This window comes from Streptomyces endocoffeicus, assembly GCF_016741935.1.
Classification (GTDB): Bacteria; Actinomycetota; Actinomycetes; order Streptomycetales; family Streptomycetaceae; genus Streptomyces; species Streptomyces endocoffeicus.
Genome location: NZ_JAERRG010000001.1, coordinates 1,378,047 through 2,063,463 on the forward strand (window position 1 = coordinate 1,378,047; position 685,417 = coordinate 2,063,463).

A 685,417-nucleotide genomic window follows, 5' to 3' on the forward strand; every position below is an offset into this window, starting at 1 on the left:
GCCGAGAGCAAGGTGCGGGTGCTCTACACGGGCCTGGCGCACCCCGATATGTGGCGGGAGGACCCCGACTCCGTCTCCCGCCCGTCGGCCCAGTACTTCCAGCCGGGCGGGCTGCTGGCCAAGTGGTTCCCCGACGACCAGCACCAGGACGGCCAGGCCATCATGGCGCATGACGCCGTGCTCACCGCCGCCCAGGGCATCCAGATGGCGGCGCTGGGCGATGTGACCGGGGAATCGGTGGCGCGGATGTTCCACCAGATGAACAGCCGTCAGCAGGTGCCGGGGGCCAGTGGGTTCATCTCGTTCCAGAACAATGGCAATCCGCGCAACAAGGCCATTCCGATCCTGCATCTCAACGCGAAGGGGCGCTCGGAACTCGTGGAGGTATCGGCCCGGCGGGGCGAGCCGGCCAGGAAGCAGTGAACGGTCGGGCCGCCCCGGAAGGCGGTGACGGTCAGCCGGCGCCGCCCTTGGGCTCGTCCCCGGTCTTCTCGTCGTCGACGATCTCCGCGTCCACGACGTCCTCCTCGGACGCGTGGGCCCGGCCCTCTCCGCCGCCGGAGGGGCCGCCCGCGGAGCCGCCGGCTCCGCCGCCGTCGGCCGGGCCGGACTGCTGGGCCTGGGCGTAGATCGCGGTGCCGATCCGCTGCCCGACGGTGGCGGTCCGCTCGGTGGCCTCGCGGATCGCGTTGGTGTCCTCGCCCTCGAGCGTCCGCTTCAGATCCGCGACCGCCGCCTCGGCCTCCTGCCGGACGTCCCCGGGCACCTTGTCGGCCTGGTCCCGCAGCAGCCGCTCGGTCTGGTAGACGAGCGACTCGGCCTGGTTGCGGGTCTCGGCGGCCTCGCGGCGCCGATGGTCCTCTTCCGCGTAACTCTCGGCCTCGCGCATCATGCGGTCGATGTCGTCCTTCGGCAGCGCGGAGCCGCCGGTGACGGTCATCCGCTGCTCCCGGCCGGTGCCGAGGTCCTTGGCGGAGACATGCATGATGCCGTTGGCGTCGATGTCGAAGGCCACCTCGATCTGCGGCACCCCACGCGGCGCGGGCGGCAGGCCGGTCAGCTCGAACATGCCGAGCTTCTTGTTGTACGCGGCCATCTCGCGCTCGCCCTGGAAGACCTGGATCTGCACCGACGGCTGGTTGTCCTCGGCCGTGGTGAACACCTCCGAGCGCTTGGTCGGGATCGTGGTGTTGCGCTCGATCAGCTTGGTCATGATGCCGCCCTTGGTCTCGATACCGAGGGACAGCGGGGTGACGTCCAGCAGCAGCACGTCCTTGACCTCGCCCTTGAGGACACCGGCCTGGAGGGAGGCGCCGATCGCCACGACCTCGTCCGGGTTGACGCCCTTGTGCGGCTCCTTGCCGGTCAGCTCCTTGACCAGGCCGGTCACGGCGGGCATCCGGGTGGAGCCGCCGACCAGGATCACATGGTCGATGTCGGCGGTCTTGATCCCGGCGTCCTTGATCGCCTGGTGGAAGGGGGCCTTGCAGCGCTCCAGGAGGTCCTCGGTCAGCTGCTGGAACTGGGCGCGGGTGAGCTTCTCGTCCAGGTGCAGCGGGCCCTGGTCGGACGCGGTGATGTACGGCAGGTTGATGGTGGTCTCGCTGGCCGCGGAGAGCTCGATCTTGGCCTTCTCCGATGCCTCGCGCAGCCGCTGGACCGCCATCTTGTCCTGGGACAGATCGACGCCGTAGCCGTTCTTGAAGCGGGAGACCAGATGGTCCACGATCCGCTGGTCCCAGTCGTCGCCGCCGAGGTGGGTGTCGCCGTTGGTGGCCTTGACCTCCACCACCCCCTCGCCGATCTCCAGCAGCGAGACGTCGAAGGTGCCGCCGCCGAGGTCGAAGACCAGGATGGTCTGGTCGTTCTCCTTGTCCAGCCCGTACGCCAGGGCGGCGGCCGTCGGCTCGTTGATGATCCGCAGCACCTTCAGCCCGGCGATCTCGCCCGCCTCCTTGGTGGCGGTGCGCTGGGAGTCGTTGAAGTACGCGGGGACGGTGATCACGGCGTCGGTGACGTCCTCGCCGAGGTACGCCTCGCCGTCGCGCTTGAGCTTCTGCAGCACCCGCGCGGAGATCTCCTGCGCGGTGTAGCGCTTGCCGTCCACATCGCCGGTGGCCGGGAACCGCCACCGGTCCTCGCCCATGTGGCGCTTGACCGATCGCGCGGTGCGCTCCACGTTCGTCACCGCCTGGCGCTTGGCGACCTCCCCCACCAGCACCTCGCCGTTCTTGGCGAAGGCCACCACCGAGGGGGTGGTCCGGGTGCCCTCGGTGTTGGTGATGACGGTCGGCTCGCCGCCCTCCAGGACCGATACGACCGAATTCGTCGTACCCAGGTCAATACCGACTGCGCGAGTCATCTCAGCCCTCCTCCCGGTCTGTCTCCCAGTATCCCAAAAGGGATATTCAGGAGCGGGGTGCGGAGGAGGGCCGGGGCCGGGAGGTCAGTCCCGCAGGTGGTCGACCTCGCGCATCTTGTTGGTGGCGTCGAGCGCGGCGACCTTGTAGGACTCGGCGAAGGTCGGATAGTTGAACACCGCGTCCACCAGATAGTCGACGGTGCCGCCGCAGCCCATCACGGCCTGGCCGATATGGATCAGCTCGGTGGCGCCGGTGCCGAAGCAGTGCACCCCGAGCAGCCGCCGGTCCTCCGGGGAGACCAGCAGCTTCAGCATGCCGTGACCGTCGCCGACGATCTGGCCCCGGGCCAGCTCGCGATAGCGGGAGACCCCGACCTCGAAGGGCACCTTCTCGTCGGTGAGCTGGTCCTCGGTGCGGCCGATGAAGCTGATCTCGGGGATGCTGTAGATCCCGATCGGCTGGAGGTGGTGGATCGGGTTCACCGGCTCCTCGCACGCGTGGTACGCCGCGCTCCGCCCCTGCTCCATGGAGGTCGCGGCCAGGGCCGGGAAGCCGATGACATCGCCGACGGCGTAGATGTGCGGCACGGCGGTGCGGTAGTACTCGTCCACCGCGATCCGGCCCCGCCGGTCGGCGGTGAGCCCCGCCTTGGCGAGGTCCAGCGCGTCGGTGAGCCCCTGGCGCCCCGCGGAGTACATCACCGCGTCGGCGGGGATCTTCTTACCGCTCTCCAGGACGGTCAGGGCGCCCCGCGGATGGCGCTCGACGGCCGCCACGGTCTCGCCGAAGCGGAAGGTGACGGCCAGGTCGCGCAGCCGGTACTTCAGCGCCTCGACGATCTCGACATCGCAGAAGTCCAGCATCCCCTCGCGCTGCTCGACCACGGTGACCTTGCTGCCCAGGGCGGCGAACATCGAGGCGTACTCGATGCCGATCACCCCGGCGCCCACGATGACCATGGAGCGCGGCACCCGCTCCATATTGAGGACGCTGTCGGAGTCCATGATCGTCCGCTCGTCGAACTCCACGCTCGCGGGGCGGGCCGGGCGGGTGCCGGTGGCGATCACGATGTGCTGGGCGGTGAGCAGCTGCTCCTGGTCGGTGGCGTCCGTGACGGCCACGGTGTGGTCGTCCACGAACCGGCCGGTGCCGGAGAACATCGCGACCCGGTTGCGGGACAGCTGGTTGCGGACGACATCCACCTCACGGCCGACCACATGCTGGGTGCGGGCCGTCAGGTCGGCGACGGTGATCTCCTCCTTGAGCCGGTAGCTCTGGCCGTAGAGATCCCGCTGGGTCAGTCCGGTGAGATAGAGCACCGCCTCGCGCAGGGTCTTGGACGGAACGGTTCCGGTGTGCAGGGAGACCCCGCCCACCATCTCCTTACGGTCGACGACGGCTACCCGGCGACCGAGCTTCGCGGCTGCGATGGCAGCCTTCTGGCCGCCCGGCCCGGACCCGATCACAAGCATGTCAAAGTCGGTCACGGGCCGAGTCTGACATCGGATGACACCCCGCTGGAAGAGTGAATCACCGGTCAACCCGCCCCGGGGCCGCCGGGTTTGGGCCGGACTACTCGGCGTGGGGCCAGAGATGGCCCTGGGCATCCCGGGCCAGGGAGGTCAGGGACGCCAGCAGAACGAGGCCGACCAGCCCGGTCGGCAGGGCGGGCGCGGCCCGCGCGGCATGGGCCACCAGCAGCCCGCCGGCCGCGGCGCCCACCACCAGGCCCCCCAGCAGCGCGATACTGAGCCGGCCCACCGTTCCGCTGCGCACCACGTCGACCAGCACCCCGGTCAGGGTGCCGGTGAGATACGTGGTGGAGAAGCCGGGCGGCCCGACGGCCCGCACCAGACCGCTCTGCCCTCCCATGGCGAGGGCGGCCACCGCCAGCAGCCCGAGCTGCCGGCCACCGGCGGGGTGGCCGTCGGCGGCCGCCCACACCGCCCAGAGCACGCCGAGCGCGAGCAGTTCCACCGTGAGCGCGCACCGGGCCCGCAGGGCCGGCCGGGAGCCGCGGACGATCCGGCCGCTGACCAGCGCGCCCACGATGTATCCGCCCATGGCGACAGCGGAGTCCCGGGCGAGCGCCGCGTCCATGGCCGCGGTGGACATGCCGAGCAGGGACAGATTGGCGGTCATGACGCTGGTGAAGACGCCGCCCAGGGCCAGAAAGCTGATCGCGTCCATCGCCCCGGTCGCCACGGTCAGCGCGACGGCGGCCACCGCTCCCCCGGAGCCGCAGGCCCGGCCGGGGTGTCGTGCTTTCGGTGCGGGGTCGGTGTCGCTCGCTTCGGCCATCGGCAACCCTCCGGCCACCCCGGGTGCCCCGGGCGGCCCACCGGAAACAGCGGCCCTGGGAGCGCCGGGGCTTCAGCACCCGGCCGGGGCGCCGGGGCTTCAGCACCCGCCCGCCCCGCCGTGGCGTCAGGACCCGCCCGGTGCGGCGGACGCCTGCCGCTGCCGGTGTTTCGCGGCCTTGGCGCTGTTGCCGCACAGCCGCATGGAGCACCACCGGCGCCTCCCGCCCGGTGTGCGGTCGAGGTAGATCATGGTGCACAGCGAGGAGTCGCAGGCCCGCAGCGCCTCGCGCCGCTCCGGGTCCCCGAGCACCGCCATGAGGTCGCGGACGACGACCGACTGCAGCTCCCGCCCGGTCAGCGGGCGATCGGCGCCGTCGACCTCGACCCCGGTGCCGGTGGCCCTCAGCAGTGGCCGCGGCGGGGCGGGGCGCGCCCGGTCGTTGAGCAGCGCGACGGACGCGGCGGATGGGGCCCGGCCGTGGACGACCGCCGCCACCACGTCGTACGCAGCCTCGCGCAGCGTCCGCAGCTCGGTGCGGAGCTCCTCGGTGACGGCCTCGTCATGGAGCCGCAGCCCGACGCCGTCGCACCACTCCCGCAGCCGGTCGAGGGTGCCGAGGCGCTCGATCGGGGTGCTGCCGCGCCGCCCGAGGGAGGCGACGAGGTTCAGGGCGAGGCTGCCGGCGTCGAAGCGCAGTGCCCGCAGCCGAGCGGTGACCCGCGGCCGCGGGACCTGCTCCGTCGAGGAATCCATGCGAATATAGTAACCGTCTGAAGGGTTACTAAGCGGCTGAGAACGAGGGGACACCATGCGGATCGCGATCATCGGCGCGGGTGGCGTCGGCGGATACTTCGGCGCGCGGCTCGCCGCCGCGGGGGACGAGGTCACCTTCGTGGCCCGGGGCCGCCATCTCACGGCGATCCGGGAGAAGGGGCTGACGGTGCGCAGCCCGCTGGGGGATCTGCGGGTGCCGTCCGAGGCGGTCGTCCCGACGGTCTCCGACCTCGACGCCCCGGACCTGGTCATGGTGGCGGTGAAGCTGTGGGACACCGAGGACGTCGCCCGGCAGCTGGCGCCCCTCGCCGAGAGCGGCGCCGCCGTCGTGTCGTTCCAGAACGGAGTCCAGAAGGACACGGAGCTGCGGCGCCATCTGCCCGCGGAGTCCGTCCTGGGCGGAGTGGGCTACATCTCGGCGTTCATCGAGGAGCCCGGGGTGGTGGTGCACAACGGCACGCTGCAGCGGCTGGTGTTCGGGGAGTACGACCGCAAGGAGTCCCCGCGCGCCCGCCACTTCCTCGACCGCTGTCTCGCGGCCGGTGTCGACGCCGAGATCAGCGGGGACATCGAGCGCACCATCTGGGAGAAGTTCGTCTTCCTGGTGGGCCTCTCCGGGACGACGTCGGCGGTGCGGCAGCCGATCGGCGTGGTCCGCGGGAATCCCGGGTCACGGGATCTGCTGCGTGATGTGATGCGCGAGGTGGTCGCCGTGGGACGGGCCAAGGGGGTGCACCTGGACCCCGGTTTCGCCGACGACCGGCTCGCCTTCTGCGACACACTGCCCGCCACGATGACGTCCTCGATGCACAACGACCTCCTCCGCGGCAACCGCCTGGAGCTGAGCTGGCTCAGCGGTGCCGTGGCCGAACTCGGCGCCGAGCTGGGCGTCGCCACCCCGCGCAACCGGGCCATCGCCGACATCCTCGCCCCCTACGCGCCGGGCGATCCGGCCGCGACGGGTGGCACGGAGGTCAGCGCAGCAGGGGAAGCTTCCCGATGAGCCTGCTCACCTTGTTCCGCGGGCCGACGATGCTGACCGCGAGGTAGTCGAGATCCTCGGTCTTGGTGCCGGCCAGGCTGTCGAGGTACTCGTCGTAGACCCGTGAGGTCTGGGCCTGTCCGGGCATGTCGACGAGGAACAGCTCGTCCTTCTCGGCGGCCTTGGCCCGCAGCTCGCGCAGCGCCTGCGGGCCGGCCGCCAGGATCGAGCAGCCGGCCCACGGCAGCCCCGGGTGGCCGGCGCCGGAGCCGTCTCTGCCGTCCGGCCCCAGCAGCTCCGGTATCGCCCGGCCGACGGCGGCGGCCATGCAGGCGGCCGCGTTCACCGCCCGGCCCGCGGGCATCTCCTCGGCCACGACGATCACCCACTTGAGCTTCGCCTGCCGGGTGGACTGATCGGTGCGTACATCCTCGTCGGACAGCTGGGGAACGGACACGAGCACTACTCCTTGTCGATGGCTAATGTGGTGGACGGTACCCATCCATCCGAGCCGGAGCACGGCTCGCCGAACTTCCTCAGGCAAAGGAGCGCCTTCGTGGAACTTGATGCACTCGACCGTGCGCTTCTGCGGGAGCTGCAGAACGATGCACGCCAGACCAATCGCGAGCTGGCCCTGCGGACGGGGGTCTCGCCGTCGACCTCGCTGGAGCGGGTCCGGGCGCTGCGGGAGCGCGGCATCATCAGCGGCTATCACGCCGCCGTCGACCTGGAGGCGGTCGGCCGCCCCGTGCAGGCGCTGATCTCGGTGCGGATCCGCCCGCCGTCCCGGCCGGTCATCGAGGGGTTCCGGGAATGGGCCGCCCAGCTGCCGGAGACCATCGGGCTGTTCGTCACTTCCGGCGCCCATGACTTCCTCATCCATGTGGCGGTGCCGGACACCAACGGGCTGTACGCGTTCGTCATCGACCGCCTCACCGAGCGCCGTGAGGTGGCGGATGTGCAGAGCACGATGGTCTACGAACACGCCCAGTCGCGCTGTATCGACCCCGCCCCCGCCGAGCGCCCCCCGCCCTCCCGCCGGAGGCGATAGCGCGGGGCGGGAGGGGCGGGGACGCCGAAGGGCGGGCGGCATCGCCGTTCGCGACACCGCCCGCCCCGGTTCATCGACGCCGCGTCAGGAGCCCGCCACCGCCGCCGTCTTCTCCTGCCGCGGCTCGGCCGTGGCGGGGGTGTCCCGCGTCCACAGCGGCCGCAGCCGGTAGGTCAGCAGATAGAGCACCGCCGAGGCGCCCGCCGCGACGAACATGCTCAGATCGCCCGCGTGCGGATACGCCGAGGCGAACGCCCCGGTGTAGAGATCGGACTGCCAGAACGGCACCGAGGCCAGCACCCCGCCGACCCAGGCGACGAAGCCCCAGGAGAGCACCCGCCCACGGTCGTACAGCTCGGCGATCCGGCGGGGGTCGGAGCGGCCGCCCAGGTGGTAGTCGAGCAGCAGCACGGTGGCGAACGGCGCGATGAAGTACGCGGTGAGGTTGAGGAACACCGAGAACTTGTCCTCGATCCCGGAGTGTCCCCACAGGCTGATCCCATACGCCAGCGCGCAGATGAGGGTGACGGCCTGGGTCCGGGTGACCGGCACCTTCAGCGTCTGGACGGAGATCGCGCCGCCGTAGACATTGAGGAAGTTCTGCGCGAGCGCGGACAGCCCGATGGCGATCAGCGCGGGGATGGCGAACGGCCCGGTCAGCTGGTGCAGGGCGGTGATGGAGTCGGTGCTGGTGGCGTTGGAGCCGAGGAGCACACCGAGGATGCCGAGCCAGCAGATGGTGACGAAGTTGCCGAGCCCGGTGTACCAGGCGGTGCGCTTCACCACGTTCGGCGAGTCGGGCAGATAGCGCGAGTAGTCCGAGGCGAACGGCGCCCAGGCGACGAGGAAGGAGAGGAACCAGCCGCCGAAGGTGATCCAGCCGCCGGTGGAGCCGACGTAGTCCGCCGCCTTCGGATCGGCGTCGAAGGTGCCCGCGCCGCGCACCAGGGCCACCACCGTGATCATCACGAACAGCGGGGTGAGGACGTAGGTCAGCACCCGCTGCAGGAAATTGATCATGTTGTAGCCGTAGATGGACACCACCAGCTCGACCAGGGTGAGCGCCAGTCCGCAGATCCAGAAGGGCAGATGGGTCAGCTCGGCGATGGCCTTGCCGCCGAGGATCACGGTGACGGCGGCCCAGCCGACCCCGGCGAACACATTGATGTACGCCACCGGCAGGAAGTTGCCGAAGAAGCCGAGCGGGCCCCGCGCCTGGATCTGCTGGGGCACCCCCAGCCGTACGCCCATCCGGGACATCACGGCCATCAGCAGCGAGCCGAGACCCGCGCCGGCCACGATGGCGGCGACGGCCGCGCCGAAGCTGAGGCCGAGCCCGACCGCGCTGAACCCGAGCAGGATGATGGGGAAGTTGAGACCGGCGGCGAACCAGACGAAGAACTGCGAACTGGGCTTGCCGTGCCGCTCGTTGTCGGGGATGTGGTCGACCCCGAAGGGCTCCACCTTGGTGACCGCGCTGCCGTACACCGGCGCCGTGTCGTCGTGGGTCATGGGTGTGCTCCTGGGACGGGAGGAGTGGGCGTCAGGGGGTGGCGGGGGGTCGGTGGCGCCGCGGATCGGGGTGGCGGTGTCTCACCACGGCAGCGGCGCGGTGTGGGAGATGTCGAAGAAGCCACCGCCGCTGTAGACCAGCGGGGCCAGTTCCGCATGGCGGGCGGACACCACCCGGCCGGTGAAGACGGTGTGGCTGCCGGCCTCCAGCCGCTCGCCGATCTCCACCTCGAGCTGGGCGCAGGACCGGTCGATCAGCGGGACGCCGAACTCACCGGGGGTCCAGGACAGCCCGGCGAACTTGTCGTCGGCCTTGGAGGCGAAGGTCTTGGCCACATCGAGCTGGCCGGCGGCGAGGATGTTGATCCCCAGATGGCTCGCCCGGTGCAGCGCGGGATGGGTCGTGGAGCTGCGCTGCACGCAGACCAGCACCATGGGTGGATCCAGTGAGATGCTGGCGAACGCGTTCACCGCGAGCCCCCGGGGCTTACCGTCGTCGTCGCAGGTCACGACGGTGACACCGGTGATGAACTTGCGGTGCACACCACGGACCACATCGGCGTCCACGGCCGCCTGCTGGGTGGTGGTGATGATCCCGAGCGCCTCCAGCAGCTGGCGCGGGTCCCAGGTCACCCACTCCTCGCTGACCACACCGTGGTCGAAGCGGGTGAAGGTGGCGCCGGAGACCTCGACCGGCCTGCCGGTGGCCGGGACCCCGAGGAAGTCGCCGGTGTGGCTGCCGGTGCTGCGCCAGCGGATGGCCAGCGATTCGCCGTCCTCGACGATCTCCTCGATCTCGGTGCGGAGATCGGGAAACGCCTGGCGGATGGCGCGGATGGACTCCTTGAACTGCTCTCGGTCCTGGGGGGCCGCGGCGGGCCCGCGGCGGCGTACATAGGCGGGGCCGAGCAGCTGGTCGAGCGCGTCGACCTCGCCCCGGTCCCAGACCGCCTGCCAGGTGGAGCGGATGCGGGCGGTGCGGTCAAGAGTGTGCGTCATGACGTCTTCCCTCAGTCAGCTCTTGTATGGCAGAGGACCGTAGAAAGGCCATCGACGGCTGTCAACACCTTGGGACAGATGAGCCGAGAAAGTTCCGAGCGCTTACTAAAAGCACAGGTCAAAGTTGTTTCTCTGACGTTGGCCCTTGACGGGCCCGATACGGACTCCTAGCCTCCCTGCCATGGCACAGCGTGAGCCGGAAGAACAGGACGGACGCTGCATGCGCTTTTCGATATTCCACAACCTCGGTGCCCCGGGCCGTCTCGGCGAGTACGCCGAAGTCATGAACGAAGCCCGGGAGTTCGCGGTCACCGCGGACCGGGCGGGCTTCTGGTCCACCTGGTACACCGAACACCACTTCGGGCACGAGGCGATCGAGATCACCCCGAACCCGGTGCTGATGGGGGCGGACATCGCCGCCCGCACCGAACACATCCGGATCGGCCAGGCGGCCTCGATCGCCACCTTCTGGCATCCGCTGCGGCTCGCTGAGGACATCGCGATGCTCGACCAGCTCTCGGGGGGCCGGGTCGAGGTCGGCCTCGGCCGGGGGCTGTACGGCCGCGAGGCGCTCAACCTCAACGCCCTGGCCGATCCGCGCGACCAGGAGCAGAACCGCGCCCTGTACGACGAGACCGTGGAGGTCCTGCGCAAGGCGTGGAGCGGCGAGTTCTTCTCGCACCAGGGCCGGTTCTACGAGTTCCCCGCCCCCGGGGTGAAGTGGAACCACCCCCTCTCCCCCGCCACCCCGGAGTACACCGACGCCGGTGTCATCACCAAGATGCAGGTCACGCCGTTTCCGCTGCAGCGGCCGCACCCTCCGCTGTGGCAGGTGATCGACAGCCCCCGCTCGATCAAGTCCGCCGCGGCCGACGGTGTCCAGGGGCTCTTCTGGCTGCCGCCGGTCTCCGCCCTCAAGGAGCGGTTCGAGCTCTACCGGGACACCGCGAGTCAGGCGTCCGGGCGTGAGTACGCGCTGGGCGAGGGCATCGGCCTGGTGCGCGATGTGTATGTCGCCGACACCATGGAGCAGGCCCGCGCCGAGTTCGAAGAGGCGCTGATGACCACCTACCGGTGGATCATGCACTGGCGGGGGCTGTCCAACCTCATGGAGGCGGGTGAGGAGCTCACCGACGCCCATGAGCTGTCCTTCGACTTCCTCCAGGGGCGCAATCTGCTGGTCGGCACCCCCGAGTACGTCTCGGAGAAGATCGCCGAGCTGCGCGACGAGGTGGGCCTGGAACATCTGCTGCTGTGGACCACCCACCCCGGTCTGCCGCACCGCAACGCGATGCGCAGCCTGGAGCTGTTCGCCGAGAAGGTCATGCCGCGGTTCACCACCGGTGGCGGTCATGGCTGAGGCACGGCTGCGCAAGGTCGTCACCGTCGCCGATGAGCTGCTGCTGGAGCTCGGCCGCCCGGTCGCGGCGCCGGTGCGCCGGGTGGCGGCGGCCGCGGTGATCAGCAACCCCTGGGCCGGCGGCGGCTTCGTCGCCGACCTGGGGCCCGAGGTCGAGCGGATCGCACCGGGGCTGGCCCGGCTGCTCACCGACCGGATCAGCGAGGCGCTGGGCGGGGTCGACCGGATCGAGTCCTTCGGCAAGGCCGCGATCGTGGGTCTGGACGGGGAGATCGAGCACGGCGGCGCGCTGATCCACACCCCGTTCTTCGGCAATGTCTTCCGCGAGCTGACCGAGGGCACCTCGATCATCGTCTTCAGCGACGACCGGCTGCCGGCCGGTGAGCCGCTGACCGTGCCGCTGTGGCACAAGACCGCGGCCGCGACCCGCTCGCACTATCAGACCTGCCAGATCCGTATCCCCGACGCGCCCCGCCCGGACGAGATCGTCGTCATCGCGGCCGGGGCGTCCGGCCCCCGCCCGAACGCCCGGATCGGGGACCGCGCCACCGACCCCCTCATCCGCCTCGCCGATCTGGACGACGACCTGGAGACCGTGACGTGAACATCCGCAAGATCATCACCTTCACCGAGGACATCCACAGCGAGGGCGGCCGCCCGGTGGACCCGCCCGCCCGTACGGCCGTGGTGCTCGCCGTCATCGAGAACCCCTGGGCCGGTCAGGGCTTCGTGGCGGATCTGCTGCCGGGGATCGACGAGGTGGCGCCGAAGCTGGGCGAGCTGCTGGCGCCCCGCGTGGTCGAGGCGCTGGGCGCACCGGTGGAGGCGTACGGGAAGGCCGCGATCGTGGGTCTCGACGGGGAGGTCGAGCACGGTTCCGCGCTGATCCACACCCTCAAGTTCGGTGACCACTTCCGCCGCGCGGCGAACGCCACCACCCTGCTCCCGGCCGTGGAGAAGCGGGCCGCCGCGGGCACGGTCTTCGACATCCCGCTCAAGCACATCACCGACGCCACCATCCGCTCGCACCACCAGAGCATCGAGATGCGGGTGGCGGACGGACCGCGCGCCGACGAGATCGTCGTCGGGCTCGCGGCGGCCGCCCAGGGCCGCCCCCAGGCCCGGCTGGCGCCGCTGTCGACGGAGCGGTGAGCGCACGGTGAGTGACATGGGCAGGTCCGGCGCGGACGCGCGGGCGCGCGTCCCGGCCTCCCGGGCCGGTGCCCCGGTGGCGCTCAGCCACGAGGCGCACGGCGACGGCCCGGAGCTGGTGCTGCTGCACGGCGTCGGCCTCGACCGCCGTATGTGGGACCGGTGCCTCCCGGCCCTCGCGGCCCGGCACCGGGTGACCCTGGTCGATCTGCGCGGCCACGGCGCCTCCCCGGCCGCGGCGGCCGGGGTGTCGCTCGCCGAGCTGGCCGCCGATGTCGGGGCGCTGCTGAGCGGCCCCACGCATGTGGTCGGCTTCTCGCTCGGTGCCCTGGTCGCCCAGCGGCTGGGTCTTGACCGGCCGGAGCTCACCGCCTCGCTCACCCTGGTCAGCTCGGTCGCGGGCCGGTCGGAGGAGGAGCGCGCGGCGGTGGCCCGCCGCCAGGAGCTGGCCGCCCAGGACTTCGGGGCATCCGCGTGGGCGGCGGTCGACCGCTGGTTCTCGCCCGCCTGGCGGGCCCAGGACCCCGAGCTGGCACGGCAGGTGCTCGATACGCTGCTGGCCAACGACCGGGCCTCCTACCTCGCGTGTTACCGGGTCTTCGCGACCGCCGACACCGCGCTGTGGCGGTGGCTGCCCCGGATCGCCGCGCCCACCGTGGCGGTGACCGGCGAGCGGGACCCCGGCTCGACCCCGGCCATGTCGCACCGGCTGGCCGAACGGATCCCCGGCGGCCGGGCGGTGATCGTGCCCGGCGCCCGCCATCTGCTGCCGCTGGAATGCCCCCAGGAACTCGCCGACGTGATCCTCACCCAGACCGGAACCCCCACCGGACAGGAGTCCCACCGCTCATGAACCCCCTGCCGCGCCATGACCACTACATCGCGGGCGAGTGGACCGCCCCCGCCGAAGGCGGCTACTTCGCGAGCGTCAACCCGGCCACCGCCGAGCCCTGGTACGAGGCGGCGCGCGGCACCGCCGCCGATGTGGACCGTGCGGTGGGCGCCGCCCGCGCCGCCTTCGAGGATCCGCGCTGGCGCGATCTGAGCCAGACCCGGCGCGGCCGGCTGCTGCGGAACCTGGGCGATCTGATCGGTGAGCACGCGGAGCGGCTGGCCCGCACCGAGACCCTCGACAACGGCAAGCTGCTGCGCGAGATGCGGGCCCAACTGGCCGGGCTGCCCGAGTACTTCCATTACTACGCGGGACTCGCCGACAAGATCCAGGGCGAGGTGATCCCGGGGGCGAGCCGCGAGCTGCTCAACTACACCCTGCGCGAACCGGTGGGCGTGGTCGGCGCCATCACCCCCTGGAACTCCCCGCTGCTGCTCACCACCACCAAGCTGGCCCCGGCCCTGGCCGCGGGGAACACGGTGGTGGTCAAGCCCTCGGAGCACACCTCGGCCTCGCTGCTGGCGCTCGCACCGCTCTTCGAGGAGGCGGGGTTCCCGCCGGGGGTGGTCAATGTGGTCACCGGGTACGGCCCGGAGGCGGGCGGGCCGCTGACCGAGCACGACGGCGTGTCCAAGGTGACCTTCACCGGCTCCAGCGGGACCGGCCGCCGGATCGCCCGCACCTGCGCCGACCGGCTGATCGGCTGCACCCTGGAGCTGGGCGGGAAGTCGCCCAACATCATCTTTCCGGACGCCGATCTGGGCTCGGCCGCCATGGGCGTGATCGCGGGCGTCTTCGCGGCCGCGGGCCAGACCTGTGTGGCGGGCAGCCGGGTGCTGGTGCACCGGGAGGTGTACGACGAGATCCTGGAGCGGGTGACGGCGCGGGCGGCCACGATCCGCATCGGCGATCCGCTGGCGGAGACCACCGAGCTCGGCCCGCTCGCCATCGCCGATCAGCTGGAGAAGGTCGAGTCGTACGTCGAGCTGGGGCAGGCCGAGGGCGGAAAGGTGGTCTGCGGCGGCAGGCGGCCGGAGACCGGTCTCGACGGGTACTTCTACTCCCCCACCGTCTTCACCGGCACCGACAACGGGATGCGGATCTGCCAGGAGGAGATCTTCGGGCCGGTCGCGACCGTCATGCCCTTCGGCTCCGAGGAGGAGGCCCTGGCGATCGCCAACGACTCCGCGTACGGCCTGGCGGCGGGCGTGTGGACCCGGGATGTGAACCGGGTGCACCGGATGGCCGCGCGGCTGGAGGCCGGGACGGTGTGGGCCAACACCTATCGCTCGATGTCGCCGATGTCGCCCCGGGCCGGGTTCAAGACCAGCGGGATGGGGACCGAGCACGGCACGGAGGTGATCCGGGAGTACACCCGGCTGAAGAGCGTCTGGATCAACACCAGCGAGGAGCCCGCCGGGGACCCCTTCATCCTGAGGTCCTGAAGTCCTGAGCTCCTGAGGCCTTGAGGCCCCGGCCCCTGGATCGAGGAAGGGTTGTTGTATGGCACAACACACCTGCGTTCCCACAGTTGACGGGAAGCAACGGCCACACCTAGGGTCCCGTGCCATGCAACGACCCACAGGGAAGCGGCTTCAGCAGACCAGCATGCAGGCGAGGGTCGCCGAAGAGCTGCGGCAGATGATCATCAGTGGTGAGCTGCCGCCCCGCTCCAGCCTCTCCGAGATGGCGCTGTCCGAGACCTTCGGCGTCAGCCGGACGCCCATCCGCGAGGCCCTCAAACAGCTCCAGATCGAGGGCTTGGTCGAGGTGCGGCCACGGGTCGGCACATTCGTCGCCGTACCGTCCCGGCGCGAGCTCACCGAGCTGTTCCAGATGAAGGAGCTGCTGGAGGGCGCCGCCGCCCGGCTGCTCGCCTTCCGCGGGAACGTACCGGAGGTGGAGCGGCTGGAGGCCAATATGAAGGCGGCCGACGCGGCCGTCCGGGACGGCGACGCCGAGCAGTACGCGGCGCTGGTCCACGAGTTCCACGATCTGATCGTGGTGGGCGCGGACAACAGCAAGCTGGAGGCGCACTACCGCACCCTGATGAACCAGCTGGCCTACGCCCGGCTGGTGCGCACCTCGCTGTCCCGGCCCGGCCGGCTGGACGAGTCCGACGACGAGCACCACCGCGTCCTCAATCTGATCCGGGCCAAGGACGGCGACGGCGCGGAGCGGGTGATGCGGGAGCATGTGCGGATGAGCCACCAGGCCCTGATGGCGGGCATGGACGAGCGCCGGGCCTGACGGCGCGGTGCACCGGCGAGGGCGCCTGCGGCGAGGTGGGTGCCGGAGCGCAGCCGTCCGGACACGATGAGCACACGCGGGTCCCGGCGCCCGGTGTACCGGGGGCCTGGACGGCGATCCTGTCGTACGTTGGCAGAAGACCCAGGTGGCGGCCCACGTCCCGCGCGGGGTCGTGGCCGGCATGGTCTTGAGGAAACCGGGCTCGGGGAGAACCGATCGCCGAAGGCCAGGACGAAGACCATGAACGATGTGCGCAGACGTACGGTGCTCGCCGCGGCCGGGGGGACGGCCATCGCGGGCAAGGCCGCGACCGCCCATGCCCAGGCCCCGCCCGCCCCCTCCGCCGGCCGGGCCCGGCCGGGGCGGGAGCCCGGTCCGTACGAGACCAGGATCCGGGCGCTGATGGCGCGGATGTCCGTCGACGAGAAGCTCGGCCAGCTCCAGCAGCTCGCCTGGACCGGCGCCACCGGGCCCGGTGGCGGGCAGACCGCCGCCGCGGAGAAGGCGGCCCGCAGGGGCAGGCTCGGCTCCGTGCTCAACATCTACGGGGCCCGCACCACCAACACGCTCCAGCGGATGGCCGTCGAAGAGTCCCGGCTGGGCATTCCGCTGATCTTCGGGCTCGATGTCATCCATGGCATGTGGACCACCTTTCCCATCCCCCTCGGCCAGGCCGCCGCCTTCGATCCCGCGGTGGCCGAGTGGGACGCGGAGGTGTCGGCGCGGGAGGCCCGCTCCAACGGGGTGCACTGGGCGTTCGCGCCGATGATGGACGTCACCCATGAGCCGCGCTGGGGACGGATCGCCGAGGGCGACGGCGAGGACCCGTATCTGGCGGCGCGGCTCGCGGCCGCCAAGACCCGCGCCTACCAGGGCGACGACCTGCGCTCCCGGCGCCATCTCGCGGCCTGCGCCAAGCACATGATCGCCTACGGGGGCGTCGAGGGCGGCCGCGACTACAACACGGTGGATGTCTCCGAGGCCCGGCTGCGCAACCTCTACCTCCCGCCGTTCCGGGCGGCCCTGGACGCCGGGGTGGCCACCGTCATGGCGAGCTTCAACACCGTCAGCGGGGTCCCCGCCCACGGCTACCGGCATGCGCTGACCGAGATCCTCAAGGAGGAGTGGGACTTCGGCGGCTTCGTCGTCAGCGACTACAACGGCGTTCAGGAAATGATCGTCCACGGCTATGCCGCCGACCGCTCCGACGCGGCCCGGCTGGCCTTCAACGCCGGGATCGACATGGAGATGGCCAGCACCACCATCAACGAGTACGGCAAGCGGCTGCTGCGCAGGGGTGAGATCACCACCGAGCGGCTGGACGACGCGGTGGCCCGCATCCTGCGGCTGAAGTTCCGGCTCGGGCTCTTCGAGCACCCCTACGCGGACGAGGACGCGGCGATCGCCGGGCCCACCAAGGCGTCCCGGGCGGCGGCCCGTGCGGCGGCCGGGCGTACCATGGTGCTGCTCAAGAACGAGAAGGCCACGCTCCCGCTGGACAGATCGGGCTCCATCGCCGTCGTCGGCCCCTTCGCCGACTCCACGGATCTGCGCGGCTCCTGGGCCGGCCCGTGGGCCGAGAAGTTCCGCCCGGTCACCGTGGTGGACGCGGTGAAGGACGCGGCGCCGAAGGCCCGGATCAGCCATGTCGAGGGCGTGGACGCGTCCGGCCGGAACACCCGGGGCATCGCACGGGCGGCCTCGGCGGCGCGGGCGACCGATGTGACCGTGGTGGTGGTCGGGGAGGCGGCGACGCTCAGCGGGGAGGCGTCCGTACGCAGCGACCTCGGCCTGCCCGGCCATCAGGAGCGGCTGATCTCCGCGATCGCGGACACCGGTGCGCCGTTCGTGGTGGTGCTGCTCAGCGGACGTCCGCTGACGATGGAGGGCTGGCTGGACCGCACACCCGCCGTGCTGCAGGCGTGGCATCCGGGGATCGAGGGCGGCAACGCCATCGCGGATGTGCTCTTCGGCACCGTGAACCCCGGTGGCAAGCTGCCCGTGACCTTTCCGCGCACGGTCGGGCAGATCCCCATCTACTACAACCACGAGAACACCGGACGCCCCTACGACCGGGCGAACCACTACACGTCCAAGTACCTCGACCTGGCCTACGGACCGCGGTTCCCCTTCGGCCACGGCCTCAGCTACACCACCTTCGACATCGGCGAACCCCGGCTCAGTGTCAGCCGCGTCCGGGCCGAGGCGCTACGCAAGGGCGACACCGTCGAGGTCGCGGTGGCGGTGCGCAACACCGGGCGCCGCAAGGGCGATGAGGTAGTGCAGCTGTACATCCGCGATCCGGTGGCGAGCATCGTGCAACCGGTGCGCAGGCTCAGCGGCTTCCGCCGGGTCAGCCTCGGCCCCGGGAAGGCCACCACGGTCCGGTTCCGGCTGACCGCCGAGGAACTGGGCTTCTGGACCCAGGATCCGCACGGCCGGTTCCTGCTCCAGAAGGGCGAGATCCGGGTCTTCGCGGGCAACAGCTCCCTGGCCAAGCGGGGCCGCACCCTCACCATCGTCTGAGCCCATCACCTGAGCCCGGATGCCCCCGCCCGTCAGCGACAGCACAGCGCGGCGGCCGAATTACTTGTAGGGTGCATGCTGACCCTACGCACCCGGAAGACGCCCTTGATGACCGCCGCGCCCTGGCCCTCGACCACCACGACGAGCGGACGAGACCCCGCGGCACTCCGCGCCGGCGGCTCCGGCCGCGGTGGGGTGGAGGCCCAGTGGGCGGTGTGATCACCGGCTTCGGTGTCATCGCGACCATCATCGTCACCGGCTATGTCATCGGGCGCCGCCGCTCCTTGGGCGCCCACGGCCGCGATGTGCTCACCAAGCTCTCCTTCGATGTGGCCTCCCCCGCGCTGCTGTTCACCACGCTCTCCAAGGCCGACCTCTCCGTCGTCGTCTCCACACCGCTGCTGGTGACGGCCCTGTCCACCTTCGTGGTCGCGGGCACGTTCGTGGCCGTCGGCGCCGTACGGGGGTGGAGCGTCGGCCGGACGACGATCGGCGCGCTGTGCGCGAGCTATGTGAACGCGGGCAACCTCGGCATCCCCATCGCGATGTACGTCCTGGGCGACGCGAGCCTGATCGCCCCGGTGCTGCTCTTCCAGCAGCTCGTCATGACCCCGATCGCCCTGACCGTCATCGACCTCTCCCGCCCCGATACGCGCCCCTCGCTGATCCGCAGGCTGACCAGCCCGTTCCGGAACCCCATCGTGATCGGCTCGCTGTCCGGTGTCCTGGTGTCCGCCACGGGCTGGCGGGTCCCCGGGCCCGTCGTGGAACCCCTCTCGCTGCTGGGCGGCATGGCCGTGCCCGCCGTACTGCTGGCCTTCGGGATCTCGCTGCCGGGCAGTCAGCTCCCCGGGCGCGGCGAGGAGCGCGGGCCCGTGCTGCTGTCGGTGGCGCTGAAGTCCTTCGCCCAGCCGGTGGTGGCGTGGGCCATCGCGGCGGGTGTGTTCCGGCTGAGCGGCCCGGCGCTGTTCGCCGCCGTCGTCACCTCCGCGCTACCGGCGGCTCAGAACCTGTTCACCTACGCCACCCGGTATCAGACCGCCACCGTCCTGGCCCGTGAGTCGATCCTGCTGTCCACCCTGCTCGCGCCGCCGGTGCTGATGACGGTGGCCGCGCTGCTGGGCTGAGCCCGGCCCCACGACGGACACCCGGACCGGGCGTTCGCACCGGTGTGCCACGTCGTCAACCGGTCCGGAAGAACTTTGTTTGCCCCTGGAGGCCCAGGGCAGGCGGATATTCGTGCTTCGGACCGTAGGCACGCACCGCGGGAGCAGTCTGCGACGCTCCATACCGCGGCGGCGCGCCGGTCCCCGCACGTCCCCGTGAACCTCCCGCGATGCACTCCCGGTCCCAGGTGACCCGTCAGCCCACCGCAGGAGGTGTGTTCCGTGACGACCGCGACGCAGCAGACGCAGCAGACGCAGCACATGACACCGCCCCAGACCGGCCCCACGAAGCACCCGCATGACGACGCGCCGGACACCGGCGCCGAGTTCGCGGAAATGGCCCGGCTCCCCGACGGGCCGGAGAAGGAGGCACTGCGCCGTCGGGTCGTGGAGATGTGGATGCCGATGGCCGAACGGCTGGCCCGGCAGTACCGCAACCGCGGCGAATCCCTGGAGGACCTCCAGCAGGTGGCCGCGCTCGGCCTGGTGAAGGCCGTCAAGCGGTACGACCCGGAACACGGCACCGCCTTCGCCGGGTTCGCGGTGCCCACGATCGTCGGCGAGATCAAGCGCCACTTCCGGGACCACCTGTGGGTGCTGCACGTCCCCCGCCGGGTCCAGGACCTGCGCAACCGGGTGCGGGCCGCCCACCACGAGCTGTCCCACGGGGCGGACGACCGGCCGCCGCGGGCCCAGGAGATCGCCGAGCGCACCGGGCTGACCGAGAAGGAGGTGCGCGCCGGCATGGAGGCCATGGGCAGCTTCACCCCGCTCTCCCTGGACGCCCAGCTGACCGGCGCCGACGACGGCTACTCGCTGGCGGACACGCTCGGCGCCCAGGAGCCCGCGTACGATCGGGTGGTGGACCGCGAGGCCGTGCGCCCCGGTCTCAGCCGGCTCCCGGACCGGGAGCGGCAGATCCTTTACATGCGTTTCTTCTGCGATATGACGCAGAGCCGGATCGCCGAGCACCTGGGCATCTCGCAGATGCACGTCTCACGGCTCATCAACCGCACCTGCTCCACCCTGCGCGCCCAGGCGCTAGCGGAGGCGAACTGAGCCGGTCGCCACATTGCGCCGCTGGAACGATGTGCATCGCCTTAGCGGGTGACCGTGGCGCCGTGGGGGGCTACGGCTCCCCCGGCGGGCTGCGAGGGTCGGGGCGGCGGGTGACTGACCGACGAAGGAGACCGAGCCAGTGAACAGCAATCCCGATCGTCCTCCTCCGGTACCCGTCCCGGAACTCCTCAAGGGGCAGAAGGCGCTGGTGACCGGGGCGAACTCGGGGATCGGAAAGGCCACCGCGATCGCGCTCGGCCGGTCCGGCGCCGATGTGGTGGTCAACTACGCCAGCGACCGGCCGGCCGCCGAGGCCGTCGTCGCCGAGATCCAGAGCCACGGTGTGCGGGCCTACGCCCATCAGGCCGATGTGTCCCAGGAGGACCAGGTCGTCGGCCTGGTGTCCACCGTGGTCGACCGCCTGGGCACCGTCGACATCCTCGTCGCCAACGCGGGGCTCCAGCGGGACGCGCCCACGACCGAGATGACGCTCGAGCAGTGGGAGAAGGTCATCTCCGTCAACCTCACCGGCCAGTTCCTGTGCGCCCGGGAGGCCATCAAGGAGTTCCTGCGGCGCGGTGTGGTCCCGGAGGTGTCGCGGGCGGCCGGGAAGGTCATCTGCATGAGCTCGGTGCACCAGACCATCCCCTGGGCCGGCCATGTGAACTACGCGTCGTCCAAGGGCGGCGTGGCGATGCTGACGCAGACCCTGGCCCAGGAGTTCGCACCCCACAAGATCCGGGTGAACGCGATCGCGCCGGGCGCCATCAAGACCCCGATCAACCGCGGCGCCTGGCAGACCCCCGAGGCGCGCGACTCCCTCCTGCGGCTCATCCCGTACGGCCGCGTCGGCGACCCCCTGGACATCGCCAACGCCGCCGTCGTCCTGGCCTCCGACCTGTGCGACTACGTGGTGGGCAGCACCCTCTACGTCGACGGTGGCATGACCCTCTTCCCGGGCTTCGCCACGGGCGGCTGAGCGGAGGCCGGGGCGCGGCGGGCGGAGTTCGGGAAGACTGGCGCACATGCCCGAGACCCCGGTTTCCCTCATCCACCCCGTGCCCTACTACGCCCAGTGGGAGTCGCCCGGCCTGGTGCCCGACATCATCGCGGGCACCCTGTCGGCGGCCGACGATCCGCTGTGGCAGAAGTCCGGGGCGGCGAACCCGGAGGAGTACGCGTTCTGGTCGTGGCGGCTGTGCGGGATGGCGTGTCTGCGTATGGCGCTGGACCACTGGCGCGGCACCGCGCCGCCCGCGGTGACACTCGCCGAGGAGTGTGTCGAGGCGGGTGCGTATGTGCGCCACCCGGACCGGGTGGACGGGCTGATCTACGCCCCGTTCGCCGCCTACGCCCGGCGGCGCTGGGAGCTGTTCGCCGAGTCCCGGCCCCAGCTTCCGGCCGAGGAGCTGCCGGGGCATCTGGCGGCCGGGCGGCTGGCGATGCTGTCCGTCCACCCCTCCCTGCGCACCCTGGACCCGCGGCCGCCGCACCGGGGCGGCCATCTGGTGCTGGCCGTCGGCGCCACCCCGGACCATCTCCTCGTGCACAACCCATCGGGCTTCCCGGCCGGGACCCAGCGCTTCGCCGAGGTCCCCTGGGGTGACCTCGGGCGGTTCTACGCGGGGCGCGGTGTCCTGCTCGGCTCGGGCGAGCCCCGGTCGTAGGGCCGGCGCCGCCCGGTCCGCCGCCACCCGGCCGTGTCACTCGTGCGCGCCGTTGCGGTTTCCGCGCGGCCGGGTACCCATGTGGTTCCCGTATGTCATCCACGCACCGTCCCAGGGAGCCGCAGTGAAGTTCGGCGTATCCACGTTCGTCACCGACCAGGGCATCCGGCCCGCTCCCTTGGGGCGGGCCCTGGAGGAGCGCGGTTTCGACGCGCTCTTCATCGCGGAGCACAGCCATATCCCGGTGGAGCGCCGTACTCCCTATCCGGGTGGCGGGGACCTGCCGGAGGTCTACTACCGCACCCTCGACCCGTTCGTGACGCTGGCCGCGGTCGCCACGGTCACCCGGCGTCTGCTGCTGGGGACCGGTATCGCCCTGGTGGTGCAGCGGGATCCGATCACCACCGCCAACGAAGTGGCCTCCCTCGACCTGATCTCGGACGGACGGGCCGTCTTCGGGGTCGGCGCGGGCTGGAACCGTGAGGAGATGGAGAACCACGGGACCGATCCGTCCACCCGGGGCCGGCTGATGGACGAGCGGCTGCGGGCCATCCGTGAACTGTGGACGAAGGAGAAGGCCGAGTTCCACGGGGAGTTCGTGAACTTCGACCCCGTCTTCCAGTGGCCCAAGCCGGTCCAGCGGCCGCATCCCCCGATCTATGTGGGCGGTGGCGGCGATGCCGCGTTCCGGCGGATCGCCGCCGTCGGCGACGCCTGGCTGGCCAACAGCGGATCCCCCGAGGAGCTGCGCCCGCAGATCGAGCGGCTGCGCGAGGTGGCCGGCCGCGAGGTGCCGGTGACGCTGTACGTGATGCCCGAGGACGCCGAGGTGGCCGAGGGGTATCAGCGCATCGGTGTGGAGCGGGCGCTGTTCTATCTGCCGACGATGCCGGAGGCGCAGACGATCGCACGGCTGGACTCGATGGCCCGGATCGCCGCCCGGTTCCAGTGAGGTGCCGGGGGTCGCGATGCCACAGCTGACGAGCGAGCGGGCGCGGGAGCGCTTCGCAGGGGCCAGGCTGGCCCGGCTGGCCACCGTCGGCGCCGAGGACCGCCCGCATCTGGTGCCGGTGGTCTTCGCGCTGACCGGCGACACGGTGGTGACGGCCGTCGATCACAAACCGAAGCGGACGACACGGCTCAAGCGCCTGGACAACATCCGCGCCCACCCCGCCGTATGCCTCCTGGTGGACGACTACGACGAGAACTGGGACCACCTGTGGTGGGCGCGCGCCGATGGCACGGCCCGCGTCCTGCCACCGGCCGGCGAGTCGCCGGTGTCCTCGGACTACGTCCGGCTGCTCGTGGACACCTACCCGGCCCAGTACCGGGACCGGCCGCCGCGCGGGCCGGTCGTCGAGATCACCATCGACCGGTGGAGCGGCTGGCGGGCCTGCTGAGCCCACCGCCCGTGGGCCGGTCAGCGCACGGACTCCGCCATCCTCGCGAACTCGCTGCCCAGCTGGGACATGGCATGGCCGTACTCCTCGGCGGAGACGGCCTCCCGGAGCGTGGCGAGGACCGCCCGGACACCCCGGTCGGCCTCCGGCTCGGACAGCCCGGTGCGCAGGTGCACCCTGCGGACCGACTCCTCGGGGTCGAAGATCTCCATCTCCTCCGGCCCGCGCCGAAGGGACTCCCGGAGGTGTCCGGGCAGCTCCTGGGCGAGGTCGCGGGCCTCGCCCGCGCTCAGGCGGGCCGCCAGGGTCTCGAGCGTGGCGCGGGTGACATCGGCCGCCTCCTGCCGTGACAGCTGGGTGCGGTCCGCCACCGTCTGGAAGAACTCCCGGTCGTCCATGCGGGCCTCCCTATGACGCGCACCAGGACACGGCCTCACCACCACCTTGCCATGCGGGTCCACCGCCCGCGAGGCGCTGGAACCGGCACGGAGGGACGATGGATCTGTGGGCTACGGCCATCGTGTCCCCCCGAGGAGGTGGACGACCATGACTTACCCCTCCGACAGTCCGCATGACGCCGGGCGGCCGAGCGAGGAACCCCACGGCCGGCCGGGAGAGCGGCCCTCCGATGCGGGCAATCCCTACGCCACGATGCAGAACATGCTGTCCAACACCACCTGGCAGGTCCTGGTGACCGCGGGTCTGGTGGCGATCGCGCTCGGTATCATGGTGCTGGCCTGGCCGGGTCCCTCCCTGGTGGTGATCGGCGTCCTGTTCGGCGCGTATCTGCTGATCAGCGGGATCTTCCAGCTGGCCGGGGCCTTCGGTTCGCATATTCCGAGGCAGCTGCGGGTGCTGAGTTTCGTCACCGGCGCGCTGAGTGTGCTGCTGGGACTGCTCTGCTTCCGGGGTCCGGCCCAGTCGATCCTGCTGCTCGCGCTGTGGATCGGCTTCGCCTGGCTGATCCGGGGCGTGATGCAGACCGCCATGGCGATCTCCGGTGAGGGCATGCCCGCCCGGGGCTGGCAGGTGTTCCTCGGTCTGCTCACCATCCTGGGCGGGATCATCCTGATCGTGGCGCCCTTCGGCTCGCTCACGGCGCTCACCGTGGTGGCCGGAATCTGGCTGCTCGCGCTGGGCATCATCGAGATCATGCACGGCATCCAGCTGCGCGCCAGTCTCGGCGGACCCGGCGCCCCGCGCGCCGAGCACCGGCGGACACACTTCCCCCGCTTCCGCTCGCAACCGCATCCCCAGGCGTAGTCCGGCCGCCGCGACGGCCGTGGGTGGCCGCCGCGGCGGACCGCGGACGATCAGGTCAGGGGCTCCGGCTCGGGACGGGGTGGCGGCGTGGGGTGTGTCAGCGGGTCTGCACCCACCACGCCATCAGACCGATGGCCGCGGTGCCGCACGCGTACGAGGCACCCCGGACGAAGTTGGCGGCGGCGAGTCGGCCGTATCGACGCCATCTGCTGCTGGAACGGCTGGGTACCGGCGGGCGAACCTCCATGGTGTGCATATGGAGCCCCTTTCGTGAGCGTACGGACAGTGACTGTCCGACACGAGGGAACGACGCGCTGGAGAAAGCATACAAAAGTGTGAACTTGCTCCATGCATCGGACTCGCCGAGAAAATTCCTTTCGACACGATTTCAGGACATGGGCGGTCAGCGGGCCTTGGTGGCCGCGGGGACGGTGCGGGTGGCGGTGTTCCAGCCCGAGATCCGCACCGAGGGAGCAGAACCGCCCAGGTCCGCGGTGCGATAGGTGGCGGTGAGCGTCACCGACTCACCCGGCCACAGGCTCACCTCGTTGTCCGACCAGCGAACGGGCAGGGCCGGCTTGCCCGCGCCGTTCACCAGATGGGCGTCCACGAGCAGTGCCGGTGTGCTCCCGCTCCCGGTGTTGCGCAGGGTGACGGTCGTGGTGGCGGTGGAGTCCGGCCCGCCGGTCGTGGTGGCGGTGGCGGACACCGGCGCCTCGGCCATGTCGTCGAGGCCGGTCAGATCCGCGTACGAGGTGGTGGGGGTGTAGTACCAGTCGGTGTTGTCCCAGTCGAGCACGTCCATCTCGGTGGAGAGCCAGTACACATTGCGGCTGACCTCCTTGCCCGCGCCATCGGTGAGCTGGAGCTTGACCAGATAGGCGCCGGACAGCCCGCTCACATCGGCCGGGACGGTGAGCGCGGTGGCCTTGCCACCGTCGCCCGGCACCCGGAGGCCGGTGGCGCTTCTGTCGAACTTCCGGGTGCCGTCGGGGGTGTAGAGGCTGACCCGGGCGGTGAGACCGGTGGCGGCGGTGTGCTCACTGTTGACCACGACCACCGAGCGGGAGTCGTAGGAGTACTGGATGTGCAGCGGCTCATTGGCCTTCTTGGCCCCGTAGTAGGCCCCGCCCTGGTCCAGATACCGGTCGAAGAGCTGCCAGTGGAGCGAGGTCCAGCCGCTGTTGAGCATCCAGTGGACGACACCGGTGGCGGGCCGGGAGGTGTCGGAGAAGTTGCGCGCGTACGCCTCGAACTGGGCGCGCACCGCCTCGTACCGCGCCAGCCCCGCCTTGCGTACGTAGTCCGTCAGCCCGGTCGGCTTTCCGTAGCGGCCGATCAGCGCGTTGTCGAACAGCTTGAGGTCGCCGAAGGTGGCGGACGGGGACCGGTGGTACTGCTTGGCCGACGGATCCCGCCACAGGGTCTCCAGTTCGCCCGGGGACATCATGCGGCGGAGCGTGTCCAGGGTGGGGATGTCGGGTCCGGCGCTGGTCTCGGAGTTGAAGCCGGTGGCACCGCCCTCCCGCTTGGCGTACCAGTAGTCCGGCGGCACCCAGTCGTAGGGGCCGGTCATCTTCATGCCGGACTTCCCCAGCTTCGGGGAGGACTTGGCGGAGGCGGCGGCGATCACGGGGTTCGGCCAGTCGGCGGCCTCGAGGGCGTCGAGGTAGTTCTTCTCGATGGTGGCGTCGGGGGCGAAGTCGCTGCCGATGAGGAAGGAGATGACGCTGGGGTGGTCGCGCAGCCGCGCGGCCTCGGCGGCCATCGAGTCCTTGGCGACCGGGTAGTCGGCGGGGGTCCACTTCTCTCCCGTCTCATCGCCGTTGACCTGGCCCTCCCACTTGTCGCAGCACTCCCAGCCGGGGAGGGTCAGGACGCCGTAGCGGTCGGCGAGGTCGAAGAACTCGTCCGGCTCGATATGGCCTTCGAGGCGGACGGTGTTCAGCCCCAGGTCGAGGGTGTACTTCAGCCGGTCCTCCACCGAGCGGGCGTCCCAGCGCAGAAACACATCGGGGGACCAGCCGCCCGCCTTGATCAGCAGCGGGCGCCCGTTGATCCGGTACTGGCGGGCACCGTCGGCGTTCAGTGGCGCCTTGACGTCGCGGATGCCGAAGCTGTGGTGGGCGGTGTCGGAGGGAGAGCCCGAGACGGTGGCGGTGAGGTCGAGGTCGTACAGCGGCTGGTCGCCCATCCCGGCGGGCCACCACACCTTGGGCCGGTCCAGGCGCAGCTGGGGGAAGTCGGCGGGGGCGAAGGTGACGGCCTTGGTCTCGTGCGGGGCGAGCGAAACCGTGCGGCTGACGGCCGCGGGGCCGGCCGTGCCGGAGACCGTGGCGGTGACCGGTGAGGCGGAGTCGTTGCGGACCCGCGCCTTGACGGTGAGTTCGGCGGAGGCGAGCGATTCGGTGTCCAGCCGGGTCGTCACATGCGCGTCGCGCAGGGCCACCGGGCCGCCGCGGCGCACCAGCACATCGCGGACGATGCCCATGTTCTCGTCGGGCGGGGGCTGCAGCCAGTCGATCCAGCCCATCGTGAGGTTCTTGCGCGGATCGTTGGGCTGGACACGGAACGCCACCGTATTGGTCCCCGCCCCGACCAGGTCGGTGACGTCCAGCTCATGCTGGGTGTACGCACCGGCGATCCGGTCCTTGGTGGCCACCTGGACGCCGTTGACGTACACATCGGCGGCGGACACCACACCGCTGACGTCCAGATAGGTGCGGCGGGAGGTGTCGGCCACGGTGAAGTCGCCGCGGTACCACCAGGGGACGGTGAAGTCGGCCGCGGGGATCTTCTTGAGGTTGGTCGAGTAGAACGGATCCGGGTACGTGTCGGCCGCGAGCAGCCCGGCGAGCACCGTCGACCGGGGCCCCGCCGGGTGCCAGCCGGACGCGGGGTAGCCGGGGGTGGAGATGGCCGCGGGGGTGTCGGACACCTTGGCCGAGGACTGCGTGGCGAAGCCCGCGAGCGGGGTCGCGGTGCCGGGGGCCGCGCCCACCCGGGTCACCGGGGTCGGGCCGCCCGCCGCCGGTCCGCCGCGCGGGGGCGCGGCGCCCGTGGTGAGGGAGACGGTGAGGAGCAGGCCGCCGACGGCGAGCGAGGCGGTCAGGGCGCGTCGGACGCGGGCTCGCGCCCGCCGCCGGAGTGGTGCCGGACGGAGGACCACGGATGTCTCCCTGGGGGCAGGCAGGGCATTGGTTAAGTAGGTTTCCTAACAACCAACGGACGGTAGAGAGCTGAGCGAGCCATGTCAACCAGCCCCGCCCGGAAATGGCCCTTCCGGGTGCACCGTGCGCATACGGGAGGGCCGGGCGCGGAGCGCTGACGCTCCGTGCCCGGCCCCGCGCCTCGTTCAGGCGTGCCAGCGCAGCACCGCGCCCAGGCCCCCGGCCGGTCCCTGGATTCCCTCGGGCACCACCAGCACCTCGGTGTCGGCCATGGTCGCGGACCGCATCAACGCATCGTCCGCGCGGGCGGGCTCGGGTGTTCTGACGCCCATGGCGCGTGCCTGGGAGCGCTGCACGGCCACCTGATCGGCGTCCGGCCCGATCCACACCTCATGGCGCATATCGCCGCCCGTGTGCCCCAGCAGCAGCGTGGCCGCCTGGTGGCGGCGCATGGCCTCCACCACCGCCGGTACGCCCTCCGCCGCCCCACTGCTCGACGGCCCGGTGCCGTCGTGTCCGCCCAGGGCCGGTCCGCCGGGGCGGCCCCGCCCGGCGCGGAAGAGATCGAGAACCGTCTCCAGATGGGCGCGGGCGTACTCCGCCCGGGCGTGGTCGATCTCCACGTTCAGCTGCTCGGAGCAGCCGGCGGCCCTGCTGCCGTGGCGGGTCTCCTCCGTCTTGGCCCGCAGCGGCTCGGGCAGCCGGTCGCGTACGGCCCGTCGCTCGCGCGGATCACCGGCCAGGATCAGCAGATCGGCGTCGCTGTCCGTCCACTGCCGTATCAGCTCGTCGGCCACCCGGTCGGCGGTCTGCTCCCAGGTGTTCCCGACCCGGTTGCGGTAGTGCCACTCGAAGCGGTCGGCGGGCACCGACCGATGGCCCCGGCCATGCGCTCTGCGGCCCCCGGCGCGCCCCGCCGGGCGGGCACCGGTGTCGTCCCGCAGCTCCAGATCGGCCCCCGCCTGGTCGACGAAGGCCACCAGACAGGCCGGCCACTCACCGCGGAACGCGGCCAGCGGCGCCACTCGCGGCAGCATCGACCAGGACGTCATCACGTCGATCGGGGACGTGGCCAGCGGCAGGTCGAGCACCACCTCGCCGCCCGCCGCGAACAGCGCCCGCCCCGCGGACGCCCTGGCCCCTTGCTCACCGGCCAGCCGCTCGATCACCGCGTCACAGGTGGCGCGGTCGGCGCCCTGGCCGGCCAGCTGATCCGCCACGAACCGCTCCCGCAGTCGGCGCCGCCGGGGCGCGTCCTCCGTACTGCGGGAAGTGTCCATGTACACGCCCGCCCATGGACCGGGGCGGTCGAACAACGGCTTCAGGAATCCAACGTCCATGACCTCCCCCAAACCCGGGGAAACACACGGCAGAAACCGGTCGACCCGTCTCGCGCGGATCGCCGTTTCGCTCCTGACACCAGGATCCCTCCACCTCACCGGGATCGCCAGAGCCGACTAAAATCGCAGACATGGCTCGCTCCAACGAGGAGGTCGAAGCCCTCCTGCGCGAATACGCCGATCTGCTCCTGATCACGGGCGGGGACGCGTACCGGGCGCGTGCGTACGAGAAGGCCGCGCGGGCGATCGGCGGCCATGCGGCCGACATCTCGCAGTTCGACGCGAAGGCGCTGCGGGACATCCCCAATGTGGGCCGGTCGATCGCCGACAAGGTGGTCGAGTACCTGCACACCGGGACCATGCCCGCCGTCGAGGAGGCGCGCGCCGCGATCCCGGCCGGGGTGCGGGAGCTGACCGCCATCCCGGCGCTCGGGCCGAAGAAGGCCATGATCCTCTACGAGGAGCTGGAGATCTCCTCGATCGACCAGCTGGCCCAGGCCATCGAGGACCACCAGCTGCGCGACCTCAAGGGCTTCGGTCCGAAGTCCGAGGAGAACATCCTGCACGGCATCGGGCTGATGCGAGCCGCGGGCAGCCGCATCCCGCTCGACGAGGCCATGGACGTGGCCGATGACATCGTCTCCGCTCTGTCCAAGGTGGTCGGCTGCCGGCGGTGTGCGTACGCCGGGTCGCTGCGCCGGATGAGGGAGACCGTGGGCGATGTGGACATCCTGGTGGCGGCGGAGGAATCCGGCCCGTTCATGGAGGCGTTCACCCGGCTGCCGCTCACCTCCGAGGTGATCGCCCACGGCCGGAAGAAGACCTCGATCCGCACCACGAAGGGACTCCAGGTGGATCTGCGGGTCCTGCCACTGGACTCCTGGGGTGCGGGACTGCTGTACTTCACCGGCTCCAAGGCGCACAACATCCGCATCCGCGCGATCGCGGTGCGCCATGGCCTCAAACTCTCCGAATACGGCCTCTTCGAGACCAAGAGCGGCAAGACGATCGCCTCACGGAGCGAGGAGGACGTCTACGCCCGGCTCGGCATGGACTGGATCCCGCCGACGCTGCGCGAGGACCGGGGCGAGGTCAAGGCGGCCCTCGAAGGACAACTCCCCCGGCTGGTCGAGGAGTCCGACCTCCGGGGCGATCTGCACACCCACACCAACCTCACCGACGGGCTGGAATCGCTGGAGGACATGATCGCCAAGGCGGAGCGGCGCGGCTACGCGTACTACGCCATCACCGATCACGCGCCCAAGCTGTACATGCAGCAGATGACCGAGGAGAAGATGCTGGCCCAGCGGGAGCGGGTGCGCGCACTCGACCGGGGGCGCGGCCGCGGGGACACCCGGCTGCTGCACGGTGTGGAGCTGAACATCGACGTCGACGGGGACGTGGACTGGCCGCCCGGGTTCCTCGAGGACTTCGATCTGTGCGTGGCCTCGGTGCACACCCAGTTCGGCCTGGACCGCAAGGCCATGACCCGGCGGCTGGTGAGGGCCTGCGAGAACCCGTACGTGCACGTCATCGGCCATCCGACCACCCGGCTGATCGGCAAACGTCCCGGTATCGACGCCGACTTGGACGAGGTATTCGCCGCCTGCGCCCGCACCGGCACCGCGCTGGAGATCAACGCGCATCCGGACCGGCTCGACCTGTCGGACGACAACATCCTGCGGGCCAAGTCGCACGGGGTGGTGTTCGCCCTGGACAGCGACGCCCACTCGACCCGGGATCTGGACAACATGCGGTACGGGGTGGGCATGGCCCAGCGGGGCTGGCTGACCCCGGACGATGTCATCAACACCTGGTCGCTCACCCGGCTGCGGCGTTTTCTGCGCAAGGACACGGGGCACCAGCCCCCAACATGACCACCTCAGAACCCGACCGCTCCTACCCCGCCCGTCAGGCCCCCGGCGCCGAAACCCTCGCCGAGCTGGACGCCCGGGTCATCGACTGCCGTGCCTGCCCCCGGCTGGTCCAGTGGCGGGAGGAGGCCGCCCGCACCAAGCGCCGGGCCTACGCCGACTGGGAGTACTGGGGGCGGCCGGTGCCCGGGTTCGGGCCGCCGGACGCCGGGATGGCGATCGTGGGACTCGCACCGGCCGCCCACGGTGGAAACCGCACGGGCCGGATGTTCACCGGCGACCGCGCCGGCGACTTCCTGTACGCCGCGCTGTACGACCTGGGGCTGGCCAGCCGGCCGACCGCCACCCACCGCGGCGACGGTCTGGAGCTGCACGGGGTCAGGATCACCTCGCCGGTGCACTGCGCCCCGCCCGCCAACCGCCCCACCCCCGAGGAGCGGGACACCTGCCGCTCCTGGCTGGCCCGGGAGCTGCGGCTGCTGCGGCCGACGCTGCGGACCGCGGTGGTGCTCGGCGCCTTCGGCTGGCAGGCCGTGCTGCCCGCCCTGGAGGCGGCCGGATGGGCCGTGCCCCGGCCCCGGCCGGTGTTCGGCCACGGCGCGCGGGCCACGCTGCGGGCGGCCGACGACGGGCCGCCGCTCACGCTCTTCGGCTGCTACCACGTGAGCCAGCAGAACACCTTCACCGGGCGGCTCACCCCGGCCATGCTGCGCGAGGTGCTCGGCGCGGCGGCGGAGGCGGCGGGGCTTCCGGTCTCCGGCTAGGGCCGGAGGGTCGTAGGCCTCGTGGGCCTCGTGGGCCTCGTGGGCGAGTCGGCGGGCTTGCCGAACCAGCGGGAGAGGTGGTCGTCCAGGTCCTGCTGATCGTCGCCGATCCAGGCCACGTGGCCGTCGGGGCGTAGCAGGACACACGGAACATCCAGTGCCGCGGTGGGATCCGCGAGGTAATCGACCCGGTCCGACCAGCCGCCGACGGTCAGCCGTTCGGTGCGGTCCAGCAGCAGGCCGCGGCCGCGGTGCAGCAGATCGTAGAGGCGGCCGTGTTTGACGTCGATGTCGCGCAGGCGGCGGCCGAGCAGGTCGGGGCCTTCGCCGAAGTCGTAGCGGATGCCGATCGCGGTGATCTTCTCGATCAGATAGCGGTTCACCTCGTCGAAGTCCATCAGCTCGGTGAGCAGCCTGCGCACGGCCCGCGGGCCCGGTTCGGTGGAGTGCAGTTCCATCTGGGCGCGGGTGTTGTCCAGCACGTCCTCGGCGACCGGATGGCGTTCGGCCTGGTAGGTGTCCAGCAGTGTTTCCGGCGCCCAGCCGCGGATCTGTGCGGCCAGTTTCCAGCCGAGGTTGAACGCGTCCTGAACGCCCAGGTTGAGGCCCTGTCCGCCGGTGGGCGGATGGATGTGTGCCGCATCGCCGGCCAGCAGCACCCGCCCGACCCGATAACGTTCGGCCAGCCGGGTGGCATCGCCGAAGCGGGACAACCAGCGCGGGGAGTGCACGCCGAAATCGGTTCCGGCGATGGTGCGCAGCTGTTGTCTGAACTCCTCGAGGGTGGGCGGTTCCGCGCGGTCGCTGACTCCCGCGGCGGGCACTACGACGCTGTAGACCCCTTCGCCGAAGGGCCGGAGCCAGAATCGCTGATGGGTCTCGCGGATTCCGGTCACCTTGGCGGCGATCTCCTCCTGTGACACGCCCACTTTCATCTCGCCCATCAGCGTCTCGTTCCGTGAGGGCTCGCCGGGGAAGCCGACACCGAGCTGTTTACGCACCGTGCTGCGCCCGCCGTCACAGCCGACGAGGTAGCGCGAACGCAGCCGTTCGCCGTCGGTCAGCTCGACGGTCACGCCCTCGTCGTCCTGCTCGAACCCGGCGACCGCGCAACCGCGTCGGACCTGCGCACCCAGCTGGGTCGCTTGTTCCTCGAGGAGATGTTCAATGACCGGCTGCGGGATGCCCAGCAGATAGTCGTGCGCGGAATCCAGGCCCTTGGGCGCGGGTTTGGGGATGGCGGCGAAGAAACCGCCGGCCGGACGCTGCCTTCCATGCCGGCGAATGCGTTCCAGCAGTCCGCGCATCGCCAGCAGCTCGAGACTGCGAATATGGAGACCGACTACGCGGACGAACGACACGGGCTCGGTTTCCTTCTCCAGAACGAGTACCCGCACATCGTGCAGCCGCAGTTCGGCGGCCAGCATCGCGCCAGTCGGCCCGCACCCGGCAATGATCACGTCGAACAACGGATCGGTGGTGAATTGCGGAGAGTGCATAGGTGTTGCCTTTCGGGAGTGCCTTGTTGGCGAGGCGCTCCCGGCGACACCTACGTCAATCGCCCGGCCGTGACGGGAAGGGGGAGCACCCACATCGATACAGCGTTCATGGGTCTCACCTCCTCGGGCGGTGTCACGGTCCACTGCAAACTACAAGCCCGACATCATCCCGTCCAATCCTTTTCCCGCCACGTGATCACGACTCCGAACAGTGACAGGAGACCGGGGGCAGGCCGTAGGGAAAGGGGAGGCCCCGGGCACTGGGGCAGGAGGGCGCCCGGGACCTCGTTCATGGGGTGGGCCGGATCAGTTGAGACCCTGGCCCGCGACGCTGCCGGTGTCACCGGCTCCGGCGGCGGCACCCGCGTCACCGGCACCCGCGTCACCGGCACCCGCGTCACCGGCTCCGGCGTTGCCCGCGCCTGCGGCCTCACCAGCACCACCGGCCGCATCGCCAGCACCACCGGCCGCGTCACCGGCACCACCGGCCGCATCGCCAGCACCGCCCGCCGCGTCACCGGCACCACCCGCCGCGTCACCGGCACCACCCGCCGCGTCACCGCCACCGGCGCCACCGCCGTCCGCGCCGATGACCGCGCCGGTGGCCTCCAGCGCGGCGGTCACCGGCTGGAAGAACGTCTCACCGCCCTGGGTGCAGTCGCCGCTGCCGCCGGACGTCAGTCCGACCGCCGCGTCCTCGGCGAACATCGCGCCACCGCTGTCACCGGGCTCGGCGCACACATCGGTCTGGATGAGGCCGTTGACGATGTCGCCGTTGCCGTAGTTCACCGTGGCGTTGAGGCCGGTGACCGTGCCGTCGGTGACCCCGGTCGTGGAGCCGGAGCGCTGCACCTTCAGACCCACGCTCGCCTCGACGGCGCGCCCGATCTCCTGGGTGTTGCCGTTCTGGAGGTCGACCGTGCTGGACGGCTGGGTGGTGGCGTCGTCGTACATCACCAGCGCGAAGTCGTTCTCGGGGAACTTGGAGTCCTGCACCGTGCCCACCTGCTGGGCGCCGGCCTCGTCCGAGGTCCAGGTCTGGGATTCGTTGCCGCAGTGGCCCGCGGTCAGGAAGCCCGGCGCGCCGTCGACGCTCACGTTGAAGCCCAGCGAACAGCGGGCGCCACCGCCGAAGATGGCATCGCCGCCGTCGAGTCCACCGGCCGCGGCGTCCCCGCCGCCCCCGGCGTCATCACCCGCACCACCAGCGGCGTCACCCGCACCACCTGCGGCGTCACCGGCGTCACCGGCGCCACCAGCGGCATCACCCGCACCGCCCGCCGCCTCTCCGGCGCCACCCGCACCGGCGTCATCCGCGCCGCCGGCGGCTCCCGCGTCGCCCGCACCGCCCGCCGCACCGGCGGCGTCCCCGGCGCCCGCGTCGCCCGCGTCACCCGCCGCGTCACCGGCGCCCGCGCCGCCGTTGTCGCCGGGCTGGGCCGCCTCCTCGCCGTCGAACTTCTTGAACTCGCCCTTGCTGCGCTTGACGCTGACCGTGCCCGCCATCTGGCCCGTGGCCTTGGTCAGCGTGTCCCACTTCGTACCGGTCACCGTCCGGTCGGCGGTCACCTGGACCTTGTTGGTGACCGGGTCGATCGACCAGGCGGTACCGGGCACCGACGCGTCGCTGCTCAGCGTCTGGGTGGCGGCCTTCAGATCGGCCATGCTGTTCTGGACGACCTTCGCCACGGCGCCCTTGGCCCGGACGGACTCGGCGGAGTCCTCGTCCACCACATTCATGACCAGCTGGCGGTTGCCGTTGTCGTAGTACCAGCCCGCGCCGTTGTCACCGAGGTCCGAGGCGAGACTCCTCGCGAGCTTCACCGCGGCCGGGGACGAGAAGGTCTTGGCTCCCGACGTCTCGTCCGGGTTCGCGTTCGCGTTGGGCAGCAGAATGGCGGCTGCCCCGAGCGCGGTGATGGCGGCTCCGGAAATGGCGAGGGTCCGCTTGTTCACACGTCGGTGGCTCAACTCACTGACCTCCAGTCGGGGATGCGCGGCAGGCGTGTGCGGAGCGCTTGCCGCGTTCCGCCACGCCCCCGCGCGGGGCCACCACGTCGTACGTGGACGCGTTCGCCCCGTCCTCACCCGTACTCAAGGTCTGATGAAAAGCTGCGCCGAACGATCCGGATCGGTAAGCTCCGCCGGTTCGGCCGATCGCTCCGGCTGCCCGCCCGGCTATCCGCGCCCGGCGGCCTCGGCCTGGGCGCGCAGCTCCCACACCTCGCCGAGCGCCATCCGCTCCGCCTCGGCGGGGGAACCGCCGGTGTCCTCGAAGTGGTCGACGTACGCGCCGATGAACTCCTGCCAGCGCTGGTTGGCCGGGTCCTCGTCCAGCGCCGCCATCGCGGCCGCGAAGTCCTCGCAGTCGACGAGGTGGAAGAGATGGCGTCCGCTGCGCCAGATCCGCCAGTTGGTGATCCCGGCCCGGCGCAGTGCCGCCAGCAGGTCCTCCGGGACCGTGGCGTGCACCTGCTCATAACCGGACTCCTGGCCCTCCTTGAGGACCGAGTGCAACGCCACCCGCATCGGCGCTCCTCCTTCTTCTTCCGCTGTTTCTGTTGTTTCCGTTGCCGGGCGGCCACAGCGGCCGCCCGGCAACGATCCATGATGCAGCGCTCACCCCTTCTGTTCGACGCGCACCCAGTCCACGTCCGCCTGCACTCCCCCGGCCGCGATCCGGTCGACGCTGGACTGCGGCAGGCCCCAGTAGGGGGTGGTGACCTTGTTCCACCCGGCCGGGTACGCCCCGCCCAGGGCGAGGTTGAGGATCACGTACTGGTTGTGGCCGAAGACCCACTGGCCACGGGTGGACTCGAGCTTGTTGCGGCTCGTCTCCTGGACCACCCGGTCGTCGACGAGGAAGCGCATCCCGGTGGGTGTCCACTCCACCTCATAGGTGTGCCACTGGTCGGCGCGGCCGCCGCCCGGGTAGGTCTGGCGGGCGCCGATGTTGCCGTCCGCCGAATAGCCGGGGCCGTGCAGGGCGGTGCTGGTCCAGTCGGCGTAGCCGATGTTCTCCATGATGTCGGTCTCGCCGGAGGAGGGCCAGGACACCGACGGATCGTCCACATCGCTGCCCAGCAGCCAGAACGCGGGCCAGTAGCCGTCGCCGACCGGCAGCTTCATCCGGGCGCTGACCCGCCCGTAGGTGAAGTCCAGCTTGGTGTGGGTGTCGATGCGTCCGGAGGTGAAGTCATAGGTGCCGCCGCCCGCCTGGGTACAGCCCTTGCAGTACTTCGCCTTCAGGACGAGATTGCCGTTCTCCGTGCGGATGTTGTCGGAGGAGTCGACATACGCCTGCGACTCGCCGTTGACCGACCCCATCTCCTGGCCGGTCCGCACCACACGCCACTTCGAGCGGTCGAGGGACGCGCCGGTGAAGTCGTCGAAGAACGTCGTCCGGTACGCCCCGGACTGTTCACCGGGGAGGGCCGGGTACGCGGCGGAGGCGCTTCCGCCGGTGCCCCAGACCTGGAACTCGTAGAGGGAGTAGCCGAATTGGGCGGTGGCCGGGGCCGGGTTGTAGAAGGAGCGCCGCTCCTTCCCCAGCATCCGCACATACCGGCCCGTGGCGGGCTGCGACAGCTTCACGGTGTCATGGCGGCCCACCGCGTCCGCGGGGGACTTCACATCCGCGCGGCGGGCGGCCACCTCGGCGGCGGAGGGCTGGTAGACCGTGCGCCACGTGCGGTTGTCGTCGGACACCTGCACCTGGTAGTCGACGGCGTAGGCCGCCTCCCAGTAGAGGTCGACGGTGTCGATCGTGGAGGTCGCGCCGAGGTCCACCGAGACCCAGCGGTTGGCGTTCCAGTCGCTGGACCAGCGGGTCTGGTCATCCTTGAGGTTGGCGGGCCAGCCGCCGTCGGTGACGAAGGCGGGCGAGTTGCCCGCGTGCTGGTAGTAGTTGGAGTAGGCGGGGTGGTTCAGGGCGAGATTGGTGCGGGTCGTGGACGCCGGGGCGGGCTCTCCGCCGTACACCTTGAACGAGTACAGCGAATAGCCGTGCGGCGTGCCGCGCTCGATGCCACGCATCCGTACGTAGCGGCCTACGACGTCCTGCGGATGGGTGTGGGCAGTGATGGAACCTCCGGTACCGGCGTCCTCGGTGTAGAAGGGGGTCCAGTCGGTGCCGTTCTTCGACACCTCCAGGACGTACTTCTTGCCGTAGGCGGCCTCCCAGTCCAGGACGACCCTGTCTACCCGGATGGTGGCGCCGAGGTCGACGCGTATCCACGCGTTGTCGGTGAACGGGCTGGACCAGCGGGTCGACCCGTTGCCGTCGAAGGCCAGGCCCGGCGCGGTGCCGTCGTTCTCGCTGCCGGACGCGGTGACGGCGCCCTGGTTGGCGGCGTACGCGGCCGCCGCCCGGTCGGTGTCCCACGTCGCCTGGGCGGCGGTCGTGGTGGCGTGCGAGGTGGGTGTGGCGAGGGCCGGGCCCGTGGCCAGCACCGCCACCGTGGCCAGGGTGGCGAGGGCGCTCAGCAGAATGCGGGGGGTACGGGATGGCATGCGGCTCTCCTCGATGAGGTCGTGGGGGTGCACGTGTGGTGCCGAAGTGCCGTGGTTCCGTGGTTCCGAAGTGCCGATGTGCTTTCCGTCGTGCCTGCGTGCGGTGGTGCCGTGGTGCGGTCTGTGCGGTGTGCGTCGGGTGGGGCCGGCGGATCTTTCCCCTCCCCGCCCCTTCCCGATACCAGGGGCTCCGCCCCTGGACCCCGAGACCTGAGGCGGAGCCCCGGCCCGGGGCCTGGGACGGAGCCCCGGACCGAGCCTGGGACGGAGCCCCGGACCAAGGCCTGGAGCAGAACCCCGACCCGGGGCCTGGGATGAGCCCCAGCCCAGGGCCTGGAGCGAGGCCTCGGACCGGAGCCTGGGGCGGAGCCCCGGACCGAGACCTGGGGCAGAACCCCGGACCAAGGCCTAGAGCAGAACCCCGGACCGAGATCTCGAGCAGAACCCCAGCCCGAGGCCTGGAGCAGAACCCCGGACCAAGGCCTAGGGCAGAACCCCGGACCGAGATCTGGAGCGGAGCCCAGGTCCCAGGTCTCGGCCAGAGCCCCGGTCCCAGGTCTCGGGCGGAGGCCCGGTCCCAGGTCTCGGGCGGAGCCCCGGATCGAGGCCTGGGGCGGAGTCCTGCCGCGCGGCGGAGCCGTATATCGATGGTGCGGGAAGGGGCGGGAGGCGAGCGGTTTGCTCGACCGCGCTCGTCACCAGGGGCATCGGCCCTGGGCCCCGGGGTCTGGGGCGGAGCCCCAGTTGAGGGAAGGGGCGGGGAGGGGAACAAGCCCGCCGCAGGCGCCAAGAACCGTCGGCCACCCCCTAGGCGGCGCGGCGGGCCCGCCCCCGGTGCTCGCGGATGATCTCCGCGTAGCGGTGGCCGGTCCCCTTGATGGTGCGGACCTGCGTGCGGTAGTCGACGTGGACAAGGCCGAAGCGCTTGTCGTAGCCGTACGCCCACTCGAAGTTGTCCAGCAGCGACCAGGCGAAGTACCCGGCCAGCGGGGCGCCCTTGCGGACCGCCGAGGCGCAGGCCGCCAGGTGCTGGACGAGGTAGTCCTGACGCTCGGGGTCGTCCACGGTCCCGTCCGGGCGTACGGCATCGGGGTAGGCGGAGCCGTTCTCGGTGACGTACAGCTTACGAGCGCCGTATTCGCCGGTCAGGCGCAGCAGGAGGGTTTCGATACCACCGGCGTCGATCTCCCAGTCCATGCCCGTACGGGGGACGTCCGGGCGGCGGACGGCGCGGGCGTACGGGGCCGGGCCGTTGGGGTCGTCGGTGACGGTGGCCGGGAAGTAGTAGTTCAGGCCCAGCCAGTCCAGGGGTGCGGCGATGGTCTCCAGGTCGCCGGGGCGCTCCGGCAGTTCGACCCCGTACACCTCGCGCATGTCGGCGGGGAAGCCACGGCCGTGCACCGGGTCCAGCCACCAGCGGTTGGTGTGGCCGTCCATGCGCCGCGCGGCGGCCCGGTCCTCCGGCCGGTCGGTGGCCGCCTCCACGGTGTTGAGGTTGTTGACGATGCCGACCTCGGCGCGTGGCGCGGCGGCCCGGATCGCCTGGGTGGCGAGGCCGTGGCCGAGCAGCAGGTGGTACGAGGCGCGGACCGCCGCGGTCAGATCGGTGAGTCCGGGCGCCATCACGCCCTCGAGGTGGCCGATCCAGGCCGAGCACAGCGGCTCGTTGAGGGTGGTCCAGTGGTGCACCCGGTCGCCGAGGCGGTCGGCCACCACCGAGGCGTACGCGGCGAAGTGCTCGGCGGTGTCGCGCTCGGGCCAGCCGCCCCGGTCCTGGAGCACCTGGGGCAGATCCCAGTGGTACAGGGTGACGGACGGGGTGATGCCCGCGTCCAGCAACCCGTCGATCAGCTCGTCGTAGAAGGCCAGGCCCTTGGCGTTGACCGGCCCGTCCCCGCCCGGCACCACCCGTGGCCAGGCGATGGACAGCCGGTAGGCGTTGGTGCCCAGCCGCTTCATCAGCCCGATGTCCTGGCGCCAGCGGTGGTAGTGGTCGCAGGCCACATCACCATGGTCGTCGCCCGCCACCTTGCCGGGGGTGTGCGAGAAGGTGTCCCAGATCGAGGGCGACCGTCCGTCCTCGGCGACGGCTCCCTCGACCTGGTAGGCGGAGGTTGCCGTGCCCCACAGGAAGTCGTGCGGGAGGGCTGTGAGGTCCAGGAGTTCGGACACGTACGTCCTTTCAGAGGTGGGAAGGTCAGCGGTGGGGAGATCAGAGGTGGGGAGATCAGAGGTGGGAAGGCCGGTCACTTCACGGCTCCCGCGGTGAGCCCGGCCACGAGATACCGCTGCAGCAGCAGGAACCCCGCGACCACGGGGACGCTGACGACGAGCGAGGCGGCCATGACCTGGTTCCAGTACACCTCGGTCTGGGTGGCGTAGCCCTGGAGGCCCACGGCGAGGGTGCGGGTGGTGTCGTTGGTCATCACCGACGCGAAGAGCACCTCGCCCCAGGCGGTCATGAACGCGTAGACGGCGACGGCAACGATGCCGGGGATCGCGGCCGGGACGACGACCCGGAACAGCGCGCCCAGCGGTCCGCAGCCGTCCACCAGCGCCGCCTCGTCCAGATCGCGTGGCACCGAGTCGAAGTACCCGATGAGCATCCAGATCGAGAACGGCAGCGAGAAGGTGAGATAGGTGAGGATGAGGCCGCCCCGGGAGCCGAAGAGGGCGATGCCGGTGGCGTTGCCGATGTTCACGTAGATGAGGAACAGCGGCAGCAGGAAGAGGATCCCGGGGAACATCTGGGTGGACAGGACGGTGACGGTGAACACCCGCCTGCCCCGGAAGCGGTACCGGCTGACCGCGTACGCGGCGAACACGGCGATCACCACCGAGCAGACGGTCGCCGCGCCCGCCACGATGACCGAGTTCATGAAGTAGTCGGCGAGCGGGACCGTCGACCAGATGTCGATATAGGGGCGGATGGTCAGCCCGCTCGGCAGCCAGCGGAAGGTCCCCGAGACGTCCTCCAGTGGCTTCAGGGAGCTGGAGACCATCACGTACACCGGCAGCAGGACGAACCCGGTGAGCAGGGTGAGGAAGATCCGGCGGGCCCAGAGGAAGGACCGGGGGGCGGCCATCGGTGAGCGGGGCCGCGCCGGGGAGGTGCTAGACATCGGCCGTCTTCCTTCGTCGGGAGGTCAGCAGCAGGTACACGCCCGTCACCACGAGCAGGAAGAGCAGCAGCAGGACGGACATGGCGGACCCGGTGCCGAAGTTCCAGGTGGCGAATGTCGTCTGGTAGACGTGGATCGAGATGAGGTCCGCGGCCTCCGGCGCCGCCTTGCCGAACAGCACGTACGGGGTGTTGAAGTCGTTGAACGTCCACAGGAACAGCACCAGCACCAGCACCTGGTTGACCGGGCGCAGCGAGGGCAGGGTGATGCGGCGGATCTGCTGCCACATCCCGGCGCCGTCGAGGGCGGCCGCCTCGTAGAGCTCCTTGGGGATGTTCTGCAGACCGGCCATGACGACGAGGAACGCGAACGGCCAGCCCTTCCACACCGACACGGTCAGCAGGGCGATGAAGCTGTTGTCTCCGATCAGCCAGAACGAGGGCTTGTCGGTGAGGCCCAGCTGGTCGTGGAGGACGTGGTTCACCAGCCCGTTGTCGTGCTGGAACATGAACGCCCAGGTGATGACGGCCGTGTAGACGGGCAGGGCGTACGGGACCAGGAACAGGGTGCGCAGCACACCCCGGCCGCGGAAGGTGTCCTGGAGGAAGATGGCGGTGGCGGTCCCGAGCAGCCAGCACAGCCCGACCGACAGCACGGTGAAGCCGCAGGTGACCCAGAACGAGTGGAGCAGCGCCTCACCGGCCGGCGCGTTGATGTCCACCGAGATCTTGTAGTTGTCGAATCCGGACCAGGGCGCGGCGCTCCAGTCCCGGATGGAGAACCGGGTGAGCGCCTTGAAGCTCATCAGGATGCCCATCACCATCGGCACCAGATGGACCAGGAGCTCGAGGACCAGGGCGGGCAGGAGCAGCAGATACGGCAGTCCGATGCGGCGGATCCGCCCGGGGCGGCGCCGGCCTCGCGCCGCCCCGGGGGTGCTCCCCGTCACGGTCCGCCGGTCTGCCTCGGCGGTGGCGGTCGTGGTGGTCATGAGGTGTCCGCGCTCACTTCGCCGGCATCTGCTGCTGGGCCTTCTCCAGCTTGGCCCGCACCGATGCGGTGGTCACCGGGCGTCCGGCGGCGGCGTCCGCGAACAGCTCCTTGACGGCCGTGCCCACGGACGTCTCGAACTGCGACTCGTCGGCCACCTGCGGCAGCGCCTCGGCGCTCTTGGCGAGGGTGGCCCGCAGGGCGGCCGTCGCCTGGGTGTTGAACGCGGGGTCGGACTGGGCGGCCTTGACCGGCGGGATGGAGCCGTACGCCTTGTTGAGGATCTTCTGCTCCGCGTCGCCGGTCATGAACTTCACGAACTTCAGGGCGCCGTCGTGGTTGTCGGTGTTCTTGAAGACGGCCAGGTTGATGCCGGCGACCATCGAGTTGACGGCGGTGCCGGTGCCGGGGGTGCCGGAGCCTACGGGCGCCGGGGCCACGCCCCACTCGTCGTCCTTCATGCCCAGGGAGGCGAAGGTCGCCGAGGCGGTCTGCCACAGGACCATGGCCGTCTTGCCCTTGGCGAAGTCGCTGAGGGACTGGTTCTGCGCGTACTCGGCGTTGCCCGGGGCGATGATCTTGTCCTTCGCCATCAGGTCGACATACTGCTTGATCGCGGAGACCGCGCCGTCCGAGGTGAAGTCCGGCTTGCCGTCGGCGGTGAAGAAGTCGGCGCCGTGCTGCTTGGCGAAGACGAAGACCTGGTGGATGTTCTCCGAGAGGTTCGCGCCCTCGGCACCGAGGCCCCACTTGCCGTCCTTGGAGAGCCTCTTGCCGTCGGCGACGACGTCGTCCCAGGTGGCGGGCGGTTTGGAGATGCCCGCGTCGGCGAACATCTTCTTGTTGTAGTAGAGCGCGTACGCCATCGAGTACAGCGGCACCGCGGCCGGGTCCTCGCCCTTCACCCCGGTCGAGCCGAGGGCGGAGTCCACGAAGCGGTCCTTGCCGCCGATACCGCCGAAGTTCTTGTCGTCCCACGACAGCAGCGCCCCGGACGCCTGGAGCGAGGCGCTCCAGGTGTTGCCGATGTTCAGCACGTCGGGACCCTGGCCGGAGGTGGTCGCGGTGAGGATCCGGTTCAGCAGCTCGGACCAGGGGATGACCTCGAGTTTCACTCTGATCCCGGTCTGTTTCTCGAACTTGTCGAGCTCGGGCTTCAGGACCTTCTTGTCCACCGCGATGCTGGCGCCCTGGTTGGAGGCCCAGTACGTGAGCGTCTTGGGCGAGTCGTTGGATCCGCCGCCGCCGGCCGTCGAGGAACCGCCTCCGCAGGCCGAGACGGCGAGGGCGAGGGCGAGTGACATGGTGACGGCGCCTATGGCCGCGACTCGGATGCTGCGCATGGCTCCTGGTGTCCCTTCCGGGAGTGGTGAATGCCAAGAAGGGCCCGGGTACGCCACCGCGTTCAACTCCCGAAGCCTCTCACGGCTTAATTTAGGACGTGAGTTAAACCTCAAGAGAAGGTCGCGTCAAGAGATCCGGCGGAGGTATCTTGCGGCGCGGAGCCCGGAGTTGAGGAGGCCAGGTGACGGCGAACAACGGCCGTACGGTTCGTGACCTGCGGCGGGAGAACCGTGCCGCCGTGCTGCGCCGGTTGTACTTCGACGGGCCGATGAGCCGCTATTCGCTGGCCCCCGCGACCGGGCTGAGTTCAGGCTCCATCAGCAACGTGGTCACCGAACTGCTCGCCGAGGAGCTGGTGGAGGAGGCGGGCAGCATCGACTCCGACGGCGGCCGCCCCCGCACCCTGCTGCGGATCACCCCGCACAGCGGCCACATGATCGGGGTGGATGTGGGCGAGACCCGGGTCCGCGTCGAGCTGTTCGACCTCGCGCTGGCCGAACGGGCCCATGCGGACCGGCCGTTGCCCACGCGCGGCGCCGGGCACCGGGACCGCTACGACAGCGAGCTGATCGCGGGCCATATCCGCGACGGCATCGCCGAGGTCCTGGCGGCGGCCGGGCTCACCCCCGATCGGCTCCTCGGCGTCGGCATCGGCGTCCCCGGCATCGTCGAGCACTCCGCGGAGGGCGGTGCGGTGGTGCACTGCCAGCCGATCGGCTGGGAGGCGGTCCCGCTGGAGCGGATGCTGCGCGGACCGGACCATCTCCCCCGGGAGGTTCCGTACTTCATCGAGAACGGCGCCAAGACGCTGGGGCAGGCCGAGATGTGGTTCGGCGCCGGGCGCGGTGCGCGCAGCGCGGTGGTGGTGCTCTTCGGATCGGGCGTCGGCGCCTGCGTCGTCACCGAGGACGTCGAGCACGGCCGGGCGGTGGAGTGGGGCCATCTCACCGTGCGGGTGCGGGGCCGCCGGTGCCGCTGTGGGGCGCTGGGCTGTCTGGAGGCGTACGCGGGCGCGGAGGCGCTGCTGGAGCGCTGGCAGGAGGCAGGCGGGCGGCCGCCGTCCGACACCGACGAGGAGACCGCCCTGACGGCGATGCTGGCCGCCGCCTACCCCGAGGACGGTGGCGACCCGGACCCGGTGGCGGCCGCCGTCCTCGCCGAGACGGCCGAGTACCTGGGCGCGGGGCTGTCCGACCTGATCAACCTCTTCCAGCCCGAGCGCATCCTGGTCGGCGGCTGGGCCGGTCTCCAGCTCGGCGCGCGCTTCCTGGACTCGGTGCGCCGCCACGCGCTGTCCTACGCGCTGCCGTACCCGTCCGGACGCGTCGGCATCGACCTGGGGGCGCTGGGGCCGGACGCGGTGACGGTGGGCGCCGCGATCCTGCCGCTCGCCGACTTCTTCGCCCGCGGTGGCCGCCGCCTGCCGGCCGGGCCCTCGCCGGAGCCGTCCCCGGCGTGGCGCACGACCCTGGACACGCGGCTGGCGTAGGCGCGGGGCGGGCGCTACGCACACGTGGCGGGCGCTACGCACGCGGGGCGGGCGCTACGCACGCGGGGCGGGCGCTACGCACGCGGGGCGGGCGCTACGCACGCGGGGCGGGCGCTACGCACAGGGCGCGGGGACTGGGCACACGCTGCGCACACGTCGGGCGCGAGGCTACGCCGACTCCCCTGCCGCTACGCCGACTCCCGTACCACCAGCTCCGGTTCGAAGAGGACCGCGACCGGATCGGTGCGCAGGCCGCGAACGTGCTCGTCGAGCAGCCGGGCCATGGCCGCCGCCATGTCCTCCACCGGCTGGCGCACCGAGGTCAGCGGCGGCCGGCAGGTGGCGGCCACGCTGGAGTCGTCGAAGCCGACGACCGCCACATCCTCGGGCACCCGCCGGCCGCGCTCCCTCAGCACCTGGCAGACCCCCTGGGCCATCAGGTCGTTGGCCGCGAACACCCCTTCCACATCGGGGTGTTCGGCGAGCAGCGCGGTCATCGCCGCCACCCCGCTGTCCAGCGTGAAGCCGCCCTCGGCCACCGGAACGTACGGATGCCCACCGCGGGCCATGGTGTCGCGGAACCCGGCGAGCCGCTCCTGGCTCGCCGCCACGGCCCATGGCCCCGACACGGTGGCCACCTTCCGGCACCCCCGGGCCAGCAGGCGCTCGGCGGCGATGCGGCCACCGTCCCAATGCGCCAGATCGACATGGCTCAGCGCCACCGGCCGCACGGGCCGGGCGAACAGCACGGCGGGCAGTCCGGCCTCGGCCAGCAGCGCGGGCAGCGGATCGTCGGGGTGGGTGGACACCACCAGGGCCCCGTCCGCGTTCCCCTGCCGCAGATACCTCACCACCTCCTGCCGGGCCTCGGGAGACTCGGCGAACATCAGCACCGGGTGCATCGAGCGCGGCCGCAGGAATCCCACCACGCCACCGACCACCCGGCCGAAGAACGGGTCCGCGAACACCCGCGCGGCGAAGGCGTTCTGCTGCTCCTCCGAGGTGTCCCCGGCCCCGGAGACGACGAGCGCCACGGTGCCCGTGCGCCGGGTCACCAGCGATCTGGCCGCCCGGTTGGGCGCGTAGCCCGTCCTCTCGATCGCCAGGCGGACCAGGTCCTGGATGGCCGGATCCACATTGCGGACGCCATTGACGACCCGGGACACGGTCGCCCGGGAGACACCGGCCTCCCGGGCGACATCCTCCAAGGTCGGGGCCTGTCGGTTCATGTCCGCACCCTAGTGGCAGCGTGTCCCGGGGGCATAGAGCGCTCTCCCGCCACCGTCGGGCTCAGCGGCTCAATGGCTCAGTGACGCAGTGACGCAGTGACGCAGTGACGCAGTGACGCAGCGGCTCAGCGGCTCAGCGGCTCAGCGGTAGACGCCGAACTCGTAGAGCGAGTAGCCGTAGCCGGTGCCACGGGCCGTGCCGTGGACACGGACGTAGCGCCCGGTGCCCGAGACGTCGAAGTCGTCCACACCGCCATTGCCGTCGGTCACCTCACGGACGGTGCGCCAGCCGCTGCCGTCGTCGGAGGTCTGGATGGTGTACGCCTTGGCGTAGGCGGCCTCCCACACCAGCTGGACGTGGGTGAAGGAAGTGGACGCGCCGAGGTCCACCTGGAGCCACTGCGGATCGCTCCAGTCGGCGGCCCAGCGGGTGTCCGCCTTGCCGTCCACGGCGTTGGCGGGGGTGCAGGGGCAGTCGCCGCCACCGGTCTGGTACGAGGAGGCGGTGGCGGGCCTGCCGAGGGCCTCGTTGGTGCCGTTCACGGCGGGCGGGACGACCCGTACGGAACGGGTCTCGATGCCGACGTTGCCCTTGCCGTCGGTGGCCTTGACGTACACCTTCCACACCCCGGGGCGATCCGGCGCGGTGACCCTCAGCCGCCCGCCGCCGAGGGCGGTGGCGGGCAGCGGGATGAGCTTCTTGTCCTTGTCGAGGTACATCGTGCTGCCCAGGACCTGGTAGGCGATGGCGTCGCCGTCGGGGTCGGTGGCCTTGACCGCGAGGGTCAGGTCACGGCCCGCCTCCACCTTGGCGGCATCGCCCTCCACGGCCAGCGAGGAGATGACCGGCGGTGTGTTGTCGCGCGAGGTGTCCGCGCCGTAGGCCTTCTTCACCGCGTAGTAGGACAGCCGCTTCTGTCCGGCGGGCAGCAGATTGAACCAGACGCCACCGAAGTCGTCCTCGGTGCCGTAGTGGAACATCGTGGCGCCGAGCGCGACACCCTTGTGGCCGGTGACGCAGTTCCACGCCTTGGTGTAGCCCGCGGCCTTGGCCTGGTCGGTGGGCTCCTCCGGTACACCGTTGGAGTCGTCGGGGACCTCCCACTCCCCCGCCGGGCCGGTCTCGGTGACGATGTACGGCTTGGTGTAACCGCCCTGCTCCCAGGTGGCCTTGATGTCGCACACGGCGTTGTAGGAGTTGACGGCGTACAGATCGAGGTCGGGGGCGTTCTTCCGGTAGTACGGCCATGCGCCGGTCCACGCGTCGGTGGAGGTCACCGGGTGGCCGGGGTCGATGGCATGGATCTTCTTGGCGATGTCGTTGACGAACGTGGTGTAGGCGTCCCGCTGCCGCTCCAGCTCATCGCCGCCGTAGCAGTTCTGGAGGCCGAGCACCGACTCGTTGCCCACGTTCCACATCAGCACGCCCGGGTGGTCCTTGTAGGCGGAGACCCATTTGGTGAACTCGGCGGTCATCTGATCCTTGTAGGCGGTGTCCGTCCGGTAGTTCACACAGCCGCCGCTGCCCGGTCCGCCACCGGGCTGCAGCCAGAATCCGGCGATCACCTTGATGCCGTGGGCGGCCGCCGAGTCGAAGAGGGGTTTGCTGGTGGCGTCGGTGCCCCAGGTGCGGATGGTGTTCACGCCCATCGACCGCAGATCGGGGAGGTAGCGGTCGGCGTCCGCGATGGCGGGGCCCCAGGTCAGGCCCTTGATCTGATACGGCTGGCCGTCCACGGTCAGCCGCCAGTCGCCCTGGGCGCCGGTGACCTTGACGACGCTTCCGGCGGCGTGTGCCTGCTGGCCGGGCAGCGCGAGGGCACCGGCGGCCAGCAGACCGGCGGCGAGGGGCGCCGCGATACGGCGTGGGGCGGTACGGATCCGGGTCATGGTGGTGTCTTTCGGTGTGTCGGCGGGGGAGTCGAGTGCGGACGGCCCGGCCGCGGCGGTGTGTTCCGCGAGCGGCCGGGCCTCGCGTTCACGGCAGTTCGTAGTTCTCGTCGAGGGCCGCTCCGGCCTCGGGGTGGGTCTGGTCATAGCCGCGGGCGTCGCACTGGAGCGCCCCGACCACGCAGTGGTCGACGAGCGCCTTGAGCGTCGGCGCGTCCCAGGCGTTGAAGAAGTCGTAGTGGAACGACCAGCTCGGACCGCTGGCCAGCCTCGCCCGGGAGAGGTCACCGTTGACCGGGAAGGCCATCTTGAACTCGATCATCGGCAGCGCGACCGGGTGGTCGGCGGGGCACACGTTGTTGTTCGTGCCGGGGTTGACCACCGGGTAGGCCATGTGGCTGCGGTGATCGGGCGTGTCCAGGTACTTTCCGTCCCAGCAACTGGGCGCCTGGAAACGGATGTTGAGCTGGACGTCGGGACGGCTCGGGCAGTCCTTGGGGAATTCGACGTTGAAGTAGCTGTCGCCGCACTCCCAGCCCTCCACGAAGCCGGGGTGACGGCGGAACTCCTCGGCGGTCTGCATCGGGTCGCCCACCACGAACCGCAGTCCCTTGGGGAACGGCCGGACACTGGTGTAGTCGGTCACGCCCGCCTTGTAGTAGATGGTCTGCGGGCCGATGGGCAGCACCGGCTTGTCGCCGTTCGAGAGCGTGGGCATCCAGTAGCCCGACTTGTCCCCCGGCGCCTTGCAGGTGGTGCGGCCGGCGTCAAGGGAGGCCGTGGTGCTGGCCGCGTCGGTCGTGGTGTTGCCCATGAAGGTGTGGTTGTGGGACGCGCCCGGCTGCTGCGGATACACGATGGGGTCGTCCGACTTGGTGTGGCTCACCGAGCAGTTGGCCTGGAACTCGTGGAAGTAGCGGTGGGGCGGCTCCTTCGTGGACGGGGTGACGCCGGTGACCGGCGGGTTCGCGGGAATGTAGCCGTCGCCGTCCGGGTCCTCGGGCGAGAAGGCGGGCGACGCCGCCATGACATGCCCCGTGCGCCCCGCGTGGGCCGCGTGCGCTGCCGTGACACCGCCGCCCGCGGACTTCGCCGCGGGCGTCTCGGCGCTCATGGCGATACCACCGAGCCCGAGCGAGGTCAGCAGCAGCGCGCCTGCGATCAGGGGGCCTGAAAGGATCTTCGATCTCCGTGCCATGGAGACTCCTGCCACATGGAGAGAGGGTGAAGGTGGCCGGGCGGCCGGCGCACGGCGAGGACTCGCGACGCCGTGGGTGCGGGCCGAGCCGCCCGTATGACGGGCCGTCACCGGCCCGCGACAATAATGGGAGAGCGCTCTCCGAGATGGGAGTGTCCGGGCGGGGACGCAAAGGTGTCAAGGCGTCGAGCGGAAAGGATCAGACACCGGTCCCCATTTCCCTCTTGAACACAATGGCCAGGGACATGGCCGACCACAAATCTCCCCAAGTTCCCCCGAACCAGGGGATCTACCAGGGCAGTTGACGTTCAAAAAGCAACAACATGTAAGGACTGCGGTCACAACTCTTGACGAGTCATTCACATGGATGAAGCATTCGACGGCAAGAGAGCGCTCCCTCACCCCCCATCCCGTTCATTTACTGAACCAGGAGAGACGCCCCCATGACGCCTTCCTCCACGCCTTCCCCCACGTCTTCCTCCTCCGGTCGCTCCTCCGGCCGCTCCCCGGTCGGCCGTCGGGCGGTGCTCGGCGCCGCGGCCGCCGTCGCATCGGTCCCCGCCCTCGGCGGCCTGGCCACTTCCGCGGCCGCCGCCCCCTCGGGCCGGGGCAGAAGCGCCAAGGCCCTGCCCGGCGGCGGCGACCTCGGCCCGAACGTGATCGTCTTCGACCCGTCCACCCCCGGCATCCAGGCCAAGCTGGACGAGGTGTTCAAGAAGCAGGAGTCGGCGCAGTTCGGCACCGGGCGCTACGCCCTGCTGTTCAAGCCCGGCAGCTACAGCGGGCTCAACGCCCAGCTCGGCTTCTACACCTCCATCGCCGGGCTGGGGCTGTCCCCCGACGACACGACCATCAACGGCGATATCACGGTGGACGCCGGATGGTTCAACGGCAATGCCACCCAGAACTTCTGGCGCTCGGCGGAGAACCTCGCGGTCGTACCGGTCAACGGCACCAACCGCTGGGCCGTGGCGCAGGCGGCCCCCTTCCGGCGGATGCACGTCCGCGGCGGGCTCAACCTCGCCCCCAACGGCTACGGCTGGGCGAGCGGCGGATACATCGCGGACAGCCGCATCGACGGCCAGGTCGGACCGTACTCCCAGCAGCAGTGGTACACCCGCGACAGCGCGATCGGCGGCTGGCTCAACGGCGTGTGGAACATGGTGTTCTCCGGTGTGGAGGGCGCGCCCGGGCAGAGCTTCCCCAACCCGCCGTACACCACGCTCAACACCACCCCCGTCTCCCGGGAGAAGCCCTTCCTGTACCTCAACGGCGGCGAGTACAGGGTCTTCCTGCCGGAGAAGCGCACCAACGCCCGCGGGGTCACCTGGGGCAACGGCACCCCCCGAGGCACCTCGCTGCCGCTGTCGCAGTTCTACGTGGCCAAGCCCGGTGTCTCCGCGGCCACCCTCAACGAGGCGCTCACCCAGGGGCTGCATCTGCTGCTCACCCCGGGGATCTACCACCTCGACCGGCCGGTCCAGGTGAACCGCGCGAACACCGTCGTCCTCGGGCTCGGCTACGCCACGCTCATCCCCGACAACGGCGTCACCGCGCTGAAGGTCGCCGATGTCGACGGGGTGCGGCTGGCCGGTTTCCTCATCGACGCCGGACCGGTGAACTCCGCCACGCTGCTGGAAGTCGGCCCGCAGGGGGCCTCGGCCGACCACTCGGCCAACCCCATCACCGTCCAGGACGTGTTCATCCGCATCGGTGGCGCGGGGCCCGGCAAGGCCACCACCAGCATGGTGATCAACAGCCGGCACACCATCGTCGACCACACCTGGGTCTGGCGCGCCGACCACGGCGACGGGGTCGGCTGGGAGACCAACCGCGCCGACTACGGTGTCCGGGTCAACGGCGACGACGTGCTGGCCACCGGGCTCTTCGTGGAGCACTTCAACAAGTACGACGTGCAGTGGTTCGGGCAGCGGGGCCGGACCATCTTCTTCCAGAACGAGAAGGCGTACGACGCCCCGAACCAGGCGGCCATCCAGAACGGCTCCATCAAGGGCTACGCCGCCTACAAGGTGGCCGATTCGGTCACCACACACGAGGGCTGGGGGCTCGGCAGCTACTGCTACTACAACGTCGACCCGAGCATCGTGCAGCACCACGGCTTCGCCGCGCCGAACGCGTCGGGGGTGAAGTTCCACAATCTGCTGGTCGTCTCGCTCGGCGGCCAAGGCCAGTACGAGCGCGTCATCAATGACACCGGATCTCCCACCTCGGGCACCTCCACCGTGCCGTCCACTGTGGTGTCATATCCCTGATCTACGATGCCTCGCGGGTCGGTGCCCCCGGTGAACCGCCCCTCGAAGTGCCGACCGCCCAGGAAGGACCACACGCCATGGCCACCACCCCCGTGCGCGACCGCTCCACGATCATGGTGCTCAACGGACCGAACCTGAACCTCCTGGGCCGACGGCAACCCGAGATCTATGGCACCGACACGCTGGCCGACATCGAGAAGCTGGTGGCCGAGACCGCCGCGCCGCACGGTCTGACGACCGACTGCCGGCAGAGCAACCACGAGGGCCAGCTGATCGACTGGATCCATGAGGCCCGGGAGCGCCACGCGGCGGTCATCATCAACCCCGCGGGGTACTCCCACACCTCCGTCGCCCTGCGCGACGCCCTGGCCACCTGCGACGGTCTGCCGATCGTGGAGGTGCACATCTCCAACATCCACCAGCGGGAGACCTTCCGGCACCACTCCTATGTCTCCGCGCTGGCCAGCGGGGTGATCGCCGGTTGCGGTGTCCAGGGCTACGCGTTCGCCGTCGAGCGGGTGGCGGCCCTGCTGGCCGCCGCCAGGGCGTAGGCGTACGACGCCCCAGGTCCTGAGCGGACCTCAGGCCCTGATCACACGGACACCGGCCTCGGTGTACGGAGCGACCAGCTCCGCATCGGCGCCGGTGTCCGTGATCAGCACATCGATCTCGTCCAGTGCGCAGATCCGGGCGAACGCCCGGCGGCCCAGCTTGGAGCTGTCGGCCACGACCACCACCCGGGTGGCCCGGCCCGCCATGAGGCGGTTGATGCTGGCCTCCCCCTCATGGTGGGCGGTCGCGCCCTGGACCGTGTCCAGCGCGTCCACACCGAGGATCGCCAGATCCAGCGACACCTGGTCCAGCACCCCGGTGGCCAGCGGCCCCATCAGCTCGAAGGACTGCGGACGGGCCACCCCACCGGTGAGCACGATCTTCACCTGGGGGCGCACCGCCAGCTCATTGGCGATGTTCAGGGCGTTGGTGACGACCGTGACGGCCGGGCCGCCGCCCGAGGTGGAAAGGTCACCGCGCGTGGAGATGGCACGGGCGACCTCGGTGGTGGTCGTCCCGCCGTTGAGCCCCACGATCGAGCCCGGTTCGGCCATCCGGGCCGCGGCCGCTGCGATGCGCTGCTTCTCCGAGGCGCGCCGGGCGGTCTTGTAGCGCAGCGGCAGGTCGTACGAGAGATTGTGCGCGACCGCGCCGCCACGGGTGCGCGTCAGCATCTGCTGCTGAGCGAGTTCATCCAGGTCGCGCCGGATGGTCGCGGCGGACACCGCCAGCTCGGCGGCCGCCTCCTCGACATCGATTCTGCCGTCCCTGGACAGCACATCCAGCAGGGCGTTCCAGCGCTCGGGCCGTTTCACGCCGATCACCCTACCCGCTCCCCGCATGCATCGGCTCTGGACTTTCGTGCGTGATTCTGCGCATTATCAGCCCGTACGAAACAACTCCGCGCATCCGCGCATCCATACTGATCCATACTGCTCGGGTCATCCGTGCGACGAGGGGAGTCCCATGAGCCACACCGAGGCCGAGATCGCGAGCCAGCCCGACTGCTGGCGGCGCGCCATCGCTCTGGCCCGGAAACCGGAGGGGCCCGTACGAGCGGCGCTGCCCCGGCCGGGTGAGCGGGTCGCCGTCGTCGGCTGCGGCACCTCGTGGTTCATCGCCCAGTCGTACGCGGCGCTGCGCGAGGCGGCGGGCCAGGGCGAGACGGACGCGTTCGCGGCGTCGGAGGCGCCGCTCGGCCGCGCCTACGACCGGGTGGTCGCGCTGTCCCGCTCCGGCACCACGACCGAGGTGCTGGAGCTGCTCGGCGCGGTGCGCGGCCGGGTGCCCACCACCGTCGTCACGGCGGTCCCCGACTCACCCGTCGTGGGCGCGGCGGACGCCGCGGTAGTGCTCGACTTCGCCGATGAGCGGTCGGTGGTGCAGACCCGCTGGGCCACCACCGAACTCGCCCTGCTCCGCGCCCACTTGGGCGCACCACTGGACCACCTGGAGGCGGCCGGGGAGGCGGCGCTCGCCGAGCCGCTGCCCGGGCCGCTCGTGGACGCCGGGCAGTTCACCTTCCTCGGGCGGGGCTGGACCTATGGGGTCGCCCAGGAGGCCGCGCTCAAGATGCGCGAGGCGGCGGGGGCGTGGACCGAGGCGTATCCGGCCAAGGAGTACCGGCACGGCCCGATCAGCGTGACCGGCCCGCGGAGCGTGGTGTGGTGGCTGGGCGAGGGGGCGTCGGACGTGGCGGACGAGGAGATCACCCGCACCGGTGGCCGGGTCGCCGGCTTCGGCCGCGACCCGCTGGCCGAACTGGTGGTGGTGCAGCGGCTCGCGGTCGCGATCGCGGCTGCGCGCGGGCTCGACCCCGACGAGCCGCGCCATCTCAGCCGCTCGGTGATCCTCGGCTGAACAGAGCCGGGCGGGGCCGGGCGAGGACGGACGGGTCGAGCGGTCCGCGCGAGTACGGGCGGACCGCGGGATACGGGCGGACCTCGGGATACGGGCGGACCTCGGGATACGGGACAGGACCTTTGAACACGGGAACGGGCGGAAGGAGCCGGTAGATGCCGCTGGTGGCCACCGGAGAGATCGTCGGGGCGGCCGCACGGGCCGGGCTCGGCGCGGGTGCGTTCAATGTCATCCAGATCGAGCACGCCCAGGCCATCGTGGCCGGGGCGGAGGCGGCGGGCGCGCCGGTGATCCTCCAGATCAGCGAGAACGCGGTGCGGTATCACGGCGCCCTGGCCGCCATCGGGCGGGCGACCGTGGAGGTGGCCCGCGCGGCGCCGGTGCCGGTGGCCGTGCATCTGGACCACGCCACCGGGCCGGAGCTGGTGCGGGAGGCGGTGGACCTCGGCTTCGGCTCGGTGATGTTCGACGCCTCGGCCCTGGACTACGACGGCAATGTGGCGGCGACCGCCGAGGTGGCGGCCGACTGCCATGCCCACGGGGTGTGGGTGGAGGCCGAGTTGGGCGAGGTGGGCGGCAAGGACGGCGTCCACGCACCGGGCGCCAGGACCGACCCGGCCGAGGCCGCCGCCTACGTGGCGGCCACGGGCGTGGACGCGCTCGCGGTCGCGGTGGGCACCTCGCACGCTATGGTCGTCAAGGCTGCGGTGGTGGATCTGCCGCTGGTCGCGGCGCTGCGCACGGCCGTGCCGGTACCGCTGGTGCTGCACGGCTCCTCCGGGGTGCCCGAGGCGGATCTGACCCGTGCGGTGGAGGCGGGGCTGACGAAGGTGAACATCGCCACCCATCTGAACGTGGCCTACACCCGCGCGATCCGCGACCATCTGGCCGGCCACCCCGACGTGGTCGACCCGCGCAGGTATGTCGCGGCCGCGCGGGACGCGGTGGCGCGCGAGGTGACGCGGCTGCTGAAGCTGGTGCGGGCCGCGCCCTGAAGAGCTGAGAGCGTCTGCGGGAAGTTGCTGCGAACGCCGCCGATTCGCGCGGCAATACGCATCGGCTTCCGCGGCGCCAGCGTATTGACATGAGCTTATCAATTCACCCAAGATGCCCCAGTCGAGGTTAGGAAAGGTTCCTAACAAAGGGGTGTCCTATGCGCAAGCGTTTCGCGTTCGTGATCGCCACGGCCGGTCTGCTGGCCGGCTCCGTCACCGCCGGCGCCCACGCCAGCACCCGGGGCCCCGCGCCGGCCCCCGCGTCCACCAAGGAGGGCACGGTCACCGCGGCGCAGCTGCTCGCCAAGATGCAGAGCTGTTCCCAGATATCCAGTGGCAAGTACCGCACCGACGAGGAGACATCGGCCACCGTCCCGGTCTGCGGCGCCAATGGCGCGGTCTTCTGGAAGGCCGACATGGACGTCGACTGCGATGGCCAGGTGACCTCCCGGTGCAACGAGGACACCGACCCGTGGTTCCAGGACGACACCGCCTTCCACCAGTCGGACGGCAAGCCCCTGATCGCCGACAAGCTGCCGTATGTCGTGGTGCCCAGCCCGAGCTCCACCTGGGACTACCGGCAGGCCGGTATCAAGGGCGGCGGCGTGGTCGCGGTCATCTACAACAACAAGGTCGAGTACGCGGTGGTGGGCGACACCGGGCCGAACAAGATCATCGGTGAGGCGTCCTACGCCACGGCCAACGCGCTCGGCATCGACCCCGACCCCGAGACCGGCGGCGCCGAGTCGGGGGTGACGTACATCCTGTTCAAGAACTCCTCCGTCTCCCCCATCGAGAACCACGACAAGGCCGTGTCGGTCGGCGACGGCCTTGCGAAGCAGTTCGTCCAGAACAACTGACCCGCCGTCATCGGGGGACGTGCGGCACAGTCGCACGCTCCCCGATGATTTTTCCCGGGCCGGGCGGTCTGTACCGGTGAACGCCGCGACAGGAGGTGGACGTTGACCGGTCCCGAGCCCGAGAACCCGCCCATGCCGTCCCCGGCCGTGCCACCCCCGGCCGTGCTGGTACTGGCCCAGCCGGTCACCCGCGCCGAGGTGGCACGGCTCTGCGAACGGCTGACCGCGCTGGCGCGCCGCGCCGGTCCGGGCCCGGTCACCGTGGACGTGGGCGGGGTGGGGCGGCCGGACCTGGCCGTGGTCGAGGCCCTGGCCCGGCTGCGGCTGACCGCCGGCCGGCTGGGGCGCGGGATCCAGCTCCGCAACGCCCGCGGCGAACTGCGGCGGCTGCTCGCCTGGACGGGGCTGGACGAGGCCCTGACGGCCCCCGCGGCGTTAGGGCACGCCCTCGGGCCCGAGCCAGGCGGGGAGGCCGAACAGCGGGAAGAGGCGCTCGGTGTCCAGGAAGGAGTTGAGCCCGGTGATCCGGCCCCCTGATATCTCCAGTACCTGAAGCGCCCAGGGCTCATGGCGGCCGTCGGCGCCACCCGGGCGGTACTGGCCGAAGGCGGGCATGCCGTTGGCCACGGTCGGGACCAGACGGGAGCCGCGGCAGCCGATGCCATGGCCCACCAGCCACTGACGGATGTCCTCGTGACCGCGCAGCCACAGCTCGTACGGCGGCATGGAGAGCGTGGCGTCCTCGTGCAGCAGGGCGGTGAGGGAGTCCAGGTCATAGCGCTCGAAGGCGTCCACATAGCGGGCCAGCAGCGCGCGCTGCTCCTCGTCCAGCGGCTTGACCGGGTCGGAGTCGCTGACCTGGCTCGCGGCGAGGGTGGCCCGCGCTCGCTGCAGCGCGCTGTTGACCGACGCGACGGTGGTGCCCAGCAGCTCGGCGACCTCGCTCGCCTTCCAGGCCAGCACCTCGCGCAGGATCAGCACCGCCCGCTGGCGGGGCGCCAGATGCTGGAGCGCGGCGATGAACGCGAGCCGCACCGCGTCCCGCTGGGCCGCGACCTCGGCGGGGTCTCCCCCGTCCGACAGCACCTGGCCGTCCGGGACCGGCCCGATCCAGGTGGCCTCCGGCTGCTCGGCGAGCGTGGCCGGGAACGGGGTGGCCGCGGAGGTCAGATCCATGGGCCGGGCCCGCCGCTTGCTTCCGCTGAGCATGTCCAGGCACACATTGGTGGCGATGCGGTAGAGCCACGACCGCAGCGCGGACCGGCCCTCGAAGCGGTCCAGCCCCCGCCAGGCGCGCACCATCGTCTCCTGGACGGCGTCCTCGGCCTCGAAGGCCGAGCCCAGCATCCGATAGCAGTAACCGGTCAGCTGCGTGCGGTACGGCTCCAACTGGAGCTCGACACCGGCCGCGCCGTCCACCGCCGCCACATCACTCATCGCCGCACCTCGATCGTTTCGATCGCTCTTCGGACTCCCATCGGCGCCAAACCTAGCGGGCCCCACTGACAACGGCCCCGACCTGCGCAAACGACAGACGGCTCGGGGCGCCGGACGGGTGACTCAGGACACCGGGCGGGCACTGACCGCGGCGGCGTGCACCTGATGACCGCCGCTGGCGATCATCCGTACCTCCGCGCGGTCGCTGATCTCCGCCCGCACGATGCCGGTGTCGTCCACGTACACGGGGTGGCCGCCCGGACCGCTGCTCTCCGTGCGGTGCACCACCACGACGTCCTCGGCTCCCGGGTCCGGGGCGGCCGTATCCACGAAGACCAGCTCATACCTCTCTCGGCTCCGCATCACGCCCTCCTCCGCACCGACCCGCCCCCGTCATCTCAAACCGGGACATTCAACACTATCGCCCGTGCCGGGCGGCGCAAGAGGTTCGGTGCTCACCGCGGTGCCGCGGTCTCCGGCCGGTCCGCCGCGTCCGTGCGCTCCTCCTCCGCCGCCTCCTCGAACGGCGTCCTGCCGAGGTGCAGCATCGGCGCGAGGATGGGGCCGAACAGGGTGGCCACGGTGATGGAGCCCAGGGTGATGGCCCAGGCGAACGGGCCGAGCGGGGTGCAGTCGAAGAACTGGCTGACGCCCGGGGTCTGGATGATGGCGGCGAGCACCGCGGCCGAGCCCAGACCGGCGATCAGGACGTGCCGGTCCATGCCGCCCGTCGCCAGGGTCTGCGCCAGCTGGGTGCCCACCAGGGCGGCGAGCCCTACCGTACTGGCCCTGCGGCCCCGGCCGGTGACCCGGGCGCCGGTCCACGCCAGTCCGGCCCCGGCGGCCGTGATGACGCCCCGCAGCAGCATCTCCTTGGTGAGCGCCACGCCCAGCGAGCGGCTGGGGCCCTCCTTGAGCAGCCGTTCGCCGGTGTGCCCGGTGGGCTCGCGCACCGCGATGGCGAGCGCGGGCGCGAGATCGGTCAGCAGGTTGACCAGCATGATCTGACGCGCGCTCAGGGGCGTGGTGCCGGTCAGGGCCGAGGTCGCCACGCTGAAGGTGACCTCGCCGAAGTTGCCGCCGATGAGAATGGCGAGGGCGGCCCGGACCGAGGCCCACATGGCGCGCCCCTCCATCAGGGCCGAGACGATGGTCTCCAGGCGGTCGTCGGTGACGACGAGGTCCGCCGCGGCGGTCGCGGCGGGGGTGCCGCGCCGGCCGAGGGCGATCCCGACGTCCGCCAGCCGGATCGCGGGGGCGTCGTTGGCGCCGTCGCCGGTCATGGCCACCACCCGGCCGAGGCGCTGATACGCCTGGACGATACGGACCTTGTGGTGCGGGCTGCACCGGGCGATCACGTCCACCGTGGGCAGCAGCTCGTCCAGCCGCTCGTCGTCCATCTCGTCCAGCTCCGGACCGGTGCTCACCTTGGGCTCGGGGACGTCCATGATGGCGGCCGCGATGGCGTCCGCGGTGGCGGGGTGGTCGCCGGTGAGCATCACGGTCTGCACCCCGGCCTCGCGCAGCCGCTCAGTGGCCGGACCGGCGCTGGTGCGGACGGGGTCGGCGAGCGCGATGAAGCCGAGGAAGTCCAGGTCCCGCACGGTGGCGTCGGTAAGGTCCTCACCGTCCCGCATCGGGCGCTCGGCCACCGCCAGCACCCGCCGCCCCGCTCCGGCCAGCTCCTCGGCGGCGTCGGCCAGCTTCTTGATGTCCTCCGCGTCCAGCGGGGTGACCCGTCCGGTGCCCGGTACGCGCCGCCGGACGACCCGCTCCAGGACGCCCTCGGGCGCTCCCTTGACGCTGAGCAGCGCGCCGTGCGGGGTGCGCCCGGCGGTGGCGTGGTAGGCGCGGGAGGGTTCGAAGGGCAGCGAGTCGGTACGGCGCCAGCGGGGCGCTCCGCGCCGCACCCCGACCCCGGCCCGGCGGGCCCCGACGCTCACCGCGCGGTCGGTCTGGTGCGCCATGGGCTCGGCCTGGCGGGCCGGCGGGGTCGCGCGCAGGGCGGCGGCGAGCACGGCCTTACCGGGCGCGTCGAGCCGGTCGGCGGGAAGCGGGCCGCCGCCGTCGCTGACGGCCGCGAGCTGGAGGGTGCCCTCGGTGAGGGTCCCGGTCTTGTCGAAGCACAGTACGTCGGCGCGGCCGAGCGCCTCGATGGTGCGCGGATTGCGGACCAGGGCGCCGAGGTCGGCCAGCCGCCGGGCGGCGGCCAGCTGGGCGGCGTTGACCAGGAACGGAAGCCCCTCGGGGACGGACGCCACGGCGAGGTTGACGGCGGAGGCGAGGTTTTCGGTGGGCGGCAGGCCGTGCAGCAGTCCGGCACCGGCGACCGCGGCCGCGGACCCGACCGCGATGGGCACGCTGGAGCGGGTGAGCGCGGTCAGCCGGGCCTCGACACCGGTGACGGGGGCGGCCTGGCGGGCGGTGGCCAGGCTGCGGCCGACCTCGGTGGCCGGTCCGGTGGCCACGACGACGGCCTCCGCCCGCCCGGCGGAGACCGTGGTGCCCTCGTAGAGCATCGACCGGCGCTGGGTGATGTGGGCGCCGACGACCGGCGCCGGGGACTTGTGCACGGGGAGGGACTCGCCGGTCAGCGAGGACTCGTCGACCTCGAGCCCCTCGGCCTCCAGCACCCGGCAGTCGGCGGGCACCACGTCCTCCGGGCCCAGCACGACGATGTCGCCGGGGACCAGGTCCCCGGCGGTCACCAGGCGTTCCGTACCACCCCTGCGGACCCGGGCGCCGATCGCCGACCGGGCGAACAGCTCGGACAGCGCCCGCTCGGTCCTGACCCGCTGGAATCCGCCGACGAGCGCGGAGATGCCGGTGATGGTGGCCACCAGCGCGGCGTCGGTGCGCGAGCCCACGGCGGCGGCCAGGGCGGCCCCGGCGGCCAGGACCGGGGTGAGCGGGTTGGCGAGCTCCTCGATGAACGCGGCGGGCAGGGTGGTGCCGGTGGGCTCGCCCCGGCGTGGTCCCTGCGCGGTGCGGGATGCCGCCTCCTCCGGGGTCAGCCCGCCGGGCCGGGTCCGCAGCCGCTCCAGCACCCGGGGGACGGGCATCAGATACCAGGGGGTGGTGGTCACCGGCGGGTCCATGGGGCGGGCGAGGAGCTGGCGCGCCCGCCAGTTGCCCAGGGCGAAGGCCAGGGTCCCCGCGCTGGTGCCCGACGCCGCGGCGCGCGCGGTGGCCTGGTCCGGGGGCGCCTGGAGGGCGGCCACCGCGCCGATGGAGCTGCCGCCGGCGGACAGCAGGGCGCTCTCCCGGTCGACCCGCGCGGCCACGCCGACGGCGTCCACGATGAGCCCGGCCGACTCCAGGTCGGCGCCGACGATCAGATGCGCGCCCCAGGCGGGGGGCTCCCCGTCGCGGTGCACCCCGATGCCGCAGTCGGCGGCTCCCAGGGCCCGGCGGTTGCCGGAGAGCAGCAGCACCACGGCGCCGTCGGCCTGGAGGGAGCGTACGGAGGCCACCAGGCGGCCGCCGGAGGGCACCACGGCGTCGGCGAAGGTGATGTCGGTGGGCTGCTGCCGGTCGGTGGCCAGGACGATGCGGGACCCCGCCCGGCGGGCGGCGGCCGCCACGGCCTCGGCGCCCGGCACGGTCTGTGGCGCGAGCCCCACCACCGCCTGGAGCTTGCTCCCCCGGGCCAGGCCGAGCACCCGCTCGCTGCCCCTGCGGCGGAGTCTCGCCGCGGTCTGCTGCCCGGTGCGCCCGGTCAGCTCCAGCCGGTCCAGGGGACCGAGCACCCATCCGTTGTCGCGGCGGGTCTCCAGGGGCTCATCGGAGTCGAAGAGATCGAAGAGCCGCTCGGCCGTCCGCTCGGGGTCGGCGCCGCCGAGGAGTTCCAGGTCGATGGGCTCGTAGCGGTCGCCGCGCAGCGCCGCCTCGTCCAGCACCACCGTGTCGACCTGGCCCAGCCGCCGCAGTGAGCTGCGGTCCATGGCCAGGACACCGCGCAGTGCCAGGAACCGGCCGAGGCTGGTCGCGAACCCCTCCCGGCCCGCCCCCGGCGCCTTGGGCACGGAGGCGAACCCGACGGCGAACCCGCGGCGCGGGCCGGCGAAGGGCACGGTAAGGACCCCGGCCGCGGCGCCGGCGGCGATGGAGCGCTCCGCGAAGCGCTCCACGGTGTCCTTGGGGGTCGGTCCGGGCCGCTCGACCACGATCGGCTCGGCCACCACGTCCTGGGGGCCGTGCACCAGGTGCGGCTCCATCGCGGCCCAGGCCCGGCCCTCCGCCTCCGCCTCCCGCCACAGGGCCATCCGCTGGATGAGGTCGAGTGCGAGCCCACCGCCCCGGGTCGCCACGCCCTGGGTCAGCGCGGTCAGCACCGGCAGCGCCGCCTCGGTCGGCTCCCCGCGGGTGATGGCCAGGGCGAGGCGCCGCAGGCGGGGGTGGTTCTGGATGACGGACATGGTCGCCGCCACCTCGGTGGGCAGCCTGAGCCAGGGGGCCATCCGCAGGGCGGTGGCCACGCTCAGCCCCACGACGTCCGCGGCCACGACGGCCAGCGACTGGGACTCCCTGGCACCGCCGGAGGGGTGGCGGGGCTCGGGGGCCCATTCGTCGAACTCCTCGGTGGGCGCGGCGGGCTTCTGGACCTCCGCACGCTCGATCCGGGCGATCAGGTCCTGCTCGGACGGGGGCGGCTTGCCCACGGCCACCACGACCCGTTCGGAGGGCGCGTTCACCCGCGCCCACCGCACCCGCGGATGTTCCTCGAGCGCCCGCTCCACCCGGCGGGCCACCTGCTCGCCGCCGATGCCGTGCACCCCGCGGACCTCGATGTAGTACCGCCCCGGGTAGGACCAGATCCCGCGCTCGGCGGGCCGGACCAGCCGTCCGACGGTTCCGGCCGCATCCCGCACGCCCGCGGCCACACCGCTCTTGAGTGGCGCGAGCAGCAGCGAAGGCGGCAGGGGCAGGCGCAATGCTGACAGCGACGGCAGCGGTGACATCAAGGGACCTCCGCTCTCCGGGCGGCCCGCCCGGTTCATCACGATTACCCTGAAAAGGGAAGAAGATTCCATCCCTCATCACCGTGTGGATGTGAGACCAGTGACCACTCCCGCTACTTCACGCAAGCGCAGTTCCTCGACCGCCGCGAAGAAGACGGCATCACCGGCGCGCGGCGGCAAGGCGACGGCGAAGTCCCAGACCACGTCGGCCACCTCGAAGCCCTCGGCGGCCAAGAGGCCGACGAAGGCCACCAGGCCGTCGAAGACCACACAGCGGCAGCGGACGGCGAAGGCCGCCAAGGGCCCCATGGAGACATCGCGCAGCGACGGCAGGCGCAGCCTGACCGTCACGGTGCCCACGTTCAACGCCATGGGCCACGCCACGAAGGAGGGGTTCGATACCGTCGGCCACGCCACCAGAGAAACCCTCGACACCGTGGGCCACGCCACGAAGGAGACCTTCGGGACGGTCGGCCACGCCACCACCCGTGCGACCGGTGGTGCGGCGAAGGTCGCGATGAAGCCCATCGAGATGGCCCGCCGGGTGCTGCCCGCCAAGGGCGGACTCCCGCTGTACGTGGGGCTCGGCGCGCTCGGTGCCGTGGAGATCATCGAATGGCCGGTGGCCCTCGGCATCGGGGTCGGTTACGCGGTGCTGCGCAAGGGCGGCATCATGGCCGAGCCGTCCGAGCGGCGCGGCGCGGGCCGCGGCGGGGGTCGCACCTCGGACCGCTCGAGTTCGAGGAGCGCCCGCTCCGGGAGCCGTTCGCGAACGCGTAGATCAGCCAAGGCCGCGGCGTAACGTTTCGACCAGCGGCTTCGCGCCGCATCGATTCCGTCTGCAAAGCGGTCAAAAAACGGGCACAACTCTGTTGGGAACGGGCACCCCACAGTCACTGTAGCGTTGGTATACACCAGGAAGCGGGCCTAACACCCGTCACTGAATTCCCCCTGGGGTCCGGCGCATTGCGTGGCCGCGATGCGCCGACCCTCCGTCACCTGGGGGTTCACCCGAGACGGACTGACCACTCCGTCACGAACCGACCGAAAGCGGTGACTCCTCTTGGCCCTCCCCCACAGCGCTCAGAGTGCCCCTCGAGTGCCCGGACAGGCAGTGTCCGCCGCCTCGCGGCACGCCACCGGAATGGCCACGCTCGCCCCCGACCTCCATGTGGTGGCCGGGGACGAGGACTTCTTCCGGCACTTCGGCGCCTCGTCCGCCGAGTTGTGCGGCCGCAGCCTGTTCGACCTGCTGCACCCCAGCACCCCCTCCGTCCTGCGGGAACACTTCTCACGGCTGCACGACGGGCGGCGCACCCGCTTCACCGAGCGCGTCCTCGGCTACCACTCACGGGGCCAGGTGTTCTCGGGCAAGCTCACCGGCACGGCCATCCAGGGCCGGTCCGACCGACTCGCGGCCATCGTCGTGATGGTCAAACCTGATGACGAACGACCAGAGGAGGAACCGACCCCCACCAGCCAGAAGCTGCTGTCGCCGCTGGAGGCCCGGATACTCGAGGGCGTGGCCACCGGCGCGTCGACCGTACAGATGGCCGCCAAGCTCTATCTCAGCAGACAGGGTGTCGAATACCACGTGGGATCCATGTTGCGGAAGATGAAGGCACCCAACCGGGCGGCCTTGGTCTCGCGCGCCTACGCGGCGGGCATGTTGACCGTCGGCACCTGGCCGGCCCGCGTTCGCCCGGAATTCATCAAGTGACGCACCTCATGTGACGCCACGTCACACCGAACAGGCCCGGGGCGACACCGCCCCGGGCCTGTCGTCCTCGGCGGCCCGGCCGATACGTCATGACTCGCGCGGCCCGGCCAATACGTCACGGGTCCCGCGGCCCGGCCGATACCTCACGGGTCCCGCGTGGCACGCCTCCGTCGCTCAGTAGGCTGAGACGGCCATGCGTTCACTCCCCACCGGATCGCGCACCGCGCGACGACGCCCCCGCCCCGGGCTGCCCCGCGCCCTTCTGCCCGCCGTGGTGGCCGCCTGCGCCGCCGTGACCGCCGCGGGGTGCGCGGCCCAGGCGGGGGTGCGGGACGACGGCTCGGCACCCCCGCTCTCGGCACCGGCCAGCGCGGTTCCACTGTGGCCCCAGTACACCCCCTCGGCCCCGCCCACGCCCCGTCAGAAGAACGACTTCACCCGCTATCTGCCGGTGGACAAGGTCAAGGTGCCCTCGGGCGGACTGGCCCGCCTGTCCGCGAAGAACCTGCTGCTCCACGACCCCAATGTGCCGGCGGTGGTGCAGAAGGAGGTCTCGCTGTGCCCGGACGGCAGCCACTGCCCGCTGCGGGACACCGTCCACCGCGATCTGACCGGTGACGGCCGGGACGAACTGGTGGTGGCGGCCGATCTGCCGGCGTTCGAGCGGACGCTGCTTCAGGTCTACACGGCCTCGGGCCGCACGGTCCGCCCCGTGCTGATCTACTGGGGCCCGCCCGGGCTCACCGGCGAAACCTTCGGCCGCGATCTGCTGATCTCCGCGATCGGCGGGGACGGCCGGGTCACCACCCGCTTCCGCTGGAACGGCAACGTCATGGTGGCCGTGACGCCCGAGGGCAGCACGGCCACCCGGACCCCCGTCCCGGAGGACGGCACGGACATCCGGCCCGTCCCGGATGACGGCGCGGACATCCGGCCCCCGATCCCGGAGGACGGCGGGGCCGCCCGGACCGCCACCCCCGGCGCCCAACCGGAGGCCGTGCCGGGCAGCACCCGCGGAGCGGCGGACACGGGTACCCGTACGAAGACGAGGACGACGCGATGACCACCGCCTTCACCCCGCCCGGCCCCGGCTCCCCGACCGAGGCGCATCTGCTGCTCGTCGAGGACGACGAGGTGATCCGCAATACGGTGCGGATGGCCCTGGAGCGGTACGGCTTCACCGTGTCCACCGCGGGCGACGGCCTCACCGGGCTGGAGATCTTCCGGGAGAGACAGCCCGATCTGCTGCTGCTGGATGTGATGCTGCCCGAGCTGGACGGCATCGGACTGTGCCGCAGGGTCCGCGAGTTCAGCCTGGCGCCGATCCTGATGATGTCCGCGCGCGGTGACTCCCTGGACGTGGTCTCCGGTCTCGAGGCGGGTGCCGACGACTATGTGGTCAAGCCGTGCGAGAGCGCGGTCCTGGTGGCCCGTATCCGCTCGCTGCTGCGCCGCGCCTCCTTCACCCCCGTGGTCCGCGCCCAGCGCGGCGGGGCTCCGGAGGCGGACGGCGCGGCCGGTCCCGACACCCTCGCCTTCGGCGATCTGACCATCGACACCCGCGGCATGGAGGTGCGCCGCGCGGGAGAGCCGCTGGCGCTCACCCCCACCGAACTGCGGATGCTGCTGGAGTTCGCCGGCTCGCCCGGTGTGGTGCTGGAGCGCCGTACGCTGCTCAGCCGGGTCTGGGACCACGCATGGCAGGGCGACACCCGGGTGGTGGACCTCCATGTGCAGCGGCTGCGGGCCAAAATAGGCGCCGAACGGATCGAGACGGTCCGCGGCTTCGGCTACAAGCTGCGGCGCTGACGATGACGCTGAGATGGCGGATCGTCGCCCTGGTGGCGGCGGCGACCTGTGCCGCCGCGGCCGCGGTGGGCGTCCTGGTGCACCACGCCTCGCGCGACCGCGAACTGTCCCAGGCACGCGACGGGGCCAGGACCACGCTCGACCGCGCCGCGGCCATCTACGCCCGCACCGGCGCCATCCAGGGCTCCGGCGCGGTGCTGGACGCGCCCGGGCTCCCCGGGGATCTGCGGCGCCTGGTGGAAAAGGGCCATCAGGGCACCGAGTTCACCACCGGCCCGGACGGACCCGAGATGTGGGCGGCCCGGCCCGCCGATGACCAAGTCCTGTCCGTACGCCTCGACATGAGCACCGCGATGCGCGACATCGGCGCGCTGGACACCAACATCATCCTGGCCGGACTGATGACCACGGCCGTGGTGCTGCCGCTGGGCGTGCTGACCGCCGAGCGGATGAGCCGGCGGCTGCGGCTGGCGGCGGCCACCGCGCGGCGGATCGCGGCCGGGGACCTGGACGCCCGGATCTCCCCCGCCACCCGCCCGCACGACGAGATCGCCGAGATCTCCGGGGCCGTGGACTCGATGGCCGCCGCGCTGCAGGAGCGGCTGCTCGACGAGCAGCGGTTCACCGCCGACGTGGCGCATGAGCTGCGCACTCCGCTGATGGGTCTGGTCACCGCCGCCGAGCTGCTCCCGCCGGGCGAGGCGGCCGGGTATGTGCGCGACCGGGTGCGGGTGCTGAGCACGCTGGTCGAGGAGTTGCTGGAGATCTCCCGGCTGGACGCGGGGGCGGAGGAGGCCGATCTGTCCCCCTGCCCCCTGGGGCCGGTGCTCGAGGAGGCCATCGCGGGCACCGGGCTGTCGGCGCGGCTGCGGACCGGCACGGCGGAGGACACCGGGCAGCGGGACCGCGAGGACATCGGGCAGCAGGACCGCGAGGGCATCGGGCAGCAGGACGTCACGGACGGCCCGAAGGTGTGGACGGACCCCCGCAGGCTGACCCGTATCGTCACCAATCTGGTGGTCAACGCCCATCGCCACGGCCGCGAACCGGTCGAGGTGACGGTGGCGGCGGACGGCCGGACCGTGACGGTCCGCGACCACGGCACCGGCTTTCCGGACGATCTGCTGGAGAAGGGCCCGCAGCGGTTCCGCACCGGGGTCCGGGAGCGCGGCCGGGGCCATGGCCTCGGGCTGACCATCGCCGTCGGCCAGGCTCAAGTCATCGGCGCCACGCTGGAGTTCGGCAACGCACCGGACGGCGGCGCGGTCGCCACGCTGCGCCTGCCCGAGCGCCCCGAGCAGTCCGAACGGCCGGAGCCCGGACCGATACACGGCTGATACATCGTCGAGCGGAAGTCGAGACCCGGCCGAGTCCCCGCCGAGACCGTCCGTAGCGGTTCCGAAGATCTTCGCTGAGGAGGATGGCGCCGACCCGCGCGAAACCTCGCGGCCGGGATCGACGGAGGAGCAATCGGCATGGCAGGTCCCCTGACGGCACTACGCGTACGGTTCACACCGGACTCGGAGCAGACGCCGCGGGACACCAGACCCCCGGGCCGGCGGCGCGGAGCGAGAGGACGCGGCAAGCGGAAGCGGACCGGCTTCCGGCGGTTCTTCACCTGGCGGAAGCTGCTCGCCTATGTGGCCGCCCTGTGCGCGCTGCTGATCGGGGCGTTCACGGTGCTCTACTACTCGATCGACATCCCCAGGGCCAACGCCCAGGCGAAGGCGCAGAGCAACGTCTACAAGTTCAGCGACGGCACGATCCTCGCCCGCACCGGCGAGATCAACCGCGAGATGGTCACCCTCGACCGGGTGCCCACCGGTGTGCAGCACGCGTTCGTGGCGGCCGAGAACAAGTCCTTCTACAAGGACTCCGGCGTGGACCCGACGGGCATCCTGCGGGGGCTGGTCAACACCGCGACGGGCAAGGGCACTCAGGGCGGCTCGACCATCACCCAGCAGTACGTCAAGAACTACTACCTGAGCCAGGAGCAGACCGCCAGCCGCAAGATCAAGGAGCTGGTGATCTCGCTCAAGGTCGACCAGCGCAACTCCAAGGAGGACATCCTCGCGGGGTATCTGAACACCAGCTACTTCGGCCGCGTCGCCTACGGCGTCCAGGCCGCCGCCCGCGCGTACTACGACAAGGACGTGGACGACCTCACCGTCGAGGAGGGCGCGTACCTCGCGGCGCTGGTGCAGGCCCCCAGCCAGTACGACTGGGCCGTCGCGAGCCCCAAGGCGAAGCGCCTGGTCACCCGGCGCTGGAACTACGTGCTGGACAACATGGTGGACATGCACTGGCTGGACCCCGCGGAGCGGAAGCGGATGCGCTTCCCCCAGCCGGTGGCCCCCGAGCCCGCCCCCGGTCTCGGCGGCCAGGCCGGGTATCTCGTGGACGCGGCCCGCAATGAGCTGATCGCCTCGGGCGTCAGCGAACAGGAGCTCGCCGCGGGCGGCTGGACCATCACCCTCAACGTCGATCCGGCCAAACAGCGGGCGCTGGAGAAGACGATGCACCAGGGCCTCGACGGCTCCGCCAAGGGCAAGCGGGCCCGCTCGGACGCGGCCGCCACCCAGGGCGGCGCGGTCTCGGTGGACCCGAGGAACGGGCGGATCGTCGCGCTCTACGGCGGCCGGGACTACACCCGGCACTATCTGTCCAACGCGACCCGCGGCGACTACCAGGTGGGCCCCGTCTTCGAACCGGTCACCGTCGCCTCGTCCCTGGACGCCAAGATGCGGGACGGGGCCACCGCCGGCGGACTGCCGGAGGTCAAGCGCACCGCCGGGGCCCTGGGCATGGACACCGACGGCGACGGCTTCGGCACCAAGGAGTCGGTCGGACTGGGGCTGATGGGCTCGAGCCCGCTGAGGATGGCCGGTGTCTACGCCTCGTTCGACCATCAGGGCAAGCGGGTCACCCCGAGCATCGTGAAGTCCGCCCGGCGCGGCGACGAGACGGCCGGGCCGCCGAAGGCGGTGGGCGACCGGGCGATCGCCCCCGCGGCCGCCCAGCTGATCACCCGGAGTCTCATCGAGGACGGCGGAGCGACCGCGGTACGCGCCATCAGACGGCCCTCGGCGGGCAAGGGCGGGGTCTCCGACGACAAGAGGGCCGCCTGGTACGTCGGTTACACCCCGGACCTGGTCACCGCGGTCGCCCTCTTCGGCGAGGACGCCGAGAAGCGGAAGCAGATCCCCTTGAAGAACGCCCGTGTCCAGCGGGTCGCCGAGCTCTGGAGCCACTACACCGACCAGGCGCTGGGCGACGCGCCCCCGGCCTGGTTCGACCTCGGCCCGGGGTCGGGGACGGTTCCGGTCCCGGCCGAGACGGGGCCTGCCGAGACGGGGCCGGCCAAGACGGGGCCTATCGCACGGTGAGGGCGGCGGCGAGGCCGGCGGCGAGGGCCGCGGCCCCGAGGAGGCAGACCAGCAGCAGCCGGCGGCGCAGCGTCCGGTAGACCTCCTGGTACTCCGCCCGCAGTTCCTCGCAGCGCCGCACCACCGTGCGCAGGGTCTGCTCGGTGACGGCCAGCTGGTCCTGGAGGTAGACCCGCTCGACCTCCGCCCGCTGGGCGGAGGTCAGCCAGTCGAGCCGCCCGGTGAGGCGGCGGGCCCGTTCCCGGGCCGCGTCCCGCTCGCCCCGCAGCAGCAGATAGCCCTCGATCTGGTTGATTCCGGCGGCGATACCGGGGGGCTCGGCGGCTCTGGCCATAGTCACGCCACACTCTCCTTCTGGCCGACATCGGGATGGTGCAGATCGAACGCGGGGGATTCGGAACGGATCTTCGGCAGGCTGACGAAGTTATGGCGCGGCGGCGGGCAGGAGGTCGCCCATTCCAGCGAACGTCCATAGCCCCAGGGATCGTCGGTGACGACCTTCTCGCCGTACTTGGCAGTCTTCCAGACGTTGTAGAGGAACGGCAGGAACGACAGGCCGAGGACGAAGGAACTGATGGTCGAGATGGTGTTCAGGGTGGTGAAGCCGTCGGCCGCCAGGTAGTCCGGAATTCTGCGCAGCATTCCCTCGGCGCCCAGCCAGTGCTGCACCAGGAACGTACCGTGGAAGCCGAGGAAGAGGGTCCAGAAGGTGATCTTTCCCAGCCGTTCGTCGAGCATCTTGCCGGTGAACTTGGGCCACCAGAAGTGGAATCCGGCGAACATGGCGAAGACCACGGTGCCGAAGATGACGTAGTGGAAGTGGGCCACCACGAAGTAGGTGTCCGAGACATGGAAGTCCATCGGCGGCGAGGCCAGGATCACGCCGGTCAGACCGCCGAAGACGAAGGTGATGAGGAATCCGACCGCCCAGAGCATCGGGGTCTCGAAGCTCAGCGACCCCTTCCACATCGTGCCGATCCAGTTGAAGAACTTGATACCGGTGGGCACGGCGATCAGGAACGTCATGAAGGAGAAGAACGGCAGCAGCACGCCGCCGGTGACATACATGTGGTGCGCCCAGACGGTGACCGAAAGGCCCGCGATGGAAATCGTCGCCGCGATGAGCGAGATATAGCCGAACATCGGCTTCCGGGAGAACACCGGAATGACCTCGGAGATGATGCCGAAGAACGGCAGCGCGATGATATAGACCTCCGGATGGCCGAAGAACCAGAAGAGATGCTGCCAGAGCAGCGCCCCGCCATTGGCCGCGTCGAAGACCTGCGCCCCGAATTGGCGGTCCGCCTCCAGGGCGAACAGCGCCGCCGCGAGCACCGGAAAGGCCAGCAGCACCAGCACACCGGTCAGCAGCACATTCCAGGTGAAGATGGGCATGCGGAACATCGTCATGCCCGGGGCGCGCATGCAGATGATCGTGGTGATGAAGTTGACCGAGCCGAGGATGGTGCCGAACCCGGAGAGGGCAAGACCCATGATCCACATGTCCGCGCCGACACCCGGTGAGCGCACCGCGTCCGACAGCGGGGAGTAGGCGAACCAGCCGAAGTCGGCCGCGCCCTGCGGGGTCAGGAACCCGCCCACCGCGATCAGCGAACCGAAGAGATACAGCCAGTACGCCAGCATGTTCAGCCGCGGGAACGCCACATCGGGCGCGCCGATCTGCAGCGGCATGATCCAGTTGGCGAACCCCGCGAACAGCGGGGTGGCGAACATCAGCAGCATGATCGTGCCATGCATGGTGAACGCCTGGTTGAACTGCTCGTTCGACATGATCTGCGTACCCGGACGGGCCAGTTCGGCGCGCATCAGCAGCGCCATCACCCCGCCGATGCAGAAGAAGGCGAACGAGGTGATCAGGTAGAGCGTGCCGATCGTCTTGTGATCGGTGGTGGTCAGCCATTTCACGGCCGTGGCCCCCGGCCCGGGGCGGCGCGACGGCGGGGCGGCCGGCGCCGCCGCGACAACGGTGTTGTTCCTCATGACCGCTAGGTGTCCGGCACCCCGTGGATCATCACTCCGACGGCCGGTCAGGATGGCCCGCCGCCAGGTGTGATGATCTGCGGTGTGCCGGACACCTTCGGATCATGAGCACCGACGACGCCTTCGACGCCGCCTACCGTGAGCATTACTGGGCGGTCAGCCGTTTTGTGGCACGGCGGCTGGACGATCAGGCATGGGACGTCGAGGAAGTGGTCGCCGAGGTCTTCGCGGTGGCCTGGCGGCGCCGGGCCGAACTGCCCGGGTCGCCGCTGCCGTGGCTCTACGGGGTGGCCCGGCACTGTCTGGCCAACACCGTGCGTGGCAAAGGCCGTTACCGCCGACTGCTGCTCAGACTGGGCCACCACGAGGTGACGCGCGGCGGGCGCACCGTGGCGAGTCCGGACGCGGAGCGGCCGGGCTCCTGGGTGCTGGAGGCGCTGTCCCGGCTCGCCGAGGCCGACCAGGAGGTGCTGCGGCTGACGGCGTGGGAGGAGCTGACCGTCGAGGAGCTCGGCACCGTGCTGGGGTGCGGCCGGTCCGCCGCGGCGATGCGGCTGCACCGGGCGCGGCGGCGGCTGCGGGAGCAGATAGAGACCCTGCGCCGGGACGACCGGATTTCGCCGGGGTGCACGAGCGGCAAGGGCGACAGGGCCCAGAGGGCTGACAGGGCCGACAAGGATGGACACGCATGACCGACGAACTGGATCTGCTCCGCGAGGCCAACCCCGTGTCCGCCGACACCGGCCCCTGGCGGGACCGGCCGCTGGACGCGCGGGCCGAGCTGCTGCTGCGGCGGCTGCCGTCCCGGGACCGGCGGCGCCGCACCGTACGGCGGCGCGCGGTCTGGAGCCTGGGGGCCGCGGCGGCCGCGACGGTCGTCGCTCTGGCGCTGACCGTCTCGGGCACCGGCTCCTCCCCCGCCGTGGCCGCGCCCAGACCACTGCCGCTGGTGGCGCATGCCTCCCGGGCGGACGTATCGCTCGCCGAGATCGTCCGGCGGGCGCGGGCGGCGGCCGAGGAGTCCCCGGGGAAGAGCGAGCGGGGCAGCCATTTCCAGAGCTGGGCGCTGAGCATGAAGTCGGGCGAGGACGCGGTGACGCTGCCCCGGGAGTCGCTGACCCGCTGGAACGCGGACGGCAGCGGTTCCACGCTGGAGGTGGCCACCGATCCGCGCCATCCGGACCGCCCGGTGATCGAGGACGGTCCCCCGCCGCGTACGGTCCACGACGGCAAGGTGCTGAGCGAGGAGCACTATCCGCCCGGTATCGACGGCGCCAACCAGAGCTACTTCGAGGACCCCCCGGCCGGTGCCGCCGCGCTGCGCGAGTATCTCGCCGTCTGGTCCCCGGGCGCGGACCGCGACCCGGCGGAGCTGCTCTCGGCCATCGGGTCCTTCCGCACGGTGTGGATCCCGGGACCGCGCCAGACGGCGGACATCGTCACCCTGCTCTCCGGGCTCAAGGGGCTTCGCCCGGCGGGCGAGGTCACCGACCGGCTCGGCCGGGAGGGGCAGGGATTCCGGTTCACCGGCACCCCCGAGAGCCGTTACCTGATCGTCCTCGACCCGGACGACGGCAGGGTGCTGGACATCGAGGAGACGTTCACCCGGGACGATCCCGAGTACCGGGTGAAGGCGGGCGATGTGATGTCCTACACGGCCTACATCTCCTGACCACCGGCCACGCCGGGAGAGGCGGGCGGGACGCGGGTGGCGCGGGCGGAGTACGGGGGCGCTGTCGAGGCACGGGGCACGGGGCACGGGGGCGGAGTAGCGGGTGGCCCGGTCGGCCGTCAGACGTCCTCCCGCTGGCAGTGGGGGCACCACAGGCTGGTCCGCCCCGCGATCCGGCCGCGGCGCAGCGGATCGCCGCAGCGGGGGCAGTGCGGATCCGGGTCGTCACGCCGCCCGGTGAGCCAGTCCGGGTCGTCCGGTACCCGCCCCGCCCGCACCGAGGCGCGCAGCACCTCGCGCAGCGCGCTGTGGAGCCGATCGCGCTCGCCGTCGGTCAGCGCGTTCACCGGCCGCCGCGGATGGATCCGGGAGTGCCACAGGATCTCGTCGCCGAGCAGATTGCCGAGTCCGGCGATCACGGCCTGGTCGGTCAGGGTGGCCTTGACGCGTCCGCGCCGCCCCTCCAGCAGCCGGTCCAGATCGGCCCGGCCCAGCGAGAGCGCGTCCGGGCCCTGATCGCCGATGATCCGGTCGATGTCGCCGTCGGTGGCGGCGAGCCAGATGCCCTGGAGTTTGCGCTGGTCCTCGTAGCCGAGGCGGTGGCCGTCGTCGAGGTCGAAGGCGACGCGCTGGAACCGGCCGGCCGGTTCGGAGTCCGCCCCGCAGACCAGCCGCCCGGTCATGCCGAAGTGGAGCACGACCGTGGGCCCGTCGGTGGGGGCGATCAGCCACTTGCCGTGGCGGCGCGGTGCCGCGAAGCGGCGGCCCTCGATGTCGCGCTTCAGCCGCTGCGCGGTCACCCCGTGCAGCACCCCCGGATCGGCCACCTCCGCCCGCTCGACGCGGTGGCCCTGGGCGCAGGAGGCGAGCGTCCGCCGGAACCCCTCGACGTCCGGAAGCTCGGGCATAGCGTCAGGCTACGCCCGGGGCTTCCGTCGCGTTGTGGAAAACACCCCCGTTCGGGGGTCTTCATCGGATAAAGTACCGAATTATGCGATTCATGCGTGCCGCCCCGGGGGTGAGCGGTCGCAGCCAGACGTTGTTCGCGATCACTCGGTGTCTGCCGTTCCTGGTCCTCGCGGCGGTACTCGGCATCGAGCTCTCCCCCGCGCACACCCTCTACACCGGCCCTCTGCTCTCCCCGGCTCCGGCGCTGGCGGCGGTGACCATGGGGCCGGTCGGCACCGTCGGGGTGGCGGTGCTGGCGGGCTTGGTCAGCGCGATCACCGCCATCCACAACGACGCCTGGGGCACCCCGCAGCTGTACACGAATCTGCTGGCCCTGCTGGTGGTGGCGGTGGCGAGCGTGGTGACCAGCGCGGTGCGGGCGCGCCGGGACCGCGAGCTGGCCCATATCCGCCGGATCGCCGAGGTGTCCCAGAACGTGGTGCTGCGGCCGCTGCCGGCCCGGATGGGCGTGGTGAACACCGCCAGCGTCTATCTGGCGGCCGAGCGCGGTGCGCAGATCGGCGGGGACCTCTACGAGGCGATGTGCACCCGCTACGGAGTGCGGCTGATCGTCGGCGATGTGCGGGGAAAGGGGCTGGCCGCGGTGCGGTCCGCCGCGGCCGTCGTGGGTGCCTTCCGGGAGGCGGTGCACTACGAGCGGGACCTCGCCGAGGTGATGCGCCGCTGTGCGGCCGCGCTGGCGCGCGAGTACGAGCTGCTGGACCGCTCCCAGCTGCAGGATCCGCAGGAGCTCGAGGAGCAGTTCGTCACCGTGCTCCTCGCCCAGGTGACGGACGATTCGCTGGTCCAGCTGATCAACCGGGGCCATCCACCGCCCCTGGTGATGCGCGAGCGCGAGGTGCGCTCCCTGGACCCGGCGCGCCCGCTGCCGCCACTCGGACTCGAGGAGTTCCTCGGCCCTCCCGCGATAGGCGTCGAGACCTTTCCGTTCCTGTCCGGTGACCGGCTGTTGCTGCACACCGACGGGGTGCTCGAGGCCCGTAACAACGACAACGAGTTCTTTCCGCTGCACCGGACCATGGAGACGCTGGACGGCGCCACCCCGTCCGAGTACCTGGACGGGCTGCGCCACGCCCTGGTCCGGCACGCCGAGGGACGGCTGGCGGACGACGCGGCCATGGTCCTCATCGAGCGGGACACCGGCGGCCCGGACCGGCGGTTCCGCTGAGCCGGTCGCGCCGTCTCCGAGCCGATCGCGCCGTCTCCGAACCGGTAGCGCCATCTCCGAGCCGATCGCGCCAGGGCGCCGTACATCCGCCGTACCGTCGGCCGGTGTTGGCGACTCCGGCATGGGTTGACGCCCTCGCGGAGCGCGACGACACTGTCAGGGACGGTCACGATTGTCAGCGCCCACCGTGCGGAACCCCCGCTCAGGTGGGTCATCGGCCCCGGCTCGTTGACAGGCAACCCTTCTCCCGCGACGGGGTGCCCCCGGGTGACGACCAGGTTCCGTCGGCGTGGACGGGACAAGCGCGGTCTCGCTGCCTCGCGAGCCCCCGATGATGGGATCGGTGGAGATGCCCAGGACCGACAGCCACGGGGACGGCGCCCGTCGGCGTCCCCGGCCGTTGTCCCCGCTCCGCCGGCTCCGCCTCCTGACCAGACGGCTGCACATCGATCTGCTGCGCATCTGCAGCGCCTCCAGTCCAGCTCTCTGAGTCGGCGCGAGCCGACACGGTCACCGAGCGCGGTCCCGCGCGCCGGGGGTCGGGTGTGTCCCGGCACCGTCCCGGCGGGCGCCCCGCGCGGGCTTCCCTTCCGTCGCCCCATCGGCGCCGCCCTCAACCGGCGGTGGCCGGGGCTTCCGTCACTGCCTTGGAGAGCCATGTCCGAGACGTTTCCGGTCAGTTCAGGTCCTGCCGCTCTTCTCGACCCCGACCCCTGCTCGCCCCGCCCCCGGATCGCCCCGCCCGCGCCACCGCACCGCTTCCGCAGCCGCATCGGCGTCGACCTCGCCGGTGGCTTCTACCCGGTGCCGCACCGCTATCGGCTCTACCTCTCCGCGAGCTGTCCGCTCTCCCTGCGCGTCTCCATCACCCTCGATCTGCTCGGGCTGCGGGACACCGTGGCCACCACCCTCGTCGGGCTCCCGGACGACACCCCCGAGGCGTACGCCGCACTGCGCGGGGCCTACGAGGCCACCTGGCACCGCTACAGCGGACCGGTGGACGCGCCCGCGCTGTGCGACCGCTGGACCGGACGTGTCGTCAGCAATCACACGCCCGACATCCTGCGCGACCTCGCCGGCCATCTGAGCGACGACAGCGGGACCGGACGCCCCCGGCTGCGCCCGGCGGCCCTCGCCACGGACATCGACGCCCTCCGGGACCTCCTCGACGCGGACATCACCCACGCCGCCCGGCAGGCCGGGACGGCGGCCGAGGCGGAGTGCCGGGACGCGGCGCTGGAGCGGCTGCTGACCGCCCTCGGGCGGCTCGACCGCGGGCTGACGGCCGCGCCGTACGCCCTGGGCGAGGAGCTGACCGCCGCCGATGTGGACCTGTGGGTGGCCCTGGTCCAGCTGGACACCGAGCACCGGCTCCGCCTGGACACCGACGCGGCCGACCGGGTCTCCCGCCATGGGCAGCTGCGCGCCTATGTCCGACGGCTGCACGCCCACCCGGCCTTCCACACCACGCTTCCGGAGGCCCTCCAGGACGAGGTGTCCTGAGAGGGCACCGAAGTGTCCCGAGAGAACGTCGAGGTGCCCCGAGAGGGCGTCATGGTGCGCCGTCAGGCGGCCGATCGGGGCCAGTCGTCCAGGCTCTGGAGGTGGCGCACCGCCTCTTCCAGCGCCCCCATCCCGAGGTCGATCAGCGGGTTCCGCCGGCTGCCCCGGCGCACGCAGGCGAGGATCCGCCGGGTCGGAATGTGCTCGCCCGCCACCGGCACCCGTGCCACCGCCTGGCCCGCCGGGCCCTCGGCCAGCCGCGGGATCAGCGAGACGCCCAGCCCGTTCCCGACCAGCGACCAGACCGCCGACCAGTGGGTGGCGGCGTGCACGATCCGCGGCGAGAACCCGGCCGCCGCGCACAGCATCCGCACCCGCTGGGCGTGGTCGCAGGTGCCCGGGTCGGCGACGATCCAGTCCTCGGCCGCCGCGTCCTCCAGCCGCACCGACGCCGCCCCCGCCAGCCGGTGGTCGGCGGGCACCAGCATGATGTGCGGCTCCTCCAGCAGGGGGCTCTGCTCGAACCGCGCGTCATCCGGCGGCGGCCCGCCCTCGATGGGTTCCACGACCGCGAGATCCACCTCGCCCGCCACCAGCAGGTCCATGCTCTCCTCGGTGTCGCACTCGCGCACCCGCACCAGCAGGTCGGGGTGGCTGTGCCGCAGCCGCCCGGCCGCGGGGGCGATCAGGCCGCTGATCGCGGTGGTGAAGCCCGCGATGCGCAGCGGTCCGGTCATGCCCGCGCGGTAGGACTCCAACTCCGCCCGCGCCTCCTCCCACCGGGCCAGCAGCGCGTCGGCGTGCTCGATGAGCAGATGCCCGGCCGGGGTCAGCCGGACGCCGCGGCCGTGCGGCTCCAGGAGCGGGACCTTGAGTTCGCGCGCGAGCTCGCGCATGTGGTGGGAGACCGCGGACGGGGTGAGGTGCAGGGCCTCGGCGGCCGCGGTGACCGTGCCCTGCTGGCGCACCACCCGGAGCATATGAAGCCGGCGCAGGTCAATCATGAAATCATTTTGCACATACGACCCGGAAAACGTGCAATGGACCTCAACGGTCGTCCGGCGTCATCCTGCTGCCATGAACACCGACACGCACACCATCGTTTCCCGGCACACCACCAGCGAGGGCGTCGTGGTCTGGAGCCGCTGCGCCTGCGGACGGCTCCAGATGGCCCTGATCCCCTACGGCACCGGCGGCAAGGGACTCACCGCGGGCGGACATGGCCTCCAGTGCCCCCGCTGCGGCCGTTAGGGCCCTTCTTACGGATCTCCGTGGAGGAAGGACCCTAGCGCCGCTCGGCGGCGCGACGAACGGCCCGGCGCTCAGGACAGCGCGGCCCGCGCGTCGCCGAACTCGCCCATCGCCCCGGCCACGATGGCCTCCAGACGGGCGTGGTGGGCACCGCGCCAGTAGACCCGGTCACAGACCGTGCAGCGCGCGAAGACGTCGTACGTACGCCGGGTGCCGTGCCGCAGCTTCTCCCGGACCGTCTCCTTGTCGGCGTCCTCCAGCGGCCCGTTGCAGGCGGTGCAGCGGGTCCAGGGCGCCAGACCCGGGGTGAACCGGCCGAGGATGTCGCGCAGTTGCTCATCGGGTCGGTCGCTGTAGACATACGCCCCGGCCCACAGCTCACGGCGGCGCAGCAGCCCCCGGTCGCGGGAGAGCAGCACCCGGCGCTGGGCGGCGGAGCGCGCGGCCAGCTCGGGGTCACCGATGTCCTCGCTCTCGTACGCGGCGTCCACGCCCAGCAGCCGCAGCCGCCGCGCGAGGGTGCCCAGGTGCACATCGAGCAGGAAGCGCAGCGGCGCGCCCGGCACCCGCTGCGGGCGGACGACCGGTTGGACCTCCACGGTCTCCCCCGCGCCCGGCACATGCGAGACCGCGGCCTCCTCGCCGTTCACCAGCAGCCTGCCGACCTCGGTAAGCGGCACCCCGAGCGACTCGACCACATGGCCGAGGGTGGAGACGCCGTCGGTGACGACGGCCGTCCAGGCGCGGCGGCGCTCGGGAACGGCGAAGAATCGCAGCTCAGGGGCGAGGCTGACGTGGATCTCGGGTCCATTCACACCGCCAGCATGCCAGGCGCCCCCGGCCCGGGGCGACGGCGTTTCGGGGGTCGGGCCGACCGGGGCCACCAGAGCACCTGTGTGTCCGTGTGGCGCGCGGGCCGGGGCGTCACTCCGGCGGCTCGGCCGCCTTGGCCCGGTCGCGGCGCCGCTTGCGGCGCCATGCCACCGTCCGCAGATAGTCCTCGTGCAGCACCCGCCCGACGAGCGCACCGCCGAAGACCACGTAGCCGACGCCGACCAGCCAGGACTGGACGACCAGGACGGTGCCGACCGGGCCGTAGGAGACCGTGCTGGAGGCGATCAGCGGGGAGAACACCAGCTGGGAGAAGACCCGCAGCCCCAGCAGTCCGATGCTGGTGGCCAGCGCGCCGGGCAGCAGGGCGCCCCAGCTGATCCGCCCGCCGAGCAGCAGCCGCTGTGACCACCAGAAGAACAGCACCGTGCCCAGCACCGCCACCAGCACCCGGGAGAGGCCGGGCGCCAGATGGGCGGAGAGCAGCAGATAGCAGATCAGCACCACGAGCCACACCAGATGGCGCCAGACGGTGTGCCAGCGGCCGGCCGGCAGCTCCCACACCTTCTCGTAGCCGACTTGGAGCACCGTGCCGAAGCGCAGTCCGAAGATGGCCAGCGTGGCCAGACCGAAGGCGGTGGTGGACTCCAGCGCCTGCTTGGGCGGGGCGAACAGCCGCTGCACCTCGTCCCGTGAGGTCGTGGTGAGCCCGAGGCCCTCGGCCAGCCACTGGGCGAAGCCGAGCCGGTTCACCGGATCGGCCGCGGCGACCACGATCAGCAGGGGCACCAGGGTGAGAAAGCCCAGGGCGGCGAAGCCCATCGCGCGGTGCAGCAGCTCGAATTCGCTGCCCCGGCGCCATCCGCGTCCGATCGCGGACCGGTCGAACGCGTCCTCCAACCGCCGCCACCAGGACCAGGACCTGGGCCCTCGGGAGCCGGACGCGGACCGATTCTCGGACATACCCGCTCCCCTACTCGCGCCACCGGCTCGATCTGGGCAGTGCCGTCCAGGCTACTCGGGGCGGTGACGTTCCGCCGGGCGCTCCGCCAGGACTCCCACCGGAACACATGTGCGGTGCCCGGGCCGCCGTCGGTGCCCGCTCGGCGGGCCTCACGCCGTGGCCATGACCGGGGCCCCGCTGTCCGCGTCGATGACGCTGACCCGGACGGCGGGCTCGCGCACCGTGTCCAGGCTGGCCCCGGCGTCCACCGCGAAGAGCACCAGCACGGGCCTCGCGGCCGGGCCGCCCCCGTACACCCCGGCGAACTGCAGGATGCGCCAGCCGCCGTCGTCCCAGTGGTCCAGCAGCGCGGAGCGCACCACGCGGGAGACGCTCTGCCAGGCGCGCGAGCGCTCGAGCAGTTCGACGGTCGCGGCGACCGGGACCGCCGTCCGCGCTCCGGTCGCGGCGAGCGGATGCCCGGTGATCCGCAGCCGCAGCCGGCGCAGCGGCAGCCGCCAGCGGCGGTCGGGATCGGCGGAGAGGGCCGTCAGGGCCGCCGCCGCGGCCAGGGCCAGGCACAGCGCCGCGGCCGGACGGCGGGCCGCCGCGGTCCACCAGGGCTGCTGGGCCAGGGCCGCCGCGACCCCGCCCGCGAGGACCGCGGCGGCGCGGGCGAAGGCGCACCAGGTGAGCGGGGTGTCGTGGTGCGTCGTACAGCCGCAGGAGGAGCCGGGCGCGGCGGCGCGGGCGTAGCCGAGGTAGCCGAGGAAGCCCGCGCCGAGGAGGGCGGCCGCCGCTCCCGGGAGCGGGGTGCCGGGCGGTGCCAGCAGCGCGGCGGCGAGGAGGAGTTCGAGGGCGCCGAGGGCACGGAGGGCGAGCGCGGCCCGGCCGCCGTCGCGCAGCAGCCGCGCGAGCGCGGTACGCGGCGCCTGCCGGGCGGTGCCCCGGCCGAACAGCTTGCCCGCACCGGCCGGCCCGAGCACCCCGGCGAGCACCAGCGGTGCGAGGTCGCGGACCAGGGCGTTCACCGCCGCCTCCCCGCGCCGGGGGCGACCGCGACCCGGACCAGGTCCACGGAGCCGTCGGACGGCCGCCACGCGCCCAGCACCTGGGCGCTCTGCCCGATGGTGAGCCGGGACAGATCGGCGGTGGGCGAGGCGGTGCCGTACGCGGCGTTGGTGGTCTCCGCCATGAGGTTCCCGACGATCTCGTGCCGCCCGTGGGCGAGGTGCAGCCGGGTCTTCTCGATGCCGCGGATGGTGGCGTGGAGGTTCACGATGTTGACCCACACCGCGTCGGCGGCGAGAGTGCCGTCGGGCAGGGGAACGCCGCGGGCGTAGAGTCCGTCGCCGGTCTCGATATCGGCCGCGGTGGTGGCCCGCGCCTTCCAGACGCTGGTGGCGCCCGTGACCCGCACCCGGGAGTGGTCGCCGTAGGAGCCCACGACCGCCAGGACGTCGTCATTGATCGCCGTGATCCGCCCCTCGGCGAAGGCGCTCTCGGCGACCGCGGGGTCCAGGGGCCGGATGGGCGCGGCGAAGGCGGCGTCGGCGTCCACGGCGCCCAGGGCGGTCGCCCCGATGACGGTGGCGCCGTGGAGGGCGGCGGTGGTGAGGAAGCGACGGCGGTCGAGGGGGTCGCGGGTTCGGTACGCGCTCATGGCCGGGCCCGCCTCATTCGAAGATGGAGACCGGCAGGGTGCCGGAGCTCAGGCTGCCGATGGCGGAGAAGGCGGCGGGGGTGAGGTCGATGATCCGGTTGGTGCGGCAGACCCCGTCGCAGCAGGTGGACTCGGAGCAGAAGCCGCGGGTGCGCGGTCCGCAGTCGCTGACGGTGACACAGACGCTCGCGCCGGAGCAGTCATGGCGCACCTTCATGACCGAGCCGCAGCCGCGCCGGGGTATGTCCTCGCCGCACAGGTCCGGCCGGGTGATGTCCCAGCACTCCTTGGAGGCGTTGGGCCAGGCGGCCTGCAGGGCGCTGGACCGGCAGGTGCCGCACGCGCCGCCGCCCGCGGAGGCGCACGGGCCCCAGGCGCTGCCACAACAGAACCAGGTGGCCTCGCCGTTCCAGAGCTTGGTCGATCCGCACGCCATGGCACTGTCCTCCCGGCCTCGGTCCCGCCCTCGGAGCAGCACCATCATCTGTGGGGCCGGGCGCGGTCGCCACGGGAAGGCGTCCGGTCGGAGTCCTCACAACCGCTCGACCTCATCAGCGTGGCGCCTTGAGATCCCTCAGGTCATGACGGTCTTACGGTCGTTGTGTCGTTCGTTGTGTCTTTCGTTGTGTCCGGTCTCGACGTGTCTGTTCTTCTCGACGTGTCTGTTCTTCTCGCGGAGTGATGCCGTCCAGGACCATCGACAGATACTGGCGGGCGATCTCCTGGGGGCTGTGCCGGCCGCCCGGCCGGTACCAGGAGGCGGCGACCCACACCGTGTCGCGCAGGAAGCGGTACGCCAGCCGGATGTCGAGGTCGGCGCGGAAGACCCCCTCGGCCACTCCGCGCTCCAGCGCGCCCAGCCACGCCCGCTCGAATCTCCCCTGCGATTCGGCGAGATAGCGGAAGCGCGGTTGCGTGGACAGGTGCTTGGACTCCTTCTGGTAGATCGCGACGGCGGCGCGGTGCCGGTCGATCTCCCGGAAGGACTCGGTGACGAGTGCCTCGACGGTCTCCCGGGGGCCGAGTCCGGCGCCGAGCACCTCGTCGTACCCGGCCCAGAGCTCGCTCAGGAAGGTGGAGAGGATCTCGTCGACCATCGACTCCTTGGAGTCGAAGTGGTAGTAGAGGCTGCCCGCGAGCATCCCCGCCTCGTCCGCGATCCGGCGGACGGTGGTCGCGTTGTACCCCTGGGCGGCGAAGACCTCCGCCGCGGTCGAGAGCAGTTCGCGCCGTCGCTCGGGGGACGGGGTCACGGTCGTCTTCTTCTCGCTGTTCTTCGCACTGTTTCCGGTGGAAGCGCGGTTCCTGGTGGAATTCGGCACGTTCTCATTCTCGCCTCATGGGTCGGGGCCCGCGGGCGGCGCGCTCGCGTCGGGGGCCACCGGCGACGCCCGCGCGGAGGTCGCCGCGGCGAAGGTGGCCACCGGCGAGGCCGCGTACACGGCGGCGCGCACCGCCCTCCAACCGCATGGCGCGCTCGGCCGCACCGACGAGTACGACCTCTCGCTGTGGATCCGCGAGGCCCGCGCCCTCCGCTCCGCCCGGGGCTCCCCGTCGGCTTGCCGCGCCCGCGTCCTCGCGCCCTGACCGGTCTTGATCCATGCTGTATCGACCCATCAGTGAGCGAACAGCGAGGTATGCGCGGATGCACCGGCCCCGGCCCACCCTGGAGAGCGTGGCGCGGCGCGCGGGGGTCTCGCGCGCCACCGTCTCCCGTGTCGTCAACGGCTCGACCAAGGTCGGCGAGGACAGCCGTGAGGCGGTTCTGAGCGCCATCCAGGAGCTGGGCTACATCCCCAACCAGGCGGCCCGCAGCCTGGTCACCCAGCGCACCGACTCCTTCGCGCTGGTGCTCCCCGAGGAGCCGGGCCGGGTCTTCTCCGACGACCGGTTCTTCCCGGGCGTGGTGCGCGGGGTGAGCCAGGAGCTGGAGGCCGCGGACAAGCAGCTGGTGCTGATGATGGCCCGCTCCGCCGCCAGCCGTGACCGCATCGAGCGCTTCGCGCTGGCCCGCCATGTGGACGGGGTCATGGTCGCGTCGATGCACGGCGCCGATCCGCTGCCCGCCGCGCTGGCCCGGATGGGCATCCCGGTGGTCTGCAACGAGCGGGTGCCGGGCCCGGCGTCGCCGCCGTACGTGGGGGTGGACAACACGGCGGGCGCGGCGCTGGCCGTGGAGCACCTGATCCGCTCCGGGCGCACCCGTATCGCCACGGTCGCGGGCCCGCAGGACATGGTGGCCGGGATGGACCGGCTCTCGGGCTACCGGGCGGCGCTGGACGGGGCGCGGCTGGCGGCGCAGGTCGCGGTCGGGGACTTCACCCAGGAGTCGGGGGCGCTCGCGATGCGGGAGCTGCTCGACCGGGAGCCGCGGCTGGACGGGGTGTTCGTGGCCTCCGACCTGATGGCGATCGGGGTGCTGCGGGCGCTGCGCCGGGCCGGTCGGCGGGTGCCGGACGACGTGGCGGTGGTGGGCTTCGACGACATAGAGCCCGCGCGCTACACCGAACCCCCGCTGACCACCGTGCGCCAGCCGATAGGCGGCATCGGCCGCCGTCTGGCCCGCCAGCTGCTGCGCCTGACCGCCGGAGAGAGCATCGAACCGGCGCTGGTCCTCCCGACGGAGCTGGTGATCCGCGAATCGGCGTAGCCCGGGGACGCCCTCGTGGTCAGCCGCCCGCGTACCGCGGCAGCCACGCCCGGAAGTCGCGTTCGAAGGCGTCGTAGCGGCGGCGCAGCTCCGTGCCCGGCCAGTCCTCCGGCAGAAGCCGTGCGGGCAGGACGGGGTCGGCGAGGAGGTGGCGGAGGGCGGCGGCCGCGACGGTGAAGCGGTCCGCGGGTTCCTCCGCCTCGTCCAGCGCCGCGCCGAGCAGCCGGGCCTGGCGGGCCCAGCCGTCCAGGTCCCACAGGCGCGCGGCGAGCTCGGCCGGATCGTCCTCCGGCGCGCCGGTGAACCAGCCGCACTGCTCGGCGGCGACGTCCGGGCGCGGGTGGACGAGGTTGGCGGGGCGCATCCAGGTGCCCTCGCGCAGTTCGGCCAGGCGCAGGGTGGCCATGGCCTGGCGGAGGGCGACGCGCTCGGCCGCCTCGCGCCGGTCGGAGGTGACGATCGCGATCTCCCAGGCGCCGTCCCAGCGCCGGGTGCGGGGGGCACGGCTCTCGTCCTGCCGTGCCTGGCGGGCCAGCAGCCGGTCGGTGAGCCGGTAGGTGCCGCCGCTCTGCTCCAGGTCACCGGCCGCGACCATCCGGGTGAGCGCGACCCGGATGGTGCCCTCGGCGGTGCCGAAGAGCGCGCCGACGCGCACCAGGGCGCGGGCGGGCAGCTGGGGCGGGTGCAGGCCCAGCAGGGTGCTGAGCACGACCGAGCGCGCGGTCAGTGGCCGCAGGGTGAGCGTTCCGGTGTCGTCCATGGTTACGCGAAACCCTATCCATTACAGTTCTGCGTCGCGCATAATGGAAGTGTAAGACCCGGCCGGACCCGGGAGACCACCGCGAACGAGGAGATGTCTGCCATGAGCGCTACGCACGAGGTCCTCAACCAGGCCCCGCCGCTCATCGGCTTCAGCACCGCGGACGACCCCGCCCTGCTGGAGGCGCTGCGGCGGCACGGCGGCGGCTGGGGCGAACAGGAGGTGCGGGACCTGGGCGCGCGGGCCGGTTCCGCCGAGGTGCAGGACTGGGCGCGGATGGCCGAGGAGCACCCCCCGGTGCTGCACACCCACGACCGCTACGGCCACCGCGTCGACGAGGTCGAGTACCACCCCGCCTACCACCAGCTGATGGGCGTCGCCGTGGAGAGCGGCCAGCACGCGGCGGCGTGGAGCGAGACCCGTCCCGGCGCCCATCTGGTGCGGGCGGCCAAGTTCTACGCCTTCGCGCAGGCCGAGCCCGGCCATGGCTGCCCGATCTCCATGACGTACGCCGCGGTCCCGGCGCTGCGCGCCGAGCCGGAGCTCGCCGCCGTGTACGAGCCGCTGCTGGCCGCCCGCACCTATGACTTCGGGCTGCGCCCGCCGCTCGGCAAGCGGGGCCTGATCGCGGGCATGTCGATGACGGAGAAACAGGGCGGCTCGGACGTCCGCGCCAACACCACCAGGGCCGTACCGGACGGCGAGGGCCGCTACGTGCTCACCGGCCACAAGTGGTTCACCTCCGCGCCGATGAGCGATGTCTTCCTGACACTGGCCCGGACGGAGGAGGGGATCACCTGCTTCCTGGTGCCCCGGGTGCTGCCGGACGGCAGCCGCAATCCGCTGCGGCTGATGCGGCTCAAGAACAAGCTGGGCAACCGGTCCAACGCGTCGGCCGAGATCGAGTACGAGTCCGCCCTGGCCTGGCGGGTCGGCGAACCGGGCCGCGGGGTGCGGACCATCGTGGAGATGGTCAACGTCACCCGGCTGGACTGTGTCATCGGCTCGGCGGCGGGCATGCAGGCCGGGCTGCGGCAGGCGCTGCACCACGCCGAGCACCGCCGGGCGTTCGGCGCCGAGCTGGTGGACCAGCCGCTGATGCGCAATGTGCTCGCCGATCTGGCGGTCGAGTCGGAGGCGGCCACCACCCTCGCGATGCGGCTCGCGTCCGCCCTGGACCGCGCCGAGGACGGGGACGAGAGCGAGGCGGCGCTGCGCAGGCTGGGGCTCGCGGTGAGCAAGTACTGGGTGTGCAAGCGCGGCGCCACCCACGCCGCCGAGGCCCTTGAGTGCCTGGGCGGCAACGGCTATGTGGAGGAGTCCGGGATGCCGCGCCTGTATCGCGAGGCGCCCCTGCTGTCGATCTGGGAGGGCTCGGGGAACGTCGCGGCGCTCGACGTGCTGCGCGCGCTGGGCCGGGAGAACGGCGCCCTGGAGACGTTCCTCGCCGAGGTCGACACCGCGGCCGGGGCGGACGCCCGGCTGGACGCGGCCGTGGACCGGCTGCGCGGGCTGCTGTCGCAGCTCACCGACCCCGAGCGGGCGCAGCTGCTGGCGCGTCGGCTGGCCGAGCAGATGACGCTGGTGCTCCAGGGCAGCCTGCTGGTGCGGTACAGCCATCCGGCGGTCGCCGACGCGTTCTGCGCCTCGCGGCTCGACGGGGACTGGGGGCACGCCTTCGGCACCCTGCCGCCCGGCACCGACACCGGCCCGATCCTGGAGCGGGCCCGCCCGAAGGACGCACGGTGACGCCCACGGACGGCGCGGCCGGCGCGGCCGGCGCGGGGGCGGCGGAGGACGCCGCCCGTGACGCGGAGGACGCCGCCGGTGCGCGCCTTACGGTTCGCACGGAGCGGGAGGGCCCGGTCACCACGGTCGTGCTCTCCCGCCCCGAGGTGCGCAACGCCGTCGACGGCGCGACCGCCACGGCGCTGGCCGACGCCTTCCGCGCCTTCGACGCCGATCCCGGGGCGCGGGTCGCGGTGTTGTGGGGCGAGGGCGGCACCTTCTGCTCCGGGGCCGATCTGAAGGCGGTCGGCACACCGCGCGGCAATCGGGTGGCCGAGGACGGCGACGGCCCGATGGGGCCCACCCGGCTGCGGCTGTCCAAGCCGGTGATCGCGGCGGTCAGCGGCCACGCGGTGGCGGGCGGGCTGGAGTTGGCGCTCTGGTGCGATCTGCGCGTCGCCGAGGAGGACGCGGTCTTCGGGGTGTTCTGCCGCCGCTGGGGCGTCCCGCTGATCGACGGCGGAACGGTAAGGCTGCCACGGCTGATCGGCGCGAGCCGGGCGATGGACCTGGTGCTGACGGGACGGCCGGTGCCTGCCGACGAGGCGTACGCCATCGGGCTCGCCAACCGCGTCGTACCGCCGGGGCGGGCGCGCGCCGAGGCGGAGCGGCTGGCGGCCGAGATCGCCCACTTTCCGCAGACGTGTCTGCGCTCGGACCGGGCCTCGCTGCTGGAGCAGGAGGGGCTGCCGGAGGACGAGGCCATGGCGCGGGAGCTGCGCCACGGTCAGGCGGCGCTGGCCGAGGGGCTGGACGGCGCGGCGCGGTTCGCCGCGGGCGCGGGACGGCATGGGAGCTTCAGCGGGCCGTGACCGGCGCGCTCGGCCGACTGGGGGCGGGTCCCGGGACGCGCCCTGGGGGCGGGCCGCCCTCGGTCGGCCGAGCGCGCATGAGGGGAATCTCCTCGGCTAAACGTCGATGCGCCAATGTCAGCATTACCCATTCCCCTATTCGGGGTAATTCCTGTGGTCACACGGCTGGCGGGCGCCCGTTCGGCGGAATATCTCCTCGTGAAGCGATGGCAGCGCGTATGGCGTGCGGGGGTCCTGGCCACTGCCCTTGTCCTCACCTCGGCGGGAGCGACAGCCCTGGCCGACGAGGACGGTGACGGTCCGGCGACCGCGCCCGCCTCCCCTCGGCCGACGGCCGATACCCGGTCCTGGCCCGGGGGCCCGGACGACGGACCGCTCGCCTCGGTGCGGATCCGGATCGGTCCCGGCCTGTGTGTGTGCATCGCCGCCTCGGCGGGCCCGGTCGGCCTCGTCGCCCGATACGGCTGGTGCCCCAAACCACCCAAGCCACCTAAACCACCCAAACCGACGCCGACCCCTACGCCCACGCCGACACCGACTCCTACGCCCACACCTACGCCGACACCCACGCCCACCCCCACCCCGACGCCGTCCTCGACACCCACCCCCAGCCCGTCCGCCACACCGAGCCATACGCCCACGCCCACGCCGACCCCCACTCCTCCCCCCACCCCGACGCCGCGGGCCCCCTCCCCCACGCCCGCTCCGCGGCTCCCCGCGCCGGGCCCCACACGCGCGCCCGCGCTGCCGCCGCCGCCCTCGCCCTCGCCCTCGCCCTCGCGCACCCAGCCTCCGGCATCACCCCCCGCGCCGGCTCCCGCACCGACCAGGACCCGTGCCGTCGAGATGCACGCGTATGAGAAACCCGTGCACAAGAAGCCCGACAACGGGACCTCCTTGGTCACCTTCACCCTGCTGCTCACCGCGCCCGCGGTCCTCGCGGCCGCCGCTCTCCGTCCGCGTTCGCGCTCCGGCGCGCGCGGCGGGCGGCGCGGCTGATGGCCCACCGCCGAACCGCTTGGGAGGTTCATCCATGCCCGAATGGCTGATTATGACCCTGGTGATGGCCGGGACCTGCGCGGTCGTGGTGACCGGGGCAGTCCTCAACTCCCGCAGACTCGGGGAGGAGGACGATCCGGACGAGACCCCCGATGTCCTCGACTACATGATCATGATGATCGGCGTGGTCTACGCGATCGTGCTGGGCCTGGCGATCGCCGGTGTCTGGGAGGCGCGCTCCGCCGCGCAGGACGGGGTCCGTACGGAGGCGCAGGCGCTGCACGAGGTGGCCGAGCGGGCGAGCGTCTACCCCGGCCCGGTGCGCGACCGCATCCGCGGCGACGTGGACGCGTATGTGGACCATGTGGTGCACACCGAGTGGAAGGTGATGATCGACAAGGACGAGCTCACCGACCGCGGCACCGAACTGCTGACCACCCTGCGCCGCGATGTCACCCTCGCCGCCCCGCACAACGATCTCCAGTCGCAGGCGTACCAGCCGATGGTGGATCAGGTGGCCGCCGTGGACGACGCGCGTGGCGCCCGGCAGCAGAGCGCGGGGTCCACGATGCCCCCGCTGGTCTGGTTCGGCCTGATGCTCGGCGCGGCGCTGGTGATCGGGCTGGTCTTCACCCTGCAGATCCGCCGCTCGCCCCGGGAGCTGATGCTCGCGGTGATGTTCACCGCGCTCATCGTCTTCCTGCTCTTCCTGGTGTGGGACTTCGACGAGCCCTTCGGGCGGTCGGTCGGCGACTCGACCACGGCCTTCACCGATCTGTTCCCCAGCGCACGGGGAGGGTCTTGAGCCCGTTCTGGAAGTTGGAGGTGAGCCGCACCGGCTCACCTGCCCGGCGCAGCCCCGGCAGCCGGTCCAGGGCGGCGCGCAGCATGGCCCGCATCTGGACCCGGGCCAGATGCGCCCCCAGGCAGACATGCGGTCCGAAGCCGAAGCTCAGATGGTCGTTGGGGGTGCGGGTGATGTCGAACCGGTCGGGGTCGGTGAAGACCGTCTCGTCGCGGTTGGCCGAGGCGTGGAAGACGACGACCTTCTCACCGCGCCGGATGAGCTGTCCGCCCAGTTCCACATCGCGGGTGGCGGTGCGCCGGAAGTCGATGACGGGCGGCCAGTAGCGCAGCATCTCCTCCACCGCGGAGCCGGTCAGCTCGGGCCGGTCGAGCAGCAGCCGCAGGCTCTCGGGGTGGTCGAGCAGGGTGAGCAGCCCGCCGGGGATGCCGTTGCGCAGCGTCTCGTTGCCCGCCACGGCGAAGAGGAAGAACATGTTCTCGAACTCGTCCCGGCTCAGCCCGCCCTCCCGCATCCGCGCCATCACACTGCCCGGCCGGGGCCGCTCGGCGAGTGCGTGGGCGTAGGCGAACATATCGGCCAGGGCCTCGCGGGAGCGCGGGTTCATCGGCCGGCCGTCGGGGCGGCGCGGCGCCGAGGACGGCCGGTGGGCGAGGGCGGCGCGCCCGATGGGGCTCAGCCCCTCGCGGGCCGCGGTGGACAACCCGGCGTAGTCGGCGTCCTGGTAGCCGATGACCCGGCCGGCCCAGTCGAACAGCAGCCGCCGGTCGCCCTCGGGGACGCCCATCACCTGGGCGAGGGTCCAGACCGGCAGATCGGCGGCGAGCTCCACGAAGTCGGCCTCGCCGCGCCCGGCCACGGAGTCCACGAGCGCCGCCGCGCGCTCCTCGATGACCGCCTCCAGCTCCCGTACGGCGCGCGGGGTGAAGGCCGCCGCGACGATGCGGCGGCTGCGGGAGTGGTCGGGCGGGTCCTGGTTGAGCATCATCGCCCGTACGAACTCCAGGTCGGCGGGCGTGTCGGGGTCGCGGATCTGGGTGGCCCCGAGGTGGGAGGAGAAGACCTCGGGGGTGCGCAGGACGTGTTTGACGTCGGCGTGCCGGAACACCGCCCAGAAGCCGGGGCCGGCCGGCCAGGCCCCGACCGCGGGCTCGTCGATCCGGCAGACGGGGCGGGTGGCCCGCAATTCGCCGAACAGGGCGTACGGGACACCGGCGGTGTAGGTCTCGGGGAGGAACGCCGCGACAGGGTTCACAGCCGAGACCGTACGGCGCCGCCCTCCGGGCCCGTCAAGACACCCTGCCCGTCAGGACGCCCCGCCCGTCACGCGGCCCTGAGCCACCGGACCCCCCGAGCCCACCGGACATCGCGCGGCCCCTAAGCCACCGGCACCGGGAGGATCCGGCGCAGCGGGTCCTCGGGCAGCCGGCCGTGGGCCTTCCACTCGCGGGGGTAGCCGACCGAGACCTCCTGGAACTTCACCCCGTCCTCCACCGTCGTCCGGGGGATGTGCAGATGGCCGTAGACGACCGTCTCGGCCCGGAACCGCACATGCCAGTCGGCGGTCAGCTCGGTGCCGCACCACAGCGCGAAGTCGGGGTAGCGCAGTACCCGGGTGGGCAGCCGGGTCATCGGCCAGTGGTTGATGAGCACGGTCCGCAGCTCCGGGTCGACGGCCGCCAGCCGCGCCTCGGTCTCGGCGACCCGGGCCCGGCACCACGCGTCGCGGGTGGGGTACGGGTCGGGGTGCAGGAAGTGCTCGTCGGTGCAGACCACCCCCGCCTCATGGGCGTGGGCCAGCGCGGCCTCCTTGGTGGCCAGGCCGTCGAGGCGGAAGGTGTAGTCGTAGAGCAGGAACAGCGGGGCGATGACCAGCGGCCCGCCGATGCCCTCCCAGAGCGGGTAGGGGTCCTCGGGCGTGACGATGCCCTTCGCCCGGCACATCTCCACCAGCGCCTCGTAGCGCGCCACCCCCCGGACTTCCAATGGGTCCTTGGGATGGGTCCACAGCTCGTGGTTCCCGGGTGACCAGATGACTTTGGCGAAGCGCTCGCTCAGCAGGCCGAGGACCTCCTCGATCTCGGAGAAGACCTCGCCGACGTCCCCCGCGACGATCAGCCAGTCGTCGTCGGAGCCTGGCCGCAGCCGCTCGACGATCGCCCGGTTCTCCGGATAGGCCACATGAAGGTCGCTGATGGCGAGGAGTTCGCCCCCGTGGGTGCCGCTCATTGTCTCTCCTGTCGTACGGTGGCGCTCATGACGCGGTCGCGGTGCGCGGGCACCGCGGGACGGGCCGGGTGATCACCGGACCGTCCCTGGCGCTAGCCTCGCAGATGTGGTGGACAAACTCCCTCCGTCTTTTGAACGGGGAACCGACGGACCGAAGGTCATCGTGGCCGGACTGGACGGGTCCGAATCCTCCTGGCGTGCCACGGCCTACGCCGCCGGGCTGGCCAGACGCCAGAAGGCGCTGCTGGTCGTGGTCTACATCCAGCCGGTGCTGGCCGCGGGGGCGGCACTCGGTGCCTCGGTGGCCGACACCACGGGTGAGGTGGCCGAGGAGCTGATGCGGGAGATGCGGGAGGCCACCGAGCGGCTGCGCGGGGTCTTCGAGGTGCGCTGGGAGTTCCACACCTTCCGGGGCGATCCGTACAACGGCCTGGCCCAGGCGGCCGATGAGCTGAAGGCCGACGCGGTGGTGGTGGGCGCGTCCGAGCAGGCCGGGCACCGCTTCGTCGGTTCGGTGGCCGTACGGCTGGTCAAGGCCGGGCGCTGGCCGGTCACCGTGGTGCCGTAGGGGCCGCCCGTCCGGCTCGCGGAGCCCGGCGCGGTGAGGCACCGTGGGAGAAGCGAACGGACCACCCCACGGACCGGGGAGACTGCGATGGCCCACACCTACCGGGTGACCGAGATCGTCGGCTCGTCCGGCGAGAGCGTCGACGACGCGATCCGCTCCGCCATCGGCCGTGCCTCGAAGACGCTCCGAAATCTTGATTGGTTCGAGGTCGGCCAGGTGCGCGGGCATATCGAGAACGGCCGGATCGCGCACTACCAGGTGGGGCTGAAGGTCGGATTCCGGCTCGAGGACCCCGACGCCGGCTCCGGGGACCGGGCCGGCTGACCCGGGCTCAGCCACGGGGCACGACGGTGGACAGCACCGACGGCAGCGGATACCAGTCGGCGGTCGCGAAGCTGGCGTGCCGCGCGGCGAGTTCGGACACCCGGTCCCGCGCCTGGGTCTCGGTGGGGTTGGTGCCGTCGATCGGGGGTGCCACGTTGTGCGCGTCCGTCATGATCAGCAGATAGTGGCGGTCGTCGTACCAGGCGGTGTCGATACCGCTGGTGACATACGTGGACGCGTCCCCGTCGAACAGCACGAACCACGGCCGGAGGGCGGCGTCGGTGTAGCGGGTGCGCGGGTCGCCGGAGGCGGCGCCGTGGACGGCGGGGAAGGCCGCGGCCTGACCGAGCTTCCCGGCGGCGGACAGGTCCCGCAGATGGGTGGCGTACTCGCGGTCGGTCCACAGCGTGTCGAGGGGGTTGTTCTCCTCGACCGTGCCCGGTATCAGCTCGACGATGAACTTGCCCGCGAGCGCCGAGCGGGACGGCCAGCCGCCCGCCTGAACCGCCTCGTCGAGGGTGGCATGGCCGCCCACCACATCAGCCGGGCGCAGCACCGCGTCGCCCAGGGTGGCGCCGAGGAGGGCGTCGAGGTCGGCCGGGCCGCGGCCCTTCTTGCCGTTGAAGCCGTCCTTCATCTCCACCTTGACGAGGATGGGGCGGTGCCCCGGATGGGCCTGGTGCCAGGCCCGCATGTCGGCGAGGCAGCCGGCCAGGCTCTGGTCGCGGGGCTTGGTGCGCAGCTCGCCCGGGGCCGCGGCGTTCTCGCAGTTGTTGTCGTTGCCGAGCGGGTTGGAGTGTGAGACCCGCCAGCCGGGGCCGAAGGCGTTGGTCCACACATCGAGTTCCAGGAGCGAGGCTCCGGAGTCCAGCGCGTCGGCGAAGTAGGGGTACTTGGCCTTCTCGTAGGCGTTGTGCACCCCCACCGAGGTGGTGGCGGAGTACGACGGATCGTCCGCGGTGGCGGGCCGGGCCCCGGCCGGTGCCGTCAGACACAGTGCGGCGGCCGCCGCGGCGACCGCCACCGTTCCCGTGCGCCGGGCATGACCGCGCGCCGGAGTCCCCACCCTGCCCATGTGTCCCCACCCTCGTCGATGTCGCGACCAACTGGGCAGAAGCGTACGGGAGTCACGTCATGGGTTACGAGCGGTCATGGGTCACAGCGGTACGGGCCCGGCGGCGTGCTGCCGCTGAGCCCGTCTCATGTGCCGCGTCTCACACGGCTGGGGTCGTTCAGGGGGCGGCACCCCACCCGTCAGGGTGCCACCCCGGCAGGGCCTCCCCCGTCGGGGCCTCACCCGTCAGGGTCTCACCCGTCAGGGCCGCTCCCCCGCGCCGGTCGTCGCGGCCTCGCGCACTCGTCCGCCGGGCGGGCCGGGGGCCAGTGGCGCGGTCTGGTCCATCCCGGTGCCGCGCCGCAGCCCGGTGAGGAACTCCTGGAGCGTCTCGACGGCGGTGTGCCGGGGCCGCCAGCCCAGTTCCTCCTGGGCGCGGGTGGTGTCCATCAGCGGGAGCCGCAGGGCGGCGTCGAACAGCTGGGGCGAGGGCGGCAGCACATGCAGATGCCAGGCCGTGGCCATGGCCGAGCGGGCGGCGAAGCGCGGGATCCGCACCGTCCGCGCGTCCAGCAGACCGGCCAGCGTCTTTCCGTCCACCGGCGGTTCGGCCGCGAGGTTGAAGGCGCCGCGCACCTGACGGCCGAGCGCCAGCCGGTACGCCTCGGCGGCGTCGTCGGTGTGCAGGACCTGGAGCCGCAGTCCGGGCAGGTCGAAGACGGCGGGCAGGAAGGTGGCGCGGACCAGCCGCCGGGGCAGGAACGGGCCCATGAACAGTCGGCGCTGCTCGGCCGCCGCCTCCTCCTTGAACAGGAAGCCGGGCCGCATCCGCACCACCCGGACCTGCGGATGCTCCCGTTCGAAGGCATCCAGCATCCGCTCCACATACGCCTTCTCACGGCAGTACGCGGCCTCCGGCCAGCCGTCGGTGGGCCAGGACTCGTCCACCGGGCGGCCGTCCTCGGGGCCGGGCGAGTAGGCGCCCACCGAGGAGGCGTACAGCAGCACCGGCACCTCGGCCCGTGCCACCGCCTCGAAGACCCGCCTGCTGCCGAGGACATTGGTGTCCCAGGTGACGGCGGGCCGGTGGCTGGGCTGGATCAGCCAGGCGAGGTGGATGACCGCGTCGGCGCCCTCGAAGTGCCGTACGAGGCCGGCCTCCTCACCCGCGTCCCGCCCGATGTCCGCGCGTACCCAGGTGGTCTTCGGCGGCGACCAACTGGGCACCCTGCGGGCGACGCCCACGATCGACTCGATGTCCGGGGCCTCGCCGAGCGCGCGGACGACGCTCGTACCGGCGTTGCCGGTGGCCCCGACCACCACCACGCGCATTCCGTGCTTGACACCCATGTTTCCGCTCCTTTCGGCAGCGTCCTGGTTTCAGCCCTTGCCGATCAGCTGCCGCGCGGCCGTGACGATCGCGTCCGCGTCGATTCCCGCGTCGCTCAGCTGCTCGTCGGGGGTCGAGGAGGCCGGCATCATGCGCACCGCGAGCCGGATCATCCGGGGTACCGGACGGCCGTCGCCGAACGCCTCGAGCACCGCGTCGCCCAGTCCGCCCTCGGGGTGGTGGTCCTCCACGGTGACCAGCCGCCCCGTCACCTCGGCGGCGGTACGCAGCGTCTCGACGTCCACCGGCTTCAGCGAGTACAGGTCGATGACGCGGGCCGCGATCCCCTCCTGGGCGAGCCGGTCGGCGGCCTCGACGGCCTCGTGCAGGGTGACTCCGGCGCCGACCAGGGTGACCCGGTCGTCGTCACCGGCGCGCACCACCTTGGAGCCGCCGATGGGGAAGCTCTCGGTGGGCGGGTAGATGACCGGCGTTCCGCCGCGGGTGGTGCGCAGATAGCGGATGCCTGACCCCTCCGCCATGGCCGCGGTCAGCTGGGCGGTCTGGTTGGCGTCGCACGGGTAGAGCACCGTGCTGCCGTGCACCGCCCGCATGGCGGCCAGGTCCTCCAGGCCCATCTGCGAGGGTCCGTCCTCACCGATGGCCACCCCGGCGTGGGAGCCGATGAGGTTGAGGTCGGCGTCGCTGATGGAGGCCATCCTGATGAAGTCGTAGGCCCGGGAGAAGAAGGCCGCGAAGGTGGAGACGTACGGGTTCCAGCCGCGGGCCTGCATGCCGACGGCGGCGGCCACCAGCTGCTGCTCCGCGATGAAGAACTCGAAGTACCGCTCGGGGTGCTCCTTGTGGAAGTACTCCAGGCGGGTGGAGTCGCCCACCTCGCCGTCGAGCGCCACCACATCGCCGCGGGCGGTGCCGACGGCGGCCACCGCCTCGCCGAACGCGTCACGGCTGGGCACCGAGTCGCCGGGGTTGTAGCGCGGCAGCGCCAGCGGGCACTCGGACGCGGGCCGGGTGGGGGTCACCGAGGGCGGGCCGAGCACCGGTACGGCCATGTTGCGTACGCCGCCGAGCTCGGCGATGGCCTCGTCCGCGTTCTTCAGCGGCTTGCCGTGCATGCCCTCGCGGTTCTCCACCGAGGCCACGCCACGGCCCTTCATGGTGCGGGCGATGATGGCGGTGGGGCGGCCGACGGTGGACAGCGCCTCGGCGTAGGCGCGGTCGATGGCCTCGATGTCATGGCCGTCGATCTCGACGGTGTGCCAGTCGAAGGCGCGGATGCGCCGGGCGTAGGCGTCCAGGTCCCATTCGTGGCGGGTTGGCCCGCGCTGGCCGAGCCGGTTCACATCGATGATGGCGGTGAGGTTGTCCAGCCGCTCGTAGCCCGCGTGCTCGAACGCCTCCCACATCGACCCCTCGGCCATCTCGCTGTCGCCGCACAGCACCCAGACGCGGTAGGGCACATGGTCCAGCCGCTTGCCGCTCATCGCGGCGCCCACGCCGTACGGGAGGCCCTGTCCGAGCGATCCGGTGGCCACGTCCACCCACGGCAGCCGGGGGGTGGGGTGGCCCTCCAGCCTGCTGCCGCGCTTGCGGAAGGTGATGAACTCCTCGTCGCGGAGGGCCCCGGCCGCCTTGTACACCGAGTAGAGGAGCGGGGAGGCATGGCCCTTGGAGAAGATCAGGTGGTCATTGCCCGGGTGGTCGGGCTGCTCGAAGTCATAGCGCAGATGGTTTCCCATCAGGACGGCCATCAGGTCCGCCGCCGACATCGACGACGTGGGATGGCCGGACCCGGCGGCCGCGGCGGCACGCACCGAGTCCACACGGAGCTGCTGCCCGAGCTCGCTGAGCTGTTCGTGTCGCATTGTTCTCCTTCCAGGTTTCACCGGCGGTCAGCCGCCGCCCGCCCGTGCCCGCGCCGTCTGCGCGACCTCGGGCGACTCGGTGTCCAGCGGCACCGCCCAGGGCGGGACCATCCCGAGCTGTACCCCCTGGCGTGGCAGCACCGCGTCGAGCAGCCAGTCGGCGGCGACCCGGACCCGGTTCCCCGGCATCGCCATCAGGTGGTAGCCGCGGGTGACCGCGTTGGCGATCGGCCCGGACAACGGGATGTGCAGCGGGTTCGCGGCGGCCTGCACCCCGCCGAGGTCGACCGTGAACCCGAGGTCGTGGTGTTTGTAGGGCTTGGCGGTGCCGTGCCCGAGGGATGCCAGGACGTTGTGGCCCGCGACCTTCCCCTGTCGCAGGGCGTGCTGCGCGGTCATCGGGGTGAACTGGCCCGGCCGGGTCAGATCGGGCACCGCGGCGGCGTCCCCGCAGGCCAGCACGTCGGGATAGCCGGGCACGGCCAGATACTGGTCGACCCTCAGCCGGCCGCGTTCGGTCGCCAGCCCGAACTGCTCCACCAGCGGGTCGGGGCGCACCCCGACACACCAGATCAGCGACCTGGTGTCGATGAACTCGCCGTTGTCCAGCAGCACGGCCTCCGAGGTGGCCTCCTTGACCGTGGTGCCGGTGCGGACCTCGACCCCCCGTTTGCGCAGCACCCGGTCGGCCGTGCGGGACAGCTTCCTGTCCAGCTCCGGGAGGACCCGGGGGGCGATGTCGAGCAGCATCCAGCGGGGCCGTGGCGCGTCGCGCAGCGAGGTGTTCTTCCGCGCGAGCGAGTCGGTGAAGAGCACCCCGTGGGCGGCCACCTCGGTACCGGTGTAGCCCGCGCCGACCACCACGAAGGTGCGGCGGGCCGCCCGCTCCCGGGGGTCGGCGGCGGTGCCGGACATCTCCATCTGCCGGGTGACGTGGTCGCGCAGGTAGAGCGCCTCGGGCATACCGCGGAAGCCGTGGGCGTGCTCGGCCACACCGGGGATCGGCAGCAGTTTGCTGACGCTGCCCACGGAGAGCACGAGCCGGTCGTAGTCCATCTCGCCGGACCGTCCGTCCGGGTCCCGCCAGGAGATCCTGCGGGCGTCCAGGTCGACGCCGTGGACCTCGCCCAGCACCAGCCGGACATGCGGCAGGGTGCCGGTGAGGGAGACCGAGACCCGCCGGGGTTCCAGGACCCCGGCCGCCACTTCGGGCAGCAGGGGCAGATACAGGAAGTAGTCGTTGGGATTGATCAGGACGATGTCCGCCGCGCCGCGCAGGGTGCGGGAGAGCGTACGGGCGGCCTGATAACCGGCGAATCCGGCACCGACGATCACTATGCGTACTGGGCTCACACGAATCTCCCGGGCATACGGGGCCAGGGAGCTCCAAGTGCCCGTGAGAGTCCGGACCAAACGTGGGGCCCGGTCGGCCCCGCCCCCGGGGCCGTGCTCCGGGGGCGGTTCCCGGACGCGGCGCCTACGTCAGCGGCGCCGGCGGGCCGTCTGCGCGTCGATCCGCTCGTCCCAGTCGATGCGGTAGCCGGTCAGCCAGTCCGAGGAGCCGTTGCCCGCCCGGTCCAGCTTGCGCGGCATGGTGACATCGCGCAGGGCGCGCGCCACGGGCCCCTGCGCCGTGCGGCGGGCCATGCCCGCGCTGGCCGCGGCGACCTTCTCGACCCGCTCCCGGCGCAGTGCCTCGTACGCGGCGAAGGCCGACTGGGGCGTGCGCAGATCGCGCAGGCATTTGGCGAGCACGACGCCGTCCTCGATGGCCATCGAGGCGCCCTGTGCGGCGTTGGGCGCGCAGGCGTGCGCGGCGTCGCCGACGATGACCATGGCCTCTTCGGACCAGGTGGGGGTGGAGATGATGTCGTGGGCGGCGGTGGCCACGATGGTGTCGCCGGTGGCGCGCACCAGGTCGGCGGCGGGGGTGTTGTCCTCGGCGAAGAGCGTCAGCAGCCGCTCCCGCCACTGCTCGGAGGTGACGGCGGCGAGCTCGGCCTTGGACATCTCCTCGGCCGGGGCGTTGCAGAACCACCAGACCTCGCCGTCCGGGGCGGTGGTGCAGCCGAAGAACGCCTGCTTGCCGAAGATCATCGTGTAGGTGTCGGGGGCCGGGGGCGAGTCGGCGTCGCGGGTGTAGCCGCAGACGGTGTGCTGTCCGGTGTAGCGGGGCCGGGGCGCGGCCGCGTCGATGGACCTGCGGACGAGCGAGTGGATGCCGTCGGCGCCGATCAGCATGTCGCCCACGGCGCGGCCGCCGTCGGCGAAGGAGCCGACGATCCGGCCGTCGGGGCTGGTGTGGGCGGCGAGCAGCCGCTTGCCGTGCTCGACGCGCACTCCGCGGCGCACCGCCTCCTCGCGCAGCACCCGGGCGAGGGTGGCGCGTTTGAGTGTCACGGAGCCGAGGCCACCGTCCTGCGATCCGGACATGGGGCGGTTGCCGAGCCGCTTGCCGGTGTTGCTGATGAAGTCGACGCGGCCGACCGGGAAGGAGTTCTTCAGCACGGGTTCATGGGCGTCGATGGTGCGCAGTGCCTCCAGGCCGTTGGCGGCGACGACGAGGAACGCACCGGCGTCTGTGGCGTCCGTGGCGTACGTCTCGTAGACGACCGCGTCGATGCCGGCCTTCCGCAGGGCCATCGCGGTCACCGTGCCGGCGATGCCGCCACCGATGATCAGGGCTGTGGTCATGGTGCTCCGTGACGTGGCGTGGGGTGTCGTGTCGTGGGATTGCGACAGCACCATATGGCGGCCCGGAGCTCCCCGGGTCAAGAGCGGGACTTCAACTAACGGGCACCGGGCGGCATTTGGGGCGGAACCCGGCAGTACTTGAGACCAGCCCGCTACTTGAGCAGCCGGGACAGCCGCCGGTCCGCGAGCGGCTTGCCGCCGGTCTGGCAGGTGGGGCAGTACTGCAGCGAGGAGTCGCGGAAGGACACCTCGCGGACGGTGTCCCCGCACACCGGGCACGGCTGCCCGGCGCGGCCGTGCACCCGCATACCGCCGCGCTTCTCCCCCTTGAGGTCGGTGGCGGCCAGGCCGCGGGAGCGCTCGACGGCGGAGCGCAGCGTGGCGCCCATCGCCTCGTACACCCCCGCGATCTCCGCTTCGGTGAGGTCCGAGGCGAGCCGGTAGGGCGACATCCGGGCGGCGTGCAGGATCTCGTCGGAGTAGGCGTTGCCGATCCCGGCGATGACGCTCTGGTCGCGCAGCACCCCCTTGATCCGGTGGCGCACGCCGCGCAGCAGCCCGGCGAACGCCTCCGGGGTGAAGGAGTCGTCCAGCGGGTCCGGGCCCAGCCGGGCGATCCCGGGGACCTCCTGGGGGTCACCGACCACGTACACCGCGAGCCCCTTGCGCGTCCCGGCCTCGGTGAGGTCGAAGCCGGAGCGCTCAGGACCGGCCAGGAGCAGCCGCAGCGCGAGTGGGCCCTTGCCGGGCCGGGGCGGGGCCTCGGGGAGCCCGTCCCGCCAGCGCAGCCAGCCCGCCTTGGCGAGGTGGACCACCAGATGGGGGCCGTCGGTGGCCAGGTCGAGAAACTTGCCGTGGCGGGCCGCGGCCGTGACGGTGCGGCCCTCGAGCGCGCTCAGCGGCGGGTCGTAGGTCTTCAGGACGCTCACCGCCACGGGGAGGACGCGGGCGATCTCCCGACCGGCGGCGCGCTCGGCCAGGATCGCGCTGAGGGCCTCCACCTCGGGCAGCTCCGGCATGCCACCAGTGTGCCGCAGGCCGGAGCGGAACCACCCGCGGCGACCCGGGTGACCCGATTCCCCCCGGTGCACCGCTCCGGGCTGCGGCCTCGCACACTCTCCCTTAGCGTCTCATTTGTTCCCTATCGTCCCTGCCTGCCCCGTACGGAGCGTTCCCCATGGTCGACACCGGACAGCAGTCCGTACGCAGCGAGGCGGCACACGGCGGTGAGACACGCCTGGGCGAAACGGCACGCATGGGCGAGGCGGCACGGCACGACGTGGCACGGCACGAGGTGGCGGGCGGGACGGGGGGCGCGGCGTACGAGGGCTATGAGGCGTACGAGGGCGGCAGCCCCGAGGCCGAGTGGCTGCGCTTCCAGAAGCTGACACACGAGCTGATGCGGATGCAGCGCTACTCCGACGGCACCGACGGCTCGGGCGCCCCTCGGCCGCTGCGCGCCTTCCGCGGCAAGGCGGCGCTGGGCGTGGAGAACGCCCGGCTGCGGTTCCATGACGACCTTCCGCCGGAGCTGTGCGTGGGGTACGCCCGGCCGGGTGCCGAGTACCCGGCCGTGGTGCGGCTGTCCAGCGCGAGCGGCTCCGAGGGGTACGGCGCCACGCCCGATCTGCGCCGGCTGGCGGTGCGGGTCCAGGCCGGGCCGGAGGAGACCCACGATCTGCAGGCCACCAGCTTCCCGGTGTCCCACGCCGCCGACGCGCACGAGTTCGTGGCCTTCGCCAAGGCCACGGCGGGCGCGGGGAGCACGGTGGAGAAGGCGTTCGGGCTCTTCGTCCGGCTGCCGCTGGCGGTCGGCTGGGCCACCGCCGACCGGATGCGCCGCAACCTGCGGATCGCCACCCGCCACACGGTGGGCTCGCTCGCCCGCGAGACCTTCTGGAGCCGGGGCGCGATCCTGTGGGGCCCGGCCGGTCCGGTGCGCTACCAGCTGCGGCCGGCGCCCGGCGGTACCCCCGCTCCCCCGCCCGACGGCGGCGACCCCGACTATCTCCACCGTGAGCTGGCGATGCGGCTGTCCACCGGCGACATCGCCTTCGAGCTGTGTGTGCAGCGCTATCTGGACGACCGCCGCACCCCCGTCGAGGACGGCTCGGTGGAGTGGCGGGAGAGCGACGCGCCGGTCGTCCCGGTCGCGGTGCTCACCGTGCCGTGCCAGGACCTGGACAGCGCCCGGGCCCGGTCGGCGGCCCGCCGGGTCGAGCAGTTGGCGTTCAACCCCTGGCACACCACCGAGGAGTTCCGTCCGCTCGGTAATCTCAACCGAGCCCGTAAGGCCGCGTACGAGGCCGCCGCGGCGCACCGGCTCGGCCTGCGGCCCCCCGCCGCCGAGCAGCGGCCCACCGCGCTGCTGCCCGTCCCGGTCCGCGCCGCCTTCGACCTGCCGGTGCGGGCGGCCTTCGGCCTGGTCGACCGCTGTGTGCCCTGGCATCGGCTGCCGGCCCCGCTGGGGCTGCTCAACCCGGCTTCGCTGGGCCGGACGCTGCGCCGGCTCGGCCTCGTCGAGGGGGACGGCGCACCCGGGGCGCCGCGGCGCCCCGCCGCGGCCGGGGAGAGACCCCGGGTGGCGCGCTCGTACGACGGCCCGGCGGGCGACCCCGCCGTGGCGCGGAGGAACGTGGCCGGGGCCGCCTCCGGCCGTGGTCCCGCGCCGCTCCACCGGCCCGATCTGATCCATGTGCCCCACCCCGCCACCGTCGCCGGACAGCTGCTGCACCGGGAGCGCTTCCGGCCCGCCACCTCGCTCAATGTCCTGACGGCCGCCTGGCTCCACTTCCAGTCCCCCGACTGGGTGGACGGCCCCTGCCACCGGTGGGACGGCCCGCGGCTGTACGGCGGCGGGCCGCGGCTGGAGGACGGCCATCTGCCGCTGGGCCCGGGCGGGGTGCCACCGCTCGGCCCATCCGGCGGCTGGTGGCTGGGGCTCAGCGCCCTGCACACGCTCTTCGCCCGTGAGCACGACGCGGTCCGCGAGGCGCTGCGCCGCACCCATCCCTCGATGAGCGAGGAGTCTGCGCACCGCACGGCCCGGCTGGTGGTCTCCGCGCTCATCGCCAAGATCCATACGGTGGAGTGGATCCCGGCGATCCTCACCACCGAGCTGAGCGACCTCGGCTCGAAGGCCAACTGGCAGGGCCCGCCCGCCCATTGGCTGTCCCGGCTCGGCCGGTGGCTGGTCGAGGCGGACGCGCCGGCGGGCCTCCCCCGTGGCGTACCGGACCACCCCGAGCTGCCGTTCGCCCTTGCCGAGCAGTTCATGGCCGTCTACCGGACACATCCGCTGCTCCCGGACGACGTCGAGCTGTGCGACCACCGCCTCGGGCGGCGGACCCGGGCGCTCGGGTTCGACGAGATGCGGGGCCCGGCGGCCGAGGCGGTGCTGCGCAAGACGGGGCTCGGCGACACCCTGTATTCCTTCGGCATCGCCCATCCGGGCGCGATCACCCTCAACAACTACCCGTGCACACTGCGGCGTTTCGAGCGGGACGGCGAGATCGTCGATCTGCCGGTGGTGGATCTGGCGCGGGCCCGGCGGCGGGGCGTACCCCGGTACAACGACTTCCGGGCCCGGCTGGGCGCTCCCCGGATCCGCTCCTTCGAGGAGCTGTCCAGCGAACCGGACACGGCCGCGCGGCTCGAAGCGGTCTATGGCTCGGTCCACCAGATCGACACCACGGTGGGGCTGTACGCGGAGAACCCGCCCGAGGGGTTCGGCTTCAGCGAGTCGGCGTTCCGCGTGCTGCTGCTCATGGCCACCCGGCGGATCCAGGACGACCGCCTCCTGACCGTGGACTTCCGGCCCGAGGAGTACACGCGGCTGGGGCTGGACTGGGTGGCGAAGTCCAGCATGACCTCGGTCATCCTGCGGCACTGCCCGGAGCTGGCCGGGGTGCTGCCGCGCGGGGCGGGCCCGTTCGCGCCCTGGCGGCCGGTGGCGCCGTCCCGGTCCTGACCGCCGCCCCCGGGCTCTCCGGGCGGACCGCACCCGGCTGGACCGCACCCGACTGGACCGGTTTACCGACGCGCTATCGTGTGGCGGTCCACAGGGGACGGACGGCGGGGAGCGGTGGCATGGGCAGCGAGGCCGGGACGGAGCCGCCGCGGCGCGTCACCATCCGGGATGTGGCGGCACGGGCCGGGGTGTCCAAGGGAGCGGTCTCGCTCGTCTTCAACGACCGGCCCGGGGTCTCCCGGGCCACCCGGGACCGCATCTTCACCGCCGCCCGGGAACTCGGCTGGTCACCCCATCTCTCCGCCCGGTCGCTGTCCAACTCCCGGGTGGACACGGTCGGTCTGGCCATCGCCCGCCCGGCCCGGACGCTGGGCCTCGAACCGTGGTCCATGGAGTTCGTCTCCGGCATCGAGAGCGTGCTGGTCGAGCGGTCCTGCTCGCTGCTGCTGCGGCTGGTCCGGGATGTGCGCGAGGAGATCGCGGTCCAGGAGGCGTGGTGGCGGGGGCGGCAGATCGGTGGGTCCATCCTGGTCGATCTGCGGGACGGCGACCCCCGCGTCCCCGCGCTGCGGCAGCTCGGCCTGCCCGCCGTGGTGGCCGGGCACCCCTCGCTCGCGGACGGGTTCACCTCGGTGTGGACGGACGACGCCACGGCCGTCACCGAGGCGGTGCGCTATCTGGTGGCGCTGGGCCACCGCCGGATCGCCCGGGTGGGCGGCGCCCCCGGGCTCGGGCACACCACGATCCGCGAGGCCGCCTTCGGGGCCGCCGTACGGGAGGCGGGGCTGGGCGAAGGCCGCACGGTGGCCACGGACTTCTCGGGCGAGGAGGGGGCACGGGCCACCCGCGCCCTGCTGGCCTCGGCGGACCGGCCCACGGCGATCCTGTACGACAACGACATCATGGCGGTGGCGGGGCTTTCGGTGGCCGCCGAGATGGGGCTGTCGGTGCCGGCCGATGTCTCGCTGCTGGCCTGGGACGACTCACAGCTGTGCCAGCTGACGCACCCCACACTCTCGGCGATGAGCCACGATGTCTTCGGCTACGGGGCGCAGGTGGCGCACCGCCTCTTCGAGGTCCTGGACCAGACGGCTCCGCGCGCCCATCAGGCCCCCACCCCGGCGCTCACTCCCCGGGGCAGCACGGCTCCGCCGCGCCGGCGCGAGCCGTGACGCCCGTTGGCCACGGCCGTGAACCACGCCCGCGTACCGCCCCGTTGAACCGGTTCAGTCCTGCCGGAAGCGGTTGATGGCCGGGAGATGGCGCTCGCGCAGCTCCGGGTCGCGTACCCCCAGCCCCGCCTCCGGGGCCAGGCACAGCACGCCGACCTTTCCGGAGTGGCGGTTGCGGTGGACGTCCTGGGTGGCCGTGCCGACCCCCTCGAGCGGATAGACCTTGGAGAGCGTGGGGTGCACCATCCCCTTCTCGATCAGCCGGTTGGCGGCCCATGCCTCCCGGTAGTTGGCGAAGTGGGTGCCGATGATGCGCTTGAGCGCCATCCACAGATAGCGGTTGTCGTACTCGTGGCGGTAGCCGGACGTCGAGGCGCAGGTGACGATCGTTCCGCCGCGCCGCGCCACGAACACACTGGCGCCGAAGGTCTCCCGGCCGGGGTGCTCCACGACGATGTCCGGGTCGTCGCCGCCGGTGAGTTCGCGGATCCGGGACCCGAAGCGCTTCCACTCCTTGGGGTCGGGCGTGGTCGCGTCCTTCCAGAAGCGATAGCCCTCCTCGGCCCGGTCGATGACCAGCTCGGCCCCCATGGAGCGGACGAGTTCGGCCTTGCGCCGCCCGGAGACCACGCACACCGGGATCGCCCCGCCGTTGACGGCCAGCTGGGTCGCGTACGAGCCGAGGCCACCGGCCGCGCCCCAGATGAGGGTCACATCGCCCTGTTTCATCTGGGCGCCGTTGCGGGAGACGAGCTGCCGGTACGCGGTGGAGTTGACCAGGCCGGAGGACGCGGCCTCCTCCCAGGTGAGGTGGGCGGGCATCGGCATCAGCTGGTTGGCCTTGACCAGCGAGAGCTCGGCGAGCCCGCCGTAGTTGGTCTCGAAGCCCCAGATGCGCTGCTCGGGGTCGAGCATGGAGTCGTCGTGGCCGTCCGGTGAGCGCAGTTCGATGGACAGGCAGTGGGCCACCACCCGGTCGCCCGGCTTCCAGTGGCGCACCCCGGGCCCGGTGCGCAGCACCACACCGGCGAGGTCGGAGCCGAGCACGTGGTAGGGCCGGTCGTGGCGGGCCGCTCCGGGGTCGTCGGTGCGTGCGTAGCGCTCCAGGAAGCCGAAGGTCGGCAGCGGCTCGAAGATGGCGCTCCAGACGGTGTTGTAGTTGATCGCGCTGGCCATGACCGCGATCACCGCCTCGCCCGGCCCCGGTTCGGGTGTGGGCACCTCGCGGATGTGGAGTGACTTCTGGGGGTCCTTGTCCTTGGTGGCCATGCCCTCGAACATCTCGGATTCCTCTTTGAGGATCACCGCGCCCCGATAGGACTCGGGAAGGTCCAAGGCGGCGAAGTCCGCGGCCGCCGCATCCTCTGCCAGCGCGGCGCTGATGATGTCCTGCATGACAAGTCCTCCGATGTACCGCTCCGGGCACTCTGTGTCCCGGAGGCTATGGCAGCGGCCACGATCCGAATAACCCCCTAGCTCCGCCCGGGTGGCGCCCCCTAGGCGCCCCCCCTATACGGCCAGGGAGTGCAGACAGGCGATGAGCGTGCGGGCCTCGACGTTGACGTAATGGCTGTGGCGGATCAGGTCGAGCAGCTGACGCACGGCCATCCAGCGGTAGTGCGGCGGCTCCTCGGGGACGGCGCTCATCTCCGTCTCCACGACCAGATAGCGGTTGAAGGCGTGGAAGAAGCGGCCGCCCTCCTCGGAGAGCACGGTGTCGAACCGCACCCGTTCGGCCGGCGCCTCCACCACCTCCCTGAGGAACGGCGGGGTGGCCCCCTCGGGCAGATGGGTGTAGTTGCGCGGGGTGCACTGCACGGTGGGGGCCAGCTCCACCACGTCCGTGTAGCCGGGTTCGGCGCGGGCCTGCACCAGTACATGCGGCACCCTGTCGGCGTGGGCCAGCAGAAAGGCCGCCACGCCCGGTCCATGGGGCTCGATCATGGGCTGGGTCCAGCCGCCGACCTCACGGCCGCCCGCCGTCACGTCCACGGCCATCACGCTGAAGAAGCGCCCGCTCTCATGCGAGATGCGGTGGGCGCCGCGGTGCCAGCCGGTGGCCTTCCGCAGCGGTATCCGCTCGGTGAACACCTCGCGCTCGGTGCGCAGTCCGGTGATCCAGCTGAGGATGTCGGCGTCGCGGTGGAGCGTGTGCCGCCCCCGCCGTTCCGGCCCCGCGGTCTGGTGTGGTCCGATGGCCGGGACGGCCTCCACGGGGTCCAGCGGGGAGTGCGGCAGACAGGCCAGGACGCTGCGGGCGTCCATGTTCACCAGGTCCTCCACGGCCAGCAGATGGTGCAGTTGGCCCAGCGTCAGCCAGCGGAAGCCGTCGCGCATCTCGACGTCCTCGTCCGGCGCGACCTCGACCAGCATGTTGCGGTTGCGCTTGCGGAAGAACCAGCTGCCCTGCTCCGACTGGCGGACGTCGGCGAGCACCCGGTGCCGCTCCGTCCGCTGGAAGTACTCCACATACGGCACCGCCCGGCCCTTGTGCACCCGGGTGTAGTTGCTGCGGGTGGCCTGGACGGTGGGCGACAGCTGGAGCCCGCCGTGGTTGCCCGGCTCCATCTTGGCCTGCATCAGGAAGTGCGGTACACCGTCGAAGTCCTTGACCAGGATGCCCAGGATGCCGATCTCCGGCTGGTGGAGGATCGGCTGGCTCCACTCCGCCACCGGCGCCCCGGGCATCCGCACCCGGATGCCCTCGACGGAGAAGAACCGGCCGGTCTCATGGACGAGGTTGTGGGTGTCCGGCGCGAAGTCCCAGCCGCGCATCGCCTCGAACGGGATGATCTCGATCCGGGACTCGTCGGCGTCGGCCCGCTCGCGGAACCAGCGCTGGAAGTCGGCGAGCAGGGTCACCGAGCTGTCGACGGTGGCGGCGGAGCGGATCAGCCGCTCCTGGAGCGTGCTCACCACGCCCACGCCTCCGGTCCGGGGCCGCCGTTGCCGATCGGCGGGAACAGCCGGTCCAGTTCGGCCAGCACCTCGTCGGACAGCGTCAGCTCCATGGCCTTGAAGGCCCCTTCCAGCTGGTCCAGGCTGCGCGGCCCGATGACCGGCGCGGTGATGCCGGGGCGTCCCATCGCCCAGGCAAGACCCACCTCGGCCGGGTCGGCGCCGAGGCCGTCGCACAGCTTCTCGTACCCGCCGACGGCGTCCCGGTGGACCTCCAGCGCCTGGGCGGCCCGGCCCTGGGCGGTCTTCATCGCGGTGCCCTCGGCCAGCTTGCGCAGCGCCCCGCTGAGCAGCCCGCCGTGCAGCGGCGACCAGGCGAGCACCCCGACCCCGTACCGCTGGGCGGCCGGGATCAGCTCCAGTTCGATATGGCGGGTGACGAGGTTGTACACGCTCTGCTCGGAGACGATGCCGAGGAAGTGGCGGCGGGCCGCGGCCTCCTGGGCCTCGGCGATGTGCCACCCGGCGAAGTTGGACGAGCCGACGTAGCGCACCTTGCCCTGCCGGGTCAGCGTCTCCATCGCCTGCCACACCTCCTCCCAGGGGGCGTGGCGGTCGATGTGGTGCATCTGGAACAGGTCGATCCAGTCGGTGCCCATCCGGCGCAGCGAGTCCTCGCAGGAGGCGATGATGTGCCGGGCGGACAGCCCCGAGTCATTGGGCCAGTCGGTCATCGGGTTGAAGACCTTGGTGCCCAGCACGACCTTCTCGCGCCGGCCGCCTCCTCGCGCGAACCAGCCGCCGAGGAACTCCTCGGTGTAGCCCTTGTGCTTCTGCCAGCCGTACTGGTTGGCGGTGTCGATGAAGTTGACCCCGCGGTCCAGGGCGGTGTCCAGGATCGCGTGGCTCTCCTCGTCGCTCGCCCTGACCCCGAGGTTCAGGGTGCCCAGGCAGAGCCGGCTCACCCGGAGGGCGGTGCGGCCGAGATAGGTGTACTGCATCAGTGTCCTTCGGTACGGGCCGCCGTGGCAGCCGGCCGGCTCGAGGTGGCGGAGGCGGCCCACAGGTCGTGGAGGGATTCCTTGAGGGCCACCTTCGGGGACCAGCCCATGAGCCGCCGGGCGAGGCGGATGTCGGCCTGGGTCCAGCTGCCGCCCTTGCTGTGCACGGCGCCGCTCTCCTCGCGCACCAGGTGGGCGGGGACCTGGGAGGCGGAGATCAGCAGCCAGGCCAGTTCGCGCATGCCGAGGGCGTCGCCCTGCCCGATGTTGAGCACCCGGCCGGTGACCGGGCTGCTCGCGGCCAGCACCACGGCCTCGGCGACATCGCGGACGTCGATGAAGTCGCGCCGGTCGTCGACGAGGGTGACGGCGAGCGGAGTGTCCTGGGTGGTGTGGCGCAGCCGGTGGGCGAGTCCGCCGAGGAAGCTGCCCCGCGGGGTGCCGGGTCCGCAGACGTTGGTGACGCGCAGCACGCAGCCGTCGATACGTCCCGCGTCCGCCGCGCCGAGGACGATCCGGCTGCCGACGAGCTTGGTGCGGGCGTAGGGGGTGCGGGGGGCGGTGGGGTGGTCCTCGGCGATGGCCGTGCCGTCGGGGACGGGGCCGTACTCGTGCACCGAGCCCAGATGGACCAGGCGCGGCCGCCTGGGGAGGGTCGCCGCGGCGTCCACCAGCCGGTCCACGAGCGGGATGTGCGAGGCCGTCATGCTCGCCTCGTCGCCCTCCCAGCTGTCGCCCGCGGCGTTGACGACGAGATCGGCGGACTGTGCGGCCCGGACGATGTCCTCGCTCGGCGCGGATACCGCGTCAAGCGCCAGAAAGCCGACTCCGGGAATGGGTTCGGCGGGTTTTCTCGCGATTGCCAGGACTTCATATCCGCGCTTGGCGAGAGCTCTGCAGATATGTCGCCCGATAAATCCGGTGCCGCCGATGACAACGGCCTGCCGATCTCGGATGTGGCCCATATCGCCACCGTATTGGCGCCGCTTCGAGCGGAACAACCCCTACCCTCGCCCACCCCTATCGGGCACCCCTATCACGGCCCCGACCTGCGGTGTCATTCGAATAGATGTCGTTTATGGGCCTCGCTGACCGCTGCCGCGCGATCCTTCACCCCGAGTTTCTCGTAGACATGCAGAAGATGCGTCTTGACGGTCGCCTGGCTGATGAACAATGCCGCCGCGGCCTGTCGATTCGTGGCCCCGTCCGCGATAAGCCGGAGCACTTGGAGTTCACGGTCGCTCAGCGGCCCCTGGGTCGGTTTGCGGACCTGGCCGAGAACGCGTCCGGTGACCGCGGGCGAGAGGACGGACTGGCCCGAGGAGGCGGACCGCACGGCGCGGGTCAACTCCTCGCGCGGGGTGTCCTTGAGGAGATAGCCGGTCGCCCCGGCGGCCAAGGCGCCCATGACGTCGCTGTCGGTGTCGTAGGTGGTCAGCACCAGGATCCGGGCCTCCGGATCGCCGCACAGCAGTCGCTTGATGGCCTCCACGCCGCCCATCCGGGGCATGCGCAGATCCATCAGGACCACATCGGCCGGCTGCCGCTCGTACAGTTCGACGGCCTCGGCACCGTCACCGGCCTCGCCGATCACCGTGAAGTCGGGGTCCCGCTCCAGCACCCCGCGCAGCCCGTCGCGGACCACCGGGTGGTCGTCGACGATGAGGATACGGATGGGGCCGGGGGTGTCGCCACCATGGGTGTTTCCGCTCATACACCGGCTTCCTGGGGGATCACGGGGACGGCCGCGCTGATGGCGGTGCCCTCGCCACGGGCGCTTTCGATGTCCAACGTACCGGCGACCCGGCCCAGTCGGCGCCGCATCGCCACCAGCCCCAGGCCGTGGCCGCCGGAGGTGCCGGCCTCGGCCGCCGCGGCGGTGGGGTCGAATCCGACGCCGTCGTCGAGAACGTCGAGGACCACCACGTCCTCCATGTACGTCAGGGTGATGCCCACCTTCGACGCCCGGGCGTGCTTGGCGATGTTGGTGAGGGCCTCCTGCGCCACCCGGTAGAGCGTGGCCTCCAGTTCGGCGTGGAGCGGGATGGCGGTCCCGGTCGTGGCGAACGCCACCTTCGGCTCCCGCTCCTGTGACCAGCTCTCGACCAGCGACTCCAGGGCGTCCGGCAGGGTGCGGGACTCCAGTTGCTCGGGGCGCAGCGCCTGGACCGAGCGGCGCGCCTCGGCGAGGCTGTCCCGGGCCAGGTCCTTGGCCGCCCCGAGATGGCGGCGCCACACCTCGCGGTCGCCCTCGGCGTGTTCGGCGGCCTCCAGCTGCCGGATGATGCCGGCCAGCCCCTGGGCGAGGGTGTCATGGATCTCCCCCGCCATCCGCTGGCGCTCGTCGAGCACCCCGGCCTCACGTGCCTGGGTGATCAGCTGGGCGTGGAGTCCGGCGTTCTCGGCGAGCGCGGAGCGGAGTTCGGCCACGGTCCGTTTGCGCCGCTGGTGCTGTTCGTTGAGCCTGCTCGACAGCAGGTTGATCCAGCCGATCACCACGGTCTGGAAGACGATGGCGGCGAGATAGCCGACCACCGCGCCGGTCGTGGCCCGCGGGAAGCCGTCCGGCACGGTGTTGACGACGAACGAGGTGGCCGCCACGGACACCAGCGCCCAGAGGGTCGGCAGCAGCACCAGCGCCTGGAGGAACCCGGTGGCGGCGAAGATCGTGAACACCTGGTCCCGCGCCATCAGCGCGGCGGAGAGGGCGAGCAGCCCGGCGAAGTAGACGGCCGTGCGCACCGTGCCGTACGGCTGTCTGCTGCGGCGGCCCGTGGGCAGGGTGTAGGTGCCCAGGATCCAGGCGGCGGCCACGGCCGCGAGGCCCAGCGTGGTGAGCAGCCGCCGGGCCGGTGGCGGGCCGTGGACCAGGCTCAGGGCCGTGGACAGAAACAGCAGAAGGTAGGGCAGCCCTCCGAACAGGATGTCGGAGTGCCGCTCCCACCGTCCGCCGTCGTCCTTGGACGCGCTCACCTCACTCCCAGCGGAACAGCTTGGCCGCGGCCGCGGTGGCGGCCACCGCGATCACTCCGAGGACGGTCAGGTGCAGCGTCTGCGGCCACTGGTTCTCCCAGGAGTCGCGCAGCGCCTGGAGCGCGGCGCCCAGCGGGGTGTAGTCGCCGATGGTGGACACCGTCTCCGGCAGGTCCTCCTTGGGGAGGAACGCGCCGCCGAAGAAGAGGCTGGGGAAGAGCAGGGACAGGCCCATGGCGGTGGCCGACTTGCTGCTCGGCGCCACGGCCGCGATCACCAAGCCGATGGAGAACAGCGCCCAGGTGCCCAGGACGAAGCTCACCAGGAAGGCGGGGACGTCGCCGGGCAGTTTGGTGTCGAAGGCGGTCTTGCCGACGATGAGCACCAGCACCGCGGAGACCGCCGCGGTGACCAGGTTGATGAAGAGCTGGGCGAGCAGCAGGTTCCCCGGGTGGATGGGGCTCGCGGCCATGCGCCGCAGGATGCCCTTCTCGCGGTAGGTCGCGAGGGTCGTGGGCAGCAGGTTGAGGGCCAGCATCGTCAGACACAGCGACATGGCCATCGCGGGGACGAACGCGGCCATCGACGCCTTGGTGGCGGCGTCGTCGTCGGACTTGGCGGTGACGAAGTGGAAGATGGCCAGCAGCATGATCGGCAGCGCGATGACGAAGAACACCGCGGTGGGATCGCGCAGGAACAGCTTGCTCTCGACGTAGGTGAGCTTGGTGCGCCCGGACATGGCAGAAGTCTCCTCGGCGGCTTTAGTTGGCGGGCTTGGAGCCGGTCAGGGCGACGAAGGCGTCATCGAGACTCGCCTGCTCCAGGCGGAGTTCGTTCGCCACGATCTGATTGCGGGCCAGGACGGAGATCACGGCGTAGACGACATTGCCCTTGCCGACCACCGTCACCTGGGACTTGGACCGGGTCACACTGCTCACCTCGGGCAGCGAGGTGAGCAGTTCGTCGTCCATCGGAACGGACGGCTTGAAGCGGATGATCTGCTGTTCATCGACCCGGGACACCAGTCCGGAGGGGGTGTCCAGGGCGACGACCCGGCCGGATTCGATGATGGCTATCCGGTCGCAGAGCCGCTCGGCCTCCTCCATGAAGTGGGTGACCAGCAGCACGGTCACATCCTGCTCCCGGACCTTCTCGATCAGCTTCCAGGTCTCGCGCCGGGCGTGCGGGTCGAGCGCGGTGGTCAGCTCGTCGAAGACGGCGATCCTGGGCTTGCCGACGAGGGCGAGCGCGATGGACAGCCGCTGCTGCTGGCCGCCGGACAGCGATCCGTAGGCCGCGTCGGCCTTGCCGGACAGGCCCCAGTCCTTGATGAGCTCGCGCCAGTCGACGGGGTCGCGGTAGAAGGTGCTGTAGAGCTCGAGCGCCTCCCACACCTTCATCTTGGGGGGCAGTTCGCTCTGCTGGAGCTGGATGCCGATGGACTCGCGCAGTTCGGCGAGGTCCTTGTCCTTCAGGGGGTCGAGCCCCATCACGGAGATCTCGCCGCCGTCGCGCTTGCGCATGCCCTCGATGCACTCCACGGCGGTGGTCTTGCCCGCGCCGTTGGGGCCGAGGATGCCGAAGATCTCGCCCTCCTCCACGGAGAAGGACACGTCCTGTACCGCCACGTGATTGCGGTACTCCTTGCGCAGATTACTGACCTCGATCAGCGGCATCGGCCCGGGTCCTCCTCGCTCGGTTCGTTCACTCTTCCACCGTAGGAGGCGGATATCCCCGGGGGATCGGCCCATCGGCTGCCCACCGGGCTGATCCTCCCTCCACCGACCGGCCGATCGGCCGCATCAACCGATCGGTGGATGGGGGTACACCGGGCCGGGTCAGCCGCGCCGGGCGTGCAGCGCCCGGCAGACCTCGTAGGACGGCAGCAGACCGGCCCGTTCGGCCTCGGCCAGCCGGGGGGCGTTCCGGTCGCGTTCGGAGACCAGGTACTCCAGGTCCTTGGGCCAGGGCAGGCCGAGCGCGGGGTCGAAGGGGTCGATCTCGTGCTCGGCGCCCGGGTTGTACTCCTCCGAGTTGAGGTAGGCCGCCACGGTGTCGTCCCGGAGCGCGATGAACGCGTGGCCGAGGCCCTCCTCCAGATACACCGCCCGGTACGACACGGGGTCCAGCCGCACACTGTCCCAGCGGCCGAAGGTGGGCGAGCCCACCCGCAGGTCCACCACCACATCGAGGAGTTCGCCGCTGACGCAGGTCACCATCTTGGCCTGGCCCGGGGGTACGTCCGCGTAGTGCACCCCGCGGACGGTGCCGCGCCGGGAGACGCTGTGGTGGTTCTGGCCCAGGCGCAGCGGATGGCCGACGGCCGCGGAGAAGGCCGATTCGGTGTAGTGGGCGACGAAGGCGCCGCGCTCGTCGCGGTGGACGTCCGGGCCGAACTCGTAGGCGCCGGGCACCGCCAGTTCGCGCACCTTCACCGGCCGTGCTCCACGGTGAGCTTCTCCAGCACCGGCACCACGTCGTGCGGGGTGGGGGTGCGCAGATTCTCCTGGCGCAGCCGCTCGGCGGTCTCCTTGTACGACGCGTCCTTCAGCAGCCGTTCGACGCTCTCCCGCAGCACCTCGGCGGTCAACTCCGATGCGTGGACGACGAGTCCGGCACCGGCCTCGTGCAGGCAGGCCCCCTTGTTCCACCAGTCGGCGTAGCGGATGGTGGGGATGAACTGCGGTACGCCGTTGACCAGTGCGGTGCCCCAGGAGCCGAAGCCGCCGTGGTGGATGAGGACCGAGGCGCCGGGCAGCAGGGCGTGCAGCGGGACGAAGTCGACGATGCGGGTGTTGGCGGGGACCTTCTCCAGCGCCTCGACCTCCTCGGGCGGCAGCGCGGCCACCACGTCGATGTCCATGCTCCCCAGGGTGTCGATCATCTCGGCCACCGGCATGAAGGTGCCGCCCAGGGCGGCCCGCGCGGAGACCCCGGAGGTCAGCACGACCCGCGGCCGCTCGGGGACCTCGCGCAGCCAGTCCGGGATGTCGGAGGGGCCGTTGTAGGGCAGATAGCGGACCGGGACCCGCTGGACCGACAGCGGGACCTGGAGGCTGGTGGGGATCTGGTCGATGGTCCACTGGCCGACCACGACCTCCTCGTCGAAGGTGCGGTCGTAGCGGGCGAGGATGCCACCGAGCCAGTCGGCCATCGGGTCCTCGCGGCGCTCCTCGGGCTGCTCGGCGAGGCGGGCCAGGAACACCTCGCGCATCTTCGCGTAGATGTCGACGCACCACAGCAGCCGGGCGTGGGCGGCGCCCACGACGCGGGCGGCCACCGGGCCCGCGTAGGTGACCGGGTCCCAGATGACCAGGTCGGGCTGGAAGTGGCGGGCGTAGTCCACCAGCTCGTGCACCATGCAGTCGTTGTAGGTCTGGTACGCGAACATCACGCTGATCTTGAACTTCATCAGCACCTGTTCCCAGGAGTGCTGATCGAGCTCGGGGGTGGACCAGTCGGAGAGCGGGTTCTCCAGCGACTCGCGGTTCTGCGTCAGCATCTCGTGGAGATTGTGGTCCTTGCCGACCGAGACGGCCGTCAGACCGGTGCTCTTGATGGACTCGGTCAGCGCGGGATTGCTGGCGACATGCACCTCGTGGCCGGCCGCGGCCAGCGACCAGGCGAGCGGGACCATGGTGAACAGGTGCGATTTCTCGGACACCGTCGCGAAAAGGATACGCATCGTCGGTTCTCTCTCAGTCGATGGGTCGTCGGGGGCGGGCGGTGGCCGCCCGCAGGGTGTCCGTGATGACTCCGGCCACCGCTGCCTTCTGCTCACCCAGGTAGAAGTGGCCGCCGGAGAAGACCTCCAGCCGGAAGGAGCCCGAGGTGTGTTCCCGCCAGGCCGCCACTTCCGGGGCGGTGACGCGGATGTCACTGTCACCGGTGAGCCCCACGATGTCGCAGGCCAGCCGGGGGCCGGGCCGGTATTCGTAGGTCTCGGCCGCCTTGTAGTCGCTGCGGATGGCGGGCAGGGCCAGCCGCAGCAGTTCGGTGTCGCCGAGGATCCGGGAGTCGGTTCCGCTGACCAGCTGGAGCTCGGCGATGAGCCCGGCGTCGTCGCGCCGGTGGATGCCGAGGGCGCGGTGGTGGGAGGGCGCGGGGCGGCCCGAGGCGAAGAGCGCCACGGGCACGGTCCCCAGCTCCCCTTCGAGCAGTCTGGCCAGCTCGAACCCGACGCTCGCGCCCATGCTGTGGCCGAACAGCGCGATCGGCCGGTGTGCCGTATGCGGCTTCAGCGCCTCGTAGATCTCGCGCGCCAGCTCGTGGATGTCCTCGATGGGCGCGTCATGGCGGCGGTCCTGCCGCCCCGGGTACTGGACGGCCAGCGCCTCCACGGTCGGCGGAAGCAGCTCGGAGATCGGGAAGTAGAAGCTGGCGGCTCCTCCCGCGTGCGGCAGGCAGACCAGGCTGACCTCGGCCTCCGGGCGCGGATGGAACCTGCGGAACCACAGGCTCTCATCGGTGACGGGCAACGCCATGGTCGTCGTTCCTTATCTGATGTGGGGCGGGCGCCTGAAGCGGGGTGTCCGGGCGGGGTCAGGCGCCGTCGCGCTCCAGTCGCTCCAGCCAGTCCTCGATGGCCTGGGCGGTGGGGAGGGAGTGGTCCTCCATCATGGTGAAGTGGTTGCCGCGCACATCGACGATGTCGTGCGGCAGCTCCCAGAAGGACCGCCAGTCGGGCAGCTCCTCCAGCTTCAGCGATCCGGTGGACAGCGGCTCCAGCGCGCGCACCAGGAGGGTGGGGGTCTCGATCGGCTCGGGGTCCCAGCTGCCGAACATGTTGAGATACCAGCCCATGGCGGACAGCCGGGCGTCGTCCATGGTGACGAACACGCCCTCGCGCTCGGTCATCCCGTCCATGAGCGAGAGCCCGAACTGGTTGAGGATGCTGCTCTTGGGCACGTAGGTGTCCACCAGGACCACCGCGGTCGGCCGGACGCCCATCCGCTCCAGGTGTCCCGCCGCCGCGTGGGCGAACCAGCCGCCCGCCGAGGAGCCCAGGAGCACGATGGGCTGCCCGTCGGCGGCCTTCGCCACGGCCTCGGCCTGGGCGGCCACCACCGCGGCCGCCGTCTCCGGGAGGGGTTCACCGCGGCCGAAGCCCGGCAGCGCGAGCGCCGACACATCGCGCCGGCCCCGCTGCGAGGCCGCGAACCGCGCGTACTGGTGGATGCCCGCGACCGCCAGGCACGAGGAGAAGCAGAACATGTGCTGCTTCGCCGGGCCCTTGCTGAGCCGGACGGGCGTCGGCAGCTTCTCCAGGTCGGAGGTGGCGCTGAACCGGGGCCGCAGCGCGGCCGTGGCGTGCAGCAGGTCGAAGATTTCCTTCCACTTCCCGGTCTCGAACGCCTCGGTGTACAGCGTGCTCAGCGTGGTGGACTCCCCCGCCGCGGCGGGCGCCGCGCCCGCGGGCGTCCGCTCGGCCGGGCCCGGCTGCCGGGCCGCGGCCAGTTCGGAGCGGAGCCGGGTGGCCAGATCGGTGGGCGTCTCGTGGTCGAAGACGAGCGTGGCGGGCAGCCTCAGACCGGTGGCCGCGTTGAGCCGGTTGCGCAGCTCGACCGCGGTGAGCGAGTCGAAGCCGGAGTCCACGAACTCATGGGCCGGGCCGATGGCGGACGGGTCCGGGTGGCCGAGCACGGTGGCCACCTGCGCGCACACCAACTCCACCAGCACGGCGCCCTGTTCGTCCTCGGGCAGCGCGGCGAGCCGTTCCCGCAGCGCGGAGCCGCCGCCCGGCGAGCCACCGCGGGTGGTCGCGCCCGCCCGGCGCGCCGGTGTCCGCACGAGTCCGCGCAGCAGCAGCGGCACCGAGCCGGATCCGGCGCCCGCGCGCAGCGCCGCGAGGTCGATCCGCATCGGGATGAGCAGCGGGGTGTCCAGGGCGAGGGCGGTGTCGAGCAGTTCCATGCCCTGTTCGGAGGAGAGCGCGGCCACGCCCGAGCGGGCGGCCCCGGCCGTGTCCGCCGTGCCGGTCATCGTGCTGGTCCGCGCCCACAGCCCCCAGGCGAGGGAGTGGGCGGGCAGCCCCTGCGCCCGGCGGGCCTGGGCGAAGGCGTCGAGGAAGCCGTTGGCGGCCGCGTAGTTGCCCTGGCCCGCGCCGCCGAGCACACCGGCGGCCGAGGAGAAGAGCACGAACGCGGCCAGGTCCAGCTCCCGGGTGGCCTCGTGGAGGTGGAGTGCGGCGTCGACCTTGGGCCGCAGCACCGTGTCCAGCCGCTCGGGGGTGAGCGAGGAGATCACCCCGTCGTCCAGCACCCCGGCGGTGTGGAACACCCCGGTGAGCGGGTGGCCGTCGGGCACCTGGGCCACCAGGGCGGCCACGGCCTCCCGGTCGGCGGTGTCGCACGCCGCCACGGTCACGGTCGCGCCGAGCGCGGTCAGCTCCTCGCGCAGCCGCCCGGCCCCCTCGGCGGCCGGTCCCCGGCGGCTGGTCAGCAGCAGATGGCGGACGCCGTGGCGGGTCACCAGGTGGCGGGCGAGCAGCCCGCCGAGCGTACCGGTGGCGCCGGTGATCAGCACGGTGCCCTCGGGGTCCAGCGCACGCGTGGCGCCGGCGGCGCCCTGGGCGCGGGCGAGCCGCGGGGTGTGCGGCTGTCCGGCGCGCAGCGCGAGCTGCGGCTCCCCGGAGGGGAGGACCGCCGGGAGGGCCCGCACGGACTCCTCGTGCTCGTCGAGGTCGACGAGGGTGAACCGGTCGGGGTTCTCCGACTGCGCCGAGCGCACCAGGCCCCAGACGGCGGCGCCCGGCAGATCGGTGACCTCCGCGCCGGGCGCGGTGGCCACCGCGCCACGGGTGACGAACACCAGCCGGGAGTCGGCGAACCGCTCGTCGGCCGACCAGTTCCGGGCCAGCTCCAGGGCGGTGCGCAGGGAGTCCCGTACCGCGCCGGCCGGTGCGCCGGGCCCGGTGGCGCAGGAGACCAGGACCGCCGCGGGGGCGGCCGTACCCGCGTCGACGGCCGCGCCCAGCGACTCCAGGTCCACATAGGACTCCAGGTGGACCCCGGCCGCGAAGAGGCTCTCGGTGACCTCAAGACCGTCGTCGCCGACCAGCGCGGCCCGGGTCAGCGGGGTGGGCCGGTCGGAGCCCGCGAGCGCGGGCCAGTCGAGCTGGAACAGCGACTCGCTGCTCGCGGCGCGGGCGCCGCTGAGCTGATCGCCGGTCATCTTCCGCAGCAGCAGGCCCTCGACGGTGGCCACCGGGCGGCCGGTGGGGTCGGCCACCGCGAGCGCCACGGTGTCCTCCCCGGCCGGGGAGATCCGCACCCGCACCTCGTCGGCCCCGGCGGCGTGCAGCGACACCCCGGTCCAGGAGAACGGCAGCCGCCCCTGCGCGGTCTCGGGGTCCTCCCCGGCGAAGAGGGTGCCGAGCGCGATGCCGTGCAGGGAGGCGTCGAGCAGGGCCGGGTGGATCCCGTACCCGGCGGCGGCCGTCCGCTGCTCCTGGGCCAGCCGCACCTCGGCGAACACCTCGTCGCCGCGCAGCCAGGCGGCGCGCAGGCCCCGGAAGGCCGGACCGTAGCCGAACCCGCCCGCCGCGTACCGCTCGTACATGTCGCTGACGTCGAGTTCGGTGGCGTCCGCCGGAGGCCATGCGGTCAGCTCGGCGGGGGCACCCGGGGTGGCGGTGGCGAGCGTGCCGGTGGCGTGCGGGGTCCACGGCTCGCCGAACCCGGCGCCCTCGGGGCGGGAGTGGACGTTCAGCGGGCGGCGTCCGCTCTCGTCGGGTTCGCCGACCGTCACCCGGAGGGTGAGCGCGCCACGCGCGGGGAGGATCAGCGGGGCCTGGAGGGTCAGCTCCTCGACCTGGTCGCAGCCGACCTGGTCACCGGCCTGGATCCCGAGCTCGAGGAACGCGGTGCCGGGGAAGAGGACCGTGCCGGAGACGGCGTGGTCGGCCAGCCAGGGCTGGGCGGCCAGGGACAGCCGCCCGGTGAGCACCAGGCCGTCGGTGTCGGCGAGTTCGACGGCGGCGCCCAGCAGCGGATGCCCGGCCGAGCCCAGCCCCGCCGAGGTCACATCGCCCGCCCGGTCCGAGCCGTCCAGCCAGTAGCGCTGCCGCTGGAAGGCGTACGTGGGCAGCTCCACCCGGTGGGCGCCGCGGCCCGCGAACACCCGCTCCCAGTCCACCTCGCCACCGTGGGCGTGCACCCGGCCCACCCCGGCCAGCAGCGACTCGGCCTCGTCGCGGTCCTTGTGCAGCAGGGTGACGAACGCGGCGGCGTCGGGGTCGGCGACGCACTCCTGCCCCAGCACGGACAGCACACCGGACGGGCCGACCTCCACATAGCGGGTCACGCCCCGGTCCTCGAGGAACCGCACCCCGTCCCGGAACCGCACCGGCTGCCGCACATGGCGCACCCAGTACTCGGGCGAGCACAGCTCCTCGGCCACCGCCTCGCCGGTCACATTGGACACCACCGCGATCCGGGGGGTGGTGTAGGTCAGCTCACCGGCGACCTTGGCGAACTCCTCCAGCATGGGGTCCATCAGCGGCGAGTGGGCGGCGACGCCGATCCGCAGCCGCTTGCTCCTGCCGCCGACCGCGTCCGCGATCCGCAGGACGGCCTTCTCCTCGCCGGAGATCACCGTGGCGGCCGGGCCGTTGACCGCGCCCAAGGACACCTGATCCTCCTCGCCCTCCAGATGGGGCAGCACCTCGGCCTCGGCGGTCCGCAGCGAGACCATCGCGCCTCCGGCGGGCAGCGCGTCCATCAGCCGGCCCCGGGCCGCGACCAGCGCACACGCGTCCTCCAGCGAGAACACGCCCGCCACATGGGCCGCCGCCAGCTCGCCCACCGAGTGGCCGACCAGGAAGTCCGCGGTCACGCCCCAGGACTCCAGCAGCCGGTACAGCGCCACCTCGACGGCGAAGAGACCGGTCTGGGTGTAGAGGGTCCGGTCGAGCAGTTCGGCGTCCTCGCCGAAGACCACGTCCCGAACCGCGTGCCCGACATGGCCGTCCAGGTGGCGGTCGAGCTCGGCGCAGACGGTGTCGAACGCGGCGGCGAAGACCGGGAAGGCGGTGTGCAGGGCGCGTCCCATGCCGAGCCGCTGTGCGCCCTGCCCGGTGAACAGGAACGCCGTCCGGCCCGCACCGGCCACCGCGCCGGAGGTGACGCCGGAGGCCAACTGGTCCAGTCCGCCGAGCAGTTCGGTACGGTTCGATCCCACGACCACCGCGCGGTGGGCGAAGGCGGAGCGGGTGAGCGCCAGCGAGTAGCCGATGTCCACGGGGGACGGCTCGGGCGCGCCCGCCATGTAGGACCGCAGCCGCGCGGCCTGGGCCCGCAGGGCCTCCTCGGTCCGCCCCGACAGCGGCCACGGCACCAGGCCGGACACGGTGGCGGACACGGCGGCGGGCACGGTCTCCGCGGGTGTCGCTTCCGCGGGTGCTTCGTCGGCGGGTGGCTCGTCCGCGGACGTCTCGTCCGCGGTCTCCTCGGCGGGGGCCTGCTCCAGGATCACATGGGCGTTGGTGCCGCTGAAGCCGAAGGCGGACACCGCGGCGCGGCGCGGCCGTTCGGCCTCCGGCTCGGGCCACGGCCGGGCCTCGGCCAGCAGCCGTACCGCGCCCGACTCCCAGTCCACGTTGGGCGTCGGCTCCTCGGCGTGCAGGGTCTTGGGCAGCACGCCGTGCCGCAGCGCCAGCACCGTCTTGATGACCCCGCCGACGCCCGCGGCGGCCTGGGTGTGGCCGATGTTGGACTTCAGCGAGCCGAGCCACAGCGGCCGGTCCTCGGGGCGGTCCTGGCCGTAGGTGGCGAGCAGCGCTCCCGCCTCGATGGGGTCGCCGAGCGGGGTGCCGGTGCCGTGTGCCTCGACCGCGTCCACATCGGCCGCGGTCAGCCCGGCGTCGGCCAGCGCCTGCCGGATGACCCGCTGCTGGGAGGGGCCGTTGGGCGCGGTGAGCCCGCTGCTGGCGCCGTCCTGGTTGGTGGCGGAGCCCGTGACGACCGCGAGCACCTGGTGGCCGTCGCGCCGCGCGTCCGACAGCCGCTCCACGAGCAGCATGCCCACGCCCTCGCCCCAGCCGGTGCCGTCGGCGGAGGCGGCGAACGCCTTGCAGCGGCCGTCGGACGCGAGCCCGCGCTGGCGGCTGAAGTCCACGAAGGCCACCGGCGTGGACATCACCATCGACCCGCCGACCAGGGCCAGGGAGCACTCCCCCCGGCGCAGCGCCTGAGCGGCGAGGTGCAGGGCCACCAGCGAGGACGAGCAGGCGGTGTCCACGGTGACCGCGGGCCCTTCGAGACCGAAGGTGTAGGCGATACGGCCGGAGGCGATGCTGCCGGAGCCACCGCTGCCCACGTACCCCTCGACATCGTCGGGCACCTGGCGCAGCCGGGTCGCGTAGTCCTGGTACATCACGCCCGCGAAGACGCCGGTGCGGCTGCCGCGCAGCGTGGCCGGGTCGACCCCGGCGCGCTCCATGGCCTCCCACGCGGTCTCCAGCAGCAGCCGCTGCTGCGGGTCCATGGCTAGGGCCTCGCGCGGGGAGATGCCGAAGAACGCGGGGTCGAAGTGGTCGGCGTCGGAGACGAAGCCGCCTTCCCTGGCATAGCTCGTCCCCGGCTGGTCGGGGTCCGGGTCGTAGAGGGCCTCCAGGTCCCAGCCCCGGTCGGCGGGGAACTCGGTGACCGCGTCACGGCCGTTCGCCACCAGCTCCCACAGGTCCTCCGGTGAGGCCACGCCACCGGGGTAACGGCAGGCCATCCCGACGATGGCGATGGGCTCGTGGTCCTTTGCCTCGGCCTCCTGGAGGCGCTGGCGAGTGCGGTGCAGATCCGTGGTCACTCGCTTGAGGTAGTCGCGGAGCTTTGCCTCGCTCACCGTTTACCGCCCATCTCTGTGTATTCCAACTCCGTGCACTACAGGCCGAGTTCGTTCTCGATGAAGTCGAAGATCTCGTCGTCCGAGGCGGCGTCGATGCGGCCGGCGACCACGTCCGCCGCGTCCTCCGGGCCCTGGCCGAGCCGCGCCAGCAGGTCCTGCAGACGTGAGGCGAGCGTGGTGCGCGCCTCGTCGTCGGCGGCGACCTTGGCCAGGTTGCTTTCCAGGGCGTCGAGTTCCGGGAAGGTCATCGACGCGGCGGTGAAGGCCTCCGGGGCGATTTCCGCTTCCAGGTACGCGGCGATCGCCGTGGAGGTGGGGTAGTCGAAGAGCAGGGTCACCGGCAGGCGCCGGCCGGTGGCCTTGCCGAGCTGGTTGCGGAGTTCGACCGCGGTGAGCGAGTCGAAGCCGAGGTCCAGCAGACCGCGCTCCGCCTCGACGGCCGCCACCGACTCGAAGCCCAGCACCCCGGCCACGGTGGTGCGGACCAGGTCCAGCAGGAACCGGCCCCGCTCGGCCTCCGGCAGGCTCGTCAGATGCTGCTTGAGCCCCTCCGGCCGCGCGGGCGCCGCCCCGGCTCCGGTGGCCGTCCGCCGGCTGGGCCTGGTGGCGGGCGCGGCCCTCACCAGCCCGCGCAGCAGCGCCGGTACGTCACCGGGCCGCGCCCCGAGTCCCGCGGCGTCGAGCCGCATCGGCAGCACGACGGCGGTGTCCACGGCGCGTGCGGCGTCGAAGAGCCCGGCGCCGTCCTCCGAGGAGAACGGCACGATGCCACCGCGCGCCAGCCGGTTCAGATCGGCGCCCGCCAGCTTGCCGGTCATCTCGCTGCGCTGGGCCCACAGCCCCCACGCGTGTGACTGGACGGGCCGGCCCTGGGCGCGGCAGTGCTGGGCGAAGGCGTCGAGGAAGGCGTTGGCCGCCGCGTAGTTGCCCTGGCCCATTCCGCCGAAGGTGCCGGCGATGGAGGAGAACAGGACGAGCGCGGACAGGTCCAGGTCGCGGGTCAGCTCGTGCAGGGTGAGCGCGGCGTCGACCTTGGGCCGCAGCACGGTGTCCAGCCGCTCGGGGGTGAGCGAGGAGACCACACCGTCGTCCAGGACGCCCGCCGTGTGCACGACGGCCGTCAGCGGATGTGCGGCGGGGACGGTGGCCAGCAGCGCGGCCAGCGCCTCCCGGTCGGCCACATCGCAGGCGGCGAGGGTGACCTGGGCGCCCAACTCACCCAGCTCCGCGTGGAGTTCGACCGCGCCCTCGGCCTCCGGGCCACGGCGGCTGGTGAGCAGCAGATGCCGCACTCCGCCCTCGGCCACCAGATGGCGGGCGATGACCCCGCCGATGGTTCCGGTGGCCCCGGTGACCAGCACCGTGCCCTCGGGGTCCCAGGCGGGCGGGGCGGTGTCGGGGACGGGGGTGGCGGCGAGCCTGGCCACCGCGATGTCACCCTGGCGGACGGCGAGTTGTGGCTCGTCCAGGGCGAGCGCGGTCGGCAGGGCGAGCGCCGACTCCTCGTGCTCGTCGAGGTCGACGAGCACGAACCGGTCGGGGTTCTCCGACTGCGCGGAGCGCACCAGGCCCCAGACGGCGGCGTGCGCCAGATCGGGTACGTCCGCGCCGGGTGTGGTGGCCACCGCGCCCCGGGTGATGAACACCAGGCGGGAGTCGGCGAACCGGTCCTCGGTCAGCCAGGCCCGGAGCAGCGCCAGCGCCCGGTGGGTCGCGGCCCGTACGGCGTCGGCCACCCCCTGGGGCTCCGGTGCGCAGGGCACCAGTACGGTGGCGGGCACGGCGGCCGGGTCGGCGGGCAGCGCCTCCAGGTTCTGGTAGGTGCGCACATCGAGTCCGACGAGCTTGAAGTCGTCGTCGCCGAGCAGGGCCCAGTGTCCGGAGGGTTGTCCGGGCGTGGCCGCGGAGGTGTCGGCGGCCGCCCAGTCGAGCCGGTAGAGCGAGTCGCCGCCGGTGGCGGCTTCGCCGAGCCGTTCGGGCCGCTTGCGCAGTACGAGGGATTCGACGGTGGCCACCGGCCGTCCGATGGTGTCCGCCACGGTCAGGGACACCGTGTCGGTGCCGTTCGGCGTGAGTCGCACCCGTACCTCACCGGCCCCGGAGGCGTGCAGCGTCACCCCGGTCCAGGAGAACGGCAACCGGCCCTCGCCCGCCTGGAGCATCGGGCCGAGCGCGATGGTGTGCAGCGCGGCGTCCAGCAGGGCGGGGTGCAGTCCGTAGGCGGTGGCGGCGGACTGCTGCTCCTGCGCCAGCCGTACCTCGGCGAACACCTCGTCGCCGCGCAGCCAGGCCGCGCGCAGCCCCTGGAACGTCGGGCCGTAGCCGAAGCCGCCCGCCGCGAACCGCTCGTACAGGTCCTCGACCTCGATCGGCTCGGCGCCCGGCGGCGGCCACGCCCCGCCCAGGTCGTACGAGCCCTCGACGGCACCGTCCGCCAGCACACCCGTGGCGTGCCGGGTCCACGGCGGCTCACCGTCCGCGTCCTCGGGGCGGGAATAGACGTTCAGGGAGCGCCGGCCGTCCTCCTCGGGCGGGTCCACCACCAGTTGCAGGGTGACGGCGCCGCGCTCGGGGAGGATCAGCGGCGCCTGCAGGGTCAGCTCGTCGACCCGGCCGCAGCCCACCCGGTCACCGGCCTGGACCGCGAGCTCCAGGAAGGCGGTGCCCGGGAAGAGGACCACCCCGGAGACCGCGTGGTCGGCCAGCCAGGGCTGGCCGCGTGTGGACAGCCGCCCGGTGAGCACCAGGCCGTCGCTGTCGGCGAGTTCCACGGCGGCGCCCAGCAGCGGGTGTCCGGCGGCGCCGAGACCGGCCGAGGCCACATCGCCCACGGTGGCGGGCGCTTCCAGCCAGTAGCGCTGCCGCTGGAAGGCGTACGTGGGCAGCTCCACCCGGTGGGCGCCGCGGCCGGCGAACACCCGCTCCCAGTCCACCGCGCCACCGTGGGCGTGCACCCGGCCCACCCCGGCCAGCAGCGACTCGGCCTCGCCGCGGTCCTTGCGTAGCAGCGGGACGAACGCGGCCTCGGCGTCGGTACCGGTATCGGCGTCGGTGTCGGCCAGGCACTCCTGGCCCATGGCGGAGAGCACACCGGCGGGGCCGATCTCGACGTAGCGGGTCACATTCCGCTCGGCGAGGAAGCGGATGCCGTCCCCGAAGCGCACCGCCCGGCGGACGTGGCGCACCCAGTACTCCGGCGAGCACAGCTCCTCGCCCGCCGCCTCACCGGTGACGTTGGAGACCACCGCGACGCGCGGCGCGGAGTAGCCGATCCCGGCGGCCACCGTGCCGAACTCGGCGAGCATGGCGTCCATCAGCGGCGAGTGGAAGGCGTGGGAGACGGTGAGCCGCTTGCTCTTGGCACCAGTCGCTTCCGCGATCCGCAGGACGGTGTCCTCGTCACCGGAGATGACGGTCGCCCGCGGCCCGTTGACCGCCGCCACGCTCACCCGGTCCTCGTGGCCTTCGAGATGCGGCAGCACCTCGGCCTCGGCCGCCTGGAGAGACACCATCGCACCGCCCTCCGGCAGCGCCTGCATCAGCCGACCGCGGGCCGCCACCAGCGCACAGGCGTCCTCCAGCGAGAACACCCCGGCCACATGGGCGGCCGCCAGCTCGCCCACCGAGTGGCCGACCAGGAAGTCCGGCGCCAAGCCCCAGGACTCGACCAGCCGGTACAGCGCCACTTCGAGGGCGAACAGCGCGGTCTGGGTGAACACGGTCCGGTTCAGCGGCTCCGCGTCCTCGCCGAACACCACCTCCCGCACCGAGCCGTCCAGATGGCGGTCCAGCTCCGCGCACACCGCGTCGAACGCCGCCGCGAACACCGGGTAGGTGTCGTACAACTCACCTCCCATGCCGGGTCGTTGAGCGCCCTGCCCGGTGAACAGGAAGGCAGTCCTACCGGCGTCGGCCACCGTCTCCCGGGCGGTCCCCGAGGCCAGTTCCGCCAGGCCCCGCAGCAGATCCTCCCGCTCGGCACCGACGGCCACTGCGCGGTGGCCGAAGGCCGAGCGGCCCGTCGCCAGCGCGTAGCCGACGTCCACCGGGCGCAGTTCCGGCCGCTCCTGAAGATGGGCACGCAGCCGCCCGGCCTGCGCCCGCAGGGCCGTCTCGCTGCGCGCGGAGAGCAGCCACGGCACCACATCGGAGTCGACCGTCCGCTCGGCCACCGGCGCGGTGTGCTCGGGGCCCTGCTCCAGCACCACATGGACGTTCGTGCCGCTGACGCCGAAGGCAGACACACCCGCGCGCCGCGGCCGTCCCGTCTCGGGCCACTCCCGGGCCTCGGTCAGCAGCTCCACCGCACCGGCCGACCAGTCCACATCGGGCGAGAGTTCATCGGCGTGGAGGGTCTTGGGCAGCACGCCGTGGCGCAGCGCCAGCACCGTCTTGATGATCCCGGCGACACCCGAAGCGGCCTGGGTGTGGCCAATGTTGGACTTCAGCGCGCCCAGCCACAGCGGCCGGTCGGTGTCCCGCCCCTGACCGTAGGTGGCCATCAGGGCCTGCGCCTCGATGGGGTCGCCGAGCCGGGTGCCGGTGCCGTGGGTCTCGACCGCGTCCACATCGGTGGCCGACAGGCCCGCACCGGCCAGCGCCTGGCGGATCACCCGCTGCTGGGAGGGGCCGTTGGGGGCGGTGAGGCCGTTGCTGGCGCCGTCCTGGTTGACGGCGGAGCCGCGCACCAGCGCCAGCACCTCATGGCCGTATCTCCGCGCGTCGGAGAGCCGTTCCAGCAGCAGCATGCCGACGCCCTCGGCCCACCCGGCGCCGTCGGCGTCCGCCGAGAACGCCTTGCAGCGGCCGTCGGGGGCCATGGCCCGCTGCCGGCTGAACTCGATGAAGGTGTCCAGCGTGGACATCACCACGACACCGCCCGCGAGCGCCAGCGAGCACTCCCCCTGACGCAGCGACTGGGCCGCCTGGTGGAGGGCGACCAGTGAGGACGAGCAGGCGGTGTCCACGGTGACCGCGGGGCCTTCGAGACCGAAGGTGTACGAGATGCGCCCGGACGCCACACTGCTGGCGCTGCCGGTGGCCAGATAGCCCTCGAACTCCTCGGGCGCACGGGTGAAGCGCGAGCCGTAGTCGTTGTAGCTGGCGCCGATGAAGACTCCGGCCTGGGTGCCCTTCACCGCGGCCGGGTCGATCCCGGCCCGCTCGAACGCCTCCCAGCTGGTCTCCAGCAGCAGCCGCTGCTGCGGGTCGATGGCGAGCGCCTCGCGCGGTGAGATCCCGAAGAACTCGGGGTCGAAGTGGTCGGCCTCGTGGAGGAAGCCACCGCCGGTGGCGTAGAAGGTGCCCGGCTTGTCGGAGTCGGGGTCGTAGTGGCCCTCGATGTCCCAGCCGCGGTCGGTGGGGAAGTCCGAGATGGCGTCCCGGCCGTCCATCAGCAGCCGCCACAGCTCCTCGGGGGTGGTCACCCCGCCGGGGAGGCGGCAGCTCATGGCCACGATGGCGATCGGGTCGTCGTCCACCGCGACGGTGGCGGGCACCGGGCCCGCCGGGGCGGTGACCGCGGTTTCACCGGCGCCGCTCTCGGCGAGCAGGAAACGGGACAGCGCGGTGACGGTCGGGTAGTCGAAGACGAGGGTGACCGGCAGCCGCAGCCCGGTGACCGCGTTCAGCCGGTTGCGCAGATCGACGGCGGTCAGCGAGTCGAAGCCCAGCTCGCGGAAGGCGCGCCCGGCCTCGACCGCCGCGGTGTCGGCGTAGCCGAGCGCGGCGGCCACCTCGGTGCTGACGAGGTCGGCCAGCGCGTCCTCGGCCTCCTGCGGCGACAGCCCGGCCAGCCGCTGGGCCAGCGGGGTGTCCTCCTCGCCCGTGGTGGCCGCCGCCGCCACCGCCCGCCGGGCGTCGGGGAGTTGGCCGAGCACGGCGGCCCCGTCCAGGGAGGGGGTGGCGGCGATGAGCCGGTCCCACTCGACATCGGCCACCGCCACCTGGGTGTCGGCCACGTCCAGGGCGCGCTGCAGGGCCGCGATCGCCAGGTCGGGCGCCATCGCGGGCATACCGGTGGCGCGCAGCCGCGCCTGGACGGCCTCGTCCACCAGCCCCCCGCCGGACCACGCGCCCCAGGCCACGGAGGTGGCGGGGAGGCCCTGGGCGCGGCGGGCATGTGCGAGCGCGTCGAGGAAGGCGTTGGCGGCCGCGTAGCTGCCCTGGCCGGGGCCGCCGAGCGTGCCCGCGAAGGAGGAGAAGAGCACGAAGGCGGACAGCTCGCGGTCACGGGTGAGCTCGTGCAGATGGAGCGCCGCGTCCACCTTCGGGCGCAGCACCCCGTCGGCGCGCTCGGGGGTGAGGGTGTCGAGCACCCCGTCGTCCAGGACGCCCGCGGTGTGGACGACCGCGTCGAGCGGTGCCTCGTCCGCGTCCAGCGTGGCGAGGAGGTCGGCCAGCGCATCGCGGTCGGTCGCGTCGCACGCGGCCACGGTCACCCGGACCCCCGACTCCCTTATCTCGTCGGCGAGTTCGGCCGCTCCGGGGGCGTCGGGGCCCCGGCGGCCGGTGAGCACCAGGTGTTCGGCGCCGCCCCGGGCCAGCCAGCGCGCCACATGGGCGCCCAGGCCGCCGGTGCCGCCGGTCACCAGCACGGTGCCACGCGGCCGCCATGGCGCGATGGCGTCGGCCGGCGCCGCCGAGGCCCTGACCAGCCTGCGCCCATGGACCCCGGAGGCGCGCACCGCGACCTGGTCCTCGTCGGTCAGCCGGCCCGCGAGCACACCGCACAGCCGTGCGACGGCACGGTCGTCGAGGGTGCCGGGCAGATCCACCAGACCGCCCCGGCGCCGCGGGTACTCCACGGCCGCGATCCGGCCCAGGCCCCAGCTGAGCGCCTGCAGCGGATGGTCCAGCGCGTCCGCGCGGCCCACGGACACCGCCCCGCGCGTGGCGTACCACACCGGGACATCGGCCCCGCTGTCGCCGAGCGCCTGCAGCAGGGCGAGGTTGAGGGCCAGGCCGAGCGGCTGCGCCGAACCCGCGCGGTACGGGTCCTCGACAAGCGCGAGGAGCGAGAGCACCGCGGTCGGTGGCGCGTCCGCGGTGGCCTCGCCGAGCCCGCGGGCGAGCGCCTCGCGTACGGCGTCCGCCTCGGTCAGCTCCACCAGCCGCACCTGGGCGCCGCGTTCCCGCAGCGCCTCCGCGACGCGCGGGCCCTCCGGCGCTCCGGCGGGCGCGGCGATCAGCCAGGTGGCACCGGCCGACGAGCGGTCGTGGGGGGAGGTGAGGGCGTCGCCCAGGGGCTTCCAGGTGACGTGGTAGCGCCAGGAGTCGAGCACGGACCGCTCGCGGCGCGCCCGGCGCCACGCCGCCAGCGCCGGAACCACCATGGCGAGGGACGATTCCTCGGCGTCCACCTCCAGCGCGGCGGCCAGCGCGGCCAGGTCCGCACGCTCCACGGCATCCCAGAAGTCCGCGTCCACCGCCTCGCCTTCGGCGGGCGCGGAGGCGGATGCGGAGGAGCCTTCGAGCCAGTAGCGCTGCCGCTGGAACGCGTACGTGGGCAACTCCACGACCGCGCCCCCGGCGCACACCGCGGCCCAGTCGACGGCCACGCCACGGACGAACGCCTCTCCCAGCGAGGCCAGGAACCGCTCGGAACCGCCCTCGTCACGGCGCAGCGACCCCACGACCACGGCGTCCTCGACGGTCGCCTGAAGCGGCATCGTCAGCACCGGATGCGGGGACATCTCCAGGAACGTCCCGAACCCGGCGGCGGACAGAGCCCGCACCGCCGACTCCAGCTCGACCGTCTCCCGCAGATTGGTGTACCAGTACCCGGCGTCGAGTCCGGTGGTGTCGATGGTGTCGCCGGTGACCGTCGAGCAGAACGGCACCTCGGCGCGGCGCGGGGCGATCGGGGCCAGGACGTCGAGGAGTTCATCGCGCAACTCCTCGACCTGGGCCGAGTGGGACGCGTAGTCCACCGGGATCAGCTTCGCCCGTACGTCCTCGGCCTCGCACTCCGCCTGGAGTTCACGAAGGGCCTCCGGCTCCCCGGACACCACGATCGAGCCGGGACCGTTGACCGCCGCCACCGAGATACGACCGTCCCGGGCCGTGATCCGCTCCCGCACCCGATCGGCGCCCTCCGAAACGGACATCATGCCGCCACGACCCGCCAGCCCCCGCGCGATCGCCTGCGACCGCAACGCCACCACCCGCGCCCCGTCCTCCAACGACAGCCCACCCGCCACCACCGCAGCCGCGATCTCCCCCTGCGAATGCCCCACCACCGCCGCAGGCACCACCCCACACGCCCGCCACACCTCCGCCAACGACACCATCACCGCCCACAACGCCGGCTGCACCACATCCACCCGCCCCAACCCCGGACCCCCACCCCGCAACACCCCAGCCAACGACCAGTCGACGAACCCCGACAGCGCCACCTCACACTCGGCGATCCGCTGCGCGAACACCGGCGAGGCATCCAGCAACTCCACCGCCATACCCACCCACTGCGACCCCTGCCCCGGAAACACGAACACCGGACGGGCGTCGGTCGCCGTCACTCCCGCGCCACGCACCACACACGGGGACTCGCCGCCCGACGCCAGTGCGCCCAGCGCGCCGATCAGCTCGTCGCGGTCGCCGCCCAGGACCAGCGCTCGGTGGTCGAAGCGGCCACGGGTGGTGGCGAGCGAGTGGCCGACATCGGCCGGGGACAGCGCGGGGCGCGCGGTCACATGCGTCAGCAGCCGCTCGGCCTGCGCCCGCAGCCCCGCCGCGCTCTTCGCCGACAGCACCCACGGCACCACTCCCCGGCCCACCGGGGCGTCCCCCTCGGCCGCGGCCACGGCCTCCGAAGGCTCCTCCTCGGGTGCCTCCTCGAGGATGGTGTGCACATTGGTGCCGCTGGCCCCGAAGGCCGAGATGGCGGCCCGGCGGGGCTCCTCGCCGCGCGGCCACTCCCTGGCCTCGGTCAGCAGCTCCACCGCCCCCGCCGACCAGTCGATCCGCGAGGAGCGCTCCTCGGCGTGAAGTGTCCTGGGCAGCAGGCCGTGCCGCATGGCCTGCACCATCTTGATGACACCGCCGACACCGCCGGCGGCCTGCGGATGGCCGATGTTGGACTTCAGCGAGCCGATCAGCACGGGACGGTCCGCCGCGCAGTCCTTCCCGTACGTGGCGAGCAGCGCGCCCGCCTCGATCGGGTCACCCAGCGGGGTGCCGGTGCCATGGGCCTCGATCGCGTCGATCTGCTCCGCCGTGAGCGCGGCGTTGGCGAGCGCCTGGCGGATCACCCGCTGCTGGGAGCGGCCGTTGGGGGCGGTGAGGCCATTGCTGGCACCGTCCTGGTTGACGGCCGAGCCGCGCACCACGGCCAGCACCTTGTGGCCGTTGCGCCGCGCGTCCGAAAGGCGCTCCAGCAGCAGCATGCCGACGCCCTCGCCGAGGCCCATGCCGTCGGCTCCCTCGGCGAACGCCTTGCAGCGGCCGTCCTGCGCCAGCCCGCGCTGCCGGGCGAAGCCGATGAGCCCCATCGGGGCGCCCATCACGGCGGCGCCGCCCGCGAGGGCGAGCGAGCAGTCGCCCTGGCGCAGCGACTGGCAGGCCAGGTGGAGGGCGACCAGCGAGGACGAGCAGGCGGTGTCGATGGTGACGGCCGGGCCCTCCAGGCCCAGGGTGTAGGCGACCCGGCCGGACATGATGCTCGCGGAGATGCCCGTGACCAGGTGGCCCTCAAGACCCTCGGGCATATGGGGCCAGTCGGGAATGTAGCCCTGGTAGGCGGCGCCCACGAAGATGCCGGTCTTGCTGCCGCGCAGCGCCGCCGGATCGATTCCGGCGCGCTCGAACGCCTCCCAGGAGGTCTCCAGCAGCAGCCGTTGCTGCGGGTCCATCACGGTGGCCTCGCGGGGCGAGATGCCGAAGAACGCGGGGTCGAACTGGTCGGCGTCGTGGAGGAATCCGCCCTCGGTGGCGTAGACGGTGCCCTGCCGGTCGGGATCCGGGTCGTAGAGGTTCTCCAGGTCCCAGCCGCGGTTGCCGGGGAAGCCTGAAATGGCGTCGCGCCCGCCGGTGACCAGCTCCCACAGGTCCTCGGGGCCGCGCACATCGCCGGGGTAGCGGCAGCTCATCGCCACGATGGCGATGGGTTCCCGGGACGCGGCGGTGAGTTGCTGATTGACCCGGCGCAGCCGTTCGGTCTCCTTCAGAGACTCCCGCAGCGCGCCAACGATCTTGTCGGTTGGGTTTGCCATTGTCAGCTCCGCAGTCGAGTCTCGTCAGAGGTCGTTCTTGTCGTAGGCCATGCGCACGAGGTCATCCACGTCCAGGTCGTCGATGGACTCGGCGGGCTCCTCGTCCGCCGGTGCGGTGGCGGGGTCGTGGGAACCGGCCAGCCGCAGCAGCTCGTCCAGGAGTCCGGATTCGCGGAGCCGGAGCAGGGGGATGGAGGTCAGCGCCCGGCGGACGTCGGCCTCTTCGGGGTCGAGGGCGGTGGTGGCGGTGTCGTCCGGGAAGAGTTCGGCGCCGATGTGTCCGGCGAGCTCCTCCGCGCTCGGGTAGTCGAAGACGACGGTGACGGGGAAGCGGAGCCCGGTGGCGGTGCCCAGGCGGTTGCGCAGGTCGACGGCGCTCAGGGAGTCGAAGCCCAGCTCGCGGAAGGCGCGGGTGGCGTCGACGGCCTCGGGTCCTGAGTAGCCGAGGACGGTGGCGATCTGCGAGCGCACCAGCGACAGCACGGCCGCCCGCCGGTCCGCCGGGGCCAACTCGGCCAGCCGGTCGCGCAGTGAGGAGGACTCGCCGGTCGCGTCCGCCCGGGTGTCGGCGTCGGCGGCGAGGATCCGCGCCACATCGGGCACCTGGCCGATGAGCGGGCTGGGCCGGGCCGAGGTGAAGACGGGGACGAACCGCTCCCAGTCCACGTCGGCGACGACCACGACGGTCTCGTCCCGCTCCATCACCTGCCAGAAGGCGTCGATGGCGAGCCGGGGGGACATGAACGGGATGCCCCGGCCGCGCAGTTGCTCCTCGGCGAGGTTGGCGGCCATCCCGCCCTCCTCGGGGCTCCAGATGCCCCACACCACCGAGGTGGCGGCGAGACCGCGGGCCCGGCGCCGCTCGGCGAGCCCGTCGAGATAGGCGTTGGCGGCGGCGTACGCGCCGTGTTCGCCACTGCCCCAGACGGCCGAGATGGAGGAGAAGAGCACGAAGGAGTCGAGCGTGTCCCGGTCGAAGAGCGCGTCCAGGTTCGCGGCACCCGCGACCTTGGCCTCCGCCGTGTCCGCGAACTCCGCCAGATCGGTGTCGGCGAGCGGGACGAGCACACCGGCACCGGCGATGTGCAGTACGGAACGGATCGGCGGGCCCTCGGCCTCCACCTGCCGGACCAGCGCCTCCAGCGCGGCGCGGTCGGCCACGTCGCACGCGGCCACGGTGACCTTGGCGCCGAGCTCGGTCAGTTCGGCCCTGAGCTTGTCCGCGCCGGGCGCCTCGGGGCCACGGCGGCTGGTGAGCACCAGGTGTTCGGCACCGGCCCGGGCCAGCCGGCGGGCGATCTGGGCTCCGACGCCACCGGTGCCGCCGGTGAGCAGCACGGTGCCCTCGGGGGTCCAGGCGGGGCCGCTCCCCCGGTGCTCCGCGGCCCGTACCGGCCGCGGGTGCTCCGTGGCCCGCACCAGCCGCCGGACGAACACCCCGGAGGGCCGCAGGGCCAGCTGATCCTCGTCGTCGAGACGGCCCGCGAGCGCACCGCACAGCCGGGTGGTCACCCGGCCGTCGACGGTGTCCGGCAGGTCGACCATGCCGCCCCAGCGCTGGGGGTGTTCCAGGGCGGCGACCCGGCCCAGTCCCCATACGGCCGCCTGGGCGGGGCTGTCGAGGACGTCGGTGCCGCCGACGGACACGCCGCCACGGGTGGCCAGCCACAGCGGGGCGTCCACCCCGGTGTCGCCGAGAGCCTGGACGAGGGCGAGGGTGAGCGCGAGTCCCATGGGCACGCCCGCGTGTGCGGGGTGCGGTGCGTCGGGGAGCCCGAGCAGTGAGAGCACCCCGGCCGGGGTGACTCCGGCGGTGGCCTCATCGAGCCGCGCGGCGACCGCGGCGCGGTCGGCCTCGGCCACCTCGACGGTGACGACCGTGGCGCCGTGGGTCTCCAGACCGCCGCGTACGGCGTCGATGAGCTCGGTGCCGGGGGGTCCGGCGGGGCGTCCGGCGTCGGCGGTGTGTCCGGCCGGGTTTCCGGCGGCGTGCCCGCTGAGGTGTCCGGCCGGGACCGCGAGCAGCCAGGTGCCGGTCAGGGCCGCTGAGGCCGGGTCCGGCACCCGGTTCCAGGTGACGTGGTAGCGCCAGGAGTCGAGTACGGACCGCTCGCGACGGCCACGTCGCCAGGAGGACAGCGCCGGGAGCACGGTCCGCAGCGACGACCGCTCCTCGTCGGCGTCCACCTCCAGCGCGGTGGTCAGCGCGGCCAGGTCCTCACGCTCCACGGCATCCCAGAACTCGGCGTCCACCGGGTCGCCCCCGGTGGCGGCCACCTGCCCCGCGGGCCGCTCCAGCCAGTAGCGCTGCCGCTGGAAGGCGTACGTGGGCAGTTCCACCACGGACGCGCCCAGCCCGGCGAACACCGCGGCCCAGTCGACGGCCACGCCACGGACGAACGCCTCGCCCAGCGAGGCCAGGAACCGCTCGGGACCGCCCTCGTCACGGCGCAGCGACCCCACGACCACGGCGTCCTCAGCGGTCGCCTGAAGCGGCATCGTCAGCACCGGATGCGGGGACATCTCCAGGAACGTCCCGAACCCGGCGGCGGACAGAGCCCGCACCGCCGACTCCAGCTCCACCGTCTCCCGCAGATTGGTGTACCAGTACCCGGCGTCCAGACCCGCGGTGTCCAGGGGTGTGCCCGTGACGGTGGAGTGGAAGGTGATGTCCGAGGTGCGCGGGCGGATCGGGGCGAGCAGGTCGAGCAACTCCTCGCGGAGCGCTTCCACATGGGTCGAGTGGGACGCGTAGTCCACCGGGATCAGCTTCGCCCGTACGTCCTCGGCCTCGCACTCCGCCTGGAGTTCACGAAGGGCCTCCGGCTCCCCGGACACCACGATCGAGCCGGGACCGTTGACCGCCGCCACCGAGATACGACCATCCCAGGCCGTGATCCGCTCCCGCACCCGATCGGCACTCTCCGACACCGACATCATGCCGCCACGACCCGCCAGCCCACGCGCGATCGCCTGCGACCGCAACGCCACCACCCGCGCCCCGTCCTCCAACGACAACCCACCCGCCACCACCGCAGCCGCGATCTCCCCCTGCGAATGCCCCACCACAGCGGCAGGAGTCACCCCACACGCCCGCCACACCTCCGCCAACGACACCATCACCGCCCACAACGCCGGCTGCACCACATCCACCCGCCCCAACCCCGGACCCCCACCCCGCAACACCCCAACCAACGACCACTCCACAAACCCCGACAGCGCCACCTCACACTCCGCCAACCGCCCCGCGAACACCGGCGAAGAATCCAACAACTCCACCGCCATCCCCACCCACTGCGACCCCTGCCCCGGAAACACGAACACCGGCTTCCCGGCGTGGCCCGCCACGCCCTGGGCCACGAGGCCACCGGGCTCGGCCCGGGTGAGCGCCGTCAGTCCGGCGCGGAAGTCCTCGACGCCGCCACCGACCACCACCGCGCGGTGGTCGAAACGGGCACGGGTGGTGGCCAGCGAGAAGCCCACATCCACCGGGGACGGCTCCGGATCCTCCGCGAGGCGCGCCAGCAGGCGCTCCGCCTGCCCGCGCAGCCCGGACTCGGTCTTGGCCGACAGCACCCACGGCACCGTCGCGCCGCCCACGGGTGCCACGCCCTCTGCCGAGGTGTCCGCGGGCCCGGGGGTTTCGGTGACCTCGAGGGTTTCGGTGGCCTCGGGGGCCTGCTCGATGATGGCGTGGGCGTTGGTGCCGCTGGCACCGAAGGCGGACACCCCGGCGCGGCGGACCCGCCCGGTCTCCGGCCACGGCCGGGCCTCGGTGAGCAGTTCGACGGCGCCCGAGGTCCAGTCCACATTGGGCGACGGCTCCTGGATGTGCAGGGTGCTGGGCAGCACCCCGTGGCGGATCGCCTGCACCATCTTGATCACGCCGCCGACCCCCGCGGCGGCGGCCGTGTGGCCGATGTTGGACTTCAGCGAGCCGAGCCACAGCGGCCGGTCGGCCGGGCGGTTCCTGCCGTACGTGGCCAGCAGGGCGTTCGCCTCGATGGGGTCGCCCAGCGATGTCCCTGTACCGTGCGCCTCGACCACGTCCACATCGGTCCCGGACAGGGTGGCGTTGGCCAGCGCCTGGCGGATCACCCGCTGCTGGGCACGGCCGTTGGGTGCGGTGAGGCCGTTGCTGGCACCGTCCTGGTTGATGGCGCTGCCGCGGACGACCGCGAGCACGGTGTGGCCGTCGCGGCGGGCGTCCGAGAGCCGTTCCAGCAGCAGCACTCCGACGCCCTCGCCCCACGCGGTGCCGTCGGCCGTGGAGGAGAACGCCTGGCAACGGGAGGAGGTGGACAGCGCCCGCTGACGGCTGAACTCGATGAAACCGCTCGGCGTGGACATCACGGTGGTGCCGCCGGTGAGCGCCATCGAGCAGTCGCCCTGGCGCAGCGCCTGGCACGCCATGTGCAGCGCCACCAGCGACGACGAGCACATGGTGTCGACCGTGACGGCCGGGCCCTCCAGGCCCAGGGTGTAGGCGACCCGGCCGGAGAGGATGGCGCCCGACGCGCCCATGGACATCTGGCCCTCGAGCCCCTCGGGGAGCTCGGTCAGATCGCGGGCGTAGTCGAAGTCGGTGGCGCCCATGAAGACGCCGGTGTCGCTGCCGCGCAGGGTGCCCGGGTCGATTCCGGCCCGTTCGAAGGTCTCCCAGACCACTTCCAGCAGCAGCCGCTGCTGCGGATCCATGGTGAGGGCCTCGCGCGGCGAGATGCCGAAGAACGCCGGGTCGAACTGGTCCACGTCCTGGAGGAATCCGCCCTGGCGGGCGTAGGTGCGGCCCTCGCGGTCGGGGTCCGGGTCGAAGAGGTTCGGCAGGTCCCAGCCCCGGTCGGCCGGGAAGTCGGCCATGCCGTCCCGGCCTTCGGCCACGGCCTGCCACAGGTCCTCGGGGGAGCGGATGTCACCCGCGTAGCGGCAGTTCATCGCCACGATGGCGATGGGCTCGGGGGTCTGCAGCTCCTGGATCCGGCGGTGTGCGGCACGGAGGTGGCCGGTGGCCCGCTTGAGGTAGTCGCGCAGCTTCTTCTCGTTGTCCATGGTCGTCAGCTCCTCAAGAGGGCCGGAACGTCGGTGGCGGCCGGGGCGGTGGCACGGCGGTTCATGAGGCCGTCAGATCCCGGCCCAGCAGCTCGAACATCCCGTCGAGCAGCTCGAACATCTCGTCGTCCGTGGCCGATTCGATGTCGTCCAGCTCCAGGGCGGCGAGGGCGGACTGGACGCGGTCGAGTTCGGCGAGCGCCACGGTGTCCACGGACTCCTCGCCCGATGGCAGGAGTTCCTCCCGTAGCAGCACGGCGAGGTCGTCGGCGGTCGGGTAGTCGAAGACGAGGGTGACCGGCAGCCGCAGCCCGGTGGCGGCGTTCAGCCGGTTGCGCAGATCGACGGCGGTCAACGAGTCGAAGCCCAGCTCCTTGAAGGCCCGTCCGGTCTCGACCGCGCCCGCGTCGGCGTAGCCGAGGGCCGCGGCCGCCTGCTCGCTCACCAGCTCCACGAGGGCGGTGTGGCGGTCGGCCGGGCCGAGCTCCGCGAGCCGCGTGCGCAGCGCGGCGGCGCCACCGGCCTCCTCCCGCTCCGCTCCGGCCGGGTCCTGCCCGCTGCCGCCCGCCTCGGGCAGATCGGCGAGCAGCGGCAGCGGGCGGGTGGCGGACAGGGCGGGGGCAAAACGGCCCCAGTCGATATCGGCCGCGACGAGGAAACCGTCGCCCCGCGCGACCGTCTGCCGCAGCAGCTCCAGCGCCCGTGCGCCGTCGATGGGCGGCGCGCCGCGCCGTCGCAGCTGGTCCGCCACCTCGCCGTCGATCATCCCGCCGCCCGCCCAGGCGCTCCAGGCCACCGAGGTGGCGGGCAGGCCGTCCGCACGGCGCAGCTGGGCGAGCGCGTCGAGATACGCGCTGGCCGCCGCGTAGTTGCCCTGCCCGGCGGCGCCCACGGTGCCGGCGATCGAGGAGATCAGGACGAACGCGTCGAGGTCCAGGTCCCGGCCCTGGCCGCGGCCCCGGTCCCGGCCCCGGGTGAGCTCGTGCAGATGGCGCGCGCCCGCCACCTTGGGGCGCAGTACGGCCTCGATCCGCTCGGGGGTGAGCGCGTCGACGGTGGCGTCGTCCAGCGCGCCCGCGGCGTGCACCACGGCGGTCAGCGGGTGGTCCACGCCGTCGCGCGTGACCTGGTCCAGCAGGTGTGCCAGGGCCTCACGGTCGGCCACATCGCACGCGGCGACGGTCACCCGGGCGCCGCGCTCGGTCAGTTCGGCCTCCAGCTCGGCCGCGCCCGGGGCCCGGGGCCCGCGACGGCTGACCAGCACTACGTGTTCGGCACCCGCGTCGACCAGCCCGCGGGCGATCTGGGCACCGACGCCTCCGGTGCCACCGGTGATCAGGACGGTGCCGCGGGGCTGCCAGCGCTCACCGGAGCGGGTGGCCCCGGCCCGCCTGAGCCGCCGGGCGAGGGTGCCCGAGGCGCGGACGGCCAGCTGGTCCTCGCCGTCCTGGCCGGTCAGGGCGCGGGCGAGGGCCCTGAGTGCGCCGTCATCGAGCGTCTCGGGCAGATCGATCAGCCCGCCCCAGCGCTGCGGATGCTCCAGCGCCACCGCGCTGCCCAGGCCCCAGACGAGGGCTTGCGCGGGGGCTTCCAGGCGGTCGCCACCGCGGGTGGAGACGGCGCCGCGGGTGACACACCACAGGGGCGCGTCGACACCCGCCTCGCCCAGCGCCCGCACCAGGTCGAGGGTGGTGGCGAACCCGGTGGGGACGTCGGGGTGTTCCGGGTGCGGTGCCTCGTCGAGAGCGAGCAGGGACACCACGCCGCCGGGCGCCCCGGCGTCCCCGAGGGCCTCGGAGATACGGGCGGCGAGCCGGGCGCGGTCGGTGTCCTCCGGGCCGATGCGTACGGGGACGATCTCGATGCCGAGGGCGGCGAGCCCGGCGGTAATGGCCTCGGCGGCGGCGTCCTCCTTATCAGTGGGGCGCGCCTCGGCGGGCATCGCCACCAGCAGGCGGCCCGGGAGCGCGGGGGGCCTTTGTCCGTCGAGCGGTTGCCAGGCGACGCGGTAGCGCCAGGCGTCGAGCGCCGCCTGGTCGCTCAGCCGGGAACGCCACGACGAGAGCAGCGGAAGCACCTCGCTGAGCGGTGCGTCGGCGGCCGCGCCCAGTGTCGTCGTCAGCGCATCCAGGTCGGCCTTCTCGACCGCGGTCCAGAACTCCGCCTCCGCCGGGCCGGTGGCCGCCTCGGCGACCGGCCCGGTCTGGGGCTCGACCCAGTAGCGGGCGCGCTGGAACGCGTACGTGGGAAGGTCGACACGCCTGGCGCCCCGCCCCGCGAACAGCCCCCGCCAGTCCACCTCCGCGCCGTGGACGTAACCCTGGGCGAGCGAGAGCAGCATCCGCTCGGGGCCGCCCTCCTCGCGGCGCAGGGTGCCGATGACGGCGGCCGAGCCCTCGGCGGCCTCGACGGTGGCCTCGATGGCGGCGGCCAGCACGGGGTGCGGGCTCACCTCCACGAACAGCCGGTGGCCGCCGGTGAGCAGCGCCCGGGTGGCCGCTTCGAGCTGTACGGTCTCGCGCAGGTTGCGCGCCCAGTAGGCGGCGTCGAGCCCAGCCGTGTCCAGGGGTTCACCGGTGACCGTGGAGTGGAAGACGATCCGTGAGGTGCGCGGCCGGATGGGGGCGAGGATCCGCAGCAGTTCGTCGTGGATCTTCTCCACCTGCGCTGAGTGCGAGGCGTAGTCCACCGGGATCAGCTTCGCCCGTACGTCCTCGGCCTCGCACTCCGCCTGGAGTTCACGAAGGGCCTCCGGCTCCCCGGACACCACCACCGCGCCGGGGCCGTTGACCGCCGCCACCGAGATACGGCCGTCCCAGACGGCGATCCGCTCCCGCACCTCCTCGACCGGGAGCGACACGGACATCATGCCGCCGTGTCCGGCCAGCCCACGCGCGATGGCCTGCGACCGCAACGCCACCACCCGCGCCCCGTCCTCCAACGACAACCCACCCGCCACCACCGCAGCAGCGATCTCCCCCTGCGAATGCCCCACCACCGCCGCCGGAGTCACACCACACGCCCGCCACACCTCAGCCAACGACACCATCACCGCCCACAACGCCGGCTGCACCACATCCACCCGCCCCAACCCCGGACCCCCACCCCGCAACACCCCAACCAACGACCACTCCACAAACCCCGACAACGCCACCTCACACTCCGCCAACCGCCCCGCGAACACCGGCGACGAATCCAACAACTCCACCGCCATCCCCACCCACTGCGACCCCTGCCCCGGAAACACGAACACCGGACGGGCCTCCGGCACCGCCGCGCCCTCGCCGCGCACCACGCCCGTGGGCACCCCGCCGGAGGCCAACGCCTCCAGATGGCCTAGCAGTTGGGTGCGGTCCGCGCCCACCGCCGCGGCGCGGTATTCGAAGGCGGACCGTCCGGTGGCGAGCGAGTGGCCGACATCGGCCGGGGACGCCTCGGGGCGCTCGTGCAGATGGGCCAGCAGCCGCTCCGCCTGCGCCCGCAGGGCCGCTTCGCTCCTGCCGGAGAGCACCCAGGGGACGGCGGCGCCGCCGAGCGCGGTCCCGTCGAGGGCGGAGACGCCTTCTTCGTCGTCCTTCCCCTCGGCCGGGGCCTGTTCGAGGATGACATGGGCGTTGGTGCCGCTCACGCCGAACGCGGACACCCCGGCGCGGCGCGGACGCCCGCGCTCGGGCCACTCCCGGGCCTCGGTCAGCAGCTCGACCGCGCCGGAGGACCAGTTGACGGCCGCGGAGGCCTGCTCGACGTGGAGTGTCCTCGGCAGCGTCCCGTTGCGCAGCGCCATCACCGTCTTGATGACCCCGCCGACCCCGGCCGCCGCCTGGGTGTGGCCGATGTTGGACTTGAGCGAGCCGAGCCACAGCGGATGGCCGGGGGTGCGGCCCTTGCCGTACGTGGCGAGCAGCGCGCCCGCCTCGATGGGATCGCCGAGCGCGGTGCCCGTGCCATGGGCCTCGACGGCGTCGACGTCGTCCACCGTGAGCCCGGCGGCGGTCAGTGCCGCCTCGATGACCCGGCGCTGGGCGGGGCCGTTGGGCGCGGCGAGGCCGTTGCTGGCGCCGTCCTGGTTCATGGCGCTGGAGCGCAGCACGGCGAGGACCGGGTGGCCGTTCCGGCGGGCGTCGGACAGCCGCTCCAGCAGCACCATTCCCGCGCCCTCGCCCCAGCCGGTGCCGTCGGCGCCCGCGGCGAAGGACTTGCAGCGGCCGTTGGCGGCCAGTCCGCGCTGATGGCTGAACTCGACGAAGACACCGGGGGTGGCCATGACCGCCACCCCTCCGGCCAGCGCCAGCGAGCATTCGCCGCGGCGCAGCGCCTGGGCCGCCAGATGCATGGTCACCAGCGAGGACGAGCAGGCGGTGTCCAGGGTGATGGCCGGTCCCTCGAGGCCGAGGGTGTAGGAGATCCGGCCGGAGGCCACGCTGGAGACGTTGCCGATGAGCAGATGGCCCTCGACGCTCTGCGGGGCGTGCTGCGGGTCCCCGCCGTACTGGAACGAGGCGAGCCCCACATAGACCCCGGCCCTGGTGCCCTTCAGCGAGAGCGGGTCGATGCCCGCGCGTTCGATCGCCTCCCAGGACACCTCCAGCAGCAGCCGCTGCTGAGGGTCCATGGCCAGCGCCTCGCGCGGGGAGATGCCGAAGAAGGCCGGGTCGAACTGGTCGGCGTCGTGGACGAAGCCGCCTTCGCGGGTGTTGCAGGTGCCGGACCGGCCCGGGTCGGGGTCATAGAGTCCCTCGACGTCCCAGCCCCGGTTGGCGGGGAACTCCGAGATCGCGTCGCGACCCTCGGCCACCAGCCGCCACAGGTCCTCCGGGGAGCGGACACCGCCGGGGAAGCGGCAGCCCATCGAGACGATGGCGATCGGCTCCCGCTCGTCGGCCTCGATCCGCTCCAGCCGGTCACGGGCCTGCTTGAGGTCGGAGGAGACCCGCTTGAGGTAGGTGAGGAGTTTCTCTTCGTTCTCGTTCGCCATCAGGAAGCCCCGAATTCGTTGTCGATGAAGTCGAAGACCTCGTCGGCGGTAGCGGAGAGGAGGCCGGTTTCGGGGGACGGCCCGCCGGTGTGGTCCCCGGGCGTGCCGCCCAGCTTCGCCATGAGGTCGTTCAGACGCCCCGTCAGCCGCTCCCGCACCCCGTCGTCGGCCATCAGCTCGGGCAGCGCGGACTCCCATCGGTCCAGGTCGTCGAGGAGGGTGCGCGCGTCCACGGGGCGGGCCGATGGCAGCTCGCCGCGGAGGTACTCGGCCAGTGGCGCGGGCGCCGGATAGTCGAAGACGAGGGTGGCGGGCAGGTCGAGTCCGGTGACCGCGGCCAGCCGGTTGCGCAGTTCGACGGCGGTGAGCGAATCGAAGCCCAGCTCCTTGAACGGACGGCCGCCGGCGACCGCGTCGGACGAGGAGTGGCCGAGCACGGCCGCCGCCTGGGCGTGCACCAGGTCCCGCAGCGCCCGGTCCAGGTCTTCGCCCGTCAGGCCCGCGAGGCTCGCCAGGAAGGTGTCCGCCACGTCGTCCGGCCCGGCGGTGTCGGGGGCCGCGGTGGTGGCGAGGGCGTCGCGCACCTCCGGCAGCCCGCCGATCAGCGGCCGGGGGCGCGCGGCGGTGAAGCCGGGGACGAAGCGGTCCCAGCGCACATCGGCGAGGACGAGGGAGGTCTCACCGGTGTGCAGCGCCTCGCTCAGCGCGGCCACCGCCAACTCCGGTGCCATCGCGGGCAGTCCACGGCGGCTGAGGTGCTCCGCCACCTCGCCGTGCTCGATCATGCCGTGGTCGGCCCAGGGGCCCCAGGCCACCGAGGTGGCGGGGAGACCGCGTGCCTCGCGGTGCTCGGCGAGGGCGTCCAGGTAGGCGTTGGCGGCCGCGTAGGCGCTCTGCCCGCCGCTCCCCCAGGTGGCGGCGATGGATGAGAAGAGCACGAACGCCTCGAGGTGGTCCGGGTCCAGCGACGCGTCCAGATGGGCGGCGCCCAGCACCTTGCCGTCGGCCATCTCCGCGAAGTCGGCCACCGTACTGTCGGCGAGCTGGGAGAACTCCACGACGCCCGCGGCGTGGAAGACGGCGTGCACCGGGTCGCCCCCGGTGGTGATCCGGCGCAGCAGCGCCGCCACCTCGTCGCGGTCGCGGACGTCGCACGCCGCCACCGTCACCCGGACACCGCCCTCGCCCAGCGCGAGCAGCTCGTCGCGCAGTTCGGCGGCGCCGGGCGCCGCGATGCCTCGGCGGCTGGTCAGCACGAGGTGTTCGGCGCCGGAGCGGGCCAGCCAGCGGGCCACCTGGGCGCCGAGCCCGCCGGTGCCCCCGGTGATCAGCACGGTGCCGTGCGGCTTCCAGCTCTCCCGGCCCCGTGTGCGCAGCGGCGCCCGGACGAGCCGTCGGACGAACACCCCGGCGTCGCGGAGGGCGAGTTGGTCCTCCGGACCGCTGTCGCCGGGGATGCCGGGGATGCCGGGCATGCCGGAGAGCGCGGCGCACAGCCGGTCCGCCGTCCGTTCGTCGAGGTTCCCGGGGAGGTCGACCAGACCGCCCCACCGCTGGGGGTGCTCCAGGGCAACGACCCGGCCGAGGCCCCAGGTGGCGGCCTGTGCGGGGCTGCCGAGCGGATCCGATCCGCTCACCGAGACAGCGCCGGTGGTGGCGAGCCACAGCGGGGCGGCGACACCGGCGTCGCCCAGCGCCTGGATCAGCCCGACGTTGAGGGCCAGACCGGTGGTGAGCGCGGTGTGTTCGGGGTGCGGATCGTCGTCGAGGGCGAGCAGCGAGAGCACACCGGCCGGTGTGCCACCGGTGTCCGCCTCGTGGCGCAGCCGCGCGGCGAGCGCGTCACGGCTCGTCGTGGCCACGGTGAGGGGCACGACGCGCGCCCCGCGCCGGTCGAGGGCGGCCGCCACGGCGGCGACCTGCGCGCCGTCCGCCCGGCCCTCGGGCACGGCCACCCACCAGGTGCCGGGCAGCGGCGCCGTACGCTCCTCGACGGCCACCGGGGACCAGGTGATCCGGTAGCGCCAGGAGTCCACGGTGGCGCGGTCGCTCTGGCCCCGGCGCCAGGAGGAGAGCGCGGGCAGCAGTTCGCCGAGCCGCGCCTGCTGGTCGATCTCCAGGGTGGTGGTCAGCGCCTCCAGGTCCTCGCGCTCGACCGCCTCCCAGAAGCGGGCCTCCACGGAGGCCGCGTCCGTGGTGGCGGCGGCGGTCGGCGTTCCCGGCGTGGCAGGGTCGAACCAGTAGCGCTGCCGCTGGAAGGCGTACGTGGGCAGCTCCACCCGATGCGCACCGCGCCCGGCGAACACCGCCTCCCAGTCGACGTCTCCGCCATGCGCGTGTACGTGGGCGACACCGGACAGCAGCGCCTCGGTCTCGTCGCGATCCTTGCGCAGCAGGGGGACGAACGCGGCCGGGCCGGAGACGCATTCCTGGCCCATGGCGGCAAGCACACCGGCCGGGCCGAGCTCCACAAAGCGGGTGACACCCTGCGCCTCGAGGAACCGTATGCCGTCCCCGAAACGGACCGCCTGACGCACATGGCGCACCCAGTACTCCGGTGAGCACACCTCCTCGCCCGCCAACTCGCCCGTGACGTTCGAAACGATCGCGATGCGCGGCATGGCGTAGGTGATCCGGCCCGCCACCTCGGCGAACTCGGCCAGCATCCCCTCCATCAGCGGTGAGTGGAACGCATGCGAGACGCTCAGCCGCTTGCTCTTGACCCCCGCCGCCTCCGCGACCGCGAGCACCGCCGACTCCTCACCGGAGATCACGGTGGCCGACGGGCCGTTGACCGCGGCCACGCTCACCCGGTCCTCATAACCGGCCAGCCGCGGCAGCACCTCGGCCTCCGGGGCCTTCAGCGACACCATCGCGCCGCCCACGGGCAGCGCCTGCATCAGCCGACCACGCGCCGCGACGAGAGCGGCGGCGTCCCCCAGGGAGAACACCCCCGCCACATGGGCGGCGGCAAGCTCGCCCACCGAATGGCCCACCAGGAAGTCCGGTCGCAAGCCCAAGGACTCGACCAGCCGGAACAGCGCCACCTCCAGGGCGAACAGCCCGGTCTGGGTGAACACCGTCCGGTCCAGCACCTCGGGGTCCGCACCGAAGACCACCTCCCGCACCGAACCGTCCAGATGACGGTCCAGCTCCGCGCAGACCTCGTCGAACGCCGCCGCGAACACCGGGAACGCGGCGTACAACTCCCGCCCCATGCCCAGCCGTTGCGCACCCTGCCCGGTGAACAGGAACGCCGTCCTGCCCTCGTCGTCGGCCACCGTGTCCGGGGTGACGCCCGCGGCGAGTTGCTCCAGGCCGTTCAGCAGCTCCTTCTGGTCGCGGCCGACGAGCGCCGCCCGGTGGCCGAAGGCGGACCGGGTCAGCGCCAGCGAGTAGCCCACATCCACCGGATCCAGCCCCGGCCGCGCCGCCACATACGACCGCAGCCGCTCCGCCTGGGCGCGCAACGCGTCCTCGGTACGTCCGGACACCACCCACGGCACCACATCGGCACGCACCGACGGCTCCGGCTCCGGCTCCCGTTCGGTGACCGGGTTCGCGGGCGGCTCCTCCAGGATGAGATGGGCGTTGGTGCCGCTGATACCGAAGGCGGACACTCCGGCGCGCCGCACCCGCTCGCCCGCGGGCCACTCCCTGGCCTCGGTCAGCAGCTCGACCGCCCCGGCCGTCCAGTCCACATGCGGGGTGGGCTCCTTGACGTGGAGTGTCCTGGGCAGCAGGCCGTGGCGCATCGCCATGACCATCTTGATGACACCGGCGCCGCCGGCCGCGCCCTGAGTGTGGCCGATGTTGGACTTCAACGCGCCCAGCCTCAGCGGCCGTTCGGCCTCCCGGCCCTGGCCGTAGGCGGCGAGGATGGCCTGGGCCTCGATCGGGTCGCCGAGCGTGGTGCCGGTGCCATGGGCCTCGACGGCGTCCACCTCGGCCGCCGACAGCCCGGCGTTCGCCAGCGCCTGCCGGATCACCCGCTGCTGGGAGGGGCCGTTGGGGGCGGTGAGGCCGTTGCTGGCGCCGTCCTGGTTGACGGCCGAGCCGCGCACCAGCGCCAGTACCTCATGGCCGTTGGCCCGGGCGTCGGACAGCCGCTCCAGGAGCACCATGCTGACGCCCTCGCCCCAGCTGGTGCCGTCGGTGTCGGAGGAGAACGCCTTCGACCTGCCGTCGGGGGCGAGCCCGCGCTGCCTGCTGAACTCGATGAACAGGCTCGGCGTCGACATCATCGTCGTGCCACCCGCCAGCGCCATCGAGCATTCGCCCTGGCGCAGCGCCTGCGCCGCCTGGTGGATGGCGACCAGGGAGGAGGAGCACGCGGTGTCGATGGTGAGCGCCGGGCCCTCCCAGCCGAGGGAGTAGGCGATACGGCCGGAGACCACACTGGCGGCCTTGCCGGTCAGCAGGTAACCCTCCATGTCCTCGGGGATCTCGCCCAGCCGCGAGGCGTAGTCCTGGCCGGTGGAGCCGATGAACACGCCCGCCGTGCTGCCCTTCGTGGAGTGCGGGTCGATCCCGGCGCGCTCCAGCGCCTCCCAGGAGGTCTCCAGCAGCAGCCGCTGCTGGGGGTCCATGGCGAGCGCCTCACGCGGGGAGATCCCGAAGAACTCGGGGTCGAAGTCGTAGGCGTCGTAGAGGAAGCCGCCTTCCTTGGCGTAACTCCTGCCCGGCGTATCGGGGTTGGGGTCGTAGAGCTCCTCGACGTTCCAGCCGCGGTCGGTCGGGAAGGTCGAGATCACATCGCGGCCGTCCGCCACCAGCTCCCACAGGTCCTCGGGGCCGCGGACCCCGCCGGGCAGCCGGCAGCTCATGGCCACGATGGCGATCGGATCGTCGTCGGCGGGGCGGACGGCGGCCACCACGGCCGCCACTTCCGCCCGCTCGCCCAGTGCCTCGCGCCGCAAGTGGTCCACCAGCACGGCGGGGGTCGGGTAGTCGAAGAGGAGGGTGGTCGGCAGCCGCAGCCCGGTGGCGGCGCCCAGCCGGTTGCGCAACTCCACGGCGGTCAGGGAGTCGAAGCCGACCTCCCGGAAGGCGCGGGTGGCCTCGATGTCGTCCGGGGCGGCGAGCCCCAGCACCCCCGCCGCGTGTTCCCGCACCAGGTCCAGCAGGAACGGGTCCCGGTCGGCCGCCGGCAGGGCGGCCAGCCGCCGCCCGAACGAGCTCTCATCGCTCTCCGCGGCCCCGCCTCCGCCACCGGCCCGTACGACGCGGCGAACCGGCGTCCGGACCAGGCCGCGCAGATGGGCCGGTACGGCGTCCTGGCCGGGAGTGGCGGCGGCGCTCGCGGCGCGCTTGCGCAGTTCGGCCAGGTCGAGCCGGACGGGCACCAGCGTGGCATCGCCCGCCGCCCGCGCGGCGTCGAAGAGCTCCATGCCCTCCGCGCTGGGCAGCGGACGGATGCCGGAGCGCGCCATGCGCCGCACATCGGCGTCGTCCAGATGCCCGCTCATGCCGCTGCGCTGCTCCCACAGGCCCCAGGCGAGGGACTGGGCGGCCAGGCCGCGGGCCGTGCGGTGCTGGGCGAGGGAGTCCAGGAAGGCGTTGGCGGCGGCGTAGTTGGCCTGTCCGGCGTTGCCGATGGTGGCGACGACGGAGGAGTAGAGCACGAACGCGGCCAGGTCGTGGTCCGCGGTCAGCTCGTGCAGATTCCACGCGGCGTCCACCTTGGGCCGCAGCACCCGGTCCAGCCGCTCGGGGTTCAGCGCGTCCACGACGCCGTCGTCGAGCACACCCGCCGCGTGGATCACGGCCGTCAGTGGATGTGCGGCGGGTATCGCGCCGAGAAGCCCGGCGAGCGCTTCCCGGTCGGCGGCATCGCACGCGGCGACGGTGACGCCGGCCCCCAACTCGGCCAGCTCGGAGCGGAGTTCGCCCATACCGTCGGCCGCCGGCCCACGCCGACTGACCAGCAGCAGATGCCGTACGCCGTGCTCGCCCACCAAATGACGGGCGACGAGCCCACCGAGGGTCCCGGTGGCGCCGGTGATGAGAACGGTGCCTTCGGGGTCCAGCGGTCGGTGGCTGTCGGCAGGTCCGGTGGCCCGGGTGGCGGGGGCCTCGGCAGCCTTGGTGGCGGCGACCCTGGTGGCCTCGGTGGCGGCGGCAGTGCCAGTGGCACCGGCCCCCTTGGCGGCGGCAGCCCCGGCAGCTCCGGTGGCGGCAACCTCGGCAACCCCAGTGGCGGCGGCCCCGGTGAGCCCGGTGGCGTGGGCTCCGGTAGGCCCGGCGGTGGTGGCCCCGGCAGCTCCGATGGCGGCAACCGCGGCGGGCTCGGTGACCCCGGTGGTGGTGGCCTCGATGGCTCCTGTGGTCTCCCCCGCGACCCCGGCCCCGGCAAGCCCGGTGGCCGTGGCCTCGGTAGCCGTGGCAATCCTGGTGGCGGTGCCAGCAGCTCCGGTGGCGGGCGCCTCGGCGGCCGCCGTCCCTCTCGCCACCCGACCCAGCCGGGGCACCCTCACCCGGCCCTCGCGGACCGCGCACTGGGGTTCGCCGGAGGCCATCGCGGCCGGGAGAGCGGTCGCCGACTCCGGCTCGGCGTCGAGGTCGACGAGGACGAAGCGGCCGGGGTGTTCCGACTGGGCCGAACGCACCAGGCCCCATACGGCGCCGTGGGCCACGTCCGGGACCTCTTCGCCGGGGGCGGCCGCGACCGCGCCGCGGGTGACGAACACCAGCCGGGAGGAGGCGAGGCGTTCATCGGAGATCCAGCGCTGGATCAGCGCCAGCGTTCGGTGGGTGGCCGCGTGGGCCGCCTCCGCCACGTCGCCGTCGCCCTCGGCGACGCACGGCACCAGCACCGCGTCCGGTGCATCCGCCGTCTCGTCGTAGGGCACCGCGTCCACGGCCGCGGAGAGCCCGAGCGGGTCGTCGCCGAGCACCGCCCAGCTCGCCGGAGTTCCGGTCGCGGTGGTGTCCGCGGCGGACACCGCGGGCCACTCCAGGCGGAACAGCGACGGGTGGAGGGCGGAATGACCGCCGATCGGTTCGGGCGTGGCCACCGCGCGCAGCACGAGCCGCTCCACCGAGGCCACCGGGGCGCCGCTCGGGTCGGCCGCGACGACCGCGTACGTATCGGGACCAGTCGGCGTCAGCCGTACCCGCAGCGCCGTGGCGCCCGTGGCGTGCAGGGCGACACCGCTCCATGCGGCGGCCAGCCGCGCCCCGCCGCCATCGCCGCCATCGCCGCCGTCGCCGCCGTCGCTATCGTCGGCACCGTCCGGGGTTTCCACCGCGTCCAGCGCCGACTCCAGCAGCACCGGGTGCAGTCCGTAGCGTCCGGCGTCGGCCTCCTCGGCCTCGGTCAGCCCGACCTCGACGTAGCGGTCCTCACCGAGTCGCCAGGCGGCTACGGCGCCTCCCGCCGCTTCCACCGGGACGGCGTCGGCCGGGGGCCACGCGGCGAGGCCGATGCCGGCAGCCGGGGCACCCGTGCCCAGGACCGCCGTGGCGTACCGCGTCCACGGCTCGTCGGAGTCGGCGCCCTCGGCGCGCGCGTGGACGCTGAGGGCGCGCGAGCCCCCGCCGTCCGGGGCGCCGACGCGCACCTGGATCACCGCTGCGCCCTTCTCGGGCAGCACCAGCGGCGCGTCCAGGGACAGTTCCTCGATCCGGTCGCAGCCGACCTGGTCGCCCGCGCGGATCGCCAGTTCGGCGAGGGCGCTGCCGGGGAGCACGGCGGCGTCGGGGCCGGTGCGCTCAGTCAGCCAGGGGTGGTCCGGTGCGGAGATCCGGCCGGTGAACAGGTGGTCGTCCGCGCCCGCCAGCGGAACCGCCGCGCCGAGCAGCGGATGCCCGGCGGCGTCGAGCCCGGCCGCCGCCACATCGCTCGCCGCGACCGGCTTGTCCAGCCAGTACCGCTGCCGCTGGAACGGATACGTCGGCAGCTCCAGGGCACGCTCACCGCGCCCCGGCGCGCCCCCGAACACCGCGTCCCACGCCGGTTCGACACCCTGGACGTATGCCTCGGCGAACGAGCCGGCGAAGCGCTCCGGGTCGCCCTCGTCCCGGCGCAGTGTGCCGACGACGACGGCGGCGTTCCCGCCCGCGTCCTCGATGGTCTGCTGGAGCGACATGGCGAGCATGGGGTGCGGGGCGCATTCGACGAACGCCGTGTGGCCGTCGGCCAGCAGCGCCCGGGTGGCGCGCTCGAAGTCCACCGGCTCGCGCATGTTCCGGTACCAGTAGTCGGTGTCCAGCTCGGCGGTGTCCAGCGGCCCGCCGGTCACCGTGGAGTAGTACGCGATCCGCGAGGCGCGCGGCCGCACCCCCGCCACCTCGCGCAGCAGCCGCTCGCGCAACCCGTCGACCTGCGGGGAGTGCCCGGCGGTGTCCACGCCCGGCACCCGGCGGGACTTCACCCCGTCGGCGGCGAGCTCGGCCATGAAGGCGTCCAGGGCCTCCGGGTCGCCGGAGACGGTCACGGTGGCGGGGCTGTTGACGGCGGCGATGCCGAGCCGTTCGCTCCACGGCCGCAGCCGCTCCGCGACCGTCCCGGCCGACGCGAGCACCGAGAGCATGCCGCCCTTGCCGCTCAACTCGGCCCATGCCTGGCTGCGCCGGGCCACCACCTTGGCGGCGTCCTGGAGCGAGAGCCCTCCGGCCACGTACGCGGCTGCGATCTCGCCCTGCGAATGCCCCACCACCGCGGCCGGTTCGACACCGTACGAGCCCCACAGCGCCGCCAGCGACACCATCACCGCGAACAGCGCGGGCTGCACCACGTCGATACGGGACAGCGACGGCGCGCCCGGCTCACCGCGCAGCACCTCGCGCAACGACCAGTCCAGGAACGGCTCCAGGGCGTCGGCGCACTCCTCCAGCCGCTCCGCGAAGACCGGCGAGGCGTCCCACAGCGGAAGCGCCATCCCGATCCACTGCGAGCCCTGCCCGGGGAAGACGAACACGGTCTTCCGCCGGCCGTCCGCCGTGCCCTGGACCACCTGGGGCGCCGGGGTGCCCTGCGCGAGCGCGCCGAGGCCGTCCAGGAGCCGCTCCCGGTCCCGGCCGAGGATCATCGCCCGGTGGCCGAAGGCCGTGCGGGTGGTGGCGAGGGCGTGGCCGAGTGCCGCGAGGTCGGTGCCCGGGTGGTCGGCCAGGTGGTTCCGCAGCTGCTCGGCCCGGGTGCGCAGGGCCTGTTCGGTGCGCCCGGACAGCACCCAGGGCAGCACGGGCAGCCCCGGGGCCGCCGGGCGCGGCTCGTCGTGGCCGGCGGCCGGTTCGGCCGGGGCCTGCTCCAGGATGGCGTGTGCGTTGGTGCCGCTGATGCCGAAGGACGACACGCCCGCGCGCCGCGGCCGCTGGGTCTCCGGCTCCGGCCACGGCCGGGCCTCGGTCAGCAGCTCCACGGCCCCGGACGACCAGTCCACATGCGGCGAGGGATCGTGTATGTGCAGGGTCTGGGGCAGGACACCGTGGCGCAGCGCCATCACCATCTTGATGACCCCGGCCACGCCCGCCGCCGCCTGGGGGTGGCCGACGTTGGACTTCAGCGAGCCCAGCCACAGCGGCCGGTCCGCGACGCGGTCCTGGCCGTACGTGGCCAGCAGCGCGCCCGCCTCGATGGGATCGCCGAGCGAGGTGCCGGTGCCGTGCGCCTCGACCGCGTCCACATCGGCCGTGCTCAGCCCCGCGTCGGCCAGCGCCTGCCGGATGACCCGCTGCTGGGCCGGGCCGCTCGGGGCGGTGAGGCCGTTGCTCGCGCCGTCCTGGTTGGTGGCGGAGCCACGGACCAGCGCCAGCACCTGGTGGCCGTTGCGCCGCGCGTCCGACAGCCGTTCCAGCAGCACCATGCCCACGCCCTCGCCCCAGCCGGTGCCGTTGGCGTCGGACGAGAACGCCTTGCAGCGGCCGTCGGGCGACAGGGCTTTCTGGCGGCTCAGCTCCACGAAGATCCCGGGGCTGGACATCACGGTGGCGCCACCGGCCAGCGCCAGCGAGCACTCGCCCTGGCGCAGCGACCGTACGGCCATGTGCAGGGCCACCAGGGAGGACGAGCAGGCCGTGTCGACGGTGACCGCCGGGCCCTCGAGACCCCAGGTGTAGGCGATCCGGCCGGAGGCGACGCTGGTGGTGCCGCCGGTCAGCAGATAGCCCTCGAAACCTTCCGACGCCTCGTCCATCCGCGGCCCGTAGTCCTGCGGCATGGCGCCGACGAACACACCGGCGTCGCTGCCCTTGAGCGTGGTGGGGTCGATCCCGGCGCGCTCGAACGCCTCCCACGCGGTCTCCATCAGCAGCCGCTGCTGGGGGTCCATCGCCTGGGCCTCGCGGGGGCTGATGCCGAAGAAGGCCGGGTCGAACTGGTCGGCCTCGTAGAGGAATCCGCCCTCGCGCACATAGCTGGTGCCGTGGCGGGCCGGGTCCGGGTCGTAGAGCCCCTCCAGGTCCCAGCCCCGGTTGGCGGGGAAGCCCGCGATGGCGTCCCGGCCCTCGCTGACCAGCTGCCACAGCTGCTCGGGGGTGCGCACCCCGCCGGGGAGGCGGCAGCTCATCGCCACGATGGCGATCGGGTCGTCGTGGTCGTTGGTGACGGTCCGGGTGGCGGTCCGGGTGGCGGTCCGGCGCGCGGCCACGGCCGCCGGGGAGCCCGTCACCACGTCCCGGAGGTGGTGGGAGAGGGCCAGCGGGGTGGGGTGGTCGAAGAGGACGGCCCCGGCAAGCCGCGTTCCGGTGGCGGTGCTGAGGAGGTTGCACAGCTCGACGGACATCAGCGAGTCGAAGCCGAGGTCCTTGAAGATCTTCTCGGGGTCGACGGCGTCGGGGCCCGGGGAGCCCAGGACCCAGGCGGTGTGCGTACGGACCAGCTCCAGCGCCACGCGCTCGCGCTCGGCGGCGTCGGTCAGGGCCGCGAACTCCTCACGCCACGAGAGGGGTTCATCGGTGGCGGCGTCCTCGGTGCCCGGGAGGTCGGTGTCCAGCCAGTAGCGCTGCCGCTGGAAGGCGTACGTGGGCAGCTCCACCCGATGCGCACCGCGCCCGGCGAACACCGCCTCCCAGTCGACCTCGCCACCGTGAGCGTGCACCTGGGCGACACCGGAGAGCAGTGCCTCGGTCTCGTCGCGGTCCTTGCGCAGCAGCGGTACGAACGCGGCCGGGCCGGAGACGCACTCGCGGCCCATGGCGGCAAGCACACCGGCCGGGCCGAGCTCCACAAAGCGGGTGACGCCCTGCGCTTCGAGGAACCGTATGCCGTCCCCGAAACGGACCGCCTGACGCACATGGCGCACCCAGTACCCCGGCGAGCACACCTCCTCGCCCGCCAACTCGCCCGTGAGGTTCGAAACGATCGCGATGCGCGGCATGGCGTAGGTGATCCGGCCCGCCACCTCGGCGAACTCGGCCAGCATCCCCTCCATCAGCGGCGAGTGGAACGCATGCGAGACACTCAGCCGCTTGCTCTTGACCCCCACCGCCTCCGCGACCGCGAGCACCGCCGACTCCTCACCGGAGATCACGGTGGCCGACGGGCCATTGACCGCCGCCACGCTCACCCGGTCCTCGAAACCGGCCAGCCGCGGCAGCACCTCGGCCTCCGAGGCCTTCAGCGACACCATCGCACCGCCCACAGGCAGCGCCTGCATCAGCCGACCCCGGGCCGCCACCAGCGCACAGGCGTCCTCAAGCGAGAACACCCCCGCCACATGCGCCGCCGCCAACTCCCCCACCGAATGCCCCACCAGGAAGTCCGGCGCCAGACCCCAGGACTCGACCAGCCGGAACAGCGCCACCTCCAGAGCGAACAGCCCGGTCTGGGTGAACACCGTCCGGTCCAGCGCCTCGGGGTCCACACCGAAGACCACCTCCCGCACCGAACCGTCCAGATGACGGTCCAGCTCCGCGCAGACCTCGTCGAACACCGCCGCGAACACCGGGAACGCGGCACACAACTCCCGCCCCATGCCGAGCCGTTGAGCGCCCTGCCCGGTGAACAGGAACGCCGTCCCACCGACGCCCGCCACCGCCCCTGGGACCACGCCCGTGGCGAGCTGGTCAAGGCCGTTCAGCAGCTCCTTCTGGTCGCGGCCGACGAGCGCCGCCCGGTGGCCGAAGGCGGACCGGGTCAGCGCCAGCGAGTAGCCCACGTCCACCGGATCCAGCTCCGGCCGCGCCGCCACATACGACCGCAGCCGCCGCGCCTGGGCCCGCAGCGCCGCCTCACCGCGGGCCGACAGCACCCACGGCACGGTGTCGAGGGCCGTCGGGCGCTCCGCGGCCGGGACATCGGCGGGTGCCTCCTCAAGCACCATGTGCACATTGGTGCCGCCCATGCCGAACGAGCTGACGCCCGCGAGCCGTGGGGCGTCCGCCTCCGCGGCCCAGACGTCGAGGGCGGTCTGGACCGTGAGGCCCAAGGTGTCCAGGGGGATCGCGGGGTTCGGCGTCTCGTGGTTGAGGCTCGGGAACAGCTCGCGGTGGGCGAGTGAGAGCACCGTCTTGATGAGGCCGGTGATGCCGGCCGCGCCTTCGAGGTGGCCCACGTTCGTCTTGGCGGAGCCGACCCGCAGGGGCGCGCCGTCCGCCCGTCCGGCGCCGAGGACCGCGCCCAGCGCCGCGGCCTCGACCGGGTCGCCGACCTTGGTGCCGGTGCCGTGCAGTTCGACGTACTGGACCCGGGCGGGGTCGACCCCGGCGCGCTCGTAGGCGGCGCGCAGCATGGCCTCCTGTCCGTGGGCCGCGGGGGTGGTGAGGCTGTCGCCGCCGCCGTCGTTGTTGGCGTCGGAGCCGCGGATCACACCCAGCACGGGGTCGCCGTCGCGCAGCGCGTCCGGGAGCCGCTTGAGCACGACGAGGCCGCCGCCCTCGCCGCGCACATAGCCGTTGGCGCGGGCGTCGAAGGTGAAGGAGCGGCCGTCCGGGGAGAGCGCGCCGAACCGGGAGGCGGCGATGAAGCCGTCGGGGGCGAGATTGAGCTGGACGCCGCCCGCGACGGCGGTCTCGGTCTCGCCGCGCCGCAGGCTCTCGCAGGCCAGGTGCACGGCGGCCAGGGAGGAGGACTGCCCGGTGTCCACGGCCACGCTCGGGCCGCGCAGCCCGAGGGCGTAGGAGACCCGGTTGGCGATGATGCCGCGGTTCAGCCCGGTGAGGGTGTGCTGGGTGATGGCGGCCGGTTCGCCGCGGTGCACCAGGGCCGCGTAGTCGTCGGCGATGGCGCCGATGAAGACGCCGGTGCGGCTGCCCTCGAGTTGCGCGGGGACGAGTCCGGCGTTTTCCAGGGCCTCCCAGCACAGTTCCAGCGCGAGCCGCTGCTGGGGGTCCATCGCCCGTGCCTCTCGGGGTGAAATCCCGAAGAACTCCGGATCGAACTCGGCCGCTCTTTCGACGAACCCGCCGAATCGAATACCGGCGTCCCGGAGCTCATCGGCACACCGGTCCGCCGGGATCTCCGTGATGGCGCTCTCTCCATTGCGCAGCAACTGCCGGAACTCATCCGGGGTCGATGCGCCCGGCACGCGACATGCCATACCGACGACCGCGATGTGCCCGTCACGCATCAGGGAGTTCTCCGACATCACGACCTCAGACTCTTCTCTCAGTTGAGATTCCGACGCGACTGGACTGACCATGATCCGGAAGTCGACGGTATGGGGCGGGAGTCGACTCAACCACCCCTAACCGCATCCACCCCTAACCCCGGGTGTAGGGGTGGTCACATCTTCTTGAGCGGTTCCCACCAACCGCGGTGTGTCATGTACCACTTGGCGGTTTCCGCGAGGCCGTTCTCGAACGACACCTCGGGGCGGTAGCCGAGTTCCGCGGAGATTTTCGCGATGTCCACCGAGTAACGGCGGTCATGGCCCTTGCGGTCGGGCACCCGCTCGATCAGGGACCGGTCGGCGCCGAGCAGTTCGAGCAGCCGTTCCGTGAGTTCCAGATTGGTGAGTTCGGTGCCGCCGCCGATGTTGTAGACCTCTCCCGGGCGGCCGTTCTCGGCGACCAGGGCGATACCGCGGCAGTGGTCGTCGACGTGCAGCCAGTCCCGGACATTTCCGCCGTCGCCGTAGAGCGGCACCGGTTTGCCGTCCATGAGGTTGGTGACGAAGAGCGGAATGACTTTCTCGGGGTGCTGGTACGGGCCGTAGTTGTTGGAGCAGCGGGTCACACAGACGGGCAGTCCATGGGTGCGGTGGAAGGCCCGGGCCAGCAGATCGGAGGATGCCTTGGAGGCGGAATACGGCGAGTTGGGTTCGAGTGGTTCCGCCTCGCTCCAGGAGCCGTTTTCGATGGAGCCGTAGACCTCGTCCGTGGAGATGTGGACGAACTTTCCGACCTCCGCGTTCGCGGCCGCGTTGAGGAGGGTGTGGGTGCCCAGGACATTGGTGCGCACGAATTCCTCGGCGCCGGATATCGAGCGGTCGACATGCGATTCCGCGGCGAAGTGGACCACCAGATCGGTGTCCCGCAGCAGCTCGCCGACGAGCTCGCCGTCGCAGATGTCGCCGCGCACGAAGCGCAGCCGGGGGCTGTCGGCGACCTCGGCCAGGTTGGCCTCGTTGCCCGCGTAGGTGAGCTTGTCGACCACCACGACCTGGGCGTCCGCCCAGGCCGCGTACGCCCCTGTCAAGGTCTGCCGGACGAAGTGGGAGCCGATGAAGCCCGCGCCGCCGGTCACAACTATGCGCACTGGAGACAACCCTTCAGCGGTTATTGGCCGCGATATCCATCAGATATTGTCCGTAGTCCGTCTTGCTGAGCTCCGCACCGAGCTCATAGCAGGCGGCGGCGTCGATGAACCCCATGCGGAAGGCTATCTCCTCGAGACAGGCGATCCGCACGCCCTGGCGCTGCTCCAGAAGCTGCACATACTGGCCCGCCTGCAGCAGCGAGTCATGGGTTCCGGTGTCCAGCCAGGCGAATCCGCGGCCGAGCCCCACCAGTCGGGCCTTTCCGCGCTCCAGATAGACGCCATTGACGTCGGTGATCTCCAGTTCGCCGCGTGCGGAGGGCCGTACGTTCTTGGCGATGTCCACGACGTCGTTGTCGTAGAGATACAGACCGGTGATGGCCAGATTGGATTTGGGGGCGGCCGGCTTCTCCTCGAGGGAGATCAGCCGACCCTGCTCATCCATTTCCCCGACGCCATAGCGCTCGGGGTCCTTGACTCCATAGCCGAAGAGCACACAGCCGTCGACATGGCTTGCCTCATGGTGCAGCATCTTCGAAAACCCGGGCCCGTGGAAGATATTGTCGCCGAGGACCAGCGCCACCTGGTCATCGCCGATGAACTCGGCTCCGATGATGAATGCCTCGGCGATTCCATTGGCCTCGGCCTGCTCGGCGTACTCGATCGAAAGACCCAGCCGGCCGCCGTCGCCGAGAAGCGCGCGGAACAGCTCCACATGGAGCGGGGTCGAGATGATCTGGATTTCCCTGACGCCGCCGAGCATGAGCACCGACAGCGGGTAATAGATCATCGGTTTGTTGTAGACGGGAAGGATCTGCTTCGACACCGCATGTGTCAAAGGATGCAGTCGGGTACCGCTTCCTCCGGCGAGGACTATGCCCTTCATGCGGCCAGAAGCTATCAACGCGATCAGCCCGCGCTCCAGGTCTGCCGCCGCGATAGGGGGGTAATCAGGGGTGGGCATGGAACAGGGGTGGCCGCGTGTGGCCACCCCTTCCGCGGGACATCGTCACCGTCGTCGCTCAGGCGATTTCATCCACCTGGGCCCGGAGCGCGGTCGGCAGCTGCTGCCGGCTCCTGATATTCAGCTTGCGGTACACCCGCGTCAAATGCTGTTCCACCGTGCTGATGGTGATGAACAGACTGGCCGCTATTTCCCGGTTCGTATAACCGTCCACCGCCAGGGCGGCGACCCGGGCCTCGGATTCGCTGAGCTTGGTGCCCAGGGACGGCGGCACCGCCCGTTTCGGGCCGAGCGGTCCGGACACCGGCCGCACCACCGGCCGTGGATCGTGGGGCTCCAGACCGGAGTCGAGGCGGATCCGGGCGCACAGCTCCTCGGCGCCACACTCCTTGGCCATCCGCCAGGCCCGGCCCATGATGGCGTCGGCCCGCCCCAGCTCCCCGGATCCGCGCAGCGTACGTCCCAGATCGTCCAGCGCCCGGGCCAGCTCCAGGCGGTCGCCGGAGCACTGCAGCTCCTCGACGGCCTGGCCGAGCAGCCGGGACCGGTTCTCGAGGTCGCCCGCCGCGGCCAGTAACCGCAGGGAGACGCCGCGGACCCGGGAGTCCCCGGCGCCGTTCCTGGTCAGTTGCTCGGAGACCAGGTTGGCGGCCTTCTCCCGGTCGCCGAGCTCCAGCCATGCCTCGGCGGCGTCCGATCGCCAGGGCAGCAGCGCCGGCTGGTCGAGCTCCCACAGCTGGGCGAGCCGGCCGGCCATGAGGAATTCGCCGAGCGCCGCGTTGATGCGGTTGGTGGCCAGGTAGTAGCGGCCTCGGGCGCGGGTGTAGCCCAGTCCGTAGATGCTCTTGAACAGCGCCTCGGGGACCGGGCGGCTCAGATGCCGCGCCGCCGCGTCGTGCTTGCCCATCTCCGTGTACGCCAGGATCTGGCTGGCCAGCGGGCCGCCGATGAAGACGCTTCCGTCGCGGCCGGGCACGATCTCCAGTGCGGTGGTCGCGTAGGCCGCCGACTCCACGAGATTGCCCTGCCGCAGGGCGATTTCGGCGCGGATCGAGGCGAAGATGGCCCGCCAGCCCGGCGCCCGGCGCTGCTCGGCCTCCTCCATCAGCGCATCGCACCACGGCGCCGCCTTGTCCGGGCGGCCCGCGTACACCAGCGCGTTCACCGAGTTGACGATGGGCTCGAAGGTGGCGTCGGTGAGCGGCGAGACCTCGAGCACCTTCTCCGCCGCGGCCACCGGCGACTCCTCGCTCCCCCCGCGGCCGAAGAAGCCGCTGAACGCCGCGGTGATCGTCGACAGCGCGGAGGGTCTGCGGGATCTGAGCTGCGTACGGGAGGCGCCGCCGTCCTCGCCCTGGCGCGCCGCGGCTCCGGGGGCCCGGTCCTGCGCACCGGACTCCTGGGCCCAGCGGGCGGTCAGCCGGAACTGGGACATCGAGGTCGGTCCCGCGTTGCTCATGACGGCGTTGAGCCGGCCGATGGCGCCGCGCGCCTCCTCGATCCGGCCGTGGGCGAGCAACAGCTCGATCAGCCGCCCGATATGGGCGGCGGGCAGCCGGTCCGCGCACAGCGCGGCCAGCGGCTCCTCCAGCATCCGCTCGGACGCCGAGGGGTTGAGCCGCCACATGATCCCGGCGGTGCCGATCCTGATGCCGGCCCGCAGGTCCTCGTCCGCGCAGGCCGCGTACGCCAGCTCCAGGCAGGCCACCGCCAGCTTGGCGTCGTCCTCGGCGAGCGCCTGCTGCGCGGCGTCCCGCAGCAGCGGCACCGCCCAGGGCTCGTCGGCGGCCTGGGCGGCGAGCAGATGGCGGGCCACGGCGAGGGTGCCCCCGCCGCCCTGGTGGAGCAGGACGGCGGCGCGCCGGTTCATGTCCAGCCGGACCTCGGGGTCCATGTCCTCCAGCACCGCGGCCTCGACATACGGGTGGCGGAAGGCGAGACCGTCGACGAGGCCCGCCGCGTCCAGCGCGGCGACTCCGCGGCGGGTTCCGGCGGGGCCGATGCGCAGCAGCCGGCCGAGGAGTTCGAGGGAGGCGGACACCCCGAGCACCGCGATGCCCTCGGCCAGCCGGGAGACGGTGCGGCCGCTGCGGTAGACGCAGGTGAGCACGGCTTGCACAAACATGTCGCCCACTACGGGCTCCACTGCGCGACTGCGCCGTGGGGGCGCCCCCGCGGTGCGGTAATCGTCTATCACCGCGCGTAGCAACAACGGATTACCGCCGCTCACCTCATACCAGGTGTAGGCCACATCGGTGGAATCCGGAAGCCCCAGACGAGTGGTGAGCAGATGTGCCGTCTCATCCCAGGACAGCCGTTCCAGCCGCAGCCGCTGGAAATTGGGCTGGCGCAGCAGTTCGGTATTGAAGACGGCGTCTTTCTGTTCGCTGTCCGTCGCCTGCGCGAACACCATGAGGAGTTTGGCGGAGCGCGAACGCGTCGCCAGGTACAGCAGATACTGAAGTGACTCCGTGTCGACGAGCTGGAGTTCGTCGACGCAGATCACCACCGGTTCGCGGGAGGCGAGTTCATGGAGGGCGGCGCGGAACTCCCGGGCTCCCTGGACATGGGTCGGGTTCGCGCTCGCGGGGTCGCCACCTGGGGTTTCCCGGGGCGGTGCGGCGTCGAGAACGCGGTGGTCGAGTGCCTGACGCAGCTGGTCGGCGGTCGCCTTGGGCAGCCGGGGCGAGTCGAGGAGCTGGCGCAGTGTGCCGAGCGGAGCCCGGTCGGCCGAGGTTCCGTATGCCTTGAGGACAAGGGCTCCGGCCTTCGCCGCATGGGCCGTGACGGCTTCGAGCGTATGGGTCTTGCCACAACCGACCGCGCCCTCGACGAGCACAATGCCCGCCTCCCCGGTCAGGCATCTGGAAAACGCCCGCCGAAGTCTCTCGAATTGCGCGTCGAATTGTCTGGCTCTGGCCAATGAAAACACCATTGCTCGCACCCCCGAATGCGACGCGAAGCACTGCTCACGGCAGCCCGAATGCCTCCCAGTAAGCTATACGCCCACCGGGCACGCCACCATCGCCGCACGTAAAATCATCGTTAACGAATTACCAATTCTGAGCAGACCGCCCGACGATCGACAAAAGCGATGCGAGCGGGACACCGCTACGTGGGACAACACCGTGAAGCCGAAGTGCACCGACACCCTGACAACCTGCGCCACCCCCGTTCACGTGGGCATTCGTTCGGAAGGGCCAGCATACACGAGACCCCCTGGCCGCACCCGGGAAAGCTTCCGACATCCTTGACTCCGACACGAAGTGGTCATACACACAGGACCCCCGGGTTCACTTCGAACATTTATTTGCCCGTTTTGATCGCCAATGCGATTCTTATGTCTGTTGCCGCTGGTAACCGCAAGTGATTCGCCGGGAATTCTCATGCCATAAAGTGGACAGAGAGTCGGCATACCTATTCCTGCGCCGATGAATTCCGGAGCCACACACCTCGCCGTTGGACTATTCCAATGGCATCTTCGTACCCCCTGTCGTCGCCGCGGGCATACGGATGCCGGGGCCGGGGAGGTGTGTCCCCGGCCCCGGCATCCCCCCGTGGCCCGCCGCTATCGCTCGTGGAGGTGCAGCCCCCTGCCGCCCTTGCGGCCCAGGTGACCCGCCTCGACCAGCCGCCGGAGGTGACGGGCCGGAGTCAGGGCCGGATCCCGGAAGGTGCCGTGCAGAGTTCGCTGGATGGCGAGGGACACATCCAGGCCGATCACATCCAGCAGCCGCAGCGGGCCCATCGGATAGCCCTGCCCGGCCGCCATCACCGTGTCGATGTCATCGGCGGTGGCCCAGCCCTCCTCGAGCATCGCCACCGCGCTGTTCAGATAGGGGAAGAGCAGGGCGTTGACGATGAAGCCCGCCCGGTCCGGGCAGTCCACCGCCCGCTTGCCAAGCGCCGCGGCCACCGCGTGCGCCGTGCCGAGCGCCTCCTTGGAGGTCAGCACGGTGTGCACCACCTCGACCAGCCGCATCACCGGGGCGGGGTTGAAGAAGTGCATCCCGATGACGTCCTCGGGCCGCCGCGTCGCCATCGCGCACTCGATCACGGGCAGGCTGGAGGTGGAGGTGGCGAGCACCGCGCCCGGTGCGCACTCCCGGTCCAGATCGGCGAAGACGGCCCGCTTGACGCCGATGTCCTCCGCCACGGCCTCGACCACCAGATCGCAGGCGCCGAGTGCCTGGAGTTCACAGCCCGCGGTCAGCCGGCCCATCGCCTCGGTGAGCAGTTCGGGCGCCAGTTTGCCGCGCCGCACCCCGCGCTCCAGCGAGCGCTCCACCGCGGCCGTGGCCTCCTTCGCGCGTATCTCGCTCCGGGCCACCAGCACCGTCGGATAGCCGGAGCGCGCGCACACCTCCGCGATGCCGACGGCCATCGTGCCCGAGCCCACCACCCCGATCCGCCGCACCGCACGGGCCGGTACGGGCTCGCCCAGGCCGTCCGTCGCCCCGCCCCGCGCCGCGCCGCCCGCCCCGTACTCGTAGAAGCCGCGGCCCGCCTTCACCCCGAGCAGACCGGCGGTCACCATATGAGCCAGGGTGGGGGCGGGCGCGTACCGCGGGTCGCCGGTGCGCTCGTACAGCGCCTCCAGGGAGTCCCGCGCGGTGTCCAGGCCCATGGCGTCCAGCTGGGCCAGCGGCCCCATCGGCAGTCCGCAGCCCAGGGTCATGGCGGTGTCGATGCTGTCGCGCGAGGCGTAGCGCCGCTCGTACATGGCCACCGCGTTGTTGAGGTACGCCATGGTGAGCGCGCCCCCGACGAAGCCCGGCCGGTCGGCCACCCGCACCGGGATCCGGCCCAGGTCGCGGACCAGTTCCCGGACGTCGGCCAGGACCGCGTCCGCGGTGAGCGGGGTGCCCACCACCTCCACCGCCGGCCGCTCGCGGTCGGGGCCCAGCGGGAAGAGGTGCAGCCCCACGGTGCGGTCGGTCCGCCCGGAGCCGACGGCGATCTCGGTCACCGCGAGCCCGGTGGTCGTGGTGGCGAACACCGTCTCCGGCGGGCAGTCGGCGTGGGCGCGGGCGAGCAGCCGGCGCTTGGTCTCCAGCCGTTCGGGGACCGCCTCGACCACCAGATCGGCCCGGGCGGCGGCCGCCGGGTCGGTGGTGAACTCGACGGCGGATTCCGGCGCGGCCACCCCCGCCCGGCCGCGCCGCAGGGCCGGTTCGTCCCGCTCCACGGCGATCACCCGCCGGCCACCGCGGACCAGGGCGTCCACGAGGTGGCGGCCGGTGGTGCCGAGCCCGAACACCGCGACGGTGGGGAAGCGCTGTGCCATGCCGATGAGTCCTTTCGCTGGCTGGGACCTTGGGGTAGTCACGGACCGCGGTGGCCGTCCTGCCATGTGATCTGGGTTGGTCATGGACCGCGGTGGCCGTCCTGCCATCTGAGGAGCGCGGCGCCGAGCGACATCCCGCCGCCGAAACCGGCCAGCAGCAGCAACTCCCCGTCGCCGAACACGCCCTGCCGCCGGGCGTCGTCGAGCGCCAGCGGGATGGAGGCGGCGCTGGTGTTGCCGTGCTCGGCCACCGTCAGATGAGTGCGCGCCCGCGGCAGTCCGAGGCCCGGAAGCGCCTTGGCCAGCAGCACGCCATTGGCCTGATGGGGAATGAAGTGGTCCACGCTCGCGGGGTCCGTGCGGTGCGCGGCCAGCAGGCGCCCTATCGCGCGCGGCAGTTCGGCCAGGACGTATTCGCCGACCGCGCGGCCCCGCATCCGGAAGAAGTGGCCCCCGTCGGCGAGGGTCTTCTCCGACGCCGGGGCGCGGCTGCCGCCCGCCGTTACCTCGATCAGCTCGTGGAGCGCGCCGTCGCTGGTGAGCAGCGACCCGGTGAGGCCGTAGCCGGGGCGTACGGGCCCCAGCACCACCGCCCCGGCCCCGTCGCCGAAGAGCACGGCGGTGCGCCGGTCGGTGCGGTCGATGATGCGGGAGTAGACATCGGCGCCGACCACCAGGGCGTACGGGGCGGGGGCGGCGGCCCCGGCGGACAGCAGCCCGGCCGCCGTCACCAGGGCGAAGACGAAGCCGCTGCAGACCGCGTTGAGGTCGAAGGCGGCGGCGCCGGTCGCGCCGATCCGGTGCTGCACCAGACAGGCGGTGGCGGGCTGGGGGTGATCGGGGGTCGAGGTGGCCACCACGATCCAGCCGAGCTGATCGGCACGGATCCCGGCGTCCGCGAGGGCGGCGCGGGCCGCCGCCACGGCCAGATCGGAGGTGGCCTCGTGGTCGGCGGCGTAACGGCGGCAGTGGATCCCGGTCTTCGCCGAGATCCAGTCCGGAGTGACCCCCGCGCGCTCGGCCACCAGCTCGTTGGACACGGTCTCGGCGGGCAGATACGAGCCGGTGCCGAGGATCCCGATGGGCCGCCCGCCGGATGTCCGGACCGGTTGCCCGGTCATCTGGATCTCCCGGCCCGCGCGGCCACCGCCGCCGTCGCCGGTGCCATCGCCGTCGTCGCTGTTCGCGGGGTGCGGCAGTGCTCGAGAAGAAGCATTGGGTGGTTCCCTCCGGATCCATGCCGGGCTTCGACGCTACGGACCGGGCACGGCACGGATAACCCCTAACCCATCACCCCCCTACGCCCCCTACCGAATGAACCCGGTCCGCCGTATGACCCGGCGCCTGACGGACACCCGTCTGAGGTGGTACCGGATATACGCAGGCCGAAGGCGCACCGGCCCAGGGAGCGGTCCCCATGGAGTGGTTCACCTCATCCGACTACTGGCTGAGCCGGCTGGTCTTCCAACGGGGGCTGGCCGCCGTCTATCTGATCGCCTTTCTGGTGGCGGCCCGGCAGGGGCGGGCGCTGCTCGGCGAGCGGGGGCTGACGCCGGTGCCGCGCTTCCTGGACCGGGTGCCGTTCCGCCGTTCGCCCAGCCTGTTCCATCTGCACTACTCCGACCGGTTCTTCGCCTGCTGCGCCTGGCTGGGGGCCGCGCTGTCGGCCGCGCTGCTGGTGGGGGCCGCGGACCGGGCGCCGCTCGCGGTCGCGATGGTGGCGTGGCTGGCGCTGTGGCTGCTGTATCTGTCGATCGTCAACGTGGGGCAGGTGTGGTACGGCTTCGGCTGGGAGTCCCTGCTGCTCGAGTCGGGGTTCCTCGCCGTCTTCCTGGGCAATGAGCACACCGCGCCACCCGTGCTCATCCTGTGGCTGACGCGCTGGCTGCTGTTCCGGGTGGAGTTCGGCGCCGGGCTGATCAAGATCCGTGGGGACCGCTGCTGGCGGGACCTGACCTGTCTGTACTACCACCATGAGACCCAGCCGATGCCGGGGCCGCTGAGCTGGTACTTCCACCATCTGCCGAAGCCGCTGCACCGGGTGGAGGCGGCGGCCAACCATGTGGCGCAGCTGATCGTGCCCGTGGTGCTGTTCACCCCGCAGCCGGTCGCGAGCGTGGCCGCGGGGATCGTCGTGGTCACCCAGCTGTGGCTGGTGGCCTCGGGGAACTTCTCCTGGCTCAACTGGCTGACGATCCTGCTGGCGCTCCCGGCGGTCGACGGGCGCCGGGCCGCCGAGGTGCTGGGGCTGCCCGGACCGCCGGACCTCGCCGCTCCCCCGGTCTGGTACGAGGTGACCGTGCTGGCCGCCACCGCTCTGGTGCTGGTGCTCAGCTACTGGCCGGCCCGCAATCTGCTGTCGGGCCGTCAGCTGATGAACTTCTCGTTCAATCCGGTGCACCTGGTCAACACCTACGGGGCGTTCGGCAGCGTCAACCGCAGCCGGCAGGAGGTGGTGATCCAGGGCACCGACGACGCGGTCCTGACCCCGGACACGGTCTGGCAGGACTACGAGTTCCGGGGCAAGCCGGGCGATGTGCGCCGGTTGCCGCGCCAGTACGCCCCGTACCATCTGCGGCTGGACTGGATGATGTGGTTCGCGGGGCTCTCACCGGGCTACGCCGGGTCCTGGTTCGCCCCGCTGATCGGCAAGCTGCTGGTCAACGACCGGGCGACGGTGAAGCTGCTGCGGGTCAATCCGTTCCCGGGGACGCCGCCCACCCATCTGCGGGCGCGGCTGTATCTCTACCGCTTCACTACCCGGGCGGAGCGGCGGGCCACCGGGGCCTGGTGGCACCGCACCCTGCTGAGCGAGTTCCTGCCGCCGGTCAGGCTGGAGGATCACGGCTCGTCACGGGCGTGACACCAGGCCGGGTGAGGCCGAGCCGGCTGGTGGGCCAAGGCCCACTCCGCTCAGGCGGTGGCGCCCTTGACGTTCGGGGTCTCGGCGCCGGGCGGGGGGTTGCGCAGCACGGCGTAGCCGACGCCGACGCCCACCGCGATCGGCCATTCGAGCACTCCGGCGAGGCCCATCGCGCCGAGGCCGAGGTAGAGCGGCAGCCCGCCCTTGGCGGGCAGGACCCGCCGTGCGGTCCTGATCGGCACCTTGGCGACGTTCGCCGTGGCCACGGCGGCACGGGGGACGGTGAAGGTGACCGTGCGGTCGCCCTTCTTCCGCGAAGTCGGGCCCGTCTTCCGGGTATCGGTGGTCTTGGATGTCGTCGCTGCGCTCACGCCTTCCTCCTACCGGACGTCCCGTTGGTTACTTTGTGACGGAATTAGGTAAATATAGACCGATTTTAAGATCACGGCATATCAGGACCGAGGGGAGAGCAGCCTGTGCTGCCCATCACGACGCTCACGGGCCTCGTCTCCGCACCGTCCCGCGGAATGAACGGTCTGCGGATGCGGCTCGCGGACATCACCGACGTCCTGCGGGACACCGGCGACCGGCGCGGCGGCCGGAGGGTGTGGGCGCGGGCGGGCCGGGCCCATGTGGAGGTACGCGGGCTGACCGGCCACGGCGAGGGCCATGAGCGGCTGGTCCGGGAGCTGGAGGACGCGCTGCGGCGGGTGGCGGGCGTCAACTGGGCCGGGGTGAACGCGGCGCTGGGCCAGGTCCTGGTCGACTTCGACGAGGACCGGCTCGGTCCGGACGACGTGCTGGAGGTGGTCGAGCGCGTCGAGGAGGCCCATGGGACGGACGCGGACACCTTCCCGGCGGGCCGTCCGCAACCGCCGTTCGCCTCCGCCCCGGCGACGCTGGCCGCGACCGCGCTCGCCGCCGACTGCCTGGGGCTGATGACGGCCACGATCCGGCGGGTGGCGATGCGGCCCGCCCTCTCCCCCGCGCTGCGGATCCCGACCGTGATGGCGGAGCTCCAGCCGCGGGTGCGCGGTCTGCTGGAGTCCCGCCTCGGCCGTGCCCACGCCGACACCCTGATCGGCGTGTCGAACGCCGTGGTGCACGCCCTGACCAGGGGTGAGGCCCCGCTCGCCCTGGACGCGCTGCAGCGTGTGCTGCAACTCGCCGAGATCCGCGGCCGGCAGGTCGTATGGCAGCGCCGGGAACCAGAGTTGGTGGCGGACGGCGATGGGCTCCCGGCGCGCTCGCACCCGCCCGCCCCCCGGCCCACGCCGCTGCCCTCCGGGCCGGTGGAGACCTGTGTCGACCGCACCTCGCTGGCCTCGCTGTCCGGTGCGGGCGGGCTGCTGGCGTGGACCCGCGACCTCGAGCAGTCCGCCAAGGCGCTGCTGGCCACGGTGCCGAAGGCGGCCGCCATGGGCCGGGAGGCGTTCGCCGCCCGGCTGGGCGATGTGCTGGCGCGCGACGGCGTGGTGCCCATGGACGGCACCGCGCTGCGGCTGCTGGACCGCGTGTCGGCGGTGCTGATCGACGCGCGGGTGCTGTGCGCCGGCCGGCCGCGGCTGCTGTCGGTCACCACCGTGGGCGACCTGGGGGAGGCCGAGGCGTGGAGCGCCGCGCAGTCCGTCCTGGACCGCCGCACGCTGCGGGAGCTGTCCGGTGCGGGGCCCTGGACGCGCGGCCCGTGGCGGCTGGAGCGGCCCGCCGATCTCCCCGCGGCGCGCCCGGCGAGCCCGCTGGCCCTGACCGCGGATCTGCACGGCGAGGACGGCCGGCGACAGGCCCGGATCCGGATCGGCTGCGAACTCGACCCGCTGGCCGACGCCCTGGTGGCGGCGGCCCGCTCCGGTGCGCGGCGCCTGGTGCTCACCAGCCACGCCAGCACGGACGAGATCGCTCCATGGGCCGATGAGCTGCTCCCCCTCGGCGTGTCGCTTCCCGACACGGTGCGCCGGCTGCAGATCGAGGACCACGGCGTGTTGGTGATCAGCGGCGAGGACGACGAGGCGCTGGGCGTGGCGGATCTCGGCGTGGCCGTCACGGCGCGCGGTGCGGGCCGGGTGTGCTGGTCGGCCGATCTGCTCTGCGGCCCGGGGCTGGTCCACGCCTGGCGTGTCCTGCGGGCCCTGGAGGACGCGCGCTCGGTCAGCCGGCGGTCGGCCCGGCTGTCGATGGGCGGATCCGCGCTCGGCGCGCTGATCGCCGCGGCGGGGACCCGGCCCGCGGTGGCCGGGCTGGCCACCTCCCCGGTGTACAGCGCGGCGTTCCTGGCCATGCTCGGCGGGATCGGCGCGGCGCGCCGGGTGGAGCGCCGACCGGCGCCGGCGCCCCGCGTCCGCGGCAACTGGCATGCTCTGGGGGCGCGGGAGACCCTGAGTGTGCTGTGCGCGTTCCGGGAGAACGGGACGGAGCCGCCCGACGGCTCGGGCGCGTCGCGCGGCGCGGGCTCCGGGGACCCGGGCGCGTCGCGGACTTCCCCGGCGCTGTGGGCCGCCGGGGTGCGGCCCGTCCGCAGGGCCGCCGGGACGGTCGTACGGGCCGGGGCGCCCGGTGCGGCGGGGCCCGGCCCGGCCCGGTTCGCGGCCCTGACCCGGAACGCCGTCTCGCTGGTGCACGCGGTGCGCGAGGAGCTGCACGATCCGCTCACCCCGGTGCTGGCGCTCGGCGCGGCGGCCTCCGCGGCGGTGGGATCCGGGGTGGACTCCTTCCTCGTCATCAGCGTGATGGCGGGCAACGCGGTGATCAGCGGCGCACAGCGGCTCCGGGCCGAGCGCTCGCTGCGCGGCCTGCTGCTGAGCGAGCGGATGAACGGCCGGCTGGTCGACTGGGCGCCCGCGATGTCCCTGGCGGACGGGGTGACGGCGGACCGTGAGGTGTTCTTCGCGGGGCTGACCACCGCCCCGGTGCGTACGGTGGCCGCCGAGGAGCTCCGGGTCGGGGACATCATCGCGCTGCGGCCCTCGGACGTCGTACCGGCCGATGCCCGGCTGCTGGTGAGCGACCGGCTGGAGCTGGACGAGGCCGGGCTGACCGGCGAGTCCGGACCGGTCGCCAAGGACCCGGCCGCCACGCCGGGCGCTGATCTGGCGGACCGGTCCTGCATGCTCTACCAGGGCTGCACGGTGCTCGCCGGAACCGGATACGCCGTGGTCGTGGCCGCCGGGGCGCAGACCGAGGCCGGGCGCGCCGCCGAACTGGCCGGACGCGCCACCGCGCCCATCGGGATCGAGGGCCGGCTGGCCGCGCTGACCAAGGTCGCGCTGCCCGCCACCGGCCTCGGCGGTGCCGCCGTCACCCTGCTGGGGCTGGTGCACGGGGTGCCGGTGCGCGAGGCGCTGTCCACCGGAGTGGCCATCGCGGTGGCCGCCGTGCCCGAGGGGCTGCCGCTGGTGGCCACGGTGGCGCAGTCCGCCGCGGCGCGCCGGCTTTCGCACCGCGGGGTGCTGACGCGCTCGCCGCGGGTGCTGGAGGCCCTGGGCCGGGTGGACGTCGTCTGCTTCGACAAGACCGGGACCCTGACCGAGGGCCGGCTGGCCGTGGCCCGGGTCGCCGGGTACGACCAGGAACTGCCGACCCGCGGTGCGCTGGGCAAGCGGCTGCTGCGCACGGCGGCCCGGGCGTGTCCCGAGCCCGAGGGCGGGCGGGCGCTGGCCCACGCCACCGACCAGGCCGTCATCGACGCGGCGGCGGCGCACTGCCACGGGGACGGCACCTGGCGTCCGGTGTCCGAGCTGCCCTTCGAGGCCAGCCGGGGCTTCTCGGCGTGTCTGGGCACCCAGTCCGGGCGCCCGCACCTGGCCGTCAAGGGCGCGCCCGAGATCGTGCTCGCCCGGTGCGCGTACGCCCTGAGCCCGGGGGCGGCGGACGACACCGTGCCGCTGACCCCGGAGCGGCGGCGCGCCACCGAGCGCCTGCTGTACTCGCTGGCCTCCGACGGACTCCGGGTGCTGGCGGTGGCCGAGACCCGGCCCGCCGCGTCCGACACGCCGACGGCGGAGGTGGCCGAGATCGCCCGGGAGCTGACGCTGCTGGGCTTCATCGCCATCGCCGACACCACGCGGCCGGGCGCCGCCGAGACCGTCAAGCGGCTGACGGACGCCGGGGTGCGCGTCGCCATGGTCACCGGCGACCATCCGACCACGGCGGTCGCCATCGCCCGGGAGCTGGGCATCCCGGACGCCGAGCCGGTGCTCACCGGGGCGGAGCTGGACACCCTGCCCGAAGGCGAGCGGGTCGAGCGGATCGCCCGTGCCACCGTCTTCGCCCGGGTCTCCCCCGAGCACAAGGTCCGTATCGTCCAGGCGCTGCGGCAGGCCGGACAGGTGGTGGCCATGACCGGGGACGGGGTGAACGACGCGGCCGCCATCCGCCTCGCGGACATCGGCATCGGGCTGTCCGCCCACGGCTCGGCCTCGGCCCGCGCCGCGGCGGACCTGGTGCTCACCGACCCGGACCCGACCCGGATCCTCGACGCGCTGCGGGAGGGCAGGGCGCTGTGGCGCAGTGTGCGGGACGCGGTGGCGATCCTGGTCGGCGGGAACGCGGGCGAGGTCGCGTTCACCCTCCTGGGCGCGGCGGTGGCCGGGCGGGCGCCGCTGGGCACCCGTCAGCTGCTGCTGGTGAATCTGCTGACCGACATGCTGCCCGCCCTCGCGGTGGCCCTCGCTCGGGCCCGGGAGCACAAGTCCGGTGAGGACCCGCTGGTCGGCGGCCCGTCATCGGCGCTGTTCGGCTCCGATCTGGGCCGTATCCTCGCGGTGCGCGGCAGTGCCACCGCGCTGGGCGCCGCGGCGGCCTGGCAGTGCGGGCGGATGACGGGCCGGGCCCGGCGGGCGAGCACCATGGGGCTCGCGGCGCTGGTCGGCACCCAGCTGGGCCAGACGTTCATGACCGACTGGCACAGCCCCCTGGTGCTGATCACCAGCGTCGCCTCGGCGGCCACGCTGTTCGCCATCGTGGAGACGCCGGTGGTCAGCCACTTCTTCGGCTGTACGCCGCTGGGTCCGATGGCCTGGTCGATCGTCGGTGGCTGCTCGGCCGCCGCCACCGTGGGGGCGGCCGTCGCGCCGCGGCTGCTCTTCCCCCGGCGGGTGCCGCTCGCGGTCTGAGGACGGAGCCCGAGAGCGGGACATCCCGGGCTTTTCTCACCCAGATCTTTCCGTTCGTTAACCGGACGCTCACCCGATGTGCGCCGCCCGCTCTCCGGCCCCGGTCAGGCTATGGAACTGGAAGCGGATGCCTCGCTTCCGATCGTGTTCCATCCAGTGAGGTACTCATGGCCGACATTCTCACGACCGTCCTGGTCAAGCTGGCCCAGCTCGCACTCGAGGCGTTGGTCGCCCAGCTCGCGAAGACGCTCCTGACCGCCGCCTTCAGGCCAACCGCCGCCCCGGCCGCGGCCTGACCCGGCCTACCCGCCGGCCGTTCCCCGGAACCGCCGGCCGTTCCCGGACCCCTGCCCGGTGGCCGTACGACTGCTCGGTGGCCGTACGACTGTTCAGTGGCCGTACGACGCGGCCCGGTGCACCGGGCCGTGGGCGGTCGGACAGTGCTCCCCGTCGAGACGTCCCCGTTCGGCGGGCTCGTCCAGATGGTCCACCTGCAGCGTGGTGTGGGTGATCCCGTACTCACCGCTCAACACCGCCTCCAGGTCCTCCCGGACGGCGTGGCAGTCGCCGCCCGCCGCCACCAGGACATGGGCGGAGAGCGAGACCTCGCCCGAGGTGATCTGCCAGACATGCAGATCGTGCACCTCGGCCACCTGCCCATGGGCGACCAGCCGGCCGCCCACCTCATCGGGCTCGACGCCGGCGGGGGCCGCCTCCAGCAGCACCCGGCCGGAGGCCCGCAGCAGTTCCACGCCCGCCTTGATCATGAGGAGCACCACCAGCAGACCGGCGATCGCGTCGGCCCGGGCGAAGCCCGTCACCACCACCACCAGCCCCGCGACGGCGGTGGCGATGAAGGCGTAGAGATCGTTGAGCACATGCTGGAAGGCGCCCTCGACATTGAGCGAGGAGCGGTTCGCCTTCGACATGCACCACGCGGCCGCGAGATTCACCACCACACCGACCAGCGCGGTGATCAGCACCAGACCACCGGTCACCTCGGGCGGATCGATCAGCCGTCCCACACTCTCGTAGCCGAGATAGGCACCGAGCAGCAACAGGGAAAGCCCATTGGCCTGGGCGGAAAGGATTTCCGACCGCTTGAGCCCATAGGTGTATCCGCCACGTGCGGGGCGCGCCGAGAGCCGGATCGCGATGAGGGCGAGAACGATCGAGGCGGCGTCGGTGAGCATATGGGCCGCGTCGGACAGCAGCGCCACGGAGCGGGCGATGATCCCGACGACGACCTCCACCGCCATGAAGCCGCTGATCAGCGCGAGGGCAAGGGTCAGCCACCGGCGGTCGGCGTTCTCCGCCACCCCGTGGCTGTGGCCGCCGTGGCCAGGCCCGCCGTGCCCCTCGTCGGGTCCGTGCGCATGAGCTCCCACCGGCTCCTCCTCGGATCGTCTTCGGGACAGCGCAATTGAAACAGGCCCGAGGGGAATTCGCCAAAGGCTGCAATGGACACGGTTATCAATAAACTCTTGCCCCGGCGCCGAATGGGCTTTATGAATGCGGCAATGCTTTTCATTTCGCGGTGCCAAAAGGGGGACGGACCGGTCGTCCGGGCGGGTCAGCGTGGGGCCGCCGGGTCAGGTCACCGGGCAGTCGCTGACATGTGCGACACCACGCCGATGCGGGTGAGACCGGCGGGCGGAAGGTGACCCGGCGGGGCAGGGCGCGTTGTCCGAATATGACGACGACGATGCGACGCCGTTCTCTCTCGCAGCCGAGCAGAGCGCTGGACCGGAGCACCGAAGGCGACGGAACGGTTCATCAGACCGTTCACACATCCACATCCGTACCGATCTACGCGGCGCTGGTCGAGCGCTGGGCCTCCGCGGGGCGCGCGGTGCCCGGGCGCTACGACCGCGAGTGGACCGAACTGGTCAACTGTCCCCCCTGGCCGGACCGGATCCGGGCGGCGACCCGCCCGGCGGCGCGCCCGTCCGCCGACTGAGCAGCGGCCGGATCCACCGCCCGGCTCACCGCGCGGGACGCGCGGGGACGCGGCGGACGCGCCTACTCCTCGTCCCCGCCCTCCAGGCCGCCCTCCGTCTCCAGGTACAGCTCCCGCACCCGCTCCAGCACCTCCGGGTCGGGCTCGTCCCACAGCCCGCGGCTCTCGGCCTCCAGCAGCCGCTCGGCCATGCCGTGCAGCGCCCAGGGGTTGGCCTCCTCCAGGAAGGCGCGGTTCTCCGGGTCGAGCAGATAGGTCTGGGCGAGCTTGTCGTACATCCAGTCGGCGACCACGCCCGTGGTCGCGTCGTAGCCGAAGAGGTAGTCGACCGTCGCGGCGAGTTCGAAGGCGCCCTTGTAGCCGTGGCGGCGCATCGCCTCGATCCAGCGCGGGTTGACCACCCGGGCGCGGAAGACCCGTGAGGTCTCCTCGTGGAGGGTGCGGGTGCGGACCGTCTCGGGGCGGGTGGAGTCGCCGATGTACGCGGCGGGCGCGGTGCCCTTCAGGGCGCGCACGGTGGCCACCATGCCACCGTGGTACTGGAAGTAGTCGTCGGAGTCGGCGATGTCGTGCTCGCGGGTGTCGGTGTTCTTGGCCGCGACCGCGATCCGGCGGTAGGCGCTCTCCATCTCCGCCCGCGCCGGGCGCCCCTCGAGCCCGCGGCCGTAGGCGTAGCCGCCCCAGACCGTGTAGACCTCGGCGAGGTCGGCGTCGGTGCGCCAGTCGCGGCTGTCGATGAGCTGGAGCAGTCCGGCGCCGTAGGTGCCGGGTCGGGAGCCGAAGATCCGGGTGGTGGCACGGCGCTCGTCACCGTGCGCGGCGAGGTCGGCGCGGGTGTGTGCCCGTACGTAGTTGTCGTCGTCGCTCTCGTCGAGGGAGGCGGCGAGCCGTACGGCGTCGTCCAGCAGCCCGACGACATGCGGGAAGGCGTCCCGGAAGAACCCGCTGATGCGCAGGGTGACATCGACACGCGGGCGGCCCAGCTGGTCGAGGGGTACGGGTTCGAGTCCCGTCACCCGCCGCGAGGCGTCGTCCCACACCGGCCGGATGCCCAGCAGCGCCAGCGCCTCGGCCACATCGTCGCCGGAGGTGCGCATCGCGCTCGTCCCCCACAGCGAGAGGCCGACGGACTTCGGCCACTGACCGTCGTTGTCCGCGCGGTAGCGCTCCAGGAGCGAATCGGCGAGGGCCTGGCCGGTCTCCCAGGCCAGCCTGCTGGGCACGGCCTTGGGGTCGACGGAGTAGAAGTTGCGGCCGGTCGGCAGGACGTTGACCAGTCCGCGCAGCGGCGAGCCGGACGGCCCGGCCGGGACGAAGCCGCCGTTCAGCGCGTGCACGGCGTGGTCGATCTCGTCCGTCGTGGCGGCCAGCCGGGGTACCACCTCGCGGGCGGCGAAGTCGAGGACCGCGGAGACCGCGGGGCGCTGCTCATCGGGCAGGGTGAGGACGGCCTTCTCGACGGCCTCCGGGGCCCATGCGGCGTCCTCCATCGCCTGGACCAGCGCGCGGGCCCGCTCCTCGGCCTCGTCGGCGCCGGTGCGGGTGGCGGCCGACTCGTCCAGGCCGAGCGCCTCGCGCAGACCGGGGAGCGCGGACGTACCGCCCCAGATCTGGCGGGCGCGGAGGATGGCCAGTACGAGGTTGACGCGCTCGGGGCCGGTCGGCGCGCCGCCCAGGACATGCAGTCCGTCGCGGATCTGGGCGTCCTTGACCTCGCACAGCCAGCCGTCGACGTGCAGCAGGAAGTCGTCGAAGCCGTCGTCGTCCGGCCGCTGCTCCAGGCCCAGGTCGTGGTCGAGCCGGGCGGCCTGGATGAGGGTCCAGATCTGGGCGCGGATGGCGGGGAGCTTGGCCGGGTCCATCGCGGAGATGGCCGCGTACTCGTCCAGCAGCTGCTCCAGCCGCGCGATGTCGCCGTAGGAGTCGGCTCGGGCCATCGGCGGCACGAGGTGGTCGACCAGGGTGGCGTGGACGCGGCGCTTGGCCTGGGTGCCCTCGCCCGGGTCGTTGACCAGGAAGGGGTAGATCAGCGGCAGATCGCCGAGCGCGGCGTCGGGGCCGCAGGCGGCGGACAGTCCGGCGTTCTTGCCCGGCAGCCACTCCAGGTTGCCGTGTTTGCCCAGGTGGACCATGGCGTCGGCGCCGAAGCCGCCGTCCGTCCGCGCGGTGGCCATCCAGCGGTAGGCGGCCAGATAGTGGTGCGAGGGCGGCAGATCGGGGTCGTGGTAGATGGCGATGGGGTTCTCGCCGAAGCCGCGCGGCGGCTGGATGACCACCAGGAGGTTGCCGCGGCGCAACGCGGCCAGCACGATCTCGCCCTCGGGGTCGCGGCTGGTGTCCACGAACATCTCGCCGGGCGGCGGGCCCCAGTGCTCCTCGACCGCGTCCCGGAGCTCGCGGGGCAGCGTGGCGTACCAGCGGCGGTAGTCGGCGGCCGGGATGCGGACGGGGTTGCGGGCGAGCTGCTCCTCGGTGAGCCACTCCTGGTCGTGGCCGCCCGCCTCGATGAGGGCGTAGATCAGCTCGTCGCCCTCGCCGGAGACCAGGCCCGGGAGCGCGTCCGGCCCTTCCTCGGGGCCGAGGTCGTAGCCTTCGGCGCGCAGCCGGCGCAGCAGGGCGACGGCGCTCGCGGGCGTGTCGAGGCCGACGGCGTTGCCGATCCGGGAGTGCTTGGTGGGGTAGGCGGAGAGGACGAGCGCGAGGCGCTTGTCGGCGGCGGGGATGTGGCGGAGCCGGGCGTGTCGTACCGCGATTCCGGCGACACGCGCGGCGCGCTCGGCATCGGCGGCATAGACCGGCAGACCGTCCTCGTCCACCTCCTTGAACGAGAACGGCACGGTGATGAGCCGCCCGTCGAACTCGGGGACGGCGACCTGGGTCGCGGCGTCCAGCGGCGACAGCCCCTCGTCGCTCTCCTCCCACGTGGCGCGCGGCGAGGTCAGGCACAGCGCCTGGAGTACGGGCACGTCGAGCGCGGTGAGCGCGCCCGCGTCCCACGCCTCGTCGTCGCCGCCCGCGGAGGCCTCGGCGGGGCGGGTGCCACCGGCCGCGAGCACGGTGGTGACGATGGCGTCGGCCGCGCCGAGGGCCTCGATCAGCTCGGGTTCGGGGGCGCGCAGCGAGGCGACGAACAGCGGCAGCGGGCGGCCCCCGGCGTCCTCCACGGCGCGGCACAGGGCCTCCACGAAGGCGGTGTTGCCGCTCATGTGGTGGGCGCGGTAGTAGAGCACCGCGATGGTCGGGGCGGCGGCGTCGCCCGGGGCAGCGGCGTCGCCCGGGGCGGCCGGGTGGCCGGTGCGCTCCAGCGGACCCCAGGTGGGCGCGGGCGCGGGCGGTTCGAAGCCATGGCCGGTGAGCAGCACGGTGTCGGAGAGGAACCGGGCCAGCTGGTCCAGGTTGCCGGGCCCGCCGTGGGCGAGATAGGCGTGGGCCTCGGCGGCGATGCCGACCGGGACCGTGGACGCCTCCATGAGCTGGGCGTCCGGCGCCTGTTCACCGCTGAGGACCACGACGGGCAGGTCGCCCGCGAGCAGCGTGTCGAGCCCCTCCTGCCAGGCGCGGATGCCGCCGAGGAGCCGTACGACGACGAGTTCGGCGCCGTCGAGCAGGCCGGGGAGGTCATCGAGGGCGAGGCGGGCCGGGTTGGCGAGGCGGTACGGCACCGGGCCCGTGGCGGCACGGGCGCTGAGCAGGTCGGTGTCGGACGTCGACAGCAGCAGAATCATGCGGCGCATGCCTTCCTCGGGGTCCGCGCCCCGGGCGGGTTGAAGACGGCGGCAGTTCCTGGCTCGCGCGTCCGCTGCCGTTCGGCAGCCGCCGCGCTCACAGTGGCGGGACCGCGCCGGATTTCCACCGGCTTCCTACCGTGAGTGCCGTCTTGTGCGTTCGGCGGGCCGGGATCGACCCGCCGCTGAGCATAGTAAGCGTTGCCGACCTGCCACGGGGTGGTGAGTTCCGGCCTGGTCGGGGCGGTGGGCCGAACCGGATCGTCGGTATGCTCGCCGCCATGCCCCTCCCCCCGACAACCACCCCATCCGGGGATGAAACCCCCGTACGCGGGCGCGCTGACGCCTGTCCGGGCGCACTGCGACTGCACCCGGCGGACGACGGTTCGCTGGCCCGGATCCGGGTGCCGGGCGGACTGCTGACGGCCCGTCAGGCGCAGGCGCTGGGACGGGTGGCCGAGGAGTTGGGCGACGGGCGGCTGGACATCACCTCACGGGGCAATGCGCAGGTGCGCGGCCTGGCGGCGGGGTGCGGCGCGGAGCTGGCGGCCCGGCTGCGGGCGGCCGGGCTGCTTCCCTCGGACCGCCATGACCGGGTGCGCAACATCGTGGCATCGCCGCTGTCCGGCCTGGACGGCGCGGGGCACGCCGATGTGGTGGCGTGGGTGCGGGAATTGGACGCCGTGCTGTGCGACGAGGCATCCGTCGATACGTTGGCGGCACGCGGGGAATTGTCGGGCTTGTCGGGCAGGTTTCTGTTCGCGCTGGACGATGGGCGTGGCGACGTGGCCGCGTTGGGTGCGGATGTGACATTGATCGCAACGCCTGGTGGTGGAGCGGTACTGCGGGTCGGAGGGCCGCCGGCGGGTGTGGGCGTGGCGAGCGTCGCCATGGGCGAGGCGGCCGCGGGGGGTGATCTGTGGGTGCGGAGCGAGGACGCGGCGCGGGCCGCCGCGCTGGCCGCGGTGGAGTTCCTGGCGAGGACGCGGGAGAGCGGCACCCGGGCGTGGCGGGTACGCGAACTGCCCGCGCAACACGCCGTGACCGCCGATCGCTTGGCGGCCCGACTCGCCGACGCGGGCATCGACACCGAGCCGCACCCGGGCGCGCCGGGCCACCCGGACGCGCCGGGCCCGCGCCCGCCGCATCCGCCACCCGCCCCCGGCCCGGTCCCCGGCCCGGACCGGCGCCACGCGCTGTCCGTCGCCCTCCCCCTGGGCCGGGTGAGCGCCGCGCAGTGGCGGCTGCTCACCGGGTTCGCCTCCCGGAGCGGGGCGGATGAGCTGCGTATGACACCCTGGCGCGGCGTGGTGCTGCCCGGGTTCGCCCCGGACGACGCGCGCGACGCTTTGTCGGAACTGTCCGACGCGGGACTGGTGACCACGCCGGACTCGCCGTGGCTCGGGGTCGGCGCGTGCACGGGACGGCCCGGCTGCGCCAAGTCGCTGGCGGATGTGCGATCCCACGCGACACGCATGGTCGCGGACACGGCGCGCGGGGTCGCGGACACCGCGCCCGATCCGCTGCCGGTGTACGTCTCCGGCTGTGAACGGCGCTGCGGCCACCCCGGAGGCCGCTGGATGGACGCGCTGGCGACCGGCGACACGGACTATCGGGTCACCGTGCGGGGCGGCGCGAAGGGCGACACGCCGGAGGCGGAGGACGGCGTGGAAGTGACAGCAGAGCAGTTGGCCGGCGCCGTTGCGGCGGCCCGTGGAACGACATGATCGAGGACACCGTGTTCGACTACGAGAAGGACGGGGCGGCCATCTACCGCGCGTCCTTTGCCACCATCCGCGCCGAGGCCGACCTCGGCGGGCTCCCCGCCGACGTCAGCCAGGTGGCGGTGCGGATGATCCACGCCTGCGGCATGGTCGACCTGGTCAAGGACCTCGCGTACACCCCCGAGGTGGTCTCCCGCGCCCGCGCCGCGCTGCGGTCCGGTGCGCCAGTGCTCTGCGACGCGCGCATGGTGGCCAGCGGGGTCACCCGCAAGCGGCTGCCCGCCGACAACGAGGTGATCTGCACCCTCACGGACCCCGCCGTACCGGAGCTGGCGCGGCGCATGGGCACCACGCGCAGCGCCGCCGCGCTGGAGCTGTGGCGGGACCGGCTCGAGGGGGCGGTGGTGGCGGTCGGCAACGCGCCCACGGCGCTGTTCCGGCTGCTGGAGATGATCGAAGAAGGCGGGGCGGGCGCGCCGCGCCCGGCCGCCGTGATCGGTGTGCCGGTGGGCTTCATCGGCGCGGCCGAGTCCAAGGAGGCGCTGGCCGGGCATCCGGCGGCGCTCGACCACCTGGTGGTGCACGGCCGGCGCGGCGGCAGCGCCATCGCCGCGGCCGCGATCAACGCGATAGCGAGCGAGGAAGAGTGAGCGAGCAGCAGACGGGCCGGCTCTACGGGGTGGGGCTCGGCCCCGGCGACCCCTCCCTGATGACCGTACGCGCCGTGGAGGTCATCGCCGCGGCCGATGTCATCGCGTACCACAGCGCCCGGCACGGGCGCAGCATCGCGCGCTCCATCGCCGAGCGCCATCTGCGGCCCGACCACCTCGAGGAGCGGCTGGTCTACCCGGTCACCACGGAGACCACCGACCACCCGGGCGGCTATCGCGGCGCGATGGAGGAGTTCTACGCGGACGCGGCCGCCCGGCTCGCCGCGCATCTGGACGCGGGGCGCACGGTCGCGGTGCTCGCGGAGGGCGATCCGCTCTTCTACGGCTCGTACATGCACATGCACAAGCGGCTCGCCGACCGCTACCCCACCGAGGTCGTCCCCGGTGTCACCTCGGTCAGCGCCGCGGCCGCCCGGCTCGGCACACCGCTGGTGGAGGGCGAGGAGGTGCTGACGGTCCTCCCCGGCACCCTGCCGGAGGAGGAGTTGACGGCCCGGCTGGCCACGGCGGACGCGGCGGCCGTGATGAAGCTCGGCCGGACCTTCCCGACGGTGCGCCGGGCGCTGGAGCGGTCGGGACGGCTCGCGGACGCGCGCTATGTGGAGCGCGCCACGATGAACGCGGAGCGGACCGCCCCACTGGCCGAGGTCGACCCGGAGTCGGTGCCGTACTTCTCGCTGGCGGTGCTGCCGAGCCGCGTGGACGCGCCGCGCGGTGACGGCGGGGAGACACCGTACCGCGACGGCGGGGAGACACCCCGCTGCGACGGCGGGGACGCGCGACACGGCGACCGTGCGGACGCGCCGAGCGGTGACCATATGGACGCGCCGGGCGGTGCGTCGTCCCGCCGCGCGGGCGAGGTCGTGGTCGTCGGCCTCGGCCCGGCCGGTCCGCTGTGGCTCACCCCCGAGGCGCGCGGCGAGCTGGCCGCCGCCGAGGACCTCGTCGGCTACACCACCTACCTGGACCGGGTGCCCGTGCGGCCGGGCCAGCGGCGCCACGCCTCCGACAACAAGGTCGAGGCCGTACGCGCCGAGTTCGCCCTCGACCTCGCCCGGCGGGGTCGGCGTGTCGCCGTGGTGTCCTCGGGCGACCCCGGCGTGTTCGCCATGGCCACCGCCGTCCTGGAGGCCGCCTGCGAGGACCCCTACCGCGAGGTCCCGGTGCGGATCGTCCCCGGTATGACGGCGGCCCACGCCGCCGCCGCCCGGGTCGGCGCCCCGCTCGGCCACGACTACGCGGTGATCTCCCTCTCCGACCGGCTCAAGCCCTGGGAGGTCATCGCCGAGCGGCTGCGCGCCGCCACGGCGGCCGACCTGGTGCTCGCCCTCTACAACCCCGGCTCCCGCAGCCGTGTCTGGCAGGTGGGCAAGGCCCGCGAACTCCTGCTGGAGCACCGCGCCCCCGACACGCCCGTGGTGCTGGGCCGCGACATCGGCGGCCCCGGGGAACGCGTGCGGATCGTCCGGCTGGCCGACCTCGACCCGGCCCAGGTCGACATGCGCACGATCCTCCTGGTGGGCTCCTCCCAAACCCGCACGGTCCGCCGCGGCGACGGCACCGACATCGTCTGGACCCCGCGCCGCTACCCGGAGGCGTAGCGCCCGGCGGACTCCTGGCGCGGCGCGCCCCGGCTCAGGCCAGGGCCGTCCGCAGCCAGGCGGCGGCTTCGGCCGGGGTTTCGGCCACCGGGATGCCCTGGGGGGCGGGTGGGCGGCGGATGATGACGACCGGGATGGCGGCGGCGCGGGCCGCGGCGAGTTTGGGGGCCGTGGCATGGGCGCCGCTGTCCTTGGTGACCAGCACCTCGATGCGGTGGCGGCGCAGCAGCTCCGCCTCGCCCTCGAGGGTGAACGGGCCGCGGTCGAGGATCACCTCCATCCGGGGCGGGACCGGCGGCTCGGGCGCGTCGACCGAGCGGACCAGGAACCACTGCCCGGTCAGCCGGGCGAAGGCGGCCAGGCCCATCCGCCCCGTGGTGAGGAAGATCCGCTCCCCCAGGCCCGGCAGCAGCCGCGCGGCCTCGGCCAGCGAGCCGGCCGAGTGCCAGCGGTCGCCCGGACCGGGTACCCAGCCGGGGCGGCGCAGGGCGAGCAGGGGAACATGGATGTCTGCGGCCGCCCGGGCCGCATGGGAACTGATCGTGTCGGCGAAAGGATGGGTGGCGTCGATGAGCGCGTCCACCTGGTGCTCGCGGAGCCAGCGGGCCATGCCCTCGGCGCCGCCGAACCCGCCGATCCGCACCTGCCCCACCGGCAGCCGCGGCGCGGCGACCCGGCCCGCGAGGGAGCTGGTGACGCGCAGCGCGGGCGCGTCGGCGAGCTCCTCGGCGAGGCGGCGCGCCTCGGTGGTGCCGCCGAGGATGAGCACATGGCGCGCCGGTGCGCTGTTCATCGGGATCGGGTGCCTTTCGTCGTCCGTGCGCCCGTCATCGTATGCGCGGCGGCCCGCCCATGGCTGAGGCGGAGACTGAGGCGGAGACTGAGGCGGAGACTGAATCGGAGGCGACGGCCAAGGCGACCGGGGGGCGGGGCGCGCAGCTGGAGCGGTCGGGGCTGCGGCACGGCTGGACCACCGGGGCGTGTGCCACCGCCGCGACCACGGCCGCGTACACCGCGCTGCTGGGCGCGGAGTTCCCCGATCCGGTGACCATCGAACTGCCCAAGGGGCAGCGGCCCGCGTTCGCGCTCGCCGCCGAGGAGCTGACGGCGGACCGGGCCATGGCCGCGGTCGTCAAGGACGCCGGGGACGATCCGGATGTGACCCACGGCGCGCTGGTCAGGGCCACGGTACGGGTTCTGCCGCCCGGCAGCGGAGTGGTCTTCCGGGCCGGTCCGGGCGTCGGCACGGTGACCCGGCCCGGGTTGCCGCTCGACGTGGGGGAACCGGCCATCAACCCCGTCCCGCGCCAGATGATGCGCGACCACATCGCCTCGGTCGCGGCCCGGTACGGCGGAACCGGCGACGTCGAGATCGAGATCTCCGTGGACCACGGCGAGGAGATCGCCCGCTCCACCTGGAATCCGCGTCTGGGCATCCTCGGCGGGCTGTCCATCCTCGGCACGACGGGCATCGTGGTGCCCTACTCCTGCTCGGCCTGGATCGACAGCATCCGGCGCGGGGTGGACGTCGCCCGCGCGGCGGGGCGCACACATGTCGCGGGCTGTACGGGCTCGACGTCCGAGAAGGTGGCGGTGGCCGTGCACGGGCTACCGCAGGACGCGCTCCTGGACATGGGCGACTTCGCGGGCGCGGTCCTGAAGTATCTGCGCCGCCACCCGGTGGACCGGCTGACGGTCGCCGGCGGCTTCGCCAAGCTCTCCAAGCTGGCCGCGGGCCATCTGGACCTGCACTCCTCCCGGTCCCAGGTGGACAAGGGCTTCCTCGCGGAACTGGCCCGCCGTGGAGGAGCTGACGAGGAGCTGGCGGAGGCGGTGGCCACGGCCAACACCGGCCTGGAGACGGTACAGCTGTGCACCGCCCGCGGCGTCCCCCTCGGCGACCTGGTCGCGGCGGCGGCCCGCGACACGGCCCTCGGGGTGCTACGCGGGGCCCCGGTGGCGGTGGACGTCATCTGCATCGACCGCGCCGGCACGATCGTGGGCCGCGCGGAACCCCGCGGCCCACGGAACCGCTGACCGACTCCGCCGCCACGAGGGCGCGACGCGGCCACGCACGCGGATGCCAACACGTTCGGCACCGGGCGTGACGTGCCGGGAGCGGGCGCGGCTCACCGCGAGCACGCCGCGCGCCACCGTGTCAGGCGTTTCGGCGCGCGCACGACGGGTGGTGGTTCCCGGTCGCGCGGCAACGGGGCTCAGGTGCCAGGTGTGTCGCAGGGCTCGTGGGGGCGTTCGCGGTGTGGGGAGTAGAGGTGGCTGTCGGGGAACTGGGCGGCGGCCAAGGTGCGGCCGACGACGATGACCGCCGTGCGGACCACTCCCGCCGCCTTCACCTGGGGCGCGATGTCGTCCAGCGTGCCGCGCAGGACCAGTTCGTCGGGGCGGCTGGCCATGGCGACCACGGCGGCCGGGCAGTCGGCGCCGTAGTGCGGGAGGAGTTCGGCGACGACGCGGTCCACGTAGCGGGCGGCGAGGTGCAGGACGAGCAGGGCGCCGCCGCGGCCCAGGGTGGCCAGGTCCTCACCGTCCGGCATGGGGGTGGCCTGCTGGGCGATGCGGGTGAGGATGACGGTCTGGCCGACGGTCGGGATCGTCAGTTCGCGCTTCAGCGCGGCGGCCGCGGCGGCGAAGGCGGGGACGCCCGGGACCACGTCGTACGGAACGCCGGCCGCGTCGAGGCGGCGCATCTGCTCGGCGACGGCGCTGAAGACCGACGGATCGCCGGAGTGGAGGCGGGCCACGTCGTGGCCCGCCTCGTGGGCGGCGACGAGCTCGGCGGTGATCTGGTCCAGGTCGAGCTGGGCGGTGTCGACGAGCCGGGCGTCCGGCGGGCATTCGGCGAGGAGTTCACGGGGCACCAGGCTGCCCGCGTACAGGCACACCCGGCAGCGGGCCAGGGTCCGGGCGCCGCGCACCGTGATCAGGTCGGCGGCGCCGGGGCCCGCGCCGATGAAGTACACCGTCATCGTGTTTCTCCTTGAACGGCTTGAGCGGCTTGAGCGGCTTGACCGGCTTGAGCGGCTTCGACGGATCCCCCGGGATCGGCGGCGTCCTCGCCAGGGCCTCGGGACGTGGGCGGTTTGGCGGCGGACCACTGGGTGACCGGCATCGCCTGCCGCCAGCCGGTGAAGGCGCCGACCGGGGTGGCGTGGGAGACGGCGAGGCGGACGAGGTCGCCGCCGTGGCGGCGGTACCAGTCGGCGAGCAGCGCCTCGGACTCCAGGGTCACGGTGTTGGCCACGATCCGCCCGCCCGGCGGCAGGGCCGCCCAGCACGCCTCCAGCACTCCGGGCGCCGTCAGGCCGCCGCCGATGAACACCGCGTCGGGGGTGGGCAGTCCGGCCAGCGCGTCCGGGGCGGCGCCGGTGACGACGGTCAGCCCGGGTACACCGAGCGCGGCCGCGTTGCGGCCGATGCGCTCGGCGCGCACCGGGTCGCGTTCGACCGAGACCGCCCGGCAGCTGCGGTGGGCACGCATCCACTCCACGGCGATGGAGCCCGAGCCGCCGCCGACGTCCCACAGCAGCTCCCCGGGGGCGGGGGCGAGTGCCGCGAGGGTGGCGGCCCGCACCTGGCGCTTGGTCAGCTGGCCGTCGTGGTCGTACGCCGCGTCGGGCAGCCCCGGGACGAGCGACAGCGGCCGGGCGCCGTCCGCCGGGGCGCAGTCGACGGCGATGACGTTGAGGGGGTCGCCGGGCGGATGGGGCCACTCCTCGGCCGTACCCTCCACACAGCGCTCCCCCGCGCTCCCCAGCTGTTCCAGCACCCGCATCCGGCTCGGGCCGAAGCCGCGCTCCCCCAGCGATCCGGCCACCTCGGACGGCGTGTCGGCGCCCGCGCTGAGCACGAGCAGCCGCCGCCCGGCGTAGAGCTCACGGTTCAGCGTGGCCAGGGGGCGGCCGACGAGGCTGACCACCTCGGTCTCCTCCAGCGCCCAGCCGAGCCGCGCACAGGCCAGGGAGATGGACGACGGATGGGGCAGCACCCGCAGCCGCTCGGCGCCCAGCAACTCGGCCAGGGTGCGGCCGATGCCGAAGAACATGGGGTCGCCGCTGGCCAGCACGGAGATCCGCCGCCCGGTGCGCGCGGCGAACAGCCCGGGGACGGCGGGGCGCAGCGGGGACGGCCAGGGCACCCGTTCGCCGGGGCACTCCGAAGGCAGCAGGCCCAGCTGGCGCCGTCCGCCGATGACCGCCTCGGCCGTGCGCAGCGCCTCACGGGCGGCGGGGCCGAGCCCCTCCCAGCCGTCGGCGCCGATGCCGATGACGGTCACGGGGGGAGGTGGCGGCGGGCTCACGGTGGTCACCTTCGCGGGTCGGGGACAGTCCACGAAACTCTACTGACCTGCTACGACGCCCCCGCCCCCGGCTCCCGCTCCAGCCCGCGCTCCTCCGGCTCCAGGTCCCGCTCCCCCGCCTGGTCCCGCTCCAGCCCGCGCTCCTCGACCTCGAGGTCCCGCTCCCCCGCCTGTTCCGGCGCTCGCTCCCGCTCGCGCTCCAGCTCGGCCAGCGCGAGCAGTTGCTCGACGGTCATGTCCTCGGGGATCGGTACCGGCGCCGGGGTACGCAGCGGCGGCTGCCAGCCCTCGTCCGGGGCCCAGCGCCGTATGATCCGGGCCGGCGCGCCGGCCACCACGGCGTGGTCGGGCACCTCGCCCCGTACGACGGCGCCCGCCGCGACCACCACATTGCGGCCCAGCCGCGCCCCCGGCAGGATCACCGCGCCCGCGCCCAGCCAGCTGCCGGGGCCGATGTGGACGGGCGCGGAGCGTGGCCACTGGCGGCCGATGGGCCGGTCCGGATCGTCGTAGGAGTGGTTGTCGCTGGTCACGTAGACGTACGGACCGCAGAAGACATCGTCGCCGAACTCCACGCACACGGAGGCGATCACATGGCTCCCCCGGCCCAGCACCACGCCGTTGCCGATGCGCAGCACCGGTTCGGGGCCGAGGTCCACATCGGGCATCATGCCGGCGGTGAGGGTCACCTGCTCGCCGATGACGCAGTGCTCGCCGAGCTCGATCCACGGTTCGCCGAAGAGGGTGCCCTGGGGGAACGCCAGCCGGGTGCCGACGCCGATGCGGCCGAAGCGGTACGGGCCGGGGCGCTCGGCGGTCACCGCGCCGGCCCGCTGTACGGCGCGCCAGCCGCGGTGGACCAGCCGGGAAGTGACGCGCCCGCACCAGCCCCGCCAGGATGAGAACACGTTCTCGTTCTTCGGCATTCGCCCACCGTATCGGCCCATCGGGAGACCGTCCGCCTCACCCCGGCGTTCCCCTCCCCGGCGCCTCGCGCAACACGCAGTCGCCGCACAACCCGCCGCCGGGCACCCGGTAGTAGAGACAGCAAGTGCGGCGCCGGTAGCCGAGCGGCGCGGTGCTGAGGGTGCCCGCGTCGCGCAGCGGCGGGTGGTCGAGCTGGGCGCGCGCCAGCTCGACGGCCCGGTCCGCCGCCTCGTCGAGGCCACGCGCCCGGCACCAGTCGTGCAGCACCCGCAGCGAACCGACCAGCGCCGAGGCCGAGTTGCCCCACAGCAGCCGCCCCGAGACCCGGTACGCCCGCTCGATGGCCTGGTGCAGCGGCACCAGATGGACGATTGCCGCGGTGCCCACCGGTCCGGCGAGTCCTCCCGGTTCGCCCATCACGGACGGCGCGCCGGGCCACCACAGGTCGTCGGGGGCGACCCGCCCGGGGTTCCACCACAGCCGGTCGGGCCGGAGGTGGGGCACCCCGCCGGAGAGGGCCGCCGGGCCGAGCGCGAGGGACCACACCCGGGCGGCGAGCCCCTGGAAGACGAGCGAGGCCGCGACCCTCGGTTCATCGGTGCGCAGGCTCGCGGCGACCGCCTCGACACGGGCGCGCAGCACCGGCCCGGCGGCGCCCGCGCCGGTCAGCCGGTACGCCTCGCCGATCCGCGCGTACCCCTCCGCCTCCGGGTCGCCACTGCCGGTGCGCAGCGCGAAGAACGGCCCGACCCGCGCCGCGTCCGGCAGCGGCGCCTCATCCACCGTCGGCCGGGGGCTGGAACACTCCGCCGTCGGCCGGGGGCTGGAACGCTCCACCGTCGGCCGAGGCCCGGGACACTCCGCCGTCGGCCGGGCCCTGGAACGCCTCCAGCAGCCGGTCCGCCGCCAGCGTGGCCGTCAGCGCGCACTCGCGGACCCGCTGCTCCAGCTCGGGCCCGAGCCGCCGCACCTCGGGGTGGGCGTGCAGCCGCGCGAGCAGCTGGTCGCGCACCATCGACCAGGTCCAGTCCACCTGCTGGTCGCGCCGCTTGGCGTGCAGCGCGCCCGTGGCCTCCAGCACCCGGCGGTGCTGTTCCAGGCGCTCCCACACCACATCGAGCCCGGTGGACTCGCGGGCGCTGCAGGTGAGCACCGGCGGGTTCCAGGGCGCGTCATGCGGCTGCAACAGCCTCAGCGCGCCCGCCAGTTCGCGGGCCGCCGACTTGGCGTCCCGTGCGTGGGGTCCGTCGGCCTTGTTGATGGTGACCACGTCGGCCAGCTCCAGGACGCCCTTCTTGATGCCCTGGAGCTGATCGCCGGTGCGGGCCAGGGAGAGCAGCAGGAAGGAGTCGACCATATTGGCCACCGCGGTCTCGGACTGGCCCACGCCCACGGTCTCCACCAGCACCACGTCATAGCCCGCGGCCTCCATGACGACCATGGACTCGCGGGTGGCGCGGGCGACCCCGCCCAGCGTCCCGGCGCTGGGCGAGGGCCGTACGAAGGCATTGCGATCGACCGCCAGCCGCTCCATCCGGGTCTTGTCGCCCAGGATGGAGCCGCCGGTGCGGGTCGACGAGGGGTCGACGGCCAGGACCGCGACCTTGTGGCCGACCCCGGTGAGCATGGTGCCCAGGGCGTCGATGAAGGTGGACTTGCCGACACCGGGCACCCCGCTGATGCCGATCCGCCGGGCCCCGCCGGTGTGCGGGAGCAGCTCGACGAGCAGCCGCTGAGCGAGGTCGTGGTGGTCGGGGCGGGTGGACTCGACGAGCGTGATCGCACGCGCGATGTACGCGCGCTTGCCGTCGAGTACGCCCTTGGCATACTCCTCGACGTCGATCGTCCGTGGCATTACAGCTCGTGGCCGAGGTCGGCGGCCAGCTTCCGTACCAGGTCGTGGGCGGCGTCGGGGATGACCGTGCCCGGCAGGAAGACGGCGGCGGCGCCGGCCTCGTGCAGGGTCTGGACGTCCTGCGGCGGGATGACTCCGCCGACCACGACCGTGATGTCCTCGCGCCCCGCCTCGGCCAGCTGCTCGCGCAGCGCGGGCACCAGCGTGAGGTGGCCGGCCGCGAGCGACGACACGCCGACGATGTGCACATCGGCCTCCACCGCCTGCCGCGCGACCTCCTCGGGGGTCTGGAACAGCGGGCCGACGTCGACGTCGAAGCCCAGGTCGGCGAAGGCGGTGGCGATCACCTTCTGGCCGCGGTCATGCCCGTCCTGGCCCATCTTGGCGACCAGGATGCGGGGGCGGCGGCCCTCCTCGCGCTCGAACGCCTCGACCAGCGCGCGGGTGCGGTCCACGCCGGACGACGGTCCGGCCTCGTCTCGGTACACACCGGCGATGGTACGGATCTGGCCGGAGTGGCGGCCATAGACCTTCTCCAGCGCGTCGGAGATCTCGCCCACGGTGGCCTTGGCGCGGGCGGCGTCCACGGCCAGGGCCAGCAGATTGCCCTCCAGGCCCGCGCCAGGACCGGACTCGGCGGCCGCGGTCAGGGCGCGCAGGGCGTCCTGGCAGACGGCCTCGTCGCGCTCGGCGCGCAGCCGCCGCAGCTTCTCGATCTGCTGGGCGCGCACCACGGAGTTGTCGACCGCGCGGACCTCGATCGCCTCATCGCTGTCGACCCGGTACTTGTTGACGCCGATCACCGGCTGGCGCCCGGAGTCGATGCGCGCCTGGGTGCGGGCCGCGGCCTCCTCGACGCGCAGCTTGGGGATGCCCGCGTCGATGGCCTTGGCCATGCCGCCGGCCGCCTCGACCTCCTCGATGTGCTGCCAGGCCCGCCGCGCCAGGTCGTAGGTCAGCTTCTCGACGTACGCGCTGCCGCCCCACGGGTCGATGACCCGGGTGGTGCCCGACTCCTGCTGGAGCAGGATCTGGGTGTTGCGGGCGATGCGCGCCGAGAAGTCGGTGGGCAGCGCGAGCGCCTCGTCCAGGGCGTTGGTGTGCAGCGACTGGGTGTGGCCCTGGGTGGCGGCCATGGCCTCCACACAGGTGCGCGCCACGTTGTTGTAGACGTCCTGGGCGGTCAGCGACCAGCCTGAGGTCTGCGAATGGGTGCGCAAGCTGAGCGACTTGGGGTTCTTCGGGTCGAACCGCTTGACCAGCTTGGCCCACAGCAGCCGCGCCGCCCGCAGCTTGGCGACCTCCATGAAGAAGTTCATGCCGATGGCCCAGAAGAACGACAGCCGGGGCGCGAAGGCGTCCACGTCCATCCCGGCGTCCATCCCGGCCCGCAGATACTCCACACCGTCGGCGAGGGTGTACGCCAGCTCCAGGTCGGCCGTGGCTCCGGCCTCCTGGATGTGGTAGCCGGAGATGGAGATGGAGTTGTAGCGCGGCATCCGCTGCGAGGTGAAGGCGAAGATGTCGGAGATGATCCGCATCGACGGCTGCGGCGGATAGATGTAGGTGTTGCGGACCATGAACTCCTTGAGGATGTCGTTCTGAATGGTCCCGGCCAGCTTCTCGGGCGGTACGCCCTGTTCCTCGGCGGCCACGATGTAGAGCGCGAGCACGGGCAGCACCGCGCCGTTCATCGTCATCGACACGCTCATCCGGTCCAGCGGGATGCCGTCGAAGAGCTGCCGCATGTCGTAGATGGAGTCGATGGCCACGCCCGCCATGCCGACGTCACCGGTGACCCGGGGGTGGTCGCTGTCGTAGCCCCGGTGGGTGGGCAGGTCGAAGGCGACCGACAGGCCCTTCTGCCCGGCCGCGAGATTGCGGCGGTAGAAGGCGTTGGACTCCTCGGCGGTGGAGAAGCCCGCGTACTGCCGGATGGTCCAGGGCTGGTTGACGTACATCGTCGGGTACGGGCCGCGCAGATAGGGCGCGGCGCCGGGGTAGGTGCCCAGGAAGTCGACGCCCTCGAGGTCCTCGGCGGTGTAGAGCGGTTTGACCCCGATGCCCTCGGGGGTGTCCCACACCAGGTCCTCCACGCCCTTGCCCGCGCCGTTCTGGAACGCGGCGGCCCAGTCGGCGGAGCTGGGCACCGGGCCTTCGGCCGGTCCGTCCAGATCGACCGCCGAGAAGTCCGGGATCTTCCCGGGCTCCAGCGAAGAGCCCGTCATCACGCCACCCCCATGGTGTCCAGAGCCGAGGAGAGCACCTCGACCGCGTCGCAGCCCGCGAAGACGTATCCGTCCACTCCGGCCCGCTCGTACTCGTCCTGTTGTGCCCCCGGCCGTCCGGCCAGGTAGACCCGGGTCGCCCCGGCCGCCTTCAGCCGCTCGGCCACGGCGGCCGCCTCCTCCGCGTACAGCTTGTCGCTGGAGCACAGGCAGGCCACCCGGGCGCCGCTGGCGGTGAACGCCTCGGCGGCCGTCTCCGCGGTCACGGTGACCGGTTCGTGGACCGCCTCGATCCCACCCGCCTGGAAGAGGTTGGAGGCGAAGGAGGCGCGGGCGGTGTGCGCGGCGGCGGGGCCCAGCGCGGCCAGGAAGATCCTGGGCCGGCCGCCCTCGGCCGCCAGATGGGCGTCGGAGCGGGTGCGCAGCGCCTCGTACGCCTCGTCGCGGCGCACCCTCGGCAGTCCGCCGCCGGGCCGCTCGGGCGCGGGGTCGCGCTCGACGGACCGCTCGGCGAGGTTCGGGAACTCGCTGACGCCGGTGATCGGCTCCTTGCGGCGGGCGAGGGCGCGGCCGCGGCGGGCCCAGGTCTCCGCGAGCCGGTCGCGGACCAGCCCGGAGGCGAGGGCCGCGGCCATGCCCCCGGCGCGCTCGATCTCCTGGAACCAGGCCCAGGCGGCGCGGGCGACGTCGTCGGTGAGCTTCTCGACGTACCAGGAGCCGCCGGCCGGGTCGATCACCCGGGCCAGATGCGACTCCTCCAGCAGGATCGTGGAGGTGTTGCGGGCGATGCGCCGGGCGGAGTCGTCGGGGAGGCCGATGGCGCTGTCGAAGGGCAGCACGGTGACCGCGTCCGCGCCGCCGACGCCCGCGGCGAGGGTGGCCACGGTGGTGCGCAGCATGTTCACCCAGGGGTCGCGCCGGGTCATCATCACCGGCGAGGTCACCGCGTGCTGGCGCTGGGCGCGCGCCTCGGAGGGCGCGCCGCACGCCTGCGCCACCCGCGCCCACAGGCGCCGGGCGGCCCGGAGCTTGGCGATGGTGAGGAACTGGTCGGCGGTGGCCGCGTAGCGGAACTCCAGCTGCGCGCAGGCGGCTTCGACGCCCAGTCCCTCCGCGGTGAGGGTGCGCAGATACGCCACGGCGGCGGCGAGGGAGCAGCCGAGCTCCTGGGCGGCCCCGGCGCCCGCCTCGTGGTACGGCATCGCGTCCACGGCGAAGGCCCGCACCCCCGGGTGGTCGCGGTCGCAGATCCGGGCGAGGTCGGCCGCGGCGGCGAGCTGCCCGGCCAGGCCGTCATCGCGTCCGGTACGGGCCTCGAGGCCCAGCGGGTCCGCGCCGAGGTTGCCGAGCGCGGCGCCCGGCGGCACCTCGCGGCCGGAGTAGAGCCGCAGCAGGGCGCGGGCGGCGGCCTCGAAGTCCGCGCCCGCGTCGAGGGCGACGGTGGCGAGGTCGAGATAGACCCCCTTCAGCGCCTCGGGCAGGGCGTCCACCGGCACCCCGGCCGCGCCGACGGCGAGCCAGACCGAACCGGCGCCGTTCTCCAGGTCGGCGAGGATCGCCTGGTTGGTGTGCGCCGGATCGGGGTGGGCGTGGCGCTGGCGTACGTCCCAGCCGGACACGGCGGAGCCCTCGGCCCGGCCGCCGCGCACGAAGGGCGCGAAACCGGGGAATCCGGCGTCCTCGGGGGCGTCGTCGGCGGTGTAGAGGGGGTGGACGGTGATTCCGTCCTCGAGTGCGGTCGCGAGGGCCTCTTCGGCCTCGGCGCCCACGGCGTCCGAGGTGCCGGTTTTACGCAGCACGCCTTCGACGAGGTGGCGCCATTGGTCTCGCGTCACTTCTGGGAAATCGTCGGCTAGGGGAAGCCCGTCGGGCAGGACCGTCATAGGGAGGAGGCTAATGGGGTCCGCTAAAGCCGGAGCAGTGGTTAGGGCTGTGAGCTTACTCTCTAGTGATCTCAGGGGTGAGCACTAGGGATTTCAGGGGTAACGGCGGCCCTCGGCCGGGGTGGGTGAGGCGGATGGGCCGGCCGCGGGGGTCGGGACGTGTGCTCGCTCCGTCGCCGGCGCCCCGGACGCGCAGAGGGCCGGCGCCCCGGACGCACAGAGGCCCGCCCGGTGCGACGGGGGATGCACACCGGGCGGGCTCGAAGACCTTTTTACCGCATCGGCGGGGGGTTATGCATCAAAAACCTGTTCGCTTCCCCCGATCACCATGCGACAGGCAGTGAGATCAGGCCACGCGCGCGGATCGTCGGCCGCCACCGGAGCCGCTCCCTCGGGACGTCCAGCCGCAGCCCCGGGAAACGGCGAAGCAGCGCGGCCAGAGCGGTTTCCATCTCCATTCGGGCCAGCGGCGCGCCGAGGCAGTAGTGGATGCCATGGCCGAGCGCAAGGTGACCGGACCGGCCAAGATGTGGATTGAACTCGTCCGGATCCTTGAAGTGGGCCGGGTCACGGTGGGCCGAGGCCGCCGACAGCAGCACGGTCTCCCCGGCGGGGATGGTCGCACCGCCGATCTCGATGTCCTCCAGCGGGAAGCGGCGGATCCCCAGCGTCGCGGGCCCCTCGTAGCGCGCCAGCTCGTCGAAGGCGGCCGCGAGACCGCTCGGATCCTCGCGCAGCTCCTGGAGGACCGTGGGGTGGTCGAGCAGGGTGAGCACCGAATTGGCGATGAGATGGACGGTGTTCTCGTAGCCCGCGAGGAGGATGAGGAAGGCGAGCGAGGTCAGTTCGTCCTCGCTGAGCCTGCCGCCGCCGTCACCGTCGCCGCCGTCCCCGGCCTCGTCGTCACGGACCCGGATCAGATCCGAGAGCAGATCGTCCGCGGGCTCGGCGCGCTTCTTCGCGATCAGCTCGGTGTAGAAGCGCAGCATGCTGCCGACCGCTTCCTTCGCCGCGCCCGGCCGCGCCGGATCGGGGGTGATCAGGGCGTCGCTCCAGGCCCGGAAGTCGCGCCGGTCGCGCTGCGGGACGCCGAGCAGATCGCAGATGACGATGATCGGCAACTGCCCGGCGTAGGCGGCCAGGAGGTCCGCGCGGCCGTCGGGCTCGATGGCGTCGAGCAGCTCGTCGGCGATCCGCCGGACCGGTTCGCGCATCTTCTCCACGCGGCCGGGGGTGAACGCCTTGACCACCAGCCGGCGCACCCGGGTGTGGTCCGGGGGGTCCATGTTGAGCAGATTGGCGTCGAGGGCGGGCGGCAGGGAGAAGCCGCTGAAGTTGCCCGGCCCGGCGTGGCGCTTGTCCAGGGCGAGGCGCGGATCGGCGAACAGCCGCCGTACGTCCTCGTAACGGGTCACCAGCCAGGCGGGGCGTCCGTCGGTGCCGGCGATCCGGTGGACCGGGCCGGCCTCGCGCAGCTTGGCCAGGGCCGGGTGGAGGTCCTCGATCAGCGGGGCGGTGTCAACGAGCTCCGGGCCGTCCGTTCCGGCGGCGTTCGCGGTGTTCTGCATGGATCCCGACTCTAGGCCGTGGCGTCCGCGGTGCCTGGACGGGTGGGCCATTCCAGCCCGTCCAGGCGATGTGCACGCCGATGGTGAAATGTGGTGGCCGGGAGGCGGCGCCGGGGCTGAATCTCCCCGGCGCCGCCTGTGCCACGGGCGGCCCCGACCCCCGTCCAGGGCCACCTCGTCTGTGATCCCCCCGTTCACCGCCGCCGGGCGGCGGTCTCCTCTCTCAGTTCCGCGAGTACCTCGTCCACCAGCGGCAGGTGGTAGACGTCGGCGACGCGGGCCAGATGCTCGTGCTCCGCCACCAGTTCGGCCCCTGTCGTCACCACCACGCTGTCCGCCGCGGACTCCGGCACATGTCCGTTTGCTTGATTCAGCAAACCGCGTCTGAGCGCCGCTGCTTCCACTACGGCAGCAAGTTGCCAATCGCCGAGTCGCGCCGCGCCGCCCTTGACATGCGCAATCTCCAGCACGCGGGCCTCCACATGACGCCGTACGCCGCGCTGGACATCCCGGATCTCCGCCATCTGGCGGTTGGCCCGCCACTCCAGATCCGCGAACGGCCACCAGCCGGTCCAGCGGGACTGCCCCATGGACACCTCGGGGGCCTGCTCGGTGACCTCCCGCCACAGCGGCCGCAGCCTCCGGAAGCGGCGCCACGCGGAGGCCCTCGGGCCCACCGCGGGGATGGCGAAACCGGCCAGCACCAGGAGCGCCGCGACCGAGGCGGTCAGCGGGGCCACTCCGTTGGAGAGCCAGTACAGCTCATGGCCCGCCCAGGAGAAGACGAAACCGATCAGCTTGCAGGCGCAGTACGCCAGTCCCAGCCAGCATCCGGCGGCCAGCACCCGCAGCCCCCGGGCCAGCCATGAGCCTCGCAGGCTGGCGGCATAGCGCGGGCACAGGATGCCGAGCCCCGCCAGACCGGCTCCGAAAATGGCCAGATACAGCACCAGGAAGAGGACCACTCCGGGGGCGTCGGCGTAGGCGGTGCTGAAGTCGCGGGGGTGCTCCACGGCGTCCGGGCGGCCCACCGCGAAGCCGACGACGGCCACCGTCCACGCCACGGCCACGGCGGCGACCACCGCGCGGGGCGGCACCGCGGAGCCCGTCCAGCGCAGCAGCAGCACCAGGGCGCCGGTGGCGAACACCACGACGGAGGAGTAGAGGAAGACCATGGCGAGATTGGCGACGCCCACCAGCCCGTCGAACCAGCGGTAGACGCTGGGCGCGGAGAGCAGGAACACATTGGCCACGGCCGCGGTCATCACACACGCCAGGCCGAGATCGGCGTTGGCGCGGTCGCGGAACCAGGCGCGGGCCTTGTAACCGGCCATCGTCCAGGCGGCGGCGCCGAAGCACAGATAGACGAGGTCAAACACCGGTGTCACCGCCCGGTTCACCGCGTACGCCATCGGTACGGACGACCCCGTCGGTGCGCACATGGCGCAGCGCCGGGCCCAGCGCCGCGGCGAGTTCGGCCGCCCGGCCCTCGAGCGGCAGCCCGTGGTCCGGCGAGGTCGGCACCACACGCTCCATCAGGAGGGTGCCCAGCACCTCGGTCTCGCGCTCGGTGAGGTTGTCGTAGCAGTGGTGGCGGGCGAAGTCCGGGGTCATCCCCAGCCTGCGCATCGCGGTGGTCACATCGACCGACGGCGTCCACATCCGCAGCGCGTCCTCGGTGACCGCCGGGTCCTGCTCGTGCCCGAGCAGCAGATGGCCGATTTCATGCAGCACGATATGGATCTGGTGCCAGGGGGACGTCCTGAGCTCGTAGAAGATCCAGTAGTCCTCGTCGGTGGAGGCGGTCATGCCCGAGACCACACCGCCCAGGCTCATCGGCACCAGGTGGACGGGGCGTCCGACGCGGCGGGCCACGAGGTCGCACAGACCGGGCAGGTCGGTCGAGGCGGGCAGCCCGAGCTCCTTGATGAGCTGCTTGCACCGCCGCCGTATCCGGCCCACTCGCATGCCTGTACCACCCTCGTTTCCGGTCCGCCGCCAGGAGGAGAAGAGTTCCGGGTCATCGACGGCCATTCGTCGCCCCGCCGTCCGGACCGCCCGAACCGTCCGCCTCTCCGGCGCCGTTCGTCCCGGGCGGCTCGGGCGGAAGGTTCATCTGCTGCCGGAACTGGGAGATGATCGTGGTGAGACTGTCCTGGACCTCTGGCGGGAGGCCCACGGAGCGCAGCGCGATGCTGCGGACCCGCTTGTCGCGCATGGCGACGAGGAACCGTACCTCCTCCTCGACCCGCTCCGCCTGCGAAGGCGACAGATCGCCCAGCAGATAACCGACGGGCACGGCGAAGAACTTGGCGAGCCCCCGCAGCACATCCGGACTGGGGTTGGTGCGCCTGCCGTTGCGCAGCATCGACAGATACTGCTCGGTCAAACTCACCCCGCCGTACTCCTCGCCGCCGCTGATCTCCTCGGCGACATACGCGTTGGTGTACGGCGCGCCCGGCGGGTGCATGGTGGTGAACAGGTAGTTGAGCCGGTCCGCCAGCGGGCTGCCGGCCGCGTCCGGTGACCCGTCTCCACCCGCTGCCATCTGCGCCCCCTCACGGCTGCTCCCGGGCTCGCACGCCCTCACGGTTGGTTAAGGCGAACGACGCCGCGCGATGCATCCTGCCATGTGCCTCGCGGGGCACACCAGCCCGGTGCCGCATCACGGGGGTGGAGGACTTAACTACCAGTTGGTAGCTGAGCCAGAAGGGTGATCCGTCAGGCGAGGGAGGCGACCGGTCGACGGCCGGGATGTCCGCTTGCTGCCAGCGGCCGCGGCCGGGGGACCGGTGTCCTCCCTCGCTCTCAGCGCACGCACCGGGCCATCAGTCCACGCTCTGGAGGATGTGCGGCTCGGCGAGGTCGTCCTCATAACCGGCGAGTCGGATCGGCGCGGAACGCGCCCATACCTCCAGACTGCCCACCTCGGCTGCCTGCACGAACCTCCCGCTGTTATCGGCGCGCGCGTCGTCGCTCTGTGTTTGTTCGGGGGTCACCGCACACTCCCTCGTGTCGGCTGAACCGGATCTGTCGTCAGGTTAACCAGCGCTTGAACGCTTCGCGCGTCGATTCTCAGGGAGTGGACAACAAGCCGCCGCCGGGACCGCGTTCCGCGCCCGGTGGCCGCGCGGAGCCATCCGTGATGAGCTGGTACGTACGAGACCCACCGAACACGTCTCACTTGGTGGACAGCGCGGTATCCCAGGCGACATGGCCGTCGGGGCGCACCAGGACCGTCCGCCGCCCCGCCCAGCCGTCATGGGTGGTGGTCGGGCGCGCGGTCACGGCCCGTATCCGGTCCGGACTCCCGGCGAGCGCGTCGGCGGTGGCACGGGCGTCGCCCGGGTCACGCCCCGTATCGCCGTCCGCGCCGAGGTGGAGCAGCACGAAGCGCCCGTCGGCCAGCAGCGGATACAGGCTGGGCTCGGGCGCCCCGTCCAGCCCGAGGTCGGGGGCCCGGGTGCCGGTGAGCCGGTCGGGCGCCCCGTCCGCCGGGTAGGCCACGTCCAGCGCCGAGAGCTCCCCGGCGAACCGCCGGTTCACCGCCGGATGGGCCAGGAGCCGGCCGAACACCGAGCGCAGGGCCTGTACGTCGGGCGTGTGCGTGGCGCCGAGCACGGTCTGGGCCTGGGTGTTCTCCAGCAGCGCGGCCCCCACGGGGTGGCGCTCGGCGTGGTAGGTGTCCAGCAGCCCGTCGGGCGCGCGGCCCTGGCACACCGCGGCCAGCTTCCAGCCGAGGTTGAAGGCGTCCTGGAGCCCCACATTGAGGCCCTGGCCGCCCATGGGCATGTGCATATGCGCCGCGTCCCCGGCGAGCAGGACGCGGCCGTCGCGGTAGCGGGCGGCCTGCCGGGCGGCGTTGCCGAACCGGGACAGCCAGCGGGGTGCCCGCATCCCGAAGTCCGTGCCCGCGACCTGGCGCACATAGCCGCGCAGCTCCTCGAAGGTGAGCGGCCGGTCGGCGGGGACGGTGAGGGACTCCCTGGTGGAGCCCGCGATGCGGTGGTGCCCGTCGGCCAGCGGGACGATCAGGAAGCCCCCGTACTCGTTGTCGACCGAGGGGACCGACGGCGGCGCGTCGAGCACCACATCGCCCAGGAAACCGGTGGTCGTGGCCCCGGTGCCGGGGAAGTCGATCCCGGCGGAGGTCCGTACGGCGCTCCCGGCCCCGTCACAGCCCATCATCCACGCCGCGCGCAGGGTGTACGTCCCGTCGGGGCCCGCCACGTCCACCTCGGCGCCGTCCGCGTCCTGGCGCACCTCCAGCGCCCGGTGCCGCCGGCGGATCTCCCCGCCGAGCGCCCGCAGCCGCTCCTCCAGCAGCTGCTCGGTGCGGAGCTGCGGCAGTACCAGCGTGTACGGGAACCGGGTGTCCAGCACGGAGAAGTCCAGCCGGACCGGCAGCCCGCCGTAGTGCCCGGTGGGCACGGGCACGCCCTCGCGGACGAACGGCCCGGCGATGCCGCGCATCGCCAGCACCTCCAGGCTGCGCGGATGCAGGGTCAGCGCCTTGGAGTGCGGGCTGCGGGCGGCCGCGCGTTCGATCACGGTGACGTCCACGCCCACCAGCCGCAGCTCGGCCGCGAGCAGCAGCCCCACGGGTCCGGCCCCCACCACGACGACGTCGGTCACCACACCATCTCCCTCGCTCTGTTCCGATCCCGGCCTCTTGATCCAGGATCAATGATCTGGCCCCAGTAGACTTGATCCCGGATCAAGACGCAAGCGGAGGGAGAGCGACGGCATGGGCCTGGACCGCACGGCCGTGGTGACGGCGGCACTGGAACTGCTCGACGAGGCGGGGCTGGACAAGCTCACGATGCGCAAGGTCGCCGAGCGGCTGGGCGTGCAGCTCAACACCGTCTACTGGCACGCCTCCAGCAAGCCCCGGCTGCTGGAGCTGATGGCCGACGCGATGCTCGAGGGATGCGCCGACGCGCCGCTCCCGGAGCCCTGGGACGAACGGGCGCGGACGCTCGCCCACCGCTATCGCGCCGCACTGCTCTCCCGCCGCGACGGCGCCCGGGTCGTGGCCGGGACATATATCGCCGAGGAGCACACCCTGCGCTTCGCGGACGCCATGACGGGGGCGTTCCTCAGCGGTGGCCACGGCCCCGCCGAAGCGGGCTGGCGGACCTGGTCGCTGGTGTACTTCACGCTCGGCCTGGCCCAGGAGGAGCAGGCCGCCCAGGGCATCGGCGGCATGGAGCCGCTGCGGCGGGCGGTCACCGCCGAGCGCTTCCCCTCCCTCGCCGCGGTCACCGAACACTTCGGTGACTTCGAGCACCGCTTCCGGCACGGCGTCGGGCTGATCGTCAGGGGACGGGAAGCGAGCGGGTAACCCGCCCGCTTCCGGGCCAGGAGATCCGAGGTCTTGCCGCGCCTGCCCTGGTGCGGGCGCCATTTCCGGCTGCCATCCCCACCGTCCATCCGATGTTTATGACGCCCGAGGGGTTCCGGTTCCGCCATGGGGCCTGCATCATGCCCGAGGGGTTCAGATCGAGGAACCTCAGGCATGTACGTGACCGCCGCCGCGCCCCGCCGCCCCCGCCGAAGAACGCCCGCACCCCGGTTCACACCCCTGGAGCGTCATGTCATCCGCACCCACCAGAAGGACCGTCGTCGGCACCGCCATGGCCGCGGGCGCCGCCGCCGGACTCGCCGGCCCGGCCACCGCGTACGCCGCCGGGCCACCGGCCCCCGCCGCGGCCGCCCGCCCCGCGGGGGACCCCTGGGCCACGGTCCTCGCCGACGCCGACATGGTGTGGCAGAAGCTGCCGCGGACCTGGTACGAGGGCCCCTTCCTCGGGAACGCCCGGCTCGGCTCGGGCATCTACGCCGAGCCGGGCGGCGCCAACGCGGTGCGCTTCAACGTGCAGCACAGCGAGGTCCAGGACCACCGGCCGGAGTTCGGCTCCCTCTTCGGGCTCGCACGGCTGCCCATCGGGTACTTCACCCTGGAGCCGGTCGGTGCCATCACCGCCGTCGACTGGCGGCTGCGGCTGCGCGACGCCGAGCTGACCGGGACCATCACCACCGACAAGGGCACGCTCACCCTCCGCGCCCTGGTGCACAACTCACGCTCCGTCATGGCGATCGAGGTGACCCCGACCTCCGGTGAGGCCGCGTTCCGCTGGGTGTTCCACCCCGCCGAGGCCATCAGCCCGCGGGTCGACTTCAAACCGGTCCCCGACGGCTACACCGGCAACCCCCCGGCCGTCGTCGAGGACCACCACGGCGTCCAGGCCGCCGTGCAGCCGCTGCTCGCCGGCGGACAGCATGTGACGGCCTGGCGGGAGCGGACCCGCGCCGGGCGGCGGACGCTGTACGTCACCGTGGCCCACTCCCACCCCAAGCGGACCGCGCGCGACCGCGCCCTGAAGGACATCGGGTCCGCCTCGGCGCTCCCCTACGACGCCCTCGCGCCCACCCATCGCGCCTGGTGGCACGCCTACTACCGGAAGAGCTTCCTCTCCCTCCCCGACGCCCGGCTCCAGCGCTTCTACTGGATCCAGCTGTACAAGGTGGCCGCGGCCGCACGCGCCGACGCCCCCGTGATGGCCACCTCGGGACCCTGGCTGGAGTCCACCCCGTGGCCCGCCACCTGGTGGAACCTCAATGTGCAGCTGGAGTACTGGCTGATCCACGGCTCCAACCACCTCGAACTCGACGCGGTGACACGGGCGCTCGGCGAATTCCGCGACAACCTCTCCAACCAGCTCGACGCCCCGTACCGCAAGGACTCGGCGGGCATCCCCCGCACCACCGACATCCATCTGGTCAACGGCGGCGCGGTGGCCAACGGCGGCTTCGCGGTCGGCATCCCCGGCCAGGACCCGCCCACCCCCGAGGTCGGCAACCTCACCTGGGCGCTGCACAACGTGTGGCTGACCTACCGCCACACCATGGACGAGTCGGTGCTGCGCGAGGTGGTCCATCCGCTGCTGCGCAAGGCCATCGCCTACTACCTCCACTTCCTCACCCCCGGCAGCGACGGCAAGCTGCATCTGCCCGCCACCTTCTCGCCGGAGTACGGCGTCAACGCGCCCGACTGCAACTACGACCTGATGCTGCTGCGCTGGGGCTGCGCCACCCTCCTTGAGTCGGCCCGGATCCTCGGCGTCAAGGACCCCTCCGCACCGCGCTGGCGGGAGGTGCTGGCCAAGCTCGCCCCGTACCCCGTCGACGAGAACGGCTTCATGATCGGCGCGGGCGTGCCCTTCGCCAAGTCCCACCGCCACTACTCCCATATGCTCGCGGTCTATCCGCTGTACGAGGTCACCTGGGAGGACCCCGCCAAGCGCGAGCTGATCGAGACCTCCCTCAACCACTGGGTCGGCTTCGAGGGCGCGCTCCAGGGCTACACCTTCACCGGCGCCGCCTCGATGTCCGCGCAGATGGGGCGTGGTGAGGACGCGCTGAAGTACCTGGTCGAGCTGATGAGCCGCTTCATCCAGCCGAACACCATGTACAAGGAGTCCGGCCCGGTCATCGAGACGCCGCTGTCCGCCGCGCAGTCGCTGCACGACATGGTGTGCCAGAGCTGGGGCGGGGTGATCCGGATCTTCCCCGCGCTGCCCACCGCCTGGAGTGAGCTGATGGTCCACGACTTCCGCACCCAGGGCGCCTTCCTGCTGAGCGCCGCCCGCGAGGGCGGCCGGACCCGCTGGGTGCGGCTGCGCAGCGAGGCGGGCGCGCCCTGTGTCGTACGGCACTCCCTGGACGGGCCCATCGAGGTGCGGGACGGGCACGGGCGGCGGCTGCCGTACGAGACCGTGGGCGCGGGAACGATACGGATCGCGCTCACCAGGGGCCAGGAGGCGATCATCACCGCCCGCGGCGACCGCCCGGACCTGACGGTCCGCCCGGTCGAGGCGGGCGAGCCGGCGCCGCGCTGGGGGCTCCCCGCGACCTGAACCGAGTCCCGGACCGAGTCCCGAATCGCACCCCGGACCGCGTCCCGAACCGCGTCCCGGACCGCGCCCACGGTCTCCCGGCCGGGGCCCGGCCGCCGACGGATGACGCGTGCCGACCCCGGTTCCGGGTTACCCATCACGCATGAGACACATCAGTGACTTCGACCGCCGGCTGTTCGCGCGGGTCGCGGACAGCCGGCTCCGCGGTGCCCATCCGTTGCTGCCCCGGCTCAGCCGGGCCGCCGACCGCGGCCGGCTGTGGTTCGGCACGGCCGGGGTGCTCGCCACGGTCGGCGGCCGCACCGCGCGGCGGGCCGCGCTGCGCGGGATGGGTTCGCTCGCCGCCGCCTCGCTCGCGTCGAACGTCGTGGTCAAGTGGACCGTGGAACGCAAGCGTCCGGTCATGGACGGGGTGCCCCTGATGCGCCGGCTGCGCCGGCAGCCGTGGACCAGTTCCTTCCCCTCCGGGCACTCGGCCTCCGCCGCCGCCTTCGCCACCGGAGTGGCGCTGGAGTCCTCGCGGTACGGCCTGCTGGTCGCCCCGCTCGCCGCCGCCGTCGCCGTCTCCCGGGTGTACGTGGGGGTCCACTACCCCAGCGATGTGCTGGCCGGTATCGCCCTCGGCGCCGGGGCCGCCGCGCTGACCTGCCGCTACTGGCCGCCGCGCCCCGAGGTCCCGGCGCGGGCCCGGCCGCGGATCTCGGCGCCCGCCCTGCCCAAGGGCGACGGTCTGGTCGTCATGGTCAACCAGCGGGCCGGTACGGGAACCCCCACCGGCGCGTTCACGGTCGCCGAGCAGCTGCGGGTACTGCTGCCCGCCGCGGACATCGTGGAGTGCGGGCCCGACGACGACTTCATGGGCCTGCTCGGGCAGGCCGCCCAGCGCGCCGTCGAACGGGCCGGGGCGCTGGGCATCTGCGGCGGGGACGGCAGCGTCAACGCGGCCGCCACGGTCGCGGCCGAACGCGGGCTGCCGCTCGCCGTGTTCCCCGGCGGCACTCTCGACCACTTCGCGCTGGACCTCGGCGTACCGGCCTTCGAGGACACCGCGCACGCCGTGACCGAGGGCGACGCGGTGGCCGTGGACCTCGGCCGCGCCACGCCCCTCGCCGGAGGCGGCGAGACCAGCCACTTCGTCAACACCTTCAGCCTCGGCTTCTACCCGGAGCTGGTGCGCATCCGGGAGAGCCTCCAGGGCCGGCTCGGCAAGTGGCCCGCGGCCGCCGTCGCGCTCACCCGGGTGCTGCGCACCGCGCGCCCCATGGAGGTCGAGGTCAACGGGCGGCAGCGGCGGCTGTGGATGCTGTTCGCCGGTAACGGCGTCTACTCCCCGGAGGGTTTCGCGCCCGCCTACCGTCAGCAGCTCGACGACGGGCTGCTCGATGTGCGGGTGATCGACGGCGAGGAGCGGCTGGCCCGCACCCGGCTGCTGATCGCGGCGCTCACCGGCACGCTCGGTCGGTCACATGTCTATACGACGCGGCGCATGCGCCAACTGCGCCTGTCGGGCCTCCACGGCGTGGACAGCCGTGCCTACGATGGAGAGGTGGCCGCCGACCCCGCGGAGAAGCTGCTCATCGACAAGTGGCCGGGGGCGCTCACCGTCTACCGCCCCGCCGAGCCGCAGAACGAGTTGCTCCAAAGGGCCCGTACGGCGGCCGCGAAGGCACCCCATTGGTGGAGGGCCCTACTACGCAAGTAGTACGCACAAGTCTGTGCTCAAGGACGACGACGGGGGCACACCCCACCGTCAAGGATGAGGGCATGGACGACGACCGATCGGCCCAGGGGGCCGCGACGTGACCTCCCTCGCGCTGTCTGTGCTGCTGGCCCTGGCCTCGGCGGTCTGCTACGCCGCCGGAGCCATACTCCAGGAGCATGTCGCGGCCACGACGCCGCGCCTCGCGTCCGCTCCGCTGCGGCGCGGGAGTTGGTGGGCCGCGGTGAGCCTCAACGGGACGGGCGCGGTCCTCCATGTGATCGCACTTGCCTACGGCCCGCTGAGCGTGGTGCAACCCCTAGGGGCTCTCACGATCGTCTTCGCCCTGCCGATGGCGGCCATGTTCGTCCGCCGCCGGGTCGGGGCGGCCGGCTGGCGGGGTGCGCTGCTGGCCACCGTGGGGCTCGCCGGGCTGCTCTCGCTGACCGGCTCCTCGCGGGCCCAGTCGCTGGCCGAGCGGGACGGCTTCTGGCTGATCGTGATCACGGTCTCCGCCATCGCCGTGCTGATCGGGGCGGCTCGTCTGATGCGGTCGCCCGGGATCCGCAGTGTGCTGCTGGCGGCGGCCGCGGGGACGGCCTTCGGCGTCTCGTCGGTGGTCACCAAGAACGTGGCCGTGGAGTGGACCTGGGACGCGTGGGAGGACGCCCTGCCCGGCCTGGTCACGATCGGGCTGCTGGCCTCGGGCGGGGTGCTGCTGTCCCAGGCGTCGTACCGGGGCGCCGGGCTGGCCTCGCCGCTGGCGACGGCGACCGTGGTCAACCCCGTGGTCGCCACCGCCGTCGGCCTCGCCGCGCTGGGCGAGCACTTCCGGCACGGCGCGCCCGGCACGCTGCTCGCCCTGGTGGCGGCCCTCGTCGCGAGCACCGGCCTGGTGATGCTGACGGTGCACAACGCCGAGGCGGAGGCCGAAGCGGAAGCCGCCGCCGAGGACGCCGAGGCCACGGTCGTCGAGGCGCCGGACGCCCCCGGCCACGACGGGCGCGATGCCGCGGGTGGAGCCGGTGGCATCGGCGGGCCGGAGGTCCCGGAGGGGCCTGGCGGACCCGGCCCGCACGAGGTGCCGGCCGGCCGCGAGGTGCCCGCCGAGCCCGGTCCCTCGCTCCGTCTCCCCCACCCGATCCCCCGCCAGCCCACCGGCGACGAGGAGCCCGAGCCCCACCTGTCCGACCCCCACCTACCCGACCGCGGCGAGGCCGTCCTGCAGCACCACGCCTGAGCGCCCCGCGGGAAGTGTCACGATGCCGCTCAGGCCGCGCCGGGCCGCCCCTGGCCGAGCAGTTCCACCAGCCCCGAGAGGCCCTCATGGCCATGGCCGTCGGCGACCCGGCGGGCCATGAGACGGCCGATCGGGGCGATCAGTTCGGGGCTGATGCCCTGGTCCCGCGCGGAGCCGGTGAAGTTGACGAACGCGGCCGACTGCATGGCGAGGTTGGAGACCACCCCCGTGGCGTGGTCACCGGAGTCGATCTGCCGCGCGTAGCCGTCCACGGCCCCGGACATGGCGGTCAGCCAGCGCCCCACCAGCGGGGCGGCATCGGCCGCCGCCACACCGTCCGACGTGACGAGGGCGTAGGCGTGCAGTACGCCGGAGAACATCCCGTACATCGCGCTGAGCAGGGCGATGTCGTACAGCGGGGCACGGCCGGGGTCCTCGCCGAGGTGGTGGCTCTCGCCGAAGAGGTCCAGCACGGGCCGGTGGTCCGCGAAGGCGGCGGGCGAGCCGCTGTAGAGGAGGAAGGCGGCGGGTGTGCCGATCATCGGCGGGACGGCCATGATGCCGCCGTCGAGGTACTGGGCGCCGTGTCCGGCCGCCCACGCGGCCAGCTCACGGGCCTGCCGCGGAGTGCCGTTGGTGAGGTTGACGACGGCCTTGCCGGACAGGGCGTCCCCGAGGGGGGCCAGCACCTGCCGTACGGAGTCGTAGTCGAGCAGACAGACCACCACCAGGGGGCTCGCCGCGACGGCCGCACCGGCCGTGGCGGCCGTCAGCGCGCCCTCGGTGGCGAGCGCCTCGGCCTTGGCCGCCGTACGGTTCCACACCGTCGTCCGGTGCCCGGCCCGCAGAAGGGCGCGGGCCAGGGCGGTGCCCATGTCGCCGAGGCCCAGCACCGTCACGGGGGTTTCGCTCATCTCGGTTGCTCCAGGGGATTCGTTACCGCTCGGTCGTAGGGGTTCGGCGCGCCGATCACAGGCTCGTTCCCCAGCGGTAGTGTGGGCAAGTACGCACTAATTAGTGCGTACTTACCTTGAGGTCAGTGGGGGCGGGCGGGGCCATGGGGAGTCAGCCTTATGTCTGCGGTCTGGACGCGGCCGTGGATGTGATCGACGGAAAGTGGAAAGTCCTGATCATCTGGGCGCTCAATCACCAGCGGTGCCGTTTCGGGGAATTGCGGCGGCTGGTCCCGGGCGTGACCGAAAAGGTGCTGACGCAGCAGCTGAGGGAGTTGGAGGCGGACGGAATCGTCCACCGGGAGATCTACGACGTGAAGCCGCCGAAGGTGGAGTATTCGCTGACCGGGCTGGGCGACGAGCTGAACACGGCGCTGGGCCCGCTGGGCGCGTGGGGCAAGCGACGGATGGCGGCGCTGGAGGAGGCGGGGCAGGGCTGACTTCCGGGCCGCCGCACGCCCACGGGCGCGACCTCACCGCGGAAACTCTTTTCCAACCGGCCCTCCGCGGGGTAGGGGTGTGGAGTTCACCCCGCTCACTTGGAGGCCCCGTGACCGACAGCGCTCCCCGGAGCCAACCACGCACTCCCTGGCGAGCCGTCTTCGGCGGCTCGATCGGAAATCTCGTCGAGTGGTACGACTGGTTCGTCTACGCCAGTTTCGCCACCTACTTCGCCGGAGCCTTCTTCCCCAAGGGCAACGACACGGCGCAGCTCCTCAACACCGCCGGGATCTTCGCGGTGGGCTTCTTCATGCGTCCCGTCGGCGGCTGGCTGCTGGGCCGGTTCGCCGACCGGCGCGGCCGCAAGGCGGCGCTCACCCTGACGGTGACGCTGATGTCGGCCAGCGCGCTGCTCATCGCCATCGCCCCGACCTATGACCAGGTCGGCTACTTCGGCGCGTTCGTGCTGCTGGTGGCGCGGCTGCTGCAGGGCCTGTCGGTGGGCGGTGAGTACGCGGCCAGCGCCACGTATCTCACCGAGGCGTCCCGGCCCGGCGGCCGCGGTTTCGTCTCCAGCTTCCAGTACGTGTCGATGACGATGGGTCAGCTGATCGGCCTCGGTCTGCAGATCGTGCTGCAGCACACCATGTCCGATGACGCGCTGCACTCCTACGGCTGGCGCATTCCGTTCGTCGTCGGCGCCGTGGGCGCGGCCGTGGTCTTCTGGCTGCGGCGCAATCTGCTGGAGACCGAGGTCTACACCGAGGAGGAGGACCAGGGCCAGGAGCGGGGGACGATCGCCGAGCTGCTGCGCCACCGCAAGGAGGCGGCGCTGGTCGTCGCGCTGACCATGGGCGGCACGGTCGCGTACTACACGTACACCACCTATCTCACCAAGTACCTGTCGAACACGGCCGGGATGAGCAAGTCAGACGCCTCGCTGGTGAGCTTCTGTGCCCTGTTCCTGTTCATGCTGTTGCAGCCGCTGGCCGGATCGCTCTCGGACCGGATCGGGCGCCGTCCGCTGCTGATCACCTTCGGCATCGGCTCGATGCTCTGCACCGTCCCCATCATGACCGCGCTCTCGCACGCCGACAGCTTCGCCGGGGCGCTGCTGCTCTCGCTCGCGGCGCTGGTCATCGTCACCGGCTACACGTCGATCAACGCCGTGGTGAAGGCGGAGCTGTTCCCCACCCATGTCCGGGCGCTCGGGGTGGCCCTGCCGTACGCGGTGGCCAACGCGCTGTTCGGCGGCACCGCCGAGTATGTGGCGCTGTGGTTCAAGAAGGGCGGTGTGGAGTCCGGGTACTACTGGTACGTCTCGGCGTGCGCCGCGGTCTCGCTCGTCGTCTACCTCACCATGCGGGAGACCCGGGACGCCGCCCTCTCCCGGGGCCGCGCCGACGACCCGGCCGCGCCGGGGAAGCGGCGGACGACGGCGGTGTGACGGGCCGAGGGGCCGGTTTCCGGCGTCAGCGGCCGACGGTCACGCTCATCTGGGCCCAGACCACCCGTCCGCCGTTCACGCCCGGCCGGTCCCCCCACGCGTCCGCCAGGGCGCGGACCAGCGCGAGTCCGCGCCCGCACTCATCCTCCAGACCGGCCTCCCGCGGTGTGGGGACGGCCGGTCCACCGCCCTGGTCGGCGACCTCGACATAGAGCATCCGCCGCTCATGGGCGCGCAGTACACAGAGGATCTGCTCGCTCCCGGTGTGCACCAGGGCATTGGTGAACAGCTCGGACATGACCAGCTCGGCGGCCTCGCAGAGCTCCTCCGCGAAGCCCCACTCCGGCGCCCGGGACCGCACCCGGTGCCGGGCGACCGCGACCGAGGTGCCTCTGGCGGGCAGCTGGAACCTCTCCTGGCGGAGGGCGGAGTCAACGCTCCCGGAGCTCGGGTGGTGGGCCATCGTCGAGCGCTGACGCAATGCCACGGCCATGTGCCTTCCGTCCGTCCTACCTGTGGGGGCGTGAATGCCGTACGTGAATGCCGCAAGTGCGCGACACAGCAGCCACGTTGGACTGGTCACACCCGTCACTATCGTTGCTGCAAGCATCAGTTGGCAAGGCGCGATCTGCAAAATGCAGAATAGCCGGAGCACTCTGTTGCCCCCACCTCGTACGTGGCACACTGATCCTGACAAGACCGTCCCAGGAGGTACGACGTGGGTGAAGCGCGATCTGCCCCGACCGTCGGGCAGATGGTCCTCGGCATGCGGCTGAGGGACCTTCGCGAAAAAGCCGGCGTCAGTTACGACGTGGCCGCCAGGGCGCTGCACGTCAACCAGACCACGGTGCGCAGGATGGAGAAGGCCGAAGTCGGCCTGAAACTCCCCTACGTCGAGAAGCTGCTGCAGACCTACGGCGCCGGGCAGCAGGAGATCGACTCCTTCCTCGCACTCGCCGAGGAGGCCAACCGGCCCGGCTGGTGGCACCGGTTCCGTGATGTGCTGCCGGACTGGTTCAGCCTCTATGTGAGCCTCGAGGGCGCGGCCAGCCGGATCCGCGCCTATGAGCCGCACTTCATACCCGGACTGCTGCAGACCGAGGACTACGCCCGCGCGCTGCTCTCCATCGGCTTCCCGCACGGGTCCAACCAGGAGCTCGAGCGCCGCGTGGCGCTGCGGATGGAGCGCCAGGAGCTGCTCAGCCGCCCGGATGCGCCGCATCTGTGGGTCGTGATGGACGAGACGGTGCTCCGGCTGTCCATCGGCGGTCCCGCGGTGATGCGCGCCCAGGTCGACCGTCTGATCGAATCGGTGCAAAGACCGAACATCACCCTTCAGGTGGTGCCGTTCTCCGCCGGCCCTCACCCGGGCATGGGCGGACCCTTCCAGCTCTTCCGGTTCCAGATCCCGGAACTGCCGGACATCGTCTATGCCGAGGGCCTGACCGGCGCCGGCTATCTCGACCAACGTTCCGATGTGGTCGCCTATCTGGAGGCCCTGGACCGCATGGGCACCCAGGCCACACCGGCGCGGCGGACGGAGAACTTTCTCCGTGGGATTCGCAAGGAGCTCTGACTGTGGATCAGGTACATGTGTACAACGGCATGCCCGCCAAACATCTGGGAACCGAAGGCTGGGCCAAGCCCTGGAGCGGCCCCAACGGCGGTGCCTGCGTGGAGGTCATGCGGTTGAACGACGGGCGGGTGGCCCTGCGCCAGTCGACCGATCCGGACGGCCCCGCCCTGATCTACACCCATCACGAAATCGAGAAGTTCATCCAGGGCGCCAAGGCCGGCGCCGCGGACTTCCTGCTCACACGCCCAGAAAACCTGACCACCTCGGCGGGTACCGCACCGGAACGGAGGGCCGCGTGACCGACAACGGGCTCGCCCCTGACCAGATCGACACCACCAAGCCGCACCCGGCTCGGATGTACGACTTCTACCTCAACGGCAAGGATCACTACGAGGTCGACGCGGAGGCCGCCGGGCGGGTGCTGGAGGTCTATCCGACCGTCCGGCTCAACGCCACCGTCAACCGTGCCTTCATCCACCGCGCCACCCGCTGGCTGGCCCGGGAGGCCGGGGTCAGGCAGTTCCTCGACATAGGCACCGGCATACCCACCGAGCCCAACCTCCACCAGGTGGCCCAGGCGGTCGCCCCGGAGGCCCGGGTGGTCTACACCGACTACGACCCCATCGTGCTGGCCTACGCCCAGGCGCTGCTCGTCGGCACCCCCGAGGGCCGTACGGCCTATGTGCAGTCGGATGTGCGCGATCCCCAGCGGATCATGAGCGCCCCCGAACTGCACGAGACGCTGGACCTGGACCAGCCGGTGGCGATCTCCTTGAACGCCCTCTTCCACTTCATTCCGGAGGGGGACAAGCCGTACGAGATCATCCGCGAGCTGATGGCGCCGCTGGTCCCGGGCAGCTATCTGATGCTGACCCACTCCACGCATGACTTCTCCGAGCAGACCTGGCGGAACGTCATCCGGGTCTACAAGGAGAGCGGGATCTCCTTCACCACCCGCTCCCAGAGCGAGGTCGGGGCCTTCTTCGACGGTCTGGAACTGATCGACCCGGGTGTGTCGGAGCCCCACCACTGGAATCCGGACCCCGAGGACCGGCCGGAGGACATCCGCAGCGCGGACATCAACATGTGGGCGGGAGTAGCCCGCAAGTCGTGACGCCCGCGACGGGGCTGTTCCCAGGGGCTCCGCCCCTGGACCCCGGGGTCTGGGGCGGAGCCCCCCGGGGTCTGGGGCGGAGCCCCAGTTTCGGGAAGGGGCGGGTAGGGGAAAGACCCGCCGGATATCCCGTAGCCGCAGCGGCGCGCAGGACGGCCGGGGCTTCGTGGCGTGGTGTCACGGCGCCTCCGTGGCGTCGCCGACCGTGAAGCCCAGGATGGAGCCCCCGCCCGGGCGCGGCCGGGCGAAGACGGTGCCGCCGTGTGCGAGGGCGACCTCGCGCACGATGGCCAGGCCCAGCCCCGAACCGGGCAGGCTGCGGGCGCCGGGCGCGCGGTAGAAGCGGTCGAAGACCCGCTCGCGGTCCTCCTCGGCGATACCCGGGCCCCGGTCGAGGACCTCCACCCGGCGGCCGCTGATCACCACCTCGACGGGCTCGTTGCCGCCCTGGTCGAACTTGGCCGCGTTCTCCACCAGATTGGAGACCGCGCGCTGCAGGGTGGCCGGGTGGCCCGTCAGCCGGGTGTCGCCCTCGGCCCGTACGGTGATCTCCCGGCCGGTCCGGCGCCGGGCGAGGGTCACGGCGGTGGTGGCCACCTCCTCCAGCGAGACCTCGGTACGGGGCTCGTCGTCCCGCTGCCCGGCCGCCAGGTCCACCAGCTCGTTGACCAGATCGGTCAGCTCCCGGGTCTCCCCCGCCAGATCGGCCAGCAGATCCTCCCGCGCGGGCCCCGGCAGCTCCTCGAAGCGGCGCAGCAGGGAGATGTTGGTGCGCAGCGAGGTGAGCGGGGTGCGCAGCTCGTGCCCGGCGTCCTGGACCAGCCGCCGCTGGTCGTCCTTGGAGCGCACGAGCTGTCCGAGCATGCCGTCGAAGGCCCGCCCGAGGCGGCCCACCTCGTCGTCCCCGGCGACCGGCACCGCCACCTCCATCCGGCCGGTGGCGGCCACGCTCTCGGCGACCCGGGTCAGCCGCACCAGCCGCCGGGTGATCCGCCCGGCCAGCCACCAGCCGGCCAGCCCGGCGGCCAGGATGACGGCGATCACGAACAGCGCGGTGCGCTTCTGGAGCTCGCGCAGCAGATCCTCGGTGTCGCTGATCTGCTGGGCCACCTGGATCGCGCCGGTGCCGTCGCCCACGGCCACCGTGGCCATCCGGTACTGCTCCCCGCCGATGCCGATCTCGCGCCGTACGACGGTGCCCGGGGTGCCGGAGGCGGCGGTCGTCCGGTCCTCGGCGACCACCGGCAGCGGGGGCTTGCCCGCGTCGTAGACCGTGCCCCGGCCGTTGATCACCTGGACGTCCATCCGGCTGATCCGGCGCAGATCGTCCCGCAGGTCGTCCGGGACGGGCACGGCGGACTCCGAGGGGTACTGCCGCAGGACCACCTTCTCGCCGCGGACCTGACTGCGCAGATCGCGGATGATGCCGTCGAACGCCGACTGCTGGTCCACCCGCACCAGCCCGGCCGCCGCGTCATAGCTGAGCCCGCCGACCAGGAGGGTGACCACGGTGGCCGCCGCCGAGAACGACAGCGCGAAGGTGGTCCGCAGACTGGGCCGGCCACGTCGGAGCGGGGGGAGCCGCACCATCACTCCTCCCGCAGGCTGTATCCGACCCCGCGCACCGTGTGGATCAACGGGGCGCGCCCCTCCGGATCGACCTTGCGGCGCAGATAGCCGATGTAGACGGCGAGGTTCTTCGAGCCGGGGCCGAAGTCGTAGCCCCAGATGCGGGCGTAGATGGTGGTGTGGTCCAGGACGATGCCCGCGTTGCGGGCCAGCAGCTCCAGCAGGTCGAATTCGGTGCGGGTCAGTTCCAGCTCCGTACCGCCGCGCCAGACCCGCCGGGCCGAGGAGTCCAGGCGCAGATCGGCGACCTCCAGCACCCCGTCGATGGCGGTGTCCTCCGGCGCGGCCGGTTCGGCGGGGGCGGCGCGGCGCAGCAGCGCGCGCAGCCGGGCGAAGACCTCCTCGATCTCGAAGGGCTTGGCCACATAGTCATCCGCGCCGGCGTCCAGCCCCTCGATCCGGTCGGCGGTCTCGACCCGCGCGGTGAGCATGAGGATGGGGGTGCGGTCCCCCTCGGCGCGCAGCACCCGGCACACCTGGAGCCCGTCCACGCCCGGCATCATCACGTCCAGCACGACCACGTCCGGGCGCTCGCGGTGGATGGCCGCCAGCGCCTCTATCCCGTCGGGTACGGCGGTGACGCGATACCCCTCCAGGGTCAGGGCGCGTTCCAGGGCCTGGCGGATGGCACGGTCGTCCTCGGCGAGCAGCACGGTGTTGGTCACACCCCGAGTCTGCCAAGGCCACAGCGGTGCCCGCGGCGGGCGGGGGTCCTGAGCGGGGCTTCTTACCCCGCTCTCACCTTCTTCACGCGGTGGACTTACCGGGCCTCGAGAAGGTGTCGACCAGCTTCCGGGGGAAACTCGCCCCGGGGACGCACCCGGCCGGAGAAAATACCGCATGAAGATCGCATTCCTGCTGCACAACGCCTACGGGATCGGCGGAACGATCCGGACGACGATGAACCTCGCGACGGCGCTCGCCGACCGCCATGAGGTCGAGATCGTCTCGGTGATGCGGCACCGCGAGACGCCGCGTTTCGCCCTCGACCCGCGGGTGCGGCTGATCCCCCTGGTGGACACGCGTCCGGAGCGCGCGGACGCGAAGGACCCGCTGTTCTTCGAGGCCAGCCGGGACTTCCCGGCCGCCGAGAAGCGGATCAAGCAGTACAACCGGCTGATGGACACGCGGGCCGCGGAGTATCTGCGCGGCTGCGACGCCGATGTGATCGTCGGCACCCGGCCGGGGGTGAACGTCTACATCTCCCGCTTCGCCCCGCGCCGCGCCCTGCGCATCGCCCAGGAGCACCTGCGGTACGAGGCGCACAGCAAGAAGCTGCGGGCGGAGCTGGCCCCGTTCTACCGGACGCTGGACGCCGTCGTCACCACGACGGAGGCGGACGCCGCGGTCTACCGCAAGAAGATGCCGATGCCGGGGGTGCGGACCCTGGCGATACCCAACAGCGTCCCCGAGCCCGACGTCGCCCCCTCCGAGGGCACCGAGCCGTTGATCGCGGCGGCCGGGCGGCTGGTCCGCGGCAAGCGCTTCGACCTGCTGATCGACGCCTTCGCGGAGATCTCGGCGAAGTTCCCGGTCTGGCGGCTGCGGATCTACGGCGGGGGCGCGGAGAAGGAGCGGCTCGCCGAGCACATCGAGCGGCTGGGCCTGTCCGGGAGCGCGGAGCTGATGGGCCCCCGCTCCCCCATCGAGGCGGAGTTCGCCAAGGCGTCGCTGGTCGCGGTCGCCTCGGATGCCGAGTCGTTCGGGATGACGATCGTGGAGGCCATGCGCTGCGGGGTGCCGGTGGTGAGCACCGACTGCCCGCTCGGCCCCGGCGAGATCATCAAGGACGGGGTCACCGGACGGCTCGTCCCCACCGGGGACAAGCACGCGCTGGCCAGCGCCCTGATGGAGCTGATGGGCGACGCCCCGGCCCGGCGGGCGATGGGCGCGGCCGCCCTGGAGAGCTCCCGGATCTATGACCCGGAGCCGATCGCCCGGCGCTACGACCAGCTCTTCGAGGAACTGCGCGCGAGCCGGTCCGCCCGCCTCTGGGAGCGCTACCGGACCGCCGCCCGCGCCCGCCTGGGGCGGCTGGCCCGCCGCTTCGGCCTCTCCCCCGGTCGCCGCACTCCGGCGGCGGGCCACAAGGCGAGCGCGTGACCCGAGGCCGGACCGCGGCGAGCGGGGCGCGGATGTGCGCGCCCCGCCGTCCGGCGGTAGACCTCCGTCCGACGGTGCCGCGCCGTCCGGCGGTGCCGCGCCGTCCGGCGGTGCCGAGCCGTCCGGCGGTGCCGCGCCGTCCGGCGGTGCCCCGCCGTTACCAGGACGTCGGGGCGTAGTCCTTCAGGAAGCAGCCGAAGAGGTCCTCGCCGTGCTCGCCCCGGACGATCGGGTCGTAGACCCGCGCCGCGCCGTCCACCAGGTCGAGGGGGGCGTGGAAGCCCTCGGCCGCCAGCCGCATCTTGTCCGGGTGCGGGCGCTCGTCGGTGATCCATCCGGTGTCGACGCTCGTCATCAGGATGGCGTCGGACTCGAACATCTCGCGTGCGCTGGTGCGGGTCAGCATGTTCAGCGCGGCCTTGGCCATATTGGTGTGCGGATGGCCCGCGCCCTTGTAGCCCCGGTCGAACTTGCCCTCCATCGCGGAGACGTTGACCACGTACTTGCGCCGGGCGGGCGAGGCGGCCATCGCCGGGCGCAACCGGCTCACCAGGATGAACGGCGCCGTCTCATTGCACAGCTGGACCTCGAGCATCTCGACCGGGTCCACCTCGCCGACCCGCTGCACCCAGGTGTTGCTCGGGTCCAGGTCCGGCACCAGCCCGCCCGCGTCGATCGCGGTCCCGGCCTCGATCCGGGCCGGTGAGGCGGAGCCGCTGGTGAGGGCGAGGGCCGTGAGGTCCTGCGGGGTGAGGGCGCCGTCCCGGGGCGCGCGGGGCGCCGGCAGGGACGCCTGGGCGCCGCTGCCGAAGGCGCCGAGGACCACGGACTCGGGGAGCTCCCCGGCGGGGAGCGGCGCCGACTCGCCCGCTATCAGCTCCGCGTACGCCTGCGGGGTGCGGCGGACGGTCTGGGCGGCGTTGTTGATCAGTATGTCCAGCGGGCCCGCGGCGCTCACCGCGTCGGTCAGCGCGATGACCTGGGCGGGGTCGCGCAGGTCGATGCCGACGACCTTGAGCCGGTGCAGCCACTCCCCGCTGTCCGGCATGGCCTTGAAGCGGCGGACGGCGTCGACCGGGAAGCGGGTGGTGATGGTGGTGTGCGCGCCGTCGCGCAGCAGCCGCAGCGCGATATACATGCCGATCTTCGCCCGGCCGCCGGTGAGCAGGGCCCGGCGTCCGGTGAGATCGGTGCGGGCGTCGCGGCGGGCCCGGTTCTCGGCGGCGCAGTCGCGGCACAGCTGGTGGTAGAAGGCGTCGACCTCGACAAACCGGGTCTTGCAGACATAGCAGGAGCGGGGGCGCTCCAGGATGCCCGCGATCTCCGTGCTGACGGAGCTGGTGAGCGCGCGGCCCAGCGTCTCGTCGTCGATCCGGTCGGCGGCACCGGTGGCGGTGGCCTCGGTCACGGCCTTGTCGTTCGCGGTCTTCGCGGCCCGCCGCTCCTGGCGCCTGCGCTGCTTCACGCTGCGGTAGATCCCGGAGGTGGCCCGGCGGACCATGATCGCGTCGGGGTGGTCGACCGGCAGCCGGTCGAGCTCCGCGAGGACGCTCAGACAGGTCGCCAGCCGCTCCGGGTCGATGCCCGGCTCCTCGGCCGGGGCACGCTCGGCCCGGCCTTCGTCAATCACCGTCATCGCCGCTGCCGCTTTCTTGGTTCGCCTGTTCCCCTGGACAACGGCGAAACTTTACGGAAGCGGGGGCGTATGCGCCAAACCGCGCCCGGCCTCACCCTCCGGGCTTGCGGTACGCATAGCCGCCGGTCGGCGCCGGGGGGCCCGCCCCGGCCGGATGCCCGGCGTCCGTCGTCAGCGCCCGGATCACACCGTGGTCCGGGGAGAGCGCACAGGCCGGGTCGGTGCGGGCGGCGTCGCCGGTCAGGGCGTACGCCTGGCAGCGGCAGCCGCCGAAGTCCTCCGCGCGGCGGGAGCAGGCGCGGCACGGCTCGCGCATCCACTCCTCGCCCCGGTAGCGGTTGAAGGCGCCCGAGTGGTCCCAGATCCACTCCAGGGGGTGGTCGCGGACGTTGGGCGGGTCCAGGTCCGGCAGGCTCGCGGCGGCGGGGCAGGGCAGCACGGTGCCGTCGGGCGCGACGGTCAGCGAGACCGCGCCCCACCCGCCCATGCAGGGCTTGGCGACCCCGTCGAAGTAGTCGGGCACGACCCACACCAGGTCGGTGGCGCCGCCCAGCCGGTCCCGCCACCGCTGGACCGTGTCCCGCGCCCGGGCGAGCTGGTCGCGGGTGGGCAGCAGGGCGTCGCGGTTGCGCAGCGCCCAGCCGTAGAACTGGGTGTTGGCCAGCTCGATCCGGTCGGCGCCCCAGTCCAGGCCGCGTCGGATGAGGGCGTCGAGGGCGTCGAGGTTGTCGCGGTGCAGGACGACATTGATCCCGAGCGGCAGTCCGGCCGCGCGCACCAGCGCGGCGGCCCGTTCCTTGGCGGCGTACGAGCGGTGTCCGGCGATCCGGTCGGAGGCGGCCGGGTCGGCGTGTTGCAGGGACAGCTGGACGCTGCGCAGCCCGGCGGCGGTCAGCGTGGCCAGCCGGGCGCTGTCCAGGCCCACGCCGCTGGTGACGAGCTGAGTGTAGATCCCGGCGGACTCGGCGGCGGTGACGATCTCGGCCAGATCGCCCCGCAACAGCGGTTCCCCGCCGGAGAGATGGGTGTGCACCACGCCCAGCTCCCCGGCCTGGCGCAGCACCTCCGTCCACTCGGCGGTGGACAGCTCACGGGAGCGGCGGACCAGCTCCAGCGGATTGGAGCAGTAGGGGCAGTGCAGCGGGCAGCCGTGGGTGAGCTCGGCGAGCAGGGCCCAGGGGCGGGGCGCGGCGGTCATCGGACCCAGCCTTGGGTTCGCATCCGGTCGAGGAAGGCGGGCACGTCCTCGGCGACGGGCGCGCCGGGGAAGCGGCTCTGAAGTTCCGCCACGATGGCGTCGAGGTCGCGGTCGCCGTCACACAGCCGCAGGATCTTCGCGGCGCTGCCGCGCAGCACCACCACCCGCTCGGGCAGCACCAGCAGATCGGCGTCCCGCACCCGGTCGTGGCGCAGGTTCACGGCGGGGGACAGCGCGGGCCGCCATCCGGCCGGGGCGGGTCGGGTGCCGGGGCCGGGGCCGGTCATGTGCCCTCCCCCGGGCCGTCCTTGATGTCGGTCCCCTGCCCGTCCTTGATGTCGGCCCCCGGACCGTCCTTGGTGTCGGCGTGGTCGACCGCGTCCAGCAGCGACCACAGCACATCGCATTTGAAGGCGAGCGCCGCCACCGCGCGGTCCTCGTCCTCTGGGGTCCGCGCCCACGTCAGGACCAGGTCGAGCGCCTCGGTGCTGTCCCGGCGCCCCTGGTCGACCCGGTTGCGGAAGTAGGCCAGGCCCTCGCGCTCGATCCAGGGGTAGTACCGCTCGAAGGCGTCGATCCGGGTGAGCATGATGCCGGGCGCGGACAGCTCGGTGAGCGAGGCGGCGACGGCTTCCAGCGGGCCGCGCAGCCGGCAGAAGTTGACATAGCCGTCGACCGCGAGCCGCACCCCGGGCACCACCTCATCACCCGACAGCAGCCGGTCCCGGTCCAGACCGGCGGCCTCGCCGAGCCGCAGCCACCGCTCGATGCCGCCCTCGCCGTCGGTGGCGCCGTCGTGGTCCTGGATGCGCCGCAGCCACATCCGGCGCAGCCGTGAGGTGTCGAGCTTGGCGGTGATCAGCGCGTCCTTGACGGGGATGTGGCGCTGGTAGTGGAAGCGGTTGAGGATCCAGCGGCGCAGTTCGGCGGGGGTGAGCTCGCCCGCGTGCATCCGTACGTTGAAGGGGTGGCGGTCGTGGTAGCGCTCCTGCGCGACCGCGCGCAACCGCTCCTCGAGCCGTGTCCGTGGGGTGCTCACAGGTCGATCACCATCCCGTCGGCGGCCACCTCGACGCCCAGCCCCGCCAAGCCCGAATGCTGGGGCGCGGCCGGGTCGTTGAGGGGGTTGGTGTTGTTGAGGTGGGTGTACAGGGTGCGCGCATCGAGCGCGGCCAGCCGGTGCGCCGTGCCGTCCGGTCCTTCGATCGGCAGATGGCCCATGGCGGTGGCGGTACGCGAGCCGAAGCCGCTGGTGAGGGGCTCGTCATCGGACCAGAAGGTGCCGTCGGCGAGCACGCAGTCGGCTTCTTCCGCGGCGCGCTGGAAGGCGTCGGGCCAGGCGGCGAGCGCGGGGGCGTAGAGGAGGGAGCGGCCGGTGGCACGGTCGGTCAGCCGCAGGGCGACCACCCAGGCGTCGTCGTCCGGGGCGTCGAGTCCGGCCGCGTAGCGGGGGCGTTTGGCGGAGACGGGGACGGCGCCGACGGCGAGCGCCGAGCCCTCGGCGAGCGGCCGGTCCCCGGGGCCGAGGGGGCGCCAGTCCAGCCGGGCGTAGGGGGTGAGGACCTCGCCCAGGTGGAGCCCGGTCAGCAGGGCGTGCCGCACCGGGGCGGTGGCCACGATCTCGATGGCGTCCGCCTCGCGCAGCCGGGCGATGCCGAGGGTGTGGTCGAGTTCGGCGTCGGTGAGGATCACCCCGGCCAGCGGGGTCCGGCGCGGTTCGGGCCCGGGGTGCAGTTCGGGGCAGTCCTCGACCTGGTCGCCGAGGTCGGGGGTGGCGTTGACCAGATACCAGCGGCCTTCGTCGGCCTGGACGGCGAGCGAGGCATGGCGGCGGCGCCACCCCGGGTGGGCGCGTGCCCCGGAGCATCCGGGGCACGCGCAGTTCCACTGGGGTACGCCGCCACCCGCCGCGGTGCCGAGCACGCGCACGCGCATGGCGGGGAGCTCAGCGGGCGTTCAGCGAGTAGGCGGTGACCTCGAGCGCGGTCTCCACGACCACGTAGTCGGGTGTCTGCCACGCGGTCTCGCCGGCCTCGGTACGGGTGCGGTCCGCCCCCTCGGGTGCCGTGCGCGGTGTGGTGTCGTTCATGGCTTCGACCTGCCTTCCATCTGGGTGGGGGATGAATCAACGGGACGGGGCGGACGGGCCGTCAGCGGGCGGTCCGGATCCGCGGTGCCCCGCCGTCGGTGGTGGTGCGGCCGCTCCCTGGGTAGGCGGATCCGATGCGCACCTCGTCCAGCAGCAGCTTGCGGTAGTGCTTGGTGTCGGTGGCCGCGGCCCAGGTGCTGTTCACCGTGAGCCGGACATAGCGCTTGGTGGTGGCGGGGATGTCGATGAACCGCACACCGCGGGCGCTGGGCAGCGTTCCGGAGGCCACCGGGCTGCCCCAGTCGCGTCCGTTGTCGGAGACATGCACCTGGTAGTCGCGAATGCGGGCGGACTGCTCGGTGTCGGAGCGGGCGTAGGAGACCGACCACTCCCGCTGGTTGACGGCCAGATAGCGGATGCTCTTGGCGGACCGCAGATCGAGGGTGACCGAGGCGGGCAGGGTGGTGGTGTTGTCCCAGTACGTCTGCGGATCGCCGTCGAGCACGGCGGAGGCGGGGTGGCCACTCGCGGAGACGCTGGCGCTCGCGGTGATGGAACCGGGCGGGACGATGCCCTGGCGGCCGTCGGTGCGGACGGCGAGGACGGTGTCGTACGGATCCCAGTCGGTGATGCCGGAGATGGTGATCCGGCCGTCGCTCTGGCGGAAGTCGAGCTTCTTCCCGGTGCGGTAGTCGGTGACGCCGGTCGCCTGGTAGCCGTTGTCCCGCAACGTCAGCGTGGAGCCCGAGGGCCGGGTGAGGACGTGGACGAAGTGGCGGTCGGGGTCGGCCGTGCTCACCGTGGTCACCCCGTGGGCGCCGTCGTTCCAGGCGCCGGGCTGGAGCCCGCCGTAGGAGTAGCCACCGCCCTCGGTGCCGCCCAGCGATCCCCAGATTTTGTCGAGATAGGTCTTGGCGTAGTTGTTGAACGCCTCCTGTTTGCCGGGGAACCGCCCGTTCACCTGGGCGGTCTCGGCCATGAGGGATTTGACGGAGGATCCGGAGTCGCTGATCAGCCGGCCGAGGGTGAGTCCCTGGTCCACCGCCGAGTCGGTGCCGCTGTACCACCAGGCCCCGCTGCTGGGCAGCTTGAAGCAGGCCTCGGTGAGCCGGGGCTGCGGGGTCCAGATGGCCTGGGGGTAGTCATAGGCCGGGGTCATCCCGGTCTTCTGCTCATTGCTGACCGTGTCCATGATCGGCGTGTCTTCGTTGTTGTTGCTCAGCAGCCAGCCGGGGCGGTCGGCGCGGATCTTCTCGTAGAGCCCGTGGTCGATCCAGTAGTCGTTGTCGTTGTCGATCCAGAACCCGGACAGCTTCGGGTACTTCCGCATCACTTCCACGAAGTTGTCGTAGGAGTACTCGCCGAAGCCGTCGCGTGTGGTCAGGTCGACGTCATGACCCTTGTACGCCGAGTAGGCCGCCGAGTCGAGCCATTCGTGGCCGCCCTCGGCATGCCACTGCGGATCGTCGGTCATGTAGAGCATGACCTTCAGCCCCTGGGCGCTCGCCGCGTCGATCAGCTCGCCGAGGAAGTCCCGCTTGGTGGAGCAGCTTCCGGGGACGGCGGACGGCCAGGCCCGCGCATAGCCCAGACGGCTGTGGAACGAGGCGAGCACCAGATAGGAGGCGTGCAGTTTCTTGGCCTCGGCCACCCAGTAGTCGGCGTCCCAGCCACCGTCGGTGACCGCCTTCTCCCAGGCGGAGCAGCTGGTGTAGCCGGGCGAGGTGCGCATGCCCCAGTGCAGGAAGAGTCCCGCCTGGGACTGGCGCAGCCACTGCTGCCGGGGGTTGGTGACCTCGGCCCGAGCCGGGGTGGGACCGGTGAGGGCGAGGGTGACGACGGCTGACAGCACGGCGGCCAGCCAGGCGCCGAGGCGGTGGCGCGATCTGCGGCCCATGGGGGGCTCCTTCTCCGAGCCGTGAATGCCGATGGAGGGATGGAGCGTGGTGATGTTCCGTTCTGTTGCAGGGTTACCAGCGGTCGGGGTGCGGTCAAGAAGCGTGCAGCAAAAAAGTCCTCCGATCTCTTTCGATGGCCACGCCACGCATAATCGAACCAGGTGGAGCCAACCAAGCGGAATGCACAGGCAGTTGGCGCATTCTCATCGCTGAACCCCCATCAGATCTCGCTCTTGGTCCACACCAATCCTTGACTCATCACGCCATACCTCCTACCTTCCGCGATGCATTGTCACGCCCAAAGGAGATGATCATGCAGAGATCGGCACGATCGCGCAGACTCCGCTCCTGTCTCGCAACCGCCATCGCGGTCACCACGGTCGCCGCCGGAGCCCTCACCGTCGGCCTCACCACGGCCGCGCCACGGGCCGCGGCGCTCGACAACGGCGTGGCCCGTACGCCCCCGATGGGCTTCAACAACTGGAACGCCACGCACTGCGACGCCTCCTTCAACGAGTCCATGGTCAAGGGCGTCGCCGACGCGTTCATCAGGCTCGGTTTCAAGGACGCGGGCTACACGTACGTCAACATCGACGACTGCTGGGCCGAGCCCAGCCGGGACTCGGACGGCAATCTGGTGCCCAACCGCACCCGCTTCCCGAACGGCATCAAGGCCGTGGCGGACTATGTGCACGCCAAGGGGCTGAAGTTCGGGATCTACACCAGCGCCGGCACCAAGACCTGCAACGCGGGGGGCGGCTTCCCGGGCGGACTGAACCACGAGAAGCAGGACGCCAAGCTGTTCGCCTCCTGGGGTGTGGACTACCTCAAGTACGACAACTGCAACAACCAGGGCGTCGACGCCCAGCAGCGCTACAAGGCCATGCGCGACGCGCTCGCGGCCACCGGCCGGCCGATCGTCTACTCGCTGTGCGAATGGGGTCAGACCAACCCCAAGGTGTGGACCTGGGGCGAGCCGGTCGGCAACTCCTGGCGGACCACCGGCGACATCAGCGACAAGTGGTCCAGCATGATCGACAAGCTGCACATCAACGACGACCTGGCGCAGTACGCGGGCCCCGGCCACTGGAACGACCCGGACATGCTGGAGGTCGGCAACGGCGGGATGACCACTACCGAGTACCGCACCCACTTCAGCCTGTGGGCGATGATGGCGGCGCCGCTGCTGATCGGCAGCGACATCCGCGACGCCTCCGCCACCACCCAGTCGATCCTGAAGAACACCGACATCATCGCGCTCGACCAGGACACCCTGGGCAAGCAGGCCACCATCGTCTCCTCCAGCGGCGGAACGACCGTGTACGCCAAGCAGCTGGCGAACGGCGACCGCGCCGTGGCGCTGCTCAACGAGAACTCGTCCAGCAAGACGATCTCGACGACGGCGAGCGCGATCGGCCTCGGCGGCTCCTCCTCGTACCGCCTGAAGGACCTGTGGTCGAAGGCCACCTCCACCACGAGCGGCTCGATCAGCGCCTCGGTGCCCGCGCACGGCACGGTCGTCTTCCGGGTGACGCGCGGCTGAACCTGTTGACGCATTAGGAAGCTTTCCTTACTGTCCCTCGATGTGAACAAGGATCAGACAGGAGAATCCTTGATGGAGCGCCCACCGCTCTTACCGCGCACCGCCCTGACCCTCGCGGCCACGGCCGCGCTGATCGCCCCGGCCGCGGTCGCCTACGGCGCCGAGCGGTCCCCGCAGGCGCCGGCCGCGTCCTGGAGCCTCAAGTGGAACCCCGCGTCGGGGGCGAGCGTCGCCTCCGCGTTCGAGGGCGCCGAGGACGACCGCGCCGACTCCCATCCCGGCGTCACCCACATCTACCCGTACCAGGACGGTTTCCGCACCGACATCCACTACCCCAAGGACGTCGACACCAGCACCGACCGCCAGCGCCAAGAGGTCAGGGGCATGAAGCAGGACGGATCCGCCGTCAAGATCCTCAAGAACGAGACCTGGCGGATCCAGTACCAGATGTATGTGCCGGACACCCTCGACGCGACCACCGGCTTCACCCACATCATGCAGATCAAGGTGGGGGACGTGGCCGCCCCGCTGTTCACCATGTCGCTGCACCAGCACGGCGACGGCCCGAAGGTCGAGATACGGACGTCGGACGACGACGACAACCTCACCGAGGCCGGCGCCGCGAACATGGCGCCGATCCAGGGCAAGTGGAGCGATGTGTCGGTCGAGGTCAAGGCGGCCGACTCGGGTGCGTACGCCGACTGGTCGGTGACCACCGACGGCAGAGAAGTCGCCTCGTACAAGCGCACCGGCCTGGACCTGTGGCGCGGCAAGAACTACCTGCGGCCCAAGTGGGGCATCTACCGGAGCCTGAACAGCAGCGGCCTCCAGACCACGTATCTGCTCACCCGAAACTTCAAGGCCTACAAGCTCCAGTAGGAGGGCGCGCGATGAAGAGTCACCGGAACACCCTCGTGGCCGCGGCCGCGACCACCGCACTCGCGGCCGGGCTGCTGCTCACCCAGACCGGCGCGGGCAACGCGGCACCGGCGCGGGTCGATTCGGCTCCCTCGGACATCAAGACCGTCTCGTCCGGCTGGTCGATCCCCTGGGGGCTCAGCTGGCTGCCCGACGGCTCGGCGCTGATCACCGAGCGCGACTCGTTCAAGGTCTACAAGCTCACCCAGTCGGGCACCAGGACGCAGGTCGGCTCGGTGCCCAATGTGGTGACCACGGACGGTGAGGGCGGGCTGATGGGCATCGCGGTCTCCCCGAACTGGAACACCGACCACGCCGTCTACCTGATGCACACCGCGTCCGACGGCAACCGCATCGCCCGGATGACCTACGACGGCTCCTCGCTCGGCGGCTACAAGGCGATCGTCACCGGCATCAAGAAGAACAAGTACCACAATGGCGGACGCCTCAAGTTCGGCCCGGACGGCTATCTCTACGCCACCACCGGCGAGGCGCAGACCCCCGATCTCGCCCAGGACAAGAACTCCCTCAACGGGAAGATCCTGCGGATGACCACGGACGGCAAGCCCGCCCCGGGCAATCCGTTCGGCACCCTCGTCTACTCCTACGGCCACCGCAATCCGCAGGGCATCACCTGGGACCCGCAGGGCCGGCTGTGGGAGGCCGAGCTCGGCAACAGCAAGTACGACGAGCTCAACCTCATCGAAGCGGGCAAGAACTACGGCTGGCCGGTCTGCGAGGGCGAGTGCTCCACCTCGGGGATGACCGGCCCCAAGCGCCAGTGGCCGACCGGTGACGCCTCGCCCAGCGGGGTCACCTACGCCGACGGCGCGATGTACATGGCGGCGCTGCGCGGTGAGCGGCTGTGGCGGATCCCGGTGGACGGGACGAGCGCGGGCACCCCGAAGGCGTACTACACCAGCTCCTACGGGCGGCTGCGCACCGTGGAGACCGTGCCGGGCAAGAACACGCTGTGGCTGTCCACGACGAACGCGGACAACAACGGCGGGGAGCCGGACGGCGCGGACAAGGTCTTCGAGGTGGGACTGAAGTAGCGGCCGCCGTGCGTACGGTCGCGCTCCCACCGGGGGCGCGACCGTACGCGCGTGTGTCAGTGCGCGAGCCGCTCGTTCATCAGCAGGAAGGCGCCCAGACCGTGGAGGTCGTTCGTATTGCGCTTGCGGCCGAGGTAGTAGGCCAGGTCCCCGACGTTGGTGCCCTCGCTGATGTCGGTGATGTTCGTCAGCCCGTCGGAACCGACCGACACCTTCTTCAGCACGCCCTGATACCCCCGGCGCACCGCCGAGGCGTAGCCGCCACCGGCGATCCAGCCGTGCTGCAGCGCCGCGTGCAGCATCAGGGTGTACATGCTGGAGGCGGAGGTCTCGGTCCAGTTGCCGGGGTCGCTCGCCTTGTCGACGACCTGGAACCAGCGGCCGGTGGCCGGGTCCTGGTAGCGCGCGAAGCCCTTCGCCAAGTGCCTTACGTTGTCCAGCAGTTCGGCGCGGCGCGGATGTTTCGCGGGCAGCAGCTCCAGCACCTCGACATGGGTCATCGCGGTCCACCCGATGGCCCGTGCCCAGAAGTGGGCGGAGGTGCCGGTGGTGGGGTCGGGCTTCCAGGGGGCGTCGCCGTCGGCGTCATAGGCGTGGTAGATCAGCCCGTTGGACGCCTTGAGGTGGCGGAAGTACGTCGAGAGGTTTCTGGTGACCTCCTCGTACGCGAATGTCTCGTCGCCGTAGGCGATGCCGTAGCGCAGCAGGAACGGCTGGGCCATGAAGACGCCGTCGCCCCACAGCTCGTTGGTCTTGCCGGTGGCGTGCCACATCCCGCCGTCCGTGGTGCGCGGATAGGTGGTGATGCGGGCCCGGATCTGGTCGGCGGCGGTCCGGTAGCGCGGATCGCCGGTCTCCTGGTGGAGGATCAGCAGCAGATTGCCGGACTGCATCGCGTCCAGGTTGTCGAAGCTCCGGCTCATATGGCCGTCGGCGTCGACGAAGTTGTCCACCCACCCCTTGATGTAGGCCAGGTACGAGGGCTCCTTGATCCGCTGGTAGACGCGGTAGGCGCCCAGCAGGAAGAGCCCTTGGGTGTAGCCCCAGCCGCCGAGGGTCGTGGGGTCCGGTTTGCGGGCGATGGTGGAGTCCACCACCGCCCGCGACCAGTCGGCGGGCGCCGCGTCGGCGCCCGTCGCCGGCAGGAGAAGGCCGCCGCCGATGCCTAACGCGCTAGCCAGTACGGTCCTGCGTCCGATCACTGGAACTCCTTCTTCCCGATGAAGCGCCATGTACACGCCAAGGATAGCGCCGAACGTTCCGTACCGGGTCGAATGCGGAGGAAAGAGCAGGATCCGCCGCACCGGTGAGCATCCCCGCCACCATGCGGCCGGTGGCGGGGGCGAGCATCAGCCCCAGCATGTTGTGGCCCGTCGCCAGCAGCACCCGGGGATGGCCCGGCACCGGTCCGATCAGCGGCAGCCCATCGGGGGTCATGGGCCGCGGCCCCACCCACTCCTCCTGGCGGTCGTCCCAGTCGGCATGGCGCAGATACGGGCGCGCGGCGGCGACGATGGCCTCGATACGGCGCCCCCGGAACCGGTCGGCGTCACGCTCGAACTCCATCGTCCCGGCGACCCGGACCCGTTTGCCCATCGGAGTGAGCACCACCTTGGCCGCGCCGAGGTGGACCAGCCGGGACGGCGGCGGTTCGGCCGCCACCGAGAAGCTGTACCCCTTGCCCGCCACCAGGTCGATGTCCAGGCCGAGTCCGCGGACCAGTTCGCGCGACCAGACGCCCGCCGCGATGACCACCGCGTCACCGGTGTACGTCCCCGCCGAGGTGCGCACCTCGGTACGGCCACCGCGGTCCGTGACGGCCGACACCCGGGCGCCCTCGACCAGTTCGACGCCCTGCCGCCGCAGCCGCTCGGCGAGCCGGTCCACGAAGAGCGAGGGGTCCAGGGACCACTGACGCTCCACCACGAACCCCGCCCGCGCGCCCTCGGTGAGCGAGGGCTCCGCCGCCGCGAGACGGGCCCCCTCCAGCACACCGCCGGGCGCGATGGGCGCGTCCAGCCGGCGGAAGGCGGCGAGCGCCTCGGCGGCGTACTCGCGGGAGGGGAAGGCGAACAGGAAGCCGTCCTTGTGCGCCTCCCCGTCCACCCCGGCCGCCTCCAGCTCCTCGAAAAGCCCGAAGGTGCCGCTCGCGAGAGCACCGAGGGCGGCGGCCCCCCGCGCGTGGTGGCGCGAGGTGGCCCGCAGCCCGAACCGGACCAGGAAGCGCAGCAGTTCGGCACCGCCCGGGGGGTGGATCGCCAGCGCGCTGTCCTGGCGGTGCAGCCCGCGCAGCGCCGTACCGATGACACCGGGCGCGGCCAGCGGTTCGACCAGGTCGGGGCAGACCTCCCCGGCGTTGCCGCGGGACGCGCCACTGCCCAGCCGGTCGCGTTCGAGGACGGTGACCCGCAGCCCGGCGCCACTGAGGTAGTGGGCACAGGCCAGGCCGACGACTCCGCCACCGACGATCGTGACCGTGGAAGGCGGGGTGTCCGGAAAGGTCATGAGGGCTCCTTCACCGCGGGGGACGGTGTGGTCGAAGAGGTCTCACGGCGGGCACGCGACCGCCCGCGGCGGCTGTGGTCCGTATCCGCCGCACTGGCGTCGGCGAGGGTGAGCCCGCTGGTCTCCGGGGCGAGGATGTACGACGTTCCCCAGCCGATGGCGCAGATCACCGCGCCGAGGAACATGGCCAGCCGGGTGCTGTGGTCGAGGACGACGGGCGCTCCCCAGGTGCCGATGGCGGCGCCGACGCGGCTGATGCCGGTGGCGAAGCCGTTGGCGGTGGCCCGGACCCCGGTCGGGAACAGCTCGGAGGGGTAGATGGCCTGGAGGCACTGACTGGAGAAGCACGCCACGCCGAAGGCCGCGAAGAGGACGATCACGACGGCCGGTGAGGGGTGGGCGAGGGCGGCGAGGCCGAGCAGGGGGATCGCGGAGAGGCCGAAGCTCCACAGGAGCAGGGTGCGCCGCCCCCTGTTGATGACCAGGATCCCCGAGAGCGAGCCGAGCACGAAGAAGATCTGCACCACGACCGAGCCGAGGTAGGAGTCGTTGCCGTCGGCCAGTCCGAAGGAGGACAGGATGGTGGGTTCGTAGGTGGTGATGGCGTAGATCGGCAGCAGCTGACACGCCCAGAAGACGCTGACGAAGACGGTCCGCCGCAGATAGGCGCCGCGGAAGATATCGCCGTAGCGGGTGCGCGAGGCGGTGTCGGCCTCCAGGTCGTCCAGGCTCGCGTCCGGGCCGAGCATCTGCTTCAGCACGGCCTCCGCCTCCTGGCCGCGGCCCTTGCTGAGCAGCCAGCGCGGGGACTCGGGGGTGCCGAAGCGCAGCAGGAGGATGAGGACGGCGGGTATCGCGCTGCTCGCGAGCATCCAGCGCCAGTCGTCATGGCCGGAGGACAGCATCGCCCAGCCGACGACGTACGCGACGGCGGCGCCGACCGACCACATGGTGACCATGATGACCAGCAGCGGTCCCCGGGAGTTCCGCGGCGCGAACTCGGAGGCGATGGTGCCCGCGATCGCGAAGTCGGCACCGATGGCGATGCCCATGAGGAAGCGCAGCACGGTGAGCTGCCAGGGATCGGCGACGAAGAACTGGGCCGCGGAGAGCAGGATGAAGGCGGCGATGTCGAAGAGATAGACCTTCTGCCGCCCGACCCGGTCGGTGACATAGCCGAAGACCAGGCCACCGGCGAACATGCCGACCAGGGAGGCCGAGCCGACCACTCCGGCGTCGAAGGAGTTGAGGTGGTAGTCGGCGGTGAGGAGCGGAAGCGCGACGCCGATGATGCTGAGGATGTAGCCGTCGCAGAACTCACCGCCGCCGGCGTACAGCGTGATGAGCCAGTGAGTGCGGGTGGGACGGGACTTCTCCAGGGATGCTGTGCTCATGGCCGTCTCCTGAGGAGGGCTCCTGGGGAGGAGGGGACGGATGGCCGGGCGGTGCGGGGCGCCCGGTGGTGTTGACGGAAGACGGTAGGCAGCGATGGGCCCCTGGTCATCGTTCGAAGTGTACGAAGACATCGACCTGAGAACGGGTACGTCTGTACGATCCGCCCATGGACCACCTTGGCGGCCCGCTCGGCGGCCCCCCCGTACTGACGCCGGAGCTGGCACAGGAGATCGCCCGCGACATCGGGCGGATCACCGGTTTCAATGTGCTGATCACCGATCCCGGGGCCGTCGTCATCGGCTGTGGCGACCTCGCGCGCGTCGGCACCGTCCACGAGGCGTCCCTGGAGGTGGTGCGCACCGGGCGCCCCGCCACCCACAGCGCCGAGCAGGCGGGCCGGATGCGGGGCGTACGGCCCGGGATGAGCCTGCCGATCACCGTCGGGGAGGAGGTGATCGGCACCGTCTGTCTGACCGGGGTGCCCGAGGAGGTGCACCGCTTCGGCCTGGTGGTGCGGCGGCAGACCGAGATCCTGCTGGAGGAGGCGGCGCTGCTGCGCTCGCGGATGCTCCATGAGCGGGCGGTCGACGACTTCGTCCGGGACATCGCGCTCTACGACCCCGAGGTGGTCGGCCCGGAGGCGGTGGCCGCCCGCGCGGTCGAGCTGGGGCTCTCGCCCGGGGTGGCCCGGAGCGCGGTGCTGCTGGAGGTGCGCTCGGCGGGCACCCCCGACCGGGCGGACGAGGGCCCCGCGGCGGTGTCCCGGCTGACGGTGCTGCGGACGGTGCGGGAGGTGTTCCGCGACCGCCAGGACGTGGCGGGCGAGCAGACCGCGGGCCGGTACGCGGTGCTGGCCGCCGCGCACGAGGGGCGCGCGGCCCCGGAGCGGCTGCCCGAACGGTGCGAGCACCTGCTGGCGCTGCTCGCGGAGCGCCATGGCCTGGACGGCCGGATGGCCGTCGGCGAGCCGGCGGCCGGGGCGGCCGGGATGCACGACTCCTACCGCGACGCTGCGACGGCGCTGCGCACCGGACCGGCGGTCTTCCCCGGCGAGCGGGTCTTCATCGCCTCGGAGCTGCGGGTGCCGCATCTGCTGGGCTCGATACCGCCCCACGACCGGGCCCGGTTCACCGAGGCGGTGCTGGGGCGGCTGCGCGAGCAGCCGGACTGGCCGACGCTGCGGGAGACGCTGATCGGCTGGGCGGAAGGGGGCCTGTCGCTGGTCCGGGTCGCCGAGCGGCTGCACATCCACCGGAACACCCTGCTGTACCGGCTGGAGAAGATCGGGAAGTTGTCGGGCCGCCGGGTGCGCGAGCCCGGCCAGGCCATCGAGATGTATCTCGCCTCCCTCGCCGACATCCTCCGGGAGGGGGCCGGGTGACGTAGGCGGTCTCCGCTACATGGCCGAAACCGGACGCCTCGGCGGGCGGGCCGATCCCCTCGACGCCCCGGCCGGTCGTGTCAACCTCCGACCGGCATAAGCCACCGTCACACCCCGTATGCGAGCGGGACAATGCGTCACCACAAGACCGTCCGCAGGCAATAGTCTCGGCGTACAGGACGTGGCTGAGGAGGCGCCCATGGGGACCGTGGATCGCGAGCAGGCATACGCACGGGCTCGGCAGGAGGCCGAGCGGCTCACCGCGAACGGCATCCAGGCCATCGCGCTGACCTGGGTGGACAACGCGGGTCTGACCCGGGTGAAGTCCGTGCCCACCGCGCGGCTGCCCCAGGCCGCGCGACGCGGGGTCGGGATGTCCCCCGTCTTCGACGTCTATCTCGTGGACGACTCCATGACCACCAGCCGCCATGTCGGCGGCCCGGACGGGGATCTGCGGCTCCTCCCCGACCTGGACCGGCTCACCCCGCTGGCCGCGCAGCCCGGCTGGGCCTGGGCCCCGGTCGACCGGTACGACCAGCGGGGCCGGGCGCACCCCGTCTGCCAGCGGCTGTTCGCCCGGCGGATGACCGAGCGGGCGCGGGAGCGGGGGCTGACCGTGCGCATGGGGTTCGAGACCGAGTGGGTCGTCACCACGGGCGACCCGGACCAGGACCCGCCGCGGTACCCCACCGCGGGCCCCGCCTACGGCATGGCGCGGGTGGTCGACCTCGCCGACTACCTCGCCGATCTGCTGGGCGCGCTGGACGCGCAACAGGCCGAGGTGCACCAGCTCCACCCCGAGTACTCCCCCGGGCAGTTCGAGGTGTCCCTGGCGCCCGCCGATCCGGTCGGCGCCGCCGATCTCGCCGTACTGGTGCGGGAGACGATCCGGGCGTGCTCCGGGCGCGCCGGGTTCAACCCGATGTTCGGCCCGGTGGTGGACCCGGGCGGGGTCGGCAACGGCGCCCATCTCCATCTGAGCCTGTGGCAGGGGGACCGCAATCTGTGCCGGGACGGCGACGGGCCCGACGGCATGACCGCGACGGCCGAGGCGTTCCTCGCCGGGGTGCTGCGCGAGCTGCCCGCCCTGCTCGCCATCGGCGCCCCCACCCCCGCGAGCTACCTCCGGCTCGAACCCTCCCGCTGGGCCGGGGCGTACCAGTGCTGGGGCCTGGAGAACCGGGAGGCCGCGGTGCGCTTCATCACCGGCGCACCGGACGACCCGGGCGCCTCCAACGCCGAGATCAAGTCCTTCGACCCGGCGGCCAACCCCTACTTGGTGGCGGGCGCGGTCATCGCCGCGGGCCTCGGCGGGCTGGACGCCGGGCTCTCCCTGCCCCCACCCGTCTCCGGGGACCCGGCCGTCGAGGGACGCGAGCGGCGGCTGCCCACCTCGCTGCTGACGGCGCTGGAGCACTTCGAGGACTCGACCGTGCTGCGCGAGGCGCTGGGCGATCCGCTCTTCGAGTCCATCGCCGCGGTGCGCCGGGCGGAGTCCGCCCTGTTCGAGAAGTCGTCCCCGCGCGAGATCGCCATCGCGACCCGGAGGCGGTACTGACCGATGGAGGCCGCCGAGCAGACGGATCCGACCGAGCCGCCGCTGCCGCCCCTGGTGGACCACCACTGCCATGGGGTGGCCCGCTCCGAGCTGGGCCCGGCCGAGTTCGAGGCGCTCCTGACCGAATCCGACGCGCCCGCCGCGCTCGGCACCACCTTCTTCGACAGCCAGCTGGGGTTCGCGGTGCGCCGCTGGTGTCCGCCGCTGCTGGACCTCGAACCGCACTGCCCGCCCGCCCCCTACCTCGCCCGGCGGCGCGAGCTGGGCGCGCGGGAGGTGACCCGGCGGCTGCTGGGCGCCGCCGGGATCAGCGAGTTCCTGGTGGACACCGGGCTGCCGGGCAATCTGACCACCCCTCAGGAGCTGGCCCTCGCGGCGGGCGGCACCGCCCATGAGATCGTCCGTCTCGAGCAGCTGGCGGAGCGGATCGCGGACACCTCGCTGACCGCCGACGACTTCCTGACGGGGATGGCGGACGGGATCCGGGAGGCGGCCCGTACGGCAGCCGGTTTCAAATCGGTGGCCGCCTACCGCTACGGCCTGGACTTCGAGCCCGACCCACCGGGCCCCGGCGCCGTCCACACCGCCGCCGAACACTGGCTGGCCCGGCGCGCCCAGGGCGGCACCGCCGCCGCCCGGGTCACCGACCCCGTGCTGCTGCGCCATCTGCTGTGGTCGGCGGCGTACACCGGGCTGCCGCTGCAACTGCACACCGGGTTCGGCGATCCCGATCTGCGGCTGGATCGCTGCGATCCGCTCGCCCTCACCGACTTCATCCGCGCCGTGCGCCCCACGGGCTGCACGCTGATCCTGCTGCACGGCTATCCGTACCACCGCGGCGCCGCCTATCTGGCCGCCGTCTTCCCGCATGTGTACGCCGATGTGGGGCTGGCCCTGTCGCACACCGGGGCGCGGGCCGGGGCGGTGCTCGCCGAGATGCTGGAACTCGCCCCGTTCGGCAAGGTGCTCTTCTCGACCGACGCCTACGGTCTGCCCGAACTGTATGTGGTGGGGGCGCGGCTCTTCCGGGAGGCGCTGACCGGGCTGCTGACCCACTGGGTGGCGGAGGGCGCCTGGTCCCGCCGCGACGCCCGCCGGGTGGCCGCGCTGCTGGGCGCGGACAACGCCCGCCGCGTCTACGGCCTGGGCACCCCGGCCCCCCGCGACGGGTAACCACCCAGGCGCCTGCGGCTCACCTGAGCGGCCTGCCCGCCCTTGCCCCCCGGAGAGCAACGGGCCGCCGCCCCGCGCGGGTACGGGGTCAGATGCCCACTCCCCCGGCCCCGCCCTGCGCCCCGACCGACCAGACCGCTACGGTTCGGGCCCCGAAGGGGCGCGGGGCTGTGTCGATATGCGGCTCCGCCGCGCGGGCGCGACCAGCCACGACGGTGCCGCAGTCGGCCGACGACGCATCGCGACACTTTCCGCGGAGCGCTTAGCCGTGCTCGCCCGGAGGAAACGGCCCAGAGAACGGCGGCCGATGCGAGACGCGGAGGCCGCCCAGCCCCTGGGCGCCGCGTGCGTACGTGGCGGACCGGGGCCCATGCCATGCGCGGAGCGCATACGCAGTACCGTGCCCAGAACGTACTCGACCGTAACCGGAGGAGATCGCATGCGGATCGCCGGCACGACCGTCCTGCTCACCGGGGCCACCGGCGGCATCGGCCAGACACTGGCCCGCGCCTTCGCGGCCAAGGGCGCGAAGCTGCTGCTCACCGGGCGCCGTGAGGAGGTGCTGCGGCCGCTGGCCGAGCGGCTGGGCGGCCGGGCGATCGTCGCCGATCTGGCCGAACGGTCCGATGTGGAGCGGCTCGTCGAGGAGGCGGCGAACGCCCGAATCCTCATCGCCAACGCCGCGCTGCCCGCCAGCGGCCCGGTCCTGGACTACCGGCCCGAGGAGCTGGACCGCGCCCTCGATGTCAATCTGCGCGCGCCGATGCTGCTGTCCCGGCTGATGGCGCCGCGCATGGTGGAGGCGGGCTCCGGCCACCTGGTGATGATCGGCTCACTGTCGGGCCGTACGGCCTCCCCCGGCGCGGCGCTCTACAACGCGGCCAAGTTCGGGCTGCGCGGCTTCACCCTCGGGCTGCGGCAGGACCTGCACGGCACGGGGGTCGGGGTCTCGCTGGTGCAGCCCGGATTCGTGGGCGACGCCGGGATGTTCGCCGACGCGGGGTCGTCCCTCCCCACCGGGGTCCGTACGGTCTCCTCCCGGCGGGTGGCGGCCGCGACGATCCGGGCGATCGAGCGGAACCGGGCCGAGGTGAACGTGGCCCCGCTGGAGCTGCGCCTGGGCAGCGCCATCGGCGGACTGTTCCCGACCATCGCCGAGCGGGCCCAGCGGGGCGCCGGAGCCGGCGAGACGTCCCGTCAGCTCGCCGACGGGCAGCGCGACAAGCGATAGCGCCTCGCGCGCCATGGCCCCGTGCGCGCTCACAAAGACCCGCTCGCGCACGGGTCATTGACACCGCCCAGCCCCCGTGCCAAAGTTTCGCGACCCTGGTCGACAACGTTGTCAGACGGAGGTGCGTCCCATGCGGTCGCTGATCGGTGGAATCCGTGCGCGCGCTGCGGGCACGGTCGCGGGCGTGATGACGGCGGCGCTGCTGGGCGGCGGTCTGCTGGGGCCGCCGGGCGCCGCGGCCGCCGCGGCCGCGTCCCCTCCGGCCGACCCCACCTCGCTGGTCCATCCGTTCGTGGGCACCGAGAACTTCGGCAACACCTTCCCCGGGGCGAGCGCCCCGTTCGGCATGGTCCAGGTCAGCCCGGACACCGGCGGCCAGGGCGGCTACGACTACGACCAGAACGCCATCCACGGCTTCAGCCAGACCCATCTGTCCGGGGTCGGCTGCGGGGTGGCGGGCGAGCTGCCCATCATGCCGACGACCGGCGCGGTCAGCGACGTCGACCCGGACCACTACCGCTCCACCTACAGCCATGACGACGAGGAGGCCACCCCGGGCTACTACCGGGTGGGCCTGAAGTCCTACGGCATCGACGCCGAACTGACCGCCACCCAGCGCACCGGCTGGCAGCGCTACACCTTCCCGGCCACCGGCGCCGCCAATGTGCTGTTCAATACCGGCAAGGCCAATCAGAAGGTCTTCGGCTCCGAGATCCGCGTGGTCGGCGACCGGACCGTCGAGGGCCGGGTGGAGGCCGGGAACTTCTGCGCCGGGAAGGACCGGCACACCGTCTACTTCACCGCCACCTTCGACCGCCCCTTCGCCTCCTACGGCACTTGGCGCGGCACCACCCCCGCCCCCGGCTCCCGCGAGGCGGCCGGAGAGGGCGGCAACGGCGCCTGGGCCACCTTCGACGCGGCCCAGGACCGGGATGTCGTGGTCAAGGTCGGGCTGTCGTACACCGGCCCCGAGGGTGCCCGGAAGAACCTCGCGGCCGAGACCGGGGATTCGTACGACTTCGACGCCACCCGCGCCGCGCTGCACGACACCTGGCGGAAGAAGCTCGACGCGATCCGGGTCGGCGGCGGTACCGAGGAGCGGCAGCGCGCCTTCTACACCGCGCTGTACCACGCCCAGCTGCACCCCAACGTGGCGGGCGACGTGGACGGCCGCTACACCGGCTTCGACGGCGCGACCCACACCGCCTCCGGCTACACCCCGTACCAGAACTTCTCGCTGTGGGACACCTACCGGCCGCAGAACCAGCTGCTGGAGATGGTGGAGCCGGGGGTGGCCCGCGATGTGGCGCTGTCGGTCGTCGCCATCGGCCGGGACGGCGGCTGGCTGCCGCGCTGGGCGCTGGCCAACAGCGAGACCAACATCATGACGGGCGACCCGGTGACCCCCTTCCTCGTCGAGGCGTGGTCCAAGGGCCTGCTGGCCGGGCACGAGGACGAGGCGTACGCGCTGCTGAAGAAGAACGCCACCAGCACCCCGCCCGCCGACTCCCCCTACAACGGCCGCTCCGGAGTGGACTATTACCGCGAGCTGGGCTACGTCCCCTCGGGGCTGAAGCTCGGCACCGACTGCGCCGACAAGGGCGGCGACAACGACTGCGTCCACCCGGCCTCGGCCACCCTGGAGTACTCGGCCGCGGACGCCGCGCTCGCCCTGATGGCGCGCGGGCTCGGACACCGCGCCGACGCCCGGATGTTCGCCGAGCGCGGCCAGACGTACCGCACGCTGTGGGACGCCTCGATCGGGCAGTTCCGGCCGCGCACGGCCGACGGCGCGTGGGTGACCCCGTACGACCCGGTGGAGGCGGGCCGGCAGTTCCACGAGGGCGGCGCCTACCAGTACCAGTGGCTGGTGCCGCAGGACCCGGCCGGGCTCGTGGGGCTGATGGGCGGCCGGAGCGCGACCGAGAAGCGGCTGGACGACTTCTTCGCCTACGGCAAGCTGCTCACCGATCCGGCGGGCACCGCCCGCAATGACTGGATCTCCGCCCCGTACGACTACTACGGCAAGCCCACCTACAACCCAAACAACGAGCCCGATCTGCACGCCCCGTACATGTATCTGTGGGCGGGCGCGCCCGCGAAGGCGGCGACCGTGGTGCGGGCGGCGATGACCCTGTTCACCACCGGGCCGGACGGGATGACCGGCAATGACGACCTCGGCACCATGTCGGCCTGGTACGTCTTCTCCTCGCTGGGCCTGTACCCGACGATGAGCGGCGGGGACTTCCTCGCCCTGTCCAGCCCGCAGTTCTCCTCGGCCGTGGTCCGTATCGGGCGCTACGGCACCCGGCAGGGCGGCACGCTCACGGTCACCGCGCCGGGCGCGAGCGACGCCAAGCGATATGTCCGGAGTGTGTCGCTGAACGGCCGGAACGTGGCGCGGACTTGGCTGGACTGGGACCAGGTGGCCCATGGCGGGAAGCTGGCCCACCGGCTGTCCACCGAGCCGTCGTCCTGGGGCACCGGCCGGGGCGCGGAACCGCCGTCGGTGGGCGCCGCCCGCAAGGGCTGATACCGGCCGGTTGTGGTGTAGGTTCTATGGCCCGCCTGGACACACGGGCCATGGGGGAAGTGGTCGAGCGAGGGAGCGGTGTCCATGCGTGCTGTGGTGTTCGACGAGTTCGGGCGCCGGCCCGACGTCCGGAGCGTCGAGGACCCCGCTCCCTCCCCGCGCGGCGCGGTGATCCGCGTCGAGGCCACCGGACTGTGCCGCAGCGACTGGCACGGCTGGATGGGGCACGACCCGGACATCCGGCTGCCGCACGTCCCCGGCCATGAGCTGGCGGGGGTGATAGAGGAGATCGGCCCCGACGTCCTCAACTGGCGCCCGGGGCAGCGGGTCACCGTGCCGTTCGTATGCGCCTGCGGGCGCTGTGCCGCCTGTGCGGAGGGCGCCCAGCAGGTGTGCGAGCGGCAGACCCAGCCGGGGTTCACCCACTGGGGCTCGTTCGCCGAGTACGTGGCGATCGAGAACGCCGATGTGAACCTGGTCGGGATACGCAACGAGCTCTCGTTCACCACCGCCGCCGGTCTGGGCTGCCGCTTCGCGACCGCCTTCCGCGCCGTCGTCGCCCAGGGCCGGGTGGCCCCGGGCGAGTGGGTCGCGGTGCACGGCTGCGGTGGGGTGGGGCTCTCCGCGGTGATGATCGCCGCCGCGGCCGGGGCCCGGGTGGTGGCGGTGGACATCTCGCCGCAGGCGCTCGCCCTCGCCTCCCGGTTCGGCGCGGCGGTGTGCGTGGACGTGGCGTCCACCCTGGGCTCGGTGGCGGAGGCGGTCGCGGACGCGACGGGCGGCGGCGCCCATGTCTCGCTCGACGCGCTGGGCTCCCCGCGGACCTGCGCGGCGTCCATCAAGAGCCTGCGCCGCCACGGCCGCCATGTCCAGGTCGGGCTGCTGCCCCCGGCCGCCGGGACCCCGATGATCCCGATGGACCGGGTCATCGCCCTGGAGCTGCGGCTGCTGGGCAGCCATGGCATGGCCGCCCATGACTACGGCCCGATGATGGCGATGGTCGAGGCCGGTTCGCTGCGGCCGGATCTGCTGGTCACCGATGTGATCGGGCTGGACGCGGTCCCGGAGGCGCTGTCCACGATGGCCTCCGGGGGCAGGGGCGGGGTCACGGTCATCGAACCGCACCGCCCGCCCCTGGCCGGGAGCTGACGGGCGGCCGTGGCCGGGAGCTGACGGGCCGCCTCGCGGGGGCCGTCGCGGCGAGGCCACCTCGCCGGGAGCGCCTGGGCGGGGCCGCCTGGCGGGGAGCGCCTGGCCAAGGCCGCCTCGCGGGGGACACCTGGCCGGGGACACCTGGCCGGGAACGCCTGGCCGCGAACGCCTGGCCAAGGCCGCCTCGCCGGGGCCGCCTCGCCGAGGCCGCCTCGCCGGGGGCACCTGGGCGGGGCCCGCCTGGCCGGGGCCGCCTGTCCAGGGGCCTGGCCGGGGCCGCCTGTCCGGGGCCGCCTGGCCGGGGCCACCTCGCCGAGGCCGTCGCCGCGAGGGTCAGAGCGGCACGGCGCCCGTCGCCAGAGCCGCGGCGGTCATCACCAGCGTCGTCCCGAACGCCCAGCGGAAGATGAAGCGCTGGTGCTCCCCGAGCTGTACGCCGCTCATGCTGAGGAGGATGAAGGTCGCGGCGGTGAGCGGGCTCAACGGGAAGCCGGTGGTCATCTGGCCGAGGACGGCCGCGCGGGCGATCTCCGCGTGATCGGTGCCGAAGGCGTCGGCGGTCCCGGCGAGCACCGGCAGCACCCCGAAGTAGTAGGCGTCCGGGGTGAGGACGAGGCTCAGCGGCATGCTGGTGACGGCCACGAGCACCGGCAGATGGCCGCCGAGCCCGTCGGGGATGATGTCGACCAGCGCCTCGGCCATCTTCCCGATCATCCCGGTGCCGCCGAGGATGCCGGTGAACACCCCGGCCGCGAAGATCATGGTGATGACGAGCACCACGCTCCGGCCGTGCTTCTCCAGCAGTTCCTGCTGGTCCTCCCAGCGGGGGTGGTTGACCAGCAGCGCGAGGACGAAGGCGAAGACGAAGAGCACGGGCAGCGGCATGGCCTCCAGCACCAGGCAGACCAGCAGGGCCACGGTGAGCAGCAGATTGAAGACGGTGAGCGCGAGACCGGGGCGGGCGGCGACCCGGGGTGTGCCGGGGCCGTCCCCGGCCGCCATCTCGGCCCGTGGCGCGGGCTCGAGCGCGCCGAGCCGCCGCCGCTCACGGCGTCCGATGAGATACGCGGCGAGCAGCACCCAGGCGATACCGGCGGCGAGGGCGGGCAGCAGTGGCGTGATGATGTCGGAGGTGTCGATCTTCAGGGCCGCGGCGGCGCGGGCCGTCGGCCCGCCCCACGGGATCATGTTCATCACGCCCGCGCCCAGGCCGACCACCCCGGCGAGCACCAGCCGGCTCATCCCGAGCCGCTGATAGACGGGGAGCAGCGCGGAGATGGTGATGAGGAAGGTGGAGGCGCCGTCGCCGTCGAGCCCGACGCACAGGGTCAGAACGGCGGTGCCGACCGTGATCCGTACCGGGTCGTTCCTGGTGGCGCGGAGAATGCCGCGGATCAGCGGTTCGAAGAGGCCCGCGTCGATCATCAGGCTGAAGTAGAGCACCGCGAAGGCGATCATGATGCCGGTCGGGGCGACCTTGGACAGCCCGTCGAGCGCCATCGGGCCCAAGTCGTCGCCGTATCCGCCGATGACCGCGGTGGCCACGGGCGTGAGGACGAGGGCCACCAGCACCGAGACCCGTTTGGTCATGGTGAGCAGCAGGAAGCCGCCGATCGTGCAGAACCCCAGTGCTGCCAGCATGGCCGCTCGCTTCCTCGTCCGGTCGGGTGCTGCCGAAGAGTTTCCGAGCGGGGAAAGATCCGCGTCCAGCATCGAACACAGATCTATCCATGCGTTTCGCGCAACAGTTCCCCTGCCCGGCCGCCGCGCCTACGCTCACGGACCATGGACGTCACCCTGCGCCAGCTGACCGCGTACGCGGCGGTCGCGCGTGCCGTGAGCTTCACCGCGGCCGCCGCCGAACTGCATGTGTCCCAGTCGTCGCTGAGCCGTGCGGTCGCCGATCTGGAACGGACGCTGGGGATGCGGCTGCTGGAACGGGACACCCGCAATGTGCGGCTCACCCCGGCGGGCGCCGAGGCGCTGCGGATCGCCGACCAGATCCTCTCCGCGCACCGCGCGGGCCTGGCCCAGCTGGGGCGCTACGGCGCCGGTGAGCGCGGTGCGGTGGCCCTGGCGACCCTGCCCTCGGTCGCGGCCGTGCTGCTGCCGCCGGTGATCTCCGCCTTCCGCGCACGGCGCCCGGAGATGACCGTACGGCTGCTGGACGGGCTGGAGCGCTCGGTGCTGGACCGGGTGGTCGACGGGGACGCCGACTTCGCCGTCAGCACGGTGGCCCGGCGCGCCCGGGGCATCACGCTGCGGCCGCTGGTGCGGGACCGCTTCGACGCGGTGCTCCCGGAGCACCATCCGCTGGCCGAGCGGGCGGAGGTGACCTGGGAGGAACTGGGCCGGGAACCGTTCCTCGCGGTGGGCACCGACTCCAGCGTGCGCCGGATGACCGACGCGGCCTTCGCCCAGGCCGGGATGGAGGCCAACCCGGCGGCCGAGGCGTCGAACGTGGCCACGGTGGGCGGTCTGGTGGCGGCCGGGCTCGGCGTCTCCGCGCTGCCCGCCCTGGTCCATCCGCTGGTGGGGCCGGGCCGGCTGGTGCGGCGCCCGCTGGTGGGGCCGGTGGTGGAGCGCCGGCTGTACGTCGTCCTGCCGACGCGCCGCACGCTTCCGCCGGGGGCGCGCCGCTTTCTGGAGCAGCTGGAGGAGTTCCGCTCCGCGGCGGACGCCTTGCCCGCGGGGGTGGAGTGGGAGGAGGCGGGCGAGGACCGGTGAGGGCGCCGGGGGCACAGCGGCGGGATCGACCGCCGGGCGGCGATCCTTGCGAGATCCGCATGAATTGATCCCCCTTCATTGCTGGACGCGCATACCCCCCGCCCCGCAGCCTGGCCGCATGGAGGACCAGACCAGCACAGGGCAGGGACAGCTCACAGGGCTGAGGGTGGTGGAGTTCGCCCATGTCGTGGCGGGCCCCCTCGCCGGGGGGATGCTCGCCGACCAGGGCGCGGACGTCGTCCACGTGGAGCCGCCGGGCTCCGGTGACGCGGCGCGGGCGATGGGCCCGCGGCGCGACGGCGTACCGCTGTGGTTCAAGGTGGCAGGCCGCAACAAGCGCTCAGTGACCCTGGATCTGCACCACGAGGAGGGCCGGGAGGTCGCCCGGGAGCTGATCGCCTGGGCCGATGTGGTGATCGTGACGCTCCGGGCGGGTCGGCTGCGCGCCTGGGGCCTGGACTGGCAGGCCGTCCACGCGCTCAACCCCACCGCGATCCTGTTGCAGATCTCCGGTTTCGGCGCCACTTCCTCGCGGGCCGACGCCCCCGGTTTCGGGAAGATGGGCGAGGCCCGCAGCGGGGTGGTCCATCTGACCGGCTTCCCCGACGGCCCGCCCGTGCACACCGGCTTCTCGCACGGCGACGCGGTCACCGGGCTGATGGGCGCGTTCGCGGTCCTGGCCGCGCTGCACCGCCGTGACACCGATCCGGATTCGTTCGACGGCGAGTGGATCGACCTGGCGCTGTTCGAGCCGCTGTACCGCCTGGTGGAGTGGCAGATCATCGCGTACGACCAGCTCGGTACGGCCCCCGAGCGGGCGGGCAACCAGCTGGCCGTCGCCCCGGCCGCCGTCATCAACACCTACCGCAGCGCCGACGGCGACTGGCTCACCGTCACCTCCGCCACCAACCGGTCGGTGCGCAATGTGGTGCGGCTGCTGGGCCTGCCCGACGAGGAGTTCGCCACCGTGGAGCAGCAGCACGCGGGGCGCGAGCGGCTCGACGCGGAACTGCGGGAGTGGGTGACGGCGCGCCCGGCGGCCGAATGCCTCGCGGCGTTCGAGCGGGCCGAGGTGGTGGCCTCGCGGGTGTTCACCGCCGCCGATATCGTCGCCGACCCGGTCTACGCCGAACGCGAGGACATCATCACGGTGGACGACCCCGACCTGGGCCCGGTGCGGATGCAGGCGGTGATCCCGCGCTTCCACCGCTCCCCCGGCGCGGTGTGGCGCACCGGTCCCGCACTCGGCGCGGACAACGCGCTGGTCTACGGGGACTGGCTGGGCATCGACGACGGACGGCTGGCGAAGCTGGAGGCCGAGGGTGTCATCTGACGGCGTGCCGGGCGCGCCCGGCGTGACCGCGCACCGCGTCCCCCTGCGCTCCCTGCTGTTCGTGCCCGGCAGCCGCACCGGCTGGCTGCCCAAGGCGGAGGCGGCGGGCGCCGACGCGGCCATCCTCGACCTGGAGGACGCCGTCCCGGAGGACGGCAAGACGGCGGCGCGGGAGGCCGCGGCCGCGGCCGTCGACCGGGCGGCCGGGACGCCCCCCGGTCCGATGCGGCTGCTCGTACGGATCAACGCGCTGGACCGCGCGGCGGGCTGGCAGGGCGCCGACGAGCTGCGGGCGGTCGCCCGACCCGGGCTCTACGGCATCGTGCTGCCCAAGGTGAGCGGCCCCGAGGACGTGACCACCGCCGACCGGCTGCTGGCCTGGTGCGAGCGCGAACACGGTCTGCCCGAGGGCCATTTCGCCCTGCTGCCGCTGCTGGAGACGGCACGCGGGCTGCGCGAGGCGTACGCCATCGGCCGGGCCGCCGCCCGGATCGCCCACCTGGGCGCGGTGGCCGCCCCGGGCGGAGATGTGGAACGGGCGGTCGGCTACCGCTGGAGCCCCGAGGGCGAGGAGACCCGCGAGCTACGGGCCCGGGTGCTGCTCGACGCCCGCGCCGCGGACCGCCCCCACCCGGTGGCCGGACTGTGGGCGGACGTGGCGGACCTCGCGGGGCTACGGCGCTTCGCGGAGCGGAACCGTGCGCTGGGGTATGAGGGGATGGCCGTGATCCACCCGTCGCATGTGCCGGTGGTCAACGAGGTGTTCTCGCCGGACACGGAGGAACTGGCCCGCTGCCGGCGGCTGATCGCGGCGGTGGAGCGGGCGCAGGCGGAGGGGGCCGGGGCGGTGCGCTTCGAGGGGCGGATGGTGGACGAGGCGATGGCGGCGACGGCCCGCCAGACCCTGGCCCGCCAGGGTCTGGCGGGCCAGTCCGACCGCGACGCCCTCGATTGACAAACGGAACTTCGTTCCGTATAAGTGAATCGGAGGATGACTCCGATTACTTTTCAAGGGGTGGGGGCATTGACTGACAGCCCGAGCGCGGTGTTCGAGAAGCTGCTGGCCGGCATGGTCAGCCGCGACTTCGACAATCTCCGGCGGCTCTACGCGCCGGACATCGTGTTGGAGCACCCGTTCGCGGTGCCGGAGCCGACCGTGACCCGCGGTCAGGAGGGCCTGCGGCGCCTTCTGGACGGAATGCGGGAGTGGTTCGAGATGACCGCGAAGAACGTGGTCATCCACGAGACCGCCGACCCCGAGGTCATCGTGGCCGAATGGGACTATGAGACGCGCGTGCCCGGCACCGACAAGCCGCTCACCACGGCCAACGTGATCGTGATGCGCGTTCGCGACGGCCGGATCGTCGAGTCCCGTGACTACCACAACCACGCGGCCCTCGCCCGGATCATCAGCGGCTGAGCGCCCGAGCCGATGAGTCGCAGCGGCGCGTTGATCCAGTCACTTTCCCCGCCGGGCCTCATCGACGAATATCTGCTCTGCGTCCACCCGCTCGTCCTGGGCGCCGGGCGCCGCCTGTTCGCCGACGGCTTCGGTCCCATCGCGTTCGGTCTCGCCGACGCGACCCCGACGGCCACCGGCGTCGTCATCGCCACCTATCGGCCTCTCGGGGGGTAGCACACGGGTCCTCCGGGTCAGGAGCACGGCGAGGGACCGTGCGGTGATCACCACGGTGGAGGCCAGGGCGGCCGCGGCCGACCAGATGACGAGGGCGGGCCAGATGTAGACGAGCTGGGCCAGGGTTCCCTCACGGTTCATGAACAGGCCGATGATGTCGGTCAGTTGGGTGAACAAGACGATCGGGACGGCGCAGGGCAGCATGCGCAGACCCACTCGCCACAGCGGCCGGTCCGCGGTGCGCCGCGCCCAGCGGGTGCCCGAACGGCCCCGAGCACGCCCAGCGCGATCGCCAGCAGGGTCAGCGCCGCGAGGACGTAGTCGGCCTTCATCGTGAACGGAGTGCGCACCGCCGGCGGCTTGCCCTGGGCCAGGTCGACCAGGCCGTCGAGCATGACGGCGGCGTCGTCCCCGGAGATCATGCCGGTGTTGGCCACGATCGCGATGCCGGTCCGGCTGTCGGGCAGCAGCGTCTGGATGGCGTTGTGGGTCAGGAGTTCCCCGGTGTGCCGGATCTGCCGGGGCTCCTCCCCGGACGGGCTCAGGGACCAGCCCATCGCGTACTCGCGGCCCTTCGGCGGGGTGTGCATGACGTCGACGCTCCGCGCGGAGACGACGCGCCGCCCCGCCGCGGACACGCCCTGGTTGTTCTGGGCGATCAGCCACTGGGAGAGGTCGTCGGCCGTGGTGACGACGCCGTGGCCGCCGGCCGCGAACCAGCGGGGGTGGGAGCGCGGGAACAGCATGCCGTAGGCGCGGACGTAGCCCCGGGCGTGATCGGGCATGTCATCGGTGGTGCCGACCGACTTGGTGTGGGTCATGCCCAGGGGCCGGAACACCTGGGTGGCCAGGTAGTCCGCGAAGGGCCGCCCGCTGACGACCTCGACCAGCCGTGCGGCGACGAAGTAGTTGGGGTTGTGGTAGTTCCACTCGGTGCCCGGCCGCGCGGCGAGCCGGGCACCGCGCATGTCCGCGACCGCCTCGGTGAGTGTGTGTGCCTGGGGCCGGGTGAGGTCGGGGTAGGCGGAGTCGGCCATGCCCGATGTCTGGTTCAGCAGCTGCCGTACGGTGATCTTCTCGGCCCGCCGGTCGGCCATCGTGAACTCGGGCAGATAGCGATGGGCGGGCTGGTCCAGGTCGACTCGGCCTTCCTCGACCAGGCGCATGACGGCCATGGCGGTCATGGACTTGGAGAGCGAGGCCACGGGCACCGGTGTCCGCGCGGTCATGGCCTTCCCGGCCGCGGTGTGCCCGTATCCGGCCGCGTGCACGACCTGGTCGCCCCTGGTGACCGCCACCACGGCGCCCGGCAGGTCGGTCCGTTCCATATAGGCGTTGACGTAGGCGTCGATCGAGGCGGCGTTCAGGGTGGGGTGGGTTGGGGTGGTGGCGTGGGCGGTCGCCGGGCGGCCCAACGCCGTCGAGGCGATGAGCAGGGCAACCGCCAGGCGGAAGAGACGTCTGTATCCACGGATCGGCATGGCGCTCATCCCACCGGGGCGGGGCGGGCGGCGCATTGGTGTACGTACGAGATCAGAGGTAGTGCGCGCACTACCGACCGGGGACGGCCGGCTCGCATATCTTCTGCGGGTGCCTTCTCGAACAGCCTGGCAGGCTCTCGCTCAGCATCCGTTGGGGTTCCTGGCCTCGGCCTGGCCCTGGCGGGCCTTGGCCTATCTGCTGTCCGGGGTCGTCTTCGGCGCGGTCGCCATGGTCACGCTGCTGACCATGGCCCTGGCCGGGCTGGTGTCGCTGATCGTGGGGGTGGGAGCCGTTCTCCTCCTCGCCGTGGCGCTGTCCGGCATCCTGGTCACCCGGATCGAACGCCGGCGGCTGCGGCTGGTGGACCCGGACCCGGCGCCGGATCCGCACCGGGCCCCTGAACGCCCGGGGCCGCGGGGGTGGCTGGAGACCCGGCTGCGGGAGCCCGCGACCTGGCGGGAGCTGAGCTTCACCGCGGTGTCGATGACCGCCCTGTGGTGGATGGACCTGCTCGTCCTGGCCTTCGCCCTCGCCCTGCCCGTCCTGCTCATGACGTCGCCGATGGATGACCCCGGCGCGTGGCCGTGGCTGGTCATCGGCCTGTGCCTGCTGCCGGCGGCGCCGTACACCATCACCGCCTGGGCCGGCGCCCGTGCCGCGCTGACCCGCCTGATCCTGGCGCCCCGCGACGGCGAACTGGGCCGGGAGCTCACCGAGGTCCGGGCCTCCCGGGCGCGTCTGGTGGACGCCTTCGACGCGGAGCGCCGACGGATCGAGCGGGACCTGCACGACGGCGCCCAGCAGCGGCTGGTCTCCATCAACGTCATACTCGGCCTGGCCGGTCTGGACGCGGAGCCGGGCTCGCCGGTGGCCCGGCAGCTCGCACAGGCCCAGGGCGAAGTCACCCTAGCCGTCAACGAGTTGCGTGAGCTCAGCCGGGGTGTGCACCCCAAGGCCCTCACCGACCATGGCCTCGCCGCGGCCGTCGGCAACCTCACCACCCGCTCCGCCCTGCCGGTCACCGTCGACATCCGGCTGCCGTACCGCTTGCCCGCGACCGTGGAGAGCACGGGGTACTTCGTCGTCGCCGAGGCCCTGGCCAACGCCACCAAGCACAGCCGGGCCACCCGGGCCGAGGTCCACGCCAGGCTGGACGCGGATGTCCTGACGCTGTCGGTCCGGGACAACGGCGTCGGCGGGGCGGACCCGGCCGCGGGCACCGGTCTGGTCGGCCTGGCCGACCGCGTCGCCGCGGCGGACGGCAGACTGCGGATATCCAGCCCGGCGGGCGGCCCTACACTGCTGCGCGTGGAGCTCCCGTGCCGCTGAACATCGTGCTCGCCGAAGACTCACCGCTGTTGCGGGACGGCCTGGTCAGCGTGCTCACCCGCTTCGGCCACCGGGTGTCGGCGGCCGTCGGCGACGCCGACGCGCTGATCGCCGCGGCCCATGAGCACGACCCCGACATCGTCATCACCGATGTGCGGATGCCACCGGGCAACGCCGACGACGGCCTCCGCGCCGCGGTCGCGCTGCGCGGCCACCGCGCCGGCCTGCCCATTCTGGTGCTCAGCCAGTACATCGAGCAGTCCTACGCCACCCACCTGCTCGACCTAGGCAGCGAGAGCGGCATCGGCTATCTGCTCAAGGACCGGGTCAGCGCCGTCACCCACTTCGCGAGCGCGGTCGAGCAGGTGGCCGCCGGGGCGACGGTCATGGACCCCGAGGTGGTGCGCCAGCTCCTGCGCCGACGGCAGGATCCCTTGCGGCGGCTCACGCCCCGGGAGCGCGAGGTCCTCTCCCTCATGGCCGAGGGACGCTCCAATGCCGAGATCGCCCGCGGCCTCTATGTCACCGAGGCCGCGGTCAACAAGCATGTCAGCTCCATCCTCCAGAAGCTCGACCTCCGGCTGGACGGCCACGGTCACCGGCGCGTCCTCGCGGTGCTCACCTACCTGCGCGCCTGACCGTCCGATGCCCCGGCGTCGAGGAGCAGCTTCGCGGCCACCGTCGTCCCGTCGGTGGGCATCGTGCCCGCCACGGCCCTCGCCCGCGCCCGGGTCCCGGGGGTCAGGGCCGTCTTCAGCGCGGCCGACAGGGAGTCGAGGGTCGGGGCCGGACCGTCGTGTGCCACGCCGATGCCCAGCTCGGCCACCCGGGCGGCCCAGTGCGGCTGGTCCGCGATCTGGGGGACCACCACCTGAGGCGCGCCGGCCTTGGCGGCTGTCGTCGTGGTGCCCGCGCCACCGTGGTGGACGACGGCGGCCACCCGGCCGAACAGCGCCTGATGGTTGACCTCGCCCACGGCCAGGCAGTCGTCCCGGTCGTCGATCGGGGCCAGTTCGGCCCAGCCGCGGGCGAGGAGCACGCGGTGGCCCTGCGCGCGGACCGCCTCGACGGTCACCCGGGCGAGGTCGGTCGAGGTGTGCATGGCCATGCTGCCGAAGCCCACGTACACCGGCGGTTCACCGGCGTCCAGGAAGGCCTCCAGCTCATCCGGGAGCGGACGTTCGTCCGGCAGGATCCACGCCCCGGTCTGTACGAGGTCGAGTTCCGTCATGTCCTGCCACGGGCCCAGGACCGGATCCGCCGCCAGCAACGCCCGGTCGGTGAAGACGTAGTCGCGGACGTTGTCCACCGGCGGCAGGCCGATCGCCGCCCGGTGGCGGTTCTCCGCCTCGCCGTACAGTTCGTTCACGCGCTGGGCGTCCTGCTCCCACAGCACCTTGAGGTCGGTCTCCTCCGGGGGCGACGGCGTGCCGGGCCGCTTCCCGGGACGGAAGTGCCGCGAGGGCAGTCCGAACGGATGGAAGCACGCGAACACATAGCGGATGCCCAGCTTCTCGGCCACCGAGCGGGCGCCGGCCGGCATCAGGCCGGTCGCGAGGAGCACATCGCATCCCTCGGCCGCCGCGGCGAGCGTGTCGAACCGCGCGGCGACCAGCTCGGGCGCGAGCCAGAACGCGTCCCGCGCCGACGGCGGCCGCTCGCCGGTCACCACCGAGCGCACCGTCGGGCCGAGCGGCACCAGCTCCACACCGACACCGGCCAGCAGCGCCGCGAACTCCTCGTCCGGCGGCGCGCACACCCGCGCCTCCGCGCCGAGTTCCCGCAACCGCACCGCGAGTCCCGCCAGCGGTTCGACGTCCCCGCGCGACCCCCATGACGACAACACCACACGCATATCGCAAACTCCCCGTTTCCCCAGGTCCTGGCATCGGCCGCCCATCCTGAGGCACGCCCCGGGGCTTGCCGCAAGCCCCCCGGTGCGCTATAGGTTGATAGTGGCAGGGAGGAGTACCTCCCTGCCTTCGCTGTTTCGTCAGCCGAGGCCCGTCGGGCCGGGTCCGTCAGCCCGGGTTCGTCAGTCCAGGCCCGTCAGTCCAGACCCGTCAGTCCAGGTCCGCCAGATCGAGCCCGCTCAGCCGCTCGGGGTCGGCCAGGATGTCGACCGCCACGATCCTGCCGTCCGCGACCGTGAAGGCCAGCACCGAATACGGCCGCCCCTCCCGCGAACTGACCACGCCCACGGCCCCGTTGACGAGCGCGGGCCGGGCGTGGAGGCCCGGTCCGCTGAGGCGGGAGAAGGTGAGCGCCTGGTCCGCCACGGCGGCGGCGCCGCGCACCTCGCGCGGGGCGCGGGCGGGCGCGGAGCCGTAGTCGGCGCGCAGCACCACATCCGGGTCGAGCACGGCGATCAGCCCCTCGAAGTCGCCGTCGCGCGCGGCGGCGAGGAAGGCGCCCACGACCTCGCGCTGCCGGGCGAGGTCCGCGTCGGGGACCGGGGCCGCTCCCCGCACCCGGCGGCGGGCGCGGCTGGCGAGCTGACGGGCGGCGGCCGGGGTGCGGTCGACGATGGGGGCGATCTCGTCGAACGGCACGGCGAACAGATCGTGCAGTACGAAGGCCAGCCGCTCGGCGGGGGCCAGCGTCTCCAGGACGACCAGCAGGGCGAGGCCGACGGAGTCGGCGAGCAGCGCCTGGTCCTCGGGGCCGGGCCCGCTCGCACGGCTGATGACCGGGTCCGGGAGGCGCACGCCCAGGGGCTCCTCGCGCCGGGCGGTGCGCGAGCGCAGCATGTCCAGGCAGACCCGGCCGACGACGGTGGTCAGCCAGCCGCCCAGGTTCTCCACCGCGCCGGTGTCGGAGCGGCTGAGCCTCAGCCATGCCTCCTGGACGGCGTCGTCCGCCTCGCTCAGCGAGCCGAGCATGCGGTAGGCCACCGCGCGCAGATGGCCGCGGTTGGCCTCGAAGCCCTCCGCCAGAAGGTGGTTCTCGTTCATCGGTCATATCCCCTTGTCCGGACCGCACCGTCGCAGGCCACACCGTGCTGACGGATGGGCCGGGCGCGATGTGACAGAGAGGCGGGACGGACCGTGCACCCGTCCAGTCCCTTGACGCGCTGCGATCACATCATTACACAAGTTGGGAGCGCTCCCATGCCTCCCACTCCCCAGGAGGGTCCCCCATGTCCCTGCCCCTGTTACGCCGTCCGCGCGGTACGCGGGCCGCCACCGCACTGCTCACCGGTGCGCTGCTGCTGATCGCGGCCCAGTCCGCGCCTGCCGGAGCGGACTCCCCCACGGCTCCCGCGGCTGCCGCGCCCTCCGCCGTCCAGGTCAATCAGCTGGGGTATCTGCCGGACGGCCCCAAACGCGCCACCGTCGTCAGCGCGAGCACCACCGCCCTGCCCTGGCAGCTGCGCGACGCCGCGGGGCGGACGGCCGCCTCGGGCACCACCACCGTACGGGGCGCGGACGCCGCCTCCGGGCAGTCGGCGCATCTGGTGGACTTCTCCGCGTACCGAGGGACGGGCACCGGCTACACGCTCACCGTGGACGGGCGGACCAGCCACCCCTTCGACCTCCGCGCGAACCTCTACGACGGGCTGCGCGCGGACGCGATGTCCTTCTTCTACCAGCAGCGCAGCGGCATTCCCATCGAGGCGTCGCTCGCCGGCGCCGACTACGCGCGCCCGGCGGGCCATCTGGGCGTCGCCCCCAACCGGGGTGACACCGCCGTGCCCTGCGTCAGCGGGGTGTGCGACTACACCCGGGATGTGCGCGGCGGCTGGTACGACGCCGGTGACCAGGGCAAATACGTGGTCAACGGCGGACTCGCGGTCTGGCAGCTGGTCAACTCCTTCGAGCGCGCCAAGCGTACGGGGCACGCGGCCGCGCTCGGGGATGCCACGCTGCGCGTCCCCGAGCGCGGCAACGGGATCCCCGATGTGCTCGACGAGGCACGCTGGGAGCTGGAGTTCCTGATGCGCATGCAGATCCCGGAGGGCAAGCCGCGGGCGGGCATGGCCTTCCACAAGGTCCATGACGCCGCCTGGACCGGACTGCCCACCCGGCCGGAGCAGGACGCCGAGCCGCGTGAGCTGCACGCGCCGTCCACCGCCGCCACCCTCAACCTGGCCGCCGCGGCGGCGCAGTGCGCCCGGGTCTACGCCCCGTACGACGCCGCCTTCGCCGCCCGCTGCCTGGACTCCGCGCGCCGCGCCTGGGCCGCCGCGCGGGCGAACCCCGGTGTGCTCGCACCGGCATCCGACTCCACCGGCGGCGGGGCGTACGACGACAGCGAGGTGGGCGACGAGTTCTACTGGGCGGCGGCGGAGCTGTACGCGACCACCGGGGAGGCGCGGTACCGGGACGCGGTCACCTCCTCGCCGTACCACACCGCGAGCGATGTGTTCGCCCCGGTCGGCTTCAGCTGGCAGGACACCGGGCCCCTCGGCCGGATCGTCCTGGCCACCGTCCCCAACGGCCTGCCCGCCACCGACCTCGCCCGCGTCCGCGCCTCCGTGGTGTCCGCGGCCGACGCCCGCTTGAGCACGATGGCCGCTCAGGGCTACGCGGTGCCGCTTCCGGCGGACGGCTACGTATGGGGCTCCAACGGCCAGGTGGCCAACAACGGGACCGTCCTGGCCGTCGCCTACGAACTCACCGAGCAGCGGCGGTACCGCACCGGGGCGCTGGAGACGCTGGACTATCTGCTCGGCCGGAACGCGCTCGGCCAGTCGTATGTCACCGGCTACGGCGAGCGCGCCTCGCAGAACCAGCACCACCGCTTCTGGGCACACCAGTACGACGCCTCGCTGCCGAACCCGCCCGCCGGATCGATCGCGGGCGGCGCGAACTCGGGGCTGCAGGATCCGGTGGCGCAGGAGAAGCTCCCCGGGTGCGCGCCCGCGGCGTGCTACATCGACGACATCGGCTCGTACTCCACGAATGAGGTGGCGATCAACTGGAACGCGCCGCTGGCGTGGCTGGCCGCGTTCGCCGCGGAACGCGGCTGACCGGGCGGGCGAGGGGTCTCCCGGCCCCTCGCCCCACCCCCTTCGCCTCATCTCACCGGGGCAGCTGCGCCTCGATCGCGGCGACGACATCGTCCGCCTCCGGCTCGGTCCGCGGCCGGAACCGGCCCACGACCTCACCGTCCGGCGAGATCAGGAACTTCTCGAAGTTCCACTGCACATCCCCCGCCTCGCCCTGCGCGTCCGCCGTTCCCGTCAGCTCGGCGTAGAGCGGATGCCGCTGCTCGCCGTTGACATCGATCTTCTCCAGCAGCGGGAAGGACACCCCGTAGGTCGTCGAGCAGAACGTCTGGATCTCCTCGCTCGTCCCCGGCTCCTGCCCCGCGAACTGGTTGCACGGAACCCCCAGCACGGTGAACCCGCGCCCGGCATAGCGCTGCTGCAGCCGCTCGAGCCCCTCGTACTGCGGGGTCAGACCGCACTTGGACGCCACATTGACCACCAGCAGCGCCGCACCCCGATGCTCACCGAGCGAGGTCGGCTCGCCGGTGAGGGTGCGCAGGGGGATGTCGTACAGGCTCATGGGATCTACCGCCTTCGTCGTTCGGTGGGTGAGCCCAATCTATGGGGGTCCCGGTAGTTCTCAAGACACGGGGCCGACCCGCCCTAAGCAACCAAGGTTGACTATCGCCATTAGTCAACTACAGTTGCTTACATGCCGGCAGAAGACGTACCCGTACCCGAGGGACCCGCCGACGCTCTGGCGGCCGTCGTGGCGCTGCGGCGCCTGGCCGACCAATTGGAGGACGCCGCCGTGGAGCAGGCCATGCGCGCGGGCTGGAGCTGGCCCGACGTCGCCGAGGCCCTCGGCGTCACCCGTCAGGCGGTCCACAAGAAGCACGCCAAGCGGCTCATCGCCGTCGGCGTCACGCTGAGGAGGCGACAGTGAGCGCGATCGACCACTACATCAACGCGATCTTGGAGCAGGGGGCCGCGGAGGCGCGGGAGGACGGCTCCGCGGCGACCGAGGCCCACCACCTCCTGCTGGCGATCGCCGACGACGACGGCAGCGCCGCGCACCGCGTACTGACCGCGGCGGGGCTCGGGCGGCAGACGATCAGGAACGCACTGGACCGGGAGTTCGAGCACAGCCTGAACGCGGTCGGGGTGTCCCTGGCCTCCTTCGGCCTCCCGAAGCCCAGCCGGGACCCCAAGCGCCCACCAAAGGTCGGCGCCTCCGCCAGGCTCGCGCTCGAACGCGGCTTCGCCGCCTCCACCGGCAAGAAGGACCTGCGCCCCACGCATCTGCTGCTCGGCATCCTGAACACCGGGATCGGCACCGTACCCCGCGCGCTCACGCTGGCCGGTATCGATCGGGCGGACCTGATGGCACGTGCCCGGGAGACGCTCGCGAGCGGCAACTGGTGAATCGGGCGCACCGAATTCACTTGCCCGCACGGCCCGGCCGACCACGGCTGAACCGCCCCTTCCTCCGGCGAAGAGAGGTCATCTCATGACGACGAGCGAGACGGTCGTGCTCGACATCGACGGGCTGCGCATGCGCTACGGCTCGGTCGACGTCCTGCACGACGTCACCTTCCAGGTCCGCCACGGCGAGGTGGTCGCCCTGCTGGGACCGAACGGCGCGGGCAAGACCACCACGATCGAGATCCTGGAAGGTTTCCGGGCGCGGTCGGCCGGCCGGGTCGAGGTGCTCGGCGCCGATCCAGCCCACGGCGACGAGCCGTGGCGGGCACGGGTGGGGGTCGTCCTCCAGTCGTGGCGGGACCACGGGAAATGGAGGGTGCGCGAACTACTCGCCCATCTGGGTTCCTACTACGCCGACTACTCCACCGAGCGGATCACCCGGCCCTGGGCCGCGGATACCCTCATTGCGGCCGTCGGTCTGACCGAGCACGCGAACAAGAAGATCAGGATGCTCTCCGGTGGTCAGCGGCGCCGGCTGGATGTGGCGATCGGCCTCGTGGGCCGCCCTGAACTGGTATTCCTCGATGAACCCGGCTCCGGGCTCGACCCGGTCGCCCGGCGCGAGTTCCACGACCTCGTCCAAGGCCTCGCCGATGAAGGTGAGACCACGATCCTGCTCACCACCCACGATCTGAACGAGGCCGAGAACCTCGCCGACCGCATCCTGGTCCTCAACCACGGCCGGATCGTCGCCGACGGCACGGCAGCGGAGCTCGCCCAGCGGATCGCGGGTGAGGACCAGGTGCGCTGGACCCGCGACGGGCAGCACTTCCGGCACTCGACCACCGAGTCCACCGCGTTCGCCTTCGACCTGTTCCAGCAGTACGGCGCGGCGATCGAGAACCTCGAAATCCGTCGGGCCTCGCTGGAAGACACCTATCTCTCCCTGGTGCACCGGGCCGAGTCCGGCAGGTACGAAGCAGCACACGTGAACAAGGCCGAAGAAGAGGTGGCCCGATGAATCCGACGGCGACGGCGCTCCGGGCCGGCTGGTCCCGCGGCCTGATCGAGCTGCGGCAGACCCTCACCAACGGCGGGGATCTGTTCAACCACTTCTTTTGGCCCGTGTTGATGCTGGCCACCCTGTTCTTCCTGCGGGATGTGTCCTTCGAACAGAGCGGATTTATGCTCGGTGCCCTTGCCCTGCCCAGCATCCTTGGCATGAACGCCGCGATGGGCATGGTCACCATGAGTCAGATCCTCACCGCCGACCGCGAGGATGGAACTCTGCTGCGCGCCAAGGCGACACCGCACGGCATGCAGGGCTACCTGGTCGGCAAGGTCGTCTCGGTGTCCGGCGGCCTGCTGGTCGACGTCGCGATCTTTCTGATCCCCGCCCTGTTCCTCATTTCCGGCCTCTCGGTCGGCGGCCCGGGGCCCTGGCTGACCCTGAGCTGGGTGCTGGCATTGGGCCTGGTGGCAACCCTGCCGCTCGGCGCGGTGCTGGGCTCGGTGTTCACCAGCACCCGCAGTCAGGGACTTCTCACGCTCCCGATACTCGCGATGATCGCGATCTCCGGGATCTTCTACCCGATCGCCGCGCTGCCGGAGTGGGTGCAGTGGATCGCCCAGGGCTTCCCGATCTACTGGCTCGGCCTCGGCATGCGCTCGGCCCTGCTGCCGGGCTCGGCCGCCGCGGTCGAGATCGACGAGTCCTGGCGACACCTCGAGACCGCGGGTGCGCTGGGCGCCTGGGCGGTGCTCGGCCTGCTCGTGGCGCCGGTCGTGCTCCGGCGAATGGCACGCCGGGAGTCCGGCTCGACCGTGGCCGAACGCCGCGAGCGCGCCCTGCGGCGGGTCGGGTGATGCCGTTGTTCTTCGGCGAGTACTGCTGAGACCCCCTATGCGCGGACCACCGCCCCTCACCGTCGTCACCAAGAGCGGCTCACCGTCGACATCACCCAGCGCCTCGCCCACCCCGGCCGCACGAGCGTTCAAGCCCCGGACCTCCGCAAGGCGCACGCTGGACTCATCGCCTCAACCAGCGAAGGAACCACAGGAATGAGCGAGAACGCCTCGAGCGCACCGATGAACCTCGACGAGACGGAAACGGTCCGCCTGGCCGTCTACCACGGATTCGCGCGTACCGGACGGGCTCCGGGCGTGCCGGGGCTCGCCGCGCTCACCGGACTCGCTCCCGACCGGGTACGCCAGGAACTGCGCACCCTTCATGCCAGCCATGATCTGGTCCTGGACCCTCCCGCTGTCCGGCCTGCGACGCCCCGCACGCCTGGGTGGTGGGCCGGGAGGCACCCCCGCAGGGCGGCCAGGTGGCCCATTTCCTCATCCCTATGAGCCGGGCCTGGGACGATGTCGTGCACACCTGCGGCAACCAGCGCCTGTTCTGCTCCACCGACTGCGTCGGCACCTGGCTGCGCGAGACGGGCCAGGAGCGTGGCTACGTCATGGATCTGGCCACCCTGTGGCGCTTCGCCAGTGACTGGTACTCCGGCCGCCTGGAGCCGGGCTACACCCGCCGCGACCCCGCCGCCGCCAGTGCCTACTTCGCCGAGGTCGGCCTGCACGGCCCCTTCTGGGGCTTGCCCGACTGAGACCGGACGCCACCCGTCCGGCGCTCAGGGTGCCGCCATACCCGGCCAGGCCCGCGGGTACGGTACGCGCAGCGTCTCGGCCGCCACCGGAGTGTGGTCCGCGGCGGCGTGGAGGCGGCCGTCGCGCAGGACGACGGCACCGCTGCGGAGCATGGTCGTGACCAGTTCGTGGGCGAGGGCCTCGGGCGTACGGTCCAGCAGCCGGGCGGCGTCGGTCAGCCAGGCACGGGCGTGCAGGTACGGCTCGATCGCGTCGGCCGGGACGCCGCCGCGGATCATCAGGGCGAACGCGAAGATCCGGCGGGCGCCGTACCAGACCGCCCCGTCGGGGTCGTCGACGAGCCGCTGGGCACGGCGCACGGCGGCGGCGAGGGCCGCGGCGGGATCGGCGGGGACCGGACCGTGGGAGGGCAGGATCACCCGCGGGGCGAGGTCGGCCAGCCGTTTGAGGGAGGCGAGCGCGGTGGCGGCCATGTCGGGACCGTCGAGGGCGAGGTTCACCCAGCCGACGTCGTAGTCCGACAGCGCGTCCCCGACCACCAGGGTCCGCTCCTCCGGCTGCCACAGGGCCAGATGGCCCGGGGTGTGCCCGGGCGTGCGGACGACCTCCCAGTCGATGTCCCCGAGGCGGAGGACCTGGGCGTCGTCGAGCGGGATGTCGACGGTGTACGGGGCGACGGGCTGGTCGAGGTACTCGGCCGCGCAGCAGCCCGGGTCCCGGCGGGCGATCGCCTCCGCCTCCGGGGCCCCGGCCGCGATGCCCGCGCCGCCCGCCTGGAGGAGCGCGTTGCCGCCGACGTGGTCGGAGTGCCAGTGGGTGTTGACGACGAGGGCGATGTCCCCGGCGTGTGCGCGGGCCCAGTCGGCGGTCTCCCGCGCATGGCCGACGAACCCGCTGTCGACCAGAGCCGGTTGCCGTCCGGTCAGCAGGAGGGTGTTGGCGTCGGGGAAGGGGCGCTGCCACCAGGTCAGCCACGGCGGTAGGGCCGAGGGAGACGGCTGGGGGCTCATTCGGCGGACCTGTTCACGCGGATCAGCGTCTGCTGGCCGTTGGCGACGAGCTTCCGGGTGCCGTCGCCTTGGACGCCGTACACCTCGAGACCGCAGACGGTCAGGGTGCGTCCGGGCCTGAGGACGGTGCCGATCGCTTCGAGGTGGTCGCCGGCGGCGGGCGCGAGGAGGTTGATCTTGTACTCGACGGTGAGGACGTCGGAGTCCTCGTCGAACAGGGTGAGAGCCGCGTAGCCCCCGGCGCTGTCCGCGATGGCGCTGGTGGCGCCGGCGTGGACGTAGCCGTGCTGCTGGGTCACCTCGGGCCGGGACGGAAGCACGATCCGGACGCGGCCGGGGCCGATGTGGGCGAGGCGCGCGCCGAGGTGGGACATCAGGCCCTGCCGGTCGAAGCTGTCCTGGACGCGCTTCCGCACCGCGGGGCTCGCCTGTTCCCGCCGCGTCTGGTCTTCCACCTTCTGCCGCGTCTGGTCCTCCACGTACATGCTCTCCTTCGGATCCGTGTCGGGTGGAGCGGGACGTGTCTTCATATCCGACGATCGTTCCCTCTCGCATTTCTTGCTCTGGGAGGGAACGCTAGGTCGGATGCGCCCGAAGGTGTTTGCGTCTTTACCCGTAGATCGCGGGATGCGGGGGAGAGTCTTCCGACCCTGGGCGTCCAAGGGGAAGATTTTCCCGCATCCCGCGGGGCAGCCGGTCTGGTGACGGCTGCCCCGCGGGAGGCGGCGGACCAGCGGGGCAGCGGCCTACTCAGGCGGCGTCGGCGTGGCGTGGTTGCGGTACATCGCCTGGATGTCGAGCTCCAGCTTGACCGTGGGGCCGACCACGGCGATGCCGCGGGCGAGCATATTGCGCCAGTTCAGGGTGTAGTCCTCGCGGTGGAGTTCGGCCGTGGCGAGGGCGGCGCAGCGCAGTTCCTGTTCGTAACCGCCGTTGACGGCGCCGAGGTACGTGGTGTCCAGGGTCACCGAGCGGCTCACGCCGTGCATCGTGAGGGGGCCCTGGAGGGTCCACTTGGGGCCGCTGCGCCAGGTGAAGCGGTTGCTGGCGAAGTGGATCTCCGGGAAGTTGGCGACGTCGAGGAAGTCGGCCGAGCGCAGATGGGCGTCGCGGGTGTTGTTGCCGGTGTTGATGCTGGAGGCGTCGATGACGACCTCGACGCGGGAGTCCTCCATCCGCTCGGCGATGTGGATGCCGCCCCGGAAGCGGGTGAAGCGGCCGTGCACATTGGCCATGCCCACGTGGCGGGCGATGAAGCGGATCGCGGTGTGCGGCGGGTCGAAGAGCCAGGTGCCGGGCGGCGGGAGTTCGAGCTGCTGGGAGGGCTCCATCTGCACCCGGCGGGGAGGGTCGCTCTGGCCGTGGGTGATGTCGACGGTGAGGCGGTTGGGCTGCAGACCGCTTCCGGTGAGCAGCACCGTGTACTGCCCCGGCTCGAGCGTGGCGAGGAACAGTCCATGCGGATCGGTGGTGGCCTTGGCCACCGTACGGGCGGCGCCACGCGTCTCGGTGACGGTGACCTCCACGCCGCCCAGGGCCTGGCCAACGGGGTCCAGGACCTCGCAGCTGAAGGCTCCGGCACCCACGGGCAGGGCGATGTTGAGTCCTGATCCGCGGTCCGGACGCTTGGTGCGCATGCGCCGGAGCAGTGCGAGGGGCATTGCAGTCATCTCACTAACGGTTTCTCTGGGGATGGGGGCGCGTCCATGATGAAGCCCCAGGGTGAGCTCCGGACGCCTGGGGGGTGGCTGTCAGCCGTGGCCGAGGATCTTCCGTAGCGCCCCGAGCAGCAACTCCCCCGCTTGCGGGGAGACTTCGGGGTGGCGGAAGCCGATGTGGTTGTCGGGGCGGACCAGCAGGGCGCCGCAGTCGCCGATTTCGCGCAGCCGGGCCCAGTCGCCGTAGGGGTCCTCGTACTCCTGGCCGGGGCCGATGGAGACGGTGGCGAGTTCGACGCCCAGTTCCTGACGGACCGCCGCGGCCGCCTCCTCCCAGCGGCCTCCGCCGATGCCGGTGAAGAGGGTGAACCGGCCGTGGCCGCCGAGGTCGAGGGTCGACAGCCGCTCACGGCCCCGGACGACCCATGCGTGCGGCAGTTTGGCGCCGGGATGCGTCGTGGGCTGGTGGTGCAGCTCCGGGTCGCGGTCGAAGCCGGGGTCGGGGGTACCGTCGGGGACGACGGCGTCCGAGACGTACCGCTGGTTCATCTCCACGCCGTGCGCGTTGAACTCGTACACCTTGGCCGCGATGGCCTCGCGCAGCCGCTGCCGTTGCTTGGCACCCTCGGGCGTGGCGTCCTTACGGGCGTCGACATTGCGCCACATCTGCTCGGGATCGGAGGTGGAGAGCAGATCCAGCGCCTCGAAAACCGGCGCGGTCTCACCGATGCTCCGGTTCGCGCGCTCGACGGTCTGCCGTCCCACCGGGGCCCGTTCGGCGGAGTAGGTGTCCAGCAGGGCCGGGGCGGCGGTGCCGTCGAGGACCAGCTTGAGCTTCCAGGCGAGGTTGTAGGCGTCCTGGACGGAGGTGTTGGAGCCCAGCCCGTTGGACGGCGGATGGCGGTGGACGGCGTCGCCCGCGCACAGCACCCGCCGGTCGGCGTAGCTCTCGGCGTACAGATGGTTGACGGTCCACGCCGAGGTGGAGGTGATGCGCACGGGGATCGTCTCGTCGCCGAGCAGCCGGTGCACCACGGACCGCGCGAACTCCTCGGTAAGGTCCGGCGGGCCCGCGTCGAGGCCGTAGCCCCACACCACCATCCACTCGGTCCAGGGCCGCACACAGCGCACCAGGCCCGCGCCGATGCCGCCGACGGTCGCGCCGGGGGCGAGCACCCAGTAGAGCGTGGAGGGGCGATGGGCGGTCAGATGGGTCAGATCCGCCTCGAAGACGATGTTGAGGCTGCCCGCGACGCCCATCCGGCCGACCGTGGGCAGCCCGGCGTTCTCCACGACGCGGCTGCGCCCGCCGTCGGCGCCGACCAGATAGCGGGCCCGGACGCGGTAGGTGTCCCCGCGCAGCCGGTCCTCGACCAGCGCGGTCACGGCGTCGTCCGACTGCTCGTGGGAGAGGTACTCGGTGTGGAAGCGCAGCGCGGTGCCCCGGGAGACCGCGGCGTTCACCAGCACCGGCTCCATCAGATGCTGCGGCATGTCGCACATCCGGCTGGGGCTGGCCAGTTCGTGCCCCGCCTGGACGAGCGGGTCGTTGCCCCAGGAGCGCAGCCGTCCCAGCTCCTCGCCCGCGAGGCTGGTGCAGAAGACGGTGTTCCCCATCAGCGGCTGCGGGGTGGCCAGGGCGGTGACCTGGTCCTCGACGCCGAGGTCGCGCAGCACCTCCATGGTGCGCTGGTTGGTGATGTGCGCGCGGGGCGTGTCCGCCAGGCTTCCGTACCGGGTGACCATGACGTTGGGCACGCCGTAGGTGCTCAGGGCGAGCGCGGTCGCGGCTCCGGCGGGGCCGCTGCCCACGACCAGTACGTCGGTCTCGACGGTCTCCACTGCTGAAGGGCTCCTCTCGGTCCTCTCCCCGTGCTCTCCCCCGTGATGGCCGGTCTCGCGGCTCCACCGTGATGACCGATCCGGCTCCACCGTGACAGCCGGTCTCCCGGTCCGATCGGTGATCGCCGGCCGACCATTGATGATCTTGTTCCAGAACCCGGACCCCGAGGTGTCTCATTTCGAAACAGTGGCGACGTATACGGTGGAGGAGCTGTGACGACCACCGACGACACCCCCGCCGACCCGGCCCTCTCCTCGCTGCGCCGGGCGCGGGACCGGTTCTTCAGCGGACGGCCACCGGGCGACGGAATCCCCGAGGAGCTCGCCCAAGCCTGGCGGCGGGCGCGGTTCTTCGGCGTACCGCGCGATCTGGCGGCCCCGCCCAGGGTCCGGCCACCGGTGGACTCCCCGCTGCTGGCCGCGGCGCGCCCCGTACTGGACCGCGTGGCGCCCACGCTGAGCGGTGCGATGGGGCTGGTGCTGGTCGACTCCCGCTGCCGGGCGCTGTGGTCGGGCGGCGGGCGTTACGCCGGTACGCCCGACGGGATGGCCGGTTTCGATCTGTCGGAGAAGGCGGTCGGGCACAACAGCGCCGCGCTCGCGCTGCGCACGGGGCGCCGGGCCGAGGTCCACGGCCCCGAGCACTTCCTCGACCTGTGGCAGGAGGTGTCGGCGGTCAGCGTTCCGCTGTACGAGCCGACGGCGGGCCGCCCGGTCGGCACCGTCACCGTGGTGGCCCCGCTGGGCGAGGGCCGCACCGCCCACCCGGGCGCGGCGCTCGCCGAGGCCACCGCGCACGCGATCGAGACGGAGCTGCTGGGTCGGGAGCGCCCGCCGGAGCGGGTGCTGCTCGACGCGTATCTGCGGCAGCGGGCCGAGGGGGCGGCGGTGGCGGCGCTCGACGGCAGCAGCCGCCTCGTCAGCCCGGAGGCCGCGCGACTGCTGTCGCACGAGACGCTGGCACGGCTGGAACGGCATGCCACGGCCCTCCTCAGGGACGCGGACACGGGACCGGCCACCGGGCTGGCCACGGGACCGCAGGACCACGCACCGGACGAGATCCCCGTACCGGACGACGAGATCCGCGTACCGGACGGCGCCGGGCTCACCGTAAGGATGACGCGCCTGGTACACGGGGGCGCGGTCATCGGGGCCGTGGCCACGGTGTGCACGGCGGCCCGGCGGGCGCGGTCGGCGGAACGGCGGGGCCATGACCGGCTCCCGGGGCTCGTGGGCACGTCCCGGCCCTGGCGGCTGGCTGTCTCCCGGGCGACGGAGCTGGCGCGGGCCGTGGAACCGCTGCTGCTGATCGGCGAGCCGGGCGTGGGCAAGACCGCGCTGGCCCGCGCCCTGCTCGGCCTGCGGGGCACGGCCGCGCCGCGTGTCGTCGACGCCGCCGAGCAGGTGCCCGGCGAGGTCCCGCGCTGGTGTCACGCGCTCGCGGAGCTCCCGGAGTCGGAGGGGGACGGCGGCGCGCCGCCGCTGCTCCTGCGCCACGCCGAGCGGCTGGGCCAGGCCGATGTGGCGGCGCTGCTGTCGCTGCTGGCGGAGCGGCCAGCGGTGCCGCTGGTGGCGACCCACACCCCGGGCGCGCCCACCGGACCGTGTCTGAGCCGGCTGCTGGACATCCTCGCGGCCCGGTCGGTGACGCTGCCGCCGCTGCGCGAACGCGTCGAGGACATCTCCGCGCTGCTGGCGGGCCTCACCCGGCGCCCCTCCCCCGGACGTCCCCCGCTGACCTGGAGCCTGGACGCCCGCCGGGCGCTGGAGCAGCACACCTGGCCGGGCAATGTGGCCGAACTCACCCATGTCGTACGGGAGGTGGCCGAGCGCCGCCGCGCCACCGGGCCGGTGCGCCGCGAGGAGCTGCCGTACGGACTGCGGGTGCCACCGGCCACCCGCCGGCTGAGCGGTATCGAACGGGCGGAGCGCACCGCGATCCTGGAGGCACTGCGCCGGCACGGGGACAACAAGGCGCGGGCCGCCGAGTCCCTGGGCATCGGCCGGGCCACGTTGTACCGGAAGTTGCGGACGTACGGAATGGACCAGGCGTAGCGGCGGAAACAGTCTCCAGGGGGCCGGTCACACCGGAGCCGGTCATGGGCCGCGGAGGGGGAACGGTGACGCGAGACAACAGCGCCGAGAGCGAGGCGGTCACGGGCAGGCTGCTGATCCTGGAGTACGAGCAGGTGAAGGAGGAGCAGCGGGCGCGGATCGGGTTCCGCGACAATCTGCTCTACGCGACGCTGGCCGCGATGGCGGCCATCATCACCTTCTCCCTGCAGAGCCATGGGCGCCCGGAGCTGCTGTTGCTGCTGCCCCCGGCGTCGGCGCTGCTGGGCTGGGCATATCTGGTCAACGACGAGAAGATATCGGCCATCGGACGGTATGTCCGGGAGGATCTGGGGCCCCGGCTGACGGCGCTCGCCCCGGGCCGGCCACCGGTGTTCGGCTGGGAGCGGGCCCACCGCGACGACGGCCGCCGGGTCTCCCGCAAGCGACTGCAGCTCGCGGCGGACCTGCTGCTGTTCACGGTGGCGCCGCTCGCCGCGCTCATCGTGTACTGGGCGTCGGAGCCGGTGCGGGCGGTGCTGCTGGGGGTGTCGGTGGCGGAGGTGGCGCTGGTCGTCGTACTGGCGGTGCAGATCGTGCTGTACGCGGATCTGCACCGGCCGTGACGCGTTGACACCCGTGGGGTGCGTCGGGTCCGTAAGGTGTCGGCAGAGGCTGTCCTAGGGGGGATCGGTGGGCGCTGGTGGCAATGGGGGTGCGCTGTGGGCCGATGTGGTGGTCCTGACCGCGCTGGAGGTCGAGTACCGGGCGGTGCGCGCCCACTTGGAGGATCCGCGGCCGGTCCCGGCGGAGCGGGGCGCGCTGTTCGAGCTGGGGGTGTTCCGCGACGGGTCCGAGGCGCGGAGCGTCGCCATCCATATGACGGGTCCGGGGAACCCGGGTGCCGCGGCCTCGGTCGAACGGGCGGCGGCGCTCTTCGCGCCCCGGGCGGTGCTGTTCGTGGGGGTTGCGGGTGGCCGTAAGGATGTCGCGCTGGGCGATGTGGTGGCCGCCGACGCGGTGTACGACTACGAGACCGGCAAGGACACCGAGACCGGGTTCCTGCCCCGGCAGAAGACCTATCAGTCGGCGTACGGGCTGGTGCAGCTGGCCCGGTGGGTGGCGGCGGCCGACGAATGGCAGCAACGGGTCCGGCCGGGGGACGGCGCGCCGCGCCCCCGCGCCCATGTGAAGCCCCTCGCGGCGGGCGGGCGGGTGGTGGCGCACCACCGCTCGGACGTCGGGCTGAGGCTCGCGGCCAGTGCGGGGGACGCGCTCGCGGTGGACATGGAGGGCTTCGGTTTCCTCGCCGGGGCGTATGTCAACCAGCATCTGGACGCGCTGGTGATCCGCGGCATCTCGGATCTGCTCGGGGACAAGGGCGAGGCGCACGACGAGCGCTGGCAGCCGGTGGCCTCGCGGAACGCGGCCGCCTTCGCCTTCGAACTGATCGGCCGCATTCCGGTGGCGCGCCTTGTGGCGCCCCGGCCGCTCGCCGCCGGTACGCGGTCCCTCGGCACCGATACACGGTCCCTCAGCGCCGATGCGCGGTCCCTCGCCGCCGGTACGCCGCCCGAGACCGCCCGGCGCCGCAGGCTGACCATCCGTGACCTCGGCGTACTCGCGGACGCCCTGCTGGCCGTGGCCGGGATGACCTCCCCCGCACGCTGGCAGCAGCTGCTCGACGAACTGCCCACCGTCGGCACCGCGGTGAGCCGTCAGTCGGCGAGCCGTGCGGAGGCCCTGTCCCTGCTGCGCGTCTGCGAGGCGCGGCGGGCGATCGGCGAACTGGTGGAAGTGGTCGCCGTGCTCGCGCCGGACGATCCGGCGGCCGCCGAACTCGCCCGGCGTGTCGAGGAACTCGGATTGGAGTGACCCTCCTCACCCTCCCACCCCCGCGGATGAGGGCCCCGGGCCGCCCTCCCCCGCACCCGCTGCGAGCCACCCCGGGAGGGCGTCCCCGCGCGAGCTCGGCGGAACCGTCCAGGTGGGCCCCTGAGGAGGACGGCCCTCCGCCTCGCGGTCGCCGTGGGCGCGGGCTCCCCAGTCCACCGCCGGGAGGTGTCCCGGCCCCGGCGGGGCCCGCCCGGGGCACGGGGGACGGTGCCACGGACATACTCGCCAGGGGTGTCACGAGAGGCTTGCGGGGCATACAAGTTGTCCCGGAGTCCCGGCGGGTGGCACCCGCGTATGGCAGGGTCTCCGGCGGGATCATCGGCGGCGGGGACCGGTGATGCGGCCTCGGGGGAGGGCACGGCATGGCGGCCATGGGGGAAGGTGGCCTGAAATCGGTCGGCAACCTCGTCACGGCGTTGAAGGAGTTCCGCTGTCTGACGGATCCGGATCTGCGCACGCTGTGTCTGGATCTGGTCGCCATGGAGCTGGAGATGACCAGTGTCCCCGTGCGTGCCCACCGGGTGACCGACTACTTCCTGGTGGAGCTGGCCCGCGAATGCCTGGAAAACGTGCGGATCATGCACGCGCTACGCGCGTCCCTCGCGGTGATGGCGGCGGCGGACGAGGAGGCGATCAAGCGGCTCGACTCGGTCATGGAGCAGATGACGGCCCGTCCGGCGCTGCCCGAGACCGCCATCGCGAAGCTGCGGTCGCTGCTGGAGGAGCTGGAGATCGAGCAGCTGGGCCAGCTGTGCCGTACGGCGGCGGGCCCGCTGCAGGACGTTCCCGCGGTCACCGGCCCCTGGCACGCCTTCGAGGTGCTCAGCCGGATGAACGCACAGCCGGGCGGGCTGCCGCCGGGGCTCGCCCTGGTGGAGTACCTCGCGGCGGCGGCGCGTCCGCTGCAGAGGGCCGACGCGCTGCGCGACTGGGCCGATGAGCAGGCCCGGGAGCTGGGTCTGACGCCTCAGCTGCGGTCGCTGCGGCAGCAGGTGGGGCATGCCGCCCCGGCCGGTCCGGTGGACGCCTATCTGGTGATCCGGCTGCTGCCGCGGGAGGAGGCCGGATACTACGAGCTCTCGTCCTGGCACCAGTACGACCCCACCGGCTGGCATCCGGTCCGCGGCCCGGTCACCCAGGTCACCGCGGAGACCGCGGAGCGGGCGGTGCAGACGCTGGTGTACCGGGCGGCCGAGGAGTGGGACGACGCCCGCGCGATCCACATCGAGTTCATGCTCGGCCCGGATGACCTGAATCTGCCGGTCCACCGCTGGCGTCTGGAGCTCGACAGCGAGCTTCCGATTCCGCTGTACCTGGGCCATCCGGTGGTCGTACGGAGCCTGGAGCGCAGCTGGACCAGGCGCTGGCACCGGGAGTGGAAGCACCGCTGGAACCTCTTCGACCAGCAGCCCGAGCGCGCCAAGCAGCTCGTCGTGGACGGCGAGGACCCGGACAGCCCGCGCTCCGGCGACCCCACCGCGCTGCTGGCCCGGCTCAAGGCCGATCCGCAGGTGGTGGCCCTGGTCCTGACCTCGCCTCCGGGCATCACGCCCGAGGGCACCTCGGAGGCGCTGACCGCCTGGCGGGCCGGGATTCCGGTGGTCGCCTGGGACGGCCGGGCGACCCGGACCCCCGGCTTCGTCCAGCAGCTTGGACAAAAACAGGCCGACGCCAGCGGGAACCTGGCACGGCTCCGCGAAGCCGTGACAGAGTTACGTCTGGACGCCCATACGATCGACTCCGCGGAGCGGGAGCATCACCTGGGGCAACATGTGGTGCTCGTTTGGGACGACCCGACCCGTCCCGTGGAACCGCAAGGGCGCATGACGGGGCCGGACGAGGGGGTGGGTGGTCGATGAGCGACGAAGAGCCTGCGCGGCGCCACAACGGACGGATCCACCAGGATTCCGGTTCCGCCTCGGCCGCCCTGCCGTCCGGGATACCGCGCCCCTGGTGGATCTACCAGGGCACCGGGCGCCCGCTGCACGACGTAAGCCTGGAGGAGATCCTTCCGCCGCCGCCCCCGTGGCGCGCCTTCGGCGGGGTCTCGGCCTGCCCGGTCGAGGGCAACGGCCGGTCCGGCGCGTTATCGGACGCGGACGACGCCCCGACCGAGCCCCCGGCGCCACCGGAGGACGAGCAGGACACCGCCCGGCGGCTGGGCGCGACCCCCCTGGGCGTGCGCTCCGACCCGGAGGAGGCCGATCTCGTCAACGCGGCGCTGATCCTCAGGCGTCCCCTTCTGGTGACCGGCCGCCCGGGCACCGGCAAGTCCACGCTGGCGTACCGCATCAGCCGGGAGTTGGGCCTGGGCCGGGTGCTGCGCTGGCCGATCACCACGCGTTCGACCCTGCGGTCCGGGCTTTACGGCTACGATGCCGTCGGCCGTGTGCACGCCGCCGCGGCCGGCCAGGCGTCGGAGGGGGACACGCACGAACCCGGACCGGAGGACATCGGCGACTTCCTCCAACTCGGGCCGCTGGGCACGGCGATGCTCCCGCACCGCCTGCCGCGCGTCCTGCTCATCGACGAATTCGACAAGAGCGATATCGATCTGCCCAATGACCTCCTCGACATCTTCGAGGCCGGTGAGTACTCCATCCCCGAGCTGGTGCGCATCCGCAGACGCCGCCCGGCCGTATCGGTCCTCACCGACGACCCGGACCGCAGTACCGTCATCGCCTCGGGACGGGTGCGCTGCCGCGCCTTCCCCGTCGTCGTCATCACCAGCAACGGCGAGCGGGACTTCCCGCCCGCGTTCCTGCGGCGCTGTCTCCAGCTGCGGCTGCCCGACCCGGACGCGGACCGGCTCGCCGCGATCGTGGCCGCGCATCTGGGGCGGGCCGACGATCCGCGTGCGCGGGAGCTGATCCAGATGTTCCTCGAGCGCAGCGAGCGCGAAGGCGGCCTCGCCGCCGACCAGTTGCTCAACGCGGTGTATCTGGTGACGTCCCAGTCGCATGTTCCGGGGCCCGAGTGGGAGGAGCTACTGCAGGCCGTTTGGCATCGGCTGGACAGCGCAGCGGGCTCGACATGACACACCACCCAGGCGGCAGGTCCGCCGGGCCGGGCCCACGGGACCTCGACTGGCGGCAGCTCGCCGACGCCATGTGGCTGGCGGTCTGCAAGGCCGAGACGGACCGTGGCCCCGGACCGCCGGACCCCGGCCCCCTCCCCGGGACACCGGAGGCGGATGCCCCGCCGCCCGGTGACGAGCCGTCGGACGAGCCGCGGCAGGACCGGCGGGGGGAGCGCCCCGCGTCCGGCCCCGAGGCGGCGCCCGCGGTGTCGGAACCGCCGCTCCCCGCGGAGCTGGTCGGCGTCTCCGCGCCGCCCGGCGAGGCGGAGCCGGCGACCGTCGCGGAGGCCTTCGTACCGGTGCGCCGGCCGTCCGCCGACGGGCCGCCGTTGCCCGAGCGCGCCCTGTCCCGGGCGCTGCGGCCGCTCAAGCGCACCGCGCCCTCGCCGGTCGAGATGGAGGTCGACGAGGAGGCCACGGCCGAGCAGGCGGCGCGCGAGGGGCTGTGGGTGCCCGACCTGGTGCCCGTGCGCGAGCGCTGGATGGACGCCGTCCTGGTGGTGGACTGCGGCAGTTCGATGGTGGTGTGGCGGCGGACGGCCGAGCATCTGGTCACCGTGCTGCAGCGCACCGGCGCCTTCCGGGATGTGCGGGTGCACCGGGTGAACACCGACCATCCGTTACCCGCCGAGGACCGGTCGCCGGTGGCGGGGATGCCACCGCGCGGCAAGCGGACGGTGCTGGTGCTGACCGACGGCATCGGCGCGGCCTGGGGCGATGAGAGCGCCCAGCGCGCGCTGGCCGGCTGGGCGCGGCACGCGTCGGTCGCGGTACTGCACGTCCTGCACCAGGGCCGCTGGCACCACACCGGGGTGGCGCCGGAGCGGGTGCGGGTGCGGATCCCCGAACCGGGCGCCCCCAACGGCACCTGGCGGCGGGCGGACGGCGGCTCCTGGCCGGGCGGCGCGCCGCCGGTCCCGGTGCTGGAGCTGGAGGCGCGGTGGATGGCCAACTGGGCGCGGCTGGTGGCCCGCCCGTCGGCGCGCGGCGAGGACACGATGGCGCTGCTGCCCGGGGCGCCCGCCGAGCGCTGGGATCCCGAACCGGAACCGAGCGCCTGGGATCGCGTCTTCCGGTTCCGCGCCACCGCCTCGCCGAGCGCCTTCCGGCTGGCGTCCCGGCTGGCCGCGGCCCCGTTGAACATTCCCGTGATGGAGTTCGTGCAGGGCATCCACCAGCCGGAGGGCAGTCCGGGCGATCTGGCCGAGGTCCTGCTGGGCGGGCTGCTGCGCAAGGTGGCGACCGCCGACCCGCTGGACGAGACGGGCATCGGCTACGAGTTCCACGACGGGGTGCGCGAACTGCTGCTGTCCGCCGGGATGCGGGACGAGTCGCTGTACATCCTCGGCAGCGTCCTGGACCGGCTGGGCCGCCGCTGGAAACCGCTGCTGATGCTGCGCGATCTGCTCAACCACCCCTCGGGCTCGGTGGGAGACCTCCCCAGGACGGAGCGCCTGCTGCCCTACATCCGCCTCCAGGAGCAGGTCTACCAGGCGCTTTCCGGACCCTATCTGGCGGGCGCGCGCTCCTTTCGCGCCCTTGTCCTGGCCCATCAGGCGCTCGCCCGCTCGGGGGAAAGCCCGCCCGATCCAGTTGAAGACGCGTCACACAGGGGAAAATATGTGGTCTCCGAGGCGGTTGCGGCCATGACTGACTCCACGACTCCCCGAACAGACCCGCTGTCCCAGGCCGACGATTCACCATCCCCGCCGGCGCCTGGCTCGCCGGGCCCGGCGGGGGAGCATCTGAGAGGAACATTCGTGTCCGTGACCGCTGCCCGGACCCTGCCCACCGTGGAGGAGCGCCAGCCCGGGGAACCCCCGTCCATTTGGGGAAATGTACCGCCCCGGAACAACAACTTCACCGGGCGGCAGACGTTGCTCGACACTCTCCACGAACGGCTGAAGAGCGAGGGCACCGCCGCCGTGCTGCCCGAGGCCCTGCACGGGCTGGGCGGGGTGGGCAAGTCACAGATCGCCCTGGAGTACGTCCATCAGCACGCCGCCGACTACGACGCGGTGTGGTGGATCCCGGCGGAGCGCCCCGAGCAGATCCGCCAGGCGCTGGTCCAGCTCGCCGACCGGCTCGGGCTGCACGCGGGCATGGAGGCCAACACGGCCGTGCCCAGCGTCCTCGACGCGCTGCGCACCGGACGCCCGTGCCGCAACTGGCTGCTGGTCTTCGACAACGCCGAGGAGCTGGAGACGGTTCGGCCGTTCTTCCCCGCGGGCGGGCCGGGCCGGATCCTGGTCACCTCGAGGAACGCCCAGTGGTCGCGCGCCGCCCGCACCGTCGAAGTGGACGTCTTCGAGCGCGAGGAGAGCATCGAGCTGCTGCGCCGCCGGGGGCCGGAGCTGCCGCGCGACCAGGCGGACCGGGTCGCCGACGCGCTGGGGGACCTTCCGCTGGCCATCGAGCAGGCGGCCGCGTGGCTCACCGAAACCGGGATGCCGGTCGACGAGTATCTCCAGGTCTTCGAGGACGAGCGGGCCGATGTCTCCACCCGCCGCAATGAACTGCTTGCGGCGGGCGTTCCGGTGGACTACCCCGAACCGGTCGCCGCCGCCTGGAACATGTCGCTGCGGCGGCTGGCCGAAACCCATCCCGGCGCGCTCCAACTCCTCCAGATGTGCTCGTTCTTCGCACCCGAGCCGGTCTCCCGGCGGCTCTTCTCGGGCGTGCGCGGGGTATCCCTCTCCCCCGAGCTCTCGGAGGTGCTGCAGGACCCGATCAAGCTCGGTCACGCGATCCGTGAGATCAACCGCTACGCCCTGATCAAGATCAATCACCGCAGCAACACGATCGAGATGCACCGGCTGGTGCAGGCCGTGCTGATCGGCCAGATGTCCACACAGCAGCAGGCGGACATGCGGCACAGCGCCCATGTGCTGCTGGCCTTCGGCGACCCCAATGACGTCGCTCCCCCGAACTGGGGGCGGTACGCCGACCTCCTCTCCCATGTCCGGGCGTCGCGCGCGATGGAGTGCGATGACAAATGGGTGCGGCAGATGGTGCGGAATCTGGTTCGCTTCCTCCATCTCTGGGGCGACCACGAGGGCGCGCTGGAGCTCGCCACCCAGGTGCGTCGGCAGTGGGTGGAGACGCTCGGCGAGGACAGTGCGGAGACGCTGGCCGTCTCCCGGACCCTGGGCCATGTGCTGACCGTGCTCGGCCACTTCAAGGAGGCCAGAGAACTCAACAGCCGGACGCTGGAGCTCCAGCGCGCCAAAGATGGCGACGACCACGAGAACACCCTGGTGACTCAGGGCGCGGTCGCCGTGGACACCCGCTACCGGGGTGACTACGCGCGCTATGTGGAGCTGGAGAAGGACCGCTGGACCAGGACCCTGCGGCTCTTCGGGGACGAGGACCCGTACTCCATCGCCGCGACGAACGACTACGCCGTGGCGCTGCGCGCGGCGGGGGACTACGAGCACGCCCGGCCGCTGGACGAGGGCGCACGGCGCACCGCTGGTCTGGTGCTCGGCGAGGACGCCCTGCTCACCGTCCTGGTGGAGGCCAACCTCGCCGTCGACGTCCGCGAGGGCGGTGACTATCTGGCGGCCCGCGACATGCTGGAGCAGACCTGCAGCCGCGCCCGCCAGATGTTCCCACCGAACGCGCCCACCGTGGTCTACGCCCTGCGCAACCTCGCCGTGGCGCGTCGTAAGGCCGGCGACCACGAGGGCGCGCTGGACCTCAGCCGGGAGGTGCTGGAGCGCTACCGGCTGCGCTACACCGAGCCCAACCTCCACATCACCAACACGGCCCTGGCCCTCTCGATGGATCTGCGGCAGACCGCCGATCTGGAGGGCGCCCGTGAGCTCGGCCGGAAATGTCTCGACGATATGCGCGTCCTGCTGGGGGAGCGGCATCCGGCGACCCTGGGCGCGGCGATCAACCTCGCCGTGACGCTGCGGCTGCTGGGCGAGACGGATGAGGCGCTCGCGCTGAACAAGGAGACGCTGCCGATGCTCGTCGAGCAGCTGGGGGCCGACCATCCCACGGCGCTGGCGTGCGCCATCAACACGGCCAGCGACCACTACACCCTCGCGGACTACCAGGAGGCCCACGACCTGGACACCACGACCCTCGCGGCCTGCCGGTCCCGGCTCGGTGCGGACCACCCCACCACGCTCGCGTGTGCGGTCAACCTGTCGGGGGATCTGCGCGCGCTGGGCGAGGGCAGGCAGGCGGAGGAGCTGCACCAGGACGCGCTCGGCCGGCTGCGCCGGGTGCTGACGGCCAACCACCCGGCGACGGTCGCGGCGGCCCGGGGCATCCGGGCGGACTGCGATGCCGAGTCGATCTCCATCTGAACCGTCGTCCGCCATCTGAACCGGCGTCCGCGTCGCCGTTCGCGGGGCCCGTGCCGCGCGCCGTTCACCCGCGCGTACGGGTCCCGATCCACCGCGCCAGCGCCACCGGATCGGGACCCGTGCCCGGCGCGGTGCGCACCTCCCGGTGGACGGCCAGGGCCAGTTCGGGGTGGTTCAGCAGCGTCGTCCTGGCCGCGCCGTCCGGCAGGCCGAGGGCCAGCCCCGCCCATGCCGCGATGTCGTCCGGGTCCGCTTCCAGGCGGGCCCGGTAGCCGCGCAGCGCGGCCGCGGTGTCCCCCGCGGCCCAGTCGAGGTCGGCCGGGTCGGGGGCGTCACCGCCCCCGGGCAGCCCCGCTCCCCCGGACAACCACCCGGACATCCCCGCTCCCCCACCCTCGCGCAGCCGGGCGAACGCCGCCGGATCCGCGAGCCGGAGCCGGGCCAGCGCGGGGCGTGCCGGCGCCTCGGGGCGGGTCGGCCGCACCGAGGTCCCGGGCAGCTCCCCGGGAGGGTCGGTCCGCTCCCGCCAGGCCCGCGCCCAGCGGGCGGTCGGCTCCGGGGCCGCCGCCAGGTGGCGCATGCGGTGGACGAGCCGGTGATCGTGGATCAGATCGGACGCCAGGCGCTTCGGTACGGAGGGCACCCGCTGCGCCAGCCACAGGGTCAGCCGCTCCTCCAGCCGGTGGAGGAACTCCTCGCCCCTGGGCGTCAGTTCGGCGTGGGTGAGGAGCGTACGCAGCCCCGCGGCGGTCTGCGCCCGGCGCAGGGCGAACTCGAACGCGGCGGTGTCCCGGGCCGGGCCGGGCTCGGCACGCCGCAGCCGGTCCCACCAGAATCCGGTCACGCCCAGGAACGCGTACACCCCCTGGAGGAGCCCGCGCAGGGGTCGCGGGTCCAGCCGCCAGGGCGCGTAGTGGATCTCCTCCAGGCCCCCTTCGATCAGGGGCACCAGGTCCATCAGAGCGCTGAGTTTGATGTGCTGCGCCTCGTGCACCAGCGCGGCGGCGAGGGTGAGCGGGTCCGTGGCCCCGTTGAGCAGCACACAGCCGTACGCCTCCGGCGATGAGGCGCTGAACGGTTCGGGCCAGGCGGCGTACGGCACGGGCACGACCGAGGACAGACAGGCGCCGATTCCCCGCGGGTCCACCTGACGCTGCTCCGAGACCAGCCGCCACGCATTGCCGAATCTCTCCTGCCAGCCCCGCCACTCTTCGTCGCCGAGCCGATCGGGCTCCCGGACCCGGAGAAAGTCGCGATAGGGGTCGAGGTCGTCGACAAGGGGGGCACACACAATCCCCTCGTGTTCTCCGCGCAGCCGTCGCAGTCCGTGCCAACCGGGAGCGTCCTCGGAGAAGTCGGCGGGCAGCGTCACCGAATACGGGCCGGATAACACCACCGCCTTCCGGCCGTTCATGACGACCTCGGCGACATCGGCGGTGTCCGGAATGCGGGCGAATCCCAGGGCCGGCAATATCACCCCGCGCTCGCCCACGGGAACGGCGCCGCGAAAGTCGATTCCGGCGAGAAGAGCGGCCGAGGCGGCTATGGCATGCAGATGACCGACCGCGCTCCACAGCGGCTCTTCCCCCGATTCCAGACCGCGCAGCCTGCGCAAACAGCGGTTGAGCCACACACCCATGGGAGGGTGCAGCAGCAGCGTCTCCACGGCGGCCGGGGAGCGGTGCTCGGCCCGAATCAGCAGGTGCCAGGCGTCCCGGGGCGGGGGAAGAGGGCCGGGCAGGGCGGGGTGCGCGGAGGCGATGTCCACCAGGGCGCGCAGCAGCAGCATGGCCCGGCTGCGCTGTCCCGACCTCAGTTCGGCCACGGCCGAGGGGCCGCCCGAACCCCGCGCCAACTCGGCGAAACTCCCCGCCGATAAACGATGGTTGAGACCCCGCGTGACGGAGGACGTCATAGCCGCCTAACTCACACAGGGTTCCGACGACGACGCGTTGGCGATCGTCGGTGGGCACCGGACGATGTCGAGCAGCCGCTCCGTCACCGCGGAAATCCCTTCGTGCCGCTCGAGGTCTTCGAGTGTCGCCCCCGAAAGGTCCAGCAGCTCCGTCTCGACCTCGGTCGCGACTCGCTCCATGACACCGTCCCCCTCCGGACGCTCCCTAACGGCTCATATGAGGCATCCCTATGGTGGCCTACCCCTAATGATTGCGAAAGAGTGAACACGGCCAGTCGGCGCCTGCGTTGTCAAGATTTTCGGACACTTCCGCGCGCCCGGGAGCACCCCGATATGCCGGTGTCATCCTCCCGTTCCGGATTGCGTCGTCTCGACCTCGAACACGCCTCCGCACACCCGGAACGACCGGGCCGAGACGTTCATCGCGTCGAAGGAATCCGGCGGATAGACCCGGATCCGCGCGGCGGTGCGCCGGCACGGGGTGTCGTTCATGCCCTCGTTGAGCGTGTGCAGGCTGCTCGAGGCGCTGCCGCCGGGCGGCAGGGAGACCGGGGAGCGCGTGGGGCCGCGCCGGGTGGCGGGATCGCCGATCACCGCTCCGGTGGAGTCGAGCAGCGAGACACCGGGGTATCCGGTGAGGGTGCAGGTCGTGGCGGACCTGTTGGTGAAGACCAGGGGCAGGTACACATTTCCGGCCCCGATGTCCATCCGGCCGACCGACAGCGTCAGCTGGGCCTTGGAGCAGACGCGGCGCACACCGGACGCGGCGGCGGGCCGTGAGGAGGACGGTCGCGAGGGCCGCGCCGAGGGCGGAGGGGACTGCGCGGTCTGCGAGGCGGGCCGTTCGTTCCGGGAGGAGCCGCTCCCGGAGGAGGCGGCGGAGGCGGCCGAAGGAGAGGAGGGTGGCGCGGCGGAGGTGGAGGTCTCGGACGAGGCGCGCCGCGCGGAGTCCCCGTCCCCGGTGTCGCTGCCGCACGCGGTGACCGTGGCCAGCGCGCCGACCAGCAAGGCGCATAAGACGGGCGGCCGGGACCGCGCTGCCGTCGTGCGTCGAGCCGTGCGCCGAGTCATGCGCCGAAGAGCCGAACCGTTCCATTGACTCATGAGCGACCTCCCGAGGTCAGCCGTCTGCCGGGGCCACCGGCATCGAGGGCGGGTGCCCCGACGCCTCCCGTGCATTCCCCCCTTGGGTCTCCCTTCCCCGCGCGCGGGCTCTTATGTCCGGGGCACATTGATCGCGTCGGGGCTCAAATTCCTCACATTGGATTCTCTACCGCAAACATCCGAACACCTTGTCCACGCCAGAACCCTGGGATTACTGTTCGGCAGCCATCGCACTCGCCAACTGCCGTACCAGGACAGGAAGAAGGACTCCATGGCCGCACGCGGACGTCATCGCCGGCCCCGGCCCCACCGGGTCTCCCGCACCTCGCTCGCGATCACCGCGGGCGGTGCCGGCGTCGCCCTGCCGCTCATCGGCATCGGCCAGGCGAACGCCGCCTCAGCCCCCACTCCCACCTCGCCGACCCCGGCCGCCTCCACCGTCACGGCCGTCACGACCACGAAGGCCGAGCCGCTGCTCATCGTCCCGAAGGCCGTCCCCGAGCCACCGGCCAAGGCCCAGCCCCGGCCCGGGTCGTACACCGTCGTCCGCGGCGACACCCTCTCCCGGATCGCGGACAGGGAGAGAGTGGCGGGCGGCTGGGAGCGGCTCTACGAGATCAACCGCCAGGTCATCGGCGCCGACCCGGATCTGATCCGGCCCGGCCAGCAGCTCACCCTCGGCCACCGCTGAACGAGCCCGCACACGGGCAGCGCATACGCACAGGAGCCTCCGCCCGCGGTGGACCACCGCGGCGGACGCTCCTTCGCCCCAACGGCCTTACATCACCAAATGCGCCTTGGAATGGGTGACTTCCTCAATGTCGCCGCCCGCCTTGCCGATCAGCCGGTGCGCCAGATTGGTCAGTGCCCGCGCCGCCGCGATCTCCTCGCCGACCCTCGGCTGTGCCGGGTCGTCGGGATTGCGGTTGGCGCGGCCCTGGGCCAGCATCTCCGTACCGTCGTGCATCCTCAGCCGGACGACCGCTTCGGTCAGCGGGCCGATCTCACGGAACTCCATCTGAATGTCGCATCCCACGATCGTCTCCATCACGCTCACCTCCTGCGTCACCTTCCAGGATGCGCCTCACCGGCCTCTCCGGTCGACCGGGACAGCAACTCCACCACCTCGTCGTCCGCGGTCTGCGAGAAGTCCTCGTACCACTCCCCCACCGCCGCGAAGTCCGAGGGGGTGGAGAGGGCCACCACCTCGTCCGCGTCCTGGCGCAGCGCGGCGACCGCGTCCGGCGGCGCCACCGGCACGGCGAGGACCACCCGCGCGGCTCCCTGGGCCCGTGCCACCCGGCAGGCGGCCTGGGCCGTGGCGCCGGTCGCGATGCCGTCGTCCACGATGATCACGGTGTGGCCCTCGGCCGGGATCCGCGAGCGGCCCTGGCGGAACCGGCGTGCCTTGCGGGCCAGCTCCTCCCGCTCGGTCCGCTCCACCTCGGCGAGGTCCTCCTCATCGGCCCGGCTCATGCGGACGATCGCCTCATGGACGACCCGTACGCCGCCCTCACCGATGGCGCCGAACCCCAGCTCCCGGTGGTAGGGGACGCCGAGCTTACGGACGATGATCACGTCCAGGGGCGCATGGAGCGCGCGGGCCACCTCGAAGGCCACCGGCACCCCGCCCCGCGGCAGCCCGAACACGACCGGTTTCTCATCCGCCAAGGGGCGCAGTGCCTCGCCGAGGCGCTGCCCGGCGTCCGTCCGGTCGGTGAAGATCATGGCTCACCCCCGCTCCTGAAGGACTCATCTCCATATCAAGCCGACGGTCCGCCCATCCGCAAACCGGCGGGTTCCCGGCCGCCGGCCGGGGCGCGCGGATACCGGAGACCCGGCACCCTGGAGGTATGGAGAACGCCACCGGCCCGGACGAGTCCGGTTACCCCGTCTTCGTCGAGTCAATCGAGGTCGACAGCCGCTACCGGGTGGTGCGGCTGCGTGGCCTGGGGTGCGAACCGCTGGAACGGGAGGAGTTCGAGCCGCGCGTCCGGCAGCTCTTCCCCGATATCGACCTGGACGACCCGGCCCAGGTGCACTGGGAGGACCGGCCCGGGCAGTGGCCGCCCTGGCATCCGGGCGAGGCATGACCGCCCTCATCGGCACCTCGGGGTGGCAGTACCGGGACTGGCGCGGCGATCTCTACCCCGAGGGCTGTCCGCAGCGGCTGTGGCTGGAGGAGTACACCCGCGCCTTCGCCACGGTGGAGAGCAACAACGCCTTCTACCGGCTGCCCACGTACGACCAGTTCGCCACCTGGCGGGAGCGGCTGCCGGAGGGCTTTGTGATGGCGCTCAAGGCGAGCCGCTACCTCACCCACATCAAGCGGCTGCGCGATCCGGAGGAGCCGGTGGAGCGGCTGATGTCCCATGCGGCCGGGCTCGGTGACCGGCTGGGCCCGGTGCTGGTGCAGCTGCCGCCCACTCTGCGAGCCGACGGCGAGCTGCTGGACCGCTGTCTGGGCTGCTTCCCCTCCGGGACGCGGGTGGCCGTCGAACCGCGGCACACCTCCTGGTGGACCGAGGAGATCCGCGCGGTGCTGGAGCGCCGCTCGGCCGCGCTGTGCTGGGCCGACTCCGGCTCCCGCCCGGTCACCCCGCTGTGGCGGACCACCGGGTGGGGGTATCTGCGCTTCCATGGCGGCCTCGCCCGCCCGGCCCCGCGCTACGGGCGCCAGGCGCTGGCCACCTGGGCGCGGCGGATCGCGGACACCTGGCCGGCCGACGCGGAGGTCTATGCGTACTTCAACAACGACACGGGCGGGGCGGCGGTGCACGACGCGGCCGTCTTCGCCCGCGCCGTGGCCCGCCTCGGCCGCCCGGTCAGCCGCACCCCCTCGGCTTAGGGTCCTTCTTCCGCGGAGATCCGTCAGAAGGACCCCAGCCCGGTGCCCGCCGGGCTCACTCCTTCACCGCCCCGCCCAGCATGCCCTCGATGAACCGGCGCTGCAGTGCCACATAGACCACGACCACCGGCAGGGCGATGAGCACCGAGGCCGCCGCGAGCAGCGCCGCGTCGGAGCTGTGCTGGCCCTGGAAGAAGGCGAGGCCGAGGGGGACCGTGCGGTGGGCCTCGTCGCTGACCATCACCAGGGCCATCAGGAATTCGTTCCAGGTCCACATGAAGGTGATCACGACCATGGTGGAGATCGCCGGGCGGCCCATCGGGACCAGCACGCGCCACAGCGTGGTCCAGGTGTTCGCCCCGTCGATCCGGGCCGCCTCGATGACCGCCCGGGCGCTGCCACGGAAGTACGTGCGCATCCAGAAGACCCCGAAGGCCAGGGACTGCGCGGTCTGGGGCAGGATCAACGCCCAGTAGCTGTCGGTGAGTTCGGCGTGGCGCAGATCGAAGTAGAGCGGGACGATCAGCGCCTCCTGCGGCAGCGTCAGCCCGATCACGAAGAGGTGGAACAGCACCGTGGAGCCGGGGAAGCGCATCACCCCGAAGGCGTACGCGGCGAGGATGGCCAGCACGGTGGTGGCGGCCACCACGACCGCCGTGACCAGCACCGAGTTCCCCAGATAGGTGCCGAAGTGGCCACGGCTCCAGGCGTCGGCGAAGTTGCTCCAGTGCAGTCCGTCCCTGGGCAGTGAGAAGCCGGTGTCCAGGGAGCTCTGTGAGCCGAAGGCCGTGGAGAGGATGCCGATCACGGGGGTGAGGGCGATGACGGTGAAGAGGGCGAGGATGCCGTAGGTGACGGTGCGTTCCAGGCGTGTGGTCATGCCCGCCGCCCTTCCACGAGCCGGGAGACCGTGACGGTCAGGACGAAGATCAGGACCGTGAGGGCCACGCCGACGGCGGCGGCCGAGCCGACCTGGTTGGTCTCGAAGGCCCGGTGGTAGACCTCGTAGGCGGGGACGGAGGTGGCGTTTCCGGGGCCGCCGCTGGTGGTGATGTAGATCAGGTCGAAGTTGCGCAGCCCCGCCACGATGGTCAGGGTCAGCGCCACCGCGATCTGCGGCCGCAGACCGGGCAGGGTGACGGTGCGGAACTCGCGCAGCGGCCCGGCGCCGTCCATCCGCGCCGCCTCGTACAGCTCGCGCGGGATGCGCTGGGCCCCGGCGAGGAAGAGGACCATGCACAGCCCGGTGCCGACCCAGGTGCCGACGACGCCGACGGCGGGCAGCGCCCAGGTGTAGTCGCCGAGCCAGGGGCGGGCGAGGCCGCCGAGGCCGACGGCGCGCAGGACGTCGTTGAGCAGCCCGTCGGGGGCGAGGATCGAGCGCCAGGCCACGCCGACCACGATCAGCGCGAGGACCTGCGGCAGGAACAGGACCGTACGGAAGAAGGTCATCCCCCGGACCCGGGCCCGGGACATCACGGCGGCCAGCAGCAGCCCGATCGCCACCGGCAGGGCCGCGTAGAAGACGAGCAGCAGCAGCGCGTGGAGGAAGGGGGCGCGCAGGCTCGGATCGCTGAACAGCGCGCGGTAGTTGTCGAATCCGGCGGGGGTGGCGACCGTCAGCCCGTCCCAGTGCACGAAGGACAGCCACACCGACTGCCCGAAGGGGTAGAGCAGGAAGACGGCGTACACGATCAGCGCGGGCAGGATGTAGAGATAGCCGATGGCGCGCGGTTCGCCGGGGGCGCGGCGGCGGTATGCCCTGGTCAGGGCGGCGAGCCTCATCGGGGTCCCGCCGCGGCGTGCTGCTCGCGCTGCTTCTTCACGAAGGCGCCGTAGTCCTTCTGGAGGGTCCCCGCGAAGCTGTCGGGGGAGGTCTTGCCGCTGACCACGCCCTGGAGGGCGGCCGAGAGGGTGTCGTAGAAGGTGGGGGTGGAGTAGTCCAGGTACGGGACGAGTCCATCGGCGGCGCTCAGCCGCTTCCATCCGGCGATCATCTGGCCGTCGGCGCTGTCCGGGCTCACTCCTGCCGCGGCCTTCGCGGGGACGGCCGGCAGCACTCCGTGCCGGGTCATCACGTCCGCGGCGTGTGCGTCGGTGAGGAAGTCCAGATAGGCGGCGGCCACCTCCGGGTGGCGGGAGCGGGAGGTGATGGACCAGGCGAGGCCCTGGCCCCCGGTGGTGACGGGGTCGCCACCGGCCTTGGCGGGCGGGGGCGGCATGATGCCCAGCCTCTCCCCCATGGGCTTCTTCAGGTCGGCCAGCTGCCAGGTGCCGGTCAGCAGATACGCGCCGTCGCCGGAGGCGAACTTCTTGGCCGCGTCGTCGTAGCCGAGGCCGTTGGCGCCGCCGGGCAGATAGCCGCGCTTCGTCCAGTCGGCGAGGGTGGCCGCGGCGTTCTTGGTGGCGGCGTTGTCGAAGCCGTCGCCGCGGCCGAGGACGGTGTCGCGGGCGTCGGCGGCGCCGAGCTGGTCCTGCAGCACCCCGAAGGTGTGGATGGCGGGGTACTTGTCGAGGTTGCCGAACTGGATCGGCAGCTCGCCGCGGTCCTTGAGCCTGGCCAGGCCGTCGGTGAACTCGCCCCAGGTACGCGGGGGTTGGAGCCCTGCCTGCTTCAGCCGGTCCTTGTTGTAGTAGAGGCCGATGTACTCGCCGGTCTGGGAGATGCCGTACAGCCGCCCCCTGCCGAAGTCATTGCCGTCGGCGGAGACCCGGTTGAGGTTGAGCAGGGTGGCGGGATAGCGGCTGTTCCAGTCGTAGATCCCGGCGTAGTTGTCCAGCGGGGCGAGCAGCCCGGCCCGGACGAAGGCCACCATGTCCGGGTAGCCCTGGTTGGCCTGGATGACATCGGGCGGATGGTTGCCGGATACGGCCAGCTTCAGGGTGGTCTTCAGATCGGTGAAGCTCCGGGCGACCCGCTTGATCCGCACATTGGGGTACTTCCGCTCGAACTCCCGGTTCAGCTGCTGTATCTCGCCGTTGGTCCCGCCGCGTATCTCCTGGTCCCACACGGTCAGCGTGGTCTTTCCGGCCTTCGCCGGATCGGGTATGGCGGTGGCCGCGCCGGTCCCGGCACCGGCGGCCCCCGAGCCGTCGGTGCCGGGGACACACCCCGCGGCGAGCAGGACGACGCCGATGGCGAGCGCGGCCGGGACGGCTCTGCCGCGGGTCCGGCGCGCCCCGGTACGGGCGAGTTCCATGGGGTTCTCCTCGATGCGGTGATCAGGACCGTCAGGACCTTTGGGCACTGTCGTGCACCCGGAAGCCGATGGTGGGCAGGGCCCGCAGCCGTGCGCAGCCGCGCACCCGGTCCGGGATCAGATCGCCCAGGAAGGCGTAGCGGCGGGCGAGTCCGGCCGCGTCCGCACCGCCATCGGCCGCCTGCCGCGCACGGTTCCACCAGGCGGCCACCTCCGGCCAGCCGGGCGCGGCAAGGGAGCCGCCGAAGTGCTGGACGGAGAGGGCGGCGGTGAGGTTGGCGAAGGCGAGCCGGTCGGCGAGCGGCCAGCCCGCGAGCGTGCCGGTCATGAATCCCGCCACGAAGACATCGCCCGCCCCGGTCGGGTCCAGCGCGTCCACGGGCAGGCCGGGCACCTCGGCGCGCTCCCCGGTGAGCGAGTCGATGGCCACGGCGCCCTCGGCACCCCGGGTGACGACGGCGATCGGCACCAGCTCCGCCAGGGCCCGCACCGCCCGCTCGGGGCTGTCGGTGCGGGTGTAGCGCTGGGCCTCGGCGGCGTTGGGCAGGAAGGCGTGGGCGTAGGGCAGATCGGGGAGCGCGGCGGGGTCCCAGCGGCCGGTCTCGTCCCAGCCGACATCGGCGAAGATCTCGCTGCCCTGGGCGTGCGCCCGGTGCACCCAGTCCTCCTGCCGCCCCGGTTCGAAGGTGGCCACACAGGCGCGGGAGCGCGGCGGCGCGCCCCGGACGGCGGGCGGCGGGGCCGGGTGCTCATGGGTGACCATGGTGCGCTCGCCCTCGTACGCCATGGAGACGGTGACCGGGGAGTGCCAGCCGGGGACGCGCCGGGAGGGGGTGAGGTCCACGCCCTCGCCGAGGGCGAGGCTCTCCCAGCAGTAGTCGCCGTAGACATCGGTGCCGAAGGCGGCGGCGAGCGTGGTGTGCAGGCCCAGCCGGGCCAGGGCGGTGGCCATGTTGGCGATGCCGCCGGGGCTCGATCCCATGCCGCGCGCCCAGGACTCGGTGCCGCGGACGGGCGCGTGGTCGAGCCCGGTGAAGATGATGTCCAGGAACACGGTGCCGGTGAGGTAGACGTCGTGCTCGGGGTCCGTGGAGGCGCGCAGCGCCGCGAGCGGGTCGATCGGGTGGATCGGATCGGGGGTTCCGGCCGTGGTGCTCACCTACGTGCCTTTCCTTGTGCGGCAGGGCTTGTTCGCGATATGGCGTGAGCGACACCTTGCACCTCACCCGGGGTGAATGCAAGAGGTCGATCAGAGTCGCGCACACTCGCTCATCTGCAGTACGTTGCCACCATGCTGCGAGAGAGCCGCCACGAGAAGCTGCTGAGCATCCTCGGCGAGGAGGGCGTGCTGCCCATCGGCGAGATCGCCACACGGCTCGGCGTCAGCGAGGCCACGGCCCGCCGGGACATCACCGAGCTGGGCCGGGCGGGCCGGCTCACCCGGGTCTACGGCGGCGCGGTGGCGGCGCCCACCCAGGACGAGGAGCGCCCGTTCAACGAGGTGGTGGTCGACGACCTGGCGGACAAGGAGGCCGTGGCCCGCGCCGCCGCGGAGCTGGTGGCGGACGGCGATGTGCTGCTGCTGGACATCGGCACCACCACCCTCCAGCTCGCCAAGCTGCTGCGCGGCCGCCCGGTCACCGTGGTGACCAGCAATCTCGCGGTCTACGACGAGCTGCGCGACGACCCGGGGGTGACCCTGATCCTGCTGGGCGGGCAGGTGCGCGCCAACTACCGCTCGGTGGTCGGCTTCCTCACCGAGTCCAATATCCGCCAGCTGCGGGTCGGCCGGCTCTTCCTCGGCGCGAGCGGGGTGCTCCCGGACGGCAGCGTGCTGGACAGCACCCATGTGGAGGTGCCGGTCAAACGGGCCATGCTCGGCGCGGCCCGGGAGGTGGTGCTGCTGGTCACCGCGGGGAAGTTCCCCGGCGACACGGGTCTCGCCCGGATCTGCGGACCTGAGGGCATCGACACCCTGATCACCAACAAGACCTCCGACCCGGCGACGCTCGCCGTGTTCCGCGAGGGCGATGTGGAGGTAGTGACCGTATGAGGCTGACCGTGCTGGGCGGCGGCGGGTTCCGTATGCCCCTGGTGTACCGGGCGCTGCTCGACGACACCGGGGACGAGGCGGGGCGCTGCACCGAACTGGTGCTGTACGACACCGACCAGCGCCGGCTGGACGCGATCCGCGCGGTCCTGGCCGAACAGGCCACGGGCCGCCCCGCCGCCCCCTCGGTCCGGGCCACCACCGATCTCGATCAGGCGCTGCGCGGCGCCGACTTCGTCTTCTCGGCCATCCGCGTCGGCGGCCTGGAGGGGCGGGCGAACGACGAGCGGATTCCGCTCGGCGAAGGGGTGCTGGGGCAGGAGACCGTCGGCGCGGGCGGGGTGCTCTACGGGCTGCGCACCCTGCCGGTGGCGCTGCGGATCGCCGAGCGGATCGCCACCGCGGCGCCGGACGCCTGGGTCATCAACTTCACCAACCCGGCGGGCATGGTCACCGAGGCGATGCAGCGGGTGCTCGGCGACCGGGTGATCGGCATCTGCGACTCCCCGGTCGGCCTGTGCCGCCGCGCCGCGCGGGCGGTCGGCGCCGACCCGGACCGGGCCACGTACGACTATGTGGGCCTGAACCATCTGGGCTGGCTGCGCCGGATGGTGGTGGACGGCCGGGACCGGCTGCCGGAACTGCTCGGCGACACCGGCGCCCTGGAGTCGTTCGAGGAGGGCAAGCTCTTCGGCGCCGAGTGGCTGCGGGCGCTCGGCGCGCTGCCCAACGAGTATCTGCACTACTACTACTTCAACCGGGAGGCGGTGGCCTCGATCCGGCAGGCCCCGGCCACCCGTGGCGAGTTCCTCCGCGACCAGCAGGCCCGGTTCTACGCGACGGTGGGCTCGGGCGCGCCCGGGGCGCTCAGGGAGTGGGAGCGCACCCGGCTGGAGCGCGAGGCCACGTACATGGCGGAGAGCCGCGAGGCCACCGGCGGCTGGGAGCGCGACTCCTGCGATCTGGACGGCGGCGGCTACGACCGGATCGCGCTGGCCATCATGCGGGCGATCGCCCGCGATGAGCACGCCACGCTGATCCTCAACGTGCGCAACCGGACGGCCGTCCCCGGTCTTGACGAGGACGCCGTGGTCGAGGTGCCCTGTCTGGTGGACGCGGGCGGGGCGCGGCCGCTGGCGACCGGCGCGGTGGCGCCGGACCAGCTCGGCCTGATGCTGTCGCTCAAGGCGGTGGAGCGCTCGGCCATCGAGGCGGCCACGACCGAAGCGGGCAGCGATTCGGGCATCGCCCGCGGTGCGGCCCTGCGGGCCCTGGCGCTCCACCCGCTGGTGGACTCGGTCAAGGTCGCGGGCCGGATTCTCGACGCCTCCGGGGCCCTGAACCGCTCTTAGGGCCTGTCTGGGGTTGTGATCTGGGCTCGCGGGGCGTGGCACGCTCCCCCAGCTACCGCTGGGAGGTGCCCCCTCTCGCCGCGTTGCCGAAACGCCCTAGTAGCTCCGCTACGAGGGCCTTCCGGCGCCTTGCGATCGCACGCACCACGCCCCGCTCCCTGATCCAGATCACAACCCCAGACAGGCCCTAGCACATGTCCGTTCGGGCATTCACCAGTATCTGAACCCGCCCGGACGGGCTCCGTTCACGCCCTCTTTTGGCAAACGGGCGAGAAACGGGCCCGCCGGGTGGACAATCAGGCAACCGGGTTCCTCACCGTCCGTTGCCTCATCCATCACGACCTGCTCTTATAACGGTTGTGAAACGGGCGCATACGGTCACGATCTCTGTGGTGCCAAGACTGGCTTCCCCTGTTGCGCGCTTGTAAAACTGCCACGCAAGCCGAAAGACCTAGGCAGGAGGTGCGGCGTGGACGCGGAGGAACGCCGTCGGGAGATCCTCGACACGGCTCGGCGTGCCGGCGTCGTCGACGTCGGCAAGCTCGCCGCCGACCTCGGGGTGTCCAAGGAGACGGTGCGCCGCGACCTGCGGGTCCTGGAACAGCACGGACTGGTGCGGCGTACCCATGGCGGCGCCTACCCCGTGGAGAGCGCCGGTTTCGAGACCACCCTCGCCTTCCGCACCACCATGCATGTGCCGGAGAAGTCGCGGATCGCGACCGCGGCGGCCGATCTGCTGGGCGACGCCGAGACGGTCTTCATCGACGAGGGATTCACCCCGCAGCTGATCGCGGAGGCCCTGCCCAGGGACCGGCCGCTCACCGTGATCACCGCTTCCCTCACGACCGCCACCGGCATGGCCACCCGTGACAACACCACCGTGCTGCTCCTCGGCGGACGGGTGCGCGGCGGCACGATGGCCACCGTCGACCACTGGGCGACGCATATGCTCTCGGGCTTCGTCATCGACCTGGCGTTCATCGGCGCCAACGGCATCTCCCGCCAGTACGGCCTGACCACCCCGGATCCGGCGGTCAGCGAGGTCAAGGCGCAGGTGGTGCGGGTGTCCCGGCGGAAGATCTTCTCCGGGGTGCACACCAAATTCGGGGCCGTCAGCTTCTGCCGGTTCGCAGATGTCTCGGACTTCGAAACCATCGTGACCGATACGGGTCTACCGCTGACCGAGGCACACCGCTATTCGCTGCTGGGGCCCCAGATCGTCAGGGTCTGACGCCCTTCCCCCGCTGTTTTTCCTTCCCCACGTCCCTTCGATTGGACCCGTTATGCCAGTCCTGACTCTTCGTGCTGCCCGGATACCGGTGGTGGCCCTGACCGCGGGCGCGCTCCTCACCGGTTGCGCCGGTATGGGGGGCGGCAGCTCAGGCGACAAGACCATCAATGTCCTGATGGTGAACAACCCCCAGATGGTGGACCTGCAGAAGCTCACCAAGAAATACTTCACCAAGGAAACGGGCATCACGGTCAAATTCACGATGATGCCCGAGAACGAGGTCCGCGACAAAATCAGTCAGGACTTCGCCAATCAGGCGCGCCAGTACGACGTGGCCACCATCAGCAATTTCGAGGTGCCGTTCTACGCGAAGAACGGCTGGCTGATGCCGCTCGACGGCTACGCCGCCAAGGACAAGGCATTCGACCAGAAGGACGTCCTCCCCTCGATGCGGCAGTCGCTGACCGCCGAGGACGGCAAGCTCTACGCCGAGCCCTTCTACGGTGAGTCGTCGTTCCTGATGTACCGCAAGGACGTCCTCGCCGAGAAGCATCTGAAGATGCCCGAGCGGCCCACCTGGCAGCAGGTCGCGGACATCGCGGCCAAGGTGGACGGCTCCCGCAAGGGGATGAACGGCATCTGCCTGCGCGGACTGCCCGGCTGGGGTGAGCTGATGGCCCCGCTCACCACGGTGGTCAACACCTTCGGCGGCACCTGGTTCACCAAGGACTGGAAGGCGCGGCTGGACTCGCCGGAATTCACCAAGGCGACCAAGTTCTATGTCGACCTGGTGCGCAAGCACGGTGAGGCCGGTGCGGCCCAGTCGGGCTTCGCCGAGTGCCTGAACAACCTCACCCAGGGCAAGAGCGCCATGTGGTACGACGCCACCTCGGCCGCCGGGTCGCTGGAGGCGAGCAAGTCCCCGGTCAAGGGCAAGATCGGATATGTCCAGGCGCCGGTGGTGAAGACCCAGAGCTCGGGCTGGCTCTACACCTGGGCCTGGGGCGTCCAGAAGGCATCGCGCCACCCCGACAACGCGTGGAAGTTCATCTCCTGGGCATCCAGCAAGAAGTACGAGGCCCTGGTCGGCAAGAACTTCGGCTGGGCCAATGTGCCCGCGGGAAAGCGGTCGTCCACCTACACCTCTCCGGAGTACCGCGAGACCGCCGGCAGCTTCTCCGAGGAGACCCGCAAGGCGATCCTCAGTGCCAAGCCGCGTGATCCGGGAGTGCAGCCGCGGCCGACCATCGGCATCCAGTTCGTCGACATCCCCGAATTCGCCGATCTCGGCACCAAGGTCGCCCAGGAGATCAGCGCCGCCATCGCCGGAAAGCAGTCCGTCGATACGGCATTGAAGAATTCGCAGAAGCTGGCCGAGAAGGTCGGCGAGGAGTACCGATGAGTAATCCGACGACGGCAGTACCCGTGAGTGGCCAGCGGCCACCGAGCGCGGCTCCCGCCTCCGCGGGGCGTCCCAAGGCAACCCGGAACCGGGCCCGGGAGTGGGCCACCCGGGCACCGCTGCTGCCCGCGCTGATCTTCCTGATCGTGGTCACCCAGCTTCCGTTCGTGGCCACCCTGGTGATCTCGCTCTTCGACTGGAACTCGTTCCGGCCCGACCGCCGTGCGTTCGCGGGGCTGGACAACTACCAGACGGTGCTCAGCGACGAATCGCTGCGCGAGTCCATCGTCACCACCGTGCTGCTGACCGCCTCCGTGGTGATCGTCAGCGTGGTGCTGGGGCTGCTGCTGGCGCTGCTGCTGGACCGCAAGTTCCGCGGCCGGGGCCTGGTCCGCACCATGCTCATCGCGCCGTTCCTGCTGGTGCCGGTGGCCTCGGCGCTGCTGTGGAAGCACGCGCTGTACAACCCCGAGTACGGCCTGTTCAACGGCGTGCTCAACTGGCTGGGCGGGCCCCAGCCGGAGTGGCTCACCGATACGCCGCTGATCGCGGTGGAGGCGTCGCTGATCTGGCAGTGGACGCCGTTCATGATGCTCATCCTGCTCGCCGGGCTGCAGAGCCGCCCGCTGGACATGGTCGAGGCGGCCCGGCTGGACGGGGCGGGCGGCTGGCAGATCTTCCGCTTTCTGACGCTTCCGCATCTGCGCCGCTATCTGGAGCTCGGCACCCTGCTGGGGTCCATCTACATCGTGCAGAACTTCGACGCCGTGTTCACCATGACCCGCGGTGGCCTGGACACCGCCAACCTCCCCTACACCATCTACGAAACCTTCTACAACGCCCACGAGTACGGGCTGGCATCGGCCGCGGGGGTCGTGGTGGTGATCGGCACGATCGTCATCGCCACCTTCGCGCTGCGCGTGGTGTCGTCCCTCTTCCGTGAGGAGGCGTCCCGCGCATGACCGCCGTGAGCACCCCGGTGACCATCACATCCGTTCCCGAAGCCACCCGCCGGGCCAAGCGGCGCGGTGCCGCGCTCGGCGTGCTGGCCTGGTTCGTCGGCATCGTCTTCGTACTGCCCGTGCTGTGGATGCTGCTGACCTCGTTCCACTCCGAGGCCGACGCCGCCACCAACCCGCCGTCGCTGGCCGCTCCGCTGACCCTCGACGGGTACAAGGACTTCTTCGGCGTGGGCGGCGGGGCGAGCCCCTGGCCCGCGCTGCTCAACTCGGTGGGCACATCCCTCTTCTCCACCTGCTTCGTGCTGCTGCTGGCGCTTCCGGCGGCGTTCGCGCTGTCGATCCGGCCGGTGCGCAAGTGGACGGATGTGATGTTCTTCTTCCTGTCCACCAAGATGCTGCCGGTGGTGGCCGGACTGCTGCCGGTGTTCCTGTTCGCCAGGGACATCAACTTCCTGGACAACGTCTGGCTGCTGGTCATCCTCTACACCTCGATGAACCTGCCGATCGCGGTGTGGATGATGCAGTCCTTCCTCGCCGACATCCCGGTGTCGATCATCGAGGCCGCCCAGATGGACGGGGCGCGGCTGCCCACCATCCTGTGGCGGGTCGTGGCCCCGATCGCCGGGCCGGGCATCGCCGCCACCTCGCTGATCTGCTTCATCTTCAGCTGGAACGAGATGCTCTTCGCCCAAGTGCTCACCGGTGTGGTCGCCCAGACCGCCCCGGCCTTCCTGACCACCTTCGTCACCAGCCAGGGGCTGTTCCTGGCCAAGGTGTGCGCCGCGTCGATGGTCATTTCCCTGCCGGTGCTCGCCGCCGGTTTCGCCGCCCAGGACAAGCTGGTCCAGGGCCTGTCTCTAGGAGCAGTCAAATGAGGGCCGCAGTCATCGAAGCCCCCGGGAAGGTCACCGTCGCCACCGTCGCGGACCCCACCCCGGGCCCCCGTGAGGTCGTGGTGGATGTGGCGGCCTGCGGGCTGTGCGGCACCGATCTGCACATCCTGCAAGGGGAGTTCGCGCCCACGCTGCCGATCGTCCCCGGGCATGAGTTCGCCGGTGAGATCGTGGGCGTCGGCAGCGATGTCACCGAGCTGGCGGTGGGCGACCGGGTCGCCGTGGACCCCTCCCTGCACTGCCATGAGTGCCGCTACTGCCGGATCGGCCGGGGCAATCTGTGCGACAACTGGAACGCGATCGGGGTCAGCGTCCCCGGCGGGGCCGCCGAGTTCGCGGTGGCCCCGGTGGCCAACTGCGTCAAGCTGCCCGAGCAGGTGGACGTGGCCGACGCGGCCCTGATCGAGCCGCTGTCCTGCGCGGTGCGCGGCTATGACGTGCTCAACGGCAACCTGGGCGCCGAGGTGCTCATCTACGGCTCGGGCACCATGGGGCTGATGATGCTGGAGCTGGCCAAGCGGACCGGCGCCACCAGCGTGGACATGCTCGATGTCAACTCCGAGCGGCTGTCCACCGCCACCACCCTCGGCTGCTCCCGGTCCGCCGCCTCGGCGGACGAGCTGGACCAGCCGCGGGGCTGGGACGTGGTCATCGACGCCACCGGCAACCAGGCCGCCATTCAGGACGGCCTGGGCCGGGTGGCCAAAGCCGGAACGTTCCTGCAGTTCGGTGTCTCCGACTACGCGACGCGGGCCACCATCGAGCCGTACAAGATCTACAACCAGGAGATCACCATCACCGGCTCGATGGCCGTGCTGCACAGCTATGAGCGTGCCGCCGGGCTGTTCGCGAGCGGGGTGCTGGACCCGAAGATCTTCATCAGCCACCGGATGCCGCTGGAGGAGTACCCCAAGGCGCTCGACCAGTTCAAGGCGGGCGTGGGCCGGAAGATCGTGGTCGTCCCGTAACCGTGTGTGGTTGACGGCCCAAGCCCGGGACACCAGGCTTGGGCCGTTATCGATCACGGTCGGCGGGAGGGGCGGGCATATGGGCAAGGGCGACGCGGTAGTGGTGGGCGGGGGCCTCGCGGGCACGCTGGCGGCGGGCGCGCTCCTCGGCCACGTCGACACGGTCACCCTGGTGGAGCGCGACCGCTACCCGGACCAGCCCGCCTTCCGCAAGGGCGTGCCCCAGGGCCGTCATCTGCATGTCTTCCTCAGCGGCGGGCGGCGCGCCCTGGAAGAGCTGTTACCCGGGCTGAACGGGGAGTTGGAGGCGGCCGGCGCACACCGTCTGGAGGCGCCGCGCGATGTGATCACCAAGGCCCCCAACGGCTGGCAGCGCCGCTTCCACGAGGGCAGACACGCCACCACCAGCTGCACCCGGGCGCTGTTCGACGCCACCGTACGGGCGCGGGTCCTCGCCGAGGCCGAGGGGTCCGGGACCCGGGTGGAGGTGCTCCAGGGCACCGAGGCCACCGGGCTGCTCGGCGACGCGGACCGGGTCACCGGCATACGGGTGCGGACGCGGGACGCCGAGCGCGCCGAGCGGGAGTTGACCGCCGATCTGGTCGTGGACGCCTCGGGGCGTGGCTCGCGCGCCCCCAAGTGGCTGGCCGAACTGGGCGCCCCGGCACCGCGCGAGGAGGTCGTGGACGCCGGGATCGGCTACTGCACCCAGATGTTCCGGCCTGCCGAACCGCTGGACATGGTGATGGTCATCCAGCCGCGCCCGGACCTTCCGCGCGGTGCGGCATGGTCCCCGGTCGAGGGCGGCCACTGGCTGCTGACACTGTCGGGGGTGCGCGGTCAGCATCCGCCGACCGAGAGCTCGGAGGTGCCCGGCTTCGTCAAGTCCCTGGGCGAGCCGGCGCTGTACGAACACCTGCTGACCTGTGAGCCGGTGTCCCCGCCGTACGGGTTCCGCGACACCTCCAACCGCCGCCGCCACTACGACGCCCCGGGCGGGGCGCCCGAGGGGTTCCTCGCGGTCTCGGACGCCGCCTGCACCTTCAACCCGATCTACGGCCAGGGCATGGCGGTGGCCGCCCTCAGCGGGCTGGCCCTGCGCCGCTGCCTGGCCGAGGGGGGCCTGCGGCCCGGTTTCGCGGCCGCGGCGCAGCGCGCCGTGGCCCGGGCGAGCGACACCGCCTGGCTGACCGCCGTGGGCGCGGACCGCCCGTACGCCACGGACGCGGACGCCACGCCGCCGGGCGCGGCCGAGCGGCTGCGGAGCTGGTACTTCGGGCGGCTGGCGGATCGGGCGGCGGTCGACCGGGTGGTCGGCGCGGCGTTCCGCGATGTCACCTATCTGGCGGCGGGCCCGTCCCGGCTGCTGTCTCCTTCGGTCGCCCTGCGGACGGTGCTGCTGCCGAGGGCCCGGGGCCTGACCGACCCGCCGCTGCGTGTGGAGAGTTGACCCCGGAGGGCGCCCGGGACCCCGGAGAGTGCCCGGGAGGGTGCGCTCAGCCGGTCGCGTCGGTCGCGTCGCGCAGATGCGCGGCCGCCGCCTGCTCCAGGTGGGCCAGGTCACTGCTGACCGTGGCGAAGGTGAAGCCCTGGGCCAGGCGCCTGGCGGCCGTGGCCCCGTCGGGGCAGTGGATACCGGCGGCGATGCCCGCGGTCCGTGCCTCCTCGGCGACCTTCGTCAGCGCCGCCTCGAACTTCTCCGCCACCGAGGTGTCCGTCGACGTACGGCCGCCGAGTGCGATGGTGAGGTCGGAGGGGCCGATGTAGACGCCGTCGAGACCGTCCGTGGCGCAGATCTCCGCGGTGTTGGCCAGTCCCCGGGCCGTCTCGATCATCACGACGCAGGCCACTTGCCGGTTGGACTCGGCCGGGGCGGGGCCGACCCGCAGACCCGAGCGCATCGGGCCGTAGGAGCGCACCCCGAGCGGGGGGTAGCGGCAGTAGCTCACCGCGGCGGCCGCCTCCTCGGCGGTGTTGACCAGCGGGACGATCACCCCGCGGGCGCCGGCGTCGAGGGCCTGGCCGATCCAGAAGCCGTCGTTGCCCGGGACGCGCACCATACCGGCGGCGGTGCCACGGGCGTCGATCGCGGTCATCGCGCCGAGGGTGCCCTTGTAGTCGAGGAGGCCGTGCTGGGCGTCGACGCAGATGTAGTCGTAGCCGAGCCCGGCCAGCCGCTCGGTGCCGACGGGGTTGTCGAGGACGACCCAGTAGCCGATGATCCGCCGGCGGGCGCGCAGCCGGGCCGCGAAGTCGGCGGGGGAAGTGTTCATGCTGTCGGCTTCTCTCCTTCGGGGAGTTGTACGGCCGTCTCACCCCATGCGTGTTGTGAGCGGCACGCTCGCATGATTGCACGTAACACGCAAGCATCTGCCCCGCGTCCGCGGCGAAACAGCGCGAAATGCGCAGACTGGTAGGGTTGCTCAGGGCTGCGCAGAGTCGCGCAGAGTTACGGAAGGATGGGGGCCGCGATGCGTCAGGAGGTCGGGGCGGAGGAGCGCAGGCGGCTGCGCGCCGGGGACCGCCGGGAACTGATCGCCCGGATGATCCAGACCGATGGCACGGTCGTCGTGGAGGAGCTGGCCCGCTCGCTGGAGGTGACGCCCTCCACCATCCGCCGGGATCTCGCGCTCCTCACCGAACAGGGCGCCATCGCCCGCACCTACGGCGGCGCGATGAGCGCCGGTCATACCGCCGAGCCCACCCTGGGACAGCGCAGCGGACTCGCGGTCGCCGAGAAGGACCGCATAGGGCGCTGGGCGGCCGCGCGGATCGGGCCGGGCGACACCGTCATCCTCGACGCCGGCACCACCACCGGACGGCTCGCCCACCATCTGCGCGCCCGCGTCGATCTGACCGTGATCACCTGCGGGCTCACCGCGCTGCGCGAGCTGGCCGAGGCGGACGGCATCGAGCTGATCACCCTCGCCGGGACCCTGCGCCATGTCAGCCAGGGCTTCGTCGGACCGCTCGCCGAGCTGACCCTGTCCCGGCTGACCGCGGACAAGGTCTTCCTCGGCGCCGACGGGCTGGACGCGCGGCTGGGGATATGCGAGGCGAGCCTCCAGCAGACCTCGCTCAAGGAGATGATGGCCGACCGCGGCAAGGAGGTGTACGTCCTCGCCGACAGCAGCAAGCTGGGCCAGTCCCCGTTCACCGCCTGGGCCCCGCTGGACCGGCCGTGGACGCTGGTCACCGACAGCGGCGCCACCGATGACCAGCTCGGCCCGTTCCGGGCACTGCCCGACACCGAGGTGATCACCGTCTGACCGCGCACCACCACGGTGACGGTGGCGGTGACGGGGTGTGCGGGCCGGGAGCCCGGCTCCCGGCCCGCACACTCCCGGTACATCGGGTCAGTCCCGGTACATCGGGGTCAGTCCCGGTACAGCCGCGGCGTGGCGGCGGCCGTCGCGCCCGAGCCCACGAGGCCGAAGCTGTCCTCGACCTCGGCCTTCTCGGCGGCGTTCGGGTTGGGGTTGGTGCAGGAGACCCCGGCGGTGGAGCCGGACATCAGGCTCGAGCACGGCCCCGGCTTCATGTCCGGCAGACCGAGGATGTGGCCGAGCTCATGCGAGGAGATCCGCACCGTGTTGTAGCCCTCGTCGACGGCCTCGCGGCCGAAGTAGATCGTGCCGCTGCCCAGACCGGTCGAGAGGGTGCGGGGCCAGCCGTTGTCCGCGATGATGCGGACGTTGGCCCGCTGCCCGGACGCGACCGGCTTCAGCTGGACGTTGACCACGCTCTGGTTCCAGATCGCCGCGCCCTTGGCCACGGCGTCCTTGAACTCGGCGGCCCCGCTGGCGTCGTACGTCACCGTCCGCGCGGCGGCGGTGTGCTCCGCCGGGGCGGCGGAGGCGGGGGCGGCCACGGCCTGCCCGGCCGTCAGGGCGAGCACCGCTGTCACCGCGGCGGGTAAGGCACGTATGAACTTGCCGGCTCTCACGATCGGCCTCCTCGTGGGGGAAGGATGGACGGAGCAAGTGGGCATGAGCATGGCATGTCGCCGTCTCATCGGCCACTGTGCCCACCCACCTTGCCTCATCCGGCCGGTTGTCCACAGGCGGTCACCGCGAGTACCTCCCGGCCCCCTAGAATCGCCGGATGGCTCTCCCCGACACCGGCCCCGATATGAGCGACGCGCCCGGCCCCGAGACGAGCGAGGCGCTCGGCGTTCTGCACCGCGTCTTCGGTTACGACTCGTTCCGGGGAGGGCAGCAGGAGATCATCGACCATGTGGTGGCCGGTGGTGACGCGCTCGTCCTCATGCCGACCGGCGGTGGCAAATCGCTGTGCTACCAGATCCCGGCGCTGGTGCGGAAGGGCGTCGGCGTCGTCGTCTCGCCCCTGATCGCGCTGATGCAGGACCAGGTCGACGCGTTGCGGAACCTCGGGGTGCGGGCCGGGTTCCTCAACTCCACCCAGGACCTGGACGAGCGGCGGATGGTCGAGGCCGAGTTCCTCGCGGGCGAGCTGGATCTGCTCTATCTCGCCCCGGAGCGGCTGCGGGTCGAGCACACGCTGCGACTGCTGGACCGGGGCACGGTCTCGCTGTTCGCCATCGACGAGGCACACTGTGTGGCCCAGTGGGGGCACGACTTCCGGCCCGACTATCTGGCCCTGTCCGAGCTGCACGAGCGCTGGCCCACCGTGCCCCGGATCGCGCTGACCGCGACGGCCACCGAGGCCACCCACACCGAGATCGCGTCCCGGCTGAAGCTCCAGGACGCGCTGCACTTCGTGGCCAGCTTCGACCGCCCGAACATCCAGTACCGGATCGCCCCCAAGAACGAGCCGAAGAAGCAGCTGCTGGAGCTGTTGCGCACCGAGCACCCGGGCGAGGCGGGGATCATCTACTGCCTGTCCCGCTCCTCGGTGGAGAAGACGGCCGAGTTCCTGGTGGCCCAGGGCATCGACGCGGTGCCGTACCACGCGGGTCTTGACGCGCGGACCCGCGCCGAGCACCAGGCGCGCTTCCTGCGCGAGGACGGCCTGGTCGTGGTGGCCACGATCGCGTTCGGCATGGGGATCGACAAGCCCGATGTGCGGTTCGTGGCCCATCTGGATCTGCCCAAGTCCGTGGAGGGCTATTACCAGGAGACGGGCCGGGCCGGGCGTGACGGGCAGCCCTCCACCGCATGGCTGGCGTACGGGCTCCAGGATGTGGTCCAGCAGCGGAAGATGATCGACACCTCCGAGGGCGACGACACCCATCGGCGCCGCCTCGGCGCCCATCTCGACGCGATGCTGGCGCTGTGCGAGACGGTGGAGTGCCGCCGGGTGGGGCTGCTGGCGTACTTCGGCCAGCAGTCCACCCCCTGCGGCAACTGCGACACCTGCCTCACGCCCCCGGAGTCCTGGGACGGCACCGTCCCCGCGCAGAAGCTGCTGTCCACGGTGGTGCGGCTCAAGCGGGAGCGCAACCAGAAGTTCGGCGCGGGGCAGATCATCGACATCCTGCTCGGCAAGAAGACGGCCAAGGTCATCCAGTTCGACCATGACGCGCTGTCGGTGTTCGGCATCGGGTCCGAGCTGCGCGAGGCCGAATGGCGCGGCGTGGTACGGCAGTTGCTGGCCCAGGGGGTGCTCGGCGTCGAGGGGGACTACGGCACGCTGGTGCTCACCGACGCGAGCGCGGAGGTGCTGAACCGGCAGCGCGAGGTCAGGCTGCGGCGCGAGCCGGAGAAGGCGTCGCGCACCGCGAAGACGAAGACGGGGGCCTCGGGGAAGGCCAAGAAGGCCCCGGTGGATCTGCCGGAGGAGGCCGTGCCGGTCTTCGAGCGGCTGCGCGCCTGGCGGGCGACGACCGCGAAGGAGCAGGGCGTCCCCGCGTATGTGGTCTTCCACGACGCCACTCTGCGCGAGATCGCGACCCTTGCCCCGGCCACGCTCGAGGAGCTCGGCACGGTGAGCGGGGTCGGTGAGAACAAGCTGGTGAAGTACGGGCAGGGGGTTCTGGACACCCTGGCGTCCTGACCGCCCCAATCTTCTGACGGTACGTCAAACCAGTACGGCGAACCCCCGCTTCCGCAAGCCGGGAGCGGGGTTTGGCATGTCTGGAGCACAGGGGTTACCGATGAGTGTTACCTGAGGTAACGTCAGGGCCCGTGGTCCGTGGTCCGTGGCCGCCGGGGACTGGGGTGCTCCGGCGGCCACTCACCCTCGCGCCGTTCCTCATACCGTACGAGGCGGTTCCTACAGCTCCTTGATGCGGATGTCGCGGTACGAGATCACATCATCGGTGCTGTGGACCTGGAGACCGATGTACCCGGAGGAGTACCGACGGCCGTCCGTGCCGGGGTCGTCCGAGCGCGGCGGGGTGAACTCCTGGCCGCCGGTGTTCTCGAACTCATTGAGCAGCACACCGTTGCGGTAGATCGAGAAGTGCTGACCCACCACCCGGATCTCATAGTCGTTCCAGCTGCCCTTGGGGGTGACCCCCGCCCCGGCCAGCCCGACCCGGTCGAACCCGTAGATCGAGCCGGTCTTGTACATATCGCCGTCCGGGCGGTCGAGGATCTGCACCTCGTGCCCGTACTTGATGGCGACCCACTCCGGGCGGGACTCCTCGGGGTGGTCATGGACGTACGGGAAGCGCACGAAGACACCACCGTTGGCATTGCCCGTCCCGGGTGCGTCATCGCGGAACTGGAGCTTCAGCGAGAAGTCGTCGTACGTCCGCTGCGGGAACCACAGCATGCCCATGCCCTGGACCGAGGTGCTGCTGGTGATGCTGCCGTCGTCGTTGAGACCGAAGGCCCCGCCGCCCACGTGCTGCCACCTGTCGAGGGACTTCTTGGTGCCGTCGAACAGCGGGCGGTAGCCCTCGTCCTGACCGGGCTTGCCGATCCCGGACTGCTTGGCCGCCTTGTTGATCGCCCGGTACTCGCGCTGGTCGACGACGCCGTCGGCGAGCAGCTTGTCGGTGACGGCGGTGACGTGCTTGAGGAAGAGGGCGTGGGAGGACCAGTCCTTCTCGTCCTCGATCAGCTCATTGATGGTGCAGCGGCTGCGGGTGATGCGGTTGGGGACGCCGGTGTCCACCGTGCCGACGATCACCGTGAGGCGCTCGTCCCACTCCGGACACGCGGGTGCGGGCACCCCGCCGCCCTCGGCCACGGTGAAGGCGATCTGCCGGGCCTCGGAGGTGTTGCCCGCCTTGTCGGTGGCGCGGTACGCCACGGTGTGACGGCCCACCCGGTCCACCACCACGGGGGTGGTGTAGGCGAGGTACGGGCCGCTGTCCAGGGAGTACTCGACCTTATCCACCCCGGAGTCGTCGTCCGCGGCGGTGAGCGTCACCTTGGCGCTGCCCACATAGGCGCCGTCGGAGTTCTTCGTGCCGTCGACCTGCGCGGAGGTCGACGGGGGGATGGTGTCCTCGGCCGGCGGGACCACCACCGTGAAGTCCACGGACTTCACCGCCGACACATTGCCCGCCTTGTCCGCCGCCCGGAAGCGCACCGTGTGCGCGCCCGCGTCATGGACCATCACCGGACCGGTGTAGGGCTGGAACTCCCCCTGGCCCAGGGCGTAGTCGATCCGGTTGACCCCGGAGCCGGTGTCGGAGGCGGTGATGGTCACGGTGGCCATGCCGATGTACGCACCGGACGGATCCTTCTCACCGGAGACGGTGGCGGAGGTCTCCGGCGGTGTGGAGTCGTCCGTCGGCGGCGCCACCACGGTGAAGTCCACCGACTTCACCTCCGACACGTTCCCCGCCTTGTCCACCGCCCGGTAGCGGATGGTGTGCTGCCCGACCTGGTGGACCATCACCGGGGCGGTGTACGGCTGGAACGCCCCGTCGCCTTCGGCGAACTCGATCCGGTCCACGCCGGAGCCCTCGTCGGTGGCGGACACCGAGACGGTGGCCATCCCGATGTACGCGCCGTCCGCGTTCTTCTCGCCCTCGACCTTCGCCGACGCGTCGGGCGCGGTGGTGTCCTCGCCCCCGCCGCCGTCGGTGACCACCAGGATGCCCTGCATCTGGCCGTGGCCGGGGATGGTGCAGTGGTAGCGGTAGCGGCCGGGGCTGAGGGTGACCTCGACGGTGTGCTTGCCGCCGCTGTCGTCCGAGGGGTTGGCGAGGATGTTCAGCGGGACGTCGTTGTTGTATTCGGGGTCGGAGACATCGAAGGTCAGGGTGTGCGGCATCCCCATGGTGTTGCCGGTGGCCGTGCTGTTCTCGAAGACGATGGTGGTCTTCCCGGCGACCGCGGTGGTGGGCGCCGAGGCGTACTTGGTGATGTCGTCACCCGCGGTCCAGGTGAGGGTCTGCTGTGCGGCGGCCTGCCGGGTGTCGTCCTGCCCGTAGGCCACCGTCGCCGTCCCCGAGCTCAGCCCGAGGACCATGAGCAGCGCGGCGAGCAGCGGCAGCCAGGGTCTGATGGGTTTGGGGCGCCTTCGTTTCACGGTCACTCCGCCTTCCTGGCCAGATCCTGGGCGAGCGGAGTGGGCTCGCCACCGGTGTACGTGATGTGCCACAGCGCCGACTTGGAGTCGGAGGTGAAGAAGCCGCGCCCGTAGTCGAGGACGTAGAGCGAGCCGTCCGGGGCGAACTTCCAGTCCATGAGGTTGCGGATGCCGTCGGCACCCACCGGGATGATCTTCTTGAGGGTTTCGGCGTGCACCGGCAGCCCGCCCTTGCCGACGGTCTTCGGGTCGGTCAGCACCGCGTGGCGCGGCTGGTCGGCGTCGTAGAAGTCGCCGACGAACCACTTGCCGTCCCAGTACTGCGGCCATTTGGTGGTGGAGTTGCTGGTGGCGTCGTACCGGTAGACCGGGCCGTTCATGGTGGCCTGGCCGCCGCCCTTGAGCCACGGCAGCAGGAACTTGGCCTCCGAGGCCTTGTAGCTGGGAATGCCGTTCGCGTCCCGCGGATAGTCGGGGGCGCCGCCCTGGGGCGAGTACCAGATGGTGTTCCCGGTGATGGGCGGCAGGTTCACCAGACCGTTGTTGTTGGGTGACTCGTTCTTGGGGTGGTCGCAGTCGTACCAGCCCAGCGGCTTGCTGGGGTCGGGCAGATTGCGGTCCCGGTAGGGCTGTTTGTTGCCCATGCAGAACGGCCAGCCGTGGTTGCCCGCCTTGGTGATGGCGGCGAAGGTGTCGTACTTGGCCGGGCCCCAGGTGGTGCTGGGCTCGCCCGCGTCGGGGCCGACCCAGCCCGCGTAGAGGATGTCGGTCTTCTGGTCCACGAAGATCCGGGCCGGGTTGCGCACCCCCATCACATAGATCTCGCCACGGGTCTTGCCGCCGCCCTCGTCGGGCTCCTTGCCGGTGAAGAGATTGCCCTCGGGGAGGGTGTAGGTGCCGTCGTCCTCGGGGTGGATGCGCAGGATCTTGCCGTTGAGGTTGTTGGTGTTTCCCGCGGTGCGGCGGGCGTCGGCGAAGGAGACGCCCTTGTAGTTCGGCTGCGGGTTGTTGCCCGAGTAGCCGTCGCTGAACTGGGAGGAGTTGTTGTCCCCGGTGGCGATGTAGAGATTGCCCTTGGAGTCCCAGCTCATCCCGCCGCCCGCGTGGCAGCAGCTGTGGATCTGGACCGGCCAGGAGAGCAGGACCTTCTCCGACCCCAGGTCCAGCTTGTTGGTCTTCAGGTCCAGGGTGAACCGGGAGACACGGCGCTCGGCCATCTGGGTGTCCCGGTTGATCCGGGAGTGCGGGGTGTAGTGCAGATACACCCAGCCGTTGGTGAGGAAGTCCGGGTCCAGCTCGATGCCGAGCAGCCCCTCCTCGACCTTGATCAGCTCATCGCCGCCGCCCTTGTTGCCGAAGACGGTCAGGGCGCCCGCGAGGGTCACCTTGCCGGTGGCCGGGTCGTAGACATGGATCTGGCCCTGGCCCTTGCCGATGTCCGGGTTGTTCCAGTCGGTGACCACGGGCGCGCTGTTGTCGCCGCCGCCCCGGCCGATGTACAGCACCCGGCCGTCCTTGGCGGTGACGAGGCCGTGCGGCTCGCCGATCTGGTCGGACTGGCCCGGCTGATTGGGCTTGGTGACGCGCTCGGCCTTGTAGTTCGCGTTGATGGTGGCCTTGCAGTCGGCGCGGGAGAGCCGGGTGGTCCACAGCAGCGCGCCGCGCAGATGGGCGCGGAAGTCGGTCTCCTGGAAGCTGGACACCGTGCCGCCCATGCCGGTGTAGAAAGAGCGGCCGCCGTCGTAGTCACGGCACCAGGAGATCGGGTGGTCCGCGCCGTTGGCGCCGGCGCCCGGCTGGTAGCTGGACTCGCGGACCCGGGCCACGGTGTGCACGGTGCCGGAGGGGTTGTCCTTCCAGTTGAGCCAGGTGTCGGTGCGCTTCCACTCCAGCGGCAGCTCCTTGGTGGCCGGGTGGACGCGGTCGCCGACCTCCACCACGGCCCGCTGGGCGGTGGCCGGGCTGGTGGTGGCCGGGCGGGCGCCGATCAGCCCGCTGAACCAGTCGGAGTACGGCTCGTTGCGGGCCGCGTCACGGATGCCGAGGAAGCCGCCGCCCGCCTCCATGTACGACTCGAGCCCCGCCTCCTGCTCGGGGTCGAGCACATCGCCGGAGCCGGTCAGGAAGACCACGGCGTTGTACTTGCCGAGCCTGGGCTTGGTGAAGACCGAGGCGTCGGCGGTGGCGTCGACGGTGAAGCGGGTCGCCGCGGGGCCCTGGTTGCCGATCCGCTCGATGGCCTCGATGCCCGCGTTCACCGTGGCCGGCTCGTCCCCGGCCGCACCGTGGAACACCAGGACCCGGACGTTGTCACCGCCGGGCGGCGACGGCAGCGTGAGTGGCGCACGATCCTCGGGCCGGGCGCTGGCGGGGGTCCCGCCGAGCAGGGTCGCGGTGAGGGCGCCGAAGAGCAGTGCCGCCACCCCCGCGCGTCTCTTTCGCAGCCGACCGACTGTCAGCCCTCGCCTCTTTGAGGGTATTTGGTACGGTATGTCCCGCATTGGTCACCCATCCCTCTCACGTACCTATAACACCGCTGAAGGAAGCTAGACGGCTTTTCGCAAGTCGCCAATAGCTATGACCGCAACTCAACGAACTTTGTCCTGAGTGTGGATGAACGAGCGTCCTCCGGCTACCGTGAAAACACCCCGGGGCATCTGCGCATCGTCAACGGCAGAGGATCCACAGCGATTTGGGAGAACGATGAGCGACGCACCCGGCTTCACCTCCAGACGCGGTCTCAGCAGACGGCTCTTCACCGGCGGCGCGGCCGCCGCGGCCGTCGGACCGCTGGCCCTCACCCCCTCCGCCGCCGCGAAGGCGCCGAAGGCCCCGTCCGGCGGGGTCAGAACGGCGACCGCGGGCGGCACGGTCCGCCATCTCAAGCTCTACGCGGAAAAGCTGCCGGACGGTCAGATGGGGTACGGACTCGAGAAGGGCAAGGCCAGCATCCCCGGTCCGCTGATCGAGCTGACCGAGGGCGACACCCTGCACATCGAGTTCGAGAACACCATGGACGTCACGGCCAGCCTCCATGTGCACGGCCTGGACTACGACGTCGCCAGCGACGGCACCCAGCTCAACCGCAGCGCCGTGGAGCCGGGCGGCACCCGCACCTACACCTGGCGCACCCACGTGCCGGGCAAGCGCGCCGACGGCACCTGGCGGCCGGGCAGCGCGGGCTACTGGCACTACCACGACCACGCGGTGGGCACCCCGCACGGCACCGGCGGCCTCCGGAAGGGGCTGTACGGGCCGGTGGTGGTCCGGCGGGCGGGCGACATCCTGCCGGACAAGCAGTTCACGATCGTCTTCAACGACATGACGATCAACAACAAGGCGGGGCACGACGCCCCCGAGTTCCGGGCCACGGTGGGCGACCGCGTCGAGATCATCATGATCACCCACGGCGAGTACTACCACACCTTCCATATGCACGGGCACCGGTGGGCGGACAACCGCACCGGGCTGCTGGAGGGCCCGGAGGACGTGAGCCGGGTCATCGACAACAAGATCACCGGGCCCGCCGACTCCTTCGGCTTCCAGGTGATCGCCGGGGAGCACGTCGGCGCGGGCGCCTGGATGTACCACTGCCATGTCCAGAGCCACTCCGACATGGGCATGGCCGGGCTGTTCCTGGTCGCCAAGGCCGATGGCACCATCCCCGGCTACGACCCGCACCGGCTCTCGGCGCACCGCCCGGGGTAGCCGCCGGAGCGACACGACGGGGCGGGCCGCCGGGCCCGCCCCGTCGTCGTATCGCTGTATCGCCTTGTCGCCGTATCGCCCCGTCAGGCGGTGTGCAGCCGCAGGCCGTACACCGAGAGGATCTCATTGACCGGCTGGTACCAGGTCTCGCCGCCGCTGGAGCAGTTGCCCCAGCCGCCCGAGGTCACGCCCTGGGCCTGGTCGCCGCTGATGAACGAGCCGCCGGAGTCGCCGCCCTCGGCGCATACGCTGGTCTTGGTCATCTGGTACACGGCGCCCTGGCTGTAGTTCACGGTCTCGTTCTTGGCCAGGACCGTGCCGCAGTGCCAGTGGGTGGTGGAGCCGGAGCGGCAGATGGAGGCGCCGATCGGGGCCTCGGCGGAGCCGCGGACCAGCTGGTCGGGGACGGTGCCCCAGCCGAGCACCACCGGCACGGTCCACCAGCCGCTGCCGACGCTGACGTAGGCGTAGTCGTTGCCGGGGAAGGAGGAGCCCTGGAAGTTGCCGATATACGAGCCGTCCCAGCCGCTGACGGAGCCCCCCGCCTGGCCGCAGTGCCCGGCCGTGACGAAGCCGCCCTGGACCGAGAAGCCTATGGAGCAGCGGACGTTGCCGGTGTAGTACGGGTCGCCGCCCACCGTGCCGGCGGCGAAGGTCGTCGGCGCCTGGGCGGGGGCCTTCTCGACGGTGACCGGGACGGAGGCCGAGCGCTTCGCCGCGCGGAGGAACGCCCGCACGGCGGCGTCGTCTTCGCTCCCCTGGCGGACCCGGACCACGACGGCGCCCGCGCGGGGGTCGGTGCTCCAGCCGCTCACCCCGGCCGGGGCGGCCTGCTTGCGGGCCTTCTTGTCGAGGCGCGCCTTGGCGGCGTCGAGCGCGTCGGCGCTGTGCTTCACGACCCGGGTGGTGGCGCCCGTGGCCCGTACCGACGCGGCCCGCTCGGCGCTGGTGACGCCGACGACCAGCTTCCCGCTGCCCGTGTCGAACCACGAGCCGCCGTAGGAGGCGCCCGCGGCGCGCTTGGCCTTGGGTTCCAGCCTCATGGCGGCGGCCTCCTGGCCCAGCCGCTCCCGCGCCTGGTCCGCGGTCAGGCCGAGGTCCCGGCCGAGCGCGCGGACGAGGGTGGCGGACGGCGCCGCCGCGGCGGCGGGCTTCGCCGCAGGGGCGGGCTTCGCCGCAGGGGCGTCGGCGCCGGATGCCGCGGCGGCGGTCGAGAAGGCCCCGCCGGCGCCCGAGAGGGCGCCGAGGACGAGGAGTGCGGACAGTCCGGCACGGACAACGGGCTTCCGTCTCATGGAAGTTCCCCTTCTGCTGGGCAGGTGAGAGCGCTTTCACGGGTCGATCGCGCAGAGCCTAGCGAGCCACCGGGGAAAGTCCAGACCAAAGCCGTGATCGGTCACGGTCGGGCAGGATGGCGCCGCGGACTCAAGGGGCTTCGTCCGGATTCCAGTTGAGCAGCCGCACCTGGGCGACCGTGCGGACATGGCGGCGCATGGCCGCGGCGGCGGCCTTGGGGCGGCGCTCGGCGATGGCGTCCAGGATGCGCTGGTGCTGGGCGAGCGAGCGCCTGGGGCGGCCGGGCTGACGCAGCGACTCCTCGCGGCTCTCCGCGATCTGGTCGGCGATCGAGCGCATGAACTCGGCGAGCAGCGGGCTGTGCGCGGCCGCGGTGACGGCGGCGTGGAAGCGGCGGTCGCCCTCGACGCCATGGCGGTCGGACTCGATCTCATCCTCCATCCAGTGCAGGGCCTGCTGGAGGGCGATGAGATCGTCGTCGGTGCGGCGCTCGGCGGCGAGTTCGGCCAGCTTGGTCTCCAACGCCTCGCGGGCGTCGAGCACATCGGGCAGCCTGCGGCGGCGCTCCACCAGCCGCTCGACGGGCTCGGTGTCGAGGCTGTCGCGCAGCAGGCACATCCCGCCGCCCTGGCGCACCTCGACGAGCCCCTGCACCTCGAGGACGACGATGGCCTGCTTGACCGAGGCGCGGCTGATGCCGAGGCGCTGGGCCAGCTCGCGCTCGGTGGGCAGCCGGTCGCCCGCCTTCAGACCGCCCTCCTCGACGTAGGCGCGCAGCCTCTCCAGCACCTGCTCGTACAGGCGCTGACGGTTCATCGGGCGCAGCGCGTCCTCGACCATACGGGCTCCCCCCATCGCGGTTTGTGATGGCCCCGATTCGCAGCGTAGCACCGGGTGGCCGGGCGGTGTGGTGGTTGTGCGGCCCTGTGGATAACTGGCCAATTGGCTGAGCCAATCTGCCACCGATGTCTTGACGGCCGAACCGCCGGGCCCTCAACGTGAGTCAGCCAGCAGGCCACTTGGCCCGACCGTCCCCGGTCCGCCGACCGATTCCCCGTGACGGGAGCGCTCGATGTCCGACGAATTGATCTCGATACTCGTGCTGGTGGTGGTCTTCGTCATCGCCACCACCCGGTCGATCAACATGGGCGCCCTGTCCTTCGCCGCCGCCTTCGGCGTGGGCGAGCTGGTCGCCGACTTCAGCGCGGACCACATCTTCGCCGGGTTCCCGGGCGATCTGTTCGTGGTGCTGGTGGGGGTGACGTATCTGTTCGCCCTCGCCCGGGCCAATGGCACCACGGACTGGCTGGTGCACGCCTCGATCCGGCTGGTGCGCGGGCGGGTCGCGCTGATCCCGTGGGTGATGTTCGCGATCAGCGCGGCGCTGACCGCGATCGGGGCGGTGAGCCCGGCGGCGGTGGCGATCGTCGCCCCGCTCGCCCTCTCGTTCGCCGCGCGGTACCAGATCAGCCCGCTGCTGATGGGTGCCATGGTGGTGCACGGCTCCCAGGGCGGCGGCTTCTCCCCCATCAGCATCTACGGATCGATCGTCAACGGCATCGTGGACCGGGAGAAGCTCCCCGGCAACGAGATCACGCTGTTCCTCGCGAGCCTGGTGGTCAACCTGATCATCGCCGCCGTCGTCTTCGTCGTCTGTGGCGGGCTGAAGCTCCCCAGGACCGCCGTCGCCGACGAGAAGCGGGACGCCGGGGCGGAGGAGGCACCGGCCGGCGCGGAGGGCCGGCTCACCCCGGCCCGTATCGCCACCCTGGCCGCGCTGGTGGCGCTGGTGGTCGCGGTGCTCGCCTTCGACCTGGACGCCGGGCTCACCTCGATCAGCCTCGCCGTGGCCCTGAGCGTCTTCTGGCCGGACCACGGCAAGAAGGCGGTGAACGAGGTCACCTGGCCCACCGTGCTGCTGATCTGCGGTGTGCTCACCTATGTCGGGGTGCTGGACGAGATGGGCACCATCGACTACGCGGGCAAGGCGGTCAGCGACATCGGGATTCCGCTGCTCGCCGCCCTGCTGCTCTGCTACATCGGCGCGATCGTCTCCGCCTTCGCCTCCTCGGTGGGCATCATGGGCGCGCTGATCCCGCTCGCCGTTCCCTTCCTCGCCCAGGGCGATATCGGCGCGGTGGGGATGATCGCGGCCCTCGCGGTGTCGGCGACCGTCGTCGACATCAGCCCCTTCTCGACCAACGGGGCGCTGGTGCTGGCCAACGCGCCGGATGTGGACCGGGACCGGTTCTTCCGGCAGCTGATGATCTACGGCGGGATCATGGTGGTCGCGGTGCCGCCGGTCGTCTGGCTGGCGATGGTGGTCCCCGGCCTCGGCTGAGCGGGCCGACCGGCGACCGGCCGGGCGGGAGCGCGGGCTCAGCCCGGTGGCAGCGGAACCCAGCGGGATTCGCCCGGCGCCACGGTCAGCGAACGGTCGGCGAGCCGCACCTCGATCGGGCACTCCTCGGAGTCCGGCACGCTGATCCACAGCCGCCCGGCGCGCACCCGCAGGGCGACGCCCCAGTGACCGCGGTAGCGCATCGAGAACCGATACTCCGACAACCCCGGCAGCCCGGACGGCTCGGGCAGCGGCACCGGATCCAGCCACAGGGCGTCCTCGCGGGTCTCAAGACCGGTCAGCCCGCGCTGCACCAGATCGAGGGTGCCGCCCATGGCGCCGAGGTGGATGCCCTCGCCGGTGGTGCCGCCCTGGACGTCCGCCACATCGCCCAGCAGCGCCTCCTGGCAGTGCCGCCATGCCTCGGCCCGGCGCGCCCGCGCCAGCACCCAGCCGTGCACCAGCTCGCTGAGGGTCGAGCCGTGGCTGGTCCGGGACAGGTAGTACGCCACGGTGGCCCGCCAGATGTCGTCGTCCAGGGCGTAGCCGAGCCGCCGGAAGAGGCCCGCCAGTTCGGCGGGGCCGAAGAGATAGCCGAGCATCAGCGCGTCGGCCTGCTTGGAGACCTGGTAGCGGTTGACGGAGTCGCCCTCGGACTCCAGGATCCGGTCCATCCGGCGGATGTCGCCGTAGCGGGCACGGTAGCCGTCCCAGTCGAGCTCGGCCAGCTCCCCGTAGCCGTCGAACTGGCTGATGACGCCCTGGTGGAAGGGGACCAGCAGCCGCCGTGAGACGTCCTCCCAGCGCTCCGGCTCCGCGCGGTCCAGGCCCACCCGCTCGAACAGCTCGCGGCGGCGCGGCTCGGGCAGGGTGCGGGCGAGCTCCAGGGCCCGGTCGAGCACCCAGGCGGCGGTGACGTTGGTGTACGCGTTGTCGTCGATCCCGGGGCGGTCGGCGCCGGGGTAGCCGTCGTGGTACTCATCGGGCCCGACCACCCCGCGGAGGCGGTACCGCCCCCGCTCCGGATCGAGAACGGCGGTGTCCGCCCAGAAGCGGGCGATCTGCAGCAGCATCTCCGCGCCCTTGGTGTGCAGGAACTCGGTGTCGCCGCTGGCCTGGCAGTACTGCCACACGTTGTACGCCACCGCCGAGCCCACATGGTGCTGCAGCCGGGAGTTGTCCGGCAGCCAGCGGCCGGAGCGCGGGTTCAGATGCAGCGTCTGGGTCTCCTCGCGCCCGTCGCTGCCGCTCTGCCAGGGGTACATCGCCCCGGCCCGCCCGGCGTCGGCGGCGGCGCGGCACGCCTGGGGCAGCCGCCGGTGGCGGTAGTGCAGCAGGGACCGGGACACCTCGGGGAAGTGGAGGTTCAGATACGGCAGCACGAACAGCTCGTCCCAGAAGACATGTCCGCGGTACGCCTCGCCGTGCAGCCCCCGGGCGGGGACGCCCACGTCCAGCTCCGCGGTGTGCGGCGAGAGCGTCTGGAGGATGTGGAACAGGTGCAGCCGCAGGACGTGGCCCGGCTCGCCGGGAACCTCCAACGCGGCCTCGCGCCACAGGTGTTCCCATGCCGTGCGGTGGGAGGCGAGCAGCTTCCCGAACTCCGGTGCCCGGGCGACCCCGTCGAGGGCGGCCTGGGCCGGATCGCTGATCGCGGGGTCCTTGGAGGTGTACAGCGCCACGGTCTTCTCGACGGTGACGGGGGCGTCCGGCGCGAGCGGCACGGCCAGGGTGCGCAGCGCGGCGCTGTGGGTGAGCCGCTGCCCGGTGCCGGTGGGCGTCCCACCGCGCACGGCCAGGGTGCGCGCGGCCATGGCCACGCGCACCTCGGAGCCGGTGGTGCGGCAGCTCAGCCATACGGTGTCGGGGCCCGCGGCGCCGGTGCGATGGTCGATGAGATGGCGGCCGGCCAGCGCGTCGTAGCGGGCCACGCCGGTGTTGGCCACGGCACCGTCGAGCCCCGACTCCAGCTCGACGGTGCCGGACCAGCCCTCGGCCCGGAAGGTGGTGCGCAGGGCCGCCAGATGCGGATCCCCCATGTGGACGAGGCGCTGCTGCTCGACGTGGAGCACCCGGCCGTGGCCGTAGGTGAACCGCAGCCGCCGCATGAGGGTGCCGTGCCGGAGGTCGAGGGTCTGCCGGTAGCCGGTGAGCTCGTCCCCGTCGGGGGTGAGCCAGCCGCCGGGGCCCGCGGGCCGGTCCGGGTCGCGGACGCGGTAGCGCAGCGGCAGCCAGTTCGGCAGGTTGACCATGTCCTCGTTCTCGACCTGGCGTCCGCCGACCACCGAGGTCAGCCGGTTGTAGCAGCCCGCCACATAGGTGCCGGGGTAGTGGGTGTCATCGGCGGCCGTCTCGGGGGCCGCGCCCCGGGTGGCGGCATAGCCGTTGCCGAGCGTGCACAGCGACTCCCGCAACCGCTCCTCGGCGGGCTCGTAGCCCTCGTACTCCCACACCCAGTCCGACACGGCCGATCACCGGCTCTCCTCCTCGACACCCCCATTGTGGTCCGGGCCGGAGGACTTCACCGGCTGCGCCGCGCCCCCGCGCGGCGCGCGCTCAGCAGTTCGTGTAGTCGACCCGGCTGTTGTTGTACGAGCAGGTGTCGACCGTGGAGCCACCGGTTTTGCGGAGGGTGGCCTTGTCGCGGTCGTTGTTCCAGACGTACGCCCGGCGGTCCTGGTACTTGGTGGCCGAGGTGTCGGAGCCGGAGCCGGTCCGGACGGTCACGGTCTTGCCCGCGCCGAGGGTGTAGCCGGGGAAGGTGTACTTGTGGTTGCTCGCGTCGACGAGCACCCAGCCCTTGAGGCTGACCCCGCGCGAGGTGGAGTTCTTGATCTGGACGTACTCGCCGTTGAGGCTGGAGTTGCTCCGGTTGTCCGTGCCGGGAGAGTCGTAGTAGATCTTGGAAAGGTGTACGGAACCCGCGGCACCGGCGGGTGTGGCCGGGTACAGCAGGGCGATCGCGCAGCCGGCGGCGAGCGCCGCGCCGATGCGGACGGTGTGTGCGGACATGAGTCCCCCCTTGCGTTGGTGCGTGGTGAAGCAGCGGTAACGCAGGACGGACGGGCGGCCGCGCCCGAAGATGGTTTGGAGTCAGCGAGCTGACTCCTTCGGTGCGGCCGTCCGTCCGTCTTCCCCCCACCTGTGTGGAGGACCAGAGTGGACCATGGCTGGAACGCGGCGGCAGGGCTGCGCGGCCCTTGCTCCAGGGCCGTCCGGCCCTAGCGCGCATCCGATTTCCCGCCCCGGGCCCGGGGCGAGGCCGGGTCAGCGGCCGTACTGCGCCCCGCCGTTGATGTGCAGCACCTGGCCGGTGACATACGCGGCCTCCGGGGAGGCCAGATAGCGGATGGCGGCCGCGATCTCGACGGGCGTCCCGGGCTGTCCGGTGAGCGTCTGCCCGATCTGCTGGGCGATGAACTCGGGGGTGCCGCGCTCGCCGAAGAACTCGGTGTCCTCGACATAGCCGGGGGCCACCGCGTTGGCGGTGACGCCCTCCGGGCCGAGCCGCCTGGCCAGCTCGAAGGTGTAGGTGTGCAGCGCGGCCTTGGTGCCGCCGTACGATCCGGGGCCGCGCAGCGACGCGACCGAGGACAGGTGGACGATCCGGCCGCCGGGCCGGGTGAGGTGGGGCAGCAGCGCCTCGGTGAGCAGCACCGCGGTCAGCACGTTGGCCTCGAAGTTCCGCTGGTACTGACCGGCGATGCCTTCGAGGGTGCCGTCGTTCGAGGGCGCGACATTGCCGCCGGCGTTGGTGACGAGGACATCGACATCACCGCCCGAACCGTCCGCGGTGATGAACTCGGCGGCGCGCCGGGTCTGCTCCGGGTCGCTGAGGTCCGCGCTGGTCCAGGTGACCAGGTCGGCGCCGTACGCGGCGTTGAGCTTGTCCGCCGCGGTGCGCAGCACCTCGGCGCGGCGTCCGAGGATGACCACCCGGTCGCCTTCGGCGGCGAAGGTCTCCGCGGTCGCCAGTCCTATGCCGGTACCGCCGCCCGACACCACGATCCGTCGCCCCATCACGGGCCTCCTCAGTGCAGCTTGTTGAATATTGGTCACATCTATGAACAAGCACGCTAGAAAGAAAGCGCATTCCCGTCAAGGCTCAGTACCCAACAGCCGGGCTGTTGCCTTGCGTTCACTATTGACAGGTTCTGTTGGGGATGGCGCAATGGCGGCGCCCCACTTGTCCCAGCAGCAGCCCCAAAAGCTGCTCCAGCAAGGAGGACATGTGCGTTTCCGTTCATCTTTCGCCAGATCCGTGGTCGCGACCGTGACCTTGGCGCTTGGCGCGCTCGGTCTGCTGACCGCTCCAGGTCCGGCCGCGGCCGACACCCCCTCCGACGACCCCTCGGTCGTCCACGGCCTCCGCGGCGACTACTACCTCCAGTCCGCCCCGGGGGCCTTCGACTTCCACGAACTGAAGGCCACCAGCCTCGACCCCGCCCTCGACTTCGGCAATCTGGAGCCGCGGCTGCAGGCCACCACCGGACGGTCCGACGACGTCAGCGTCCGCTGGACCGGCCAGATCACACCGGAGCGCTCCGGTGCGCACACCTTCTCGATCACCGCCGACAACGGCTTCCGGCTGTGGATCGACGGCAAACCGGTCATCGACCACTGGGTGGACGACTGGGACAAGGAGCAGACCTCCCAGCCCGTCGAGCTCACCGCGGGCAAGGCGTATGACATCAAGGTCGAGTACTTCGAGCACTACGGCGGCTCCAACTTCCACCTGGCCTGGACCCCGCCGGGCGCGGCCAAGGCGCCCGTGCCCGAGTCCGCCTTCCGGCTGCCCGCCGACTTCGACTACGACGGCCCGGTGGCCAGTGCCGTCCAGCCCGACGGCCGGACGCTGCTGCTGGACTTCGCCCGGCCCCTGACCACTCCCCCGGCCGATCTGACGTCGCATCTGTCCGCCGTCATCGGCGGCGCGGCCTGGCCGCTCGGGCGCGCCCGGCTGGACGCGGCCGATCCGTCCCGGCTGCTGCTCTCCCTGAAGGAGCCGGTGGTCGGCCGCGGCGGCGAGGCCGTCGTGCGCTACGACGGCGAGGGCGGTCTCGAGGACGGCGACGGCGCCATCGACCCGTATGTCTCCTTCGGTGGCAACAAGTCGACGTATCAGCTGAGCACGCCCTGGGCCAAGGACGTCGGCCCGGACAACGCCCACCCCGAGTACCCGCGCCCGCAGCTGACCCGCGATCAGTGGCGCAACCTCAACGGCAGCTGGGAGTTCGCCGCCGCGAAGGAGGGCCAGAAGCCCCCGGTCGGGCAGAAGCTCAAGGAGCGGATCCTGGTGCCGTACCCGGTGGAGTCCAAGCTCTCCGGTGTGGAGCGGCATGAGGACCGCATGTGGTACCGGCGGACCTTCACCGTCCCGGCCGACTGGAAGGTCGGCGACGGAAAGCGCTTGCGGCTGAACTTCGACGCCGTCGACTGGCAGGCCGAGGTCTATGTGAACGGCACCCGGGTGGCCGACCACCGCGGCGGCTACGACCGGTTCAGCGCCGATGTCACCGACGCCCTGCGGCCGGGCCGCACCCAGGAGCTGATCGTCGGCGTCTACGACCCGACGGACGCGGCCGACGGCGAGAACCCGCCGATGGGCAAGCAGCGGCTCGACCCGAGCGGCATCTTCTACACCCCCTCCTCCGGGATCTGGCAGACCGTCTGGATGGAGCCGGTCGCCACCGACCACGTGGACACCCTCAAGCTCACCCCGGACGTCCCCGGTAAGGCCCTCACCACCGAGGTCCGCGGGGTGCGGGACGGCGTCCCGGTCACCGCGACCGCCTACGACGGACGGCGCGTGGTCGGCACCGCCACCGGGCGCACCGGGAAGCCGCTGACCGTCCCCGTGCCCTCCCCGCACCTGTGGTCCCCCGACGATCCTCATCTGTACCAACTGAAGGTGACGGTCGGACGGGGCGCCTCGGCGGACCGGGTGGAGAGCTACTTCGGCATGCGGAGCATCGCCGTCAAGGAGGTGGACGGCAAGAAGCGCACCGTGCTCAACGGAAAGCCGATCTTCTCCATGGCCACCCTCGACCAGGGGTTCTGGCCCGACGGCCTGCACACCGCGCCGACCGACGAGGCCCTCGCGTACGACCTGAAGATGCACAAGAGCATGGGCTTCAACTCGGTGCGCAAGCACATCAAGGTCGAGCCCGACCGCTGGTACTACTGGGCCGACCGGCTGGGTCTGATGGTGTGGCAGGACATGCCCGCCATGAACACGGTCACCCCGTCCGAGAAGGCGCAGGCGCAGTACGAGCACGAGATGAAGCGGATGATCGACCAGCACATCAGCAGTCCGTCGGTCGTCATCTGGGTGACCTTCAACGAGGGCTGGGGCCAGTACGGCGGCCCGAAGGTGCCGGTGCTCGCGAAGGGCTGGGACCCCAGCCGGCTCATCAACGGCGCCAGCGGCTGGAACGACACCGGCAACGGCGACCTCGCCGACATCCATGCCTACCCCGGCCCAGGCGATCCGCGCCCGGACGCCTCACGGGCGGGGGTCACCGGCGAGTACGGCGGTCTTGGCCTGGCCGTCCCGGGGCATGCCTGGCCCGTGCAGCACACCTATGTCGGCGTGGACAAGGATCAGTACACCGACGAGTATCTGAAGCTGCTGGACAAGGTGCGCGGGCTGGTCGCGTGCAACGGCAGCAGCGGAGCCGTCTACACCCAGATCACGGATGTGGAGGGCGAGCTCAACGGGCTGCTCACCTATGACCGCAAGGAGATCAAGCCCGATGTGAAGCGGCTGCGCCAGGCCCATCAGGCGCTGATCCGCGACGCGGCGGACCCGGCGTCCATGGAGTGCACCGGCTAAGCGCTCCGCGGGACGTGCCGCGATGCGTCGTCGGCCGACTGCGGCGCCGTCGTGGCTGGTCGCGCAGTTCCCCGCGCCCCTTCGGGGCGCTGCCCGTCGGCCCATGGTGGTGACCCGTTCCGGGGCGCGTGTCCCCGGGGCGGGTCATTCCGCCGCCAGCGCCTCGACGGCGGCCACCGTACGGTCCACCACCACGTCGTACAGCCTGCTGTGCGCCCGCGGCAGCCGCGCCAGCAGCGGGGCCACCACCTCCCGCTCGTCCGGGGGGTAGACCGCCAGCGCCTCGCTCAGGGCGTCCAGCTTGCGGGCGGAGACCGGGCCGCGGTGGGTCTCGTAGACCGCGTGGCCGATGACGGTGGAGCCGATGAGGGTCACGGCCAGCGCGAGATCGTCCTCGGTCAGCTTCAGGGGGCGCAGCATCCGGGTGAGGGTCACCAGGGAGGAGATCCGGGCGGGCTGCTGGGTGGCGGCCATATACGGGAGCAGCTGGCGGTAGGGCAGCAGATAGTCGCGGCTGTTGTGCATCCAGGCGCGCAGCCGCTCCTGCCAGGTGTCCCCCGGCGGGTCCCGGTGCTGGGCCTCGGCCAGGACGCGGTCCGCCACGGCCTGGAGGAGGTCGTCGCGGTCGGGGAAGTAGCGGTAGAGCGCCATGGGGGCGGAGCCGACCGCCTCGGCGACCCTCTTGACGGTCAGCGCGGTCTCCGGCTCGCGGACCGCGAGCTCAGCGGCGCTGCGGACGATCTGCTCGCGCGACAGACGGGGCGGGCGCCCACGTCCCCTGCGGACGGTACCCTCCGCGGTCCCGGCCATCCGGTGTCCTTTCGCTCGCCCCCGTCGTACCAGGCCCCAAGGCTACGCAAGGCCGCTCGGGCGCCGCTCGTGGCCGTCCGGCGCCGTGAACCTCGTGGCCGTCCGAGGCCGTGAACCTCGTGGCCGCCGGCGCCTTGGACCTCGGGCCGCCCGGGGCCTTGAACGCCGCCCCGCGCCGTGCCAGCGTGACGCCCTGTCCGGCCCGTCCGAGCCCCGGGAGACCCGACGATGACCGCATCCGACCTGCCCGTGGACATCGTGCGCGCCCGCCGCCACGGCATCGCCGATCTGCTGGCCCGCACCGCGGCCCGGCTGCCCGCCAGGACGGCGATCGTCGAAGGACCGCTGCGCCAGACCTACGCCGAGCTGGACGCGCTGGTGAGCCGGACGGCCGGGGCCCTGGCGGCGCGGGGCATCGCCCGGGGCGATCGGGTGGTGCTCTTCGCCCGCAACTCCCACGGCTTCGTGGTGGCGTACTTCGCGCTGGCCCGGCTGGGCGCGGTTTCGGTGCCGGTCAACTTCATGCTCACCACGGCCGAAGTGGCGTATGTCCTGGACCATTCGGGAGCGGTCGGGATCATCGCGGGCACGGATCTGCTGGATGTGGCCGAGGGCGCGCTGGCCGAGGCGGCACCGCCCCGGATCGCGCTCCGCGCGGCGCTGGGAGGCGGGCGCGAGGGATGGGAGGACTTCGCCGCGCTGGGCGCGGAGCAGGAGCATCCGGTGCCCGATCCCGCCCTGGAGGACGACGACCCGGTCCAGCTGATGTACACCTCGGGAACCGAGTCGCGGCCCAAGGGCGCGATCATGACGAGCCGCAATCTGATCGCTCAGTATCAGACGGCGATCGTGGACGGCGGGATGTCGGCCGACGATGTCGAGATCCATGCGCTGCCGCTCTATCACTGCGCCCAGTTGCATGCCTTCCTCACCCCCGACATCCAGCTGGGCGCCACCTGTCTGGTGCTGCCGGGCCCGGACCCGGCGACGTTGCTGGCCACGATCGAGGCCGAGCGGGTGACCAAGCTGTTCGCCCCGCCCACCGTGTGGATCGCGCTGCTGCGCCATCCGGAGTTCGGGACCCGCGATCTGTCGTCGCTGCGGAAGGGGTACTACGGGGCGGCGCCGATGCCGGTGGCGGTGCTGGCCGAGCTGCGCCGACGGCTGCCGGAGCTGGCGCTGTACAACTTCTACGGCCAGACCGAGATGTCCCCGATCGCGACCGTGCTGGGCCCGGCCGACCAGGAGCGCAAGGCCGGTTCGGCGGGGCGGGCCGCGCTGAACGTCGAGACGCGGGTGGTGGACGAGGCGGACCGGCCGGTGGAGCCGGGCACGGTCGGCGAGATCGTCCACCGGGGCCCGCACACCATGCTCGGCTACTGGCGGGACCCGGAGCGCACCGCGGAGGCGTTCCGGGGTGGCTGGTTCCACAGCGGCGATCTGGGGGTGCTGGACGAGGAGGGCTGCCTGACGATCGTCGACCGCAAGAAGGACATGGTCAACAGCGGTGGGGAGAACGTCTCGGGGCGCGAGGTGGAGGAGGCCGTCCATGCCCATCCGGCGGTCGCGGAGGTCGCGGTGTTCGGGGTGCCGCATCCGTACTGGATCGAGGCCGTGACCGCGGTGGTGGTGGCCAAACCGGGCCATGAGGTGACGGCGGAGGAGCTCCTCACCCACTGCCGGGCGCGGCTCGCCGGGTTCAAGGTGCCCAAGTTCGTCCGGCTCACCGAGGCGCTGCCGAAGAATCCCAGCGGCAAGATCCTCAAGCGTGAACTGCGGGAGGTCTACCGCGACATGGCCGAGGAGCCGAGCGGGGACCGGGGCGGCCATATTTGACGTACCAGTTACACAAAATTATGCGACACTGCTGCCGCACTGATGTGAATCGGCCATGCCCCGACGAAGGACCACCGTGACTTCCTCACCTCCGACCCCCGATGCCCCCGAAGCGGCGATGACCGCCCACCCGCCGCGCTCCGGCACGGTGGTCGCCGTCCTGGCGTTCGGCGGGATCGTCGTCTCCCTGATGCAGACCCTGGTGGTGCCGCTGGTCCCGGACCTTCCGGAACTGCTGCACACCTCGGCCTCGGACGCCTCCTGGGCGATCACCGCCACCCTGCTCGCCGGCGCCGTGGCCACCCCGGTGCTGGGCCGGCTCGGCGACATGTACGGCAAGCGGCGGACGCTGCTGCTCAGCCTGGCGATGCTGGTGGTCGGATCGGTGGTGTGCGCGCTCTCCGACGCCCTCGCACCGATGATCGTCGGCCGTGCGCTCCAGGGCTTCTCCGCGGGCGTGATCCCGCTCGGCATCAGCATCATGCGCGATGAACTGCCCGCCGAACGGCTCGGCTCGGCGATGGCCCTGATGAGCTCCTCACTGGGCGTCGGCGGCGCCCTCGGTCTGCCCGGGGCCGCGGCGCTGGCCGAACACGCCGACTGGCATGTGCTGTTCTGGGTCTCGGCGAGCCTCGGCGTAGTGGTGATCGCACTGGTGCTGGCGCTCGTACCGGAGTCCCCGGTGCGCGGCGGCGGGCGGTTCGACCTGGTGGGCGCCGTCGGGCTGTCGGCCGGACTGCTCTGTCTGCTGCTGGCCATCTCCAAGGGTGCCGACTGGGGCTGGGGCAGCACGACCACCATCGGGCTGTTCGGCGGCGCGGTGGTCGTGCTGCTGCTGTGGAGCCGGTGGGAGCTGCGGGTGACCGGGCCGCTGGTGGATCTGCGCACCACCGTGCGACGTCAGGTGCTGCTGACCAATCTGGCCTCCATCGTCATCGGCTTCGCGATGTTCGGGATGTCGCTGGTGCTGCCGCAGCTGCTCCAGATGCCCGAGGCCACGGGGTACGGACTGGGCCAGTCGATGATGACCGCCGGACTGTGCCTGGGCCCGTCCGGTCTGGTGATGATGGCGATCTCCCCGCTGTCCGCGCGGATCACGGCCACCAAGGGCCCCAAGACATCGCTGATGCTCGGCGCCGGGGTGATCGCCGTCGGGTACGGCATGGGCATCTTCCTGATGGACGCCGTATGGCAGATCGTGGTCATCTCGTGTGTGATCGGCGCCGGGATCGGCCTCGCGTACTCGGCCATGCCCGCGCTGATCATGTCGGCGGTGCCGGTGTCCGAGACGGGCGCGGCCAACGGGCTCAACACCCTGATGCGGTCCATCGGCACCTCGACCGCCAGTGCGGTGGTCGGCGTCGTCCTCGCCCATATGACCACCGCGTTCGGGCCCGTCGAGCTCCCGTCCCTGAGCGGCTTCCGCACCGCCTTCGCGATCGGCGGCGGCGCCGCGCTGGTGGCGCTCGCGGTCGCCTCGCTGCTGCCGGGCCGCGGTCCGGACCGGCGCACGACCACCGCGGAGCGGCCCGGCACACCGGAGCCGGTGGCGGGCCGCTGAAAGAGGGCCTACGGCCCAGGTCACCTTCCCGGCCGCCCGTATCCCCGCCCACCCGCACGGCGGCGGGGGATACGGGCGGCTTTGTCGCGACAGGGCGCATACGGGTCACCATATGGACAGCGGTTGACGGAACGCGCCCCCGAGGTGCTGAATGATGCGGGTGAGGACTGAGCTGCCCCTGGTCACCCGCGACCACATCGACTTCGGTCGGGTGTGGTCCGCCTCCTGTTCCGGCTGACCCGGCAGCGGGCCGTCCGACCGGCCGCCCTCCTCTGATCCCGGGCCCCTCGCCCGTCGCTTCCCGCGTCTGACGCGCCATCACCCCCGGTAGGCCAGTGCCGCTTTCCGGGTCCGTGGCGCTTCCCGCTTTCTCACCTTCCTCGGCTTCCTCGCCCTCCGAAAGGTCACCCCATGCCCGTGGAGTTCCTCGGCATCGCCGCCACCAACGACGGCTCCGAGACCGGGCCGCGCTCCGGCGCGGCCTTCGACAAGGAGTACACCCTGCGGCTCGCCCGGGCCCATGAGGACCACGGCTGGGACCGGGTGCTGTTCGCCTACGGCTCCGGCTCGCCCGATCCCGCGCCCGCCGCCGCGTACATCGCCGCCAGGCTGGACCGGCTCCGGATCCTGCTGGCCCACCGGCCCAACGTCTCCTATCCGACGTACGCCGCCAAGACGTTCGCCACGCTCGACCAGATCAGCGACGGCCGGCTGACGGTGCACTTCATCACCGGCGGCAACGACCATGAGCAGCGGCGTGAGGGCGACACCCTCACCAAGGACGAGCGCTACGCGCGCACCCGCGAGTACATACGGATCGTCAAGAAGATCTGGACCACCCATGAGCCCTTCGACCACGAGGGCGAGCACTACCGCTTCCACGACTTCGTCAGCGATGTCTTCCCGGTCCAGCGGCCGCGCCCGGGTGTCTCCTTCGGCGGCTCCTCCCCCGCGGCCTACGCGGCCGGCGGGGCCGAGGCCGACATCTACTGCCTGTGGGGGGAGCCGCTGGAGCGGACCGCCGAGCAGATCGCGGCGGTGAAGGCGGCCGCCGCAGCGGCCGGGCGGAGCGATGTGCCGAGGATCCAGGTGGCGTTCCGGCCGATCATCGCCCCGACCGAGAAGCTGGCCTGGGAGAAGGCGCACCGCACGGTGGACGCCATCCGCGCCCGTAAGGAGCGGGGCGAGGCGACGACCGTGCGCCACCACCGCGGGGGCACCCCGGAAGCCGCGTCTCCGCAGAACGCCGGTTCACAGCGGCTGATCTCGATCGCCGAGGCGGGCGAGCGCTACGACCGGGCGCTGTGGACCCCGACCGCCGCCGCCACCGGTGGCGCGGGCAACTCCAACGCCCTGGTGGGCACGCCGGAGACGGTGGCGCAGGCGCTGCTGGACTACTACGACCTGGGCGTGGACATCCTCTCCGCGCGCGGCTACGACCTGCTGGGGGACGCGATCGACTTCGGCCGCCATGTCATCCCGATCGTCCGCGAAGAGGTCGCCAAGCGGGACGCCGAGCGCGCGGACCGGGGCCCGCGGTCCCTCGCGGCGGTGCGCTGATGACCTCCGTGGCCGAGCCGCAGCCACAGCCGCAGCTGACGGTGGTCCGGGTGGCCGTGGACGACCCGCGGGTCGAGCCGCTGCTGCGCGAGCTGGCGCATGAGTACTCCACCCGCTACGGCAGGGCGGCCGACGGTGAGCTGAACCGCTATCCGGCCGAGGAGTTCGCCCCGCCGCACGGGGAGCTGCTTCTGCTGCTGGACGGCGGTGAGCCGGTCGCCGGGGGCGCGTACCGGCGGTACGACGAGCGGACGGCCGAGCTCAAGCGGATCTGGACGCACTCGGGCCACCGGCGGCGCGGGCTGGCCCGCCGGGTGGTGACGGAGCTGGAGCGATCGGCCGCCGAGCGCGGCTACCGCCGGATCCACCTCACCACCGGGCCCCGCCAGCCGGAGGCGCGCGGGCTGTATCTGGCCACCGGCTACACCCCGCTGTTCGATGTCTCGGCCGATCCGGAGACCATCGGCCCGCTCCCGTTCGAAAAGGGGCTGTAGCCCCGGCGGAGCGCCCTCCGCCAACGCGCGTCCGTCCGCCCGCCCGGCCGCTGCGGGCGGACGGACGCATTCCCGCGTTTACGGTTGACCGTTCTGTGTCAACTGTTGCCGGACTCCCGTGGGTGCGGTTTTAGGATGCGGTAATTCTGCCGCGACCCGACCGTCCGAAGGCACATCATGACCAAAGTCCTGAACGTCGATGCACTACCCGAGCCGTCCGTGCTCAAACGCGTGAAGCGACGGCGCCCCGGACTTCTGGTGGCCAATGCGATCGTGCTGGTACTGGCCGCGATGGCGATCACCACGATATTCACCAACCCTCGTTTCGAGTGGGAAACCGTCGGCAAATACTTCTTCGAGATCCGGGTGATGAAGGGCATCGGGGTCAGTATTGGAATGACCGCGGTGACCATGGTGCTCTCTTTGGTTTGCGGCACCGTGGTCGCGCTGATGCGCATGGGCGGCTCCCGGCTCATGTCCAATGTCGCGGCCGCCTTCATCTGGGTTTTCCGCAGCATTCCGATGCTGGTGCAGCTGCTTTTCTGGTACAACCTCGCGGCCCTTTTTCCGACGCTGTCCCTCGGCATTCCCTGGGGGCCGCGTTTCGTCACCTTCGATTCGAACAGCGTCATCGGACCCCTGACCGCCGCGATCATCGGCCTGACCCTCCATGAGACCGCCTACATCGCGGAGTTGATCCGGTCCGGGCTGCTGGCCGTGCCGGATGGACAGCGTCAGGCGGCGTCCGCACTGGGTTTGACGCCGGCTCAGATCTTCTTCCGCATCACCCTTCCCCAGGCGCTGCGGGTGATCGTCCCCCCGATGGGAAATGAGCTGATATCTCTCCTCAAGGCCACCTCCCTGGTCAGCGTGATCACCCTGGCCGACCTGCTCTACTCGGTCCAGCTGATTTACGCCAAGAACTTCCAGACCGTTCCACTGTTGATCGTGGCCGCCATTTGGTACATGATCATCACTGGCGCCATTACTCTTCTTCAGCAGCGCCTGGAACGACGTCTGGGACGACACACCCTGATTTCGGCCGACAAGGCCGGGAAAGCGAAGAGGATCGAGCACTCGGTATGACCGCGGCATCGCAAATGGAATCGCAGGCCATCGTCTCCCTGCGCGGGATCCACAAGTCGTTCCGCGGCACCGAGGTGCTGCACGGTATCTCCCTGGATATCCACCGAGGTGAGACGGTCTGCCTGATCGGTCCCTCCGGATCCGGGAAGAGCACACTGCTGCGCTGTGTCAACCACCTCGAAGTGCCCGATCAGGGCGTGGTGGTGGTCGACGGCAGCGTGATCGGCTATCAGCTGCGCGGACGTACCCTGCATGACCTCGGCCCCCGGGAGCTGGCCGCCCAGCGCTCGGCGATGGGCATGGTGTTCCAGAGCTTCAATCTGTTCCCGCACCTCACCGCCCGCGAGAACATCGTGGAGGCCCCGCGCCGGGTGCTCGGGCTCTCCAAGGCCGCGGCCGACGCGCGGGCCGTGGAGCTGATGACCCGGGTGGGGCTCGCCCACAAGCTGGACAGCTATCCGGACAAGCTCTCCGGCGGCCAGCAGCAGCGGGTGGCCATCGCCCGCGCCCTGGCGATGCGCCCCAAGGTGATGCTCTTCGACGAGCCGACCTCCGCCCTGGACCCCGAGATGGTGCAGGAGGTCCTGAACGTCATCAGGGACCTGGCGCGCGACGGCATGACGCTGGTCGTCGTCACGCACGAAATGCGCTTCGCCGCCGATATCGCTGACCGGATCGTCTTCATGGACGACGGCAGGATCGTCGAGGAGGGTGCTCCCGAGCAGCTCCTGCGCGCTCCCGCACACGACCGCACCCGTACGTTCCTGTCGAAGGTCACCTCATGAGCACCGAACTCCCCCTGCCCGCCAAGACCGCCCGACGCCTGAAGCTGTGGGACTCCTACCGCTCGTACCAGTATCTGGAGCCCGGGGCGGACTACCGCGCCTTCGAGCTGGCGCCCGCGCTCGGACGGGTCCCCGGGGCCGCGCTGGAGTGGAGCCAGGACGTCGAGGTCCGCGCGCGGGACTTCGAGGAGCGCCATCCGGTGATCTCCGCCCATGACCACCTCTCGCTGCGCCCGGCGGATCCCGGCGACTTCGCCGCGTACCGCCGCCAGGGCCGGGAGTCGATCCCCTACGAGGGCATCGCCCACTCGGGGGTGGACCTGTTCTTCGACGGCGGCCCGGCCGCGGTGAGCATGATCCGCTCCCACGCCCCCTGGGACTGGGACGACGCGGTCAGCGATCTGGCCATGCGCCAGGCGGACCTCGCCCATCAGCGGCTGGTGGCGCCCGTCCGCACCCTCGAGGACGCCGACCGGGCGCGGGCCGGCCACCAGGTGGGGGTGGTGCTGACCCTGGAGTCCGCCTCCCCCATCGGCAATGACGTCGACCGGCTCGATCTGCTCTACGGCCTGGGTGTGCGGCTGCTCGGCCTGGTCTACAGCGAGAGCAACCAGCTGGGTTCGGGGCTCGCCGACGCCGGGGACACCGGTCTGACCCTGCTCGGCCGCCGGGCGCTGCGCCGGATGAACGACCTCGGGATCATCGTCGATGTCTCGCACAGCGGGGACGCGACGGCCCTGGACGCCGTGCGCCGCTCCACCGCCCCCGTGGTGATCACCCATGCCGGGTCCCGGGCGCTGTGGCCGACCCCGCGGATGAAGCCCGACGATGTGATCCGGGCCTGTGCCGGGTCCGGCGGGTTCATCGGCGTCGAGGCGGCGCCGCACACGACCGTCACCGCCAGGCACCCCCGGCACGATCTGGACTCGGTGATGGAACACATCGAGCGCTGTATCGATCTGGTCGGCATCGACCATGTGGCCTTCGGGCCGGACACCAACTTCGGCGATCACACGGCCTGGCACCGGACGTTCGCCCCGCTCTTCGGCAAGGACGACGCGCACGACGGCAAGGCCCCCGAACTGCCGCCGCACGAGGAGGTCGAGTACGTACGGGGCTGTGAGAACCCCGCGGAGGCCGTCGGCAATATGATCCGGTGGCTGTTCGACCGCGGCTACTCCGAAGCGGACGTGGCCAAGCTGGCCGGGGGCAACGTACGGCGCGTCGCCGAGACCGTCTGGGGCCGCTGACCGGCTCCGTACTTCCACCTCCGCCACCCCCACCTCCCGGAATGGAGCACCCATGCGCAACCGTCCCCATGTCGCCGCATGCGCACTGCTGGCCTGTCTGACGCTCGGCCTGTCGGCCTGTTCGGTGGACGACACCCCCGATGACGGCAAGGACAACAAGAGCCGTCCGGCGGCCACGCTCGCCCCCGAGCCCAAGGACAGCGCGCTGGCCGCCGAGGTGCCCCAGGCCTACACCAAGAAGACTCTGATCATGGGCGTCAGCGAGTACGCGCCGTACGTCACCTTCGAGTCCGACGGGAAGATCACCGGGCTGGTCCCCGAACTGGCCGCACAGCTCTCCTCGTTGCTCGACATCAAGATCAAGGTGGAGCGGACCAACTTCGACGCGGTCATCCCGGGGCTCAAATCCGGCCGGATCGACCTCAGCGCGCCCTCCGGTGACTTCACCGAGCGCCAGAAGGAGGTGGACTTCGCCGACTTCGCGCAGAGCAGTGTGACGATGATGGTGCTCAAGGACGGCTCCTTCCGCCCCAAGAACGGCCTCGGGGTCTGCGGCCACAAGGTCGGCGTCGAGAAGGGCGCCGGAACGCAGAACGTGCTCGCGGCGCAGAACAAGCGCTGTGCCGCGAAGGGCAAGCCGTCGGTGGACGCGAAGCTCTACACCGATCTGCCCGCCGCCTCGCTGGCGCTGCAGAGCAAGCGGGTGGAGGCGGTGGCCGCGCCCAGCGCCTCCAACACCTCGGTGACCCAGAACTCGCACGACCGCTTCGAGACGCTCGAACTGAAGGACATGCTGGACCTGCCCGCCGCGACGGCCATCTACGGCATCCAGGCCAAGAAGGACTCCGGGCTCGCACCCGTGATCGTCAAGGGGCTGCGGAAGCTGTACGAATCGGGCACCTACGCCAAGCTCTTCGGCCAGTGGGGGCTGCCGCTGTCCACCGTCACCCGGGGCCAGATCGCCCTCAACGGCTCCAAGCAATCCCAGACCCAGTGAGATCTTCCATGGCACGAACCAGTCAGACCGAAACGACCGGCGGCAGAGGGCGGGCGGCCCGGGAGGAGCCCGCCCGCCTGCTGGACGAGCGGGTGTGGCGACGCACCCTGCGCGTCCCGATGCGGGACGGGATCGTCCTGGCCGCCGATCTCTTCACCGACCAGGAGCGGCCGGGACCCCGCCCGGTCATCCTGGAGCGGACCCCCTACGGCCGCCGGCAGATCCGCGACTCCGACCGCAGCCGCCACGACGAGCCGGTGCCGACGCCCGAGGAGACCTCGGCGTTCTTCGTCCGCGCCGGGTATCACGTGGTGCGGCAGGACTGCCGGGGCCGCGGGGACTCCGAGGGCACCTTCGTGAAGTACCTCGGCGAGGGGCCGGACGGCGCGGACACCATCGACTGGATCGCCGCCCAGCCCTGGTGCGACGGCCGGGTGGCCATGATGGGCGTGTCCTACTCGGCCCACGCCCAGACGGCCGCCGCGGCCGAGTCCCCCGCCGGGCTGTCCGCGATGTTCATGGACTCCGGCGGCTTCGCCAGCGCCTACGAGGCCGGGATGCGGATGGGCGGCGCCTTCGAGCTCAAGCAGATCACCTGGGCCTTCCGGCACGGTGAGGAGAGCCCGGAGGCGGAGCGGGACCCGCTGGTGCGCAAGGCGTTCGCGGGGACGGACCTGCGCGACTGGTTCACCGTGCTGCCGTGGCGGACCGGTGTCTCACCGCTGCGCCAAGTGGACAGTTACGAGCGCTATCTGCTGGACCAGTGGCGGCATGACGCCTTCGGGGCGTACTGGCGCCAGCCGGCCATCTACGGGCGCGGCCACTACGACCGCTTCCCGGATGTGCCGACGCTGCACATGTCGAGCTGGTACGACCCGTATGTCCGCTCCACCATCGAGAACTTCACCGCCATGGGCCGGCTCAAGCGGTCCCCGGCGTATCTGGTGATGGGGCCGTGGAAGCACGGGCTGCGCTGTGTCACCTTCGCCGGCGATGTGGACTTCGGGCCCGCCGCGACCCTCAGCGGCAATGTGGACACCTCGTATCTGTCCTTCCGGCAGCGGTGGTTCGACGCGGTGCTGGAGGGCGGCGACCCGGAGTCGATCCCGCGGGTCCAGTACTTCCTCATGGGCGGCGGGGACGGCCGGCGGGACGAGACCGGGCGGATGCGGCACGGCGGCCGGTGGCACACCGACACCCAGTGGCCCCCGGCCGGGACCCGGGAGACCGCGTACTACTGCCACCCCTCGGGCGAGCTGGCCCGGGAGCGGCCGACGGCGACACGGGCCTGGGTGGAGTACGACTTCGACCCGAACGACCCGGTGCCCACGCTCGGCGGCCAGGTCACCTCGGGCGAGCCGGTGATGGTCGGCGGCGCCTTCGACCAGGTGCCGGACGAGCGGTTCTACGGTGCCCACCCGCCGTATCTGCCGCTGAACTCCCGGCCCGATGTGATCTCGCTGGCCACCCCGCCGCTGGCGGAGCCGCTGGTGGTGGCCGGGCCGGTCACCGCGCGGCTGTTCATCTCCTCGTCCGCGCCGGACACCGACTTCACGGTGAAGCTGGTCGATGTGCATCCGCCGAACGAGGACTATCCGCACGGCTTCGCGATGAACCTCACCGAGGGCATCTTCCGCTGCCGCTTCCACAAGTCCTTCGAGCGCCCGGAGCCGCTGGAGCCGGGCGAGGTCTACGAGATCGAGATCCCGGCCCCGGACACCGCCAACCGCTTCGAGGCCGGGCACCGGCTGCGCGTGGACATCTCCTCGAGCGACTTCCCCCGGTTCGACGTCAACTCCAACACGGGGGTGCCGGAGGCGGTGAGCCGCCGCAAGGTGGTGGCGACCAACCGCGTCCACATGGACGCGGACCACCCCTCGGCGGTGCTGCTGTGGACCCAGCCGGGCTGACTGGCGGTCGGCGTACGGCCGTCACCGCATGATGGTCGTCAGCACGTCCTGCCCCAGCCGGAGCAGGGTGCTGGTGGCCAGCCGGTGGTAGACGTACTTGCCATCGCGCTCGGACTCGATGAGCCCGGCGTCCCTGAGCTGGCGCAGGGTGCGGGAGACCTGCGTATCGGCGAGCCCCAGCCGCTGGGCCAGTTCGGAGGTGGTGATGGGCTCGCCCAGCAGATGGCGGCACAGTTCCATCCGGCCCAGGGACGCCAGCGCGGACATCCGGGCCCGCAGCTCGGCCTGGGTCAGCTGCTCGGGCGTCCTGTCCTCCTGGGCGGCGAACTGGAGCACCACGGGATGGCACTCCTCGTCCTTGACGGTCAGATGCGGCCAGACATGGACGGAGGGGAGCAGAAACAGCGGGCGCGGGCCGATCTCGATCTCGGCGACGGCCAGCTTGTCGTAGCGCACCCGCGAGCCGCCCCGGGAGACCACCGCGGTGGGGCTGAGCCCGGCCAGCACCTCGGCCAGACCGCGCCGCCGGATGTCGGCACGGACCCGGGCGGCGGCCGACTCCAGCCGGTCGCGGACCGTGCGCCACTCGGAGGCGAAGAACGCCTCGGCGCAGGAGTCCAGGAAGCACAGGAGCCGGTCGCGCAGCCCCTCGGGCGAGGCCACCAGGTCATGGGCCAGCTCGCCCCGCCGGAAGGAGCGCCGCTCGCACTGCTCCACATAGCGCTCGGCGGCCTCGGGGTCGGTGAGCAGGCTTCCGGCCGGGGGCACGGCCTCCCGGAAGCCGAGCACCCCTTGGGAGCACAGGCCCACGAACTCCTCGAGCGGCAGCTTCTCCAGATGGCGCAGCTCGTCCTCGAAGGGCTGGTCCAGCGGGAGCTCCAGCGGGAACAGCAGCCGGCAGCGGAGCCGGGCCCACAGCGGGGACAGGGCGCTCATCTCATCGGCGAGGGAGGGGGCGAGCGCCGTCCCGAGCCGCCGCGTCCAGCGCTGGGCCTCGGGGTGGTGGTCGGGCTCGGCCATGATGTGCAGCGTTGACATGAGCTCGGCCAGCGGTGACCGGCCGACGTGCACGTCGGCCGGTTGGGCGCGCTGGAGGTTGAGCGTGATCCCCACACCCGCACATTACTCGGCGACTGGCGGATCCGGACCGGTTGTCTCGCGAATCGACACCGGACTGCCTGGTCAGGGGCTCAACGGTCGCGGGGCAGCAGGGGGCCCAGCGGGCCCAGGTCCAGGTTGAGGTCGTCCTCGGTCAGCCCGAAGTGCTCCCGCAGCTCGGCCATGTTCCGCTCCAGAGCCATCAGCGTCAGCCCGAGCTCCTCGATCTGCTCATCGCTGATGCCGCCCTGCTCGACGCGGCGCAGCGCCTGCCGCTCCATGAGCTGCCGCAGCAGCTCGACGATGGTGAGCACCAGACCGGCCAGGCTCCTGCGGACCGACTCCTCGTCCACCTCGATCCGCCGTCCGGGCCGCCGGGGAGCGCGGTCATCCGTCATGGCGGCCCCCCTTCACGGCGGTCATGGCGATTCCCCTCCCACCCGTCCTCGTTCTCCACCCGTACGGAGGCGATCAGGGCGCGCAGCGAGATCCGCACCAGGTCGATGTCGGCGATGGACAGGGTGATCTCCCCCGCGATCACCACGCCCCCGGCGAGCACCCGGTCGAGCAGGTCGACCAGGGCCACCTCCCGCCGCTCGATCGCCCGGGTCATGACGGCGTCTCCTCCGGCTGGGCGTCCTCCGCCCGCTTCGGCGGGGCGGTGAAGGAGTACGGCGGCCAGGGGCCGCTGACCTCCAGGGTGATGGCGGGGTAGCGCTCCCCCAGGCCGGTCACCAGGGCGGTGAACTCCTCACCGAGGGCGTCGGGCACCAGATAGGAGTTGTTGAGCACCATCCACCCCTCGTACGCGGCCAGCGCGGTGTCCTGCGGTGGATGGGCGGCCGTGGCCACCGCCAGCGCGGCCAGCGCGGCGTGGATCTCCTCCGCCCGCTCGGTCGCGCGCAGATGCGCGGTCTCCTGGTCCTGCCGCTGGGCACGGCGCCGCATCAGATAGGCGGTTCCGGGGCTCTCCTCGCCGTCGGTGGGCTCGTCCGGGTCGGGCAGGAAGGATCTGGGGTCGACATACGCCTTGACGCCCCACTCGGTACGGCCCGCCACCCGCCGCAGCGTAGCCGTGAAGTCGTCCCGGCGCTCCTGGAGCATCGCCCGGACCCGGTCGTCGTCGTGGTAGAGCGTGGCGAAGCGCAGCGGGATGACCTGGCCGTGGCGGGCCGCGCCGTTGATCACCCGGTGGTGGGCGCGGGCGGTGCGCTCCAGCCACTCCAGGTCCTCCAGATGGCCGCGCAGCGCGTCCTCGCCGAAGTCCTCCAGCGGTACGGAGCCCACCACGGCGGCCAGCCCCGCGCTCTCCACCAGGCGCACCGGCTCGTCCGCCACGCCGGTGAGCCCCCGTGGCGGGGCGCCGTCCTCCGGGGCGGCCGTCACCGCGTACAGCCAGGTGGCGAGGGAACCGTTCACCGTTCGTCCTCCCGCTCCGCGCCTTGGGTCCCGTGGTCGTCCTCCCGGTGCGCGCCGCGGCCGTCCTCCAGTTCGCCGACGCGCCGCCGCAGCCGCTCGTTCTCCTCCAGGACGTCCCGGGCGCCGGAGGAGAGCGAGGGGTCGTGCTCCCACCAGTCGATGCCCATCTCCTTGGCCCGGTCCACGGAGGCGACCAGCAGCCGGATCTTGATCGTCAGCAGTTCGATGTCCAGCAGATTGATCTGGATGTCGCCCGCGATGACGATGCCCTTGTCGAGCACCCGCTCCAGGATGTCGGCCAGGCTGGACGGCTCGGCGCCCCGGCGGGCGGGTTCGGGTGCGGCGCCGGCGCGCCGGACCGGTGGGTTCCAGTCGGAGCTCTGGTTCATGTCCGGTTCTCCGCCCTGCCCCGGTAGTAGCGCTCGGTGCGGTGGTAGGAGACGAGTTCGCCGCGGTCGTCCAGCTCGACCTGGTACTCGGCGAGGATGTCGGTGGAGTCCGGGATCCGGTGGGTCTCGACCACCTCGATGCCGATGGTCCAGCCGTCCTCCGTGCGCTCCAGCGAGGTGACGCCCTCCGGGGTCCGCCCGGTCAGCCCCTGCACATGGCGGGCCGCGCTGCGCGCGGCGTCGCGGGCCACGAGCGCGGGACGCCGTGGGCGGGGGCGCTCCCGCTCGGGCTCGCGCCGCTCCGGCTCGCCCTCGCGGGGTCGTTCCTCACGGAGCCGCTCCTCGCTGGGCCGTTCCTCACGGGGTCGTTCCTCACGGGCACGGGCACGGGGCCTCGCCTCGCGGTGGTGTTCCTCCCGGGGCCGTTCGCGGGGCACGGCTCATACCTCCAAGCCTCCGTCTGGCGGCCCCTGGGACATCAGCCTGCGGACCAGCTCGTCCTCCTCCCGGGCCGCCTCCTCCTCGGTGAGTTCCCCGTTCTCCCGGGCCTCCGCGACCTCCTCCAGCCGCTGCTTGATCACCTCGGGGTCGTACAGCTGCCGATGCGCCTCGTCATGGATCCGCTCGGCGATCCAGACGACGCCCCGCACCGGGGCCAGCGGCAGCGTGGCCAGGCCGGTGAACAGTCCCATGGCTACTCGTCGCCTTCCTTCCCTTCGAGCGTCGCGTCGGCCACGAAGTCGTACGGCGCCAGCGGGCCGAGCAGACGCATCCGGACCCGGCCGTGCCAGTGCGCGGCGAGCTCCTCGGCCGCCTCCTCGAACGCCTCCCGTTTCGCGTCCGCCACCAGGAACGAGGCGTTGATCAGCCCCTCGGGGGACGCCGGCTCCTCCGACACCGAGCCCAGCGCGTACGGCGCCAGCCGCCGGTCGAGCTCCAGCGCGTCCACGCTCCGCTTCGCGGCGATGCTGTCCATGACGAGCTGGCCGAGCTCGAGCCGCTGCTCGTAGCCCGCGTCCTCGGGCAGCCCCCGCAGCTCGTCGCGGAGCCGTCTGGCCTCGGGCTGTTCGGTCACCACCTCGCGCAGCACCGCGTCCTGGTCATAGCGGGCCCGCACGGTGAGCTGCGTACGGCCGCGGAGCCGGTCGAGGCCGCGGGCGAAGTCGTCGTGCCCCTCGGCCAGCAGCTCGTCCGCCACCGCCGCGGTGTCGCGCACCACGGTGCCGAAGCGGAACGGCAGCACCGGTGAGCCCTGCGCGGCAAGGTGGTCCAGCACCCTGGCGTGGGTGCGCAGATCCTCGGGGGTGCCCAGCGGCTTGTCGACAGGCACCTCGCTGACCACCGCGGCCTGGCCGCCCTGGCGGATCAGGGTCACCGGGGCCTCCGGGTCCCCGACGGCGGGCAGGTCCTTGACCGACTCATCGGGGCGGTCGTCCGTGACGACCCCGTAGACATAGCAGGCACGTCCGTCCTCGGCCATCACCGCTCGCGCTCCCTGTGGCTGGGGGAACCCCTGGTGCGCCGGGGCCGCTCCCGCTCCTCGGCCTCGGGTTCCCGGTCCTCGTCGTCATCGTCCCGCAGCAGATCCGAGACCGATTCCTTGACGCCCTCCAGGGCGCCCTTGGTCTTCTTCTTGCCGCCGCCCTCCCGGATCTCGTCCATGAGGCCGGGCAGACCATGGGTTTCGGTGCCGCTGCGGGCGAGGTCGAGTCGGTTGGTCGCCTCCGCGAACCGCAGATACGTGTCCACGCTGGCGACGACGATACGGGCGTCGATGGTCAGGATCTCGATGCCCACCAGGGACACCCGCACATACACATCGATGACCAGGCCCTTGTCCAGGATGAGGTCGACCACGTCGACCAGGGCGCTGGAACTCGCCCGGTCCAGATACTGGCTCTGCTGCTGCCGTGCTACGGTCACCGCGCTCACCCGTTCCGGGGGCGGGGTCCGTCAGCGGCGCGCGCGGCGCCGTACGGGCTCCTCGTCCTCGTACTCCTCCTCGTCGTATGCGTCCCGGGGCTCTTCGTCCTCGTACTCCCCGGGCTCCTCGGCCTCGTATTCTTCCCCCGGTTCCTCGCCCTCCTCGGGCTCCTCCTCGTGCTCCCGCCCCTCCCGTTCGTCGTCCGCCACGATCTCGCCGTCGTGCACCACACCGCGCCAGCCCACGACCTCGTCGGGGTCGAGCAGCACCTCGCGCATGAGGTGGCGGCGGAAGTGCTTCATCTCCAGGCGCACCCGGCGGCCCTGGGCGCGCCAGAGGTTGCCGGTGCGCTCCATGAACCCCTGCGGCCAGTACTCCAGGACGAACAGGATGCGGGTGAGGTCGGGGGCCAGCTCGTGGAAGGTGATCGTGCCGTCCACATGGCCCTTGTCGGCCCGCGACGTCCAGATGATGCGCTTGTCCGGCACCTGCTCGATGACCTCGGCCCGCCACTTGCGGTGCGACCAGAAGACCTGGGCCTTCCACTCGGATTCGATGCCGACCTCGTCCTCGTCCTCGTTCCGGATGTCCTCGACCTTCTTCATGTACGAGGGGAAGTTCTCCCACTCCGTCCAGAGGTTGTAGGTGAGGGAGAGGGGCGCGCCCACGTCCATCTGCTCCACGATGTTGGTGACCTTGAGCTTCTTCCCGCCCTTACCGCCGCCATCGCCGTCACCGCCGCCGAGGCCCGGGATGATGCTCTTGGCCGTGTCGACGACCTTCTCCTTGACCTGGTCCTTGACCTTCCCCTTGACCTGGTCCTTCATCTGCTCCTTGGCCGTGTCGACGACCTTGTCCTTCACCTGCTCCAGACCGCCCTTCAGCGCGCCCGGCCCGGGGTTGCCCAGGTGGGTGACCGAAGCCAGGGCCCGTTCGCCCAGCGCCGCCAGCAGGCCCTGCGCCTCCTTCAGCAGGCGGTCGGTGGGCAGCTCCCGGGCGAGCGCGCGCCCGCCGGTCCGCCCCTTGGTTTCCTCAGCCATGGCCCTCACCTCTGGCTTCGCCGTGCGGGCCCTTCGGAACCGGTCCGCTTCCTGGCCTTCGCCGGACGGTCGGACGACGTGCGCTGCCCGCCGGCGCGCTCACGCTGCCCGCCCTCGCGGGACCGTGCGGCGCTCCCGCGCTCGCGCTCGCCGCGCTCCTCGTGCCCCTCCGGCTCCTCGTCCTCCCCGGCCTCCGGCTCGCGGTCCCCCGCGCCACCGGTGCGCAGGGTCGCGGCGCGCCGCTCCAGCCGGTCGCTCAGGGCGTCCATGCGGTTACTGGCCGCCGACATGGCCGCCTCGCGGCCCGCGGAGACCAGCCGGTTGCCGATGTCCTGGCCGAGCCTGCCGAGCTCGGAGGACTTCAGCTGCTGGGCGCCCGGTGGGTTGAATCCGGAGGTGAGGCGCTTGCCCGCGGCGAGGCCGGCGAGGCCGAGGACCAAGGTCCCCCGGTGGCCGCGCCCGAAGAGATAGCCACTGACGAAGGCCAGTGCCACCCGGCAGTTCTTCATGATCGCTCCTCCTCCCGGGGCTGAACGAGACAGCCGTTCGGGTGCATATAACCAAGTATGGTGCATATCACCCTATTCAGTGACTTTTTTGGTCATGGGCGACCGTAGGGGATCACGGGAGATCGCAGGGGCCACGGCGCCGAGGGACCGTCAGGCGGCGAGCGCCGGATGCAGCACCACTTTGGTGTAGCCCTCGACCCGCTTGTCGAACTTCTCGTACGCCTGCGGGGCCTGGTCCAGCGGCAGTTCATGGGAGACCACGAAGCTGGGCCGGGCACGCCCGGCGATGATCAGGTCGCGCAGCCGGCGGTTGTAGCGCTTGACGTTGCACTGGCCCGTGCCCATGCGCTGGCCCTTCTCGAACATCCGGCCGATGGAGACCAGCAGCTGACCGTGTTTGGCGTGCTCATCCGGGCCGCCGGGGTCGGAGGGGACGTACAGCCCCGGCACACCGAGCCGCCCGGTCGGCCGCACCGTGTCGACCAGCGAGTTGAGCACCGACGCGGGCTCCTCATGACTGGCGTCGTGCGCCTGGGCCTGGTAGCCCACCGCGTCGATGCCCTTGTCGGTGCCCTCGCCGCCGGTGCGGTCCATGATCTGCGGCACCGGGTCGCCCTTGCTGAAGTCGATGGGGACGGCGCCGATCTCCCTGGCCTTCGCCAGCCGCTCGGGGACCCGGTCGACCACGAACACCGTGGCGGCGCCGCGCAGCAGCGCGGAGTAGGCGGCCATCAGCCCCACCGGACCCGCGCCGTAGACGGCCACGCTCTCGCCCGGGGAGACCTGGGCCAGCTCACAGCCGTGGTAGCCGGTCGGGAAGATGTCGGCGAGCAGGATGAAGTCGGTCTCGAGCTCCTCGCCCTGGGGCAGCTTCAGGCAGTTGAAGTCGGCGAAGGGCACCCGCAGCCGATCGGCCTGGCCACCCCTGTACGGGCCCATCGCCACATAGCCGTAGGCGCCGCCCGCGAAACCGGGGTTGACGGTGAGGCAGAAGCCGGTGTCGCCCGCGAGGCAGTTCTTGCAGAATCCGCAGGCCACGTTGAACGGCATGACCACGCGGTCGCCCTTGGACAGCGACACGACGCCGGAACCGGTCTCCTCGACCACGCCGAGGTTCTCGTGCCCGAAGACGATGCCGGGCTCGGCCGCCGTCCGGCCCTCGTACATATGCAGATCGGAGCCGCAGATCGCGCTGGAGGTGACGCGCACGAGCACATCGTTCGGATGCTCGATCCGAGGATCGTCGACGTCCCTCACCGCCACCGAGTAGGGCTTCTCATAGACGACGGCTTTCACCTGGATCACCTCCGCGTCGATCACTGACAAGCGGCGGTGGTGGCGGACACGGCGCGGTCCCAGGGTGTCTCGGTCCCAGGGTGTCTCGGCCACCACCGGGTACTTCCAGCGAACCGCCGCGGGACGCCGGGCGCAACCGGCGCGGTCGTTCCGCCCCGGACCCCCGGGCCCCCGGGCCCCGCCGGGCCTACTCGACCGTGACCCAGTCCAGGGTGCGCTGGACGGCCTTCTTCCAGCCCGTGTACCCCTCCTTCCTGGTCTTCTCGTCCCACTGGGGCTCCCACCGCCTGGACTCGCTCCAGTGGGAGCGCAGCTCATCGGTGTCCCGCCAGAACCCCGTGGCCAGCCCCGCGGCGTAGGCGGCGCCCAGGGCGGTGGTCTCGGCGATGACCGGGCGGCTGACCGGTACGCCCAGCACATCGGCCTGGATCTGCATGCACAGCTCGTTGTCGGTGACCCCGCCGTCCACCCGCAGGACGTCCATGTGGATGTCGGCGTCCCGCTCCATGGCCTCGACCACGTCCCGGCTCTGGTAGCAGATGGCCTCCAGGGTGGCGCGGGCGATGTGGCCGTTGGTGTTGAAGCGGGTGAGGCCGACGATCGCGCCGCGGGCGTCGGAGCGCCAGTACGGGGCGAAGAGCCCGGAGAAGGCGGGCACGAAGTACACCCCGCCGCTGTCCTCGACGGTGCGGGCGAGCCGCTCGCTGCCCGCGGCGTCGTCGATCATCTTCATCTGGTCGCGCAGCCACTGGACGGCCGAGCCGGTGACGGCGATCGAGCCCTCCAGGGCGTAGACGGGAGGGCTGTCGCCGAACTGGTACGCCACGGTGGTGAGCAGCCCGCTGGCCGAGCGGATCGGCTCGGATCCGGTGTTGAGCAGCAGGAAGTTGCCGGTGCCGTAGGTGTTCTTGGCCTCGCCGGGGGCGAAGCAGACCTGGCCGACCGTGGCCGCCTGCTGGTCGCCGAGGACGCCGGTGATGGGGGTGGCGGTGCGCAGCGGGCGGGAGGTGCGGGCCTGGCCGTACGCCTCGGGGTGGGAGGAGGGGTTGATCGTCGGCAGCATCGCCCGCGGGATGCCGAAGATCTCCAGCAGCTCGTCGTCCCAGTCCAGTGTCTCCAGGTCCATCAGCATGGTGCGGCTGGCGTTGGTGACATCGGTGGCGTGGATGCCGGCGCCGGGGCCGCCGGTGAGGTTCCACAGCACCCAGGCGTCGGTGTTGCCGAAGAGGGCGTGGCCCGCCTCCGCGGCCTCGCGGACGCCCTCGACGTTGTCCAGAATCCACTTGATCTTGCCACCGGAGAAGTAGGTGGCGGGCGGCAGCCCCGCCTTGCGGCGGATCACCTCGCCCTGGCCGTTCCGTTCCAGCGCGGCCGCGATGGTGTCGGTGCGGGTGTCCTGCCAGACGATGGCGTTGTAGTACGGGCGGCCGCTGCGCGGATCCCAGATCACCGTGGTCTCGCGCTGATTGGTGATGCCGATCGCGGCCAGGTCGGCGGGGGCGAGTCCGCCCGCGCGGAGGGCGTTCTGGATCACCGAGTTGGTGCGCTCGTAGATCTCCACCGGGTCGTGCTCGACCCACCCCGCGCGCGGCAGGATCTGGCGGTGCTCCAGCTGGTACCGCGCCACCTCGTCACCGTCGTGGTTGAAGATCATGAAACGGGTGCTGGTGGTTCCCTGGTCCACCGCACCGATGAATTCCGGCATGCTGCCGCCTCTCGTGGGTGGGGTACGGCCCGGATCGGCTACTCGGGGGTCGGGGTGCGGCCCACCTCCGTTTCGGCCGCCGGGAGGAAGCGGCTGATCAGGACCTGGTAGAGGGCGGCGCCGATGAGCCCGCCGACCAGCGGGCCCACGATCGGCACCCAGAAGTACAGATCCCCGTACTGGTCCCGCCACGCGCTGCCGTATCCGGTGAGATAGCTGGCCAGCCGGGGGCCGAAGTCACGGGCCGGGTTGATGGCATACCCCGCGTCGGCGCCCCAGGCCATGCCGATGGCGACCACGATCAGCCCGATGACGAAGGGCCCCAGATTGGCCTTCGGGGCCGAGTTCAGCACATCGGTGACGGCGAAGATGAGCAGCACCAGGATCGCGGTGCCGATGACCTGGTCGCGCAGCGCGCCCCATTCGCTGACCGGAAGGACTCCGTTGCCGGGGAGGGTGGAGAAGACGAACTGGGTCTTGAAGGTGTGCCCCGGGTCGGCGTGGCCCAGCGCCTCGGTGTAGTTCCAGCGCACCAGCAGGGCCCCGACGAACGCGCCGGCCGTCTGGGCCACGGTGTACGGCAGGACCTTGCTCCAGGGGAAGCCCTTGAAGGCCGCCAGGGAGAGGGTGACCGCCGGGTTGATATGGGCCCCGCTGAGCCGCGCCGCCACATACACACCGAAGGTGACGCCCAGCCCCCAGGCCCAGGAGATGGAGTCGTGATCGCCGAGCGCGCCCGGGGGCTTGGTGAGGTCGCCGCCCGCCACGACCTGCGCCACCACACCGCAGCCGAAGAGGATCAGCACCATGGTGCCCGCGAACTCCGCGCAGAGCTCGCCGAGCAGCACCGACCTCGGGCGTTGTGGCTTCGGGGCAGTCATGGGCCCATCGTCGGGGCGCTTCGGCACGGCGGCCCGTCCTGCGGGGCCGTCCGGGTCAGGGACGGGCCAGGGGTGGGTCAGAGACGGGTCAGGGACGGGCCATGGACGGCGAAACCGGGTCTGTACGGATCAGGGTGCGGACCTGTACGAAGGTGCTGACAACATCACCCATCGCCCTCCAGCCGAAACAGGACGACACGGATGCCGACCACCCAAGCCCCGACGAACTGGGCCGGGAACATCACCTTCTCCGCCGCCCGGCTGCACCACCCGGACAGCGTCGACGAGCTGCGGCGGATCGTCAGCTCCGCCGACCGGGTACGGGTACTGGGCACCGGCCACTCCTTCAACCGCATCGCCGACACCGAGGGCGATCTGGTGAACCTGGACCGGCTGCCGCACCGGGTGGAGACCGACCCCGGGCAGCGCACCGCGACCATCGCGGCGGGCATGCGCTACGCCCATGTGGCCCAGGCCCTGCACGCGGAGGGCTTCGCGCTGGCCAACCTCGCCTCGCTGCCGCACATCACGGTCGCGGGGGCCTGTACCACCGCCACCCATGGCTCGGGGAGCGACCAGCGCTGTCTGGCGGCGGCGGTCGCGGGGCTGGAGATCGTCGGCCCCGACGGCGAGGTGACCCGAATCAGCCGGGACGAGGACCCGGACCGGCTGAACGGGGCCGTGGTCGGGCTCGGCGGTCTTGGCGTGGTCACCGCCATGACGCTGGACATCGAGCCCACCTTCGACGTGGCCCAGTGGGTGTGGACCGGGCTGCCGCTGGACCGGCTGGACGACAGCTTCGAGGAGATCTTCGGCGCCGCCTACAGCGTCAGCGTCTTCACGGACTGGCGCTCGGGCGAGGGCGTGGTGTGGCTGAAGTGCCGCACCGATCTGCCCGATCCCCCCGAGCCCGGACAGCCGTGGCTGGGGGCCCACCCGGCCGACCGCCACCACCACCCGGTGCCCGCGATGCCGCCGCTGCACTGCACCGAGCAGTTGGGCGCGCCGGGACCGTGGCATGAGCGGCTGCCGCACTTCCGCCCGGACTTCACCCCCAGCAACGGCGATGAGCTCCAGTCGGAGCTGCTGCTGCCGCGCGCGGCGGCCTCGGCGGCGTTCGCCGCGCTGCGCGGCCTCGGCGACCGGATCGCGCCCGTGGTGCAGGTGTCCGAGGTCCGTACGGTCGCGGCGGACGAGCTGTGGCTGAGCCCCGCGTACGGCCGGGACAGCGTGGCCTTCCACTTCACCTGGGTCCCCGACCACGACGCGGTGATCGAGGTGGTGGCCGCGATGGAGGAGGCGCTGCTGCCGCTGGGGGCGCGGCCGCACTGGGGCAAGCTGACGACGGCCACGCCGGAGCGGATCCTGTCCTCGTACGACCGGGCAGGCGACTTCGCGCGGCTGCTGGCCGAGCACGACCCGGCGGGGAAGTTCCGCAACGCCTATCTGGAGGGCTACTTCCCCACCGGGTGAGAGCGGCACCGGCCGGTGTTCAGCCGGTCCAGGACCATTCGGCGACCTCGGGCATATCGGTGCCGTGCTCACGGATCCAGGCCTGGTGGCGGGTGCGGGCGTCCTGCATCCGCTGCCGTACGGCCGTGGCGCGCACCGCGAGCCCGGGGGTCCGGTCGATGACGTCCATCACCAGCCGGTAGCGGTCCAGGTCATTGCGGACCACCATGTCGAACGGCGTGGTGGTGGTGCCCATCTCCAGGTAGCCGCGCACATGGAGGTTGGGGTGGACGGCCCGGCGGTAGGACAGCCGGTGCACCAGCCACGGATAGCCGTGGTAGGCGAAGATGACCGGCCGGTCGCGGGTGAACAGGGCGTCGAACTCGTGGTCCGGCATCCCGTGCGGATGCTCCTCCTTCGGCAGCAGCCGGGTCATGTCGACCACGTTGACCACCCGCACGGCCACATCGGGCAGATGGCGGCGGAGGATCCCGGCGGCCGCGATGACCTCCTGGGTGGGCACATCGCCCGCGGCGGCCAGCACCACATCCGGCTCCCCCGCGCCGTTCTCGGTGCCGGCCCAGTCCCAGGTCCCGGCGCCGCGGGCGCAGTGGGCGCGCGCCTGGTCGAGGTCGAGCCAGTCGAAGCAGGGCTGTTTGCCCGCGACGACCACGTTGACGTAGTCGCGGCTGCGCAGGACGTGGTCGGCCACGCTGAGCAGGGTGTTGGCGTCCGGCGGCAGATAGACGCGCACCACCTCCGGGCTCTTGTTGAGCACATGGTCGACGAAGCCGGGGTCCTGGTGCGAGAAGCCGTTGTGGTCCTGGCGCCACACATGGGAGGTCAGCAGGTAGTTGAGGGAGGCCACGGGGCGCCGCCAGGGCAGTGAGCGGGACACCTTCAGCCATTTGATGTGCTGGTTGACCATGGAGTCCACGATGTGCACGAACGCCTCGTAGCAGGAGAAGAGGCCGTGCCGCCCGGTCAGCAGATAGCCCTCCAGCCAGCCCTGGCAGAGGTGCTCGGAGAGGATCTCCATGACCCGGCCGTTGCGGCTGAGGTGCTCGTCAGTGGGCACGATGGACTCCTGCCACGCCTTGCCGGTGGCGCGGTAGAGGGCCTCCAGCCGGTTGGAGGCGGTCTCGTCGGGGCCGACCACCCTGAAGTCGCGGCGGTCGGCGGTGTCCTCCATGACCTGCTCCAGCAGCCCGCCGAGGACCCGGGTCGGCTCGTGCAGGGTCGCGCCGGGCTTGTCCACGGGGACCGCGTACCGCTCCAGGTCGGGGACGGGCAGCGAGCGCAGCAGCAGTCCGCCGTTGGCGTGCGGATTGGCGCCCAGGCGGCGGTCGCCCTCCGGGACCTCGGCCAGCAGGTCCGGCCGGGGCCGCCCGTCGGCGTCGAAGAGTTCCTCGGGGCGGTACGAACGCAGCCAGCGCTCCAGCTGCCGCAGATGCTCCGGATTCTCCCGGACGCCCGGCAGGGGGACCTGGTGGGCGCGCCAGGTGCCCTCCACGGGAACCCCGTCGACCTCCTCGGGACCGGTCCAGCCCTTGGGCGTACGGAGCACGATGACGGGCCAGCGCGGCCGCTCGGCGATGCCCTCCTCGCGGGCGGTGCGCTGGAGCAGGGCGATCCGGTCCAGCGCCTCGTCCAGGGCGTGCGCCATGGCCCGGTGCACCTCGAACGGTTCGTCCCCGGCGACGTGGATCGGCTCGTGGCCGTATCCCCGCAGCAGGTCGTCGAGTTCGGGTCCGGGGAGCCGGGCGAGCACCGCGGGGTTGGCGATCTTGTACCCGTTGAGGTGGAGGATCGGCAGCACGGCGCCGTCGTGGACCGGGTCCAGGAACTTGTTGGCGTGCCAGGAGCCGGCCAGCGGACCGGTCTCGGCCTCGCCGTCGCCGATGACGCAGGCGACCAGCAGCCCGGGGTTGTCCAGCGCGGCCCCGTAGGCGTGGGCGAGGGAGTAGCCGAGCTCACCGCCCTCGTGGATCGAGCCGGGGGTCTCGGGGGCCACATGGCTGGGCACCCCGCCGGGGAAGGAGAACTGCCGGAAGAGCCGGGCCATGCCCACCGCGTCCCGGCTGACGTCCGGGTAGACCTCGGAGTAGCTGCCGTCCAGCCAGGAGCCGGCGAGCACCGCGGGGCCGCCGTGCCCGGGGCCCCAGACACAGATGGCGTCCAGGTCGCGGTCCTTGATGACGCGGTTCAGGTGGGTGTGGACGAGGTTGAGTCCGGGTGAGGTGCCCCAGTGGCCCAGCAGCCGGGGCTTGATGTGGTCCGGGCGCAGCGGCTCGGTCAGCAGCGGGTTGGCCAGCAGATAGATCTGGCCCGCCGCGAGGTAGTTGGCGGCGCGCCAGTGGGCGTCCAGGGCGCGGATCCGGTCGTCGGCGAGCCCGCCGCCCGGCGAGCCCGTCGTGGTCGGTGCGTCTGGCATGGACCTCTCTCCCTCGTGGTCTCCGGTGACGTGCCCGTCTCGTGGTGTCCAGTTGTGTTTCCGCCGGTCGTGTGCCTGTTGTGTGCCGGCCGGTCGTGCTGCCTGTTTTTGTGTGCCCGCCGGTCGTGCCGCCTGTTGTGTACCCCCGGTCGTGCTGCCTGTGTTTGTGTTTCCGCCGGTCGTGCCGCCTGCCGTTCAGTCCCGCTCCGGCACGATCACCACCGGGCAGGGCGCGTGGTGCAGGGCCGCGTGGGCGATGCGGCCGAGCTGCAGCCCGGCGGTGTGACCGTGGCCGCGGCGGGCGCCGAGGACCAGCAGATCGGCGGTGGCGGCCGCGTGGAGGAGCGCCTTGCGGGCCGTGCCCTCGACCGTCGCGTGGTGCACGGTGACCTCGGGGTGGTCCCGTCGGGGGGTCCGCAGGGCGTCCTCCAGCGTCCGCTCCGCCCGTGCCCAGTGGGCACGCACCGGGTCCCCCTCCAGCAGCAGTTCATCCGTCACCTCACCGGCGGGCGCGCGCCAGGCCCGTACGGCCTCCAGCGTGCGGCCGCCCGCCGCGGCCTCGAGGAAGGCGAACCGGACCGCGGCCGAGGGACCGCCCGCCTCACCGGGCTCGCCCACGCCGAGCACGATCCGGCCGAAGGCGCCGCCCCGGTTGGGCTCGCCGCCGCGTACGACCGTCACCGGGCAGGTGGCGCGGGCGGCGACCGCGAGGCCGACCGAGCCGAGCAGCAGCCCGGCGAGTTCACCGCGGCCGCGGGAGCCGACGACCACGCCCGAGGCCTCCCGCCCGGCGCGCAGCAGCGCGTCCACCGGGTCCTCCGGCAGGACCTCGGCGGCGACCTTCACATCGGGGCCGCGGCGGCGGGCGCGCTCCGCGGCGGACGCGGCGATGTCCTCGTCCCTGATCTGCTCCCAGGGGCGCTCGGGGTCGGCGGCGGGCGCGATGCCCTCGTACCGCTCCCACAGCGAGGCGTGGATCAGCCGCAGCGGCACCGCCTGCCGGGCCGCCGCGTCCACCGCCCAGTCCACCGCCTGGAGGCTGTGGTGCGAGCCGTCGACGCCCACCACGAGGGGGAGCTCCACCGTTTCCACCACCTTCCGCGCGGCGGTCCCGCGCTCGTGCCGAACGCTTCGCCCCCCTGTCCCGACGCCTTCACCCTCCCGCCCGTGCGGGATTCCGCGCGAGGGGCGTTTCGGCCCCGCCGGGGGTCGTTCGGCCCAGGGCGCCCGTGCGGGCCGAACGGTCCCGAGCGGACCCCGGGCAGCCCAAGAAGGGGGCCGGAGCGCCGTCCCACGCTGGGAGCGGACCGGGGCGGACCGCGGAGGCACGGATGAAGCACCGCAAGATCGGCAATGTGATGACCGACGACGTCGTCCGGGTGAGTTCCAAGACGTCGTTCGACGAGGTCGGTGCGCTGCTCTCCCGGCACCGCTTCAACGGGCTGCCCGTAGTGGACGAGGACGACAAGGTGGTCGGCATGATCACCGGGACCGATCTCAGCGAGCCCGCCCCGACGGCCGGCCAGCTGATGTCGCGCCCCGCGGTCACCGTGCGCCCCCAGGACAGCATCGTGGACGCGGCCCGCGCGATGGACCGCCATCGCGTCGAGCGGCTGCCCGTCGTCGACGAGGAGGACCGGTTGATCGGCATCGTCACCCGCCGGGACCTGCTGCGGGTCTTCCTCCGCCCGGACGACGAGATTCGCGCCGAGGTGATCGACGAGGTGCTGGTCCGGTCGCTGTGGCTCGGCCCGCAGTCCGTCGCGGTCACCGTGACCGACGGGGTCGTACGGCTGGAGGGGCAGCTGGACCGGCACAGCGAGATCCCCATCGCGATCCGGATGACCGGGCAGGTGGACGGCGTGGTGGCCGTGGTCGACCGGCTCAGCTACCGGGTCGACGACTCCGCGGGCCGGGGAGGTGCGCGGCGATGACCCGCCCGGCCGGCAAGCCGCTGCGGGACGGCCGGGTGGTGGTGGGCCTGGACGGCTCCGACAGCGCCTGGGCCGCGCTGGACCGGGCGGTCGCCGAGGCGCGGCGGCGTGACGCCACGCTGGAGATCGTGCACGCCTGGCCATGGGCCCGGACCGACCCGCTCGCCTTCGACCCGGACAGCGAACCGCGGCGGCCCGGAGTGGAGATCGCCAGGACCGTGCTGCGGCTGGCCATGTCGCGGGCCCAGGAGCAGGATCCGCAGCTGCGGATCGTGCCCACCCTGACGGCCCAGGACGCGGTGCCCGAGCTGCTGCGGATCGGCGAGGACGCCTCGCTGATCGTCATCGGCACCCGGGGCCTGGGTGGCTTCACCGGGCTGCTGCTCGGCTCGGTCGGGCTGCGGCTGGCCGCCCATACCCGGCGCCCGCTGCTGGTGGTGCGCGGCGGGTCCACGAGGGCGTACGGGCCCGAGGGACACGGCAAGGTGCTGGTCGGGGTGGAGAGCGGCGCGGACGCGGCGGCGGCCCGCTTCGCCTTCGAGGAGGCCGCCCGGCGCCGGGCCCGGCTGCGGGTGCTCTACGCCTGGCCGAAGCCGAGGGTCTTCGCGGGCGATCACGCGCTGCCCGCGCGGGAGGTGGTGGCGCTGCGCGCCGAGCGGGAGCAGACGGTGGCGTACGGGATGGTGGCCGGGCTGCGCGAGGAGTTCGGGCAGATCCGGGTGCGGGAGCACACCACCCACAGCGCCCCCGCGCAGGCCCTGGTGGAGGCGTCGCGGGCGGCGGACGTCCTGGTGCTGGCCGTCCACCGGCGGACGCCCCGGCTCGGCATGCAGCTCGGGCCGGTCACGCATGCGGCACTGCATCACGCGCACTGTCCGGTGGTGCTGGTGCCGGTGGAATAGGCGCTGGTGGGCTGGGCGGTAGTGGGCTGGGCGTCTGTTGGGTGCGGGTTTCGTTTCGCGCCTTCGGCGCCATTGAGCAGCGGGGCAGGGGGCGGGGAGCGCGGGCCTCGCCGCCGACCGCCGGGCCGGTGGGGGCAAGGCCGGTGGCGGCTTTCGTGCTCGGTGGCCAGAGCCCCTCCGGACTGCGGGTCGGCGGGGTCCGGACCCCCTTCCGAAAAATGCTTGATCTGGCGCAACTAGTCCGTCAAGCAGTGTCCAGGGGGTGCCGGGCCAGTCTCCGGCTCCGGGCGGCGGAAAGGGCCGTAAGACCTGGTCCCCGGGGCCTCCCCGGGACCGGTCGGCCCTGTCGGCGGGGGCCCGGTCATGGTCCGCTGGAGATGGCACCGGGGGCAACCAGCAGACGCGGAGAAGCGGACGTCCCACTACCGCGCACCGCGCAATCAGGGCCCGCGAGAAGTGGGCGCCCCCGGCGCCCCGCCTCGGGCCGGGCATCTGCCGGGAAGGAGGCAGCGATGGCGCGCCCCGTCACCGTCGGGCTGGACGGTTCCGACGAGAGTCTGGCCGCCGCCGGCTGGGCGGCCCATGAGGCCCGTTCGCGCGGCGCGCCACTGCGGCTGGTGAACGCGTGGCCGGGGCCCGAGCAGAAGGATCTGACACCGGGCCGGGAGGCCGCCTGGCAGTACTGGTCCGAGCGCGCCCTGCACGCGGCGCGCGCCGAGCTGGACGCCCACCACCCGGAGACGACGGTCCTCACCGCTCAGATCTCCGGCCTGCCCGCGCCCGTCCTGCTGGCCGAGGCGGAGCGGGCCCAGCTGCTGGTGGTGGGGTCCCGCTCGATCGGCGCGGTCGCGGGCTTCTTCCTCGGCTCGGTCGGCCTCGAGCTCGCGGCGCGTTCCATGACCCCCGTGGTCCTGGTGCGGGCGGACGGGCACGAGGAGCGGCACGGCGATGTGGTGGTCGGTGTGGAACCGCGCGAGCGGTGCCACGACATCCTGGAGTTCGCCTTTGACGCCGCGGCCCGGCGCGACGGTGTGCTGCGAGCCGTCTACGCCACCCGGGTCCCCGCCATCCGGGGCGACGCCCCCTGGGTGGTGGACATCGGGCTGAGCGACGCGCGCAAGGAGGCCGAGCACGCGCTGGGCGAGGTGCTGACGCCGTGGCGGGACAAGTTTCCCGAGGTACGGGTCTTCGAGGAGGTCGCGTCGGACAGCCCGGCCCGGCGGCTGGTGGCCGCGGCGGCGGGGACTGCGCTGATGGTCGTGGGCCGCGGTCCACGCCGTGTGGGGTTCGGCCCCCGGCTGGGGCCGGTCACCCAGGCCGTGGCGCACCACGCCGCCTGCCCGGTCGCGGTCGTGCCCCAGCGATGAGCCCCGCCGCGGAACACCATCGGAGGAAAGGGAAGCGGCCATGAAAGCACTCGTCTTCCACGGGCCGGAGCGGTCCTCCTGGCAGGAGGTGCCCGACCCCGAACTCGAGGCCGCCACCGACGCGATCGTCCGGATCGGCACCACGACCATCTGCGGCACCGATCTGCACATCCTCCGCGGCGAGGTGCCGGACGTCGAGCCCGGCCGGGTGCTCGGTCACGAGGGGGTCGGCGAGGTCGTCGAGACCGGTGCCGACGTCCGCGGGATCCGTCCCGGCGACCGGGTGCTGATCTCCTGCATCTCGGCCTGCGGCCACTGCCGCTTCTGCCGGGAGCGCGGCTACGGGCAGTGCCGTGACGGCGGGGGCTGGATCCTGGGCCGTACGGTCGACGGCACCCAGGCCGAGTATGTGCGGGTGCCGTTCGCCGATCTGTCCACGCATCCGCTGGCGGGGTCGGCCGAGGGCCATGACGCCGTGCTGCTGGCGGATGTCTTCCCCACCGCGTACGAGGTGGGCGTCCTCAACGGCCGGGTGGGGCCGGGCGACACGGTCGCGGTGGTGGGCGCCGGGCCCGTCGGGCTGGCCTCCATCGCCACGGCGCAGTTCTTCTCCCCCGGCCGGATCATCGCCGTCGATCCGGACACGGCCCGGCTGGACGCCGCCAAGCGGGTCGGCGCCGACGCGGTGGCGGACTCCGCCGAGGACCCGGAGCGGCTGGTCGACGATCTCACCGAGGGGCTCGGTGCCGATGTGGTGATCGAGGCCGTGGGGAGCCCGCGGTCCTTCGAGACCTGCACCCGGATGGTGCGGCCGGGCGGCCGGATCGCCAACGTGGGGGTGCACGCCCAGCCCGCGACGCTGCATCTCGAAGAGCTGTGGATCAAGAACGTGACGATCACCACCGGGCTGGTCGACACCTACTCGACCCCCACTCTGCTCTCCCTGCTGTGCGCCGGGCGGCTGCCCACGTCCACGCTGATCACCCATCTGTTCGAGCTGGACCAGATGGAGGAGGCGTACGACGTCTTCGCCCACGCCGCCGACACCGGCGCGATCAAGATCGCGCTCGGCGAGGCCGCCCGTCCGCTGGTGGCCCGGGGGACGTGAGCGGGGAGGCGACGCTCATGGGAGCACCCATCGCCGTCGGGATCGACGGTTTCGCCGAGAGCCCGCCGGCCGCGCACTGGGCGGCGCGCGAGGCGCTGCTGCGCGATCTGCGGCTGCGTCTGATCCACGTCTGGAACCCGCCGTCGCCCCCGGCCCCGGCCCTCCCCCACGAGGACGACCAGAGCTACTGGTCGCGGCGGCTGCTGACCGACCTGGTGGGCGAGTTGCGTGACACCCACCCGGGGCTGCGGGTCTCGGCCGAGCTGGTGCCGCGCGAGACCGTGCCCGCCCTGCTGGACGCGGCCCGGGACGCCGAGATGCTGGTGCTCGGCTCGCGCGGCCGCGGCGCCCCCGGCGGCTTCCTCCTCGGATCGACCGGCCGCCAGGTCCTCGCGCACGGGGTACACCCGGTGATCATGGTGCACGCCGACGACAAGCCGCTGACCGCCGATGTGGCCGTCGGGGTGTCCCTGCGGTGGCCGAACGAGGAGGCGCTGCGGTTCGCCTTCGACGCCGCCGCCCGGCGCGGCGGCGTGCTGCGGGCGGTGCACGCGGGCACGAACGGGCCGGGGGACGAGGCGGCGGCGGGGGACGAGCCGGGAGCGGGGGACGAGCCGGGAGCGGAGGGCGCGCTGGACGCGGCGCTGCGTCCCTGGCGGGAGCGATACCCCGGGGTGCCGGTGGCGGAGGCGTTCACCGCGGAGCGCCCGGCGCTCGGCGTGGTGCACACCGCGCCGGGCTCGGGGCTGCTCGTGCTGGGCCGCGACGAGACGGAGCCGGGCCCCGTCCCCCATCTGGGCCCGGTGATCCACGCGGCGGTGCACCATGCGCCGTGCCCGGTGGCGGTCGTTCCACGCGGCTGATGCCCGGAAGGAGACGAGTGATGTCCGGAGGGAAGCGGGCCATGTCCGGAGGGAAGCGGGCCATGTCCGGGGGGAGGCGGGAGTGACGTGTCGGAGGCGATGACCACCGACCTCTACGAGGTGACGATGGCCCTGTCGTATCTGCGCGAGGGCATGGCCGCCCCTGCCACCTTCGACCTCTACGTCCGCGATCTGCCGCCCGAGCGGGGCTTCCTGGTCGCCGCGGGCCTGGAGCCGACGCTGGACTTCCTGTCCGGCTTCCGCGTGGAGCCCGAGGACGTGGCGGCGTACGCCGCGGCGATGGGCCGTCCGTACGAGGACCTCGAACCGCTGCTGGGGCTCGGCTTCGACGGCGAGGTGCGGGCGGTGCCCGAGGGACGGATCGTCCTCGCCGGGGAGCCGCTGCTGGAGCTGACCGCGCCGCTGCCGCAGGCCCAGCTGGTCGAGACGTATCTGCTGGGGCAGCTGAGCCACCAGACCACCATCGCCTCCAAGGCGGCCCGGTGTGTGGTGGCCGCGGCGGGGCGTCCGGTGGTGGACTTCTCGCTGCGCCGCACCCACGGCCCCTGGTCCGGGCTGCAGTCGGCGCGGCTGGCCGCGATGACCGGGTTCACGGCGACCAGCAATGTGGCGGCGGCCGCGGCCTACGGGATCGAGGCCACCGGGACGATGGCGCACGCGTACATCGAGGCGTTCCCGGACGAGGAGACCGCGTTCCGCGCGTTCGCCCGTGCCCACCCCGGCCCGGTCACCTTCCTGGTGGACACCTATGACACGGCGGCCGGCGTGGCCACCGCGGCGCGGGTGCTGCGCGAGCTGGAATCCGGGCCCCTCGGCGCGATCCGGCTGGACAGCGGCGACCTGGGAGAAGAGGCGGTGCGGGCGCGGGAGATCCTCGACGCGGCGGGACTGCCGGAGGTGCGGATCGTGGCGAGCGGCGGGCTCGACGAGTACGCCATCGAGGAGCTGATCCACTCGGGCGCGCCGATCGATGTCTACGCCGTGGGTACTCGGATGGGCGTGTCGGCCGACGCCGCCTCCCTGGACACCGCGTACAAGCTGGTCGCCTACGACGGGCGGCCGGTGATGAAACTGTCCTCGGCCAAGGCCACGGCCCCGGGCACCAAGCAGGTGTGGCGGCGCCCCGGTTTCGCCGATGTGATCGGCGAGCGCGACGAGCTTCCGCCCCACGGCGGCGCGCCGCTGCTGGAGACCGTGATGCGGGAGGGCGTACGGACCGGAGCCCCCGACACCCTCGACCGCGCCCGGCGGCGGTTCGACACCGATCTGGCGGGGCTGCCACCGCACGCCCGGCGGATCCGCCGCCCGGCCCCGCCCCGGCCCTCCACCTCGGCCGGGCTGGCCCGGCTCGCGGGGCGGGTGCGCCGCCGGATCGAGGTCCGGCTGGCGGCCGGTGGTGAGGCGGGCGGAAGACAGGCAGCGTGACGAAGGCAGCGTGACGAAGGAGGATGCCGTGCCCCGGAGTGCCCACATCGTGAGCGATGTGATGACCCATACCGTCGTCGCCGTCGGCCGCGAAGCGCCGTTCAAGGAGATCGTCAGAACCCTGGAGCAGTGGAGGGTGAGCGCCCTGCCGGTACTGGAGGGCGAGGGCCGGGTCATCGGCGTGGTCTCCGAGGCGGATCTGCTGCCCAAGGAGGAGTTCCGCGACAGCGATCCCGCGCGGGTGGCGCAGCTGCGCGACCTCCCCGGTGTCGCCAAGGCGGGCGCGGTGACGGCCGATGAGCTGATGACGACCCCCGCCATCACCGTGCACGCGGGCGCCACGCTCGCCGAGGCCGCGCGGATCATGACCCACAAGCGGGTCAAGCGGCTCCCGGTGGTGGACGAGGAGGGCCGCCTGGAGGGCATCGTCAGCCGCGCCGACCTGCTGAAGGTGTTCCTGCGGCCGGACGACGACATCGAGGACGAGGTACGCCGCGAGGTGGTGTCCCACCTCTTCCCGGCCCAGGGCGAAACCGTCCGGGTGAGCGTGAACGAGGGCGTGGTCACCCTGACCGGACGGGTCAAGGAGGCCGTCCTCATCCCGGCGGCGGCCCGCCTCATCCGCGCGATCGAGGGCGTGGTCGACTTCGACAACCAACTTACGGCCGCGCCCCATACGACCCAGCGGCGGTAGCAGCGCTGTCCGGCGGGCCCGCTCGGTCAGCCATCAGCCGCCGCTGCTGGTCCCGGTGCCGGTGCCGGTCGGTTGTTGGGTGCGGGTTTCGTTTCGCGCCTTCGGCGCCATTGAGCAGCGGGGCAGGGGGCGGGGAGCGCGGGCCTCGCCGCCGACCGCCGGGCCGGTGGGGGCAGGGCCAGTGGCGGCTTCCGTGCTCGGTGGCCAGAGCCCCTCCGGACTGCGGGTCGGCGGGGTCCGGACCCCCTTCTCCGAAAAATGCTTGATCTGGCGCAACTAATTCATCAAGCGATGTCCCGGGCCCCGCCGGGTCCGCCGCGCCGGGGTCCTGTGCGTCCGGGCACGGCAGCCTGGGCGACAGCAGCGGGCACACCCGCGCAACCCGGCCGGGCGCGGCCATCGCGTCACCGGATGTGGCGGCTCCAGCGGGGGCCGACCTCGGCCCAGGCGCGGCCCCACTCCTGGGCGCGGGCGCGGTCCAGGCGCCAGCGCGCCACACCGCGTCCGGCCAGCGACACCGCGCCCACGCCCGCCGCGGCGGACGTCCCGGCGAGCACCGCTCGGGTGGCGATCTGCTCGGGGGTGGGCGGCCGCTGGACCAGGTGGCCCCGGCCGTCGGTCCAGATCTCGGTGGCGGTGCCCGCCTTGCTCCCCTCGTGGACCCGTGCCGTACCGGTGTGGACGGCGCCGTCCGGGCCGGTCCACCGGACGATCGCGCGCACCTGGCCGGTGGTGGAGCCGTCGGCGGCGGGCTGTGCGACGGGCGCGTCCTCCTTGAGCACCGCGGGCACCCGGTGCCGGTCCGCCCGCTCCTGCCGCAGCGACGCGTCCACGGCGGTGCCCGCGACCACTCCGGCCGCCGGGCCGCCGACCGCCATCACCAGGCCGGTCACGAGCACGACCCACGCCTCAATCACGTCCGAGCGGCGTCTGAGCGGGTTGCGCCGCCATCGCCACAGCCGCCGCCCCCGCACTTGCGTGCCCATGCCGTGACCGTCGCACGCTCGGGCAGGGCGGGACGAGGGCCGGGCAGCCCCCTTGGGGGCCCGTTCGGCCCTGGTACCGCGCTGACCTGCTGCGCCACGATTCCCACCGGGGGCCGGGCGGACGGCGGACGAACGGTGCGAGAGCCCATGACGGAGACCGAAGCGACACGAGCGACACCGGCGACGCCCATCAGGGTGTTCGTCCTCGACGACCATGAGGTCGTCCGGCGCGGACTGCACGATCTGCTGGACGCCGAACCGGACATCGAGGTGGTCGGCGACGCCGGGACCGTGGACCACGCGATGGCCCGGGGCCCGGCGCTGCGGCCCGACGTGGCCATCCTGGACGTCCGGCTGCCGGACGGGGACGGCATCACGGTCTGCCGTGAGCTGCGCTCCCGGATGCCGGGTCTGGCCTGTCTGATGCTGACCTCGTTCGACGACGACGATGCCCTGCTCGACGCGATCATGGCCGGCGCTGCGGGCTACGTACTCAAGCAGATCAAGGGGTCGGACCTGGTCTCGGCGGTGCGCACCGTGGCCTCCGGCCAGTCGATGCTGGACCCGGCCACCACCGCCCGGCTGATGAGCACCCTGCGGGGCGACACCGCACCGCAGGAGCCCCGGGACGAGGTGCTGGCCGGGCTGTCCCCGCGCGAGCGGGAGATCCTGGTGCTGATCGGGGACGGGCTCACCAACCGGCAGATCGGCAAGCGGCTCTTCCTGTCCGAGAAGACGGTCAAGAACCACATCTCCCGGCTGCTGGCCAAGCTGGGCGTGGAGCGCCGCATCCAGGCGGCGGTGCTGGCGACCCACTCGTCCCCGCGCCCCGACGACGGCCATCCGGGACAACTCTGAATGGCCCGGGACGGCCCGGGGCCGGGGCCGTACGGCCCTGCCCGTACCGCTGACGGCTCGACCACCCTGATGGACGGCCCCACCACCGGCGAGGAGAGGACCCCATGCAGCCCGCAATGCTCGACGCGGCGATCCTGGAGAAGCTCATCTCCGCGGCCGTGGCCGCTCCCTCGATCCACAACACCCAGCCCTGGCGCTACCGGCTGAACCCCGAGACCGTCACCCTGGAGGTCCGGGCCGCCCCCGAGCGGGCGCTGCGGTACGCCGATCCGATGGGCCGGGCGCTGAGCGTCTCCGCCGGGGCCGCCGTGTTCAATCTGCGGGTCGCCGTGGCCCACTTCGGCTGGGACCCGGTGGTCCGGCTGCTGCCGTACCGGTCGCAGCCCGATCTGCTGGCCACGGTGCGCCTGGCCGCGTCGCCCGCCGACCGCGCCGGGGGCCATGACGACGGACACGACGACCTGTACGACGTCATCTGGCGGCGGCACAGCAGCCGCTCCCCCTACTCCGCGCGCCGGCTGCCCGCACGGGTGCTGTGCGATCTGACGGAGGCGGCGCGCGCGAACGGGGCCACGCTGTGGCTGGCGGACCCCGAGGAGACCGCAGGGCTGCTGCGGCTGACCGCCGAGGCGGAGCGGCGCATCTCCGGAGACCCGCGCCGGCTCGCCGAGAGCCGCACCTGGATCCGCGACACCGGACCGTACGGAATCCCCCCGGCCGCCCTCGGCCCACGGGACGCCACCGGGCGGCTGCCGATGCGCGACTACCTCGGCCCGCGGCCGGACGGCCGCCGGGGTGACGATCGGCCCGCCGCCCCGTTCGAGACCCGTCCGACCATCGCCGTGCTGACCACGGACCAGGACCGGCGCACCGACTGGCTGCGGGCCGGGCAGGCGCTGGAACACGTCCTGCTGCTGGCGACCTCGCACGCGGTCCGGGCGTCCCTGCTGCACCAGGCGCTGGAGTGGTCCGATCTGCGGTGGTCGCTGAGTGACGCCCACCCGGCGCCCGGCCATGTGCAGATGCTGATCCGGCTGGGTTACGGACCGGTGGGCCCGGCCACGCCGCGCAACGGGGTGGCCGAGGCACTGGACAGGCACCACTGACGGGCCCCGCTTATCGCCGCGCCGCCGGGCAGCGCCTACCGCTCCGGCAGCGGTACCGCCCACACCAGGCGGGTGCCGCCGCCCGGCGGCTCGCCGAGTTCCAGCACACCGCCGAGCTTGTCGGCGCGCTCGGCCATGTTCCGCAGTCCGCTGCGACGGCCGCCCTCGGGGATACCCACCCCGTCGTCCGTGACCGTGAGGGTCAGCCGCCCGGACGCCACGATCAGGGAGATCTCGGCGGCGTCGGCCCCCGCGTGCCGGGCGATGTTCGACAGCGCCTCGGCCAGCACGGCGACCATGTCGTCCGCGACCGAGCGCGGCACATCGGTGTCGACCAGGCCCTCGGTGCGCAGCGAGGGGGTGAAGCCGAGCGCGGGCACGGCCTCCTCGATGGTCTTGGCGGTACGGACCCGCAGCCCCTGGACGGCGGGGCCCGCCTCGTGCGAGCGCAGCCCGAAGATCGTCGAGCGGATGATCTTGATGGTGTCGTCCAGGTCGTCCACCACCCGCAGCAGCCGTTCGGAGCCCTCCGGGTGCTGGACGAACCGCAGGGTGGACTGCAGCGTCATCCCGGCGGCGAAGAGCCGCTGGATGGCCAGGTCGTGCAGATCGCGGGCGATCCGGTCGCGGTCCTCGAGGAGAGCCAGCTGTTCGGCGTCGCGCCGCCGCTCGGCCAGTTTCATCGCGATCGCCGCCTGGCCCGCGAAGCCCAGCAGGGTGTCGGTCTCGATCTGGGTGAAGACGGGGCTGTCCGCCACCCGGGCCAGCGAGAGCACCCCGCCCACTCCGTCCCGCGTCCGCATCGGCACCGCGACGGCCGGGCCGAGCCCTTCCCAGCGCTGCGGGCCGACCGTGATCCGCGGGTCGTTCTGGACATCGGTGCTGGTGACCGGCTCGGAGGCGGTGAAGGCCGCACCACCGAAGGTGCCCCGGCGGGGCAGCACCAGACCGCGGTGGGCCTCGGCGTCGGTGCCCGCCGCCAGCGCGACCTGAAGCTCGTCGGTGCCGGCCACCGGCAGCATCAGCACACCGAGATCGGCGGAGAGGATCCGGCGGGCGTGCTCGACGATCAGCTCCAGGACCCTGGTCTCGTCCACTCCGGACAGCAGGCTGTGGGTGACCTCGGCGTTCGCCTCCAGCCAGCGCTGGCGGTGCCGGGCCTCCTCGTACAGCCGGGCGTTCTCGATGGCCACCCCGGCGGCCACGGCGAGGGTGGACAGCACCGTCTCGTCCTCGCCGTCGAACTCCTCACCGCCGCGCTTCTCGGTGAGGTAGAGGTTGCCGAAGACCTCGTCGCGCACCCGGATGGGCACTCCGAGGAAGGAGCGCATCGGCGGGTGGTTCGGCGGAAAGCCGTAGGAGGCCGGATGCTCCGAGAGCTCGGCCAGCCGCAGCGGCTGGGGGTGGCGGATCAGCTCGCCGAGCAGCCCGTGGCCCGACGGCAGCCGCCCGATCGCCCCGGCCCGCTCCTTGCCGATGCCCACCGGGAGGAACTCGGCCAGCCGCTGGTCCTCGCCGATGACGCCCAGCGCCCCGTATTCGGCGTCCACCAGCACCACCGCGGCCTCGACGATCCTCCGCAGCACATGCGACAGATCCAGCTCCCGGCCGACCGAGAGCACCGCTTCCAGCAGGCTGTGCACCCGGTCCTGGGTGCCACGCACCCCGTCGATGCGCACCTGCAGCTCTTCCAGCAGCTCGTCCAGCCGCAGCCGGGGCAGGTACTCCGTACTCCTCGCGCTCTCCATACCCACGGTGCCTCCGTCGGCCCCACCGCGCTCGGCACGGCATTCCGCACGGCCCTCACTCCTTTCACGGTAGCCGCGCCGGGCCGACGGTGAGTGCTGCGGGACATCTTGGCGCGAGGGGGTGCGTTGGCTAATGTTCGGGCCTGTTCATTCTGGAGCGTTTCCAACCCCACAGAAGGGTGGACCACCAGATGCCCCGACGCCCCCGACGTCGCCTCCCCCTCCCCCGTTTTCCCGCGCTTTCCCGGCTTCCCCGGCTCGCCGCCGTCGCGCTGGCCCTCGCGCTCGCCGTCCCCGCCGCCCCGGCGGCAGCGGCGGACGCCCCCGCTCCCCCCGCGGATGTGTACAAGCTGCTGGAGGACCCCGAGGTCACCGCGGTCGGGCAGGAGTCCGCGCACGCCCGGATGACCCCGTACGACGCCACCGCCGAGGCCCTCGGCGGCGGCACCAGGAGCCGCTGGACCGCCTCGCTCGACGGCACCTGGAAACTCCATATGTCCGACCGCCCCGAGGAGGTGCCGAAGGACTTCTTCACCGAGGGCTACGACACCTCCGAGGACGGCTGGCGCAGCGTGAGTGTGCCGCACACCTGGCAGACGGACGGCCTGGACCATCCGGTGTTCCGGAACATCCCCACCGAGATGTATCCGGACGACCCCCCGAAGGTCCCGCACGACGTCAATCCGACCGGTGCCTACGTCAAGACCTTCGAGCTGCCCAGGAGCTGGGAGAAGCGGCGGACGTTCCTCCGCTTCGAGGGCGTCACCAGCGGCTATCTGGTGTGGGTGAACGGCTCCTACGCGGGCTATGACCAGGGCGGCTACACCCCCGCCGAGTTCGACATCAGCGACCGGCTGCACCCGGGCCGCAACACCATCGCGGTGCAGGTCCACCGCTGGGGTTCGGGGTCGCATCTGGAGGACTACGACCAGTGGCGGTTCTCGGGCATCTTCCGCTCGGTCGGGCTGTACTCCACCCCGGCCGAATATCTGCGGGACATCACCGTCAAGACCGATCTGGACGGCCGGTACCGCGACGCCCGGCTGACCGCCGAGGTCGATGTGGCCGCCAAGGGCCCGGAGCGCGCCGCGGACGACGGCAAGGCATTCGGCGACCGTAAGGTCCTCGGCACCCTCTACGACGAACGCGGACGCAAGGTGACAACGATGTCGGGGACGGTGGGCGACGGTGGCTCCACCACCCTCACCGCCGATGTGGCCAACCCGGCCAAGTGGACCGATGAGACGCCCCACCTCTACACCCTCGTCGTCCGGCTCACCGGCGCCGACGGCACGGTCACCCACACCACCGCCCAGCCCGTGGGCTTCCGCGAGATCGAGATCAAGGACAGACAGCTCCTCGTCAACGGGAAACGCATCCTCGTCAAGGGCGTCAACCGCTCCGAGACCGACCCCGACACCGGCCGGCACGCCACCCGTGAGCGCACCGCCTCGGACGTCTCGCTGATGAAACAGCTCAACATCAACTCCGTGCGCACCTCGCACTACCCCTCGGATCCGTACCTCTACGAACTGGCCGACGCCCGCGGTCTGTGGATCGACGACGAGGTGGACATCGAGACCCATCACCACGACGCCTGCCCGGACGACTGCCTGGCCGAACGGCCCGAGTGGCAGGCGGCGTTCATGGACCGCCTCACCGCGATGTACGAACGGGACAAGAACCACCCCAGCGTGCTGATGTGGGACACCGGCAACGAGGCCGGACTGGGCAAGGCCCACTACGCGATGGCCGACTTCCTGGACCGCGAGGACCCGGCCCGGCCGGTCTACCACCAGCCCAACAGCCCGGACGGCGACGCCCCGTTCGCCGATGTCTGGGGCCCGCGCTACCCCTCCCCCTCGGGTCTCGAGGAGAAGGCGAAGGCCACCACCAAGCCGATCATCATGGGTGAGTACGCCCACGCCATGGGCAACTCGCTCGGCAACTTCCGGGAGTTCTGGGATGTGGTGCGGAAGTACCCCCAGGTCCAGGGCGGCTACATCTGGGACTGGGCGGAGCAGAACATCACCCAGCCGCTGCTGACCACCCCCGACACCTCCGGCAACGACATCCTGTCGTACGTCTCCGGAAAGCCCGGTCTGGTGGCGGGGCAGCAGGGCAAGGCGCTGGAGCTGTCCGGTCTTGACGACTTCGTGGAGGTCTACCGCGATCCGAAGCTGGACGCAGTGTCGGACGCGCTCACCCTGGACGCCCGGGTGAAACCCGCCGACTGGACCGGCTCCTTCACCATGATCGCCAAGGGCGACCACAGCTATGCGCTGAAGATGCGCGACAAGGACACCCTGGAGTTCTTCGTCTACGGCGACGGGGACTGGCACACCGTCGCGGCCGATGTCCCCGACGGCTGGTACGGCTCATGGCATCGCGTCTCGGCCACCTTCGACGGCCGGAAGCTCCGGCTGCTCATCGACGGCGAGCAGACCGCGTCGGCCGACTGGACCGGCTCCGTCGGCTACTCCGCGCAGCCGGTGAACATCGGCCGCAACCCGGAGACCGACCAGGAGAACATCCGCACCCGGATGGCACACGGCACCATCGACCAGGTCCGCGTCTACCACAAGGCGCTGAGCCCCGATCAGCTGGCCGCCGACCCCAGTGGGGACGCGGTGCTGGCGCTCGACTTCGACCGGCTCGACCGTAAGGGGGACTTCCTGTCCTACGGCTCCGGGACCGGCGGGGTCGACGGGGTGGTCTCCTCCGACCGCACCGTCCAGCCCGAGGCACGCACCATGGCGGCCGTCCACGCCCCGATCCGGATCTCGGGCGAGGAGGCCCGCGCCGGGCGGGTCGAGGTGCGCAACGAGCGGTCCTTCACCGGCACCGGCGACCTCCGGCTGCGCTGGCGCCTTACCGAGGGCGCCCGCACCCTCGCCCAGGGCAGCCGCGGCCTCGGCCTCGCCCCCGGCGAGCGGAGCACCCTCCAGCTGCCCAAGCCGCCCGCCAACCCCCAGGACGCCGACCGGCAGCTGACCGTGGAGGCGGTGCAGGCGGCGGACACGGCCTGGGCGAAGGCCGGACACCGGGTGGCGGTCGAGCAGTTCGACATCGGCGGCCGCCAACTCGCGGGCACGACACCGGCGCGGGCACCGGGGAAGGTGAAGGCCACCACCTCCGGCGACCGCCTTACGGTCACCGGCGACGGCTTCTCGTACGGCTTCGACCGGGCCAGTGGCGAGCTGGTCTCCATGAAGTCCGGTGGCCGGGAACTGCTCGGCTCCGGCCCCGAGCTGGACGCCTGGCGCGCCCCGGTCAGCAATGAGATCGGCTCCGAGGAGGGGCCCTGGCGCGAGGCGGGTCTGGACCGGCTGCGCACGAAACCGGGCAAGGTCACGGTGGACGAGCGGAACGGCGAGGTCGTCGTCACCGTGCCCTCCTCCGCCGCCGCGCCCGGCGTCAAGGACTCCTCGTTCGCCCAGACCCTGCGGTACACCGTCAGCGGCACCGGGGAGCTGCGCCTCGACCACCGCGTGGAGGCCCGGGGCGCGGCGCGCAAGGTGCCCTATCTGCCCCGTATCGGGCTCTCGCTGCAAATACCCGACCGCTACGACCGGTTCAGCTGGTACGGGCGCGGGCCACAGGAGAACTACAACGACCGTAAGGACGGCGCCCCCGTGGGGGTGTACTCCACCGACGTGGACGAGCAGTTCGCCGGATACACCAAGCCGCAGGACTACGGGAACCACGAGGACGTCCGCTGGGCCTCGCTCTCCGACGGCAGCGGCGGGCTCCTGGTGTCCGGGGACTTCTCGGCCGGGGTGACCCCCTACACCGGGATCGACCGCGCCGCCTACCCGTTCGCCCTCCGCGAGGACCCGGGAGGCAACACCCTGCACCTGGACCACGCGGTGAGCGGGGTGAGCGAGACGTTCCACACCGTGCTGCCCGAGTACCAGGTGCGGCCCGCCAAGGAGTACGCCTACACCCTGCGGCTGCGCCCGCTGACCGGCGCCGAGGCCCGCACCGGCACCCCGCACGGCCCGGTGGTCTGCGCCCCCGAGGCGAAGCTCACCGCCGCCGACACCACTGTGCCGGCGGGCGGCTCCACCCCGGCCGAGCTGACCGTCACCAACCCCTGTGACACCCCGCTGCGGGATGTCACGGCCGCCTTCGGCCTGGCCGAGGGGTGGACCGCCGAGCCCGGCACCTTCGACCTCGGCGACCTCGCGGCGGGCCGGACCGCCACCGTACGGACCACGATCGCCCGTGGTGAGGGCAGCCCGGACGGTCTACGGCCCGCCATGGCCGATGTCCGCGCGACCTCGGACGGCGGCGCGCGGGTGAGCGGCTCGGCGGCGGCCGAGCTCGACGGCACACCTCCCCCGCCGCGCGGTGCGGCGGCGGTGTCCACGCTCGACTTCATCACCGCGGACAACGGCTGGGGCCCGGTCGAACGCGACCGCAGCAACGGTGAGGCCGCCCCCGGCGACGGCAAGGCCCTCACCATCGACGGCACGGCCTACGAGCGGGGCCTCGGCACCCACGCCGACTCCACGGTCGAGGTCTTCCTGGGCGGCAACTGCTCGACGTTCACCGCCAAGACGGGCCTGGACGACGAGGTGGGGGCCGACGGCAGCGTCGTCTTCGAGGTCTACGCCGACGGCGAGCGGGTGTACCGGGGTGAGACGGTGCGCGGCCCGGACGCGGCCGTACCGGTGGAGGCGCGGGTCGAGGGCGCGCAGCGGCTCCGGCTGCGGGTCACCGACGGCGGCGACGGCAACGCGCATGACCACGCCGACTGGGGAGCGGCCACGGTGCACTGCGGAACGGAATGACATGACATGACATGACAGCTGGTGGGCGCGGGTCCCGGTCATTGGCTGCCGGGGCCCGTGCCCTCCGCTCCTTCCGCGCCCTGGAGCAGCTCCGCCAGCCGGTCCAGGAACACCCGCTGCTTCGTCACCATCTTCCGGCGGGCCTCGTCCGGGCCGAACCAGGCGACCCGGTCGATCTCGGGGAACTCCCGCATCCGGCCGGAGCCCTTCGGCCACTCCATGGCGAACGTGCCGGGGGTGATGCCCGCCGGGTCCAGTTCGCCCCGCAGCGCCCAGGCGATGACCAGCTTGCCCCCGGTCTGGGTCACGGAGCCGAGCGGAACCGGCTCACCGCCGGGCGGGGCCACGCCGAGCTCCTCCTGGAACTCCCGGCGCGCGGCGGCCTCCGGGGACTCGTCCTCGTCGTACTCCCCCTTGGGCACCGTCCAGGCACCCTCGTCCTTGGTGGCCCAGAACGGGCCTCCCATATGGGCGAGCAGAACCTCGACGGCCGGGCCCGCGCCCCGGTACAGCAGGAGCCCCGCGCTGCGCTTACGAGTCACGGTGCCCAGTGTGCGCCCACGCGGCCGGGGCGGGGTGCCGGGCTCACCGTTCAGCCCTTACGGGCGCGACCGAGGTATCAGCCCTTACGGGCGTAGCCGAGGTAGGTGACCAGCGGCCGGGCGTCCGGGGCGAGGACGAAGTCGACGATCGGCGGGATCTGCTCATCGGTGATCCGCCCCCGGCGGCGCGCCATGGTGGCCTTGACCAGGCTGCGCGGATCCTTGGGCTTGAAGTCGCAGATGTCCTCGTTGCCCAGCCCCTGCCGCTCCAGGGCGGCGGTCAGCTCGGCGGGGGTGCGCAGCCGGGCCGCCGTGTAGCGGCCGGCGGGCATGATCCGGGTCATCGGGACGCGCTGGAAGGCGCCGAGGTAGATCAGCCGGGAGAGCAGGGTGCGGTTGACGGTGTCGTAGATCAGTACCCCGCCGGGCCGCAGCACCCGGGCGGCCTCCGCCAGCACCCGGTCCAGATCCGGGGTGATCTCGAAGGTGTCCGCGTAGTAGGCGAGGTCGAACGCGCCGTCGGCGAGGCCGAGTCGCTCGGCGGGCGCGGTGCGGTAGTCGATCCCGGGGTGCTCGCGCTCGCCCGCCTCGCGCGCCATCTCGGTCGCGGTGGCGGAGGGGTCGACGGCGACGACGTCGAAGCCGAGCCCGGCCACCCCGCGAGCCAGCAGCCCGCGGCCGCTGCCCACGACCACGGCGCGGCTTCCGGACGCGGACAGGTCCACGCTCTTGAGCGTGGTGCGGACGTACTCCAGACGGCTGTCCTGGAAGGTGACGGCCCTGATCTGACGGCCGTCGACGGCCTCGGGCGACCGTGAGTCCAGTTCGATGTGCGGGGCGGCGGCCATCGTCTTCTCCCTCACGGATGCGCGGATGCGCGGATTCACCGGTGTCTGGGGCGGCCCGGACGGGCTCGTTCGCCGGGTTCCCCGAGGAAACCTAACACCCTTAAGTTCCCTCGGGGAACTCGGATAGGGTCGGGTCATGACCCGTACTCCGCTCGCCGATGTGGCCTGTTCGATCGCCCGCGCCACCGATCTGTTCGGCGATGCCTGGACGGCGCTGATCATGCGGGATGTGCTCACCGGGGTCACCCGCTTCGACGATCTCGCCCGTGACCTGGGCATATCGCGTAAGGTCCTGGCCGCCCGGCTGTCCCGGCTGGTCGAGGAGGGGGTGCTGGTCCGGGAGCGATACCAGGAGCGGCCGCCGCGTGAGCACTATCGCGCCACTCTCAAGGGCGAGGAGCTCTATCCGGTGCTGCTCGCGCTGATGGAGTGGGGCGACCGCTGGTACGCGGGCCCCACCGGGCCCCCGGCCCGGATCCGCCATCTCGGCTGCGGGCGGGACACCACGCCGGTGTCCGCGTGCGCCCACTGCGGGGAGCCCCTGACCGTCGGCAACACCACCCAGCTCCCGGGCCCCGGCGGGCGCACCGGCCCCGGCACCCGCGTGCTGGGCCCGCTGCTCGCCGCGCGGGCCGACAGGCGGGAGGACGACAGGCGGGGCGACAGGCGGGAGGACACCCCGGAGGCCGGGCGCCCGGCGGCGGTTTGAGCGAATGGCACGGGGCACTCGGCACAGCAGCCGGGCATCCGACCACGAGGAGCGCCGACCTCGCTGGTCTCCCCGTCCCCGCCCCTTCCCGATACCGAGGGCTTCGCCCGCGGACCCCCGGGGTCTGGGGGCGAAGCCCCACCACGCGGCGGAGCCGCATATCGGTGCTGCGGGAAGGGGCGGAGCCCTGGTCCGAGGTCTGGGGCGGATGCCCCGGGTTTCGGGGTCTGGGGCGGAGCCCCGGTTTCGGGGCCTGGGGCAGAGCCCCGGTCGCGGGGCCTGGGGCAGAGCCCCGGTCCAGAGCCTGAGGCGAAGCCCCAGCTTCGAGGCCTGGGGCAGAGCCTCGGTCCGGGGCCTGGGACGGAGCCCCGGTCCGGGGTCTGGGGCGGAGCCCCGGTCCGGGGTCTGGGGCGGAGCCCCGGTTTCGGGAAGGGGCGGGGAGGGGAACAGCCCGCCGCAGGCGCCAAGCTCCGCCGGACACTCCCCACGGCCACGGGAAGGCTGCCGCCCCGCGTGCACAACGGGGAGAGCACCGCGGAGCGGCAGCGGCCGAGCCGGGAGACTCGGCCGAGCCGCGGGGGCGTGGGATGTTCCCCGGCGGCTCCTCACACGTCTACGGAGCCCATCGCTGCGCTGTTCACCCTTTGTCCGATGGTGAGCGCCCGCGCACGAGGGCGCCCGACTCCCGGCCCCCGACCCGCCCCCGCCCCCGCCCCCCGAATTGCCGTGGCGTGATCGTCTTGCCAGGCTGTCCCCCATGCCGACCACCACCCTGTCCGAGCTTGTCGACGAACTGCTCTCCGGGACCCGCCCGCTGCCGATCCTCTCCGCGGGCATCCCCGTGCTCCGGCGACCGGCCCTGCCGTACGAGGGCCAGCTGGCCGCGGACCAGCTGGACCGGCTGCTGACGGCGATGCGGGAAGCCATGCACTCCGCGCCCGGCGTGGGGCTCGCGGCCCCGCAGATCGGTGTGCCGCTGCGGCTGGCGGTGATCGAGGACCCGGCGGAGGTGACGGCCGAGGTGCGCGAGGCGCGCGGCCGGGTGCCGCAGCCGTACCGGGTGCTGGTCAATCCCCGCTACGAACCGGTCGGCGACGGCCGGGCGGCCTTCTTCGAGGGGTGCCTGAGCGTCCCCGGCTGGCAGGCCGTGGTCGGCCGCCCGGACCGGATCCGGCTGCGCGGGCAGGACGAGACGGGACGGGAGCTGGACGAGGAGTTCACCGGCTGGCCCGCGCGGATCGTCCAGCACGAGACCGACCACCTCGACGGCGTCCTCTATCTGGATCTGGCCGAAACCCGCTCCCTGTCCTCGGCCGAGGCGGTAAGCGACTACTGGTCCCAGCCCACCCCCGCCACCGCGGCCCATTCACTGGGCTTTCCGCTCCCGAGCGCCACCGGCGCCACCGGCGCCACCGATGACAGCGGCGGCACCGGCGCTACCGCTCCGTAACCACGGCCGACCTGCGGCATGTTTTCGTCATCGACTGGCAGTCGCCGAATCACCGCACGGACACTGTGACGTACGTCGCCACGGCAAGACTGGTGGACGCCCCGGTACGCGCCGCCTCCGCGTACCGCACGGCGAGTGAGGCGTTTCTTCCGCTCTTCCCCAGTCCCCACCGCTCCTGACTTCCCTCGAACGGAGAACAGGAATGTCCGTGCTCACGACGTCCACGACGGCGCCCACCAGCTCGTACGTCACCTCGATCGCCCACACGCAGGAGCAGATCCACGCCGCCCAGCGGCTGCGCTACCAGGTGTTCGGCGAGGAGAGGGGCGGCCGGCTGGACGCGGCGGTCGACGGCCGCGACGTGGACGAGTTCGACGAGGTCATGGACCACCTGATCGTCACCGACACGTCGACGGGCACCGTGGTCGGCACCTACCGGCTGCTTCCCCCGGGGCGCAGTGCGCGGCTCTACTCGGACACCGAGTTCAATCTGCACGGCCTTCCGGCCGAGGTCCGCTCGTCCATGGTCGAGGCCGGCCGCGCCTGTGTGCACGCCGACCACCGCTCGGGTGCCGTCATCAACCTGATGTGGGCCGGTCTGGCCCGCTATGTACTGCTGTCCGGCCACCGCTACCTCGCGGGCTGCGCCTCGGTGCCGCTGGCCGAGGGCGAGCAGGCCGCCGCCAACGCCTGGCTGCTGGGCACCACCAAGCACGCCGCCCCGCCGGAGATGCGGGTCCACCCGCTCGACCCCTGGATACCCTCGCGGCCGCTGGACGGCGAGCCCAGCTACGCCGATCTGCCGCCGCTGCTGCGCGGGTATCTGCGGGTGGGCGCCTGGATGTGCGGCTCCCCGCAGCACGACCGGGCCTTCAACGACGCCGACTTCTTCGTGCTGCTCGACACCGAGCGGATGAACGACCGTTACCGCCGCTACTTCCTGGGTGAATCACAGTGACCGTCCCGGCCGCGATGAGTCTGCCCGCACACGCCTGGGCGGCCTGGTCACCGTGCACCACCGGCTGTGTCGCCCACGCCGCCGACCGCGTCCCGGCCACCCGGGTCGCCCGGCGGGCCGCGGTCTTCGGCCGGGCGGTGCTGGGCGCGCTGGTGTCCGGCCGGCGGATCGCCGAGCCCGAGACGCTGCGGGCGCGGGCGGCGGCGCTGCTGGACTCCCTGGGCATCCGGCTGGAGGTGGCGGGCGACAGCACGCTCAGCGCCCCGGGGACCACCGGCACGCTGATCGTGGCGAACCACATCTCCTGGATCGACATCATCGCGCTGCTGTCGATAGAGCCCGTGGTCATGCTGGCCAAGCGGGAGATCGCGGGCTGGCCGCTGATCGGCCCGATGGTCACCCGCGCGGGGACGCTGTACATCGACCGCGACTCGCTGCGGGAACTCCCCGCGACCGTACGGGAGATGGCGGCCCGGCTGCGCGACGGCCAGTCGGTGATGGCCTTCCCGCAGGGCATCACCTGGTGTGCCGGCACCGGCGGCAGCTTCCGCCGGGCCACCTTCCAGGCCGCGCTGGACGCGGGCGCGCCGGTGCGCCCGGTGACCCTGGACTACGTCCAGCACGGCGCCCCGACCACGGTGGCCGCCTTCGTCGGCGAGGACGACTTCGGCCACTCGCTGCGCCGGGTGATCCGCGCCGACGGGCTCACGGTGCGGGTGAATGTGCACCGGCCGCTGCGGCCGATGCGGGACGTCGACGACCGGCGCCGGGTCGCGGCGCAGGCCCAGGCGACCGTGTGCGGGGCGCGGCTGCCCCTCCATCACGAGGTCGCCGCCCTCGGGCTGGCACGCTGAGAAGCGCTCGGGCCGGCACGCTGAGAAACCCTCGGGCCGGCACGCCGAGAAGCACTCGGGCCGGCACCTGAGAAACCCCTCGGGCCGACACGCCGAGCCCATGCGCCCCGGGTCCCGTCCTGTCCACGGACGGCGCCCGGGGCGGCTCGGCCCGGTGTCCGCTCAGCCCTCCATCCGCAGGTCCTTGACCCGGCGGATCTTGCCCACGGAGCGCTCCAGCGTCTCCGGATCCACGACCTCCACCTCGACCGTGAGCCCCACCCCGTCCTTGACGCCCCGCGCGATCGCCGTGGCGGCGTCCGCGCGCCGCTCGGGGCCGACCCCGGGGCGTGCCTCGATCCGCACCGCCATATGGTCCATCCGGCCGCGCCGGGTCAGCTCGAGCTGGAAGTGCGGGGCCACCGACGGGACCCGCAGCACGATCTCCTCGATCTGGCTGGGGAAGACATTGACTCCGCGCACGATGAGCATGTCGTCGCAGCGGCCGGTGATCTTCTGGATGCGCCGGAAGGCGGGGCGGGCGGTACCGGGCAGCAGCCGGGTCAGATCCCGGGTGCGGTACCGGATGACAGGGAGCGCCTCCTTGGTGAGGGTGGTGAAGGTCAGCTCCCCCTCCTCGCCACCGGGCAGCACCTCATCGGTGAGCGGGTCCACGATCTCGGGGTAGAAGTGGTCCTCCCAGACGTGCAGCCCGTCCTTGGTCTCCACGCACTCCTGGGCCACCCCCGGGCCCATCACCTCCGAGAGCCCGTAGATGTCCACCGCGTGGATGTCCATGCGGTCCTCTATCTCCCGGCGCATCTCCTCCGTCCAGGGCTCGGCGCCGAAGATGCCGACCTGGAGGGAGGTGGAGCGGGGGTCGACGCCCTGCCGCTCGAACTCGTCCAGGAGCGTGAGCAGATAGGAGGGCGTGATCATGATGATCTCGGGCCTGAGGTCCTGGATGAGCCGCACCTGCCGGGCGGTCATCCCCCCGGAGGCGGGGATGACGGTGCAGCCGAGCCGCTCGGCGCCGTAGTGGGCGCCGAGGCCGCCGGTGAACAGGCCGTATCCGTAGGAGATGTGCACCTTGTGGCCGGGGCGGCCGCCGGCCGCGCGGATCGAGCGGGCGATCACCTCCGCCCACACCGACAGGTCGTGCTCGGTGTAGCCGACGAGGGTGGGGCGGCCGGTGGTGCCGCTGGAGGCGTGGAGCCGCCGCACCTCGCTCTGCTCGACGGCGAACATCCCGAAGGGGTAGCTGTCGCGCAGATCGGCCTTGGTGGTGAAGGGGAACCGGGCCAGGTCCTCCAGGGTGCGGCAGTCCTCGGGGCCGACCCCGGCCGCGCGGAACTTCTTGCGGTACACCTCGACGTGGTCGTACGCATGGCGCAAGGTGGCGCGCAGCCGGGTGAGCTGAAGCGCCCTCAGCTCCTCGGGGCTCATCCGCTCGGCGTCGTCGAGCGGAGCCCCGCTCAGCGGTTCCACCATGGGCCGTCCACCACCTCCGGATGCCGACCGAACATTCGGTTACCGTTCGGGCGCGGTCCAGTAATCCAGCATCCGACCTGGCTGTCAAGGGTCCGGGCATCCCCGTGCGCGCCCGGCCCGGCGGAGACCGGCGCGGAACGCCACGGAGCGGCGCGCGGCCGGTGAACGATCGGCGCCCGCCATCCGTACCCGTAGACGCGGGGGGACACCGCCGCACCCCGGATCCGACGACGCGAGAGGGCCTTTCATGTACGACGCCGCCGATGCCGACGCTCCGCACCCGGTCCGGACCGCCGGCCGCGCCCCGCGCCGCCACGGCCCGCGCGCGGTGGCGGCCGTGGCGGCCGTGGGCGCGCTGCTCGCCATCGCGGGATGCGGCGGTGGCGACGGTAAGGCGGACGCCAAGGCGGAGACCGGGGGGAACGGGGGGAACGCCGCGCGGCCGAGCGCGAGCGCCAGCCCCACGCCCAAGGCCGCGCGGGTGGAGCAGCTCGCCTCGGCCGCCGGGTGCGAGCCCGAGTTCACCACCAAGGTGGACGACTACCGCCAGGCCGTCTGCAAGAACTCCAAGGGCAAGTTCCTCTTCCTCGACTTCGTCACCGCCAAGAACCAGCGCGACTGGCTGGAGACGGCGCAGATGTACGGCGGGGTCTATCTGGTCGGCAACCGCTGGGTGCTGTCGTCGTCGCCCCGGAAGAACATGGAGGAGTTCCGGGAGCGGTTCGGCGGCACCATCGAGGAGGGCACCTCCTACGGGGGTGCGTCCGGCACCTCCAAGTGATCACCCGTCCATTACTCGCCGCCGATCCCGTGTCCGGCGGTTCTCTCCCCTCCCCGCCCCTTCCCGAACCAGGGGCTCCGCCCCTGGACCCCGGGTCAAGAGGCGGAGCCCCACCACGCGGCGGAGCCGCATATCGATCCGGCGGGAAGGGGCGGAACCCCAGTCCGAGGTCTGGGGCGAAGCCCCCGCCCCGAGCGCGAGGCGGAGCCCCCGGCCCGGAGCCCGAGGCGGAGCCCCGGCCCGGGTCTGGGGCGCAACCCCGACCCGAGGCCCGGAGCACAACCCCCGCCCAGGGCCCGGAGCACAACCCCCGCCCTGGGCCCGGAGCGCAACCCCGACCCAGGGCCCGGAGCGCAACCCCGACCCGGGACCCAGAGCACAACCCCCGCCCAGGACCGGGGGCGCAACCCCCGCCCAGGACCGGGGACGCAACCCCCGCCCAGGGCCCAGAGCACAACCCCCGCCCAAGACCCGGAGCACAACCCCCGCCCGAGGCCCAGAGCACAACCCCCGCCCAAGACCGGGGGACGCAACCCCCGCCCAGGACCCAGAGCACAACCCCCGCCCGGGGCCCAGAGCGCAACCCCAACCCGGGGTCTGGGGCGGAGCCCCGGTTTCGGGTAGGGGCGGGGAGGGGAGCAGCGCCCGCCGTAGGCGCTAGACGTCGGCGAGCGCCCGCAGCGTGGCCGCCTCCCGGGGCAGCAGCCGCTCGTCGTCCTCCGGTACGAACTCCAGCAGGACATCCAGCGGCGGGCCGTCGGCGGACAGCTCGGCCCGGTGCGCGAGCAGCCGCTCGAAGGCGCTGCGCCACAGCGGGGCGCGGGCGGTCAGCGGCAGCCGGGTGGTCCCGGGCCACCAGGAGAAGGCGTGCACCGCGGCGATCCGGTCCCCCAGCGCGTCCAGCCCCTTCAGCGCCTCGGCGTCGGGCATGTCGACGGGCGGCTGCCAGTACGTGGCGACGTCGGCGCGGTCCACCTCCTCCAGCAGCCGGAGGGTGTGGTCCGCGCCGTCGGTCAGGGTGTTGCGGTGGAACTCATAGGCGAGTTCGACCCCCGCGTCCGCGGCTTGCGCGGCGGCGCGCCGGGTGTCCTCGACCACCGCGCGGCGCCCCTCGGGCGGGGTCTCCGCCGTGCCCGTGACGCCCGCCCAGATCCGGACGCGCGGTGCGCCGAGCGCCACGGCCGAGCGGAGCACCGCGTCGAACTCCTCCGGATCACTGTGCCCGGCACGGTAGTAGGAGCCGTACGAGGCGACGGCGAGCCCCGCGTTCACGGTGGCGTCGCGGACCCGCCGGGCGGTGGCCTCGTCGCCGGGCGGCACATGGACGTCACCGCCCCATTCGACGCACTCCAGGCCCGCTCCGGCCACGGCGGCGATCACCCGGTCCGGGTCGAGCCGGCGCAGGGTCACCGAGCAGATGCCGAGCCTCGTCACGCCCCCACCTCCGTGACGGTGGGCGCGTCGCCCGCGCCGAAGTCCACCACGAAGGCCCCGCCGTCCGCCGGACGTACGGTGACCGCGAGCCCGTTCACCTCGGCGGTGGCGAGATCGGCGAGCGGGGCCGGGTCGCGCTCCCCGGTGAGCGAGGCCAGCGCGACGAAGAGGGTGCCGGAGGGGTCCTCGCCGACGGTGCCGGTGAGTTCGGGGACCAGGGCCCACGGCCCGTACGCGGTGCCCTGCGGCGCCCGGACCGCGGTGGCGGTCGCCCAGCCGTGCAGTCCGAGGAGCTGACCGGTCACCTCTCCCCCGTCCAGCCGTATCTCGGCGCCCTCCTCGGTCTCCGCGGGGGTGCCCGGGGGCAGGGCGACCGCCCAGCCGCTGTGGTGGATCCGGGTCCCGGCGGGGACGCCCGCGGTGCGGTGGATCCGCACTTCGAGGCGGCCGCGGACGAGGGTCAGGCTGTCGATGCGGATCGAGGGCACCTTGGGGCCGCCGTCGGGGAAGGCCGGGGTGTGGGAGGAGGCGAGCCAGTCGGGGCCCGCGGCCAGGGGGTGGACGCGCAGCCGGGCGGTGCGCACACCGCGCTCTTCGAGGGCGATGTGGTTGTCGGGGGTGTTGTCCGCGCTGGTGGGGCCGGTACGGGTGGAGTAGGCGAGCCGGGCGTAGAGCGGATCGGCGGGCCCGTGCTCGGCCTCCCAGGGGCGGAGCTTGTAGCTGCCGTGGTTGTGCAGCCGCACCAGCCCGTCCCGGCCCGTGGTCTGGACGAGGAACCCGGCGGCGGGCAGCGCCAGCGCCCGGTCCGGCCCCTCGGCGGGCGCGGCCTCCTCGGTCGCGGTCCACACCGGGTGGTCGGGCGGGAGCAGCAGGGCGAGGAACCCCTTGGAGGCCCAGTAGGGCGAGCCGGGCCCGGAGTAGCGCTGCAGGGTCGCGGCGTGCGGCCCGTACCAGCCCAGGCTCAGCACCCCGTCCTCGGTCAGCGCCCCGCGGTCCAGGAAGTGGCGCAGCGCTCCGCTGAGGAGGCGGCGGGTGGTGCCGGGGGCGAGGGGGGTGTGGCCGGTGAGGGCGCCGAGTCCCACCGAGGCTCCGGCGGCGAAGCGGTAGGTGAGGGAGCGGCCGTGGTGGATGGGGGCGCCGTCGGCGTCGAAGAGCAGCGAGAAGCCCTCGAGGAAGGTGCGCAGCCGGGGGCCGAGCCGGTCCAGGAGTTCCCCGTCGCCCGCGAGATGGGCGTGGAGCAGCGGGTACATGTGCAGCGCCCAGCCGTTGTAGTGGTCGAACGACCGCCCGTCGCCGTCGGAGTACCAGCCCTGGCCCTGGTACCAGCCCTCCAGCAGGCCGAGCCCACGCTCGATGGCGCGGGCCGTCTCGGCGTCGCCGCGTCCGACGGACTCCAGGAAACCGGCCACGGTGAGGGGGAAGAGGTACCAGTTGTTGGGGGCGGGCTGGTGGCGCAGCGCCCCGCGCAGCCACTCCTCGGTGCGGTCCTGGGCGTCGGACGGCAGGGCCTCCCAGGTCCACGGCGCGGTGAGCCGCAGGCCCAGGGCCACGGACGCGGACTCCACCATGGGCTGGCCCTGGGCCCCGTGATGGCCGATCACCGGCCAGGACTCGGCGTCCCCGCGCCCGGGGGTGAGGGTGCCGCGGGCGATCCCCTCGGTGTAGCGCTCCAGGATGCCGTGCTGGTCCTTGCCCGAGGCCCCGGCGGCGCGGAAGGCGGCGAGGAGGAAGGTGCGGGCGAACCCTTCGAGACCGTCGGAGCGCACCCCGGACCTGGACGGCGGGCCGGGCAGGTCGATCAGGGCCTGGCCGGGGGTGGCGTAGCGGAGGGCGGCGTGCAGCATGCCGTCCGCGGCGGCCTCCCAGTGGGCGCGGGTGTAGCCGGTGTGGGGGCTGAGGGTGCGGTCGTCGGCGGGGAGGAGGAAGGGGAGCTCGGGCATGGTGGGGTGGGCCTCCTGGGGTCGCGGGACGTGAGAGGGCGCGCGGATGGATGGGGTGGCGCCGCCCTCTTATGCCGAGCGGTCGAGGATCTCCGGTCGTACGGGGTGGGCGAAGGGGTGGCCGGTGACGTAGTGCTCGATCTCGCCGATGGCGAGGTCGGCCAGGCGGCGCAGCTCACCGCTCTTGGATCCGGCGATGTGCGGGGTGATGAGCGCGTTGTCGCAGTCGTAGAGCGGGGAGTCGACGGGCAGCAGCTCCGGCACGGTGACGTCGAGGACGGCGCGGATCCGCCCGGCCACCACCTCCTCGGTCAGCGCCTCCTGGTCCACCACCGCCCCGCGCGCGGTGTTGATGAGCGTGGCGCCGTCCGGCATGGCGGCCAGCAGCTCCCGGCTGACCAGCCCCTGGGTGGCGGGCAGCAGGGGGGTGTGGACGCTGATGACATCGCTGCCGGCGAAGAGTTCCCGCAGGGGCACCTGGCGCGCCCCGAGTTCCTTCGCCTCCTGAGCGGTGACATACGGGTCGTACAGCAGGAGGTCGAGGTCGTACGGGCGCAGCAGCTCGATCACCAGGCGGCCGATGGCGGAGGCGCTGAGGATGCCCACCGTCCGGCGGTAGTTGCCCGCGTCCGGATAGCGCTCGTTCCAGTCGATCGTGCGCCGCTCGGCGCGGTAGTCCCGGGCGATGTCCAGGACGCGCTTGTTGGACAGCAGGATCATGGCGACGGTGTACTCGGCGACGGGCACGGCGTTGGCCGCGGCCGCCGAGGACACCTCGATGCCGCGCTCCCAGCAGGCGTCGGTGATGTGGTGGCGCACGGTGCCCGCGGTGTGGACCACGGCGCGCAGCCGGGGCGCGGCGTCGAGCGTGCGGCGGTCCAGGGGCGGGCAGCCCCAGCCGGTGACCAGCAGTTCGGTGTCGGCGAGGGCGCGGCGGGCGGCCGGGGTGGTGAAGTCGTCGAGGACGAGGCCGGGGTCGAGGTCGAGGAGGTCGATCAGCCGGTCCAGGCTCGCGGGCCCGAGCACCTGCCGGGCGGACCGCTCGGCCATGGCCAGGACGGCACGGGGGCGACGGCGGGCGGAGAGGTGGGTTGCGGTCACTTGACGCTCCCTGCGGTCAGTCCGGACTTCCAGTAGCGCTGCAACAGGATGAACGCCACGATCAGCGGCACGACGGCGAGCAGTGAGCCGATGACCACGAGGGGGTAGTACTCGGGCGAGACGGTGGCGGCGCTGTTCCAGGTGTAGAGGCCGAGGCTGAGCGGATACAGATGCTGGTCGGAGAGCATCACCATCGGAAGGAAGAAGTTGTTCCAGATGGCCGTGAGCTGAAAGAGGAAGACGGTCACGAACCCGGGCCCGAGCATCCGCAGGCTGACCCGTACATAGGTCTGCAGCTCGCCCGCGCCGTCGACCCGGGACGCCTCCAGCACCTCGTTGGGCACATAGCCGCTGCTGAGCAGGCGGGCGAGATAGACGCCGAAGGGGTTGAAGAGGACCGGGATGAAGACCGCCCAGAAGGTGTTGACCATCCCGATCTCGGAGGCCACCAGATAGAGCGGAAGGGCCAGCACGGTCGGCGGCACCATGACGCCGGTGAGGACGAGCCCGAAGAACTTCTCCTTGTGCCGGAACTCGTACTTGTCGAAGGCGTAGCCCGCGGCGACGCTGATGAGCGAGCCGACCAGGGCCCCGACGACCGCGTACAGCAGGCTGTTGACGTACCACTCGCCGTAGAGCCCGCCGTCCATGGAGAACAGGTCGGAGAGGTTGCGGCCGAAGGAGAAGTCGCCGAGCGAGAAGATGTCGCTGCCGAAGAGGGCGTCGGCATTCTTGGTGGACGCCAGCACCAGCCACAGCGCGGGCAGCATGGTGTAGAGGGCGGCGATCAGGACCACGGCGTTGGCGATGCCGCGGCTGGTCAGCTTGGAGCCGCCGAAGGGCTTGCCGAGCGGCCTGGACGGTCCCCGGGGTGAGGGGTCCACGGGGGTGGTGGGTGTGGTCGTGGTCATCACGCTCTCCGTTCCCGGCGGCCCGACCAGCGCGTCACGGCGTACGACAGGACGCAGGTGACGATCAGGAGGATGACGGAGGCCGCGGAGGCGAGTCCGTAGTTGTTGCGGCGGAAGGCCGCGTCGTAGATGTACATGTTCGGGGTGAAGCGGGAGTTGACCATCGGGGTGGCCTGGTTCATCAGCATGGGCTCGGTGAACAGCTGCAGCGCGCCGATCAGGGAGAACATGCACACCATCACCACGGAGCCCCGGATGATGGGCACCTTGACCTGGAGCGCGGTGCGGATGCCGCCGGCGCCGTCGATGGTCGCCGCCTCGATCACCTCACGCGGCAGCGCCTGGAGCGCGGCATAGAAGATGATCATGTTGTAGCCGAGGCCGCTCCACAGGGCGATGTTGACGATCGACGGGAGCACGGTGTGCAGGCCGAGGAAGTCGACGGTGATGTCGGCCTGCGCGAAGAGCTTGATCACCGGGCTGAGCCCCGGGGTGTAGAGGTACAGCCAGATGACGGCCGCGATGATGCCGGGGACGGCGTGCGGCAGGTAGAGCAGCATCTGCGAGGTCCGGCGCAGCCGGATGAGGCCCGAGTCGAGCAGCAGGGCGAGCGCGAGGGCGCTGACGACCACGGTGGGAACGAAGATCACGCAGTAGAGGGCGATGGTGCCGAACCCGGAGAGGAAGCTGGGGTCCTGCAGCACCGCGAGATAGCTGCGCAGTCCGGTGAAGACGGTCTCCCCGCCGCCGAAGCCGAGGCCGCTGTGGTCCTCGCCGAAGAAGCTGAGGTAGATGGCGTAGCCGACGGGGACGAGGAACACGGCGATGAGCAGTGCCGTGAAGGGGGTCAGCAGAACGGTGGCGGCGATCCGCTGCTGGCGCCGTCCGATTCTGCGGGGCGGGTCGGCGGCGGCCGCCTGTGGCGGCGCCGTCCGTCTTGAGGACGTGACTGTGCTCACGGGGTACCTCGGCTCGGGCGTGGTGAGTGCGGCTTTTGAAGGTGCGGTGTGAGGTGGCGGGGCGGGCTCAGTCGGTGGTGACCGACAGGCCGAGGCTCTTCAGGTCGGGCATGGTTCTGTTCTGGGCTTCCCGCAGGGCCTCCAGGACGGTGCCGCTGCCGACCCCGGCCCGGGCGAGCCCGTCGTCGCCGGAGGTGGTGGTCGACACCATCCGCGGCCCCCACTTCCAGCTGGAGGTGATCATCTCGGCCTGCTTCCCGAAGAGGCCGAAGATGTCCTGTCCGGAGAAGTAGCTGGTGTCCATCTCCTTGCGGGCGACCGGGACCAGGCTGGGCACGGACGGGAAGGCGCTGCTGACACCACTGGCGAGCTTGGCCTTCAGCGCGTCGGGGCTGGTCACCATCCAGGAGATGAACTCCATGGCCTCCTTGGGGTGTCGGCTGTCCTTGGTGACCATGAAGGTCGAGCCGCCCTGCGTGCTCACCTTGGGCTTCGCCGGGTCCCACTGCGGCATCGGCGCGATGGCCCATTTGCCCTTGCCATCGGGGGTGGACGCCATCATGGAGCCCGCGGCCCAGGCGCCGGCCAGATAGCCGGACGTCTCACCGCTGCGCAGATGGGCCCGCCACTGCTGGCTGGAGCCGGGTTCGACGCGCACCAGGTCGTCGTCCATCAGCCGCTGCCAGTAGCCGGCGACCTTGCGGGTGGGGGCGTCGTCCATGGAGACGCGCCAGGTGTCATTGGAGGTCTGGTACCACTGGGCCCCGGCCTGCCAGGCGTACCCGGCCATGTAGAGGGTGCCGCCGGTGGTGAAGAGGCTGGCGATACGGGAGCGCGGCTGGGCCTTCTTGAGCTTGCGGGCCGAACTCTCGAACTCCGCCCAGGTCTTGGGGACCGGGATGTGGTTCTTGGTGAAGATGTCCTTGCGGTACAGGAAGACCATCGGCTCGATGTCCACCGGTACGGCGTAGGTGCGCCCGTCGAAGGTGGTGAGGTCCAGCGCCTGCGGCAGGATCTTGCGGCGTACCGAGTCGGGCAGCAGCTTGGTGATGTCCCGGGGCACGCCGTCGATGGTGAAGCTGGGCAGCTGGGGGTATTCGATGGTGGCGACATCGGGGGCGTTGTCCGCGCGGGCGGCGTTGCTGAGCTTGGCCCAGCCGCCCTGCTCGCCGGAGGGGACCTGCTGGAAGTTCACCTTGATGTCGGTGTGGGTGCGGTTGAACTCGTCGACGACCTCCTGGCTGCCGCGCAGCGCCGACCAGAAGGTGAGGCGCACGGGACCGTCACCGACGGTGTCGGACCCGCGGCTTGTGGAGCAGCCCGCCAGGACGAGGACGAGCAGCGTGAGCAGTGCGGTGGTACCCGCCGTAGCCCGGTGTCCGGGCATCGGGCGTCCTGGGCGTCTGTGGCCAGGCATGGACCCTCCCCTGATTCAACGGTGGAGTCAGAGGGAATCCTGATCGCTTGACTGAAAAGCCGTCAATACATCGAACAGAAGAAACTAAAGCGGTCAAACGCTCAGTGGAGCGGGGCGGTGGAATCCCGGACCACCAGGTCCGGCAGCAGCTCCAGATGGCGGGCGGCACCGGCCCACCGCCCGGCCCGGGTCCGCTCCAGCTGCCGGGTCAGCAGCTCCAGCGCCGCCTGCCCCACCTCCCCCTTGGGCGGGGCCACCGCCGTCAGCGCGATCTGCCCCATGTCGGCGACCACATCGTTGTAGGCCACCACCGAGCAGTCGCCCGGCACCTCGACACCCGCCTCGCACAGCCGCTGGACCAGCACCAGCGCGTCCATGTCGCCATGGATCAGCGCGGCGGTGGCCCCGGCCCGGCGCACCGCGCCGACCAGGTCGGCCTCCCGCTCGTCGCGCGGACGGGGATCGGGCCCCGCGGTGCGCGAGCTGAGCATCACCGGGCACCCCTCACTGATGCCGCGGGCCGCGGTCTGCGCGGCGAACTCCGACCGGATCACCCGCGCGGTGGGGCTGTCGTCGCGCGCCGCCAGCACGATCCGCCGGTGCCCCAGCGAGATCAGGTGCTCCAGCGCCAGATGCACCCCGTAGGCGTGGTCCGAGCGCACACAGTCCAGCCCGTAGATCGCGCTGCCCCGGTGGGGCCGGCGCTCCACCAGCACCACGGGGACCTCCAGGGCGGCGAGCCAGGCGTGGTCCGCCCGCGCCCCCGCCTCGGTGCGCCAGCGCGGTGCGAGCAGCAGCCCCCGCGCCCCCGCGTCCAGCGCCTGGCGGACCGCGCGCTCGGTGCCGCGCTCGTCCGCGGCGATGTGCAGCGCGAGCCGCAGCCCGGTCTTCTCGGCGGCCCCCCGCGCCGCCTGGACGACCTCGGTGAGATACGTGTTGCCCACCGGGACCACCATGCCGATGGTGTCGCCGGTGGCGGTGGACTCCGTGGGCATCGGCCGCAGCGAGCGCGCCACCCCGTGGCCGCGGCGCAGCTCCCCGCGCTGGGCCAGCTCCTCCACGTCCCGCCGTACGGTGACGACGGACACCGCCAGCTCATCCGCGAGATCGGTGATCCGGGCGCTGCCCCGGGCCTCCACGAGGGCCGCGATCCGTGCCTGCCGCTTCTGCGCCGGCTCCCGCATGTTCCCCACCTCCGACGCGATCGACTTTCGTCTTCCTATCGAAACACCGCCATAGTAGCGATCATTCGATCAGAAAGCAGTCGGCGGATGGCCGGGACAGTCAGCAGTCGGTGATCCCCCGCTCCCGCAGGGCCGACCGCAGCGCCCGAGTCGCGTAGTACGTCCGGGACTTGACGGTTCCGGTAGGCACCCCGAGCGCCCGGGCCGCCTGGCTCACACTGCGGTCCAGATAGTGCAGATGCAGCAGCACCTCCCGCTGCGGGGGCGCCAGGTCCGCCAGGGCGTCCCACACCACCCGGGCGGTGAGCGTCTGATCGACCGCGTCCGGCGCGGCCAGCATCGCCATATCCGCCTCACCGGCCATCTCCAGCCGCGGCTCCATCTGGTCGTGGTGGGCGTCGCCGGCCAGATCGCCGACCAGATCGCTCACCACCGTGAACAGCCGGTGGCGGGCGGTGGCATCCATGGGGCCGACGTCCATCGGCCGCTGCCAGGCCCGGATCGCCACCTCCTGCACGATGTCCTGGGCCCGGTGCCAGTCCCCGCCCAGTAATCGGGCCGCCAGCCGGAGCAGCGCCGAGCCGTGGCGCCGGTACAGCGTCTTCAAGAAAGTGTCGGCGTCGGTCATGACGGCCGCCGCGTTGATGTCCATCGTCCCGTTCCCCCCGAGGCGAATGTGTCGATGGCGGGAGCGTAAAAGAAGGGGGACGCCGATTGAGTGACGAAAGTCTGACGTCACACCACGGCCGGAAGAGCACGGTGCCCGAAACGGGCTCGACTAAGATCCCCAGTTGTGCGATTTACGGTGTTAGGCCCGGTCAGGGCGTGGCGCGAGGGCGCCGAACTGGAGCTGGGCCCGCCCAAACAGCGAGCGCTGCTGGCGCTGTTGCTGGTGCGGGCGGGACAGCCGGTGGCGCTCAGCGAGATCGTCGACGTCCTCTGGGCACAGGATCCGCCGAGCACCGCGGTGAATGTGGTGCACCGCCATGTGGGTTCGGTGCGCCGGTTGCTGGAACCGGGCCTGGCGGCGCGGGCGGAGGGCAGCCGGCTGGTGCGCAGCTCCGGCGGCTACCGGCTGAACGCCGACCCGGACGCGCTGGATCTGCTGCGCTTCCGGCGCCTGAGCGAATCGGCCCGGCGCACCGCCGCCGAGGGCGAGCCGGAGCGGGGGGCGGAGCTCTTCGCCCAGGCGCTCGCCCTGTGGCAGGGGCCGACCGCCACCGGGGTCCCCTCCGACATCCAGACCCATCCCGTCTTCTCCGGTGTCGACCGTGAACTTCTGGCCATCGCCAAGGAGGCCGCCACCACGGCGCTGGCCTCCGAGGTGCCGGAGCAACTGCCCACCGTGCTCCAGCAGTTCGCCGCCCACCACGCGCTGGACGAGACCCTCCAGGCCCAGCTGATCCGGGTGCTCGCCACCACCGGACGGCGGGCCGAGGCGCTGGAGGTCTTCGCCACGGCGCGGAACCGGCTGGCGGACCAGCTCGGTGTGGCGCCCGGCCCGGAGTTGCGCGCCGCCCACCGCGAGGTGGTGCCCCGGTCGACCCCGGCCCCCGCCGAGCCGGTCCAGCCCACCCCTCCGGCGACGCCGCCCGCCCCGGCGGTCCGCCCGGCGCAACTCCCGCCCGATCTGCCCGCGTTCAGCGGTCGCCACAACGAACTCGCCGGTATCCACGCCCTGCTGCCCGAGGGCGCCGGGGTCGCCTCACCGGCCCCGCTGGTGATCAGCGCGATCGACGGGATGGCCGGGATCGGCAAGACCGCGCTGGCCGTGCACTGGGCGCACCGGATCGCCCACCGTTTCCCGGACGGACAGCTCTACGCCAATCTGCGCGGCTTCGATCCGACCGGTTCGATGATGTCGCCGAACGACGCGCTGCGCGGATTCCTCCATGCACTGGGGATCCCGCCGAGCCGGGTGCCCACGGGTCTGGACGCCAAGACCGCGCTGTACCGCAGTCTGCTGGCGGGGCGGCGGATGCTGGTCCTGCTGGACAATGTGGTGGACTCCCAGCACGTACGGCCGCTGCTGCCCGGCTCCCCCGGCTGTCTGACCATCGTCACCAGCCGCAATCAGCTGCACGGGCTGATAGCGAGCGAGGGGGCCCGTCCTCTTACTCTGGGGCCGCTGTCCCCGGCCGAGTCCCATGAGGCACTCGTCCGGCGGCTGGGCACGGACCGGGTCGCCGCGGAACCGCAGGCGGTGGCGACCATCATCCGGCTGTGCGGGCGGCTGCCGCTCGCGCTGGCGGTGGTGGCCGCCCGCGCCGCGACCCGTCCCTCCTTTCCCCTTTCTTCTGTCGCCGCGGAGTTGCGCGAGAGCCAGGGCAACCTCGACGCGTTCGCGGGCGCCGATCCGAGCACCGACGCGCGGAGCGTCTTCTCCTGGTCCTACCGGGCGCTGGAGCCGGAGGCCGCCCGGCTGTTCCGGCTGCTGGCCCTGCATCCCGGGCCCGAGGTCTCCACCGCGGCGGCCGCGAGCCTGGCCGGGCTGCCGCTCCGGGTCACCCGGGCCCTGCTGGCCGCGCTCACCCGCGCCCATCTGCTGGTGGAGCACGACCCGGGCCGCTACACCTTCCACGATCTGCTGCGGGCCTACGCCATGGAGCTGGTCCAGGACCATGAGGCGGAGGAGATCCGCCAGGACGCCCGGCACCGGATGTTCGACCACTATCTGCACACCGCGCGCACCGCCGCCACCCGGCTCGCCCCGCACCGGACCGAACCGCTGCCCGTGTCCCCGGCCCGGCCCGACGCGGCGCCCGAGCACCTCGGCGGCCAGGAGCGCGCCGAGGCATGGCTGTCGGCCGAGCGCCGCGTACTGCTGTCGGTCGTCGAGCACGCGCGCGACCACGGATTCCCGACCCACGCCTGGCAGTTGGCCGTGACGCTGGAGCTCTTCCTGGACCGGCGCGGCCACTGGCAGGAGCAGACCGCCATCCAGCGCACCGCGCTGGGGGCGGCCCGCGCCCTGTCCGATCGGCTCGGCCAGGCGCACAGCCACCGCACCCTGGGCTTCGCCGAGGGACGGCTGGGCCGGTACGAGGAGGCATACGGCCAGCTGGAGCGGGCGCTTGAGCTGTTCACGGAGCTCGGCGAGCGGGCCGGGCAGGCCCGCACCCTGCGCGCCCTGGCCTTCCTGGCCAACTGTCAGGGCCGCTGCCGGGAGGCGCTGGACCACTACCGGCCGGCGCTCGGCCACTATGTCGCCCTGGACCACATCAGCGGACAGGCCAGCGTGCTCAACGAGATCGGCTGGACCCATATCCTGCTCGATGAGTACGAACACGCCCTGGCCCGCTGCCGGGAGGCCGTCGAACTGCACCGGCGGATCGGCGACGCGTCCGGCGAGGCCGCCGCGCTGGACAGCCTGGGGTACGCGTACCACCATCTCGGACGGTATGAGCACGCCCTCACGTCCTACGGCCGGGCGATTCTCCTCTACCGCGAGATCAGCGACCGGTATCTGGAGGCCGACACCCTGCACCACCAGGGGGACACCCGGTTGGCCCAGGGCGATGTGGCCACCGCGCTCACGGACTGGCGGCGGGCCCTGGAAATTCTCCAGGAGCTGAACCACCCCGATGCCCGGGTCCTCGACGGCAAACTGGGGCAGTACCGGCAGTCACCGCATCCGGCCTCGGCTCTGAGCGGCTGACGGGGCCTGGTGGGCGTGGTCTTCCGCGCTGTCGCATCCACGGCGGGGCGCCTCCGGGTCGTCGGGACGGTGTGCGGCCGGCCCGCTCGGGCGAGGCCGTGCACCGGGTTCTCCCTGCCGTACGTACGGGCCCGGTGAGTTGCTCAACCGGGTGGGAAAAATCTTTGTGAGCGCCCTCCGGAGGGCGGCCGCGCAGGGTACCAGCAGGTAATGATCTCTGTCCCGGCTTTATTCACTAGTGATGAGGTCTCCACGACCGAGCCACACGAGGTACTAGCGTCCGGTGTCACTCCGAACCAAGGAGGGCGCTGTGCCATCAGCAAACCTCACCAGATCCATCGCCTCCAGCCGTACCATCGGCACCGGGCTCATCATCGGGGCGCTCGCCGTCACCCTGGCGGCGATCCTCATTCCGGTGTCGTTGTTCGGTGAGAGCAGCGTGGCCCTGCCGCGCAATGGCGTCGCGGACGACGGCGGTGGGACGGTCAGCACCCAGTACGGGCCGCTCACGGCCACTGACCGGGACTTTGTCCGCAAAGTCAGGCTCGCCGGAACGTGGGAGCTCCCCGCCGGGCGCCTCGCCCAGGAGCGTGGCGGCCGGGACGCCGTGAAGACCGCGGGTGAGCATCTCATCGAGGGACACACCGAACTCGACCGCCGCTCCGAAGAGGTCGGCCGGGCTCTCGGAATCCAGCTGCCCAGTCAGCCCAACGCACAGCAGCAGGGCTGGCTGAATGAGATGACCAACGCCGGCAGCAGCGCCGAGTTCGAGCGGGTGTTCGCAAACCGGTTGCGCGCCGCTCACGGCAAGGTGTTCAACCTTGTGGCGCAAGTGCGAGCCGAGAGCCGCAACTCCATGGTCAGATCTCTGGCCACCAGGGCCAATGCCATCGTTCTCGACCACATCACGGTCCTCGAGGACACCGGGCTTGTCGACTTCGACGCCCTCTAACGACTAAGTGAAGTGATCTCATGAGGCAACAGACCCACAAACGCGGGCGGTTTACGAACAAAACCGTCGCCATCGTCGCCGCGCTGGCGCTCGGCGGCGGCGGGGCCGCGATCATCGCCGCCAACGCGTCCGCCCACGGCGACAAGAGCGGCTCCGACCAGCAGAACAGCACCGTGGCCGCGAAGGCGGGGACGATCCAGTGCCCCGATGTGGGGCAGCAGCTGAGTGACGTGCCGTCGAAGTCCAGGCCCGAGGTCGACAAGAACCTGGCCGAGCTGGACAACCAGGTGGCCAAGGCCTACCAGCAGATGAACCAGCAGGGTTCGAACGACGCCGTGCTCTCCAAGCTCAACGACGACCGCTCCCAGACGCTGGACAACATCGGCTCGGCCATGGGCGGCGACAACTCCCAGCTGCAGGGCATGGCCAACTGCAAGTGGCAGGAGGTCGCCAACCAGGCCGGCCAGGGCCAGGACGGTCAGCAGCAGGGCGGCGACCAGCAGGGCGGTCAGCAGCAAGGCGGCGACCAGCAAGGTGGTCAGCAGCAGGGCGGCGACCAGCAAGGTGGCGACCAGCAGGGCGGCGAGGGCGCCAACGAGGTGCCCGGCAACGCCGGCGGTCAGGCGGGCAACGGCCCGGCGCAGGACGACTTCGTCGACATCACCAAGGTGCAGCCGAACGTCCAGCAGCCGCCGGAGGCCCAGGGGAACGGCTCCTCCGGCACCTTCTCCTCGGAGTGCGGAGTCGGCGACCCCGGACTGCGCAACAGTGACAACGTGATCGTCGCGCCCGGTGTCGGCAACGGCGCCCACCACATGCACGACTACGTGGGCAGCGACAAGAACGACGCCTTCGCCAACAACCAGACCTTCGAGCAGGGCGGCACCTCCTGCGAGAACCAGGACGACAAGTCGACCTACTACTGGCCCGTGGTCCGCGCCCAGGACGGCAAGGACGAGGCGGACGCCGACCAGCTCGGCGGCGGCCAGGAGGGCAACGTCGGCACGATCCTGACCCCCAAGAGCTCCAAGATCGAGTTCAAGGGCAACGCGCAGAGCAAGGTCGCCGCGATGCCGAAGTTCCTGCGCATCATCACCGGTGACGCCAAGGCCTTCACCAACGGCGACAAGAACGCCAACGCCTCCTGGAGCTGCACCGGCTTCGAGGACCGTCAGCTGACCGACAAGTACCCGCTCTGCCCCGAGGGCAGCTCGGTCACCCGGACCTTCGACTTCCAGAGCTGCTGGGACGGGCAGAACATCGACAGCGCCAACCACCGTGACCACGTGGCGTTCGCAGGCGAGGACGGCTCCTGCCCCAACGGCTTCAAGGCCATCCCCCAGCTGGTGAACACCATCACCTACGACGTGCCGGCCAACACCCCGTTCGCCGTGGACGGCTTCCCCGAGCAGTTGCACAAGCCCATCACGGACCACGACGACTTCATCAACGTGATGTCGGAGGACCTGATGAACGAGGCGGTGGACTGCATCAACAGCGGCAAGCAGTGCGGCTGATGGCACACACTCACCAGGCGCGCGTCGGCCGGAAGGCCGGCGCGCGCCGCGCTGTCACCGGGCACTTACACCAGGCCGCGGACGACGACGCGGCCACCGACCCGCCGGCGGCGGAGCATCCGGACACCGAGGGTTTCCCGGGACCGGGACATACCGACCGATCGGTCCGTCCCCCCTCGGACCAGGAGCTCACCCGGCAGTTGGTGGAGGGCTACCGGTCGGGCAGCAGCAGTCCGGCCGCGGCCGACCTGCTCTACCGCCGCCACCACCCGGCGACCCTGCGCTACGCCCGGACCTGCTGCCGTGACCCCCATGACGCCGAGGACCTGGCCTCCGAGGCGTTCTTCCGCACCTTCCAGGCCGTTCGCGCCGGGGGCGGTCCGCGGGGCTCCTGGCGGCCGTATCTGCTCACCGTGGTGCGCCATACGGCGATGGAGTGGAGCGCCGGGGAGCGCCGGGTGCTGCTCACCGCCGACTTCGAGTCCTGGCGGCAGCACGCGCCCACGGCCGACCCCCAGCAGCATCTGGTGGCCCGGGAGGACCGCCGGTTGCTCATCCGCAGCTTCCGGGGACTCCCCGAGCGCTGGCAGACCGTGCTGTGGCTGACCCTCGTCGAGGAGGAGACCCCGCACCGGGTGGCCATGGTCCTGGGCATCTCCCCCAGCGGGGTGACCTCGCTGGCCTTCCGGGCCCGGGAGGGGCTGCGGGAGTCGTATCTGCGGGCCCATCTGGAATCGGCGCGCGACGACCGGTGCCGGCACTACAGCGGCCGGCTCGGCTCCTCGGTGCGCCGCGGCGGGGTGCGCGGCCGGGCGCTCGCGCGCCATCTCGCCGAATGCGCCTTCTGCGCCCACGCCTACCGCGAACTCCTCGGCCTGAACGCCGCGATGCGCACGGCCCCGCGCACGGCGGCGCCCGCCGGGGCGAGGGGCTGAACCACCCCGCTCCGGCGATCCCGGCGGGCTCCCCGAGCCGCCGGGGGCAGCGAAAACCGCCGACCGCGTGAGCGCGGCCGGCGGTTCGCCTTCTGGTGGCGGATCCTGACCGGAGTCTTCTGGTGACAGAGTCCTGGCCAGAGTCTTCTGGTGGCGGAGTCCTGGTCAGAGTCCGTTGACGCGCGCCTCCCTGGCGATGCCCAGCGGCCGGACACCGGGGGGCGCGCCGGTACGGGTCCGGCGGCTCACCCGGGACGCCTGCCGCCGTATCCGGTCCACCTGCGCCATCAGCCTGCGGCCGCGCAGCGCCATCTCCAGCTCGAAGCGTATTCGGGGGTCCCGGAGGCCGGGCCCGAAGAGCTTCTCGATCTGGCGCAGCCGGTATCGCACGGTCTGCGGATGCACCTTGAGGGCCTTGGCCGCCTCGGGCGCGCCACCGCCCTCAAGCCAGGCCAGCAGCGTCATCTGCAGGCGCTCGCTCTGCCGGGGGGTCAGCCCGACCAGCGGCTTGAGCCACCGGGCGGCCAGCGCCCGGACCAGCGACTCGTCCTGGAGGAGCAGCAGCATCGACAGATGGTCGTCGACGAAGAGCACCCGGGCCTCGGGGCCGGAGCGGGCGGGCGTCAGGGTCAGCAGGCGCCGGGCCCAACGCAGCGAGGAGGCCGCGTCGTTGAGCGGCACCACATGGCCCACGGCCGCGGTACGGCCGCGCAGCGCGGTCTCCAGCGCCGCCCGGGTGCCGGGCTCGGCCGGGGTGGGTTCCCGCTCCGGGTCCTTCTCGCCCTCCTGGGCGGCGGCGGTGCCGGGGTCCGGGGTGGGTCCCGGGTCCGCGTCCGGGTCGGGGATCAGCAGGCACAGCTCGTCGCCGACCGCGCCGATGAGGGTGTCTCCCAGCACGGCGGCCAGTTGCGGGGCCTCGCCCGGGGTGGGCAGGGCGATGGCCTGCACCGTCTCGGGAAGCGGCCAGCGGGCGGCCCGGGAGAGCTCCACCAGGGTGCGCTCGGAGACCGCCACCTCGCCGGTGAGGGCCTCGAACAGATCGCGCCGGGCCCGCTCGGGCGGCACCTCGGCCAGCGCCTCCTCACCGGAGGCGGCGGCCTGCTCGCCCGCGCCGTCCTCGCCCGCCTTGCGGTGGCCGAGTGCGGTCAGGAGAGCCTGCTCGACTCCCCACCGGACCTTGTCTCGCTCAGAGTCCTCCAGGAGTTCGGCGAATCCCGGAATTCTGTGCCGAAGGTTCTCAACCACCTCGTCGGCCAGGGACGGGAGTTCATTGCGCAGCACACGGGTCCACTCGCCACGGGGGCGGGACCAGATGCGGTTCACGAGTTCGCCCATCATTACCTCGTTCTTGCCGGGGGGAGACCTGGCCGTTGGGGGGTCGGTCAGGTCCGTGGAGGTTGCCTCCGTCACCGGTTCGTCCAGTACCGGTCAGGGAGTCGAGGGTCCTCCGCTACGTCATAGAGGACCCCGCCCCCTCCCGGTCCCGGCACTTTGCCGGTTCTTTGCCATTGAGACGACAGTGGATCAGCCGGGGACGGTGTGGGCACGGTTCGTCCACTAGAAGTTGTCACGTTACGACAAATCTTATGGAGATCAGGTGTACTTCCGAGAAGCTGCTGCCCCCAAGACGACTTTGACGTATCTCGTCACCCGCGCGAATCCGCGCGATCGGGAGGCTCCAATGTCCATGTCCCAAACGCCGCTCCCCTCCTCGCAGGGGCGTCACGGGGGACGCCGAGCTCGTGGCGGACGACGAGCCGCTCGCCGGACCCAGCAGCGTGATCCATCCGGACTGGGGTGGCCACGCCATACCCGGATCTATGCCGTCGTCGGCTCCATCGCACTGTCCCTGTACGTGACATGGAGTGCCGGCGCGTTCTCGAAGATGTTCGTGTTCCTCGACTTCGGCGCGGGTGTGCTCGCGCTGGTCTGTCTCACGTCGGCGGTGCTGTGGGGGCTCGCCGCGACCGACCAGATGATCCTGAACTCCAAACAGCGGCTGCTGGCCCAGGCCATCCACCGGGCGGCCGCGGTCGCCGGACTGCTCTTCCTGGCCGTTCACATCTGGGTCAAGGTCGCGGAGAGCCACACCAACGCCGCGTCCATCGCGATACCGTTCGCTGACGCAAATCAGCCGGTGCTGATCGGGCTCGGCACCATCGCCGGCTATCTCTTCGTGATCGCCGCGGTGACCGGTGCGGCCCGCAGCTCGTTCGCCTCCAGGGGCAACTCCCGCTGGCGGTACCGCTGGTGGCGGGCGCTGCATGTGGGCGCCTACCCCGCGTGGTGCGCCGCGCTGATCCACGGTCTGAAGGCGGGACGCGCCGCCAAGATCTGGGCGACCTACGGCTACCTCGCGGCGCTCGCCGGTGTGGCCATCGCGCTGTGGCTGCGGCTGGTCCAGCGGCGGCGCCAGGACATCGACCGGGCGGACGGCATCGAGGTCAGGAACCCTCCGGCCCGCAGCATGCAGGAGGGCCGGACCCGGCGGTCCGATCCCACCGTGCCGCGCCCCCGTTCGGCCGAGCCCGGCCGGTATGACAACCAGCCGCTCGGCGCCTCCCGCGGGTGGGACCGGTGATCACGACCAAACCCAGGCTCGCCTGTGTCGATCCGCCCCGGCTGCTGGCCGGGCTCGACGAGGTGTACCGGCTCGACCGCGTCGGCCATCTGACCGTCCATGGCACCATGCCGGCCCTCCGGGCGGACGAGCTCGTGGCACTCGCGGAGAACATCGATCTGCGCGGGCGCGGCGGCGCCGGATTCCCCTTCGCCAAGAAGGTCCAGGCGGTCGTGGAGTCGGCCGGCCGGCGCGAGGGCCGCTGCACCGTGGTGGTCAACGGCAGTGAGGGCGAGCCCAGTTGTCTCAAGGACACCGCGCTGCTGCTGCACACCCCGCATCTGGTGATCGACGGCGCCGTACTGGCCGCCGAGGCGCTCGGTGCCGAGGAGGTGGCCATCGCGGTGCACCGCCAGGATGTCGAGGAGTCCGTGGCCGCCGCGATCGCCGAGCGCGGCCCCAGTGGCGTCCCGGTGGGGGTGAGCCGCACCCCGGACCGGTTCGTGGCCGGTGAGGGCGGCGCGGTCATCAACGGCATCAGCGGCGCCCCGGCCATCCCCAACGGCCGGAAGATCCGGACCAGCGACAGCGGGCTCAGCGGACTGCCGACCCTGCTGTCCAACACCGAGACCTTCGCCCAGCTCGCGGTGGCCGCCCGGATGGGCGCCCTGCCGTACCGCTCGGTGGGGCTGCCCACCGAGCCGGGCACCACGCTGCTGACGGTCGGTGGCAAGTACGTGATGGAGACGCCCACCGGGGTGCCGCTGACCTACGTCCTGGAGCTGTGCGGTCTCACCCCAGGTCAGGCGATCCTGGTGGGGGGCTACCACGGCAAGTGGCTGGACCCCAAGAGCATCAACGCCGCCACGATCTCCCGGGAGTCCATGAAGAAGTACGGCGCCCGGCTGGGCGCCGGTGCGGTGCTGCCCCTCCCCGAGAACACCTGCCCGCTCGGCGAAACCGCGCGGATCGCGCGCTGGCTGGCCGCCGAGACGGCCGGTCAGTGCGGGCCCTGCTTCATCGGGCTGCCCGCGCTCGCGGACGCCATCGGCCAGGTGGAGCGCGGCGGTGGCCAGTCCTCGATCGACAATGTGCGCGCCTACGTCAACTCGGTGAAGAAGCGCGGGGCCTGCAGCCATCCCGATGGCACCGCCGGTTTCGTGACCACCGCGCTGGACGCGTTCCCCGAGGAGTTCGAGGCGCACGCGCTCGGCGCCGGCTGCGGACGGCCCACGATGGGGGTGCTGCCGCTGCCGGAGGACGCGCTGCCGCTCGCCCTGCCGCCCGCCCCGCTGAACCCCGCGGCGCGCGACGAGCGCCGCCAGCGGGGGCCGACGGAGAAGCTCCTGGTGGACTGGTCGCTGTGCCAGGGCCATGGGCTGTGCGCGGACATCCTGCCGCCCGAGGTGCTGACGCTCGGGATCGACGGCTATCCGTCCTCGGCCACCATGGAAGTGCCCCGGCAGCTGCGGGCGCAGGCGGTCCGCGCGGTCCGCCGCTGCCCCGCCCTGGCGCTGCGCATCGAGGAGTAGCGAGGGGACGATCAGCCGCACCACCGACACCGCGACGGCCGTGTGAAACGGCCGTCGACTGCTGTGCGCTCAGCGATCCGGAGAATTTTGCGTCCGGTGACAAATTCGCGAGCCGCTGAACGCCGGTCCGTACGGGCTCCGTATGGACCGGCGTCGGCGCAATCACCGCCGGACCGATCGAGATTGCAGAGGAATGGTCATGGAGAAGCGGCGTCACATCGCATTCGCCGGGGTGTCGGTAGCGATGGTTCTGCTGACGGCGGCTTGCGGCAGCAGCAAGGACAACAGCGCGGGCAGCGCCAATGTGCAGCCGGCGGGTGGCAGCCAGACCGTGGGTGCGGGGGCCTCCGCGTCGGCGGGCGCGGGGGCCGCGGCCGGTGCCGGCAGCGGGTACGAGGCGGGCGGTGACTCCGGTGCCGGCGCGGCCGGCGCGTCCGAGCGCACCGGTCCGGCGAAGCAGCTGGCGGTCAAGGAGGACGCCAAGCTGGGCAAGTTCGTCACCGACAGCAAGGGCTGGACGCTCTACCGGTTCGACGAGGACACCCCCAAGCCGGCCAAGTCCAACTGCAACGACGACTGCGCCACCAAGTGGCCCGCGGTGCCCGCGGACGACGCCGCGGCCACCACCGGTATCGAGTCGAGCAAGCTGGGCTCGGTCACCCGCGCCGACGGCACCAAGCAGCTGACACTGGCGGGCTGGCCGGTCTACCGCTTCGCGGGCGACAACAAGCCCGGTGACACCAAGGGCCAGGGCGTGGGCGGCACCTGGAACGCGCTGGCGCCCGACGGAAAGCCGGCCGGCAAGACCGCGGCCGCGGACGACAGCCTCCAGCTGATGGTCAACAACAACGCCGAGCTGGGCAGGATCATCGTGGACGGCAAGGGCATGACCGTCTACCGGTTCAACAAGGACAGCGCCTGGCCGATGAAGACCGGCTGCCTCGGTGCCTGCCTGGACACCTGGAAGCCCGTCAAGGCCGTGGACACCACCAAGGTCGCCGGGGTCGACGCGGCGAAGGTCACCTCCTTCAAGCGCCCCGACGGCACCAAGCAGGCGGCGTTCGACTGCTGGCTGCTGTACACCTTCACCGGGGACAAGAAGCCCGGTGACATCAATGGCCAGGGCGTGAAGGGCACCTGGTTCGCGGTCACCGACAAGGGCAAGAAGGCGGGCCAGTAAGGGAGACAACCACTACTTTTGGTCCACCGCGGCGGGTGGCCCGAGGCATCAGAGCCCGGGCCGCCCCGCCGGATTTTCTACGGGAGGTTGTTGTGTCACTCGCTCTCCGTGCCACCGCGGTCGGCGCGGCCCTGCTGTTCCTGGCCGGCTGCGGTGGAGGCGATCGGACACATGGCTCCGGCCACGAGCAGAAGAAGGTGTCCCCCGCCACCAAGGAGTTCGCCAAGCCCGGGAAGCCCGCGCAGCTGACGAAGATCGCCGACGCCATCGGGTGCAAGGCCACGATCATCACCGAGGCGGAGGAGTTGCGTCAGGGCTCCTGCGGCTCCGGTCAGAAGCGGTTCACGATGGTCACCTTCGCCACCGACAAGGGCCAGCACGACTGGCTGACCACGTCGAAGGACTACGGGGGCATGTACCTGGTCGGCAAGCGCTGGTCGGTCACCGGTCTGTCCATGGGCTCGCTGGAGCCCCTGCGGGAGAAGATCGGCGGATCCCTCGAGAAGGGGATGTCCATGTCCCACGGCGGGTCCAACGGCGGGACCAAGACGGGGGACGGAATGGACGGGATGGACGGGATGGACGGCATGGAGGGTATGGACGGCTCGGCGAGCCATGCGGGCCACGACGGGAAGAAGTGACCCGCGGCACTCGCCGACCAGGCGGTGAGCGTGGCTTACGCCCCTCAGGCCACCCGGGAGTCCGCCCACTTGACCAGGTCCGGGTCGGCGAGGGTGGAGACCCACACATCGACCGGCGGGGGCTCGTCCACCGGCTTCCGCGGACCCACGCCGAGCACTCTCAGCCCGGCGCGCGAGGCGGACAGAAACCCACAGTGGGAGTCCTCCACCGCGAGGGCGTCCCCGGGGGCCGCCCCGCACAGCCGGGCGGCCTCGAGATAGACGTCGGGATACGGTTTGGGCCGCACGTCCCCCTCGGGGACCAGCACATGGCCGAAGTACCGCAGCAGCCCGGCCTTGGCGAGCCCGTCCTCGACGACGTCCCGCGGGCAGTTGCTGGCCACGGCCAGCGGTGCGAAGACGGCCGCCTTCGCGACCAGTTGGGGCGCCCCCGGCATGGTGACCGGGTCGTCGGCCACCAGCCGGCGGAAGGCGTCCAGGAGTTGTCCGGTCATCTCCTCGGCGAGTTCGGGGCGACCGGCGAATTCGGCCAGCATTCGGCCGCATTCGGTGTAGTGGAGCCCCTTCGTGCGCCGCGCGAACTCCTCGTCGGGGGCGGTTCCATGGCTTCTGAGGACCACTTCGCGCGCCTCCTCCCAGTGTCGTTCGGAATCCATCAGGGTGCCGTCACAGTCGAAGACGATGGCGGCTGGGGTCCATCCGAGAAACTTTTCGGCTGTCATCTGTCTGCCGTTCCATGGGAGGTGGAGGAATCGGCGCAGGGAATGCCCGTACCTGCGGGAGCCGCGCGGTGGAAATCGTCCTGGCGGCTCTTGAGGGCGCTGAGCGCCGACCGCTGTTGTCGTACAGGCCGTGGGGTTCGCCTGCCCGAAACATAACGATCACTACGTTAGTTTGATGACCCGCAGTAAGCAAGAGGCTACTGAATGTCGGCGTTTTGTTCGTCGTTCAGCCTGTTCGCCGTCATATTGTTCGTCGCACGGGGTGTTCGTCGCTCAGAGGTACTGGAGCACCCCGACCGCCGTGCAGATACCGGCCTGGCGCAGCCGGAAGACACACGTCCGGCCATGGGAGGTGCACTCGACCACGGCCGGCGGATACGACTCGGTGAAGCGGATCGCCTTCATCCGGCAGGCGACCGGCCGGGTCAGCGCCCCGCCGGTGGCCAGCGCCGCGGCCTGGCGGGCGCCCTCCAGCAGCACCAGGCCCGGCATATGGTCGCTCCAGTGGTCGAAGAAGAACGGATGACGGGGGTCGGCGGGGTCGAGGTAGACCACTCCCCCGTCCCGCACCACCAGGACGTCCCGGGCCGCCGGAACGGCCAGTTGCGCAGGTGAGGGCCGTACGGCGGCACGCAACCTGCGGCGCGCGGTGTGCCCGTGGGCGGCGGCCCGGGTCTCCGCGTAGGTGGTGCCGTCGAGGAAGCGCGCGGTGCCCCCGGCCCAGGCGAAGAGCTTGCCGCCCGCCGACAGCACGACATCCAGCCGCATCCCGGTGACGAAGCGTCCGCAGGGGCCGGTGCGGATGTCGGTGACGGCGGCCCGGCAGGTGATGTCGGAGGCCCCGTACGGCGCCCGGGGCTCGGTCTCGGGGTCCAGCCGGTAGGAGATGTCCCGGATCAGGAAGTGCGCCCCCGCGGGCACCGCGTAGTACCGCGTGGGGATGTAGATCCCCAGCTCGCGCAGGGTTTCCGCGATCATCAGCGGATGATGGCGGCCGTCTCCGCCGTGCGGGAAGGTGGGATGGGACCTCGGCCACTGGGCCGCGGCCTCGAACCGGTCGTCACCGTGCGTACGCACATCGGTGAGCAGCACCTCGGCCACCGAGACCCGGTGCACCGCCTCCCGCGCCACCGTGCGGGACCAGCTGAGCGGCCGCCCGGCGGGACCGGACGGCTCCGAAAGGCCATGAGCCTCACGAACGATCACCATAAAATACTAATAATGTTTGACCTGTCTCGCCTCATCACCATCTCAGGCCGAAAGTCCGCTAAGTTCTCCCCGTCACATCCGACGGGGAAGGACGGCGAACACGTGCAAGAACGGGCCGAACAAACACGCCGATCCCTTCTGGAGGCCGCAGCGTTCCTTTTCGACGAACGGGGATACGCGGGAACGAGCATCAGCGACATCACCTCCCGGTCCGGCCACACCAGCGGCGCGATCTATTTCCATTACACGAGCAAGGAAAGACTCGCCCTGGCCGTGGTGGAGGAGCACTTCGCCACCTGGCCCCCGCTGGTCGAGCGGTTCGCCGCCCTCGACGCGCCGCCCCTGGAGCAACTCGTCCGGCTCAGCTTCGCGGTGGCCCGCGCCTTCCGCGACGACATCGTGGTGCGGGCCGGAGCCCGGCTGTGGGCCGAGCGCACCCTGATCGAGGCGCCCATGCCACCGCCCTTCGTGGGGTGGATCGACGCGGTGGGGCAGATGATGGAGAAGGCGCGCGCCGAGGGCGATCTGGCCACGCATGTCGATCCGCTGCCCGCCGCCCGGACCGTCGTATGCGCCTTCTTCGGGCTGCACACCGTGTCCGAGGCGCTCGACGGGCGGCGGCTGGTCGAGGACCGGCTGGCCGATCTGTGGACCCTGCTGCTCCCCTCGCTGCAGGCCCGGCCCGGGAACACACCGGGCCTGCTGGCGCTCGCCCGCGGCGACGCCGCGCCGCCGTCAGAGTGAGGCGCCCGCGCACATCACCAGCGTCTGGCCGGTGACCGCGCCGCCCTCCGGGCCCAGCAGGAACGACGTCAGCCCCGCCACCTCCTCCGGACGTACCAGCCGCCCCAGCGGTGGCAGCACGGGCGGGGTGCGGCTACGGCCGGGGTCCCGCAGCATGGGGGTGTCCGTCGGCCCCGGCGCCACCACGTTGACCGTGACCGCCCTCGGCGCCAGCTCGGCCGCCCAGGACCGGGCCAGGGCGGGCAGCGCCGCCTTGGTGGCGGCGTACTGGCTCTTGCCGGGGACGCCCGTCATCGTCCGGCTGCCCACCAGCACCACCCGGCCACCGTCCGCGACCCGGTCCACCAGCGTGTCCACCAGGACGCCCGCCGCCTGCACATGGATCCGCCACATGAGGGATCCGTCCTCGGGGTCGAGCTCCCCCAGCCGCGCCGAGCGCTGAACGCCCGCCGCGTGCACGATCGCGTCCACCCCGGACACCGGGGCGAGCACCTCGGGGAGGGTCTCCGGCCGGGACAGATCGGCCGGGATCCAGTGCAGCCGCGCAACGGTGTGCGCGGGGGCCGTACGGCTGATCCCGGTGATCCGCCACCCCTCGTCCAGCAGCCGGGCCGCGATCGCGGCGCCGATACCGGAGCTGACACCGGTGACCACGGCGTGGCGGGGCTCAGCCATCGGCCGCCCAATCCGGTGCGACGCGGACGTACTTGATGGCCTGGCGGTGGTAGGTGTACGCGATGTGCAGCGTGCCGTCGGAGCCCTGCCGGATGGTGGGGTAGGACAGCTCGCGGTTGAGCCGGTCGCGTGAGTTGTTGGTCAGGCAGTGGCCGTCACCGGTGTCCAGATCGCGCCGTACGGGCCAGGTCAGGCCGTGGTCGGAGGAGAGCGCGAGGGTCATCGGGGCGCGGGGCGCGCCCCAGAAGGCGCCGGGCGCGGAGTCGTCCGGCGTGGCGGCCGACGGGTCCGGGGTCCGACCGGTCCCGCCCTCGTCGTCGATCTCGTCGTAGAGGGACACCCGGCGGGCCGTGGCGTCCCCTCGGCTGCTGTGGTTGTAGACCAGCGCGAGCCGTCCATCGGCGAGCGGGACGTACTGCACGGAGGAGTTGTTGTTGGGCAGTTCGGTACGGACCGGCTCGCTCCAGGTCTCCCCGCCGTCGGTGCTGTGCGAGCGGTACACCGCGTCCGCCCAGCGGCTGCGGAAGAGGGCCAGCAGGGTGGTGTCCGGCAGTTGGTGCACGTTCATGTGCACACAGCCGGTCGAGCCCGGCACCGGCCGCTCGCGCCAGGTACGCCCCTGGTCGTCGCTGATCATCACCGCGCTGGTGTCGCGGTCGCCGACCCATTTGACACCGGGGGTGGCCACGCAGTGGAACACCGGCAGCAGCCACCGCCCGGAGTCCAGGACGGCCACCGGCTGACGGATGAACACCCCGCCCGCCTCGGTGGCCGGGAACAGCGTGCGCGGCGCGCCCCAGGTGACACCCGCGTCGGCGGACACCCGCAGCCGGACCTCGGCGGTGTCCTGATCGCCCGCCCGCTGGGCGGTGTACAGCAGCCACAGCTCCCCGGCGGGGGTGGGGAACAGCAGCGGGTTCTGCTCCGAGCGGGTGTCGTCGTCCGAGAGCCGGACCGGCTCGGTCCAGGTGTCGGCCCCCGGGGCGAGCCGCGAGAACCACACGGAGATGTCCGGCACGCCCTCCTGCGTACCCCCGAACCACACACACCCGAGGTCCCCTCCGGGCAGCACGGTGAGGTTGGCGGCATGGTTCTGCACGGCGGGGGCGGGCAGGAACGCCTCCCGCAGCCCCGGGTCCCCCGGGCGCGCCCGAAGCCGCCCGTCCGTCAGCGGTATCGCGGTGTCATCGTCGGCGGTCATTGTTCGCCGGGCTCCTTATGGTTGTGGTGATACGGAGATGTCCGCAGTGCCCGCCCGACGGGCGTCCGGGCTCCAAGGACGGAGCCCCTGGCTCGGCAAGGGGCCCTCCCGCGGCGCGCGGCCCGGTGCGACCCGGAGCCCCGGGCACCTGGGGGCGCTCCGGGCCAAGGGGCGAACCCCCTGGCCCGGGAAGGGCCCTCCGGCGGCGGCCAGGTCGGCGCGGAGGTGCTCGACACGGGAGCCGCCGAGCAGCAGCGCGTCCACCCCCTCCCGCCCGAGCGGCCGACGCAGCGAGAGGTCCACCAGCGGGATGCCCGGCAGGGCGACGCCGCCGGGGGACGCCTGGCTGGTGGTGCGGGTGTGCGCAGGCGCGTTCACCGCGTCGCTCCTGGTTCCTGGTCGGTGGCGACGGGTTCCCGGCCGGCCGCGGCGGACTCCCGGTCGGCCGCGATGGACTCCTGGTCGGCCGCGATCGCGGAGACGAGGGCGCGCGGTTTGCGTCCCCGCATGGTCGTCGGGTCAAGCGCCGCCCGTCGCAGCGTCCGGGTGTAGGGGTCGGCGGGCGCGGAGAGCACCGTGCCGGTGGGCCCGGATTCGATGATCCTCCCGGCGCGCATCACCACCACCTCGGAGCTGATCTCGCGGACCACGCCGAGGTTGTGGGAGATGACGATGTAGGCGAGCCCCTGTTCGGTCTGGAGCTCCCGCAGCAGCTGGAGCACCTGGGCCTGTACGGAGACGTCCAGCGCGGAGGTGGCCTCGTCGCACACCAGCAGCTCGGGGCCGCTGGCCAGGGCGCGGGCGATGCCGATCCGCTGCCGCTGGCCGCCGGAGAACTCGGCCGGGCGGCGCTGGAGCGCACCGGCGGGCAGCCCGACCTGGTCGATGAGGGCGGCGGCGCGGCGGGCGCGTTCGGCCCCGGAGCGCATGCCGTTCAGCCGCAGCGGCTCGGCCACGATCTCCTCGGCCGTCAGATGCGGGTCCAGGGAGCCGTACGGGTCCTGGAAGACCATCTGCACCCGCTTGCGCAGCGGGCGCAGCCGCCGTTCGGGCAGGCCCGCGATATCGGTTCCGTCGAGCAGGATCCGGCCCCGGGTGGGGCGCAGCAGCCGGACGATGGAGCGGGCGATGGTGGACTTGCCGCAGCCGGATTCGCCGACGACGCCGAGCGCCCCGCCGGGCGGGACGGCGAAGCTGACGCCGTCCACCGCGCGGAAGACACCGCCGGCGACCGGGTATTCGACCACCAGGTCCTCGACGGCCAGCAGGGGTGTGGGGGTCACAGCGCCTCCTCGGCGACGGCGGCGGCGGGGGTCTCGTCCCAGGGGCCCAGAGTGGGCACGGCGGCGAGCAGATCGCGGGTGTACCGCTCACGGGGCTGGTCCACGATCTGTTCCACCGGTCCGGACTCCACGAAACGGCCGTCGCGCATGACGTGGATGCGGTCGGAGACCAGCCGGGCCACCCCCAGATCGTGGGTGATCATCAGGATGCCGATGCCGGTGCGCTCCTGGAGCTCCATCAGCAGGTCGAGGACGCCCGCCTGGACGGTGACGTCGAGCGCCGAGGTCGGCTCGTCGGCCACCAGCAGCCGGGGCTCGGCGGCCAGCGCGATGGCGATGAGGACGCGCTGGAGCATGCCGCCGGAGAACTGGTGGGGGTAGGCGCCCCAGCGGGTCTCGGGGCGGGGGATCCGCACCCGGCCGAGCAGTTCGACGCCCTTGGCGCGGGCGTCGGCGCGGGACATCCCCGGGTGGCGCAGCCGGAGTGCCTCGCCCAGCTGACGGCCGATGGTGTGCACCGGGCTGAGCGCGGTCATCGGGTCCTGGGGGATCAGGGAGACCCCGCGGCCGCGGATCCGTCCGGCGGCGGTGGCGTCGGCGATGACGTCGGCGCCGAAGATCCGGGCGGTTCCGGAGAGGACGGCGAGCCCTTCGGGCAGCAGCCGCAGCAGCCCCATCGCGGTGGTGGACTTGCCGGAGCCGGACTCGCCGATGATGGTGACCGTCTCGCCGGGGCCGATGGTGAAGCCGACCCCGTCGACCGCGCGCACCACACCGCGGTCGGTGATCAGCTCGATCTGCAGGTCCTCGACCTCCAGCAGCGGGGTGCTCGTCGTATCGCTCATCGGGAGGCCTCCGTCGTACGCCGTCGGGTGCGGTCGCGCAGCCCGTCGCCCAGCAGGTTGACCCCGACCACCAGCAGCACGATGACGAGGCCGGGCAGGGTCACCAGCCACCAGGAGGTGGTGATGTAGTCCTGGCCGTCGGAGATGATCCGGCCCCAGGTGGCGAACGGCCGCTGGGGGCCCGCGCCGAGGTAGCTGAGGGCGCTCTCCAGCAGCACCGCCTGGGCGAGCAGCAGCAGGACCACCAGCGATGCCTGGCGGACGATGTTGGGGATGACATGGCGGGCCAGGATGGCGATCCGGGGCAGCCCCAGCACCTGGGCCGCGGCCACATACGGCTTCTCCCGCTCGACCAGCACCAGCGACCGGGTCAGCCGGGCCACCTCGGGCCACTGGGCGATGGCGATGACGCAGGTGATGACGGTGACGGAGGGGCCGAAGAGGGCCACCACGAGCAGCAGCATCATGAGCAGCGGCAGCGACATCTGGGCCTCCAGCAGCCGGGAGACGACGGCGTCCACCCAGCGGCCGTAGTACCCGGCGGCGGCGCCCGCGACGATGCCGATGAGGCCGGAGACGACGACCGCGAGCACACCGACCGTCAGGGACACCTGGCCGCCGTGCAGCACCCGGGAGAGCACATCGCGGCCGAGCTGGTCGGTGCCGAAGAGATGGCCGTCGGTCAGCGGGGCGAGCCGGCGCCGGGAGAGGTCCTGGTCGCCCGCGCCGGGCAGGGGCAGCACCTGCGCCAGGGCCACGGGCACCACGACCAGCAGGGTGCACACCGCGCCCGCCCACAGCTTGAGGTTCGCGCTGCGGCGGCGCCGGGTGGCGGTGGCGCGGACCAGATCCCTGGCGGTGACCGCGCTGGGACGGGTCCCGGGCCCGGCCTTCGCGGGGGCCGGGGGTTCGAGGGCGCCTTGCATCTCAGGCCGCCTTTCCCAGGCGTACCCGCGGGTCGAGCAGCGGGTACGCCAGGTCGATGAGGAGTTGGACGAAGACCGCCAGCGCGGCGGTGACCAGCACGGTCGCCTGGATCAGCGGATAGTCGCGGGTCTCCAGGGCGCGGACGACCAGCGAGCCGACCCCGGGCCAGCCGAAGACCACCTCGACCACCACGACACCGTTGAGCATCGCGGCGAACCGGGTGCCGAGCGCGGTGAGCACCGGGATGGCGGAGTTGCCCATGGCGTAGCGCCAGGTCAGCACGCGGGTCGAGACCCCGCGGGAGCGGGCGACGGTGACGTACGGCGAGGCGAGGGCCGCCACCATCTCCCGGCGGACCAGCCGGGAGATCAGCGCCATCTGGAGGATCGCCACGGTGACGGTGGGCAGGATCAGTCCGCCCCAGGTGGTGAAGCCGGATGCGGGCAGCACCGGGACGGCCACGGCGAAGAGGGTCAGCAGCATCACGCCGATCCAGAAGTCCGGCATGGACTGCCCGGCGATGGTCAGCACATTGGCGCCCAGCTCCCGCTTGGTGTCGGCACGGCGGGCCATCCACACGCCGAGCGGCACGGCCACCACGGTGGTGAGGGCGATCGCGGAGAGGGAGAGGGTGATGGTGTAGGGCACCCGGTCGAGCACCACGTCCAGGGCGGGCGCGTGGAAGGAGTAGCTGGTGCCGAGGTCGCCGGTGAACAGATCGCGCAGGAAGAGCCCGTACTGGGTGAGCAGTCCGCGGTCGAGGCCGAACTGCTCCCGGATCCGGGCGAGGTCCGCGCTGGAGGGGTTGGGCCCGGCCAGGGCGGCGGCGGGATCGCCGGGGGCCATGCGGACCAGGACGAAGACGGTGGAGAGGGTCAGGAAGACGGTCAGGACGCTCTGGCCCAGGCGGCGTATCAGATAGCGCGTCACGGCTCAGCCCTCCAGACGCACGGCGGCGAGGTCGTAGGAGTTGAGCTGGAGCAGGCCCACGTCGCGCACCCGGGCGCGGCGGGCCAGCACCACATCGGGGACGAAGGCCCACAGGCAGGGGCGGGTGTCCCAGATCTGCTTCTGGACGGCGGCGAGCCGCTCGTTCCGCGTCTTCTCGTCGGTTTCGGCGGAGGCGTCGGCCAGCCGGGTGGCGATCCGGGGGAAGACATAGCCCTGGTAGGTGTCCCGGCTCTTTTCCTTCTCCGGCGTGCCGCCGTACATGCCCTGGAGGCTGGTGGAGGCGTGGCCGGTGGGGACGGAGAAGCCGTTGCCGAGGACGTCCCAGTCGCCGCGGCGGCCCTGCCGCCACTGCTGGATGTCGCCGCCCGGTTCGAACTGCTGGAGGCTGGCGCGGACGCCGGCCCCGCGCAGCATCTCCAGCACGGCCTCCATCACCGAGGTGTCCGCGGGGAACTCGCCCGACTCCCAGATGATCTTCACCTTGAGATCGCTCGCGCCCAGCGCGGCGAGGCGCTTGCGGGCCTCGCCGGGGTCGTGGACGTAACGCCCGGTGCGTACGGCCCCCTTGAGGGCGAGCGGGACGACACCCTCGGCCTGCTGGGCCGAGTCGGTGAGCACATCGCGCACCAGGGCCTCGCCGTCGATGGCGTAGCTGAGCGCCTCGCGCACCCGGGCGTCGGCCAGCGGATGTCCGCGCGGTTTGCGGAAGTTGAAGAACAGCTGGTTGACGCGGGTGCCCGAGGTGCGGTCCAGGCGCACCCCCGGCAGGCCCTTGAGCTGCTCGGCGGAGTCGGGGGTGATGGTGTCGATGACGTCCAGCTCACCGCTGCGCACGGCGACGACACGGCTGGACTCCTCGGGCACGAAGCGCACCCGGACCCGGTCCACGGTGGGGCGGCGGCCCCAGTACCGGGGGTTGGCGGCCAGGGTGTACTCACCGGTGCCGGAGTTGGCCGAGGTGACCACGTACGGGCCGGAGCCCGCCCCGCCGGACAGCTCCTCGGGCCGGTTCCTGGCGGCCGGGCTGATCAGGATGTTGGCCATCAGCTGGTCGAGGATGGGCACCGGGCGCTTGGTGTGCAGCCGGAAGGTGCGCTCGTCGACCGGCTCGACGGTGGGCATCTCGGGGAAGAGACCGACGATGAACGAGCCGTTGACGCCCGCGTACATCTTGAGCGCGGTCGAGACGTCCTTGACGGTGACCGGGGTTCCGTCGGAGTAGCGGACCCCCTCGCGCAGCCGCACCGTCCAGGCGGTGGGCTCGGTCATCTCGAAGCGGTCGGCGAGCACGAGTTCGGGGCGGAGCCCCTTGCCGATCCGGGTCAGCGCCTGGCGCACGGCGCGCTGCACCGTGACCGCCGCGTCGAACTGGTTGAGCTTGTTGTCCAGGCTGACCAGCGAGCGGTTCAGCCCGAGACTGATGGCGCCGGGCCCGGGGGCTCCGGTGGGCCCCGCGCACCCGGTGAGCGGGGCGAGGGCCATACCTGCTGAGGCGCCTGCTCCGAGGCGCAGCACGGACCGGCGGCTGAGGGCCGGAGCGTTGGGGATACGGGTCATCGTTGACCTCTCGGCGTTCCTGAGGCGAGCGACGTGCTGGGCGAGCGACCTGCTCGCACGACTCGTGCGGCGCCCGGATGAGGGCCGTACGGGTCGAAGTGTCGCGGCGGTCACCGTGACATGACTGCGCGCTTTACGCAATACTTCTCGCGCACTTCGCGCAACGTATGTCATCATCGGGGCCACGGAGACGATGCCCACGGTGTTGGGCCACTCCGCCTGTCATGGTCATTCGAGGAGGTACCGGTGGACATGACACCCAGCCGGAGGCTGCTGGCCATCGCGGATGACCTGTCGGGCGCCGCGGAGGTGGCGGCCGCGGTTTGCTCGCGCACAACACGCAGTCGGGTGCTGCTCTTCGGGGGGCCGGGCGCCGCCGGCATGGCAACGGCCCTTCGCCCCCGCCATGTCGGCGAGGCGACCGTCCTGGACCTGGACTCCCGGTACCGCCCGGCGGCGGAGGCTGCGGAGGCGGTCCGCGGGGCGCTGCGGATGTCCTGGCCGGACGGGGGCACCCAGGACGCCTCGGGCGCGCGGGACACCCTGGACACCTCGGGCGCCCTGGACACCTCGGAAGCGCTGGACACCTTCGTCCTGAAGAAGATCGACTCGCTGCTGCGGGGCAATGTCGCCGCTGAGATCGCCGCGCTCGCGGAGGACGGGGCGGGGGTGGTGCTCGCCCCCGCGCTGCCGATCGCCGGGCGCGTGGTGCGCTCGGGGGTGGTCCACATCGGCGGAGTGCCGCTCCACGAGGGCGACGCATGGCGCGCCGAGGCCGTCCCCCCGCCCGCCTCGGTGGCCCGGGCGCTCGGCGGCCTGCCGACCGCCCTGATCCCGCTCACGACCGTACGGTCCTCCCGCCCCACCCTGCTCACCGCCCTGCGCGCGGCCGCGACGGCCGGACGGGTGGCCATCTGCGACGCGGAAACGGACGCGGATCTCGACGCGATCGTCGAGGCATCGCTCGCGGACGGCCCCGGGATGCGACTGGTCGGCTCGGGCGGCCTGGCCCTGGCAGTGGGCCGCCACCTGGCGACGGCGCCTCATGCCACGGCGGCCCCGGCCACCGGGGGCCCGGCTACCCCCGCCCCCACCACGGCGCAGGCCACGGCCGGAGGCCGGGCCGCCACCTCCGACCCCACCACGGCCCCGGCCGGAGGCCAGGGCGCCACCCCCGACCCCAGCACGGCGCAGGCCGGAGGCCGGGTCGCCACCCCCGACCCCAGCACGGCGCAGGCCACGGCCGGAGGCCAGGTCGCCACCCCCGACCCCACCACGGCCCCGGGTGGAGGCCAGGTCGCCACCCCCGCCACCGCCATGGCCGCTCCCGCCGCCACGAGCCCGGCCGTGCCCGACGCCGAACCGGTTGCGGCCGCCGCAGCGGCAGCGCCATCCGCGAGCACCGGAACCGCCACCGACGCGACTACGGCTCCGACCGCCGCCACCCGGGGTATCCCCGCCACCACACCAACGGGGGCAGCCGCACCGGCAGCCGGGGCGGCGACGACCTCGGCCCGCACCGGACCCACCTCCGACACCCCCACCGCCCCAGCCGCCACCGCGAGCCGGGCCGCCACCCCCGCCACCACACCGCCGACAGGGGCCGCCGGAACGGCGACGCCCTCGGCGGGCGCCGGGCGGCCCGTGCTGGTCGTCGTGGGCACGGCCGAACCCGCGGCCGTTGAGCAGGTCCGGCGGCTGGTCGAGGACGGGGCCACCCATCACCGGCTACCGCTCCCCGAGTTGCTGTCGGACGGTCCCCCGGTGCGGCTGCCCCCGATGACAGACCCGGTCACCGTCGTCTCCCTCGCCCCGTCCGGCCCCACGCCGCCGACGACGGACACCGCTCCCATCCCGTCCCCCCGTCCCGCGCACGAGGCCGTCGGCCCCGACACCACAGCGCCCCCGGCGCCCGGCCCCCGGCGCGCCACCCCGCCGACGTCCGGCGGCGGGACCGACCGCACAGGCCCGGAGCAGTCGGCGGGCGCCGGGCCCGGGTCCGGGCGGCGGCTGGTGCTCGGGCTCGCCCGGGCCATCGGCGCGGCCGTCGCCGCGCACGACGGGGCCATCGACCTCGTGCTGACCGGTGGCGAGACGGCGCGCCGGGTGCTGGACGCGCTGGCGGTGACCGAGCTCGATCCGGTCGGCCAGGTGCACCACGGCGCCGTCCACCTCCGCACCCCCGACGGGCGATCCGTCGTGACCCGACCGGGCAGCTTCGGCGATCCCGACTCCCTGCGTCACATCACCCAGGCGCTGCGCCCCCACCCGACCGAACGGAAGGTCACCTCATGAACTCCTCCCCCCACCTCGCCCCCACCGGGGCCGCTGGTGCGGACACCGATGCCGCCCCGCTTCCGCTGATCGCGGTCACCATGGGCGACGGCGCGGGCATCGGACCCGAGGTGGTCGTCCCCGCGCTGCTCGACCCGGACACCCTGCGGCGCTGCCGTCCGGTGGTCATCGGGGACGCGGAGCGGCTGCGGCAGGCCGCCCGGCTGCGCGACATCGCGTGCGAGGTCGTCACCGTGGCCGCGCCCGGCGAGGCGGCGTTCACCCCGGGCCGGATCAACGTCATCGACCTCGGGCTGCTCCCCGCCGATCTGCCCTGGGGCGAGCTCTCCCCCATCGCCGGGGACGCGGCGTACCAGTACATACGGACCGCCGCCGGACTCGCCATGAACGGTGCGGTGCAAGGCATCTGCACGGCGCCGCTCAACAAGAAGGCGCTGCACGCGGGCGGCCATGTCTTCCCCGGCCACACCGAGCTGCTGGCCCATCTCACCGGGGTCGAGGAGGTGTCGATGATGCTGGCCACCCCCACGGTGAAGGTCATCCACGTCACCACCCACATCGGCCTCGTCGACGCCGTGCGGAGGATCGAGCCCGGCCTGGTCGAGCGCACCGTGCGCCGCGGCCATGAGGCGATGGTCCGCGCCGGCACCCCCGAACCGGTGATCGGGGTGTGCGGGATCAATCCGCACGCCGGTGAGAACGGCCTGTTCGGCTACGGCGAGGAGGAGGAGAAGATCGTGCCCGCGCTGGAGGTGCTGCGCGCGGACGGCATCGACGCCCGCGGTCCGCTCCCCGCCGACACGGCCTTCTTCCTGGCCGGGCGCGGGGACTACGACCTGATCGTGGCGATGTACCACGACCAGGGGCACGGCCCGGTGAAGGTGCTGGGCCTGGAGGCCGGGGTCAATCTGACCGTCGGCCTGCCGGTCATCCGCACCTCCGTCGACCACGGCACCGCCTTCGACATCGCGGGTACGGGCACGGCCGACGCCGGTAGCATGATCGAGGCGCTGCGGCAGGCCGCCGAGATGTCGCCGTCCCCCGCCCGCTGACCCGCAGAGCCACGTCGAGGAACGCGAGGCCCAGTCCACGGTGAAGAACGCGAAAGACATGCCGGTGAACGGAGCGCGCGCCCGGCGCGACCAGATCGTCCACCTGGCCACGACCACGGGTCTGACCAGCGTGGAGGAACTGTCCCGCACCTTCGGGGTCACCGCCTCCACCATCCGCCGCGACCTCGCCCAGCTCACCGCGGACGGTCGGCTGGCGCGGACGTACGGCGGGGCGATGGCCCTGGTGGCCCACCCGGAGGCGTCGCTGCGGCAGCGCACGGGCGAGGCGTTCGAGGCCAAGCGGGCCATCGCGCTCTGGGCGGCGTCGACGGTGCGCGCCGGGGAGACGGTGCTGCTCGACGCCGGGTCGACCGTCGGCGCCCTCGCGCATGAACTGCGCACCGCCGAGGGGCTCACGGTCGCCACGACCGGGCTCACCGCGCTGCAGGAGCTCGCCGATGTGGAGACCGTGCAGGTGGAATGTCTCGGCGGTACGCTCCGCCCGCTGAGCCAGAGCTTCCTCGGCCCGCTCGCCGAGGCCGCCCTGGAGCGCATGACCTTCGACCGGGTCTTCCTGGGCGCCGACGGGGTGACGGCCGAACACGGCATCTGCGAGGCGGATCTGCGCCAGACCCGTCTGAAGGAGCTGATGGCCCGCCGGGCGGAGGCGGTGTACGTCCTGGCCCACTCGGCGAAGATCGGCCGCCGCCCCTTCCACACCTGGGTACGGCTGCCGCCCGGCTGGACACTGGTGACCGACGGCGACGCGGACCCCGAGGAGATTCGCGCGCTGCGCGCCCAGGGGGTCGAGGTCACGGTCGTCGAGGGCGAGTAGCCCCCGCCTGTCTGGGCCGCACCTGCCTGGGCCCCGCCTGCCTGAGCCGCACACCCATCGCGCGTGAGCCGCGCACATCATGCGCGGTCCGCGCACCCATCGTACGTACGATGTGGGTGAGCGATGGATGGTCCGGATTTCCGTTTCCGGGATCCGGATCAGGAAAACGTCGCATGGCGACAGCGACCGCCGAGACCATGCGTATATCCCAGGGGACCGGGGCACCCGCCCCGGAAGTGACGTGGCCACCAGCCCAAGAGCTTTGGAGGACACCGTGGCACGGCAGACCGACCCGACCCCCATCCACCCGACGCTGCGAGAACCCGGGCCGCCGTCTCCGACCCCGTCGCCCGGTCCGGGCGGACCCGAACCGGGTCCCGCACCGGGCCCCGTGCCCGGACCGCCCCCGGGTCCGCCGCCCGACCCGATTCCCACTCCTCCGCCCGAGCCGCCGCCGAGCCCCACCCCCGGCCCCACACCGGACCCGTCCCCCGATCCGGTGCCCAGGCCGCCGGGCCCGGACCCGGTGCCTGACCCCTCACCGGCGCCCGGCCCCTTGACCCGGTGAGTCCCCTGACCCGGTGAGCCTGTTGACCCGGTGGGCTCACCGGGTCGGTGAGCGCCCGGGTGGCGTAACAGCGGTGGGTGCCGCGGCGGCCAGGGTGAGATCGTCGGACGGAACCGGACCGGCAAAGGAGAAGCAGATGGCCACCACCGCTCCGGCCCGCCCCGTCCTCGAACCCGCCGCCGCGGCGTTCGCCGAGGCCACCGCCAAACCGCCGTATCCGTACCAGGTGACGCCCGCCGAGGGCCGTCGCACGCTCGACGAGGTGCAGTCGGGCGAGGTGCCCAAACCCGAGGTGGACGAGGAGTGGATCAGCGTCGGGGGAGTCCCGGCGGGTGGCGTCAGGGCGCGGATCCTGCGCCCTCCGAAGGCCGTCGGCACCCTTCCGGCGATTCTCTACATCCACGGCGCGGGCTGGGTGTTCGGCAACGCCCACACTCATGACCGGCTGGTCCGGGAACTGGCGGTCCGGGTGGGCGCCGCGGTCGTCTTCCCCGAGTACGACCTCTCCCCCGAGGCCCACTACCCGGTGGCGCTGGAGCAGAGCTACGCGGTGGGCCAGTGGATCGTGGCCCACGGCGAGGGCGCGGGGCTCGACGCCTCCCGGATCGCGGTGGCCGGGGACTCGGTGGGCGGCAACATGGCCATCGCCCTCACCCTGCTCGCCAAGGAGCGCGGCGATCTGCCGCTGGTGCGGCAGGTGCTCTTCTACCCGGTGACCGACGCCGCCTTCGACACCGGCTCCTACGAGCAGTTCGCCGAGGGCTACTTCCTCACCCGTGAGGCGATGAAGTGGTTCTGGGACCAGTACACCACCGACCCGGCGCAGCGCTCCGAGATCACCGCCTCCCCGCTGCGCGCCACCCCCGACCAGCTAGCCGGGTTGCCGCCCGCCCTGGTCATCACCGGCGAGGCGGATGTGCTGCGCGACGAGGGCGAGGCGTACGCGGCCAGGCTGCGGGAGGCCGGGGTGCCGGTCACCGCCCTGCGGATGCAGGGGATCATCCATGACTTCCTGATGCTGGACGCGCTGCGCGACACCCGGGCCGCACGGGCTGCGCTCACCCTGGCCGTGGACACCCTGCGGGACTCGCTGGGCACCGCCTGAGGAACCCCGCGCCTGAAGAACCCCGCCCCGGATGACCCGCCGCCCCGCCTCAGGCGGATGACCCGCCTCAGGCGCCGCCCTTCGCCTGCTTCGCCTGCCGCTTGAGCTCCTGTTTGTGGGCGCGGACCTTGTCCAGCGACTCGGGCCCGGTGATATCGGCGACCGAGCGATACGCGCTCTCCTCGCCGTACGCCCCGGCCGCCTCGCGCCAGCCCTCCGGCCGCACCCCCATCCGCTTGCCCAGCAGCGCCAGGAAGATCTGCGCCTTCTGCTTGCCGAAGCCGGGCAGCTCGTTGAGCCGCCGGAGCAGTTCCTGGCCGGAGGAGACATCGCGCCACAGAGCGGTCGGATCGCCCCCGTAGTGCTCGGTCAGATACCGGCACAGCTGCTGGACGCGCCCCGCCATCGAGCCTGGGTAACGGTGCACGGCGGGCTTCTCCGACAGCAGCGCGGCGAACCCCTCGGGGTCATGGGCGGCGATCTCCTGGGCGTCCAGGTCGTCCCTGCCCAGGCGCCGCGCGATGGTGTACGGACCGGAGAACGCCCATTCCATGGGCACCTGCTGATCGAGCAGCATCCCGATCATCAGGGCCAGGGGGTCGCGCTCGAGCAGGGCGTCCGCCTCGGGCTGCTGGGCGAGACGAAGGCGTGCGTTCATCCCGTGTGGATACCCCGCCGCAACCGGAACGAAGCGCCTTAAACCCAGATACCACCCAAAGGCGCTCATACCATCACCAATTTGGTCGAATTGCGAGGTGTTAGGGCCCATGCGAATCTGGTGGCGACCGCCGTGACATCGGACCACGGAGGCGAGTGACCATGTCAGCAACCGCGACTCGCCAACGACGCCATGACGACACTCCCGACACCGGCGGTGCCTTCCTGCGTCTGTCCCGGCTCCCGTCCGGGCCCGAACGCGACGCGCTGCGCGAGGCGATCATCTGCGCCTGGCTGCCCGTCGCCAAACGCCTGGCGCTGCGCTTCCGCAACAAGGGCGAGAACATGGAGGACCTCACCCAGGTCGCCTCGCTGGCCCTGGTGAAGGCCGTCGACCGCTACAACCCCGACCTCGGCCACGCCTTCCCCTCCTATGCGATCCCCGTCATCACGGGTGAGCTCAAGCGCCACTTCCGCGACTATCTGTGGACGCTGCACATCCCCCGCAACATCCAGGAGGTCCGCTCCCGCACCCGCTCCGCGCGCGACGCGCTGGAGCAGGAGCTCGGCGGGCGCACCCCCACCATCCACGAGATCTGTCTGCGCACCGGTATGCCCCAGGAGGATGTGAAGGCCGGTCTGGAGGCCAGCGCCTCCTGCACCCCGCTCTCCCTCAACGCCGCCGTACAGGGCGCCGAGGAGCGGCTGCTCGCCGAGACGGTGGGCGCGGACGACGCCGCGATCGAACGCGTCGTCAATCGCGAGGCGCTGCGGGTGCTGATCGCCGAACTGTCGGAGCAGGACCGCTACGTGCTCTATCTGAGGTTCTTCGCGGGGCTTTCGCAGAGCCAGATCGGTGAGATCCTGGGCTTCTCCCAAATGCACATATCCCGCAGGCTCTCGCGGCTCTACAGCGAGCTGCGGCAAGGGCTCATGGCCTACGCCTAGCGACAGCGACAGCCCGTCGCCCAGCGGCAGCCCACCCAGCGACCCGTCCGCCCAGCGGCGGCACCAGCCCGCGCAACCCCCGGCAGGAGGTGGCCGATGCGCTCCGAGACCGCCCGTATCGCCGCGGACAACGCCATGCTCGTGGGCGATCTGGCCCTTCCCGAGCAGCCCATCGGCGTCGTCGCGTTCGCCCACGGCAGCGGCAGCTCCCGGCACAGCCCGCGCAACCGCGCGGTGGCCCGGGTGCTGCAGGACGCGGATCTGGCCACTCTGCTGTTCGATCTGCTCACCGAGGCCGAGGAGCGGATGGACGCGATCACCGCCGAGCTGCGCTTCGACATCCCACTGCTGGGCCGCCGGCTGGGGGCCGCGGTGAACTGGCTCGACGGACACCCGGCCACCTCCGGGCTGCCGGTGGGGCTGTTCGGCGCCAGTACGGGCGCGGCGGCGGCGCTGACGGCCGCCGCGGAGCGGCCGGAGCGGGTGGCGGCCGTGGTCTCCCGCGGCGGGCGGCCCGATCTCGCGGGCGGCGCGCTGAACCGGGTGCGGGCGCCGGTACTGCTGATCGTGGGCGGTGACGACCACGAGGTGCTGCGGCTCAACCAGCAGGCGGCCGCCATGCTCGCCGCCCCGCAGGAGATCCATGTGGTGCCCGGGGCGAGCCATCTCTTCGAGGAGCCCGGCACCCTGGAGCAGGCCGCCGAGGCGGCGCGCGACTGGTTCGTACGGATGGCCAAGCGCCCGGCCCGGGGCGGCAAGCGGTGACTACGGTCGTCGGCCGACTGCGGCGCCGTCGTGGCTGGTCGCGCCCGCGCGGCGGAGCCGCACATCGACACAGCCCCGCGCCCCTTCGGGGCGGCTACGCCCCCGGGGCCGGCCCCAGCACCTGCCGCAGATCGTAGGAGACCGGCTCCTCCAGCTGGCCGTAGGTGCACTGCGGGGGCTCCCGGTCCGGCCGCCAGCGCCGGAAGCGGGCGGTGTGCCGGAAGCGGCGGCTCTGCATGTGGTCGTAGGCCACCTCGCACACCCGCTCCGGGCGCAGCGGCACCCACGAAAGGTCCTTGACCCCGGTCCAGCGGCTGGGCGCGCCCGGCATCCGGCCCTGGGCATGGGCCTCCTCTCGCGCCCAGTCGGCCCACGGGTGGCCCTCGACGGTCGCCATGCGCAGCGGCTCCAGCTCGGCCAACAGCTCCTGGCGGCGGCGCGCGGTGAAGGCGGCGCTGACGCCCACGTGCTGGAGGCGGCCGGTGTCGTCGTACAGGCCGAGCAGCAGGGAGCCGATGCCCTGGCCGGACTTGTGGACGCGGTACCCGGCCACCACGCAGTCCGCCGTGCGCTCGTGCTTGACCTTGACCATCACGCGTTCACCGGGGCGGTAGCGGAGGTCGGGGCGCTTGGCCACGACGCCGTCGAGCCCCGCCCCCTCGTATTGCTCGAACCACTGCCGGGCCACCTCGAGATCGTCGGTGCAGGGGGCGAGGTGCACCGGGGCCTCGGCGCCGCGCAGCGCCTCGGTGAGGGCCGCGCGGCGCTCGCTCTGCGGGGTGTCCAGCAGCGAGGCGTCGCCGAGGGCGAGGAGGTCGAAGGCGACGAAGGCGGCCGGGGTGTGCTCCGCCAGCATCCGTACCCGGGAGTCGGCGGGGTGGATCCGCTCCAGCAGGGCGTCGAAGTCCAGCCGCCCCTCCCGCACGATGACGATCTCGCCGTCCAGAACGCAGCGCGGCGGGAGGTTGGCGAGCAGCGCCTCGGCCAGCTCGGGGAAGTAGCGGGTGAGCGGCTTGGTGGTGCGGCTGCCGATCTCGATCTCGTCCCCGTCGCGGAAGACGATGGCCCGGAAGCCGTCCCATTTGCCCTCGTAGACCATCCCGGGCGGGATCGTGGCCACGGCCTTGGCCAGCATCGGCTCGACGGGAGGCATCACCGGAAGGTCCATGACCTCCGATTGTGCTCCTGTGGCGGGCCGGGCGCCCGCCGGGAGGCGGCCCCGGGCGGGCGGGCCTAGCGTGTCCCTATGGGAGAGTCGGTGGAGCTCACGGTCGGCGGTCGCACGGTGCGGGTGACCAACCCCGGGAAGGTGTACTTCCCGGAGCGCGGGTTCACCAAGCTGGACCTCGCCCGCTACTACCTGGCGGTCGGCGAGGGCGCGCTGCGGGCGCTGCGGGACCGGCCGACGACGCTGGAGCGCTATCCGGACGGGGTGGACGGGGAGTCGTTCTTCCAGAAGCGGGCCCCGAAGAACCTCCCGGAGTGGATTCCGACCGGCCGGATCTCCTTCCCCAGCGGGCGGCACGCGGACGAGATCTGCCCCACCGAGACGGCCGCCGTGGTGTGGGCGGCGAACCTGGGCAGCCTGACCTTCCATCCGTGGCCGGTGCGGCGCGGGGACACCGAACACCCCGATGAGCTGCGGATCGACCTCGACCCGCAGCCGGGCACCGACTACGAGGACGCGGTGCGGGCGGCCGGAGAGCTGCGCGAGGTGCTGGACGAGCTGGGGCTGCGGGGGTGGCCCAAGACCTCCGGCGGCCGGGGGCTGCACGTCTTCGTCCCGATCGCGCCGGAGTGGACCTTCACCCAGGTGCGGCGGTCCGCGATCGCGATCGCGCGGGAGCTGGAGCGGCGGGCTCCGGAGCGGGTGACCACCAAGTGGTGGAAGGAGGAGCGCGGCCAAAAGATCTTTGTAGATTACAATCAGACGGCCCGCGACCGCACCATCGCCAGCGCCTATTCGGTGCGCCCCCGCCCCCATGCCCCGGTCTCCGCGCCGCTGCGCTGGGCGGAGGTCCCCGACGCCCGGCCGCGCGACTTCGACCTGGCCACCATGCCGGTGCGCTACCGCGAGCTGGGCGATGTGCACGCGGACATGGACGAGCACACCTTCCGACTGGAGGCCGCGCTGGAGCTGGCCGCGCGGGACGAGCGGGAGCACGGTCTGGGCGACCTCCCGTATCCGCCGGAGCATCCGAAGATGGCGGGCGAGCCGAAGCGGGTGCAGCCGAGCCGCGCCAAGAAGTGACGGCCGGATCCTCGGCGGCTGCGAGAATCGCGCCATGTCCGTCTTCACCCACCCCGGCCGCCATCGGGTGGCGGTGCTGGTCCGCCACGGGCTGCTGCCGTTCGAGCTGGGCATCGCGCACCGGCTGTTCGGCCGGGCCGTATCGGCCGCGGGCGAGCCGCTGTACGAGGTGGTGACCTGCGCGCTGGTCCCCGGTGAGGTGCGTACGGACTCCGACGTCACGATGAACGTCGCACACGGCCCGGAGGCGCTGGCCGAGGCCGACACCGTGCTCGTCCCGGCCGCCAACGAACCGGACGCGCCACAGACCGAGGGCGAGCTGGGCGCCGAGCTCACCGGCGCCTTCGCCCGGATCCGCCCCGGTGCCCGGATCGCCTCGATCTGCACGGGGGCGTTCGTCCTGGCGGCCGCGGGGCTGCTGGACGGCCGCCGGGCGACCACCCACTGGCAGGAGGCCGACCGGTTCCGGGAGCTGTTCCCGGCCGTCGCGCTCGACCCGGACGTCCTCTACGCGGACGAGGGCGAGGTGCTGACCTCGGCCGGGGACGCCGCCGGTATCGATCTGGTCCTGCACATCATCCGGCGCGACCATGGCGCGGCGGTGGCGGGCGAGGTGGCCCGCGCCTCGGTGGTGGCCCCGCATCGCGACGGCGGCCAGGCGCAGTTCATCCGGCGGCCGGTGCCGGAGCGGCGCGGCGGCTCCACCGGCGCGGCCCGCGCCTGGGCGCTGACCCGGCTCGACCGTCCGTTGACCCTGCGGGAGCTGGCCGAACGGGAGTCGATGAGCGTACGGACCTTCTCCCGGCGGTTCCGGGACGAGGTGGGGACGACCCCGGTGCGGTGGCTGACCCAGCGGCGCATCGAGCGCGCCCGGCAGCTGCTGGAGGAGAGCGATCTGCCGGTGGACCGGATCGCGGCGGACGCGGGCTTCGGCACCGCCGCCTCGCTGCGGCAGCATCTGCACACCGCCCTCGGGGTGTCACCGAGCGCCTACCGCGCCACGTTCCGCGGCGGCGCGCCCCGGCCGCCCGCCCGCCCGTGAGACGGGCTCGCCCCCGGACCACCGGCGGTTCGGGCGGCGCGACGGGTGGCGGCCACCGGCACGCCCGCCTCCGTGGGTGCCTGCCATAGTGAGCTCATGACCGACGCGTACGAGCGGATGATGCGGGCCAACCAGGCGAACTGGGACGCCCGGACCACAGTCCATCTCGCCAGCCGGTTCTACGGGGTCGAGGAGGAGCCCGACCCGTCCCGCTGGTTCGCCCCCTGGGAGTGGGACGACCTCGGCGAGGTGGCCGGCCGCGACGTCCTGCACCTGCAGTGCCACCTCGGCACGGAGACGATCGCCTTCGCACAGCGCGGGGCGCGGACCGTCGGCCTCGACTTCTCCGCGGCGTCCGTGACGGCGGCGACCGGCATCGCGGCGCGTGCGGGCCTCGACGTGACCTATGTGCGGGCCAACGTGTACGACGCCGTGCGGGCCCTCGGCGGGCGGCGGTTCGATGTCGTCTACACCGGCAAAGGTGCCCTGTGCTACCTCCCCGACCTGGACCGGTGGGCCGGCGTCGTCGCCGAACTGCTGCGTCCCGGCGGCCACCTGTACCTCGTGGAGTTCCACCCGCTCCTCAACTCACTGGGCCCGAAGCCCACCCCCGGAGCGGGGCCCGAACTCCTGCTCCGCCACGACTACTTGGGCGGCAACGGCCCCGTACACCGCGACGCGACGCATACCTACACCGACGGCCCGGCCGTCGAGGGCGCCACCGACAGCTACGAGTGGATGCACGGACTGGACGAGGTCGTCAACGCCCTGGTCGAAGCGGGGCTGGACATCCGGCGACTGCGCGAGAGCCCCGAACTGCCCTGGCCGCGCTGGCCCCATATGACACGCGCCGCGTCCGGCTGGTGGCGGCTGCCGGCGCCGCGGATCCCGCTGCTGTACGGGCTCCTGGCCCGCCGGTCATGATCTCATCTGAGGGACACGGCAGTTCTGTCTCACGACCTTGGCTCTGACTGGAGGGCGTCGTCGTGGCGTCGGCGGGCAGCGCGGATCTCGTCGCGGTGGGTGTCGGCCCAGGTTTCCAGCGCGGTGAGCGGGGCGAGCAGGGTCCGGCCGAGTTCGGTCAGCTCGTAGTCGACCCGGGGTGGCACGGTCGCATGCGGAGTGCGGGTCACGAGTCCGTCGCGGGCCAGCGCGCGCAGGGTCAGGGTGAGCATGCGCTGGCTGATCCCTTCGATGGCGCGATGCAGCTCGCTGAAGCGGTGCGTGCGCCGGCCGAGCAGGACGACGATCAGCACACTCCATTTGTCGCCGACCAGGTCGAGCACCTCACGGACGGCACAGTCATCGGTCGCCTTGATGGTCTCGGGTACATCCATGTTCGCCGCTGACATCGAGGTGCCTCCTTCCGGTTCCTTTCATGCTGTCGCAGACTGAGGTTACGCACAATAAGTAACCCACCCTGGAGGGGTCCATGAACGCTGTGAGCGGTCAGCGGCAGTTGCGCATAGAGGTGTGGTCGGACGTCGTGTGCCCGTGGTGCTACATCGGGAAGCGCAGGCTGGACAAGGCACTCGGCCGGTTCGAGCACGACGGCGACGTCGAAGTGGTGTGGCGCAGCTTCCAGCTCGACCCCACCCATCGCAGCGGCCTGCGGGAGCCGGTGTACGACGCCATGGCCAGGAAGACGGGAGTCTCGCGCGCCCAGGTCCGTTCGATGTCCAGGCAGGTCGTGGAGCTGGCGGCGGAGGAAGGGCTGGCCTTCGACTTCGACCGCGCCATCTCCGTCAGCACCTTCGACGCCCACCGCCTGAATCAGCTGGCCCGCGTCCACGGCCTCGGCGCGGAGATGCACGAGCGGCTGATGCGCGCGTATCTGATGGAGGGCGAGCTTGTCGACGACGTGGAGACGCTCGTACGGCTGGGGACCGAAACGGGCGTGCCGGCCGACGAGGTGCGCCGCGTACTCGCCGGGGACGCCTACGCGGCCGACGTCCAGGAGGACTCCCGCGAGGCCCAGGCGCTCGGCGCGACAGGCGTGCCCTTCTTCGTCCTGAATCGCGCGTACGGCCTCTCCGGCGCGCAACCAGTCGACGCGTTCCTGTCCGCGCTGCGCACGGCCGGCGCCGCACCGAGCTCAGCGGCCCGCTGACCGTCCACCCCGCAGGGCGCCGATGCGGCCGCAACCCGGTCCTCGTGAGTACCTGGGCGGACCGTCAACGCCCCAACGGCGTCCGGAGTTAGTGGTGGACCGTGAACTGGCCGGTGCCCAGGGTGTGGAACCAGGTCTGGATCCGGTGCTCGTTGTGGGTGGTGGCGAGCGAGAGGAGCAGCAGCAGCCGGGCCTTCTGCGGGGTCAGGTCCTGGGCGCCGATGACGCCGCGCACATCGGGGTCGTAGACCGCGCCGGAGCCGGTGCGGGAGGCGGAGACCATGACCACCCCGTTCTTGACGGCGTCGTCGCGGGCCTCGGTCATGGCCGGGGAGAGTCCGCCCGCCCCGGTGCCCGCCGTGACGATCCCGGCCGCCCCGGCGTCGGCGAACGCCTTGATGGCCTGGGGTCCGGCGCCCTGGTAGCTGTAGGCGATGTCGACCTTCGGCAGCGGCCGCCGGGCGATCCGGTCGAGGTCGAACGGGGTCTTCCAGCCGGGTTTGCCGCACTGCTCGACCCGGGCGGGCGCGCGGTTGACGCGGATGTGGTTCTGGTCGATGACGCCGAGCTCTCCGCTGCTGCCGCTGCTGAAGGCGTTCAGCCGCAGGGTGTCGGACTTGCGCACCTCGCGGGCGGCGTGGATCTGGTCGTTGAGCATCACCACGGTGCCGAAGCAGGTGGTCCGGCCGCTGGCGGCGAGGTGGATGGCGTTGTAGAGGTTGGCCGGGGCGTCGGAGCCGATCACCGTCCAGGGCCGCATGGCGCCGGTGAGCACCACGGGCTTGTCGCTGCGGACGGTCAGGTCCAGCCAGTACGCGAACTCCTCCATGGTGTCGGTGCCGGTGGTGACCACGACCCCGTCGTTGAACTTCAGGGCGTGGTCGACGGCGGCGGTGAGCCGGCGGTACTCGGGGATCGTGTAGTTGTTGGAGTCCTTGTTGCCGAACTGCTGGGTGGTCACGTCGGCGATCCGGTTCACCTCGGGTCTGAGGTCGTTCACCAGCCGGGACACCGGGAGCTTCCCCGCCCGGTAGTCGTCGAAGGACACCTTGGTCCTGCTGACGCCCGCGATGGTGCCCCCGGTGCCGATGACGGCGACCTTGGGGGTGGGCCTGGGGATCGGCTCCGCGGCACCGGCGAGGGAGGCCGTGGCCCCCAGGGCGAGGGCCACCAGAGTGATCACTACGCCGGAGCGGCGGGCGAGCTGAGCCATGCGGACGTCATCTCATCGGTGGAGTGCGTGACGGGTCGGCCCTTCTTCAGCCACTCTCCACGGTAACCACGGACTTCTCCGGCAGGCGAGGGCGGCGCAGCCGGGCCAGCAGCAGGGCCACATCGTCGTCCGGCGCCCCGTGCAGCGCGGCCAGCACCTGGTCGCAGATCCGCTCCAGCGGGCCCTGGTGGCGGCGCAGCAGCTGGACCAGGGTGTGCAGCCCCACGTCGAGGGACTGATGGCGCTTCTCCACCAGGCCGTCGGTGAACAGGGCCAGCAGCGCGCCCTCGGCCAGTTCCCGCTCCACCGAGGCGAAGGGGACGCCGCCGACGCCGAGCGGGGCGCCGGTGGGGATGTCGATGAGCTCGGCGTCGCCGCCGGGATGCACCAGCACCGGCGGCAGATGGCCGGCGGTGGACATCTCGCACCGTCCGGTGCGCGGATCGCAGACCGCGTAGAGACAGGTGGCGATGGACTCCCCCAGGCTGGGCGTGATCTCGTCGAGATGGCACAGCACCTGGGCCGGGGGCAGCCCGAGCCGGGAGAAGGCCCGGGTGGCGGTGCGCAGCTGGCCCATGATGGCCGCGGCGTGGATGCCCTTGCCCATGACATCGCCGACCACCAGTCCGACCTTGCCGTCCGGGAGGGGCAGCACATCGAACCAGTCGCCGCCGGCGGCGCTGACCGCGGGCAGGTACCGGGAGGCGATCTCCAGGCCGTCCAGGTCGCGCGGCTGCTGGGAGAGCAGGCTGCGCTGGAGGGTGAGCGCGGCGTCGCGTTCGCGGGCGTAGAGCCGGGCGTTGTCGATGCACAGGGCGGCGCGGATGGCCAGTTCGCAGGCGAGGGTGAGGTCCTCCTCGTCGAACGGCCTGGGGTTGATGGTGCGGTGCAGGCTGAGGGTGCCGAGCACACTGCCGCGGGCGATCAGCGGGGCGGCGAGGTACGAGTGCACACCCTCGCGCAGCAGCACCCTGGCGGCGTCGTCGTCCCGGGCGATCCGCCGTACGTCCTTCTCGGTCACGTGCGGCACCAGCAGCGGCCGGGCCTCGCGGACGCACTGGGTGATCAGCCGGGTGGGTTCGTAGCGGGCGATCTGCCCGACCGGGTCCGCCGCGTGGACGGCGTCGGTGGGGTACCCGGCGGCGACGGCGAGCGCCCGGAAGCGGGCGGAGCCGTCGGTCCACACCCGGGGCGTGGCCTCGCGGTGCACCACGGAGTCCAGGACGTCGACGGCCGCGAGGTCGGCGAGCCGGGGCACGGTCACATCGGCGAGTTCCTGGGCGGTCTGGCGCAGATCCAGCGTGGTGCCGATGCGGACGCTCGCGTCGGCGATCATGGCCAGCCGCTCCCGCGCCTCGGCGATCTCGCTGGTCTCCCGGTGCCGCCGGGAGATGTCCATGATGGAGACGGCGATGCCCAGGATCCGGCCGCTGGGGTCCTCGAGCCGGTAGTACGACTCCGACCAGGCGTGGTCATGGTCGGGGTCGGCGGGGGTCCGGCCGACGCTCTGCTGGTCCAGCAGCGGCTCACCGGACTCCAGCACCTGCCGCATCGCGCCCTCTATGGCCTGGACGTCGAGCCCCGGCAGCACCTCCCCGAGGCGGTGGCCGCGCACCTGGGACTCGGTGATCGAGTTCATCTGCTGGAGGGCCGGGTTGGCAAGCAGCCAGCGCAGCTCGGTGTCGAACACCGCGAGCCCCACGGGCGACTGTTTGATCAGGAAGCCGGAGACGGCCAGGTCGGTCTCCAGCAGCCGTACGGTCCCCTCGTCGGCGGCCAGGCCGAGGGCGTAGCCCTCGCCGTGGGTGTCGCGCAGGCCCATGGTGCGGAACTCCACCTTGAGGGTGGAGCCGTCCGGGCGGCGGACCGGGAAGACGCCGGACCAGGTGTCGCCCGCCCGCACGCGTGCGAAGAGCTCCACGGCCGCCCGACGGTCCTTCGGGTGGACCAGCAGCTTGTCCGCGCGGCGCCCCAGCGCCTCGGCCGCCCGGTAGCCGAACAGCTGTTCGGCCTCGGGGCTCCAGAGGGCGATCCGTCCCTCGACGTCCAGGGCCACGGCGGCGACCCGCAGCAGGTCGAGCACCCCTCCCGGGCCGGTCGCCATGCTGCTGATAGCCGCCTCTTCCTCCGGGTCCACACGGTCATGCGTCGTCATACCGGCACCTCACCGGCTCGCCGTGCCCTCCTACTGTCATACCTCGCCCGGCGGGCCGCCGCACACGGATATGACATGGGCACGGTCTCAGATCCCGGTTCAGATGGTGAAGGGCCGCTGCCGGGCGAAAGCGGAGTTCGGCGCACCCGCCTGGAAGAGGTTGGGCGTCTGGTCGGGCGGCATCCGCTTGACGATCTCCCGATGCAGCCCACGGTAGCTGCCCGCGAAGGCACCGCCCCGCCAGACCTCCAGCAGGGTACCGGTGAACAGCCCGTTGACGATCCCGTCGGCCGAGGTCTGATTGTCCTGGCAGCCGGAGATCTGCAGCACACTGGCGTCGATCCTGGCGAGGTCCTTGGCGGTGCGGGTGTTCTGGATCCGGTCGTAGGCGTCGCGGTCGCGCCGATAGACGGCGGTCTGCACCGACTGGGGCATGGCCCGGATCCTGCGGCCGACCTCCTGGGGGTCGGCGGTGCTGAAGCGCCGGTCGAGCTCCTGGGGGCTGAGCATGTCGGGCAGCCGCCGGGCCACGGTGCCGCTGTGGCAGCTGTCGGAGAGCAGCCAGATCCGCACCCCCTTGGCGAACTTCCCGAACAGCTCGAAGAGCTCGTCGTCGACCAGCTGCCGGTCGTACAGCACCCACGTCTCGTCGAGGCGGTCACCGGTCTCGTCGTGGTTGAGGTCGGGCACCTGGCCGCCGTGGCCCGAGTAGGTGAGGAAGAGGATGTCCCCCTCGGCCAGCCGCCCGGCCGCGGCCTCCAAGGTGGCCGTGACCGTCTCCGCGGTGGCGGCCGGACTCAGCAGCGGGCCGGTCACGTCGAACCCCGCGGAGTCGGCGAGCCCGGCCATGTCCACGGCGTCCTGCTCGCAGGCGCCCAGCTCACCGCTCCAGCCGTCGTACGCCGCGGGGTCCACCTGATTGAGTCCGATGTGGACGGAGAGGCCGATGGACATGAGGGCTCCTTGGGTCGAGGACGTGCGGCGGCTCACCATCGCTCGTCAAAAGCGATGATGCGGGGCCGCGCCCCGCCATGCCCTGTTCTCCGGCCCCATCCGGAGGAGGCGCCCCGCACGCACCCGGTGGGCGCCGCGGCCGTCAGGCCCCGCGCGGCCGGGCGTCCAGGGCCCGCAGCGCCATATCGGCGGCGCGCTCGAAGTAGCCGGGCTCCAGGGGCGCGCCACGGGCCGAGACCCGCCAGTACACCAGCCCGCCGAGCAGATCCAGCGCCAGCTCGCGGTCGAGGTCCGGCGGCAGCTCACCGCGCTCGACCGCCCGGTCCAGCGCATCGGTCATCCGGGCGCGCCGCGGCTCGCCGACGCAGCGGGCCAGGGCCCGGCTCAGCTCCTCGTCGCGCTGCGCCTCGGCGATCAGGTCCGGCAGGATGCGGGAGAACCGCGGATGGGTCAGCCAGTCGGCCACCGCGTGCAGCCCGGCCAGCACATCGCCGCGCAGGGATCCGGTGTCGGGCGGCTCGACCAGGGCGACGCTCAGCTCGGACACGACCGCGATGACCATCCGCTGTTTCGAGGGCCACCGCCGGTACAGGGCGCTCTTGCCCACCCCGGCCCGTTTGGCCACGGCCTCCATCGACAACCGGCCGTAGCCCTGCTCGGCGAGCTCGTCGAGGACGGCTTCGGAGATGGCCGCGGTCTTGTCCGCGCGCAGGGTGGCGGCGCCGCTCGGAGGGCGCCGGACGGGCTCCGGCATGACTCCGAGGTTAACAGATGGACGGGACGGTACCGTCTCGTTCTATGCTGTGCGGACGGGACGGTACCGTCCCGTCCTATTGATTGAGGAGAGATACGTCATGGACGACCGCGTCAAGGTGTTCGAGCGGGCGAAGGAGCTGCTGCTCGGCCACGACATGATGGGATTCGCCGATCTGTGGGCCGTGGACGGCACCATGGAGTTCCCCTTCGCCCCGCCCGGCCGGCCGCGCCTGCTGGAGGGGCGTGAGGCCGTGCGCGCATACGTGCGGGACTACACCGACCACATCGATCTGCGCGCCGTCGCGCACGAGGTCGTCCATCTCACCGAGGACCCCGGCGTGCTCATCGTGGAGTTCTCGATGGACGCCGTGGCCGTCGGAACCGGCCGCCCGCTCCGCCCCGGCTACGTCGCCGTCATCACCGTCCGCGACGGCGAGATCGCCTCGTACCGTGACTACTGGAATCCGCTGATGCTCAACGAGATGAGCTCCGGTTCCGAGGAGGGCCGGACCCATGGCTGAACCCACCGTTCTGGTCCTCGGCGCCACCGGGAACACCGGCTCCAGGGTGCTGCGGATGGTGCGCGCGGAGGGCGCGCGGGCGCGGGCCGCCACCCGGCGGCCCGAGGCCGCGGGCGCGGCGGGCGCGGGCCGCCACCCGGCGGCCCGAGGCCGCGGGCGCGGCGGGCGCGGGCCGCCACCCGGCGGCCCGAGGCCGCGGGCGCGGCGGGCGCGGCCGACGCCGTACGGTTCGACTGGCACGACCCGGCCGGCCACGCGGCGGCGCTGCGCGGCGTGGACCGGCTCTACCTCGTCGCGCCCCTGGGGGTGGCCGAGCCGCTGTCCGTGGTCGAGCCGTTCCTGAAGACGGCGGTCGCCCAGGGCGTACGGCGGGCGGTGCTGCTGAGCTCGTCCGCGGTCGACGAGTCGGACACCGGCCTCGGCGCGCTGCACACGCTGGTGCGGCGGACCGTGCCCGAGTGGGCGGTGCTGCGGCCCTCGTGGTTCATGCAGAACTTCACCGGTGACCATCCGGCGGCCCAGGCCGTCCGCGGCGACGGCGAGATCGTCACCGCCACCGGGGACGGCAGGGTGGCCTTCGTCGACGCGACGGACATCGCCGCCGTCGCCACCCGGGCCCTGCTGGACGACCGTCCGCACAACACGGACCACGTCATCACCGGCCCGGAAGCGCTCGGTTACCCGGAGGCGGCGCGCATCCTGGCGGAGGTCTCCGGGCGGCCGGTCCGCCATGTCGCGGTGGAGACCGGGGAGTTGGTCGAGAGGCTGAAGGCGACAGGGATGCCGCCGGAGTACGCCGCGTTTCTCGCCGGGCTCGACGAGGACATCCGGCACGGCGCGGAGGACCGTACGACGGACACCGTCGAACGGGTCACCGGGCGCGCTCCCCGCTCGTTCCGCGCCTTCGCCGAGGCACACCGCGCCGCGTTCGCCCCGCCGTCGGCGGCCTAGACGTTCGTCTAGACCCCGGTCCGGGTAGGGGAAAAATCCGCCGGACACCCCGGAGCGGCCGGGCTCAGCGGGCCGCGAAGGCCAGGAAGTCCGCCCAGGCGGTGGCGGCTATGTGGAGGCGGGGGCCGTCGGGGTTCTTGGAGTCCCGTATGTGGACGGTGGTGGGGGTGGTGGCGACCTCGACGCACTGGCCGCCGCCCGCGTCGCTGTAGCTCGACTTGTGCCAGTCGTAGGCGACCTCGACGCAGTCGCCCCCGCCCGCGTCGCTGTAGCTGCTCTTGAACCACGCCAGGTGATCGGTCATCTCTCACCCATCAGCTGCTCGATGAAGTTTTGGGATTCCTCTGGCCCGAGGGCCTGCGTGCGCATCATTGCATAGCGGCGGGCCAGGGGACTCACCCGGTCCGGCTTGGACACCAACGTGCTCTCGCCGTTGCTCTCCATGTAGCCAAGGGTGGCCGCGTCGGGGGTCTCGATCAGCTTCATCGGGCCGAGCAGGCCAGCGTGTTCGGCGCGGCTTAGGGGCATGACCTGGATCGTCACGTTCGGCAGTTGCGCGTACTCGATGAGGTGCCTGAGTTGGGCCCGCGTGACCTCTGAACCGCCGATCTCTCGTCGTAGCGCAGCCTCGTCGATGATGGTGTGGATCAGTGCCATGGGCTTGCGAGTCAGTAGCGCCCTGCGGTCGATACGGGCCTCTACAAGTTGCTCAAGCTCTTCTTCCTCGAACGGCGGATAGGCGCTCTTGAGCAACGCGCGGGCGTAGTCCTTCGTTTGCAGCAGACCGTCGATGACCTGTGTGCAGTACGACGAGACAGCCGCCGCCTCCTGCTCAAGCTGAACGAAGCCCTGGAAGTACACCGGGTAGCGCTCAAGCCGCAAGTACTTGATCGCGGAACGAAGCAACCCGCCCGCGTCCAGTGCCTTCTCGGCCGCGTCGATAAACTCGTCGGTCGGCGGCTTCGCGCATGTCTCGACGGCGCTCACCGCCGACCCGGTGTAGTTCATCAGCGCACCCAACTCGTCCTGGGTCAGCCCCGCCCGTTCCCGCAGAAGCCGCAGGACAGCGGCGAAGTACTGCACGGTCGGCGGAGCGGAGTCCTTCTTCTTCGACTGGGCCACGCGGGCCACCCCCTCAACAACTCTCAACGCCAATCAACCTGCGTTCGACCAGAGTTGCCGGTCGCCGCAGCCAACGCTCTGTTACTGGTGAAGGTAGCCGCCTGCACTGACAGTGGGAGCATGAACGCGGAAAGTCACGACGTGGGGGCGGGGCGAGTGGCGGCATCCGGGCTCGCGGGCCGGGGTCGATCCGGACTGCGGGCCGGACGATGCGGCCCCTCCGGGTACCTCTCTCAAAAACACTTGATCTGGCGCAACTAATAAGTCAAGCAATCTCCAGAGGAGTACCCCACCCCCGGCAGAGTCGTCCGGCGTCGGCCCAAGCCCCCGACTGCGGAAGCCGCCACCGGGCCCGACCTCCCACCGGCCCGGCGGCCGGCGACGCGGCCCGCGCCCCCCACCTGCCGCCCCCATGCTCAAATGCGCCGAAGGCGCGAAACGGCGCCGCAGACAACCAACGACAAACGGCCCCGACGCTCACTCCAGGACATGCCGCAGATCTCACGCCCCCTGGACCGCCTCGGCCGCGACGCGCGAACGTACGGCGATGCGCGAGCGAAAAGCCACTCGGCTCCGGCGGGCCGCTACGGGGTGTCCGACGGAACGTGACGCCTGCGGCGCGCTGCTCCCCTCCCCGCACCTTCCCACCCAGTGTCGATGGGCGGCTCCGCCGCGTGGGACCAGCCACGACGGCGCCGCGGACGATCGACGGCACCTCGCGGCACTTCCCGCGGAGCGCTCAGCGGAACAGCGCACCCGGGAGGCCGGGGCGGTCGATGGCCTCCTGGAGGGCGGCGCGCAGGGTGCGGCTGTCGGTGAGGGGGCCGCCGGGCCGGATCAGCCAGACATGGCCCTGCCGTACGCAGCCGGGCCTGGGGCAGCGCAGCACCCGGCCCGGCCCGGCCGCGGCCACCGTGCGGCGGCGGGCGTGGGCCGTCCCGGCCAGCCAGACCTTCCACTCGGCCGCGGATCCGGGCGGCACGAGGAAGGAGAGCACATGGCTGGCGGTGGCCAGCATCACCGGTCCCGCCGCGTCGCGCCGCTGCAGCGCCTGGACCACCGCGGTGCCGATGTCGTCGCACATCCGCACCAGGTCGAAGACCGGGCCCACCGGCAGATCGGCGAGGCCGGTGCCGCTGGCCCACTGGAGCCGCACCCGCCCGGGGTCGTCGCTCGCGGCCAGCAGCCATTCGGCCGCGTCGGTCTCCACGGTGACCCGCATCCGGCGCTCCCCCCGCGCCCACGCGCTCATGAGGTGGCCACCAGCGGCAGGGTGAACCACACCTTCTTCCCCCGGACTCCGGGGTCGGGCGGCTCGGTGCCCCAGTCGGCCGCCAGGTCCTCGACGATGGCCAGCCCCCGACCGGATTCCTCGGTGGGCTCCGGCTTGCGGGCGACCGGGATCACCGGCGAGCCGTCGGCCACCTCCACCCGCAGCTCACGGCCGAAGCGTTCCAGCGAGACGGTGATGGTGACGGTGTCGGCGGGACCGGAGCTGCCGTGCTCCACGGCGTTGGCGAACAGTTCGTTGGTGGCGAGGACGACATGGTCCACGATCGCGCCGAGCCGCCAGTCGCGCAGATGTCCGGCGACCATCCGGCGCACCGCGGCGGCGCGGTCGGGCAGGGCGGGGAACTCCGCCCGGAAGAGCCGGCGGGTGTCCAGCGGGATCACCGTCCTCTCCCCTCCGGAGCAGGGGACGGGGATCGCCGGGGCGGCCGGGCCGTCGGCCGGCGCGGTTCTCGGCGCGGCGGCCCGCCCGGTAACCGGATCGGTTCGCGGGCGGTCCGCGGAGACCGCAAGGCCACGGCTGGGGCCCATCGTCTCGCCCTCCTCATCGGCCGACGCCGGCCGGTGCGACAGTCCTGGACAGGATCGGCTCACGGTGTCGGTCCTCACGGTCCTCATCGGTCTGTGGACTCTGCTGGCATACGGGCACATGGGGTGATTGATGTTCCGGTGAGCGGGTAAGCGCATTCTGGCGACCGACGGCGTGGCATCTGAGCAGGTGACAGGTGGTGCGCACACCCCACCCGACCCGCCTGGACCAGCTGCCACGGACGGAGACGGCCCGGTCGCGGTGAGTGCCGGTTACCGGCATGGTTCCTCCTTCGAAGGCAGCGCAAAGCGCCATCGGTCGCCGTTCATGTAGACAAACGGTTGGACCGGCCGGCGGGCGAGAGGGCATGGGGGTTGTCCGGTTGTACGGGCGTAGTGGTTCGGGCTGTACGGTCCGGACGTGGCAAGCGTGAGCGAGGGCCGCGAGGGGCGGCCCGGCCCGGGGGGACGGTCCGGTGTGGACGGCAGACGCGTCCTGGTGACCGGGGGCTCCCGGGGGCTGGGGGAACAGATCGTACGGCTCCTGGCCGCCGGCGGGGCGCGGTTGGCCACGTGTGCGCGGACCCCGGAGCACCTGCGGTCCCTCACCGCGTCCCTGAGCGCCGAGGGGTACGGGGAGCCGTTCACCCGAGCCCTGGACGTCACCGAGCCGGAGTTGCTGGAGCGGTTCGTGGATGCGGCGGGGATACGTTTCAGCGGTCTTGACGGCGTGGTGGCCTGCGCCGGTGGCGCCCGCGGCCGCGGTATCGAGGACGCCGGTCCCCAGGACTGGTCGCTGACCTGGGAGATGAACGTCGGTCATACCGCCCGGCTGGTGAAGGCCGCGGTGCCGCATCTGCGCCGGGCGGGCGGCGGCTCCGTGGTGGTGATCGCCTCCATCTCCGGCTGGAAGCCGGGGCCGCAGGCGCAGTACGGGGCGGCCAAGGCCGCCCAGATCCATCTCGCGGCCTCACTCGCCCGTGAGCTGGGCCCGGACGGAATCCGGGTGAACGCCGTCTCCCCGGGGTCCATGCTGATCCCCGGGAAGCGGTGGGACCGGATGCGCACCGAAGAGCCCGAGGCCTACGCCCGGTTCACGGCCGAGCTGCCGCGCGGTGAACTGGTCACCCCGCGAGAGGTCGCCCAGGTCGTGGCGTTCCTGCTCTCGGACGCCGCGAGCGGGGTCTCCGGTGCGCATCTGCCCGTTGACCGGGCCCAGAACGCCCCCACGCCGGGAGGCTATTGACCCCCCGGCGCTCCCCCGAGCGGAGGCGCTCCGGACACGCCACCGGCCGCCCACACGGAGCGGCCGGAGACCTCACTCAAGGCACCGGCGGGGCGAGGCCCCAGGGCCGGATGCCTCAGGCGGCCACGCCGAGCACGGTCCGGGAGCGCTGCTCGAACTCCCTGACCACGGGCTCCCCGCGGTGCGGCCGCAACCGGGTGCGGAAGTCGCGCAGCGCCTGGATCGAGCGCTCGCTGTGCACCCCGCTGAGCGTGTCGAGCGCCTCGCCCGCGGTGCCCACGGCCTCGTCCAGCCGGTTCTGCTGGAGGTAGGCCGTGGCCAGCACGGATCTGCTGATGGCCTGGCGCCGGCGCCGCTCGGCGTTGGCGCGCACGGATTCGGCGGCGGCGTGCTCGGCGTCCGTGGCGTTCCCCAGGTCGCGGAAGCACAGCGCCGCCTCGGCGGCCAGATAGTGGTGGTCGAGGAAGCGCACCCAGGGCGACTCCTGCTCGGGCCCCTGGCTGGCGTCCAGTTGGGCCTCGGCCGTGCGCAGCGACTTGGACGTCTCGCGGGGCTGGTCCAGTGCGGCGTAGCCACGGGCGGCCATGGCGTGCAGCCGCATCAGCCCGAGCGGGCTTCCGGCGTGCTTGGCGGTGGCGACACCGACCCGGGCCAACTCGACCCCCGCCTCGGGCTGGCCCAGGTTGGTCGCCAGATGGGACAGGCCGGCCAGGATCTGACCGCCCAGGACCCGGTCGCCGCCCTCGGCGCACAGCCGCAGCGCCTGGGTCATATAGCGCTGGGCCAAGCCGTATTCGGCGTTGTCATAGCTGCTCCAGCCGGCCATCGCGGCCAGCTTGGCGGCCGCGGTGAACAGCTGGCGGCGCTCCTGCGGTGGCGCGCCGCGCTGCTGGAGCATGGGGACGACCTCGGTCGACAGATAGAGCACGATGCTGGCGCGGACCTGGCCGCCGCCGAAGCGATTGTCCATCTCGTCGAACATGTTGATCGCCGCGTGGACCTGTTCGACGCGGCCGCCTTCGGCCGCGGGTGCTAGCCGGGCGGTGTCCTGGTTCTCGACCAGCCACAGCAGCCATTCACGCTGTGGGGTCACCAGCGCGCCGGCGACGAAGGGCACCGCACCCAGCAGGCTGCGGCGGGATATGTCGGTGGAGCCGAGTTCGGCGAGCGTGTGCAAGGTTTCTGCTACGTCCTCCCGGTAGGCCAGCGCGCGGGCCACGACCGGACGCTGTCGGTCGGAGATGAACCCCAGCTCGGCGGGGCCCACGGGCCTGCCGAGCCGGTGGGAGAGCACGGCGGCGATCAGCTCCGGCGTGGTGCCGCGCGGCTGTCCGCCTTGCAGCCAGCGGGTGACGGACGCCTTGTCGTAGTTCGACTCGCGCCCCTGCCTACGGCCCAGTTCATTGACCCGCAGGGCCAATGAGGCGTAGGAGCACCCGGATTCCTTCAGAGCGGCGGCCAACGCGCCGTTGGACACGGCGCCTTGGCGCCCGCTTACCGGCTGTGCGTGATGCGTCACCGTGACCGTCCCTGTGTCGAGCCACGGCGGTCTGCGGGATCCCCGTCGTTCGCGGCCCACCGGTCAGCCGGGGGCCTCAACGACGTTGTGGACATAGGTGGTTGGGAGCCCTCGCCATGGAGGGTGAGATGGGTCACGTGCTCACTATGCGTGGCGAAGCCGTCACCCCGCAACCTTCGTTCTGATAATTTCAAACCGCTCCGCTCGCTCTGTCTGTGTCATCCATCGCGTGGCACACTGTGCAGGCATATGACAGCCATTCCTACGGGAGGCGGACGTGAGCGAGGCACGGCCGGCCGGCGCCGCCCCCACCGTCTTACGGAGAGTCCTGGGCAAGCGTCTGCGGCATCTGCGCGAGCGGGCGAAGGTGTCGTTCGAGGAAGCCGCGAAAGCCATCGAGGTCACCCCGTTGACCGTGCGCAGGATGGAAAAGGCGGAAGTCGGCCTCAAGATCCCGTATCTCAAGGAACTGCTGCGGAACTACGGCGTCCGCGGTCCGGAGATGGATGATTTCCTCGCTCTGGCACGCGAGGCCAACCAGCCGGGCTGGTGGCATCAGTTCCGCGATGTGCTTCCGGACTGGTTCAGTGTTTACGTAAGCCTCGAAAGTGAGGCCACCGTCATTCGCGCGTACGAGCCCCACTACGTCCCCGGGCTGCTCCAGACGGAGGACTACGCACGAGCGGTGCTACGCATGGGCTTCCCGCGCGACACCGACGAGGAGCTGGAGCGCCGGATCGCCCTGCGGGTCAAGCGCCAGAGCCTGCTCACCAAGTCGGACGCGCCGACCATCTGGGCCATCCTCGACGAGACGGTGCTGCACCGCCCGGTCGGCGGCTCGCGGATCATGCGCGACCAGATCGACCACCTCATCGACACCTTGGACATCCCCAAGGTCAGGCTGCAGATCATGCGGTTCGCGGCGGGGCCGCACCCCGGGGCCTTCGGCCCCTTCCACTACTTCCGCTTCGGATTCTCCGAACTGCCGGACGTCGTCTACACCGAGAGCCTCACCGGGGCGGTCTACGTGGACAAGCCGGCCGAAGTCGTCGCCTATCTCGAGGTCCTGGACCGGATGGCGGTCCAGGCCGAGCCGATCGGCGACAGCAGCACCATCCTGGCCGAACTGCGTAAGGAGCACTGAGATGCACGACCCCGTCTACACCGGAATGCCGGCTACGGACCTGGGCACGGAGGGCTGGCAGAAGCCCTGGAGCGGGTCCAACGGCGGCACCTGCATCGAGGCCAAGCGACTGCCGGACGGGCGGATCGCGCTGCGCCAGTCCACCGACCCGGCCGGGCCCGCGCTGATCTACACCCGCGCGGAGGTGGCGTCCTTCCTGGAGGCGGCGAAGGCCGGCGAAGCGGACTTCCTCATCGCCTAGAGCGGGCCGGCCACGGCTAGAGCGGGCCGGCCACGGCCGGTTTCCCGAAACTCCCCGAAAACCACTACGCCCGCACAACCGCACAACCCCGCACCGCACTCCCGTCCCCGCCGTCCCGCCACGCACACTGAAGACGCCGTGGCGGGCGGCGGTGTCGTCCCCCTTACAGATGTGCAGAGCCCATGGGACCGACAGGATGCCGTAATGAACCTCGACCACGCGGTGACACAGCACCGCACCCTGATCGTCGAGGGCTGTGACGGAGTCGGCAGGGACGCGCTGCTGACCGGTCTGGCCCGCCGGCACGGCTACACCGTCACCCGCGCCTCCCGGGACCTCCCCCATGTCGACCCGGTCCGGCCGTACCGCGAACTCCTCCAGCACGACGGCGCCCTCGCGGTCGACGCCGCGCTGGTCGGCGAGCTCGTCTACGGGCCGCTGCGCCGTGGCCACTCCCGGGTGACGTGGATTCAGGCGTTCGACTTCGCGGAGGCGGTGGCCGAGCGCCACGGCGCCTTCGTCCATGTGACCGCCCCGGTGCATGTGCTGGAGGACCGGCTGGCCGCGCGCGGCGCCTCGGCGGCGGCCCTCGCGGAGATCGACGCCGCGGTCACCGGCTATGACCACGCCTTTTCCACCCTCGCCGAGCACGCCCCGATCCTCACCGTCGAGGAGCGGCCGGTCTCCGCCGGCGGTCCTGACCCGGATCCGGGCCACGGCGCGGCGGCGCCGGAGCCCCCGGTGGCCTCGTTCGCCCGGCCCTTCCCGCGCATCCGGTCCCCCGTGCCATTCGCCGAGCAGAGCTGAACTCCCCGGCGCCGGCCCTAAGTTGGTGCCCCGCGAATCGCATCCGCACGGCAGGAGACTGGCGCTATGACAGACGGCTCGTCCACCCCCGACCAGCTGGCCATCACCAAGCTCGACACCACCGTGCCGCATTCGGCCCGGATCTGGAACTACTGGATGGGCGGCAAGGACAACTACGAGGTCGACCGGATCGCCGGTGACGAGTACCGGGAGGTCGCCCCGAACATCGAGACCATGGCCCGCGCCTCGCGCGCGTACCTCATCCGCACCGTCACCCATGTGGCGGGCGAGTGCGGGATCCGGCAGTTCCTGGACATCGGCACCGGGCTGCCCACCTACGACAACACCCACCAGGTGGCCCAGCGGGTGGCGCCCGAGGCCCGCATCGTCTACGTGGACAACGACCCCCTGGTGCTCCGGCACGCCCAGGCGCTGCTCACCAGCACCCGCGAGGGGGTGACCGACTACATCGACGCCGATCTGCACGAGCCCGAGCGGATCCTGGAGGCCGCGTCGAAGACACTCGACTTCGACCGGCCCATCGCCCTGATGCTGATGGGCATCCTCGGCCACATCCAGAACTACGACGAGTCGGTGTCGATCGTGCGGCGGCTCCAGGCCGCCTTACCGTCCGGCAGCTACTTCGTGCACTACGACAGCACCGACACCGACCAGGCGCTCAAGCAGGCCCAGCAGGGCTACGACGACACCGGCGCCGTGCCGTACGTGCTGCGCAGCGTCGAGCAGATCAGCCGCTTCTACGAGGGCCTGGAGCTGATCGAGCCCGGTATCGTGTCGTGTCCGCTGTGGCGCCCGGCCCCCTCCGAGACGGACATCGAGACCACCGATGTCCACGGGGGCGTGGCGCGCAAGCCGTGACGTCGGTGACGACCAAACGAATGGTTCGGCCACCGGGGAGGTAACCCCCGCCCCCGTCGCGTCGTCAGACACGGCGCCGGGAAGCGAGGCGGAGGGACGCGCGGGTGTTCGAGGTCGGGGCCTGGAGAATGCCCTCCGTCAAGCGGCTGCTGCGGGCGTCGGTCGCCGGTGCCCCCGTCGTCGTACGGCAGCGCCGCGACCAGGACGAGGCGCCGGGTCGGCCGCGGCACCTGGCCATCATCATGGACGGCAACGGCCGCTGGGCCGCCCTGCGCGGCCTCTCCCGCACCCGGGGGCATCAGGCGGGGGTGCTCGCGCTGCCGCGGGTGGTGGACACGGCTCTGGAGGAGGGCATCGAACACCTGTCGCTGTTCTTCTTCTCCACCGAGAACTGGAACCGGCCGCGCGCCGAGGTGGCCGCCCTGATGCGGCTCACCGCCCAGCTCGCGGACGTCTTCCGCGGCTACGGAGAGCGAGGGGTGCGGCTGCGCTGGCTGGGTTCGGAGGCCCGGCTCCCCCGGGCCACGCTGACCGCGCTCCGCCGCGCGGAGGACGACACCCGCGACAACCGCGCCATGACCCTGGCCTTCTGCTTCAACCACGGCGGCCGGGAGGAGATCGCCCGCGCCGCCACCTCGCTGGCCCGCGCCTCGGCGGACGGCGCGCTGGACCCCGGGCTCATCGACGAGGCCCTGTTCACCCGCCATCTGCCGCACGCCGATCTGCCGGACATCGACATGCTGGTGCGCACCTCCGGGGAGCAGCGCATCTCCAACTTCATGCTCTGGCGGGCGGCCTACGCGGAGCTCTTCTTCGTGGACACCCTGTGGCCCGACTTCACGGGTGAGGAGCTCCGCGCCCTGCTGACCGCGTTCGGGGCCCGGAAGCGGCGTTTTGGCGCGGGCGTCGGCCCCGTCTGACACGCCCGCCGCTCCTGAGCAGGTCGGAGGAAGTCCGCTACGGATCGGGCAGCGCCCCGAAGGGGCGCGGGGCTGTGTCGATGTGCGGCTCCGCCGCGTGGGCGCGACCAGCCACGACGGCGCCGCAGTCGGCCGACGACGCATCGCGGCACTTCCAGCGGAGCACTTAGCGGATCTGGACGCCGGAGAGGGTGCGGGCGATGACCAGGCGCTGGATCTCGCTGGTGCCCTCGAAGATCGTATAAATGGCGGCGTCGCGGTGCATCCGCTCGACCGGGTACTCGCGGGTGAAGCCGTTGCCGCCGAGGATCTGCACCGCCTGGGCGGTGACCTGCTTGGCGGTCTCACTGGCGAACAGCTTGGACATGGAGCCCTCGGCCGACTCGAAGGGCCGGCCGCTCACGGCCATCCACGAGGCGCGCCACACCATCAGCCGCGCGGCGTCGATCCGGGTGCGCATGTCGGCGAGCTGGAAGGCGACGCCCTGGTTGTCGATGATGGGGCGGCCGAACTGCTGCCGGGTCTTGGCGTAGTCCAGCGCGACCTCGTACGCGGCGCGGGCGGTGCCGACCGCCATGGCGCCGACGGCCGGGCGGGACGCCTCGAAGGTGGCCATGGCGGCGTTCTTCAGCCGCTCCCCGCCCGACTTGGCCCTCTCCCGGGCGCGTGCGAGGCGTTCGTCCAGCTTCTCCTTGCCCCCGAGCAGGCAGCTGCCGGGCACCCGCACCTGGTCGAGCACCACCTCGGCGGTGTGCGAGGCGCGGATGCCGTGCTTCTTGAACTTCTGGCCCTGGGAGAGACCGGGGGTGCCGGGCGGGATGATGAACGAGGCGTGGCCCTTGGAGCCTAGGTCGGGGTCGACGACCGCGACCACCACATGGACGTTGGCGATACCGCCGTTGGTGGCCCAGGTCTTGGTGCCGCCCAGCACCCATTCGTCCTTGGCCTCGTCGTAGACGGCGCGGGTGCGCATCGAGCCGACGTCGGAGCCCGCGTCGGGCTCGGAGGAGCAGAAGGCGGCGACCTTCACATCGTCGGCGTCGCCGTACATCTGCGGGATCCAGGTGCCGATCTGCTCCTCGGTGCCGTTGGCGAGGACGCCGACGGCGGCGAGGCCGGTGCCGACGATGGACAGGGCGATGCCCGCGTCGCCCCAGAACAGCTCCTCCATGGTCATGGGGATGCCGAGGCCCGTGGGGTCGAAGTACTGCTGGGCGTAGAAGTCCAGGGAGTACAGGCCGATCTTGGCGGCCTCCTGGATAATCGGCCAGGGGGTCTCCTCGCGCTCGTCCCATTCGGCGGCGGCCGGGCGCATGACGTCCGCGGCGAAGCCGTGGATCCAGTCGCGCACCGCCTTCTGATCGTCGTCGAGCTCGAACGAGAACTCCGCCATGACCCCTCCACGTGCTTGTTACCTGCGGTAACAGCAGTCTGTTACCGCCCAGTAGGCAATGTCAACTCCCCCGGGCACACGGGCCCCGCTCCCCGCTCGGGTGTTACGTTGCGCAGAGCGCGGAGCGCGATCGCGCCGGGAAGCGCGAGGTGCGTAAGGCGCGAGTACGACATCGGGGGCGGGGAGGCAACGCATGCGGACCGGGACCAGCCAGCGGGACGACCAGCGACAGACGGCCCAGCAGAGGCGCAAGGAGCTGCTGGAGGCCGCGGACCGGGTGGTACTGCGCGACGGGCCAGAGGCCTCGATGAACGCCATCGCCGCCGAAGCGGGTATCACCAAGCCCATTCTGTACCGCCACTTCGGCGACAAGGGCGGACTGTACCGCGCGCTCGCCAAGCGCCACACCGACGCCCTGCTCGCCTCGCTGCGCGCGGCCCTGGACGCGCCCGCCGACGACCGCCGGCAGCGCGTGGAGGCCACGCTGGACACCTATCTGGCGGCGATCGAGGCGCGGCCCCAGGTGTACCGCTTCCTGATGCACCCGGCCGACCACGGCCAGCAGGAGCCGGAGCAGACCTTCGACGTGGGCCACCACTCCGCCCCGCTGCTGCGGCGGCTCGGCGAGGAGCTGGCCACGGTGATCGCCGAGCGGGTGGAGCTGGGCCCCGGCGGCGCCGAGGTGGCCCGGGTCTGGGGCCATGGGATCGTCGGCATGATGCACGCGGCCGGTGACTGGTGGCTGCGCGACCGGCCCTGCGCACGCGACCAGTTGGTGCGCCATCTCACCGATCTGCTGTGGGGGCGGCTGTCGCTGGCGGACGACCGGGTCGGCGCACCGGGGTTCTGAGACCCCGCATATCGCTCGCGGCCCGCCCGTAAGCCCGCTGGTGCCCCGGCTCGAACGGGCCCTGCGCCCCGGGGAGGTGCCGACGGGTCGTGCCGCCTGCGGCGGGCCTCCTCAATCGCCGGAGGGGCTGGAAGGCGGGGCTGCGCCCCAGACCCCGAGGTCTGGGGCGAGGCCCCCGCCACGCGGCGGACGCCCCACAGGTCCCTACGCCCCCACAGTCTCGGTGCCCGGCGACGGCGCCCAGGGGGCGCGGCGGATCGCCCGCAGCGCCCGGCGCCGCCGCAGCCCGGTCAGCCGGTCGATGAACAGCCCGCCGTCCAGATGGTCGCACTCGTGCTGCAGACAGCGCGCGAAGAAGCCCGTGCCCTCGATCCGCACCGGCTCCCCGGTCATCGTCACGCCCTCGATCACCACATGGTCGTAGCGCGAGGTGCCCGCCTCGACGCCCGGCAGCGACAGACAGCCCTCCGGCCCGCGCACCGTCACCCCGTCGGCCGCGACCGGCCGGGGGTTGACGACATGCCCCAGATGGCGGTGGTCCTCGTCGTCCGGGCAGTCGAAGACGAAGACCCGCAGCCCCACACCGATCTGATTGGCCGCGAGGCCCACCCCGTGGGCCGCGTACATCGTCGCGTACATGTCCTCGATCAGCAGGGCCAGCTCGGCGTCGAACGCGGTGACCTCCTCGCACGGCGCGCGCAGCGCCGGATCGCCGAAAAGCCGCAGGGGCCGCACCGCTCCGCGGCTGCCCGGGATCACGCCATGTCGCATGGCAGCAAAGCCTACGGCGCCGGTGAGGTGTGCCCCACGCGCGCGGGCGGAATTCGGGACAGCCGCCGGATCTCGATAGGCTGCTCTCCGACCGTGGCCTCCCGGCTGGCGATGCGGCGCGGAGGGGGCATACCACCGGCGCCTCGGGGGGCAGGAGCGGCGCCGGTATGCGAGGAGGATCGAGAAGACGATGGCAGGCAACTCGGAGCCGCTGTCACCGCGGGCCAAGCTGGCCGTGACGGCGGGCAAGGCCGCGGCGGCGGTATCGAAGGCCGCGGGCCGCGGCAGCGGATCGGTGATCGGCGGCAAGGTGGCCCTGCGCCTCGACCCCGATCTGCTGAGCAGGCTGGCGCAGCACCTGGACGTCATCCTGGTGTCGGCGACCAACGGCAAGACCACGACCACCCGGCTCATCGCCGAGGCGCTGCGGGCGGCCGGCCCGGTCGTCTCCAACGCGCTGGGCGCCAATATGCCGGCCGGTATCACCTCGGCCCTGGCGGGCGGCTCCGATGCCCGCTACGGCGTCATCGAGGTCGATGAGAAGTACCTCGCCGGTGTGGCGCGCGACACCGAGCCCAAGGCCATCGCGCTCCTCAACCTCTCCCGTGACCAGCTCGACCGCGCCGCCGAGACCCGGATGCTCGCCGAGAAGTGGCGCGAGGGCCTGACCGGCAGCAAGGCGGTCGTGATCGCCAACGCCGACGACCCGCTGATTGTCTGGGCCGCCTCCTCCAGCCCCAATGTGGTGTGGGTCGCGGCCGGGCAGGAGTGGAAGGACGACGCCTGGTCCTGCCCGTCCTGCGGCGGTGTGCTGCAGCGCCCGGGCGACGACTGGGTCTGCGGGGAGTGCGGCTTCCGCCGCCCGGTGCCCAGCTGGGCGCTGAACGGCGACTACGTCCTCGACCCGCACGGCGCCGCCTGGCCCATCCACCTCCAGCTCCCCGGCCGCGCCAACAAGGCCAACGCGGCCACTTCGGCCGCCGTCGCCGCCACCTTCGGGGTGCCCCCGCAGGTCGCGCTGGAGCGGATGTACCAGGTCCAGGCCGTGGCCGGCCGGTATGACGTGGTCACCTTCCAGGAGCGCCAGCTGCGGCTGCTGCTGGCGAAGAACCCGGCCGGCTGGCTGGAGACCTTCTCGCTGATCGACCCGCCGCCCACCCCGGTGATCCTCTCGGTGAACGCGCGCGGCGCCGACGGCACCGACACCTCCTGGCTCTGGGACGTGGACTACCCCCGGCTCGCCGGACACCCGATCTGCCTGATCGGCGACCGCAAGCTGGACCTCGCGGTGCGCCTGGAGGTCGCCGGGCTGGACTTCCGGGTCTGCGCGGACGCGGACGAGGCGGTGCGGATCTCCCCGCCCGGCCGCATCGAGGTGATCGCCAACTACACCGCGTTCCAGGACCTGCGCCGCCGGGTCGGCAACTGACCCCCCGTACGAGAGGCACGAAGATGCGTAGCACGAGCCAGAACGGCCTGCGTCTGGTGTGGGTCTACCCCGACCTGCTGAGCACGTACGGCGACCAGGGCAACGTCCTGGTGGTGGAGCGCCGGGCGCGGCAGCGCGGGCTGGAGGTCTCCCGCCTGGACGTCCGCTCCGACCAGCAGATCCCCACCTCAGGGGACGTCTATCTGATCGGCGGCGGCGAGGACCGCCCGCAGCGGCTGGCCGCCGAGCGGCTGATGCGGGACGGCGGGCTGAACCGGGCGGTGGCCAACGGGGCGATCGTCTTCTCGGTGTGCGCCGGGTACCAGATCCTCGGCCATGAGTTCGTCAACGACCTCGGCCAGCGCCAGCAGGGCCTGGGCCTGCTGGACGTGGTCAGCACCCGCGGCGAGGGCGCCCGGTGCGTCGGGGACGTGCTGGCCGACATCGACGAGCGGCTGGCGCTGCCCCCGCTGACCGGCTTCGAGAACCACCAGGGCGTCACCCACCTGGGCCCGACCGCCCGCCCCTTCGCCCGGGTCCGGTTCGGCAACGGAAACGGCACCGGGGACGGCTTCGAGGGCGCGTACAGCGACACCGTCTTCGGCACGTACATGCACGGCCCGGTGATGGCCCGCAACCCGCACATCGCGGACCACCTGCTGAAGCTGGCCCTCGATGTGAACGCGCTGCCGCCGGTCAACGACCAGTGGTACGAGGCGCTGCGCAACGAGCGGATCGCGGCGGCGACCCAGCCCGCCTGAGCCGCACCCCGCTCGCTCGAGCGCAGCTCAGACGCCGTGCGAACGCAGGGTGACCGCATGGCGGACATCAGGCCGGCAACCGCGCCCCCGCCGCCCGCCCGCTTGTAGGGTGGCGGGGTCCCGCCGGACGACGCGGTCCGGCCGTCGGCCCCCATCTCAGACAGAGGTATGCGTGCCATGCGCATTGGTGTGCTCACGTCCGGCGGCGACTGCCCCGGCCTGAACGCGGTCATCAGGTCAGTCGTCCACCGCGCCACCGTCGACCACGGCGATGAGGTGATCGGCTTCCAGGACGGCTGGAAGGGCCTGCTGGAGTGCGACTACCGCAAGCTCGACCTGGACGCCGTGAGCGGCATCCTGGCCCTCGGCGGCACCATCCTCGGCTCCACCCGGGTACGCCCCGAGCATCTGCGGGACGGCGTGGAGCGGGCCAAGGGGCATGTGGCGGAGCTCGGCCTGGACGCGGTCATCCCCATCGGCGGGGAGGGCACGCTCAAGGCCGCCCGGCTGCTCTCGGACGCCGGACTGCCGATCGTCGGCGTGCCCAAGACCATCGACAACGACATCGCCTCGACCGATGTGACCTTCGGCTTCGACACCGCGGTCGGGGTCGCCACCGAGGCCCTGGACCGGCTCAAGACCACCGCGGAGTCCCATCAGCGGGTGCTGATCGTCGAGGTCATGGGGCGGCACACCGGCTGGATCGCGCTGCACTCGGGCATGGCCGCGGGCGCCCACGCCATCGTCGTCCCGGAGCGCCCGTTCGACATCGAGGAGCTGGCCGGGGCCGTCGGGGCGCGGTTCGAGGCGGGCAAGAAGTTCGCGATCGTGGTGGTGGCCGAGGGCGCCAAGCCGCGCGAGGGCACGATGGACTACGAGGCCGGCGGCAAGGACGTCTACGGCCATGAGCGCTTCGCGGGCATCGCCCGCCACCTCTCCGTGGAGCTCGAGCGGCGGCTCGGCAAGGAGGCGCGGGCGGTCATCCTGGGCCATGTGCAGCGCGGTGGCACCCCGACGGCGTACGACAGGGTGCTGGCCACCCGCTTCGGCTGGCACGCGGTCGAGGCGGTCCACCGCGGCGAATTCGGCACGATCACGGCGCTGCGCGGCACGGACATCACCCTGGTGCCGCTCGCGACGGCCGTGGAGCGGCTGAAGACGGTCCCCACCGAGCGGTATGCCGAGGCCGAGTGCGTGCTGTGATCTGAGCGGTTCTAGGCTGGTGCGAGCACATTTCGTGCGCACCGGGAGGAGAACTTGCTCATGGATCACGGCGGGCACGGCATGATGATGGATCTGCCGCCGTTCACGCTGTCGCGCGGGCTGGAGTTCGGCGGCGATCCGTTCTTCCTGGTCGGCTGTGTGCTGGCGCTCGGTCTTTACGGCTGGGGCGTCGTCCGGCTGCGGCGGCGCGGTGACGCCTGGCCGGTGGGGCGCGTGGTCTCCTTCGTGCTCGGGGTGCTGACCATCGCGGTCGCGATGTGCACCAAGCTGAATGACTACGGCATGGTCATGTTCAGCGTCCATATGGTGCAGCACATGATCATCAGCATGGTCTCGCCGATCCTGCTGCTGCTGGGCGCGCCGGTCACGCTGACATTGCGGGCCCTCCCGGCGGCCGGGCGCGGCCGCAAGGGGCCCCGGGAGCTGCTGGTCGCGCTGTTGCACAGCCGCTATATGCGGATCATCACCCACCCGGCGTTCACCATCCCGCTGTTCATCGCGAGCCTGTACGCGCTGTACTTCACGTCGCTCTTCGACTTCCTGATGGAGAGCAAGGCCGGGCATATCGCGATGATGGTCCACTTCCTCGCGGTGGGCCTGGTCTTCTTCTGGCCGATCATGGGCGTGGACCCGGGCCCGCACCGGCCCGGCTATGTGATGCGGATGCTGGAGCTGTTCGCGGGCATGCCGTTCCACGCGTTCTTCGGCATCGCGCTGATGATGGCGTCCGAGCCCATGGTCGGCACGTACAAGCACCCGCCCGCCTCGCTGGGCATCGACGCGCTGTCGGACCAGACCTGGGCGGGCGGTATCGCCTGGGCCTTCAGCGAGATCCCGTCGGTGATCGTGCTGGTGGCGCTGGTCTACCAGTGGTACAAGTCCGAGCAGCGCCAGGCGCGGCGCATCGACCGCACCGCGGACCGGGACGGCGACCAGGAGCTCGCGGCGTACAACGCCTATCTGGCCTCGCTCCAGTCCCGGAGCCAGTGAGGGGTCCAGGGGCGAAGCCCCTGCCACGCGGCGGAGCCGCATAAAGACCCGCCGGACACCCCGTAGCGGCCGGGCCCGGACCGCGAGACCATGGACCCGGGCCCTGGGTGGGCCCGGGTCCTGGCGAAGGGGCGTCGGGACCGCCGTGAGGAGGTCGGGGATGCCCGGTTCCGCGAAGGCGATGACGGTGGCCACGGTGGGGGGTCTGGTGCTGGTGACGGCCTACACCGTGGCTCTGGGGAGCAACGGCTGGCTCTGGTTCAGCTGGGTGGTGCTCGGACTGCTGACCGTGGGGGTCGTGGTGGCCCGGGGCTGATCTCTACCGGGCGGAGGACCCCTTCGGAGCGGATTCCGAGTCCCTGCCCAGCAGCCACCGCCATAACGCCGCCCACCATGGGACGCGCCCGGGGGCCGGCGCCTCGGGGCCGGACCGGACGGGGGCCGGGGCCGACGCCTCCTCGGGCAGCGAGGGCATCCGCCGCCGAGGGGACAGGAGGGCCTCGACGGGGAGGTCCATGATGTCCGGCTCGGGGCGCCGGGGCATGAACTCCACCGGCAGCTCCACGAGATGGCGGGAGATCCAGGACGAGAGCCAGGTCAGCTCGGTCTCGTCCACGGCCAGCCGCAGATCGGGCAGGCGCAGCAGCAGGGTGTCGATGGCGGTGTCCGTGATGGCCCGGCCGATGTCCTGCCCCGGGCATTCATGGGGGCCGCCGCTGAAGGCGAGATGGGACCGGTTGCCGTACATGGGCGCGGCGATGTCGGGGCGGATGGCCGGGTCGACGTTCCCGGCGGCCAGCCCCAGCAGCAGCATGTCCCCGGCCTTGATCCGCTGACCGCCCAGCTCGGTGTCCCCGGTGGCCCAGCGGCCGGGGACGACCGTGAGCGGGGGCTCGTTCCACAGCACGTGCTCGATGGCGTCCGGCAGCGTCATATGGCCGCCGGCCAGGGAGGCGCGGAACCGCGGGTCGGTGAGGACCATGCGCAGCGTGTTGGCCATCAGATTGGTGGTGGTCTCGTTGCCGGTGAGCAGCACCAGCCGCAGATGCTGGACCACCTCCTCCTCGGTGAGGCCGGAGGGGTGGGCCAGCAGCCAGGACGCCAGGTCCTCACCGGGTTCGGCGCGCTTGCGGTCCACCAGGCCCTTGAGGGCGTCGGTGACGTACGCGTCGCTGCGCAGGGCCGTCTCGGTGCCCTTCATCAGGTCCCGGGTGGCCTCCACCAGCCGTGGGCCGTACTCGTCGGGCATGCCCAGCAGTTGGGTGAGGACGAGCATGGGCAGCTGCTGGGCGAAGGCGGTGACCATTTCCGCGCCCCCGTCGGCGCAGAAGTCGTTCACCAGCTGGTGGGTGAAGCGGGTGACATGGCGGCGGATCCCGCGGCGGTCGAAGCGCCCCATGGACTCGGTGAGCGCGGCCCGCAGCCGCTCGTGCTCGTCACCGTCGGCGAAGGTGCACATGGGCTGCCAGCCGACCACCGGCAGCAGGGGCGAGTCGGCGGCGATCCCGCCGTCCTTCCAGGCGTGCCAGTGGCGGGAGTCGCGGGAGAAGCGGGAGGGGGTGCGGGAGACCTCCAGGTTCTCGCGGTAGCCCAGCAGCAGCCAGGCCGGTATGCCACCGTCGAGCACGATCGGGGCCACCGGGCCGTGCTCGGCGCGCAGCCGCTCGTACAGCCCCATCGGGTCCTTCTCGTTCTCGGGCCCGAGGAGGTCCACCAGACCGGCGTCTCCGTCGGAGAGCACGGTGTGGACGGGGCACCGGGTGGGCGGCGGATCGGCGGGCCCGGTGCCGGGGTCGTCGGGATGAGGAGTCACGGTGTCTCCGGGGTCACGGTGTGGAGGGATTGCAGATGGCGTACGAGGGCGAGGAGGGTGTCGCGGCTGGAGGTCCGGTCGCGGGCATCGCAGTCGATCATCGGTACGGTGTCGGGCAGGTCCATGGCCGCGCGCAGGTCCGCCATGGAGTGGACGGGGGCCTCGGGGAACGCGTTGACCGCGATCACGAACGGCACCCCGCGCTCCTCGAGCCGCCCGACCGCGTCGAAGCTGACCTCCAGACGGCGGGTGTCGATCAGGACCACGGCGCCCAGGGCGCCCTCGAAGAGGCCGTTCCACAGGAACCAGAACCGCTCCTGGCCGGGGGTGCCGAACAGATAGAGCACCAGCCGTTCGTTGAGGCTGATCCGGCCGAAGTCCATCGCGACGGTGGTCTCGGTCTTGCGCTCGATCCCGGCGATGTCGTCCACGCCGACCCCGGCCTGGGTCATGGTCTCCTCGGTGGTCAGCGGGCGGATCTCGCTCACCGAGCCGACCATGGTGGTCTTGCCGACGCCGAAGCCGCCGACGATCACGACCTTGACGGCGGCGGCCGCGGAGGCGGGGAGGTTGTCCTCGCTGCGCGGTCCGGCGATTCCCTCAGAGGTTCTGTAGTCCATGCATCACCGCCTGCAGCAGGTCGGGGTCGGGCAGCACGGCGGCCGGGACCGGCGCCCTGGCCTCCACCCGGTCGTCCCGCAGCAGCCCCGCGAGGAGCACGGTGACGGTGGAGACGGGCAGGACCAGATACGCGGAGATCTCGGCCACCGAGAGCGGGAACTGGCACATCCTCAGCACGGCCGCGGCCTCGGGTGCCATCCCCGGCTCCGGTTCGGCGCGCGCCACGATGAGGCTGACGAGTTCGACGGGCCGGTGCCGGGGTTCCTGCGGGGCACGGCCGCGGCTGACCGTGTAGAGCCGCTCCGGGCCGCCCTCGTCCCACGGCTTGCCGGGCTCGCTCATGTCACGCGTCCGTCGACCCGCGGCGGGCTGCTGAGGTGCTCCCCGAGCCGGGCGACGAGATCTCTCATGCACTGGCCCATCAGCCCGGCGTCCACGCTGTCCTCGGCGAGCACCGCCAGATAGGAGCTGGTACCGGCCGCCATCAGATAGAAGAACCCGCCGTCGACCTCGATGACGACCAGCCGCATCCGGCCGTCCCCGTCGGGGAATTCGGCGGCGATCGCGCCGGAGAGGCTCTGCAGCCCGGCGCAGGCGGCGGCCAGGCGGTCGGCGGTGTCCTTGTCCGTGCCCACCTGGGCCATGCACAGGCCGTCCGAGGACAGCAGGACCACGTGCCGGGTCTCCGGAACGCTGGACGCCAGGTCCCGGAGCATCCAGTCCATGTTGAACCGCGGTTGCGTCACTTGCCTACTCATCCTTGTCCGACGTGTTCTGAGTGTGCGGGGTGTTCGGGGTGCTCGAGCTGTCCGGGGCGCTGGGGGACGTCCGGGGGTCCGGCGCGTCCGTGGCGGCGTCCGCCGCCGGGATCGGCTCGCCGTTGAGCCCCTTGGTGAAGGCGTCCAGCCAGATCCCCGGCTGTACCGGCTGCTGGGCCGGTTCACGGGGCGGGGCGGGCGCCGCCGGGGGCGCGGAGTCGACACGGAACGACTGGGGGGCCGGGGCGACCATGGGCATCCGGCGGCGGCGCTGCGGGAGTCCGGCGCCGTTCTGCCGGAAGCCGGGGCCGGGGCGGCCCTGCGCCAGCGGGCCGGTGCGGGTGGGCGACGGCAGCGGGGTGGCCCGCTTGATGGGCTTGGGCGGGGGCAGTTTGGCCGCGCGGGCGATCGCGCCGCCGGGCGCGGGGGTGGGGCAGATGATGTCCTGCGGTACGATCAGCACCGCGCGCACCCCGCCGTACGCCGAGGGCCGCAGCGAGATCTGGAACCGGTACCGCACGGCGAGCCTGCCGACCACGGCCAGGCCGAGCCTCGGTGTCTCGCCCAGGTCGTTGAGGTCGAATCCGGTGGCCGCCTGGAGCAGCACCGCGTCGGTGCGTCTGCGCGCCTCCTCCGACAGGCCCACCCCGGCGTCCTCGATCTCGATCGCGACCCCGGACTGGACCTCGATCGCGGTCAGGTGCACCCGGGTCTTGGGCGGCGAGTAGCGGGTGGCGTTGTCCAGCAGTTCGGCCAGGGCGTGGATCAGCGGCTCCACCGAGGGGCCGACGATGGCGACGTCCGCCACCGAGTGCAGATCCACCCGCTCGTACTCGAGGATGCGGGACATGGCGCCGCGGCAGACGTTGAACAGCGGCACCTCCTTCTGCCACTGGCGGCCCGGCCGGGAGCCGCCCAGGACCGCGATGGAGTCCGCCAGCCGGCCGATGAGGGCGTTGCCGTGGTCCAGGTGGAGCAGATCCTCGAAGACGTCCGGGTCGGCGCCGTGCTTGTCCTCCATCTCCCGCATGTCCTGGGCCTGTTGGTGGACGATGGCCTGCACCCGGCGGGCGATGTTGACGAAGGCCCGCTGGGCCGCGTCCCTCAGGTCCTCCTCGGTCCGCACGGTGTCCAGCACCCACCGCAGCAGTTGCTCGTGGGCGGCGTCGAAGTCCGGGTCGAGACGGGGCGCGTAGTCGACGTCCTTCATCGCCTCGTGCACCATGGCGCCGCGCCGCAGCCGGGCCACCGTCGCGGGGAGCACCTCCCGGGTCAGCCGCCGGATCTCCGCCTCCTGGGCCGCCAGGCGCTGCCGGGACTCGGCCTCCTGGGCGGCGAGCCGGGTGCGCAGCGTGCTGATCAGCCGGCCGCGGCGCATCGCCTCGGCCGCCGCGAAGGCCACCGCGAGCGTCGCCGCCACTCCGCACCAGGCGACCGTGGCCCGCGCCCCGGACGGGACCACGGCGACGGCCAGCGCCGCGCAGAACGCCATCGCGGCGGGAGGGATGACCCATACGAGCGTGGAGGCGGGCCGTCGGCCTCCGGGTGAGCTGCCGCCTCCGGATGAGGTGCCGGCGAAAACCATGGGCATCCTTAAAAACAGCGAAGAGAAAATGAGTGCGAAATGCGGGCGATGAACCAGCCCGTCATGGGCCCTGGAGCATAGCGGTTTCACCGTCACATGAATCGAAGATGCTTTTTTCTTCGGAATGCATCACGGTGAATTCAAAGAGCGTGAAAAAGCGATCATCTGCACTCACCCTTTGACCGTGAATGATCGGCCGAGGGCGAATCTGCTCATGGCGAAGGAGTCTGGGCAGCGTGGCACTCGGGCTCTTAGCGTCCCGGCATGAGCACTGGGAGCGCATGTGTGATCGGGGCGACGGGGCAGATCGGCCGGGCGGCGGTGCGCGCGCTCGCCGAGGAGGGATGGCGGGTGCGGGCCGCCTCGCGCGGCGGGGGCCGCGACGAGAGCTGGCCCGGGTCGGTGGAGAGCGTGGCCGTGGACCGGGACGACGACGCCGCGGTGGCCGCGCTGATCGGCGACGGCCGCGATGTGGTGCTGGACTGCGTCGCCTACGGCCGGGCGCACGCACGGCAGTTGCTGGGGCTCGCCGACCGGATCGGATCGGCGGTGGTGATCTCCACCGGAGCGGTGTACGAGGACGACCAGGGCCGGGGCTTCGCGACCCAGGACCGGCCGGACGGCGCCCCGCGGTATCCGGTGCCGCTCCCCGAGTCCCAGCGGACCGTCCCGCCGGGCGATGGCTACGGCAGCCGGAAGGTGGCGCTGGAGCGGGAGCTGCTGGGCGCCGGGGACCGGCTGCCGACGACCCTGCTGCGCGCCGGGGCGATCCACGGCCCGCACTGCCGCACCCCCCGCGAGCTGTACTTCGTCAAACGGGCGCTGGACGGGCGGCCGGTGCGGATCCTGGCGCACGGCGGCCGCAGCCGGTTCCATCCGGTGCATGTCGACAACATCGCGGAGCTGGTGCGGCTGGCCGCCCACCGGCCCGGTTCCCGGGTGCTCAACGCGGGCGATCCACAGGCCCCGACGGTCGCCGACATCGCCGCCGCCGTGGACGCGGTGCTGGAGGTGCGCAGCGAGCTGGTGCTGGTCGACGGGGAGCCGCCGCATCCGCATGTCGGCAGCACGCCCTGGAGCCTGGCCCACCCCCTCGTCTACGACATGTCCGCGGCCGAACGGGAGTTGGGCTACCGCCCGGTGACCGGCTATGCGGAATCGCTCCCGGCGACCGTCGCCTGGCTGACGGACCGGCTGGCGGCCGACCCGGACTGGCGCACCGCCTTCCCCGACATGGCCGCCGCCTACGGCCCGATGACCGATCTGTTCGACTACGCGGCCGAGGACGCGTGGCTGCGGGGCGGCGGGAACTCCCCCGCGCCCTGATCGACACGGGGCGTAGAGCGTGATCGGCGCGGTGCCGTACGGCCTGATCGCCGCGGGGCCGCACTGCGGACAAACGGAACCGGGCCCGTGCGGGGAAACGCACGGGCCCGGCCCATCACCGCGTACCGCCGACTACTTCACGACGGCGGCCGCCTCCTTGGCTGCCTTCGCGTCCTTCGCGGACACGCCCGACTTCGCGGGCACCGGTGTGGCGTGCGGGGCGCAGGTCACGTCCTTGGCGTCCACCGTGCCCTGGAGCAGGTAGGCGTCCACCCGGTCGTTGACACACGGGTTCACCAGACCGGTGACCCCGTGCGAACCGGCGTCCTTCTCGGTCACCAGACGCGAGCCCTTCAGCCGCTTGTGCAGCTCCACCGCGCCGTCGTACGGGGTCGCGGCGTCACGGGTGCTCTGCACGATCAGCGTCTTGGGCAGCCCCTTGGCGGCCCCCACCTCCAGCGGGGTCCCCTGCTTGGCTCCCCAGGTGGCGCACGGCAGGTTCATCCAGGCGTTGGACCAGGTCAGGAAGGGGTAGTCGCGGTGGAGCCGGGTGTTGTCCCGATCCCACTTCGCCCAGCCGGTCGGCCACTTGGCGTCGGCGCACTCGACGGCGGTGTAGACGGCGTTGCCGTTCTCCGAGGCGATGTTGCCCGCGGTGTCGGACATGTCCGGGCCCGCGGCCTCGACCAGCGCCTTCTCATCGCCGCCGAGGTAGTCGCTCCACACCTGGGCAACCGTGGCCCACGACGAGTCGTAGTACGGAGCGCTCTGGAAGAACCCGAGCAGCTCGGCCGGGCCCACGACCCCGCCGATGGGGCTCTTCTTGGCGGCCGCGCGCAGCGTCTCCCACTGCTTCTGGACCTTCGCCGGGGTGTCGCCGATGTGGTAGGCGGCGTCGTTCTTGGCGACCCACGCCTTCCAGTCGTTCCAGCGCGTCTCGAAGGCGACGTCCTGGTCCAGGTTGGCCTGGTACCAGATCTTCTCCCGCGAGGGGTTCACCACGCTGTCCACGATCAGCCGGCGCACATGGGTCGGGAAGAGCGTCGCGTAGACCCCGCCGATGTACGTTCCGTAGGACACGCCCAGGTAGTTGAGCTTCTTGTCGCCGAGCGCGGCCCGGATGACGTCGATGTCCCGGGCGGTGTTGGGCGTCGTCATCTGCGGCAGCATCCAGCCGCTGCGCTCCTTGCACCCGTCGGCGTACTCACGGGCCAGCTTGCGCTGGACGCGCTTGTCCGCCTCGCTGTCGGGCACCGGGTCCAGCTTCGGGGCCTTGACGAACTCCTGGGGATCCACGCAGGAGATGGCCGCGGAGTGGCCCACCCCGCGCGGGTCGAAGCCGACGAAGTCGTACGCCTTCGACACCTTCGTCCACAGCGGGTTCTTGGTGGTGACCCGGGTCGGGAAGCGCAGCCCGGAGCCGCCGGGCCCGCCCGGGTTGTAGATCAGCGAGCCCTGCCGCTCGGCGGCGGAGCCGGTGTTGGCGATCCGGTCCACCGCGAGCTTGATGGTGCGGCCGTTCGGCTTGGCGTAGTCGAGCGGCACGGTGACATAGCCGCACTGGATGGGCTTGGCGAGCCCCCAGTCGGCCGGGCAGTCCGTCCAGTCGATGCCCTTCTTCGCGGCCTTGGCCGCGGCCACCGCCACACCACGGGCCTCGGCGGCCCCGCCGGGCGTCCGCTCCGAGGCCCCGGCCGTGGGGGCGGCCAGCGCACCGGTTATCAGCGCACCGGCGATCACACCGCCGGTCGCGCCGAAGAGTGCTGTGCGTCTCACGTAGTCATCCCCCTGCTTTGTTGCGCCGCCACGACGCGGCGATGATCACAGAGTGTCAGGGGGATTCTTCTGTCTTGCTTACCGCCGAGTACAGGGCAAACCGCCGTTTCTTTATCAAGACGTGAACATCAGCCCACGGCCGCGACCGCCGCGTCGAGGGCCCGGCGGAGGTGGAGGGCGTCCGGCGCCACGGCGGTGGCGAGGGCGGCGGGGCCGGTCAGCGGCGTGAGAACGGCGGTCTCGGCGAGGGTGCGGGGCGTGATGGGACGAGCGTCATAGGCCGGATCGACGACGAGCAGCTGGCCCACCGCCCGATGGCCGCCGAGGACCGCGCCGCCGTCCCAGCCGGGGGCGCCGGGGCCGTGGGCGAGCTCCTGGTCGAGGAGCGGGCGCCCGGCGCGGCGGACGGTGAGGCGGCTGGTCAGACGGCCCGGGGATTCGCCGGTGCGGCCCAGTATCTGCTCCTCGCGGAGCACGAGGCGGGCGGTGGGCGCGAGTTCGACGCGGGTGGTCATCAGCAGTTGGCTGCCATGGGCGGAGATCAGGGGCTCGGGCAGCCAGTGCAGGGTCGCACCGTCGGCGACGGTCAGCCGGATCTCGTAGTACGCGGGCCCGGCCGCCCGTCCGGGCAGGGCGATAGTGGCCGCGGCGGAGCCGACGCGCAGCCGGGCACCCGGCCCGGCAGTCACCTCCAGGGCGATCCGATCGCCGCCGAGGGGCGCGCTCATGGCCCCGACCACGGTGACCCACGCCTCCCCAACCGCGCCCCGGGTACGCCGCAACGCGAGCGGCCCGTCCCCGGCGAGCACGGGCAACGCGGTACCCCCGCGCCCGTCCGCCTCGGCGACGAGACGGGCGGTGGCCCGTACGGCCGGGCCGGAGACGCCGGTTGCAGGCGAGGTGCCCGTCGCGCCCGAGATGTCCGCCGCGCCTGCGGTGCCCTCCGCGGCAGAGGCGGCCGTCGTAGCCAAGGCGGCCGTCGTAGCCGAGACGGCCGTCGTAGCCGAGGCGGCCGTCGTAGCCGAGGCGGCCGTCGTAGCCGAAGGGGCCGGGCCGCGCCGCGGGTCCGGGGCTTCCCGCTCCGGAGCGCTCCCCGGCATCCGCGGCGCGGGGTGTGGCGGTACGCCACCCGGTGCGTCCGGAGCGGCCACCAGCGGTCGCTCCGCCCCGGCCGCGGTGTCCGGGGCGGGGGTCATGCCGGGGCCGCTGTCCAGGCGGCCAGGCGGGCGTTGACCCAGTCGGCGATGGGGCGGACGCCGTCCTCGGCGACCAGGGAGGTGAAGGCGACGGGGAGTTCACCGCGCTGGGCCTCGGCGTCGCGGGCCATGCGTGCCAGGTCCGAGCCGACGTAGGGGGCCAGGTCGGTCTTGTTGACCACGAGCAGATCGGCGGTGGTCACGCCCGGGCCGCCCTTGCGCGGGATGTCGTCGCCGCCCGCGACGTCGATGACGAACACCTGCGCGTCCACCAGGCCCTTGGAGAACGTCGCGGTGAGGTTGTCCCCGCCGGACTCGACCAGGATCAGATCGAGCGGACCCACGGTCTCCTCGAGCTCCTCGACCGCCTCCAGGTTGGCGGAGATGTCGTCACGGATCGCGGTGTGCGGGCAGGCGCCGGTCTCCACGGCGGTGATGCGCTCCGGCGGCAGTACGGCGTTGCGCAGCAGGAACTCGGCGTCCTCGCGGGTGTAGATGTCATTGGTGACCACGGCGAGGGAGAGTCGGTCGCGCAGCGCCCGGCACAGCGCGGCGACGGTCGCGGTCTTGCCCGAGCCCACCGGTCCGCCGAGGCCGATACGCAGCGCCCGGCGGGTGCCGTCGGGGCGGTGGAGGCCGGTGGCGCCGTAGGTGTGGCGCGGGGGGTAGGTGTCCGCGTGGTCGAGATGCATGAACGGCTCCGATGTTCCAGCAGGGGGCGGGGACGGCGCGGGCCCGGTTACGAGGCGAAGAGGCGTACGGACCAGGTGGCGTGCTGTTCGGCGGCGATATCGAGCAGCGGCGCGGAGGCGGCGGGCAGCGCGCCCGGACCCTCGTCGAGGGCCCGCCGCGCCGCGTCGGCGGCCCGCGCCACGACCTGGTCCAGCTCGGGGGCGAGGCGGGCGAGGACGGCGGTGGCGTCGAAGGGGTCGAGGCTCAGCAGCCGTACGGCGGCGGTCGCGGGCCCGCTCACCGCCTCGTACCCGGCGGCGTACGCGGCGTCCGGCGGCCCCAGCCCGGCGGCCCGCGCGGTGAGCCCGAGCACCACGGGCTGATGCGCCCCGCGCGGGCGGGCGGCGGCCAGGGCGTCCAGCTCGGGCGACGGCCAGGTGGCGCGGGCGGCGCGCATCAGCTGGCGCCCGAGCCGCCGGGCGGTGGCCCGCAGCGCGGAGCTGGGGGTACGGGCGTCCGCCGCATCGTCCAGCGCGAGCGGATCGAGCCCGGCGGCGGCCGCGGCGGCGAGCCCCGCCGCGGTGAGCCCAGCGGTGTGCAACCGGCCCCGGCAGAACGCCTCCAGGGAGGCCGCGTCATGGACCCGGCCCGCCGCGACAGCGGCCTCGGCACCACCGGAATGCGCATGGCCTCCGGCGGGAAACCGACCATCGGCGAGCACCAGCAACGCCCCGACCCCACCGGGGGCTCCGCCCACGGGTGACCATTGGCGGGCCCGGTCTGGCCCGTCCGCCGGCCGGCCATCCGCGGCCGGGGCGCGGGCGTCCCCAGGAGTGGGCGGGGTCTCGTTCGTGGGCATGACGGGTCCGGTCAGAAGAGGAAGTACCGCTGGGCCATGGGAAGTTCCGTCGCCGGGGCCGGTTCGACGGGCTCGCCGTCGATCGTCACGGTGAACGTGTCGGGGTCGACCTCGACCCGCGGCAGGGCGTCGTTCTCCCGCATGTCCGCCTTGGTCACCCCCCGCGTGCCGCGGATCGCGGCGAACCGCTTGTGGAGGTCCAGCCGGTCCGCCAGGCCGTCGTCCAGGGCGGCCTGGGTCACGAAGTTGACCGAGCCCCTGGCCGCCGCGCGGCCGAGCGCGCCGAACATGGGGCGCGGCAGGACCGGCTGCGGGGTCGGGATGGAGGCGTTGGCGTCGCCCATCTGCGCATACGCGATCTGACCGCCCTTGATGACCAGGTGGGGTTTGACGCCGAAGAACGCGGGGTCCCAGAGCACCAGGTCGGCCAGCTTTCCGGGCTCCACCGAGCCGATCTCACCGTCGAGGCCCTGCGCCACCGCCGGGTTGATGGTGTATTTGGCGACATAGCGACGCGCCCGGTGGTTGTCGGCGCGGCCGTCCCCAGCCAACGCCCCGCGTCGTCGCTTCATCACATGCGCGGTCTGCCAGGTGCGCAGCACCACCTCGCCGATCCGCCCCATGGCCTGGGAGTCGGAGGAGATGATCGAGATCGCGCCGAGGTCGTGCAGCACATCCTCGGCGGCGATGGTGCTGGGCCGGATGCGGGACTCGGCGAAGGCGAGGTCCTCGGGGACGGCCGGGTTGAGGTGGTGGCAGACCATCAGCATGTCGAGGTGCTCCTCGACGGTGTTGACGGTGTGCGGGCGGGTCGGATTGGTTGAGCTGGGCAGTATGTTCGGCTGGGAGACCACGGTGATGATGTCGGGCGCGTGCCCGCCGCCCGCGCCCTCGGTGTGATACGCGTGGAGGGTGCGCCCGGCGATGGCGGCGAGGGTGTCGCCGACGAAGCCCGCCTCGTTGAGGGTGTCGGTGTGGATGGCGAGCTGGGCGCCGCTCTCCTCGCAGACGCCGAGGCAGGCGTCGATGGCGGCGGGGGTCGCCCCCCAGTCCTCATGGATCTTGAATCCGAGGGCTCCGCCGCGCAGTTGGGACCACATCGCCTCGCGCGAGACGGTGTTGCCCTTGCCGAGCAGCCCGATGTTGACCGGATACCCCTCCAGCGCCTCGAACATCCGGGCGAGATGCCAGGGGCCGGGGGTGACGGTGGTGGCCTTGGTGCCCTCGGCGGGTCCGGTGCCGCCGCCGACGAGGGTGGTGATCCCGGAGCAGAGCGCCTGGTCGACGAGGGTCGGGGAGATGAAGTGGACATGGGCGTCGATGGCGCCCGCGGTGAGGATCCTGCCGTTGCCCGCGATGACCTCGGTCTCGGGCCCGATGACGAGGTCGGGGTGGACGCCGTCCATGGTGTCGGGGTTCCCGGCCTTGCCGATCCCGGTGATACGGCCGTCACGCAGGCCGATGTCCGCCTTGACGACGCCCCAGTGGTCGAGCACGACGGCCCCGGTGATCACGGTGTCGGGGGCGCCCTCGGCGCGGGTGGCGCGGGACTGGCCCATGGATTCGCGGATCACCTTGCCGCCGCCGAAGACCGCCTCGTCCCCGGCCCGGCCGGGCCCGCCGCCGCGGTCCTCCTCGATCTCGATGAAGAGGCCGGTGTCGGCGAGCCGGATGCGGTCACCGGTGGTGGGGCCGTAGAGATCGGCGTACGCGGCGCGGTTCAGTTCAGCGGTCATCGAGCTCTCCTCCCGTCTCCCCGCGCAGCCCCGGCACGATCCGCTCCCCCGCGATCGGGATCAGGGCGACCTCCACGGGGATGCCCGGTTCGAAGCGCACGGCGGTGCCCGCGGCGATGTTCAGCCGCTTGCCGCGGGCGGCGGCGCGGTCGTAGTCGAGGCCGGGGTTGGCCTCGGCGAAGTGGTAGTGGGAGCCGACCTGGACGGGCCGGTCGGCGGCGTTGAGCACGGTGAGACGGGTGACGGGCCGCCCCTCGTTGAGGGGCACCGGCTCATCGGCGTACAGGATCTCTCCGGGGATCATGGGCAGGCCCCCCCGTCAGGCGATCGGCTGATGGACGGTGACCAGCTTGGTGCCGTCGGGGAAGGTGGCCTCGACCTGCACGTCCTGGAGCATCTCGGGTACGCCCTCCATGACCTCGTCGCGGGTGAGCACCCGGCGGCCGGAGGCCATCAGCTCGGCGACGCCGCGGCCGTCGCGGGCGCCCTCCAGGATGTGTGCGGTGATCAGCGCCGTCGCCTCGGGGTGGTTGAGGAGCACGCCCCGGGCCCGTCGCTTCTCGGCCACGTCGGCGGCCACATGGATGAGCAGGCGTTCCTGCTCATGCGGGGTCAAGCGCATGCTTTCCACCTCATTCTCGCCCTTATCCCGCTAAAGCCCCTATCCGGCGGAGATCTCCCGCTCCGCGCCGTCCGGGTCGACTCGCGCCCAGCCTTCGCAGGCTAGTTCCGCGGCATTTCGTCGGCGTTAACTGAGCCCTTGCCCGAGCAACCATGATCAATTCGATCGGTGCTGCTCAAGACGGTCCTATGAGCCACCGTCACGTTCCCGTACCCCCTTCGGCGACCACCCGACATCCGCTCGGCGGACCCGTACGTCCGGCTATCGCACTTGACGGCCCCACCGCATAGCCCCGATTCTCATCACCGCAACACCATGATTCACCTGCTCCGCTCCAACCCCCCACATCACAACGGAGCCCAACTGTGAACCGAATAGCGTCAATTCGCCGCGGAAGCCTCGCGGCGGCAACCGGTGCCGCGCTCGCCGCGGCCCTGCTGAGCGGCGCCTCCGGCGCCGAGGCCGACGTCAACACCAAGGCCGCCGCCCCCGACGTGGACGTCGCGGCCGTCAAGGCCGACCTGGGCGAGCTGCAGTCCATCGCGGACGCCAACGGCGGCAACCGCGCCCATGGCGAGCCCGGCTACCAGAAGTCCCTGGACTTCATCAAGGGCAAGCTGGACGAGGCCGGATTCACCACCTCCGTCCAGGAGTTCACCTCCGGCGGCAAGAAGGGCTACAACCTCGTCGCCGACTGGAAGGGCGGTGCCGACGACAAGGTCGTGATGGCCGGTTCCCATCTCGACTCGGTCGAGGCCGGCCCCGGCATCAACGACAACGGTTCCGGCTCGGCCGCGATCCTCGAGGTCGCGCTCGCCGTGGCCAAGGCCGACCTCCAGCCCACCAAGCATCTGCGGTTCGCCTGGTGGGGCGACGAGGAGGACGGCATGGTCGGGTCGACGCACTACGTCGACAGCCTGGCGGCCGACGAGAAGTCGAAGATCGACTCCTACCTCAACTTCGACATGCTCGGCTCCCCCAACCCGGGCTACTTCGTCTATGACGACGACCCCGAGCTGGAGAAGGTCTTCAAGGACTGGTACGCGGCGAAGAACATCACCACCGAGAAGGAGACCGAGGGCGACGGCCGCTCGGACCACGCCCCGTTCAAGGACGCGGGCGTGCGGGTCGGCGGTCTGTTCACCGGCGCCGAGGCCACCATGAGCCAGGAGCAGGCCGACCAGTGGGGCGGCAAGGCGGGCGAGGCGTTCGACCCGTGCTACCACTCCGCATGCGACAAGACGTCGAACATCGACGACAAGGCGCTGGACCTGAACACCGACGCCATCGCCAACGCGATCTGGACGCTCAGCTCCTGACGAGCGCCCCCACACCGGACCGGCGCTGAGCCGGTCCGGTCCCGTCCGTCACTCCTCGCGGCCCGGACGCCGATCCCCGGCGTCCGGGCCGCTGTGTTCCGCCGCGATGCCGAAGCGCCGCCGTTCGCCCGGAGCGGACGAGGTGGGGCGCATCGAGGACACGGTGCTGATCACCTGTTCCTCCTCACCCGTCTCGATCTCCTCGAGTCGCCGCAGGTCCGCGGCGGACACCAGGGCGACAAGCGGCTTCCCGTGGCGCGTGACGACCACCCTCTCGCCGCCGTACACCACGCGGTTGATCAGCTCCGCGAGCTCTGCACGGGCTTGCGTCACCGGAATCTCGTAAGCCATGCTCCCATCATATCTGGATGTACATCCTGTACATTTTTTACGGAGCCAATGACACCGCCGACGACGACGCCGAGAGGTGACGCGATGGAACGACCGACCGCGCGCTATGTCCTGCCCGAGTTCACCGAGCGCACCAGCTCGGGGACGCAGACCATGGACCCCTACTCCAAGCTGCTCTCCGAGCGGATCGTCTTCCTCGGCACCCCGATCGACGACACCGCCGCCAACGATGTGATCGCGCAGCTGATCCATCTCGAGCACGCCGCGCCCGACCAGGACATCTCGCTCTACATCAACTCGCCCGGCGGCTCGTTCGGGGCCATGACGGCGGTCTACGACACCATGCGCTTCGTCTCCTGCGACATCGAGACGGTCTGCCTGGGCCAGGCCGCCTCGGCGGCCGCCGTACTGCTGGCCGCCGGCACCCCGGGCAAGCGCCTGGCCCTGCCGGGCGCGCGGATCCTCATCCACCAGGCCGCGTTCAGCGAGCCGGTCGAGGGCACCACCTCGGATCTGCAGATCCAGGCCAATGAGCTGCGGCGCACCCAGCGGATGCTCGAGGAGATGCTGGTGCGGCACACCGGCCGGAGCGCCGAGCGGATCCGGGCCGACATCGACCGCGACAAGATCTTCGACGCCGAGGGCGCGAGGGCGTACGGGCTGGTGGACGAGGTCACCCAGAGCCGTAAGCGGCCGGGCCCGCCGCCGCGGGCGAGGTGAGCGCGGTGCTGCCACCGGAGCTGCCCCCGCTGCCCGCGCTCACCCGCGCGGAGGGAGACGTGATCGACGGCTATCTGGAGGTGATCGATCTGCTGGGCCGGATCAATCCGGCGCGCGGCCGCGACACCTACGGCGGTCTGCGGGCCGCCCAGGCGCTGGTGGGGAAGGCCACCGCGCTGCGGGACGCGCTGACGCTGATGCATGAGCGCGGGGAGAGCGAGCTGCACACCGAGACCCTGGCCCGGGCGCTGCGGGTGCTGGACGGGGAGCGGCGCGCGGAGCGCGTCACGCTGCCCCCGGCGCTGCGGGCCTGAGGAGGGCTCGCCAGGGGGCGGGGCGGTCGGAGGGAGCGCGGGGCGGTCGGAGGGGCGCGGGGCCTGTCCACCGTCGCGCGGCCCCGTCACCCGAACGGCGGAGCGGGATTCCGGCGCTCCGGACGGGGTCGGCTTGCGCACCGCGACCGCCCCGGGTCCGTTCCACCGCCCGCCCCACCACGCCGTGGCACGACCGTTCGGGCAGGTCATCGCCGTGGGGCGGAGCGGTCGGCACCACCCGAACGGCCCCACTGTGACCACCGTCACACCGCGCCCTCTCGAGTCGGAACCGGCGCCGCCCTGCGTGACCATCCCTGGAGACGACAGGACCCCGCGACCGCACCGGGGCGGGGTCGGCTCACGAAGGGTGTCGTGTGATGTCTGCGCACATACGTATCCCCAGGATGTTCTCCCGAGCGAGCGCCGTCTCCGCCCTCACCGTCGCCGCCGTGGGCGGCACCGTGGCGACGCCGGGCTGTCCACCGGAGGCCGAGGCCGCGACCGTCGCCGCCAAGGCGCTGCGGATCGCGGCGTCCAAGAAGGGCGCACCGTACAAGTACGGCGCGGCGGGGCCGAAGCGCTTCGACTGCTCCGGGCTGACGCTGTACGCCTACAAGCGGGCCGGGAAGCGGCTGCCGCGCACCGCGGCCGCCCAGTACAACCGGACCCGCCATATCAAGGCCGCCGCCCGCAAGGGCGGTGACCTGGTGTTCTTCCACTCCGGCAGCGGGGTCTACCACGTCGGGGTGTACGCGGGCGGCGGCCGCGTCTGGCACGCCCCCAAGACCGGCGAGGTGGTGCGGCTGGAGCGGATCTGGACCAAGAAGGTCTGGTACGGACATGTGCGCTGACCCGCCGTAGGGGCCAGTGGCCGTGGGTAGGTTGACGGGGCCGGGACACCGCCGTGGACCGGCCCCGTCGACCACCGGAGGCATCGCATGGCGTATCTCAACCCGGTCCGGCACATCACCTTCGACGCCCGTGATCCCCACGCCCTCGCGCGGTTCTGGTCCGGGCTGACCGGCTACCCCCTGGAGGACTCCGATCCGGACGGCGAATGGGCGCTGCTCGGCCCGGGGCAACCCGGGGTGCCGGGGCTGCTGTTCCTGCGGGTCCCGGACGCCAAGACCGTCAAGAACCGCGTGCACCTGGACATCCAGCCGCCGTCGGGCACCCGGGACGCCGAGGTGGAGCGGCTGACCGGGCTCGGCGCGCGCGTGGTGGACGACCGGCGCACGGAGGACGGGCTGGGGTGGGTGGTGATGTCCGATATCGAGGGCAATGAGTTCTGCGTGGAGCGCGGCGCCGTCGAGCGCGGTGTGGTGCCGGCATGAGCGAGCCCTTCCAGGCGGACCGGACCTACGACCAGGTGTATCTGCTCTTCGTCGACACCTCCGGATATTCGACGATCGTCCGCTCGAACCCCAGGGACCGCGCCGCCCACGCCTTCGATCTGCTGCGCGAGCGGATGCGCGCGCGGATCGAGCAGTTCTCGGCCCAGCACCGCTGTGCCCGCGGCGACTTATGGAGCTGGCGCGGCGACGGGGGCTTCTTCGCGGTCCACGACGACCGCGAGAGCGTCGCCCGCGATGTCGCGCTGGAGGCGGCCCGCACCTTTCTCACCCTCGATCTGCGCCATCTGCGGGACGAGTTCGCCCAGGCGGGGGTGGACGGCGAGCTGCATGTGCGGATGGCGCTGCACAAGGGGGCGATACGGCACACCGGCGAGGGCCGGACCGGCACCATCCACTCCCCCGACATCAATCTGGCCGCGCATCTGGAGAAGGCGACTCCGCCGGACTGCCTGGCGGTCTCGGAGGATGTGTACCGCACCGCGGGGCCGTACGCGGAGCTGTTCGCCCATGTGGGAAGCCATGAGGGCAAGGACGTCTATCTGATGGCGGGCGACGGCGGCCCGGACGGGGCGGCCAGGGCGTGGCTGGCGGGCCGGGGGCTGGCGGACGGCGCCCCGGTGCACGCGTATCCGGAGCGGCCGAGCCCCCAGGAGAAGGCGCGGCTGCTGGACGCGGCGGCCGAGGAGGTCCTGGACATGGGGACGGCGCTGCGCACCACCTCCGGCCGGCTGGTCACCACCGAGCGCCCGGCCCGCTTCCGCGACGCGGTCCTCGGGCTGCTGCGCCGGGGCGGCACCTACCACTGCTATCTGCTGGATCCGTCCTCGGACGCGGCGGCCACGCTCTCCCGCCAATACCAGGAGGACATGACGCGGAAGATCAAGGATTCGCTGGAGCGGTTCGGCCGCTTCAAGGAGCGCTACGGGGCGGAGGCCGACGGCCTGCGGGTCTATCAGACGGAGGAGTTCCCCGGCTTCTCGGCGCTCACCATCGATCTGCGCGGGCCGAGCGGACTGATCCTGTACTCCTCGTATCTGATGGGCACGAGCCGGTACGGGGTGATCGAGCGCGGCGACATGCCGCACTATCTGATCGGCCCGGCCGCCGGGCGGGTCCACAGCCGGATCCGCCAGCTGGCCGAGGCGCGGGCCTCGGAGGGGCAGGCCCAGCGCGTGCTGTGAGCGGTTCGGGCGGGTCGGGGCGGTCCGGCCGCCGGACTCAGCGGACCGGGACGGTCCACGGCAGGGCGATCCAGACGGTCTTGCCGCCGTCCGCGGTCGGGGTGACGAACACCTCGCCGCCCGACTCCGCGGCCAGACAGCGGACGATGACCATCCCGCGCCCGCTGTCCTGCTGGGTGGCCAGCGGCAGCCACCTGGGCCACTTCGGATGGCTGTCGGTGACCCCGATCTCCAGCCGCTGCTCGCGGTCGAGCCGTAGGTCCACGGTGAAGGTGGGCGACTGGCCCACGGTGTGCTCCACGGCGTTGGTGGCGAGCTCGGAGACGATCAGCCGCACGGTGTCGGCGGCCTCCGCTCCCGCCCCGAGCCCCCATTCGGCGAGCACGTCCGTGACATAGGCGCGTGCCGCGGGAACCGACGCCGGTGCGCTCGGCAGAGTGACGGATGCTTCCTGATGGTCTGCCATGACGGCCTGTCCCTTTCCGGCCGGGGCGCGGCTGCGGACGCGTTTCGAGGGTGGACTTGCGAAGCCGGTGAAGTCGTGGGCTGCCCCGACGGCTCTACGCGTCAGAGTGCCACCAATGGCCTCCGTAACGGGGGCGATCCACCGAGTTATGCATATATCTGTCGCCCAAAGCGGTGAACTCTGCTACGGAAGACCGGATTTGGAAGGCACACTGGGCCACTGGTGCGACACGCGCTGTGGGTGACGCGCCAAAAGGAAAACGGGAGGGAGAACTGATGCGATACGGCCCGGCGGTGCGTCGCCGCAAGCTCGGTGCGGAACTGCGTCGCCAGCGCGATCTGGCCGGGCTCACCAGCGGTGAGGTCGCCGACCAGCTGGGCTGGCACCAGTCGAAGGTGAGCCGGATCGAGACCGGGCGGAGCGGCGCCAAGCCCTCGGATGTGGCGCGGCTGCTGGAGGTCTACCAGGTCGCCGACCCGGAGCTGCGCGCCCTGCTGGAGGCGCTGTGCCGCGGGGGCGCCTCGGATCCGGAGGGGTCGCGGCGCGGCTGGTGGTACGCGTACCGCGATCTGCTGCCGCCCGCCTACCGGGATTTCATCAGCCTGGAGGCGGAGGCGTCGGACGCGTACACCCTGGAGACCACGGTGGTGCCGGGTCTGCTGCAGACCCCGGACTACGCCCGGGCGGTGACCCTCGCGGCGCTCCCGGATCTGCCGGGGCCGCAGGTGGACTCGCTGGTGGAGGTGCGGATCGCGCGCCAGTCGGTGCTGCACGGCGAGCGGCCGCTGCGGCTGCACGCGGTGCTCGACGAGGCGGCGCTGCGGCGCGAGGTGGGCGGGCCCGGAGTGATGACGGCGCAATTGCGCCATCTGGCCGAACTCTGCGCATTGCCTCAGGTGCAGCTGCAGGTGCTGCCATTCTCTATCGGAATGCCCATTGGTATGACAGGTCCTTTCATTATTTTCTCTTTTCCGCACATTAGTGACCTGGACGTAGTAGTTCTCGACCACTTGACGAGTAGCCTCTATCTGGAGCGGAAAGAAGACCTCCGGGCGTACAGCGCCGCGTTCGAAGTACTGCGCGCTCACGCTCTGACACCTGAGGAATCGTTGTCCTTCATCAACAAAATCGGGGGCGGCGCCTGAGGGGGCACCATGTCCAAAATGTCCGCCAACTCCGTCGACTGGCTGCGCAGCAGCTACAGCGTCGGAATGAACAACTGCGTCGAGACGGCCCTGCTGGGGCCCGACCGGCTCGGCGTGCGCGATTCGAAGAACACGGCGGGCCCCGTCCTGCTGTTCACCCCGTCGACCTGGGTCTCCTTCCTCGAGGGACTCAAGGGCGACGGCCCCGGCTCCGGCACCTCTCGTTCGGCCGGAACCGGAAGCTGATCCGTCAGTGAAGTACCTCTTCCGGTGAAGTACCTCTCCCCCCGGTGAGCGGCTGATCCGCTCACCCTCCCGTCAGTGAGCCATCAGGCGGTCGGCGCGGTCCTCACGATCACGTCGACCGCCGCTTCGACCTGCTCCTCCGTCAGATCCGCGCGCGCGGTCAGCCGCAGCCGGGAGACGCCGTCCGGGACGGACGGCGGGCGGAAGCACCCCACCATCAGCCCGGCCGCGCGGCAGTCCGCGGCCCAGCGCACCGCCTTCTCCGGCGACGGGGCCCGCACCGACACCACCGACGCGTCCGGCCGCACCGCGGCCGGCCCGGCGGCGGTCAGCCGCCCGTACAGCCCCATGGCGACCGTACGGACGCGGGCGGCGCGCTCCGGCTCCCGGCGCAGCAGCCGCAGGCTCGCCAGGGCGGCGCCCACGGCCGCCGGGTTGAGCCCGGTGTCGAAGATGAACGTCCGCGCGGAGTTCACCAGATGCTCGATGACCCGGGCGGGCCCCAGCACCGCCCCGCCCTGGCTGCCCAGCGACTTGGAGAGGGTGGCCGTGACCACCACGTCCGGCGCGCCCGCGAGCCCGGCCTCGTGCACCGCGCCGCGTCCGCCCTCGCCGAGCACCCCCAGGCCGTGCGCCTCGTCCACCACCAGCGCCGCGCCGTACCGCCGGGAGGCACCGGCGAGGGCGGCCAGCGGGGCGGCGTCGCCGTCGACGGAGAAGACCGCGTCGCTGACGACGAGGGCGCGCCGCCGCGCCTTCCCCGCGTCCCCCACCGTCGTCTCCCCCGCGTCCGCCTCGGCCGCGCCCAGCGCCTTGCGCACGGCGTCCGGGTCGGCGTGCGGGACGACGGCGATCTCGGCGCGCGAGAGCCGGCAGCCGTCGATGAGCGAGGCGTGGTTGTCCGCGTCGGAGACGACCAGGGCGTCCCGGCCGCTCAGCGCGGAGACGGCGGCCAGATTGGCCGCGTAACCGGAGGAGAACACCAGGGCCGCCTCGAATCCGCAGAACTCGGCGAGCTCCCGCTCCAGCGTGGTGTGCAGCTCGGTGGAGCCGGTGACCAGACGCGAGCCGGTCGACCCCGCGCCCCAGCGGTGCGCCGCCGCGGCCGCGGCGGCCGTCACCTCCGGGTGCCGGGCCAGCCCCAGATAGTCATTGCTCGCCAGATCGAGCAGCGGGGAGTCGGCGGGGCGGGGGCTGAGCCGGCGCACCAGCCCCGCCCGGTCGCGCCGCTCCCGCTGTGCGTCGATCCATGCGAACGCGTCCTCGCGGTCCTGGGGCATCGGCTGCCTCGCCTTCCGTGGCCTCGTCTCGGGCACCGACTGTCGGGTCCGGATAGAACGTAGCCTCGTCCATGCCCGGTCATGGTGTGGCAATACACACACCCCGATCAGCGCGTCTTGTACGGTCTCTCCTTGGCCGCGGGCGGTGGGGTAGGAAAGGATCGTCGCCATGGACCTGCTGAACACGCTGGTGGAGAAGGGGCTGCGGCGCGAGACGCCCTCCCGCGAAGAGGCGCTCGCCGTTCTGGCGACCTCCGATGACGAGCTGCTCGATGTGGTGGCCGCGGCGGGCAAGGTGCGCCGCGCCTGGTTCGGGCGGCGGGTGAAGCTCAACTATCTGGTGAACCTCAAGTCGGGGCTGTGCCCCGAGGACTGTTCGTACTGCTCACAACGGCTGGGCTCGAAGTCCGGAATCCTCAAGTACACCTGGCTCAAGCCGGAGCAGGCGGCCGCCGCGGCGGGCGCCGGGGTCGCGGGCGGCGCCAAGCGGGTGTGCCTGGTCGCCAGCGGGCGCGGCCCGACCGACCGCGATGTGGACCGGGTCTCCCAGACCATCGCCGCCATCAAGGAGGAGCACCAGGACGTCGAGATCTGCGCCTGTCTGGGGCTGCTGTCCGACGGCCAGGCGGAGCGGCTGAAGGGCGCGGGGGCGAACGCGTACAACCACAACCTCAACACCTCAGAGGCGACGTACGGCGACATCACCACCACCCACACCTACGCCGACCGGGTCTCGACCGTGCAGCAGGCCCAGGCGGCGGGGATGTCCGCCTGCTCCGGGCTGATCGCGGGCATGGGCGAGTCGGACGAGGACCTGGTGGACGTGGTCTTCTCGCTGCGCGAGCTGGACCCGGACTCGGTGCCGGTCAACTTCCTCATCCCGATCGAGGGCACCCCGCTGGCCGGGGACTGGAACCTCACCCCGCAGCGCTGTCTGCGGATCCTGGCCATGGTGCGGTTCGTCTGCCCGGACGTCGAGGTGCGGCTCGCGGGCGGCCGCGAGATCCATCTGCGGACGCTGCAGCCGCTGGCCCTGAACCTGGCGAACTCGATCTTCCTCGGCGACTATCTGACCACCGAGGGCCAGTCGGGCAAGGACGACCTCGCGATGATCGCCGACGCGGGCTTCGAGGTGGAGGGCACCGACACGACGACGCTGCCCGCGCACCGCGCGGACGCAGCTGCCGCCGCCGGTGCCGGCTGCGGCGGCCACGGCGGGGAGGGCGGCGGCTGCGGCCCGTGCGGTGACGCGGCGCCCGTGGACGCCGCGCCCGTCGACGCCGTACCCGCCGATGCCGTACCGGCCCAGGCGGCGGCCGGTGCGACGGTCTCCGCCCCCGCGGGCACGCGGGAGTCCCACGCCGGCCTGGTCGCGGTGCGCCGCCGCGGCGCGGGCACGGATCTGCCGCCCAATGCCTGAGCCGCTGACCCCGGCCGAGCTGCGGGAGCTGGACCGGCAGCACGTCTGGCATCCGTACGGCCCGATGCCCGGCCGCCAGGACCCGCTGGTCGTGGAGTCCGCGGCCGGGGTCCGGCTGCGGCTGGCCGAGCCGGTGGAGGGCGTCCGCGAGCTGGTGGACGGGATGTCGTCGTGGTGGTCCGCCATCCACGGCTACAACCACCCGGCGCTCAACGATGCCGCGCGCGGTCAGCTGGACCGGATGAGCCATGTGATGTTCGGCGGGCTCACCCATGAGCCCGCCGTCCGGCTGGCCACCCGGCTGGTGGAGATCACGCCCGAGCCGCTCCAGCACGTCTTCCTCGCCGACTCCGGTTCGGTGTCGGTCGAGGTCGCGGTGAAGATGTGCCTCCAGTACTGGCGCTCGCTCGGCCGCCCCGCCAAGCGGCGGCTGCTGACCTGGCGCGGCGGCTACCACGGCGACACCTGGCAGCCGATGGCGGTGTGCGACCCGGAGGGCGGCATGCACCGGCTGTGGTCCGGTGTGCTGCCCGAGCAGATCTTCGCGGACGCGCCACCGCCCGGCTTCGACGCGGACCCCGACCCGGCGTACGAGCGCCACGTCCGTGAGCTGGTGGCCCGGCACGCCCATGAGCTGGCCGCGGTGATCGTGGAGCCGGTGGTGCAGGGCGCGGGCGGGATGCGCTTCCACTCCCCCGCGCTGCTGCGGGTGCTGCGCGAGGCGTGCGACGAGCACGACGTACTGCTGGTGTTCGACGAGATCGCCACGGGTTTCGGCCGCTCGGGCACGCTCTTCGCGGCCGGGCACGCGGGGGTGTGCCCCGATGTGATGTGTCTGGGCAAGGCGCTGACCGGCGGTTATCTGACCCTCGCCGCCACGCTGTGCACCCCGCGGGTGGCGGAGGGCATCTCGCGCGGCGAGGTGCCGGTGCTCGCCCACGGCCCGACCTTCATGGGCAATCCGCTGGCCACGGCCGTGGCCTGCGCCTCGATCGATCTGCTGCTGTCCTACGACTGGCGGCAGGAGGTCAAGCGGATCGAGACCGGGCTGCGGGACGGTCTCGCGGAGGCGGCCGCCGTGCCGGGCGTCCGGGACGTACGGGTGCTCGGCGCGATCGGCGTCGTCCAGCTGGACCGTCCGATGGACGACGCGGCGATGGCGGCGGCGACGCGGGCCGCGGTGCGCGAGGGCGTATGGCTGCGCCCGTTCCGCGATCTGCTGTACACCATGCCGCCGTACATCACCGGGGACCACGATCTGGCCCGGATCTGCGCGGCGGTCCGGGCGGCCGCCGCCGCGGCCGTCTGACCCGCCCGCCCCGCTCGCGGTCGGCTCTCCCCAGGGAAAGGAGACCGACCGCAGGCCGGGGCATGCGAGGGCAGCCCGGGGCACGCCCCGGGCACGAACGAAAGCGAAAGGCAACGGAAACAAAGATGACAGTCCTGGTCGTCACCGGTACGGGCACCGAGATCGGAAAGACCGTCAGCACGGCGGCCGTCGCCGCCACGGCCCTCGCGCGCGGCCGCTCGGTGGCGGTGCTCAAACCCGCCCAGACCGGTGTCGCGGAGGGCGAGCCGGGTGACGCCGCGGAGGTGGGCCGCCTCGCCGGGGCGGTGACCCTGCTCGAACTCGCCCGCTACCCCGAGCCGCTGGCCCCCGCCACCGCCGCCCGCCGCGCCGGACGGCCTCCGGTGCGGCCGCACGAGGTGGCGGAGGCGGCCGAGAAGCTGGCCACCGAGCACGATCTGGTGCTGATCGAGGGCGCGGGCGGGCTGCTCGTACGGTTCGACGAGACGGGGGCGACGCTCGCCGACGCGGCCCGGCTGCTCGGCGCGCCCGTTCTCGTCGTCGCCCACGCGGGCCTCGGCACCCTCAACGCGACCACCCTGACCACCGAGGCGCTGCGCGCCCGCGGGCTGGAGTGCCCCGGCGTCGTCATCGGCAGCTGGCCCGCCGCCGCGGATCTGGCCTCCCGCTGCAATGTGGCCGATCTGCCGGAGTCCGCCGGCGTCCCGCTGCTGGGCGCCATCCCCCAGGGCGCCCCCGCCCTGCCGCCCGCCGAGTTCCGCGCCCAGGCACCCGGTTGGCTGGCGCCCCGGCTGGACGGCACCTGGGACGCGACACGGTTCGCCGCGTAGCGACACCCCCCGCCTGGGCACAATCCCGGTACCGGTCATCGTCCATCCCTGGGACATCCGGGACAAACCGTCCGTACCTTGGACAAGGGGGAGTTCCCATGCCCGTAGGCCGTCGCACACCCACGCGTGACGCCGTCCACCACCCGCTCTTCGCCCGCGCCTACGCCAGACTGAGCCCACTGGCCGACGACCGGGCCGGGCTGGGTGAGCTGCGCGGCGAGCTGCTGGCCGGGCTCTCCGGCCGGGTCATCGAGATCGGCGCGGGCAACGGGCTGAACTTCCCGCACTACCCCGAGACCGTCTCCGAGGTCGTCGCCATCGAACCCGAGCGCCATCTGCGGCGGCTGGCCACCCGGGCGGGGCTGCGCGCCGGGGTGCCGGTGGACGTGGTGCCGGGCGTCGCCGAGGCGCTGCCGGTCAAGAGCGAGGGGTTCGACGCGGCGGTGGCCTGTCTGGTGCTGTGTTCGGTGCGCGATGTGCGGCGCGCGCTCGCCGAGCTGCTGCGGGTGCTGCGGCCCGGCGGTGAGCTGCGCTTCCTCGAGCACGGCCGCGCCGAGGGGCGGGTCCTGGCGACGACCCAGCGGGCGCTGGACCGCACGGTGTGGCCGCTGATGTTCGGCGGCTGCCATACCGCGCGCGAGGTGCGGTCGGAGATCGCGGCCGCGGGCTTCGAGCCGCTCGACCACCGCCGGCTGCGGATCCCGGACCGGGGCCCGACGCTGCCGACGTCCCCGTGCGTGCTCGGCGCCGCCCGCCGCCCATCGGCGCCTTCCGGCCCCTGATCGCCTTCCGGCCCCTGATCGCCGTCCCGTCTCGCCGTCCCGTCGGCGTTCGCATTCCCGTACGCCCGCGTCCGCAGGCGCGCGTACCGGCCGCCGGGTCCCTACCATCGAGGGCACGACGTTCCGATACGGGGAGGCATCGTGTCCACACCGGCGGCAACGAAAACGGACGGGTTCGCGGACGGCGGCGCCCATGCGGCGGCCCGGGCCCGGTCCCTGACCAAGGCGTACGGCAGCGGCGAGACGGCCGTGCTCGCGCTGGACGCGGTGGACGTGGAGATCGAACGGGGCAGGTTCACCGCGGTGATGGGCCCATCCGGCTCCGGGAAGTCCACCCTGATGCACTGTCTGGCGGGTCTCGACACGGTCTCGTCGGGCCGGGCCTGGCTGGGCGACACCGAGATCACCGGCCTGGGCGACAAGGAGCTGACCCAGCTCCGCCGCGACCGGATCGGCTTTATGTTCCAGTCGTTCAATCTGCTGCCCACGCTCAACGCGGCCGAGAACATCACCCTGCCCATGGACATCGCGGGCCACAAGCCCGACCGGGAGTGGGTGGACCGGGTCATCGACACCCTCGGGCTGCGGGACCGGCTGCGGCACCGGCCCGCCCAGCTGTCCGGCGGGCAGCAGCAGCGGGTGGCGTGCGCGCGGGCGCTCGCCTCCCGCCCCGAGCTGATCTTCGCGGACGAGCCCACCGGCAACCTGGACTCACGGGCGGGCCTGGAGGTGCTGCGCTTCCTGCGGGAGGCCGTGGACGAACTGGGCCAGACGGTCGTCATGGTCACCCACGACCCGACCGCCGCCGCCCACTCCGATCTGGTGCTCTTCCTCGCCGACGGCCGGATCGTGGTCCGGATGGAGCGGCCCACGGCCGAGGCGGTGCTGGAACGGATGCACATCTTCGCGGCCGCCGCCACCCCCGACCCCGACCCCGATCCCCTGAACTGAGCCCCGGGCCCCGGCCGGTGCCCAATCGGCCGGGCCGCCGAATAAGGGTGAGGCGCCCCGAACGGAGCCGATCTCGGATACGTTCGCGGTATCCGCGATCAAGGAGGGCTCATGGCAAGGCCGTTCCGTTTCGGAGTCAATCTGCTCACCCTTGAATCGGCCGAGGCATGGCGGGGGAAGTGCCGCCACGCCGAGCGACTCGGCTATGACGTGCTGCTGGCCGCCGACCACCTCGGCAACCCCGCCCCGTTCCCGGCACTGGCCACCGCCGCCGAGGCGACCGAGCGCCCGCGGCTGGGCACCTTCGTGCTCAACGCCGGCTTCTGGAACCCCGCGCTGCTCGCCAGGGAGGTGGCCACCTGCGACGCGCTCACCGACGGCCGGCTGGAGCTCGGCCTGGGCGCCGGCTATGTCAAGGCCGAGCACGACAGCGCCGGGCTGCCGTTCGGTTCGCCACGGGAGCGGGTGAACCATCTGGTGCACACCGTGGCCGAGTTGGAGCGGCTGCTGACCGATTCCGAGCACCGGCCGCGGTCCACCCAGTCCCCGCGCCCGCCGCTGCTGCTCGGCGGCAACGGCGACCGGCTGCTGCGGCTGGCCGCGCGCCACGCGGACATCACCGCCTTCACCGGCGCGGTGCAGCCCGCCGGCAAGCCCCAGGGCACCCTGCAGCTGATCAGCCCCGAGACGCTGGAGGGCCGGGTCGCCGCCTTCCGCCGCTTCGCCGCCGAAGCGGGGAGGACCAAGGGGACCGACGAGAGCGATGACGCCATCGAGCTGAACTACCTCATCCAGATGGTCGGCCCCACCGGCGACCGGCGCGCCAAGGTGCGTGAGCTGGCCCCGTACGCACCGGACCTCACCGAGGACCAGTTGCTGGAGCACCCGGCGCTGCTGCTGGGCGACGCCAAGGAGATGGCGGAGCAGCTGCGGGCCCACCGCGAGCGGTTCGGCTTCTCGTACTTCGCCGTGCTGGAGCACAACATGGAGGCGTTCGCCCCGGTGATCGAGGAGCTGCACGGCAGCTGACCCGGCGGAATCCCGTCGACGCCGCGGTCCGTCCGATGGTGGGATACGGACATGAACGATCTCCGGATACGGGCCGCGGCCCCCGCCGACCTCGACACCGTGCTCGCCTTCTGGAAGGAGGCGGCGGAGGGCACCAGCATCAGCGACGACCGGGACGGGGTGGCCCGGCTGCTCGACCGCGACCCGGAGTCGCTGCTGCTGGCCGAGCGGGACGGTGAGCTCGCCGGGACCGTGATCGCCGGTTTCGACGGCTGGCGCTGCCATCTCTACCGGCTGGCCGTCCACCCCGGGCACCGCCGCCGCGGTGTGGCGACGGCCCTGCTGGCGGCGGCCGAGGAGCGGTTCGCGGCCCTGGGCGGACGGCGCGGGGACGCGATGGTGCTCAACGGGAACGACCTCGCCCACCACGCGTGGAGCGCGGCGGGCTATGCGCCGCAGCCGCAGTGGAGCCGCTGGGTCAAGCCACTGCGCCCCTGACCCCGGCGGCCTCCCGGGCGGGGCGCCGCCGTGCGAGGGCTTTTAGCATGGGACGGAGGTGACCCGATGACCGAAGTCCTCCTCCTGGCCGTGGCGCTCCTCCTGGCGGTGGCCTGCGGCGCCTTCGTCGCGGCGGAGTTCTCGCTGACCACGGTCGAGCGCAGCGAGCTGGAACGCGCGGCCGGGCGGCGGGAGCGCGGCGCGGCCGGGGCGCTGAAGGCCGTGCGGAGCCTCACGTACCAGCTCTCCGGCGCGCAGCTCGGTATCACCGTGACCAATCTGGTCGTCGGCATGCTGGCCGAGCCGTCCGTCGCGGCCCTGCTGGCCGGGCCGCTCACCGCGATCGGCGTGCCCCCGTCGGCCGTCCACTCGACCGCGCTGGTGCTCGGCACCTTCCTGTCGACCGTCGTGCTGATGGTCGTCGGCGAGCTGGTGCCCAAGAACTGGGCGATCTCCCGGCCGCTGCCGGTCGCCAAGGCCGTGGCCACTCCGCAGCGCGTCTTCAGCTCCGTCTTCCGCCCGCTGATCAGCCATCTCAACAACACCGCCAACCGCACCGTGCGCCGGATGGGCCTGGAGCCCGCCGAGGAGCTGGCCTCCGCGCGCGGTCCGCAGGAGCTGATCGCCCTCGCCCGGCACTCGGCCAAGGAGGGCGCGCTGGAGAAGGGCACCGCCGAGTTGTTCGTCCGCACCCTCAACCTCGCCGGGCTCACCGCGGAGAACGTGATGACCCCGAGGGTGCGGGTGGTGGCACTGGACGTACGGGCCACCGCCGAGGACGTGGCCAACGCGACCCGCGCCACCGGGCTGTCCCGCTTCCCCGTCTACCGGGGCAGCCTGGACACCGTCGCCGGTCTCGTCCACATCAAGGACGTGCTGGCGGTCCCCGCCGAGGAGCGGCCCCGCCGCCCGGTGTCGAAGGTGATGCGCGACGCGGTGTTCGTCCCGGAGCCGCTCACCGTGGACCGGCTGCTGGACCGGCTCTCGGCCCAGCGCAGCATGGCCGTGGTGATCGACGAGTACGGCGGTACGGCCGGGGTCGTCACCCTGGAGGACATCGTCGAGGAGGTGGTCGGCGAGGTCCGCGACGAGCACGATCCGCATGAGACCGCCCAGCTGATCCCGATGGGCCGGGACCCCGAGGGCCATCCGCTGTACGACGCGGACGGCGCGGCCCGCGTCGATCAGCTGGAGCGCATCGGGCTGCGGGTGCCCCCGGGCCCGTACGAGACGCTTGCCGGGCTGATCGCCACCGAGCTGGGCCGGATCCCGGCCGTCGGCGACACCGTCGAGCCGGCGGGCTGGTCGGTGGAGGTGCGGAAGGTGACGAGCCACCGGGCGGCCCGGGTCCGGCTGCGGGCGCCGCTGCGCGGCGCCGGGGGCGACGGGGCCGGCGGAGTGCACGGGGCCGAGGGGGCGACGGGCCGATGACCGTTCTCCAACTGCTGATCGGCCTGTTGACGCTGGTCCTCAACGCCTTCTTCGTGGGCGCGGAGTTCGCCCTGATCTCGGTGCGCCGCAGCCAGATCGACCCGCGTGCCCAGCAGGGCGACCGGCGGGCGCGGGCCGTGCTGTGGGGCCTGGAGCACCTCTCCGCGCTGCTGGCCGCCGCCCAGCTCGGGATCACACTGTGCACGCTGGTGCTGGGCGCCGTGGCGGAACCGGCCATCGCGCATCTGCTGGAGCCCCTGTTCCATGTGGTGGGTCTGCCGCTGGGTCTGGTGCACCCGATCTCGTTCGTGATCGCGCTGACCCTGGCCACGTATCTGCACATGCTGTTCGGCGAGATGGTGCCGAAGAACGTGGCGCTGGCCGAGCCGGTGCGCACCGTGCTGCTGCTCGGCCCGCCCCTGGTCGCCCTCGCCCGCGCCCTGCGCCCGGTGATCTTCGGGGTGAACGCCCTGGCGAACGGGGTGCTGAAGCTGTTGCGCGTGGAGCCCAAGGGCGAGGTCGCGGCGTCCTTCACCGATGCTGAGCTGGCCCGGATGGTCTCGGACTCCAGCGAGGCCGGGCTGCTGGACGACCGCGCCACCGAGCGGCTGCGGGACGTGCTGGAGCTGGGCCGGCGACGGGTGCGGGACGTGGTGCTGCCCATGGAGCGGGTGGTCAGGGCGCGGCTCGGGGTGACCCCCGATGAGCTGGAGCGGCTGTCGGCGCGGACCGGCTTCTCGCGGTTCCCGGTGGTGGACGACTCCGGGCGGATCCTGGGCTATCTGCATGTGAAGGACGCGCTGGACGCACGGCCCCGGGAGGTGCCGTTCCGCCCCGATCAGCTGCGCCCGATCCCCCGGGTGCGGTCGCTCACGCCGCTGGACGACGTGCTCACCGCGATGCGCGACAGCCGTACCCATCTCGCGGCGGTCATCGCCGCGGACGGACGGCTGGAGGGGCTGGTGACCATGGAGGACGTACTGCGCGAGCTGGTCGCCTGAACGCTGCTGCCGGCCCGTGTCCGGTCAGTCCCCGGTGTGTCTGGACTCATGGGCGATGATGCACGCCTGCCAGTGGGCCAGCGCCTCCTCCCGGCCGCCGCCGCCCTCCTCGGCCACCGCCACCAGCGCATGGGCGGCCATCGCGGCGAGCCGCACCGCGACCCGGCACACATCGCGCGTATCGAGCGGCTCCAGGAGGGCGGCGGCGCCCTCCCCGTCGTCGGCGAGCGCGGCGGCGACGATGGCCATGGTCGTACGGTCGCATTCGAAGGCATCCACGCCGACCAGACTGCCCCGCCGCGCGGCGCCGGGAACCCCGGGCGGTCCAACCGGTCCAACCCCGGCCCCGGCCGGACGGCCGCGCGAGGCTCAGCGGCGGGGGCCGGAACCGGAACCGGGGCCGTGACCGGAACCAGCGCCGGGGCCGAAACCAGGGCCGGGACCGGGGCCGGGACCGGGCCGGGTGCCCATCGGGTCGTAGCGGAAGATCACGTACTCGACCCGTCCGATGACCTTGGTGCGGTTCGTCCGCCGGTACAGCTCGGGTGGCCGGAAGATGTTGTCGTCGTAGATGTCCGCGCCGGGCTCCACATTCCAGCCGGCGGTCGTCCCGTTCCGCGCTCCGCCCTCGAAGTAGATGTGGGTCATCGCCATGCGGCTCATCATGCTCGCGCTCGGCGGTCCACGCAGCCCACGCACCCGGATAGAATCGCCCGAGCCATGCAGACGAACATCACCTACAGCAGCTTTGTCGCCGTCGGCGACTCCTTCACCGAGGGCATGTCGGACGCGCTTCCCGACGGCACCTACCGAGGCTGGGCGGATCTGCTCGCCGGGCGCCTCGCGGCCCGCGGCCCCGGGTTCCGCTACGCCAACCTCGCCGTACGCGGCAAGCTCATCGGGCAGATCGTCGAGGAACAGACGGGCCCGGCGGCGGCCATGGGCGCCGACCTGGTGACCCTGGTCGGCGGGCTGAACGATGTGCTGCGGCCGAAATGCGACGTGGGCCAGGTGTGCGGACTGCTGGAGGAGGCCGTCGAGCGGCTGGCGCCCAGCTGCAAGCGGCTGGTGCTGATGCGCAGCCCGGGGCGGCGCGGACCGGTGCTGGAGCGGTTCCTGCCCCGGATGGAGCGGCTGTTCGCGTTCATCGACGAGCTCGGCGAACGGCATGACGCGACCGTCGTGGACCTGTACGCCTCCGAGGCGGTCGGGGACCCCCGGATGTGGCACGAGGACCGGCTGCATCTGAACGCCGAGGGGCACCGGCGGGTCGCCGAGGCCGTATGGCAGGCGCTGGGCCATGAGCCGGAGGAGGACTGGAACGCGCCCCTGCCGCCCGCGGTGCCCGCCGGGTGGCTGGCCCGCCGCACCTCGGATGCGCGGTTCGCCCGCCAGCACCTCGGGCCGTGGATCGGCAGGCGGCTGACCGGCCGCTCCTCGGGCGACGGGCGTGCACCCAAGCGCGCCGAGTTGCTGCCGTACGAGGACTGATCCGTAAGCCGTACGAGGGCTGATACATAAGGCCGGCTTCCCCGCCCTTCGGCAGGGTCCGTCGGCCACCGGTCTGGCCTGCGCGGACGGCCAGTAGACTCTCTGCACGTGACTGGTAAGCCGCGCATTCCGAACGTCCTGGCCAACCGCTACGCCTCCACGGAGCTGGCCGTCCTGTGGTCCCCCGAGTACAAGGTGACGCTGGAGCGGCGGCTGTGGCTCGCCGTGCTCCGCGCCCAGAAGGACCTCGGAATCGAGGTGCCGGACGCCGCCCTCGCCGACTACGAGCGGGTCCTGGAGACCGTCGACCTGGCCTCGATCGCCGAACGCGAGAAGGTCACCCGCCACGATGTGAAGGCCCGCATCGAGGAGTTCAACGCCCTCGCCGGCCATGAGCACGTCCACAAGGGCATGACCTCCCGCGACCTCACCGAGAATGTGGAGCAGCTCCAGATCCGGCTCTCCCTGGAGCTGGTGCGGGACCGTACGGTCGCGGTGCTGGCCCGGCTCGGCAAGCTGGCCGCCGACCACGCCGAGCTGGTGATGGCCGGGCGGTCGCACAATGTCGCGGCGCAGGCCACCACGCTCGGCAAGCGGTTCGCCACCGCGGCGGACGAGCTGCTGGTGGCGTACGAGCGGCTGGAGAACCTGCTGGGCCGCTATCCGCTGCGCGGCATCAAGGGCCCGGTCGGCACCGCGCAGGACATGCTGGACCTGCTCGGCGGCGACGCGGCGAAGCTGGCCGAGCTGGAGCGGCGGATCGCCACCCACCTGGGCTTCGGGCAGGCGTTCACCTCCGTCGGCCAGGTCTATCCGCGTTCGCTGGACTACGACGTCGTCACCGCGCTGGTGCAGCTGGCCGCGGCCCCGTCCTCGCTGGCCAAGACCATCCGGCTGATGGCCGGGCACGAGCTGGTGACCGAGGGCTTCAAGCCCGGCCAGGTCGGCTCGTCCGCGATGCCGCACAAGATGAACACCCGCTCCTGCGAGCGCGTGAACGGCCTCGCGGTGATCCTGCGCGGCTACGCCTCGATGACCGGCGAGCTGGCGGGCGACCAGTGGAACGAGGGCGATGTCTCCTGCTCGGTGGTGCGCCGGGTCGCGCTGCCGGACGCGTTCTTCGCCTTCGACGGGCTGCTGGAGACCTTCCTGACCGTGCTCGACGAGTTCGGCGCCTTCCCCGCCGTCGTCGCCCGTGAGCTGGACCGCTACCTCCCCTTCCTCGCCACCACGAAGGTGCTGATGGGCGCCGTACGGGCCGGGGTGGGCCGCGAGGTCGCCCATGAGGCGATCAAGGAGCACGCGGTGGCCGCGGCGCTGGCGATGCGCGAGCGGGGCGCCGAGCGCAATGAGCTGCTCGACTCGCTCGCCTCCGATGAGCGGATCCCGCTGGACCGGGCCGCGCTGGACGCCCTGATGGACGACAAGCTCTCCTTCACGGGCGCGGCCGCGGACCAGGTGGGCGCGGTGGTCGCCCGGATCGAGGAGATCGTCAAGGAGCGCCCGGAGGCCGCCGCCTACGCTCCCGGCTCGATCCTCTGACGCCGGCGATGACCCCCGCGCCGACCCTCGCCGAACTGGAGGCCGCCCGCGACCGCCTCGTCCCCGATGTGGTCGCGGACGGTCTGCGCGTCCTCTTCTGCGGTATCAACCCGGGGCTGATGACGGCCGCCACCGGCCACCACTTCGCCCGCCCCGGCAACCGGTTCTGGCCCACCCTCCACGCCTCGGGCTTCACCCCGCGGCAGTTGCACCCGTCCGAGCAGTCGGAGCTGGTGCGCCATGGCCTGGGCATCACCAATGTGGTGGCGCGCGCCAGCGCCCGCGCCGATGAGCTGAGCGACGAGGAGTACCGGGAGGGCGGCCGGATCCTGGAGGAGAAGGTGCTCCGGCTGCGGCCGCGCTGGCTGGCGGTGGCCGGGGTCACCGCCTACCGGGTCGCCTTCGGCGACAAGAAGGCGAAGATCGGGCCGCAGACGAGAACCATAGGCGAGACCCGGATCTGGGCCCTGCCGAACCCGAGCGGCCTCAACGCGCACTGGACGCTGCCGGCCATGGCGGAGGAGTACGGCCGGCTGCGCACCGCCGCCGAGGCGGAGGGCTAGGGGACACCAGAGCCCGAGCATGAGGTGATGCCGTCGGCGCGGTCACTCGAACCGTGCTGTGTCGCCTGCCCCTCGACGTACGATCTCGGCTTCGCCGCCGGACAAGTCGATGACCGTGGTCGGCTCGGTGCCGCAGTCACCCGAGTCCACCACGGCGTCCACCACGTGGTCGAGCCGTTCTTTGATCTCCCAGCCCTGCGTCATCGGCTCGTCCTCATCGGGCAGGAGCAGGGTGCTGGAGAGCAGCGGCTCACCGAGGTCGGCGAGCAAGGCCTGAGTGGCGGTATGGTCAGGAATCCGGACTCCGACCGTCTTTTTCTTCGGGTGCAGCAGCTGCCGCGGCACATCCTTGGTCGCCGGGAGGATGAAGGTGTAACTGCCGGGCGTCGCTGCTTTGATCACGCGGAACACGTCCTTGTCGACGTGCACGAACTGGCCCAGCTGCGCGAAGTTCTGGCACACCAGCGTGAAGTGGTGACGCTCGTCGAGGTCCCGGATCGACCGGATCCGGCCGATGCCGTCACGATTGCCCAGTCGGCATCCCAGTGCGAAGCAGGAGTCCGTCGGGTAGGCGATGAGCGCGCCGGAGCGGATCATGTCAGCCACATTGCTGATGGTGCGCTGCTGTGGATTATCGGGGTGCACATCGAAATACTTCGCCATCCACCGAGCCTATGCGATCAGGACACCCGGTCGTTCCGTGCCCCGGTCGCGGCCGAGCCCGACGATGACGACATCGACGAGCCGTCGCGCCCAGTGCCGGAGGGGGCGTCATATCGTGCCCTCCTCCCCTATCGCCACCAGCAGCTGGAACGGCAGCTCGCGGTCGCCCTGGCCGACGCCCAGCCCGACCCAGCGGCCCTCGACGCGCCAGACGCGCAGCTCGGGTACGTAACCGCACAGGGTGTCCAGCGGGGGCGGGACCGGCTCGCCCATCGCCGAGCGCTCCAGGGAGTCGGTGAGGTCGAGGACGTCGGGGGCGCCCCAGCGTAAGGTCAGCACCTGGTCCAGCGCGCTCAGCTCGGCCTCGAACTCCTCCAGCACCTCCTCGACCCGGGTCAGATCGGCGTCCCAGAAGTCCTCGCTGACGCGGAGGTCGGCGACATGGAAGCCGGGGCCGCTCTCCACCCATCCGTCGGCGGTCCGCTGCGCGGGGAAGTCCCGCACGCGCAGTTGATCGATCGTGGTCACATGGTCCGCCGTACTGGTCATGGAGTCAGTAAACCGTGTAGGTCGGACATCTGGCCGCCCGTCAGCTGGGCCGCGCGAGGGCAGGGCGGCCCGAGCTGGGAGGAGGCACTCGCCGCCTCCCCGTCCAGCGGATACGATCCGGCAGATACGCACTGGGAGGGAGGCCGACGTTGGGGCGGCTCACCGGCGGGGACCCGTCTCTGCTGCGACGCATCAACTCCGCCGTGGTCCTGCACGCGCTGCGCGCGGCGACCGCGTCCGACACCGCCACCGGGGGTGGCCAGGACGACGCGGGCGGCTGCGCCGGGAGCGCGAGCCTCACCGATCTGACCCGGGTGACCGGGCTGTCCCGGCCCACCGTCGAGGGGGTGATCGACGGGCTGGCCGACAGCGGTCTGGTGGTCGAGGTGCCCGCCGAGGAGGGCGGTGTCCGTCGCCAGGGACGCCCCGCGCGCCGCTTCCGCTTCCGGGCCGAGGCCGGGCATCTGCTCGGCATAGAGATAGGGCCGCACCGGGTGGCCGCGCTCCTGTCGGACCTCGACGGACACGCGCTCGGCTCGATCGTGCGCGAGGTGTCGGAGAAGGCGTCCGCGGACGAGCGGCTGGAGCGGGTGCGCACCACCGTCGCGGATCTGCTGCGGCGCGCGGGGGTGGCCCGGTTCTCGCTGCGCGCGGTCGGGGTGGGCAGCCCCGGGGTGGTCGAGGCCGACGGCACCGTCCATCTGTGCACCGCGCTCCCCGGCTGGACCGGGCTGCCCCTGGGCGAGCGGCTGCGGCGGTCCTTCCGCTGTCCGGTGCTGGTGGAGAACGACGCGAACACGGCCGCGGTGGCCGAGCACTGGAAGGGCGCGGCGGCCGGTTCGGACGATGTGGTGTTCGTGCTGGCCGGGTTGAGCCCGGGGGCCGGGTCGTTGATCGGCGGGCGGCTCCACCGCGGCTTCGGCGGCGCCGCCGGGGAGATCGGGGCGCTGCATCTGCTGGGCCAGGAGGCCGCCCCGGAAGAGGTGCTCTCCACGACCGGGGAGCCGCTGAACCCGCTGGACGAGGCGCAGGTGGCGCATGTCTTCGCGCTGGCCCGGGACGGCGACGAGCGGGCGCGCGCGGCCGTGGACCGCTTCGTCCGCAGGCTGGTGCACGACACGGCGGCCCTGGTGCTGGCGCTGGACCCGGAGGTCGTGGTGGTGGGCGGCTGGGCCGCCGGTCTGGACGGGGTGCTGGCCCCGCTGCGCGATGAGCTGTCGCGCTACTGTCTGCGGCCCCCGCAGGTCGCGCTCTCGCTGCTCGGCGAGGCGGCGGTGACCACGGGGGCGCTGCGGCTGGCCCTGGACCATGTGGAGCAGGAGCTCTTCGCGGTCGACAGCACGGTGACGACCCGCCGCGCGAGCCGCTGACGCGGGAGGCACGGCGGGCGGGGCGTTTCGGGACCGGTGCGCGGCCACGTCGGTGGTGTACGTGGCCGGGTAGGGCGCGCACGCGGCGGCGGCACGGGACACGTACACATGCACAGGGGCGTGGGGCGGGCCCGGAGCAAGCCGCACCGGGCCCGGATCAGTCCCTACAGGGGCTGGATCGCGCCGCATCGAGGCCGGGTCAGCCCGCCAGCAGCTCCTCGCCCGCGTCGCCGAAGGTGAGCCGGCAGGTGTCGGCCCGGTACGTGGCCACGGCGACGGCCGCGGTGCGGCCCTGGGCCACATAGCGGGTGGTCACGAGGAGGACGGGGGCGCCGGGCAGCCGGTCGAGCTCCTTGGCGTCGTCCGCGCGGGCCGAACCGAGCTCCACGGTCTGCTCACGGCCCTCCAGCTCCAGCCGGCGCAGCTCGCGCAGCACGGCGCGGGCGCGGGCCAGCCCGCTGGGGGTGTCGATGGCGGCGAGGCCGGGGACGGACTCGGCCGGTACGTACATCAGCTCGGCGGCGAGCGGCTGGCCGTGGCTCATCCGGGTGCGGCGCACCCGGTGGACCGGGGTGTCGGGGTCGATCTCCAGCAGCCGGGCGACCTCGGCGGGCGGGGCCGCCTCGGTGCTGTCGACGGTCTGCCAGGTGTTCTCGCCGGAGGTGTCGGTCCAGCCATGGGCGTAGTCCCCGACGGCCACGCCGACGCGGGGCGGGGCGACGGTGGTGCCGACACCGCGGCGGCGCTGCAGCCTGCCCTCCAGCTCGAGCTGCTCGAGGGCCTGTCGGAGGGTGGCGCGGGCGACGCCGAAGCGGGCGGCCAGCTCACGCTCGTTGGGCAGGATCTCGCCGACCGCGAACTCCGAGTCGAGTGCGTCGCTGAGCACGGTCTTCAGATGCCAGTACTTGGGCTCTGGCACCGATTCCAGCTGCGTGGTCCCCACCCTGTCCCCCTTGATTCCGACGGCTGACGATCCCGCGCGCCTTCACAGTTATGCGCGCTTCTTTATTAAAGGTTGTTGCAGTATCAATGCGACCATAAGGCGGCGTGCGTACTTGGTCAAGACCAATCCCTGACCGGTTATCGTCGGTGACCGTAGGAGCAGGATGCGTCACGGGGCGGGAGCTGAGCTGAGCTGATGGGCATGGACCAGGTCACGGTGGTCACAGGGGGCAGTCGCGGCATCGGCGCGGCGGTTGCGGTGCGGCTCGCGCGCGCCGGACACAGCGTCGCGATCGGCTACGAGCACGCCCGGGACGCGGCGGAGCGGTGGGCGGCGGCGGTGCGTGCGGAGGGTGTGCGGTCGATGGCCATCCAGGCCGACACCAGCGACGCGGAACAGGTCGAGGCGATGTTCGACCGGGTGCGGGAGGAGTTGGGCCCGATCACCGGTCTGGTCAACAACGCCGGGATCACCGGCCCGTTGGGCCGCTTCACCGAGACCTCACCGGAGGTGATGCGCCGCGTCGTGGACGTCAATGTCACCGGGGCCCTGCTGTGCGCCCGTCGCGCGGCGCGCGAGATGTCCACGCGCCACGGCGGGCAGGGCGGCGCCATCGTCAACATCTCCTCCGGGGCGGCGACGACCGGCAGCCCCGGGGAGTATGTGCACTACGCGGCCAGTAAGGCGGCGGTCGACGCGATGACCGTCGGGCTGTCGAAGGAGCTGGCGGCGGAGGGGGTCCGGGTCAACTCGGTCCAGCCCGGAATGACGCTGACCGACATCCACGCGCGGATGGGCGACCCCGAGCGGCCGTGGCGCGTCCAGGGGCGGGTGCCGATGGGGCGGCCTGGCGAGCCGGAGGAGATCGCGGGCGCGGTGGCGTGGCTGCTGTCGCCGGAGGCGTCGTACACGACGGGGGCGGTGCTGCGGGTCGCGGGCGGGCTGTAGCGGCGTTCGCGGTCGGCGGCGTACGGGGGGCGGCGGCGTACACGGTCGGCGTTCGCGGTCGGCGTGCGCGGTCGGCGGCGTGCGGTTGCGCGGGCATCGGCCAACGGCCAACGGCATCGGGTCTACCCTCCGGTAACTCTTGCTGACATGCTGTCTCATACGCCGTGTGCGCCTGCCGGAACGCCGATCGTGAGGAGCCACCCGATGCCCGCGTCCCTCTCCTTCTCCGTCGCCACCCCCGGCGGCCCCCGCACCGCCCGGGTCGTCCACGAACGGCGCGGCGCGGGGCGGCCGTTGGTGCTGCTGCACGGCATCGGCCACCACTGGCAGGCATGGGAGCCGGTGCTGGACATCCTCGCCGCCGACCGCGATGTGATCGCCGTGGATCTGCCCGGCTTCGGGGCGTCGGACGCGCTCCCGGACGGCATCCCCTACGACCTCGACGGCGTCATACCCGTGCTCGACGCGCTCTTCGAGGCCCTCGGCGTCAAGCGCCCGGACGTGGCCGGGAACTCGCTCGGCGGGCTGATCGCCCTGGAGCTGGGCCGGCTCGGACTCGTCCGGTCCGTCACGGCGCTGTCCCCGGCCCGGTTCTGGACCGAGGCCGAGCGCCGCTACGCCTTCGGTGTGCTGTCCGTGATGCGGGCCGGGGCGCGGGCGCTGCCGCCGCCGATGGTGGCGTGGCTGGCCCGCGGCGCTGCCGGACGGGCCGCCCTGACCGGCGCCATCTACGCCCGGCCCACGCGGCGTTCACCGGACGCCGTCGTCGCCGAGACGCGGGCGCTGCGCGAGGCGGTCGGCTTCGGCGCCACGCTGGCCGCCGGGAGCTCCGGGCTGTTCACGCACGACATCCCCGATGTCCCGGTCACCATCGCCTGGGGCTCGCGCGACCGGCTGATGCCGTGCCGCCAGGGCGTCCGCGCCAAGCAGGTGATCCCCGGCGCCCGGCTGGTCCGCCTCCCCGGCTGCGGCCATGTGCCCATGAACGACGATCCCGCGCTGGTCGCCCGCGTCATCCTGGACGGCAGCCGCTGACCGCCCCGCCCGGCTCCGTGCATCACCCTCCGTACATCACCCTCCGTACCGCACACGTCCGGGGTCTTTACTCCGGGTGGTCGCGCCGTTGTTCACTGGGCGTTCGTAAGAGCGGCATCTTGCACCGATAGCAAACACAGGAGCACAGCGGTTCTACGAGCGACGGAGGGCACCATGGGGCGGGAATCGGGCAGAGGGATCGGACGGCGCACGGTATTGCAGGGATCGGCGGCCGCCTCGGCGGCGATCGCGGTGCCCACCGTGGCATCGGCCGCCGCGTCGGCCGCGTCCGGCGGCGCGCCCGCTCAGGCGCTGTCGGGGCGTCCGAGCGCCCAGTGGGGCGTGCAGGTGGGCGATGTGACGGCGTCGTCAGGGCTGGTGTGGGTCCGCTCCGACCGTCCGGCCCGGATGATCGTGGAGACCTCCGCGACCGAGTCCTTCGCGCGGGCCAAGCGCTGGCACGGCCCGCTGGTCGGCCCGGGCACCGACTTCACCGGGCGCACCGCGCTGCACGGCCTGCCCGCCGGGAGCCAGGTGCACTACCGGGTGCTGCTGGCCGACCCGGAGGACCCGCGCCGCACGAGTGAGCCGGTGCACGGCACGTTCCGCACGGTTCCCGAGCGCCGTAAGGGCGTGCGTTTCGTCTGGTCGGGCGATCTGGCGGGCCAGGGCTGGGGCATCAACCCGGACCACGGCGGCTACCGCATCTTCGAGGAGATGCGCCGCCGCGAGCCGGACTTCTTCCTGTGCAGCGGCGACAACATCTACGCGGACGGCCCGATGACGGAGAGCGTCAAGCTGCCCGACGGCTCCACCTGGCGCAACCTCATCACCCCGGAGAAGACCAAGGTCGCCGAGACGCTGGACGAGTACCGCGGCAACTTCCGGTACAACCTGCTCGACCCCGCCCTGCGCCGGTTCCACGCCGAGGTGCCGACCATCACCCAGTGGGACGACCACGAGGTGCTCAACAACTGGTACCCGGGCGAGATCCTGGTCGACGACCGCTACACCGAGAAGAACGTCAACGTGCTGGCGGCCCGCGCGCGCCGGGCGTTCGCCGAGTACTTCCCGATCAGCACGCTGCGCCCGGACGCGAGCGGCCGGGTCTACCGGGTCCAGCACCAGGGCCCGCTGCTGGACGTGTTCGTGCTGGACTGCCGTACGTACCGCGACCCCAACTCGCCGAACCGCCAGCCGGAGGACGCCCAGGGCATCCTCGGCGCCGAGCAGCTGGCGTGGCTCAAGCGCGAGCTGTCGCGGTCGCGCGCGGTGTGGAAGGTCATCGCCTGCGACATGCCGCTGGGCCTGGTGGTCCCGGACGGGACCACCGACTTCGAGGCCGTCGCGCAGGGCGACCCGGGCGCCCCGCTCGGCCGTGAGCTCCAGATGGCCGACCTGCTGCGGCACATCAAGCACCAGAAGATCACCGGCACGGTGTGGCTGACGGCGGACGTCCACTACACCTCGGCGCAGCACTACGACCCGTCGCGGGCGGCGTTCAAGGACTTCGCGCCGTTCTGGGAGTTCGTCTCCGGTCCGCTGAACGCGGGCGCCTTCCCGGCGGTCAAGCTGGACGGCACGTTCGGCCCCGAGCAGCCCTTCGTCAAGGCGCCGACGGTGGCGAACGTCTCGCCCGCCGAGGGCTTCCAGTTCTACGGCGAGGTGGACATCGACGGCGACAGCGCCGAGATGACCGTCCGGCTGCGCGAGGACGGCGGCAAGGTGCTGTTCACCAAGGTGCTGCGGCCGGGTCTGGTCGGCCAGTAGCCGCGGTGTGCGGTGCGCGGCCCCGTACGGTACGCCGACGGGACCGCGCACCGTAAGGCCGCCGCGTTCCCGCGCCGCGCACCGTAAGGCCGCCGCGTACCGTACGGGCATGGGATCCAGCGACGCCCCCGGCCCGGCCTCCCGGCTCACCTATCCGGAGGTGGGCGCCACCCGGCGGTGGCCGCTGCCGTCCGGCTATCGCCATCTGCGGGTGCGGACCCGGGTCGGCCACGGGCGGGCCACGTTCGAGGCGGCCGGGCGGGCGGTGATGGACTGGCGGATGCACCGTGCGGTGGGGGTGTCGATCCGCGCCGCGGATCCGGTCGCCACGCCGGGGCGGCCGGTTGTGGTGGGCCTGGGGGTCGGGCGGCTGCGGCTGCGCGCGCCGTGCGAGGTGGTGTGGACGGTCGCGGAGGAGTCGCGGACCGGCTTCGCGTACGGCACGCTGCCCGGCCATCCGGAGCGGGGCGAGGAGTCGTTCGTGGTGGAGCTGGAACCGGATGGCTCAGTGGTACTGACGGTGACGGCGTTCAGCCGTTCGGAGTCCTGGTTCGGCCGGGCCGGAGGGCCGCTGGTGCCGCTCTTCCAGCGGGCGTACGCACGGCGGTGCGGCAGAGTACTGCGCAGGTGGGCGGTAGGGTGACGGAACCTCAGGCTTCAACCTTTTGATTTCGGACAAAATAAGCTTCTGTTACCAGATGCGCCCTTAACCCATAGGTCACAGTCTGTTCGTGATCACGCAACACCTTTGCGCGAGGGTGTTTGTATGACATTCCGAGCGACCCCCGAGCCCCCTCACCGGCACCGCCCCCGCTGGCGGCACGATCTGGTCGCATGGTGGTCACGGCGCCAGGGCCACGCACCGCCGGACAGCTCACGCTCGCCCGCGGCCGACGCCCACCCCGCCCACGCCGCGGGCGCCCCGGAGACCACAGCCCCGAAGACCACAGCCCCGGAGACCACGGCCCCCGAGCCCACCACGCTGTGGCGGATGCGCACGACCGTACGGGACGAGCCAGGCGCCCTTGCCGCGCTGTGCGCGGCGCTGGCCGGGCACCGGGTCGACATCCTGGCCCTGCAGACCCATCCGCTGACGGACGGCACGGTGGACGAGTTCCTGCTGCGCGCGCCCGAGGCCCTGCCGTCCGACGGGCTGACCGACGCCGTCGCCGTCGCGGGCGGCCGTGACACCTGGGTCGAGCGGGCCGATACCCACGACCTGGTGGACGCGCCGACCCGGGCGCTGACCCTGGCCACCCGCACCGCCCTGGACGCCGCCGAACTCCCGCTCGCCCTACGCCAGTTGTTCGGCCGCTGCACCATCCACTCCGTTCCCGCCAAGTCCCTCAGCGGACGGTCCCTGGACAGCACACCGCCCGCCGAAGGTGTCCTGGAGGAGACCGTGATGCGGCTGCGCGACCCGTCCGGCGGCGCGATCATCATCGAGCGGCCGTATCTGCCGTTCACCCCGACCGAGTTCGCCCGGGCCCGCGCGCTGGTCGAGCTGGACGCCCGGCTCGGCCCGCGGATCCCGCACGACGGCGATGTGCTGACGCTGCCCGAGGGCAACGCCATCACCGTACGCCGCGCCGACACCGGCGACCTGGCCGCCGCCCGCGAGATGCACGCCCGCTGCTCCTCCGGCACGCTCGGGCAGCGCTACCACGGGCCGGTCGGCGACGCCGACCGTTACCTCGCCCATCTGCTGAGCCCCCGCTTCGGCCGCACCCTGGCCGCGTACACCGCCTCCGGGCGGCTGGTGGCCCTCGGCCATCTGCTCTGGGACGGGGACGAGACCGAGGTCGCACTGATCGTCGAGGACGAGTGGCAGCGCCGCGGCGTCGGCGGGGAGCTGCTGCGGCGGCTGGTGGCGATGGCCGCCGAGACCGGCTGCGGATGCGTCTACGCCGTCACTCAGTCGGCCAACACCGGCATGGTCGCCGCGATGCGCGCCCTCGAACTGCCGCTGGACTACCAGATCGAGCAGGGCACGCTGGTGATCAGCGCCCGCCTCGACCCGGCGCCGGCACCCGAGCCGGCCCTTCCGCTGCCGGTCCCGCCGCACGCGCACTGAGCCCGACCGGGGCCCCGTGCCCCGCCCGGCGGGCGTCGCGCCCCGCCGGGCCGCCGTCGAGCGCCGCCGGGCCGCCGTCGAGCGCCCGGTCCAGATCGCGCCACAGGTCCGCCGCGTCCTCGAGCCCGACCGACATCCGCAGCAGCCGGTCGCCGATCCCCGAGGAGCGGCGGTCCCCCTCGGCCACGATGCGGTGGCTGATGGAGGCCGGGTGCTGGATGAGGGTGTCCACGCTGCCCAGGCTCACCGCCGGGGTGATCAGCCGCACCCCGGCGATCACCTCGTGCGGATCGCCGTGGGGCTCGAAGGCCACCATCGCCCCGCCGATCCGGGGATAGTGGACGCGGGCCACCCGTGGGTCGCCGGCCAGCCGCCGGGCCAGCTCGGCCGCGGTCGCCGACGCGGCCCGCATCCGTACCGGCAGCGTGGACAGCCCGCGCAGCAGCAGATATCCGGCGAGCGGATGCAGCACCCCGCCGGTGGCGAACCGCACCTGGCGCAGCACCCGGGCGAACTCCTCGTCGCAGGCCACCACGCCGCCCATCACATCGCCGTGGCCGCCGAGGTACTTGGTGGCGCTGTGCAGGACGAGGCTCGCGCCCCGCTCGGCGGGGCGCTGCAGCACCGGGGTGGCGAAGGTGTTGTCCGCGAGCAGCGGGACCGTGCCGCAGGAGTGGGCGACGGCCCGCAGATCGAGTTCGGCGAGCGTCGGATTGGCCGGGGTCTCCACCATGACCAGGCCGGTGTCGGGGCGGATCGCGTCCGCGATGCCGGCCGGGTCCACCCAGGTGACCTCGGTGCCCAGCAGCCCGGTGTCCAGCAGATGGTCGCTGCATCCGTACAGCGGGCGGACCGCCACCACATGCCGCGGCCCCTGGGCCCCGCGCGCCAGCAGACACGCGCTGAGCGCCGCCATGCCACTGGCGAACGCGACCGCGCTCTCGGTGCCCTCCAGCCGGGCCAGGGCGGTCTCGAAGCGGGCCACGGTGGGGTTGTCCAGGCGGGCGTAGACCGGCGGGCCGTCCGGCCGGGCGCCGGTGGCGGCGAACGCGTCGATCCTGGCGGCCTCCTGGCGGCTGTCGTACGAGGGATAGGTCGTCGACAGATCCAGGGGTACGGCGTGCAGGCCCATCCCCGGGAGGTCCTCGCGCCCGGCGTGGACGGCCTCGGTGGCGAACGCGTGCCGTGCGGCGGCTTCGCCGCGCGAGCCCTGTGCGCCCGGCGCGGTCTCCGTGCCCCGTATGGTTCCCGTGCTCCCTGCGCTCTCCGTGCTCTGCCTGATGTCCATGTGTGAAGGGTGAACAACCACCGGGCTCTCGCAGCCGATGTCCGTGTTACGTTCGGCCGATGGCCGAAACCGTCGCTCTCGATCCGGTGGATCTTCAGATTCTGCGGCTGCTGCAGAACGACGCCCGGACCACCTACCGCGATCTGGCCGCCCAGGTCGGTGTGGCGCCCTCGACCTGTCTGGACCGAGTGGCCCGGCTGCGCCGCTCCGGGGTGATTCTCGGCCATGAACTCCGCCTGGACCCAACCAAGCTGGGGCGCGGTCTCGAGGCCCTGCTCTCGGTGCAGCTGCGGCCCCACCGCAGGGAGCTGGTCGGCCCGTTCGTGGAGCGGATCCGGGCGCTGCCCGAGTCCCGGGCGCTGTTCCACCTGGCCGGACCGGACGACTATCTGGTGCACGTGGCGGTGGCCGACACCGCGGATCTCCAGCGGCTGGTGCTGGACGAGTTCACCTCGCGCCGCGAGGTGGCCCGGGTCGAGACCCGGCTGATCTTCCAGCAGTGGAGCTGCGGCCCGCTGCTGCCGCCCGCCCGGGACGGCTCGGCAACCTCGTAGCACACCCGTGCTCCCATGCGTCACACCCCCGTGGTGCTGACGCCACACCCCGGAACGTACGAGGATGGGCCGCATGTCCGATACCAAGAACGCTCCGCTGCCCCGTCAGGTCGCCGACACCTACGTCGACGCCCTCATCGAACTCGACCCGATCACCGGCACCTACCTGGGCGTTCCCGAGAGCTCCCGGCGTCTTCCGGACTTCTCCCCCGAGGGGGCGAAGGCCATCGCCGACCTCGACCGCACCACCTTGGACCGGCTGGCGGAGGCCGAGGCGCGCCCCGGCGCGGACAACGACGCCGAGCGCCGCTGCGCCCGGCTGCTGCGGGAGCGGCTGACCGCCGAACTCGATGTGCACGAGGCCGATGAGCACCTGCGCGCGGTCAGCAACCTGAGCTCCCCGCTGCACTCGGTGCGCGGCATCTTCACCGTGATGCCCACCGAGACCGAGGAGGACTGGTCGGCGGTCGCGGCCCGGCTGCGCGCCGTACCGGCCGCGCTGGAGGGGTACCGCGCCTCGCTCGCCGAGGGGCTGCGGCGGAACCTGCCGGCCGGCCCCCGGCAGGTGGCCACGGTCCTCGAGCAGCTGGCGGAGTGGATCGGAACGGACGGCGGCTGGTTCGCGGACTTCACCTCCGAGGGCCCCGACACGCTGCGCGGCGAGCTGAACGAGGCGGCCGCGGCGGCCACGGGCGCGCTGGGCGCGCTCCGCGACTGGCTGCGCGACACCTACGCCCCGGCCATCGAGGCCGCGCCCGATGTGGTGGGGCGCGAGCGCTACCGCCGCTGGGCCCGGATGTGGAACGGCACGGACCTCGACCTGGACGAGGCGTACGCGTACGGCTGGTCGGAATTCCACCGGATCCACGCCGAGATGCGCACCGAGGCCGAGAAGATCCTGCCCGGCGCCAACCCGTGGGAGGCGCTGCGCCACCTCGACGCCCACGGGGCCCATATCGAGGGCGTCGAGGAGACCCGGGTGTGGCTGCAGGAGCTGATGGACGAGGCCATCGAGCAGCTGGACGGCACCCACTTCGACCTGGCCGAACGGGTCAAGCGGGTCGAGTCGATGATCGCCCCGCCGGGCAGCGCGGCGGCGCCGTACTACACCCAGCCGTCGGTGGACTTCTCCCGCCCCGGCCGGACCTGGCTGCCCACCATGGGCGAGACCCGCTTCCCGGTCTACGACCTGGTCTCCACCTGGTACCACGAGGGCGTACCCGGCCACCATCTGCAGCTCGCGCAGTGGGCGCACGTCTCCGACCAGCTCTCCCGCTACCAGGCCACAGTGGGCATGGTGAGCGCCAACGCGGAGGGCTGGGCGCTGTACGCGGAGCGGCTCATGGACGAGCTGGGCTATCTGACGGACCCGGAGCGGCGGCTGGGCTACTTGGACGCGCAGATGATGCGGGCGCTCCGGGTGATCGTCGACATCGGGATGCACCTGGAGCTGGAGATCCCCGCCGATTCGCCGTTCCACCCCGGTGAGCGGTGGACTCCTGAGCTGGCGCGCGAGTTCTTCGGGCTGCACTGCGGCCGTCCGGCGGAGTTCCTCGACAGTGAACTGGTGCGCTATCTGGGCATGCCGGGCCAGGCCATCGGCTACAAGCTGGGCGAGCGGGCCTGGCTGACGGGGCGGGAGGCGGCCCGTAAGGCGCACGGCGACGCCTTTGACGCCAAGAAGTGGCACATGGCGGCGCTGTCGCAGGGGTCGCTGGGGCTTGACGACCTGGTGGAGGAGCTGTCGGCACTCTGAGCTCGCTGCGCCTTCCGCGCCTGGTAGGGGCGGGCCGCATCCGTACGGGTACGGCCCGCCCCGCTGAGCGCTCCGCGGGAAGTGCCGCGATGCGTCGTCGGCCGACTGCGGCGCCGTCGTGGCTGGTCGCGCAGTTCCCCGCGCCCCTTCGGGGCGCTGCCCGAACCGTAGCGGACTTCCTCCGACCTGCTCAGTGTGCGGCGGTCGCGCGGTGCCGTACGGCCGAGCCCTGGCGGCCCTTGACGACCTCCAGCTGGGCGGGGACCCGCCGGCGCAGATCGGCGACATGGCTGACGATGCCGACCGTACGGTCGCGTTCGCGCAGCGAGTCCAGCACGTCCATCACCTCGTCCAGGGTCTGCTCGTCGAGGCTGCCGAACCCCTCGTCGATGAAGAGGGTGTCCAGGCGGACCCCGCCCGCCTCGTCGGTGACCACATCGGCCAGGCCCAGGGCGAGGGCCAGCGAGGCGGAGAAGGTCTCGCCGCCGGAGAGGGTGGCGGTGTCGCGTTCGCTGCCCGTCCAGGCGTCGACGACATGCAGTCCGAGACCGGAGCGGCCGCGCCCGCCGGAACGGGAGTCGGAGTGCACCAGGGTGTAGCGCCCCGAGGACATGTGGCGCAGCCGTACGCTCGCCGCCGCCGCGACCTGCTCCAGCCGGGCCGCCAGCACATACGCCTCCAGCCGCATCCTGCGCTCGTTGTCCGCGGAGGTGCCCGCCGCGAGCGAGGCGAGACGGGCGATCCGGTCGTGCTCCGCGCGCAGCGGGGCGAGCCGGCGGGCGTCGGCGACCGCCTGCGCGGACAGCGCGTCGAGCTCCTCGCAGCGGGTGCGGGCCGCGGCGTCCCCGGCCGAGACCTCGCGCAGCGCGCGGGTGGCCGCGTCGGCCGCCGTCCGCGCCGCCGCGGGGTCGGCGGGCGGCGCCTGCGCCGCCGCGAGCACCCTCGGGTCGGACAGCTCGGCCGCGACCGCCGCCGACTCCGACTGCCAGGCGTCGAGACGGCGGCGCGCCTCGCGCTGCCGGTCCGGGTGCAGCACGGCCTCGGCGGCCTGCTCCGGGGTCTCGAACCCGGCCCGGTAGGCGGCGTCGGCGAGCCGGGCGTCGGCCTCCTTCAGCCGGTTCGCGGCCGTCTCGGCGGCCCGCGCCGCCTCGGCGGCGTGGGCCAGCAGCCCCGCCTGCCGCTCGAGCCGCGCCGCGCGTCGCGCGACGGTGGCGTCCGCGCCGCGCGCCTGCTCCAGCTCGGCCAGCAGCGCGGCCCGCTCCCGGGCCAGGGCCTCGCGGTGCGAGGTGCGGGCGGCCGCCCGCCGCTCGGCCTCCTGACGCTGTTCCGTACGGCGGGTGTGCTCGCCCTCGGCCCGGTCCAGTGCCTCGCGGGCGGCGTGCGCGTCGGCCGCCGCGTTCCGGGCCTCGGCGTACGCGGTGCGCAACTCGGCCAGGGCCCGGTCGAGTTCGGCCGCGTCCTCGCCCTCCGCCGTGGCCTCGGCGCCCGCGCGGGCCTCCCGCAGCGCGTTCCGCGCCCGCTCGGCCTCCTCGCGGACCTCCTCGGCGCGCTGGTAGTCCGCCAGCGCGGCCTCCTCCGCCGTACGGTCCACATGCCCGGCCCCGGGCCGGGCCGGGTTCGGATGCTCGGTCGCCCCGCACACCGCGCAGGGCTCTCCGGCGCGCAGCCCGGCCGCGAGCTCGGCGGCGATGCCGCGCAGCCGGGCCTCTTTGAGGTCGAGCCAGTGCTGCCGCGCGGCGGCGGCCCCTTCCCGCGCCCGCAACAGCTCCTCCCGCGCCTGCCCCTCCTGCCCGGCGAGCCGGTCCCGCCGCCGGGCGGCCTCCAGCCGCCGCTCGGCGGGCTCGATCCGCCCGCCGAGCTGCTCGGCCCGGGCGACGGCCTCCTGCGCCGCCTCGACCCGCCGCTGATGCGCCCGGTGGGCCTCCTCCCACCCGGCGAGCCACTCGGCGGCCTCCTCGAGCGCCTCGTCGTCGGCGCGAGCCTCCCGCTCGAGCGCGGCGATCTCACGGACGACGGCCTCCGCCCGGACCTCCCCCCGCCGTGCGGCCCCCAACGCCCCCAATTCCTCCCGCACCCGGCGCTCGACCTGTCCCAGCCACTCGGCATCGGCTTCGGCGAGCACCGCCGAGGTGTCAACGCCCTGCGCCCCGGCCCGCCGGTCCCACTCGCCGTACGCACCGCCCGGGCCCGGAGCCGCCCCGCCACGACTCGCCTCGGGCGCAACCCGCCCCGCCGCGTCGGTGTGCGACGCGCGCTCGCCCCAGGACGTCGGCCCTGACGTCCGCAACGACGCACCCCGCGCCTCCGTGACGGCGATCTCGCCGCCGGACGGCCCCGCCTGGGGCATACCGCGCCCCCGCGCACCGGGCTCCCCCGAGCCCGGCCCCTGCGACGGCATGCCCGGGGATCCCCCCGCCGCCGGCGGTGCCTGCTCCGGCCTGCCTCCGGAGGCACCGTCGCCGCCTGCTGCCGCCCCCGCCTGCGCGGCGGTGCCCTCCGCCCAGCCGAGCGGGCCCAAGCCCAGCGCGCCCGTTCCGGTACGCCCGTCCTTGAGCGACCGCGCACTGGCGGGACCCGGCGGCTCTGAGTCGCCCGCCTCAGCAGCTGACGTACGGTCCGGTATATCGTCCGCGGCGCTTCCCGCGCCCGCTTCCGGAGCGGTCCGTCCGTGCTCGCCACGCCCGACTGCCGTACCCATAGCGGCGGCGGCCCCCGCGGACGCGGTGGCCTCTTCCGGGGAAGCGGGGATCTGCGAGGGCAGGGAGGTGGCAGGCGACGTGGCCCAGCCAGGAGCGGTGCGCTGGTCGGGGATGTCCGGGATCGGCGCGAGGGTCATGGCCGCCAGGCCGGGTTCGGCGGACAGGCGGGCGCGGGCCTGGTGTTCGGTGGATTCGGCGGTGTGGTGGTCGTGGGCGGCGGCGGTGCGGAGGTCGAGTGCGGGGACCACCGCGTCGGCGGCGCGGGCGCGTTCCAGCAGCTCGCGCAGACGGTCGTGGTCGGGTCGCTGCCGTTCGAGGTCGTCCGCCCGGCGGCGGGCCTCGGCGTGGCGGCGCTGGAGCTCGGCCCGTTCGCGGGTCGCGTCGGCGGTCCGCCGGGCGGGGTCATGGGCCGCCTCGGCGGCTCGTACGGCGGACAGCGCGATGTCCTGCCGCTCGCGCGCGCCCGCGCGCGCGACGGCGGCCCACTCCAGGACGGCGTCGGCCAGCCCCGGCTCACCGGGGGTCAGCTCGGGCAGCGGATGACCGTCCGGCTCCGTGGTGCGGCCCGCCGCCTGCGCCATGCGGTGGGCGAGCGCGAGCAGCCGCTCGTCCCCGGCCGCGACCCGCTTCTCCGCCGCCCGCCGCTGCTCCGCCAGCCGCTCCTCGACGGCGGCGAAGCGGCCGGTGTCGAACAGCTTGCCCAGCAGCTTGCCGCGCGCCAGCTCGTCCGCGCGCAGAAAGCGGGCGAAGTCGCCCTGCGGCAACAGCACCACCTGGCAGAACTGCTCCCGGCTCATGCCGAGCAGCTGCGCGATCTCCTCGCCGATCTCCTGGTGCGAGCGGCTGAGGGCCTTCCACTTCCCCGCCTCCGCGCTGGTCGAGGATGTCGGCGAGGCGTACTCGCGGAACAGGGTCTGCGCCTTCTCCCGCGTCATCCCCGTGCCCCGCTTCTTGGGGCGCGGCTGCTCGGGGCGCCGGGTGATCTCCAGGCGCCGCTCCCCGACAGTGAATTCGAGAACGACCTCGGTCGGGGTCAGCGGCTCGGCGTGGTCGCTGCGCAGCGAGAGCCCGCTGCCCTGGCGGGCGCCGGGCACCTGGCCGTACAGCGCGTAGCAGACCGCGTCCAGGACGGACGTCTTACCGGCGCCGGTCGGCCCGTGCAGCAGGAAGAGCCCGGCCGCGGACAGCTCATCGAAGTCGATCTCCTGGGTGGCGCCGAACGGCCCGAAGGCCGTGACGGCGAGCCGGTGCAGCCTCATCGTGCCGCCTCCCCCGCGGTCGCCCCCGCGGTCACCCCCGCGGTCACGGCACCCGCCGTCGTCGCGCCCGCGCCGTTCTCCTCGCCGGGCACGACGCCCTCGTGCGCCTCGCTCCTCACCGTCTCCAGGGCGTCGCCGAGCAGCGCGCGCTCCGCCTCGTCCGGGCCGCGGCCGCCCCGCACATGGGCCACGAAGTCCTCCGCGATCTGCCGGTCCGAGCGGCCGCGCAGCCGCTGTGCGTACGAGGCGAGCGGATCCTCGGGGGGCCGCTCGGGGTCGAAGACCAGCGTGAGCACATGGGGGAAGCGCCGCGCCAGCCGGGCCATCGGCTCATGCGGCCGCACCGCGTCGGTCAGCGTGGCCTCGATCCACGCCTCCTCGTGGCGGTCGAGGTCCGGATCGGCGAGCAACTCCTCGATCCGGCCACGGATCCGGGCCAGCGGCCGGGGCACCGGGCACTCCACCCGTTCGCACGACGGCGCCTCGCCCGCCGCCCCCAGCTCCACCACCCACATGGACTTGCGGTGCGCCGTCTCGGAGAAGGAGTACGCGAGCGGGGAGCCCGAGTAGCGGACGCGTTCGGTGATGGTCTGACAGCCGTGCAGATGGCCGAGTGCCGCGTAGTCGACGCCGTCGAAGACCTCGGCGGGTACGGAGGCGACGCCGCCGACCGTGATGTCCCGCTCGCTGTCGCTGACCGCGCCACCGGTGACGAAGGCGTGCGCGAGGACGACGGACCGGGTGCCGGACGGCCGGGTGGCGAGGTCGGCGCGCACCCGGTCCATGGCGGCGCCCAGCACCGCCGTATGACCGGCCGCCGAGGCGCCCAACTCCTCCCGCACCAGACCCGGTTCGAGATACGGCAGACCGTAGAAGGCCACCTCGCCGCAGTCGTCGGAGAGGACGACGGGCGTGGCGCAGCCGGCGGGGTCAGTGCGCAGATGGATCCCGGCCCGGTCGATCAGCCCGGCGCCGACGCCGAGACGGCGGGCCGAGTCATGGTTGCCGGAGATCATGACCGTCGGCACCCCGAGGTCCGCGAGCCGGTGCAGGGCGTCGTCGAAGAGCTCTACGGCGGCGAGCGGCGGCACGGCGCGGTCGTAGATGTCGCCCGCGACGACCACCGCGTCGATGCGCCGCTCGCGCACGGTGGTGACGAGGTGGTCGATGAACTCCCGCTGCGCGGCAAGGAGGCTGACCCGGTGAAAGGACCGTCCGAGGTGCCAGTCGGAGGTGTGCAGAATTCTCACAAGCGGTCTCCGACCTGCACTTCTGTCCTTCCTCCCACCCCAGTGGCCTGCATCACACCCGCGGCGTGTACGCGGTGCGGGCACCGACCACGTTAGCCGCGGTCGGTGCCCGGTCTCTCACGGACCTCGATTTTCCCGCCCGTGTCGCGGCCCGTTCCCCGGTTTTCCGCCCGTGGCTAGCCGTGGTGGTCCCTCCACCGGGCGTCCTCGGAGTCCTGGAGACCTTCGAAGGGGCGGGTGTCGAGGTAGTACCACTCCGCGGACGGGCCCGGCTGTGACGGGCCGTAGAACGCGTCGTACAGCGCACCGGACGACGACCGCTCATGCGGCTGCGGCGGCGGCCACGACGGGGACACGGGTGAGGACACGGGCGAGGACACGGGCCCCGGCGGGGATTCGGGCGAGGACCTGGGCCTGGGCCTTCGCCTCGGCTTCGGCCCCGGCCTCGGCCCCGATCCCGATCCCGGCCCCGATCCCGGCCCCGATCCCGGCCCCGGTAGGTCGGGCAGCAGCAATTCCACCCGTACGGTGCCCGACGCCCGCTTCTGCGCCACGAACTCCTCGATCTGGCTGCGGCAGGCGTGGTCCAGATGGGTCACCCCCATCAGGTCCAGCCGGATCCGCGGCGTCCCCGCCGACCCCACCGCCTCCAGCGCGTCGATCACCTTGGGCAGCCGCAGAAACGTGGCGTTGCCGGTCATGACCAGTTTGGCGGTGTCGCCCTCGACCCGGTGCTCGATGGAGGTCCGCGACATCCGCAGCGCCGCCAGGACGATCCCGGCCGCGAGCCCGACCAGCACCCCCTCCAGCAGCGCGGTGGCGACGATGGTGCCCGTGGTGACGGCCATCACGACGAACTCACCGCGGTCCTGGCGCCACATCTTCGGGAACTGCTCGGGGGCGAGCAGCTTCCAGCCGCTGTGCACCAGCACACCCGCCAGCACCGAGATCGGGATCAGGGCGAGAACGCTCGGCAGCAGCAGCGCGAAGGCCAGCAGCCACAGGCCGTGCAGGGTGCGGGAGAGCCGGGTCTTGGCCCCGGCCTGCACATTGGCCGAGCTACGGGCGACGACGGCGGTCATGGGCAGCGCGCCGAGGACGCCGCAGACGGTGTTGCCCGCGCCCTGGGCGATCAGCTCGGTGTTGTAGCGGGTGCGCGGACCGTCGTGCATCCGGTCCACCGCGGCGGCCGTGAACAGGCTCTCCGCAGAGGCGATGACGGTGAAGGTGAGGACGGCGGTGAGCACCGCGGGATCGGCGAGCCCCGCGAACTGCTCCGGCCCGGGAACCTGGACGGCCGCCAGCAGATCGCCGACCTGAAGGGTCTTCACCTCCACACCGGGCAGCGCGGCGATCACGACGCCGATGGCCACGGCGACCAGCGCGGCGGGGATCCTGCCGACCGGCCCCGGCACCTTCTTCCAGACGAAGCTGAGGACGACCGTGGCGATGCCGAGCAGCGCGGCGATCGCCGTCTGCGCGTTCGTGAAGGTGCCGAGGACATGCGCGGGAAAGCCCAGGATGTTCTCGATGGCCGTACCGGGGGCCGTGGCATCGGCCAGCGGATACGACTGGCTGAACATCAGCGGCAGCCCGATCCCGGCGAGCATGCCCTGGACGACGGCGATGGAGATGGCCTGGAACATACGGCCCAGCCGGATCATCCCCAGGCCGATCTGGAGCAGCCCGGACATCAGCACGATCACCCCGAGCATGGCGATGCCATGGGCCTCGACGGTCTCCGCGACAAGTGCGGTGAGCCCGGCGGCGGGCCCGCTGACCTGGAGGGCGCTGCCCCGGGTCATACCGACCACCAGCCCGCCGACGACACCGGTGATGATGCCGAGTTCGGCCGGGGTGCCGGAGGCGACGGCGACACCGATGCACAGGGGCAGGGCCACGAGGAAGACGACCAGGGAGGCGGTGATCTCGGTGCCGAGATCGACACCCTGGACGGTCCCGCCGGCCTTTCCCCCAACCTTGCCCTTTCCCTCGCCCTTGGCCTTGCCCTTGCCCTTGCCCTTGCCTTCGGCGGTGGCCCCCGCCCCGCCGTCGGCCTTATGGAAGCCAGGAGCCTCGGCCGTTTCTCTTACGGTTCCGGCGGCGGGCGCATATGCGGGCATCGGTTGCGTCGACCGGGCGTCGCGCGCCCCTTCCGGCGGGAACACCTCGTCGATGTCGTACGACGGCGATGGAACCGGCTGAATCCGGCCACGGGCATGTCGTCCGCTCGTCATGAGTACGCCCGGACGTCACCGTCGTTATCGAGATCGAGTTCCTTGCCCGCGGTGCGCGGCTGGAATTCGGGAAATTGCCCGTTGGCCAGTTTCCGGTATTCGCACGGAGTCCTCATCATGCCTCCCTGACGGGTGGTTGGACCAGATGCGAATCACCGTAGGGAGGGCCGTACCAGGCGAAGGCTAAACGAACACTAGAGCATGACAAGTTCTTCTCCAATATTCGGTTCCGCGCTCGCAACATTACAAAAACCAGGAAGCCATTCCGGTATTGCGGTACACAGGTCCCCATGACCGTACGAGCGCTACTCATCGAGGATGACGAGACGATCGCCGAGCCCCTCGTAGAGGGACTGGGGCGGTATGGACTGATGGTGGGTCATGTCAGCACGGGGGCAGCCGGGCTGGAGGGGCCGTACGGGGACATCGTTCTGCTCGACCTGGGACTGCCGGACATGGACGGCATCGACGTCTGCCGCGGCATCCGGCGGGTGTCCGATGTGCCGATCATCATGCTCACCGCGCGGGGCGAGGAGGCCGACCGGGTCCTGGGGCTGGAGCTGGGCGCGGACGACTACTTGGCGAAGCCGTTCAGCATGCGGGAGCTGATCGCCCGGATCCGCGCGGTGACAAGGCGTTCCCAACGCACCGCCACCGCCACCGCCACCGCCGCGGGGCCCACCGCGACGGCCGCCCCCGCCTCCCCCGCTCCGGCCCCCGCCGTCACCCCGCCGGCCGCCGCCCAGCCGCCGCCCCGGGAGCAGGAGCCACTGGTCGTGGACCGCCGGACGCGTCAGGTGTGGGTGGGCGGCGCACCCGTCAGTCTCACCCCCAAGGAGTTCGAGCTGCTGGCCCTGCTCACCGAGGACCCCGGCGCCGTGTACTCGCGCCAGCAGATCCTCGACCGCGTCTGGGACCCCCACTTCCACGGGCCGACCAAGACCCTGGACGTGCACGTCGCCACCCTGCGCCGCAAGCTGGGCGACCCGGCCTGGATCCAGACCCTGCGCGGGGTCGGCTTCCGTCTGGCCGTCCACTCGGGCGTCCCGGCGGGAGTCCCGGCGGGGACCCCTTCGGGGGTTCCGGAGGCCGTCCGGCCGTGACCCGACGTCTGCTGCTCGGATATCTGAGCCTCGCCGTGCTGACCCTGCTGAGCCTGGGCATACCGCTCGGCTATGTCTACGGCAGAGCCGAGCGGGAGCAGGTCATCTCCTCGGCGGAGGACGAGGCCGAGTCGGTGTCCGCGTTCGCCTCGCTGTCCATCATGGCGGGCCGGGAGCAGCGCGAGCTGCCGAACCGGGCGCGGCACTGCGCCGAGCGCATCCGGGGCAGGGTGGTCATCGTCGGCGACGACGGCCGGCTGCTGGCGACCTCGCATCCGCTGTCCGCCACGGAGTCGCGGAACCTGGTGTCGCGCCCCGAGATCGCCGCCGCGCTGCGCGGCCGGGACGCGATCGACGTCCGGACCTCCACCATCGGCGGCGTCCGCTATCTCTCGGTCGCCGCACCCGTGGTCCACGGCGACGAGCTGCAGGGCGCGGTGCGCCTCACCGTGCCGACCGACGCGGTGGAGGCCCGGGTCCACCGGATCTGGTTGCTGCTGGCCGTGGGCGGCCTCGCGATCCTCACGGCCGTCGCCGCCGTGGGGCTGGTCTTCGCCCGCTGGGCCAGCCGCCCCATCCTGGAGCTGGAGCGGTTCGCGCACCGGCTGGCCGACGGCCGGTTCACCACACCCGCGCCCGTGACCTCCGGCCCGCCCGAGGTGCGCAGCCTCGCCGCCACCTTCAATCAGACCGCCGCCCGGCTGGAGCATCTGCTGGCCTCCCAGCGCGCCTTCGCCGCCGAGGCGTCCCACCAGCTCAAGACGCCGCTGGCGGCGCTGCGGCTGCGGCTGGACAATCTGGAGGCGGAGCTGACGGGGCACGCCCGGGACGGTCTCAGCGCCGCGATGACCGAGACCGACCGGCTGGCCCGGATGGTCGAGGGGCTGCTGGCGATGGCGCGGCTGGAGGAGAGCGCCGTCACCCCCGAACCGGTCGACCTGGACCAGGTGTGCGCCGAGCGCCTGCGTACCTGGAGCCCGCTCTTCGATCGGCACAGGGCCCATCTCGCCCTGCTCGGCGACCGGGTCGGCCAGGCGCTCGCGGTGCCCGGGGCCATCGAGCAGATCCTGGACAATCTGCTCTCCAACGCGCTGCGTGCCACGCCCCTGGGCTCCACCGTCACCTTGGTGCTGCGCTGTTCGGCCGCCGACCGCCGCCAGCTCCCGGCCCGGCCCGCCTGGATCGAGCTGCATGTCATCGACGAGGGGCCCGGCATGACCGCCGATCAGCGGCGTCGCGCCTTCGACCGCTTCTGGCGCGCCCCCGACGCCCCGAAGGGCGGCACCGGTCTGGGTCTGTCGCTGGTGCAGCGGCTCGCCCATGCGAGCGGTGGGGAGGCCACCTTGGCGCGGGCGCCCGGAGGCGGCCTCGACGCCGCGATCCGGCTGCGGCCCGCGCCCCGGGCGTCCCAGGGCCGCCCGTCCCAGGGGCGCCCGTCCAGAATCGGCCTGCCCCGGAGAGTCCGGAGCGACCGGAGCACACCGGAGTCCACTCCGTCCCCGCCCTCGGTGCGCTCACCGGCGTAGGTCCAGGCCGCCGGTGCGCTCACCGGCGTAAGTCCAGGCGGTCCTCAAGCCCGGACCGTCCTTGAGCCCAGACCGTCCTTGAGCCCAAGCCGTCCTTGAGCCCAAGCCGTCCTTGAGCCCAAGCCGTCCTTGAGCCCAAGCCGTCCTTACGCGTCCTGGTACACCTCGCCGCCGAGCTCCAGCGCGGCGGTGCCCGCGGTGGTGTCCGCCAGCCAGTCGCGGAAGGCGTCCACATCCGCGTCGGGCAGCCCGAGTTCGATCGTCACGGCCTCGGCGTAGCGCACCTCCCGGACCGCCCGGCCCGTCGCCCGCAGATCGTTCTCCAGCTTTCCGGCCCGCTGGTGGTCCACGGTGACGGTCACCAGCCGGAACCGCTGCCGGGTGACGGTGCCCAGCGTGTCGAGCGCCTCGCCGACCGCGCCGCCGTAGGCCCGGATCAGACCGCCCGCGCCGAGCTTCACGCCCCCGTAGTAGCGGGTGACGACGGCCACCGCGTACCGGATCTCGCGGCGCAGCAGCATCTGCAGCATCGGCACCCCGGCCGTACCGCCCGGCTCCCCGTCGTCACTCGCCTTCTGCACACCGCCGTCCGCGCCGATGACATAGGCGAAGCAGTTGTGGCTGGCGGTGGGGTGCTCCTTCCTGACCCGCTGGATGACGTCCTGCGCCTCCTGCTCGGTCGCGGCGGGCGCGAGCGTGCAGAGGAAGCGCGATCTGTTGATCTCGGTCTCGTGCACGCCCTCGCGCGCGACCGTCCGGTACCGCTCCTGCATCAGGCCACCTTATGTCCCGGCCCTGGCGCGGTGGTCAGGCCTGTAGGGGCGGCGGTGTCCGGGTCAGCGGCCCAGGGCCTTGGCCAGCTGGTCCTTGGTCATGTTTGAGCGGCCCTCGATGCCGCGCTGCTTGGCCTCGTTGTACAGCTGGTCGCGCGTCGGGCCCTTGGGACCCGTCCGGCTGCCCGAGCGCTGGCCGCCACGCTGCGGCGCGGACTTCGGGTCCTGGGTCGAGGTCCTGCTCGCGGACCTGGACTCGCCCGCGCGGGCGCGCTCCTTGTTGACCGTACGGGCGGCCATTTCCTTCGCCCGGCCGGTGGACGCACCGCGCTGCTCGGCGCTTTCCTTGATGTGCTCGTACTGCCGCTCACGCTTACGGCTGGATCCTGCGGGCATGGTGTCTTCCTCTCCTTCCGCCCCCTCGGTCGGTGGCGGCCGACAGCTGATGATCGTGTTGATCGCCGACCGCATGAGTCGGGTTCCCTCCGTTCCCTCCCCCATAACCAGCATGCGTCTCCTGGGCGTCGGCCGAATGCCGTGCGGTGTGCGCGATGCGCGGGATTGGTCTTTCGGCAGTGTCCGCCGGTCCCCCGGCTTCGTAAGGTCACCTCTGCGAGTCGGCTGATCACGCGGGTGGGGGACATGACGACACAGACACACACGACCCGATCCGGCGCCCGCCCGTGGGCGTCCTGGGCCGGCCACCTGCCGCCGGCGGCCACCATCGCCGCCGCCGGGTTGAGCGTGGTCAGCCTGTGGTGGGTGGTGCCCACGGCGCTGTGCGCGTTCGCGGCGGGGTGGCGGCCCCTTGCGGACGTGGCAGTTTCACCGCCTCGCTCGCCGCGTAGGCGACCACGGTGCCGATCCCGGTGAGCACGACCCCGGCCACGCGGAAGGCGTCCCCGCGCCGAAAGGCCGACCACCCCGTCCACAGCAGAAGCAGCCCCAGCGCCACCAGCGTGCCCTCGGTGGCCATCTCCAGCAGCGCCCCGGCCCACGAGGGCGCCCCGGCCACCGCGTCGGCCACGGCCCGGTACACCGACGCCGAGGCGCCGCCCGCGACCTCCACCCGATCCGCGTCGCCCAGCCCACCGGGCGACAGCCACATCACCGCTCCCGCCCCGGCGGCACACAGCGCCACCGCGAGCAGCAGTCAACGGCCGAAGCCGTATCGCGTCCTTGCGTCCATGGCCAGTGACCGTAGAAACGGCGACGGCCCGCCACCTCTGGCGAACGGCCAGGTCAGACCCCTGACCATCGTCGGGGTTGACACCCCGGCGTGCCCCGGGGAATCTCCGGGGTGCCCGGCCGGTTCTGCTGCGAAGAGAGCGCATCGCGACCACAGGAGGCAGGCATGTACGGCGACCCGGCGACGGTCCGCAAGATCCTCACCGAGTTGGGCGACACCTGGGCCGTCGTGGGCCTGTCGACGAACCCGGGGCGCGCGGCATACGGCGTCGCCAACGTCCTCCAACGCTTCGGCAAGCGCATCGTGCCCGTACACCCCAAGGCCGAGACGGTGCACGGCGAGCGCGGCTACGGCTCGCTCGCCGAGATCCCCTTCCCGATCGATGTGGTCGATGTCTTCGTCAACAGCGATCTGGCGGGCCCGGTCGCCGACGAGGCCGTCACCATCGGCGCCAAGGCCGTCTGGTTCCAGCTCGGCGTCATCGACCCAGCCGCGTACGACCGCACCCGCGCCGCCGGACTGGCCATGGTCATGGACCGCTGCCCGGCCATCGAGATCCCCCGGCTGGGCTGAGCGCCACCGCCGAACTTTGGCCGCTCCCCCATCACTGTGGCAGCCGTCAGGAATCTGCGCTACGGCCGCCACGGCTGAAGAAGCCCCGCCCGGCGCCACGCGGGGAAGCGCAAGGGCGGGGCCACTGTTGGGAGAACTACGGAACGACGCCCTTACCGCCGCACCTGTTGCACGGGACGGCGTAGAGCGCTCCGCCAGTGCCAACGAACACGGTGGCCGCGAATCGGCGTCGAGGACGCCGAGCCGTGCCCCATCGCCGTCGACGCCCGGCCCAGCATCCGCAGGGGTCATCGGGGAGGGCATCCGGTGACTGGAACATACTTGCGAACTGCACGACCTTGGCTGCGCTGGGATTCACCCATTGTGACAAGGCGACCACCTCCTGACACTGAGAGTACGGACGGTACGGGCGGGCTGTCAGCGCATCCGGTCAGTTCGGGCCTGTGTTGCTGCAATCACCGCTGCACGTGCCCTCACCTCCGGGCTCGCTGTGCTCACAACTGGCCGCGACCGGGATGCTCTCGTCGGTCGGTGCCAGCCACAGCGCGTCGTCGACAGAGAGTCCCGCCTTTGTGATCATTTCCTGCGTCCGCGTCAGCTCGCCCGCGTTGTGACGGGACGGGTCCGGCAGCTCCGGGGCGTGGTGAACGAAGCGCCCCAGCCCATCACAGAGGCTGTGGTACAGCCTCGTGTGCAGAATGAGCGCGTGCCATCCCTCGTCAACGATCCGCGACGGCCGCAGACGGGCCTCGGGGAACCTTGCGCAGGTCGCCGTGAACTTCACCGCCTCGTCGACGATCCGCTCCGCCATACCTTCCGACAGGCGCGGGTTGTTGTTCAAGACGGTCCGGGCAACGCCCAACCGCTGTGGCCGGTCGAGCAACGCAGTAACGTCGGTCATGCGTGTGCCTCTTCTCTGTGAGTGGTGCGCTGCCCTCGCCCTGGTCACTGGCCTCCAAGCACGCGACCGGGGTGAGGCTGTGGGCGGCCCCCACTCCTCCACTCGCCGCACCACGGGCATCGGAGCGGGGGCCACGGCCCGGGACGGAGCCAACCAAGGCAATCCCGGACCGCTTCCTGCCCGCCCTGGCGTTCCAGCACCACGACAGGCAGGGGCTTTATGCAGGAGCCCTGTGAGCACCCCACGTAGCAGCAGGACTCCCGCTGGCGACGTCCGCCGCCGCTCCGCGTCCCCCGTCGGCCGCGCCTGGCTTGATGAGGGACGAGGAACTCATCAGGCGAGGCGTCTTGCGCCCTCCTGGAGCCGCACCAGCCGTCGCTGTCGGTCCTCCGCGACCATGATCACGTCGGACAGAGCAAGCTGAAGCAGCCTGATCGCGGCTTGCGCATCTTCGAGCGATGTCGACGGATCCGCCAGGTACCGCGACGCCGCCTTGATGGCTGCGCGCCGCCGGTCCTCGAACGACGTCGCGGCTTCCTCACAAGACGTCATGACGAACCAGCGTCACGCCCGGTCCCACCTGCTCCCCACTGGCACGGAGTCGACGCAACGTCGCATCTCGGGAGCTGGGCGACACCGAACTCCCGTCGATGGCCACACACGTACCGTCCACGTCGCTGACGAGCCGACGCATCTGGGCGCGGTCCCTCTCGTCGTAGGCGATCCGCTCCCAACTCGCCACGAGGCAGACGGTGTTGAACCCCTGCCCCTCATGCTTCATGGCAGCGACCATGCCGATCCAGAACGGCCGACGCTCGGCCACGGCAGCGTCTCCGCGGTCAACCCATTGGCCGGCGACACTCCACCCCAGCCGCGCGGCATATTCCCTGCAGAGGGCGATACGGGCGCCCAACCGGTCCGTCTGGCGCGTCGCCTCGCGGTCGTAAATGAATGCGAGGGTGGTTGATTCCGTTGCGTTGCCTTCCATGCGCATACTGTCGCCCTCCTGACGGGACGTTTGAACGTCCAGGGACGGGACAGCCAGGACAGCTTCGCGCTATGGTCCCAAGTGTCCCAAACATCCGGGGGAGGAACCTTGAACGAAGCCCTTCGAGATGCTATGGCCGAGGCTGAAGTATCCACCAACCGCCTCGCTCGTATGGTGGGAGTGTCCGCCAAGACCGCGGAGCGATGGTTGAAGGACCCCAGCCGGGCTCCACACCCCGATACGAGGTCTGCCGTCGCCAAGGCGTTAGGAGCAGATGAGGGCATGTTGTGGCCAAGGGCAGCCAGGTCGGTTGTCAAGACGGGGGCCAGCCGCGAAATCACCCAAGCCTATCCATACCGCAATGCCTGCCCCAGTGCCGTGTGGGGGCAACTGATCGACGCCGCGTCGCACTCCATCACGTTTGCCGGATACACCAACTACTTCGTATGGCAAGAGCAACCAAGGCTCGTCGATCGTCTGACGGCCAAGGCCGCCGCGGGCTGTAGCGTGCGCTTCCTCGTCGGCGACCCGGAATCTGATGTGACGCGACGCCGGGAGGAGATCGAGGGCGTCCCGCTCACCGTCAGCACACGGATCCGGATTACGCTTGATGCGCTGTCGAAGCTGAAGCACCTTGACGGCGTCGACGCTCGGTTCAGTGACGAGCACATCGCCCTGTCGGTGTTCAGCTTCGATTCCGAAATGCTCGTGACTCCACACTTGTCGAGTCTCCTCGGCCATGAGTCGCCGATGCTGCACCTGCACCGGATGGGCGACGATGGTCTGTACGACCGGTTCGCTGGCCACGTGTCCGCACTCTGGGAGGGCGGGCGACCCGTCTGGGAGTAGCGCCACAACGCGAACAGCCCCCCGTCGGATGGTCCCGACGGGGCTGTTGTAGTGCGAGATCCCCGGCTCGGCTGAGCCGCACCGCCGGGCGTCCCAGCTCGCCCGGGGTCAGGCGTCTGACGGCGCCAGGCGCGCCCGAGCTCAGGCGCCGACGGCGCCCGCCGCGCCCAGGCCCTCCAGGACCACCGCGCCCGGGAGGCCGGCGAGCAGCTTGCCCGGCACGATGAGCTTGCCGCGTCGGCCGCCGCTGCCGATGAGGGCGTACGGGATGTCGGCCACGGCGGCGTCCACCAGGAGCGGCCAGTCGGCGGGCAGCCCGATCGGGGTGATGCCGCCGAATTCCATGCCGCTCTCGCCCGTCGCCGTGTCCATCGGGGCGAACGACGCCTTGCGCGCGCCGAGGTGGCGGCGCACCACGCCGTTGACGTCCGCGCGGGTGTGGGCCAGGACCAGGCAGGCGGCCAGGGTGGTCTCGCCGCCCCGCTTGCCCGCGACCACCACGCAGTTGGCGGACTGTTCCAGCAGCCAGGAGCCGTAGTTCTCGACGAGCACGGCGGTGTCGGCCTTGTCCGGGTCCGTGTCCACGAAGAGCACCCGCTCCACCGGCTCCGAGCCGCGCCAGGTGCGCAGCGCCTCGGCGACGGGAGCGGTCAGCAGGTCCAGGCACTCGACGGCGGGACGGACCTCGTCGAAGGCATCCATCGGCGTACTCATGCCGCCAAACTAGCAGTCGCAGCGGGGCATGAGGGCCGGACCCCGCGGCCTCAGCGGGCGGGCGGTACCGACACCGCCATGGTCATCTCCACCGGCGCCGTCCCGTCGTTGCGGTAGGTGTGCGGGGTGTTCGCCTCGAACGCCACGGAGGTGCCGACCGGGGCGGTGTGGGTCTCACCGCCGATCACCAGGGTGAGCTCGCCGGCCGTCACATGGATCAGCTCGACCGTGCCGGACGGATGCGGATCGGAGCTGCTCCCGTCGCCGGGCATCAGCCGCCATTCCCACATCTCCAGCGGGCCGTCCGCCTCGGTGCCGACGAGCAGCGCGGTGTAGCTGCCCGCCTCGGTGGACCACATCCGCACCGCCTGGTCGGGCGGGACGAAGGTCACCCGGGGCCCGTGCTCGTAGTCGAGCAGTGTGGTGATGCTCACGCCGAGCGCGTCGGCGAGCTTGACGGTGGTGCCCACGCTCGGATTCGTACGGGCCTGCTCAATCTGGATGATCATGCCTCGGCTGACCCCGGCGCGGGCCGCCAGGGCGTCGAGGGTGAAGCCGCGTTCGTTGCGCCACCGTTTGAGGTTGCGGGCGAGCGACTGCGTGAGCTGGTCGAGGTCCGTCACGTTCCGGTCCGTCCATCCGTCCAAGATAGTGAATGGCGTAGTCGAGTGCAGTGAACTACTGTGGGCTGTACTCCCACGTCCACCACACTGTACGGCGAGGTTCCACCATGTCCGCACTCTTCGCGCTTGCCACCAGCCTGCTCTGGGGGCTGGCCGACTTCGGCGGAGGGTTGCTCACCCGGCGCACACCCGCGCTCACCGTGGTCGTCGTCTCCCAGATCATCGCGGTCACCGTCCTCGGCGCCATCGTGGTCGCCACCCGCGGATGGTCCGAGGCGGGCCCGCAGCTGTGGTTCGCCGCGGCGGCCGGTGTGGTCGGCCCGGCCGCGATGCTGTGCTTCTACCGGGCTCTCGCGCTCGGCCCGATGGGTGTCGTCTCCCCGCTCGGCGCACTCGGCGGGGTCATCGTGCCGCTCGGGGTCGCGCTGGTGCTCGGCGAGCGGCCCGGGCTGCTCCAGGTCTCGGGGGTCGTGGTGGCGGTCGCGGGTGTGGTCCTGGCGAGCGGTCCGCAGACCGGCGGGGCGCCCGTCCAGCGGCAGACGCTGCTGCTCACCCTGGTGGCCGCGCTGGGCTTCGGCTCGGTGATGGCGCTGATCGCCGAGGCGTCGAACACGCTGACCGGGCTGTTCCTCGCGCTGTTCGTGCAGCGGGTGTGCAATGTGGCGGTCGGCGGCACCGCGCTGCTGGTCTCCGTACGGCGCGGCAACCCCGGGCTGCCCGAGGGCGGGATGGGCGTGGTGTGGGCGTCGCTGCCCGCGCTCGCCTTCGTGGGCCTCGCCGACGTGGCCGCCAACGGCACGTACAACCTCGCCGCGCACCACGGCCCGGTCACCGTCGCCGCGGTGCTCGCCTCCCTCTACCCCGTGGTGACCGCCCTCGCGGCCCGCGGACTGCTCGGCGAGCGGCTGCGGGTGGTCCAGGCCACGGGCGCCGGGCTCGCCCTGGTGGGCACGCTGCTGCTGGCCACGGGCTGAGCGGAAGCGCGGCCCGGCACTCCCGCACAGGCGGACCGGCCCCGCCCTGCCACGCATAAGCCGAAGCGTCCCAGGAACCCCCTACTCCATGACGCACATGATCGAGAAGCTGTGTGGGGTGCGGGCCGGAGCCCAGGGGGTCGCACAGGCCGCGGTCCGGGCGCGGCGGGGACCGCCGCGCCGAGCGGGCCCCCGACCCGCGGGTCCGGCCGCGCTGGTACGTCCACTTCCGCGTCCCCGATGTCACGGCCGCCGTGGCGGCGGCCCGCGCCGCCGGGGGCACGGTCGCCCTCCCGCCGGACGCCTCCCCCACGGACCGTCAGGCGATCCTGTGCGACCCGGACGGCGGGCTGTTCACCGTCACCGCCGCCTGAGCGGATGGCCCGGCCCGGCACACTGTCGCGGGTACGCCCGGTGCGGCGGCCGAAGGAGGGGATCCGGGCCCCGCGGGCCCTGCCGAAATCCGGGTGAACGGTGGGGTTACCGCTGGGGGCCACGGGGGTACCTGGCCGTCACGCCATCGCAGCGACCCCCGGGGGACCACGGTGGTCAGGCCCTTCCGGTCCAGACCGCGGGCCGGAAGAGCCGCTTCGGCTGACGCGTCGGCTTCGGCTGACGCGTCGGCTCGGGCCGACGCTTCAGTCGTCGATTCCGCCGCTCTCGCAGATCTGCCGGGCGATGTCCCGCAGCTTGACGTTGCGCTCCTGGGACACCCGCCGGATCAGTGCGAAGGCGTCGTCCTCGGTGATCTTCAAGCGTTCCATGAGGATGCCCATGGCCTCGCCGATGGTGTGCCGGGTCTGGAGCGCCTGCTGGAGCTGATCGGCGGTGCGGGCGCTGGAGAAGGCGACCGCGGCATGCGAGGCCAGCAGCCAGCCGGCCGTCTCGCTGGCCTTGGTGAAGGCGGCGGGGTGCCGCGAGTAGAGGTTCAGGGCGCCGAGGTTCTCCTGCTCGGTGTAGAGCAGGAACCCCATCATGCTGCCGATGCCGAGGTGGCGGGCCTCGCCGGCGAAATCCGGCCAGCGCTCCTCGGGCTCGGTGAAGTCCTTGATCCGGTACACCCGCTCGCCGTCCAGCCGGCGGGCGGCGTCGAAGCAGGGCCCCTCGCGGAGCCGCTCCTGCAGCCGGTCCGACCGCACCACCAGCCCTTCGGTGGGGGCGAGGGACTCCACTCGGTTGCCGTGGAGCACCAGGATGCCGGCGGCGTCACAGCCCTCCACGATGTCCACCGCGCACGCGCTGATCCGGTCCAGCGTGGCCTCCACGGACTCCTGCGCCAGCAGGTCCCGCGCCATGGTGGCCATGCGCTCGGCGAAGGCTTCCCAGTCCATGACCACCATCCGATCACATCCGGCTACTCGCCGCTTCTGAGCGCTTCCCGGTACTGCTTCGCCCGGTCCGCGTACACCTGGGCGTTCAGTTTGATGCCTTCGCGCTCCTCATCGGTGAGGGGGCGCTTCACCCTCGCCGGCACCCCCGCGACCAGCGACCCGGGCGGTATCTCCATCCCCTGCGGCACCAGCGCCTGGGCCGCGACCAGCGACCCCGCACCGATCCGGGCGCCGTTGAGGACCGTCGCCCCCATGCCGATCAGAACCTCGTCCTCGACCGTACAGCCGTGTACGACCGCGTTGTGCCCGACCGAGACCCGCGCGCCGATCGAGACCGGGAATCCGGGGTCGACGTGCACCGTGCAGTTGTCCTGGATGTTGCTGTCCGCGCCGAGGACGATGGGGCCGCCGTCCCCCCGCAGCACCGCCTGGTACCAGACGCTCGATCCCGCCGCCAGGACGACATCGCCGATCACCACCGACGTGGGGGCCACAAACGTGTCGGGGTCGATCTGTGGCTCCTTCCCGTCGATGCCGAAGATCAAGGCGCGCACAGTCTCTCCCACCTGGTGGTTCCCTTCGCGTTCCGCGCCCCGGCCGACAGCTCCGGCAGCTCCGGCAGAGCCCCGTACAGCCGGTCCAACAGCCGGTCCAACCGATCCGGTCTAGTCCCCGGCCGGGACCGGCTCCGGCTCGGCGGTCTCGGAATCGGCCGCCGTGACCGCCGCGGCCTTGGACTTCTTTGCGCGCCACTTCATGACCAGCATCGAGCCGAGGCCGAAGGCCAGGGCCAGCACGAGCCCGAGCCAGGAGAAGCGCTTCAGCCAGTCCTCGGCGACCTTGCCCAGGGAGTAGATGACCGCGGTGGTGCCACCGGCCCAGACGATGCCGCCGAGCACATTGGCGATGAGGAACTTCCAGTACGGCATGCGCAGCACGCCCGCGAGCGGCCCCGCGAAGATCCGCAGCAGCGCGATGAACCGGCCGACGAAGACCGCCCACATGCCCCACTTCTGGAAGGAGCGCTCGGCGGTGGCCACGTGCTCGGCGCTGAAGTGCTTGGGGAATTTACGGCCCAGCCAGGCGAGCAGCGGCTGTCCGCCCTTGCGGCCGATGAGATAGCCGATGGAGTCGCCGATCACCGCGCCCGCGACGGCGCACGTCCCCAGGATGTAGGGGTTGATGTGGTCCTGGGAGGCCGCCAGCAGCGTCGCGCTGACGAGGACGATCTCGCCGGGGAGCGGGATTCCCAGGCTCTCCAGGCCGATGACGATACCCACGAGCAGATACACGCTGACCGCGGGCACGGTCTCGAGCCATTCCTCGATATGCAACGCCGGTTCCTCCCCATGTGGCGATCGCTTCCCGGCGTGCGCCGGACAGGACGCGGCGCACGCCGGGAAGCCTACTCAATCGGCGCGCGGTCGCCATCATCCCCAAGTCGTGCTCCCGCTCGCGTCGGCTCCGGCGGAGGGAGGACGGACCAGGGCTGGGGAGGTCGGACTCAGGGCCGGGGAGATCGGATTTCTCAGGGCCGGGGACGACGGGCTCAGAGCCGGGGACGACGGGCTCAGGACTGGGGGCGCAGGGTCCATACGATGGACATTTCGCCCGTAACCGCACCGTCCTCGCGCGTGATCGCGACGTTCACCGGGAATTCGGGCCGCTCCCCCGCGTCCAGCTCGGCGACCACCTCGGCGGCGGGCCGGCCGAGGGTGGCGGTCGCGGTGACGGGCCCCTTGGCGAGCTTCTTGTAGTCGATCTCGGCACGCACCGCCAGCGGTACGGCACGGCCGAGCTGATCGCCGAACGCCGCCAGCACGATGGCGCCACTCGCGGACTCCGCCAGGGTGAACATCGCGCCCGCGTGGGGGCCGCCGACATGGTTGTGGAAGTCGGGCTGGTCGGGCAGGCACAGCACCGCGCGCTCGGGCGACGCCTCGCGGAACTCCAGGTTCAGGGTGCGCACCATGGGCACCGTGGCGGCGAGCATCTCACCGACGGAGGGCAGGGTTTCTGACATGCCCCGGAAGTTACCACCCAGTAGAAAGTCGGGAAAGGGGCAGTTCAAGGGGCAGCCGTAGCAGGTGTCTTCGGCCCCCTCTATCGTTACTCGCCATGTGGCCAGGACAGCAGCCGCCCGGGGGCGAGCAGAACAACCCGCACGACCAGAACCCCTATCAGCAACCGGGGTACCAGCAGCCGGGATACAACCAGCCCAGCCCGTATCAGCAGCCGGGGTACCAACAGCCGAATCCCTATCAGCAGCCGCCCCAGCAGCAGCCGGGCCAGCCCGGCCAGCCGGGGCAGCAGCAGCCCGGTTACGGCCCGCCACAGGGTCCGCCCGGCCAGCAGTGGGGCACTCCGTCCGGCCCGCCCGGCGCACCGCAGCCGCCGCGCGACAACAAGAAGCGCACGACCACCATCGCCATCGTCGCGGCCATCGCGGTCGTCGCCGCCGCTGCCATCACCGGTGTGCTGGTCCTGGGCAAGGACGACAGCGACGGCGGTGACAAGGCGAAGGGGAAGGACAAGGCGCCCGCCTCCACATCGGCCCCGGCCTCCGAGGAACCGACCGAGGACCCGGGCGGCGGCGGTGCGGACAACCCGCGCGCCGGCGGTGACACCACCGACGTCAAGGCGGTCATACCCGGCTGGAAGCCGGTGGTCAGCCCCAAGCGGCACAACGCCTTCGACGTCCCCCCGGACTGGTCGATCGAATCGCCGGGTCTGAGCACCGGTTTCGAGGACGACAAGGGCAAGCCGCTCGTGGTCATGTCCGCTCCGGCGAGGTACAAGAAGGACTACTGCTCGGTCAAGGACAAGGACGGCTACGTCGACAAGAGCCACGCCGCCGGGGCGGGCTCGAAGGGCGCGCAGGGCGCCAAGAGCGAGGCGTCGGCCGCCAAGATCGAGGCCGAGAACTGGGTCTTCGCCGCCTTCGACCAGAAGCAGACCGGGACCCGTAAGGTCACCGACGCCAAGAAGTTCAAGAGCGCCCACGGCCTCGAGGGCTACACCGCGTCGGCCACCGTCACCGGGGTGAAGAAGACCGACAAGTGCACCACCGACGGCAAGTCGGTCACCGTGACCTACACGGACACCAACGGCGACTTCGCCACCTGGGTCCTGTACTCGGTCAAGGGCACCAAGGAAGAGGTCCCGGACTCGACCATCAAGAAGATCATGAGTTCGCTGCGGCCGGTGAAGTCGGAGGTCTCCTGACCTTCCGAACCTTCCGACCGCTCCGATCGTGACGGCCGGAATTGGGTTGGACGCCGGGGTCCGCCCCCAGGGATAGTCCGGATGTGACGACTCCTCCGGCCCCGAGCCCCCGACCGCGCCGCCCCGCGTGGGCCGGCCGCAACTACACACTGCTGACCACCGCCGCCGTGGTGACGGGCCTCGGGAACGCCGGAGCCCTCATCGCGGCGGCGTTCGCGGTGCTGGAGGCGGGCGGGGACGGCGGCGACGTCGGGCTGGTGGCGGCGGCCCGTACGCTTCCGCTGGTCGTCTTCCTGCTGATCGGCGGCGCGGTGGCGGACCGGCTGCCCCGCCACCGGGTGATGGTGGCGGCCAACAGTCTCAACTGCCTCTCGCAGGCGGTCTTCGCCGTGCTCGTCCTGTCCGGCGAGGCGCGGCTGTGGCAGATGGCCGCGCTGTCCGCGCTCGGCGGCACCGGGCAGGCGTTCTTCTCCCCCGCCGCCGAGGGCATGCTGCTCTCCAGCGTCAAGGGCGAACAGGCCGCCCGCGCCTTCGCGCTGTTCCGGATGGGCATGAACGGTGCGCAGATCGGCGGGGCCGCGCTCGGCGGCGCGCTGGTCGCGGTGGTCGGCCCCGGCTGGGTGCTGGCCGTCGACGCCGCCGCGTTCGCGGTCGCGGGCGCCCTGCGCTCGCTGCTCGACGTCAGCGCCGTCGCCCGGCGGGAGCCCGGCGGAGGCATGCTGCGGGATCTGCGCGAAGGTTGGCGCGAATTCATCGGCCGGCCCTGGCTGTGGTCGATCGTCGTCCAGTTCTCCGTCGTCAACGCGGTGGTCGGAGCGGCGGAGGCGGTGTTCGGCCCGCTGGTGGCCGAGGACCACCTGGGCGGGGCGCGCCCCTGGGGGCTCGCGCTCGCGGCGTTCGGCGCGGGCACCGTTCTGGGCGGTCTGCTGATGGTGCGCTGGCGGCCGCGCCGGATGCTGCTCGCGGGCTCCCTGTGTGTGCTGCCGCTCGCGCTGCCGTCGGCCGCGCTCGCCGTCCCGGTGCCGATCGCGCCGCTGGCCGTGGTGATGTTCCTGGTCGGGGTGTCGGTCGAGGTGTTCGGGGTGTCCTGGATGACCGCGCTGCACCAGGAGATCCCGGAGGACAAGCTGTCGCGGGTCGCGGCGTACGACTGGTTCGGCTCGATCGCCATGGTCCCGCTGGCCACGGCGCTCGCGGGCCCGGCCGAGGAAGCGTTCGGCCGGTCGGCCTCGCTGTGGGGCTGCTCGGCGCTGATCCTGGCGCTGACGCTGGCGGTGCTGACGGTCCCGGACGTACGGCGGCTGCGCCGGCGCGAGACCGCACCCGTCGCCGAGGGCGGACCGGCCGCCGCCGCGGACACCGCCCCGGAGCCGGTCAGCCCACGCTGAACGCCCCGTCCGGCGGCTCCGGCGAGGGCGTGGCGTCCTCGTCCCGCACCGGCGCCGCGCCGCCCATGAACCGCTCCAGCGCCTCCCCGTACTCGACCCTGGCCGGGAAGGCGTCGGCCGCGGTGCGGCGGGCCAGCACGGCGACCGGCGGTTCGGACTCGGAGGCCACCAGCACGGCGTTGCCGAACCGCCGGCCGCGCAGCACCGACGGCTCCGCGATCAGGGCGAGATGCGCGAACGCGGTGCGGTAGGTGGCCAGTTGGGAGCGGAGGAAGGCGAACGGCGCCCCGTCGGCCAGATTCGCCACGTACCATCCGCCCGGCCGCAGCGCCCGGGCCGCGGCGCGGACGTACTCGACGGAGGTCAGATGCGCGGGCACCCGCGAACCGCCGAAGACATCGGCCACGATGACATCGGCGGATCCCTCGGGCGCGGCCTCCAGCGCGGTCCTGGCGTCCCCGGGCCGCACCGTGATGCCCGCCCCGGACGGCAACGGAAGGTGCCCGGCGACCAGCTCCAGCAGCCCCCGGTCGGCCTCGATCACCACCTGGTGGGAGCCGGGGCGGGCGGCGGCCAGATAGCGAGGCAGCGTCAGCGCCCCACCGCCCAGGTGCAGTACGTCGAGCGGGGCGCCGGGATCGGCGGCCGCGTCCAGGACATGGGCGATCCGCCGCGCGTACTCGAACTCGAGATGGCCCGGATCGTCCAGGTCCACGTACGACTGCGGGGCGCCCTCCACCGTGAGCAGCCAGGCGCGCGGGCGGTCCAGGTCCGGCATCAGCTTGGCGGTGCCGCCGTCCACGGCACGGCTCACGGGTATCGGCTCGTTCACCCTCTCATTGTGCCGTCGCACGCATGCCGTGGCTTCCGCTCGTCCGCCCCCCGCACGGGGGAGGCGGACGAGCGGGACCGGTGTGGCTACGGCAGCACGGTGGTCACCGTGCCCGCGCCCACCGTGCGGCCGCCCTCGCGGATCGCGAAGCCGAGGCCCGGCTCCAGCGGTACGGCACGGCCGAGCTCGACCGTCATGGTGACCGTGTCACCGGGGCGGGCCACCGCGGCGGCCCCGAGGTCCACGGCGCCGACCACATCGGCCGTACGGAGGTAGAACTGCGGGCGGTAGCCGGTGGACACCGGTGTCCGCCGGCCGCCCTCGGCCGCCGACAGGACGTACACCCGCGCGGTGAAGCGCCGCCGCGGTACGAGGCTGCCGGGCGCGGCCACCACATGGCCGCGGCGCACCGCGTCCCGCGCCACTCCGCGCAGCAGCAGCGCCACGTTGTCGCCCGCCTCGGCCGACTCCATGGACTTGCCGAAGGTCTCCACGCCGGTGACCACCGTGGCCACATCGGTGCCGGGCACCTCGACACGGTCGCCGACCCGTACCGTGCCGCGCTCGATGGCGCCGGTGACGACCGTGCCGCGTCCGCTGATGGTCAGCACGTTCTCCACGGGTAGCAGGACCGGCGCCCCGGTGTGGCGCACCGGCGTCGGTACGTAGATGTCCACGGCGTCCAGCAGCGCCTCGATCGACCCGGTCCAGCGCGGGTCGCCCGCCAGCGCCCGCAGCCCGGAGACCCGTACGACGGGCGTGGTGTCGCCGGGGTAGCCGTGCGCGGACAGCAGCTCGCGCACCTCGAGCTCGACGAGGTCGGTGAGCTCGGGGTCGCCCGCGTCGGCCTTGTTGAGGGCCACCACGATGTGGTCGACGCCGACCTGGCGGGCCAGCAGCACATGCTCGGCGGTCTGCGGCATCACACCGTCGAGCGCGGAGACCACGAGGATCGCCCCGTCGATCTGGGCGGCGCCGGTCACCATGTTCTTGATGAAGTCGGCGTGGCCGGGCATGTCGACATGCGCGTAGTGGCGGGTGTCGGTCTCGTACTCGACATGCGCGATGTTGATGGTGATGCCGCGCGCGGCCTCCTCCGGCGCCCGGTCGATGCGGTCCGCCGGCACATAGGTGCCGCCGGTGCCGCGCTCGCTCAGCACCTTGGTGATGGCGGCGGTCAGGGTGGTCTTGCCGTGGTCGACATGGCCCATGGTGCCGATGTTCAGATGCGGCTTGGTGCGCACATACGTCTGCTTGGACATGCGACGATCTCTCCTCGTCAGCGGGGTGGGAAGCGCGGACCCCAGAACCTCGCCGACCCTCCCCCTGGGGGATCCGTCGGAGTTGTCCGAGGAGGGTCAGCTTCGGGCGCCGTCGAGGCAGGCGGCGGGAACGGCGGCGGGCGGGTCCGTGGTGAGGGCGGCGACCGCGGCCGGAGCGAGAGAAGCGAGAGAGGGGACGGCAGCCTTCGGCGCGTCCGCGACCGCGGACGTCGGCGTGAGGAAGGCGAGCCGGAACATGCTGTGATCTTCGCGCACTGTTCGGTCCGCGTCGAATGGTTTTCGGTGCGTTTCGGTACGTCCGGGGTCGGTGGGGCGGGTGGTTCGGAACCTCTCTCGGCCTCTCTCGCCAGGGTCCGGAACCTCTGTCGACGGTCTGCCGACAATCGGACGACAACCCGACGACATCACAGCGTCCGCCGGGCCCGGTCGGTTACGCTCCACCGATGCTCGATGTCGCCCCGCCGCCGGTGAAACCGGCCACGCGCCGCGCCCGCGCCGTGCTTCTCTCGCCGTGGTCGCGGCTGGGGTTGCTCGCCGCGCTGCTCACCGGTTCCGCGATCGCGGTCTGGCTGTGGCAGCCGCAGCGGCTGCTGACCCACGGCTGGGCGGAGTTGACGGGCGGAACGGCCGTGCTGCTGTTCACGGCCGCGTACGGGGTGGGCACCGCCGCACTGGTGCCCCGGCCGCTGCTGAACCTGGCGGCCGGTGCGCTCTTCGGTATCCAGGCCGGGCTGGCCACGGCCATCGGCGGCACGGTGATCGGCGCCGGGATCGCCTTCGGCCTCGGGCGGCTGCTGGGGCAGGACGCGCTGCGGCCGCTGCTGCGGGGCCGCTGGCTCATGGCGGCGGACCGGCAGTTGAGCCACCACGGGTTCCGGTCGATGCTGGCGATCCGGCTGTTCCCCGGCGTACCGTTCGCCGCCGCCAACTACTGCGCGGCCGTCTCCCGGATGGGCTGGCCGTCGTTCCTGCTGGCCACCGGGCTGGGCAGTGTGCCGAACACCGCCGCGTACGTGGTGGCGGGCAGCCGCGCCACCACCCCCACCTCGCCCGTCTTCCTCCTCGCGCTGGCCTTCATCACGGTGCCCGCCGTCGCGGGGGCGCTGGTGGCCTGGCGCAAACGCGGCCGTATCCGGCCGGTAGAGCCCGTACGGCCCGTAGAGCCCGTACGGCCGGTAGAGCCCGTACGGCCCACGGAGAGCGCGTCGGCAGACGAGCCGGCCCCGCGGGGCTGACGAGGCCGGGCTTCCCGTCAGCCGTCGGCCGGTCCGGAGGCGGATGCGGCGGCGGCGCGGGCGGACAGCGGCTCGGCGATGTCCTCCAGCGGACGCCGCTCCGCCGGAATCGCGAGGAAGACGGCGACCAGCCCGGCCGCGACCATGAGCGACGCCCCGATGGAGAAGGCCAGCGCGGTGTCGGCGACGACTCCGCTCGCCGTCAGATCCGAGAAGATCAGCGGACCGCTGATGCCCCCGGCCGCCGTGCCGATGGCGTAGAAGCAGGCGATGGCCAGGGCGCGCGTCTCCATCGGGAAGACCTCGCTGACCGTCAGATACGCCGAACTCGCACCGGCCGAGGCGAAGAAGAGCACCACACACCAGCAGGCGGTCATCGTGGTCGCGTTGAGCCAGCCGTTGCCGAACATCCACGCCGTGATGAACAGCAGCACACCGGAGAGGATGTACGTCCCCGAGATCATCGGCCGGCGGCCGACCGTGTCGAAGAGCCCGCACAGCAGCAACGGCCCGAGGAAGTTGCCGAAGGCGATGACCGCGAAGTAATAACCGGTGTCGCCGCTGGGCACGCCGAAGAACTTCACCAGGATCGAGCCGAAGCCGAAGGTGATGGCGTTGTAGAGGAACGCCTGCCCGATGAAGAGGGCCAGCCCCAGGACCGCGCGCCGGGGGTACGCCCGGAAGAGCGTCCGGGCGATCTCGATGAAGCCGGTGCTCTTCCGCGTGCGGATGGTGATGGCCTTGTCCGGCTCGGGGAGGCGCCGCCCGGTCTCGTCCTCGATCCTCCGTTCGGCCGCCGCGACCAGTTCCTCGGCGCCCTCCGCCCGGCCGTGGATGAACATCCAGCGCGGGCTCTCGGGGACGTTCCGCCGGACCAGCAGGATGACCAGGCCGAGGACGACGCCGAGGGCGAAGGTGAGCCGCCAGCCGACGTTCAGCGCGAAGAAGTTCGTGTTCAGCATCAGCACGGAGAGCAGCGAGCCGCCCATCGCGCCGAGCCAGAAGCTTCCGTTGATGACCAGGTCGACGCGGCCCCGGTACTTGCCGGGGATCAACTCGTCGATCGCGGAGTTGATGGCCGCGTACTCCCCGCCGATACCGAAGCCGGTGAGGAAGCGGAAGAGGAAGAACCACCAGGCGGAGAAGGAGACGGCGGTGAGCGCGGTGGCGGCCAGATAGACCCCGAGCGTGATGAGGAAGAGCCTCTTGCGGCCGTAGCGGTCGGTGAGCCAGCCGAAGACCAGCGCCCCGGTGCAGGCCCCGGCCACATAGAGGGCCGCCGCCATCCCGGTGACCTGCGCGTCGGTGATGGGCAGCCCACTGCCGGGCTCGGCGAGACGGCTGGCGATATTGCCGACGACGGTCACCTCGAGACCGTCCAGGATCCATACGGTGCCGAGGCCGATCACGATCATCCAGTGCCAGCGTGACCAGGGCAGCCGGTCCAGCCGCGCCGGGACCTCGGTGGTGATCGTCCCGCCCGGCCCGTGCCCGGCGCCGCCCCCGGCCCCGGCCCGTCGGCCGCCCTGCCCTCCGTCGTGCCCGATCCCGGTCATACGGCCCGAGTACCCAAGGTCAAAGCGCTGAACCGATGGTCTGACCAGGCCCTTGATGGGTCGCGCAGCCGGGGACGCTACGCTGCCCCCACAACCGGTCGTTGATCCTCGACGGTCGGCTTCCCACTGACCGCCCCGCCTGAATCGGTCATGCCTGGACATCTGAGACCAGGGACCGAGCAGCGCACGATCAGCCTTGGATAGCGAAGACTCAATGTCGTGGTTTGAATCATTCATCCTCGGGCTGGTCCAGGGGTTGACTGAGTTTCTTCCGATCTCTTCCAGCGCCCATCTGCGGCTCACGGCCGCGTTCGCCGGCTGGAGCGACCCTGGGCCCGCCTTCACCGCGATCACCCAGATCGGCACGGAGCTCGCGGTACTCATCTACTTCCGCAAGGACATCGTCAACATCGTGTCGGCCTGGTTCCGCTCGCTCTTCAGCAAGGAGTGGCGCGGCAACCACGACGCCCAGATGGGCTGGCTGGTGATCATCGGCTCGCTGCCCATCGGCGTGCTCGGGCTCACCCTCCAGGACGCGATCGAGGGTCCGTTCCGCGATCTGCGGCTCATAGCCACGACCCTCGTGGTCATGGGCCTCGTGCTGGGCTTCGCGGACCGGCGGGCGGCCCGCGATGAGACGGGCGGCCGGCACCGCGTCGCCAACCAGCGCAAGTCGCTCCAGGAGCTGAGCATCCGGGACGGGCTCATATTCGGGGTCTGCCAGGCGATGGCGCTGGTGCCGGGCGTCTCCCGGTCGGGCGCCACGATCAGCGGCGGACTGCTGATGGGCTACACCCGCGAGGCCGCGGCCCGCTACTCCTTCCTGCTCGCGGTGCCGGCGGTGCTGGCCTCGGGCGCCTTCGAGCTGAAGGACGCCTCCGAGGGCCATACCGAGTGGGGCCCGACGATCTTCGCGACGGTCATCGCCTTTGTTGTCGGATATGCAGTGATCGCGTGGTTTATGAAATTCATTTCGAGTAAGAGCTTTATGCCGTTTGTGATCTACCGGATCCTGCTGGGCATCGCGCTCTTCGCGCTCATCGGCTTCGGCGTGCTGAGCGCCCACGCGGCCGAGTCGGCAGGCTGACGCATCTCTCGGATACCCGCCGGTATCCGCCTTCCGCCGGTCTCCGCCGGACAGGCAGGAGACCGGACAGGCAGGGAGATGGGCCGCCGGCCGAGGAGGGAGGAGTCCGGCGGCCCCTTCGCCCAGGTCTGGCGCCCCCTGAGCGGCATGGGACGAGTCAAACGCCATACCGGGCGGCAGGGAAGGGTGTGCGGTAGATATATGCAAGCACTCGCATCACACCGGTGTGAATTCCTCACCCAGCGCACACCCCTGCCCTGAGCTGCGGCCTTACGGGGACGATGCCCGGGGCGGTCCGGCGACGATCTCCACCAGCTCACCCAACGAGTCGATCCGCCAGTCCGCCATCGCCGCGTCGGCCGTATCGCCCCACAGATACGCCCACGGCCCCCGGCGGATATGCGCGGCCCGCAGCCCGGCGGCCTTCGCCGGGCGGATGTCGAAGGCCGGATAGTCGCCCACGTACACCGTGTCCCCCGGTGCGGCGCCGCCGAGCTCCAGCACCCGCCGGAAGAACTCCGGATCGGGCTTGACGACGCCCCATCCGCTGGACGTCGCCACGGCGTCGACCGGCAACTCCATTCCCCGCAGCAGCTCACCCATGCGCAGCGACTGGTTCCCGGCCAGGACCACCCGGAGCCCGGACTCCCGCAGCGCGCCGAGCGCGGACCGCACATCCGGGTACAGATCGGACTCGTCCAGCCACTCCCCCCGCCCCGCCGCCTCCCGTGCCCGACGCTCGGCGTCGATGTCCACGCCCGGCCGCAGCAGCCGGATCGCGTCCCCGTCGTCCCGCCCCTGCGCGACGACGGCCCCCACCAGCGCGGACAGGGTGTGCCGGGGCACCCCGAGCCAGTCGGCCCAGGAGCCCCAGTAGCGGTCCTCGCGGACGAGGGTCGAGCCGATGTCGAACACCACGCTCTCCATCACCACGCCCCTCCCCTACTCCCGTGGCCCGCACTCCCATGACCCGCGGCCCTCACGCCCTCTCCGGCCCCTGGCCCTCCCAGTCCGCGTAACGGATCCGGGCGAGATCCAGCACCTCACCGACCGTGCCCCATTCGTTCCTCCCCAGCCGGGACAGCGGCCGCAGCCTGGTGATCTCGGCGTGCCCGTCGACCATCACCTCGTCATCGATCACCGCGTGCACCACCCGCCCGAAGACCACCGTCGAGTTCCCGAGCCCCATCGTGCTGTGCACCACACACTCCAACGCCACCGGCGACCCCGCCACCCGAGGCGGCTTCACCCGCAAGCTCGCCTCCTGCTCCACCCCCACCGCCTCGAACTCGCTCACCCCGTGCGGAAAGTCCGTCGCCGTCGCGTTGACCTGCTCGAACAGCCCCTCGGGAGCGAGGTTCACCACGAACTCCCCGGTGTCCTCGACATTCCGCAGCGAATCCTTACGCCCCACGGAGGTGAACTGCACGACGGGCGGAGCCACGGCCGCGACGGTGAAGAACGAATGCGGAGCGAGGTTCGCGGCACCATCCTGGCCGACGGTCGACACCCAGGCGATCGGCCGAGGCACGATGACCGAGGTCAGCAGCTTGTAGAAGGGGGTGGTGCCCATGGTCTCGGGATCGAAGTCGATACGCATGCGCCCCAGTATCCGCGCAGGCGGCGGCGCACCCTAACGACGTGCGAGGTCTTTGGTGCCTTGGTATCGGAGACCCAGGTGTCAACGGTGATCGTCAGTTTTGGACAGCCACCGCCGGTGACGTGCTTCCCGCCAGGCGCCATCAGACCCTCTCGCGCCCGAGCTTCGCATAGATCTCGGGACGCTTCCTGCGCAGGTAGAGGGCGTAGAGCACACCACCGATGAACAGCGCGAAGGTGAACGCCATGAAGATCACCGTCACCAGCGTCGACCCTCCGATGAGTTCGGAGTAGTTCGTGATGGCCAGATAGGTCACGGCGCCGAGGAACACCGCGCTGATCGCCGGAGCGACCACCGTATTCCACAACGATTCAGGCTCCTCCCGCCGCCGGCGGAGGAAGTAGACCAGCACCGCGAGGCTTACGACGAACATGAGCAGCAGCACGTTGAAGGTGCCGCTACCGCTGGCGATCGGGTAGAGGGTGTCCGGACCGACTCCGAACACGGTGCACACGATCGTGGCCACGGTCCAGAGGATGCCGGCGGTCAACGCCGAGATGTAGGGCGAGTGATGCCGCTGGTGAACACGGCCGAGCACCTTCGGCAGCGCCCCGTCCTTCGCGAGCGAGAAGCTGTAGCGGGCGGCGATGTTCTGAGTCGAGAGCATCGTCGCGAGGACCGACGTAATGAGGAGCACCGAGACGACGTCGGCGAAGACCGTTCCGACCAGTCGCGCCGCAGAGTCATTGAACAGGCCGACGGTGTTCGTCTTCGCGGCCTCCTGCGCCCGGTCCGCGCCGAGGTACGCGACGTACGCCCACGCTGCGACGACGTAGAACACGCCAATGCCGGCCACGGCGAGGTACGTCGCACGCGGAATGGTGCGACCCGGGTCTTTGACTTCGTCGCGGAAGATCACGGTCGCCTCGAAGCCGAGGAAGTTGCCGATCGCGAAGAGAAGTGCCACCCCGATCCCGGCATCCGTCAACCACGGCATCGAGAACCCGATCCCGTGAGCGACGCGCTCGCCACTGGTCGAGAACGACACCACGTCGAAGACAACGACAATCACGACTTCGAGAATCATCGCGACCGTGAGCACTTTTGCCGAAAGGTCGATGCGACAGTAGGCGAGAAAGGTGGTGACGGCGATGATCGCGAGCGCGTAGCAATACCACGGGATTTCGGGTCCATGGAGGGTCTTCGTGACGAACCCCTGCAGCGTGACCGCGAAGAATGGCGGCGAGAAGAAACCGATGAACAGATAGCCGGTGAGAGCCAGGAACGCGCCGCCGAGACCGGCCGGCTTGCCGAGACCGGCGGTGACGAAGGAGTAGAATCCACCGGGATTCTCGATCGAACGGCTCATCTTCACGAAGCCCACCGAGAAGATGAGCAGCATCACCGTCATGATGATGTAAATGCCCGGCGTGGTCTTGCCGCTGTACATCATGAGCACGGGCATGGTGCCCGCCACGGTTGCCAGGGGTGAGGCGAATGCGAGCACGCTCATCGCGAGCTCTCCGACTCCCATATTGCCCCGGAGTCGAATCCCCTCGGACGCCGGGACCTGCGTCGCTGTCTCGGTAATGCCGGCCATATGAACCCCATCGTCGAATGATCCGGAATGGCACGACGCTAGTGGCGAGCCTTCACACCCTTCTGTGCCAAGGTGAGACACTGCGCCGGACACGCTGAGGCATGCGTAAGGCCGGTTCGCCCGGCGGACGAACCGGCCTTACGCGTCGCGCACTCAGGGTGCGGTCGACGCCTGGGCGGTGATTCCGAGCTTGCGCAGGTCGACGACGTCGCGCAGCGGCTCGCCGGCCTTCCAGCGGCGCAGGTTTTCGACGAAGCAGTCGACGACGCGACCGCGCCAGCCCACCAGGTCCCCTGACGCGTGCGGCGACACGAGGATGTTGTCCCGACTCCAGAACGGACTGTCGGCCGGCAGGGGTTCCTGCTCGAACACGTCGAGGGCCGCGGCATCGAGGTGATCGTCATCGACGGCGGCGAGCAGGTCGTCCGCGACCACCACGGCGCCCCGTCCGACGTTGACCAACCGGGCGCCCCGTCGCATCTTCTTCAGCCGGGAGGCGTCGAACAGGCCGCGGGTGTCCTCGGTCAGCGGCAGGGTCAACACGACGTCGTCCGCTCCGGGGAGCAGTTCGTCGAGATCCGCGATGGCCGCGATGGCACCGAGCGCTGGGTCCTGCCGGGCGGTGCGCCCCACGACGGTGACAGCCATTCCTGCGGCTCGAAGGAGCAGCACGGTCTCCCGTCCCACCGGGCCGGGTCCCACGACGAGCGCCTTCCGACCCAGGATGGGTTCGGTCTCCCTGTGTTGCCAGCGGTGCTGGCGCTGGAGCTCGATCGTGCGACGCAGGTCCTTGGTGAACATCAGCAGCACGCCGAGTACCCATTCCGCGATCGGGCGCTCGCAGACCCCGCGCGAGTTACTGGCCACGACATCGCTGTTCACGACCGATTCGGTCAGGAGTGGATCCATGCCGATGCTGGAGGTGTGGATCCAGCGCAGCCGCCCCGGTCCGACCTCGCGCAGCAACGTGCTGCGGAAGTCGTTGAGGAACAGGATCTCGGCGTTCTCCTGGGCGGCCCGCAGCTCGTCGGCCGTGCGCACGACAAGGACCTCCGCCTCCGCTTCCATCGCCGCGAGCGGCGGCACTGGTCCTCCCTGAGGAGGGATGACGATCACCTTCGGGCGATACATATATTCTCTCCACTTCGAGCGGCGTCTCGTTTCGCGGCGCCGCATCCATTCATCGGTGCGGCTACCAGCCGCCCTGCCATCCGCTGGTGAGGCCGTACGGGAGCCGCTGCGGCTCTTCATCCGGCAGTTTCCGCAGGAAGTCGAAGTCGCATCCTTCGTCGGCTTGTGTGACGTGGTCGATGAAGAGCCGGCCGTAGCCACGGCGGTACTTCGGGGCCGGCAGCTCGACGTCCGCGAGACGCCGTTCGATCTCCTCGTCCGGGATGTCGAGATCGAGACGCTGGTTCTCCACGTCGAGCACGATGGGGTCACCGTCTCGCACGGCGGCAAGCGGTCCGCCGACCGCGGCCTCGGGCGAGATGTGGAGGACGGTGGTGCCGAACGCGGTGCCACTCATGCGCGCATCTGAGATGCGCACGATGTCTCGGATGCCCCGGCGGAGGAGTCGCTCGGGGATCGGCAGCATCCCCCACTCCGGCATACCGGGCGCACCCGCGGGCCCGCTATTGCGCAGCACCAGTACCGAGTCCTCGGTGATGGGGAGGGCGGGGTCGTCGATCCGGCGCCCGAGGTCGTAGATGTCCTCGAACACAACCGCCGGCCCTCGGTGCTTCAGCAGCTCGGGCGACGCGGCGCTCCTCTTGATGACCGCGCCGTTGGGGGCGAGCGACCCGCGCACGACCGCGATGCCGCCCGAGGCGTCGTAGGGCTGCTCGAGCTTGCTGATGACTTCGCCGTCCGGCTCGGCCGCATTGCGGTAGCCGTCGGCCAGCGTCTCGCCGGTGACGGTGATCGCGTCGCCGTGAAGCAGGGGGCCGAGCTCCTTCAGCACGGCGGAGATGCCGCCGGCGTTGAACAGTTGCTTGATGAGATGCTCTCCCGAGGGGCGCACATTCACGATCCGCGGGGTGCGCTTCGAGATCTCATGGAAGCGGTCGAGCCGCAGCTCGTAGCCAACCCGCCGCGCCAGCGCCAGTAGGTGCACGACCGCGTTGGTCGAGCCGCCGACGGCCATGAGCAGGGTGATCGCGTTGTCAAACGCCTGCTCGGTGAGCACCTCGCTCGGCCTGGGCCCCAGCGAGACCGCCATTTCGACCGCTCGTCGGCCAGTGGCCTCGGCAGCCGCGGCTCTGCGGGAGTCCACGGCGGGGATCGAGGCGGTGTCGGGCAGGCACATGCCGAGCGCTTCCACGAGGGAGGTCATGGTCGAGGCCGTGCCCATCTCGCTGCAGTGCCCGGCGGTGGGCTTCGCACTGGCCTCAAGGTCGTTGAAGTCCTCCTGCGTGATGGTTCCCGCACGGAGCTCATCGGCGTACTTCCAGGTGTCGGTGCCGACACCGAGCTGACGACCGCGGAAGTAGGCGGGTTCCTGAGGCCCGCCGGTGAGCATGATCGTCGGGACGTCGGCGCTCGCCGCGCCCATGAGTTGAGCCGGAACCGTCTTGTCGCAGCCGCCGAGCAGCACGATCGCGTCGAGCGGGTAGGCCCGGATCGACTCCTCGACGTCCATGGCCATGAGGTTGCGGAACTGCATGGCCGACGGCTTCATCAGGCTCTCGCCGAGCGAGATGGTCGGGAACTCGAGCGGCAGGCCGCCCGCCATCAGCACGCCGCGCTTGACGGCGTCGGCCAGCAACTTGAAGTGAATGTTGCAGTTCACCAGCTCCGACCACGAGTTCGCGATACCGACGACCGGTCGGTCCTTGATGGCGAATTTCGAGAAGCCTTCCGCCTGGATCGCGGTTCGGTGGATGAATCCCGTGAGATCGTGCGGGCTGAACCACCGCGCACTGCGGAGTTCACTGATGTTCGGGTCGGACATGTGTGTGATGCTCCTTGAGCGGGGCTTGGTGCGGAATGATCGGCGCGGAGGCGGGACGTCCCGGATGAGGGCGTGGGTCAGGCGGCGGTGGTGCCGCCGTCGAAGGCCATGCTGGTGCCGGTCGCGAAGGTCCCGTCGATCGCCAGGAACCAGATCGCCCGCGCGATCTCGTCGGGATGTGCGAGTCGGTTGAGCGGCACGGTGGCCTCTTTCTCGCGCAGCGACGCCTCGGGGGCGCACGCGTCGAGCCCGCCCCGCAGCATCGGGGTGTCGACCGGACCGGGGCTCACGACGTTGACGCGCACGGTCGGCGCGAGCTCGATCGCCAGAGCGCGGCTGAGCCCGACGACGCCCGCCTTCGCGGCGCTGTAGTGCGCCAGTCCCGCTACCCCCATGCCGGCCAGGTCGGACGCGACGTTCACGATCGCGCCCCGACCGGCGGCCCGCATGTGCAGCCCCGCCTCGCGGGAGACGTAGAACGTGCCTGACAGGTTCGTGTCGATCACCTCGCGCCACGACCCGTCGTCCAGCTCCTCGAGAGACGCAGCCCTCGCGATGCCCGCGGCGTTGACCACCACGTCGAGTCCTCCGAGCTCCTCGACCGCCGCGCGCACCGCATCGGTTGCCGACGCGGAGTCCGAGACATCGGCGCGGAACGTGTGGGCGCGGTCGCCGATCTCGTCGGCCACACGGCTCAGCTCCTCGGGACGCCGGCCGAGCAGGGCGACGGCTGCGGCCCCGCGCGCGGCGAAGAGCTTCGCCGTGGCCTCGCCGACGCCGGAGGTGGCACCCGTGATCAGCACGCGCGTGCGCTCGGGGTCAATGTGGTGCACCCGTTCGCTCATCATCGCCGGAACTCCCTCGTGACTCAGCAGGACCGATGCGAGTCAGTACAGCAGCGCGGCGAGGGCCACCGATGTTCCAGATTGGCACACCGCTTCCCGGGTCGGCATTTCTAGGCTGGCGTACACGACGCGCCGGAATCCCGTCCGGGAGCGCCCGTCGGAGCATTCACGAGACCCGCGTCAGACGAAGGAGTCACCTTGCCAGAGCAGAACCGCATCGGAGTCGGACTGATCTCCGTCGGAGTGATGGGGCGGCTCCACGCGCGCTCCTATCTTCAGAGTCAGCAGTTCTTCCCGGAGCTGCCGAAGCGCGCGGAACTCGTGATCGCCGCCGACCCGGATCCGAATGGACGCGCCTACGCAACCGAAGCGCTCGGATTCCGCGAGACGACGAATGACTATCGCCAACTTCTCGCACATCCGGACGTGGACGTCGTGTCCATCTGCTCGCCGAATTTCCTGCACCACGAGATCGCGCTCGCGACCATCGACGCCGGCAAGCACTTCTGGATCGAAAAGCCGATGGGCCGCAGCGCCCGCGAGTCCCGGGAGATCGCGCAGGGCGCGGCCGCGGCGGGACTCTTCACGGCGGTCGGCTTCAATTATCGCCACGCTCCGGCGGTAGCCGAGGCACGCCGCCTGATCCGCTCCGGCGAGCTCGGGCGCATCACCAATCTGCAGATCCGCATGATCACCAGCTACGCCTCCGACCCGAACCAGGGCTTCACCTGGCGGTACGAACAGGCGCAGGCCGGCTCCGGGGTGCTCGGCGACGTCCTGAGTCACGGCTTCGACCTGGCGCAGTTCCTCGTGGCCCCCATCATCTCGGTGAACGCGGTCACCGAGCGCTTCATCCCGCGGCGTCCGCTCCCCGAAGGCGGTTCCCGCGAGGTCGAGAACGAGGACTACGCGGCCCTGCTCGCTCGCTTCGACGGGGGTGCGATCGGCATGTTCGAGACCACCCGCGTCGCGATCGGTCCGCACGCGGAGTACATCATCGAGGTCTACGGCACCAAGGGCTCGCTGCGTTGGAACTTCGACCGCATGAACCAGCTCGAGCTGGCTGACAACGGCAGCGGCTACCGCACGATCATGACTCCCACGTCATACGGCGAGTTCGGCCGCTTCCAACCGAACGCCGGGCCCGGCATCGGCTTCAACGACCTCAAGACGATCGAGGCGGCGCTGTTCCTGCGCTCGGTCGCGGAAGGCGTGCAGCTCGCGCCGTCGGCTGCCGACGGCTGGTCGGCCTCCGAGCTGGTCGATGTGTCGCTTCGCAGTGCCGAGTCCGGCCAGTGGATCAACGTCCCCGCTGTCACCGGCACGACCACGACGCAGGCATAGACCCGCGGAGCACACAGAAGGGGCGGAGTTCCCCCGATCTCCGCCCCGGCTGTCGGCGCGACCCCGACCAGACCGCCTCCGGTCCGGGTCGCGTCTTCACTCGGTGAGGCGGATTACCGCACCTTCCTCAGCCGAGCGGTGTGCGGCGTCGGCGATGAGCAAAGCCGCGCGTCCGTCTTCGAAGGTCGGACTCGTCGACTCCTCGCCGCGCGCGAGCTTGATGAACTCGGCCAGCTCGCGCACGTAGGCCTCCGCGTAGCGCTCGATGAAGAAGTCAAGATAGGGCCGTTTCGCCTCCACCGCGGTGGATGTGGAGACGCTCACCAGGCTGGACGGTGCGTTGGCCACGAGCAGCAGCCCCTCCGCGCCGAGCGCCTCGAGTCGCTGGTCGTAGCCGATCGCGCTGTGCCTCGAGTTCGCGATCGTGGCGATGGCACCGGAGGCCGCACGCAGCACGACGGCGACGGTGTCGTAGTCACCGTGTTCACGAGCGCCCTCGTCGAACAACCGCGCGCCAGTCGCACTCACCTCGACGATCTCGCCGAGGAAGAAGCGAGCCATGTCGAAGTCGTGGATGGTCATGTCGCGGAAGATCCCGCCGGAGGCCGCGATGTAGTCGGCCGGAGGCGGCCCGGGGTCGCGGCTGGTGATCGACAAGTGCTCGAGCTCGCCGATCTCGCCGGCGGCGACGCGCGTGCGTGTCTCGGCGAAGGCGGGGTCGAAGCGCTGGTTGAATCCGAGCGCGACCGGCACGGAGCTCGCCGCGACCTTCGGGCGCAGCGCGTCGACCCGCGCGATGTCGAGGTCGATCGGCTTCTCGCAGAGCACCGGGAGACCGGCGTCGACACAGGCCTCGATGAGGGTGACATGCGTCGGCGTCGGCGATGCCACCAGCACGGCATCCACCTCCGCGGAGTCGAGCAGCCGCTCGGGGGAATCGGTCGCGGTTCCCCCGTAGCGGGCGGCGACCGACTCCGCGCCCGCCAGATACGGGTCGGCGACCCAGGAGAGCGTCGCATCGGGATCCGCGGCGATGCTCGCCGCGTGCACCTGGCCGATCCGGCCGGTGCCAATGAGGCCGAAACGAACCTGATCTCGCATGATCGCGAGCCTCCGATCACAGAGTTGTCCTCGGGCAAATGGTCTACGGGTGACGCTAATTCGCAGCTCAGCCGGTGGAATGTGCCAGATCAGAACACCGCCGAGCCAATGTCACGCCGCGGTGTACGTACCGTCGATGACCAGTTCCGCGCCGCTCATATAGCCGGCCTCGTCCGAGGCGAGGAACACGACCGCGGCGGAGATCTCGGACGGCTGCGCCCAGCGGCCGAAGCGTGACGACTCGGGGGGCAGGGCCGTCGGATCCGCGCGGAGAAGAGGGGTATCCGTCTCGCCGGGAAAGACCGCGTTGACCCGGATCCGGTGCTCGGCCAGCTCGAGGGCGGCCGCCTTGGTCATGCCGCGCACCGCCCACTTCGACGCGACATACGCGAAGTTGTCGGTGAAGCCGACCAGGCCCGACGTCGAGCAGATGTTCACGATCGATCCTCCACCGGCCGCCTTCATCGACTCCACGACCGTTTGCATTCCGAGGAACGGGCCGACCTGGTTCACGTCGATCACACGGCGGTACTCGCTCTCCTCCACCGTCTCGACCCGGTTGGCTCGCGCGATCCCGGCGTTGTTGACGAGCACCGTCGGGTGCCCGAACGCCGCCACACACTCCGCCACGACACGCTGCCAGTCTGCGATCGAGGTGACATCTCCCAGCAGCCGGCGGAAGCGATCCGGCCCCATCTCGTCAGCCGGCGCCGGTCCGGAACCGGGGGTGATGTCGAACCCGATGACCCGTGCCCCCGCGTGTACGAGGGCGCGAGCGTGCTCCTCGCCCATGCCGCTGCCCGCGCCGCTCACGATGGCGACCTTTCCGCCGAGCCGGTCCATGACGCTCCTCTGCCGTGACGATTCGGTGTCGTGTCGGTTCACTGGGCGGTGAAGGCTCCATCGACGACCACCTCGGTGCCGCTCATGTACGACGACTCGTCCGAGGCGAGGAACACCGCCGCGGCCGAGACCTCCTCGGGACGTGCCCACCGCCCGAACGGCAGGTCCTCGGCCGGCGGCATCGAGGCGGAGGGAGTCTTGGCGTTCTCGCGGATCATGGGCGTATCGGTGTCGCCGGGGCAGACCGCGTTGACTCGGATGCCGTACTCGACGAGCTCGAGCGCGGCGGCCTTGGTCATGCCGCGCACCGCCCACTTCGACGCGACGTAGGAGAAGATGTCGGCGAAACCGACGAGCGCCGCGCTGGACGCGATGTTCACGATCGAGCCGCCACCGGATTCCCGCATGGCCGGGATCACCGCCCGCATGCCGAGGAACGTCCCGACCTGGTTGATGTCGATCACTCGTCGATAGTCCGCCTCGGTCACGCTTTCGAGACGCTGCAGCGGCGATACGCCGGCGTTGTTGACGAGCACGTTGATCGCGCCGAACCGCTCGACACCGGTTTGGACGGCATGGCTCCAGTCCGCGGCGGTGCGCACGTCGCCGCGCAGGAAGACGACACGATCCACGCCGTACTCCTCGGCCAGCGTCTGGCCCGCGTCCTCGTTCAGGTCGAAGGCGACCACACGCGCCCCCTGGTCCAGGAACGCACGGGTGTGGGAAAGGCCCATCCCCCGCGACGCTCCGCTGATGACGGCGACCTTCCCGGCCAGGCGGGTTCCCTGTGAAGTCATGGGCTCTTCCTCGTTCTCGGCGACGGTGTGGGCTGATGGCGGATCGGGGCGCTCACTGCCGCCCGATCCTGATGAAGACGTCGGGCTTGGCACGGGCCAGGTGGCTCGCATAGGCGATTCCGGCGATGAGCACGACCGGCAGCAGCAGGGTCATCAGGAGCGACGCCGTCTCCCCCGCCCCGATCAGGGCGTCGACGTGCACGACGCTCAGCACGAGGATGGACAGGAGCCCGATCAGCCCCAGGATCGGCGCGACGACCGTCTTCCAGACGCGCGCCGGGGTGTCGACGCGGTTCTTGGCGAAGTAGGCGATGATCGCGATCGACACCAGGCACATGAGGAAGATCACGATGATCGCGCCGAGGCCGTTCGTCCGGATGTAGATCGTGAACGCGTTCGTGCCGTCGTTCTCGAAACCGGTCACCGCTGCCAGCGCGACGACCGTCACCAGGGTGAGCACGGTGACGACCACCGAGGCGATGTGCGGCGAATGGTGGCGCGGGTGCGCGGCGCCGAACCGGCTGGGGAAGACCCCGTCCTTACCGAGCGAGAAGCCGTAGCGCGAGATCGTGTTGTGCTGCGCGAGCAGACACGCGAACGTCGAGGTGATCACCAGCACCCTGATGACGTCGGGGAGAACGGTGCCGAGGTAGCGCGCGGCTGTTTCACCGAAGAGGCTCGCGGGGTCGGCCTTCGCCGCGCCCGCGACGCCGTCCGGACCGAGCGCCGTGAGGAACGCCCACGCGGCGATGACGTAGAAGGCCCCGATGAGGATGACCGAAAGATACGTCGCGCGAGGCACCGTCTTCTCGGGGTCCTTGGCCTCCTCGCGGTAGATCGCCGCCGATTCGAAGCCGATGAAGCAGAGCATGCCGAAGAGCAGAGCGAGGCCGAAGCCGCCATCGGTGACGGCGCCCGCCGTGAGCGGCCGCACGGGGATGCCGCCCGGCCCGCCGTCGATGAAGGCGACCGTGTCGAAGGCGATCACGAGCAGTACCTCGAGTCCGAGCGCGACGCCGAGCACCTTCGCGGAGAACTCGATGTGGCGGTAGGAGAAGATGCCGGTGAGGGCGGCGCCGACGAGAGCCCAGACGTACCAGGGTATGTCTGGGCCGTGGAAGGTGCCGGTCACGAGCTGCCACACATACACGCCGAAAGCGATCCAGGTCGGCAAGGCAAGCAGCAGGTAGCCGAACAGCGCGACGAACGCCCCACCAAGTCCGACCCTCCGGCCGAGCCCAGCCGTGATGTACGCGTAGAAGGCACCGGGCCGGCTCACATAGCGCGTCATTGTGGCGTAGCCGAACGCGAACAGCAGCACGATGAGCATGATCATCGCGTATGCGGGCACGATCGCGTACCCGGCGAAGCCGATCACCGAGGGCATCAGCCCGACTACCACGAGGAGCGGAGCGGCGAAGGCGACGACCGAGAACACGATCGAACCGACGCCGAGTCGGCCTTTCAGACCTTGGGCCGGCGCGTCGTCATCGACTTCGACGGTCGGCGGAGCGGCTTCGGAATTTCTCTGTGCAGCCACCATCGGCTCCATTCATCGCTAATTTCGGCGGAAATCCGAGGTTCATGATGGCGAACACCGAAAGAGCATACATGCCCCGTTCTGGGACACTTTTGAGTGCTTCTCGCCTTGTTTCTCCAGTCACGCGACGGCGCGCAGCCGACGGGGAGACCCGAAGCTTCGATTCCGGGGCTCCCCGTCGAGAAAAGAGCGCGTCCGACTACTTCGCGAAGCGGTAGAGCTTTTTGTTCGCGAACTCGAGCATGCCGACCTTGCCCATCTCGCGGCCGTAACCCGACTTCTTGACGCCGCCGAAGGGCACGTCCGGACCGCCGAGGCCGTTGGCGTTGACGAACACCATGCCGACGTCGAGCTGGTCGCCGACGCACTCGGCGCGCTCCAAGTCGTCACAGATGACGACCGAGCCGAGGCCGTAGGGCGTGGAGTTGGCGAGCTCGATCGCTTCCTCGTCGCTGGAGACGCGGTAGAGCTGCGCCACCGGGCCGAACAACTCCTCGCTGTAGACGTCCATGCCCAGGGTGATGTCGCCGATGACGCTCGGCGTGTAGACGTTGCCCCGCGGCTGGTTGTCACCGACGAGGATCGTCGCGCCCTGCTCGATGGCGCCCCGCACCTGGGCTGTCAGCGTCTTGGTCGCGGAGTCGGACGAGAGCGGCCCGTAATCGCCGTTCTCGTACGACTGGGCTCCGATCGCGGCGGTGAACTTCGCCGCGAACTCCTCGTAGTAGCGATCGATGACGACGATGCGCTTCGAGCCGATGCAGCTCTGCCCCGTGTTGTCCATGCGGCCGGCCACCGCGTGCTCGACCGCGCCGTCGATGTCGGCCGTGTCGAGCACCAGGAACACATCGGAGCCGCCCAGCTCGAGCACGCACTTCTTCAGCGCACGGCCGGCCTGCTCGGCGACGATCGCACCGGCGCGCTCGGAGCCGGTGAGCGAGACGCCCTGTACGCGGTCGTCGGCGATCATGTCGGCGATCTGCTGGTGGGTCGAGAACACGTTCACGTACGCGCCATCGGGGAAACCGGCGTCGAGGAACAACCGCTGCAGCGCGAGTGCCGACTCCGGGCACTGGGCGGCGTGACGCAGAATGACCGTATTGCCGAGGATCAGATTCGGTACCGCGAATCGCACGACCTGGTAGTACGGGTAGTTCCACGGCATGACCCCGAGGATCACGCCGGTGCCCTGGTAGCGGAAGAAGGTCCGCAGTCCGTCGGCGACCTCGAGCTGCTCATCGGCGAGCCACCGCTCCGCGTTGTCGGCGAAGGCGGCACTGATCTTGGCCGCGAACTGGATCTCGCCGATTCCCTGCGGAATCGGCTTGCCCATCTCGCGGTTGATGATCTTCGCGAGTTCGTCTTGGCGCTCGATGAAGAGCTCGGCGAGACGCCGAGCGTGAGCGGCACGTTCGCGCACCGTGGTTCGGTGGGACCACCCCTGGTATGTCCTGTGGGTAGCCGCGAGGGCGGCCTCGATCTCCTCCGCGGTCGCCGCGGGGTATTCGGCGACGGTCTCGCCGGTGGACGGGTCGGTAACGGCGAAGGTGCCCATCTGTCCTCCTCCTTGATTTCTTGGGGCGTTCCGGATGCTGTGCCGGAAGAGATGGCTGCCCCGCGACGGGATGCCGTGGGGCAGCCGCGGTCGTCCGCGCGCTGGGATTCCGCTCAGACCTCGCTGCCGGGAGCGATCGTCGGGCCGTAGTAGCGCTGGCGCTCACGGCCTTCGCGGTGCTTCTCGCCGCCTTCCAAGGTCTCGGGGCGCTCCGAGGTCATCGGGGCGCCGACGTCCCAGAAGGCGCCACTCCCCGTGAGGTAACGCCAGGGCTCCACGTGGGCCACCACGACGGCCGGGCGGCCCTGGACTCCGCGGGCCTCCTCGAGTGCCGACTTGAACTCCTCGATCGTCGTGGTCGACCACGAGACCGCGCCCATACTGGCCGCGTTCGCGGCGATGTCGACGGGCACGACGGGCCCGTCGAGGCGACCGGTCTCCGCGCTCCGCTCGCGCAGCTGAGTGCCGAACTCATGGCCCGGGCCGCCCTTGGCGACCTGCAACGGCCAGATGCACTGATGCCCGCTGTTGTCGATGATCACGACGGTGATCTTCTGGTGTTCCTGAACCGCGGTGATGAGCTCGGTCGGCTGCATGTAGTACGTGCCGTCACCGATCAGGACGAAGACATCGCCCGGCGCCTCCGATCGGGCGAACCGATAGCCGAGACCGGCAGGCAGCTCGTGCCCCATGCAGGAGTTCGCGTACTCGGAGAGCACCTTCGTGCCGTTCGAGGTGTCCCAAGCCTTGTGGACACCGCCGACCACACCACCGGAGCCGAGCACGAGCGCGTCGTCGGCGCCCGTGTGCTTGTTGAGCACGTCGATCACCTGCGCCTGGCTCATGTTCTCGCCGGGGATGTCTTCCAGGTCGTGCCCGAGCACGTCGGCCGTGGCTCGGCGCGCGCCCGCGATCTCGTCGCGGTAGCCCTCGGCGCTCTGGTACGCGGCCGCGGTCAGCCCCTCGTGCAGCGCGGTGAGCGACAGCTTCGCGTCTCCGACGACGGGATACGAGCCCATTTTGTGCGCGTCGAAGGAGCTGACGTTGAAGTGCACCAACCGGACATCGGGGTTCTCGAACAGCGAGTGCGACGCGGTGATGAAGTCCTGCAGCCGGGAGCCGACGCTGATCACGCAGTCCGCGCGCCCGGCGATCCGGTTGGCGCCGATCGTGCCGTCGACCCCGAGCCCGCCGAGGTTGAGGTCTGAGATCGGGCCCATCCCCTTGCCGGCGTAGGTCTCCGTGACGGGGATCCCGAAGTCAGCGCTGAGCCTCGCGAGCTCGTCGGCCGCATCCGAGTAGCGCACGCCGCCGCCGGCGATGAAGACCGGCCGCCGCGCACGGCGGATGATCTCGATCGCGTCGCGGATCTCCTCCCGCGCCGCCGGTCGGCGGCGGATGGGCCAGACGCGCGGGCTGAAGAACTCCTCGGGGAAGTCGTAAGCCTCACCCTGGATGTCCTGCGGAAGACAGACGACGACCGCACCGGTGTCGACCGGGTCCGTCAGAACCCGCATCGCCTCGGGCAGGGTCACCAGCAGCTGAGAGGGAGTGGTGATGCGGTCGAAGTACCGGCTCACCGGGCGAAAGGCATCGTTGGCCGACACGTCTCGCTCCACCGGGTGCTCGATCTGCTGGAGCACCGGGTCGCCCTTGCGGTTGTTGATGATGTCGGCGGGGAGCAGCAGGACCGGGAGGCGATTCGTGGTCGCGGTGGCGGCGCCGCTGATCATGTTGGTCGAGCCCGGGCCGGCGGACGCGGTGCAGGCGAGGGTCGACGCACGATTGGTCGCCTTGGCGTACCCGATTGCCGCGTGGACCATCGACTGCTCGTTCTTGCCGGCGAAATGAGGGAAGTCGACGCCGTACTCGTCGATGCCCTGGGCCACGCCGACCGAATTGCCGTGACCGAAGATTCCGTACATCCCCGGGATCAGGCGACGGCGCTCGCCATCAAGTTCGCTGTACTGAACCTGTAGGTACTCGACGATCGCCTGCGCGACGGTGCGCCGGCGCACGCTCTTGCTGGGGGCGCCGACTGCGCTGTCGGCGGCCGCGGTGGTGGTCATGCCTTCTCCTGGGTCTACGGTTGCCAGAGGGAAAAAATCAGTCGAATCGGTAGGGCTCGTGCGGCCCGACCGACGGAAGCGGACGGGGGCGCTCGCAGGTGCTCTCGATCTCGATGTGACGACCGAGCTCCGACGACTTCTCGAAGGCGAGAAGCACCTCGAGCACGTGGTAGGCGAAGGCGCCGCCGGTACGGGGCTCGAGTCCGTTCCGGATCGCGTGGCCGAACTCGGCCAAGCCGATCCCGCGGTAAGCGTCGTCACGGTGTGTGATGGCCGTCTCACGCCAGTCGCCGCCGCCGGGAGGCGTCATGTCGAGGGCGAGGTCGCGGGGCTCACCACGGCGAAGGATCGGCGCGCCGGAGAAGTGGTCCGGGTCGGGCGCGGCAATCGATCCGCTCGTGCCGTAGATCTCGAGGTGCGGAAGATGGTGGTTCCACACGTCCCAGCTCACGATCAGCGTGGCGGTCGCACCGGACTCGAAGTCGATCGAGCCCGTGACGTGGGTCGGGGTCTTGATGTCGATGACGCCGTCGTAGCCGCCGTCCGCGGTGGGGCGGGGTCGAGTCTCCGAGGACCTCGGAGCACTGGCCGAGACCCGCTTCGCCGGGCCGAGGAAGTTCACCAGGTTGGTGACGAGGTACGGACCGATGTCGAGCATGGGACCGGCGCCGGGGCTGTAGAAGGGATCGATGTTCGGGTGCCAGTGCTCGTAGCCGCGGTTTGCGAACGAGCCGAAGACGGCGACGGGCCGGCCGATCCAGCCGTCGTCGATGAGCTTGCGGCTGGTCTGCATGCCCGACCCGAGGAATGTCGTGGGCGCGGACCCGACCTTCACGCCCGCGGCCCGGGCGGCGTCGAGGATCTGCCGCGCCTCCTCGAGCGAGGTTGCGAACGGCTTCTCCGACAGCACGTGCTTCCCGGCGGAGATCGCCTGAAGTGTGACCGGAGCGTGCAGATTCGGCGGGGTCAGGTTGAGCACCAGCTCCACCGCGGGGTCGGCGAGCAGCTCGTCGGGGGTGAGCGCCTTCGGGACCGAGTACTCCGCCGCGCGCTTGGCGACCGCTTCGGCGTTGACGTCGGCAAGTGCGACGATCTCGACGTCGGGATGGACCCCGATCTTGTCGAGGTACTGGTTGAGCACGTTTCCGACGCCGATGATGCCGACTCGGATGGGATCCATTTCTCTCACTTCTCTTCTGGGTTCCGATGCTCCCGCGCAGGGAATGTCGCCGAGTCCTTCTAGCGGGCCGACACCCGCTCGCGACGAAGCCGCGCCGTCGCGGTGTCGTCGACGACGTCCTCCGTGACCACGACGCCGTAGACATCGACTGCCGACCCCGGCGTGATGCGGCTCTCCCGCAGGTCGTCGAGCACCGCGGCCGCTTCACGCTCGAGGGGGTCGCCATAGCCGCCACCGCCGGGCGTGATCGACACGACCTTCTCGCCACGGAGCATGTCGTACCGGCCGACGACCGGGATCTCCTTACGGCTTCCGTCGACACCTTCGACCCAGGCTTCCGGAACAGCGCCTCCGGCACCGCCGCGAACGCCCTTCGGCGGGTTGAACTTGCCCTCGAGCCCGTACGTGATCGTCACGTCATCGTCGCGGGCCTCCATCGTGACGCGCGTCGCGAGCCCACCACGCTGACGGCCCGCGCCACCCGAGTCGGCGACGAGCACGCGCTCGTGGATGAGGATCGGGTAGCGCTGCTCGTCGACCTCGACACTGTCGTGGTAGAGAAGGGCGCCGCACACGGGGCGCTGGTAGGTCGGCCAGCCGTCGGCGTACGGTGTGGCCGGACCGCCGACGCCGCCGACCAGGATCTGGTTCACATAGGCGTTGCCGTTACGCTCATCGATGCCCGAGACCACGGACTTCGCCGGGGCCTGACCGGTCGCTCCTTCGGCAGTGCCATACCCGTCCCCGATCTGCGAGAACGCGGACTGAACGATGTTGACGACCCGGTCCGCCAGGTTGGTCGTGCCCGACGAGCACGAGTAGGGGTGCTTCGGCACGCCGACGGCGCAGCCCTCACGCAGCAGCACTTCGAAGCGCCGGAAGGTGCCGGCGTTGCTCGGCAGGGACTCCGGAAGACCCGACAGGATGCCCGCCAGCGCGGCTCCGGTCGCCGTCGCGCGCGTGAGGTTGAGTCCGTTCGGCAGGTTGTCGGGGTTGTCACGCAGGTCGATCGTGACCCGGCCGTCGGCCGGCTTCACCGAAATCGTGGCCTGAATCGGAACCCCGTCGGGACCGGTGCCGGGGAAGGGATCGTGTGATGTCGAGCCGGTGAGAGACCACTCCGGCAGCGTCTCGACCGCGCTCGTCGCCAGGCGCTCCGAGTAGTCGAACCAGGCGTCGACGAACTCGACGAGCGTGTCGGCACCGAACTTCGCCGCGAGCTCCCGCACGCGGCGCTCGGCGATGCGCGAGGCTCCTACCGAGGCGAGGTAGTCGCCGTACCACTGGTCGGGCACGCGGATGCGCGCGCGGCACATGCGGATGATGTCGTCGAGATCGGTGTAGTCACGCTGAATCCGCACACAGGGGAAGATCAGCGCGCCTTCCTCGTAGACGTCGCGCGCGGTCGCGTAGAACGTCGTCGGGAGCGAGTTACCGCAGTCGGCCTGGTGGGCCTTGGTGACGGCGGTGAACAGGTGCCGCCCCTCGACGAAGATCGGCACGAGAACGCAGTGGTCGGCCGCGTGGGAGTTGCCCATGTAGGGGTCGTTGTGCAGGAACGCGTCACCCTCGCGGATGTCATCGTGCAGCCTGATCATGTCCTCACCGAGCGGACCGGCGCCGAACACGTGCACCGGCACCCCCTCGGCCGCGGCGAGCAGCTGGTTGTCGGCAGTCAGCACGGCGCAGGAGAAGTCGCGCGCCGTGTTGATCACCGAGGAGCGTGCGGACCGGAGCAGCCCGCTGGTCATCTCGCGGACGATCCCGTCGAAGGCGTTCGCCAGCACCGAGAGTTTGACCGGGTCGAATTCACGTGACATGTCACGCCTCCTTACGAGTCAGGTAGATGTTGGAGCGGTCGTCGAGCGTCGCGTCCCACTCCGGCGGCACGACGATGGTTGTCGTGGGCTGGTCGATGACGGCCGGGCCGGCGATCTTGTCGCCGGGGCCGAGTGTCACGCCGCGGTAGCGGGCCGTGTCGAAGCTCTCGCCGCCGAAGGTCATCGGATCGGTGCGGTGCGACTCGGGCGATCCGCCCGTGGCGACCGTGTCCCGCAGCTGCTCCGGCCGTGGCACCTCGACGCGCACGCCCCAGGTGATGATCTCGACGCGGCTCTGCGCGTCGTGGGTGCCGTTGCGGTGGTCGTGCTCCGCGTGGAACGCGCGCGCGATGACATCGGCAGCGTCGCCGCGGGTGTTCGGCGCCTCGTCGAGGTGCACGCGCAGATCCCACGCCTGGCCGGGGTAGCGCGCGTCGACAAAGTAGGTGACCTCGGCCTCGGCTCCGACACCGTCGAAGCGGGCCGCGAACCCGGCCGCCTTCACCTTGATCTCCTCGATGGCCCGCGTCGCCGACTCGGCATCGAACGCGTGGGTGTCGTTGTGCAGTGGCGAGAGGAACTCGGTGGCGATGGGGGCACGATGGGCGCCGTAGGCCGCGAGCACCCCCGCGGTCGCCGGAACGAGAACCGTGTCGGCTTCCAGCAGCACGCCGATCGCCGCGGCGACCATGGCTCCGGCGCCGCCTCCGGCCACGATGAGCGCACCGCGCGGATCGACGCCCTGCTCGAGCGAGGCCTGTCGGATCGCCGTCGCCATGTGGTTGGCCGAGACATCGAGGATCGCCTGCGCCGCCCGCTGGATGGTCATGCCGAGCGGGCCGGCGATGCGTGACTCGATCGCCCGCACAGCGGCGTCGCGGTCGAGGGTGAATCCGCCCTCGAAGCCGCTGGCGTCGAGGTAGCCGAGCACGACGCACGCGTCGGTGACGGTCGGCTCCTCGCCGCCGCGGCCGTACGCCGCGGGGCCGGGGGTGCTGCGGGCACTCTGCGGGCCGACGCGAAGCAGCCCGCCGCCGTCGATCCAGGCGATGCTGCCGCCGCCGGCTCCGATGCTCGAGACCGCGACCGACGACAGACCGGTCAGGTGACCGACGAAGGGCTCGCCGAGCCACGCCTCGCGGGTGTGGCGCACGACTCCCCTCTCGACGAGCGACACGTCGAAGGTGGTGCCGCCCATGTCGCAGACGACGACGGTCTCCCGATCGGGTGCCGCCGCCGCTCCGACGAGCGGGGCCATTGACGGACCCGAGTTGAGCAGCAGTACGGGTCGGTCCAGTACGTCGGCGACGTCGAGCACGGCGCCTTCCGAGGTGACGACCAGCAGATCGCCCGTGAACCCGTACTTCACCAGGTCGGAGCGCAAGTTGCCGAGGTGGTCGGCCATGAGGGGCTTCAGCGAGGCGTCGATGGAGGCGGCCGACGAACGCCGGTACTCGCGGATGGTCGGGTTCGCCCGGTGCGAGAGCGTGTAGGGGACGCCCGGGAGGATCTCCTCGATCAGCTCCGCGAGGCGGGCCTCGTGAGCGTCGTTCATGATCGACCACAGGAATGACACGGCGATTGCCTCGACGCCCTCGTCGACGAGGGTCTTGAGGGCGCTGCGCACCTGCTCCTCGTCGAGGGGGACGAGCACGTAGCCCTCGGAGTTGACGCGCTCGCGGATCTCATAGGTGAGTCGGCGCGGGATGTACGGGCCGGGGTAGGCGGCCTTCGAGTCGAAGGCGTCGCGGCGGCCGCCCTCTCGCAGCAGCAGGGTGTCGGCGAAGCCCTCGGTGACCAGGAGCGCGGTCTTGGCGATTTTGCCGGTCAGCACGGCGTTGGTGGCGTGGGTGGTGCCGTAGACGATCACGTCGGCGTTGCGCAGCACGTCGTCGCCGCTCCAGCCGACGGACTCGGCCGCACGGCGGACCGCGGCCTCGAAGCCGGTGAACACGCGGTCGTAGGTGGTGAGTGCCTTGCCGGCGGCCATGTCGCCACTGTCGGAGCCGACGACCACGTCTGTGAACGTGCCACCGGTGTCGACGGCGATGCGGTATCGCGCGTCACGGCCGCCTGAATTCGTCTGGGCCTCGGTCATCTTTCTTCCATGTCTGTCGAGAGCTTGCGAGTGGTGGTCGCCCACGTGGGCTGGGGCGTCGTCACGGCGTCAGTGCTCGGCGACCCGGTTGCTGAGAACGCCGACGCGCTCCACGTCGACCTCCACGGTGTCGCCCGGCTTCAGCCAGATCGGTGGAGTGCGCTTCGCTCCGATCCCCTGCGGCGTGCCGGTCGCGATCACATCGCCCGGCTCGAGCATGAGGAAACTGGAGAGATAGGAGATGATCCGGGCGATCGGGAAGATCTGGTGCCGGGTGTTTGAGTGCTGCAACTCCACACCGTTGACACGGGTGACGAGTTCGAGCGTCTGCGGGTCGCCGATCTCATCGAGGGTGACGAGCGCGGGGCCCCACGGGGTCGAACGGTCGACGGTCTTGCCGGCCGTCCACTGAGTCCCGCGGTACTGCAGGTCACGAGCCGAGATGTCGTTCAGTGGGGCGAGGCCGGCGACGTGGTCGAGGGCCTCTTCCTCCGGCACGTGACGCGCCGTACGGCCGATGACTACAGCCACCTCGCCCTCGAAATCGAGGTTCGCGCTGATATCGGCACCCTGGATCTCATCCTCGGGACCGACGAGCGTCGACGCGAACTTCACGAACACATCCGGGTGCTCCGGCAGCGCCCGACCCGTTTCGGCGACGTGGTCCTTGTAGTTGAGTCCGACGCAGAGCACCTTCGCCGGATCAGGAACGGGAGTGGTCAGGTGCACGTCGGAGCGAGCGCCGACCCTCGTACCCGGATTCCGGTCGATCAGCCCCGCCAGGTCGGTCGAGAACGCCTTGAGCTCGGGGCCATACACGGCCAGAAAGTCCCGGACAGATGAGGCCGGCGCCGTGCCGGCCGCCCTCAGCAGACGCTCAAGGTCGAACACCGTGTCGTCGAGGAGCACGCCGCCTCGGACGCGGCTCTCGTGGAGGTAGGAGACGATTCGCATGGCTTCTGCCCTCTCTCAGTGCTGTGCGCCGGCGGCGACGGCGAGCACGGCATCCGCGAGGCGGTCCGCGAGGTCGTCGACGACCGCCTGGTCCATCGGGGTCGACAGCGAGAGCAGGTTGGCCGGCGAGCCGAGCAGGCCGCGGTTGTACGACTCCCACCACAGCCGGTGCTGCGTGCTTTCGTCGACCTTCTCGGAGCCCGCGGGAACGGCCCGGAGCAGCGAGCCACGCCCCCGCACCTCCCAGCCCGCGTCCGCGACGCGGGCCATGACCGACTCGCGCGCGGTGTCGCCGAGGTTGTTCAGCCGCCGCACCTCGGACTCACCGTAGAGGCGCAGCGCCGCGGCGCCGGCCGCCATGCTGACCGGATTGCCGGAGAACGTGCCGCCGTGCGGCAGGCTTCCGGGCCGCGTCGGGTCCACCTCGGACATGAGCGAGCCGAGGCCGACGACCGCGCCGACCGCGAAGCCGCCGCCGATCGTCTTCCCCGTGGTCAGGAGGTCGGGAGAGACACCGTACCCGCCGCTCAGACCGTGCGGGCCGAGCCGCAGGCTGATGACCTCGTCGATGATCAGGACGATCCCGTGGCGGGTCGCGAGGTCCCGCGCCGTGGTGACGAACTCGTCGGAGATACGCAGCAGCCCCGCGCGGTTCGGCAGGAGGTCGAGGATGATCGCCGCGTAGGCGTCGGGCGCTGCCTCGATCGCCCGGCGGAGGAACTCGGCGTCGTCGAGCGGAACGGGAGTGACGTCGTCGATCACCCCCTGGGGCACACCGCGGGTATAGGCCGGGCCGCCGGGGACGAGGGCGATGTCCGATGTGCCGTGGTAACCGCCCTTGGTCACGATCACGCGCTCACGACCCGTGCCGGCGCGGGCGATCCTGATGGCGGACATGACGGCCTCGGTGCCGGAATTGGTGAACCGCACCTGATCGAGGCCGGTCAGTCGCGAGAGCAGCAGATCGGCCAGCTCCCACTCGTAGAGGTTGGGGATGCCCCAGCTCGCCCCTGACGACAGGGCCTTGGTCGCCGCCTCCGTGATGTCCGGGTGGGCGTTGCCGTGGATGAGCGAGGTGAAGTTGTTGTTCGCGTCGATCAGCTCGCGGCCGCGGTCGTCCCAGACGCGGTAGCCCTCGCCGCGAACGGCGTAGGGGCTCGGCGCGCCGGTGTAATAGGTGGATCGGCCGTAGCCGCCCGGCAGAAGCGGATAGCCGCGCGGGCCCCGGCGCAGGTGCGGATCCTCCGCGGGGGCGCTGCCCGAGACATGGTTTGTCTGGATATTCGTCGCCACGTCAGTCTTCTCCACTTATCAGTACACGAGGTCGGTCAGGGGCAGCCCGGTGAGCACGGACCGCGCCCGCTCCACCGCGCCGTCCTGCAGCGCCCCGGTCGAGCGGTTGGAACGCCAGGCGATGTGCGGGGTGAGGATCGTGTTGGGCGCGGATCGCAGCGGGTGCTCGGCGGCGACCGGCTCCTGCGAGAAGGTGTCGATGCCGGCACCGGCGATATGCCCCGACGTCAGGGCCGTCGCGAGTGCCTCCTCGTCGATCAGTCCACCGCGCGACACGTTCACGACCACGGCCCCCTCGCGCATCCGCGCGAGCACGTCTTCGGAGACCAAGTGCCGTGTGTCGTCGTTCAGCGGGAGGTGCAGCGAGACGATGTCGGAGTTCTCGAGCACGCTCTCCAGGCTGCCGAGCTCGACCGGTCCGTCGGCGATGAAGGGGTCGTAGCCGCGCACTCGCGCACCGACCGCCGAGTACATCCGTGCCACCTGCTGACCGATGCGCCCCAGGCCGACGACGCCGACCTCGAGCCGCGAGAGCACGGGGGTGTCGTAGCCGATGACCCCGGCCCAGCCGAAGCGGCGGATGGCGGCGTCGCCGGTCGGAAGCCGGCGGGCGAGCGCGAGGCCCATCGCGAGGGCGTGCGAAGCCACCTCTTCCGAGGCGGTGCCCGGGACGATGGCGACCGGGATACCGGCCTTCGTGGCCGCGTCGACGTCGATGTTGTCGTAGCCCATGCCGTAGCGGATCACCGCGCGGCACTTCTTCATGATCGGGAACTCTTCGGCGGTGAGCCGCGCGTAGGGCGTGACCATCACGATCTCGGCGTCCGGCAGTCCCGCGCGGAACGCGTCCACGTCAGCCGCCGCGATGAGTTCGTAGCCGAGCTCATCGGCGAGCGCATGCTCGCGATTCAGATCCGGGAAGTGGTGAGGGGCCACCAGAATGGTCCCCGGCTCATCGCCGTTCATATCGTGTCGTCCTGTTCGCGTCGGGTTCTCGTCGTCGCCGGAGGGCGGCCGGGGCCCGTTTTCCTCGAGGCCGGTTCCGGAGAGCTGACTCAACTAAAACCCGGTGCGAGCGCGGCCATCCGTGCCAGATCGACACACTCGACGGGCCGCTTTCGGACACGACGAACGGCCCGGACCCGCTGGGTCCGGGCCGTTCGCCGGGTGGTCAGAGGTCGAAGCCTCGACTGCGGAAGTAGTCCATGCGCCGGTAGAAAGTGGAACGCCCGATCTCGAGGATCTCGGCGGCAAGTCGCCGATTGCCCTTCGCTTCACGCAGGGCGCCGCGGATCTCGACCAGCTCCGCGTCTTCGAGACGCGACAGCCGCCCCTTGGTCAGCATGCGGTGGAAGCTCACGGGCAGATCGTCATCAGAGACCTCGATGCCTCGAGACCGCTCGACCGCATCTGAGACGACCTGGCGCAGCTGGGCGATGTTGCCCGGCCAATCGGAGTTGGTGAGGGTCGCGACGAGCCTTCGCGAGAGCCGACGATCGCCGATCTCACTCGCGATCGCGTGCGCCAGCAGGGGGATGTCCTCGCGCCGTCTGCGCAGCGGTGCGAGCTTGATCTCGAGCGCCCCGCCGGCGTCGGCGATCGCGCGGGTCGCATCCGTGACGCTCGCGGCAGTGAAGATCACGGTGTGGTGTACGCCTCCTCGCAGCCGCGCGGCCACGTCGCGGGAGTCCGTGGGGGAGAGCTCGTCGGCGTGAGCGATCAAGAGGACCAGCTCGGACTCCGTGACGTGCTCGCGCGCCTCATCGATCCGGGTACGGGCATCGGTAGCGCGCGCGTCAATCCGGATCACATCGCCGCGGACGCCGGCGATCGCCTCGGCGAGCCGTGTCTTTCCGCTACCGGGCTCGCCGATGATGGCCACGGACCGGCACTGCTCGACCGCGGTCCGGGCCGATGCGACGGCCTTCTGCAACGAGAGGCTCTGTCCGTCGAGGCGCTCGAGCAGCTGGTCAGCGGACGACGAGGGGTCGTGCTGCGAGACCGTCGGCGCGTCGAGCGTCCGGCTCCGGCGGGCAGCGTGGGGGCGGACGACGGCGACGGCGCCGAAGCCCGAGGCGGACAGGTCCACCGGCGAGACCTCGATGCTCGCCGCCCCGAAGCCCGCAAGCATCACTTCCACGCTCGTGCCATGTCCCGAGGACATCACGCTCTTGGCATAGCCGGTGACGACGGAAAGATCGGCGCCTTCCAACGACGCCGTCGCGGCGGAGTTCATGAACGAGTGCTTGCCATCGGTCACCACGACCGCGGCCTTCCCTCGTCGACGCGAGATGGTGAGGTACTCGCGCAGAAGCGTGCGCTCCCGCGACGACATACGCGTCTCGATCTCACGCTCGATCCGCGACGTGACCCCTTCGAGCATCAGGAGCGTGGACGACGGGTCAAGCCTCTGCACCCGAGCGGCCGGCAGCGTCAGCCCGACCACTGCTCGCACCCGGTTGTGGAACGGATCGCGGATAAGCGAGGCGAAGCACCAGTTGCCGCGCATATCCTCGCGGAAGTGCTCCCCGGGCGATAGCCAGACGGCACGGCCCTCTTCCAGTGCGACGCCTTCGCCGTTGCTGCCACAGCTCGCCTCCAGCAGCGAGTAGCCCGGCGGGAAGTCGACGTCCTCTCTCAGGAAGGCTGGATTGGCCAGCGCTCCATTCGGCGAGCTCAGGCTCACGTGGCCGCCGATGTCCTCAGCGACCTCGTCGAGCTTCCGCAGATGCGGCTCGGTGATGAGCATCGTACGCTCGTCGACACGCCCCTCGTCGATGTAGCCGCGGTCGGCCTCCGAGTCGACGCCAGCAGCGCGACTGCGCCGCCACGAGCGGGCGATCACCGGACGGAGGGCCGAGAGATCGTCGGTGGCGTGGCTCAGGAACAGCTCGCGGATCTCGGCCGTATGGTGGGGCGCCGACGATATTCTCCACGGGGACGATGCGGCTGACACCATGGTGACTTCCTCGCCGGTTGTGCGTGCACGATATGAGCGTACCTAACAGGCGCTAGGCGTGTTTGTCTACTGTTCTCACCAATCGAGGGTGGGCGCCTCGGCGAGCGACAGGCTGTTCCCATCGGGGTCCAGCACGGTGACGTGGCGCACGCCGTTGCTGTAGGTCTCGACCGGTTCGTGGTCGATCCCGTGTGCGGCGAGTCGGGCCAGGATGTCGTCGAGGTCGTTCACGCCGAGCGTGATCATGGCTCCGCCTACTCGCTCAGCGCGCACGTCCCGATCGTCAACGACGACCCACGCGTTCTCACCGAGCCGCCACGTTCCGCCGGGCGGTCGAAGGGTACGGGGCAATGGGGGTTGCGCGGCAGGTCAGGACGGGGTCGGGGTCGAGGTCGGAGAGGGATCCGAGTCTGCTGCCGGCCCTTGGGATGTTCATCGTGCTGGCCGCGGGGCTGGAGCGCTGTGGGCAAGCCGGTGTGGTCGTATCCGCGTGACCGGTGGAGTGACGAGCGGTTCAGGCTCGGCACGCGGCATGATGTGCCGCGGGATGCGATCGGCAGCGAACTGGACCGGTTGCGTTCGACGGCCTGACGCAGCGGGGCCGGTCGCTTCCGGGGTCGTCGGAAGCGCGGAGCGGGTCACTCGTGGCGGGGAGGACGCGGGTCTTCCAGGCGGGAGAGCCAGGTCGTGAGCAGTGCTTCGAGCGTCTCGGACTCCGCGGGCGTCAGCAGATTCAGCAGGTGGCGTTCGTTGCGCATGTGGTCGGTGAACGCCTGGTCGATCAGTTCGCGTCCGGGTCCGGTGAGGGCGACGATCCTGCCACGCTGGTCGTCGTCCGAGCGGCGGCGGGTGACGAGTCCGGCTCGCTCGAGGCGGTCGATCCTCTTGGTCATCGCACCGGTGGTGACCATGGTGTGCGCGGCGAGCTCGCCGGGAGCGCGTTCATAGGGTTCGCCGGCGCGGCGCAGTGCGCACAGGACGTCGAATTCCCCCTCGGTGAGGTCGTAGCGGCTGTATACGCGGCAGAGTTCTTCGGTGAGTTGACCGGCCAGGCGGTGCAGCCGGCCGATCACTCCCTGCGGGGAGATGTCGACGTCGGGCCGTTCGCGGCGCCAGTCGGCCTGGATGCGGGCCACGCGGTCCAGCGGTTGCCGATGTTCCATGGAAGACAAATATAGCTTCCCGGGAAGCTATATTTGTCTTCCATGGAAGCTAATGCGCGTTGGGTGGCGCTGACCGCGGTCGCGCCGGTGGCGTGGGGAGCCAACTACTTCGTCACCCACGAGTTCCTCCCCGCCGGGAGCCCGCTGTACGGGGCCGCTCTGCGGGCGCTGCCCGCCGGGCTCGTCCTGCTGGCGTTGTGCCGGTGGCGTCGGCCGCACGGTGCGTGGTGGTGGCGGTCAGCGGTGCTCGGATCGCTCAACGTGAGTGTGTTCTTCGTCCTCGTCTACGTCGCCTCCCAGCTGCTGCCGACGAGCGTCGCATCGACCGTCATGGCGGTGTCCCCGCTGACGATGACGCTCATCGCCTGGCCCCTGGTGTCCGAACGGCCCCGGACCGCACATCTGTCCGGTGCCGTGGTCGGGCTCGCCGGGGTGTGCCTCATGCTGCTCACGGGAGCGGAAGGGGTGAGCGTGCCGGGAGTTCTCGCTTCGGCCGCCGCCATGCTGGTGTCGTCCTTCGGCCACATCCTGACCAAGCGGTGGAGCGCCGATACCGATGTGCTCGCCTCGACCGCCTGGCAGCTGACCGCCGGAGGGCTGTTCCTGCTTCCGGCCGCCGCGGTGGTGGAGGGCCCTCCGCCCGCCCTCTCCACACCGGCGCTCATCGCCTTCGGCTACGTCTCCCTGGCCGCCACCGCGCTGGCCTTCACCGCCTGGTTCACCGGGCTGCGGCACCTGCCCGCGGGAACCGTGGGTCTGATCGGGCTGCTCAACCCCGTCACGGGCGTGCTGCTCGGCACGATGGTCGCCACGGAGGTGCTGACCGTTCAGCAACTGTGCGGACTGGTCCTGGTCCTGGCCGGGGTCGTCCTCGGCCGGCCCGCACGCGCGGGCCGACGTGGCACCGGCCGGACGCCCGGTCAGCCTGACACTCACCGGCACCCCGCACGGGGTCCCTCTCACTCCCAACCCCGGTGAGGACACTGGGACTTTGGCTAGGGTGCTGCTGAAATGCAGCGCGGGGAAGCACTCATGAGGTACGGGTGGCCCCATGCCACGCACGTTGAGTTCAACGAAAACCCGCACCGCGCTCCGCGTATCGGCGCGTATCTCCCTCGAATTGCTTCTGATCCTCGTCATGGCCGCGGCCGTCCTGTGGGCCCTGGGCCAGATGTGGTCGGTCATCTGGCCGCTCGTCGTCGGCCTGCTCCTCACGACGCTGACCTGGCCCCTGGCCCGCGTTCTGCGTGGGTGGGGGTGGCCTCCCGCGCTGGCCGCCTCGGCCGTGACCCTGCTGTTCCTCCTGGTCGCCACGGGTATCGTGGCGCTGATCGCGGTGCCCGTGGCATCCCAGTCCGGTGAACTGGCCGACGGTGTGACCGAAGGCATCCAGCGGGTGCGTGAATGGGCCGCCGGGCCGCCGCTGAACATCGACGATGCCCAGATCGCGCAGGCCACCGACTCCGCGGCGGCCCGGTTGCAGAGCAGTGCCGGCAGCCTGGTCAGCGCTGTCGTCGCGGGAGTGAGCACGGTGGTCGACGGTGTGATCACCGCCGTCCTGGCGCTCTTCCTGATGTTCTTCTTCCTCAAGGACGGCCCGCGGTTCCTGCCGTGGCTCGCCCAGCAGCTCCCCGGCCGGCTCGCCACCGACATCCCGGCCGTGGCCGAGCGCAGCTGGGACACCCTCGGCGCCTTCGTGCGTTCCCAGGCGCTGGTCGGCTTCCTCGACGCCGTCCTCATCGGACTCGGGCTGTGGGCTCTGGGAGTGCCGCTGGTGCTGCCGCTGGCGGTCCTGACCTTCATCTCCGCGTTCATTCCCGTCGTGGGGGCCTTGTTCGCGGGTGTGGTCGCGGTGCTCATCGCGCTGGTGTTCAACGGTCCGACGGACGCGCTGATCGCGTTGGCGATCATCATCGTGGTGCAGCAGCTTGAGGGCAATGTGTTCCAGCCCATGATCCAAAGCCGCGGCCTCGGCCTGCACGCGGGGGTCGTCCTGCTGGCGGTGACACTGGGCAGCAGCCTGGCCGGGATCGTGGGCAGTCTGCTCGCCGTACCGGTGGCCGCGCTGATCGCGGTGGCCTGGAACTACGTGCGCGAACAGCTCAGCCACCCGTCACCAGAGCCGGAGAGCAACGAGCAGCCGGCCGGTGGCGCTGTCGTGTCGTAGCCCGTAGCCCGTAGTCCCTAGGCACCGGCAAGCGCATCGGTCGCTGCCGACCGGGTGGGCGCCGGGGGCAAGGCCCCCGGCGCCCACCGATGAGCGTGGGAGCGGTTCACCGTTCGCTGAGCCAGGACTCCACTGTCATGACCCTCGCCCCTCGTCCGGGGAAGACGCGCTCCATGAGGAAGTCATGGACGTCCGCCTCGGCGTCCGCGCAGGCGTCGCTCAGGACAGTGGCCCGGTAGTCGCGGTCCAGGGCGTCGTAGAGCGTTCCCGCGACCATCGCGCTGGTCGCCACGCCTGTCAGCGCGAGCGATTCGACGTGCTGGGCGCGCAGCACCAGTTCGAGTTCCGTTCCGACGAATGCGCTGGTGCGGCGCTTGGTGATGACGACATCCTCCGGTCGCGGTGCCAGTCGCGGACTGATGTCCGTCTCCCCGGATCCCTCATGAAACAGGGGGCCGGCTCGGTGAAACGCCGTGAACAGGGTGTTGTTCTCGGAGACATCGGCTCCCGATGCCCTCAGCTCCGTACGCACGAAGACGACGAAGATGCCGTGCGCACGAGCGGCGCGTACCAACTCCTGAATGGGAGGCACGGGCGCTCGGCTGAAGGGGTAGTTGGCCAGGATGCCTGTCTGCATGTCACCGATGATGAGTGCGGTGTCGGTACGGCCGGTCACCCGATCTTCTCCGTGTCGTGGGGCTGGGGCTGGGGCAGTGGATCCTGGGCGGTTGACTGTTCCGCCTTCCGCCCGGCCGTCAGCAGGATCACCAATCCGACGGTGAGCATGAGGGCGATGGCCAGGAGGGCGTAGGTGAAGTCGCCGGTCGCGTCCGCGATGGCGCCGGTCATGTAGGGGCCGATGAAGCCGCTGACGTTGCTCACCGAGTTGATCAGCGCGATGCCCGAGGCCGCGGCGGCACCGGTCAGGCACAGCGGCGGCAGTCGCCAGAACTGCGGCATGGCGGTGAAGACGCCGGAGACACTGACGCAGAACGCCCCGATGAAGAGCACGTCGTTGTGGGTGAAGGTGGCCAGCAGCAGGCCTACGACACCGAAGGCCAGGGGTACCGCCGTGGAGAACACCACGGACCGGCGCGCCGCCACCTTGGCCCAGGCGAGCATGGCGACGATGGCGATGGCCGAGGGGATGCCGGCGAGCAGCACGCTGCTGACATCCGAGATCGTGGACGCGTTCCCGGTAAGCGTGGAGATCATCGTCGGCAGGAAGAAGGCGATGGGGTACAGGCCGAAGACGATGGCGAAGAAGGCGAAAGACAGCATCCACACACGTCCGCTGGAAAGCGCCTGACGCACCCCGGTGAGCGCGCCGTGTGCGTTCTGCTGGGCGGTTTCCAGGGTCAGTCGATGCTGGATGGCGTCCTTCTCCTGGGGTGTCAGCCACTTCGCGTCGGCGGGCCGGTCCGGCAGCAGGCCGTAGATCAGGGTTCCGGACAGGATGGTGAACAGGCCCTCGGTGAAGAACAACGACCGCCACCCGGCGTACCCGGTGAGCTGTTCGCCCCAGGACAGCATGGCCGCGGCGAGGGGCGATCCAATGATGCCGGACAGCGGAATCATGATGAAGAAGATCGACATGGCCCATGCACGCTGTCTCCTGGGAAACCAGAAGGTCATGTACAGCAGGATTCCGGCGGCCAGCCCGGCCTCCGCGAAACCGAGCAGGATGCGCATGACGTAGAGCTGACCAACGCTCTGCACGGCCGCGGTCCCCATGGTGACGAGGCCCCAGGAGACCAGGATGCGGGTGATCCATTTCCGCGCCCCGAACCGGCGCAGCATCATATTGCTGGGGATCTCCACGAGAATGTAGCCGATGAAGAACAGGCCGGAGGCCAGGCCCAGCTGTCCGGCGGTGATGCCGAGACTCTTGTTGAGCGACTGTGCCACGTAGCCGAGATTGGCACGGTCGATATAGCTCATCACGTAGGCGAGGCCGATGAGCGGGATGATGCGGATACCTACTTTGCGCCAGACCCGGCGCATGTCGTCGTCTGTTGTCTTTGTCGGGGCGGTGACCTCGGCCATGGCGGGGTCCTCTCGGTGAGCGGGATCCGAGGGTGGTGAGGTGGGGGGTGAGGAGGGTGAGGTGAGGGGGCGGGGACGGTGAGGTGAGGGTGAGGGGTCGGGGACGGTGCTAGTGGCGCCCAGCGGCGCGCCGTCGCCGTGTTGCCGCCGTGTCGATCGCGCCTTCGGGCGTGACGACGACTCCGTAGTCGCGGGTCGCCGCGGAGGCGGTGACTTTCCCGTCGAGTACGTCCCGCAGGACACGGTCGGGATCCCGGGTGAAGGGGTCCCCGTGGCCGCCTCCGCCGGCGGTGACGTGCCGGTGGCGTTCGCCGGCGGCGAGGAGCTGGACGACCTTGGCGGGGAGTATCTGCTCCAGTGGGGTGCCGGGGTTGAGGATGTTGGACGACGGCGTGCCCTGGGCTCCTCCCTGGAGCCCGTAGGGCAGGTGGGTGCGCCGGTCGGAGCGGATCTGCACCGAGACCGTGGGAGCGAGAACCGTCATGTCGCGGAAGGTCGACAGACCGCCGCGCCACCGGCCGGGGCCACCGGTGTCGGGCAGGTAGCCGTAGCCGTCGATGCGCACATGGCCGGACTGCTCGAGTTCCTCCACCGGTACGTTGGCCAGGTTGGCGCCGAGCGGGCTGACGCCGTCCACACCGTCACGGTCCGGCCTGGCTCCCCAGGCCCCGCACAGGATGTCCCACAGGACGTTGGTGGTCCCGTTCTCCCCGGTGATGCCGATGGCCACGGAGTCCGGGCCGCCGTCGCCCGCGGCCGGGACCCGGTCGGGGAAGACGGGCGCCAGCGCCCCGAGGACGGTATCGATGATGCGGTAGGCGACCAAGCCCCGGGCGCCGCGGGCCGAGGGCCTTCGGCCGTTGAGGATGGAGGCCTCGGGGATCGTGAAGGTGAGGGGCCGGTAGAAGCCGCTGTTGGCCGGGATGTCGGAGCCCAGGGCGCCCTGGATGGCCGCGTAGGAGGCGGACCGGGTGAAGGACTCGGTGGCGTTGAGCGCCGAGGCGACCTGGGGGGAGGACCCGGTGAAGTCCACGTGCAGGGTGTCCCCGGTGATGGTGACGGTGACGCGGAACGGGATGGGCGGCGAGCCCATGCCGTCGTCGTCGATGAAGTCCTCGAACGCGTAGGCACCGTCGGGGGCCTCGGCGAGCGCCGAGCGCAGCAGGGTCTCGGAGTAGGCGAGGAGTTCCTCGTTGAGTGCGGCCAGCCCGTCGGTGCCGTGGCGTTCGGCCAGTTCCTTCAGGCCTTCCCCGCCCGCGTGACACGCGGCGAGCTGCGCTTCCAGGTCGCCACGGAGAAGGTCCGGCTCGCGTACGTTGCGGAGGATGAGCGCGAGGAAGGTCTCATTGAGCGTGCCCGCGTCGCACAGCCGGGACGGCGGTATTTGCACGCCTTCCGCGAAGATGCTGGTGGACTGCACCGCCATGGATCCCGCGGCCCAGCCTCCCACGTCCACGTGGTTGACGACGGTGACCGAGTAGCCGAGCAGTTCCTGCCCGGAGGTGAACACCGGGGCGATCGCGAAGATGTCGGGCAGGTGCATGCCGCCCAGGTCGGGATCGTTGAGAAGGTAGACGTCGCCCGGGCGGACGGAGTCGCCGAAGGCCGTCAGTACGGCGCCCATGGCTTCGGGGATGGAGCCGAGGTGCACCGGACAGGTGTTGGCCTGTGCGATCACCCGTCCCGAGGCGTCGCACAGCGCGGCCGAGAAGTCCATGCTGGAGGCGACGATCTGGGAGTGCGCGGTGCGCAGAATGGTGATCGCCATCTCGTCCGCGAGTCCGGTCACCGCGTTCCGGTAGACCTCGAACGTGGCGGCGTCACTGATCGGGCGCGGGCTCATGGGGTTGCCTCCGGGACTGTGGTCGTCCAGCTGATGACGATGTTGTTGAAGCGGTCGCGGTGGGCGGTGGCCGCCGGCGGTACGAGGGTGGTGGCATCCATGTCCTCGATGACGAGGGGGCCTTGCCGGGGCTCCGGTGACAGTGCGGCGCGGGGGATGACCGGGGTCGGCTCGGTCCGGTCGAATCGGCACCCCCGGGTCGTTTCGGCACGGGGCGCCGACTGCGGCAGGCTCAGGAGCCGCTCGACGCTGACGGGATTGCGCACCCGCCCGCGGACGCGGAGGTTGACGATCTCGACAAGCTCATCGGTACCGGCGCGGCCGTAGGTGCGGTGGTGCTCGGCGTGGAACCGCTGCCGCACGGAGGCCATCAGACCGGGGTCCAGCTTCCCGTCGGGGACGGTGACGGACAGCTCGAACCGCTGACCTCGGTAGCGCATGTCGAAGACCCGCTGTACCTCGGTGTGCGCCGAGGGGGCGGCCTCCCGCAGGGCCTCGGTGACTTCCTTGGCCATCCGGTCGAACTCCGCGCCGAGCAGGTCGAGCGCGTCGAGGTCCGCCCGGTGGGGCACCACCGCCTGCCGTTCGGTGTCGGCGACGAGGAGTCCCAGACTGCTGAACAGCCCGGTGTGCACGGGGACGATGACGGTGTCGATACCGAGCTCCCGGGCGATGGCCGCGCCGTAGAGGGGCCCGGCACCGCCGAAGGCCACCATGACGGCCTCCCGCGGATCGCGGCCGCGTTCGCTGGTGACGGCCTTGACTGCCTTGGTCATGCTGGACACGGCGACTTCGTAGGCTCCGCGCGCGGCCGCCGGGATGTCGACGCCGAGGTCCTGGGCCACCGGGGCGATGGCCTGCCGGGCGAGGTCCGGCTCGATGGTCACCCGCCCGCCGGCCAGGGCCTGCGAGCTGAGGTAGCCCAGGACCACGTTGGCATCGGTCAGCGTGGGGCTGGTCCCTCCGTTGCCGTAGCAGGCGGGACCGGGCCGGGAGCCGGCGCTCTCCGGTCCGACCCGCAGGGAGCCGGCGACGTCGGTGGAGATGACGCTGCCTCCGCCCGCACCCACTTCGGCGATGTCGATGGAGGGCACGCGCAGCGCGTATCCGGCCCCCTTGCCCATGCCGCGCGTGATGTTCATGCCCCCGCCGACCTCGTAGTCGCCGGCGACGAACGGCTCCCCGTTCTCGATGAGGGATGCCTTGGCCGTGGTGCCGCCCATGTCGAAGGCGACCACCGAGTCAAGGCCCATGAGCTGGGAGAGTTTCCGTACGGCGATGACACCGGCGGCGGGTCCCGACTCGATGATCTGTACCGGGCGCCCCACCACCGAGGGTGCGTCGAGGAGACCGCCGCTGGACTGCATGATCATCAAGGGCGCGGAGACGCCCGCTTCCCGCAGACCCGCGCCGAGCGCCGTGACATAGTCATGGACCTGGGGCCCCACATAGCTGTTCACGACCGCGGTACTGGTGCGCTCGTACTCCTGCATCTGAGGCGTGATGTCGACGGAGGCGGTCACATACGCGCCGGGCAGGAGGGCCCGCAATTCGGCGGCGACTCGGCGCTCCTCCTCGGGACGGACATAGGAGTTGATCAGGCACACCGCCACCGCCTCGAGGCCCTCGGCCCGGATCTCGGCCGCCACCCGCGCCAGTTCGGCGGAGTCCGCCGGAGGCTCGAGGCGGCCGTCGGCGGTGATGCGCTGGTCGATCTCGTAGCGGTGGCGCCGGGGAACCAGCGGGACCGGCCGCTGCCAGGAGAGGTCGTACAGCAGGGGGCGGCGCAGGCGCCCGAGTTCCAGGACATCCCGGAATCCCCGCGTGGTCACCAGGGCGGTACGCGCTCCCCGCATCTCCAGAATGGCGTTGGTGGCCACCGTGGTGGCGTGCAGCATCGCCGTGACCTGGTGCGGGAGCGCGTCCGCCGCGGAGAGCGCGGCCCGGGTTCCGCCGAGGACGCCGCTGCCGAAGTCCGGCGGTGTGGAGAGGACCTTCACGGGGACGACCCGGCCTCCCGGGCCCAGAGCGATGACATCGGTGAAGGTCCCACCGATGTCGGCGGCGACTCGCCAGCTTCCGTCGGGATCGGTCAAAGCGGGTCCTGGCATGTTCGGCTCCTTGAAAGGCGGCCCTGGAGGGCTCCCTCGCGCCGCCCCTCCGGCAGCTGCGATGACCATAAGGCAGATGTGAGATCTCAGCAATGAGTGGTTAAGATCTTTGTTGTGGGTGCGGCACTTTGCCGTACCGCGCGCGTCACTTCCGTTCCCGCTACTCCGCGACAGGCGGGCGGGCCACTACGCCGTCCCCACTCCCCCGCCTCAACTCCCCGAGCCGCCGCCCCACTTCCTCGAGGTCGGCGGCGGATCCCCCGTACACCATGCGGACGTGGGTATCCGGCCCCGCGAAGGCGTCTCCCGCGATGGCCGTCATGCCGTGATCCAGCAGCAGCCGCTCCAACCCGCGCCCACGGAATCGAAGCGGGGTGCAGTCGGCGAAGACGAAGACGCCGGCGTCGGGGCGCACCGAAGCGAGGCCGGCACTCTCCAGCCCGCCGCGGAGAATGTCACGCCTGGCCCGCATGGTGGCGAACTCTTGTTCGATCCAGTGTTGCGGGCCGGTCATGACGGCATGCGCCGCGGCCTGGGCCACGTCACCGACGTTGATGGCGTCCCATTCGAAGGCATGGTGTATCGGCTTCAGCAGGTGGGCGGGGGCGTGCACATAGCCGACCCGCCAGCTGGTGAAGGCGTAGTTCTTGCTGAGGCTGGTCACGGTGACCAGGTCCGGATGGTGATCGCGCAGCAGCATTTGCGGCACATAACCGGGCCCGTCCCATACATACCGCTCGTAGGACTCGTCGGAGAAGACGGTCAGACCGTGGCGGGCGGCGATACCGAGAAGCTGACACAGCCGCTCCCGGCTGGGCACATAACCGGTCGGATTGTTGGGGTTGCAGATCAGCAGCGCCCGGGTGGCCGGAGTGATCGCGGCCTCGACAGCCGCCGGGACATGGTCCCAGCCGCGGCTCTCGTCGGACGGTACGTACACCGGCCGGGCTCCCGCCAGGCGGACCATGCCGTCGAAGAAATAGCTCGGCGCGGGGATCACGACTTCGTCGCCCGGCGACAGCAGAGCCCTCAGCGCCACGCTCATCCCGTGCTGGGCGCCGTGGGTGATCAGCAGTTCGCGCCCCGGGTCCACGGCGAGCCCGTACGCGGCCCTCAGACGGGAAGCGATCGCCTGGCGGAGTTCCTCGGAACCGCGGCTGCTCCGGGGGAACACCTCACTCGCGGCAGTCCGCACCGCCTCCACGACGTGTTCCGGCATGGGCAGCATCGGCACGCCCCGGAAGGGGACCATGGCCGCATGGCCCGGCACTGCCATCCGGGCAGGTGCCATCCGGGCACGGTCGGCGAGTTCGAGAGCCGGCAGACGTTCCAGCTTCATCAGGTTCCCTTCACGGATCTTGGTGCGCCGGGCAGCCGGGCAGCCGGGCCCAGACGGTCTTGCCGTCGGGATGCCGTTCGGCCGTGAGACTCCCGCCGCATTCGGTGAGCAGTGCGTCGACGATCGCCGCTCCGCGGCCGTGGGTGGCCTCCGGGGAGGCGGCCGTCGGCCTCGGAACGTCGCGCGAGTTGTCGCGGACACCGAGTTCCAGCGTTCCGTCCTCGCCGATCCTGAGGATCACGACGATGCTCGGCGTGAACACGCCGGCGTGATGCACGGCGTTGGTCACCAACTCCGAGGCGATGAGGCCGACGGTGTGGATCAGCTCGCCCCCCTCGGGGATTCCCCACTCGAGGAGGGTCTCCACCAGGGCACTCCGGACCACGGGCACGTCGGCGGCGGAAGGCGGCAGGGAGAATGTCCGGTCGGTCCGGCGGAGCGCTGTGGCGTTCATAGCGATCATCTCGATGCGTCAGGGGGCAGGAGTCGGTTTCCACCCCCCAACTAGGATCTTAGATATCCATAACTGAGATCTTACATCCGCTCGGAAAACCGCTTCAACCCCCTGGGCACGCGAAATGAGTCCGGCCCTCCGGGATCAGGTGACGCTGATGCTGACCTCGGCGAGCGACGCATGAGACACGAGCTGGTCGATGATCTGCTCCTGGGCGGTCCGCGTTCTGGCGCCCATGGCCGCACGGGCCGCGGCCGCGTCACGGTCCCGGATCGCCTCGAGGATCTCCCGCCGCTGGTGCGCGGCCGGTCCCGAGAAGGGCAGGGACTTCAGCGTGATCCGCAGGACGCGCTCCAACTCGTCGAAGACCCGGATGATCGCCTGAGCCAGCATGTCATTGCCGCACCGGTTGGCGATGATCGCGTCGAACTCGAGGTTGGCGCGAAGGAACGCGTCGAGACTGGCCGGGTCCCCCGTCTCGTACGTGACCGACAGAAGCTCCTCCATCCGGGCGAGATCGCGCTCGGGGCAGCCGATCTCCGCCGCGAGACCCGCCGCCTCGACCTCCAGCAGCCGACGGAAGGCACAGAGGTCACGGGTCCCCTTGAGGGTGACCGGCAGGATGCGGTAGCCCGAGCGCGGCAACGCCTGCACCAGACCGTCCCGCTGCAGCCGGGTCAGTGCCTCCCGGGCGGGCATCGTGCTGGCACCGGCCCGGCGCGCGAGGGTCGACTTGGTGACATGGGCGCCAGGCTCCAGCTCGAGTTCGATGATCTGGCGCTTGATGGTGGCGTATGCGCGCTCGGTGGCGCTGAGGCTCGGATGATCTTCGCTCAGGATGGCCGGCAGATACTTCACGCCTCTACCTTAGCGTAATTGCGATCTCACAATCCTCGCCCGGAGATCTCAGTCAGGGTGAATCCGCCACCTCCCCGCCGGACCTCCACGGCCCCCGCGGCACCCGCGAAGTGCGCGGGGACGACCAACTCCCTTTGATCGGCCGCGCGTTGGAGGATGCGCAGGCGGGTCGCCACCGCTTGTTCCGAGTCCAGGCACGCGGTGCTGTTGCAGCAGGGCTGGAGGATCTGCACCGGGCTGTGCAGCAGGTCTCCGACGAAGACGGCCCGGTCGCCGCCGGAGGCGAGCCGCAGCACGGACGAGCCGGGGGTGTGGCCGGGCGCGGATTCCAGGGTGAGGTGCTCGTCGATGCGGTGGGAACCGTCCCATCGCACGGCCTGTCCGGCCCGGTGGATGGGCGCGACGCTGTCCTCGTAGATCAGGCGGCCGTCGGCCTGCGAGCCGTTGCCGTACATGCCGTCCGGACCGAAGTGGAAGTCGTCGGCGGCCGGGATGAGGTACTGGGCATTGGGGAACGCCGGTATCCACTCCCCGTCCGCCTCGACGGTGTTCCCGCCGACATGGTCGATGTGCAGGTGGGTGTTGACGACGACGTCGACGTCCCGCGGGCGGACGCCGGCCTTCGCCAGACAGCCGAGAAGATCGCCCTGCCAGTGGTGGAACGGCGGCGAGCCCGGCCGTTCGCGCCCCTTGCCCACTCCCGTGTCGACCAGGACGGTCCGCCCGCCGCTGCGCAGCACCCAGGTCTGCAGCGCCAGCACCAGCCGGTCGGTATCCGGCTCCCAGTGGTCCGGCGCCAGCCAGTCCGCGTTGTCCTTCCACACCTCGCCGGCGGTCTCCGCGACCAGGTCGGGGACGGGCACGAACGGGCCCTGCCATTCCACGACCCGGATGACCTCGACATCGCCCAGCACGAGGCGGTGCACACTCTCGTTCATCATGAACTCGACCCTAGGAAGGCCATAAGAGCCTCTCAATGCGCATCCGGCTCACTGAGATACGCATCCGTCTCATGTCTCATACGGAAGATACGCTGCATCAATGGATGTGGTGAGCGACGCGATCTCCGCCATGCGTCTGGGGCACCCCTCGTCCCAGCGGCTGCGGATGAACGGCGGCGGGTGCACGCGGCTTGACCCGTTCGGCGGCGCGGGTTTTCACGTGGTGCTCAAGGGTGGTTGCCGGCTGCTGCCCGACGGCGGTGACCCGGTGTCCCTCGGCGTGGGTGACGCGGTGCTGCTCCCCCATGGCACCGGCCATGTGCTCGCCGACTCCCCGGCCGAGACGGAGATCCTCTGCGGGCAGTACCGGCTCGACTGCAGCCGCATCCACCCGCTTCTCGCGGAAATGCCCCGGGTCGTCCACCTTCCCAGCCGCGTGGGCGGCCACCTCGAGCTGCGCGCCGCGATCGACCTGCTCGCCGGTGAACTGGACGAGAGCCGGCCCGGCTCCTGCATCGCGCTGCCGAACCTGCTCGACCTGCTCCTCGTCTATATGATCCGCTCCTGGATGACCGAGGCCACCAGCGGAGCCTGGCCCCGCGTCCTGGGTGACCCGGTGACGGCCGCCGCGCTGCGGGCGCTGCACTCGGATCCGGCCGCCCCGTGGACCACCGAGCGCCTGGCCACGGAGGTGAACGTCTCCCGCCCCACCCTGGCGCGCCGGTTCACCACCCTGGTCGGCCGCCCGCCGATGGCGTACCTCACATGGTGGCGCATCATCCTGACCGCCACCCTGCTCCGGGACACTTCGGACACCCTGGCCTCCATCGCCGCCCGGGTCGGCTACGGCAGCCCGTACGCACTCTCACACGCCTTCCAGCGGGAGTTCGGTACCACCCCGGGGCGGTACCGCAAGGCCGCGGGCCGAGCACCCGCCGACCAGTCACCAGCCGAAGGAGGTGCCGGGCCCCCGGCGCGGGCCGGGGGCCGGGGTGGAGGGGGTCAGGGGGTCAGCGGTCGCAGCTGAGGGCGCGGAGGGAGATGGCGTCGCTCATGACCCGCATACCGGTGTCATTGGGGTGGAGGTGGTCGCCGATGTCGTAGGCGGGGAGCATTCGGGTGGGCGCCGCGGGGTCCCCGACGGCCTTGTCGAAGTCGACGACCGCGTCGAACTCACCGCTGGTGCGGATGAAGGCGTTGACCTGTTGGCGGACCGTCTCGTCGACGGCCTCGTACTCCCGCCAGCCCTCGTACGGCATGACCGTCGCCCCGACCACGCACCTGCCACGCGCGTGGGACCTGGCGATGATCTGCCGGTAGCCGGCGATGAGGTCGTCGGCCGTGGGGCCCGGCGTGGCCTTGATGTCGTTGATGCCCTCCAGCAGGATCGTCGTGCGCACACCGGCCTGGGTGAGCACATCCCGGTCGAGTCGCTTCAGCGCGCTCTCGGCCGAGCCGTCGGCGAGGACCCTGTTGCCGGAGATTCCTTCGTTGGCCACGCCCTTGAGCCGGGAGCGGGGGTCGGCGAGCAGCCGCCGGGCGAGGAAGTCCGGCCAGCGGCGGTTGGTGTCCTGAGTGGAGGCGGAGCCGTCGGTGATCGAGTCGCCGAAGGCGACGACGGCGCCGGTGCCGCGCGGGGGCCGCACGACGGCGGCGTCCAGGTAGTACCAGGAGGTGATCTGCTGGGAGTAGGCGGCGGCGCCCTCCTCCGCGGCGTGGTCGCCGGCCGGTGCGACGTATTGGGTGGCACGGGCCCCCTTGTGGCCGGTCGCGAGGGTGCCCGCACCGCGCACATAGAGGCTGATCGCGAGGTCCGACTGGGGCTGGACGCGGCCCGGCAGCGGATCGCTGTACACGACGCCGCCCGCCGGTACGGTCACCGACGACGCGCCGCGGAAGGTCAGCCGTCCGTTGCTGCCGGGTACGACCGCCGCCCCGGACTCGCGCACCCCGGCGTAGGCGTGGCCGAAGGTCACCGGCTGGTCGCCGTAGGCGTTGGAGAGCCGGATCCGCAGGTCCCGGCCGCCGACGCTGGTGTGGACGACGAACCGGTAGGTCAGGTCCTGGGCGGCGGTTCCCGCCGGGTAGGCGCTGGAGGCCCAGGTGACGACGGAGGAGCGCGGGGCGGGGGGCGTCGCGGTCTGGACGGTGGACTGGTCGGTGGACTGGGCGGCGTAGGACTCGGTTCCGGTGGCCATGAAGGCCCCGAGGGCGGCGGCGGTCGCGGCCAGGAGGCCGAAGGCGCGTGCGGGTAAGCCCGGTCTCTGCATGATGCGGCCTTTCCTTCTCTCGACAGTTCAGTGATCGGATGAATTGATACGCAATTCCGATCCGGCTGTCGAGAGAGAACGCCAAACTGCCCGGGATTAGCCGCTAGTCACCTCATGGTCATCGGATCTATTCGATGGACGTATGTACGGCGTCGTCATCGCACCCGCGTGTACCGATGCACACCGTCGGCGTGGGCCACCGCCGCCTGGCCCCGCAGTACCAGGACATCCAGGTGCGCGGCCGTCTCATTGACCGCGAGCATCTGGTTGAAGGCGCTCAACTCCCCGAACGGCACCGCCCGGCGCGTCCAGTCGAGCTTCCGCGCCACCGCGTGGGCGTCGAGCGTGTTCTCGCCCAGCGCCGTCAGGCTGCCGGCCAGCCGGTCGTCGTGGTGGGCGAGCAATTCGGCGACCCGGGTGTGGGTGGAGTCGGCGACCGGTCCGTGGGCGGGCAGCAGACGGGCGTCGGCGTAGCGGGTCATCAGCCGCAGGGAGTCCAGATAGTCGGCGAGCGGACGGCCACCGGGCTCGGCCAGCTCGAAGCCGATGGACGGGGTGATGTGCGGCAGGACGTGGTCCCCGGAGAACACCAGCCCCCGCTGTTCGTCCAGGAAGACCACATGGCCCTTGGTGTGTCCGGGGGTGGGGACGACCCGCAGTTCGCGCTCGCCGAAGCGCAGGGTCTCCGCGCCGAGCCAGTGATCGGGGGCCTCCCAGACACTCGGGTCGTGGCCGCCGTGGTCCATCGCCTCGATGCGGTCGGCGAGTTCCCCGGCGCCCGCCGCGCGCAGGGTCCGCAGCGAGCCGACGGGCTGGTCGCTGCGCAGCCGGTCGAGCATCTCCAGGCCGGGGCGCTCCCCCGCGCCGAGGTAGACGCGCGAGCCGAGCAGCCGGCGCAGTTCCACCGCCTGGGTGTAGTGGTCGCGGTGGATGTGGGTGACCAGGATGTGGCTGATGGCGCCGAGGTCGCGGTCGATGGCGGCCAAGGCCTCCTCGAGCGCCTTGCGCGCCTCGGGGATCGCCCAGCCCCCGTCGATCATGACGATGCCGCCGTCGTCGGCCAGGCCCTCCAGCAGGTAGACGTTGACGGCCCGCAGGCCGTCGTCCGGCAGGGGCAGCGGCACTCGGTGCACCCCTGGCTGTACGGTCTGGATTCCGGCCGTCGCCCACGGAGCCTGGTCGAACCGCGCTGTCATGCTTCTCCTTCGTGGGCGTGCAGCCTGAAGGCCAGGTCACGGGCCCCGCCCCGGTCGAGCTTGCCGACCTTCGTCTGGGGCAGTTCCTCGACGCCGTAGACGTACTCGGGCCACTTGGTCTTGGACAGGCCGACGCTCTCCAGATGGCCGGTCACCTCGGCCAGATCGACGCCGTCGCCGTCCTTCTCGGCGACGACGAGCAGCGCCACGCGTTCGCCGAGGACATCGTCGGGGACCGGCGCGACACAGGCCCTGGCCACGCGCGGATGGCTGGCGACCGCGCGCTCTATCTCGGTGATGTCGATGTTGCGACCGCCGCGGATGATGATGTCCTTCTCGCGGCCCATGATGCTGATGGTGCCGTCCTCGTGGGTCATCAGCAGGTCGCCGGTGGGCAGATAGCCGTCCTCGGTCAGCGCCGGCGGATCGGTTCTGCCCTCGCGGGCGTACCCGAGGAAGAGCGAGGGGCCGCGGACCTGCGCCTGGCCGGTCACCCCCGGCCCGGCCACCTGGCCGTCGGGGGTGAGCGCGCGCACGTCCGTGCCCGGGAAGGGGCGGCCGTCCCTGCCGAGCCGGATTTCCTCGGGGTCGTCGGGGCTGGGCGAGGTGTGGCCCAGGCACTCGGACATGCCGAAGACGCGGAGGATCCTCGTGCCCAGCGACCGCTCGGCGCGGGCCAGCGCGCCACGGTCCATGGGTCCACCGCCGACGGTGATCGACCGGACGCCCCGGAGGACGCCGGAGCCGGCCGCCTCGGTGCCCATCTGCAGCGCCATGGTCGGTACGCACATGGTCCAGCGGACACCGGCGTCGGCCATCCGCCGCATCGCCACCGCCCGGTCCCACTTCCCGGTCAGGACGAGCGGCCCGCGCAGCAGGAGGGAGAGATAGACCCCGAAGCAGTAGGCCGCCGTGGACGACAGCGGCACGATCGCCGCGACGGCGTCGCCCGGCGACAGGCCGTTGGCGTTGACGGTGCTCGTGGCGGCGTAGCGCAGGGCCCGCTCGGACTGTACGACGCCCTTGGGCCGCCCGGTGGAGCCGGAGGTCAGGCCGATGAGGACGCCGTCCGACCACCGCGCCACCTCGCGCTGGTGGGGTGTGGACCGGCAGGTCCAGCCGTCGAGGACGGTCCGCGCCGGGCCGGGAAGCCGGGTGGATACCGTCCACTCGTCGATCGCCGAGGGCTCGGCGACGACGGCGTCGGGGCGGATGTCCTCCCATGCGGCGTCGAACTCGGCGGGGGTGGTGTGCCGATTGACCACCGCGAGCACCCCGCCCCGCAGGCCCACGGCGAGGGTGGCGGCGATGGTACGCCATGAGTTGTCGGCCTGGACCAGGACGGTGCCGACCGATCCGCCACCCGCCGAGTCGTCGGGCGCGTCGGCGGACAGCGCCTCGGCCAGCCGTACGGCCTCCTCGATCAGTTCCCGGGCCGTATGGCTGCCGGTGTCGTCGATCACGGCGATGAAGTCGGCTTCGTCCGCCTGCTGCTGGAACTCCCGCACTACCTGTCGCATCCTGCCCCTCGTCGCGCTGTGCCGAACTCCGTTTGCCGAACTCTGTGGTGCTTGCCCTGCCGCCGGACCGGGCCGGGTGGCCCGCAATCCTCAGGCGGCGAACATCTCCGCCTCATGCCCCATGACCGCGATCCGGCGGCCCTTCATGTCGCCGACCTGGGCGACGGCCGCGGCCCACTCGGGGCTCGCGAGGGCCTTCTTCAGGTCCTCCGGGGAGTCGAAGCCGAGCACGGAGAGCCCGTCCCAGCCCTCGGAACGCGGCTCCAGAGCGGCGTCGATGTCGATGTGGCGCCAGGCACGCAGGCCGGGCAGGCGGTAGGTCAGCTCCGCGTGGTCGCCGCGCCACCAGGTGATGAACTGCTCGTGCGTCCACTCCGGGGGACGGGCTGCCAGCAGGACGAGGTTGTACATGACAGTGCTACTCCGCACGGTGTCGATGGGATGTGGGTGGTGGGCGGGTCCGATACCGGTCAGGTACCGGTCAGGTGAAGCGGATCTCGGATGAGCGCCCGATCAGCAGGCGCCGCAGCCGACCTTCGCCGTTCACCCGCCCGGCGGCGACGAAGCTGGCCTCGGGGACGCCCGCCCGTCGTACCTCGCCCAGGAAGAGCTCGTCCTGGCCGAGCGTGGTCGCCGACAGCAGATGGTGGGTGCGGGTGCCCTTCTCACGCTGTTCGAGGTAGCCCACCAGGGCGGCGCGGTCCCCGGCGAAGTCGGTGGCGTTGCCGTCGCCGGTGGAGAACAGGATGGACAGCGAGAAGTCGTCGCTGATCAGGTCGAGGATCCGGGACGGCTCATCACCGTCCAGTATCTCGAACCACGCGGTGAGGAAGGGGGCCGCGGCCGGGGTGTCCGTCATGCCCGGCTCCCGTCGCCCGCCCAGTCGACCAGTTCGAACGAGGTGGTGAAGAACGACTGGTAGCGCGCGATGAGCCCGCCGGGCGAGATCACCGCGGCCGAGAGGAAGGAGCCGGTGTACCGCCCGCCCTCCGTCACCACCCCGTACACGGTCTCGAGGTCGCCCTCCCGGCTGTGGCGCAGGATCTCATGCGACCGTTCCTTGGGGTTCCGGCCGGCTATGTACGCGGCGAAGTCCTCCTTGGACTCGCCGGTGACCTCATGGCCCGGCAGGGCGATGAGGAATCGGAAGTCGGGTTCGAGCAGGTCCAGCGTCCGTTCCGGATGCGGGCTGTCCATACTGGTCATATAGGTGAGCAACGCCATGACTGCGCCCTTTCGATCGGCGGTCGAGCGCTCCCGGGGACCCGGGGCCGTCACGAGCCCCAGATCAACCTGAGTTCAGTTCAATTCACGTTGGATGTTAATCCCGGGGAAACACGGCTGACAAGGGTCCGTGGAACGCGAAACGGCCCCCGGCGGATATCCGCCGGGGGCCGGAGGCGACGAGGGGCCGCTCAGGGGGTCACGTGGCGACCATCCGCACACACGCGCCCTCGATCAGTTCACTGACCTCCGACAGCGGCGTCGGCCCCGACGGCCGGTACCACCGCCAGACGCTGACGATCAGGCCGAGCACGCCCGAGCCCAGCAGTTGCGCGTCCCGGAGCGGGAAAGCGCCCATGGACATGCCCCGGACCAGCAGGTTCGTCCAGTTACGCTCGACGAGCTGAACCAGCTTGCGGGCCTCGACGCGCTCGGCCTCCTCCCGCTTGGACTTGCGCGTGCCGGAGAGCAGATCCATGTGGTTGTGCAGGATCCGCATCTGCAGGACCTCTTGGTCCGAGACGTCATAGGCCGCGCGCACGGCCGCCCGGAGCGCCTCGGTCGGGTCCTCGACGCCCTCGGTCGCCTCCGTGAACTTGTCGTGGGACCGCTGGAGCTCCAGCCGCATGATGGTCAGCAGGCAGTGGGTCTTGGACTCGAAGTAGTGGTACAGCGCCGTCTGCCCGATGCCGACCCGCTCCGCCACGGTGGACCACTTGGTGGCCTCGAACCCCGTCTCGCCGAAGCAGTCGACGGCGGCCGTCAGGATGGCGGCCCGCTTGGACCTCGGTCCCGCTTCCGGTTCAACGATTCTCGTCGCCATGCCTCGTCTCCTGGCTGCAGCCCACCGTGTCCGTACCCGAGAGTAGCCCCAAGCTGAACTCAGTTGCCAATCGACGTGAACAGATCCGGGTCAAAGGCGCTCCAGCACGGTCGCGTTCGCCATGCCGCCGCCCTCGCACATCGTCTGCAGACCGTAGCGCCCCTGGGTCCTGCGCAGTTGGTGGACGAGCGTGGTCATGAGGCGGGCGCCGGTGGCGCCGAGCGGATGTCCGAGCGCGATGGCGCCGCCGAAGGCGTTGACCCGCTCCGGGTCGGCGCCGATCTCCTTCTGCCAGGCGAGGACGACGGAGGCGAACGCCTCGTTGATCTCCACCAGGTCGATGGCGCCGATCGACAGCCCGGCCCGGTCCAGGACCTTCTCGGTGGCGGGGATCGGACCGGTCAGCATGTGGATCGGATCGGAGCCGACGACGGCCATGGTGTGCACCCGCGCGAGCGGGGTCAGGCCGTGGCGGCGCACCGCCTCCTCGGAGGCGATCAGCAGGGCGGCGGCTCCGTCGGAGATCTGGCTGGAGACGGCGGCGGTCAGCCGGCCGTCCTCGGTGAGGGTCTTCAGCCCGGCCATCTTCTCCAGGGTGGTGTCGGCGCGCGGGCCCTCATCGGCGGTGAGTCCGAAGGCCGGGGTGATCTCGTCGTCGAAGGCACCGCCGGCCTGGGCGGCGAGGGCGCGCTGGTGGCTGGTGAGCGCGAACCCCTCCATGTCCGCCCGGGAGACGCCCCACTTCTCGGCGATCAGTTCGGCCCCGCGGAACTGGGAGACCTCCTGGTCCCCGAAGTGCTCGCGCCAGCCGTCCCCCGCGTACGGGCTGCCCATACCGGCCTGTTCGCCGACGGTCATGGGGCTGGCGATGGGCACCAGGCTCATCACCTCCACCCCGCCGGCGACCACCAGATCGGCGGCCCCGGAGCCGACCGCCTGGGCGGCGAAGTGCACGGCCTGCTGGGAGGAACCGCACTGGCGGTCGATGGTGGTGCCGGGGACGTGCTGCGGCAGCCCGGCGGACAGCCATGCGGTGCGTGCGATGTTGCCGGTCTGCGCGCCGAGCTGGCTGACGCACCCGAAGTACACGTCGTCGACGGCGCCCGGGTCGGCTCCGCTGCGCTCCAGCAGGGCGCGCAGCGCATGGGCGCCGAGATCGGCGGGGTGGACGCCGCTGAGCGTGCCCTTGCGGCGGCCGACGGGGGTGCGGACGGCTCCGACGATGAATGCTTCCGTCACGGTGGGGCTCCAGGGGTTTCGGGGAGGAGTCAGGTGCTGGGGGCGGCGCGGGTGAAGTCGGGCGCCCGCTTGGCCAGGAAGGCGGCGACACCTTCACGGCCCGCGGCGGAGGAGGCCGCGGCGGCGATCGCACGGGCCTCGCGGTCCAGATGCGTACCGAGGTCCGCGGTCAGCCCGGTGGCGACGAGACGGCGGGTGGCGCCGAAGGCGGCAGTGGGTCCGTCGCGCAGGGCCTCGGCCGTGCGCACGGCCTCGGCGGCCAGCCGGTCGGGGGCGACGACCCGGCTCACCAGGCCGATGGCCTCGGCCTCCGCCGCCTTGACGCGGCGGTTGGTCAGCAGCAGGTCCAGGGCCCGCTTGGGGCCGACGAGCCGGGGCAGGAACCAGCTCACTCCGGCATCCGGTGAGTAACCGATCCCGGTGTAGGCGGTGGTGAACGAGGCGTTGTCGGCGGCGAGGGTCACATCGGCGGACGCGGCCAGGCCGATGCCCGCACCGGCGACGGCTCCCTGCACGGCGGCCACCACGGGCGCGTCGCCCGCCGCGAACGTACGCAGGGCCTCGTGGAGCGCGCCGGTCACCGCGATGAGGTGCTTCTCCAGCGCCTCGCCGGAGAGCCGGGAGAACTCCCCGAGGTCGCCGCCGACGCAGAAGGACTTCCCCTCGCCGGTCAGCAGCACGGCGCGTACGGACTCGGCGGCGCAGGCCCGCGCCGCGTCCAGCAGTCCGCCTGCCATCTCCAGGTCGATGGCGTTGCCCGACTCCCCGCGGCGCAGGGTGACGCGGGCCAGGCCGTCGTCGATCTCGATGCCGACCCTCATCGCGCGGTCCATCCGCCGTCGACGGTCAGCACCTGGCCGGTGCAGTACGAGGAGGCGTCCGAGGCGAGGAACAGCAGCGCGCCGTCGAGTTCATGGGCCCCGCCGCCGCGCCGCAGCAGGGTGTTGCGCTCGACCCAGCGGCTGGAGCGCTCGTCGCCGAAGAGGTCCGCGGTCATCTCGGTGCGGAACCAGCCCGGGGCGAGCGCGTTGACGCGGGTTCCGGTCGCGCCCCACTGACCGGCCAGCTCCCGGGTCAGCCCGATCAGCCCGGCCTTGGACGCCGCGTAGCTCGCGCCGCCCAGCGGGGCGGCGGTGACCAGGCCGAGGATGGAGGAGACGTTGATGACGCTCCGGGGCGGGTCGCCGTCCACGGCGGGTGCCTCCGCCACCAGGCGCGCCAGGTGGAAGGGAGCGGTGAGGTTGACGCCGAGGACGTCGTCGAAGGCGTCCGGGGATTCGTCCTCGGCGCGGGTCTCCCCGGACGTGGCCGCGTTGTTGACCAGGACGTCGATGCGGCCGGTGACACCCAGCGCCGTCCCGGTCAGCCGCGCGCGGTCGGCGGCGAGCGAGACATCGCAGGCGACCGGGTGGATGCGGGTGTCGGAGTCGGCGAGTTCGTTCAGCCGGTCGATCCGCCGGGCGGCGGCGAACACGGTGGCGCCGGCCTGCGCGAGGACGGCGGCGAAGCGTGCGCCGAGCCCCGCGGACGCGCCGGTGACCACGGCCGTCCTGCCGCGCAGCGAGAACAGCTCCGCGGCGGGCCGGGGCACGTTCCGTGGCTCGGCCGCCTCTCCGCCCCCATCGGCGGGGCGGGGCGCGGTCGTCCCTTTCGAGGTCGTCTTGGAGGTCATCCCTCCACCCCGATCGGCAGGGCGGTCGCGCCGCCGTCGAGCACCAGGGTCTGGCCGGTCATCCAGGAGGAGGCGTCGGAGGCCAGGAACAGCGCGGCGTGGGCCACGTCCTCCACGGTGCCGAGGCGCCGCAGCGGCAGCTTGGCGGTGAGGATCGGCTCGCGGACCTCCCACACCGCCCGTGCCAGCTCGGTCTTGATCAGTCCGGGGGCGATGGCGTTGACGCGGGCGTGCGGCCCGAGTTCGTAGGCGAGCTGCCGGGTCATGTGCAGCATGGCGGCCTTGGTGGCGTTGTAGTAGCCGATGTGCGGATCGACGATGAGCCCGCCGACGGAGGCGATGTTGACCACCGCTCCCCCGTGTTCGGCCATCCAGGACCGCCAGGCACACCGGGTCCAGGCGATCATGCCGTACTGGTTGACGCGGACGGTCTTCTCCGCGCGCGGCAGGTCCAGGTCGAGCAGATCGCCGTGGTACGGGTTGGTCGCCGCGTTGTTGACGAGGATGTCGAGGCGGCCGAAGCGGGCCATGGTCTCCTCGACGCACCGCTCGGCCTGCTCCGGTTCACCGGCGTTCGCCACCACCGTGTGTACGTCGCCGTCGCCCTTGACGCGCAGCAACTCCTCGCGGGCCTCGGCGAGTCCGGCCGGTTTACGGGCCGCGATCACCACATGTGCGCCGGCCGCCCGGTAGGCGGTGGCGATGCCGAGGCCGATGCCACGGGATCCGCCGGTGATGACGGCCACCTTGCCGTCGAGGCTGTTGGCGCTCACGCTGCCCCTGCCTTCGTATCGGTCTTCTTCTTGTACGGCGCGAGTTCCTGGCGGGCCACCGTCCGCAGATGCACTTCGTCGGGGCCGTCGGCGATCTTCAGTGCCCGGGTGATGGCGTACAGCCGGGCCAGTACGGTGTCGTCGCTGACCCCCGCCGCGCCGTGCGCCTGCACCGCGCGGTCGACGACCTTGTGGGCGACCTCCAGCGCCGCGACCTTGATCGCGGCGACCTCCATGCGGGCGGCGGCGTTGCCGGCGGTGTCCATCAGCCAGGCCGATTTGAGGACGAGGAGCCGCAGCTGCTCGATCTCGATGCGGCTGCGGGCGATCCACTCCCGGACCACGCCCTGGTCGGCGAGGGGTCCGCCGAACGCGGTGCGTTCGGTGACGCGCTCGCACATCAGCCGCAGGGCGCGCTCGGCGAAACCCACGGCGCGCATCGCGTAGTGCATCCGCCCCGGACCGAGCCGTCCCTGGGCGAGCGCGAACCCCTCGCCCTCGCCGACGAGGATGTTCTCCACCGGCACACGGACGTCCTCGAAGAGCACATCGCCGTGTCCGAGGCGATCGGTGTAGCCGAACATCGGCAGGTCGCGCAGGACCGTGACGCCCGGGGTGTCCCTGGGGATGAGCAGCATGGACTGCTGCCGGTAGGTGGACGCCTCCGGGTCGGTCTTGCCCATCAGGATGATCAGCTTGCAGTCGGGGTCGAGGATCCCGGAGGTGTACCACTTGCGGCCGTTGACGACGTAGGCGTCGCCGTCGCGGGTGATGCGGGTGCGGATGTTGCGGGCGTCGGAGCTGGCGACCTCCGGCTCGGTCATGGCGAAGCACGAGCGGATCTCCGCGTCGAGCAGGGGCCGCAGCCAGCGCTCCTGCTGCTCGGGGGTGCCGTACAGCGCGAGCAGCTCCATGTTGCCGGTGTCGGGCGCCGAGCAGTTGAACACCTCGGGGCCGATGATGGATTCGCCCGCCAGTCCGGCGAGCGGCGCGTATTCGAGGTTGCTGAGCCCAGCGCCCCAGTCGCCGTGCGCCATGAAGAGGTTCCACAGGCCCTCCGCGCGGGCCTTCTCCTTCAGTTCGGCCATCACCGGCGGCAGGGCGTGCGGGTCGTCCCCTTCGGCCAGCTGCCGGTCGTACGTCGCTTCCGCGGGGAAGACGTGTTCGTCCATGAACGACCGCATGCGGTCCTGGAGTTCACTCGCCCGTGGCGAGTATCCGAAATCCACGATTGCTCCTGTTCGGTGGGGGCGTACCGCTGCCGGATCAGCCGAGGATGTCGCGGGCCGTGCGGATCATGGCGGCGATGGTGGGCGGCAGGCGTTCCTGGTCCGGGTCGTGGTGCTTGCCCTCGCGGTGCCGGCGGAGGTTGTGGCCCATGATCGCGGCCATCTTCATGCGGCCGAGTGCCCGGAACCAGTCCATCGCGGGCAGCGCGGGCCGCCCGGCACCGTAGGTGTCCAGCAGTTCGGCCTCGCCGGGCAGTCCGGGCACGGCGTGGCCCAGTCGGGGGAAGTTGTGGTGGTCGGCGAAGAGCAGGAACCAGCCCAGGTCGATGCGCGGGTCGCCGACGCTCCAGATCTCCCAGTCGACGACGGCCACCGCCCGCTCGCCCACGCACAGCACATTGCCGAGCCGGAAGTCCCCGTGCAGCAGCACCGGCGGGAGGCCTCCTGGTACGCCATCGGCGAGACGTACCAGCAACTCCTCCCCGCCGGGCCGCAGTTCGGGGGGAACGGCACGCAGGGTGCGGCTCCATCGCTCCAGCTCGCCGGAGGGGTCGAGCGGTGCGGGCGGGTCGAGCCCGGGGGTGTGCACATCGGTGCCGTGCAGCCGTCTCAGAACGGACGCGATCTCCAGCATCCGGGCGCGGGCCGTCGCGTCGGGCACCTCATGGTCGTCCAGTACCGGCTCGACGGCCTCACCGTCCGCGAAGTCCATGGCGAACCAGGCGGGTTGGGTCTCGTCGACGGCCACCACGCCCGGTACCGGCACCGGGGATCCGGCCAGCGCGCCCAGCACCCGTGCCTGGCGCAGGACGTCGTTGCGTCCGACGGGCCGCTGCCCCGGTGGCACGGCCTTGACGACGTACCGGGCGTCCCCCGCCGCGACCTCGTAGGTCAGCCCGGAGTGTCCGCCCGGCAGCACCTCCAACGTGCCGATGGCCGCGCCCGGGTGGTGGCGGGCGAGCCGGTCGCGGACCCGGGCGGCCAGCTCCGGCACCTCGGTGGCCATGCTCATCGGACGGGCTCCTTGGGCAGGCCGAGTACGCGCTCGGCGAGGATGGTGCGCTGGATCTCGTCGGTGCCGCCCGCGATGCTGTAGCCGGGGGCGCCCAGCAGGTGTTCCGTCCAGGCGTAGGTGCCCCACTCCTCCGTGTCCGCCACGAGGCTCGGCCCCAGCAGCTCGGACACCAGGTCGCCGGTGCGCCGCATGGTCTCGGTGGCGTACAGCTTGCCGACCGAAGCCTCCGCGCCCGGTTCGCGCCCGGCGACGAGGGCGGCGGTCACCCGCAGTCCCATGAGCCGCTGGACGAGGGTGCGGAGGTGGAGGTCGGCGGCCCTTTGCCGTTCGCTGCCGGTGAGCGGGCGCGACAGGTTTCCGGCCAGGTCCAGCGCCCGGTCGGCGTTGTCCAGGCCGAGGCTGCCGGAGTCGAGCCGTTCGGCGGCCAGCACGCTGAGCGTGACCCGCCACCCCTCGCCGACCGGCCCGAGCCGGTCGGTGTCGGGCACCCGCACACCGTCGAGGTAGACCTCGTTGAAGCTGGTGCCACCGGTCATCTGCCGGATGGGCCGTACGGTGACACCCGGCGCGTCCATGCGCACCAGGAAGACGGTGATGCCGGCGTGTTTGCGGACGTCCGGATCGGTGCGGCACACCGCCACGCCCCAGGTCGCCACGCGGGCCCCGGAGGTCCACACCTTGTGCCCGGTGAGCACCCAACCGTCGCCGTCACGCACGGCCTTGGTGCGCACCGCGGCGAGGTCGGAGCCCGCCTCGGTCTCCGAGAACAGCTGGCAGGCCAGTTCGTCGGTGCGCAGCATGGGCACGAGCCAGCGCCGCTTCTGTTCCTCGGTGCCCCACAGGCCGATCGCGGGGGCGACGAGCGCTTGGGTCACGGGGAAGATCTCGGGGCGGTGCGGTACGTCGAAGGCCGCCTCCTCGCCGCGGTAGAGCTGCTCGTAGTACGCGGGCAGCCCTCGTCCGCCGTACTCCTGTGGCCAGTTGAGCGCGGACCAGCCCTGGTCGTAGCGGGTGCGTTCCCACTCCTGGACGCGGGCGGTGTGCTCGCGCTCCTGCTCCTCGGTCCAGTTCTCGAACACGGCGACGGAGTCGGAGCCGCTGCCCCACTCCCCGTCGGCGGCGCGGGGCCGGGCCGCGCCGGCGAGCCACGTCCGGGCCTCGGCGCGGAACTCATCGGGTTCCGGGATACCGCTCATCTCTTCCTCCACCTCCGATCGGGGGGCCGTTCAGTGGGACATTCGGCCGCACATTCGGCGGGACGTTCGGCGCGACATTCGGCGCGCCTTTCAACGGGACCTTCAACGGGACAGGACCGTGCAGGCGCTCACGCCCGGGGCGCCGTACACATGGGTGAAGCCGGTCCTGGGGCGGTCGGGAACCTGGCGCTCGCCGGCCCGGCCGCGCAGCTGCTGGACGACCTCGTAGACCTGGCGCAGTCCCGAGGCGCCGATGGGTTCACCGTTGGCGATGCAGCCGCCGTCGGTGTTGACGGGCAGTGTCCCGCCGATCCCGGTGGCGCCGGAGGCGATCAGCCGCTCCTGCTCGCCGTCCTCGCAGAATCCGCACTCGGCCATGTGCATGACCTCGGCGCCGCTCTCGGTGTCCTGCAGCTGGCAGACGTCGACGTCGCCGGGGCCGAGCCCCGCCTCCTCGAAGGCGGCGGTCGAGGCGTCACGGCTGACGCTGGTCAGCGCGCCCCCGGGAATCCACGGGCTGAACACCTCGAACGAGCCGAAGCGCCGGGTGCGTACGGCCGCCGAGCGCAGGGTGACCGGCGTGCCGTCGATCGCGCGGGCGGCCTCGGGCGAGCAGAGGACCAGCGCCGCCGCGCCCGCTCCCGGTGAGCAGAACATGAAGCGCGTCAGCGGATCGCTGACCATGCCGGATTCCAGGATCTCCGCGGCGGACACGGGGTCGCGCCGCCATGCCTCGGGGGTCAGGCCGCCGTTGCGGTACGCCTTCTCGGCGACCAGCGCGAGGGTCCGCGGGGTGATCCCGTGGTCGTGCATATAGCGCTGGATCTTCATGCCGAAGAACTGGGTGGTCACCATCAGCCCGTCGCTGCCGTACTCCGCGCCCAGGCCCCAGTCCTCGGGCCTGGGGTCGAAGGCGCCGCGCGGGTGTTTGTCGAAGCCGACGGCGAGGACGACGTCCGCCATGCCGGACCGGATCGCGTTCACGGCGGAGACCAGCGCGCTGCCACCGGTGGCGCAGCCGTTCTTGACATTGACGAACGGCAGCCCGGTCAGGCCGAGTTGGGCCACCAGGGTGTCCGCGAGGCCCGCGCTGTCACTGCCGCCGAACGCGGCCCGCACCCGCGACCACCCGATCCCGGCGTCCGCCAGCGCGGCGTTCACGGCGGTGACGGCGAGCTGCCGGCCGGTCGCCTCCGACCGGCCGAACGGGGTGCGCCCCGCGCCGCAGATCAGCACATCGGTGCTCAAGAGCCCTCCTCGCTCAGGGACGTGGGCCTGGCCCGGGGCACCCCGGGACCGGCGGTCACGGAGAGCGGCATGCCGATGCGGATGGCGTCGAGGTCGTCGACGTCGAGGACGGCGGCCACCCGCACGCCCTCCGCCAGCTCGACGTAGCCGAGCGCGAACGGCTCGAAGCCTCCGGGCGGGGCCTGGTAGGGCGGCGACTTGGGGGCGTACCGCTGCACCGTCCAGGTCCACAGCGTGCCCGTGCCCTGGAGGGCCGCCGGATCGGCCGGCCCTCCGCAGCGCGGGCACGTGTCGTCCGCGGGGTACACCGCCACCGAGCAGCCGGAGCAGCGTGCGCCCTGGAGCCCGCCGGCGGCTGGGCTCCGCGGATCCGTGGTCATCCGGATCAGCGCCCCTGCCACTTGGGTTCGCGCTTCTCCAGGAACGCCGACACGCCCTCGTTCGCGTCCTCGGAGTTGAGCGCCACGCCCACGGCGAGGTGCTCCATGACCATCAGCGACTGGGTGTCGGCGTCCAGGCTGCGGTCGATCGTCATCTTCGTGAGCCACATCGTGAAGGGGCTCTTGTCGGCGAGGTGGCTGATGAACTCCTCGACCGTCGCGTCCAGCTCCTCGGCCGGGGCCGACTTGTTGATCAGCCCGAACTCGGCGGCCTCGACACCGGAGAGGAGCTTGCCGGTGAGCATCAGCTCCTTGGTCTTACGGATGCCGATCATGCGCGGCACCCGGTAGATCGGACCGGCCCCGCCGAAGAGCGCGCGGCGGATGTGGAAGTCGCCGATCTTCGCGTCGTCGGCGGAGATGGCGAAGTCGCAGGAGATCATGATCTCGAAGCCGCCGGCGGTGACATGGCCCTCCAGGACCGCGACCGAGGGGGTCTTCATCGAGTACAGGCGGTCGCACACCTTCGCGGACTTCACCGCGACGTCGATCGCGTTCGACTTGCCGACGTACTCGGCCTTCAGGCTGTCGAGGTCGAACCCCGAGCAGAAGGTGCCGCCGCGGCCGCGCACCACCAGGACCCGAAGCTCGGGGTCCTCGTCCACCTCGGTGATGATCTCGTCGAGCCGGTCCAGGATCGGCACGGTGACGCAGTTCTTCTTCCACGGACGGTTGAGCCACACCCGGGCGACGTGCCCGTCGCGCTCGAACTGGATCTCTTCTTCCGTTGTCATCCCTCGCCCCTCTGCTGAAACTGAACTGAATTCACTACAACTCTGATTCCAGAGCCGCAAGGTGTCAAGCCCTTGATCGAGACATACCTATTCGGGTTCAGGCAGCGGGGCGGGTGGCGAGGCCGACGAGCCCGGCGAGCCGGGTCCGGTGCTGGTCCGCCGTGCCGAACAGCACCTCGGCGCCGCGCGCCCGGCGTACGTACAGATGAGCCGGGTGCTCCCAGGTGAAGCCGATCCCGCCGTGCAGCTGGACGTACTCGGCCGTCGCCAGGCGGAAGGTCTCGGAACAGACCACGGCGGCGGCACAGGCGGCCACCGGCAGCTGCGGCGAGGCGATGGCGGCGCAGGCGGTCGCGTACGCGGACCCCGAGCGCGCCGCCTCCAGCGCCACCAGCACATCGGCCAGCCGGTGCTTGACGGCCTGGAAGGACCCGATGGGGCGGCCGAACTGGTGGCGCTGCGCCACGAAGGCGACGGTGGCGTCCAGCGCGTGCCCGCTGCCGCCGATCTGCTCGGCCGCCAGCGCGGCCCGGCCGGTGTCCAACGTGGCCGAAACCGTGCCCTCGGCCTCCTCCGCCGTACCCACGGCAGTCGCCGGGGCACCCATGAATTCCACCAGCGCCTGGCGCCGCGTCTCGTCCAGGACGCGGCGTGGAGTCCGCCGGCAGGTACCGGGAGCGGGCTCACAGGCGAAGATCCGAGGTCCGGCGGGTGTTCCGGCCCGGACCAGGAGCAGCTCCGCACCGGCCCCGTCGAGCACGAAGTCCGCCCGCCCGCGCAGCACCCAGCCGTCGCTCCCCTGTTCCGCGGTGACACCGGGCTTGCCGGGCTTACAGGGCTCGCCGGGCCCATCGGGCCCACCGGGCGCGCCGAGGCCGAACCCGGCCACGGTGGCGGTGAGCGTGCCGTCGGCGATCCGGGGCAGATAGCGCTCGCATGCCGTACGGTCGCCGCTGAACAGCAGGGCATGTGCGGCCAGGACCACCGTGGGCAGCAGCGGGGCGCAGTACAGGGCGCGTCCGGATTCCTCCAGGGCCACGGCCAGTTCGGCGAAGGTGAAGCCCGACCCGCCGTACTCCTCCGGAACGGCCAGGCCGTGGACGCCGATCTCGCCCGCGAGCCGCGCCCAGAGCCCTTCGTCGTATCCGCGCGGGGTGGCCAGATGCTTGCGCACCTCCTCGACACCACTCGCCTCGGTGTAGAGGTCCCGCAGGACGGTACGCAATTGTCGCTGTTCATCCGTTTCGGACAGCAGCTGGGGGTCGATCTCGGGGTGGCGACGGTGCATGGGATCTCCATCGTGCTGGTACGGCGGACATGGATCGCAAGAATTGAACTCAATTCATGACCGTAAGCATGGGACTCCAGGCAGGCAAGACCGTCCGGCGCCAGGATCGGGGCGGGTCCGGATCCGGATCTGGATCCGCTCAGGCGGTGAACCGGCCGCCGTTGGCGAGCAGCACCGCGCCGACGAGGTTCGCCGCGGCGTCGCTCGCGAGAAAGAGGGCGATCTCGGATATCTCCTCGGGCGTCGCGTACGGGCGCACCCGCGGGTCGGCGAAGGCCGACCGCAGCGCCTCGGGGGTGCGGGCCGCCATCCCCGTCTCCGTCGGCCCCGGCGCCACCAGGTTCACGCGGATCCCGGACGCGATGACCTCCTTGGCCACGGCCTGGGCCAGGGCGTGCACACCCGCCTTGGAGGCGGCGTAATGGGGGTAGCCGACGGGCGCGTCGAAGGCCGACGACGATCCGATCACCACGATCGCCCCGGCCCCGCGGGGCCGCATGATCCGCACGGCGGCGCGCAGCACATGGAAGGTTCCGTCCAGGTTCACGCGCAGGACCCGCTGCCAGGAGGCGTCGTCGAGGGAGTCGGTCACCTCGACCGGCCGGCCTTCGACGGCCGCGTCCGCGATGCGCCGCTTCGCCTCGGGATCGTCGACCCCCGCCGCGTGCACCAGGACGTCGAGGCGCCCGTGCCGGCGCAGCACGTCCTCGAAGGCCCTGTCGACGCCCGCCGCGTCCGCGACGTCGAGTGCGACCGCCCTTGCGGCGGGCAGTTCCTCGGCGACGGCCGCCGCACCGTCGCCGTTCACGTCCGCCAGGACGACGACCCGCGCCCCTTCCGCGGCCAGTTGCCGGGCGACCGCCGCGCCCATGCCCGAGGCGGCCCCCGTCACCATCGCGACCTTGCCGGCGAACTTCCCCGTACGGACCTCTTCGCGCGTCACTGCGATCCCCTTCCGTTGCCTCAGCCATCTATTGAACCGACTTCACCTCTGTTACCGTGGCAGCCGCAGAGCTGACAAGACCCGGGACGGTGAAGATGAGGGCACTGCGACTGACGGCCTGGGGCGAGGCTCCGGCACCGGCTGAGGTCGAGCGGCCCGTCCCCCACGGCGCCGAGGTGCTGGTGCGGGTCGAGGCCGCCGGTCTGTGCCGCTCCGATCTGCACGTCATCGACGCTGCTCCGGACGCGCTCCCCTACCGGCTGCCGTTCACCCTCGGCCACGAGGTCGCCGGGCAGGTCACGGCCCTGGGGCCCGCCGCCGACGGGGTGCGGGCAGGTGACCGCGTGGTGCTCTACGGGCCGTGGGGCTGCGGCTCCTGCGCCCGGTGCGCCGCGGGCTCCGACAACTACTGCGACCGGCGGAACACCCTCGCCTGGCACGGGGCGGGACTGGGCCGGGACGGCGGAATGGCCGAGTATCTGCTCGTCCCCTCCGCCCGCCATCTGGTGCCGATCGGCGAGCTGCCGACCGACCAGGCCGCCCCGCTCTCCGACGCGGGCCTGACGTCCTACCACGCCGTGGCCGGGCTCCGGCACGCACTCGGCGAGGGCACCACCGCCGTCGTCATCGGCGTCGGCGGGCTCGGTCATCTGGCCATCCAGATCCTCCGTGCGACCACCGCGAGCCGGGTGCTGGCGGTCGATGTCCGGGAGGACGCCCTGGCTCTCGCGGACCATTCCGGCGCGGACTTCTCCACCCTGATACGGCCGGACACCGCCCGCGTCCTGAGGGCGCGCAGCGGTGGCGTGGGGGCGGACGCCGTGTTCGACTTCGTCGGCGCCGCACAGACGTTGGAACTCGCGACCGGCGTCCTGCGCCCCGGCGGCGAACTCGCCGTCGTCGGAAGCGGGGGCGGCAGCCTGACCGTGTCCAAGCCGGGTGTTCTCCCACCCGGCTTCCGGCTCTCACTGCCCTTCTGGGGAACGCGCCAGGAACTGGCCGCGGTCGTCACGCTGGCACGTTCGGGGGCGCTCCATGTCGAGACGGAGCGCTTCCCGCTGTCCGCCGCTCCGGAGGCGATCGACCGGCTTCGCCGGGGCGAGGTGCGGGGCCGGACCGTGCTCGTACCGGACTGATCACATTCGCGGTGGACTGATGGCTCCGGCTCATGGACGCGGGGGCTTACGGACGCATGGGCTCATGGACCCGGGGCTCACGGATGTGGCAACTCACGGATACGGGATCTCACAGATGACGCGGAAGGGAAGTTCAGCATGCGCTTCGACGGAAAAGTGGCGATCGTCACCGGCGGCGCCCGGGGCATGGGTGCCACGCATGTACGGGGGCTGGTCGCGGAGGGCGCCCGGGTCGCCGTCTGCGACCTGCTGGACGACGAGGGGCAGGCCCTGGCCGGGGAGCTCCCCCACACGCGGTACTGCCACCTCGACGTCACCGACGAAGCGGGGTGGCGGTCCGTCGTCCGTACCGTCGAGGACACCCTCGGTCCCGTGGATGTCCTGGTCAACAACGCGGGGATCATGCACTACGGCGGCGTGGAGGAGCAGTCGCCCGAGCACTTCCGCCGGATCATCGACGTCAATCTGGTGGGCGCCTTCCTCGGCATGCACACCGTCCTCCCCGGCATGCGCGACCGCGGCCACGGGGCCGTCGTCAACGTCTCCTCGGCCGCCGGCATGACGGGTTTCGCCGGTGGCATCGGCTATGTGGCGAGCAAGTGGGGGGTGCGCGGGATGACCAAGGCCGCCGCATTGGACCTGGCAGGCAGCGGGGTACGGATCAACTCCGTACACCCCGGGGTCATCCGCACGTCCATGGGTGAGACCGCCTCACCCGAACTCTTCGCCCATCAGCCGGTGGCGCGCATCGGGGAGCCCGAGGAGGTCACCCGCATGGTGCTCTTCCTGGCGAGCGACGACGCCTCCTACACCACGGGCGGGGAGTTCCTCATCGACGGCGGCCAGACCATCGGGCATGGCCGCCACTCCACCGCGGACTAGGGCGGCGCCGAGAGCCCGCGGCCGTGCGTGGCAGCCTGCCGCCACCACGGCCGAACGACCTCTACACATCCTTGCGAACGGTGAGCAGGGAACCGATCCCGATCAGGCAGACCAGCATGACGAAGAACGCCGGGGAGAGCAGGTTCCCGGTCCGGTCGACCAGGAAGGCCGCGATGTACGGAGCCGTACCGCCCGCGAGGACGGTGCCGACGTTGTACCCGATCGCCATACCGGTGTAGCGGACCCGGCGTTCGAACAGATGCGGCCACAAACTCGCCGCCGGGACCTGCACGAACGCACTGCTCAGCATCAGGAGCATATAGGCCAGACCGGCCAGCGCCAGGCTGTCCTGGCCCATGAGCACCATCGCGGGGTAGGCGGTCACCAGGAAGCCCAGCAGCCCGCCCATCAGGACGCGTTTGCAGCCGAACCGTGCGGCGAGCCGGCCGGCCGGGACCATGAGCAGCACGGTGACGAGCACGACACCCGCACTCAGCCAGTAGACCTGCGTGGTGTCGTATCCCAGGTTGGTGGTCAGGTAGATGCCGATGTACGTCAGCCCGAGGAAGATGGCGCCGCCCTGTGCCATGGCCAGGCCGACGGACTGCAGCAGCGCCGTACGGTGGGTGGCCAGGACCTCTCGGATCGGAGCCGCGGGGATGTCGGCGCGCTCCGCGGCCTGCTTGAATTCCGGGGTGTCCTCGATCCGCAGCCGGGCCCACAGGCAGAGGATGGTGAGCGGCACGGCCATCAGGAAGGGCAGCCGCCAGCCCCAGTCGCCCATCTGTTCCTTGGTGGTGAGGGCGGAGATCGCTCCGGCCGTCGTGGCCGCGAACATGAACCCGAGGTTGGACCCGATGGGTGTGACGGAGCCGAGGAAGGCTCTGCGCTGGGGTGGCGCCGACTCGTAGATGTAGGTGTAGGCGCCGACCGACTCGCCGCCCGAGGAGATGCCCTGCACCAGCCGGGTGATGAACAGGAGCACCGCGGCGAACACGCCGATCTGGCTGTAGGTCGGCAGCAGTCCGGTGAGGCTGCTGGCCACCCCCATGCACAGCACCGAGGAGACCAGCGCCTTGCGACGCCCCCAGCGGTCGCCGATCCATCCGAAGAAGACACCGCCGATCGGCCGCACCACGAGGCCCGTGGCGAACACCGCGAGCGCAGCCAGCGTCGAGGCCGCCGGATCGTCGCCCGGGAAGAACTGCGGAGCGATCGCCACGGCGAGATAGCCGTAGACGCTGAAATCGAAGTACTCGATCAGGGTGCCGATGCTCCCGGCGAGCATCGCGCGGCGCACCGTACGCGGATCGTACGACGGCGACTCCTCCGGCGGCGCGGGCTCCTCCCCCGGCGGCGCGGGCTGCTGTGTGGTGCTCATGATCCGGCTCCCTTCCCCGCGGCACGGTCCGGTACCCTGCCGACGCCCGGGACGCTACAGAACTGAACTCAGTACAGCTAGCCGTCGAACAGGGTTTTCTCAGGAAGCACCGCAGGTGCCGTGGTCACGGGTTGAGTATCTGAATTCGATTCGGTTTACTCATACAAGGTGGAGCGGCATGTCGCCGCACTGGTCGGCAGTACCGAGTTCGGGAGTGCAACGTGCCCATCGGGTTCGAGATCGAGGACAGAGTCGCGGAGATCGCGCGGCGCACCACCGAGTTCGTACGGGAGGTGGTGATCCCCGAGGAGCAGGCGTGTGACGGCAATGTCCATGCCGGGCCGGAGCCGCTGCGCCGCCGACTTCAGGACGCGGCCCGCGAGGCGGGGGTGTTCGCCCCGCACATCGGCGCCGAATGGGGCGGACTCGGACTGGACCTGTGCGGACAGGCAGTGGTCTTCGAGGCGGCCGGGTACTCGCTGCTGGGGCCGCTCGCGCTCAACTGCGCGGCTCCCGACGAGGGCAATACGCATCTGCTCGAGGTGGTGGCCACGGAGGAGCAGAAGGAGCGGTATCTGCGCCCGCTGGCGGCCGGTGAGGCGCGCTCGTGCTTCGCGATGACCGAGCCGGCACCGGGCGCCGGATCCGATCCGCGTGCGCTCTCGACGACCGCGACGAAGATCGACGGCGGCTGGCGGATCGACGGCCGCAAGTGGTTCATCAGCGGCGCCGACGGAGCGGCCTTCGCCATCTGCATGGCCCGCACCAGCGGCGGCCCCGGCGACTCGGGCGGCGCGACGATGTTCCTCGTCGCCGCCGACAACCCCGGAATGAAGATCGTCCGGAATATCGACACCCTGGACCAGGGCCTCTTCGGCGGGCACAGCGAAATCGCCTTCGAAGGCTGCGAGGTCGGGGACGAGGCCGTACTGGGCGAGGTGGACCAGGGCTTCGGGTACGCCCAGGTACGCCTGGGGCCCGCGCGCATGACCCACTGCATGCGCTGGCTCGGAGTGGCCCGGCGGGCGCAGGACATCGCCCTGGAGCGCGCGGCGGACCGTTCCGCCTTCGGCAAGCCGCTGGCCGAGCTGGGCATGGTGCAGCAGATGCTGGCCGACTCCGAGATCGACATCGAGACCAGCCGGGCGGTGCTGTGGCGGGCCTGCTGGGAGCTGGACCAGGGCCGCCCGGCCGCCCAGCACACCTCGATCGCCAAGACCTACGTCTCCGAGGCGGTGAACCGGGTGGTCGACCGAGCCGTCCAGATATGCGGTGCGCTCGGCATCTCGGGGGACGCCCCGCTGTCGCGGCTGTACCGCGAGGTGCGTCCGTTCCGTATCTACGACGGCCCTTCCGAGACCCATCGCTGGGCCATCGCCAAGCGCGCGGTGCGGGCGGCGCGCGAGCGGCGGGGCACCCGGTGACCAGTTCCGGGACGACGTTGGCCGGAGTCGACGTGGCCGCGTTGCAGCGCTACTTCGAACGCCACGTACCCGAGTGCGCGGGCCCGCTCGGGATCACGCTCCTACAGGGCGGGCGCTCCAATCTCACCTACGCGGTGACCGACGGGGCACACCGGTGGGTGCTGCGCCGGCCGCCGCTGGGGGTGCTGACACCGACCGCGCACGACATGGACCGCGAATACCGCGTCGTCGCGGCACTCGGTGACACCGCGGTGCCGGTCGCCCGGTCCGTGCTGTCCTGCACGGACCCGGAGGTGATCGGGGCGCCGTTCTGCGTCGTCGACTTCGTGGAGGGCATGGTGCTGCGCGACGGCGACGAGGCCGCCGCCCTCCCGCCCGACGACGCGCGGCGCGCCGCTGACGCGCTGGTGGACACCCTGGTCACACTGCACTCGGTGGACGCCGCCACCGTCGGGCTCGGCGACTTCGGCCGACCCGACGGCTATCTGGAGCGCCAGGTGCGGCGATGGCGCGGGCAGTGGGACAAGGTCGCCACGCGGAGCCTGCCCGACCTCGACGAACTGCACGGCAGGCTGGCCCGTTCCCTGCCCGCGAGCGGCGCCCCGGCCATCGTGCACGGCGACTACCGCCTGGACAACGTCATCCTGGCACCCGGCGAGTTCGGGCGGATCGCCGCCGTCGTCGACTGGGAGATGGCCACGCTCGGCGATCCGCTCGCCGACCTCGGGATGCTGCTCATGTACTGGGACCGGACCTGCGAACCGGTCCTCGGGGCGCGCCACGTCCCGACGGCCAATTCCGGATTTCCCTCGGGCCGCGAGGTGGCCGAGCGATACGCCGAGAAGTCCGGACGGGACATCGATGGCCTGCCCTTTTACCAGGCACTGGGCTGTTTCAAGCTCGCCGTCATCGCGGAGGGCATCCACGCCCGCTTTACGGCGGGACAGACGGTCGGAACGGGATTCGAGCGGGTCGGCTCCGCGGTGCCCGCGCTGCTGCGCTCGGGGCTGGAGCTGCTGCCGTGACCGCTGACACCGGAGATGCCATGCGCGATGCCACGCAAGACGGAGGAGAGCCCGTGCGAGACCGACTGTCCGGACAGATCGCCCTGGTCACCGGCGCGACCGGCGGTATAGGAGCCGCCGTCTCGCGGCGGTTGGCCATCGAGGGCGCCACGGTGGTGGTGACCGACGTGGACGCCGACCGCTGCGAGCAGCTGGCGGCGGAGCTGACGAAGGAGCTGGCGGCCGAGGGAGCGGCGGCGCTGGGTCTCGCGCTGGATGTGAGCGACGAGGAGGCGTGGCGCGGCGCGGTCGAGCGTGTGGTCTCCGAACTGGGCGGTCTGTCCGTGCTCGTCAACAACGCGGGTATCGCCCAGATGCGCACCGTGGAGACGGAGACCCAGGAGTCCTGGGACAAGGTCATCGCGGTGACCCAGGGCGGTGTCTGGCTCGGCATGAAGCACGGTGGCCCCGCGATCGAACGCTCCGGTGGCGGTTCGATCGTCAACATCGCGTCGATCTTCGGCACGGTGGGCGGCTTCGGCAGCCAGTTCTCGTACCACGCGGCAAAGGGTGCGGTGCGGCTGATGACGAAGAACGCCGCGCTGCACTGGGCCACGCGCGGCGTCCGCGTCAACTCGATCCACCCCGGCTTCATCGAGACCCCGCTCTCGCGCGAACTGTGGCAGGGCACGCCCCGTCACACCGCGATGGTCGAGGGCACCCCCATGGGGCGGCTCGGCACGCCGGAAGAGGTCGCGGGGGCCGTCGCGTTCCTCGCCTCCCAGGACGCGAGCTTCGTGACCGGCTCCGAGCTGTACGTGGACGGTGGCTGGACGGCACGCTGACGGGACACCACCGTCGTGACGGACGAGCCGGGTGGTGGGGCGGCGAGCGGTCAGTCCGTCGCGTGTGACGCCGTCGCGGTGGCGGTGTCCGCGGCGGTCAGTCCGAACACCAGGGCCGAGGCGATGCCACCGGCGTAGGCGCGGTGCCACAGGCCACCGGTGTCCGACCCGGCCGCGAGGAGTCCGGGGAGCGGTTCGCCGTCCCCGCGCAGTACGCGGGCCCGGTCGTCGACGCGGACACCGTGAAACGGGAAGGTGATGGCCGGTACCGTCTCGATCACGTAGTACGGCGGCTCGTCGAGCGGGAGGCGGTCCAGCCGCCGGCCGGGCACCGGCTCCAGCCCCGCCGCGGCGTGTTCGTTGAACAGCTTGACCGCGTCGCGCACGGCACCGCCCTGGTACCCCCATTCCTCGGGGAGGTAGGCCAGTTCGTCGAGGTCTTCGGCGAGTCCCACACGGCCGCCCCGCTTACCGGCCAGTGCGAACTTGTCCACGGCGACCGCGCCCTCGACATACGAGCCGACGACCCAGTCACGGAACACCCGGGCGTCAGCGATGAGAAGACCCCGGCTCTCGGGCTGCTCCAGCAATGCCATGGCCGTGAGGTGGTCGCCCAGCGTCTCGTCCACGAACCGGTCGCTGTCCACGTTGAACAGAAGGGCGTGCTCGCTGTAGTAGAGCGACAGGTCGACGAAGTCCGCCGGGTCGGCGAAGGAGATGCCACTGGGGATGAGATGGCCGTAGAAGCCCGCGTCATCGTGGCCGGTGGCGGCACCGACCTGGGTGGCCAGACGGTAACCACCGCCACGGCTGAAGGAGTTGGAGCGGAGCTGCATGCCTCCGGCACGGGGGTGCACCTGCGCGGCGCGGAGTTCCTGATCGCCCTGAAACCCGCCGGTCGCGATGAGTGTGGACCCGGCACGCACGCGCAGGTGCGTGCCATCGGCCAACCTCAGCTCCGCTCCCGCCACGCCCCCGTCCTCGACCACCAGCCTTTCGGCGCACGTTTCCAACAGCAACGCGCCACCGCCTCGGCGGATGGCTTGTCGACAGGTGGCGACGTACTGATGGGTGTCGAACTGGTGCCCGCGACCGAAGCTGAGGACGCGCTGCGCGTCCTTGATGTCCACGCCGAGGGAACGGATCCATGAGATGCCCTCGGGGAACCGATCCACGAGGGCGCGCTTGAGCGCGGTGTCCCCATACGGATTGTGCTGGTCCATGATGTCGTGGCTCGGCGCGGTCCATGCGTAACCCGCGAAGAGCGTGGAACCGCCGACGTCCGTACCGATCTCCACGACCGTGACGGACAGACCGTTGCGAACCGCGCGGGCACCGGCGGTCAACCCCGCCATACCCGCACCGATGATGAGCAGATCGACTTCTTCCGCGCGCACGCGACTCCCCTTCGGTCCTGCCTTCGGTCCTGGGACGACCCTCCCAGCAAAACCGAATCCAGTTCAAAGGGCAAGCGCTGGACCCGGATCAGCCAGCCAGAACCGATGTCACCACGACCGAAGTGGATTCTCTTGATGTGGGTTTCAGCGATAGTCGAAGACGGGGCGCTACGGGCGCGTGGGCGCTCAGCGCTCCTGCAGTGCGGCCAGCGCGTGAACGGTCGCGGCGGTGTCCGGGTACAGCCGCCGGTAGAGGGCGTACAGCTCGTCATAGCGCCCGGTGTGTTCGGCGCGGGGCGTCACCGTCTCGCGCACCGGGTTCCAGTCGTCGATGGAGGCGTCCCCGACCAGCTGGGCGGCCAGCAGCGCGTCGCCGTAGCCCGCGCCGATGGTGATGGCGCGCAACTCCTGTGGGCGGCCGGTGATGTCGGAGACGATCTGTGTCCACAGCGAGCCCTGGGTGCCGCCACCGACGGCGACCACACGGCGGATGTCGCCGCCGACCGCCTCGATGACCTCGATGTTCTGGCGGATGGCGAACCCGGTGGCTTCGAGTGCGGCCCGGTAGAGGTCGCCGCGGGTGTGGGACAGGGTCAGCCCGGCGATCACTCCGCGGGCGTCGGGGTCCATGATCGGGGTTCGTTCGCCGGAGAAGTACGGGAGCATCAGCAGGCCGTTGGCGCCGACGCCCGACTCGGCGGCCAGCGCGGTGAGTTCGGCGTGGTCGCCGTCGGCGAAAAGGTCCTTCAGCCAGTTGGCGACCGCGCCGGAGGTGGCCATGCCACCGGCCAGATTCCGGGTCCCGGGCAGCGCGCCGACCGTGCCCCACAGGGACGGACTGGTCAGCGGCTCGGGCACGGTGTGAATGAGGAACATGGTGGTGCCGTACATCAGCATCAGATCACCGATGTTCTGCGCACCCACGCTCAGGGCCTCGGCCCAGGCGTCGATGGTGCCGGTGGTGACGGGGATTCCGGCGGGCAGACCGGTCGCCGTGGCGGCCTCGGGAGTGAGGGCTCCGGCCGCCTCGCCGGGCCAGCGCAGCGGCGGCAGCTCGATCCCGGGGGCGACCTCGGCGGCCCAGGGGGCGTACCACTCGCAGGCGAGCGTGTCGTACAGCGGAGTGCACTGGCTGGCCGAGTGGTGGTCCAGGATGTAGTTTCCGGTGAGCTTACGTACCAGCCAGGAGCTCGGCATGTACAGGCGCTTGGCCCGCGCGTAGAGCTCGGGCTCCTCCTCGGCGATCCACGCGATCTTCGGCCCGGCGGCCTGGGTGGTCAGGGCGGAGCCACCGCGGCGGATGATCTCGTCGGCGCCGAGCCGCGCCTCGATGCGCTGGATCTGGTGCACCGAGCGGGTGTCCACACCGTAGAGCACGGCAGGGCGCAGCGGGGCGTCGTGCTCATCGGTCAGCAGGACACAGGGGCCCATGCCGCTGACCCCGATGGCGACCACGGTGGTGTCCGCCGCGGCGGTCAGCTCGCGGGCGAGCTCGGTGAACTCCCGCCACCAGAGGGAGGCGTCCATCTCGAAGTGGCCGGGGCCCGGCCTTGCGGGGGTGTGCTCCCGGGTGGCCGAGCGGATCAGTGCGCCATCGAGACCGACGAGGACGCCCTTGGTGCTCGAGGTGCCGATATCCACTCCGATGACTGCGTTGCGAGGCGTGCAAACACCGGCGGCTCGCGCCACGTCATGGATCGTCACCAACTGTGTCCGCATCCTTTCACCGTGTACGGTCGCTCTTCAGGCTACCCTCCCGGTGAATAGGATTTCGCGCTGGTGTTGAGGGGGGTAGGGGGCAAGGCGGGCGTGGATCCGTACCGGTGTCAGTCCTGCGTATGGGAGGTGTCCCGGCGGGAGGCGGCCCTGCGGGAAGTGGTCCCGGGCCATGACGGCGGCGTATCGACGATATGGCCGAGCAGATGCAGTGGCGCGGCGCCGACCCCGGCCGCCTCGACCGCGTCCCAGTAGGCGTGCGCATGGGAGGCGTCGACCAGCCCGTGGACCAGCGGCAGCCCGGACACGGCGGTGTGCAGCAGGGATTCGAGTCGGCAGGAGGCGACCGTGCCCGGCAGCCAGGACCGTTCCGCGTAGCCGGAGGCGGCGGCCGGTGGCAGGTCGTCGGCGATGTGCCGCTCGGTGTCGCCGACCGCGAGCAGTCCGCCCCCGACGGTCAGCACATCACACTGCTCCCGCATCCGGGCGAGGGCGCGTGCGGTGTCGAAGCAGTGCGGGAAGGAGTCGTCGACCACGACGGTGCCGGGGCGCAGCCGGTCGATGTCGAGAACGGCGGTGCCACCGCTGACGGCGGTGACGATCAAGTCAGCCTCGTACACCGCGGCGGGGAGGCCCGGAGCGGACTCGGCCGTCGCCACCGACCCGGCCAGCCCGTTCCCGCGCAGCTCCGCGGCGAGCGCCCGCAGGCGGGGCGCGCTACCCGCCACATCGCACAACAGCAGGTGAGCGGGCGGGCGCGGGGCGCGGGTGAGCAGCAGGTTGAGGGAAGACGTGCCGATCGAGCCGAGTCCGACCATGGCGATGGTCAGGTCGCCCAGGTCGCGTCCGGTCGTGGCAAGCGCGGCCTGGACGGTCTTGACCACGGACACCGCTGTGGCGGCGTGGCCAGTGGTGATCGTCGCCGCCCCGTCGGTGGCGCGTACCACCTCGAATCCGTAGCCGGTCAACGCGGGGATCATGCCCGCCAGGGAGACACAGCGGGCGCCGAGGGATGCGGCGTGGCCGACAGCGCGGGCGGTGTGGCCGGTGAGCCCGCTTCCCACGGCCAGTTCATCCGCGAACAGCGGCAGTGCGACGAACGCGGAGCGGCCCAATGGTGTCCCGATCTCCTCCAGGAGGCGGGGACCGCCGTCCGGGAAGAGCAGTTGCCGCATGTGTTCGCGGGGCAGGTCCGCTGCCGGGATCCCGGCGAGTGCCGCGAGGTGGCCGGGGGCGGGGAGATAGCCGATGAGCGCGGCGTCCGTGCGGGATGTGCGTGGGGCGGGGGCCAGGGCAGGGCGCGGACGTGGCGTGGCCGCCTGGGTGAGCTCGTCCCGCAGGAGGCGGGTCAACGCGGCGAAGGCGGGCTCGTCGAGAGCAGCGGCCGAGGCCCTCAGGGTGACCCGCAGCCCGTCCCCGACCGGCCGAACGGCCAGGAACACATCGGTTCCCACCGGCGGCGGGGCGAGTTCCGTGTCGTGATGGTCCCAGTCGAGGGTGAGCGTCGCGCCGGTGGGTGAGCCGAGGGCGGAGAAGTCCAGATAGCTGAAGAGGAATTGGGTGGCTCTCGGCAGACCGAGGGGAGTGAGCGGGGCGATCGCGGTGGGCGAGCTGCCGGAAGGCTCACCGCCGGTGGCAGGACTGAAGCCGCCGCCGGTGCCGGGGACGGTGTCGCCACCGGTGCCGTACGGCCGTGCCGCACCGGCCTTCTCGCTGATCCGGAGCAGGTCGGAGGACGTACCGCCGGTGCCACCATTCGTGCCACCGCCGCTGTCGTCGCCAGCGCCGTACATCCGTGCGGCCACGGCCTCCTCGGTGATCCGGAGCAGGTCCTCCCGGAAGGAGTGGAACGACCGGCCGGACGTGGCTCCGGCACCCGCCTCCGCCACGGCGGGGCGCAGCGGTACGGCGGCTGCCAGGGGGCCGAACAGTCGGCTGATGTCGGGGAGTTGGTGGTCGCGTCCGGTGACCGCCAGGCCGAGGACGAGGTCCCGCCGGCCGGTGAGGTCCGCCAGAGCTCGGTAGTAGGCGGTCAGGACGGGGGCGTACGGCGTGGCACGGACGGTGGTGGCGAGGTGGCGCAGCCCGGCCGTCAGCTCGGCATCGAGTGTGAACCCCGCCGACCTGAACCCCGCCGACCTGGACTCCGCCGAGCCGACCCCGGTGGCCCCGGCGCCCGCGTTCCCGCCACTCCGCGCGCCCGAGCGGCGCAGGTCGGGCCGCTGGTACGGGGCGGCGTGGCGGGCCTGCCAGGCGATGGCAGCCGGGTCCGGGCCAGGGCCCGTATCCGGCTGCTGGAACAGGTTGACGTAATCGCGGAAAGTGCTGCGCAGCGGTGGCAGCCCGATCGGCTCGCCACGGCTGAGCCGGTCGTGGACGGTGATCAGTTCCCGGCCGAACAGGGCCGCGCTGTAGCCGTCACCGATGAGGTGGTGAGCGTGTACGACAAGCGTGTGCTCGTCGGGGCCGGTGGTCAGCACGCGCAGACGCAGCAGTGGCCACGCCCACGGTTCGAACCGACGACGGCGCTCGTCGGTGACGCGCTCCTCGACCAGGTCCGGCGATGCCAGCGTCTCGAAGTCGACCGGGAACCGCAGCGCGGGCGGCAGTTCCTGCTGCACCGGCGGGCGGGCACCTGCGGGGAAGACGGTGCGCAGCATGGGGTGGCGGACGACAAGGGCATCGACCGCGCGCTGAAAGAGATCGGCCCGCAGCGCACCGCGCAGACGCAATCGAGCCAGCCACGCGGACCCGGAGCCCGGCGCGATGGCCTCGGCGACCAGAAACCCGCGCTGGGTGGGGGTGAGGGGGTACGGCGTAAGGTCCGCACAGTCCGCACAGTCCGCACCGGCGAGGGCGGACATGTCACCGCTTCCCGGAGCGGGCGGGTTTCCCGGAGCGGGCGGAAGGGGCTGGGCGGGCTGGGTTGCCAGGTCGGTGGTGGCCGTATCCACGGCCGTGGCAAGGGCGGTGAGTGTGCTGTGCTCGTAGATGACCGTCGGCCTCGGCAGGGCGCCCCCTGGCCGTTCCCCCTCGTACGCCTTCTCCAGTCGCGCGAACACCTCCAGGACCAGGATGGAGTCGCCGCCGAGTGCGAAGAAGTCGTCCTCGCGGCCGACCTCCGCGACACCCAGTACCTCGGACCAGATACGGGCCAAGGTGCGCTCGGTCGGTGTGGCCGCCGGGGTGCCATGGGGTTGCGGCGAGGTCGTACCCGTTGCCGCTTCCGTGTCCGCGTCACCTGCCGTCGCGTCGAGTCGACGGCGGTCGACCTTGCCCGTGCTCGTGAGTGGCAGCGCGTCCAGGAATCGGAATCGGCTCGGGAGCATGTAGTCCGGGAGGGTGCCGCGCAGATGGGCGCGTAGCTGTGCCGGATCGGGTTCGGGGCCGCTCGGTAGGGGTTCCACGAAGGCGGTCAGTCGGCCGTGGTGGTGCAGTACGGCAGCCTGGGCGACCCGGGGATGGGTCTGCAGCACCGCCTCGATCTCCCCCGGTTCGACCCGGTGGCCCCGGATCTTCACCTGGTCGTCGAGGCGGCCGAGGAACTCCAGTACGCCGTCGGGGCGTTGGCGGACGCGGTCGCCGCTGCGGTACCAGCGTGTGCCGTCGCGCTCGGTGAACGCCGCCGCCGTGAGCGCGGGATCGCCGAGGTATCCCGGAGTCAGCCCCGTTCCGCCAATGAGGAGTTCACCGGGCTCGTCGGCAGTGCGGTGGCGCCCGTCCTCGGCCACCACCGCGACCTCGGCGCCGGAGATGGGGCGGCCGATCGGCAGTCGGCGCACCTCATCGCCGGGGCGGGTCTCGATGAGGTGGCAGGTGGCGTTGATGGTGGCCTCCGTCGGCCCGTACAGGTTGGCGATGCGCTGGCCGGGCCCGAACAGGTCGTACCAGCGGCGGACATGCGCGGCGGGCAGCGCCTCCCCGCCGACGTGGATCCAGCGCAGCGCCGACAGGTCGGGGCGGGGCGCGCCGCGCCGCACCCGGGTCTCGGCGGCGGTCAGCAGCCGCTCCCACAGTGTGGGCACCGAGCTCCACACGGTGATCCGGTCCCGTACGACCCGGTCCAGCAGCGCCTCGGGGTCGCGGACTAGATGCCGCGACAGGGTGTGAACGGTGGCTCCGACCAGCAGTGGTGCCAGCAGTTGGCGTACGGACGCGTCGAAGCACACGGAGGCGGTCTGGGCCAGCCGGTCGCCCGCGCGGTAGCCGAAGGTGTCCACGGCCCAGTCCAGGTAGTTCATCATCGCCCGGTGGGTGATCGGTACCGCCTTGGGGCGGCCGGTGGACCCTGAGGTGAAGATGACGTAGGCGACGGCGTCGGGGGCAGCGGGGACGGGGGTTGCGGGGCAGACCGGTGTTGGTGAAGTGTCGTCGATGGCCACCGTCGTCACGGCCCCGAGTGTGTCGGCCGCCGGTCGGGTGGCCTCGTGGCACACCACGTGCCGGGCCGTCGACCGGTGGAGTTGGTCGGCCAGGCGCGCGGCGGGGTGGGTGGCGTCCAGCGGCACCCACCCCGCCCCTGCCCGCAGGATGCCGACGACACCGACGACGGTGTCGGCACCCGGCTCGGTCAGCAGGCCGACCAGATCCCCGGGGGCGACGCCTTGGGCGCGCAGCCGGTGGGCGAGTGCGGCGGAGGCCCGGTCGAGTGCGCCGTAGGTCATGGTGGCGTCGCCGGTCGCGACCGCGATCTGGTCGGCGGCCGCCCGGAATCGTGCTGAGAGCCGCTGAACGATCCCGCGACCGGCTGCGGGCAGCGGGATCGGTGACGGCGTCGGTTCCGGTGTCGGTGACGGCGTCCGTTCCGGTATCGGTGACGGCCTCAGTGCCGGTGTCGGTGCCCGCGTCAGTGCCGGTGTCGGAACATCCCTTCGGGCGGGCGTGACGAGTTCGGCCAGCTCCGCCAATTCGGCGAGGTGTTCGCGTGCCAGTCGCTCCACGGTGGTCCGGTTGAACAGCCGGGCCGGGAAGTTCCAGGAGAAGTGCAGGGCTCGTTCGCTCTCCCAGCACAGCAGTCCCAGGCGCGTGGCGGCGGATGCGGTGCGCGCCGCGGCCGGGCGTACCTCGACCGGGCAGTCGGGGTCGGTCGTGGCGGGGAAGCGGGCGAAGCTGAACCCTGCCGGGGAGGCGGTACGCGGCCGGGACCCGGTGGTGGGCAGCAGCCGGGCGATATCCACGCCGGTGAGCCGGGCGTGCCGCTCCGCGTCCAGCCAGATCGCGCGCAACCGCTGTGCCAGGGCGGGCACGGGCTCGTCCGGGTCGACGGTGGCCGCCAGCGGCAGAGTGTCGGCGAGCGGGCCGACCAGCCGGTCGACACCGGCCAGCCGGAGTTCGCGACGGGCGCGTGCCACGTTGACCACGATGCCGCGCTGCCCGCTCCACCGCGCCAGACAGCGCACGTACCCGGCCAGCAGCAGATGGAAGAGCGAAACGCCGTGGGCGGCGGCGCACTTGCGCAGCGCGGCGGTGCGGTCGGGGTCGGTGGCCACCTGGTGTGCGGTGAGCGGCGCGGCGGGCGGCGCCTCCGGGTCGCCGTCCCAGGGCAGGTCAAGGGGCACGGGGTGAATGTGAGCGTGGGCCGCGAGCGTGTCACGCCAGTACCGCCGGTCCTCGGCGAACTCCGGCGAGGACCGTTCCGCCTCGACGGCGGCGGCGTAGTCGGCGAAGCCCGCTTCCAGCGGTGGCGGCTCGGGTGAACGGCCGTGCGCGAGGGCGGTGTAGACCGACCACAACTCCTCGCCGAGGACGTTGAGGCTGAATCCGTCCGCGGCGGCGTGGTGCAGTACGAGCAGAAGGTGGGCGAGGTCGGCGCGCTCGCGCACCAGCACCGCGCGTACGGGTGCCTCGGTGGCCAGGTCGAAGGGGCGATTGCACAGCGCCTCCTCCAGGTCGGCCAGGGGGCCGTCGGCGTGGCGGATCTCGTACCAGAAGGGCATGGTGTGCGGTTCGGGCGCCGCCACGTTTTGGGCGGGCGCCGTGCCGTCGGTCTCGATCCTGATGCGCAGCATCGGGTGGCGCTCGGCGAGCAGCACGAGCGCCCGGCCGAGCAGACCGGCGTCCAGGGGGCCGCTGATGGTCTGGCGCACGTACGCGTACGCGGCGACCTCGGGGTGCAGCTTGCCGCCGGTGTGGAAGGCCAGTTGGACGGGTGTGAGGAGGAGCGGGGCTCCGTTGTCGAACGCGATCGCGCCGTCGTTGTCGGCAGGGTGCGGCGTGGGCGCGGGCCGCTGCGCCGCCACCTGGCCGGTCGACAGATGGGCGGCCAGCTCGCCGATCGTCCGGTACTCGAAGAAGAGCGTGGGCGGCAGGGCCCGGCCCAGCTCCGACTCCAGCCTCCTGACGAGGTCCACGGCGGAGAGCGAGTCCAGCCCCATGGTCAGGAACTGCTCGTCGTCGGCGATCTCGGCGGGTGGGCGATGCAGAGCCTCGGCAAGGAGGCGGCGCAGAACGCCCGCGATGTGGGCAGGGGTGGGGTCGGCCGGGCCGGTCGCGGTGGTCCCCTGTGCGCCGGTGGCCCCGGCGGAACTTCCGCACGTGTCCGTGGCAGAAGCCGCCGGCTCGGACCCGATGGCGACCGACGCAGCAGTCCCCCATTGGGCGGCGGCCGACACCGCGGAGCCGGGCCGGACAGTGTCCGACCCGGCCGTCAGCTCGGCCACTACCAGCTGCGCCGCGTCGATGCCGCATGCCGCGTGCAGTGCGGCCAGGCCCGCGCCCGGGGTCAGTGGCGCTACGCCACGGGCCGTGGCGGTGCCGGTGGCCGTGGCGGTGGCGGTGCCGGTGCCGGTGGCCGTGGCGGTGGCAGTGGCGGTGGCGGTTCGCGACGGGGCTCCGGCGGCCAGGCCGGTTTCGGCGAACGCGGCGAGGTTGAGCGACTGCCACGGGCGGCCCGCCGCACGTTCGGAGGCGGCGAACGCGTCGAGGAAGGCGTTGGCCGCGGCGTAGTCGCCGAGCGCACCGGCCAGGCCGGGCAGTACCGAGGTGACCGAGGAGAAGGCCACGCAGACCGCCGGGCGGTGGCCGTGGCGCCACAGGGCCCGGGACAACAGGTGGCTGCCGCGCACCTTGGCGGCCATCACCTCGGCCATCTCCTCCGGCGACTTGGTCCGCAGCGTGCCAGTGCGCACCACTCCGGCGGCGTGGAACACTCCGTCCAGCGGCGGCAGATCCACGACCAAGGCCTCGACATCCGCCTCGACGGACACATCCGCCACTCGGTACTCCGTCGTGGCGCCGAGCGCGTCGAGTTCGGCCATCAGGCTGCCCGGCGGACGGGCCGACCGGCCGGCGAGGACCAGGGTCGGCCGACCACGCCCGGCCAGGTCGCGTGCGAGGGCGGCGCCGATCCCGCCCGTACCGCCGGTGATGAGGTAGCTGCCGTCGGGTGGCAGCGGCGAGGACGAGGGCGGCCCGTCGGCCGCCATCGCCACGGGGGTACGGACCAGGCGGCGCCCCGCCCGCCACGCCACCGCACCCCCGCCCGGCGCGTTCTGCCCGAGCACCTCCCGCTCCAGGGCGTCGAGCCGGGCGTCCAGGGAGTCGTACGAGGACAGGTCGACGCCGTACGCGGTGAGGCCCGGGAACTCCTCGGGGAGCGCCAGCGCCAGGCCGGTGAGCAACGCCTGGGCGGGGCGCGGCCGTTCGGTGGTGGCGCCGGTGGCGTGCACGTCCTCGGTGACCGTCAGCAGTCGGCCACCGCCCTGGCTCAGCGATGGGAGCAGGCCCCGGAGCGTGGTCAGTACGGTGTGCGTCGCGGCGTCGAGGTCCGTCACGGTCGGGCACTCGGCCGCCGGTCCGGCGAGCCAGAGGGTGAGTTGAGCGGGCGGCTCGGCGCGGGAGACGTCACCGTCCCGGCGGACCGTGACACCCCGCCACTCCAGGCGGTGGGCCAGCGCACGGGCCAGTTCCGAGTCCGGCCCGGCCAGCCGAACGGTGTCCGGTGTATCCGGTGCGTCCGGTGTGCCCTCATCGGGGGTGGGAGGCGTCTCGCGCCAGGTGAGTCGGTGCAGCGGCGCTGACGCTGCGGGGTCGGGGTTGTGCTCGTGTCGGTTTTCGGGCCGGCGCCCGGGCCTGTGCTCCTGTCGGTGCTCGGGCCAGTGGCGGCGGCGCTGGAACGGGTACGTCGGCGCGGGCACACGCGCCCGTCCCTCGCCCAGTGCCGCGTGGTCCAGGTCCACCCCGCGCGTCCACAGTCGTCCCAAGGCGGTCAGCAGAGCCTGTCCGCCGTCGACACCGCCGTCGACACCGGTGTCGGCTCCGGTGCCCGGGGCCGCCAGCGCGAACACCTCGGGCGACGGGTCGCGTTCGGCCGCCACGGCGCGGACCGGCCCCAGCAGGGTGGCGCCGGGCCCGAGCTCAACAAACGTGTCGTACCCGCCGTCCAGCAGCCGCTCGACGGCGGCGCCGAAGCGCACCGGCCGCAGGGCGTGTTCGCGCCAGTGGGCCGGGTCCAGGGGCGGCTGCCACTCGGCGGTCAGCGTGCTGAGCAGGGGGATCGAGGGCGGGCGAGGGGTCAGTTCGGTGGCCTCGGCGGTGAGCGGATCGGCCACCGGGCGCATCGTCGGGGAGTGGAAGCCGTGGGATACGGGGAGTTCGCGGACCGTGATCCCGTCGGCGGCCAGCCGCCCGACGGCCCGGGCGACGGCATCCGGCGCTCCGGCGATCACCACCTGCCCGGGGGCGTTGACCGCGGCCACGCACAGCGCGCCGGCCGACTCGGCCACCACCCCGGCGACGGCGTCCTCGCTGCCGCGTACGGCGGCCATGGCGCCCGGTGCGGCCAGTTCGCGCATCAGCCGCCCCCGTTCGGCGGCGAACCGCACCGCCTCGGCCAGGGTCAGCGACCCGGCGATGCAGGCTGCGGTGATCTCGCCGACGCTGTGCCCGGTGACGGCATCAGGGGTCACGCCCCAGGCGCGCAGCTGTCGGGCGAGCGCGACACCGAATGCCACGAGCAGCGGCTGGGAGACCTCGGTGTGGGCCAGGTCGGCGGGCGAGGCGTCGGGGTCCAGGCACCACTGGGCCAGGGTGCGTCCGCGCACCTCGCCGACGAGTACGGACGCCTCCTCCATCGCACGGCGGAACTCCGGTGCGGTGCGGTACAGGGCGCGGCCGAGCCCCGGCCGCGCGGTGCCCTGGCCGGGCAGCAGGAACGCCAGCCGGGGCCGGGAGCGGGCCACGGCGGGAGTGGGGTGGGTTTCGAGACGTTCGGCGAGGTCGCCACGGGACACCATCGCGAGGCGGTGGGGGCCGTGGTCGCGGGCGGTGTTGACGGTGGCGCACACGTCGCCCTCGTCGAGCTCCGGGTGAGCTCGTAGATGTGCCGCGAGGTCCCGGGCCGCGGCCGCCAAGGCGTCGGCGCCGCGCGCCGACAGGGTCAGCAAATGCGGACTGCCTTCGGCCTGTGAGCCGACCTGGTCCGCTGGACCGACCTCCGGGCCATGGCTCGGACCGACCTCCGGGCCATGGCTCGGACCGACCTCCGGGCCGTGGCTCGGACCGACCTCGACGCCCAAGCCACCATCGCCCGCGGCGTCCGCCTCACCCCACCCGTCAGTGACCGGCCGCCCCCGGCGACGCGGCGGGCGAGAAGGTGCTTCCTCGAGGATGGCGTGCGCGTTGGTGCCGCCGAAGCCGAAGGCGTTGATCCCGGCCACCAGCGGGCCGGGGGCCATCCATGCGCGGTGCTCGGTGACCACCTCGAAACCGGCCGTGCCATCGTCGGGGAGAGCGGTGGCGGGTGGATCGTGGTGCAGCGAGGCGGGCAGCCGGCGATGGCTGAGGGCCAGGACCACCTTGACCAGGCTCGGCATGGCGGCGGCGTTGAGCAGGTGGCCGAGGTTGGTCTTCACCGAGCCCAGCAGTCGGGGGCGGCCGTCGGCGCGGGGCGGGAACGCCTGGTTCAGGGAGCGTAGTTCGACGGGGTCGCCGAGGGCGGTGCCGGTGCCGTGGGCCTCGACGTAGGACACGCTGTCGGGGTCGACGCCCGCGTCGCGGTACGCCTGGACGATGATCTCCCGCTGGGTGAGCGCGTTGGGGGCCAGCAGGCTCAGCGAACGCCCGTCGTTGTTCACCGCGGTGCCGCGCAGCAGGGCCAGGACCGGATCGTTCGCGCGGTGTGCGTCGTCCAGCCGGGCCAGGACGATCGCCGCGCCGCCCTCCCCGGGGACGAAGCCGTCGGCGGCGGCGCTGAAGGCGTGGCAGCGGCCGGTCGGCGAGAGCACGCCCGCCTGCTCCAGCAGCCGGTGGCCGGTCGGGGCCAGCGCGAGGTTGACTCCGCCCACCACGGCGAGGTCGCACTCCCCCGCCTGAAGGCTGCGGCGCGCCAGGTGCAGCGCGACCAGCGCCGACGAGCAGGCGGTGTCGACGGCGAGGGCCGGACCGGTCAGGTCCAGGCTCTGCGCCACGCGGGCGGCGACGAGGTTGGGGAGGTTGCCGACCAACGCGGCGGGAGGCAGCCCGCCGTCCGGGCCGGCGGCCCGGGACAGCAGTTCGCGGTAGCCGCTGTCCCCGGTCGCGGCGAACACACCGATGCGGCGGCCCGCCCGCCTGGACCCCGCGTAGCCCGCGCGCTCCAGGGCCTCGTGGGCCAGTTCGAGGAAGATCCGGGCCTGTGGGTCGGTAGCGGCCGCCGCTTCGTCGTCCATGCCGAAGTACGTGGCGTCGAAGCGGGACGGGTCGTCCAGGAAGGCGCCCCACCGGGCGGTGGCCTCCGGCCGGGGCGTCCAACGGGCGGCCGGTACGGGGCCGACGGCGTCGTGGCCGGCCACGAGCCGGTCCCAGAAGGCGTCCGGGGTGTCCGCGCCGGGGAAGCGGCAGGCCATGGAGACGACCGCGATCGTTCCCGGGCCGGGGTGGCTTACGGTGGCGCGGGGGCGGGCGGCCTCCGGCGGCCCGTCGCGCCGCGCCGCCACCACGTGTTCGGTCAGCGCGGCCACCGTGTCACGGTCGCGCAGCACCGCCGGTGGCACCGTGACGCCGAAGGCGTCCTCCACCTCGGCGAGCACCTCCATCGCCTTCAACGAGGAACCGCCCACGGCCAGAAACCGGTCATGCGGACCGATGGCGTGCTCGGACACGCCCAGCACCCGCGCCCATATGCCGGTGACGGCCCGCGCGACCTCCCGCCGCGAGTCCAACGCCCCGGTGACGGGCCGCCGGTCCAACGCCCCGGTGACGGCCCCGGCGGCCGCGGCCGAACCCCCGCGCCCCCACCGCTTCGCCACCTCGGCGTAGGCCCCGGCCTCATAGCGCTCGCGCATCGCACGTCGCCGCAGCTTGCCGCTTGTGGTTCGGGCGAACGCGCCCGGCGGCAGGGGCAGCACCCGTACGCCGTCGTGGGCGAGGGCCTGCCGGACCCGTGCCGCCACCTGGGCCAGTACGGTGGCCGCCGCGCTCGGCGGACTGGGCCAGCGTACGAACACCACCACCCGTTCCGTGCCGTCGGCCGGGTCGGTGGAGCCCACCGCCGCGGCCAGGGGTGGTGTCGGCAGGCCGGGGGTGGCCGCCGCCACTTCCTCCAGGTCCGGCGCGTGGAAGGTACGGCCGGACACGAAGAGCACGTCCTTGTGGCGGCCGGTGACGCACAGCCGGCCGTCGGCCAGGAAGCCCAGGTCGCCGGTGCGCAGCCAGCCACCCGCATACATGGCGGCGGTCGCCTCGGGGGCGTTGCGGTAGCCGCGCGCCACCTGGGGTCCGCGCACCTGGATATGGCCCACCCGCCGGTCGTCCAGCGGGCAGTCCGCGTCGTCCACGATGCGCACCTCGCACCCGGGCAACGGCAGCCCGACGTCCATCAGCTCCACGGCGTCCGGGCCCCGGGCGGTGTCCACCGCGTGGCCTCGGCCGAGGGCCGCCCGGTCCAGGACACGCTCCACCGCCACCTCGCCCAGGGGCGGGAAGGTGACCGCCAAGGTGGCCTCGGCCAGGCCGTAGACCGGCAGCGGTGCCCGCTCGTCGAGCCCGGACGTCCGCGCCTTCGCCACGAACCTCCGCCACACCGCCGGGGCGATCGGCTCGGCACCGACCAGGACCAATCGCACGGAGGTCAGATCGAGCCGGGCGAAGACCTCATCCGGGATCCGCCGTACGGCCAGGGCCAGGGCGAAGTTGGCGGCGGACAGGAGGGTCGCCCGGTGGCGGTCCGCCGTCTCCAGCCACAGCGCCGGACGCTTGGCGAACGACAACGGCTCCAGCCGCACCTGCTTGGCCCGCGCGGCGAGCGGGGCCAGATGGGTGCCGATGAGGCCCATGTCGTGGAAGTACGGCATCCAGCTCGCCACCACATCGTCAGGTGTGATGGCCGCGGCGAGGCGCATCTGCTCCAGGTTGGCCAGCACGGCGGAGTGCGTCAGCTCGACGCCCTTCGGGGCTCCGGTGCTGCCCGAGGAGAACTGGACGAAGGCCACATCGCCGGGCGTGGCCTCCGGCAACCGGGCGGGTGGGCGACCCTGCCGCAACTCGTCCAGTCGCAACGGCTCGACAGCATCGGGCAGTTCGCCCAGCAGCGTCTCCGTGGCCTCGTCCACCGCCACCGGCGGGTGGCCGAGCGATTCCCACACCGGCGCCACCCGCCGGACATCGGGCGCGAGCGGCACCGGGACGAGACCGGCCAGCAACGCACCCCAGAACAACACCTGGAAGTCATCGCCGCGGTCGGCGAGCAGCGGAACACAGGTGCCGGGCGCCACCCCGGCGGCGAGAAAGCCACCGGCGACGCACAGCGCCTCGTCCCGCAGCTCCGCGAAGGTGACGGTCCGCTCGCCACCGTCGCCTCGGACATGCACCAGCGCCTGGTCCGGGGCCGCGTCCGCCGCGCCCATCAAGACCTGCGGGAGCGTGGTCTCGCCATTCGGTCCGGTCATCAAGCTCCCCAACTCACTTGCCGTCCCCTAGAGGGAGGTGCGAACGGAGCGGCGGGTTCCAGCCGGACGGCAATCCCTCACCTCGGCGTTGGCCCAGCCCTCACCTCAGCGTTGACCCAGCCCTCACCTCAGCGTTCGCACCAGGCCGCTCAGCGTTCAGGCCCTTCGCTCCCGGCCACCGCCTCGGTGAGCCGGTCCACCACGGCCTGGTCGTGGGTCAGACCGTGGTCGACCCATTGCTGGGCGCTCTCGCGTCCCGTCGTCCCGTCCTGCCATAGGTGCCCGACCGGTCACGCACCCCGCGGCTCACCCGACTCGGCCTCCGCGAGACACCGCAACGGCTCGTCAAGGTCCATGGCCGGAGTCTCGCAGGTGGGTCCGACAGCCACCGGGCCGCCGGACCCACCGCGGGCGACCGGCGTCTCAGGCGAACACCGACAGCAGCAGGGCCATCACCAGGCCGAGCACACTGACCAGGGTCTGCACGGCGGTCTGGGTCTTGGTGGCCTGGGTGAGGTCCATTCCGAACGACTCCTTCACCAGCCAGAACCCCGCGTGGTTGACATAGTTGAGGCCGAGCGAACCGGCCCCGATCGCGACCACGAGCAGGGATGCCTCCAGGCCCCCGCCGTCGCCGATCAGCGGGGCCACGATGCCGGTGGCGGAGACGATGCCGACGGTGGCGGAGCCCGTGGTCAGCGACAGCAGCAGGGCGATGAGCCAGCCCAGCAGGATCACATTGATGTGGGCGCCTTCGGCGGCCGACGCGATGGCATCGCCGATGCCCGAGTCCTGAAGTACCTGCTTGAACGCCCCTCCCCCGCCGATGATGAGCAGGATGGCGGCGATGGACTTCAGGCTGTCGGTCAGGGAGGCACGGGTCTCCTCACCCGTACGGCCGGAGTGGCCGGAGCGGGCCGCGCGGGCGGAGCCGACCATCGTCACGCCGAGGGCGAAGACGAAACCGGCGAGCATCGCCACCAGCGGTTCTCCGGCGAACACGAGCGCGGCGCCCAGCCCGCTCGACTCGTCCAGCACGGTCTCGGCCAGGGTGCGCAGCAGCATCAGGACGACGGGCACCAGCACGGCCGCCACGGCCAGCCCGGTGGGCACACCGGTCCGGCGGGGCACCTCCACGCTCGCCTGCGAATCAGGCACATCACCAGGCGCGCCAGGCGCTCCGGCCCCCGTCGTGGCGACGGCCGTAGCGGGCTGACGCTCAGCCCCCGTGAACTGCGCCACCAGCTCGGCGTCCGGAGCCACATCGGGGAGCCGGGGCGCGATCCAGCGCGCGTAGACGGGCCCGGCCAGGATGACGGTCGGCACGGCGCACACGATGCCGACGCCGAGGGTGAGACCGAGGTCGGCGTGCAGGCCGGTCATCGCGGTCAGTGGGCCGGGGTGGGGCGGCAGCATGCCGTGCAGGGTGGACAGCGAGGCGATGGCGGGCACACCGAGGAGCACGTACGGGCTGCCCTTGGTGCCGCCTTGCTCCTCCATCCTGCGGGCGACGCTGAAGATCAACGGCAGCAGCACGATCAGGCCCACCTCGAAGAACATGGGCACACCGATGACGAACGCCGCCGCACCGACCAGCCAGGGCAGTCTGCGGGGCTCGGCGCGGGCGACGAGGGCGCGGGCGATGGCGTCGGTGGCGCCCGAGTCGGACAGCAGACGGCCGAGCATGGCGCCCAGGGCGAGGGTGACGCCCACGTCGCCGAGGGTGCCGCCGGCGCCCTCCTCGATGGATTCGGCGAGTTTCGCGGCGGGCTCCCCGGCCGCTATCCCCGTGCCCACGCTGACCAGGATCAGCGCGACGAACGGATGGACCCGCAGCCGGGAGTTGATGAGATAGATCAGTGCTGCGATCGCCACCGTGAGGATGAGCAGCAACCACCAGGTGTGTGCGGTCATGCGATGCCTTTCCAGGACATATGGGTTCGTACCAGGGCATGCGGGGGGTTCGTACGCCACCAGGGCATGGGTGGGCACGGGATGGGGGTGGTGTGGTTGTGGTTCAGCGGCGGGAAGGGCGTGCGGCGGCCGCCCCGGCGGAGTGTTCGCTCAGTCCAGTCCCAGGTGTCCGACCAGCTCCGCCACGTTCCTGTCCTGCCGGGCCAGATACGTGGCGAACGCGTCACCTGTGGCGAAGGCGTCGGTCCAGCCGTGGCGGGTGAGCTCGGCCTTCCACTGCCGCGAGGTGTGCAGCGCGGTCAGCACCTCGATCCAGCGTTCGCGGTCCGCGGAGCTGATGCCGGGCGGGGCGACGATCCCCCGCCAGTTGTCGAAGACCAGGTCGATCCCGGCCGCCTTCAGCGTCGGCACCCCGGGCAGCGCGGCCACGGGCCGTTCGCTGGTGACCGCGAGCACCCTGAGCTGCCCGGCCGCGATCTGGTCGAGGAACTCGCCGATGCCGCTGGTGGCGAAGTCGACCCGGCCGTCCAGCAGCGCGGGGAGGAGGTCGCCGCCACCGCCGTCGTAGGCGTCGTAACGCACCGTCTTCGGCTGGATGCCGACGGCGCGGGCCAGCGCCATGGGCAGCAGGTGGTCCGGGCCGCCCAGCGACGAGCCACCGCCGACCGTGACGTCTCCCGGGTGCTTCCGCCACTCGGCGACCAGGTCCGCGATGGTGCGGTAGGGCGAGTCCTCGCGGACCACCACCGCCTCGGGCTCCTCGATCAGGCGGGCGATCGGGGTGGTCCGCGCCACGGTCACCTTCGCGTGGGCGACATGCGACGCGCCCAGCACGCCGAGGCCCATCTGGAGGGCGAGCCGTCCGTTGCCCCGTTCGTCCACGATGCGCCGCAGACCGACGGTGCCACCGGCCCCGGGCAGGTTGAACACCTCCATGTCCGAGGTGGTCCCGGTCTCCTCCAGCACCCGGGCCACGGTCCGGGCCGTGGTGTCATAGCCGCCTCCGGGTGTGTTCGGCACCAGGATCCGCAGCCCGTCCTCCCCGGTGTCGCCGGTGCCCGGCCAGGTGCCACAGGCGCCGACGAGCAGGGACAGCACGGCGGCCAGGGCGCCGGACAGGACGCGGGTGCGGGTGCCGTTGCCGGTGCGGCGTCTCATGGCACCTCCCTTTCGCTTCCCATACGGCGGACGCCATGATTGTGCGGCCTGGTGGACAATGCGCCCAGGTTGTGTCAGCAGGAGAGATTGAGTTCATTGTGGTCGCCGCGTTCCGTCGCCAAACACTCGCGGGCGAGATGCTGCTCCTCCAGCTCGCCATCGTCGTGGTGGTGCTGATGGCGGTGGCGGCGGTCTCGCTCGCGCAGTCGGAGGCCACCTTCAACCGGGTGGAGGGCCGCCGGGTCGGTGCGCTCGCCGAGCAGCTGGCCGCCCAGCCGCTGGTGCGCAGCAGGCTGGTGGGCCCCTCGCCGGCGGAGGCGCTGGCCCCGCTGGTGTACTCGGCACGGGTGCAGTCGCGGGTGACGTCCGTCACAGTGGCCGACCGCCACGGGCGCGTCGTCAGCTCGACGAATCCCACCGTGCTCGGCGACCGGCTGCCCCTGGGCGAGGGGGTGGGCCGGGGCCGTGGCTGGTCGGGCACGCTGGACTGGGACGGCAGCCGGGAGCTGGTGGCGCAGGTGCCGGTGCTCGGCGCCACGGGGGACGACCTGGGGCGGCATCTGGGCACCGTGATGATCGGCGAGACCTCTCCCACGGTGTGGCAGCGGCTGAGCGGCGCGTCCTCGTACCTGCCCGTCTATCTCGGCGTGGCCAGCGCGCTCGGCGTCGTCGGCTCCTGGCTGCTCGCCCGGCGGGTCAAACGGCAGACGCTCGGCCTGGAGCCGCGCGAGATCACCGGGCTGGCCGAGCACCGCGAGGCGATGCTGTACGGCATCGCCGAGGGCGTCGTCGCCCTCGATCCGCAGCACCGGGTGACCCTCGTCAACGACATGGGCAGGCGGCTGCTGGACCTGCCCGAGGACTGTGTGGGCCGGAACCTGGCCGAGCTGGGCATCGAGGGACGGCTGCTGGACGTCCTGGCCGGGGCGCGGAAGGAACCGGCGGACCCGAAGGACGAGGTCGTGGTCCGGCACGGCCGGGTCCTGGTCATGAACCGCATGACGGTCGTCAAGGACGGACGGCCGCTGGGGTCCGTCACCACCCTGCGGGACCGCACCGAGCTGGCCAGGCTGGAGCGCGAGATCGGCTCCTTCCGGTCCACCTCCGAGCTGCTGCGTGCGCAGACCCATGAGTTCGCCAACCAGCTGCACACCATCTCCGGGCTGATCCAGATCGGTGAGCAGGAGGAGGTGGTGCGCTATATCCGGGCGCTGAACCAGCGCCGTCAGTCGCTCGACATGTCCATCGGCCGCCGGGTCCGGGACACCGCCATCGCCGCGCTGCTGATGGCGAAGGCGTCCCAGGCCGCCGAGCGGAAGGTGGCCCTGCGCCTCTCGGACCGCACCGCGCTGGACCGGCTGCCCCCCGAGGACGCCGCCGATGTGGCGACCGTGGTCGGCAACCTGGTCGACAACGCCATCGACGCCGCCACGTCCGAGCACGGCGGTGAGAACAAGGACCGCGGCGGGGCGGGCGACGAGCCGTGGGTGGAGGTCGAGCTGCGACAGGACCACACCAGTGTGGAGATCGTGGTGCGCGACTCCGGTCCCGGTGTGGCCCCCGGACTCGCCCAGGAGGTCTTCGCCCACGGCTTCACCACCAAGGCCGCCCGGGAGGGCGAGCGCGGCATCGGACTCGCGCTCACCCGGCTCGTCTGCGAGCGCCGCGGCGGCGAGATCGCGGTGACCAACACCAGTCAGGGCGCGATGTTCAGCGCCCGCATGTCCGTCAGCCACCCCGCCGACGCGGTGGCGGAAGGAGCGACCCGATGACCGAGTCGGCCGGCACGATCGATGTGCTCGTCGTGGACGACGACTTCATGGTGGCGCGCGTCCACCGCACCTTCGTGGAGCGGGTGGCGCCGTTCCGCGTCGTCGGCACCGCCCACACCGGCGAGCAGGCGATCGAGGCGGTCGACGCGTTCCGGCCCGACCTGGTGCTGCTCGACCTCTATCTGCCGGACCTCTTCGGCCTGGACGTCATCCCCCGGCTGCGCTCCGCCGGGCACGACTGCGACGTCATGGTGATCACCGCGGCCCGGGAGGCGGACGCGGTGCGCGGCGCGGTCCGTCAGGGTGTGGTCGACTACCTCCTCAAACCCTTCGACTACGAGGATCTCCAGCCCCGCCTGGAACGCTATGCGACCCAGCGCGGACGGCTGCTCACCACGGTCGTCCGCGGCCAGGCGGATGTGGACCGCGTTCTGGCCGGCGCGTTCGCGCCCCCGGCGGGCGCTGCCCTCCCGAAGGGCCTGAGCGTGGAGACCGCCCAGCTCGTCGAGCGCGCCCTCCGCGAGGCGGACGGCACCGTCTCCGCCGCCGAGGCGGCCACCGCCATCGGCATCTCCCGGGTCAGCGCCCGCCGCTATCTGGAGTACTTCCACGCCACCGGCCACGCCGATGTCTCCCTGCGCTACGGCACCGCCGGCCGCCCGGAGCGCCGCTACAGCCGGCGGGCGTAACGCCTCCGGCGCCGGGCCCACCGGTCGACGACGCCGGTCGACGACGTCAGGGCTTGCGGGCCACCGCTCCGTACATCGCGATGTCCTCGTCCTTGATGTCCTCGGTGACGGTGGCGTCCGGGCGCCACTTGTGGACCTGGGTGAGGCCGGGCTCGACCAGTTCGAGGCCGTCGAAGAACCGCTCGGCCTCCGCCTCGGTGCGCAGCCGCATGGGCATGTCGCGGGCCGCGTACTCACGGGCGACCCGGGCCACCTCGTCCGGCGCGAAGTCGGCGGTGCCGATGGACATCGCCAGGTAGCTGCCGGAAGGCAGCGGCTCCAGGAGACGGTTGACGATTCCGTTGGCATCGTCCTTGTCCAGGACGAAGTGCACGATGGCGATCACCGTCAGGGCGACCGGCCGGGTCAGGTCGAGGGTCTCGCGGAGCTCGGGGGCCCGCAGGATGGTGGCGGGCTCGCACATGTCCGCTTCGACATAGGCGGTCCTGCCCTCGGGGGTGCTGGCGAGCAGGCCCTGGGAGAGCGTGAGGACGATGGGGTCGTTGTCCACGTAGACGACCCGGGAGTCCGGTGCCACCGCCTGGGCGATCTCATGGAGGTTGGGCGAGGTGGGGATGCCGGTGCCGATGTCGAGGAACTGCCGGATGCCCGCCTCCTCGGCCAGATAGCGCACGGCACGGTTCATGAAGTCGCGGTTGGCCCGCATGTGGATCGGCAGGGCGGGCCACTCGCGGGACATGGCGATGCCCGCTTCCTTGTCGGCCGGGTAGTAGTCCTTGCCGCCGAGGATGTAGTCGTAGATACGTGCCGAATGCGCGCTCTCGGTGTCGATGCGGTCGGCCGACCATCCGTTGTCGCTCAAGGCGTCCCCTCCCAGTGGATCGTCAGTTCGCTGTTGGTGTTGCCCCCGGTCGCGCGGGCCGGGACGGGCCCGCGCGACCGGGAAGGATGCGGTGCCGTGGCGCTAGCAGAGGTAGTCGGCGTCGCCGGCCTTCACACCCGCCAGAAACCGGGTCATCTCGTTCGTGGTGAAAACCAGTGCGGGGCCGTCGGGGTCGGTCGACTGACGCAGCGCCACCCGTCCGTCGTACAGCTTCTTGGCCTCGACGCAGGCGCCCCCGGCGTCGTCGCTCCACGGCTTGGACCAGCCCAGGGTGCCGAGGTCGTGGGAGGGCATGCCGCTGCGTATGTGGTGGTGCACTTCAGAGCTCCTTGCGAATTGCGCCGAGGACGGCCTCGGTTTTCCTGGCGGGCACCGACTGGGCGCCCATCCGGTCCAGGACCTCGCGATACACCACCACGTCGTCCTCCTTGTCCAGATACACCGCGCCGACCAGGCCGCTGAGGTAGACGATGTCGGGCAACTCCGGGGCCCTGAACCGGAAGACATGGAACGCACCGGCCCGCATGGCCGGATGCGGGCCGCTCCCGAACGGCATGATCTGCACGGTCACCTGGGGAAGGGCGCTGACCTCGATCAGATGGTCGATCTGGGCGCGCATCACTTCCGGGCCCCCGACCGGCCACCTCAGCACCGTCTCGTCCATCACGACCCACAGCCGGGGAGGGGATTCCCGGGACAGCAGTTCCTGGCGCTGCATCCGCAGGGCGACCCTGCGCTCGGTGGCCTCCGACGGAGCGTGCGGGTTTCCGGCGCTGAGCAGCGCACGGGCGTAGTCCTCGGTCTGCAGCAGCCCGTGGACGAACTGCGCCTCGTAGGCGCGGATCTGAAGCGCCGCCTGCTCCAGATTCAGATACGCGGCGAACCAGTCCGGCATCACATCGCGGTAGGTGTGCCACCAGCCGCGCTTGTTGGCCTCACGGACCGACTTCAGGAAGGTGTCGAGCTCATGCCGGTCGGTGATGCCGTACGTCTGGAGCAGCTTCTCCACGTCCGCGAGTCGGAGCCGGGCCACCTTGGCGGCTTCCATCCTGCGGATCGTGGAGTGGCTGACCCCGATCGCCACGCCCGCCTGGTCGTAGGTCAGGCCGGCGCGCGTCCGCAGCTCCTCCAGCTGCCTGCCGAGGATCATGCGGAGGACAGAGGGGGCACCGCCCCATGCGGTTTCCGCCGCCAACGCTCTACCTCCCCACACCGGGCTACGGCTGCAGTCTGTCACGGTCGCCGGCCGCGCGAACGGCATCCCCCCGATGGCAACTTGCAATTTTCAACTTACCGCTTGCAAGTCGTTCGTTGCACCTGCCACAGTGGTCACACCGTCCGATCACGGTGGGAACGCTTGCGTGGGTACGTCCGTAGGCACTGCGCAGTGCGGGAACGGCACGGTCATGATGCGCAGGCAGACGAAAGGCGGCCGCTCGTGGCTCCCCTCGCCCTTCCCCTGACTCCCCTTCGGACGTCCCGGGAGCAGGACACCCACCCGGGATGTGCTTTACGGCTTCCGGCCACCGCCTCCACGGTGAGCACGATCCGCGCGGCCGTGCGCGAGCGGCTGCGCGCCTGGGGCGTAAGCGCCCACGTGTGCGACGACGCGCTCCTCGTGGTCTCCGAGCTGGTCACCAACGTGATCACGCATACGGTCAGCGATCACCTGGAGTGCAGGCTGAGCGTCGGCGCGGGACTGCTGCGCCTCGAGGTCGAGGATCAGATCCGGGCCCGCACCCTCCCCGCGCCACGCACCCCCGACCCCGATGAGCACTGCGGACGGGGGCTTCTGCTGGTCGGCGCGGTGAGCAGCGCCTGGGGCGTCCGGGACTCCCGGCACGGGCCGGGGCGGATCGTATGGGCCGAGCTGCCGTCGCGCACGGAAGAGTGTCACTGACTCATGGACCGACAGTTTGTTGCCCCCGAGGCACCCGAGGCACGTGCGATTCCCGAGGCCCCGTCACTCGGCGCGGCGAGGCTCTGGCGCGGCCACCGCGGACGCCTGCGTCTCCCCGACGGACTGCCCGCCAGGCTGGGTTACGACGCGGTCGGGATGCCCACGGACATCGGCAGGCGGGTCATGAAGTGCCTGCCCCGCATCGGCTGTGTCTTCGCCGACGACCAGCGGTGGTGGTGGATCGTGCCGTCCGGGTCGAACATCGATGTCGCCTGGCCGCTGTTCACCAGCTACGCGGTCGGGGCGCGGATGACCGACCTGAGCGGCGAGTACTCCGGACGTTCCCAGCCGCCCCGGCTGATCCATCACCCCCAGGACGACTCGCCCTACACACCCCCGATTCCGCTGTACTTCATGACCTGTCATATCGCCGGAATCCGGCCCCGCTGGTCGCCGGGGGACGCCTCCGGGCCGTCCCAGGCGATCTAGGACCCGCCCGCGCGCCGCCGCTCCGCATGCGACCCTGCCCGGCCGACAACGTTGTCCCAAGGTATGGACAAACACTGGAGTGAGTGCTCTGGTAATGCGTGCAGCAAGTGTTCCCTGTGGAAGAGTTCCGCCGTCCTCCGGGCGGCGGCGCCAACCGGACCATGGAGCAGCAGCGTGCTGAGACACTTGTTCCTTCGCTTCCCCTCCCTCCTCCGTCCAAGACGGACCTGGCGGCGGCGCGTGGCCGCCGTCGTGGTCCCCGCGCTGGCCGCCACCGGTCTGCTCGTCTCCGGCGCCGGCCCCTCCCACGCCGCCCAGGCCTGGGATCCCAAACCCTCCCCGATGACGACCCCGTGGACGAACCAGGTCCCGGTCGACAACCCCCTGCCGGAGTATCCGCGCCCCCAGCTCACCCGGCCCGACTGGTCCCCTCTCAATGGGATTTGGGACTTCGCGGTCACCTCCCGCGACGCCGGACAGCCGGCCACGTTCGGTGAGCGGATCCGGGTGCCGTTCGTGCCCGAGTCGGCGCTCTCCGGCGTCCAGCGCAAGATCACCCAGAATGACAAGCTCTGGTACAAGCGCGCCTTCACGGTCCCCTCCGGCTGGAACGGCCGCCGCGTCCAGCTCAACTTCGGCGCGTCCGACTGGGAGACCACGGTCTGGGTCAACGGCAAGCAGGCCGGCGCCGCCCACCGCGGCGGCTACGACGCCTTCTCGTACGACATCACGCCCCTGCTGAACGGCGGCACCAACACCATCGTCATCTCCGTGTACGACCCCACGGAGACCGGCGGTCAGGCCATCGGCAAGCAGCGCGTCCAGGACGTCACCCCGCACCCCGGGAAGAGCATCGTCTATACCGCCTCCTCGGGGATCTGGCAGACCGTGTGGCTGGAGCCCACCGCCCCCGCGCACATCACCCGCCTGGACATGGTCCCGCGCCTGGAGGACAACACCCTGCGGGTCACGGTGCGCGGCACCGGAGGAGCCGACGGCGCGGGCGTCAAGGTCACCGTCTCCAGCGGCGGTACGACGGTCGGCAGCGCCACCGGCACCGTGGGCGGCGAGCTCTCCGTACCGGTGCCGAACACCCGTCTGTGGACGCCGGAGGACCCGTTCCTGTACGACGTCACGGCCGAGCTGACCGGCGCCGCCGGAGCCGACAAGGTCGGCGGCTACACCGGTATGCGGTCGATCGCGGTGAAGGACGTGGGCGGGGTCCGGCGGCCGGTGCTCAACGGCACGTTCGTCTTCCAGACCGGCACCCTGGACCAGGGCTACTGGCCGGACGGCATCTACACCGCGCCCACCGACGAGGCCCTCAAGTACGACCTGCAGAAACACAAGGACCTGGGCTTCAACATGGTCCGCAAGCACATCAAGGTCGAGCCGCAGCGGTGGTTCTACTGGGCGGACCGGCTCGGGCTGCTGGTGTGGCAGGACATGCCCTCGATGGACAGCGGCAAGACCCCGGACACCGCGGCCCGCGCCCAGTGGGAGAGCGAGTACCGCGCCATCATCGACCAGCACCGCAGCTCGCCCTCGCTGATCCAGTGGGTGGACCAGAACGAGGGCTGGGGCCAGTACGACCAGGCCCGCATCGCCGACATGGTCAAGGCGTACGACCCCTCGCGCCTGGTCGACAACATGAGCGGCGTCAACTGCTGCGCCGCCAAGGACGGCGGCAACGGCGACGTCGTCGACAACCACAACTACGTCGGGCCCGGCAACACCCCGACGGAGCCGGTGCGCGCCTCGGTGCTCGGGGAGTACGGGGGCCTGGGCTACCGGGTGCCCGGCCATGAGTGGTATCCGGGCGGCGGATTCAGCTACGAGGACCAGCCGAGCGTCTCCGCGCTCAACAACCGGTTCGTCGGCCTGCTCGACGGGATCCGGGAGAGCGGTATGCCCGCGGGCGGTCTGTCGGCCTCCGTCTACACCCAGATCACGGACGTGGAGAACGAGGCCAACGGGCTGATGTCCTACGACCGTCAGGTGGTCAAGGTCGACCAGGCCCGGGTCCGGGCCGCCAACCAGGCCCTCATCGCGGCCTCCCGGTCGGCCGGCGCCACCGTGAAACTGCCCGTCGGGCAGAACGTGTCGATCCGGGTCACCACCCCCGGCTACACCGACCGCTACATCCGCCACTACGACGGGCTGGGCTTCACCGAGGTGGTACACGGAGCCAGCGCCGACCTGCTGAAGCGGGACGCCACCTGGACGGTCAGGCAGGGTCTCGCGAACAAGCTCTGCTACTCCTTCGAGTCCCGCAACTACCCCGGTGAGTATCTGCGCCACCGCGACTTCCGCGTCCGGCGCGAGGCGGGCGACGGCTCCACCGTGTCCAAGGAGGACGCCACCTGGTGCCCGACCCAGGGCAGCGGTGGCATCCGGATGTCGGCCGCCAACTTCCCCGGGCAGTATCTGCGGCACATCAACGCCGAGCTGTGGCTGGCCCAGTCCGGCGGCAGCCACGCCTGGGACAACCCGGCCGGCTTCACCGAGGACACCACCTGGGCGATCGAGTCGCCCTGGGCTCCCTAGCGCAACCACCGCGGGCCCTGATCAACGGGCCCGCGCCCTCCGGCGGCCGCCCCCGCGCGGGCGGCCGCCCGGCTCTCCTCCCCCACGTTCGGCCACCACTTCTCTCCTCCCCCACGCTCATGCGCACGGCCCCCCACGAAAGGCGGGTACGTCATGTCAGCGCGGCTCCACCCTGTCCTCCACGGACTCCTGACCCTGGCCATCGCCCTTGCCATCGCCCTGGCCGGTCTGGTCGCCCTCCCCACGCCGTCCCGTGCCGCGCCGTCCCGTGCCGCGACCCCGGTCTGCGCGCTGGCGTGCGACACCCTCGACCCCTCGAAGGCGCAGCGCGACACCTTCCCCGTACCGCAGGTGAACCTCAACGGCCGGATCCTGAAGCTGCACGTCTCCGACCCCGACTCCATGGCCTGGGCCAGTATCGACAACGGTGTGGCGGGCGACGCGGTCTGGCTCGACCGGTCCTGGGACCGCGGCGCCACCTGGGAGGGACTGCTCGGCAAGGCGAGCATCCCCGGCACCTGGACCGGCACCCGCACCCTGATGTACAACCTCACCGACCCGGTGGGCCACCGGCGCGGCCGGCTCCGCGCCTGCGGTGACGCAGCCGGGGTCACCTGCACCGACTGGGTCTACCCCAAGGTGTGCGACGGCACGTTCTGCGACGGCGCCGACCCCGCCACCGCGGCGGGCGACGACCGCCCGGTGCCCTCCACCACCCTGTTCGGGCGCACCATCAGCCTCCATGCCGACCAGAAGAACGGGCTGGCGTGGGGCGTCATCGAAAGCGGTGGCGCGGGCGACGAGATCTGGCTCGACCGCTCCTGGGACACCGGCGCCAGCTGGCCCGAGGGCTCCTCCCTCGGCCGTACGAGCGTGGCGTCCGGCAAGACCTCGACGCGGACGGCCATGTTCGCCACCCGGGATCCGCGCGGGCTGATGTTCGGCGGCGCGGTCCGGGCGTGCGGCCGTGCGGCGAGCCACCAGGAGGGCAGCTGCACGGCCTGGGTCAGACCCGCGCCGAGCCGGGCGCGCGCCGCCGCTGACGCGCTGATGGCGTCGTACCACACCTACGAGGGCTGGTGGCGCAGCAGTTGGTGGAACTCGGCCGTCGCGGTCACCTCGCTCATCGACTTCGCCCAGCGCACCGGGCGGCACGACTACGACTGGGTCATCGCCCGCACCTTCGAGCAGAACCGCGGCACCTTCGCCCCGGGCGAGCGCAGCTCCGACGCGGTGGAGGGCCACTTCATCAGCCGCGCCATCGACGACGCGGCCTGGTGGGGCGTGGCCTGGCTGACGGCGTACGACCACACCCATGAGCGGCGCTACCTGGACGAGGCGGTCACCATCGCCGATTACGTCCACCAGTACTGGGACAGCGGCACCTGCGGCGGCGGTGTGTGGTGGGACCGGGAGCGCACCTACAAGAACGCCGTGACCAACGGGCTGTACCTGTGGCTGACCACGTCGCTGCACCGGCGGATCTCCGGCGACACCGTGTGGGGCGACCGGGCGACCACGGCCGCGACCTGGTACCTGGGCAGCGGGCTGATCAACAGCGCGGGCCTGGTCAACGACGGGCTGACGGCCGGCTGCCGCAACAACTCCCAGACCGTGTGGAGCTACAACCAGGGCCTCGCCATCGGCGCCTTCACCCAACTGTGGCGGTCCACCGGCAACGCCCAGTACCTGGACACCGCCCGGCGCCTGGCCGATGCCGCGACCACCTCGGCGGCGCTGACCCGCGACGGCGTCCTCACCGAGTCCTGCGACACCGGCGGCAACGCCTGCGACGACAACCAGAAGCAGTTCAAGGGCGTCTTCATGCGCCACGTCGCCGACCTCGCGGACGCCACCGGATCCGCCACCTACCGGGCGTACATCAAGAAGCAGGCCGACTCGATCTGGGCCACCGACCGCGACCCCCTCAACCGGCTCGGCCAGCGCTGGGCGGGCACCACCCCCAACCAGGTGGACTGGCGCACCCAGGCCAGTGCCCTCGGCGCGCTGACGGCCGCGGACGGCCTGTGACACCTCCCCCGCAAACCAACCCCCACAAGCAGTACTCGCACCGACTCAAGGAGGCGCCCATGAGCCCTCGCACCGCCCGCCGCCACGCGGCGCTGCTCACCGCCCTGCTCGCCATCCTGTGGGGCCTGATCTCCGCCCCGCCCGCCGCCACGGCGGCCCCGCAGGCCGCCGCGGGCACCTTCCGCAACCCCCTCAACACCGGCCCGGACCCGTTTCTGACCACCTGGAACGGGAACTACTACCTGACCACCACGCAGGGCAACAGCATCCGGATGTGGCGCTCCACGTCCCTGGGCACCCTGCTCGACGCCGACCCCATCACCGTGTGGACGGACACCGACACCTCCCGCAACCGGAACATCTGGGCACCGGAGTTCTACCGCTTCGGCAACCGCTGGTACCTCTACTACACCGCCGACGACGGGGTCGACGACCACCACCGGCTCTATGTGCTGGAGTCGGACCGCGACGACCCGGCCGGTCCCTACCACTTCAAGTCGCGTCTGACGCCGCCCAACCACGCCGCCGACTTCGCCATCGACCCCGGCATCCTGGAGCACAACGGGCGCCTCTACCTCGCCTACTCCGGCATCAACCAGTACCAGCACAACGGCCTCAACATCGCCCCGATGTCCAACCCGTACACCGTCTCGGGCGACGCGGTCGCCATCAACGCGGCCGGCGGCTGCCCGGAGGTGCGCGAGGGCCCCGAGTTCCTCTACCGCAACGGCCGCACCTGGATGACGTACTCCACCTGCGACACCGGCAAACCGGACTACCAGGTCTGGATGATGTCCCTGCCGTCCGGCGCCGACCCGCTCGTGCCCGGCAACTGGACCCAGCACTCCGGCCCGGTGTTCTCCCGCGCCGACGACCACGGCGTCTACGGCCCCGGCCACCACGCGTTCTTCCGCTCGCCCGACGGCAAGGAGGACTGGATCGTCTACCACGCCAAGACCACGTCGGTGAACACCTACTCCAACCGCACCACCCGCGCCCAGAAGATCACCTGGAACGCCGACGGCAGCCCGAACCTGGGCCGCCCGCTCGCCATGGGCGCCACCCAGGACCTGCCGTCCGGCGACCCGGGAGCGGGCACCTACTGGATCAATGACGACGGCCGGTCCAGCGGCGACGGAAGCGTGTCGTACACGGGCACCTGGAACTCGGGGACCGGCTGCGCCACCCAGTGCTTCTGGAGCGACGACCACTGGAGCGACCGGGCGGGCAACACCGCCACCTTCTCCTTCACCGGGACCCGGATCGCCCTGCTGTCGGTCCGCGACACCGGCAACGGCATCGCCGCCCTCAGCATCGACGGCGGCCCCGAGCAACGCTTCGACTTCTACGGGGCGATCCGCACCGGCGAAACCCTGCAGTACCTCAGTCCCCGGCTCCCCTCCGGCCGGCACACCCTGCGCGTCCGGGTGACCGGCGAGCACAACGCCCAGTCGGGCGCCTCGTTCGTGAGCGTGGACCGCGCCGAGGTGTACACCCGCTGACACCCGGCACATCCGCGGCCCCCGCCCGGCGGCGGGGGCCGCACACGCCGGGTGCCCGGGCCGGACATGACGCCCTGCGCGATCCCGCCGGGGCTTGCCTTACCGTGGCGCGGGTGGATCTCAACTTGCTCGTGGCGCTCGACGCCCTGCTGGAGGAGAACAGCGTGACCGCCGCGGCGGACCGGCTGAGCCTCTCGCCACCGGCGATGAGCCGGACGCTGGCCCGGATCCGTCGCGCGACCGGCGACGACATCCTGGTGCGCACCGGCCGCACCATGGTCCCCACCCCGCGCGCCGTCGAACTGCGCGAGGAGACCCGCGACCTGGTCCGGCGGGCCACCGCCGTGCTCACTCCCGTACGCCGGCTCGACCTCGCCGGACTGAACCGGCACTTCACCGTGCGGGGGCATGACGCGCTGCTGGCAGCCCTCGCCGCCCCGCTGATCGCCAGGGTCGGCGCCACCGCCCCGAACATCCATCTGAGCCTGCTGGCCGAGTCCTCCGCCGACCGGCCCGACCTCGCCCGGGGCCAGGTCGATCTGGAGATCGGCGCGGATGAGCCGGGCCGCCCGGAGATCTCCTCCGAGGTGGTCGGCACCGACCGGATCGTCCTGACGCTACGACGCGGGCACCCGCTCGCCAAGGGCAGGGTCGGCCTCGACAAGCTCGTCCGCATGACCTTCGTGACCGTCTCGCGCCGGGGCCGACTGCACAACGCCATCGACGACGCCCTCGCCGAACGCGGGCTGCGACGGCGGGTGATCGCCTCCCTGCCGACGAGCGCCGCGGCGCTGGACGTGGTGTCCCGTTCGGACGCCGTGGCCGTCGTCGCCGAGCGGGTCTGCCGACCCGCCTCGGCGAGGCTCGGCCTCGTCACCCGGCGGCTGCCGCTGGAGCTGCCGCCGACCCAGGTGGTCCTCACCTGGCATCACCGGCACGACAGCGACCCCGCGCACGCATGGCTGCGCGGCCAGGTGCGGGACGTGCTCCGCGAGGCGACCGACGGCACCGCGAAGGGCCGGTCCACGACCGGGCGCCCACGCGGATCGGCGTAGCCGCGTCCAGGCGCCTCGGCCCGCGTATGCGGCGTGAGCCGCTTGGCACACTATTCTTCGTATGGTCAGATTGCGAGAGTCACGCGCAGCGCGGGTTGCAGACGCTCGCGGTGCGCGCGCACCATCTCGTCGCACAGCTCCCAGATCTGCTCGACGCGCAGGGCGGCGGCGGTCGCCGGGTCGGTCATGGCCGCGTGCCGGATATGGCGTGGCTCATCCTCCAGGGCGGCGCGCACCACGAGGTCGTTCATGCTGAGGTACGTGCGGTTGAGCGCGGCGAGCTGCGGCGGCAGCGCACCGGCGCGGGTCGGCTGGACCCCGGACCGGTCGACCAGACACGGCACTTCGACCACGCCGTGGGCCGGAAGGTTCTCGATGAGCCCGTGGTTGGGCACATTGCCGTAGACGGTCCTGGGAGTGCCGGTCACCATGGAGTGGATGATCTGCGGGGCGTACTCCATGGTCCCCTCGACGTCGATGGGGGCGCCGGTCGCGAGGGCGTCGCGGGTCCGCTCGTACGCGGCCACGTTCTCGTCCACGATGCCGAGGTACGCGCCGACGGGCAGCCGCAGCCGCTCGATCTCGCTGTCGTGGTGCAGATACCAGGGCACGTACTCGGAGGAGTGCTCGCTGGTCTCGGTCGGGTAGTAGCCGAGCCGCCGGTACATGTCGACGCGGACCCGCCGCCGCAGCTGCCCGTTCTCGGCGATCAGCGCGTCCAGCCGGGGGTAGAGATCGGTGCCGTCGTGCTCCAGGCGGAGCACCCACGCCTGGTGGTTGACCCCGGCGGCGCGGTAGGTGACCTCATCGAAGGGGACCTCCAGCAGTTCGCACAGGTCGTGGATGGTCCAGTGCACCGAGTGGCACAGGCCGACCACCCGGGTCAGCCCGGTGGCCGCCACGAGGTACTGCACGTTCATGGCCATCGGGTTGGTGTAGTTGAGCAGCCATGCCCCGGGGCATACGGCGGCGATGTCCTCGCCCAGCGCCTTGAGGAACGGGAAGGTGCGCAGGGCGCGGAAGATGCCGCCGACGCCGAGGGTGTCGCCGATGGTCTGCCGCACCCCGTGGCGCGCGGGGATCTCGAAGTCGATCCGGGTGGCCTCCCCCATGCCGATCTGGACGAGGTTGATGACGAAGTCGGCGCCGTCGAGTGCCTCGCGCCGGTCGGCGTGTGCGGTGATGAGCGCGGCGGCGCCCCGCCGCCCGGCGATGTACCGGGCGGCGGCCTCGGCGGTGGCGAGGCGTTCCGCGTCGATGTCGTGCAGGGCGATCCGCGCGGTCTTCAGCTCCGGGAAGGCGAAGAGATCCGCCAGCAGGCCCTGGGTGAAGACGACGCTTCCCGCGCCGATCAGCACGATCTTGGGGTTGATCATGACGGGATGTCTCCGTTGGCGGTGAGGTGGGTGAGGGCTTCGTCCCAGGTGGGCTGGGCGGTGGTGCCGCCCGCGGCGCGGGTGGACAGCGCACCGCAGGCGGCGGCGAGGTCGAGCGCCTCGGCGATGGGCCGGCCCGTGAGCCGTCCGGCGAGGAAGCCCGCGTTGAAGCTGTCGCCCGCGCCGACGGCGTCCTGGGGTGTGACACGGATCCCGGCGGTGGTGAGCAGGGTCCGGCCGTCGTGGCACAGGGCGCCGTCCGCCCCGTCCTTGACGGCCACCAGCGGGACCTGCCGGGTGAGGAGTTCGGCGGCGGCCGCGACGGACGTGCCGTCGGTGCCGGCCAGTCGGTGGGCCTCGGCCGCGTTGGGCAGCAGAAGGTCGGTCCAGGCGAGGACGGGTGCCAGCGCCGCGGGGTCCCATCGGCCCGAGGGGTCGTCGTTGGTGTCCAGCGAGGTGGTGGCGCCCGCCGCGCGGGCGGCGTCGAAGAGGTCCGGCAGATCGGCGGCGAGCCCCGGCATGAGGAAGAAGGACGCGGCGTGGAGGTGCCGGGCCGAGGCCAGCAGGTGCGGGGGTATGTCGCGGCCCGAGGTGGCGGCGAGTGTGCCCGGCGCGGTGAGGATGGCCCGGTCGTCCCCGCGGGTCACGATGACCGTGAGCGGTGTCGGCAGCCCGCTGTCCAGGTGCAGTCCGCTGACGTCGACGCCGTGCGCCGCGAGCCGGTCGCGCATGTAGTGTCCGGCGCCGTCGTCCCCGACGCGTCCGGCGAAGGCCACGCGCAGCCCCAGCCGGGCGGCGCCGCACGCGGTGATCGCGGCGGATCCGCCGATGGTGAGCGCGCCGCTGTCGACGAGCTGTTCGCGCTGGCCGAAGGCGAGCGGGGGGTCGAGCGGTCCGACGATGACGTCCAGGTTGGCGTCCCCGATGACGAGCAGGTCGAAGGTGGGTGGCATACGGGTTCCTGAAGGGTGAGGGAGAGGCTGGGCGGTGCTGGCGGTCAGCCCTTGAGACCGGTGGAGGTGATCGACCGGACGAAGGTCTTCTGGGCGGCGAGGAAGGCGAGCAGCACCGGCAGGACGGTGATGACGTTCCCCGCCATCACGGCCGACCACTGGGTGTGGTGCTGCCCCCGGAAGGTGGTCAGACCCAGCTGGAGGGTGTAGTTGGCGTCGTGGTTCAGCGCGATGAGCGGCCACGACAGGTCGTTCCAGGTGGTGAGGAAGGTCAGGACGGCGACCGTGCTCAGCGCCGGGCGGGACAGCGGGACGACGATCTGGAAGAGCACCCGCAGCCGCGAGCACCCGTCGATCCAGGCGGCCTCCTCCAGCTCCCTGGGCAGCGAGAGGAAGAACTGCCGCAGCAGGAACACCGCGAACGGCGTCACCAGCGAGGGCACGATCAGCGCCCCGAGGGTGTCGACGAGCCCCAGCTTCCGCATCACCAGGAACGTCGGGATCATCGTCAGCTGGAACGGGATGGCCATGGTGGCCAGCATCAGCACCAGCAGCACCCGGGACCCGCCGAACCGCATCCGGGCGAAGGCGTATCCGCCCAGCGTCCCCAGCAGCAGATTGGACACGACCGCGACCGCCGAGACGATCAGGGAGTTGGCGAACCAGCGCGGGAACATCGCGTTGCCGAGCACGAAGCGGTAGCCGCCCAGATGGATCCCGGAGGGCCAGAGCGCGGGCGGGAAGCGGTTGATCTCCGCGTCGCTCATCACCGAGCTCAGCCCCAGCCAGATCAGCGGTACGGCGAAGAGCAGCGCCAGTGGCGCGAGCAGCAGATGCCACGGGCTGAACGGCAGCCGCGGCCGCCGCCGTGCGGACGGTTCCGTCATGACGTGGCTCCCTCGATACGGCGGTCGCCGCGGCGCCGGACCAGCCGCAGCGCGGCGGCGGCCACGAGCAGGGCGACGCCGAGGACGTAGGCCGCGGCGGCCCCGTAACCGGCGGTGAAGTTGCGGAACGCCTGCTCCCAGACGAAGTAGACGATCACGGTGGTGGATCCGAGCGGACCGCCCTTCGTCGTCACGTACACCAGGTCGAAGACCTGCAGCGCGCTGATCGTCTGCCAGAGCAGCAGGAACACGCTGACCGGCGCGATGGTGGGCAGGGTGACATGGCGCAGCACATGGCGGCGTTCCGCGCCGTCCAGGGTGGCGGCCTCGATGAGTTCGCGGGGCACGTCCTGGAGGGCCGCCAGGTAGATCACGACGCAGAAGCCGGTGCCGCTCCACAGCGAGATGCCCACCAGGACCAGCAGCGCCTGGCCCGGATCGGACAGGAAGCCCTGCGGGGAGACTCCGAGGTGGTGCAGCAGCGAGTTGGCCGCGCCGAACTCCGGGTCGAGGATGAAGGAGAACAGCACGCCCTGGGCGGCGGCCGAGACCACGAACGGCACGAAGAGCAGCGTGCGGTACAGACCGGCGAACCGGATCCGGCGGTTGAGGACCAGCGCGAGCACCAGCCCCAGACCGATGCTCAGCGGTACGTACAGCGCCGTGTACTCCAGGGTGTTGCGCACGGCCTGGGCGAACTGCGGATCGTCGGCCAGCTGGCGGTAGTTGTCCCAGCCCACCCAGACGCTCGGGGTGAGCAGATCGCTGTACTGGAACGACAGCAGCAGGGACCACAGGACGGGGATGACGCTCAGGCCCAGGATGACCAGGACGGAGGGGAGGACGAACGCCCAGGCGGTCGCGGCCTCCCGGCGGCCTTTGCGGCGCGCGGGACGGGCCGGTGTGCGGGGCGCCGGACGGGTGATGGGGGTGGGCAGACGGGACATGGGGAGCTCCTCAACGCACCTTCGCGATGGCCGCGTTGGCCTCGTCGGCACACCGCCGCAGGGCCTTCGCCGGTGTGCTCTTGCCGAGCAGGACGGCGGTGATGGCCTCGCCGAACGGCATGGAGATCTTGGGGTAGGCCCGGTCGACGGGCCGTACCCGGGCGGTCTCCAGCACCTCGGTGAACACGGGCAGACCGGGCACCTCGGCCGCGTACGCCCGCCACTGCGGACGGCGCTCGGCCGGGCGGCTCTGCGGCAGGCTGCCCGCCTGGGTGTCCCACCGATACGCCTGCTCGGGCTCCATGAGCCAGCCGACGAACGTACGGGCGGCCTTCAGCCGCGCGGAGCCGTTGTCGAACACGCTCCAGGTGTCGGGGCCGGAGATGGTCACCGACCGGCCGCTGAAGCCGGGCAGCGGCACGACCTCATAGTCGATCTTCGCCTGACGGATGTCGGGCAGTTGCCAGGGACCGGTGGCGACCATGCCCAGCCGGCCGGCGGCAAACGCCTGGTACATCTGCTCGCCACCGGGTTTGGGATCGACGTAGACACTTCTGTCCTTGGCGAGTGCCGCGAGCACCTCGAGGGACCGGACCCCGGGTTCGCCCGCGAACCCGATCTCCCGCTTGCCCTCGGCGATCACCTCGCCGCCCAGATCCCAGATCATGGGCCACATCCGCCACACCGTGTCCTCGTCGCCCGCGGCGGGCCAGCCGGTGCCGAACGTGCCCCTGCCGCGGTCGGTCAGCTTCCTGGCCGTCTCGATGAAGTCCCGCCAGGTCCAGCCGGGGCCGGGCAGTTCAAGACCCGCCCGGCGGAAGAGGGTCTTGTTGCACACCACGGCGAGCGAGTCCAGCACCGCGGGCACCGCACGGACCACACCGTCGACCGTGACGCCCTCCCGGGCGGCGGGCCAGTACTGCTTCCACGGCACCCGCCCGGATTCCACGACGCTGGTCAGATCCGCCAGCTGGGGGCTTCTGGCGACGCTGGCCAGATCGGAGCCGAAGATGTAGGCGATATCGGGCGGGGATCCGGCGACGAGACCGGCCATCACCTTCTGCAGCATGTCGTCCGCCAGCACGCCGCCGCTCAGGTCGATCCGTATCGTGGGGTGGCCGCGGTGGAAGTCGGCCACGAGCCGCTTGACCGCTCGCAGGGCGGTGCTGGTCTGCCCGTGCCACACCTCGATGTGCACGATTCCGTGGGAATCCACCCCCAGGCCCGTCCCGCATCCCGCCACGGCGGCACCCATGGCGCCGGTGAGCGCCATCGCCCCGCCGCCACGCAGCACCCCACGCCGGGACGGACCGCCGCGCACAGGGGGAGGGATACGCGAACGGTTCAGGCTCATCGCTGAGAGCTCCATGATCCGAGGGCACGGCCCCGCCTCGGTCACGGACAGCGACCTGGCGACTCGGGCCGGACTCACGGCGGAGCCGCATACCGGCTGGGCGTACCTCTGCCGCCGAGATTTCGACATCGGCGTGCCAGGGAGTAAACCGATCAGATCGAATCACGTCAAGAGCGTGAAACTGCTCAGTGTTGGCTTTGAACGCGCACAACCAATCAGCGGGTGAGCGCCCTTCGGGGGCATTACGCACAGAAGCGGGCATATCGCCGCGCGGGAACCTGCCGGTTCCCGCGCGGCGAAGGCGCTAGATCCGCCGAAGCCCCACCAGCACGCGCTCCATCAGGGAGACGTCCGGGACGTCGCCCTCCGCGGAAGCCGTCCGGTGGACGGTGATCAGTCCGTGCTCGGCCATGTCGCCGAGCACGACCTTGGCCACCCCCAGCGGCACCGCGAGCATGGCCGCCACCTCGGCCACCGACCGCGGCTCCTGGCACAGCGCGATCACCGGGCGGTGGTCGGCCTGAAGGGTGTCCATCGAGCGGTGGCCCAGCTCGGTGGTGGTCACCAGGGTCTCGACCTCGAAGTGATGGTCGGACCTGGTCCGGCCGCCCGTCCACGAGTAGGCGCGCACCAGCGAGGCCGGGCCCTGGCTCCCGTCGTGCTCCGCGTCCCAGACGCCCGACCGCTCCGGCTCCGACGCCCCCCGCGCGAAGGGTTCCCCGGGATCCTCGGGCCGGGCCTCCCCGCCCCGGCGGCGGGACCGGGCGCCCTCCGGCGCCCCGTCGGACCGCGGCGGCTTCCGCCCGCGTCGCCCTTTGCCGAAGCTGAAGGCGTTGAGCACGTCGGCGAAGGTCTGTTCGTCCTCCGCCCCCTGATCTCTCCCAGGTCCCTGCCCGGAAGGGCCTTCACCGGTGCTCATCATCTCCCCGTCCGGCCTATTGCGCTGCTGTCCGCTTTACGGCCCGCAGGTTCAATTCCTGCAGCTCTGCGCGGAGTTCCGGGGTCAGCATCTCGCCGACCTGATCGACCAGTACCGTCATCTCGTACGCGACCTGACCGATCTCGCAGTCCGGCGCCGCCAGCACCACGAGGCACGAGCCGTCCTTGATCGACATCAGGAGCATGTTCCCGAGCTCCATCTGGATCACGGAGGACCGCACATCACCGGTGTCCATGCACTCGGCAGCGCCCTGGATCAGGCTGATGGCCCCGGCGGCAATGGTGGCGACCTGCTCGGCCCGATCGGCCGCCAGCCCGTCCGACGCGGTGAGCAACAGCCCGTCGGCCGAGACCACCACGGCGCACGCCACATTGGGCACACGCTCGGTGAAGTTGGTGACCAGCCATCCGAACTGGCTCACCTCCCGCAGCTGGGGTGAGGTCATTGGTTCTTCCTGTCCATCTTCGCTGAGACCTTATGTCTCGTCGCTTCCGTCGGGCTGAGCCCGCCGGATGCCCGACTGGTAATTGCTGAGGAACGAATGGGTGCGGCCGGCGTTCCGCCGCGCGGCGGCGTCGCCCGCGGCGCGCGGCGCGGGCCGCTCTCCGGTGGCGCGTGGCTTGTCGGTGGCGCGCGGCTTGTCCCGGTCCGCCGCCTGGCCCTGGCGCGGCACCCGCCGGGGCAGCCCGGCCTGGGTGACGCCGCCCGGCTCCGCGGCACCGGGCCGCTCGTGGACGATCTGGCCGGGCTCGTCCGCGGGGTCCGGCCGGCTCTCGTCGGAGGGTCCGGGCGGAACGGGGTCGGGCCGCCGGGAGGCGGCGGACGCCGGCAGGTCCGCGGACTTCCGGCCGTCGGGCGGCTGCTCGCCGCGGGAGCTCGCCGGTGCCGTCTCGGGCGACGCGAACCATGGCGAGGGGGCGTCGTCCGGGGCGGTGGGGCGCGAACGCTGCGGGGGCACCGTGGGCTGCCCCGGCGGCCGTGGCGTACGGCGGTCCGCGAGCGGTCCGCCGTCGCCGGACGGGGCGCCGGTCTTCTCCGGTGCGCCGTCGCCGACCCGTGCGCCCTCGCCGGCCGATGCGCCCTCGCCGGCCGGGGTGGGACGGCCCGGCCTGGTGGGGTGGCCGGGCTTGGCCGGGGCCCGGCGCGGCAGTCCGCCGGGCTGCTGGGGATCCGTGAACGCCCGCGAGGAGCCGGGGCGGGCCGGCAGCGAGCGGCCCGCGTGCTCGGACGCGGCCGGGGCATCACCGGCGTACGGCGAGCGGATGCCGTCGGGCACGCGGCGCGGCAGTGCCGCCGGGGCGCCGCCGAGCTCACGGTGCGGCCGCGCCAACTCGGAATTCCTGGCGGAGGTCTTCCGGACGGGCAGCGAACTCTCCCGGCCCGCGATGGCGGGCTTGTCACCGAGCATCAGCCTGGCCGGTACCAGCACACCCGCGCGCAGCCCGCCACCGGACTCCCGCTCCGAGATCAGCTCCACGGTGACGCCGTGGCGACGGGCCAGCTGACCGACGACGGTCAAGCCCATCTGCCGGGACGTAGGTACCTCCACGGATGCGTCCCCCGCCACACGCCGATGAGCCTTGGCCAATTCGGCACCGCTCATCCCAAATCCCTCGTCGCGGACCTCGATCAGTGCGGAACCGTCCAGCTGCAGTGTATTGCTGACGGTCACCTGGGTCTCCGGCGGGGAGAACGCGGTGGCGTTGTCCAGCAGCTCAGCGATCATTCGCGCCAGGTCACCGGCAGCGTACCCGATCACCTCGGCGGTGGGAACGGGCTCCACCACCACCCGCCGGTAGTGCTCGATCTCGGAGACCGCGGCGCGCAGCACACTGTCCAGCTGCACCCGTTGCTCGGAGGGGCGGACCGGGGTGCTGCCGCACAGGACCATCAGGTTCTCGTTGTTGCGCCGCATACGGGTCGCCAGGTGGTCCAGCTTGAAGAGGCTGGCCAGCTGGTCCGGGTCCTCCTCGTGCGACTCGAGCTGCTCCATCAGGCGCAGCAGCCGGTCCACCAGGCTCTGGCTGCGCCGGGAGAGGTTGACCAGGGTGTCGCGCAGATCGCCACGGAGCGCGGCCTGTTCGGCGGCCAGCCGCACGGCCTGCCCGTGCACCGCGTCGAACGCCCTCGCGAGCTGCCCGAACTCCTCGGTGGTGTGGACCGGTACGGCGCTGATCGCGGTGCTGGACGCCTCACCCTCGCGGATGCTGGACACCGCCTCCGGGAGCCGGCGCTCGGCCACGTCGAGCGCGGTGGAGCGCAGCACGGTCAGCGACCGCAGCAGATGCCGGGCGATGGCGATGCCGATGGCGAAGGCGAGCAGGAGCACGGCGAAGAGCAGCACGGACTCCGCACCGGCCCGGTCGCTGGTCTCGTCCTGGAGCTTGGCGGAGGTCACGCGGAGCCGGTCGGCGAGCCGCTTCTCCACCGTGTTGATGAGGCTTCCGTGCGCCTCCGAACTGCGGTGCCAGGTGCGGTCGGAGAACGGCGGGGCGTCGGCGCCGTTCCGCCCGGCGTTCAGCGAGCCCGCCTGGGACAGCACGCCGTCCAGCAGCTTGGTGCGCCGGTCGACCTCCGGGCCGGTGACCGTGCGGTCGTAGGCGCGCTGGTCCCCCGCGGTGGCCACGGCGCGGAAGTCGTTCAGCTTGTCCCGCAGGCGGATGTCGGACTCCTGGAGCGCCCTGATGAGCTTGGGGTCCTCCAGCCTGCCGGGCTTGGGTGCCACCATCACGATCACATGCTGGAGGTGCACCTGCTCCTGGACCATCTCCAGGTCGTACAGCGCGCTGGCCGGTCCGGACAGCTGAGCGTCACCGAACCCGCTGCCCAGCGCCTGGTCCAGGTCGAGCAGACTGTTGATGATCTTGCTGTACTCGGTCACCGCGGTCCATGAGCCCAGATCCTTGGAGGTCACCCGCTCGCGCAGGTCGGGCAGTCCGTCCAGGAGCTTGGAGGCGTCGCGGTAGCGGTTGGCCGAAACCCCCCGCAGACCGTGGGTCCGCTGCGTGGTGCGGGTGACGGCGGCCTGAGCACGGTCCACGCGCTGGGCCTGCTGCCGGAGCATGGCCGGATCGGCGGACCCGCCCTCACCCAGCCGCTCGGCCGACAGGGTCCGCTCCATCTGCAGATCGCCGATCAACGGCCTCAGTCCAGCGCGCAGCTTGACCAGCCGCTGCACGTCCGCGTACGTGTTGGCGCGCGCCACGTCGCGCTGGATCTGCACGACGCCCAAGGCCACGGCGAGCAGAGCGGGCACCACCAGAACGGCGCCCAGCTTCACCGGCAGCCGCCAGTTGCGCCACTCCATGACGCCGGCCCACCACGACGGCGAACGGTCGCGCGCGGCCGCATGCCTGCCCGGGGTCATGAGGCGTGCTCCGCGCTCGGACCGGCTTGCCCACAGGGATGTATCACGATGCCGTTTCTCCTGGGATTTCCCCGGCTGGGGAAAGTCGAACGCCCGGCAACGCGCCGGCCCATCGCTTCGGCGATGCGCCGGCGCGCCTGCCTTTACTCGAACAACTTGCTGCTTTTCTCCGCCAGTTGATAGAGGCCGTACAGAAACGGCACCGCCACCCACAGCCATGCCACGACCATCACCACGGGGGAACCCGTCTTGGCCGCGTTCGGCGAAGGGCCGTCTGCGTCAGTCACCGGTTTACCGCCTCTCTGCCGGAATGGGATCGGGGGTTTCCTCCGGGGGCGCCGGCTCCTCCCGGGCCGCCGGCTCCGGCTCATGGAACTTCGGATTCACCGGACGTACCAGCTCGTTCGCGATGAAGCCGATGACGAGCAGCCCCATCATGAGCGAGAACGAGAAGGTGTAGAGAGCCGGGCCGGAGCGCCCGTCCTCATGTGCGGAATCCGCGATGGAATCCACGATGAGCGGTCCGGCGACTCCGGCGACCGACCACGCGGTCAGCAGCCGGCCGTGGATCGCGCCGACCTGGTAGGTGCCGAACAGGTCCTTGAGGTAGGCCGGAACGGTGGCGAAGCCACCGCCGTAGAACGACAGGATCACCATCGTCGAGGCGACGAACAGCGCGGTGCTGCTGTCCTTCTCGAGCATGAGGGTGAGGTAGAGCAGGGCACCGGCGCCCAGATACAGCCGGTAGATGTTCTTCCGGCCGACCGCGTCGGAGACCGAGGACCACACGAAGCGACCGGCCATGTTGGCCAGGGACAGCAGCGCGACGAACCCGGTGGCGGCGCTCGCGCTCACCGGACTCGCCGTGTCGTGGAAGAAGTCCTGGATCATCGGGGCGGCCTTCTCCAGGATCCCGATACCAGCAGTAACGTTCATGCACAGCACGACCCAGAGCAGCCAGAACTGCGGTGTCCGCACCGCGTTCCTGGCCGATACGTTCGCGGTGGTGACGAGCGGCTTGCCCGCGTCGACGCGGGGCGTCCAGCCGGCCGGCCGCCAGCCCTCGGGCGGCACCCGCACCAGCACCACGCCCAGCGACATGAACACGGCGTAGGCCAGGCCGTGCACCAGGAACGTCTTGGCGATACCGCTGGTGTCACTGCCGAACGCCTTGAGCATCTCCGTCGACCAGGGAGAGGCGATCAGCGCGCCACCGCCGAAACCCATGATCGCCGTACCGGTGGCCATGCCCGGCCGGTCCGGGAACCACTTCATCAAGGTGGACACCGGCGCGATATACCCGATGCCGAGGCCGACTCCGCCGATGCCTCCGTAGCCGAGGACGACCAGCCAGTAATTGCGCGTGGCGACGCCGAGCGCGGCGACCAGGAAGCCGGTCGAGAAGGCTACGAGCGACACGAACATGGCCCAGCGCGGCCCTTTTCGCTCCACCAGCGTTCCCCCGAACGCGGCGGAGAGCCCAAGCACCAGAATGCCGATCTGGAACGGGAGGGCACTAGCCGTTCCCGAGATGTCTAGGGAATCTTCCAGGGGTATCTTAAAGACACTCCAGGCGTACGCCTGGCCGATGGAGAAGTGGATCGCAAGCGCTGCCGGAGGAATCAGCCAACGATTCCAGCCCGCGCCTGCCACGATGCGAGAGCGGTCGAGGAAACCCACAGATCAACCTACCTCCGGCTTCTTGGGAACACCCCCGCAGACTGCATTCCTTGACCTATCCAAACACCCCGGGGGAGGGAGTGGCGAGCCGAGAGCTGCCGTCATATGCCAATGGCAGACGCGCTGCCCAGGCGGCATGCTCACCGCACTCATGCTCGCGCACGGTGGGACGTTCTACCCGAGGTGAGGTTCTACCAGTGGCGACACTTGGGACACAACGCCGAGCCCCGAAATGTCCTCAAGGCGCAACCCTGAGCACCCATTGGCAACCTGACACCACGTCAAAATGGACAACACGGGAAGGTGAGACAAAGTATCGGTTCAGCGACCTCTCCCGTCATATTCGAGATGGCGCCGAAGCCGGATGCACGCCCTGACATGTGCCCACCTGCGCCGGTGGGGAGCAGGGTGCGACGTTGACTGCGTCCGGCGCCTTACTACACTTGCCGCGTCAAGGGCCCGCCGGTTGCCCTCCCCTGACGCCCGAGCGCGGGCGCCCCGAACCGACGTTTTCGTCAGAAAAACCCCGGAGAAAACCATGAATAAATCGGTGCGACCGCCCGCTTCCTTGCCATCCGAGCGGGCCATCGGAACGGGGTTCGCCGATCGCGGTGACGACATCGGGGAGCCCGACTTCGAGGCGATCCAGCAGAGCCCTGAGTTCAAACTCCTGCGCAAGAGGCTGATCTGGTTCATCTTCCCGATGAGCGCGTTCTTCTTGTGCTGGTACATGACCTTCGTGCTCTTCTCGGCCTACAGCCACGATTTCATGAGCCGTAAGCTGTTCGGCGCGGTCAACACCGGCACCGTCTTCGGTCTGCTGCAGTTCGTGACGACCATGGCGATCGTCCTGACATACCGGCGCTTCGCGCGCAAGAAACTTGATCCCCAGGTGGACACGATCCACGAGCTGGCGGGAGTCGGCAAGGAATGACAGTGCAGATCGCAGCCCGCGCGACCGGCAGCCCGATAATCAACCTGAGCGTCTTCTTCGCTTTCGTCGTCATCACGCTGTTCGTCGTCTACAAGGCCACCAACAGGAATTCGACCACCTCCGACTACTACGCCGCGGGCAGCGCCTTCAGCGGCGTCCAGAACGGCATCGCCCTCTCCGGCGACTTCCTCTCCGCGGCCTCCTTCCTCGGCATCTCGGGGGCGATCGCCGTCCACGGCTACGACGGCTTCCTCTACTCCGTGGGGTGGCTCGTGGCCTGGCTGGTCGCCCTGCTGCTCGTCGGTGAACGGCTGCGCAACACCGGGCGGTTCACGGTCGGCGATGTGATGGCCTTCCGCATGAAGCAGCGCCCGGTGCGCGCGGCGGCGGCCAACGCCACCCTGGTGATCACGTTCTTCTACATGCTCGCCCAGATGGCCGGCGCGGGTGGTCTGATCGCCCTGCTGCTCAATGTGCACAGCAAGGGCGGGCAGGCCCTCATCATCACCGGCGTCGGCCTCGTCATGGTCTTCTACGTCCTGGTGGGCGGCATGAAGGGCACCACCTGGGTGCAGATCATCAAGGCGGGCCTGCTGCTGATCTGCGTGACCTTCATGAGCGTGTTCCTGCTCGGCAAGTTCGGGTTCAGCCTCTCGGCGATCCTCGACCAGGCCTCGCAGAACAGCCCGCTGGGCGCCGAACTGCTCAACCCGGGCGGCTGGTACGGCAGGAACGCGATGGACCAGCTCGACTTCGTCTCGCTCTCCCTGGCGCTGGTCCTCGGCATCTCCAGCCTGCCGCACGTGCTGATGCGCTTCTACACCGTGCCGGACGCCAAGGAGGCCCGGCGCTCGGTGGTGTGGTGCTCCTGGTCGATGTTCATCTTCTATCTGTCGATCCTGCTCGTCGGGTACGGCGCCACCGCGCTGGTCGGTTCGGACAAGATCGTGAAGGCGCCCGGCGGCGAGAACTCCGCGGCTCCCCTGCTCGCCTTCGAGATCGGCGGTGCGATGCTCCTCGGCATCGTCTCCGCGGTGGCGTTCGCGACGATTCTGGCGGTGGTGGCCGGGCTGACCCTGGCCGCCTCGGCCTCGTTCGCCCATGACGTGTACGCCAATGTGATCCGGAACGGAAAGGCCGATCCGCGGTCCGAGATCCGGGTCGCCCGGCTGACGGCGCTCGTGATCGGCTTCCTGGCCATCCTCGGCGGCATCGTCACCAACGGCCAGAACGTCGCGTTCCTGGTGTCGCTGGCCCTGGCGCTCGCCGCGTCCGCCAATCTGCCGACGATCCTCTACACGCTGTTCTGGAAGCGTTTCAACACGACCGGGACGCTGTGGAGCATCTACGGCGGACTGGTGTCCGGCCTGGTGCTCATCATCTTCTCCCCGGCCATCTCGGGCAGCTCCACGTCGATCATCAAGGGCGTGGACTTCCACTGGTTCCCGCTCACCAACCCCGGGCTGGTGTCCATCCCGCTCTCCTTCCTCTGCGGCTTCCTCGGCACGGTCTTCAGCAAGGAGCCCGCGGACCCCAAGAAGCAGGCGGAGATGGAAGTGCGGTCGCTGACCGGCATCGGCTCCAAGGCTTAAGCGGCAGGGCCGTAGGCGGTACCGCCCGGGGACCGCCTACGGCCGACGGGTCGTTCCGGGGGTGGTGGCGGTTTCCCTCGGGCTCTCCGACGGCACGACCCGCGCCGGGGAGTCGGGAGCCGCCGACCGTTCGCGGGCGGGGACCTTCGCGCCGTCCCGGGGGCCGGATGTCTCACTCCGGGGCCCGCGGCCGGGGCGCTGCTCGGCCGACTTGGACGGGACCGACGGGGCGGGCGACGCCGAGGGGTCGGCGGACGCCGACGGAAGGGGAGGCGTCGTACGGCCGGGCGCGGGCGGCGGGGCGAGCGGGACCGTCGGGCGCGCGGGTGGCTCGGGCGCCGCCGCGCGGAGCGGCAGCGCGATGAGGGCGGCCACGGCGCAGGACACGCCGACCCCGGCCGCGGTGCGGAGCAGCTTGCGGCGGACCGCGGCGCGGCGGACCGCCTCGTACCGGCCGGGGGGCGGGCCGAGGTAGTCGGAGGGGGGCCGCAGGATCACCGCGAGGGGGTCGTCGGGCTCCCGCTCGGGGCCGATGTGCTCCGGGCCGTCGTCACAGCGTGGGGTCAAGGCTTCTCCTCAGGTGGACGCGGAGCAGTTCCCGGGCCGCGTGGAGGTCGGCCTTGACGGTTCCTTCCTTGCGCCCGGTCAGTACGGACACCTCCCGGATCGGCATGTCAGCGTAGTAGTGCAGCAGGATCGGGACGCGCAGCCGTTCCGGCAGCGACTGCACGAGCAGGCGCACCGACGGGTCGGACTGTTCGGTGTGGGGGCGGACGGCGGCTTCCGTGGTGGCCCGGCGCATGGCCCTGCGCTCGCGCTCCACCTTGCGCCAGTGGTCCCGGACGAGATTGGCCGCGGTGACGTAGAGGAAGCCGCGGGGCTCCTCCACGGACGTCCAGCGGGCCCAGAGCCGGGTGAACGCCTCGGAGGCGATCTCATGGGCCGTCTCGTCGTCGTCGACGAGTCGGCGGCACCAGCCGGCCAGGCGCGGGTAGAGGGCGGCGAACAGCTCGGACGCCGCCCTGTCACGGGACCGTTTCAACGCACTCCATGGTCGCGACGGCACTCGGCCGTGAGGGCACTTCACAGGGGAGGATCCCGGGCCGCCGGTGTGGGTTCCATGGGCCCGGGATCCGGGGTGGGTCAGGGGCCGGCGGATGTCAGCGCGGCGAAGACGATCACGTTGTCGAGGTAGCCGTCGCCGGAGCGGGGGCCGCCACAGGTGATCAGCCGCAGCTCCGGGCGGTCCACGTTCCCGTAGACCTCGTCCGCCGGGAAGTCCGCCTTGGCGACGGTCCGTACGGCGCTGACATCGAACTGTGCCGCCGTGCCGTTCTCCAGGCGCGCCTCGACCCGGTCGCCCCGGCGCAGCCGCGTCAGGTGACGGAAGACCCCGTCGCCGTAGCCGCCGACCGTGACATGGCCGAGGATGACCGACGGGCCGAGCTGCCCCGGTGTCGGCGAGTGCCGGTACCAGCCCGCACGGTCGTGGGCCGTGACCGGCGGGACCGCCACGCTCCCGTCCGGCGCCAGCCCCAGCCGGATGACCGGGGTGTCGACGCCGATGGCCGGGATCCGCAGCCCGACCGGGACCGAACGCCCGAGGGGGCGCGCCGGCTTCACACCGGTCGGCGGCGGCCTCCTCCCGGAGCGCGGTGCGGCCGTGGTCTGCCGGGCCGGGTGGCCGCCGCAGCCCGCGAGCAGCGAGGCCATCGCCGCGGTGGCGAAGGCGCGCCTGGAGAACGGGGTCATGCCCCGGTCGCCCGCCGGCGGCGGACGACGAGGACCGCCGCGCCGCCCGCGGCGAGCACGGCGGCGCCCCCGCCGATCAGCGCGCCCTCGTTCCCGGACGACGCGGAGGACTCCTCCGTCACTCCGGTGTTCGGTGCGCCCTTCGGCACGACCGCGACCTGGCCGCGGTCCCGCTTCTTGGCCGGCTCCTCCCGCGGGGCCTGGGCGGCGGCGCCGGGCGTACGGGCCGGCGCCTTGCTCGGGACCGGGCTGACGGAGGCCGCGGGGGTGCGGCGGGGGGCGGGGGTGGTCGCGTCGTCGGCGAACGCGGGCACGGTGGTCGCCAGTACGGCGGTGCACGCGAGTGTCATCGCGCTGAGGACAGTGCGGCGCATGGAGTCGCTCTCTTTCGTCGGTCCGCCCGGCGGTTCGGCGGGCTGGGTTACGGATCGAGCGGAGAGACGAGGCAGCGGCGCGGCGGGTTGTAAAGAGATGGCAAAGCGTGTCGGCCGGCCCTGCCGGGACCGGCATCCGGGCCGAAAAACGTCCAGGCCGGTCCGTGCGGACCGGCCTGGACGGTGTGCTCGGAGCGGATCAGACGAGGTCGAACCGGTCCAGGTTCATGACCTTGACCCACGCCGCGACGAAGTCACGCACGAACTTCTCCTTGGCGTCGTCGCTCGCGTAGACCTCCGCGAGGGCGCGCAGCTCGGAGTTGGAGCCGAAGACGAGGTCGGCACGGGTGCCGGTCCACTTGACCGCGCCCGAGGCGTCACGGCCCTCGAACGTGGTCTGGTCCTCGGACGTGGACTTCCAGGTCGTGCCCAGGTCGAGCAGGTTGACGAAGAAGTCGTTGGTGAGCTTGCCCGGGGTCCCGGTGAGCACGCCGTGCTTGGACCCGTTGTGGTTCGCGCCCAGCACGCGCAGACCACCGACCAGGACGGTCGTCTCGGGGGCGCTCAGGGTGAGCAGGTTCGCCCGGTCCAGCAGCAGGTACTCGGCCGGCAGGCGGTTGCCCTTGCCGACGTAGTTGCGGAACCCGTCGTGCGTCGGCTCCAGCGCGGCGAACGACTCGGCGTCGGTGTGCTCGTCGGTCGCGTCGACACGGCCCGGGGCGAAGGCCACCTCGACGTCGACACCGGCGTCCTTGGCGGCCTTCTCCACGGCGGCGGAGCCACCGAGGACGATCAGGTCGGCCAGGGAGACCTTCTTGGCGCCGGAGTTGAACTCGCCCTGGAGGGTCTCCAGGGTGCGCAGGACCTGCGCGAGCTCGTCCGGGTTGTTGACCTCCCAGCCGCGCTGCGGCTCCAGGCGGATCCGGGCGCCGTTGGCGCCACCGCGCTTGTCGCTGCCGCGGAAGGAGGCGGCGGACGCCCACGCGGCGCCGACCAGCTGCGAGACGGTCAGACCGGAGTCGAGGATCTTGGCCTTGAGCGCCGTGACATCGGCGGCGTCGATGGCCTCGCCCTCGGCCTCGGGCAGCGGGTCCTGCCACACCAGGGTCTCCGCCGGGACCTCCGGGCCGAGGTACAGCGACTTCGGGCCCATGTCGCGGTGGGTCAGCTTGTACCAGGCGCGGGCGAAGGCGTCCGCGAACTCCTGCGGGTTCTCGTAGAACCGGCGGGAGATCGGCTCGTAGATCGGGTCGAACTTCAGCGAGAGGTCCGTGGTGAGCATCGTCGGGCGCTGCTTCTTGTTCGGGTCGAAGGCGTCCGGGACGGTCTCCGGGGCGTCCTTGGCCACCCACTGGTTGGCGCCGGCCGGGCTCTTGGTGAGCTCGTACTCGTACTCGAAGAGGTTCTTGAAGAACCCGTTGCTCCACTGGGTGGGGGTGGTGGTCCAGGTGACCTCGAGGCCACTGGTGATGGCGTCCTTGCCCGCGCCCGTGCCGTGGCCGCTCTTCCAGCCGAGGCCCAGCTGCTCCATCGGGGCGGCCTCCGGGTCCGGCCCGACGGCGTCCGCGGGGCCCGCGCCGTGGGTCTTGCCGAAGGTGTGGCCACCGGCGATGAGGGCGACGGTCTCCTCGTCGTTCATCGCCATCCGGCGGAACGTCTCACGGATGTCACGGGCCGCGGCGATCGGGTCCGGGTTGCCGTTGGGGCCCTCCGGGTTGACGTAGATCAGACCCATCTGGACCGCGCCGAGCGGGTTCTCCAGCTCGCGGTCGCCGGTGTAGCGCTCATCGCCGAGCCAGGTGGTCTCCGGGCCCCAGTAGACGTCCTCCTCGGCCTCCCAGACGTCCGCACGGCCACCGCCGAAGCCGAAGGTCTCAAAGCCCATCGTCTCCAGGGCGACATTGCCGGTGAGGACCATGAGGTCGGCCCAGGAGATGCTCTGGCCGTACTTCTTCTTGACCGGCCACAGCAGACGGCGGGCCTTGTCGAGGCTCGCGTTGTCCGGCCAGCTGTTGAGCGGGGCGAAGCGCTGCTGACCGGCACCGGCGCCGCCGCGGCCGTCGCTGATGCGGTAGGTGCCGGCGCTGTGCCAGGCCATCCGGATCATCAGCGGGCCGTAGTTGCCGAAGTCGGCGGGCCACCAGTCCTGCGAGGTGGTCAGCACCTCGGCGATGTCCCGCTTCACCGCGGCGAGGTCGAGGGCCTGGAACGCCTCGGCGTAGTCGAACTCCTCACCCAGCGGGTTCGCCACCGGGGGGTTCTTGGCGAGGATCTTCAGATTGAGCCGGTCCGGCCACCACTGACGGTTGCCGCCGCCCTGCGTGGGGTGGGGAGCACGCCCATGCGCGACCGGGCAGCCCCCCGCTTCCTCTGACTTCGGGTCTACGACGATTGCCTCATGGTTCTCGGACATGGAAATCCTTCCACGCTAGGGCGGATCATGGTGCTCAGGAACTGGTGGCGGTGGAACAGTCGGGGCACTGGCCCCAGTAGATGACCTCGGCCTCGTCGACCGAGAAGCCGTGGTCATCGGACGCGGTGAGGCAGGGTGCCTCACCGGCGGCGCAGTCGACATCGGCGACGGCACCACACGACCGGCATACGACGTGGTGGTGGTTGTCCCCGACGCGTCCCTCGAACCGGGCCGGGTTGCCGGCCGGTTCGATGCGGCGTACGAGGCCCGCCGCCGTCAGCGCGTGAAGGGCCTCGTACACGGCCTGGAGGGAGATGTGGCCGACCCGGTCGCGTACCCCGGAGGCGATCGCCTCGACCCCGAGGTGATCACCGTCCCGGACGGTCTCCAGCAAGGCGACACGGGCGGCCGTCACCCGCAGGCCGACACCGCGCAGCTCCTCGGCAGTGGTCGGAGTCTGGGATGCGGTCATGCCGCAGAACCTACCCGCACAAACACGAACGCTACAAGGAAACGAGCCGTTAAAGCCTAGCGCCGCGGGTAAAATTTTTGTCCTGATTTAGCCCGATTTTACCCTCCTGGGCCCTCAGAGGCGCTTGGCGCTGCGGAAGAGCCCGGCGTAGAAGCCGTTGCCGTCGATCCGGGAGACACCGCCGTTGTCGCCGATGGTGGGGCCGTTCTGCTCCTTGCGGCTGGAGACGAACACGCGGTGGCCGTCGGTGTCCAGCCCCAGATAGAGGGCGACATGGTCCATATGGTCGCCGGTGCGGTGATCCATCTTGAAGAACAGCAGGTCACCGGGTTGGAGAACATCGATGTTGGTGGGCCGGGTGTACCAGGGGCCGGGGCCCTGGATCTTGATGATATCGACGCCGACCTTGGAGCGGGCCATGCCGTTGGCGGTGCGCGGCAGGCCGTCGCCGATGGCGTTGCTCGCCATCAGGGGGTAGCGGGCGCGGTAGCCCATGACCATGCGGATGAAGCCGGAGCAGTCCAGCGCCCGGTAGCGCTCCTTGCGCGCGGCCAGCGTGGTGCCGTCGCGGAAGGTGTAGGAGATGCCGAGGTAGTCGTAGAAGTCGTTCTGCTCCAGCCGGTCCACGCCGTCCGGTTTGAACGGCCCGAAGACCGCGTCGCCCGCGTACGGGATGCCCTGGGCGTCCTTCTTGACCTGCGCGCCCGTCACGTACTGGAAGGCGATGGCGAAGAGGTCCTCCTTCTTGCTGCCGTAGTTCTCCTTGAACCAGTCCTTGAACCACTGCTCCTTCTCGGCGCCCTCGGCCCACGGCTCCGGCATCAGCCGCACCCAGTCCTCGCTGATCACCTTGGACTTGGTGTTGGCGGGCTCGCTGAAGGTGCGGGAGGGGCCGCGCAGGGTGGCGGTGCGGGCGCGGTCGGTGAAGGTGGCGAGGATCTGGCCGTTGCCGCCGCGCAGGATGGTGCGGGCGGGGTTCTTCAGCCGCTCCCAGGTCTGCTTGCCGCTCTGCTGGCCGGTGCCGTTCTCCAGGTTCGGCTCGTCGACGACGGCCTGGGTGGCGGGCGTCTTGTCCTGCTCGTCCTTCCTGAGCTCCACGGTCAGATAGCCGCTGGCGCCGAGCAGCGCGAGCACGGTGACGGCGTGCAGTACGGGGCGTTTCTTCTTCAGTGGCATGGGATCGGCTCCGGTGGTGGGTCAGGCGGACGGCATGACGCCGAGGAGGATTCCGGTGGTGAGGACGACATAGGCCATCAGCGTCACCGACCCGGTGGACAGCAGGGTGGCCCCCCGGGGCTGGCGGACCAGCTGGTAGGCGATCAGGCCGGGGACGATGAAGCCGAGGGTCTGGTTCGCGTACATCAGCGGGAACTCGATCGACAGGATGATCATCACGGTCGCCTGGAGGGTCACGCCGAGCAGCACGACCGCGGCGAAGAGCCGCTTGCCGTAGAGGATCACGTACTTCTGCATCAGCAGCGTGCCCACGTAGGTGAGCACGGTGACGCCGACGACCATCGCGGCCCGCTGGAGATCCTCGACGAGGGTCAGCGCCAGCCAGCCGGGGGTGATCATGCCGCCGGGCGAGAGGTTGGTGGTCAGGTAGCAGACCAGTGAGAAGAGCAGCCCGATCGCGATGCCGATGGCGGCGATCTCAGGGGTGAGGACGGAGGGGATCAACGGTGCTGCTCTCCTGGGTTCTGCCACTGCTGGGAGTCGTCGGCGGGCGGGGCGGGCGGGACCCGCGGCTCGAACAGGCCGCGGGGCCGCGGGGCGTCGGGGGCCGGTACGGCGGCGGGCCAGGGCTCCCGGGAGCCCTCGTCGGGTGCCGGCCGCGGGTACGGCCGCTCGGGGGTGCGCTGAGCGGGTACGTGCACCGGGGCGTACCGGGTCTCGTACGCCTCCGGGTAGCCCTGGTAGGGATCCAGGCGGGGCGCGTACAGCTGGACCGTGTCCACGTACTCGACGTGACCCTCGCCGGGCGCCGACTCCGCCGGCTCCGCCGGTGCCGCCGGTGCCTCCGCGGTGTCATCGGCGCTCTCGTCGGGCGGCAGCTCGGCGAGGTGCTCCAGGAGGATCTCGCCCTGGCCGTGGATGTTGCCGATGGCGACCAGGGAGGAGTCGGGGCCGAGGCGGCCGAGCAGCTCGGCCATGAACTCCTCGGGATCCCGGCGGTCGCCGCCGAGGTCGACCGCGCGGTCCCGGTACTGGGCCGGGATGGCGTCGATGGCGGACTTGGCCGGGTGGCCGATGACGAAGACCTGCTCGGGGTCGAGATCGGGGATGATCTCGCCCATCTGGCCATTGCGCTCGACCCGGTCGGGGCGGCAGTTGATGACCACGTTGAGCGGGCGGTGGATGGCGCCGAGGTCGAGCAGCTGGTTGATGTTCATCAGCGTCGACTCGGGGTCGTTGGCCGCGAAGACGTTGGCGAAGCGCAGCTTCTTGCCGTCCTCGGTGGCGTACCGCTCGACGGAGAGCACACCGGGGTCCGGCGGGGCGTCGTACATGCCCTGGAGGGCGGTCGCGCGGTCGACGCCCACCAGCTCGGCGACGGTGAGCGCGATGGCCACGTTCTCCTTGAAGGTGAACCAGCTGAAGCCGCGCAGCTCCTCGTCGCTGACCGTGGTGGGGTCGGCGTAGATCAACTGGCAGTTCCGGGCGTCCGCCTCCTCCTGGAGGATGTGGAAACGGTCCTGCTCGGCGGTGACGCATATGCCGTTCTCCGGCATGGACCGGCACAGCGAGCGCGCCACGTCGTCCAGCGTGGGGCCCATCTCGGCGAGGTGGTCCTCGCGGACGTTGCAGAGCACGCCGATGGTGGAGCGGATCAGCTTGGACTGGTTGATCTCCTGGAGCGCCGGCATGACCGCCATGCACTCGATGACGAGCGCCTCCGGGTTGTAGGCGGCGGCGCGGCGCACGATGCCGATCTGCTCGACCACGTTGGCGATGCCGAACTTGCGGTAGACGGGCTCCTCGGTGGCGTCGGGGTGGATGAAGCGGGCCGCCGTACCGGTGGTCTTGGCCACGGTGGTCAGCCCGCCGCCGCGCAGGGCGCCCGCGCACAGCCGGGTGATGGAGGACTTGCCGCGGATGCCGTTGACCAGGACCCGGGTGGGGATCACATCGAGGTTGGTCTGGTGCCGCCGCTGTTCGACGATGCCGGCGATCAGCAGAACGGCCTCGCACACCACGAGCACGGTGTAGAGGAAGAGCACGGTGGGTCCTCAGTTCCTTCCGACGCCGGCGGGGGTCCGGCTGCCGCCGTCCCGTTTGCGGGGCTGCCCCTGGAGCTGCTGCCGGATCAACTCCAGGCTGCGGACCACGGCGCCGACCTCGTCGTGGTGGCGTGGGAACAGCACGGTCTTGCGGTCGCCCGCGGCCAGCGCCTCGGCCTGTCCGGCCAGGGCGCGCAGCGGCCGTACGACGACGATGTGCAGCCAGCCCAGACAGGCGGCCGCGGCGGTCAGCCCCAGCAGTCCGGCCAGCACGGTCCGGTTCTGCAGGCTGTACTCGGGGATCGCCAGGCCCGAGGCGGGCTGCCAGCTGGCCAGCCTCCACTGGAGCGACTTGGCCGCGCCGCCGCCGCTGAACGGCGCGACGGCCGCGACCCGTACGGTGCCGCCGCGCTGGACGGTGGCGTTCGCCTCCTTGGTGGCGAGCAGCGAGCTCATGTACGAGGGCGCCTTCTCGAAGGCGATATAGCCGGAGTCGCCGCCGATGGTCCGGCCCTTGGCGTCCACGACGCGGACCTCGCCCATGCCCTGGCGGCCCAGCAGCGCGTTGACGAACTCGATGCGGAACTCGCCGACGACGGCGGCGCCGCCCCGGCCGGGCGCCTGGGCGGTGGCGGTGACCACGGGCTTCTTACCGCCCTCGCCGGTCACCTCGATGGCCTGCTTCGAGGGCGCCTTTCCGTCCTCGTGGTGCGGGCCGTCACCGGCCCGCGCGAGGATCTCGCCGTCCTCGCCGAGGACGTACATCGACTGGTAGCGGTCGTGGTCCTGCATGGTGCGCTCCAGGACCTTCTTCATGTCCTCGGGCGTGGTGCGGTCCCCGATCAGGGCGGCGACCGCGGACAGGTCGGCGTGGCCCTCGTTGAGCGCGCGGCGGACCCGGTCGCTGAGGGTGACGGTGCGGGACTTCTGGTCGTGGACGATCTGGGCCGGGACCTTGACGGAGGAGTCGGCGCGGTTGAGCACCAGCATCAGCGGGACCGACCAGACGAGCAGCAGGACGGCGCAGACCGCGAGCAGGGCGCGGGCGCCCAGGCCCTTGCGCACGGCCGGGCCCTCGACATCGGCGGGCTCGCCCTGGAGCTGCCGGCGCAGCCGTTCGAGGGCGGCGCCCACCCGGGCGGCCTCGCCGGCCCTGGGCACGCTCACCGGGCGGGCGAGGTCGCCGCGGGTGAGGCGGCGGCTCTCCAGGAACAGCCGGATCAGCGGGCGCTGCACGGTGCCCAGCAGCACCATCACCGCGAGCCCGCCGATGAGCAGCAGGGCGCCGGCGGCGGCCACGCCGAAGGCGGGGCGGGTGATCTGGGAGACCTTGGCGGAGGCGTCGACCCCGGTGACGACGGTCAGCCCGAGGCTGCTGGCGGTGGTGGGCTCACCGGGCTGGGGCGGGGTGAGCGTGGCGTAGCCGCCGACGGTGCGGACGTCCTCGGCGGCGTCCCCGGTGAGGTGGCCGCTGACGCCGGTGTAGCCGCCCGCGCCGGGCTCCTTGGCCTTGATGGGGTGCTGCCGGCCCTTGCGCGCGGCGGTCTCGGCGAAGGAGGCGAGCTGCTTCTTGGACCGCTCGGTGTCCAGGGCGCCGTGGCTGGAGAGCAGCCGGCCGGTGGAGTCGACGACCCCGATGGCGCGGCCCGGACCGAGGTCGACGCCGGGGAAGCTGAGGGTGCTGGAGGCGACGAGCAGTTGCTGCGGCTGACCCTTCCAGGACAGCAGGGCGGGGATGATCAGCCGGGTCTGGCCGTTCTCCAGCCGCACCATGCGCGGGGCCAGCCCGTCACTGCGGGAGAGCTTGCTGAGATCGATCGCGGCCAGCGGGACGTTCTCGCCGCGGGCGGCGAGCATCTTGCCCGACTTGATCTCGATGACGGCGGTGCCGCGCCACTTCTGGTAGACCTCACCGACCTTGTCCAGGACGGTGTCGGCGGAGACCGGTTTGCCCTCGTTGAAGAGGGTCGCCGTGCCGGTGAGGTCGGTGACCGACTCGTCGAGCGACGCCCGCAGCGCGATGGCGCCGTCCTCGGCGACGTACTGCTGCGAGGTCAGGACCGCCTTGGGGACCAGGGCGTTATCCGGTTTGCCCAGGGTGAGGGCGGTGATTCCCGCGAGGGAGAGAAGCAGAACCGACAGCACGGCGATGGGGGGACGAATACCTCCCACAAGCGACATGTCGGCCCTTCGGCGGACCTTGTGCCGCCGCTTCGAACGCGAAGCGGCCACGGATGGGCTCCTCTCATGCAACTCACACCACACAGAGCGCACTCGAGTGCGATCCGGACCGTCAGACAGCCAGACGGATCAAAGGGTTGCACATCTTAAAGAAAAAACGAGAAAACCCGTTTGGTCTCAATCAAGGCTGGGCAAACGGCGGTCTTGCATTCTTTGCCGGTCGTTCACCCAGAGGTCATTCTTCGCCCGTCTCATCCCGATATGCCCTTGTAAAACGGGTGGTTACGATGAGGCGGTCATGGCGAAGGTACGAGCGAAGGCGATCACCGTGGCGGCCGTCACGGTCGCATTCGGCCTGCTCATGGCGGCATTGAGCACGTATATGATCGCCCGGTCGTCCGGAGACGACAACGGCCGAACGTCGGACGGCGCACGGGCCCCCGAGGTCCCGCTGGAGCGAAGGATCACCGACTTCGCCGCCGGGCTCGCCCCCGACGGCGACTACCGGGAGCCGCGCCGCGCCGAACGCCGGGACGTCGCCGACGCGGTGGGCCTGATCCTCGACGGACACCCGGACCGCGCCCGCCCGCTCCTCGCCGACGTCGGCTTCCGGCTCCGTACGCTCACCGACACCGGCACCGGCCACCGCTACGCCGAGCTCTCCGAGTTCTCCGACCGCACCGGGGACGGGCCCGGCCCGCGCGGCTGGGCCCGGGTCTATGTGGACCTCTCCGCGCCCGTCCGCTGGTCGGTCCAGGTGCCGCACCCGGTCTCCGACGCGGACACCGAACGGCTCGGCGCGCGCGTGCTCCTGGACTCCCCCGGCGGCGTCCTGGTGCTCGCGGGCGCCCACCGCAGGGCCGGGGACGACGATGCCGCCGACGCCGCCCACCGCACGGACTCGGTCTTCGACGCGGTCTGCGACGAGCTCGCCCGGCGCGGGCTGCCCGGCGTCCAGATCCACGGTTTCGCCGACGACTCCGCGCCGGGCCGGGACGTCGTCGCCTCCACCGGCAAGGGCCGGGCGGGCCGCCCGGACGCCCGCCGCCTCGCGGCCGCCCTGACCGCACGGCACTTCTCCGTCTGCCGCGCCTGGGTCCGCGACTGCCCCCTGGAGGGGCGCGACAACGTCCAGGGCCGCAGGGCCGCCACCGAACATGTGCCGTTCCTGCACATCGAGTTCGCGCGGTCGGTGCGCGCGAGCGACGGACAGCTCCGGAACGCGGTGGCGGCCATCGGCACGGTGACCGCGCGGTGGGCGAAGGACGATTCGGGCTGACCGCCCGGCCGTTCCCACGGTGACCGCCCGGTGGGCGACGGAAGGCTCGGGTCACGCGGACGGCTCGGGCCACGCAGACGGCTCGGGTCACGCGAACGGCTCGGGTCACGCGGCGCCCGGCGGATCGTGCCGCCTGCGGCGGGCTGTTCCCCTCCCCGCCCCTTCCCGACACCTGACGATATGCGGCTCCGCCGCGTGGGGGGCTCCGCCGCGTGGGGGGCTCCGCCCCTGGACCCCCGGGTCTGGGGCGGAGCCCCACCGCGCGGCGGAGCCGCATACCGATGCCACGGGCAGGGGCGGAGCCCCGGTTTCGGGGTCGAGGGCGAAGCCCGGGCCCGGGGGCAGGGGCAAAGCCCCGAGCCGGGGCCTGGGGCAGAACCCCCAAGCCGAGGCCAGACGCAAAGCCCTGAGCCGGGGCCTGGGGCAGAGCTCCCGAGCCGGGGTCAGGGGCGGAGCCCCCGCGCCGAGACCAGGGGCAGAACCCCCAAGCCGAGGCCTGGGGCAGAGCCTGAGCCAAGGCCAGACGCAAAGCCCCGAGCCGAGGTCAGGGGCGGAGCCCCAGTCCGGGGCCAGGGGCAAAGCCCAGGGCCGAGGCCAGACGCAAAACGCCGAGCCGAGCCAGGGGCGAAGCCCCCGAGCCGAGGCCAGGCGCAAAGCCCCGAGCCGGGGCCTGGGGCAGAGCCCCCGAGCCGAGGTCAGGCGCAAAGCCCCCGAGCCGAGGCCAGGCGCAAAGCCCCCGAGCCGGGGCCAGGGGCGGAGCCCCGGGCCGGGGTCTGGGGCGGAGCCCCGGTTTCGGGAAGGGGCGGGGAGGGGAACGGCCCGCCGCAGGCGTCCTAACCGCGGGCCGCGGCCACCGTGAACGCGCTCTTCACCGTCTGCACCACACTGTTGCCGTCCGCGTCGCCCCCGGTGACGCGCAGCGACGCGTCCCGGCCCGCCGCGGCGTCCGGTGTGGTCCAGTCCGCGCGGAACCGCCCCTTGCCGAGCGCCGTGACGGCCGCCGCCGTCCACCGCTCGCCGCCGTCGAAGGACACCTCGACCCTCGCCTTGGTGACCGCGGGCGCGGCCGCCCCGCCCGGTACGTGCCCGAAGCCGACGACGAGATGGTCGTCACCGGCCGGGCTGGTGCCGTCCGGCGCGGCGTCCAGCCGGTAGTGCGGGACGACGACCGGCAGCGCCGAGCACTCGGCGGGCCCGTCGTACTCGCCCGCCTCCGATACGCACGTCCAGTTGTCCGGCACGGACTGGGCGCCCGAGTGGCCCGAGGCGAAGGTCCACTCGGTGTGCGTGGTCAGCGACTGGTGGAACTCGCCGTTCGTCCTGGTCTGGTCGTACACCACCGTGTACGGGGCCTTGCGCGGCGGCACGGTCAGGACGCCACCGGAGACGCCGTCGCCCTCGTACAGGGTCGTGTCGCCCGAGACCACCGCGAAGTGTGAGGAGGTGATGTCGGACGGCAGCGCGAGGGCGTGGTGACCGGCGGAGTCCATGACCGTGCTCAGGGAGAAGGTGAGGGCGTCGCCCTTGCGGCACGCCGCGCAGTACCACGTCTCGTCCGCGGCGGCGCCCGGCGCGGGCTCGGTGAAGCCCGGGGCCAGCGGGCCGCGCAGCCAGTCGACCGTGGTGGTCCGGCCGGGCCGGAGGGTCTGCTTCTCGGACACGAAGCGCCGCTCCCCGGCCTTGAGCCAGCCTTGGTAGGAGGCGCCGGGTGAGCCGCCCACGTACTCGATCCGCCGCGCCGGTGTCTTGAACGGCTCGGACAGCGCCTCGCCGCTCGATTCGTACGGCAGATACATCAGGTGTGCGACCTCTTGGGCACGGCCCGGCGTATCGCTGTGGTAGTTGGTCCGCACGGTGGTCAGTTGGCGCGCGGTGACCTCGTAGTGCTGGTTCTTCGCGATCACACCGGCGGGGTTGGCCAACTTGAGGTCGTAGGAGTAGGGCGTGGCCGCGTCCGCGGGCGCCTTGCGGTGGGTGTAGACGTTGAAGCGCAGATCGCCGGTGGTGACGGGGCGGTTGGAGGGCTGTACGTAGACGGGCGCGCCGCTGGACACACCGACGCCGCCGTTGACCGCCACCTCGCCCTTGGTGTCATCGCGCAGATAGTGGAGGATCAGCTGGTGCTCCTCGGCCGGCCGCGGAGTCGAGAAGGTGACCCGCTCGGTGGCCTTGCGCAGGTCGAGCACGACATCGGTCCCGGTGGCGCCGTCGGGGACGGTGAACTCGGCGGTGGCCATGCGGATGCCGGTCGACTCGCCCGCGCTGTCGAAGGCCGGGGCGGAGACCATGGCGCTGTAGCGGCCCGCGGGCACCTCGGCCTTCGCCTCGCCGTCAACGGCCTGGAGGGACGGCTCCCGGTAGCGGGCGGCGTCATCGACGTTGGCCAGGGCGAACGGCGTGGTGCCCGGGAGGGGCTTGCCGTCCGTACCGAGCACGGTGACCTTCACCGGGTGGTCCGCCCGCGTGTGGTCCGCCACCGGGTGGTCCGCCCGCGCGGGCGGGCGCGAGGGGGCCTGCCCACCAGCCGTGGCGACCGCCGGTACGACGGAGGTGACGCCGCCGAACAGCGGGCCGTCGCCCACGGAGCCCTCCGCCGCCTCGGCGCCGGCCTGCTTCGCCAGCGCCGCGCCGAAGGCGGGACCCGAACGCGGCGCCGTGGCACCTCCCTTGGCCTCGACCCGTACCGGGGTGGTGGTCACCCCGGCCTCGGCGAGGGCGGAGACATTGAACAGCGCGGGGTCCAGGGTGCGCCCCAGATACGGCAGCGCGGTCAGCGGAACGACGAAGACATCGTTGTCCGAGCGGCGGGTGACATAGTCCGCCTCGGCTCCCGGCCGCGGCGCCACAACGACGCTCCCGTCCGCGCCGAGCGTGACGCGCTCACCGGTGACCAGGGTGACGGTGTGGGCCGTGGCGTCAGGAGCCGGGGAGGCCACGGCCGTTGGGGGGCGGTCCGTGGGGGCGGCCAGGGCGCCGGGAGCGGGGCCCGCCGCCAGCCCGAGGGCGGCCAGGACGCATCCGGCCGCGAGGGCGCGGGCGCCGCGCGCTCCGGCTCCGTGCGCCGCGGTCCGTCTGATCCGTCGGTACCACATGAGGCAGATCCTTCCGTGACGGGGGATCAAGGACGTTGACGCCCACAGGTTCGTCTCCGGAAGAGATCACTTACAGGTACGGACCGAAGCTGGCCGAGAAGTGCCGCTCTGCGGCGTTAACCGAGCGCCCGGCACCGCCCGGTGCCCGTCACCGCCCACCACCGCCCGCCACCTCGCGACGCCTCCGGCCACCGCCCGCCACCTCGCGCCGCCTCCCACCACCTCGCGCCACCACCTCCCTGGAGCGGCCACGGTGAATTCGGCCCTCATCCCTATGGAATTCACGCATCCGCCAAGGCCAAAGGAAAGGATCTTTCCCCTTTCCCAGGCAGGAGGAGCCGGTGACCGCCGAAAGATCCAACGCGGAGGAGCCACGTTTAAGCATCCGTGGCCCCTCGCGACGCCTCCCCCTGCGGGGCCGCGCCCTCCGCTCGCTGGTGACCGCGCTCGCCTTCCCCGTGGCCGGGCTGCTGGCGCTCACCGCGGGAGGGCATCTGCTGCTCCCCTTCGACGGGGTCACCACCCTCGAAGGCAAGATCGCCTCCAAGTCGGAGTTCTTCGAGGACGAGAAGGTCCAGCGCATCCTGATGAAACACGGCATCCGGGTGCACATCACCCGTATGGGTTCCCGGGACATCGCCACCACCGGCTTCGACGGCTACGACTTCGCCTTTCCGTCCGGCCAGCCCGCGGCGGACATGATCAAGAATGACCGCAAGCGCAAGAACGCGTACGCCAAGGGGCACTCGGCCTTCGTCAGCCCCATCGTCCTCGCCACCTACCGCGAATACGCCGAAACCCTGCGGGACAACGGTCTCGCCAGGCCACGGCAGGGCATGGCCGCGGACGAGAAGAGCCCGCTCTACTACACCCTCAATATGAAGAGGTTCATCGGGCTGAGCGCGGGCGGGAAGAAATGGAGCGATATCGGCATCGAGAAGCACCGGACCACGAACGGCAACCGGATCCTGGCCCAGACCTCGAACATCTGCGAGGCCAACCACGCCGGGACGTATCTGGGGCTGGTCGCCTTCGTCGAGAACGGGAACTCCGTCCCGACGGACAACGCGGCGGCGGACCGGGTGGCCCGGATGATCAAGCCGACCCTGGTGTCCCAGGGGCTTCCCTCGGAGCAGATGTTCAAGACGTACGAGGTGCCCGAAGGAAAGGGCCTCGCCCCGATCGTGGTGGTGTACGAGCACCAGTACTTCGCCTATCAGATACGGCAGCGGCAGCAGACCGGAAAACCCGACTCGCAGCGGGTGCTGCTCTATCCCTCGACCCAGTTCCTGACCGAGCCCGAGTACATCGCGCTCACCCCCAAGGGCGACCGGCTCGGAGAACTGCTCGCCAGTGATGAGCAACTCCAGCGCCGGGCGATGGAGTTGGGCTTCCGCGTCCTGGACTCCAGCGGCAAGGCGACCAGCACCGAGCTGTACCGGTTCCTGGAGGACCAGGGCATTCCGGCGCCCGCCTCGGCGGCCGACGACACCAAGGCGACACTGCCGAGCCTGCCGCTGCTGGAACGGATGATCACGTCCGTCGGCGACTGCCCGCCGCCGAACCGGACCCCGGAGACGGCCTCATGAGGCGGCGTCCGCACCACCTGCGTCCGCACCCCCGGGCTCCGCACCCCCGGGCTCCTCGCCGCCGGGGTCCTCGCCGCCGGGTGGTCCTCGCGCTCTGTCTGGCCCTGCTCGGCACGGCCACCGCCTGTGGCTCCGGTGACGAGGAGTCCACCACCCTGCACGTACTGGCGAGTTCGGAGCTGAGGGACATGGAGCCGCTGCTGGCCGACCTGCGCCGGGACACGGGGGTGGACCTGGACATGGAGTACAAGGCCACCGTGGACGCCGGGGACGGGCTGAGGCCGGGTGCGTACCACCACGACCTGGCCTGGCTCTCCTCCGACCGGTACTTCCAGCTCAGGCTCAAGGAGTCCAGGAGCACCGCGAAACCGCTCTCCACCACGACCATGCTCTCCCCCGTGGTCGTCGGCGTGAAGCCGGAGACGGCGAGGGCCCTGCGGGCGAGGGCGAAGGGCGGGCAGGTGTCCTGGGCGGACATCGCCGACGCCGCCGCCGCGGGCTCGGTGCGCTTCGGCATGGCCGACCCCAAACGCACCAACAGCGGCCTCTCCGCGCTCGTCGGCGTCGCCACCGCCGCGGCCGGGACCGGCAGCGCGCTGCGCGCGAAGGACATCTCCTGCGACCGGCTGCGCGGCTTCCGCACCGGCCAGAAGCTCACCGCGGACAGCAGCGCCGACCTGCGCGAGCAGTACATCGCCCACCAGGACCGGCTGGACGCCCTGATCACCTACGAATCGGAGCTGCTCTCGCTCAACGCCGGCGGCAAGCTCCACGAGAAGCTGGAGATCATCTATCCGAAGGACGGCATGGTGCTGTCCGACTATCCGCTGCTCCTCCTCGACCCGGCCAAGCGCAAGGCGTACGACAAGGTGGTGAACTGGCTCAAGAGCGCCTCGACACAGAAGAAGATCATGGAGCGCACGCTGCGCCGGCCGCTCGGCGCGGATGTGCGCAGGGACCCGAGGCTGCGGGCGGACATCGGCAACGCGCTGTACTTCCCGGACCAGCGGGCGGTGGTGGACCAACTGGTCGAGGACTACGGCGATCCCCGGCTGCCCACCGCCCGCCACGTGATCTTCCTCCTCGACTTCTCCACTTCGATGCGCGGCGCGCGAGTGGCCTCGCTGCGCGCGGCGTTCGCCGGACTCAGCGGTGCCGACACCTCCGCCACGGGGAAGTTCGTGCGGTTCTACCAGGGTGAGCGGGTCACCGTGATGCGCTTCGGGGGCCGCGTGCTCGCCGAGCGCGATGTCACCGTCGGCGGGCGGCGGGACCTGGACTCCGTGAAGTCCTTCGTCGCGGCGGACGACTTCGACAACTCCACCGCCATCTGGTCCGCGCTGGACCACGCCTACGGAAAGGCGTCCGGCATCGCCCGCGACCACCCCGGACAGCCCATCTCCATCGTCCTCATGACGGACGGGGAGAACACCTCCGGCATCACCCGCCAGGAGTTCGAGCGCCGGTACGCGGCACGGGCGGAGACGGTCCGCGGCGTCCCCACCTTCCCGCTGCGGTTCGGCGAGGCGGACACCGCGGAGCTGACCCGGGCGGCGCGTACGACCGGCGGGCGCATGGTGGATGCGGGCGCCCGCTCCCTTCCCGAGGCCTTCAAGGAGATCCGTGGCTGTTGACAGCGGAATGTGGTGGAGCGTCTGGTGGCCCTGGATGCTCGTGTGGCTGGTGACCGCGGTGAGCCTGATCGCCGTCGTGGCCTGGCTGGCGGTCCGGGTGCACCGGTACCGCAAACGGCTCAGATCGAGCACGGAGAAGCCCACGGAGGGCATCTGTCTCTACCTCCACGACCGGGCCATCATGAACCTCTACGAGATGGGCCGTTACGAGAAGGCACTGGAGCGGGAGGTCCAGCACCGGATCACCCGCACCGCGGACGGCTCGCTGCGGGCCCGGCTCTTCGGCGTGGGCGTCAGCGGCGGCCGGAACGTCAGCCGCGAGGAAATCAGCATGTACATCGAGAGTGCCAAGCCCATCACGGCGATCGGCCTCATCGTGGACACCCTCGAACGGACCGACGCCATCGTCCACGGCGACCTCAGGACCGGCACCATCACCCGGAACCACGCCCTGGAACGAGCCCTGGACACGATCGACCGCCCGGGCCCGGGGGCCGCGGAGAGCGTCCGGCTGCGCGACATCGAGGACTTCGTCTCCATCAGGGGCCGGTTCCGCAAGGCCGGCCAGACCTCGTCGCGCACCGTCTTCCTCGCCCCGTACGGCGACCCGGAGGACCCGGCCGAGGGGCCCCAGGTGCGCGTGGTCTGCGCCACGGACGGGCTGCGCAACGACGACAGCCACGAGGGCACGTTCCCGGCGCGCTGCCTGGGCAAGGTGCGGGACTGGAACCCGGGGACCGGTGAGCTGACCATCGAGGCCATCGCGATCTTCAGCTAGAGCTGCCGGTGGCCGGCCCCGCGGCCGGCACTGGGCGGTGGTGCCGGCCAAGCCGTCCATGACCCGCATCAACCCGGGGCTCACATGCTGAAGCCGCAGGTCACGGCGGGCGGTGCGATAGCCGGCGAGCAGGAACAGATGATCGCGTTCATCCGGGGTCAACCGCAGGCCGCGGGCGATGGCCGCGATCATCTGCTCCGAAGGCTGCGGCCCGTCGCCGCGTTCCAGCCGGGCGAAGTAGTCGGCGGACATGGTGCACAGCTCCGCCACCTCCTCGCGGCGCAGGCCCGGGGCGCGTCGGCGTTGCCCGCGGCGCAGACCGACGTCCTCCGGTTGCAGCGCCGCACGCCGGGTACGCAGGAAGGCGCCCAGGGACGAGCGGTCAACCGTATGGTCAAGCAGGGCCGGATCGGAGCGCGGAGCGCTGTCGTTGCTCTACGCCGCCACCCAGGACGTCCCCGGCAACTCCTACATCGGGCCGGACGGTCCGGGCGGCTTCCGGGGCTCCCCGACCGTCCGCCGGCCGGGCAGGGCCGGTCTCGACCCGGCCATGGCCGGCCGGCTGTGGGACGCGACCGCCGAGCTCGTCGGGCCGCTCCCGCAATGACTCCCGCAATGACCCGCTATCAGGGGGCGCGGCCGGATTTTCCAGTGCACCGTACACACCGGAAACTGCTGTTAACCGGACGGTGTTCACAAAAGGCTTTTCTCAGGGCCACTCAGCGCAATGGACTGTGACTTCTCGAAACATCGGCGTCCCCGCACTGTCCTCTTACGACATGACTGCTTTACGTTTCTCTTTTCTCGTACCACCACGCACAGCACCACCAGGCACACTTACAGGGGAACCGTGCTCACTCAGGACTCGACCAGTCAAGGCGCCTCGAGCGCATCGGAATCGGAATCGGATACGGATACGGATACACAGGCGCCACAGACCGGTGAGCGGCCCAAGGCACCCGCCCGGTCCAAGAGGGCCGCCATTCTCGGCTGGGCCGTCACGCTCAGCCTCAATGTCGTCGCACCGATCATCACGTACAAGGCACTGCGCGACCACGGCTTCAGCGAATTCGCCGCGCTGCTGATCAGCAGCGCCTGGCCGGTGGTCGACGGCGCCGTCCACCTCGCCTGGCGTCGCCGCCTCGATGAACTCGCCATCGTCACCCTGGTGTTCATCGTGATCACGGCCGTGGTGTCGACCGTCGGCGCGCACTCGGCCCGCGCGCTGCTGATCAAGGACTCGTGCGTCACCGGGCTGTTCGGGGTGCTGTGCCTGGCGACGCTGCTTGCGCCGCGCCCCCTGATGTTCTACCTGGGGCGCAAATTCGCCACCGACGGCACCGAGGCGAGCACCGCCTGGTGGAACGGCCTGTGGCACGTCGACGGCTTCCGCAAGGCCATGATGACGATGACGACCGTCTGGGGCGTGGCCTACTGCATCGAGTCCGCGGTCCGGGTCGTGCTGTCGTACAGCCTCAGCACCGACACCATGGTGGTGCTGAGCCCGGTCCTGATCTACGCCGTGCTGGGCTCCCTCGGCACCTGGACGGCCCTTTACGGCAAGCGGTCGCGCCGCAAGGGCGAGGCCCGCGCCGCCGCCGCGGCTGCGGCAGCGGCGGAAGCGGAAGCGGAAGCGAAGGCGGAGCCGGCAGCGGCGGCCGAGGGCTGACCTGCCGTCTGACACCGGGAGGCCGGGCGCGGAGAACTCCGGCGTCCGGCACCGGGGTTGGTGTGGGAAGCTGTTCGTCAGTCGAACGCGGGCGGGGGCCGTGACGGTCGTCGAGAGGAACACTGCGTTGACGGAGAACGGCTTCCGCGCCGAGGAGATCGATACCCGCAGGCCGCATCCTGCCCGGATCTACGACTACCTCCTGGGCGGAAAGAACAACTACGAGGTGGACCGCGAGGCCGGTGACCGGCTCGCCGCCGCGGCACCCGAGGTGTGGAGCGGCGTACGCGCCAACCGCGACTTCCTGCGGCGCGCCGTGCGCCATGTGGTCGACAGCGGCATCCGGCAGATCCTCGACATCGGCACCGGGCTGCCCAGCTCCCCCAATGTGCACGAGATCGCCCGCGAGTCGGCGCCGGACGTGCGCGTCGCGTACGTCGACAACGACCCGATCGTCAACACCTACGCCAATGTGCTTCTGCGCGGCTCGGCCGCGACCAGCATCGCGCTCGCCGATCTGCGCGACCCGCGGGCCGTCCTGGACCACCCCGAGGTCCGCCAGGTCATCGACTTCGACCGGCCGGTCGCGGTGCTCCTCGTAGCCATCGTCCACTTCCTCACCGACGTGGAGCGGCCCGAGCGGGTCGTCGCCACCCTGCGCGACGCGCTGCCGGCCGGGAGCTTCCTGGTGCTCTCCCACGCCACGGACGACTTCGCCGACCGCAGCGCGGCCTCGGCCGTCTACGACGATGCCACCGCCACCTTGAGCCTGCGGTCCCGCGACCGGATCGAGCGATTCTTCGACGGCTTCACCCTGGTCGAGCCCGGTCTGGCCGAGGTCCCGTTCTGGCGCCCGGACGCCCCGCCGCCGACCGGGCCCGGGGAGATCGGCTACTACGGCGGGGTGGCGCGCAAGTCCGGCTGAACCACCGCGCGCGGTCCGCGGTCGGCGTCAGGACGTCGGGGATCGTCGGGGCACGTCAGGAGGGGCAGGCGTTCTTGGTGCCGTTCCGGTAGGTGCGGTAGAGGCCGGGCGCGCCCGGATCCCCGGACCGGACGCTCGGCGGGAACTCGACCACGGGCACGGGTTTGCACACGGCCCATTGGTCGTTCTTGCCCGGCCCCTCGAACCCGTAGGTCCCTCCGGCGCCGACCAGGCAGGAGCTGCACCCGTCACCGGCGATGCTCGGGATGATGAGGGTGTTGTACACATCGTCCTTCGTCGGGATGCTCAACGCCTCCGGCGCCTTCTTGCCGCCCTCGTTGATCTCGGCGAAGGTGCGGTCCACGGCGCCCGCGAGCAGCGTGAAGGCGTCGTGGTACATCACGGCGTAGCCGTCGTCGAGCGGCTTGTTCCCCAGCTTGTGCTGCTTTTGGATCTCCTCGAAGCGGTCCAGGAAGCGGCCGAGCGCCTTCTTGGCCTTCCCCGTCCACCAGGCGGGGTCGACGGCGGAGGCGTCGACGATCGTGGCGCGTGCCTCGTCCAGCCATCGGCGGGGCGCGTCCCCGGTGAGCGTGGGCTCCAGGCCGATGCCGACCTTCAGGATGCGCAGCGTCGTGGTGCGCCCGCAGCTGCCCTCCTGCGCCATGCGCTCCATGAAGGCGGGGAGGTCCTGGTCGCGGCCCGCGAAGAAGACGGTGTCGGACTTCTCGTTGCAGATCTTCTGGACGGCGTCGGTGAACCGCTGCGGGATGCCCTTGTCGGTTCCGGAGGTGCCGGTGAAGTTCGAGTTGTGGTTGGTCAGGTCGTACGCGTCGCCGAAGTGCCGTTCGAAGACGCTGCGCAGGTTCTGGGAGTAGACGTCCTCGCTGCGGTTGTCCCAGACCAGGAAGCCTCTGTGCCGGGCCGGCTTGCCGTCCAGGTAGAGCTTGAGGGCGCGGGCGAACTGGTCGTTGTTGGGCGAGGTCTTGAAGAAGTACGGGGAGTTCATGTTGGCCGCGGTGATGACCGGGCCGACGGTGGGGATGCTGTGCTTGCTGAGCGCGGCGATCGCCTTACGGGTCTCCGGGGTGCTGCTGGGGATGCCGGTCACGCCGACCAGCGGCGCCCGGGTGTCCTTGGTCAGCTCGGCGAGACGGTCGACGACGGGCTCCCATTGGTCGAGGTTGCGGCCGTCGGGGGCGAGCAGCAGCTGGTAGTGCGGTCCGCCGAAGCGGTTGGCCTGCCGCTGGGCGGCCAGGGCCCCCGCGATGCCGCGGCGGATCATGTCCGCCGTCATGGCGCTGTGGTCGTCCGCGGTGAAGGGCATCATCAGCGCGATCCGCACGTACGGGATCCTGGGCCCGCTCGGCGGGTCCTCCCAGTCCCGCTTCACCCGGGCGTTCTCGTCCGCCACCGCACCGATGAGGCTCTCGATGCCCGGGTCCGCCTCGAAGGCCTCCTCGGTGACGCCCACGCAGTCCCCGTCGATGTCCCGCAGGTCGTCACCGCACCTGCCGGGGCCCTGCGCCACATTGACGGCGATGGTGATCGCGGCGGCTATCAGGGCGCCGATTCCGACGACGGCCAGCCATTCGAGCGGACCCCACTCGCGAGGATGACGGCGGAACAGACGGAGCAGCATGCTTCCTCACTGACCGGAGATAGGGAAGGGGCGCTTCTTCCGCGCCGCCGCGGGCCAGTTGCGGGCCGCCTGGCCCAGGACGGCGTGCCAGGACGGATGGCGCGGTGAGAGATAGGCCAGCTCCTCGCCGACCGCCTTGCACATATCGGGGTCCGGCTCGGCGTGCGGCTCGGAGACATGCCACAGGGCGTGCAGCAGCCGGTTGACGCAGCGCTCGATCTCGTGCAGTTCGGCGTACCGGCCGTCGTGCGCGCCGAGGGCGATCTGCATCCGTTCGTCGGTCCACTCCTCGGCCGGTGGGGTGGGCGCGGTGGCGGCGTACTGGAGGCACAGCAGCCAGTGGGCGGCGGCGTTGGCGTCCTTCTCCGACTGGAACTCCTCGGTCAGCATGGCCACCACCGTCTCGGCGTTCCCGGCCGCGAGGGTGTGCCGCAGGGCGTCGGCCTCGCCGCTCTCACCGCGCTGGGCGTGGTGCATCCGCAGGAAGCGGTGGATGTCCTGCCAGCTGCGGCCGTCCTCGGCCCGCGAGGAGGTGCGGCGCGCCTCGTGCACCAGCAGGGTGCGCAGCAGCGCGTCGGTGACCAACGGCTGGTCGGGCGGGGTGAGTTGCTGCCATTGCTGCTCTTCGAGGTAGTCGGTGGCGGAGTTGGCGGGCAGCTGGTCCGGGCCCTGGAGCCGCAGATGCTCGGCCAGCGCCTCGGCCGCGGTGCTGTCGCGGGCGAGCGAGAGCAGGGTCAGCCGGTCGCGCTGGCGCCGGTCGGGGAGCAGCCGCTCCAGGAGCGCCTCGGTGACCGGGCGGCCGTCCTTCGCGCTCAGTTCGAGGAGGTCCCGCGGGTCCACGCCGCGGCCCCGCTTGGTGGCGTCCAGGACCGCGGCGCACAGCACGGTGGTCACCGCGGGGTGCCCGCCGGTCAGGGAGTGCACGGCGGAGGCCAGATAGGGGTGGAGCGGCCGGGCGGGCCAGCCGGGCACCAGGAGGGGCAGGATGTCGTCCCGGCTCAGCGGGGTGAGCGGGACGGCGAGCAGCCCGGCGGACGGGGCCAGGCCCCTGCGCTGCCAGCCGGAGGACTTCACCAGGTCGGGCAGGTCGCGGCGGACCGCGTCGGACGCTTCCTCCGGTAAGCCGCCGAGGCGGGTGGCCACGACGACGAGTTCCTCGTGGTCGGGGCGCTCGGGCAGGGCGCGGTGTTCGAGGAGCAGGTCGAGGAAGTCCTGGCCGGGCGGGCAGTGGGCGTCGTCGAGCAGGATGAGCGGCCACGGTTCGCGGTTCCACCGCTGGAGCCTGCCGTAGGAGGAGGCGACATCGTGGAGGAAGGCGGCCATCAGGCTCTGCTCGGCCGCGTGCCGGTAGTCGCCGCCCCGCTGGAACCACTCCCCCAGCAGCACCAGCGGATCCTGGCCGTCCGCGCCCCGCGGAAAGCGCCCCCGGTACCACTCCTGTGCCGCGGCCGGCTGGTGCCGTTCGGTGTACTCGGCCACCACGGCGGCGGTGACCGCGTCCCGGCCCCGCTCCGCGTCGGCTACCGCGTCGATGGTCTCCAGACGGCCTTCGACGGCGGTGGCCCAGGCGTGTCTCAGCGCGTTCTCGTCGCCGCCGGTGAGGCGGCAGGCGAGCAGCAGCCGGGCGAACCACAGACACGCGGCGTCCCGCTGCTCGCCGTTGCCGCGGTACCAGCCGGAGACGGCGAACAGGCCGGGCAGCAGGACGGGGAAGCGACGGCGCAGCGCGGGGGCGAGCCCGCACACCAGCTCCGCGAGGATCTCCACGAGGGTGGCGGCGGTGGGGGCGCCGCCGTCGGCCGGGGCGGACGGGAAGGGGGCGGATTCGGTGGCCACGGCCCGGACGTGGGCCAGCGGCAGCCGGTCCCGATAGCGCGCCGCCAGCTCCTCGAGGACGGCGCTGCGCCCCATGCCGTGGTACCCCGTCAGCAGCACCACGGGCAGATCTCCCTGGTGCTCCCGGCCGGCCCGGGACCGCTCGTCGTAGGCCAGGCCGGTCAGCCGGGGAACGAGCGAGCGCAGCACCGGGTCCCGGCCATAGAGCGGTGACCCTTCCGATACGCCCATCCCGTTGCGACCCGCCTCAGTCGTCCTCTGCTGCCCGGCAGCCCTGACCTCGGAGACGGGCGGCACCGCTCCCCCGAGACATCAGCCGCTGACATCCGTACCCACTACGCCTACAATCCTGAATTTACCCCTTGGGTAAACATCCCACCAGGTGAACGCGGCACCGTCGGAGATAGTGCCGGTCAGGGGTGTGGATAAATGTCGAGGTCGACGCTTTCGGGGAGCGAGTCCGCGCCGCGGATCTCGCCCGGGTAGACCAGCCGCACCCGACGCAGCCGCCGGAGTCCGGCCAGGGAGGCGAGATCGAGCTCCGCCACCTGCGACAGATGGATCTCCTCAAGTCCCGGAAGCCGCCGGGCGATCCGCCGCAGCGGAACCGCGACACCGGCCCTGGCCCACACATCCAGATGGGTGACCTGGGGTATCTCGGTGCGGGGCGCGAACAGCAGCATGCTCAGCTGCTGCGGGGAGAGCGTCAGCTTGCGCAGCTGGGGCAACTCGGCGATGAGGGAGCCCCATTCGTCCGGCGTCAGCCGCTCGCTGGCGTCCTGGAGTCGCAGCTCCGCCAGCTCCCGGCACTCCACGATCCCCGCGAGCTGCGCCGCCGACGACGGCAGTGAGAGCAGCCGCAGCTCGGCGGGGCGGGGCAGGTCGGACAGGCCGCGCCAGGGCACCTCCGGCCCGATGAGGAGCCCTTCGAGACGGGGGCAGTCGGCCAGCTTCAGCAGCGGCTCGAACTGGGGCAGGTCCCGCAGCTCCAGCCGCCGCAGCCGGGGCAGCCGGGCCAGCGGAGCGGGGTCCTTCACGTTCCGGCAGCCCTGGAGGGCGAGGGTCTCCAGGTCGGGGTAGGCGGAGAGCAGATCGAGGTCCTCCAGCTGGAGGGTGTTGCGCAGCCGCAGCTCACGCAGCTGCCGCGGGTCGAGCGCGGCGCGGATCGCCTCGGGGGCGAAGTCACCGTGCAGGCCCACGCGTTGATAGCCGGACATGGTGCGCAGGGCCTCCAGCTCGGCGTGCGAGCGCACCGTGACGATCTCCTCGGGCGCGGTGTCGAGGAGCGGCCGTACGATCTCCTCCGCGTACACCTTGGTGTCGAACCGGTCCCAGTGGGCGAGCAGTTGGGCGCGCACCGCGGGCTGGCCGGTGCCCAGGAACTCCCGGAGCCTGGGGATGGCGGCGTCCCCGCCGATCTGGCAGATCGCGTGGACCGTGGCCAGCTCCTCGTCGCCCTCCAGGTCCTTGGCGTCGGGCAGCAGGCCCAGCAGCAGCGGGCCGGTCTGCGCCAGTGACCTGGCCTCCCGCAGACTGCGCGGCGGAAGCAGCCGCGCGGCCCGGTCCTCGATGGCCTCGCGGACCGTGGGCTCCAGGCGGGTGGCCTGTTCGAGGGAGGCGAGCGCGAGGAGCCGTAACCGCGCCTGGATCGTCGCGTCCTGCTCCCGGTCGCCCCGCTCGCGCAACCGGGTCAGCAGGTCGGCACGCTCTTGGTGTCGAGCCTGTGCGACGGCCATCTGCACCACGTCCTCCCACTGGTCCAGGTGTGCGTTGTTCACCAGCATGCCCATATCGCGCTCTTCCAGCACGGCCCTGGCGCCCAGGAAGTCCTGGAAGGTGCGGTGGATGAAGTTGACCGCGCCCGGGGCGGGTTCGCGCAGCAGACCGGAGCGCTCCAGCAGGTGCTGCAGGGTCTCCTCCGCCGTTCCGACTTCGGCGAGGCGGGGCACGGAGGGCTGCAGCCGCCGTACCACGTTCACCGCGTCCGGGCGGTCCAGCTGGGTCCGTTCATTGCGGATCAGCCAGTACGCGAGCCTCTGGAGCGGCTCCGTGGCCGACTTCTGGTCCAGGACGGGCTTACGGCTGCGCCCGTAGACCTCGCGCTCCAGGTCGCGCCGCTCCAGGAGCATGGACAGGGCCGCCTCGTACAGGGAGGCGCGGCCCTGGGGCAGGAAGCCGCGGCGCTCCCGGTGCAGGGCGCAGATCAGGCCGCACATCAGCGGATTGGTCGCCAGGCGGCTCAGCTCGGGGCTGCCGCGCAGCGACTGGGTGAGCGAGTCGCCGAGCTCCTGCGAGGCCCCGGCCGCCGTGTGCCAGCGCCGGATGAACTGCTTCATGTCGGCGGGCCGCAGCGCGGCGAGCGCGAACTCCTGGAAGCCCTCGCGGGCCAGCCAGCCGCGCTCGAGGGCGGCGGGGCGGGAGGTGAGCAGCCACAGATTGCCGGGGAAGACGGCGAGCAGCTTCCTCAGCCAGGCCCGCACGCGGGTGCGGTCGTCCTTCGGGATCTCATCGGCCCCGTCGATCAGGAGCACTCCGCGCCCGTGCCGCAGCACCCGCGCGGCCCAGCCGTCGGGCTCGGTGCCCACCAGCGGGCAGCCGATCCAGCGCAGGAAGTCGTCGGGCATCGGCAGCTCGGAGTCCTTGCGCGCCAGGGTGCGCAGCGGCAGCACGAAGGGGACCCGCCCGAACAGCTGGGACAGCCCGCCCGGCACCCGCTCCTGCTGCGCCGTGGAGAGGGCCAGCCACTGGACGAGGGTGGTCTTGCCGGTGCCGGCGACCCCGCGCAGCAGTACGCGCTCATGGGTGGCGAAGACCGCCTCGGCCGGGCCCGGCGCCCGATCGGTCTCGGTGTCCCGGTCGGCGCCGGGCTCGCCGTTCACCACCGGCACCCGGTCGGTGCCATCGCGGTACGGCCTGGCCTGGAGGCTCAGATACGCGGTCTCCAGCGGCCAGTCCTGGCCATCCGGTTCGCGCAGGTCCACGCCGTAGATGGTGAGCCGGCCGTGACACTCGACGACGTAGCGCGCGTACTCCTCCTCGAACTGTTCGTCCTGGCGGCTGATGTCGGGCAGCCGCCGCAGGATGGCGTCCAATTTCTCGCTCTGCTCCCGGATCTCGCGGCTCTGCTCGATCTGGGCTCGGGCCGCGAACCCGGGCCGCTGGCTGAAGAAGCGCATGAGGTGGACGCAGGCCGTCTCCAGGAGCCGGTCGTGGAAGCGGGCGGCGTCGTCGCTGAGGAGCCTGCGGGTGTCGGGGCCCGCGCGCCGGGACAGCTCGGCGGCCAGCCGCTCCGGGCCGAGCGCGAAGGCGTGCACATCGTCCATGTCGAGATCGCCGAGGGCGTGCAGGGTGCGGGTCAGCGCCTGCCCCACGGAGTCGTGCTCATCGGCGCCGATCGGCGGGTCGTGCGGCCCGGCGGCCCGCACGGCGCGGCGGACCAGTTCGCGGGCGAGCTTGTGCAGATCGTCCTCGGTGAGGGTGCGGTGCTCCTTGGCGAAGGAGACGAGCCGGCGGATCGGTACGGGCCGTTCGCCGTACTCCGCGCCGGGCGCGCTCGCGGGCGGCAGCAGCAGTCGTTTGATCACCGGCACGACCACTGCCGACGCGATCCGCAGCCCCACCCCGCCGTCCACAGCAGCCCCTCCCTCGCGGCGTCGGCGCGCGTCCCCCGCCGAGCCCGTGCAACCGCCTCACATCCCGCTCACCATAACCGCGAAGACCCCTCCGGGGTCAGGGTTCACGTCAGGGTCCGCGGGGCGCGAAGTGCCATGGCACCGGTACGGTTTGACCCATGGATGTTTCCGGGACACGTTCCGCCGATGACAACTCCGGGGCTCGGGCGGCCATCACGACCACCGCGCGCCAACTGCTGGTGAAACTGGGCGCCGGAGGGCTGTCCCCGGCCGCCGTCGCCCAGGAGGGCGGTCTTTCCGTCAGCGAGGTGGAAGCCGTCTTCCCGCACCGGGACGATCTGCTGACCGCGCTGCTCATCGACGCCTACAACGGCTCCGGCGCCGCGATGGAGGAGGCCGACCGGGACGCCAGGGACGCGGGCGCGCCGGCGGGCGCGCGGCTGCTCGCGGTCACGCGGGCGCTGCGCCGGTGGTCCTTCGCCAACCCCGGCGAGTTCACGCTGGTCTACGGCTCGCCCGTGCCGGACTACCACGCCCCGCAGGAGACCGTCCCGCCCGCCTCGCGCACCCCCGCGGTGCTGGCAGGCATCGTGCGGTCGGCGCTGGAGGCCGGTGAACTCACCGCGCCCCGGCGGCAGGTGCCGGGGCCGCCGCTGCTGCTGCCGGAGGCGGTGCACCTCTTCGGCGGCACGCCCGAGGCCCCGTTCTCGGACGTCATCGAGCGCGGCATCGTGCTGTGGAGCGGTCTGATCGGGCTCCTGGTGTTCCAGGTCTTCAGCCGCACCCATGACAGCGTCCGGGACGAGGCCGCGTTCTTCGACTACGCCGTCGCCGTCGCGGCCGAAGGGATCGGACTCGTGGTTCCCTTGGGCGAGAACACCGACTGAATCGTTCGCCGCGTGCGCGGCACCTGTGGGGGAAAGGGCCGTGAACACCATCAAGACTCTCTGCTTCGTCATCGCGGCGCTGTCGTCGTACGCGGCGCTCGTCTACCGGCTGTTCCAGGTCAGACGCGGCTGGCGGGACAGCGCCTACCGCACCCTGTTAGTCACCCTGCTGCTGCAGTGCCTCACCTTCACGATGGGTGCCGTCGCCATGGGGAGCGAGCGCTTCCTGGGCGTCGGCAACCTCGCGATCCTGGTGATGCACCTGTCGGCGGTCGCCTTCTGCGTCAGCGCCCAGATCATCCTGCTGCGCTGGGCGACCGACGCCGAGGAGTCGGGGCGCAAGGCCCGCTACTGGCTGATCACCGGAATCGCCCTCAACGCGCTTCTTACGGCGCTCTTCTTCATCGCCGACGGCCCGGGCCGGCCGGCCGAGGACTTCAACACCGGCAGTGGCCGGCCGCTGGTCCTCACCTACCTCCTGGTCTTCATGGTCTCCCAGGCGGTTCCGTGCGTCACGATCCTGCGCCAGTGCGTGCCCTACGCCCGTATGGCGAGCAAGACCTCGCTGCGGCAGGCCCTGCGGATGCTCTCCGTCGCCGCGGTGATCCTCTTCCTGTACTGCCTGGCCCGGGTGGTCAACATCGTCACGGCCGCGTGCGGGCTCGACATCGGCGCCTGGACCCTGGCCGCCTCCGTCTTCAGCGCGCTGGGCATCCTCACCCTCTCGCTCGCCCTGACGATCTCCTCCTGGGGGCCGTCGGCCACCAAGCTACTGGAGTGGGCGCGCGGCTACCGGTCCTACCGGGCCCTGTATCCGCTGTGGCGGGATCTGTACGAGTCCTCGCCGGACATCGTCCTGGAGCCGCCCGGGGCCGCGGTCTCCGACCTCAACTACCGGCTGCACCGGCGGGTGATCGAAATACGGGACGGATGGCGGGAGTTGCGCCCCTACATCGACCGCACCACGAACGGCGACGGCGGGGCGGGCCCCAGGGGGAGCGAGGAAGCCCGGCAGGCGTTCGCCGAGGCGGCTCAGATCAGGCAGGCGCTGCACGCCAAGCGCACCGGCACCATTCCCGACGACAACGCGGACACCGGCGACTTCGGGGACCGCGACACGGACAACTTCACCGCAGAGGTCGTCTGGCTCACCAAGGTGGCCTCCGCCTACCGGCGGCTCGGCAAGGCGCGCTGAACGGCCGCACGGCGCGCTGAGGGACCGTAGGCGCGCCCGCGCCGAGGGCTGAGGGCGCTGGTGCTGGTGCTGGTGCCGAGAGAGGATCCCGCCCGGTCTGCCCCCGTCAGGCCGAGCGGGACTTCCCCCGTGATTCCCCCGTTTCCTTCTTCCGAGCCGAGTGGGTGGCCCCACTCGGCCCGGCCCGGGCCCGGACCCGGAAGGCCGGGCCGGACCAGGCCGATGGAGCTGGTAGCCAACTCGACCACCCCCGTGAGCGGAGTTAGCTATCAGCTATCGGCGAGGTCCACGGTGGCGGAGTTGCGCCCGATTGTCAACTGACCGCTAATCTGCGAAACTGACGATTAGCCGGGGGCAAAGCCGAGGAGGTGAGGGAGGGAGATTCGCATGTCCGAGACTGACGACCGGCCCATGCTGGCAGTGCGTCTGGACAACCTCTTCAAGACGGTTCGTCCCAAGGGCAAGCACTGGACCAACGCCGAGGTGGCGGAGGAGCTCAAGCGGGCCAACCCCGAATTGAAAGTCGGGGGTGTGTATCTGTCGCAGTTGCGGACGGGCAAGCGCGCCAATCCCTCACCGGACCTGCTGGCCGCCCTGGCACGCTTCTTCGGCGTGTCGGTGGCCTACTTCTTCGACGACCAGGTCGCCGAGTCGGTGCTCAGCGAGATCGCCGCCATCGAGGCGCTGCGCCAGGCCGGGGTCCGCGCCGTGGCGATGCGCGCGGCGGGGATGAAGAAGGAGAACCTCGCGGCCATCACGACCATCATGGATCAGTACCGGCAGCTCCAGGGCCTTCCGCCGGTCAACGACGCCTCGGATGCGGAATGAGGGGTGCGGCTGGGTGAGGGGCGCCAACAGGGGACGGTCGGCCGATCACGACCGCCGCAGTCAGCTCAAGAAGCTCCGGAAGGCCGGTGCGCGGCGGATCGCCGACCTCGGCCTGCCGGAAGTGGCCGACGTGGCCGAGCTCTGCCGCCATCTCGGCGAGGTCCGCGGCCGCCCGATCACGCTGGTCCCGATGCCGATGCCGGCGACGCACCCCTGCGGCATGTGGGTCGCCGCCCGCGACGAGGACCTCATCTTCTATGACGCCAACACGACCAGCGCGCATCAGGAGCACATCATCTTGCACGAGCTGGGCCACATCATCTGCTGCCATCGCGGGGCGGGTTGGCTGGACGAGGCGAGCGCCCGCCTCCTCTTCCCCAACCTCGACCCCGACCTCGTGCGTGACATGCTCCTGCGCGCGACCTACGACGACGTCCAGGAGCAGGAGGCGGAGATCATCGCCTATCTGCTCTCCCAACGGGTGGGCGGCACCGAGGATCGGCATGGCGCGCCCACGGCAGGGGACGCCGGGGCATCCGGGCGGGACGCCATGCTCAGCCGGATCGAACGCACCCTGATCTGAGGTTGATCCGACGGTGCCTCACTCATCCCCCGGTGGCCGCCACCTCCTCGGCCAGGATCGCCACGGTGCGCCGGATGTCGTCCTCACGGTGCTCGCTGGTGACGAAGAACCGCAGCCTGGCGAGCCCCTCCTCCACGGCGGGGTGGAAGATCGGATCGGCGATCACACCGCGGTCGAACAGCCGGTCCACGATGTGCAGGGTCCTCGCCGAGTCGCCGAGGAGACACGGCACGATCGGGGTGTGGGCGCTGGTGCCCGTCGCCAGACCGGCCGAGCCGGCCAGGCCCAGGAAGAGCTCCGCGTTGCGCCGCAGCGCGCGCACCCGGTGGGGCTCGGCGACGATCAGCTCGGTGGCGGCCAGCGCCGCGGCCGCGTTGGCCGGGGTCAGGCCGACGCTGTAGACGAAGCCCGGCAGTGTGTGCCGCAGCCACCGCACCATCCGGGCCGAGCCGCCGAGATAGCCCCCGCAGCTGGCGAACGTCTTGGACAGGGTGCCCATCCACAGGTCCACATCGGTCCGGTCGACGCCGAAGAACTCGCCGACGCCACGGCCGCGTTGGCCCACGGTGCCGATGCTGTGCGCCTCGTCGACCATCAGCAGGGCGCCGTAGCGCCGCTTCAGCTCGATCATGGCGGGCAGGTCCACCAGGTCGCCGTCCATGCTGTAGGCGCCCTCGACGACGATCAGCACGCGTCGGAACCGGGACCGGTTGCGCCGCAGGGTGTCCTCCAGCGCGCCGATGTCGTTGTGGGCGAACGGGCGCCGTGCCGCCCCGGACAGCGCGCAGCCCTGGAGGATGCTGTCGTGGGCGAGCGCGTCGTGCACCACCAGGTCCCGCGCGCCGACGAGGTGCCCGATCGCGGTGACGTTGGTGGCGTGGCCGCTCACCAGCGCCAGGCAGTCCGCGGTGCCGAGGAAGTCGGCCAGCGCCCGCTCCAGCCGTACGGTCAGGTCCCGTTCACCGGAGAGCACCCGGCTCGCCGAGACCGAGGTCCCGTACCGGTCCACCGCCTGGTGCACGGCCTCGTTGACCGCCGGATGGCCGGAGAGCCCCAGGTAGTTGTAGCTGCCGAAGGACAGATACGGCCTTTCGTCGATCATGGTCGTATCGCGGATGGTGCCCTGGTGGACACGGAAGTACGGGAAGCCCGCGCCGCTGCCCGTGATCGTGCTCAGGCGCTCCTCGAACTGCCGCACCTCGGGGAAGTCATCGGCGCACGCGGTCGCCGCGTCCCAGTCCCCCCGTGTCTCCCGGGGCGGTGGCTCACCGAGGACGGGCGCCCCGGTGAGATGCGGATCGACCAGCCCGACCAGCCGTTCCACGGTGAGGTCGGGCGAGAAGATCTCCTCGGTGCGGAATCCCGGTATCCGTTTGCCGATGTTGACCTCGAGCTCCTGGAGCATCAGGGAGTCGAAGCCGAGGTCGGTCACCAGCTCCATCCGCTCGGCCAGATCGGCGAGCGGGAACACACCGGTCCGCGAGAGCTCTTCGAGCACGATGGTCGCGGCGGATCCGCCACCGGCCCGCGCGTCCACCGGCCCGGTCCGGCCCTCCCCCACTGCCGCGAGGGCGGGCGGGGCCTCCTCGGGGGCGCGCGCCGACTCGTCCACCGCCCAGTGGTGGCGCGGAGCGAGCGGGCTCGGTGGCAGGGTGCAGGGCGGTATGCGCTCCATCACCGGGCGGAGCCCCGCGCCGGTGACCGCCCGCTCGGCGAGCCGGGCCAGCGCGGCCGAGCGTTCCTCGGCGGGCAGCGAGCCCGGAGCGGGCACGGCGGCCTCCGGCTGCTCACCGGGTGGCACCGTGCCGGCCATCTGCCCCGGCCCGAGCTGCCCGGCGCGGCCGGCCGCCACGGCCTCGGCCGCTGCGGTCAGCTTGGTGACGGCGTCGGCGGTGTCCTCGGCCACCAGGGCGAGGCGTTCGGCGAGCGGAGCCCGGCGGGCCAGGGTGTCCGCCACCCCGGCCAGCGGCGGCCGGTCCTCGGCGAGGGTGTCGGCCAGCTCCCGGGCGTAACGGACCAGCCCGGCCCGGTCGCGGGCGCTGAGCACCAGCAGCCGCGGCCCCTCGTCCGGTGCGGGACGGGCCGGTGCGGTGGCGCACTCCTCGACCACCAGATGGACACCGGTGCCGCCGAAGCCGAAGGCGCTCACCCCGGCCCGGCGCGGCTGCCCGGACTCCGGCCATACGGTCGGCTTCGTCGGAATGGTCAGCCGCGCGGCCTCGAGCCCGGAGCGGTCGGCGAGATCGAACTCCGGCTGTGGCGGTATCACTCCCCGGTGCACGGCCAGCACGGTCTTGACGAGCCCGGCCATCCCGGCGGCGTTGAGCGCGTGTCCGACCACCGCCTTCACCGCGCCGAGGAACGCGGGCGCGCCCCGCTCGCCCCGCAGTTCGCCCAGGACGCCGACCTCGACCGGATCGCCGACGGTGGTCCCGGTGCCGTGTGCCTCGAGGTAGCCCACCGCGTCCGGGGTCAGATCGGCGTCGCGGTAGGCCCGGCGCAGGGCCCTGAGCTGACCGGCCGCCTGGGGGTGCATTCCGCCCTGTACGGTCCCGTCGTTGGCCGTGCCCACACCCCGTATCACCGCGTAGACCCGGTCGCCCGCGGCCAGCGCGTCGGCCAGGGGGCGCAGCGCCAGGACCCCGGCGCCCTCCCCCAGGACGAAGCCATCGGCCTCCGCGCCGAACGGCAGGCATCTGCCGCTGCGCGAGATGGCGCCGATCCGGCACAGCCCCACCAGCAGATCGGGGGCGAGGATCAGCTGGGCGCCGCCCGCGAGGGCGATGCGGCAGCGGCCCGCGCGCAGTGCGAACACGGCGTTGGCCACGGCCATGAGGCCACCGGAGCACGCCGAGTCCAGCGCATAGCTCTCGCCGTGCAGATCGAAGACCGAACTGACGGTGTTCGGCCCCATGTTGAGCAGGAGTCCGGCCACGGACGAGCCGTGCAGCCCGTCCACCGCGCGGACCGTCTCCGGCCACTGGGGATCGGTGGCCCGCGCCCCGAACTCACCGCCGGTCAGCTGGCGCATCCGGATGCGCATGGTGGTGATCTCGCGATAGCCGCTCTCGGTGAGCGCCGTGATCACCGAGGTCTCCTCGCGGTCGAAGTCCTCGGCCTCCCATCCGGCGTCCTGGATGGCCTCACGGGTCAGGTCGATCAGCAGCCGCCCTTGCGGGTCCATCGATCTGGCCCGGCGTGGCGGGATGCCGTAGTGCGCCGCGTCGAAGTGGCCCACGTCCGGCAGCAGCGCCATGGTGTCCGTATAGGTCGAGGATGTGTCGCGTAAGTTGTCGCTGAGGAAGGTGGCGGTGCGCCATCTCGAGTCCGGGACGGTGGCGAACTGCGCCCTCGGTTCGTTGAGCAGCCGCCAGTACTGGTTGACGTTCCGCGCCCCCGGGAACCGGCAGGCCATTCCCACGATCGCGACGTCATCGCGCCGCGTTCCGCTTGTGCCCACTGTGGATTCCTTCGCTCTCACGGCCGTCACCCGGCGGTGTCCAGTCGCTCGCGCCACCACTCCACCGTCGCCTTGACCTGCTCGTCGACGGGGGTGGCGCGCACCGCGAACTCGGCTTCGTAGGCGCTCGCGTCCATGATGAAGGGCCGGTCGAACTGGTACCGGACCTCCTTCAGCTCGCGGAGCAGCGGAGAGACCAGCGACGCGAGTGCCAGCACGGCCGACGGCAGCCCGCGCACCGCGACCGGCCCGGTCTCCGCCTGCGTGGCGAGGCGGCCCACCATCTCCCGGGTGGACAGCGCGGGCGCCGTCGGCACGTGCCAGGCCCTCCCCCAGGCCCGCTCCTCGCCCGCCACCTCGGCCAGGGCGGCGGCCACATCGGGGATATAGCTCCAGCTGTGCGGGGTGTCCGGGTCCCCGAGCGAGGAGACCGGCTTGCCGCGCAGCACACGTGGCACGACCCGCGCGGCCAGGTGCCCGCCGTCGGTCACCCCGGGCCCGAAGAAGTCCGACGCCCGCACCTCGACCGCCTTGATACGGCCCTGCTCATGGAGGTCTCGCGCCTGCTCCCACGCGGCGGCGCGCACCCGCCCCTTGGTGCCGGTGGCGGCGAGCGGCAGCTCCTCGGTCAGGGGGCCGTCCACCGGGCCGTACCCGTAGAGGTTGCCCAGCATGACCAGGACCGCCCCGGTGGCCTCGGCGGTCGCGCAGAGCGACGAGACCAGGGGCGGCCATTCACTCGCCCAGCGGTGGTAGGGCGGTGCGCCACAGCTGTAGAGGGCGGCGGCGCCCCGCACGGCCTCGGTCAGTCGTTCGCTGTCCGTCGCGTCCAGCGCGACGTGCTCGATACCCGGTTCCGGGCTCCGGCCCGACCTGGTGATGACGCGTACCGTATGGCCCCTTTCGGCGAGCAGCCGAGCAGTGGCCGCCCCCGCGGGCCCGAATCCTATGACGACATGAAGGTTCACGCGCGCACACTAGCGCGAGTATCCGTGGCTTTTGCGGCAGACGTTCCGATGGGCCGCTCACTCCGTTCACTCCGTTCGCCGGGAGGCGCCGGTTCCCGCTGACGGCAGGTAGCGCGGCGCCCGCCAGGCGTGCAGCCGGCGCTCCACCGCGGCGCCCAGCGACAACAACTCGGTGTCCTCGTGGTCACCGGCCATCAGGAGCACGCCCACGGGAAGCTCGTCCACGAACCCGGCGGGCACCGACAGGGACGGGTATCCGGCCACGGCCGCGGGGGTCGAGGACGGGATCACATCGTTGTCGCCGCGCGCGCAGTCGGTGGTCCAGGCGGGCGGGTTCGTCGGCGAGGCGATGGCGTCCAGGTGGTGGGTGGCCATGGTCTCGTCGAGGGAACGCCGTGCGAGGTCCTTCAACTCGGCGCGCATCGCCCGGTATTCGGGGTCGGTGGTGGGAGGTGCGGCAAGCGCCTGCTCGAACAGCTCCTGCCCTGCGAAGCAGGTCTGCTCCGCCGGGTGTGCGCGGTTGAATTCGATCAGCTCGGCGAGGTCGTGCGGCCCCTCGCGGGTGGCGAGGTAGGCGTCGATGTCCCGGTGGAACTCGCTCAGCAGCGCGGGGAATTCCAGCTCGGCCAGCCGGTCCTGGTACGGCGGCGTCACCTCGACGACCTCGGCTCCCGCCGCGCGCAGTCGCTGCGCGGTACGGGTCATCACGGCGTCCACCTCGGGCCCGAGCGAGGGCAGCCGCCACAGGCCGATGCGCTTGCCGCGCAGACCGGGCGTCTCCGGGAGGGCGGCGGGATCGCCGCGGAGTGCGGTGCCGCTGAGCACCGAGAAGGTGAGCGCGGTGTCGATCACATTGCGCGCCATCGGCCCCGCGGTGTCCTGCTCGGCGGAGATCGGGACCACTCCGGACTGGCTGACGAGGCCGAGGCTGGGCTTGTGGCCGACCACCCCGTTCATCCCGGCCGGGCACACGATGGAGCCGTCGGTCTCGGTGCCGATCGCCACCTGCGCCAGCGACGCGGCGAGCGCGGCGCCCGAACCGGCGGACGAACCGCAGGGGTTGCGGTCCAGCACGTAGGGGTTGCTGGTCTGCCCGCCGACGGCGGACCACCCCGAAGTCGGCTTCGCGGCACGGAAGTTGGCCCACTCGGACAGATTGGTCTTGCCGAGGATCACCGCCCCCGCGTGGCGCAGCCGTGTCACCAGGGCGGCGTCCGTGTCCGGCGGGCTTCCGGCCAGCGCCAGCGACCCGGCGGTCGTGGGCAGGTCGCGGGTGTTCACATTGTCCTTGAGGAGGACGGGGATGCCGTCGAGCGGGCCACGGGTGTGGCCGCGCCGATGCCTGGCGTCGCTGGCGGCCGCCTGCCGCAGGGCGGTGGGGTCGGTGCGCAGCACCGCGTGGATCGTGGGGTCGATGGCCTTGATCCGCCGCAGATAGGCGGTGGTCAGGGCCGACGAGGTCAGCGAACCGTTCGCCATTCGCGCCTGGAGTTCGGGGATCGTCACCGTGTCGAGATCGACGCCGAGTTGGGCGGGGGAAGCGGCCGCCGATGCCGGCGACGGAATGCCACCGCCGGCATCGGCGGCCTCGGCGGCCTCGGCCCGTGATTGCGGTGCGCCCGCGCAGAGGGAGCCCGCCACCAGGGCGGCGACCAGCGTGGCAAGGCTCGGCTTCCTCATGGCGCTCATGACCCTCATGCTCCTCATGAGGGTCAGCGCACTACAGCCCGGCGACCCGGCGCAAGGGCGTTACGCGCCGAGCTTCGGGCGCGGACGCCGACGGGTGTCCGGCGGATCTGTCCCCTCCCCGCCCCTTCCCGCTACCAAGGGCTTCGCCCCTGGACCCCGGAGTTTGGGGCGGAGCCCCGGTCCGGGGTCTGGAGCGCAACCCCGGGTCCGGGGTCCTGGGACGAAGCCCCAGTTTCGGGGTCTGGAGCACAGCCCCGGGTCCAGGGTCCTGGGACGAAGCCCCAGTTTCGGGGTCTGGAGCACAGCCCCAGTCCGAGCGCTGAGGACGGAGCCCCGGGTCCGGGGACCAGGGGCGAAGCCACACCTTCGGGCCCTGGAACACAGCCCCAGTCCGAGCCCTGGCGGCGGAGCCCCAGTCCGGGCTCTGGGGCGCGGCCCCGGGTCCGGGGGCCAGGGGCGGAGCCCCGGTTTCGGGGTGCTGGGGCGGAGTCCCGGGTTTTGGGGGCTGGGGCGGAGTCCCGGTTTTGGGAAGGGGCGGGGAGGGGAACGGCTCGCCGCAGGCGTCGAGACCCGCCGAACACCCCCTAGCCTCGGCGCAGGCTCGCCAGGAAGCGCCAGAGCGCGGAGCGGGGCCGTTCCGGCTCGGCGGGGGCGGACGCGGCGGGCTCCGGCAGCGGGGCGGGCGCCGTGGCTCCGGCGGCCGGGGGCAGCGGGGCCTGCCGAGTCCGCATCCGGTACCGGACCGGGAAGGACTTCATGCCGCGTACATACGTGGACGAGCGCCACGGCAACTGGTCGACGGGCAGCCCGAGTTCGAAGTCACACCGTTCGAACAGCTTGCCCACCGCCGTGGTGACGATCATGTCGGCCAGCCCCCGGCCCGGGCACTGATGCGCCCCCGCGCCCCAGGCCAGATGGGCGCGCGAACTCACCGACGCGTCCTGACTGCCGGGCGGGGCGAACATCGGGTCGCCGTGCGCGGCGGCGATCGAGGGCACCACCACATCGCCCGCGGCGAGCCGGAAGTCCCCCAGGTCGGTGTCGACCGCGGGGAAGCGGAAGGTGAGGTTGACCCACGGCGGCGAGGCGATGTGCACGCGGTTGACCAGCTCCTCGACCGGCCCCGCCATCAGTCCGGCCCGCGTCCCGGCCTCCCCGGCCAGCACCTCCAGCACGCTGTTGGTGATGGCGTGGCTGACCAGCTCCGACATGATGACGATGATCGCGTAGAGCTCCAGGCCGATCTGCTCCACCGTCAGCGGGGGCTCGATGGCGAGCAGCCGGGTGGTCAGATCGTCACCGGGGTTCTGCCTCTTGTACGCCGCGAGTTCGGTCGTCGCGGCCACCAGCCGGCCCACGGCCGCGCCGGCGTCCGGACCGCCGTCCACCATGCGCCAGGAGTCCATGAACACGTCGTCGCCCTGGTCGACCGGGAAGCCGAACAGCCGGTTGACGGCCATCAGCGGCAGCGCCCGCGCGAACTGCGCGCCCAGGTCCACCCATCCGCTGTCGCCGCCGTCCGCGAAGAAGGTGATCAGCTCATCCGCGTGGCGGGAGACGGCGTTCGCCAGCTCCCAGGACTGGGGCGCGTCGGAGTCCTGGAAGGGGGCGAGTGCCTCCTCCACGGCGGCGCGTGTCGCCTTGTGCCGCTGGTCGTCCTGGACCAGCAGATGGCTGACCTGGTAGCCAGGCAGATGCGGCCAGTCGGACGGCACCCGGCCCTCGCTCAGCCACCGCCAGTGCTGGACGTCCTTCTTCCATGCGCTCTCGTCGCGCAGTACCTCCCGCACCTCGCGGTAGCCGAGCACCAGCCAGACCGGCACCCCGTGCAGATCGACGGGTGCCACCGGCCCGTACCGGGCCCGCAGGCGTGCGTAGACCGCGGCGGGCCGGGTCTCGAAGTCCCGTGTCATCAGCGGCTCGACCGCCAGGGACTCCAGCTCGGACGGCGCGGAGGCAGGAAAGTGCATTTCGGTGTCCTTAGTGCGACAGCTGGGCCATTCCGGCCGGGCCGCGGGTCCGTGTGGGGGAAAGCCACACGGCATGTGACGCGCGGCACGGAGCGAGAGTCGGCCCGCTACGGCGCAGGCCACACTAGCGGCCGTTCGGCGGGCTGAACAGCGTGGCCGATCTGCGGGGCCAATCTGCGGGGCCGATCTCCGTGATCCAGCGGATGGCGCGCGTCAGGGCTTGTGGCCGACCGCCTCCGCGTAGAACGAGCGGTCCACGACCTTGTCCTCGGGCAGTGGGTCGCCCTCGACCACCCCGGCGGTGGCGTACGCCTTCTGCAGGCGGTTCACGGTGCCCGCGCGAATCTCCCAGTCCATGCGCAGCGACGGCACGGCGGCCAGGATGTCCGGCTCGGTCTTGAGCGCGTCGCCGAGGTCGTCGAGGAATGCCTTGTCCTTCTTGTAGTCCCCGGCGAAGTAGGTGTTGACGGTGCGGATGTAGGCGCGCAGGAACGCCACCCCCGCGTCCGGGTCCCCGGTCAGCAGATCGGGTCCGAACAGCAGCCCGCCGAGCGGTTCGCCCCGCGGCTGACCGCCGAGGAAGGCGTAGCCCGCGTCGCCGTCCACCTGGCGCCACACCGGGTCGAGCAGCCAGGCCGCGTCCACTCCGCCGTTCTTCAGCGAGGCGAGGACCTCGGCGGGGCCGAGCTGCTGGAAGCGGACGCTGTCCACATCGGCCTTGTGTGCGGCGAGCACCTTCTCCATCGGGTAGGTGATGACCGAGCCCTTGCCGATGAGGGTGCCGACCGTACGGTCCTTGAGGCTGACCCCGCCCGCCGTCTCGCCCGGCCGCAGCCTGGCCCAGAATCCGCTCCTGGAGCCGGGCGCGGGCGTGAAGTTGCCGGCGACCCAGCGAATGTCGAACCCCTGCCGGATGCCGTTGAGCACGGCGGCCTCCGGCGCCGCGTACTGGACGTCGATATCGCCCTTGGCGAGCAGCGGAAGCGCGTCCGGGGTGGGCAGCAGCTTCACTTCGACGTCGAGCTTCTCCTTGCTGAATTCGCCCTTGGCCACGCCGATCCGCAGGGGCGCCAGATACTCGGCGGTCAGCGTGGAGGCGGAGACGACGACCTTCGTCTTCTTCTTGAGCGGCTTCGGCGCGGGCGCGCCGGGTACGCAACGGGCGGGCCCGCGGGCGGCGGACAGGTCGGAGGGGTCGGTCCAGCCCTTGGCGCAGCCCGCGACGGGGGTGATCGGGCGGGGCTTGCCCCGCGAGTCCGGGCCCGCCGAGTCCGAGGTCTGTGCGTCGCAGGCGGCGAGGGAGCCGAGGACGCCCAACAGGGTCACGCCCGTGAGCAGGGCGCGGGCGAGGGAGGGTGTCCGTGCCATGGGTGCCGCCTTCCGGGGGCCGGGGGCCGGAGCCGAGGTGGGGGTCAGGACTGGGGCCGGCCGCGGTCCCGCGGCGCCCAGGGGGTGAGCCGGCGGCCGATGAACCGGACGAGTTCGGAGAAGACCACGCCGAGCACGGCCACGCAGACGATGCCGACGAACATCACGTCGTTCTGGAACAGCGTCCGCGAGTCGAAGATCAGGTGGCCGAGGCCGTCGTTCGCGGCGATCTGCTCGGAGGCGACGATGACCAGGACCGCCACTCCGGCCGCGACCCGCATGCCGACGAGGACCTGCGGCAGCGAGGCGGGCAGCAGGACATGGCGGAACATCTGCCAGGGACCGGCGCCGAATACCTGTCCGGCCTCCCGGTGGCCCTCGGCGACGCCCATCACGGCGGCCATCGTGGAGATCCACACGAAGAAGAAGACGGTGGTCGCGACGAGCGCGATCTGGGGTCCCTCGCCGAGGCCGAACATATTGAGGAACACGGGGAGCAGCGCGAGCTTGGGCACGACGTACAGGGCGTCGAGCAACGGTTCCAGCGCCGCGCGGACCATCCGCAGCGCGCCCATCAGCAGCCCGAAGAGATAGCCCGCGGCGGTGCCGAGCGCGTATCCGGCGATCACCCGCTTGAGCGTGGCCCATACGTCCGGCCACAGCTTGCCGTCGGCGGCGCGCTGCCAGCCGTCCGCCGCGATCGTGGACGGCGCGGGGTAGATACGCGAGTCGATCCAGCGCTGATCCGCGGCGAGCTGCCACAGCAGGACCAGCGCGGCGGGCACGGCGAGGGCGAGGGAGAGCTCGATGGCGCGGCGGCGCCGGTGGGCACGGACCGGATCGCGCTCCCCCGGTCCGGGGCGCCGCACCAGCAGCGTCGTCTCGGCGGACCCGCCGTCCTGTTCACCTTCACGGGGGTGTTCACCGGGCCCCGCGGTCCGGGCCGACGCTGCCGTGTTCTCGCTCGTCATGAGGGCTTCCCCACCGGGTCCGCCGGAGCGGTGGCACCGGCCCCGCCCCGCTGGACCTCGTCGCGCAGGAGTTCCCACAGCTCGGACCGCAACGCGGCGAACTGCGGAGCGTGGCGCAGCGCCCCGGTGCGCGGGCGTTCGAACGGCGGGTGCCGTTCGGCGATCACCCTGCCGGGTCTGGCCGACATCACCACCACCCGGTCCCCGAGCACGATCGCCTCCTCCAGGCTGTGGGTGACGAACAGTGCGGTGGTGCGGGTCGCCTGGCACACCGCGAGCAGCTCGTCCTGGAGGATGGTGCGCAACTGGGCGTCGAGCGCGGCGAACGGTTCGTCCAGGAGCAGCACCTCCGGCTCCACCGCGAGCGCGCGGGCGATCGCCACCCGCTGCCGCATCCCGCCCGACAGGGTGGCCGGGTAGGCGTCGGCGAAGTCGGAGAGGCCGAGCCGGGCCAGCCAGTCCCTGGCCCGCGCGTCGGCGGCCCTGCGTGGCACCCGCCGCACATCGAGTCCGAAGCGGACGTTGGCCAGCACGGTCTTCCAGTCGTAGATGCCGTAGTCCTGCGGGATCATCGCGGCCGGGTGGCGGCGACGCGCGCGAATCTCGACCTCGCCACCGCTGGGGCGGACGAGTCCGGCGACGATGCGCAGGAACGTGGACTTGCCGCATCCGGACGGGCCGACGATGCAGCAGAACTCCCCGTGTCGAATGTCCATGTCGAGTGGTCCGAGGGCGTGCACCTGCCGGGCTCCGTGCCCGAAGGTGCGGGTCACCGCGCGGGCACGTACTTTCGGCGCGGCCCCGGGTGTGGTGTGCGGCTCCACCCCGTAACTCCTGATCCGATTGAGCGGGCTGTCGTGCGACAACGGCTGCGCGCACCGCTTCACGATATGACGGACCGTCAGATTCGGGCAAGGGTGGCGGCGCGACCGGCATCCCAGGGGCAGCAGCAGGCGACAGCTCAGGACAGGCGGCGGCACAGCAGCGCGTCCGGGCTGCCGGAGCTGCCCACCCGCGTGGTGAAGGCGATACCGGCCGCGTACTCGCCGTCCGCGCACTGGCCCTTGTAGGCGCCACGGGCGAAGTCGCCACCGGCGGCGTCGGCGGGCCGGTTGTCGGAGCGGTCGAACCAGACCGTACGTCCGGTGGTGCCCAACGGGGTGCGGGCCGGGGCGCACAGCGCGGCGGACACCCGGCCGCCGCGGCGGCTGTATCCGATGAGGAACTGGTCCGAGGGGCACTGGAACTTGGTGTAGCCGGAGGCCCAGTCGCCACCGGCGGGCACGTACCGTTCATCCGTGACGACCGTATGGGCGGTGCCGGGGGCGCGCGGGTCGTCGGCGCCGGTGTCGGTGCACAGTCCGCGCCCGGCGGTGTGGCTGAGGCCGATCAGCCGCAGCCCATCGGGGCAGGCGGCCTTGTAGGCGCCCGGATCCCAGTCGCCCCGGCCCCGCTCGATGAGCGACTGCACATGGTCGCCGTGGTCGGTGACGAGCATGCGCCAGACCGGGACGCGGTCGACGGGACCGGTGCGTTCGGGCGCGGTCATCAGCCGCTGCCACGCCGTACCGCGCCAGTCGCCCTGGTCGAGGATTCCGTATCTGCGGCCCGCGGAGTCGTAGCGCAGCAGCGACCAGTTGTCGTGGCCTTCCCATCCCACGAGTGGCCAGTAGGCGAAGTCGGCGTCGTGGTCGGCGAAGTAGTCGGTGATGTTGGTGAACCAGGCGCGCGGCGCGGTGCCCGTCTCGGCCGATCCGATGCCGAACTCGCTGATCCACACCGGTGCCGTGTAGTGCCGCCCGCTGTCCTCGGCGACGAAGAACGCCTGGTCGGTGAGGACTCGATACAGCTCATCGCGGCTGAGGTCCTGGTACCGGGGGTCGTGTGTCTCGCCGATGCCGGTGGCGCCGCTGTGGCGCGGGCCGGTGTATCCGTAGAAGTGGGCCGAGTACACCAGCTTGTGGGCGTCTGTGAGGGTGTGCGAGAGGGTGCGCGCGGGGGCCAGGGTGGGGCGCTCGTGGGGCAGCCCGTCCACCGGAATCCCGGTCCAGTTGATGCCCTCGATCACGATGAGGAGGTCGGGGTCGGCCTCGGTGAGGATGCGGTCGGCGGCGCGCTGCGCGGCGGTGTACCAGTCGTGCTCGTCGCCGAGACCCCAGTTGGGGTCGTCCAGGACATCGCGGCGCACCTCGTTGTAGAGGTCGGCGCCCACCACGCGTGGCACATCGGCGTAACGGCGGGCCATGAAGACCCAGTCGTCGATCCACCGCTCGGTGGACTGGCCGCTGTTCCACCGCTCGTTGCCGTCGATGCCGCAGCACCACCGGGTGGTGTTGGTGTGGTTGTTGAGGATGACGGCGAAGCCGTCCCGGCTGAGAGCGGACACCACGGCGTCGAAGATCTGCAGGGGTGTCTTTCCGCGCAGTTGGGTGTTGGCGGCCACGGCGCTGTCCGGGACGGTCGCCGTGGCGTGGATCATCTCGTTGGAGAACGGCAGCCGGACGCTGTTGATGCCGAGCCGGTGGAAGTCGGCGAGCAGCGTCGGGAGGGGAACCCGGTCCAGGCCGAGGGGGATGCCGGAGGAGTTCTGCCCGGAGTGGTGGTTGGCGGGGTCCTCGACACTGCCGCTCCCCGTCCACGACCCTTGCGCGCCGTCCCAGTTGGCCGACTTGAGCCGGAAGCGGTCACCCTTGGCGTCCACGATGTACCGGCCGCGGGTCGACAGCGGCGGCTGCCAGCTGTCGGCCGCGGGAGTGGTGACGGAGGTGGCCGGGGCGGTGGTGCGGGCTTCCCCCGTGGTGGGCTGCTGGGCGGTGGCGACCGGTCCCGGCGCCGTGGCCAGCAGGGCGAGGATCGACGCGATTCCCGTCAGGTACCTGAGTGTTCTCCTGGTCGGCATGCGGCCTTCCCGTGGGTGAGCGATGGTGCCCGAACGCGGCTCCGCCGGACCCGGCGCGCCCGGGCACCATACTGACGGTCCCTCACATAACCGTCCAGACAGCGTGCGATCAGCCGGGCGGCTCGATCCCCAGCCGTACCCCCTGCGTTTCGCCGGACGAGGGCCCGGTCTCCAGCAGGAGTTCTCCGGGTTCGACGGCGAGGCCCAGGTCCCGGGTGACGGAGGCGAGGGTGTCGGCGTCGATCGCGAACACGGCGTCGGCCTCCTCCCCCGGTCGCAGATCGAGGCGGGTGAAGCCGCGGAGCTCGCGGATGCGGGGCCACGAGTGGCCGCCCGACAGCCGGCGCACATAGAGCTGGACCGTCTCGCGCACCGGCCGCTCACCCGTGTTGCGCACGGTGACCCGGCAGCTGAGCGTCGGGTCGTCCGGTGTCACTCGGGCGCGCGAGAGTCGTGGCGGCGCGTAGCCGACCGTGGTGTACGACAGTCCGTGGCCGAAGGCGTAGCGGGCGGTGGCGGGCTGGTCCACATAGCCGCGGTACCGGTGGTCCTTGGCGTTGTAGAACACCGGCAGCTGCGCGGCCGACCTGGGGATGGACACCGGCAGCCGCCCCTCGGGCCCGGCCGCGCCGAACAGTACGTCGGCGACGGCCCGTCCGCCCCACGGACCCGGGTACCAGGCGCTCAGCACCGCCGCGGCCGTGCCGGAGAGGTCGGGCAGGGCATGCGGACGGCCCTGGACGAGGACCACGACGACCGGAACACCCGTGGCCGCCACCGCGTCCAGGAGCGCCAACTGCCCGTCGGGCAGGCAAAGTTCGGCCAGGTCGACGCCCTCGCCGCAGGTCATACCGGCGGGGTTGGCGGAGCTCACGACGGCCGCGCCGTTGCTGTCGAAGGCGGTGTCACCGGACCGGGCGCTGGACCCGCCCAGGACGAGCACCGCGCTGTCCGCCGCTGCCGCCAGCGCGACCGCCTCGGGGACACCGGAGAGGTCGCCGCCGACCAGTTCGCACCCGGGCGCGTAGGTGACCTCGGTGTCCGGCGGGGCGGCCGAGCGGATGCCGTCCAGGACCGTGACGTGGCGGGAGCCGGGGCGCTGTGGCGCTGTGTAGTCGCCGATCTGCTGGGCGATGGAGTCGGCGTTCGGGCCGAGGACGGCGATCCGGCGGGCCGAGGGCGTCAGCGGCAGGACTCCCCCGTCGTGGGCGAGCAGTGTGATGGACGCGCGGGCTACGCGTTCGCTCAGCTCACGCGGGTCGGAGGGCCGGTCCACGGCAGACGCGTAGGGCCGCTCGAAGAGGCCCAGGCGGAACTTCAGCGCCAGCACCCGGGCCACGGCGGTGTCCAGGGTCCGCTCCGCGACGAGCCCCTGGGCCACCGCCTCGGCCAGCCGCGGAAAGCAGGCGTCCCAGAGGCTGAGGTCGCATCCGGCGTCGAGGGCCAGGGCGCCCGCGGCCACCGGGTCGCCCGTGAGCCGGACCAGGCGGTCGATGGCGCCGCCGTCCGCCATGACGATGCCGTCGAACTCCAGCCGCTCCCGGAGGAGTTCGGTCAGCAGCGACCGGCTGGCGACGCAGGGCAGGCCGTCGAATTCGTTGTAGGCCGCCATCACCCCGGCCGCACCGGCGCGTATCCCGGCCCGGGCCGCCGCCAGATGGATCTCGTGCAGTTCGCGGGCGCCCAGTTCGGTGGCCGCGCTGTTGCGTCCGCCGACGGTGGCCCCCTGCCCGGCGAAGTGCTTGAGCACCACGGCCACGTCGGCCGTGCGCATCCCCCGCACCAGCGCCTCGGTGAGCCGGGCCGCCAGATACGGGTCCTCGCCGAAGCACTCCTCCGCGCGGCCCCAGCGCGGGTCGCGCACCAGGTCGAGGGCGGAGACCAGCGCCACGTGGCCACCGCGTGCCCGCATCTCCGCGCCGACCGCGGCCGCCGCGGCCTCGTAGAGCGCGGGGTCCCAGGTGGCGCCCACGGCGAGGTTGACCGGCAGCACCGTGCCGTCCAGGGCCTGGTGGCCGTGCGGAACCTCCTCCGCGAACAGCACGGGTATGCCCAGCCGGGTGTTCTCCACGACATGCCGCTGTACGGCGTCGGCGACCCGCGCCCCGTCCGCCGCCGTGATGCCGTCGGCGAAGCCGACGCCGGACCAGGCGTCGGCCCGCTGGAGCCCGTACAGGGCTCCCATCCCGCCGTACGCGGCGACCTCGGCGCGGAAGGCGTCGGTGAGCCGGTGGCCGCTGTCGGTGCGCTCGTAGGCATGCCAGCCGTACATCCGCTGGTTGACCTGGCCGACCTTCTCGGTGAGCGTCATGCGCCCCAGCAGGTCGCGGACCCGCTCCGCCACCGGCGCGGTGGGGTCGCGGTAGAGCCGGCCGGTCATGTCAGCTCCAGGACGCGCACACCGTACGGGCCGAGTGTCACATCCGCCGTCGCCGCGCCGGACGCCAGGTCGTGCAGGGTGCCCTCGGCGGCGGGGCGGACGGTGACCTCCTCGGGGCTCTGGCTGACCAGCCATACGAAGCGGCGCCCGTCGTCGTGGACGAGGAGGTCCGCGCCGACGTGGGGGCTGTCGACCGTCACCGGGCGGTGGACCCCGGCCACGTCGGCGAGCGCGGCGTACAGCCGGTGGGTCTCCTCGGGGTTGGCGCGGGCGGTGCGGGCGGCCATGTGCTCCAGGGGGTAGGTGGCCAGGACGGTGCGGCCGCGCCCGGTGTCGCGCACCAGCAGGGCGGGCCGCCCGTGGGCGTCCACGGCCACCACCCGGGCGTCACGCGGAACCACCGGCAGATACGCCCGGCTGTCCTCGTTGCCCGCGACGGGGAAACGCAGCGAGGTCCCGGCCGTCAGCCCGCCGAAGTCCTCGGTGAACGTCATCTCCAGGACGTCGTCCTCGATGGGCTCGGCCACGCCGTAGGAGAGCTGCAGTTCGACGCCGAACAGCCCGTCCAGGTCGTCGAACCACGGGCCGCGGGTCCCCGGGTGCTCACCGGAGCAGAACGAGAGGTAGACGGTGGCGCCCGCGTGGGCGCGGCGTTCGAGCGCACGCCGGGTGCGCGTGGTGAGCTGGCGGGTGGCGGGGAGCAGATACAGGGCCGCGTCGCCGGGCAGCCCGTCGGCCTCCCGGGTGAAGCCCACCGGCAGGTCGGCGGCGCGCGTGGCCACATAGCCCTGGTGCAGCGATGTGAAGATCAGCGGCCGGTCGGCGGGCCTGCTGTAGGGATAGCCGCGTTCCAGGAAGGCGGGCACGACCAGCGCCGCGTCCGCGTCGGCGCGTCGGCAGTGTGCGAAGTCCACGGCCTTCAACACCTCGGCGAACGCCGCGAGTTCGAGCAGCGGGGCCTTGGGGGCGCCGGTGTGGTCGGTGATGCCGAAGTGCATCTCGAAGGGGTGGTGGTCGTACGGCGAGCGGTCCCACAGGTCGTCGTAGTCGGTGTTGTTCCAGGCGATCCAGCCCGTGGCCCCGCCGAGCAGCGAGTTGTGCAGGGTCTGCCGGTAGTACACCGCCGCGTTCCGATCGGACACGGTGTCCGTGGAGAGCCCGAACTCCTCCAGGACGACGGGCTGCCCGGTGACCGACGCCAGTTCGCACTCGAAGGCGGCGCGCAGGTGCTGACGCGGCCGGTCGGTGTCCGAGCGGTAGACGTGCGGGCCCACGAAGTCCACGTACTCGGCGGTGTCGCGCAGCGAGAAGCCGTTGTCGCGGCCGGTGACCTCGATGCCCCACGCGCCGTCGCCGAGGGAGACGGGCTGGTTGCCACCGGCCGCCCGTACGGCGTTGCACATGGCCTGCGCCCAGGCGGTCACCACCTCGGAGGAGGGCGGATCCACCTGGTAGACGCGGCCGTAGCCGGGCATCTCATTGGTGATGAGCCAGCCGGTGACCGCCGGGTGGTCCTTGAAGCGGCGGGTCATCTGGGACACGAACCAGGCCTGGCGGCCGACCATCCACACGTCCTCGTAGAGGTCGCGGCCGCCGCGCCAGGCGGGGTCCCAGTTCTCGCCCGACATATGGCCGACGATGAAGGTGGGCACCGTGCCCATCCCCGTCTCGGTGTGGGCGTCGAGGAAGTCGCGGAAGTGTGCGCACAGCGTCTCGTCGACGCGGTGGGGCTCCGGGTGGAAGTCGGGCCAGTAGAAGAACGACCGGGTCATCGTCAGGCCGTGCTCGCGCAGCACCCGCAGTTCCGCGCGGACCGTCTTCGGGTCGTAGTCGCGCCACATCAGGGGCCCGCCGGTGCGGGACCAGAAGTTGGCGCCGAGCCAGGGCAGGACGGCGGGGTGGTGGGTGAGCTGGGCGCTGTGGCGTCGCATGGTCCTTCTCGGATGTCGGTGGTACGGGGTGGGGGGTGGCCCGGCACGGGGCCGGGGTTCCGGGCGTCGGCGGGACGGCGTCAGCCAGGGGCGGGTCCGGTGGACTCGCGGATGACCAGCCGCGGCCGGTCGTCGAGCGCCGCCTCCTCGACGTCCTCGCCGCAGCGGGCGAGGAGCAGCCGGGCGGCGGCCGCGCCGACCCGCCGCACCTGCTGGTCGACCGTGGTCAGCCGGGGGTGCAGCCAGCGGCCGAGCGTCAGGTTGTCGTAGCCGACGACCGACAGATCGTCGGGGACGCGCAGCCCGGCGCGCTGGGCGGCGCCGATGCCGCACATCGCCATGGAGTCGTTGGCGTAGACGATCGCGGTGGCGCGGTCGGCGGCGTCCAGCAGGGCCTGGGTGGCGGCGACGGCGGACACCTCGGTGAAATCGGTGTGCAGGACCGCGTAGGGCCGCAGGCCCGCCTGCCGGAGGGCGGTCTCGAAGACACCGCCGCGCAGCCGGGTGTGCTTCAGGTCGGCGGGGCCCGCCACATAGGCGATCCGCCGGTGTCCGAGCCCGAGCAGATGGCGGACGACCTCCTCGACGGCGGCGGCCTGGTGGCCGAGGCCGACGCGTGGCACGGTGGCGGCCCGGTCGGGGGGACCGAGCAGCACGGCGGGCAGGCCGAGGCGGGCCAGCAGGGCGGGGCGCGGATCGTCGGCGCGGGCGTCGGTCAGGACGGCGCCGTCGACGCGGCCCTCGGCCGCGAGCCGTTTGTAGAGGGCGTTCTCCTCCTGGGCCCCGGCCACCAGATGCAGCAGCAGACCGTAGCCGCGGGGCGCCAGTTCGCCCTCGATACCGGTGATCAGCTCGCTGAAGTGCGGGTCCGCGCCGAGCACATCGGTGGGGCGCCGGACCACGAGGGCGAGGGTGCGGGTGCGGGCGCTGCGCAGGGCGGCGGCGGACGCGCTCGGCGACCAGCCGAGCTCCATCGCGGTGTCCAGGATGCGCTGCCGGGTGGCCTCCGACAGCCGCCCCTTGTCGTTGAACGCCTGGGACACGGCGGCGGTGGACACCCCGGCGGCGGCCGCCACCTCTTTGATGGTGGGGCGCCGTCCGGGTTTCGCGGCGGTCGTGCTCACGCCTTGACCGCCCCGTTGATGAGCGCCTGCTGCATGCGCTTCTGGAGCACCGTGTAGACGACCCATACGGGGATCAGCGTCAGGACGGTGCCGGCGGTGAGGACACCGTAGTCGGTGCCGGTGATGGCCTTGAGGGTGGGCAGGGCCACCTGCACGGTGCGCTGCTCGGGGTCGGGGCCGATGATGATCAGCGAATACAGGTATTCGTTCCAGAAGGTGAGGAAGTTCAGCAGGAGCACGGTGGCGATGCCGGGCAGGCACATCGGTATGTAGATGTGGCGCAGCACCGCGTAGGTGGACGCCCCGTCCATCCGGGCGGCCTCCTCCATCTCCCTGGGGATGGTCCGCATGAACTGCACCAGGATCACCACCGACAGTGGCATCGCCGTCGCGGGCAGGAAGAAGACCATGAACAGCCGGGTGTGGAACAGCCCGGTGGCGGCGGCGAGCAGGAAGGTGGGGAAGAGCGCCGCGAAGGTGGGGATCAGGAAGCCCAGCGAGAAGACCTTCTCCATCGCCGAGGCGAGCCGTCCCGTCGAGCGGGCGAGCGCGAAGGCCGCGGGCAGCGCCAGCAGCAGGGTCAGCGCCAGGGCGAGGACCGTCACCAGGGCGGAGTTGACGACGGCCGTGCCCAGGTCGGCGCTGTCGTAGGCGGTGCGGAAGTTGCCGAAGCCGAACGACTCGGGCAGGGCGAAGGGATGGGCGAAGATCTCCTCGTTGCTCTTGAACGCGGAGGCGAGGAAGTAGTAGAGCGGCACGATCAGCAGTACCGCGTAGGTCCACACCAGGATGTGTGCGGGCAGCCAGCGTTTGCCGAGTTTCATGGTGAGCCGCCTTACGGTCAGTAGTTCTGGCGGAACGCGCGGCGGATGGCGAGCAGCCCGACGAGTCCGGCCAGGAAGAGGATGACGCCGACGGTCTGGCTGTAGCCCAGGTCGGCCGCGATGAACGCCTTCTGGTAGACGAGGAACGACAGCGTCGTGGACGAGCTGCCGGGGCCGCCCTGGGTGAGCAGCAGCACGTGCTGCGCCGAACCGAAGAGGGTCCACAGGAACTGCAGCATGGTGACCACGCCGACGTAGTCGCGGATCACGGGGAAGTGGATGCGCCACATGGTCCGCCAGTGCCCGGCCCCGTCCAGCTGCGCCGCCTCGCCGAGGTCGTCGGGGACGCCGTCGAGCCGGGCGGCGAACAGGACGGCGGTGAAGCCGATCCCGCTCCACACGTCCAGGGCGATGAGGCAGGCCAGGGCCGTCGACGGCGAGGCGAGCCAGGCGTCGGTGAGCGAACCGAGCCCCACCGACTGGAGCGCGCCGTTGGCCAGCCCGTCCGGGGACAGCGCCGCGTAGAACACCATGGCCTTGGCGGGGGTGGAGATCAGGCCGGGGATGAACAACAGATAGCGGATCACCCGGTGTCCGGGCGGCTTCTGGGCCACGTAGTAGCCCAGCATGTAGGCGCACACGATCATGATCGGCAGTGCCACCGCCAGCTGGACGGCGGTATTGCGCACCGCGTCCCAGAAGACGGGGTCGTCCAGGACCGTACGGACGTTGCCGAGCCCGGCGAACGACACCGGCTGGAGCATGCCCGGCCAGTGCAGTGCGGCGATCACGAAGATGGCGACCACCGGGCCGATCATGAAGACCGCGTACCAGACCAGCGCCGGGATGGCGAGGATCGTGCCACCCTGCCGGGGTGTGCCGGTACGGCCTCTGGTGGCGGGCGGTGCGGGGTGGCGGATCGCGGCCCCGCCCGGGGGCGACGTCAGCGTCGTCATGAGGTGGCTCCCGTGGAGTCGGGCTCGGGATATGAGCGAACGGGCGGGCGGTTCACGCGGAGCGGTACGCGGTCTCGAGCGCGGCGCGGACCTTCGCGGCGCTGGTGCCGCGGGTGAAGGAGGTGCTGGTCGCGGTGATCAGCGGCTGGGCGGCGGCGGGCGGGACGAACACATCGGGCAGCAGCGCCTGGCTCACCGTCGAGCCCAGCCGCTGGGCCGCGGCGACCAGCGGGAAATCGGTGCTGACGGTGTCGGAGCGCAGCGCCATGTCGCGGCCGCTCTCCTTGATGAACCGGGCGACGGTGTCGGGCCGGTACATGAAGCGCAGGAACTTCTCGACGGTGTCGATCTTCTTGGTGCCGTTCGGGCTGATCCAGAACCCGATCAGGGTGTAGGTGCGCAGGATGGTGGGCTTGTCGTGCGCGGCGCCGTCGGCCAGCGGCCACCCGCCGACCTCGGTGTGCCGGGCCACCTTCGGCGGCACCTTGGCCAGCGCCGAGGACATCGCCGACTCGATCGCCGCGGCCTCCGTGTTGAACTGCGTCACCATCGAGTCCGAGATGAGGCCCTGCGCCTTGTCGGCGAAGACACCCGCGTCCCGCAGCGTCACGAAGTACTCGATGCCCTCCCGGGCACCCCTGCTGCCGAAGTCCCCCGTGGAGTAGGCGTGCCGGGCCGCGTCCTCGGTGAGGAAGGTCTGGATGATCTGGGCGAGCAGCTTCTGCCCGGTCCAGTCGTTGCCGCCGACGGTCACGGGCGCGATTTTCTTGACGCGCAGCTTGCGGGCCGCGGCGATCAGTTCGTCGCCCGTGGTGGGTATCGCGTCGACGCCCGCGCGGTCCAGCAGGGCCCGGTTGTAGGCGATCGGCCAGTTGGTGGCGAAGTAGGGGAAGGCCCGCACCCTGCCCTTGGCGTCGGTCCACTCGGCGAGCGCCCGCGGGAGCACCCGCTGACGGAGCCCCCAGTCGTCCAGGTAGCCCTTGACGTCGACCGTGGCGCCGACGTCCGTCCAGGCCAGCGTCTTGTCGTAGAGGTTGACCATGACGACGTCCGGCTCCTTGCGGGCCAGCCGCGAGGTCTCGTAGACCTGCGCGAGGTCGTCGCCGTTGATGAGGTTCTTGACCTTGAGTCCCGGATTCTCCTTGCGGAACCGGTCGAGGGCCGCGAGGTAGGTGGGCGATCCCGGGGCGGTGGTGCCCAGCTGGCTGTGCACGACGAGCGTATCGGGATCGGAGTCCGCGCCGGTGAGCGCGGAGCAGGCGGAAAGGCCAGGCAGGACGGTCGCGGCGGCGAGGCCGGAACCGGCGGCGAGGAAGCCGCGCCGGGTCAGCGGTGAGTGCACTGCGGGGGTCTCCAACCAGGCGGTTAACGAGTGGTTAATCGATCTACCTCGAGGGTGTGAGGAATGTAGGAGCCACTTCGCCTCCGGTCAAGCCCTTGCCGGACCCGAAAACACAACGGACCCGCGGAACCCCATCCGCTGCGGCGAGCGGATGGGGCGCGGGTCGTCCGTGACGCGGTTGGGACAGGCGGTGGCGCGCTTGGGTGCGGGTCGCCCGTGGTGGGGCGCCCGTGGTGGTGCTATTCCCAGGCCAGGCGTATCTGGGCGCCGGGATCCGCCGCCTGTGTCCATGTCTCGGCGATGCGCATGGTCGTCCTGCGCACGCTGTCGTACGGCGGCCAGCCGGGGTCGCCCGTCCTCGCGAACCGGATCCAGGTGGCGTGGACCCGGGAGGCGAGGTCGGCGGGCGGCTCGGCCGGGCCGAGGATCGCCTCGGGACCGTGCAGCCGCGCCAACCCGGTGCGGTCGAACACGAACGGCAGCTCCATGACGTGCGAGGCGCCGAGCCGGCCGTCCAGCGCCCGCGACCGCCAGGCGAACTCGTAGACGTGGGTACGCGACGAGGGGTGCTGGGCGTGGGCGGTGGCGAGCCGCCGGGTGCCCGCGCCGAACAGGGCGTCCGTCATGATGGCGGCCCGCAGCTCGCCCGGGGACGCCCCGGGCCGCTCGCGGCGGTAGACCTCCACCAGCTTCTCGGGGGCGGGGTGGGAGCGTACCGCCGTGGCGTGGACGTCCTCCTCGGTCGAGGACGTGAGGTGGCCCGACGGGGCCAGATAGAGGTTGCCCTCCTCGGCGGTCGTGCCGAGCAGCAGATCGATGCCCGCGCCACGTCCGGTGGCCACCGCCTCGGCCGGCTGCTGGTCCATGACGAGGCTGAACGTGCTCAGGCCGATCAGCGGGTCGAAGCGCCCGTCGACCGCGAGGTCGATCCCGGCGAGTCGGGGCATGGCCTCGACGAAGCGCTCGTCGGGGACCGACGCCAGCGCCTCCGCGGTCGCGGCCGTCCCCAGGACGCGGGCGAGGGCCTGGGTGACCCGGCTCGCCTGGGCGCGGCTGAACGCCCCCAGGCCGCTGCCGCTCTGGATGATCGCCCGCTGGAAGAGCGCCTCGGCCCGCGGGTCTGCCACCACCCCGCCCACGATGGTGGCGCCCGCCGACTGGCCGAAGAGCGTCACCCGGGACGGGTCGCCCCCGAAGGCCGCGATGTTCTCCCCGACCCAGCGCAGCGCGGCGATCACATCCAGCAGGCCGCGGTTGTCGGGGGCGTCGGGGAGGTGGAGAAAGCCGGGTATCCCGAGCCGGTAGTTGAGGGTGACCAGGACGACGCCGTCCCGGGCGAAGGCGGTGCCGTCGTAGAGCTCGGACCGGGTGGACCCGGCCACGAAGCCGCCGCCGTGCACGAACACCATCACGGGCAGGTCGTCGCGCGTGGTGTCGGGCGTCCAGACGTTCACCGCGAGGTAGTCCTCGCCCGGGACCCACCCCTGTCCGAAGTACGGAGACATGTCGAGGTGGCCGAACGCGTCGCGCCTCGGCTGCGGCGCCGTGGGGCCCGCCGCGGTGGCGTCCCGGACACCGTCCCACGGCGGGTGCGGCGTCGGCGGGGCGAACCGGGCGGCGCCGCGTGGCGGGGCGGCGTAGGGGATGTGCCGGAAGACGGCGGCGTGCTCCTCCTGGCGGCCGCGGACGGCGCCGTGGGAGGTCACGACGACGGGGGCGGTGGTGTGGTTCGTCATGCGTGGTGTGTCTCTTCCTCGGTGTCGCTTCTTCGGTATCGCTCCGGCCGCCGGTCACAGGCGGGCGAAGGCGGCCCATTCCTTGACGGCGAACGTGCCGCCCTCGCGCCGCACCTCGGCGGCGCCGTGGCCGCCCAGGTGGGCGGGGAAGACCAGGGCGTTCTGATCGGCCGCCCGGCCGAGGACCCGGCGGCGGGTGGCGCGGGATTCGGCCGGGTCCTCGCAGAAGCAGCTGTTGGTGTCGGGATCGGCGATCTGCACCGGGTTGTGCAGCATGTCCCCCACGAAGAGCGCGCGATCGCCTCGGGAATCGAGAGCGAGCACGGACGATCCCGGGGTGTGCCCGGGAGCGAGTTCCAGACGCAGATTGGTGTCGATGTCGAGGGTGCCGTCCCACAGCAGCGCCTTGCCCGCTTCCCGGATGGGGGCCACGGAATCCTCGAAGACGTTCTGATTGCCCCGGCCGAACACTGTCTTGTGCTCATTCTCCGGATTCCAGAACTCGAAGTCGCGCTCCGGCATGAGATAGGTGGCATTCGGGAAGGTCGGCACCCACTGACGGCCGTCGAGCCGAGTGTTCCAGCCCACGTGGTCGACATGCAGATGCGTGTTGATCACGACGTCGACGTCCTCCGGCCGCACTCCGGCCCTGGCGAGATTCCCCAGGAAGTCGGTGTTCAGATAGCCCCACACCGGTGCGTAGGGCCGGTGCTTGTGGTTGCCCACACCGGTGTCGACGAGAATGGTCTTGCCCTCACTGCGCAGGACCCAGGTCTGAATCGCGGACCGCACATTGTCGGCGGCAGGGTCGTAGAAGTCAGGGGCCAGCCAGGACGCGTTGTCCTCCCAGACCCTCTCCGGGCTTTCCGGGAAGAAGGTCCGGGGCGCCAGGTCGACGGATCCGAAGTATTCCTCGACACGTGTGACGGTGACATCACCCAGGGTTACCTGCTGCATGGATATTCGCCTTGTTCATGAGACGCCGATTCGCAGCAGAATCCTCGTCGGGGTGGGCCACGGGCGGTATCCGTCACCTGACTGCAGTCGCTGACGTAGGCGGACAGCACGACCGATAACACGTCACCGCAGCACCGAAAACTTTTCGGAGACTGGTGGGGCGAGATCCTTTGCGCTGTCGATGACCACGCGTACACAGTGGAGAGATGCAGATCAGAGCCGAAGCGCTATCACCATCGGCGAGAGTTTCTACCGGAATCATTCCGGAAGAAGCGTTGACGTCGTGTCAGCCCCGCAGCATACTCCGCATCGATCGTTGCCCATCGGCACACCACTGCCACCCGCACCCGAAGAAGGGACAGCAATGGTCATCGATTCCCGTCAGGCCCGTCAGGAGCGCGGAGATCGCCGTCCTCGGTTACCCGTCCGAAGGGCGTTCAGCCTCGGTGTCGTCGGCCTCCTCACCGCGGCCGGTGTCCTGGCCCTGTCCGGTCCCGCCAGCGCCGCGAGCACCCTCGGCGGCGCGGCGGCGGCCAAGGGCCGCTACTTCGGCGCCGCCGTGGCCGCCAACCACCTCGGCGAATCCCCGTACGCCTCCACGCTGGACACCGAGTTCAACGCCGTCACACCCGAGAACGAGATGAAGTGGGACGCCGTCGAAAGCTCCCGGAACTCGTTCAACTTCGGCAGCGCCGACCAGATCGTCGGCCACGCCCAGGGCAAGGGCATGAAGATCCGGGGCCACACCCTGGTCTGGCACTCCCAACTCCCCGGCTGGGTAGGCGGTTTGAGCGCCACCGAGCTGCGCTCGGCGATGAACAACCACATCACCAAGGTGATGCAGCACTACCAGGGCAAGATCTACGCCTGGGACGTGGTCAACGAGGCGTTCCAGGACGGCAACAGCGGAGCGCATCGCAGTTCGCCGTTCCAGGACAAGCTCGGCGACGGCTTCATCGAGGAGGCGTTCCGCACCGCGCGTGCGGCCGACCCCGGCGCCAAGCTCTGCTACAACGACTACAACACCGACGGCCAGAACGCGAAGAGCAACGCCGTCTACAACATGGTGAAGGACTTCAAGGCGCGCGGTGTGCCGATCGACTGCGTCGGCTTCCAGTCGCACTTCAACAGCCAGTCCCCGGTCCCCGGTGACTACCAGCAGAACCTCCAGCGCTTCGCCGACCTCGGCGTCGATGTGCAGATCACCGAGCTGGACATCGAGGGCTCCGGCACGGCCCAGGCCGACAGCTACCGCCGGGTCACCCAGGCGTGTCTGGCCGTGTCCCGCTGCACCGGCATCACCGTATGGGGTGTCACCGACAAGTACTCATGGCGCGCCAGTGGCACCCCGCTGCTGTTCGACGACAACTACGCCAAGAAGCCCGCTTACACCGCGGTGCTCACCGCGCTGGGCGGCACCAGCGGTGGTGGCGGAGGCGGTGGCGGCGCCAAGTCGTGCACCGCGTCGTACTCCGAGACGCAGCGGTGGGGCGACCGTTTCAACGGCAAGGTGACGGTGACGGCCGGATCCTCCGCCATCAGCGACTGGACGGTGGCGGTGACCGTACGTTCCGCGCAGAGCGTCTCCACGACCTGGAACGGCAGCCCCAGCTGGGACGGCAGCGGCAAGGTCATGACGATGAGGCCCAACGGCAACGGCAACCTGGGCGCCGGAGCGGCCACCAGCTTCGGCTTCACGGTCATGGCGAACGGGGACTGGTCGGCCCCCACCATCGGCTCGTGCACCGCCTCCTAGCCGACCGGCAGGGGACCACATCCGCACTTCAGGAGGGACCATGACCGGACGCGGAAAGGCCGCGGCGAGACGAGCAGGAACAAGAAGCACCGGGAAGGCGCGGCGGTTCGCACTCGTCGCCGCGGCCACGGCCGCCCTGGCGGGGTTCTCCGCCGCCCCGTCGCCCGCGGCCACGCACACTGCGGCGCACACCGAGCGGGCCTGGGCCAGTTGCCCCAATGGATACGTGGGTCTCACGTACGACGACGGGCCGAATCCGGGGTCGACCCAGGCGCTGCTCAACGCGCTACGGGCGGGTGGCGCGAAGGCCACCTTCTTCATCTGGGGGCAGCACGCCGACCAGTATCCGGACCTGCTCAGGGCCGAGCAGGCGGCGGGTATGTGGATCGCCAACCACACCACCTCGCACCCCCATCTCACCCAGATCGGCGAACCGGCGGCGTACAACGAGATCGCGGGCGCCCAGAACACCGTCCGGCGCATCACCGGACAGACACCCACCCTGTTCCGGCCGCCCTACGGGGAGACCAACGCGCAGGTCAGGGCCGATGAGGCCGGTCTCGGACTGACCGAGGTGCTGTGGAGCGTGGACTCCCAGGACTGGAACGGGGCCGGCACTCAGCAGATCGTCCAGGCCGCCGCCACCATGCGGGCGGGCAGCATCATCCTCATGCACGACGGCGGTTACCAGACCACGGTCGCCGCCGTGCCGCAGATTCTCAGCGGGCTCGCGGCACGGGGGCTGTGCCCCGGCAGGATCACGGCCGGGGCGGGTGGCGGCGCGGTCGTCACGGCTCCCTGAGCGCCGTATCCGGCTGACCGCTTCCGGCCGCGTCGCGCGGCAGCGGCCGCGGACCTGCCCCAGCTTCCGCCGCGCCACCGGCGCCCCCGTGTTCGCCACCGCGGTAGGCGGTGCGCGACGGGGGCGTCGGCAACAGGCGCTGCAGCAGCGGGCCGGTCATCATCGTAGTGACCACGGCCATGGCCACCATCACGGTGAAGACGCGGCCGTCGATGACACCGAGGCCCAGACCCACGTTGAGCAGGACGAGTTCGGTGAGCCCGCGCGCGTTCATCAGCACGCCGAGGGTGATGGCCTGCCGTGGAGTGGCCCCGGTGAGCCGGGCGGCGCCCGCGGCGCCGATGAACTTGCCCGCGCAGGCGGCGACGAGCACGGCGAGCAGCATGGCCAGGCCCTGGCCGCCGAGTCCCCGGAAGTTGACGGACAGCCCGGTGACGGTGAAGAAGACCGGGAGCAGCAGCAGACTCGACTGCTCGATGCGCGCGGGCACCTCCGGGGCGTGGGCCTCGAGCAGGCGGCGCGGTACGACGGCGCCGAAGACGAAGGCGCCGAACACGGTGTGCAGTCCCATCGCGTCGGTGGCCCAGGCCGACAGCAGCAGGCCGCTGAAGACCACGCCCTGGAGCACTGTGCTGTCCCCGTTCCAGGGCCGCTCGGGCGCCAGCAGCCAGTGCAGCGCGGGCTTGACCACGTACCGCGTGCCGAGGACGAAGAGGGCGGACAGCAGGGCCATCCGGGCGAGTGGCCAGGAGCCGTCGGCGTTCACCACGACGACCACGACGGCGAGGATGCCCCACGCCAGCAGGTCCTGGAGGGCGGCGCAGGCGAGCGCCATGGTGCCGATGCGCTCCCGGGCCAGACCGTGGTCGGTCAGGATGCGGGCGAGCACCGGGAAGGCCGTGATGGACATGGCCGCGCCCAGGAACAGCGCCGGGCCGAGCAGCCCCGTCCGCCCCCGCTCGGTGAGGCCCCAGGACGCGAAGGCCACGGCCAGGCCCGTGCCCAGGGTGAACGGCAGGGCCACGGAGCTGAGCGAGACCGACACCACCTGACGGCCCCGGCCGCGCAGCTGCGCCACGTCGAGGTGGTATCCCACCCCGAACATGAAGAGCACGAGGCCCAGTTGGGCCAGCAGCTGCAGGAAGGGGCGGGCCTGGTCCGGGAACAGGACCGCGGTCGGATTGCCCGGGAGCAGCCCCAGCAGACTGGGGCCCAGCATCAGACCCGCGGCGATTTCCCCCAGCACCGCCGGCTGCCGCAGCCGCTGGGCGATCCGCCCGCAGACGACGGCCGCGGGCACGACCACGGCGAGGCCGATCAGCACATCACGGATGGTCTCGTCCAGCACACTGCCACTCATGGCCATGGCCCTCCCCCGTCACCGGTTCCGCCCAGTCTCGGGGAGCCAACTCCCATACAGCAATGCGCACTTGGACGTTTGGACGTGAGGGCCAACGCCAAACACACGCCACCACGGTTGCCGTGGGCGTAGGTGTTTCCCCCGTATCGGGCAGCCCGAAGCCCGGCACCGGGACGGGGGATTCACCACGGTGCCGGGCGGCTCGGTTCAGACCGTTCGCAGCGCCTCCGTGGGTGGCATCCGGGCCGCCCGCAGGGCGGGCAGCAGCCCGGCGATGGCGCCGATGGCCACGGCCGCGCCGAGTCCACCCGCCCAGGCGAGCACGGGGACGACGGTCTCCCAGCCCTTGACGCCCGCGTAGACGAACGTCGCCAGCGTGCCCAGCACCACCCCGACCGCGCCACCGAGCATGGCGAGCAGGATGGCCTCGGAGAGGAACTGCAGCCGGATGGTGCCACGGGTGGCGCCGAGCGCCCGCCGCAGGCCGATCTCCGAGCGGCGTTCGAGCACGGAGATCACCATGGTGTTGGCGACGCCGATGCCCCCGACGAGCAGGGCCACCGCCCCCAGCCCGAGGAACAGTCCGTCCAGCGCCGACCGCGCGGCGGCCCGGGCCTCGAGCGCGGCCGACGGCTGGGTGACACTGACCTCGCTGGGGTTCTGCGGGTTGGCCGTGGCGGCCAGGACGTTGCGGACCTCCTTGACCTGGTCGGTGTCCGACCGTACGTACACCGTGGAGGGGTGGCCGTCGAAGTCCAGGTACTTCTTCGCGGACTCATAACCCACCAGCACCGCCGAGTCGATCTCCGGTGTCAGCTTCGCGGGCTTGAGCACCCCGGACACGTAGAACCACTGGCCGCCGACCCAGATGCGCATGCCCGGGTGGACCCGGGAGATGCCCAGCCGGCTGGCGGCGTCCCACCCGAGGACGGCCACCGGCTGCCGCGCGGTGGCGGCGTTGAGATATCGGCCCTGGGCCATCGAGGTGCGCACCGCGGCCGGGAGGCGCAGGCTGGCGGCGTTCACCGACAGGGAGTTGGTATTGAGGGTCGGGATGTGCGGGCTGCGGTACGCCTCGGCGTCGGTCTTGCCGGTGCTCTGCACCGCCTCGACCGGCCCGATCCGGGAGATCATGCCCGGTGCCTCGACGGGGAGTTTGGCGTCCCCGCCGCCCAGCGACTGGCCCGGAGTGACCTTCAGCAGATTGGTGCCCAGCTTGTCGATCTCGGCGAGCAGCCCGGCCTGCGAGGACGACGACAGCCCGAGCACCGCCACCATCGCGGCGACGCCGATGGCGATGCCCAGCGCCGACAGGGCGGCCCGCATCCGGCGGGTGCGCAGGCCCACGCTGGCGGTCCGGCCCAGGTCGGCCGGGTGGAGCCGGCCGGGGGCGGTGGCCGTGGAGGTCATGGCAACCGCCTCTCGATGTCCAGCGGGTCCTCCGCCGACATGACGTCCGCGACGATGTGGCCGTCGAGCACCTCGATCCGGCGTGGCAGCCGGGCGGCCAGCTCCCGATCGTGGGTGATCATGACGATGGTGGTGCCCTCGGCGTTGAGCTCCTTGAACAGCTTGAAGATCGCGGCACCCGCGACGCTGTCGAGGTTGCCGGTGGGCTCGTCGGCCAGCACGATCGCCGGGTCACCGGCCAGGGCACGGGCGATCGCGACCCGCTGCCGCTCACCACCCGACAGCTGCGACGGCCGGTGGTGGATCCGGTGGCTGAGACCGACCCGGTCCAGGGCCACGGCGGCCGCCGACAGCCGGGCCGGGCGCCGGACGCCCGAGTACAGCATCCCATCCGCCACGTTCTCCAGCGCCGTGGCGTGTTCGGCCAGGAAGAACTGCTGGAACACAAAGCCGATCCGGGTGGCGCGCAGCCCGGCCAGCGCCCGGTCGGACATCGCGGCCACGTCCTCCCCCACGACCCGTACCGTGCCGGACGTCGGCCGGTCCAGGGTGCCCATCACCTGCAGCAGGGTCGACTTGCCGGAGCCGGAGGGGCCCACGATGGCCACCAGATCGCCCCGGTGGATGGTGAATCCGGCCCCGTCCAGCGCCACGACCGGGGAGGCGCCCGGATAGACCTTGGTCACGCCTTCCAGTTGCAGCACCGCCTCGCCGGTGGTCCGCACGTCGACCGGCCGCGTCTCGGTCTCCACGCCGGTCATGACGCGGGCACCGCGATCTTCTGGCCGACCTCGAGCCCGGCGCCACTGACCTCCACCTTGCCCTCGCTGTCATCGAAGATCCCGGTGCGCACCGGGATCAGCTTGTGCTTGCCGCCCGCATCGACGACCTCGACGGCGTAACCGCCTCCGGCCAGCGCCAGCAACGCGTTCACCGGCACCGACAGCACGTCCTTCACCGTGTCGGAGACGATGGCCACCTGAACGGGCGCCTGGTCGAGCCCGCCGGTGGCCTTCGGGTCCTTCGGCCTGATCTGCACCTCGATGGTGGTCTTGTCGTCGGCCTGCTTCGCCACCTTCCCCACCGAAGACACCTCCCCGTCGGTCGACTTGCCATTGGGGAGGGTGATGGTCACCTTGTCACCGACCGCCACCCCGGTCTGCTGGCTGGCGTTGAGCTCCACGGTGACCTGCCGCTTGGTCGAGGAGACCTGCAGCACGTTCTGCCCCTGCCCTGCCGGGCCACCGCGTACGGCCCCGGACTTGATGACCCGGACCTCCTCGGCGGGCAAAAACACGGCCTGCCCGAGCGACAGTTCACCCGTCTCCTTCAGGCCGACGTCCTCCTGGAGCTCCTTGAGGGCGTAGTACGTCTGCATGCTGAAGTAGTCCGAGTCGGGGTCGATCTGCGCCTTGGTGGCGTACTTGAGGCTGACGAGCGCGGCGTTGAGCTGCCGCACATCGGCACCCTCGGCGCCGTAGGCCAGATCGCGGTAGACCGGCTCGGCGGCGCCCTGGAGCATCACCACCGGCTTGCCGCTCACCCGGTAGAGCACCTTGCCCTGGCTGATCACATCGCCCACGGCGGGGAGCCTGGTGATAGTGCCTTTGGCGTTGTTGACGACGTCGTACGAACCCGCGTAGCCGAGCGTCCCGTTCTCCAGGGTGCGGGCCGACAAGGACCCCTGGGTGACCTTCGCCACCCCGGTGGGGGCGCTGGCCCTGGCCGACGAGTCCTTCTCGGACTTCTTGAACGGATCGGCCACGACGACGCCCGCGCCCGCCGCGACCACGATCGCCACGACGACGATCGCGGTCAGTCCGCGCCGCTTGCGCCGCGCCGGTGGTGGCGCGCTCTGCCGCTCCGGGGGACTCGCTTCCTCGTCCTCGGTCGGGGTCTGGGTCGCACTCACGCCGAGCCCCCACCGGGCTTGTTGGGCTCCATGTTGCGCAGGGACTCGGGCTGGTACTGCTTGCAGGCGTCCTCCGCCTTCTTGAACTGCGGAGTGGTCGGGTCGACCTCCAGCTTGAAGCCACCGCTCTCGTCCGGGTCGGGGAAGCTGGGCACACCGTTCTTGCGCATGCACTTGGCGTACTTGAGCTTGTCCTCGGTCGGCCACACATCGCCCGGACCGCCACCACCCTCCTGCGGGGGCGGTGCCGGCATGTACTGCTTGCAGGCCTTCTCCGCCTTCTGGAACTCCGACGACTGCGGGTCGATTCCGGCACCCATGCCCTCACCGGGCTTGGGGTCCTTGAAATCGGGCAGGCCGTTCTTCCGCATGCACTCCGCGAATTTCAGCCCGTCCCCTTGTGCACCGGCCTCGGGCTTCTTGGACTGCGAGTTCTTCCCGGAGCCCACGCTGGCCACGCTCTTATCGGGTTCGTCGTTGTCGCCACAGGCAGTGGCGAGCAGGGCGACCCCGGTCAGCAGCGCCGCCAGCGCGGTGGTGCGCCGCAGCCTCTTCTTGGGTGCGGCACTGCCATCCGACGGCCGCTCCGTGATAACCACCATGCCACTGTCCCCATTCCTTCGGGATTTCCTGTACCTCCTGTTTTAGCGAGGGGGCGGTTTCGCTGAGGTTTCAGTGGGGGCGGGGGTGGGGTGCGGTCGGAAATGCCCTGGTCCCGGCGCGCTGGGCATGCGGAAGCCCCGGTCTACCGGGCATGCGGAAGCCCCGGGCCGCCGGACGGGTGGTCCGGCGGCCCGGGGCGGAGGCGGCACCCGGCAGGGCACCGCGCGGGGTTACGCCGGCCCCGGCGCCCCTGCGGGCAGGTGCTGCCGGCAGGCCTTGTGGGCGTCCCGGAACTCGGGCGACTTGACGTCGATCCCGGCCTCCTCGGGGGCGAAGCCGCCGCCCTTCGGGTCGGGGAAGTCGGGCACGCCGTTCTTCCGCATACAGTCCACGTACTTCGTCAGATCGGGCATCCCACCGGGCGGCGGGGAGGCTCGACGGCCTTCGGGCATCAGTCGCTCGCAGGCTTTCTCCGCCTTCTTGTACGCATCGCCCTTGACGTCTATGCCGCTGCTCGGGTCGAGCAGAATCGAGCCGTCCGCGGCGGGGTCGGGAAAGTCCGGCACGCCATTGTCCCGGAGGCATTCGACGAAGGCCATGCTTTGGGCCTTCTTGTCCCCCGCCCCGGCGCTGCCGGAGGACTTCGGGGAATCGTCGGAGCCGAGCGTGAAACCCAATCCGCCCGCCACCATGGCAATCGCCAGGGCGGCCCCCAGCGAAACGAGCAGAATGCCTAATCTGCCCTGTCGACGCGTGCCCTCGGGCGGCTCACCCGCGGCCGCTTTCTCCTTCTCGTCCATACTCTCTCTCCCCACCCTTTCCCTAATTCTCCGTCAGCAGCTGCGCGGAAATGAGCTGACCGATCGTTTCGAGGGGCTCTCCGGTGAGCATCCCGTCGTGATCGGAGGCGATCCGGACCGGTTCGATATGCCCGTCGACGTACGGCGCCCAGCTGTCCGGAGCCAGCGGCGCGGGGACCGACGCGGGCCGACCCTCCGTGGCGACGAAGAGCAGCAGGTTTCCGCGGAAGACGCCGGGCGTGTGGTGCTGGAGGAGCCGGTTGTTGTTCGCGTTGACCCGCTGAATCTCGGAGAGCATCCGCACCTGCTTGCGCCGCCCGCCACGGGGCCCCTGGGCGGACTCGTCGGCGGGCTCACCGGCGGGCTCACCGGCGGACTCATCGGCGGACTCACCGGTCGGCTCCGTCTCGTCGGCGCCGGGGTAGCCATCGAGGCTGACCAGGAGGTCCACCGTTTCGCCCTGCTGCTGCAGCAGCGCCGCCATCGCATGAGCCACGGTGCCACCGAACGACCAGCCGAGGAGGTGATAGGGCCCGGCCGGCTGCACGGTCCGGATCCGCGCCACGTAGTCCGCCGCCATCTCCTCGACCGTCCGCGGCAGTGACTCATCCGTGCCGAAGCCGCGAGCCTGCAGCGCGTAGACCGGGCGGTCCGGCGGCAGGTGGTCCGTGAGTTCCGCGTAGCAGCGCCCCAGTCCGGTGCTCGGGTGGACGCAGAACACGGGCGGCCGATCGCCTTCGGTCCGGAGCGGCAGCAACAGGCCGATGTCGTCGGAGTCGGTGTGCGCGGTGCCGTCCCCCGTGCCGTCGAGCAGCCGGGCCACGTCGGCCACCGTCGGGGCGGTGAACAGCGCGCGAATGCTGACCTCGGCGCCGAAGG

559 protein-coding genes, 6 pseudogenes and 2 riboswitches (1 of these 567 running past the window's edge) are annotated in these 685,417 nt (G+C 71.9%); of the genes and pseudogenes, 240 read left to right on the top strand and 325 right to left on the bottom strand.

From position 1 onward, the window contains the following. Nucleotides 1-423: the final stretch of an ABC transporter substrate-binding protein gene (locus JK364_RS05130; protein WP_201847884.1), read on the top strand. The gene continues 1,044 nt to the left of window position 1, outside the view; only the last 423 of its 1,467 coding nucleotides appear in the window; the start codon falls outside the window, past its left edge; it ends in the stop codon at nt 421-423. 31 nt (nt 424-454) lie between these two features. On the opposite strand, the gene dnaK is transcribed toward JK364_RS05130, so the two are convergent. From dnaK to JK364_RS05150, 4 genes are all read right to left on the bottom strand, one after another. Further along, on the bottom strand, nt 455-2,362 hold the full coding sequence (dnaK, locus tag JK364_RS05135) for a molecular chaperone DnaK (protein ID WP_201847885.1): 1,908 nt from the start codon (nt 2,360-2,362) through the stop codon (nt 455-457). 84 nt (nt 2,363-2,446) lie between these two features. Beyond that, entirely contained in the window at nt 2,447-3,850 is a 1,404-nt protein-coding gene (gene sthA / locus JK364_RS05140) for a Si-specific NAD(P)(+) transhydrogenase (protein WP_201847886.1), read from the bottom strand. An 85-nt stretch (nt 3,851-3,935) separates the two neighbouring features. Continuing rightward, entirely contained in the window at nt 3,936-4,664 is a 729-nt protein-coding gene (locus JK364_RS05145) for a YoaK family protein (RefSeq protein ID WP_201847887.1), read from the bottom strand. 126 nt (nt 4,665-4,790) lie between these two features. After that, nucleotides 4,791-5,420 (bottom strand): CGNR zinc finger domain-containing protein, encoded by a 630-nt coding sequence (locus JK364_RS05150; protein ID WP_201847889.1) that lies wholly within the window; start codon nt 5,418-5,420, stop codon nt 4,791-4,793. 55 nt (nt 5,421-5,475) lie between these two features. On the opposite strand from JK364_RS05150, the gene JK364_RS05155 reads away from it, so the two are divergent. After that, entirely contained in the window at nt 5,476-6,444 is a 969-nt protein-coding gene (locus JK364_RS05155; protein WP_201847891.1) for a ketopantoate reductase family protein, read from the top strand. On the opposite strand, the gene JK364_RS05160 is transcribed toward JK364_RS05155, so the two are convergent. Beyond that, complete coding sequence (locus JK364_RS05160; protein ID WP_201847892.1) at nt 6,416-6,880, bottom strand: DUF2000 domain-containing protein; 465 nt, start codon at nt 6,878-6,880, stop codon at nt 6,416-6,418. The genes JK364_RS05155 and JK364_RS05160 overlap by 29 nt on opposite strands. A 99-nt stretch (nt 6,881-6,979) precedes the next feature. On the opposite strand from JK364_RS05160, the gene JK364_RS05165 reads away from it, so the two are divergent. Then, nucleotides 6,980-7,474, top strand: a complete 495-nt coding sequence (locus JK364_RS05165) for an Lrp/AsnC family transcriptional regulator (RefSeq protein ID WP_201847894.1) — start codon at nt 6,980-6,982, stop codon at nt 7,472-7,474. Between the two features lie 84 nt (nt 7,475-7,558). Here JK364_RS05165 and JK364_RS05170 read toward each other — a convergent pair whose 3' ends face one another. Both JK364_RS05170 and JK364_RS05175 read right to left on the bottom strand, forming a co-directional pair. After that, nucleotides 7,559-8,986 (bottom strand): purine-cytosine permease family protein, encoded by a 1,428-nt coding sequence (locus tag JK364_RS05170; protein WP_201847896.1) that lies wholly within the window; start codon nt 8,984-8,986, stop codon nt 7,559-7,561. 81 nt (nt 8,987-9,067) lie between these two features. Then, entirely contained in the window at nt 9,068-9,985 is a 918-nt protein-coding gene (locus JK364_RS05175; protein ID WP_201847898.1) for a flavin reductase, read from the bottom strand. 220 nt (nt 9,986-10,205) lie between these two features. Between JK364_RS05175 and JK364_RS05180 the strand changes: the two genes are divergently transcribed. The 13 genes from JK364_RS05180 (at nt 10,206) to JK364_RS05240 (ending at nt 23,457) form a co-directional block, all read left to right on the top strand. Beyond that, nucleotides 10,206-11,345, top strand: coding sequence for an LLM class flavin-dependent oxidoreductase (locus tag JK364_RS05180; RefSeq protein ID WP_201847900.1), 1,140 nt, complete (start codon nt 10,206-10,208; stop codon nt 11,343-11,345). Next, nucleotides 11,338-11,949, top strand: a complete 612-nt coding sequence (locus tag JK364_RS05185; protein WP_037950550.1) for an amino acid synthesis family protein — start codon at nt 11,338-11,340, stop codon at nt 11,947-11,949. The genes JK364_RS05180 and JK364_RS05185 overlap by 8 nt, the downstream gene beginning before the upstream one ends. Next, nucleotides 11,946-12,497, top strand: a complete 552-nt coding sequence (locus JK364_RS05190) for an amino acid synthesis family protein (RefSeq protein WP_201847902.1) — start codon at nt 11,946-11,948, stop codon at nt 12,495-12,497. Before JK364_RS05185 ends, JK364_RS05190 begins: the two co-directional genes overlap by 4 nt. Before the next feature lie 16 nt (nt 12,498-12,513). Further along, nucleotides 12,514-13,350: an alpha/beta fold hydrolase gene (locus JK364_RS05195; protein ID WP_201847904.1), complete on the top strand. Its 837-nt coding sequence runs from the start codon at nt 12,514-12,516 to the stop codon at nt 13,348-13,350. Further along, the gene (locus JK364_RS05200; protein WP_201847906.1) at nt 13,347-14,834 is read left to right on the top strand and encodes an aldehyde dehydrogenase; all 1,488 of its coding nucleotides are present in this window, start codon (nt 13,347-13,349) and stop codon (nt 14,832-14,834) included. The genes JK364_RS05195 and JK364_RS05200 overlap by 4 nt, the downstream gene beginning before the upstream one ends. 124 nt (nt 14,835-14,958) lie before the next feature. Further along, nucleotides 14,959-15,639 carry a GntR family transcriptional regulator gene (locus JK364_RS05205; RefSeq protein ID WP_044567843.1) on the top strand — a complete coding sequence of 227 codons (681 nt, stop codon included), beginning with the start codon at nt 14,959-14,961 and terminating at the stop codon, nt 15,637-15,639. 240 nt (nt 15,640-15,879) lie between these two features. Next, nucleotides 15,880-18,165 (top strand): beta-glucosidase BglX, encoded by a 2,286-nt coding sequence (gene bglX, locus JK364_RS05210; RefSeq protein ID WP_201847908.1) that lies wholly within the window; start codon nt 15,880-15,882, stop codon nt 18,163-18,165. A 206-nt stretch (nt 18,166-18,371) separates the two neighbouring features. After that, nucleotides 18,372-19,292, top strand: coding sequence for an AEC family transporter (locus tag JK364_RS05215; RefSeq protein ID WP_201847909.1), 921 nt, complete (start codon nt 18,372-18,374; stop codon nt 19,290-19,292). A gap of 300 nt (nt 19,293-19,592) precedes the next feature. Next, complete coding sequence (locus JK364_RS05220) at nt 19,593-20,390, top strand: SigB/SigF/SigG family RNA polymerase sigma factor (RefSeq protein WP_201848922.1); 798 nt, start codon at nt 19,593-19,595, stop codon at nt 20,388-20,390. A gap of 139 nt (nt 20,391-20,529) precedes the next feature. Continuing rightward, a complete protein-coding gene (locus JK364_RS05225; protein ID WP_201847911.1) occupies nt 20,530-21,369 on the top strand; it encodes an SDR family oxidoreductase in 840 nt (279 codons plus the stop codon). Between the two features lie 46 nt (nt 21,370-21,415). Further along, nucleotides 21,416-22,057 carry a cysteine peptidase family C39 domain-containing protein gene (locus tag JK364_RS05230; protein WP_201847913.1) on the top strand — a complete coding sequence of 214 codons (642 nt, stop codon included), beginning with the start codon at nt 21,416-21,418 and terminating at the stop codon, nt 22,055-22,057. A 124-nt stretch (nt 22,058-22,181) separates the two neighbouring features. Beyond that, entirely contained in the window at nt 22,182-23,009 is an 828-nt protein-coding gene (locus JK364_RS05235) for an LLM class F420-dependent oxidoreductase (RefSeq protein WP_201847915.1), read from the top strand. Between the two features lie 16 nt (nt 23,010-23,025). Further along, nucleotides 23,026-23,457 carry a TIGR03668 family PPOX class F420-dependent oxidoreductase gene (locus tag JK364_RS05240; protein ID WP_201847917.1) on the top strand — a complete coding sequence of 144 codons (432 nt, stop codon included), beginning with the start codon at nt 23,026-23,028 and terminating at the stop codon, nt 23,455-23,457. A gap of 20 nt (nt 23,458-23,477) precedes the next feature. Here the strand turns inward: JK364_RS05240 and JK364_RS05245 are convergent, their stop codons facing one another. After that, nucleotides 23,478-23,855, bottom strand: coding sequence for a DUF2267 domain-containing protein (locus JK364_RS05245; protein ID WP_201847918.1), 378 nt, complete (start codon nt 23,853-23,855; stop codon nt 23,478-23,480). Nucleotides 23,856-24,003: 148 nt separating this feature from the next. On the opposite strand from JK364_RS05245, the gene JK364_RS05250 reads away from it, so the two are divergent. Then, a complete protein-coding gene (locus JK364_RS05250; protein WP_201847921.1) occupies nt 24,004-24,720 on the top strand; it encodes an HdeD family acid-resistance protein in 717 nt (238 codons plus the stop codon). Nucleotides 24,721-24,817: 97 nt separating this feature from the next. On the opposite strand, the gene JK364_RS05255 is transcribed toward JK364_RS05250, so the two are convergent. The 3 genes from JK364_RS05255 to JK364_RS05265 all read right to left on the bottom strand — a co-directional run bounded on the left by JK364_RS05255 (nt 24,818) and on the right by JK364_RS05265 (nt 29,230). After that, a complete protein-coding gene (locus tag JK364_RS05255; RefSeq protein WP_164502469.1) occupies nt 24,818-24,976 on the bottom strand; it encodes a hypothetical protein in 159 nt (52 codons plus the stop codon). A gap of 147 nt (nt 24,977-25,123) precedes the next feature. Next, on the bottom strand, nt 25,124-27,889 hold the full coding sequence (locus tag JK364_RS05260) for a glycoside hydrolase family 2 protein (RefSeq protein WP_201847922.1): 2,766 nt from the start codon (nt 27,887-27,889) through the stop codon (nt 25,124-25,126). Nucleotides 27,890-28,075: 186 nt separating this feature from the next. Then, on the bottom strand, nt 28,076-29,230 hold the full coding sequence (locus JK364_RS05265; protein ID WP_201847924.1) for a baeRF2 domain-containing protein: 1,155 nt from the start codon (nt 29,228-29,230) through the stop codon (nt 28,076-28,078). Between the two features lie 131 nt (nt 29,231-29,361). Between JK364_RS05265 and polX the strand changes: the two genes are divergently transcribed. Further along, entirely contained in the window at nt 29,362-31,107 is a 1,746-nt protein-coding gene (gene polX / locus JK364_RS05270; RefSeq protein WP_201847927.1) for a DNA polymerase/3'-5' exonuclease PolX, read from the top strand. After that, nucleotides 31,104-31,868, top strand: a complete 765-nt coding sequence (locus JK364_RS05275; RefSeq protein WP_201847929.1) for a uracil-DNA glycosylase — start codon at nt 31,104-31,106, stop codon at nt 31,866-31,868. The genes polX and JK364_RS05275 overlap by 4 nt, the downstream gene beginning before the upstream one ends. Here JK364_RS05275 and rox read toward each other — a convergent pair. The 8 genes from rox to JK364_RS05315 form a co-directional block, all read right to left on the bottom strand. Continuing rightward, nucleotides 31,865-33,367, bottom strand: a complete 1,503-nt coding sequence (gene rox, locus JK364_RS05280; RefSeq protein ID WP_201847931.1) for a rifampin monooxygenase — start codon at nt 33,365-33,367, stop codon at nt 31,865-31,867. The genes JK364_RS05275 and rox overlap by 4 nt on opposite strands. A gap of 306 nt (nt 33,368-33,673) precedes the next feature. Next, the gene (locus tag JK364_RS05285; RefSeq protein WP_307841160.1) at nt 33,674-35,323 is read right to left on the bottom strand and encodes a S1 family peptidase; all 1,650 of its coding nucleotides are present in this window, start codon (nt 35,321-35,323) and stop codon (nt 33,674-33,676) included. Between the two features lie 222 nt (nt 35,324-35,545). Further along, the gene (locus tag JK364_RS05290; protein ID WP_201847935.1) at nt 35,546-35,896 is read right to left on the bottom strand and encodes an L-rhamnose mutarotase; all 351 of its coding nucleotides are present in this window, start codon (nt 35,894-35,896) and stop codon (nt 35,546-35,548) included. A 90-nt stretch (nt 35,897-35,986) separates the two neighbouring features. Continuing rightward, on the bottom strand, nt 35,987-37,879 hold the full coding sequence (locus JK364_RS05295; RefSeq protein ID WP_201847937.1) for a discoidin domain-containing protein: 1,893 nt from the start codon (nt 37,877-37,879) through the stop codon (nt 35,987-35,989). Nucleotides 37,880-38,686: 807 nt separating this feature from the next. After that, entirely contained in the window at nt 38,687-40,051 is a 1,365-nt protein-coding gene (locus JK364_RS05300; RefSeq protein ID WP_201847939.1) for a GH1 family beta-glucosidase, read from the bottom strand. 74 nt (nt 40,052-40,125) lie between these two features. Beyond that, on the bottom strand, nt 40,126-41,001 hold the full coding sequence (locus tag JK364_RS05305) for a carbohydrate ABC transporter permease (RefSeq protein WP_201847941.1): 876 nt from the start codon (nt 40,999-41,001) through the stop codon (nt 40,126-40,128). Beyond that, nucleotides 40,994-41,992 (bottom strand): carbohydrate ABC transporter permease, encoded by a 999-nt coding sequence (locus tag JK364_RS05310; protein ID WP_201847943.1) that lies wholly within the window; start codon nt 41,990-41,992, stop codon nt 40,994-40,996. The genes JK364_RS05305 and JK364_RS05310 overlap by 8 nt, the downstream gene beginning before the upstream one ends. Before the next feature lie 13 nt (nt 41,993-42,005). Then, complete coding sequence (locus tag JK364_RS05315; RefSeq protein ID WP_201847945.1) at nt 42,006-43,334, bottom strand: ABC transporter substrate-binding protein; 1,329 nt, start codon at nt 43,332-43,334, stop codon at nt 42,006-42,008. A 182-nt stretch (nt 43,335-43,516) separates the two neighbouring features. Between JK364_RS05315 and JK364_RS05320 the strand changes: the two genes are divergently transcribed. Beyond that, nucleotides 43,517-44,824: an ROK family protein gene (locus JK364_RS05320; RefSeq protein ID WP_201847948.1), complete on the top strand. Its 1,308-nt coding sequence runs from the start codon at nt 43,517-43,519 to the stop codon at nt 44,822-44,824. A 188-nt stretch (nt 44,825-45,012) separates the two neighbouring features. Here JK364_RS05320 and JK364_RS05325 read toward each other — a convergent pair whose 3' ends face one another. The 3 genes from JK364_RS05325 to JK364_RS05335 form a co-directional block, all read right to left on the bottom strand. After that, complete coding sequence (locus JK364_RS05325) at nt 45,013-46,053, bottom strand: LacI family DNA-binding transcriptional regulator (RefSeq protein ID WP_201847950.1); 1,041 nt, start codon at nt 46,051-46,053, stop codon at nt 45,013-45,015. 141 nt (nt 46,054-46,194) lie between these two features. Beyond that, a complete protein-coding gene (locus JK364_RS05330; protein ID WP_201848923.1) occupies nt 46,195-47,943 on the bottom strand; it encodes a discoidin domain-containing protein in 1,749 nt (582 codons plus the stop codon). Between the two features lie 88 nt (nt 47,944-48,031). Further along, nucleotides 48,032-49,141, bottom strand: coding sequence for a DUF1996 domain-containing protein (locus tag JK364_RS05335; protein WP_201847952.1), 1,110 nt, complete (start codon nt 49,139-49,141; stop codon nt 48,032-48,034). Nucleotides 49,142-49,584: 443 nt separating this feature from the next. On the opposite strand from JK364_RS05335, the gene JK364_RS05340 reads away from it, so the two are divergent. Further along, on the top strand, nt 49,585-51,414 hold the full coding sequence (locus JK364_RS05340) for a pectate lyase-like domain-containing protein (protein WP_201847954.1): 1,830 nt from the start codon (nt 49,585-49,587) through the stop codon (nt 51,412-51,414). Between the two features lie 77 nt (nt 51,415-51,491). Then, entirely contained in the window at nt 51,492-51,965 is a 474-nt protein-coding gene (gene aroQ / locus JK364_RS05345; protein ID WP_198267545.1) for a type II 3-dehydroquinate dehydratase, read from the top strand. A 30-nt stretch (nt 51,966-51,995) separates the two neighbouring features. Here the strand turns inward: aroQ and JK364_RS05350 are convergent, their stop codons facing one another. Then, the gene (locus JK364_RS05350) at nt 51,996-52,781 is read right to left on the bottom strand and encodes a DeoR/GlpR family DNA-binding transcription regulator (protein ID WP_201847956.1); all 786 of its coding nucleotides are present in this window, start codon (nt 52,779-52,781) and stop codon (nt 51,996-51,998) included. Nucleotides 52,782-52,932: 151 nt separating this feature from the next. Between JK364_RS05350 and JK364_RS05355 the strand changes: the two genes are divergently transcribed. The 4 genes from JK364_RS05355 (at nt 52,933) to JK364_RS05370 (ending at nt 56,218) form a co-directional block, all read left to right on the top strand. Beyond that, entirely contained in the window at nt 52,933-53,826 is an 894-nt protein-coding gene (locus tag JK364_RS05355) for an SIS domain-containing protein (protein WP_201847958.1), read from the top strand. Between the two features lie 155 nt (nt 53,827-53,981). Next, complete coding sequence (locus JK364_RS05360; RefSeq protein ID WP_201847960.1) at nt 53,982-54,821, top strand: class II fructose-bisphosphate aldolase; 840 nt, start codon at nt 53,982-53,984, stop codon at nt 54,819-54,821. Between the two features lie 158 nt (nt 54,822-54,979). Further along, complete coding sequence (locus tag JK364_RS05365) at nt 54,980-55,681, top strand: glycoside hydrolase family 75 protein (protein ID WP_201847962.1); 702 nt, start codon at nt 54,980-54,982, stop codon at nt 55,679-55,681. 102 nt (nt 55,682-55,783) lie between these two features. Beyond that, nucleotides 55,784-56,218, top strand: coding sequence for an STAS domain-containing protein (locus JK364_RS05370; RefSeq protein WP_201847964.1), 435 nt, complete (start codon nt 55,784-55,786; stop codon nt 56,216-56,218). Here the strand turns inward: JK364_RS05370 and JK364_RS05375 are convergent. From JK364_RS05375 to JK364_RS05390, 4 genes are all read right to left on the bottom strand, one after another. Beyond that, on the bottom strand, nt 56,117-57,118 hold the full coding sequence (locus tag JK364_RS05375; RefSeq protein WP_201847966.1) for a sigma-70 family RNA polymerase sigma factor: 1,002 nt from the start codon (nt 57,116-57,118) through the stop codon (nt 56,117-56,119). The two genes, JK364_RS05370 and JK364_RS05375, sit on opposite strands and share 102 nt — an antisense overlap. A gap of 123 nt (nt 57,119-57,241) precedes the next feature. Continuing rightward, on the bottom strand, nt 57,242-57,481 hold the full coding sequence (locus JK364_RS05380) for a DUF6296 family protein (protein ID WP_201847968.1): 240 nt from the start codon (nt 57,479-57,481) through the stop codon (nt 57,242-57,244). A gap of 92 nt (nt 57,482-57,573) precedes the next feature. Next, the gene (locus JK364_RS05385) at nt 57,574-62,079 is read right to left on the bottom strand and encodes an HAD-IC family P-type ATPase (protein WP_201847970.1); all 4,506 of its coding nucleotides are present in this window, start codon (nt 62,077-62,079) and stop codon (nt 57,574-57,576) included. A 78-nt stretch (nt 62,080-62,157) separates the two neighbouring features. Next, the gene (locus JK364_RS05390) at nt 62,158-62,451 is read right to left on the bottom strand and encodes a hypothetical protein (protein ID WP_201847972.1); all 294 of its coding nucleotides are present in this window, start codon (nt 62,449-62,451) and stop codon (nt 62,158-62,160) included. Between JK364_RS05390 and JK364_RS05395 the strand changes: the two genes are divergently transcribed. The 6 genes from JK364_RS05395 (at nt 62,450) to JK364_RS05420 (ending at nt 68,994) form a co-directional block, all read left to right on the top strand. Beyond that, nucleotides 62,450-62,881 (top strand): hypothetical protein, encoded by a 432-nt coding sequence (locus JK364_RS05395; RefSeq protein ID WP_201847974.1) that lies wholly within the window; start codon nt 62,450-62,452, stop codon nt 62,879-62,881. The genes JK364_RS05390 and JK364_RS05395 overlap by 2 nt on opposite strands. Before the next feature lie 297 nt (nt 62,882-63,178). After that, entirely contained in the window at nt 63,179-63,799 is a 621-nt protein-coding gene (locus JK364_RS05400) for a LuxR C-terminal-related transcriptional regulator (RefSeq protein WP_307841161.1), read from the top strand. Between the two features lie 193 nt (nt 63,800-63,992). Continuing rightward, nucleotides 63,993-64,862: a hypothetical protein gene (locus JK364_RS05405; protein ID WP_201847976.1), complete on the top strand. Its 870-nt coding sequence runs from the start codon at nt 63,993-63,995 to the stop codon at nt 64,860-64,862. Then, the gene (cseB, locus tag JK364_RS05410; protein WP_201847978.1) at nt 64,859-65,608 is read left to right on the top strand and encodes a two-component system response regulator CseB; all 750 of its coding nucleotides are present in this window, start codon (nt 64,859-64,861) and stop codon (nt 65,606-65,608) included. The genes JK364_RS05405 and cseB overlap by 4 nt, the downstream gene beginning before the upstream one ends. Before the next feature lie 2 nt (nt 65,609-65,610). Continuing rightward, nucleotides 65,611-66,945 carry a sensor histidine kinase gene (locus JK364_RS05415; protein ID WP_201847980.1) on the top strand — a complete coding sequence of 445 codons (1,335 nt, stop codon included), beginning with the start codon at nt 65,611-65,613 and terminating at the stop codon, nt 66,943-66,945. Nucleotides 66,946-67,083: 138 nt separating this feature from the next. Continuing rightward, nucleotides 67,084-68,994 (top strand): transglycosylase domain-containing protein, encoded by a 1,911-nt coding sequence (locus JK364_RS05420; protein WP_201847982.1) that lies wholly within the window; start codon nt 67,084-67,086, stop codon nt 68,992-68,994. Here JK364_RS05420 and JK364_RS05425 read toward each other — a convergent pair. Together JK364_RS05425 and ctaD are read right to left on the bottom strand one after the other, a co-directional pair. Continuing rightward, complete coding sequence (locus JK364_RS05425; protein ID WP_230991529.1) at nt 68,981-69,328, bottom strand: hypothetical protein; 348 nt, start codon at nt 69,326-69,328, stop codon at nt 68,981-68,983. The two genes, JK364_RS05420 and JK364_RS05425, sit on opposite strands and share 14 nt — an antisense overlap. Nucleotides 69,329-69,330: 2 nt before the next feature. Beyond that, nucleotides 69,331-70,995 carry an aa3-type cytochrome oxidase subunit I gene (ctaD, locus tag JK364_RS05430; RefSeq protein ID WP_201847986.1) on the bottom strand — a complete coding sequence of 555 codons (1,665 nt, stop codon included), beginning with the start codon at nt 70,993-70,995 and terminating at the stop codon, nt 69,331-69,333. Nucleotides 70,996-71,099: 104 nt separating this feature from the next. Here ctaD and JK364_RS05435 point away from each other — a divergent pair, with 104 nt between their 5' ends. Both JK364_RS05435 and JK364_RS05440 read left to right on the top strand, forming a co-directional pair. Continuing rightward, nucleotides 71,100-71,687 (top strand): RNA polymerase sigma factor, encoded by a 588-nt coding sequence (locus JK364_RS05435; protein ID WP_201847988.1) that lies wholly within the window; start codon nt 71,100-71,102, stop codon nt 71,685-71,687. After that, on the top strand, nt 71,684-72,667 hold the full coding sequence (locus JK364_RS05440) for a CU044_5270 family protein (RefSeq protein WP_201847991.1): 984 nt from the start codon (nt 71,684-71,686) through the stop codon (nt 72,665-72,667). Before JK364_RS05435 ends, JK364_RS05440 begins: the two co-directional genes overlap by 4 nt. Nucleotides 72,668-72,786: 119 nt before the next feature. Here JK364_RS05440 and JK364_RS05445 read toward each other — a convergent pair whose 3' ends face one another. Next, nucleotides 72,787-73,575, bottom strand: a complete 789-nt coding sequence (locus JK364_RS05445) for an Fpg/Nei family DNA glycosylase (protein ID WP_201847992.1) — start codon at nt 73,573-73,575, stop codon at nt 72,787-72,789. Nucleotides 73,576-73,658: 83 nt separating this feature from the next. Between JK364_RS05445 and JK364_RS05450 the strand changes: the two genes are divergently transcribed. Both JK364_RS05450 and JK364_RS05455 read left to right on the top strand, forming a co-directional pair. Then, on the top strand, nt 73,659-74,804 hold the full coding sequence (locus JK364_RS05450; RefSeq protein ID WP_201847994.1) for a PP2C family protein-serine/threonine phosphatase: 1,146 nt from the start codon (nt 73,659-73,661) through the stop codon (nt 74,802-74,804). A gap of 164 nt (nt 74,805-74,968) precedes the next feature. Beyond that, a riboswitch (SAM riboswitch) is annotated at nt 74,969-75,115 on the top strand. A gap of 346 nt (nt 75,116-75,461) precedes the next feature. After that, complete coding sequence (locus tag JK364_RS05455) at nt 75,462-76,307, top strand: glutathione S-transferase C-terminal domain-containing protein (protein ID WP_201847996.1); 846 nt, start codon at nt 75,462-75,464, stop codon at nt 76,305-76,307. 62 nt (nt 76,308-76,369) lie between these two features. On the opposite strand, the gene JK364_RS05460 is transcribed toward JK364_RS05455, so the two are convergent. Continuing rightward, the gene (locus JK364_RS05460; RefSeq protein ID WP_230991312.1) at nt 76,370-77,311 is read right to left on the bottom strand and encodes a LysR family transcriptional regulator; all 942 of its coding nucleotides are present in this window, start codon (nt 77,309-77,311) and stop codon (nt 76,370-76,372) included. A 73-nt stretch (nt 77,312-77,384) separates the two neighbouring features. Between JK364_RS05460 and JK364_RS05465 the strand changes: the two genes are divergently transcribed. Next, entirely contained in the window at nt 77,385-77,558 is a 174-nt protein-coding gene (locus tag JK364_RS05465) for a hypothetical protein (RefSeq protein ID WP_201847998.1), read from the top strand. A gap of 71 nt (nt 77,559-77,629) precedes the next feature. Here the strand turns inward: JK364_RS05465 and JK364_RS05470 are convergent, their stop codons facing one another. The 6 genes and pseudogenes from JK364_RS05470 to JK364_RS05495 form a co-directional block, all read right to left on the bottom strand. After that, nucleotides 77,630-78,373, bottom strand: a complete 744-nt coding sequence (locus JK364_RS05470) for a Mut7-C RNAse domain-containing protein (protein WP_201848000.1) — start codon at nt 78,371-78,373, stop codon at nt 77,630-77,632. A 109-nt stretch (nt 78,374-78,482) separates the two neighbouring features. Further along, complete coding sequence (locus JK364_RS05475) at nt 78,483-79,352, bottom strand: YhjD/YihY/BrkB family envelope integrity protein (RefSeq protein ID WP_201848002.1); 870 nt, start codon at nt 79,350-79,352, stop codon at nt 78,483-78,485. A gap of 150 nt (nt 79,353-79,502) precedes the next feature. Continuing rightward, nucleotides 79,503-80,363, bottom strand: coding sequence for a MauE/DoxX family redox-associated membrane protein (locus JK364_RS05480; protein ID WP_201848004.1), 861 nt, complete (start codon nt 80,361-80,363; stop codon nt 79,503-79,505). Continuing rightward, on the bottom strand, nt 80,360-80,995 hold the full coding sequence (locus JK364_RS05485; RefSeq protein WP_201848006.1) for a cell wall protein: 636 nt from the start codon (nt 80,993-80,995) through the stop codon (nt 80,360-80,362). The genes JK364_RS05480 and JK364_RS05485 overlap by 4 nt, the downstream gene beginning before the upstream one ends. 13 nt (nt 80,996-81,008) lie before the next feature. Beyond that, nucleotides 81,009-81,431 (bottom strand): septal ring lytic transglycosylase RlpA family protein, encoded by a 423-nt coding sequence (locus tag JK364_RS05490; RefSeq protein WP_201848008.1) that lies wholly within the window; start codon nt 81,429-81,431, stop codon nt 81,009-81,011. 235 nt (nt 81,432-81,666) lie between these two features. Beyond that, nucleotides 81,667-82,248: pseudogene (locus tag JK364_RS05495) on the bottom strand (TetR/AcrR family transcriptional regulator); the annotation flags it as partial. 109 nt (nt 82,249-82,357) lie between these two features. On the opposite strand from JK364_RS05495, the pseudogene JK364_RS05500 reads away from it, so the two are divergent. Beyond that, nucleotides 82,358-82,582 (top strand): annotated as a pseudogene (locus JK364_RS05500) (acyl-CoA dehydrogenase family protein); the annotation flags it as partial. Nucleotides 82,583-82,640: 58 nt separating this feature from the next. Beyond that, entirely contained in the window at nt 82,641-83,645 is a 1,005-nt protein-coding gene (locus tag JK364_RS05505) for a LacI family DNA-binding transcriptional regulator (RefSeq protein ID WP_201848010.1), read from the top strand. 19 nt (nt 83,646-83,664) lie between these two features. On the opposite strand, the gene JK364_RS05510 is transcribed toward JK364_RS05505, so the two are convergent. Further along, nucleotides 83,665-84,405, bottom strand: coding sequence for a PaaX family transcriptional regulator C-terminal domain-containing protein (locus tag JK364_RS05510; RefSeq protein WP_201848012.1), 741 nt, complete (start codon nt 84,403-84,405; stop codon nt 83,665-83,667). Between the two features lie 102 nt (nt 84,406-84,507). On the opposite strand from JK364_RS05510, the gene JK364_RS05515 reads away from it, so the two are divergent. From JK364_RS05515 to JK364_RS05525, 4 genes are all read left to right on the top strand, one after another. Next, on the top strand, nt 84,508-86,154 hold the full coding sequence (locus tag JK364_RS05515; protein WP_201848014.1) for an acyl-CoA dehydrogenase family protein: 1,647 nt from the start codon (nt 84,508-84,510) through the stop codon (nt 86,152-86,154). Next, complete coding sequence (locus tag JK364_RS05520; RefSeq protein WP_201848016.1) at nt 86,151-87,005, top strand: crotonase/enoyl-CoA hydratase family protein; 855 nt, start codon at nt 86,151-86,153, stop codon at nt 87,003-87,005. Before JK364_RS05515 ends, JK364_RS05520 begins: the two co-directional genes overlap by 4 nt. 867 nt (nt 87,006-87,872) lie before the next feature. Beyond that, nucleotides 87,873-88,004, top strand: a complete 132-nt coding sequence (locus JK364_RS56875; RefSeq protein WP_269146170.1) for a hypothetical protein — start codon at nt 87,873-87,875, stop codon at nt 88,002-88,004. Between the two features lie 34 nt (nt 88,005-88,038). Beyond that, nucleotides 88,039-88,809, top strand: coding sequence for a bestrophin-like domain (locus JK364_RS05525; protein WP_201848018.1), 771 nt, complete (start codon nt 88,039-88,041; stop codon nt 88,807-88,809). Here JK364_RS05525 and JK364_RS05530 read toward each other — a convergent pair. Beyond that, nucleotides 88,772-90,064: a cytochrome P450 gene (locus tag JK364_RS05530; protein ID WP_201848020.1), complete on the bottom strand. Its 1,293-nt coding sequence runs from the start codon at nt 90,062-90,064 to the stop codon at nt 88,772-88,774. The two genes, JK364_RS05525 and JK364_RS05530, sit on opposite strands and share 38 nt — an antisense overlap. A gap of 122 nt (nt 90,065-90,186) precedes the next feature. Next, nucleotides 90,187-91,038, bottom strand: coding sequence for a metallophosphoesterase family protein (locus JK364_RS05535; RefSeq protein WP_020866300.1), 852 nt, complete (start codon nt 91,036-91,038; stop codon nt 90,187-90,189). Between the two features lie 106 nt (nt 91,039-91,144). On the opposite strand from JK364_RS05535, the gene JK364_RS05540 reads away from it, so the two are divergent. Together JK364_RS05540 and JK364_RS05545 are read left to right on the top strand one after the other, a co-directional pair. Continuing rightward, complete coding sequence (locus JK364_RS05540) at nt 91,145-91,606, top strand: universal stress protein (protein ID WP_121825759.1); 462 nt, start codon at nt 91,145-91,147, stop codon at nt 91,604-91,606. Nucleotides 91,607-91,693: 87 nt separating this feature from the next. Beyond that, on the top strand, nt 91,694-91,930 hold the full coding sequence (locus JK364_RS05545) for a dodecin (protein WP_086886616.1): 237 nt from the start codon (nt 91,694-91,696) through the stop codon (nt 91,928-91,930). 7 nt (nt 91,931-91,937) lie between these two features. On the opposite strand, the gene JK364_RS05550 is transcribed toward JK364_RS05545, so the two are convergent. From JK364_RS05550 to JK364_RS05575, 6 genes are all read right to left on the bottom strand, one after another. Continuing rightward, nucleotides 91,938-93,005 carry a phosphatidylinositol-specific phospholipase C domain-containing protein gene (locus JK364_RS05550; protein ID WP_201848022.1) on the bottom strand — a complete coding sequence of 356 codons (1,068 nt, stop codon included), beginning with the start codon at nt 93,003-93,005 and terminating at the stop codon, nt 91,938-91,940. Nucleotides 93,006-93,245: 240 nt separating this feature from the next. Then, nucleotides 93,246-94,334: an NAD-dependent epimerase/dehydratase family protein gene (locus tag JK364_RS05555; RefSeq protein ID WP_201848024.1), complete on the bottom strand. Its 1,089-nt coding sequence runs from the start codon at nt 94,332-94,334 to the stop codon at nt 93,246-93,248. A 30-nt stretch (nt 94,335-94,364) separates the two neighbouring features. Further along, a complete protein-coding gene (locus JK364_RS05560) occupies nt 94,365-96,200 on the bottom strand; it encodes a transketolase (protein WP_201848026.1) in 1,836 nt (611 codons plus the stop codon). 27 nt (nt 96,201-96,227) lie between these two features. After that, nucleotides 96,228-97,553, bottom strand: coding sequence for an NAD(P)/FAD-dependent oxidoreductase (locus JK364_RS05565; protein ID WP_201848028.1), 1,326 nt, complete (start codon nt 97,551-97,553; stop codon nt 96,228-96,230). Between the two features lie 129 nt (nt 97,554-97,682). Then, nucleotides 97,683-98,894 (bottom strand): FAD-dependent monooxygenase, encoded by a 1,212-nt coding sequence (locus JK364_RS05570; protein WP_201848030.1) that lies wholly within the window; start codon nt 98,892-98,894, stop codon nt 97,683-97,685. Nucleotides 98,895-99,046: 152 nt separating this feature from the next. Continuing rightward, nucleotides 99,047-99,913: an Fpg/Nei family DNA glycosylase gene (locus JK364_RS05575; RefSeq protein ID WP_201848032.1), complete on the bottom strand. Its 867-nt coding sequence runs from the start codon at nt 99,911-99,913 to the stop codon at nt 99,047-99,049. A gap of 158 nt (nt 99,914-100,071) precedes the next feature. Here JK364_RS05575 and JK364_RS05580 point away from each other — a divergent pair, with 158 nt between their 5' ends. Together JK364_RS05580 and JK364_RS05585 are read left to right on the top strand one after the other, a co-directional pair. Continuing rightward, nucleotides 100,072-102,864 (top strand): peroxidase family protein, encoded by a 2,793-nt coding sequence (locus JK364_RS05580; protein ID WP_201848034.1) that lies wholly within the window; start codon nt 100,072-100,074, stop codon nt 102,862-102,864. Nucleotides 102,865-102,983: 119 nt separating this feature from the next. Beyond that, entirely contained in the window at nt 102,984-104,036 is a 1,053-nt protein-coding gene (locus JK364_RS05585; protein ID WP_201848035.1) for a LacI family DNA-binding transcriptional regulator, read from the top strand. 54 nt (nt 104,037-104,090) lie between these two features. On the opposite strand, the gene ccrA is transcribed toward JK364_RS05585, so the two are convergent. From ccrA to JK364_RS05715, 21 genes are all read right to left on the bottom strand, one after another. Continuing rightward, nucleotides 104,091-105,431 (bottom strand): crotonyl-CoA carboxylase/reductase, encoded by a 1,341-nt coding sequence (gene ccrA / locus JK364_RS05590; protein WP_201848037.1) that lies wholly within the window; start codon nt 105,429-105,431, stop codon nt 104,091-104,093. A 114-nt stretch (nt 105,432-105,545) separates the two neighbouring features. Beyond that, a complete protein-coding gene (locus JK364_RS05595) occupies nt 105,546-106,955 on the bottom strand; it encodes an NDP-hexose 2,3-dehydratase family protein (RefSeq protein ID WP_201848039.1) in 1,410 nt (469 codons plus the stop codon). Further along, a complete protein-coding gene (locus JK364_RS05600; protein ID WP_201848041.1) occupies nt 106,949-107,935 on the bottom strand; it encodes an aldo/keto reductase in 987 nt (328 codons plus the stop codon). The genes JK364_RS05595 and JK364_RS05600 overlap by 7 nt, the downstream gene beginning before the upstream one ends. Beyond that, on the bottom strand, nt 107,935-108,900 hold the full coding sequence (locus JK364_RS05605; protein WP_230991313.1) for an NAD-dependent epimerase/dehydratase family protein: 966 nt from the start codon (nt 108,898-108,900) through the stop codon (nt 107,935-107,937). The genes JK364_RS05600 and JK364_RS05605 overlap by 1 nt, the downstream gene beginning before the upstream one ends. A 92-nt stretch (nt 108,901-108,992) precedes the next feature. Continuing rightward, nucleotides 108,993-109,649, bottom strand: a complete 657-nt coding sequence (locus JK364_RS05610; RefSeq protein WP_201848043.1) for a response regulator — start codon at nt 109,647-109,649, stop codon at nt 108,993-108,995. Continuing rightward, nucleotides 109,646-110,908, bottom strand: a complete 1,263-nt coding sequence (locus JK364_RS57485) for a sensor histidine kinase (RefSeq protein ID WP_201848045.1) — start codon at nt 110,906-110,908, stop codon at nt 109,646-109,648. The genes JK364_RS05610 and JK364_RS57485 overlap by 4 nt, the downstream gene beginning before the upstream one ends. Before the next feature lies 1 nt (nt 110,909). Beyond that, on the bottom strand, nt 110,910-111,647 hold the full coding sequence (locus tag JK364_RS05620; RefSeq protein ID WP_201848047.1) for an ABC transporter permease: 738 nt from the start codon (nt 111,645-111,647) through the stop codon (nt 110,910-110,912). Between the two features lie 22 nt (nt 111,648-111,669). Next, nucleotides 111,670-112,584, bottom strand: a complete 915-nt coding sequence (locus JK364_RS05625; RefSeq protein WP_201848048.1) for an ABC transporter ATP-binding protein — start codon at nt 112,582-112,584, stop codon at nt 111,670-111,672. Between the two features lie 162 nt (nt 112,585-112,746). Next, nucleotides 112,747-113,343 (bottom strand): dTDP-4-dehydrorhamnose 3,5-epimerase family protein, encoded by a 597-nt coding sequence (locus JK364_RS05630; protein WP_201848050.1) that lies wholly within the window; start codon nt 113,341-113,343, stop codon nt 112,747-112,749. Then, nucleotides 113,340-114,572, bottom strand: a complete 1,233-nt coding sequence (locus JK364_RS05635) for an activator-dependent family glycosyltransferase (RefSeq protein WP_201848052.1) — start codon at nt 114,570-114,572, stop codon at nt 113,340-113,342. The genes JK364_RS05630 and JK364_RS05635 overlap by 4 nt, the downstream gene beginning before the upstream one ends. A gap of 34 nt (nt 114,573-114,606) precedes the next feature. Continuing rightward, on the bottom strand, nt 114,607-115,392 hold the full coding sequence (locus JK364_RS05640; protein ID WP_230991314.1) for a thioesterase II family protein: 786 nt from the start codon (nt 115,390-115,392) through the stop codon (nt 114,607-114,609). Between the two features lie 58 nt (nt 115,393-115,450). After that, a complete protein-coding gene (locus JK364_RS05645; protein ID WP_201848053.1) occupies nt 115,451-121,747 on the bottom strand; it encodes a type I polyketide synthase in 6,297 nt (2,098 codons plus the stop codon). A 38-nt stretch (nt 121,748-121,785) separates the two neighbouring features. Next, the gene (locus JK364_RS05650; RefSeq protein WP_372461921.1) at nt 121,786-131,967 is read right to left on the bottom strand and encodes a type I polyketide synthase; all 10,182 of its coding nucleotides are present in this window, start codon (nt 131,965-131,967) and stop codon (nt 121,786-121,788) included. Between the two features lie 18 nt (nt 131,968-131,985). Then, nucleotides 131,986-137,010 carry a type I polyketide synthase gene (locus JK364_RS05655; protein WP_201848057.1) on the bottom strand — a complete coding sequence of 1,675 codons (5,025 nt, stop codon included), beginning with the start codon at nt 137,008-137,010 and terminating at the stop codon, nt 131,986-131,988. Nucleotides 137,011-137,071: 61 nt separating this feature from the next. Continuing rightward, nucleotides 137,072-141,985: a type I polyketide synthase gene (locus JK364_RS05660; protein ID WP_201848059.1), complete on the bottom strand. Its 4,914-nt coding sequence runs from the start codon at nt 141,983-141,985 to the stop codon at nt 137,072-137,074. Continuing rightward, on the bottom strand, nt 141,985-155,451 hold the full coding sequence (locus JK364_RS57995) for a type I polyketide synthase (RefSeq protein ID WP_443732257.1): 13,467 nt from the start codon (nt 155,449-155,451) through the stop codon (nt 141,985-141,987). The genes JK364_RS05660 and JK364_RS57995 overlap by 1 nt, the downstream gene beginning before the upstream one ends. 197 nt (nt 155,452-155,648) lie before the next feature. Next, nucleotides 155,649-156,623 carry a dTDP-glucose 4,6-dehydratase gene (rfbB, locus tag JK364_RS05695; RefSeq protein WP_201848061.1) on the bottom strand — a complete coding sequence of 325 codons (975 nt, stop codon included), beginning with the start codon at nt 156,621-156,623 and terminating at the stop codon, nt 155,649-155,651. 13 nt (nt 156,624-156,636) lie between these two features. After that, nucleotides 156,637-157,509 (bottom strand): glucose-1-phosphate thymidylyltransferase RfbA, encoded by an 873-nt coding sequence (gene rfbA / locus JK364_RS05700; protein ID WP_201848935.1) that lies wholly within the window; start codon nt 157,507-157,509, stop codon nt 156,637-156,639. Between the two features lie 136 nt (nt 157,510-157,645). Continuing rightward, complete coding sequence (locus tag JK364_RS05705) at nt 157,646-160,522, bottom strand: helix-turn-helix transcriptional regulator (protein ID WP_230991316.1); 2,877 nt, start codon at nt 160,520-160,522, stop codon at nt 157,646-157,648. A 633-nt stretch (nt 160,523-161,155) separates the two neighbouring features. After that, nucleotides 161,156-162,874, bottom strand: coding sequence for a 3-hydroxyacyl-CoA dehydrogenase family protein (locus tag JK364_RS05710; protein ID WP_201848065.1), 1,719 nt, complete (start codon nt 162,872-162,874; stop codon nt 161,156-161,158). Nucleotides 162,875-162,954: 80 nt separating this feature from the next. Continuing rightward, complete coding sequence (locus JK364_RS05715) at nt 162,955-163,995, bottom strand: 3-oxoacyl-ACP synthase III family protein (RefSeq protein ID WP_201848067.1); 1,041 nt, start codon at nt 163,993-163,995, stop codon at nt 162,955-162,957. A 296-nt stretch (nt 163,996-164,291) separates the two neighbouring features. Here JK364_RS05715 and JK364_RS05720 point away from each other — a divergent pair, with 296 nt between their 5' ends. Then, the gene (locus JK364_RS05720; protein WP_201848068.1) at nt 164,292-165,737 is read left to right on the top strand and encodes a lipase maturation factor family protein; all 1,446 of its coding nucleotides are present in this window, start codon (nt 164,292-164,294) and stop codon (nt 165,735-165,737) included. Between the two features lie 50 nt (nt 165,738-165,787). On the opposite strand, the gene JK364_RS05725 is transcribed toward JK364_RS05720, so the two are convergent. Continuing rightward, on the bottom strand, nt 165,788-166,108 hold the full coding sequence (locus tag JK364_RS05725; RefSeq protein WP_201848070.1) for a hypothetical protein: 321 nt from the start codon (nt 166,106-166,108) through the stop codon (nt 165,788-165,790). 105 nt (nt 166,109-166,213) lie between these two features. Between JK364_RS05725 and JK364_RS56880 the strand changes: the two genes are divergently transcribed. Together JK364_RS56880 and JK364_RS56885 are read left to right on the top strand one after the other, a co-directional pair. Next, complete coding sequence (locus tag JK364_RS56880) at nt 166,214-170,848, top strand: HAD-IC family P-type ATPase (RefSeq protein ID WP_307841163.1); 4,635 nt, start codon at nt 166,214-166,216, stop codon at nt 170,846-170,848. A gap of 167 nt (nt 170,849-171,015) precedes the next feature. Further along, nucleotides 171,016-171,144, top strand: coding sequence for a hypothetical protein (locus JK364_RS56885; protein WP_269146172.1), 129 nt, complete (start codon nt 171,016-171,018; stop codon nt 171,142-171,144). A 93-nt stretch (nt 171,145-171,237) separates the two neighbouring features. On the opposite strand, the gene JK364_RS05735 is transcribed toward JK364_RS56885, so the two are convergent. Beyond that, the gene (locus JK364_RS05735) at nt 171,238-172,236 is read right to left on the bottom strand and encodes a cation diffusion facilitator family transporter (protein ID WP_201848072.1); all 999 of its coding nucleotides are present in this window, start codon (nt 172,234-172,236) and stop codon (nt 171,238-171,240) included. A gap of 317 nt (nt 172,237-172,553) precedes the next feature. Here JK364_RS05735 and JK364_RS05740 point away from each other — a divergent pair, with 317 nt between their 5' ends. Next, entirely contained in the window at nt 172,554-172,808 is a 255-nt protein-coding gene (locus JK364_RS05740) for a hypothetical protein (RefSeq protein WP_201848074.1), read from the top strand. A gap of 62 nt (nt 172,809-172,870) precedes the next feature. Here JK364_RS05740 and cobN read toward each other — a convergent pair whose 3' ends face one another. Continuing rightward, nucleotides 172,871-176,533, bottom strand: coding sequence for a cobaltochelatase subunit CobN (cobN, locus tag JK364_RS05745; protein ID WP_201848939.1), 3,663 nt, complete (start codon nt 176,531-176,533; stop codon nt 172,871-172,873). Between the two features lie 52 nt (nt 176,534-176,585). Next, nucleotides 176,586-176,671, bottom strand: a riboswitch (cobalamin riboswitch). A 143-nt stretch (nt 176,672-176,814) separates the two neighbouring features. On the opposite strand from cobN, the gene cobG reads away from it, so the two are divergent. The 3 genes from cobG to JK364_RS05760 are packed head-to-tail and all read left to right on the top strand — an operon-like array spanning nt 176,815 to nt 180,529. Beyond that, complete coding sequence (gene cobG / locus JK364_RS05750) at nt 176,815-178,260, top strand: precorrin-3B synthase (protein ID WP_230991317.1); 1,446 nt, start codon at nt 176,815-176,817, stop codon at nt 178,258-178,260. After that, nucleotides 178,257-178,907: a precorrin-8X methylmutase gene (locus JK364_RS05755; RefSeq protein WP_201848078.1), complete on the top strand. Its 651-nt coding sequence runs from the start codon at nt 178,257-178,259 to the stop codon at nt 178,905-178,907. Before cobG ends, JK364_RS05755 begins: the two co-directional genes overlap by 4 nt. After that, the gene (locus JK364_RS05760; protein ID WP_201848080.1) at nt 178,904-180,529 is read left to right on the top strand and encodes a precorrin-2 C(20)-methyltransferase; all 1,626 of its coding nucleotides are present in this window, start codon (nt 178,904-178,906) and stop codon (nt 180,527-180,529) included. The genes JK364_RS05755 and JK364_RS05760 overlap by 4 nt, the downstream gene beginning before the upstream one ends. A 34-nt stretch (nt 180,530-180,563) precedes the next feature. Here JK364_RS05760 and JK364_RS05765 read toward each other — a convergent pair whose 3' ends face one another. Next, nucleotides 180,564-181,322: a cobalt-precorrin-6A reductase gene (locus tag JK364_RS05765; protein WP_201848082.1), complete on the bottom strand. Its 759-nt coding sequence runs from the start codon at nt 181,320-181,322 to the stop codon at nt 180,564-180,566. A gap of 59 nt (nt 181,323-181,381) precedes the next feature. Here JK364_RS05765 and JK364_RS05770 point away from each other — a divergent pair, with 59 nt between their 5' ends. Further along, nucleotides 181,382-182,566 (top strand): cobalt-precorrin-5B (C(1))-methyltransferase, encoded by a 1,185-nt coding sequence (locus JK364_RS05770; protein ID WP_201848084.1) that lies wholly within the window; start codon nt 181,382-181,384, stop codon nt 182,564-182,566. Nucleotides 182,567-182,745: 179 nt separating this feature from the next. Here JK364_RS05770 and cobM read toward each other — a convergent pair whose 3' ends face one another. From cobM to JK364_RS05835, 13 genes are all read right to left on the bottom strand, one after another. Beyond that, complete coding sequence (gene cobM, locus JK364_RS05775; protein ID WP_201848086.1) at nt 182,746-183,516, bottom strand: precorrin-4 C(11)-methyltransferase; 771 nt, start codon at nt 183,514-183,516, stop codon at nt 182,746-182,748. Further along, nucleotides 183,513-184,847, bottom strand: a complete 1,335-nt coding sequence (gene cbiE, locus JK364_RS05780) for a precorrin-6y C5,15-methyltransferase (decarboxylating) subunit CbiE (protein WP_307841164.1) — start codon at nt 184,845-184,847, stop codon at nt 183,513-183,515. Before cbiE ends, cobM begins: the two co-directional genes overlap by 4 nt. Nucleotides 184,848-184,897: 50 nt before the next feature. Further along, nucleotides 184,898-185,773, bottom strand: coding sequence for an acyltransferase (locus JK364_RS05785; RefSeq protein WP_230991318.1), 876 nt, complete (start codon nt 185,771-185,773; stop codon nt 184,898-184,900). A gap of 37 nt (nt 185,774-185,810) precedes the next feature. Continuing rightward, nucleotides 185,811-186,557, bottom strand: coding sequence for a (2Fe-2S)-binding protein (locus tag JK364_RS05790; RefSeq protein ID WP_201848090.1), 747 nt, complete (start codon nt 186,555-186,557; stop codon nt 185,811-185,813). Beyond that, nucleotides 186,550-187,629: a methylmalonyl Co-A mutase-associated GTPase MeaB gene (gene meaB, locus JK364_RS05795; RefSeq protein WP_230991319.1), complete on the bottom strand. Its 1,080-nt coding sequence runs from the start codon at nt 187,627-187,629 to the stop codon at nt 186,550-186,552. The genes JK364_RS05790 and meaB overlap by 8 nt, the downstream gene beginning before the upstream one ends. Beyond that, on the bottom strand, nt 187,629-189,857 hold the full coding sequence (gene scpA / locus JK364_RS05800) for a methylmalonyl-CoA mutase (protein ID WP_201848092.1): 2,229 nt from the start codon (nt 189,855-189,857) through the stop codon (nt 187,629-187,631). The genes meaB and scpA overlap by 1 nt, the downstream gene beginning before the upstream one ends. Continuing rightward, nucleotides 189,857-191,740 (bottom strand): methylmalonyl-CoA mutase small subunit, encoded by a 1,884-nt coding sequence (gene mutA, locus JK364_RS05805; protein WP_201848093.1) that lies wholly within the window; start codon nt 191,738-191,740, stop codon nt 189,857-189,859. The genes scpA and mutA overlap by 1 nt, the downstream gene beginning before the upstream one ends. A 323-nt stretch (nt 191,741-192,063) precedes the next feature. Beyond that, entirely contained in the window at nt 192,064-193,308 is a 1,245-nt protein-coding gene (locus JK364_RS05810; protein WP_201848095.1) for a cytochrome P450 family protein, read from the bottom strand. Between the two features lie 194 nt (nt 193,309-193,502). Further along, the gene (locus tag JK364_RS05815; protein WP_201848941.1) at nt 193,503-194,687 is read right to left on the bottom strand and encodes an MAB_1171c family putative transporter; all 1,185 of its coding nucleotides are present in this window, start codon (nt 194,685-194,687) and stop codon (nt 193,503-193,505) included. Beyond that, nucleotides 194,680-195,342, bottom strand: coding sequence for an ImmA/IrrE family metallo-endopeptidase (locus tag JK364_RS05820; RefSeq protein ID WP_201848097.1), 663 nt, complete (start codon nt 195,340-195,342; stop codon nt 194,680-194,682). Before JK364_RS05820 ends, JK364_RS05815 begins: the two co-directional genes overlap by 8 nt. Further along, on the bottom strand, nt 195,329-195,856 hold the full coding sequence (locus JK364_RS05825; protein WP_201848099.1) for a helix-turn-helix domain-containing protein: 528 nt from the start codon (nt 195,854-195,856) through the stop codon (nt 195,329-195,331). The genes JK364_RS05820 and JK364_RS05825 overlap by 14 nt, the downstream gene beginning before the upstream one ends. 280 nt (nt 195,857-196,136) lie before the next feature. Next, nucleotides 196,137-196,307: a hypothetical protein gene (locus tag JK364_RS05830; RefSeq protein ID WP_020866352.1), complete on the bottom strand. Its 171-nt coding sequence runs from the start codon at nt 196,305-196,307 to the stop codon at nt 196,137-196,139. A gap of 181 nt (nt 196,308-196,488) precedes the next feature. Continuing rightward, nucleotides 196,489-197,943, bottom strand: a complete 1,455-nt coding sequence (locus JK364_RS05835) for an FAD-dependent monooxygenase (protein ID WP_201848100.1) — start codon at nt 197,941-197,943, stop codon at nt 196,489-196,491. Between the two features lie 112 nt (nt 197,944-198,055). Between JK364_RS05835 and JK364_RS05840 the strand changes: the two genes are divergently transcribed. The 4 genes from JK364_RS05840 to JK364_RS05855 all read left to right on the top strand — a co-directional run bounded on the left by JK364_RS05840 (nt 198,056) and on the right by JK364_RS05855 (nt 204,166). After that, nucleotides 198,056-198,652, top strand: a complete 597-nt coding sequence (locus JK364_RS05840; protein WP_201848101.1) for a TetR/AcrR family transcriptional regulator C-terminal domain-containing protein — start codon at nt 198,056-198,058, stop codon at nt 198,650-198,652. Between the two features lie 250 nt (nt 198,653-198,902). Beyond that, a complete protein-coding gene (locus tag JK364_RS05845) occupies nt 198,903-201,227 on the top strand; it encodes a glycosyl hydrolase family 95 catalytic domain-containing protein (RefSeq protein WP_201848102.1) in 2,325 nt (774 codons plus the stop codon). 142 nt (nt 201,228-201,369) lie between these two features. Beyond that, nucleotides 201,370-202,929: a bifunctional phosphatase PAP2/diacylglycerol kinase family protein gene (locus JK364_RS05850; RefSeq protein ID WP_201848103.1), complete on the top strand. Its 1,560-nt coding sequence runs from the start codon at nt 201,370-201,372 to the stop codon at nt 202,927-202,929. 97 nt (nt 202,930-203,026) lie between these two features. Further along, complete coding sequence (locus tag JK364_RS05855; RefSeq protein ID WP_201848104.1) at nt 203,027-204,166, top strand: DMT family transporter; 1,140 nt, start codon at nt 203,027-203,029, stop codon at nt 204,164-204,166. A 29-nt stretch (nt 204,167-204,195) separates the two neighbouring features. On the opposite strand, the gene JK364_RS05860 is transcribed toward JK364_RS05855, so the two are convergent. Beyond that, a complete protein-coding gene (locus tag JK364_RS05860) occupies nt 204,196-205,080 on the bottom strand; it encodes an NAD(P)-dependent oxidoreductase (RefSeq protein ID WP_201848105.1) in 885 nt (294 codons plus the stop codon). A gap of 143 nt (nt 205,081-205,223) precedes the next feature. Between JK364_RS05860 and JK364_RS05865 the strand changes: the two genes are divergently transcribed. Further along, complete coding sequence (locus tag JK364_RS05865; protein ID WP_201848106.1) at nt 205,224-205,559, top strand: winged helix-turn-helix transcriptional regulator; 336 nt, start codon at nt 205,224-205,226, stop codon at nt 205,557-205,559. Nucleotides 205,560-205,669: 110 nt separating this feature from the next. Beyond that, nucleotides 205,670-207,007, top strand: a complete 1,338-nt coding sequence (locus tag JK364_RS05870) for an MFS transporter (protein WP_201848107.1) — start codon at nt 205,670-205,672, stop codon at nt 207,005-207,007. Nucleotides 207,008-207,032: 25 nt separating this feature from the next. On the opposite strand, the gene JK364_RS05875 is transcribed toward JK364_RS05870, so the two are convergent. Beyond that, entirely contained in the window at nt 207,033-207,500 is a 468-nt protein-coding gene (locus tag JK364_RS05875) for an ATP-binding protein (protein WP_201848109.1), read from the bottom strand. Between the two features lie 225 nt (nt 207,501-207,725). On the opposite strand from JK364_RS05875, the gene JK364_RS05880 reads away from it, so the two are divergent. Genes JK364_RS05880 through JK364_RS05890 form a run of 3 tightly spaced genes read left to right on the top strand, consistent with a single transcriptional unit; the run spans nt 207,726 to nt 209,697 of the window. Further along, nucleotides 207,726-208,583, top strand: a complete 858-nt coding sequence (locus tag JK364_RS05880) for a Sco1979 family transcriptional regulator (protein ID WP_201848111.1) — start codon at nt 207,726-207,728, stop codon at nt 208,581-208,583. Between the two features lie 2 nt (nt 208,584-208,585). Continuing rightward, entirely contained in the window at nt 208,586-208,882 is a 297-nt protein-coding gene (locus JK364_RS05885; RefSeq protein ID WP_020866365.1) for a DUF397 domain-containing protein, read from the top strand. After that, nucleotides 208,879-209,697, top strand: a complete 819-nt coding sequence (locus JK364_RS05890) for an SAM-dependent methyltransferase (RefSeq protein ID WP_201848113.1) — start codon at nt 208,879-208,881, stop codon at nt 209,695-209,697. The genes JK364_RS05885 and JK364_RS05890 overlap by 4 nt, the downstream gene beginning before the upstream one ends. Nucleotides 209,698-209,874: 177 nt before the next feature. Here the strand turns inward: JK364_RS05890 and JK364_RS05895 are convergent, their stop codons facing one another. After that, complete coding sequence (locus JK364_RS05895; RefSeq protein WP_201848115.1) at nt 209,875-211,287, bottom strand: sensor histidine kinase; 1,413 nt, start codon at nt 211,285-211,287, stop codon at nt 209,875-209,877. Beyond that, nucleotides 211,287-211,991 carry a response regulator transcription factor gene (locus tag JK364_RS05900; RefSeq protein WP_198276133.1) on the bottom strand — a complete coding sequence of 235 codons (705 nt, stop codon included), beginning with the start codon at nt 211,989-211,991 and terminating at the stop codon, nt 211,287-211,289. Before JK364_RS05900 ends, JK364_RS05895 begins: the two co-directional genes overlap by 1 nt. A 175-nt stretch (nt 211,992-212,166) precedes the next feature. Between JK364_RS05900 and JK364_RS05905 the strand changes: the two genes are divergently transcribed. Next, nucleotides 212,167-213,429 carry a glycosyltransferase family 4 protein gene (locus JK364_RS05905; RefSeq protein ID WP_201848116.1) on the top strand — a complete coding sequence of 421 codons (1,263 nt, stop codon included), beginning with the start codon at nt 212,167-212,169 and terminating at the stop codon, nt 213,427-213,429. A gap of 157 nt (nt 213,430-213,586) precedes the next feature. Here JK364_RS05905 and JK364_RS05910 read toward each other — a convergent pair whose 3' ends face one another. The 7 genes from JK364_RS05910 to JK364_RS05940 all read right to left on the bottom strand — a co-directional run bounded on the left by JK364_RS05910 (nt 213,587) and on the right by JK364_RS05940 (nt 220,249). Continuing rightward, complete coding sequence (locus JK364_RS05910) at nt 213,587-215,065, bottom strand: SDR family NAD(P)-dependent oxidoreductase (protein ID WP_201848118.1); 1,479 nt, start codon at nt 215,063-215,065, stop codon at nt 213,587-213,589. Nucleotides 215,066-215,156: 91 nt separating this feature from the next. Next, complete coding sequence (gene pqqE, locus JK364_RS05915) at nt 215,157-216,263, bottom strand: pyrroloquinoline quinone biosynthesis protein PqqE (RefSeq protein WP_201848120.1); 1,107 nt, start codon at nt 216,261-216,263, stop codon at nt 215,157-215,159. Continuing rightward, on the bottom strand, nt 216,260-216,550 hold the full coding sequence (gene pqqD, locus JK364_RS05920; protein WP_201848122.1) for a pyrroloquinoline quinone biosynthesis peptide chaperone PqqD: 291 nt from the start codon (nt 216,548-216,550) through the stop codon (nt 216,260-216,262). Before pqqD ends, pqqE begins: the two co-directional genes overlap by 4 nt. Continuing rightward, nucleotides 216,547-217,302 (bottom strand): pyrroloquinoline-quinone synthase PqqC, encoded by a 756-nt coding sequence (gene pqqC, locus JK364_RS05925; protein WP_201848124.1) that lies wholly within the window; start codon nt 217,300-217,302, stop codon nt 216,547-216,549. The genes pqqD and pqqC overlap by 4 nt, the downstream gene beginning before the upstream one ends. Further along, nucleotides 217,299-218,198 carry a pyrroloquinoline quinone biosynthesis protein PqqB gene (pqqB, locus tag JK364_RS05930; protein ID WP_201848126.1) on the bottom strand — a complete coding sequence of 300 codons (900 nt, stop codon included), beginning with the start codon at nt 218,196-218,198 and terminating at the stop codon, nt 217,299-217,301. Before pqqB ends, pqqC begins: the two co-directional genes overlap by 4 nt. A gap of 10 nt (nt 218,199-218,208) precedes the next feature. Then, the gene (gene pqqA, locus JK364_RS05935; protein ID WP_201848128.1) at nt 218,209-218,352 is read right to left on the bottom strand and encodes a pyrroloquinoline quinone precursor peptide PqqA; all 144 of its coding nucleotides are present in this window, start codon (nt 218,350-218,352) and stop codon (nt 218,209-218,211) included. Between the two features lie 61 nt (nt 218,353-218,413). Continuing rightward, on the bottom strand, nt 218,414-220,249 hold the full coding sequence (locus tag JK364_RS05940; protein WP_201848130.1) for a discoidin domain-containing protein: 1,836 nt from the start codon (nt 220,247-220,249) through the stop codon (nt 218,414-218,416). 314 nt (nt 220,250-220,563) lie between these two features. Here JK364_RS05940 and JK364_RS05945 point away from each other — a divergent pair, with 314 nt between their 5' ends. From JK364_RS05945 to JK364_RS05955, 3 genes are all read left to right on the top strand, one after another. Further along, nucleotides 220,564-221,793 carry a glycoside hydrolase family 27 protein gene (locus JK364_RS05945; RefSeq protein WP_201848132.1) on the top strand — a complete coding sequence of 410 codons (1,230 nt, stop codon included), beginning with the start codon at nt 220,564-220,566 and terminating at the stop codon, nt 221,791-221,793. Between the two features lie 72 nt (nt 221,794-221,865). Next, a complete protein-coding gene (locus JK364_RS05950; RefSeq protein ID WP_201848134.1) occupies nt 221,866-222,672 on the top strand; it encodes a hypothetical protein in 807 nt (268 codons plus the stop codon). An 11-nt stretch (nt 222,673-222,683) separates the two neighbouring features. Further along, nucleotides 222,684-223,766 carry a PQQ-dependent sugar dehydrogenase gene (locus tag JK364_RS05955; RefSeq protein ID WP_201848135.1) on the top strand — a complete coding sequence of 361 codons (1,083 nt, stop codon included), beginning with the start codon at nt 222,684-222,686 and terminating at the stop codon, nt 223,764-223,766. A gap of 56 nt (nt 223,767-223,822) precedes the next feature. Here JK364_RS05955 and JK364_RS05960 read toward each other — a convergent pair whose 3' ends face one another. The 3 genes from JK364_RS05960 to JK364_RS05970 are packed head-to-tail and all read right to left on the bottom strand — an operon-like array spanning nt 223,823 to nt 227,665. Next, nucleotides 223,823-224,968: a glycoside hydrolase family 88/105 protein gene (locus JK364_RS05960; RefSeq protein ID WP_201848137.1), complete on the bottom strand. Its 1,146-nt coding sequence runs from the start codon at nt 224,966-224,968 to the stop codon at nt 223,823-223,825. Further along, entirely contained in the window at nt 224,940-226,271 is a 1,332-nt protein-coding gene (locus JK364_RS05965) for an NAD(P)/FAD-dependent oxidoreductase (RefSeq protein WP_201848139.1), read from the bottom strand. The genes JK364_RS05960 and JK364_RS05965 overlap by 29 nt, the downstream gene beginning before the upstream one ends. Then, a complete protein-coding gene (locus tag JK364_RS05970) occupies nt 226,268-227,665 on the bottom strand; it encodes an MFS transporter (protein WP_201848141.1) in 1,398 nt (465 codons plus the stop codon). The genes JK364_RS05965 and JK364_RS05970 overlap by 4 nt, the downstream gene beginning before the upstream one ends. 167 nt (nt 227,666-227,832) lie before the next feature. On the opposite strand from JK364_RS05970, the gene JK364_RS05975 reads away from it, so the two are divergent. The 6 genes from JK364_RS05975 to JK364_RS06000 all read left to right on the top strand — a co-directional run bounded on the left by JK364_RS05975 (nt 227,833) and on the right by JK364_RS06000 (nt 236,691). Further along, complete coding sequence (locus JK364_RS05975; protein WP_201848143.1) at nt 227,833-229,047, top strand: CdaR family transcriptional regulator; 1,215 nt, start codon at nt 227,833-227,835, stop codon at nt 229,045-229,047. Between the two features lie 199 nt (nt 229,048-229,246). Next, nucleotides 229,247-230,605 (top strand): type I glutamate--ammonia ligase, encoded by a 1,359-nt coding sequence (locus JK364_RS05980; RefSeq protein WP_201848145.1) that lies wholly within the window; start codon nt 229,247-229,249, stop codon nt 230,603-230,605. A 3-nt stretch (nt 230,606-230,608) separates the two neighbouring features. After that, the gene (locus tag JK364_RS05985; RefSeq protein ID WP_201848146.1) at nt 230,609-231,778 is read left to right on the top strand and encodes an amidohydrolase family protein; all 1,170 of its coding nucleotides are present in this window, start codon (nt 230,609-230,611) and stop codon (nt 231,776-231,778) included. A gap of 439 nt (nt 231,779-232,217) precedes the next feature. Then, nucleotides 232,218-233,009 carry an SDR family NAD(P)-dependent oxidoreductase gene (locus JK364_RS05990; RefSeq protein ID WP_201848147.1) on the top strand — a complete coding sequence of 264 codons (792 nt, stop codon included), beginning with the start codon at nt 232,218-232,220 and terminating at the stop codon, nt 233,007-233,009. Nucleotides 233,010-233,139: 130 nt separating this feature from the next. After that, the gene (locus tag JK364_RS05995; protein WP_201848148.1) at nt 233,140-235,542 is read left to right on the top strand and encodes a GH92 family glycosyl hydrolase; all 2,403 of its coding nucleotides are present in this window, start codon (nt 233,140-233,142) and stop codon (nt 235,540-235,542) included. Nucleotides 235,543-235,626: 84 nt separating this feature from the next. Further along, nucleotides 235,627-236,691 (top strand): zinc-dependent alcohol dehydrogenase family protein, encoded by a 1,065-nt coding sequence (locus JK364_RS06000; protein WP_201848149.1) that lies wholly within the window; start codon nt 235,627-235,629, stop codon nt 236,689-236,691. Between the two features lie 336 nt (nt 236,692-237,027). Here the strand turns inward: JK364_RS06000 and JK364_RS06005 are convergent, their stop codons facing one another. Further along, nucleotides 237,028-238,335, bottom strand: a complete 1,308-nt coding sequence (locus JK364_RS06005) for a CitMHS family transporter (protein WP_201848150.1) — start codon at nt 238,333-238,335, stop codon at nt 237,028-237,030. 144 nt (nt 238,336-238,479) lie between these two features. On the opposite strand from JK364_RS06005, the gene JK364_RS06010 reads away from it, so the two are divergent. The 5 genes from JK364_RS06010 (at nt 238,480) to JK364_RS06030 (ending at nt 242,390) form a co-directional block, all read left to right on the top strand. Then, nucleotides 238,480-239,421, top strand: coding sequence for a LysR family transcriptional regulator (locus tag JK364_RS06010; RefSeq protein ID WP_201848151.1), 942 nt, complete (start codon nt 238,480-238,482; stop codon nt 239,419-239,421). A 118-nt stretch (nt 239,422-239,539) separates the two neighbouring features. Next, nucleotides 239,540-240,754: a CaiB/BaiF CoA transferase family protein gene (locus JK364_RS06015; protein ID WP_201848152.1), complete on the top strand. Its 1,215-nt coding sequence runs from the start codon at nt 239,540-239,542 to the stop codon at nt 240,752-240,754. After that, nucleotides 240,744-241,709 (top strand): HpcH/HpaI aldolase/citrate lyase family protein, encoded by a 966-nt coding sequence (locus JK364_RS06020; RefSeq protein WP_201848153.1) that lies wholly within the window; start codon nt 240,744-240,746, stop codon nt 241,707-241,709. The genes JK364_RS06015 and JK364_RS06020 overlap by 11 nt, the downstream gene beginning before the upstream one ends. A gap of 69 nt (nt 241,710-241,778) precedes the next feature. Beyond that, nucleotides 241,779-242,174 (top strand): nuclear transport factor 2 family protein, encoded by a 396-nt coding sequence (locus JK364_RS06025; RefSeq protein ID WP_201848155.1) that lies wholly within the window; start codon nt 241,779-241,781, stop codon nt 242,172-242,174. 12 nt (nt 242,175-242,186) lie between these two features. Then, nucleotides 242,187-242,390 carry a dihydrofolate reductase family protein gene (locus JK364_RS06030; protein WP_201848157.1) on the top strand — a complete coding sequence of 68 codons (204 nt, stop codon included), beginning with the start codon at nt 242,187-242,189 and terminating at the stop codon, nt 242,388-242,390. Between the two features lie 161 nt (nt 242,391-242,551). Here JK364_RS06030 and JK364_RS06035 read toward each other — a convergent pair whose 3' ends face one another. Continuing rightward, nucleotides 242,552-243,871: a serine hydrolase domain-containing protein gene (locus JK364_RS06035; protein ID WP_307841165.1), complete on the bottom strand. Its 1,320-nt coding sequence runs from the start codon at nt 243,869-243,871 to the stop codon at nt 242,552-242,554. Nucleotides 243,872-243,980: 109 nt separating this feature from the next. Here JK364_RS06035 and JK364_RS06040 point away from each other — a divergent pair, with 109 nt between their 5' ends. Beyond that, nucleotides 243,981-245,201, top strand: coding sequence for a sensor histidine kinase (locus tag JK364_RS06040; RefSeq protein ID WP_201848159.1), 1,221 nt, complete (start codon nt 243,981-243,983; stop codon nt 245,199-245,201). Continuing rightward, nucleotides 245,192-245,839, top strand: a complete 648-nt coding sequence (locus tag JK364_RS06045) for a response regulator transcription factor (protein WP_201848161.1) — start codon at nt 245,192-245,194, stop codon at nt 245,837-245,839. Before JK364_RS06040 ends, JK364_RS06045 begins: the two co-directional genes overlap by 10 nt. Here the strand turns inward: JK364_RS06045 and JK364_RS06050 are convergent. Both JK364_RS06050 and sigJ read right to left on the bottom strand, forming a co-directional pair. Beyond that, nucleotides 245,824-247,056 carry a glycosyltransferase gene (locus JK364_RS06050; RefSeq protein WP_201848163.1) on the bottom strand — a complete coding sequence of 411 codons (1,233 nt, stop codon included), beginning with the start codon at nt 247,054-247,056 and terminating at the stop codon, nt 245,824-245,826. The genes JK364_RS06045 and JK364_RS06050 overlap by 16 nt on opposite strands. Nucleotides 247,057-247,264: 208 nt before the next feature. Then, the gene (gene sigJ, locus JK364_RS06055; RefSeq protein WP_201848165.1) at nt 247,265-248,155 is read right to left on the bottom strand and encodes an RNA polymerase sigma factor SigJ; all 891 of its coding nucleotides are present in this window, start codon (nt 248,153-248,155) and stop codon (nt 247,265-247,267) included. 185 nt (nt 248,156-248,340) lie between these two features. Between sigJ and JK364_RS06060 the strand changes: the two genes are divergently transcribed. After that, nucleotides 248,341-250,173, top strand: coding sequence for a glycoside hydrolase family 9 protein (locus JK364_RS06060; RefSeq protein WP_201848167.1), 1,833 nt, complete (start codon nt 248,341-248,343; stop codon nt 250,171-250,173). A 52-nt stretch (nt 250,174-250,225) separates the two neighbouring features. Here JK364_RS06060 and JK364_RS06065 read toward each other — a convergent pair whose 3' ends face one another. Continuing rightward, a complete protein-coding gene (locus JK364_RS06065; RefSeq protein WP_201848169.1) occupies nt 250,226-250,714 on the bottom strand; it encodes a glutathione peroxidase in 489 nt (162 codons plus the stop codon). Nucleotides 250,715-250,846: 132 nt separating this feature from the next. Between JK364_RS06065 and JK364_RS06070 the strand changes: the two genes are divergently transcribed. From JK364_RS06070 to merB, 5 genes are all read left to right on the top strand, one after another. Further along, nucleotides 250,847-251,080 carry a hypothetical protein gene (locus tag JK364_RS06070; protein WP_201848170.1) on the top strand — a complete coding sequence of 78 codons (234 nt, stop codon included), beginning with the start codon at nt 250,847-250,849 and terminating at the stop codon, nt 251,078-251,080. Continuing rightward, nucleotides 251,077-251,559: a Clp protease N-terminal domain-containing protein gene (locus JK364_RS06075; RefSeq protein ID WP_201848172.1), complete on the top strand. Its 483-nt coding sequence runs from the start codon at nt 251,077-251,079 to the stop codon at nt 251,557-251,559. The genes JK364_RS06070 and JK364_RS06075 overlap by 4 nt, the downstream gene beginning before the upstream one ends. Nucleotides 251,560-251,644: 85 nt before the next feature. Next, nucleotides 251,645-252,580 carry an ABC transporter ATP-binding protein gene (locus tag JK364_RS06080; protein ID WP_201848174.1) on the top strand — a complete coding sequence of 312 codons (936 nt, stop codon included), beginning with the start codon at nt 251,645-251,647 and terminating at the stop codon, nt 252,578-252,580. Further along, nucleotides 252,577-253,425: an ABC transporter permease gene (locus tag JK364_RS06085; protein WP_201848176.1), complete on the top strand. Its 849-nt coding sequence runs from the start codon at nt 252,577-252,579 to the stop codon at nt 253,423-253,425. The genes JK364_RS06080 and JK364_RS06085 overlap by 4 nt, the downstream gene beginning before the upstream one ends. A 431-nt stretch (nt 253,426-253,856) precedes the next feature. Further along, a complete protein-coding gene (merB, locus tag JK364_RS55070) occupies nt 253,857-254,171 on the top strand; it encodes an organomercurial lyase (RefSeq protein WP_307841166.1) in 315 nt (104 codons plus the stop codon). A 24-nt stretch (nt 254,172-254,195) separates the two neighbouring features. Here the strand turns inward: merB and JK364_RS06095 are convergent, their stop codons facing one another. The 4 genes from JK364_RS06095 to JK364_RS06110 form a co-directional block, all read right to left on the bottom strand. After that, complete coding sequence (locus tag JK364_RS06095; RefSeq protein WP_201848178.1) at nt 254,196-255,182, bottom strand: MBL fold metallo-hydrolase; 987 nt, start codon at nt 255,180-255,182, stop codon at nt 254,196-254,198. Next, nucleotides 255,179-255,637 carry a PaaI family thioesterase gene (locus JK364_RS06100; protein WP_201848943.1) on the bottom strand — a complete coding sequence of 153 codons (459 nt, stop codon included), beginning with the start codon at nt 255,635-255,637 and terminating at the stop codon, nt 255,179-255,181. Before JK364_RS06100 ends, JK364_RS06095 begins: the two co-directional genes overlap by 4 nt. Nucleotides 255,638-255,928: 291 nt before the next feature. After that, on the bottom strand, nt 255,929-256,843 hold the full coding sequence (locus tag JK364_RS06105) for a YceI family protein (RefSeq protein ID WP_201848945.1): 915 nt from the start codon (nt 256,841-256,843) through the stop codon (nt 255,929-255,931). Between the two features lie 90 nt (nt 256,844-256,933). Continuing rightward, the gene (locus JK364_RS06110) at nt 256,934-258,682 is read right to left on the bottom strand and encodes an FAD-dependent oxidoreductase (RefSeq protein WP_201848180.1); all 1,749 of its coding nucleotides are present in this window, start codon (nt 258,680-258,682) and stop codon (nt 256,934-256,936) included. A gap of 213 nt (nt 258,683-258,895) precedes the next feature. Between JK364_RS06110 and JK364_RS06115 the strand changes: the two genes are divergently transcribed. The 6 genes from JK364_RS06115 (at nt 258,896) to fxsT (ending at nt 270,028) form a co-directional block, all read left to right on the top strand. After that, a complete protein-coding gene (locus JK364_RS06115) occupies nt 258,896-260,737 on the top strand; it encodes a sigma-54-dependent Fis family transcriptional regulator (protein WP_201848182.1) in 1,842 nt (613 codons plus the stop codon). A gap of 65 nt (nt 260,738-260,802) precedes the next feature. Continuing rightward, nucleotides 260,803-261,360, top strand: a complete 558-nt coding sequence (locus JK364_RS06120) for a hypothetical protein (RefSeq protein WP_307841167.1) — start codon at nt 260,803-260,805, stop codon at nt 261,358-261,360. A gap of 67 nt (nt 261,361-261,427) precedes the next feature. Next, nucleotides 261,428-262,609 (top strand): phosphorylase family protein, encoded by a 1,182-nt coding sequence (locus tag JK364_RS06125; protein ID WP_201848186.1) that lies wholly within the window; start codon nt 261,428-261,430, stop codon nt 262,607-262,609. Nucleotides 262,610-262,992: 383 nt separating this feature from the next. Continuing rightward, nucleotides 262,993-264,489 carry a VMAP-C domain-containing protein gene (locus tag JK364_RS06130; RefSeq protein ID WP_201848188.1) on the top strand — a complete coding sequence of 499 codons (1,497 nt, stop codon included), beginning with the start codon at nt 262,993-262,995 and terminating at the stop codon, nt 264,487-264,489. Next, nucleotides 264,486-265,667, top strand: a complete 1,182-nt coding sequence (locus JK364_RS06135; protein ID WP_201848190.1) for an AAA family ATPase — start codon at nt 264,486-264,488, stop codon at nt 265,665-265,667. Before JK364_RS06130 ends, JK364_RS06135 begins: the two co-directional genes overlap by 4 nt. Continuing rightward, the gene (fxsT, locus tag JK364_RS06140; protein WP_201848192.1) at nt 265,664-270,028 is read left to right on the top strand and encodes an FxSxx-COOH system tetratricopeptide repeat protein; all 4,365 of its coding nucleotides are present in this window, start codon (nt 265,664-265,666) and stop codon (nt 270,026-270,028) included. The genes JK364_RS06135 and fxsT overlap by 4 nt, the downstream gene beginning before the upstream one ends. 64 nt (nt 270,029-270,092) lie before the next feature. Here the strand turns inward: fxsT and JK364_RS06145 are convergent, their stop codons facing one another. The 3 genes from JK364_RS06145 to JK364_RS55075 all read right to left on the bottom strand — a co-directional run bounded on the left by JK364_RS06145 (nt 270,093) and on the right by JK364_RS55075 (nt 272,651). After that, the gene (locus JK364_RS06145; RefSeq protein WP_201848194.1) at nt 270,093-271,943 is read right to left on the bottom strand and encodes an HEXXH motif domain-containing protein; all 1,851 of its coding nucleotides are present in this window, start codon (nt 271,941-271,943) and stop codon (nt 270,093-270,095) included. A 6-nt stretch (nt 271,944-271,949) separates the two neighbouring features. Continuing rightward, a complete protein-coding gene (locus JK364_RS06150; protein WP_201848195.1) occupies nt 271,950-272,123 on the bottom strand; it encodes a hypothetical protein in 174 nt (57 codons plus the stop codon). Nucleotides 272,124-272,285: 162 nt separating this feature from the next. Next, nucleotides 272,286-272,651 carry a DUF4232 domain-containing protein gene (locus tag JK364_RS55075; protein ID WP_230991322.1) on the bottom strand — a complete coding sequence of 122 codons (366 nt, stop codon included), beginning with the start codon at nt 272,649-272,651 and terminating at the stop codon, nt 272,286-272,288. Here JK364_RS55075 and JK364_RS55080 point away from each other — a divergent pair. Beyond that, the gene (locus JK364_RS55080) at nt 272,644-273,042 is read left to right on the top strand and encodes a hypothetical protein (RefSeq protein ID WP_230991323.1); all 399 of its coding nucleotides are present in this window, start codon (nt 272,644-272,646) and stop codon (nt 273,040-273,042) included. The genes JK364_RS55075 and JK364_RS55080 overlap by 8 nt on opposite strands. A gap of 276 nt (nt 273,043-273,318) precedes the next feature. Next, nucleotides 273,319-273,738, top strand: coding sequence for a LysM peptidoglycan-binding domain-containing protein (locus tag JK364_RS06160; protein WP_201848199.1), 420 nt, complete (start codon nt 273,319-273,321; stop codon nt 273,736-273,738). A gap of 87 nt (nt 273,739-273,825) precedes the next feature. Here JK364_RS06160 and JK364_RS06165 read toward each other — a convergent pair whose 3' ends face one another. Further along, nucleotides 273,826-274,095: a DUF1876 domain-containing protein gene (locus JK364_RS06165; RefSeq protein WP_037952439.1), complete on the bottom strand. Its 270-nt coding sequence runs from the start codon at nt 274,093-274,095 to the stop codon at nt 273,826-273,828. A 35-nt stretch (nt 274,096-274,130) separates the two neighbouring features. Further along, nucleotides 274,131-274,775, bottom strand: a pseudogene (locus JK364_RS06170) (phosphoribosyltransferase); the annotation flags it as partial. A 125-nt stretch (nt 274,776-274,900) separates the two neighbouring features. On the opposite strand from JK364_RS06170, the gene JK364_RS06175 reads away from it, so the two are divergent. Both JK364_RS06175 and JK364_RS06180 read left to right on the top strand, forming a co-directional pair. Further along, nucleotides 274,901-275,140 carry a hypothetical protein gene (locus JK364_RS06175; RefSeq protein WP_201848203.1) on the top strand — a complete coding sequence of 80 codons (240 nt, stop codon included), beginning with the start codon at nt 274,901-274,903 and terminating at the stop codon, nt 275,138-275,140. Then, nucleotides 275,137-275,895, top strand: coding sequence for a DUF72 domain-containing protein (locus JK364_RS06180; protein ID WP_201848205.1), 759 nt, complete (start codon nt 275,137-275,139; stop codon nt 275,893-275,895). The genes JK364_RS06175 and JK364_RS06180 overlap by 4 nt, the downstream gene beginning before the upstream one ends. A 55-nt stretch (nt 275,896-275,950) precedes the next feature. Here JK364_RS06180 and JK364_RS06185 read toward each other — a convergent pair whose 3' ends face one another. The 4 genes from JK364_RS06185 to JK364_RS06200 are packed head-to-tail and all read right to left on the bottom strand — an operon-like array spanning nt 275,951 to nt 280,254. Further along, entirely contained in the window at nt 275,951-276,775 is an 825-nt protein-coding gene (locus JK364_RS06185; RefSeq protein ID WP_201848206.1) for a carbohydrate ABC transporter permease, read from the bottom strand. After that, entirely contained in the window at nt 276,772-277,680 is a 909-nt protein-coding gene (locus JK364_RS06190) for a carbohydrate ABC transporter permease (protein WP_201848208.1), read from the bottom strand. Before JK364_RS06190 ends, JK364_RS06185 begins: the two co-directional genes overlap by 4 nt. Then, nucleotides 277,677-279,095: an extracellular solute-binding protein gene (locus JK364_RS06195; RefSeq protein WP_201848210.1), complete on the bottom strand. Its 1,419-nt coding sequence runs from the start codon at nt 279,093-279,095 to the stop codon at nt 277,677-277,679. Before JK364_RS06195 ends, JK364_RS06190 begins: the two co-directional genes overlap by 4 nt. Before the next feature lie 31 nt (nt 279,096-279,126). Next, the gene (locus JK364_RS06200; RefSeq protein WP_201848211.1) at nt 279,127-280,254 is read right to left on the bottom strand and encodes a carbohydrate kinase family protein; all 1,128 of its coding nucleotides are present in this window, start codon (nt 280,252-280,254) and stop codon (nt 279,127-279,129) included. A 132-nt stretch (nt 280,255-280,386) separates the two neighbouring features. Between JK364_RS06200 and JK364_RS06205 the strand changes: the two genes are divergently transcribed. The 8 genes from JK364_RS06205 to JK364_RS06240 all read left to right on the top strand — a co-directional run bounded on the left by JK364_RS06205 (nt 280,387) and on the right by JK364_RS06240 (nt 289,403). Continuing rightward, a complete protein-coding gene (locus JK364_RS06205; RefSeq protein WP_201848212.1) occupies nt 280,387-281,148 on the top strand; it encodes a DeoR/GlpR family DNA-binding transcription regulator in 762 nt (253 codons plus the stop codon). After that, on the top strand, nt 281,145-282,497 hold the full coding sequence (locus JK364_RS06210; protein ID WP_201848213.1) for a 6-phospho-beta-glucosidase: 1,353 nt from the start codon (nt 281,145-281,147) through the stop codon (nt 282,495-282,497). Before JK364_RS06205 ends, JK364_RS06210 begins: the two co-directional genes overlap by 4 nt. A gap of 469 nt (nt 282,498-282,966) precedes the next feature. Next, a complete protein-coding gene (locus JK364_RS06215) occupies nt 282,967-283,728 on the top strand; it encodes a DeoR/GlpR family DNA-binding transcription regulator (RefSeq protein ID WP_201848215.1) in 762 nt (253 codons plus the stop codon). A 52-nt stretch (nt 283,729-283,780) separates the two neighbouring features. Then, a complete protein-coding gene (locus JK364_RS06220) occupies nt 283,781-285,130 on the top strand; it encodes an ABC transporter substrate-binding protein (RefSeq protein WP_201848217.1) in 1,350 nt (449 codons plus the stop codon). Further along, nucleotides 285,127-286,092: a carbohydrate ABC transporter permease gene (locus tag JK364_RS06225; protein ID WP_201848218.1), complete on the top strand. Its 966-nt coding sequence runs from the start codon at nt 285,127-285,129 to the stop codon at nt 286,090-286,092. Before JK364_RS06220 ends, JK364_RS06225 begins: the two co-directional genes overlap by 4 nt. Continuing rightward, nucleotides 286,089-286,967 (top strand): carbohydrate ABC transporter permease, encoded by an 879-nt coding sequence (locus tag JK364_RS06230; RefSeq protein WP_198278218.1) that lies wholly within the window; start codon nt 286,089-286,091, stop codon nt 286,965-286,967. The genes JK364_RS06225 and JK364_RS06230 overlap by 4 nt, the downstream gene beginning before the upstream one ends. Then, nucleotides 286,964-287,953, top strand: a complete 990-nt coding sequence (locus JK364_RS06235; protein ID WP_201848220.1) for a zinc-dependent alcohol dehydrogenase family protein — start codon at nt 286,964-286,966, stop codon at nt 287,951-287,953. Before JK364_RS06230 ends, JK364_RS06235 begins: the two co-directional genes overlap by 4 nt. Nucleotides 287,954-288,032: 79 nt before the next feature. After that, a complete protein-coding gene (locus JK364_RS06240) occupies nt 288,033-289,403 on the top strand; it encodes an NAD(P)/FAD-dependent oxidoreductase (protein WP_201848222.1) in 1,371 nt (456 codons plus the stop codon). A gap of 46 nt (nt 289,404-289,449) precedes the next feature. On the opposite strand, the gene JK364_RS06245 is transcribed toward JK364_RS06240, so the two are convergent. Further along, a complete protein-coding gene (locus JK364_RS06245; RefSeq protein ID WP_201848224.1) occupies nt 289,450-290,226 on the bottom strand; it encodes an HpcH/HpaI aldolase family protein in 777 nt (258 codons plus the stop codon). 198 nt (nt 290,227-290,424) lie between these two features. On the opposite strand from JK364_RS06245, the gene JK364_RS06250 reads away from it, so the two are divergent. Further along, complete coding sequence (locus JK364_RS06250; RefSeq protein ID WP_230991324.1) at nt 290,425-291,222, top strand: DeoR/GlpR family DNA-binding transcription regulator; 798 nt, start codon at nt 290,425-290,427, stop codon at nt 291,220-291,222. 107 nt (nt 291,223-291,329) lie between these two features. On the opposite strand, the gene JK364_RS06255 is transcribed toward JK364_RS06250, so the two are convergent. Beyond that, entirely contained in the window at nt 291,330-291,899 is a 570-nt protein-coding gene (locus tag JK364_RS06255; RefSeq protein ID WP_307841168.1) for a snapalysin family zinc-dependent metalloprotease, read from the bottom strand. A gap of 158 nt (nt 291,900-292,057) precedes the next feature. On the opposite strand from JK364_RS06255, the gene recQ reads away from it, so the two are divergent. Beyond that, on the top strand, nt 292,058-293,929 hold the full coding sequence (gene recQ / locus JK364_RS06260; protein WP_201848227.1) for a DNA helicase RecQ: 1,872 nt from the start codon (nt 292,058-292,060) through the stop codon (nt 293,927-293,929). Nucleotides 293,930-294,148: 219 nt separating this feature from the next. Here the strand turns inward: recQ and JK364_RS06265 are convergent, their stop codons facing one another. Beyond that, nucleotides 294,149-296,305 carry an OmpL47-type beta-barrel domain-containing protein gene (locus JK364_RS06265; RefSeq protein ID WP_230991558.1) on the bottom strand — a complete coding sequence of 719 codons (2,157 nt, stop codon included), beginning with the start codon at nt 296,303-296,305 and terminating at the stop codon, nt 294,149-294,151. 62 nt (nt 296,306-296,367) lie between these two features. Beyond that, a complete protein-coding gene (locus JK364_RS06270; protein WP_372461913.1) occupies nt 296,368-298,866 on the bottom strand; it encodes a ThuA domain-containing protein in 2,499 nt (832 codons plus the stop codon). Between the two features lie 202 nt (nt 298,867-299,068). Here JK364_RS06270 and JK364_RS06275 point away from each other — a divergent pair, with 202 nt between their 5' ends. Then, entirely contained in the window at nt 299,069-300,073 is a 1,005-nt protein-coding gene (locus tag JK364_RS06275) for a multicopper oxidase domain-containing protein (RefSeq protein ID WP_201848229.1), read from the top strand. 83 nt (nt 300,074-300,156) lie between these two features. Here the strand turns inward: JK364_RS06275 and JK364_RS06280 are convergent, their stop codons facing one another. Beyond that, nucleotides 300,157-301,368 (bottom strand): S1 family peptidase, encoded by a 1,212-nt coding sequence (locus JK364_RS06280; RefSeq protein ID WP_201848231.1) that lies wholly within the window; start codon nt 301,366-301,368, stop codon nt 300,157-300,159. A 130-nt stretch (nt 301,369-301,498) separates the two neighbouring features. Next, nucleotides 301,499-302,209: a FadR/GntR family transcriptional regulator gene (locus JK364_RS06285; protein ID WP_086879577.1), complete on the bottom strand. Its 711-nt coding sequence runs from the start codon at nt 302,207-302,209 to the stop codon at nt 301,499-301,501. Between the two features lie 232 nt (nt 302,210-302,441). On the opposite strand from JK364_RS06285, the gene JK364_RS06290 reads away from it, so the two are divergent. After that, complete coding sequence (locus JK364_RS06290) at nt 302,442-303,710, top strand: SLC13 family permease (RefSeq protein ID WP_201848233.1); 1,269 nt, start codon at nt 302,442-302,444, stop codon at nt 303,708-303,710. Nucleotides 303,711-303,748: 38 nt separating this feature from the next. Here the strand turns inward: JK364_RS06290 and JK364_RS06295 are convergent, their stop codons facing one another. The 3 genes from JK364_RS06295 to JK364_RS06305 form a co-directional block, all read right to left on the bottom strand. Continuing rightward, entirely contained in the window at nt 303,749-306,175 is a 2,427-nt protein-coding gene (locus JK364_RS06295) for a glycoside hydrolase family 65 protein (protein ID WP_201848235.1), read from the bottom strand. A 91-nt stretch (nt 306,176-306,266) separates the two neighbouring features. Next, nucleotides 306,267-306,722 (bottom strand): lamin tail domain-containing protein, encoded by a 456-nt coding sequence (locus JK364_RS06300; protein ID WP_201848237.1) that lies wholly within the window; start codon nt 306,720-306,722, stop codon nt 306,267-306,269. Between the two features lie 255 nt (nt 306,723-306,977). Then, nucleotides 306,978-307,730, bottom strand: coding sequence for an SDR family NAD(P)-dependent oxidoreductase (locus JK364_RS06305; protein ID WP_201848240.1), 753 nt, complete (start codon nt 307,728-307,730; stop codon nt 306,978-306,980). Between the two features lie 211 nt (nt 307,731-307,941). Here JK364_RS06305 and JK364_RS06310 point away from each other — a divergent pair, with 211 nt between their 5' ends. Further along, the gene (locus JK364_RS06310) at nt 307,942-310,545 is read left to right on the top strand and encodes a PA14 domain-containing protein (RefSeq protein WP_201848242.1); all 2,604 of its coding nucleotides are present in this window, start codon (nt 307,942-307,944) and stop codon (nt 310,543-310,545) included. A 144-nt stretch (nt 310,546-310,689) separates the two neighbouring features. On the opposite strand, the gene JK364_RS06315 is transcribed toward JK364_RS06310, so the two are convergent. After that, nucleotides 310,690-311,355, bottom strand: coding sequence for a TetR/AcrR family transcriptional regulator (locus JK364_RS06315; protein ID WP_201848244.1), 666 nt, complete (start codon nt 311,353-311,355; stop codon nt 310,690-310,692). Nucleotides 311,356-311,583: 228 nt separating this feature from the next. Here JK364_RS06315 and JK364_RS06320 point away from each other — a divergent pair, with 228 nt between their 5' ends. The 9 genes from JK364_RS06320 (at nt 311,584) to JK364_RS06360 (ending at nt 322,834) form a co-directional block, all read left to right on the top strand. Next, nucleotides 311,584-313,191, top strand: coding sequence for a fatty acyl-CoA synthetase (locus tag JK364_RS06320; RefSeq protein ID WP_201848246.1), 1,608 nt, complete (start codon nt 311,584-311,586; stop codon nt 313,189-313,191). Nucleotides 313,192-313,309: 118 nt separating this feature from the next. After that, nucleotides 313,310-314,752: an MFS transporter gene (locus JK364_RS06325; RefSeq protein WP_201848949.1), complete on the top strand. Its 1,443-nt coding sequence runs from the start codon at nt 313,310-313,312 to the stop codon at nt 314,750-314,752. 411 nt (nt 314,753-315,163) lie between these two features. Further along, entirely contained in the window at nt 315,164-316,312 is a 1,149-nt protein-coding gene (locus tag JK364_RS06330) for an LLM class flavin-dependent oxidoreductase (protein WP_201848248.1), read from the top strand. Further along, nucleotides 316,312-316,806: a GNAT family N-acetyltransferase gene (locus JK364_RS06335; protein ID WP_201848250.1), complete on the top strand. Its 495-nt coding sequence runs from the start codon at nt 316,312-316,314 to the stop codon at nt 316,804-316,806. Before JK364_RS06330 ends, JK364_RS06335 begins: the two co-directional genes overlap by 1 nt. Before the next feature lie 177 nt (nt 316,807-316,983). Then, a complete protein-coding gene (locus tag JK364_RS06340) occupies nt 316,984-317,892 on the top strand; it encodes an amino acid ABC transporter permease (protein WP_201848252.1) in 909 nt (302 codons plus the stop codon). Nucleotides 317,893-317,906: 14 nt separating this feature from the next. Next, nucleotides 317,907-318,677, top strand: a complete 771-nt coding sequence (locus JK364_RS06345) for an amino acid ABC transporter ATP-binding protein (RefSeq protein ID WP_230991326.1) — start codon at nt 317,907-317,909, stop codon at nt 318,675-318,677. Next, nucleotides 318,674-319,927, top strand: coding sequence for a dipeptidase (locus JK364_RS06350; RefSeq protein WP_201848254.1), 1,254 nt, complete (start codon nt 318,674-318,676; stop codon nt 319,925-319,927). The genes JK364_RS06345 and JK364_RS06350 overlap by 4 nt, the downstream gene beginning before the upstream one ends. Before the next feature lie 52 nt (nt 319,928-319,979). Further along, entirely contained in the window at nt 319,980-320,924 is a 945-nt protein-coding gene (locus JK364_RS06355) for a transporter substrate-binding domain-containing protein (RefSeq protein ID WP_201848257.1), read from the top strand. A gap of 8 nt (nt 320,925-320,932) precedes the next feature. Then, nucleotides 320,933-322,834, top strand: a complete 1,902-nt coding sequence (locus JK364_RS06360) for a CocE/NonD family hydrolase (protein ID WP_230991327.1) — start codon at nt 320,933-320,935, stop codon at nt 322,832-322,834. A gap of 21 nt (nt 322,835-322,855) precedes the next feature. Here the strand turns inward: JK364_RS06360 and JK364_RS06365 are convergent, their stop codons facing one another. From JK364_RS06365 to JK364_RS06430, 14 genes are all read right to left on the bottom strand, one after another. Then, nucleotides 322,856-323,947 carry a helix-turn-helix domain-containing protein gene (locus JK364_RS06365; protein WP_201848259.1) on the bottom strand — a complete coding sequence of 364 codons (1,092 nt, stop codon included), beginning with the start codon at nt 323,945-323,947 and terminating at the stop codon, nt 322,856-322,858. A 77-nt stretch (nt 323,948-324,024) separates the two neighbouring features. Next, nucleotides 324,025-324,330: a gas vesicle protein K gene (locus JK364_RS06370; protein ID WP_020866465.1), complete on the bottom strand. Its 306-nt coding sequence runs from the start codon at nt 324,328-324,330 to the stop codon at nt 324,025-324,027. Beyond that, nucleotides 324,327-324,545, bottom strand: a complete 219-nt coding sequence (locus JK364_RS06375) for a gas vesicle protein (protein WP_201848261.1) — start codon at nt 324,543-324,545, stop codon at nt 324,327-324,329. The genes JK364_RS06370 and JK364_RS06375 overlap by 4 nt, the downstream gene beginning before the upstream one ends. Continuing rightward, nucleotides 324,542-325,351, bottom strand: a complete 810-nt coding sequence (locus JK364_RS06380) for a GvpL/GvpF family gas vesicle protein (protein WP_201848263.1) — start codon at nt 325,349-325,351, stop codon at nt 324,542-324,544. Before JK364_RS06380 ends, JK364_RS06375 begins: the two co-directional genes overlap by 4 nt. Further along, a complete protein-coding gene (locus tag JK364_RS06385) occupies nt 325,348-325,740 on the bottom strand; it encodes a gas vesicle protein (RefSeq protein WP_230991328.1) in 393 nt (130 codons plus the stop codon). Before JK364_RS06385 ends, JK364_RS06380 begins: the two co-directional genes overlap by 4 nt. Further along, entirely contained in the window at nt 325,737-326,177 is a 441-nt protein-coding gene (locus JK364_RS57490) for a gas vesicle protein GvpO (RefSeq protein ID WP_201848266.1), read from the bottom strand. The genes JK364_RS06385 and JK364_RS57490 overlap by 4 nt, the downstream gene beginning before the upstream one ends. A gap of 3 nt (nt 326,178-326,180) precedes the next feature. Continuing rightward, nucleotides 326,181-326,432 (bottom strand): c-type cytochrome biogenesis protein CcmI, encoded by a 252-nt coding sequence (ccmI, locus tag JK364_RS06395; protein ID WP_201848268.1) that lies wholly within the window; start codon nt 326,430-326,432, stop codon nt 326,181-326,183. Between the two features lie 2 nt (nt 326,433-326,434). Next, a complete protein-coding gene (locus JK364_RS06400) occupies nt 326,435-327,220 on the bottom strand; it encodes a GvpL/GvpF family gas vesicle protein (RefSeq protein WP_201848270.1) in 786 nt (261 codons plus the stop codon). Then, nucleotides 327,220-327,663 (bottom strand): gas vesicle protein GvpJ, encoded by a 444-nt coding sequence (gene gvpJ / locus JK364_RS06405; RefSeq protein WP_201848271.1) that lies wholly within the window; start codon nt 327,661-327,663, stop codon nt 327,220-327,222. The genes JK364_RS06400 and gvpJ overlap by 1 nt, the downstream gene beginning before the upstream one ends. 30 nt (nt 327,664-327,693) lie before the next feature. Next, nucleotides 327,694-328,704, bottom strand: coding sequence for an SRPBCC family protein (locus JK364_RS06410; protein ID WP_201848274.1), 1,011 nt, complete (start codon nt 328,702-328,704; stop codon nt 327,694-327,696). A gap of 5 nt (nt 328,705-328,709) precedes the next feature. After that, nucleotides 328,710-329,213, bottom strand: a complete 504-nt coding sequence (locus JK364_RS06415) for a hypothetical protein (protein ID WP_201848277.1) — start codon at nt 329,211-329,213, stop codon at nt 328,710-328,712. Nucleotides 329,214-329,363: 150 nt separating this feature from the next. After that, the gene (locus JK364_RS06420) at nt 329,364-330,509 is read right to left on the bottom strand and encodes a glutathione-independent formaldehyde dehydrogenase (protein ID WP_201848953.1); all 1,146 of its coding nucleotides are present in this window, start codon (nt 330,507-330,509) and stop codon (nt 329,364-329,366) included. A 187-nt stretch (nt 330,510-330,696) separates the two neighbouring features. Then, nucleotides 330,697-332,214, bottom strand: coding sequence for a glycerol kinase GlpK (glpK, locus tag JK364_RS06425; RefSeq protein WP_201848280.1), 1,518 nt, complete (start codon nt 332,212-332,214; stop codon nt 330,697-330,699). 38 nt (nt 332,215-332,252) lie between these two features. Beyond that, complete coding sequence (locus JK364_RS06430; RefSeq protein ID WP_201848282.1) at nt 332,253-333,095, bottom strand: MIP/aquaporin family protein; 843 nt, start codon at nt 333,093-333,095, stop codon at nt 332,253-332,255. A gap of 201 nt (nt 333,096-333,296) precedes the next feature. Here JK364_RS06430 and JK364_RS06435 point away from each other — a divergent pair, with 201 nt between their 5' ends. Further along, the gene (locus JK364_RS06435; protein ID WP_201848283.1) at nt 333,297-334,568 is read left to right on the top strand and encodes an FAD-binding protein; all 1,272 of its coding nucleotides are present in this window, start codon (nt 333,297-333,299) and stop codon (nt 334,566-334,568) included. 19 nt (nt 334,569-334,587) lie between these two features. Here the strand turns inward: JK364_RS06435 and JK364_RS06440 are convergent, their stop codons facing one another. Both JK364_RS06440 and JK364_RS06445 read right to left on the bottom strand, forming a co-directional pair. Next, on the bottom strand, nt 334,588-336,981 hold the full coding sequence (locus tag JK364_RS06440; protein WP_201848284.1) for a phosphoketolase family protein: 2,394 nt from the start codon (nt 336,979-336,981) through the stop codon (nt 334,588-334,590). A gap of 195 nt (nt 336,982-337,176) precedes the next feature. After that, nucleotides 337,177-338,064 carry a universal stress protein gene (locus JK364_RS06445; protein WP_201848285.1) on the bottom strand — a complete coding sequence of 296 codons (888 nt, stop codon included), beginning with the start codon at nt 338,062-338,064 and terminating at the stop codon, nt 337,177-337,179. Nucleotides 338,065-338,312: 248 nt separating this feature from the next. Between JK364_RS06445 and JK364_RS06450 the strand changes: the two genes are divergently transcribed. The 7 genes from JK364_RS06450 to JK364_RS06480 all read left to right on the top strand — a co-directional run bounded on the left by JK364_RS06450 (nt 338,313) and on the right by JK364_RS06480 (nt 345,295). Beyond that, a complete protein-coding gene (locus tag JK364_RS06450; protein ID WP_201848286.1) occupies nt 338,313-338,915 on the top strand; it encodes a CBS domain-containing protein in 603 nt (200 codons plus the stop codon). Further along, complete coding sequence (locus JK364_RS06455; RefSeq protein WP_201848287.1) at nt 338,912-339,817, top strand: universal stress protein; 906 nt, start codon at nt 338,912-338,914, stop codon at nt 339,815-339,817. The genes JK364_RS06450 and JK364_RS06455 overlap by 4 nt, the downstream gene beginning before the upstream one ends. A gap of 512 nt (nt 339,818-340,329) precedes the next feature. After that, a complete protein-coding gene (locus tag JK364_RS06460; RefSeq protein WP_201848288.1) occupies nt 340,330-341,184 on the top strand; it encodes a universal stress protein in 855 nt (284 codons plus the stop codon). A gap of 40 nt (nt 341,185-341,224) precedes the next feature. Next, nucleotides 341,225-342,292 (top strand): zinc-dependent alcohol dehydrogenase family protein, encoded by a 1,068-nt coding sequence (locus JK364_RS06465; RefSeq protein WP_201848289.1) that lies wholly within the window; start codon nt 341,225-341,227, stop codon nt 342,290-342,292. A gap of 17 nt (nt 342,293-342,309) precedes the next feature. After that, nucleotides 342,310-343,155 carry a universal stress protein gene (locus JK364_RS06470; protein WP_201848290.1) on the top strand — a complete coding sequence of 282 codons (846 nt, stop codon included), beginning with the start codon at nt 342,310-342,312 and terminating at the stop codon, nt 343,153-343,155. An 87-nt stretch (nt 343,156-343,242) separates the two neighbouring features. Further along, nucleotides 343,243-344,601: a nicotinate phosphoribosyltransferase gene (locus JK364_RS06475; RefSeq protein WP_201848292.1), complete on the top strand. Its 1,359-nt coding sequence runs from the start codon at nt 343,243-343,245 to the stop codon at nt 344,599-344,601. Between the two features lie 28 nt (nt 344,602-344,629). Continuing rightward, nucleotides 344,630-345,295 (top strand): CBS domain-containing protein, encoded by a 666-nt coding sequence (locus JK364_RS06480; protein ID WP_201848294.1) that lies wholly within the window; start codon nt 344,630-344,632, stop codon nt 345,293-345,295. Between the two features lie 404 nt (nt 345,296-345,699). On the opposite strand, the gene JK364_RS06485 is transcribed toward JK364_RS06480, so the two are convergent. Beyond that, the gene (locus tag JK364_RS06485) at nt 345,700-346,281 is read right to left on the bottom strand and encodes an Rv1733c family protein (protein ID WP_230991330.1); all 582 of its coding nucleotides are present in this window, start codon (nt 346,279-346,281) and stop codon (nt 345,700-345,702) included. 147 nt (nt 346,282-346,428) lie between these two features. On the opposite strand from JK364_RS06485, the gene JK364_RS06490 reads away from it, so the two are divergent. Both JK364_RS06490 and JK364_RS06495 read left to right on the top strand, forming a co-directional pair. After that, entirely contained in the window at nt 346,429-347,139 is a 711-nt protein-coding gene (locus JK364_RS06490; RefSeq protein WP_201848296.1) for a response regulator, read from the top strand. Between the two features lie 104 nt (nt 347,140-347,243). Then, nucleotides 347,244-348,245, top strand: coding sequence for an Acg family FMN-binding oxidoreductase (locus JK364_RS06495; RefSeq protein ID WP_201848297.1), 1,002 nt, complete (start codon nt 347,244-347,246; stop codon nt 348,243-348,245). 35 nt (nt 348,246-348,280) lie between these two features. Here JK364_RS06495 and JK364_RS06500 read toward each other — a convergent pair whose 3' ends face one another. Continuing rightward, nucleotides 348,281-349,993, bottom strand: coding sequence for a sensor histidine kinase (locus JK364_RS06500; protein WP_201848299.1), 1,713 nt, complete (start codon nt 349,991-349,993; stop codon nt 348,281-348,283). 191 nt (nt 349,994-350,184) lie between these two features. On the opposite strand from JK364_RS06500, the gene JK364_RS06505 reads away from it, so the two are divergent. Then, complete coding sequence (locus tag JK364_RS06505; RefSeq protein ID WP_201848301.1) at nt 350,185-354,789, top strand: glycoside hydrolase family 2 TIM barrel-domain containing protein; 4,605 nt, start codon at nt 350,185-350,187, stop codon at nt 354,787-354,789. Nucleotides 354,790-354,827: 38 nt separating this feature from the next. Here the strand turns inward: JK364_RS06505 and JK364_RS06510 are convergent, their stop codons facing one another. Together JK364_RS06510 and JK364_RS06515 are read right to left on the bottom strand one after the other, a co-directional pair. After that, a complete protein-coding gene (locus JK364_RS06510) occupies nt 354,828-355,331 on the bottom strand; it encodes an NUDIX hydrolase (protein ID WP_201848306.1) in 504 nt (167 codons plus the stop codon). Nucleotides 355,332-355,408: 77 nt separating this feature from the next. After that, the gene (locus tag JK364_RS06515) at nt 355,409-356,179 is read right to left on the bottom strand and encodes a class I SAM-dependent methyltransferase (RefSeq protein ID WP_201848308.1); all 771 of its coding nucleotides are present in this window, start codon (nt 356,177-356,179) and stop codon (nt 355,409-355,411) included. Nucleotides 356,180-356,315: 136 nt separating this feature from the next. Here JK364_RS06515 and JK364_RS06520 point away from each other — a divergent pair, with 136 nt between their 5' ends. The 4 genes from JK364_RS06520 (at nt 356,316) to JK364_RS06535 (ending at nt 360,150) form a co-directional block, all read left to right on the top strand. Next, nucleotides 356,316-356,888 carry a winged helix-turn-helix transcriptional regulator gene (locus JK364_RS06520; RefSeq protein ID WP_230991331.1) on the top strand — a complete coding sequence of 191 codons (573 nt, stop codon included), beginning with the start codon at nt 356,316-356,318 and terminating at the stop codon, nt 356,886-356,888. Between the two features lie 757 nt (nt 356,889-357,645). After that, a complete protein-coding gene (locus tag JK364_RS06525) occupies nt 357,646-358,338 on the top strand; it encodes a peptide deformylase (RefSeq protein ID WP_201848310.1) in 693 nt (230 codons plus the stop codon). Between the two features lie 202 nt (nt 358,339-358,540). Further along, nucleotides 358,541-359,296: a GNAT family N-acetyltransferase gene (locus JK364_RS06530; RefSeq protein WP_201848312.1), complete on the top strand. Its 756-nt coding sequence runs from the start codon at nt 358,541-358,543 to the stop codon at nt 359,294-359,296. 14 nt (nt 359,297-359,310) lie between these two features. After that, on the top strand, nt 359,311-360,150 hold the full coding sequence (locus JK364_RS06535; RefSeq protein ID WP_230991332.1) for a lysophospholipid acyltransferase family protein: 840 nt from the start codon (nt 359,311-359,313) through the stop codon (nt 360,148-360,150). 162 nt (nt 360,151-360,312) lie between these two features. On the opposite strand, the gene paaK is transcribed toward JK364_RS06535, so the two are convergent. Then, the gene (gene paaK, locus JK364_RS06540) at nt 360,313-361,620 is read right to left on the bottom strand and encodes a phenylacetate--CoA ligase PaaK (protein ID WP_201848316.1); all 1,308 of its coding nucleotides are present in this window, start codon (nt 361,618-361,620) and stop codon (nt 360,313-360,315) included. A gap of 247 nt (nt 361,621-361,867) precedes the next feature. Here paaK and JK364_RS06545 point away from each other — a divergent pair, with 247 nt between their 5' ends. After that, nucleotides 361,868-362,401: a hypothetical protein gene (locus JK364_RS06545; protein ID WP_201848319.1), complete on the top strand. Its 534-nt coding sequence runs from the start codon at nt 361,868-361,870 to the stop codon at nt 362,399-362,401. Nucleotides 362,402-363,058: 657 nt separating this feature from the next. Here the strand turns inward: JK364_RS06545 and JK364_RS06550 are convergent. From JK364_RS06550 to JK364_RS06585, 8 genes are all read right to left on the bottom strand, one after another. Then, nucleotides 363,059-363,835, bottom strand: coding sequence for a sugar phosphate isomerase/epimerase family protein (locus JK364_RS06550; RefSeq protein ID WP_201848321.1), 777 nt, complete (start codon nt 363,833-363,835; stop codon nt 363,059-363,061). Next, nucleotides 363,832-365,775: a DUF2264 domain-containing protein gene (locus JK364_RS06555; protein WP_201848323.1), complete on the bottom strand. Its 1,944-nt coding sequence runs from the start codon at nt 365,773-365,775 to the stop codon at nt 363,832-363,834. The genes JK364_RS06550 and JK364_RS06555 overlap by 4 nt, the downstream gene beginning before the upstream one ends. 69 nt (nt 365,776-365,844) lie before the next feature. Next, a complete protein-coding gene (locus tag JK364_RS06560) occupies nt 365,845-366,825 on the bottom strand; it encodes a hydroxyacid dehydrogenase (RefSeq protein ID WP_201848957.1) in 981 nt (326 codons plus the stop codon). Between the two features lie 47 nt (nt 366,826-366,872). Beyond that, entirely contained in the window at nt 366,873-367,787 is a 915-nt protein-coding gene (locus JK364_RS06565; RefSeq protein ID WP_230991333.1) for a carbohydrate ABC transporter permease, read from the bottom strand. Then, nucleotides 367,787-368,746 (bottom strand): carbohydrate ABC transporter permease, encoded by a 960-nt coding sequence (locus JK364_RS06570; protein ID WP_201848325.1) that lies wholly within the window; start codon nt 368,744-368,746, stop codon nt 367,787-367,789. The genes JK364_RS06565 and JK364_RS06570 overlap by 1 nt, the downstream gene beginning before the upstream one ends. A gap of 67 nt (nt 368,747-368,813) precedes the next feature. Further along, nucleotides 368,814-370,133, bottom strand: a complete 1,320-nt coding sequence (locus tag JK364_RS06575) for an ABC transporter substrate-binding protein (RefSeq protein ID WP_230991334.1) — start codon at nt 370,131-370,133, stop codon at nt 368,814-368,816. 131 nt (nt 370,134-370,264) lie between these two features. After that, nucleotides 370,265-371,347: a LacI family DNA-binding transcriptional regulator gene (locus JK364_RS06580; protein ID WP_201848329.1), complete on the bottom strand. Its 1,083-nt coding sequence runs from the start codon at nt 371,345-371,347 to the stop codon at nt 370,265-370,267. A 100-nt stretch (nt 371,348-371,447) separates the two neighbouring features. Next, on the bottom strand, nt 371,448-371,999 hold the full coding sequence (locus JK364_RS06585; RefSeq protein WP_201848331.1) for a sigma-70 family RNA polymerase sigma factor: 552 nt from the start codon (nt 371,997-371,999) through the stop codon (nt 371,448-371,450). Between the two features lie 141 nt (nt 372,000-372,140). Between JK364_RS06585 and JK364_RS06590 the strand changes: the two genes are divergently transcribed. From JK364_RS06590 to JK364_RS06605, 4 genes are all read left to right on the top strand, one after another. Continuing rightward, a complete protein-coding gene (locus JK364_RS06590) occupies nt 372,141-375,005 on the top strand; it encodes an AfsR/SARP family transcriptional regulator (RefSeq protein WP_307841170.1) in 2,865 nt (954 codons plus the stop codon). Between the two features lie 310 nt (nt 375,006-375,315). Beyond that, nucleotides 375,316-375,957, top strand: coding sequence for a DUF4142 domain-containing protein (locus JK364_RS06595; protein WP_201848333.1), 642 nt, complete (start codon nt 375,316-375,318; stop codon nt 375,955-375,957). Nucleotides 375,958-375,977: 20 nt separating this feature from the next. Then, nucleotides 375,978-377,474 (top strand): DUF1996 domain-containing protein, encoded by a 1,497-nt coding sequence (locus JK364_RS06600; protein ID WP_201848335.1) that lies wholly within the window; start codon nt 375,978-375,980, stop codon nt 377,472-377,474. After that, entirely contained in the window at nt 377,474-378,409 is a 936-nt protein-coding gene (locus JK364_RS06605) for an RNA polymerase sigma factor (protein WP_201848337.1), read from the top strand. The genes JK364_RS06600 and JK364_RS06605 overlap by 1 nt, the downstream gene beginning before the upstream one ends. 165 nt (nt 378,410-378,574) lie before the next feature. Here the strand turns inward: JK364_RS06605 and JK364_RS06610 are convergent, their stop codons facing one another. Continuing rightward, nucleotides 378,575-379,747, bottom strand: a complete 1,173-nt coding sequence (locus JK364_RS06610; protein WP_201848962.1) for a PucR family transcriptional regulator — start codon at nt 379,745-379,747, stop codon at nt 378,575-378,577. Nucleotides 379,748-380,264: 517 nt separating this feature from the next. Here JK364_RS06610 and JK364_RS06615 point away from each other — a divergent pair. The 4 genes from JK364_RS06615 to JK364_RS06630 all read left to right on the top strand — a co-directional run bounded on the left by JK364_RS06615 (nt 380,265) and on the right by JK364_RS06630 (nt 384,322). After that, the gene (locus JK364_RS06615; RefSeq protein WP_307841171.1) at nt 380,265-380,990 is read left to right on the top strand and encodes a ferric reductase-like transmembrane domain-containing protein; all 726 of its coding nucleotides are present in this window, start codon (nt 380,265-380,267) and stop codon (nt 380,988-380,990) included. Further along, nucleotides 380,987-382,501, top strand: coding sequence for an NADH-quinone oxidoreductase subunit NuoF family protein (locus JK364_RS06620; RefSeq protein ID WP_201848341.1), 1,515 nt, complete (start codon nt 380,987-380,989; stop codon nt 382,499-382,501). Before JK364_RS06615 ends, JK364_RS06620 begins: the two co-directional genes overlap by 4 nt. A 199-nt stretch (nt 382,502-382,700) precedes the next feature. After that, on the top strand, nt 382,701-383,681 hold the full coding sequence (locus JK364_RS06625) for an SCO0930 family lipoprotein (RefSeq protein WP_201848343.1): 981 nt from the start codon (nt 382,701-382,703) through the stop codon (nt 383,679-383,681). A gap of 92 nt (nt 383,682-383,773) precedes the next feature. Continuing rightward, on the top strand, nt 383,774-384,322 hold the full coding sequence (locus JK364_RS06630) for a hypothetical protein (RefSeq protein ID WP_201848344.1): 549 nt from the start codon (nt 383,774-383,776) through the stop codon (nt 384,320-384,322). A gap of 44 nt (nt 384,323-384,366) precedes the next feature. Here JK364_RS06630 and JK364_RS06635 read toward each other — a convergent pair whose 3' ends face one another. Further along, the gene (locus JK364_RS06635; protein ID WP_201848346.1) at nt 384,367-385,044 is read right to left on the bottom strand and encodes an HAD family hydrolase; all 678 of its coding nucleotides are present in this window, start codon (nt 385,042-385,044) and stop codon (nt 384,367-384,369) included. Between the two features lie 273 nt (nt 385,045-385,317). Further along, on the bottom strand, nt 385,318-386,253 hold the full coding sequence (locus JK364_RS06640) for a ScbA/BarX family gamma-butyrolactone biosynthesis protein (protein WP_230991335.1): 936 nt from the start codon (nt 386,251-386,253) through the stop codon (nt 385,318-385,320). Between the two features lie 102 nt (nt 386,254-386,355). Here JK364_RS06640 and JK364_RS06645 point away from each other — a divergent pair, with 102 nt between their 5' ends. Next, nucleotides 386,356-386,997: a ScbR family autoregulator-binding transcription factor gene (locus JK364_RS06645; RefSeq protein WP_201848348.1), complete on the top strand. Its 642-nt coding sequence runs from the start codon at nt 386,356-386,358 to the stop codon at nt 386,995-386,997. Here JK364_RS06645 and JK364_RS06650 read toward each other — a convergent pair. From JK364_RS06650 to JK364_RS06685, 8 genes are read right to left on the bottom strand one after another with little or no spacing between them, the layout of a single operon-like run. After that, nucleotides 386,989-387,672 carry an SDR family NAD(P)-dependent oxidoreductase gene (locus JK364_RS06650; protein ID WP_201848350.1) on the bottom strand — a complete coding sequence of 228 codons (684 nt, stop codon included), beginning with the start codon at nt 387,670-387,672 and terminating at the stop codon, nt 386,989-386,991. The two genes, JK364_RS06645 and JK364_RS06650, sit on opposite strands and share 9 nt — an antisense overlap. Continuing rightward, nucleotides 387,665-388,873 (bottom strand): sialidase family protein, encoded by a 1,209-nt coding sequence (locus tag JK364_RS06655; protein WP_201848352.1) that lies wholly within the window; start codon nt 388,871-388,873, stop codon nt 387,665-387,667. The genes JK364_RS06650 and JK364_RS06655 overlap by 8 nt, the downstream gene beginning before the upstream one ends. Before the next feature lie 15 nt (nt 388,874-388,888). Next, nucleotides 388,889-389,251 carry a hypothetical protein gene (locus JK364_RS55090; protein WP_230991337.1) on the bottom strand — a complete coding sequence of 121 codons (363 nt, stop codon included), beginning with the start codon at nt 389,249-389,251 and terminating at the stop codon, nt 388,889-388,891. Beyond that, nucleotides 389,248-390,156, bottom strand: a complete 909-nt coding sequence (locus JK364_RS06665; protein WP_307841172.1) for an ATP-binding cassette domain-containing protein — start codon at nt 390,154-390,156, stop codon at nt 389,248-389,250. Before JK364_RS06665 ends, JK364_RS55090 begins: the two co-directional genes overlap by 4 nt. Then, the gene (locus JK364_RS06670; RefSeq protein WP_201848354.1) at nt 390,153-391,001 is read right to left on the bottom strand and encodes an ABC transporter ATP-binding protein; all 849 of its coding nucleotides are present in this window, start codon (nt 390,999-391,001) and stop codon (nt 390,153-390,155) included. The genes JK364_RS06665 and JK364_RS06670 overlap by 4 nt, the downstream gene beginning before the upstream one ends. Then, on the bottom strand, nt 390,998-391,927 hold the full coding sequence (locus JK364_RS06675) for an ABC transporter permease (protein ID WP_201848356.1): 930 nt from the start codon (nt 391,925-391,927) through the stop codon (nt 390,998-391,000). The genes JK364_RS06670 and JK364_RS06675 overlap by 4 nt, the downstream gene beginning before the upstream one ends. Before the next feature lies 1 nt (nt 391,928). After that, nucleotides 391,929-392,858 carry an ABC transporter permease gene (locus JK364_RS06680; protein ID WP_201848357.1) on the bottom strand — a complete coding sequence of 310 codons (930 nt, stop codon included), beginning with the start codon at nt 392,856-392,858 and terminating at the stop codon, nt 391,929-391,931. A 3-nt stretch (nt 392,859-392,861) separates the two neighbouring features. Then, a complete protein-coding gene (locus JK364_RS06685) occupies nt 392,862-394,436 on the bottom strand; it encodes an ABC transporter substrate-binding protein (RefSeq protein WP_201848359.1) in 1,575 nt (524 codons plus the stop codon). Between the two features lie 252 nt (nt 394,437-394,688). On the opposite strand from JK364_RS06685, the gene JK364_RS55095 reads away from it, so the two are divergent. The 4 genes from JK364_RS55095 (at nt 394,689) to JK364_RS06710 (ending at nt 400,291) form a co-directional block, all read left to right on the top strand. Continuing rightward, nucleotides 394,689-396,731 (top strand): four-carbon acid sugar kinase family protein, encoded by a 2,043-nt coding sequence (locus JK364_RS55095; RefSeq protein WP_230991575.1) that lies wholly within the window; start codon nt 394,689-394,691, stop codon nt 396,729-396,731. Continuing rightward, nucleotides 396,728-397,783, top strand: a complete 1,056-nt coding sequence (gene pdxA / locus JK364_RS06700; protein WP_201848360.1) for a 4-hydroxythreonine-4-phosphate dehydrogenase PdxA — start codon at nt 396,728-396,730, stop codon at nt 397,781-397,783. The genes JK364_RS55095 and pdxA overlap by 4 nt, the downstream gene beginning before the upstream one ends. Before the next feature lie 58 nt (nt 397,784-397,841). Next, nucleotides 397,842-398,618 carry a DeoR/GlpR family DNA-binding transcription regulator gene (locus JK364_RS06705; RefSeq protein ID WP_201848362.1) on the top strand — a complete coding sequence of 259 codons (777 nt, stop codon included), beginning with the start codon at nt 397,842-397,844 and terminating at the stop codon, nt 398,616-398,618. 704 nt (nt 398,619-399,322) lie between these two features. Then, nucleotides 399,323-400,291: an alpha/beta hydrolase gene (locus JK364_RS06710; RefSeq protein ID WP_201848364.1), complete on the top strand. Its 969-nt coding sequence runs from the start codon at nt 399,323-399,325 to the stop codon at nt 400,289-400,291. A gap of 67 nt (nt 400,292-400,358) precedes the next feature. On the opposite strand, the gene JK364_RS06715 is transcribed toward JK364_RS06710, so the two are convergent. Next, the gene (locus JK364_RS06715) at nt 400,359-400,949 is read right to left on the bottom strand and encodes an HhH-GPD-type base excision DNA repair protein (RefSeq protein WP_201848365.1); all 591 of its coding nucleotides are present in this window, start codon (nt 400,947-400,949) and stop codon (nt 400,359-400,361) included. 161 nt (nt 400,950-401,110) lie between these two features. On the opposite strand from JK364_RS06715, the gene JK364_RS06720 reads away from it, so the two are divergent. Both JK364_RS06720 and JK364_RS06725 read left to right on the top strand, forming a co-directional pair. Then, the gene (locus JK364_RS06720; protein ID WP_059146221.1) at nt 401,111-401,896 is read left to right on the top strand and encodes a sigma-70 family RNA polymerase sigma factor; all 786 of its coding nucleotides are present in this window, start codon (nt 401,111-401,113) and stop codon (nt 401,894-401,896) included. A 96-nt stretch (nt 401,897-401,992) separates the two neighbouring features. After that, the gene (locus JK364_RS06725; protein WP_201848367.1) at nt 401,993-402,661 is read left to right on the top strand and encodes a dienelactone hydrolase family protein; all 669 of its coding nucleotides are present in this window, start codon (nt 401,993-401,995) and stop codon (nt 402,659-402,661) included. A gap of 94 nt (nt 402,662-402,755) precedes the next feature. On the opposite strand, the gene JK364_RS06730 is transcribed toward JK364_RS06725, so the two are convergent. After that, nucleotides 402,756-403,829, bottom strand: a complete 1,074-nt coding sequence (locus JK364_RS06730; RefSeq protein WP_201848369.1) for an ATP-dependent DNA ligase — start codon at nt 403,827-403,829, stop codon at nt 402,756-402,758. 78 nt (nt 403,830-403,907) lie between these two features. On the opposite strand from JK364_RS06730, the gene ligD reads away from it, so the two are divergent. The 3 genes from ligD to JK364_RS06745 all read left to right on the top strand — a co-directional run bounded on the left by ligD (nt 403,908) and on the right by JK364_RS06745 (nt 406,878). Further along, complete coding sequence (gene ligD / locus JK364_RS06735) at nt 403,908-404,912, top strand: non-homologous end-joining DNA ligase (RefSeq protein ID WP_201848371.1); 1,005 nt, start codon at nt 403,908-403,910, stop codon at nt 404,910-404,912. 34 nt (nt 404,913-404,946) lie between these two features. Continuing rightward, nucleotides 404,947-405,954 carry a GlxA family transcriptional regulator gene (locus JK364_RS06740; RefSeq protein WP_201848373.1) on the top strand — a complete coding sequence of 336 codons (1,008 nt, stop codon included), beginning with the start codon at nt 404,947-404,949 and terminating at the stop codon, nt 405,952-405,954. 96 nt (nt 405,955-406,050) lie between these two features. After that, nucleotides 406,051-406,878: a class I SAM-dependent methyltransferase gene (locus JK364_RS06745; protein WP_201848375.1), complete on the top strand. Its 828-nt coding sequence runs from the start codon at nt 406,051-406,053 to the stop codon at nt 406,876-406,878. Nucleotides 406,879-406,907: 29 nt separating this feature from the next. Here the strand turns inward: JK364_RS06745 and JK364_RS06750 are convergent, their stop codons facing one another. Continuing rightward, nucleotides 406,908-407,306: a winged helix-turn-helix transcriptional regulator gene (locus tag JK364_RS06750; protein ID WP_201848377.1), complete on the bottom strand. Its 399-nt coding sequence runs from the start codon at nt 407,304-407,306 to the stop codon at nt 406,908-406,910. Between the two features lie 80 nt (nt 407,307-407,386). Here JK364_RS06750 and JK364_RS06755 point away from each other — a divergent pair, with 80 nt between their 5' ends. Continuing rightward, nucleotides 407,387-408,064, top strand: coding sequence for a DsbA family oxidoreductase (locus JK364_RS06755; protein ID WP_230991338.1), 678 nt, complete (start codon nt 407,387-407,389; stop codon nt 408,062-408,064). 88 nt (nt 408,065-408,152) lie between these two features. Here the strand turns inward: JK364_RS06755 and JK364_RS06760 are convergent, their stop codons facing one another. The 4 genes from JK364_RS06760 to JK364_RS06775 form a co-directional block, all read right to left on the bottom strand. Continuing rightward, the gene (locus JK364_RS06760) at nt 408,153-409,277 is read right to left on the bottom strand and encodes an asparaginase (protein WP_201848378.1); all 1,125 of its coding nucleotides are present in this window, start codon (nt 409,275-409,277) and stop codon (nt 408,153-408,155) included. Between the two features lie 46 nt (nt 409,278-409,323). Beyond that, on the bottom strand, nt 409,324-411,432 hold the full coding sequence (locus tag JK364_RS06765) for a SpoIIE family protein phosphatase (protein WP_230991339.1): 2,109 nt from the start codon (nt 411,430-411,432) through the stop codon (nt 409,324-409,326). A 99-nt stretch (nt 411,433-411,531) separates the two neighbouring features. Then, entirely contained in the window at nt 411,532-412,386 is an 855-nt protein-coding gene (locus tag JK364_RS06770) for a caspase family protein (protein ID WP_201848380.1), read from the bottom strand. Nucleotides 412,387-412,528: 142 nt separating this feature from the next. Further along, nucleotides 412,529-413,140 (bottom strand): TetR/AcrR family transcriptional regulator, encoded by a 612-nt coding sequence (locus JK364_RS06775; protein WP_201848382.1) that lies wholly within the window; start codon nt 413,138-413,140, stop codon nt 412,529-412,531. A 100-nt stretch (nt 413,141-413,240) separates the two neighbouring features. On the opposite strand from JK364_RS06775, the gene JK364_RS06780 reads away from it, so the two are divergent. Both JK364_RS06780 and JK364_RS06785 read left to right on the top strand, forming a co-directional pair. Continuing rightward, complete coding sequence (locus tag JK364_RS06780; protein ID WP_201848384.1) at nt 413,241-413,663, top strand: nuclear transport factor 2 family protein; 423 nt, start codon at nt 413,241-413,243, stop codon at nt 413,661-413,663. Between the two features lie 273 nt (nt 413,664-413,936). Beyond that, nucleotides 413,937-414,614, top strand: a complete 678-nt coding sequence (locus JK364_RS06785) for a Rossmann-fold NAD(P)-binding domain-containing protein (RefSeq protein WP_230991340.1) — start codon at nt 413,937-413,939, stop codon at nt 414,612-414,614. A 64-nt stretch (nt 414,615-414,678) separates the two neighbouring features. On the opposite strand, the gene JK364_RS06790 is transcribed toward JK364_RS06785, so the two are convergent. The 4 genes from JK364_RS06790 to JK364_RS06805 all read right to left on the bottom strand — a co-directional run bounded on the left by JK364_RS06790 (nt 414,679) and on the right by JK364_RS06805 (nt 417,410). Then, a complete protein-coding gene (locus JK364_RS06790) occupies nt 414,679-414,918 on the bottom strand; it encodes a DUF397 domain-containing protein (protein ID WP_201848386.1) in 240 nt (79 codons plus the stop codon). Beyond that, entirely contained in the window at nt 414,915-415,736 is an 822-nt protein-coding gene (locus tag JK364_RS06795; protein WP_201848388.1) for a helix-turn-helix domain-containing protein, read from the bottom strand. The genes JK364_RS06790 and JK364_RS06795 overlap by 4 nt, the downstream gene beginning before the upstream one ends. 739 nt (nt 415,737-416,475) lie before the next feature. Further along, nucleotides 416,476-416,988: a hypothetical protein gene (locus JK364_RS06800; RefSeq protein ID WP_201848389.1), complete on the bottom strand. Its 513-nt coding sequence runs from the start codon at nt 416,986-416,988 to the stop codon at nt 416,476-416,478. Further along, entirely contained in the window at nt 416,985-417,410 is a 426-nt protein-coding gene (locus JK364_RS06805; protein ID WP_307841173.1) for an ATP-binding protein, read from the bottom strand. Before JK364_RS06805 ends, JK364_RS06800 begins: the two co-directional genes overlap by 4 nt. Before the next feature lie 574 nt (nt 417,411-417,984). Between JK364_RS06805 and JK364_RS06810 the strand changes: the two genes are divergently transcribed. Further along, nucleotides 417,985-418,800: an SDR family NAD(P)-dependent oxidoreductase gene (locus JK364_RS06810; RefSeq protein WP_201848969.1), complete on the top strand. Its 816-nt coding sequence runs from the start codon at nt 417,985-417,987 to the stop codon at nt 418,798-418,800. Between the two features lie 115 nt (nt 418,801-418,915). On the opposite strand, the gene JK364_RS06815 is transcribed toward JK364_RS06810, so the two are convergent. Beyond that, nucleotides 418,916-420,277: an NsdA family TPR-like regulatory protein gene (locus JK364_RS06815; RefSeq protein WP_372461914.1), complete on the bottom strand. Its 1,362-nt coding sequence runs from the start codon at nt 420,275-420,277 to the stop codon at nt 418,916-418,918. A 319-nt stretch (nt 420,278-420,596) separates the two neighbouring features. On the opposite strand from JK364_RS06815, the gene JK364_RS06820 reads away from it, so the two are divergent. From JK364_RS06820 to uppS, 5 genes are all read left to right on the top strand, one after another. Next, nucleotides 420,597-421,463 (top strand): Sco1979 family transcriptional regulator, encoded by an 867-nt coding sequence (locus JK364_RS06820; protein WP_201848395.1) that lies wholly within the window; start codon nt 420,597-420,599, stop codon nt 421,461-421,463. 1 nt (nt 421,464) lies between these two features. Then, complete coding sequence (locus JK364_RS06825) at nt 421,465-421,704, top strand: DUF397 domain-containing protein (protein WP_201848397.1); 240 nt, start codon at nt 421,465-421,467, stop codon at nt 421,702-421,704. Between the two features lie 204 nt (nt 421,705-421,908). Continuing rightward, entirely contained in the window at nt 421,909-422,511 is a 603-nt protein-coding gene (locus tag JK364_RS06830) for a hypothetical protein (RefSeq protein WP_201848399.1), read from the top strand. 66 nt (nt 422,512-422,577) lie between these two features. Beyond that, complete coding sequence (locus JK364_RS06835; RefSeq protein WP_201848401.1) at nt 422,578-423,390, top strand: SAM-dependent methyltransferase; 813 nt, start codon at nt 422,578-422,580, stop codon at nt 423,388-423,390. A gap of 128 nt (nt 423,391-423,518) precedes the next feature. Continuing rightward, on the top strand, nt 423,519-424,310 hold the full coding sequence (uppS, locus tag JK364_RS06840) for a polyprenyl diphosphate synthase (protein WP_230991342.1): 792 nt from the start codon (nt 423,519-423,521) through the stop codon (nt 424,308-424,310). 166 nt (nt 424,311-424,476) lie between these two features. Here uppS and JK364_RS06845 read toward each other — a convergent pair whose 3' ends face one another. Continuing rightward, on the bottom strand, nt 424,477-425,703 hold the full coding sequence (locus JK364_RS06845; RefSeq protein WP_201848405.1) for an acyl-CoA dehydrogenase family protein: 1,227 nt from the start codon (nt 425,701-425,703) through the stop codon (nt 424,477-424,479). 193 nt (nt 425,704-425,896) lie between these two features. Here JK364_RS06845 and JK364_RS06850 point away from each other — a divergent pair, with 193 nt between their 5' ends. Beyond that, on the top strand, nt 425,897-426,553 hold the full coding sequence (locus JK364_RS06850) for a TetR/AcrR family transcriptional regulator (RefSeq protein ID WP_201848407.1): 657 nt from the start codon (nt 425,897-425,899) through the stop codon (nt 426,551-426,553). A 204-nt stretch (nt 426,554-426,757) separates the two neighbouring features. Here the strand turns inward: JK364_RS06850 and def are convergent, their stop codons facing one another. Beyond that, nucleotides 426,758-427,324 (bottom strand): peptide deformylase, encoded by a 567-nt coding sequence (gene def, locus JK364_RS06855; RefSeq protein WP_201848409.1) that lies wholly within the window; start codon nt 427,322-427,324, stop codon nt 426,758-426,760. A 190-nt stretch (nt 427,325-427,514) separates the two neighbouring features. On the opposite strand from def, the gene JK364_RS06860 reads away from it, so the two are divergent. From JK364_RS06860 to JK364_RS06880, 5 genes are all read left to right on the top strand, one after another. Further along, nucleotides 427,515-428,753 carry a Mur ligase family protein gene (locus JK364_RS06860; protein WP_201848410.1) on the top strand — a complete coding sequence of 413 codons (1,239 nt, stop codon included), beginning with the start codon at nt 427,515-427,517 and terminating at the stop codon, nt 428,751-428,753. A gap of 23 nt (nt 428,754-428,776) precedes the next feature. After that, a complete protein-coding gene (locus tag JK364_RS06865) occupies nt 428,777-429,514 on the top strand; it encodes a type 1 glutamine amidotransferase (protein WP_201848412.1) in 738 nt (245 codons plus the stop codon). A gap of 177 nt (nt 429,515-429,691) precedes the next feature. After that, a complete protein-coding gene (locus tag JK364_RS06870) occupies nt 429,692-430,717 on the top strand; it encodes a 6-phosphofructokinase (RefSeq protein ID WP_201848414.1) in 1,026 nt (341 codons plus the stop codon). Between the two features lie 60 nt (nt 430,718-430,777). Continuing rightward, the gene (locus JK364_RS06875; RefSeq protein ID WP_201848417.1) at nt 430,778-431,728 is read left to right on the top strand and encodes a cytochrome c oxidase assembly protein; all 951 of its coding nucleotides are present in this window, start codon (nt 430,778-430,780) and stop codon (nt 431,726-431,728) included. 160 nt (nt 431,729-431,888) lie between these two features. After that, complete coding sequence (locus JK364_RS06880) at nt 431,889-432,044, top strand: hypothetical protein (protein ID WP_020866563.1); 156 nt, start codon at nt 431,889-431,891, stop codon at nt 432,042-432,044. Between the two features lie 3 nt (nt 432,045-432,047). On the opposite strand, the gene JK364_RS06885 is transcribed toward JK364_RS06880, so the two are convergent. From JK364_RS06885 to JK364_RS06905, 5 genes are read right to left on the bottom strand one after another with little or no spacing between them, the layout of a single operon-like run. Beyond that, the gene (locus JK364_RS06885) at nt 432,048-433,541 is read right to left on the bottom strand and encodes a cytochrome P450 (RefSeq protein WP_201848419.1); all 1,494 of its coding nucleotides are present in this window, start codon (nt 433,539-433,541) and stop codon (nt 432,048-432,050) included. Continuing rightward, nucleotides 433,538-434,161 carry a GTP-binding protein gene (locus JK364_RS06890; RefSeq protein ID WP_201848421.1) on the bottom strand — a complete coding sequence of 208 codons (624 nt, stop codon included), beginning with the start codon at nt 434,159-434,161 and terminating at the stop codon, nt 433,538-433,540. Before JK364_RS06890 ends, JK364_RS06885 begins: the two co-directional genes overlap by 4 nt. Further along, on the bottom strand, nt 434,142-434,504 hold the full coding sequence (locus JK364_RS06895) for a DUF742 domain-containing protein (protein WP_201848423.1): 363 nt from the start codon (nt 434,502-434,504) through the stop codon (nt 434,142-434,144). The genes JK364_RS06890 and JK364_RS06895 overlap by 20 nt, the downstream gene beginning before the upstream one ends. Continuing rightward, nucleotides 434,501-434,920, bottom strand: coding sequence for a roadblock/LC7 domain-containing protein (locus JK364_RS06900; RefSeq protein ID WP_198274062.1), 420 nt, complete (start codon nt 434,918-434,920; stop codon nt 434,501-434,503). The genes JK364_RS06895 and JK364_RS06900 overlap by 4 nt, the downstream gene beginning before the upstream one ends. After that, complete coding sequence (locus JK364_RS06905) at nt 434,913-436,505, bottom strand: sensor histidine kinase (protein ID WP_201848425.1); 1,593 nt, start codon at nt 436,503-436,505, stop codon at nt 434,913-434,915. The genes JK364_RS06900 and JK364_RS06905 overlap by 8 nt, the downstream gene beginning before the upstream one ends. Before the next feature lie 264 nt (nt 436,506-436,769). Here JK364_RS06905 and JK364_RS06910 point away from each other — a divergent pair, with 264 nt between their 5' ends. Continuing rightward, nucleotides 436,770-437,831, top strand: coding sequence for an NAD-dependent epimerase/dehydratase family protein (locus tag JK364_RS06910; protein ID WP_201848427.1), 1,062 nt, complete (start codon nt 436,770-436,772; stop codon nt 437,829-437,831). Nucleotides 437,832-437,963: 132 nt separating this feature from the next. On the opposite strand, the gene JK364_RS06915 is transcribed toward JK364_RS06910, so the two are convergent. The 7 genes from JK364_RS06915 to JK364_RS06945 all read right to left on the bottom strand — a co-directional run bounded on the left by JK364_RS06915 (nt 437,964) and on the right by JK364_RS06945 (nt 444,692). Then, on the bottom strand, nt 437,964-439,607 hold the full coding sequence (locus JK364_RS06915; protein ID WP_201848429.1) for an alpha/beta hydrolase: 1,644 nt from the start codon (nt 439,605-439,607) through the stop codon (nt 437,964-437,966). A 128-nt stretch (nt 439,608-439,735) separates the two neighbouring features. Further along, entirely contained in the window at nt 439,736-440,527 is a 792-nt protein-coding gene (locus tag JK364_RS06920; protein WP_201848971.1) for an urease accessory protein UreD, read from the bottom strand. 272 nt (nt 440,528-440,799) lie between these two features. After that, nucleotides 440,800-441,495 carry an urease accessory protein UreG gene (ureG, locus tag JK364_RS06925; protein ID WP_201848431.1) on the bottom strand — a complete coding sequence of 232 codons (696 nt, stop codon included), beginning with the start codon at nt 441,493-441,495 and terminating at the stop codon, nt 440,800-440,802. 47 nt (nt 441,496-441,542) lie between these two features. Further along, on the bottom strand, nt 441,543-442,334 hold the full coding sequence (locus tag JK364_RS06930) for an urease accessory protein UreF (protein ID WP_230991343.1): 792 nt from the start codon (nt 442,332-442,334) through the stop codon (nt 441,543-441,545). An 11-nt stretch (nt 442,335-442,345) separates the two neighbouring features. Continuing rightward, nucleotides 442,346-444,070 (bottom strand): urease subunit alpha, encoded by a 1,725-nt coding sequence (locus JK364_RS06935; RefSeq protein ID WP_201848433.1) that lies wholly within the window; start codon nt 444,068-444,070, stop codon nt 442,346-442,348. Beyond that, nucleotides 444,060-444,374, bottom strand: coding sequence for an urease subunit beta (locus tag JK364_RS06940; RefSeq protein WP_201848435.1), 315 nt, complete (start codon nt 444,372-444,374; stop codon nt 444,060-444,062). Before JK364_RS06940 ends, JK364_RS06935 begins: the two co-directional genes overlap by 11 nt. A gap of 15 nt (nt 444,375-444,389) precedes the next feature. After that, nucleotides 444,390-444,692 (bottom strand): urease subunit gamma, encoded by a 303-nt coding sequence (locus JK364_RS06945; RefSeq protein ID WP_037959949.1) that lies wholly within the window; start codon nt 444,690-444,692, stop codon nt 444,390-444,392. A gap of 365 nt (nt 444,693-445,057) precedes the next feature. Between JK364_RS06945 and JK364_RS06950 the strand changes: the two genes are divergently transcribed. Then, the gene (locus JK364_RS06950; protein ID WP_201848438.1) at nt 445,058-446,011 is read left to right on the top strand and encodes a M28 family metallopeptidase; all 954 of its coding nucleotides are present in this window, start codon (nt 445,058-445,060) and stop codon (nt 446,009-446,011) included. Nucleotides 446,012-446,059: 48 nt separating this feature from the next. Here the strand turns inward: JK364_RS06950 and JK364_RS06955 are convergent, their stop codons facing one another. Beyond that, entirely contained in the window at nt 446,060-446,362 is a 303-nt protein-coding gene (locus JK364_RS06955) for a type II toxin-antitoxin system Phd/YefM family antitoxin (protein WP_201848439.1), read from the bottom strand. Between the two features lie 84 nt (nt 446,363-446,446). Between JK364_RS06955 and JK364_RS06960 the strand changes: the two genes are divergently transcribed. From JK364_RS06960 to JK364_RS06980, 5 genes are all read left to right on the top strand, one after another. Beyond that, a complete protein-coding gene (locus JK364_RS06960) occupies nt 446,447-447,082 on the top strand; it encodes an ATP-dependent Clp protease proteolytic subunit (protein WP_201848441.1) in 636 nt (211 codons plus the stop codon). Between the two features lie 5 nt (nt 447,083-447,087). Beyond that, complete coding sequence (locus JK364_RS06965) at nt 447,088-447,396, top strand: hypothetical protein (protein WP_201848443.1); 309 nt, start codon at nt 447,088-447,090, stop codon at nt 447,394-447,396. 377 nt (nt 447,397-447,773) lie between these two features. After that, nucleotides 447,774-448,247 carry a C40 family peptidase gene (locus JK364_RS06970; protein ID WP_201848445.1) on the top strand — a complete coding sequence of 158 codons (474 nt, stop codon included), beginning with the start codon at nt 447,774-447,776 and terminating at the stop codon, nt 448,245-448,247. 87 nt (nt 448,248-448,334) lie between these two features. Continuing rightward, nucleotides 448,335-448,730, top strand: a complete 396-nt coding sequence (locus tag JK364_RS06975; protein WP_201848447.1) for a VOC family protein — start codon at nt 448,335-448,337, stop codon at nt 448,728-448,730. Beyond that, entirely contained in the window at nt 448,727-449,932 is a 1,206-nt protein-coding gene (locus tag JK364_RS06980) for a nucleotidyl cyclase domain-containing protein (protein ID WP_201848449.1), read from the top strand. Before JK364_RS06975 ends, JK364_RS06980 begins: the two co-directional genes overlap by 4 nt. Before the next feature lie 37 nt (nt 449,933-449,969). On the opposite strand, the gene JK364_RS06985 is transcribed toward JK364_RS06980, so the two are convergent. Continuing rightward, on the bottom strand, nt 449,970-450,398 hold the full coding sequence (locus tag JK364_RS06985) for an ATP-binding protein (protein WP_037959925.1): 429 nt from the start codon (nt 450,396-450,398) through the stop codon (nt 449,970-449,972). Between the two features lie 275 nt (nt 450,399-450,673). Here JK364_RS06985 and JK364_RS06990 point away from each other — a divergent pair, with 275 nt between their 5' ends. Together JK364_RS06990 and JK364_RS06995 are read left to right on the top strand one after the other, a co-directional pair. Beyond that, nucleotides 450,674-451,543 carry a helix-turn-helix domain-containing protein gene (locus JK364_RS06990; RefSeq protein ID WP_198279579.1) on the top strand — a complete coding sequence of 290 codons (870 nt, stop codon included), beginning with the start codon at nt 450,674-450,676 and terminating at the stop codon, nt 451,541-451,543. A gap of 18 nt (nt 451,544-451,561) precedes the next feature. Beyond that, nucleotides 451,562-451,789 carry a DUF397 domain-containing protein gene (locus tag JK364_RS06995; RefSeq protein ID WP_372461915.1) on the top strand — a complete coding sequence of 76 codons (228 nt, stop codon included), beginning with the start codon at nt 451,562-451,564 and terminating at the stop codon, nt 451,787-451,789. 83 nt (nt 451,790-451,872) lie between these two features. Here the strand turns inward: JK364_RS06995 and JK364_RS07000 are convergent, their stop codons facing one another. Continuing rightward, on the bottom strand, nt 451,873-453,069 hold the full coding sequence (locus JK364_RS07000) for an 8-amino-7-oxononanoate synthase (protein WP_201848453.1): 1,197 nt from the start codon (nt 453,067-453,069) through the stop codon (nt 451,873-451,875). Between the two features lie 169 nt (nt 453,070-453,238). Here JK364_RS07000 and bioB point away from each other — a divergent pair, with 169 nt between their 5' ends. The 9 genes from bioB (at nt 453,239) to JK364_RS07045 (ending at nt 462,299) form a co-directional block, all read left to right on the top strand. Next, nucleotides 453,239-454,489: a biotin synthase BioB gene (bioB, locus tag JK364_RS07005; RefSeq protein ID WP_201848455.1), complete on the top strand. Its 1,251-nt coding sequence runs from the start codon at nt 453,239-453,241 to the stop codon at nt 454,487-454,489. Further along, complete coding sequence (locus JK364_RS07010) at nt 454,482-455,798, top strand: adenosylmethionine--8-amino-7-oxononanoate transaminase (RefSeq protein ID WP_201848457.1); 1,317 nt, start codon at nt 454,482-454,484, stop codon at nt 455,796-455,798. Before bioB ends, JK364_RS07010 begins: the two co-directional genes overlap by 8 nt. A gap of 125 nt (nt 455,799-455,923) precedes the next feature. Further along, entirely contained in the window at nt 455,924-456,628 is a 705-nt protein-coding gene (gene bioD / locus JK364_RS07015; protein ID WP_201848459.1) for a dethiobiotin synthase, read from the top strand. Nucleotides 456,629-456,726: 98 nt separating this feature from the next. Further along, nucleotides 456,727-457,410: a class I SAM-dependent methyltransferase gene (locus JK364_RS07020; RefSeq protein WP_201848461.1), complete on the top strand. Its 684-nt coding sequence runs from the start codon at nt 456,727-456,729 to the stop codon at nt 457,408-457,410. A gap of 141 nt (nt 457,411-457,551) precedes the next feature. After that, a complete protein-coding gene (locus tag JK364_RS07025) occupies nt 457,552-458,361 on the top strand; it encodes an ABC transporter ATP-binding protein (protein ID WP_201848463.1) in 810 nt (269 codons plus the stop codon). Nucleotides 458,362-458,472: 111 nt separating this feature from the next. After that, the gene (locus JK364_RS07030) at nt 458,473-459,390 is read left to right on the top strand and encodes a TIGR03621 family F420-dependent LLM class oxidoreductase (RefSeq protein ID WP_201848465.1); all 918 of its coding nucleotides are present in this window, start codon (nt 458,473-458,475) and stop codon (nt 459,388-459,390) included. A gap of 51 nt (nt 459,391-459,441) precedes the next feature. Beyond that, nucleotides 459,442-459,867: a GNAT family N-acetyltransferase gene (locus tag JK364_RS07035; RefSeq protein ID WP_201848467.1), complete on the top strand. Its 426-nt coding sequence runs from the start codon at nt 459,442-459,444 to the stop codon at nt 459,865-459,867. Nucleotides 459,868-459,933: 66 nt separating this feature from the next. Next, a complete protein-coding gene (locus JK364_RS07040) occupies nt 459,934-461,298 on the top strand; it encodes a hemolysin family protein (protein ID WP_201848468.1) in 1,365 nt (454 codons plus the stop codon). After that, nucleotides 461,295-462,299 carry a hemolysin family protein gene (locus JK364_RS07045; RefSeq protein WP_201848469.1) on the top strand — a complete coding sequence of 335 codons (1,005 nt, stop codon included), beginning with the start codon at nt 461,295-461,297 and terminating at the stop codon, nt 462,297-462,299. Before JK364_RS07040 ends, JK364_RS07045 begins: the two co-directional genes overlap by 4 nt. A 24-nt stretch (nt 462,300-462,323) precedes the next feature. Here the strand turns inward: JK364_RS07045 and JK364_RS07050 are convergent, their stop codons facing one another. Both JK364_RS07050 and JK364_RS07055 read right to left on the bottom strand, forming a co-directional pair. Beyond that, entirely contained in the window at nt 462,324-462,578 is a 255-nt protein-coding gene (locus tag JK364_RS07050) for a hypothetical protein (protein ID WP_372461916.1), read from the bottom strand. Between the two features lie 90 nt (nt 462,579-462,668). Continuing rightward, entirely contained in the window at nt 462,669-462,953 is a 285-nt protein-coding gene (locus JK364_RS07055; RefSeq protein ID WP_230991344.1) for a hypothetical protein, read from the bottom strand. 66 nt (nt 462,954-463,019) lie between these two features. On the opposite strand from JK364_RS07055, the gene JK364_RS07060 reads away from it, so the two are divergent. The 3 genes from JK364_RS07060 (at nt 463,020) to mug (ending at nt 465,895) form a co-directional block, all read left to right on the top strand. Beyond that, a complete protein-coding gene (locus tag JK364_RS07060; protein WP_201848470.1) occupies nt 463,020-463,790 on the top strand; it encodes an SGNH/GDSL hydrolase family protein in 771 nt (256 codons plus the stop codon). A gap of 108 nt (nt 463,791-463,898) precedes the next feature. Further along, nucleotides 463,899-465,332, top strand: a complete 1,434-nt coding sequence (gene purB, locus JK364_RS07065; RefSeq protein WP_201848471.1) for an adenylosuccinate lyase — start codon at nt 463,899-463,901, stop codon at nt 465,330-465,332. 8 nt (nt 465,333-465,340) lie between these two features. After that, nucleotides 465,341-465,895, top strand: a complete 555-nt coding sequence (gene mug, locus JK364_RS07070; protein WP_201848472.1) for a G/U mismatch-specific DNA glycosylase — start codon at nt 465,341-465,343, stop codon at nt 465,893-465,895. Nucleotides 465,896-465,937: 42 nt separating this feature from the next. On the opposite strand, the gene JK364_RS07075 is transcribed toward mug, so the two are convergent. Both JK364_RS07075 and JK364_RS07080 read right to left on the bottom strand, forming a co-directional pair. After that, nucleotides 465,938-466,558 carry an L-threonylcarbamoyladenylate synthase gene (locus tag JK364_RS07075; protein ID WP_201848473.1) on the bottom strand — a complete coding sequence of 207 codons (621 nt, stop codon included), beginning with the start codon at nt 466,556-466,558 and terminating at the stop codon, nt 465,938-465,940. A 108-nt stretch (nt 466,559-466,666) separates the two neighbouring features. Next, nucleotides 466,667-467,107 carry a hypothetical protein gene (locus JK364_RS07080; RefSeq protein ID WP_201848474.1) on the bottom strand — a complete coding sequence of 147 codons (441 nt, stop codon included), beginning with the start codon at nt 467,105-467,107 and terminating at the stop codon, nt 466,667-466,669. Nucleotides 467,108-467,256: 149 nt separating this feature from the next. Between JK364_RS07080 and JK364_RS07085 the strand changes: the two genes are divergently transcribed. Next, nucleotides 467,257-468,477, top strand: a complete 1,221-nt coding sequence (locus tag JK364_RS07085) for an ROK family protein (RefSeq protein WP_201848477.1) — start codon at nt 467,257-467,259, stop codon at nt 468,475-468,477. Between the two features lie 199 nt (nt 468,478-468,676). Here the strand turns inward: JK364_RS07085 and JK364_RS07090 are convergent, their stop codons facing one another. Beyond that, entirely contained in the window at nt 468,677-469,420 is a 744-nt protein-coding gene (locus JK364_RS07090) for a GntR family transcriptional regulator (RefSeq protein WP_201848479.1), read from the bottom strand. Between the two features lie 201 nt (nt 469,421-469,621). Between JK364_RS07090 and JK364_RS07095 the strand changes: the two genes are divergently transcribed. The 5 genes from JK364_RS07095 to JK364_RS07115 all read left to right on the top strand — a co-directional run bounded on the left by JK364_RS07095 (nt 469,622) and on the right by JK364_RS07115 (nt 475,247). Then, nucleotides 469,622-470,368, top strand: coding sequence for an SDR family oxidoreductase (locus JK364_RS07095; protein ID WP_201848481.1), 747 nt, complete (start codon nt 469,622-469,624; stop codon nt 470,366-470,368). A 204-nt stretch (nt 470,369-470,572) separates the two neighbouring features. Next, the gene (locus JK364_RS07100; protein ID WP_201848483.1) at nt 470,573-471,403 is read left to right on the top strand and encodes an alpha/beta fold hydrolase; all 831 of its coding nucleotides are present in this window, start codon (nt 470,573-470,575) and stop codon (nt 471,401-471,403) included. Nucleotides 471,404-471,577: 174 nt separating this feature from the next. Continuing rightward, nucleotides 471,578-473,173 carry an alkaline phosphatase D family protein gene (locus JK364_RS07105; protein ID WP_201848485.1) on the top strand — a complete coding sequence of 532 codons (1,596 nt, stop codon included), beginning with the start codon at nt 471,578-471,580 and terminating at the stop codon, nt 473,171-473,173. A gap of 109 nt (nt 473,174-473,282) precedes the next feature. After that, nucleotides 473,283-473,816: a DUF1990 domain-containing protein gene (locus JK364_RS07110; RefSeq protein WP_201848487.1), complete on the top strand. Its 534-nt coding sequence runs from the start codon at nt 473,283-473,285 to the stop codon at nt 473,814-473,816. Nucleotides 473,817-473,939: 123 nt separating this feature from the next. Then, a complete protein-coding gene (locus JK364_RS07115) occupies nt 473,940-475,247 on the top strand; it encodes a GNAT family N-acetyltransferase (protein ID WP_201848489.1) in 1,308 nt (435 codons plus the stop codon). Here the strand turns inward: JK364_RS07115 and JK364_RS07120 are convergent. Then, nucleotides 475,174-476,535, bottom strand: a complete 1,362-nt coding sequence (locus JK364_RS07120; protein ID WP_201848491.1) for a trans-sulfuration enzyme family protein — start codon at nt 476,533-476,535, stop codon at nt 475,174-475,176. The two genes, JK364_RS07115 and JK364_RS07120, sit on opposite strands and share 74 nt — an antisense overlap. A 59-nt stretch (nt 476,536-476,594) precedes the next feature. On the opposite strand from JK364_RS07120, the gene JK364_RS07125 reads away from it, so the two are divergent. Together JK364_RS07125 and JK364_RS07130 are read left to right on the top strand one after the other, a co-directional pair. Beyond that, complete coding sequence (locus JK364_RS07125; RefSeq protein ID WP_201848493.1) at nt 476,595-477,089, top strand: Lrp/AsnC family transcriptional regulator; 495 nt, start codon at nt 476,595-476,597, stop codon at nt 477,087-477,089. Between the two features lie 73 nt (nt 477,090-477,162). Further along, a complete protein-coding gene (locus tag JK364_RS07130; protein ID WP_201848495.1) occupies nt 477,163-478,845 on the top strand; it encodes a DUF885 domain-containing protein in 1,683 nt (560 codons plus the stop codon). Nucleotides 478,846-479,035: 190 nt separating this feature from the next. Here JK364_RS07130 and JK364_RS07135 read toward each other — a convergent pair whose 3' ends face one another. The 3 genes from JK364_RS07135 to JK364_RS07145 form a co-directional block, all read right to left on the bottom strand. Then, on the bottom strand, nt 479,036-482,803 hold the full coding sequence (locus JK364_RS07135; RefSeq protein WP_201848497.1) for an AAA family ATPase: 3,768 nt from the start codon (nt 482,801-482,803) through the stop codon (nt 479,036-479,038). Then, on the bottom strand, nt 482,800-484,053 hold the full coding sequence (locus tag JK364_RS07140) for an exonuclease SbcCD subunit D (protein WP_201848499.1): 1,254 nt from the start codon (nt 484,051-484,053) through the stop codon (nt 482,800-482,802). The genes JK364_RS07135 and JK364_RS07140 overlap by 4 nt, the downstream gene beginning before the upstream one ends. Nucleotides 484,054-484,229: 176 nt before the next feature. Continuing rightward, on the bottom strand, nt 484,230-486,176 hold the full coding sequence (locus JK364_RS07145) for a SulP family inorganic anion transporter (protein ID WP_230991345.1): 1,947 nt from the start codon (nt 486,174-486,176) through the stop codon (nt 484,230-484,232). Between the two features lie 404 nt (nt 486,177-486,580). On the opposite strand from JK364_RS07145, the gene JK364_RS07150 reads away from it, so the two are divergent. Continuing rightward, entirely contained in the window at nt 486,581-487,393 is an 813-nt protein-coding gene (locus tag JK364_RS07150; protein WP_201848502.1) for a response regulator transcription factor, read from the top strand. After that, nucleotides 487,390-488,919 carry a sensor histidine kinase gene (locus JK364_RS07155; RefSeq protein ID WP_201848503.1) on the top strand — a complete coding sequence of 510 codons (1,530 nt, stop codon included), beginning with the start codon at nt 487,390-487,392 and terminating at the stop codon, nt 488,917-488,919. Before JK364_RS07150 ends, JK364_RS07155 begins: the two co-directional genes overlap by 4 nt. Before the next feature lie 146 nt (nt 488,920-489,065). On the opposite strand, the gene JK364_RS07160 is transcribed toward JK364_RS07155, so the two are convergent. The 3 genes and pseudogenes from JK364_RS07160 to JK364_RS07170 form a co-directional block, all read right to left on the bottom strand. Continuing rightward, the gene (locus JK364_RS07160) at nt 489,066-489,692 is read right to left on the bottom strand and encodes a YigZ family protein (protein WP_201848505.1); all 627 of its coding nucleotides are present in this window, start codon (nt 489,690-489,692) and stop codon (nt 489,066-489,068) included. 63 nt (nt 489,693-489,755) lie between these two features. Next, a complete protein-coding gene (locus JK364_RS07165) occupies nt 489,756-490,088 on the bottom strand; it encodes a plasmid stabilization protein (protein WP_201848507.1) in 333 nt (110 codons plus the stop codon). Between the two features lie 424 nt (nt 490,089-490,512). Next, nucleotides 490,513-490,845, bottom strand: a pseudogene (locus tag JK364_RS07170) (phosphatase PAP2 family protein); the annotation flags it as partial. A gap of 201 nt (nt 490,846-491,046) precedes the next feature. On the opposite strand from JK364_RS07170, the gene JK364_RS07175 reads away from it, so the two are divergent. Further along, the gene (locus JK364_RS07175) at nt 491,047-491,454 is read left to right on the top strand and encodes a CoA-binding protein (protein ID WP_201848511.1); all 408 of its coding nucleotides are present in this window, start codon (nt 491,047-491,049) and stop codon (nt 491,452-491,454) included. A 430-nt stretch (nt 491,455-491,884) separates the two neighbouring features. Here the strand turns inward: JK364_RS07175 and JK364_RS07180 are convergent, their stop codons facing one another. The 3 genes from JK364_RS07180 to JK364_RS07190 all read right to left on the bottom strand — a co-directional run bounded on the left by JK364_RS07180 (nt 491,885) and on the right by JK364_RS07190 (nt 493,343). Further along, nucleotides 491,885-492,355 carry a glycine-rich domain-containing protein gene (locus JK364_RS07180; protein ID WP_201848513.1) on the bottom strand — a complete coding sequence of 157 codons (471 nt, stop codon included), beginning with the start codon at nt 492,353-492,355 and terminating at the stop codon, nt 491,885-491,887. 333 nt (nt 492,356-492,688) lie between these two features. Continuing rightward, nucleotides 492,689-492,907, bottom strand: coding sequence for a hypothetical protein (locus tag JK364_RS07185; protein ID WP_201848515.1), 219 nt, complete (start codon nt 492,905-492,907; stop codon nt 492,689-492,691). After that, the gene (locus JK364_RS07190) at nt 492,894-493,343 is read right to left on the bottom strand and encodes a recombinase family protein (protein ID WP_201848517.1); all 450 of its coding nucleotides are present in this window, start codon (nt 493,341-493,343) and stop codon (nt 492,894-492,896) included. The genes JK364_RS07185 and JK364_RS07190 overlap by 14 nt, the downstream gene beginning before the upstream one ends. A gap of 171 nt (nt 493,344-493,514) precedes the next feature. Between JK364_RS07190 and JK364_RS07195 the strand changes: the two genes are divergently transcribed. After that, nucleotides 493,515-494,192: a hypothetical protein gene (locus JK364_RS07195; RefSeq protein WP_307841188.1), complete on the top strand. Its 678-nt coding sequence runs from the start codon at nt 493,515-493,517 to the stop codon at nt 494,190-494,192. A gap of 141 nt (nt 494,193-494,333) precedes the next feature. Here JK364_RS07195 and JK364_RS07200 read toward each other — a convergent pair whose 3' ends face one another. Further along, nucleotides 494,334-494,906 (bottom strand): YbaK/EbsC family protein, encoded by a 573-nt coding sequence (locus JK364_RS07200; protein WP_201848519.1) that lies wholly within the window; start codon nt 494,904-494,906, stop codon nt 494,334-494,336. 50 nt (nt 494,907-494,956) lie between these two features. Then, entirely contained in the window at nt 494,957-495,529 is a 573-nt protein-coding gene (locus JK364_RS07205) for a helix-turn-helix domain-containing protein (protein ID WP_201848521.1), read from the bottom strand. A gap of 107 nt (nt 495,530-495,636) precedes the next feature. Here JK364_RS07205 and JK364_RS07210 point away from each other — a divergent pair, with 107 nt between their 5' ends. Then, on the top strand, nt 495,637-496,503 hold the full coding sequence (locus tag JK364_RS07210) for a DMT family transporter (protein ID WP_201848523.1): 867 nt from the start codon (nt 495,637-495,639) through the stop codon (nt 496,501-496,503). A 113-nt stretch (nt 496,504-496,616) separates the two neighbouring features. Beyond that, a complete protein-coding gene (locus JK364_RS07215) occupies nt 496,617-496,877 on the top strand; it encodes a VOC family protein (RefSeq protein ID WP_307841174.1) in 261 nt (86 codons plus the stop codon). A 264-nt stretch (nt 496,878-497,141) separates the two neighbouring features. Here the strand turns inward: JK364_RS07215 and JK364_RS07220 are convergent, their stop codons facing one another. The 4 genes from JK364_RS07220 to JK364_RS07235 form a co-directional block, all read right to left on the bottom strand. Continuing rightward, nucleotides 497,142-497,834, bottom strand: a complete 693-nt coding sequence (locus JK364_RS07220) for a GAF and ANTAR domain-containing protein (protein ID WP_201848525.1) — start codon at nt 497,832-497,834, stop codon at nt 497,142-497,144. Nucleotides 497,835-497,857: 23 nt separating this feature from the next. Next, nucleotides 497,858-498,400, bottom strand: a complete 543-nt coding sequence (locus tag JK364_RS07225; RefSeq protein ID WP_201848527.1) for a gamma carbonic anhydrase family protein — start codon at nt 498,398-498,400, stop codon at nt 497,858-497,860. Nucleotides 498,401-498,499: 99 nt separating this feature from the next. After that, complete coding sequence (locus JK364_RS07230; RefSeq protein ID WP_201848529.1) at nt 498,500-499,168, bottom strand: DedA family protein; 669 nt, start codon at nt 499,166-499,168, stop codon at nt 498,500-498,502. Between the two features lie 236 nt (nt 499,169-499,404). Next, a complete protein-coding gene (locus JK364_RS07235) occupies nt 499,405-499,857 on the bottom strand; it encodes a DUF4442 domain-containing protein (RefSeq protein WP_086886338.1) in 453 nt (150 codons plus the stop codon). Between the two features lie 95 nt (nt 499,858-499,952). Between JK364_RS07235 and JK364_RS07240 the strand changes: the two genes are divergently transcribed. Continuing rightward, complete coding sequence (locus JK364_RS07240; RefSeq protein ID WP_201848530.1) at nt 499,953-501,059, top strand: DUF8017 domain-containing protein; 1,107 nt, start codon at nt 499,953-499,955, stop codon at nt 501,057-501,059. Nucleotides 501,060-501,142: 83 nt separating this feature from the next. Further along, complete coding sequence (locus JK364_RS07245; protein WP_201848531.1) at nt 501,143-502,447, top strand: MFS transporter; 1,305 nt, start codon at nt 501,143-501,145, stop codon at nt 502,445-502,447. Here the strand turns inward: JK364_RS07245 and JK364_RS07250 are convergent. From JK364_RS07250 to JK364_RS07260, 3 genes are all read right to left on the bottom strand, one after another. Then, nucleotides 502,434-503,279: a spermidine synthase gene (locus JK364_RS07250; protein WP_201848532.1), complete on the bottom strand. Its 846-nt coding sequence runs from the start codon at nt 503,277-503,279 to the stop codon at nt 502,434-502,436. The two genes, JK364_RS07245 and JK364_RS07250, sit on opposite strands and share 14 nt — an antisense overlap. Nucleotides 503,280-503,365: 86 nt before the next feature. Next, nucleotides 503,366-504,541 (bottom strand): elongation factor Tu, encoded by a 1,176-nt coding sequence (gene tuf, locus JK364_RS07255; RefSeq protein WP_201848533.1) that lies wholly within the window; start codon nt 504,539-504,541, stop codon nt 503,366-503,368. 96 nt (nt 504,542-504,637) lie between these two features. Then, nucleotides 504,638-504,799, bottom strand: coding sequence for a hypothetical protein (locus JK364_RS07260; RefSeq protein ID WP_201848534.1), 162 nt, complete (start codon nt 504,797-504,799; stop codon nt 504,638-504,640). Between the two features lie 206 nt (nt 504,800-505,005). On the opposite strand from JK364_RS07260, the gene JK364_RS07265 reads away from it, so the two are divergent. Beyond that, nucleotides 505,006-505,797, top strand: coding sequence for a TVP38/TMEM64 family protein (locus tag JK364_RS07265; RefSeq protein ID WP_230991350.1), 792 nt, complete (start codon nt 505,006-505,008; stop codon nt 505,795-505,797). Between the two features lie 17 nt (nt 505,798-505,814). Here JK364_RS07265 and JK364_RS07270 read toward each other — a convergent pair whose 3' ends face one another. After that, on the bottom strand, nt 505,815-507,353 hold the full coding sequence (locus JK364_RS07270) for an MFS transporter (RefSeq protein WP_230991351.1): 1,539 nt from the start codon (nt 507,351-507,353) through the stop codon (nt 505,815-505,817). Nucleotides 507,354-507,567: 214 nt separating this feature from the next. Here JK364_RS07270 and JK364_RS07275 point away from each other — a divergent pair, with 214 nt between their 5' ends. Next, nucleotides 507,568-508,440: an undecaprenyl-diphosphate phosphatase gene (locus tag JK364_RS07275; RefSeq protein WP_201848535.1), complete on the top strand. Its 873-nt coding sequence runs from the start codon at nt 507,568-507,570 to the stop codon at nt 508,438-508,440. A 270-nt stretch (nt 508,441-508,710) separates the two neighbouring features. Here the strand turns inward: JK364_RS07275 and JK364_RS07280 are convergent, their stop codons facing one another. The 6 genes from JK364_RS07280 to JK364_RS07305 all read right to left on the bottom strand — a co-directional run bounded on the left by JK364_RS07280 (nt 508,711) and on the right by JK364_RS07305 (nt 515,441). Continuing rightward, nucleotides 508,711-509,367 carry an HAD family hydrolase gene (locus JK364_RS07280; protein ID WP_230991591.1) on the bottom strand — a complete coding sequence of 219 codons (657 nt, stop codon included), beginning with the start codon at nt 509,365-509,367 and terminating at the stop codon, nt 508,711-508,713. 52 nt (nt 509,368-509,419) lie between these two features. Then, on the bottom strand, nt 509,420-510,040 hold the full coding sequence (locus JK364_RS07285; protein WP_201848536.1) for a flavin reductase family protein: 621 nt from the start codon (nt 510,038-510,040) through the stop codon (nt 509,420-509,422). Nucleotides 510,041-510,182: 142 nt separating this feature from the next. Beyond that, a complete protein-coding gene (locus JK364_RS07290) occupies nt 510,183-511,553 on the bottom strand; it encodes an APC family permease (protein ID WP_201848538.1) in 1,371 nt (456 codons plus the stop codon). 240 nt (nt 511,554-511,793) lie between these two features. Then, nucleotides 511,794-512,726, bottom strand: a complete 933-nt coding sequence (locus tag JK364_RS07295; RefSeq protein ID WP_201848539.1) for a D-2-hydroxyacid dehydrogenase — start codon at nt 512,724-512,726, stop codon at nt 511,794-511,796. A gap of 106 nt (nt 512,727-512,832) precedes the next feature. After that, nucleotides 512,833-514,593: an IlvD/Edd family dehydratase gene (locus JK364_RS07300; protein WP_201848541.1), complete on the bottom strand. Its 1,761-nt coding sequence runs from the start codon at nt 514,591-514,593 to the stop codon at nt 512,833-512,835. 77 nt (nt 514,594-514,670) lie between these two features. After that, complete coding sequence (locus tag JK364_RS07305) at nt 514,671-515,441, bottom strand: SDR family NAD(P)-dependent oxidoreductase (RefSeq protein WP_201848543.1); 771 nt, start codon at nt 515,439-515,441, stop codon at nt 514,671-514,673. Between the two features lie 195 nt (nt 515,442-515,636). Here JK364_RS07305 and JK364_RS07310 point away from each other — a divergent pair, with 195 nt between their 5' ends. Then, a complete protein-coding gene (locus JK364_RS07310; RefSeq protein WP_201848545.1) occupies nt 515,637-516,782 on the top strand; it encodes a Gfo/Idh/MocA family protein in 1,146 nt (381 codons plus the stop codon). A 96-nt stretch (nt 516,783-516,878) separates the two neighbouring features. Here the strand turns inward: JK364_RS07310 and iolG are convergent, their stop codons facing one another. From iolG to JK364_RS07380, 14 genes are all read right to left on the bottom strand, one after another. Further along, on the bottom strand, nt 516,879-517,883 hold the full coding sequence (gene iolG, locus JK364_RS07315) for an inositol 2-dehydrogenase (RefSeq protein ID WP_201848547.1): 1,005 nt from the start codon (nt 517,881-517,883) through the stop codon (nt 516,879-516,881). A 111-nt stretch (nt 517,884-517,994) separates the two neighbouring features. Beyond that, the gene (locus JK364_RS07320; RefSeq protein WP_201848549.1) at nt 517,995-518,726 is read right to left on the bottom strand and encodes an SDR family NAD(P)-dependent oxidoreductase; all 732 of its coding nucleotides are present in this window, start codon (nt 518,724-518,726) and stop codon (nt 517,995-517,997) included. Between the two features lie 38 nt (nt 518,727-518,764). Beyond that, a complete protein-coding gene (locus tag JK364_RS07325; RefSeq protein WP_307841175.1) occupies nt 518,765-519,634 on the bottom strand; it encodes an SDR family NAD(P)-dependent oxidoreductase in 870 nt (289 codons plus the stop codon). Further along, complete coding sequence (locus JK364_RS07330) at nt 519,576-521,063, bottom strand: APC family permease (RefSeq protein WP_201848553.1); 1,488 nt, start codon at nt 521,061-521,063, stop codon at nt 519,576-519,578. Before JK364_RS07330 ends, JK364_RS07325 begins: the two co-directional genes overlap by 59 nt. A gap of 199 nt (nt 521,064-521,262) precedes the next feature. Then, complete coding sequence (locus tag JK364_RS07335; RefSeq protein ID WP_201848554.1) at nt 521,263-522,618, bottom strand: aldehyde dehydrogenase family protein; 1,356 nt, start codon at nt 522,616-522,618, stop codon at nt 521,263-521,265. Between the two features lie 113 nt (nt 522,619-522,731). Further along, nucleotides 522,732-524,687, bottom strand: coding sequence for a 3D-(3,5/4)-trihydroxycyclohexane-1,2-dione acylhydrolase (decyclizing) (iolD, locus tag JK364_RS07340; RefSeq protein WP_201848556.1), 1,956 nt, complete (start codon nt 524,685-524,687; stop codon nt 522,732-522,734). 37 nt (nt 524,688-524,724) lie between these two features. Beyond that, complete coding sequence (locus JK364_RS07345; RefSeq protein WP_201848558.1) at nt 524,725-525,867, bottom strand: Gfo/Idh/MocA family protein; 1,143 nt, start codon at nt 525,865-525,867, stop codon at nt 524,725-524,727. Nucleotides 525,868-525,926: 59 nt separating this feature from the next. Beyond that, nucleotides 525,927-527,687, bottom strand: a complete 1,761-nt coding sequence (locus JK364_RS07350; RefSeq protein ID WP_269146175.1) for a hydantoinase B/oxoprolinase family protein — start codon at nt 527,685-527,687, stop codon at nt 525,927-525,929. A 1-nt stretch (nt 527,688) separates the two neighbouring features. After that, nucleotides 527,689-529,785: a hydantoinase/oxoprolinase family protein gene (locus tag JK364_RS07355; protein WP_201848562.1), complete on the bottom strand. Its 2,097-nt coding sequence runs from the start codon at nt 529,783-529,785 to the stop codon at nt 527,689-527,691. 69 nt (nt 529,786-529,854) lie between these two features. Then, the gene (locus JK364_RS07360) at nt 529,855-530,739 is read right to left on the bottom strand and encodes a fumarylacetoacetate hydrolase family protein (protein ID WP_201848564.1); all 885 of its coding nucleotides are present in this window, start codon (nt 530,737-530,739) and stop codon (nt 529,855-529,857) included. Between the two features lie 15 nt (nt 530,740-530,754). Continuing rightward, nucleotides 530,755-532,032 carry an aspartate aminotransferase family protein gene (locus JK364_RS07365; RefSeq protein ID WP_201848566.1) on the bottom strand — a complete coding sequence of 426 codons (1,278 nt, stop codon included), beginning with the start codon at nt 532,030-532,032 and terminating at the stop codon, nt 530,755-530,757. Between the two features lie 18 nt (nt 532,033-532,050). After that, the gene (locus JK364_RS07370) at nt 532,051-532,998 is read right to left on the bottom strand and encodes a C-terminal binding protein (protein ID WP_201848568.1); all 948 of its coding nucleotides are present in this window, start codon (nt 532,996-532,998) and stop codon (nt 532,051-532,053) included. A 205-nt stretch (nt 532,999-533,203) separates the two neighbouring features. Next, nucleotides 533,204-534,991 carry a sigma-54-dependent Fis family transcriptional regulator gene (locus tag JK364_RS07375; RefSeq protein WP_201848570.1) on the bottom strand — a complete coding sequence of 596 codons (1,788 nt, stop codon included), beginning with the start codon at nt 534,989-534,991 and terminating at the stop codon, nt 533,204-533,206. A 75-nt stretch (nt 534,992-535,066) separates the two neighbouring features. Further along, nucleotides 535,067-535,264, bottom strand: a complete 198-nt coding sequence (locus JK364_RS07380; RefSeq protein ID WP_201848572.1) for a VOC family protein — start codon at nt 535,262-535,264, stop codon at nt 535,067-535,069. Between the two features lie 168 nt (nt 535,265-535,432). On the opposite strand from JK364_RS07380, the pseudogene JK364_RS55100 reads away from it, so the two are divergent. After that, nucleotides 535,433-535,582, top strand: a pseudogene (locus JK364_RS55100) (diadenosine tetraphosphate hydrolase); the annotation flags it as partial. A gap of 47 nt (nt 535,583-535,629) precedes the next feature. Here the strand turns inward: JK364_RS55100 and JK364_RS07385 are convergent. Further along, nucleotides 535,630-536,154, bottom strand: coding sequence for a MarR family winged helix-turn-helix transcriptional regulator (locus JK364_RS07385; protein ID WP_201848574.1), 525 nt, complete (start codon nt 536,152-536,154; stop codon nt 535,630-535,632). A gap of 42 nt (nt 536,155-536,196) precedes the next feature. Between JK364_RS07385 and JK364_RS07390 the strand changes: the two genes are divergently transcribed. Further along, the gene (locus JK364_RS07390; RefSeq protein WP_201848575.1) at nt 536,197-537,132 is read left to right on the top strand and encodes an EamA family transporter; all 936 of its coding nucleotides are present in this window, start codon (nt 536,197-536,199) and stop codon (nt 537,130-537,132) included. Nucleotides 537,133-537,205: 73 nt separating this feature from the next. Next, nucleotides 537,206-538,321: an AI-2E family transporter gene (locus JK364_RS07395; RefSeq protein ID WP_201848577.1), complete on the top strand. Its 1,116-nt coding sequence runs from the start codon at nt 537,206-537,208 to the stop codon at nt 538,319-538,321. A gap of 106 nt (nt 538,322-538,427) precedes the next feature. Here JK364_RS07395 and JK364_RS07400 read toward each other — a convergent pair whose 3' ends face one another. The 8 genes from JK364_RS07400 to JK364_RS07435 all read right to left on the bottom strand — a co-directional run bounded on the left by JK364_RS07400 (nt 538,428) and on the right by JK364_RS07435 (nt 547,913). Then, a complete protein-coding gene (locus JK364_RS07400; RefSeq protein ID WP_307841176.1) occupies nt 538,428-538,997 on the bottom strand; it encodes a cysteine hydrolase family protein in 570 nt (189 codons plus the stop codon). Next, nucleotides 538,994-540,367, bottom strand: coding sequence for an MFS transporter (locus tag JK364_RS07405; RefSeq protein WP_230991352.1), 1,374 nt, complete (start codon nt 540,365-540,367; stop codon nt 538,994-538,996). The genes JK364_RS07400 and JK364_RS07405 overlap by 4 nt, the downstream gene beginning before the upstream one ends. Nucleotides 540,368-540,476: 109 nt before the next feature. Next, nucleotides 540,477-542,210, bottom strand: a complete 1,734-nt coding sequence (locus JK364_RS07410; protein ID WP_201848579.1) for a hydantoinase B/oxoprolinase family protein — start codon at nt 542,208-542,210, stop codon at nt 540,477-540,479. Beyond that, nucleotides 542,207-544,321: a hydantoinase/oxoprolinase family protein gene (locus JK364_RS07415; protein WP_201848581.1), complete on the bottom strand. Its 2,115-nt coding sequence runs from the start codon at nt 544,319-544,321 to the stop codon at nt 542,207-542,209. Before JK364_RS07415 ends, JK364_RS07410 begins: the two co-directional genes overlap by 4 nt. A 160-nt stretch (nt 544,322-544,481) precedes the next feature. Then, complete coding sequence (locus tag JK364_RS07420) at nt 544,482-545,660, bottom strand: pyridoxal phosphate-dependent aminotransferase (protein WP_201848583.1); 1,179 nt, start codon at nt 545,658-545,660, stop codon at nt 544,482-544,484. Nucleotides 545,661-545,670: 10 nt separating this feature from the next. Beyond that, nucleotides 545,671-546,114 carry an ATP-binding protein gene (locus tag JK364_RS07425; protein WP_201848585.1) on the bottom strand — a complete coding sequence of 148 codons (444 nt, stop codon included), beginning with the start codon at nt 546,112-546,114 and terminating at the stop codon, nt 545,671-545,673. A 144-nt stretch (nt 546,115-546,258) separates the two neighbouring features. Further along, entirely contained in the window at nt 546,259-546,972 is a 714-nt protein-coding gene (locus tag JK364_RS07430; RefSeq protein ID WP_201848587.1) for a GntR family transcriptional regulator, read from the bottom strand. A gap of 26 nt (nt 546,973-546,998) precedes the next feature. Then, on the bottom strand, nt 546,999-547,913 hold the full coding sequence (locus JK364_RS07435) for an MBL fold metallo-hydrolase (protein ID WP_201848589.1): 915 nt from the start codon (nt 547,911-547,913) through the stop codon (nt 546,999-547,001). Between the two features lie 100 nt (nt 547,914-548,013). Between JK364_RS07435 and JK364_RS07440 the strand changes: the two genes are divergently transcribed. Then, nucleotides 548,014-548,940 carry an AraC family transcriptional regulator gene (locus JK364_RS07440; protein ID WP_201848591.1) on the top strand — a complete coding sequence of 309 codons (927 nt, stop codon included), beginning with the start codon at nt 548,014-548,016 and terminating at the stop codon, nt 548,938-548,940. Here JK364_RS07440 and JK364_RS07445 read toward each other — a convergent pair. The 19 genes from JK364_RS07445 to JK364_RS07535 all read right to left on the bottom strand — a co-directional run bounded on the left by JK364_RS07445 (nt 548,924) and on the right by JK364_RS07535 (nt 566,723). Next, nucleotides 548,924-550,183 carry an SGNH/GDSL hydrolase family protein gene (locus tag JK364_RS07445; protein ID WP_201848593.1) on the bottom strand — a complete coding sequence of 420 codons (1,260 nt, stop codon included), beginning with the start codon at nt 550,181-550,183 and terminating at the stop codon, nt 548,924-548,926. The genes JK364_RS07440 and JK364_RS07445 overlap by 17 nt on opposite strands. A gap of 155 nt (nt 550,184-550,338) precedes the next feature. Continuing rightward, on the bottom strand, nt 550,339-551,379 hold the full coding sequence (locus JK364_RS07450) for an MBL fold metallo-hydrolase (protein ID WP_201848595.1): 1,041 nt from the start codon (nt 551,377-551,379) through the stop codon (nt 550,339-550,341). Next, the gene (locus tag JK364_RS07455) at nt 551,376-552,899 is read right to left on the bottom strand and encodes a class I adenylate-forming enzyme family protein (protein WP_201848597.1); all 1,524 of its coding nucleotides are present in this window, start codon (nt 552,897-552,899) and stop codon (nt 551,376-551,378) included. Before JK364_RS07455 ends, JK364_RS07450 begins: the two co-directional genes overlap by 4 nt. A gap of 90 nt (nt 552,900-552,989) precedes the next feature. Continuing rightward, nucleotides 552,990-553,310, bottom strand: a complete 321-nt coding sequence (locus tag JK364_RS07460) for an EthD family reductase (RefSeq protein ID WP_201848986.1) — start codon at nt 553,308-553,310, stop codon at nt 552,990-552,992. Between the two features lie 70 nt (nt 553,311-553,380). After that, nucleotides 553,381-553,758 carry a hypothetical protein gene (locus tag JK364_RS07465; RefSeq protein WP_201848599.1) on the bottom strand — a complete coding sequence of 126 codons (378 nt, stop codon included), beginning with the start codon at nt 553,756-553,758 and terminating at the stop codon, nt 553,381-553,383. Beyond that, the gene (locus JK364_RS07470; protein WP_201848601.1) at nt 553,755-554,123 is read right to left on the bottom strand and encodes a nuclear transport factor 2 family protein; all 369 of its coding nucleotides are present in this window, start codon (nt 554,121-554,123) and stop codon (nt 553,755-553,757) included. The genes JK364_RS07465 and JK364_RS07470 overlap by 4 nt, the downstream gene beginning before the upstream one ends. A 199-nt stretch (nt 554,124-554,322) precedes the next feature. Continuing rightward, complete coding sequence (locus tag JK364_RS07475; protein WP_201848603.1) at nt 554,323-554,946, bottom strand: TetR/AcrR family transcriptional regulator; 624 nt, start codon at nt 554,944-554,946, stop codon at nt 554,323-554,325. A gap of 90 nt (nt 554,947-555,036) precedes the next feature. Continuing rightward, nucleotides 555,037-556,185, bottom strand: coding sequence for an acetyl-CoA C-acetyltransferase (locus JK364_RS07480; RefSeq protein ID WP_201848605.1), 1,149 nt, complete (start codon nt 556,183-556,185; stop codon nt 555,037-555,039). Between the two features lie 29 nt (nt 556,186-556,214). Then, nucleotides 556,215-557,006, bottom strand: coding sequence for an enoyl-CoA hydratase/isomerase family protein (locus JK364_RS07485; RefSeq protein ID WP_230991353.1), 792 nt, complete (start codon nt 557,004-557,006; stop codon nt 556,215-556,217). Then, nucleotides 557,003-557,857 (bottom strand): SDR family NAD(P)-dependent oxidoreductase, encoded by an 855-nt coding sequence (locus JK364_RS07490; protein WP_230991354.1) that lies wholly within the window; start codon nt 557,855-557,857, stop codon nt 557,003-557,005. The genes JK364_RS07485 and JK364_RS07490 overlap by 4 nt, the downstream gene beginning before the upstream one ends. Beyond that, nucleotides 557,854-558,630, bottom strand: a complete 777-nt coding sequence (locus tag JK364_RS07495) for an SDR family oxidoreductase (RefSeq protein ID WP_201848609.1) — start codon at nt 558,628-558,630, stop codon at nt 557,854-557,856. The genes JK364_RS07490 and JK364_RS07495 overlap by 4 nt, the downstream gene beginning before the upstream one ends. Then, nucleotides 558,627-559,859 carry an acyl-CoA dehydrogenase family protein gene (locus JK364_RS07500; RefSeq protein WP_201848611.1) on the bottom strand — a complete coding sequence of 411 codons (1,233 nt, stop codon included), beginning with the start codon at nt 559,857-559,859 and terminating at the stop codon, nt 558,627-558,629. The genes JK364_RS07495 and JK364_RS07500 overlap by 4 nt, the downstream gene beginning before the upstream one ends. 37 nt (nt 559,860-559,896) lie before the next feature. Continuing rightward, nucleotides 559,897-560,871: a phosphotransferase family protein gene (locus tag JK364_RS07505; RefSeq protein ID WP_201848613.1), complete on the bottom strand. Its 975-nt coding sequence runs from the start codon at nt 560,869-560,871 to the stop codon at nt 559,897-559,899. Beyond that, a complete protein-coding gene (locus tag JK364_RS07510) occupies nt 560,868-562,070 on the bottom strand; it encodes an acyl-CoA dehydrogenase family protein (protein ID WP_201848615.1) in 1,203 nt (400 codons plus the stop codon). Before JK364_RS07510 ends, JK364_RS07505 begins: the two co-directional genes overlap by 4 nt. Before the next feature lie 102 nt (nt 562,071-562,172). Continuing rightward, nucleotides 562,173-563,318: a thiolase family protein gene (locus tag JK364_RS07515; protein WP_201848617.1), complete on the bottom strand. Its 1,146-nt coding sequence runs from the start codon at nt 563,316-563,318 to the stop codon at nt 562,173-562,175. Next, nucleotides 563,315-563,698 (bottom strand): Zn-ribbon domain-containing OB-fold protein, encoded by a 384-nt coding sequence (locus JK364_RS07520; protein ID WP_201848618.1) that lies wholly within the window; start codon nt 563,696-563,698, stop codon nt 563,315-563,317. The genes JK364_RS07515 and JK364_RS07520 overlap by 4 nt, the downstream gene beginning before the upstream one ends. 5 nt (nt 563,699-563,703) lie before the next feature. Beyond that, nucleotides 563,704-564,492 carry an enoyl-CoA hydratase/isomerase family protein gene (locus JK364_RS07525; RefSeq protein ID WP_059143268.1) on the bottom strand — a complete coding sequence of 263 codons (789 nt, stop codon included), beginning with the start codon at nt 564,490-564,492 and terminating at the stop codon, nt 563,704-563,706. A 97-nt stretch (nt 564,493-564,589) separates the two neighbouring features. Then, nucleotides 564,590-565,780: an acyl-CoA dehydrogenase family protein gene (locus JK364_RS07530; RefSeq protein ID WP_201848620.1), complete on the bottom strand. Its 1,191-nt coding sequence runs from the start codon at nt 565,778-565,780 to the stop codon at nt 564,590-564,592. 139 nt (nt 565,781-565,919) lie between these two features. Continuing rightward, nucleotides 565,920-566,723, bottom strand: coding sequence for an SDR family NAD(P)-dependent oxidoreductase (locus tag JK364_RS07535; RefSeq protein WP_307841177.1), 804 nt, complete (start codon nt 566,721-566,723; stop codon nt 565,920-565,922). Between the two features lie 95 nt (nt 566,724-566,818). On the opposite strand from JK364_RS07535, the gene JK364_RS07540 reads away from it, so the two are divergent. Both JK364_RS07540 and JK364_RS07545 read left to right on the top strand, forming a co-directional pair. Then, on the top strand, nt 566,819-567,859 hold the full coding sequence (locus JK364_RS07540) for an NAD(P)-dependent alcohol dehydrogenase (RefSeq protein WP_201848622.1): 1,041 nt from the start codon (nt 566,819-566,821) through the stop codon (nt 567,857-567,859). A gap of 138 nt (nt 567,860-567,997) precedes the next feature. Further along, nucleotides 567,998-568,741 carry an SDR family oxidoreductase gene (locus JK364_RS07545; protein ID WP_201848624.1) on the top strand — a complete coding sequence of 248 codons (744 nt, stop codon included), beginning with the start codon at nt 567,998-568,000 and terminating at the stop codon, nt 568,739-568,741. 61 nt (nt 568,742-568,802) lie between these two features. Here JK364_RS07545 and JK364_RS07550 read toward each other — a convergent pair whose 3' ends face one another. Continuing rightward, entirely contained in the window at nt 568,803-570,122 is a 1,320-nt protein-coding gene (locus JK364_RS07550; RefSeq protein WP_201848625.1) for an MFS transporter, read from the bottom strand. Between the two features lie 221 nt (nt 570,123-570,343). Between JK364_RS07550 and JK364_RS57495 the strand changes: the two genes are divergently transcribed. The 3 genes from JK364_RS57495 to JK364_RS07565 are packed head-to-tail and all read left to right on the top strand — an operon-like array spanning nt 570,344 to nt 573,395. Beyond that, nucleotides 570,344-571,546, top strand: coding sequence for an acyl-CoA dehydrogenase family protein (locus JK364_RS57495; RefSeq protein ID WP_201848627.1), 1,203 nt, complete (start codon nt 570,344-570,346; stop codon nt 571,544-571,546). Next, complete coding sequence (locus tag JK364_RS07560; RefSeq protein ID WP_201848629.1) at nt 571,543-572,571, top strand: phosphotransferase family protein; 1,029 nt, start codon at nt 571,543-571,545, stop codon at nt 572,569-572,571. Before JK364_RS57495 ends, JK364_RS07560 begins: the two co-directional genes overlap by 4 nt. A gap of 53 nt (nt 572,572-572,624) precedes the next feature. Further along, nucleotides 572,625-573,395 (top strand): SDR family NAD(P)-dependent oxidoreductase, encoded by a 771-nt coding sequence (locus tag JK364_RS07565; protein ID WP_201848632.1) that lies wholly within the window; start codon nt 572,625-572,627, stop codon nt 573,393-573,395. Nucleotides 573,396-573,445: 50 nt separating this feature from the next. Here JK364_RS07565 and JK364_RS07570 read toward each other — a convergent pair whose 3' ends face one another. The 5 genes from JK364_RS07570 to JK364_RS07590 form a co-directional block, all read right to left on the bottom strand. Then, complete coding sequence (locus JK364_RS07570) at nt 573,446-574,792, bottom strand: FAD-dependent oxidoreductase (RefSeq protein ID WP_201848634.1); 1,347 nt, start codon at nt 574,790-574,792, stop codon at nt 573,446-573,448. A gap of 186 nt (nt 574,793-574,978) precedes the next feature. Continuing rightward, entirely contained in the window at nt 574,979-576,511 is a 1,533-nt protein-coding gene (locus tag JK364_RS07575; protein ID WP_230991355.1) for an FGGY-family carbohydrate kinase, read from the bottom strand. Nucleotides 576,512-576,618: 107 nt separating this feature from the next. Further along, nucleotides 576,619-589,371, bottom strand: a complete 12,753-nt coding sequence (locus JK364_RS07580; RefSeq protein ID WP_230991356.1) for a non-ribosomal peptide synthetase/type I polyketide synthase — start codon at nt 589,369-589,371, stop codon at nt 576,619-576,621. A gap of 423 nt (nt 589,372-589,794) precedes the next feature. Beyond that, the gene (locus tag JK364_RS07585; protein ID WP_201848636.1) at nt 589,795-591,285 is read right to left on the bottom strand and encodes a GntP family permease; all 1,491 of its coding nucleotides are present in this window, start codon (nt 591,283-591,285) and stop codon (nt 589,795-589,797) included. A gap of 150 nt (nt 591,286-591,435) precedes the next feature. After that, nucleotides 591,436-592,443 carry a Bug family tripartite tricarboxylate transporter substrate binding protein gene (locus JK364_RS07590; protein ID WP_201848638.1) on the bottom strand — a complete coding sequence of 336 codons (1,008 nt, stop codon included), beginning with the start codon at nt 592,441-592,443 and terminating at the stop codon, nt 591,436-591,438. 98 nt (nt 592,444-592,541) lie between these two features. On the opposite strand from JK364_RS07590, the gene JK364_RS07595 reads away from it, so the two are divergent. Together JK364_RS07595 and JK364_RS07600 are read left to right on the top strand one after the other, a co-directional pair. Next, the gene (locus tag JK364_RS07595) at nt 592,542-594,215 is read left to right on the top strand and encodes a sensor histidine kinase (RefSeq protein WP_201848640.1); all 1,674 of its coding nucleotides are present in this window, start codon (nt 592,542-592,544) and stop codon (nt 594,213-594,215) included. After that, nucleotides 594,212-594,904 carry a response regulator gene (locus JK364_RS07600; RefSeq protein WP_201848642.1) on the top strand — a complete coding sequence of 231 codons (693 nt, stop codon included), beginning with the start codon at nt 594,212-594,214 and terminating at the stop codon, nt 594,902-594,904. The genes JK364_RS07595 and JK364_RS07600 overlap by 4 nt, the downstream gene beginning before the upstream one ends. Before the next feature lie 46 nt (nt 594,905-594,950). Here JK364_RS07600 and JK364_RS07605 read toward each other — a convergent pair whose 3' ends face one another. From JK364_RS07605 to JK364_RS07615, 3 genes are all read right to left on the bottom strand, one after another. Then, complete coding sequence (locus JK364_RS07605; protein ID WP_201848643.1) at nt 594,951-595,766, bottom strand: SAM-dependent methyltransferase; 816 nt, start codon at nt 595,764-595,766, stop codon at nt 594,951-594,953. 102 nt (nt 595,767-595,868) lie between these two features. After that, a complete protein-coding gene (locus JK364_RS07610; RefSeq protein WP_201848996.1) occupies nt 595,869-596,081 on the bottom strand; it encodes a DUF397 domain-containing protein in 213 nt (70 codons plus the stop codon). 25 nt (nt 596,082-596,106) lie between these two features. Beyond that, a complete protein-coding gene (locus JK364_RS07615) occupies nt 596,107-596,982 on the bottom strand; it encodes a Sco1979 family transcriptional regulator (protein WP_201848645.1) in 876 nt (291 codons plus the stop codon). A 264-nt stretch (nt 596,983-597,246) separates the two neighbouring features. Here JK364_RS07615 and JK364_RS07620 point away from each other — a divergent pair, with 264 nt between their 5' ends. The 6 genes from JK364_RS07620 to JK364_RS07645 all read left to right on the top strand — a co-directional run bounded on the left by JK364_RS07620 (nt 597,247) and on the right by JK364_RS07645 (nt 605,311). Continuing rightward, nucleotides 597,247-597,687, top strand: a complete 441-nt coding sequence (locus JK364_RS07620; RefSeq protein ID WP_201848997.1) for an ATP-binding protein — start codon at nt 597,247-597,249, stop codon at nt 597,685-597,687. Nucleotides 597,688-597,690: 3 nt separating this feature from the next. Next, complete coding sequence (locus JK364_RS07625) at nt 597,691-598,176, top strand: hypothetical protein (protein WP_201848647.1); 486 nt, start codon at nt 597,691-597,693, stop codon at nt 598,174-598,176. Between the two features lie 240 nt (nt 598,177-598,416). After that, nucleotides 598,417-600,723 carry an AbfB domain-containing protein gene (locus tag JK364_RS07630; RefSeq protein ID WP_372461924.1) on the top strand — a complete coding sequence of 769 codons (2,307 nt, stop codon included), beginning with the start codon at nt 598,417-598,419 and terminating at the stop codon, nt 600,721-600,723. Nucleotides 600,724-600,876: 153 nt separating this feature from the next. Then, a complete protein-coding gene (locus tag JK364_RS07635) occupies nt 600,877-602,754 on the top strand; it encodes a glycoside hydrolase family 76 protein (RefSeq protein WP_201848649.1) in 1,878 nt (625 codons plus the stop codon). A 59-nt stretch (nt 602,755-602,813) separates the two neighbouring features. After that, nucleotides 602,814-604,256 (top strand): family 43 glycosylhydrolase, encoded by a 1,443-nt coding sequence (locus tag JK364_RS07640; protein ID WP_201848651.1) that lies wholly within the window; start codon nt 602,814-602,816, stop codon nt 604,254-604,256. A gap of 113 nt (nt 604,257-604,369) precedes the next feature. Continuing rightward, complete coding sequence (locus JK364_RS07645; RefSeq protein WP_307841178.1) at nt 604,370-605,311, top strand: LysR family transcriptional regulator; 942 nt, start codon at nt 604,370-604,372, stop codon at nt 605,309-605,311. 65 nt (nt 605,312-605,376) lie between these two features. Here JK364_RS07645 and JK364_RS07650 read toward each other — a convergent pair whose 3' ends face one another. The 10 genes from JK364_RS07650 to JK364_RS07695 all read right to left on the bottom strand — a co-directional run bounded on the left by JK364_RS07650 (nt 605,377) and on the right by JK364_RS07695 (nt 616,815). Beyond that, the gene (locus tag JK364_RS07650) at nt 605,377-606,687 is read right to left on the bottom strand and encodes an alpha-glucosidase/alpha-galactosidase (protein ID WP_201848655.1); all 1,311 of its coding nucleotides are present in this window, start codon (nt 606,685-606,687) and stop codon (nt 605,377-605,379) included. Beyond that, nucleotides 606,684-607,640, bottom strand: coding sequence for a carbohydrate kinase family protein (locus JK364_RS07655; protein ID WP_201848657.1), 957 nt, complete (start codon nt 607,638-607,640; stop codon nt 606,684-606,686). The genes JK364_RS07650 and JK364_RS07655 overlap by 4 nt, the downstream gene beginning before the upstream one ends. A gap of 44 nt (nt 607,641-607,684) precedes the next feature. Then, nucleotides 607,685-608,527, bottom strand: a complete 843-nt coding sequence (locus JK364_RS07660; protein ID WP_201848658.1) for a carbohydrate ABC transporter permease — start codon at nt 608,525-608,527, stop codon at nt 607,685-607,687. Next, nucleotides 608,524-609,474, bottom strand: coding sequence for a carbohydrate ABC transporter permease (locus JK364_RS07665; protein WP_201848660.1), 951 nt, complete (start codon nt 609,472-609,474; stop codon nt 608,524-608,526). The genes JK364_RS07660 and JK364_RS07665 overlap by 4 nt, the downstream gene beginning before the upstream one ends. A 10-nt stretch (nt 609,475-609,484) precedes the next feature. Next, nucleotides 609,485-610,828, bottom strand: coding sequence for an ABC transporter substrate-binding protein (locus JK364_RS07670; RefSeq protein WP_201848662.1), 1,344 nt, complete (start codon nt 610,826-610,828; stop codon nt 609,485-609,487). 304 nt (nt 610,829-611,132) lie between these two features. After that, nucleotides 611,133-611,747, bottom strand: coding sequence for a DUF742 domain-containing protein (locus JK364_RS07675; RefSeq protein ID WP_230991357.1), 615 nt, complete (start codon nt 611,745-611,747; stop codon nt 611,133-611,135). Between the two features lie 16 nt (nt 611,748-611,763). Beyond that, nucleotides 611,764-612,213: a roadblock/LC7 domain-containing protein gene (locus JK364_RS07680; protein WP_201848666.1), complete on the bottom strand. Its 450-nt coding sequence runs from the start codon at nt 612,211-612,213 to the stop codon at nt 611,764-611,766. A gap of 30 nt (nt 612,214-612,243) precedes the next feature. Continuing rightward, entirely contained in the window at nt 612,244-615,135 is a 2,892-nt protein-coding gene (locus tag JK364_RS07685; protein ID WP_201848668.1) for a sensor histidine kinase, read from the bottom strand. 143 nt (nt 615,136-615,278) lie between these two features. Continuing rightward, nucleotides 615,279-615,422, bottom strand: a complete 144-nt coding sequence (locus tag JK364_RS07690) for an MFS transporter small subunit (RefSeq protein WP_201849016.1) — start codon at nt 615,420-615,422, stop codon at nt 615,279-615,281. Between the two features lie 4 nt (nt 615,423-615,426). After that, nucleotides 615,427-616,815, bottom strand: a complete 1,389-nt coding sequence (locus JK364_RS07695; RefSeq protein ID WP_201848670.1) for an L-lactate MFS transporter — start codon at nt 616,813-616,815, stop codon at nt 615,427-615,429. 538 nt (nt 616,816-617,353) lie between these two features. Here JK364_RS07695 and JK364_RS07700 point away from each other — a divergent pair. Further along, nucleotides 617,354-617,749, top strand: a complete 396-nt coding sequence (locus JK364_RS07700) for a DUF485 domain-containing protein (RefSeq protein ID WP_201848672.1) — start codon at nt 617,354-617,356, stop codon at nt 617,747-617,749. Continuing rightward, complete coding sequence (locus tag JK364_RS07705; protein ID WP_201848674.1) at nt 617,746-619,341, top strand: monocarboxylic acid transporter; 1,596 nt, start codon at nt 617,746-617,748, stop codon at nt 619,339-619,341. Before JK364_RS07700 ends, JK364_RS07705 begins: the two co-directional genes overlap by 4 nt. 36 nt (nt 619,342-619,377) lie before the next feature. On the opposite strand, the gene JK364_RS07710 is transcribed toward JK364_RS07705, so the two are convergent. The 10 genes from JK364_RS07710 to JK364_RS07755 form a co-directional block, all read right to left on the bottom strand. After that, a complete protein-coding gene (locus JK364_RS07710) occupies nt 619,378-619,908 on the bottom strand; it encodes a hypothetical protein (protein ID WP_201848676.1) in 531 nt (176 codons plus the stop codon). Further along, complete coding sequence (locus JK364_RS07715) at nt 619,892-620,383, bottom strand: RNA polymerase sigma factor (RefSeq protein ID WP_020866784.1); 492 nt, start codon at nt 620,381-620,383, stop codon at nt 619,892-619,894. The genes JK364_RS07710 and JK364_RS07715 overlap by 17 nt, the downstream gene beginning before the upstream one ends. Nucleotides 620,384-620,484: 101 nt before the next feature. Next, nucleotides 620,485-621,093: a class F sortase gene (locus JK364_RS07720; protein ID WP_201848678.1), complete on the bottom strand. Its 609-nt coding sequence runs from the start codon at nt 621,091-621,093 to the stop codon at nt 620,485-620,487. Further along, a complete protein-coding gene (locus JK364_RS07725; protein WP_201848680.1) occupies nt 621,090-621,467 on the bottom strand; it encodes a Tat pathway signal sequence domain protein in 378 nt (125 codons plus the stop codon). The genes JK364_RS07720 and JK364_RS07725 overlap by 4 nt, the downstream gene beginning before the upstream one ends. Before the next feature lie 199 nt (nt 621,468-621,666). Then, a complete protein-coding gene (gene katG / locus JK364_RS07730) occupies nt 621,667-623,880 on the bottom strand; it encodes a catalase/peroxidase HPI (protein ID WP_201848682.1) in 2,214 nt (737 codons plus the stop codon). Nucleotides 623,881-623,914: 34 nt separating this feature from the next. Next, complete coding sequence (locus JK364_RS07735; RefSeq protein WP_044568303.1) at nt 623,915-624,352, bottom strand: Fur family transcriptional regulator; 438 nt, start codon at nt 624,350-624,352, stop codon at nt 623,915-623,917. Nucleotides 624,353-624,466: 114 nt separating this feature from the next. Beyond that, the gene (locus JK364_RS07740) at nt 624,467-625,528 is read right to left on the bottom strand and encodes an NlpC/P60 family protein (RefSeq protein ID WP_201848684.1); all 1,062 of its coding nucleotides are present in this window, start codon (nt 625,526-625,528) and stop codon (nt 624,467-624,469) included. Nucleotides 625,529-625,549: 21 nt separating this feature from the next. Next, nucleotides 625,550-626,032: a poly-gamma-glutamate biosynthesis protein PgsC/CapC gene (locus JK364_RS07745; protein ID WP_201848686.1), complete on the bottom strand. Its 483-nt coding sequence runs from the start codon at nt 626,030-626,032 to the stop codon at nt 625,550-625,552. After that, nucleotides 626,029-627,573, bottom strand: coding sequence for a poly-gamma-glutamate synthase PgsB (gene pgsB / locus JK364_RS07750; protein WP_201848688.1), 1,545 nt, complete (start codon nt 627,571-627,573; stop codon nt 626,029-626,031). Before pgsB ends, JK364_RS07745 begins: the two co-directional genes overlap by 4 nt. A 9-nt stretch (nt 627,574-627,582) precedes the next feature. Beyond that, nucleotides 627,583-629,754, bottom strand: a complete 2,172-nt coding sequence (locus JK364_RS07755) for a HAMP domain-containing protein (protein ID WP_201848690.1) — start codon at nt 629,752-629,754, stop codon at nt 627,583-627,585. 298 nt (nt 629,755-630,052) lie between these two features. On the opposite strand from JK364_RS07755, the gene JK364_RS07760 reads away from it, so the two are divergent. Next, nucleotides 630,053-631,033 carry a hypothetical protein gene (locus JK364_RS07760; RefSeq protein ID WP_201848692.1) on the top strand — a complete coding sequence of 327 codons (981 nt, stop codon included), beginning with the start codon at nt 630,053-630,055 and terminating at the stop codon, nt 631,031-631,033. Nucleotides 631,034-631,866: 833 nt separating this feature from the next. Here the strand turns inward: JK364_RS07760 and JK364_RS07765 are convergent. After that, nucleotides 631,867-634,125 (bottom strand): hypothetical protein, encoded by a 2,259-nt coding sequence (locus JK364_RS07765; protein WP_201848694.1) that lies wholly within the window; start codon nt 634,123-634,125, stop codon nt 631,867-631,869. A gap of 341 nt (nt 634,126-634,466) precedes the next feature. Here JK364_RS07765 and JK364_RS07770 point away from each other — a divergent pair, with 341 nt between their 5' ends. The 3 genes from JK364_RS07770 to JK364_RS07780 all read left to right on the top strand — a co-directional run bounded on the left by JK364_RS07770 (nt 634,467) and on the right by JK364_RS07780 (nt 638,126). Continuing rightward, nucleotides 634,467-635,714, top strand: coding sequence for a hypothetical protein (locus tag JK364_RS07770; protein ID WP_307841179.1), 1,248 nt, complete (start codon nt 634,467-634,469; stop codon nt 635,712-635,714). Between the two features lie 80 nt (nt 635,715-635,794). Then, nucleotides 635,795-637,348, top strand: a complete 1,554-nt coding sequence (locus tag JK364_RS07775; RefSeq protein ID WP_307841180.1) for a vWA domain-containing protein — start codon at nt 635,795-635,797, stop codon at nt 637,346-637,348. Then, entirely contained in the window at nt 637,338-638,126 is a 789-nt protein-coding gene (locus JK364_RS07780; RefSeq protein ID WP_307841181.1) for a hypothetical protein, read from the top strand. The genes JK364_RS07775 and JK364_RS07780 overlap by 11 nt, the downstream gene beginning before the upstream one ends. Before the next feature lie 30 nt (nt 638,127-638,156). Here the strand turns inward: JK364_RS07780 and JK364_RS07785 are convergent. Continuing rightward, a pseudogene (locus JK364_RS07785) lies at nt 638,157-638,528 on the bottom strand (helix-turn-helix domain-containing protein); the annotation flags it as partial. Nucleotides 638,529-638,556: 28 nt separating this feature from the next. Here JK364_RS07785 and JK364_RS07790 point away from each other — a divergent pair. The 3 genes from JK364_RS07790 to JK364_RS07800 all read left to right on the top strand — a co-directional run bounded on the left by JK364_RS07790 (nt 638,557) and on the right by JK364_RS07800 (nt 640,720). Beyond that, entirely contained in the window at nt 638,557-638,733 is a 177-nt protein-coding gene (locus JK364_RS07790) for a hypothetical protein (protein WP_230991358.1), read from the top strand. A gap of 120 nt (nt 638,734-638,853) precedes the next feature. Next, nucleotides 638,854-639,795 (top strand): VC0807 family protein, encoded by a 942-nt coding sequence (locus JK364_RS07795; protein ID WP_230991359.1) that lies wholly within the window; start codon nt 638,854-638,856, stop codon nt 639,793-639,795. Nucleotides 639,796-639,922: 127 nt separating this feature from the next. Then, nucleotides 639,923-640,720, top strand: a complete 798-nt coding sequence (locus JK364_RS07800) for an SAM-dependent methyltransferase (RefSeq protein WP_201848698.1) — start codon at nt 639,923-639,925, stop codon at nt 640,718-640,720. A 55-nt stretch (nt 640,721-640,775) separates the two neighbouring features. On the opposite strand, the gene JK364_RS07805 is transcribed toward JK364_RS07800, so the two are convergent. The 3 genes from JK364_RS07805 to JK364_RS07815 form a co-directional block, all read right to left on the bottom strand. Beyond that, complete coding sequence (locus JK364_RS07805) at nt 640,776-642,359, bottom strand: ABC transporter substrate-binding protein (RefSeq protein WP_201848700.1); 1,584 nt, start codon at nt 642,357-642,359, stop codon at nt 640,776-640,778. Between the two features lie 6 nt (nt 642,360-642,365). Further along, nucleotides 642,366-644,426 carry a P-loop NTPase family protein gene (locus tag JK364_RS07810; RefSeq protein ID WP_201848702.1) on the bottom strand — a complete coding sequence of 687 codons (2,061 nt, stop codon included), beginning with the start codon at nt 644,424-644,426 and terminating at the stop codon, nt 642,366-642,368. A gap of 182 nt (nt 644,427-644,608) precedes the next feature. Beyond that, nucleotides 644,609-647,827 (bottom strand): NACHT domain-containing protein, encoded by a 3,219-nt coding sequence (locus JK364_RS07815; RefSeq protein WP_201848704.1) that lies wholly within the window; start codon nt 647,825-647,827, stop codon nt 644,609-644,611. A gap of 158 nt (nt 647,828-647,985) precedes the next feature. Here JK364_RS07815 and JK364_RS07820 point away from each other — a divergent pair, with 158 nt between their 5' ends. The 4 genes from JK364_RS07820 to JK364_RS07835 all read left to right on the top strand — a co-directional run bounded on the left by JK364_RS07820 (nt 647,986) and on the right by JK364_RS07835 (nt 651,320). Beyond that, on the top strand, nt 647,986-648,714 hold the full coding sequence (locus JK364_RS07820) for a TetR/AcrR family transcriptional regulator (RefSeq protein ID WP_201848706.1): 729 nt from the start codon (nt 647,986-647,988) through the stop codon (nt 648,712-648,714). 40 nt (nt 648,715-648,754) lie between these two features. Then, the gene (locus tag JK364_RS07825) at nt 648,755-649,909 is read left to right on the top strand and encodes an MAB_1171c family putative transporter (protein ID WP_201848708.1); all 1,155 of its coding nucleotides are present in this window, start codon (nt 648,755-648,757) and stop codon (nt 649,907-649,909) included. Between the two features lie 387 nt (nt 649,910-650,296). Continuing rightward, a complete protein-coding gene (locus tag JK364_RS07830; protein ID WP_201848710.1) occupies nt 650,297-650,737 on the top strand; it encodes a helix-turn-helix domain-containing protein in 441 nt (146 codons plus the stop codon). A gap of 13 nt (nt 650,738-650,750) precedes the next feature. Next, entirely contained in the window at nt 650,751-651,320 is a 570-nt protein-coding gene (locus tag JK364_RS07835) for a toxin (protein WP_201848712.1), read from the top strand. 22 nt (nt 651,321-651,342) lie between these two features. Here JK364_RS07835 and JK364_RS07840 read toward each other — a convergent pair whose 3' ends face one another. The 16 genes from JK364_RS07840 to JK364_RS07915 form a co-directional block, all read right to left on the bottom strand. Beyond that, nucleotides 651,343-654,780 carry an aminotransferase class I/II-fold pyridoxal phosphate-dependent enzyme gene (locus JK364_RS07840; RefSeq protein ID WP_307841182.1) on the bottom strand — a complete coding sequence of 1,146 codons (3,438 nt, stop codon included), beginning with the start codon at nt 654,778-654,780 and terminating at the stop codon, nt 651,343-651,345. A gap of 26 nt (nt 654,781-654,806) precedes the next feature. Continuing rightward, the gene (locus tag JK364_RS07845; RefSeq protein WP_201848716.1) at nt 654,807-655,748 is read right to left on the bottom strand and encodes an NAD-dependent epimerase/dehydratase family protein; all 942 of its coding nucleotides are present in this window, start codon (nt 655,746-655,748) and stop codon (nt 654,807-654,809) included. A 66-nt stretch (nt 655,749-655,814) separates the two neighbouring features. After that, nucleotides 655,815-657,428, bottom strand: a complete 1,614-nt coding sequence (locus tag JK364_RS07850) for an amidase family protein (RefSeq protein WP_201849002.1) — start codon at nt 657,426-657,428, stop codon at nt 655,815-655,817. 593 nt (nt 657,429-658,021) lie between these two features. Then, entirely contained in the window at nt 658,022-659,407 is a 1,386-nt protein-coding gene (locus JK364_RS07855) for a cytochrome P450 (protein ID WP_201848718.1), read from the bottom strand. A 213-nt stretch (nt 659,408-659,620) separates the two neighbouring features. Beyond that, nucleotides 659,621-660,775 carry an ABC transporter substrate-binding protein gene (locus JK364_RS07860; RefSeq protein ID WP_201848720.1) on the bottom strand — a complete coding sequence of 385 codons (1,155 nt, stop codon included), beginning with the start codon at nt 660,773-660,775 and terminating at the stop codon, nt 659,621-659,623. 44 nt (nt 660,776-660,819) lie between these two features. Next, nucleotides 660,820-661,746, bottom strand: coding sequence for an ABC transporter permease (locus JK364_RS07865; RefSeq protein ID WP_230991361.1), 927 nt, complete (start codon nt 661,744-661,746; stop codon nt 660,820-660,822). Next, a complete protein-coding gene (locus JK364_RS07870) occupies nt 661,743-662,570 on the bottom strand; it encodes an ABC transporter ATP-binding protein (protein WP_201848722.1) in 828 nt (275 codons plus the stop codon). Before JK364_RS07870 ends, JK364_RS07865 begins: the two co-directional genes overlap by 4 nt. A gap of 137 nt (nt 662,571-662,707) precedes the next feature. Next, entirely contained in the window at nt 662,708-664,645 is a 1,938-nt protein-coding gene (locus tag JK364_RS07875) for a glycoside hydrolase family 5 protein (protein ID WP_201848723.1), read from the bottom strand. 109 nt (nt 664,646-664,754) lie between these two features. Further along, on the bottom strand, nt 664,755-667,025 hold the full coding sequence (locus JK364_RS07880) for a glycoside hydrolase family 3 N-terminal domain-containing protein (protein WP_201848725.1): 2,271 nt from the start codon (nt 667,023-667,025) through the stop codon (nt 664,755-664,757). Further along, entirely contained in the window at nt 667,022-668,956 is a 1,935-nt protein-coding gene (locus JK364_RS07885; protein WP_201848727.1) for a cellulase family glycosylhydrolase, read from the bottom strand. The genes JK364_RS07880 and JK364_RS07885 overlap by 4 nt, the downstream gene beginning before the upstream one ends. Before the next feature lie 80 nt (nt 668,957-669,036). Continuing rightward, complete coding sequence (locus tag JK364_RS07890) at nt 669,037-670,080, bottom strand: LacI family DNA-binding transcriptional regulator (protein ID WP_201848729.1); 1,044 nt, start codon at nt 670,078-670,080, stop codon at nt 669,037-669,039. Continuing rightward, nucleotides 670,077-670,904, bottom strand: a complete 828-nt coding sequence (locus tag JK364_RS07895; RefSeq protein ID WP_201848731.1) for a carbohydrate ABC transporter permease — start codon at nt 670,902-670,904, stop codon at nt 670,077-670,079. The genes JK364_RS07890 and JK364_RS07895 overlap by 4 nt, the downstream gene beginning before the upstream one ends. Before the next feature lie 17 nt (nt 670,905-670,921). Further along, the gene (locus JK364_RS07900) at nt 670,922-671,860 is read right to left on the bottom strand and encodes a carbohydrate ABC transporter permease (RefSeq protein WP_201848733.1); all 939 of its coding nucleotides are present in this window, start codon (nt 671,858-671,860) and stop codon (nt 670,922-670,924) included. Between the two features lie 52 nt (nt 671,861-671,912). Beyond that, nucleotides 671,913-673,202 carry an ABC transporter substrate-binding protein gene (locus JK364_RS07905; RefSeq protein ID WP_201848735.1) on the bottom strand — a complete coding sequence of 430 codons (1,290 nt, stop codon included), beginning with the start codon at nt 673,200-673,202 and terminating at the stop codon, nt 671,913-671,915. A 239-nt stretch (nt 673,203-673,441) separates the two neighbouring features. After that, nucleotides 673,442-674,938, bottom strand: a complete 1,497-nt coding sequence (locus tag JK364_RS07910; protein WP_201848737.1) for a carboxylesterase/lipase family protein — start codon at nt 674,936-674,938, stop codon at nt 673,442-673,444. Between the two features lie 54 nt (nt 674,939-674,992). Continuing rightward, complete coding sequence (locus JK364_RS07915; protein ID WP_201848738.1) at nt 674,993-675,895, bottom strand: MBL fold metallo-hydrolase; 903 nt, start codon at nt 675,893-675,895, stop codon at nt 674,993-674,995. Nucleotides 675,896-676,259: 364 nt separating this feature from the next. Between JK364_RS07915 and JK364_RS07920 the strand changes: the two genes are divergently transcribed. Continuing rightward, nucleotides 676,260-677,651: a glycoside hydrolase family 10 protein gene (locus JK364_RS07920; protein WP_201848740.1), complete on the top strand. Its 1,392-nt coding sequence runs from the start codon at nt 676,260-676,262 to the stop codon at nt 677,649-677,651. Nucleotides 677,652-677,691: 40 nt separating this feature from the next. Further along, on the top strand, nt 677,692-678,453 hold the full coding sequence (locus JK364_RS07925) for a polysaccharide deacetylase family protein (protein ID WP_201848742.1): 762 nt from the start codon (nt 677,692-677,694) through the stop codon (nt 678,451-678,453). On the opposite strand, the gene JK364_RS07930 is transcribed toward JK364_RS07925, so the two are convergent. From JK364_RS07930 to JK364_RS07960, 7 genes are all read right to left on the bottom strand, one after another. After that, nucleotides 678,440-679,813, bottom strand: a complete 1,374-nt coding sequence (locus JK364_RS07930; RefSeq protein ID WP_230991362.1) for a cation:proton antiporter — start codon at nt 679,811-679,813, stop codon at nt 678,440-678,442. The two genes, JK364_RS07925 and JK364_RS07930, sit on opposite strands and share 14 nt — an antisense overlap. Before the next feature lie 207 nt (nt 679,814-680,020). Then, complete coding sequence (locus tag JK364_RS07935; RefSeq protein WP_201848746.1) at nt 680,021-681,223, bottom strand: ABC transporter permease; 1,203 nt, start codon at nt 681,221-681,223, stop codon at nt 680,021-680,023. After that, nucleotides 681,220-681,984, bottom strand: coding sequence for an ABC transporter ATP-binding protein (locus tag JK364_RS07940; protein WP_201848748.1), 765 nt, complete (start codon nt 681,982-681,984; stop codon nt 681,220-681,222). Before JK364_RS07940 ends, JK364_RS07935 begins: the two co-directional genes overlap by 4 nt. Then, the gene (locus JK364_RS07945) at nt 681,981-683,135 is read right to left on the bottom strand and encodes a peptidoglycan-binding protein (protein ID WP_201848750.1); all 1,155 of its coding nucleotides are present in this window, start codon (nt 683,133-683,135) and stop codon (nt 681,981-681,983) included. The genes JK364_RS07940 and JK364_RS07945 overlap by 4 nt, the downstream gene beginning before the upstream one ends. Then, a complete protein-coding gene (locus tag JK364_RS07950; RefSeq protein ID WP_201848752.1) occupies nt 683,132-683,737 on the bottom strand; it encodes a hypothetical protein in 606 nt (201 codons plus the stop codon). The genes JK364_RS07945 and JK364_RS07950 overlap by 4 nt, the downstream gene beginning before the upstream one ends. 231 nt (nt 683,738-683,968) lie before the next feature. Continuing rightward, nucleotides 683,969-684,538: a hypothetical protein gene (locus JK364_RS07955; protein ID WP_201848754.1), complete on the bottom strand. Its 570-nt coding sequence runs from the start codon at nt 684,536-684,538 to the stop codon at nt 683,969-683,971. Nucleotides 684,539-684,560: 22 nt separating this feature from the next. Next, the coding region (locus JK364_RS07960) for an alpha/beta fold hydrolase (RefSeq protein WP_201848756.1) at nt 684,561-685,417 on the bottom strand (857 nt) is incomplete at its 5' end.

What these genes read in the sequence shown, in the direction of transcription:
- JK364_RS05185 (WP_037950550.1), top strand. Translation starts at nt 11,338, where the DNA reads ATGGCTGAGGCACGGCTGCGCAAGGTCGTCACCGTCGCCGATGAGCTG.
- JK364_RS06985 (WP_037959925.1), bottom strand. Translation starts at nt 450,398, where the DNA reads ATGGCAGACCATCAGGAAGCATCCGTCACTCTGCCGAGCGCACCGGCG.
- JK364_RS05845 (WP_201848102.1), top strand. Translation starts at nt 198,903, where the DNA reads ATGTCATCCGCACCCACCAGAAGGACCGTCGTCGGCACCGCCATGGCC.
- JK364_RS06165 (WP_037952439.1), bottom strand. Translation starts at nt 274,095, where the DNA reads ATGGAGACGATCGTGGGATGCGACATTCAGATGGAGTTCCGTGAGATC.
- JK364_RS05340 (WP_201847954.1), top strand. Translation starts at nt 49,585, where the DNA reads ATGACGCCTTCCTCCACGCCTTCCCCCACGTCTTCCTCCTCCGGTCGC.
- JK364_RS07470 (WP_201848601.1), bottom strand. Translation starts at nt 554,123, where the DNA reads ATGGCGTTGCTCACCTATATGACCAGTATGGACAGCCCGCATCCGGAA.
- JK364_RS07505 (WP_201848613.1), bottom strand. Translation starts at nt 560,871, where the DNA reads ATGAGCATGGCCACCGAGGTGCCGGAGCTGGCCGCCCGGGTCCGCGAC.
- JK364_RS06705 (WP_201848362.1), top strand. Translation starts at nt 397,842, where the DNA reads ATGCCGGTGAACGGAGCGCGCGCCCGGCGCGACCAGATCGTCCACCTG.
- JK364_RS06030 (WP_201848157.1), top strand. Translation starts at nt 242,187, where the DNA reads ATGAGTCGCAGCGGCGCGTTGATCCAGTCACTTTCCCCGCCGGGCCTC.
- JK364_RS07735 (WP_044568303.1), bottom strand. Translation starts at nt 624,352, where the DNA reads ATGACCGCATCCCAGACTCCGACCACTGCCGAGGAGCTGCGCGGTGTC.
- JK364_RS05740 (WP_201848074.1), top strand. Translation starts at nt 172,554, where the DNA reads ATGCGACGCCGTTCTCTCTCGCAGCCGAGCAGAGCGCTGGACCGGAGC.
- JK364_RS07220 (WP_201848525.1), bottom strand. Translation starts at nt 497,834, where the DNA reads ATGGACTGGGAAGCCTTCGCCGAGCGCATGGCCACCATGGCGCGGGAC.
- JK364_RS05525 (WP_201848018.1), top strand. Translation starts at nt 88,039, where the DNA reads ATGCCCGAATGGCTGATTATGACCCTGGTGATGGCCGGGACCTGCGCG.
- JK364_RS05625 (WP_201848048.1), bottom strand. Translation starts at nt 112,584, where the DNA reads ATGCCGCTGATCGAGGTCAGTAATCTGCGCAAGGAGTACCGCAATCAC.
- cobN (WP_201848939.1), bottom strand. Translation starts at nt 176,533, where the DNA reads ATGATTCTGCTGCTGTCGACGTCCGACACCGACCTGCTCAGCGCCCGT.
- JK364_RS07260 (WP_201848534.1), bottom strand. Translation starts at nt 504,799, where the DNA reads ATGTTCCGGCTCGCCTTCCTCACGCCGACGTCCGCGGTCGCGGACGCG.
- def (WP_201848409.1), bottom strand. Translation starts at nt 427,324, where the DNA reads ATGCGACATGGCGTGATCCCGGGCAGCCGCGGAGCGGTGCGGCCCCTG.
- cobG (WP_230991317.1), top strand. Translation starts at nt 176,815, where the DNA reads ATGCCCCTCCCCCCGACAACCACCCCATCCGGGGATGAAACCCCCGTA.
- tuf (WP_201848533.1), bottom strand. Translation starts at nt 504,541, where the DNA reads ATGTCCAAGCAGACGTATGTGCGCACCAAGCCGCATCTGAACATCGGC.
- JK364_RS05155 (WP_201847891.1), top strand. Translation starts at nt 5,476, where the DNA reads ATGCGGATCGCGATCATCGGCGCGGGTGGCGTCGGCGGATACTTCGGC.
- JK364_RS06720 (WP_059146221.1), top strand. Translation starts at nt 401,111, where the DNA reads ATGTCAGCAACCGCGACTCGCCAACGACGCCATGACGACACTCCCGAC.
- JK364_RS07865 (WP_230991361.1), bottom strand. Translation starts at nt 661,746, where the DNA reads ATGACGAGCGAGAACACGGCAGCGTCGGCCCGGACCGCGGGGCCCGGT.
- JK364_RS07110 (WP_201848487.1), top strand. Translation starts at nt 473,283, where the DNA reads ATGGGATCCAGCGACGCCCCCGGCCCGGCCTCCCGGCTCACCTATCCG.
- JK364_RS06870 (WP_201848414.1), top strand. Translation starts at nt 429,692, where the DNA reads ATGCGCATTGGTGTGCTCACGTCCGGCGGCGACTGCCCCGGCCTGAAC.
- polX (WP_201847927.1), top strand. Translation starts at nt 29,362, where the DNA reads ATGGCTCGCTCCAACGAGGAGGTCGAAGCCCTCCTGCGCGAATACGCC.
- JK364_RS07135 (WP_201848497.1), bottom strand. Translation starts at nt 482,803, where the DNA reads ATGAGGCTGCACCGGCTCGCCGTCACGGCCTTCGGGCCGTTCGGCGCC.
- JK364_RS06225 (WP_201848218.1), top strand. Translation starts at nt 285,127, where the DNA reads ATGAGTAATCCGACGACGGCAGTACCCGTGAGTGGCCAGCGGCCACCG.
- JK364_RS05535 (WP_020866300.1), bottom strand. Translation starts at nt 91,038, where the DNA reads ATGAGCGGCACCCACGGGGGCGAACTCCTCGCCATCAGCGACCTTCAT.
- JK364_RS06610 (WP_201848962.1), bottom strand. Translation starts at nt 379,747, where the DNA reads ATGATGGGCGAACTCGTGAACCGCATCTGGTCCCGCCCCCGTGGCGAG.
- JK364_RS05770 (WP_201848084.1), top strand. Translation starts at nt 181,382, where the DNA reads ATGGCTGAGGCGGAGACTGAGGCGGAGACTGAGGCGGAGACTGAATCG.
- JK364_RS06745 (WP_201848375.1), top strand. Translation starts at nt 406,051, where the DNA reads ATGACCGACGCGTACGAGCGGATGATGCGGGCCAACCAGGCGAACTGG.
- JK364_RS05325 (WP_201847950.1), bottom strand. Translation starts at nt 46,053, where the DNA reads ATGAACCGACAGGCCCCGACCTTGGAGGATGTCGCCCGGGAGGCCGGT.
- pqqD (WP_201848122.1), bottom strand. Translation starts at nt 216,550, where the DNA reads ATGACCGGCCCCGGCCCCGGCACCCGACCCGCCCCGGCCGGATGGCGG.
- JK364_RS05600 (WP_201848041.1), bottom strand. Translation starts at nt 107,935, where the DNA reads ATGCAGTACACCTATCTCGGCCGCACCGCCCTCCGGGTGAGCCGGCTC.
- JK364_RS06275 (WP_201848229.1), top strand. Translation starts at nt 299,069, where the DNA reads ATGAGCGACGCACCCGGCTTCACCTCCAGACGCGGTCTCAGCAGACGG.
- JK364_RS07350 (WP_269146175.1), bottom strand. Translation starts at nt 527,687, where the DNA reads ATGTCACGTGAATTCGACCCGGTCAAACTCTCGGTGCTGGCGAACGCC.
- iolD (WP_201848556.1), bottom strand. Translation starts at nt 524,687, where the DNA reads ATGACCACCACCGCGGCCGCCGACAGCGCAGTCGGCGCCCCCAGCAAG.
- JK364_RS07705 (WP_201848674.1), top strand. Translation starts at nt 617,746, where the DNA reads ATGACAGTGCAGATCGCAGCCCGCGCGACCGGCAGCCCGATAATCAAC.
- JK364_RS06350 (WP_201848254.1), top strand. Translation starts at nt 318,674, where the DNA reads ATGAGCACCGAACTCCCCCTGCCCGCCAAGACCGCCCGACGCCTGAAG.
- JK364_RS05420 (WP_201847982.1), top strand. Translation starts at nt 67,084, where the DNA reads ATGGCAGGTCCCCTGACGGCACTACGCGTACGGTTCACACCGGACTCG.
- JK364_RS06345 (WP_230991326.1), top strand. Translation starts at nt 317,907, where the DNA reads ATGGAATCGCAGGCCATCGTCTCCCTGCGCGGGATCCACAAGTCGTTC.
- JK364_RS07625 (WP_201848647.1), top strand. Translation starts at nt 597,691, where the DNA reads ATGGACCGACAGTTTGTTGCCCCCGAGGCACCCGAGGCACGTGCGATT.
- JK364_RS07895 (WP_201848731.1), bottom strand. Translation starts at nt 670,904, where the DNA reads ATGAAACTCGGCAAACGCTGGCTGCCCGCACACATCCTGGTGTGGACC.
- JK364_RS07190 (WP_201848517.1), bottom strand. Translation starts at nt 493,343, where the DNA reads ATGGAAGGCAACGCAACGGAATCAACCACCCTCGCATTCATTTACGAC.
- JK364_RS07810 (WP_201848702.1), bottom strand. Translation starts at nt 644,426, where the DNA reads ATGGGCGTATCGGAAGGGTCACCGCTCTATGGCCGGGACCCGGTGCTG.
- JK364_RS05180 (WP_201847900.1), top strand. Translation starts at nt 10,206, where the DNA reads ATGCGCTTTTCGATATTCCACAACCTCGGTGCCCCGGGCCGTCTCGGC.
- JK364_RS06525 (WP_201848310.1), top strand. Translation starts at nt 357,646, where the DNA reads ATGCCGACCACCACCCTGTCCGAGCTTGTCGACGAACTGCTCTCCGGG.
- glpK (WP_201848280.1), bottom strand. Translation starts at nt 332,214, where the DNA reads ATGCCGGAATTCATCGGTGCGGTGGACCAGGGAACCACCAGCACCCGT.
- JK364_RS06970 (WP_201848445.1), top strand. Translation starts at nt 447,774, where the DNA reads ATGTCTGCGCACATACGTATCCCCAGGATGTTCTCCCGAGCGAGCGCC.
- JK364_RS06315 (WP_201848244.1), bottom strand. Translation starts at nt 311,355, where the DNA reads ATGGCCGGGACCGCGGAGGGTACCGTCCGCAGGGGACGTGGGCGCCCG.
- JK364_RS05460 (WP_230991312.1), bottom strand. Translation starts at nt 77,311, where the DNA reads ATGATTGACCTGCGCCGGCTTCATATGCTCCGGGTGGTGCGCCAGCAG.
- JK364_RS06495 (WP_201848297.1), top strand. Translation starts at nt 347,244, where the DNA reads ATGCAGCCCGCAATGCTCGACGCGGCGATCCTGGAGAAGCTCATCTCC.
- JK364_RS05230 (WP_201847913.1), top strand. Translation starts at nt 21,416, where the DNA reads ATGCCCGAGACCCCGGTTTCCCTCATCCACCCCGTGCCCTACTACGCC.
- JK364_RS06910 (WP_201848427.1), top strand. Translation starts at nt 436,770, where the DNA reads ATGAGCACTGGGAGCGCATGTGTGATCGGGGCGACGGGGCAGATCGGC.
- JK364_RS06825 (WP_201848397.1), top strand. Translation starts at nt 421,465, where the DNA reads ATGCACGACCCCGTCTACACCGGAATGCCGGCTACGGACCTGGGCACG.
- JK364_RS06980 (WP_201848449.1), top strand. Translation starts at nt 448,727, where the DNA reads ATGAGCGAGCCCTTCCAGGCGGACCGGACCTACGACCAGGTGTATCTG.
- JK364_RS07305 (WP_201848543.1), bottom strand. Translation starts at nt 515,441, where the DNA reads ATGATGAGCGAACGGGTGCACCACATTGACCCCGAGCGCACGCGCGTG.
- JK364_RS06285 (WP_086879577.1), bottom strand. Translation starts at nt 302,209, where the DNA reads ATGGTCGAGGACGCGCTGCGCCCGATGAACCGTCAGCGCCTGTACGAG.
- JK364_RS07280 (WP_230991591.1), bottom strand. Translation starts at nt 509,367, where the DNA reads ATGGAGAGCGTGGTGTTCGACATCGGCTCGACCCTCGTCCGCGAGGAC.
- JK364_RS06625 (WP_201848343.1), top strand. Translation starts at nt 382,701, where the DNA reads ATGGAGAAGCGGCGTCACATCGCATTCGCCGGGGTGTCGGTAGCGATG.
- JK364_RS05860 (WP_201848105.1), bottom strand. Translation starts at nt 205,080, where the DNA reads ATGAGCGAAACCCCCGTGACGGTGCTGGGCCTCGGCGACATGGGCACC.
- JK364_RS07405 (WP_230991352.1), bottom strand. Translation starts at nt 540,367, where the DNA reads ATGGCCGAGGTCACCGCCCCGACAAAGACAACAGACGACGACATGCGC.
- JK364_RS05445 (WP_201847992.1), bottom strand. Translation starts at nt 73,575, where the DNA reads ATGCCCGAGCTTCCGGACGTCGAGGGGTTCCGGCGGACGCTCGCCTCC.
- JK364_RS06600 (WP_201848335.1), top strand. Translation starts at nt 375,978, where the DNA reads ATGAGGCAACAGACCCACAAACGCGGGCGGTTTACGAACAAAACCGTC.
- JK364_RS07210 (WP_201848523.1), top strand. Translation starts at nt 495,637, where the DNA reads ATGTCCGCACTCTTCGCGCTTGCCACCAGCCTGCTCTGGGGGCTGGCC.
- JK364_RS05825 (WP_201848099.1), bottom strand. Translation starts at nt 195,856, where the DNA reads ATGGCAGCGGGTGGAGACGGGTCACCGGACGCGGCCGGCAGCCCGCTG.
- JK364_RS06715 (WP_201848365.1), bottom strand. Translation starts at nt 400,949, where the DNA reads ATGAACGCACGCCTTCGTCTCGCCCAGCAGCCCGAGGCGGACGCCCTG.
- JK364_RS07875 (WP_201848723.1), bottom strand. Translation starts at nt 664,645, where the DNA reads ATGCCGACCAGGAGAACACTCAGGTACCTGACGGGAATCGCGTCGATC.
- ureG (WP_201848431.1), bottom strand. Translation starts at nt 441,495, where the DNA reads ATGCATCTCGACCACGCGGACACCTACCCCCCGCGCCACACCTACGGC.
- JK364_RS07670 (WP_201848662.1), bottom strand. Translation starts at nt 610,828, where the DNA reads ATGAGCCTGAACCGTTCGCGTATCCCTCCCCCTGTGCGCGGCGGTCCG.
- JK364_RS06800 (WP_201848389.1), bottom strand. Translation starts at nt 416,988, where the DNA reads ATGAGCGCGTGGGCGCGGGGGGAGCGCCGGATGCGGGTCACCGTGGAG.
- JK364_RS06300 (WP_201848237.1), bottom strand. Translation starts at nt 306,722, where the DNA reads ATGTCCGCACACACCGTCCGCATCGGCGCGGCGCTCGCCGCCGGCTGC.
- JK364_RS06505 (WP_201848301.1), top strand. Translation starts at nt 350,185, where the DNA reads ATGCCCCGACGCCCCCGACGTCGCCTCCCCCTCCCCCGTTTTCCCGCG.
- JK364_RS07410 (WP_201848579.1), bottom strand. Translation starts at nt 542,210, where the DNA reads ATGAGCCCGCGCCCGATCAGTGACGCCGCCACGTTCGAGGTCTACCGG.
- JK364_RS07355 (WP_201848562.1), bottom strand. Translation starts at nt 529,785, where the DNA reads ATGACCGAGGCCCAGACGAATTCAGGCGGCCGTGACGCGCGATACCGC.
- JK364_RS07415 (WP_201848581.1), bottom strand. Translation starts at nt 544,321, where the DNA reads ATGCCAGGACCCGCTTTGACCGATCCCGACGGAAGCTGGCGAGTCGCC.
- JK364_RS07055 (WP_230991344.1), bottom strand. Translation starts at nt 462,953, where the DNA reads ATGGCGATGACCCACATCTACTTCGAGGGCGGAGCGCGGAACGGGACG.
- JK364_RS07335 (WP_201848554.1), bottom strand. Translation starts at nt 522,618, where the DNA reads ATGGGCACCTTCGCCGTTACCGACCCGTCCACCGGCGAGACCGTCGCC.
- JK364_RS06085 (WP_201848176.1), top strand. Translation starts at nt 252,577, where the DNA reads ATGAATCCGACGGCGACGGCGCTCCGGGCCGGCTGGTCCCGCGGCCTG.
- JK364_RS07755 (WP_201848690.1), bottom strand. Translation starts at nt 629,754, where the DNA reads ATGTCGCTTGTGGGAGGTATTCGTCCCCCCATCGCCGTGCTGTCGGTT.
- JK364_RS05895 (WP_201848115.1), bottom strand. Translation starts at nt 211,287, where the DNA reads ATGGTGCGGCTCCCCCCGCTCCGACGTGGCCGGCCCAGTCTGCGGACC.
- JK364_RS05865 (WP_201848106.1), top strand. Translation starts at nt 205,224, where the DNA reads ATGGGGAGTCAGCCTTATGTCTGCGGTCTGGACGCGGCCGTGGATGTG.
- JK364_RS07120 (WP_201848491.1), bottom strand. Translation starts at nt 476,535, where the DNA reads ATGGACATCAGGCAGAGCACGGAGAGCGCAGGGAGCACGGGAACCATA.
- mutA (WP_201848093.1), bottom strand. Translation starts at nt 191,740, where the DNA reads ATGACGGTCCTGCCCGACGGGCTTCCCCTAGCCGACGATTTCCCAGAA.
- JK364_RS06010 (WP_201848151.1), top strand. Translation starts at nt 238,480, where the DNA reads ATGGACGTCACCCTGCGCCAGCTGACCGCGTACGCGGCGGTCGCGCGT.
- JK364_RS05555 (WP_201848024.1), bottom strand. Translation starts at nt 94,334, where the DNA reads ATGGGTGTCAAGCACGGAATGCGCGTGGTGGTGGTCGGGGCCACCGGC.
- JK364_RS06340 (WP_201848252.1), top strand. Translation starts at nt 316,984, where the DNA reads ATGACCAAAGTCCTGAACGTCGATGCACTACCCGAGCCGTCCGTGCTC.
- JK364_RS06355 (WP_201848257.1), top strand. Translation starts at nt 319,980, where the DNA reads ATGCGCAACCGTCCCCATGTCGCCGCATGCGCACTGCTGGCCTGTCTG.
- JK364_RS05720 (WP_201848068.1), top strand. Translation starts at nt 164,292, where the DNA reads ATGGAGTGGTTCACCTCATCCGACTACTGGCTGAGCCGGCTGGTCTTC.
- JK364_RS06210 (WP_201848213.1), top strand. Translation starts at nt 281,145, where the DNA reads ATGAGGCTGACCGTGCTGGGCGGCGGCGGGTTCCGTATGCCCCTGGTG.
- JK364_RS07130 (WP_201848495.1), top strand. Translation starts at nt 477,163, where the DNA reads ATGTCCGATACCAAGAACGCTCCGCTGCCCCGTCAGGTCGCCGACACC.
- JK364_RS07030 (WP_201848465.1), top strand. Translation starts at nt 458,473, where the DNA reads ATGGCAAGGCCGTTCCGTTTCGGAGTCAATCTGCTCACCCTTGAATCG.
- JK364_RS05875 (WP_201848109.1), bottom strand. Translation starts at nt 207,500, where the DNA reads ATGGCCGTGGCATTGCGTCAGCGCTCGACGATGGCCCACCACCCGAGC.
- JK364_RS07940 (WP_201848748.1), bottom strand. Translation starts at nt 681,984, where the DNA reads ATGACCGGCGTGGAGACCGAGACGCGGCCGGTCGACGTGCGGACCACC.
- JK364_RS05905 (WP_201848116.1), top strand. Translation starts at nt 212,167, where the DNA reads ATGAAGATCGCATTCCTGCTGCACAACGCCTACGGGATCGGCGGAACG.
- scpA (WP_201848092.1), bottom strand. Translation starts at nt 189,857, where the DNA reads ATGACGGGCTCTTCGCTGGAGCCCGGGAAGATCCCGGACTTCTCGGCG.
- JK364_RS07265 (WP_230991350.1), top strand. Translation starts at nt 505,006, where the DNA reads ATGCTCGATGTCGCCCCGCCGCCGGTGAAACCGGCCACGCGCCGCGCC.
- JK364_RS05810 (WP_201848095.1), bottom strand. Translation starts at nt 193,308, where the DNA reads ATGCAGAACACCGCGAACGCCGCCGGAACGGACGGCCCGGAGCTCGTT.
- JK364_RS07270 (WP_230991351.1), bottom strand. Translation starts at nt 507,353, where the DNA reads ATGACCGGGATCGGGCACGACGGAGGGCAGGGCGGCCGACGGGCCGGG.
- JK364_RS05660 (WP_201848059.1), bottom strand. Translation starts at nt 141,985, where the DNA reads ATGGCGAACGAGAACGAAGAGAAACTCCTCACCTACCTCAAGCGGGTC.
- JK364_RS07035 (WP_201848467.1), top strand. Translation starts at nt 459,442, where the DNA reads ATGAACGATCTCCGGATACGGGCCGCGGCCCCCGCCGACCTCGACACC.
- JK364_RS06490 (WP_201848296.1), top strand. Translation starts at nt 346,429, where the DNA reads ATGACGGAGACCGAAGCGACACGAGCGACACCGGCGACGCCCATCAGG.
- JK364_RS07675 (WP_230991357.1), bottom strand. Translation starts at nt 611,747, where the DNA reads ATGAGCACCGGTGAAGGCCCTTCCGGGCAGGGACCTGGGAGAGATCAG.
- JK364_RS07610 (WP_201848996.1), bottom strand. Translation starts at nt 596,081, where the DNA reads ATGCCCTCCCACGACCTCGGCACCCTGGGCTGGTCCAAGCCGTGGAGC.
- JK364_RS05605 (WP_230991313.1), bottom strand. Translation starts at nt 108,900, where the DNA reads ATGGGCCACATCCGAGATCGGCAGGCCGTTGTCATCGGCGGCACCGGA.
- JK364_RS05450 (WP_201847994.1), top strand. Translation starts at nt 73,659, where the DNA reads ATGCGATTCATGCGTGCCGCCCCGGGGGTGAGCGGTCGCAGCCAGACG.
- JK364_RS06220 (WP_201848217.1), top strand. Translation starts at nt 283,781, where the DNA reads ATGCCAGTCCTGACTCTTCGTGCTGCCCGGATACCGGTGGTGGCCCTG.
- JK364_RS05220 (WP_201848922.1), top strand. Translation starts at nt 19,593, where the DNA reads ATGACACCGCCCCAGACCGGCCCCACGAAGCACCCGCATGACGACGCG.
- JK364_RS05955 (WP_201848135.1), top strand. Translation starts at nt 222,684, where the DNA reads ATGAAGAGTCACCGGAACACCCTCGTGGCCGCGGCCGCGACCACCGCA.
- JK364_RS05250 (WP_201847921.1), top strand. Translation starts at nt 24,004, where the DNA reads ATGACTTACCCCTCCGACAGTCCGCATGACGCCGGGCGGCCGAGCGAG.
- JK364_RS06455 (WP_201848287.1), top strand. Translation starts at nt 338,912, where the DNA reads ATGACCCGCCCGGCCGGCAAGCCGCTGCGGGACGGCCGGGTGGTGGTG.
- JK364_RS06080 (WP_201848174.1), top strand. Translation starts at nt 251,645, where the DNA reads ATGACGACGAGCGAGACGGTCGTGCTCGACATCGACGGGCTGCGCATG.
- JK364_RS06335 (WP_201848250.1), top strand. Translation starts at nt 316,312, where the DNA reads ATGACCTCCGTGGCCGAGCCGCAGCCACAGCCGCAGCTGACGGTGGTC.
- JK364_RS06095 (WP_201848178.1), bottom strand. Translation starts at nt 255,182, where the DNA reads ATGAGCCCCCAGCCGTCTCCCTCGGCCCTACCGCCGTGGCTGACCTGG.
- JK364_RS06635 (WP_201848346.1), bottom strand. Translation starts at nt 385,044, where the DNA reads ATGACAGCCGAAAAGTTTCTCGGATGGACCCCAGCCGCCATCGTCTTC.
- JK364_RS07820 (WP_201848706.1), top strand. Translation starts at nt 647,986, where the DNA reads ATGGATGTTTCCGGGACACGTTCCGCCGATGACAACTCCGGGGCTCGG.
- JK364_RS07385 (WP_201848574.1), bottom strand. Translation starts at nt 536,154, where the DNA reads ATGGAACATCGGCAACCGCTGGACCGCGTGGCCCGCATCCAGGCCGAC.
- JK364_RS06520 (WP_230991331.1), top strand. Translation starts at nt 356,316, where the DNA reads ATGACCCGTACTCCGCTCGCCGATGTGGCCTGTTCGATCGCCCGCGCC.
- JK364_RS06845 (WP_201848405.1), bottom strand. Translation starts at nt 425,703, where the DNA reads ATGGCGGAGTTCTCGTTCGAGCTCGACGACGATCAGAAGGCGGTGCGC.
- JK364_RS06960 (WP_201848441.1), top strand. Translation starts at nt 446,447, where the DNA reads ATGGAACGACCGACCGCGCGCTATGTCCTGCCCGAGTTCACCGAGCGC.
- sigJ (WP_201848165.1), bottom strand. Translation starts at nt 248,155, where the DNA reads ATGAACGAGAACCACCTTCTGGCGGAGGGCTTCGAGGCCAACCGCGGC.
- JK364_RS06865 (WP_201848412.1), top strand. Translation starts at nt 428,777, where the DNA reads ATGCGTAGCACGAGCCAGAACGGCCTGCGTCTGGTGTGGGTCTACCCC.
- JK364_RS06175 (WP_201848203.1), top strand. Translation starts at nt 274,901, where the DNA reads ATGGAGAACGCCACCGGCCCGGACGAGTCCGGTTACCCCGTCTTCGTC.
- JK364_RS06940 (WP_201848435.1), bottom strand. Translation starts at nt 444,374, where the DNA reads ATGATCCCCGGAGAGATCCTGTACGCCGATGAGCCGGTGCCCCTCAAC.
- JK364_RS07640 (WP_201848651.1), top strand. Translation starts at nt 602,814, where the DNA reads ATGAGCCCTCGCACCGCCCGCCGCCACGCGGCGCTGCTCACCGCCCTG.
- JK364_RS06180 (WP_201848205.1), top strand. Translation starts at nt 275,137, where the DNA reads ATGACCGCCCTCATCGGCACCTCGGGGTGGCAGTACCGGGACTGGCGC.
- JK364_RS07285 (WP_201848536.1), bottom strand. Translation starts at nt 510,040, where the DNA reads ATGCGTATCGACTTCGATCCCGAGACCATGGGCACCACCCCCTTCTAC.
- JK364_RS56885 (WP_269146172.1), top strand. Translation starts at nt 171,016, where the DNA reads ATGGCCGACATTCTCACGACCGTCCTGGTCAAGCTGGCCCAGCTCGCA.
- ctaD (WP_201847986.1), bottom strand. Translation starts at nt 70,995, where the DNA reads ATGAGGAACAACACCGTTGTCGCGGCGGCGCCGGCCGCCCCGCCGTCG.
- JK364_RS07850 (WP_201849002.1), bottom strand. Translation starts at nt 657,428, where the DNA reads ATGAGGAAGCCGAGCCTTGCCACGCTGGTCGCCGCCCTGGTGGCGGGC.
- JK364_RS06565 (WP_230991333.1), bottom strand. Translation starts at nt 367,787, where the DNA reads ATGACCACGACCACACCCACCACCCCCGTGGACCCCTCACCCCGGGGA.
- JK364_RS07235 (WP_086886338.1), bottom strand. Translation starts at nt 499,857, where the DNA reads ATGTCAGAAACCCTGCCCTCCGTCGGTGAGATGCTCGCCGCCACGGTG.
- JK364_RS06265 (WP_230991558.1), bottom strand. Translation starts at nt 296,305, where the DNA reads ATGGTCCTCGGGCTGAGCTCGGGGACGGCGACGGTGGCCTACGGGCAG.
- JK364_RS05610 (WP_201848043.1), bottom strand. Translation starts at nt 109,649, where the DNA reads ATGAGCGGAAACACCCATGGTGGCGACACCCCCGGCCCCATCCGTATC.
- JK364_RS06930 (WP_230991343.1), bottom strand. Translation starts at nt 442,334, where the DNA reads ATGCCCACGAACGAGACCCCGCCCACTCCTGGGGACGCCCGCGCCCCG.
- JK364_RS07765 (WP_201848694.1), bottom strand. Translation starts at nt 634,125, where the DNA reads ATGTGGTACCGACGGATCAGACGGACCGCGGCGCACGGAGCCGGAGCG.
- JK364_RS07100 (WP_201848483.1), top strand. Translation starts at nt 470,573, where the DNA reads ATGCCCGCGTCCCTCTCCTTCTCCGTCGCCACCCCCGGCGGCCCCCGC.
- JK364_RS06410 (WP_201848274.1), bottom strand. Translation starts at nt 328,704, where the DNA reads ATGGCTGAGGAAACCAAGGGGCGGACCGGCGGGCGCGCGCTCGCCCGG.
- JK364_RS07700 (WP_201848672.1), top strand. Translation starts at nt 617,354, where the DNA reads ATGAATAAATCGGTGCGACCGCCCGCTTCCTTGCCATCCGAGCGGGCC.
- JK364_RS06675 (WP_201848356.1), bottom strand. Translation starts at nt 391,927, where the DNA reads ATGCAAGGCGCCCTCGAACCCCCGGCCCCCGCGAAGGCCGGGCCCGGG.
- JK364_RS07455 (WP_201848597.1), bottom strand. Translation starts at nt 552,899, where the DNA reads ATGCGACAGGTAGTGCGGGAGTTCCAGCAGCAGGCGGACGAAGCCGAC.
- JK364_RS07740 (WP_201848684.1), bottom strand. Translation starts at nt 625,528, where the DNA reads ATGCCACTGAAGAAGAAACGCCCCGTACTGCACGCCGTCACCGTGCTC.
- JK364_RS06995 (WP_372461915.1), top strand. Translation starts at nt 451,562, where the DNA reads ATGTCCGCCAACTCCGTCGACTGGCTGCGCAGCAGCTACAGCGTCGGA.
- JK364_RS07490 (WP_230991354.1), bottom strand. Translation starts at nt 557,857, where the DNA reads ATGACCTCCAAGACGACCTCGAAAGGGACGACCGCGCCCCGCCCCGCC.
- JK364_RS05715 (WP_201848067.1), bottom strand. Translation starts at nt 163,995, where the DNA reads ATGACCGGGCAACCGGTCCGGACATCCGGCGGGCGGCCCATCGGGATC.
- JK364_RS06760 (WP_201848378.1), bottom strand. Translation starts at nt 409,277, where the DNA reads ATGGCTCAGCTCGCCCGCCGCTCCGGCGTAGTGATCACTCTGGTGGCC.
- JK364_RS05330 (WP_201848923.1), bottom strand. Translation starts at nt 47,943, where the DNA reads ATGACCCGGATCCGTACCGCCCCACGCCGTATCGCGGCGCCCCTCGCC.
- JK364_RS07440 (WP_201848591.1), top strand. Translation starts at nt 548,014, where the DNA reads ATGGATGTGGTGAGCGACGCGATCTCCGCCATGCGTCTGGGGCACCCC.
- JK364_RS07520 (WP_201848618.1), bottom strand. Translation starts at nt 563,698, where the DNA reads ATGACCACGGATCCGCGGAGCCCAGCCGCCGGCGGGCTCCAGGGCGCA.
- JK364_RS05425 (WP_230991529.1), bottom strand. Translation starts at nt 69,328, where the DNA reads ATGGCCAGAGCCGCCGAGCCCCCCGGTATCGCCGCCGGAATCAACCAG.
- JK364_RS06535 (WP_230991332.1), top strand. Translation starts at nt 359,311, where the DNA reads ATGAGTCTGCCCGCACACGCCTGGGCGGCCTGGTCACCGTGCACCACC.
- JK364_RS07125 (WP_201848493.1), top strand. Translation starts at nt 476,595, where the DNA reads ATGGCCGAAACCGTCGCTCTCGATCCGGTGGATCTTCAGATTCTGCGG.
- JK364_RS07375 (WP_201848570.1), bottom strand. Translation starts at nt 534,991, where the DNA reads ATGGTGTCAGCCGCATCGTCCCCGTGGAGAATATCGTCGGCGCCCCAC.
- JK364_RS06195 (WP_201848210.1), bottom strand. Translation starts at nt 279,095, where the DNA reads ATGGAACTCGCCCGTACCGGGGCGCGCCGGACCCGCGGCAGAGCCGTC.
- mug (WP_201848472.1), top strand. Translation starts at nt 465,341, where the DNA reads ATGACCCCCGCGCCGACCCTCGCCGAACTGGAGGCCGCCCGCGACCGC.
- JK364_RS06850 (WP_201848407.1), top strand. Translation starts at nt 425,897, where the DNA reads ATGCGGACCGGGACCAGCCAGCGGGACGACCAGCGACAGACGGCCCAG.
- JK364_RS06245 (WP_201848224.1), bottom strand. Translation starts at nt 290,226, where the DNA reads ATGAACACTTCCCCCGCCGACTTCGCGGCCCGGCTGCGCGCCCGCCGG.
- JK364_RS05375 (WP_201847966.1), bottom strand. Translation starts at nt 57,118, where the DNA reads ATGAGTGATGTGGCGGCGGTGGACGGCGCGGCCGGTGTCGAGCTCCAG.
- JK364_RS06320 (WP_201848246.1), top strand. Translation starts at nt 311,584, where the DNA reads ATGACCGCATCCGACCTGCCCGTGGACATCGTGCGCGCCCGCCGCCAC.
- JK364_RS07545 (WP_201848624.1), top strand. Translation starts at nt 567,998, where the DNA reads ATGCGCTTCGACGGAAAAGTGGCGATCGTCACCGGCGGCGCCCGGGGC.
- JK364_RS07040 (WP_201848468.1), top strand. Translation starts at nt 459,934, where the DNA reads ATGACCGAAGTCCTCCTCCTGGCCGTGGCGCTCCTCCTGGCGGTGGCC.
- dnaK (WP_201847885.1), bottom strand. Translation starts at nt 2,362, where the DNA reads ATGACTCGCGCAGTCGGTATTGACCTGGGTACGACGAATTCGGTCGTA.
- JK364_RS06035 (WP_307841165.1), bottom strand. Translation starts at nt 243,871, where the DNA reads ATGCCGATCCGTGGATACAGACGTCTCTTCCGCCTGGCGGTTGCCCTG.
- JK364_RS05355 (WP_201847958.1), top strand. Translation starts at nt 52,933, where the DNA reads ATGAGCCACACCGAGGCCGAGATCGCGAGCCAGCCCGACTGCTGGCGG.
- JK364_RS07660 (WP_201848658.1), bottom strand. Translation starts at nt 608,527, where the DNA reads ATGACGGAACCGTCCGCACGGCGGCGGCCGCGGCTGCCGTTCAGCCCG.
- JK364_RS06710 (WP_201848364.1), top strand. Translation starts at nt 399,323, where the DNA reads ATGGCCACCACCGCTCCGGCCCGCCCCGTCCTCGAACCCGCCGCCGCG.
- JK364_RS07720 (WP_201848678.1), bottom strand. Translation starts at nt 621,093, where the DNA reads ATGACCCCGTTCTCCAGGCGCGCCTTCGCCACCGCGGCGATGGCCTCG.
- JK364_RS07045 (WP_201848469.1), top strand. Translation starts at nt 461,295, where the DNA reads ATGACCGTTCTCCAACTGCTGATCGGCCTGTTGACGCTGGTCCTCAAC.
- JK364_RS06880 (WP_020866563.1), top strand. Translation starts at nt 431,889, where the DNA reads ATGCCCGGTTCCGCGAAGGCGATGACGGTGGCCACGGTGGGGGGTCTG.
- JK364_RS06935 (WP_201848433.1), bottom strand. Translation starts at nt 444,070, where the DNA reads ATGACCGCTGAACTGAACCGCGCCGCGTACGCCGATCTCTACGGCCCC.
- JK364_RS05515 (WP_201848014.1), top strand. Translation starts at nt 84,508, where the DNA reads ATGAGCGCTACGCACGAGGTCCTCAACCAGGCCCCGCCGCTCATCGGC.
- JK364_RS06990 (WP_198279579.1), top strand. Translation starts at nt 450,674, where the DNA reads ATGCGATACGGCCCGGCGGTGCGTCGCCGCAAGCTCGGTGCGGAACTG.
- JK364_RS05510 (WP_201848012.1), bottom strand. Translation starts at nt 84,405, where the DNA reads ATGGACGACACCGGAACGCTCACCCTGCGGCCACTGACCGCGCGCTCG.
- JK364_RS06765 (WP_230991339.1), bottom strand. Translation starts at nt 411,432, where the DNA reads ATGACGACGCATGACCGTGTGGACCCGGAGGAAGAGGCGGCTATCAGC.
- JK364_RS05580 (WP_201848034.1), top strand. Translation starts at nt 100,072, where the DNA reads ATGGTCGACACCGGACAGCAGTCCGTACGCAGCGAGGCGGCACACGGC.
- JK364_RS05195 (WP_201847904.1), top strand. Translation starts at nt 12,514, where the DNA reads ATGGGCAGGTCCGGCGCGGACGCGCGGGCGCGCGTCCCGGCCTCCCGG.
- JK364_RS05995 (WP_201848148.1), top strand. Translation starts at nt 233,140, where the DNA reads ATGCGGTCGCTGATCGGTGGAATCCGTGCGCGCGCTGCGGGCACGGTC.
- cobM (WP_201848086.1), bottom strand. Translation starts at nt 183,516, where the DNA reads ATGACGGTGTACTTCATCGGCGCGGGCCCCGGCGCCGCCGACCTGATC.
- JK364_RS07195 (WP_307841188.1), top strand. Translation starts at nt 493,515, where the DNA reads ATGGTGGGAGTGTCCGCCAAGACCGCGGAGCGATGGTTGAAGGACCCC.
- JK364_RS06065 (WP_201848169.1), bottom strand. Translation starts at nt 250,714, where the DNA reads ATGAGCCTGTACGACATCCCCCTGCGCACCCTCACCGGCGAGCCGACC.
- JK364_RS05910 (WP_201848118.1), bottom strand. Translation starts at nt 215,065, where the DNA reads ATGACGGTGATTGACGAAGGCCGGGCCGAGCGTGCCCCGGCCGAGGAG.
- JK364_RS06780 (WP_201848384.1), top strand. Translation starts at nt 413,241, where the DNA reads ATGGACGACCGCGTCAAGGTGTTCGAGCGGGCGAAGGAGCTGCTGCTC.
- JK364_RS07325 (WP_307841175.1), bottom strand. Translation starts at nt 519,634, where the DNA reads ATGCGAGCCACCTGGCCCGTGCCAAGCCCGACGTCTTCATCAGGATCG.
- JK364_RS05390 (WP_201847972.1), bottom strand. Translation starts at nt 62,451, where the DNA reads ATGGCGTTGAACGTGGGCACCGTGACGGTCAGGCTGCGCCTGCCGTCG.
- JK364_RS05620 (WP_201848047.1), bottom strand. Translation starts at nt 111,647, where the DNA reads ATGTCCGGGCGCACCAAGCTCACCTACGTCGAGAGCAAGCTGTTCCTG.
- JK364_RS06560 (WP_201848957.1), bottom strand. Translation starts at nt 366,825, where the DNA reads ATGGCCGAGCGGTCCGCCCGGCAGGTGCTCGGGCCCGCGAGCCTGGAC.
- JK364_RS05365 (WP_201847962.1), top strand. Translation starts at nt 54,980, where the DNA reads ATGCGCAAGCGTTTCGCGTTCGTGATCGCCACGGCCGGTCTGCTGGCC.
- JK364_RS06060 (WP_201848167.1), top strand. Translation starts at nt 248,341, where the DNA reads ATGTCCCTGCCCCTGTTACGCCGTCCGCGCGGTACGCGGGCCGCCACC.
- JK364_RS07635 (WP_201848649.1), top strand. Translation starts at nt 600,877, where the DNA reads ATGTCAGCGCGGCTCCACCCTGTCCTCCACGGACTCCTGACCCTGGCC.
- JK364_RS07450 (WP_201848595.1), bottom strand. Translation starts at nt 551,379, where the DNA reads ATGACAGCGCGGTTCGACCAGGCTCCGTGGGCGACGGCCGGAATCCAG.
- JK364_RS07510 (WP_201848615.1), bottom strand. Translation starts at nt 562,070, where the DNA reads ATGAGCGGTATCCCGGAACCCGATGAGTTCCGCGCCGAGGCCCGGACG.
- JK364_RS06830 (WP_201848399.1), top strand. Translation starts at nt 421,909, where the DNA reads ATGAACCTCGACCACGCGGTGACACAGCACCGCACCCTGATCGTCGAG.
- JK364_RS06755 (WP_230991338.1), top strand. Translation starts at nt 407,387, where the DNA reads ATGAACGCTGTGAGCGGTCAGCGGCAGTTGCGCATAGAGGTGTGGTCG.
- JK364_RS06905 (WP_201848425.1), bottom strand. Translation starts at nt 436,505, where the DNA reads ATGGTTTTCGCCGGCACCTCATCCGGAGGCGGCAGCTCACCCGGAGGC.
- JK364_RS05455 (WP_201847996.1), top strand. Translation starts at nt 75,462, where the DNA reads ATGTCCGAGACGTTTCCGGTCAGTTCAGGTCCTGCCGCTCTTCTCGAC.
- JK364_RS07080 (WP_201848474.1), bottom strand. Translation starts at nt 467,107, where the DNA reads ATGACCAGTACGGCGGACCATGTGACCACGATCGATCAACTGCGCGTG.
- JK364_RS06440 (WP_201848284.1), bottom strand. Translation starts at nt 336,981, where the DNA reads ATGCCAGACGCACCGACCACGACGGGCTCGCCGGGCGGCGGGCTCGCC.
- JK364_RS05985 (WP_201848146.1), top strand. Translation starts at nt 230,609, where the DNA reads ATGGAGGCCGCCGAGCAGACGGATCCGACCGAGCCGCCGCTGCCGCCC.
- JK364_RS07585 (WP_201848636.1), bottom strand. Translation starts at nt 591,285, where the DNA reads ATGACCGCACACACCTGGTGGTTGCTGCTCATCCTCACGGTGGCGATC.
- JK364_RS05755 (WP_201848078.1), top strand. Translation starts at nt 178,257, where the DNA reads ATGATCGAGGACACCGTGTTCGACTACGAGAAGGACGGGGCGGCCATC.
- JK364_RS06685 (WP_201848359.1), bottom strand. Translation starts at nt 394,436, where the DNA reads ATGACCCGTATCCCCAACGCTCCGGCCCTCAGCCGCCGGTCCGTGCTG.
- JK364_RS07275 (WP_201848535.1), top strand. Translation starts at nt 507,568, where the DNA reads ATGTCGTGGTTTGAATCATTCATCCTCGGGCTGGTCCAGGGGTTGACT.
- JK364_RS05505 (WP_201848010.1), top strand. Translation starts at nt 82,641, where the DNA reads ATGCACCGGCCCCGGCCCACCCTGGAGAGCGTGGCGCGGCGCGCGGGG.
- JK364_RS06000 (WP_201848149.1), top strand. Translation starts at nt 235,627, where the DNA reads ATGCGTGCTGTGGTGTTCGACGAGTTCGGGCGCCGGCCCGACGTCCGG.
- JK364_RS05970 (WP_201848141.1), bottom strand. Translation starts at nt 227,665, where the DNA reads ATGAGCACAGCATCCCTGGAGAAGTCCCGTCCCACCCGCACTCACTGG.
- JK364_RS06150 (WP_201848195.1), bottom strand. Translation starts at nt 272,123, where the DNA reads ATGGAGCGAGTCGCGACCGAGGTCGAGACGGAGCTGCTGGACCTTTCG.
- JK364_RS05315 (WP_201847945.1), bottom strand. Translation starts at nt 43,334, where the DNA reads ATGCGCAGCATCCGAGTCGCGGCCATAGGCGCCGTCACCATGTCACTC.
- JK364_RS06955 (WP_201848439.1), bottom strand. Translation starts at nt 446,362, where the DNA reads ATGGCTTACGAGATTCCGGTGACGCAAGCCCGTGCAGAGCTCGCGGAG.
- JK364_RS06770 (WP_201848380.1), bottom strand. Translation starts at nt 412,386, where the DNA reads ATGTCCATCGGCCTCTCCGTCCACATCGGACTCAATCAGGTGGACCCC.
- JK364_RS07900 (WP_201848733.1), bottom strand. Translation starts at nt 671,860, where the DNA reads ATGACGACGCTGACGTCGCCCCCGGGCGGGGCCGCGATCCGCCACCCC.
- JK364_RS07760 (WP_201848692.1), top strand. Translation starts at nt 630,053, where the DNA reads ATGGCGAAGGTACGAGCGAAGGCGATCACCGTGGCGGCCGTCACGGTC.
- JK364_RS05785 (WP_230991318.1), bottom strand. Translation starts at nt 185,773, where the DNA reads ATGCCGAAGAACGAGAACGTGTTCTCATCCTGGCGGGGCTGGTGCGGG.
- JK364_RS06280 (WP_201848231.1), bottom strand. Translation starts at nt 301,368, where the DNA reads ATGAGACGGAAGCCCGTTGTCCGTGCCGGACTGTCCGCACTCCTCGTC.
- JK364_RS05170 (WP_201847896.1), bottom strand. Translation starts at nt 8,986, where the DNA reads ATGACCCACGACGACACGGCGCCGGTGTACGGCAGCGCGGTCACCAAG.
- JK364_RS07010 (WP_201848457.1), top strand. Translation starts at nt 454,482, where the DNA reads ATGCCTGAGCCGCTGACCCCGGCCGAGCTGCGGGAGCTGGACCGGCAG.
- JK364_RS07360 (WP_201848564.1), bottom strand. Translation starts at nt 530,739, where the DNA reads ATGCGAATCGTCTCCTACCTCCACGAGAGCCGCGTCCGAGGCGGCGTG.
- JK364_RS07915 (WP_201848738.1), bottom strand. Translation starts at nt 675,895, where the DNA reads ATGCAGCAGGTAACCCTGGGTGATGTCACCGTCACACGTGTCGAGGAA.
- JK364_RS06500 (WP_201848299.1), bottom strand. Translation starts at nt 349,993, where the DNA reads ATGGAGAGCGCGAGGAGTACGGAGTACCTGCCCCGGCTGCGGCTGGAC.
- JK364_RS55095 (WP_230991575.1), top strand. Translation starts at nt 394,689, where the DNA reads ATGACACCCAGCCGGAGGCTGCTGGCCATCGCGGATGACCTGTCGGGC.
- JK364_RS06945 (WP_037959949.1), bottom strand. Translation starts at nt 444,692, where the DNA reads ATGCGCTTGACCCCGCATGAGCAGGAACGCCTGCTCATCCATGTGGCC.
- JK364_RS05205 (WP_044567843.1), top strand. Translation starts at nt 14,959, where the DNA reads ATGCAACGACCCACAGGGAAGCGGCTTCAGCAGACCAGCATGCAGGCG.
- bglX (WP_201847908.1), top strand. Translation starts at nt 15,880, where the DNA reads ATGAACGATGTGCGCAGACGTACGGTGCTCGCCGCGGCCGGGGGGACG.
- JK364_RS07550 (WP_201848625.1), bottom strand. Translation starts at nt 570,122, where the DNA reads ATGAGCACCACACAGCAGCCCGCGCCGCCGGGGGAGGAGCCCGCGCCG.
- JK364_RS06235 (WP_201848220.1), top strand. Translation starts at nt 286,964, where the DNA reads ATGAGGGCCGCAGTCATCGAAGCCCCCGGGAAGGTCACCGTCGCCACC.
- JK364_RS06190 (WP_201848208.1), bottom strand. Translation starts at nt 277,680, where the DNA reads ATGAGGCTCGCCGCCCTGACCAGGGCATACCGCCGCCGCGCCCCCGGC.
- JK364_RS06530 (WP_201848312.1), top strand. Translation starts at nt 358,541, where the DNA reads ATGTCCGTGCTCACGACGTCCACGACGGCGCCCACCAGCTCGTACGTC.
- JK364_RS05585 (WP_201848035.1), top strand. Translation starts at nt 102,984, where the DNA reads ATGGGCAGCGAGGCCGGGACGGAGCCGCCGCGGCGCGTCACCATCCGG.
- JK364_RS05570 (WP_201848030.1), bottom strand. Translation starts at nt 98,894, where the DNA reads ATGACCACAGCCCTGATCATCGGTGGCGGCATCGCCGGCACGGTGACC.
- JK364_RS06460 (WP_201848288.1), top strand. Translation starts at nt 340,330, where the DNA reads ATGGCGCGCCCCGTCACCGTCGGGCTGGACGGTTCCGACGAGAGTCTG.
- JK364_RS07020 (WP_201848461.1), top strand. Translation starts at nt 456,727, where the DNA reads ATGCCCGTAGGCCGTCGCACACCCACGCGTGACGCCGTCCACCACCCG.
- JK364_RS06130 (WP_201848188.1), top strand. Translation starts at nt 262,993, where the DNA reads ATGGCGGCCATGGGGGAAGGTGGCCTGAAATCGGTCGGCAACCTCGTC.
- JK364_RS06485 (WP_230991330.1), bottom strand. Translation starts at nt 346,281, where the DNA reads ATGGGCACGCAAGTGCGGGGGCGGCGGCTGTGGCGATGGCGGCGCAAC.
- JK364_RS07580 (WP_230991356.1), bottom strand. Translation starts at nt 589,371, where the DNA reads ATGACCGGACCGAATGGCGAGACCACGCTCCCGCAGGTCTTGATGGGC.
- JK364_RS06465 (WP_201848289.1), top strand. Translation starts at nt 341,225, where the DNA reads ATGAAAGCACTCGTCTTCCACGGGCCGGAGCGGTCCTCCTGGCAGGAG.
- JK364_RS07175 (WP_201848511.1), top strand. Translation starts at nt 491,047, where the DNA reads ATGTACGGCGACCCGGCGACGGTCCGCAAGATCCTCACCGAGTTGGGC.
- JK364_RS07885 (WP_201848727.1), bottom strand. Translation starts at nt 668,956, where the DNA reads ATGCGACGCCACAGCGCCCAGCTCACCCACCACCCCGCCGTCCTGCCC.
- JK364_RS07830 (WP_201848710.1), top strand. Translation starts at nt 650,297, where the DNA reads ATGTCCGAGACTGACGACCGGCCCATGCTGGCAGTGCGTCTGGACAAC.
- JK364_RS07475 (WP_201848603.1), bottom strand. Translation starts at nt 554,946, where the DNA reads ATGGCGACGAGAATCGTTGAACCGGAAGCGGGACCGAGGTCCAAGCGG.
- meaB (WP_230991319.1), bottom strand. Translation starts at nt 187,629, where the DNA reads ATGCCACGGACGATCGACGTCGAGGAGTATGCCAAGGGCGTACTCGAC.
- JK364_RS07650 (WP_201848655.1), bottom strand. Translation starts at nt 606,687, where the DNA reads ATGATCAACCCCAAGATCGTGCTGATCGGCGCGGGAAGCGTCGTCTTC.
- JK364_RS06360 (WP_230991327.1), top strand. Translation starts at nt 320,933, where the DNA reads ATGGCACGAACCAGTCAGACCGAAACGACCGGCGGCAGAGGGCGGGCG.
- JK364_RS06230 (WP_198278218.1), top strand. Translation starts at nt 286,089, where the DNA reads ATGACCGCCGTGAGCACCCCGGTGACCATCACATCCGTTCCCGAAGCC.
- JK364_RS05440 (WP_201847991.1), top strand. Translation starts at nt 71,684, where the DNA reads ATGACCGACGAACTGGATCTGCTCCGCGAGGCCAACCCCGTGTCCGCC.
- JK364_RS05840 (WP_201848101.1), top strand. Translation starts at nt 198,056, where the DNA reads ATGGGCCTGGACCGCACGGCCGTGGTGACGGCGGCACTGGAACTGCTC.
- JK364_RS06385 (WP_230991328.1), bottom strand. Translation starts at nt 325,740, where the DNA reads ATGAACCAGAGCTCCGACTGGAACCCACCGGTCCGGCGCGCCGGCGCC.
- JK364_RS06585 (WP_201848331.1), bottom strand. Translation starts at nt 371,999, where the DNA reads ATGGACATCAACGCGGCGGCCGTCATGACCGACGCCGACACTTTCTTG.
- JK364_RS07575 (WP_230991355.1), bottom strand. Translation starts at nt 576,511, where the DNA reads ATGCGGACACAGTTGGTGACGATCCATGACGTGGCGCGAGCCGCCGGT.
- JK364_RS06145 (WP_201848194.1), bottom strand. Translation starts at nt 271,943, where the DNA reads ATGACGTCCTCCGTCACGCGGGGTCTCAACCATCGTTTATCGGCGGGG.
- aroQ (WP_198267545.1), top strand. Translation starts at nt 51,492, where the DNA reads ATGGCCACCACCCCCGTGCGCGACCGCTCCACGATCATGGTGCTCAAC.
- JK364_RS06890 (WP_201848421.1), bottom strand. Translation starts at nt 434,161, where the DNA reads ATGGACTACAGAACCTCTGAGGGAATCGCCGGACCGCGCAGCGAGGAC.
- JK364_RS05710 (WP_201848065.1), bottom strand. Translation starts at nt 162,874, where the DNA reads ATGGCACAGCGCTTCCCCACCGTCGCGGTGTTCGGGCTCGGCACCACC.
- JK364_RS07390 (WP_201848575.1), top strand. Translation starts at nt 536,197, where the DNA reads ATGGAAGCTAATGCGCGTTGGGTGGCGCTGACCGCGGTCGCGCCGGTG.
- JK364_RS06555 (WP_201848323.1), bottom strand. Translation starts at nt 365,775, where the DNA reads ATGCCCGAGCTCCCCTTCCTCCTCCCCGCCGACGACCGCACCCTCAGC.
- JK364_RS06450 (WP_201848286.1), top strand. Translation starts at nt 338,313, where the DNA reads ATGAAGCACCGCAAGATCGGCAATGTGATGACCGACGACGTCGTCCGG.
- JK364_RS06605 (WP_201848337.1), top strand. Translation starts at nt 377,474, where the DNA reads ATGGCACACACTCACCAGGCGCGCGTCGGCCGGAAGGCCGGCGCGCGC.
- JK364_RS05965 (WP_201848139.1), bottom strand. Translation starts at nt 226,271, where the DNA reads ATGACCTTTCCGGACACCCCGCCTTCCACGGTCACGATCGTCGGTGGC.
- JK364_RS07600 (WP_201848642.1), top strand. Translation starts at nt 594,212, where the DNA reads ATGACCGAGTCGGCCGGCACGATCGATGTGCTCGTCGTGGACGACGAC.
- pqqE (WP_201848120.1), bottom strand. Translation starts at nt 216,263, where the DNA reads ATGACCGCCGCGCCCCGCCCCTGGGCCCTGCTCGCCGAGCTCACCCAC.
- uppS (WP_230991342.1), top strand. Translation starts at nt 423,519, where the DNA reads ATGCCCTCCGTCAAGCGGCTGCTGCGGGCGTCGGTCGCCGGTGCCCCC.
- JK364_RS06415 (WP_201848277.1), bottom strand. Translation starts at nt 329,213, where the DNA reads ATGAAGAACTGCCGGGTGGCACTGGCCTTCGTCAGTGGCTATCTCTTC.
- JK364_RS05240 (WP_201847917.1), top strand. Translation starts at nt 23,026, where the DNA reads ATGCCACAGCTGACGAGCGAGCGGGCGCGGGAGCGCTTCGCAGGGGCC.
- JK364_RS07910 (WP_201848737.1), bottom strand. Translation starts at nt 674,938, where the DNA reads ATGACGAACCACACCACCGCCCCCGTCGTCGTGACCTCCCACGGCGCC.
- JK364_RS07935 (WP_201848746.1), bottom strand. Translation starts at nt 681,223, where the DNA reads ATGACCTCCACGGCCACCGCCCCCGGCCGGCTCCACCCGGCCGACCTG.
- JK364_RS07115 (WP_201848489.1), top strand. Translation starts at nt 473,940, where the DNA reads ATGACATTCCGAGCGACCCCCGAGCCCCCTCACCGGCACCGCCCCCGC.
- JK364_RS55080 (WP_230991323.1), top strand. Translation starts at nt 272,644, where the DNA reads ATGTCCATCCGGCCGACCGACAGCGTCAGCTGGGCCTTGGAGCAGACG.
- JK364_RS55075 (WP_230991322.1), bottom strand. Translation starts at nt 272,651, where the DNA reads ATGGACATCGGGGCCGGAAATGTGTACCTGCCCCTGGTCTTCACCAAC.
- JK364_RS07345 (WP_201848558.1), bottom strand. Translation starts at nt 525,867, where the DNA reads ATGGATCCCATCCGAGTCGGCATCATCGGCGTCGGAAACGTGCTCAAC.
- JK364_RS05385 (WP_201847970.1), bottom strand. Translation starts at nt 62,079, where the DNA reads ATGTCACCGCTGCCGTCGCTGTCAGCATTGCGCCTGCCCCTGCCGCCT.
- JK364_RS05275 (WP_201847929.1), top strand. Translation starts at nt 31,104, where the DNA reads ATGACCACCTCAGAACCCGACCGCTCCTACCCCGCCCGTCAGGCCCCC.
- JK364_RS05550 (WP_201848022.1), bottom strand. Translation starts at nt 93,005, where the DNA reads ATGGGCAGGGTGGGGACTCCGGCGCGCGGTCATGCCCGGCGCACGGGA.
- JK364_RS07000 (WP_201848453.1), bottom strand. Translation starts at nt 453,069, where the DNA reads ATGCCCCAGGACCGCGAGGACGCGTTCGCATGGATCGACGCACAGCGG.
- JK364_RS06545 (WP_201848319.1), top strand. Translation starts at nt 361,868, where the DNA reads ATGTACGACGCCGCCGATGCCGACGCTCCGCACCCGGTCCGGACCGCC.
- JK364_RS07955 (WP_201848754.1), bottom strand. Translation starts at nt 684,538, where the DNA reads ATGGACGAGAAGGAGAAAGCGGCCGCGGGTGAGCCGCCCGAGGGCACG.
- bioD (WP_201848459.1), top strand. Translation starts at nt 455,924, where the DNA reads ATGACAGTCCTGGTCGTCACCGGTACGGGCACCGAGATCGGAAAGACC.
- JK364_RS07525 (WP_059143268.1), bottom strand. Translation starts at nt 564,492, where the DNA reads ATGACAACGGAAGAAGAGATCCAGTTCGAGCGCGACGGGCACGTCGCC.
- JK364_RS07590 (WP_201848638.1), bottom strand. Translation starts at nt 592,443, where the DNA reads ATGAGACGCCGCACCGGCAACGGCACCCGCACCCGCGTCCTGTCCGGC.
- JK364_RS06730 (WP_201848369.1), bottom strand. Translation starts at nt 403,829, where the DNA reads ATGGACCTTCCGGTGATGCCTCCCGTCGAGCCGATGCTGGCCAAGGCC.
- JK364_RS06185 (WP_201848206.1), bottom strand. Translation starts at nt 276,775, where the DNA reads ATGACCACACGCCTGGAACGCACCGTCACCTACGGCATCCTCGCCCTC.
- JK364_RS07930 (WP_230991362.1), bottom strand. Translation starts at nt 679,813, where the DNA reads ATGAGTGGCAGTGTGCTGGACGAGACCATCCGTGATGTGCTGATCGGC.
- JK364_RS06240 (WP_201848222.1), top strand. Translation starts at nt 288,033, where the DNA reads ATGGGCAAGGGCGACGCGGTAGTGGTGGGCGGGGGCCTCGCGGGCACG.
- JK364_RS05435 (WP_201847988.1), top strand. Translation starts at nt 71,100, where the DNA reads ATGAGCACCGACGACGCCTTCGACGCCGCCTACCGTGAGCATTACTGG.
- JK364_RS06575 (WP_230991334.1), bottom strand. Translation starts at nt 370,133, where the DNA reads ATGCCCGGACACCGGGCTACGGCGGGTACCACCGCACTGCTCACGCTG.
- JK364_RS06050 (WP_201848163.1), bottom strand. Translation starts at nt 247,056, where the DNA reads ATGCGTGTGGTGTTGTCGTCATGGGGGTCGCGCGGGGACGTCGAACCG.
- JK364_RS06790 (WP_201848386.1), bottom strand. Translation starts at nt 414,918, where the DNA reads ATGACCGATCACCTGGCGTGGTTCAAGAGCAGCTACAGCGACGCGGGC.
- recQ (WP_201848227.1), top strand. Translation starts at nt 292,058, where the DNA reads ATGGCTCTCCCCGACACCGGCCCCGATATGAGCGACGCGCCCGGCCCC.
- JK364_RS07665 (WP_201848660.1), bottom strand. Translation starts at nt 609,474, where the DNA reads ATGTCCCGTCTGCCCACCCCCATCACCCGTCCGGCGCCCCGCACACCG.
- JK364_RS05310 (WP_201847943.1), bottom strand. Translation starts at nt 41,992, where the DNA reads ATGACCACCACGACCGCCACCGCCGAGGCAGACCGGCGGACCGTGACG.
- JK364_RS06305 (WP_201848240.1), bottom strand. Translation starts at nt 307,730, where the DNA reads ATGGGGCGACGGATCGTGGTGTCGGGCGGCGGTACCGGCATAGGACTG.
- JK364_RS06860 (WP_201848410.1), top strand. Translation starts at nt 427,515, where the DNA reads ATGGCAGGCAACTCGGAGCCGCTGTCACCGCGGGCCAAGCTGGCCGTG.
- JK364_RS05465 (WP_201847998.1), top strand. Translation starts at nt 77,385, where the DNA reads ATGAACACCGACACGCACACCATCGTTTCCCGGCACACCACCAGCGAG.
- JK364_RS07460 (WP_201848986.1), bottom strand. Translation starts at nt 553,310, where the DNA reads ATGTACAACCTCGTCCTGCTGGCAGCCCGTCCCCCGGAGTGGACGCAC.
- JK364_RS06895 (WP_201848423.1), bottom strand. Translation starts at nt 434,504, where the DNA reads ATGAGCGAGCCCGGCAAGCCGTGGGACGAGGGCGGCCCGGAGCGGCTC.
- JK364_RS05765 (WP_201848082.1), bottom strand. Translation starts at nt 181,322, where the DNA reads ATGAACAGCGCACCGGCGCGCCATGTGCTCATCCTCGGCGGCACCACC.
- JK364_RS06375 (WP_201848261.1), bottom strand. Translation starts at nt 324,545, where the DNA reads ATGACCCGGGCGATCGAGCGGCGGGAGGTGGCCCTGGTCGACCTGCTC.
- JK364_RS07680 (WP_201848666.1), bottom strand. Translation starts at nt 612,213, where the DNA reads ATGACCTCACCCCAGCTGCGGGAGGTGAGCCAGTTCGGATGGCTGGTC.
- JK364_RS06975 (WP_201848447.1), top strand. Translation starts at nt 448,335, where the DNA reads ATGGCGTATCTCAACCCGGTCCGGCACATCACCTTCGACGCCCGTGAT.
- JK364_RS05950 (WP_201848134.1), top strand. Translation starts at nt 221,866, where the DNA reads ATGGAGCGCCCACCGCTCTTACCGCGCACCGCCCTGACCCTCGCGGCC.
- JK364_RS07795 (WP_230991359.1), top strand. Translation starts at nt 638,854, where the DNA reads ATGGACTGTGACTTCTCGAAACATCGGCGTCCCCGCACTGTCCTCTTA.
- pqqB (WP_201848126.1), bottom strand. Translation starts at nt 218,198, where the DNA reads ATGCGCGTGCGCGTGCTCGGCACCGCGGCGGGTGGCGGCGTACCCCAG.
- rox (WP_201847931.1), bottom strand. Translation starts at nt 33,367, where the DNA reads ATGCACTCTCCGCAATTCACCACCGATCCGTTGTTCGACGTGATCATT.
- JK364_RS05395 (WP_201847974.1), top strand. Translation starts at nt 62,450, where the DNA reads ATGGGCCACGCCACGAAGGAGGGGTTCGATACCGTCGGCCACGCCACC.
- JK364_RS07420 (WP_201848583.1), bottom strand. Translation starts at nt 545,660, where the DNA reads ATGAAGCTGGAACGTCTGCCGGCTCTCGAACTCGCCGACCGTGCCCGG.
- JK364_RS06160 (WP_201848199.1), top strand. Translation starts at nt 273,319, where the DNA reads ATGGCCGCACGCGGACGTCATCGCCGGCCCCGGCCCCACCGGGTCTCC.
- JK364_RS07165 (WP_201848507.1), bottom strand. Translation starts at nt 490,088, where the DNA reads ATGCCCGCAGGATCCAGCCGTAAGCGTGAGCGGCAGTACGAGCACATC.
- cseB (WP_201847978.1), top strand. Translation starts at nt 64,859, where the DNA reads ATGACCACCGCCTTCACCCCGCCCGGCCCCGGCTCCCCGACCGAGGCG.
- JK364_RS05200 (WP_201847906.1), top strand. Translation starts at nt 13,347, where the DNA reads ATGAACCCCCTGCCGCGCCATGACCACTACATCGCGGGCGAGTGGACC.
- JK364_RS05705 (WP_230991316.1), bottom strand. Translation starts at nt 160,522, where the DNA reads ATGGTGTTTTCATTGGCCAGAGCCAGACAATTCGACGCGCAATTCGAG.
- JK364_RS07300 (WP_201848541.1), bottom strand. Translation starts at nt 514,593, where the DNA reads ATGTCCGACCCGAACATCAGTGAACTCCGCAGTGCGCGGTGGTTCAGC.
- JK364_RS06900 (WP_198274062.1), bottom strand. Translation starts at nt 434,920, where the DNA reads ATGAGTAGGCAAGTGACGCAACCGCGGTTCAACATGGACTGGATGCTC.
- JK364_RS06015 (WP_201848152.1), top strand. Translation starts at nt 239,540, where the DNA reads ATGGAGGACCAGACCAGCACAGGGCAGGGACAGCTCACAGGGCTGAGG.
- ccrA (WP_201848037.1), bottom strand. Translation starts at nt 105,431, where the DNA reads ATGCAGGACATCATCAGCGCCGCGCTGGCAGAGGATGCGGCGGCCGCG.
- JK364_RS07200 (WP_201848519.1), bottom strand. Translation starts at nt 494,906, where the DNA reads ATGAGTACGCCGATGGATGCCTTCGACGAGGTCCGTCCCGCCGTCGAG.
- pdxA (WP_201848360.1), top strand. Translation starts at nt 396,728, where the DNA reads ATGAACTCCTCCCCCCACCTCGCCCCCACCGGGGCCGCTGGTGCGGAC.
- JK364_RS07105 (WP_201848485.1), top strand. Translation starts at nt 471,578, where the DNA reads ATGGGGCGGGAATCGGGCAGAGGGATCGGACGGCGCACGGTATTGCAG.
- JK364_RS05850 (WP_201848103.1), top strand. Translation starts at nt 201,370, where the DNA reads ATGAGACACATCAGTGACTTCGACCGCCGGCTGTTCGCGCGGGTCGCG.
- JK364_RS06750 (WP_201848377.1), bottom strand. Translation starts at nt 407,306, where the DNA reads ATGTCAGCGGCGAACATGGATGTACCCGAGACCATCAAGGCGACCGAT.
- JK364_RS05305 (WP_201847941.1), bottom strand. Translation starts at nt 41,001, where the DNA reads ATGTCTAGCACCTCCCCGGCGCGGCCCCGCTCACCGATGGCCGCCCCC.
- JK364_RS07395 (WP_201848577.1), top strand. Translation starts at nt 537,206, where the DNA reads ATGCCACGCACGTTGAGTTCAACGAAAACCCGCACCGCGCTCCGCGTA.
- bioB (WP_201848455.1), top strand. Translation starts at nt 453,239, where the DNA reads ATGGACCTGCTGAACACGCTGGTGGAGAAGGGGCTGCGGCGCGAGACG.
- JK364_RS05475 (WP_201848002.1), bottom strand. Translation starts at nt 79,352, where the DNA reads ATGTCCGAGAATCGGTCCGCGTCCGGCTCCCGAGGGCCCAGGTCCTGG.
- JK364_RS06580 (WP_201848329.1), bottom strand. Translation starts at nt 371,347, where the DNA reads ATGCGGGAGCCGGCGCAGAAGCGGCAGGCACGGATCGCGGCCCTCGTG.
- JK364_RS07060 (WP_201848470.1), top strand. Translation starts at nt 463,020, where the DNA reads ATGCAGACGAACATCACCTACAGCAGCTTTGTCGCCGTCGGCGACTCC.
- JK364_RS07655 (WP_201848657.1), bottom strand. Translation starts at nt 607,640, where the DNA reads ATGCCACCCACCTTCGACCTGCTCGTCATCGGGGACGCCAACCTGGAC.
- JK364_RS06250 (WP_230991324.1), top strand. Translation starts at nt 290,425, where the DNA reads ATGCGTCAGGAGGTCGGGGCGGAGGAGCGCAGGCGGCTGCGCGCCGGG.
- JK364_RS07145 (WP_230991345.1), bottom strand. Translation starts at nt 486,176, where the DNA reads ATGCCCGCATATGCGCCCGCCGCCGGAACCGTAAGAGAAACGGCCGAG.
- JK364_RS06740 (WP_201848373.1), top strand. Translation starts at nt 404,947, where the DNA reads ATGTCCGTCTTCACCCACCCCGGCCGCCATCGGGTGGCGGTGCTGGTC.
- JK364_RS06640 (WP_230991335.1), bottom strand. Translation starts at nt 386,253, where the DNA reads ATGGTGATCGTTCGTGAGGCTCATGGCCTTTCGGAGCCGTCCGGTCCC.
- JK364_RS07725 (WP_201848680.1), bottom strand. Translation starts at nt 621,467, where the DNA reads ATGCGCCGCACTGTCCTCAGCGCGATGACACTCGCGTGCACCGCCGTA.
- katG (WP_201848682.1), bottom strand. Translation starts at nt 623,880, where the DNA reads ATGTCCGAGAACCATGAGGCAATCGTCGTAGACCCGAAGTCAGAGGAA.
- JK364_RS06670 (WP_201848354.1), bottom strand. Translation starts at nt 391,001, where the DNA reads ATGAGCGATACGACGAGCACCCCGCTGCTGGAGGTCGAGGACCTGCAG.
- JK364_RS06270 (WP_372461913.1), bottom strand. Translation starts at nt 298,866, where the DNA reads ATGCGGGACATACCGTACCAAATACCCTCAAAGAGGCGAGGGCTGACA.
- JK364_RS05145 (WP_201847887.1), bottom strand. Translation starts at nt 4,664, where the DNA reads ATGGCCGAAGCGAGCGACACCGACCCCGCACCGAAAGCACGACACCCC.
- JK364_RS07465 (WP_201848599.1), bottom strand. Translation starts at nt 553,758, where the DNA reads ATGACGGACACCCCGGCCGCGGCCCCCTTCCTCACCGCGTGGTTCGAG.
- rfbA (WP_201848935.1), bottom strand. Translation starts at nt 157,509, where the DNA reads ATGAAGGGCATAGTCCTCGCCGGAGGAAGCGGTACCCGACTGCATCCT.
- pqqA (WP_201848128.1), bottom strand. Translation starts at nt 218,352, where the DNA reads ATGAACGACACCACACCGCGCACGGCACCCGAGGGGGCGGACCGCACC.
- JK364_RS05405 (WP_201847976.1), top strand. Translation starts at nt 63,993, where the DNA reads ATGCGTTCACTCCCCACCGGATCGCGCACCGCGCGACGACGCCCCCGC.
- JK364_RS05485 (WP_201848006.1), bottom strand. Translation starts at nt 80,995, where the DNA reads ATGAGCGCGTACCGAACCCGCGACCCCCTCGACCGCCGTCGCTTCCTC.
- JK364_RS07860 (WP_201848720.1), bottom strand. Translation starts at nt 660,775, where the DNA reads ATGGCACGGACACCCTCCCTCGCCCGCGCCCTGCTCACGGGCGTGACC.
- JK364_RS07435 (WP_201848589.1), bottom strand. Translation starts at nt 547,913, where the DNA reads ATGATGAACGAGAGTGTGCACCGCCTCGTGCTGGGCGATGTCGAGGTC.
- JK364_RS05575 (WP_201848032.1), bottom strand. Translation starts at nt 99,913, where the DNA reads ATGCCGGAGCTGCCCGAGGTGGAGGCCCTCAGCGCGATCCTGGCCGAG.
- JK364_RS07320 (WP_201848549.1), bottom strand. Translation starts at nt 518,726, where the DNA reads ATGGACCGGCTCGGCGGAAAGGTCGCCATCGTGAGCGGCGCGGGCAGC.
- JK364_RS07920 (WP_201848740.1), top strand. Translation starts at nt 676,260, where the DNA reads ATGGTCATCGATTCCCGTCAGGCCCGTCAGGAGCGCGGAGATCGCCGT.
- JK364_RS06650 (WP_201848350.1), bottom strand. Translation starts at nt 387,672, where the DNA reads ATGGCTGAGCCCCGCCACGCCGTGGTCACCGGTGTCAGCTCCGGTATC.
- JK364_RS05980 (WP_201848145.1), top strand. Translation starts at nt 229,247, where the DNA reads ATGGGGACCGTGGATCGCGAGCAGGCATACGCACGGGCTCGGCAGGAG.
- JK364_RS05945 (WP_201848132.1), top strand. Translation starts at nt 220,564, where the DNA reads ATGCAGAGATCGGCACGATCGCGCAGACTCCGCTCCTGTCTCGCAACC.
- JK364_RS06005 (WP_201848150.1), bottom strand. Translation starts at nt 238,335, where the DNA reads ATGCTGGCAGCACTGGGGTTCTGCACGATCGGCGGCTTCCTGCTGCTC.
- JK364_RS06330 (WP_201848248.1), top strand. Translation starts at nt 315,164, where the DNA reads ATGCCCGTGGAGTTCCTCGGCATCGCCGCCACCAACGACGGCTCCGAG.
- ccmI (WP_201848268.1), bottom strand. Translation starts at nt 326,432, where the DNA reads ATGGGACTGTTCACCGGCCTGGCCACGCTGCCGCTGGCCCCGGTGCGG.
- JK364_RS06835 (WP_201848401.1), top strand. Translation starts at nt 422,578, where the DNA reads ATGACAGACGGCTCGTCCACCCCCGACCAGCTGGCCATCACCAAGCTC.
- iolG (WP_201848547.1), bottom strand. Translation starts at nt 517,883, where the DNA reads ATGCGAGATCAGGTTCGTTTCGGCCTCATTGGCACCGGCCGGATCGGC.
- JK364_RS07855 (WP_201848718.1), bottom strand. Translation starts at nt 659,407, where the DNA reads ATGCACTTTCCTGCCTCCGCGCCGTCCGAGCTGGAGTCCCTGGCGGTC.
- JK364_RS06400 (WP_201848270.1), bottom strand. Translation starts at nt 327,220, where the DNA reads ATGGCCGAGGACGGACGTGCCTGCTATGTCTACGGGGTCGTCACGGAC.
- JK364_RS05255 (WP_164502469.1), bottom strand. Translation starts at nt 24,976, where the DNA reads ATGCACACCATGGAGGTTCGCCCGCCGGTACCCAGCCGTTCCAGCAGC.
- JK364_RS06105 (WP_201848945.1), bottom strand. Translation starts at nt 256,843, where the DNA reads ATGCCCCTCGCACTGCTCCGGCGCATGCGCACCAAGCGTCCGGACCGC.
- JK364_RS06070 (WP_201848170.1), top strand. Translation starts at nt 250,847, where the DNA reads ATGCCGGCAGAAGACGTACCCGTACCCGAGGGACCCGCCGACGCTCTG.
- JK364_RS06290 (WP_201848233.1), top strand. Translation starts at nt 302,442, where the DNA reads ATGTCCGACGAATTGATCTCGATACTCGTGCTGGTGGTGGTCTTCGTC.
- JK364_RS05640 (WP_230991314.1), bottom strand. Translation starts at nt 115,392, where the DNA reads ATGGCGTTGCCCGTCACCGATGAGAGCCTGTGGTTCCGCAGGTTCCAT.
- JK364_RS05335 (WP_201847952.1), bottom strand. Translation starts at nt 49,141, where the DNA reads ATGGCACGGAGATCGAAGATCCTTTCAGGCCCCCTGATCGCAGGCGCG.
- JK364_RS05175 (WP_201847898.1), bottom strand. Translation starts at nt 9,985, where the DNA reads ATGACGCACACTCTTGACCGCACCGCCCGCATCCGCTCCACCTGGCAG.
- JK364_RS05545 (WP_086886616.1), top strand. Translation starts at nt 91,694, where the DNA reads ATGGCCCACACCTACCGGGTGACCGAGATCGTCGGCTCGTCCGGCGAG.
- JK364_RS06725 (WP_201848367.1), top strand. Translation starts at nt 401,993, where the DNA reads ATGCGCTCCGAGACCGCCCGTATCGCCGCGGACAACGCCATGCTCGTG.
- JK364_RS07540 (WP_201848622.1), top strand. Translation starts at nt 566,819, where the DNA reads ATGAGGGCACTGCGACTGACGGCCTGGGGCGAGGCTCCGGCACCGGCT.
- JK364_RS07370 (WP_201848568.1), bottom strand. Translation starts at nt 532,998, where the DNA reads ATGAACGGCGATGAGCCGGGGACCATTCTGGTGGCCCCTCACCACTTC.
- JK364_RS07075 (WP_201848473.1), bottom strand. Translation starts at nt 466,558, where the DNA reads ATGGCGAAGTATTTCGATGTGCACCCCGATAATCCACAGCAGCGCACC.
- JK364_RS05940 (WP_201848130.1), bottom strand. Translation starts at nt 220,249, where the DNA reads ATGGGCCGCAGATCGCGCCACCGCCTCGGCGCCTGGCTGGCCGCCGTG.
- JK364_RS06875 (WP_201848417.1), top strand. Translation starts at nt 430,778, where the DNA reads ATGGATCACGGCGGGCACGGCATGATGATGGATCTGCCGCCGTTCACG.
- JK364_RS05290 (WP_201847935.1), bottom strand. Translation starts at nt 35,896, where the DNA reads ATGCGGGTGGCGTTGCACTCGGTCCTCAAGGAGGGCCAGGAGTCCGGT.
- JK364_RS05820 (WP_201848097.1), bottom strand. Translation starts at nt 195,342, where the DNA reads ATGGCCGTCGATGACCCGGAACTCTTCTCCTCCTGGCGGCGGACCGGA.
- JK364_RS07160 (WP_201848505.1), bottom strand. Translation starts at nt 489,692, where the DNA reads ATGCAGGAGCGGTACCGGACGGTCGCGCGCGAGGGCGTGCACGAGACC.
- JK364_RS07485 (WP_230991353.1), bottom strand. Translation starts at nt 557,006, where the DNA reads ATGAGGGTCGGCATCGAGATCGACGACGGCCTGGCCCGCGTCACCCTG.
- JK364_RS07095 (WP_201848481.1), top strand. Translation starts at nt 469,622, where the DNA reads ATGGACCAGGTCACGGTGGTCACAGGGGGCAGTCGCGGCATCGGCGCG.
- JK364_RS07805 (WP_201848700.1), bottom strand. Translation starts at nt 642,359, where the DNA reads ATGCTGCTCCGTCTGTTCCGCCGTCATCCTCGCGAGTGGGGTCCGCTC.
- JK364_RS07150 (WP_201848502.1), top strand. Translation starts at nt 486,581, where the DNA reads ATGACCGTACGAGCGCTACTCATCGAGGATGACGAGACGATCGCCGAG.
- JK364_RS06325 (WP_201848949.1), top strand. Translation starts at nt 313,310, where the DNA reads ATGACCGCCCACCCGCCGCGCTCCGGCACGGTGGTCGCCGTCCTGGCG.
- JK364_RS07530 (WP_201848620.1), bottom strand. Translation starts at nt 565,780, where the DNA reads ATGCACCGTCGCCACCCCGAGATCGACCCCCAGCTGCTGTCCGAAACG.
- JK364_RS07185 (WP_201848515.1), bottom strand. Translation starts at nt 492,907, where the DNA reads ATGACGTCTTGTGAGGAAGCCGCGACGTCGTTCGAGGACCGGCGGCGC.
- JK364_RS05655 (WP_201848057.1), bottom strand. Translation starts at nt 137,010, where the DNA reads ATGGACAACGAGAAGAAGCTGCGCGACTACCTCAAGCGGGCCACCGGC.
- JK364_RS05295 (WP_201847937.1), bottom strand. Translation starts at nt 37,879, where the DNA reads ATGCCATCCCGTACCCCCCGCATTCTGCTGAGCGCCCTCGCCACCCTG.
- JK364_RS05490 (WP_201848008.1), bottom strand. Translation starts at nt 81,431, where the DNA reads ATGGCGTGCGGATCGACCAAGCTCTGGAACGGCGAGGCCACCTGGTTC.
- JK364_RS07685 (WP_201848668.1), bottom strand. Translation starts at nt 615,135, where the DNA reads ATGACCCCGGGCAGGCATGCGGCCGCGCGCGACCGTTCGCCGTCGTGG.
- JK364_RS05975 (WP_201848143.1), top strand. Translation starts at nt 227,833, where the DNA reads ATGGACCACCTTGGCGGCCCGCTCGGCGGCCCCCCCGTACTGACGCCG.
- JK364_RS07880 (WP_201848725.1), bottom strand. Translation starts at nt 667,025, where the DNA reads ATGACCGGCCGGCTCTACCGCGACCCCACCGCGCCGGTGGCGGAGCGG.
- JK364_RS05990 (WP_201848147.1), top strand. Translation starts at nt 232,218, where the DNA reads ATGCGGATCGCCGGCACGACCGTCCTGCTCACCGGGGCCACCGGCGGC.
- JK364_RS07950 (WP_201848752.1), bottom strand. Translation starts at nt 683,737, where the DNA reads ATGGTGGTTATCACGGAGCGGCCGTCGGATGGCAGTGCCGCACCCAAG.
- JK364_RS05245 (WP_201847918.1), bottom strand. Translation starts at nt 23,855, where the DNA reads ATGGACGACCGGGAGTTCTTCCAGACGGTGGCGGACCGCACCCAGCTG.
- JK364_RS06470 (WP_201848290.1), top strand. Translation starts at nt 342,310, where the DNA reads ATGGGAGCACCCATCGCCGTCGGGATCGACGGTTTCGCCGAGAGCCCG.
- JK364_RS05415 (WP_201847980.1), top strand. Translation starts at nt 65,611, where the DNA reads ATGACGCTGAGATGGCGGATCGTCGCCCTGGTGGCGGCGGCGACCTGT.
- JK364_RS07240 (WP_201848530.1), top strand. Translation starts at nt 499,953, where the DNA reads ATGTGGCCAGGACAGCAGCCGCCCGGGGGCGAGCAGAACAACCCGCAC.
- JK364_RS07925 (WP_201848742.1), top strand. Translation starts at nt 677,692, where the DNA reads ATGACCGGACGCGGAAAGGCCGCGGCGAGACGAGCAGGAACAAGAAGC.
- JK364_RS07180 (WP_201848513.1), bottom strand. Translation starts at nt 492,355, where the DNA reads ATGACCGACGTTACTGCGTTGCTCGACCGGCCACAGCGGTTGGGCGTT.
- JK364_RS06655 (WP_201848352.1), bottom strand. Translation starts at nt 388,873, where the DNA reads ATGACCGCCGACGATGACACCGCGATACCGCTGACGGACGGGCGGCTT.
- JK364_RS06515 (WP_201848308.1), bottom strand. Translation starts at nt 356,179, where the DNA reads ATGGCCGCCGCCCCGCACATCGAACTGGACTCACGGTCGCCCGAGGCC.
- JK364_RS06205 (WP_201848212.1), top strand. Translation starts at nt 280,387, where the DNA reads ATGCTGCGAGAGAGCCGCCACGAGAAGCTGCTGAGCATCCTCGGCGAG.
- JK364_RS06435 (WP_201848283.1), top strand. Translation starts at nt 333,297, where the DNA reads ATGCCGACCACCCAAGCCCCGACGAACTGGGCCGGGAACATCACCTTC.
- JK364_RS07445 (WP_201848593.1), bottom strand. Translation starts at nt 550,183, where the DNA reads ATGCAGAGACCGGGCTTACCCGCACGCGCCTTCGGCCTCCTGGCCGCG.
- JK364_RS05265 (WP_201847924.1), bottom strand. Translation starts at nt 29,230, where the DNA reads ATGGACGTTGGATTCCTGAAGCCGTTGTTCGACCGCCCCGGTCCATGG.
- JK364_RS06775 (WP_201848382.1), bottom strand. Translation starts at nt 413,140, where the DNA reads ATGCCGGAGCCCGTCCGGCGCCCTCCGAGCGGCGCCGCCACCCTGCGC.
- ligD (WP_201848371.1), top strand. Translation starts at nt 403,908, where the DNA reads ATGGGAGAGTCGGTGGAGCTCACGGTCGGCGGTCGCACGGTGCGGGTG.
- JK364_RS06430 (WP_201848282.1), bottom strand. Translation starts at nt 333,095, where the DNA reads ATGACTGCCCCGAAGCCACAACGCCCGAGGTCGGTGCTGCTCGGCGAG.
- JK364_RS05560 (WP_201848026.1), bottom strand. Translation starts at nt 96,200, where the DNA reads ATGCGACACGAACAGCTCAGCGAGCTCGGGCAGCAGCTCCGTGTGGAC.
- JK364_RS05360 (WP_201847960.1), top strand. Translation starts at nt 53,982, where the DNA reads ATGCCGCTGGTGGCCACCGGAGAGATCGTCGGGGCGGCCGCACGGGCC.
- JK364_RS05380 (WP_201847968.1), bottom strand. Translation starts at nt 57,481, where the DNA reads ATGCGGAGCCGAGAGAGGTATGAGCTGGTCTTCGTGGATACGGCCGCC.
- JK364_RS07290 (WP_201848538.1), bottom strand. Translation starts at nt 511,553, where the DNA reads ATGAGCGTGCTCGCATTCGCCTCACCCCTGGCAACCGTGGCGGGCACC.
- JK364_RS07425 (WP_201848585.1), bottom strand. Translation starts at nt 546,114, where the DNA reads ATGAACGCCACAGCGCTCCGCCGGACCGACCGGACATTCTCCCTGCCG.
- JK364_RS06370 (WP_020866465.1), bottom strand. Translation starts at nt 324,330, where the DNA reads ATGACGGATGACCGCGCTCCCCGGCGGCCCGGACGGCGGATCGAGGTG.
- JK364_RS05150 (WP_201847889.1), bottom strand. Translation starts at nt 5,420, where the DNA reads ATGGATTCCTCGACGGAGCAGGTCCCGCGGCCGCGGGTCACCGCTCGG.
- paaK (WP_201848316.1), bottom strand. Translation starts at nt 361,620, where the DNA reads ATGGTGGAACCGCTGAGCGGGGCTCCGCTCGACGACGCCGAGCGGATG.
- JK364_RS06135 (WP_201848190.1), top strand. Translation starts at nt 264,486, where the DNA reads ATGAGCGACGAAGAGCCTGCGCGGCGCCACAACGGACGGATCCACCAG.
- fxsT (WP_201848192.1), top strand. Translation starts at nt 265,664, where the DNA reads ATGACACACCACCCAGGCGGCAGGTCCGCCGGGCCGGGCCCACGGGAC.